This window comes from Burkholderia ambifaria AMMD (genome assembly GCF_000203915.1).
GTDB classification, from domain to species: Bacteria; Pseudomonadota; Gammaproteobacteria; order Burkholderiales; family Burkholderiaceae; genus Burkholderia; species Burkholderia ambifaria.
In genome coordinates, this window is record NC_008391.1 from 457491 (window position 1) to 1373270 (window position 915780).

Here is a 915780-nt window from a genome sequence, read left to right on the forward strand (position 1 = left end):
GCCAGCTCGGTCGCGACGGGCTACACGGTCGACGCGAACGGCAACGTGCAGTTCGCGTATGCGGGCCTCGTGCATGTCGCGGGGCTGACCGAGGCGCAGGCACGCGCGCTGCTGACGAAGCGGCTCGGCGAATACGTGCGCAAGCCGCAGATCGCGCTGCGCGTGCAGACCTACCGCAGCAAGCGCGTCTATCTGGACGGCGAAGTGCGCACGCCGGGTCTGCAGATCGTCAACGACATGCCGATGACGCTGCCCGAGGCGATCGACCGCGCAGGCGGTTTCACCCCGACGGCCGACCGCTCGCAGGTAGCGGTGACGCGCGGCGACCGGACCGTGAACGTGAGCCTGCCCGCGCTGATCGCCGCGGGCGTGAACCCGTCGAACATCCTGCTGCGCGACGGCGACCTCGTGCGCGTGCGCGCGGCGAGCGACGCGAAGGTATTCGTGCTCGGCGAGGTGTCGCGGCCGGCGACGCTGACGCTGACCGACGGCCGGATGAGCCTCGGCGAAGCACTTGGCGACACGGGCGGCGTGAGCCAGTACACGTCGGACGCGCGCCAGGTGTTCGTCGTGCGCCGCGGCCCGGACAACCGCCCGCGGGTGTACCACCTCGACGGCAGTTCGCCCGCGTCGTTCGCACTGGCCGACCAGTTTCCGCTCCAGCGCCGCGACGTCGTGTTCGTCGATGCGTCGTCGCTGGTGCGCTGGAGCCGCGTCGTCAACCTGCTGATTCCGTCGTCCGCGCAGGGTGCGCTGACGGCCAGAGCCATTTCGCCGTGACGCTCGTGGCGGATTTCGTGACCGCGACGCGCGTCGCGCCATACGGGACTGATGCTGAATGACTTCTTCGACCCTGCCTGACCCGCCCAGCGGGCCCGCCCTGCGGCCGTCCTATCCGGTGCGCCGCTATTGGGGCATGCTGTACGGCGGCCGGCGCCTGATCCTTTGCACGGCGCTCGCGGGCGCGCTCGTCGGCGCCGTGTACGCGCTGTGCGCGGCGCCCGTCTACCGGACCGACATCCTGTTCCAGGTCGAGCAAAGCCCGACCGACTCGAAACAGACGTCGCCGCCCGGCGATCCGTCGGCGGTGTTCGACCTGAAGACCGACGCGTCGACCGAGATCGAGGTACTGAAATCCCGCGCCGTGCTCGATCGTGCGATCGACAGCACCAATCTGGCCGTCGACGCGCGGCCGCATTATCTGCCGCTGATCGGCTGGCGGTTCGTGAACGCGGCCGACGGGTTGTCGTCGCCATTGCCGGGCGGCTACGTGTACGGTACCGAGCGCATCGACGTGCCGACCTTCGACGTGCCGAAGCGCCTGCTCGGCAAACGCTTCGCGCTGACGCTCGGCGACGACGGCGTCTATACGCTGCAGCGTACGGGCTGGTTCGGCCGGAAGGGGCCGGTATGGCAGGGCCGTATCGGGCAGCCGCTGCATGTCGACACACCGCAGGGGCCGCTCGACATCTTCGTGCGCGACGTGGCCGGCAAGCCAGGCGCACGCTTCGACCTGACGCGCTACAGCGACGAGGAAGCGACGGTCTGGCTGCAGAAGAACGCGCTGATCTCGGAGCGCGGCAAGCAGTCGAACATGATCGGCGTGACGCTCGACGGCATCGATCCCGTGCACGACAGCCGCGTGCTGAACGCGATCGGCGATGCGTATCTCGCGCAGAACACGCAGCGCAAGTCCGAGGCGGCCGACAAGCTGATCCGCTTCATGGATACCCAGCTGCCGCAGCTGAAGGCGCAACTGGAACAGGCGGAAAACCGCTTCAACGCATTCCGTGCATCGCATGGCACCGTCAACACGAGTGATGAGGCGCTTGCGTTGCGCCAGCAATCGGTCGACATCGAGACGCGCGTGCAGACGCTGCAGCAGCGGCGCGAGGAATTGCTGACGCGCTTCATGCCGAAGCATCCGGCGTTGGTGGCCGTCGATGCGCAGCTGGCCGACGCGCAGCATTCACTCGACACGACGCGCAAGCAGATCCAGCAGTTGCCGACCGTCGAGCAGGGCGTGCTGCAGTTGCAGCGCGATGTGGCTGTCGATACCGCGTTGTACACGAACCTGCTCAACACGCGCCAGCAGATGATCCTCGCGCGGGCCAGCAAGACCGGCACCGTGCGGATCGTCGATACGGCGAAGGTCGCCGAGGAGCCGATCGGCCCGCATCGCGGCGTCGCGGTGATCGCGCTGCTGATGCTGGGGCTGCTGGCGGGCGCGGCGATCGTGATCGTCCGGCAGCGTGTCGTCGGCACGATCGGCGACGCCGAGGAAATCGAATGGACGACGGGGCTGCCCGTGTTCGCGACCGTGCCGCACAGCGCGGTTGCGGTGCAAGCGGAGTCGCGCCCGAAGGCCGGACGGCGCGGCACGCGCGCGCCGATGCCGCCGATCGACGCGCAGGATGCGCACGACGCCGCGCTCGAAGGCCTGCGCAATTTCCGTGCGGCGCTGCAATTGTCGATGCCGGATGCGTCGAATCCCGTCGTGCTGATTTCCGGGCCGACGACAGGCGTCGGCAAGTCGTTCGTCGCCGCGAATATCGCGTCGCTCGTCGGCGCGGCGAAACGGCGGGTGCTGCTGATCGATGCCGACCTGCGCAAGGGTTCGCAGCACGAGCGGTTCCGCCACAGCCGCGCGCCGGGCCTGTCGGACGTCGTGGCAGGCACGCACGGGCTCGCCGAGACGATCCGGCGCGGGGTCGCGCCGGGCCTCGATTTCATCGCGATGGGCAGCATCGTGCCGGACCCGGGCGAATTGCTGCTGCAGCCCGCGCTCGCCGCACTGATCGAGCAGGTCGCGGCGCGCTACGACATGGTCGTGATTGACGGCCCGCCGTTGCTGCCGGTGGCCGACGCGCTGGTGCTCGGCCGTCTTGCGGGAACCGTGTTCCTCGTCGCGCGCAGCGGCGTGACGACGCTGACCGAACTCGAAGAAAGCGCGCGACGGCTCGAACACGCGCATATCGACGTATGCGGCGTAGTCCTGAACGATTACCAGGGCGCGCCGGGGCGGTACGACTACGGCTACAAGGATGCGAACACGCATCAGGCCGCGTCCGGATATACGGAAGGAATCGCGTCGCGGCAACGGGTGGAACGGGCGTCATGAGCCGGCGAGCGGGCGGGGCCGGGTGCGGGCCGCGACGGCGTGCTGCGACGACGCGCACGGCGGCGCGCGTGCGCGGCGCCGCCGCCGGTGATATGGGCGGTTACACGGGCTACTGGTGGGAAGATCCGGCACGCCTCGTGCTGATGTTCATCCTGCCGTTGTACGGGATGCTGTCGCTTAGTCTGCTGGGCGACCCGAAGGCGATCGCGCGTGTCTATTTCGACGGCTACTACGCATTCGTCGGCGCGCTGTTCCTGATGGTGGTGATGGCGGCCGCATGGCTCGCGACGGCCGAAGCGCGCACGCGACGCGGGCCACCACCGGCCGCGGTCGAGCTGTCGCCTCGTGTGCTCGATTTCGTGTTCGCTCTCGCGCTGTTCGGCTATGTGCTGTTGCTGAGCGGCATCCTCATGCATCCGGCGCTGCTGGTCGCGTTCGTGCGGGGCGACGCGAATGCGTACGACATGCTGGAACTGAAGGGGCGCATCACGGGCCTCAGCACCCTCACGCAGGCGACCGCACCGTTCGTCGTGCTGTATTTCTACGTGTTCCGGACACCCGTCAAGGGACTGAATCGCTACAAGATCTACTTCGCGGTGCTTGCCGTGCTGACGCTGATGCGCAGCTTCATCTTCGCCGAACGGCTTGCGCTGATCGAGATGGTGATGCCGCTCGCGCTGATGGTCGTGCGGTTCCGGCTCGGCGGCCGGTATTCGCGGCTGTTGACGCTTGGCCCGTATGCAGCGATCCCGTTGCTGTTCGGCCTGTTCATCGCGAACGAGTACAACCGGTCGTGGGAAGCCTATTACGTCAACATCTACGACAACCTGTTCGATTTCGCGCTCGAACGTCTCGGCCTGTACTACTCGACGTCGTTGAACAACGGCGCCGGAATACTGAGTGTGCTGGGCTGGGACCACGGCCACCCGATGTTTACGTTCGACTGGCTGCTGCGCTTCCCGCTCATCGGCGCGACGTTGCAGCCGTGGCTGGACTCCGGCGACAGCATCAACCTGTTCCTGAACGGCTACGCCGACCCGGAGTTCAACAACCCGTCGGGCATCTTCGTCCACTTCTACGAGTGGGGCTGGTTCGGCCTGCTCGATGCGCTCGTGCTCGGCTGGGCGGTCGGTCGCAGTTATGCGGGCTGGCGGAGCGGCAACGGGTTCTGGTGCTGCATCCATGCGGTGCTTTACGTGTCGGTCATGGAAGTCATGCGCACGCCGAACCTGTTCAGCGGACGCAATTTCGTGCCGGTCGTGCTGCTGATCGCGATCTTCCAGTGGTTCGCCAAGGCGCCGGCACGTGCTGCGCCTGCCGCGGGAGGCGGCGCCGATGGAGACGGAAACCGGCGCGGCGTTGCGCGTGGCAATCGGGCCGCGGACGTCGATCCGGTGTTGTCGCGATAAGGCGACGGTCGACCCATTACTCATCATGGCGACTCACAAGCAGAAGTTTGAAATTCTGGACGGGTTGCGCGGCATTGCGGCAATCAGCGTGATGCTCATGCATTTCCTTCAGGATCTGCCGATTCCGATACTGCAGAGCGCTTATCTTTCGGTGGACGTGTTCTTCATGCTGAGTGGCTTCATCCTCACGTACTCCTACGGGGAAAAATTGCGTCAGGCGTCGTGGCGGGGCGAGTATGTGAAGCGACGGGTGATCCGCCTTTATCCGATGATATGCATCGGATTGACGATCGGGGTCGTGAGCCTCGTCGTCATGCGCGTCAATGCGTCAGCGGCGTTTTCGTTCGGCAACCTGGCCGCAGCCACCGGCCAGAATTATTTTCTCGTTCCGTATCTGGGTCGTTTTTCGGTGTCGGGCTTTGTCGGTGCTACGAATCACGGCTTGCAAGCGGTCGACGATCCCGGTGTGTTTCCTCTGAATCCGCCGGCCTGGTCGCTGTTCTTCGAGTTGTTCGCGAGCGTTGTGTTGATCGCGGCCGTCAGGATGAAAGAGCAGAGCCTGCTGAGACTGGCCTATGCATGTCTCGGTGCGTTCGTCGCGTATGGATGGCTCGTGGGCCTCGACCACGACAAAGTGACTGTCATCCTGAATCAGGGCTGGGCGGCCGATAATTTCTTCGGCGGATTCTTCAGGGTCGGCTACGGGTTCCTGCTGGGCGTGGCAATCGCGAAGATGCACGACGCCGGTCTCCCGGCGAGGCCGCACTGGTTCGCGGCCGGGCTCGTCAGGAACGACTGGATGCTGTTTGCCGTGTTCCTGCTGGTCGTCCTGTTTCCGACGTCGATCAAGGGAATTTACGCGTTGGCCGTGCTGTCGTTCGTCGCCCCCGCGCTGGTTTATCGCGGCGCCATGCTCGCGCCGAGCGGCAACGCGGTGGCACGGATCAGCGCGTTCCTCGGCTGGATTTCGTACCCGCTTTATTGCGTGCATTACCCGATCGGAAGGCTCGTGTTCGCGTATGCGCCGCAGGGCGACATCCACGTCGTCAGAACCGCAATGCTTGCCGCGTGCCTGTCGATCGTGTCGGCCGCGTTCCTCGCGAAATTCGTCGAGGAACCGATCAGGTCGTATCTCGGCAAGCGCCTGTTCGGCAATCAACCGGCCGCGACCGGCAGCACCGTCAACGTCGCGTAATCGCGCCGATTCGGTCGCCTGCCGCTCGCGCTACAGCGTCTCGAAGATCGCCTTCATCATCTCGGCACTGCGGCTCCAGCGATATTGCTCCGCATGCGCGATGCCCTTGCGTTTGAGCTCGGCCCGGAGCTCGGGGGAATCGAGCAGGCTACGCAATTTCCGCGCGATGTCGTCCTGCGAATACGGATCGCAGTACAGCGCCGCATCGGCACAGACTTCCGGCAGTGCGGCCGATTTTCCGACCAGTGCCGGGCAGCCGTAGCGCATCGCCTCGAGCGGCGGAATGCCGAAGCCTTCGTAGATCGACGGATAGAGAAAGCAGGCCGCGTTCTGATACAGCGCCTTCAGTTGTTCGTCGCTGATGTAGCCGACGTACTTGATGTTCGGCTCCGGCGCACCAACCGGGTCGTGCTTGCCGAACACCGTGGTGTTCTGCATCCCGACGATCACGAGATCGACCGACGGATCGCCGATCTGCCGGAATGCGGCGATCAGCCGGCCGAAGTTCTTGGTGGGATTCATGCTGCTGACCGCGAGCACGAATCGATCCGGCGTCAGCGCATGTTTGTCGAGCACGCTCGTGTCCGGTTCCAGTGCGTCGAGATGATCCGCACCGAGCGGCACGACGCGGATCTTCTCCGCGGAAACGCCGCAGTGATGGGCGAGGCGATCGCGCGAGAAACGGGAGTTGGTCAGCACGCACACCGAGGTTCGCGCCAGGATCCAGAACATGATCCGGTACCACACGCGGAACGGCCGGGAGAAATGCGCGGGCGTGTCGAATACCGCCGCATCGTGCATGTAGATGATCTGGTTGCCGAGGAAGATCGATGCCGAATTGCCGAGATTGACGATGCGGCCGCGGCGCGCGAACAGCGGGAGGATCAGCTGCTCCCACACCACGCCCTTGTAAAAGCCGACCTCGACTGTCTTCGCGCCGCTCACCGCGACGCCGGGCCGTGGCGGCACCAGCACGGTCACCGGATCCTGCGGCTGAAACTTGATCAATGCGGCGATCAGCTCGCGCGCGACGCGTTGCACGCCGGTCGTCTTCTGCGTCGTGAATCGGCCGTTGTAGACGAGTTGCTTCGATTTGCTGGCGATCATGTCGATAAGGAGGTGTCGAAATCGGGATCAGGCTTCGACGTGATCCGGTGCAACCGGCTCGAAGTCGCGTGTGTCGGCACGCGGCTCGTCGGCGCCGAGTCCGTAGAGGGCGTTCCACTGGCGGAAGATCGCGTTGATCGAAAATCGCTGGATCGCGCGTTGCCGGGCCGCGGCGCCCATTTGTTCGCGTAGCTGCCGATCGTCGCGGAGCATGGCCACGTAGGCGGACATCTCGTCGGCGTTCGACGCGACGTAGCCGGTCACGCCGTGGATCACCACGTCGCGATTGCCGACGACGTCCGTCACCACGGCCGGTATGCCGGCAACCTGCGCTTCGATCAGCGCGACCGGCATGCCTTCCCAGCGGGAGGTCTGCACGTAGATGTCCAGTTCGGACGTGAGCGCCAGCGCCCGCGCGCGGGTCACCCAGCCACTGCAGACGACGGCACTGCGCTGGCTGGGATCCGCAATCTCGGCCGCGTTGCCGCCGATCCACAGAAACTCGACGTCGGCGCCGTGCAGCGTGTTGGCGAGCCGCACGAATGCTTCATGGTTCTTCTGGAACGACGCACGACCGCTCATTCCGATGACGACCTTGCGATCGTCGCGCGTTCGACGCGGCGGGATCTCCGCCACATGGACGCCGTTTTCCACCAGGACCGCCGATTTCGGCCTGACCTTTCTTCTGATCTCGCCGAGCTCGCTGCCCGAGCAGGCGACGACGGTGCCGCCGATGCGCGCCGCGATGCGTTCGAAGCTCAGATACGCGAACTGCTTCATGCGCGACACGTCGCAGCGCAGGAACGAGAGCCCGTGCGGCGAGTAGAGGACCGTCGCATTCGGCGCGGCGATCCGGGCGGCGACCCGCCCCAGCACGCCGGCCTTCGACGAATGCAGATGGATTGCGGTCGGCTGGCAGTCGCGCAGGTTGTGGATCAGCGCGCGCAAGCTCCGCAGGTCATGGGCGACGCTGACCTCGCGCACCATGTCGACATGGACGAGCTTCACGTCGGGCCGGAACAGAGTTGAAAAATCGGCCGGCGTTTCCGCTCGGACCGAGTGCAGTACCGTGACGTCGGCGCCGGTTGCCGCGGCATGGTTGGCGAGATGCGTCAGCATCGAAAGCACGCCGCCACCAAACGCTTCGGCAATATGAACGATCTTTTCTGTGGTCATCTTTGGGTCCAGCGATCCGATCGCGTCGGTCATCGCCCGTCGCAGTGGCGGGCAGCCGGTGAATCGTGCGGTCGCGTCGTCCGTTTCCTTGAACTATGCATTCCTAATTGATAAATGCTTGCGAGTCGTGGCCATTGAATCCCGCTGCCTGGATCGCGTGTGCGAAGCGGATAAAGCGGTCGGTCGAATTGCGCCAAACGCGATGCAGCGCGACGAATCGAAACCGCGTTCGACTACGGCGACTGGGGACGATGCAACGACGAAGTCCGGTCAGTGCGCGTGAATCCACTGGTCCGGATCATTGTGCAGCGCATGCGCGAACGACTGGGTGCGATGGCTTACCGAAGAAGCGATTCGGCGGCGGACGTTACGGCCCGACGACGCTATCGTGTGCCGACGCGCTGCCCGGACGACTTGCGCACGCGCGCAAGCGGATTGGAGATATAGCGAATCGCACGGTTGCTGAGCGTTGACGATGGCAGCAGGCACGCGAGCGACAGCCCGGCGACGGCCACCTTCTTTGCAGGACGCCAGAACGGATTGCGCAGCACGGTATGCCAGTAGCGTCCGGATTCGCACAGGAACCAGCGCCAGCGCCGCACGAGCGGCGCGTGATACAGCGTGCTGGCGAAGCGGGCCTTTTCGATCGCGAAGTCGAGCGGCGCGATCGGCAACGCTTCGTGCAACCGCGTGCCGGCGAGCGTGCGCAGCGTCGCCCATCGGCGTTCCGCCTTCAACGCGCCCGTCGCGGCGTCTTCCGAATTGGTGAGTGCAAGGGCAGGTGTGTCGGCGACCGGGCGTGAATCTGGCTGCTGATGCACGCGATAGCCACCGAGCGTTGCGTCGATCATGTGCACGGCGCCGAGCAATGCGATGCCGTAGATCGCATAGAAATCCGCGCCATGCAGGTTGTCGGGCGTGACAGGCACCGGAAAGATGCGCTTGAGCGCGTCGACCCGGTACGCGTTGCCGGACGCGGGCGGCGACGGATACAGCCAGCCCGCGCGCAACAGGCGGCCGCAATCGGTGTCGACGGACTGCTGCGGCACGCTCGCACCGGTCATCGCACCGTCACGCGCGATCACGTCGAGCCGGAAGTGGACCTTCACGAAGTCGCCGGACGCAAACGCGGCCAGCACGCGGGCCGCGGCGTCCGCATAGAGGAGGTCGTCCGCGTCGAGCAGGATCACGTAGCGCGTCGCGACATGCTCGAGTGCGCGGTTGTACGCGGCAACCTGACCGCGATTTTCCTGGAACACCGCCGTCACGCGCTCGCCATATGAGTGAATGATGTCGCGCGAATCGTCGGTGGAACCGTCGTCGACGACCAGCACGCGTACACCGTGCACCGTCTGCGCGAGCGCCGAATCGATCGCGTCGCGCAGGTATGCGCCGTGGTTGTAGTTGCAGATGGCGATGGTCAGGTCGGTCATGAACGGGTTCTGGACGAGCGAAGAGCGGACGGCCGGATGCCCGGTGCCTTGCGGCGACGCCGGAGCGCGGCCGCGTCGTATGGTGGCCATGATACGGATTGCAGATCGGCGCTCGGTTCGCGAGCCTACCGTTCGGCGATGCGCCGCGCAGGCGGCACGCATCGGTCTGTTGACGCACCGACACCCGGCCGGATCGAATGATTCAATCGAACGTATCGCGTCGTCCGCTGCGACGAGGGTGTCTTGGGCGGGCGCCTCGGCGGGCACCCGGCGATTCGCGTGTGCATGCCGACGCGCGCGATGTCATTCCAGAGGAAAGGATTCGATATGCGTAGACCGCAATGCTCGTTCCGCGCCTGCGCGTTGATCGCCGGCATGTGCATGGCAGGCGCATTGGCGTGGCCGGATGGTGCTGCGGCAGCATCTGGCGCGCTTCATGCGAATGTGCCGGATGCCTACGTGCGTCCCGCCGCGGACGCGGCCGATCAGGCCGACATGCTGCAACATGCGCTGGACGCGTTGCAGCCGGGCCAGCGCCTGGTATTCGCACCGGGGCGGTACGTGGTCGGCCGTTCGCTGGTCGTGCGGCAGCCGAATGTCGTGGTGTCGGGCTACGGCGCGACGCTGATCGCGACCATCGCGGACGACCAGACGGTCGAGATGCGTGGCGACGGTACGACGCTAGTAGGCTTCCGTCTTGCGGGCACCGGCACGACGCGCCTGACGACACCGGAATCGACGAAGATCGAAGTCACGGGACGCGGCGTGCAGGTGCTCGACAACGTGATCGACGGCGGCGCCGGCGCCGGCATCTTCGTGTTCGGCGGCGCGGAGGTCGCGATCGTCGGCAACGAGGTGCTGTCGACGCTGGCCGACGGCATTCACATGACGCACGGCTCGCACGACGTGCTCGTGCGCGGCAATGTCGTGCGCGGCACCGGGGACGACATGATCGCCGTGGTGAGTTACCAGGCGGAAGGCGTGCTGACGCGCAACGTGCTGATTACCGGCAATTCACTGGAAGGCAACCCGTGGGGCCGGGGCATCACGGTGGTGGGCGGCGCGAATGTCACCATCTCGAACAACATCGTGCGCAACGTGCAGGTGAGCGCGGGGATTCTCGTCGCGCAGGAAGACAGCAACCACACTTACGGCGCGTCGGACGTGCGCATCGAGAATAACGTGATCGCGGACATCCAGACGGCGACGGGCCGCACCGATCCGCGTCCGATCACGCAGCAGGCGGCGATCGAGGTCAGCACGTGGTCGGGGTCGGTGTCGCGTGTGACCGTGATCGGCAACCGCGTGTCGAATGCGCGCTTCGACGGCATTCGCCTGTGGGGAAACGTATCGGGCGTGCGGCTCGCGGACAACCAGCTGTCGGGAATCGGCGGCATGGCGGTGCGGGTCGGCCCCGGCAAGGATTGCGCGAGCGATGGGCCGTCGCGGCCGTCGGCGAACGCGGTGAAAGAGGCGACGTGTGCGACCGCGCGTCAGTCGACAGCGACGGGTGCCGACGCGCTCGGCGCGGATCCGTCGTCGCTGCCGCGCGTGCGCGAGACCGTGAGGCAGGCGCGCTGGTCGCAGCGAAGCATCGAATGACCGCGCGCCGACGCAAATCGAACGCGCCTATCGAACGGCGTCCCGTTCCGCCGCTTCCTCCTGCGGCTCGTCAGGCTCGCACGGTGAACGTGGCGCCGGCTGCGCGGAATCGACGACCGGCCGTCCATACCGATCGTCGAACCGCACGATATCGTCTTCGCCGAGATAGTCGCCCGACTGCACCTCGATGATCTCGAGCGGGATCCGGCCGGGATTCTCGAGCCGATGGACCTCGCCGACGGCAATGTAGGTCGATTCGTTTTCGCTGAGCAGGAACGTGTCGCTGCCGCGCGTGACCTTCGCGGTGCCGCGCACGACGATCCAGTGCTCGGCGCGGTGATAGTGCATTTGCAGCGACAGTTGCTTGCCGGGTTCGACGACGATCCGCTTCACCTGGAACCGCTCGCCGAGATCGATCGAATCGTAGTGTCCCCACGGCCGCTGCACCTTGCGGTGCTCGCTCGCCTGGGGGCGCTGCTCGGTCTTCAGGCGCGCGACGATGTTCTTCACGCGCTGCACGTCGTGCTTGTTCGCGACCAGCACCGCATCGGGCGTTTCGATCACGACGACGTCCTTCATCCCGACGCATGCGATCAGCCGGCCTTCCGAGCGCACGAAACTGTCCTGCGTGTCCTCGAACACGATCGGCCCGCGTGCGACGTTGCCCTGATCGTCCTTCGGCATGATTTCCCAGATCGCATCCCAGGTGCCGACGTCCGACCAGCCGGCCGAAAGCGGCACGACGATGCCTTCGATGCCGAGGTCGGGGCTCTCCGCGAGCCGCTCCATGACCGCGTAGTCGATCGAGTCGGCCGGGCACGCGTCGAAGGCCGCCGCGTCGATCCGGAAGAACGGATCCTCCGCGATGCCCGCACGCCACGCCGCATCGCAGGCCGCATGGATGTCGGGCGCGAGCGCGCGGATCGCCTTCAACCAGATCGATGCGCGCGTGACGAAAATGCCGCTGTTCCACCAGTAGTCGCCGGAATGCAGGTAGCGCTCGGCGAGCGCGGCGTTCGGCTTTTCGACGAAGCGCCCGATCGTGTAGCCGCCTTGTCCGCCGAGTCGGCCCGCGCGCGGTTCGCCGACCTGGATGTAGCCGTAGCCGGTTTCCGCGCGGCGCGGCAGCACGCCGAGCGTGACGATCGCGCCTTCCTGCGCGTAGCGGGCCGCGCGTCCGATCGCTTCATGGAATGCGCCGACGTCGCCGATCACGTGATCGGCCGGCATGACCGCTAGGACGGGATCGTCCGCGAGCACGCTGGCGTCGAGCGCCGCGAGTGTCAGCGCGGGTGCCGTGTTGCGCGCGGCCGGCTCGAGCAGGATGCGCGCGGGCGCGGCGCGGCCGAGCACCTGGGCGGCGCTCATGATGCGATGCTGTTCGCCGCACACCAGCAGCAGCGTGTCGCCGAGCGATGCGTTCGCGATGCCGTTCAGCCGGCGCGCGGTCGCCGACAGCGGCGATTCGTTCGACGTCAGCTCGATCAGTTGCTTCGGATACTGCTCGCGCGACAGCGGCCAGAGCCGCGTGCCCGAACCGCCCGCGAGAATGACGGGCAGGATGCGGGGCAGCTCGGGTTCGGGAACCGGGCGAAGGGTGGTCATCGATTGGCTCCGGTATCGGCGGGCAGCCGGTTGTGTGTGCGGCCGTCGGCGCGCGCGTCGTCGTTTCGCGGGCGCGGCGCCGGGGCGGCCCGCGACAGCAGCTTGCGCAGCGTGCCGGCGGCACGGTCGGCCGGCCGGACGAGACCGACGAACGGCGCGCCCTGTTCGAGATACGGGCCGTAGGCCTTGCGGAATCCGAAGCGTTTGTAGAAAGCCTGGCGCTGAGCGGGAACGTGCGTGCGTACCGCCACGTCGGGCCACGCGGCCTGCGCGGCCGTGAGCGCGCGCTGCATCAGCTGCTCGAGGGTGGCGTCGTCGCGACATGCCTCGCTTGTCAGCACCTTGTCGATTACGACGTCCGGATCGACTTCGTCGCCGGGCAGCACGCGCGCGTACGCGACGACTTCGATCATGTCGCCCGTGTGCATGCGCGCGAACACGTGCAGCGCGTGCGCATCCTTGCCGTCGATGTCGAGATGCGTGTGCGCGTCCTCGACCACCAGCACCGCGTTACGCGAGCGCAGGATTGCATAGAGATCGACGGCGCTCAGATGTTCGAATTCACAACAATGCCATTCCATGATGCGGTCCTCGTGTGAAGCCTTCAGCACGCCGTACGCACGAACGCGTTCACGCGGTACGGCGCGGCGATGCCCATGATGCGGATGCGGCGTGCGCCGGTCTGTTCGACAGCCTACTCACCCACCCGTTTGAAGCGGGCAGGAACGGGCCGCGCGGCGCGTCCGCGTGCCGCGAGCGGAGCAATGTGCGGTAGCACACACTGGCCGAGCGGAGGCTTTTCCATAATTAGCCTGTCGCGACGGGCCGCTGCTCAGCACGCAGTACGGGCCGTCGGCATCGAACACGATTGAAGAAACCGGGGGCCGTACTTGAACATCGCGATTGCTCACGACCGGCGGGTCGCACATCGCCGCCTCGGGCGCATACGATCGACTGTCGCATGCAGACCAACGTCTGTCGCTTCATCGATTTCCTCGCGCGGCGCAGGTCCGTCATTCGGACACCGCCGTTTCGGCGCACCGGCACGACGCGTGCATACTTGCTACTGCGCGTTGCCTGTCGCGTCGGCTCGGCGGGAGCGCCAGGGCGCGCGCCGTGCATGCCGAGCATGCTGCGTTGCGCAATGAAGCGGACGACACGGCAGGTTGCGCTGCCGCGATGCACCGTCGCTTCATTACGACGTTGTAACGACCACGCGCGGTTCGCCGGTATTCGATGTGACATTCCCGTGTCGCGCGACGCAGGCGATTACCGACGCCTGAAAAACACTGCGCGGTTCTTACACGCGATTTCATTCAGAATCGTAGGCAATGAGCAGTACCCATCTTGCAGAAAAGTGGTATTTGCCACTGATTGACGCGAATGGTCGTAGATAATCAAATCCGAGTCGCTAAATGCGGCGGGGCTGGCGGGGCGGCGGCGTAACCGGCTGAATCGATGTTTATCGTTTGGTAACAAGCCGTCTCGATACGGGGTGTAAATTCGGGAGTAAATGAAATGAGGCAGCCATTCCGAAAGCGGGCTGGCGGCCGTCCAGTTCAGCATCGAGCGCGACTGTCGTGTACGACGCGACGCAAATGCGGACGGGATTCCCGTTTGCCGACGTGCTCCGCCTGACAGCGCGTCGCATCAAAGCCGGAACGCCGTGGCTTCCACGGCCGCGCGTTCCCTTCGAGTTCGATGACAATGAGGCCGGATGAAATCCGGCTCGACCTCCGGGGGTTCTCGCCGTGTGCAGTTTCGATCTTCGCCAAGGCTGCGGAAACGCAGCACGGACCGGCGGCCATGCGCCGCCGCCCGCAGCGCACGCGAACGGTTCGCGGAGTGGAGAAAGTGATGGTTCGCTATGAATATGCCAATAACGCGCGATAAGAGCGCCGGCGCGGGGAGGACTTCCGGGCAGCGTCCTCTGATTTACTGGACGCAGTCGCCTTCCGTCATGCTTCGCAAGGAACTCGCGCGACGCGACTGGAAAGTGACGATCGTCGCGCACGCGAGCGAGCTGCGCGACACCTCGGGCGAAATCACCTGCGGCATCCTCGACCTGAGCGGCGGCCACGCCGACGCGATCGGCAGCATCGCGTCCACCTGCGCGTCGATGCGCGATGTCGTGTGGGTCGCACTGGTCGAGACCGGTCAGACCGCGTCGCCGAACGTGCGCGCGCTGTTGCGCGACTATTGCTTCGACTACATCACGTTGCCCGCGTCGCATCAGCGGATCGCCGACACGGTCGGCCATGCGTACGGAATGGAATGCCTGTTCGCGCGCGATCGCGAACGCCTCGAATCGCAGGAGAACGGCATCGTCGGCACCTGCAGCGCGATGCTGCGGCTGTTCGATACGGTGCGGCGTTTCGCGCGCACCGACGCACCGGTATTCGTGTTCGGCGAGACGGGAACCGGCAAGGAGCTGACGGCCGTCGCGATCCATCGTCATTCGGAGCGGCGCAACGGCCCGTTCGTCGCGGTCAACTGCGGCGCGATCCCGCCGCATCTATTGCAATCGGAACTGTTCGGCTACGAGCGCGGCGCGTTTACCGGCGCGAACGCGCGCAAGGCCGGCTACGTCGAAGCCGCGAACGGCGGCACGCTGCTGCTCGATGAAATCGGCGATCTGCCGCACGAGAGTCAGGCGAGCCTGCTGCGCTTCCTGCAGGAGCGCGCGATTCACCGCCTCGGCGGCAGCGATCCGGTGCCGGTCGACGTGCGGATCGTCTCGGCGACGCACGTCGACCTGCGCGAGGCGATGGAAGAAGGGCGGTTTCGCGCGGATCTGTTCCACCGCCTGTGCGTGATGCGCATCGACCAGCCGCCGCTGCGCGCGCGCGGCAAGGACATCGAACTGCTCGCGCATCACATGCTCGAACGCTTTCGCGGCGACGCGCGCCATCGCGTGCGCGGCTTCTCGACGGATGCGATCACGGCGCTCTACAAGCACGACTGGCCGGGCAATGTCCGCGAGCTGATCAACCGTGTGCGGCGCGCGGTCGTGATGACGGAAGGACGCCTGATTACCGCGCAGGATCTCGAGCTCGAATACTGTCTCGACGCGGCTTCGCCGTCCGTCGCCGACATCCGCAAGTCGATCGAGCGCGAAGCGATCGAAACCGCGCTGCTGCGCACGCGCGGCCGCGTCGCTGCTTCCGCGCGCGAGCTCGGCGTGTCGCGCGCGACGCTCTATCGCTGGATGGAAGCGTACGGCATCGAGCGGCCGCGCGGCACGGGGTCGTCTGACTGACGCGCGCGGCGCGGCCGCGCAAACCGTATCGGCGACCCCCGCCCCGGCTGCGTCAGCCGGCCGGCGCGGCGCGCACGGTTCGCGCGGCGTTGACCGCGCGGATATCGACGGTCGGCGGCGCGCCGGCTGCTGATCGGTCGCCCGTGTCGTCGAGCGGCACGAGCGCGACGCGTGCCGGCGTGCCGGGTGCGAGATCGAACCAGTCGTCGCGCGGCACGAAACCCGGCGCGTCGATCTGCACGTGACGGGCGACGTGGCGCGTGTCGATGTCGACATACCATGTATCGCCGATGCGCGACACGCATGCTTCGATGCCGGGCTCGCGGCGTGCGAACACCGCAGGATGCGTGCGGGACGGGAAGTAGAACGCCTGCGACAGCAGCGTGCCGTCGTCGGCGCGCAGCGTCGCGACGACGGTGTCGTGCTCGCACGGCCCGAAGCGATACGCGTAAGTCCAGTCGAAGAAGCGACCGAGCAATTCGGCCGAGCCGAGCCGCACCGTGTCGTGCGCGGCGATCCGGACCGGCCCACCGGCCCGCGCGACCGGTGTGCGGCCGTCGCGCAGCGCGACCAGCTCGACGGCCGCCGACAGCGGCGCCGGCCGCTCGTTGATCACGTGCACATCGAGGCCGTTCAACCCTTCGTCAACGAGCAGGACCTGCACCGGCTGAAGCACCTGGCGCAGCGCATACCACACCGATTTCGGCCGATGCGTCGCATCGATCAAGCCCCATCCGGCGCCCGGCATCACGTCCTGGAACTGCCAGACGAGGGCTCCCGCGCAGCGCGAGCCGGTGCGCCGCCATTCGGCGAAGGTGTCGCGCATCAGGTCCGCGATCGCCGCGCGCGACAGCTCGAAGTAGCGCGACGGATCCTCGCGTCGCAGGCGGTCGGGCGCCACGTCGTACAGCGTCTGCAGATAGTGATCGCGAATATCGTCGAAATCCCACGACGTGCCGGGGTCGCGCGGCACGGCCGCCTTCCAGCGCGGCTCATGAACGTCGGGCCAGCCGAGGCTCGCGAGCATTGCGTCGCACGGCACGTTCGCGAACGCGAGGCATTCGCTCGCGAAGCGCACGTCGGCGCGGCGCGAGTCGTCGAGCGGGCGCAGGTACGCGCCGACGCCGTAGTAGTGCGACACGCGCTCGCGCGGCTGGAACGGCAGTGCGCCGCCGTCCGGCGAGTCGGGGACATAAAGCACGTCGGGCCGCCGTGCCGCCGCATGGCCGGCGAGACGCTCGGCGGTCAGTTCGAGGAAGCGCTGCTTCGGCGCGAGCCCCGACATCGCGGCCTGCTGTGCGATCTCGCTGCCGCCGCACAGCACCGCGAGCGACGGCGACGCGCGGTGGCGCGTGAGGAATTGCTCGGCTTCGCGATCGACGGCGGCGGCGAATGCGCGATCGTCGAGCGCGTAGTCGAAGTTCGCGAACATGAAGTCCTGCCAGACCAGCAGCCCGAGCCGGTCGCACCACGCATGGAATGCGTCGGCCTCGTAGGTCATCGTGCCGCCGATGCGAATCATGTTGAAGCCGGCGTCGCGCGCGTGACCGAGCAAACGGCCATAGGTCGCGTCGTCCGCGTGCAGCGCGAGCGGGTCGGCGCTGCTCCAGCATGCGCCGCGCGCGAATACGCGCACGCCATTCACGCGCAGCCCGAACCCGTTGCCGTCGTCGCCCGCGTCCGGTTCGATCGTGCGGAAACCCGTCGCACCGAGCGACCGCCGTTCGGCGCCGATGTGCAGCGCGACGTCGTAGAGCACCGGTTCGCCATGCGTGTGCGGCCACCAGCGGCGCACGTTCGGCACCGCGACGCTCGCACGCAGCCGGTCGGCGCCGCAGCGTTCGAGCGTCGCGTGGTGCTCGCCGCACGACAGCCGGGCCGCGAACGCATCGGGCAGCGGAGCGGCGAACGCGAGTTCCGCATCGAGCCAGCCGGTGTCGCCGTCGAGGCGCGCATGCAGGTCGCACTGGACGAGAACCTGGCCGTCGGCCGGGTCGAGCACGTCGACGGGCCGCCACGGTCCGGTCGGCACGCAGCGCGGAAACCAGCCGGGCATGTGTCCGAGCAGCGACGTGCGCACGGTGCGCAGCGTCGCCGGTTCAGCCAGCCGCGTGCGCCAGCGTGCACGGCGCGATGCGCGCGCGTCGCGCAGGTGCGGCGCGAGGGCGCGGAAGCAGACGGTGAGTCGGTGTGTGCCGTCGAGCGACACGCGCACGTCGTGCGCGACGAACATGCTGTCCGAGCGCAGGATCGGCGTGTCGTCGAGCCATGCGTCGGCGAGCGTCGCGAGGCCGTGAAAGCGCAGCACGCGCGGCCCGTGTCCGCGCAGTTCGACGCGATACCAGTGATCGCGCTCGTCGAGCGATGCCACATCGTCATGCTGGCCGGCAAGCGCGAGCGCTTGCGCGACCGTGCCAGGGACGGCGGCGGCGATCCAGCCGTCGGCGGGGAGGTCGAGCGGCCCGCGCACGATGCCCGCGGCCGTTGCGAGCATCGACCACGCGGGCGCGGCGTGCGCGGCACGCGTGCGCGTCACCGCATCACCGGCACGGGCGCCGCGTCGACGCGAACGGGCAGCGCATGCCGCAGCGGCGGGGCGATCTGCCGCGCGCAGTCGATCAGATCGGTGTAAGCCGCTTCGATTGCGTCGAGCGTCGCGTCGCCGCGTTCTTCCTTGCCGCGCGCGCACGCTCGCGCGAGCCGGAATTCCAGCACCATCGCCTCCGATGCGATGCGGTCGCAGGCAGTGCGAATCTCCGCGAACGGCCCGACGCAGCCGCTTGCCTGCAGCCAGCGCGTGTAATGGCCGAACAGTTCGAAGTTCGCGCCGAGTTGCCGCACCGAATTGAACGAGTACGCGTGAAAGCGTTCGAGCGGCGAATCGGCGAGCGACTTCGTATCGATCTGCAACTGGCGCCGGAACGCCGTGATCGGATTGACCACCGGCAGGCGGCGCAAGTGCCGCTGCAGCGACGCGAGCGAGACTTCGCACAGCACGCGCTCGTCGAGCGGTGCGAAACGCCGCTTCGCGCATTCGACGTAAGGCGGCAGCGGCATCGGCGAGCTGCCGCCGACGAGGCCGTTGTAGTCGAAATCCTCGGCCACGTAATAGCCGCTGTTGTGGAAGTAGCCGATCTGGCGGTGCATGCGGTCGATCGCGTCGATGCCGATCGTCGTTTTCGTATGCTGCGCGCGGTAGCTGCTGCCGCGCGTGTCGGGGAGGAACCACGCGTCGACCTCGACGATCATCAGGTGGCCGCGCGCGACCTGCGTCTCGATGTGCTGGTCGAGCGGTTCGTAGATCGAATGCTCCTGCACGACGATCCCGTAGAGCCGCTCCAGTTCGTCGTGCGGAAACTTGAAGAACGTGAACTGATCGCCCTCGAAATCGAGCGCGATCGTAAACGGCAGCGCCGCGTACGGATTCAGGCCCCACCACCGGAGCACCTCGAGCCACATGTCGACGTAGCAGTTGGTCTGTTTCCAGACCATCTCCTGACTGTGCAGCGGGTGCGGCCGGTAGTGGCGTGCGCGATGGCGCACGTCCTCGAACGACGCGTCCTCGCCGTCGCGGGACACGAATTTCATCGTGTGCCCCACAGCACGTCGCGCACTTCCTGCGGCCATGCGTCGAGATCGAAGCCGTGATGACGGAACAGCGCGAGCGTCAGCCGCTCGAGACCGAAGCCGACGCAGCCCGTGTGCGCGACGTCGCCCGTCGCGGTGCGGATGTCCCACAGCAGCCCGAAGTGATCCATGTGGTAGTTGAAGCTCAGGCACGCGGTCTGGCGGTCGTCGTGTTCGATCGGGATCAGCAGCTCGAACTTCAGGTTCTGCTCGCGCTGGCTGTTCGCGACGATCTTGCCGCCGCGACCGAAGAACGGATCGTTCGCGAGGTCGATCGCGTTCGGCAGGCGCAGCGCCTCGATCATCCGCGTGCCGCGCTCCATCCACGTCTCGCGGAACGCGACGATCTGCTCGGGCGTGCCGATCCGTACGTATTCGCGCATCCGGAACAGCTGCATGCGGGTCGGGTCGAGCGACGGCTCGTGGCGGAAGCAGTACGAGAACACGTCGACGATGCGGCCGTCGGCGGGCAGCGCACCCGCGCGCGCGACGACCGGATACACCGGGTAGCACGCGGCCGGCGTCATCACGACGTAGGTCGGCTTCTGGCTTTCGGTCCAGTCCTCGCCGCGATCGAGGCACTGCAGCACGCGCTGGTGCCGCTGTTCGTCGCCGCAGAACGCATGCACGCTGCCCGCGAGTTGCGGGAAGCTCTTCATGTATTCGCTGCGCTCGAATTCGGTGCGGCTCATCGCCGGCGGGAAGCGCAGCACTTCGGCCTGCTGGTCGGCACCCAGGCGCGTGACGAACGCGTCGAGCGCTTCGACGACGCGCTCGAATCGCTCGCTGCGGCCGAACAGGCCCTGGATCCCGGTCGACACGAGCAGGCCCGCATCGATCAGCTCGTCGCGCAGCGGATTGACGCCTGCGCGATCGAGCGGCGCGTCGGACGCGCTGGCGGCGGAGGCGGCGGAGGGTACGGCGAGGCGATCGTTCACGAATGTTTCTCCAGCGTCGCGGGACGCAGTGCGAGCAGCAGGCTCGAGGTATTGGCGGCAATGCGGTCGTTGCTGATCATCAGCGGCGCCGCGTGCAGGTCGCGCAGGTGGCGGCCGATGCTGAACGGCGTGCCGTGCTTGTAGCCGGCCATTCCGCAGATCATCATGGCCTGCTGGACGACCTCGAGCGCCGTCGACGACACATAGGTCTTCAGCGTGTTGATCTCCGCGGCCCACGCCATGCCGGCCGACCACGAGCGCGTGGACGCGCTCGAATGGAGGCGCAGCACGTTGTCGACGCGCGCCTGCATCGCCTGCATCAGCGCCAGCGATTCGGCGATGCGACGCGACGCGGGCGACGGCGCGCCGTCGGTCTGGCGCGCCTGCGCGCGGAAGAACTGGTGCGCGCGGTGGAACGCGTCGCCGGCCACGCCGACCCAAACCGCCGCCCACAGGATGTGCGAAACCGGCACCATCGTCTGTTCGGCGATCTGCGCGAACGGCACGGGCAGGCATTGCACGGTCGCACCGCGGGCGTCGAGCACGAAGCCGTTGCTGCAGGTGCCGCGCATGCCGAGCGTGTCCCATTCGCCGCGGCGCGTGAGCGTATAGCCGTCGCGCAGCAGCGTGACGAGCACCTGCTCGGACGCCGGCGCGTCGGCATCGCGCCGCGCGGTCGCGAGGATGCCGTCCGCGTAGTCGCCATACGAGATCGTCGGCGCGGATTTGTGCAGCCGGAATTCGCCGCCGTGGGTTTCGAGCGCGCACTGGCTCGCGCGCAGGTTGCCGCCGACGCCGTCTTCCGACGTTGCCGACGCGAGCAGCCACTGATGGCGCACGAGCTGCTGCAGGAACAGCTTGTGCCAGCCCTGGTCGGCCGCGTGGTTGACGATGCACGCGACCTGGATCTGGTGCATCGCGAACACCATCGCCGACGATGCACAGGCCTGGCCGAGGATCGAGCATGCGGACGCGATGTCGGCCAGCGACGCGCCCATGCCGCCGAGCTGGGTCGGGACCATCGCGCTCAACAGGCGGCGCGCGCGCATGGCCTCGATCGCCTCGACGGGGCAGCGCGCGTCGCGATCGACGGTATCCGCGTGCTGCGCGGCGATGTGCGCGACCGCATGCGCGGCGTCGTCGAGCCGGCGCGCTTCGTCGTCGGCCGCGAGCTCGGGAAGCAGCGCGCTCATGCGGAATGCTCGGAGCGTTGCAGGGTCGCGATCGTGTCCGCGAGCGCGTCGATGCTGCGGAACAGGTTGCGGTTGAGCATCTCGTCGGGAATCTCGATGTTGAACTGCTTCTCGATCGCGAGCATCAGCTGGATCGTGTCGAGCGAGGAGAGGCCCGCTTCGTAGAGGTCGTCCCCGTCACCGATCGAATCGATCGCGGCTTCGAGGTGGGCGACGTGCTTGAGGATGGTTCTGATGTCTTTTTTCACGTGCTGCTCCGGCGTGCGTGGTGTCGTCCGCTCGGGCGGACGCGCGCAGCGCGCTGACATCCCCCCGGCAGCCCGGCACCAGTAGACCATTCGCACGCACGGCGTTCTGTTCGCCACCCTACAATCGGCTGACCCGGCGCGCCCGCGAACGCCGACCTGCCGTGCGCGTCACGCGCGCGCCGCGGCGCTCACGCCCGAGTCGGCCGACAGGATGCGCTTCATCTCGTCGCGCACGATCGCGCGGCAGCCGCACGACAGTTTCTCGAGGCCGGCCAGATCGGCGAGCACGATCGAGCTGCGGTACTGGCGGATCAGGCCGAGCCTCTGGATCTCGCCGGCGGCATCCGTGACCGTCTCGCGGCGCACGCCGAGCATCTGCGCAAGCATGCTATGGGTGACCTGGATCTCGATGCTGCGCGAGCGGTCGTACGCAAGCAGGAACCATCTGCATAACTGATGTTTGAGGACGTGATGGCGGCTGCAGAACGTGATCTGCGCGACCTGGGCCATCAGCAGCCGCACGCACACGAACACGAGATGGCGAATCACCGGCGACGCATCGAACGCGGCGGCGAAGATGCGCCGGTCGAGCCGGTAGACGAAGCCGTCGCGGCATGCGACGGCGCGGCACGGCATCCGGCCGCTGCCGCCGATCACGTCGTCGCACACGACGCTCTCGCTGCCGATCTGCGCAACTTCCAGCGTCATGCCGCCGGTCGACACGTACTGCAGTGAAATCGCCGTCGTGACGGGCAAGTAGACCGCGGTGAGCATTTCGCCGGGTTCGCACAGCACCTGGCCCGATTTCAGGTGCACGAGCTGAAGGTTGGCAATCAGCGTCGCGCGTTCGTCGCGGTCGACGGCGGCGAGAAACCGGTTCGCGTCGAAGCTGTGGGAAAGCTCGATCATGCCGCTCGCGGGGGCGACGGCGTCATTGGCCTGGTGAGTCACGGCGCATCCTCGTTGGGGCAATAGCGGATCGCGCGGCGCCACCCACGAGGGATTTAGCACGCGCGTGCGAATTTGTGTTCGTCGGAATTCGAATGCCGATAGTGGGAAAAGGCTAGCACGCCATTGAATTCGATAAATTACGCATTACGTCATTTCACAAAGTTTGACGTTTAGATGTATATGCAACTGTTATATGGATTTGAAGTTCATGTTTTCGTGAGTTAATCGCCTCGAAGTGGATCGACGGATAAGTGGCGAATTAAGTGCCGATCGTGAATCAATCGGACGACGATGCAAATCGTACAGCGGAAATTATTCGGAGTCTCTTGAACATTATTTGACAATCGATATTAGTCCATCATTTTGTTCAATTGAATCATCGGTTTAGTGGAGATATGTGCGCCAGCTTACAAAGCTGAGAATTAGTGGATCGATTCAAATTTGAGACAGTTTCAAACGGTCATTTGAGGTCCGCTCAACCGCTCCGGCGGCGCGCGAGACATCACGGAAACAATTGAAAACGGCCCGTAAGTATTTGAACGATAAGCATCGCGCGCCGCTGCGGGTGCCACCGCGCGGGGCGCGATCATTGTTCAGTCGAATCGCATGCTGTGTCCGCGACGGCGGAGGGTGTCCGGAAATGAGACGCTTTTTGCGGTTTTCCGGCGGCTATTCGGGCGCTCTCAATCACGTGTCATTTACATATTAAGGATGAAGCGGGTATTGGCACGTAAATCGCTTATTCGGGCAGGCGTGTCGAAACGGACTGCCGATTCGATCCGGCGGCGTGAAGCCGAAGGTCGATTCGGTCGCGGGTTGTGGCCGCAACCCGCGTCGTCGTCCGGGCGCGCATCGCGATAACGAGTTCCGCTGACGCAGCTGCATGCGGCGCGGACGATAAAAGGGATACAGCCATGCTTCATCTTTACTCGAGCTACTCGGCGAATGCCATTCTCGGCGCTCTCCCCGAGGACAGCATCCGTGCCATTGCACCGCATCTCGAGCTGGTCAGGATCAAGGCCGGCATGCTCGACCGGGTCGGTGAGCCGATGCGCCACCTGCATTTCCCGACCACCGCCATGATGTCCGTGCAGCACCTGATGGAGGACGGGGCGATGGTCGAAGTCGCGATGGTCGGCCGCGAAGGCACGGTCGGCCTCGCGACGCTGCTCGGCGGCACCGCAGTGTCGAACCGCATCGAAGTCCGCATCGGCGGGATGGCCTATCGCGTGCCGACCTGCATCATGCGCTCGGAATTCGAACGTTCGCCGGACACGTACCGCCTGCTGCTGAACTACTGTCAGGCGATCATGGCGCAGGTGTCGCGCAGCGCGCTGTGCAACCGGCACCACTCGGTCAGCGAGCAATTGAGCCGCTGGCTGCTGCTCGCGCACGACCGGATCGACGGCGACGAACTGGCCGTCACGCAGCAGACGATCGCGAACATGCTCGGCGTGCGTCGCGAAGGCGTGACGGAAGCGGCCGGCAATCTGCAGGAGGCCGGGCTGATCCGGCAGCGGCGCGGCCGTATCACCGTGCTCGATCGCGACGGTCTCGAGCGTCAGGCATGCGAGTGCTACGAGCTGATTCGTGCGGACTATCGCCGGCTGCTCGGCGCGCGAGCCGGCGCGCGTTCGATGCCGGTGCGGCAGCGTATGCAGGACATGCACGGCGGATTCCCCGCGCACGGTGCGTGACGATGCATGCGCTGGCGGGTGGAACGAATGCGATGCGGCGTGCCGCGGTCGCAGCGGCCGACGTCGCGCTCGTGCTGGCGGGAACCCTCGCCGCGCAGGCCGCGATGGGGCTCGCGTGGCGTGATCTGTCGGATGCGCAGCGCGGCGCGATTGCATTGCTGTGCGTGCTGACGGTCGCGCTGTTGCCGCGCACCGTGCGCCTGTCGCGCGGTGGGGCGTCGCCGCATGGCGGCGGGATCGTGCTGACGCGCACGGTGGTTACGGTCGTGTGCGCGGGCGCGCTGACGGTGGTCGGCACGATGTGGATCATGAATCGTGGCGGGACGGTCACGACGCGCTGGATCGCGCGGACGGTGTTGTCCGGCGACGCGGCGCTGCTGCTCGGCAGACTGGCGCTAGGCGCGCTGGCGATGCAGCGCGGTGACGCGCGCGCGCGGCAGCGGCGCGTCGCGATCGTCGGCGCGACCGCATACGGACGCGTGGCGATCGAGCGCATGCAGATGGAGCCGGCCGGACCGTTCGCGGCGGCCTGCGTGTTCGACGACGATGCGCCGGCCGCCTCGGCGGACGGGATTGGCGGTGTGCCGGTGATCGACGACTGGGTCGCGCTGCGGCGCATGATCCGCGCCGGCGAGATCGACGAAGTGTGGCTCACGCTGCCGATGTCGCACGAGTCGCGCATTCGGCGCATCGTGCGCGAACTGCGCGACGAGTTCGTCGAGCTGCGGTTGTTGCCGGACGTGCGGCAGATGGCGGTCGTCGAGCGTTCGGCGACCGATGTGCTCGGCATGCCGGCGATCAACCTCGCGACCACGCCGCGTTCCGCGCCGGAACTGTGGGCGAAGTTCGCGTTCGACCGGCTGTTCGCGGTCGCCGTGCTGATTCCGCTGCTGCCGCTGCTCGCGGTGCTGGCGATCGCGGTGAAGCTGTCGTCGCCGGGGCCCGTGTTGTTCCGGCAGCGCCGCAAGGGCGCCGACGGGCGGGAGTTCCATATCCTCAAGTTCAGGACGATGCGCGCGCATCGCGCGCAGCCGGGCGTCGTGCGGCAGGCCTCGCGCAACGACGCGCGCATCACGCCGGTCGGCGCGTTCCTGCGGCGCACGTCGCTCGACGAGCTGCCGCAGTTCTTCAACGTGCTGTCCGGCCAGATGTCGGTGGTCGGCCCACGTCCGCATGCGATCGAACACGACGACTTCTATCGGCAACTGATCGACTGCTACATGTATCGCTATCGCGTGCGGCCGGGGATCACGGGATGGGCGCAGGTGAACGGCTATCGCGGCGAGACGCGCAAGGTCGAGGCGATGGCGGCCCGCGTGAAGCTCGACCTGTTCTACATGCAGAACTGGAGCTTCTGGTTCGACATGAAGATCATCCTGATGACGGTCGTGCGCGGCTTCGTCGGACGCAATGCGTTCTGATGAAGAGGATTGCGAACTATTACGGGTGAGGGATGCCGCCTCAATGAGACGTGCACCGCAACCGCAACCGCGGACCCTAAACCGAAGCCGCGCTCAACTATCCGCCGGCGGTTGTCCACCCGTCGGCAAGGCAGCGGGCAAGACGGCAGGCGAAGCGGTCGGTTGAGCGTCGGGCGCGGCTTGCGCGCTCGACGGCTGGATGGCGTGCTGAATCGTCGGCACGACCATCGTCGGGAACAGGGCCGCAAGGGCCACCCAGATGACGACGCCGAATACCATGACGTTCTCCCGGAAAGCCGCGGATTCGCCGCGCATGTTTTCAATCTACGACGCAACTTTGTACAGGGGATTGATCGATCTCAACGGCCGCTGCGTCGGACGAATGCGCTCGCGCGGGTGTTCAGGTCCGTCCCCGGTTTTCGTGCGCGCGGTGCGGGCGCTGACGCCGGTCAACACATGCGTGTGCATTGGGTTTATGCTGCGTCGAATGCGTCCGGCCCATCGTGCGGCCGGGCGCGGATCCGGACACGACGGGCGACGCATGCCTGCCCGCCGTGCACCGGCGCGACAACCGCGCGCCGCATGCGTCATTGCGCGGGAACCCGGAAAAAGGAGAGACGGCGATGGCGCTCGACCGAGAACAACGGCAGACGCTGCAGCGGCGGCTGACCGACAGCGAGCAGACGTTGCGGGCGGATATCCGGACGACCGAGGACCAGCGCGCGTCGGAGTCCTATGCCGAACTCGCCGGCGCGGCGCCGGACGAGGGCGACGAGGCGAATGCCGATCTGTTCGTCGACATGGATCACGCATTGATCGGCATGAAGCTGGCCGAGTTGCGCGCGATCGGGCGCGCGCAGCAGCGCATGCGCGACGGCAGCTACGGCGAGTGCATCGACTGCGATGCGCCGGTCGGCTACGAGCGTTTGCTCGCGCGGCCGAGCGCCGAGCGCTGCACGCATTGCCAGTCGGTGTACGAGCGTCGCTACGCGACGACGCCACGCGCATCGCTCTGACGTCGGCGCTGCGGCCGCGCCGGCAGCGCGCCCCGCGCGACGCGACACGGGCAACCGGCGCAGGATGACCAACGGGCGCCCGCCGCCGTCGACATGCGGCGCCGGGCGGGCAAGCGCCGGCGCGCCAGCGCACGGCGCCATCCACGTGGAAGGGAGCCACGCCGATCATGCCGATCCACAATGCCGAGTGCGCGGCCGTATTCGCCGAAATCGCCGACATGCTCGAGATCCAGGGCGCGAATCCGTTCCGGGTGCGCGCCTATCGCAACGCGGCCCGTACGATTGCCGAGTACGGGCGCGACATTCCGGCGATGATCGCGAACGGTAGCGATCTCGGCCAGATTCCATCGATCGGCGCCGATCTCGCGGCGAAGCTGCGCGAGATCGCCGCGACCGGCACCTGCGAACTGCAGCAAACGCTGCGCCATGCGTTGCCGGGCGCGATCGTCGAACTGCTCGACGTGCCGGGGCTCGGCGCGAAACGCGTGAAGGCGCTGCATGATGCATTGCACGTCGACTCGCTCGAGCAGTTGCGCGCCGAAGCGAAGAGCGGGCACGTGCGCGCGCTGCCGGGCTTCGGCGCGAAGACCGAAGCCCATCTGCTCGACGCGATCGACGAGCGCCTGCAGCGCGAACCGCAGCGCTTCCTGCTGCCCGATGCCGCGCAATCGCTGCGGCCGATGCTGGAGCGGCTGCGCCAGGTGGCCGGCGTCGGCGAAGCGGTGCCGGCCGGCAGTTTTCGGCGCTGCCGCGAGACGGTTGGCGATCTCGACATCCTCGTGAGCGCACAAGATGCGGCCGCGGTGGCCGACGCGTTCGTCAGCTGCGGCGACGTCGCGCGCGTGCTCGCGAACGGCAAGACGCGTTCGAGCGTGATGCTCGGCAACGGGCTGCAGGTCGACCTGCGTGTCGTCGACGCCGACGCATTCGGCGCGGCGCTCGTCTATTTCACCGGATCGAAGGCGCACAACATCGCGCTGCGCCGGATCGCGCAGGCCGGCGGCCTGAAGATCAACGAATACGGCGTGTTCCGCGGCGACGAGCGGATCGCGGGCGCGACGGAGGCTTCCGTCTACGAGGCGATCGGCCTTCACTGGGTGCCGCCCGAATTGCGCGAGGGCCGTGGCGAGATCGACGCGTCGCGCGCCGGCACGCTGCCGGCGCTGGTCGAGCGCAAGCATCTTCATGGCGATCTGCACGCGCATACCGACGCGTCGGCCGGGCGCGACAGCCTGCGTGCGATGGCGGACGCGGCCCGCGCGCGCGGGCTCGCGTATCTGGCCGTCACCGATCGCATGCCGGACGCCGGCGGCGGCCGTACCGATTGCGACTGGCTCGTGCGGCAGATCGATGAGATCGACCGCCTCAACGCGTCGTTCGACGACTTCGTGCTGTTGAAGGGCGTCGAGGCCGGCATTCGCGAGGACGGCAGCCTCGATGTGCCCGACGACGTGCTCGGCCGGCTCGACCTCGTCGTCGGCGCGGTGCGCGACGGCTTCGACCTGCCGGGCGACAGGCAGACCGAGCGGATCCTGCGCGCGATCGATCATCCGTATTTCACGATCCTCGCGCATCCGACCGGCCGGCTGCTCGGCGAACGCGACGCCTGCGAACTCGACGTGCCGCGCGTGCTCGCCGCAGCCGCCGCGCGCCGCTGCTTCGTCGAACTCGACGGCGACCCGCGGCGGCTCGATCTGCCGGACCTGTGGTGCCGCGAGGCAGCGAAGGCCGGCGTCGCGGTAGTGATCGGCTCGGACGCCCGCTGTGCGGACGATTTCGACAATCTCGACTACGGTATCGGCCACGCGCGGCGCGGCTGGCTCACGCGGCACGACGTGCTCAACACGCGCACGCTCGCGCAACTGCGGCCGCTGCTGGCGCGCACGATGGGCGGTGCGGGCAGCGCGAGCGGCGCGTCGAAGCGCGACCGCCCGAAGGGCGCGTGACGGCGCGCCGGGCTCAGGCCAGCACGTCTTCCGCCGGGACGTAAGGCAGGCCGAGCGCGAGCGCGACGGCCTCGTACGTGACGTGGCCGTCGCACACATTCAGGCCCGCGCGCAGATGCGGGTCGTCGGTCATCGCGCGTTTCCAGCCTTTGTCGGCGAGCGCGAGCGCGTGGCCGAGCGTCGCGTTGTTCAGCGCGAACGTCGACGTGCGCGCGACCGCGCCCGGCATGTTCGCGACGCAATAGTGCACGACGCCGTCGACGACGAAGGTCGGCTGCGCGTGCGTCGTCGCGTGCGAGGTCTCGAAGCAGCCGCCCTGGTCGATCGCGACATCGACGACGACGGCGCCCGTGCGCATCGTCGCGATCATGTCGCGCGTGACGAGCCGCGGCGCCGACGCGCCCGGCACGAGCACCGCGCCGATCACGACGTCGGCTTCGCGCACGGCTTCGTCGATCGTATGGGCGTTCGAGCAGACGGTCGCGATCCGGTTCGCGAAGATCAGGTCGAGCTGGCGCAGCCGGCCCACGTTGGTGTCGAGCACGGTGACGCGTGCGCCGAGGCCGACCGCCATCTGCAGCGCACCGGTGCCCACCACGCCCGCGCCGAGCACCACGACGTGCGCGGCCGGCACGCCGGGCACGCCGGCCATCAGCACGCCGCGGCCGCCGCGCGGGCTTTCGAGGTGCGTCGCCGCGACCTGGATCGACATGCGTCCCGCGACTTCGCTCATCGGCGCGAGCAGCGGCAGCCCGCCGCCGGGGCCCGTCACGGTTTCATACGCGATGCAGACCGCGCCGGACTTCACGAGCGCGGCAGCCTGCTCGGGATCGGGCGCGAGATGCAGGTATGTATAAAGAATCTGCCCGCGCCGCAGCATTGCGCATTCGGCGGCCTGCGGTTCCTTGACCTTGATGATCATGTCGGCGCGCGCGAAGAGCTCGCGCGCGTCGTCGCACAGCGCCGCGCCGGCGGCCGTGTAGTCGTCGTCGAGCAGGCCGATCGCGGTGCCCGCGCCGCGCTGCACGAGCACGTGGTGGCCATGCCGCGTGAGTTCGCGCGCGCCGGCCGGCGTGAGGCCGACGCGGTATTCATGGTTTTTGATCTCTTTCGGCACACCGATCAGCATGAGTCGTCTCCTTGGGTATTCGTCGTTGTTGTCGTGCCTGAGCGCGCTGCGATCGTCCAATAGTCCGATCGTCCGACCGTGCGTGCCGGCGAACGGCCCGTGTACGACGTGCGCATGCACGGTCCGATGGCCGTATTGGAATAAAAGGGTAGTGGTGCCCGGGGGGAAGTCAAGAGGCGGCCAACCGCGACGGTGCGCGCACTGCAGTGCAACACGCGGCGTGGCGCATTGCGACCGGACGTCGCAATGCGCGCGGCACGGGGTTTGGGTATCGTCTTGTATGCCGCTGAGCGGGGCCGCGTGCCGGAGTCCATTCGGCTGGATCACGCGACACAACGACACGATGAAGCAAGGAGCCTGACCGACATGACGAGCGCGTATTTCAGCGTGCCGACGCTTTGCGCGATCGCACTGGTTCACGTCTACTGGGCGTTCGGCGGAAGTCTCGGCAAGCGTGCGGCCATTCCGGAACAGGACGGCGTGCCGCTGCTGCGGCCGAGCGCACCCGGCACGCTTGCCATCGCGGCGGCGTTGCTGGCCGGCGCAGGCGCGGTGGCGTCGCGCGCGGGCTGGCTGTGGCCGAACCTGTATCCCGGTGCGATCGCGTTCGCGGTCGTTGCGCTCGCATTGATCTTCGCGGTGCGCGCCATCGGCGATTTCCGCTACGTCGGCTTCTTCAAGCGGATCCGCGGGTCGCGTTTCGCGCGGATGGACAGCCTCTGTTACTCGCCGCTTTGCGCGGCGCTCGCGTTGTCGATCGCATCGATGCTGTGGCCGTGGTGAGTGCCGGGCCGATCAGGGCGGTCATCTTGCAGCGAGCGAAGCCGTAACGCACGTCGCGGCTTTCGACGAAAGCACCGACCGGGGCGCGCGGGTTATTCCTGAAAATGACCTGCACAGAGCGGGCGAAACCCGCGCCTGCGTCCGGTACCCCTCCGCATGCCACGACGTGATCGTGCTGCGGCTCTTGCATATCCCGACTCCCGCATTTTTCAATTATTGCGATTTCCGATGCAATGAATTGCATCTAACCCTTTGGCAATGGAACCGGTTCTATCTATAATTCGCGGCACTCGTTGCCGGGCCCGGAATGAGGGTCGTGCACGTTGCGCTTGCCGTCGGCCGGCGCGGCGTCTAAGTTGAACCAGGCCCATGGCGATGGCGGGTAAATGACGTGAGAAGCCCGTTATTTGTCCGATGATAAGACCCGCGAAGAGGTCGACCCGCGCGGCGCGCCCGAACCGGCGCGCCCGCGGCTGCATGACGGCGCCGCCCGCCAATGCGCGGCCGGCGCCCGCATCGACAGTGTTTGCAATACAGCAAAAACAGGATCGCCGGCCGCGTGCGGCATGGCTACCGGTCGGGCATGGCGCATGCGGAATGCGCGTCCCCGAACCACGCTCCCCAACGATCAACATCCGACCATGTCCACGCCACCCGACAAACCCAATTCGCGCCGCCGTTTCCTGCGCACGTCGGTCGCGCTCGTGCCGATCGCGTCGGTCGCCGGTTGCGACCTGCGCTCGTCCGCGACCACGGCCGGCAATGCGTCCGCCGCGTCGGCCGGCGCCGAACGCGCGCCGTACAAGCCGACTTTCTTCGATGCGAAGGAGTGGGCATTCGTCCAGGCCGCCGTCGATCGGCTGATCCCGGCCGACGCCGAGGGTCCCGGCGCGCTCGAAACCGGCGCGCCCGAATTCATCGACCGCCAGATGGAAACCCCGTACGCGCACGGCGCGACGTGGTACATGCAGGGGCCGTTCCAGCAGGGCGTGCCCGAACTCGGCTATCAGCTGAAGCTCGTGCCGCGCGACATCTACCGGCTCGGCATCGCGGCGGTCAACCGCTATTGCGAAAAGGCGCACGGCAAGACGTTCGCCGACCTCGACGCACCGACCCGCGACACCGTGCTCGGCGCACTGGAGAAGGGCGGCGCGCAGATCGACGACGTGCCGTCCACCGTGTTCTTCGGCCAGTTGCTGCAGAACACGCGCGAAGGCTACTTCTGCGATCCGGTGCATGGCGGCAATCACGACATGGCCGCGTGGAAGATGATCGGTTTTCCGGGCGCGCGCGCCGACTTCATGGATTTCGTCAACCAGAACGGTAAGCCGTATCCGTACGGCCCGGTTTCGATCAACGGGGAGCGCAGCTGATGGCCGCGGAAAAGAAGCCGCACGTTGATGCGGTGATTGTCGGCTTCGGCTGGACCGGCGCGATTCTCGCGAAGGAACTGACCGAAGCGGGCCTGAACGTCGTCGCGCTCGAGCGCGGCGAGTATCGCGACACCTATCCGGACGGCGCGTATCCGAACACGATCGACGAGCTGACCTACAACGTTCGCAAGAAGCTGTTCCTCGATCTGTCGAAGACGACCGTGTCGATCCGCCACGGCGTGCAGGACACCGCACTGCCGTACCGGCAGCTCGCCGCGTTCCTGCCGGGCGAGGGCGTCGGCGGCGCGGGGCTGCACTGGTCGGGCGTGCACTTCCGGATCACGCCGGAGGAGCTGCGCCTGCGCAGCCACTACGAAGAGCGCTACGGCAAGAAGTTCATCCCCGAAGGCATGACGATCCAGGACACGGGCGTCAGCTACGACGAGCTCGAGCCGTATTTCGACTTCGCGGAGAAGGTGTTCGGCACGTCGGGGCAGGCGTACAAGGTCGGCGGCAAGGTGGTCGGCGACGGCAACGTGTTCGAGGCGAACCGCAGCGACAACTTCCCGCTGCCCGCGCAGCTCAACACCTATTCGGCGCAGCGCTTCTCCGACGCGGCGAAATCGCTCGGGCTGCATCCGTACCGGCTGCCGTCGGCGAACACGTCGGGGCCGTACACGAACCCGTACGGCGTGCAGATGGGGCCGTGCAACTTCTGCGGCTACTGCAGCGGCTACGCGTGCTACATGTACTCGAAGGCGTCGCCGAACCTGAACATCCTGCCCGCGCTCAAGCAGGTGCCGAACTTCGAATTGCGCTCGAAGTGCCACGTGCTGCGCGTGGACCTGGACGACACGAAGAAGCGCGCGACGGGCGTCACCTACGTCGACCCGGCCGGCCGTGAAGTGCATCAGCCGGCCGATCTCGTGATCGTCGCCGCGTTCCAGTATCACAACGTGCACCTGCTGCTGCTGTCGGGCATCGGCAAGCCGTACGACCCGATCTCGGGCGAAGGCGTCGTTGGCCGCAATTTCGCGTACCAGAACCTGTCGACGATCAAGGCGTTCTTCGACAAGGACACCTACACGAACCCGTTCATCGGCGCGGGCGGCAACGGCGTCGCGGTGGACGACTTCAACGCGGACAACTTCGACCACGGCCCGCTCGGCTTCGTCGGCGGCTCGCCGCTGTGGGTGAACCAGGCCGGCGTGAAGCCGATCAGCGGCATCGCGACGCCGCCCGGCACGCCGCAGTGGGGCTCGGCGTGGAAGAAGGCGGTCAAGGACAACTACGCGCACACGATCTCGATGGACGCGCACGGCACGAACATGTCGTACCGCGACGTGTATCTCGACCTCGATCCGACCTATCGCGATTCGTACGGCCAGCCGCTGTTGCGGATGACCTTCGACTGGAAGGACAACGACATCAGGATGGCGCAGTACGTGACCGGGCAGATGAAGAAGATCGCGGAAGCGATGGGGCCGAAGGCGATCGGCGTGTCGACGCGCGAGTTCGGCAAGCATTTCGATTCGCGCGCGTACCAGACGACTCACCTGGTCGGCGGCGCGATCATGGGCACCGATCCGAAGACGAGCGTGCTGAACCGCTACCTGCAGTGCTGGGACGTGCACAACGTGTTCGTGATGGGCGCGTCGGCGCTGCCGCAGGGCATCGGCTACAACCCGACCGGGATCATCGCCGCGCTGGCCTACTGGTCGGCACGCGCGATCCGCGAGCAATACCTGAAAAATCCCGCCCCCCTGGTGACCGTATGAAGAGGACAGTGAACCATCCCAACCACCACCACGCCGCGCGCCGCATGTCCCCGCTGCGGCGCGCACTGGCGATCGGCACGGCGTGGGCGGCGCTCGGTCTCGCCGGCGGGTCGGCCTTCGCGCAACCGGCGGCGCCGGCGGCGGCTTCAGGCCCAGCAGCCGCACCGACCGCACAGTCGGCCGACGCGGCCCTCGTCAAGCGTGGCGAATACCTGGCCCGCGCGGGCGACTGTATCGCGTGCCACACGGCGAGCGGCGGCAAGCCGTTCGCGGGCGGCCTGAAGTTCGACACGCCGATCGGCGCGATCTATTCGACCAACATCACGCCGGATCCGAAGACGGGCCTCGGCGGCTGGACGCTCGAGGACTTCACCCGCGCGGTGCGCGAGGGCGTCCGCAAGAACGGCGACACGATGTATCCGGCGATGCCGTTCCCGTCCTACGCGCGTCTGAACGACGACGACGTGAAGGCGCTCTACGCGTACTTCATGCACGGCGTGGCGCCGGTCGAGCGCGAGAACCGCGCGGTCGACATCGTGTGGCCGCTGTCGATGCGCTGGCCGCTGACGTTCTGGCGCAAGCTGTTCGCGCCGACGCCGAAGCCGTTCGATGCGACGCCGTATACCAATCCTGTGATCGCGCGCGGCGCGTATCTGGTGGAGGGGCTCGGCCATTGCGGCGCGTGCCACACGCCGCGCGCGGTGACGATGCAGGAGCGCGCGCTGACCGATGCGGGCGGCCTCGACTTCCTGGCCGGCGGCGCGGCGATCGACGGCTGGGTGCCGACGAGCCTGCGCGGCGAGCCGCGCACCGGGCTCGGCGCGTGGACCGAAACCGAGATCGTGCAGTTCCTGAAGACCGGCCGCACGCTGCGCACGGCCGCGTTCGGCGGGATGACGGACGTGGTCGCCCACAGCATGCAGCACATGACCGACGACGACCTGACCGCGATCGCACGCTACCTGAAGACGCTGCCGCCGCGCGTGCAGGGCGAGCAGCCGCACGTGTACGACGCGGCCGCCGCGAAGGCGCTGCAGGGCGGCGACGCGAGCAAGCCGGGCGCGGCCGTCTATCGCGACAACTGCATGGCCTGCCACCGCAGCGACGGCCACGGCTACACGCGTGTGTTCCCGGCGCTCGCCGGCAACCCGGTCGTGCAGGGCGAGGATCCGACGTCGCTGATCCACGTCGTGTTGGAAGGCAGCGCGCTCGCGGGCACGCGCACCGCGCCGTCGACCTTCACGATGCCGCCGTTCGGCTGGCGCCTGTCGGACCAGGAAGTCGCGGACGTGTCGAACTTCGTGCGCACGAGCTGGGGCAATACGGGTGCGGCGATCACGGCCGCGCAGGTCGCGAAGGTGCGCAAGAGCGTGCCGTCGACGCGACCGGAGCCGCCGCCGGGCGCGCGGTTCCCGCAGGCATCCCGCTGACGCGGGGGGGCGGGGCGGCTGCCTCGCCCGATCGCGCCTCTCGTGGACTCGCGGCGCCGGCCGGCGCGCGTGACACGTTCCTTCCGACCGGGGTAGTACCCCCGCAGTGGCGCGCCGCCGCGTGAAAATTTCGCGGCGGCGCGCCATTCTTCCGCCTCATCCCTTATCCTTTGCCTCTTGAACCTTACTAAATCGTTACAAGAGCCTGGGAGGGGGGATGCCTCATGACGTCAGCCTGATTGCGTTGCTCGCGGCCGGTTTCGGTCTCGCGATGATCTTCGGTTACCTCGCGTCGCTGCTGAAAATGCCGCCGCTCGTCGGCTATCTGCTCGCCGGTATCGTGATCGGCCCCGGCACGCCCGGTTTCGTCGGCGACCTGTCGCTCGCGCAGCAGCTTGCCGAAGTCGGCGTGATGCTGCTGATGTTCGGCGTCGGCCTGCATTTCTCGCTCGGCGATCTGCTCGCGGTGCGCAAGATCGCGCTGCCAGGGGCCGTCGTCCAGATTACCGTCGCGACGCTGCTCGGCGGCGGGCTTGCGCTCACGTGGGGCTGGAGCCTCGGCGCGGCGCTCGTGTTCGGGCTCGCGCTGTCGGTCGCGAGCACGGTCGTGCTGTTGCGCGCACTCGAAGGGCGCGGGCTCGTCGAGACGGTCAACGGGCGCATCGCGGTGGGCTGGCTCGTCGTCGAGGATCTCGTGATGGTGCTCGTGCTCGTGCTGCTGCCGCCCGTCGCGGGGTTGCTCGGCGGCACGCCGCCCGGCGACGCGCACGCGGCCGGCGGCAGCGTGTGGGGCACGCTCGGCGTCACGATGCTGAAGGTCGCTGCGTTCATCGTGCTGATGCTGGTGGTCGGCAAGCGCGTGTTCCCGCGCATCCTGTGGCTCGTCGCGCGTACCGGTTCGCGCGAGCTGTTCACGCTGTGCATGATCGCGGCAGCGGTCGGCATCGCGTTCGGCGCGGCGAAGCTGTTCGACGTGTCGTTCGCGCTCGGCGCGTTTTTCGCCGGGATGATGATGCGCGAGTCGGAGTTCAGCCGGCGCGCGGCCGACGAGACGCTGCCGCTGCGCGACGCGTTCTCGGTGCTGTTCTTCATTTCGGTCGGGATGCTGTTCGACCCGACGGTGCTGCTCACCGAGCCGCTGCACGTGATCGAGGTCGCGGCGATCGTGCTGATCGGCAAGACGCTCGCGGCGGTCGCGCTCGTGATTGCGTTCCGTTATCCGCTGAACACCGCGCTGACGGTCGGCGCGGGCCTCGCGCAGATCGGCGAGTTCTCGTTCATCCTCGCGGGCCTCGGCCGGGCGCTCGGTTTGCTGTCGGCCGAGGGGCAGAGCCTGATTCTCGCGGTCGCGCTGATCTCGATCGCGATGAACACGCTGCTGTTCGCGATGATCGATCCGGCGCTCGCCTGGATTCGCAAGCATTCGGCGTTCGCGCGCAAGCTCGAGGCGCGCGACGATCCGCTCGCCGCGCTGCCGATGTCGACGCCGCAGACGCACCTGACCGGTCAGGTCGTGATCGTCGGCTACGGCAAGGTCGGCACGCGCATCGCGCATGCGCTGGACGAGCGCGGGATCGCCTATGTCGTCGTCGAGCAGAACCGCGAGCTCGTCGAGAAGCTGCGCGCGGACGGCGTCGCGGCCGTGTCGGGCGACGCGATCGAGCCGGTCGTGCTCGTGCAGGCGCATATCGCGCGTGCGGGGATGCTGGTCGTCACGCTGCCGGACGTGTTCGACGTGCGGCAGATCGTCGAGATCTCGCGCACGCTGAACCCGACGCTGGAGGTCGTGCTGTGCACGAACAGCGGCGACGAGGCCGACTTGCTGGCGAGCGAGGGCGTCGGCACCGTGTTCATGGGCGAGAGCGAACTCGCGCGCGGGATGACCGAGCATGTGCTCGGGCGGATGGTGAAGCCGGTGGCGGCTGCGCATTGACGGTTGCGCATGCGCGTATTCGACGGGCCTGTCGCACGCGCGGCCGCGTTCGCGCGGGTAGCGGGATTGCGCCGGCTGTCGGGACTGCGCCGGTTGTCGGGATTGCGCCGGCTGTCGCAATCGCGCCGGGTGTCGGGATTGCGCCGGGTGTCGGGATTGCGCCGGGTGTCGGGATTGCGCCGGGTGTCGGGATTGCGCCGGCTGTCGGGATTGCGCCGGCCGTCGGGATCGCGCCGGTCGGCGGGACGGCGACAGAGCGCGTGAGCGGCATTCGACGCGACGAATAGCCGACGCATTCGCCCGCCGCCGCGCCCGGTCTTACACGGCGGGTTTCAGCCCGCCGCCTTCGCCTGTACGGTCGCGCCGGATTGCGCGGCCGTCTTCACCGACGTCGCCGCCTTCTGCGCGGCCGCCGTCTTCGGCTGCGCCGCAGCCTTCGGTGCCGCGCCCGGCTTCTGCGGGGCCGCGCCCCTGGCCGGCGCGTTCGGCGTCGGCTCGACCGGTGCATCGGGCGGCACGCCGAGCAACTGCAGCGCGCCGCTCGTGACCGACGAGAACACCGGGCCGGCCACCGTGCCGCCGTAGTAGCCCTTGCCGCGCGGCTCGTCGATCATCACCGCGACGATCAGGCGCGGGTTGCTCATCGGCGCCATCCCCGCGAACAGTGCGCGGTACTTGCCCTTCGCATAGGTCGCGCCGACCTGCTTGCGCGCCGTGCCCGTCTTGCCGCCGATCCGGTAGCCGTCGACCCGTGCGCGGCGCCCCGTGCCGCCTTCGCCGACCGCCGACTCGAGCATCGCGCGGATCGCCGCCGCGGTTTGCGGCGACGTCACGCGGTGCCCGCGACGGGAATCCATCGTCAGCGGGTCGGTGCCGCTCTTCAGCAGCGACACCGGGTGCAGCGTGCCGTCGCCCGCATAGGCGGTGTAGGTCTGCGCGATCTGCAGCAGCGACATCGACAGCCCGTAGCCGTACGCCATCGTCGCCTGCTCGATCGGCCGCCAGCGCTTGTAGCCGCGCAGGCGGCCCGACGCGACGCCCGGGAACGTCAGCTCCGGCGCGCGGCCGATCCCGTATTCCTGATACTTGTTCCAGATCGTTTCAGCGGGCAGGTTCAGCGCCAGCTTGGCGAGCGCGACGTTGCTCGACTTCTGCAGCGCCTCCGACACGGTCAGCGAGCCGTGGTTCGACGTGTCGTGGATCACGGCCGGGCCGATCTTGTAGGTGCCCGGCGACGTGTTGATGATCGTGTTCGGCGTGACCTTGCGCTCGTCGATCGACAGCGCGACGACGAGCGGCTTGATCGTCGAGCCGGGCTCGAACGTGTCGATCACCGCGCGGTTGCGCAACTGCTGGCCGGTCAGCCGGAAGCGATCGTTCGGATCGAAGGTCGGGTAGTTCGAGAGCGCGAGGATTTCGCCGTTCTGCGCGTCGAGCACGACGACGCTGCCGGCCACCGCATTGTTCTCGAGCACCGCGGCCTTGAGCTGGCTGAACGCGAGCTGCTGGATGCGCCGGTCGATCGTCAGTTCGATCGTCGCGCCGTGCTGCGCGGGCACGAGCGGGCGCGTGTCGGACACGATGCGCCCGAGCCGGTCGCGGATCACCTCGCGCTGTCCGGACGTCCCCGACAGCCGCGCATTCGCCGCGAGTTCGACGCCTTCCTGGCCCTTGTCCTCGACGTTGGTGAAGCCGACCACGTGCGCGGCCGACTCGCCTTCCGGATAGAAGCGCTTCGAATCGGCGATCTGCGTGATGCCGTCGATCGCGAGCTTGTCGAGCCGGCCCGCGGTATCGGCGTCGACCTGCCGCTTCAGCAGCACGAACGTACGGTCGTTGCGCAGGCGGCGTTTTATTTCCGCGAGCGGCATGTCGAGCAGCTTCGCGAGCTGCGGATAGTCGATTTCGGCGACCTGTTTCGGGTTCGCCCAGATTTCATAGGTCGACAGGCTGACCGCGAGCATCGCGCCGTTGCGATCGACGATGCGGCCGCGCATCGCGTCGAGCTCGATCGTGCGCTGGTAGCGCTTCTGGCCTTGCCCGACATAGAAATCCTGGTTCGCGACCTGCACCCAGAACGCGCGTCCGATCAGCGCGGCGAATCCGAGGGACACCATGATCACGACCAGTTTCGAGCGCCACATCGGCAGGCGCGACGCGAGCATCGGATGCTTGGTCGCGGCGGCGTACGGATCGGCGGGGTGGGTCTTCTTTTTCACGCTCATGCAAGGGCCAGGTCGGGCCGCCGGACGGCGGCAAGTCAGTCTGAATAATGCGATTGTAATAAAGGAGTAAACATTGTGTGGGGAAAGTATGTTTCGGCCCCGTAAAAGAGGGCGCGGCGGGAGCGGGGGAGGGAGAAAAGCGGAGGAAGGCTGGGAGGGGGCGGCGCGGCGCCCCGGGGAAAATCCGCAGCACTCGTTTCGATTATCCGACCCCGATTAATTTCGAGACGACAAAATAAAAATCGCCTCGAAGCGAGGCGATTTTATTTATGAATATCGAAATGAATATCGCGGAAACCGGAATAAACCCGAAAACCGCTGAGGAATGCCGTCGGAAATACCTAGCGCGCGACGGAAGTAAATTCGTGGTTTTCCGAGTCCACCTTGGAGCGGTCGACCGCCTGCAGGCGCCACGCGCCCGCGGGGTGGTCGCCGGCGAGCACCGCCGGCCCCTGCTCGCGCTGCGTCGCACTGGAAGACAGGCCCTTCAACTGGCACACGGCCTTCCCGCCGTCCGCCGGGCAGAGGGCCATGGCACCCTCCACGTCCCGAACCTTGCCCCAGGTCGGAAGATCGATGCCCTGGTGTGCCTCGCGCGACCACAGCCCCTCGTCGGTATCGACCCACAGCACTGCGAACGCGTGTCGGGTTGCCGATTCGCTGCCATTAATGCGAATAGTGAGGCGCATTGGATCGTCTCCTGAAGAAAAAGACACATTTGACCGTTTGGGTTTGACCAGTCTAGATAGACTGTGGTGAAACGCAAGTGATAATCCTCAATAAATCCCGATTAATTTTATTGGCGTTTGCAGATGGAACGACGTCTGACGATTCGTCGGGATCCGACGTCGCGCGTACAGGGGGCGGCAGCGTGAACCGCGCGCCGTGACCGGCCGACGGCTTACCGCGGACATGCGATGACTTGGGGGAAGTCCCGGTCGAGGCCGCGCGCCGAAGAGAAGGCCGACGGGCGGCCCCGCCAACCGGTCGCGCCCGCGCCGCGACTGCCGGACCGACCGGACGTTTGAACGATCCGGCAGCCATCCGGCACGACACACTCCGACATTCGCGTACAAATCCACACACTTTCACGAAACTTTCGGGACAGACTTGCGGGCGATCGGGCCCCACACTGCGAGTGTCCCGATCCTGCGCCGTGGACGCCCGTCCGTGGTGAGCTGCCGAGACGCGATCGACCCGATCGCGGGCCGCAGCGTGATCGGGACCGCCGGGGCGAGCGTCGGCCCCGGCCCGGCCGAGCGCCGCAGGCGACCTCGCCATCCGGGGCAGCCGCGCTGTCCGGCCGACTCTTCGAAGGAGACTATCGTGCTGATCTGGAAAACCGCGTTGTCGCTCAACTGGCGCACGAGCCTCGTGTCGCCGGCCAGCGCACCGGTCGCGGCGGCCAACGTCGGACACCTGGTGCTCACCGGCGCCACCGGCTTCATCGGCAGCACCGTGCTGACGGCGCTCGTCAACGCAGGATTGCTCGAACGGATCGTGTGCGTCGTGCGCGCCGAGAATCGCGGCCATGCGGTCGCGCGTCTGCGCGAAGCGGCGCTGCGCGCGGGGCTCGCGCCGTACTGGGCGTCGCGTCTGGGCGACGCGAACGTGGTCGTCGGTGCGCTCGGCGACGTCTGGCAGGGCGCCGACGCACCGCGTCTTGCCGGCGCGACGCACGTGATCCACTGCGCGGGCCATGCGTCGCCGGCCGACGGCGCGCACCTGCAGGCGGACATCGCCGACTCGCTGGGCTTCGCCGCTCGCTTCGCACACACGCCGCGGCTGCAGCGCTTCGTGTATGTCGGCACCGCGTATGCGCATGCGGGCCGCGGCGGGATCGTGCATGAGGACGCGACGGGCCTGGCGGCGAGTGGCGCGGTGCAGGGCGGCGACGGGCTGCCCGGCGCGGTGCTTGCGGCGGACTACCTGCACGCGAAGGCGCAAACGGAACAGCGCCTGCGCGAACTCGGGCTGCCGCTGGTCGTCGTGCGTCCGTCGCACGTCGTCGGTCACACGGTGCTCGGCACGCGTCCCGCGCCGAATTCGTTCTGGATGTTCCGCGTCGCGCATGCGGCGCGCCGCTTCACCGCGCGGCCGATGACGCGCATCGACATCGTGTCGGTCGACGACGTCGCGCGTGCGACGATGCTGCTGGCCGTGAAACCGACGCTGATGCACGACGTGTACCACGTGTCGGCCGGCGACGACGCGCCGCAGGTCGCGCAGATCGTGCGCGCGATGGACGAAGCGGCGGGCATGACGGGCGCGCCGCGCTACGCCGCTTGCGCGCCGGCCGAACTGCCGCTCGTGGTGCGTGACGTGCTCGGGCGGTCCGATCCGGCGCTCGAGCGCGTGATCGGCCGGGCGTTGCAGCGTTGCGCGGAATTCGCGACGGTCGATCGCGTATTCGACAACCGCCGCGTGCGCGACGAAATCGATTTCGAGCCGCTGCCGTTCATCGATTACGTCGAGGAATGCATGCGCACGTCGCGCGGCGTCGCGGTGACCGAGCTGATGCGCGGCGCGTTGCACTGACCGCCCGCGCGACGCCGGGCCTGCCGGTTCAGGTTCGCCGCCGCTCGCGGCGGCCCGGTGACGGCAGGCGCTACGACGCGTTGCCGAGCTCGATCAGCCGATCGAGCGCACGGTAGACGTCGTCGAGGCCGTCCTGGCCGAAACGCGCTTCGAGCTGACGGTACTGCTCGTCGATGCGCGGACCGATTTCGGTCACCAGTTTCCTGCTTTGCGGCGTCAGGCTCACCAGCAGCCGGCGCTGATCCTCCTGCGCGCGCGTGCGCGTAATCAGGCCGTCGCGTTCCATCCGTTCCAGCACGCCCGTCAGACTCGGGCTCAGGATGCAGCAGCGGCGCGCGATCTGTCCCGCTTCGAGCGCATGCGCCGGCTCGCCGTCGAGCACGCGGATGATCCGCCATTGCTGTTCGGTCAGCGCGAATTCCTTGAGAATGGGGCGGAACAGGCCCATCAGCGTTTCGCGGGCCTCGAGCAGCAGCATGGCCAGGTTGCGATGGTCGAGCGTACGGTTCATCGGGGTGGGGAATGGACGGGGACGCATCAATCTTAACAGCCGATGGTGACGAATTTCGTGAATCAGGGTAATCGAGGTTGTCAGCGCACGATTGTTTACTTAAGATGTTAAGTATTGATGATGCGCCGCGACGCGCGGCAGGGGAATGACGCATGGAGCTGTCTTGCAGGACCGCCGCGGCGCCGCCGCTGCCGGTCGCCATCGGTACCGTCTACGGCGCGCTGCTCAACGAGCGCGCGGCATTCGACGCGCTCGGCGACGCCGTGCACGCGCCGCCCTACCGCCGCCCGCCCCAGGCGCCGATCCTATATATCAAGCCGGCCAACACGCACGCAGCGGACGGCGCGGCCGTCGTGGTGCCGGCCGGCGTCGATGCGCTGGAGATCGGCGCGTCGGTGGCCGTCGTGTTCTCGCGGCGCGCGACGCGCGTGCCGGCCGCGCAGGCGCTCGACTACGTGCACGGTTTCACGCTTGCGAGCGACGTGTCGGTGCCGCATCCCGATTACTACCGTCCCGCCGTGCGCTTCAAGTGCCGCGACGGCTTTTGCCCGCTGGGTCCCGTGATCGTGCCGGCGGCGGCGCTTGCCGACGTCGACGCGATTGGCCTGACCGTGCGGATCGACGGCGCCACCGCGGTGTCCGCTTCGACGGCCACGCTGATTCGCCCGGTGCGCGAACTGATCGCCGACGTGACGGCCTTCATGTCGTTCGACGCGGGCGACGTGCTGCTGCTCGGGGTCACGGGCGGCGCACCGCGCGCCCGCGCGGGTAGCACGATCGAGATTACGGCCGCCGGCATCGGCACGTTGCGGCATACGCTGATTGCGGAGGACGCACGATGAAGACGGCACGCGTGATCTACAACGGCGCACTGCATGCGGCCGAGCCGGCCGGCGGCGGCGCGATCCGCCTCGACACGGGGCGCGTGCTGGCCGAGCACGACGTGACGTGGCTGCCGCCCGTTGCGCCGCGCACGACGTTCGCGCTCGGTCTGAACTACGCGGACCACGCGAAGGAACTCGCGTTCAACGCGCCGAGCGAGCCGCTGATCTTCCTGAAAGGGCCGAACACGTTCATCGGCCACCGGTCGCGCACCGTGCGCCCGACCGATGCGACGCACATGCACTACGAGTGCGAGCTGGCCGTCGTGATTGGCCGTCCGGCGCGCAACGTGAGCCGTGCGCAGGCGATCGACCACGTCGCCGGCTACACGGTCGCGAACGACTATGCGATCCGCGACTATCTCGAGAATTACTACCGCCCGAACCTGCGCGTGAAGAACCGCGACACCTGCACGCCGCTCGGGCCATGGTTCGTCAGCCGCGACGAGATCGGCGATGCGGGCGACCTGATGCTGCGCACGACGGTCAACGGTCGGGAGACGCAGCGCGGCAGCACGCGCGACATGATTTTCGACGTGCCCGCGTTGATCGAGCACATCAGCGGCTTCATGACGCTCTCGCCGGGCGACCTGATCCTGACCGGCACGCCGGAAGGGCTCGCGGACACGCAGCCGGGCGACGAGGTCGTGACCGAAATCGAAGGGATCGGCCGGCTCGTGAACACGATCGTCGGCGAAGCAGACTACTATCGCGCCGGCTGAGCCCGTCGCCCAAGGAGAGCAGATGACCATCAAGCACTGGATCGACGGCCGCGAAGTCGAGAGCCGCGAGACCTTCACGACATTGAATCCTGCGACCGGCGACGTAATCACCGACGTCGCGTCGGCCGGCGAGGCCGAAGTCGATGCGGCCGTGCGCGCGGCGAAGGCAGCGTTCCCCAAGTGGGCGAACACGCCCGCGAAGGAGCGCGCGAAGCTGATGCGCAAGCTCGGCGAGCTGATCGAGAGGAACGTGCCGATGCTTGCCGCGCTCGAGACGCAGGACACCGGCCTGCCGATCGCGCAGACGAGCAAGCAGCTGATTCCGCGCGCGTCCGAGAACTTCAATTTCTTCGCAGAAGTGTGCGTGCAGATGAATGGCCGTACCTATCCGGTCGACGACCAGATGCTGAACTACACGCTGTACCAGCCGGTCGGTGTGTGCGCGCTGGTGTCGCCGTGGAACGTGCCGTTCATGACCGCGACGTGGAAGACGGCGCCGTGTCTCGCGCTCGGCAACACGGCCGTGCTGAAGATGTCGGAGCTGTCGCCGTTGACGGCCGACCAGCTCGGCCGGCTCGCGCTCGAAGCCGGCATTCCGCCGGGAGTACTGAACGTCGTGCAGGGCTACGGCGCGACCGCCGGCGATGCGCTGGTGCGCCATCCGGACGTGCGTGCGGTGTCATTCACGGGCGGCACGGTCACGGGCAAGCGGATCATGGAACGCGCGGGCCTGAAGAAGTATTCGATGGAGCTCGGCGGCAAGTCGCCGGTGCTGATCTTCGACGATGCCGATTTCGACCGCGCGCTCGATGCGTCGCTGTTCACGATCTTCTCGATCAACGGCGAGCGTTGTACCGCCGGCTCGCGGATCTTCGTACAGCGAACGATCTACGATCGTTTCGTACAGGAATTCGCGCGTCGCGCGAACAACCTGGTGGTCGGCGATCCGTCCGATCCGGGCACGCAGCTCGGCGCGATGATCACGCGCCAGCACTGGGAGAAGGTGACCGGCTACATCCGGATCGGCGAGCAGGAGGGCGCACGCGTAGTCGCGGGCGGCGCGGACAAGCCGGCCGGCCTCGCGAGCCATCTGCGCAACGGCAACTTCGTGCGGCCGACCGTGTTCGCGGACGTCGACAACCGGATGCGCATCGCGCAGGAAGAGATCTTCGGGCCGGTCGCGTGCGTGATCCCGTTCGACGACGAGGAAGAAGGGCTGCGGCTCGCGAACGATACCGCCTACGGGCTCGCGTCGTACATCTGGACCCAGGACGTCGGCAAGGTGCATCGTCTCGCGCGCGGCATCGAGGCCGGGATGGTGTTCGTGAACAGCCAGAACGTGCGCGACCTGCGCCAGCCGTTCGGCGGCGTGAAGGAGTCGGGCACCGGACGCGAGGGCGGCGAGTACAGCTTCGAGGTGTTCGCGGAAATCAAGAACGTGTGCATCTCGATGGGTTCGCATCACATTCCCCGCTGGGGCGTGTAACGGCGCGGGTCGTTGCGCCGCTAGAACGAACGATACGGAGACTCAACGATGGGCAAACTGTCCCTCGCCGCGAAGGTCACGCACGTGCCGTCGATGTACCTGTCGGAACTGCCCGGCAAACATCACGGCTGCCGCGATGCGGCGATCCGCGGTCATCGGCTGATCGGCGAGCGCTGCCGCGCGCTCGGCGTCGACACGATCGTCGTGTCGGACGTGCACTGGCTCGTCAACGCCGGTTACCACGTGAACTGCAATGCAAGGTTCGCCGGCACCTATACCAGCAACGAGCTGCCGCATTTCATCCGCGACATGCAGTACGCGTATCCGGGTAACCCGGCGCTCGGCCGGGTGATCGCCGAGACGGCCAGCGCACGCGGGATCGCGACGCGCGCGCACGAGATCGACAGCCTCGAACTCGAATACGGCACGCTCGTGCCGATGCGCTACATGAACGGCGACCAGCACTTCAAGGTCGTGTCGATCGCCGGCTGGTGCATGTGGCATCAGCTCGACGAGAGCCGCCGCTTCGGCGAGGCGCTGCTCGAAGCGATCGAGAAGAGCGATTCGAACGTCGCGTTCCTCGCGAGCGGCTCGCTGTCGCATCGCTTCAACGACAACGACAGCCCCGAGGAATCGATCCACCAGATCAGCCGCGAATTCTTCCGGCAGGTCGACCTGCGGGTGGTCGAGCTGTGGAAGCAGGGCGACTTCAAGACCTTCTGCGCGATGCTGCCCGAGTACAACGTGCATTGCCACGGCGAAGGCGGCATGCACGACACGGCGATGCTGCTCGGCCTGCTCGGCTGGGATCGCTACGACAAGCCCGTCGAGATCGTCACCGACTATTTCGCGAGCTCGGGCACCGGGCAGATCAACGCGATCTTCCCGCTCGCCTGAGCGCCGCATCACCTGACCGGAGCGTTGCCATGCCACACATCGTCGTCGAATACACCGCGAACATCCGCGACGACGCGCGCATCCCCACGCTGCTGCGCACGATCAACGCAACGCTGATCGCGCAGGGCGGCGTGTTCCCGACGGGCGGCATCCGCTCGCGCGCGATCGAGTTGCAGGATTACTGCGTCGCCGACGGCACCGCGGACGACGCGTTCGTCCACGTGACGCTGAAGATCGGCTCGGGCCGCAGCGACGAGACCAAGAAGGCCGCGTGCGACGCGCTGTTCGACGCGATCAAGGTGCATTTCGCGGAGCTGTACGCGAAGCGCTATCTGGCGCTGTCGATGGAGCTGACCGAGTTCAGCGAAAGCGGCTCGTACAAGCACAACAACATTCACGCCCGCTACAAGCGGGCCGACTGAACCCATTCCCGATCCGACCATGCTCGAACCCGCCCTCATCGACCAGCTCGCCCGGCGTCTGAACGACGCGGAGCGCGAGCGCACGCAGATCCGCCAGATCTCGCTCGACCATCCCGACATCACGATCGACGACGCGTATGCGATCCAGCGCGCGTGGGTGGCCATGAAGCTCGCGGAAGGCCGCACGCTCAAGGGGCACAAGATCGGCCTCACGTCGAAGGCGATGCAGAACACGTCGCAGATCGACGAGCCCGATTACGGCGCGCTGCTCGACGACATGTTCTTCGACGACGGCGGCACGATCCCGACCGCGCGCTTCATCGTGCCGCGCGTCGAGGTCGAACTCGCGTTCGTGCTCGGCAAGCGGCTCACTGGCCCGAACTGCACGATCTTCGACGTGTATGACGCGGTCGACTACGTGGTGCCGGCGCTCGAGATCATCGATGCACGCAGCCAGTCGATCGATCCCGATACGAAACGGCCGCGCAAGGTGTTCGACACGATCGCCGACAACGCGGCGAACGCGGGCGTCGTGATCGGCGGGCGGCCCGTGCGGCCGCAGGACGTCGACCTGCGCTGGGTCGCGGCGATCATGTCGCGCAACGGCGTGGTCGAGGAAACGGGCGTCGCGGCCGGCGTGCTGAATCATCCGGCCAATGGCGTCGCGTGGCTGTCGAACCGGCTGTCGCGATTCGACGTCGCGCTGGAACCGGGACAGATCGTGCTCGGCGGCTCGTTCACGCGACCGTGCGCGGCGCGCCAGGGCGACACGTTCAGCGTCGACTACGGCCCGCTCGGAACGATCCAGTGCTACTTCGAGTGAGGTGAGCGAGCGATGCAGATGCCGTCCAATGTCTTCAAGGCCGCGCTCGCGCGCGGCGACGCGCAGCTCGGGCTGTGGCTCGGCCTCGCGAATCCGTACAGCGCGGAAGTCGTCGCGGGCGCCGGTTTCGACTGGCTGCTGATCGACGGCGAACATGCGCCGAACACGGTGCCGACGATCCTCGCGCAGTTGCAGGCGATCGCGCCGTATCCGTCGCATCCGGTCGTGCGCGTGCCGTGGAACGATCCGGTGATCGTCAAGCAGGTGCTCGATCTCGGCGCGCAGACGCTGCTCGTGCCGATGGTGCAGAGCGCGGACGAAGCGCGCGCGGCGGTGGCCGCGACGCGTTATCCGCCGCACGGGATTCGCGGCGTGGGCAGTGCGCTCGCGCGCGCGTCGCGGTGGAATCGCGTCGGCGATTACCTGCACCGCGCGAACGACGAGATGGCTGTGCTCGTGCAGGTCGAGACGCGCGCGGGGCTCGATGCGATCGATGCGATCGCGCGGGTCGAAGGCGTGGACGGCGTGTTCATCGGGCCGGCCGATCTTGCGGCCGATCTCGGGCATCTCGGCAATCCGGGGCACCCGGACGTGCAGGCCGCGATCGACGGTGCGATCCGCACGATCAAGGCGGCCGGCAACGCGCCGGGCATTCTGAGCGCGGATGAGGCGGCGGCGCGGCGGTATCTGGAAGCGGGGGCGCTGTTCGTCGCGGTCGGTGTGGATACGACGCTGCTGGCCAGAAGTGCGCAGGCGCTGGCGGAGCGGTTCAAGGAGAAGGGTGAGGCCGTGAAGACGGGCGACGGGACGTATTGACGGAGCCGCGGCGAGCTGACCAACGCGATGCTCGACGCCGCGCGTTACTTGCAATGAGCGCGGCGCGCCACCTCGCACGAGAATGGCAGGTCGGCGGGTGACTGATACGTGCACGCGGTGTGCTTCATTCAAGCATGGCGTCCTTTAACCCGCTCGCCGTCCCGCTTCCATATATTTTCCCGGCGTCGTCCCCATCGCCCGCCGGAACATGTCGATGAACGCGCTCACGTTGTCGTAGCCGAGATCGAGCGCGATCGTCGTGACCGGCACGCCGTCGGCGATTTTCTCCAGCGCCCGCAGCAGCCTTGCCTGCTGACGCCATTGCGCGAACGTCAGCCCCGTCTCGGCGACGAAGCGCCGGCTCATCGTCCGCGCGCCGATGCCGGCCCAGTCGGCCCATTCCTCCAGCCGCCGGTTGTCCGCGAGATCCATGGCAAGTGCATCGGTGATCTTCATCAGCCGCGGGTCCTGCGGGCGAACCAGTCCCAGCGCTTCGGCCTTCGACGACACGATTTCATCGAGGATCACGTCGGCGATCCGCGCTTGCGCGGCATCCAGTTCCGAATCGCCCCAACTCGCCGCGCGCTGCACGGCCTCGCGCAACAGCGGCGTCGTGCGGATCGCGCGCGGCGTGTCGGGCAATGCCGCGCAGCGCGCTTCGGCAACGAACGCCGACCAGCCGGAAATGGGCCCGAACGAGTGCAGCGAATGCCGGTAGTGCGGCGGAATCCAGATTGCGTGGATCGCCGGCACGACCCACTCCTGATCGTCGAGGCCGATCGTCACCAGCCCGCTCTGCGCGCCGACCAACTGGCCGCGCGCATGGGTGTGCGACGGGGTCACGCGCGGGTCGCGCTGCGTCAGCACGGCGGCCACGACGAACGGGCCGTCGTCGGACGTGATGAGGTGGGCAGGCAGCAACGGATCGGACATGGCGGGATTTCCGTATCGAATGGCTTTTATACCGGAGATCGGCCCGTATTGCACGCCTACACTGCCTCCATCGACCACCACTGGAGGACTGCACGATGCGAGCCGAACACCTTCTCCCCGACCACGCCGACCGAATCGAGGCCGGCGGAACGACGATCCGCAAGGGCACCGTCGGCGCGTTTCTGGCGAACGCGCGGGTGCTGACCGATCCGCACGCGGCGCCCGCCGACCGCTCGCAAGCGGAAGCCGACACGATCGACGCGTTGCCCGCGCTGCGCGCGCTCGGCCTGTTCGACGTGCTGGAAGTGCGCGATCCCGCGCTGCGTGCGTGGCTCGCCGCGCAATGATGCCCGCTCGACCCGTCGATCGAGCACACCGTTTCAAGGAGACAGCATGAAAGCAGCAGTCGTGACGGGCGCGGGCGAAAGCCCGGTCTATATGGAGTTCGAAGTACCGCACGCGAGGCCGGGCCACCGTGCGGTCGACATGACGGCGTCCGCGTTGAGCCGGCTCGCGCAGGGGCGCGCGTCGGGCACGCATTATTCGTCGGGAAGCGGCTATCCGTTCGTCGTCGGCGTCGACGGCGTGGGCCGGCTCGACGACGGGCAGCGCGTCTATATTTTCGGCGCCCCCGCGCCGTTCGGCACGATGGCCGAGCGCACGATCGTGCCCGACGCCCAGTGCGTGCCGCTGCCGGACGGGCTCGACGACATCACGGCCGCGGCGATCGCGATTCCCGGGATGTCGTCGTGGGCGGCGCTGATCGAACGCGCGCGCTTCGTTACGGGCGAGACGGTGCTCGTCAACGGTGCGACCGGAACGTCGGGCCGGCTCGCGGTGCGGATCGCCAGGCATCTCGGCGCGGCGAAAGTGATTGCGACGGGCCGCAACGCGGTTGCGCTGGAGGCATTGCTGAGTGACGGCGCGGACGCCGTCGTGTCGCTGCAGCAGGACGATGCTGATCTGGCGCGTGCGCTCGAACCGCATTTCCGCGCGGGGGTGGACGTCGTGCTGGACTATCTGTGGGGCACCAGTGCGCACGCGTTGCTGATCACGGCGGCGCGGTCGGCGCCCGATGGCCGGCGGCTGCGCTTCGTACAGATCGGCTCGATCGGCGGTGCGGACGTGCTGTTGCCGGGGGCCGTGCTGCGGGCGAAGGCAATCGAACTGATGGGCAGCGGCCTCGGCAGCGTGTCGCCGGCGGGGTTGCTGGCGGCCGTGCGCGGCGTGTTCGCCGCGGCCGGGCCGGCACGGCTGACGATCGACACGCGGGCGGTGCCGCTGTCGGCGGTCGGCGAACACTGGAACGATACGAACAGTCTCGTGCGCACGGTGTTCACGATGCGCGACGGTGCGTGATCGGCATCGCCTCGCATCGCATAGCATCGCAGGGCGGACGCGGGCGATGATGCCTGCCTCCGCCCGCGCCGTCAGAACCGCTGCTGAATCCCCGCCGTCACACCCACCTGCGTGGTGCCATACCCGGCGAAATCGCGCGACACACCGACCTTCTGCCCATGCTGCGCGATCGCGAACGCGCCGGCCGCATACAGCACCGTGCGCTTCGACAGTGCATAGTTCGCCCGCACCGACACCAGCGTCGGATCCGCATCCGTGCCGCCCTTGATGTTCTGGTGATAGACGGCCGCGATCAGCGAGAACGTCGGCGTGAACTGGTACGACCCGCCGACCCAATACATGTCGCTCAACTGGTTCGCGGCGCTCGTGTGATACGTGCGCCGATAGTTGCGATAGCCGGCCATCGTCTTCAGGTTGCCGAAGTCGTAGCTCAGGCCCGCATGGATTCCCTGGATGTAGTTGACGGTATCGGCCGGCGTGACGCTGTCGGCTGCGCCGTTCTGCCGGTCGAACGTGACCACCGCCGCGAACGGGCCGGCCTCGTAGCCGAGCGCGAAGTCGTACTTCGAGCTGGTCTTCACGCTGCCCGGTACGTTGCCGAAGCCGTACAGCGCGCCGAACTTGAAGCCGCCGAATTCGCCGTCGTAGCGCACGGCGTTCGACGAACGCGTGAACAGGCCGTCCTTGCGGCCGCCGGTCGCCATCGACGAAGTCGCCCACGAGTAGTTCTGCGCGTAGCCCATCGGGTCGAACGGCAGCATGTAGTCGTAGGTGACCGTGAAGTTGCGGCCGAGCGAGACTTCGCCCCACTTGCCTTTCAGGCCGACCGTCGCGCGGCGCGCGAAGATCGAGTCGGGGCCGTCGTCGGACGCACCGTTGGCGAGATCGATCCCGCTTTCGAGGCGGAACACGGCCTTCAGCCCGCCGCCGAGATCCTCGGTGCCGCGCAAGCCCCAGCGCGACGTGTTCTTGTTGCCGGATTTCAGCTTGAACGAATTGCCGCCGTCGGGTGCCGCATGGTTCGTGTATTCGATGCCGGCATCCATGATCCCGTACATCGTGACCGACGACTGCGCGTGCGCGGCGCCTACTGCGAGGCCGGCGACGGCAGCCGAGCCGGTAACGATAGCAGTGCGAATCGAACGTTCTGCGCGTGACTTCATTGACGGTGTCTCCTTGTTTGTTGTGGGTTGGGTGAAACGGATTGGGGTGAAACGGATTCGCAGGGATACGCGGCGCGCGACACGCCACGGCGGACGCCGCGAAGCGTCCGCCGATCCTGAGTCGAAACGGGATGCGCGCTGGAATGCCGGCGCGGCGGCGCGCAGGCCGTCGCGCCCCGGGGTCAGCCCGCTTTCGCGAACGCCCAGCAGTCGTTGGCCGGGAATTCGATCCAGTGCGTGCCGGCCGCGCGCGGCACGTGGCCGAACGCACGCAGGCGCATCTCGCCGCAATGGAACAGGTATTCCCAGCGGTCGCCGAGATACATCGACGTGACGAGGTCGGCCTGCAGCCGGTTCGCGCCCGGGCCGTCGGCGACCTGTACGCGTTCGAGGCGAATCACGGCCTGCGCGTCCTGGCCCGGCGTGAACGTATCGCGGGCGAGCGCCTGCAGCTCCCAGCCGTCGCCGGCGAGCGTCACGCGTTCGCCGTCGACGGCCGCCACGCGTGCGTCGATGCGGTTGTTGCTGCCCATGAATTCGGCCGTGTACAGCGAGCGCGGCGCGCCGTACAGCTCGGCCGGCGTGCCTTCCTGCTCGATGCGGCCGTTGCGCAGCAGCAGGATGCGGTCGGACATCGCCATCGCTTCGGTCTGGTCGTGCGTCACGCAGAGCGCCGACAGCCCGAGCGACACGATCAGCTCGCGCAGCCATGCACGCGCCTCCTCGCGAAGCTTCGCATCGAGGTTCGACAGCGGCTCGTCGAGCAGGATCACCGGCGGGTTGTAGACGAGCGCACGCGCGATCGCGACACGCTGCTGCTGGCCCCCCGACAACTGGTGCGGAAAGCGTTCGGCGAGATGGCCGAGGCCGAGCTGGTCGAGCGCGGCCTGCACGCGGCGCTTCTGTTCGGCCGGCGCCACACGGCGCAGCTTGAGCCCGTAGCCGACGTTGTCGGCGACGGTGCGGTGCGGCCACAGCGCGTACGACTGGAACACGAGGCCGAGCGAACGCTGTTCGACGGGCAGATCGACGCGCCGCGCGCCGTCGAAGAACACGCGGTCGTCGAGCTGGATGCGCCCGTCGGACGGCTGTTCGAGGCCGGCCACCGCACGCAGCAGCGTGGTCTTGCCGCTGCCCGACGCGCCGAGCAGGCACACGACTTCGCCGGCGTTCAGTTCGAACGACACGCCCTTGAGGATCGGGTTGGCGCCGTAGCTGAGATGCAGGTCGTCGACGATGAGCTTATCCATGAAGTTTCACTCCGAAGCGCAGGGCCACGCCGAGACCGGCGCCGACCATCGCGATGTTGATGACAGAGAGCGCGGCGACCTGGTCGACGGCGCCGGTCGCCCACAGCGACACGAGCAGCGCGCCGATCACTTCGGTGCCGGGCGACAGCAGATAGACGGCGGTCGAGTATTCGCGCTCGAAGATCATGAAGATCAGGAGCCACGCGGCGAGCAGGCCGAAGCGCACGAGCGGCAGCGTCACGTCGAGCGATACGCGGCTGCGCGTCGCGCCGACGCTGCGGCCGGCTTCCTCGAGCTCCGGGCCGACCTGCAGCAGTGCGCTCTGGATCAGGCGCATCCCGTATGCGAGCCACACGACCGTGTACGCGATCCAGATGCTCCACATCGAGTTCTTCAGCTCGCGCAGGCCCGGGACGAACAGGAAGATCCACAGGAACGCGAGACCGGCGAGCAGGCCCGGCACCGCGCGCGGCAGCAGCACGAGGTAGTCGAGCAGTTTCGTCGCCCAGTCGTTGCGGCGATGGCCGGCGAACGCGACGAGCGAGTAGAAGCCGATCGCGAGCGCGCCGCCGATCACGCCGATGCCGAGCGTGTTGAGCATGGCGCGCACGAGATTGTCCTGTTCGAACAGCTCGATGAAGTTCGCCAGCGTCAGCACTTCGGCGAGCGCGACGCCTTCGCCCCAGTTGGTCACGAACGCGCGCAGCACGATGCCCGAGATCGGCACGATCACGGTCAGCATCAGCCACAGCGCGACGATCGCGAGCGCGACCCAGCGCCACACGCCGAGCGGCAGCACCGTCGAGCGGCCGGCCTTGCCCTTCACGGTGACGAAGCGGTTCGCCGTCTTCAGCAGGCGGCGCTGCAGCAGCACGAGCGGGAACGTGATCGCGACGATGCACACCGCGACCGCGGCCATCAGGTGATACGACGGCACGCCGAGCTTGTTGGTCAGCTTGTACAGGTAGGTCGCGAGCACGAGGTGGCCTTCCGGATCGCCGAGCACCAGCGGCAGCCCGAACACCTCGAAGCCGAGGAAGAACACGAGCACGCCGGCGAACAGCAGCGCGGGCATCGTCATCGGCAGGCTCACGTCGAGCGCGACGCGGAACGGGCGGGCACCCGACACGCGCGCCGCTTCCTCGACGTCCGAGCCGAGGTTGCGCAGCGCGGCCGACGAGTACAGGTACACGTGCGGCACGTGCGTGAGGCCGACGATCACCGTGATCGCGAAGATCGAATAGATGTTCCAGGGCACGTTATGCACCCCGAACAATTCCTTGAACCACACCGAGTAGAAACCGACCGGGCCGGCGGCGACCACGTAGCCGAACGCGAGCACCATCGGCGACACGAACACCGGCGTGAGCAGCAGCGGTTCGAGCCAGCGGCGGCCGGGCAGGTCGGTGCGGACCATCAGGAACGCGAGGATGCCGCCGAGCGGGATCGAGATGAACAGCATGCCGCCGGCGATGATGAACGAGTTCTTCACGGCCAACCAGAAGTCCGGGTCGGTGAAGATGAAGCGGAAGCCTTCGACGCCGAGCGTCTTGTTCGCGTCGAAGAACGGCGCGGACAGCAGGCTCTGGAACAGGATGAAGCCGAGCGGCAGCGCGACCGCGACGGTCAGCACCGCGACGACGATCCAGCGCAGCATGCCGGCGAGCGGCTGCAGGCCGCTGGCCCGCAGCGCGGGAATCGCATCGTCCTGGCCGGTGGAGGGCGGAACGGCCGGCGCCGGTCCGCGTGTGCTGGTTGAAAGCATGAGTTCACCCCTGCGGCCATCCGGATGGCCGCCTCTAGGAAGTCGGTAAGGGGAAGGGGCCGCCCGCGCGCGGTGCGGCGGGTGGCCCGAGGTCAGCGGATCAGCGGATCAGCGCTTGATCGCCTGCTGCCATTGCTTCAGGAACGCGAGCCGCTTCGACTGGTCGAGGTAGACGAGCAGGCCGGTGCCGATCTGGATCGGCTTCAGCGAATCGCCGAGTTCCTTCGTGAGGCTCGCGGCCGACGTTTCGCCGCTCACGTCGGTGCGGATCGCGTACAGGTCCACCTGGTTCGCGATCACCGTCTGCCCGCGCTTGGACAGCAGGTAGTCGACCCACAGCTTCGCGGCGTTCGGGTTCTTCGCCTTCTTCGAGATCGTCGCGAGGCGGCTCACGACCTGTGTGTAGTCCTTCGGAAACACGTAGCCGATCGACTTGTCCTTCTTCGCCTTCGAGTACGCATACGAGCCGATGATGTTGTAGCCGATCAGGTTCTCGCCCGACGAAATCCGCTCCATCATCGCGCCGGTGCTCGACTGCAGTTTCGGGCCGGTGGCGCCGATCGCCTTCACGAGTTCCCACGTGACCTTCTCGTTCACGTGCGCGTCCTGCGTCAGGTAGTTGAAGCCGACCCCCGACTTCTCGATGTCGTAGGTCGTGACCTTGCCCTTGAACTTGTCGGCTTGCGTGGTGAGCAGCTTGATCAGGTCGGCGCGCGTCTTCGGCACCTCGTTCTCGGGGATCAGGCGCTTGTTGTAGACGATCGCGAGCGGCTCGAACGTCGTGCCGTACGCCTGCTTCTGGTATTGCGCCCATTGCGGCACGTTCGGGCTTTCGGGCGAATCGTACGACGCCATCAGGCCGTCGTTGACGAGCTTGACCTGCAGGTCCATCGCGGAGCTCCACAGCACGTCGGCGCTGGTGCTGCTGGCCGCGTTCTCGCTGATGTAGCGGTTGTACAGCTCCGTGCTGTTCATGTCGTTGTACTCGACCTTCACGCCGTACAGGCTTTCGAAGTCCTTGATCAGCGGGCGCACGAGGCCCGTGTCGGTCGTCGAGTAGACGATCAGTTTTCCTTCCTTCTTCGCGGCGTCGATGACACCCTGGTAGTTACCCGGATATCCGGCCGGAACCTGTGCGACGGCAGCGCCGGCGGCGGTGCCCAGGACGATCGCCAGCGCGGCGGCGAGCTGTTTCGGTGCAAACGGCATGTCTTCCTCCAGTTGTGCGTGTGTATTGTTCGAGTGACGCGGATGTTAAGTGCGACGCACTTTCAGCCCGCTTTCATTTCGGTTCACAATAGCGTCCTTTGTGTTATGGATTTCCCGAGGTCGATGCGACGCCGCCGCGGCCTTCGTGGCTCGCGGCGCGGTTTGACGACGGAAGGAAGACGACCGCCGGCCCATTCGGCGACGGCGGCTAGGCCGATTGTGCCAGCAGTTTTCCGAGGATTCGGCCGCCGTGCCGGGCGTGCGCTGCCGTCAGCGCCGAATAGCCGACGACGACACCCGGTTCGCAGCGGGTGCTGCGGCAAAAGCCGCTGAGCGCCTGCAACGCGATGCCGGCCGTGCGGGCTCGCGCGACGTAGGATGCCTCGTCCATCGCGGGCGGCAGCCCGAGAACGAAATGAAAACCTGCGTGCTCGCCCGACACCGTGAACTGTCCGCTGGCGTGCGTGGCCAGTTGGTCGAGCACGATATCGCGGCGTTGGCGGTACGCGTGGCGGCACGCGCGCAGGTGCTTCGCAAAATCGCCGTGGCCGATGAAGCGGGCCAGCGCGAGCTGCGGTGCCACGCTGACGGAGCGCGCGGTTGCATGCCACACGACCGACAGTGCCGGTCGCAGTTCCGCCGGCACGACCATGAAGCCGATGCGCAGCCCTGAAAAGAGCGTCTTGTTGAACGAGCCGCAATAGATCACGCGCTCGCAGGCGTCGAGCGATTTCAGCGCGGGCAGCGGGGCGGCCTGGTAACTGAATTCGCCGTCGTAGTCGTCTTCGATGATCCACGCCCGGTTGCGCTGCGCCCAGTCGAGCAGTTCGAGCCGGCGCGACACCGACATCGTGACGCCGAGCGGCGCCTGGTGCGCGGGCGTTACGTAGGCCGCGCACGCATCGTCATGCAGGTCCAGCGTGGCCGTCTGGATTCCTTCTCGATCGACCGGCACGTCGATCACGGTTGCCGCGGCCATCGTGAAAATGTGCCATGCGGACGCATAGCCGGGATCTTCCATCAGCACGGTCGAGCCGGGGGTGAGCACGGTTCTCGCGACGAGGTCGATCGAATGCCGGATGCCGGTAGTGATGAAGATGTCGTCCGCCTCGCATGGAATGCCGCGGTATTCCCGCAGGTACGCGGCGATTTCGTCGCGCAGACCCTCGACGCCCTGCGACGGCGTCGAGCCGAGATCGTTGGGCGTCGCGGCGAGCAGGCTCGCGCCGAGTGCCTTCTTCCATTGCTGCATCGGCAGCAGGCCAGGGTCGGCCAGTCGCGCGACAAACGGAACGCCCGGGCGTACCGCGTGTTCCGGCGCCGCCGCACCCGTCGGTTCGGGCTCCGGCGCGGTGCCGGGACGGCGGGGCGCGCCGTCCCGGGGCTGCGCGCTCGCACGCAGATAGCTGTCGGGCACGATCGCGCAGACCCGGGATCCCGAGCCGCGCGTTCGTGCGATGTAGCCCTCGGAGGACAACCGGTCGTAGGCCGCTTCGACGGTTCCCCTCGCGACGCTCCAGCGTGCGGCAAGGGTCCGGCTGGACGGCAGCGGACTGTCGCCGGGAAGCAGGCGTTTCAGGATCGCGTCGCGAATCGCATCGGCAATGCACTCCTGTTTTGATTGCGGGGTGCCCGTCGACAGCCCGGCAGGGCACGGCAGATCGAGTGGAATCGCGGCTTTGCCTCGCGACATAGTGGTCCAGTGAATATTCGATTTAATGGTCCTTCAGCTTATATCACTTTCCCCTTAGATTTCTGTGGACCACACTCTTCGAATCCGAGGGAACGTTGTACATAACAAAGAACACTGAGAGATTGACCCTTGCCGTCATCGGCGGGGGTGTCGATTCCGTGCTGCTCAATCGTGCGGTCGAGACGCAGCCGTTCGAACCGATCGGCGACGGAGTCGCCGCATGAAGACGCGCTCACTGCCCCCGTGGGGCTGGCTGTTCCTGCTGATGCTCGTCGTATGCCTGCCGCGGGTCACGATCGATGCCTATCTGCCGTCGCTGCCCGCGATGGCGGACGCGCTGCACGGCACCGACGCCCAGTTGCAGCTCACCCTGACGCTGTACATGGTCGGTTACGCGCTTTCGATGCTGGTGTCGGGGCCATTGTCGGACCGGTACGGACGTCGTGCCGTCCTCGTCGGCGGCTTGTGTCTTTATCTGGTCGCAAGCGTGGCCTGTGCGCTGTCGACCAGTATCCCGGCGATCATCGCCGCACGAATTTTCCAGGCGCTGGGCGGCTGCAGCGGCACGGTGATCGGCCGGGTCATCGTGCGCGAGCGCTATCCGACCGCGATGCAGGCCACGATGCTCAGCCGCATCTCGGCGGGCATGGCGCTGTCGCCGGTGATTGCACCGCTCGCCGGAAGCGTTGTCGCCGAATGGCTCGGATGGCGCGGCGTGTTCGGATGGCTGGCGGCGGGCGGCCTCGTCGCGACGGCGATGGTGCTGCGCTACTTGCCGGAAACGCGCGAACCAGACACGCAGCCGACGCCGGCAACCGGCCTGCTGCGGACCTACGCGAGCCTGCTGCGCGAGCGCCGCTTCCTGCGCTACTCGCTGGCGATCAGCTTCGTCTACTGCACCTACTTTCCGTTCATCGCCGAATCATCGACCTTGTTCCAGCGGCAAATGGGCGTGTCCGGCCCGGTCTATGCGGCGATCTTCGGCCTGACCGTGCTCGGCTACCTGATCGGTTCGAGCGTGTTCCGGCGAACCAGCGGCCGATGGCATGCCGATTCCGTCATCACGGTGGCGGCCGGCATCAATCTGGTCGGCGCGGGCGCGCTGTGGGGCGCCGGTGCCGTTGCCTCCACGGCGGTGGCAGCCCTCGTCGTCCCGATGTTCTTCGTGATGGTCGCAGTCGGGATCGCGATTCCGGCGTGCCAGTTCGCCGTGATGCAGCCCTATACGAAGATCGCCGGCACGGCATCCGGGCTGTTCTTCTTCATTCAGATGGCGATCACGGCCGCATGCGGCGGCGTGCTCGCGTGGCTGTCGGACGGTACCGCCCACCCGATGATCGCCGTGACCGTCTGCTCGAGCATCGCGTTCATGGTGGTGGTCGTCGGCCTGCGCGACCGAAGTGCGACGGACGGTCGGCGCTTCGCGGCAGGGAACCGGCCGGCTGCGGAGCGATGAACACGGGGATGCGCTCGGGATAGTCGCGAGCGGCGCAACCGGTGTTTGCGCGAGGCGTCGGCGTGGAAAGGATCATGTAATGTAGCGGCGTGTCGCTGACCTTACGGAATTCCCATGCGTGTGCTGCTCGTCGAAGACAACCCGAACCTGGCCCAGTCGCTGAACGACGCGCTGACCGCCGCGCGCTTCGCGGTCGATCACATGGCCGACGGCGAGGCGGCGGATCACGTGCTGCGCACCCAAGACTACGCGCTGGTGATCCTCGATCTCGGGCTGCCGAAGCTCGACGGGCTCGAGGTGCTGCGGCGGCTGCGCGCGCGCCGCAACCCGGTGCCGGTGCTGATCCTCACCGCGCACGGCTCGGTCGAGGACCGCGTGAAGGGGCTCGATCTCGGGGCCGACGATTATCTGGCGAAACCGTTCGAGCTGACCGAGCTGGAGGCGCGCGCCCGCGCGCTGATCCGGCGCAGCCTTGGCCACGAGCATTCGCGGGTCGAATGCGGGCCGCTTTCGTATGACAGTATCGACCGCAGCTTCCACCTCGGCGGCGAACCGCTGTCGCTCACGCCGCGCGAGCGCTCGGTGCTGGAAGTGCTGATCCTGCGCAACGGCCGCGCGATCAACAAGGAGACGCTGTCGGAGAAGATCTTCGGGCTCGACGAGTCGGTCAACGCGGATGCGATCGAGATCTACGTGTACCGGCTGCGCAAGAAGCTGGAGAACACCGGCGTCGCGATCGTCACGCTGCGCGGGCTGGGTTATTTGCTCGAAGCGAAGGCCGTGGAATGACCCGCCCGAACCTGCGAACGCAGGTCGCGCTGTGGTTGCTGCTGCCGCTGCTCGGGCTGCTCGCGCTCGACTCGTGGCTCACGTACCAGCGCGCGATGAGCGCCGCGCACGTCGCGTTCGACCGCACGCTGTCGTCGTCGCTGAAGTTGATCCGCGAAGGCGTGCGCCTCCATGAAGGCGAGATCGAGGTCGACCTGCCGTATCTCGCGCTCGAGATGTTCGAGTCGGGCGACGGCGGCAAGATCTACTACCTGATCCGCGCGGACAACGGCCATACGATTACCGGCTATCCGGACCTGCCGCTGCCGCAGGGCGACGGCGCGCTGTTCGTCACGCGCTACTACGACGTCGTGTATCGCGGCGACCAGTTGCGCATGGCCGCGCTGCGCGTGCCGGTGCACGACGTGCCGACCGCGCAGACGCGCATCGTCTGGGTGATGGTCGGCGAGACGATCGAGGCGCGCCAGGCGCTCGCGCGCGAGATCCTGGTGGGCTCGCTGCTGCAAGAGGGGTTGCTCGTCGTGCTCGCGCTCGGGATCGTGTGGCTCGGCGTCGGGCGCGGGCTGCGGCCGCTGAACCGGCTGTCGGCGACGGTCGCCGCGCGCAGCGACGGCGATCCGACGCCGCTCGACACCGGCGGCATGCCGAGCGAGCTCGCGCCGCTCGTCGAGTCGATCAACCAGTACATCGGCCGCACGCAGCGGATGCAGGTCGCGCGGCGGCGCTTCTTCGCGGACGCGGCCCATCAGCTGAAGACGCCGCTCGCGGCCGTGCAGGCGGGCGTCGAGCTGGCGTTGCGACCGGCCGAGCAGCCGCGCGTGAACGTGCATCTGCGGCGCGTGAACGGCGCGGTGCGGCAGGCCGCGAAGATCGTCCAGCAACTGCTGTCGCTGTCGCGGCTCGATTCGGACAGCGGCCAGGCGGTCGCGCACCAGCCGGTCGCGCTGCACCGGCTCGCGCGCAGCGTGACGCTCGACTGGTCGCCCGTCGCGCGCTCGCGCGACATCGATCTCGGTTTCGAGCACGAGGCCGATGTCGACGTGCTCGGCCAACCGGACCTGCTCGGCGAAATGATCGGCAACCTGATCGACAACGCGATCCGCTACTCGGGCGACCGCGCGGTGATCACGGTGCGCGTGTCGCGCGACGGCGAGCATGCGCGGCTCGACGTGATCGACAACGGGCCGGGCATTCCGGCCAGCGAGCGTGACGCGGTGTTCGAACGCTTCCATCGCGGCAGCAAGACGCAGACGGTCGAGGGCACGGGGCTCGGGTTGTCGATCGTGCGGGAGATCGCGCGCGTGCATCAGGGCAGCGTGACGCTGGCCGATGCGCACGGCGGCGGGTTGGTGGTCACGGTGCGGTTGCCGGCGGCGAGCCATCGTTAGAGACGGTGTCAAGCCGAGTCGTGGCCGTTCCGTTCCAGCCGAGTGGCGGGCGGCGCGGCACTCACGGCTTCAGCAGCAGCTTGCCGATGGACTTGCGGCTTTCCATGTCGGCATGCGCGTGCGCCGCGTCCGCCAGCGGATATTCGCCGCCGATCCGCACCTTGAGCCGGCCTTCCGCGATCCAGTCGAACAGCCGCGCCGAGTGCGCGCGAAGCAGTTCGGGCGTGTCGATATGATCGAAGAAGGTCGCATAGCCGATCTTGACGCTCCTCGGCAGGCTCATGAGGTCGATCGGCTCCGGCCCGCCGAGCACCGGACCGTACCAGCAGAAGGTGCCCGAGCGGCGCAGCACGTCGAGCGATCCCTGAAAGGTCTTCGGCCCGGAGCCGTCGTAGACGACGTGCACGCCTTCGCCGTTGGTCAGGCGCAGTGCCTTCGCGGCGAACCGGCCGCCGGTATCGACGATCACATGATCCGCGCCCGCTTCCGTGGCCGCGGCGACCTTGTCTTCGGACGAGACGCGCCCGATTACCCGGCCGCCTCGCAGCTTGATGATCTGCGTCAACAGCAGGCCCAGGCCGCCGGCAGCCGCGTGGACGAAAGCGACGTCGCCCGGCTGCACGGGATAGAAGTCGGTCGCGAAATGGCTGGCGGTGAGACCCTGCATCATCACGGCGGCGGCCGTGCGATCGTCGATCGTGTCCGGAACCGGCACCAGCGACGTGGCGGGGATCGCGATCTGCTCCGCATAGCTGCCGGGCGCGTAGACCCACGCGACGCGCTGGCCGGGTTCGATGCCCTCGACGTCGTCGCCGACCGCCAGCACCCGGCCCGCGCCTTCGACGCCAAGAATCTTCGGGTTGGGCCACCCGGTCCAGGCCATGCCCTGTCGCACGCCGATGTCCATGAAGTTGACGCCCGCGAAGGCGATCTCGACCAGCGCCTCGCCCGTACGCGCCACCGGGGCGGTCCGCTCGACCTGCTCAAGCATGTCGCGGCCGCCGATGCCGTTCATCACAATGGCTTTCATGATTTACCTCATTATGGAATGATCGTTCATTAATTTGCCAAAAAAAATCTACCGCAGCGCCCGCAGCGTCATGTCGGCCAACGCGGTCAGGCTCGCGTGGTCGGCGCCGCCGCGACCGGCGACGCGGATGCCAGTGATGTTCGCGATCAGGAACTGGGCGGTCGCTTCGGGGACGAGGCCGGCGGCCACGTCGCCTTCGCGCTGCGCATCGCGTACCCGGGCCGCGATCGCGGCGATCAAGCTGTGGGCCAGCACCGCGTGGATCTCCGCGAGCTCGGGGCGGGACGCGCCGAATTCGTAGATCGAAATCGTGCCAAGACAGGGCTGGGCGGCCGTCTCGACCACGCGGCGAAGCAACGCGTCGATCCCTTCGATCGCGCGTGCGCCGCTGCGCAGCGCGTCGAAGTGCGCAGCGCATTCGCCCATCCCGTAACGGCGCACGGCCGCCAGATAAAGCTGCCATTTGTCGCCGAAGGCCGCGTAGAGACTCTGCCGCCCGATGCCCATCGCGCTGACGAGCATCTGGGCCGAGCTGCCCTCGAACCCATGCTCGCTGAAAACGGCGATCGCGCCGTCAAGCGCTGCGTCCGTGTCGAATTCCCTTGGTCTTGCCATGAGCGGACTATATCAAATCAGGAACGATCGTTCAATAATATTGTTGATGGGGAACCAAAGGCTTGATCTGCCGGAGCATGTGCCCGCATGTCCGGCAGTCGTCGTGGCGGGTCGATCAGTCGCCGAACGCGATTTCCGCTTCGACCGATTGCCCGACCTCGAGCCACGCGCCCGCGCCTTCGACGACGATCGCGTTGATGCCGAACGTCAGCGCATTGTCGTAGTTCGGGTTCGCGCGATAGGTCTGCATCGTGTCGGTCGGCTCGTGCGGCCATTCCGGGTTCGGCGCCCCGGTCACCTGGTCGATCGTCGGCACCGGGCAGCGCGTGCACAGCTTCACGAGCCGCAGCCGCACGGGCGTCTCGCCGTCGGCGTCGAGATGCTCGAGGAAATCCTCTTCATACGCGTCGAGATCCGACACGACGATGTTCGGGCGGAAGCGATTCATCGGGATCGCCGGCACGCCTTTCGCGACGAGCTTCGCGTTCAGGTCGTCGAGCGACGACTGGCCGATCACGAGCAGCGGATAGCCGTCCGCGAACTGCGTGTGCGTATCGACGTCGCCGGTCCATTTGCGGTTGCAGCCGCGGCGCGCATCCGCGCCGAAGCGCGCGAGCTTCAACGGCACGCCGAGGAATTCGGTGAGCCATGCAGCGGTTTCGGCGCCCGTGTCGATCGCGTCGACGGTGTCGCGCCAGACGGTCGCGGCCATCTTCGGGGTGGCGGGCGTCGCGTCGCCGTCGAGCGGCGTGCGGATCTCCGGCATGCCCGGCGCGTTCAGTACGAGCGCATCGCTGTCGAGCGCGGTGCGGATCAGCGCGAGGCGCGGGTGCGTGCGCTGCGTGATCATCATCCCGTCGGGGGTGGTGATCAGCCAGTGGCGATCGTAGGCGAGGCCCGTTTCGAGCAGTTGCGCCCGCGGCAGCGCGACGCCGGCGCAGGACTTGATCGGGTAGACGAAGAGTTCGGAGATGGCTGGCATGACGCTGGCTGACGAAGGCGGGATGATCGAACCGCGATTGTGCCAGATCGTGCGAAAACGGTTCGGCCGGTTGGATGCCGCCGCGCGGCCGGTTACGCGAGCGCAAAGCCGAGGTCGAACGTCGTGCGCACGTCCAGCGGCTGGCGCAGCAGCCCGGCTTTCAGATAGAAGTCGGCCGTGCGCTGCTGTGCGGCGATCACCGTCGCGTCGATCGGCTGCCAGCGCGTGTTGCGGCGCTCGAACTGCAGCTTCGCGGCCGCCGGCGGGATGCCGATGATGCGCGCGAGCGCCGCGGAATACGCGTCGACGTGCCGGTACGACCAGACCTGCGCGCGCACGACACGTTGCAGGAAGTCGCGCAACACGTCGCGCTTCGACGCGATCGCCGCGTCGGTTGCCGCGACGTAGCTGAGGCCCGACCACAGGCCGCGGCCGTCGACGAGCACGCGCGCGCGGCCGCTCGTTTCGGCGAGCGCCGTATACGGCTCCCAGGTCGCCCACGCATCAATCGATCCGGTTGCGAGCGCAAGCATCGTGTCGGCCGGCGGCAGGAAGCGGAACGATACGGCGTCCGGTGGCAAGCCGGCCGCGTCGAGTGCCTTCAGCGTGACGAAATGGCCGATCGAGCCGCGCGTGGTGCCGATGCGCTTGCCTTTCAGATCGGCGGCGGCTTTCAGCGTGGCGTCGGGCCGCACGAGCACGGCGGTGCCGTACGGGTCGGAGCGGTTCGCGGCGATCACCTTGATGCGGGCGCCCGACGCGAGCGCGAAGATCACCGGCGCGTCGCCGATCGGGCCGCAGTCCACGGCCCCCGCGTTCAGCGCTTCGGCCAGCGGCGCGGCGGCCGGGAATTCGGTCCACGCGATGTCGTACGCAAGGCCGTTCAGCTCGCCGGCCGCTTCGAGCAGCGCGCGCAGCCCGCCTTTCTGGTCGCCGGCCCGCAGCAGCGGCCGCGCGCCCGATTGCGCATGGAGCGCGGCCGGCGCGACGGTGAAGGTGGTGGCGAGAGCGCTTGCTTGCGCGAGGAAGTGACGTCGGGTCGGGTTCATCTTGAGTTCTGTCGAGCAGGGAAACGGTTCGGGGATTCAGTGCGGGAGCCCGGCTTGCACATCGCGCACGGGTTCGGCATCGACGCGCAACAGCAGCGCGGTCAGCGGATCGACGTTCGCGGCGGCAGCCGGCGCGCGTGCGGGGACATCCGAGCGGCACAGCAGGTCGGATGCCGACCAGCCGGTGCTGCCCGGCAATGCGCGCGCGCGCAGCCAGCCGCGCCGGTCGGCGAGCAGTTGCGTGCCGCTGAACGCATCGGGCGGCACGCCTGCGATCGTCGCGAACGCCTGCCACGCATCGGGCGTCGATGCGACACAGTTCGCGCGCATCCCGGTGGCCGGCGGTGCGGGCGTGTCGCCGGCGGTGACGAGCAGCGTCTGCCAGCGCGGGTCTTCCGGCGGCGGCGTGCCGGCCGGCGCGAGCGCCACGATGCGCACGCGCTGGCCTTCGCGCCAGCGCGCGAGCGGTTGCGGCGCGGCGCTGCCGCAGCGAACGTCGAGCGCCGGCAGCGGGACGGGCACGGGCCACGCACCTTCCGCCTGAGCGCCGCTGCCGGCCGACAGCGCTTTCAGGTAATCGAGCACGGCCCACGTGTCGGCCGGGCGGAGCGTCGCGGCAAAGCCCGGCATCGACGCCGCGCCGCGTGCGTCGTGCGTACCGTGCCGCACGCGCCAGTACAGTTCGCCGTCGAGCCGGCGCGCGAGCAGCGCGCCCGCGAAGGTCGGCGGCCAGTGCGCGAGCGTCGCCGCGAGCGGCCCTTCGCCGCGGCCGTTGGCGCCGTGGCAGGCCGCGCAATGCTGCGTGTACAAGTGCTCGCCGCGCATCACGTTCGCGACGGAAAACGGCGCGGGATTGCGCTGGAAACTGGTCGGCACCGCCGGCGCGAGCCACAGCGATGCCGGCGGCCACGGTGCGAACCAGGCAACGGCCAGCGCGGCGAATGCCGATGCCGCACGCCATTTGCGCGACGCGATCGCGACGCAGCCCAGCGCCGCGGCAAGCACGGTCGCCGCACCCGCGAACGCGAGCTGGCGCGTGAGCGCCGCGTCGATGCGCAGCGTTTCGAGCGCGATCCGGTGCGCCCAGGGCCACGCGGCCTGTCCGTCGGCATCGCCGCTCAGGCCGGCCGCATGCAGCACGCGCGCGAACGCGACCTGCGCGCGATACAGCAGTTGCAGGAACAGCAGCGCCCAGTCGGAAAACGGCGGTGCGCTCATCGACGCGGCCTTTGCCGCGCACCGGCAATCCTGCGAACGGCACCGCGCATCTACCAGCTCGCATCGAGACCGAGATGCCGCAGCGCCTCATGGCGCAGCGCGGCGAGACGCGGGTCGCCGCGATGGCGCGGATAGGGCAGGTCGACGCGCAGTTCCGCGACGATGCGTGCGGGACGCGGCCCGAACACGATCACGCGTTGCGCGAGAAACAGCGCTTCCTCGACATCGTGCGTGACGAGCAGCGCGGAGAATCCGTCGCGTTGCCACAGCGCGGTCAGCTCGGCCTGCATCGTCAAGCGCGTCAGCGAGTCGAGCTTGCCGAGCGGCTCGTCGAGGATCAGGAGGCGCGGATCGTTGACGAGCGCGCGGGCGAGCGCGACGCGCTGCGCCATCCCGCCCGACAGCTGATGCGGAAACACGTTGGAGAATTCCTGCAGCCCGACGCGCGCGAGCGCATCGTCGACGCGATGCTGCGCGGTGCGCGCCACGCCCCGCGCTTCGAGACCGAGCGCGACGTTCGCGCGCACCCGGCGCCACGGGTAGAGCGTCGGATCCTGGAACACGACGATGCGCGACGGATCGGGCCGTTCGATCGGCGCGCCGTCCTGCGCGATCGTGCCGTGCCGCGCGGCGTCGAGGCCCGCGACGAGCCGCAGCAGCGTCGATTTCCCGCAGCCGCTCGGGCCGAGCAGCGCAACGAATTCGCCGGCCGCGACCGACAGCGTGACGTCGTCGAGCACCGGCAGCGGGCCGCCGGGGCCGTCGAACGCATGGCTCACGCGGCGAATGTCGATGCGCGCGCCGCGCGGCGCGGTGACAACGGAGGGTTCGAGAACGGCGGCGCTTACCATTTGACGGTTCCTTTCTGCCACGCGAGCGCACGGTCGCGCACCGCGAACAGCAGCGCGATCAGCCCCGAAAACAGCAGCGCCATCACGATCAGCGCCGCATACATGTTCACGTACGATGCCCATCCCTGCGCCCAGCTCAGGTACCAGCCGAGCCCCGACTTGACGCCCATCATCTCGGCGACGACGAGCACCGTGAACGACGCGCTCAGCCCCATGAAGATGCCGACGAACACGTGCGGCAGCGCGGCCGGAATCGCGACGCGCAGCACCAGGAAGCGCGCGTTCGCGCCGAGCGTGCGCGCGACGTCGTAGTACTGCCGGTTCACGCTCGCGACGCCCGACCACGTCAGCACCGCGACCGGGAAGCCGGTCGACAGCGCGATCAGGAACGCGGCGGCCGAATAGCTCGTCGGAAAGAAGTAGAACGTGAGCGGCAGCAACGCGGTGGCCGGCACCGGGCCGAGCACGCGCAGCACCGGATGCACCCAGTAGCCGATGCGGCGCGACCAGCCGATCGACACGCCCACCGCGAACCCGACCGCGACGCCGTAGGCAAACCCGAGCGCGAGCAGCTTCAGCGTATTGCCGGCGCTGCCGGCGAGGCGCGGCCAGTCGTCGACGTAGACCTCGATCAGCGCCTGCGGCGGCGCGAAGAACGGCGTGGGCAGCCAGCCGGTCTTCGCGGTGACGATTTCCCACGCGGCGAGCACGAGCGGCAGCGCGACGAGCCACGGCCCGGCCGGGCGCACGCGGGCGAGCCGTGCGCGCGTGGCCGGCACGCGATGGCCGAGCGTCGCCGCGATCAGCAGCAACGCGGCGATCGTCCACGCGGCGGTGGCGAACGTGTCGGTGTACGCCCAGTCGGTGAAGCCGACGACGCGGTTCGGCCACAGGTGCGTGATCGCGCCGAGCACGGCCCATGCGACCGCCGCGACGACGCCGGCCGGCCAGATGCGCGCACGGCGGGCTTCGGCCGCGAGCGTCGCGTCGCAGGCCGTGCACGCGGCACGGGACGTAGCGGCAGCCGGGGCCGCGGCGGGGGCCGACGCGGTGCGGGCGGTGGACGTGTGTTCGATCGTCGACATCGCGTCACCCCAGCACGTTCGCATAGACCTGCTGCGCGAAGCGCTGCGGGTCGGTGCTCTTCTTCAACACGTTGATCCGGCGGAAATCGTCCGCATAGAACGCGATTTCCTGCTGCAGGTCGACGTTGGTCGGGTGGTGCGTGTAGGTCAGCGTCGCGTACAGCTTGCGCAGGTCGTCGGGGTTGATCTTCGGCGAATACTTCGCGAACGCCTTCGCGGCTTCGTTCGGGTTGTCGTGCGTGTACTCGGTGGCCTGGACGATCGAGCGCGCGAGCGCGGCGGCCGTCGGCCGGTCGTTGCGTACGAGATCGCCGCGCGCGCCGATCACGCAGCACACCTTGCGCGCGTATTCGCCGGACAGGTTCGTCGCGAGTTCCGCATACGCGCCGTTGCTGCGTTTCTCGAGCAGGTAGAGATTCGGATCGCCGTCGGCGATCGCCTGGATCTCGCCCTTGTCGACCGCGACGCCGAGCAGGTCGGCCGGATACTGCCGCCACGTGATGTCGCGCTCGGGGTCGATGCCGTTCTTCGCGAGCAGGATCGAGAAGAAGTGCTTGCCGGGCGCGGCGAGATCGCTGACGCCGACCGTCTTGCCCTTCAGCGCCTGCAGTGTCGTCACCCCGGCCGTCTTCGCGCCGAGCAGCCGCACGCAGCCGCCGTGCGAGCTGCCGATGATCTTCACGTCGAAGCCGGCTTCGAGCGGCTTCAGCCAGCGGTGGATCATCCCGACCGCCGCGTCGGCCTTGCCGGTCGCGATCGATTCGAGCAGCTGGTCGGTCGACCCGCTGTAGTTGATCAGCTCGACCTTCAGCCCGTTCTTCTCGAAGAAGCCGTGCTCCTGCGCGACGACGATCGGCGTCAGGCAGAACGCGTTCTGGTTCCACGCGAACGTGAGCTTCTTCAGCGGCGGCGCGGACCAGGCCTTGCGGCCCAGCGTGATCGCCGGTGCGGCGAGCGCGGCCGCGCCGGCCGCGCGCAGCAGCCGGCGGCGCTTGTCGTCATGGGCGCTGGCCGGCGCGGGTGCGGTGGTATCGGTCATGGTGTGGTTTTTGGGTTCCGGTCGTGCGGCAGGCGCTCAGTCGAGCAGGTCGGGTTCGTCGGCGACGACACGCGCGAACAGGCTGTCGAACGCATGCAATGCGCCGTCGGGGCCGCCGATCTGGCTATGCGTGTGCCGCGCGGTCGCGTGATCGATCGGTTGCGGCGTGCCGGCCGCTTCGGCCAGCAGCTGCGTGTGCGCGGCATTGTCGAGCGCGATGTACCACCACGCGGCGGCCTCGACCGTCGGGCCGGCCGTCAGGATTCCGTGGTTCTTCAGGATCACGCCCTTGTGCGTGCCGCCGTCGGGTTTCACGAGCGCGGCCGCGATCCGCGCGCCTTCGCTCGTGTCGACGACCATGCCCGTGAAGTCGTCGAACAGCGCGTGATCCTCGTAGAACACGCACGCGTCCTGCGTCAGCGGATCGAGCGCGCGGCCGAGCGTCGACCACGCCTTGCCGTAGGTCGAGTGCGTATGCGCGGCCGCGACGAGGTGCGGATGCGCGTCGTGAATCGCCGCATGGATCGCGAACGCGGCCTTGTTCAGCGGTCGGTTGCCGATCGCGGTTTCACCGCGCGCGTTGACGAGCAGCAGGTCCGACACCTTGATCTGCGAGAAATGCACGCCGAGCGGATTCACCCAGAAGTGGTCGGGCAGTTCCGGATCGCGCGCGGTGATGTGGCCGGCGAGGCCCGACGCGAAGCCGAAGCGCGCGAACAGGCGGAACGCGGCCGCGAGCCGCTCCTGCCGGTGGCGGCGCTCGGCGGCGACGTCGACGCGCGGCGCGGGCGGGTCGAACCAGAAATGCTGGCGCGGGGTGTCGGCGAGGACGAGGCCCGACGCGGTGCGCGCGGGCGACGAAGAAGACAGGACGGCGGACATGGCGGGCGGCTCCGTTTGCGTCAGGCTGCGCGGCGCGCCGCGTCGCGTGCCGCGACGGCGCTGCGTACGCGCGGAATCAGTTCGCGGCCGTAGTCGATCGCGTCGTCGAGCGGGTCGAAGCCGCGGATCAGGAACGTCGTCACACCGAGGTCGTAGTAGTCGAGCAGCGCGTCGGCGACCTGTTCGGGCGTGCCGACCAGCGCGGTCGAATTCGAGCGCGCGCCGGTGAGCTTCGCGATCTCGGTCCACAGCCGCTTGTCGACCCGCGAGCCGCGTTCGGCTGCGGCGAGCAGGCGCCGCGCGCCTTCGCTCTGTTGCGGGCCGCCGGTGCCGAGGCCGGCCGCTTCGCGCAGCCGGCGCGTCTCGTCGAGGATCCGGTGCGCGCGTGCCCACGCGTCGTCTTCGGTCGCCGCGAGGATCGGCCGGAACGACACGGAGAAGCGCACCTGGCGGCCGTGCTTCGCGGCTTCGGCGCGCACGCGGGTCGTCAGGTCGCGCACCTGGTCGAGCGATTCGCCCCACAGCGCATAGACGTCCGCGTGCTTGCCGGCGACTTCCAGCGCCGCCTCCGATGCGCCGCCGAAGTAGATCGGCACGTGCGGCTGCTGGAACGGCTTCACTTCCGAAAAGCCCTGCGTGAAGCGGTAGTGCGCGCCGTCGTGATCGAACGGCTGCGTTTCGGTCCAGATGCGTCGCAGGATGCCGAGGTATTCGTCGGTGCGCGCATAGCGCGCGTCGTGATCGAGGAAATCGCCGTCGCGCTGCTGTTCGCTGTCCGAGCCGCCGGAGATGAAGTGCACGGCGAGCCGGCCGCGGCTGAACTGGTCGAGCGTCGCGATCTGCCGCGCGGCGAGCGTCGGCGCGGTGAAGCCCGGACGATGCGCGAGCATGAAATGGATGCGCTCGGTCGCCGCGGCGGCGAACGCGATCGTCAGGGTCGCCGACGGGCCGGTCGAGTGATGAGGGACGAGGATCCGGTCGAAACCGGCCGTTTCGTGTGCACGCGCGAAGTCGCGCACGTAGTCGGGGTCGACGACGGGGCCGGGGGGCGGATGGATTTCCGACTGCTTCTGGCTCTGGATCATGCCGATGAATTCGACGCTCATCTGGGTCTCCGGTGCAAGGACGGCCCGGCGCGGCCAGCGACGGCCGGCCACGGCGGGGAATGGAGCGCAGATTACCGCCGGGATCATGCGGAATGGAAATAATCAATCCGGATTTGAATATCAGATTTGCATGGTTTGGGCGCGTGTGCGCTGCGCATACGCTGTGGGCTCGCGATTAAGTCGAAAGGGCGCCGGCCGCCTGTCGTGCGTGGCTTCGGTCGCCGCCCGATCGGCGCCGGTCGCCGCCGGCTTCGCGAGCCGACGCGCCGCGTGCCGATCGGTCTCCGCCGTCACCGCCTTTACGTTGCTTGGCTACCCGCTACCCAGTCACCGAGGGAATCCGTACCGATGTCCGCCAGCCTTGCCGCTTCCTCGCCGCCAGCGTCACCACAGTCGTCGCTGCGCCACCTGCCTGCCGACGATGCGCGCGTCGCCGCGCTGCTCGAGCGTCTTACGCCCGAACTCGCGGCCGACGCTGCCCGCAACGATGTCGACGGCCGCTTCCCGCACGAGAACTTCGCGCGGCTGCATCGCGCCGGGCTGATCGCGCAGGTCGTCCCGCGCGAGCATGGCGGTGCGGGCGCGACGCTCGCGCAGGCGAGCCGCATCGTGGCCGCGATCGCGCGCGCCGATCCCGCGACCGCGCTGGTGCTGACGATGACGTATCTGCAGCATCGCGCGCTCGGCCGCGCGGACCACCGCTGGCCGGCGCGCCTGCGGCGTGCGGTGTTCGACAGTGCGGTCGACGAAGGCGCGCTGATCAACGCGCTGCGTGTCGAGCCGGCGCTCGGGTCGCCGTCGCGCGGCGGCCTGCCCGAAACGGTTGCGCGTCGCGACGGCGACGGCTGGCGGCTGTCCGGCCACAAGCTGTACTGCACCGGTATTCCGGCGCTGCGCTGGCTGGCCGTATGGGCGCGCACCGACGAGCCCGAGCCGCGCGTCGGCGTGTTCCTCGTGCCGCGCGAGCGCCACGCTGGGGACGATGTACGCATCCGCGTGATCGAAAGCTGGAATCACCTGGGTCTGCGCGCATCGGGCAGCCATGAGGTCGTGTTCGACGACGTGCGGCTGCCCGCCGATCATGCGGTGGACGTGCGTGCGCCCGATGCGTGGGCCGTGTCGGCCGCGAGTCATGCGGACGTCGACGCGCAGGCCGACCAGCAGGCCTGGATGGTCGCGCTGCTCGGCAGTCTCTACGATGCGGTGGCGCGTGCGTCGCGCGACTGGCTGCTCGAGTTCGCGACGACGCGCGCGCCGAGCGGGCTCGGTGCGCCGCTCGCGACGCTGCCGCGCGTGCAGGAGGCCGTCGGCGAGATCGAAGGGTGGCTGCACACGAACCGCGTGCTGCTCGACGCGCACATCGCACGCACCGATGCCGGCGATGCACCGTCGGTGACGACGAGCGGCCTCGTCAAGCGAACCGTGACGGAACAGGCGATCCGCACCGTCGAACACGCGTTGAAGCTGTCGGGCAATCACGGGCTGAGCCGCGGCAATCCGCTCGAACGTCACTATCGCGACGTGCTGTGCAGCCGCGTGCATACGCCGCAGGACGACGCGATCGCGGTCGCCGCTGGACGGACGGCGCTCGAGGCGGCGGCGCGAAGCGCGACGCCGAATCCGGACGCGGGCGGGACGTCACGCAGCGCGCCGGCATCCGCTCGACACAATGCGTGAGCGCGGCGGCATGGCGGTCAGCGGAAACGAGACGACGCCGTGCTGGCGTCGTCGGTCCTGGTCAAGCGGCTTGGTCGTGCGCGGCGGCATCCGCGGGCAGCGCGAACGCCGTGCGTGCATGCGCGGCCAGGGCCGCGAGCGGCGCCGCGAAGCGCGCGGCGTCCTGCCGGTGCAGCAGCCACAGATCGATCTGCGGCTTGAAATCGGCGAGCGGCACGATGTCGAGCGCGTCGCGCAGCGGGCTGCCGTCGAGCAGCGGCAGCGGCAGCAACCCGATGCCGAAGCCGTTCGCGACGCTCTGCAACTGCAGGTCGCGGCCGTAAGTGTCGAGCGTGACCGGCATCGGCAGCCCCTGCGCGTCGAGCGCCCGGCGCAGGCCCGCGCGAAACCCGCAGCCGTCGGGATTGAGCACCCAGCCGCGCGCCTGGCAGTCGGCAAGCCGGTAGCCGCGGCGCGGCCAGTCGCCCTTGCGGCCGACCGCGACGAGCCGCGTGGCCAGCAGCCGTTCGCCCGCGACCTGCGGCGGCAACACCATCTCGCGTGCCAGAAACACCAGCGCCGCATCGAGCTCGCGGCGCGCGATGCGTTCGACGAGCGTGCCGCCCCAGGCGGTCGTGACCTGCGTGGTGAGCGCCGGCCATTGCGCGGCCAGCCGCGCGATCAGGCCCGGCAGCATCAGCTCGCCGAGCCCCTGCGTGAGGCCGACGCGGAATTCGCCGGCGGGCGGCCGCTGGCCGGCCGTCAGTTCGCGCAGTGCATCGACTTCGCGCAGGATCGCGCGACACTGCTCGAACACCTGCCGGCCGATGTCGGTCGGTCGCGGCGGCTTCGTGTTGCGGTCGAGCAGCGTCACGCCGAGCGCTTCCTCGAGGTTCTGGACGCGCCGCGTGATCGCGGGCTGCGTCATCCCGAGCTCGGTCGCGGCCTGGCTCAGCGTCTGGCAGCGGACGACCGCTGCAAAAGCGTCGATATCGCTAATTTTCATGTTTGTTCTGCATGGTCTTTCGGGTGCATCATGACGATCCATCATGTTCGGCATCATATTCGAGGAGCTGGCCGATGAGTACGCTTTCGTTGCGGCAGACGCCGCTGCATCCGTTCGTCGACGGGCTGGGCGCGCTGCTCGCGTCCGGCGCGAACGAGGCGCGCATTCTCGACGAGGGCGGCGCGTTGCTCGCCGCGCTCGTCGCGCACGACGACTGGCTGCCCGACGCGTTCGCGCAGCCCGATCCCGAGCGCTATCGTCAGTACCTGCTGCATCTCGATCCCGACGAGCGGTTTTCCGTCGTCAGCTTCGTGTGGGGCCCCGGTCAGACGACGCCGATCCACAACCACACGGTGTGGGGGCTGATCGGGATGCTGCGCGGCGGCGAGTTTTCGCAGCCGTACCGGTTCGACGCGACCGGCAAGCCGGTGCCGGCGGGCGACGCGATGCGGCTGCAGCCGGGCGAAGTCGAGGCCGTGTCGCCGCGCATCGGTGACGTCCATCGCGTGACCAACGCGTTCGCGGATCAGGTATCGATCAGCATCCACGTGTACGGCGCGAACATCGGCAAGGTCGAACGCGCGGTGTTCCTCGATGACGGGACCGTGAAGCCGTTCGTGTCCGGCTATTCGAACGCGTGACGTCGCATGCCGCCCGCGCCAGCGCCCGCCCGCGGGCGCCGAATTCAATCGTTTTCCGTGTGCTTTCTTCAACGACTTCAACAGAATCCGACCGAGACATCGTGACGCAAACCGCTGATTCCACTTCCCGTTTTCCCGTCGCGTCGTACCAGGACGTACGCGCGCGCCTGCTGGCCCGCGACGAGCTCGCGCTGATCGACGTGCGCGAGGAGGATCCTTACGCGCAGGGCCATCCGCTGTGGGCCGCCAACTTTCCGCTGTCGAAACTCGAACTCGACGCCTGGACGCGCATTCCGCGCCGCGACACGCCGATCGTCGTGTTCGGCGAAGCCGGCGGCGAGGATCTCGCGCCGCGTGCGGCCGCGACGCTCGCGCGGCTCGGCTATACCGACGTGCGCCTGCTCGACGGCGGCCTCGCGGGCTGGCTCGCCGCGGGCGGCGAGCTGTTCATCGACGTGAACGTGCCGAGCAAGTCGTTCGGCGAATGGGTCGAGGCCGAGCGGCATACGCCGTCGCTGTCCGCGCAGGAAGTGCAGGCGCTGATCGACGCGCAGGCCGACGTCGTGATCGTCGACGCGCGCCGCTTCGACGAATACCAGACGATGAACATCCCGACGTCGACGAGCGTGCCGGGTGCGGAACTCGTGCTGCGCGTGCGTGCGCTCGCGCCGAACCCGCAGACTCGGGTCGTGGTGAACTGCGCGGGTCGCACGCGGAGCATCATCGGCACGCAGTCGCTGATCAACGCCGGGCTGCCGAACCCGGTCGCCGCGCTGCGCAACGGCACGATCGGCTGGACGCTCGCCGGCCAGACGCTGGAGCGCGGCGCGTCGCGACGCTTTCCCGACGACGTCGATCCCGCGCAGCGCGACGAAGCCCGCCGCGCCGCACGCGCGGTGGCCGAGCGTGCAGGCGTGCCGCGCATCGCGCTCGCGGACGTCGCCGCGCTCGACGAACCGGGCCGCACGCTGTACCGCTTCGACGTGCGCACGCCGGAGGAATACGAGGCCGGCCACCTGCCGGGCTTTCTGAGCACGCCGGGCGGCCAGCTCGTGCAGGAGACCGACCATCACGCGGCCGTGCGCGGCGCGCGGATCGTGCTGGCCGACGACGACGGCGTGCGCGCGGACATGACCGCGTCGTGGCTCGCGCAGATGGGCTGGGACGTACGCGTGGTCGAGCCGGCCGGCACGGCGGCGTTCGTGGAGCGCGGCCAGCCTCCGCGCGACGTGCCGGCGACGCCGGAGGTCAGCGAAGTATCACCCGCGACGCTCGCGGGGTGGCTGAAGGAGGCGGCTGCGGGCGAGATCGCGATCGTCGACGTGACGACCAGCGCGAACTACGTGAAGCGCCATATTCCCGGCGCGTGGTTCGTCGTGCGCGCGCAGTTGCGTGACGCGCTCGCCGCGATCCCGCCGGCGAAGCGCTACGTGTTCACGTGCGGATCGAGCCTGCTCGCGCGGTTCGCGGCGCACGACGCGCGTGCGTTGCTGCCGGCTTCCGCGGCCATCTCGGTGCTGACGGGCGGCACGGCAGCGTGGATCGACGCGGGGCTGCCGCTCGAGCACGGCGAAACGCATCTCGCGTCGCCGCGTGTCGACCGTTACCGGCGCCCGTACGAAGGCACCGACAACGCGGCCGCCGCGATGCAGGCGTATCTCGACTGGGAATACGGGTTGGTCGATCAGTTGAAGCGGGACGGCACGCATCATTTTCGCGTGATCTGATCGCGGCGCGGCGCGGCAAGCGGCAACCGCCAACCGCCAACCGCCAACCGGCGCGCGGCCCCGCGTGCGCCGCGCCCGTTGCCGCGCGCTCTGCGCGCCCAGCGTTCAGCCGGTTCAGCGCTTGAACGTATCAACAGCCGTGCGTCCCACGGCCGGATCGTCGGTGAAGAAGCCGTCGATGCCCGCGCGCAGATAAGCCTGGATCTCGCGCACCGAGCCCGCGGTGTTGCGCGTGGCCGGCGTGCCGCCGTCCTTCAGCGACGCGGGCAGGAAGTTGTTCTCCGGGCGGAACGTGTACGGGTGCACGACGAGGCCGGCTTCGTGCGCGTAGCGCACGTACGGCGTCGGCTGCTGCAGCGTGCCGTCCGCGGCCACCGCGATGATCGACGTCTTGTACGGCCCGACGCCGTTCGCATAGGACGCGATCTCGCGCATTCCGTCGCGCGTCGACAGGTCGCCATAGGTGCGCTTGTCGTTCGCCTTCACGAAGTCGTACGGACGCTGGCCGGCTTCGTCCATCAACTGCACGAGCTTCCAGTTCGGCTGGCTCGACTTGATCCGGTTGCGGATCGTCTTCAGGTTCGCGACTTCGAACGACTGGATGTAGACGGTCGCCGTGCGCGCCGTATACGGATCCTTCAGCAGCGCATCGACGAGGCGGTCCTCGAGCGGCAGGCCGATCGACTGGAAGTAGGTCGGGTGCTTGGTTTCCGGATACAGGTGGATCGTGCGGCCGGTCTGGGCGGCCATCTGCTTCGCGAGTGCGACGATTTCGTCGAAGGTCGGGATCTCGAACTGATCGTTGTACGCGGTGTTCGCCGGACGGATCTGCGGAATGCGCTCGCGGGCGCGCAGCGTCTTCAGCTCCGCGAGCGTGAAGTCCTCGGTGAACCAGCCGGTCAGCTGCGTACCGTCGATCGTCTTGGTCGCCTTGCGGCTCGCGAACTGCGGCAGCGTCGACACGTTCGTCGTGCCCGAGATTTCGTTTTCGTGGCGCGCGACCAGGACGCCGTCGCGGGTCGCGACGAGGTCGGGCTCGATCACGTCCGCACCGTCCTCGATTGCCTTGCGGTACGACGCGAGCGTGTGCTCGGGCCGCAGCGCGCTCGCGCCGCGATGGCCGACCACCTGCACCTTCACGGAGATCGGTTGCGTGGGATCGGACGCCGAGATATCGTCGCCGCCGCAGGCGGCAAGCAGCAGGGCGGCGGCACAGGCGAACGGGATGCAGCGCAGGGCGGTCGGGCGCATGAAGAGCATGGCGGTGAACCTTGGGAACGGAAGTCGGTGAAAGGGCGCTCGATCCGGCGGCGCGGATTGAACGGGATCGAACGGGACGCGATCGTCGCACCGGATCATTACATATGTATTACTTTCGCCTTTCTGTTTTGTTGTGACGAAAAATGAGCGGGACGGTGGGACATGCGGTGGCGTGCGCGATGCGATCCGACCCGTGTTGGGGAGCCGCCGCGCCGGATGCACTAAACTTGCGGGACTTTTGCATCGCCGCGCCGGGCCGACGCCTGCCCGCGCACGACGATGCGGCGACTCGCGGCCGGCGCGGGCACCCCGGCACCGTATGCGTGCGGGGCCCGCGCCGGCCGATTTTTAGCGACCCATGACGACTCATACCGATCCCGCCTACCTGCTCGGCGACCTGCTGAAGAACGTTTCCCGCTCCTTTTACCTGACGCTGCGCGTGCTGCCCGACGGCATGCGCGAGCCGGTCGGCCTGGCCTATCTGCTCGCGCGCGCGGCCGACACGATCGCCGACACGGCGCTCGTCGCGCCCGAGCGTCGCGCGGCGCTGCTGACCGACCTGCGCGACGAGATCGAGCGGCTCGGCGACGGCGCGGCGCTGTCGCGCGCGCTCGAGGATGTCACGCGGATGCAGACGGATTCGCACGAACACATGCTGCTCGCGTCGATGAAGCCGATGCTTGCGTTGCTGCGCGCGCAGCCGGACGCGGACCGCGCATCGATCCGCAAGGTCGTCGCGACGCTGACGTCGGGGATGGAGTTCGACCTCCGCACGTTCCCCGACGAGCAGTCGGGGCAGGTCGCGTCGCTGCCGAGCCGTGACGAACTCGATCGCTACACGTATCTGGTCGCCGGCTGCGTCGGTGAATTCTGGACCGACATGACCGGCGCGCACACGCGGGCCGCGCGCGGCTGGGATTTCGCGGACATGCGCGAGAAGGGCATCCGTTTCGGCAAGGCGCTGCAGATGACCAACATCCTGCGCGACTGCGCGAAGGACCTGCGGATCGGCCGCTGCTACCTGCCGGACGACGTGCTGGCCGAGCATCGCATCGGCGTCGCCGACCTGATGTCGCCCGACGCGTCGGCGCGCGCGCGCGGCGTGCTGGTCGAGCTGTTGCGCGCGACGCTCGCGCAGTATCGCGACGCGTGCTTCTATACGCAGGCGATTCCGCGCCGCTTCGTGCGTCTGCGGCTCGCGTGCCTGTGGCCGATCATGATCGGCCTCGAAACGCTCGAACTGCTGGCCGGCCACGACGCGTGGCTCGATCCGGCGCGGCCGGCGAAGGTGCCGCGCAAGCGCGTCTACCGGATCATGGCGTCGTCGCTCGCGCTCGTCGGTTCGAACGCGGCGATCCGTGCGCGCATCAACGCGCTGGTCGACGCGGTGAACGCGCGGATCGCGGCCCCCGCGTCGCATTGAATGTCGCCGGCGCGAGGCGCCGGCATCCTCCGTCGGCCCGCGTTCGCCGGGCCGCTCCGTCCGATCTCTCCCGCACGGCCTGAAACGTTTTCAAATTTCGTTTCGCGAAACGTGGGTGTCATGAACGTAAGCGATCCTGCGCGGCGATGTGAATCGCGGTGTCGATCGCGGTTGCGCATTGGTCGGAACAAACGTGCCGAAGGCGTCTGACAACACCGCCCGGTCGCGATGCACCCGTAAAAATGTAAAGCTAGGGTTTTCACCGGGAAATGCCGGAAATCCCCGCCGCGTAAGCGTTTTCAGGTGTTATGTAACCGTTTGGTGAACCCGTGCGTTGCGTCGATCATACGATGACCGACTGCACGTATTGGGAAACAATTGGTAATCCGTCAGAATCGCACCGGCATGTACTCGCACATGTGCATAAAACCACACCAGAAAAGAAATCATTCTTTGAGGACGGAGAATCAATGAAAAAGCGCGTCGCTTTCGCCATGACGGCAGCGGGTCTCGCAGCCGCTACCGCAGCCCACGCCCAGAGCAGCGTCACCCTGTACGGTATCGTCGATAACGCAATCGCATACCAGAACAACTCGTCGGCAACCGGCGCGACCACGGGTGGTCACTCGAAGGTTCAGATGGCCACCGGCATTTGGGCGGGCAGCCGCTTCGGCCTGAAGGGCAGCGAAGACCTCGGCGGCGGCACGAAGGCGATCTTCCAGTTGGAAGCCGGCTTCAACGCGAACAACGGCTCGTCGCAATGGACGAACGGCATCTTCACGCGTCAGGCATGGGTCGGCCTGAGCAACCAGACGTACGGTACGCTGACGGCAGGCCGTCAGTACACCGCGTACTACACGCTGCTGTCGCCGTACAGCCCGACGACCTGGCTGACCGGCTACTACGGCGCGCACCCGGGTGATATCGATTCGCTGGATACCAGCTACCGCGCGAACAACTCGCTCGTCTACATGTCGCCGAAGTTCTACGGCTTCACGGTCGGCGGTTCGTACTCGTTCGGCGGCGTCGCAGGCAGCGTGAACCGCGGCTCGACGTGGAGCGCGGCGATCCAGTACCTGAACGGCCCGGCAGGCATCGCGGTCGGTTTCCAGCGTATCAACAACGCGACGCTCGGCGGCGGTGTGTGGGGCGCGAACTCGACCGCGCAGAACGGTCTGGACACGAGCGGCAACGGTGCGGAACAGGCCGTGTCGTCGATCAACAACGGCTACCGCACGGCACAGGCGCAACAGCGTCTCGCGGTGACGGCAGGCTATCAGTTCACGCCGGCATGGGACGTTTCGGTTTCGTACTCGAACGTGCAATACATCCCGGGTACGCTGTCGGGCTTCCGGAACACGGCAATCTTCAACACGGCAGGCGCCGTGCTGCACTGGAAGGCAGCGCCGCAGTGGGACTTCGCGGCAGGCTACTCGTACACGCGTGCGACCCAGTCGAACGGCATCTCGAGCGCGGCCAAGTACCATCAGGTCACGCTGTCGCAGTACTACAGCCTGTCGAAGCGCACGGGCCTGTACGCAGTTGAGGCTTATCAGCACGCGAGCGGCAACACGCTCACCCCGACGGGCGGCGTGATCCTCGCGACGACGTCGACGGGCGACGGCGTGGGCGCAGGTTCGAAGCAGAACCAGATCGCGGCCGGCGTCGGCCTGATCCACCGCTTCTAAATGTCGCGCGGCGCGCGAGCGCCGCTCACGGCATGCGGGTTGAAGAAACCGGCCTTCGGGCCGGTTTTTTTTCGTCGATACGCGCCGGGCGCATAGCGGATAGCGCGAGTACGGTTGTCGGTCAGGCCGCGTCCGGCGATGCATCGTCGAGCCATCGTGCCGGTCAGCGGTGCGAATCATCCGTCCAGTTTCCGGCCAGCGCCTGGAACAGCGCCGCCGTATCGGCAAGCCGGTCGGCTTGCGCGCGGGTCCGCTCGAGCGCGGTCTGCAATACCTGTCGCTGCGCGTCGAGCAGATCGATCAGGCTGATTCCGCCCGCCGCGTAGCGGTCGCCGGCAATCGCATGGCTGGCCGCCGCCTGTTGTGCGGCGTCGTCTCTCGCCTGCAATTCGGCCGCATCGTGTTCGACCGCGCGCATCGCGTCGGCCACCTGCTGAAGCGCCAGCAGCACGGTTTCCCGATAGCTCGCGAACGCGGCGTCGTATGCCGCTTCGGCCGCGCGTTTCCGCGCGCGCAATTCGCCGCCGTGGAAGAGCGGCTGCGTGAGGCCGAGCCCCACGTTCCACACATTGAGCCCGCTGACGATATCCGCGATGCGCGTGCGCTCCGATCCGATCCCCGCCGAAATCGAAAAACGCGGATACAGGTTCGCCGTGGCCACGCCGACGTTCGCGCTCGCCTGATGCAGCACGGCCTCCGCCGCGCGGATGTCGGGCCGTTCGCGCGCGAGCGTCGACGGCAGCGCGACCGGCAGCGTGCGCGGCAGCGCGAGTGCATCGAGCGCGAGGTCGGGCAACGCTTCGCCCGACGGCGGCGCGCCCAGCAGGATCGCGAGCCGGTGGCCGGCCTGCGCGTGGCGCGCGGCGAGCGGCGGCAGGGAGGCCTGCGTTTGCGCGAGCAGCGCGCGCTGGGCATGCACGTCGGCCCGCGACACGCCCCCCGCCGCGAAGCGCGCTTCGACGATGCGCAACTGCCGCGCCTGCGCGTCGACGAGCTGCCGCGTGAGCGCGACTTGCTGCGCGAGCGACGCGCGCAGAATCGCGGTCGCGACGACGTTGCCCGCGAGCGTCAGGCGCGCGGCGTCGAGCGTATACGCCTGATAGTCGACCTGGGCACGCAGCGCTTCGAGCGCGCGCCGGTTGCCGCCGAACACGTCGAGTGCGTACGACACGCTCACCGACGCGTCATACAGCGTGAACGGCCCGGGATTCGGCATGTTGGTGGGCAGCCCGAACGCGGCGACGTCGACCTTCTCGCGCGTGGCGGACAGGTTCGCGTCGACGCGCGGCAGTATCGTCGCGCCGGCTTCGGCCGCATGGTTCTGCCGCGCTTCGTCGAGCCGCGCGCGGGCCTCGGCGAGCGTCGGGCTGTTGCGCCATGCGGTGTCGACGAGGCGGTCGAGCGGTTCGGAGCCGAATTCCGTCCACCAGCGTTGCAGCGTGTGCGCGGACGACGCGAACGTCTGCGCGTCGCCGGCCGGACCGCCGGCGGCGGCCGTGGTTGCGGGCGCCGCATCGCGCGTGTACTGCTGGGTGACCGGCGGCTCCGGCGCGCGGAAATCCGGCCCGACCGCACATCCGGCGAGCAGTGCAACGGCGGCCAGCGCGCCGCCGCCGGCAGCGCGGGCAGCGTGGGCAACATGAAATGTGCGACGCGAAGCCGGTTTCATCGCGCGGCCCCTAATCGAGCGTGCGCCGGTAGAAGCGCAGCGCGACGCTCATCACGACGAGGGTGAACAGCGCGACGGGCCACACGGACGGCCACAGGTCGGCCCAGGCGTTGCCTTTCAGCAGGATGCCGCGCACGAGGCGGTTGAAGTAGGTGAGCGGCAGCAGGTTGCCGATGAACTGCGCCCACTTCGGCATCCCGGCGAACGGGAACATGAAGCCCGACAGCAGGATGTTCGGCAGGAAGTAGAACACCGCGAGCTGCATCGCCTGCAACTGGTTCTGCGCGAGCGACGACAGCGTGATGCCGACCGTCAGGTTCGCGGCGATGAAGAGCAGCGCGGCGAGGTAGATCGCGAACACGCCGCCGACGAACGGCACCTCGAACACGAACCGCGCGGCGACGAGAATGATCGACACCTGGATCAGCCCGATGAACACGTACGGGACGATCTTGCCCGTCATCACCTCGAGCGGCCGCACGGGTGTCGCGAGCAGGTTTTCCATCGTGCCGCGCTCGCGTTCGCGGGTGATCGCGAGGCCGGTCATCATCACCATCGTCATCGTCAGGATCACGCCCATCAGGCCCGGCACGACGTTGTACTGCGTGATGCCCTCGGGGTTGTACAGGCGGTGCAGCACGACGTCGAACGCGGCCGGGCGGCCGTTCAGGCGTGCGAGCGGGCCCGTCAGGTCCTTGTCCGCGACGGGCTGCACGAGACCCGTCAGCGCGCCGATCGCCGACGCGGTCGCGACGGGATCGGTCGCGTCCGCCTCGACGAGCAGCGACGGATGCTCGCCGCGCAGCAGCCGCTTCGAGAAATCGGCCGGCACGCTGAGCACGAACTGCACGTCGCCGCGCGCGAGCGCCTGCCGGCCGGCCGCTTCGTCGGGCAGCGTCGCGACGATGTCGAAGTACGCGGAGTTGCGCATCGCGGCGATGAAGCTGCGTGCGAAGGGGCTCGAATCGGCGACGATCACCGCGGTCGGCAGGTGCTTCGGATCGGTGTTGATCGCGAAGCCGAACAGCGCGAGCTGGATGATCGGCACGCCGACGATCATCGCGAACGTGACGCGATCGCGGCGCAGCTGCAGGAATTCCTTCAGCACGATGCTCCACCAGCGCGCGACCGAGAACGATTCGCGCAGGCCCGCCCACGCGTTCATGACGACGCTCCGCCGGGCGGCGCGGAGGCACGGCCCATCATGTAGATGAAGACATCTTCGAGCCCGGTGTCGATCGGCGCGATCTGTAGCGATGCGCGACCGTCCGTGCGCGCGCCGGCCTCGGCCGCCACCTGCGCGAGCGTCGCGTCGAGCCGCGCGCGATCGCGGCCGCTCACGTGCAGCGCGGAGCCGAACACGACGGTTTGATCGACGCCCGGCATCGTGCGCAGTTGCGCGGACAGTTCGGTCAGGTGCCCGCCCGTGATCGTGCGGGTCGACAGGTGCTGCGACGCGACGATCTCCGCCGACGTGCCCTGTGCGAGCAGTTCGCCGGCCGCGATATACGCGAGCTTGTGGCAGCGCTCGGCCTCGTCCATGTAGTGCGTGCTGACGAGCACCGAGATCCCTTGCGCGGCCAGCCGGTGCAGCTCTTCCCAGAAGTCGCGGCGCGCGGCCGGGTCGACGCCGGCGGTCGGTTCGTCGAGCAGCAGCAGCTCCGGCTCGTGCAGCATGCACGCGGCGAGCGCGAGGCGCTGCTTCCAGCCGCCGGACAGCGCGCCCGTGAGCTGATCCGCACGGCTCGCGAGACCGAGCCCGTCGAGCGCGCGCGCGACGGTTGCGTGGCGATCGGGCATCCCGTACACGCGCGCGACGAAATCGAGGTTCTCGCGGATCGACAGGTCTTCCCAGTACGAGAAGCGCTGCGTCATGTAGCCGACACGCCGCTTGATCTGCGCGCTGTCGCGCACGATGTCGTAGCCGAGGCAGGTGCCGCTGCCCGAGTCGGGCGTGAGCAGGCCGCACATCATCCGGATCGACGTGGTCTTGCCGCTGCCGTTCGGTCCGAGAAAGCCGAAGATTTCGCCGCGCGCGACGCGCAGCGATACGTCCTTCACGACGTGCTTGTCGCCGAACCGCTTGTTCAGGCGGTTGACGTCGATCGCGTACGGAGCGGCCGGCGCGTTCAACGCACCCTCACGGCGACGGGCTGGCCCGGATGCAGCTTCGGCGCGTCGGCGGGCGCCGGGCGCGCCTCGACCATGAACACGAGCTTGCTCCGGCTCTCGTTGCTGTAGATCACCGGCGGCGTGTACTCGGCCGCGCGCGACACGTAGGTGATGCGCGCGGACACGTCGGCCGCGCAGCCGTCGCAGTGGATCGCGATCGTGCGCCCCGGGGCGAGCGACGCGATGGCCGCCTCCGGCACGAAGAAGCGCACCTTCAGGTTCTGCGGCGGCAGCATCTGCACGACCGGATTGCCGGCCTGCACCCATTCGCCGACGCGGTACAGCGTGTCGTACACGCGCCCGTCGGCGGGCGCGGCGATGCGCTTCTGGTCGAGCTTCCATTGCGCTTCGGCCACGGCGGCCTGCGCGGCGTCGACCTGCGCGGCCTGGGCGGTGACCTGCTGCGCGCGGCCCGGCAAACGCGCGACATCGACCTGGTTCTGCAGCTCGCGCATCTGCGCGGCGGTGGTCTGCGCGGACGTGCGCGTGTCGTCGAGCTGCTGCTTCGACAGCCCGCCGGCCGCGTACTGGCGTTCGTCGCGCGCGAGTTGCGCGGCGGCCCGCGCCGCTTGTGCGGTCGCCTGCGCGAGCTGGGCACGCGTGACCGCGACTTCCGGCGGACGCTTGCCGGTCTGCAGGTCGGCAAGCTGCGCGCGCGCGGCCGCGAGCTGATGCTGCGCCTGCTGCAGCGCGGCCGTTTCGCTGACGGCTTCGAGCGCGAATACCGGCGTGCCGGCTGCGACGGCCTGACCGCGTTCGACCGACAGTTGGGTCAGCGTGCCCGCTTGCGACGACGACAGGTACACGAATTCGCCTTCGACATAGCCCTGGTAGGTCGTGCCGGTGTCTGCGGGCCGCCCGCAACCGCCGAGCAGCGCGGCGGCGGCCAGCGCGAGCGGCAGCGCGCGGGTCGTGTTCACGACGGCCTCCGTGGCGCGCGCGAGTGCGCATCCGGTGCGGTGACGGGCGGCTGCATGCCGGAGCCGAGCAGCGCGCGGACGTGGCGATGCAGCACGTCGCGATCGATCGGCGGCAGGCCGCGCGCGCTTTGCCACAGCTTCGCGGTCGCGAGCGGCAGCATGACGAGCGCGATGATCGAATGGAACAGGAAGGCGGGTTCGAGTGACGGGTTCAGCGTGCCGGCCTGCTGCGCGGCGCGGATGCGTTCGGCAAAACGCCCGACATGCTCGAGCGGAATGCGGCGGACCATCCGCTCGCGCAGCAGCCCGCCTTCGTGGACGATCTCGCGCAGCCAGATCGACGGCAGCCACGGCATGCGATGCGTGACGTCGAAGAACCGGTCGACGAGCTCGGCGACGAGCGCGAACGGATCGTTTTCGATCTGCGGCGCGGTCGGCCGCCACACGAACGCGATGACCTGCGCGAGCCGCTCCTCGACGATCGCGTCGAGCAGTTGCTCGCGATTCGTGAAGTAGTAGTGGACCATCGCCGACGTGACGCCGGCGGCCGCGGCGATCTGCGCGACCGTCGTCGCGGCGATGCCGTGCTCGGCGAACAGCTGGATCGCCACGTCGAGCATGTGATCGCGCAGGTCGAAGTCTTCCACCGACGGGCGGCGCCCGCGCGGCCTGGCGACGGTGGATTTCGCGTTCATGCAGACGACGCTAATTGATGAGTTAGTTAATTTCAAGGAAGGGTTTTCGCGCGCGTTGATCGAGATCAGGCAGGAGCCGAATGGCGGGGCGCATGAGCGGGGGGCGGCGCGACGCAGGGGCGTGCGCGGGTGGCGGCGTGTAGGGAGCGGCTAATGAGGAAGCGGCGGGGAACCCAGTCGTGAAGCAGGCGCGCGCCCGCCACCGCACGCGCCTGAAAGGTCGTCACTGATCCACCCGCGACTTCAGCGATGGGCGGCGGCCGGCAGCGCGATGTCCCGCGCGAGTGACGCGCACGGAACCGCGCGGCGGAGCAGGGAGCCGGAATGCGTGATCGTCGTCCCCTTACTCGGGCATCTTGCGGAACGCGATCGCGAAGCGGTTCCACGTGTTGATCGTCGCGATCAGCATCGACAGGTCGAACAGTTCCGTGTCGCTGAAGTGCGGCTTCACGGCTTCCCAGACGGAATCGGGCACGTGGTTGTCGGCCACCAGCGTCAGCGCTTCGGTCCATTCGAGCGCCGCGCGTTCGCGCTCGGTGAAGAACGGCGTTTCGCGCCAGGCGACCACCGTCGCCAGGCGTCGGTCGGTCTCGCCGCCCTTGCGCGCGTCGGTGGTGTGCATGTCGACGCAGAACGCGCAGCCGTTGATCTGCGACGCGCGCAGCCGGACGAGTTCGGCGAGCGGCTTCTCGATCGAACTCTTCGCGATGAATTCCTCGGCATTGCGCATCACCTTGATCGCGTTCGGGCTGGCGGTATAGAAGTTCAGGCGCGGTTGCATGGCAGGTCCTTTTTCGGTGGGTGCGCACGGCGGCGCGACAGGACCCACTTTAAGCGTGCCACTGGCCTGCTTGAATGGCCAATTCTGTAGAAATTCAGGTAACCAGTGAGGGCCCGCCGAAATCGCCCGAACGAAGCAGCACAGCCAGTTTCGCGAGCGCGGTATCGATGCGCAGCGCGTCGATTCCGCCATAGCCGAACAGCAACCCCGCGCGCGCGGCCGAGCCGACGTGGAACGGCGAGATCCCGTACAGGCCGATGTCGTGCTCGCGGGCCGCGCGGACCAGCGCGGCTTCGTCGAGCCCGGGTTTCAGGAGCGCGGCGAGGTGGATGCCCGCGGTCGGCACGATCGTGTCGAACCACGGCGCGAGGCCGCCGCGCAGGTGCGCGAGCAGCATCTTGCGGCGCGCGTCGTAGTGCTTCTGCACGCGCCGCAGGTGCCGCGCGAAATCGCCTTCGAGCATGAAGCGGGCGAGCGCTGCCTGCGTCAGCGTGCAGGTATGCCAGTCGACGATCTGCTTCGCCTTCGCGAGCGCGCCGCGCAGTGCGCGCGGCGGAATCGCGTAGCCGATCCGCAGTTCGGGGAAGATCGTCTTCGAGAACGTGCCGACGTACGCGACGAGGCCCGTGCGGTCGAGGCTCTTCAGCGACTCCACCGGCCGGCCTTCGAAGCGGAACTCGCCGTCGTAGTCGTCCTCGATGATCACCGCGCGGCGGCGCTGCGCCCATTCGAGCAGCGCGACACGACGGTCCAGCGTCATCGGCATCCCGAGCGGAAACTGGTGCGACGGCGTCACGTAGACGAGACGCGCGTCGTCGGGCAGTCGCTCGGTTACGAGGCCGTGCGCGTCGACCGGCACGCCGATCACCGTCGCGCCGAGTGAGGCGAACGCCGCGCGTGCGGGCGGATAGCCGGGATTCTCGACCGCGACGACGTCGCCCGGCCGCACAACCACGCGCGCGATCAGATCGAGCGCCTGTTGCGCGCCCTGCGTGACGAGCACGTCGTCCCAGCCGCAGGCCACCGCGCGGCTGAACCCGACGTAGCGCGCGATCGCGCCGCGCAATTGCGGGTCGCCCGCCGGGTCGTGGTACTGGCCGAGGCCGCGCGCCTGCTGGCGCAATGCGTGATGCAGGCAGCGGCGCCACGCGTCGAAGGGGAACAGCGTCTTGTCGGTCACGCCGCCGCGGAAGTCGAAGGCGGGCGACGCCTGCGGTGTCGGCATCGCCAGCGCGTCGGGCAGATCGTCCCACAGCGCACGGGCGTCGACCGCGTGGACGCGCGGCGTGTCCTCGACGAGCGAGGGTGTCGACGCGACCGGCGCATGCGGAACCCGCGCAAGGCCGCCGGCGACGAACGTGCCGTCGCCCGCGCGTGTGTTCAGGTAGCCCTCGGCGACGAGACGCTCGAACGCATCGAGCGTCGTCTTGCGCGACACGCCGAGCTGCTTCGCGAGATCGCGCGTCGACGGCAGCCGGGCGCCGCCCTCGAGCCGCCCGTCGACGATCGCGGTGCGTAGCTGCCGGAAGATTTGCCCGGTCAGGTCGTGACGGCCTTCGATGCGGATCGCGATGTCCATTGCAGTGGCTACCTGGAATGCAGGAATTTTGACGCCAATCAGCATACCGGAAGTGCATCATTGATTTCCGGCCGGCAACGACACGCGAACGGCTCGTGCGGCCGGGGAAGGCCATGCCCGTCGGCCCTGCATCCGCCGCCTCTGCGGGCACCTCGCCATTCAATTGGACCGCCGCCCGCCGCTGCCTTACGATCCACCACAATCCCCGACCGGAGTGCCCCCCATGCTGTCCGAAGACGAACTGGCGCTGCTCGATGCGATCCGCGCCACCGGCAGCCTGTCGCGCGCGGCCGCGCGGCTCGGCAAGGCGACGTCGACGGTGTCGCACACCGCGCGGCAGCTCGAAACGCGCTTCGACGCGCTGTTGTTCGACCGGCGCGGCTACCGGCTGCAGCTCACGCCGGCCGGCCAGCTGCTGACCGACGAGGCATCGCGCCTCGCGCTGGACGTCGCACGGCTCACGCAGCGCGTGCGGCAGGTCGCGAGCGGCTGGGAGGACCGGCTGACGATCGTCAGCGACGAGGTGCTGGAGTTCGATACGCTGCTGCCGGTCGTTCGCGCGTTCGATGCGCTCGATTCGGGCGTGTCGCTGCGTTTCACGCACGAAGTGCTCGGCGGCACCTGGGAAGCGCTGCGCGATGGCCGCGCGGACCTGGTCGTCGGCGCGACCAACGAGCCGCCGGCGATTCCGGGCTTCAAATGGTTCGAGCTCGGCGCGATGGAATGGGTGTTCGCGGTATCGCCGCGCCATCCGCTGGCGGCGGCGGGCGAGCGGCTCACCCGGGACGCGATCGGCGCGCATCGGGCGGTGGTCGTCGCGGATTCGTCGCGGCGGTCGGTCGGCCGTGTGTACGGGCTGCTCGGCGGCCAGCCGGTGCTCGCGGTGCCGTCGATGCGCGCGAAGATCCTCGCGCAGCGCGACGGGCTCGGCGTCGGCTGGGTGCCGCGCCGGCGCGTCGCGTCGCTGCTTGCGCGCGGCGAGCTCGTGGAGAAGGAAACGGCCGATCCGCGCGAACCGAACGTGCTGTATGTCGCATGGCGCAGCGACCGCGATGGCCGCGCGCTGCAATGGTGGCTCGAGCAACTGCGCGAACCGCGGCTCGCGCAGCGGCTGCTCGACGGAATCGACGTGTCGGGCTGAGCGCGCGAGGCGGGCACGCGACGGCGGCGCCTTCCGCGAACATGTTCGAAAATTTCGAACATGTTCGCCGCGCCCATCGCACGGCACGGCCGCGGGCCGAGCGCATCCTGTGTTGACGGTCAACTCACCGGTTCACAGGAGAACATCATGCAACGCTTCGAAGGAAAGACGGTTCTGGTCACGGGCGGCAACAGCGGCATCGGCCTGGCGGCCGCACGGGCATTCGCGGCCGAAGGCGCGCGCGTCGTCATCACCGGCCGCGACGAGCAGACGCTCGCCGCCGCACGCGAGACGCTCGGCGACGGCGCGCTCGCGATCCGCAACGAGGCCGGCAGCGTCGCGTCGGCGCGGGCGCTGGCCGACGCGCTCACGGCGTCCGGCGTGCGGCTCGACGCGGTGTTCATCAATGCGGGCGTCGCGAAACTCGCGCCGTTCGCGGATAGCGACGAGGCGATGTGGGACCTCGTGTTCAACACCAACGTGAAGGGCGCGTATTTCCAGATCCAGTCGCTCGTGCCGCTGCTGAACCGCGGCGCGTCGATCGTGATCAACGGGTCGATCAACGCGCACATCGGGATGCCGGGTTCGTCCGTGTATGCGGCGAGCAAGGCAGCCGTCAATTCGTTCGCGAAGACGCTGTCGACGGAATTGCTGCCGCACGGCGTGCGGGTGAACGTGGTGAGCCCCGGGCCGGTGCAGACGCCGCTGTACGGCAAGCTCGGCCTCGATGCGGCAGCGCTCGACGAGACGGCCGACAAGATCAGGGGCCTCGTCCCGATCGGCCGCTTCGGCACGCCGGACGAAATCGCGTCGACGGTGCTGCACCTGAGCGCGCCCGAGTCCGCCTTCATCGTCGGCGCGGAAATCATCGCGTCGGGCGGGATGGGCTTGCTCTGAGGGTGAAACCGGCAGGGCTGCAGCGCGTCGTCGGGCGGCGCAGCCCCGCCGTCAATGCGTATCGCTAGCGCGATGCGTGACCCGCATCGAGCTGCGTCACCGTCAGCCCCGAGAACGTGGCGCTGCCATGCTCGGCGAACACTGCGACGCGGTCCGCCTCGCGGGGCGGAAAGATCAGGTCCGTGAGCGCCACGCGACCGCCGTTCGCGAACACTTCGACCGAACCGCGATCGACGACGATTTCAAGCTGCAATCGCCCGTTCTCGAGCGGCAGATCGACGATGTGCTCGCGGCTGAAGTTTCCAGTGAAATCCGTCGCGCCGGAACGGGAGCGGTCGAGCGTCAGCGTGCGCTTCGCGGTGTCGTACACGATCCGGGTGCCGATCGCGCCGTCCGCCGATCCGCGGACGATCAACCCGGCGCGGGCCGCGCGCCGCGGCTCGATCGTCACCGTGATGCGCTGCACGACGCCGCGCGTGGCGGCCGACAACGCGCGCGTGGCGGATTCGACGCTCAGATCGCCTTCATGCACGGCGGGCCGCCCGTCGGCCCACGCATCGAACGCGGCGGCCGGCGTCACGAAGAGCGTGGGTTCGCCGCCGATCGTCTTCAGCGCGAACTCGCGCGGCAGCGTCATCGCGCCGCGCCAGGGTGCCGTGGGCGCTTTCGCCGCGTAGTCCCAGTTGCTCATCCACGCGATCGCGACCGGGCGTGCGCCCGGCGCACCCGAGAAGGTGCCGGCCGCATAGAAATCGGCGCCATGATCGACCCAGCGGAATTGCGCGGGGTCCGAGCCGGCCGGCGCGACGCGGTCGGGGACGAACGTGCGGCCGTCGAAATTGCCGACGAAATACATCGCACCCGAGCCGCCGGCGATCGACCACGGGTTGACGTTGACGATCATCACCCACTTGATGTGGCGCGGATCGTCGTCGACGGGCAGCGGCACGAGGTCGGGCATTTCCCACAGCGCGCCGGCATGCGGCACGTCCGGCAGCGTGAAGTCGCTCAGGAACGACCAGTGGATCAGGTCGTCGGAACGGTAAAGCTTGACGACGTGTGCATCGGCGACGACCGTCGTCATCACCCAGTAGCGCCCGGGCGCGTACCACGACACCTTCGGGTCGCGGAACTGCTTCGATTCCGGATCGAGCGTGAGTACCGGATTGCGCGCATAGGGCTGCCACGTCGCGCCGTGGTCGAGGCTGTATGCGAGCGACTGCGCCTGCGTGCCGGGCGCGTGACCGGAGCCGGCCTTGTAGACGCTCGTATAGAGCGCGACGAGCGGCGTCTCGCCCGGCGCGCCGAGGCCGGACGTATTGTGCGTGTCGGCGACGATCGAGCCGGAGAAGATTTCCTCCGTGGCATTCGCGTGCAGCGCGACCGGCTGCTCGCGCCAGTGGACGAGGTCGGTGCTGGTCGCGTGGCCCCACGACATGTTGCCCCAGTCGTGGCCGAGCGGGTTGTACTGGTAGAACAGGTGATAGCGGCCGTTCTCGTAGACGAGGCCGTTCGGATCGTTCATCCAGTTGCGTTGCGGCGTGTAATGGATGGCGGGTCGCCATTGCGGCGTCGCGCTCGCGGGCGGCGCGGCGCAGGTTGCGTGCATGCTGCCCGCACAGGCGAGCAGGCAGGCGAACCGGAAGGAAAAGCGGGAAAACGTCGATTTCATGCGGGGGCCCGTGCTCCGCTGTGCGAAGCGGGAAGGAAGGGCGCATGCCGCGTACGGCGGCGACATGCGCGATCTGCGAAACAAAAAAAGGGGCGGGCGCACACGCGGCACGCGCGATGCGCACCCGCCGAACTGGCGGCCAGGCGGCCGCGGCCGTTACGGCCGGGTGCCGGAGCCGCCGTCGTTGTGGCCGGCGCCCGTCGCGGGCAGGTTCGACGGAATTTCGCCGTACCCGCCGAGGCCGCCGCGGCCGTAGCTGCGGTCGACTGCCGTCGACGTGCCGTTGATGTTGACCTTCACGGTCGGCGCGAGCGTGCCGCCGCGACGCGGACCGATCGCATCGATGAACGACTCGACGAGCCCGCCCGGCATCACGTAGTGCGAATACGACTGGAACTCGCGCGGGTTCTGGTTCGGGTCCTGCGAGTACGGCGCACCGGCCGGCGCGGAGAAGTCGGTCGGGTTGCCGAGCACGAGCCCGCTGCCGCCGTTCAGCGGCAGGTAGTCGCTGCGGATGCCGTTGCCGACGAAGCCATAGACGCCGTCAGGTCCGTCGACGCCAGCGGCCATCGTCGTGCGGTGGCTGATCGTGAACAGGTAGTACTTGCCGTCCTTCAGGTAGATCTGCGGACGCTCGGTCTGGTCGTCGACGCAGTTCGCGGACAGGATCGGCGGCAGGAACTTCCATTCGGTGAGCTGCGGGTTCGTCGCGACCGCCAGGCCGACATTGGCCTTTTGATACACTGCGCCCGAGTTCATCACCGCGTTCAGGTCTTCCTTGTACGGATCGTTCGGCGCGTAGCCGAGGTCGGCCTCGGTGCAGGTCCGGGCGCCGCGCTGGCCGCCCGTATTGCCTTCGAACACCATGTAGGTCTTGCCCGGATGCGCGGGATCGGTGAACACGAACGGATCGCGGAACGAGAAGTAGGTGTTTTGCTGGCCCGTCTGGTAGTAGTTGCCGTCCGGCTGCAGCAGCGCCTTGTGATCGTCGAAGCCGGTGAACCACACGTGCTTGTCGTCGGCCTGGATATGGCCGTCCGCGCGCGTGATGATCGCCTGCGGCGGCGTGATGTCCGCGCCGCCGGGCGCCGAGCGGTTGAACGACGTCGCGGTGTAGTACAGGCTGACGTTGTCGCCGTGCGTGAGGCGCGCCGAGCCCGACCATTCGGCGTTGTTGGTCATCGGCGACGTGCCGAACACCTTGGCGCTCGCGCCGTCCGGGAACAGATGGCCGCCCCAGGTCCAGCCGCCGTTCGCCGGCCGCTGCGACGCGGGAATGCCGGCCCGGCGATAGAAGAAGCCGATGCGCGCATGGACGTGACGATCATCGAACGTGTAGCCGGCGTGCGGATCCGCGGTCAGCGAGAAGATCACTTCCCAGCCCTTGTAGCTGAGCTGGTTCGCGCGCAGGTCGGCCAGCGGCCAGGTGTCCCACACCCACACGTTGGAGTTGATCAGCGGGAAGTCCTGCGGAATGTCCGGCATCGACAGCGCTTGCGGCAGCGAATTCTTGTCGGCGCCGGCCGTATGCGACTGCGCGACGATCTGGCGGATGTCCGCACGGGTCCAGCGCATCGTGAAGTTGCCCTCGGGGTCGTAGGCCTGCTGCGTGTGCGGCGTCGGCGCGGGCGCCCCGGCGGTTTGCGCATGCGCGGCGGACGCGAAAGCGGCCAGTGCGGCGCCGGTGAACAGCAAACGTTTGGCCGCAGTCGCGCGGCAAAAAGGAAAATAAGTCATGTCGGCTTTGTTTCCGTTGACGGTGAAAGGGAACGGCTGAAGGTGGCATCGATGTCCAAACCGGTTCGGATGCTATTTCAAACCGGTTTGGACGTCAAAAGATAAATATTTGACGGTAATAACTACCAATCGGCAATAATTGCCGCGCAAGCGGGTTTTGCCGACTGGCATGCACAACGCGAGGAGCGACGTGAAGGTGAATCTGAAGGCGTTGTCGGACGCGCTCGGGCTGTCGCGCACGACGGTCAGTCGCGCGCTGAACGGCTATGACGACGTGAGCGAGGCGACCCGCGAGCGCGTGATGAAGGCCGCGCGGGAGCTCGGTTACGTCGCGGATCCGACCGCGCGCCGGCTGGCGACCGGGCGCTCCGACGCGATCGGCATCGTCTATCCGTTTGGCGCGGGCGATCTCGGCGATCCGCGTTTCGGCGAAGTCGTCGCGGGCATCACCGAGCGGCTGGCGGAGCGCAATCTCGACTTCATCATCGCGTCCGCGCGGCCGAACGCCGAGCTGGACACTTACCGACGGCTCGTGGACGGCAAACTCGTCGACGGGTTGATCGTCGCGCGCACGCTGGTCGACGATCCGCGCCTCGCGTATCTGAGGTCGAATGCGTTTCCGTACGTCGCGTATGGCCGCACGCAGGCCGTCGAGCCCTACGCGTGGTTCGATTTCGACAACGAAGCGGGCGCACGGGACGCGGTGCGACGCCTGATCGGCTTCGGCCATCGCCGCATCGCGATGATCAGTGCGCCGCTCTCGCTCAATTTCGCGATGCAGCGGCGTGCCGGCTATCTCGCGGCGCTGCGCGAGGCCGGCATCGAGCCTGATCCGGCGCTGCTCGTCGAGTGTGCGTTTACGCGCGACGGCGGGCAGCAGGGCGTGCAGACGTTGCTCGAGCGGGCCGAACCGCCGACGGCGCTGCTCGTCGACAACAATATCGCGGGCGGCGGTGCGTTCCGCGCGCTGGTCGACAGCGGCGTGCGCCTGGGGCGGGACATGTCGTTGATCGTCTATGACGGCGTGCCGCCGGATGTCGCCCATCCGTATCGGGTGACTGCGGTCTTGCAGCCGACCGGACAGGCGTCCGGACGTGCGCTGGCGGATCTGATGCTGGGATTGCTCGTGGACGGCGTGCGCGGCCAGCGGCTCGAGATGCCGGTGATCGAGGCTGGTGATACGGACGGGCCGCTGCGCGGCTAGTCGAAGCCGCGGCGACCGGGGCGCGATCGGCAACGAACGTTGCGCGGCGCGCTCCCGCCGCAAAAGCCATGTCACCGACAGGGCCGAACACGATGTTACTAGACGACCGGTCTAATCCGAGGCTATGATCCGGTCTCAAATGAATGCGACGCCATACCTGCCGCACTCAGCCGGACGCGAAAATGCCATATCGCACGGCGATGCTGGTCGTGCAGGAGATGCCGTCGTTTTTTTCGGGGCTCGTCTAGACGACTGGTCTAATAGCCTAGGGCAACATTTTCGGTAGATGGCCGGCACGTTGACGCGCGCCAGCTGACTAACCGGCAGGCGCGCCGTCGTCGCCGGCACGCGGCGTGCGTCACGCTGGCCGCGGCCCTGACGCGGCGCCGTTTCCCCATTTCGAAGGAGTGTCCGATCATGAAGATTCTGGTTGTCCTGACCTCGCACGACACGCTCGGCGACACCGGCAAGAAAACCGGCTTCTGGCTCGAGGAACTGGCCGCACCGTACTACGCGTTCAAGGATGCGGGCGTCGAGCTGACGCTCGCGTCGCCGAAGGGCGGCCAGCCGCCGCTCGACCCGAAAAGCAGCGATCCGACCGCGCAAACCGACGCGACGCGCCGTTTCGACGCGGATCCGGCGGCCAAGGCCGAGCTCGCCGCCACCCGCAAGCTGGCCGACGTGTCGGTCGACGATTACGACGCGGTGTTCTATCCGGGCGGGCATGGCCCGCTATGGGATCTCGCCGAGGATCTGCATTCGATCGGCCTGATCGAGCGCGCGCTGTCGGCCGGCAAGCCGGTCGCGGCCGTGTGCCATGCGCCGGGCGTGCTGCGCCACGTGAAGGACCCGAAAACCGGCGAGTCGGTCGTGCGCGGCAAGCGCGTGACGGGCTTTACCAACAGCGAGGAAGCGGCCGTCGAGCTGACGGAAGTGGTGCCGTTCCTCGTGGAGGACATGCTGACGACCAACGGCGCGCAGTTCGAGCGCAGCGCCGACTGGGCGCCGCATGTCGTCACCGACGGGCTGCTGATCACCGGGCAGAACCCCGCATCGTCGGAACCCGCTGCCGAGGCGCTGCTCGCGAAGCTCGGCCGCCAGTAAACCGGCCGGCGCCGGCATGACCGGCGCCACGCTGCTTCCGTCGTCGGGCGCGCCGCGCCCCGCGACGGACCCAATCGCACCGTCGTGCATACCGCACGGCGGGTCATCCAGTTGTTTCGCAGAACCAAGCAAAGGAGTGTCGATGTCTGCCCTGTTCGAACCGTTCAAACTCAAGGATGTCACGCTGCGCAACCGCATCGCGGTGCCGCCGATGTGCCAGTACGTCGCCGAAGACGGCGTCGTCAACGACTGGCATCACGTGCATCTGGCCAGCATCGCGCGCGGCGGCGCGGGCCTCGTGATCGCCGAGGCGACGGCCGTGTCGCCGGAAGGCCGCATCACGCCGGGATGCGCCGGACTGTGGACCGATGCGCAGGCCGAGGCGTTCGCGCCGTCGGTCGCGGCGATCAAGGCGGCCGGTGCGGTGCCGGGCATCCAGATCGCGCATGCGGGCCGCAAGGCGAGCGCGAACCGTCCGTGGGAAGGCGACGACCATATCGCCGAAGGCGATCCGCGCGGCTGGCAGACCATCGCACCGTCGGCCGTGCCGTTCGGCGCGCACCTGCCGAAGGTGCCGCGCGCGATGACGCATGACGACATCGCGCGTGTGCAGGCCGACTTCGTCGCGTCGGCGAAGCGCGCCCGCGACCTCGGCTTCGAATGGCTCGAACTGCACTTCGCGCACGGCTATCTCGGCCAGAGCTTCTTCTCGGTGCATGCGAACCAGCGTGACGACGAGTACGGCGGTTCCGCCGAAAACCGCGGCCGCTTCATCGTCGACACGCTGAAGGCCGTCCGCCAGGTCTGGCCGGAGCACCTGCCGCTGACCGCGCGTCTCGGCGTGATCGAATACGACGGCCGCGACGAAGAGACGCTCGCCGAATCGATCGCGCTCACGCAGCGGATGAAGCAGGAAGGGCTCGACATGCTGAGCGTGTCGGTCGGCTTCTCGACGCCCGACGCGCAGATTCCGTGGGGCCCGGCGTTCCTCGCACCGATCGCGGAACGCGTGCGCCGCGAGGCCGGCCTGCCGGTGTCGTCCGCATGGGGCATCGACACGCCGCAACTCGCCAATCGCGTCGTCGCCGAGCAGCAGCTCGACCTCGTGATGGTCGGCCGCGCGCATCTTGCCGATCCGCACTGGCCGTACTACGCGGCCAAGCAGCTCGGTGTCGAGCGTCCGTCGTGGACGCTGCCCGCGCCGTACGCGCACTGGCTCGAGCGCTACCGCGTCGCCGACAAGGTGGCCTGAGCACGCGTTGCGGCGTGGGGCGGCGCCGCGCTGGCGGCACGCATTTGACGATGCATGACATCGCGACCGCATGCCGTTGCGGTGCCGATGGATAGAATGGCGGTTCGTACAGGCTTCCGGCCTGCGCGAACCGCCATTTTTTTCATTTCGACAGAGGTGCCATGCGCGTACATGTGTCGCCGTCCCAGGATTCCGCCGCGCGGCCGCGCGCTCAGCAGATCGCCCGCGCCGTGCTGTATGCGGCGCTGCTGCTGCTCGCGCTGTGGGTGATCCGCGACTTCCTTCCCGCCATCGCGTGGGCATGCGTGATCGCGATCGCGTTGTGGCCGTTGCTGAAACGCCTCGAATCCGAACGCTGGTTTCGCAACCGGCCGACCTTGATCGCGACCGTGATCACCGTGGGCGTGTCGCTGCTGGTGATCCTGCCGGTCGCGCTCGCGCTCGGGCAGGCGATCGCGCAGGAGCACGACCTGCGCATGTGGCTGCAGTCGGTCCAGGACAACGGCATTCCGCTGCCCGATGTGATCGCCCGGCTGCCGTACGGGGCCGCGCAGGTTACCGAGTGGTGGCAGGCCAATCTCGGTCATCCGCTGCATGCGGGCGCCGCGATGCACGGCGCGAGCGGCGAGAAATTCATCGCGTTCGGGCGGCAGTTCGGCACCAAGCTCGCGCATGCGCTGTTCGAGTTCGGCTTCATGCTGGTCACGCTGTTTGTGATCCTGAGGGCCGGCCACAAGTTGTCGGGCGCGTTGCTGCACGGCGCGCGGCGCGCGTTCGGCCCCGGCGGCGGCGAGCTGATCGAACGGATGGTCGCGGCCGTGTACGGGACGGTGACGGGGCTCGTCGTCGTCGGGCTCGGCGAGGGCGCGATTCTTGGCGTCGCCTATGCGCTGGCGGGCGTGCCGCACGCGGCGCTGCTCGGTCTGGTCACGGCCGTCGCCGCGATGCTGCCGTTCTGCGCGCCGATCGTGTTCTGCGGCGCGGCGCTCTGGCTGTTCGTGCAGGGGGCGACCGTGTGGGCCGTCGTGGTGCTGGTGGTCGGCTTCGTGGTCGTGTTCGTCGCCGAGCATTTCGTGCGGCCGGTGCTGATCGGCAGCTCGACCCGCTTGCCGTTCCTGCTCGTGCTGTTCGGCATCCTCGGCGGCGCGGAGACGTTCGGGCTGATCGGGCTGTTCGTCGGCCCGGCGCTGATGACGGTGCTCACGATGCTGTGGGCCGAATGGGTCGCCTGACGATGACGGCCGTTGCATCGATTCGGACCAGCGGCGCAACGGCATCGACGCGCGTGCGAGGCGGCGCGGTGCCGCAACGGTTCGCAACGATCGGGCGCGGGCCGGACGGCGTCGGGCGGGGCGTCGGACACAGGTCTCTACATTTCTTTTCGATCCGGACCCAAAGGTCGAGTAGCATGGGGCTTTCGATCACGCCGGCATGGCGCAGCAGATTTCTCCCAGCATGCGATTGATTCCGATGTACCGTCCCGCCGCGACGCTGTCGCTGGCCGCCAGTTGCCTGATGCTGCACGGCTGCGCGTGGTTCGACTCGTGGCTGCCGTTCTCGTATTCGCGCACGCCGCTGGCGAGGGCAGCGTCGCGGCACGGCGCGATGCGCGCCGACGTCGTCCGCGCGGGCGGCAACCCGCGCAGCGTGTGGATGGTCCGCAACGGCAGCGGCGTCTGCTACAACTACTTCATCGAGCACGGCAACGATCACCGGCCTTACTTCGTCGTGTTCGACAAGGCCGGTGCCGTCACGCAATACGGCTTCGATACCTGCATGGACGCCGATCGCAAGGGCACGCTTCAGTCGGGCAAGACCGTTTCCCGATAGCGCGGCGGGGCGCTTGGCGTGCCCGCTGTGCACGTTCTCCGGGCTAGCGGGGCCATCAAGCAATCGTATCGACCACGCCGCCATCGACGCGCAACGCCGCGCCCGTCGTCGCCGATGCCTGCGGCGAGCATACGTACACGACGAGATTCGCGACTTCCTCCGTCGTCGCCGGCCGCTGAATGATCGAGCTCGCGCGCTGGCTGCGCACGAAATCCACCGCGACTTCGTCGATGCTGCGGCCCGTTTCGTCGGCCGTCGCTTTTAGCATCGCGCGCACGCCTTCCGACATCGTCGGCCCCGGCAGCACCGAATTGACGGTCACGCTGGTACCGGCCGCGATCTTCGCGAGGCCGCGCGCGATCGCCAACTGAGCGGTCTTCGTGAACCCATAGTGAATCATGTCGACCGGGATGTTCAGGCCCGATTCCGACGAAATGAACACGATGCGGCCCGCGTTGCGCTCGAGCATGCCCTTCAGATAATGCCGTGCGAGACGCACGCCGGACATCACGTTCATCTGGAAGTAGTGGGTCCATTCGTCGTCGTCGATGTCGAAGAAACCCTTCAGCCCGTAGATGCCCGCGTTGTTGACGAGGATGTCGGCCTCGGGCGTGTGCTGCGTAATGCGCGCGACGCCGGTGGCGTCGGACAGGTCGGCGGCGATGCCGTCGATGTCCGCGTCGGGCACCGCGGTGCGCAACAGCGCGAGCGCGGCGTCGACCGACTCGTCGCTGCGTCCGTTGATGACGACACGTGCGCCCGCGTGCGCGAGCCCTTCTGCGATCGCCAGCCCGATGCCGGCGGTGGAAGCGGTGACGACCGCGGTCTTGCCTGTCAGATCGATGTGCATGAGCGTACCGGTTGAAAGAGGGAACGGAACCCGCCGCGTCCGCCGCGGCGGTCGGAATTCAAAGCTTAGGCGATCCGGCCGCGATGCGTCGGCTCGCGGTTGCATCGCGCCGCGCAGTCTTGTACGGTGTGCGTTCGCCGTCCGAACCGGGAGCCTGTCGCGTGAGCCGTTCCGCCAACACTGTCGTCGTGCCGTCGCCGTTCTGGCGCGACGCCGCGCTGCCGTTCATCGAGGCGCGCACCGTCGACGACGGGCGCACGATCTGCTACGCGAAGCACACGCACGACACGTTTTCGCTCGGCGCGATCGTCGGCGGCACGAGCACCTATCTGAACGGAGCGACGAAGGAACACGTCGGGCGCGGCGTGCTCGTGATCATCGATCCGGAGCAGGTGCATGCGTGCAATCCGTACGGCCCCGACGCATGGGCGTACCGGATGGTCTACGTGGACGTGCCGTGGCTCGCGCGTCTGCAGCATTCGCTCGGGCGCGATCCGAACAGCGATTTTCACGGGTTTTCGCCGAAATTGACGGAACGGCGCGACCTGTTCGCGCAGTTCGGCCGCTTTTACCGCACGCTCGTGGCGCCCGGCGTCGATCCGCTCGGCAAGGAAAGCGCGGCGGTCGAATTCTTCACCGGGCTGCACGGCGCGCTCGATCGCGAACTGCCCGACGACGCGCGGCGCGGGGCCGACAATGCGAAGCTCGCGCGGGCGGCCGACTACATCGCCGCGCATTGCCGTCAGGCCGTCACGCTCGATGCGATCTGCGCGGCCGCCGACCTGTCACCGTCCTACCTGATCCGCGCGTTCAACGCCCGTTACGGCATGACGCCGCATGCGTTCCTGATCGATCGCCGCGTGCAGTACGGCCGTGCGGAACTGCGCCGCGGCCGGCCGATCGCCGACGTCGCGCTCGATGCCGGCTTCGCGGACCAGGCGCACTTCCAGCGCGCGTTCCGGCGCATCGCGGCCGCGACGCCCGGACAATATCGAAGCGCCGCGAGCTGAGGCGGGAAGGGCGGCCCGGCGCCAGCGACGGCGACGGCCTGCAACATCGGTCATCCGCACCCCATCCGCCGCAAAAATACGTCGAAGCGCCGGCGCTAGATATCGAGCAGATAAAGCGCGCTGCCCGCGAGCAGCAGTGCCATCGCGCGGTTGAACAGCCGCATCCGCCGCGCATTCGCGAGCCGATGCCGCAGCGACGCGCCCGCATACGCCCAGCACGCGATCGACGCAAAGCAGATCACCAGATACAGCGCCGCGAATTGCCAGACCTGTGCGCGGTCGCCGTCGGCCGCATACGCGCCCATCGCGGCCACGCACGCGAGCCATGCCTTCGGATTGAGCCACTGCATCGCCGCACCGGCCGCGGCCGACGGGCCGGCGACGTTCGGTGCGTCCGGGTCGGCCGGGTTGGCTGATAGCCGCCCGTCGTCGAGCGCAAGCCGCAGCGCAAGGTAAAGCAGGAACGCGATTCCCGCCCACTGCGTGGCGGTGGTCAGCATCGGCCAGCGCGCGAGCGCCGCGTGCAGCCCGAGGCCGATCAGCAGGAACAGCGCGACGAAGCCGAGCGTCGCGCCGGCCGCATAGCGCAGGCTTGCGCCGAGACCGTGGCGCGCTCCCGCGCTGAGCGCGACGATGTTGACGGGACCGGGTGTGATCGACGACGCCAGCGCGAACGCGGCCATCGAAACCAGCATGCTCATCCGTTGCCTCCATGCGAATGTCAAAGTCGCATCGAGACTAACGAAGCCGCACGGGTCCGTATTGAAGAAAACTGCCCTCGGCGGCGCAGCCGCCGTCAATGCAATGCGCGAGGGGCGGGCGCCGGCTGCAACGGGTGCGGGTTGCCGGCATCGGGCGCGGGCAGCGGGTCGCCGCTGCATGGTTGCGTCGACACCGAGAAGCCGAACGTATTGATGCCGTCCGAACACGCGACGAACACGCTGCCGCCGTGCATCTCCGCGACCGCCTTGACGATCGACAGCCCCAGCCCGTGGTTCTCCTTGCTATTCGCGCGCGCTTCCTCGAGCCGGTAGAAGCGCTCGAACACGTGCGCGCGCTGCGCGGGATCGATCGGCTCGCCGGGGTTCGCGACCGACACGTCGACGAGCGTGTCGCGGCGCGTGATCGTCACGTTCAGCGTCGCGCCGGGCGCCGAATGCTGGATCGCGTTGATCAGCAGGTTCGTCATCGCGCGGCGGAACAGCGAAGGGTCGACCGCCGCGCGCGCATCGCCGTGCAGTTCGGCGCGCAATTGCGCTTCATCGAGCGGAATTTCGAGGAAGTCGAGCATGCGCCGCACTTCGTCGGCGAGCGACACGTGCTTCAGGTCGGTCGCGCGTTCGCCGCGATCGCTGCGCGACAGGAACAGCATGTCGTTGATGATCACGCGCAACCGTTCGAACTCTTCGAGGTTCGACTGCAGCGTCTGGCGCATCCGGTCGACCGAACGGTCGCGACTCGTCAGCGCGACCTGGGTCTGGCCGATCAGGATGCTGATCGGCGTGCGCAGCTCGTGCGCAACGTCCGCGTTGAACGCCTCGAGCCGCGCATAGGTTTGCTGGATGCGCTCGAGCGCGCCGTTGAACGACGCGGCGAGATCGCGCAGCTCGGTCGGCAGCGCGTCGGTGTGCAGCCGCTGGCGGCGATTGGTGGCACTGATGGCCGCGGCGTCCTGCGACAGCCGTTCGAGCGGTGCGAGCCCGAAGCGCGCGACCGCGCGGCTCAGCAGCAGCGTGATGACGGTGGCCGTCGCGATCAGCGCGGCGAGCGTCCAAGCGAACCGGCGCAGCATCCGCTGCGTGCGCTCGCACGACGTCGCGACGATCAGCTTCAGGTCGGGCCGCTCGCCGCTGCCGGCGAGCGCGACGGTCTTCGTCATCACGTCGTAGCTGCTGTCGTTGAGCGCGTACTGCTGGAACGCACCGAACGGCTCGCCGACGGGCACGCCGTTGACCGGATGGCCAAAACGGAAATCGGCGTCGGGGCTCTCGATCTGGTAGCGCGTCGAGCCGTCGGGCGGTTCGAGATCGGCGAGCTTTTCCTGCATCAGGCGGCCGCGCGCGGCCGTGGTCGCGTGCGACACGATCATCTGCGCGACCTTCGCGCGCGTGTCGATCGTCGCGCGCAGTTCGGCGAACAGCTGGCGCTCCATCATCACGAACAGCCCGCAGCCGACCAGCGTGAACACGAGCAGCGACACGATGCCGAACATCGCCGACAGCCGCAGGGTGATCGAGCGTTTCATGCGTGCCGCTCCGCGTCGCCTTCCTCGCGCGCCTCAAGCACGTAGCCCATGCCGCGGATCGTGTGCAGCAGTTTCTCCGCGAACGGGCCGTCGAGTTTCGCGCGCAGGCGCTTGATCGCCGTCTCGACGACGTTCGCGTTGCTGTCGAAATTCACGTCCCACACGAGCTCGGCGATCGTCGTTTTCGACAGCACCTCACCGCTGCGCCGCGCGAGCACGCCGAGCAACTGGAATTCCTGCGCGGTGAGGTCGAGGCGCGTGCCGTCGCGGGTCGCGCGGCGACCGATCAGGTCGACGCGCAGGTCGCCGATCGAGATCAGCGTCGATTCCTGCACGCGCGCGCGGCGCGTGAGCGCGCGCAGCCGCTCGATCAGCTCGAGGAACGAGAAGGGCTTGGTCAGGTAGTCGTCGGCGCCGCCGCGCAGCCCGCGCACGCGGTCGTCGACGCGGTCGCGCGCGGTCAGCATGATCACGGGCGTCTGCTTCTGCGCGCGCAACGCGCGCAGCACGCCGAAGCCGTCGAGTTTCGGCAGCATCACGTCGAGCACGACCACGTCGTAGTCGAATTCGATGGCCTTCCACGCGCCGTCCTCGCCGTCGAGCGCGGTATCGACGACCCAGCCTTCCTCGGTCAGGCCGCTCTTCAGGTATTCGACGACTTTCGGTTCGTCTTCGACGATCAGCACTTTCATGGATTCGTTCGCCTATCGGAGGGTTAGGGGCCGACGCCCGCGGCGGGCGGCGGGCTGACTGTCGCGACATCGGTGGGCGTCGCGCCGTCGTCCCAGCCGCCGCCGAGCGCCTTCGCGAGAAACACGACGAGCGCCGCGCGCTGGCCCTGGATCTGCACGGCCTGGCGCTCGCTCGTCAGTAGCTGCTGCTGGGCCGTCAGCACGTCGATGAACGGCGTCAGGCCGCCCGTATAGCGGTCCTGCGCGAGCGACACGAGCTTGCGCGCGTCGTCGACGGCCGCCGACGCCTGCTGCGCGGCCTGCGCCAGCACCGACAGGCCGGTCACCGCATTCTGCACCTCCTGGAACGCGGTGAGCACGGTCTGCCGGTAACTGGCCTGCGCGGCCACGTAGCCGGCCTGCGCGAAATCGACGCCGGCTTTCAGCTTGCCGCCTTCGAACAGCGGCTGGCTGACCGACGCGCCGAGCGACCACAGCAGCGCCGGCACGGTAAACAGGCCGGAGAAGCGCGTCGCGTCCCAGCCGATGTCCGGCGACAGCGCGATGCGCGGGAAGTACGCGGCGCGCGCGACGCCGATCTGCGCGTTCGCGGCGGCCATTGCGCGCTCGGCCGACGCGACGTCGGGCCGCCGCTGCAGCAGGTCGCTCGGCATCCCGGTCGGCAGCGCGGGCGCGTTGATCGGCACCACGCGCGGCGGCAGCGAGAACGCCGGGGCCGGCGTGCCGACCAGCGTCGCGATCGCCGTCTCGACCTGTGCGCGCTGCTGGATCAGCAACTGCGCCTGCGTGCGCGTCGCATCTAGCTGCGAGCGTTGCTGGAACAGGTCGAGGCCGGACACCGCGCCGAGCTCGTGGCGCGCGCTCACGTAGTCGAGCGCCTTCTGCTGCAGGTCGATCGAGCGCTTGACGACGTCGATCTCGGTGTCGAGCTCGCGCAGTGCGAAGTAGCTCGATGCGAGATCGGCGCTCAGCACGAGGCGCGCGTTCGCGAAATCGTCGCGCGCCTGCTCGGAGCCGGCCTGCGCGGATTCGACGCTGCGCCGCACGCGGCCGAACAGGTCGAGTTCGTAGCTGACGCTCGCGCCGACCTGGATCTCGTTCTGCACGGTCGACATGCTTTTCGTCGCGTAATTGGTTTGCGGCCGATCGGCGGAGATCTTGAAGCGCTGGCCGCTCGCGTTCAGCCCGACGGCCGGATACTGCGCGGACGCGACCGACGCGAGCGTGGCCTTCGCCTGGTCGTAGCGCGCGGCGACCGCCTTCAGGCTCTGGTTGTTGCGCAGCGCGTCGGCTTCCAGCGCGTCGAGCTGCGCGTCGCCGAACGCGGTCCACCACGCCGGATCGAGCGGCGCACGGGCCGGCGCGGCCGGGTGCCAGTACGCATCGGCCGGGTCGAGCCGCCACGCGGCCGGCGTGTCGACGGCAGGGCGCCGGTAGTCGGGGCCGACCGTGCAACCGGCGAGCGCCGCGAGCGCGACAGCGGTCACGGCGGCCACGGCGGCCGTCGGGCGCAGGCCGGCGCGCATCGCGCTCACGACTTCGCTCCCGCGGCCGCGGAGGCCGGCTTCGCGACCGGCGGCGCCTGCACGACGACCGGGTCGCCGTTCGCGAGCGCGTCGCTCGGGTTCGCGACGAGGCGGTCGCTCGGCGTGAGCGGGCCGTCGACTTCGAGCGTCTGCCCGATCGTGCGCACGACCGTCACCGCCTTCAGGCGCACCTGGCCGTTCGTATCGACGGTCGCGACCGTCGGCCCCTCGGCACGGAACAGCAGCGTATTGGCCGGAATCTGCAGGCGGCCGACCGGCGTCATCGGCAGCGTCGCCTGCACGTACGCGCCGGGCAGCAGCCGGCCGTCCGGGTTCGGCAGCGTGATCTCGATCTGCAGCGAACGGGTCGCGACATCGATCGCCTGCGACGTGCGCGTGACCGTGCCGTCGAAGGTCTTGCCGGGCAGTTCGGCCTGCGCGACGCCCACGTGCTGGCCGACCTTCACCTGCTGCGCGTAGGCCTGCGGCACCTGCACGTACAGGCGCAGCCGGTCGGCCTGCACGACCGTGAACAGCGAGCGGCCCGCGTTGCCGGAATTGACGAGGTCGCCGACGTCGACGTTGCGCTGCGTGACGACCCCGTCGATCGGCGCGACGATGCGCTGGAAGCCCTTCAGTTCGGTGAGCCGGCGCATGTTCGCATCGGCCGCCGCGAGGTTCGCGGTGCCCTGGTTGAACGCGCCCTGGCGATCGTCGAGTTCCTGCTGCGACACCGCATCGCGCTGGCGCAGTTGCTGCGCGCGGTCGAACGACGTCTTCGCGAGCGCGAGCGCGGCCTGCGCCTGCTGGCGCTGCGCGGTGGCCTGCGCGAGCTCCTGGTTCAGCTCGGGCGTGTCGAGCTCTGCGAGCAGCTGGCCCTGCTTCACGTGCGCGCCGATGTCGGCCTGCCAGCGCAGCACGTAGCCGCTCGCACGCGCATAGATCGGCGCCTCGACGAAGCCGCGCAGCGTGCCGGGCAGCGTCAGCTTGCCGCCGGTCGCGGCATCGACCGGATGCACGATGCTCACGTACTGGCGCGTGTTCTGCTCGGCCACCGCGTCGAGCCGGCCGCGGTTCAACACGTTGACGATGATCGTGCGCGCGGCGCCCGCGGCCAGCAGCACGCCGATCACGATCAGCACGACCCGCGCGCGCCGCGACACCGACGTGCGCGTCGGCAGGTGCATGCCGTGTTCGTCCACCTGGATGCCGACCGAACTGTGATGTTTCTCTTCCATGAATTCAACCAATCCAACCGGGTAGAGGGTGGGCGAAAGTCAGTGTCCGGCCTGGCGCGCGCGCCGGCGGGCCAGCCGTGCATGCACGCCGCCGAACACGAGCGGCACGAACAGCAGCGTCGAAACGGTGGCGAACAGCAGCCCGCCGATCACCGCGCGGCCGAGCGGCGCGTTCTGCTCGGCGCCTTCGCCGAGCCCGAGCGCCATCGGCACCATCCCGATGATCATCGCGAGCGCCGTCATCAGCACCGGGCGGATCCGCGTCGCGCCGGCCTCCAGCGCGGCGGTGAGCGGCGGCGCACCGGCCGCGAGGCGCTGACGCGCGAACGACACGACCAGGATGCTGTTCGCGGTCGCGACGCCCACTGTCATGATCGCGCCCGTCAGCGCCGGCACGCTCAGGTGCGTGCCGGTGATGAACAGCATCCATGCGATGCCCGCAAGCGCGGCGGGCATCGCGCTGATGATGATCAGCGGGTCGAGCCACGACTGGAAATTCACGACGATCAGCAGGTAGACGAGCACGATCGCCATCGCGACGCCGGCGCCGAGGCCGAGATACGACGTGCGCATCGTTTCGACCTGGCCGCGCACCGACAGCTCGGTGCCGCGCGGCAGTGTCGCGTGCGCGTCGGACACGATCCGGTCGATCTCGCCCGCGACGGAGCCGAGATCGCGGCCCTCGACGCTCACGTACAGGTCGATCGCCGGGCGGATGTTGTAGTGCGTGACCACGGCCGGGCTCGCGACGGGATGGACGCGCACGAGGTTGCCGAGCAATTGCGGCGGCATGCCGGTGCGGCCGCTTGCGGAAACCGGCGTGCCGAGCAGGTCGTCGATCGACGAGATGTTGTACTGCGGGGTCTGGATCTGCAGCGGGTACTGGACGCCCGTGCGCGGATTGAGCCAGAACGACGGCGTCGTCTGGGAACTGCCGGACAGCGAGATCAGCATGTTCTGCGCGACGTTCTGCGCGGAGAGGCTGAGCTGCTGCATGCGCGTACGGTCCATGTCGGCCACCAGGGTCGGTTCGTCGTTGCGCTGCAGCACGTGCACGTCGACGGCGCCGGGGATGTGCCTGATCTTCTTCATCAGGCTGCTCGCGATTGTCATGTTACTCGCGAGATCGTTGCCGAGCACCTGCACGTCGATCGCGGCCGGCTGACCGAAGTTCAGGATCTGCGTGATGATGTCCGACGGCTGGAAGAAGAATTCGACGCCGGGGAAGCGCCGCGGCAGCAGCGTGCGCAGCGTCTGCACGTAGTGCGCGGTCGCGCGATGGCCGGGCTTCAGCGCGATCAGCAGTTCGCCGTCGAGCGAGCCGATCGTGCCGCTGTTGCTGTACGACAGATTGATGCCGCTCACCGGCAGCCCGAGATTGTCGACGATCGCACCCAGCTCGTCGGGCGGCACGGCTTCGCGGATCACGCGCTCGACCTGATCGGTGAGGCGTGCGGTTTCCTCGATCCGGTAGCCGGTGGGCGCGCGCAGATGCAGCCGGATGTTGCCGGAATCGGCGTTCGGGAAGAAGTCGCGGCCGAGCACGAACACGAGGCCGGTCGACAGCACGCAGAAACCGAGGAAGCACATCGCGTAGAAGCGGCGGCGCACCAGCAGCATGCTGAGCAGCACGATGTACCACGCGCGCAGCCGCTCGAACGCACCATTGAACGCGTGATGGATGCGCGCGAAGCGCGACGTCGAACGATCGGGGCCCGTGCCGGCCTGCTGCGGGCGGAACAGGAGCATCGCGAGCGTCGGCACGAGCGTGCGCGACAGCACGTAGGACGCGAGCATCGCGAACACCACCGCCTCGGCGAGCGGCACGAACAGGAAGCGCGCGACGCCCGTCAGGAAGAACATCGGCACGAACACGATGCAGATGCACAGCGTCGACACGAACGCCGGCACCGCGATCTCGCCCGCGCCTTCGAGAATCGCGTCGTGCACGCCCGTGCCGAGATGCAGATGCCGCTCGATGTTCTCGATCGTGACGGTCGCGTCGTCGACCAGGATCCCCACCGCGAGCGCGAGCCCGCCGAGCGTCATGATGTTGATGGTCTCGCCGAGCGCCGACAGCGCGATCAGCGACGTGAAGATCGACAGCGGGATCGAGATCGCGATGATCAGCGTGCTGCGCCAGTTGCCGAGGAACAGCAGGATCATCATCGCGGTCAGCACGGCGGCGATCAGCGCCTCGTGGATCACGCCCTGCACCGCGGCGTTGACGAACACCGACTGGTCGAACAGCGGCGTGATCGTGAGCCCTTCGGGCAGCGTCGGGATCACCTTCGGCAGCAGTGCCTTCAGATCCGACACGACCTTCAGCGTCGACGCGTCGCCGGTCTTCAGGATCGACATCAGCACGCCGCGCTGGCCGTTCTGGCGCACGACGTTGGTCTGCGGCGCGAAGCCGTCGCGCACCGATGCGACTTCGCGCAGGTAGGTCGTCGCGCCGTTGACGGTCTGGATCGGCAGGTCGTTGATGTCGGCGATCGTGTCGGCCGACGCGTTCGTGTCGATCCGGTATTCGCTCTGGCCCATCTTCGCGGTGCCGGTCGGCAGCACGAGGTTCTGCGTGTTGACCGCGTTGACGATGTCGGCCGGCGTGAGGCCCTTTGCGAGCAGCACCTGCGGATCGAGGTCGATCGCGACCACGCGCGTGCGGCCGCCATACGGGAACGGAATCTGTGCGCCGCGCACCGTGATCAGTTGCGGGCGCAGGAAGTTGAGCGCGATGTCGGCGAGCGATTGTTCGCTGAGGGTCTTGCTCGACAGCCCGAGCTGGATCACCGGGATGCTCGATGCGGAATACGTGATCACAAGCGGCGGCGTCGCGCCCTGCGGCATCTGGCGAACGATCGCCTGCGCGGACGAGACCGTCTGCGCGATGGCCGTCTGCACGTTCGCGCCCGGTTGCAGGAACACCTTCACGACCGCGATGCCCGGCAGCGACGTCGACTCGATGTGCTCGATGTTGTTGACGGTCGTCGTCAGGATCCGCTCATGCACGGCCGTGATGCGATTGGTCATCTCCGACGCGGAGAAGCCGTTGTAATTCCAGATCACGCTGATGACGGGGATGTTGACCGCCGGCAGCACGTCGACCGGCGTGCGCATCAGCGCAAGCGGGGTGGCCAGCACGATCATGACGGCCATCACGATGAACGTGTAGGGGCGCCTGAGCGCGAGATTGACGATCCACATGGAGGCGGCGGGACAGGCGGTGATCAAGCGTCGGTGGAGGGAACCCGAATGATAGGCGTCGGGGCTGAACGGGTTACTGACGCGAAACTGGCGAAGGTGTCAGGTTGCGGCGCGGCGCTGACGAGCCGATTCATCGGATGAAATGCACGCGGACGCAACTGCCCGCAAACGGCTGCTGAACCGGATGCGCATGCCGCAGCGGCGACGATTCGGTTCATCGGGCTCGCTCAGATCTGTTCCATCCCGACCCGCGCGAGCGCGGCCAGATCGACGACCTCGATCTGGTTGTACGCGAGCCGCAGCACGCCGCGCTTCTCGAGTTGCTGCAACGCCTGGTTGATCCGCTGCCGCGACACGCCGACGAGCATCCCCAGTTCCTCCTGCGAGATCGCGAGCGACGGGCCGGTGTCCGGGTACAGGTCGCGGTTGAACAGTTGCGCGAGCGCCTGCGCGACGCGCGCGTCGACGTCGAGCAGGCGGCTATTCTGGATCGATGCGATGAATTCGCCCATCCGGTTGTTGAGCTGATGGATCACGAAGCGCGTGAACGGCAGGCTCGTGTCGAGCAGCGCATGGAACGTGTCGACCGGCACGAACAGCACGGTCGAGCGCTGGACCGCGACGACTTCGTACTTGCGCAGCTCGCGCTTGATCACGCTGCCTTCGCCGAACCAGCCGCCCGACGGCACGCCGGAAAACGTGCAGCCGCGGCCCGACGCGTTGAAGATCGCGAGCTTCAGCAACCCGCGATGCACGCCGATCCAGTACTCGGACGGCGCGAGCCGCTGCGCGATCACGTCGCCGGCTTCGCGCTGCTCGGCGCGCGACTGCGCGAGCACGAGCGCCTGGTGTTCCGGCGCCAGTGCGCGGAACCACGCGCACTGGCCGAACAGCGCGGACAGCGCGGGCAACGGGCCGGGTTCGGGCAGCGTGTCGACCGGCGTGTCGGCCGGCAGATTGGCCGAGATAGCGATCGCGTCGGGCGGCGCAGCGAGAGGGTCGTGCATGGATGCGGGTTTGCGAGGATAGGGATAACGCGCAGCGCTCGACGCGCACTCTGTCGTTTCGATGACAGACGGCTCACAATAGCGCCCGTTAGGCTGTCGGCAATTGAACCACATCAAAACGAATCGGAGTGCATGCACTCCGGCTGGATACGAGATCGAATCGTGCGCCGCGGCGTCGATGCACGCGCCGATCGACGGAAAACGGGAGACAGGATCATGACGCAGATGTTCGAGGCCGGACTCGGCCGCCGCGACGCCAACTACGTGCCGCTCACGCCGATCGATTTTCTGGTCCGCGCGGCCGAAGTCTACGGCGAGCGCCTCGCGGTCGTGCACGGCGACGTGCGGCGCACGTGGGGCGAGACCCATAAGCGGGCCAAGCAGCTCGCCAGCGCGCTCGCGCAGGCCGGCGTCGCACGCGGCGACACGGTCGCGGCGGTGCTGCCGAACATCCCGGCGATGGTCGAGGCGCACTTCGGCGTGCCGATGGCCGGCGCCGTGCTCAACACGATCAACACGCGGCTCGACATCTCGTCGGTGCTGTTCATGCTGCGTCATGGCGAAGCGAAGGTGCTGATCGTCGACACCGAATACGCGGATCTCGCGCACCGGGCGGCGCGCGAAGTGCCGGGCCTGAAGATCGTCAGCGTCGCCGACGCGATGCCTGCCGACCCCGCGCGCTTCGCGGGCGCGACCGACTACGAAGCGTTCGTCGCGGGCGGCGACCCCGACTATGCGTGGACGCCGCCCGCCGACGAATGGGAGGCGATCGCGCTGAACTACACGTCCGGCACGACGGGCGACCCGAAGGGCGTCGTCTATCACCATCGCGGCGCGTATCTCGCGGCGATCAGCAACATCCTCGAATGGGACATGCCGAAGCACGCGGTGTATCTGTGGACGCTGCCGATGTTCCACTGCAACGGCTGGTGCTTTCCGTGGGCCGTCGCGGCGCGCGCGGGGGTGAACGTCTGCCTGCGCAAGTTCGACGCGAAGACGGTGTTCGACCTGATCCGCAGCGAACGCATCACGCATTACTGCGGTGCGCCGATCGTGCAGAGCGCAATCGCGAACGCGCCGGCCGAGTTCCGCGCGGGCATCGATCACACGGTGCACGCGATGGTCGCCGGCGCGGCGCCCGCGCCGGCCGTGATCGCGAAGATGAAGGAGATCGGCTTCGACCTGCTGCACGTGTACGGGCTGACCGAGGTCTACGGCCCGGCGACCGTGTGCGCGAAGCAGGCGCACTGGGACGCACTGCCCGACGACGAACGCGCGCGCCTGAACGCACGGCAGGGCGTGCGCTATCACCTGGAAGCGGGCGCGACGGTGCTCGACCCGGACACGATGACGCCGGTGCCGGCCGACGGCGAGACGCTCGGCGAGATCATGTTCCGCGGCAACATCTGCATGAAGGGCTACCTGAAGAATCCGAAGGCCACCGACGAGGCGTTCCACGGCGGCTGGTTCCATACGGGCGATCTCGGCGTGCTGACGCCGGACGGCTATATCCGCATCAAGGATCGCCGCAAGGACATCATCATTTCCGGCGGCGAGAACATTTCGAGCATCGAGGTCGAGGATGCGCTGTACCGGCATCCGGCCGTCGCGGTCGCGGCGGTGGTGGCGATGCCCGACCCGAAGTGGGGCGAGGTGCCGTGCGCGTTCGTCGAGCTGCGCGAAGGCGCGAGCGCGACCGAGGAGGAGATCGTCGCGCACTGCAAGCAACTGCTCGCGGGGTTCAAGGTGCCGAAGGCCGTACGCTTCGGCGAGCTCCCGAAGACGTCGACCGGCAAGATCCAGAAATTCCAGCTGCGCAACGAGGTGGGATCGGGCAAGGCGATCGACCTGGCGGGGGACAAGAAGTAGTCGGGGCACCCGCGGCGGCCGATCGTCCATCGCCCGTTGTCCGTCAAGCGTCGCGTTCGAGCCGGAACACGCTGACCGCGTCCGACAGTTGCGCGGCCTGGTCGCGCAGCGCGACGGCCGCGCGTTCGGCATCCGCAATCAGCGTCGCGTTCTGCTGGGTCGCCTCGCCGATCTGCGTGACGGCCAGGTTCACCTGCTCGATGCCGGTCGATTGCTCGCGCGACGCGGCGCTGATCTCGCCGATCAGCGTGCGGACCTGGTCGACCCGCGCGACGATGTCGCGCATCGTGCCGCGCGCGGCGTCCGCGATCCGGTAACCCTGTTCGACGGTCGTCGACGATTCGGTGCTCAGCGCATCGATCTCCTTGACCGCGGCCGCGCTGCGCTGCGCGAGCGCGCGCACCTCGGCCGCGACCACCGCGAAGCCCTTGCCGTGCTCGCCCGCGCGCGCGGCCTCGACGGCCGCGTTCAGCGCAAGGATGTTGGTCTGGAACGCGATGCCTTCGATCGCGCCGGTGATCTCGGCGATCCGGCGCGTCGCGCGGCCGATGTCGTCCATCGTCGCGACCACGCGCTGTACCGCGGCGTCGCCGTTTGTCGCGGCGGCCGATGCGTCCGCGACCAGCGCGTTGGCTTGCGCCGCATGCTCGGCGCTCTGCTGCACGGCGGCGGTGATCTGCTCCATGCTGGCGGCCGTCTGTTCGACGCTGCTCGCCTGCGTCGCGATCCGCGCGGCGATGTCGCCGCTGCCGGCCGCGATGCCGACCGTGCCGTGCGCGATGTCGGCCGAGCTGTTGCGCACCTGCGCGACGATTCGCGCGAGGCCGTCGCCGATTCCGTCGACCGCCTGCACGAGCCGGCCGATCTCGTCGTTGCCCGCGCTGCCGTGCGCGGCCGCGCCGTCGCGGATGCGCACGCTGAGGTCGCCCGCCGCATAGCGCTCGGAGGCCCGTGCGGCGGCTTCCAGCGGCCGGCTCACGACGCGGCGCACGACGATGACGAACAGCGTCGCGAACGCCGCGACGAGCACGGCGCCGATCATCAGGAAGCGGTTGCGGGTGGCGCGCATGGTGGCGAGCAACTCGTCGTCGAGCGCGATGCCGCCGACGAGCCATTGCCACTGCGGAATCGTCGTGAACGACACGAATTTCGCGGTGGGCCCGCTATCGTGCGCGGCCGGGTCGGTCGACGTGTACGCGAGCCGGCCCTCGCCGGCCGCGAGCATCTGGGCATAGGGGGCACGCTTGTCGTCGGCGGGTTGGCCGGCCGCATCGGGATGCACGACGAAGGTGCCGCGCGACGGGCCCTGCGACGCATCGAGCACGAAGTAGTAGCCGTTGTCGCCGATTTTCAGCGAGCGGATGCCGTCTTCGACGAGCTTGAGCTCGGTGCCGATGTCGAGACCGACGAACAGCGCGCCGATCACGCGGCCGGTTGCGTCGGTCACCGGCTTGTACTGCGTGATGTACGGCCGGCCGAACAGCTTCGCGAGGCCCGTGTAGCTGCGGCCGGCGACGAGCGGCGCATACGCGGGGCCGGCGCGGTCGAGCTTCGTGCCGACGGCGCGTGCGCCGTCCTGCTTCTTCAGCGATGTCGTGATGCGCACGAAATCGTCGCCGTCGCGCGCGAAGATCGTCGCGATCGCGCCGCTTTTCTTCAGGAACTGGTCGGGAATCGCGTAATCGAGGTCGAGCGGCTGGCCGCCCGCGAAGAGGGTCGGCGCGGGAACGCCGCCGATGTCGACCGTGCGCGCCGGGTCGAGCGAGAAATCGGCCGGCAGGAAGCTCGCGAACAGCGACATCGAGCGGTTGGCCTCGGCGGTCAGCGCCTTGTCGAACAGGTCGACCATTGCGCGGATCGACTGCTCCTTGTCGACGATCCGCAGGTGCGCTTCTTCAGCAAGCTGCTGGCCGGCGAAATGGGCGAGCGTCCACGCGAACACGGTAAACAGCAGGGCGACGAGCGCGCACGCCAGCGCGGCCAGACGCGCGCCGACGCTCACCCGGCCCAATTGGGTCAGTCTCATGAAGCATCCTGAGTGGGGAGTGAGAAAGGGCGGAACGCACGCGTCACCGCTAGTCGTTGCTTAATACGGCAACTTTCGCGGAATCTTTAGCGCGGGGTCGTCGATGGCGGCCCGGCGGGCGCGCAACGGAGCGGCGAATGTCAGTGCGTCACGAGCCATGCGACGGCCAGATAGCGGCCGACCTTCGCGATCGTCACGATCGCGAGGAAGCCCGGCAGCGGCTCGCGCAGCACGCCGGCGATCATCGTCAGCGGATCGCCGATCACCGGCGCCCAGCTCAGCAGCAATGACCAGCGGCCGTAGCGCGCGTACCAGCGTTCGGCGCGCGCGAGCGCGGCCGGCTTGATCGGAAACCAGCGGCGGTCGCGGAAGTGCTCGATGCCGCGGCCGAGCGCCCAGTTGATCACCGAGCCCGCGACGTTGCCGACGCTCGCGACGAGCAGCAGCGCCCACACCGGCTCGCGCCCGGCGAGCAGCAGGCCGGCGAGCACGGCTTCGGACTGGAGCGGCAACAGGGTCGCGGCGACCATCGACACGGCGAACAGGCCGCCGTAGGTGAGCAGTTCGGACATCGCGCGATTGTACCGGCCGTGGGTTGTGGGTCGGTCGGCCGGCACCCGTCATGCGGCGTCGGCGGTGCCGAACAGCAGGTGCGAGATCATCGACTTGTCGACCGGTTCGTCGTTGAGCGTGCTGGCGAGCAGTTCGCCCGCGAGCTGCTGCGGCGAGAACACCATGTCCGGCTTCAGCAGGCGCAGCCGCTCGAGGTTGCGCTGATGATTCACGAGCGCGACGGTGCGCACCGTCGGCGCGATCTCGCGGATCGCGAGGATGATGAACGCGTTCTCGGCATCGTCGGAGCGCAGCGCGAGCACCGCGCGGGCCGTCGCCGCGCCGGCGCTTTCCAGCACCGCGTGGTCGGTGGCGTCGCCAACGATCAGGTCGGTCGTGCCCGCATAGTTGTGCTCGACCCCGGCGGGCACGATGACGGTCACCGCGTAGCCGCGCTTGCGCAGGCCGTCGTGTACTGCATGCGCGACGGGCGTCGCGCCGACGATCAGGAAATGATGCTTGCGGATCACGTTCGAAATGCCTCCCTTGACGATTCGTTTCAGATTGCCCCCGATCACCGGCCCGACGACCGCGCTGATCGACGTCGCGAACACCGTGATGCCGAGCACGATCACCGACGCGGTAAACAGGCGCGCGGTGGGCGCGTGCGGCACGATGTCGCCGTAGCCGACCGTCGACATCGAGACGATCGAGAAGTAGACGGCGGTGGCGAGGTCGTGGACCGGCGGCGTGAATTCGTCGCCGAGATACAGCACGCCGAAGGTCGCGTAGATCAGCAGCGACACGATGCTGAGCAGCGCGAACAGGCTGCTCGCGGCGACGCTCGCGCGATCGAAGTGGCGCCAGTAGTAGATCAGCGCGACGGCGAGCACGGCCGTATACACGATGACGGCGTTGCTGCGATAGCCGCCGAGGAGGCTGATCGCGGCGGCCGCGACCAGCAGCAGGATCGACAGCACCCACGCGACGCGGGCGCGCAGCACGATGCCGATGGCCATCGTCGCGAGGCCGGCCGCGACGACGACCTGGGGCAGCACGACGAGGCCGGCGTTGTCGACGAGGTTCAGCGCATCGGTGAGCCACGCATGATGCGCGCCGAGCTGCGCATGCGCGACGACGGGGCGCAGCACCATCAGTGCATCGAGTGTGAGGAGGAGAGCGAGATACCAGTGCAGGCCGATCGGCGCGAACAGGCGCCGCAGGCGGGTAGTGACGTGCTTCATGCAATCGCCCGGGTGAGCCGGGCAGGTCCGACGAACAAGCCGCTACCCTAAAGCATTCGGCGATCGGCTGTCTTTTCGAGGGCGCGGGCGGCGGGTGACACGGCACCCGCGCGCGCCCGCTCAGTTCCAGCCGACCATGATCGCGCCCATTCCGACCAGCAGCCCGCCCGTCACGCGGTTCATCGCGCGCATCCGTGCCGGCCGCCGCAGTGCCCGGCTCAGCCGGTGCGAGAACAGCGCCATCGACGCGACCCCGCCGGCGAACAGCAGCGCGAAGGTCGTCGCGAGCAGCAGGAATTGCGCGTTCAGGCTCCAGTCGGCGTTCGGGACGATGAACTGCGGAAAGAACGACGGGAAGAACAGCAGCGTCTTCGGGTTCAGGCCGGAGGTGGCGACGCCGCGCCAGAACAGTGCACGGCCGGTGTCGGTGTCGGGGGCGGCGATGCCGGTTTCCGCCGAAGCGGCCGGTGCGGCGGATGCGGTTGCGGGCGCACGGCTGAGCCATTGCTTGCAGCCGAGCCACACGAGGTACGCGGCGCCGGCCCAGCGAAGCACGGTCAGCGCATGCTCGTCGAGATGGACCAGCGAATTCAGGCACAGCGCGGTGAGCGCGAGTTGCAGCAGCACGGCGAGCGTGCCGCCCCACACGCACGGCAGCGCACGGCGCCAGCCGGCGCGCAGCGCCTGGTTCATCGTGAGCAGGTTGACGGGGCCGGGGGCGTAGATGAGGACGGCGGATGCAGCGAGGAACGACAGATAAAGCCTGAACGACATGACGGGAAGGACGGGAACAGGGAGTCGGGCGCCGGCCCGGCCGCCGGATAGGCGCGCGGGCGGCGGGCAATCGCATGCCTGCGTGTCCGGCGCCGCAACTCGTGATTGCGGCCAGGCGTCCCGCTGCGAAGGGGTTGTCGCGGGGAGCGTGCCGGACAACAGGCATGGAGAAAATGTATCAAGCCGGCTGGTTAAAAGGCTTCCTGTTTTCCAGCAAAACTGAGCCGAAACCGGAATCCTGTTCAGATAGAATGCGGATTTCAAGTAGAAGATTCTCCTCGCCATGGCTACCCGCGAACGCACGCCGAAAACCCTCGACAACCAGGACCGCAAGATCCTCGGTGCACTGCAAAAAAATGCGCGTCTGTCGAACGCCGAACTGGCCGAACAGATCGGCATGTCGACCACCGCGTGCTGGAACCGCACGCGGCAGCTCGAACTCGACGGCTACATCGACGGCTATGTCGCGCTGGTCAACCAGCGCATGCTCGGCTATGCGGACATCGTGATCCTCGAAGTCACGCTCGATCGCCACGAAGACGACGCGCTCGCGCGTTTCGGCGCCGAACTCGCGGCGCTGCCCGAAGTGCTCGAGGCCTACCTGGTGTCGGGCGAATACGACTACTGGATCAAGGTCGCGGTGGACGGAACGGCCGGCTACGAGCGCTTCCTGCGCGAGAAGCTGTACCGGATTTCGAGCATTCGCCACAGCCGCTCGATGTTCGCGCTGCGGTGCATGAAGGACGTGCCGTCGATTCAGGTGTGACGACGGCGAAGACGGGGCCGCGCGTCATCGTGAGGATGAGGGCGCGATCGCGTTGAGGAAGGGCGGTAATCGGGCTGTCGCGGCCAATGCGCGCGGCCCGGAGCCGGATAGAGGCGGGAAATTCGAGCAGGGCGGGAAAACGGATGAATCTTCCGTGCCGACACACTCGATCCTGGCACCGCCACTGAAATTCCGCCTCACAGCGCTCACATTGCGTGAGCGCGTCACTCATATCGGGGCCGTTCGGCTCTTTCAACGATATCCGTCGGGACACCGATGCCGGACGCGGCGGCCTTGCGGCGCGCGTCCCGGCAAGCGGATCAACCGGACATTTCTGCCGCCGGCCGGCGGCCATCGGCTGCGTTCAGCGCGGCAGGCGTGCGTGCGCTTGGGCGATGATTTCGCAGTTCTCGAGGTGCAGTGCCCATGCTTCTGCAAGCAGTTCGCCAATACGTGCGAGCCAGCCAGCGGATTGGGTGGAACGATCGGAAATGTTAGACGTTTGCATGACGAAGCCCCGTATAGGTGGCGAGTTAGGGATAACCCTAATCATAGAGGAGCGTCACCGCTTTGTGAAATGCGATTTCGTTATATGAGAATTACTGACAATTTGTGTTGCTGCTCCGCAACATGAGCCGCGTCCGTCGTCGTCGTTACACAGTGGACAGACGTGACAAGGCCGCGGCGAGCCGGGCCTCGCAATGAGGAACAGGAAGGAACGTCAGGGCGACGATGACTCGCCGATCCACCCGAATCGCCACGACAGGCGGCGCGTCGCGGCGAGCAGCGTATGTGCGAGCGCGCTGTCCGGCCCGCGCGGGAAGCCGCGCGACGAGCCGATGATCGCGATCACGAGCCGGATGCTGCCGGTGTGATCGAACACGGGCGCGGCGATCGTGCCGATCCCCGGCACCGGCGCGTCGAACGCGAAATCGAGTTCGTCCGTGCGGATCGTCGCTAGTCGCGCGCGGAACGCGTCGTCGACCTCCATCGCGCGGCCCGCGAGGCGCACCGGCTCGTCGGCCAGGAGGCCGGCCAGCACGTCGTCGGGCATGCCGGCCGCGAAGATTCGCCCGATCGCGGTATTCACGAGCGACATCACCGTGCCGACCTGCAGGCTCACATGCTGCGGCCGCGCCGATTCCTCGAGGCGGATCACGGTCGGCCCGAGCGGCCCGAGAGTCGCCGCGGCGACGCTCATGTCGGTCGCGGCCGCCAGCGCGACGATCTCCGCTTCGGCATCGCGCGTCGGCGACACGCGCTGCATCGCGATCAGGCCGAGCGCCTGACCGAGCGGGCCGCCGCCGAAGCAGCCGGCATCGTCGCGGCTCAGCAGGCCGATCTTCTGCAGGCTCACCAGATGCGGAAACGCCTTCGCGGCCGGCATGCCGGCCGCCGCCGCGAGATCGCGCAGCGGCAGCGCGCGGCCCGCCGACACGAGCGCGAGCAGCAGGTCGCCCGTGCTGTCGAGCGCGTTGATGCCGCGCTGGGCTTTCGTGTCGTCGGCGAGCGCGGGCGGCAGGCGCTGCACGGACGGAGCCGCGGCCGGCGCGCCCGGCTGCGCGTCGCGTCCGGCGTCGAGTGACGCGGTGGCCTGCCGCGCCGCATCGCGCAACGCGGTCGCGATCGGGCCGTCCCAGCCGACATCGATCGACCCGGTCGAACCGATCACCGTCAGCGCGAGTTGCAGGCGGCCGTCCGCGTCCAGCACCGGCACGCACATCGCGCTGACGCCGGGGCTCGGCCGGTCCACGCCGCGCTCGATCCCGCGCGCGCGGATCGCATCGAGCTCGGCCTGCCACGCGCCGGCATCGGACGTGGGCTGCTCGCCTTCGGCACCCGCGAGCGTGTCGCCGGCGCCGGCCTGGCTGGCCGCCATCGCGTCCAGCAGTGCGGGGTCGCCGAACGCGCGGAACACGCGGCCGGTCGCCGTCGTATCGAGCGACATCACCGAGCCGACGTGCAGGTTCACATGCAACGGATAGCCGCCGTGTTCGATGCGCACGATCGTCGGCCCGAGCACGCCCGGCACCGACAACGCGACGCTCAGGCCGACTGCTTCCGCGAGCCGCGCCGCGTGCGGCAGCGCCGCGCGATAGGCCGGCTGGCGTTCGATCGACATCAGGCCGAGCCGCAGCGACAGCGGCCCCGGCTCGTAGTTGCCGGTGAGCGCGTCGCGTTTCACGAGCGCGAGCCGCGTCAGGCTGACGAGATAGGTATGCGCCTGCGCGGTCGATAACCCGGCCGCAGCTGCCAGCTCCGACAGCCCGAGCGGCTTGCGCCGGCGCGCGAGCGCGTCGAGCAGCCGGCCGCCGACCTCGACACTCTGGATCCCGCGCTGCGCCTTGGGCGGTGCGTCGTCTGCGCTGACTTCGTGGTTCTGCACGCGATGATTCTTCCGTTGACGAAACCCCGCATGGTATCCGACGCCATTTGACGCGCCAGCCCGCAGGTTTACCCGTATTGGACAATAGCAAGCGACTTTGTCATTGACAAATAATCGATGCAGGTCGATGATCCACTCACTCCCCTCAACACATGGCTCGAAGCCACGGAACGCAACATGGCCAAAGCATTCGCATCGCAAGCCGATCTGGAAGTGAAGAAGATCACCTGGACGCAGCTGTCCGAGAACGCGTACGCGTATACCGCCGAAGGCGACCCGAACTCGGGCGTGATCGTCGGTGACGACAGCGTGCTGATCGTCGATACGACCGCGACGCCCGCGATGGCGCAGGACCTGATCGCGAAGATCCGCAGCGTGACCGACAAGCCGATCAAGCACGTCGTGCTGTCGCATTACCACGCGGTGCGCGTGCTCGGTGCGTCCGCGTATTTCGCCGAAGGCGCGCAGCACGTGATCGCGAGCCGCGGCACCTATGAAATGATCGTCGAGCGCGGCGAGGCCGACATGAAGTCGGAGATCGAGCGCTTCCCGCGCCTGTTCGCGGGCGTCGAGACGGTGCCGGGCCTGACCTGGCCGACGCTCGTGTTCGAGCGCGAGATCACGCTGTTCCTCGGCAAGCTCGAAGTGAAGATCATGCACGTCGGCTCGGGCCACACGAAGGGCGACACGATCGTCTGGCTGCCGTCGCAGAAGGTGCTGTTCTCCGGCGATCTGGTCGAATACGACGCGGCCTGCTATTGCGGCGACGCGCAGCTCGAACAGTGGCCGACCACGCTCGAGGCGCTGCGCGCGCTCGGCGCGGAAAAGCTCGTGCCGGGCCGCGGCCCCGCGCTGCTGACTCCGGCCGATGTGAACAAGGGGCTCGACTATACGAAGGACTTCGTGACGACGCTGCTCGCGCAGGGCCGCAAGGCCGTCGAGCGCAAGCTCGACCTGAAGGCGTCGATGGCGCTCACGCGCGAAGCGATGGATCCGAAGTTCGGCAACGTGTTCATCTACGAGCACTGTCTGCCGTTCGACGTGTCGCGCGCGTTCGACGAGGCGAGCGGCATCACGCATCCGCGCATCTGGACCGCGCAGCGCGACAAGGAAATGTGGGACGCGCTGCAGGACTGAGCGGGTCACGGCGGCGGGGCGTCCGGGCGGACGTCCCGCCGTTTTTCTGACGGCCCCTGAACGGCGGCGGCATTGCGCCGCGGTTTCCGGAGCCGACTTCCGATCTCACAAGAAAGCAGGGCGCATGCACGCCCTCGGAGACTGTTGCGCGCTCGAATCGCGTGGCCCGTTTGGAGAGAGACATGCCTCAATCGCTTCCCGCCAAAGCGACGATCGCGCACGCGAGTGCCGCGGCGTCGGCTTCCGTATACGAATCCGCGCCGGCATCCGATGCCGGCGACGCGCTGCTGTTCCGCAAGATCGCGTGGCGGATCGTGCCGTTCCTGTTCCTCTGCTACGTCGTGTCGTTCCTCGACCGCATCAACATCGGCTTCGCGCAGCTGCAGATGAAGCATGATCTCGGCTTCAGCGATGCGATGTACGGCCTCGGCGCCGCGGTGTTCTATGTCGGCTACGTGTTCTGCGAGGTGCCGAGCAACCTGCTGCTCGCGCGCTTCGGCGCGCGCCGCACGTTCACGCGGATCATGCTGCTGTGGGGCATCGCGTCGACCGGGATGATGTTCGTGTCGCAGCCGTCGCATTTCTACGTGCTGCGCTTCCTGCTCGGCGTGTTCGAGGCCGGCTTCTTTCCCGGCATCGTGCTGTACCTGACCTACTGGTTCCCGGCGAACCGGCGCGCGGCGGCGATCTCGGTGTTCTTCGCGGGCGTCGCGGTCGCGGGCGTGCTTGGCGGCCTGGTGTCGGGCTGGATCATGCGCGACATGAGCGGCGTGCTCGGGCTGCACGGCTGGCAGTGGATGTTCGCGATCGAAGGCGCGCCGGCCATCGTGCTCGCGGGCTTCGCGTTCACGTACCTGGTCGACCGTCCGCAGGACGCCGCGTGGCTCACGTCCGACGAAAAGGCGCGCGTCGCCGCGCTGTGCGGCGACAGCCGTCCGCACGGCGCCGGTCATGGCGCGCACGAAAAACGCAGCCTGCTCGCCGCGCTCGCGAACCCGCGCGTCTACCTGTTCGCGTTCATCTACTTCTCGCTGACCTGCGCATCGCTGACGCTCAATTTCTGGATGCCGCTGATGATCCGCGACTTCGGCGTGACCGACGTTGTGGCCGTGAGCCTCTACACGGTCGTGCCGAACGCGGTCGGCGCAGTCGGCCTGATCCTGATCGCGCGCCGCTCGGACCGCACCGGCGAGCGCCGCAAGCACTTCGCGTGTTGCACGATCGGCGGCGGGCTGGCCCTCGCGGCGCTGACGCTGCACCTGCACAGCTTTGCTGCGATGCTCGCGTGCCTGTCGATCGCGGCGACGCTGATCTTCGCCGCGCTGCCGATCTTCTGGGCCGTGCCGACCCGCTATCTGTCGGGCAACGCGGCCGCGGCCGGGATCGCGCTGATCAGCAGCATCGGGATCACGAGCGGCATCGTCAGCCCGTGGGTGATCGGGCTGATCCGCACGCGCACGGGCAGCATGGATCTCGCCGTGTATCTGCTGGCCGCGCTGCTCGCGCTGAGCGGCGCCGCGCTGATGCTCGGCGTGAAGGGTGAAGGCGCGCCGCGCGCGTGAACCACGGGTCCGTCGCTGCCGGCGGGCGTCGTGGTCGTTGCACGGCCATGCGTGGCAAGCGGGGCGAAACGGGCTTGGCGAATCGGGCGCGTGCAATGTCACGCGCCGTTTGACGACGACCGGCGAGCCGGCCGTCATCGACGCGCTTCGATTCGACAGCGCCGCGCCCGCGCAGGGCGGGCGCGACGCCGATGTTGCCGACTAGCGCGCAGCCGCATAGCGCGGCGCCGGCGAATCCGTCGACAGGTGCGGCGCCATCGTGCGGCGCGCGGCCTCGTACGCATCCCATTCGTCAGCCGCATGCAGCGACGGAATCGTCACGAGTTCGCCGCGCTCGAAGCCGACCAGCGCCGCGTCGACGAGGTCGGACGCCGACATCACGATCTCCTTCGGCAGGTGTTCGAGCGGCAGGCCGCCGGTCTGCCAGAAGTCGGTGGCCGTGGCGCCGGGCAGCACGGCCTGCACCTGCACGCCGTGGTCCGCGAGTTCGTGATGCAGCGACTGGCTGAACGCGAGCACAAACGCCTTGCTGCCCCCATAGACACCATTGAGCGTTTCCGGCGACAGCGCGACGATCGACGAAATGTTGATCACGGCGCCACGGCCGCGTGCGACGAAGCCGGGCACGGCCGCATAGGTCAGGCGGGTGAGCGCGGTCACGTTCAGGTCGATCAGTCGCGTCATCGCGTCGACGTCGCTGTCGAGCAACGGCGCGTGGGTGCCGACGCCCGCGTTGTTCACGAGCAGCGTGATGCTCGCGTCCTGCTTCAGCTTCGCCTCGACGGCGGCGAGCTCGGCGCGATCGTTGAGGTCCGCGCCGACGATTTCCACGCTGCGCTGCGTGTCGTTCGTGATGCGCTCGGCGAGGGCGGTCAGCCGGTCGCGGTTGCGCGCGACCAGGATCAGGTCGTAGCCGCGGCGCGCGAGCCGGTCGGCGTAGATTGCGCCAATGCCCGACGATGCGCCGGTAATGACGGCGGTACCGCGATGTGCTTCAGTCATGATGTCGCTCCGTTGCGAAGAAAGGTGAGTGCGTGAAGGCATTCTGCTTTCGAATCACGGCGACGCAAATGACGTAGATGGGTATGATTTCGGACATCGGGATGGTCATGACGACCGTCACCCCGGCAGCGGAGACACGCATGCACCGAATCGGCTTTCTGATCAGCGACGGCTTCCAGATCATGGCGCTCGCCGCGCAGTCGGTGTTCGAGTACGCGAACATGGGCGCCGGCGAACCGTTCTACGTGCTGGACAACTATTCCGTCGACGGCGGCGACGTGCGCTCGTCGCTCGGCTTGCCGGTCGCGACGCGCGCGCTGAGCGGGCGGATCGACGTCGATACGTGGATCGTCGCGGGCGTCAACGATCCGGTCGCATCGCCGGCGCCGGCCGGCGTCGTCGCCTTCCTTCGCCACCCGAACGCGCGTGCGCGGCGAATCGCCGGCATCTGTACGGGCGCGTTCGTGCTCGCCGAGGCCGGGCTGCTCGCGCAGCGTCGCGCGACGACGCATTGGGCGTACGGCCGCGACATGCAGAAGCACTTTCCGGAGGTTCGCGTCGAGGAAGACCGGATCTATATCGTCGACGGGCCGATCTGGACGTCGGCCGGGATGACGGCCGGCCTCGACCTGGCCCTCGCGATGGTGGAAAAGGACCTCGGTGCGGACGCCGCGCGTTCGGTCGCGCACAAGCTCGTGATGCATCAGCGCCGCGCGGGCGGGCAGTCACAGCATTCGGAAATGCTCGATCTCGCGCCGAAATCCGACCGGATCCAGAATGCGTTGAACTATGCGCGCCAGCATCTCGGCCGCGCGCTGACCGTCGAGGAACTCGCCGACGCCGCGCACCTGAGTCCGCGCCAGTTCAGCCGCGTGTTCACGCTCGAAACCGGGCAGTCGCCGGCGAAGGCGATCGAGCGGCTGCGGCTCGAGGCCGCGCGGCTGATGATCGAGCAGAGCCGGCATTCGCTCGACGTCATCGCGAAGGAGAACGGTTTCCGCGACCGGCGGCACCTGCGCGATGCGTTCGTGCGCGGCTTCGGCGTGCCGCCGCAGGCGGTGCGGCGCGACGCGCGGGCGGACGAGCGCGAAACGGCCTGAGTGGCGCCGCTCAGCGCGTGACGAACGCCGTGGCGTCGTGCGGCGCCGCGCGTGCGTGCTTGCGCTGGCGCAGCAGCGCGACGCGGCAATTCTCGCGCGCGGTCTCGCGGCCGTCGTCGTCGAGCAGCACCAGGTCGCCGCGCATCACGTTGAGCGTGATCACGTCGTCGCCCGGTGCGCCGAGCGTTTCCGGCGTATGCACGGAGCCGGCCGGTTCGAGCACCGTGGATCCGGCCTGCGCGATCCAGTCGTACTCGCGGTAGCGCCACGCGCCCTGCAACGTATGGACGAACACCTCGCCGTCGTGACGATGGCGCGGCAGCGTGCCGCCGGCCGGCATCTTCAGCAGCGCGGTCAGCGTGTCTTCCGCCGCATTGATATGCAGATACTTGATCGCGAGCCCCGGCAGGTCGGCGCTCATCGGCAGCCACGGCAGCGCGTCGCCGGGCAGGCACGAAATCGGCGGCAGGTCGGTGGGGAGCGGGGCGGACGGCTGCGTCATGGCGGAAGGCGGAGCGGAAACGGGGAGTGCGCATTATCGCAGAGGCGGATCGGCCGGAGGGCTGACATGGATTGCCGGGGCGCCGGCGAGCGGACACGCATTCTTCCTGTATCGATATATACAGCTTAACTGTACAGTTTTTCTGTAGATATGCTATCGTGGATTCATGAACACCCCCTCTTCGTCCCCCGAAACGCCACCCCTGGCCGGTCTCGCCGGCGAACTCCGGATCTCGGTCAGCAAGCTGATGCGGCGGCTGCGCGAGCAAACTCATCCGAATGACCTCACCTCGTCGCAGAAGTCGGTGCTGTTGCGCCTCGACCGCGACGGCCCCGCGACCGTCTCCGCGCTCGCGCGGGCGGAAAGCGTTCGGCCGCAGTCGATGCGCGTGACGGTGGCGACGCTGGAAGCGAGGGGCGCCGTCAGCGGCGCGCCCGATCCGACCGACGGTCGGCAGACGCTGATCGCGCTCACGCCGGATTTCCGCAAGCGGCTGCAGGCCAACCGCGCGGCCAAGGACGATTGGCTGTTTCGCGCGCTGCATGCGCAACTGTCGGCGCACGAGCAGGCCGAACTCGCGTCGGCCGTGCAGCTGATGCAGCGGCTCGCCGAATTCCAGGACGCGGCGCGCCCGTGAACCCGATCGACCCGCCCGGCGGGAGGAACGCCCGAACATGAACATCCTGCATCTCGTGTCGTACTTTTTCGGCGGCGCCTTTCTGACGAATGCCGTTCCACATCTCGTCAGCGCGCTGCGCGGCGGCAACGCGCCGCAGCGGCCATGAGCGTGCCGGCCGCGGGCGTGTTCCGCTCGCTGCGCAGCTTCAACTATCGCGTGTGGGCGGCCGGCGCGCTGGTGTCCAACGTCGGCACGTGGATCCAGCGCACCGCGCAGGACTGGCTGGTGCTCACGCAGCTCACACACCATGACGCGTCGGCGGTTGGCATCGTGATGTCGCTGCAGTTCGGCCCGCAGCTTCTGTTGCTGCCGTGGACGGGCTATGCGGCCGACCGTTTCAACCAGCGCCGGCTGCTGATGGCGACCCAGGCGCTGATGGGCGGCCTCGCGCTCGCGCTGGGGCTGCTGACGGTCGCGGGCGTCGTGCAGCTGTGGCATGTGTATCTGTTCGCGTTCCTGTTCGGCTGCGCGTCCGCGTTCGATGCGCCGGTGCGGCAAACCTTCGTCGCGGAGCTGGTCGGCGACCGCGAGCTTGCGAACGCGGTCGCGCTCAATTCGACGTCGTTCAACGCGGCGCGGATGATCGGGCCGGCGGTGGCCGGCTTCATCATCGCGTCGGTCGGCACGGGCTGGGCGTTCCTGCTGAACGGCGTCAGCTTTGTCGCGGTGCTCGCGTCGCTGTCGCTGCTGCGCGCCGACGAGCTGCGCGAGAACACGCGCGCTGTCCATACGCGGGGAAGCCTCCTCGACGGTTTTCGGTACGTATGGCGGCGCCCGGACCTGAAGGCGACGCTCGCGATGCTGTTCCTGATCGGCACGTTCGGGCTGAATTTTCCGCTGTTCATCTCGACGATGGCGGCCGGTGTGTTTCACGTCGATGCGCGCGGCTTCGGCATCCTGTCGTCGATGATGGCGGTCGGCACGATCTCGGGCGCGTTGCTCGCGGCGCGCCGCGAACGGCCGCGGTTCCGGCACTTGTGGATCGGCGCGGCCGTATTCGGGATCGGCTGCACGCTCGGCGCGATCGCGCCGAGTTACTGGCTGTTCGCGGCGGCGCTCGTGCTGACCGGGATCGCCGCGATGACGTTCACCACGTCGACCAATGCACTGATGCAGCTATCGACCGAGCCGGCGATGCGCGGGCGCGTGATGGCGCTGCGCCTCGCGGTCGCGTTCGGCGGCACGCCGATCGGCGCGCCGGTGGCCGGTTGGGTCGCGAACCATCTCGGCCCCCGCTGGGCGCTCGGCGTCGGCGCGGCGTCCGGGTTCGCGGCCACGCTGGTCGCCGTGGTGTTCCTGATCCAGATGACGCGACAGTCGCTGCCTGAAGGCGGCGCCGGCGGCGGAGCCTGAGCCCAGTTACGCGTCACCGCCGTCGCCACCATCACCACCCAGCCGCACCGCCGCATGCGCGGCTTCGAGGCACGACTGAAACAGCAGCGCCGCGCGTGACGGCCGCGGCGAGCGTCGCAGCAGGCTCACGAATCGGCACCGGTAGTTGAAGCGGTGCGGCGCGATCGCCTGCATCAATCCCTTGTTTTCGAAGCTCTCCGCGTAATGGTCGGGCAGGAAGCCGAGGTACCGGCCCGACAGGATCAGCGTCGCGATCGATTCCTGGTCAGAGGCCGTCGCGCTGCGCGTGAGCTTCGCGCGATGGCTCAGTTCCATGTTCGGCGAATGGAAGCCCAGCCCCGCGAACGCGTGGTTGCGGATCGTCGTCCATGTGAGCTTGCCGTGCGGCGCGTCGAAAAGCGGATGCTGGCGGCCGCAGTACAGCAGCATCCGTTCGTCGAACAGCTCCGAATACACGAGGCTCCCCGAATTGCGGTGCGCCGGGATGATCCCGACCTGATAGCTGCCGTCGATGATCCCGCGCTCGACCTCGTTGATCGACGCGACATGCAGATTCAGCGCGACGTCGGGCGCGTCGTCCGCGAACTGGCGGATCGCGTCGCCGAGCCGCGCCTTCGGGTTGGTGGCCGTCTTGTCGAATACGGCGATGTGCAGTTCGCCGCCCATCTTGTCGTGAATGCCGTCGATCCGGCTGCGAAATGCCTCCATCGACGCGAGCAGCCGCAGGGTTTCCTCGTACACCGTCTGCCCCTCGGCCGTCAGCGTGAAGCCGGCGCGGCCGCGCCGGCACAGCACGAGGCCGAGGCGCGTTTCGAGATCCTTCACGTGCCGGCTGATCGTCGAGATGCCGATATTCAGTTCCAGTTCGGCCGCCGCCATCCCGCCGCATTGCACGACGCCCTTGAAAACCCGCAGCAGCCGCAGATCCATGTCGCTGAGCTGCCCGAGCAGCGCGCGGCTCTTCGGTTTCTTTGCCTGCATAGATGAGCAAGTGAACATTGATATTGCGATATTCAAAAGACTAATTGGCCTCCCGACAATGCGCAACATCATCCCAAGCACGAGGGGCGCGTCGCGCCGACCGACATGACCAATACGATCACCACCCGCCAGCAGGACGAGACCGACCTCCGCACCGACGCCGCGTGGCTCGACGCCCACTGGATGCCGTTCACGGCGAACCGCCAGTTCAAGTCGGACCCGCGCATGATCGTGGCGGGCAAGGACGCGTATTACACCGATGGCGAAGGCCGCAAGATCTTCGACGGCCTGTCGGGGCTGTGGTGCACGGGCCTAGGCCACGGCCGCGCGGAAATCACGGAAGCCGTGAGCCGCCAGGTCGCGCAGCTCGACTACGCGCCGGCGTTCCAGTTCGGCCATCCGAAGTCGTTCGAGCTCGCGAACAAGATCAAGGACCTGACGCCGGCCGGCCTCGACTACGTGTTCTTCACCGGCTCGGGCTCGGAAGCAGCCGACACGTCGCTGAAGATGGCCCGCGCGTACTGGCGTGCGAAGGGCAAGGGCACGAAGACGCGCCTGATCGGCCGCGAGAAGGGCTATCACGGCGTGAACTACGGCGGCATCTCGGTCGGCGGGATCGGGCCGAACCGCAAGCTGTTCGGTCAGGGGATCGACGCCGATTTCCTGCCGCACACGCAACTCGCCGAAAACAAGTTCTCGCGCGGGATGCCGGAGAACGGCGCCGACCTCGCCGACCGCCTGCTCGACCTGATCGCGCTGCACGACGCATCGAACATCGCGGCCGTGATCGTCGAGCCGTTCTCGGGTTCGGCGGGCGTGGTGGTGCCGCCGAAGGGCTATCTGAAGCGCCTGCGCGACATCTGTACCGCGCACGACATCCTGCTGATCTTCGACGAAGTCATCACGGGCTTCGGCCGTGCCGGCGCGATGACGGGCGCCGACGCGTTCGGCGTGACGCCGGACATCATGAACTTCGCGAAACAGGTGACGAACGGCGTGCAGCCGCTCGGCGGGGTGATCGCGACGAAGGAAATCTACGACACGTTCATGGCCGTGGGCGGCCCCGAGTACATGCTCGAGTTCCCGCACGGCTACACGTACTCGGCGCACCCGGTCGCCTGCGCGGCCGGCGTCGCGGCGCTCGACCTGCTGGTGAAAGAAGACGCGGTGGCCCGCGTGCGCGATCTCGCGCCGCATTTCGAGGCGGCCGTGCACGGGCTGAAGGGCCAGCGCCATATCACGGACATCCGCAACTACGGGCTGGCGGCCGGCCTGACGATCGCGGCGCTGCCGGGCGAGCCGGCACGGCGCCCGTACGAGATCGCGATGCGCTGCTGGGCGAAGGGCTTCTACGTGCGCTACGGCGGCGACACGATCCAGCTCGCGCCGCCGTTCATCTCGGAGAAGCGCGAGATCGACAACCTCGTTAACGCGCTGTCCGACGCGCTGAACGAAGTGGACTGAGCCGCGGCGCGCCCGTTGCGACAACCGAATTCACGAAAGAGCCAGACAATGAAACACGACAGCAATGTGACCTCCACCGTCGGCCACCTGATCGACGGCAAGCGCGTCGACGGCGGCAGCCGCGTGCAGCCGGTGTTCGACCCGGCGACCGGCGAATCGCACAAGAGCGTCGCGCTCGCCGACAAGCTGACCGTCGAAGCCGCGATCGCGTCCGCGCAGGCCGCGTTCCCGGCGTGGCGCAACACGCCGCCGCTGAAGCGCGCCCGCGTGATGAGCCGCTTCAAGACGCTGCTCGAGGAGCACGCGGACGAACTGTGCGCGCTGATCACCGCCGAACACGGCAAGGTGCTCGCCGACGCGATGGGCGAGCTGCAGCGCGGGATCGAGAACGTCGAATACGCGACCTACGTGCCCGAGCTGCTGAAGGGCGAACACAGCAAGAACGTCGGCCCCGCGATCGATTCGTGGAGCGAGTTCCAGGCGCTCGGCGTGGCCGCCGGCATCACGCCGTTCAACTTCCCGGTGATGGTGCCGCTGTGGATGTGGCCGATGGCCGTCGCGTGCGGCAACACGTTCGTGCTGAAGCCGTCCGAGCGCACGCCGTCGTCGACGCTGCGCATGGCCGAGCTCGCGCTCGAGGCCGGCCTGCCGCCGGGCGTGCTGAACGTCGTGAACGGCGACAAGGAGGCGGTCGACACGATCCTGACCGACGCGCGCGTGAAGGCGGTGAGCTTCGTCGGCTCGACGCCGATCGCCGAATACATCTATTCGACCGGCTGCGCGCACGGCAAGCGCGTGCAGGCGCTCGGCGGCGCGAAGAACTTCGCGGTGGTGATGCCCGACGCCGACATCGGCAACGCGGTGAACGCGCTGATGGGCGCCGCATACGGTTCGTGCGGCGAGCGCTGCATGGCGATTCCGCTGGTCGTCGCGATCGGCGATGAAACGGGCGACAAGGTGGTCCAAGGCCTGAAGGCCGAGATCGAGAAGATGAAGGTCGGCCCGGGCAACGGTGCCGGTGTCGACATGGGGCCGCTCGTCACGAAGCAGCATTTCGACAAGGTGACGGGCTTCGTCGAAGCCGGCGTGGAAGCGGGCGCGACGCTCGTCGTCGACGGCCGCGGCGTGAAGGTCGACGGCCACGACGGCGGCTACTACCTCGGCCCGTGCCTGTTCGATCACGTGAAGCCCGGTATGCCGATCTACCAGCACGAGATCTTCGGGCCGGTGCTCGGCGTGATCCGCCTGAAGTCGCTCGACGACGCGATGGCGCTGATCGATGCGCACGAATACGGGAACGGCACGTGCCTGTTCACGCGCGACGGGGAAGCTGCGCGCTACTTCAGTGACAACATCCAGATCGGCATGGTCGGCATCAACGTGCCGCTGCCGGTGCCGGTCGCCTACCACTCGTTCGGCGGCTGGAAGCGCTCGCTGTTCGGCGACCTGCACGCGTACGGCCCGGATGCGGTGCGGTTCTACACGAAGCGCAAGACGATCACGCAGCGCTGGCCGTCGGCCGGCGTGCGCGAAGGGACGGTGTTCAGCTTCCCGTCGAACCGCTGATGCCCGCTGACGCTCGTTCCGGCTGCACTTAGTGCCTGCCGCTCGGCGGGTGCTGCCATGCAGCCGGCACAAGCATGCCCAAGCCTGCCCCGATCCGCGATCGGAGCAGGCTTTTTTACGCGTGCCGCGGCCGTGCCGACACGCAACGCGTGGAACGAACGCTTATGGAGCGACCACGTGCCACACGTTCTTGAAATTGTCGCCGTTGCGATCGCCCTGTTTCATGTCCTTCGAGAAGAAGTACAGCGGCTTGCCCTTGTACGCCCATTGCGGGCTGCCGTCGTCACGCTTGACGATCGTGTAGGGGCCGGCCGGTACGTCGGTCGCGCTGGCCTTGTACGGCGGCCAGAGGGTCTCGCATGGGCCCGAGCAGGCACTGGTGCCGGCGTTGGGCTTGTCCTTGTCGAATGCGTAGACGGTCATTCCGTTGGCTGCGACGAGCGCGCCGTTTTCGACTTTGGTGATCGAGCCTTGAGCCGAAGCTGAAACGGACGCCATGGCGAGCACGGCGGAACTGACGAGCAGCACGGCTTTCATGGGTACCTCCTTATAGTCCGGTGGGCGGCGCGAATCGCGTGCACGGCCGGGCGTGCGCACGATCGCGGGGAATGGTGCCGGAACACGGCGCCGTGTCAGCCGGTGCGAGCGACGGGGAGTCGAATGGCGGCTGAACGGACGCCATTCATTCACCATAGGCGGTTTTTGGCAGGGCTGCGAGAAGAGCCGGGGGCGCATCGGCAGCGCGTAGGGCCCGCGCAACGGGGCGGCGGTTGCGCGCGGCGGGCGGATTCGGGCCCGTTCAACGGCGATTGCGGTTTCGTTGCGCGCGCCTGTGCCGGGCGGTCAGCGAAACACCGGCGCCGACGCGAGCGCCGTCAGCACGGCCGGCATCGCGAGCGCGGCGATGATCGTCTGGAACGCGGTGATGCCGGCCATCAGCGGCGCATCGCCGCCGAGCTGGCGCGCCATGATGTACGACGAGGACGACGTCGGCAGCGCCTGGAACAGCAGCGCGATCGTCAGCGCGGCATCGCCGAGCCCGAACAAGCGGCCGGCCGCGAGCGTGACGAGCGGCATCGCCAGGAACTTGAAGGCCGATGCGATGCACATCGGCTGCATCCATGCGCGTGCCGCATCGAATTTCAGCGCCGCACCCACGCACAGCAGGCCGAGCGGCATCGACGCGGCGCCGAGTGCGCGCACGGCCGGTTCGACGGCGGCCGGAAACCCGACGCCGGCGGCCTGCATCGCGATCCCGAGCGCGCAGCCGACGACGAGCGGATTCGACAGTATCTGGCGCACGAGCGCCCCTGAGCCGAGCCGCGTTTCGCCATAGCGCGCGAACACCAGCACGCACATCAGGTTCACGGTCGGGACGATCGCCGCGACGCACACGGCCGCGAGGGCGATCCCGTGCGCGCCGAACAGTCCGGCGGCGAGCGCCGTGCCGACATAGTTGTTGAAACGCACCGCACCCTGGAATACCGAGGTGAACCCGGCGCCGTCCACCTGCACGAACCGGCGGACCAGCAGAAGCAGCGCCGCGACGAGCACGGTCGAACCGACCAGCGCCGCCGCGAGCGGCAACACGGGCAACGATTGCAGCCGCGCATTCGCGAGGCCATGCGCGAACAGCGCGGGCAGCAGCACGTAGTAGCAAAGCCGCTCGGCATGCGGCCAGAACGCATCGCCGATGAAGCCCGTGCGCCGCAGGCCGTGGCCGAACGCGACCAGCAGCGCGACCGGCGCGAGCGCGAGCAGGATCGGGCCGATCATCGGCGCGCCTTCAGGTGGATGGGATGGGCCAGGCGGGACGGCCGGCAGGCGCAGCAGCGGAGCGAAGCGGGGATCCATCCGGCGGGCAACATGGCGGCGTGCAATCCGAAGAGTGACGATGCTGCCAAGTTAAACACGCGGAGGAAGCAGGAATAATGGTTAATTATCGGGTGTTCAATGAGAAATTCTCATCGATGACGCGGTGATTTCCGCGCCCAGCGCACGCGCGAAACGCTCGGCCGGGCGCGACCGATGTTCGAGCAGCACGACCGCGCGGCCCATCTGCGGCTGGCCGAACGGCAAGCGCGTGACGGGCGGCAGGCGCGCGAGCGTCGAGTCGGGCAGCGCGACGATCGCCGCGCCGAGCCCGCGCGCGACCATGCGTGCGATCGTTTCCGCGCTGTCGAGCACCATCTCCTCACGCACGCGCACGCCGATGCGGCGCAGCTCGGCGGCGATCATCCGGCCGGCCCACGCCTGCGCGTCGAAGCGGATGAACGGCAGCGCCTCGAGCAGCGTGCGCGCGTCGCGCTCCGCGTAGTGCGGCGGCGCGAGCAGCCAGAAGCGGTCTTCGTACAGCGTGGTCCACGTGAGTTCCGCCGGATGCGGGCGCACCGGGCGAGTCGTGATCGCGGCGTCGAGTTCGCCGGCCGCGACGCGGTTCGCCAGTTCGGCCGACATGCCGGCCGATACGTGCACGCGCAACGACGGATGCGCGTCGCGCAGCGCGAGCAGCGCATCGGGCAGCGGACCGGACAGCGCGGTCTGGATCGCGCCCACCCGCAGGCGGCCGACGAGCTTCTTCTCGTCGCTGAGCGCATCGGGAATTCGGTCGACCATCGCGAGCACCTGCTCGGCCTGCGCGACGAGAATGTTGCCGGCTTCGGTGAGTACCGGCTGGCGGCGCGAACGGTCGAACAACTGGACGTTGTATTCGCTTTCGAGCGCCTTGATCTGCAGGCTCACGGCGGACTGCGTGAGCCCGATCGCCTCGCCGGCGCGTGCGAAGGTCCGGTATCGGGCGATCGCGACCAGCGTTCTGAATGCGCGTAGTGACATGGACTCGGTGAGGTGGGCGGCCGGGGCCGGCACGCGGATTGCTCGATGATGCCGGCGGCGGCGCATGGACGGCACGCCGATCGCGGCACCAATGGCCGCGCAGGCGCGCGGACGCAGCCCGCACGCCGGCGGACATCATGCCCGTGCGTGCGCAAACGGGCAACCGCGGCATCGGCTGGCCGACGCGGAATGCGTGGTGCGGTGCGGCGCGGGCCGCCCGTACGTGTTTCATCGATGCATCGGGGCGACGCGGGCCGTCGCGTCGTCCCGGTTCTTCGCGGAGGGAACGATGCCTGACGACCCCGGTGATGTGGCACGCGCGAGCTATCGCGCGTATGTCGACAAGGACCGCGACGCGATCGAAGCGCTGATCGCGCCGGACTTCCATTTCACGAGCCCGCTCGACAACCGGCTCGACCGCGACGCGTATCTGGCGCGCTGCTGGCCGAACAGCGCGATGCTCGCCGGTTTCGACTTCGTCGATGTTGCCGTGCACGGTGAATACGTGTTCGTCGTGTACGAAGCCGAAACGAGCGCCGGCCGGCGCTTCCGGAACGCGGAGCGATTGCGCGTGCGCGGCGGGCGGATCGTCGAGGCCGAGGTGTATTTCGGCTGGTATGTGCCGCACCAGGCGCCCGATGGCGGGTTCATCGAATCGGGTCGTTGACGGCGCGCATCGACATGCTTACCCCGCCGCATGCTCTCCCAGCGCCTGAATGAACCGCGAGAACAGCTCCGGCTGGGACGAGATCCCGAGCTTCGCGTAGAGATGCCGCCGATGCACCTTCACCGTCTCCGGTGAAATCGCGAGCCGCTCCGCGATCGCCTTCGACGAATTGCCGCGCAGCACCATTCGCGCGATCGACATCTCGCGATCCGTCAGCACGCCCGCGCCGAAGCGCGCGAGCGCCTGCTCGACGCGCGCGCCGAGATCGTCGTCGGGCGTCGCGCGCGCGGCATCGCCCACCAGCCGCCAGTGCTGACGGATCGCCGCGAGCACCCACGGCATCGCGGCCGTCAGCTTGCCGAGCGGCTCGACGTCGAAGCGCGTGGCCGCGCCGAGCGACAACGACAGCAGCAGGTCGGGGTTCGGCCGCAGCAGGATCTGGATTTCGTCGTCACCGACCGCATCGCGGAAGTAGCTCAGGAAATACTCGCTCTGCCGGAACAGGTCGGGCGCGACTTCCTCGAGTCGGTAGCAGCCGTCGGCGAGCCCGTCGTGCGCGGCCTGCAGGAACGGATCGAGCAGATATAACCCGTTGAGGTAAAGCGGCACCGGCGACGCGCTGTCGGTGCCGCCCGTGTCGTATTCGTCGAGCACGAGCGGCACGCCGTCGCGGCCGATCGCCGTCGCAAGCGCGTTGTCGAACGGCGCCATTTCGTTGAGCAGCAGCACCAGGAACCGCCAGAAGCGCGGCTGGCCGAGATGATCGATTGCGCGGCCGAGCGCCTGGTGCATCGCGATTTCGGAGAAGAGTCGATCCATACCACCACCGGAGGGCGTAACACGAAGGGGGAATAGCGGTCCTGAATTTGGCTTCCTAGACTGCCACGCAATCAATCGGGCCCGAGTATGGGTGTTCAAAAAAACGGCGCAAAGGATCCGTCCGCACATGAAACGCGCAGGCGTCATGCATGGGCGGAAAGGCCGCAAGCACAGGAGAACGAAATGGCGATGATGTCGGAATCGACGGGCACGCTGCAAGCGACGCCTGCCACGGAAGACGCGCCGCGCGCGTTGTCGCAGACGCTCAGCGTGCGCGATGCGGTGATGATCACCGTGTCGGGCGTGACGCCAGCAAGCTCGATCTTCGTGATCGCGCCGTTCGCGATCCAGCAGGCCGGCAGCGGCGCGGTGCTGTCGTTCCTGCTCGGCGGCGTGCTCGCGCTCGCGTTCGCGCTCTGCTACGCGGAACTCAGCGCCGCGCACCGCAGCGCGGGCGGCGAGTACGTGATGGCCAAGCGCGTGTTCGGCACGCTGCCCGGCTACCTGACTTTCATCACGGTGCTGTCCGTCAGCGTGTTCATCCCGGCCGTGCTCGCGAGCGGCGCCGCGCCGTACCTGAACAACGCGCTCGGCACGCACTTCGGCAACCAGTCGGTCGCGCTGACGATCGTGCTGCTCAGCTATGTGCTCGGCATGTTGAACATCAAGACGAATGCGTGGATCACGGGCGCGTTTCTCGTCGTCGAGATCGGTGTGCTGATGCTGATCGCGGGGCTCGGCTTCGGCGCGCCGCATCGTGGCGCCGAGGTGCTGGTCGCGCCGGTCGTCGCGAGCGGCAATGCGCTGGTGCCCGCCACGTTCGCGGCGATCGTGCCTGCGATCGGCACGGCGATCTTCTGCTACAACGGCTTCGGCTCCGCCGCGTATCTGGCGGAAGACCTGCGCGGCGGCAACCGCAACGTCGCGAAGGCGGTGATCTATTCGCTGCTGGTGATCCTCGTCGTCGAACTGATCCCGCTCACCGCGATCGTGCTCGGCGCGCCGTCGCTGACGGAGCTGACGAAGAGCGCCGACCCGATCGGCTATGTCGTGCGTTCGCTGAGCAACCCGGTGGTATCGCGCGTGGTCAGCGGCGGGATCTTCCTGTCGGTGTTCAATGCGATCATCGCGATCGTGATCACGATGGGGCGCCTGCTGTACAGCAGCGGCCGGCATGCGCTCTGGTCGCGCACCTGCAACCGCGCGTTCTCGACGATCCATCCGCGCTTCGAATCGCCGTGGCTCGCGACGCTCGCACTGGCGGTGCCGTCGTCGGGGCTGGTGTTCGTGTCGAGCCTCGACGAGCTGACCGCGTTCACGGTCGACCTGCTGCTGCTGATCTATCTGGTCGTCGGGCTGGCCGCGCTGGCGAGCCGGTTCGTGCGCCGCGACGTCGAACATCACTACCGGATGCCGCTGTGGCCCGTGACGCCGCTCGTCGCGGTCGCGGGTGCCGCGTACACGCTCTACACGACGCTGGCGACGGCGACCAAGTCGACCGACCTCATCATCATCGGCGCGCTGCTGGTGGCCGCGCTCGTGATGTATGCGGTGTGGGCGCGCCACAGCGACGCGTTCCGCGCGCTCTGAACGCCGCATCTAAACATTCGCATACCGAAACACCGAACCAATGAAACACGGGAGGACATGCATCATGCGAACGAGGGATCTCGGCATCCGCATCGGACTCGGCACGCCGGGCCGCTTCAACGCGATCACGGACGTACCGGGCGTGCGGGTCGGACATTGCACGCTGAACGTCGAGAACGGCGACGCATCGATCCGCACCGGCGTGACCGTCATCGAGCCGCGCGCGGGCGCCGCGCACGATTCGCCGTGCTTCGCGGGTGTCCACGTGCTGAACGGCAACGGCGATGCGACCGGGCTCGAATGGATCCGCGAAGCCGGGCTGCTGACGACGCCGATCGCCTATACGAACACGCACAGCGTCGGCGCGGTGCGCGATGCGCTGGTCGCGAACGAACGCGAAGCGGCGGCCGGCCGCGTGTACTGGTGCATGCCGGTCGTGATGGAAACCTACGACGGGCTGCTCAACGACATCTGGGGGCAGCACGTGAATGCCGCGCACGTCCAGCGTGCGCTGGCCGCGGCGCAGTCCGGGCCTGTTGCCGAGGGCGGCGTCGGCGGCGGCACGGGGATGATCTGTCACGAGTTCAAGGGTGGCATCGGCACCGCGTCGCGGGTGGTCGTGGCCGACGCGGGCGGCTGGACCGTCGGCGCGCTCGTGCAGGCGAACTACGGCGTGCGCGAGATGCTGCGCGTGGCCGGCTATCCGGTCGGCGAAGTGCTGCGGCACGTGCATTCGCCGTTCCGCGCGCCCGATGCGCGAGGCGAAGCCGGGATGGGCTCGATCGTCGTCACGATCGCGACCGACGCGCCGCTGCTGCCGCACCAGTGCACGCGCCTCGCGCAGCGCGCGAGCGTCGGGCTGGCTCGCGTCGGCGGCGGCACGGAGGATTCGAGCGGCGACATCTTCCTCGCGTTTGCGACGGGCAACGACGGTCTGCCGGCCGCGAACTACGGCAGCAAGGGTGCGCCCACGACGGCCGTGACGATGGTGAACAACGACCATATCTCGGCGCTGTTCGCGGCCGCGGCGGAAGCGGTGGAGGAAGCGATCGTGAATGCGCTGGTCGCGGGGAACGACGTCGAATCGCGCGGCGCGCGGGTCGAAGGGCTGGGGCACGCGCGCTTGCTGGATGCGTTGCGCGAAGTGGGGTGGCGGCCGGGACGCGGCGCGTGAAACGCGATGCGCCGCTTCAATCGAAGCGGCGTGGCGGGCAGGGTCGTTGCGGTGATCGTTGCGGCGAGCGGCCGGCGCGTCGTGCGCGCGCGCATGCGATGCGTGTGAGGCATGCGATGCGTGCGCGGCAAGCCTGGCCGTGACGACGCGGCGTCATGCTCAGCTGCCGAAGTAGACGTTGCAGAAGCTGACGGGGCCCACGCATGCGTTCGGGTCTTCCTGCTTCGATTGCGCACGATCGACGCGACCGGCGGCCTGGACGGCTTCGGCGCGGTTCGCCGGTTGCTGCGCATGGTCGGCCGGCGCGGGCTGCGCGTGCGCGACAGCGGCGGTGAGCGACAGGGCAACGAGGGCGAGGTGCAGCGGCTTCATTTGAGTTTCTCCTGGGTCAGTGCCAGTCTCGCTGGCAGTGAGGAAACTATAGGCGCGCACTGCTTGAAGATTAATCGCCGCGGGTGCAGAGCTTATTTCCAATCGGAACAAGGATGACGTTGCGCGCACATCGATCGCACATCGATCGCGCATCTATCGCCGTCGTCGATCAATGACGGTGGCGGTTGAACGGCGCGTCCTTGTCCAGCAGCGCGCTGCGCATGAAGTGCAGGCAGCCGACGATGCGCTGCATGCGGTGGCGCTCAGCGGGCACCGCGTACCACGCATGCAGCGTGTGCTGCGCGGCGCGGATCGCCAGGTTCACGGATTTCAGCGTGCGCGCGTGGTGGACCGGCGTCGGATCGTCGAAGAAGCGCGGCAGTTCGTGCAGCACCGCATCGACCGACACGGTCCAGCGCGTCGTCTGCGGCGGTTTCGATTCGCAGAAACCGTGCAGCTCGTCGCGCAGGTCGATCACCGCGTGGCCGACTTCGAGCGTCGACAGCATCCAGCGCAGCGCGTCGCGATGCTGTCGCGTGCGTCTGACGAGCAGCGTGCGCAGCTGCGCCATCAGGTCGTGCGTGCTCGACTGGAAGCGCGCCGCAAGGCCCTCGCGCGAGCCTTCGCAGGCGAGCGTGACCTGGCGGCGCAGATCGTGCGCGATGCGCGACGTGAGCCACGGCATGTGGGTCGGAAACACCACCGCGAACACGATCGAGCACGCCAGCATCGCGATGACGACGGCGAAACCGTTGTTGACGAGCACCTCGGGGGTATACGCGATCGCGTTGTCGGGCCCCGCGAGCAGGCAGAAGAACACCGCGAAGCCGATTCCGTAACCGGACAGCCCCGGACGCATCGCGAGAAACGCGCCGAGGCCGAGCACCGGCGCGAGGGCCGCGCACAGCAGCGGAAAACCGTCGATGTTCGGATACACGTAGCACAGGAACACATAGCCGACCGCCGTCGCGAACGCCGCGCCGACGGCCATCTGCGCGACGAATTTCGACGCGCGCGGAGAGGTCGAGCTCAGCGCGCACGCGATCGCGGTGGCGATCACGGCGAGCGAGCCGCTCGGCCATTCGGACGCGATCCAGAACGCGCTCATCGCGCCGACGGCGACGAGCGTGCGCAGGAACGCGAAGCCGACGAAGAACGAATTGGTCTTCACCGCGTAGCGCGTGACCGAGCGTTCGAACGCATGATCGTCGCGGTCGAGCGACGCGTACGTGTCGGCATAGCCGACATACTCGCCGATGAAGCGATACGTCAGCTCGATCGCGGTATCGAAGTCGAGCAGGCCGCCGGCCGCGTGATCCTCGAGCGCGCGGCGCGACGCGCGGGCAGCCTTCGGCAACGCGCCGTGAAAGCGGCGCAGTTCCAGCAGCGCGCCGGTCGTCGACGCGATCCCGCGCTGCCGCTCGTCGCGCAACGCGGTGATGTGCCGCGCGAGCCCGTCGACATGCGGCGCGAGCGCGTCGAGCACGGCGTCCGAGCGGTTCGCGCGCAAGCGCTTGACGAGCTGATGCAGCGCATGCAGGCGCGTGCACGCGTTCATGAACTCGCTGTTCAGCCGCGCGAGCCGGCGGCTGCGCGCGCGAATGTGCGGATCCTCGAACGACGCGAACGCGCGATTGGCCTCGAAGCCGACGATCTCGTCGACGAAATCGGCGAAGCGCCGCTCGAAATCACCGCGCGCGAGCTCGCCCGACAGCGCGCCGGCCGCGAAGGCCGGGAACTTCACGTGGCGGGCGCTCAGCGAGCGCATCAGCGCCTTCGCGGAGCTGAGCGGCAGGATCAGCGCGCTGACGGCGCCGGAGCACGCGATGCCCAGCGCGACTTCCGCGGCGCGCGTGAGCGCGGACTGGAACAGCGTCTGCGGTGTCATCACCGCCGGCAGGCCGATCAGCGCGGCGGTATAGCCGGCGAGCACGAACCCGTACCAGCGGAAGTGGCGGTTGCGCACCGCGAGCGCGATGCAGGCGCCGATCCACAGCGTGATGCCGGCCATGTACAGCTCCGGCTGCTGCGCGAACAGCCCGCCGAGCGCGAGCGCGGCGACCAGGCCGGCCGCCGTGCCGAGCACGCGATAGAAGCTCTTCGCGAACACCATCCCCGACATTGGCTGCATCAGCACGAACACGGTCGTCATCGCGGTGCGCGGCTGCGACATCTCGAGCCGCATCGCGATGCCCATCGCGAGCAGCGCGGCGAACACGGTTTTGGCGAGGTGCAGCCAGATCAGCCCGTCGCTCACGGCCCAATCGCGCGCGGCGCCGCCGAGCGGATCGAGCCAGGCGCTCCATCGTGCGGGTTCGATGGAAGGTCGCTCGGCAGGTTGTGGCTTCATGAAAAGGAAAGGGCGCGTGCGGTGTCGCGGGCGCGTCCGGACGGGTCCGTTCGACTGATGAGGCGCCGATTGTAGGAGCGCGGCGCGCGGGCATTAACGCAGCTACGGGGAAACGATAGTTGCAGGCCGCGTAACAATCTGTCGCCTCCACTGGAGGAAAATGGCGGCTCCGCTACAGGTGGTTCACACGAATGGATACCCTACAAAACATGCGGGTGTTTACGCGCGTCGTCGAGACGGGCAGTTTCACCGCAGCCGCGCAATCGCTGAATTCGACGACGGGCGCGATGTCGCGCGCGGTGTCGGAGCTCGAGGCGCGCCTGCGCACCCGTCTGATGAATCGCTCGACGCGCCGTCTCGCGCTGACGTCGGCCGGCGAAAGCTATCTTCGGCGCTGCCGGCAGATCCTCGCCGACGTCGATCGCGCCGAGGAAGAGGCAAGCTGCGCGCACGAGCGGCCGGCCGGCGTGCTGCGCATGCACAGCTTCGCGAGCGTCGGCCATCACTATGTGATGCCCGCGCTGACGCGCTATCACACGCAGTATCCCGACGTGTCGATCGAGTTGTCGCTGTCGCAGCGCATGCCCGACCTGTTCGATGGCACGAGCGACATGGCGGTCGTAACCGCGTCGTCGCTGCCCGATTCGGAACTCGTGTCGCACCTGCTCGGCTCGACCTTCAGCATCCTGTGCGCGTCGCCCGAGTACGTGAAGCGCCACGGCGCGCCCGCACGCCCGCAGGATCTCGGCGCGCACGCATGCCTGACGCTCTGCACGCCGGCCTTCCCGACTCACGAATGGGTGCTCGAAGGCGCTGAGGGGGTCGAACAGATCCATGTCGCCGGGCCGGTGCAGACCAATACGGCCGAGTCGCTCGCGCTCGCGATCCGCGACGGCATCGGGATCGGCATGCTGCCGCTGTATTCGGCGATCGATGCGCTGCGCGACGGCACGCTCGTGCGCGTGCTGCCCGATCACATCCTGCAGAAGATGAACGTGTATGCGCTGTATCCGTCGCGCCGCTTCGTCGATGCGAAGGTGCGCACCTGGGTCGAGATGCTGCGGGCGCAGGTGCCAGGGATGATCGCGCGCGACGTCGAGATGCTGAACGCGATCGATCGCGAACCGCAGGCCGCGTGACGGCGGGCGAATACGGAAAGCAACAGAATGGCAGCGTGCCGGACGGCGCGCTGTTTGTCCGGCCGCGTCATCACGGGCCGGTTCGCGCGACAGCCGCCGCGCCCGCACGCCAAGCGTCATGCGGGCGTGGCGTTACCGTATGCATTCACAGCGCGGGCTTCGCTGCCACGCCCGATTCGGTTGCGCCCGCACCGGCCGGGCCATATCCGCTTTGCACGGCCTTGTGCTCGGCGAGCCGTTTTGCCGCGAGGCGCTCCTGCGCGGCCATGATGTCGTCCGGATAGTTGCCGACGTCGCCGAGCGCCGGGTTGTAGCCGACCGATTCGAGGTCATAGAGCTCCTGCAGCACCTGCGCGCGCGTGACGGGCGACCTGGCGGACTGCGCGAACGACAGGACCGGTGCGGCAAGCAGGACGGCAGCGGCGGCGGTAACGACGAGCGATTTCACGATGTTCTCCTGTAGACGGGGTGTGAGGCCGGTTCGGCGATCGGTGTGCGATCCGAACCATCGACGCCAGTCTATGCAGCGCACGCGGCCGCAAAAACCCCGATTCCAGGCAGGCTGCTTTCCAGATGGCACAACATTGGCGCACGTCGCCCGTGTCGACCCGACCCGTGCTCGGCGACACGGGCACGGCCGGCGGGCGACGCGTCATCTCGTGATGCGGACGGCGATCAGAAGCGCGTGCGCATGCCGATCGTGCCGACGATCTGGTTCGCGGTGCTCGATGCGCCGCCCGACGTGTTGATGAACGCCTGGTAGCCGCGGCCCGATGCGTGCTGGTACATCGCTTCCGCGTACAGATCGGTGCGGCGCGACAGCTTGTACACCGCCTGCAGGTCGACCTGGTGCCACTTCGGATCGGTGCCGTGCTTGCTGTCGGGGTTCGACACGCTGGCGTCCGTATACACGTAGGCCGCGCCGAGGCTGACGGCCGGCGTCACCGCATAGCGCACGTTCACGTCGTAGTTGTTGAACGCGACCTGGCCGGTCGAGCCGAACGAGCCCGAGTTGTCGTACTGCGAACGCGTATAGACGAAGCCGACCGTCGCCGGACCGAACCCGTAGCTGACACCGCCACCGTACGTGCGCATGCGGTCCGCGCCCACCGACCAGCCGCCCTGGCTCACGCTCTTCGCTTCGGCCACGTCGGTCGCGCCGGGGCTCGCGCTCGTCGAACCCTTCGTGCCGTTCATCTGCAGGTACGCGCCGGCCAGCTTCAGCGGGCCGTTCGTGTAGCTCGCCGCGACGCTGTACGCGCGATTGCCGGCGAAGTTCGTCGAGTTCGAGAAGCCGTACAGCGCGCCGACCTTGAAGCCCGCGATCGTGTCGCTCGTGTACTTGACCGCGTTGTTGATGCGCACCGAATGGTTCAGGTTGTCGTTGTCGAACGGATGCGCGAAGCCCGTATCGCCGAAGTCGCCGGCCGTCGCGGACAGCGGCGCGACGAAGTCGACCATCGTGTCGTACTGGCGGCCGAGCGTCAGCGTGCCGAAGCCGCTGCGGCTCAGGCCGACGTATGCATGGCGGCCGAACAGCTTGCCGTCCTGGCCAAGCGCGCCGTTGTTCGCGTTGAAGCCGTTCTCCAGCACGAACAGCGCCTTCAGGCCGCCACCGAGATCCTCGGTGCCGCGCAGCCCGAAACGGCTGCCGTTGATCGTGCCGGTGGTCATCCGCCACTGGGATCCGCCGTTCACGTTGTTGGTGTACGCGATGCCGGCGTCGATCAGGCCGTACAGCGTGACCGAGCTCTGCGCGTGCGCGAGCGGGGCGAAGAGTGCGGTGGCGGAGGCGGCGGCAATCAGGGTTTTGTTCATCAGAATTTGCTCCGAGAAACCCCGCCATTTCCCCCAAGGGGACTTCCTTCGGGGCGGATGGCGGGAAGGAAAGGAGTGCTGTTGACAGGCAGCTTCTTCCACGGGTTAGGATCACCGGCATGATCCTTGTCTACCGCTATCGCGTGAAGTCGCTCAACGGACTGCTCAACAAGCAGAGCCGTGCGGTGAACTACGTCTGGAACTTCTGCAACGACACGCAGAAGCACGCGCTTAAGTGGAACAAGAGGTGGCCGACGGGTTTCGACTTGAATGTGCTTACCATCGGCAGCAGTAGGGAACTCGGCATCCACTCCGGCACGATCAACGCGACGTGCGAGCAATATGCGAAGTCGCGCAGTCAGCACCGTCGGCCCTACCTGCGCTATCGCGGCAGGAAATCGCTGGGCTGGGTGCCGCTGAAGGGGCGTGACCTGAAGCGCGAAGGCGATGCGTTCCGTTTCGCCGGCAACACCTTCCGCGTGTTCAACAGCCGACCGCTTCCCGAAGGCAAGATCAAGGATGGGACCAACTTTGCACAGGACGCCCGCGGCAACTGGTTTCTCAACATCGTGATCGAGATGCCCGATGTGCAGGCCCGCCCGGTCCGTTCCGGTGTTGGCATCGATCTCGGCCTGAAAGACTTCGCCGCACTTTCGACGGGCGAGAAGCTGCCCAATGACCGATTCGGCCGACGCGCGGCGGAGAAACTGGCGAAAGCTCAACGGGCGCGCAAGCACAAGCGACATATCGCGAAGCTGCATGCCAAGGTCGCGAATGCCCGTGCCGATTTCCAGCACAAGCTCGCCCTCGATCTGGTGCGACGCTTTGACTACATGGTGGTCGGTAACGTGTCGGCCGCCAAACTCGCCAGAACCAGGATGGCGAAAAGCGTCTACGACGCATCCTGGTCGTCCTTCCGAAACAAGCTCCGTTACAAGGCGATGGCGCACGGGGCCACGTTCGAGGAAGTCGACGAAAGCGGTTCTACCCAGTCCTGTTCGGCGTGCGGATCGAAAGACAGCACGACGCGGCCGAAAGGTATCGCGGGACTGCGAATGAGAGAGTGGGCCTGCGATGGCTGTGGTGTCGTGCATGATCGAGATACCAACGCTGCGCTGAACATTCTCCGATGCGGACGTGCATCGCCAGGTGTGGGAATCACCTGCCTTTAGGCGGGTGAGGACGTCAAGTAAATGCTCCTGCGTGTGGGACGGTGATCAAAGTTCGGCGCAAGTGTAGGGGCGCGTCCGTTCGATTCCGGCGGCCGGCGCGCGAGCACACCCTTGCGAGCCGCGCAAGAGTGCGTCATACGGTGTTCACAAACCGATGCCGCCGCCGGATGCCGGACGTTTTCGCGGAAGGCGCGGTGCGTGATGTGCGATTGCCGCGCATGCTGTGTCGCGCATTGACAACATGCGCGTCGCCGGCGCGGGAGTTGCTCGCCGCTTCGCGCACGTGGAGAATGAGCCATCCCATGCCGGGACAAGGAGACATCGATGACTGCGCATCACCGTCCGTCCTTCAGTGCCGCGCTTTGCTACCGCGACCCGAAAGCCGCGCTCGCATGGCTCGAACGTGCATTCGGTTTCGAGCGCTCGCTCGTCGTCACCACACCGGAAGGCGACATCGCCCACGCCGAAATGAAATTCGGTGACGGTCTCGTGATGATCGGCGGCGCGTGGGCCGACTTCATCGCATCGCCGGAAGACACCGGCGACCGCAATACCCAGCACGTCCACGTGCATCTGCCCGACGACGCGGACATCGACGCGCACTGCGAACGCGCACGCGCGGCCGGCGCGGAGATCCTGCAGGCGCCGGCCGATGCGTTCTACGGCGATCGCATGTATCGCGCGCGTGACCCCGGCCGGCACGTGTGGACGTTCGGCAAGCACGTGCGCGACGTGACGAACGACGAGATGAGCGCGGCCACCGGCCTGAAGATCGACGATTTCCGCTGAATGCCGGACCCGCTGAACGAGCGGGATTTCCCCACCACGCGGCGCGCTGACGCCGCATGACGCCAGGACCCACATGAATCTCTTCAATGCACGCCTGCGCGGTCGCGACGGGCTCTTCACGATCGGTATCGACGGCGACAGGATCGCGCGGATCGACGCGCAAACCGCGCCGGTCGTGCCCGCCGGCGCCGACGATATCGACGCCGGCGGCCGTGTCGCGATCCCGCCGCTGGTCGAGCCGCATATCCATCTCGATGCGGTGCTCACGGCCGGCGAGCCGGCCTGGAACATGAGCGGCACGCTGTTCGAGGGGATCGAGCGCTGGTCCGAGCGCAAGGCGACGATCACGCACGAGGACACCAAGACGCGCGCGCATGCGGCCATCGGCATGCTGCGCGATCACGGCATCCAGCACGTGCGCACCCACGTCGACGTCACCGATCCGACGCTCGCCGCGCTGAAGGCGATGCTCGAAGTGAAGGACGAGGCGCGCGGGCTGATCGACCTGCAGATCGTCGCGTTTCCGCAGGAAGGCATCGAGTCGTTCGACGGCGGCCGCGCGCTGATGGAGCAGGCGATCGATCTCGGCGCGGACGTCGTCGGCGGGATTCCGCATTTCGAGAACACGCGCGAGCAGGGCGTCAGCTCGATCCGCTTCCTGATGGAGCTGGCCGAGCGCACCGGCTGCCTCGTCGACGTGCACTGCGACGAGACCGACGATCCGCATTCGCGCTTTCTGGAAGTGCTCGCGGAAGAAGCGCGCGTGCGCGGCATGGGCGCGCGCGTGACGGCGAGCCACACCACCGCGATGGGCTCGTACGACAACGCGTACTGCTCGAAGCTGTTCCGGCTGCTCAAGCGTGCCGGGCTGAACTTCGTGTCGTGCCCGACGGAGAGCATCCACCTGCAGGGGCGTTTCGACACGTTTCCGAAGCGGCGCGGCGTCACGCGCGTCGCGGAGCTAGATCGTGCGGGTCTGAACGTGTGCTTCGGGCAGGATTCGATCAAGGATCCGTGGTATCCGCTCGGCAACGGCAATATCCTGCGCGTGCTCGACGCCGGCCTCCATATTTGCCACATGATGGGCTACGAGGACCTGCAGCGCTGCCTCGACTTCGTGACCGATCACAGCGCGACGACGATGCATCTCGGCGACGGTTACGGGATTGCGGTCGGGCGGCCGGCGAACCTGGTCGTGCTCGACGCGGACAGCGACTACGAAGCGGTGCGCAGGCAGGCGAAGGCCACGCTGTCGATTCGCCTCGGGAAGGTGATCATGCGGCGGGAGCCGGAGCGCGTCACGTATCCGGAGTGACGGGTTCACGTGGGAGGCGCCGCGCGCCGCCGCGTGGCGCCTCCGCTCATTCATTCGTGAAATACATGAGTTGATCAGAAAAATACGTTTGTCTCATGAGCGGTCGAAGCCTACGATTCGGACCTGACGGCGGCGTGCATGGTGCGCGCCGCCTTGTCGATCCTCGTTCGCCGACCTCATGCGCCTCGACTTTCCATCCGCTCCCGCGTCTTCTTCGCCGTCCGCCAGCCCGTTCGCGCGGATGGCGGTCGTCACCGTCCTGACCGGCATCGGCGCGGGCTTCGGCGGGATGCTGCTCGCGCTGCTGCTGCACGCGATCCAGCATGTCGCCTACGGCTACAGCTTGTCGCACGTGGTCGGCACCCAGAGCTTCCTCACGGGCGTGACGCAGGCCGACCCGTTGCGCCGGCTCGCGGTGCTCGTCGTCTGCGGGCTCGTCGCGGGCGGCGGCTGGTGGGCGCTCTACCGGTACGGCCGGCCACTCGTCAGCATCCGCCGGGCGGTGCGTGCGGCCGATCCGCGGATGCCGGTCGTCAGCACGACGGTTCACGCGCTGCTGCAGATCGTCACCGTCGCGCTCGGTTCGCCGCTCGGTCGCGAAGTCGCGCCGCGCGAGATCGGCTCGCTGCTCGCCGGGCAGCTCGCGCACCGTGCGGGGCTCACGTCCGCCGACTGCCGGCTGATGGTCGCGTGCGGCGCGGGCGCCGGCCTCGCGGCCGTCTACAACGTGCCGCTCGGCGGCGCCGTGTTCGTGCTCGAAGTGCTGCTCGGCACGTTCGAATTGCGCGCGCTGGTGGCGGCAGTCGTCACGTCGGCGATCGCGGCGGCCGTCGCATGGATCGGCCTCGGCAACGAACATCAGTACACGGTGCCGGCGTTCGTGCTGAGCACGCCGCTGGTCGCGTGGTCGATCGTCTGCGGGCCGCTGTTCGGTTTCGCCGCATACGGCTTCGTGCGGCTCACGACCCGTGCGCGGGCGGATGCGCCGAAGGGCCGGCTGCTGCCCGTGCTCGCGCTGGTCAACTTCGCGGTGATCGGTGTGCTCGCGATGCGGTTTCCGCAACTGCTCGGCAATGGCAAGGGGCCGGCTTCGCTGGGTTTCGACGGCACGCTGACGATCGGCGTCGCCGCGACGCTGCTCGTACTGAAGGTGCTGATCGAGGCGGGCAGCCTGCGTGCGGGGGCGGAGGGCGGGCTGCTGACGCCGGGCCTCGCGAACGGTGCGCTGCTGGGCGTCGTGCTCGGCGGGCTGTGGGGCCTCGTATGGCCCGGCGCATCGATCGGCGGATGCGCGCTGATCGGCGCGACCGCGTTTCTTGCCGCGTCGATGCAGATGCCGATCACGGCCGTCGTGCTGCTGCTCGAATTCACGCGCGTGAATCACGATAGTCTCGTGCCGATGCTGCTTGCGGTGGCCGGGTCGCTCGTGGCGTATCGGTTCGCGCAGCAGCGGGCCGAGCGGCGCGCGAATGCGATCGCGACGGTCGGCACGCCGGAGACGGCGGCGGTCCGCTGACCCGCGCCGTCATCCTTTATCTGCACGGGCGGCTCCCCCGGGGCTGCCCGACGTCGTTTTCCTTCCCGTTTCCTCGCCTCTTCTCGCGCGTATCGCTGCCGGATCGCGATGGTGCGCACCCCAAAGCGCGTCTTTCGGTTCTGTGCAAAAATCCGCGCGTTTCCGCCACCGAACAACGAACCATACGCGCGCGGATGTCCGTATCAGGAAACGAGGAGCTCAAGTTGGTCCAACGCATTTCCCGCTTTTTCACGCAGGTGGTCCACCGCGTGCTGCCCGACCCGTTGATTTTCGCGATCCTGCTGACGATCGTCACGTTCGCGCTCGCCTTCGGTCTCACGCCGACCACGCCGGTGCAACTCACGACGATGTGGGGTTCAGGCTTCTGGAACCTGCTCGCGTTTTCGATGCAGATGGTGATGATCCTCGTCACCGGCCACGCGCTCGCGAGTTCGCCGCCGGTGCGCCGCCTGCTCGTTGCGCTCGCAAGCACCGCGCGCACGCCGGGGCAGGGCGTGATGCTCGTCGCGTTCGTCGGCGCGCTCGCCTGCGCGATCAACTGGGGCTTCGGCCTCGTGCTCGGCGCGATGCTTGCGCGCGAAGTCGCGCGCCGCGTCGCCGGCAGCGACTACCGGCTGCTCGTCGCATCCGCGTACATGGGTTTCCTGAGCTGGCACGGTGGGCTGTCGGGTTCGGTCCCGCTCGTCGCCGCGACGAAGGGCAATCCGATGGAAAAGACCATCGGGCTGATTCCCGTGTCGGACACGATCTTCACCGGCTACAACGCGTTCATCACGATCGGGCTGATCGTGATGCTGCCGTTTCTCGCGCGGATGATGATGCCGAAGCCGGGCGACGTCGTCAGCGTCGATCCGGCGCTGCTCGCGGAACCGCCGAGCGTCGAGCGCCAGCTCGGGCCCGACGCGACGTTCGCGGAACGGATGGAAGAGAGCCGCGCGCTGTCGGTCGTCGTTGCGGCGCTGTGCGCGGCGTTCCTCGTGCTGCGTTTCATGCAGAAGGGCTTCGCGCTCGACATCGACACCGTGAACCTCGCGTTCCTCGCGGCCGGCATCCTGCTGCACCGTACGCCGATGGCCTATGCGCGCGCGGTGGCCGGCGCGGCGCGCGGCGCATCGGGGATCATGATCCAGTTTCCCTTTTACGCGGGCATCCAGGCGCTGATGGATCACTCGGGGCTCGCGGGCGTGATCACGAAGTGGTTCGTCGATATCGCGAACGTGCACACGTTCCCGCTGCTCGCGTTCCTCAGTTCGGCCGTGATCAATTTCGCGGTGCCGTCGGGCGGCGGCCACTGGGTCGTGCAGGGCCCGTTTGTGATGCCGGCCGCGCAGGCGCTCGGTGCCGATCTCGGCAAGGCCGCGATGGCGATCGCCTACGGCGAGGCGTGGACCAACATGGCGCAGCCGTTCTGGGCGCTGCCCGCCCTCGCGATCGCCGGGCTCGGCGTGCGCGACATCATGGGGTACTGCGTGACGACGCTGTTGTTCTCGGGCGTGGTGTTCGTCGCAGGGATGTATCTGTTCTGACCGAACGCGGCGCGAGGCAGGCGGGGGCGGCCCGCAGCGTCGCGCCGGCTCGAATCGCGCGCGCTCAGCCTTGCGATCGCACAGCGGGCCGCTCGTGCCCGTGGCGCAGCGCGAGACTCGCGAACGCGGCGGCGACGAGCGCTGCGGTAAGCAGCGTCAGTCCGTTCTTCGCATTCCCGGTCGCCTGTTCGATCGCGCCGACGACGGTCGGGCCGACGAAGCCGCCGAGCAGCCCGCATGTGTTCACGAGACCGAGACCGCCGGCCAGCGCGCTGCCGGCGAGTCGCGACGCAGGAAACGTGAACACGATCGACTGCACGACGAAGAACATCGACGCGGCGATGCATACGCAAGCGAGGCCGGCCACCGGCGACGCGTTGGCGGCGCCCACCATTCCGGCCGCCATCACGATGAGGCCGCCGCACAGGATCCGGCGCGCATGATGCGACTCGCGCGCGAAGCGCGGCAGGGTGGCGGCGCCGAGTGCGGCGGCGAGCCAGGGCAACGCGGTCAGCAACCCGACCGCGAACGGCGAAAAGTGCCCCGATGCGCCGATGATGCCCGGCAGGAAGAAGATCACCGTATAGATCGTCAACTGGTGGCAGAAGTACACGAAGATCGCGAGCCAGATCTGCGGATCGCGCAGCGCGGCGCCGAAGCGGTGGCCGCCGTGGGCGGCGACCCCGGCATCCTGTTCGGCTGCGAGCGCGCGTTCGAGTGCACGGCCGGTTTCGGGGGCGAGCCACGGCGCGCGGCTCGGACGGTCCGGCAGGCGCGTCCACACGACGAAGGCGAGCAGGATCGCCGGAATCCCTTCGACGACGAACAGCCATTGCCAGCCGTGGAAGCCGAGCGTGCCGTCGAGTTCGATCAGCGCGCCGGCCAGCGGCCCGCCGACGATGTTCGCGATGCACACGCCGAGCAGGAAGTAGCCGGTTGCCCGCGCCCGCTGCTCGCGACCGAACCAGTACGTGAGGTACAGCATCACGCCCGGAAACAGTCCGGCTTCGGCGGCGCCGAGCAGCAGGCGCATCACGTAGAACGACGTCGGGCCGCTGACGAACGCCATCGCGACCGACAACGCGCCCCACGTGATCATGATCCGCGTGATCCAGAAGCGCGCGCCGACGCGATGCATGATCAGGTTGCTCGGGATCTCGAACAGCGCGTAGGTCAGGAAGAACAGGCCGGCGCCGAGCCCGTAGGCCGCGGATGAAATGCCGAGATCGACGCCCATCGAGTGCTTCGCGAACGCGATGTTGGTGCGGTCGAGGAAGCTGATCACGTAGGCGGCGATCAGCAGCGGCATGAGCTTGCGGAACAGCAGCCGGTTCAGCGACGCGCTTGCGTCGCCGGTCGCGGAAGGCAGGATCTGGGCGTGTTGAGTGGACATGCGGACGACTCCGGTAAAGGCGAACGGGCGCACACGGCAAGCACGGCGCGCCGCGTTCGGCAGAGGCCGCTGCGTCGCGCGCAGCGGAGGGGCAGACGACGGAGCCGCGCCGGCGGCGCTCGGGCGGGAGCGGGGCGATCAAGGGCGTCCTGGCGCCGGCCGGCTTGGGCCGGCGCCTTGTCTCTGCGCTTGCGGGTCCTGGTGTTGGGCGGGTATCGGGCGCGCCCCGGCGGTCAGAACCGGACCGCGTCGCCGCCCTTGAGATCGAGCATCGCGCGCGCCTCGGCCGGCGTCGCGATCTCCAGCGACAGTCCCTCGAGCACCTGCCGCATCTTCAGTACCTGCGCGGCGCTCGATTCGGCGAGCTGGCCGGGCGCGATCCACAGCGAATCCTCGAGCCCGACCCGCACGTTCGCGCCCTGTGCGGCGCCGATCGTCGCGAGCGGAATCTGGTTGCGGCCCGCGCCGAGAATCGACCACACGTAGTCCTGGCCGAACAGGCGGTCTGCCGTGCGGCGCATGTGCATCAGGTCTTCGGGGTGCGCGCCGATGCCGCCGAGCAGGCCGAACACGCTCTGCACGAAGAACGGCGGCTTCGCGAGCCCGCGGTCGACGAAGTGCGCCAGGTTGTACAGGTGCGAGATGTCGTAGCACTCGAACTCGAACCGCGTGCCGTTCGCGCCGCAGCGCGTGAGGATCGTCTCGATGTCGGCGAACGTGTTCTTGAACACCAGATCGCGGCTCTTCTCGAGATGTTCGCGTTCCCACGGATGCTTCAGTTCGCGAAAGCGCTCGAGCATCGGATAGAGTCCGAAGTTCATCGAACCCATGTTCAGCGACGCGATTTCGGGCTGGAAATGCAGCGCGGGCTGCAGCCGTTCGTCGACGGTCATGTGCGGGCTGCCGCCCGACGTGAGATTGATCACCGCGTCGGTCTGCGCCTTGATGCGCGGCAGAAATTCGGCGAACACGGCCGGGTCCTGCGTCGGCTTGCCGTCCGACGGGTTGCGCGCGTGCAGATGCAGGATCGCGGCGCCGGCCTGCGCGGCCGCGACGGCGGCCGTCTCGATCTGATGCGGCGTGACGGGCAGGTACGGCGACATCGACGGCGTGTGGATCGCGCCGGTCGGCGCGCAGGTGATGATGACTTTGCGAGCGTTTGCCACGAGAGGATTCCTTACGATGAGCGACGCAGGAGGCGTCAGAGCACTTCGACGTTGCCGCAGACGGAAATCGCCTGCCCGGTGATGCCGTGCCCGCCGGGCGAGCACAGGAACAGCGCGGTCGCGGCGATTTCGGCCGGATCCGTCATGCGCCGCAGCGAGATCTTCTCGAGATAGCGCTTCTCCATCTCGTCGTAGCCGATGCCGAGCTGCTGCGCGCGTGCTTCGATCACGCGGCGCATCCGCGGGCCGCGTACGATGCCCGGCTGGATCGCATTCACGCGTATGCCGAGCGGCCCGAGCTCGATCGCGAGGCTTTTCACGAGACCGACGACGGCCCACTTGGTCGCCGCATAGGGCGTGCGGAACGCGTAGCCGAGCCGCCCCGCGACCGACGACAGCGCGATGATCGCGCCGCCGTGCTTCGCGTCACGCAACAGCGGCACCGCGCGCCGCGCGAACTGGAATTGCGCGTTCAGGTTGATCGCGATCGTCTGCTCCCACTGCACGGGGTCGATTTCGTCGATGCCGCCCGTGGGGCCGGCGATGCCTGCGTTGTTGACGAGCACGTCGAGGCCGCCGAGCGTCGTCGCTATGTCCGCGAACACGCGTTCGACCGCGACCGGATCGGATACGTCGGCCAGCGTCGCAGTGATCGCGGCGCGCGACGGCCGGTCCGCCAGCGCCGCGATCGCGGCTTGCGACGCATCGCACACGTGGACGCGCGCGCCGCATTCGGCGAACGCGTCGGCGATCTCGAGACCGATGCCCGACGCGCCGCCCGTCACGAGCACGCGCAGGCCGTCATAGGGTTTCAGCAGGTCGGAAGCTGTCATGCCGGGTTGTCTCCATCGTTGAAGTTATTGGATGCGGCGCGCCTTCGGGGGCTGCTTGCCGCGGAAGGTGGCCGCTACGGCTTCGCATTCGCGCGCCGCGGCGTCTGCTCGGCGCGCAGCGTTTCGGCGAGATCGTGCGCGGCGCCGCCGATGTCGAGCGCGATGCCGGCACGTACGCCGGTGCCGTCGCGCCGTTCGAGCGCATCGACGATCGCGCGGTGCGCATCCATCGAGCGCCGCATGTGCGGGATATCGAGCGCGACCATGTTGAGGAACGGCCCGACGCGCATCCACAGGTTCTCGACGATCGCGAGCGTGCTTTCGCTCGCACCGTGCGCGTAGATCGCGCTGTGGAACGCGAAATTGCTCTGCAGGTAGGCGCGCGAACGGCCGGCCTCGACCTGCGCCTGCATCGTTTCGCAGGTCTTGCGTACGGCAGCGATCTGCGCGTCGGTCATCCGTGCGCACGCGCGTTCGGCGATGCATCCCTCGAGCGCGATCCGCACGTCGCGCAGTTCGTCGAGCATGTCGAGCGTCATCGGCGGCACGACGAGCGCGCGGTTCGGGCCGTCGACCAGCGCGCGTTCGGCGCGCAGCCGCGTGAGCGCGGCGCGCACGGGCATCGTCGACGAGCCGACCGCCTCGGCGACGCTGCGCAGGCTCAGCGCCTGACCGGGCGCGAAACGGCCGCTCATCAGCGCTTCGCGCAGTTGCTGGTAGACCTTGTCGGCCATCGTTTCCGATTCGATGACTTTCAGTGCGGGCGGGACGATACGGGGTGCCAAGGCCGGGGTTCTCCTGAGTTTGATCTGCGATCTGTGATCACACTTGCGATGGGCAAAGTGTTGTCGATGGGGGCCGGTGGCGTCAAGGAGTTCGAGGTAGGGGAAAACGCGGGGCGCGAAGCGGGGTGTGGCCGGTGCTAACAAGAATGTGGCGGGGTGTGACGGGGCATACGTCCATCGGGAGTTAATTCCGTGTTACTGGTGGTAATGACGCCATATTCACCTATAAACCACAATATCAGGGAATTAAAGTTCTTGAGCATGCTAACGCTTTAACTCTATAATATTGTGGGTTATATGCCCTATGGCGCCACAAGACACATTATGTTGGAATTAAGCTTTCGCAAGCCCGCTGAAATCGTCACACTCCTTTGCGAGCGGCTTCGCACGGAGCGTTTGGCGTTGCAACTCACCCAGGCCGACGTGGCGGCGCGTGCCGGCGTCGGCGCCAATACCGTGTCTAACCTGGAAGCCGGACGCAATGTGAGCCTCGAAACGGTCATTCGTGTCGCCATGGTTCTTGGACGAAGCAAGGAACTCGAAGCGCTGTTCCTGCCGAAGCTCGATAGCCTGGAAGACGTTCACCGGTATGAAAAGAGCGCCAAACGTCAGCGCGTCAAGAGGACGACGAACAATGATTGAGCGGGTCGATGTCTACTACGACGGCTGGGGGGAGCACTGGCTGTGGGGATCGCTGGTCTCGACGACGGCCATCACGGGGCGCCCGTTGATCGTATTCGAATATAGCGATGACGCACGCAAGAGGGGGCTCGAGCTGTCGTCTTATGCACTCCCTGTGCATGGGAGCAGGCTGCGCAAGGATTTTCCGGCCCATCAGCTAGGGCTGCCCGGGCCGGTCTATGATGCGCTGCCCGACGGATGGGGCATGTTGCTGATGGATCGGTTGTTCAAACGCCGCGGCCTCAACGCGGCACGCATCGGGCCGCTGGAGCGGCTGGCTTACATCGGCAGCCATGCGATGGGGGCCATGTCGTTCGAGCCCGTCGCGCCCGAGATCCAGGAGCCGCAGCCGAATATTCCCCTGGATCGGCTCGCGGCCGAGGTACAGGAAGTCCTCGATGGTGAAGGCGGAGCGTTCCTTCATCAGTTGCTGCAGGTGGGCGGTTCTCCGCAAGGCGCCAGGCCGAAGGCGCTGGTCTATCGCGATCCGCGCTCCGGCGTCTTTACCACGGCCCCCGCGGCGGATTTTGACGCGTGGCTGGTCAAGTTCCCGGCGCGGCAGGAGCATCCGGAGGTGTGCGCGATCGAGATGGTCTACGCCGAGTGCTTGCGCATGTGCGGCATCGAGACGCCGGACACGTTGCATTTCGATTTGCCGGGCGGGATGGCGGCATTTGCATCCAGGCGTTTCGATCGACGGGACGGTCTGCGCGTGCCCATGCAAAGCGTCGCTGCGTTTACCGGTGCCGATTACAAAACGCCGGGTGCGCTGGATTACGTGAATTTCCTGCGTGCGACCCACATGTGCACCAATGACGTCCGCGAAAAGGCGCGGGCGTTCGAGCGGGCTGTCTTCAACGTCGCCTTCAACAACCGGGACGATCATCCCAAGAACTTCGCGTACATCATGGCGCGATCCGGCGAGTGGAAGCTCGCGCCGGCCTATGACGTGACATTCTGCGAGGGACCGGGCGGTTATCACCAGATGGACGTCATGGGCGAGGCGCTGCAGATCGACCGAGCGGCCTTGCTCGGGCTGGCAAAGGAGGCGGAGATTTCCGCCGCGGCGGCCGGCGACATGATCGACCGAATGTGCTCGGTGGCCAGCCGATGGTCGGCCATTGCGACGCGCGACTATCAGGGGGGCATCACCGACGATACCCTGATGCACATTCAGCATCGGATCGACGAGAACGTTGCGCTGCTCAGCTAGTGCAACGGCGACTGCTCAGCGTGCCGGCTCGTCGGTCAGCGTGCCGAGAAACGCGACGATATCCTTGATGTCCTGCTCGGTCATCGCGGGCTTGTCGCCCGGCTTGCGATCGAACGGCGCATCGGTCACGTCGACGTTCGCGCGGTACTTCGGCGGAATATCGTCGTACTCGTCGACCTTGCCGTCCGCGCCGCGCGAATAGAACTTCTGCGGCGAGATGCTGCGCTCGTTGTAGAACGCCATGACCTGGTCGAGCGTATGGAACACGCCGTTGTGGAAGAACACCTGGCGCGTCGCCGCGTTGCGCAGCGTCGGCGTGAGGAACATCCCGCAGTACTGCGTCTGGTCCTTCAGGTCCTCGCGGAACGGCCCGCACACGCCGAGATCGTGAAACGCCGGGTTGCGGTTCTGCGCGAGCGCCTGGTTGCGCGGCGCGCCGAGCGCCTCGTACTGGTAGTCGGTAAACATCGGCGGCAGGCCGTCCTTGCCGGGCTTGGACAGATGGCAGCCCGCGCAATTCGCCTTGTCCGGATCGTTGAAGAGCCTCAGCCCGCGCAACTCGGCCTGCGTCAGGCGCGCGCGGCCCTCGAGCCAGCGATCGTACTTGCTGTTGTACGGATGGAACGACGGATCCTCGACCTGATACCGCGCGATCGCGAACATCGCCTCCGACACCAGAAGCTGCGGGCTGGAGAACACGCGCGCGCCGAACAACTGCTCGAGCTGCGCGCGATGCGACGACTGCGCGAGCTTGCGCGCGACGTCGTCGATGCTCGCATTCGCCATCTCGACCGGATTCAGCAGCGGTCCGAACGCCTGCTGCTGCAGCGTATCGGCGCGGCCATCCCAGAACATCCCGCCCTGCGGCACGAGCTGCGGCGCGGCCGACGTGCCGGCCACCTTCTGCGCCTTCACGACGCCGGCCGCGGCTGCCGCCTGCTGCGCGACGCTCGGCGCGGCGTCGTTTTCGCCCGCATCGGGGCCGATGCTGAAATTCGGCTGGCGGTACAGGTACATCAGCGACGGCGGCGGACGGTAACCCTGCTGCGTCATCGCGAGGCCGCCGGGCTGCACGTCGAGCCCGTTCGGCGGCCCGTATGCATGATCGGGGCTGTGGCACGACGCGCACGACTGCTTGCCGGACGCCGACAGCGACGGATCGGCGAACAGTGCACGCCCAAGTTGCGCGACCGCGGACAGCGGCTGCGCGGCCGGGCGCTGCAGCACGACCGGATGCGGATTCGCGCCCGTCCAGTCGGCGACGACGTCGCCGATCGCCGCCGGCGTGCGGGCCGGAAACGCGATCGCGAACGCGCCGTAGCCGAGCACGGCCGCGCCGAGCACGAACGCCGCGCGGCGCAGCACGCGGGCAGGGGAACGCGGCGCGGCGGCGCCGGATGCGTCGGGAGACGGGAACGCGGGACGAGCTGTCATGCTGTCGGTCGAAAGTCGGGCGCGGCGTAAAGGCGGCGCGTTGAATGGAAACGGCCGGCGCACGATGCGCCGGCCTGCTGCTTGCTGTTACCGGTCAGGCAGTACCGGTCAGATCGACGGCGCCGCGCTCAGCACGGTGCCTTGCGTCGGATCGAGATACAGCGGCGCCGTATTCGGCTTCGACGCGAAGTCGAACAGCCCGCGCAGGTCGCCCGCCGTCGCATCGAACGAACCGCCGCCGATGCGCTGGCCGCCGAGCCAGTTGTCCTCGATGAAGCGCACGACGGACGCCTGGTCGATCATCGTGTGGTCGACATAGTTCTGCTTCGCGTACGGCGAGATCACGACCAGCGGAATGCGCACACCCGGGCCGCAGCTGCCATTCACGGTGCCGCCGTTCACGCCGGTGGTGCCGCCCGTGCCGCATGCGCCGTTGCCGTTCACCTGGTCGACCGCATCGGACGACGCGTGGGTCGGCGCCGTGTACGCGTGGTCGTACCAGCCGTCGGAGTCGTCATAGGTGACGATCACGGCCGTGTTCTGCCAGTCCGGCTGCTGCTGCAGGAAGTTGACGACCTTCGTCACGAACGCCTGCTCGTCGAGCGGATCCGAGTAGCCCGCGTGCGCATCCTGCGCGGCTGGCGCCTTGAGGAAGCTGACCGACGGGAAATTGCCGGCCTTCACGGCCGCGAAGAAATCGTCGCTGTCGTACTGGTGGTTCGCCGGCTCGGCCGTCTTGCCGTCGGCCTGGACGCTCGAACCGATCGCCGCGATGCTGCTCGGACGCGTGTGCTGCGGGTTCGCGGTCGACGCGTAGTACTGAAACCAGTTGTGGTGCGGGATGTAGTCGGCCGTCGCCGCGTTCACGGCGGTGGCGACGGTGCTGCGGTTACAGCCGGTCGTGCCGTTGCCGTTGGTCGTCGACAGGTTGAAGCCGCCCATGAAGCCGCCCCACGTGATCTTCGCGGCGTTCAGCAGGTCGCCGATGTTCTTGCCGCTCATCATCGCCTGGTCGGTCGTGCTCGAGCACACGTCGAAGCCGGGGTCGACGTCGTTGATCATCGTGAAGCCGCCCTGGCCGTCGTTGATGTAGTACGAGGTGGCCGCGAGCGTCGACGGCTGCTTCGACGTCTTGACGATCTGCATCCCGTTGGTCTGGCCCGACACGACGTTCAGCGCGCCCGGCGTCGACGGGCCGTAGACCGTCGTATATGCGTTGTCGCTCATCGCGAAGCGCTGTGCGTAGTTCCACAGCGCGGTGACGGTGTTGCCGTCGAAGTAACCCATCACCTGGCCCTTCGTGCCGAACGCGCCGGCGCCGCCGGACGAGCCCTTGCCGGTGTATTTCGGGAACAGGTCGGCGAGGCCGTTGTCCTCGGCCTGCTGCTCGGCCGTGTACGCGTGGTTCTGGTCGGCCGTCGCGGCCTGCGTGCGGTCGAGGCGGAACGGGTTCGCGGCGTCGGTGCCGTTGGCCGTGTTCGTGAAGTTCGGGTTCGCGGTCAGCAGCGTGCCCGTCAGCCCGTTGATCGTCGGCGTGCCGGGCTTGGCGGTGAAGGCCGGTTCGCCGGACGGGTTCGACGCGTTCGGGTAAGTGCCGAAGTAGTGGTCGAACGACACGTTTTCGCCGTAGATCACGACGACGTGCTTGATCGGCGTGGCGGTCTGCAGTGCATCCTGCGACGACACCGCGGGCGTCGACGTCGGATCGTCGCTGCCGCCGCAGGCGAACAGCGCAAGCGCTGCGGCTGCACAGGCGGTGACGAGCAAGGCTTGACGGAACATCGGGAAACTCCAGGTGAGGTGGTCGATGGTGGAGAGCGGCCCCGTCGTCGTCTCGGTTCGGCGCGGGGCTCGTGATGGAGCACCGGCATTGAAACAGCCCGGTATGAAGATATGGGGGCGAATCGGTTTCGCGACGGTTGCGCCGCGGTATCGATTCCATTACGGCGAGACGCGGCGCGAAAGACAGTGGAAAGGCACGGGCCGATGCAACCGGCGCGACACATTCGGCGGCGGGTGCGGTCGTCGCCGTGGATGCCGCGCCGGGCGGGCCGCGGCACGTGCCGGGTGTGTCGGTCCACGCGGTCGTGCAGCGGCTTTTTTGACAATCCGGTGACACATTCATACGATGATCGGCCCCGGCAACGATTTCGCGTTGCCGGCCGTCAGCGAGTATTCAACGTGCCGATCCCCGTTCTGCTTGCCGTCCTGTGTGCCGCCTTCCTGCATGCGTCATGGAATGCGCTCGTGCGCAGCAGCGGCGACCGGCTGCGCTCGGCCACGGTGCTGCAGATCGCGATCGGGCTGTTCGCGCTGCTGTTCCTGCCGGGCGCCGCGCCGATCACGCCCGCGAGCTGGGCCTGCGTCGTCGCGTCGGCGGTGATCCATGTCGTCTATACGTTGCTGCTGGTGCGCGCGTACGAGCACGGCGACCTGAGCGTTGCTTATCCGGTTGCGCGCGGCACCGCGCCGCTGCTGGTCACGCTGGGCGCGGCGGTGTTCGCGGGCGAGCGCCTGAGCGTGGGCGCGCAATGCGGACTCGTGCTGATCTGCGCCGGCATTCTGGCGATCGGGCTCGAGCGCAGGCGGGGTGCGCCACACCGGATGACGCCCGTGTTGCTCACCGCGTTCGCGACCGGCGTATCGATCGCCGCGTACAGCGTGGTCGACGGGATCGGCGTGCGGGAAAGCGGCAGCACGGTCGGCTATACGGGGTGGATGTTCGTGCTGACGGGGCTACTGATGGCCGCGTATTACCGGCTGCGCGCGGGGCCGCTGCGGCTCACGCACGATATCGGCGAGACGGCGAAGGCCGCGGGCGGCGGCATGTTCGCGGCGCTCGCGTACGGGATCGTGATCTGGGCGATGGATCGCGCGCCGATGGGGCCGGTGTCGGCGCTGCGCGAAACGAGCGTGGTGTTCGCGGCGCTGATCGCGCGCGTGTATCTCGGCGAGCGGCTGACGCCGCGTCGGGCGGGCGGGTGTCTGGTGATTGCCTGCGGGGCGCTGCTGATCAGCGCGTTCGAGGCGGTGCGGTGAGCGCGACGGGCGAACTCGCGGCCCGCGGCAGCGCGTGGCCATCCACCATCAACTTTCCAACGGCATCGCACTCGTGCACTTGATTTCATCGAGACACACGCTCGAATGCACGCCGCTCACGCCGGGAATGCGCATCAGCGTTTCGAGCAGGAACGTGGACAACCCCTTCAAGTCATGCGCGACGACCTTCAGCACGTAATCGATATCGCCCGTCACCGAGAAACATTCCTGGATCTGCGCGAGATCCGACACGAGCTTCTGGAACTTCGACAGGTCACGGATATGCCCGCGCTCCATCGTCACGTGCACGAACGCGGTGACGCCGAACCCGAGCGTATCGGGGCACAGACGGGTTTCGTAGCGGCGGATCGCGCCGATTTCCTCGAGCCGGCGGTGGCGCCGCAGCGTCTGCGCGGGCGACAGGCCGACGGCCTTCGCCAGATCGAGGTTCGACGCGCGGCCGTTCTCCTGCAATACCGACAGCAAGTGGCGATCGATGCGATCGAGAACCGGTTCAGGCATTTTTGTTTCCTCGTCTGTCTCCGGGGTGCAATTTTATCTCATAATGTAGGGTTTGCATGAGCGGGTTACGCAACCCGATTTCGCCGTCGCGACGCTAAACTGACGCCGGATTTTCGTGCGCGGCCGCGGCGACGCGGGCGAGGACGACGGTCGGCGGCCGGGCTGGCGGGCCTGCCGACAGGAATCGGGCGTCACCGCGCGAAGATCGCAGTCCCCAACCCGGCGGCTCCACGAACGGCCGCCGGCACAGCAAAACAACGCCCGGCACACCGAGGCGTGCCGCACCGCTTCCGGCGGCGGCGGGCAACATGGAGAAGACATGGTTTCTGGAAACGAGAAGGACGGCCTGAAGCGGGGGCTGAAGAACCGCCACATCCAGCTGATCGCGCTCGGCGGCGCGCTCGGCACGGGGCTGTTCCTCGGCATCGCGCAGACGATCAAGATGGCCGGCCCGTCCGTGCTGCTCGGCTACGCGGTGGCCGGCATCGTCGCGTTCTTCATCATGCGCCAGCTCGGCGAGATGGTCGTCGACGAGCCGGTGGCCGGCTCGTTCAGCTACTTCGCCGATAAATACGTCGGCCACTTCACCGGCTTCCTGTCCGGCTGGAACTACTGGGTGCTGTACATCCTCGTGAGCATGGCCGAGCTGTCGGCCGTCGGGATCTACGTGCAGTACTGGTGGCCCGGCGTGCCGACCTGGGTGTCCGCGCTGGTGTTCTTCGTCGCGATCAACCTGCTGAACCTGGCGAGCGTGAAGTCGTACGGCGAGACGGAATTCTGGTTCTCGATCATCAAGGTTGCCGCGATCGTCGGGATGATCGGCTTCGGCGGCTGGCTGCTCGCGAGCGGTCACGCGGGCCCGGAGGCGAGCATCGCGAATCTTTGGCAGCACGGCGGCTTCTTCCCGAACGGCGTGTCGGGGCTCGTGATGTCGATGGCGGCGATCATGTTCTCGTTCGGCGGGCTGGAGCTGATCGGCATCACCGCGGCCGAGGCCGACGATCCGAAGCACAGCATTCCGCGCGCGACCAACCAGGTGATCTACCGGATCCTGATTTTCTACATCGGCGCGCTGGCGGTGCTGCTGTCGCTGTATCCGTGGGAAAAGGTCGTCACCGGCGGCAGCCCGTTCGTGCTGATCTTCCATGCACTGAGCAGCAACCTGGTCGCGAACGTGCTGAACGTGGTCGTGCTGACGGCCGCGCTGTCGGTCTACAACAGCGGCGTGTACAGCAACAGCCGGATGCTGTTCGGCCTCGCGAAGCAGGGCAATGCGCCGAAGGTGCTGTGCTCGGTGAACAAGCGCGGCATTCCGCTCGCCGCGCTCGGCGCGTCGGCGCTCGCGACCGGCGCGTGCGTGCTGGTCAACTACTTCATGCCGGGCAAGGCGTTCGAGGTGCTGATGGGCCTCGTCGTGTCGGCGCTGATCATCAACTGGGCGATGATCACGCTGATCCACCTGAAGTTCCGCCAGGCCAAGCGCATCGCCGGGGAGCAGACTTCGTTCCGCAGTCTGGCCTATCCTTTCACGAATTACCTGTGCCTGGTGTTCATGGCCGGCATTCTCGTCGTGATGTACCTGACGCCGGATCTCCGTCTGTCGGTGTACCTGATCCCCGTATGGCTCGCGGTGCTCGCGATCGGGTATCGCTTCCGTCAGAAGAATGCGGGCTACGCGATGCGCGACGGCGCGTCCGCACGCTGACACGGGCACCACGACCATCCTTCCAGACGAGACCGACATAGCCATGTTCGAACACATCGACGCGTACCCGGGCGATCCGATCCTGACGCTCAACGAGAACTTCCAGAAAGATCCGCGCGATCAGAAGGTCAACCTGAGCATCGGCATCTATTTCGATGCAGAAGGCCGGATTCCCGTGATGGGCGCCGTGCGCGAAGCCGAAACCGCGCTGCAGCGCGACCTCGGCCCGAAACCCTATCTGCCGATGGTCGGCCTCGCCGCGTATCGCGACGCCGTGCAGGCGCTCGTGTTCGGCGCCGATCACCCGGCGCGCGCGGCCGGCCGCATCGCGACCGTGCAGACGCTCGGCGGCTCGGGCGCGCTGAAGGTGGGCGCCGATTTCCTGAAGCGCTACTTCCCGGACGCGCAGGTATGGCTCAGCGATCCGAGCTGGGAGAACCACCGCTTCATCTTCGAGCGCGCCGGCTTCACGGTGAACACGTATCCGTACTACGACGAAGCGACGGGCGGCCTGAAGTTCGACGCGATGCTCGCGGCGATCGACGCGCTGCCGGCGCGCAGCATCGTGCTGCTGCACGCGTGCTGTCACAACCCGACCGGCGTCGATCTCGACGAAGGCCAGTGGGAGAAGCTGATCGACGTGATCGAGGCGCGCGGGCTGCTGCCGTTCGTCGACATGGCGTACCAGGGCTTCGGCGCGGGCCTCGACGCGGATGCGTTCGCGGTGCGCGAACTGGCCCGCCGCGGCGTGCCGGCGCTCGTCGCGAACTCGTTCTCGAAGAATTTCTCGCTGTACGGCGAGCGGGTCGGCGGCCTGAGCGTCGTCTGCGAGGATGCGGCCGCGGCCGAGCGCGTGCTGGGCCAACTGGCCGGCGCGGTGCGCTCGAACTACAGCAACCCGCAAACCTACGGCGCAAAGGTCGTGGCGACGGTGCTCAACACGCCGGCGCTGCGCAAGCAGTGGGAAGAAGAGCTTGCCGCGATGTGCCGCCGCATCGCGCGCATGCGCCAGTCGATCCACGACGGCCTGCGCGACCACGTCAGCGGTGAAGCGCTCACGCGCTACGTGAAGCAGCGCGGGATGTTCACGTACACGGGCCTGACCGAAGCCCAGGTCGACGCGCTGCGCGAAGTGCACGGCGTGTACATCCTGCGTTCGGGCCGCATGTGCGTCGCGGGCCTGAACGATTCGAACGTCGGCATCGTCGCGGAATCCATCGGCAAGGTGCTGAAGAGCGGCGTCTGACCGCACGCCTTCGGGCGCCCGATCGTTTCGCCGAACCGGCTGTCTCCTTCGTGGAGGCAGCCGGTTTTTTGTTGCGTGGCGGCGGCGCGGCGCTACGATGGAAGCTCGAACGCATGACGAAGGAGCGGCATGGCAATTCGAATCGTACGGCTCGGCACGCCGCGCGCGGCCGGCGAGGGCCTGAGGATCGGCACGGTGCGGCGACCGCCGCGCGGCGTACCCAAGGCGGAATTCGCATCGCGCAACTACTATGATGTATGGTTGCCGACGCTGTCGCCGAGCCCCGAGCTCGTCGCGCAGGCGCTGGCGGCCGAAACCGACGCCGAATGGCGCGCGTTCACGCGCCGCTTTCGCGCGGAGATGGCGCATGGCGACGCGCCGAAGGTGCTGGATCTGCTCGCCGCGCTGTCGGCGACGAGCGCGTTCTCGATCGGTTGCTACTGCGAGGACGAACGCCGCTGCCATCGCGGCGTGCTGCGCGAACTACTGGCCGAGCGCGGTGCGGCAATCGACGCGGACGCGGGCTGAACGCCGCTCCACGCCATGCGAAGGGCGCCGCATCGTGCGGCGCAGCGAAGCCGTTGACGTGGGTCAAGCGTGCGGCCGTGCAGGCGGCTATGCTCATGTCATGGGATCGTCACGACGATGACAGGCGGACAGATGCAGATTGCCTTTCCACCGGAACCGCCCGAATATTGCGGACGCGATCTGGTCGTCGCATTTTCGGCGCTGGTCGATGGTCGCTGCGTGCAGTGCGCGATCACGGCCGAAGCGCTGGAAGACCATTTCGGCGCGCCGTCGCTGCTCGAGCGGGATCTGCTCGCTGCGTTCGAAGCACATCGGTCGGCGATCGATGCGATGGCACGACGGATGCTCGAAGAAATCGGGGGACGGCCGGTGTTGCTGCATAGCGGTCATTTCCGGCTCGAGGACGACTGATCCCGCAGGAGGGCGCATGACACTGCAAGGTACGATTCATGAACGCGACTGGTCGGTCGAAATCGAGACGCGACCATGCGAATCCGGCGAGTTCCGCTGTCGTGTGTCCGTCGAGCATGGCACGGGGGCGGCGCGTTTTCATCACACGTTCGAACACAGTCACGCGTATCCGACCGAGCACGAGGCGGCGATCGAAGGGCTGCGGGCCGGGATGACGTGGATCGAAATGAAGGCGTCGCAGACATTCAGCGTATGAATTCTCTCGCGCCGATGGTTGCGCGCAGGTGGGGCTGCCACGGGCAGTGAGCGCCGCGTCGGTCATCGCGCCGCGTACGGGACAGGGATACACAGTGACAGGTACGCGGTCGACGGGCACCGATCTCGTCAGGAGGCGCCCCATGGGCGTGGGCATGCAGATCGTCTGCGTCGGATTCACGGGGTATGCCGCACTCGAAGCCGAGGCGGGGGCGCAACTGGTGCGGCTCGAGCGATTCCGCGCACGGCTCGCCGATTGCCGGCTGACGATCGAGTCGCGCACGACCGATGACGGCGACCGGACCTACGACGTGCGGCTCGAACTGCTGATGCACGATCGCGCCCCGGCATCGCTGCCGTCGAGCACCGGCCACGACGTGAACGACACGATGCGCCGCGCGTTCGCGCACGCCGAACAGGCGCTGTCCGCGTGGCACGCGGACGAATCCGAAGCCGTCGCGTTACGTCAGGTCAAGACGGGCGCCGCCGCGCAATGATGCCGGCCGCCCGCGCTCTATCCGTCAGACCTGGGCGAGCGCCTGCGCGTCGATGATCCGCACGCGCTTGCCGCGTGTTTCGACGAGCGACTCCCGATGGAACCGCGAGAACATCCGGCTCACCGTCTCGAGCTTCATGCCGAGATAGCAGCCGATTTCCTCGCGCGTCATCCGCAGGTTGAATTCCGATGCCGAATAACCGCGCGCCTCGAAGCGCGACGACAGGTTCAGCAGGAAATGCGCGACGCGCTGCTCGGCCGACATCGTGCCGAGCAGCAGCATCTGGCTCGATTCGCGGACGATCTCGCTGCTCAGCATCTGATAGAGAAAATGCTGCATCGATTTCATTTCGCGGCATGCGGCTTCGAGCGCGACGAACGGGATGATGCATACGACGCTGTCCTCGAGCGCGATCGCGTCGCAACAGTGCCGGCCGGTGCCGATGCCGTCCATGCCGAGCGTTTCGCCGGCGATCTGGAAGCCGTTCACGTGCTCGCGGCCGTCGCGATGCATCATCACCGTCTTGAACGAGCCCGCGCGCACCGCATAGATGCTCTGGAACGGGTCGTCGGTGCGGAACAGAGAGTCGCCCTGGCGAACGTGCCGGGTCGAGCAGATGATCGCGTCGAGGCGGCCGTATTCGTCCGCGGTCAGGTCGGGCGGCAGGCACATCGAGCGCATCGCGCACACTGAGCAGCGCGCGGCCGGATGTTTGGCGGTATCGGTGCGTGCGACCGCGTGAAGCGGCATCGGTGGCCGAGCCGCGGCGGGCGGGGCGGTGGCGAAGGCGGTGGCGGTAGACATGAATCACTCCGGCTCGATCAGGGTTGGTGCGCGCGAGCGTGCACCAGGGATTCGATGACGCGGCATGCAGCGTCGAATTCGGCGGTCTTGTCGAAGAAATAATCGGCTCCGGCCGCCGCGCATGCATCTCTGAATGCAAGCGCCGAGTGGTTCGTCAGCACGATCGTGACGACGGGCGGCGCGGCCTTCGACAGCATCCCGATCAGCTCGAGACCGCCGCCGTCCGCGAGCCGCAGGTCGACGATCACGACGTCCGCGCGGCTGCTGCGGATGTGCGTCCACGCGTCCTGGCCGTCTTCTGCTTCGCCGACGACCACGACGCCGCCGATCGCGCCGACGAGCAGCGCGATGCGTTGCCGCACGGCGACGGCGTGATCGACGAGGAACACCCTGAGCGCGACGGCGGGTGACAGGCTGGCATTCATGCCCGCAGTATCGTGTTGCGCCGCCGAAAATGAAATCGGCCGAATTGGAAGTTTGTGTAGGCCGGTTCGACGCGTTGTAGGGCGATTCCTACAAGCGTGGGCGAAAGCGGCGGCGACGCGCGGGGCGGGCCGCCGGGGGGCGTGGGCGATTGTCGGCCGCTGCCGTCGTTGCCGCCGCGGCGGTCGAATCAGCCGCCCCGGCGCGCGTCCAGCGCATCGCGTGCCGTGCGGCACGCGGCCAGATCCCATGCGGCACAGCCGACGGTCTTGAACAGCAGCGGTCCGCTCCGCTCGAAGGCGCCGCGCAGGACGTCGGCGAGCGACGCGACCCGTTGCCAGTCGACCTGCGCGACGATCAGGTCGCCGGCCTCGTGGCGCGCGCCGGCCGGGTCGTCGACGACGAGCCGGCTGTGGCGCACGGTGTCGGCGTCGATCTCGGCGGCGTCCGCGGTGAACGCGCCGACGCCGACCACGAGGCGGCCTTCGCGCGCCGCTTCGCGATAGACGGGCGTACGGCTCGTCGTCAGCGTGACCACGACATCGATCGCATCGGGAATCGCGTCGCCGTCGAGCGGCGCGAGCTGCGGCGCCTGCGCGCGGTGCGCGGCGCAGAACGCGGCCGCGCTGCCGGCGCGCGAGCCGCGCACGTGCAGGCGCGCGTCCGGAAAGATCGCCGCCAGCGCTTCCGCGTGATTGGCCGCCTGCTTGCCGGTGCCGATCAGCAGGATGTCGCGCGGCGCGGCGCCGTGCAGCGCCTGGATGCCGAGCGCGGTGATGGCCGCCGTGCGGCGCCCGGTGACGGTCGGGCCGTCGAGCACGAAGCGCATCTCGCCCGTCGTCGCGTCGTACGCGCTCACCTGGCCGAGGATCGTCGGCAGCCCGCGCGCGGCGTTGCCGGGGCACACGTTCACGAGCTTGTGGCTCGCGAGGTCGCGCGCGCTCGACGGCATCGACAGCATCACGCCGCCACCCTGAAGCGGCACGACGAGCCGTTCGGGGCTGACGATCTCGCCGGCCGCATACTCGGCGACGGTGTGCGTGAGCGTGGCGAGCAGCGCCGGGTAGTCGAGCAGCGCGGCCGTTTCGGCGGCATCGAAAGCGGGAATCCGGGAGAGGGCGGTCATCGTGTCGGTCGGTTGGATCGGTGAGCGTGGACGACGGGCGCAACGCGCGCTCGCCACGAAAGCTGCCGGAAATCGCGACGGCAGGCGGTCTGGATCAAATCTATACCAGTTGATGGCCGCCCGGCAATCCGTAAAATCGGGCAGATGACTGATTTTGGTTCTAATATCCGTCCAGATGGGCCGTCGCACGTGCCGGCCCGCTGCGCTGCGGTATCGTGCGCACCATTCCCGAACCACGCCCCCCGACCTGGCAGGAGCCCCAGATGATGTCCGCGCGTCCCGAATCCCTTGAAGCCGGTTTCCGGCCGCTGCAGATCTACGAGCAGGTCGCCGAGAAGATCCGCGACGAGATCCGCGCGGGGCGCTATCCGGCCGATTCGAGGCTGCCGTCCGAGCGCGAGCTCGCGGCGCTGTTCCAGGTCGGCCGGCCGGCGGTGCGCGAGGCGCTCGGCGCATTGCAGAACGAAGGGCTGGTGTTCACGAAGCGCAATTCGGGCACCTACGTCGTGCCGGCGCCGCTCGACGTGCTCGCGCAGCGCGGCGACACGCGAAGCGCGCCGGATGCCGACTTCAGCCCGACGTCGACGCTCGACGTGCGGCTCATCCTCGAGCCCGCGATCGCGCGCCTCGCGGCCGCGCACGGCCGAGCCGATCCGATCGCCGAAGGCTATCTCGCGCAGATGGAAACCATCACCGATGTCGACGATCCGCGGCAGCGCGCGCTGTGGAACGAGAGCGACCGGCTGTTCCACCGGCAGCTCGCGCTGATGACCGGCGACGCGCTGATCGTGAAGATCGCCGACGAAGTCGCGAAGACGATGGACCAGCCGCTATGGAAACGGCTGAAGGACGACGGCATCTACGACGCGGGCCGGATCCGGCTCTACGTGTCCGAGCACCGGCTGATCTACGAGGCGATCGTGTCCGGCGACGCCGATGCGGCCGCGTTCTATGTGGAGCAGCACATTCTCCGGGTGCGGCGCGACATCACGCCGAAGTAACGCACCCCGCGGCATTCTGGTCTGAAATATGACCAAAATCGTAAATAGTATTTTGAAATTGCTTGCATCGTGACCATGCGTGTCCTACATTGGTTTCACACAAAACCAATCAGGAGACACCATGCGATACCTCATTACCGCGCTCTCGGTGGCCGTGGCCGCCGGCGCGCTGACTTCCGCGCACGCGCAGGAAGTCGTGACGATCGGCCACTCGGCGCCGCTGACCGGCCCGCAGGCCGCAAACGGCAAGGACAACGAAAACGGCGCGCGCCTCGCGGTCGACGAGCTCAACAAGGCGGGTGTGAAAGTGGCCGGCAAGACGGTCACGTTCAAGCTGGTGTCCGACGACGACCAGGCCGACCCGAAGGCGGGCGTGCAGGTCGCGCAGAGCCTGGTCGACAAGGGCGTCGTCGCGGTGCTCGGCCCGTACAACTCGGGCGTCGCGATTCCCGCGTCGCGCGTGTACGCCAATGCCGGCGTGCCGATGCTGCCGGTCGCGTCGAACCCGGCGCTGACGCGCCAGGGCTTCAAGAACATCTTCCGGATCGGCGCGAGCGACGAACAGCTCGGCGGCACGATGGCGACCTTCGCCGCGAAGACGCTGAACGCGAAGACCGCAGTGGTCATCGACGATCGCACCGCGTACGGGCAGGGTGTCGCCGAGCAGTTCGCGAACGTCGCGAAGGCCAACGGGATCAAGATCGTCGACCAGGAGTACACGAGCTCGTCGGCGACCGATTTCCTCGGCATTCTCACCAAGATCAAGGCCAGCAATCCCGACGTGATCTTCTTCGGCGGCTATGCGGCGCAGGGCGCGCCGATGGCGAAGCAGATGAAGCAGCGCGGCCTGCGCGCGAAGCTGCTCGGCGGCGACGGCATCTGCTCGGCCGACATGGGCAAGGTCGCGGGCGAGGCCGCGTCGATCGTCTATTGCGCGCAGGGCGGCGTCGCGCTCGAGAAAACCTCGGCCGGCCGCGCATTCCTGAAGAAGTACCACGACACCTATCACACGGAGACGCAGGTCTACGGCGTCAACTACTACGACGGCATGAAGCTGCTCGCCGATGCGATGGTCAAGGCCGGCACGACCACCGACAAGGCGAAGCTGATCGCGCAACTGGCGAAATCGAACTACGCGGGTGTCGCGGGCACCTATTCGTTCGACGAACACGGCGACCTGAAGGGCGCGCCGACCACCGTCTACGTGATCCGCAACGGGCTGCCCGAACCGTACGCGAAGTAACCGCCACCGGACGGCGCCGCGGCGCCGTCCTTCGTCCTCCCGCTTTCGATCCTCATGAAAATTTCCCGATCCCTTTCGACCGTCGAAGTCCATACCGGCGGCGAAGCCTTTCGCATCGTCACGAGCGGGCTGCCGCGCCTGCCGGGCGACACGATCGTCCAGCGCCGCGCGTGGCTCAAGGAGAACGCCGACGAGATCCGCCGTGCGCTGATGTTCGAGCCGCGCGGCCACGCCGACATGTACGGCGGCTACCTGACCGAGCCGGTGTCGCCGACCGCGGATTTCGGCGTGATCTTCCTGCACAACGAGGGCTACAGCGACCATTGCGGGCACGGCGTGATCGCGCTGTCGACCGCCGCGGTCGAGCTCGGCTGGGTGCAGCGCACGGTGCCGGAGACGCGCGTCGGCATCGATGCGCCGTGCGGCTTCATCGAGGCGTTCGTGCAATGGGACGGCGAGCACGCGGGGCCCGTGCGCTTCGTCAACGTGCCGTCGTTCATCTGGCGGCGCGACGTGTCGGTCGACACGCCGTCGTTCGGCACCGTGACCGGCGACATCGCGTACGGCGGCGCGTTCTACTTCTACGTCGACGGTGCGCCGTTCGACCTGCCGGTGCGCGAAGCGGCGGTGGAGAAGCTGATCCGCTTCGGCGCCGAAGTGAAGGCCGCCGCGAACGCGAAGTATCCGGTCGTGCATCCGGAGATTCCGGAAATCAACCATATCTACGGCACGATCATCGCGAATGCGCCGCGCCATCCGGGTTCGACGCAGGCGAACTGCTGCGTGTTCGCGGATCGCGAGGTCGACCGCTCGCCGACCGGCTCCGGCACCGGCGGACGTGTCGCGCAGCTGTACCAGCGAGGCGTGCTCGCGGCCGGCGACACGCTCGTCAACGAGTCGATCGTCGGCACGGTGTTCAAGGGGCGCGTGCTGCGCGAGACGATGGTTGGCGACATCCCGGCCGTGATTCCGGAAGTGGAGGGCAGCGCGCACATCTGCGGTTTCGCGAACTGGATCGTCGACGAGCGCGATCCGCTGACCTACGGTTTCCTCGTGCGCTGAACGCCGGCGCACGGCATCGGGTTGTACCAGGCTTGGCGCGCGGTCCCATTGCAGGGCGCGCGCCTTTTTTGTTGTGAAACCGCGCCATCGGATGCCATTTGCACGGGCCCGGGTCGGCCGCGGGCCGGTGTGCCGCGCGAGTTTTGGTACGATGCTGCCTTTCCAGCCGATCCCCCACCCGCGTGAATCGCCGAAACGTGTCGTCAGTGCGTGATCTCTGTGCCAAATGGGTCGCGCGCGCCCAACCCGTCGCGGCCGCTGCCGCCGTGCCCGTCAAGCGTGTCCTGGCCACCGCCTGGCGCCGTCTCCGTCATCCGACGCGCCGCGGCGTGCTGCTCGCGGCCGCCGCCGTGCCGGTGCTGTTCCTGCTGTACGTACTGGCGCTGATTCCGTTCACGCCGGGCATCGGCGACATTCGCAAGGCACGCGTCGACCAGCCGGCGCAGGTGCTGTCCGCCGACGGCAAGCTGCTGGCGGAATTCAAGCCGTCGAACCGCGAATGGGTGCCGCTCAAGCAGATTTCGCCGCACATGGTCGATGCGCTGATCGCGACCGAGGATCACCGCTTCTACGAGCACCACGGCCTCGACTGGAAGCGCACGGCGTCGGCCGCGCTCCATACGTTCTCCGGCAACCGCCAAGGCGGCTCGACGATCACGCAGCAGCTCGCGCGCAACCTGTATCCGGACGAGATCGGCCGCGCGCCGACGCTCACGCGCAAGGTAAAGGAGGCGATCACCGCGCTGAAGATCGAGGCCATCTACAGCAAGCCGCAGATCCTCGAGACCTACCTGAACACGGTGCCGTTCCTGTACAACGCGTACGGTGTCGAGATGGCCGCGCGCACCTATTTCGACAAGTCGGCCGACCAGCTCGACGTGCTCGACAGCGCGACGCTCGTCGGGATGCTGAAGGGCAACAGCTACTACAACCCGGTGCTGAACCCCGAGCGCGCACTGCAGCGGCGCAATACGGTGCTCGGCCAGATGGTGAAGTACGGCAAGCTGTCGCCGGCGCAGTTCGCGCAGCTGCAGCGCCGGCCCCTGCGCGTCGATTTCGAGCGCCAGAAGGAGCCGCCGGGGCCCGCGCCGCATTTCGCGCAGCAGTTGCGCAAATGGTTGATCGGCTGGGCCGACCGCAACGACTACAACATCTATTCGGACGGGCTGATCGTGCGCACCACGATCGATGCGCGGCTGCAGCAGATGGCGACCCAGGCGCTGACGCAGCAGGCGAACCAACTGCAGGGGATCGCGAACAACGCGTGGAGCGGCCGCGACGGCTGCGGCACCGATAACGAGGTGTTCCGCACCTTCATGCGCGAGTCGCCCGAGTACAAGGCCGCGCAGGACGCCGGCAAGGACGATGCGGCCGCGATGAAGCAGCTCGCCGCCGACCGAGGTTTCATGCGCGCGCTGTGCAAGGCGAAGACCGACGTGCAGGCCGGCTTCGTCGCGATCGATCCGCGTGACGGGCAGATCCGCGCGTGGGTCGGCAGCCGCGACTTCACGAACGAGCCGTTCGATCACGTGTCGCAGGCACGGCGCCAGCCGGGTTCGACCTTCAAGCCGTTCGTCTATGGCGCCGCGTTCGCGAACGGGATGAAGCCGGAGGACACGTTCGTCGACCAGGCGATCGAGATTCCACTGAAGGGCGGCGAGATCTGGCGCCCGAACGACGATGCACCGCCCACCGGCAAGCCGATGACGCTGCGCGACGCGGTCGCGCTGTCGCGCAACCGGATCACCGCGCAGGTGATGGAGAAGGTCGGCCCGGCGGCCGTCGCGCGGCTCGCGCGCGACATGGGCGTGCGCGAGAGCCCGCTCGAGCGTGTGCCGTCGCTCGCGCTCGGCACGAGCCCCGTGACGCTGAAGGAGATGGTCGCGTCGTACGCGACGATCGCGAACGGCGGGCTGTACGTCGAGCCGCAAATGGTCACGCGCATCGAGACCCGCCAGGGCGACGTGCTCGCCGAATACGCGCCGACGCCGCCCGAGCGCGCGCTCGACGCGGAAACCGACAAGACGCTGCTCGACGTGATGCGCGACGTCGTGACGCGCGGCACCGGCGGCAGCATCCGTACGCGCTTCGGGATTCGCGGCGACGTGGCCGGCAAGACCGGCACCACGCAGGACAACGCGGACGGCTGGTTCATCCTGATGCAGCCGGGGCTGGTCGCCGGCGCGTGGGTCGGCTTCGACGACGGCCGCGTGACGCTGCGCAGCGACTACTGGGGGCAAGGCGCGCACAGCGCGCTGCCGATCGTCGGCGACTTCTTCCAGCGCGCGCAACGGGCGCGGATCGTCGACACGAAGCTGAAATTCGATACCGAGCCGTCGCCCGGCTGGTTCGCGTCGGCGCGCGAACGGGTGACGGACCTGTTCGACGGCTGGTTCGGCCCCGAATCGAAGCAGGAGCCGGCGCCCGTGAGGACCCAGCGTATCGAGCGTCAGCCCGACGAGGACACAGACGAGGCGTCGGCCGCGTCCGCCGCGTCGGCACCCGTGCCGGCATCCGGCGGCGTCGTCGAGGAATGGATCCCGGCGTCGGAGGTGGCGGCGTCGGCCGCCGCGTTGTCGGCGGGCGCGTCGCAATCGCAGCCCGTGCAGCCGCCGGCGGCGGGGGGAGGCAGCGCGGCGAGTTCCGGCAATACCGGTGGCGGCGGCCTCGGCTCCGCACCGGCCACGGCGCCTTCCACCGTGCCGGCACCTTCACCTTCACCGGCTCCGGCACCTTCACCGACGCCGGCACCTTCACCGACGCCGGCACCGGCGCCCGCTTCACCCGACGCGACCAGCGGTTCGGAGTAACGAGCCGTTCAGATTTCGCGCGATGCTGCCGTAATCACGTTGTCACGACAGCTCGCGCGGGCCGCTCCGCGCCATTCCGATGCCGCTCATCACCGATTACGTCGCGCTTGCGCGCGATGACGTCGCCGCCGGCGTCCCGCTCGGCTTCGATCTCTACGATGCGGGCGGCGCCGCGCTGCTGCCCGCCGGCGCCACGCTGCGCGATCCCGCGCAGCACGACTTCCTGTTCGATCACTTCCGGCCCGTTCGCAGGCGCGATGACGCCGGACCCGCTGCGTCCGACGGCGACACCGTGCCGGCGGCCGCGCACATGGGACTGTCGGCCGGCGCCGCAATCGGCATCCGCCGGCGGGTCGGTGCGGCCCGCGTGCTGCAACGCTGCCGGTTGATCGGAATCGGCGCATCGGGCGTGCTGTTCGTCGAACCGCGGCCGTCGGCGGTGTTCGATTTCGCCCGCGGCGACGACGTCGAGGCGGTCGCGATCGGCCGCTCGGCGGTGTCGCGCTTCGGTGCGACGGTCGAGACGGTGCAGACCGTAGGCGGCGCGCCGTTCATGGTGCTGTCGCCGCCGGGCTTCGTCGACCGGTTGCGCACGCGCGTCGAGCCGCGCGTGCCGGTACGGATCGCGGCCTGCTGCACCGGCGGGCCGGCGCAGGCCGACGGCATCGGGATCGTTCACGATCTGAGCCTGAACGGATTGTCGATCGCGGTCGACCGGCCGCTCGCCGCCGCCGGCGAGCCGTTGCGCGTGCAGTTGCCGTACATGGACGGCGATCGTATCGCGCTGCTGGCGCTCGACGCCACGGTGCGCGCGGTGCACGCGGAGCCCGCGACACCGGGCTGGACGCTTCATCACGCTGCGTTCAGCGAAATCGCCGCGGCCGACCGCATCCGCCTGAAGGCGTTGCTGTTCGACCTGTCGGTGGAAAGCACGGAGGCTGATCCCGTCCGCTGAGATGCGGTCGTCGTTGCACATCGTCGGGCGGCGTCGTTCATGGCCCGGGTGGATCGACGGGCCCAGACGGGGCATGCCACAGCGCGCCCCGGTTTATTGGGTGCGGATGTGACGTTAATCATCTGATGATTGGACCGAATGCGCGGAAATTGTACGGAATTCGGTCAACAGTGAATTCGCGATTTAAGTATTTACCCTGATAGCCGAGCCGCCTAGACTTTCACTCATGCGCAACGACTACCGAGTCCGAAGCGCCTGACAAAACAATCTGGAGGTAACGCATCATGAAATCGCTGATCAAGGCAGTTGCACTGGCCGCACTGGTGGCCGCACCGATCGTGTCGTTCGCCCAATCGAACCAGCAGCCGTTGACGCGCGCGCAAGTGCGTGCCGAGCTGGTCCAGCTCGAGAAGGCCGGCTACAACCCGAACGACTGGATGAACTATCCGGAAAACATTCAGGCCGCACAGGCAAAGATCGCGGCAGCCCAGAACACCGGTGCACAGGCTGACGCAACGGGCTACGGCTCGAACCCGGTCGCGACGTCGCAGTCGGGCCAGCGCGTGACGGTGCCGGCCGCGGCCGACCGTTCGTCGGTGTACTTCGGTCACTAAGCCATTCGCTGCGCGGCCTGCAGGCCGCCGGCGACGCCGTATCGAAAGGCCTGCACTCGTGTCGAGTGCAGGCTTTTTTGCGTCCGCCGCACGCGTGGCGCCGGCTGACAATCCGCCGCGCGTGCGCTAGCATCGCGGTCGGCCTCGCCACGCCACGGCAGCCGTGGCGGATGGCGTGGCGCCGGCTTGTCCGCGATGCCGCGCACCGAGGCGCGGCGGCAAGCCCGGCACGAGGTTCCACCAATCAACGAAAACAAACAGGAGCATCCATGCGTGTCTTGACCGGTCTGCTGTGCGCGCTCGCGCTGACGGCGAATCTTGCCCATGCGCAGGCGAATTGTGCGGAAACGACGGATCAGGCGGCGATGACGGCGTGTGCCGATCGCGCGTACAAGAAATCCGACGCGGAGCTGAATCGCACTTACCAGGCCGTCACCGCGCGCCTGCGCGATGCGAAGCCGCTCGCCGAGAAACTCGTGAATGCGCAGCGCACGTGGATTGCGTACCGCGATGCCGAATGCAACTTCTCCAGTGCGAACGCCGAAGGCGGCAGCGCGTATTCGATGGTCGTGTCGACCTGCCTCGACGATCTGACGAAGATTCGCAACGAGACGCTGAAGGGGTATCTGTCCTGCGAGGAAGGCGATCTCGCGTGCCCGGTGCCGGCGAAGTAAAAGCCGCGGCGTCCGGCCGGCCGCGGGGCCCGCACGGCCCGCGGCCGCCGCAAGCCCGTGATTAGCGTGAACAGGCGCTAGACGTCGTCCGTTTCGTCGAGCAGCTTGTGCCGCATCGCATAGCGGACCAGCGCCGCTTCGTGCGGCATCTGCATCTTTTCCAGGATCCGGGTCTTGTAGGTGCTGACCGTCTTCGCGCTCACGCATAGCGCCTGCGCGATCTCGGTCAGCGTCTGTCCGGCGGCGATCCGGCGGAACACGTCGAATTCGCGATCGGACAAGCGCTGATGCGGCAGCGTCTCGGCCGGCTCGTTCAGGCTCTGCGCGAACTGCTCGGCCATCGCGAGGCTCACGTAGACGCCGCCCGACGCAACCTTCGTCACCGCGCCCACCAGTTCGGCGCTCGCGCTTTCCTTCGTCAGATAGCCCGATGCACCGGCGCGGAACGCGCGTACCGCATATTGCTGTTCCGCGTGCATGGTCAGCACGAGCACGCGCAGCGCGGGCTTCTCGTCCTTGATCTGCTTGATCAGCTCGACGCCGTTGCGGCCCGGCATCGACAGGTCGAGCACCAGCACCTGCGCGGGCGTCGAACGAACCAGCGCGATCGTCGACGGGCCGTCGCACGCTTCGCCGGCCACCTCGAATCCGGTGGCGTTCTGGAGGATGTGCCGCAGACCGTCGCGCACGAGCGTATGGTCGTCGGCGATGAGCACCTTGATCATGTGAGGGTGGTTTCCTGTTGAACTGTGCCGAGCGGGAAGGCGACGGTGATCGAGAAGCCGCGCGCGAGCGCGGTGTCGATCGTCACGTTGCCGCCCAGCATGTGTGCGCGTTCGCGAATGCCGATCAGCCCGAACGATTTGTCCTCGTGAGCGCTGCCGCCCGGTGCCGCGCCGCGGCCGTTGTCCGCGACCCGCAGTACGCAGAAGCCTTCCTCGATGTCGAGCCGCAGCGCGACGCGTGTCGCGTCCGCGTGGCGCGCGACGTTCGTCAGCGCTTCCTGGACGATCCGGAACAGCGTGGTCGCCCCCGCGCTGGTGAACGTGAGCCCGCCCGTTTCGATGTGGCGTTCGACGTCGATGCCGTAGCGGTTCGTGAAGTCGTTCGCCAGCCACTCGATCGCGGGCACGAGGCCGAGATCGTCGAGCATCACCGGCCGCAGGTCGGCTGCGATGCGCCGCACCGACGCCACGGTTGCATCGATCAGACGGCGCATGCCCTGCAGGTGCGACAGCACGTCGTCATTGGGTTGCGCACGGCCCGGCGCGCGCAGTTGCTGCTCGATCACCGACAGATCCATCTTCAGCGCGGTCAGTTGCTGGCCGAGATCGTCGTGCAACTCGCGCGCGATGCGGGTCTTTTCCTCTTCGCGTACGTTCTGCAGGTTCGCCGACAGTTCGCGCAATTCCTCGCGCGACTGCTTCAGCGCATTCTCCGCGCGCTGCCGCTCGGTGATGTCGCGCAGCATCACCGTATAGAGCTTGCCCGACGCATCGCGGATCTGCGAGATCGACGCCTCGATCGGGAATTCCTCGCCGTTGCCGCGCAGCCCGAACAGCACGCGCTGGCGACCCATTTGCCGCTCGGACACACCGGTCACGCCGAACTGGTCGACGTGCTTCGCATGCGCGGCGCGAAACCGCTCGGGGATGAAGCGCGACAGCGGCGCGCCGATCGCCTCCATCGCCGACACGCCGAATACCTGTTCGGCCATCGGATTGAAGATCACGACCGTCTGCTTCTCGTCGATCGTGATGATCGCTTCCATCGACGAACGGATGATGCCCATCATCCGCGCCTCGTTGAGGATGCCGCGGCTGCTGGCGCCGGTATCGGCCGTCCCGGCGCGGCCGCGCAGCAGTGCATGGATCAGTGCTGCGAACGCGAACGATGCGATCAGCCCCGCGGCGAGCACCGTGCCCGCCGCGCGCTGCGCGCCGGTCGCGCTCGGGCGGCCGTCCGCGGAATAGGCGAGCGTCAGCACGGTGCCGCCGAAATTCAGCTGGTCGGTGCGGCGCATCAGGTCGGGCGACGTGGAGGCTTCGTCGGTCGTCGTCTCCGCGCTCGCGATCGGATGCGGATCGTCGCCGGCGCTCATCCGCAGGTCGAGCCCGCGTTCCGCGTCGAGCGCGCGCTCCACCACGCGATTCGGGCTGAGTTCCGCGAACAGCACGCCGCCGGCACCCGTGTCATGGGCACCGGCTGGCGTGACGGGCGTGCGCGATGATGGCGTCGCCGGCACGAACAGCATCAGGATGCGGGTATCGCGGGACGTATCGTCGTCGGCCGGGTGGATGCCGAGCGCGACATTGCCGGTGCGCAGCGCGCGTGCCAGCGGCGCCTGATCCGGTGCGCCGAAGCGCGCGCCGGCCGCGCTCGACAGCGGCGCGCTGAGCGTCGCGACCGCGAACGGGCCGGCCGGCAGCGGCGCGTCGCCGGCGAGCGCGCTGCGTGTCGCGGGCGACAGCGGCGCATAGCCGAGCTGCCGGACCGGCGAACGGCCGCTGTCGAGCTCGAGCGTGTCGGCATACCGGCGCCATTGCTCGGGTGTCATCTGCGGCGCGAGCAGGAACGCGCCGCGCGCGCTTTCGAGCACGGCGGCGCCGGTCTGCAACTCGTGGCGCAGCATCGCCGTCACGTGCGACGTGCGGCGTTCGAAGCGCGTATGCACGGTGCCTTGCCACTGCTCGCGTACCAGCAGCGCGACGCCGAGCGACAGCGCCGCACCGGCGAACAGCGCAGCGACGCCAGCCACGAGCGGCTGGCGTAACATGGTCGGGAGGCGCGTGGGCCCTCGGGCGTCACGCGACGGGGTGCCACTGGCGGTCATTCGATTGGCCATTCTGGTGTCGGGGCCGCCCGTGGCGCTCGGGCGGTGCGGCAAAACCGGCGAAAACTCGCACCGGCCGCGTGCGAACGTTTGATTTGAAGCTGAAATTGTGCGCGTTTTATTGGTTTTTTGTAATAGGGTCAGCTAAAAACGTGCTAGTCGGGCGTGCGGCGGGCGTTCCGGCGGCGATTGACGCGCATCAACGGACGCGTCGGCATGTGGGGCAGACTGTTCGGCAGACGAGCCGGCATCGGGCCGGCTCGCGGTGACGGGCGTGTCGTTGTGCGATGCGCGGCGCGTGCCCGGTCGGAGGGCGGACCATGTACAAGCGGATTTTCGTCGGGCTCGACGGCGGCCCAAGCGCGCGTCTCGCGCTGAACGAGGCGATCCGGATCGCGCTGGCATCCGGCGGCGAGGTGACGTGCGCGTATGTCGTCGAGCATCGGCCGCAGCTCGTCGACGTCGATGCGGGTTTTGCGGCGGAACGCGACCGCGACGCGGCGGCAACCGCCGCGGCGACGCCGGTGCTCGACGACGCACGAGCGGTGCTTGCGCAGCAGCATGTGCCGGGCACCGTGCGCGCGCTCGATGCGTATGGCGAGGACGTCGCCGCGGTGCTGATGCGCACGGCGGCCGAGGTCGGTGCCGATCTGATCGTGATGGGGACGAGCGGGCGGCACGGATTGCGCCGGCTGCTGCTCGGGAGTGTCGCGGAATCGCTGCTGCGCTCGGCCGACCGGCCGGTGCTGCTGGTGCGGCACGACGAGCCGGCCGCGGTGGCAACCGCGCGATGACTGTGATGGGGTGCTGAGGCGTTCAGGCGTTCAGGCGCTCAGGCGCGAGCAGCAGCGGGCGGCCGGGCGGATGGCGACGTGACGACGTGACCGCGTTATCGGTCACGCGTCCGGCACATCGATCAACGGGCCATGCAGGGGCGTGATCGCATCGCCCCGGTTGCATCGTGACGGGCACTTCTGGCAGCATCGACCGGGGTCCGCTTCATCGTCGCGCGGGTTTCGCGCGCGATCCCGTCGCCGCGTGCATGGCCGCGGCGATCGACGCAGCGGCACGCGACGGTGCGGAGATTGCATATGTGATCGGCTGCGCGGTGCGTCGCGTGGCCGGTTTCCTACCTTACCGACGTCATCCGCCATGCCGATTTCCGCCGCCGACCTGATTCACCAGTTCGATCTTCAGCCGCATCCCGAGGGCGGCTATTTCCGCGAAACCTACCGCGCGGCCGATACCGTCGTGCGTCCTGCCGACGGCGCGCCGCGCGCGGCGTCGACCGCGATCTACTACCTGTTGTGCGACGGCGCGTATTCGTCGTGGCACCGGATCCGTTCCGACGAGGTCTGGCATTTCTACGCGGGCGATCCGCTCGAAGTGTGGGTGCTCGACGAGCACGACGGCCTGACGATCCATCGGCTCGGCAACCCGCTCACGCATCCGGGCACCGTGTTCCAGGCCGTCGTGCCGGCCGGACGCTGGTTCGGCGCGCGCTGCGCGTCGCCGGAGCACGTCGCGCTCGTCGGCTGCACGGTCGCGCCGGGATTCGAGTTCGCGGAATTCGAGCTCGCGGATGCGACCGCACTGGCCGCCGCGTTTCCCGAGTACGCGGAATACGTCGCGGGGCTCGCGCAGCGCCCTGACGCGTGAGTGTGCGGGCTCCCCGCGACGACAGCCGTTCCGCGCGGCCCCGGCCAAACCCGTTTAGAATGCAACGTGGTGCAGGATCGGCCGCGGGCCTGCCGCGGCGGTCGCTGCCAGCCGTATCGACGGCCGCCTCCGTCGCACGGTCCGCATGTCTTCCAGGAGCGCCCCCGTGTGGCACTTTCCCATTACAATTCCCTCGTCGCTCGGCCCGTGGGCCGTGTTCGCGAGCGTACTCATCACGCAGCTCGGCGTGCCGGTGCCGGCCGTGCCGATGCTGATTCTCGGCGGTACGATGGCGGCGATGGGGCAGGCGTCCTGGACGAGCATGTTCGCGGCGGCGATCGGTGCGACGATGCTTGCCGATTCACTGTGGTTCTTCATGGGCCGCACGCGCGGGCGGCGCTTGCTGAACGGGCTCGTGCGCTTCTCGCTGTCGCTCGACACGACGCTGCGCTTCGCGCGTAATGTATTCGAAAGATACGGCGCGCCGCTCCTCGTCATCTCCAAATTCCTGCCTGGCCTCGGCCTCGTGTCGGCGCCGCTGCTCGGCACGACCGCGATCGGTGTCGGCGTGTTCCTGTTCTGGGATCTGGCCGGCGCGTCGTTGTGGGCCGCGGTCTGGCTTGTCGGCGGCGCGGCCGTGCATGACCAGATCGTCCAGTTCGTGCTGTGGGTGCGCGCGAGCGGCGGTACGATCCTCGACGCGTTTCTCGCGATCTTCATCACGTTCGTGCTGTACCGCTGGGTGCGCCGCGTGCAATTCCGCCGCTACCTCGCGCAGTTGCGCATCTCGCCGCCGCAGCTCGTCGAGATGATGACGTCGAACGAACCGCCGCTGATCTTCGATGCGCGGCCGCGCGCGATTCGCGAACGGGAGCCGTACCGGATCGCCGGTGCGGTGCCGATCGATCTCGATTCGCCGGACCTGCTCGATCCGGAGCTGCTGAAGCGGCCGATCGTCGTGTATTGCGTGTGCCCGAACGAGGCGACCGCGAAGCGTCTGATTGCGAAGATGCAGCGCAAGAAGATGCTCCACAACATCAGGGCGCTGAAGGGCGGGCTTGATGCGTGGGAGAAGCACGGTTACCCGGTCGAACCGATGCCGGCCGATGCCGATGCGTCGCGGTATTTCGTGCGGCCGGCTCATGCCGCGCCGCTCGAGGGCGAATATACGGTGCGGGCGACGTTGTCGAAGTGATGCGGTAAGGCTAGCCTCGACTTCATCGAACCCACGCCGAAGACGTTGAGCGCGGCGCCGCAAATTCGTCGCCTGATTACAACTTTGCTCGGCGGTCTTTACACTGCGGACGATAGTCGGTCCCGACAGTTGCCGGGGGCAATTGCTTGCCGCCGATGTGGCATTTTATGATGAGCCAATATCTCGAATATTGGCCGTCTCATATATAAGCGAACCGTACTGCGTACGGACCAAGCGAGCAGCCGCTACTTGGATACACTCGCTTTTAGCGCTTGAGATTCGCGTTGCGCCCGGAACAAATACGTCCATCAATAGGTGGGTCGCTCACTATCTCGAATTGGCATTCTAAAAACTGTATATAAATGTCAATTAAGTTTTCTCAAAAATCGCCTGCTGTATTCCAGAGCGAAAAATCCTTCGTCGTCAGCCGATCTGATAATTTTTGACACTATGGCTCGTTAAGCCTCAGGTACGATCGCGCACAAGGATCACGGGAGACCAGCCGTATATGCGCATCGATGTTCGGGCGCGCCGCGGAGCCACGTGTAAGCCTTCGAATCCCGCGCAGCCGCGGCCGTGGCTGCGCGCACGAAAACCGGTTCAGCCGGATGTCGATTCCAATCAAAAATTGAATTAGCGACGCGATTTGCGTCGAGCGAACAATGAATCAAAACCGCTATCGGGTTGTGTTTAATCGCGCACGTGGCGCGATGATGGTCATTCAGGAAAACGGTAGTTCGACGTGGACAGCCGGGAATTCGCAAGGCGCCAGTGCGCCGCTCAACTTGCCATGGTTGCACAGCGCTTGGCAACCGATCGCGATGGCAGCGGCATTGCTGTTCGGCGTGCCGTCATTCAGTTTCGCGCAAATCGTGCCGATTCCAGGCACGAGCACGCATGTGATTCAGACGCAGAGCGGCATTCCGCAAGTGAATATTGCCGCACCGTCTAGTGCCGGCGTGTCGGTCAACACGTACAACCAGTTCGATGTACAAAGACCCGGCGCCATCCTGAACAATTCACCGACGATCGTGAACACGCAGCAGGCGGGGATGATCAACGGCAACCCGAATTTCGGTGCAGGCCAGTCTGCGCGGATCATCGTCAATCAGGTCAACAGCAATGCACCGTCGCAACTTCGCGGTTATGTGGAAGTGGGCGGCAATCGCGCCGAGGTAATCCTGTCGAACAGCGCCGGTATTCAGGTCGACGGCGGCGGGTTCATCAATACGTCGAGAGCCGTCCTCACCACGGGCACGCCGTATTACGGCGCTGACGGATCGCTTGGTGGATTCAACGTATCGCGCGGCCTCATTTCCGTGAGCGGTGCTGGCCTCAATGCGTCGAATGTCGATCAAGTCGACTTGATATCGCGCGCCGTGCAGGCCAATGCAGCGATCTACGCCAAAAACCTGAACGTCGTCGCCGGTGCGAATCAAGTCAGCCACGACACGCTGGCGGCAACGCCGATTGCTGGCGACGGTGCAGCGCCCGCTATCGCGATCGACGTGAGCCAACTCGGCGGCATGTATGCGAACAGGGTCTTTCTCGTATCGAACGAATTCGGCGTCGGCGTCGCGAACGCCGGGACAATCGCTGCACAAGCTGGCGATCTGACGCTGCAATCGAACGGCCAGCTCGTACTGACGGGCAAGACAACGGCGAGCGGCAATCTTGCCGCTACCGCGAACAGTGTTCAAAACAGCGGCACGACGTATGCGCAACAGAGCGCAAACGTTTCAGCAGCCGGTGCGTTGTCCAACAGCGGCACGCTTGCCGCGCAACAGAATACGACGATCAATGCGGGCACCATCAATTCGACGGGCACGCTCGGCGCAGGCGTAAATAACGATGGTTCTGTCGGCCATAACGGCGACCTGAATCTGTCGAGCACCGGCCAACTGACGGCGACCGGGCAGAACGTCGCTGGTGGTAACGCATCGATTTCGGGTGCTGCCGTGAACCTTGCGGGTAGTCAAACGGCTGCGAGCGGCAATGTGTCGGTGAACGCGAACGCCGGTGACCTGAACCTTTCGAATGCGACAACGAGTGCGCAGGGAGCACTCAATGCGAATGTAGCAGGCGCGTTGATCAATGATCATGGCACGCTGTCGAGTCAAAGCAATGCGACGCTGACCGCAGGCAGTATTTCGAACCAAGGCGGCAAGGTATCGGCGCAAGGTACGCTGAACGTGCAGTCGAACGGCGCAATCGCGAACCAATCCGGCACGCTGGTTTCCGCAAGTTCGATGCAGGTGCACGGCGCGGCGATCTCGAACAACCAAGGCACGATTCAGAGCGCGGCCGGAATGACTATTTCCGGAAGCTCGTTGGACAACAGTGCCGGGCGCGTGACGTCGCTGAATTCGGATGGTCTGTCCATTACGACGACAGGGCAACTGACGAACGCAGCCGGTACGACCGCACTCGGCGCACAAGGCGGCATCATCGGTGGCAACGGCGGCGTGGCGATTCAATCGGGCAGCGTCGCGAACCACGGCACGGTCAGTGCGCAAACGAATCTGCAAGTCGGTACGCAATCGCTCGACAACGGCAGCGGTGTGTTGTCGGCCGCACAAAATGCGGTGATCGATGCGGGCGCGCAGTTGACGAACGGTTCGGGCAGCATCACGGCCGGCCAATCCGCGACTGTGAACGCCGCATCGCTGAGCAATGATGCGGGGTCGGTGCAGGCGGCACAGTTGTCGCTCGGGGCGACGAATTTGTCGAACCACGGCGGCACGATCACCCAAACCGGGACCGGCGCAATGAATGTCGCCGTCTCGAACACGCTCGATAATTCGGGCAATGGTGTTATTCAGACCAACAGCGCGGACTTGAACCTCGCGCCCGCGACCCTGATCAACGATCACGGAAAAATTACCCACGCTGGCAACGGGACGTTGTCGATCGCCACCGGTGCGATGTCGAATCAAGGCGGTACGATCGCGACCAATGGCGCATTGAATGTGAAGGCTGCCGCTGTTTCGAACAGCGCGGGGACACTGGCCGCTCAGCGTCAGGCAGCGCTCGACCTGCAATCGCTCGATAACCATGCGGGCGGTTACATCGGTGCTGACAGCATTACGCTCAAGGCACAAGGCGTAGTAGACAATCGCGCAGGCACGCTCGAAGCAAACAACGGCGTTTCGGTGACGGCAGACAGCCTGGCGAACGACGGGGGCTCGGTCAAAAATATCGGTACGAGTACGCTCTCCGTCACGACGAAAAATGCATTGAGGAATGCGGCAGGCGGCACCATCGGTGGCAACGGCGATGTTTCGTTGTCGGCGGGCAGCGTCGACAATTCCGGCGGTTCGATGCTGGCAGGGCAAGCGCTGTCGGTGCAGTCGAACAGTGCCATCACGAATACGGCCGGTCTTGTTCAAGCGAACGGAAATCTGGCACTACAGGCACAAGGCGCGATCAACAATAACGCAGGACAAATCGAAGCGAACGGTACGAATTCGACGCTCGCGCTGTCGGGGAGCAGCATCGACAATAGCGATGGTCGTGTGGCCAATATCGGTGTCGGTGCGACAACGATCGATGGCGGGGCGTCGATCACGAACACGAACGCGTCCGGCAAAGCGGGCGCAGGCACGATTGGCGGTAATGGCGATGTCACGTTGACCGCGCAAACCTTGACGAATGCTCAAGGTGGGCAGGCGCTTGCGGGTCACGACCTGACGCTGAACGTTGCGAACAGTGCAAATAATTCCAGCGGTGTGCTATCGGCCGCAAACAACCTCAAGTTGATCGCGGCAAACGCTGCGCTGTCGAATCAGGCCGGGTCGATTCGTGCAAATGGTGCACTGTCGTTGAACACCGCATCGATCGACAACACGTCCGGAAAGATCGGCAACGACGCAGGTACCGGTGGCAGTGTTTCAATCCAGACGGGTACGCTTGCTAACCAGAATGGCGCCATCGGTAGTGGTCAGGACCTGTCATTGAACGCAGCCACGCTGACCGGCGATGGTTCGATTGTCGCTGGTCGCAACGGTGCGGTGACGCTTGGCAGTGACTACACGCAGACCGCGACGAACAAACTGCATGCAAACGGCGACCTGAATTTCACGACATCGGGCAAGTTCACGAACCAAGGCGTGCTGGATGCCAACGGCGCGCTGACCGTGAACGCGACGAACGTTGAAAATCAAGCGGGCGCTGATCTGAATTCAGCAACGACGACGGTTAACGCGAACGGCGGTACGATCGATAACGCCGGGCGCATCGAAGGCGATACGGTGTTGACCAACAGCGCGACGCTGAACAATGCTGCGACGATCATCGGCCGCGAAGTCACCGCCAATGCGAGCACGATCACCAACACCGGTGCAGCCGCCGTGATTGCCGCAGCCGAACGGGTGAACTTGTATGCGTCCAACCGGTTGTCGAACACTGGTGGCGCGAACATCTTCAGCGTCGGCGACATCAATATTGCTGCCAACGGTCAGCGCGACGCGAACGGATTTCTGGCGAACCGTACAGAAAATGTCGTCAACGATCAGTCCACGATTGAAGCGCAGGGCAGTGTTGAACTCGCGGCCGGTACGTTCACGAACACGCGTCCGGCTCCGATAGTTTCCACTGAAACGACGAGCACGACGAGCAAGCACGAAATCAAGCGCCAGAAATACATCGTGTGCGCGACGATGAATGCTGATCCGAACGGCGGTTGTTCGCAGGCGATGTGGGTAGACGGTTACAAGACGCCGCTCACTTCAACCTATGGCGCGTCGCAGGTCGTATCGCAAACGTCCGGACCCGACGCGACCGACAAGGTGCTGGTCGTGAATGTGAACGGCAAGCAACAGACGATCTACTACAACACGTTGACGACCAACGCGGACGGTACGATTACGGTCAACTATTGGGATGCCTACGATCCGCACGTCAACTACGTTCCCGATACGGAATACACGACGCGCAGCGATGGTCACAACGGTTACCAGCGCGTCGAAATCTGGCGCGATACGACGACCACCGTCCAGCAGGACAAGATAACGAGCCAGGCGCAGCAGGCGCAACTCGTGGCCGGCAACAATATCGTGATGAAAAACGTCGGCACGATCAACAACGAATACAGTGCGATCACCGCGGGCGGCTCGATCAAGATCGGCGATTCGGATGTGTCTGGCAGTGCAGGTTCGGGTAGTTACGGCGGCACGGTCGTGAACAACGTCGGGCGCACGCTGTATCAGTACCAGACCGACAAGATTGTATCGACGTATGCATGGAACGAGGATACGACGCAGGATCGGGGAACGATCGTTCAGCCTTCGAAGGTGTATACGCCGGTCGCCATCGGCGGCGCGGGCGGCACTATTATCGCCAACGCGTCGGTGATCATCGACGCGAAGGACGTCAACAACCAGAACGTCGCTGCACAGAATTCCTCGACGGGCGCCACCGGCGGCACGCTCGGAAACAATTCAGCCAATGGTGGCGTATCCGGCGGCAAGTTGACGCCGGTCGGGGCCGCAGGCGGATCGTCAATACCAGTCGGTGCGCAGCAATCGGTGGCAAATGCGTCCGGCGCACTGCCGATTACGTTGCCGACAAGTGGTCTCTATTCGATTCACGACGCGCCTGGTCAGCCCTATCTGATCGTCACTGATCCACGCCTGACGAGCTATACGAAATTTATTTCGAGCGACTACATGCTCGGCCAACTCGACCTGAACCCGGCGAGTATCGAGAAGCGGCTGGGTGACGGGATGTACGAACAGCAAATGGTGCGTAACCAGATTACGCAGTTGACTGGCCGTACCTTCCTGCCGGGTTATGCAAGCGCGGAGGATGAGTATCGCGCCTTGATGACAAACGGCGTGAACTATGCAAAGGAATTCGGCCTGATGCCGGGTATGGCGCTGACGGCCGCGCAAATGGATGCGCTGACGAGCGATATTGTGTGGTTGGTCGATCAGACCGTGAAACTGCCGGACGGTAGTACGACGCACGTGCTGGCCCCGGTCGTTTATATGGCGCAAACGCATGCGAACGACCTGCAACCGACCGGTGCGTTGATTGCGGCGGATGACGTCGAAATTCACGCGACCGGCAGCACGACGAATAGCGGCGTGATCAAGGGCGGTACAAAGACGGTCATTACCGCCACCGATATTCTGAATCGTGGTGGTTCGATCTCGAGCAGTAGCGCCAACGGGACAACGGTCGTATCGGCAAGCAACGATGTCGTGAACGCGTCGGGCATGATTACCGGCAATCGGGTCGCAGTGTCGGCGGGCCGGGATATCGTCAACACGACGCTGGTCGATACGGTTGGCGCAACCGGTGCGTCGGGTGCGAGCAAGGTCAACACGAGTCTGATCGGTCAGCAAGGGACGATCGCGGCGACGGGGGACCTGTCAGTTCAGGCCGCGCGCGATTTGAGCATTCACGGCGCGAATTTGTCGGCAGGTGGCGACGCGCTGGTGACGGCAGGCCGGGATATCAACGTCGATACGGTCCAGTCCACGACGAACCAATCGATGTACCTGAACGATCAGCATCATTGGGAAGAGTCCACGACGAAGAACGTGACGAGCGGCATCACTGCAGGTGGAAGCTTGGGGATGCAGAGCGGTAACGATATGACGCTGAAGGGCGCGACCGTATCGGCTGGAAAAGATCTGTCAGCGCTTGCAGGCGGGAATTTGACGGCAACGACGGTCATGGATAGCGCGAAGCTCGACAACGTGGCGGCCGACAACAAGACGCGCAAGGAAGTTGATCACAACTATGACGAACACGCTGTCGGTACCCAATTCACGGCGGGAGGAAACGCAACGCTCGGCGCGGCAAGTGCCGACACGTCGAAGGGCAACATTACGCTGACAGGTTCGTCGCTTACCGCGGGTATGACGAACGGTATCGAGAACGGCACTGGGGCGGCAAGCATCGTGGCGACCGGCAATGTCACGGTCAACGAAGCGCGCGAGGAACACGACAAATACCAATCGGTTCAAGTCCAGCGCGGCAGCTTCGTCAGCAGCACGAAGACCGATTCGATGACGGACACGCATGCAAACGTCGGCGTTGGCAGTACCATTTCGGGCAATACCGTCAACATTCAGTCGGGCCATGATTTGACCGTTCAGGGCAGCACGATCGTCGGGACGAACGATGTGAGTCTTGCGGCGGCGAACAACGTCAATATCACCACGTCCAAAGATACGATCACGCAGGACAGCTACTATCACGAAACGCATTCGGGTATTGGCACCAGTGGCTTGAGCGTGAGTATTGGCACGCAAACGAAGAAAGATACGGACCATGCTTCGTCCGTCACGAACAACGCGAGCACGGTGGGTTCGCTCAATGGCGATCTGACTATCAAGGCGGGCGATACGTTGCACGTGACGGGTAGCGACTTGATCGCCGGGAAGAATTTGACCGGCGTCGCGTCAAATGTCGTGATCGATTCGGCAACCGATACCAGCAACAAGACCCATAGCGAGACAACCAGTAGCAGTGGTGTCACGCTCGGCTTGTCGGGCAGCATTGGCGATGCAATCAACGGCGCTTACCAACAAGCGCAGGCAGCAAAGAGTGGAAGCGGCGACAGTCGCGCGACGGCGCTGCATGCGATTGCAGCTGCAGGTAATGCCGCGATGGGTGTAGCCGGGCTGACGGGCGGGGCGCTTGCGGGCGGCGGTACACCGAGCATCGGCGTTCAAGTGAGCGTCGGATCGAGTCATAGCCGACTCGATACGTCGGAAAACCAGACTACGCAGCGCGGATCGAGTGTCAGCGCTGGGGGCGCCACGTCGCTGATTGCGACCGGCAACGGCACCCCCGGTAGCGGCAATATCACGGTGGCCGGTTCGAACGTTTCCGGCAATGATGTGCTGTTGGCCGCGAAGAATCAGATTGATCTGCAGAACACGACGAACACCGATTCGACGCGTAGCTCGAATTCGTCATCAAGCGCGAGCGTCGGCGTGTCGATTGGTACGAACGGTATCGGGGTGTCGGCAGCCATGTCGCGCGCGCATGGCGATGGCAACAGCGATGCAGCGATGCAGAACAATTCGCACGTGACAGGTGCGAACAGCGTCACGCTCGTGAGCGGCGGTGATACCAACATTGTTGGTTCGGACGTATCCGGTCGCGCGGTGACGGCCGACGTAGGCGGCAACCTGAACATCCGTAGCGTTCAGGATACGACCGTCAGCAGCGCGCATCAAAGTAGCGCAGGTGGCGGTATCAGCGTCAGTACGATGGGGGGTGGTAGTGCGAGCTTCAGTTCGTCGCACGGAAACGCGAACGGCAATTACGCGGGCGTGAACGAACAGGCCGGGATTCAGGCTGGCGAAGGTGGTTTCAATGTGAACGTCAAAGGTAATACCGACCTGACGGGCGCGGCGATTGCCAGCACGGCCGATCCATCGAAGAACACGCTGACGACTGGCACGCTGACCTATCGGGACATCGATAACCATTCGACCTACAACGCGGACAGCAGCGGCTTTAGCGCTGGCGCAGGCGTTGGCGTCACCGGGAAGTCGATCGGACCAGGATCGGTCAGCGGTGCAGGCGGCGTGACGCCGATGATTTCGCAGTCGGATAGTGGTAGTGAGAACGCGACCACACGAAGCGGTGTGAGCGCGGGCACGATCAACATCACGAATCCGACCGGCCAGACGCAGGACCTGGCTAACCTGAATCGCGACACGTCGAATCTCAACGGAACGGTATCGAAAACGCCGGATGTGCAGAATCTGCTGGATAAGCAGGCCGACACGATGAATGCAGCGCAAGCTGCCGGGCAAGTCGTCGCGCAAGGCATCGGCGCTTACGCGGATATGAAGCAGAAGGAAGCCCAACATGCTGCCGATGCGGCCAAGCTGGCGGGCGATACGACGGCGCAAGCTGCCTATCAAGCCGAAGCCGATTCGTGGGACGAAGGCGGAACTAACCGACTTTACCTGCACATAGCGGGCGGCGCGCTCATTGGCGGCTTGGGCGGCGGTGGAATCGGGAGTGCGGCGCAGGGGGCGGCTGGAGCAGGATTGGCAGCATTGCTGGCCGATCAGACGGCGCAGGCCGCAAAAGAGGTGGCCGGTGCGACGGATTCGACACTCGCAGGGAAGGTGTCGGGGAACTTGCTCATCGGTGCATTGGGCGGGTTGGTGGGTGGAGCAGCGGGCGCAGCTACTGCTTCAAATGTGAACCTGTACAACCAGTGGAACCATACGGATACGGACACGCTTGAAGAGGCCAGTGGGCAAGGCACGGTCCGTAAGAAAACGACGGCGCTTGATCTAGTATTGCAGGGTATTGCCAATGGACTGAACGCGGTTATTGGCGCTGGCGGTGGTAAGCCGCCGGCGGCGAGTCCGGGGGTGGTGTTGGTCGGCGAGGCAGGGGCGGGCGTACAGCAGGTTATACCAGGTGTCGCAGGATATGGGCTGGATACGGCCACACTGGCAAAAAGCGGGCACTCGCCGGCGGGGGCTAACGACTCCAATACTCCCATGTTGGGCGCTGACGGCGCGCAGTTCCCGAGCAAGACGATTTGGAAGGGAGATGGTAAGGAGCGCATTGACGTGGAGAATCCGAATCCGGGGCAGCGACCCGGCCAGATCCACTATCAAGATAATCAAGGGAACAAATATCTTTACGATCCAAATACGAACTCGTTCCCTGATGCGCCGAATTCAGTTAATAAATTGCTGAATAATCCGGACTTCAATTCTGCAATTCAGAAGGGACTCAGCAAGTACCTTGGGGGTAAGTAATGAAAATTAATCGAGCCATGAAGATTTCTTTGAGTGATGCGCGATTTGATATCCCGCTCAACTCGTCGCTAAAAAGTATCGCGGATAGCGGATTTGATCTGCGTGACGAGTGTTATTTCATTCATGCCCTATTGGGATCGACGAATGTGACGAGAGGGAGCTTTCCCGATTGCACCGGCTATGAATGCTTCATCAATTCTTTGCACGTGGACGACTACGACTCGGTGTCGCCACTGACACAGGCTGTTTTGCTTGTTAAGGAGGTGTTTGCGGTATGGAACGCGATACAACGAACCTCAAAGATCGTCGCCGTCATAAGCGCAGATGAATTCGGTGTTGTGACTAAATTCCACGTGCAACGTTCCGGAGAGCAATGGCTCAGCGACAACATCGATGGTTACGATGATCCGGTTATGTCAATTGATTCAAATGAGGACATTATTTCTGAAATCGCAGAAATTCGATGAACGGATACGTCGCCAGAATGTAATGCCGAAAAATGGGCCATTTAACCTACGTCTGGGCGCTGCCCGTCTGGCAATGAAAAAATTAAACGACTGGCGGCTTTGCCGATCACCGTGGCGGCTTGGGCGCGGTGGAATCGGGAGCGCAGCACAGGGCGCGGCTGGACGCTTGTCGCGCCGATTCGGTCAGTTACGAGCATCCACGGTCAATATACGGGGAACTCGCTGTACTAAGTCGACGACTTGACGATCGGCAGTCGCTACACAGTTCGGGGATTCGACGGTGAAACGATACTGGCGGCGGCACGTGGTCTCTACTGGCGCAACGAGCTGCAGATGCCGAATGGAGTTATCGTGCAGGCTGATTTGTCCAATGCTGATATGGCTTCTATTGCTGCGCGGATATGGGGTAAGCCAAATCGTCAAAACTTCAATGCCATTTCATTTCAAAATTCAGGCGGTCAAATATTCAAATTTAATCGCCTAATTGGAGGTAAATAAAAATGGCAAAATTTGCGTGTAAATGCGGCTATGTTATAAATCTCATTGCCTCTCCGAGGGGCGATGAATGGAGGTTGATTCCAGAGAAAACTTTGAAGGATATAGTCGATCTGTTAGATGGTGGGGAGGCGGTTGATGGCGAGCGTTTTTATGAAACTCTAAGAGGAAAGGAAATTACTGTATATCGCTGTCCATCATGCGGCAGGTTGCACCTAGAAGAGGCCGGGAGAAATAAATTTGTGACATATGTGAAGGAATGTGGTGAACTATAATTATTTTTGGGGTGGAGTAAATGATTTTCGGATTTTTTGGGATAATGGGCTGAAGTCGGAAGCTCAATGAAAAATGAAAATAATTAAACGGCTGGTAGCGGTGCCGCTCACTGCTTTTGTATCGCTTGCGGCGCAAGCGCAACAAGCGCCCACGCCTGCCGACCAAGCCGCAGCAGCGCGCGCGAATGCTGAACAGGATCGGCAGGCGCAGCAGCAACGTGACGCGCAGCAGCGTGATGCTACCGTGCGCGCCCCGTCCGTTCGTTCGGAAGTGCCGCAGGTCGAAATGTATCCCGTGATACCGAGCGAGCAGCCGTGTTTCCGCATCGACCGTTTTGCGCTCGACGTCCCGGATTCGCTGCCGGATTCCGCGAAGGTGAAAGGAGCCTCCGCCTTGCCGATGGATCGCTTTGCATTCGCACGCGAATGGCTCGCCCACTACGCCGGTCAGTGCGTCGGCAAGCAAGGCGTCGATACGATCGTCAAGGGGCTGTCTCGGGCGATCCTGGCGCGCGGTTACATCACAACGCGCGTCCTGCTACCAGAACAGGATTTGTCGACTGGCACGCTGAAAGTTGCACTGATTCCCGGCGTGATCCGACACGTGCGCTTCGCCGACGAAAAATTGCGAGGAACATGGAAAACCGCGTTCCCAACACGCGACGGCGAAGTGTTGAACCTGCGCGACCTTGAGCAAGGTCTAGAGCAGATGAAGCGCGTTACGAGTCAGGACGTGTCGATGCAGATCGTTCCGGCTGACGTGCCGGGTGAAAGTGATGTCGTGCTCGACGTGAAGCGCAGCAAGCCGTGGACCGCCGTCGCATCGATCGACAACTCGGGCACGCGCGCGACCGGCAAGCTACAGGGCAACCTGTCGATTGGCGTCGATAACCCGCTCGGGCTAAACGACATATTCAACATCGGCGTGAGCCAAGACCTCGAACTCGGCGACAAGCGCCTTGGTTCGCACGGTTGGAACGGTTTCTATTCGATTCCATGGGGATACTGGACCGCGACGTTATCGGCCTACACGAACACGTACTACCAGCAGATCGCGGGCGTTAATCAGACATTCGTGGCGAGCGGGAACTCCAAGACGATTGATTTCAAACTGGCACGCGTGCTTGCACGCAGTCAGAACGACGTGTTGGGCGGCTATTTCCGCTTGTCGCGCCGCTTCGGTCAGAGCTTCATTGAAGATACGGAAATCCCGCAACAGCGGCGCAACAACACGTTCGTAGAAATCGGCCTGACAGATCGCCATTACTTCGACGGGGCGCAGTTCGACGGCACGCTGGCTTATCGTCAGGGTGTCGGCGGCTTGGGTGCTCAGGACGACATTCTTGCTACCGGGGGCGGTCCGACTTACCGCTTCAAGATGGCGGTGCTCGATGCGAACCTGTCGGTGCCGTTTGCCATTGCGGCGCAGCCGTTCCGATACGTTACGAGCATTCACGGTCAATATACGGGGAACTCGCTGTACTACATCGACGACTTGACGATCGGCAGTCGCTACACAGTTCGGGGATTCGACGGTGAAACGATGCTGGCGGCGGCACGTGGCCTCTACTGGCGCAACGAGTTGCAGATGCCGATCGGCCAAACAGGGCAGATAGTGTACGCAGGCCTCGACTACGGCCGCGTATGGGGACCGCAACCGGTGGCGCTGGTCGGTACGCAGTTGGCCGGTGCAGTGATTGGCGTTAAGGGCAGCGTCGCGACGCGCTTTGGTGGCTACGGTTACGACTTGTTTGCAGGTACGCCGGTCTACAAGCCGTCCGGATTTCCGACGGCGCGCGTGACAGTTGGATTTCAGGTGACGGCGCAGTTTTGATCTATCGGCTGTCAAATTAAAAAGAGAATTGGATAATGAAATCCCTTGGATTAAGCATGCTTGTCATACCGCCGACTCATCATGTAACCACCGAACAACCGACCTATGATCCCACCACGTCGACCCGAATTCGTGTATTGCCGGGAAATGGCACGGGTGGTGCCGCATTCCGCCCGGGGGAGTCCTGTTACAGGATTGGTTTCAGATCGGATGACACAACAATTGTTGTCGGTGATGGATTTTTGTCCACAGTGAAGTATTCATCGCGCAGTGTCGTGATCGGGATGCCGCAAAGTCCACGGCCGACAAGGACGGTGGAGGGGCTTGTCCGTGACCATCAATGTGTCGAACATCTATCCAACAACTTTTCTTTTTCCAATCCATAAAGATATCGTAATCTTGACCGGGTTGCGGGTTAAATATACCCCACGGCGCGGCGCAACTCCAATGATAACTCCCAAAAATCAATATTGACTGACATCAACTAGGAGGTGACGTGTTAATCGGAAATCCTGATGTATTTGCTATTTGGTGTGATTCGGTTGAGTCTTGGTCTACGGATTGCTTTAAGAATGGTTGCTTTTCATATTTCATTGGTGGCAATCTTATATGGTCACTAAAATCGACACTCGGTGCTGATATAAATCTACTGTCCTCGGTAAATTGTTTAAGCAATGATGTTGAGGGCAAGGAGTTGTTTGACTTGCCAGCGTCGACATCAGACGCGAAGCTTGTTGAAAAGGCATTTCCAGGAATGGATTCGGATGCAGAATTTAGTGATTACACGCACTTGGTTTCTGTCGGTAGCCTGTTGGATGCTGGATTTCAGGTTTTCCTTGTCGAGCTGGGTGATCGGGCCAAGCTAATATGGGGCGATGAAGAGGATGCATCGGTTGTTCATGAATTTATTTTGACGCGCGGGGAATTTCAGCGTGTAGTGCGAGATGCAATTTGTCAGTTTTATGGATAAGGTGCGTCACCGAACCCAACGTTCGAGTTAACTAAAATTGCTGCGAATTGCAGGCACGCACGCCTCTCGATCAAGCCGGTGCCCTGTGTCATGATATTTTTGATAGAAAAATTCGGAAATCAGAGCGCATCCCCGGAGAATTGAAATGAATTCGAGCAGGCAAAAAAGGGAGAGAGCAATACGACATCAGCTGACACAGCGATCCGACGATCTACTCTTGGACGATAATCCAGATACATTGGGTATGGCACTGCGTGGCTTTTTTCCGGATTTGACGCGCGCATTTGTGATTCATTGGATACCGGATCAGGCTGAAGATATTTATTGGGTATTGGTCAGCCCGACGGGCATCGCGCAGATTGAGATTGTGAGAGGTCAGAAGGTGCGGTCTTATCCGCCGAAATTACGCATGATTGAACTCGCTGCATACCAGAGTAAGCGGCACTCTCGCGATGTTCGGGAGAGGCTGGCTATTGCTCTGGAGTTGATTAAATCCTAGTTGTGATTTCGATGGTTGCGGACTGCGCGTGATCGAGAGAATAAAAGACATGGAGACGCCAAGTCCGACACGCGCGTGACGCTCCTGATCGGCCCGGTGTGGATCGCACGGCTCGGCATCGCGTGCGCGGTGTTCCATTCGAACCGCGCGGGCGCATCCGCATGGGCCGCGCCGTAAGCCATACAGCCAAAGGCCGCCGCAAGACCCGTGCCAACCATCCGCGCAGCGCAGCCCACCCCTGGGTTTGATCCCGATCATGCAAGCCCCGGCCGGACGTCATATCCTGTCGGAATCGCTTGTCCGCGCTTCGCGTGGCCATCCCACGATCCCGCGCCACGCCGGCCTTCCGCCCGCCGCGTGCCGCTGCCGCGCGAAGCTCCGGTCGTCGTCCGCGACGACGCGTCCACAGAGGCCTTCGCCATGCAAACCACCCCGACCATCCCGCCGCTCGCGCGCATCGCGCTGGCCGTCGATCTGACGCCCGAGTCGCTGTCCGCCGCGCGCTATACGCGAACGCTGCTGCGCCCCGGCATGCAGGTGCGCATCGTCTGCGCGATCGACAATCCGCGCCTCGTGCTGCCCGACATCCCGCGCGTCGACGCGCTGCTGACATCGGCGCGCGAAGAAATGATGCACGAAGCGCAGGCGACACTCGAACGCACCGCCGCACTGTTCGCCGGCAGCGGCGTGGCCGTCGAGCAGGTGATCCTCGATACATCGGTCACGGGCGGTACGGTTGCGGATGCACTCGCGAACGAGACGTCGGGATGGCATGCCGACGTGCTCGTGGTCGGTGCGAATCCGCACCACGGGCTGCTGCGGCTCGTCGAAGGCGCGATGTCCGACACGCTGGCCGCGCGCGCACGCTGCGCGCTGCTGATCGTGCCGGCCGACTATGCGCGGCCGGCGGACGGCCCGCTGCAGCGCCTGATGTTCGCGGTCGACGGCAGCGAGCCGTCGCTGCACGCGGTGCGCGTCGGCCTTGGCTTCGCGGCGCCGACGACGCTGCTGTACGCAGCCTACGTTGTCGATCGCGCGGTGCGTCTGACGGATCTCGTGCCGGTGCGCGCGCTCGAGGACGCCTATCGCGCGGAAGGCGAGGATGCGCTGGCCCGGATCGGCCCGCTGTTCCATGCGGCGGGGAACCCGGCCAAGCGCGGCATCGTCGAAACCCGTCCGACCAGTGACGACGTCGCCCATGCACTGATGCGCGACGCGGTGCACTGGCATGCGGAACTGCTGGTGGTCGGCACGCACGGCCGGCGCGGCATCGCCGCCTGGCTGATCGGCAGCGTCGCGCGCCGGGTCGCGCATCTCGCGCAGGTGCCGGTGCTGCTCGTGCGCGGCGACGCGTGAAGAGCGCAGGGCGATGCAGGTGAAGCGGGATTTCGTTGACCTGCGTCAGAAACGCCGTGCGCCGCGCGTGAGACAGTGACACAACGTCCGGCGCGGCGGACCGGCTGTCGTCCGTACGTGACGTTGCGATTCGACGCGTCGAGTGCGAGCCGCGCGAACGCAGGCCGAACGCACGCATGTCCGAGATCGTTGTGATCAACAGATTTCCGGAGCGGTGCCACGCATCGCGTGGCGCGTGAGCCGATCAAGAACTCTCCGGCACGAGGGTAGGCAGCCGACGGCTGCCTTGGAACGACGGACGGGGTGTATCTCACCCCGTCCGCTTCCTGGCCCCGTGCAGACTACTTTCCTCGCAGGTATTGTCTTAATCGATGTCGCCGGATGAATCGGCGCGTGGTGGTACGCGATCGCGCGACGGCGGATCGGCGCGAATGACGGCAAAGCGAGGCGCGCAGCGCTCGCGGCCGGATGGATGTCGCAGCCGCCGCAGCCATCGCGCGGCCCCGTGCCGCGCCTGCTGCGTTCAGGCTCTCATACGTAGCGCATCGTTCGCTGGTCGTGCCCGCGTCTGGTCATGCGGCATACGCAGGCGCCGCGACGCACGCCATGCGGATGTCCTCGTCCGCCCGGTGTGCGATTGCACAACCGCGGCCAGCCGGGTCGCCCCTTGCGGCGCGGCTCCGCGACGGCAACGGCCGGTGTGTCGGCGTCGGCCCGCGCGCGCAGCGCAGCGGCGAACCGCTGCAGCGCGAGCACCGACCCCGCGACACTCTGGTATTTTTCGCGTCCGATCTGCCCGTCGAGCATCACGAGCAAGCCCGCTTCGCGCGCGATCGCGAGCAACGCGTCGAGATCGTCGGGCGGCTGGATACCGGCCGGCGCGGCGGGCGCGGACAGCGTGTGCCGCCGTACGTCCCGGGCCGGGAAATTGCGATGTCCCATGATTGGTCTCCTGCGCCGGACCCCGCATGCCGACTCAACGGCCGGCTGAGCGATGACCGGATATGAACGTATCGTTCATGACATCAGTATCCGTCACCGATACCGCGCTGCCAATCGGCGCGCGCTGAACTCGTTGTCAGACATTACGTGCGGCCTATCGGAATCCGCTGACAAACGGCACCGGCGTTCGACCGCCGCGGCGCGATGCGCGGCCCGCGGCACGCCACGTGCGCGCGGCGATGCGGTGCATAAAAACAGACGAATCGCAGCCGGCGCGCTTTGCTTGACGCAGGATTTCGACCGGTCTAAGTTGCTCACTGCATCGGCGTCGCGCGACGGTTCCATCGTCCGCGCGACCGGCGGTGCCGCGCCTCGGGGTGGCGTGGCAATCCTTCCAGTCGTTCGCGGGCCATGTGCACCGCGAATCCCGCGCGGGCCGATCCGGCAATCGATCGGCGCGGCGGCACGCAAGGTGCCGTTGATCGCGCGCAAACACGCTTCGGCGCATCGTACGCCGGGCGGCCGTTCAGTCCTTAATCTTCCGGTAGCGTCTTTTTTCCTTTCGTTCCTCGACCGTCAGGAGCCCGTCGATGTCACAACAGGACACCATGCTTGAAGCCTTGAAAGCCGTCGCCGAACAGCGCGAGATCGGCGACGACCAGTTGCGCACGATGCTCGACGACGAAGTGCGTGCGTTGTCGTCCGATGCCCGCGTGCACGACTACATCCACGTGTTCGCGATTCGTCACCTGCGCGAACGGATGCGCAGACAGGACGACCTCGAGCGCGACACCTCGTCCGGTACGCAGCACAAGGAGCCGGACACGCGTGCCGATCGCCGTTTGTGACGGACGCTCGCCGCGATCAACGTCACTGGTGCACTCGGGCCGCGGCCGGTCTTCGACCGGCGCACGCGCCATCTCGCAGCGCAAACCGCCGCCCCGCGCGCCTACAACGCGCTTACGCGCCGGCACGCCTTTCTTCACATGTTTCATTGAATTGCCGCAACGGCCTCAAGTAAGTGGCGCGGATGCCGTTTACCCGGTGAATCCGTCCACCGGGCGGTCCCGCTTCCTTACCGAGTCGTTGCCATGTTTTCGTCCATCCGGACCCGTATTCTTGCCGCGTGCGTCGCCATCGTCGTCTTCGCGCTCGTCGCCACCACGCTGATCAACTATTTCATCGCGCGCTCGTACAACGAAGACGCGATCGACCGCAACCTGACTTCCGTCGCGAGCGGCCATGTGGTCGGCATCGGCGACTGGGTCGCGACCAGGAGCCGGATGATCGCGTCGCTGCAGGACGCCGCGCTGTCGCCGGATCCGCTGCCGGCGTTCAAGCAGATGGCCGCTGCCGGCGGCTTCACGAACGTGTACGCGGGCTACGCGGACAAGGTGTTCCATTTCTCCGACCCGACCGGCATCCCGCCCGACTACGATCCGACCGGCCGCCCGTGGTACAAGCAGGCCGCGCAGGCCGGCAAGCCGGTCGTCACGCCGCCTTACGTCGACGCGGGTACCGGCAACCTGGTCGTCACGTTCGCGGTGCCGATCCTGCGCGACGGCGCGCTGAAGGGCGTCGTCGCGGCCGATGTCGCGATGGACAGCGTGATCGCGAACGTGAAGTCGATCCACCCGACGCCCGCGAGCTTCGGGATGCTGATCGACAGCAACGGCCACGTCGTCGCGCATCCCGACGCGAAGCTCACGCTGAAGCCGGTGGCGGATGTATCGCCCGACCTCGGCGGCATGAGCGCCGCGTCGCTGGCCGCGGCCACCGCGCCGGTCGAAGTGCACGTCGGCGGCGACGCGAAGCTCGCGCGCGCGCAGGCCGTGCCGGGCACCGACTGGTATGCGCTGGTGCTGCTCGACAAGTCGGAAGCGACGGCCGGGATGCGCTCGCTGCTGACCGCGTCGCTGGTCACGCTGGTCGTGATCGTCGGCGTCGCGTCGCTGATCATCGGCGCGATCACCACGACCGCATTCCGCCGCCTGTCGCAGGTGCGTCAGGCGATGGCGTCGATCGGCTCGGGCACGGGCGACCTGACGCAGCGCCTGCCGGCCGAAGGCCGCGACGAAGTGGCCGATATCGCGCGCTCGTTCAACAGTTTCGTCGACAAGTTGAACGACGTGATGCGGCAGATCCGCGACGCGAGCGAATCGGTGCGCACGGCCGCGAACGAAATCGCCGCGGGCAACCAGGACCTGTCGTCGCGCACCGAATCGGCGGCGGCGAGCCTCGAGGAAACAGCGGCGTCGATGGAAGAGATCACCGCGACGGTCGGTCAGTCGGCGGCGGCTGCCGGCCAGGCCGACGAACGCGCGGCCGCGGCGTCGCGGATCGCGTCGCACGGCGGCGTGGTCGTGTCGGACGTGGTGGCGACGATGGGGAAGATCGAGGAAGCGTCGGGCCGGATCGGCGACATCATCGGCGTGATCGACGGCATCGCGTTCCAGACCAACATCCTCGCGCTGAACGCGGCCGTCGAAGCGGCGCGCGCCGGCGAGCAGGGCCGCGGTTTCGCGGTCGTCGCGCAGGAAGTGCGCAGCCTCGCGCAACGCAGCGCGCAAGCCGCGCGCGAAGTGAAGGTGCTGGTCGAGTCGACGGTGGCGAGCGTGTCGGCCGGGTCGGGACAGGTGCGCCAGGCCGGCGATACGATGCGCGAGATCGTGTCGAACGTCGCCAACGTGACGACGATCATCTCCGAGATCACGCACGCAGCGAACGAGCAGACGCGCGGCATCCAGGAAGTGAATCGCGCGGTCACGCAGCTCGACGAGATGGTGCAGCAGAACGCGGCGCTCGTCGAACAGTCGACCGCGGCCGCGACCGCGCTGCAGACGCAGGCGAACGCGCTCGCGACGACGGTCGGGCAGTTCAAGGTCGCGTGACCCGCGCCGGGTGACGCAGGTCGAGCCGCCGCGCGGCGACGCTCAGGCGGGGCCGCCGTCGCGCATCAGCGCAAGCCGGTTGTAGAGCGTCTTCAGGCTGATGCCGAGCGCTTTCGCCGCTTGCGGCTTGTTGCCGTCGAAGTGGTCCAGCGTGGCCGCGATGAACCGTTGCTGCGCATAGTGGAGGGTCGCGCCGAGCGGCAGCGCCATTGCGTCGTCCGACGTTTGGTCGGGCAGCAGCGTTGGCTTTGGCAGCGCGACGTCGATGCCGTCGTCGGCGAGGATGTACGCGCGCTCGATCGTGTTGTGCAGCTCGCGCACGTTGCCGGGCCATGAATACGCGCGCAGCGCGGCGATCGCGGCATCGGTCAGCTGCTTGTGCGAGCGGTGCCGCTCGTTGAGGGCGTCGACGAACTCGTGTGCGATCGTTTCGACGTCGCCGTTGCGCTGGCGCAGCGGCGGCACATACAGTGCGAACGCGGCGAGCCGGTAGAACAGATCCTCGCGCAGCCGGCCGTCTCGCACGGCATCGGCCGGGTTGTGGCGGGTCGCCGACACGATGCGCACGTCGAGCGGAATCGACTCGGTGCCGCCGACCCGCACGATCGTGTTCGATTCGAGCGCCCGGAGCAGCTTCACCTGCAGCGCCGCGGGCATTTCCGCGATCTCGTCGAGGAGCAGCGTGCCGCCGCACGCGGCTTCGAAGAACCCCTCGCGCTGCGCGATCGCGCCGGTGAAACTCCCTTTCTCGTGGCCGAACAACTGCGCTTCGGCGATATCGGCCGGAATCGCGCCGCAGTTGACGGGCACGAACGGCCCGTCGCGGCGCGCGCTCAGGTCGTGCAGGCGCCGCGCGACGATATCCTTGCCGACCCCGCTTTCGCCGGCAATCATCACGCTCGCGCGGGTCGGCGCGATTTTCTCGATACGGTCGAGCAACGTGCGCATCACCGCGGAGCGGCCGGACAGCTGGCGTGCATCGGCGCGTTGCTTCGGACGGTTTGCGGTTTCAGCCATAGGCGTCAGCGAGCCGTTTTGAAAATCGGCATCGCCCGTTTTCCTCGTTGCAATATTTATCATCGACAGCGAACCGGACCAAAAGGTGCCCCGACATAGAAATTTCCAATGTCCGGCGCGATACCGGAAGAAATAGGCGATTGCAGCATCGCGATGCCGGTATGTGGACTCGCGCCCGCCATTGGTGCCTTTTTACACCTGCTGAATGAAAAAGCGAAAGGCACTTGCAAGCGCGCGTTCGGCATGACCAAAGGCCGCACAAGGCCGAGCGCCACGACAGGCGGCCCTCACGCGGATTACGCGGTGATGGCGCGCAACGTCGCAATCGGGCATGCGTGTTGCTGCGCCAAGTAGCTCGCCCGGCACGCGTGACGGATGCCGACCGCCGAGTCAGCATGCCGTCGAGCGACGGTTGCCGGTGCGATGCAGGGAAACGATGAGGACCTTTACCCGTGAGCTGTTTCGGCAGGGCATATGGGTCGTGCTGGCCGTCGGGGTGGCGGCCGTGCTGCAGGCGTGGGCGATTCACGTCATCGGCATGCACGAACCGTTCGCGCCGCTGCCTTTCTACGCCGGTGTCGCGGCTGCGGCCTGGCTGACGTCGTTTGCCGGCGGCGTGGCCGCGAGCGCCTTGAGCCTCGCCGTGATCGGCGCCTTGTGGTGGCGCAATGCGCCGCTGCCCGATCTCCTCTCGCAAGCCGGCGCTTTCGTCGCGATCAGCTTCGTCGAGTGCGTGCTCGTGATGGCCGTCAAGCCGCTGCTCGCCAACGACCGGCTGCGCGGCGCCGAGGATGCGGAAGAGGACGGCGCGCGCTCGCCGCGCCGCGAACCCGAACCTGGAACCCTGGCGCGCTCGGTCGACGACACAGTGCTGCGCCGCGTGGTCGATGCATCGCCCGACGCGATCGTCGGCGTCGATGTCGCACGGCGCATCACGAGCTGGAACCTGGCCGCGCGGCGCCTCTTCGGCATCGACGCGGCGGCGGCGATCGGGCACGACGTCACGATGCTGATCGCGCCGCGCTGGTTGCGATTACATCCGGTGCCCGCATCGTTCGCGGACGCGGGCGCGCCGGCCGGCCCGCTCGACATCCTGTGCCTGCGCCGCGACGGCAGCCGCTTTCGCGCGACCTTCACGGCGTCGCCGATCGTCGACGCGCAAGGCAATTGCACCGGCTTGTCGATGACGCTGCGCGAGGCGCGCGAACGCCGCCGCTGCGAGCAGCGCGATCTGCGCATGTTGCGCGGCGCGCGCGACGCGCGCGTGCAGGCCGACGAGTCGAACCGGATGAAGGACGAACTGCTGGCCACCGTGTCGCATGAACTGCGCACGCCGCTGAACGTGATCTACGGCTGGGTCGAGGTGCTGCGCAGCGGCGAGGGGCAGGGCTTCGCGCATCAGGCGATCGACGCGATCGATCGCAGCGCGCGCTCGCTGTCGCGGATGGTCGGCGACCTGCTCGACGCGTCATCGCTCGCGACGGGCCGGGTGCGGCTCGAACGCACGCCGGTCGACCTCGTGCGGATCGTGCAGGAGGCCGTGCGCGAAATCGGCGACACCGCGCAGGCGAACGGCCTCGAGCTGTCGACCGAGTGCGCGATGCCCAGCTGCGTGATCGCCGCGGACGCCGAGCGTCTGCGCCAGTTGCTGTCGAACCTGTTGTCGAATGCGATCAAGTTCACGCCGCCGGGCGGGCGCATCAAGGTGTCGTTGAACCCGGCCGGCGCGCGCGTGCGGCTGTCGGTCGCCGATACGGGTCAAGGTATTTCCGCGGAACGCCTGCCGCACCTGTTCGATACGTTCAGCCGGCCGGAAGGCGCGCCCGCGTTGCCGAAACGCGGTTTAGGGCTCGGCTTGTCGATCGTGCGCAACATCGCGCGGCTGCACGGCGGCGAGGTCGCGGCGGCGAGCGAAGGCGCCGGGCGCGGCACGACCGTGACCGTCATGCTGCCGGCGGATCTGGGTGCCGACGATACGACGACCGGCCATCCGGTACGGCCGAGCGGGGCGTCGACGGCGGTCGCGCTCGACGGCCGGCGCGTGCTGGTGGTCGACGACGACGCGACGTCGCGCGCCAGCCTCGCGGCCGCGCTGGAAACGCTGGGCGCCGAGGTGTCGACCGCGCAATCGGGACACGACGCGCTCGACGTGGTGGCGCAGCAGCACCCGAGCGTCGTGCTGTCCGATCTCGCGATGCCGGACGGCGACGGCTTCTGGCTGCTTGACCACATTCGCGACTTGCCGGACGGCGGCGGGCGCCTGCCCGTCGTCGCGGTGACCGCGCATGCGGGCACGGCGGACCGCAGCCGCGTGATGGCCGCCGGCTTCGACGCGTATCTGTGCAAGCCGGTCGACGTTCCGACGCTGGCCAGCGTGATCGTCGACGTATCGCCCGCCGACGCGACGGGTGGCACCGGGCGGCGCCACTGAGCGCATCGAGGGTGCATCGAGCGACGGCGCGTGGACCGATTTCTTCACATCCGCGCTTCGTCCCGCATGACGGATGGGCCGCAGCGTTCGGCGAGGCCGATCCGTCGACGAATCCGGAGGTCCGGATGAACGTGAACGACAGTAACCCGCACCGAGCCGTCGTGCTTGCCGTCACCGCGTGCATGCTGGTATCGGCGATGCTCGCGGCACTCGGCCCGCCGGCATTGACGCCGGTGCATGCGCAAGCGCCGCCGGCATCGTCCATTCATGTCGCGCCGGGCGTCGTTCGTCCGGGCGAGACCCCCGACGAAGCGGAGATGACGCGGCGGCCGAGCGGCATCGATGCCGAATTCGTCGACAAGGCCGGCATCATCGGCAAGACGGCGTCGCAGGCCAGCGAGCTTGCGCTCGATCGGTCGTCGAATCCGCACGTGAAGGCCTTCGCGCGGCGCATGATCGACGATCACGACCACATGGCCACGCAGCTGCGCCGCCTCGGCGCGCAAAAGGGCGTGCCCGTGCAGGCGCGCATGGTCGTCGATCCGGAGGTGACGGCGCTGCGAACCAAGAACGGCCACGCATTCGACAAGAGTTATGTCGCGCTGGTGGGGCCGAACGCGCACGAGGCGGCGATCAAGCTGTACGAAGCAGAAGCGCGCAACGGGCGCGACCCGCAGATTCGCGCGTTCGCGGCCGGCTCGCTGCCGACGCTGAAGGCGCACCTAAACGCCGCGCGCCAGCTCGAAAATTCAATCGCGGCCGCGCACTGATCGGCGCGGCCAACCGGTTGAGCGTCGCTCAGTGCCGCGTGCCGCTTTCCGGGCCGCCCGGCGACGCCTCGTAAGGCGGCGCGTCGAGCGGCGTTTCGCCTTCCTCGATCAGCCAGTACGGCGACGCACCGTAGTACGTGTGCAGCGCCTCGGCCCAGATCGAATCGGCCATCGTCGGCCAGTGGTCCTTGTCGAAGCCGGGGGCTTCGCGCACGCGCTCCGTCGACACGGCCAGCACGAAGCAGTGCCGCTCGGCATCGAGCGTCAGCACATTCCACGGCACCGCCAGCAGCTTGCCGCCGATCCCGAGAAAGCCGCCCGACGACACGACCGCGTAAGCGATCCGGCCGGAGCGGACATCGAGCATGATGTTCGTGACCTTGCCGATGTCGTCGCCGTCGATCGTCAGGACGTGATCGCCTTCCAGCGTGCCGGCGGCCATCACGTCCGGCCCCGGCCCCCCGGCCGAACGGCCGCTGTCGCCGACGATGCGCGCATGCGTGGGCGAAGGTCTGTCCGTTGTCATCGCTTTTCTCCTGGTCGAAGCGGCGCGGCGCAGTGGCTCGCAGCCGCGCAGGGAAGGGCCGGCCGCGTTAGCGGCGGCGCGGCAGGGATACGTCCTCGAGCGTGTTCGCCAGCTCGTCGCGGGCCGGGCCGCCCGCGCGCGTCGCGATGTCGCCCAGCGACACGATGCCGACGATCTGGTGCTTCGCATCGAGCACCGGCATCCGGTGCAATTGCAAGTCGGCCATCCGTTGCTGGACATCGCCGACGCCGTCGTCCTCGATACACCACTGCACGGGCCCGGAGGCGACGGCCTTCACGGGCGTGTCGGGCGAATGCCCGTGCGACAGTGCCCGCACCGCGAGGTCGCGGTCCGTCACGACCGCGACGAGTTCGTTGCCGTCGCAGACCGGCAGCACGCCGATGTCGAAGCGCTGCATCAATTGGGCTGCATGGCGAATCGTGTCGGTCGGCGCGACGCACACTACGTCGCGCGACATGATCTCGTTGACGCGATACATGAACGCCTCCTTCGTGAGCGAGACGAACCGGAAGCAGGACGCGTGCCGCGTTCAATCGGCACCCGTGCGGGCAGCGCGCCCGGGCCACGGAGAAATTTGCCAGCCAGCTTGTACATCTTCCACGACGATGGCCGCGGCCGGCGCGCAACCGATGATCAGTGGCCGACCCCCGTCATCACGACGATGGCGAGCACCACTGCGCTCTCGATCGCGGCCAGTGCCGCGACGCCCGCGGCGCCGCTGACTTCGTTCCATGCACGTTCGATGCGGTTCATCACTTCACTCCGGTTATGCCGGCTCCGGGCTACGCTGTGGCGCAGGGTGGGGCCGGGGTGCCGCCGTCAGCCGTGATCGCGGGGCGGTGGTGGGGCGTCGGGCGCGCGACGTTCGCGCGGGCCGGACGGCTTCGCGGGGTCGATACGGGTCGCGCCGCCGACGGCGGGCGGATCGCTGGCCGGGAAACTCTCCTCGAGCCCTTCGTCGATGCGCTTCTCCGTCTTGTCATTGGACGGCTTGCGCGACGCGGCGAGCGAGACTAGGCCGGCAGCCGGGGACACGGCATCGCGGCGGCCGGGGGCATGAGCGATCATGATCGAACCTCCTTACACGTAACGAAAAGCGCAAGCGCCGTACCCGTGCGAGGTGGGGCGGCATGACGCTCGCGGCTCATTGAGCCGGCCGGAGTGGTAGCCACATCGGCCGCTCGCTGCTGGTTGAACCACCGTCCACAGGGGGCGGCGAGCGCGGGGCGGCGGGATGCTGGTTGCACGATGCGCGGCGTGCGATCCGTTCACGCTGGCGGTGAAACTCGCCGCCGAGGGGCGCATCGTGTCGCTGGTGATTGCAGCTTACGCCGGATGACGCCGCGCGTGTCGGCGACGATGTGCGGGCACGCTGCTTGCGTACGGTCGCCGCGCCAATCGACACGCGCGAGCCGCCGCGCAGGAGTGACATGAACACGCCATCCATGCTGCACCGCCCCGAACCGACACCCGACGTCGATCCCGACCCGACGCGGCCCGAGCACGACGATCCGGTCGATCCGCCCGTGCCCTTCGGGCCGCCGCATGGCGATCCGCCGTCGCAGCCGCCACCGATGCGGATGCCGGACGGACGCAGCGTAACGCGGCCGGCCGCGCGATTACTGAAAGGAGGACCATCATGGACATTCACGTGCAATCGCCGGACAAGCGCGCGATCGCCCAGGTGCTGGGCCGCTATTTCGAGTCGCGCTCGTTGCGTTATCACATCGAGGAGTTGCCGGGCGGCGTGCTGCATATCGGCTTTCGCGCCAGCGGCCGCCCGGTCGCCGTCACCGTGTCGTTCGACGATTCCGCCTACGACACCTACACGCACTGGGACGCGAGCCAGAAGCAGCTCGCGCTCGGGCGGCTCGCCGATGGGTTCTCGCGCATGATGTCCAAGCGCAGCCCGGCCGCGCTCGCCGGCGACTACCACGTCGAGCGTTTCTGATTCCGCAACCATCCGCTTGCTCGTGCCGGAACCCGGCAAAGTGCCCGTGCTCAACGGGCGCTTTGCGGGTTCGCTGCGGCTCGCGTAGGATGTTCGTTAATTCAGCGCACGCTACGTTCGCGCTGTCAGTTGCCTGCCCTGGCAGCTGGACAAGCGCGACGCGCTTTCCTGCAGGTTCGTTTCGCGCAACCGACGGAGACCGCCTTGATGACCGTTGCTCGCCCGTTGTTGTCACCCGCCACCCGCCGGTTCGTGTCCGGCCTGTCGGCCTTCGCCGCGCTCGCGGCCGCCGGCGCCCGCGACGCGTCGGCCCAGACACCATCGCCGCTCGGCGAATGGCAATACTCGGCGGGGGTGCCGCTGCAGAAACTGTTCAATCCGACCGTTCCCACATGGCAGGTCAGCGTGGGCGCGGCGATGACGCTGCAGCCGCGCTACGCGGGTTCCGACCGCTACCGCGTGATGGGCGGCCCGAATTTCGACGTGCGCTATCGCGACCTGTTCTTCCTGTCGACGGGCGACGGGCTCGGCGCGAACGTGCTGCGCGGGCCCAACTGGCGCGTGAGCCTGTCGGTCGGCTATGACCTCGGGCGCCGCTCGGCCGACGATCTCGACCACCTGAACGGGCTCGACAACATCAACGCGGCGCCGGTGATGAAGCTCGCGGCCGATTACGTGATCTCGAAGGAATTCCCGCTCGTGCTGCGCGCCGATGTCCGGCGCAGCATCGGCGGCTCGAACGGCTGGGTCGGCGATTTCTCCGCGTACATGCCGATGCCGGGCAGCAACGAGCACTTCTTCTGGTTCGCCGGCCCGACCGTGTCGTTCGCCGATTCGCGCTACATGAACGGCTGGTTCGGCGTGAATCAGGGGGCGTCCGCGCGTTCGGGGCTGCGGACCTATTCGCCGGGTGCGGGGATGAAGTCGTTCGGCGCCGGCATGACGATGGTCTGGTTCGTCAACAAGCACTGGTTCGTGACGGTGGACGGCGCGATCGAGCAGCTCGTCGGCCGCGCAAGGCGCAGCCCGATCACGCAGCAGTCGACGAATGGCGTGTTCGACATGTCGGTGAATTACCAGTTCTGACCGGATGAGCGTCGGCCGGACGGCCGGGCGGCGCATCGACGAGCGGCATTTGTCGTCACATTTGATATGATTGGTACCTGTACAAACGTACAGTGATCGATCCCCGTGACGCCTGCATCGCCGACGCCTCCGGCGTTTTACTACCTGACCAATTTCGAACGCGCGCTGGCCTGGCTCGGCGAGCGTTACGACGACCTCCTCGACGCGCACGAACACGCGTTTCTCCGGCAGTTCGCGCAACTGCCGAAAGCGTCGCGCGCGTTGCTCGTGCGGATGCTGATGCGCAGCGGCTCCGATTTCCGGGCGAGCAAGCTCGTGTACGACGAAATCGGCAGCACGCTCGACGCAGCCGCGCCGCTCGTCGCACTCGGCTGGATCGATCCGGCGCCCGCGCTCACGCTCGACGAGCTGTTCGCGCTGTCGACCAAGGCCGACCTGCTGAAGGCGTTCCCGTCGCTCGCCGCGCATGCGGGCGAGCGCAAGCCCGACTGGCTCGAACGGCTGCGGCTCGTGCACGACGTCGCACAGCCGCTCCACGCGTGGTGCGCGCAGGCCGACGATTGCGTGCTGCGCGTGACGGTCGGCGCGCTGTGCGACCGGCTGCGGCTGATGTTCTTCGGCAATCTCCATCAGGACTGGAGCGAATTCGTGCTCGCCGATCTCGGCGTGTTCCAGTACGAAAGCGTGCCGTTCGCGCCGTCGTCGCGCGCGTTCCAGCAGCGCGCCGACGTCGATGCGTATCTCGCGCTGCAGGCCTGCCGCGAAGCCCTCGACGCATGGCCGGAAGACCTCCCCTTCGACGACCTGCTGCACGCGATCGACGCGATCGGCTGCGCGCAGCCGTGGCTCGCGACCCGCCGCTCGAAGCTGCTGTTCTCGCTCGGGCAAGCGTGCGAGCGCCGCGCCGACTGGGACGCCGCGCTCGACGCGTATGCGCGCAGCGCGTGGCCGGGCAGCCGGCATCGGCGCATTCGCGTGCTCGAGCGCTGCGGACGCGATGACGACGCACTCGCGCTGGCGCTCGACGCGCGCGGCGGTTTCGAAAGCGACGAGGAACGCCAGCGCGTCGAGCGGATGCTGCCGCGCCTGCAGCGGCGTCTCGGGCAGCGGGTCGAACGCGCGGGCCGCGCGCACGACGTGCCGCGCGAAACGCTCGTGCTCGCGCGTCCCGACGCGTTCGTCAGCGTCGAATTCGCGGTGCGCGACCATCTTGCGCAGCCCCACGCGCCGGTGCATTACGTCGAGAACACGCTGATCAATTCGCTGTTCGGGCTGCTGTGCTGGGAGCCCGTGTTCGCGGCCGTGCCCGGCGCGTTCTTTCACCCGTTCCAGCGCGGCCCGGCCGACCTGCACGCGCCCGATTTCGCGGTGCGCCGCACGGACGCGTTCGCCGGCTGTTTCGCGCAGCTCGACTCGGACGCGTACCGCGACACGATCCGCCGCCACCATGCGACGAAAGCGGGGCTGCAATCGCCGTTCGTGTTCTGGGGCGTGCTGACCGACGAGCTGCTCGACGACGCGCTGGCCTGCCTGCCGCCCGAGCACCTGCGGCTGTGGTTCACGCGCCTGCTCGCGGACATCCGCAGCAACCGTTCGGGGCTGCCCGACCTCGTGCGGTTCTGGCCCGGCGAGCGACGCTACGAGCTGATCGAGGTGAAGGGCCCCGGCGACCGCCTGCAGGACAACCAGACGCGCTGGCTCGCGTACTGCGTCGCGCACGGCATTCCGGTGCGTGTCGTCGATGTCGAATGGGCGGGCGCCGACGTCGCGCAGGCCGAGGCGGCGGGGCTGTCCGCATGAGCTATGTCGTCGCCGTGCGGGCCATGTGCGAGTTCACCGCGCGACGCGGCGATCTCGACCTGCGCTTCACGCCCGCGCCGACCGCACTCGAAGGCATCGCCGGTCATGGCGCGGTCACGTCGAAGCGCGGCGCGCGCTACGAAACCGAGATCGCGCTGAGCGGCACCTGGGGCACGCTGACCGTGCGCGGGCGCGCGGACGGTTACGATCCGGTCGCGAACCGGCTCGAGGAGATCAAGACCTACCGCGGCAGCCTCGATGCGATGCCGGCCAATCATCGCGCGCTTCACTGGGCGCAGGCGAAGGTCTATGCGCACCTGATGTGCGACGCACGCGGCCTTACGGAAATCAACGTCGCGCTCGTGTATTTCGACATCGTGTCCGAGCGCGAGACCGTGCTGACGGAAACGCTGAGCGCCGACGTGCTCGCCGCGTTCTTTGCGGAGCAGTGCGCGTGCTTCGTCGGCTGGGCCGAGCGCGAGACCGCGCATCGTGCGGCCCGCGATGCGGCGTTGCGTGCGCTGGCGTTTCCGCACGGGCAATTCCGCAGCGGTCAGCGCGAGCTGGCGGTGTCCGTCTATCGGGCCGCGCGCGACGAACACTGCCTGATGGCGCAGGCGCCGACCGGCATCGGCAAGACGCTCGGCACGGTCTTCCCGCTGCTGAAGGCGTGCGGCGAGGGCGAGCTCGATCACGTGTTCTTCCTGACCGCGAAGACGCCCGGCCGCGCGCTCGCGCTGGAGGCGGCGACGACGCTCGGCGCCGGCACGCCGGCGCTGCCGCTGCGCGTGCTGGAGCTCGTCGCCCGCGACAAGGCATGCGAGCATCCGGACCGCGCGTGTCACGGCGAATCATGCCCGCTCGCGCAAGGCTTTTACGACCGGCTGCCGGCCGCGCGCGACGCGGCGATCGGCGCCGGGCTGCTCGATCGCGCCACCGTGCGCGAAGCCGCGCTCGCGCACGACGTCTGTCCGTATTACCTGTCGCAGGAGCTGGCGCGCTGGTCGGACATGGTGATCGGCGACTACAACTACTACTACGACGGCAGCGCGATGCTGCACACGCTCGCGCAGCAGAACCAGTGGCGGGTCGGCGTGCTCGTCGACGAGGCGCACAACCTGCTCGATCGCGCCCGCAGGATGTACAGCGCATCGCTCGACCCGTTCGCGTTCGCAGCCGCGCGCGAGGCGGCGCCGGCGGCGCTGCGCAAGGCGTTCGACCGGCTCGCGCGCGCGTGGGGCACCGTCAATCGCGCACAGGCCGAGCGCTATGCGGCCTATCCGGAGATTCCGGGCCCGATCGTGTCGGCCGTGCAGAACCTCGTCGCGACGATCGGCGAACACCTGACCGATGCGCCGCGCGCGAACGACGACGCGCTGCTGCGGTTTCATTTCGAGGCGATCCAGTTCGGCGTGCTCGCCGACGCGTTCGACAGCGCGTCGATCTTCGACGCGACGCTGCACGGCGAGCCGCTGCCGCGCCAGTCGGGGCTCGACGGCGTCGCGCCGGCCGGGCGCCAGCGCCGCATCCAGTCGACGCTGTGCGTGCGCAACGTGATTCCGGCCGCCTTTCTCGCGCCGCGCTACGAAGCCGCGCGCGCGACCGTGCTGTTTTCCGGCACGCTGAGTCCGTTTCATTTCTATCGCGACACGCTCGGGCTGCCGGCCGACACGGGCTGGCTCGACGTCGACGGGCCGTTTCGCGCCGAGCAACTGACCGTGCGCGTCGCGAGCCATGTGTCGACCCGCTGGCGCGACCGCGACCGTTCGCTCGAACCGATCGCGGACCTGATCGCCGCGCAGTATGCGACGCGGCCCGGCAACTACCTCGGTTTTCTCAGCAGCTTCGACTATCTCGGCCGCGTCGTCGCGTTGATGCAGACGCGCCATCCGGACGTGCCCGTATGGGCCCAGGCGCCCGGCATGGCCGAAAGCGAGCGCGACGCGTTTCTGGCGCGCTTCGACGCGGGCGGGCGCGGTGTCGGCTTCGCGGTGCTGGGCGGTGCGTTCTCGGAAGGTGTGGATCTCGTCGGCGAGCGGCTGATCGGCGCGTTCATCGCGACGCTCGGGCTCCCGCAGGTCAACGACGTCAACGAACAGATGCGGCGCGCGATGGAGGCGCGTTTCGGTAACGGCTACGACTACATGTATCTGTACCCGGGTTTGCAGAAGGTGGTGCAGGCGGCCGGGCGCGTGATCCGCACCGAGCACGACGAGGGCGTCGTGCACCTGATCGACGATCGTTACCGGCGGCGGGAGGTGCGCGATCTGCTGCCGCGCTGGTGGCGGATCGGGTGATCGTCTCGGGCGACCGGCTCGGGGGCCGTAGCGCGTGCGCGCTTGCGCCGAATCCCTACAGCACGTTGAGCATTGCGAGCGCGGCTTCCTGCAGATGCGGCAGCACGCGCCGCACGGCCGCGTCCGTCGCTTCCGTGCCGATCGGCATGTTCGTGCTCAGCGCGGCGACGACTTCGCCATGACGGTTCTTCAACGGCACCGCGATGCCGCGCACGCCGACCTGCAATTGCTGCTCGATGACCGCGAAGCCCGCGTCGCGCGCGTGGTCGACCTGTTCGAGCAGTCGTGCCTTGTTGGTGATCGTGTGCGGCGTGAACGGGGCGAGTTCGGCGTCGGCGAGCCACGCGCGGACGGCCTCCCGATCCGGATGATGGGCGAGCAGCACGACGCCGGGCGACGTCAGCGGCGCCGGCACGCGTGCGCCGAGCACGAAGCCGGTCGTCATCACGCGCGACACGCCGTTGCGGGCGATGAACACGAGTTGCCAGCCATCGAGCACGCTCACGTACGCCGATTCGTTCAGCGACGCGCTCAGTTGCTGCAGATACGGCTGGACCGTGCGCGGCAGCCGCGCCGAATCGAAGTACGACCAGCCGACCCGCAGCACGCGCGGCGTGAGGCCGTACAGCTTGCCGTCGGTGTACACGTAGCCGAGCGATTCGAGCGTCAGCAGGTAACGCCGCGCGGCCGTGCGCGTGAGCCCGGTGCGGGCGGCGGCCTGGGTGGGCGTCATCCGCGCGTGCTGGCTGTCGAACGCTTCCAGGATCGCCAGGCCTTTTTCGAGGCCGGCGATCCAGTCGCGTCGGTCGAGGTCGGTTTTTTTCATCGTGGGCAGCGACGCGTGAGTGCGCGGTGATCGCGCGGGAGTGGGCGATTATCGCGCAAATCGAATCGGCTGCGGGCGCGCCGCCGGGCGCACGGGTTCGAGCTTGCATGATTGGACGCTCGGCCCGAGCGTGGGGAAATGAGCGTCGACAACAACCGATTCGCGCGCCATCTCGTGTGCTGCGCCGTATGGGTCGCGCGTGCATGCTTGCAAAGCCGCGCTAGAATCGCCAGCCCGACTGGAACAGAACAATGAAAATTCGCGAATCCGCTTTGGCCGTACTCGTCGCGGCCGTGCCGCTGCTTGCCGCGGCGAATCCCTCGACCGGCGCGACGCTCCCGAAGCCAACCGTCGACGTGCGTGCATGGCCGCGCATGACGTCGCCGAAATTCGGCTGCTATGTCGAAACGGCGTTCGGCTACCGTGACAGGCACTTCAATTGCACGCTGAAGAAGTACCGGAACACCGGCGACGCGTGCAGGAACACGAAGGCGTACTACGAAGGCCCTGCGTTCCCCGATCGGCTCGCGACCAGCGTGCATCCGCTCGCGACGAAGGTCGACCTGGACTGGGAGCATGGCGACCTGCAAATGGTCACCGTCACGCTGAAGGGGACGTGGAACGAAGCGGACGTGCGCAATGCGTTCGGGCTACCGCGTGCCGAGGGGCGCAAGCTGACCGAAGCAGAGTTGCGGACACAGCCGGACAACCTGATGGACACGAGCGTCCAGTATCCGTCGAGCCCGCTCGATGAAAGCCTGGCGAAGCGCCCGAGCAACCCCGCGCGCGGCACGACGGCCGTGATGCTCTACGGATTCGACCACATGGGCGCCGGCGACGGCGACTGCGGGGGAGGCGAGTAACGCAGGAGGGGCGGCCGGGGGTGCCTCCGACCGAATGCGGGGTGCGGTACGGCGCTCGCATGACGCGCGCCGTACCGTCAGGGTGTTACTCGCTACTCGTCCACTCGACGTTCGCGCCGACCGAACGCAGGTTTTCGACGAAGTGCGGGTGCGCGCGGCGGATCGGCAGCGCGTTCATGATTTCCGAGCGGCCTTCGATGCTCGCGGCCACCATCAGCAGCGCGATCGCGACGCGGATGATGTACGGGCTCTCGACGCGCGCCGGTGTCAGTTGCAGCCCGCCGAACGTGATCAGCCGGTGCGGATCCGACAGCAGCACGTGCGCGCCGAACTTCGACAGTTCGCCGGACCAGCCGAGCGCGCCGTCGTAGACCTTGTTCCAGAACATCGCGCTGCCTTCCGCGCGCACGCCGAGCGCGATGAAGATCGGCAGCAGGTCGACCGGCACGTACGGCCACGGCGCGGCTTCGACCTTGGTCAGGATGTTCTGCGTGAACGGCCGGCGCACGCGCAGCGGGCCGTCGCGTTCCGCGCGGGACCACCCGTCGCGGTGCGTGACGGTCACGCCGAACTTCGCGAACGTGCGGTCGATCAGCGGGAAATGCTCCGGCGACGAATTGCGCACGGTGATGTCGCCGCCCGTGATCGCGCCGAGCGCGAGGAACGTCGCGATTTCGTGGAAATCCTCGGCGAAGCGGAATTCGCCGCCGCCGAGCTTGCCGCCGCCCGTCACGCACAGACGCGACGTGCCGATGCCCTCGATCGAAACGCCGATCATCGCGAGGAACTGGCAGAACTCCTGCACGTGCGGCTCGGACGCCGCATTCATCAGCGTCGACGTGCCGCTCGCTGCGGTCGCGCACAGCGCGAAGTTTTCGGTGGTGGTGACCGACGCGTAGTCGAACCAGTGATGGTTGGCCGTCAGCGGGCCGTCGGCACGGACGATCAGCGAATCGGGCGTGCGCTCGATATGCGCGCCGAAGCGCTCGAACACCTCGACGTGCGGATCGATCTCGCGCACGCCGAGCGTGCAGCCTTTCACGTCGTTCTCGAGGCGCGCGACGCCGAAGCGCGCGAGCAGCGGCGGAATCAGCATGATCGACGAGCGCATCGCCTCGGGCAGGCGGTGAACGGCCGGGTCGAACGTCGTGTTGCGATGGTGGAGCTCGAGGATGCCCGTCGTGAAATCGACCGACACGTCGCTGCCGAGCGTGCGGAAGATGTCGAGGATCTTGCGCACGTCGGTGATGTCCGGCACGCCGACGAGGCGCAGCGGCTGATCGGTCAACAGGCTCGCGCACAGAATCGGCAGGACGGCGTTCTTGTTCGCGGATGGCTGGATGTCCCCGCGCAGCGGAGTGCCGCCGTGGACGATGAGATTCGACATGATATGGGGGCGTATCGGTGACTGACGTAGGCCCATATGATGCCATTGGTCGGCACGCGGCGTGGAATGTTCAGCGGCGAAAAGGGGCTTCTGCGTGCGGGATTGACCGTGTTTGACGTTGGGCGGGCGCGGATTGCGCCCGACTGCCGGCAGACGGAAGCCGGTGCGAAATGGCCGGCCGCGTAGCGGGCCGGCCATGCGGTCATTGCGTCACTGCGCCGCCCGCATCCGCGCGGCGACCACCAGCGAGATCAGGCAGCCCACCGCGAGATAAGCGGCGACGAAGTGCCACGAACCGCCGGCCATGCTGACCAGCGCCACTGCGATGAACGGCGTGAACCCGCCGCCGACCACACTCGCGAACTGATAGCCGACGCCCGCGCCGCTGTAGCGGTATTCCGCGCCGAACAGCTCGGTGAAGAGCGGCTGCTGGACGCTCACGACCATGTCGTGCGCGGCATTGGCCAACAGGATCGAGAACACGACGATCCACGCGATCGAACGCGACTCCAGCGCGACGAAGAACGGCACTGCCGACACGAGGCCGATCACCGCGCCGATCAGGTAGATGCGGCGCAGGCCGAAGCGGTCGGCGAGCCAGGCGAAGCACGGGATCGTCACGCAGCTCACCGCGCCGACCAGCAGGCCGATGTTCAGGAACAGGTCGCGCGACAGGCCCAGGTTCGACGTCGAATAGCTGAGCGCGAATGCCGTGACGATATACATCGTGAACAGCTCGGCGAGCCGCAGCGCGACGATCAGCAGGAACGCCTTCGGATGGCGCGTCAGCGCTTCGAGCACCGGCAGGCGCAGCTTGCGGTTGCCGTGCTCCACCTTCTCGACGAACTCCTGCGACTCGTCCATGCTCTTGCGGACCCACAGCCCGATCAGCACCAGCACGATGCTGAACACGAACGGCAGGCGCCAACCCCACGACTTGAACGCGGCCTCGCCGAGCGTATGGCTCAGGATCGACACGATTCCCGTCGCCAGCACGAGCCCGACGCCATAGCCGACCTGCACGCCGCTGCTGTAGAACGCCTTCTTCTGCTTCGGCGCGCTCTCGACGGCCATCAACGCCGCGCCGCCCCATTCGCCGCCCACCGCGAAGCCCTGGATCGCACGCATCAGCACCAGCAGCACGGGCGCCCACCAGCCGATCGTTGCGAAACCCGGCAGCAGGCCGATCGCGACGGTCGACAGCCCCATCAGCATCACGGTCAGCACGAGCATCCGCTTGCGGCCGAGGCGGTCGCCGAAATGGCCGAACACGACTCCGCCGAGCGGACGGAACAGGAAGCCGACGCCGAAGGTCGCGAACGCCGCGAGCGTGCCCATGGTCGGGCTGATCTTCGGGAAGAATTCCGAATTGAATACGAGCGCGGCGACGATCCCGTACAGCAGGAAGTCGTACCAGTCGACGACGGCGCCGACAAAGCTGCCGATCGCGGCCTTGCGGGCCTGGCTGCGCGCGCGGGCGCCGGCGGCGGCGTCGAGGGTATCGAAGGTGGGTGTCATGCGAAGTCTCCTGGCACGGCGCATCGTGGAATCGTGGCGGTGCCGCGTCCGATGCTGCACTAAGTCGATAGGGTGAGCGGAGAATAGGGTGCGCGCGCCGTCACGGCAATTAGCCGATCGGTCAAAGTGCGCGATTATCGTTCTATTCTGTGCGATTATCGAACGCTTTTCGGGTTTGCACTAAGCGAGGTACCGATATCCCGTTCGGCCAGGGTGTGCCGCCGTGAACGAACTGGTTAAAATCTGGACCATTAAAACCTCGCCCGGATCGGGCGGCTGTCCGGCCCTCGCATCGGCCGGGCGTGCCGCGCGCGCCGGGCGTCATCCCCATCGACTGCATGCCCCGGAGACTGGAATGCCCGGCACTTCCCACCCCCTGTCCAGCGATACGCCGCCCGTCGCGGATCCGGCCGCCAATCCGCTCGGGATGGCCGGGCTCGAATTCGTCGAGTTCGCGGCGCCGGTGCCGGACGCGCTCGCGCAACGCTTCGAGCAACTCGGGTTCAAGGCGATCGCGCGCCATGTGAGCAAGAACGTCACGCTGTACCGGCAAGGGCAGATGCAATTCCTGATCAACGCCGAGCCCGAATCGTTCGCGGCGCGCTATGCGGAGGAATACGGGATGGGCGTCTGCGCGATCGGGCTGCGCGTGGCGAGCGCGCGGCGCGCGTTCGAGCGGGCGATCGAACTGGGCGCGTGGGCGTTCGAGGGCGAGCGGATTGGAGTCGGCGAGCTGAAGATTCCCGCGATCCAGGGCATCGGCGATTCGCACCTCTATTTCGTCGACCGCTGGCGCGGGCGGGACGGCCAGCGCGGCGGCGTCGGCGACATCTCGATCTTCGACATCGATTTCCGGCCGATCGACATCGCGACCGCCCATACCGATCACGATTGCGTGGGCACGGGCCTGAAGCAAGTCGACCACTTCACGCAGACGGTCGGCGCGGGGCGCATGCGCGAATGGCTCGACTTCTACCATGACCTGCTGCACTTCCGCGAAATCCATGAAATCGATGCGCACTGGCATGTATCGGAAGAATCGCGCGTGATGGTGTCGCCGTGCGGCGCGGTGCGGATTCCCGTGTACGAGGAGGGCACGCGGCGCACCGAGCTGATGCACGCGTATCTGCCGGACCATCCCGGCGAAGGCGTCCAGCACGTTGCGCTGTCGACCGACGACATCCTGGCGAGCGTCGATGCGCTGCGCGCGAACGGCGTCGAATTCATCGAGCCGCCGGCGCGCTATTACGACGAAGTCGATGCGCGGCTGCCCGGGCACGGCGTGGATCTCGATGCGCTGCGCCGCCGCGCGGTGCTGGTCGACGGCGAAATCGGCAGCGATGGCGTGCCGCGGCTGTTCTTCCAGACCTTCGTCAAGCGCCGGCCCGGCGAGATATTCTTCGAGATCGTGCAGCGGAAAGGGCACCACGGATTCGGGGAAGGGAACCTCGCGGCGCTGGCCCGCGCCCGCGACGCGGGCTGAACGGCTGAACGGCTGAACGGCTGAACGGCTGAACGGCTGAACGGCCGAGTGGCGTGTCGATAGCCGCGATCGCGGGGTCAGCCGCGGCTCGACCTCAAACCCCCACCGCCGACACGTGGTTCGGCTCCGCGTCGTCCAGGTGGACGACCTGCCAACGTAGCGCAGCCGCGCGTACACCGCCTAGTCAGCCGCTCCGAGCTTGCGCGCCTGGCGGCGCATCCCGTCGAAGATCGCATCGGCCACGTCTGCCGGGAAGTCCGCGGGAATGCGCGACGCGACGTCGGCGATCGCCGGTTCGGTGCGGGCGGCCACGGCAGCCATCGCCGCGCGGACCTCGTCTTCGGTCAGACCGACACGCGCGCCTTGCGCGATCCAGTGGCGCGGCTGGATGTCGGCGATCACGTAATGGCGATTCTTCCCGCACACGGCCATTGCCAGCCGCGCGCGTCGCGGCGGCAGCTGGTTGCGTCGCGTGCCGATGATCGGATGCGCGGACAGCACGTCGTACAGCGGCGTGCTCCGATACGTATTGCCCGGCAGGTGCGCGATGCTGAAATTCTTCGCGTGGCCGTCGATGGCCGCGAGTACCCAGAACACGAGCTGCGTGACGAAGAAGTTGTTCCGGTCCTGCGCGGCCTCGGCGGAATTCGCGAGGATGCCCATGATCGTCGCGATGCCCGGGCCGCCGTCGGATTCGTATTTCGCGCCCGACGGCGTGCCGGTCGCCTGGCACATGTCCTCCTGCGGCAGCCGCAGGATCCACGTGCCGTCGCGCGACGGCCGGCGGTCGAAGCGCTCGACGATCAGCGCCTTCTGGTCGTCGAACCGGCCGATGTCGCACGCGGCCACCGGCAGCCCGTATGCGGCGACGATCTTCGAGCACAGCCATTCGTTCTCGACCGACGTGCGCATGTCGGCCTGCATGTTCCCGACGCGCCCCAGCGGCAGCTTGAAGATATGCGTGGTGGGCGTGCTGCCCGCCGGCAGCAGCCAGCGGTTGCGGTGGCGCAGCAGCGCGGTCTTTTCCTGCGCGCCGGCGATCGACAGACGCAATTCGCCGTCCGGTTCCGCGTGGCCGGGCAGCGGCGCGGCGGTCGCGTGGCGCAGCACGTCGGCGACGGCTGCGTCGTCGAGCGCGGTGCCGTCGATCGCCTGCAGGTCGACCGGCGTCTCGTCGGGCGGCAGCAACTGCAGCGCACCGACGCAATCGCGGCCGATCGACGCGAGCAGTTCGAACGGCGCGGTCGACCCGAGCCGGTAGCGCTGCGCGATGCGGCGGCGGATCGGCTGGCTGTCCGGCAGCAGATTGTCGAAGTAATCGGCGACGATCGCGCCCTGGTGCGGCTGGTTGCCGGGTGTGAACGGCAGCGACAGCGACAGCGGACGCCCCTGCGGATCGTCGATCCACGCCGGCAGGTAGACGAGGCGCTCGACGCCGCGCCGGACTTCCCAGTATCCGACCGGGATGCCGTTCATCCACAGGTCGAGGCGGTCGTGGCGGGGGCGGCGGGCCATCGTCACCAGTCCTCCCGCTTGGGGTTCCGGGGCTTACCGGGTGTCGCCGCGGCAGGCCGTTTCCGCGCGGCGGCGGAGGGAGCCTTCGCGGCGGCCGGCGGGCGGACTGGGGTATCGGATGAGGCGGCCGAGCCGGCCGAACCTGACTTGCGACCGCGCACGGCCGCAGCACGCCTGGACACAGGCCCGGGCGCGGCGACGTCCGGCGCCGCTGCGTCGTCCGGCGTGCCCGGATCCAGCGTCAGGCGCACCCCGAGCACGTTCAGCACCTTGAAAAACCGTTCGATGCTGACCGCGGACGGATTGGCTTCGAGCTGCGCGTACGACTGCTGCGTGACACCGAGGCGGGCGGCGAGCTGCGCCTGCGTGAACCCCGCCGACTTCCGGAAGCCGACGAGGATCGGGCGCAACTGGCTCAAGGTCTGGACAGGGAATGCCATGGGCTCTCCGCGATATGACAGGCGATCGCTTGTAATCGAAAAATACAGTCTATGGTATGTATCGTCAAAATACAAACCCGAGACTGTATTTCAGAAAAACAAACAATAGCCTGTCAGGCGGAAACTCACGGATCGATGCAACGCCGAGCGACGCGTAGGACGGATGCTCGGTCGCGCAGTCGACAACCGGATACAGCAGCAGCAGCAGCTGGTGCGCGATCGCGATGCCCGAGCCGCGCAACTGCAGCGCGGCGACCGCGGCCAGATTGCCGCCCGCGCTGTCGCCGGCCACGGCGATCGCGCCGGTGCGCGCACCGAGATCGCGTGCATTGACGGCCGCCCAGCGCACCGCGTCGCACGCGTTTCGTACGCCATCGATGGCGGGTTCCGAATGCTTCAGCTCATCGCCCGGGAAGAGACGACGAACCTCGTCACGACCCGCGCGTCGAACGGTTCGCCCACGCCGCCAATGCCGGCCATTGCGCGCCACCGCGCCGGATGAACCCGGCGCCCGTCCGAATCACGATCGCGCCGATCGCAAGCGCGGCGAGGTCGTCGAGACGGCCGAGGCCGACCCACGCCGCGCACATCGCCAGCGCCGCCAGCAACGCGGACAGCGCGTCGGTGCGCACATGCCAGCCGCTCGCCTCGAGCAGCGCAGAGCCGGTTTCGCGCGCCTTGCGCAGCATCCAGCGCGACAGCGCGGCCTTGCCGCTCAGCGTGAACACGACGAGCGCGAGCGTCAGCGCGCCGGGCTGCACGACCGGCGGCGCATCGAACCGGTTTGCCGCGTGCCAGATCATCTGCACACCTGTGGCGACGAGCAGCGCGCCGAGGCCTGCCAGCGCGAGCGGTTCGTAGGTCGGGCGCCGCTCGGGTGGCAGCCGCGCGTCGAGCCGGCATGCGACGAGGATCAGCGCGTCGGCCGCGAGATCGATCGCAGCATGCGCGACGTCCGCGAGCAGGCCAGACGAATGCGCGGACCACGCCGCGACCGCTTCGGCCGCGAGCAGCAGCAGGTTGATCGCGAGACTGGCGGCGAGGGCGCGGGAGGTGGCCGCATAAACGTGGGGCGTGGCGCGCGAGGTGCGCTGCATGGCGGATTCGTCTGTCGAAAGCGGGAGCAGCCTCGAACGCTACCGGTCGACGATGGCAGATACGTGACAGCAGCGGCCGAAGCTGCGCCAGCAATCACTGACAACGCCATTGGCGGGTTCCTGCACGGCGCGCCGCTTCGGAAGCGCATCGAAGCGTGCCGGCGCGCGCTACAGGCGTCGTTGCCGACCGTGGCATCCGGCCTCATCCGTAGCGCCGCACCGCCCGCCGGCCGTTGACCCACATCAACCGCCCATCACCGGGCCGTGCGCGCACGATGCGCGACGAGTAGCCTTGAAACACGAGGCGCGCGAACACGATCGCGCGGTGGGGAGGCGAGCATGCTCGCGATGATGTTTGACGGCACGACACCGCATTTGCGCGAAGCGCGCATGCCGGATCCGTCGCCTGCTGCCGGTCAGCTCCTGATCGACGTCCATGCGTGCGGCGTCTGCCGAACCGATCTGCACGTCGTCGACGGCGAACTCGCTCATCCGAAACTGCCGCTGATTCCGGGCCACGAAATCGTCGGAACGGTGCGCGTGCTCGGCGAAGGCGTCAGCGGTTTCTCCGTCGGCGACCGGGTGGGCGTACCGTGGCTCGGCTCGACCTGCGGGCATTGCGCGTATTGCGCATCGGGCCGGGAAAACCTGTGTGACAACCCGGGCTTCACCGGCTATACGATCGACGGCGGCTATGCCGAGTGCACCGTCGCCGACCATCGGTATTGCGTGCATCTGCCGCGGCGCTATGCCGACCTGGAAGCCGCTCCGCTACTGTGCGCCGGGCTGATCGGTTATCGAACCTTGCGCATGGCGGGCGATGCTCGCCGGATCGGAATCTACGGCTTCGGCGCCGCGGCCCATCTCGTCGCGCAGGTCGCGCATCGCGAAGGACGCAAGGTGTTTGCGTTGACGAAGCACGGCGACACCGTGGCGCAGCAGCTCGCGCGGTCGCTGGGCGCCGCATGGGCCGGCGGCAGCGACGAAGCGCCGCCCGAGCCGCTCGATGCGGCGCTGATCTTCGCGCCGGTCGGTGCGCTGGTGCCGGCCGCGCTGCGGGCGGTCGACAAAGGCGGGATCGTCGTCTGCGGCGGCATTCACATGAGCGACATCCCGGCCTTTCCGTACGCGTGGCTGTGGGGTGAGCGCCGCATCGCGTCGGTGGCCAACCTGACGCGTGCGGATGCAGTCGAATTCATGCGGATCGCGGACGCGATGCCGCTGCAGGTCGAGGCCGTTCGCTATGCGCTGACCGATGCCAACCGCGCACTCGACGACTTGCGCAGCGGGCGCGTGTCGGGCGCCGCAGTGCTGGGCATGCGCGGTTGATCGGCTCGACGGCGCCATGCGGCGCGATCAGATTTGCCGCAGGCCTTCCAGATCGACGATCCGGATCTGCTTGCCCTGCGTCGCGACGAGCCCCTTGTGCTGGAACTTCGACAGCATGCGGCTGACCGTTTCGAGTTTCATCCCGAGATATTCGCCGATCTCGTCACGCGTCATCCGCAAGACGAATTCCGCGGCCGAATAGCCGCGCGCCTTGAAGCGTGCGGACAGATTCAGCAGGAACGCGGCCACGCGCTGTTCGGCGGACATCGTGCCGAGCAGCAGCATCTGCGACGATTCGCGCACGATCTCGCCGCCCATCATCTGATACACGTGATGCTGCATCGGCCGCACTTCGCGGCACATCTGCTCGAGCTGGCCGAACGGAATGATGCAGACCGTGCTGTCCTCGAGCGCGATCGCGTCGCCGTTGTGGTGCCCGGTGTGCACGCCATCGAGCCCGAGCGACTCGCCGACGAGCTGGAAGCCGGTGATCTGTTCGTTGCCGTCGCGATGCATCACGATGGTCTTGAACGACCCGGTTCGCACCGCATAGATGCTGTTGAACGCATCGCCCGCGCGGAACAGCGTTTCGCCGCGCTTGACGTGACGCGTCGTGCAGATCATCGCGTCGACGCGCGCGAAATCGTCAGGCGAAAGATCGGATGGCATGCAGACGGTACGCAACGCGCACGTCGAACAGCGGGCTGCGGCGCGCTTGGGCTGATCGGCCGGCTGGACCGCGTGCAGCGGGATGAACGGGCGTGACGGCATGGTCGTCGAGACTTCGGCACTGCTCTGCATGGTCGGCTCCAGTTGGGGCAGCGGCGGCTCGCCGTTCGGGCGGAATCGCGCTGGCCGTTGTACCGGCGGCCTTGGTGTCTGCCGCCTTCCTCTCGGGAAAGCCTCATCGGACGCGCAGGAAGACCGATCACGCCGGTCTCGACGATGCTGCTGCCCTGGCTCCGTGAGGCACGTTTGCTTTTCGGAATGCAGTATGGATGTTGCGCGCCGTCAAGAAAATCAGCGGGAATTGAAGTTGCGGTAGGTGAAAGGGAAGTCTTGTAGGGAGATTCCTACAGGGGCGCGGCAACTTGTCGCGATCGGCGCTGGCATGCGCCGGACGCGGATGACGGGCGTTGACCGGTGTCAAGGCAACAGTGCCGGTCGAGATCAGACTGGCTCGATGAACCGATCGAACCCGCACGGCAGCAGGGAGGCAACATGTACCAAAGGATCCTCGTGGCACTCGACGGCAGCCACAGCGCGCGGCTCGCGCTCGACGAGGCGATTTCGCTCGCGCGCCATTCGGGCGGCCGGGTCATCGCCACGTGCGTGGTATCGGACGCGCTCCGGCCGGCCAGCGTCGACAACGGCGATGTCGATCAGCGCGACTCGAGCGGACTGGACGCGAAAAACGCCGCGACCGCGATCTCGGACGCGGAAGCCGCGTTTCGGCGGTCCGGCGTGCGCGGCATCGCGCGCACGATCGATGCGTGTGGAGCGGGCATTTCGGACGTGCTGGCGCGCGCCGCCGCCGAATGCGATGCGGACCTGATCGTGATGGGCACGCATGGCCGTCGCGGGCTGCGCCGGGCGTTGCTCGGCAGCGTCGTCGAAGCGCTGGTGCGCATCGCGGATCGGCCGGTGCTGGTCGTGCGGGAAGGGCCGGGCGCGGGCGCCGACCTGTCGTGACGGGCGTGGCAACAAGCGGGCGGCCGCAAGCGGCTGCCCGTTGTCACTCGCTCAGTGGGACAGCAGGACCGGCACCGTCATCGTCTCGAGGATCGTGCGCGTCGCGCCGCCCAGCACGCGTTCGTGCATGCGGGCATGGCTGTACAGGCCCATCACCAGCAGATCCGCATGCACGTCGGTCACCCGGTTCAGCAGCATCGCGCCCACGCTCACCGACCGCTCGCGCGGCGTGGTGGAGAACGACGCGCGAATGCCGTGCCGTTCGAGATACGCGGCGACATCGACGCCGGCCGGCGTCTCGTCCGGATCGGGATGCCCGCGGGTGACCGTCTCGACGTGGACGAAGCGCGCGCGGGTGAGCAGCGGCAGCGCGTCGGCCGTCGCGCGGGCGGCTTCGCGTCCGCCGTCCCAGCCGATCAGCACGTTCTCGCCGAGCGTTCTCACGTCGCCCGCGTACGGGACGACGATCGCCGGCCGGCCGCTGCCCATCACGACGTCCTCGACGAAATGGCGCGCCACGAAAGTCATGCGGTCGTCGGGATTTTCCTGGCCCAGCACCAGCAGATCGGCATGGCGTGCATGCAGGATCGCAGTACCGGTCACGTCGCCGGCCGGCGCCTGCCATTCGACGCTGCGTCCGGCGCGCTCGGCGACCATCAGGAATCGTTCTTCCGCATCCTTGCGCCGCTGCTCGCACAGGCGTTCGTAGACGGCCAGCTTGAGCGGCTCGTCCGGCCGCCGCAATGGCTCGAATAGATCCTGACAGACCGCGTAGAGGCCGATCAGGTGCGCATTCCAGCGTCCCGCGAGTTCGAGCGCGAGATTGACGCGCGCCTTGCAGCGGTCGCTGTCGTCGAGATGGACGAGCAGGGTCTTGTAACTCATGACGGCTCCTTTTCGGTTGATGCGGCGGCGGTCCCGGCGGATGCCCCGGCCGCGCAACGCGCCGGAATCATCAGCACCGGGCACGTGGCATGCCGCAGCACGCGTTCGGCCACGCTGCCCAGCACGACGCGGCGAAAGCCGCGCCGGCCGTGCGTGCCGAGCACGATCAGGTCGGCATCGATCTCGCCGGCGAAGCCGACGATCCGTTGCGCGACGTCTTCGCCCGCCGGCGCGACATTGGCGATCTGCGGCGTGCCGGCCACGCCGCGCGCCTTCATGCGTGTTGCCGCGTCCGCCGTGACGCGCAGCCCTTCGTCGCGGAATGCATCGATCAGGATCGATGGATCGTATCCGGCCGCGTCGTACGCCGGCACCAGGAAATCGACGATGTAGACGGGCGTCAGCCGTGCACGCGTCTGCGACGCGAGGTCCAGCGCGGCGTCGAGTGCGCGCGACGACGTATCGCTGCCGTCGAGCGCAACCAGAATGTTCGAGTACATGACGTTTCCCTTGAGCGGATGCCGATGGAATCATCATCGGCGCACGTGTGTCGACCGCGCTGATCTGGATCAACCGTCGCGGTTGCCGCGCAGTACGCGCACCGCGGCGCGCGCCGCGACCCATGCTTCGTTGGTCGGCTCGACAACCACCGTGACCGCGCTCGACGCAGACGACACCACATGGGCATGCGCGGCATTCGCGCGCGCGTCGAGCGCGATGCCGAGCCAGCCGAGCGACGTGCAGATCCGCTCGCGCAACACCGCCGAGTGTTCGCCGATGCCGGCGGTGAAGACCAGCATGTCGAGACCGCCGAGCAAGGCGGTCAGCGCACCCGCTTCGCGCACGATGCGATGGACATAAAGTGCCAGTGCATCGCGGGCCCGCGTGTCGCCGGCTGCTTCGCACGCCAGCAGCACACGCGGATCGCCCGACGCGCCCGACACGCCTTTGAGCCCCGACTCGTGATACAGCAGGTGCCCCAGGTCGTCGCCCGACAGCTTCCCGGCCTCGAGCAGGTGGAGGACGACACCCGGATCGAGCGTCCCGCAGCGGGTGCTCATCATCAAGCCGTCGAGCGCGGAAAAGCCCATGGTCGTCGCGACGCTGCGGCAGTCGCGCAGCGCGCACAGGCTCGCGCCGCTGCCGAGATGGGCGGCGATCACGCGACCGTGCGCGCGCGCGCCGAACGACTCGTCGAGCGCGACGGCCAGGTATTCGTACGACAGCCCATGGAAGCCGTAGCGACGCACGCCCTGGTCGAACCACGCATGCGGCAACGGCAGCAGTTGCTCGACACGGGGCAGCGTGCAATGAAACGCCGTGTCGAACACCGCGATTTGCGTAACGTCCGGAAACGCGTCGCGCAGCGCGTCGATCGCGTCGAGGCTGTGCGGCTGATGCAGGGGCGCGAGCGGCGTCAGCGTGCGCAGCGCGTCCAGTACTTCGTCGTCGACGACCACCGGATCCACGTACCGCGCGCCGCCGTGCACGACGCGATGCGCGATCGCGCCGAGCGTGACGTGCGGCAACTGCACGCGGATCCACGTCGCGATCCGCGCGAGCACGGCGCGGTACGGATCGCCCGCGACGAGCGGCAGCGAATCGTGCGGCTGCGCATCGAAGCGGATCGACGCGCCGTTGCCGGTTGTGACCGCTTCACCCTCGTGCAGCGGCCGCCGGGCGGGATCGCCGTGCGGCGGATACGCAAAGACCGCGAACTTCACGCTCGACGAACCGGCATTGACGACGAGCAGCGCGAGTGTACGCATCGGACGGCTCAGTGCGACATCAGCACCGGCAGCGTCATCGACGCCAGCACCGTGCGCGTGGCGCCGCCCATCACCAGCTCGCGCCAGCGCGCGTGGCCGTACGCACCCATCACGAGCAGGTCGGAACCCGTTTCATAAGCGCGCGACAACAACGTGTCGCCGACCGGCGAGCCGTCACCGGTATCGATATCGAGCACGTTCACGTCGCGTGCATGGCGCGCTAGCATCAGCGCGGCATCGGCGGCCGGAATGCGCGTGGCCGCGGCTTCCGAATCGCCGTCGACCACGGCGGCGACAGTCGTGCGCTTCGCATGTTCGAGAAAGGGCGTCGCGTCGTGCGCGGCGCGGGTCGCTTCCCGGCTGCCGTCCCACGCGACGAACACCCGTTCGCCAACCGACGGGAATTCACCGGTGTGCGGCCAGAACAGCACCGGACGGCCTGCCGACAACACGAGATTTTCCGCAAACTGGTCGTCGATATAGGTCTCGGGGTCGTTGGGGTCGCTCTGGCCGGCAATCACGAGATCGGCAAGGCGTGCGGCCCGCGGCACGGCCAGGTTCGCGCGTTCGTCGGCACGTACCCAGGCTGCCGGCACTTTCGCGCGCGCCGTTTCCGCATGGAACAGGCGTTCCAGCGCGGCGCGCCGTTCGTCGCGCTGTTCCCGATGCTCGCGGAAATAATCGGCGGACCCGGCCATCACGTAGAACGAATGCGGTTCCGGCGTGTAGACCGCGAACACGCCGGTCAGATGCGCACCGAAGCGCCGGGCGACGCGCAATGCGAACTCGAGGCGCGAATGCGCGCGGGTGCTCGTATCGAGGTGCACGACCATGCTCTTGTAGCTCATCGGAATCGCTCCATCGACGGGGGATCCGCCAGTGCAAACCAGTCTACGAAGCAGGGTTTTCGCGGGCTTGACTCAGATCAACGGCACTCGTGCGCCATGGCCGCACAGTGAAACGGTCGCAATGCCGATCCCGGGCACGCGGCATGCGGCGTGATGCCGACCCATTGACCGGATCGAAAGAGGGCAGCCGATGAGCACGTACGCTTTGACGACACCGACCGACGTTTGCCGCGCGGGCTGCGATCTCGCGCTGCGGATGGTCGAGCTGAACAGCGACTGGCAGCACGAATGGCATGCGCTGGCAGGGCGGCGCATCGAGCGGGATCGCTCGGCGGTGCACCAGCTGCAGCAGACGCTGGCGGACACGAACGAGTGGACGGCCTTCGGCGAGGCGACCCGGCAGGTGATGCGCGACTATGCGATCGCGAGCATCGCGATCTGGCAGGACGCCACCGAGCTGTGCATGCGCGCGCAGTACGAGAGCGCGGGCGTATGGCGTACCTGGTTGCGCGAATACGGTGCGGGTGCGCTGTCGCGTTTTCAGACCGACTGGCTGCCCGATCTGGGACGACTGGCGGTGGTGAACGAGGCCAGCATGCCGTGGGCGGACTGGATGACGTCATTGGAGCACGGGATCGAGGACGCGGCCGGTGCGAGTAACGGTGCGCCGGATGGCGCCCGGCGCCTGAACGGCATGGCCGGCGCACCGGAGAACGGCCATGTGCGCTGATCGTGTCGCGTTCGTCACCGGCGGCATGGGCGGCCTCGGCGCCGCGATCAGCCGTCGCCTGCACGAGGCCGGGATGACGGTGGCGGTGTCGCACACGGAAGGCAACGACCACGTCGCGACGTGGCTCACGCACGAACGCGAAGCGGGCCGCACGTTCCATGCGTTCGAGGTCGACATCGCCGACTACGATTCGTGCCAGCAGTGCGCGGCACGCGTGCTGGCCGAATTCGGGCACGTCGACGTGCTCGTCAACAACGCCGGCGTCACGCACGACGCCACCTTCGTGAAGATGACCAAGAGCATGTGGGATGCGGTGCTGCGTACCAATCTCGACGGCATCTTCAACATGACGAAGCCGTTCGTGCCGGGCATGATCGCAGCCGGTTTCGGGCGCATCGTGAACATCGGCTCGGTGAACGGTTCGCGCGGCGCATACGGGCAGGCGAACTACGCGGCCGCGAAGGCCGGCATCCATGGCTTCACGAAGGCGCTGGCGCTCGAGCTCGCGCGCCACGGCGTGACGGTCAACACGGTCGCGCCCGGTTATCTGGCGACCGCGATGCTCGAGTCGGTGCCGAAAGACGTGCTCGACACGAAGATCCTGCCGCAGATTCCGGTCGGCCGCCTCGGCGATCCCGACGAAATCGCGGCGCTCGTCGCCTTCCTGTGTTCCGACGCAGGGGCGTTCGCGACCGGCGCGGAATTCGACGTCAATGGCGGGATGCACATGCGTTGACGTCGTCCCACGCCACTTCCCGCCGTACGACCCGAAGGAAGTCCTTCGGGAAAAGGCGGGGTTTTTCGGAGCAGATTCTGATGAAAGCGTCCGTCACGCGCGCCCCGCGCGGGAACGAATCGATACGGCCATCGGGCGCGGTCGAACCCGAGTCGAGCGCGACCCAATGCCCGCAAGCCGGTACGACGCCCGCGGAACAATGGAACCGCGCGGCGCATGCGAGCGTGGCGGCGATGACGTTCGGGCTGTCGCCCGTGTCGCTGGCGCTCGCCACGCTCGACTGGGCCGCGCATCTCGCGGTGTCGCCGGGCAAATGCTTCGATCTCGCGATGCAGGCGTGCGCGGCTGCCGTTGCACCGGCGGCAGACCAGTGCGAGGCCGAGGCCGGCGAGGCGGACCCGACGGGCCTGGCCGTGCACGCGGGGCAGGCCGATCCGCGCTTCGCTGCGCCCGCGTGGGCCGGCTGGCCGTTTCACGTATACCGTGACAGCTTCCTGGCGATCCAGCGCTGGTGGCGCGACGCGACGCACGGCGTGCCGGGCGTCGAGCGGCACCATGAGGAACTGGTCGGATTCGCTGCGCGACAGTGGCTCGACGCGTGCTCGCCGGGCAATTTCCTGGCGACCAATCCGGTCGTGCTCGACGCGACGATGTCCAGCGGCGGGGCGAATCTCGCGGCAGGCGCGTTGAACTGGCTGGAGGATGCGAAGGAGTTGCTCGAGCGTGCCGCCGGCACGCATGCGCATGACGCGCGGACGTATCTGCCGGGGCGCGACGTGGCCATCACGCCGGGCCGCGTTGTCTGGCGCAACGCGTTGTGCGAACTGTTGCAGTACGAGCCGACCACGGCGCGTGTCGCGTCCGAGCCGATCCTGATCGTGCCGTCGTGGATCATGAAGTACTACATCCTCGATCTGCAGCCGCACAATTCGCTGATCCGTTTCCTGGTCGATGCGGGCTACACCGTGTTTGCCGTGTCGTGGCGCAACCCCGGCGCGGAGGCGCGCGACTTCGGGCTCGACGACTATCTGCGCGACGGATGCATGGCGGCGCTCGATGCGGCCCGGTCGGTCTGCGGCGGCGCCGTTCACGCGGTCGGCTATTGTCTCGGCGGCACGCTGCTGGCGATCGTTGCGGCGGCCCTTGCGCGCGACGGCCGGCAACACGAAGCACTGCGGTCCATCACGTTGCTGGCGGCGCAGACCGATTTCAGCGAACCCGGCGAACTCGGCCTGTTCATCGACGCGAGCGAATTGTCCGCGCTCGATGCGCTGATGTGGCGGCAGGGCTATCTGGACGGCGCGCAGATGTCCGCCGCGTTCCAGCTGCTGAATGCGCGCGACCTGATCTGGTCGCGGATGATGAGCGAATACCTGCTCGGCACGCGCACGAAGCCGAACGACCTGATGTCGTGGAATGCGGACACCACGCGCATGCCGTATCGCATGCACTCGGAATACCTGACGCGGCTCTTTCTCGACAACGATCTCGCGGTCGGCCGCTACTGCGTCGACGGGCGGCCGGTCGCGTTGTCGGATATCGACGTGCCGACGTTCGTGGTCGGCACCGAGCGCGATCACGTGTCGCCGTGGGGTTCGGTGTACAAGCTGCATCTGCTCACGCACCACGCGCTGACCTTCGTGCTGACGTCGGGCGGCCATAACGCGGGCATCGTGTCGGAACCCGGTCATCCGGGACGCCACTACCGCCGCGCGACCCGCAAGCCCGGCGCGCCGTACCGCAGCCGGCACGACTTCGTGCGGGAAACGGCGGCGGTCGATGGATCGTGGTGGACATGCTGGCGCGACTGGCTGCACGAGCGTTCGTCGGGCGACGTGCCGGCCCGCGCGCCGGCCGCCGGCCTCGGCGCGGCACCCGGCACCTACGTGCTCCAAACATGAACGGCAATCCGTATGTCGATGCACCCGACGGCGCGCGCCTGCCGGGCCTGTTGCCGCGTGCGGATGGCGCACTGCCGTTGTTGATCGCGCGTGCATGCAACGGGCCGGCGCTCGTCGTGGCCGTCGTGCATCCGTGCGACGCGACCAGTCTCGCGGCGCTTGCCGCGCTCGCCGCTTCGCCGTTGGGGGCATCGATCGAGCCGCTGATCGTCGCGCCGCGCGCAAAGGTGCTGCGCGTCGCGGACGACGCGGGTGTCGATCTGTCGAAATGGACGATCGAAGACGTGCCGCACAGTCATGCGGCAGCGGCCCGCGCGGTGGAGCTCGCTGTGGCCGGCCGCGCCGGCGCGCTGATGAAAGGCAGCCTGCATACGGACGAGCTGATGGGTGCGGTTGTCGCCGCCGGTTCGGGGCTGCGCACCGACAAGCGCATGTCGCACTGCTTCCTGATCGAAACGCCGGCGTATCCGAGGCCCTTCATCCTGACCGACGCGGCCGTGAACATCGCACCGGATCTCGCGCAGAAGGCGGCCATCACGCAGAACGCCGTCGACGTCGCGCATGCTCTGGGCCTTGCCTGCCCGCGGGTGGCCGTGCTGTGCGCGGTCGAGACCGTCAATCCGGCGATGCGTTCGACGCTCGACGCGGCGGCGCTGGCGAAGATGGCCGAGCGCGGGCAGATCGCGGGGGCGATCGTCGACGGCCCGCTCGCGTTCGACAACGCGATATCGCTGCGCGCCGCGCGCGACAAGGGGATCGATTCGCCGGTTGCCGGCCGCGCCGACATCCTGGTCGTGCCTGATATCGAAGCGGGCAACATGCTCGCGAAACAGCTCGAATACCTGGGCGGCGCCGCGAACGCGGGCATCGTCGTGGGCGCACGCGTCCCGATCGTGCTGACGAGCCGCGCCGACAGCGTAGCCGTCCGGGTCGCGTCCTGCGCGTTGGCGGCGCTGCTGGCGCAGGATCGGCATGCGCCGGTGCCGATGACCGAACAGGCCACCTTTTCGATGGAGTAACAGCGATGAAAGCACTCGTTTATCACGGCCCCGGGCGCAAGGCGCTCGAACAACGGCCCAAGCCTGAATTGCAGTCGCCGACCGACGCAATCGTGCGCGTGACGCGCACGACGATCTGCGGCACCGACCTGCGCATCCTGAAGGGCGACGTGCCGACGTGCGAACCGGGCCGCATTCTCGGCCATGAAGGCGTCGGCATCGTCGAGCAGGTCGGCGTCGCGGTCGACTCGCTGAAGCCGGGCGACCACGTGCTGATTTCATGCATCTCGTCGTGCGGCCGGTGCGAGTATTGCCGCCGCGGGCTGTATTCGCATTGCACGACTGGCGGCTGGATTCTCGGCCACCGGATCGACGGCACGCAGGCCGAGTACGTGCGCATCCCGCACGCGTCGACCAGCCTGTACCGGATTCCGCCAGGTGTGGACGAGGACGCACTCGTGATGCTGTCCGACATCCTGCCGACCGGATTCGAATGCGGCGTGCTGAACGGCAAGGTGCAGCCGGGTTGCTCGGTCGCGATCGTCGGCGCGGGGCCGATCGGGCTGGCGGCGTTGCTGACTGCGCAGTTCTACTCGCCCGCGCGGATCATCATGATCGACCCGGACAGCAACCGGCTCGAGATCGCACGGCAGTTCGGCGCGACCGACTGCTTCGATGGCCGCGGCGGCGACCCGGTGGCGGAGGTGATGAAGCTGACCGACGGCGTCGGCGTGGATTGCGCGATCGAAGCGGTCGGCATTCCGGCGACGTTCGAGATGTGCACGTCGCTCGTGGCGCCGGGCGGCGTGGTCGCGAACGTCGGCGTACATGGCGTCAAGGCGGACCTGCACCTCGAGCAGCTGTGGGATCGCAACATCTCGATCACGACGCGGCTCGTCGACACCGTCAGCACGCCGATGCTGCTGAAGACCGTGCGCGCCGGGCGGCTGGATCCAAAGCGCCTGATCACGCACCGGTTCTCGCTCGACGACGTCGAGCGGGCGTACGACACGTTCCAGCGCGCCGCGCAAACCAACGCGTTGAAGGTGATCATCGAAGTGAGCTGATTGGCGGGCGGGGCGTGACAGGCACCGGGCGGGCGGGTGCTTTCGCGCCAAGCGCGGCCGGCATCGCCGCTTGATACGACCGCGTCGCTATCGCGCCCTCGACGCCGGATTCAGCTGCGCGACGAATGCGACGATGCCTGAAACCAGCGTGACGATTGCGTACGGGACGATACGCTCGTCGACCAGCATCGCGTGGACGACACCCAGCAGCGATGCGAGTGCGATGAACACGCAGGCCGTCGCAAGCGCGCTTCGGTATTGCGGTCGGATCATGATGTTCTCCCGGGAAGGCGGCCGCCGGTGACACGGCTTGCCGCAAGCGAAGGTGCCGCCGCTTGCGCAGGACATGGCGTCATGATCGCGTGCCGCGCTTCTGCACGGTTGATCTGTATCAACGGACAAATCCTGATCGCGCCCCCGATGCTCCGTGCGCCGGTCGCCCCGCCGGCGGAAGTCTGCGCGCGGCGGAGCCGACCGCCCGGAAGCCCATTCCGAAGCCCGAGTTGAAAAGGGCGCCCCGGTGCGGCGACAACGCACCCGCGCCGCCGTCCGATTCGGGTAAAGTGCCGCTGAACTTGCCGGCTCGACGTCACTAGACGACCGGTCTAATCGTTGCTAAGATACGCCATCATGAATGCATCTTCAGGCGCGGAAGTCCGCCATCACATCCTGAATACCGCGAAGCCGATCATGCTCCAGAAGGGGTTCTCGGCGGTCGGTCTGAACGAGATTCTCGCCGCGGCGGGCATCCCGAAGGGCTCGTTCTACCATTACTTCGGCTCGAAGGAAGCATTCGGCGAGGCGCTGCTCGAGTCGTATTTCGAAGGCTATCTCGCGTATCTCGACAACCTGTTCAAGCATCAGGCCGGCACGGGCGCGCAGCGCCTGATGATGTACTGGAACAACTGGCTGCAGATGCAGTGCGCGGACGATCCGGAAGGCAAGTGCCTCGCGGTCAAGCTGGGTGCGGAGGTGTCCGACTTGTCGGAGCCGATGCGCGCGGTGCTGCGGCGCGGCACGAGCCAGATCATCGAGCGGCTCGCGGGCGGGATCGAGGCCGGGCTGGCCGACGGTTCGCTGCGCGGCGTCGACGATCCCGCGCATACGGCCGCGATCCTGTACGAGCTTTGGCTTGGCGCAACGCTGCTGGAGAAGATCCACCGCAACCGCCAGCCGCTCGAGCGCGCGATGCTCGAAACCCGACGGATGCTGAACCTGCCGCCCGTCGAGCCAGACGGAGCGCAGTCATAACCCGGGCGCGCACAGGCGCGCCTTGTTTTTCCGTGTGGACTAGACGACTGGTCTACTCATGCGGGAATCCGATTGCTTGACCCGCCAGGCCGCGGCTGCGCCGGCTGATTCGCCGGCACGGCCGCGGCCTCGCGCATCACGGTTGTCGAACGTTGATCCGATCGTGCCCGTGGCACGTCCATTCCTGTTGACGGAGGTTCCCATGCCGCAAACCAAGACAGCAAACCGCAGAATCGTCCTGAACGCGCGTCCGGTCGGCGCACCCACCCCGAACGACTTTCGCACCGAGACCGCCGACGTGCCGGTGCCCCGCGCCGGACAGGTGCTGTTGCGCACGGTCTGGCTGTCGCTCGATCCGTACATGCGCGGGCGCATGAGCGACGCGCCGTCGTATGCGCCGCCGGTCGAACTCGGCGACGTGATGGTCGGCGGCACGGTCAGCCGCGTCGTCGCATCGAACCTGCCCGCGTATCGCGAAGGCGACCTGGTCGTCGCGGGCGCGGGCTGGCAGGACTACGCGTTGTCCGACGGCAGCGATCTCATTGCGCTCGGCCGCGACTTCGCGCATCCGTCGTATGCACTCGGCGTGCTCGGCATGCCGGGGTTCACCGCGTACACCGGATTGCTGAAGATCGGCGAGCCGAAGGCCGGAGAAACCGTGGTCGTCGCCGCCGCGAGCGGGGCGGTCGGGTCGGTGGTCGGCCAGATCGCGAAGCTGAAGGGCTGCCGCGTGGTCGGCGTCGCGGGCGGCGCCGACAAGGTCGCGTACGTGAAGGACACGCTCGGCTTCGACGCGTGCATCGATCATCGCGATCCGCAGTTTGCGGCCAAGCTGAAGGACGCCTGTCCGAACGGCATCGACGTCTATTTCGAGAACGTCGGCGGCGCCGTGTTCGACGCGGTGTGGCCGCTGCTCAACGATCATGCGCGCGTGCCGGTGTGCGGCATCATCGCGCATTACAACGACGCGGCGTACGACGACACCGCGGTGTCGAGCGGCCGTGACCGCGTGCCGGCGCTGATGGGCACCATCCTGCGCAAGCGCATCCGGATGCAGGGCTTCATCATTCTCGATCATTATGCGACGGGCTATGCGCCATTCCTGAAGGAGATGAGCGAGTGGGTCGCGCAGGGCAAGGTGAAGACGCTCGAGGACGTGATCCCCGATCTCGCCGATGCGCCGAATGCGCTGATCGGCTTGCTCGCCGGCAAGAACTTCGGCAAGGTCGTCGTGCGCGTCGGCCCGGACGAACTGGCCTGAGGCGACGCGTCCGTCTGCACGCTGGCGTCACCGGATGCCGGCTTATGGCATGCTCGATCCCGTTTCCCAAGGAGTGAAAAACATGGCGCTTTATGTGATGGCATCGGTATTTCCGAAACCCGAACACGCGCAGGCCGTCGAAGCCGAACTGCGCAGCATGGTCGCGGCGACCCGTGCCGAACCCGGCAATCGCCGCTACGACCTGTTCCGCGAACAGGACGGCTCGCCGGCGCTGCATCTGTTCGAGATCTACGACGACCAGGCCGCGTTCGATGCTCACCTCGCAAGCCCGCACTTCACCGCGTTTCGCACCAAGTCGACCGAATGGTTCTCGGCGCCGCCCGTGATCAAGGTGCTGTCGGGCATCGACGCGGCCGAATAACCCGCGCGGAACCACCGCCGCGGCTCGCCCCCCGGGCCGCGCGGCAGCCGCCGTGCGTTGCGCGGCGGCGATGAACAATCCGGCGCGCCGGTCGCGCCGCTTCCCCAATACACCGGCCCCGGAGGCTGAATGGTCACCCTCAATATCAACGGCGAGAGCCGCACGGTCGACGCCCCCGACGACATGCCCCTGCTATGGGTGCTGCGCGACGTCGTCGGCCTGACCGGCACAAAATTCGGCTGCGGGATCGCGCAATGCGGTGCGTGCACCGTGCATCTCGACGGCGTCGCCGCGCGCTCGTGCGTGCTGCCGGTCGCGGCCGTCGCGGGCCGCAAGATCACGACGATCGAAGCCGTCGGCGCGACGCCGGCCGGCCAGAAGGTTCAGGACGCGTGGCGCGAGCTCGACGTCGTCCAGTGCGGCTACTGCCAGTCCGGGCAGGTGATGGCGGCCACGGCGCTGATCGCGTCGAACCCGAGCCCGAGCGATGCCGACATCGACGCGGCGATGGCCGGCAACATCTGCCGCTGCGGCACGTACAACCGGATTCGCGCGGCCGTGAAGCACGCCGCGAAGGGGAGCTGACATGTCGCGAGGACTGATCGAAGCAGGTCGGGCCGGCGCGGGCGTGTCGCGCCGTTCGTTTCTCAAGGCGGGCATGTCGCTCGGCGCGGCGGCGGGCGGCGGCCTGCTGCTCGGCTTCAGCCTGCCGGCGGCCGGCGATGACGCGCGGCGCTCGGTGATCGGCGGCGATGCGGACGAAAACGCGCGTGCCGGCGTATTCGCGCCGAACGCGTTCGTGCAGATCGACCGCGGCGGCAAGGTCACGCTGGTGATGCCGAAAGTGGAAATGGGCCAGGGCGTCTACACGGCGCTGCCGATGCTGATCGCCGAGGAACTCGAGGTGCCGCTGTCGAACGTCACGCTCGATCATGCGCCGCCGAACGAGAAGCTGTTCCTCGATCCGCTGCTCGGCGGCCAGCTGACGGGCGGCTCGACGTCGGTGCGCTACGCGTGGGAACCGCTGCGCCGCGCGGGCGCGACCGCGCGCACGCTGCTGGTTGCCGCGGCCGCCAAGCAATGGAACGTCGATCCGGCCACCTGCCGCGCGGAAAACGGCGAAGTGCAGCACCCGCCGAGCGGCCGGCGCGCGTCGTACGGCCAGCTCGCCGATGCCGCGTCGAAGCTGCCGGTGCCGAAGGACGTCGCGTTGAAGCAGCCGGCCGATTTCAAGCTGATCGGCAAGCCGGTGAAGCGGCTCGATTCGCCGGAGAAGGTCGACGGCACCGCGCAGTTTGGGCTCGACGTGCGCCTGCCCGGCATGCTGTACGCGGTGATCGTGAACAGCCCGGTGTTCGGCGGCACGGTTGCGAGCGTCGACGATACGGCCGCGCGGAAGATTCCCGGCGTGCGTCAAGTGGTGCGCGTCGACAACGCGGTCGCGGTGGTCGGCGATCACACGTGGGCCGCGAAGCGCGGCGCGTCGGCGCTCGTCGTCAAATGGAACGAAGGCGCGGACGCGAAGGTGTCGACGAAGGACATCGTCGCCGATCTCGCGCAGGCCGCCGCGAACGGCAAGGGTGCCGTCGCGCGCAAGGAAGGCGACGTCGGCCGTGCGTTCACGAACGCGAAGACGCGCGTCGATGCCGTCTATGAACAACCGTTCCTCGCGCACGCCACGATGGAACCGGTGAACTGCACGGTGCAGGTGCGCGCCGACGGCTGCGAGATCTGGGTCGGCACGCAGGTGCCGACGCGGGCGCGCGATACGGTGCAGCAACTCACGGGGCTCGCACCCGAGAAGATCGTCGTGCACAACCATTTGCTCGGCGGTGGCTTCGGCCGGCGGCTCGAGACGGACATGATCGGACAGGCCGTGAAGGTCGCCAAGCAGGTCAACGCGCCCGTGAAGGTCGTGTGGACGCGCGAGGAAGACATCCAGCACGACATGTACCGGCCGTACTACTACGACCGGATCTCGGCCGGCCTCGACGCGAACGGCAAGCCGGTCGCATGGCAGCACCGGATCGTCGGCTCGTCGATCATCGCCCGGTTCGCGCCGCCTGCGTTCAAGAACGGCGTCGATCCCGACGCGGTCGAAGTTTCGGCCGAATTGCCGTACGACCTGCCGAACCAGCTCGTCGACTACGTGCGGCAGGAGCCGCGCCACATCCCGACTGCGTTCTGGCGCGGCGTCGGCCCGACGCGCGGCACGTTCGTCGTCGAGAGCTTCATCGACGAGCTGGCCGCGCAAACCAAGACCGATCCGGTGCAATACCGCCGCGCGCTGCTCGACAAGACGCCGCGTGCGCGCAACGTGCTCGACGTCGCGACGAAGGCGGCCGGCTGGGGCACATCGCTGCCGAAGGGGCAAGGGCGCGGCGTATCCGTGATGCACGCGTTCGGCAGCTTCTTCTCGATCGTCATCGACGTCGCGGTGGACGAGGGCGAAGTGCAGGTCAAGCGCGTCGTGTGCGCGGTCGACTGCGGGATGGCTGTGAATCCGAGCACGATCGAGGCGCAGGTCCAGGGCGGCATCATCTTCGGGATCACGGGCGCGCTGCATGGCGAGATCACGATCGAGGACGGCCGCGTCGTGCAGAGCAACTTCACCGACTACCGGATGATGCGCATCAACGAGACGCCGCCGATCGAGGTTCATCTCGTGAAGAGCGCCGAGGCGCCGGGCGGCATCGGCGAACCGGGCACCGCTGCGACCGCGGCGGCCTTGTCGAACGCGATCTTCGCGGCGACCGGCAAGCGGCTGCGCAAGCTGCCGGTCGGCAGCCAGCTGAAGACGGCCTGAGGGGAGGGACAAATCATGCGAAACCTCATCCTGAACCGCTCGAATCGCGTCGCGCGTACGTTCGGCGCATCGTTGATCGCGCTGTCCGCGCTGATGGCCGGCACCGCGGCGCATGCCGCGCAAACGGCGCCGGCAGACAGCGCGCTGGTCGCACGCGGCGCGTATCTCGCGAAGGCGGGCGACTGCGTGGCGTGCCACACCGCGCCGCGCGGCGCGCCGTTCGCCGGCGGCCTGAAGATGGTCACGCCGATGGGCGCGATCTATACGACCAACATCACGCCCGACCCGGAAACCGGCATCGGCGGCTACACGGAAGCCGAGTTCGCGGGCGCGCTGCGCGCGGGTGTCGCGAAGGACGGCCATCACCTGTATCCGGCGATGCCTTATCCGTCGTATGCGAAGCTGCGCGACGACGACGTGAAGGCGCTGTACGCGTACTTCATGCACGGCGTCGAGCCGGTGAAGCAGGCGAACCGTGCGTCCGAGATTCCGTGGCCGCTCGGCATGCGCTGGCCGCTGGCACTGTGGAACGCGGTGTTTCTCGACACCAAGCCGTACGCGGACAAGCCGGCCAAGGACGCGGCGTGGAACCGCGGCGCGTATCTCGTGCAGGGGCTCGGGCATTGCGGGTCGTGCCATACGCCACGCGGCGTCGGCTTCCAGGAGAAGGCGCTGGACGAAGGCGGCGCGGCGTTCCTGTCGGGCGCGCCGATCGACAACTGGTTCGCGTCGAACCTGACCGGCGAGCACAATACGGGGCTCGGCCGCTGGAGCGATGCGGAGCTCGCGCAGTTCCTGAAGACCGGCGCGAACCGCCATGCGACCGCGTTCGGCTCGATGGTCAGCGTGATCAATCACAGCACGCAGGAACTGACCGACGACGATCTGACGGCGATTTCCCGTTACCTGAAGTCGCTGCCGGCGGCGGGCGGCACGGGCGCGCCGCCTTACCGTTATGATCCGAAGGCGACGCAGGTCTCGCTTGGCCGGCCGGCGAACGATCCGGGCGCAAAGGTGTATAACGCTTACTGCCTGCATTGCCATGGCGTGGACGGGCGCGGCTACGCGCCGCTGCTCGCGCCGCTCGCCGGCAACCCGAACGTGCTCGAGGCCGATGCATCGTCGCTGATCAACGTGACGCTGAACGGCAGCGAGTCGCTCGTGATCGGCGGCGTGCCGTCCGCGTATCCGATGCCGGCGTTCTCGAACCAGTTGAACGACCGCCAGATCGCCGACGTGCTGACGTTCATGCGCGCCGGCTGGAACAACGGCGCGCCGGCCGTGCAGCCGGCGGACGTCGCGAAACTCCGCAAGGCGACGGCGGCCACGCGCTGAGCGCGGCCGACCGTGGCGGATGACGACGGGCATGCGTGCCGCTTGCCCGTCGTCGAACATTGCCGGGTGCATCGCGCCCGGCAACGCAGCGCTTTCTGTCAACCGGCGCGCGGCCATTCGCGGCAGCGCGCGTTTTATCGACGCAAAGTAGGGGTGTGTGGATGGCTAACGTGACTTATACGGATACGCAACTGCTGATCGACGGCGAGTGGGTCGACGCCGCGAGCGGCAAGACGATCGACGTCGTGAACCCGGCGACGGGCAAGGCGATCGGCAAGGTGGCCCATGCGGGCATCGCCGATCTCGATCGCGCGCTGGCTGCGGCGCAGCGCGGTTTCGAGGCATGGCGCAAGGTGCCCGCGAACGAGCGCGCGGCGACGATGCGCAAGGCCGCGGCGCTGGTGCGCGAGCGCGCCGACGCGATCGCTCAGTTGATGACGCAGGAGCAGGGCAAGCCGCTGACGGAAGCGCGTGTCGAAGTGCTGTCGGCAGCCGACATCATCGAATGGTTCGCGGACGAAGGCCGCCGCGTGTACGGCCGGATCGTGCCGCCGCGCAATCTCGGCGCGCAGCAAATGGTCGTGAAGGAGCCCGTCGGCCCGGTCGCGGCGTTCACGCCGTGGAATTTCCCGGTCAACCAGGTCGTGCGCAAGCTGAGCGCCGCGCTCGCGACCGGCTGCTCGTTCCTCGTGAAGGCGCCGGAAGAAACGCCGGCGTCGCCGGCCGCGCTGCTGCGCGCGTTCGTCGACGCGGGCGTGCCGGCCGGCGTGATCGGCCTCGTGTACGGCGAACCGGCGGAAATCTCGTCGTATCTGATCGCGCACCCGGTGATCCGCAAGGTGACGTTCACGGGTTCGACGCCCGTCGGCAAGCAGCTCGCCGCGCTCGCCGGCCAGCACATGAAGCGCGCGACGATGGAATTGGGCGGCCACGCGCCGGTGATCGTCGCCGAGGATGCGGACGTCGCGCTGGCGGTGAAGGCCGCCGGTGGCGCGAAGTTCCGGAACGCGGGCCAGGTGTGCATTTCGCCGACGCGTTTTCTCGTGCACAACAGCATCCGCGACGAATTCACGCGCGCGCTGGTGCAGCACGCCGAGGGGCTGAAGATCGGCAACGGCCTCGAGGAAGGCACGACGCTCGGCGCGCTGGCGAACCCGCGTCGGCTGACCGCGATGGCGTCGGTCGTCGAGAACGCGCGCAAGGTCGGCGCGAGCATCGAGACCGGCGGCGAACGGATCGGCTCGGAAGGCAACTTCTTCGCGCCGACCGTGATCGCGAACGTGCCGCTCGAAGCGGACGTGTTCAACAACGAGCCGTTCGGTCCGGTCGCGGCGATCCGCGGCTTCGACAAGCTCGAGGACGCGATCGCGGAAGCGAACCGTCTGCCGTTCGGGCTGGCCGGCTATGCGTTCACGCGTTCGTTCGCGAACGTGCACCTGCTGTCGCAGCGCCTCGAAGTCGGGATGCTGTGGATCAACCAGCCCGCGACGCCGTGGCCGGAAATGCCGTTCGGCGGCGTGAAGGATTCGGGCTACGGGTCGGAAGGCGGGCCGGAAGCGCTGGAGCCGTATCTCGTCACGAAGTCGGTGACGGTGATGGCGGTCTGACGATCGTTGGAGTGCGTGCGGGTCGGTGGGTGTGCGGTGCGCATGCTGGGTTGGTGGAGGCCGGGCGATTTTGCCCGGCCTTTTTTTCTTCGTTCCGGGTTGTTGGATGAGGAGTCGGCACCGAACACGCTTTCGGAAAGGATTAGAAAGACGCGTTCTGTCGCCACTGCCGCACGATTTAGCGCTGGACGAATGCGCGGGCTTTCTCAGACAATGCATATTGTCTGATCAATTATGGGGTATTGCGGTTTTGCAGCCGGGCGGTCAGATATCAGTAAGGTGATGCGCAGTTTCCCGCCACCCACGGGCCGGTGCCAGAATCGACTTTTCTAAGCGAGCCATCATGTTTACGTTGCAAGCCCGAGAAAACCAAACCTTCTTTGCGCGCGTGCATCCGGACGGGAGCGTGCGTGTCGACGTCATGACTCAGGATCAGGCTAACGCCGATCCTAACTGCCACTTCAACTGGGAGGGCACAACACCGTTCGCGATAAAGACGGCGGATGGGCGATTCGTAGGGTATGGTGGAGCGCCGGGAAGTGGCATCCTCGGGAGTCTTGTAGACCCTGGAATTTATGCCTATAGCGATTGCGGCACCCGCTTCGGTATTACCGAGTTTGACCACTGCGATGCTTGGCTAGAGGTAACTTTCACATTCGAGTCTGCCAATCTGGCTTTTCCCGTTGAAGCGGGGCAGCAGCTCTATCTACGCCCGCTCAGCGACGGTGACGATGACACAGTTTTTTACGCGAACTTTGTGCCATCGTGACTCGTTAGTACGGTCCGGCTCCGCGATTCAATGCTGGATGAGAAATGCCCGCATGCGCGGGCTTTTCTGTTGATGGGGCTCACCTCAGATGTGCAGAATGCGCGCCGCGAGGAACCATAGCAGCCATTGCACGATTACGGCGCCGATAAGGTAAGCCGCAACGATATGCACCGGTCGGCGACGCGAGAACAAATAGAATCCCAGGGCGGCGACCCGGATCGGTGGGCCGAACAGGTAGGCGAACAACTCAATGGTCGAGCCTGCCGTGGCGGCGCATGCGTCGACGCCGCCGCCGCAGGCTCCGGCCAGTGGCGCACACCAATGCTTGATCACCGTGCATAGGCGAGTATCTACCGCGGACTACGCGATGAAACTGACGCGTCCAGCAATCATCGATGTGCGGACCGCTGGCGTCTCGGCGGCGTCGCCGTCACGGGGACAGGCCGTCAGTGAGCGCGAGAAAATCGGATAGCGCGCCGTGATGGGGGCGGCATTCAGAGCGATTGGGTCCGCTCTTATAATTTTACATAACGTGAATTATCAACATTTAATCTTGTAATGGCTAGATTGAAATGTCCGCTTTTGGCTACATAGAAATGTCCGCTTTCGTGCCGCGTAAGCTGAACGGCCGCCGGGTGTCCGGCGCCGGAGGCTGCGATGGCTGCAACGGAGCGGATCACGATGACGATGCGCGAGCTGGACCGATTCAAGGTCATTCAGGACGTGGCGGACGGCAAGCTCAAGCCATGGCGTGCGGCAGAACGGCTGGAATTGACGACGCGGCAAGTTCGCCGGCTGGTCGCCCGGCTGCGTGAGCATGGTCCGGCAGGTTTGGTGTCGGGACACCGATCGAAGCCCGGCAACCGTCGCCTGGACCCAGGAGCCGCCGACCGGGTGCTCTCGATCATCCGCCACCGCTACGCCGATTTCGGGCCGACGCTGGCCTGCGAGAAGCTATGGGAATGCCATGGCATTCGGCTGGCCAAGGAGACGGTCAGGAAGCTGATGACGGACGCCGGCTTGTGGATTCCGCGCCGGCAACGACCGCCGAAGGTCTACCAGCCGCGAGCGCGCCGGGCATGCCTGGGCGAACTGATCCAGATCGACGGCAGCGACCATCGATGGTTCGAGGAGCGTGCGCCGGCGTGTACGCTGCTGGTGTATGTGGACGACGCGACGAGCCGGTTGATGATGCTGCACTTCACGCAGACCGAATCGACCTTCAGCTACTTCGAAGCGACGCGAGCGTACATCGAGCGGCACGGCAAACCTGGGGCGTTCTATAGCGACAAGGCCAGCGTGTTTCGCAACGTGAAGCCGGGCAAGACCGGCAATCGCGTGACGCCGTTTGGCCGGGCGATGTACGAGCTGAACATCGACACGTTCTGCGCGAACAGCAGTTCGGCCAAGGGGCGCGTGGAGCGAGCGCACCTGACGTTGCAGGATCGATTGGTCAAGGAGATGCGATTGCGCGGGATCAACACGGTGGCCGACGCTAACGCTTACGCGCCCTCCTTCATGGCCGCCTACAACGCACGCTTCGCGAAGCCGCCGAAGAGCGACTTCGATGCGCATCGGCCGCTGCGGGCCGACGAGAATCTGGACTTGGTGCTGACGTGGCGCGAGCCGCGAAAGGTAACGAAGTCGCTCACGGTGCAGTACGACCGGGTGATGTATTTGCTGGATGACACGCCGGCCAACCGGAAGCTGATCGACCGCCAGATCGAGGTATGGGAGTACCCGGATGGGCGGATCGAAATCCGGGCTGATGGTCGTGTGTTGCCGTACCGGCAATACGATCGCCTGGCTGAAATCGATCAAGGTGCCGTCGTTGAGCACAAGCGTTTGAGCCATGTGTTGCAGGTCGCGCAAGCCCTTCAGGCGCAACGCGATAACAGTCGAATCGGTAAAGCTCCGTCTCGAACGCATCGAGGCGACTCAACCCGGACCGACCGAAACGAACCTCATACGGGCAAGAAGAAGCAACGCGAGATCACGCAGACCGACGTCGAGCATGTGATCGTGGATCTGGCGCAACGTAGGCAGACCGCAAAGCCCTCAGACAAACCTGGCCGCCGGTCTGCAAAAGCTGGAGAAACAAACGTGAGCGCCCTGCCCGTTCAAGCACCGACCTTCGACACTGCGTAACGGTCAAAACGAGGAAACAGAAGTAGCAAAACCAACCTTAAAACCGGACATTTTTAAATAGCTGGAAGGTGGACATCTGAATCCGGGTATGACAAATCTGTAAGAGCAAAGTTGTAATGTCGCATCTGGGCAAAGTTGAAATGTCGTAGTCCGAGGGTTTCGGCGCATGCTGGCGGCGGTTCGAACTGCCGGAGCGCATCGTGGGCCAACCTGGACTGATCACCATGAGCATGCGGGAGCTGGATCGTCTGAAGGTCGTGGAAGCCGTGATCGAGCAGCGTCTGATGCCTTGGCGGGCCGCGGAGCGGCTTGGGATCAGTCGACGGCAGATCGAACGGCTGGTCGCCCGGTATCGGGCTGCTGGCCCCGCCGGGTTGCTTTCGCAGCGCCGTGGCCACGCGAGCAACCATCAACTGCCCGAGGATTTGGCACATCGTGCCTTGAGCCTGATTCGTGAGCGCTACGCCGATTTTGGGCCGACGCTAGCCTGCGAAAAGCTCCGGGAGTGCCACGGAATTCAGCTGGCCAAGGAGACGGTCCGGAAACTGATGACAGACGCTGGTTTATGGATCCCCGCGCCGGCAACGTCCGCCGAAGACCAGCCTCGCTGTATCACGGTCGGAATTGCGCACCTCTATTCGTCGATGCCCGCCGTGGCAAGTACACCACGGCGGGCTGTGCGACTAACTACCTAAGCAGTTATCAGTAGACCGAGCCTTACCAAACATACCCGGCGCTACCCCCAACAGCCACCGTACCGCGGGTGTTTGTCGAGCCACCGCCTTTGAAAATCCAGCTACCGCCAGGCAGATAAGTCGACACACCGACAGCGAAACCCGTCTGACCAGCGTAATTGCCAACCGCCACGCCGACGACCGACTTACCGGGCGCAGGTGCTTGCGGGAGCATCGACAGCGCGACGGCCGAAGCCGAACCGGCGTTCGAATCCTTGCGATACTTTTGGAGGTCGTCCCGAACGCTGTTAACTGCGCTGTTGAACTGGCGTACGTTCACGGCATCGGTCGGAGCCGTACCGTCTGCAACGTTGGTAATCTGACGCTCGGCTCCCGGCGCGCCGACCGAAACCGTGTTGTCCCTGTCTGCAATTGAATTAGCACCCAGGGCAACCGAATTGTTCGCGGTCACTCGGGAGTTTGCGCCAATTGCAGTCCCGTTCGTGCCCGTGACGTTCGAACCGTCACCGATTGCGGTTCCGTTCGTGCCTGTCACCTTGGAACCCGAGCCAATGGCAGTTGCGCGATCAGCCGTAACAGTCGAGTTGGTTCCGATTGCCGTGCCATCTTGACCCGAAACGTTTGCGCCGTTGCCCACAGCGGTCCCGTTGGGGACAGACACGAGCGAATTGTTCCCTACCGCGGTGCCGGTTTGGTCTGCAACCGTGCCATTCGAACCGGAAGTGGAAATTGTGTCGACCTTCGCTGTGAGAGACGTAAGGTTATTCGAGAGAACGGAAACTTGACTTGCGACAGCGAAAAGCTGTGAGCCGTTGACCGCGTCCGTACTCGTTGCGCTGATTTCACCGGCGGCGACATTCACGATCTGGCGTTCGGCGCCTGCGCTGCCCACGCTCACCACGCCGACGGGTGTGCCCGCGAAGCCGCTGTAGTTGACGCCGTTCAGCGTCGCGCTGCTGACCGTGGTAAACGCGCGCGTCACTGCGCCGGAGCCCAATGCCACGGAATTTGCATCGGCCGCGGAAGCATTTTCGCCAATCGCGATCGCGTTCTGGGCAGTGGCCTGTGCGCGGGAAATTGAAACGCTGCCGATCCCGGATGCGACAGAATCCACACCGATTGCGGTCGCGTCAGACGCGTTCGCGCTCGCCTGAAAACCCACCGCCGTTCCGCCAGCGGCTGAACTATTAGTACCGACCGCCGTTGAGAACTCCGAAGTAGTATGTGCCAGCGCACCAATCGCAGTCGAGTCGCCATTCGCTGCGCTCGACCCGCCGCCGTACGCCACTGCCCTGGTGCCGTTGGCCACCGAATTAGAGCCGACCGCCGTCGCATTCCGGCCATTTGCCGTAACCGTATCGCCCAATGCCGTTGCCGCCCCGCCCTGCGCCGACACAAAGACGCCGACTGCAGTGTTCTGGCTCGAACCATCGGCACCGGCAACTGCGGGATACGTTCCCCCCGTGGTCGCCGGGGGTGCCGCCGCAGCACCGCCGATCGTCTCGTTGATACCACCGTTCTGGCCACCGACTGCCAGGTTATCTGCGTATGCCCGCCCCACAGGCAGCAGCATCAGCGCCGTTACCGCCGCCAGCGAAACCCGCAATTTGAGCGGGATGCCAGCCGCCGTCATATTCGCTTTCCCCGACTCGCCGTGTACGCCGCGCGTCTCGGCTGCCTTTGCTAGCACACCTAATCCTCGATTCGAGGCCACCCTGTATTGACTCTTGTTCATTGCGCTTTCCGTTCTGACTTCCCTAGTGGACAAAAGGGAGTTTCCTTTTGCTCTCTTCGTAGCCGCGCCTCAGACAAGCTCGCGCACCGCCCCTCGGATATGCAGCGTCCGCCGCATTTTTTACCGCTACGATCAAAGCCCCTTCCTTACCGGCACCCCGTGTGACGGGTGGAAATCCCGTGTAAGGTCTGCGGAATTATGGGAAACGCCTCTCGCCCCTATGTTTGCCAAATAGGTGAATTTGTTTGCCGCGGGGGAATTCTTTATTTATTGGTCAGTGACCTGGTCTGGTTAGAAATGTCCACTTCCGTGCCGCGTAAGCTGACGGGCCGCCGGGTGTCCCGCGCCGGAGGCTGCGATAGCTGCAAGGGAGCGGATCACGCATGACGATGCGCGAGCTGGACAGGTTCAAGGTCACTCAGGACGTGGCGGCCGGCAAGCTCAAGCCATCGCGTGCGGCGGAACGACTGGAATTGACCACGTGGCAGGTTCGCCGGATGGTCGCCCGGCTGCGTGAACATGGTCCGGCGAGTTGGGTGTCGGGACACCGAACGAAGTCCGGCAACCGTCGCCCGGCCCCACGACCCTCCGACCAGGCGCTCTCGATCATCCGCGATCGCTACGCCGATTTCGGACCGACGTCGGCCTGCGAGAAGCTGTGGGAATGCCACGGCTTCCGGTCCGCCAAGGAGCTGACTCGGACGAGCGGTCCGAGGCACGCTGACAAACGTAAGCGCCCTGCCGCTCCCGGCTTGTTCCTTCAACGCTGCACGACGGAACGAGCGATGAGACATGCGACATCTGTATTTAGCTGGCGCTACGAGATCTGAATCCGTGCATGACACGATAAAAAACAGCGTCCGCTCACGCCGGAAACCATTTAAATTATTTACAAATCTAAGTCAATAGACTTTGCTGCGAATCATCTTGGTTTGATTATATTCCCGCTGCGCAGCGAAAGCCAAATAATCTGAAACTCAAGCAGATAACAATCCGGATAATTGTTAGGAAATATGAAAATCAATGGAATGGAGTCCACCTTTTCGATTAAATTCATAATCGACATAATTGTTTGGAATTTCGCGTAGCCAGTTTTTATCTTCTCGTGCCGTGACGACCCATTGCTGAGCGCCGCCGGGCAGCATGACTGGGTGCGCACGTCGCAGCAATTCGCCCTCGGGCATCGCAACATTCTCAAATCACGCTGCGTCGATGCAACTTCATCGACACGTCTGGAGCGGCTAATCGAATCATTTCATATTCCTCACCAAATCATGACTTGATTAACGACTCCGACATGAAAAATTAATCTATCTGAAAATATCTTGTAATTATAAAAACGACCTCCTAGCATGCCTCTGCGGTTCGCGACATGTCTTATATCAACGTCTTCACTGGATTCATTCCTCGAACATTACCCATTCATAATCTGGGGGATTACATGAAGAAATTGTCTCGTCTGCTGCCCATCGCCGCGATTACCATCGCGAGTCTCAGCGCTTTTGCCCAGGCCGGTGACCCGTCGGCCACGGTCGACAAGGCGCTGCAACTGATCCAGCAGAATCCGTCCGCCTTCAGTCTGGCTACCGGCGGCACAGCACGCACGTTGAAGTTCGCGGGGCCGCAGGCAAGCGCGCCAACGGACGGAGATCAGTTCCAGGTACGCGACGTGATCGTCGATCCCGATGGCACCGAGCACGTGCGCTTCGATCGCTTCCATGCGGGCCTGCCCGTGATAGGCGGTGACGTCGTCGTCCATTCGAACCGAGGGCAGTTGAAGCAGGCGAGCCAGACGCAGCTCGCACCGATCAATCTCGCCGGCACGATCGGCAAGGTCGGAAACCGCTCCGTGGTACGCAACGCGCCCGACATAGGCGCGGCCAGGGCCAAGCACATCGCGGCCGCGCGTTTCGACTCGAACGTGCGTCGCGTCGATGACGCGGAGCTCGTCGTGTTCGCACGCGACGTCGCGCCGACACTGGCCTACGCGGTGCGCGTATACGGCAAGGCGACCGATGCGCACGGCGATGCCATGCTGTACTACATCGATGCGCGCACCGGCACCGTGCTGGACGCACAGGACCTGATCAAGACCGCCGCCGCGACCGGCACCGGCCGCTCGCTGTACTACGGCAACCTGTCGCTCACGACGGACCAGACCGGCACGAACGCCTACCGGATGCTCGATCCGAGCCGCGGCGGCGGCTCGGTCTACGATGGCCGCGGCCTGAGCTCGGACGACGTCGAGCAAGCCACCGACCTGCCGATCTTCACGAGCAGCACGAACGTGTGGGGCAACAACACGACGACCGACCGGCAGACGGTCGCCGCGGACATCGACTACGGGCTCGCGTTGACTTGGGACTACTACAGAACGACGCACAACCGCAACGGCATCTTCAACGACGGCCGCGGCGTAAGGAGCTACGCTCACGTCGTATTCAACACGGGCAGCGGCACGACCGGCGCGAACGCGGCATGGCTGTCATCGCGCGTGATGGTGTACGGCGACGGCGATCCAGGCACCCGCCTGCCGAAACCTGTCGTTTCGGTCGACGTCGCCGGGCACGAGATGAGTCACGGCGTGACCGAGGCCACTGCCAACCTGAACTATTCGGGCGACGCGGGCGGCCTGAACGAATCGACGTCCGACATTTTCGGCACGCTCGTGAAGTTCTACGCGAACAACCCGAACGACCCGGGCAATTACGTGATCGGTGCGCGCGTGACGAGCGGCGGCCTGCGCAAGATGTACAAGCAGGATCTCGACGGCCGGTCATTCAGCTGCTACCCGACCGGCGGCTTCTCGTGGTCGAATCCGCGCCACGATCCGCATTTCACGTCGGGTGTCGGCAACCGCTTCTTCTACCTGCTGTCGGAAGGCCCGGTGGTACCGTCGACCGATACCGGCCTGTCGAGGACGCAGCTGGTCTGCAACGGCGACACGACGTTCAGTGGCCTGGGCCGGGAGAAAGCCGGCAAGATCTGGTACCGGACACTGACCGTGTACCTGAACGCCAACTCGAGCTACCCGAACGCACGGCGTGCGTCGATCCAGGCAACGAACGACCTGTATGGCGCGAACTCGGTCGAAAGCGCAACGGTCGCGCGTGCCTGGAGTGCGGTCGGGGTGAATTGACCGCGCGCGTGTGGGCGCGTTGAACGCCCGGAGATCGTGGTGGTATGTCGCTTCGAGGTCACGCGTCGCCCGGGCGAATGACGGGCAGGTATCGATCGACTGCCTGCACTTGCAGGCGGTCGATCGGCCGACAATGCTTTCTTGCTGCGGGGACAATGCTCCCCGGGTCGAGTGTCGATCAGATACGCGCTCGACCAGCGCTGACAGTCAATTCAGCGATCGGTGGTAGGTCGCGATATATCGTGCCTGCCCAAGGATGTTTCCATGCATCTGATATGCAACGACCGCCGGACTCGATGTCGATTTCACGTCGACACTCGGGATGGACAGCGCAGACACCGTCACGACATATCGATGCGACTCACCTTTCGGCGGGCATGGCCCGCCGTACTTGGATTCGCCAAAATCCGTCAGCGTCTCGAGCGCACCCGCCGGCATTCGTCCCACATCTCCTGACGCACCCTTCTGAATCGACGTTTCCGAAGGCGGAATATTGACGACTGCCCAATGCGTCCATCCGAGCCCTCCAGTCGGGGCATCAGGATCGTACATGGTGACGACGATGCTTCTTGTTCCAGGCGGAACGTGCGCCCACGAGACTTGAGGCGAGACGTTATCGCCACGACATCCAAAGCCGTTGTAGACCTGCGCGTTCGCAAACTGACCATGGTCGAGGCCGTCAACCTTGACAGTAAGCGGATCGGCAAAAGCCACTGCTGGCACGACTGTGAAAAGTATCGTGGAGCAAATCCTCGATCGCAGAAAGAGACCAAATCGCATGGCGCGCTCCTAAGACAGGTTCAGTGTGACGTTTCGTACGACCGGATCGACATACTCGAGATACAGCGTATGTAACGATCATCGACGCGGATTCTAGGCTCGAGCTGCAAACATAAGTAGCACCACGGACGTTCTCACCATATTGCTCGGGCGACAACAATCCGCGGCGTACAGAAATGCGGATTCACGTCGAGACGAATACAACGACAACCAGATTCACCTCGATAGTGACGCGCTGAGTCGCGTCGCAAACTCCGCTTGGTCGGGCCGTTGGTGCATTTCGCGCACGAATGTATTGCCCCGTGACTCCATCGACCATGAAACGGTCGCACTCGATAATGGTCACCAGCAACGATCAACCGGGCGCGCAGACTTCCGCGCTCGACACGCGACCTTTTCGCGGCTGGATCACTGACTGCTAATGAAACCCGACATGTCGAAACCCCGTGAAAGTCAGCGCGTGACTAAACCATGTGGCGCCCGACGCGCTGTGTCCCGACCGGATTGTGGTGTTCTCCAAGGGCCGACTGCCCTTACTGCGCGAAGGCGAAAACAATTGCTGTTTGACCGCGAGATGGATTACGTCGACATACCACTCGCTCACAAAATCCGCGGAAAAGTACTGAGCGCGGTATCGGGCAGCATGACCGCGCCGCAAGTGTTCATCAACTGCCGGTACATCGGCGGAACCGAAGCACTCGAACCATACCTGCAGGGCCAAGTTGCCATACAAGGAAACCAACATGACTCAACTTTTCAAGCCGTTCGATCTCAACGAGATTCCGCTCGCGAATCGCATCGTCATGGCGCCAATGACTCGATCCCGCGCGGCAAACAATATTGCCGATGAACGCACGGCCCTCTATTACGCGCAACGCGCGACCGCCGGCCTCATCGTGACCGAAGGAAGTCCTATCTCCCGCGAGGGCCAGGGCTATCTCTTCAATCCGAGCATCTATTCAGACGAACAGGTAGCCGGGTGGAAGTTGACCACGGACTCGGTTCATGCCGTCGGCGGCAAGATTTTCGCGCAACTGTGGCACGTGGGTCGTGTATCGCACACCAGCCTCCAGCCTGATGGTGGTGCGCCACGCAGCGCCACGTCACGGCTTGCAAAAGACTCGATCGTGTTTGCTTACGACTCCAACGGGAAGCCGGGGTTCGTCCCGACGTCAACGCCGTCCGCATTGTCGACGATGGAGGTCGAGCGCGTGGTCGAGGACTTCGTTTCCGCTGCGTCCAACGCCATCGAGGCCGGATTCGACGGCGTGGAAATCCACGCGGCCAACGGATATCTGTTCGAGCAGTTTCTGAATCCGCTGGTCAACGATCGCACTGACCGCTATTCAGCGACGACGCGCGAAAATCAGTTGCGCTTCGCGCTGGAAGTCGTTGACGGCATTGCCGAACGTATCGGCACCGGCAAAATAGGCATCCGGATTTCACCGTATGGGCAGCTATTCGATATGCCGCACTACCCGGGCATTCTCGATACCTATGGCGCGCTTGCGTTCGAGCTCGGCATGCGGCGCATCGCATATATCCACGTGATGGATCAGTCGAACGTCTCGGTGGCACCCAAAGACGACACCGCGTCGGACGATCGCACGATCGAACTGCTGTCCCGCATCAAGCGCGAGGCCGGCAACACGCCGATCATCCTCGCAGGTGGGATGACGATCAACCGTGCGCAGGCACTTCTTGATGACGGTCTGATCGATCTCGCTGCCTTTGGACAGCCATTCATTGCAAATCCGGATCTCGTGCACCGACTCAAAACCGGATTGCCGCTCGCTACCGCCGATCGAGCAACGTATTACGGTGGCGGCCTGAAGGGCTATGTCGATTACCCGCCGTTCGGTGCGCAATTTGCAGCGGAACCGCTCGAAAACATCACGTGAACAACGCTGCTGTTCGAATTCCGTCCAAAACAACTTTGTGATGCACCCACTCTGACCCACTACATCATGAACACGCTTGCAGGAAAGGTTGCAGTCGTCACCGGCGCAAACAGCGGTATCGGATTTGCCATCGCCTCACGTTTCACCGAAGAGGGGGCCAGTGTCGTTATCGTCGGGCGCCGAGCCAGCGCCGTGGAGGAAGCGGTTGCACGACTCGGTGAGAATGCCACAGGTGTTACCGGCGACCTCTCCGACCTCACGACACACGAACGTGTTGCGTCACTCGTTGCCGAGCGCTTCGGCAAGGCCGATATCTACGTAGCGAATGCCGGTATGAACGTGATCACGCCATCTGATCAAGTCTCGGTTGAAGAATATGACAGACAGTTTGCAACCAATACCAGGGCAGCCTTTTTTGGTGTGCAGAAGATCGCACCACTACTGAACAACAACGGCTCAATTGTGCTGATCAGCTCGATCGCGAGCAGCAAGGTGCTGGACGGGCATGCCGTCTATGCCGGAAGCAAAGCGGCGCTCGAAGCTTTCGCCCGTAACTGGGCTCTGGAGTTCAAGGAACGTCGCATCCGCGTGAACGTCATCAGTCCGGGTCCGACGGACACCCCGATCCTCGGCAAGCTTGGCATTACGGCAACGGATCGCCCTGCTTTCGAAGCCGTCATGGCGGGCGCTATTCCGTTTGGCCGACTCGGGCGCGCAGAAGAAATTGCCAATGCCGCGCTGTTCCTTGCAGGAGACGAAGGCAGTTTCATTACCGGCGTCAACCTGCGAGTTGACGGGGGAATTTCACTCGTCTGATGCCAAGGCCGGTCTGGATGAATACCGCTGAAATTGACCAATCCCTTCGCCATTGTCTAGGATAACGAAGCGAGTGCAACACGATCCATCGAGTACATGCAAGCGCCGGCCCGGCAACGCCAACTGCGTGCCGGGCAGCAGCGCCGCATTCACAGCGCGCAGCCAGCCGCGCGAGGCCAGCCATTCGAGCGACCACCGCGCTGCCGGTGCCAAGCGAATACGCCACCAGCACGCTGCGCTTGCCGCGATAACGCTCGACGTGACCGCAAATGTTCTGCACTCGAATCGACGCGTCCCGCTCAGGCCGGCAGCACAAGCAGCGTGTTGCCGGCCTGCTGGTTCCAGTTGTCGAGCGCCTGCAGATAATCGCCCGCCGGATTCACCTTGAACGCGAGCTTCGCGGACGCCACCGTCACCACGCCCGCCTCCGACAGATTGAAGCCCCACTCCACGCCGCCCAGATAAGCGCTGTGCTGCACATCCACCGCGATCGTCACGAGCCGCACCTGCACCAGTTCGCCGACGCGCGCCGCCATGTGCCGGGGCGTATCGACGATCCATGCGCGCTGGTAGCCCTTGCCGCGTCGCGAGCCGGCGCCTGACAAGGTCTGGACGCCGCTCTGCTTGATCCAGTCGCGCAACTGCGGCGTGATGTTCGGCGTCAGATCGCGGATGGGCCGGGGCGCGCCCAGATCATTGGTGCCGTACCAAGGCGACACACTGTTGGAATCGAGCGACCAGCCGTTCGCCGCGCGCTCCCGTTCGCGATCGTTGATCCACTGTCCCTGCGGCCGGATCAGCTGGACCAGCCGCACGTTGTCGCTGTCCCGGTCCGCGCGGAACCAGAGCGCCGTATCGACGCCCACGGTGATGCGCCCGCCCACGGGTTCGTCCGGGCTCGAGTTGTAAGGGGCATACACGGCGAACTCGAATTCGCCGCCCGAGGTGGAAATTGTCGTCATCGATTTCTCCTGGATGAATTGAGCCTGCACTGAGTTGGACGTGAGCGCGGCGCGCGCGTGAATGGCGTTGTTGGATAAATTTGGTGGCACGCGGTGAGGTTTGCGCGCGACCGCCGATTGGGCGCGCCACGCTCAGCAATGCGGGTTCTGACTGAGTCGTCGGGTGCGCTTCGCAGTTGTCGCCCTTCCCTTGAATTCGTCGTGCTGCGACGAAACGGGCGAGGGCCGGCGACGTGTCAAGAAGGCAGCGGGGTATGGAGCGCCGCGACGGAAACGGCAGAATCCGCGCAGCTACGATCGGAGAGACGGAAGAAGAACGAGGGGAACGAAGGTGTCGGTAGCGCCAAATGCTCGACGAGGCAGAACGCCCCGCGCGGCAAGCGCGCTATCCGAGCAGAACGCTGACGGTATGCCGCGAGGCTGGCGCGGATGGGCACGCGGTGCGGGTCGTATCGCAAGCCGCGCGAGTTCGTGTGTATCTTCCGCTGCGCGATCTTCCTGTGCCTGACGCGGTCCCAAGAGCAGAACCGAATTGATCGCGCATGCGTTACGCGACGTCCTGACCGTGCCGCCGCTTTCCGACGATATCGGTGCAGACGAAGTGGCGATTCACGCGCCCACGCCCACGCCCACGCCCACGCCCTAACAACAACGACCCGGCGGAACGGCGAACCGTTCCGCCGGACGACTACTCACCGGCCATACGCGGCGCGATGCCCGTCACCGGTCGTATTCGAGCGATTCGGAGAAGAGCATGTCGCCCGTATCCGACCAGCTCAGGTTCACGAACGAGAAGTCGGTGCTCCCCGTCCAGCCGGCCACCGACGGAAACGCCACGCCCTGATCAGCCGGCACATCGAGCTTGATCGCGGCGCCCGGCTGCACCGGCAACGCGCGCGCGGAGCCGTTGACGAACATCGGCGACGGCTGCCCGGCCGCGGTGGCGCGAATCTGCACATTGCCCCGCTTGACGAACGGCACCCCCGCTTTCGACGTCCAGCTCAACGGGAACGTCGCGCCGCCCGCAAAGGTGCCGGCGCTGCCCGGCGTCAGCGCGTCGCGGGTCGACTGCGCGACGTCGTGCCATGCGTACTGACGCAACGCATCGGGCAACGGCGACGGCGTGCGCAGCCGGACCGTATAGTGCAACTTCGGCGCCGCGGTGTCGCCGTTCTGATAAACGTCGATCGTGTACGCGCTGAACGGCTTGATGTCGGCGAGCTCGGCGGCGCTCAGTTGCGGCTTCGCCCATGCGGTATTGTTGCGCGGCGCATCGCCCGGCCACGAAAGCAGGCCCGCGTTGGCCGGATCCTGTGCGACGCCTGCCAGGCGGTAGTTATTGCGGCACTGGGGCGACTTCAACAGCGCGGCAAGCTGAGCCGGGGTCTGCCCGCTCGCAATCTGTGCGCGGATGTTCAGCGTATCGCAGGTGCCGCTCGACGGCTGCAGGAACACGCCATGGCGCAACCCGGGGCCGTTGACGATCGCGAAGTCCACCCGGGCGCCCGCCGCATCGACGGTTCCTACCTGCAGGTTCAGCGAATCGATGAACGCGTTGGTGCCGGTCATCGGGTTGGCCGGATTCAGCCAGTCCCACTTCTGCGCGTTCGCGTTCACCTTGCTCAGCACCGCGCGCTGATTGCCGACCACGCGCCAGCCCGTATCGCCGCTCGCGAGACTGGCCGCCCGGACGGCGAGCTGCACATGCTGCTGCATACCGTCGCGAATACCGTCGGTGCGCGTCCACGCGATCTTCACCCACATCGTATCGCCGGCGACGACGCGGATCACTTCCGGCAGGCTGAAGCTTGCGTTGTTCATCGCATCGTCGGCGACGAGGCCCGGCGTGCCGCCGCCGGCCGGTGCGCCGAACTCCTGGTCGGCCGACATGCCGTTGTTCAGATAGGCCGTGGGCACGCCGGTGTTCAACGCGCCCGACGCGACATCATCGACGAAGATGAGCCCGCACGCCGGCACCTTGCCGCCCGTGCGCGCGGCGCCGGTCGAGCCGGTGAAGCACTGGTTGAGCGCGCTCTGCAATCCAGCCAGGTCGCTGGCGCTCGGCAGATTCGATACCGTCACGCCGCCGATCGTCGCGGCGGCCGGCAGGCTCGCCTTGTCGCTGGCCTGCGGCACGACGCCGGGAGCGAGTTCGAGCTGCACGGGCGTATCGCTGGACGCACCCGCGACCGAACTGATCTGCACGCCGCCGTTCGGCAATACGTTGATCTTCACCTGATCGAGCAGCCGGTCGAGCCCCGGTGCACCGGCGGTCAACGGCCCGGAAATCAGGTCGACACCGGTGTTGCCGGTCGCGGCCAGCAGGTCGGCCAGCACCGCCGAATAGGCCTGCACCGTGCCGGCAACGGCCTGAGCGGTGACCCGGCTTTGCAGCAGCCCGGTGTCGCCGAGCAACTTCGTCGGGTTGTCGCCGACGATGGTCGCGGCGATCGCGTTCGTGATCGGCGTGATGTTGATCGTCTGCGTGCCGCCGGTCGCGCTGAGCGCGATCAGGGTCGCTTGCGAATCGGCGACGTTGCCATACGCGGACAATGCAAAAGGCGCGGTCAAGCCGGTCACGGTGCAGTGAAACGCACCGGTCGCGGTATCGGCCGGACAGTCCACCGATTTGCCGGTCGCGTCGAACAGTTTCACGGTCGCGCCCTGCATTGCCGCGCCGACCGCCGCGACACCGCTGACCGTCTGCGCGGCAGGTTCGGGAGGCGACGAGGACGAACTGCCTCCGCCTCCGCAAGCTGACAGCACGAGCGCTGCAATACCGGACACGACAGGTTTGAGTTTCATTGCTTTTCCCCGAGAGTCTTCTGGTTGTCAGGTGCGCTACGCACCGCGCATGCACGCTGGTCGACGGGGATTCTCGCAAAGGCGTTTTTTGTGATCATCATTCAAGTGAATGAAAATCGCGAAACAATGCGACCCTGAATGCAATTCAGCTGTGTTAGCCTGAAAAAAATTCGGTATTCGAATGGATATCGTCATACAAAAACGCCATATACGAAGACCAAAATCGCGATTCGCCGGGGGCACGCATGTTACGGGACCAACTAATCGGGGACCTCTACGAGGCCGCGCTGCATCCAGATGGTTTTCTCGAGATATTCCATCAGGTATCCGAATCACTCGGCGCAAACGTTTTTCACATGTTCAGCTGGGATACCGCGCGCAACGCGCCGAAGCTCTCGATCTATTCGCCGCGCGCGGAGCTGGACGGCCTCGTCGCCCTCTACGACCAGTACTATGGCGCGCTCGACCCGCGCCGCGGTTTTGTCGAAAATGCGCCGCTCGGCGAATTCGTGTGCTGCCAGGATCACCTGAGCGAGCGCGACGTCGAACGCAGTGAGTTCTTTCAGGACTATCAGATTCCGTCGGGCATTCGCTATCTGATGGGCGTGCGTCTCGCGCGTCCAGGCAGCGACGACATTCTGCTCGGCTTGCTGCGAGCCAACGGCCGACCGCCCTATTCGTCCGACGAACGCGCGACGCTCTCGAGCATGGCGGGACATCTGCAACGCTCGATCAACCTGTGGCAGGACGCGCGCATACTGCATCGCGATGCGATGCTCGGCGCCGAACTGATGGAGGAACTGGGCTTGTCCGTCTTCGCGCTGGACCGGCATTCGCACGTGGTATTCGTCAACCGTGCGGCCGAAGCGATGCTGCGCGCGACCACCTGCCTGAAGCTCGAGCACGGATGCCTGAGCGCCGCGGGAGCGCCGCAGAACGATGCACTGAAGGCCGCGCTGGCCCGCGTCGCGAAGACGCGCAAGAGCGAAAGCCTTGCGCTGTCCAGCACGCTGAGCGATGCGCATGAAATCTTTCTCGGCATCGCGCCACTGTCGGGGCAGGCGCTACAGGCGACCTTCGGCGACGCGACGATGCTGATCACGGTCAGGCAACGCAGCGCGGCGCCGCTCGTCGTCGCGCACCAGTTGCGACAGGCATTCGGCTTGTCGAGCGCCGAAGCGGCCGTTGCGGAAGCACTGCTCTGCGGCAAGACGCCGGACGAATGCGCGGCGAGTACCGGCGTCGCGCTCACGACCATTCGCACGCAGTTGCGCGCGATCTACGAAAAGACCCATTCGCGCAACCAGGCCGAGGCCGTTGGACGCATGCTCTGGGTGCTCCCGCAGCGCAAGCGCGAAGGCTGACCCGCCTATGCCGCGGGTCGGCCTTCGCCGCGCCGGGCTCACCCGACAATGACCTGCTGCCCCGGCGCGATCTCGCCCGGATTGCCCGCCAGGTTCCGGTTGAGCTGCAGGATCTCGTTGAGCGCGACGTTGATCCGCTGACCGTCGGACATCCGCTGCTGTTCGTCGGCCGGCACATGGGCCGCGGCAAGCAGCGATCCTTCGTGACGTTCGGCGATCGTCCACAACGAATCGCCGGCCACCACGTTGACCGTCAACGGTGTCGGCGTCGGGCTCGGCGAGTTCGTCGGGGTCTGCGTCGGTTGCGATGGCGCACTCGACGGCTGCGCGCCGGCCGTTGAAGTCGCCGATGCCGATGGCGATGCAGATGCCGACGGCGACGGTGCCGCGGACGCACTCGGCTGCGCCGGCGCACTCGTCGCGCCCGGCGACGGCGCGAACGATGCACCCGGCGCCGGTGTCCCCGCATTCGAACCCGACGGTTGCGGCGACGAACCCGGCGGCTTGTGCTTGTCGTCCGGCGCGGTCGCCGACGTGTACAGGTTGATCCCCTGCATGATCCCGAAGATTGCCACCGGGGCCAGCGCGATGCCGGTCGGCAGACGCTCCATCCACGGCGTCGCATTCGGGAAATGCGAATGCAGCCGCCCGGCGCCGAGCAGCGCGCCGGACGTCGCGATCAGCGAGCCGGTCATCGGATCCCCGGTCAGCGCGGTATGGGCCCCGGTTGCGATACTGACCGCCGACGTCAGGTAGTCGCCGGTCGCGCTCGCGATCCGCGCGAGTTGACTGCGGTTCTCGGCGTTCACGCCGCGCACGCTGCCCTTGTAGACGATGCCGGTGTAGACGGCGCTGAACGCGCCGCCGATCGCCTGTCCGCCGGCGAGCAGGTCGCCGTGCCAGATCGCCCGGCTCGCATTCATCATGATCGAGCCACCGTAGCCGCCGAGCGCCAGCACGCGACCGATCCGCCCAATCGAATGCCGCGGGCTGCCGTGGTGCAGCAGCTTCAGCGACGTCCCGCCGACCACGCCCTGCATCTGCGCGAGCATGTCGGCGGCGATCGCCTTCGTATGCGCGACGGTGTCGTCGAACGACAGCATCCCGTCGTCGTTCAGCGCGCGAAGCTGGGCGGCCATCGCCTTGCCTTCGTGCGCGATCTGCTCGAGCTGCGTGCCGCGCGCGGTCACGTCGAAGCCGTTCGCCTTCAGTTGCGCCTGCAGCCCGCGCACGAGCCGGTCGACGACGCGGTCGAACACGCGCGGATCGCCATTCTTCAGGCTGGCCACCGCGCCGTGATGCAGCGCCTGGAACACCCGGCCGACCCGCAGGCCCGCGTACAGCGAATTCGTCGCGGTGCGCACGGACTCCCGCCCGGCCCAGACGAGCACGCCCGCGCCGGCGCCGCCGGTCAACGTGGCCGCGGTGATGTCGCCGGCGATCCGCCGTGCCGAAGGCGGCGGCGTGTTCTCGCCGATCGGTTCGTCGTGCACCCGCAGCGCATGCAGTTCCGCCTGCGCGCGTTTGTCATCGGGAATGTCGATCTTCCCGAGCTGGGCCGCTTGGCGGCGGCTCGCGCCGATCGGCTTGGTGCCGTCGTTGATCAGCACCGGATCGCGCACGACCGCGTCCCAATGTTCGCGCGGGTCGGCGGCGGACGGCCGCTTGCCGGTCGTCACGCGGTCGGGCACGTTGTCGCCGTACGCGTCCAGCCAGCGCGCGCCGAACGTGCGGGCGCCCTTGTCCGTCCTGGTGCGCGGCGCGTTGCCGTCGGCCTCCCACAGCTGCTTCGCATGCTCGATCGTCGCCTTGCGCGCCTGGTTCAGCCACACGGTCGTGTTGCCTTCATAGATCTTCTGGCGCAGCGCGGCCACTTCGGCGGGCGTCATCCCGTCCGCGATGCCGATCCGCTCGACCTCCGCGAACAGCAGCTGATGCTGGTTCGCGAGCGTTTGCCGGTCGACGCGCTCGAACACGCGCGTCAGCGCGTCGGCGCCATGCAGGCGATTGATGATGTCGGGCCGGTTGCGGTTTTCGACGATCAGCTTCGCGAGCGCGCCGGTGAGATCCTGGTTGCCGACGAAGTCGGCGCCGTGCGTGCCGTACGACAGCCCCATGTGCACCCATTCGAGCCCCTTGCGCTCGAGCACCGCGCGCAGCAGCTTCTCGTGGCCGCCGCCCGGCACCGATTCCGGCACCGCATCCCAGCCGTGGAACGTGACCATCACGTTCGGCGCCGTCGTATCCGGGTGCGCGTTCGACCAGCTTTCGAGCGCGCTCATGACCCGCACGTAGTCGTGATACGTATCGTTGGTGCCCGACTGGAACCGGTAGTCGGCGCCGGACACGAGCGCGCGCGACGGCGCGGTCTCGAGCCGGATCGCGAAGCCGGTGCGCGCGGCCTCGTCGAGCCAGCGATGCAGATGCGCGAGATCGTCGAGCGCGAGCGCCGTGCCGTCCGAGTCGCGCGCGGGATGGATCATCCCGTTCGCGCCGTCGAACACTGCGTTCTTCTGGTCGCCGAGCGCACGCACCGCGCGCAGGAAGTCGGGATCGTGCGCCTTGCCGAGCACCGCGGCGAGCGAATGCGGATCGACCACGAGCGTGGCGACCGGCATCACGCCGCCGTACCGCTCGACGAGCGCGCCCATCAACGCCGGATCGTCGCTCAGCGAGAACGAGCGCGCCATCGGCACCATGCGGTCCTGCAACGCGTCGTCCGAGCGCGTGAAGATCTGCCGGATCCGCTTGTCGGCGACGGTCGCCGCGCCCAGGTTGCGCGTGTGCGCGCGCAGCTTGCCCGGCACCGGCAGGAAGCGCGACGCCGACGTCGACACGTCGCGCGCGACATACAGCTTGTTGAGCAGCGTGCGCCACATGCCCACGTCGACCATCACGGCCTGCGGCTCGCCCTTCAGCACGAGGTTCACGTTGCCCGGCCGCTGCGCTTGCGTGTTGTACGCCTCGATCTGCTCGTGCGTCGCGAAATACTGCTCGGGCTTCGCCGCGCCGTTGCGCAGGCCGAACTGGACGACGGTGGCCGCCGACAGGCCCGGCTGATACGGTTCGATCGACAGCGGCGCGGGCGCGGCGCCGTTGCGCCGCAAGCGCCGCAGATCGCCGAGCACCTCGTTGTAGCCGTGCCGCGTGCGGGCCGCGAGCGCGCGGAACGGCGCCGAGTTCAGGCTGCGCGCTTCCGCATCCTTCCATTGATCGTGCAGCGCCTTCGCGCGCGCTTCGAGCGCGGCGACGCGGGTCGGCCGCGCGCTGTTCAGGAACTCGCGCGGCGACAGTTGCGTGAGCAGGAAATGCACGTCCGTTCCGAAGCGGTCGTTGCCGATCGGCATTTCGTCGAGCGGCACGCCCCGATGGTGCAGGTTGTTGACCTGCGGGACCTTGTCGAACCAGCGCATCTCGCCGTTGCGCTCGGCGATCACGCCGAGCGGGTCGCCGAGCGCCTCGGCCACCGCGCCGTCGGTCCTGAACACGTAGATCACGTGGCGGCCGCCGTCGAGCGCGCCGTTGCGGATCGCGCTCAGCAGGTGCGACACGCTGTTGCCGCTGAAGTCGACCGCGTTGAGCGCGGACTTGTCCGACGGCAGCAGGTGCGGATCGACCGGCGGCAGCGGCGCGGCATCTGCGGCGTTCGCGTCGTCACCCTCTTCCGCGCGCGAGAGCGGCCGGCGCACCGGCACGATCGATTGGAACAGGTCGCCGGCCGAGCGGAACGGCTTCTTCTCGACGGCGGGTGCCTCCTTCGCCGGCCGGAATCCGCCGATGCGCTCGACGGTTGCCGGCGTCACGTCGCTGACGACGAAGCGGATGCCGCGGCGCGGCGACGGGCCGACCGGAATGCCGCCCCGGCGGCGACGGCGGAACACCGTGCGCAAATTCTGCTCGGGAATCTCGGTTTCGCCGACCGACGCCTTCTCGAAGTACTTCCACTCGTGGTTCGTGTTGAGTTCCGCATGGCCGAGTACCTTGCCCGTCTCGTCTTCGACCACGTGAATCCAGCGTTGCTCGCCGGACACCGCGCGCACGGCCTGGCGCGGCCGCTTGAAGACGGGCGCGTCGTGCAGCTTCGACACGTCGGCGGCGAGCGTCGGCTCGATCGTGTGGCCCGACGTCGTCACCGGCCACGACGTCTTGCCGTCCGGCGTCTCGATCTTCGACGGGCCGCCGAACTGCACGAGTTCGTCGTGCGCGACCGGCGATACGTAGAAATCGTACTTGCCGCGTGCGCGTCTGCCGCCGCTGCCGGCGTGCTCCAGCGCCTTGTTCAGCGCGTGCGGTATGCGTTTGCCGTTCAGCATCCGCACCGGGCCGAGTGCGCCGTTCGCGTCGGTCTCGAGCACCGCGACGAATGTCGGTGCCGGATGTTCGTCACTCCCGGCGGGCGGCTCGGCATGCGACGTGATCAGCACATGCGCGTTGGGGCCGAGCTGACGAGCGAGCCCGTCCAGCGTCGGCACGTGCCGGCCATCGACGCGCGTGAGCGTGCGGCGGCCGAGCGTGTCGAGCCATGACGCGGCACGCGCCTGCGGCGTGTCCGCCACGGCGCTCGTTTCCGGTGTGGCAGGCACGCCCGACTGACCGGGGACGGCGGCAGGCGTCGAGCCGGACGGATCGCCCGCGGCGCTCGCGAGACGGCTGCCCGGCCCTGCCGGCCCGATCATCGGCCAGGTCGGGCTACCGTCGACCGCGCCGACCGCACGCGTTCCGCCGGCATGCACGGCCGTATAGCCTTCCGGCAAGCCCGAACGATCGACGCCGGCAAGTTGGTACGACACGTCGCCGGTCGCCGGATCGCGGGTTCGCACGACATACATGTCGACGCCGGCCGGCTTGTATAGCTCGCCGCCGTCGGGCGTGGTGATGCGCAGCGCGCTCGCCGGATCGTGGCCGAGCGCCGACAGCAGCACGACGTCGGTCGGTGCGGCCGCGTCGACGGCAGCCAGGTTTGCGGTGGCGCTCGCCGCGACGCGCTCCTGCGGCGTCAGGTCGCCCTGTGCGAACGCGGTGCCATCCGGCAACGCGTCGGTCGGCACGTATGCGTGATTGCGCGGCCCGGTTTGCGCGGCATCGAGTGCGTGCCCGAGTTCGTCGTGCGCGACCGTCCGCGCGCCTTCCGGCAACGCGAGCGGCGCATCGGCATCCGCGCGGCCCGGCGCGTGCGTGGCGGCCGCCGACGGTGCGTCGGGCACCTTCCCGCTGAACCGGAACCAGCCCACCTCGGGATCGAGCGCGCCGAAATCGGTACCGCTGCCGAGTTCGATACTGCCGTCGCGCGTCACGAATTCGACGCGCAGGTCGGTCAGCCCGGACGAGTCGAACGCCTGCATCACGTCGTCGATCACGCGGGTCGGTTCGGGGCCGTCGAGGAAATAGCTCGGCCAGTGCTGGCTCACGGTGCCGCCGGGTTGCGTGACGCGCGCGGCGTCGTCGATCACGCCCGGCCGGTCGGCCAGCGCGGTGCGGAACGGATGGTCGAGCGTGACCGATTCGAACGTGTCGTCCGGAATCGCGGTGAAGTCATAGTCGGGATCGGCAAACGTCGGATCGGCGACGCGCGGCACCGTGGGACGCGGCGGCGGATCGGCGATCGGGCGCGACGCGGTGCGGGTGGTCGTCGGCGTCGGTTCCGCGTGCGGCCCTGCGGGAAGCGCCGCGCGGCCCGCGCGCGCCGGGTCGCCGCGGAAGCTTTGCATCGGCAGACGATCCCTGTCGACCTGGCCGGTCAGTCGCGTTCCGCGCACGGTGGTCGAACCATTGGGTTCCACGAGCAGGATGTCCGGCGGCGCCCAGACGGTTATCGGCCGCCCGGTGATCTCGGACAGACGCTGGGCCAGCGCCGCTGCGAACGTCGTGCTCGCGGCCCGCACCTGGCCCGGCGCCACCCGCAGCGGATCGTGCTTGTTCGATCCGCCGAAGCACGAATACAGCGTGACGTCCTGCTCCGGCTCGAGATGCGGCGCGACGCGCTCGGCCACCTGGTCCGGCGTGAGCGGCCGGCCTTCCGGGCCCAGCATCGCGTCGGCCGACATCCCGTGTCCGAACACCACGTGATGACCGGGCGGCGACATCAGCCCGCGCGCGCCGATCGGATGCAGCGGATCGTCAGGCGGCATCAGCAGTGTGTCGGCCGGACGCAGGAATTCGGGATGCTGCGTCGCGTCGACGCCGGTCACGTCGTCGAATCCGGGCTGCAGCACCGACTTGCCATGGATCGTCGTCGTGACCACGCCACCATTGGCGATCTTGCGGTCCGTATAGACGCGGCTGGTCGGCGGATAGATTTTCTGTGTTTTCCCGGACAGGCCATCGTCGGCCTCGGCTTCGGCGAGCTGCTCGGTGCGCGCGGCCCATTCGTCCGCCGTGAAGATCTGCCTCGGCTCGATCTCCACGAGCGGGGTCGGCTCGTACACGGGCGGTTCGCCCGCGTCCGGCTCGGGCGCGAGCCGCGGATGCACGGGCTCGCCGGGCGTCACGCCCCGCCGGCCGGCATCGCCCGGCGCAGCACCGGCGCCGCGCCGCCCGCTGTCCGCGTCCGGATCGATCTGCGTGTCGATCGGATGTACCGGCTCGACCGGCGCATCGTCATGCGCGAGCGGGCGCGACGGCGGTCCGCCGCGCTGCGCGAACACCGTCGGCGGGTCGCTGGCGTCGGGCGCCTCGGGCACATGCAGATAGAGTCGCGTCGCGACGTCGGGATCGTGCGCCGGCACGCCGATATCGTCGTCGAGCGGATAGAGTTCCAGCGCACCGGTGCCGCGCACCGAGTTGGACGAGATCGACGCGATTACCGGCGCCTGCAGCTCATACGCGAGCTCCTGCGCAAACGAATAACCGCCGGAAGCGAGATAGCAGCCGGTCAGCAGCACGCCGTTGCCTTCCGTATAGGCCGGATCCTCCAGCAGCCTGCGCGCGAACTCCTTCGGCGCGATCGTCTTGCCATTCATGATGGCGATCGAGCTGTCCCAGCTGACGTCGCTCGGCTTCGTGCCGTGCGATTCGACGATATCGAAACCCGACACCTTCAGGAACTGCCGCGCGGTCGCGTGGCCGAGCAGGTTCACGACCCTCGAACCCGGCACGGGCCGCAGTTCCAGCGGATTGACGCGAACCGGCTGCGCGCGGCCCGGCGAGAACTTGCCGTTCACGTCGGGTTCGATCTGGAAGCGCGCGAGCCGGCGGTTCGGATTGGGCAGCGCGCGCCACCATCCGGCCGTATCGTCGTCGCCCAGCCGACCGAATACCGGCGCCTGGATCAGGTCCGCGAATTCCTGCAGCAACTCGGGATTGGCGCCGCTGCGCGGCCCATCCAGCGCGATCGGCGTGCCCGGCGTGTAGCCCTTCCACGCCAGATCCTCCAGCGCGTGCGTCATTTCGAGCGCGCTGGCGGAACGCCCGCTGCGCGGATTGATGATCGACCCGCGTTTCGTCAACATGCGCCACACGTACACGCCGAGCGGCACCCGCACGTCGCCCGCCGTCGCGCTGCCGCCCCACTGATTCGACGCCGGGCGCGGCGCGACGCCGCTCCAGTTGACCGGATGCGCGCCCTGGTCGATGACCGCCAGCGCCGGCGAGAACCGGTAGGTGCGCGGTCCGCTGCTGACCGAATGGTCCGGCACGCCGTCCCGATCGGGCGCACCGGGCTCGATCAGGATGCCGCTCGTATAACCGGAATCGGGGCTGCCGTCGGTGCGATAGCGCGGCGAACGCCATGCGACGAAGCCGCTTGCGCCGTACACGTCGACGCCCAGCACGTTCGCGAGCAATTGCGCGAGCGGACTCACGCGCGAGCCGGCGCCGCACGCATAGAGGATCACCGGCGATTTGCCGTCCCAGCCGCTCTGGCGCACCATTTCGGCCATGTCTTCCACGCTCATCGCCTTGCCGGTCGCGCTCGCGAACGCATCGGCCCACGCGTGCGCGTACACGGCGAAGTAACCGGGCGGCACCGGCATCAACGGCCGCTCGCCCGGCGGCAGCCGGTTCTCCGGCTGGCCCGCGTTGTTCGAATAGATCGCGAGGTCGGCCTCGCGGCGCGGATAGGCGGCCCACTGCGTTTCGCTCATGCCGAACGGCGCGTTGATCACGTCGACGCGCCTGCCGTCCTCGCTGCGAATCAGCGGCTTCTGCGGATCGAAGCCGCGCGGGTACACCACGCGCAGCGTCCGGTCGTACGCATCGTTCATCGACAGCATGAACGCATCGCCGGCGTCGGTCAGCCCGACATGGCCGACGACCGCTTCGGGCGGCACCGTGCCGTCCGCGGCGAGCGCGCGCTGATCGACCAGCGCGATCCGGTAGCGGCCACCCGCGACGCCGTCGGCGCCGACCATCAGCGCGTCGTGGTACGTCGTGTAGCGCGTCACGCCGATCGTGCCGTCCTCGTCCGGCGCGGCGGCCGCGCGCGCCGGCGCATCGTCGGCCGCTTTCGCGCGCCGTTCGTCCGCCTTCGCCGCGTTCATGTCGTCGAGCAGGTTGCCCTTTTCGGTCGCGGGCAGCCCGTCTTCCTCGGGGTTGCGCACGTTGCCTTCGGCATCCTCCAGCGCATACACGTAGTACTCGACGTCCTCGAGCCGATTGCCGCTCTGGAGGATTCGCCCGACCACTTCGCTCAGCATCGCGCGATCGGCCGCGATGCGCGCGGGAATCTCCCACGACGCGGGATGCGCGCCGTTGGCCGGCACGCCGGCCTTGGCCGTCGGCGACGCACCCTCGCCCGCCAGCGCGTCGGCGACGGCCGGCGTCGCCGCGCCGTCGATCGGTTCACCGTCGGGCGCGAGCCGCAACGTGATCGCGTCGTCGTCGGGCGTGCCCTGCGTGCGGCGCGCGCGCAGCCAGTCGGAGAAGCGCGCGCGCAACCCCTTGTCGGCCGGCGCGACCGTGCCGCCGTCGTCGGCCGGTTCGCCGAAACTGTGCGCCTGGTCCTCCGCGTGCTGCCACGGGTTGCCGACCTCGCCGACCGCGAGACGCTGGTTCGCCAGCCCGTTGGCGAACATCGCGTTCGCGACGTCGAACGCGACCGGCCGCGGCATCGTCGGCGGCGCGGGCGTTTTCGTGATCGCGCGGATCGGCCGCTCCATCAGCGTGTGCGAGCCGAGCCCCATCTGCGCGACGCCGATGCCGAGGTTCAGCAGTTGCTGCGCGCGATCGGATTCGGACAATGCGTCCCAGTTCTTCACCAGCGACGCACCCTGGTCGAGCATCTGGTAGCCGCCGACCACGCCGCCCGACACGTTGAGCACGCCGGACGTGCGGCCCGTCGTCTGCGCGAGCGACTGGAACGCGTCGGCTTCCTGCGCGAAGCGGCCGAGACCGGCCACGTCGGCCGTCACGCCCTCGCCGCGCGAAGCCAGCGTGATCATGTCCGACACCTGCCCCGTCGTACGCAGCAGCGACGAGGCCTCCGCGAGCGACTTCGCCGCCACGCCGAGACCGCCGCCCGCGATGCCCGCGCCGCTGCCGATCAGGCTGATCCAGTCGCCGCGCGCCTGTGCGTTGCCGAAGCTGGTCGACTGGCCGTGATCGCTCAGGTTCTTCAGGTCGGCGATCGCGGCCGGCACGCCGACGGCCATGCCCGCGCCGACCGCCGTCCACGCGGCGCCGAGCAGCAGGCCGCCGACCGGCGCGCCGATGCCGCTCGCGACCAGCACGGCGCCACCGGCCGCCGCGAGAATGCCGGTGCCCATCTCGACGTAGTGTTCGAGGTGCTGATACCACTCCGTCTTGTGCGCGTCGATCGATTCGTACTGCGAGTAACCGCCGGTCGCCCCATCGGTCGTCAGGCTCTTCGGCACGTAGAGCTTGCCGTCATCGGACAGCGCGTTGTTGTGCTGGTAGTCGTCGACGGTGTCGTACTTCCAGCCGCGATCGTCGATCAGCTTGTACTGATCCGGATGGCCCTCGACCTGCACCTTGAACAGTGCGCTCGGCGCGGTACCCGTTCCCTTCGACACGTAGTAGATCGGCACCAGCGACACCACGGCATGATCGCCGCCGACCTTGCGGATCTGGTCGACGACGGCCTGGATCATCTGCGTCGTCGCCGAGTTCTGCGCGTACAGCGAGCGGCCGTTGACGGCCGTACCGTTCGGGAGCTGGCCGTTGCTCACGATCAGTTGCTCGAGCTGCGCCATCGACGGCACGTCGTTCCGGTCGGTCGGCACGGCGCCGGGGTCGTCCGGCTGAAGCCCGAGCCCCGCGCCGACGAAGTTCGTCATCTGGTCGGAGCCGGTCGTGAACGTGTAGGACTTGTCGCCGAAGTTCTTCTGGAAGTCGTCGAAATACGCCTTCAGCTGCTTGTCAGGATCGGCCTGGAACAGCTTGTAGCTGGCGTTGGCGGTTTCCTTCTGCTGCTTGCTCTGGGCATTCTTGATGCCCTGGTCGTAACGCAGCTGGAAATCGTTAGCGAAGCCGGAGCGGAACCGGTCGTCGTTCTGCATCTTCGACAGCAGCGACTTCGACAACGCCGGATCGACACCCGACGACAGCGCCTGGCGCACGCCGTCGAACCCGTAGCCGGTGTCGCTGCCGCGCAGCGTGTAGATCAGCGTCTTCGCGTTGCCCTTGTCGTCGAGCAGCCAGTTCGCGACGTCGTCCTCGCGCTGCACGGGCACGCCGCTCTCGGTCGGCTGCTGATCGGCCAGCCCGACCGCCGTGCTGAGCCCCTTGTAGAACTCGATGCCGTCGCCGTAGGGCTGCGGCGTGCCCGTGTTCGACTGCGTCCACTTGTTGCCGAAATCCTTCTTGACCGTGTCGAGCACGACGCCCGCGAATTCGGGCGGCGCATTGGCGAGGATGTCCTGCATCCACTTGCCGGCCTTGTCGGCATTCATCCTGCCGTCGGCACGCGCCTGCATGCTCGCCTGATCCGTCGCCTGCGAATCGGGCTTCTGCATCAGCGGATCGATCTGCGAATGGATGAAGCTCGCGTTGAAATGCGGCTGGCCGGCCTGCGTCCACAGCGTCTGGCGCTCGTCCAGCGAGAACGACGCGTTCATGTTGGTCTTCAGCACCTGAAGCGCCGCGCCGGGATTGCTGTCCGGGCCCTGCATCAGTTGCGTGACCTGCTGCTGCGTGTACTGGAGCCGCACCTCGGGCGCCGCCGCGAGCAACGTCTGGACCTTCTGATAACCGGGATTGTTCTTCTGCGCCTGAGCCTGCGCCATCGCATACGCGAACACGCCGCCCGCCTGGTCGATCTTCGCGTTCAGCCCCTTCGCCTCCGCATCGCTCAGCCCGTCCGTGTTGACCTTGATACCCGTCATCTTCACGAACGCTTCCGCGAGCGGATTCTGCTGCGCGAGCGCCTTCTCCTGCGTCGACAGCTTGGGGTCGTTCGGATCGACGCTCACACCGGTGTCCTGCAGCAGCGCGAACGTGACCGGATCGGACTGCGCGAGCTGCTTCATCTGCGGCGACAGCGACGGATCGTCGGGATTGATCGTCGCGATCGTGCGCTTGAGCTGGCTCTGCTCGCCGAGCGCGTCGACGAGGCCGGTGTACCACATGCCGTCGTGATTCTGCTTCACCGACGCGACGACCTGCTTCTGCTCGTCGGTCGTCACGTAGGTCAGCGCGGTGTCGTCGCCGCCCGTCACGACCTTGTCGTACTGGTTCTGCGCCTGCGACAGCTCGCGCGTGATGTCGGCCTCGTCGGCGCGGCGCAGCCCGCCCGGCTCCTTCTGCCACGCCGCGTAATCGGCCTTCGCGTTGTCGAGTCGCAGTGTCGCGGCCGACGTGCTGTATTCGTGGCGCAACGAGGTGGTGAGTGCGGTGTACGCGTTGTTCGCATTCGTGTCGGCGGTGCTGGCGGTCTGGCGCAGTTGCGCGCCGATGTCGGGATCCGCGCGCCGGATGCCGCCCGGCAACGCGTTGTACCGCTGCACGTCGGCGTTCGCGTCCTGTTCCTTCTGCCACGCCATCGCGAACTGGAACGCCTTCACGTTGGTCGCCCGCTCGGGCGCCGATTCGGCCGACACCGCCTTCTGCGCGTCGTCGAGCACCGAGCCGAGCACGGGATCCTTCGGCGACGCATTGCGCAGATCCGAGGCCACGCCGGCGATCGCCTTGTTCGTGTCGCCGCCGCCGTCGGCCGCGACGCGCATCTGGTTCTCGACGGCCGCCTGCACCGCGCCCCATGCGGTTTCGGCCTTCTTCACCTGGTTGTCGAGATCGGCTTGCGACGCGCCCTGGTCGTGCAGGCGCTTGAGCGCCGCCATCTCGGCCTGGGCAAGCTGGAGCAGGCGCTGCGTCTCGGCCTGCGCGGCCGCGAGGGCCTGCTGTTCCGGCGTCTGGGCCGGCGGGGCGCCGCCGGTCCCGTTCTTCGGCGCCGGATCGTCGTCATTCTGCGGCTGCGGCACGCTGACCGGCCCGCCCCCGCCCACTGCCATCAACACCATGTCCGTTCTCCCGCGGCATGCGTGACGGGCCGGCACAGCGGCAGGCGAGCCACGCGCAATGGTCCATTGTGCCGAACGCGCGCGGGTGAAAAAGTCGTGCATTACGTAGTCGCCGGGCCGGTTGCGGCGGCGCGGGGAGACGCTTGCTACGAACGCGCTGGTGCCTGGCCGCTGCTTGGCCGATGATTGCCGTCAGCGGAAAAATTTGCCGGTTGTGTCGGCGTGCGTCATAAATACATACTGCGTTCCACCGGTAACCCATGATCCGCGCGATGCATTACCACCCCGACGACCTCCATCGCCTGCTGTCGAGCGTGCCGACGCTCCGGCTGAACCGGCCCGGGCCGGCGGCATTGTTCCTGCGTGCCGCCGTCGACAACGGCGCGGCGCTCGCACACGTGCTTCGCGACTATCCGCATGTGCGCTGCCAGCCGCTCGACTTCCACTATGTGTGCCAGCAAAGCCTGTCCGTGCTCGACGGCGCACTGTTGTCCGACCTGACCTGCGATGAGGAATACGGCTGGCGCGGCACGCAGTGGGCCGCGCTGCTGATCGCGCTGTCGGGCGACGCGGGCCTTCTGCCGTATCTGGACGCCAGCCGCGCGCACCGAGGCGTCGAATGGACGGCGCAACTCGCCGATGCCGCGTGCGGTGCCGACGCGCCCACCCTCGGATTTCCTTGCCGTGACGCGATCCTTTGCCTGCGCAACCAGCTTGCGTCGCTGCCGCGCATGGCCGTCCGGTTACGGCCTGCGCTCTCCGCGGACGCGCTCGAAGCGCGGGCGATCGCGGTTCGTGCCGCGTATCGGTGCGGCGGCGCCGACGCCGCGCTGCCGCTTGCTCGTCGCTAACACGCACACGCATTCGTGCCTGTGACCCGTGCGCTGGCCGCAACCCGGCCGCGCCGCGACGTCGCGATTCCATGCGAATTCGCGGAGGACCTTTCCTGTGCAGCGCCTTAATCGACGATCGCTCGATCTCCAATAATGGCCGCTCGATCCGTCGGCCCGCGCGCCGACGCGACCCACCGGCGATCGGGCCGGAGACCAACGATAAAAACTCCTATGTATTCCTACCAAATCGGCCGGCGTGCCAGCGCGCGTGCCGCCGCGCCGCATGCCGTCCGCCGCCACCACCGCACCGTCGCCCTCCCCGCGACCGCGATTGCCGCCTGCGTGGCCGGCTTGATTCCGTGCATCGCGCACGCGCAGAGCAGCGTCACGCTGTACGGCCTGATCGACACGTCGATCACCTATGCCACCAATCAGCGTACGCAAGACGCCGGTTCGCCGGGCAGCGGCAGCGTCGCGCTGACGAGCGGCGCATTGAACGCATCGCGCTGGGGGCTGCGCGGCCGCGAGGATCTCGGTGGCGGGACGGCGGCGGTCTTCGCGCTCGAAAACGGCTTCTCCGGCACGACCGGCAAGCTGTCGCAGAAAGGCGTCGACATGTTCGGTCGCCAGGCATGGGTCGGCGTGAGTTCGCGTACGGCCGGCACGCTCACGTTCGGCCGCCAGTACGACCCGATCCTCGATTTCGTGACGCCGCTCGGCGCGTCGGGCCCGGGCTGGGGCGGCAATCTCGCGGTGCACCCGTACGACAACGACGACTCGAACCGCAACCTGCGCATCAACCACGCGGTGAAGTACACGAGCGCGACGTATCGCGGGCTGACGTTCGGCGCGCTGTACGGGTTCTCGAACACGGCCGGCGCGTTCTCGAACAACGCAGTATGGAGCGCGGGGCTCGGCTATGCGAACGGGCCGCTGAAGCTCGGCGCCGGTTACCTGAAGATCAGCCGCGACCGCAACGCGCCGAACCCGGACGGTGCACTGAGCACGGTCGACGGCTCCGCGACGATCACGGGCGGCAACCAGCAGATCTGGGCCATGGCCGGCCGCTATGCGTTCGGCCTGCATTCGGTCGGCGCCGCGTGGTCGCACTCGGCCACCGACGGCGTGAGCGGCGTGCTCCAGGGCGGCGGCATCACGCCGCTGAAGGGCAAATCGCTGGTCTTCGACAATTTCACGGTCGACGGCCGCCTCTTCGTCACGCCGGCGTTCAGCCTGTCCGCCGCGTACACGTACACGATGGGCCGATTCGACACGCGCACCGGCCAGACGCGCCCGAAATGGAACCACGTGGTCACGCAGGCCGGCTATGCGTTCTCGCCCCGCACGGACGCGTATCTCGAAGCCGTCTATCAAAGCGTGAGCGGCGGCAACGGCAATCCCGCGTTCAACGCGACCGTCTGGACGATGACGCCGTCCGCCAACAGCAACCAGCTGGTGGTCGCGCTCGGGTTGCGGCACAAATTCTGACGATCGGGCCAAGCTCGATGCGCGCGCACCGAAATCGCGCATCGCGCTAGCGGACCCGTGGCACTCGCGCAAGCAAGAATGCGTCCTGCGTCGTTGTTGCGTGAAATAGACGAAGAAACTGGTCACGCTGTGACATTTTTCCTAATCTAGTTGCAGCGGCGCCGTGAAATCGGCGTTCCGGCCGAGACAATCTTTCATTTGACACATCGCCGGCTTACGAAAGCGCGTCGTATTGCGCACGGGAGCCAGCACTTTTCGTGCCGTCCCGGTCGGATTCGTGACGTTGCCGCTTGGCACGCACGACGCTTTCCTCGCAGTCAACCGCAGGAGACGCCCAATGAACAAAACGAACCGGTTTGCGGTCCTGGCAGCTTTCGCCCTGCTGGCGGGTTGTCACCACGCGGCGAAAACGCCCGAGAATGCCGGCATGGCGCCGACACCCTCGAGCGAAGCGGTCGCGACGGTGACGACCGACGATCTGAACAATCCGAACAGCCCGCTCGCCAAGCGCAGCGTCTATTTCGATTTCGACCAGTACTCGGTGAAGCCGGAATTCCAGTCTCTGCTGCAGTCGCACGCCGACTACCTGCGCAACCACCCGTCGCGCCGCGTGCTGATCCAGGGCAACACCGACGAACGCGGCACGTCCGAATACAACCTCGCGCTCGGTCAGCGCCGGTCGCAAGCCGTGATGAGCGCGCTCGAAACGCTGGGCGTTCAGGCGACGCAACTCGAAGCGGTCAGCCTCGGCAAGGAAAAGCCGGTCGCGCTCGGCCACGATGAAGATTCGTGGGCGCAGAACCGCCGCGCCGATCTCGTCTATCGTTGACCGGATGCCGCCGCGACGGCGGCATCGCGTCCACGCATCACCCGCAGCCTTTCATGCGGCGAGTCGCCGGGGCGCACCGCGCGCCCCGGCTGCGCGTTGCCGTCCGACCTCGGTTCGTCCGGTTCGTGCGCGCCATCGTCCCGGCCAACATAAGTCGATCGCACGGCCCCCGCTGGCGCACCGCTTCAACTCAAATGCGCGCGTTCGAGCCTTCGATGCAGCCAGTGCGACATCACGGCCGACGTCACGATCGAATCGAGTATCGCGATCCCGTTGATCCCGCCGATTTCGCCGTCGTTCAGCAGATAGGACTGCAGCAGCACGTAGCCGACCATCAGACCGGTGCCGACGATCGTGCCCAGCAGCACGAACCAGCGCCGCCGGATGCGCGTGCCGATCGCGCCCATGATGCCGCCCGCGAGCGTCGCCGGCAGGAAATAGCCCAGGAAGAACGACGCGCCCAGGATCAACAGCACCATGCCCGCGCAGAGTGTCAGCGTCTCCCACTTCGGGCCGTTGATCACGGACCATGCAACCAGCATCACGCTTGGCCACACGAGCGCCGCGACCAGCGGCGCGCCGAAGGTAAATGACAGACAGCCGAACACGACCGGATTGGACGGGCTCGATGATTTGCGCGGCGGATGCTCGCGAGTGGCGCTCATGGTTATTGTCGTGGGAATCGGAATGGCGGCGAGCCGGAGTGTACCAAGCCGCCGTGCCGGGCAGCCGATCCGGCACCGGCAGGCGACGCACGCCGATCCGCGCCGATCCGCAAAAAGCATGGAATAAACCGCGCGCCGGAAACGTTTCGTCTTCGCGCGGCGCCGGTTCATGCGAACCGCGCGGTCGCGCGGCGTGCGCAAGGAGCGTGAAATGAAATCGGCAAGACTGGCCGCGGCACTGCTCGCGGCGCTGATGCTGGTGCTGTCGGCGGGATGTACGTCGTCGGGCGGCGGCGTATCGCAAGGAGCCGGCATGAGCCGGTATGGCGACGCGGGCGGCAGCGGAGGCGGCGGAGCTGGTGGTGGCGGAGGTGGTGGCGGCTACTGAAGCGCCGCCGGACAGGTACGGGCGGAGCGTCGTGCGCGAGCGCAGCCGGAAACCGGCCGCCTCGTGCGCGGCGCCCCGCTGCGCCGCACGACTTACTGACGCATGACCTTCACGTCGGCCGGCGTGACGTTCGCGGGCTGCCCGCCCCACGTCGCGCGCAGGTAGTTCGCGAGCTGCGCGAGTTCGTCGTCGCTCAGCGTATGCGCGAAACCGGGCATCGGCTGCAGGTTTTCGAAGCCGGCGAACTTCTGCTCTTCGATGCCGTCGAGCATCGCGACCAGCAGGTTGCGCGAGTCGCCCTGGCGCAGCGTCGAATTGCCGCTCATCGGCACCGCCACGTGCGGCTTGCCTTCGCCGTTCAAGCCGTGACAACCCGCGCACACCGCGAGATACACCGAGCGGCCGGCCGCGAGCTGCGCGGCGTCGGCCGACACCGGCTTCATCGGCTGCGGCGCCGGCGGCGTATCGCCGAGCAGGTACACGGACAGCGCGCGCAGGTCGCCCTTCGTCAGGGTCTGCGTGCTCAGGTGCACGACCGGATACATTTCGCCGAACGCCGAGCCTTGCGGCGCGATGCCGACGCCGAAGAACGTCTGCAGGTCGGCGCCCGTCCAGCCGCGCGCGGCGAGGCCGGCCGGCGTGATGTCCGGCGCGGCCACCCGGCCGAGCGCGGCGCCCGTGAACGGCTTCGCGTCGTCGAGCTGACCGGTGAACGCGCGCGGCGTGTGGCATTCCGCGCAGTGGCCGAGCGCGCCCGCCAGATAGCGGCCACGCTGCCAGTCGGCGGACCGGCCGCTCGACGCGTCGGGCAGGCTGTCCTTCAGGAACACCATGTCCCAGAACACCATGCCGAAGCGCAGGTTGTACGGGAACTTGAGTGCGTGCGCGCGGTTTTCCTGCGCGACCGGCCTGACCGTCTTCAGGTACGCGTACATCGCGTCGCTGTCGGCACGCGTGAGCTGCCGGTATGACGTGTACGGCATCGACGGATACAGCCGCTTGCCCGGCGCCTTGCCGTCGTGCAGCGCGGCGTAGAAGTCGTCCGCGCTCCAGCTGCCGATCCCGTGATCCTTGTCGGGCGTGATGTTCGACCCGTAGAACGTGCCGAACGGCGATTCGAGCGGTGCGCCGCCAGCGAACGGCGCGCCGTCCTTCGCGGTGTGGCACGCCGCGCAGTCGGCGGCCTTGACGAGATAGCGGCCGCGCGCAACCTGGTCAGCGCCGGGCGCGCCGGAGGCCGCGGTCGAGACCGGCGCGTCATGGCCGCCGCAGGCGGCAAGCAGCAGCGCGCAGACGGCCGCGAGTGCGGGCAGGCGTGCGGCCCGCACGGCACGATGAGCGAATGTGCGTTTCATGCGGCGTCCTTCACGAGTCCCGGCGTCGTCAGGATCACATCCTTCACGGCTTCGTAGTAGCGCACGTAACCGGTGCAGCGGCAGAGGTGCGCGTTCAGCGCGTCGGTGATCGTGCGCTCGACGTCGGCCTTCGCGATCGGCTCGCGCTTCAGGCGCTCGATCAGCACCGTCGCCGCATTGACGAAGCCCGGCGTGCAGTAGCCGCACTGGAAGCTGAAATGCTCGAGGAACTTCTGCTGGATCGGCGACAGCTCGACCACCTCACCCGCGTCGTTGCGCTTCGCGTGGCCCTCGATCGTGCGGATCGAACGGCCGTGGAAAAAGTGCGCGCCGGTGATGCAGGTGCGCATCTCCTCGCTCGTGCCGTCCGGCTGGTCGACGATCACGACGCACGCGTGGCAGACGCCCTGCCCGCAGCCGAGCCGCGAACCGGTGAGGCCTGCGTACTCGTGCAGGAACTCGATCATCATCAGCCCTTCCGGCACCTGCATCGGGCCGACGGACTTGCCGTTGATGTTCACCGACAGCGGCTTCTGCTGGAACCGGACGAGCGGACGCTCGACGGCGGCCGGCGCGGCAGCGGGCGCAGCCGATGCGGATGCCGGGGCGGCCGAGGCCGCGTTCGGCGCGGATGCAGCGGTCGCAGCCGCGCTGGCGCTCGCGGCCGAAGCCGCGGTTTGGGCGGTCGTCATGCGAGCACCTCCTGAATCTTTTGCGGGGTCACCGGCAAATCGGTGAAACGATGGCCGATCGCGTGCGCGATGCCGTTCACGATCGCGCCGACGACGGGGATCATCACGACTTCGGCGACGCCCTTCGGCGGATCGGTCTCGGACAGCGGCGGCAGGATGTCGCCCGTCTGCGACCACACGGCGACGTCGGTCGCGCGCGGCAGCTGATAACGGTTGAAATTCCACGTGCCGTTGCCGGGGCCGTCCTCGTAAAGCGGCAGCGCCTCGTGCAGCGCATGGCCGATGCCCATCGCGAGGCCGCCCTGCAACTGGCCCGACACGAGCTGCGGCGAGATCTGGTTGCCGCACTCCATGATCGAGTGATGCGTGAGCAGCTCGACCTTGCCGGTCGCTTCATGCACGGCCAGCTCGACGAGCGTGCCGACCGCCGTGTAGTACGTGACCGCCGCGTTGTTGCGGCTCGTCGGCGGAATGAACACGCGCTTGCGGTCCAGCACGCGGTAGCCGTTCGCGGTCGGCGCCAGCGTGCCGCGCATCGTGGTCGCGCCGGCCGGCGCGGCGGTGCCCGGCAGCGGGCCGGCGTCGCCCGTTTTCGGCGCGCCGACGCGCAACGACAATCCGTCGACCGGCAGACGATCGACCACGCCGCCCACTTCGAACTCGGCGTCGGTCCATTGCCAGCGGTTGAACACGTGCACGACGGCGCCGGTCGGCAGGCCGAGCGCATGCGCCTGCTTCGCGAGCTGCTCGAACGTCAGCGGCTCGAGGCCGTCGGCGGTCAGCTTGCCGTCGACCCAGCGCGCGTCCTCGATGCGGATCGCGTACGGCGCGGCCTGGCCGCCGCCGAGGCCACGCGTCCAGATCGACATCGCGGCCGGCCACAGCCCGTAGCGGAATACCGCGCGCGCGGCTTCGCGCGTGCTGTGCGTGAAGTAGTACGCGGAGTTCGTCGCGCTCGACGGCGACGCGTAGCTCGGCGACCAGCGCGGATTCGCGCTCAGGCGATCCTGGTCGGCCTGCGACATCAGATACGGATCGCCGCTGGTCTCGACCGGCAGGTCCGGCCATTCGGTCAACGCGACGCGCACGTCGGTCGCCGGGCGGCCGAGCCACTTCGCGACCGCGACGGCCTGCGACGTCGACATCCCGGTGCCGATCTCGGCGGCCGTGTGATGCAGCGATACCTTGCCGTTCTCGTCGAATTCGACCTTCGCGAACGAGGCCTCGGCGCCCGTGCCGAAATCCTTCTGCACGCACGCGAAGCCGACGCCATAGCGCTTGCCGGGGTTCGCGGCCTCGAATTCGGCCTTGCGCGTCGCACGACGCGTCCACAGCGGATGCTGCTTCGCGCGTTCCAGCACTTCCTCCACGCGCAGCGCGCCGGCGGGAATCGCACCCTGCGTGTTCTTCATCCCCGAACGCAATGCGTTGCGCAGGCGGAAATCGATCGGGTCGAGGTTCAGTTGCGCGGCGATTTCGTCGACGGCCATCTCGGTCGCGGCCATGCTCTGCAGCGTGCCGTAGCCGCGGGCCGAGCCGGCGTCGATCGCGCGCGACGCGATCGCGACCGCCGCAAGGTCGCTCTTCGGGAAGTAGTAGATCGATTGCGCGGCCGTCGCGCCGACCATCGCGACCGACGGCGAGAAGTTCGAGCGCCCGCCGCCGTTCGCCTCGAAGTCGCCCTTGAACGACTGCAGGAGGCCCGTGTTGCGATCGACCGCGATCCGGTAATGCATCTTGAACGCGTGACGCTTCAGCGACGTCTGGAACTGCTCGTAGCGGTCGTTCGCGAACCGCACCGGTCGGCCGTCCGCGTACAGCGCGCAGACGAGGCCGTAGAACGGCACGTTGCAGTGATCCTTCGAGCCGTAGCCGACCGTGTAGCACGGATGCACGAACAACTTCTTCACCGGGATGCGGCATTTCGCGACCATCGCGGCCGCGTTCTCCGCCACTTCGAGCGGCGACTGGGTCGGCACGACGAGGTGCATCGACTGCGTCGCGGCGTCGTACCAGCAGTTCGCGTTGTCGGGTTCGAGCGCGGCGGTATCGACCGACTGCGTGTTGTACTCGCGCTCGAACACGAGCCAGTCGGCCGACGGACGATCGAGTTCGGCGGCGATCTGGCCGGCCAGGAACATCCCCTGCTCGTCGAGCTTGCCGTGTTCCTTGCCGTCCGGCCAGACCGGCAGATGCTTGCGCATCATGCTCGGGAAGATCGGCGCGTCCTTCAGGCTCGAGTAGACATCGTCGTCGTAGGCCGTCTTGCCGCCCACCCGCACGTAGCGGAACGTGCCCCACGGATCGCGCTCGAGCGGGCCCGTGACCGCACCGTAGCGGATCACGTCTTCGCGGAACTTGAGCGCGTTCTTCGCGAAGCGAAAGCGCGCGAAGTCGTGGTAGATGAGAATCGCGACCGCATGGCCGAGATACGCGGGCGTCTTGCCGGCGGGCAACAGCATGTCGTCGCCGTAGAACGTCGGGAACGCGACGCCGTCGCGCGCGAGATCGTCGGCCGTGACGACGCGGTCCGGCTTCAGTTCGTCGCCGAGCAGCGACAGGTCGAAGCCTTCGTAGACGCGGTCGGCCTGCGTGACGCGCAGGATCAGCGCGTGCGACTGCTGCTGCGGCCAATGCGGCATGTCGGCCGCGCGCACGTCGCGGGCGAACACTTTCGAGCCCGTGACCTTCGCGATGCCGTCGATGCGGAATTGGGGGATGCCGGTGACGCTATCCCATTTGACCGGGGTGAGGAGTTTTTCTTCGAAGAGCGCCGCGAACGCGCGGCTGCCAATGGGCGCGACGTAGACCGCGACGCCCGCCAGCACGCTGGCTTTCAGAAAACCCCGCCGTGACAGGCCGTGGTTGTGCATGTGGGGGAACCTCCTGATGCGGCTCGTACGGCGATCGGGTGTCGCGGCGTTCGGAGCGGCGCGCATTCTGGCATTGTTTTCGATATATCGCCTATAGTATTTCTCGCATGAATTACTTATTGAATTTCTTATAACGAGATTCGGGCGGGCTGCGGCGCGCGGTCGCGGCGGTCGCCGGACATCGTCCCGTCGGCAACGATCCTGCCCGCGCGCCGCCGAATTCGCAACGCGCCCGCAAGCGTGGTTTACGACTACCCGCCGACGCCCGCCGCACGGCACGCGCGGCCGGTGTTTCATGGTAATGTCGTGCGCATCCGGCTCGCCGGCCACCCCGTCACGTGCGGTGCGGGTCGCCCGGCGATGAGTCGCATCGTGTCGAGGTCAAAAGAGCCATGGCAGTCAAGGCGCGCCTCCTGAACGCCGTTCTCGCCACTCCCCCCAGCGGCAATCACCGCGTGACGGCCGCACTGCGTCCGTCGATGCTCGGCACGCTGTTCGAGGACGTTCGCCCGATGGCGCTGTCCGGCGTCGCCAGCGCGTTCGTCGCGGCGATCGCGCTGATCCGTCTGCAGCAACTCTGGTGTTTCGTGTGGCTCGTCGTCGACGTCGGCCTGCTCGCCGCGCGGCTCGCGATCGCACGCGCGTATGCGGTACGCCGTGCCGCCGGCGACGATCGCGCCGAATACTTCGCGCGGCACTATGCGCCCGTGTCGCTCGCCGCATGCTTGTTGCTCGGTCTCGGCGTGATGGGCTGCGTGGATGCGTCCGATGCCGAGCTCGGCACGCTGTCGGTGATGGTCGCCGGCGGCGTGTTCGGCGGGATCGCGTCGCGCAATTCGGCGCTGCCGCGGCTCGCGATGACGCAGGTCACGCTCGGCGTGCTGCCGATCGGCGTCGGCGCGCTGCTGGCCCGCCGGCCCGACGCGTGGCTGCTGGTGCCGCCGCTCGTGATCTATCTCGCGGCGATGCGCACGGTCGTGCAGCGCCATTACCGCGTGCTGGTCGCGTTGATCGCCGCGCGCCAGCGCAACGCCGAGCTCGTCGCGCGCTTCGATGCCGCACTCACCTACATGCCGCACGGCCTCTGCATGATCGACGGCGAGAGCCGCGTGATCGTCGCGAACCGGCGCACCGCGCAGCTGTTCGGCTCGCCGCGCGAGATCATGCTGGACACCCCGCTGCCCGACGTGATCGCGGCGCTCGGCGCGAACGCGGTGACCGATTCCGGCGATGCGGGCCTCGCCGCGCAATGCTCGGTATGGTTGAACCGCGACGAACCCGTGCCGCTCGACATCGCGCTCGCCGACGGTCGCCAGCTCGAACTGACGCGCCATCGCGTCCCGGACGGCAACGCGGTGGTCATCGTCGAGGACGTCACCACGCGCCGGCGCGCCGAGCAGCACATTCGGCACCTCGCGCGGCACGACGCGCTGACCGGCTTGCCCAACCGCCACGAACTGCACGCGGAGCTCAGGCGCAGGCTCGCGCACCGGCCGCGCATGCCGAGCCCCGCGCTCGCCGTCATGTATCTCGACCTCGACGGCTTCAAGGCGATCAACGACCGGTTCGGCCACCAGGCTGGCGACGAGGTGCTCACGCAAGTTGCCGAGCGGCTCGGCAAGACGCTGCCGCCCGGCGAGCTGGCGGCTCGCATCGGCGGCGACGAGTTCGTCGTCGCGATCGACGACACGACGATGCAGGCGTGCTCGATCCTCGCCGCGCGCATCATCCGGCAGATTTCGGCTCCGTACACGCTGTCGATCGGCGCGACCGTCAGCCTCGGGATCAGCATCGGCATCGCGCTCGACGACGGACACGGCTCGCCCGACGAACTGATCCGGCAGGCCGACAGCGCGCTATACGACGCGAAGTCGGGCGGCAAGGGGATCTACCGCTTCTATTCGGCGGGAAGCCGCCGCGTGGCGCCCGCGACCGCGAACTGAGCAAGCGCGCCGCGGGTCTCCGCATCTCCGTTCATTCCAGCGATTCATTTCCGAAACGGGTTGCATGGGCCGACCCATGTGCGCATGTGTTTCGCCACGCGCGGCCATGTCACGTGACGTGTTCCGTAACATCGGCCCGCCCCGCGCGCCCCGTTTGCCGCAGAAGCCCGCACGATCGCGGCGGTGCGCTGTGGGGCGCGGCATTTCGTCGCTGGCACTCTTATTGCTCCTTGACAGGGAAACACGACGTCGGGGAGCCCAACATGAATACCGTCGAAGTCATCAGCCGCGCGGAAACGATCGATCAACTGGATGTGATCGACGGCGCCGCGCTGATCCGGCGGCTCGTCTCCGAGCACCGGCCGCCCGCCGTCCGTGAGGCCGCGTGCGTCGACAGCCCGCCGCTGACGCTATACGGCGCATTTCGCCAGGGCATCACCGATCACGCGGCGCGGCGTGCGAATCCGTATCGCGCCGGCAGCCGTTTCTGGGCGCTGTGGGAAGAAGGCCGTATCGAAGCTGAAACGTCGGGTCGCTGACGCGATCCCGCGCGCCGGCCCTGTCGCGGCAAGGGCTGACGCGCAACCCCGCGTGCGCGGGCGGCCAACTGATACGCCGGCATGCGTATCAGCGCTGCAACATCGCGGGCGGCCGCTCCGGCGGCGCATGTCGCGCCTTCGCGCATGGGCCGGTTGACGGTGTGAGGCATCGCCTGCCCCGCGTCGCGCCGCGCAACGGCCGTTTCCCGATAAGATGGCAGACTCCCGTTCTTCGAACGATGTCGCCATGACCGCCTCCTCCTCTTCGTCACACCGAAATCCCATCCACTGCGAAATCGATCTCGATGCGCAAGGCAAGCATGCGGGCTACCTGCGCCTGCCGCATTCCGTGCATCGCTCCGCGTACGGCTGGCTACCGATCCCGATCGCGTCGATCCGCAACGGCGACGGCCCGGTCGCGCTCGTGATGGCCGGCAATCACGGCGACGAATACGAAGGCCAGATCATCGTGTCGCAGCTGATCCGCGAGATCGACCCGGAGATGGTCAGCGGGCAGCTGATCCTGCTGCCGATGGCGAACTTCCCCGCGGCCGACGCGGGCCAGCGCGTGTCGCCGCTCGACGAGGGCAACCTGAACCGCAGCTTCCCCGGCGACCCGACCGGCACGCCGACGCAGATGATCGCCCACTACATCGAGCATGCGCTGCTGTCGCGCGCGCAGTATCTGGTCGACCTGCATTCGGGCGGCAGCTCGTTGCTGTACCAGGGCGGCAACATGCTCGCGATCGACCCGCTCGACGACGACGAGGCAGAGAAGCTCAACGGGCTGCTCGTCGCGTTCGGGTTGCCGAACGCGCTGCTGCACGCGCCGAACCCGGTGCATTCGGCCTCGGCCGCGCGCCGGCAGGGCGCGATCTCGATCGTCACCGAACTCGGCGGCGCAGGCATGGCCGATCCGTCGCTGATTCGGCTCGGCCGCCACGGGCTGCTGCACTACCTCGGCCATATCGGCTTGCTGCACGGCGCGCTCGTGCCCGACGCGCCGCCGACCGTCACGCGCTTTCTGCGCGTCGACGGCGATCGCCACTTCGTCTATGCGTACGAACGCGGGCTGTATGAACCGCTCGTCGAACTCGGCGACCAGGTGAAGGCCGGACAGCCGGCCGCGTGGGTGCACTTCCCCGATACGCCGCTGCGCGAACCGGTGCTGTATCGCTTCAAGGGCGACGGCGAAGTGGTGTGCAAGCGCGTGCCGGCGCAGGTGCAGCGTGGCGATTGCCTGTTTCAGCTGGCGGAGGCGTCGACGCCTCCGCGTGTCATCGCGTGATCGCGACTGGCGCAACCGGCCCCCGCGAAGGATAGCTACAACGCGTCACGGCCGTCGTACGCCGGCGCCAGTGCATATGCGGACCGTCAGCCGGACGACCGTGGCAACTCATTTCCCTGCGCAGCACCGCATTGATGGCAATGCGGAAAGAAGAAGAAATTCCGGCCGCCGCATTCGCAGACATTGAAAAGCCGCAATCCGCAATGTACGCAGAACGTGGAATCGTCGCCGCCGAGATTCCATTGTTTGTCGCATGACGGGCAGCGCTTTTTTTCGAGTGACCGAACGGCTTTTTCGTATCCGATCGTGCGCGCGCGTGCTCCCTGATCCTGCTGCAATTCGAGCCGTTTGCGTTCGGCATAGCGCTGAAATGCCTTCATCATGTAAAGGCCGGCGAATACCGTGAGTGCAATGCCGACCAGAACCCGGACATAGCCGCCGAAATTCGGCAGGTACGGAACCAGTTCAACGAAAAACGCGCTCAGTGCAAACAGGCCAAAACCATACACGAACGGCCAGTAGCGCACCTTGCGGTAGCGGATGAACAGCCAGATCGCAACCAGCAGTATCGGTAACGTCAGCGCCAGCCGAAGCCCGAACACTTGCATCTCGTAGTGCCGTGTTGCCGCGTCGAAGCGCCGTTCGGCTACCGCGTTCGCTTCGGCGATTTGCGTGTCCACTTGAGTCTGCTGCGAGCTCAGTGCCCGTTGCTGGTCGCCGATCGCATCGATCTGATGCTGCCAGTTGACCACCACGGCCTGGAGCGTATCAAGCTTGTGCGTTCTGGCCAGAATGTCCGGGTTCCTCGCGCTGTCTCCTGTCACCGAGCGGGTTGCCACCCAGTTGCGGAAACTTTCCTTCTCGGCCGCGTACTCCTTCGCGGCGCGGCCGCGCGCCACTTCCATTGTGTCGGCCTTCTCGACAAGCGCGTCGTGCTGCGCCTGCAGACCGCGCCGCGCCGCGTCCAGCCGCGCCTTTGCCTGAGTATCGGCGAATTGCTCGATGACGGGCGGACCGCCGCTCGGCGCGAACGCCATGTCGCGGATCACCAGACCGCCGAGCATGTTGAGAAAGATCGCGAAGATGATCGCAATTGCCCATGACGCGAGTCGCAGGAGCCGCGCTGGACTGGTCAGGCCGTCGCCGGAATTCATCATTATTTTTTTGCCCTCTGTTGGAATGGCGTTCATTGTCGCCAATCTCGATACCGCCATCAATTGGCTCTTTCTCGTCGATTTCAGCCCGGCGCCGCTCCGATGCTGCATGCGGACGTTGAACGGCCCGCCAGTTCGCGCAACCGCTCTGCGTCGGCGATCTTCGCGATGTTGTCGAACGATTGGAATTGGCCGGGAACCGTCACCGTCAGATAGAATGATGCGCTTTGCCCGTACTCCTATGTGGTTCAAGAATCTTCAGCTTCACCGTCTTCCGGCACCTTGGGCCGTGACCCCCGATCAGATGGAAAAATGGCTGGCGCCCCACGCGTTCCAGCCGGGCAGCAGCGTCGAAATGCAGCGCGTCGGATGGGCTTCGCCGCGTGACGACGGCGCGCTCGTGTATTCGATCAACCGGCAGATGCTGCTGCTGTTTCGTGCCGAAAAGAAGCTGCTCCCGGCATCGGTCGTCAATCAAGTAACCAAAGCGCGTGCGCTTGAAGTCGAGGAGCAGCAGGGTTTCAAGGTCGGCCGGAAACAACTGCGCGAACTCAAGGAGCAGGTTACCGACGAACTGCTGCCGCGCGCGTTCAGCATTCGCCGCGATACCCGCGTGTGGATCGATACGGCGAACGGCTGGCTCGTCATCGATGCGGCTGCACAGGCACTTGCCGACGACGTTCGCAGCCTGCTCATCAAATCGATCGACCCGTTGCCGCTCACCGGTGTTCACGTGGCCCGTTCGCCGGTGGCAGCGATGACGGACTGGCTGCTGTCCGGCGAGGCGCCGGGCGGCTTCACCGTGGACCAGGACGCCGAGTTGCGCTCGAGCGACCAAGGTGGCGCCACGGTGCGCTACGTCGGCCACGCGCTGGAAGCGAACGACATGCGCCGGCACATCGAAACCGGCAAACAATGCACGCGCCTCGCGATGACGTGGAATGACCGGATCTCGTTCGTGCTGACACCGTCGCTGACGATCAAGCGTGTCACGCCGCTCGACGTGATCAAGGAGGCGGCGGATCCCACTGCGCAAAATGACGATGAACGCTTCGATTCGGATGTCACGCTGATGACGGGTGAATTGGGGCGGATGCTGACCGATCTTGTCGATATCCTGGGTGGCGATCGGCAGGACTCGATTCATCAGGCGGCAGCCTGACTCCGTCGTCGTCGCGGGCCCTCGCCCCGCGACGGCGGGGCGTCGCGCTGACGCCCGTTCGCCCCACCCCACTCCCGCTGCAAGCCTTCTGACCTCCGCCGCGAAATCCTTATCGAAATTGCTTCGTTCGTCTTTGCCGGCCGCGCCGCTAACGTGTTCCAAACGGCGGCGGCACGCCGGATGTTTCGCAGGATACCGAGCGGCCGCCGTCATCACGACAACCGCGTCGCGATAACGGAACAGACCGGACGGGCCGTGTGCCCCGCCCCCGCCAGGAATGTCCGCATCGCGCGCCCTTCGCGATGCCCATGGCCACGAACGACCGCATCATCGACACGACACCGCTCGATGTCCGCGCCCAGCCGCTGATCGACGCGCTGATCGACGAATACGCGACGCGCTACGACGCTTACCGCCCCGACAGCCGCGCGTCCGCCCGCGACGAACTCGCGCGCTACCCGGCCGAGCAGTTCGCGCCGCCCGAAGGCGCGTTCGTGCTGCTGCTGCGCGACGGCGAAACGATCGGCGGCGGCGCGTTCAAGCGCTACGACGCGCAGACGGCCGAACTCAAGCGCATCTGGACCCGCGCGGACCTGCGCCGCCAGGGGCTCGCACGCGTGATCGTCGACGCCCTCGAGCGGCGCGCCGCGCAGCAGGGTTATCGACGCGTGTACCTCACCACCGGCTTTCGCCAGCCCGAAGCGTGGGCGCTGTACGACCGCACCGGCTATACGCGCCTGTTCGATTCGTCGATCGATCCCGAAGCGTATTTCCACCTGCGCTTCGGCAAGGATCTCGTCGATCCGTCGCGCACGTCGACGCTCGCCGATCTGTGGGCGCCGCTCCCCGAACCGGTGCTGCCGCGCTGAACCGCCGCTTCATCCGACTCCGCTTCCCACGACACAACGACACGACAACGACAGGACGCATCCATGCAACGAGCCGTACCCTTCACGCCGCGCGTGCTGCGCACGCTGGCCGCCGCACTAGCCGCCGCGCTGATCGGCGTGACCGCGATCGCCGCGGCCGCCGCGACCTTCGACCTGAGTCCCGAGCAGCGCGGCCGCCCGCGCGGCACGGCCGATGCGGCTGTCGAACGCGCGGTGCCCGCGTCGTTCAAGTTCGCCGAAGCCGGCACGCTGACGATCGGCGTCGCGCCGAGCCTGCCGCCGATCAGCTCGTATGCGACCGACGCGCGCACGGTGATCGGCTTCGACGCGGACGTCGGCCAGCTCGTGTCCGACAGCCTCGGCCGCAAGCTAAAGATCGTCCCGCTCGCGTGGGCCGACTGGCCGCTCGCACTCGAATCGGGGAAGGTCGACGCGGTGATCTCGAACGTCACCGTCACCGAAGAGCGCAAGCAGAAGTTCGATTTCTCGACCTACCGCAAGGACCAGGTCGGCTTCTACGTGCGCAACGACAGCAAGATCCAGTCGATCCGCGAGCCGAAGGACGTCGCGGGGCTGCGCATCGTGACCGACGCCGGCACCAACCAGGAAAAGATCCTGCTCGCGTGGGACCGCGAGAACGTCGCGCACGGCCTGAAGCCCGTGCAGGTCCAGTACTACGACGACCAGGCCATGCGGATCGTTGCCGTGCAGTCGGGCCGCGCGGATGCCGTGTTCAGCGTGAACTCGGTGCTCGCGTACCAGAGCGCGCAGCAAGGCAAGACGCGGCTCGTCGGCGCGATCAGCGGCGGCTGGCCGCGCACGGCCGACATCGCGATTGCGACACGCCGCGGCAGCGGGCTCGCCGATCCGCTGACGGTCGCGCTGAACGGGTTGATCAAGAATGGCCGCTACCAGCAGATCCTGGAGCGCTGGAACCTCGCATCGGAAGCGATCGATCAGTCGCGCACCAATCCGCCGGGCTTGCCGAAGATCTGAGCGCCCCCTTCCACGCGTTGCGCAGGAACGCCGAACACCATGTCTTATTCGCTTTCATTGCTGGATAAAAGCCCGATCGCCGACGGCACGACCGCCGCCGACGCGCTGCGCTTCACGACGACCCTCGCGCAACGCGCGGAACAGCTCGGCTACGAGCGCTTCTGGGTGGCCGAGCATCACGGCGCGCCGGGCTTTGCGAGTTCCGCGCCCGAGATCGTGGTCGCGCACCTGCTCGCGCACACGTCGCGCATTCGCGTCGGCTCGGGCGGCGTGATGCTGCAGCACTACAGCCCGTTCAAGGTCGCCGAGTCGTTCAGGCTGCTCGCCGCGCTCGGGCCGGGCCGCGTCGATCTCGGCATCGGCAAGGCGCCCGGCGGGCTGCCGCTCACCACGCGCGCGCTGCAGTGGTTTCACGACAAGGCGAACAAGCCCGACTTCGCGGGCCAGCTCGCGGCGCTCGACGCGTTCCTCGGCTGGGGTGTCGCCGAAGATCATCCGCTCGCCGGTGCGGTCGCGCTGCCGGTGCCGCCACACGCGCCCGAGCGCATCCTGCTCGGCGGCTCGCCCGACAGCGGCGCGCTCGCCGCGCGCCACGGCTGGCGCTTCTGCTACGCGGGGCACTTCAACGGCGACGACGCGAACCTCGAGCGCTCGCTCACCGCGTATCGCGACGCGGGCGGCACGCGCGCGCTCGTCGCGCTGTACGCGGTCGCCGCGCCGACCCGCGACGAGGCCGAGCAGCTGATCGGGCCGCTGAAGATCTTCCGGCTGCAGTTCGCCGGCGGTCAGAGCTTCAACCTGGCGAGCGCGCAGGCCGCGGCGGAATTCGCGCGGCAAAGCGGCGCGTCCGACTACCGGATCGACGAGCTGCGCCCGACCGTGCTGGCCGATACGCCCGAGCGCGTGCATCGCGCGCTCGATGCGCTGAGCCGGCGGCTCGACGTCGACGCGTTCGTGATCGACTCGCCGGTGACCGATTACGCGGCGCGCCTCGCGTCAGCCGAATGGCTCGGCGGCGCGCAGTCGATCACGCCCGTGCAGGCGGCCCTTTCGGCCGAACGTTCCCTTTACCCCGACCAGAACGCGTGACGCCCCCATGACGACCCGACGATCGATTCCCTTCGGCCTGATGCTGCAAGGCGCAGGCAGCCACATGAACGCCTGGCGGCACCCGAGCAATCCGCCGGACGCGAGCATCAACCTCGACTTCGCGATCGGCATCGCGCGCAAGGCGGAAGCCGCCGGCATCGCGTTCGCGTTCGTCGCGGACGGCCTCTACATCAACGAGAAGTCGATCCCGCACTTCCTGAACCGCTTCGAGCCGCTGACCGTGCTGTCGGCGCTCGCGGTCGCGACGAAGAAGATCGGCCTCGCGGGCACGATCTCGACGTCGTACAGCGAGCCGTTCACGGTCGCGCGCCAGCTCGCGTCGCTCGACGTGATCAGCGGCGGGCGCGCGGGCTGGAACGTCGTGACGACGCCGCTCGAAGGCACCGCGAAGAATTTCGGCAAGGCGCATCCGGAGCACGCGTTGCGCTACGAGATCGCCGACGAATACCTCGACGTCGTGCAGGGGCTGTGGGACAGCTGGGACGACGACGCGTTCGTGCGCGATCGCGCGACCGGGCGCTTCTTCGATCGCGACAAGCTCCATACGCTCGACCATCACGGCCGCTTCTTCCAGGTCGCGGGCCCGCTGAACATCCAGCGCTCGCCTCAGGGGCAGCCGGTGATCTTCCAGGCCGGCTCGTCCGACACGGGCATCGGGCTCGCGGGCAAGTATGCGGATGCCGTGTTCACGCATTCGCCGTCGCTCGACGAAACGGCCGCGTTCACGCGACGCGTGAAGCAGAGCGCGGTCGAGCACGGGCGGCAGCCCGGCGACGTGAAGATCTTCCCCGGCGTCGGCCCGATCGTCGGCCGCACGGCCGCCGAAGCGGAAGACAAATATCAGGCGATCCGCGACCTGCTGACGATCGACGAGGCGCTCGCGTATCTCGGCCGCTATTTCGATCACCACGATTTCACGCAGTACGCGCTCGACGCGCCGTTCCCCGACCTCGGCGACCTCGGCCGCAACAGCTTTCGCTCGACCACCGACCGGATCAAGGCCGACGCGAAGCGCAAGCAGCTCACGCTGCGCGAGACGGCGCTCGCCGTCGCGACGCCGCGCCCGAACTTCATCGGCACGGCCGAGCATGTCGCCGACGAGCTGATCCGCTGGCACGACGCCGGCGCCGGCGACGGCTTCATCCTCGGCTTTCCAGTGCAGGCGCAGGGCGTGGACGACTTCGTCGACCTCGTGATTCCGGTGCTCGAGGCACGCGGCCGCTACAGCCGCGACCTGCCGGGCAGCACGCTGCGCGACCACCTCGGCCTGCCGCGCAAGGCGAGCCGCCATGCGGCGCCCGGCGCGGTGCAGAAACAGGACGACGCGGCCGAAGCGCACGCGTGACGCCGACGCGCCGTCACGCGCGGCGCGTCCGACCGACCCGATCGAGGACCTTCATCGACATGAGCGACACGACCCATCTCGGCGGCGCGCTGCCGCCGCTTCCTTCGTCCCGCGTCCGCGACGCCGGCACGCGCCTGCGCATCGTGCCGGCCCGCCACCGCTCGCGCACGGCCGGCACCGTGCTCGCGCTCGTGCTGATCGCGCTCGCGCTGCATTCGATCCTCGGCAACCCGCAATGGGGCTGGCCGGTATTCGCCGAATGGTTTCTGTCGCCGCCGGTGCTGTCCGGACTCGCGCGCACGCTGGTGCTGACGCTGCTCGGCGCGGTGTTCGGCTTCGCGCTCGGCGCGTTCGTCGCGCTGGCGCGGCTGTCGCGTTCGCGCCTGCTCGCCGCGAGCGCGTGGACCTTCGTGTGGCTGTTCCGGTCGATTCCGCTGATCGTGCTGCTGCTGATCCTCAACAACCTCGGCTACCTGTACGAACACGTGCGGCTCGGCGTGCCGTTCACCGACATCGTGTGGTTCGACACGCCGACCACCGACCTGATCAGCCCGTTCCTCGCGGCCGTGCTCGGCCTCACGCTGAACCACGCGGCGTTTTCCGCCGAGGTGATCCGCGGCGGCATTCTCGCGGTCGACCAAGGGCAGCTCGAAGCCGCCGCCGCGCTCGGCCTGCCGCGCGGTCGCCAGACTACGCGGATCGTGCTGCCGCAAGCGATGCGCGCGATCCTGCCGACCGCGTTCAACGATCTCATCTCGCTCGCGAAAGGCACGTCGATGGTGTACGTGCTCGCGATGCCCGAGCTGTTCTATACGGTGCAGGTGATCTATCGCCGCAATCTCGAAGTGATTCCGCTGCTGATGGTCGCGACCGTCTGGTATCTGATCATCCTGACCGTGCTGTCGGCGATCCAGGTTCAGGTCGAGCGCCACTACGCGCGGGGGGCGTTGCGCAACCCGCCGCCGTCGGCACTGACGTTCGTGCTGGCGCGCATCGGTGCGCTATGGCGGCGTGCCGCGGCACGCCACGCGACAACCACCGCAACGGCACGCGGCGACGCCGCGGCAGCGCCGCTGCCGAGCGTCGGCGGCGAAGTCGCCGTGCACAACGTATCGAAACAGTTCGGCATGCAGCGCGTGCTCGACAACGTGTCGTTCGTCGCGCCGCGCGGCAGCGTGACGGCGATCATCGGGCCGTCCGGGTCGGGCAAGTCGACGCTGCTGCGCACGATCAACCATCTGGAACGCGTCGACGACGGCTTCATCGACATCGACGGTGAGCTGATCGGCTATCGGCGCGACGGCGACGTGCTGCACGAGCTGAAGGAGCGCGACGTGCTGAAGCGGCGCACGGCGGTCGGCATGGTGTTCCAGAACTTCAACCTGTTTCCGCACTTGACCGTGCTCGAGAACCTGGTGGAGGCGCCCGTCGCCGTCGCGGGCATCACGCGCGAGGCCGCCGAGCGCACCGCGCGTACGCTGCTCGCGCGTGTCGGCCTCGCGGATAAAGCCGATGCCTACCCGCGCCAGCTATCCGGCGGCCAGCAGCAGCGCGTCGCGATCGCGCGGGCGCTCGCATTGCGCCCGAAGGTGCTGCTGTTCGACGAGCCGACGTCGGCGCTCGATCCCGAACTGGTCAACGAAGTGCTCGACGTGATCAAGGAACTCGCACGCTCGGGCACCACGCTCGTGATCGTCACGCACGAGATCGGCTTCGCGCGCGAAGTCGCGGACAACGTGCTGTTCATGGAGCGCGGCCGCGTCGTCGAATCGGGCCCGCCCGCCGTTGTGCTCGACGCGCCGGCCCATCCGCGCACGCGCGCGTTCCTGTCGCGGGTGCTGTGATGCACGCCGCTCCCCACCTCCGAGGCGACCGACGATGATCGACCGACGCCAGTTCATGACGGCCGCGCTTGCGGCCGCAACCGGCCTGCGCGGGCATGCCGCCGATGCGGCCAATGCAGCCACTGCGACGGCGGACCTCGATCCGCACCAGAGCGGCCGGATCCGTGCGTCGCGCGACGACGCGGCAATTCGCGCGGCCAGCCACTACCGCTGGGTGCGCGACGGTGCCTTCACGGTGGCGATCTCGCCGCATGCGCCGCCGGTGTCGACCTACGCGACCGACGCGCGCACCGTGGTGGGCGCCGATCCCGACTATGCGCAGCTCGTCGCGGATGCGCTGGGCCGCACGCTGCGGCTGGTGCCGATCGCGTGGGCCGACTGGCCGCTCGGGCTCACGTCCGGCAAGTACGATGCGGTGATCTCGAACGTCGGCGTGACCGAGCAACGCAAGGAGAAGTACGACTTCACGACCTACCGGCTCGGGCTGCACGGCTTCTACGTGCGCAACGCGAGCCCGATCGCGCGGATCGCCCAACCGAAGGACATCGCCGGTTTGCGCATCATCACGGGCGCGGGGACGAGCCAGGAGCGCATCCTGCTCGAATGGAGCCGGCGCAATGTCGCGCAAGGGTCAAAGGCGACCGAGCTGCTCTATTTCGACGACGATGCGGCGGCACGCGTCGCGCTGCTGTCGGGCCGCGCGGATGCCGAGCTGAACCCGAACGCGTCGCTCGCATACGAGGCCGCGCGCGACGGCAAGATCCGCCGGGTCGGCGTCGTCAACGCGGGCTGGCCGGCGAATGCCGATGTCGCGATCGCGACGCGTCGCGGCAGCGGGCTCGCGCCCGCCCTGACGCTCGCGACGAACACGCTGATCGACAACGGCCGCTACGGGCAGGCGCTCGCGCGCTGGGGGTTGCAGAGCGAGGCGCTCGCGCGTGCGCAGACGAATCCGCCGGGGTTGCCGTCGTTCTGATTCGACGGGCCGATGCACGGGTGCAGGAAATGAAATCGCCCCGGCGGTCCGCGATCGACATGCCGGGGCGAGACGAAGCATCGGCCGTCGTCGCCTATGCGGTCACCGCCACGTTCTCGCGGTCGAGTTCCGCGATATGCGCATGAATCGCCGGAATCAGATCGCGTCCATAGGCCAGCGCATCGTCGAGCGGATCGAAACCGCGTATCAGGAACGTCGACACGCCGAGCCGGTAATACGCGCCGAGCGCACGCGCGACCTGCTCGGGCGTGCCGACGAGCGCAGTCGAATTCCAGCGCGCGCCGGTCAGGTTCGCGACGCCCATCCACAACCGCTCGTCGAGCACGTCGCCCTGCGCGGCCGCGGCCATCAGCCGCTGCGAACCGGCATTCTGCGGCGCGTGGCCGTCGATCGGCTGGCCGTGCGCGAGCCGTGCCGCTCGCACGCGCGCGCGGATCGCCTCGGCCTTCTCCCACGCGGCGGCTTCAGTGCCTGCGACGATCGGCCGGAACGACACGCTGATGCGCGGCGCGCGTCCGAACGGCGCCGCGGCGCCCCGCACGCGCGCGATCTGCTCGCGCACCGCGGCGAGCGGTTCGCCCCACGTCATGTAGACATCCGCGTGCTGCCCGGCCACCGCCAGCGCGGCCGGTGACGAGCCGCCGAAATAGATCGGCACATGCGGCCGCTGCGCGCTTTTCACGACAGGTGACGCCCCGCGCAGCCGGTAGAACGCGCCGTCGTGATCGACCGGCGCATCGGCGAGCCAGATGCGTTTCAGCACGTCGAGATATTCGCCGGTGCGGCGGTAGCGCGCGTCGTGCGGCACGAAATCGCCGTCGCGCTGCAGGTCGGCATCGTCGCCGCCCGACACGACGTTCAGCGCGAGCCGGCCGCCGCTGAATACATCGAGCGTCGCGATCTGCCGCGCGGCGGCCGCGAACGACGCGACGATGAAGCCGTCCGCCGCGTTGCTGAAATGGCCGACCAGGATCTGGTCGAAACCGGCGGCTTCGTGCGCCGCGCAAAGCGCCGCACTTAGTCGTGCTGGACGGCGCCGCCGCCCGGTACGTCGACCTGCGAGTCGGGCGGCGCAGTGATCATGCCGATAATGTCATGAGGGCCCCACGGCGGGGGCTTCAGACCCGTCTAAATCGGCCTTAATGGTATATTCGCGCCTTCAGCCTGACCGGCCATTCCAAGCCTAGCGACATGACACAAATAAAGAGAGACGGGAAAATCGTATTTGCAAATCAGCTTCGGGGCCTAGCTGTCTTGTCCGTCATCGTCGCCCACTATCTCGGAGTCTACTGGTTCGGTCGCGACGTAGTCGCCCAAACCATTGGCGCGCCGATAGTCGAAGGGGGCGCGCCGCGCATCTTCCCATACGTTTTCTTTGCTCCGACATTCAACTACGGCCCGTTCGGAGTCGCGGTCTTTTTCCTGATCAGCGGTTTCGTCATCCCGTTCTCGCTAGAGAAGTTGGGCGGTGTGAAATTCATTACAGCTCGACTGTTCAGGATTTTCCCGACGTACTGGGCGGCCACCTTGGTCACGCTGGGCGCCATCTATCTGTCCACCAGATACTGGGGGAGCCCATTCTACGTCACGTCCGATCAGGCAACGTGGAACCTATTGTTGCTCCACCAGCAGCTCAACGTCGCCAGCATCGATATGGTCAATTGGACGCTGTGTATCGAGGTGCTCTTCTACGTCGCGGCCTTGCTGATGTGGCCATTCATCAAGCGTGCGTCAGCGCTCGCGTTGGTGAATTTTTCGCTTGTCGTCATGGCGCTGGTGACATGGTGGCCGGCATCATGGGACACGATTCAAGTCGGATCGACGCCGGTAGTATTGGCGTTTTTCAAGTACCAGCTCATGATGGTCTCCTTCTTGTTTATCGGGACCTTGTTCAATTTCCGGTTGAATCAGCGCATCTCGACCGCAACGCTGTTCGCATCCACCATTGCGATCTTCATCGCTTTTCTTGCAGCGTGGCCACATACGTCGCTGGCCGCTCAGTTCTGGGCGACACCGATCAACTACTTTTATGCTCTAGTTTTGTTTTCATGCTGTTTCGCGCTGCGCGACCGTTTCAGACCGCTGAAGATCGTCGACTTCTTTGCGAACATCAGCTATCCGCTTTATCTCGTACACGCGGTCAGCGGCTACGCGATCATCCGTCTTTTGATGGTTTACCACTTCAGGTACTACCAAGCCGCTGCGGTCGCTCTCATATGCGCTGTTGCGGTCGCCTACATCCTGCACCGAGTCATCGAAATGCCGACCGCGAACATTTGGAATCGGCGTAAACCGATGCCCGACCAGCAAACTCGCGTCGAAAGTGCATGAACACGAAGACGGCCCGGTAAACGCTGGTGCCGGCTCCGTGAGAGGCCTATCGCGCTACGGCGATGACGGCGGAACGGACTCATGGCCGGATATTGAGTCCGCCGACACTTCCCGGCGCTGAACTCGCGAACCATTCTAAGAATCACCCGGAGCGGAATATTCGGATGTCCTCGCTCACCGCGATTGCTTCGCAACCGTGAGCAGCGCGGAATCGCCGAGAAAGCCGACATCGATCGCGTTGCCGTTCAGGCTCTCGTCGACGGACGGCGCGTCATCCTCCCGAAAAATAGGTTCCGTGTCGACCCGTCCCGCATTCAGCCCGCCGGGAAGCCGTTCGAATGATTCCTCGACAGATATTTCGTGCGCGAAATAATTCTCGACCTATATTTCGCATACGAAATAACTGCCCGACACGAGGACGGCCATGACGCCAGAACCCATCGAGTTTTCCGCCGCCGACGGCTACCCGCTGCGCGGCACGCTGTGGTCGCCGGACGCGCCGCCGCGCGCGCTGGTGTTGATCCATCCGGCAACCGCCGTGCCGGAGCGGCTGTATGCGGGCTTCGCGCGCTTTCTGACCGAGCGCGGCTTCGCGGCGCTGACCTACAACTATCGCGGCATCGGCGCGTCGCGGCCCGCGCGGCTGAGCGCGCTGCAGGCCCGCATGCGCGATTGGGTCGAACTCGACGTCGGCGCCGCGATCGCGTGGGCGCGCGAGACATACGACGGGCTGCCGCTGTTGGCGGTCGGGCATAGCGTCGGCGGGCATGCGATCGGGTTGTCGGCCGGCACCGCGCATCTGCGCGCGGCCGTGCTCGTCGCCGCGCACGCGGGCAGCACGCGGCTGATTTCCGGCGCGGCGGAGCGGCTGAAGGTGCGGCTAATCCTGCGCGTGCTCGGCCCGCTCGCGTCCGCGCTGCTCGGCTACGTGCCCGGCAAACGGCTCGGGCTCGGCGAGGATCTCCCCGCCGGCGTGTTCCGCGAATGGAGCCGCTGGACCACGCTGCCGCGCTACTTCTTCGACGATCCGACGCTCGGTGCGGCCGAGCGCTTCTCGAAGCAACAGTTGCCGATTCTCGCGCTCGGCTTCGACGACGATCCGTGGGCGAACCCGCCCGCGATCGACCTGCTGGTAAGCTACCTGACCCGCGCGGCCATCGAACGCCGCCAGATTGATCCGCACGCCGCGGGCAGCGGGCCGGTCGGGCACATGGGCTTCTTCCGCAGCCGGCCCGGCGCCGTGCTGTGGCCCGCGGTCGCCGACTGGCTCGCGCAGGCGCTCGACGCGCCGCGCGAGGCGGGCCGCCCGTCCCTTTCCATTGCTGCCGGGAACCAAGCTTGAGCGAAGACCGACGACTATTTTTCCTGTTGAACATCGGCCAGCGGCGCGTGCAGCGCTGGGTCGACCGCAAGGCCGAAACCGATTCGCGCGCCAGCGCCGCGCAGGCCGGCGTGCTGTTCTGCCTCGCGAAGCAAGATGGTGCGCTGATCGGTGAAGTCGGCGCGGCGCTGCAACTGGCGCCGTCCGCGATGACGGGGCTCGCCGACCGGATGGCGAAGGCCGGCCTGCTCGCGCGTCACGCCGATTCGGACGACGGGCGCGCGACGCGCCTGTTCCTGACCGACGAAGGTCACGCGGCGCTCAAGCGTGCGCGTGTGGTGCTGCGCGAGTTGAACGGCAAGCTGTGCGACGGGTTTTCCGACGCGGAACTCGACGTCGTCGCGCGCTGGCTGCACGCATTGCAGGACCGTTTTCCGGCGGAGCGCTGAACCGCGCGCGCAACGCATCACGTCAGTCACGCTACATCACATCGCCTCGATACGTCACCCCCCGCACGCCGCGATCGAAAGCGATTGCGATTCGCATTTTCGCTTCGTTTTCCGCACCAATACGGCGGCAAATTTTGCGTTCCGGACGTGCCGCTTCGGCAACGCTTTCCGGCTACGCTCTGTTACAAAAAATTGCCTCCCGCGCCGCATGGGGATCGCCTACATTGCAATCCACTTTGCTGCATTCGCCGTATGCACCGACCTGCCTTCCCGTCGGGTCCGCATTGCAGGCTCTACCCGACAAGCAACGAAAACGAAGAGGAGTCTTAACCGACGTGCTGGCGGCATCCAGCACACGCGGATTGCGATGACCGAAACGGCTTCCTGAACGACCCGACCCGACGCGTTGCACGGCACCCTTTGTCGCTGCGCACCGATGCGCGTCGCGTCGTCGTGCCGTGCCCGGCCATCGCCGCCGCATGTCAACGAGGAGTAGTCCATGCGACGCACGATCGTGTCCCACTCGCTTGTCACCCGCCTGTCCGCCGTGATGGCGATGGCCGCCGCCGCGGCGGCGCACGCCGAACCCGTGGTCGTGTCCGGCCCGAGTCCATTCGCCGCCTGCACCATCGGCGGCCCCGGCACGAACTACGTGAACGCGGAGGTCGAACCGTGGCTTTCGGTCAATCCCGCGAACCCGACCAACATGATCGCCGTGTGGCAGCAGGACCGCTGGTCGAACGGCGGCGCCCACGGGCTCGTCGCCGGTTACACGTTCGACGGCGGCGCGACCTGGGCGCGCACACCGCAGCCGTTCAGCGCATGTGCGCCGGGCGGGCTCAAGTACGAGCGCGCGTCCGATCCGTGGGTGTCGTTCGGGCCGGACGGCACCGCATACTCGGTGTCGATCTCGTTCAACCAGTCGAACAACGGCAATGCGGTCGGGGCTTCGGTGTCGACCGACGGCGGACAGACATGGAGCAGCCCGGCCGTGCTGATCGCGAACGACGAGCCCACGACGCAGTTCTTCAACGACAAGGAATCGGTGACGGCGAACCCTGTGAAGGCCGGCACCGCCTATGCCGTGTGGGACCGCCTCGAGCTGCCGAACGGCAATCCGTACGCGAACCTGCACACGGCGGCCTACCGCGGGCCGACGCTGTTCTCGAAGACGGTCGACGGCGGCAAGACCTGGACCAAAGCGAGAGTCATCGTCCACGTGCCGGCGCGTCAGCAGACGATCGGCAACCAGATCGTCGTCGATCCGAAAACGGGCACGCTGTACAACTTCTTCGATCTGATCCAGCCGCCGTTCGGCAAGGCCGCCGGCAAGGTCGCGTTCATCAAGTCGACCGACGACGGCGCGACCTGGACGCAACCGCGGGTGATCGCCGGGCTGCAGACGGTCGGCGTGACCGATCCGAACACCGGCGAACCGGTGCGCACCGGCGACATCATTCCGGAACCCGCGATCGATCCCGCATCGGGGCAGCTCTACGTCGTGTGGCAGGACAGCCGCTTCAACGGCGGCAAGTACGACGAGATCGCGCTCTCGACGTCGAAGGACGGTGGCGCGACCTGGAGTGCGCCGCTGCAGGTGAACACGCCGACCGGGCGCCCCGCGTTCAATCCGTCGGTGCGCGTCGACAATGCGGGCTCGGTGATGGTGAACTATTACGACTTCCGCGATCTGCAGGCCGGCAACACGACCACGCTGCCGACCGGCTTCTGGCGCAAGATCTCGCATGACGACGGCGCCACGTTCGCCGACGAGCGGCGCGTCGGCGGTCCGTTCGACATGAAGCTCGCGCCGAACGCGGAGGGCTTCTTCATCGGCGATTACCAGGGGCTCGACGTGCTGCCGTCGTCGTCGTTCCATCCGCTGTTCGTGCAAACCAACAGCAATCTGACGAACCGCACCGACGTGTTCTTCGCGCCGTGATGCGCGCGTGAGCTGCGCTGCCGCGACGTCCCCCACGTCGCGGCAGCGTGCCCGAGCGCGCGTCAGTGCATGTCGGTCAGCACGACGCGACCGTCGATCCTGCCTTCGCGCAGCCGCGCGAATATGTCGTTGATGTTGCCGAGCCGGTCGCGATGGATATGCGCGCGCACCAGGCCATCCGCCGCGAAATCGAGCGATTCCTGCAAGTCGCGCCGTGTGCCGACGATCGAGCCGCGCACCGTGATGCCGTTCAGCACGGTCGAGAAGATCGGCAACGGGAAATCGCCGGGCGGCAAGCCGTTGAGTGCCACCGTGCCGCCGCGTCGCACCATCCCGAGCGCCTGCGCGAACGCGCTGCGCGACACGGCCGTGACCAGCACGCCGTGCGCACCACCGATCTCCTTCTGGATGACCTTCGCCGGATCGTCGACCGATGCATCGATCGTCAGCTCTGCGCCAAGCTGGCGCGCGAGTTCGAGCTTCGCGGGTGACACGTCGATCGCCGCGACGTGCAGGCCCATCGCGCGCGCGTATTGCACGGCTACGTGGCCGAGGCCGCCAATGCCCGAAATCGCGAGCCACTGGCCAGGGCGCGTGTCGGTGACGCGGATGCCCTTGTAGACCGTCACGCCCGCGCACAGGATCGGCGCGATCTCGTCGAACGCAACCTGCGCCGGCAGATGGCCGACGTAGTCGGGATCGGCCAGCACGTATTCGGCATAGCTGCCGTTGACCGAATAGCCGGTGTTCTGCTGCCCGTGGCAAAGGGTTTCCCAGCCGGTGTGGCAGTACTCGCAGTGGCCGCATGCCGTGTAGAGCCAGGGCACGCCGACGCGGTCGCCCTCGCGTACGTGCGTGACGCCCGCCCCGACCGCCGCGACGACGCCCACGCCTTCGTGTCCGGGAATGAACGGCAGCGTCGGCTTCACGGGCCAGTCGCCGTCGGCGGCATGCAGGTCCGTGTGGCACACGCCCGACGCCTTGATGTTGACGAGGATCTGGCCCGCGCCCGGCGTCGGAATCGGCACTTCCTCGATGCGCAACGGTTCGCCGAACGCGTGTACCACGGCCGCTTTCATTGTTTGGGTCACGAGTCGCTCCTGGGTGGTCGATGTTCCGGCCAGTATCCGGACTCGAAACCGGAGCGCCTTGATACGCATCAACGGGGCGGGAAACGCGCGCGACGGTGGCGCATTCGTCGCGGGACATCCGGCGCGGACGGCCGGTGTCGGTGCCGGTTCAACGCCCCTTCTTCCTACGCAGCCATTTCGGCCGTTGGTCGGAAACCCTGCGGCATACCGTCGTTTCGCTTGGAATTCGAGATGATATAACATATCATTTCGCGATCTCGTCCACCTGAAGCATCCGAACCCGCTCGCTCCCTCCGGGTGGCCGAGTTACGCCGAGTCATGTCCGGATGGGTCATAGCGGGGCCACTACGCGTCGCTGACGCAACAATATATCGTATCTATTCGTGACCCGCATGGCTCGCTTTCCGACACACCAAACCAACCGATCCCAACCGATTCACCGACCATGCGCGACCTCCCTCGTCTACCGCTTCGCCCGCTCTCTCCCGTTTCGCTGATGCTGTTCGCCGCCGTCGCACAAGCCCAGGCCGCCGATACGCCCGCCTCGCCAACCCCGACGCAGACCACGCCGCTCGCGCCGATCTTCGTGACCGCGAACCCGCTGGGCGACACCCAATTGATCGCACCGACCGCGCAACTGTCCGGCGACGCGCTGACGCGCCGCCAGGCCGATTCGCTCGGCGAGACGCTCAACGGCCTGCCTGGCGTGTCGACCACCACCTACGGCCCGATGGTCGGCCGTCCGATCATCCGTGGGATGGACGGCGACCGGATCCGGCTGCTGCAGAACGGCGTCGCCGCCTACGACGCATCGTCGCTGTCGTACGACCACGCGGTGCCGCAGGACCCGCTGTCGATCGAGCGCGTCGAGATCGTGCGCGGCCCGGCCGCGCTGCTGTACGGCGGCAACGCGGTCGGCGGCGTCGTCAACACGATCGACAACCGGGTTCCGCGCGAGGCGATCGAAGGCGTGACAGGTGCGCTGGATGCACGCTACGGCGGCGCGAACTCGGTGCGCGCCGGCGCCGCGCAGGTCGAAGGCGGCAACGGCCGCTTCGCGTTCCATGTCGACGCATTCGACCGCGAGGCCAGCAAGCTACGGATTCCCGGCTATGCGCGCAGCGGCGCGCAACGCGCGATCGACGGCCCCGACACGCCGCAGCCGTACGGCAACGTACCGAACAGCGACGGCCGCGTGCACGGCGGCGCCGCCGGCGCGTCGTACACGTGGGCCGACGGTTTCGCGGGCCTGTCGTACAGCGGCTATGAATCGAACTACGGCTCCGTCGCCGAGGACGACGTGCGCCTGCGCATGCGCCAGGAACGGCTCGCGTTCGCGTCCGAGGTGCGCAATCTGAGCGGCCCGTTCACGAAAGTGAAGTTCGACTTCGCGTACACCGACTACCGCCACAAGGAAGTCGACAACGGCGAGACGGCGACCACCTTCCGCAACCGCGGCTACGAAGCGCGCATCGAGGCGCGGCATCGCAAGATCGGTCCGTTCGAAGGCGCGATCGGCGTGCAGTTCGGCCGGAACACATTCTCGGCGCTCGGCGATGAACTGCTGGTGCCGTCGACGCGCACGAACAGCGTCGCGCTGTTCGGCCTCGAGGAATGGCAGGTCGACCCGGCGCTGAAGCTGAGTCTCGGCGGGCGCTTCGAGCACGTGAAGGTCGATCCCGATCCGGCCGGCGTCGAGAAATTCGCGGGCGCGCAGCCGCGCGACTTCAACGCCGGCAGCGTATCGGCCGGCGCCCTCTTCTCGCTGACGCCCGTGTGGTCGGTCGCGGCGAACGTCGCCTACACGGAGCGTGCGCCGACCTTCTACGAGCTGTACTCGAACGGCCCGCACGACGCGACCGGCCAGTTCCTGATCGGCAACCCGAACGCGTCGAAGGAAAAGGCCGTGTCGACCGACCTGTCGCTGCGCTATGCGAGCGGCCCTAACCGCGGCAGCGTCGGGGTGTTCTACAACCGCTTCTCGAACTACCTGACCGAGTACAACACGGGCCGCGTCGTCGACGACGACGGCGAACCGGTCGCACCCGGCGCCGATGGCTCGCTCAACGAAGCGATCTATCGCGGCGTGCGCGCCGAGTTCTACGGCGTCGAACTCGACGGCAAGTGGCGCGCGTTCTCGCGGCGCGGCCATACGGTCGATCTGGAACTGACCGCCGACTACACGCATGCACGCAACGTCGACACCGGCCAGCCGCTGCCGCGCATCGCGCCGCTGCGCGCGACGCTCGCGGCCGACTACGGTTACGGCCCGTTCGGCGCACGCGCGCAGGTCACGCATGCGTGGTCGCAGCACCGCGTGCCCGACAACGACTTTTCGACGGACGGCTACACGTCGCTCGGCGTGATGCTCACGTACAAGTTCCGTGTCGGCGCGACACACTGGCTCACGTACCTGCGCGGCGACAACCTGACGAACCAGGAAATCCGCTACGCGACCTCGGTCGTGCGCGGCTTTGCTCCGCAGGGCGGCCGCAGCGTGATGGCCGGGTTGCGCACGACGTTCTGAGCGCCGGACGGCCTGCGGCGCTGGCCGCGGGTTGTTCGAGCGGCTCGTCGCGCTGAATATCATCGGGCTCGCGCAGGCCAGCAAGAGCGAAGATGTGACGGCCGATATCGACAACTGCTGCCGTCCGTTGCTTGCGCAACTTGTTCACCAAGCCGATGCGCACGCAACCTGTACGCATGAGCGCGAAGTCGCGATCGCACGGGCATTCGCGGATCGTTACACGACCGGGCGCAACCTGCTGCAGGCCATTTGTCTGATCGCGGTCGCGGTTGGCGGCAGCCTTTGGCTGACGAGCAAGATCACGGAGCCGATCGTCGCATCGGTTCGGACGATCCAGAAGGGTTCCGCGCTTGCGTCACCGACATCAACATTGGTGAAATCGCGGCGGCATCGACCGAACACAGTCGCGGCATCGATCAGATGAATCTGACGATCCCGGCCTGCAATTCCCTCTTCTCTGCCCTCCGCTTCCCGTTGCGCACACGGCCTCCGCCGCGCTGCGCAATTTCCGGTCCTGCCCTCCGAATGCACGCCACGACGCGCATCGCGCCCGATGCGAGGCCGCGTTGATCTCGGTCATGCACTTTTAAATCAGCCGAATGACGAGTATCCTAAAAAAGCACTCCACGTTCGGACAGCGAATCGCGTGCCCCTGATTCCCGTCCGTTCGTACCGCGGCCCCATCGCGCCTCGCGTCGATGGCGGCGTCCGCTTCACGCCCTGGCCGCACGAACCTTCCCAAACTATTCGCAGGAGAGCTGGTGAGCCGACTCGTCGTCGTATCCAATCGCATCGCAGATCCCCGTAAAGCCGCGGCCGGCGGGCTGGCCGTGGCCGTGAAAGACAGCCTGCAGGAATCAGGCGGCGTCTGGTTCGGGTGGAGCGGCAGGCTGCGCGGTGAAGACGAACGTACCGCCCAGGGCGACGACGTGCAGATCCAGAACGTCGGCGGCATCCAGCTCGCGACGATCGATCTCGATCCGCAGGATTACGACGCGTACTATCTCGGCTACTCGAACAACGTGCTGTGGCCGGTGTTCCACTACCGCCTCGATCTCGCGCAGTTCGACCGGCGCTTCGCGGACGGCTACCGGCGCGTGAACCAGCTGTTCGCGCGCAAGCTGAGCACGCTGCTGCGCCCCGACGACACCATCTGGGTCCACGACTATCAGCTGATCCCGCTCGCCGCCGAGCTGCGCGCGATGGGCTGCAGGAATCCGATCGGCTTCTTCCTGCACATCCCGATGCCGCCGCCGCCGATCATGGCCGCGATTCCGGAGCACGAGTGGCTGATGCGCTCGCTGTTCGCGTACGACCTCGTCGGCTTCCAGACCGAATCGGATCTGCTGCACTTCGAGCACTACGTCGAGGCGGAAGCCGGTGCCGCACGTCTGCCGGACGGCCGCCTGCACGCGTTCGGCCGCACGCTGTCGGCCGGCGCGTTCCCGATCGGCATCAACGTCGACGAATTCGCGGCGCTCGCGGAGAATCGCGACGGAATCGACATGTTCGAGCGGATGCGCGACGAGTATTCGCGCCGCCAGCTGCTCGTCGGCGTCGACCGGCTCGACTACACGAAGGGGCTGCCGCAACGCGTGCATGCGTTCCGTCAGCTGCTCGAACAGTATCCGGAGAACCGCGATCGCGCGACGCTGATCCAGATCGCCGCGCCGAGCCGCGAGGATCTCGGCGCGTACGACGACCTGCGGCGCGAGATGGACAGTCTGTGCGGCGCGATCAACGGCGACTACGGCGAACTCGAATGGATGCCGATGCGCTACATCCACCGCACGGTCGCGCGCAAGCGCCTGCCGGGCCTCTATCGCGCGAGCCGCGTCGCACTCGTCACGCCGCTGCGCGACGGGATGAACCTGGTTGCGAAGGAATTTCTCGCCGCGCAGGACGAGGCCGATCCGGGCGTGCTCGTGCTGTCGCGTTTCGCGGGCGCGGCCGAGCAGTTGAAGCCCGCGCTGCTCGTGAATCCATACGACACGCAAGGCACCGCGCAGGCGATCCAGCGCGCGCTCACGATGCCGATCGAGGAACGCCGCCAGCGTCACGACGCGCTGATGGCGATCGTGCGCAAGACCGACGTGCACTGGTGGCGCACGCGCTTTCTCGACGCGCTCACCGAAGCCGCGGAAGTCGCCGCCGCGACCGCGTCCTGACGCACATTCTCACATCGGTCGAGCGCCGCACCGGTCACCGTCTGCACCGCCACTGAAATCGGAATGCGTTAGCAAGCCCGCCAACTGCGCGGGCGATCCGCGCTTCAGCGCTCCGGTTCGCGCGGCGGCCCGCATGCGACGAAATCGTGCTCGGCCGCCGACGCCTGCCCCGGCGCATTCACACCCGTGCACGGCCCGCAATCGATCATCGAAGGCTCGGACGCAGGCACCTCGCGCCCGTCGATCAGCGCCTGCAACGCGTCGCGTTCCAGCACCTCGCACGCGAGCAGCCGTCGCGCGATCCGCTCGAGCGCGTCGCGACGTGCGCCGAGCGTCGCCGCGACGCGCGCATGCGCATCCGTCAGCAGCGTATGCACCTCGTCGTCGATCACGCGCGCGGTGTGCTCGCTGCAGCGGCCCTCGCCCGCATGCCACGCGCCCGGTATGCCGCTGCGCGCCTCGCCGTCGTCGAAACTCATCAACCCGATCTTCTCGCTCATCCCGTACTGCATGACCATGTGGCGCGCCATCGCGGTCGCGCGTTCGAGATCGTTCTGCGCGCCCGTCGACACGTCGCCGAACACGAGTTCTTCCGCGACGCGGCCGCCGAGCAGCGCATCGATCCGATCGAGCAGCTCGCTGCGTCGCAGAACGTAGCGATCCTCGGTCGGCACCTGCTGCGTATAGCCGAGCGCGGCCACGCCGCGCGGAATGATGGACACCTTCTTCACCGGATCGCAATACGCGCGGCTTTCCGCGACGAGCGCATGGCCGGCCTCGTGATACGCGATCGTCAGCTTTTCCTGCGCGTTCATCACGCGGCTCTTGCGCTCGAGGCCCGTCATCGCGCGATCGATCGCTTCGTCGAAATCGTCCATCCCGATCGCCGGCTTGCCGAGGTCGGCCGCATGCAGCGCCGCCTCGTTGACGACGTTCGCGAGATCGGCGCCGACGAAACCCGGCGTGCGCGACGCGAGTTCGCCGAGGTCGACTTCGTCCGCGAGCTTCACGCGCTTCACATGCACGCCGAGAATCTGGCGGCGCCCGTTCACGTCGGGCCGGTCGATCGCGATGTGACGGTCGAAGCGGCCGGGGCGCAGCAGCGCCGGATCGAGAATCTCCGGCCGGTTGGTCGCGGCCATGATGATCACGCCCGTGCCGGCCTGGAAGCCGTCCATCTCGACGAGCAGCTGGTTGAGCGTCTGCTCGCGCTCGTCGTTGCCCGACATCGGCCCGACGCCGCGCACCTTGCCGAGCGCATCGAGCTCGTCGACGAACACGATGCACGGCGCCTTCTGCTGCGCCTGCTCGAACAGGTCGCGCACGCGCGCGGCGCCCACGCCGACGAACATCTCGACGAACGCCGAGCCGCTGATCGAGAAGAACGGCACGGCCGCCTCGCCGGCCACCGCGCGTGCGAGCAGCGTCTTGCCGGTGCCGGGCGCGCCGACGACGAGCACGCCCTTCGGGATCTTGCCGCCGAGCCGCTGGTAGCGGTCGGGGTTGCGCAGGAACGCGACGAGCTGCTGCAACTCGGCCTTCGCTTCGTCGATGCCCGCGATGTCGTCGAACGTGATGCCGGTTTCCTGCTGCACGTACACGCGTGCGCGGCTCTTGCCCATCCCGGTGAAGTCCTGCAACCCGCCGCGCCTGCGCAGCATCAGGTTCCAGATGAACACGAACGCCACGAGCGGCACCAGCCACGACGCGAGCGACGTGATCCAGCCGGTGTCGGACGCGCCGTGAAAGCGGACGCCGGCCGCGCTCAGCGCGTCGATCAGTTGCGGGTCGGTCACGCGGTTGGTGGCGAAGCGCGGCGGCGTGCCGCCCGCCTTCACGGCCGCGACTTCGGATGCCGGCAGCATCGCGCCGGCCTGCGGCATCTTCAGCGTGCCCACGATCGACGTCGAGCCGATCTCGAGATCGTCGACGAGGCGCGCGTCGACGAGCCGATGGAAATCGCTGTACGCGATCATCGTCGTCTCGGGCCGCAGCATCAGCAACTGCGCAGCGAACAGCACGAAGAAGCCCGCCGCGATCAGTAATCCTGCGTAGTCGAATTTCTTGTCCATCGCATCGAGCCGGCCGGTCGCGCCGTGCGGCGCGCGCTTAATGCGTACCCGCGCGCCCCGACGGCGCGCGGTATCCGCAGCTACGCGCGCTCACGGACCGCATCCGCGCCATCGTCGCCTCGTTTCGTCGCATGAAAGACACCGCGAACACGCCGCATGGCAGCGCTCGCACGGACATCGCGCCGAAGCGCACAGCCCGTGATTCCAGTCTAGTTCGCGCGCAGGCGTCTCGCATCGTCCGGCAAACGCCTTTCACCCACGCGGCGAGCCGCGTTATAGTCGCGTTCGTGACATTTGTATGACAGTTGACCTCGCCCCGCGCAGCACCCCGCCGGGTGCGACGCCGGCTGTTGCGTCCGTCCCGCGTCGCAGCCAGCCGTGCGACGCTGCCGCGCATCGAACGATAACCGCCCATTCGAGGAGCACACGACGTGAACGACACCCCCGATCGCCCCGACGACCTTCCCGTTGATCCCGACCGCCGCCGCATGCTCGGCGGCCTCGCCGCGCTCGGCGCGGGCGTCGCGCTTGGCGGCTGCGAGACCACGCCGGGCAGCGCGCCGCGCTCCGCCGCCGACCTGCGGATCGACGACGCGCTGCGCCGGCAGGTGCGCCACATCGTCGTGATCTATGCGGAGAACCGCAGCTTCGCGAACCTGTACGGCGACTTCCCCGGTGTGCGCCATCCGCTGAGCGAGGTGCGCCCCGAGGACGCGCGGCAGCTCGATCGCGACGGCAAGACGCCGCTGCCGGTGCTGCCGAAGATCTGGGGCGGGCTCGTGCCGCGCGCGCAGGAAGTGGACGGCAAGCGCTACGCGATCGCCGAGCGCGACATCGACAAGCTGCCGAACGCGCCGTTCCGGATCGCCGATACGCAAGGCAAGCCGCTGCCGAACGGCGTGATCACGCGCGACCTGTGGCACCGCTTCTACCAGAACCAGATGCAGATCGCGGGCGGCCGCAACGACCAGTTCGCCGCGTGGGCCGATTCGGGCGGCCTCGTGATGGGCCATTACCGCAATTCCGCCGACACGCTGCGGCTGTGGAACCTCGCGCGGCAATACACGCTGTGCGACAACTTCTTCATGGCGGCCTTCGGCGGCTCGTGGCTGAATCACATGTTCCTGATTTCCGCGCAGCCGCCGATCTATCCGGACGCGCACAAGCATCCGCACGCGGCCAAGCTGCTGTCGAAGGTCGACGGCGACGATCCGGCCGGCACGCGACTGGCGCTCGCCGCCGATTCGCCGGCGTCCGCGCTCGACGGCCCGCCGAAGTTCGCGGTCGACGGCCCGCTGACGCCCGACGGCTACGGCGTCAATACGATGGCGCCGCCGTACCAGCCGAGCTACGTGCCGCCGGCCGATCCGGGCAACGCCGCGTATGCGGACCCGGCCGACCATCGCGTGATCCCGCCGCAAGGCCATGCGACGATCGGCGACCGCCTGTCGGAAAAGAACGTCGACTGGGCGTGGTACAGCGGCGCGTGGCAGTACGCGCTCGAGCACCGCGACACGGGCATGGTTCCGGATTTCCAGTACCACCACCAGCCGTTCAACTACTTCGCGAACTACGCGCCGGGCACCGACGCGCGGCGCAAGCATCTGCGCGACGCCGGCGTCGGCGACGAGCCGTCGACCAACCGCTTCATCGCCGACATCGACGCGGGCCGCCTGCCGGCCGTCACGTTCTACAAGCCGCAGGGCAACCTGAACATGCACGCGGGCTATGCGGACGTCGAATCGGGCGATCACCACATCGCGAACGTGATCGAGCACATCCGGCGCGGCCCGCAATGGGCGAACACCGTGATCGTGATGACGCACGACGAGAACGGCGGCTGGTGGGATCACGTCGCGCCGCCGGCGGGCGATCGCTGGGGCCCCGGCTCGCGCATTCCCGCGCTCGTGATCTCGCCGTTCGCGAAGAAGGGCTACGTCGATCACACGATGTACGACACGAACTCGATCCTGCGCTTCATCAGCCGCGTGCACGGGCTCGCGCCGCTCGACGGCGTCGCCGCGCGCGACAAGGCGTTCGCGTCGCGCGGCGCCACGCCGCCGGGCGACCTGACGAACGCGCTCGATCTCGGCTGACGATTCACCGACATCGCTGAGACGACGACGCCCCGGTGCAACACGGTTGCCCGGGGCGTCGTCGTTTTACTCGCCACGCTATGCGGCGCTACGCAACACCTCGCTCGCCGAACGCGCGGCGTGACGACCGGCCTGCCGGCCGAAGAAGGTCGCGTCGGCCAGCGACAGTCACGCTCGACTTCCTCCCATGTCTCGCCGGCCGCCGCGATGCCGATCCGCGCGATCGCGGGCGGCGCCTGTATGAGCCCGATCCGGCCGATGTCGCGCTGCTGCGCTACTGGCGCGGCGACGTGCCGCGCGCGGTCGACGAAGTGATCGCGGCAGTGCGGCGCCTAAGCGCACGTTCAACGGTCACGCCAAGCTGAAAACGCGGCGCAAACGACGACGTCCCGCCGCCGGCGTCGTATGCCGGCGGCGGGACGTCCAGATGCCGCTACGTCGTGGTCGATGCGGCGCGTCAGCCGCCGAGGCGCTGTTCGATCTTCTTCATCGTGTCGGTCAGCTCGGTCGGCAGGCGCAGCTTCAGCGTGTCGAACAGCGCCGCGTGCAGCTTCAGCTCCTCGCGCCATTCGTCGGCGTTCATCGACGTCACCGCATCGAACTGCTCGCGCGTGAAGGCGAGCCCGTCCCAGTGCAGGTCGTCATAGGCCGGCGACACGCCGAACGCATGTTCGCCGCCGCCGCCGTTGCCTTCGAGGCGATCGAGCATCCACTTCAGCACGCGCATGTTCTCGCCGAAGCCCGGCCACACGAACTTGCCGTTCGCGTCCTTGCGGAACCAGTTCACGCAGTAGATCTTCGGCAGCTTCGCGCCCGCGCCTTCGAGCTGCTTGCCGATCTTCAGCCAGTGCGCGAAATAATCGCTGACGTTGTAGCCGCAGAACGGCAGCATCGCGAACGGGTCGCGGCGCACGATGCCTTGCTGGCCGACGGCCGCGGCGGTCGTCTCCGAGCCCATCGTCGCGGCCATGTACACGCCCTCGACCCAATCACGCGCTTCGGTCACGAGCGGCACGGTGGTCGAGCGACGGCCGCCGAAGATGAACGCGTCGATCGGCACGCCGGCCGGGTTTTCCCAGTCCGCGTCGATCGACGGGCATTGCGATGCGGGCGCCGTGAAGCGCGAATTCGGATGCGCGGCCTTGCGGCCCGTTTCCTTGCCGATTTCCGGCGTCCACGGGTTGCCTTGCCAGTCGGTCAGCTTCGTGGGCGGCGTGTCGGTCAGGCCTTCCCACCACACGTCGCCGTCCTCCGTCAGCGCGACATTCGTGAAGATCACGTTTTCCTTCAGCGTCGAGATCGCGTTCGGATTGGTCTTCACGCCGGTGCCCGGCGCGACGCCGAAGAAGCCGGCTTCCGGGTTGATCGCGTACAGGCGGCCGTCGCGGCCCGGCTTCAGCCACGCGATGTCGTCGCCGATCGTCGTGACCTTCCAGCCGTCGAAGCCCTGCGGCGGAATCAGCATCGCGAAGTTGGTCTTGCCGCACGCGGACGGGAAGGCCGCCGCGACGTGATACTTCTTGCCGGCCGGCGACGTCACGCCGAGGATCAGCATGTGTTCGGCGAGCCAGCCTTGGTCGCGGCCCATCGTCGACGCGATGCGCAGCGCGAAGCATTTCTTGCCGAGCAGCGCGTTGCCGCCATAGCCGGAACCGAAGCTCCAGATCTCGCGCGTCTCGGGGAAATGCACGATGTACTTGACGGGGTTGCACGGCCACCGCACATCCTTTTGACCCGCGTCCAGCGGATGGCCGACGCTGTGCACGCACGGCACGAAATCGCCGTCCTCGCCGAGTACGTCATAAACCTCGCGGCCCATGCGCGTCATGATCCGCATGTTCACGACCACGTACGGGCTGTCGGACAGTTCGACGCCGATATGCGCGATCGGCGAGCCGAGCGGGCCCATCGAAAACGGCACGACGTACAGCGTGCGGCCGCGCATCGAGCCGCGGAACAGACCGTTCAGCGTCTCGCGCATTTCTTCCGGCGCGATCCAGTTGTTGGTCGGGCCGACGTCGTCGGGCGACGGCGTGCAGATGAACGTGCGGTCCTCGACGCGCGCGACGTCGGACGGATCGGATTGCGCGAGATACGAGTTCGGCCGCTTCGCCGGGTTCAGGCGCGTGAGCGTGCCCTGGTCGACCATCGCCTGGCAGAGCGCATCGTATTCCTCCTGCGAGCCGTCGCACCACACGACGCGTTCCGGCTCCGTGAGCGCCGCGATACGCGACACCCACTCGATCAGTTTGCGATGCTTGACGAATGCTGGGGGAGCGATCAGCGCGCTGTGGCTCGCTTCGGCCATGCTGTTATGCGACATGGAAATGTCTCCAGATTATTGGAAGGGGATCGGGGATGCGGGGCGAGCCCGCCAGATGGGGGAATGCGGTCGGAGCGCAGGTTGAAGCGACGCGCAAGGCGGGACGCGCGAGCGGAGCGCGTGTCGATGCCGCGATGCGGGCGAGAGAATGTGATGTCTCGTATGAGCGTGCGAACGCGAGTTTCGCCATGCCAGCAACCTGCCGTACAACTCCATGCCGGCCAGCATACCATCGCCGTTATTGGGCGGGCGTTGCGTTGCAACAAGAAACAATTGTGACGACGCGTCGGCATGCCGCTTGCCGGCCGGTCCCTTTTATTGCGTCGACGCATTCGCTTTGGGGACGAAACGGCTCGAAACGTCCGTCCGGCAAGGGTTTCGCGAACGCGGAAAAATCGGCGCGACGCGTTCGTATGCGCTGCCCCCGAACGGGCAGCGGCCGAATTGGCGTTTTCGCTACTCAGGCAAACCCTGAATTAGGTTGCGCACACAAACATCCATCGCGAACGCGTTGTGTGCGCTACCGCTCAAAGCGGCGCGCCCGGCAATCCGGGGTAATACGCGCATGCCGCCATCCCACCGTCGACGGCCAGTTCGGTGCCGTTGCAGTACGACGCTTCGTCGCGCGCGAGGAACAGCGTCGCGCGCGCGATTTCGTCAGGCAAGCCGACGCGTTGCAGCGGCACGTGCGTGTAGTGGTTGTTGATCTCGTCGAGCGGTGCGCCGCTCGGGTTCGACATCGCCGTGTTCACGCCGCCCGGATGGTGCGCGCGCTCACGCATGCGGCGCCCGGCTACGACGTGATCGTCAAGGAATGCTTCCCGGCCGCGGCGATGACCGATCCGTACGCGTTCTTCGATGCGATCGGCGACGAGGCGAAGTTCCAGCGCAACGTCGCGCAGATGATGGACAGCTGCGGACGCTTCATCGATTTCGACAAGATCGACGTGGTGCCGACGAGCCAGTACGTCGTGAAAGCGGTACGCGGATAAAAAAACGCCAACCCGCGCTAAACGGGTTGGCGTCGTACCGCGGGTGCGACGATTACGAGAACTGGTTCATCGTGTTGTCCTTGCCCGCTGCCTTCAGCGCTGCTTCGCCGCTGAAGTATTCCTTGTGGTCGTCGCCGATATCCGAGCCGGACATGTTCTGGTGCTTGACGCACGCGATGCCCTGACGGATCTCCTTGCGCTGCACGCCGGCCACGTAACCGAGCATGCCCTGGTCACCGAAGTATTCCTTCGCGAGGTTGTCGGTCGACAGCGCGGCCGTGTGGTACGTCGGCAGCGTGATCAGGTGGTGGAAGATGCCTGCTTCACGCGACGCATCGGCCTGGAACGTGCGGATCTTCTCGTCGGCGAGCGTGGCCAGTTCGGTCTGGTCGTACTCGACGCTCATCAGCTGCGCGCGGTCGTATGCCGACACGTCCTTGCCCGCTGCCTGCATCGCGTCATACACCTGCTGACGGAAGTTCAGCGTCCAGTTGAACGACGGGCTGTTGTTGTACACCAGCTTCGCGTTCGGGATCACCTTGCGGATTTCGCTGACCATGCCGCCGATCTGCGCGATATGCGGCTTTTCGGTTTCGATCCACAGCAGGTCGGCGCCGTTCTGCAGCGACGTGATGCAATCCAGCACGCAACGCGCTTCACCCGTGCCCGAGCGGAACTGGAACAGGTTGCTCGGCAGGCGCTTCGGACGCAGCAGCTTGCCGTCGCGCTTGATCACGACGTCACCGTTGCCGAGCTGATCGGCCGACAGCTCTTCGCAGTCGAGGAAGGAGTTGTATTGGTCGCCCAGGTCGCCCGGCGTGTTGGTCACGGCGATCTGCTTGGTCAGGCCGGCGCCGAGCGAGTCGGTACGGGCGACGATGATGCCGTCGTCCACGCCCAGTTCCAGGAACGCGTAGCGGATCGCGCGGATCTTCGCGAGGAAGTCCTCGTGCGGCACCGTGACCTTGCCGTCCTGGTGGCCGCACTGCTTCTCGTCGGACACCTGGTTCTCGATCTGGATGCAGCACGCGCCCGCTTCGATGAACTGCTTGGCCAGCAGGTACGTTGCTTCGGCATTGCCGAAACCCGCGTCGATGTCGGCGATGATCGGCACGACGTGCGTCACGTGGTTGTCGATCTTTTCCTGGATCGCGGCCTTGGCAGCCGCATCCTTGGCCGCATCCAGCTCGCGGAACAGGCCGCCCAGCTCACGGGCGTCGGCCTGGCGCAGGAACGTGTACAGCTCGCGGATCAGCGCGCTGACCGAGGTCTTTTCGTGCATCGACTGGTCCGGCAGCGGGCCGAACTCCGAACGCAGCGCGGCGACCATCCAGCCCGACAGGTACAGGTAACGGCGTTCGGTGCTGTTGAAGTGCTTCTTGATGGAGATCATCTTCTGCTGGCCGATGAAGCCGTGCCAGCAACCCAGCGATTGCGTGTACTTGGTCGGGTCCGCATCGTACGCGGCCATGTCGGCGCGCATGATCTTCGCGGTGTAGCGGGCGATGTCCAGGCCCGTCTTGAACTTGTTCTGGGCACGCATGCGGGCAGCCGATTCCGGATTGATGGCATCCCACGCGCTGCCTTGCTTCTCCTTCAAACCAGCCACTGCCTTGATGTCGTCTTGATATTGGGACATGTCTATCTCCTGGGAACGAAGCGCATTTGAGTAAAGGGTTCAGCGTGCCCGCTCCGTGTGACGAAGCGAACTGCATGGACTTAATAGTAACGTCGCCCGGTTCCCTTTCGACCAACTCTTATATAAGACATAAGATATAAATTTCGCTTGTTTTTCAATGAGATAAGCGCGCGTTTTTGCGATGCAAAACAAGTTTTCAAGCGGCGGGACGGCCACGCGCCGGAAATTCGACCGGCGTTCCGCGATATGAAACGACCTTTCGGCTGTTGGTGCGACGACACACGGGGCGATCCATGCTCCGGGCTTTTGCCCTGCACATGACAAAACGTCTATACTTGGACAATCCATCGACGGCGCCGAACGCGCGCCTCCTGCCCGGAACGACATGAGCGACATGAGCGACTATCCCGTTTTCGACGCGCTGCGCGAGCTGCTGACGACCTCCGGCGCGCGGTTCCGCGTGATGGAGCACCCGGCCGAAGGCAAATCCGACGTGATCGCCGCGATTCGCGGCACGCGTCCCGAACAGGGCGCGAAGGCGATGCTCTGCACATTCAAGGACGGCGGCGACGCCACCGCGCTCGCGGTGATCCCCGGCCATCTGAAGATCGATTTCCGCAAGGTCGCCGACGCGCTCGGCCGCCGCAAGGCGACGCTCGCGCCGCCCGAACTCGCGGCCGCGGTCACGCGCTGCGTGATGGGCGCCGTGCCGCCGTTCGTGTTCGACGCGAACGTGACGCTCGTCGTCGACCCGGCTCTCATCGAACTCAACGACGAAATCGCGTTCAACGCGGGCCGCCTCGACCGCTCGGTCGTGCTCGACGCGTCCGACTACGTGCGGATCGCCCGCCCGCTGCTCGCCGACATCACGCGGCCGGAAGTCGCCAACGCGCCCGCACTGCAGGCCAACGCATGACCACGCCCCGCCCCCGACCGCAACTGGAGCAGGCATCGCTGATCGAGCAGGTGCTGCGCATCGCCGAAGGGCTCGGCGCGATGTTCGCGCCGTTCACCGAGGTCGTCGTGCACGACCTGCGCACGCCGGAACACGCGATCCTCGCGATCCACAACAACCTGTCGGGCCGCGCGGTCGGCGATCCGGCGACCGAACTCGGGCTCGCGCGCATCGAGGACGACGACTACCCGCAGGTGCTCGCGAACTACGCGAACCGCTTCGCCGACGGCCGCACCGCGAAAAGCACGTCGATCGGCATCAAGGATTCGAGCGGCCGCTACGTGGCCGCGCTGTGCCTGAACGCGGACGTCACGCTGTTCCGCGGCTTCCAGGGCATGCTGAACCAGTTCTGCAGCACCGAAGGCGAACCTGTCGCAGAAACGCTCGACCCGGCCGGCGCGGACGCGATCCGGCAGCGCATCGATGCGTTCGCGACGCGCCTGGCGACTACCCCACGCGAGCTGAAGACCGACCAGCGCCGCGAGCTGATGCACGCGCTGAAGGCCGACGGCTTCCTCGAGGTGCGCCGCGCGATGGAAATCGTGTCGCAGCACCTCGGCGTGTCGCGCGCCACCGTCTACAACGATGCGAAATGATGCGCGCCCTGCTGCCCCATTGAACGACCCTTCCGACGAGCGACCTTCATGAACACTCCGACCCTTCCCACCTACGACGACGTAGCAGCAGCCGCGGCACGGCTCGAAGGCCACGCGCACCGCACGCCCGTGATGACGTCGCGCACGATCGACGAAGCGCTCGGCGCACAGGTGTTCTTCAAGTGCGAGAACCTGCAGCGCATGGGCGCATTCAAGTTCCGCGGCGCGTTCAACGCGCTGTCGCGCTTCGACGCGACGCAGCGCCGCAACGGCGTCGTCGCGTTTTCGTCCGGCAACCATGCGCAGGCGATCGCGCTGTCGGCGCGCATCCTCGGCATTCCGGCGACGATCGTGATGCCGCAGGACGCGCCGGCCGCGAAGATGGCCGCGACGCGCGGCTACGGCGGCAACGTCGTGACCTACGACCGCTACACCGAGGACCGCGAACAGATCGGCCGCGAGCTTGCTGAGAAACACGGGCTCACGCTGGTCCCGCCGTACGACCATGCGGACGTGATCGCGGGCCAGGGCACGGCAGCCAAGGAATTGTTCGACGAGGTCGGGCCGCTCGACGCGGTGTTCACGCCGCTCGGCGGCGGCGGCCTGCTGTCAGGCACGGCGCTCGCGACGCGCGCGCTGTCGCCGCACGCGAAGCTGTACGGCGTCGAGCCGGAAGCCGGCAATGACGGCCAGCAGTCGTTCCGGTCAGGCTCGATCGTCCATATCGACACGCCGCGCACGATCGCCGACGGCGCGCAGACGCAGCACCTCGGCAACCTGACGTTTCCGATCCTGCGGCGCGACGTCGACGACATCCTGACCGCGACCGATGCGGAGCTGGTCGACTGCATGCGCTTCTTCGCGACCCGTATGAAGATTGTCGTCGAGCCGACCGGCTGCCTGTCGTTCGCGGCCGCACGCCGGATGAAGGATGAACTGAAGGGCAAGCGCGTCGGCATCGTGATCAGCGGCGGCAACGTCGATCTCGAGAACTTCTGCGCGCTCGTGTCCGCCTCGGCATGACCGTCGTGGCGCGCGGATGGCCTGGATGAATATCCTGTCATCCGCGTGCCGCCGCTTCTTCACGGCGCGTTAAGTTTCGCGCTCTAGACTGATTAGGTGTCCCGCATTCAGTCGTGAAGAAGGAGTCGTCATGAACACGCACGCGATCGTCGCCGCCGCCCTCGCGGCAGCCTCCCTTTCGGCGTTCGCTCAACCGGGCGTTACGTCATCCAGCCTTCCCGCCGCATTGCCGCAAGGCCCCGTCGCGCACGCCACCCACCGTTCGCCCGCCGCGCTGCCGCCCGCCGGCTTCGTGCTCGCGAAGATCGATCAGAACAATACGCCGCCCGATCGCGGTGGCGATCCCAGCGGCCGCACGCGCTCGGGCTCGCATATGTAAACGTGAGCCGGCCGCGTCGGACGGCCGGCCCCTATTACGACATCACAACGACATCACAACGACGGCAGCGATGGATCACGTGCGGCGAGGATATCCGCAGTGCGCCGCTGCAGCGCGCCGTTGATCGTCTCCGGTTGCGGAATCAGCCAGTAACGCCCGTCTCGAATGCCATCGAACACCCGCGCGCCGAACGCGTCGGGCGTAAGTCCGTGCGCGTTCAGCATCGCGCGCATCGTATCGACGAAAGCTTGCACTTCGGGCGGTCGTGCGCGGCGCCGAGCGGGTCGTTGAAGATGCCCGACTGCACCGGGCCCGGCGCGAGCAGCAACAGCGGATCGGCGCGCATCTCGGGTTCAGCGGCGAGGAAGCGTTCCGGCGGGCGTTCGTGCGATGGACGGGCATCGCGCCGAGCCGGTTCCGACGCGATTGCAGCGCGGCCGACGTTCCGTTTCATCAGACGTGAATGCGGTTCGAGTGCCGTCGAAAAAAGAAAGGACTTCGAAAGCATTCGACGAACACTGACGTTTTTTCGCATCCCGTCGGCCGCCAACGATTGACGCGCCGGAGCGCTCGCCATTACGCTTGCGCGCTGATGGTTCCCGGGAACGGGATCAAAAGGGAACGCAGGAGAGGCAGCGCCTCGAATCTGCGGCTGCCCCCGCAACTGTAAGCGGCGAATCCGCGCCACCACACGCCACTGGGAAACCGGGAAGGCCGGCGCGAATAACGACCCGCGAGCCAGGAGACCTGCCATCGACCCGAGGTCCAAGCAGCCGCACCGGGCGGGGTGTCCCGATGCGCCAGCACCGCCTTTGGCGGTCGCCCCGTTGCATGGACGGCCCGACCTCAGGACCCTTCAAATGTCCAACCTTTCCGCCTCCGCTTCCACGCCGGAAGCGTCGCGCCGCTGCGTCGCCGTCATGCGCGGCGTCTTCGCGCGCTCACGCCGTACCTGCAACACGATCACGCTCGCCGCCTCATGAATCTTCGCCACCTTCTCGCCACGTCCGCCGCCACCGCGCTGCTCTCCCCGATCGCCCACGCCGCCGGCGATACGACAATCACGCAGCCGCGCCCGTCCGCGGACGGCACCGACCTGCCGACGATCGCCGTGACCGACACGCGGCATCTGCCCGAATCGTTCGACCAGCGCTATGCAACAACGCAGGTGCTCACGCGCGCCGATCTCGACCGTCTGTCGCCGAGCGAGCCGAGCATCACGCAGGCCCTCGCGATGCTGCCGGGCGTGACCGTCTCGCAGACCGGCGGCCCCGGCTCGTCCGCGTCGGTCAGCATCCGCGGCTCGTCGGCCAGCCAGGTCGCGGTATTCATCGACGGGATCCGGATCGGCTCGCCGACCACCGGCATCGCGCCGTGGGCCGACCTGCCGACCGAAGCGTTCGAGCGCGTCGAAGTGATTTCGGGGCCGGCCGCCGCATCATTCGGCGCGAACGCGATGGGCGGCGTCGTGCAGCTGTTCACGCGCCGCGCCGCCGGCCAGCCCAACCAGACGAGCGTGTCGTTCGGCGGCGGCTCGAACAAGACCTTCGACACGCAGTTGCGCACGTCGGGCACCGTGCCGTCGACGGGGCCGCTGGCCGCGCTCGGCGGGCTCACCTACTCGCTTGGCCTGCACTCGTACAACACCGCCGGCATCGACGCGACGCGGCCCGTGTTGCCGTACCACGAGGACGGCCGCAATCCGTACCACGCGCAGGATCTCGATGCGCGCCTCGGTTACGCGCGCGATAACTGGTCGATCTCGACGTTCGCGCTGTATCACCGCTCCGACCTGTCCTATGACAACGCCGGCTATGCGAACCGCGAACTCGATCATCAGCTGACGACCGGCATCGCGTTCCATCTCGACATTACGCCCGACACGCAGTTCGACCAGTCGTTCGGTTATGCGAACGACCGCCAGTTCCTGTATGCGAGCGACCCGGCCATCCAGACCGACCGGATCGACTCGCAGCGCATCAGTTCGTCGACGTCGCTGACTCATCAGACGCACGGCTTCCACCTGTTCGGCCTGCCGCTGTCGGGCGAGACGAAGGTCGCATACGACTTCACGCGCGAGCAGGCGTTCCTGCCGATCGACGTGCCGGACGGCGTGCCCACGCGCAACGATTCCGCGTTCTCGCTGCATCAGTCGGCGACGCTCGGCAGCGTGACGATGTTCGTCGCGGGGCGTCACGAGATCATCGCGGGGAAAGCCGTGAACACCGGCAACGCCGCGCTGTCGTGGGCGATCACGCCGGTCTATACGGCGCGCGTGTCGTACGGCAACGCATTCCGCCTGCCGTCGTTCAACGACCTGTACTACCCCGGCTACGGCAATCCGAACCTGAATCCGGAGCGCAGCGATTCGGTCGAAGCCGCGCTCGACGCGAACACGGCGTACGGCACGTTCAGCGCCGCGATCTACGACACGCGCGTCAACAACCTGATCGCGTACAACCCGGCGACGTTCTCACCGATGAACATCGGCCGTGCGCATATCCGCGGCATCGACCTGTCGTACAAGGGCACGCTCGGCCGCACGACGCCGGTGAGCATCGCGGTGGGGATTCTCAATCCGCAGGACGAAACCAACGACAGCTGGCTCAGCCGCCGGCCGCGCCAGACGGTCAGCGTGAACATCGACCACACGTGGGACGAACTGCACCTGCATGCACTGAGCACCGGCGCGTCGTTGAACTACGGCGGCACGACGTTCGACGACCCGGCCAACGCCACGTATCTGCCGTCGTATCTGACCGTGAATCTGCGCGCGTCGTACAAGATCAATGCGCACCTGACGGTGTCGGCGACGCTGTCGAATCTGTTCGACCGTCAGTACGTGACCGCGTATGGGTACAACACGCTTGGCCGCACTGCGTTCGGTAAGGTTAGCTATACGTTCTGATCGGGGCGGTCGCGGGCGTCGGTGCGGACAGGTTCGAGCGTTCGATCGCACCGCGGTTCGCGTCAGGACCACACGATGCCATGTACGCCCGCAATCAACTGGATCGCGCCGAACACCGCGATCACGACGGCCGACACGCGCGACAGCCCGTGCATGAACGTCAGCGGCATCTTCGTGCGCAACGCGGCGGTCGCGCTGCTCAGGCACAGCCACCACGTCGCGGAACCGACGAACACGCCGGCGACCATCAGCGCGACCGTCGGCCCCATCGCGTCGTCATGCGTGCCGGTCAGCGGGCCGAGCGCCGCGAAAATCCCGACGAACGACAGGATCGTCATCGGATTCGACAGCGTCAGGCCGAACGTCGTCAGGAAATCGCGCAGCACCGTCGTGCGCGACAAGTCGCGCTGTGCCGCCGATGCGGCCGGTGCCTGCCGCGCGATGGTCCAGGCCAGCCACACGAGGAACGCGCCGCCGCCGATTTTCAGCGCGACGGTCAGCATCGGAAACGCGGTGACGATGCCGGCGACGCCCAGCGCGCCGAGCAGCCCGTAGATCGCATCGGCGCACGCGGCGCCGATGCCCGTGGCGAACCCCGCCTGAAAGCCTCGGCTCAGGCTGCGCTGGATACACAGCATCCCGATCGGGCCGACCGGCACCGCGATCGACAATCCCATCACGACGGACTTGATGAACAACATGGCCGGCTCCTCGCGATTCCCCGTGGCTTCAATCGCATCGTAGGGAAAGTCCGGCCGCCGCTGAAGGCGGTTTTTAAGGAAAAATAGCGGCTTCACCTTAAAAACTCCGCCGCAATGGATGAACTCGACTGGAAGGTACTCGCGCTGCTGCAGGCCAACGGCCGCATCAGCTATACGGAACTGGCGCGCCAGGTTCATCTGTCGGTGCCGGCGGTGACGGAACGCGTGAAGCGCCTCGAATCGGCCGGCGTGATCGACGGCTACACGGCGCGGGTCAATCCGACGGCGGCCGGCTACCCGGTGAGCGCGCTGATCGGCATCACGGTGCCGCAGCCGGCGAAGGCGAAATTTCTGAAGCTGCTCGAGACGATTCCCGAAGTGGTCGAGTGCCATCACGTGACGGGCGCGGATTCCTACGTGATGCGGTTGGTCGCGGTCAGCATGGCGCACCTCGAGCAACTGATCGAGCGCATCAACCTGTATGGCGAGACGCGCACGTCGATCGTGATGTCGACGCCGCTGCCGGCGCGCGGGCTCGCGCGTCCGGCGGGTGCGAGCAAAGGCAGTCGGGGGTGACACGATGCCCCGCGCCGCGCGATGCTGTGCCATGCGCACCTTGCACGAACCGGACAACCTGCCATGTCAGTGATCGGACTCAATCATTACAACCTGCGCGCGGATCGGGCGACGCTCGATACGCTGCGCGATTTCTACGTGAACGTCGTCGGCCTCGAACTGGGCTATCGCCCCCCGTTCCAGAGCGCGGGCTACTGGCTCTACGCGGCGGGACAGGCAATCCTCCACCTGTCGGAAGCGCGACCCGGCGAGGTGCGGCCATCGCATGTCGTCAATACATTCGACCATATGGCGTTTTCATGTGAAAACGCCGCCGACATGGAACGGCGCCTCACCGATGCGCAAGTCCGGTACTCGCGCAGATACGTGCCGCTCACGCGCCAGCTCCAGATCTTTTTCGCCGACCCGGCCGGCAATGGCGTCGAGTTGAATTTCGCGCAGCCCGACGACATTTCCGGTGGCGATGCGGGTTAGCGCGGCGATCGGCGTGGGCGACGGAATCGTGGCCCCAGCGATGCAGCCCTTGGCCGAGGCGCGACGCGCAGCGCTAACCCGCATCAAATGTCGACGATGCGGCCGACGCGAATGTCCCACGCCCCCGTGAACTCAATCCGTCCGATCCCCCGTCGAACGCGGCTTCATCCGCCCCGGCGAATAACCGTAGAACTGCCGGAACGCGTGCGCATACGCGCCTTCGCTGGAATAGCCGACGGCGACCGCGACGTCGAGCAGCCGAGCGCCGCAGCGATGCATCGCGAGCGCCTTCGTCATGCGCGCATGGGTGCGCCATTGCTGAAACGACAGCCCGGTCGACTTGACGAAGGCCCGCTGCAGCGTCTTTTCGCTGGCGCCGACCTGACGGGCCCAGTCGCCCAGCATGCGCGCGTCCGCCGGATCGATTTCCAGCGCGCGGCAGATGACCGAAATGCGCGGATCGTCGGGAATCGGCATGCCGGCCGCAACGCGCGGCGCACGACGGATTTCCGCGACGATGACCCGCGTTTTCCAGAAACGCACGTCCGACGACGCGTCGGTATCGTCCCAACGTTCCGCATCCAGGATCAATTCCTTCAGCAGCGGACTCACGTGCGACACCGAGAAGGTGGGCTCGGCATACAGGCCCGCACCGATATAGACGCTGTGGTAGCGATACGGCCGGCCCATCAGAATCGAATGCGGTAAGTCGGGCGGAATCCAGGCGGCCTGCCCCGGCCCGAGCCGGACCAGATGGTGCGGCGTTTCCAGCAACGCCGCGCCGCGCTCCGGATAGAGCAATTGACCGCAGCTGTGCACATGGCGCGGCGATTCGGCGGTCGTGCCTTCGCGCACGATCAACACCAGTTGCTCGCCATCCGCCAACGCGCGCAACCGCTCGGGCGAACCGGCCGTCACGGATTTCGTCTGTCGCATTCGAATCGAAAACTGACTGTTTTCATGCTGTGCGGGAAAAAACCCGGCAGTACATTGGCACCGGGCCGGCGCAGTGTGAGCACCGACGACGTTTCGCCGGCCCCTTCCGGCCTTGGGGCCGAGGATAGCACCGGCCGCACGATCGAATGAACCCGCCGCCATTGCTGCAGGGGCACGAACAATCAGCAGCCGTCCGAACCGCAGTCACGCACGGGTACAAACAACGAACATGGCGACACGATCCATCCAAACCGCTTCGCACTGGGGCGTCTACAACGTGCTTACGGACGCCGACGGCGCCATCACGGGCATGACGCCGTTTGCCGCCGACCGCCATCCCGCGACCTTCGTCGGCGGCCTGCCGGAGATCGTGCGCGGACGGCTGCGCATCGACCGGCCCTACGTGCGCGCCGGTTACCTGCGCTCGCGCAACCGCGACCGTCGCGGCGGCGACACCTTCGTGCCGGTGAGCTGGGACGATGCGCTGCGCCTCGTCGCCGACGAGCTTGCGCGGGTCAAGGCCGAGCACGGCAACGAAGCGATCTACGGCGGCTCGTACGGCTGGGCCAGCGCCGGGCGCCTGCATCACGGGCCGAGCGTGCTCAAGCGGCTGCTCGGCCTGCACGGCGGCTACGTCGACAAGCGCGGCAACCACAGCTTCGGCGCGGCCCTCGGCGTGATGCCGTACATCCTCGGGCGCTCGGATATCACGAACCTCGTGCCGTCCTGGCCGGACGTGATCGAATCGACCGGACTGGTGGTCATGTTCGGCGGGGCCGCGATGAAGAACACGCAGCTCGACGCCGGCGGCGCCGTGATTCACGACAGCGTCGACTGGTACGCCCGGGCCGGCGAGCAGGGCCCGCCGTTCATCGTGATCAGCCCGTCGCGCGCCGACGTGCCCGCCGGCCCCCGCGCGGAATGGATTCCGATCCGGCCGCATACCGATACCGCGCTGATGCTGGGCATCGCGCACACGCTCGTCGACGAAGGGCTGCACGATACCGGCTTCCTGTCGCGCTACTGCGAGGGATTCGAGCGGTTCGAAGCGTATCTGCTCGGCCGCGACGGCGGCACGCCGCGCAGCCCCGAATGGGCGGCGGAGATCACCGGCATTCCGCCCACGCGCATCCGCGAACTCGCGCGATCGATGGCGGCCAACCGGACCCTGATCAACCTCAGTTGGTCGATCCAGCGAGCCGATCACGGCGAGCAACCGGTATGGATGGTGGTGACGCTGGCCGCGATGCTGGGTCAGATCGGCCTGCCCGGCGGCGGCTTCAGCCTCGGCTTCGGCGCCGTCAACGGCATCCTGACGCCGCGCGTCGACGGGATGCCCAGGCCGACGCTGCCGCTCGGGAAGAATCCCGTGCGCACCTACGTGCCGGTCGGGCGCGTGGCCGACATGCTGCTGCATCCCGGCCAGCAGATCCGGTGTTTCGGCGAGACGATCACGTTTCCGGATATCCGGCTCGTCTATTCGATCGGCGGCAATCCGTTCCACCACAACGCGAACCTGAATCGCTTCCTGCGCGCGTGGCAGCAGCCCGAAACCGTGATCGTCCACGAACCCTGGTGGAATCCGGCAGCGCGGCACGCGGACATCGTATTGCCGGCGACGACCACGATGGAACGCAACGACATTCTCGCGCACGAGCATTCGCCGTACTGGCTCGCCATGCGGCAGGTGATCGAACCGGTTGGCCTCGCGCGGAACGACTTCGACATCCTGGCCGACGTGGCCGATGCGCTCGGCTTCCGGGCGGCGTATGACGAAGGACGCGACGAATCGGGCTGGCTGCGTCACATGTACGACGTCGCCAGAAACACCGCGCAGAAGAACGGCTTCACCCTTCCCGACTTTGCGACGTTCTGGGCCGACGGCCAATACCGGTTTCCGCAACCGGACGCGCGCACCGTGCTGCTGGACGCGTTTCGCCGCGATCCGGTCGCCCACGCGCTGGCGACCGCGTCCGGGAAAATCGAAATTCATTCGCGCGTGATCGAGCAGTTCGGCTACGACGATTGCCCGGCGCATCCGGCGTGGCTCGAACCGCAGGAATGGCTGGGCGCGGCCGACGCGGCGCGCCATCCGCTGCATCTGCTGTCAAACCAGCCGGCGACCCGGCTGCACAGTCAGCTCGACCCCGCTTCGGCCAGCCGGGCGAGCAAGGTCGCCGGGCGCGAGCCGCTCTACATGCATCCGCACGATGCGGCGTCCCGCGGCATTCGCGACGGGCACGTCGTGCGTGTGTTCAACGATCGTGGCGCGTTCCTCGCGGGTATCGTGCTCGCCGACTTCCTGGTGCCGGGCGTCGTGCAGATCGCGACCGGCGCGTGGTACGACCCGCTGCACGGCGGCATGCCGGGCACGCTCGAAAAACACGGCAATCCCAATGTCGTCACGCTGGACAAGGGAACGTCGGAGTTGACGCAGGGATCCGTCGCGCAAACGGCGCTGGTGGAAGTCGAGGTCTTTGCCGACCCGCCGCCCGTCACGGCATTCGAGCCGCCCGCGATCGCCGAAACCGGCGCCGGCTGATCGGATCGTGCAAGTGCGCGTGCATCAGGGCCGTTTCACGAGCGTCACGATCGTAAGCGTGCCGTTCACGCGTTCGACCCTTACCTTGACCTTGTCGCCCACGTGCAGCGAATCGATCATCGCCGGGTCGCCGGCCTTGAATGCCATCGTCATCGGCGCCATCCCGACGTTCTCCAGCGCGCCGTGCTTCAACGTCACCATGCCGTGCGCCGCATCGATCCGTTTCACTTCGGCGTCGGTCAGCGCCGCATCCGGCGCGGCCATCTTCATGTCGCCCATGCTCATGCCGGACATGCTGCCGGCCGCGCGCACCGGCGTGGCCACGACGGCCATCGCGCCAAAAACGGAGATGACGATGCATCGGATCTTCATCGAAATTCTCCCCGGTGCGGCAAATGACGAATGCGCGCCGCTACACCAGCAACGTCGCGACCGCCCACGCAATCAGCACGACGCCGAGCGCACGGCCGATGCGCTCGCCGCCGGGCAGCACCTTTTCAATCAGCACGAACAGCGACAACGCGACGATCCACACGACGTTCATCACGCCGCCGACGAACAGCAGCGCCATCAGCAGCCAGCAACAGCCCACGCAATACGCACCGTGGCGCACGCCGAGCAGGAAGCTGCCCGTGATGCCCGGCCGCCAGTACGTCGTCAGGAAGCGGACCGGTGACCGGCATTGCCGCAAGCAAGCCTGTTTCAGCGGCGAAAACTGGTAGATGCCGGCCAGCGCGAGAACGATCGCGGAGAGCACAGCGCTCTTCGACCACAGCATCATCCCGGAGATCAGGCCGGCAGGCTGCAGCAGCATCTGCAGCACGGCCGCGACGAGCGAGAACGCGAACCACGATGCCAGATAGCCGGCCAGCAGGAACGTCGACGTGAATGCCGATCCGGCGCCGGCCGGATCGTGATGCCGCAGCACGCGCCGGTACAGCAGCACGAGCGGTGCCGCGCCGGGCGTCATCATCGCGGTCATCATCACCCACCACATCAGGATCACGGTCGCCAGCGACGGGGCCATCGCGCCCATGTCGTCGGCCAGCCGATGCGGGAACAGTGCGACCGCCGTCATGTCCAGCGCCGACATGCCGGTGCCGGCCCCCGTCCACAGGTAGGCCCAGCACGCGCCGGCGAGCGCGGTCAAGCCGAGCAGCGTGACGACGCGCTCGCGCCCGAGAACATCGTCGACGGGGATCATGCCGTGACGCGATGCCGGATCAGCCCGTGATTGTTCAGATGCAGCCGTGCGAACTGCGCGTAGCTGCCCTTGAGATCCAGCTCGATGTTGCCATGCGACCGGCCGGTACCCGAACCGATCTCGGCCAGCTCGTATTCGAAGCCGTGCGGCAGGTCGATCCGTGCGCGATGTTCGGCGCCCGTCACCGGATTGCGGATCGGTTCGCCGACGATGTCGAACACGCCGTCGACGCTGATCCGGCCGCGCCGCGCATCGACATCGACGTCGAACTCGATCTTCGCGAAGATCGGATCGTACGCCTGCTCGAGCGTCGACGCGAACACGGAGAACATCGTCGCGAATGGATCGGTATCCTGACCGGTCATGATCTTCAGCACGGCCTCGCATTGCGCGGGGCTTGCGCGATTATCGACGATCGGCTGACAGCGGCCGTGGCCTTCGTGAATCGGTCCCGGCCACTGGAATACGACCGCGATCCGCACGCCGTCGAGCACCACGTCGCCGTAGTGACCGCTGTCGATTGAAATCGCACCCATTGCTTCGCAGTTGCCATGCGTCGGCAGCGAATTGAACTGGCAGGGGCAACCGTATGAGCAATTGCAGTTCATTAGTTCGGTTCCCTGAATCTCCCACGGCGTCATGGCTTCACCTCGCGCGGTCGGCGATACGTAACGTTTCGAATCTAGTGCACCCCACGGGGGAAAGCAAAGTAAGCGCGATGCGCGTCGATTGTCGCTAAGACAGCGTCCCCGCAGCGCGCAATGACACGTGCAATCGAGCGTGTTCGCACCATGTCGGACAAAAGCCAACGACCCTGTTGCATCGCAACGAATGCGGGCATTCCGCATCGGTCCTGGTCCATACTGTCTCGCAATCGACCACTCCCCGACCGTCGTCGCGCGGTTGGCTGTCATGCGCGTTCATAGTGCATTGCTCTTTCTCGTCGGCACCCTGCTTACCGCGGGCGGCTACGGCGCCACGTTCCTGCTGTCGATGCGTTTTCGCATGATCGGCGGCAGCGATCTCGATACCGGCGCGGCCCTGGCCGCCGCGACGGTCGGCACCTTCGCCGGCCTGTCGGTGGTCGGCTGGTTCTCGCGGCAGATCGGCGCCGCGCGAATCGCCGCGTTGTCGTCGCTGTGCATCGGTGCCGGCATCGTGGGCTTCGCACTCGTCGGGCGCGCGCCGTCCGCCGACTTGCTGGCCGGCTTCCTGGTCGGCTTCGGCTGGGGCGCGTTTCACCTGGCCGCACCAATGTCGCTCGCGGAGCGCACCAGCGGCGCCGCGCGAAACGTCTGGTTCTTCCGGTCGGCGACCTTCCAGATGACGGGGATCGGCGCATCCCCGGCATTTGCCGCGTATGCGATGCGGGTGCTCCACTGGTCGATCGACGACACGCTTTACGCGGTCGGCGCGCTGTGCGCACTCGCGTCGCTGATGCTGGAGGCGTTCGGCCGCCTGTGTCCGCGCCCGCCCGCCGCCGTGTCCGGCGGCCGCTGGGTCCGCGAGCTTCGCGCCATTTCGCGCACGCGCGCGGCCGTGCCGATCGCGATGATCGCGCTCGGTACCTGCGTGTTCTCGGGCCTGATGACGTTCCAGATGTCGTTCATGCAAGGCACGCAAGCGCGCCCGGGCACATTCTTCAGCCTTTACACGGTGACGGTCGTGACCGCGCGCTGGCTGCTCGGCAAATGGGTGCGAATGGCGCGTCCGGAAATCGCGACCAAAGGGTTGCTCGTGACGATGTTGCTCGGGGCGCTCGCGATGTTCGGCGCGTCCTCGCACGCGTCGTTCCAGTCGATCGCGGCGGTGCTGCTCGGCGCAGGCTACGGGCTCGTGTATCCGGTCATCCAGGCGCAGGCGCTCAACGATTGCCCGCCCACGCAACAGCACGGCGTGCTCACGTGGTTCGTCGCGTCGTATTTCATCGGCACGTTCGGCTTTCCGTCGGTCGGTGGCTGGGTGATGGTGCACGCGGGCAAGGGTGCGTTGCTGATGCTCATCGCGAGTTGTGGTCTCGCGGCGCTGTCGCTCGCGTTCCTGCACGACCGCCCGGCGCCGGCGCGCACGCGATGAGCGGCGTCGTGATGCCGGTGCGGCTAACTGGATTTCTTCGGTGCGCGTGCGACGGAAAACCACGCCATCGCCGCGCCCGCGACCCACGCGCAGGTCACCAGCAGGTCGAAGTCCATCATCGCCTCGAAATTCGCACTGTTCTCGAAGCTGCAATGCCGGCCGTGAAGGAATTCGATGCAACCGCTGACGACCCACTGGACGTGCATGAATACGTGATAGACGGCGAAGGCCGAAGCGATGACGGCGACGCGCAGGGGTATAGTCGTTTTCATTCGGCGCCGGAGGCGGTAGGCTGATCTGACGCCGATCTTAAGACAACGACGCCGCATCAGGCAATCGATCCCGCGCGAACGTCATGACCGGCATGCACGATAGCGAATCGCCATCCGCATAAACCCCGAGGAAACTCATGTCCGAACCTCACACGATCGCGCTGATCGTCGATCCTGAATACGGTGAGCGGATTCGTGCGGTTGTCGCGGGCGTTTGGCACGTGTGGGTCGTGACGTGACATGGCATGAACGATGCGGCCGTCGATGCGCGCCGCCTACGCGTCGTCGATCTGCCTGAGCGTCTTCAGGCAATCCACCGCAAGCTGCTGATAGACCCGCGTGCCGTTCGCCTTCGCCGCGATCTCCGCGTCGTTCAGTCGCCGCACCACGCGCCCCGGCACGCCCGCGAGCAGCACGCCGCGCGGCACGTCGTAGCCGGCCTTCACGAACGCGCACGCGGCGACGATCGTCGTCGCGCCGATCGTCGCTCCGTCCATCACGACCGCGTTCATCCCGCTCATCGTGTCCGGTTCGAGCGTCGCGCCGTGCACGATCGCACCGTGTCCGATGTGGCTGTTCATGCCGAGGCGGCACGTCTCGCCGATGCCGACGTGCAGCACGCAACCGTCCTGCACGTTGCTGCCTTCGTCGACTACGATCGCGCCGAAATCGCCGCGCAGGCTCGCATGCGGGCCGATGTAGCAGCGCGCGCCGATCGTCACGTCGCCAATCACGACCGCGCTCGGATGAACGTACGCGGACGGATCGACGCGCGGGCGCGTGCCGTTGAATTCGAACAGCGGCATCGCTCAGAGCACCGCGGCCGCTTCGGGCACGAGCGTGAACAGGTCGCCGACGAGGCCGTCATCGGCCACGCTGAAGATCGGCGCTTCGGGTTCCTTATTGATCGCGACGATCACCTTCGAATCCTTCATGCCTGCCAGATGCTGGATCGCACCCGAGATGCCGACTGCGATATACAGCTGCGGCGCGACGATCTTGCCGGTCTGGCCGACCTGGTAGTCGTTCGGCACGTAGCCGGCGTCGACTGCGGCGCGCGATGCGCCCAGCCCGGCGCGCAACATTCTGGTCGAACTGGGCCGGCAACGGCTCGTCGGCGGTGAGGAGGACATGATCGAGGATGCGGCGCTGACGATGGTGCGCGCGCGGGCGGTGGCGGCGTAACCTGCGTAGCTTGATGGCATCGGGCGGCGTCGTCGCGGTCCGCGGGCGGCTTGACGCGCAAGCCGGCGCGGTCGCATTTCGCGACGCGCATCGATGCGTTCTTGCGGGGACACGGCCGCTCGAGCGTTGCACACGCGGCGCGACCGGAAAAGAGGACCTTGGCCGCCGCGGCACTGCACGCCGCCGGCGACCGACGAACGGCGCTGATCTCGCCGTCCATCCGGTGTGTCCGACCGTACGGGATGGTCGGACAGGTTTCGATCGGCGCAGCGTTGCGCGCCCGACCGTTACTGCTTAGCGACGCGGTTGCCCGCTGCGCGGCGGACGCGTCGAGTTCGCGTCCTTGTGACGGAAGTTGATGCGCCCCTTCGTCAGGTCGTACATCGACAGTTCCAGCGTCACACGATCACCCGCGAGAATGCGGATGTGGTTCTTGCGCATGCGGCCCGACGCGTACGCGCCAACCACAACGCCGTTTTCCAGCGTGACACGGTATTTGCTGTCCGGCAGCACTTCGTCGACGATTCCGTCCAGTTCCAACAGTTCTTCTTTTGCCAAACCAATTCCTCCAGAGAAGGTGAATGACCGCGGCCACGGCGAGCTCACCGGCGCCGTGGCCCGCAACGGGACGGCCGCCGGCAGGATGTCGGGTTTCAATTCGTTCAGACGGGCGACGGGCCCATCTTGCAATCGGAGCCCGGCGCATTGCGGCGGTCGGGCGGTCAGTGGCGGCGGTGCGATCAGCACCGCGCAAAGTCGGGACCGTGCCATGTGCGGCATGGCGACGGCCTACGGGTTGCAGCATGGGCCGCTGGCGACGCGGCGAGCGCTTCGCGAGGGCGTTGAATCGCACGTCGTACGGACCTGCGATGTGAGGGAAGCACACGACCGATGCATCGTGTATACCGCGATGCATCGGTCGTGTGCGTCGGAACGCGCAGGACACCGGCTTGGGCCGGCATCCGCGCGAGCTCCGTCCGGCAGCGGCCGCCATTCGGCGGCCGGTGCCGACACGGCTTACTGCGGCGTGATGTTCGACGCTTGCAGGCCCTTCGGGCCACGCTTCACTTCGTAGCTGACTTTCTGACCTTCGGCCAGGGTCTTGAAGCCCGTGCCGCGAATTTCAGAGAAATGGGCGAACAGATCGTCGCCGCCGTTGTCCGGGGAGATGAAACCAAAGCCCTTGGTTTCGTTGAACCACTTGACGGTACCGGTATCCACAAATACTTCCTTAATACGATTGAGAACAGCGCCCGCAACGGGCACAGAAAGAATCAAAGAGGGAGAGACCAACGACTGCCGCACAATGTGCAGTGCGGCCAATGATGAGCAATCGAACTTCTTGAAGACTTCGGTCTCGGACACTACGCGGTGCCGGCCGATCCGTCAAGCTCTTTTCGATGCGGCGCAGGCGCACGATAGCGTGTCCGCCTTGCCTGGCGGGCCTCTGCGGCAATCGGGAGGGAGTAACGCGACCCTCCCCTTTTTTTGCCGCGCGACGCCGTTACCGCGGTTCGAACACGTGATGCAGCGCCGGCGGCGTCCCGCCGTCGCGGATCGTCATCTCGAACGCCTTGCGAGCGCCGCGTCGAACGCGGCGCCGTCGGGCAGTTCCCAGCCCGACGCGAAATAGCGGTCGGTCGTGCCCGGGACGATCACGTAGCGGAAATCGCGTTCGTCCATCTTCGGGTACAGCGCGCCGTCGGGCGCGTCGAGCACCTGCATGCCCAGCACGTCTCGCGCGTAGCTGCGCCACGCATCGACGCGGGTCGCCTCGACGACGACGTAGCCGAGCGCACGGACATCGATCATGTCGGCCTCCTCCAGGTTCAGAATCCGTTGTTCGTGAAAGGATTCTGGCCGGTCGCGGATGGCGTCACATCGTCTGCTGGGACGAGAGGCGGAGGGGAATTGGCGGGGAGCGGATGGAAAATCGGGTCCTCCGCGCAAGCCCGATGGGACGAGCCATGCGCGACGGAGAAGACGGGAAGCTGGGCGGATTGCCGCGATGCCCGCGACTTCGATCAATCGAACGGGTTCAGCAGCCGGACGCCGGTGCGAGCGAAATCGTCGACATTGCGGGTAACGACCGTCAGATCGTTGATCAGCGCGGTGGCCGCGATCAGGTGATCGAGGGCGTGGGCCGGATCGGGCACGCGCAAATGGCCCCACATCTGGGCGGTCTCGATATCGACGGGCAGGATGTTCGACGCATAGCCGGACAGGATCGTCGCCATCCATGCCTCGAGCGCCGACGCCTGCGGATGATCGCCGCGATGACGGATCAGGTCGACGCCGCGCCGCAGTTCGGCCACCGTCACGACCGACAGGTAAAGCGGGCTCGCGTCGGCCTCCGCCTGCCTGAAGAACGCGCGCACGCCGCGGTTGGTTCGCTTGCCCTTTCTGATCTCGCTGATGACGTTCGTATCAATCAAAAACACGCCTGACCTCGCCGGAATCCTGAACACGTTGGAAATCCGCGTCTTCGCCGACGTCCGGCATGCTCATCAGCACTTGCGCGAATGTCCGTCGTTTCGGCCGGCCGAGCGCCTCGGCCAGAATGGCCCGATGTTCGGCCTCGGCGCTCCTGCCGTTGGCCGCGGCCTGCTCGCGCAGGCTCTGAACGATACTGTCATCCACGTTACGCACCAGAAGATTTGCCATGGGTCCCTCCATCCAGATTGCTATCAATGATAGCGCCGTGACGGTGAATTGCAAGCATTGCTATCATCGTGACGACCAGATGGAAGACGGAAGTCGGCGCGGGCCGGCGGCAACGGGCAACAGAAAGCCCTGCGCCGCTGGCCCGACGCGTCGAACTGCTGTCGTGCACGGTAAGCCGAATCGAGGCGATGAAAAAGACGGCCGAATGGCCATGCACCGGCAGGCGGCCCAGGCAGATGCGCGTCGTCAGGTGCGCAACCGCGTCGAATCCGACGCGCGCTGTACGACCATCGCGAGCACCGCCATCAGGACCGCGGCCGCAACCGGCCACATCGTGCCGGCGATGACCGCGACGAACGCCTGGGCGGGCGCGATCCACGCGAGTGCCAGCACGACCGATTCGAGCCGGTTCGGCCGGACGTTCCGGCAGTCGAGCAACAGGAAGGTCAGCGGCAACACCAGCCACAGCAGGTCGTAATACATGTAGTACGGCTGCACCAGCAGCGTCGCCGCGGCCAGTGCCGCTGCGCGCAGTTCGAAGCGCGCCGCGCGCCGCGTCCAGACGTACACGACGGCCGCGGCGGCAGCCACCGCGACGCACATCTGCACGCCATACGCGAACTGGACCGACAGGCCCGCGGCCCGCGCGCCCCCGACCAGCGACGGCATGCCGCGCCACAGCGTCTCGCCGTGCTCGACCACACCGCGGTTGAAGACGGGCAGGAACGCAAGAAATGCGGTCCACGCCTGCAATCCGAACACAGCCACCGAGGTCGCGACGATCGCGGCACTGAACAAGCCCGCCGACACCAGCGCTTTCCAGTGCCGCCCGCAGATCAGCGCCAGCGGGAACAGCACGCCGTATTGCGGCTTCACGACCAGGATCGCGATGAAGGCGCCGGCGATGACCGGACGCGATCGCAACAGCAGCAATGCCGCTGCGGCCGCCGTGACGGTCAGGAACGCATTCTGCATCGAGAGCGCGGCGCCGATGAACCCCGGAAATGCGGCGACCACCATCCGCCACTGGCCGTCGAGGGGGCGCGTCAGCCGCGCGACGACGGCAGCGTAGCAGACGATCGCCAGTACGCCGAACAGCACGAGAGCGGGCACGAACGGCAGCAGGCCGAACGGGATGACGACGAGCAGGAAGGTCGGCGGATACGGCCAGGGCGCGAAATTATCGAACGGCCGGAGCGCGGCCTCGATCGGCTGGATCCATTGCGGCGAGAAGATCGCCGTCGGGCCATGCTCCAGCGCGACCCGCGCCGTCGCCCAGAATATCGCGAAGTCCGACCCGACCATCGGCGCGGACCGGTCGTGCAACCCGTAATAGCGGACCGCCCAGACGACGAGGAACAGCAATTGCAGCACGAGCGCCGCTGCGGCATACGTTGCGACACGCCGCGCATCGACCATGCGATCGTCCGACCCGCGTATCGTCTCCATCGCCCACCCCGCGTCTTTTTGTTCCAGTGAAGTACAGATGACGGCCGCCGCATCGAAACATCATGTTGCATCTCCATGCGGCACGCCGTCGTGACCGTTTGATACCATCGACGCACAAGACCGGCGATCGAACGCCGCACGAAGCGCGCAGAAGACCTTGCATCGACGCGGACCATCCGTGCCTGAAATCCCGATCCAAGCGATCCAAGACACGAGACGCCCTTCAGTGGACCTGATTACCCCTTCTCTGGATACCCTGTTTTCCCCGACTCCCGACAAGCTCTACTTCCCGGCCTGCCTTGCGGCCGTCGCGATCATCGCGTGGCTCGTCGCGAGGCACGTACCGTTCTACCGGTCGGCCGTCGACAAATCGCTGTCGATGCGCCATCCCAACCTGGACGGATTCCGCGGCATCCTGGCGACCTCCGTCGTGTTCCATCACTTCGCGTGCAACCAGGGCTTGCTGTCGACCGGCGTCTGGGGCGCCCCCTCCGACTTCCTGCGCAATCTCGGCACGATTCCCGTCGCGCTGTTCTTCATGGTCACCGGGTTCCTGTTCTGGGAACGCGCGTGCAGGGGGACGTTCGACGTGCGGAGCTTCTTCGTCGGGCGCGTGCGGCGCGTCGCCCCGCTCTACCTCTTTTACGCGATCGTCATCGTCGCCTGCACGCTGTACTGGTTTCCCGGCAATGTCGTCGACGCGCCGATCCGGTTGCTGGCCGATCTGCTCAAAGCCGTTTCGCTCGGCTGGTTCGGCGCATTCCCGGTCAACGGCGCGGAACACACCGGCTATCTGAGCGGCGTCTGGTGGACGCTCGCGTACGAATGGCGGTTCTACGTCGCCATTCCGTTTCTCGCGTGGTTCGTCGCGACGCGCGCGTGGCGCAAGCTGCTCGCGCTCGCGATCGTCACGTTCTGCGCCGCGCTGTTCGGGCCGCCCGGCGGGATGGCCCTGCTGTTCGCGTTCGGCGCGCTGGCGTTCGAGGCATCGCGACATCCCGCGATCCGCTCGCTGCTGGGCACGAAATCGGCGGCCACCGTCGCGCTGCTGATTCTCGCCGTCGCCCCGTATCCGGCCGAACGCTACTCGATCGAGGGCGCGCTGCCGCTGCTCCCAGTGTTCCTGTGCGTCGCGTGCGGAAACACGTTCTATGGCGTGCTCGAAACCCGACCGCTCGCGCTGCTCGGCACCGCCAGCTTCAGCATCTACATGCTCCACATGGCGATCGTGTACGCGATCGTCCGCGCGTTCAACAAGTTCGTTTTCCCGATCAATTCCGTTGACGACTCCGGCGTCTGGGCGCTGTCGCTCGCGTGCGCACTGGTCGCCGTCTTCTGTGCGCTGCTGACTTACCGCTACATCGAGCACCCGTTCATCGCGACGCGCAACGACGCGCGCCCGGCCCGCAGGACGGTTGAACCCGCACGCGAGCAAAGCACGGTCGCGCTATGACGCACGCGCGGCTCAGAATCGATACGAGATCCCGATCTGGAGGACCGGATACCACCGATACCGCGACATCTTCCGATTCAGTTCATCGAGGCCGCTGGAGACCAGAATCCGGCTCTTCTGCGGTCCGGCCGCGGCGGCCAGTGCACCGTTTGGGCCTCGACCCGCCGCGAGCAGCGCATGCCGCCACGCGCAGCGGGTCCCCCGGCACGACACCTTGCAAGCAAGCTTGCTGTTTGACGGATCGAGCATGCGGTGCCCGTTCGTGTCGCCGATACGACGCTGCGCGCGTCCGACACGTCGGGCCGCCATCCCGCGGCTCGAGCCGATCCCCGATGTTTCGATGTCGTTGCGTGCCGCTCCCGCGATTTATCGTGAATATCAGTTGCGGTTGTCACGAGCGGCACGGGGCTCACCGCAAGGCGTGTGCCATACCGCGCGAACCCGCGCGGGACAAGCGTCGCCCTTACCTGCCCGGCGTGACGCGTGGGGGAATCGACGGAAATGTTTCAGGAACGCATCTGTTTTCGATGCGTCATCGTCGTGCAGATGACCGGCGGTTTCGCGCAGCGGGCGCTGCAATGCACGTCGGACACGCACAGGTGAGTCGTCGGCATACCGAGAGCGGCGATGCGTGGCGCGTGGCACGGCCGCGGGCGCCCGGGAGGATGCGGTGCGATCGGCAGCTGTCGGCTAACTGTCGGCAGCTGTCAGGTAACGCTATGCGCTACACGCCCTGATCGGCCGCGCCGGGGGCGCGCAGGTCGCTGGTTTCCAGCAGCTCGAGCAGCGTGCCGGCCGGCTGGCTGAGCCGCTTCGCGGCGAGCGCGATGAATTCGACGTCGGGCAGCGCGGGCAGCCCGTCGCCGTTTACCGGCGTCGCCAGGCCGCGCGCCGACAGATACTGCGACGTCGCGGTGAGCCCGAGCCCGGCCCGCGCGGCCGCGATGCAGCCCGGCTGGCTGCTGCTCGAACACACGACTTCCCAGCCGATCCCCTTTTCCGCGAGCGCGTTCAGCACGACCGCGCGCGTGACGCTCGGCTCGGCCACCAGCACGAGCGGCAGCGGCCGCTCCAGATCGACCACGGTGCCCGGCCGCGCGACCCATTCGAGCCGCGCGCGCAACAGCGGCGTGCCGCGCCGCTCGCCGAGCCGCCGCTTGCCGATCATCAGGTCGAGCGCGCCCGCATCCATCAGTTCGTAGAGCCGGCTCGTCATGCCGGTCGTGATTTCCAGCGCGACGTCGGGGTGCGCGGCGCGAAACGCCGCGAGCACGTCCGGCAGCGCGACCAGCGCGAGATCGTCCGACGCGCCGAGCCGGACGCGGCCCTGCAACCGCGGCTTGCGAAACTGCGATTCCGCGCGGTTCAACGCCTGCAGGATCACGTTCGCATGCACGAGCAGCGCCTCGCCGTCGGCCGTCATCGCGATCGAATGGGTATCGCGCACGAACAGCCGCCGGCCGACGCTCTCTTCGAGACGACGGATGTGTTCACTGACGCTCGACTGGTTGAGCCCGAGCTGCCGCCCCGCTTCGGTGAAGCTGCGGCAGTTCGTGACGGTCGCGAACGTCTTGAGCCAGACGGGATTGAGCATCCCGCATTGTCATCGCCGATTACGATGACAGTCAATGCCATCAGGCAGCTTCCCGATAACCACCGGAATCGATACCATCCAGTGCTTGTAGACCGGCGGTACCACGTCGCCATGCCGGTCGCCGCACTTCCCACTTCGTCATGTCCCGCGAACCTTCACATTCCGCGCTGCTGTGGATCGTCGCCGCCGCGTTCTTCATGCAGTCCCTCGACACGACGATCGTCAACACCGCGCTGCCGTCGATCGCGCAGAGCCTGCATGCGTCGCCGCTCGCGATGCAGCCGGTCGTGGTCGTCTACACGCTGACGATGGCGATGCTCACGCCGGCGTCCGGCTGGCTCGCCGACCGGTTCGGCACGCGCCGCGTGTTCTCGCTCGCGATCCTGGTGTTCTCGCTTGCATCGATCGGCTGTGCCGCGTCGCACACGCTCGGCCAGCTCGTCGTCGCGCGTGCCGTGCAGGGCATCGGCGGCTCGATGCTGCTGCCGATCGGGCGGCTTGCGGTGTTGCGCCGCGTGCCGGGCGAACAGTACGTCGCGGCGATCGCGTTCGTGTCGATCGCCGGGCAGCTCGGCCCGATCGTCGGGCCAACGCTCGGCGGCTGGCTCACGCAGGCGATTTCCTGGCACTGGGTGTTCATCGTCAACGTGCCGGTCGGCGTGGTCGGCTTCATCGCGGTGCAACGCTTTCTGCCGCACGACCACGCGACCCGGCCGCCGCCGTTCGACTTCGTCGGGTGTGCATTGCTGTCGGTCGCGATGCTCGCGCTGTCGCTCGCGATCGATCCGCCGATGCCCGCGCACCGCGCCGGCTGGGCGATCGGGCTCGCCGTGCTCGGCGTGGCGAGTGCCCTTGCGTACCTGCCCCACGCGCGGCGCCGCGCGCAGCCGCTGTTCCGGCTCGGGTTGTTCCGCGAGCCGAACTTCGGCTCGGGGCTACTCGGCAACCTGCTGTGCCGGATCGGCACGAGCGCGGTGCCGTTCATGCTGCCGCTGCTGATGCAGGTGCAGCTCGGCTATACGCCGCTGCAGTCGGGGATGATGATGCTGCCGGCCGCGATCGCCGGCGTGATCGCGAAGCGCTGGATCGCGCCGCTCGCGAAACGCTTCGGCTATGCGACGTTTCTGGTCGTGAACACGGGGATCGTCGGCTGCGCGATCGCGGGGTTCGCGCTGGTGTCGGCGCGGCCCGCGCCGGCGCTGGAGATGGCGTTGCTGATCGTGTTCGGCGCCGCGAACTCGATGCAGTTCGCCGCGATGAACGCCGTGACGCTCAAGGGGCTGTCGCACGCCGACGCCGGCAGCGGCAACAGCCTGTTCACGATGATGCAGATGCTGGCGATGGGGCTCGGCGTGTCGATCGGCGGCGGGCTCGTGAACCTGTTCGCCGCGCGTTGGGGCTCGATGGCGAACGGCTTCATGTTGTCGTTCGTCTGCATGGGCTCGGTCACGCTGCTGTCGTCGGTCGTGTTCCGGCGGATCGATACTGCGGGGCCGCCGAGGCCGGTTGTGCCGCGGGCGTCTGCGTAATCGGCGCCGCGGGCGGGCGCAGCCGTCAGTTCACCTGACGCCGCTCGACGACACGCTTGAGCACCCAGCGGATCGACGAAGCGTCGGCCGGCGGTTGCGCCACGCGGTACTCGTCGACTTCCAGCACGTATTGATAACCGGGCTGGTACGCAAAGCCTTCGATACCCGCGTACCAGAGGCTCCACGGCTCGGCCGGGCTGCTTCGCACCTGCAGGCAATCCATCGGGGCGACGCCCGTGCAGCGGGCGGCCTGCGGCGCGACATACACGGTCCTGGTCACGGGACGGCCATCCGTCGGGCGTGCCGCGCGCGGGTCCGTCGCGGCCGCGTTGGTCTGGCATCCGGCGAGCAGCGTGCTGCCGGCAATCACGGCCGCGCCGAGCAGCGTTCTGGTGTTGCGAATCAGCTGGAGGTCCTCAGGAAGCGTTGGCGGGCCGATTAGACGAGCGCCGCGCCGGGAAAGTTCACAAACGGCTTACAGCCGGTGTGCCGGCCCGCCGTTCGCCCGCTTCAATACACGGCCACCCAGTGGCCCGGCACCCACGCCCAGTGGTTGCCGGCCCAGCGGTAATGGCCTTTCACCCAGCGATAGCCGGGCGCGGGCGGCGGCGGCGCCACCTCGACGACCGGCGCGGGCTGCGGCGGCCGCGCCGGTTCGACCACGCACGCGGACATCAGCGCGGCGCTCGCGCTCACCAGTACGGCAAGCGATACGGATCGGATCTTCATCAGAATTTGCTCCGAGAAACCCCGCCATTTCCCCCAAGGGGACTTCCTTCGGGGCGGATGGCAGGAAGGAAAGGAGTGCTGTTGACAGGCAGCTTCTTCCACGGGTTAGGATCACCGGCATGATTCTTGTCTACCGCTACCGCGTGAAGTCGCTCAACGGACTGCTCAACAAGCAGAGCCGTGCGGTGAACTACGTCTGGAACTTCTGCAATGACACGCAGAAGCACGCGCTCAAGTGGAGCAAGAAATGGCCGACGGGCTTCGATCTGAACGTGCTGACGACGGGGAGCAGCAAGGCGCTCGGCATCCACTCCGGCACGATCAACGCGACGTGCGAGCAATATGCGAAGTCGCGCAGTCAGCACCGTCGGCCCTACCTGCGCTATCGCGGCAGGAAATCGCTGGGCTGGGTGCCGCTGAAGGGCCGTGACCTGAAGCGCGAGGGTGACGCGTTCCGTTTCGCCGGCAACACGTTTCGCGTGTTCAACAGCCGGGCGCTTCCCGAAGGCAAGATCAAGGACGGGACCAACTTTGCGCAGGATGCACGCGGCAACTGGTTTCTCAACATCGTGATCGAGATGCCCGATGTGCAGGCCCGCCCGGTCCGTTCCGGTGTTGGCATCGATCTCGGCCTGAAAGACTTCGCCACACTTTCGACCGGCGAGAAGCTGCCCAATGACCAGTTCGGTCGACGCGCGACGGAAAAGCTTGCGAAAGCGCAACGGGCGCGCAAGCACAAGCGACATATCGCGAAGTTGCACGCCAAGGTCGCGAATGCCCGCGCCGATTTCCAGCACAAGCTCGCGCTCGATCTGGTGCGGCGTTTCGATTACATCGCGGTCGGCAACGTGTCGGCCGCGAAGCTCGCCAGAACCAGGATGGCGAAGAGCGTCTACGACGCATCCTGGTCGTCCTTCCGAAGCAAGCTCCGCTACAAGGCGATCGCGCACGGGGCCACGTTCGAGGAAGTCGACGAAAGCGGTTCTACCCAGTCCTGTTCGGCGTGCGGGTCGAAAGACAGCACGACGCGGCCGAAAGGTATCGCCGGACTGCGAATAAGAGAGTGGGCCTGCAGTGACTGTGGTGTCGTGCATGATCGAGATACCAACGCTGCCGTGAACATTCTCCGATGCGGACGTGCATCGCCAGGTGTGGGAATCACCTGCCTTTAGGCGGGTGAGGACGTCAAGTAATCGGTTGGCGGATGCGAACGCACGCATGGCGCGCGTCACACGGTTGCGCGAATGAGGCCCGTCATCGGCCGTGTCGTGCCGCTTTCCGCGAACAGCGTGGACGCGGTACGGCCGGGATCGAGCCGCAGGCTTTCGGCGGCCGCGCCCGCGATCAGCGCGTCGAGCGACGCGGTCGGTTTCAGGTCGCGCCCTTCGTACAGGTCGCCCGGCCGCAAGCCGGGCCAGTCGGCGATCACGCGGCCGCCCGCGACCGCCCCGCCCGCCAGCATCGCGACCGACGCCTGCCCGTGATCGGTGCCGCCCGTGCCGTTCGCGGCGGCCGTGCGCCCGAACTCGGTCGCGACGAGCACCGTGGTCTGCTGCCATACGGGCCCGAGTCCGTCGCGCAACGCGGCGAGCATCGTGTCGAGCGCCTTCAACTGGTTCGCGAGCCGCGCGTTCTGCGCGCTGTGCGTGTCCCAGCCGCCCGTCTCGATCATCGCGATCCGCGGGCCATCGTCGCGTGCAAGAAACGTCGCCGCGAGCTTGCCGACGCCTGCCGGGTCCTGACGCGCATGCGCATCGCCGGCGAGCCCGCGCGCGGCCATCGCCGACTGCCACAGCGGCCCGAGCTGCGCGTCGGCCTCGTAAAGCGCCGACACGCGCGCGAGCAGATCGTCCGGCGCGGCTGGCAAACCGGACGCCGCATACGACGCGGCCTGCACGCCGCCGCGCAAGGCGAGCGGCACCGTCGGCGCGAATGCGATCGCGCGCTCGCGCGTCGCCGGCAACATCGCGGCGAGGCGGTTCAGCCAGCCGTCCTTCACCTGGTATGGCGCGCGGCCGCCCGTCTCGAGCACGTTCTGGCCATCGAAATGCGAGCGGTCGCGATACGGCGATGCGATCGCGTGGACGAACAGCGCCTGTTTGTCGCGAACCATCTGTGCGGTCTGCACGAGCGACGGATGCAGCGCGAACGTGCCGTCGATGCGTATCGCCGTCGACGAATCGATCGCCAGCGGCCCGCGCAGCGACGCATACGCGGGCTCCGCATACGGGACGACGATGTTCAGCCCGTCGGCCGCGCCGCGCTGGATCACGAACACGAAGCGCCGGTCGGTTTCGACGTTCGCGAACACGATGCGCGGTGCGACGAGCATTGCGCCTGCGCCGGCCGCGGCAATGCTCAGGAAATGCCGACGGGTAATGGATCGAGCCATGTTCATCTCCGTTGGAAATCGGGCGACACGAGCAGCAGTGCGAGCGACGTGGTCGCGCTTTCGGCACGCGACAGCGCAGTCGCCGTCGGCTCGCTCAGCGAGCCGGCCAGCAGCGTGTTGCCGAGCGTGCGTGGATCGAGCCGGTCGCCCGTGCGTGCGGCGAGCCGCTGCGCGATTTCCACGCGTCGCACCAGCGCGTCGGGCGCGGCCCAGCTCGCGGCCAGATCGTCGTAGCCGGCCGGCGACCCGGGCCGCCACACCGGCTGGCCGAGTTGCGCGAGCAGCGGCGCGGCCTTCAGGTCGCTCGCGTCGCGCCAGCCGAGCCCGCGCAGCGACGACACGGCCCACTCCCACGGCGTCTTGAACTTGCGATTGACCGGCGACCATGCATCCGGCGCATCGACGAGCGCGCGATAGACCGTCGGCAAATCGCCACCGCTCGTCTCGAAGGCGCGGGCGAGCCGGTCGGTGAGCGCGGGCGGCGGATTGTCGGCGATGAAATGGCGCGCGAGCTGGAACGCGATATGCCGGCCCGTTGCCGGCGAACGTGCGAGGTCGCCAAGGATTGCGCGCGCCTGCGCTTCGCCAGGCTGGTCGTAGGTGCGGCCCATTACCGTGCGAGCGCCCGGTTCGTGCAGCTTCGGGCGAAACACGAACGCGCCGGGTGCCGCATCGCCGGGCTGCGGGCCGCGTCCGCCGGCGATGCTCCAGCCGGTCAGCGCACGCGCGAATTCCGTCACGTCCGCTTGCGTATAGCCGGTGCGTACGCCGAGCGTATGCAGCTCCATGATCTCGCGCGCGAGGTTCTCGTTGAGACCACGGCGCGTCGCCGGATCACGGGCTTCGGCGCGCATCGCGGCCGGACTGTCGGGGCCGACCGAGCGTGCCTGGTCGAGGAACAGCTGCATCGCGGGATGCTGTTCGACGGCGACGAGCATGTCCTCGAAGCGGCCGAGCACGTGCGGGCGGATCGCATCGCGCTCGAATGCGCCCGCGTACGCGGCGACCTGCCCCTTGTCGACCGACACCGCGAAATGGTTCGCCCAGAAATGCACGAGGCGCTCGACGAACGGCGCGGGTGTGGTGAGCGCGGTGTTCAGCCGCGCGGCGACCGCACTGCGATACGCGTCGTAGCCGTCGCGACGGATCGACTGCGCGGTCGCGCGCTTGGCTGCCGCGTCGTTGCTCGTCATCGCGTTGCGGGCGTTCGCGAAGCGCGTCGCGAGCGTGACCGCGTCCGGTTCAGCGGCCCATGCGGCCGGCCGCGCGTCGTAACGGTCGAATTGAGCGATCAGCGCCGCCTTCGGATCCGCAGGCGGCGCTTCGTCCGCCCGCGCGCCGAGACCGAAGCGGTTCAGCGCGATGGCGGCCGGTGAGATGTCGTTCGGATGGTCCATGACGGGGGTTCTCGCGATGCGTACCCGTGTTTAACGGGCGGCGGGGGGAAATCCGTCGGGGGATGTGAGAAATATTTTTTGGGGTGTCAGCGCGTGCGTCTTGCGATCGGCTTTCAAACGCCGGCGGGCAGTCGGGTCGTCGCGCGCTGAATTTTTGTCATGGATGGCGAAACGATTGCCCTGCCGTGCGCACGTTCGCGGCTATCACCCCAACTCGAACGACGTCACGCCGAACACGCGATCGATCGCAATCGCGGGCACTTCTTTCGTATACATCCGCGCGGTCTCGAATACGCTCGACATGCCGTGCCGTTCCGCCAGCGCAACAGCCGCAGGATTCGTTTCCGGCACGTCGAGCGTGATCACCTCGCCGGGCATCCGCGCCGCCAGCGCACGAAACAGCCCCGTGGCGATCCCGGCATCATCGGCAAAGAGCGGGCCGATCTTGCAGCCCGCCTTGCAGCGGCGTATGACACCGTAGCCGGCGACACGGCCACCATCGATCGTTGCGAGCGCAACGGCATCCGGTTGAGCAATCCAGACCGAGACGAAACGCTCGCGCGCTGCGGGGAAACACCGGCGATCGTAGGCAAGCAGCTGCTCGAACGGTACATCGGCCGCTGCCGCCACATGCGCGCACCCGATGCCGTCGACGCGCCCCTGATAGCGGATGTTGCGATACGCGAGCCGGAACCCGGACTTCGCGTAGCTCGCCTGCCGGGCAACGACACCGTCGAGACCGATGTTACGGTCTCCAAGGTAACGCACGCCGTGTTGCCAGATGCGCAAACCGAAGCCTTGGCCGCGAAACGCGGGTTTCACGATGTAGAGACCGATGAAGCCGAAGCGCTCGTCATAGGCGACAGCGGCGAGGCAAGCGACCGGCTCGCCACGCCAGACGCCGACGAAAAAACCGGCCGGGTCCGCTTCCCTGAAACAATGCGGGTCGTGCAAGCCGGGGTTCCACCCTTCTGCAGCCGCCCATTCGACCGACATGGCCACCTCGTCGGCCGACATGGTACGCACGATAAAGTCTTCACCTCGATTCATGGTTCGCCCCTGTCGCGGCCCTCGAGCTTGCCGCATCGCGTTGCGGTGGATATACCGGGGAGGCACCGGCCGGCCGACGGAACAGGCTGTGCAAACCCGGCCTGAACCGAGACGGGCCGGCGAAATCGATCGCCCCGGAATTCGCATGCCCTCGGACCGCTATTACCGATCGGGTCATCATAATCCCGCAGACGGGTATCTCGTGGAGCGCCGTCACGCAACGCCGCTCACTGCCCCTCCACCGCCCCCAGCTTCTTCTGCAACCTCGCCGGCAACCGCCAATTCCCACTCCGCCGCAATCCGTCGACGAACTTCGCACGCTCATCCGGCGTCAACGTCGCCGCGAAATCGACCACGCTCCGCTCGACCTGTCCGCGCAACGCACTGTCCGCCGCTCGAGTACGATCGAGCGCCGCATCGATCGCCGGACGATCGAGCTGCGGCGCGGCCAGCAAATCCAGCACCGTGATCCGCCCATCGCGCCCTTCCCGCGCGAAATCGCGACCGTCCTTGCGCGCCGCCTTCAACGCCGCGACGAATTCCTGCCGACGCGCATCGGACAATTCGTCCGCGGCGAACCGCAATGCCGTCCGTTGTCCGGGCATCCCGCCCGCATGCAGCTCGCGATGCGTCGAGAACCACTGATACACGCCGCCGCCAATCGCGCCGAGCATGAACACGTTCAGCACGACAGACCCGACGAGAATGAATTTCCAGCCGCGTTCGCTCATTCGTCGCCTCCGTCGATGCTCGGGCCGCCGAAGGTCGTCGTCAGGTAGCCCGGTTCGTGTTGCGCGATCGGTGCGCTACCGAGCATCAGCATCGACACGGCCACCGCACCCGCCAGTGCGCCGGCCAACCCGACGCCCGCGAACGCCGCGCCCGACCACCACACCTTTCCTCGTCGCCGCGCACGTTGCGGCGCGGGCGCCGACGCGACGATGCGTTCGACGAGCGCCGGCGCGGGCGGCGCGACCGTATCCTGTATGAGCCATGCATCGAGCTCGGCGGCATCGTCGAGCGCCGCGAGCGCATCGCGCGGATGCGCTTGCGCCCACGCTTCGGCCGCCGCGCGTTCGTCTTGCGGCCAGCGCCGCGCATCCGAGCCGTACGCGGCGACGATGGTACGGAATCGTTCGGGTGTCATCGCTTGTCCTCGCTAGGTGGGTCGCCGGCCAGTTGCGCGCGCAGGTTGCGCCTCGCGCGCGCGAGCAGGCTTTCCAGCGCATCGACGGTGATGCCCATCAGGTTGGCCGCTTCAATATTCGACATGTCCTGATAGTACTGGAGCACGAGCGCTTCCCGCTGCCGGGGCGGCAACGCAGCGAGCGCCTGGCGCACGCGCGCGTCGCGCGAGCGTAACTCCGCTTGCGCGGCCGGCTCGGGTTGCGTGTCAGGCACGTCGGGCAGCATGTCGACCGGCTCCTCGCGTCGTCCGCGCAAGCGGTCGTAGCACAAGTTCAGCACGACGCGATGCAGCCACGTGTCGAAGCGTGCTTCACCGGCCCGCCAGCGCGGCGCTTGATTCCAGATCCGCAGGAAGGTTTCCTGCGCAACGTCTTCGGCTTCGGCCCGGTCGCCGAGCATGCGCGTCGCGAGCGCGAGCAATCGCGGCAGCTTGCGTGCGACGAGCACGCGCACGGCCGACGCGTCGCGCGCGCCGACCCGCGCGACGAGTTCCGCGTCCGGATCGGCGTCGCTCAACGCAGGCCGCTCCGCAACGTGCCGTGCGAACGCCGCATGCTGCAAGCGGGTAGGCCCGCGGTCCGGCTGAAGCTCATCGTCGTGCTCTCCTTGCATGCGTCGCGCGGGCACCGGACGGCGCCAGGACGACGCGTCGGCAACGCGCCCGAGATCGGCCCGGGCAGTTTCGTCGACATCCGGCTCGAACGGCATATCGATCCTGTCGATCGCTCGCCGACCGGCGCGATCAATATACGACGACCGGCGCGGGCCGGTAATACACCGGACGCGCCGGCACCACGACACAGCCGGCCAGCACGATGGCCGCGGCTGCCAGGATCACGAGAGTTCGAAAAGGCATGGCTCGACGGATGAGGTTACGTGGAAGTCCCGCCACACGGGCGCAGCGCGCCGCGCGGCACGCTGCGCATCACGCCCAGTGACCGGGCACCCAGCGCCAGTTTGGCCCACCCGCGACCCAATGCCCGGGCACCCAGTGATAACCGGCGCGCACCCCTTGCCAGTGCCCGGGAATCCACACGTAACGGCCATGCCGCCAGTGCCAGTGGCCCTGATCCCACACGTAGCCCGCGCGCGGCGCCGGCATCACTTCGACGCGCGGCGGCGGCGGTGCGACCGGCGCGACGATGACGGCCTGGGCGAATACGGCGGACGTCGCCAGCGCGGCTACGCATGCCGCGGCAAACCGTAATGAAATGGAAAGTTTCATGCAAGACTCCGAAGCGTCGTGTATCGACCGTTCATGCCCGGAAGCGGCCGTTCATGCGTTAAACGACGCATTCGGCAAAATCCGTCGCGAAACCGACAAATAAATTTCCGCCGCGCCGGCAACGAACGAAACGAATGCCGCGCGCCCATCGCCGCATCGTGTCCGTACTGTGATTACCGCCTGTCACAACCCGGCAAAACTGCGCTTCGACAATGCATGTCACCGGGATCCCGCTCGTTTCCGGCCCACGCCCCCGACGCGCTCGCGCACGACCGGGCGGTTCCGCATTTCGCGTGTCATTCAACGAAAATACGATCATGTCGAACCAGGACAACTTCCCCGCCGAGTCGAACGAGTCGAACGAGCCGGCCGCTTCCGTATCGCGTCGCGGCTTCCTGAAACTGGCCGGCGTCTCCGGCCTCGCCACCGCCGCGGGCGGGCTCGCGGCCGCGCGTGCCGCCGCGTCGAATCCGGACGGCACACCCGAGCAGGTGCACCTGACGTGGGGCAACGACCCGGCGTCCGAAGTCGTGATCACGTGGGCGTCGCTCGCGCCGGCCGTCAATCCGCGCGCACGCATCCTCGCCGACGGTGAGCCGGCACGCACCGTGCATGGGGTTCAGCGCCTCTACACCGACGGCCTGAACGGCGAAACCGTGTTCACGTACCACGCCCGCGTGCACGGGCTGAAGCCGAACACGCGCTACCGCTATGAACTCACGGCCGACAACGACAGCAACGCCGCGCAGCCGTTTGCCGCAATCTTCACGACCGCGCCGCGCGGCCGCGCACGGTTTCGCTTCACGAGCTACGGCGACTTGGCGACGCCGAACGGCGCGTGGGTGCTGTCCTCGCCGCAAAGCCGCTTCGCGGTGCAGGCCGTCGAGCAGTTCCAGCCGCTGTTCCACCTGCTGAACGGCGACCTCTGCTACGCGAACCTGAACCCCGCGCATCAGCCGGAAGTGTGGCGCGACTTCGGCAACAACAACCAGACGTCGGCCGCGAATCGCCCGTGGATGCCGTGCCCCGGCAATCACGAGATCGAATTCCACAACGGCCCGCAGGGGCTCGACTCGTATCTCGCGCGCTATATGCTGCCCGAGAACGGCACGCGCTTTCCGGGCCGCTGGTACAGCTTCCGCGTGAGCTCGGTGCTGTTCATCTCGCTCGACGCCGACGATGTCGTGTACCAGGACGCGGCCGCCTTCGTCGGCGGGCCCGACCCGCTGGTGCCGGCCGCGAGCACCGGCCATGCGCCGATCGAACCGGGCACGTCGTTCTACGTGCGCGGCTACAGCAACGGCGAGCAGACGCGCTGGCTCGAACATACGCTGCGGCACGCGTCGCACGACGACGACATCGACTGGATCGTCGTGCAGATGCACCAGGACGCACTGAGTTCGTCGAAAACGGGCAACGGCTCGGACAAGGGCATCCGCGAGGCGTGGCTGCCGCTGTTCGACCGTTACGGCGTCGACCTCGTACTGTGCGGTCACGATCACGACTACGAGCGCAGCTACCCGGTGCGAGGCTGCAATCACCGCGCGGGCGTCGATGCATCGACCGGCGAAGTCGTCGAGACGCTGCAGCCGCGTCCGGTCGGATCGACGGACCCCGACCGCACGACGTTCGACACGAGCCACGGCACGATCCACCTGATCCTCGGCGGCGGCGGCACGAGTGCGCCGCTCGACGTGTACGGCGCGAACCCTGCGACCGGCTATGTGCAGGCCAAGGTCTTCACGAAGCCGAACCGGCCGGTGCCGGGCACGGCGGCGAACACGTTCGTGCGCAAGCCGGCCGATGCGCTGGAGGATGCGATCTGGTCCGCGCGCCGCGATACGGGCACGGGCTACGGGATCGCGGTGTTCGATCACGATCCGGGCAAGCCGGGCGGCCACACGACGATCACGATGCGCTACTACCACGCGCCGGGCGCGGATCAGCACCCGAGCGCGCAGTACGAGCTGTTCGAGACGATCGAGCTGAGCAAGAAGCGCGGCGAGCGCTGATGCGACTGCCGGCCGCCGCGCGTCATGGCGCGGCGGCCGGCGGAAAGTTCTGTCATGCGATGCAGCGCTATCCGCTTGTCCGGTCCCCATCCACCGCAAGCCGCCCCGCGATCTAGCTTCGCGACTCGAGCGCGATGCGCACGGCCAGCCCCGCCAGCACGGTCCCCATCAACCAGCGCTGCCCCCGCGCCCAGGCCGGCCGATCGGCAAGAAACCCCGCGATCGAGCCGGCCATGCTCGCGATCAGCGCGTTGACGCAGACGCTGACCGCGATCTGCACGCAGCCCAGTGCCAGCGATTGCACGAGCACGCTGCCGTGCCCCGGCGAAATGAACTGCGGCAGCAGCGACAGATACATCACCGCGATCTTCGGGTTCGCGAGGTTGGTGACGAAGCCCATCGTGAAGAGCCTCGCGTCGCTGTCGTGCGGCAATTGCCGGACCTGAAACGCCGAGCGGCCGCCCGGCTTGAGCGCCTGCCACGCGAGATACGCGAGGTACAGCGCGCCTGCAAAACGCAGCGCGTCATACGCGTACGGCACGGTCATCACCAGCGCGGTGATGCCGAATGCCGCGCAGAACATGTAGAACACGAACCCCAGCGCCACGCCGCCGAGCGACACCAGCCCCGCGCGGCGCCCCTGGCAGATCGAACGGGAAATCAGGTAGATCATGTTCGGGCCGGGCGTCAGGACCATGCCGAGCGACACGAGTCCGAAAGCAATCAGGGTGGGCAAGGCCGGCACGGTGGTCTCCTACGATGCAATGAAGTCAGGGCGGTGTGCAGCAATGTATTGCATGTCGATGGCTGTCGGCATGAATAAACTGCAAGCCGCCCATGAGCGCGCTTCATCGCGTCATTGCCCGTCGATGCGCTAGCTGCCCTTTTTCGTCCGTGCCTGAATCGCCTTCCCCGCCTTCGCGCGTTGCGCGTCGACCAGCTTCACGAATGCGTCGGCGACCGCATTGCCGGTCGCGTTCCACGACAGTCGCACGCTACGTTGCAGCCTGGGCGACAGCTCCAGCACCCGGCCGCCGAACCGTGTATAGGTGAGCGTGATGCGCGGGACGATCGACACGCCCATTCCCGCCTCGGCCATCGACAGGATGGTCCGCATCTCGACCACGTTGAACGCCGCGCGAAGCGACGCACCGTTGCGCGCGAAATAATCGGCGATGACCGGCCCGCACCCGGCCTTCGAGAAAATGAACGGCATCGCGGACAACAGTTTCGCCGACACGCGCTTGCGGCGGTCGAACATGCCGTCCGCCGCCACCGCGACGAAATCCTCGTCGAGCAGCGGCAGATTGTGCGCGAAAGTCTTCGTGCCGGCGACCACGCCGATGTCGGCGGTGCCGTCCTCGAGCCACCCTTCGACTTCCGCGTCGGTGCCTTCGAGCAGCACCGCCGTCACGCCCTCGTGCGCCGCTTTCAACGCCTCGAGCGCGGGGACGACGAACGCGAGCGATACGCTCGGCAGCGACGCGACGACCAGCCGCCCTTCGAGCTTGCCGCGCGCGAGGCCGAACTGCTGGCGCAATGTCTGCGCTTCCCGGACGACGTTCTGCACGTACGGCCACAGACGTTCGCCGGCGGCGGTCAGGACGACCGGCTGGCGGTCGCGCAACAGCAGCTTGACCTCGGTGATGTCCTCCAGCTCGGTCAACGCGTGGCTGATCGCCGACTGGCTGCGACTGAGCCGGTCGGCCGCGGCCGTGAGCGAGCCGAGTTCGACCACGGCCGCCAGGGCCTGCAATTGCGCGAGCGTCATCGCGCCTCCTTGTTTCGGGTCATGTATTTTTCACATGATAGAGCGACGCGTCATGAATGGTATTGAAGCGGGCCAACGAGCTCGACGGCGCGCGGTTCCGTGATCACGACCGATGCGCCGCGGCGCGCTCGGGCAAGAATCGGCCTCGGACCATATCGAACGCGGTCGCCCCGGCTCGCGCCGGCGCGGCAAAGCGCGCCCCTCGGCACCCGATCCGGTGCGCTCGGCCGCGTCGCGCCCGCGAGTCCAGTCCCCGCCCGCTACCGCCCTCTGCCGCGATCCGCAAGACGCGTTAGACTGTCCGGATGGAACAATGCCGTTATTGCCAGAGAATCCGCGATGAATGGGATTGCCACGGGGACGAATGCCGCCGGGCAATCGCGAAGGCACTGCGCCGGCAGCGCGCGGGCCTGCCGATGGTGCCCGATCGCATCCGCAACGAGCTGCCGTCCGGCGCGCCGACCCAGCAGGTGATCGCGGTCCTGTCGCGCCAGCGCCTGCGCGCGCGTCGCGGCAACGAGGAACGCCGCGAGCGCAAGGAAATCGACGACGACGGCGTCTGATTCGGCAACGCCTCGGTCCTCCCCTCTCCTGGCGCCATGCCGCCAGACGTTCGCGCCTGCCCGGCAGAACGCTTCCCCATCTTCTGCACCGACTCGTTTGCAATTCCTGCAACACGCAATAGGGACGGAACGAATTTTCCTAGTGATTATTGCCGCGCCCGCAAGGATCTTTCGCTATAACCCGCGTTTACCGTCCATCATCCGAAGCCTACGATGTAATCAATCGCTTAAGACATTGTGTCGACAGCGAAGTCAGTAGAGAACATCGGAGGTCATCATGAAATCGCTCGTTTCCGCAGTTGTTGCCGCTGTCGCCCTGTCCGCTTCGTTCGGCGCATTCGCTCAAAGCACCGTCACCCGCGCACAAGTGCGCAACGAACTCGTCCAGCTCGAAAAGGCCGGCTACAAGCCGAGCCAGTCGAGCCCGCACTACCCGAACGACCTCCTGGCAGCCGAAGCACGTGTTCGCGCCGCCGATGGCAGCGGCTACGGCGCGCAAGCGGCCCCGGTCGTCCAGGGCGGCGCACCGGTAGTCAAGCCGCAGAACGCGCGCGACTCGGTCTACTTCGGCCACTAAGCCCGCCGCTGCGCGCACCGGGCGCAGTCCGCGCAAGCTACAGCGAGCCCGTCCCGCGACGGGCTCGTCGCGTTTGTGCCGCCCCAACGGCCGGCCTGCCGTCAGCGGCTGCCACCCGCCGCCATGCGGCCGGCCGCATCTGCGTCAACGCCACCGACGCCGCCACCCAGCAGCTCCTGATAACGCACGCACGCGCACTGCGCGGACGCCTTCGCCGCATACATCGCCGCGTCGGCCTTCACCAGCAGTTCCTCGGCGGACGCGCCATCGGCCGGATATTCGCTGACGCCGATGCTCGCCCCCACGGCCAGCAGCCGGTCGCCGAACTCCAGTTCCTCGGCCATCACGATCTGGATACGCGACGCGATATCGCCGATCACCGCCGGCGCTCGCACGTCCGACAGCAGCACGATGAATTCGTCGCCGCCGAGCCGCGCGGCCATGTCGCCGCTGCGCAGCACCTGGTTCAGCCGTTTCGCGACCGCGACGAGCGTGCGATCGCCGGCCGCATGTCCATGCTGGTCGTTGATCTGCTTGAAGCGATCGAGATCGACGAACATCACCGCCAGCCCCTCGCTCGCGGCGGCCGCATGCCGGATCGCGGCATCGAGATGCTCCATGAACAACAGGCGGTTCGGCAGACCGGTCAGCGGATCGTGACCGGCGAGGTGCGTGAGCTCGAGCTGCTTCGCGCGCAGCATCGCGACCTGCGTGCGGATCTCGACGCGCATGCTGTCGAAACAGCGCGCCAGCACGCCGATCTCGTCGGCCCGTGCAACGGGCAGCCGTTCGGCGGCCGGATCGTCGAACACGTGCGTGGCCGCGCGCGCGAGCATCTGCAACGGCCGCGTGATCGCGCGCGCGAACAGGATCGCGAGAATCACCGCCGCCACGCTCAGCAACAGCACCATCCGGATGATCCGTTCGCCGAGAATCGCGGCCGGCGCCAGCACGTCGGTGAGCGGACGCGCCATGCCGAGCACGACGAAGCGGTTGCCCTCGCTGTTGCCGAACGGCGTGCGCACGAACGCGAACATCTGGCCCGGCGCATCGTCGGGCTGCGCGAGACCGTCGAGCGTCACGTTCGTGCGCATGCCGACGAACAGCAGCCGCGTGGCGGGAAAGCTGTCCTGCATCAGCACGCGCCGCCCGCGATCGAAACCGAACGTCTGCGACGGATCGGGATGCACGATGAAATCGCCCCACTCGTTCGCGAGATACACCACGTAGTCTTCCGGCAAATCGCGCTCGAGCCGGTCGAACACGCGCGACAGTTCGATGTCGACGACCAGCGCGCCGACGACCTGGCCGAACGTGTCGACCACCGGTGTGCCCACGCGCAGGATCGGCAGCCCTTCGGCCGCATGCGAACCGGTCTCGTGATTGATTTCGATCGGCGACAGGTAGATATGACCGGGCGCCGTCGCGAGCGTATCGATCACGTAGGAAAACTGCCCTTTCTCCTGGAATGCATTCTCCGGCAGCACGACGACGCCGCGCGCGTCGCGATCGACCCGGATCCGTTCGAGCCCGTAGTCGCCGCGCGCGATCAACCGGATCTGCAGATACTCGGGGTGATTCCTCATGAAGCTGCGATACACGTGCTCGAGCCGCGTGCGCGGCGCGCGATCGGCGCTGTCGCCGCCGGCGACGAGCACCGACGACGGCAATTGCGCGAGCACGAGCGCATCGTCGGCCACGTCGGACAGGGCGGTCGTGAAGCGCTGTCCGAGCAAGTGCGTCGACATCAGCAGGCTGTGCTGCGCTTCCTGCACGAGCATCGTCCGGTTCGCGCGGTAGGTGTAGTAGCCGGTCGTGCCGGACGCGATCACGCCGATGCACGCGAACAGCACCGACAGCTTCGACGTGAGTCCGAGCATGATCATTTTTCGAACCACTCCGGCCGGTCGCCCGACACGATGCGGCTCCACAGCGACTCGCGCCGCGCGATGTCCTCGACCGGCTGGAGCCACACGAGGTGCTGATGGCCGGTCTGGAGACCGGATGGCGGCGCGAGCGTATTCGCAAGCCCCTGGCGCTCGGTCAGCAGCGCGCCGATCGCGGGCTCGAGCATGTAATTGATCCACGCGAACGCGAGCTCGCGATGCTCCGCGCCACGCGTGACGCCCCAGCAGTCGAGCCACGCGAGCGCGCCTTCGTCCGGAATCACGTAGCCCACATCCGCACCGGCGCGACGCAGTTGCTCGACCTGCTGCGTGCCGTAGTTGCCGAACATCAGCGCCGCGCGATGCCGGATGAACAGCGCGGTCGCTTCTTCGGGAAGCGTGTAATACGTGAGCAGGTTGCGTCGCAGATCGATCAGCTTGTGCGCGACGGCGAGCGTTTGCGAGGGTGACAGGTGAAACGGATCGGCATAGCCGAGCGCGAGCGCGGTGAACGAAAAATTATGCTGCGCGCTGTTGAAGTCGAGCACCTTGCCGCGGTAGCGCGGGTTCCAGAGCGCGAGCATCGAGCGCGGCGGGGCCGGCACCTGCTTGCGATCGTAGATCAGCCCCATCGACGAATACGTGAACGGAATCGCGTAGGTCGAGCCGTTGCGCACGAGGCCGCCGATCGTCGCGAGCTGCTGGAAATTCGGCAGTTGCCGCCGGCGGTTCGGGATCTGCGACAGGTCGATCGGCGTCAGCAGGTCGTCGTGCGCGTAGCGCTGGATCTCGGCCGTGTTGGCCGCGAGCACGTCGTACGGCGGTGGCGATGCGCTGTGCATCCGCGTCCACAACGCTTCGTCGGAATCGACGAACGTCACTTCGACGCGTACATGAAAGTGCGTCTCAAATGCATTGACGACATCGCTGTCCGCATAGCCGGGCCACGCGAGCACACGCAGCACGTTGTCGCCGACGACTTCGGGAGAAGCGGCACACGCAGGCAGGGCCGGCAGGCCCAGTGAGAAGACGACAAGCAACCGGCACACGGCACGGCGCGCACGCCGAGGCGCGCCGATTCCCCTGACCAATCGGTCCCCGTCCGAATTCCCCGTATGCATTCGACTTTCCTTTTTTCGAGTCGATGCGCGATCGTGCAACAAGACCATAAAAAATATAGCCGCGCAATTGGAACAAGCCGCACGCATGCCGTATCCGCGCAGCCGAAACGGCATACGTGCGTGCGTTCGATCGCGTGTCGTCGCACGCAAACGATCCCGTATCGGCGAATGAAGAATGATCAGGAGAAAGTCGTTACACGATGTCGGGCGGTTGCAGTTGCAACGAGGGCGGCATACGGCATGTAGGCGCACGCATTCGGTGCAGTCGATGCGGGTGTCCTCGCGCGAGTATGTTGATCGCATCGCCCACGTCGTCGCGATCATCGGCACGCACGCACCCGACACAACCGAACGCAGCCTGACTTGACGAAGCACAGGAAGCGCGACCGCCAGCCGCCGTCGCGCTTTCCTTTTCGGGCCGCCCGTCGGACAATGAGCGCGCCCGCCGGCGCGGCGCCGCACCGGCTCCCGCGCATGGCGGCCACGTGCTCCCGTCCGCACCGATGAAACGCTACGAAACCCTCGCCCACACGATCGCCGACGAAATCCGCAACGGTAACCTCGCGGTCGGCACGCGCCTGCCGTCGCTGCGGCAGATCATCGCGCAACATGGCGTGAGCCAGTCGACGGTGTTTCGCGCGTACTACCTGCTCGAACAGTGGGGGTTGATCCGCGCGCGCGAGCGCTCCGGTTATTACGTCGCGCCGGGCGCGAGCCCCGCGGCGAACGCGCCCGCGAAACGCCGCGCGAGCCGCGCCGGCGCGACGCGCAAGGTCGACATCAGCGATCTCGTGTTCTCCGTGCTCGACGCCGCGACGCAGCCCGGCATCGTGCCGCTCGGCTCCGCATTCCCGTCGCCGCAACTGTTTCCGCTGCAGCGCCTCGCGAAGTCGCTCGCGCAGGCGACGCGGCTCGTCAGCCCGTGGAGCACGGTCGTCGACCTGCCGCCCGGCAACGAGGCGCTGCGCCAGCAGATCGCGCGACGCTATCTGGCGACCGGCATCGCGCAGCCCGTCGACGAGATCGTCGTCACGAACGGCGCGCTGGAAGCGCTGAACCTGTGCCTGATGGCTGTCACGCGGCCGGGCGATATCGTCGCGGTCGAGTCCCCCGGCTTCTATGCGGCGCTGCAGGCGATCGAGCGGCTCGACCTGCGTGCGGTCGAGATTCCCGTCGATCCTCGCACGGGCCTCGATCTCGACGCGCTCGAGAACGCGCTGGAGCGACACGACATCCGCGCGTGCTGGTTCATGACCAATTTCCAGAATCCGACCGGCGTCACGCTGTCGGCCGACAAGAAACGCGCGCTCGTGGAGATGCTGGCCGCGCGCGAGGTGCCGCTGATCGAGGACGACGTGTACGGCGAGCTGCATTTTGGCGCCGACTACCCGCTACCCGCGCGCGCCTACGACCGCAACGGCCTCGTGATGCATTGCAGTTCGTTCTCGAAGACGCTCGCGCCCGGCTACCGGATCGGCTGGGCCGCGGCCGGCCGTTTCGCGGAAAAGGTGCAGCGGCTCAAGCTGATGACCACGCTGTCGGCGAGCATTCCCGCGCAGGCCGGCATCGCGAACTACCTGGAGCATGGCGGCTACGATCGTCACCTGCGCAAGCTGCGCGGTGCGCTGCAGACGCAGCTCGCCCGCATGGACGACGCACTGCGGCGCTGGCTGCCGCCCGGCGTGGAATGGGTGCGGCCGGACGGCGGATATTTTCTGTGGCTGTCGTTTCCCGAGGCGATCGACGCGATGGAACTGCATCGCCAGGCGATCGCGCGCGGCATCAGCTTCGCACCCGGGCCGCTGTTCTCGGCCGCGCACGGCTTCGAGCGCTGCGTGCGCGTGAACTTCGGCCATCCGTGGAGCCGCGACATCGAACGCGCGATCCGCGTGCTCGGCGAGCTTGTCGCCGAACCGGCGGTACGCAAGGCCGGGTAAGCCCCACGCAAGCCGCACGCGCACCGCCGCCGTGCAGCCGTCGCGCAACCGGGTTACATTGCGATCCCCTTCGCTCCTTCACACGAGTCCCATCTGATGAGCGCATTGCCCTACCTCGATCCCGCCGCGCTGCTGAAGCTCGCGGCCGAAGCCACCGGCGTCACGCAGCCGTGCACCTGCACGAAGACGTCGCTGGCGGGCTGGACGAGCCTGCCGCTGTCGCTGCCGGACGCACAGCTCGCCGAAGTGGCGACGCTCGCGCCGCCCGACGACCCCGAGCCGACCTACGACGAATACCATCCGGCCGGCACGCGCTACGCGTCCGACGACGCGCCGATCGCGCCGCGCCACTTCCCGTACAACCGCTGCGACGTCAGCCGCTGCGTGACGTGCGGCCGGCTGTATCTGCGCTATCAGGAAGGCGGCGGCTACTTCATCGACCAGCGCATCCGCGCACTCGATCCGGCGTTGATCGTCGACGCACCCGCGCAAGCCTGAATCTCACCCGGGCATGCGCCGCGCATGCCCGGCCTTCGCCGGCGCGCCACGATCTGCTGCGCCCTTTTCGTCCCGATCTGCTGCTTGTCCCGCCGCCTAGCGTTCCCTACGCTGTCTCCGGTTGCCCGACACCCGTCGCAACGTCCCCTCCCGAGCGGCGCCCCTGCGTCGTCGCTCATCTCGCGTATCACGTCATGTACCGATATACCGATTTCGACCGGGCGCTCGTGCACAGCCGCGCCGCCCAGTTCCGCGACCAGCTCGAGCGCTGGCAGCACGGCACGCTGAGCGAGGACGCGTTCCGGCCGTTGCGCCTGCAGAACGGCTGGTACGTGCAGCGCCATGCGCCGATGCTGCGCGTCGCCGTGCCGTACGGCGAACTGTCGAGCGCGCAGCTTCGCGTGCTCGCGCGGATCGCACGCGACTACGACGTGCCCGACGACGCCACCTATCGCGCCGCCTGCGACGCGCAGGCGTTGCTCGGCACGCTGCGCCTGCCGACCGGCAATGCGCACTTCACGACCCGCACCAACGTGCAGTTCAACTGGATTCCGCTCGCGAAGGCGGCCGACGTGATGGACCTGCTCGCGACCGTCGACATGCACGGGATCCAGACGAGCGGCAATTGCATCCGCAACATTTCCTGCGACGAACGCGCGGGCGTCGCGCCGGACGAGATCGCCGATCCGCGTCCGTTCGCCGAGGCGATGCGCCAGTGGACGACGCTGCATCCGGAATTCGCGTTCCTGCCGCGCAAGTTCAAGATCGCGATCACCGGCGCGGCCGAGGATCGTGCGGCGACTGACTGGCACGACGTCGGGCTGAAGCTCGTGCGCAACGACGCCGGCGAACTCGGCTTTCGCGTGAGCGTCGGCGGCGGCATGGGCCGCACGCCGCTGATCGCGACGCTGCTGCGCGCGTTCCTGCCGTGGCAGCACGTGATGAACTACATCGAGGCGATCGTCCGCGTGTACAACCGCTACGGGCGGCGCGACAACAAGTACAAGGCGCGCATCAAGATCCTCGTGAAGAGCGAGGGGCAGCGCTATATCGACGACGTCGAGGAAGAGTTCCGCCAGATCGTCGAGCACGACGGCGGCCCGCACACGATCCCGCAGGCCGAGTTCGACCGCATCGCGGCATCGTTCGTCCCGCCACGGCTGACGTCGCGCACGCTCGACCTCGACGCCGCCGAAGCGCGCATGACCGCGCACGCCAATCGCCATCCGGCGTTCGCGCGCTGGCTCGCGCGCAATGTCGCCGCGCACCGCGACCGCGCGCTGCGCATCGTCACGCTGTCGTTCAAGCGCCGCCTGCAGGCGCCCGGCGACGCGTCACCCGAGCAGCTCGACGCGCTCGCGGAGCTCGCCGATCGCTTCTCGGCCGGCGAGGCGCGCGTCACGCACGCGCAGAACATGGTGCTGCCGTGGGTGCACGTCGACGATCTGTTCCTGCTGTGGGAACACGCACGTGCGATCGGCCTGGCCAGCGCGAACGTCGGACTCCTGACCGACATGATCGCGTGCCCGGGCGGCGATTTCTGCGCGCTCGCGAACGCGCGCTCGATCCCGATCGCCGACGCGATCGCCGAACGGTTCCGGGATCTCGACATGCTGCACGACGTCGGCGACATCGACCTGCACATCAGCGGCTGCATCAACTCGTGCGGCCACCATCACAGCGGACACATCGGCATCCTCGGCGTCGACAAGGACGGCGCGGAGTGGTACCAGGTGACGCTCGGCGGCTCGGATGGTTCGAGCGCGAGCGGCCCCGCCCGGCCGGGCAAGGTGATCGGACCGTCGTTCTCTGCGGACGAGATCGTCGATGTCGTGGATGCGCTCGTCAACGTGTATCTCGACGCGCGGCTCGACGCCGACGGGCGCTGCGAGCGCTTCATCGACACGGTGCGCCGCATCGGCGCCGAACCCTTCAAGGCCGCGGCGAACGACGCACGTCACCACGCGGAGCACGCATGAAACCGACCGACGAACCCGCCGGCACGAACCCGCGCATCCGGCTGCTGACGCCGGCCGAACACGCCGACGATGCAAACGCGGCCGGCACTGCTGCCCTGACGATCGGCAACGACGAGGAACTGCCGCCGCTCGCCGCACGGATCGCGCAGGCCACGCGCATCGATTTGCATTTCCCGTCCTTCACCGACGGCCGCGCGTACAGCCAGGCGTACCTGCTGCGCAAGCGCTTCGGCTTCGCCGGCGACCTGCGCGCGACGGGCGACGTGCTGATCGATCAACTGCTGCTGATGGAGCGCACCGGGTTTTCGAGCGCGGTGCTGGCTGCCGATGCCGATCTCGCGGCCGCGCAGCGTCAGCTCGACCGGTTTCCCGGCTTCTATCAGCGCGACGCGAGAACGGCGACACCGCGGCAGGACGCCGCGACGCTAGCGGAAACGGAAAAGGAAACGGAAAAATGAAAACGGGCGGCCCGCAGGCCGCCCGTCCGATGAACCGCAAGCGCCGCGCCCGCCGCGAAGCGGGCGCCGGCGTTCAGCGCGCCGCCACCGGCTTGCCGAACGCGCCGAGGATCTTCTTCTCGAGCGCGATGTAGTCGTGGCCGAAGTGGTGGTCGCCGCCCGTCTTGATCACGTCGGCGCCGGTATTCGCGAGCGCCGGGCACATCGTGTCCTGCTCTTCCGCGCCGTAGAAGCACTGCACGAGCGACGGCGGCACCTTCGCGATTTCCGGCGCGACCTTCATCGCCTTGTCGCTCGCCGGCATCCCGAGCCAGCCCGTCACGCGGATCTGGAAATCCGCCGCCGGCGCGAAACCGAGCAGCGACATCACCGCGACCTTGTCACGCAGGTCGGCCGGCAGCCGGTTGTACGCGAACGGCATCACGTCCGCGCCGAACGAGTAGCCGACCAGCGCCACGCGGTTCGCATGCCAGCGCGCCATGTACGTGCGCATCACGCGCGCGAGGTCGCGGCTCACCTGTGCGGGCGGCTTCTCGCTCCAGAAATAGCGCAGGCTGTCGATGCCGACCACCGACACGCCGTCGCGCTGCAGCGCCTCGGCGATCGTCTTGTCGAGATCGCGCCAGCCGCCGTCGCCCGAGATCACGATCGCGAGGCGGTCGCTGCCGCCCTTGGCCGGCAGCTCGACGAGCGGCAGGTCCGACACGTCGAGCTCGTCGTTGCTGCTGGTGTCGTGCAGGTGCGACGTGACGAGCGACACGAGCTTCGCGGTGTCGCCGGCCGCGGCCGTTTCGACGAAGCCCGGCATCGCGCGGCGCACGATCGTCGGATCGGGCGGGCACGGCTTGAAGCGCGCATCGAGCTTCGCCGCCGGCTGGACCGACACGACGCCAGCGATCGTATTCTCCGGCGCCATCGACAGGATCTGCTTCGCGATCGCGCCGCCCTGGCCCACGCCCGCGACGATCGGCGTGTAGTAACGCGCCGATTGCGCGAGGCGTTCGAGCTGGTGGCTGACTGCCTCGGCGTCGCCGTCGAGATGGTGACAGGTTTCCTGCTTCGCGGCGAGATTCGCCGCATAGCGCGCCGAATCCACGCCGACCGTCATCGCGCCCGCTTTCGCGAGCGCGTCGGCCGCCTGCTGGTCGGCGGCACCCCAGCCGCGCTCACGCGAGAACAGCACGACGAAGCCGCGCAGCGGACCGCTCGGCTTCGTCACGGTCACGGGGCCGTAGCGGCCGCCCGACACGGTTTCCGGTTTCGCCGCCGCCGGCTGCGCCGCGAGTGCGGCGCCGGCCAGCATCATTCCCGCACAGGCGACCGCCGCCTGCGCGATACCCTTCTTCAACATCATGAGCGCCGACCTCCAGCCAGCAGGGACAGGTCCGCGAGCGTGACGAACACGCCGACCGAGCCCGAGGCCGCGAGATAGCGCGGCTCCCAGTGCGGCTCGAACTTGCTCTTGAATGCACGCAAGCCACGGAAGTTGTAGAAGCGGCCGCCGAAGCGCCAGACCATCAGCCCGAACCGGTGCCACGGCGACGGCATCTTCGCCGCCCCCATCCCCGAGAACGGCGCGATACCCAGGCTCAGCTTGAGGAACCCCGCTTCCTTCAGATGCAGCGCGAGCTGCGTAAACAGATACTCCATCGCATACGGCGACGCTTCCGGCAGGTGACGCATCACGCCGACCGTCGCCTCGGTGTTGAGGTCGGTCGTCATGAACGTGACGAACGCGATCGGCTTGTCGGCCTGGCGCACCAGCATCACCGACTGCGTCGCGAGATAGCCGTCGTGGAACGCGGCCACCGAGAAGCTCTTCTCGCGCGCATCGCGGCTGTCGAGCCAGCCGTCCGAGATGTCGCGCAGCGCCGGCAGCGCGGCCGGCACGTCGCACGGCGCGATCACCTCGACACTCAGCGCGTCCTTGTCGCCGCGGCGCAGCGCGTAGCGCAGGTGCGAACGGTTCGAGCCCTTCAGGTCGAACCGGTCGAGCGCGATGTGCGCTTCCTCGCCGAGCTTCATCAGCGTGAGCCCCGCGTCGAGGTACAGCGGCAGCGCGTTCGCGCGCACCTGGTAGAACGCCGCGCGGCCGCTGTGCGCATGCGCCAGCGCAATGAACTTGCTGATCAGCGCCGGCCATTCCTCGCGCGGGCCGACCGGATCGTGCAGCGCGGCCCACGTGCGGCCGTTTTTCGCGTACATCAGGAACGCGCGGCGCGATTCGGAGAACAGGAACGACTTGTCGCCCATCAGCGCGAGGCCCGCATCGCTGCACTCCTGCGCGCGGATGATCTGCTCGGCGTCGAGCAGATCCTGCGCGACCGGCTTCACGAAACGGCCCGGCGCGGGGCGCAGCAGCTGCCACAGCGCGAACAGCGCGACGAACACGCCGGACGCGAGCGTGGCGCGCAGCGCGCGCGGCGCCCGTGCGTCGAACGAGAAATGCGACCACAGATCGCGCGTGTACGGCACATCGCGGAACGCGAAGCACAGCACCCACACCGCGAGGATCAGCACCATCGTCACCGACACGAACCAGCTCACCGTGAAGCGCTCGGCGAGCAGCGACGAATGCCGGCTGAAGCGGCGGCGGCTGACGAGCAGCAGCACCAGCAGCGTGCCGAGCACGCCGGCCTCGACGAACGCGAGGCCCTTCGCCAGCGACAGCGCGAGGCTCGCGAGCGTCAGCGCGAAGGTCATCCACCACGCGCCGTCCAGCCGGCGCAGCAGCCCGCGCGCGACGAACAGCAGCGCGACACCCAGCACGCTGCAGATCACCTGCGAGCCTTCGAGCACCCACAGCGGCACGATGTTGCGCAGGATCGCGATCCGATGCCAGAACGCGGGCGTCGCGCTCGAGATCACCAGCATCCCGCCGACCGCGAAGGTCACGAGGCTCAGGAACAGCGGCGCCAGTTGCGACACGCGCGCGGCCTGCCGCGACACGAGCCGGCGCCGCAGCGCGCGGCCCTCGAAGCCGGCCAGCAGGCCGGCCGACAGCACGAGCGGCACGCCGAAGTAGATCGCGCGATAGGCGATCAGCGCGGCGACCATTGCGTGCGCGGGCACTTCGCGGCCCAGCGTGAACACCATCGCGGCTTCGAACACGCCGATCCCGCCCGGCGTATGACCGATCATCCCGAGCAGCAGCGCGGCCGCGTAGACCGTGATGAAGGTCGGGAAGCCGACCGGCGCGACCGGCAGCAACACCCACAGCGTCAGGCCGGCGGCCACGACGTCGAGCACCGCGTAGACGACCTGCGCGACGAGGTCGCGCCGTGCCGGCACGTCGAACGCGAGCCATTTGAAGCGCGTGACGACCGGACGCGCGGTGTTGCCGCACAGCGCGACCACAACGGCCAGCACCACGAGCAGCGCGGCGCCGCTCCACGTGAGCACACCCGGTGCGACATGCAGCATCGCGGCGAGCGTCTGCGGCACGCAGACCATGCCGACCGCCGTCATCAGCACCAGCGCGAGTGCGAGCGTGCCGCTGGTGAATACCGTCATCCGGCCGATCTGCGCGGGCGTGACGCCCGACACGCCGTACACGCGCGCGCGCACGGCGCCGCCCGTGAGCGCGCCGAAGCCGGTCGCGTTGCCGAGCGCGGAGCCGGCGATCGAGCCGATCCACAGCGCGGCGCGCGGCACCTTCGCGGCGACGTAGCGTAGGCCCACCGCATCGCGGGCGACGAGCGCGAGATAGCTGAGGGCCGTCGCGGCGAGCGATGCGCCCCATTCGCCGACGGACATGTGGCGCAGCTGGCGGATCACCGACCGGTAGTCGACGGATTCGGACAGGTGCTGGAAAACCACGATCAGCAGCAGGCCGATGCCGAGCGCGAGCAGCGGCGACAGCACGCGCTCGTTGCGGATCAGCGTCGACACACGGGCGAGCGCCGCCGCGGCGCGGCCGGGCGGACCAGAGTGGCGGGAAGACATAGATTGTTCAGTGGCGGTGCATAGCTTGTCGCGGCGCGGGACGGCCGGGCGGCGACGAATCTTGGTTGTTGTGCGAGGGCGGCCGGCTTAGGTCCAAAGCACGGGCGCCTGAATCAGAACTGACGAGTATACGGAACTTATATTACAGAATCTTTCGGTCTCGCACCGGGCGGTTGGGCGCGGCAGGTGCATCAAATCATGCGCATGGTGCGCATCATACCGGGAACCGCCCGAGATTTTTCGTCGGTTGACTGACGAATCGCCCATTCGGGAAGAATTCTCCCGGCCGCCCCGCCCGAATGAGCAAAAACCGCGAGCCCGCGCGGGTTCAGCGAAAGGGGACGGATCTTGACGCGTCGTCATTTCGCCCGCTCATGCTCCGCCAGCCCGATCGCCTTGTAGTCGTAGGTCGGGTAGAACTCGGTGCGGTAAGCGCCCCACGCCGTGTCCTCGAGCACGCGATTGACCTCCCGCACGCGCGACGCGGGCAACCGCAACACGACGATCTGCCCGATCCCCATCGCCACGGTCCAGCTCACCACCTCGACGCCCGGCGGCGGAAACGCCTTGTAGAACCCCTGCTTTGCAAGTTGCGCGTTCAGCTCGGCGAGCGGGCGCGACTGGTCGTGCTTGAGAAAGACCGTCAGCAGCACCGCGTTGTCGGGCGTCGCGGCAGCCGTGCTCGTCGGCACGGTCGACGTCTGGCCGACAGCGGGCGCGCAGCCGAGTGCGGCGGCGGCCAGCGATGCGGTAATCACGAGGGTTCGAAGCGGGAAATTCCGGCGTGCCGTCATGACGCGACTCCTGGGCTGCGTGAGTGAAGCCGCCATCATGCGCCGTCCGGCGCATCGTTGCAGGGCCGGCCGTGGCGCCGGCACGATCCGACCGTGCCGCCGATACGCTCAGTACACGTCCCGCATGTAGCGCCGCGCCTTCGCGAGCCGCGCGACGTAATCGTTCGCGGCTTCGTCCGACATCCCGCCGTGCTCGGCGACGACCGCCTTCAGCGCGGTATCGACATCCTTCGCCATCCGCGCGGCGTCGCCGCACACGTAGAAGTGCGCGCCCTCCTCCAGCCACCTGTACAGCTCGGCGCCCTGCTCGCGCATCCGGTCCTGCACGTAGATCTTGTCGGCCTGGTCGCGCGAGAACGCGAGATCGAGCCGCGTCAGGAAGCCGCTGTCGCGCATCGCTTCGAGCTCGTCGCCGTAGTAGAAGTCGGTCTGCGCATGCTGCTCGCCGAAGAACAGCCAGTTGCGTCCGCGCGCGCCGCGCGCCTGCCGCTCGTGCAGGAAGCCGCGGAACGGCGCGACGCCCGTGCCGGGGCCGACCATCACGACCGGCACGTCGCCGTTCACCGGCGGCCGGAAATGCGCGGACTTCTGCACGAACACCGGCACGCGTCCGTCGTCCGCGCGATCGGCGAGGAACGTCGACGCGACGCCTTTGCGCGCGCGCCGGCCGTTGTGATAGCGCACGGCCGACACCGTCAGGTGGATCTCGCCCGGGTGCGCGCTCGGGCTCGACGCGATCGAATACAGCCGCGGCTGCAGCCGCTTCAGCATCGCGACCAGCTCCGCGCCCGACAGCTCGACCGGAAACTCGTGCAGCACGTCCGCCAGCTGTTGCCCCCACAACCATTGCTTCAGGTCGGCCTTGCGATCGTCGCCGAGCAGCGCCTTCAGCGCGCCGTTCGCGCTGCGCGATGCAATGAACGCGAGCGTATCGGGGTGCGGGCGCGTGATGTCGAAGTGGCGCGCCAGCGCCTCGCCCAGGCGCATGTCGCCGACGCCGTCGATCGACACCGGCGCGTCGGCCTTCAGCGCGGTGACCGACAGCAACTCGTCGACCAGCTCCGGGCAGTTGGTCGGCCACACGCCGAGCGCGTCGCCGGCTTCGTATTCGAGGTTCGCGCCTTCGGTCGACAGCGACACGTAGCGCGTGTCCTTCGCGGCGCCCGGCCGGTTGAGCCGCAGGTTCGCGACGAGCTTCGACGGCGCCGGACGCGCCTTGGTCGGCAGCAGCCCCGACGCGCTCAATCCGGCGGACGGCACCGCGTGCAGCGCCGCATCCGCATCCTTGATCCGGGCGACCACGCGTTCGAGCCACTGATCCGCCTCGCGCTGGAACTCGACGTCGCAATCGACGCGTGCGCACAAGCGCGCAGCACCGAGCTCCGCGAGCCGTGCATCGAGCCGGCGGCCGTGGCCGCAGAACTGGTCGTAGTTGCGATCGCCGAACGCGAGCACCGCGAAGTGCACGCCGTCGAGGCGCGCGGCGCCGTCGGCCTGCAGCGCATCCCAGAACTCGCTGCCGTTGTCGGGCGCATCGCCGTCGCCGAACGTGCTCGTCATCAGCAGCACGTATTGCGCGCCAGCCAGCGACGCGACCGGATAGTCGGACATGCACGCGGTGCGGATCTCGAAGCCCGCATTCATCAGCTGCGTCGCGTAGTCCTCGGTCAGCGATTCGATGTTGCCCGTCTGCGACGCCCACAGCAGCACGACCTTCGGACGCGTGCGCACGATCCGCACGCCGCCGGGCGCGGCGGCCTCGGCCGGCAGCGCGGGCGCCGCACCCTCCGCCGGGTGGGCGGGCAGCGAGCGGCTGAACAGCCCCGCGAGCATCCCGTCGAGCCAGAACCGCACCGGCGGCGCGAGCGGCGCGCCGGCCGGCAGCACCGGCACGCCGCCTTCGCGCCGCCCCGCGCTCGCCTTCAGCCCGCTGACGAGGCCGGCCACGTACAGGCGCTCCGCCTCGGTGAGCGGCGGCGGCGCGAGATCGGCCACGCCGAGCGCCGCCGCGAAAGTGTCGAGGTCTGCCATGTCGGATTCCTGTGAAGCCGTGATCTGCACCGATGCCGGCGCGGGCCGCGCATCGGCATCGGCCGCGCTGGCATCGGGCCGCGCCGTGTCGTCGTCGGCGGACGCGAACGCGTCCGTGTCGACGCGCGTCAGTGCGACCGCGCAGTATTTCAATTCGGGTTGCTGCGATTCCGGATCGATCGCGTCGTTCGTCACCGCGTTGATGCACAGGTCGTCGCCGTACACGTCGTTCCAGTGCATCGGCGCGAAGCAGTTGCCGCGCTGCACGCGCTCAGTCACGACGGCCGGCAGCACCGCGCGGCCGCGCGCCGAACGGATCTCGACGCTGTCCTTCGTCGCGATGCCGAGCGCGCCCGCGTCGTCCGGATGCAGCTCGACGAACGGACGCGGATTGAGCTTGTTCAGCATCGGCACCTTGCCCGTCTTCGTCATCGTGTGCCATTGATGCTGCAGCCGCCCGGTGTTCAGCACGATCGGGAACGTGTCGTCCGGCAGTTCGGCCGGCGCGACGTGTGGCCGCGCGAAGAAGCGCGCCTTGCCCGACGGCGTCGGGAACGCGATGCGCGGCGCATCGTGCCCGCCGTCGGCCGCGCGCGGCGTCTGGCTCACGCCGTCGTTCAGGTAGCGGATCGGGTGCCGCTCGCGCGCGGTGCCCGGCGCGACCGGCCATTGCACCGGGCCGTCGCGCAGCGCCGCATGGCTCGCGCCGCGCAGGTCGTAGCCGGTCGCCGGATTCGAAAAGCGCACGATCTCGTCGAACACGTCGGCCGCCGACGCATAGTCGAACGCATCGCCGAAGCCCATCGCGCGCGCGACCTCCGCGACGATGCGCCAGTCGGGCAGCGCGTCGCCGGGCGGCGCGATCGCGGCGCGCATCAGCGTCATGTTGCGCTCGGAGTTGACCATCACGCCGTCGCCCTCGGCCCACAGCGCGCCGGGCAGCAGGATGTCCGCGTAGCGGTTGGTCTCGGTGTCGAGGAACGCGTCCTGCGCGATCACCAGCTCAGCGGCCTGCAGCCCCGCGATCACGTTCTGCCGGTTCGGCACGGTCGCGACCGGATTCGTGCAGACGATCCAGCACGCCTTGATGTCGCCGGCCGCCATCCGCTCGAACAGGTCGACCGTGCCGTTGCCGGTTTCCTTGCGCAGCGTGCCGGCCGGCACGCGCCACAGGTTCTCGACGAAGCGCCGGTCGTCGTCGGACAGCACCGAGCGCTGGCCCGGCAGGCCGGCGCCCATGTAGCCCATCTCGCGCCCGCCCATCGCGTTCGGCTGGCCGGTCAGCGAAAATGGCCCGCTGCCCGGGCGGCAGATCGTGCCCGTCGCGAGATGCAGGTTGCAGATCGCGTTGGTGTTCCACACGCCGTGCGTGCTCTGGTTGAGCCCCATGGTCCAGCAGCTCATCCATTCCTGCGCGTCGCCGATCCATTGCGCGGCCGTGCGGATGTCGGCTTCGGCGAGCCCCGTGATTTCGGCGACGCGCTCAGGCGTGTAGTCGGCGAGGAACGCGGGCATCGCGTCCCAGCCTTCGGTGTACGCGTCGATGAACGCGGCATCGGTGCGGCCGTTCGCGTGCAGCAGGTGCAGCAGTCCGTTGGTCAGCGCGAGATCGGTGCCAGGCCGGATCTGCAGGAACAGGTCGGCCTTGTCGGCGGTGCCGGTGCGGCGCGGATCGACGACGATCAGCTTCGCGCCGGCCTTCACGCGATCCATCATCCGCAGGAACAGGATCGGGTGGCAGTCGGCCATGTTCGCGCCGATCACGAAGAACAGGTTCGCGCGATCGAAGTCCTGGTACGACCCGGGCGGGCCGTCCGCGCCGAGCGACTGCTTGTAGCCGGTGCTCGCGCTCGCCATGCAGAGGCGCGAGTTCGACTCGATGTTGTTGGTGCCGACGAAGCCCTTCGCGAGCTTGTTCACGAGGTATTGCGCCTCGATCGACATCTGCCCCGACACGTAGAACGACAGCGCATCGGGCCCGTGCGTGTCGAGCACCGCGCGCAGCCGCCGCGCGGTTTCGGCGATCGCGTCGCGGGCCGGCAGCGGCACGAGATCGTCCTCCCGCGCGCGCCGCACGAACGTGCGATCGAGCCGCCCGGAGCGGCGCAACGCGACGTGCGCGGACGAGCCCTTCGTGCACAGCCGCCCGAAGTTGGTCGGATGCTCGGAGTCGCCGGACACCTTGACGACCTCGCCATCCTCGACGTGCAGCACCATTCCGCAGCCGACACCGCAGTACGGGCACACGCTCTTGATGGGGGTGGCGCTCATGCGTGCTCCGGGGCTCTCAGGCGGCAATCCACACGAACCCGTCCTCGATCCGCGACGGATACGCGCTCACCGACTTCTCGGGCGCTTCCAGGCATTCGCCGGTACGCAGGTCGAAATGCTGTTTGTACAGCGGCGACGCGACGACCACGCGCTCGCCGAGGCTGCCGATCAGCCCGCGCGACATCACGGCCGCCTGCGACACCGGGTCGACGTTGTCGATCGCGAACACGCCGCCGGCTTCAGCATGCGCGACGTGAAACACCGCGACCTGCTCGCCGTTGACGAGCGCGCACACGCCGGTGTTCGGCACGATGTCGTCGAGCGGGCACACACGGGTCCAGGACAGGGGAAGACGATCGTTCATGATGGGCTCCTTGGAAAAGACGCGGGTGTCGGTCAGGGTCAAACGGTTGCCGATTCGGTTGCAGATTCAGTTGCGGACTCCGTGGCCGCTTCGGCGACAACGGGAATCCGGACGGGCCTGCCGCCCACGCGCTCGTCGGGCGTCGCGGGACGGATCTGGCCGCGCGTCTCCACGAATGCGATGGTCGCGTCGGGCGCGTCGCTGTTCACGAAGTGGCGGAAGCGTTTGCGCGTTTCCGGATCGGTGACGGCCTTCTTCCATTCGCATTCGTAGGTGTCGACCACGTGCTGCATGTCGGCCTCGAGTTCGGCCGCGATGCCGAGCTTGTCGTGCACGACGACGTCGGTCAGGTAGTCGAGCCCGCCTTCGAGGTTGTCGCGCCACACGCTGGTGCGCTGCAGCCGGTCGGCGGTGCGCACGTAGAACATCAGGAAGCGGTCGATGTAGCGGATCAGCGTGGCACGGTCGAGGTCGGACGCGATCAGTTCCGCGTGGCGCGGCTTCATCCCGCCGTTGCCGCACACGTACAGGTTCCAGCCCTTCTCGGTCGCGATGATCCCGATGTCCTTGCCCTGCGCTTCCGCGCACTCGCGCGTGCAGCCCGACACGCCGAACTTGATCTTGTGCGGCGCGCGCAAGCCCTTGTAGCGGTTCTCGATGTCGATCGCGAGGCCGACCGAATCGTCGACGCCGTAGCGGCACCACGTCGAGCCGACGCACGACTTCACGGTGCGCACCGACTTGCCGTACGCATGCCCCGATTCGAAGCCGGCGGCAATCAGCTCTTCCCAGATCGACGGCAACTGCTCGACGCGCGCGCCGAACAGGTCGACGCGCTGGCCGCCCGTGATCTTCGTGTAGAGGCCGTACTTGCGCGCGACCTGGCCGACCGCGATCAGCCCTTCCGGCGTCACCTCGCCGCCCGGCATGCGCGGCACGACCGAGTACGTGCCGTCGCGCTGGATGTTCGCGAGGTAGTAGTCGTTCGAGTCCTGCAGCCCCGCATGCTCCTTCTTCAGCACGAACTCGTTGAAGCACGACGCGAGGATGCCCGCGACGGCCGGCTTGCACACGTCGCAGCCCAGGCCGCGACCGTGCTTCGCGAGCAGTTCGCCGAAGGTCGTGATGCGCTCGACGCGGATCAGGTGGAACAGCTCCTGGCGCGAATGCGGGAAGTGCTCGCACAGATGGTTGTTGACCGCGAGGCCCTGCTTCTTCATCTCGGCCTTCATGATCTGCGTGACGAGCGGCACGCAGCCGCCGCACGACGTGCCCGCGCCCGTGCACGATTTCAGTGCGCCGAGGCTCGTCGCGCCGTCGGCCACCGCCGCGCAGATCTGCGACTTCGACACGTTGTTGCACGAGCAGATCTGCGCGCCGTCCGGCAGCGCATCCACGCCGATCGCCGGCTTGGCTGCGCCATCCGATGACGGCAGGATCAGGAATTCCGGCGACTCGGGCAACTCGATGCGGTTCAGCATCATCTGCAGCAGCGTGCCGTATTCGGCCGCGTCGCCGACCATCACCGCGCCATGCAGGAACTTGCCGCAATCCGACACCACCAGCTTCTTGTAGACCTGGCGACGCTCGTCCGCATACTGGTAGGTGCAGCTGCCGGCCGTCGTGCCGTGCGCGTCGCCGATGCTCGCGACGTCGACGCCCATCAGCTTGAGCTTCGTGCTCATGTCGGCGCCGGCGAATGCGGCCGCTTCGTCAGCGTCACCCGCGAGCTGCTTCGCGACCACGCGCGCCATGTCGTAGCCCGGCGCGACGAGGCCGTACACCATGCCGTTCCAGGCCGCGCATTCGCCGATCGCGTAGATGTCGGCGTCGCTCGTGCGGCACGCGTCGTCGATCGCGACGCCGCCGCGCGGGCCGATCTCCAGGCCGCACGCGCGTGCCAGTTCGTCGCGCGCGCGGATGCCGGCCGAGAACACGATCATGTCGGTGTCGAGATGCGAGCCGTCGGCGAACGCCATCCGATGGGTACCTTCTTCACCGTCGACGATCTCGAGCGTGTTCTTGCCCGTATGCACGGTCACGCCGAGCGCCTCGATCTTCGCGCGCAGCATCCGGCCGCCGCCGTCGTCGACCTGCACGGCCATCAGTCGCGGCGCGAATTCGACGACGTGCGTCTCGAGCCCCATGTCGCGCAGCGCCTTCGCGCATTCGAGGCCGAGCAGCCCGCCGCCGATCACCACGCCACGCTTCGCGTGCGCGCCGCACGCCTGCATCGCCTCGAGATCCTCGATCGTCCGGTACACGAAGCAGCCCGGGCGGTCGCGGCCCGGCACCGGCGGCACGAACGGACGCGAGCCCGTCGCGAGCACCAGCTTGTCGTACGCGAGCGTCTCGCCCGACGCGAGCGTGACCGTGTGCGCGGCGCGGTCGATCGACGCGACGCACGCGTTCAGGCGCAGGTCGAACTGCGGATGGCGTTCGAAGAAGCCGGGCTCGACGAGCGACAGGTCGTCCACCGACTTGCCCGCGAAGAATTCCGACAGGTGCACGCGGTCGTATGCCGGGCGCGGCTCCTCGCCGAGCACCGTGACCTGCAGCGCATCCGCCGCGCCGGCTTGCGCCGCGACGCATTCGAGGAGCTTGTGGCCGACCATTCCGTGGCCGATGACGATGAGTTTCATGATGGCGTTTCCTCGGTCGATCAGTTCGCGGCTTGAGCGGCGGCCAGCGCGCGATCGCGCAGCTCGGCCTCGCGTGCCTTGTGTTCTTCGCTGAAGCGCACGGCCATCGCGCACAACGCGGTCGCGGTGACGGCGAGCCCGAGCAGGCTCAGCGTGTGCTGCACGTCGCCGACGCCTTTGAGCAGGAACGACGCGGCCACCGCGCCGACGTTGCCGCCCGCGCCGATGATCCCCGCGACGCCGCCGAGCGCCTTGCGGTCGATGAACGGCACGAGCGCATAGGTCGCGCCGCAGGCCATGTGCGTGAAGAGGCCGAAGGTCAGCATCGCGACGAGCGCCATGCCGATGCCTTGCGCATGCGAGAACCAGATCAGCCCGAGCCCTTCGCCGACGATCAGCGCGCACAGCAGCGCCGCGCGCACGTCGAGGCTGCGGCGCGTGGCGATCTTGTCCGACAGCCAGCCGCCGAGCGCGCGGGCGAACAGCGCGAGCATCCCGAACAGGCCGACCGCGAAGCCGGCATCCTTCAGCGACAGGTGGAAGTGGTCGACGTAGTACAGCGCGGCGATGTTGTGGATGAACACCTCGACGCCGAAGCACGCGCCGTACGTGACGAACAGCATCCACACGCGATAGTTGCCGCACGCCGCGAAGAAGCTCGCCCAGCCGCCCTTCTTGCCGCTGTCGACCGTCACGCCCTGCTTGCGCAGCGCGACGAAGTCGCCTTGCGGGCAGTCCTGCGTGAAGCGCCAGTACGCCCAGGCCATCGCGAGCATCGCGACGCCCGGCACGATCAGCGCGATGCGCCACGACGCGCTGTCACCGAAGCCGAGGATCAGGCCGGCCGCGACGAGCAGCGGCATCATCGCCTGCGTCGCGCCCGCACCGGCGTTGCCCCAGCCGGCCGTCGTCGCGTTCGCGGTGCCGACCACGTTCGGCGCGAACATCACCGACGTGTGGTACTGCGTGATCACGAAGCCGGCGCCGATCGCGCCGATGCCCAGGCGGCAGATCAGGAACCACAGATAGTCGTGCGTAAACGACACCGCGAACACGGGAATCGCGCCGAGCACGAGCAGCCCGGCATACACGCGACGCGGGCCGAAGCGGTCGCACAGCGGGCCGACCAGCAGCCGCACGGCGATCGTCGCGGCCACCGCGGCGATGTTGATGTTCGCAACCTGTGCCGCGGTGAGGTGGAATTCGCGCGCGATCAGCGGCATCAGCGGCGCGCATGCGAACCATGCGAAGAAGCACACGAAGAACGCCATCCACGTCATGTGGAATGCGCGCATCGGCGCGGTGCGGAACGAGAAGAGATCGATACGGGTAGCTTTGTCGGTCATGTCATCCGCCAAACGAAAAACGGCGTCCTGCGCACCCGGTCTCGTCGAGAGACCCGATGCGTAGGACGCCGTTGCCCATGAAGAAGCCCGTTGCCGGGCGCGTTCAGTAATCGGTGCTGCGGACGAATCGCCGTTGATTCGCCCGGACCACCTAACGCAAGCGCCGTGCCATGTCGGCCCGAATCGCGCCGAAAGCCCCGCCGCACAACGCTCGCCGCCCGTCACTCCCCTCTTTGCGGCGCGCCGCGCGCGATTCGTTGGAATGCATCGAGGCACAGATGTGGTGCGCTGCAGCACTGTCGCCGTGCGACATCACGGTGCGCGCCGACGGTGCGTGATGCATGCCGATGCGTCAGTGCGTGGGCCCTGAGCCTTCGGCCACATGCGTGTGCAGCACCGATGCAGCCATCGGGCGGCGCATGCCGGCACGCGCGCCGTACCGTTCGCGCAGGCTGGCCCGGATATTGCTGAATCGAATGCACACACCGGCAATGGAGCCGGTGGGCGGCCCCCCGCGATGCGGGCGCGCCGTCGCAGGCAGGTACAGCAGACCGGACAACGACGTCCCTCCCGTGCACGGCACGGCCGGATGCCGTGGTCGCTTCGACCGCCCGCCGCCGCCGCGCGCACCGATACGCTCTCGACCGCCGCACGCACGCGGTACAGGAACACGACATGACGACTGGCAAAGTCACGCTGCTGGGCGCCGGCCCCGGCGATCCCGATCTCCTCACGCTGAAGGCCGTGAAGGCGCTGGCGGCCGCCGACGTGCTGCTGCTCGACGATCTCGTCGCGCCCGGCATCGTCGAACTCGCGCCGCACGCGCGCGTGATCCGCGTCGGCAAGCGCGGCGGCTGCCGCTCCACGCCGCAGGCGTTCATCGAGAAACTGATGCGCCGCTATGCGCTGCGCGGCGCGCACGTCGTGCGCGTCAAGGGCGGCGACGCGCTGCTGTTCGGCCGCGCCGGCGAAGAACTCGCGACGCTGCGCGCCGCCGCGATTCCGGTGGACATCATCAACGGCATCTCGTCGGGATTCGCGGCCGCCGCGAGCCTCGGCATCTCGCTCACGCACCGCGAGCACTGCCAGGGCGTCACGTTCGTCACCGCGCACCGCCAGGACCACGGTGAGCCGAATTGGACGGCACTCGCGGCCACCGGCACCACGCTCGCGATCTACATGGGGATGAGCCGCGTCGACAGCATCGCGGCCGGCCTGCTCGCCGCCTTGCCTGCGTCGACGCCGGCCGCCGCCGTGCAATGGGCCGGCACGCCGCACGAGCGCCGCTGGACCGGCACGCTCGGCGGCCTCGCACGCGGTGTGGCCGCAGCCGGGCTCGGCAGCCCGGCGGTGATCCTCGTCGGCGGCGCAATCGGCGAAGCGGCCGTGCAGCGCGTGCCGGACGCAAGCACCGCGATCGAAACGGCGTTCTCCCGTGCCGCGTAGCATGTTCGACGCCACGCGGCACCGGCCGCCCACCTATCATGAAAACAGCGGTGCCGATGGCGCCGGCCGCCGGACCGCCGCGTGCTGCGGCGGCCCGGTTTCCGCACGAGGCCGCCGCGCCCGATCCGCGCATCGCACCACGATTTCGCCGCAGCCGTTCGCCTCATGAGTACGCCTGTTCCTCCCCTCCGCCTGCGCGTGCTGCTCGTCACCGACACCGACAAGCCGATCGGCGAGCTCGGCGACGCGCTCGCGCGCCTCGGCTACGAAATGCTCAACGACGTCGCGACGCCCGCGCGCCTGCCGGCCGCCGTCGAGGAGCAGCGCCCCGACGTCGTGATCATCGATACCGATTCGCCGTCGCGCGACACGCTCGAGCAACTCGCCGTAATGCACGCCACGGCCCCGCGCCCCGTGCTGATGTTCAGCCACGATGCCGATCAGGACCTGATTCACGCGGCGGTCGGCGCGGGCGTCAGCGCGTATCTCGTCGAAGGGCTGTCGGCCGAGCGTCTCGCGCCGATCCTCGAAGTCGCGCTCGCGCGCTTCTCGCACGACGATGCGCTGCGCCGCCGGCTCGCCGACGTCGAGCGCGAACTCGCCGAGCGCAAGCTGATCGACCGCGCGAAGCGACTGCTGATGGACCAGCGCAAGCTGTCCGAACACGATGCGTATGCGTTCCTGCGCAAACGCGCGATGGATCAGGGGCTGCGCATCGTCGACGTCGCCCGGCAACTGTACGACGCGTCATCCCAATCTTGAATGCCATGACATCTTCGCCTCCCGCCGCGCCGGAACGCGCGCATCTTCGTCTCGGGTTCGTCGCGCTGAGCGACGCGGCCCCGCTGATCGTCGCGCAGCAGTTGAATCTCGGCGCACGCCATGGCCTGACGCTGGAACTGAGCCGCCAGCCGTCGTGGGCCACCGTGCGCGACAAGCTGCTGACCGGCGAGCTCGACGCCGCGCATGCGCTGTATGGGCTCGTGTGCGGGCTGCAGCTCGGCATCGGCGGCCCGCAGACCGACATGGCCGCGCTGATGGTGCTGAACCGCAACGGCCAGGCGATCACGTTCGCGCGCGGCCTCGCCGACGCGTATCGCGAAAGCGGCGACGTGCGCGCGGCGCTCGCGACGCTCGGCCGCAAGCCGCTGCTCGCGCAGACCTTTCCGACCGGCACGCATGCGATGTGGCTGAATCATTGGCTCGCGTCGCACGGCGTCGATCCGCTGCGCGACGTGCGCAGCGTCGTGATTCCGCCGCCCGAGATGGTCGCGGCGCTCGCGAGCGGCGAGCTCGACGGCTTCTGCGCGGGCGAGCCGTGGCACGCGGTGGCCGAGGCCTGCGGCGCGGGCCGGACCGTCGCCGTCACGAGCGAGATCTGGCCCGATCATCCGGAGAAGGTGCTCGCCGCGCGCCGCGAATTCGTCGCGCTGTATCCGGCCACGGCGCGCGCGCTGATCCGCACGCTCGTCGATGCGTGCGCGTGGCTGGACGATCCCGCGCACCGCCGCGAGGCGGCCGGCTGGCTTGCATCGCCCGACGCGCTCGGCGTGCCGGCCCGCCTGATCGCGCCGCGCCTGCTCGGCGACTACGGCGCGGGGCCGTTCGCGCAGCCGCCGCTGCCGATCCGCTTCCACGACGGCGGCGCCGTGAACCGGCCGGATCCGCGCGACGGCCAGTGGTTCCTGTCGCAATACCGGCGCTGGGGCATGCTCGACGGCGAGCACGACGACGCGGGGATCGCCGCAGCGATCGCGCAGACGGCGTTGTATGATGCTGCGGTCGCCGAAGGCGGTTCAGCGGGCGAGTGATCCTTCCGATTCGCAGGATGCCGGCGCCATGGGGCCGCAGGATCGACGCACCGCGCGATGCCGCGCCCTGCGGGCACGCCTGACGCGATGCGCCGGGCGGCACACGCACCGGCGCCGCCCGGACGCAGCGATATCCGCGCCGCCCCTTCCGTCCCCGTTCAGAATCAATGCCGAAACGAACGCGCACGCCGCTCGACGTGCTGCTCACTGAAATCCGCGCGTGCCGCGCCTGCGAAGCCGACCTGCCGCTCGGCCCGCGTCCGGTCGTGCGCGCCCATCGCGACGCGCGCATCCTGATCGTCGGGCAGGCGCCCGGCGCCCGCGTCCATGCGAGCGGGATCCCGTGGGACGATGCGAGCGGCAAGCGGCTGCGCGACTGGCTGGGCGTCGACGCCGACACCTTCTACGACGAGACGCGCTTCGCGATCGTGCCGATGGGCTTCTGCTATCCGGGCCGCGGCGCGAGCGGCGACAACCCGCCGCGCCCCGAATGCGCGCCACTGTGGATCGACCGGCTGCTCGCCGAACTGCCGTCGATCCGGCTGACGCTGCTGATCGGCCAGTACGCGCAGCGGCATTTCCTGCGCGACACGCGCAAGGCGACGCTGACCGACACCGTGCAGGCGTGGCGCGACTACGGCCCCGACGTGCTGCCGCTGCCGCATCCGTCGCCGCGCAACCAGGCGTGGTTCAAGCATCATCCGTGGTTCGACGCCGAGGTCGTGCCCGAGCTGCGCCGGCGCGTCGCGCCGCTGGTGGCGGGCTGACCGCAGCCGCTCGCATCGCGCTTCCCATCGACATGAATCACCACGACATCGACTTTTCATGCACCGGCTGCGGCCGCTGCTGCCACGACCTGCGCATTCCGTTGACCGTCGCCGAGGCCGTTGCGTGGCTGCGGCGCGGCGGCCACGTGGAGCTGCTGTGCGACGCCATGCCGTGGCCCGTCGAACCGGCCGCCGACGACGCGTTCGCCGCGTACAAGCGGGCACGTTCGTCGCCCGCGTTCAGCGGCACGTTGCCGATACGTGTCACCACCATCCTCACCGCATCGCATGCGGGGCCGTGCCCGAACCTGCGCGACGACCTGCGCTGCGGCATCTACGACGAACGACCGCTGGTGTGCCGGATCTATCCGGTCGAGGTCAATCCGTTCGTGCCGCTGATGCCGGACGGCAAGCAGTGCCCGCCCGACGCGTGGCAGCACGCGCCGCTCGCGCGCCACGGCATGATCGTCGACGTGCAAACGCGCGAGAACATCGCGCGCTCGCGGGAAGCAAGCGCGGCTGAGGCGCCGCTGCGCGCGCGACTGTGCGCGGCGCTCGGTATCGATGCGGCGGCCGTCGCGAACGAAGGCTTCGCGATTCATGCGCCGCCCGCCGATACGCTGCTGTCCGAACTGAACGCGCTTGCCGATCCGTACACGGCGGCGGCGGCGATGGCCGACGATCGCGCGGCTCCGGCATGGACGCTGCTGACAAATCGCACCGCGACTGCCGACACGCTCCGCTCGGTCGGCGCATCAAGCCGGCTCGCAAACGACGAGGCCGGCACGCGCTGCGGCTACCTCGGCTTCCATCCGGCAACGTAATTCGCCGTCACCGCGCGGAGCGCCCCGCCATCCGACCAGCCCGCGCGGATCGACCAGCAGATTCCGGCCGCGCGCGGTTCGCTGTACCATCGCGGCTCAACCGCGTCACGAACAGCAGAATCCTTCATGCCCTCCACCGCCCCGCCGCGCCTGTACGGGATGCCCGAACGCAGCGACCGGCTCGATTTCTACATCCGCGACCAGACGTCGCGCCAGGCGATCACCGAGCCGCACCGTCACGCGTATTTCCAGATCCAGTTCAACCTCGGCGGCGACACCGAGCAGCGGATCGGCGGCGTCACGCGGCCGTTTCCGCGCGGCGCGCTCGCGTTCGTGCTGCCGCACCGCGAGCACCTGATTCCGCATCCGGACGGCGCGCACTTCATCGTGATCAACTTCAGCCAGGCGTTCCTGCGCGCCGATCTCGACGTCGATCCGCTCGATCTCGAGGACGTTCCCGCACACCGCTTTCCCGAGCTGACGCCGTTCCGCTTCCAGGAGCATCTCGACTTCATCCTGACCGGCGACGCGTTCGACGAGGCGCGCCGCCTGGCGCTCTGCATGCTCGACGCCGACCGCGTGCGCACCTTCGGCTCGACCACGCTGCTGCGCGGCTACCTGCTGCAGCTGATCGGGCTCGTCTGCACGCAGTACGCGGGCGCGCTCGACAAGCTCGCGCAGCGCGGCGCCCAGCGCGCGGGCCGGCGCGACGCACTCGCGCGCGTGCTGCGCCACGTGCGCGCGAACCTGACCCGCGAGGACCTGACGCTCGCGGCCACCGCCGAGGCCGCGTTCCTGTCGCCGAACTACCTCGCGCACCTCGTGCGCAAGGAAACCGGCAGCACCTTCACCGATCTCGTGACCGAGCGCCGGATCGCGCTCGCGCAATCGCTGCTCGCGCATACGAGCCGCCGCATCGCGGACATCGCGCGCTCGGTCGGCTTCCGCGACGAAGGGTATTTCGCGCGGCGCTTCCGCGCGCGGGTCGGCGTGTCGCCGAAGGCGTACCGGGACGCCAACGCCGCGTTGCCGGACGCCGACGCCGCACCGGCGGCCGGCGACGCGTAGATTTGTCCGGTTAAAACGCAGTTGCGTCGCATCCGGGCGCGCATGCGTCGGGTATCGTTCCATGCATGCCGGCCCGCGGCGCACTGCGCGGGCGGCGGCATCCGTCTTTCCATCGAACGAGGCCATCCGATGTCCGCATATGTCATCGACGCTTCCGAGCGTCCTTCCGTCGAAGTCGATCAGTCGTCCGCGCGCTTTCCGGTGCGCCGCGTGTTCTGCGTCGGCCGCAACTACGCCGATCACGCGCGCGAAATGGGCGCCGATCCCGACCGCGAACCGCCGTTCTTCTTCATGAAGCCGGCGGACGCGATCGTCCCGGCCGGCGGCACCGTCCCGTATCCGCCGCTGACCAGCGACCTGCATCACGAAATCGAGCTGGTCGTCGCGATCGGCAAGGACGGCCGGTCGATCGACCCGGCCGATGCGCTGTCGCACGTGTGGGGCTACGGCGTCGGCGTCGACCTCACGCGCCGCGACCTGCAGGCCGAGGCAAAGAAACTGAGCCGGCCGTGGGACTGGGCGAAGGGCTTCGACGCGTCGGGCCCCGTGACCGCGCTGCGCTCGGCGAGCGTCACCGGCCATCCGGCGAGCGGGCGGATCTGGCTCGCGGTGAACGGCGAAACGCGCCAGCAAGGCGATCTCGCCGACATGATCTGGGCCGTGCCGGACGTGATCGCGTACGTGTCGCGCTCGGTCGAGCTGAAGGCCGGCGACCTCATCTTCACCGGCACGCCGGCCGGCGTCGGCGCGCTGCAGCCGGGCGATCGCGTGACGGGTGGCGTCGATGGCGTGGCGACGTTCGAGTTCGTGATGGGGGCGAAGCCGTAAGGGGATATCCAGGCCCATGCGACGCGACGTCCATCCGACGGCCGTCGCGTCGATCCCTGCCGATCCGCGCCGCGAAGCCATCGCGCCGGATCGGCATGCCGTTCATGCGTGCCGTCGATCACGCATCCTGTTCGCGTGCGTCGAAGATGCGGATGCACCCGGCCGCCGCCAACGCGATTGCCGCGGACAGCAACATCACGACCAAAGGCGCATAACCTGCGTTGCGCACGGTCAGCACCGCGCCCGTCAGCGACGACAGCGCGGCGCCGCCCGCGATCGTCATCGCCCCGACCAGCCCCGATGCGCTACCGGCCAGGTCCGGCCGCACCGACATCGCGCCGGCATGCGCACCGGGATTCGACAGCCCGTTGCCGACGCCGATCAGCACGCACGGCCCGAACCATGCGATCGCATGCGTCGCACCGCCAAACAACAGCGCGAGCGCGATCACCGGCCCCATGCATGCGACCACGCGTGCGCACAGGATCGTCGCGGCGAGCGGATAGCGGTGCGCGTGACGCGCGGCCAGAAAGCTGCCGCACACGAAGCCGGCCGTGATCGTCCCCATGTACAAACCGATTTCCGCCGGCGGGATGCCGAACTTCGCTTGCGCGGCGAGCGGCGCGCCGGCCAGGAACGCGTAGAACGCGCCGGTCGAAAAGGCCATGCAAAGCGCATACGCCCAGAAGCGGCGCGCACGCAGCAGCGCCGGATACGCGCGAAGCTGATGCGCAAGCGTGGTGGCGCGCTTCGTATGGGTTTCCGCGAGATCGAACCCGCACCAGCCGAGCAGCGCGATACCGGCCGCGCCGAGCAGCCAGAAACTCGATCGCCAGCCGACCGTCTGATCGAGCGCGCCGCCGAGCGTCGGGCCGATCATCGGCGCGAACGCGGCCGCCATCGCCGCATAGCCGATGCGGCTCGCCGCGCGTTCGCCGCCGGCGGTGTCACGCAGCGTCGCCATCGACACCGGATAGACCGACGTGATCGCCGCCTGCATCAGCCGGCACGCAAGGAACATGCGGATATCGGTCGCCATCGCGCAGCCCAGCGACCCGAGCGTGAAGACGCCGAGGCTCGCCAGCATGATCGGCCGTCGCCCGAACCGGTCCGACAACGGCCCCATCACGAACTCGAGCGACGCGGCAACCGCCGCGTATCCGCCGAGCGCCAGCGCGACGAGCCCGTAGTCGGCGTGCAGGTCGCGCGCGATCGCGGGCAACGACGGCAGCAACATGCTCAACGGCAGCACGGAAAACGCGCACAACAGGATCAGCGTCGCGTGTCGGGGCGACGCCGGTTCGGAAGCAATCGGCAGGTTCGGTTGCAAGCGGATACCCTCCTCGCACGCGCCGCGGGGGCCGTGCGCGATGCAAAAAAACCCCCGAGCAAGTCGGGGGCGCATGGGTGCCGGCGCGGTGCCGCTACCGGCCCCTGCGCCTGCGTACTACCACGTTGAAGTTTGCCGCTTTCATGCCGGATGGCTCCTGAACGCCCGAATCCCGGGCAGCGATGTCGGACGATGGTAGGCCCACGCCCGCGCTCCCGTCAACGCCCTACCGCGCCCGCACGGACACGAACTTGCGCGCGTTCTCGCGCTGGATCAGCACCGCGATCACGCCGCCGCTCGCTTCGAGCGCCGGCACGTCTTCCGGCGTTTCGAGCAGCGTGTCGTTGAGTTCCAGCACGACGTCGCCCGGCCGGATGCCCGCGCGCGCGGCCGGCCCGTGCACCGCATCCACCATCATCCCGACCGCGAGCCCGGTCGACCGCCGTTCGGCATCGCTCAGCGGATGCATCGTCAGCCCGAGCCGATCGCCGCCATCGGCCGGCCGTGCGGCGGCCATCGCCACGCCCGCCGCCCCGGCAGTGCCTACCGTGCCTGCGCTGCCCGTCGCGGGCGCGTTGTAGGGCGCGTTGTAAGCCGCGGTGTCGATCGCGTCACCAGTCGCCGCTCCCGTGACCGTCAGCCGCATCGGCGTGCGGTTGCGGATCAGCCGCAGCGGCACCTTCCCGCCAGGCGGCAACGCGGCGGCCAGGTCGTTCAGCTCGGCAGCCTGGCCGATCGGCTTGTCGCCGAACTGCACGATCACGTCGCCGGGCTTCACGCCGGCCGCGGCGGCCGGCGAGCCGGGATCGACGCCGTTGACGAGCGCGCCCACCGGACGCGGCAGACCGAACGCGGCGGCCAACCCGGCGCCGACATCCTGTACGTCGACGCCCAGCGCGTTGCCGGACGACACGGACGACATGCGCTGCGCCTGCGCGTTGGTCCGCATCTGCGCCTGCGCTTGCGCACGCACCTTCATGGCGAACGCGATCGGGATCGCGAACGTCGTGCTCGCGTAGCGGTCGGCGCCGGTATAGACCTGCACCGCGATGCCGATCACCTCGCCCGCGCGGTTGAACACCGGGCCGCCCGAGTTGTCGGGATTCACCGCGATGTCGGTCTGGAAGAACGGAAACGCGCTGCCGTCCGGCAGCGGATGCGCCGTCGCGCTGACGATGCCGGCCGTGACCGTATTGCCCGAGCCGTCGGGCGCGCCGATCGTCATCACCGGTTCGCCGGCGCGCACCCGCGCCGAATCGCCGATGCGCACGAACGGCAGCTTCGTCGCGTCGACGCGCAGCACCGCGACGTCGCTCTGCGGATCGACGGCCAGCACCGTCGCCTTCAGGTCACGACGATCGGCCAGTCGCACCGTCACGTCGGTCGCGTCGGCGACGATATGCGCAGACGTCAGGATCAGCCCGTCGGGGCTGACGATGAAGCCCGAGCCGCTGCCCGCGATCGCGCGCGGCGACGTATCGGGCAACGGCGCCTGCGGGCCCTGCCCGGGCATGAGCGGAGGCGGGGGCGCAGGCGGCTGCGCGCCGCGGCGGAAGAACCCGGTGAGCGGATCGTCGGGTTCGAGGATCGCGAAGGCGGGGCCACCGGGCTGCTGGTCGGGGCCGGTGGTCATGATGGTCACGACCGCCGGGCCGTAGCGGTCGACGATCGCCGGAAAGTCGACCGGCATCGAGTAAGCGCGTGTGGCGGGCCTGCTTTTCATGACAGGCGGTGGGGCGGGCGTCGCGACGGTCCCGGCACGGGTGGGCGGCGACGACGACAAAATGCCGGCGAATACGCCCCCGATCAACGCGGTGCGAAGCACGGCGCGAGCAAGCGTCTGGCGAACCACGGTGCACCTCCCCCGGCAGTCGCGGCGACGTCTCGCGCGAGACACGCGGACGCCCGGCAGGCGCCGGTACACGCATCCATTTATAGTCCACACGGCGTCGGCCATATACGATTCGGAAACCCGCATGCCAGCGGTCGAATGGCGGCAAAACCGCCCCGGCGTTCGTTCCGGACAAGTTTCGCGGTTCGTCAATCGGAATATTCACCACACATTGCGTGCGAGGCGCGCGGCCGCGATAGATCCCGCACCACCGTCCCGCGCTACCACGCTAGCGCCAGAAAATTGCGCACGACCGCGGACGGATCATCGCGTCGCGACGCGATCGCGAGCCTCGCGCGCAAACCATCGCCGGCGACCGGCCGATACACGACGCCCGCGACCTGCACCTGCGTGATCGCCTTCGGCACGATCGACACGCCGAGCCCGGCCGCGACGAGCGTCACCGCGGACGTGATCTGCGGCGCGGGCTGCGCCATGCGCGGTTGAAACCCGGCGGCATTGCACGCGGCGACGATGTCGTCGAACAGCGCGCTGCCGGCTTCGCGCGGCACCTGCACGAATGCTTCGTCGGTCAGCTCCGCCAGATCGATCCGGCGCCGCTGCGCGAGCCGATGCGCGACCGGCAACGCGACGAACATCGGTTCCTCGTCCCAGTCCGCCCCCACCAACGTGTCGGCGATACGCCGCTCGGGGCGCACGATCGCGACATCGAGCCGCCCGGCCTCCAGCGCCTCGAGCAGCACGCCGGAGGTCGCCTCCTGCAACGTCAGCTCGGCGTCCGGAAACGCTTCGCGAAAGCGGCGAATCAGGTCGGCCACTTTCGAATTGAACGCCGCCGTGCCGGTAAAACCCACGCGAAGCTGCCCGATTTCCCCGCGCGCGGCCCGCTTTGCCGCGCGTGCCGCGCGCTCGGCATCGTCGAGCACGCGCCGCGCCTCTTCCGCGAACACCTCGCCGGCGACGGTCAGTTCGGCGCCGCGCGCGGTCCGCTTGAACAGTTCCACGCCGAGTTCGCTTTCGAGCGCCTTGATTTGCTGGCTCAGCGGCGGCTGCCCCATGCCGAGCGTTTCCGCGGCCTTCGTGAAGTTCGACGTGGCGGCCACGGCCAGAAAGTATCGGAGATGCCGAAGTTCCATGTGCGAGGTGATCCCGGGGTGGATGGAAGCGCGACGTGCGCGTCCAGGTCAGTCGTAAAACGTATCGCTACGGTTTCTTTCATATATTGGACATATGTATGAGCGTGCGCAAGAATTCGGGGTATTCCCTGGACAATCAGGTGCAAACCATGTCTTCCCCTGCGATTCCGCCCGCCGCGACCCGCGTCCCGAACGCCACGCCCGATGCGCTGCCCGCCGGCGTGTCGCCGCGATCCGCGGCCTACAAGCGCATCGCGCTGGCGCTGTTCCTGGCCGGCTTTTCCACCTTCTCGCTGCTGTATTGCGTCCAGCCTTTGCTGCCCGCGTTCGCGCGCGAGTTCCATATCGGCGCGGCGTCGAGCTCGCTGTCCCTGTCACTGTCGACCGGGCTGCTGGCGGTCTCGATCCTGTGCGCGGGCGCGCTGTCCGAACGCGTCGGGCGGCGCGGGCTGATGTTCGCGTCGATGACGCTGGCCGCGCTGTTCAACGTGCTGGCGGCGATTTCGCCGAACTGGAACCTGCTGCTGATCTGGCGCGCGCTCGAAGGTTTCGCGCTCGGCGGCGTTCCGGCCGTGGCGATGGCCTATCTTGCCGAGGAAATCGCGCCCGACGGGCTCGGGCTGTCGATGGGGCTCTACGTCGGCGGCACCGCGTTCGGCGGCATGGTCGGGCGGATCGGGATGAGCGCGCTCGAAGAGTACTTCTCGTGGCGCACCGCGATGCTGACGATCGGCGTCGTCGACCTCGTCGCGGCGATCGCATTCGTGATGCTGCTGCCGCAGTCGCGGCGCTTCGTGAAGCGAACCGACCTGACGCTGCGCCATCACCTGCGGCTATGGAACGCGCAACTGCATCACGCGCGGCTTCCGTTCGTGTTCGCGATCGGCTTTCTCGTGATGGGCTCGTTCGTGACGGTGTACAACTACGCCGCGTTCCGGCTGACGGCCGCGCCGTTCAACCTGAGCGCGACCGCGTGCGGGCTGATCTTCGGCGCCTACCTGTTCGGGATGGTGTCGTCGTCGAGCGCGGGCGCCCTCGCCGATCGGCTCGGGCGCGCACCCGTCCTCGTCAGCGGCATTCTCGTGTTCGCGGCCGGTCTCGCGCTGACGCTGTCGCATTCGCTCGTCGCGATCATCGTCGGGATCGTGCTGATCACGATCGGCTTCTTCGTCGCCCATGCGGTCGCGAGCGGCTGGGTCGGGCACCTTGCCGGATCGGCGAAGGGGCACGCCGCGTCGCTGTATCTGCTGGCCTATTACCTCGGATCGAGCGTGCTGGGTTCGGCCGGCGGCACGGTGTGGCAGCACGGCGCATGGGGTGCGGTGGTCGCATATGTCGCGGTGTTACTCGCATTGAGCCTGGTGGCCGCGCGCCGGATCATTCGCGCGGAACGCGTGCGGTAAGCGGCGTCGCGTCACGCGCGGGCCGGCACACGGCCCGCGGACCGCTTGCGGCTCGACTCCGCGATCTGCTGTTCGGCAATCCACACCCTGTCGCGATCGCGACCGAGGCGATCGCCGACTACAAGGAACGCGTGTCGCTGCCCTGCTTCCAGTGGCATCACGCGGCCGTTGTGCCGGCCGACCACCCGCTATTCAATCCCCCGCGACCCGATGCGCGATCGCCGACAGCGTCCGCAGCATCGGCGCGAACGCATCGGCCGACGTATTGCCGAAGCCGAGCACGAGCCCGTTGGCCGCCGACGTCGCGTGGAGCGAAAAACCCGACAGCGGAAACGGCCCGATCCCATGCTCGCGCGCCGCCTCGACGATCGCGCGGTCGCGATAGCGCGCCGGCAGCCGCAGCGCCAGATGCAGCCCGCACGGCCCGCCTTCGACCTGATGCGGCGCGGTGAACGCGTCGTCCAGCGCGGCGAGCAGCGCGCGCCGCCGGTCGCGATACAGCCGGCGCATCCGCCCCAGATGCCGCCCGTACTCCCCCGACTCGATGAAATCGGCAAGCGCGAGCTGCACGTGGCGCGTCCCGCCGCGCAGCATCTCCGGCAGCGCCGGCCGCACCGCCGCCAGCAGCGCGTCGGGCAGCACGAGAAAACCGATCCGCAGCGCCGGAAACATCGTCTTGCTGAACGAGCCGAGATAGACGACCGGCGAATCGGCCGCGAGCCCCTGCAACGCGCCGATCGGCTCGCCGGTGTGACGAAACTCGCTGTCGTAGTCGTCCTCGATGATCCACGCGCGATGCCCGCGCGCGGCGTCGATCAGCGCGAGCCGGCGCGAGATCGACAGCACCGCGCCGGTCGGAAACTGGTTCGACGGCGTCGTATAGACGAGCCGCGGCGTCCGTTCGCGCCAGTCCGCGTCTTCCGCGCGCAGCCCCTCCGCGTCGACCGGCATCGGCACGACGTCGAGATCGGCCGCCTGCATCGCAGTGCGCGCGCCACGATAGCCGGGCTCCTCGACCCAGACCGTATCGCCGGGATTCGTCAGCAGCTGCGCGCACAGCGCGATCGCGCCCTGTGCGCCTTCGGTGATCACGATCTGCTCGGGATCGCAGCGCACGCCGCGCGTCACGGCCAGATGGCGCGCGATCGACTCGCGCAGCGCGCGCTCGCCGAGCGGGTCGCCGTACGCGAGCAGGTCGCGGCCGGCGCGGCGCAGCGCGCGGTCGATCGCGTGCCGCCACGCATCGATCGGAAAATGCGACAGCGCGGGCACGCCCGGCCGAAAAGCGTCCGACTCGCCGGTGCCGATCAGGCTCGGACGCATCCGGCCGAGCCGTTGCGCGACGACCGGCGGAGCGGCCCGCCGACGCGGCGGCGCCGGCCGCGACAGGCCCACCACGCGCGTGCCGCGACGATCGGATTGCAGGAAGCCTTCGGCGACGAGCTGCTCGTAGACGGCCGCCGTCGTATTGCGCGACACGCCGAGCGTCTCGGCCAGCGCGCGCGTGCCGGGCAGCCGCGTGCCGGCCGGCATCGCGCCGCCGAGAATCGCGTCGCGCACGCGTCGCAGCAATTGCCGCTGCAACGAAGGCGCACCGGCCGTGCGCGCGAGCGGCGCGTCGAGCGGCATTACCGGCGCGGTGCCGGAAGGAAGGGTTGTCGTCATCAGCGTATGGCGGCGTGGAGGTTTCGGTGCATGGCGCGGCGATCGGTGGCGCAATCCCGGCGCCGTCGCGGGCATCAACGTGGCGCACCCGTGGCAGCATCAATCAGCGTATGGCGGCGTGAAGGTCTCGGGGCATGGCGCGGCAATCGATGGCGCAATCACGGCGCCGTCGCGGGCACCAACGTGGCGCCATAAATCAGGGTATGGCGGCGGGGAAGTCTTAATGCACGGCGCGTCGATCGCGGCACAATCACGGCACCGTCGCGGACACCGACATGGCGCCGCTGCGGCACCCCCGTGGCACCATAAATTCATCGTCATCTGGCGCTTCTCATGGTACCTCGCCGGGACTACGATCGTCTGCATGCCGGCATGTCGCCGGCCGCCAACCGAAGCGAGATCGACCTTGTCCACGCTCACCAACGACTTCCAGCAGCCGATCGGCCGCCCCGTTCCCGACTGGTCCGCGCGCCCGCGCCCGGAGCGCATCGTGCTCGAGGGCCGCTACTGCCGCCTCGAACCGCTCGACGCCGACCGCCACGCCGCCGACCTGTACGCCGCATACGCGCAGGCGCCCGACGGCGCCGACTGGACCTATCTCGCGCACGGCCCGTACGCCGACGAGTCGAGCTACCGCGACTACGCGCGCGGCGCGGCGGCGAGCACCGATCCGCTGCACTACACGGTGATCGACCGCGCGACGAACCGCGCGGTCGGCACGCTCGCGCTGATGCGCATCGATCCGGCCAACGGCGTGATCGAGGTCGGTTCCGTCACGTTCTCGCCGCTGCTCAAGCGCACGCCGATTTCGACCGAAGCGCAGTACCTGCTGATGAAGTACGCGTTCGACACGCTCGGCTACCGGCGCTACGAATGGAAGTGCGACGACCTGAACGCGCCGTCGCGCAAGGCCGCCGCCCGGCTCGGCTTCCGTTACGAAGGCACGTTCCGGCAGGCGATCATCTACAAGGGACGCAGTCGCGACACCGCCTGGTTCTCGATCGTCGACGGCGAATGGCCGGCCGTGCGCGCCGCGTTCGAAGCCTGGCTCGCGCCGGAGAACTTCGACGCCGGCGGCGTGCAGCGCGAGTCGCTCGTCGCGATCCGCCACGCGCAGGCGCGTGCCCGCGACGCGGCCGGCCGTGCGAACGACGCGACGCGCGTCACGGTCCGGCCGCTCGTCGCCGCCGACGAAGCCGCGTGGCGCCCGCTGTGGCAGGGTTATCAGAAGTTCTATGACACCGCGCTGAGCGACGCCGTGTTCGCGACGACGTGGGCGCGCCTGATGGATCCCGCCGAACCGATGTTCGTGCTCGGCGCATTCGACGCGTCGGGTGCGTTGATCGGCATCGTGCACGCGATCTACCACCGCTCGTGCTGGACCGAAGGGCCGTACTGCTACCTGCAGGACCTGTTCACGGCGGCCGACGCGCGCGGGCAAGGCGCCGGCGGCGCGCTGATCGAGGCCGTGTACGAGCGGGCCCGCGAAGCCGGTGCGAGCCGCGTGTACTGGCTCACGCACGAAACCAATACGGCCGCCCGCGCCCTGTACGACAAGCTCGCGAACAACGCGGGGTTCATCCAGTACCGGAAGGATCTCAAGTAACGCGTGGATGCAACCGCCGCGTTCAGCCGAGGGCGTCGACCGGGTCCGCCGCCTCGCCGCGGGCCGGCGCAACGTGACGCACGATGCCGGCCGCGTCCGGCACCGACGCGGGGTGGATCATCTCGTCGCCATTGACGGGCACCGGCCGCCGCACCGGCCGGTACACCGGCTCGCCCGGCTCGATCGGCTGCCCCGAGATCGCGCAGCGGCCCGGCTGCGACGCGGCGTGCAAGCGCCAGCGCTGCTCGCCGTAATGACAGCGCCCGCTTTCGCTCCAGCGCACCAGCAAGCCGTTGTCGCCGGCCTCCAGGACCGTGACGAACAGTTGCGGCCGCAACGGTGAAACGCCGGCCGCGACAGGCTCCGGCACCGGTGCGCGATCGTCGCTCGCCGACGGCATGACGTCCCGCTCGTCGGCTACCAGCATGTGATACGACACGTATTCGCAGATCAGGCTTTCGATGAAGTTCGGCATGCTTGACGACATTCCGTTGAAATTGACACGGGCCGCGCACCGCGCGCGATCGGGCTGCCGCAGATGATACAAATTGAAGTTAACTTCAAGTAAAGCGGAATGTGCGCAACGATGCGTTTCGCTGATCGGCACAATGGGCTGGCATAACGGCATGCGACGGAGCCCGCCGCCGAGCCACCCGTCTCGCATTTCGTCTCAAACGGCTGAGACGAATGTCCCGGCGTCTCACGCGAACCCCGCCATCGCAATTGCAGCAAATTCCGCGAGCAATTCTCGCGACATCGCCGGATGCCAACGCAAGACATACCTGCTGCACCGCACACCCTCTCCCCGCCCCGCTCGCCACCCGAGCGCCGATTCAAGCTGGCCCCGTTCCTGCATATCGGTCGCTCGCGCAATCGCGCGACGGACGCACCGGCCGCTTGCCGCGCGTCCGACGACAACCTGACGGAGACAGCAACGTGAGCACACCGGCATCGAACACCGCACCCAGCATGAAGGCCGCCGTCTGGCACGGCCGCAACGACATCCGCGTGGAAGAAGTTCCCGTTCCGGCGCACCCGCCGGCCGGCTGGGTCCAGATCCGCGTGCACTGGTGCGGAATCTGCGGGTCCGACCTGCACGAATACGTCGCCGGGCCCGTATTCATCCCGGTCGACGCGCCGCACCCGCTGACGGGCCTGAAGGGCCAGTGCATCCTCGGCCACGAGTTCAGCGGCGAAATCGCGGCGCTCGGCGCGGGCGTGACGGGCTTCGCCCTCGGCGACCGCGTGACGGCCGACGCGTGCCAGCACTGCGGCACCTGCTGGTATTGCAAGCATGGGCTGTACAACATCTGCGAGAACCTGGCGTTCACCGGGCTGATGAACAACGGCGCGTTCGCCGAATACGTGAACGTGCCGGCCGAGCTGCTGTACAAGCTGCCCGAGAACTTCCCGACCGAGGCCGGCGCGCTGATCGAACCGCTCGCGGTCGGCCTGCACGCGGTGAAGAAGGCCGGCAACATCGTCGGCCAGACCGTCGTCGTGGTCGGCGCCGGCACGATCGGGCTGTGCACGATCATGTGCGCGAAGGCCGCGGGCGCCGGGCGCGTGATCGCGCTGGAAATGTCGGCCGCGCGCAAGCAGAAGGCGCTGGAGGTCGGCGCGACGGTCGTGATCGATCCGAAGGCGTCGGACGCGATCGCGGAAATCAAGGCGCTGACGGGCGGCTACGGCGCCGACGTGTCGTTCGAGTGCATCGGGCACACGGCCACCGCGCAGCTCGCGATCGACGTGATCCGCAAGGCCGGCAAGTCGGTGATGGTCGGCATCTTCGAGGAGCCGACGTCGTTCAACTTCTTCGACATCGTGTCGACCGAGAAGGAAGTGATCGGCTCGCTCGCGTACAACGGCGAATTCGCGGACGTGATCCGCTTCATCGCGGACGGCCGCATCGACGTGCAGCCGCTGATCACCGGGCGAATCACGCTCGGCGACATCGTCACGCACGGCTTCCAGGAGCTGGTCAACCACAAGGACCGGAACGTGAAGATCATCGTCCAGCCCGCGACGGCCTGACGAACGCGAGACCGGGCAACCGGGCAAGCGGGCAAGCGGGCAAGCGGGCAAGCGGGCGATGATCGCCGCGTGACGGCCGGACGCGGTGCCGGGCGGCCGCAAGCGGCCCCCTCGGTAGCATAGGCACGACTCGCCGTCCGCCCGGCCCGCACGCCCGCCCGCATCCGGTGCATGCACAACGGCGCCGGGTGCGGCGCGCGGGGTCCGACTTCGATATACTCGAACCGACCTCACCGCCCCGCGCGCCACCCGCGCGCCCGCTTCCGTGAAACGACGAGCCGGCCTGATCCTCGAACTCTTCGTCAACCTGGCGCTGCCCTGGGTCGCCTACCGGATCGCGCATCCGTATTTCGGCGAAACCGGCGCGCTGTACGCGTCCGCGATTCCGCCCATCGTCTGGTCCATCGTCGAATTCATCCGCTCGCGCCGCGTCGATGCGGTGGCCGCCGTCGTGCTGCTCGGCATCGCGCTGTCGATCGCCGGCATGGCGCTCGGCGGCAGCGCGCGCACGCTGCTGATGCGCGAATCGCTCGCGTCCGGCGCAATCGGCGTCGTGTTCCTGCTGTCGCTGTTCCGCGATCGCCCGCTGATCTTCTACCTCACCCGCGCGACGGTCGCCCGCGAGATGGCCGGCGGCGCCGCGCGTTTCGAGACGGTGTGGGCCGAGCAGCCGGGGCTGCGCCAGATGCTCCGGCTGATGACCTTCGTGTGGGGCGCATGCATGACGCTGGAGATGCTGCTGCGCCTGTGGATGGTCGTCGCGTGGCCCGTCGAGCGCGTGCTCGTCGTGTCGCCGATCATGGGTTACACGGTGTTCGGCACGCTCCTGCTGTGGACCTTCTGGTACCGGCGGCGGATGCGCGATCGCAACAGCGTCGACATCCCGACCCGCGACGGCGTCACCGAGATCGCCGGCCGCTGAGCGCCGGCCCCGCCCGGTGGCATGTCACTGTCGCTGGGGTATGATGCGCGGCGTCTCGTTCCACCATGCATCGCCCCATGTCCCTTTCGCTTCTCCCGTGTGCCACGATCTGCCTCGCGCTATTCGCTGCCGCCGCATTCGCGTGGCTGCGTCCGCTGCACGGCCCGAGCATCGCTGTCGCGGTGCTCGGCTATGCCGGCGCGCTGGCGGTCGGCAAGCTTTCTCCGATCGTGCTCGCGCCGCTCGCGCTGCTCGTGGCCGCCGCCTGGGGCGTCGCCCCAAGCCGCCCGCTCGCGGTGCGGATCGCCGCGCACGTCGTATTTGCCGCGCTCGCGATCGCGCTGAGCCTGCACCTGATTCCCGGCTTCCATAATCCGCGTGTGATCGAGCCGACACGCTTCACGCCGGACGCCGTTCCGTTCACGATGTACCTGAATTTCGACAAGCCGCTGGTCGGCCTGTGGCTGCTGTGGGTGCTGCCGTGGGTCATGCCCGACGTCCCGCCGGCGCGCGCGCTGCGCACCGGTGTCATAGCGTGCATCGCAACGGCCGCGGTCTGCCTCATCGGCGCGCTCGCGTTCGGGATGGTCGGCTGGGCGCCGAAATGGCCGGCGTCGGGCTGGATGTGGCTCGTCAACAACGTGCTGCTCGTGACGCTCACCGAGGAAGCGCTGTTCCGCGGCTACGTGCAAGGCGGGCTCACGCGCGTGCTCGGCCGCTTCGGCTGGGGGCCGTGGGCCGCGCTCGCGATCGGCGCGCTGCTGTTCGGCGCCGCGCACGCGGCCGCCGGCTGGCAGTGGATCGTGCTCGGCACGGTGGCCGGCATCGGTTACGGCCTGGCATGGCGGCGCGGCGGGCTGCTCGCGTCGGCGGTCGCGCATGCGGGGCTGAACGTGATCCACTTCGGGCTGTTCACATACCCGATGCTCGCCGCCGCGCGCTGAGCGTCGCGTACGGCGGCGCCCGCCGGTTTCACCCGGTGGAACTCAGTTGAAACCGGCCACCGCGTGCGGCACGTACGGGCCTTCGAGCGCCGCGATTTCGTCGTCCGTCAGCTTCAGTTCCAATGCACCGAGCGCATCGTCCAGATGATGCGGCTTCGAGATGCCGACGATCGGCGCGGTGATGCCGCGCTTGTGCGCGACCCACGCGAGCGCGACCTGCGCACGCGGCACGTTGCGCGCGGCGGCAATCGCCGCGACGGCCTCGACGATCGCGCGATCGGCATCGGCCGTCGCGTCATAGAGCCGCTGGCCGACATCGTCGCTCTGCTGCCGGCCGGACGACTCGTCCCAGTTGCGCGTCAGCCGGCCGCGCGCGAGCGGGCTCCACGGAATCACCGCGATGCCCTCGGCCTCGCACAGCGGCAGCATCTCCCGCTCCTCCTCCCGATACAGCAGGTTCACGTGGTTCTGCATGCTGACGAAGCGGGTCCAGCCGTTCTGCGTCGACGTATGCAGCGCCTTCGCGAACTGCCACGCGAACATCGACGACGCGCCGATGTAGCGCGCCTTGCCCGCCTTCACGACGTCGTGCAGCGCCTCCAGCGTCTCCTCGATCGGCGTGCTGTAATCCCAGCGGTGGATCTGGTACAGGTCGACGTAGTCGGTGCCGAGCCGCTGCAGGCTCTGGTCGATGTCGGTCATGATCGCCTTGCGCGACAGCCCCGCGCCGTTCGGCCCCGGCCGCATCCGGTAGAACACCTTGGTCGCGATCACGACGTCGTCGCGTTTCGCGAAGTCGCGCAGCGCGCGGCCGACGATCTCTTCCGACGTGCCGTCCGAATACATGTTCGCGGTATCGAAGAAATTGATGCCGGCCTCGATCGCGCGCTGGAGGATCGGGCGGCTTTCCGCTTCCGGCAGTGTCCACGGATGCGTGCCGCGCGACGGCTCGCCGAACGTCATGCAGCCCAGCACCAGCTTCGACACGTCCATCCCGGTCGACCCGAATTTCACGTATTCCATCGCTCGCCTCGTCATTGAAGGGGGGTTGCAGCCGGATGCGCGCCGCGCGTCGGTGCACCGCGCACGGACGCCGGGGCGTGCATCGGCCGGACGTCGCATGGTATCCCGCGGCGCGCAAACGCGTGTCGGCGCGTCTCGGCACGCTCGGGCGCCGCCGAGTTGGATCGGGTCGAACCGACGAAAGACGAACGCGACCCGCAGCCCGCACGCATCGCGCGGGGCCGGGCCGGGTCACACATCGGAGAAAGAACGGCTTACTTGATCTGGTCGGCGAGCGGCCGCAGGAACTCGGAGAACCCGGTCAGCATGATCTGCACGCCGATGCACAGCAGCAGGAACGCGGACACGCGCTTCGCGACCTTGGTGCCTTCGATGCCGAGATAGCGCGACAGCAGCGCGGCGCGGCTGTAGGTCAGCCAGATCACGACCGCGACGAGCGCGGACACCGCGATCGACACGATGCTCGACAGCATGAATTCCGACAGCTTGTGCGTGCGGTTCGCGTTCAACGCGATCGCGGTGGCGATCGAACCGGGGCCGACCGTCAGCGGCACGGTCAGCGGGAAGAACGCGCGGGTCATGATCGCGTTCGCGTCGATCGGCTTGACCGGCGTGTCGCCGCCGCCCGGGCCGTCCGGCTCGTTGAGCATCTGCCATCCCGCGACGGCGACCGCGAAGCCGCCGCCGATCCGCAGTGCTTCCATCGAGATCCCGAAGAAATGCAGCACCGGCGTGCCGGCGAAGAACGCGACCAGCAACACGATGAAGGCGTTGAACGCCACCTTCTTCGCGAGCAGGTTCCGTTCGTGCTCGGTCAGCGCCTCGGTGCGTTCGAGAAACAGGAATGCAATGCCGATCGGATTGATGATGCCGATCAGGCCGGTAAAGCCGAACAGGATCTCGGAGATAAGGCGGTCGACGATCATCGGGGCGAGGAAACGATCAGGGCTGGGGCCGGCGGCGCGCCGGAGGTCACGCATTGTAGAGCAAGCGCCCGCGCCCGAGATGCAATTCGCGACCCGCGCCCCGCGGGCCGCGCCACAGCCTCAATCGGCCTCAGTCGGTGCCCGGCTCCCACGCCGGCGGCCGCTTCGCGAAGAACGCGGCGAAGCCCTCCTTCGCTTCCGGCGTGGCCCGCACGCGCGAGATCGTCTGCGCGGTGAACGCCGAGCGTTCTTCCGACGGCGGGTACTCGCCGATCGCGTCGAAAAAGCGCTTGATCTCCATCAGCGCGTTGGGGCCGTTGCGGCTCAGCTCCGCGAGCGTCTTGTCGAGTGCTGCGTCGAGCGCGTCGAGCGGCACGGCCTGGTGGATCAGCCCGATCGCGACGGCTTCGCCGGCCGCGAGCTGCGTCGCGGTCAGCGCGAGCCGGCGCGCCTGGCGCTGGCCGACCGCTTCGACCAGATACGGGCCGATCACCGACGGCAGGATCCCGAACCGTGCCTCGCTGACCGAAAAACGCGCATGATCGCTCGCGATCACGATGTCGCAGGCCGCGCACAGGCCGACGCCGCCGCCGAACGCGTGGCCCTGCACGCGGGCGACCGTCGGCTTCGGGCACTGCCGGATCGCGCGCATCATCGCGGCGAACCGCTCGGCGTCGCGCAGGTTCGCGGCCGCGTCGTTCGCGCTCGCGCGCTGCATCCACTGCAGGTCGGCGCCCGCGCAGAACGCGCGGCCGTCCGAGCGCAGCACGATCGCGCGCACGTCGTCGCGCCGGCCGAGCGTCGTGAACGCGTCGGTCAGCTCGGCGATCATCGTTTCGTCGAACGCGTTGAGCACGTCGCCGCGCTGCAGCGCGACGGTCGCGATGCCGCGCGCATCGACGGCAACGGCCAGGGTCTTCAATCCATCCATCGAACAGGTTTCCTCGCGGTAAAACAGGGAATGGTCAAACTCAGGCGGCCTGCCGGCGGTCGATCACGCGCCGGGCCTTGCCGGTCGCGGTCGCGGGAATGCCGCCGGCGGCGAGCACCGTCACGCCGGCCGACACGCCGATCATCGTCTTGATCCGGTGTTGCAGCTCGCGCGCGATCGCCGCGCGCTCGCCGTCGGTCACGCACGCGACGGCCTCGGAGCGCAGCTCGACCGCGAGGTCGAGCCGGTCCATGTGGCCGTCGCGCGAGATCGTCACCTGGAACTGGCCCGACAGCTTCGGCTGCGCGACCACGATTTCCTCGATCTGGCTCGGGAACACGTTCACGCCGCGCACGATCAGCATGTCGTCGGAGCGGCCCGTGATCTTCGCGAGCCGGCGCATCGCGCGCGCGGTCGGCGGCAGCAGTGCGGTGAGGTCGCGCGTGCGGTAGCGGATCACCGGCATCGCTTCCTTCGTCAGCGACGTGAACACGAGCTCGCCCTCGCTGCCGTCCGGCAGCACTTCACCGGTCACGGGATCGATGATCTCCGGATAGAAGTGGTCTTCCCAGATCACCGGGCCGTCCTTCGTCTCGACGCATTCGCACGCGACGCCGGGGCCCATCACTTCCGACAGCCCGTAGATGTCGAGCGCGTCGATGCCCACGCGCGTCTCCACTTCGTCGCGCAGCGCCTGCGTCCACGGCTCCGCCCCGAAGATGCCGATCTTCAGCGACGACGCGGCCGGGTCCATCCCCTGCCGCACCATCTCGTCGATCAGGTTCAGCATGTACGACGGCGTGACCAGGATGATCTTCGGCTCGAAATCGCGGATCAGCTGCACCTGCTTCTCGGTCTGCCCGCCCGACATCGGCACGACCATGCAGCCGAGCCGCTCCGCGCCGTAGTGAATCCCGAGGCCGCCCGTGAAGAGCCCGTAGCCGAACGCGTTGTGCAGCGTGTCGCCCGGGCGGCCGCCGGCCGCGCGGATCGAGCGCGCGGTCACGTTCGCCCAGGTGTCGATGTCGCGCGCCGTGTAGCCGACCACCGTCGGCTTGCCCGTCGTGCCGCTCGACGCATGCACGCGCACGACCTGCTCGCGCGGCACCGCGAACAGCCCGAACGGATAGTTGTCGCGCAAGTCATTCTTGGTCGAGAACGGGAATTTCGCGAGATCGGCGAGCGTTTTGAGGTCGTCGGGGTGCACGCCCGCCGTGTCGAACGTCCGACGATAGTGCGGGACGTTGTCGTACGCGTGGCGCAGCGACCACTTGAGGCGCTCGAGCTGCAGCGCCTGCAGTTCGTCGCGGCTGGCGGTCTCGATCGGATCGAGGGCGGCGGCGGGATGCGTCGGGTGAGTCATCGGGGTGCTCCTCCAGTGGAGTGATGTCGTTATCGTGATCGGGGTGATGCGGCCGCCGGCTAGCGGAACGTGCGGCCGGCCGCGTGCAACGCGGCGAGGCGCGGCGACACGCGATAGCGGTCCTCGCCGTAGCTCGCCGCGAGGTTCGACAGCACGCGATGCACGCGGCCGATGCCGATCGCATCGGCCCACGCGAGCGGGCCGCACGGGTAGTTCACGCCCTTCTCCATCGCGAGATCGAGATCGGCGGGCGAGCACACGCCCTGGTTGATCGTGTCGGCCGCCTCGTTCGCGAGCATCGCGACGGTGCGCATCGCAACCATGCCCGGCACGTCGGCGACGCCGACGACGCGGAAACCGGCTCGCTGGAACAGGCCGACCGCATCGGCGTAGGCGGCGTCGCCGCACTGGAGCGCGCGCGTCAGCGCGACCAGCCCGGCCTGCGTGTAGTCGCGCGCGAGATCGACAAGCACGAGATCGGCCACGCCGGTTTGCGCGGCGCGCACCGTCGCGGTGCGGCCGTCGGTCAGCGCGATCGACGCACGCCCGGCCACGGCGAGCAGTTCGTCCGCATGCGCGCCGTCGCGCCGCGCACCCGCGATGCGTTCGGCCAAGCGTGCATGCAGCGCGGCGGCCGGGCCGTCCTGCGCGAACAGCACGACGGCGGCCGGCGCGTCGCGCGGCGCTTCGAGTTCCGGCGCGGGCGGCGTCGCACCGTCCGCATACGAATAGAAGCCGCGCCCCGACTTGCGCCCGAGGAAGCCCGCGTTCACGAGTTCCTGCTGGATCAGCGACGGCGTGTAGCGCGGATCGTTGAAGTACGCGCGGAACACCGACTCGGTCACCGCGAAGTTCACGTCGTGGCCGATCAGGTCCATCAGCTCGAACGGCCCCATGCGGAAGCCGCCGGCGTCGCGCATCACCGCGTCGATCGAGGCCGGCGTGCCGCCCTGCTCGTTCAGCACGCGCAGCGCCTCCGCGTAATATGGCCGGGCGACGCGGTTCACGATGAAGCCCGGTGTCGATTTCGCCATCACGGGCTGCTTGCCCCACGCGGCGGCGGTCGCATGGAGCGCCTGCGCGACTTCCGGCGCGGTCGCGAGCCCGCTGACCACCTCGACGAGCGCCATCAGCGGCGCCGGATTGAAGAAGTGCATGCCGGCCACGCGCTGGGGCGCGCGCAGCCCGGCCGCGATCGACGTGATCGAGATCGACGACGTGTTGGTCGCCAGCACGCAAGTCTCGTCGACATGGCGCTCGAGCGTCGCGAAGATCTCGCGCTTCACGTCGAGACGCTCGGCCGCCGCCTCGACGATCAGCGCGGCGCCAGCGAACTCGGCCAGCGCGCGCACCGCGCGAATCCGGTTGCCGGCCGCGTCGGCCTGCGCCGGCTCCATGCGCCCCTTCTCCGCGAGTCGCGCGAACTGCGCGCGGATGCCGGCGAGCGCCTTGTCGCACGCCGCCTCGTTCAGGTCGTACAGCAGCACGGTATGACCGGCGGCCGCCGCGACCTGCGCGATGCCCGCGCCCATCGCGCCCGCGCCGATCACGCCGACGACCGCCGACGGCGCCAGCGCGCCCGAATTCACCGAATATGCAGAAGAACCAGCCATCGCTTGCGATCCGTCAATGAAGTGGAAGTGCGAGCGATTATAAACCGACCGGTCGGTAGATTTATGTCAGGGCGAGCCCGAATTTGTCGTGCAAGAGAGCGTTACGCAAACTGCAAAAACAAAAAAATCGACCGATTGGGGCACTTTTTGCAAACCGAAAGGTCAATGAAAGCGTTCGAATATGAGATAGCGACCCCCGAACGCCTGATAAAATTCGACAAATCGCCGGATTTCAGGGGAAACCGCGTGTCACGCCGCCGCCCATTGCCCGCCGCCCTTTCGGGGCCGGCTCCGAACCGCAGCGCCGCCAGACGGCGCGCCCCGCCATCGGCACCGGTCGCATCGATCCGTTTCATCCCGCGACGGGCTTCGGCCCGCCCGCGCCCCTCGCCGCCTCAGCGCGGCGAACCGGAGGCAGCACCGTTGCGCGCTGCCGCCCATCAGCATCATCGTCCTCGTTCGGCGGATTATCCGGCCGGGCTTCGTCAATCCGTGACGGCGCGTCGCGCGCCGCCACTCGCATAGGGAAACCGTCCATGCCGATCTCGTCCAACCAGCTCCCGCGCTGGACCCTCTGGGCCCCGCTTGCCGCGTGGCTGGTACTCGCGCTGTCGCGCGTCGTGCCGGCCGAAGGCCTCGTCATCGCAGTGTTGGCCGCCGCGCTCGCCGGCGCCGTGTTCGCCGCCGTCCACCATGCCGAAGTCGTCGCGCACCGCGTCGGCGAGCCGTTCGGCACGCTCGTGCTCGCGGTCGCCGTAACCGTCATCGAAGTCGCGCTGATCGTGTCGGTGATGCTCGGCGCCGGTCCCGAGAAATCGGGCCTCGCGCGTGACACCGTGTTCGCCGCCGTGATGATCATCTGCAACGGCATCGTCGGCCTCTGCCTGCTGGTCGGTGCATGGAAGCACGGCGAGCAGGACTTCCAGGGGCGCGGGGCGAGCAAGGCGCTTGCGGTGCTCGCGTCGCTGTCGGTGCTGTCGCTCGTGATGCCGAACTACCTGAGCGCCGCGCCCGGTCCGTTCTTTTCGAAATCGCAGCTGGCGTTCGCCGGCGTGTCGTCGCTCGTACTGTACGGCGCATTCGTATTCGTGCAGACCGTGCGTCACCGCGACTACTTCCTCACCGCGCACGACAGTGCGAATGAATCGGTGCACGCGGCACCGCCGACCGGCCGCACCGCGGCGATCAGCCTCGTGCTGCTGTTCGCGAGCCTCGTCGCGGTCGTGCTGCTCGCTAAGCTGTTGTCGCCGGCCGTCGAACATGCGGTGATGAAGCTCGGCGCACCCGAAGCGGCCGTCGGCATCGTGATCGCCGCACTCGTGCTGCTACCGGAAGGGCTCGCGGCCGTCACCGCCGCGCGCGCGAACCGCCTGCAGACCAGCATGAATCTCGCGCTCGGTTCGGCGCTCGCGAGCATCGGGCTCACGATCCCGACCGTCGCGGCCGTGTTCATCTGGGTCGGCCAGCCGCTCACGCTCGGCATCGGCGCGATGGAAACCGTGCTGCTGGCGCTCACGCTGCTCGTCAGCACGCTGACGCTTAGCCAGGGGCGCACGACGGTGCTGCACGGCGTCGTGCACCTGTCGCTGTTCGCGGCGTATCTGTTCCTGTCGATCACTCACTGAACACCTCAATGCGCGCGGCCCGGCTAGCGGCCCCGAATCACCAGATGCTGGCTGACCAGGATTCGCTTCAGGTTCGCCAGCTCGTTGCGGCGTCAGACTAGTGCCTTGGGCTAAACGCCGCCACCATCCGCCCCTTCCGTCAGAAACCGCTCGACCATCGCGTTGAACACCGGCAGCGCCGGATTGTCGTTGTCCGCGCGCCAGGCGAGATACAGCTCGGCCGCCACGTCGACGCCCGCGAGCGGCCGGAACACCACGCCGTCCACATGCAGCTCGCGCGCCGACGCCGGCACCAGCGCGGCGCCGAGCCCCGCGCGCACCAGGCCGAGGATCGTATGCGTCTGCCCGACGTAATGCAGGTAGTTCGGCAAGCGGCCGGCGCCGGCGAACATCCCCGAGATCATGTCGTGGAAGTACTTCCCCTCGTTCGGCGAATACGCGATGAACGGCTGCCGGTCGAGTTCGTCCGGGCCGATCCGTTCGTACGCGGCGAGCGTAGAGCCCTGCGCGACCGCGACGAGCATCGGCTCACGCTGCACGAGCCGGTATTCGAGCGGATGGCGCGCGGCGCGCTGGCGCACGAAGCCCGCATCGAGCATGCGCGACGCAAGCGCGTCGATCTGCACGGTCGACACCATTTCGCGCAACTCGACATCGACGTCCGGCAGCGCGTGCGCCGCATGCGCGAGCAGCACCGGAATCATCCGGTACGCGCTGACCGCCGTGAAGCCGAGCGTGATGCGGCCGGCCCCGCCGTGCGCGACGCGCTGCGCGGCCTGCTCGGCCCGTGCGGAAAACTCGAGGATGTGGCGCGCATCGCGCAGAAAGCGCTCGCCGGCCGCGGTCAGCCTGACCTGCCGGCTGCTGCGCTCGAGCAGCGCGATGCCGAGCGCGTGCTCGAGCAACTGGATCTGCCGGCTGAGCGGCGGCTGCGTCATGAACAGCCGCTTGGCCGCGCGCCCGAAATGCAGTTCCTCGGCGACGGCGACGAAGCAGCGAAGCTGGTTCAGTTCAATCATTCAAATCTTGAATCAATCGATCGTCTTTTGATGTTAGACCGATATCGATACGATTCCCATACTCGGTTGCCCCGGATTGAACGCCGTCGGGATCGCGCCGATGACGATCGCGGTCTTCGGCAAGGGGCTCGCGGCGGTCGGCTGGGCCGCGCTCGCCGACACCGCGGAAGGCATGGTCGGCCTGAGCGGCGGCATGTTCAGCGGCCTCGGCAACATCGCGGGGATCGTCACGCCGCTCGTGATCGGCTACTTCGTCGCGCACACGGGTTCATTCGCGGCGGCGCTGTGGTTCGTCGCCGCGTACGGGCTGCTCGGCGTCGCCGCCTATGCGTGGCTCGCCGGCCGCTTCGAGCCGATTCGCATCACGCCCGGCCGCGTGACCTGCGGCTCCGCGCCGCCCGGCAAGCGAACCGACGTCCGCGGCGTCACGCGCGCTGACGCTTGCCCGGCGTGTGCTCGACCGTGAGACGGTCGAGTTCGCGCAGGTCGTTTTCCAGCGCGGGCGTAAGCGTCGTGCGCAGATGGTCGAGGAAGGTGCGGATCTTCGCGTCCAGATAGCGGCGCGTCGCATAGACGGCGTACACGCTGACCGTCTGCAGCCGATAGTCGGGCAGCACGCGGATCAGCCGCCCTTCGCGAAGGTCGTCGAGCACCGTGTACAGCGCGACGCACGCGATGCCGCGCCCCGCCCGCACCGCGACGCACAGTGCATCCGGCACGTTGACCTGGAACGGCGCCGGCTGCAGTTCGTAGACGGTCTCCTCGTCGTCGCCGCGCTCGAGCCGCCACTCGCTGGCCGGCGACGCGGGCGTATCGAGGCGCAGGCACACGTGGTTCGGCAGGTCGTCCGGCGTCGTCGGCGTGCCGTGCCGCGCGAGGTAGTCGCGCGATGCAACCAGCACGCTGCAACTCGTGCCGCAGGTCTGCGCGACGTAGCCGGAATCGGGCAACTGCGACGCGGTCACGATCGACACGTCGTAGCCCTCCTCGACGAGGTTCGGCATCCGCTGCGCGAGCGTCAGCTCGACCGACACGTCCGGGTTGTCTTCCTGATAGCGCACGATCGACGACACGACATGACTCTGCCCGAGCCCCGTCATCGCATGGATGCGCATCTTGCCGCTCGGCCGCAGCAGCGCGTTGCGCGCTTCGGCGTTCGCGTAGTCGATTTCGGCGAGGATCGATTTCGCCCGCTCGAAATAGCGCTCGCCGCTTTCGGTCAGGCCGAGATGGCGCGTCGTGCGATGCAGCAGGCGCGTCTGTACGTGGGCTTCGAGATTCGAAACCGCGCGCGACACCTGCGCGGTGGTCGCGTCGATTTCTTTCGCGACCGCGGTGAAACTGCCGGCTTCGACAACGCGCACGAACAGGCGCATGTTTTCGAGCATGTCCATTGAATTGGCTTGGGGAGGGTCGGTGGGGAAACGTCGGCGGCGCTCGCGTCAGAGGGGAATCGACGCGTGCGCGCCAACGCAGCGCAAGCGATCGCCATGCCGGGGAATGGGCGGGAGAGCGGGCATCGCGTGCGTGGCTGTGGCATATCGGGGAATTCGGTGGCCGGAATTGTACGCCGCCGCACGCAAAATTGCGCGATCGTGCAGCCGCCACGCTTTCATCCGATGAAAGGTTCTTGCAAGCCCGGCGCGTCATGCGCGGGCAACGCGTTGATGCGGCGCGACAATTTGTATCACAACGCGATATAATTCCGCTTTTCTTGCGCCGGATCATCCGCGCCGTCCTTTTTACCGCTTACCGTCCATGTCGTCAGGCTCCTCCCCGTCGCGCCGCACGTTCCGCCAATGGCTGCACAGCTTCATTCCCCATCCGATGACGCTCGGCTGGCGCGAACGCATGCGCTCGTGCGCGGGCGCGCTCGTCGGCATCGCGACGGTCGGCGTCACGATGCGGCTGCTGCCCGGCGTGCCGGGCCTCATGCCGCTGCTCGTCGCGCCGATGGGCGCGTCGGCCGTGCTGCTGTTCGCGGTGCCCGCGAGCCCGCTCGCGCAGCCGTGGTCCATCATCGGCGGCAATCTGGTGGCCGCGACCGTCGGCGTCGCGTGCGCGCAATGGATCGCCGATCCGATCACGGCCGCCGCGGTCGCGGTCGCCCTCGCGATCGGCGGCATGTTCGCGCTGCGCTGCGTGCACCCGCCGTCCGGCGCGGTCGCGCTGACGGCCGTGCTCGGCGGCCCGGCGATCCACGCGCTCGGCTTCGGCTTCGTGGTCGAGCCGATCGCGTTGCAATCGGGGATCCTGCTGTCGGCGGCGCTCGTGTATCACGCGCTGACGGGCCATCGCTATCCGCACGGCGGCGTGCGTCCCGACGCGAAACCGCAAGCCGGCAGCGCCGCGCCCGCACGCGGCGGCTTCACGCGCGCCGATCTCGACGCGGTGCTCAAGCGCCGCAGCGAATGGCTCGACGTCGATCCGGACGACCTCGAAATGCTGCTGCGCGAAACCGAGATGCAGGCGTATACGCGCACGTTCGGCCAGCTCACGTGCGCCGACCTGATGACGAAGAACGCGATCGAAGTCGCGCCGTCCACGTCGGTGGCGGCCGCGCTGACGCTGCTCGAGCGCCATCGCGTGAAGGCGCTGCCCGTCGTCGACGGCGACGCTCGCCTGATCGGCATCGTCACGCGCGCCGACCTCACGCGCCAGGCGCGCCGCCCGACGCCGCTGTGGCAGCGGCTGTCCGCGCGGTTGCCGCAGTCGTTCGGCGGCCAGCCGCCGAGCGTCGCCACCGTGATGACCCGCGACGTCGCGTCCGTGCCGCAGACCATGCCGCTTACCGCGCTGGTGCCGCTGTTTACGCACTCGGGCCACCACCACATCCCGGTCGTCGACGCGTCGCGCCGGCTCGTCGGGATCATTACGCAGACCGATCTCGTCACCGGCCTGTACCGGCAGACGCAGATGCTGGAAGCCGCGTAACCGGAACGAACGGCACCGACGCACGACGCAATGCTGCGCATTCTGCCAAAAATCGGCCATTTAATCACGTTATGACATATTCCACGCTACCGAAACTGCCTGTCCGACCGACTGCAATGACCGATAACCGACGCTCGCTGACCAAAAGCGATTTCCAGCAACTGTCCGAATTCCGCTATCAGATGCGCCGCTTCGAGCGCTTCTCCGAACGCGCCGCGCAAAGCGAAGGCGTGACGCCGCTGCAATACCTGTTGCTGCTGCACATCAAAGGCTACCCGCACCGTGAATGGGCAACCATCGGGGAAATCGCCGAACGCCTGCAGGCGCAGCATCACGGCGTCGTCGCGCTGGTGACGCGCTGCGAGGCGCTCGGGCTCGTGAAGCGCAAGACGAGCGAAGCGGACCGCCGGCAGGTCGAGGTGCACCTCGAAGAGGCCGGCGAAACGCTGCTCGCGCGCCTCGCGGCCATGCATCGCGCCGAGCTGAAATCGCTCAAGGGCGCGTTCCAGGTTCCGCAGATCGATTACTGACCCACGCTTAACCGACCTTTCCTCACGCCGATGAACGCACCACATAAACGCGATTTCTCGACCAACGAACGCCTGCCCAGGATCGCGTTGCTCGCCGCCGGGATCGGCTTGCTCAGCACGCTGGCGGCGTTCGTGCTGTTGAGCCTGATTCACCTGTTCACGAACCTGTTCTTCTTCCAGCAGTTTTCGTTCACCGAACGTTCGCCCGCGAACCATACGCTCGGCGCATGGGTGATCGTCGTGCCGGTGATCGGCGGATTGATCGTCGGGCTGATGGCGCGCTTCGGTTCGGAGAAGATCCGCGGCCACGGCATTCCCGAGGCGATCGAGGCGATCCTGTTCGGCAAGAGCCGCATGTCGCCGAAGGTCGCGATCCTCAAGCCGCTGTCGTCGGGCGTCGTGATCGGCAGCGGCGGCCCGTTCGGCGCCGAAGGCCCGATCATCATGACGGGCGGCGCGCTCGGCTCGCTGATCGCGCAATGCGTGCACGTGACCGCCGCCGAGCGCAAGACGCTGCTCGTCGCGGGCGCGGCCGCCGGCATGACCGCCGTGTTCGGCACGCCGGTCGCCGCCGTGCTGCTCGCGGTCGAGCTGCTGCTGTTCGAATGGCGTCCGCGCAGTTTCCTGCCGGTCGCGCTCGCCTGTGCGGTCGCCGGTTTCGCACGCGCGGTGTTCTTCGGCGTCGAGCCGCTGTTTCCGCTCACCACCGCATCGCCCACGCCCGTCGCGCTGCTGTCGTGCATCGTCGCGGGCTTGCTGTCGGGCATGCTCGCGTGCGGGCTGTCGGCGGCGCTGTACCGCGTCGAGGACACCTTCGCGAAGCTGCCGGTGCACTGGATGTGGTGGCCGGCGCTCGGCGCGATCGTGATCGGCATCGGCGGCTGGCTCGAGCCGCGCGCGCTCGGCGTCGGCTACGACGTGATCGGCGACCTGCTGCATCAGCACATCGCGCTGAAGATCGCGCTGGCACTGTTGATCGTGAAAGCCGTGATGTGGGTGATCGCGCTCGGCTCCGGCACGTCCGGCGGTGTGCTCGCCCCGCTGCTGATGCTCGGCGCGGGCCTCGGCACCGTGCTGTCGCCGGTGCTGCCCGGCGGCGATCCGGCGCTGTGGCCGCTCGTCTGCATGGCCGCGACGCTCGGCGCCACGCTCGGTGCACCGCTCACCGCGATCGTGTTCGCGTTCGGCCTCACGCACGACGCAAACGCGCTGCTGCCGCTGCTCGCGGCGACGCTCGTCGCGCACGGCTTCGCGACCATCGTGATGAAGCGCTCGATCATGACGGAAAAGATCGCGCGCCGCGGTTATCACATCTATCGCGAATACGGCGTCGATCCGCTCGAACGTCATGACGTGACTGAAGTGATGACGCCCGCCGACGCGCTCGTCGCGATCGACGGCGCCACGCCGCTCGACGCCGTCGAGTCGCAATACTTCGGCGCGAAGCAGACGCATCGTGCGTACCCGGTCGTGCAGAATGGCCGCCTGCTCGGCCTCGTCGATCGCGCGACGCTCGACGCGCACCGCGCGCAAGCCGGGCCTGACGCACCGCTCGCGAGCGCGTTCGCCGATCGCGCACCGGCCGTCGCGCAGGCACACGAGACGTGCCGCGTGGTCGCATCGCGACTCGCGATGCTCGGCCTCGAACGGCTGCCGGTCGTCGACGATCCGCAATCGCTGCGCGTCACCGGCATCGTGTCGCGCAGCGACCTGATCAAGCCCGCGCTCCAGCACTTCGACGACGAACAGAAACGCGAGCGCTTCCGCCCGGTCGTGCCGGTCAACCTGCGCGATATCGGCGCCCGCAAGGTCGGCTGATCTTTGCAGCGATGCGCGGCGCGCCGGCCGCGTCCCGCTCTGTTCGCTATCTCCCGCAGTCCGAAACGGCGCGTCCGACGTTTGAACTTCGTTGACAATTCACCGGACGAAAGTTTGTCATCATGGTGCTCATGCGACGGGGCCACCATTCAGCCATTCCACTTCGTCATCCAATAAAGAAGCGTCGCGGCGCGACATGCAGACACATGCAGCACGCCGCGGCCATCAATCCGCCACACCACAGGGCAGCGAGCCGACCTCACGAAGCATGACGTCGTTGCCGCGTCCCCGCCTCCGTGCGGGCCGCACGCGACGCATGCCGCGGCGCAGCAGAACACACAGCATCCGGATCGCCGTTTGGCAAGTGCGTTAACAACTTGTTGCGGAATCGCCGGAACCGCATGGGTCCGATGCAATCTCACAGAGACGCAGTTCTGCTGCGCATCCCACTCAATCAATCACGACTCGAGGGAGATAAAACGTGAACATGAAATACTTACCGCTCATCGCATTGACCGTGGCAATTTCTGCTCATGCTGCCGATCCGGCCATGCAGAATGTGGGACAAAGCCAGAAATCCGCTCCGGACGTCTCGGCATGCATCGCCAAGACCTGGGCTGACAAGTCGCAGCAACAGGTCGTCTCGCAGAACGTGCTCGCCAACGGTCTCGCGACCGATGTCTACGTACCGGGCCAGCAACCGCCGAACGGCGCGGCCGCAATGGTTCGCCCGTCGGGGCAGCCGGGTGCGAAGACCTGGGTCGGCGTGCGTGGCGACGCCGCTTCCGCCGGCGACATCAGCGCCTGCCTGTAAGCCCCGCACCGCGCGGCATTGCGCCGTCCGCATGCGACGAGCCCCGCTTCGGCGGGGCTTTTGTTTTGGCGCGTCGGCCGCGCGCATGTGCGGCGACCGAAGCCTGCACGCTTACAGGTAGCTGCAGACGTAGTCGAGCGTCTCGAGCACTTCGATGTCGAAGCGGCTCTTGCCCGGCACCGAGAACGATTCGCCGGCGCCATAGGTTTGCCACTCGCTGCTGCCGTCGAGCTTCACGCGACACTTGCCGGCCTGCACTTCCATCAATTCGGGCGCGTCCGTGCCGAAGTTGAGCGCGCACGGCAGGATCACGCCGAGCGTCTTGCGCGTGCCCTCCGGGAAGAGCACGGTATGCGACACGCACTTGCCGTCGAAGTAGACGTTCGCGCGCTTGACGACCGATACGTTGTCGAATTGGGTTGCACTGGTCATGTGATGCCTCTGATTGCTGGATGCCGGATGGCGTGTTGTCGGAAGCCGGCCGGGGCGGCAGGCCGGCCGCTATGATACCGGCTCGCGGCGAGCGAGCCGCAAGCGGGCCCGACCGGGGATGCCCGGCAGATAGTCAGGATCACTACTTGATGCGACGCACGCCCTCGCCTGCACTGCTCATCCGAGCCCTTTGCGTCGCGCGGAATCGCGCAGGCAGTCGAGCAGCATCGCCGCGGCCGGCGTGAGCGGGCTGTCGCGGCGCGTGACGACCTGCACGGACACACCAGGCAGCCGCTCGCGGATCGGCAGCACCGCGAGCTGGTCGCGCGCCCACTCGCCGTGCAGCAGTTGCTCGGGCATCGACGCGATCAGGTCGCAGCGCGTCATCAGGCTGTGCGCGAGCCCGAAGCTCGGGCATTCGACGACCCGCTGCGGCACCGGCAGCCCATACGCGACGAACGAGTTGAACAGCACCTGGGTCGAGCTTTCGGGAGAAGGATTCATCAGCCAGTCGGCGTCGACGAGATCGGCGAGCGACGTGGCCGACGCGAGCGGATGGCCCTTGCGCGCGACGATCAGCGATCGGCTCGCATAGAGCTCCGCGTGATCGAACTCGGCAGCGAGCAATTCGGGCACGACGACGGCCACCGCGAAATCGAGCGAGCCGTCGTGCAGCCGCGGCAGCGCGACGCCCGGAAACCCTTCGATGAGATTGACGCGCGCGACCGGAAAGCGCCGCCGGAACGCGCGAAACGCATCGGGCAGGATCGTCACCGCCGCCGCCGGCGTGATCGCCGCCGCGACGGAGCCGGTCATCGCGCCCTGCGCCTGCTCGATGTCGTCGCGCGCGCGCTGCATTTCGGCGACGATCAACCGCGCGCGCACCTGCAATTGCTGGCCGAACGCGGTGAGCTGCACGCCACGCGCGGTGCGCACCACGAGCGATACGCCAAGCGCGATCTCCAGCTCCTTGACCGCCTTCGTCAGCGCCGCCGGCGACACGTTCAGACGCCGCGCGGCCGCGCGGATGCTCCCTTCTTCCGCGACGGTGACGAACGCTTTCAGCTGATGGTATTTCATGGGGGCAATGCGTGATCCGTGGAAACCCTGTGCGCCGCGACGCTTGCCGGCTGAGGGTATTCCCGAGCGGCAACCAGTGGTGTGCACCAAAGCAATTTAGCAGCTTCTGGTACGCAAAAGAAATTTATATGCTTGCTCGTCATAGGCGCGTCAAACGCCCCACCGGCCCCACAGGAGACACCATGCTGCAAGCCGTGAACCCCGTCATCCCCGGCATCGCCGCGATCGCCCCCGATCTGATCGAAGTACGCCGCCGCATCCACGCACACCCCGAACTCGCGTTCGAGGAAACGCTGACGAGCGATCTCGTCGCCGAGCTGCTCACCGGCTGGGGCTACGAAGTGCATCGCGGCATCGGCAAGACCGGCGTCGTCGGCGTGCTGCGCGAAGGCCAAGGCACGCGCACCGTCGGGCTGCGCGCCGACATGGATGCGCTGCCGATCGCCGAAGCCACCGGCCTGCCGTACACGAGCCGCCATGCGAACAAGATGCACGCGTGCGGCCACGACGGCCACACCGCGATGCTGCTGTGCGCGGCGCGTCACCTCGCAGCCACGCGCCAGTTCTCCGGCACGCTGAACCTGATCTTCCAGCCGGCCGAGGAAAATTTCGGCGGCGCGAAATCGATGATGGACGACGGCCTGTTCGATCGCTTCCCGTGCGACGCGATCTTCGCGATCCACAACATGCCGGGCCGCGCCGCCGGCGACATGGCGTTCCGCACCGGCGCCGCGATGGCGTCGGCCGACCGCGTGACGATCACGCTGCGCGGCGTCGGCGGTCACGGCGCGATGCCGCATTTCGCGCGCGACCCGATGTCGGCCGCGGGCAGCATCATGGTCGCGCTGCAGACCATCGTCGCGCGCGAGGTCGACGCGCAGCATGCGGCCGTGATCACGGTCGGCAGCGTGCAGGCCGGCGAGACCTTCAACATCATTCCGGAAACCGTCGTGATGAAGCTGTCGGTGCGGGCGCTGGACGCCGACGTGCGCGCGCTGCTCGCACGCCGCATCGAAGCGCTCGTGAAGGGCCAGGCGGAAAGCTTCGGCGTCGCGGCGGAAGTGGATTACGACTACGGCTATCCGGTGCTCGTCAACAATCCGGAACCGACCGCGTTCGCCGCCGACATCGCGCGCCAGATGCTCGGCGCCGAGCGCGTCGAAACCGACGCCGCGCCGCTGATGGGCAGCGAGGACTTCGCGTTCATGCTCGAGGCGCGCCCCGGCTGCTATGCGTTCATCGGCAACGGGATCGGCAGCAAGGGCGGCTGCATGGTGCACAACCCCGGCTACGACTTCAACGACGACATCCTCGCGATTGGCGCGAGTTACTGGGTTCGCGTCGCCGAAGCCTGGCTCGCGGCCTGACGGCCCTTCATCACGCAGTCCCGCGCCTTAGCAGGGGAACCCCATGGAAACGTCCGCCCTTTCGTTCGCCGGCTCGCAGGTCGATGCCCGCGCCGCCGCGAAGAAGCGCCGCCTGATCGCGGCCGCCGCGGTCGGCAACGCGCTCGAGTTCTACGACTTCACGGTCTACAGCTTCTTCGCGATCCTGATCGGCAAGCTGTTCTTTCCCGTGCACTCGTCGTTCGGGCAGTTGATGCTCGCGGTCGCGAGCTTCGGCGTTGGCTTCGTCACGCGTCCGCTCGGCGGGCTCGTGATCGGCATGTACGCCGACCGCGCCGGCCGCAAGAAGGCGATGATCCTCACGCTGCTGCTGATGGCGCTGGGCACCGCGACGATCGCGGTCGCGCCGACCTTCGCGCAGATCGGCCTCGCCGCACCGCTGCTGCTCGTGCTCGCGCGGCTCCTGCAGGGGTTCGCGTCGGGCGGCGAAGTCGGCGCGTCGACGACGCTGCTGCTCGAACAGGCGCCGCAGCACCGCCGCGGCTTCTACGCGTCGTTTCAGTTCTCGAGCCAGGGGCTTGCCGCGCTCGCGGGGGCGCTGACCGGCGTCGCGCTCACGTCGACACTCAATGCCGCGCAGCTCGAAAGCTGGGGCTGGCGCGTGCCGTTCATCATCGGCACGCTGTTCGTGCCGCTCGGCTACTGGCTGCGCCGCACCGTCGAGGAAGTGCCGCCTGCCGCGCCCGCAGCCGCCGCCACGCACGACGAGCCGGTCGCGTCGCTGCCGCTCGCCGCCGTGCTGCGCCATCACGGCAAGGCCGTGTTCGCGGGCCTCGGCGTGACGATCGGCGGCACGTCGATCCACTACATCATCGTGTTCTACATGGCGATCTACGGCGTGCAGGTGCTGCACCTGCCGACCTGGCTGTCGATGACGGCCGGCTGCGTCGCCGGCGCGATCCTGATGCTCGTGACGCCGATCGGCGGCCACCTCTCGGATATCTATGGACGCAACCGGATCGCCTGGTGGACGCGCATCGTGCTGATGGCCGCGATCTATCCGGCGTTCATTGCGCTGAACCGCTGGCCGGGCGCCGCGTCGCTGCTCTCGATCATCGCTGCGCTGTCGATCGTGCACGCGATCAACATCGGCGCGACGGGTGCGATGCTCGGCGAATTGTTCCCGCGCGCGGTGCGGGCGACCGGCGGTGCGCTGGTGTATAGCGTGGGCGTCGCAATCTTCGGCGGCTTCGCGCAGTTCTTCGTCACGTGGCTGATCGCGGCGACCGGGAATGCGAATGCGCCTGCGTGGTATGCGATCGGGTGTGGCGCGTTCACGCTGCTTGCGATTCGGTGCATGGATGAGAAGGCGGGGAAGGCGCTTGATTGATCGGTGGTGCATCATTGACGTCGCGCCCTCGCGTCGGGCATGATCATTCAATGCATAACGCCACGATCACCCTTTCGACGACCACGCGCACGACCGCCTTCGGCGGGCCCGTGCGGCGAGTGCGCGCAAGATCGTAGCGTCACCGATTCCCACAGGCCCCGCCGGTTCCGGACGGGGTCTAGTCGTTTCTCCGTCTGCTGCGACGCCCCTCCAACGCTCGTTGGAGTTCGGGATAGTTCGACAGGTAGAAAAAATACTGCGGCGGATGGAAACCCGTCACGCGAAGTTCGGCAAGGGAGAAAGGGGGGAACTCCCGAAACTCCTCGATAGGAATGGCATAGCCTCCTTGCGTCGACATCAGGTATTCCTCCACGGCCGGACCATTACCCGGCAACATCTGCTCAGCCAGGCGGCCAATTTCCTGAGGAGTGCCGTAGATTGGCGGACCAAGTTTCATATAGGCCGACAGTTCCCTCTTGGATCCGCTTCGATAGATATAGGCGGTGCACGGACCGCTGCGCCAGCGCTTGCGAAATTCGAGCTTCTTCACACCGGACTTGACGAGTTCGTACGCACGGTCCTGCAGACTCAATACGATTTCCGTGGACGCGACAGGTTCTGCGGATGAAAGATCGATGCACATCTGGGTATTCATAACTGCTCCAATGGATAGTCGGCTCGGGTCCGTAATTCGGTGACTTCGACATAACGCCACGACCACCCTTTCGACGACCACGCGCACGACCGCCTTCGGCGGGTCCGTGCGGCGCGTGCGCGCAAAATCGTAGCGCCATCGATTCACACAGGCCCCGCCGATTCCGGACCGGGTCTTGTCGTTTCTCCATCTGCATCGGCCCTTCAGGAGCAACGCCATGTCCGAAGTCACCTCCCCGAAATATGGACTGCTCGTCATCGACCGCAGGCCGGGCTGTTCCATGACCCGATCGTCCGCGTGACGGCGAACGCATGCTTGCGAACATCAACCAGCTGATTCGTCATGCGAATGAAGCCGGTGCGACGGAAAATTCCAGTTAAGGCGTACGTTAGAGCGTCCAGACCAAAGAAGACGCGAGCGACGCTTCCTAGCCGCTACCCGCCGGATGTGACGCACGGTTGCCGACGCCGAGCAGACTTTCATATGTCTCCCAAAGCGGCTCCTCAATTGCCATTGGAGCAGCTCATGGATATCACTTCGCCACGCTGAACAGCCAGAAACCTACGCGGATGGTTGTTACCAAGCCCAAAAAATCGTCCACATGACGCTTAAGGCATGAAAAATTTACTTGTCAATCCTTCACAATATCGCCGCAAAAGACATGCAACGGAAGTTGGTAAGTTTCGTTCAAAAATTTCTCAGTGACCCCTAGCAGTGCCAGTTGATGCTCAGCAGCCTTTGTCCTCGAAAGCCCCGGTTGGACGATGAAAACTCGGAGGGTCACTGAACATGTACGGCTGATGTCCCTGATCAACGCCAGCCGATCACGGCTACCGACCTCTATACGGGATGGTCTGCCTTCATCGATGCGTGTAGCTTCGCGCTTTAGAAGGTGAACGAAGAGATCGGTCCGTCTGTCCTTGTTGTGCAACCACATAACGCTGCGCTGTGCCTGCCCGCACACGACGTACATATCGTCAATTCGCGTACCCGCCGTGCTCCCGCCTGAGTATTTGCAATGCACCAGGTCAACCGTAATCAGCTTCGGCGCCACGGGATCATCGAGAGTTATTCCCACAATATCCGCTGCTTCACCCGCTCCGTCATCATCGAACAGCACGTCATAAGCGTACCGCTCTTTTAGAACCTCGATAGTTCTGTATTGCACCGAGTCTTTCCTGCGCTCCTCACGTTGCGATTCTTTTTTTATATCAATGTCTGTCCAATCGAGTACTTCGAGCTTGTCCCGTGGAAACAGCGTTGAGCCGGTACGCAACTCCGTATGCATGTTTCCGTCTAGCCTCGAACCATCCGCAAACCAAATAGTCGGAGGAAACTCGGTGAGAAAATCACAAAGGTCGACTGTTTTCCCGCGTCGGATCTGGGCACGATCCGAGCCTTCATAGACAAAGGCGAAGTCAGCCGTGGCACCAGCTCCCAAGAACTTCAGGCGGACTTTGACCTCCCGGTTGTCGGTGAATATGCGGATGATCAGCGGCGCGGTTGCCGAGCACTCAACAAGCTCGATGCCGACGTGAGTCATGGAAACTTCTGATACATACTCAAAAGAGAATGCTGTGACGGATTCGTTGAAGTCAATGAGTTCAACCGGCCAGTCGACCCCAACGGCAACAGAAGATGGGCGCGCCATCACCATGCGCGGAATCAAAGTGCCTTTCAGAACCTCTTCTGGATCGATCTCCTCGTTCGCGATCTTCTCGCCGGCTTGCTTACACCACTCTGAAAATTGGCCTACGCGCAGGCGTAGATTCGACCACACACGTCCTCGCTTCCCTGCACCGATGGAAGTTTGTTCCCCCCGTGAAAATCCGACCGCTGCTAAAACAGCCTTCGTTGTGGTGCCCAGCGTTGCTTCAGATAGACGTGCTCCTACGTCGGGGCCCATGCGGCCGGTGTATCGAATCTGGCGGCCAATTTGTTCGTTGAGGCCGACATTCGTGAGCATTAGCCGATTGATTCCGGCCATCACCCTGAACACTTCGGGTGCTACTACCAAGGAGGCATCATCTCCGCACAGCGCTTTTGCAAAGTCTGAGTAGGTACCAGTGTTCGTCGATCCGTGGATATAAAGGAGAGCGCGAGGTTGATCCCATACAGCGATACAGAGTTCCCAGACAATGCTCTCAACCGACGCGATATCGGTCCACGGCACACCGTGGCGTCGCGGCGCTAAGACTACCAAGGTATGTTCGGACACGTTAAGAATTGGATAAATCCGCTCGTCCTTCGATCCCCCTCGAAATGCCTTTCGGAAGTTCTCAGGTTTCCACATCGCACATCGGGTGCGATATACGACCATGCTTGCTGATGGATGAATTTCATGCAATGGAATATCGTCGAGCCGTCCGACAAATCCAGCGAGGAATTCCTGCGCCTCAACTTCTTGACCGATCGCGCCTTCGCTCAGGCCTGGCAGGAGAAGATTCCAGTCAGGATCTTGGGAATAGAGTGTTCGCAGCTCTTCACGGAGATTCACATCTGCCGTGTTTGCGATGAATACAGGGTCGCCTAGATCTTTTCTCGCTCGCGTGAAGCGGCCAGCTAACTGCAAGGTGATCGCCAAGCTCTTCTTGAGGTCATGAAATGCAGCAATCTTCAGTTCGGGCATGTCAAAGCCTTCGCCTAGCATGTCCACACAGACTACAATCCGTGACCGGCCGCAGTCGAGTAAGCTCCGAGAGACATTCGCGTCCTTCTTGGACATGGTGCTGTGGAGCATGACTGGATTGTATTGTCCGATATTGCGGTAGATTTCAAGCACGTGAGCGGCGCGAGCTTTGGTAGCTACACGCGCCATGGCGACGTGAAGTCCCGTTACGTCTTTTCGCAATTCATCTACGACCGCTTTGGCGATTTCCATATCAGCTCGCGGCGTGCTGAATTCGAAGACATTTCTGAAACGAATAGAACGAAAGTATCCCTCACGTTGGGCCATTCTGAGGGGATACACATAGACGATCTTCCCGTCGAGTGGCTGGCCATCCTCCCGGAATGGAGTCGCTGTGAACTGTAAGATGGGCCTTTCACGCACTTTAAAAAAAGATTTGAACCGCTTCCACGTGGGTGCCTCTGCGTGATGCGCCTCGTCAATGAAGAGATGTGAACATTGCTCCGCCATGCGGTCCTGAACATCAGGGGAGCAAAGTCCGGCCAATGCGCTAGTGGTTACGACGACGTTACATTGGCTGAAGAATTCATCGACCTCGTCTGGAGTGGACGGGAGCTTCATCAATGTACCTACCACAGGCCTGACCGCCGATTGATCTAGGACTATACAATCTGGATCTTTAAGAATTCCAAGACTATAGAATTTTTCGGCAATTTGTCGCCGGAGCGCATCGGTTGGAACCAGAACAAGCAGACGTGGGCACCGCGCCGTGATCAAGGTTGCCAACATGGTTTCGGTCTTCCCAGTCCCTGTTGGCATAACCACCGTAGCAACGCTGGAAGTCGTCGACCAATGCGCATGTATCGCGTGGAGCGCTCCGATCTGCGGCTTACGCAGGCCAATCCTTCCGAAACCAGCTTCGTCTTCGCTAATATACTTAAACGCGTTTCGCCAACTATTAAGCGCTTCAGCAACAGGATTACCTGCCATCGATCCCTTTCGAGGTATCCACTTAGCATTTCGAAGGTCGATTTCCTCAGCCGCTTCCGGAACGTGTCCTACCAGCACCGCGCCGTCCGAGGGCATCTCCGCCTCCACGGGTACGCGCTGAAATAGGTAAATGATTTCACCTAAAGCGGTCTCAAACTTCCACCCTAGCGCAGACGGGAGCGCAAATCGCATCATCTGGGCTTCCAATGTTCTGGAAGCCTCCGTCAACTGCCTGACTGATCCTTTCGCAAATTTTATATCTATGCCGAGCAACGGCGGCAGCGTTAGCTTCATTCTCTTTCCCCCGGAGAATTTTCTATTGTGATTACCGAGTCGGTAAGTTGCGCAGCCGTCCGATACGCTGCAACACGTTTCCGCGCGAAAGCGTCGCGCTGAATCCTTATGTGCTCTCGATACAAATTGTCGACGATCTGGGCCGTATTGTCGAATGACCGTTACTGGCCGTTCTAAGTCACCCGCGGTAGCTGCGTGCAGCTCAGCACCTTCTCAGCGTCGCACACCGCTAAATAAACGGCGGAGTGCAGTTACCTGAATTTTCAGTCTTCAAAAAACGTCAACGAATGTGAATCTGCCAAGCGCGCTTTATTGATATATCGGTAGTGGTGCGATACCCCACAGCGGTCTTCTTGCCACTAGATCAGCTACGAAACGGCGAATGGGCAATTTGCCGTTTCCATACAGAATCAATTCCCCAAGTCCGCCCGCTCCCAGTAATCATGCGTCGACACCACTGCGCACGCACCTCACCACCCCACCAAGCCCCGTAAACGCAAAAAAGCACGAGCCTTTCACCGCCCGTGCCTTTCCCTACACACCCCTTCCCACTCAGAACGTATGCATCATCCCCACATACGCCCCCGTCTGCGACTCGCCCGTCATCGGACTCGTCCCCGACGTCGCATCGCGCGGCGACGCAATCAGCGAGAAGTTCGAATTCCCGCCATTCCGCACATAAGCAACCGTCCCATACAGGAACGTCCGCTTCGACAAGTTGTACGTTGTGCCGAGCACATACATAATCGCGTGGCCTGACGGATCGTGCGACGCATCGCCGCCGCCATCGCCCACCTTCACGTAATACCCGCCGCCCGTCACGGCCCACTGCGGCGTCGCCGTATAAGTCGCACCGAGCCAGTAATGATCGGCGCGATCGGCGACACCAGCCGGGCTGTCCGGCGCCTGGTAATGCGTATACGCGCCCTGGATCTTGAACTTCGACACCTTCACGTTCGCGCCGACGAAATACTCGCGCGACGCGGTGAAGATGTTGCTGAACTTGCCGTTGTTGTCGCGCAGCTCGTCGTAAATGCCGCGCACGTCGAGCACCGGCGAGTGGTACGAGATCATGATCCCGTCCGAGCGGCCGAAATCGTCGGCCGCGCCGTAGTTGAAGCCGCGCGACTGGTTGCCGAACGCATACTGCGCCTGCACGTCGAAGCCGCCGATCACCGGGCTGTGATATTCGATGTTGTTGCTGCTCTGCTGCCAGTTGCGGCCGCGCACGAGCGACGCCGACGAAAACGCCTGCTGCACGAACGGGTCGAATTCCCACACGCCGTCGCTGTCGATGAACAGGTTGCGGCCGGCCTGCAGCTGGCCCCACGTGTCGCTCTTCAGCCCGACATACGCGCGGCGTGACCACAGACGTCCACCGCCCGTCGTGCCGTTCATCACCTGGAACGCGGTTTCCAGGTTGAAGACGGTCGACATCCCGCCGCCGAGATCCTCGAAACCCTTCAGGCCGAACATGCTGGTGCCCCAGTCGCCGCCTTCCGCGCTCCAGCGCGTCGAACTGCCGTTCGGCGTCGCGATGTGGTTCAGGTATTCGACGCCGCCGTCGATACGGCCGTACAGCGTCACGCTGGTTTGTGCGGACGCGGCCGCCGGTGCGGCGGCCGCGATCAGCCATGCTAGATGTTTGAGTCGCAAAGTCATGCCCCCTCGCAGTCTGGACCGTCCGACACGCGCCCCATGCGCGCGCCGGCGATCCGTTCACCCGCGATCGATCGAAAAACGTCCGGGGCCCGCCGCGCACAGCGCAAGCAAGCCGCCGGAGATCGCGATGTTCTTGTAGAAATGAATCATGTTGTTCATCTGCTCGCCGCCCGTCATCGTCCAGTAGTGGTGGCCGATGAGCGCGGTGCCGATGGTATACAGCGCAAGCAGCAGCGCAAGCGGCCGCGTCTGGAAGCCGATGAGGAGCGCGATGCCGACGAACAGCTCCATCACGACGGCGATCGCCGCCGAGATGATCGGCGCGGGCGCGCCCTCGCTTCCCATGAACGCGATCGTACCGGAGAAGTCGACGATCTTCTTCCAGCCGAACATCACGAACAGGATCACGAGCAGGATTCGGGACAGCAGCAGCAGCACATCGCGCTGGGACGCGAGAAACGGTTGATTCGGTGTCATGGTGTGATCAACGAAAACGATGCGCGAACCGCGCGCACCGGATTGCCAACGAACCAGGACAGGCGGCCGCCAGTGCCGCCCGCCCCGCTCTGCAACAACCGGCATCGGGGCCCGCCCGATGTGCTGTGCTCCTCCTCTTTCAGTGTTGCGCTGCTTGGTACTACCTCCTACCGCTTCGTGCCCGGCCTCAACGCGCCTTCGCGACGTCCTGCTCGGTCACCTTCGCGGCCGGATTGCCGAACTGCCCGGTCAGGTAGTTCGCCAGCGCGGCGATCTGCGCATCGGACAGCTCGTGGCGGAACGCGGGCATCCCGACGTCCTCGCTGCCGGCCTTGCGCTGCACGCCGTTCAGGATCACCTGCACGAGGTTCGTTGGATTCGACGCGCCCACCGTCGAGTTGTGGAACAGCGACGGGTAATAGCCGTCCGGGGTGCCCTTGCCCTGCATCTGGTGACAGCTCGCGCAGTTGCCGAGATACAGCCGCGCCGGATCGATGCCCGACGACGCGAGCGGCACGCCACGCAACTTCAGGCCGTCTTCCGCCGGCTTGCCCCACGACGAACGCGACTGCTTCGCGTCGCCGCTGGCCACCGCCGGCACCGTGCGGATGTAGGTTGCGATCGCACCGATGTCGGCGTCGGTCATCTTCGAGAAGCTGTGCTCGACCGCCTCGGCCATCGGACCGGCCGCCTGCGCGACGCCCGGCACGCTGCCGGTACGCAGATACTGGACGAGCTGCTGCTGCGTCCAGCCGCCGATCCCCGCGTGCGGGTCCGACGTGATGTTGTAGCCGTCCCAACCCGCCAGCACCGAGCCCGACAGGAAGCTGCCGCCGGTCTCGTCGAGCGACTTCTCCTGCATCGCGATACCGCGCGGCGTGTGGCACGTGCTGCAGTGCGCGAGGCCCTGCACCAAGTACGCACCGCGGTTCCACTCGGCGCTCTGCGACGGCTTCGGCTGGTACGCGCCGTCTTTCAGGAACAGCCAGTTCCAGATCTTCAGCGGCCAGCGCATGCTCAGCAGCGGCGGAATCTCGTTCTTCGGCGGCGCCTGCTTGACCGGCTCGACGCCGTGCATGAAGTACGCGTACAACGCCTGCACGTCGTCGTCGTTGATCTTCGCGTACGACACGTACGGCATCGCCGGGTACAGGTTCGCGCCGTTCTTCGACACGCCGTGACGCACCGCGCGCTCGAAGTCGTCGAACGTCCAGTTGCCGATGCCCGTGTCGGGGTCCGGCGTGATGTTGCTCGTATAGATCTTGCCGAGCATCGGCACCGGCATCGGGAGGCCGCCGGCGAACGGCTTGCCGCCCTTCGCGGTGTGACAGGCCATGCAGTCGCCCGCGACCGCGAGATATTCGCCGCGCTTGATCTGCGCGGGATCGGCCGAATCGGCCGCGCGCACGAGCCCCGGCAACGCGAGGCTGCCGGCGAGGAGGAAGGTGAGAGTAGATTTCCGCACGGTCAGACTTCCTTCTTCAGCGTGTCCGACATCCGCAGCGCCAGCGCCGCGATCGTCAGCGTCACGTTCACCGTACCGACGGTCGGCATCGTCGAGCTGCTCGAGATGAACAGGTTCGGATGGTCGAACGTGCGGCAGTCCTTGTCGACGACCGAGTCACGTGCATCGGCGCCCATGATCGTCGAGCCCGTGATGTGGTTGTTCGGCGCGAACTCGTCGTTGAACACGACGTCCGTACCGCCCAGCACCTTCGCGGCCGTCGCGTAGACCTCGCGCGTATGCACGGCGCCGCGCTTCACGTAGTCGTCGATCGCATACGTGATTTCCGGGCGCGGAATGCCGATCGCGTCGGTGGCCGTCTTGCTCGGCACGATGCGGTTCTCGGGCTGCGGCAGGATTTCGTGGAAGCAGTCGAACTGCACGTAGCGCGCGGAACGATCGCGGATCTGCGCGTCGAGCTCGTCGGACTTCATCAGCTTGCCGGCCTTGAAGATCTTCTGCGTCTCCTGGTTGATGCGCGACATGTTCGACAGGTGGATCTTCTTCGCGGCTTCGGTCGCGCGGAACGGGCCGTCGCGGAATCCGATCAGCGACGTCATCTCCTGCGGGCCGCGGCCCGGCCACAGCTTGTCGCTCGCGTAGAACGACACGCCCGTGCCCGGGTGGTCCATCAGGTTGCGCCCGACCATGTCGGAGCTGTTCGCGACACCGTTCGGGAAATCGCGGTTCGCCGACATCAGCAGGATCTTCGGCGTCTCGATGCCGTTCGCGGCCACCACGAAGTACTTGCCTTCGACGCGATGGTCGGCGCCCGTCTTGTCCTTGTAGATCGCGGCGACGATGCGCTTGTCCGGACCGGTCTCGAGCTTGTAGACGACCGCGCTGTCGATCAGCTTCGCGCCCGCCTGCTCGGCCTTCTCGACGTGCACGATGCCGTTGTACATCGCGCCGATCGGGCAGATCGGCATGCAATTGTTGTTCCCGCAACAAGTCGGCCGGCCGTCGTACGGGCGGCTGTTGCGCGCGACCGGCTCGGTCACGACGTGGAACTTCGGGTCATAGCCGTTGAGCGCGCTCTTGATCGTCTGCTCGTTGAACGACAACGGCAGCGGCGGCATCGGGTACGCCTGCTTGCGCGGCGAGTACAGGTCTTCCTCGGGGCCGGGGCCCCACACGCCGAGCTCTTCCTCGGCGCGCTGATAGTAATGCTCGAGATCGTCGTACTGGATCGGCCAGTCGCGGCCGACGCCGTACACCGTCTTCATCTTGAAGTCGTTCGGGATGAAGCGCCACGCCGACGCGGCCCAGTGCCACGTCGTGCCGCCCACCGCACGGATGTACTGCGAGTTGAACTTGTGCTCGCCCTTCAGGACCAGGTAGTCGTTCGGCGGGCCGTATTCCGGATGCGGCGCCCACGGGCTCGACGGGTACGGCGCCATGAAGTCCGTCTTGTCGGGCTGGTTGCGGAAACGCTCGACGATTTCGCCGCGCGGCATGCGCGGGCCTGCTTCGAGCAGGATCACCGACTTGCCCGCCATCGCGAGCTGGTGCGCGACGATCGCGCCCGCGACACCGGACCCGACGACCACGACGTCGGCCTTTTGCGTATCGGTATCCGCCATCAGGCTTGCCTCTCGATCGGTTTTTCGGCCCAGAAGCCGGGTTTGTTGGGGCAATACGAAGGAATCACGAGCGTATCGGACACAACGCTGAACATTAATGCTTCTTCGTAAGTAATCACGACGTTGTCGACGATGCCGAGATACCACGCGCCGAGAATCGACAGCGCGGCGCTCTCCTGATCGGCATCCAGTGAACCGGACGCGAGCGCGCCGGCGAGTTGAGACAGACCGTCGGCCGTCTTGAACGAACCCTTCTGCAGCGCATGCAGGAAGCGTTCGCCGAGCACGCGGCTCAGCCCTTTCTTGCCTGTCAGTGCTTCGGAGAGCGTCATGAACGTATCGAGCGGCGCGGTGCCGGGATTATCGGCCAGGGCCCGCAACGCCAGCGAGCCGGTGAGGCCGGCCGCCGTCAGCGCCAGTGCGCCCTGCAGCCATTGACGCCGCGTGATGCCGGATACGGATGCGTCGCTTGCGCGACGCGAGTGGGGGGTGTTGTCGTTGTGCATGTTTCCTTCTCTCGAACACCGGATTCGGGAAAACCACGCTTGATATTTCTCAAACTTTCGCGCGGCCCTGAAATGTACGCGCACAATTCGAATCGGACAATGCTTTTATAGTCGATTAAATGTTCCGCAAGCCGAGACAATCGACATTTCGCGGCATCTTTGTGTCGTCGGCGCGACAATTCTGCATCGTGGCGAAGTGTGTCGCAAGCCGACGACACGCGCCGCCCCGTCCCGTCATCCGCTCGCATGCGCGTCGGTTAGAATCCCGTGCAATCAAACAGAAAGCTTCCCTCCGAGGGCATCGAGCGATGAAGCAGCACAATAAACACAACAACACGCATCAATCCAATCACACCACACGGCTGCTCTGGCGCATCGGCGCGATCGCGGCGCTCGGCGCCGCCGCGGCACTGCCGCTGCATGCGCTCGCGGCGCGCACGGTGAGCGTGTCGCCGCAAGGCACGGTCACCGAAGTCCGGCAAAGCGTCGTCAAGTTCGACGAGCCGATGGTCGCGTTCGGCTCGGCGTCCGCGCCGAACCCCGCGCGCATGACCTGCAACGATTCCACCGCCGCGCGCGGCCAGGGTCACTGGCTCGACGACAAAACGTGGGTCTACGATTTCGAGAACGACCTGCCGCCAGGCGTGCGTTGCTCGGTCGCGCTCAACGACACGCTGCGCTCGGTCGCCGGCAATGCCGTGAGCGGCCCGCGCCGCTTCACGTTTCAAACCGGCGGCCCGTTCCCGGTGACGGTGCGCCCCGGCTCGCGCGAGATCGAGGAGCGCCAGGTCTTCGTGCTGAAGCTGAACGGCCCGGCCGAGCCGCGTTCCGCGCTCGCGAACATCTGGTGCGAGGCGGCCGGCATCGGCAACCGCATCCCCGTCACGGCCGCCGACGACGCTACCCGCAACGCGCTGCTCGACCATTTCGGGCTGAAGAAGGACGCCGCGCGCGTGCTGACGCTGTCGTGCGCGCAGGCGCTGCCCGCGAGCGCAAAGATGCAGCTCGTCTACGGCAAGGGCGTCGCGAGCCCGAGCGGCATCGCGAACGACACCGAGCGCCGCTTCGACTTCACGGTGCGCGCCCCGTTCACCGCGAGCTTCTCGTGCGAACGCGAGAACGCGAAGGCGCCCTGCACGCCGCTGCGCCCGCTGACGCTGTCGTTCAACGCGCCGATCTCGCGCAAGAACGCCGAGGCGATCAAGCTGCGCGGTCCTGACGGTTCGCTTTCACCGACCTTCGGGGCCGACGACCACAGCGACGAAGTGACCACCGTCACGTTCAACCCGCCGCTGCCCGCGCAGGCGAACCTGACGATCGAGCTGCCGTCCGGCCTGCGCGACGTGACCGACCGCTCGCTCGCGAACGCCGACCTGTTCCCGCTCGCGACGCGCACCGCGCCGATGCCGCCGCTCGCGAAATTCTCGTCGGGCACCTTCGGGATCGTCGAGCGTTTCGCCGAACCCGATACGCCGGCGCTCGTGCCGGTCACGCTGCGCAACGTGGAGGCCGACCTGCATATCGCGGGCCTCAACACGCGCGGCGCGCAATTCTCGAACCTGAAGGTCGACGACGACACCACGATCCGCCAATGGATGCGCACCGTCGAGCGCTTCGACAACTGGGCGATGACGGCCGGCACGATCGACGAGCGCGTGCCGGGCCTGCTCCGGCGCACGGGCCAGCACCCCGTCTACGTACCGCTCGGGGCCGGTGAAAAGATGCCCGCGCCGCAGAATCGCCGCATCGACGTGCGCTCGCTGTCGCTGCTCACCGGCGAGCCGGGGGCGCAGGCGATGACACTGCCGAAGGCCGATCCGAAGGCGCTGCGTCCGTTCGAGGTCGTCGGCGTGCCGATCGACAAGCCCGGTTTCTACGTGCTCGAACTCGCGTCGCCCGCGCTCGGCCGCTCGCTGCTCGCGAAGCCGTCGAGCATGTACGTGCGCACCACCGTGCTCGTCACGAACCTCGGCGTGCATCTGAAACAGGGCCGCGAGAACAACCTCGTGTGGGTCACGACGCTCGACAAGGGCAAGCCGGTGCCGAACGCGCGGATCCGCGTGTCGGACTGCAACGGCGACGAGATCGCGACCGGCAAGACCGATGCGCAAGGCCTGCTGAAGATCGACGGTCAATTCGAGCCGAAGCACGAATGCAGCCAGTCGGAACGCTTCGACGACTACTTCGTGTCGGCGCGCGTGGACGATCCGAAGACGGGCCCCGACATGGCGTTCGTCAGCTCGAACTGGAACCGCGGGATCGAATCGTGGCGCTTCAACGTGCCGACCGACACCGGCAGCGAACCGACCGTGCGTGCGCATACCGTGTTCGACCGCACGCTCCTGCGTGCCGGCGAAACCGTTTCGATGAAGCACTTCCTGCGCACCGAGACGCTGCAGACCCTCGCGTTCCCGGCGCAATACCCGACGCGCGTGAAGATCCGCCATCTCGGCTCCGACCAGACCTACAAGCTGCCGCTCACGTGGTCGGCCGACCACAGCGCGGATACGCAATTCCCGCTGCCGCCCGCGGCCAAGCTCGGCGAATACAGCGTCACGCTCGAAGGCGGCCCGGACGATGCGCCGACCACCAGCTACTACAGCGGCAGCTTCCGCGTCGAAGCGTTCCGCCTGCCGGTGCTCAAGGGGTCGATCGGCGCGCGCGACGCGCAGAAGAGCCCGCTCGTCGCCGTGAAGGAAGCGCCGCTCGCGGTGCAGATCGACTACGTGTCGGGCGGCGGCGCATCGAACCTGCCGGTGCAGGTGTCGGCGCTGATGAAGTGGGCGTCGCCGCCGTTCGCGGATCGCTTCGAGGACTTCAGCTTCACGCCGTATCGTCCGGAGCGCAGCGACGGCAACGCCGACGACGATGCGCAGGACGGCGACAACGCGTCGGCCGCGAACAACGATCCCGACGCGACCAAGCTGATCGCGGACAAGCTGCCGCTGACGCTCGACCGAAACGGTGCGGGCTCGGTCACGCTGAAGGGCCTGCCCGACGTCGACGCGCCGAAGCGCATCGCGCTCGAGGCGACCTTCGCGGACCCGAACGGCGAAGTGCAGACGATCCGCGGCGACACGATCCTGTGGCCGGCCGCGGTGGTAGCCGGCATCAAGGCCGGCCGCTGGGTGTCGGTCGGCCAGCGCGTGCCGGTGCAGGCGCTCGCGGTCGACCTGCAGGGCAAGCCGCGTGCGTCGGTGTCGATCGAGATCAAGGGCGTCGCGCACGTCACGACGTCGTCGCGCAAGCGAATGGTCGGCGGCTTCTACGCGTACGACAACAAGAGCGACACGCGCGACCTCGGCGTGCTGTGCTCGGGCAAGACCGACGACAAGGGCCGCATGGCCTGCGACGCGACGCTCGAACAGGCCGGCAACGTCCAGTTGATCGCGGTCGCGAAGGACGGCGACGGCCGCACGTCGAACGCGTCGACGTCCGTGTGGGTCACGCGCGAGGACGAACTGTGGTTCGGCGGCGATAACACCGACCGGATCGACGTGATTCCGGAGAAGACGTCCTACGAGCCGGGCGAAACGGCCCGCTTCCAGGTGCGCATGCCGTTCCGCTACGCCACGGCGCTGGTCGCGGTCGAACGCGGCGGCGTGATGGAAACGCACATCGTCGAACTGACCGGCAAGAATCCGACCGTCGACCTGAAGGTCGGCGAATCGTGGGGGCCGAACGTCTACGTGTCGGTGCTCGCGCTGCGCGGCCGGATTCGCGAGGTGCCGTGGTACTCGTTCTTCACGTGGGGCTGGAAGGCGCCGGTCGAATGGGCGCGCGCGTTCTGGCGCGAAGGCCGTCACCATGAAGCGCCGACCGCGTTCGTCGACCTGTCGAAGCCCGCGTTCCGCTACGGCCTCGGCGAGATCAAGGTCGGCACCGGCGTGCATCGTCTCGGCGTGACCGTGACGACCGACGCGACGCGCTACACGGTGCGCGGCAAGGCGCAGGCGCACGTGAAGGTCACGCTGCCGAACGGCCAGCCCGCGCCTGCCGGCACGCAGATCGCGGTCGCGGCCGTCGACGAGGCGCTGCTCGAACTGATGCCGAACAACAGCTGGGACCTGCTCGACGCGATGCTGCAGCGACGCGCGTACGGCGTCGAGACGGCCACCGCGCAGATGGAAATCGTCGGCCGCCGCCACTTCGGCCGCAAGGCCGTGCCGGCCGGTGGCGGCGGCGGCAGCGCGCCGACGCGCGAGCTGTTCGACACGCTGCTGCTGTGGAATCCGCGCGTGACGCTCGACGCGAACGGCAGCGCAAACGTCGAGGTGCCGCTGAACGACGCGCTCACGCGCTTCCGGATCGTCGCCGTCGCGGCGGTCGGCCCGGACCGCTTCGGCACCGGCAGCACGTCGATCCGTAGCACGCAGGATCTGCAACTGATCTCCGGCCTGCCGCCGCTCGTGCGCGAAGGCGATGCGTTCCGCGCGCAGGTCACGCTGCGCAACACGACCGACCGCGCGATGCAGGTGGTCGTGACGCCGCGCGTGACGGGGCTCGACGTCGCGCCGCAAACCGTGTCGCTCGCGGCCAACGCGGCGACCGAGGTCGCGTGGACGATCACCGTGCCCGAGCAGGCGCTCGACGCGGCCGGCGCGCTGAACTGGCGGATCGAAGCGGCCGAGCAAGGCGGCAAGCGCGCGTCCGATGCGCTGGCCGTCGCGCAGAAGGTCGTGCCCGCCCTGCCGGTGACCGTGCAGCAGGCCACGCTCACGCAGGTCGACGGCACGCTGACGTTGCCCGTGGCGGCCCCGGCCGGCGCCGTCAACAACGCGCAGGGCGCGCCGCGCGGCGGCATCGCCGTGTCGCTGCAGTCGAAGCTCGCGGACGGCCTGCCCGGCGTGCGGCGCTGGTTCGAGCGCTATCCGTACCGCTGTCTCGAACAGCAGACGTCGCGTGCGATCGGCCTGCACGACGCCGCGCAATGGCAGGCGCTGGTGGCACGGATGCCCGTCTACCTCGACAGCGACGGGCTCGCGAGCTATTTCCCGCCGTCGTCCGACGATGCGCACTACGGCAGCCCGACGCTGTCGTCGTACCTGCTCGTGGTCGCCGACGAAGCCGGCCGCCTCGACCCGCGCTTCGCGCTGCCGGAAGACCTGCGCACGCAGCTCGAAGCCGGGCTCGCACGCTTCATCGACGGCCGCATCGAGCGCAACGCATGGGCGCCGCGCCAGGATCGCGACCTGCGCAAGCTGGCCGCGATCGAGGCGCTGTCGCGTTACGGTGCCGCGCAAGGCCGCATGCTCGGCTCGATCGAGATCGCGCCGAACCAATGGCCGACGTCGGCGCTGATCGACTATCACGCGATCCTCACGCGCGTGAAGGACATCCCGCAGCGCGACGAGAAACGTGCGCAGGTCGAGCAGATCCTGCGCGCGCGCCTCACGTACCAGGGCACGCAGCTCGTGTTCTCGACCGCGCGCGACGACGACCTGTGGTGGCTGATGACGAGCAACGAGACCAACGCCGCACGCCTCGCGCTGGAATTCGCGGGCGACCCGGCGTGGAAGGACGAGATGCCGCGCGTGACGGCCGGCCTGCTCGCGCTGCAACGTCAGGGCGCATGGCAGACGACGACGTCGAACGCACTCGGCCAACTGGCGGTCGAGCGCTTCTCGCGCACCTACGAGAGCGTGCCGGTGGCCGGCACGACGAAGGTCGCGCTCGGCGGCAACGAGCGTGCGATCGCGTGGTCGCAGGCAGGCTCGGCCGCGCCCGCCGAGTCGCCCGCGTCGGCCACGCCCGCGACCCGCGCCTCCACCGAACGCAGCGTGCTGATGCCGTGGCCGCGTGCGTCGCAGGCGCCGGCCACGCTGTCCGTCACCCAGGATGGCACGGGCCGCCCGTGGGCAACGGTCGAAAGCCTCGCGGCCGTGCCGCTGCGCACGCCGTTCGCGGCCGGCTACCGGATCACGAAGACCGTCACGCCCGTGTCGCCCGCCGTCAAGGGCGTGCTGACGCGCGGCGACGTCGTGCGCGTGCATCTCGACATCGACGCGCAGAGCGACATGACGTGGGTCGTCGTCAACGATCCGATTCCGTCCGGCGCGACGATTCTCGGCTCGGGCCTCGGCCGCGACTCCGAGGCCGCGACGCAGGGCGAGAAATCCCCGGACGGCGCATGGCCGGCGTTCATCGAACGCGACTTCGACGGCTACCGCGCGTATTACGACTATCTGCCGAAGGGCAAACTCTCGGTCGAGTACACGGTGCGGCTGAACAACGTCGGCACCTTCGGGCTGCCGCCGACGCGCGTCGAGGCGCTGTACGCGCCGTCCGTGTATGGCCTGTGGCCGAACCCGCCGATGACCGTGAAGCCGGCCGACGCGGGCAAGTCGTGAGTACGCGATGATCGATCTGGTTTTGCCGCGGCCGGCGCGTTTCGCCGGCCGCGTATTCGTCGCCGTCGTGCTGGCCGCGCCGCTCGTCGCGCACGCGCTGCCCGGCTACGACGACGTGCGGCGCGGCTGGCGCAGTTCCGACTGGGTGCTGCTCGCGCGCGACGGCACGCCGTTGCAGCGCACGCGCGTCGATCTCACCGAACGGCGCGGCGACTGGGTGTCGCTCGCCGACGTGTCGCCCGCGTTCCGCGAGGCGATCGTCGTGTCGGAAGACAAACGTTTCTACGAACACAGCGGCGTCGACTGGCGCGGCATCGCCGGTGCGGCGTGGGGCAACCTGTGGAACGAGCGCACGCGCGGCGCGTCGACCGTGACGATGCAGCTCGCCGGGCTGCTCAGCGATTCGCCGCGCCGCTCGGGCCAGCGCTCGCTGCCGCAGAAGGCCACCCAGGCGATGAACGCGCTGCTGCTCGAGCGCGGCTGGCGCAAGGACCAGATCCTCGAGGCCTATCTGAATCTCGTGCCGTTTCGCGGCGAGACGGTCGGGCTCGCCGCGCTGTCGCAGGTGCTGTTCGGCAAGGCGCCGTCCGGTCTCGACGCACGCGAAGCCGCGATCGCCGCGGCGCTGGTGCGCGCGCCGAACGCGTCGCCCGCGAAGGTCGCCGAGCGGGCCTGCCGGATCCTGCGCGACATGCATGCGGAACAGGGCTGCGCGTCGCTCGACGGCTACGTGCAGCTCGTGATCGCACGCCCGGCCAATGCCGTGCGGGACGACAGCGCCGCCCTCGCCCCGCACTTCGCGCGCCGCATCGCGGCCGAGGTCCGACCCGCGGCCGGCGCGCAGGTGCGCACGACGCTCGACGCGCCGCTGCAGCGCTTCGCGCGCGACACGCTGACGCGCGCACTGACCGAGCTCAACGCGCCCGCGCACCGGCGCAACGTGCAGGACGGCGCGGTCGTCGTGATCGACAACGCGACCGGCGAGATTCGCGCGTGGGTCGGTTCGTCGGGGGCGTTGTCGAGCGCACGCGACGTCGACGCGGTGCTCGCGCCGCGCCAGGCCGGCTCGACGCTCAAGCCGTTCCTCTACGCGCAGGCGATCGACGAGAAGCGGCTGACGGCCGCGTCGCTGCTCGACGACGCGCCGATCAACCTCGCGGCCGGCGGCGGCCTCTATATTCCGCAGAACTACGACAAGGATTTCAAGGGCTGGGTGAGCGTGCGCACCGCGCTCGGCGGCTCGCTGAACGTGCCGGCCGTGCGCACGCTCGTGCTCGTCACGCCGCACCGCTTCGCGCGCACGCTGACCGCGCTCGGCCTGCCGCTCGCGCAGGAAGGCGATTACTACGGCTTCAGCCTTGCGCTCGGCAGCGCGGACGTCACGCTGCTGTCGCTGACCAATGCGTATCGCGCGCTCGCGAACGGTGGCGTCGCGCGCCAGGTCGTCGACCTGCCGGCGCCGGCGCCTGCTTCCGGCGCGTCGACACCGGGCCATGCGGACAACGGCACGCGCGTGTTCAGCGAAGCGGCCAGCTTCGTCGTCACCGACATCCTCTCCGACAACAACGCACGGGTGCGCACGTTCGGCTTCGACAACCCGCTCGCGACGCGCTTCTTCTCGGCGGTCAAGACCGGCACGAGCAAGGACATGCGCGACAACTGGACCGTCGGCTTCACGTCGCGGTATACGGTCGGCGTGTGGGTCGGCAACGCGGACGGTTCACCGATGTGGGACGTGTCGGGGGTGACGGGCGCGTCGCCGGTGTGGTCGGCCGTCGTCAGCTACCTGCACCGCGACCTGCCGAGCCGTGCGCCGAAAGCGCCGGCCGGTGTCGAAACGCGCCGCATCGCGTTCGAGCGCGACGTCGAGCCGTCGCGCAACGAGTGGTTCGTCCCGGGCACGGCCCTCGACACGATCCGGCTCGCCGCACCCGTCACGCCGGGCAAGGACAGCGCGCGCGCGCCGCTGGCGATCGGCGCGCCGACCGACGGCACGATCTTCGCGATCGATCCGGACATTCCGCCGAAGAACCAGCGGATCTGGTTCGAGCGGTCGTCCGGGCATGCCGCGCGCTTCGCATGGCGGCTCGACGACAAGGTAATCGGGCACGCCGACCGCATCGCGTGGATGCCGTGGCCGGGCCGGCACCGGCTGGAACTCGTCGACGCGCGCGGCAACGTCGCGGATGCGATCGGCTTCGAGGTGCGCGGCGCGTTCGCGAAGCCGGCCGCGCGCAAGCCCTGAGCGGGTGCGCCGGCGCGTTGGCCTTCGGCGGGCGGGCGGGAGCTTGATTGCCGGTGCGCCCGGAAAATTCGCCCTCCTGCTTCAAACGGGCAAGCAACGCGCCGATTCGGCACCTAGAATGTGAGCAAGGCCGTATCCCCTGCGCTCACCGGTTGTCTTCTTCCCCCGATCGCCCGCGACCATGAACATTCGCCCGCCGCACTTCACCCGCCCCGCGCTGGGCGCACTTTGCGTCGCCGCGCTCGCGACACTGGCGGGCTGCAACGGCGAGGCCTGCTTCGGCGTCGATGCCTGCTTCAACGACAACAACACGCAGACCGTCGCGCTGTCCGGCACGGCCGCCACCGGCGGCGCGCTCGCGAGCGCATCGGTGACGGTGAGTTGCGCGCAGGGCTCGGCGACGACGCTGACCGACGGCGGCGGCAACTACCGCGTGACCGTCAACGCCGTGCTGCCGTGCGTGATCAGCGTCGCGTCGGGCGGCACGAGCCTGCACTCGCTCGCGTATGCGGGCGGCACCTTCAACACAACGCCCGAAACCGAGCTGATGCTCGTCTATCTCGCCGCGCAGCTCGGCACGAACACGGCCGGGCTGATCGGCAATTTCCAGGGAAGTCGGCGCTTTCAGCAGGCGATGGGCGATCCGGGCATCGTGCAGGCCGCGCAGTCGGCCGTCGTGACGAATCTCCAGCAGCGCTACTCGGTCACACTCGCGACGCCGGCGTTTCTGACCACGCCGTTCGTGGTCGGGCAACCGGGCGTCGACGCAGACCTTGGGATGCTGGCCAAGGCCGGCGCGATCGATTCGAACGGGATGCCGGATCCGGTTGCCGTTTCGCTGCTAACGCAGGCCGGCGCCGCGCATCCGCTATAAACGCAAGGCTCCTGCGCGGTACCGGTTGATGCGGCTTACGCCGCCTCCCCGCTCCCGCAAGCGACGCTCGCGGCCTGCTGCTGGCTCAGGTAGCGCAGCAGCTTCGTCACCATCCACACGACGATGAACGACAGCGCGACGAAGAACACCGCGAGCGGCGTCAGCACCTGCACCGACACGAAGCCAGCCAGCCCCATCATCGCGGACGACACGAGCAGCAGCGCGCACCCGAGAATCGCGCTCGTCAGCCCCGCGATATGCGGAAACAGCGAATTGCCCTTCGCCATCAGCGTCGGATACATCGCGCCCGCGCAGAGGCCCATCACGAGCACCGGCGTCGCGAGCGTCCACACGCGCAGGCCGACGGTCAGCGCCAGCGCGAGCATCACGACCGCCGCGACCGCCATCACGCGCGCGCCGATGCGCAGCCGCTGCTCGGCGCTCGGCAGCCCGCGCCCGTGAATCCGGTTCGACAGCCCGCCGAGGAAATACATCAGCCCGATCCCGAGCGCGAGATAACCGAAGAAGGTCGGTGGCTTGTGCAGCGTGGTCTGCACCATGAACGGCCCGACGATGTTGAACACCAGCAGGATGCTGTAGCACAGCCCCTGCGCGAGGAAGCAGCTCTGGAACACCGGGCTCGCGAGCACCTTGCCCGCGTTCGCGATCAGCGTACGCGGCTCGAGATGGACCGGTTTCGGCAAGGTTTCCCGGTAATGCCACCACAGCGCCCACATCACCAGCGAATACACCAGCAGGAACACGAGGCATGCGCGCCAGCCGAACCATTCCTGCAGGTGCGCGCCGATCACCGGCGCGATGATCGGCGCGAGCCCCCATGCGATCGACATGTACGTGAACGCATGCATCAGCGCCTGGCCCGAGAACGAGTCGGTGATGATCGCCTTCGCAAGCAGGTTCGTGGTCGCGATCCCGAAGCCCTGCAGGCAGCGCGCCAGTATGAACGTCTCCAGGTTCGGCGCGCCGAGCGACAGCAGGCAGCCGATCGTATAGATGACGAGCCCGAACGCGAGCACGCGCTTGCGTCCGTACGCGTCGGCCACCGGGCCGAAGATCAACTGGCCGAGCGCATAGGCGGCCATGTAGCCGGACACGCTCGACTGGATCGCCTGCGGCGTGGTCGCGAACGAGCGCGCCATGTCGGGCAGCGCGGGCACGTAGATGTCGATCGCGAGCTGGCCGGCGGACGAGAACAGGCAAATCAGAAACAACAGGAAGCGCGGCGAGTTCGATTCGCGCGCCGGAGTGAGCGAGGCGTTCATGACAACCGGGAAGGATTTCGACAGCGGGGACACGCGCCCGCTTGTTCGAATATCGAACAGCGGTGCGCGGCGAAGCGAAGCGCGTATTGTGCCTGTTGTGGCGCGCCGCGACGGCAATACCATGGCGCGGGCGAGGTTGAAATGCCGATTGCGGCATATCTCGAAACGCGCAAAACGGGCTGTTGACGGGCGTCAGCGAATCGCCCGAGCACCCCCCCCAGCCTCGCTCCGCGGTCCCGCCCCGGTTTTAAGCCAGATTTAAGCCGGCGCTCGCATAGTCCTTCGTGGCTCAGTCCGTGAGCCGCACGATTCGTGCATTGTTGATTCGATCAGTCTCGTTTGATGGAGATCCGAACATGCGATTCCGTTCGTATATGGCGGCGGGCACGCTGGCGTTGATGCCCGTGCTCGCCATGGCCGGGCAGGCCGACGCCGCTCCGGCAGCACAACCGATGTTCGTCAATGTCAATGGGCAGGCCGTGCCCGTGAAAACCGATACGCGCGTCGTCCAGACAGCCGTCGGCCCGATGCAGGTCCGCACGTGGAGCTGGCACAGCCCGCATGGCGGTGCGAGCTTCGAGATGCAGACGTCGTCGTCGGGCAGCATGCCGCCCGCGGCCGCGTTGCGGCAGATGCAGGTCGCGCAGTATCAGATGCAGGCGGCCCAGGCGCAGATGGTCGCCATGCAGCAGCAGATGATGGCGCTGCAGCACGTCGCGCTCGCCAACGCGCTCGCGATGCCGATGCCGCAACCAGTCGGGTTCGCGATGCCGATGTGGGCCATGCCGGAACCGGTCGTCGTGATCGTGCCGGCGCAACCGTCCACGCGGGCGCTCGCGCCGGCCCCGTCGGCACCGGCCCGCCCGGCCACGCGCGGGCCGGAAATCAAGGCCTGACGCCTGGTTCGGTCGCGCCAGCGACCGGGCCGAAAACCGAAACCGCCGGCATGTGCCGGCGGTTTTTTCATTTGCGGCGCCAGATGTTTGCCCGCGCCGCCGCGATCGCGCCGCCTCCCCCGACACTCGGTGCTTTCCACCGATTGACACACCTCCCCGCCTACACCCTATACTCCGCGAAGCGCCAATATATTGTTGAACAATCCAGCATGAACATTGACGCGTGAGCGGCCACCACAAAGGGCTACGGCCGGATCGCTGCACCTGACAACCTTCCCCGAGAGTACCGCGTCATGTCGAACTATCCCGCCGCCTACCAGGTCACCAAGGGTTCCATCCTGAATGTCGACAAAGCCTTTTATTCCACGATCGCCCGACGTCACGACGCGCGGGAACGGATCGCGTCGCACGTCGTGCCGATCCGCAGCGGCTTCGCGTGGACGGTGCCGGCCGGTCACGTGTTCCGGATCGTCACGCTCGAAGGCCCGCAAGTCGCCGACTTCAACATGTGGAACCTGCACAATCCGCGCGAACGCATGTGGGCATCGCGCACGCGCCAGTTGCAGGCCGCGCACGTGACGACGTTCGACCGGCTCTGGTCGACCTTGCCGTACCTCCGGCCGATGGCCACGATCACCGACGACACACTCGCCGGCTACGGCATCGACGGCGACGGCGGCCGCGTGCACGACCTGCTCGGCACGCGCTGCGACCCGTACGTGAACAAGCTGCTGACCGGCGAGGATTTTCATTTCCACTGTCATTCGAACCTCGTGCGCGCAGTCGCGCCGTACGGGCTGACCGAATTCGACGTGCACGACGTGCTCAACGTATTCCAGTGCACGGGCCTGAACGACGACGACAAGTACTTCATGAAGGCCTGCCCCGCGCAGCCGGGCGACTACCTCGAGTTCTTCGCGGAAATCGACGTGCTGTGCGCGATGTCGACGTGTCCGGGCGGCGATCTGTCCGTCCCGATGTGGGGGCCCGACGCACGCGACCCGATCGACGTGTGCCGGCCGCTCGGCGTCGAGGTGTACCGGCTCGACCCGAGCCTGCTCGAAGGCTGGGCGTCGCCGCCCGTCGCGCCGTACCGCGGCCTGCACGGGATGCAGCCGCCGCACGCGGATTGGCAGCACGACAAGACGGCGTAACGACGCCCATAGCCCGTAGAATGGCGAAACGCCGCCGGCCGGCCACGCCGGCGGCGCACGATCAGGAGAGGAGAGAACGAAACGAATGGCAAGCGAAAAAGCGCGAGGACAGTCGGTCGCCGACCGGATCAGCCATCAACTGCGCGAACACATCATCAGCGGCAAGCTGCCGCCCGGCACCGCGCTGATCGAGATGGACCTCGCGGCCGAATACGACACGTCGCGCAACTCGCTTCGCGAAGTCCTGCATCAGCTCGGCCGTGAAGGGCTCGTCACGTTCGTGCGGCACAAGGGCGTGGTCGTGCGCACGCTGAATCGCCAGGACGTGCGCGATCTCTACGTCGCGCGCCGCACGCTCGAACTGCATGCGTTGAACACGGCGGAACTCGCGCAGCCTGCACTGCTCGAGAAAATGCAGAGCGCCATTCGCGCGGCCGAACGCGAGCTCGCCAAGGAAAACTGGCAGGCCGTCGGCACGCACAGCCTGCGATTCCACCAGCACATCGTCGCGCTGCAGAAGTCGGCGCTGCTCGACGAGTTCTTCCGGACCATCTCGGCACAGCTGCGCCTCGTCTTCGCCGCCGATCCCGACGAAAAGCGCGTGCAAACGCCCGACTGGATCCAGCGCGAATACCAGATCTACGACCTGCTCACGCAGAACCGTCGCAGCGAAGCCGTTACCACCCTCGCGCGCTATCTCGACGATTCCGAGCGGATGCTCGTCGACGCGATCAAGCGCAGCCACCGCGAGGCGGCCTGAATCCGAACACCGTGCCGCCATTGCGCCACAAGATGCGGCGCGCAACGGCCAACGGCACGCGCCGTCAGGCTTGCTGTTCCGTCGGCAGCGCGTAACTGCCGTCTTCCCGATGTGTCTCGAGCCCCGTCAACGGCGGGTTGAACACGCATACGAGATGCAGGTCGCCGCGCGTCGCGCGCAGGATATGCGGATCGTTCAGGTTCAGCGCATAGATCGTCCCGGGCGTGATCCGGTGCACGTCGCCGGTGGCTGTATCGACGACTTCCCCTTCCCCGGCCACGCAGTAATTGGTCTCGAAGTGATTCTTGTAGTGCAGATGCAGTTCCGCGCCTTCATGAACACGCGTCTCGTGGACGGAGTAGCCGACGCCGTCCTGCTTCACGATCATGCGCTTGCTGTCCCAGCCCGGGCCGCGCGCGTGGCGTTCGGTATTGGCGATATCGGCCGATTTCACGACGATCATAAGCACCTCTGATTAGTAACGAGTGATGGCGAAAATGGCAAGGCGAGCCCTGCCGCGGGAAACCTGTCATGTGGAATCGGTCAGCGCGCGCTCGACCATGGCCGCGACATCGAGCAGCCGGGCGTCTTCGTGTCGACGCCCGGTGATCAGCAAGCCGACGGGTTGCCGGTTGCGCAGGTCGCCCGGCACGCTGATGCTCGGCAGGTCGAGCCGGTTCGCGAACTCGGTCAGCCGGAACGTACGCGCGTTCTGCTCGAGGTACGCGGCTTCGTCGGCCAGCTCGGCCACGCGCGGCGGCAGCATCGGCACCGTCGGCGTCAGCACCGCATCCGCGTCGCCGAGTTCGGCGTGGTAGGTGTCGGCCAGTGCAGCCAGACGCAGCAGCGCCGCCGCATAATCGTGCGCGCGCACCTGCTCGCCCGCGGCAATGCGCGCGCCGACCAGCGGATCGTAACGGTCGGCCGCCGTCGCCAGCCGCGCACGATGCAGCATGAACGCCTCGGCCGCGATGATGCCGCCCGCGCGGGCGACCGCGCCGGCCTCGGCCACGCAATCGAGCCGCTTGCGCCGGATGCGCGCGCCGTGCGCGGACAGTCGCGACAGCCACGCGTCGAATGCGCGTCCGACGACCGGATCCACGTCGTCGGTGGCGAATGGTTCGGGCACGACGAACTGCAGATCGCGGATCGTCGCCGGTCGTCGCCGCCGCGCATCGCGGCCATGCAACGCAACGTCGGCCTGCCGGCAAAGCCCGACCGTCGCAGCCAGCAGGCCCGGCACGTCGAAGCTCGTCGACAGGAGCTGCATGCCGTCGCTCGCATAGCGCCCACGCGACGGCTTGAAGCCGGTCACCCCGCAGAATGCGGCCGGAATGCGCGCCGACCCGCTCGTATCGGAACCCAGCGACAGGTCGGCCGCGCCGAGCGCCACCGACACCGCCGCGCCCGAACTCGATCCGCCGGCCACCCGCTCGCGCCGCGTATCGAGCGGTGTCGTCGGCGTACCGTATGCACGATTCACGCCGAGCGCGCCGTACGCGAACTCGGTCATCGCCGTCTGCGCGACCAGCACCGCGCCGGCCCGGCGCAGCATCGACACCATCGCGGCGTCGGTGCGTGCCGGCGGCTCATCGGCCAGCACACGCGAGCCCGCATGCGTGACCCAGCCTTCGCAATCGAAACAGGCCTTCACCGTCAGCACGGCGCCGGCCAGCGGCGCATCGACCGCACCGCCGCGCAGCACTGCATCCCATGCACGCGCGTCGGCAAGCGCCGCGGCGTCGCGCCGCGCGAGCCACGCGGTTCCGACGTCGCCGGGATACGCATCGGCACGTGCGAGACACGCACTCAGCCGCTCCGCACACGAGCGTGCGTTCGAGTCGCCCAGCCGAAAGCCCGTCGGGTCCATTCGTGCTCCGGTCCAATCGTTCGTCATGCGATGTGAACGTGTTTCAGAAAATCGTTCACGCGCGCGTCGCCGCTGCCGCGAATCCGCTCCGGCGGCACGTCGTACAGGATGCGCCCGCTCTCCATGAACACGATCCGGTCGGAGACCTTGAACGCGAAGTTCATTTCGTGCGTCACGATGATCATCGTCATCCCTTCCTTCGCCAGCGTCTCGACGACCTTCAGCACTTCGCCGACGAGTTCGGGATCGAGCGCCGACGTCGGCTCGTCGAACAGCATGATCGACGGCCGCGTCGCGAGTGCGCGCGCGATGGCCACACGCTGCTGCTGGCCGCCGGAAAGCTGGTGCGGATACTTGTTCGCATGTTCGAGCATCCCGACCTTCGAGAGCAGCGACAGCGCCTGCAGCCGGATCGCCGCCGCATCGGCCTGCCGGTGATAGCACGGCGCCATCATCACGTTTTGCAGCGCGGTGCGGTGCGGGAACAGGTTGAAGCTCTGGAACACCATGCCGATATCGAGGATGCACTCGTGCGACACGCGCGGCGGATGCGAGCCCGACGCGCGGATGAACGGCTCGCCGTACAGGTCGATCTCGCCCGCGTTCACCGGTGCGAGCCCGTTGATCGTGCGGATCAGCGACGTCTTGCCCGAGCCGGACGGGCCGATGATCGACACGACCTGCCCGGGCACGACATCGAGATGGATATCCTTCAACACTTCGTTGCGGCCGTAGCGCTGCTGCACGCCTTTCAGGCGAAGCGCGAATTCGGCGTTCGCCCGCTGCCTCGGCGCGACGGCCGGCGCCGACGGCGGCAGCGCGAGATCGATCTCGTCGGCCTGGACGGGCGTGCGCCGACTGACGTCGAGGTGCCGCTCGAGATAGCCGAGCAGCCGGCTGAACACGGTCACGATCAACACGTAGTAGAACGCGACGGCCAGCATCGTTTCGAACACGAGGAAGTTCTGCGTGTACAGCCGCTGTCCGACGAGCAGAATCTCGGCCAGCGAAATCACCGACACCAGCGACGTGAGCTTCACGATCGTGATGAACTCGTTCGCGAGCGCGGGCAGCGCGATGCGGATCGCCTGCGGCATCACGATCAACCGCTGGATGCCGGCGAAGCGGATGCCCAGCGCGCGGCCGGCCTCGAGCTGCCCGCGCGGCACCGACAGGATCCCGCCGCGATGGATTTCCGCGAAATACGCTGTCTCGCTCAGCACCATCGCGATCAGGCCGGCCGTGAACGGATCGGACAGCACCGCGCTGGTTGCGGGAAAGACCTGCGGCAGGTTGTAGATGAAGACCAGCAGCACGAGCAGCGGCAGGCTGCGGAAGAACCAGATGTAGACGGCCGCCGCCCGCTTCAGCAGCGGCCGGTGCGACTGTCTCGCGAGCGCCACCGGAAACCCGAGCAACACGCCGAGCAGCCATGCCACGACGCTGAGTTCGACGACCACGACGCAGGCGCGCCAGAAATCCTTGTCCCACAAGAGCTGAAACGCATAGTGCCAATCGAACTGCATCGATGACTCCTCAACCGCTGATGGAGATGCGGCCGCGCGGTGCGCGCGGTGGTCGGGTCGTGCTTGCTACATGCTGGCTACGGGCTACTTCGTAGTACTGAGCGCATTGGCGACGTCGGCGGCCGTCGGCTCCTGCAACCCGTATTTCTTCACGAGGCTGCCGTACTCGCCGCTGCGCTTCGCATCGTTCAATGCGCGCTCGAGCGCACCCTGCAGGCCGCTATCGCCCTTCGTCATGCCGAGGCCGATGACGATCGGATACAACAGCGTCGTCGAACTGATGTCGACACGCCCGTTCGTCTGTTTCGGAATCCCCTGCGCGACGGCCGCGTCCTCGATCTGGACATCGACCGCCTTCGACATCAGCGCCGACGTCGCTTCCGGCGACGTCGGAAACTCGAGGATCGCGATCTCGCCGCGCCCGGCCGCCTTGCACGTGTCCTGCGACACCGCACGCAGCTTCGGCGTCCACGACGCACCCTTGATCGAGCCGACCCGCTTGCCGCACAGGTCCTGCGGCGTCTTCGGCAGGAACGCGCTGCCCTTCGCGACGAGCAGCGATGCGCCCGTCTTCAGGTACGGCACGAAATCGACCTGCTTCACGCGATCGGGCGTCACGTACAGCGCGGACGCGACGACGTCGAAGCGGCGCGCCTTCATGCCGAGGATCAGGTCCGGAAACCGCGTGTCGAGGAACACCGGCTCCAGCTTCAGGTGACGCGCGAGCAGCCGCGCGAACTCGGCGTCGAAGCCGGCGGGCTTGCCGGCTTCGAGGTACGCGTAAGGCGGATACGTGAGGTCGGAGCCCACCAGCAAGGTGCCGGGCCGCACCGTCTGCAGCGGAGCCGCGGCCGCGAGCGAGCACACGAACGCAAGCGGCACGAGCGCGCCGCGGAGGAAACGTCGAAGCGGGAAACGAGCGGACATGGCGAAGCTCCTGGGTTATTCGGCTCCCGCGCTGAAACGTCGCAACGCCTCCCGCGGGCCGCCGTATGCGGCTTTCCGGGATTTTCCGCCGAAAATTGTTGAACAATTTCGGCCGATTCTGACCAGTTCAAATTGAAATCTGAATTCGGGTTTACGCGGCAGACGACATCACCGGACGGGAGTCGGCACGCACACGCGCACCACGCGTCGGCACGAGCATGCATTGCGGTAAGGAGGGAAAAACCGGTGGAGACGGGCCCCGGATCGAGGCCCTTTGAAATGCGGCACGACACGCGCGACGCGTGCGGCGAGGGATCAGAGGACGGGTTTCAGCATCCGGCGCGATGCGCACGGACCCCACTACGGCCGCAGGATGCGCGCCGCGACGCCGACCCGCAGGCCGGACAGATTCGATCGTGCAGGGCCGAGCACGCTACGTGTCGGCCCGCACGCTAACTCGACATCCTGCTCAGTACTGCGCCTGATCCGTCGGATTCCTGAACAGCTGCTTCATCTCCGCCGACAGCGGATAGTTGAGGCTCACGCCCTTCGGCGGAATCGGCTGCATGAACCACTGGTCGTAGAGCTTCTCGGCCGCGCCGGAAGTCTGCAGCTTCGCGATCACGCCGTCGACCACGTGCTTGAACGCAGGATCGTCCTTGCGCATCATGCAGGCGTAGTTTTCATGGACGAGCGGCGTGCCCGCCACCGTGTACGCGCCCGGGTTGCGGTCCTTCGCGATCTCGCCGTACAGCAGAGGCTCGTCCATCACGAACGCGACCGCGCGCCCCGTCGTGACGTTCATGAACGCTTCGGCGTGGTCCTTCGCGCTGATGATCGTCATGTTCATCCCCTTCTCCTCGTTGAGCTTGCGCAGCAGGCGCTCGTCCGACGTGCCGGCCGTCGTCGCGACCGTCTTGCCGGCCAGGTCCGCGAAGTCCTTCACGCCCGAATCCTTGCGCGTGCTGAAGCGGATCCCGTACAAGAAGATGCTGTTCGAGAACGCGGCCTGCTTCTGCCGCTCCAGCGTGTTGGTCGTCGACCCGCACTCGAAGTCGATCGTGCCGTTCTGCAGCAGCGGAATCCGGTTCTGCGACGTGATCGGGATTTCCTTCACCGTCAGGTTCGGCGCCTTCAGCTCCGCCTTGAGCGCGTCGATGATGCGCGCCGCGATGTCGCGCGAGTAGCCGATGTTCTTCTGCTGGTTGTCCGAATACGAGAACGGCACCGACGATTCGCGGATACCCAGCGACACGATGCCCGTGTCCTTGATCTTCTTCAGCGTGCCGGTGAGCGCCTGCGCGTGTGCGGTGCCTGCCAGTGCGCAGGTCAGCGCGACGGCCAGCCAACGGAAGCGGCGATCCATGCTTTTCTCCTGACGAAACGTTGATCGAATCGCGATCGTACGCCCGACAAAATTCGCGTCGCATCAGGGAAAGCGTAAGGAGCTTGCCTGCGCGGCAGCCCCATTTTCCGTGGCGCGCAAACGCGTGTGAATCCCGTCTCGCGCCCGGCAGGCGGCATTCGGTCGCGTCCTGCCTGCCGGCTTATGGCCATCCGACCCGCAATATTGCTGCAACGCAACATCGCAATCGTTTGCGGTTATCTCATTTTTTCTCCTACAACGACTCAAGAAGCGCCCGCAGTAGCCGTTACCCAATCCATGGCGCGTCGCAGCAACCTCGCGGCAGACGTCAGACAAAAACGACATTGTCCGGTGTTCCTCCGGACCAGGCACGACCGCCGGCACGACGGTTATCTACGAGGATCGCTTCACCATGAGAGCCACACGTTTCAATATCGCGCTGGCCCGCTCCGCTCACGCGCGCATGCTTGCCGGCATGCTCTCCGCCGCGGCCCTGCTTCCCCTCGCCGGCTGCGGCGGCGGTGGCGGCGACGGCAGCAAACCGTCTTCGTCCAATGAAGCGCCGGCCCCCGCGCCGTCGCCCGCTCCGACGCCGACTCCCGCACCTCCGACGACCCCGCCCGCCCCCAGCGGGGGCAACGCGTGCACGACGCAGCAGGCCGCCGCGCAGATGGCCGCCCAGACCACCGCACCGGCCGAGCCGCCGGTCGATCACCTGATCGTGAAGCTGAAGACGCTGACGGCGACGCGCGCGATGGCGGCCGTCGACACCGGCACGCGGCTCGACGCGGTGATCCAGCGCTCGGTCACGCGCTGGTCGGCGCCGACGGCGACGGGCGCCGCCCGTGCGTATGCCGCCGTGACGGCGTCGCAGGCATCGCTGAACGTGCAGGTCGAGCGGACGCTGTCGGATGGCGCGGCCGTGCTGTCGATCGGCCAGCGTATCGCGTCCGGCGACGCCGCGGCGCTCGCACAGGCATTCGCGGCCGACGGCGACGTCGACTACGCGGAACCGGATCACCCGATGCGAATCCGCGACACGCCGAGCGACCCCTCATACAGCCAGCAGTGGTATCTGTCCGATGCGAGCGTCGGCATCAACACGCCGCCCGCGTGGACGCGCACCAAGGGTTCGCCGACGGTCGTCACGGCCGTGCTCGACACCGGCTACCGGCCGCACCCCGACCTCATCGGCAACCTGCTGCCCGGCTACAACTTCATCTCGAACATCAACACGAGCAACAACGGCCAGACGCGCGGCACCGATGCGACCGATCCGGGCGACTGGGTCACGCAACAGGAACTCGACGATGTCAACGGCCCGTACTATCACTGCGCAAGCGAACCGAGCACCAGCAGCTGGCACGGCACACGCGTGATGGGCGTGATCGGCGCGAACGCCAACAACGGTATCGGCGTCGCCGGCGTGTCGTGGCTCGGCCGGATCCTGCCGGTGCGCGTGCTCGGCAAGTGCGGCGGCAAGACGAGCGACATCGCCGACGCGATGCGCTGGGCGGCCGGCATTCCGGTCGCAGGCGTGGCGACCAACCCGAATCCCGCGAAGGTCATCAACCTGAGCCTGGGCGGTGTCGGCGCGTGCAGCGCGACGTTCCAGCAGGCAATCGACGACGTGAACGCGAAGGGCGTGACCGTCGTCGTCGCCGCCGGCAACGACGGCCTGTCGACCGCGTTCGACCAGCCCGCGAACTGCCGCGGCGTGATCAGCGTCGGCGCGACGGACGCGACCGGCCGCCGCGCCTCGTTCAGCAACTTCGGTTCCGACGTCGCGCTGAGCGCACCGGGCGTCAGCATCCTGTCGACGGCCAACGGCGGCACGACGACGCCGGGCGCGGACACGTACGGCACCGCGAGCGGCACGAGTCTCGCGACGCCGCAGGTATCGGGCATCGTCGGGCTGATGTTGTCGATGAACGGCAACCTCACGCCCGCGCAGATCCAGCAGAAGCTGCAAGGCGGTGCGCGTGCGGCGATGCTGCCGGCCAGCACGTCGTGCACCGCGCTGCCGGCGGGCGCCGGCATCGCCGATGCAGGCGCCGCCGTCATGGCTGCCATCCAGTAAGCCGCACGCTGCGTCGACGCGACCGCGCGCATGCATTGCATGCGCGCGGTTTTTTCATGTGCGGAGCCGATCTCGTCGCGTTAAGTCGCGCTAACGTTCTGCAAGAATTGCCGGAAAATAAAGGGCGGAAAAAAGGTTGACGCTTCGCACGACGAGCCATTACCATCGCCCCGTCTGATTACATGGAGTGTTCTGTGAACACCGATGCGAGTTGTAGTTGGTCCTCGACCAACTTGACTGCTGCCTGAGGAAACCGCGCAGAGCCTCGTCTTCTGCCGCATCCCGGGAAGCAGGATGCGGCGTCCTTCCGGCCTGATTACCGGCCAGAATCCCCCGCCGAATTTTTTCGATATCGCCGAATGCCCGCGCCGCGTCACGTACGCTGCCGCGCGTGTGTTCGTGCTGCGTGCAGCCCGAGCTGCGCGCGTTTTCGTTCGCGTGCCATTGCGCCGCGCGCCTTCGTGCGTGCGCGGCTGCCGATCGCCCGTGCCCGCTACCCGCAACCGACAGGAGTGCAGATGAACCCGGACGACAGTAGTCGATTATCGCTCGCCGGTGCGCCGCTGCGCATCGATCCTCCGACCGCAACACTGCGCGCGCCGGCGAGCGTTCCCCCCTTCACCGATCCACACCCGATCGCGCCTGACGCGACGCGGCGGGGAGCGCTCGTGCGTCGATAACGTCACGGTCGCTCCCCGCCCGCCGCCTCGTGCGCAAGGAGCGACTCATGACACAACGCAAACCCACGCAAAAGAAACAGCGCGGCTTCATCAATGCCGGCCCCGGCCAGCAGAACGAGCCGCGCGTCATGCGCGCCGCGCAGGAAGCGGCCCGCCCGCTCGAAGAAACCTTCAAGTCGCTGCGCACCAGCACGCGCGGCCTGACCTACGACCAGGCCGCCGATCGTCTTCAGCACCACGGTCCGAACGAAATCGCGCACGACAAGCCACCGCACTGGACCCGCCAGCTGCTGCACGCGTTCCACAATCCGTTCGTCTATGTGCTGCTGGTGCTGGCCGCGATCAGCTTCTGCACCGATATCTACTTCGCGGCGCCCGGCGAGCGCGACTACGTCGGCATGACGATCCTGCTGACGATGGTCACGATCAGCGCGCTGCTGCGCTTCGTGCAGGAATTCCGTTCGCTGCGTGCGGCCGAAAAGCTCAAGGCGATGGTCCGCACGACGGCGACCGTGCAGCGCGCGGTCACCGACACGTCCGAGCCCGCGCGCCGCGAGGTGCCGATGCGCGAAGTGGTGGTCGGCGACATCGTGCACCTGTCGGCCGGCGACATGATTCCGGCCGACGTGCGCCTGCTCGCGTCGCGCGACCTGTTCATCAGCCAGGCCGTGCTGACCGGCGAAGCGCTGCCGGTCGAGAAGTACGACACGCTCGGCGCGGTCGCCGGCAAGTCGGCGCACATGGGCATGGCGGGCATGGCCGGCACGCCGGGCGCGGCGAACGACGCGTCGACGTCGCTGCTCGATCTCGAAAATGTGTGCTTCATGGGCACCAACGTGGTAAGCGGCACCGCGACGGCCGTCGTCGTCGCGACCGGCGAGGACACCTACTTCGGTTCGCTCGCGCGCAACGTCGTGAGCCACAAGCGCATCGAGACGAGCTTCGATCGCGGCGTCGCGAGCGTGAGCTGGCTGCTGATCAAGTTCATGTTCGTGATGGTGCCGATCGTGTTCATGATCAACGGCCTGACCAAGGGCGACTGGCTGAGCGCGCTCACGTTCGCGCTCGCGGTGGCCGTCGGCCTCACGCCCGAGATGCTGCCGATGATCGTCAGCGCGAACCTCGCGCGCGGCGCAATCGCGATGGCGCGCCGCAAGGTCGTCGTGAAGCGGCTGAACTCCGTGCAGAACTTCGGCGCGATGGACGTGCTGTGTACCGACAAGACAGGCACGCTCACGCAGGACAAGATCATCCTCGAACACCATCTCGACCTGTCCGGCCACAAGAACGAGGACATCCTGCGGCTCGGCTGGCTGAACAGCTTCCATCAGAGCGGCCAGAAGAACCTGATCGACATCGCCGTGGTCGCACGCGCCGACGAGATCGGCGAGCGCGTGAAGCCGCAAGGCTACAAGAAGATCGACGAGCTGCCGTTCGATTTCGTGCGCCGCCGCCTGTCGGTCGTCGTCGAGGACACGCACGGCACGCACCAGCTGATCTGCAAGGGCGCGGTCGAGGAAATGCTCGCGGTGTCGACCCATGTGCAGGACGAGGACGGCGTGCGACCGCTCGACTTCGTCGCGCGCAAGCGGCTGCTCGAACAGGCTAACGCGTACAACGAGGACGGCTTCCGCGTGCTGGTGCTCGCGACGCGCATGATTCCGCGCGGCGACGAACGCGAGCAGTACCGCACCGCCGACGAGCGTGACCTCGTCGTGCGCGGCTTCCTGACCTTCCTCGATCCGCCGAAAGAATCGGCAGCGCCGGCGCTCGCCGCGCTGCGCGAGAACGGTGTGTCGGTGAAGGTGCTGACGGGCGACAACCCGACCGTCACGATGAAGGTCTGCCGCCAGGTCGGCCTCCAGCCGGGCAAGCCGGTGCTCGGCGCCGAAATCGAGGCGCTCGACGACGCGACGCTCGCGCAGGTCGTCGAACGCACGACGGTGTTCGCAAAGCTCACGCCGCTGCAGAAGGCGCGCATCGTGAAGGCACTGCAGGCGAACGGCCACACGGTCGGCTTCCTCGGCGACGGCATCAACGACGCCCCCGCGCTGCGCGACGCCGACGTCGGCATTTCGGTCGACAGCGGCGCCGACATCGCGAAGGAAACCGCCGACATCATCCTGCTCGAAAAGAGCCTGATGGTGCTCGAGGAAGGCGTGATCAAGGGCCGCGAGACGTTCGGCAACATCCTGAAGTACCTGAACATGACGGCCAGCTCGAACTTCGGCAACGTGTTCTCGGTGCTCGTCGCCAGCGCGTTCCTGCCGTGGGAGCCGATGCTCGCGACCCAGCTGCTGGTGCTGAACCTGATCTACGACACGTCGCAGATGCTGCTGCCGTGGGACCGGATGGATCCGGAGTTCCTGAAGAAGCCGCGCAAGTGGGAAGCCGGCAATATCGGCCGCTTCATGCTGTGGGTTGGCCCGACGTCGTCGGTGTTCGACATCACGACGTACATCCTGATGTGGACCGTGTTCGGCGCGGGCGCGATGTATCACCTGCACGGCGGCACGGGCGGCCAGGTCGTGATGAATTCGGGCTGGTTCATCGAGAGCCTGGTGTCGCAGACGCTCGTCGTGCATCTGCTGCGCACGCAGAAGATCCCGTTCCTGCAGAGCACGGCCGCACTGCCGGTGCTGCTGTCGACGTTCACCGCGATCGCCATCGGCTGCTGGCTGCCGTTTTCGCCGTTCGCGGATTCGCTCGGCTTCATGCACCTGCCGGGTACCTACTGGCTGTGGCTCGCGGCGACGATGGTCGGCTACATCCTGCTCGCGCAGATCGTCAAGACGATCTATGTGCGTCGCTACAAGCAGTGGTTCTGATTTCCTCCGGACGACGGCGTGCCGGCCCGCGCGGGGCCGGCCGCCGGCGACGCACCAAGGATGACGTGATGAAAAGAATGCTCCCGCTCGCGGCCGCGAGCGCCCTGCTCGCGCCACTCGACGCCTTTGCCGCCCACCCGCTCGTCAGCGACGACCCGGGTACCCAGGGCAACGCGAACTGGCAGTTCGAGCTCAATGCCGAGGAAACCTCGAAACAGGACGAAAACGGCCGCCACCAGATGTGGAACGCGACGCTCACGCGCGGCTTCGGCGAACGCGTCGATCTCTACGTCAACGCGCCGTACACGCATCTGCAAACGCGTACCGACGAGAACGGCGCCGGGTTCGGCGATGTCGAGATCGGCATGAAGTGGCGGTTTGTCGAACGCGGGCCGCTGTCGCTCGCGCTGAAGCCGATGGCGACGATGCCCACAGGCAACGACCGGCGCGGGCTCGGCACCGGCCGCGTCGGAACCGGCGCGACGCTGCTCGCGCAAATCGACGTGTCGCGGCTCTCGTTTCTCGCGAACGCCGGAATGACGTACCAGCCGAATCGTCAGGGCGACCTGACTGCGATCTGGGCCTTCTCGGGCGCGGCGATCTACAAGGCGACCGACACGCTGCAGATCGTGGCGGACATCGGCACGTCGCGCAACGCGGAAAGCGGCGCCGGCGCGAATCCGGCGTTCGTGATCGCGGGTGCGATCTATTCGCCGAAGCCGTGGCTCGATCTCGACATCGGCTACCGGCACGGACTGAACGACCAGACCTACCGTCACTCCGTGATGGGCGGGTTGACGGTGCGGTGGTGATACCGCGGTGATGCGGCCGATGCCGCATGTCGAACCGTCATGCGACGGACCGCCTTCGGGCGGTCCGTTTTTTCATTCGACGTCGTTCGCGCCGAACAGCTGCGCGCACACGGCGCGCCCCTCTTCGGTCAATGCGGCACTGCCGGTGCCGTCGTCGCTCAGTGTCGTCGCGCTCAGGCCGGCGGCGTCGAGTTGCGTCAGCACGCGACGCAGCGTACTCATCGGCAATTGCGTGCGCTTCGCGATCTTCGGCAGCGACCAGGTCTTGCCGGACGGATCGGTCGCGGCTTCGTGCAGCGCCGCGAGCGTCGCGACGAGTGCGGGATCGAGCGGGGCGTCGTCGGATTCTGAAGTCATCGGTTCGGATTCGTGAGCCGGCGCCGGGCCGGAATGCAGGAAGGATGCCGTCGCGAGCACTATACGCCGCCGTCACGCGCGCTTGATCGCCGCGCGCATGAACGACACGAAACGCGTGGTCACCGGATCGTCGCGCTCGGACAGCCACGCAAGCCCGACGCGCCATTTCGCGTCCCTGCCGTCGAGCGGCAGGACGGTTGCATCGCGCAGCAGGTACTGCGCGCCCGACGGAATGAACGCGACGCCCACGCCGGCCGCGACCGACGTGAGCACCGATTGCACGTCCTCCGCCTGCTGCGTGACCTGCGGCACGAAGCGCCGCTCGACGCACCACCGGTCGATCTGCGCGGCGAGCCCCGGGCCGCGCGCGCGCTGCAGCGCGATGAAGCCGATCTCGTTGAGCACGTCGAGATCGGCCGGCACGCGCTTGAAGCCGAGATGCGGCGGCACCGCGAGCGCGAGCGCCTCGTCGATCACCTTGAACGACGACAGCCCTTCATCGGACGGCAAACGCAGAAAGCCGGCATCGAGCTTGCCGGCGCGCAGCCGGCGGGTTTGCTCGGACGACGACAGGTCGCTCAACGTGACCGCGATACCCGGATTGCGGCGACGAAATTCCGCGACGAGTTTCGGCACGAGCGTCAGCACGGACAGGCAGATGCCGAGCCGCAGATGCCCGCGTTGTCCGCTGGTCGCCTCCCGCGCACGCGCGAGGATTTCGTCGGCATCGCGCACGAGCGCCTGCGCATCGGGCAGGAAGCGTTCGCCGAACGGCGTCAGTTCCGCGCCGTGCCGGCCGCGCTCGAACAGCTTGCCGCCGAGGCTCGCCTCGAGCGCGCCGATCTGCTTGCTCAGCGCCGGCTGGCTCATGTGCAGTGCGTCGGCCGCGCGGCTGAAATGGCTGAGCTCGGTAACCGTCAGGAAGGTGCGCAGCAGTTTCAATTCCATTCTTTAAAGGAATCGTATCGATCGAAACATTCATTTTACTGATCGAACGGCGTGACGTTCAATACGGGCATGCCCTCTTCTGGAATTCACTTTATGTCCGTTGATCATGCGGCCGAATGCCCGACCGATATCTCGTGCGACACCGCGGTCGCCGACGAAAGCCGTGTCGAGCCCGATGCGCCGGCGCCCGAGCGTCGTGCCGCACGTGTCGATGGACGCAGCCGCCGCTTTCGCTTCGGCGATGCGCTGGACGACACGCCGCCGCGCGCCGTCACGGGTTCGATCGCGATCAGCTTCGCGGTCGTGTCGCGGCGGAACTGGCCGCGCTGAGCGCTGAGCCTGCTCGTCGCGCGCATTGCGCCGGACGCGTATCTTCGATCACCCGCAAAAAAACAGCAGGAATCCGCCCGCATTACGCATCATTGCGTGCACATCGATCGTCATCGCCGCACGATCGACCTTATAATTTCCCGCACCCGCTCACCTGCCCACGCATTTCGCGCCGCCGCAACGCGCGTGAAAAGGAGACTTTCGCTTGACCGGCCTCATCGCGCGCCTGCCTCGCGCCCGGACCTTCCTGATCCTCGCCCTCTCGTTCCTGACACTCGCGTTCGCAACGAACGCGTCCGCGCAGCGCGCGCAGCCGCATCGCACCGCGGCGCCGCATGCGCATGCAAAAGTCGTCAAGAAGGCCCCCGCCCACCGCAAGCACAAAGCCGTCAAGCACCGCCGCCCGCGCGTCAAGCATCACGCGGTCAAGCGTCACGCCGCACCCGCGCCGCAGCACCGGCGCGCGAAACGCACGAACGCGGTGCGTCCGCGTCCCGCCGCGAAGCCGCGCCTGCTCGCGAGCTGCGGCTACAGCTCGCGCGCGGTGCGCTCGCTGCACTCACGCGCGGCCTACGTGCTCGACGTCGACTCCGGCACGCCGCTGCTGGCCCGCAACGCACGCGCCGTGCGGCCGATCGCGTCGATCTCGAAGCTGATGACCGCCGTGGTCGCGCGCGACGCGGACCGGCCGCTGAACGGCGTGCTGCGCGTCACCTCACGCGACCGCGACACGATCAAGTTCACCGGTTCGCGGCTGCCGATCGGCGCCGAACTGTCGCGCCGCCAGATGTTCCATATCGCGCTGATGTCGTCGGAAAATCGGGCGGCCGCCGCGCTGAGCCGCGACTATCCGGGCGGCCGCGCCGCGTTCGTGAAGGCGATGAACCGCGAGGCGCGCCGGCTCGGGATGCGTCAAACGCACTTCCGCGAACCGACTGGGTTGTCGCCGCACAACGTGTCCACCGCCGAGGATCTCGCGCGGCTCGTCGGCGCGGCCGCGCAGGATCCGCTGATACGCTACTTCTCGACGGACACGTCGACCACCGTGCAGGCCGGCGACGGCGAACTGGTGTACGTGAACTCCGATCCGCTCGTGCGCAACGGCAGCCTGCCGATCCGCCTGCAGAAAACCGGCTTCATCAACGAATCGGGGCACGGCGTCGTGATGCGCATGCGCGTGAAAGGCCGCCGCGAAACGATCGTGCTGCTCGGCGCACCGACGCGCGCCGGCGTGTCGAGCGATGCGGTGAAGATCCATCGCTGGCTGAGCTGCTCGATCCAGTAAGCACGGCGCGCGCGGCCGGCGCGCTCATTCACGAAGGAGCGGCGCCATGCAGGACGAATACCGTTTCAACGCATTCGGGCGCCTGCTCAGCGTCGTGCGCTCGAACGGCCGCTGGGCCGTGTTCGATCTCGGCGCCGAAGGCAAGCGGCGGCCGGCCAATCTGCAGATTCCGTCCGCGCTCGCCGCGGATGAACTCTCGCAATATCTCGGCGACTTGTTGCATGAGGATGCTTCGCCGAAGTACCACGACGTCGTGCCAGTCCCTGTTCCGTCGCCGCGCCGGGCGTAGCGCCCGGCTGCGCTGCTCGCCCGCTCGTTCATCCGACCGGCCGCTGCCGCACCGACGCTCGCCGCTTCCCCTGCCCGATCGCGCCCACGCACCGCACTCCTCCCCGCTCAATTCGACAGCTAAACTTGCAAGTTTAGCTGTCGTATTCTATGCTCCGTCACATGACACCACCCCGCACACCCGGCGTTTCCGCCGACACCGTCGCCACCGACCTGACCCTCGCGGTCGGCCAGCTGATCCGCCGGCTGCGCTCCGAGATCGACTCCGAAGGGCTCGGCATGTCGCAGACGAGCGCGCTCGCGCGGCTCGAACGACAGGGCCCGATGACGACCGCCGACCTCGCCCGCGCCGAGGCGATGAAGCCGCAGTCGATGAAGGCGATTCTCGCGAGCCTCGAGGAAGACGGGCTGGTCGAACGCGAGCCGCACCCGACCGACGGCCGCCAGATCCTATTCCTGCTGACCGCGGCCGGCCGCGAAGCACGGCGCAAGCGCGACACCGCGAAGCACAAGTGGCTCGGCGCCGCGATCGACAAGCTCGACCCTGAAGAGATCCGCACACTCGCCGCCGCGATTCCGCTGATCCGGCGCATCGGCGAGCAATGACCGCCACCTGCGTGCCGCGCGGCATCCGCGCGCACGCGTTCCTTTGCCCAATTCACGGAGCATCAGCACCATGAGCACAACCCGTCTCGACACGAACACGGCGCTCGTCGTCATCGACCTGCAAAAAGGCATCGTCGCGCTGCCCACGTCCCACCCCGTCGCCCCGGTGATCGATCGCACGCGCGAACTGCTCGATGCATTCCGTGAGCGCGGGCTGCCGGTCGTACTCGTCAACGTCGCCGGCGGCGCGCCGGGCCGCACGCAGCAGCAGGCACGTCTGGATGCCCTTCCTGCCGACTGGACCGACCTCGTATCCGAACTGAACCGCCAGCCGGGCGACCACGTCGTGACGAAGAAGACCTGGGGCGCGTTCACCGCCACCGATCTCGACGCGCATCTGAAAGCAGCCGGCATCACGCAGATCGTGCTGACCGGCGTCGCGACCAGCATCGGCGTCGAATCGACGGCACGCCAGGCGCACGAGCTCGGCTACAACGTGACGCTGGCGGTCGACGCAATGACTGACCTCAACGCGGACGCGCACACGAACAGCGTCGAACGGGTGTTCCCGCGTCTCGGCGAGACGGGTTCGACGCAAGAGATCCTCGCGCTGCTCGACCGGCGCGGCGCATGAACGACACGCGCACTCGGCCGGCGCCGGGCCATGCGGCCGGCCGGCTCGATCCGGCGATCTGGAAAGTCAGCGCGGTCGCGACGCTCGGCGGGCTGCTGTCGCAGCTCGACGCGACGATCGTCAACGTATCGCTGTCGAGCCTCGCGACCGACCTGCACGCGAGCCTGTCGACGATCCAGTGGGTGACGAGCGGCTACCTGCTCGCGCTCACGCTGGTGTTGCCGCTGAACGGCTGGCTCGTCGACCGCATCGGTGCGAAGGCGCTGTACCTGTGGTGTTTCTCCGCGTTCACGCTGACGTCGGCGCTGTGCGGGCTCGCGTGGTCCGCACCGTCGCTGATCGCGTTCCGTGTGCTGCAAGGCGTCAGCGGCGGGCTGCTCGCGCCGATGGCGCAGATGATGATCGCGCGCGTGGCCGGCCAGCAGATGGCGCGCGTGATCGGTTATGCGGCAGTTCCCGTGCTGATCGCGCCGATCCTGGGGCCTGTCGTCGCCGGTGCGATCCTGCAGCACGCGTCGTGGCGCTGGCTCTTTCTCGTGAACCTGCCGGTCGGCGCGCTGGCGCTTGCGCTGGCCGTGTGGTTCCTGCCCGGCGATCGCGACGAAACGCAGCGACGCGAACTCGATTGGGTGGGCCTGGCGCTGCTGTCGCCGGCGCTCGTGCTGTTCCTGTATGGCGCGGAGCGGATCGACGCCGTGCCGGGTATCGCGGCAATCGCGGGTTCGGTGCTGCTGCTCGCGGCGTTCCTGCGCGTCGAGCGACGCAAAGGCGAGCGTGCGCTGATCGATGTCGCGCTGTTTCGCGCGCGCGTGTTCGGCGCGGCCGCCGCCACGCAGTTCCTGTCGAATGGCGCGATCTACGCGGGCCAGATGCTGATTCCGGTATTCCTGATCCAGGCGTGCGGCCGCTCGCCCGGCGAGATGGGCTGGCTGCTGGCTCCGCTCGGGCTCGGCATGCTCGTCACGTATCCGTTGATGGGTACGCTGACGAGCCGGTTCGGCGTGCGCCGGCTGGCCGCCGCCGGCGCGATGCTCGCGCTCGTCGCGACGCTGCCGATCGTGTATCTCGCGCTGACCGGCTACGATCCCTACGTGCTGGTGCCCGCGCTGTTCGTGCGCGGAATGGGCCAGAGCGCGATCGGCATCCCGTCGATGTCTGCCGCGTATGCGTCGGTCGAACGGCGCAACCTGCCGATGGCGACGACGTCGCTCAATATCGTTCAGCGCCTCGGCGGCCCGACGTTCACGACGCTCTGCACGCTGTTTCTCACATGGCGGCTGCAGGCCGAATCCGTGTCGACGGGCGGCACGCACGGAGCCGCCTACGCGTGGGCGTTCGGCCTGCTTTGCGCGCTGCATGCGGCGAGCTTCGTGACGACGCTGCGGCTGCCGCGATGGTCGAGCGGCGCGGGCGCACGGCCGACGGGGGTGCGCGAGTCGGTTCGCGCTGAATGACGGGGCGTGCCGTTACACGGCACCTAGCTGCTGCTGCGCCGGCGTCATGCCCCGCTGCTTCCAGCGTCTGATGCAGCGTCGGGAAGACATGACGCGCCGACGATCTCCGTGATCGGGTGGCGCGCCATGTCCGCATGCAGGTAACGGTTCACGCGCCCGAACAGCACGCCGATTCGGCGCTCGTGCGGCGCATCGACGAGCTCAGCGAAGCCAAATTGGAATTCTCGCTGCTATCCAGTCAACCGTGGTGGGTGGCATCGAAATCGATCGCATGCCGTCGTACTGATCCGACGCATCGAAGTAGAACAATTTTCCATCGTGAATCTCGATAGGCTCGTAGCCCGGCCGCCCGCCCCAGAACACGAAAAACAGCCGGGTTGCCCGCGTCGATCCGTGTGCATCGGCCACGACGATTTTGACTTGCTCATTTTGATCGGCAAAAAGGCCGTTGCCGTGGCCGCCGCTTCCGCAGATGCTCACGATGTAGGTTGTGCCGCCGACCTGCTTGATTCCGCCATTCAGTTTGGCGTTGTAGTCGTAGCGCTGACAATCGGTGTCGTCAGTCGTGATCCCGCGAACGCTGACGAGGTAGAAGAATCCCAAAAATCCGAGCATGACGATCGCCAGACTTACGCGCTTCGCTCGACTCAAATGGCCCGGACTTCTAGCAAGCCGGTAGATGAAGAGGACGACGACGATCGACGTGATCGCGAAGATCGTGGGCTTCGCATTCTTCAGCGAGAAAAGCGTGATCGCGTTCCTTATGTTGGCCGGCAAGAACATCAAGGCGATTGCGGCGATCAGGCATACAGCAACCACGGCCAACGTCACCTTGAGGATGGCAATGATTGCCTTCATCGCTCGGCCCTGCCAGATGCCCGCGAACACGTCGCGGATGGCCGACGCGCGGCGAATCGGCAGAACGCCCTTCAGCAGTCGCACGCGTGGCGGCCAGCTTTCGTTGGAATCTTGCATGCGTGAAATGCGTGGATGACCTGATCGACGTGGAAACGGGAGGCGCGAAGTCGTTCGCGCATCGTGCCCCGCGCGGGCATCGCGTGGCAAGTGCACAGTGTGTTGCGCGACGTGAATCCCAGCAAAAACCACACAACGGTGAGGATATCCGGGAGCCCCACGTCATGCATTCGCCGCACACACCCGGAACCCGATGGCACAATCACGGTCCTTTCATGTGCCCTTCATCGGGCGCGCGCCGCATCGCGGCGCAGATTCAACGCACGAGAAAGACCCTGCCTGCCCTTATGACCCTGAACGAATCCTGGTTTGCGCCGCTCGTCGGCCTCCTCATCCTGCTCGCCGCCGCCGGCGCGATCACCGCCGCCGTCCATTTCCTGCTGTTCCGCGTGGTCGCGCGCCTCGCGCGGCTATCGGCAACGCGCATCGACGACGCGCTCTTCGAATTCGGCGCATTCAAGTGGCTGAACCGCATCGTGCCGTTCGTCGTGATCAAGCTCGGGCTCGCGGCAGTGCCCGGGATTCCGGCCGCGGCCGCGCAGGCCGCCGACAAGGTGCTGTTCGCGCTGATCGTGTTGCTGCTGTCGATGACGATCAGCGCGACGCTGTCCGCGCTCGAACACACGCATCGCATGAGCCATCGCGACCAGCCGCGCCTGTCGCTCAAAGGCGCGATGCAGCTCGTCAAGCTCGTGATGTTCATCACGGCCGCGCTCGTCGTGATCGGCGACGCGACCGGCAAGCAGATCGGCCTGCTGCTGTCGGGCATCGGCGCGATGTCGGCGGTGCTGATGCTGATCTTCAAGGACACGCTGCTCGGCCTCGTCGCCGGCGTGCAGCTGTCGTCGAACGACATGCTGCGAATCGGCGACTGGATCACGATGCCGTCGGCCGGCGCGGACGGCACCGTCATCGACATCACGCTGAATACGGTGAAGGTCGCGAACTTCGATCACACGATCATCACGGTGCCGACGTGGAAGTTGATCACCGAGAGCTATCAGAACTGGCGCGGGATGACCGAAGCCGGCGGGCGCCGCATCAAGCGCGCGCTGTTCATCGACGCGACGAGCGTCCGCTTTCTCGACAACGACGAGATCGCACGGCTCGAACGCCTGACGCTGCTGAAGGACTACCTGGAAGACAAGGTCGACGCGATCGCGCAATGGAACGGCACGCTCGGCACGGCGGGCGAATGCCCGGCGAACCGCCGCCAGCTGACGAATCTCGGCACGTTCCGCGCGTACGTCGCGAACTACCTGAAGGGCCATCCGCGAATCCGCCGCGACATGACGTGCATGGCGCGCCAGCTGCCGCTGACGGCGGAAGGCATTCCGCTCGAACTGTACTGCTTCACCGACACGACGAGCTGGGTCGACTACGAGACGATCCAGGCCGACCTGTTCGATCACCTGATCGCGGTGCTGCCGGAATTCGGGCTGCGCGTGTACCAGCACCCGTCGGGCTTCGACATGCGCCGGATGGCCGGCGTGGCGCAAGGCGAACAGGCGCCGCACGCGCAGTAATGCTTGCCGCGGCGGCCCGCAACGCGCCGCCGCTCGCAAATCCGCAGCGCGGCGCGCCCTGCGCCGCTCACCGCCCCGCGCACTCGGACGCGAGCCGCCCGACCACCTTCAACGCGTCCTCGATCTGCCGCGACCACGGATAGCTGTAGTTGAGCCGGATGAAATGCCGGTAATCGGCGCTCGCCGAGAACATGTGGCCGGGCCCGATCGTGATGCCCTGCGCGAGCGCGAGCGCATACAGCTTCATCGCGTCGACCCGCGGCGGCAACTCGACCCACAGCACGTACCCGCCCTGCGGCTGCGACAGCCGCGTGCCCGCCGGGAAGAAACGCCGCACCATCGCGCTCATCAGGCTCGCCTGCTGCGCATACTGCTTGCGCATCCGCCGCAGGTGGAAATCGTAGCCGTCGTGCTTCAGGTATTCGGCGATCGCGAGCTGCTCGATCGCGGGCGTCGCGAGCGTGTTCAGGAATTTCAGCTTCTCGACCTGGTCGCGATAGCGGCCCGGCATCGCCCAGCCGATCCGGTAGCGCGGCGACAGGCTCTTCGTGAACGACGCGCAATGCAGCACGAGCCCGTCGCGGTCGTACGACTTCAGCGCGCTCGGCGTCGTGTCGCCGAAATGCAGCTCGTGGTAGACGTCGTTCTCGATCGCCGGCACGCCGTGCTTCGCGAGCAGCTCGACGAGCGCACGCTTGCGCGCATCGGGCATCTGGAAGCCGAGCGGATTCTGGAAATTCGGCATCACCATGCACGCGGCGATGCGCTCGCGCGCGAGGATTCGTTCGAGCGCGTCGAGATCGATGCCGTCGCCCGGATGCGTCGCCACCTCGAGCGCGCGCATGCCCATCCGCTCGATCGCGTGCAGCATCGCGTAGAACGTCGGCGACTCGACGGCGATCGTATCGCCCGGCCGCGCGACGGCCTGCAGGCACAGGTTGATCGCCTCGGTCGCGCCGATCGTCATCACGATCTCGCCGGGCTCGACCGCGATCCCGCGCTCCGCGTAGCGCCGCGCGATCTGGCGGATCAGTTCCTGGTTGCCGGGCGGCAGGTCGTCGATCACGCCCCAGCGCGTGCGCCGCCGCCCGATCGCCTGCGCGTAGCGCGCAAGACGCTGCACCGGGAACTGCGACGCGTCGGGATACGGCGAGCCGAGCGGCACCGCATCGTCACGCGCGATCGAGCGCAGCGTCGACAGCACGAGCCGGCTGACGTCCACCGCCGACGGCTCGGCCGCCGGCGCCGACGTGTGCAGCTCGGCCTCGACCGGCTCGGTGACCCGCGCCCGCACGAAATAACCGGACTGCGGCCGGCTCTCGATCAGGCCGCGGCTCTCCAGCACGAGATACGCGCGCAGCACGGTCGTCACGCTGAGCTGCTGCTGCCGGCTCGCCTGCCGCACCGACGGAATCCGCTCGCCCGGCCGGTATACGCCGCGCTCGATCTGCGCCTGCAGCTCGTCGGCCAGTTGTTCGTAACGCTTCACGCGCCTCCCTTTCAACTTCCCTTCAAAAACACAGTTGCGGCCCGCACTGCCTGAATGGCCGAAACTGTACTCTTTTTTGAAGATAAGAGGTGTACACACAGCAGCCCGGGCGCCGCGCGTACTCTCGCTGCATCAACCCTGAGCACCCGCATCATGAAAAAGAAATCCGCCGCCCCGCGCATCGAACCGTACCACCACCCGGCCGCCGGCTGGGGCGCGCTGAAAGCCGTCGCGATCAACCTGATCAAGGAAAAGGTCACCGGCGGCAACTACCGCACGCTGCTGCGCCAGAACCAGCCGGACGGCTTCGACTGCCCGGGCTGCGCGTGGCCCGACCGCCAGCATGCGTCGACGTTCGAATTCTGCGAAAACGGCGTGAAGGCCGTGGCCGCCGAAGCGACGAGCAAGCGCGTGACGCCCGAATTCTTCGCCGCGCACACGGTCACCGAGCTGCTCGAACAGACGGATTTCGAGCTCGAACAGCACGGCCGCCTGACCGACCCGATGGTGTACGACGCCCGCACCGACCGCTACGTGCCGATCGCGTGGGACGACGCGTTCGAGCTGATCGCGCGCCACCTGCGTGCGCTGCCTGACCCGAATCAGGCTGCGTTCTACACGTCGGGCCGCGCGAGCAACGAGGCAGCGTTCCTGTATCAGCTGCTGGTGCGGCGCTACGGCACGAACAACTTCCCCGACTGCTCGAACATGTGCCACGAGGCGACGAGCCGCGGGCTGCCCGATTCGGTCGGCGTCGGCAAGGGCACCGTCACGCTCGACGATTTCGAGCACGCGGACATGCTGCTGATCTTCGGCCAGAACCCGGCGACCAACCATCCGCGGATGATGGGCGAGCTGCGCGAATGCGCGAAGCGCGGCGCGACGATCGTGTCGATCAACCCGCTGAAGGAACGCGGGCTCGAGCGCTTCGCCGATCCGCAAAGCCCGCTCGAGATGCTGACGATGTCCGGCACCGCGATCGCGTCGACGTTCATCCAGCCGACGATCGGCGGCGATTTCGCGCTGATCAAGGGGATGGCGAAGCGTGTGCTCGAACTCGACGACGCCGCCCGCGCCGCCGGTGCGCCGCGCGTGCTCGACACCGCGTTCATCGACGAACACACGGCCGGCTTCGACGCGTTCGCCGACGATCTGCGCGACGAAAGCTGGCCGGCGCTGACGGCCGAAAGCGGTGTGTCGTACGAGCAGATCGACGCGCTCGCGCAGCGCTATGCACGCAGCGAGCGCGTGATCGCGACGTGGGGAATGGGCATCACGCAGCACAAGCATTCGGTCGCGACCGTGCAGATGCTGACGAACCTGATGCTGATGCGCGGCAACATCGGCCGCCCCGGCGCCGGCCTGTGTCCGGTCCGTGGCCACTCGAACGTGCAGGGCAACCGCACGGTCGGCATCGAGGAAAAGCCGTCGCAGGCGTTCCTCGACCGGCTCGGCCACGTGTTCGATTTCGAGCCGCCGCGCCATCACGGCTACGACGTCGTCGAGACGATCGAAGGCATGCTCGAAGGCCGCGTGAAGGTGCTGATCGGCCTCGGCGGCAACTTCGCGATGGCGACGCCCGACACGCCGCGCACGTGGGAAGGCCTGCGCCGCTGCGCGCTCTCCGTGCACATCACGACGAAGCTGAACCGCAGCCACCTGATCCACGGCCGCGATGCGCTGATCCTGCCCACGCTCGGCCGCACCGAGATCGACTTGCAGGACAACGTGCCGCAAGGCGTGACGGTGGAGGATTCGATGAGCATGGTCCACGTGTCGTACGGGATGAACAAGCCGGCTTCCGCGAACCTGATGTCGGAGCCGGCGATCGTCGCGCACATGGGCCATGCGCTGTTCGGCAGCGGCAAGATCGACTGGCTCGCGTACAAGGACGACTACGCGAAGATCCGCGATGCGATCGAGGCGACCCTCGACGACTTCTATGACTACAACGCACGCATCGCGCGGCCCGGCGGCTTCCACCTGCGCGTCGCGTCGCGCGATCGCGAATGGCTGACGCCGACGGGCAAGGCGAACTTCATCGCGCACGCACTGCCGACCGACACGCCGATCCAGCGCGCCCGCGCGCTGCACGGCGAGCGCCTGATGACGCTGATGACGACGCGTTCGCACGATCAGTACAACACGACCGTCTACGGGCTGGACGACCGCTATCGCGGCGTGTTCGGCCAGCGCCGCGTGGTGTTCGTCAACCGCGACGACCTGGCAATGCTCGGCCTGAAGGCCGGCGACTGGGTCGACATGGAAACCGTGTGGCACGACGGCATCGAGCGGCGCGCGAACGGCTTCCTGCTCGTCGAATACGACATCCCGCGCGGCTGCATCGGCGCGTACTACCCGGAAACGAACCCGCTGGTGCCGCTCGACAGCGTCGGCGACGTGTGCAACACGCCGACGTCGAAGTCGGTGCCGGTCCTGCTGCATCGCGCGGCCGCGCCGGCGTCGGCTGCCGCCTGACGGAGCGCCGCGATGATCGTTCGGCCGCGCGAGCACTGGCTGCGGATGCTGCTCGTCTGGAACGGATCGGTGCTGCCGACCATCCTGCCGCAACTCGTGCTGACGCTCGCGATCAGCCTCGTCGCGGTGTGGGGCGGCGGCCGCGTGCTCGGCGAGAAGGTGCCGCTGAACCCGACGCCGTTCACGCTGATCGGCCTCACGCTCGCGATCTTCGCGGGGTTTCGCAACAACGCGAGCTACGAGCGCTACCGCGAGGGGCGGCAGCTGTGGGGCGGCGTGCTGACCGCCACGCGCACGCTGGTGTCGCAAGCACTCTGCTACGGCGGGATCGACGCCGACGACGGCGCGCGGCAGGCGTTCGTGCGCAAGGTCATCGCGTTCGTCCATGCGCTGAAGCATCAGCTGCGCGGCACCGATCCGGCGGCGGACCTGCGTGCGCTGCTCGATGACGGGACCCATGCGCGCATCGTCGCCGCCCGGTATGCGCCGATCGCGATCGTTCATGAACTGCGCGAGGCATTCGCCGCGCGCGCCGACGCCGGGCATCTCGCCGATACACGGCTCTGGATGCTCGACGCACGCCTCGACGATCTCGTGTCGATGGTGAGCGGCTGCGAGCGCATCGCATCGACGCCGATCCCGTTCTCGTACGACGTACTGCTGCATCGGACCATCTACGCATACTGCGTGCTGCTGCCGTTCGGCCTGGTTGACTCGATCGGCGCGGCGACGCCGTTCGTCACCGTGTTCGTCGCCTATACGCTGATCGCGCTCGACGCGATCGCCCATGCGATCGCCGAGCCGTTCGGCGACGGGCCGAACCAGCTCGCGCTCGATGCGATGACGCGGATGATCGAGCGCACGCTGCTCGAACTGAACCGCGAGCCGCTGCCGGCGGAAGTGACGCCCGGCCCGGCGTATCGGCTCACCTGACGGGCCGGACACCTTCGACGCCCCCGTCGGCCGCTGCTCGTTCAGTCGCGGCGGCCGCGCAAGAAGTGGCCGTGCCCGGCCACCGCGTCCGCGATCCGCCTCAGCAACACGATGCCGCGCAGCAGCGCGCGTGCGTCGTCGCTGTCGACATCGGCCACGCGCCGCCGCAGCAATCGCGCGGCCATATCGCAACTGCGCTCGAGCCGGGAGAAATCCGCGAGCGCGGCGCGGCCGCGCACCACGGCCACCGCGCGACGCGCGGCCGGCTCCCGGGCTGCCAGTTCCGCGAGCGACAGCAAGCCGTCGCCGATGCCCCAGATCGCCAGCAGGTCGCGCATGTCGCGCTCGATCAGCGTTTGCGGCAGGCTGCCCGCGAACCCGAGCTCGCGCCCGAGCCGGTCGGCCGTACGACTGAGCCACGCGCTTGCCGACCAGCCGCGCGGGTTGCGCGCGATCGCCGCCAGGTCGCGGCGCACCGCGCGATGCAGGCGCCGCCGGCTCGTGCCCGGATCGCCGGGAAACACGAGCGCGAACACCAGCACGCCGAACGCGATGCCGAGCAGCGTCGACAACGCGCTGTTCAGGAACGCCGCATCGCCGATGCGCGCGGTGTTGTCGGGCGACGTGAAATTCCAGAAGAAGATCGCGAACGCGCTGCCGAGCGCGGCGGTGCGCGGATGGCGCATCGCGAGGCCCGTGCCGATCATGAACACGCCGATGATGTACGCGAGCGTCTCGAAGCCCGACACCGCCGGCAGCAGGATGAAGTTGCAGACGACCCCCGCCACCGCGGCGCACGCCGTGCCCTTGAGGAACCCGATGGCGGCCCGGGCCGAATTCGGCCGGGTGGAGAACAACGCGCCGACCACGGCCGTGATCGCAACGAAACCGGCGCCCGACGGCCATGCGGTGACGATCCAGATCGCCGACGCGGCCAGCACCGCGATGAACGCGCGGATGCCGTTGTGACACGCGAGCACCGCGTCGCGATGAAACGCATAGCGGACCCGCGACGGCGGCGGAACCGGCAGGTCGACGCGCGCCTTGTTGGCAAACGCGTCGTCGAATCCGGCGAGCAGTGTGCTCAGCCGGTCGAGCGTGAGCAGGCGCGAGTCATCCGAGCCGGTCGGCTCGACAGCCTCGATGTGCAACGCCTGATCCACCCGCGCACGCAGCACCGCCATCTCGGGCCCCGCCTCGCCTGATGCCGCGACGCCGTCGAGCACCCGCGCGGCCTCGGCGACCAGCGGATCCGGCGAGTCGCCGCTGCGCGCCGCATGCGCTTCGATCGCCTGCGCGGCCGCATGCGCGGACAGCACGCCGAGCGCCGCCGCGCGCAGATGGCCGATCGCGTTGCGCACCGGCGGCGCGCCGGCGGCCGCATACTCGGCCGCGGTGTCGAGATCGAGCGCCTCCGCGAACAGCCGGTGAACCGCCGCGGCGTTCGGCTCGCGACGCAGCGCGGCCGCGCCGACAGCCACCGCACGTCCGAGATAGCGCGCGAGCCGCGTGCGGACGTCGCGCAGCGGCGAACCCGGCGCGAACACCGTTTCGAACGCGGCGGCGCACAGGATGCCCACCATCACGTAAAGGAACCGCGCGGTCGCGATATCGAACGCGTGCAGCGGCGCGGACGCCGCATCCATCGCGACGATCGCGGCCGTATAGCCGGCGAGCACCGCCGCGTACGCACGGAAATTCCGCAGGAACGTCGCGACGCCCGCGCACAGGCCGATCCAGGCGGCGAGCGCGGTCAGGAACAGCTCGGGCGTCTGCGCGAACGCGCCGGTCAGCGCGAGCGCGACGGCCGCGCCGATCGCGGTGCCGAGGATCCGGTACTGGCTCTTCGACAGCCCCATTCCGCGTGTGCCCTGCGCGACGATCCACACGGTCGACGCGGCCCATTTCGGATCGTCGAGGTTCATCCGGAAGGCGATGTAGAGCGCGAGCAACGAGGCGGCCGTGTTGCGCAGCGCGAACCCGAGCGCGCCGGGCGGCAAGGTGGGCCATGCGTCGCGCAGCGTGGTGCGCACGACCGCGAACGGCGGCAGGCTGGGAAAAGCGAATTTCATGCGGCGAGCATACGATCGCGCCACGGCCGCCACTACCGGCCCCACGGGATGCGTTATTGCAGCGGGCGGGATAATTGGGATGACCAACATGAAGCCATTCCGCCGGCGACGGTAAGATGCGCGCAGGCCAAGCACTAAAAACAACCTGTATGGACTTCGAGAGCATCCGGATATTCTTGCGCGTGGTGGAACGCGGCAGCTTCACGGCCGCGTCCGTGCAACTCGACATGCCGCTCAGCCGCGTGAGCCGCAAGGTCAAGCAACTCGAGGACGATCTCGGCGTGCAACTGCTGTACCGGACCACGCGCCGCGTGTCCGTCACCGAAGGCGGGCGCGACTATTACGAGCGCTGCCTGCGCGCGGAGGAAATCCTGCTCGACGCGGACCGCCAGGCCCGCGCGCTGCGCACCGATCCCGAAGGCACGCTGCGCGTGCTGGTGCCCTACTCGATCGGACTGTTCGAACTGGAGCCGGCGCTCGCGGAGTTTCACCGGCGCTACCCGCGCGTGCAGCTCGTGCTGATCTACGACAATAGCCCGCTCGACCTCGTCGAGCACGGCTTCGACGTCGCGCTGCGCGCGGGCATGCTGACCGATTCCGGCTACGTCGCGCGCTCGCTCGGCTGGTCGCACGCGAAGCTCGCCGCGAGCCCCGCGTACCTCGAGCGCGTCGGGCGCCCGCGGACACCGCACGAACTCGCGCAGCACGACATCCTGTACGTGGGGCGCGACGCGCCCGGCCTGACGCTGCGGCTCACCAACGCGGCCGGCGACGTGGCCGACGTGCCGATCCGCCCCGTGCTGATCTCGAACGAATCGATCACCGTGCTGCGCCAGGCCGCGAGCGGCGGCGGCATCGCGCTGATCTCCACGCACTACATCGCGCGGCGGCTCGAGAAGAACGAACTCGAGATCGTGTTGCCCGACTGGCACCGCACCGACGACGTCGAACTGCACGCGCTCTATCCGCGCCGCGCGACGCTCGACAGCAAGGTGCGCATCTTCGTCGAGTTCCTGACGGAAGTCTTCACCGGTTGGCGGAACGCGCCGTAACCGGCATCGCACGACCGGAAATCGACGCGTACCGTCTGGATTATTGCGGGACACGAAAGGAATTAATGAGTAGGCAAGCGTTGATCGCCGCTCGTCGCATCGTTAGCCTGTTGCGATGCAAAACGACACTACACACACCGCACGCTATGGCAGCCATGGGCCGGCTGCGCGCCGACGCGTCACGCGCGTCGCGCCTTCCTGACCGGTACTAGCCCGCCTGCCGAAGTCCGTCACGGCTTCGCGCCTCCGATTCAACGCCTGAACCGCACGCTGCAACGCGTCGTCGCCGCCTGGCCGGCGGCGCGCGGGCAGCGTGTGTCCGTCCGCTTCGTGGTGCTCCCGCGCAGGCGTCGCGCGCGTACACGTGCGCGACTGGCAGCGTATGCCGCACGGACCACCCTTCATCACGCAGGAACGCCATGTCCTCTTCCTCACCGCCCGGCCCGCTGACGGGCGCCCGCCTCGCGATCGGCACGATCGCGGTTTCGCTCGCGATGTTCATGAACGTGCTCGACTCGTCGATCGCGAACGTCGCGATCCCGACGATCTCGGGCGAGCTCGGCGTGTCGGTCGACGAAGGCACGTGGGTGATCACGATCTTCGCGGCCGCCAACGCCGTGTCGATTCCATTGACGGGCTGGCTCACGCAGCGCTTCGGCCAGGTGCGCCTGTTCGTCACGTCGATCCTGCTGTTCGTGTTCGCGTCGTGGCTGTGCGGGATCGCGCCGAACCTGCCGACGCTGCTCGCCGCGCGCATCCTGCAGGGTGCAGTGGCCGGGCCGCTCGCGCCGCTGTCGCAGGCGCTGCTGCTCGGCGCATGGCCGCGGCAGAAATCGGCGACGGCGCTCGCGCTGTGGTCGATGACCGCGCTCGTCGGCCCGATCGCGGGGCCGTCGCTCGGCGGCTGGATCACCTACGACTACAACTGGTCGTGGATCTTCTACATCAATATTCCGGTCGGTTTCTTCGCGGCGGCGGTCACGTGGTTCGTGTTCCGCGATCGCGAATCGCCGGTGCGCCGCCTGCCGATCGACACGGTCGGTCTCCTGCTGCTCGTGCTGTGGGTTGCGTCGCTGCAGATCATGCTCGACAAGGGCAAGGATCTCGACTGGTTCAATTCGCCCGTCATCGTCGCGCTCGGCATCGTCGCGCTGGTCGGCTTCGCGTTCTTTCTCGTGTGGGAGCTGACCGAAGCCAATCCGATCGTCGACCTGCGGCTCTTCACGCAGCGCAATTTCGCGGGCGGCACGATCGCGATCTCGGTCGCGTACGGGATGTTCTTCGGCACGCTGGTGCTGCTGCCGCAGTGGATGCAGGGCTATCTCGGCTATCGCGCGATCGACTCCGGGCTCGCCACCGCGCCGCTCGGGATCTTCGCGATCCTGCTGACGCCGGTGATGGGACGCATCCTGCCGCGCACCGATCCGCGCTACCTCGCGACGTTCGCGTTCGTCGGTTTCGCGGTCGTGTTCATGATGCGCACGACGTTCTATTCCGACGTGTCGCACTGGGATCTCGTGCTGCCGACGCTGCTGCAGGGCATTCCGATGGCGATGTTCTTCGTGCCGCTCACCGCGATCATCCTGTCGGGGCTGCCGCCGGAGAAGATTCCCGCGGCCGCCGGCCTGTCGAATTTCGGCCGCACGTTCTGCGGCGCGGTCGGCACGTCGTTGATCAGCAATGCGTGGAACGACCGGACGATCCTGCATCACGTGCGGCTCACCGAACAGGCGAGCCCGGGCAACCCGATCTTCGCGCAGCAGCTCGACAGCGCGCGTTCGCTGCTGCACCTGAGCCCCGATTCGGCGCTCGCGTTCTTCAATACGTCGGTCGATTCGCAGGCGGCCGTGATGGGGCTGAACGACATCTTCTACGTGTCGGCGATCATCTTCATCGCGATCATTCCGCTGATCTGGATCACCCGGCCGTCGCGCTCGGGCGGCGACGACGCGGGCGCGGCGGCAGCGGGCGCGCATTGATCGCGTGCCGTTATCGTTGGCTCGATCGGTGGCTTGCTCACCGGCGTCATCGCTGTTCGAGGATGTAATAAAGACTTGCAATCGATACAGGCGGAAACGTCAACAGCCGGGGCCGGCACAGCGTTGATTCGATAAGCGCCAACGATTCGCGCGCAACGACAGGAGAAAGTCGCACGCCCGGGCCGCGCGCCTGCACCGTGACGACCGCAGGATCCGCCAGGAAGAGCGGGACAGGGCCGCTGAGGATCGCGGCCACATTACGCAGAGCAGAGCGAAAAGCACGTGCTGAACCGGCAGGAAAACGCGGTCAGCCACAAGATCGGCGAGTAACGCCGGCAAGCGTCGATTCGCCATCCTTTGAAACGCCCGCTGCCGCCGCGCGCGACAGCGGGCGCTTATGTATCGAATCGTTTCAGCATGCCGTATCCGTCAAGTGCCGCGGGTATACTCCGACGTCAGCCGCCGCCCGTATCTCAAAAAAGGCACGATCCCGGCGGTTTCGTCGCGAAGCTCCGCGTTTCGCGTATCCCGCGCCCCAGCCTCGACACGACACGACACACACGACGATTCCGATCATGAAACGATTCCTGCTGCTCCTTCCCGCCGCCCTGCTCGCCGCCTGCGGTTCCGCGCCCTCGTCCGACTCGGCCGCGTCCGGCTCGGCGCCGATGATCTACGTGTCGTCGGCGCGCCCCGCACACGCGATCGCCAACTGCCTCGACAGCCGCCTGTCCGGCACCGAGCAGTCGCAGCACAACGGCGTGACCGACATCACCGTCGGCTCGCGCTCGTACTTCGTCACGCTCACGCCGTCGGGCCGCGGCTCCGTCGTCAAGGTCGTGCGCGGCTCGGGCAGCGAGCCGGCCGAGGAAGCGATGCGCTTCGCGATCGCGCGCTGCGTGATCTGATTGCCGCCGGCGCCGGGCGCCCCGCCCGGCCCGCAAGCCATACCGCGGGCGCCGTCATGCGCGCCCGTCGAATATTTTCATCCGGGCCGCCGTCGATGAGAGAATCGCACCACGATTCTCTTTCCACGGAGCCCGCATGAAGCATCTGCTGTCCCGGCTGTTCGTCAGCGCCGCGCTCGTCGCGCTTGTTCCGGCGCTGCCGGCGCAGGCCGCGACGCCGCCCGGCATCTTCGTCGTCGCCACCCAGCTCGGCGAATTCACGACCCTCGACCCGAGCGAAATCTACGAGCTCGTGCCGTCCGAGTACGTCGCGAACACCTACGAACGGCTCGTGCGGGTCGACCTGAAGGACCCGACGCGCTTCGACGGGCAGATCGCACAATCGTGGACGGTCGGTGCCGACGGCGTCACCTACACGTTCAAGCTGCGCCCAGGCCTTACCTTCCATTCGGGCAACCCGGTCACCGCCGACGACGTCGCGTGGTCGCTGCAGCGCACCATCCAGCTCGACAAGGGCCCGGCCGGCGTGCTCGCCGATCTCGGTCTCACGAAGGCGAACGTGATGCAGAAGGTGCGCGCGATCGATCCGCAGACCTTCGTGCTCGAAACCGACCGCAAGTACGCGCCGAGCTTCGTGCTTAACGTGCTGAGCGCGTGCCCGGCGTCGGTGCTCGACAAGAAGCTGCTGATGTCGCACCAGCAGGGCAACGATTTCGGCAGCGGCTGGCTGAAGACCAACGACGCGGGCTCGGGCCCGTACCAGCTCGTCAAGTGGTCGCCGAACGAGAGCATCGTGCTGCAGCGTTTCGACAAGTACCGCGCGCCGTACGCGATGAAACGCGTCGTGCTGCGCCACGTGCCCGAGGCGTCCGCGCAGCGGCTGCTGCTCGAGAACGGCGACGTCGACGCGGCGCGCAACCTGAGCCCCGACAGCCTCGCCGCGCTGACCAAGGCCGGCAAGATCAAGGTCGCGTCGTGGCCCGTGTCCGCGCTGCTGTACCTGAGCCTGAACACGAAGAACGCGAATCTCGCGAAGCCGGACGTGCAGCAGGCGATGAAGTGGCTCGTCGATTACGACGGCATCCAGCGCAACATCGTCAGCACAACCTACAAGGTGCACGAGACTTTCCTGCCCGAAGGTTTCCTCGGCACGCTGAATTCGAACCCGTACAAGCTCGACGTCGCGAAGGCGAAAGCGCTGCTCGCGAAGGCCGGCTTGCCGAACGGCTTCGACGTGACGATGGACATGCCGAACGATTATCCGTACATCGAGATCGCGCAGGCGCTGCAGGCGAACTTCGCGCAGGCCGGCATTCGCGTGAAGCTGATCCCGGGCGATGCGAAGCAGGCGATCGGCAAGTACCGCGCGCGCCAGCACGACATCTTCATCGGCGAATGGTCGCCCGACTACATGGACCCGAACAGCAACGCGCGCGGGTTCGCATGGAATCCTGACAATTCCGATCAGTCGAAGACGAAGATGCTCGCATGGCGCAACAGCTGGGACATCCCGCAGCTGACGAAGGATACCGAGGCCGCGCTCGTCGAGCCGTCGTCCGCGAAGCGCGCGCAGCGCTACGAGGCGCTGCAGAAGTCCGTGCTCGCGAACTCGCCGTTCATCATCATGTTCGAGAAGGTCGTGCAGGTCGCCACGCGCCCCGGCACGACCGGGCCTGAGATCGGGCCGATCAACGATCTGGTGTCCTACCGGACGTTGAAAAAATAGCTTCACGGCGCTGCCCGCGCGGCCGCTCGGGGCCGCCGCGCGGGCGCGAGCGCCGTCGCCCCGCCTGCGCCGCGCGCGGCGTTCAGTTGAACGCCGCCCACACCAGATACGCGTTCAGCCCGACGATCACGACCGTGGCCGTGCCCGCGACGATCCGCAACGGCATCCGCATCGCATAGCGCCCCATCACATCGTTGCGCGCCGACAGGATCAGCAGCGCGATCATCGGCATCGGCAGCACGAAGCTCAGCACCACCTGGCTCGCGACCATCGCACGTGTGACGTCGCAGCCGCACGCGACCACCGCGAACGCGGGCGCGATCGTCACCGCGCGCCGCATCCAGACCGACAGGCGGCGCCGCATGAAGCCCTGCATCACGACCTGCCCGGCCATCGTGCCGACCACCGAGCTCGACACCCCCGACGTCAGCAGCGCGACGAGAAACAGCACGCCGGCCGCCGGCCCGAGCACGGGGATCAGCGTGTGATAAGCGTCGCCGATATCGGCCATGCCCGGCGCGCTGGCGTGGAACGCCGACGCCGCCATCATCACCATCGCGAGATTCACGAACCCGGCCAGGCCGAGCGCGACGACGACCTCGCGGTTCGAGAAGCGCATGAGCCGGCGCCGCTCCGTATCGTCGCGCGGCGCGATGCGATCCTGCGTGAGGCCCGAATGCAGATACAGCGTATGCGGCATGATCGTCGCGCCGATGATCCCGACCGCGATCGTCAGCGCCGCACGATCGGGAATCTGCGGGACGACCAGATGGAACGCGGCCGCGTGCCAGTCCTGCGGCGCGATCATCAGCTCGCCGAGATAGCAGGCGCCGATCACGCCGACCAACGCCGCGATCGCGGCTTCCAGCGGCCGGAAGCCGCGCTTCTCGAGCGCGAGGATCGCGCAGGTCGCGAGCGCCGTCGCGATCATCCCCGCGAACAGCGGCAGGTGGCACAGCAGCGCGAACGCGAGCGCGCCGCCGAGGAATTCGGCCAGATCGGTCGCCATCGCGGCGATCTCCGACGCGATCCACATGCCCCACACGATCGGCGCGGGAAAATGTTCGCGGCACAGCTCCGCGAGATTGCGACCGGTCACGATGCCGAGCTTCGCCGACATCGCCTGGAACAGCATCGCGATCGCGTTCGCGGCGAGCACGACCCACAGCAGCCGGTAGCCGTACGCGGCGCCGGCCTGGATGTTGGTCGCGAAGTTGCCGGGGTCCATATAGCCGATCGATGCGATCACGGCCGGGCCGACGAACGGCAACAGCGCGGCGATGCCGGTGCGACGCCCTTCCAGCGCCGCGCGTGCCGCGCCCTCTGCGGGAACGGCGCGATGGGCGCGATCGGTGGACAGATCGGGCAGCGCGAAGCCGCTGCTGGATTTGCTCGTGACGGGAATCATGGTCGGGTTCCGTTCGAATGAGAAAGGCTGGCCCTGGAGCGGGCCCGGCGGCCGGCCTGCCGCTTGCCGGCCGCTGCGGCGTTACAGCGGCATGACATCCGGACGATTGCGCGGAAACCGCGCAAGCACGTCAGGCGCGATATTCAGGTGTGCCTCGACGAGCTTCGGCGGCGTGTGCGCGAGCCAGTCGGACAGCGACACCTCCGCATAGCGGTCGGTCTTGAAGATTTCGAGGAACACGAGATCGGTGTTGCCGGTGTTCTGCACGTAGTGTCCGAGGCTCTTTTTCACGTAACCGACGTCGCCCGCGCGGAAGTCTGCCGTCTGCGCCTTCGGCCCCGTGTCGAACACGGTCATCCGCGCTTCGCCCTGCAGGTAGTACTGCCATTCGTCGGCATTCGGATGCCAGTGCAGCTCGCGCATGCCGCCCGGATGCACGGTGACGAGCGCCGCCGCAATCGTTTGCGATACGTTGAAGTTCGTGCTGTCGGCAATTCGCACCTCGCCGCCGCGCGTCTTCTTGAACGGCTTCATCGCGCCGAGCGAGAAGATGAACGGGTGCGGCGGCGCACCGGCCGAAGACGCGGACGCACGCTGGGCGTCCGCGAGCGGCCCCGGCTCGTCGCCCTGAAAGATCCACAGGTTGTCGAGCGGAATGTTCTTGAACGCGTCGGCCGGCACGCCGAAGTTGAGCGCGAGCACGTCCGGCGGCGTGTGCGCTACCCAGTCGGTCAGCAGCAGCGTGTTGAATTCGGACGCGCGGCCGTTGTCGAAGGCGAGCATGAATTCGGCGCCGTCGGTGCCGATTCCTTGCAGCGAGTGCGGCAGGCCGGGCGGGAAATACCAGAGATCGCCGGTTTTCACGTCCTGCACCGACGGGCGTCCCAGTTCGTCGAGCACGGTGATCCGGCAGCGGCCGTCGAGCATGATTGCCCATTCGGCCTGCTGGTGCCAGTGCATCTCGCGAATGCCGCCGCGCGTCAACCGCATGTTCACGCCGGAAATGGTTTCCGAAATCGCGAAATCGTCCTGCGTGACTTCGCGTGCCCATCCGCCGTTTTGAATGCGTTTATGCGCGTTATTGAATGACGCCCAGAATAACGGCATGCCGTTGATATCGGTGGCCGGCGGATCCTGGAAAGACGGGAATTGATTCGCCAATGCGGGATTCTTCGGCCCCGGGTCGGTCAATCCCTGCTTGTTGCGCGCGTTGATCGCCCCTTCCGGCGGGCTGTCCGGATTGCCGAACGAAGCCGCCTTGGCCGTTACCGCAATGCCCGCGGCGGCAATCGCGCCGGCCGTACTCGTCAACATCCTGCGTCGAGAAAGATTCGTCATGTTTCCCTCTTCATCATTTCAATTAATCGAATATTCACTACCAACGTTCACCGCTTTTTCGTTTTTCGAAAATCGGCATGCCGTGACGCAAGTTAAATACAAGTCGACTTAAAAATTAAATGAATTATTAAGCTGGATTAATGAGTTAATGTGATCAAGTTGGGGTTTTGTAATTGTTGCAGTGCAAGGACGTATGCTGCGATGTCGGGCGGGTGCAGAGGAGCCAGCCGGTTTGCTGTGCATACGACGGGCGCGGGCCGCGGCGCAGTCCGATTTCGGCGGAAGCGTCCTCGCTAGTACTGCCATTTATTCGCATCACTTATCAATTAAGCAGACGGGATACACGCAAACCGATGCGCACGCATTTCACTCGCTGCGGCATGCGTCGGCGTGCGGTTCAGTTGCGGGGCATGTCGATGAACCACCACCGTGCGGCGAATGTCGGGCCGCTAGAGAAGTTGCAAGCGCCCCCTCAACCGGCAAATGGCTAGGCCGGCGCGGCGCGCACCTCCGTGGACAGGCTATTCGCAGCGCCCATCGCATAGCTTTTTTTATCTGGCGCCGCTTTTTTTGGCTCTGTCAGATAGATGACATTCAGTCAGCAAACGACAAAGATCTAACAGCCGATGACTTGCGCCTTCGCCCGTACCGTCGAATCCCGCTTTGCCGAGCTGACGCCGACGGCGAAGCGCATCGCGAGCTACATGCTCGCGAACCTCGACCGGCTGGGGCTCGAGACGGCCGACCAGATCGCGCAGCAGACCGGCACCAGCGGTATCTCGGTCGGGCGCTTCCTGCGCAGCGTCGGCTACCGCAACCTCGACGACCTGAAACGCGAGCTGCGCGGCGGCGCCGACCGGCCGTGGATGATCACCGACCGCCTCGACGAATACCGCCGCACAAACGGCACCAACGGCACCGCCGGCACCCAAGCGGCCGCCATCCACAGCGACGACCGCGCGCTCGCGTCGTCGCTCGATCGCGAACTCGACGCGATCCGCCACGTGTACCGGCTCGCCGAGGAACCGGTGTTCGCGCAGGTCGCGGACCGGATCGCGCACGCCGACGCCGTGTTCATCCTCGGCATCCAGTCGACCCGCGGCATCAGCAATGCGTTCAGCAGCTATCTCGAGTACTTGCGCCCGCGCGTGTTCTATTCGGACGGTCAGTCGGGCTCGTACGTCGACTCGCTGAATTCCGAATTCGAGCGGCCGTATTGCATCGTCACCGACGTGCGCGCCTATTCGCGCAGCGCGCGCCGCTATTGCCAGGCGGCCGCCGAGCGCGGCCAGCCGTTCGCGCTGGTCACCGATCTCTATTGCCCGTGGGCGCGCGAATGGCCGGCCGACCTGCTGCAGGTAAAGACTGACGTCGGCCAGTTCTGGGATTCGCTCGCGCCGCTCACCTGCCTGTTCAACCTGCTGATCACTGCCGTGGTCGATCGCCTCGGTCCCGCGATCGACCGGCGCGTCGCGCGCAACCGCGAACTGCAGCACACGTTCGACCAATTCGAATCCTGAGCACCCGACTGCCGATGAACCCGCCCCGCCTCGTCGAAATCACGCCCGCCACGCATCGCGTCGAGATCGATCTCGTCTACGCGACCGAGCGCAACCTGACCGGGAAGCCGATCTATCGCCGCGCGCACTGCCTGCTACTCGAACCGGCCGAGGCCGCGCTGCGCCGCGCGGTCGACGTCGCCGCGCAGGCCGGCTTCACGCTGCGCATCTACGACGCATACCGGCCGCCGCAGGCGCAGCAGGTGCTGTGGGATTTCCTGCCCGATCCGAACTTCATCGCCGATCTCGGCCGCGGCTCGAATCACAGCCGCGGCACCGCGCTCGACCTGACGCTCGTCGGCGCGCACGGCGAGCCGCTCGACATGGGCACCGGCTTCGACGAGATGGTGGCCGCATCGGGCCATTTCCACGCGGGGTTGCCCGAGCCAGTGCAACGCAACCGGCTGCTGTTGCTCGGCGTGATGCATGCGGCCGGCTTCGCGCATATCGACAGCGAATGGTGGCACTACGAACTACCCGGATCGCATGCGTTGCCGCCGATCGACAACGCGGCGAGCGGCCCGTGGCGGTTGATGTGACGACGATGCACGTTCCCCTCATCGTTCACGCTCGACAACTTCGACAACCTCAACGATTTCAACGACAGACGGAGAAGCGCCCATGAAACTCCCGACCTCCCGGCTCGTCGCGGCACTGGCCGCCGCGTCCGTTCTCGCCACCGTTCCGCTTCGCGCCGCGCACGCGGAAACGCCGAAGGACATGTTCGTGATGGCCACGCTGCTCGACGAATTCACGACGCTCGATCCCGGCGAGATCTACGAGCTGGTGCCGGAGGAATACGTCGCGAATACCTACGACCGGCTCGTGCGCGTCGACCTGCGCGATCCGTCGAAATTCAACGGCGATGTCGCGCAGTCGTGGACGGTGAGCGCCGACGGGCTGACCTATACGTTCAAGCTGCGCTCGGGGCTCAAGTTCCATTCGGGCAACCCGCTGACGGCCGACGACGTCGCGTGGTCGATCCAGCGCGCGGTGCTGCTCGACAAGGGCCCGGCCGCCGTGCTGACGGGCATCGGCCTCACGAAGGCGAACGTCGCGGCGAACGTGAAGAAGCTCGACGACCAGACGGTGTCGATCACGACCGACCACAAATACGCGCCGACCTTCGTGCTGAACGTGCTCGGCTCGTGGCCCGCGTCGGTGGTCGACAAGAAGCTGCTGCTGTCGCACCAGCAGGGCAACGACTTCGGCAACGCCTGGCTGAAGACCAACGAGGCCGGCTCCGGCGCCTACAAGCTGGTCAAGTGGAGCGCCGGCGACAGCATCGTGCTGCAGCGCTTCGACGGCTACCGGCTGCCGCTCGCGATGAAGCGCATCGTGCTGCGCCATGTGCCTGAAGCGGCGAGCCAGCGCCTGCTGCTGGAAAACGGTGATGTGGACGCGGCACGCGACCTGAGCCCGGACGATCTCGCGGCGGTCGTGAAATCCGGCAAGGCGAAGGTCGCGGCATCGCCGCAGGCGACGCTGCTGTATCTCGGCCTGAACACGAAGAACCCGACGCTCGCGAAGCCCGACGTGCAGGAAGCGCTGAAGTGGCTGGTCGACTATTCCGGTATCCAGGCCAACGTCGTGAAGACGACCTACAAGGTGCATCAGACCTTCCTGCCCGAAGGCTTCCTCGGCACGCTGAAGGCGAACCCGTACAAGCTCGACGTCGCGAAGGCGAAGGCGCTGCTCGCGAAGGCCGGCGTGCCGAACGGCTTCTCGGTGACGATGGATGTGCGCAACGACTATCCGTACACGGAGATCGCGCAGGCCGTGCAGGCGAATTTCGCGCAGGCGGGCGTCAAGGTGCAGCTGATCCCCGGCGACAACAAGCAGACGCTCGCGAAATACCGCGCGCGCCAGCACGACATCTACATCGGCGAATGGTCGGCCGACTACATCGATCCGCACAGCAACGCGCAGGGTTTTGCATGGAACCCCGACAACTCCGACAAGTCGAGCTATAAAATGCTCGCCTGGCGCAACAGCTGGGACATTCCGCAATTCACGAAGGAGACCGACGCCGCCCTCGCCGAGCCGACCGCCGCGCAACGCGCGCAACGGTATCAGGCGATGCAGAAGGAGATGCTCGCGCGCTCGCCGTTCGTGATCATGTTCGAGAAAGTCGCGCAGGTCGCGACGCGGCCCGGCGTGAGCGGGCTCGAAGTCGGACCGATCAACGATCTCGTGTCGTACCGTAACCTGAAGAAGCCTTAAGATTCGCCGCATGTCGACTCCCGCCTCCTCCCTCGAAGCACTGCGCACGCTGCCCGCGCGGCGCCCGGCCGTTCGCTGGGCACTGCGCGTGCTGCGCTGGGCGCTCACGCTCGCCGTCACGTTCGCGGGCCTGCTCGCGCTAACGTTCGTGATCGGCCGCAAGGTGCCGATCGATCCCGTGCTCGCGATCCTCGGCGATCGCGCGTCGGCCGAGGCGTACGCGGCCGAGCGCATCGCGCTCGGTCTCGACAAGCCGCTCGTCACGCAATTCCTGATCTACGCGCGCGACGTGCTGCACGGCAATCTCGGCATGTCGCTGCTGACGTCGAACCCGGTGCTCGACGACATCAGGCGCGTCTTCCCCGCCACGCTCGAACTCGCGACGATCGCGACCCTGATCGGCATCGCGCTCGGCGTGCCGCTCGGCGTCGCGGCCGCGGTGAAGCACAACCGGCCGATCGACCACATCGCGCGCTTCGTCGGCCTGATCGGCAATTCGGTGCCGGTGTTCTGGCTCGGGCTGATGGGGCTGCTGCTGTTCTATGCGCGGCTGCACTGGGTCGGCGGCCCCGGCCGGCTCGATCCCGTGTACGACGGCATGGTCGACCCGCGCACCGGCAGCCTGCTGCTCGACTCGGCGCTCGCGGGCGAGTGGGACGTGTTCCGCAACGCGGTGTCGCACATCGCGCTGCCAGCCGCGATCCTCGGCTACTACTCGGTCGCGTACCTGAGCCGGATGACGCGCTCGTTCATGCTCGACCAGCTGAGCCAGGAATACATCGTCACCGCGCGCGCGAAGGGCCTGTCCGAGCGCCGCGTGATCTGGCGGCATGCGTTCGGCAACATCGCGGTGCCGCTGCTCACCGTGATCGCGCTCACGTACAGCAACCTGCTCGAAGGCTCGGTGCTGACCGAGATCGTGTTCGCGTGGCCGGGGCTCGGCTCGTACCTGACGGGCGCGCTGCTGAACGCCGACATGAACGCGGTGCTCGGCGCGACGCTCGTGATCGGCGTGATGTTCATCACCGTCAACCTGCTGACCGACGCGCTGTATCGCGTGTTCGATCCGCGTGCGCGCTGAGGGCCGCTTCGACATGACCGCTTCCCCCCTGCTTCTTTCCCCGTCCATGCCGAAGGTCGTCCGATCATGAATGCCGAGCGTCTCACGCTGCGCGCGTGGCTTCTCTCCGATGCGCCCGCGTCGCGCTCGCAGGCCGCGTTCGGCCTCGCGTACCGCCGCTGGCGCCGCTTCGCGGGCAATCCGCTCAACCTGTTCGGACTCGCGATCCTGGTCGTGCTGATCGTCGTTGCGATCGTCGGCCCGCTGATCATGCCGCACGATCCGCTGCGCCAGGTACTGTCCGACCGCCTGCTGCCGCCCGGCTCGGCATCGCACTGGCTCGGCACCGACCAGCTCGGCCGCGACATCCTCTCGCGGCTGATCGGCGGCTCGCGCCTCACGCTCGGCATCGCGCTGCTCGTCGTCGTGATCGTCGTGCCGATCGGCCTGATGATCGGCACGACGGCCGGCTATTGCGGCGGCTTCACCGACAGCGTGCTGATGCGCATCACCGACATCGCGCTCGCGTTCCCGAAGATCGTGCTCGCGCTCGCGTTCGCGGCCGCGCTCGGGCCGGGCGTGATCAACGCGGTCGTCGCGATCTCGATCACCGCGTGGCCCGCGTATGCGCGGCTCGCGCGCGCGGAAACGATCCGCATCGCGCAGGCCGACTACATCCATGCGGCGCGGCTGCAAGGCGCATCGGGTCCGCGGATCCTGCTGCGCTACATCGTGCCGCTGTGCATGTCGTCGGTGATCGTGCGCGCGACGCTCGACATGGCCGGCATCATCCTGACCGTCGCGGGCTTGGGCTTCCTCGGCCTCGGCGCGCAGCCGCCGAGCCCCGAATGGGGTTTCATGGTCGCGTCGGGCCGCAACGTGCTGCTCGACGCATGGTGGGTCGCGACGCTGCCCGGCGCGGCAATCCTGCTCGTCAGCCTCGCGTTCAACCTGCTCGGCGACGGGCTGCGCGACGTCTTCGATCCGCGTCATGGAGCGTGACATGCCACTGAATTCCACCGCCGCCGCCGCGCCGCTCTGCGAGATCGACGGCCTGAAGATCGGGTTTCGCGGGCACGACGGCGTCGTGTCCGACGCGGTACGCGACCTGTCGCTGACGCTCGCGCCGGGCGAACGGCTCGGCATCGTCGGCGAGTCGGGCTCCGGCAAATCGCTGACGGGCCGCGCGCTGCTCGGCCTGCTGCCCGACGCCGCACGCTGGTCGGCCCGCACGATGCGCTTCGCGGGCCACGACCTGCTCGCGATGTCGGCCGGCGAGCGCCGGCGCCTGTGCGGCAGCCAGATGGGGATGATCCTGCAGGATCCGAAGTATTCGCTGAACCCGGTGATGACCGTCGCGAAGCAGATGGGCGAGGCGTTCCGGCGGCACGAGCCGAAGTTGCGCGGCCGCGCGCTGCGCGAGCGGATCGTCGATGCGCTCGCGGCCGTGCAGATTCGCGATCCGGCGCGCGTGGCCGATGCGTATCCGCACGAGCTGTCGGGCGGCATGGGCCAGCGCGTGATGATCGCGATGATGGTGTCGACCGGCCCGCGCCTGCTGATCGCCGACGAACCGACCTCCGCGCTCGACGTCGCGGTGTCGATGCAGGTGCTCGCGGTGCTCGACGCGATGATCGCGCGGCACGGCACGGGCCTGATGTTCATCAGCCACGACCTGCCGCTCGTGATGTCGTTCTGCGATCGCGTCGCGGTGATGTATGCGGGCCGCGTCGTCGAAACCTGCGCCGCGCGCGACCTGCGCGATGCGACGCATCCGTACACGCGCGGGCTGCTGGCGGCGAATCCGCCGCTCGCGAACCCGCCCGACGAACTGCCGGTGCTGCGTCGCGATCCGGCGTGGCTGAACGCGGCTTCGTCCGCGCCATCTTCGAATCAATCCCGGGAGGCCGCACGATGATCGATGTCGACCACGCGTCGATCCGTTTTCCGACCCGCACGGGTCATGTCGACGCCGTGCGCGATGCAAGCTTCGCGGTACGCGACGGCGAGGTGTTCGGGCTCGTCGGTGAATCGGGCTCCGGCAAGTCGACGCTGCTACGCGCGCTGACCGGCCTCGTGCCGCTCGCGGGCGGCAGCCTGTCGATCCACGGCCGGCCGGTGGGCGGCACGCCCGAGCGCGCATTCCGCCGCCAGGTGCAGATGGTGTTCCAGGATCCGTACGGGTCGCTGCATCCGCGCTTCACGGTCGACCAGACGCTGCGCGAGCCGCTGTCGATCCACGGAATCGGGGACGCCGACGCGCGCATCGCTCGCGCGCTGTCGGAGGTCGGGCTCGGCCCGGCATTCCGCTTCCGGTATCCGCATCAGTTGTCGGGCGGCCAGCGCCAGCGCATCGCGATCGCGCGCGCACTGATCGTCGAGCCGCGCGTGCTGCTGCTCGACGAGCCGACCTCCGCACTCGACGTGTCGGTGCAGGCCGAAATCCTGAACCTGCTGCGCCGCCTGCATCGCGAACGCAACCTGACGATGATCCTCGTGAGCCACAACCTCGCGGTGATCGGCTTCCTGTGCCAGCGCGTCGCGGTGATGCAGCACGGCGAGATCGTCGAGCAGCTGCGGATCGAGGACGTGCGCGCCGGCCAGGTCGCACGCGATTACACGCGCACGCTGCTGCGCGCGACCGAAGGCTATCGCCGGCTGGATCCGGCGATCGACGCGCCGGCGGGCTGACGAGCAGCGCGCGGCTGCTCGAGCGGTCGATCGCTCGAACGCTCGAACGCTCGACGATAGTGCGACGCGGCGCGTGTCGCCGCGCGCGTCGCATCGCATGTCCCAGGCGCGATACGCCATGCCGGCTGCCGTCATGCACCGTCGGCCCGTCATTCCAATCCCCATCCGCTTCGGATAGCACCCGGAAGAAATCGGCCTTTCGACCGGTTTCCGGTATCGACATGCTCGCGCACGCGAGCCCTTCCTGCCGCCCCCTCCGCCTGCCGACTCCGGCACAAAATAAATTAGTACGAGTACTAGAAAAAATAGATATCAATTAGTACCCGTCAAATTACAAACGCCTTACATAAATCGCATAATTTGAGCCGAAACGCGTCGATCAGAGTTTTAAATTCAATTGACGCCTTCAAAAACCGAAGTTTATTTGGAGATTTAAATATGCGATTCATCAAGCGCAGCGCCATCCCGTTCCTGCTCATCGCCGCCGGCGCGGCCTTTTCGTCGGCCGCCCACGCGGCGGACGGCACCGTCACCTTCCGCGGCAACATCATCGCGTCGACGTGCAGCGTCGATGGCGGATCCGATCTCACCGTCCCGCTGCCGCCGGTCAGCACCACCGCGCTCGCCGATGTCGGCTCCGTCGCCGGTCGCAGTGCGTTCTCGCTGGCGCTGACCGGCTGCACGGTCGGCGACGACAACCCGGTGAAGGTCGGCGTCATGTTCGAGAACGGCACGAACGTCGATCAGTCGACCGGTCGACTGACGATCGACTCGGGCGCCAAGGCCGCCGAAGGCGTCCAGATCAACGTGCTGGATTCGCAGCAGAACCACATCCCGGTCGGCGCGCAAACCGGCGCGAACACCGAGATGGTCGCGATCGATGCCGACGGCAAGGCGAAGGTGAACTACTTCGCCGAGTACTACGCCGCAAGCGCCGTGAAGGCCGGCGACGTCACGTCGCGTGTCGAGTACTCGCTCATCTATCAGTAAGGGCCTCGCGTGGAGATCGCCGCTCCGGCGATCTCCGCCCGTCACGCCGCGCGACGCGGAACCCGCTGTTTCCGCCCGCTCCCTGCCCCCAAACGATCCGATTCTCACGCCCATGAAACTGTTGAAGCTCTTCCGTACGTTGACCCTCGCGGTCACAGCGTTCGCGTCGCAGGCCGACGCGAGCGTCGTGATCGCCGGCACACGCGTGATCTTCCCGTCCACGGAGCGCGAAGTCACGATCCAGCTCACGAACGACAGCAAGCGTCCGGCACTGGTGCAGGCATGGCTCGACGACGGCGACAGCCGCGCGTTGCCGGAGAACATCGACGTGCCGTTCACGCTCACGCCGTCGATGTTCCGGATGGAAGCCGGCAACGGGCAGACGCTGCGCCTCGTGCATACCGGCGAACCGCTGCCTGCCGATCGGGAATCGCTGTTCTGGCTGAACGTGCTCGAAGTGCCGCCGAAGGCCGCCGCGACCGAGAACCGCAACCGCATCCAGCTGGCGTTCCGCTCACGCATCAAGCTCATGTACCGCCCCGCCGGGTTGGCCGGCAACGCGGACGACGCCCCGATGCAAGTCGACTGGCGCGTGGTTCGCGGCGACGGCGGCTATGCACTCGAGGCCCGCAATCCGACACCGTACGTCGTCAATTTCGGCAACGTGCAACTGAAGTCCGGCGGCCGCAAGCACGACGCCGGCATGGGCTACGTGCTGCCCCGAAGCACGCAGCGGTTCCCGATCAAGGATCTCGCCGGCGCACCCGCCGCGGGATCAACCGTCGAGTTCGGCAGCATCAACGACTGGGGCCGGGCAACCGACATCGAACGTCCGGTCGGCGTCGAACCGTAACGCGACCGAGGCCGGCAGCGCCTGGCAACGGCGCGCGCCGAGCGTTCTCCCCGTTTCGTGCGCCGTCGCTTCGGCCGTTCCGACCGACCGCCACGAAAACCCCTGATTCGCCATTCGCCGCCGCGCGGTGCGGCACCGTCGCGCCTGCGCCGGCGAAACGCGCCCGCTCGCCCCGAACCTTTGTGGAGTATTGCGCATGACCCCGACCCGACTGCCTCGCCGCGGCGCGGCCGACATGCCGCACGTCAAGCCGATCCATCTACTGGTGGCGGCCTGCGTCGCCGCGTGGTCCGCCCATGGCCGCGCGACGACGCAGGCAGCCGCCGAAAGCACGCTCGCGCACGTCGAGTTCGACGGCGCGTTCCTGCAGAGCCGCCTGGGCAAGCATGTCGATGTGTCGCGCTTCGCGCAGCGCAACGTGACGGCGCCCGGCGTGTACACCACCGACATCCATGTCGGTCCCGACTGGATCGGCCGCTACGACGTGCGCTTCGTGGCCGCGCCGGATTCGGGCGACGCGCGGCCGTGCTTCGACCGCACGCAGCTCGAGCGCGTTGGCGTCGATTTCGGCAAGCTCGCTCCGGAGGTGCTCGCGCGACTGGACAGCGACGGCGCCTGCCTGCAACTCGAGCAGGTCGTGCCGGGCGCCAGCGCGGCATTCGACTTCGCGCGACAGACACTGCGGCTGTCGATCCCGCAGGCGTCGCTCGTACGCAAGGCGCGCGGCTACGTGAGCCCCGATCAATGGACCTCCGGCGAAACCGTCGGCCTGCTCGGCTACAACTTCAATCTTTATACGTCGAAGGCCAGCGGCCACACCACGCAGACGCAAGGCTATCTCGGCCTGAACGGCGGCGTGAACCTCGGCAACTGGCGCTTTCGCCACGAAGGCTCCTATTCATGGTCGTCGCGCGGTGAGAGCCGGTATCAGGACATCGCGACCTATCTCCAGCGCGACTTGCCGTCGCTGTCGTCGCAGCTCGTCGTCGGCGAAAGCTATACGTCGGGCGAACTGTTCGACTCGACGCAGTTCCGCGGCGTGCGCCTGTCGACCGATGACCGCATGCTGCCCGACTCGCTGCGCGGCTATGCGCCCGTGGTGCGCGGCATCGCGAACAGCAACGCGAAGGTGACGATCCGCCAGAACGACGTGACGATCTACGAGACGACGGTCGCACCCGGCAATTTCGAAATCGACGACCTCTATCCGACCGGGTACGGCGGCGACCTGCAGGTATCGGTTGCCGAAGCCGACGGCTCCGTGCACTCGTTCTCGGTACCCTACGCCGCCGTGCCGATGTCGCTGCGGCCGGGCATCGGCCGCTACAGCTTCGTCGCGGGCACGCTGCGCAATCCCCACGGATCGAGCCAGCCGCTGTTCACGCAGGCGACCTACCAGCGCGGCCTGACCAACCTGCTGACGGCCTACGGCGGCGTCACGCTCGCGGGCGGTTACGCGTCGGCGATGCTGGGCGGCGCGTTCAACACGTCGTTCGGCGCGTTCGGCGCGGACGTCACGCATGCGCTGACCTCGATCCCGGGCGCGAAGCGCTACAGCGGTTCGAGCGTGCGCGTCAGCTATGCGAAGTCGGTCGATGCGACCGGCACCGATATCGCACTCGCCGCGTATCGCTATTCGACGGACGGCTATTTCGGCCTCAACGACGCGATGCAGGCACGCGATGCCGCGCGCGACGGCCGCTCGGCGCAGTCGGTCTGGCGCCAGCGCAATCGCGCGTCGCTGGCGCTCACCCAGCGGCTGGGCACGACCGGCGGCCGCATCAATACGACGGCATCGGCCGTCAACTACTGGAACCGCCCCGGCTCGGACGTCAATTACTCGGTCGGCTACACGAACCAGTTTCGCAATATTTCCTACAGCCTGACGGCCACGCGGCAGCGCAATGCCGGCGGCGACATGGGCACGCTCTATTACGCCAGCGTCACGATCCCGTTGGGCCGCGAGCGCCCGATGACCGTGTCGGGCAACGTGTCGCGCGACACGCTCGGCCGCACCCGGTTGCAATCGACGCTGTCCGGATCGCTCGGCGAGGACCACGCGCTGTCGTACAGCGTCAGCGCGAACCACGCGTCCGGCCCGAACTCGGGCACGGACGGCAGCGCCAACGTCACGTACCGCACGCGCGTCGCGGAAGTCAATGCCAGCGCCGGCGCGAGCACGGACTTCCAGCAGGGCTCGCTCGCTGTGCGCGGCGCGCTGGTCGCACACCGCGGCGGCATCACGTTCTCGCAGCCGGTATCCGAGACGTTCGCGATCGTCGAAGCGCCCGGCGCGGCCGGCGCGCGCGTCACGAACGCGGCGGGCGTCAAGGTCGACGGCAACGGCTACGCGGTCGTGCCGTATCTCACGCCATACAGCCTCAATACGGTCGCACTCGATCCGAAGGGCATCCCGATGGATGTCGAGCTGAAGGAAACCAGCCGGCAGATCGCGCCGCGCGCCGGCGCGGTGCCGCTCATCCGGTTTGCGACCGACACCGGCCGCGCGGCGCTCGTTCAGGCGCGCCAGGCCGACGGCACGCCGTTGCCGTTCGGCGCCGCGGTGCACGACGAGACCGGCAAGGAAGTCGGCGTCGTCGGCCAGGCGAGCAGGATCTTCGCGCGCGGGCTCACCGACAGCGGTTCGCTGACGGTCCAATGGGGCGCCGACGACCGTCGCTCGATCTGTCGAATCGCATACGAGCTGCCTGTCGCGGAACATCGCCGGCCATCGTCGGGCATTCGGATCGTCAAGAGCATCTGCGAGCCCGACACCACGGCCGCCGGCATTCAATAAGGAATCCCCATGTTCAATTTCCGTCCATCGTTCGTATCGATCCGAGTGACGAGCCCGGCACGCATCGCGCACACGCGCGACGCATGCAGCGGCATGGCCCGACGCTGCGCCCGCATGAGCGCGGTTGCCGCGGCGGTTCTGCTCGCCTGCGTCGCATTCGCGGCCGACGCGAGCGCCGCCTCCCTCTATGCGTTCGGGCAGGCCACCGTTTCGAGCCCCGGCAACGCCACGCCGGGCACGATCGTCGCACGTCATTACTTCACGCCGCATGACGTTTGCGGCGCGAGCACCTGCCAGATCACGAGCATCACGATGTACGCCAAAGGCGGCGTGTGGGTGTCCGACGGCCCCGATCTGGAAACCAACGTGTCCGGACTGTCGACGCGCATGATCGTCGACGGTAACGTCGCCGTCTCGTCGACGCGGACGACGCTGCGCAACACGCTCGAAATCATGCTGTTTCGCGACAGCCGGCTGCCGCAGGACGGGTCGCTCAATTCCGGCATGCTCAGCGCCTATTACACGATCAATTACAAGTCCGGCATCCTCGGCGCGTCGTCGCCGGTCTTCCTCGCCGCGAAGGTCAGTTTCATCAACGGAACGTGCTCGATTCCCGACCAGACCGTCACGCTGCCGTCCGTGCAGCACAACGTCTTCAACGGCATCGGTTCGACCGCCGGCGCGACGGATTTTCAGGTGCAGTTGAACAACTGCCCGGCCGGTTACAACCGCATCGGCTATCAAATAGCTCCGCTGGACGACGTGGTCGCCGGCACGCCGGGCGGGATGCAGTTGCGCCCGGATGCCACGGCCAGCGGCATCGGCATCCAGGTCGCCGACGCCACGACCGGCCAGCCGCTGACGCTGAGGAAGTCGCACACGGTGACGGGCTACAACCCGGCCACCGGCGGATCGCCGACGATCCGGCTGCGTGCGTCCTACCTGCAGACAGGCGCGAAGGTCGGCAGTGGTTCGGTTCACGCGGCCGCGCAGGTTCTGCTCGACTACCAATGAACGACGCGCCGCCGCGGCCCTGACATCCGCGCGACGCGGGCGGCGTGCGATACTCGGCACGCCCGCACCGGTTCGACTCCCCGGGGAACCCCGGTGCGCCAGGCGAGTCCATCTCCTTTCGTCAACAACTCAACAGCATTAGGGAGGCGTTCATGCTGCAATTCATCGAAACCCTGGTAGTCGGACTCATCGTCGGCCTCCTCGCCCGCGCGCTCAAGCCCGGCGACGACAAGATGGGCATCCTGATGACCGTCGTGCTCGGCGTCGTCGGCTCGCTCGCCGCAGGCTACATCGGCCGCGCCGCCGGCTGGTATGCGCCGGGCCAGGGCGCAGGCTGGATCGCGTCGATCATCGGCGCGATCGTGCTGCTCGTGGTCGTCGGCGCGGTGCGCAAGCGCGCCGGCTGATCGCCACATTTCGCTGCGATGCGATACGGCCGCTCGTCATGAGCGGCCGTTTTCTTTTGGCATCGCCAATCACCGGATCGTTGAGTCCTCAACGATCGAGCGGCGGCCTCCCCCTCCATCGACGCTCTTCCCGCCAGCCTACGTCCCCCGGCAATACCCTGCCTTGCGCCCCCACAAATTTGAGATAAATTGATTGGAGGAATACGGCGTCGTTTGCCTATGTCCGTTATTTCCGATTTTTCATTCAAGAGGTCCGATGGATTTGCCGTTTACGCATACAGCATCGCAGCGTTGACGGACTGCCATTCGAGCGGCCCGGCTGCGACGCGCTTGCCCTCTGGAGCCCGTCATGAAGCATCGCCCGTTTGCCGCCTCGGTTGCCCTGGCTGTCTCGCTTCTGGCCTCGTCCTCATCATTTGCCGCCGGCACGGGCGGCATCATCCACTTCACCGGCATGATCATCGAACCGCCGTGCTCGTTCGAACTCGACACGGCCGACGCCGTGCATGCGCACGTGCGCCCCGAATGTCCGCGCCCGGCCGCGGGCCAAATCGCGTTCGTCGACGCGGCCAGCCTGCGCACGATCAAGACCACGAACTTTACGCAAGCCTCGCGCGCAATCGTTTTACCTGACCGTCCGCGCAACGCGCCTGCGCGAATGATCGCGGTCGTGACCTACCAGTGAGACGTGCCGCCGGAGCGTCGTATCAGTCGCGATTGCAGGCGATCCAGTCGCTGAACGCGCGGATCTTCTGCTGGCTGGCGAGGTTCTCCGGATAGACGAAAAAGTAGCGGGCGCCGGTCTCGAGCACGATGTCGAACGGCCGTTCGAGCCGGCGCGCACTGACGTCGTCGTCGACGAGCGTCACGTCGCCGATCGCGACGCCGAAGCCCTGCGTCGCCGCGTTGGTCGCGAGGTCGAGCGTATCGAAGGTCGGCCCGCGCTCCGCATCGACCGCGCGCTCGCCGGCGTAATCGAGCCACGCGCGCCAGTCGCGATGGTCGCGCGTCGGATGCAGCAGCGTATGGCGCGCGAGATCGCCGACCACATCGAGCGGTGCGGCCTGCCGCAACTCGGGTGCGCACACCGGCGTCAACCGCTCGTCGAACAGCGGCAGCGCGCACACGCCGGCGCCCGGCGACGTGCCGTAGACGACCGCCGCATCGAACGGCTCGGTCGAGAAATCGACGACGTGCTGCCACGCGGTCGTGATCTGCACATGGAGATCGGGATGCTCGCCCTGGAAGCGCATGATCCGCGGCAGCATCCAGCGCATCACGCAGGTCGGCACCTTCAGCGCGAGATCGGTGCGCTGCCGCGTGAGCTTCATCGAGATGTCCTCGATCCGCGAGAAGCTCTCGTCGACCACCGGCAGCAATTGCTCGCCCTCCGCCGTCAGCGTGAGGCCCTTCGCGTGCCGCTTGAACAATGGAAAACCGTAATGCGCCTCGAGCGTCTGGATCTGCCGGCTGACCGCGCCTTGCGTGAGACACAGCTGCTCGGCCGCGCGCGTGAAGCTGCGGTGGCGGGCCACGGTCGAGAAGATCTGCAGCGCGTGCAGGGGTGGGAGTCGGCGCATGACGAGGCAGGTAGACGAAACATCCGCGCCGAAGCACGGCGCGGCAAGGCCGCGCGCCGGCACCGGCGCGCGCTGATCGACACGATAAGCCAAACGCCCGCTTTACGCGAGGTGCGCCGGACGCTCAGGCCGTTGCGGTGAGCGCGCCCGTCGCGATGCGCACCGCCGACGCGACGACATCCGCGCGGGCCGCCGCGTCGGCACGCGGCTGCGTGAACGACACGGCCAGCACGATCGGCGCGCGCGACGGCGGCCATAGCACCGCGACGTCGGTCGTCGTGCCGTAGCCGCCGGTGCCGGCCTTGTCCGCGACACGCCAGCCGGGCGGCACGCCGGCCGCGATCCCGGTCGCGCCGCGCGTGCCGCCGGTCATCCATTCGGTGAGCTGCGCACGCTGCGGCTCGCGCAGCGTATCGCCGAGCAGCAGTTGCTGCACCGTGTCGACCATCGCGACCGGCGTCGACGTATCGCGCTCGTCGCCGGGCGCGGCCAGATTCAGTTCGGGTTCCCAGCGGTCGAGCCGGAACACGGTGTCGCCGCTCTCATGCGCGAACGACGTGACGGCCTGCGGGCCGCCGAGCACGCGCATCAGCAGGTTGCCGGCGCCCTTGTCGCCCGACTGCAGCATCGCCGCGCACAGCTGCGCGATCGTCATCCCCGTGTCGACATGACTTTCCGTCACCGGCGAGCCGGCCACGACTTCATAGCGGCGATACAGGATGCGGCGCGGCAGCAGCGATGCGTCGAGCGAACCGCGCGCGAGGATCGCGGCGGCCGCAACGACCGCATAGGTGCCGCACACCGGGAAGCGCTCGCGCGCGTGATGCGCGATGCGCGTGCCGTTCGACGTATCGAGTACGGCGATACCGAGCCGGCCGTTCGATGCCTTTTCGAGCGCGGCGAGTTCGGCCTGGGCGGCATGGGCGTGCACCTGGTCGGCGACGGGCGCCGACGAGCACGCGGCGACGAAAGGCGCGGCGACGGCGGCGAGCAACAGCGAGCGGCGTGTCGGAGAATATTCCATGGATGAGTGGTGTTCTGTCGGAAACGGTGGCACGGAGCAACGCACGCATCGTCGATACGCACGCGTTCATGCCGACGGCCGGCTCGCGACGGCATGTGCCGCGCATCCCCAAAGACGCCCGTCGGCCCCGCGGACGCGGGACTCGCATAAGCCCCTAGCGTAACAGCGAGCGCGGCCACGTTCCAGCGGCGCGACCCGCTTCAGCCTTGCGAAGAAGGCAGGTACGGCATCGGATTGACGGGCTTGCCGTCACGCCGCACCTCGAACAGCAGCGCGACACGCGAGTTGTCGAGGTCGCCCATCTCCGCGATCGCGTCGCCCTGGTGCACGATGTCGCCGGTCTTCACGAGCAGCTTGCGGTTGTGCGCATAGGCGGTCAGGAAATCCGCGTTGTGCTGGACGATGATCAGGCTGCCGTAATCGTTCAGGCCGGTGCCCGCATACATCACGCGGCCGTCGGCCGCCGCGCGCACCGGGTCGCCCGGGCGGCCGGCGATCTGGATGCCGCGGTTCTGCCCCGGCCGGAACGCGTCGACGATCTTGCCCTGCGCGGGCCACGTGAGCGCCACCGCGCCCGCATGCCGCTTGGTTTCCTTCACGACCTGCCGGTCGCTCGCCGTCGACGCGCTCGCCTGGCCCGCGCCCGTCGAACCGTTCGCGGCGACCTGCGCGCCGACGTTCGCCGCCGGCCCCTGCAACGGCTGCGGCCGGACGATGCGCAGCACCTGCCCCATACGCAGCTTGCCGCGACCGTCGAGCTTGTTCCAGGTGCGCAGGTCGGCGACGCTGCAATCGTTCGCGGACGCGATGCTCGACAGCGAGTCGCCGCGTTTCACCACGTACTTCTGTGCGACGAGAATTGGCGCAGGCGGCGGCGTCGTGGGCGTGGACGCCCGCGCGGCGGCAGGCTGGCTCGACGGCGCGCCCGCCAGCGTGTCGCTCGGCGGGACGGGCGGCGCGCTGGCACAACCGGCCATCACGAGCACCGCGGCCAGGCCGGACAGCCACGCCGACTTGCGGCAAATCTCGTGCAGTTTCATGGACGATCGACTCCGGTTTGACAATCTTTCAAGCATCTCAAAAACGGAACGGCCCACGTGTAACCGGATGCAAACAATGATGACAAACGATCACGCGCCGGGCGTCGGCAGACGCTTGTTACCGGTAATACGGTCGAATTCGGAAAAACTTGACGGCTTTGGGCGTACGATGCGGCAAAAATTTCGCATCACGCCATTATTTCGAACGGCTTTCAATGCGCGCCTGGCCCCGGCGGACAGATGAGCCGGCCCGCGCCGCCCGTCCCCTCAGCGCAGCCAGTCGACCAGCTCCGCGCACGCCCACGCGACACCGATGCACAGGAACAGCACGTGCAACGCGATCTTGAACGACACGCCCCACGACGAATCGATCCGCATGACAGTCTCCTCCGGGGATATGCGGCCATCATCCGGCTTCGATCCCGCCCCGAAAATGCGGAAGCGGCGAATGGGGCCTCAAGCCCAGCCTGAGACCGGCGCGGCGGTTCCTGCTAACGTATCGGCCATTCCAATCGTTACGCGCCCCCTGCTCCCGCCATGCGCTTCGACCTGACCGACCTGCGGCTCTTCCTGAACATCTGCGAGGCCGGCACGATCACGGGCGGCGCCGAGCGCACCCACATCACGCTGCAGGCCGCGAGCGAGCGGATCCGCGGGATGGAGGACGAACTCGGCGTGCCGCTGCTGCATCGGGCCAAGTCGGGCACGCAGGTGACCGACGCCGGCCGCACGCTCGAGCACCACGCGCGCACGGTGCTGCAGCAGATCGACCACATGCGCGGCGAACTGCAGCAATACGGCCAGGGGCTGCGCGGGCATATCCGACTGCTGTGCAACACGGCGTCGCTGAGCGAATACCTGCCGGACGCGCTCGCCGCGTATCTGCCGCATCACCCGAAACTGTCGATCAGCGTCGAGGAGCGCTCGAGCCAGGAGATCGTCCATGCGATCCGCAACAAGACGGCCGAGGTCGGCATCGTCGCCGATTCGGTCGGGCTCGGCGGGCTCGAACAGAAGCCGTTCCGCGAGGACTGGCTGATCGCGGTCGTGCCGGCCGGGCATCCGCTCGCCGCGCGCGACAAGGTCGCGTTCGACGAGATCGCCGACGCGGATTTCATCGGACTGACCGACGGCAGCGCGCTGCAGGTCCATCTCGCGGACCAGGCGCGTGCGCTCGGCAAGCGGATTCGCTACCGTGTCCAGTTGAAGAGTTTCGATGCGATCTGCCGCGTGATCGAAAGCGGCGTGGGCATCGGCATCGTGTCGCGCCATGCGGCCGAGCGCGCGATGCAGACGATGGACGTGCGGCTCGTCGAGCTGTCCGACGCGTGGAGCCACCGCAAGCTGACGCTCTGCGCGCGATCGTTCGATGCGCTGCCGAAATATACGCAGGCGTTCGTGTCGTATCTGTCGGGCGAGACACCGCCGCGCTGAACGACACGCACCATCACCATCCGGAACCACCGCGCGAAACACGAGGAGGAAACCGCAGCCATGACCGCAACTGACCTCGCGATGCGCTACCGCGCATACATCGACTGCCTGAACCGGCAGGACTGGGCGGCACTCGGCCAGTACGTCGCCGACAACGTGATCCACAACGACCGGCCGCTCGGCCTGGCCGGTTACCGCGCGATGCTGGAGCAGGATTTCCGCGACATTCCGGATCTCCATTTCGAAATCCGGCTGCTCGTGTGCGAACCGCCGCGCGTCGCGTGCCGGCTTCGCTTCGCCTGTGCGCCGCAAGGGACCTTCATGGGGCTCGCCGTGGACGGCACGCGCGTCACGTTCGCCGAGAACGTGTTCTACGAATTTCACGACGGCAGGATCCGGCAGGTCTGGTCCGTGATCGACAAGGCCGCGATCGAAGCGCAGCTGTGACGATGCGGGCCGGGCCCATCCGGGCCGGGCCGATCCTGGCCGGCCCCTCCGGGCGGGCCGATGCTCACCGCAATCCGGTCACGGCCATGTAAGCACCGAGCGCGATCATCCCGACGAAGAAGCAGCGCTTGAACGCCTGCTCGCTCATCACGCGCCGTGCGTATTGCCCGCCGACCATCCCCGCGAGCGCCGGCACGAGCGCCAGCGCCGATACGCCGAGATCGATGGTCTGCAGCCCGCCCGTCACGCGCAACTGCAGGCCGAGCGCGATCGTCGACGCGGTAAACGACAGCCCGAGCGCCTGGATCAGGTCGTCCTTCGACAGGCGCAGCGCCTGCAGGTACGGCACGGCCGGCACGACGAACACGCCGGTCGCGGCCGTCACGACGCCCGTGAGATAGCCGATGACGGCCGACAACCACTTCTCGTGACGCCCGGGCGCGGGCAGCCGCGCGGCGGCAAGCCCCCAGCAGCCGTATGCGACCAGTACGATGCCGAGCGCCGCGTGCGTCCACGTGCTGCCGGCCGCGAGCGCAGGCAGCCCGCCCGTCAGCGTGCCGATCGTCAGCCCGGCGAGCAGCGGCCACAGACGTCGCAGCAACGGCCCGAACGACGGACCGAGCCACAACTGCCACACATTGGTGATGAACGACGGCACGAGCAGCAGGCTCGCGGCGGCCGATGGCGGCATCGCGAGCGTCAGCAGCCCCATCGCGATCGTCGGCAGCCCGAGGCCGATCATGCCCTTGACCGCGCCGGCCAGCAGAAAGACCAGCACGATGATCGTCAGCGTATGAATTTGCATGGAAGGCGTTCCGTCCGGTCGAATACGGCGCCGATGGTGAACCACCGTCGCGCCGCCCGCCATCTGGTTTTGCCTGAGGCTGGCTCGGGCCCGTCCATCCGGGCTCGTCCACCCGGCACCCCGCCGCGCGCGCCGCCCGGGCGCTCACGCGCCGTGGGCCGGCCCCCGTCCCTGCTCGCTGTCGAGGTGCGCCATCTGCGAGGCCGGATAACGCTCGCCGGCAGCCGCCCCGGCGGGAACCGCCGCTTCGATGCGAGCGAGATCATCGACCGTTAGTTGCAACTCAGTGGCGCGCACTGCGTCCTGAAGCTGGGTGCGCTTGCGCGCGCCGACCAGCGGCACGATGTCGTCGCCGCGCGACAGCACCCATGCGATGGCGACCTGCGCCGGATTGCTGCCCTTCTCGTTCGCGATCGCGCGCAGTGCGTCGACCAGCGCGAGATTGTGCGCGAGGTTCTCGCCCTGGAAACGCGGGCTGGCCGCGCGGAAATCGCGCTCGCCCTGCCGTGCCGCGCTCCAGCCGCCGCCGAGCAGCCCGCGCGACAGCACGCCGTACGCCGTCACGCCGATCCCGAGTTCGCGGCACACGGGCAGGATGTCCGCCTCGATTCCGCGCGACAGCAGCGAGTATTCGATCTGCAGGTCGGCGATCGGCGCGACGGCCGCCGCGCGGCGGATCGTGTCGGCGCCGAGCTCCGACAGGCCGATATGGCGCACATAGCCGGCCTTCACGAGATCGGCGATCGCGCCGACCGTCTCCTCGATCGGCACCGCCGGATCGACGCGCGCCGGCCGGTAGATGTCGATATGGTCGGTGCCGAGCCGCTTCAGCGAATACGCGACGAAGTTCCGGATCGCCTCCGGCCGCGCGTCGTAGCCGACGAACGCGCCGGCCGGATCGCGCAGCGCGCCGAACTTCACGCTGATCAGCACCTGGTCGCGCGTACGGCCGCGCAGCGCGTCGCGAATCAGCATCTCGTTGTCGCCCATCCCGTAGAAGTCGCCGGTATCGAGCAACGTGATCCCGTGGTCGAGCGCCGCGTGCAGCGTCGCGATGCTTTCGTCGCGATCGGCCGGCCCGTAGAAATCCGACATCCCCATGCAGCCGAGTGCGATCGCCGAAACCCGCGGGCCCGTGCGGCCCAGTTGACGCTTGTCCATGTCCGTTTCCTTGTGGTGGTGAGTGAATGAACCGGATTCTCGGCGCATTGCGGCGCGTGATAAACGCGAAACCCGCAACCAAATCATTCGACGCTGATTAACAATGGAGGCTATTTCCCCTCCGTACCCATCCCGCATGGACCATCTGCATGCAATGCGCATCTTTGCGCGCGTCGCCCACCTCGGCAGCTTCACGAAAGCGGCCGAGCAGCTGCAATTGCCGCGCCCGACGGTCAGCAATGCCGTCCAGTATCTGGAGAAGCACCTGCGCGTGCGGCTGCTGCAACGGACCACCCGGCGCGTCGCGCTGACCGCCGAGGGCGCCACGTACTACGAGCGCTGTACGCGGCTGCTGGCCGATCTCGACGATGCCGAGACGCTGTTCGACGACGCCGGTGCGGCGCCGCGCGGCGCGATCCGCGTCGACCTGCCCGAGCGCTTCGCGCTGAACAAGGTGATTCCGGCGCTGCAGGATTTCCACGCACGCTATCCCGACCTGCGCGTGGTGCTCAGCACGACCGACCGCTTCGTCGACCTCGTCGCCGACGGCATCGACTGCGCGGTGCGGGTCGGCGTGCTGTCGGACACGTCGCTAGTCGCACGGCGCATCGGCGAGCTCTCGCAGATCAACTGCGCGTCGCCCGCGTATCTCGCTCGGCACGGCACGCCGCGCTCGCCGGACGATCTGCCCGACCACGTCGCGGTCGGCTATTTCTCGAGCCGCACGGGCCGCGAGCTGGACTGGGAATATGCGGACATGGATACGGGTGCGCTGCAGACCGTGAAGATGCGCAGCGTCGTCGCGGTGAACAGCTCGCAGGCGTATCTCGCGTGCTGTCTCGCGGGGCTGGGGCTGATCCAGGCGCCGCGGGAGGGGCTCGCACCGCTGCTCGAGGACGGCTCGCTGGTCGAGGTGCTGCCGGAATGGCATGCCGAGCCGCTGCCGGTGTCGGTCGTGTTCCCCAACAGCCGGCATCTGGCGCCGCGGGTGCGGATCTTCGTCGACTGGCTCGCGGACACGCTCGGCGACCTGCACCGGGACGAATGACGGCAGCCGGCGCCGGGGCGATCAGCCGCCGGCCCGGTGTCGCGCGCTCAGAACTTGTGGCGGATCGCGGCGCGCACCGCGAACTGGTTCGACGACGATGACGGGCCATCCGTCCCGACCACGTAGCCGCCGTCGGCCGCGGTGCCCGTCTTGTCGCCGGCGACTTTCTGCCACGCGCCCTGCAGATAGACGTCGGTGCGCTTGGACAGGCTGTAGTCGGCCATCAGTCCGACGGTGTGGTATTTCGGCTTGAACGAGCCGGTCGCGGCGTCGAACTTGCCGTCCGTGTACACGTACTGCGCGCCGAGATAGAAATCGGACGTGAGCTGGTACTTGCCGTTGATCTCGAAGTTCTGGAACTTGGTCGCGGTCAGCCCGAGGCCCGAGAACGTCGACGCCGGCAGGTAGACGGTCGACACCGGGTTCTTCACGTCGGTCTTCGTATAGACGAAGCCGACCGTCGCCGGGCCGAACGTATAGTTGATGCCGCCACCGAAGATGCGCAGGCGGTCGGCGACGAAATTTGCGTCGTCGGCCGCGATCGCGCCCGCGTTGCCGACGCCCGGGCTGTTCGCCTGCAGGTACGCGGCCGCGACCTGCAATCCGGCGAGCGAATACTGCGCGCCGAGGCTGTACTGGCGGTTGGTCGAGAAGCCCGTGCTGTTGCTGAAGCTGTAGGTGCCGCCGAACGACAGCCCGTTCCAGTCGGGGCTCGCGTACTTGACCGTGTTGTTGACGCGGAACGAGTTGTCCGTGTTGTCGTTGTCGAACGGGTGCGAGAACAGCGTGCCGCCCCAGTTGCCGTTCGCGGTCAGCGGCGCGAGATAGTCGACGACGGAATCGTACTGGCGACCGAAGGTCAGCGTGCCGAAACGCGACGCGCTCAGCCCGACGAACGCCTGGCGGCCGAACATCCGGCCGCCCTGGTTGAACCGGCCGTTGTTCACGTCGAAGCCGTTTTCCAGCGTGAAGATAGCCTTCAGGCCGCCGCCCAGTTCCTCGCTGCCCTTCAGGCCCCAGCGGCTGCCCTGCGCATAGCCGCTCGCGAGCTGGTAATCCGTTTTTCCGACCCCATGCACATTCACGTTGTTCGTGTAGTTGAAGCCTTCGTCGATCAGGCCGTACAGCGTCACGCTGTCCTGCGCGAAGGCCGGCGCGGCGAACGCTGCCAGCGCGGCGGCAAAAATGACGTGGTTCTTCATGACGGATTCTCCGGAGCCGTTGCCGGGCAGGCGTTGGCCCGGCGCTTGTTTCGTCTGTTTTATAGAGGTGGCCCGCAGGGCGGACTGCGCGGTGTGCGGCCGCGAGGACAAAATGGTGTCACGTCGGAAACCACCCGTCCATCGGGGCGTGGGCGCGGCGCACAAAGCGTTGCGCTCGTCCAACTGCCCCGTTCCGCACGCTCCCCGATCGGGCTTGCCGGCAGCGGCAGATCGGCCCGCCATCCGCGTAAACCCGGACGGCGTCGCATCGATGGCACAATGCGCATCCATTCGTCATTTCTTCACGAAGTCATGCTTCACCCCGATTCATGCGCGGCCGGTGCCGGGCGCGCTCGCGGCGCGCGCCGGCAGGCGGCCCGATGACCGCCGCAGCCCGGGCCGGCCGCTACGCCGAGCTCGATTTCTTCCGCGGCCTCGTGCTGCTCGTGATCGTCGTCGACCACATCGGCGGCAGCATCCTGTCGCGCGTGACGCTGCATGCATACGCGCTGTGCGATGCGGCCGAGGTGTTCGTGTTCCTCGGCGGCTTCGCCACCGCCATCGCGTACAACTCGCTCGCCGAGCGGCACGACGAGGCCGCCGCGCGCCAGCGTTTCATCCGCCGCGCGTTCGAGATCTACCGTGCCTTTCTCGTGACGGCCGGCCTGATGCTGCTGATCACCGCCGTGCTCAACGCGTTCTCGATCGACGGTCCGAACATGCCGACCAACGATCTCGACGGCCTCCTTCACAAGCCGCTCGCCGCGCTGCGCGACATCCTGCTGTTCCGCCGCCAGCCGTATCTCGCGTCGGTGCTGCCGATGTATGCGTTCTTCGCGCTGCTCGTCCCGCTCGCCCTGCCGCTCGCGCGCACGCAGCCGTGGCTGATGCTCGCGTTCAGCGGGTCACTCTGGTACGCGGCGCCGCACGTCGCGCGCTTCCTGCCGACCGTCGAAGGGGCGCCGTGGGACTTCAACCCGTTCGCCTGGCAGTTCCTGTTCGTGCTCGGCGTGATCGCGCGCTGCCAGCCCGTGTACCAGACGCTCGCGCCGAAGCCGCAGGGCTGGCTGCTGACGGCCGCGTCGCTCGCGATCGTCGCGGCCGGCGCGTACTACCGGCTGCGCATCGAGCCGTTCCCGACCGATCCGTCGATCAAGCAGAACCTCGGCGCGCTGCGGCTCGTGAACTTCCTCGCGATCGCGTGGCTCGCGGCCAAGCTCGTGCACCTCGGGTGGATGAAGAAGGTCGCGCATGCGATGCCGTGGATCGGCACGATCGGCCGCCAGGGGCTGCTGTGCTTCGTCGCCGGCACCTGCATCTCGCTCGCGGTCGACTCGCTGCTCTACCAGGCGACCGAAGGCTATCTGAACGTGCCGCTCGGCCTGGCCGCCGACGTCGTCGCGACGGGGCTGCTGTATCTCGTCGCAAAACTCTACGGGCCGCTGGTGTCGCGGCTGCCGTTCCCGTTCCGTTCGCGGCAATGACGCGCCCGGCCGTCATGCGCCGCTGCTACGATAGCGGGCGCCTTTCCTGAAACGTTTCGCCATGCGCCGACTCGCCCTTCCGTTCGCCGTCGCCCTGCTCGCCGGCTGCCTCGCCACCGCCCACGCCACGCCGGGCGGGCCCGCCGTTTCGCCGGGGTCGTCCGCGCCCGCGGGCGCGATCGTCCCGCCCGCAACCATCGGGCCGGCTGCCCAGGAGCCGCCGCTCAACCCCGGCAGCAGCGTCGTGCTGCGCGCGTTCCGCTCGGCGTCGCTCAAGCGCGACTGGTCGTACACGGTCTATTTGCCGCCCGGCTACAACCCGGAAGGCGCGCGCTATCCGGTCATGTATCTGCTGCACGGCAATGCCGGCAACGCGAACGACTGGATCACGCAGGGCCGGCTGCAGGCCACGGCCGATACGCTGATCGAGCGCCACGAGATCCCGCCCGTCGTGATCGTGATGCCGCAAGGCGGCACCGACTGGTACGTCGATCGCAAGGAGAAGATGCAGAGCGCGTTCCTGAACGAGCTGTTGCCGGAAGTCGAAGCGCACTTCGCGGTGTCGAACCAGCGTGCGGGCCGCGCGATCGGCGGCGTATCGATGGGCGGCTTCGGCGCGCTGCGTTTCTCGCTGCTCGAGCCGGGCCTGTTCTGCGGCGCGATGCTACTGAGCCCCGCGATCTACGCGAACGAGCCGCCGCTCAATTCCGCCGCGCGCTATGTCGGTGTGTTCGGCGACCGGCAGTTCGATCCGCGCGTGTGGCACGAGCTCAACTATCCGGCGCTGATGCGCGGCTATTTCGCGCGCAACTGGCGCGTGCCGATGTTCATCGCGGCCGGCGACGACGATCTGACGATCCAGGCCGAGTCGAGCGTGCTGTACACGCACCTGCGCCGCGCGCAGAACGCGGCCGAGCTGCGCATCGTCGACGGCGGGCATACGTGGGAGGTGTGGCGCGGGTTGCTCGGGCAGGGGTTGAAGTATGCGTTGGAGTGCGTGAAGTAACGGAGGCGGATACTTCCACCGCACCGGATCGTGCAGCGTATGCGTGCGCGCATCCGGCCGCGCGGTGTCGCGACATCGAACGGGTCAAGCGCGATGCGGAACGGGTGGCCGACCACGCTTGAGCGCGACACGAGCTGTGTCGGCCCGCACGGGAAGCCGGCATTCCCGACGAACGCCCGCACGACTGCCACCCCGATCGATCACCCAACACGAGCGCCGATCGCACCGCATCTTTCAGCTCAAAGCCACGTCCCACCCTGCCGCTCATCCGGTTCATCGGCGAGCGCGTCGAAATCGTGAATCCAGTCCAGGTGATGCAGCACGCTGTCGCGCTCGCCGAGGCGCGCATTGCGCGCCTGCGCGGCCGGCCCGTCGGGCAGATGCAGCACGTCGGCCGCGGAGATCGACGCGTACTGCACCTTGCGCGTGCGGCCGCGCCGCAGCCGCTCGTACGCTCCCTGCGCCTCGCGCCAGTTGCCGGGCCCGGCCTTCGCCAGTTGCGCGGCCAGCACCATCGCATCCTCGATCGACTGATTCGCGCCCTGCCCGTGATGCGGCACGAGCGCATGCGCGGCATCACCGATCAGCGTCACGCGCCCGCGGCTCCAGCGGCCGAGCGGCGGCCGGTGGAACAGCCCCCAGCGCTGGCTGATCGGCACCGCCGTGATCATCTGCACCACCGCCGGATGCCAGTCCCCGAACAGGCGCAGCTGCTCGCCCTCCTGCGCCGGCATGACCCAGTCGCGTGACGGCCACGGCGACGGATGACGCTCGACCAGCAGGAAGTTCTGGTCACCGTTGTCGCCGATCGGATAGTGCAGCAGATGCCCGTGCGGCCCGACCCAGAACTGAATGGTCTCGGGATCGGGCAGCAGGTTCATCCGCTCGGCCGGCACCACGCCGCGAAAGCCCGAGCAACCCGAATACAGCACGTCGTCGTAGCCGAGCATCCAGCGCCGCGTGAGCGAACGCGCGCCGTCCGCGCCGATCACGAGATCGGCGTCGACGCGCTCGCCGTTCTCGAAGGTCAGCGTGACGCGCTCCGGATCCTGCGCGAGTTCGACCAGCCGATGGCCGAGATGAATCTGCTCGACCCCGACCGCCTTCGACAGGATCGCCTGCAAGTCCGCGCGGTGCACGCCCCAGTACGAGCCGCCGAACTGTCGGCGATAGTCGGGCTCGCCGCGATGATGGCCGATCACCGCGCCGCTGCGCCCGTCGCGATAGACGAGGCCCGGAATCTCCGCGCACACCGCATCGAAAGCCGGACGCAATCCCATCCGTTCGTAGAAGCGCGTCGCGTTGGCCGACAGCGCGACGGCCGCCCCCACCTCGCGCAGCACGTCGGTCTGCTCGTACAGCTGCGCGTCGATGCCCTGCTCGCGCAACGCGAGCGCCAGTGTCAGGCCGCCGATGCCGGCACCGACGATCGCGATCCTCAGATTCGTCTGCATGATGAAGGTGTCTCCAATATTCAAATGATGAGTGGTCGAGGCCGCGGCGCGCGTGACCTGCCCGGCGCGCCGGTCGAATGCAGGCGCCGTGTCGATATTTTCAGCAGCGCACCCTTATCCCACAATAAAATGCCGGGAATCTGCTTCATCACTGAATGCAATGATCGGAGGCAACGCCGAACCATGGAACTGAGCGAGATCGACCTCAACCTGCTGTTGCTGTTCCAGCGGTTGATGCAGGAGCGGCGTGTGTCGACCGTCGCCGAGCAGATGAACATGAGCCAGCCGGGCGTCAGCAACGCACTCGCGAAGCTGCGCCGCCGGCTCGGCGATCCGCTGTTCGTGCGCGCGCCAGGCGGCGTGGTCCCGACGCCCTTCGCGTTGCGCCTGGCCGAACCGGTTGCGCAGGCGCTGTCGACGCTGCATGCCGCGCTCAATCCGGAGACCGGTTTCGATCCGCTGCGCGCATCGCGCACGATGACGATCGGCATGACCGATATCGGCGAAGTCGTGTTCCTGCCCGCGTTGCTCGAACATCTGGCGCGCACGGCGCCGGGCATCGCGCTCAACACGGTGCGCAACACGAGCGTCAACCTCAGCGACGAGATGGCCGACGGCCGCGTCGACCTCGCGATCGGGCTGCTGCCGCAACTGCAGGGCGGGTTCTATCAGCGCCGGCTGTTCGATCAGCGGTACGTGTGCCTGTTCCGGCGCGGGCATCCGCTCGAAGACGCGCCGCTGACGGTCGACGCATGGCGGGATGCCGAGCATCTGGTCGTGGTGTCGGCCGGCACCGGTCACGGGCAGGTGGACGACTGGCTGAAGCGGCGCCGCGTGAAGCGCCGCGTGCGGCTGACGGTGCCGCATTTCATGAGCGTCGGCTATATCCTGCAGCGCACCGACCTGATCGCGACCGTGCCGGAACATCTTGCGCTGCAACTGGCCGCACCGTTTTCGCTCGGCTGGCGGGCGTTGCCGGTCACGCTGCCGGGCGCGCCGATTCACATGCTGTGGCATGCGCGCGTGAATCAGGACGAAGGCAACCGGTGGCTACGGGAGGTCGTGGTCAGCCTGTTCGCGGACACCGGGACACGCGCGCGAAAGGCCGCGCCGGCCCGCAGAAAATAGCGGCGCGAGCGGCGCAACCCGCGGTGCGCGGTACGATGGCGCTTCACCCGGCGCACGATGTCGCCTCTCTTCCTCACCCCAACCCGCAGGGAATCAAGCCATGTCTGCCTCGAAGAAGTTCGCCGCCGTCACGGGCGCGGGATCCGGCATCGGTCGTGCCGCCGCCATCGCACTCGCGAACGCCGGATTTACCGTCGCGCTGATCGGACGCAACGAAGCGTCGTTGCTTGAAACGAAAGAGAAGATCGCCGCCGGCCATGGCGACGCATATGCGCTGCTGGCCGACGTCACCGACGAAGCGTCGGTCGAACATGCGTTCTCGCGGATTTCGCGCGAGTTCGGCCGGCTGGATGTCCTCTTCAACAACGCCGGCCGCAACGCGCCGGCCGTTCCGCTCGACGAATACGAACTCGACGTGTGGAACGACGTCGTCGCGACGAACCTGACGGGCGTCTTCCTGTGCGCGCGGGCAGCGTGGCGCCTGATGAAGGCGCAAACGCCGCAGGGTGGCCGGATCATCAACAACGGCTCGATCTCCGCCTATACGCCGCGCCCGAACACGATCGCCTACACGGCCACCAAGCATGCGGTGGCCGGCATCACCAAGTCGCTCGCGCTCGACGGCCGTGCGTACAACATCGCGTGCAGTCAGATCGACATCGGCAACGCGGCGACGTCGCTCACCGACCGGATGACGGACGGCGTGCTGCAGGCCGACGGACGCATGGCGCCCGAGGCGCGCATGGACGTCACGCATGTCGCGAACGCGGTCGTTCAGATGGCAAGCCTTCCGCTGGATACGAACATCCTGAACATGACGATCATGGCGACCACGATGCCGTTCGTGGGGCGCGGATAAGTCGGGGCGCGGCGAGCTGCTTCGGCGCGCCTGCCTGCGCTACAGGTCCGCTTGCCGCGCTGGGGCGAAACGTAAATCGTCCTTGACAAGTTGCGAGGCGCAACTAATATTGCTTGCGACTCGCAACTTTTTTGCGGACTGATCATGGACCTCATCGATATTCCAGCGAAGCCTCGCGACGCGACGATCCTCGAGCTGCGCGATTTTTCCCGCAAGCTGGTTCGCGAACTGGGTTTCATGCGCGCGACATTGGCCGATAGCGATCTGGCGCCATCCGCGGTTCATGCCGTTCTTGAAATCGGAATGGCGCCCGGCATCAGCGCGAAGGATCTGGGCAGCATTCTGCGGCTGGACAAATCGAATACGAGCAGGCAGCTTTCCCGGCTCGAAACGGCCGGCTTCGTCACGCGCCGCATCTCACCCGACGATGCGCGTGCGACCGAGTTGTACCTGACTGCCGACGGGCAAAAGCTTCGCAAGAAGATCGACCAGTTTGCGACGCGCCAGGTGTCGAATGCGTTACGCCGGATGGTGCCGGCGGACCAGCAAACTCTCGTCCGCGCCCTCGCGCTGTATAGCGATGCGCTCGCGCAAGACAACGGTGCCGAGGCACCACCCGCACCGAACCCGGACGCCGGGCACATTGTCGACGGCTACCAACCCGGCTGTATCGGCGACATAGCAAGCCTTCACGCGCGGTTCTATTCGGAACACTGGGGATTCGGCGCCTTCTTCGAGAAAAAAGTGGCGACCGAACTCGCGGAATTTGCCGGCACGCTACCAGCAGAAGGCAAGGCTCTGTGGCTCCATGCCGAAAACGGCCGCGCGCTCGCCTCTGTCGCAATCGACGGGAACAAGGCCACGGGAATCGCACACTTGCGATGGTTCATCGTCGACGACGCATTGCGCGGCGCCGGTATCGGGCGTCAACTGATGACGCGCGCGATGCAGTTCGTCGACGAGCAGCGGTTCGACGAGACCTATCTATGGACGTTCAAGGGCCTGGATTCGGCACGTCACTTGTACGAATCGTTCGGCTTTACGCTGACCAGCGAATCGGAGGGTGCGCAATGGGGAACCCACGTCATCGAGCAGCGCTTCAGCCGGTGCCGGCCAGGTCGATAAGCGGATAAACCAATCAGCGGATAAGCCGCCGCACGATTCATCGATCGTGATAGATCGCGAGCCAGACCGACGGTTCTTCCGGATGCGTCCACGCGACGCGATGCCGGCAATGCGGTTCGATCAGCACATGGTCGCCGGGGCGCATGTCGTGCAGCGTCGCGTCCGCTTCGAATTCGAGCACGGCCGCCCCTGACAGCAGCACGACCCATTCGGCACGGGGATCGTCATACCAGAACCCGTCGGGACTCGCGTGCCCCATCGACACGATGCGCTCGACGTTCAGGCGCGGCCCCGCGACGAGTATGTCGATCCGTTCGTCGTCGCCGCGCGCCGCTTCGGTGCTGAACAGGTTGCCGGTTTGAAGTTGCATGGTTGGACCCTCGCGTCGCCCGTCGTTCGACGGCGGTTGACGTCCACTGTAGCGCGGCGGCCGGCATTGCGGCGAACTCGTTTGCACGCGCCGGCAAGACGGATACTCGGGCAGCCGCCTCGTCATCGATATCGCGCGCCGTCGGTTCATCACGCGCGATCGGATGAGGGGCGTCCGTCAGCGGAAGCAATGCTGCAATGCTGCAACGCTGCAATGCTGCAACGCGTCACGCCGGCGGCTGAAACGCGGCGACCTTGTTGCGGCCCGTTGCCTTCGCGTAGTACAGCGCCTCGTCGGCGGCCTTGATCACGCTGCCGGCCTCCACGTCGTCATCTGGCGTCCAGCTCGCGAGGCCGATACTGGCGGTCACGTGCCCGTGTTCGCTGCCCGCGTGCTCGAGCGCCAGTTCGTCGATTGCCGCGCGAATTCGCTCGGCGATCTGGGCGGCGCCCGTCTCGGGCGTATCGGGGAGCAGCACGACGAATTCCTCCCCACCGTAGCGCGCCGCGGTATCGGCGGGCCGGCGGATGTTCTCGCCGATGCAGCGCGCAACCGCGGCCAGTGCGTCGTCTCCGGCCTGGTGGCCGTAGGTGTCGTTATAGGCCTTGAAGCGATCGACATCGACGAACAACAACGAGAAAACCGAGCGCGAGCGCCGTGCGCGACGCCATTCGCGATCCAGCACTTCGCCGAAGGTGCGGCGATTGTTCAGCCCGGTGAGACCGTCGGTGCGGGCGAGCAACACGAGTTCCGACTCGGCGCGCATCCGCCGCCGCAGTTGCGTGCCGAGCATGACTGACACCGCGATGAAGGCGGCGCCGAACGTCGCCACCAACGCGCCGATCGTCGCGGCCCGGTGCCGCCACGCCGCATAAATGTCCTCTTCCGCTTCGGCGACCATGATCATCAGCGGCAGCTTCGGCAGATGCCTGAAGTAGTAGAGCCGGCGCACCCCGTCGAGCGACGAGGTTTCCGAGAACACGCCCTCCCGCGCGGTCTGAAACCGCTTGAAGGTCGCGGCGTGGCTGATATCGCGGCCGATCGTGTGGGCGTCGTACGGCTGACGCATCACCATGACGCCGTCGCTGCCGATCAGCGAGATCGAGCCGTGCTGCCCCAGCGACAGGCCGGCAAACAGATTATGGAAATACTCGAGGTTGACCGCGATGAGCACGACGCCGCCGAACGAGCCGTCCGGGTTCGAGATTCGCCGCGTGAGCCCGATGCTGGGCGCCCCGCCACGCAGGCGCGACGTGAACGGGTCGCTGATAAAGAGTCCCGCATTCGGATTGTCACGATGGACGGTGAAGTATTTACGGTCGGCGAAATTGCCGCGGCGCGGCACGTCATTGGCCGAATCCAGCACGATGTTGCCGCCGGCATCGAGTACCAGCATCGAGCCGAGAAATTCCGCCGTCATCGCATTGTCGAACAGCACGGAGCGCCGCAGGCTCGCGGGCGCATTCATCACGTCGGAACGTCGGAGGCCGTTGATGACCGCCTGCAGCGAAAGGTCATAGAGTTCGAAGTTGCGTTCGATGTCGCGCTCGGCGATGAGGCCGAGATTGCGGGACGTTTCGCTCGCCCGCTCCCGCGCGTCGTTGCGGCTCTGGAACAGCTGCAGCACGCACAGACCCATCAGCGCGCAGGCGATCACGATACCGACCACGACGATGGTATAGGGAGCCGCCGACCTGGATTGCATGTGTCTCCTCGATGATCAAGCGTGTGCGCGGGCGCGGGCGCACCACATGATTACTTCATACTAAAAAAGGCGCGGCGGCATGGCAAGCGGGGGATGCACCGAGGGCGGCGCGGCGTCGGGCGTCGGGGCATCGATAGCGGGTCGTTTCGCACCCGAGCGTCACGCATCCGGATCCGGAATCCGGGCCGACTGAATCACGACCAGCGTATCACCCGTCTCGATCCGGCACGGCGGATCCTCGTAGAACGACTGAATCTTCCCGCAGCGATCGAGCCCGACGACGATCGCGCCCGGCACGACGTTCGTCATGCAGCCGATCTCGTGCGGCAACGCCTCGCGCTCCACCAGCGTCGCCCGCCCGCGCGTCGACAGCATGTCGTTCACGAACGGCACGATGTAGCGGCTATGCACTGCATCCGCGAGCAGCAGCGCGCCGATCTTCGTCGACGACACGATCACGTCCGCGCCCGCCTGCCGCAACTGCCGCTGATACAGGTTCTCCTGGATCCGCACGACGATCTTCGTCTCGGGCGCGATGCTGCGCACCGACAGCGTCAGCAGGATCGCGGTCGGATCGTCGGTCACCGAGATGATCACGGCCTTCGCCACCCGCACCTGCGCCTGCTGGAGCAGGTCTTCATGCGCGGGATCGCCGAGCAGCCCCGTCACGCCGAGCGCCGTCGCGGCCTCGAGCGCCTGCTGCTGCGCATCGATCACGATGATCGTCGACGGATCGACGCCGCTCTCGAGCAGCTCGCGCACGGCGATCGACCCCGACAGGCCGTAGCCGCATACGACGATGTGATCGGACAGCTGCTTCTGCAGGCGTTTCATGCGGAATTCCTCGATGACGCGCTGGATCACGAACTGATACGCCGTGCCCAGGAAGATGAACCAGATGCCGATACGGATCGGCACGATGAAGAACGCATCGATCAGACGCGCGCGCGCCGTGACCGGCACGATGTCGCCATAGCCGACCGTCGCGACCGTGACCATCGTGAAGTACACGAGATCGGCGACGTTCATCGGCGTGCTCTTGGTCGAATCGCGCAGGCCGTCGCGATCGAGATACAGCACGAGAAACGCGAGCATGCACAGCGCCACGACCGCGCCGAGACGGAACAGCAGCGTGTGGTGCGGCGAAGTCGCGGGGCGCGTGAACAGCGTGCGGGCACGCGGCGCCCGCCACGGATCACGGGTACGACGCAGGCGTGAGCGCAACGGGCGACGTTTGGCGGAAGGCGTTGCCAACGGGGGATTCTCCTGAAGGATGCGGGCTCGATTCTACGACGGGAACATGCGGGCGCGTCCGTAAGCGGCCGTCCGCTACCGGCCCTCCGCTCCCAGCCCTCCGCTACAGCATGCTGCGCGGCCGGACCATCGTTCCGTCGACGAAACGCCGGGCACGGAACGCCGACAGATCGAGCGACGGCTCGCCCGTATCGGCCCATTCGGCCAGCAGCCGCCCGACGATCGGCCCCATCGCGAAGCCGTGCCCGCAGAAGCCGGTGGCGATCGCGAGCCCGGACGGCGTGCCGGGCGCGTCGATCACCGGAATCCCGTCGGGCAGCACGTCGATCAGGCCGCCCCATGCCTCGACGATCTGCGCGTCCTTCAGCGCGGGAAAGATCGCCTTGAGCTTCGCGAGCGCGCGCGGCGCATGCGCGCGATTCGGCTGCGGCTGCGGATCGCGCGGCTCGATCGGCCCGGCCGCGCCGCCGATGCGCGCGCAGACATCGCGCCACGCCGCCGCATTCAGATGCAGTCGGAATTTCTCGCGCTGCGACCAGAACTGCGGCCAGAACAGACTCAATCCGCGCAGATGGCCGAGCGTCAGGTCGACGTCGACCTGCATGTCGTCGGCAAGATTGATCGTGCCGTTCCTGCGTTGCCGAATGCCGAGGCCATGCCCCCAGATCGTCGATGCCGACACGTCGGGCAACACGTTGGTACGCATGCAGGTGCCGCGCACGGCCTGCTGCGGCAGCCGGATGCCGACGCCGTCGAGCAGCCGGAAACTGGTCGCGCCGGCCGCGCAGATCACGCGCCGCGTACGGATCGTGCCGCGCTCGGTCACGACGCCGACCACCGCGCCGCCGGCCGTCTCGATCGCCGTCACGCCGCAGCCTTCGAAGAAACGCGCGCCGGCTGCGGTGGCGCGCGCCGCGAACGCAGCGGCCACGCGGCGCGGCTCGGCCTGCCCGTCGGTCGCGGTATACAGCCCGCCGAGCGTGCGCGCTTGCGTCGACAGGCCGCGCACGCGCTCGTCGATTTCCGCGCGCGTGAGCGTGCGCGTGTCGAGCCCGTGCTCGCGCGCGACGGCGAGCCACGCCTGGAACGACGCCCAGTCGTCTTCGTGGTCCGCCATATAGAGGCAACCGCCCTGCCGCCATTCGAGGTCGAAGCCGAGCGCCTGCTCGAGCCCTTCCCAGATCCGCATGCCGGCCATCATCAGCGGCACCTCGGCCGACTCGCGGCCCTGCTGCCGCACGAAGCCCCACGCGCGAGTCGATTGCTGGCCGGCGATGCGCGACTTGTCGAGCACGACGGCCTTCAGGCCGCGCAGGCCGAGGTAGTACGCGGCCGCGCAGCCCATGATGCCGGCGCCGGCGATCACGATGTCGGCTTCGGCCGGAAACGCCGTGTCGGCGTGCGTCAATGCATCGTGCAGCGGATAAGTTGTCGTCATTGTTCTCTGTTGGCGTCGATCCATCCGGCGCATCCATCGACGTATGCGATGGTCGGCACTGGATCATGCTGTCGGGTTCCGGGTGTGGCTTGGGCGAATACGCGGGAAGGCCGGCGAGCGGTTCAGCCCGCCGGCCGCGGCCCGGCCGCCGGCCATTGTCGCCGATCGGCCGTCCCCATTTTTTCGCCTTGACGGCGCTATGTTACCGCGCGATAAACTGTATATCCATACAGTGTCGCTGCAACAGAAATGATCCTCCCCCCATTCGATCCCCCGAAGCTGAACGATCTCACCGGGTGGTGGACGAAGTGCACCTATGCAGACGTGCAGCGCCTGATACTCGAAGTGCAGCACCTTCGCCTGACGCTGTGGGAACTGAAGGCTCATGTCGCGGACGCCTCGCGCCGGATCCGCGTGCTCGACCCCGGCATGCTCGCGCATGGCTCCGCGCTACGGCGGCTGAATTACCTGCTCGAAAAGGAAATCGCGCGCGCGAATCCGATCGGTCGCTCGCGTGACGTGTATGCGCCGTTTTCAGACGAGTGGCGCGCGCGCGAGGCACTGCGCTGTGCGTTGCGCGCCGAGCCCGAGCCCGCGGAAGCGGGCACGCTCCCGCGCACGATTCCGGAATTTCAGCGCGTCACCTGGGCCGAGCTTCGCGATCGCTGGCGTCACCTGAGCGACAAGCAATCGAGCCGTCAGAACATCGAGCAACGCATGGTGCTCGAGATCGCGCGTCAGCGATCCGTGATTCTCGCGCGGGCAAGGAAACTGGTCGATGCCGCGATCGCCGAAGCGGCTGCAGAGGGAAAGCAGTTGTTCGCGCTCGATCAACTCCAGCGGCTACTTTCCGTGGAGCGGGAGGACGGCGAGCCGTTCATGTATATGCCGGCGTAAGTCGGTCGCATTCGGCCTGCAATGGATCAATGATCGCGATGGAGCGCAATGCGCATCTCATTAGTACTTCACAACATAAAAGATCCGCTGCTCGCCATGTAATCAAGGCCCTTACGTCATTGCCGTCACGAGACGCCGGCCGCAACGTGTCGACGATCGCCGACTACGAATCCAAGCGCGCGGTCACCGTGTATCGGCTCGCGGACGAAATGCTGAAGGCGCGATAAGCGAGGCTACGTGCGCACGATCGCGCTCGCGCGCAGCCCGTTGCAAATCGCAACCCGAGATCGATACGGAAGGTCGGAATGCGCGGGTCGCGTCGGGGCAGCCCCCGCACCACCGGCATCGGTGTGATCAGTGTGAATAGCGCATTCGTGCGCGTGCTGCGCGGTCGAACGGCTGGAGCCGAGCAAGCTGCTCGAGCGACATCGCGACGACTTCCAGCACATGCCGGGCGATTTCGTCGTCCGCCATACCGGCTTTGATGTACTGTTCGATGCTCATCGTGCGGGGCGGATGGCTGCCCGCGTCGCCATCGACGATGTCGATCCTGGCGGTACGACGCTCCAGCGACAACATGACCCGCACAGTTTTACCGTGAACGACGGTCTGCATGCACAACGTGCTCATTCGCAGTCTCCCATTGCGTTGCCGTCAATCGATCGTCAAACGATACCTCACATTGTGGGGAATGAATCTCCAAACTTCCCCGAATATTGACAACCGTCAGAGATGAATCGAAGACGGTCACGCGCCGCCATCCGCGAACGGCGCGCGCCGTCCACGCCGCGCAATCGGTGGCGTTCGTCGTGGTTTCGCTGTGAATGGGGCCGGCCGCGCGGGGGCCGCGGGACTCAACGCGCAGGCACGCGCCGGTCAGGCCAACGTCCGTCTTGCACGGGCGAACGTCGCGCTACGCGTAGCGGCTCAGCCATTCTTCGGAGAATTTTTTCGCATAGGCGACGGCTTCGGCTTCGGTATCGAATTCGCCCAGCTTGCGGAAGGCCGCCTCGCGGCTGAAACCCAGCTTCGTGACCTCGACCTGGGCGGCGTACTTGCCGTCCTCCGTCACGCGCGGTTCGCAGTTCATCTCGTACCCGCGCATCACAAATTTCTTCTGCATCGCATCAACGCTTTTTTGAGACGGCGAAATCGTAGCATGGCGCCCCGCCGCGTTCATGCACGCACGCTCCCGAAAAGGTATCCGCAGGGAATTCATTAGACTAAACCATCAAACAATCCGCGTATAAGATGCGGTTCCGCCCGACCGCGTGACGCGCAAAGTGATGTAAATATTTGTCGACGGGAAGCGACCTGAGGGCGCGCTCCGGACCGCGAAACGCCCTGCGCTGGTGCATCCCGCGGGCCGCGTCGTAAGATTAGGCGCCGCCCTGCGAGGAATCGTGTCCCGGCACCGCGCGATCCGCGCCCGACGGTTGCGAACGGGCCATTGGCGCGCGATGGAAGCCGCCGGGCCGCCGTAACGTCGTGACACACCTTTCACACAAACGCACCTTTCGCGACATGGAATGGCCGTCGTTTTGCGGTAAAGTTATCTTTTCCGCGCGTGGCCGGTCGGCTCGCCACTGGACGTCGTCAAGACTGTCCGCCGAGACTGCCGCAAGGCGTCGTTCTGAAGTCAAGATCCGTTCCCGTAGCATGACCACTGAAGCAATCACCACGGATTCCCTCGCGGTTGCCGAGCGCGTGCGCGAGCTAATGACCCGCAACGGCATCGGCAAGCGCCAGCAGACCACCGAGCTGTGCCGCATCCTCGACCTGAGCTTTTCGCAAGGTCACCGCAAGTTGCGCGGCAGCAGCCCCTGGACGCTCGCGCAAATCAAGAAAGTCGCCGAAGCCTACGGCGAGCCCGCCGCACAACTGTTCGGCGCGCAAACGCTCGACCCCGGCATGGTCGGCGCCTATTCGCAGGAGGCGGTGCTGTACGCCGGCGTCGCCGAAATTCCGTGCACCGCATGGATCGGTGCGCCGCTCGAAGCGGGCGCGCGCCCCGAGTTCGTCGCCTATGAACAGAACGGCCGCTGGCGCGTGCTGCGCCATACGGGCGTGCTGTACCAGAACGCCTACGACGTGCACAAGATCGAGATCTATCCGCGCCGCGCGGAGAGCGACAAGCTCGTCGTCGCGGTGATCGATCCCGACCGCGTCAGCGCGACCGAGCTGTGCCGCTATCTCGAACGGCAGGGTTTCGCGACGGCCGCGTTCGACGGCCTCGCGCCGTTCGTCGATGCGCTGCAGGGCCAGGCGTTCGACGCGGTCGTCACCGAGTGGCTGTTCGACGGCAGCACGGCCGCCACCGCGATCAAGGCGGTGCGCACGTCCGACAATCCGGGCGCGCCGATCTTCGTGCTGACGGGCGACCTGCTCACCGGCCGCGCGAGCGAAGCGGACATCAGCGAAGTGATCCGCGCGTTCGACGTCGTCTGCTACGAAAAACCCGCGCGCATGGCGATCCTCAGCGCCGATCTCGCAAAACGGCTCGCACGCGGGTAACGCCCGCCCACTGCGCCGCCCGCCTTCGCATGGCCGGCGCCCGTGCGGCGCAGCGGTCGCGAACAGGTTCCTCAGTACAATAGCCGGACCCTGTTCACGACCGGCATCCGCCGCCCCTCCATGGCCCGCCTCATTCCCGACGACTGGAAAAGCCTCGCCGCCACCGGCGCGGCCGAACGCGAGCGCGAGACGCTTGCCGCCCTCGAACACGCGCTGCCGGACACCTACACCGTTTATCACGGCGTGCACTGGACGCGTGCCGATCAAGGCTTTTCGGTGTTCGGCGAAGCGGCGTTCGTCGTCGTGAGTCCGGCCGGCCGCGTGCTGCTGATCGAGCAGAAGGCCGGCTTCCTGCGCGAAACGCCGAAGGGGCTCGTGAAGGTCTACCTGCAGAAGGAGCGCAACGTCCCGATCCTGCTCGCGCGCACGCAGGAGACGCTGCACCGGCGGCTGACCGCCGCGCTCGGCGCGGGCGTCTACGGCGTCGAGGCGCTGCTGTACTGCCCCGACTACTCGATCCGGGAGACGGCGATTGCCGGTGTCGCGGCCGATCGCATCGTCGACGCGTCGCGCAAGACGCAGCTCGCGCAGGTGATCCTGCAGATCCTGCCCGAGCACGACGAAACGTTGCCGAATGCGGCCAAGCTGCATCATTTCCTCGCGGACGAGCTGGCGCTTATGCCCGACACGAGTGCGCTCGTCGGGCAGGCCGGCACGCTCGTCACGCGGCTGTCGGGCGGCCTCGCCGAATGGGCGCGGCAGCTCGAGTTCACGCCGTTCCGCTTGCGCGTGACGGGCACCGCGGGTTCGGGCAAGACGCAGCTCGCGGTGCAGGCGATGCGCGACGCGGTCGCGGCCGGCAAGCGCGTGCTCTACGTCTGTTTCAACCGGCCGCTCGCCGACTACATCGCACGCATCGCGCCGCCCGGCGCGAAGATCGCGAACTACCATCAGCTGTGCGACTGGGTGGCGCGCGACGGCGGCTATACGCCCGACTTCGACGTGCCGGGTGCATTCGAGCGTCTCGAGGCACGCTTTGCGGAAGCACCGATTCCGGAACGCTGGCGCTTCGACGTGCTGATCGTCGACGAAGGACAGGATTTTCACGCGCCGTGGGCGACGGCGCTCGAGCGCCTGCTCGCGCCGGACGGGGCCTGGTGGTGGCTGGAAGATCCGCTGCAGAACCTTTATTTGCGCGAGCCCGTCGCGCTGCCCGGCTGGGTCACGCTGAAGGCGCTGACCAACTACCGCAGCCCGCGCGACCTGCTCGAATTCGTGCGCGACATCGTCGGCCGCGTCGAGCCGCTCGCGCTGGAACTGCGCTCGGGCAGCCCGTTCGACGGTTCCGATCCGTCGGTGTCGTCATACGGGGAAGACGGCGCATCGGGCGACGCGCTCGCCGAAGCCTGCATCGACGCGACCAAGCGCGCGATCACGCACGCGCTGTCGCTCGGCTTCCGCAAGCAGGACATCGCGGTGTTGTCGTATCGCGGCCGCGAAAGCTCGGTGCTCGCGCCGCTCGACCAGCTCGGCCCGCACCGCGTCAAGCGCTTCACCGGCAAGTACGATCTGTTCGGCAACCCTGAATATCGCGAAGGCGACGTATTGCTCGATTCGATCTATCGCTTCAAGGGGCAATCCGCACCGTGCGTGATCCTCACCGAAATCGACTTCGACACGCTCGATGCGCGTGCGGCCCGCAAGCTGTTCGTCGGTGCGACGCGCGCGACGATGAAGCTGCTGCTCGTCGCGTCGGCGCGCTCGGGCGCGCAGCTCACGGGCGGTTGACGCCGCGGCAGGGGCGCCGGAATGACGACGATCTCGGGCGCCGTGCCTGTTGCAACAGTTGGGAACATTTCGTTCTGCCCGGGCCCCTTGTGCGCTCGCGTTTCGTCCTGTTCCGGCCATACCCGATGATTTATCCGCTTGCGGCCTGTCACTACGATGTCAGGTCATTCGTTGCAAGCGGAATATTCGATGGCCGACGTAAAAAAAGCGCCGTACTACAAGCCGCAAAAGGGATGGTGGGGACCAGAACTGAAGGAGTACAAGGGGCGCCAGGGATGCGTTCCTCTCGAGACTCAAAAGAGCGTGTCGATCGACAGACATGCCCCCGGGGAAAAGCCACCACCACCCGCTCGTCTCGATGCGAGTTCTCCAGCCTCGCTGACATCAAAGCAGCCGGCTGCGCGTCAATCACAGCCGAAGGCTGATCATGCAACGCCTAAAGCGCCGCCGAAACAAGCGGAATCGGAAGTTTGCGAAAATCCGCCGCCTTTCGACCTTCAGGACGTGCCAATTGCGATGGACAATTTGGGTTGGAAGGTTTCAGCCAGGCTTGCGCGGATATGGTTTGCAGGGCCTGCGCATACATACAATGACGCGCCGACCTCAACCCAACCATCGAACGAAGTTGACGTCACCCTTGACTGGGTACTGAAATTCGGAAGCGTCAAGAAAAAATATAAAAGGCTTATCGATAGAGATATTTATAGCGAGCGATCCATCCGCGCAGCCACAGATATCATCGAGCCCTTCGTCAAAAAACTTTTTCTCGAACGACATTCAACGCTCAACATCAATACGTCGAGACTTACCGGCGATTTGCGAAAACTCCACAACGATTGGCAATTCCAGCTATTACCAATAAGAAATTGGGATACCCTCCATAATCTTACTCCCACGGATCTCACGGGGGCACTGGCCAACTTCAACATCTACGTCGCCATAGGCAACGTAGAAATCTCCTCAAGAGAGAAATATTTCAAATATGAAAAATCCGGAAATTCGTATTGCCTCAACGCGACCGGAAAAATCACGCACATTTATCTTTACGTGAAAGATAGTTACTCATTCAACGGAAAGCAATATTTGGGGCACTGGAATAAACGCGGGGTCATTATCGCCCCGGGAGCGTTACTCACGGAATCAAGCTCACCAAAGCGGGATTCCGATATCGATATTTTGGCAAAGAGCATCAACAAGCCGGTAGATACGCGCAGAAGTCTGTTTGGAAAATTCAAAGAATCGGACGTCTACTTTCCGGTCTACAACGCAGACTACAATCGTTGGAGAGAAAGACACCGCCGCGGCATGGACTTCATGATATATTCCAAACCAGTCTATTTGAAGTTAAATAAACCCATTAACTTTGAGCTTGGCGAGATATGCAGACTAGAGCCATCAAATACATTGGCTTAGCCATTATTATTTTCATCAGCGCGGGTTTTATCGCCCATCTCAGTCGACCGATCTATGGCCGATGCGATTTCTATGATAGGCCAGACACATTGGACGGCGGCACGAAAAATATGAATGGCGTTCAATATCGATTCAAGATGTGCGGTACCGGCGGGAACGATCAAGACGCGACCAATGACCAAATAGCATTGGAAGTTTTCAGTGATAAAGGAGAACTTCTTGCAAGACGATATTTCGCGGTCAACTGGTATCACGGCGCACTGTTTCATCGACCGTTGAATTACGAGGGCAATCGGGTCCGTTATATCGACTTGACCGATGAATCGAGCCCTGAAAAAAAATACCTGTCGATTCCGCCAACCAAATGGGACTGGCTTCGTGCCCGGCTGCCGCTGTTTTGAGCCCGACGAAATAAGACCTCTCGATCATGGCGACATTCTTCTCAATACACGCCATGGACCGAGCCTGTGAAGTATGTCGTTGGCGGCGCAAGGCGCAGCCGCGTTGCTGCCCCTTGCGCCACCCACCCCACCCTCGCTCAAGCCACCCGAAACGCCCCCACCGCCCGCCGCAATCCATCAGCCTGCTCCTCGAGCGACGCAGCCGCTGCCGCCGCCTGCTCGACCAGCGCCGCGTTCTGCTGCGACACCTGATCCATCTGCGACACCGCGCGGTTCACCTGCTCGATCCCGTCACGCTGCTCGTTCGACGCGGCCGCGATCTCGGTCATGATGCCCGTCACGCGGCCGATCGCCTGCTGGATGTCCTGCATCGTCGCGCCAGCCACGCCGACCAGCCGCGAACCCGTCGCGACACGCTCAACCGACTCGCCGATCAGCGTGCGGATTTCCTTCGCGGCCGAGGCCGAGCGCTGCGCGAGCGTGCGCACTTCCCCCGCGACCACCGCGAAGCCACGGCCCTGCTCGCCCGCGCGCGCGGCTTCGACCGCCGCATTCAGCGCGAGGATGTTGGTCTGGAACGCGATGCCCTCGATCGTGCCGATGATGTCGGCCACCTTCTGCGAACTCTGGTCGATCTCGTTCATCGTGCCGATCACTTCGCCGACGACGGTCGCGCCGCGCGTCGCGATCTCGCTCGCGGTGTCCGCGCAGGCCTGCGCCTCGACCGCGTGATCGGCGTTCTGCTTCACGGTCGCCGTCAGCTGTTCCATGCTCGCGGCCGTCTCCTGCAGCGCGGAAGCCTGCTCCTCGGTGCGCTGCGACAGGTCGGTGTTGCCGGCCGCGATCTGGTGCGTCGCGGTCGAGATCGCTTCGGAACCCTGGCTGACCTGGCGCACCGTATCGGCGAGGCTGCGCTGCATGCCCGTCACGCCCTTGACCAGTTCTGCCATCTCGTCGCGCGACGACCAGCGCACTTCCGACGTCAGGTCGCCTTCCGACAGGCGGCGGAAATGCGACAGCAGCCGGTTCACCGGTTGCGTGATCGCGAAATGCAGGCCGACCGCGCAGCCGAAACACGCGGCGAGACCGAACGCAATGCCGGCGAGCGCGCCCGCGCGCATCCAGCCGTAATAGGTCTGGGCGGTGTCGTAGACCTCCTTGCCGCGTGCGGCCTGGTACGCATCGAGCGCATCGGTCGCCTGCGTGAGCGCGACCGACAGCGGCGGCGCGACCGTCATCAGCAGCCGGTCGGCATCGTCGCGACGTCCGTCGCGGATCGCGTCCATCAGCGGCTTCAGCGCCTGCCCGATAAGCGCCTGGCGCGCGGCGTCGAGGCGGGTCGCGAGCGGCCCTTCGTCGCCGTCGTGCGGCATGCCCGCGTAGGTGCGCCACGCGGCGTCGGCCTTCGCGAGGTAGCTGTCGGCCTTCTTGACGAGATCCGGCACGTCCGGCGCCTCCGGATGCAGCAGCGCGCGGTCGAGCGTGGTCCGCACGATCGTCAGGTTCAGGCTCGCGGCGGACAGCGCGGTCTTCGCGGCCAGTTGGCGCGTATAGGCCTCGTCGAGCGCACGGTTCGAGCTCTGCATGCCGGTGAGGCCGATCAGGCCCGACACGACGAGCAGCACGGCGACCAGGCCGAGCGTGGAAAAAATCCGCGTACGGATCGAGAAACGGGAAAACAGGGCGTTCAGGTTCATGACGGGACGTGAGCGATGAAAGGTGCCGCGCCAATCGGCGCGCGGCACTCTGGATTACGGTTTGCCTGCGAAAAACTTGAGTCCGGCCCTCTTTCGGGCTGATCGCGATCAAATTTCCGCCCCGCAATCTTCTGTTACCGGTGCAACAAATCGAGCCCGGGCAGAAATTGACCAGTCAATCAATTGCCTCTATATTCCGGTCAATTCCCTGCCATGGCAGATATCTCGATGAGAACCGATACCCTTCTTGCTCCGCCGGCCGCCGAAGCGGCCCGCCGCGACACGCCGACCGGGCTGGTGATCGCCGCGCTGCTGCTCGTCATGCTGCTGTCCGCGCTCGACCAGACGATCGTGTCGACCGCGCTGCCGACGATCGTCGGCGAGCTCGGCGGCCTCGACCAGCTGTCGTGGGTCGTGACCGCTTACCTGCTGTCGTCGACGGTCGTGCTGCCGCTGTACGGCAAGCTCGGCGACCTGTACGGCCGCAAGATCGTGCTGCAGGCCGCGATCGTGCTGTTTCTCGCCGGCTCCGCGCTGTGCGGCATCGCGCAGGACATGACGCAGCTGATCGTGCTGCGCGCGCTGCAAGGGCTCGGCGGCGGCGGGCTGATGGTCGTGACGATGGCCGCGATCGGCGACCTGGTGCCGCCCGATCGCCGTGCGCGCTACCAGGGGATGTTCGGCGGCGTGTATGGCCTCGCGACGATCGTCGGGCCGCTGCTCGGCGGCTTCCTGGTCGAACACCTGTCGTGGCGCTGGATCTTCACGATCAACCTGCCGCTCGGCGCGCTCGCGCTCGCGGTGATCGGCATCGTGTTCCGGCCGCACACCGCGCACGTGAAGCACCGCATCGACTACATGGGCGCCGCGTTCCTCGCGACGGCCCTCACCTGCGTGATCCTGTTCACCAGCGAAGGCGGTTCGCTGCTGCCGTGGTCGTCGCCGCAGCTGTGGATGACGCTCGTGCTCGGGCTGGTCGCGCTCGGCGGCTTCGTCTACGAGGAGCGGCTCGCGGCCGAGCCGATCATGCCGCTCGAACTGTTCCGCCAGCGCACCTTCGTGCTGATGAGCCTGATCGGCTTCGTCGTCGGCATCGCGCTGTTCGGTTCGGTCACGTTCATTCCGCTCTATCTGCAAGTCGTGAAGGGCTCGACGCCGTCGCAGGCCGGGATGCAGCTGCTGCCGATGATGGGCGGGATGCTCGCGATGTCGATCGCGAGCGGCCGGCTGATCTCGCGGTTCGGCACGTATCGCCCGTTTCCGATCGCGGGGACGCTGATCGGCGGCATCGCGATGGCGCTGCTGTCGACGCTGTCGCTCGACACGCCGCTGCACACCATGTACGCATACATGGCGCTACTCGGGATCGGGCTCGGCATGGTAATGCCGGTGCTGACGCTCGCCGTGCAGAACACGGTCGAATTCCGGCACATGGGTGTCGCGACGTCGGGTGCGACGCTGTTCCGCTCGATCGGCGGCTCGCTCGGCGTCGCCGCGTTCGGCGCGCTGTTCTCGCACGGGCTGCAGTCGCGCCTCGCGCAGGCGCTGCCGGCCGGCACGGAGCTGCCGCCCGCGCTCGGGCCGGCGGCCGTGCACCAGTTGCCGGAGGCGGTGCGCGCTGCGTACCTGCACGCGTTCGCCGGGTCGCTGCATGTGGTGTATCTGTCGGCGGCGGGCGTGATCGCGATCGCCTTCGTGCTCGCATGGTTCGTCCAGAGTGCGCCGCTGCGCACGCATCACTGATCGGCGGGCGGCGACGCGGCACCTCTGCCTGCCCGCCGATCGACATCGCGAGGCGACCCTCGTCACGACTTTCGGTCGCCGCGCGCTCGGCCGTCACGGCAACAGCACCACCCCGCCCGTCGTCTGACGCGACTCCAGCAAACGATGCGCGTCGGCCGCCCGTTCGAGCGGCAGCCGCGCGCCGATCTCCACGTGCATCCCGTCCGCGAGCCGGTCGAGCGTCGCGCGCGCCGCTTCCCGATACCCCGCGACGTCACGCGCAATGAAGCCGAGCACGCTCGGCCGCGCCAGCGCGATCGAGCGGGCCGGGCCCAGTTCGTCGAGATCGATCGTCTGCCGCGCGCCGATCGCGGCAACCTGCCCGATGCTCGCGACCATCCCGAACGGCCGGACCGCGCCGAGCGTACGCGTCAGCACGTCGCCGCCGATCCCGTCGATCGCATAGTCGACGCCCGCGCCGCCGCCGAACGCGCGCGCCGCCGCGACGAAATCCTCCTCGCGATAGTCGACCACCGCTTCCGCCCCATGCGCACGCACCAGTGCGGCCTTCGCGGCGGAGCCGACCGTCCCGATCACCCGCGCGCCGAGCGCGCGCGCCCACTGCGTCGCCAGCAGCCCGACACCGCCGGCCGCCGCGTGCACGAGCACGGTGTCGCCGGCGCCGACCTGCCGGACGCGATGCAGCAGCATGTAGACGGTAATCCCTTTCAGCAGCCCGGCCGCGGCCGCGTCGTCGCTCACGCCGTCGGGCACGGGCACCACGCGCTCGGCGGGCAGCGTGCGCAGGCTCGCGTAGCTGCCGGTCGGCAGCCCCGCATACGCGACGCGCTGGCCGGGAACGAGCGCCGTCACGCCGGGGCCGACCGCGTCGACCATGCCGGCTGCCTCGACGCCGAGCGCGTCCGGCAGCGCCGGCAACGGATGCGCGCCGGTCCTGAAATAGATGTCGACGAAATTCACGCCGATGGCGGTCTGGCGAATCCGCACCTCGCCGGCGCCGGGCGGCGCGACGGGCGCATCGACGCGGCGCAGCACGCCGGCGTCGCCGTAGCGGTCGATCCCGATCCGGGTGGCGGTGACAACTTGGGTCATGACGTTCCTCGCAATCGAATGAAGTGACACGATCATCCCATCGTGCATAATCGAGCGGAATTCCCGTTACACGCCCATCTACTGTGCAAAATTCGACCGATCCGACGCCGGCATCCTCACTGCCGATGAGCTGGGACGACCTCCGCTATTTCCTCGCGGTGATGCGCGGCGGCAGCCTGTCGGCCGCCGCGCGGGCGCTGCAGGTCCAGCATTCGACGGTCGCCCGGCGCATCGACGCGCTGGAATCCGCGCTCGGCATCCGGCTGTTCGACCGGCTGCCGCGCGGCTGGCCGCCGACCGACGAAGGGCTGCATCTCGCCGAGCATGCAGCCCGCGTCGAGGCCGACGTGCATGCGTTCGCGCGCGCCGCGCAGGGCGCGGCGGCGCTCGATGGCGTCGTGCGCGTGTCGGCGTCGCCGGTATTTGCGAGCCACTTCCTCGCGCCGCGGCTCGCCCGCGCGCAACGCGCGTGGCCCGCGCTGCGGATCGATCTGATGGGCGAGATGCATGCGGCCAACCTGTACGCACGCGAAGCCGACCTCGCGGTGCGACTGTCGCGACCGAGCGAGCCGGGACTGGCCGCGCGCCGGCTCGGCACGATGCGCTTCGCGCTGTGCGCGTCGCCCGAGCGGGCCGCCGAGCCGCCCGACACGTGGGCATTCCTCGGCTACGACGACGCACTCGCGCAGATGCCGCAACAGCAGTGGCTCGAACGCTTCGCGGCCGGCCGCCGCTTCGCGTTCGTCGCCAACGATCTGGCCGCGCTGCATCGTGCGTGCGTGGCCGGCGCGGGGATCGCGTTGCTGCCGCGCTTTCTCGTCGACGCACCGGTAATGGACGCGGGCGCCGACGCGGGCGGGCCGGCCTCGGCCGATCCGTCGCTGCCCGCCACCGCGGCGCTCGTCGAACTCACGGCGGCGCCGCGTTGCGATGTCGAGCGCGAGATCTGGCTCGTCGTCCACCCGGACGTACGGCGCTCGCCGCGCGTGCAGCGCGTCGCGGACGCGATCGCCGACGCGGTGCGCGCTGCGGACGGCCACCTCTAAACCGGTACGCCGAGCGCGCGACGCCGCCGATGCCTTTACCGCCCCGCCCAGCGGCCGGCATAGTAGCGGTTTCGTCCCCCCGCTCCGCCACCATGTCCGCTGCTGCCGCCTGCGTCGTCCGCGACGCGACCGAGTCCGATCTCGCCGCCATTCACGCGATCTACGCGCACCACGTGCGCCACAGCGTCGCGTCGTTCGAGGAGACGCCGCCCGACGTCGACGAACTGCGCGCGCGCCGCGACGCGGTGCTGCGTCACGGGCTGCCCTATCTCGTCGCGGAATGCGATGGCCGCATCGCCGGCTACGCGTATGCGACGCCGTATCGCACGCGCAGCGCATACCGTCACACGATCGAGGACTCGATCTACATCGACGACGCCCAGCGCGGCCGCGGCATCGGCCGCGCGCTGCTCGCGGCGCTGATCGCGCGGTGCGAGACCGGCCCGTGGCGACAGATGATCGCGGTGATCGCCGACGGCGGCACCGGCGGCTCGACATCGCTGCACCGCGCATTCGGTTTCGAGGCGGCGGGCGTGCTGAAGGCGGTCGGTTTCAAGCACGGTCGCTGGATCGATACCGCGCTGATGCAGCGCGCGCTCGGCGACGGCGCACGCACGCTCCCCGCCTCGCCCGAGCCTGTCGCGTCGCGCTAGAATGGCCGCATGTCAAAACAGACTCCCCCCATGCCGGACGAGGCCGCCGCGAATTCCCGCAACGAGTACACGGTCGACGAACTCGCGCGCGTGTCCGACACGACCGTGCGCAACGTGCGTGCGTACCAGGATCGCGGGCTGCTCGCGCCGCCCGAGAAGCGCGGGCGCGTCGGCATCTACGACGACACGCACGTCGCCCGCCTGAAGCTGATCAACCATCTGCTCGCACGCGGCTACACGCTGTCGAACATCCAGGATCTGATCAAGGCGATCGACGAAGGTCACGACCTGCGCTCGATCCTCGGCCTGGAAAACGCGATCGGCGGCCGCTGGTCGCACGAACTGCCGAAAACCTATTCGCTCGCCGCCCTCGCGCAGATGTTCGGCCCGCAGACGGCGTCGCAACTATCGCGCGTGACCGAGCTCGGGCTGCTCGAACGGCACGGCCTGTCGTTCGTCGCGAAAAGCCCCGCGCTGCTCGAGGCAGCGGCCGCGATGGCGAAGGAAGGCATCCCGCCGCGCGAACTGCTCGACGTGATCAGCCTCGCGCGGCCGCACTTCGACGCGATCGCGCGGCTGCTCGTCGATCTCGTCGTGAAGCGGCTCGACCGCTACGACGAAGGCACGCTGCCGCCGGTGACCGACGTGCCCGCGCTCGTCGATGCAATCTGGCGCCTGCGCCCGCTCGCGGCCGTGTTCGTCGAAGGCGAGACGAACCGCGCGCTCGAGAACGCGGCAAGCGCCTATCTCGGTGGGCGCGTCGCGACGATTCTCGACAAGAAGCTCAGCGACGAGGCGGCGCGGCAATCCGGCGCGACCGATACGTCCGATCCGCAACGCGACGGCGACAAAGCATAGGGCCGTCGCCGTCATATTCATATCGGCAATGCTTCGTTTGCGGGCGCGATCGCCCATGCGACGATTCTTCCAACCGGGCGGCACCGGCCGCTCGCCAGAAGACGTTTCGCATGGAGTTCGTTCGATGATTCGTTTCACCCGCTGGATCACCCGCACCGCCGCCGTCGCGCTCGTGGCGCTCGCCGCCACGTCGACCTTTGCGCAGGGCGGCGCCGACAAGGTCGTGCGCATCGGCTACCAGAAGGCCGGCCTGCTGTCGATCATCAAGGCACAAGGCTCGCTCGAAGCACGGCTCAAGCCGCTCGGCTATGGCGTGCAGTGGTTCGAATTCCCCGCCGGCCCGCAGCTGCTCGAGGCGTTGAACGCGAACAGCATCGACTTCGGCTATACGGGCGCGCCGCCGCCCGTGTTCGCGCAGGCGGCCGGCGTGCGGTTCGTCTATGTCGGCGCGGAGCCGCCGGCCCCGCACAACGAAGCCGTGTTCGTGAAGGCCGATTCGCCGATCCGTTCGGTCGCCGAGCTGCGCGGCAAGAAGGTCGCGCTGCAGAAAGGCTCGAGCGCGAACTACCTGCTGCTCGAAGCGCTGAAGAAGGCCGGCGTGCGCTACGACGAAATCCACCCCGTGTATCTCGCGCCGGCCGACGCGCGCGCGGCGTTCGAGAGCGGCAACGTCGACGCGTGGGTCGTATGGGATCCGTACTATGCGGCCGCGCAGAATGCGCTGAAGGTACGCACGCTGTCCGACTATACGGGGCTCGCGGCAACGAACAACTTCTACGAAGCGACGCGCGACTTCGCGCAGCAGCATCCGGACCTGGTCGGCGCGATCCTGAAACAGGCGCGCGAAACGGGCCAGTGGGTCAACGGGCATCCGGCCGACACGGCCGCGCTGCTCGCGCCGAAGGTCGGCCTGCCGCAACCGCTCGTCGAGACGTGGATCAAGCGCGTGCCGTTCGGCGCGGTGCCGCTCGACGACCGGATCGTCGCGGCGCAGCAGCGGGTTGCCGATGCGTTCCATACGGCGAAGTTGATTCCGCAAAAGCTGAGTGTTGCGGAGAATGCGTGGATCGACACGAACGTCGCGAGTGCGCTCGCGGCGAAGTAAAGTCAACGCACTCGAACGAGGCCGACGGACGCCTGCCCGTCGGCTTTTTTTCTTCTCGAATTGGCGGAAAACGCAGCCGCTCCCTTCTCGACTAATCCAGATAGGGCGCCAAGACGCCTTCGATCCAGTCCATGAACGCCCGCACGCGCGGCGACAGATTGCGCCGATGGGCCACCACGAGCGACGCGGCGAGCGGCTCGGGACGCAGGTCGGGCAGAACCTCGACCAGCGCGCCGCTTTCAATGTGATGCGCGAGCGCCGAATATCCCGCCTGGATCAACCCGATGCCGGCGAGCCCGGCTGCGTGATAGGTCTGCACGCTGTTGACCTGCATCGCGCTGGGCAACGGCAGCGACGCATAGCCGTCGCCGTTCGGATATTCCCATCCGGGATGCCGGGCGCCGAGCGTCAGCGTGTAGTGGACCATCCGGTGCCCCTGGGTGCGCAGATCGTCGAGCGTGTGCGGTATGCCGTACCGTGCCAGATAGCCCGGGCTCGCCGCATTCGTCATCCGCAGCTTGCCCAGCGGGCGGGCAATCAGCGTGTCGTCGGTGATCGGACCCAGCCGGATCACGCAATCGAACCCTTCCTGGACGAGATCGACGCGCCGATCGGTGCTCGACAGTTCCAGTTCGAGCTCGGGATGCGCGGCCATCAGTTGCGGTAACGCGGGAACCACGACGCTGCGTGCCAGCTCGGTCGGCATGTCGACGCGCAACCTTCCGCGCAGCCGTGTGCCGTTACCCGAGAACATCGATTGCAATTCCTGCACCTCGGCCAGCAGGTCGCGGGCGCGGGAATAGAACGCGCGGCCGTCTTCGGTGAGCTGCACGCTCCTCGTGGTTCGATGCAGGAGCGCAACCCCCACGTCGCGCTCGAGCTTGCGGATCACCATCGACACACGTCCTTTCTGGATGCCCAGGCTTTCGGCCGCCCGCGTGAAGCTCGTCATTTCGGCGACACGGGCAAAGATCAGGAGCGCGTCGAGGTTTTGCATTGTTCACCCTGGAAGTAACAGCACGTTCAATCGGTCATCATTTATAACCCGGTTGCGACTCAGTAGAGTGCTTTCCCATGTCGTCGCCCGACGACAACCTGAACGAAAGGGAACAATCATGACGCAACACACTTCTTCGGTTAAAGCGGTCGTCGTCTACCACTCCGGCTACGGGCATACCGCACGTATGGCAGCGGCGGTCGCCGAGGGTGCCGGTGCCGAACTGGTCGCCATCGACGCCGACGGAAATATTGCAGCGCACGCGTGGGACATGCTCGCCGGCGCCGATGCGATCCTGTTCGGCTCGCCGACCTACATGGGCGGCCCGAGCTGGCAGTTCAAGAAGTTCGCCGACGCATCGTCGAAGGTCTGGTTCGACGCCGGGTGGCGCGACAAGATCTTTGGCGGCTTCACCAACAGCGCAAGCATCAACGGCGACAAGCTCAATACGCTCGAATACTTCGTCCTGCTCGCCGGCCAGCACGGCGGGATCTGGGCGAGCATGGACATCAAGCCGGCGAACGTGAAGGCCTCGCTGCGTGACGACCTGAATCGCATGGGCTCCTATCTCGCGCCGATGGCGCAGACGCCAGCCGACGCGTCGCCCGACGAGATGTCGCCGGGCGATCTCGAGACGGCACGCCGGTATGGCGAACGCGTCGCAACGATCGCCGGACAGTTCCGGGCAGGACGCGCTCGAATCGGCTGAAATTCGGGTGGGAGGCGCGCGCCGCCCTGCATTTCTCGCGGCTGGACCGAGGTATGATGACGCCTGCGCACCACGCCGGATCGGCCGCGCCGCCCCGCAGGGTCACATCGTTTCATCTGACAAACGGATGGCTCAATGAAACAGTTACAACATAACGATTGACGGCGGCACGGGCGGCGCGTAGTGTGTCGCCAGAAGTTCAAGAAGTTCGATTGCTGTTCATCAATTGTCGCTACCCAGCGATATTCGTGGTCCTCTCCCTCCTTGACGCTTCAAACGCTCTCTCGTAGAGCAAATCTTTTCTATTTTTTTCATCAAGGATTCTTCATGGATACCGGTATCGTCAAGTGGTTCAACGACAGCAAAGGCTTTGGCTTCATCACCCCGGACAACGGCGGCGACGACCTGTTCGCGCATTTCTCGGAAATTCGCGCTGACGGCTTCAAGACGCTGGCTGAAAACCAGAAGGTGAGCTTCGAAACGAAGCAAGGCCCGAAGGGTCTGCAAGCGGCCAACATCAAGCCGCTGTAAAGTTTGAAGGACCCGGCCTCCGGTAACGGACGCCGGGTTGCAGCGACATCCTCGCGGAGCTTCGACTCCCAAAGTTGGCGCGACTGCTCTTAGCTGCATCTGATTGTTCAGCAGCTTGCCGAGCGCCACACGCCTCGTTGCACTTCATCCCCCTCTGGCTGCAAGGCCCCTTTTCTGCTTTTCGACTGCTTCGGATTCAGCTCGCAATGGCTTTGAATCGGCGCACCTGTGCACATTTCGCACGGCACGCGCGCACTCGAACATCATTAAAATTAAAACGCAAATGCAAAACCAACGAATTCAACAGTACAACGGCTATGCCGTTCAACCCTCGGCACATCGTTTGCCCGACGGTAGTTTTTCCTCCAACCTGCTGCTCGAACGCGCCGAAGGCCGTTACCAGTTCTATTCGCTCGATTATTTCGTGAGCGAAGAACAGGCACTGCAGCACTCGAGCCGCTGGGCACGCAACTGGATCGACACGCGCGGCTGAAGCCAGCGCCCGGCCATCGTTCCAGCGACGCGCCGGCGCCCTGCGCCGGCCCGCTTTACTTCAACGCACCCGCCACCTTCTTCTGCCGCCACAGACACAGCAGATCGCACGCGACATGCGCGGCCGCGATCGCGGTGATGTCGGCGTGATCGTAGGCCGGTGCCACCTCGACGACATCCGCCCCGATCAGGTTCACCGCACCGAGCCCGCGCACGATCGCGAGCGCCTGCGCTGACGACAACCCGCCCGCGACCGGCGTGCCCGTACCGGGCGCGAACGCCGGATCGAGGCAATCGATGTCGAACGTCAGGTACGCGGGCCGCGCCCCAACGATATCGACGATCCGCTCGACCGCCGCACGCGCGCCGTGGTCGTGCACCCACGCGGCATCGAGCCGCTCGATCCCGAGAAAGTCGTCGTTCCACGTACGGATCCCAACCTGCACCGACGTCGCGGGATCGATCAGCCCTTCCTTCACGGCCTTGTAGAACATCGTGCCGTGATTGAGGCTGTCCGGTTCGTCGTCGGCCCACGTATCGCAGTGCGCGTCGAAATGAATCAGCGACAGCGGCTTGCCGTAGCGCTCCACGTGCGCGATCAGTAGCGGATACGTGATGTAGTGGTCGCCGCCGAGCGTCAGCATCTTCGCGCCCGAGCGCAGGATCGTCCGCGCATGCTCGACGATCGCCGGCTTGATCGACAGCGGATTGTGCGCGTCGAACCAGCAGTCGCCATAGTCGACGGCCGCGAGAGCGTCGAACGGATCGAAGCCCCACGGATACGGATTGAGCTCCGCGAGTTGCACGCTCGCCGCGCGGATCGCGGCCGGCCCGAGCCTTGCGCCCGAGCGATAGGTCGTCGCGAGATCGAGCGGCACGCCGGAGATCGCGACGTCGACACCGTCGAGCGCACGCGAATAGTTGCGGCGCATGAACGACAGCACACCCGCATAAGTATTTTCGATCGAGGCGCCGTACGGCGTCGTGCGACGGATCGCACCGTCGCCGTGGAGAAGTTCGGTCATGGTCGGATCGGTAGTCATGGCGGCCGGGCCGCCCGTTTCGCCTGGCATGGGCGCGCGGGTTGGACACGGCATGGATTCATCGGGCACGCACCGGCTTGCGCCTCGTCGCGCAACCGGACGGGACAACGACATCGACAACGGCAATACCGCGGCGATCATAGCAAGCCGAATGGAACGCGTTGCCCCGGTTCAGCCGGGGCAACGCGCGGAAAAATCCGGCGGCGGCATCGCCGCCCGTCGCCTCCTTTCGCCTCCGTTTCCTAGAAGGATTCGCCGGTTCTTGCGCGCCCGTTATTTCGGATAATGGCCGGCAGCCGCGCCCGCGACGGCGCGCCATCCGCCACAAGAACCACAAGCCGGAGACACTCGCCTTGATCGCCACGCTTCCCGCCGCCTATCGCCGGCTCTGGCCGCTCGCCATTGCCGCCGCGTTGTTGTACGGGCTGTCGCTCGCCGCCGCGCCCTATCCGGGCCAGGCCGCCGCGAAAGCCGCGATGGGCCTCCTGCTGCTCGCGGCCGGCAGCACCTGCGGCGCGCTGCGCGAACGCGCGTGGCTGTGCGCGGCGCTCGCGACCGCCGTGCTCGGCGACGTGCTGCTTGCACTGCCCGACTGGCCGCTGTCGTTCGTGTTCGGCCTCGGCGCGTTCCTGCTCACGCACGTGTGTTATTGCGCGCTCTTCTTCCGGTGGCGCGCGCGGCCGCATGGCTGGCGCATCGGCGCGCTCGTCGCGCTGTGGATCGCCGCGCCGGCGTTCTACGTCGCGTTCTTCCCGCACCTCGGCGAGCTGCTGGCGCCGGTCGCCGTCTACATGCTCGTGCTGTGCGTGATGGCGAGCTTCGCGCTCGCCGCGCGCACGCGCAGCGCGCTGGTCGCCGTCGGCAGCCTGATCTTCGTCGGCTCCGATACGCTGATCGGCGTCGGCCGGTTCCTCGGCGGCTTTCCCGGGATCGATTACCTGATCTGGGGCCTCTACGCGCTCGCGCAGGTCCTGATCGTGGCCGGGGTTTTCCATGAGACGGCCGCCCGCTCGATCCGTCCCTGATACCGTTTCAAACAGACCGCCGCGCATCGGCGGTTTCGTTCATCGCTTGGCTCGCCCCGCTGACGGCCCTTTCCGCGCCTCCCGCAATGCGGCAAGCACGCCGTTCCAAACCCCGCTCAGCCTTTTCCCGTCTGGTTTCCCGCCGTTAGAGCGTCGCTTCTAGCCGCTTGCGGTTTCCGGGCTCACCCACTATCGTTACATCAACCAATGTAACATTAAAAAATGAGCCAAATCGGAGACACCCGGATGAATGCTCGCACGTTGCCTTTCGGCCCGCCCGGCCACGATGGCCCGGACGAAACCATCGACATCGCCATCATCGGCACCGGCTTCGCCGGCCTGGGAATGGCGATCCGCCTGCGGCAAACAGGTGTGACCGACTTCGTCGTCCTCGAGAAGGCCGCCTCGGTCGGCGGCACGTGGCGCGACAATCATTACCCCGGGTGTGCATGCGACGTGCAATCGCACGTCTATTCGTTCTCGTTCGCGCCGAACCCGCGCTGGACGCGCATGTTCGCGCCGCAGCCGGAGATTCGCGCATATCTGGAAGACTGCGTGCAGCGCTTCGGCGTCGGCCCGCACCTGCGCATGAACCACGAACTGCGGCGCGCCGAGTACGACGAAACCGCGCAGCGCTGGCGCCTCACGTTCGCGAACGGCAAGCGGCTGTCGGCGCGCGTGCTGGTATCGGGCATGGGCGGGCTGTCGCGCGCCGCGCTGCCGGCGATCCCCGGCGTCGAAACGTTCCAGGGCCGCGCCTTCCATTCGCAGCAGTGGGATCACGACTACCCGCTCGACGGCAAGCGCGTCGCGGTGATCGGCACCGGCGCGAGCGCGATCCAGTTCGTGCCGCAGATCGCACCGCGCGTGAAGGCACTCGCGCTGTTCCAGCGCACGCCGCCGTGGATCATGCCGAAGCCCGACCGCAACCTGACCGGCTTCGAGAAATGGCTGTTCCGCACGCTGCCGTTCACGCAGAAGGCCGTGCGCAGCGGCATCTACTGGATGCTCGAATCGCGCGTGCTCGGCTTTGCGATCCATCCGTCGCTGATGAAGAACGTGCAGAAGCTCGCGCTGCGTCACATCCGCAAGCAGATCCCCGATCCGGAGTTGCGCAAGGCCGTCACGCCGAACTACACGCTCGGCTGCAAGCGCGTGCTGATCTCGAACGACTACTACCCGGCACTGTCGCGCAAGAACGTCGACGTGATCACGACCGGCATCGACCACATCGAAGCGGACGCGGTCGTGACGACCGACGGCAAGCGTCATGAAGTCGACTGCCTGATCTACGGCACCGGCTTCCAGGTCGCGGATCCGTTTCCGCGCGGCGCCATCGTCGGCCGCGGCGGCCTCGACATCGTCGACGCGTGGCGCGACGGTGCGCACGCGTACCTCGGCACGACGCTGCCCGGCTACCCGAACTTCTTCATGATCGTCGGCCCGAACACGGGCCTCGGCCACAACTCGATGGTGTACATGATCGAGTCGCAGATCGAATACATCCTCGGCGCGCTGCAGGCGATGCAACGCGAACGCGCGGATGCGATCGAGGTGCGCCCGCTCGTCGAGGCGCAGTTCAACAGCGACCTGCAGGGCAAGCTCAAGAAGGCGATCTGGTCGACAGGCGGCTGCAAGAGCTGGTACCTCGACCCGCGCACCGGCAAGAACACGACGCTGTGGCCGGGCTTCACATGGCGCTTCCGCCAGGCGACCGCACGCTTCTCGATCGCCGATTACCACGCGTATGGCGCGCCGCGGCACGACACGACCGCGCGGCCCGTCGCCGCGTCCGCCGCTTCCGCTTCAACTTCCCGTTCCGCCGAAGCGGCCTGAGCCAGACAAGGAGCCACCGACATGAGAGATTTCGCCAACAAGGTCGCCGCGATCACGGGCGCCGGCTCGGGCATGGGCCGCGCGCTCGCGGTCCAGCTCGCGCGGGCCGGCTGCCACGTGTCGCTCGCCGACAAGAACGGCGTCGGCCTCGCCGAGACCGAGCGGATCGTCCGCGCGATCGCGCCGAACGTGCGCGTGTCGACGCGCATGCTGGATGTCGGCGATCGCGACGCGATGTTCGCGTGGGCCGACGACACCGCGAAAGAGCACGGCAAGGTCAACCTGATCTTCAACAATGCGGGCGTCGCGCTGTCGAGCACGATCGAAGGGATGGAATACAGCGATCTCGAGTGGATCGTGAACATCAACTTCTGGGGCGTCGTGCACGGCACGAAGGCGTTCCTGCCGCACCTGAAGGCATCGGGCGACGGTCACGTGATCAACACGTCGAGCATCTTCGGGATCTTCGCGCAGCCGGGCATGAGCGGCTACAACGCGACCAAGTTCGCGGTGCGCGGCTTCACCGAATCGCTGCGCCAGGAACTCGACATGATGAAGTGCGGCGTGTCGGCGACCTGCGTGCATCCGGGCGGCGTCCGCACGAACATCGCGCAGTCGAGCTGCGTCGCGAAGAACATGATCGGCTTCCTCATTCAGAGCGAGCAGCAAGGCAAGGACAACTTCGAGAAATTCTTCATCACGAGCGCCGACGATGCCGCGCGCACGATCCTCGCCGGCGTGCGCAAGAACAAGCGCCGCGTGCTGATCGGCCGCGATGCGAAGGGCGCCGACTGGATGGCGCGCATCATGCCGGCCGCCTACCAGGCGATCGTGGTGCTCGTGTCGCGCCGCGAGGCCGCGAAGGCCCGCCGCGAGGCCGCCCGCTACGGCGCGCCGGCGGCCGCTCCGCTTCACGCCCCCTACAACAACGCAGGCAATCAGGCAGGAGAACAATCATGACGAACCCGAACATGATGCCGGTGCGGCGCGACATCCGTTTCGCGCTGCCGCCCGAACGCGCGAAGGACTGGCACGTCCAGGGCGTGCCGGTCACGCATTTCATGAACGCGCTGTCGCTGCTGTTTCCGGCTGGCGAGCGCTTCTTCATGGATTCTGTGCGCCACTACCGCGACCGCATCGAGGATCCGGAGCTGAAGAAGCAGGTGCTCGGCTTCATTGGCCAGGAAGCGATGCACACGCGCGAGCACATCGAGTACAACGACCTTCTGCAATCGGCCGGCCTGCCCGCGCACAAGCTCGACAAGCGGCTGTGGACGATCCTCGGCTTCTTCAGGAAGACGATGCCGCATTCGATGCAGCTCGCGGCGACCATCGCGCTCGAGCACTACACGGCGATCCTCGCGAACCAGCTGCTGTCGGGCCACGAGCACCGGATCGACGGGTCGATCGAAGGCTATCGGCAGATGTGGATGTGGCACGCGATGGAGGAAACCGAGCACAAGGCGGTGTCGTACGACGTATGGAACGCCGTGATGAAGCCGGGCCTCGGCAGCTATCTGCTGCGCACCGGCACGATGCTGCTGACGACCGTGATGTTCTGGACGATCGTGTTCGACTTCCACGTGCGGCTGATGCTGGCGCACCGTCGCAAGCACGGCAGGTTCGGCGGCATGTGGCGCCTCGTGAAGTATCTGTACAGCCCGAAGAACGGCGTGTTGCCGAGCATCGCCGGCGAATGGCTCGACTACTTCCGCCCGGGCTTCCATCCGTGGGACCACGACAACCATCAGTATCTGGAGGGCCTCGACACGCTGCTCGCGAACATCGACGCGACCAATGCGCGCTACGCGGCACAGGCCGCCCCGCGCCGCGTGCCGCTGCATCCGGTCGCGCAGGCATGACGTCATGGCGCACGCGCACGAGATGCTGACCGTCCGCTCCGGCGACGTGAAACTCGCCGTGTATGTCAGCGGCCCGCGGCGCGCGCCGCCGCTGATCCTCGTGCACGGCTATCCCGATTCGGCGGCCGTGTGGGCGCCGGTGCGCGCGCGGCTCGCGAAGCGCTACCGCGTGATCGCCTACGACGTGCGCGGCGCCGGGGCGTCCGATGCGCCGCGCCGCCGCGCGGATTACGCGCTCGCGCGGCTCGCGGAGGACCTGAAGGCCGTCGCCGACGCGACCTGCGGCAACCGGCCGTTTCATTTGGTCGGTCACGACTGGGGGTCGATCCAGTGCTGGGAGGCCGTGACCGATCCCGCGTTCCGCGGCCGGATCGCGTCGTACACGTCGATCTCCGGGCCGTGCCTCGACCACGTGTTCCGCGCGAAGATGCGGCTCAAGCAGAGCCTGAAGTCGTGGTACATCGCGTTCTTCCATCTGCCGGTCGTGCCGTCGCTGGTGTGGCGGCTCGGCGGCGCCGCACTGTGGCCGCGCTGGTTGCAGTTGACCGAGCGCGTGCGGCCCGAGCGCGATCCCGCGCAGTTGAAGAACGCGCTGAACGGCTTGCAGCTTTACCGCGCGAATTTCCTCGCCCGGGCGAGACGGCCGCGCGAGCGGTATGCGCAGGCGCCGGTCCAGATCCTCGTGCCGGTGCGCGACCGCTACGTCACGCCCGAGATGTCGGTCGATCTCGACCGCTGGCTCGGTGAGCACGTGCGCGAGGAAATCGACGGCGCGCACTGGATCGTGGTGCGCGATCCGGAGCTGATCGCCGCGCGGATCGACCGGTTTGCCGCGGCGCATGAAAGACCGGCCGCGGCGACCCTGGCGGCGGCCCCCGCGACGGCGAGCGCCCCGGCTCAGCGCAACGCCGGCAGGCGCTTGAACAGCGTTTCGTAGTCGATCACCAGCCCGTCGGCATCGATGTCCATCTCCGCCGTGAAATTCCGGAAGATCCCTTCGTAGCGGTAGCGCCGGCCGGGCTCGATGCAGGCGTAGGCCTGCTTGACCGGCGCGACGGTCAAATCCGGCGTCGAGATGTACGCGACGTCGATCGGCCGCCGCTCGCCGCGCGCGAGACGGAGGCGGCCGATCGGCAGCGAATTCGTGAATGGCGTCGCCGCGATGTCGATGTCGACGCAGCCATCCAGTTCCGGCAGCGCGCTGCCCGAACCGTCGCGCCAGTGGCCGGCGCCGTCCCCATGCAGTTCGAGCGTGCCGCCGCCCATCACCCTGAGCACCGCATATCTGACCCGCCACTGCGGATCGCACTCGATCCGGTACGCAAGCCCGTACGCGCGGCCGTACCGCTGGCCGACCACGGCGCTTTCGACGACGATGCCGGTTTCAGCACGATCGAACGTCAGGTGTTCGATTCCGTCGCCCTCGAGCGACGCCCAGCGGATTTCTCGCATCGTTCCTCCGAAAACGCTAACGAGAGCGCAAATTTACTACCAGAGCCCGCAAATGTCGCGAAAACGTTAACGCCCCGCCCCAATTCGGGGCACCTGCCTCAAATCCCGAGTATCCAGAATTCCCTATTCCGGTGCACGGGAGAGTGTCCTATGCTCGCGGCTCGTCCTGCTCCACCGCCGCCATGCCTACCGCCCGCCCTGCCTCGCCGTCGATCGACCTGCGCATCCTGCTGCGCAGCATCGGACAGATCGTGCTGCAGGCGAACGCGTTCACCGGCGCGATGCTGGTCGCCGCACTCGCGCTGACCGACCTGCGGCTCGCGTGCGCGGCGCTGGTCGGCGCGGCCGCCGCGAACGTGACCGCAGTGCTGACCGGCGCGGAACGCCGCACCGTCGAACAGGGTCTGCACGGCTTCAACGGCGCGCTCGCCGCGCTGGTGGCCGTCGTCTTTGCGCCCGCCCCGCTGGCGCTCGTGCTTACACCGCTCGCCGCGATCGGCGCCGCGCTCGTGCAGCGCGCAATGCGCACCCCGCTCGCGAAATGGCACCAATGCCCATATTCGAGTCCGTGCCTTGCCGCCACCGCGCTATGGTTGCCGTTTGTCGCGATGCAGCATGCGAGCGGTGTCGCGACAGATCCGGCGCCGACGCTTTCCTCGGTCGCCGCCGCGCTGCTGTCGGGCGTCGCGCAAACCGCTTTCGCACAACGCCCGTGGGCCGGTATGCTGATCGTTGCCGGCATCGCGGTCGCATCGCGCCGCGCGGCCGCGTTCGCACTCGGCGGCGCGATCGTGTCGACCGTGCTGCTGGTCGCACTCAGCGCAGGCGATACCGCATTTACCGACGGCCTGCTCGGCTTCAACGGCGCGCTCGCCGCGCTTGCGCTGATGTCGCGCGGCACGCGCGCGGCGCTCGCGGCGGCCGCACTGGCCGCGCTGATCCAGTGGCTCGCGATGCGCGCGGACGTCCCGGCGCTCACGGCGCCGTTCGCTCTGGCGTCGTGGATCACGGTAGCCGTCGTGCGCCGCTTTACCCTCGGAGAACCCGATGTCGTCATTCGCACACCGTCCTGACGCCGTGAAGCCCGGCGGCCCGGTCTCGGACGCCGAGCGCCGGCTGCGCGTCGATCTCGCCGCCGCGTATCGCCTCGTCGCGCTGAACGGCTGGGACGACCTGATCTACACGCACCTCTCCGCGACGGTGCCGGGCGAGCCCGGTCATTTCCTGATCAATCCGTTCGGTCTCACGTTCGACGAAGTCCGTGCATCGAATCTCGTGAAGATCGACCTGGCCGGCAACCGGATCGGCGACAGCGAGCATGCGGTCAACGTGACGGGCTTCGCACTGCATGCGGCCGTCCATGCCGCGCGGCCGGACGCCGTGTGCGTGATGCATCTGCACAATACGGCCGGCATCGCCGTGTCGATCCAGCGCGACGGGCTGCTGCCCGCATCGCAGCACGCGCTGCGGTTTCACGGCGACCTCGCGTATCACGACTACGAGGCGCTCGCCTTCTCTCCGGCCGAAGGCGCGCGGCTGACCGCCAGTCTCGGCGCGAAATCCGCGATGCTGCTGCGCAACCACGGCACGCTGACGGTCGGCCGGACCGTCGCCGAAGCGTATGTGCTGATGGATACGCTGATCAAGGCGTGCGACATCCAGGTGCGCGCGCAGGCAGGCGGCGGGCCGCTCGTGCTGCCCGAGCCGGCCGTCGTCGCCCGCACCGCCGAGCAATTGCGCGATGGCGGCGCGATCGAGGGCGAACTGGAATGGCCGGCGCTGCTGCGCCGCCTCGACCGCATCGATCCGTCGTATCGCGACTGACGCCGCCGGCGTCCCGACGAACACGAACCGATTCCCCCCAACCCATCGGAGCATCCAATCATGCCGACTTTCAATATCCAGTTGTTCGAAGGCCGCACGGTCGAGCAGAAACGCGCATTCGTCGAAGCGATCACGCGTGCCACGTGCGAGACGCTCGGCTGCGACCCGGGCTCGGTCGACATCATCCTCGCCGACGTGAAGAAGGAGAACTGGGCGACGGCCGGGAAGCTGTGGAGCGACGAGCTCTGATACCGGCCCGTTCGGCGTCGCCGGAACCTCCCGCGCGATACGCGCTCGAACCGCGGTGACACCCGACCGAACGCGCCGCACGACGCGGCGCTCGAAGGAGACCGCATGATCGACGACAAACGTATCGCCACCGCACTGAACGACATGATCCTGTCGATGGGCGGGCAACTGGATCAATCGCTGCGGCAGGTCCAGGAGACCTGTCCACCTCATGAATTCATCGCCTATCGCGAATTCGTGTCGCAAGTATTGACCACGATGCTGCTCGACTTCATGAACCCGCTCTACGCGCGGCACCCCGACCTGAAGCCGCCGGACCTCGCCTGACCCTCCCGCGCAGCGCCGCCCACGCGCGCTGCGTGCGCCCCTTCCTTCCCTGCGCCCCGTTGTGCGCCCGCACATCGCTCCGTCACGCAATCGGCGCATAATGCCGAACACACAACGCAGCAGCCAATGGCCAGCCGATCAGGAGACCGCCATGGAAGCGAAGAACGAGGAAGTCGTCGCACACCTGCTCTCGGATGTCGTCGAATTCGCGCGCGGGCGCCTGCCCGAAGCCACGTTCCGGATCGTCGAACCGTTCCTGCGTCATTACTACGACTTCGTCGACGCCGACGATCTGCAGGATCGCAGCATCGCCGACCTGTACGGCGCCGCGATGGCGCACTGGCAGACCGCCCAGAAATTCGTGCCCGGCAGCGAGCGGCTGCGCGTGTACAACCCGATCGTCGAGCAGCACGGCTGGCACTCGGACCACACGGTGATCGAGATCGTCAACGACGACATGCCGTTCCTCGTCGACTCGGTGACGATGGCGGTGAACCGCCTCGGGCTCGCGCTGCACTCCGCGCTGCACCCGGTGTTCCGCATCTGGCGCGGCGGCAACGGCGGGATCGAGCGCGTCGACGCCGGCGGCGCGACGGCCCCCGACGGCCAGTCGCAGCTCGCGTCGTTCATCCATTTCGAAGTCGACCGCTGCGGCGACGCCGCGCTGCTCGACACGCTGCGCGACGACATCGCGCGCGTGCTCGGCGACGTGCGCGCGTCGGTCGAGGACTGGCCGAAGATCGTCGACATCGCGCGCGCGACGATCAAGGACATGAAAGCCCGCGAATCCACTGCGGAAGACATCGAGGCGCGCGCGTTCCTCGAATGGATGGCGGCCGACCACTTCACGTTCCTCGGCCAGCGCGACTACTCGCTGGTATCGGACGGGTCGGGCTTCGGGCTGCGCGGCGTCGAGGGCTCCGGCTTCGGCCTGCTGCGCGAATCGCTGCGGCCGTCGGGCGCGCCGGACGTGACGCCGCTGCCGCCGGCGGCCGCCGAGATCATCACCGGCCCCTGGCCGATCTTCCTGACCAAGGCGAACTCGCGCGCGACCGTGCACCGGCCCGGCTACCTCGACTACGTCGGCGTGAAACTGGTCGGCGCCGACGGCAAGGTGACCGGCGAGCGCCGCTTCATCGGGCTCTACACGTCGACCGCGTACATGGTGTCGAGCGCCGAGATCCCGATCGTGCGGCGCAAGTGCGCGAACATCGTGCGGCGCGCGGGCTTCCTGCCGAAGGGGCATCTCGGCAAGTCGCTGGTGACGGTGCTCGAAACCTATCCGCGCGACGAACTGTTCCAGGCCGACGAAGACCAGCTCTACGACATCGCGCTCGGCATCCTGCGCCTGCAGGAGCACCAGCGCACGCGCCTGTTTGTGCGGCGCGACCGCTTCGACCGCTTCGTGTCGTGCCTCGCGTTCGTGCCGCGCGACAAGTACAACACCGACCTGCGCCGCCGCATCGCGAAGCTGCTCGTCGACGCATACAACGGCGTGAACGTCGAATTCACGCCGCTGCTGTCGGAATCGGCGATCGCGCGGATTCATTTCGTCGTCCATGCGGAACCGGGCACGATGCCCGACGTCGACACGCGCGAGCTCGAAGCGCGGCTCGTGCAGGTCGCGCGCCGCTGGCAGGACGATCTCGCGGACGCGCTGCTCGACGCGTTCGGCGAAGAGCAAGGCAACCGGCTGCTGCAGCGCTATGCGGAATCGTTTCCGGCCGGCTATCGCGACGACTATCCGGCGCGCACGGCCGTGCGCGACATCGAGCTGATCGAGCGCGTGAAGGAGTCGGGCCAGCTCGCGATGAACCTGTACCGCCCGATCGAGGCCGGCCCGCGCGCGTTCCGCTTCAAGGTGTATCGCGCGGGCGACCCGATCGCGCTGTCGCGCAGCCTGCCGATGCTGGAGCATTTGGGCGTGCGCGTCGACGAGGAGCGGCCGTACCGGATCCAGACGCAGGATGCCGCGCCCGCATGGGTACACGACTTCGGCCTTGAACTCGCCGACGATACCGAATTCGACATCGAGCGCGTGAAGGGCCTGTTCGAGGATGCGTTCGACCGGATCTGGAGCGGCCGGATCGAGAACGACGACTTCAACCGCCTGGTGTTGCGCGCCCACCTGAGCGCCCGTGAGGTCACGATCCTGCGGGCGTATGCGAAATATCTGCGGCAGGTCGGCTCGACGTTCAGCGACGCATATATCGAGCGCGCGCTGACCGGCAACCCGGTGATCGCACGGCAGCTCGTCGAGCTGTTCCTGCTGCGCTTCGACCCGGCCATCGGCGGCACGCGCGACGTGCAGGCCGAACACCTGCTGAAGGCCATCGAGACGGCGCTCGACCAGGTGCCGAACCTCGATGAAGACCGGATCCTGCGCCAGTTCCTCGGCGTGATCAACGCGACCGAGCGCACCAACTATTTCCTGCTCGACGCGAACGGCGAAGCGAAGCCGTACCTGTCGTTCAAGTTCAATCCGGCGAAGGTGCCCGGCCTGCCCGAGCCGAAGCCGATGTTCGAGATCTGGGTGTATTCGCCGCGCGTCGAGGGCGTGCACCTGCGCGGCGGGCGCGTCGCGCGCGGCGGGCTGCGCTGGTCCGACCGCCGCGAGGATTTCCGCACCGAGGTGCTCGGGCTGATGAAGGCGCAGATGGTGAAGAACGTCGTGATCGTGCCGGTCGGCTCGAAAGGCGGCTTCGTCGTGAAGAACCCGCCGCCGCCGAGCGATCGCGAAGCGTGGATGCGCGAAGGCATCGCGTGCTATCAAACGTTCCTGCGCGGCCTGCTCGACCTGACCGACAATCTCGCCGGCAACACGATCGTGCCGCCGCCCGACGTGGTGCGGCACGATCCCGACGATCCGTATCTCGTCGTCGCGGCCGACAAGGGCACGGCCACCTTCTCCGATTACGCGAACGCGATCTCGCACGAATACGGCTTCTGGCTCGACGATGCGTTCGCGTCCGGCGGCTCGGTCGGCTACGACCACAAGAAGATGGCGATCACCGCGCGCGGCGCATGGGAATCGGTGAAGCGGCACTTCCGCGAGATGGGCGTCGATACGCAGACGACCGATTTCACCGTGGTCGGCGTCGGCGACATGTCGGGCGACGTGTTCGGCAACGGGATGCTGCTGTCGCCGCATATCCGGCTCGTCGCCGCTTTCGATCACCGGCACGTGTTCCTCGATCCGAACCCCGACCCGGCGACGAGCTTCGCGGAGCGCGAGCGGATGTTCGCGCTCGAACGCTCGAGCTGGGCCGACTACGACACCTCCGTGATCTCGCAGGGCGGCGGCGTGTACGCGCGCACCGCGAAGACGATCCCGCTGTCGCCGGCCGTGCAGGCCGCGCTCGGCATCGACGCGCAGGCGCTGCCGCCGACCGAGCTGATCCGCGCGATCCTGCAGGCGCCGGTCGACCTGCTGTACAACGGCGGCATCGGCACCTACGTGAAGGCCGCGCACGAAAGCCACCAGCAGGTCGGCGATCGGGCGAACGACGCGGTGCGCGTGAACGGCGCGGACCTGCGCTGCAAGGTCGTCGGCGAAGGCGGCAACCTCGGCTGCACGCAGTTCGGCCGCATCGAGTTCGCGCAGCGCGGCGGGCGCATCAACACCGACGCGATCGACAACTCGGCGGGCGTCGATTGTTCGGATCACGAAGTCAACATCAAGATCCTGCTCGGCCTCGTCGTCAGCGACGGCGAGATGACCGAGAAGCAGCGCAACGCCCTGCTCGCGGAAATGACCGACGAAGTCGGGCTGCTGGTGCTGCGCGACAACTACTACCAGACGCAGGCGCTGTCGATCGCGGGCCGCTACAGCGTCGAGCTGCTCGACGCCGAGGCGCGCCTGATGCGCTGGCTCGAACGCGCGGGCCGCCTGAACCGCGTGATCGAGTTCCTGCCGACCGACGATGAGATCGCCGAACGGCAAACCGCGAAACAGGGCCTGACGTCGCCGGAGCGCGCGGTGCTGCTCGCGTACAGCAAGATGTGGCTGTACGACGCGCTGCTCGACTCCGACGTCCCGGAGGATCCGCTCGTCGCCGCGATGCTCGTCGACTATTTCCCGACGCCGCTGCAACAGCGCTTCAACGAACCGATGCAGCGCCACCCGCTGCGTCGCGAGATTCTCGCGACGCACCTGACCAATGCGCTCGTCAACCGCGTCGGCTGTGCGTTCGTGCACCGGCTGATGGAGGAAACCGACGCGAAGCCGGGCGACATCGTGCGCGCGTGCATCATGGCGCGCGACGTGTTCGATCTCGATGCGGTGTGGCGCGACATCGATGCGCTCGACAACCGCGTCGCCGACGACGTGCAGGCGCGCATGTTCGTCGACGTCGCACGGCTGCTGGAGCGCGCGGCGCTGTGGTTCCTGCGGCAGCTGCAATCGGGCGCGGTCGCCAACGGCGGCGTCGCCGGCTTGATCGCGCGCTGCCGCGACGCGGTGCAGCGCCTCGCGCCGCAATTGCCGTCGCTGCTGCCGACGAGCGATCTCGAAGCGTTGTCCGAGCGGCAGCGCGTACTGGTGGACGCCGGCGTCGACAGCGCGCTCGCCGGGCGCGTCGCGAACGGCGACATCTCCGCCGCGCTGCTCGACATCGCCGAAGTGGCCGCGACTTGCGATCGCAGCCTCGAGCTGGTCGCGGGCGTGTACTTCTCGCTCGGCACGCTGCTGAACTACCGGTGGATCGGCGAACGCGCGGCCACGCTGCCGGCGCCGACGCACTGGGACATGCTGGCGCGCGCGGCCGCGCTCGCGGAAATCGCGCGGCTCAAGCGCACGCTTGCCACCAGCGCGCTGGCGGAATCGGCCGACTCGACGGCGCCGGAGACGATCGTCCACGCGTGGCGCGAACGCCGCGAAGCCGCGCTGGAGCGCTACGAGCATCTGCTCGCCGACTTGCGCGCGTCGGGTGGCGCGAGCCTCGCGGTGCTGCTCGTGATCGTGCGCGAGATGGCCGTGCTGGAACGCGCGTGACGGCTGAGCGCGGCGTTACACCGTCGCGACCAGCAGCTCTTCCGCGTTGTTCGGCGGACGCAGGCCGTCGGGTCGATCGGCGAAGTAGCGGCGCGTGAGCTCCGCGGCCGACACATGCTCGGCGCGCGCGAAGCCGGCCTGCGTCGCGAGCGCGCGGATCTCCGCCGGCATGAAAAAGCTGATGAACGGCGTGCCGCTCGCGGCCGCACCCTTCGCCGCCATTTCGAGCCCGGGGCGCACGTCCGGATCCGCATGCTCGAGCGGCAGCAGGAAGGTCATCGCGAACGTCGAACCCGGCGCGAGCGACGCGACTTCGCGTAGCGCCGCCGCGTTCGCGTCGCGCGTCAGGTACATGCTGACGCCGGTGGACACCACGACCGCCGGTTTGCCCGCATCGAAGCCCGCGCCAATCAGCGCGTCGCGCCACGACTGCTTCGCCTCGAAATCGACCGGCACGAACCGCAGCCAGTCCGGCACGCCGAAACCGAGCTCGGTCAGGCGGCGCCGCTTCCACGCCTGCGGCGCGGGCGGATCGACTTCGAAGACGGTCAGGCGCGACGCCATCTCCGGCCGGCGCTGCACGAAGCTGTCGAGTCCCGCGCCGAGAATCACGTACTGGCTCACACCCTGCGCGGCCTGCGCGACGACGAGATCCTCGATGAAGCGCGCCCGCGCGACGATCGATGCGCGAAACGGCCGCGTGAACTGGGGATCCATGTCGCCGCGCTGCTGCCAGCCGGGCGCCGGTGCAAGCAGGCGCAGGCCGACGTCATCGGCGAGCACGTGCGGCGGCGCATCGAGCTCGACGTGCAGCGCGCGCCACAGCGCGACGCGGGCGGCGGTGCTGTCGGGGGCGTCCTGATGGTCCTGCGGCTGGGCCTGATGGAGGTCGGTCATCGCCGCGGCCTCATGCAGCCGATATGCCCGGCGCCTGCAGGCGCCACACGCGACCGTCGGGATCTCGCACGGTCATGTCCCGCGTGCCCCAGTGCGTATCCTCGAACGGCGTGACCACGTCGACGATCGGCTGCGGCCTGACCGACTGTTCGTCCGGCACCGTCAGCACGACCTGCATGTCCGGCTTCTCGCTCGTCGGCACTTCGGCGATGAACAGATACGGGCCGTCGCCGCGCCTCAACTGGCCCGACGCGTGATCGGTTTCGAATTCCAGCGTGAAGCCCAGCGCCTGGAAGAACTTCGCCGACTTGCCCCAGTTGTGCGTCGTCAGGTACACGGCTTCGATTCGCCCGGATGACATGTCACTCCTCCTTGTTGGACGGCCCGACTCCCGGTGGCGGAGCGGCCAGATACGCGCGCAATGCGTCGGCCACCAGCGCGGACAACGACTGCTCCGTTTCGATGGCGCGATGCTTGACCTGCCGGATCAGGCTCAGCGGCAGGTACACGTTGAACTGCTTCACTTCTTCGTCGCTCATGAGTACTAGTATGCTAGCAAAATAGCAAAAGTCAAACACGGAACGGAATCGGCGGCGTGGCGTGTGGCGGACGCCGACGCCGGCCATGCCGCCGCTCGCCACGCGCTCACGTCATGTTGGCCCGCGCCGCCACCCGCGCGAACAGCGCGTCGAGATCGAAGCCGGTCGTATCGATGCCGATGGTGTCGCGCAGGCATGCGCCCCACGCCGCCGCGTCGTCGAACGTGACGGTGCGCCCCGCGCCCGCCGCGTCGCGCAGCGTCAGCACGGTGTTGAACAGCGCCGCGCGGCCGTCCGGCAGCACGCGGCATGCGATCAGGTCGTTCACGAAGATCGATTCGGGATACGTCGACGTGAACCAGTTCGCGGCCTCGTAATCGATCCACTCGGCCCGCTTCAGCGAGAAGCGATAGGTCGTCTGCCAGCCGTCGGGAATCTCGAACTGCATGTCGAACTCGCCGTCGACCGGCGCGCCGACCACACGAAACGCGCCGTGCGGCGTCAGTTGCCGCTCGTCGGGCACGAAGCGCAGCGGCGCGGTGAGTGTCGCGCTGCCGAAGCCGATGTCCGCGAGCCACGTCGCGCCGTCGAGATCGATGCGCAGCAGCATGTGCGTCTGCGCGGTGACGACGTCGGGCGGCCGCATCCAGCGCACGCGCGCGATCAACGGCGTCACGCGGAAACCGATGTGGGTGAGCGCGGTATAGAACAGCTTGTTGAGTTCGAAGCAGTAGCCGCCGCGGCGGTGCGCGACCACCTTGTCGACGATCGCCGGCACGTCGAGCGCGACACGCGCGCCGGTCAGCGGATTGAGGTTTTCGAACGGGATCGCCTGCGGGTGCAGCAGATGCAGCCGGCGCAGCACGTCGAGCGTCGGCTCGGCCGGGCCGTCGTAGCCGATGCGGGCGAAATAGCGCGGGAGGTCGAACGAGTCAGTCATGAACCGGCACCGGGAACGGGGAACACGCACGATAGCATCGAGCGCAATCCCCATGTTGCGCGGGGCCTTCCCGGCGTTGCGTGCGCGGCGCGGCTACCAGCACCGTGGCGCGCGGCGCCGGCAACGTTACGGCAGCAGCTTCAGCGCGGACGACGCGACCGCCGGCACCGAGATGCCCTGGCTCGTCGCGAACTGCACGGCCTGGCTGAGCGTCGACGCGAGCGACTGCAACTGGCTCGGCGCGCTTTGCGCGATATACGACGCTGCCTGCATGTTCTGCGGATTCAGGCCCGCCTGCAGCAGCGATGCGGCGCTGGTCGAACCGAGACTGCCGAGCCCCGACTGCAGCTGCGAGTACTGCGTGAGGCCCTGGCCGAGCGATGCGAGGCCGTTGCTGAACGCCTGTTTGTCCACCGGGCCGTGCGTCGCACCGCCGCTCGCGAACGCCTGGCCAAGCGCCTGCGACACCGACTGCTGCGCGCCGCCCATTTGCGACAGCGCGGCCGGCGTCAATGCGTTGCCGCCGCCGAGCAGCCCGGCGGCCTGCTGCGCCTGCCCGGCCGCGCCGGTGAGCCCCATCGCCGACGCCAGCGACGACTGGCCGGCCAGCACCTGCTGGTTCGCGCCGACATACGCCTGCAGCAACTGCGCGACGCCGCCCTGCGACGGTGCGGCCTGCTGCTGCCCGCCGCCGAGCAGCGACGATCCGATCGATTGCAGGTCGAGTTGTGCATGCGCGCTGCCGTTGACGCCCAGCAGGATGCCGAATGCGATGCCCGCCGATGCGAGGTGCTTGCCCGTCGCGCGAATCTGCTTCATCTGTTTCCCTCGTGCCCGAATTATTGATGCGGATATTGTCGAAGCGCGTCGCGCGCCGCCGCAACGACTGAAACACATCGAAACGAAATCGCGCGCCGCGGCCGCTTGCAATTCCGCCGCCGTCCGGGCTCGCCGCGCGCATTCGTCCGCATTTGCCGCGCGATCTCGGCGGCGCATCGGGATTCGTTCCTTGCCTGCATCAATATTGCTGGTCGCGGGCGCCCGGGATCGAGGCCGCCGCGTGCGTCAGGCAGCCATCCAGGCCGGCAGCCGCCGGCCGACCCAGTCGGCCGCCTGCTCGTAGCCGCGCGCGAGCTGCAGCACCGCGAGATCCGCGCGCGGCCGGCCGATCAGCTGCATCCCCATCGGCAGCCCCGCGTCGTTGAAGCCGACCGGCACGCTGATCACCGGGCAGCCGGCCAGCGTCCACGGCACGACCGTTTCCATCCAGCGGTGGTAGGTATCCATCGCGCGGCCCGCGATTTCCTTCGGCCAGCGCTGTTCGACGTCGAACGGGAACACCTGCGCGGTCGGCGCCGCGATGAAGTCGTAGCGATCGAAGAAGCTCAGCACGGCCTGATGCCACGCGGTGCGCTCGATGCTCGCGTCGAACACGTCGGCAGCCTGCATCGCGAGCAGCCCTTCGACCTCGTAGATCGCCTCGGGCTTGAGCAGCGCACGCCGTGCCGGGTCGCGATAGTGCGCGAGCAGCCCGCCGCCGGACAGCAGATGCCGATGCGTGAGCCAGAGGCGCCAGATCCGCTCGGGCGCGAACGCCGGCAGCGCCGCATCGACGTCGCAGCCGATCTCGCGCAGCGTCGCGAGCCCCTTTTCGCACTGCGCGAGCACGCCCGGCTCGGTCGCGAGATAACCGTTCCAGTCGCCGACCCATGCGATGCGCTCGCCGCGCAGGTCCTTGTCGAGCGCCTTCGTGAACACCGCGGGATCTTCCGCGAGCGACAGCGGATCGTTCGGGTCGTAGCCGGCCTGGATCGACAGCAGGTGCGCGACGTCGCCGACCGTGCGGCCCATCGGCCCTTCGATGCCGAGCTGCTGCATGAACACGTCGACGGCCGGCCAGCGCGGCACGCGGCCCTGCGACGGACGCAAGCCGTAGATGTTGCAGAACGCGGCCGGATTGCGCAGCGAGCCGCCGAAGTCGCTGCCGTCCGCGACCGGCAGCATGCGCGCGGCGAGCGCCGCCGCCGTGCCGCCGCTGCTGCCGCCCGCGCTCTTCGTCAGGTCGTACGGATTGCGCGTCGCGCCGTGGACTTCGTTGAACGTGTGCGAGCCGAGACCGAACTCCGGCGTGTTGGTCTTGCCGATGAAGATCGCGCCCGCCGCGCGCATCCGCCCGACGCCGACCGAGTCGGCCTGCGGCACGTTATCGCGGAAGATCGGCGAGCCGTAGGTCGTCCGCAACCCTTTCGTCATCGCGATATCCTTCGGCGCCTGCGGCATCCCGTGCAGCCAGCCGTGATATTCGCCGCGGGCGAGCGCCGCATCCTTTTCCGCGGCTTCGGCGAGCAGCGTCGCGCGATCGCGCAGCGAGACCAGCGCGTTCACCGCGCCGTTCACGCGCTCGATGTGATCGAGATACGCACGCATCGTCTCGACGCAGGAGACCGCCTTGCTGCGGATCGCCGATGCGAGCTCGCCGGCCGACAGGCGCACGATCGGGTCGACGGTGATGGAAGCGGGGGCGAGAAACTGCGGGGCGCCGTGCGGCATGCGAGGTCTCCTGGAACTGGAAGGGAATGGCGAGCCGCGTGGTGGGCCGCACTCCGTCCCGAGCGGCCGGCAACGGGCCTGGAATGGGCTGGAGGGGCCGCGCCGCGACCGATGCCCTACTCTACGCGACGCCCGCTGGCCGACCTTCGATATTTTCCCGCGCGATTCATTGAGGATCCGACTAAATCGGCGTGCCGCATGGCGGCAGGACGGGGTTTGCCGACCGGCCGATGAAAACGTTTATGCGCATAAACTTAAATTTCTTATATTTCTAATAGGCGCAACACAACGCGACGGCTGGCGTTGACGGCATTTTTACGTGGCCGCCCGATTTCTTTAGATCGAGCGATCCGGCGGCGCGCTACGCTGGAAACATCTCGACTTCGGAGCATCGTCCATGCTCAAGCTGCTGGTTCCTGTCGGTCATTCGCCCCGTTCGCTTCAGGCGGTCCGCCATGCGACCTTCCTGTATCACGAACGCTGCGCATCGGAGATCGTGCTGATCAACGTACAGCCGCCGCTCGAAGCGACGCGGCTCGAGGCGTTTCACCCGCTGTCGCGGCTGCGCTCGATCGAGGACAAGTTCGCGTGCGAGGATCTGGCGATGGCCGAGCGGGTGCTGCGGGAAGCCGGAGTCCGGTACAGCGTCGTGAAGAAGGTCGGGCCGGTGGCCGACACGATCGCGGCCGTCGCGGCCGAGATGGGCTGCGACGAAATCGTCGTCGTCGCGCCGCGGCTCGATCCGGTTCATACGATGCTGTCGATGTTCCGCCGCAGCGTGATGAGCCGGCTCGTGCGGATTTCGAATGTGCCGGTGACGGCGGTGCGATAAGCGGCTGATCGCCGCGGCGTCGCCGTCGTGTTGGGCGGCACCGCGTCGTCGGGCTCGATGCTCGCACCGGCGGGACGAGGCCGCCATGGACCCGCTCAGGCGGGTCGTTTCATTCGCGTCGATTCAAGGACGCGCATAGCACGGCGCAAAAGCCGTCGTGCGCCATGTACCGATACTGCGACGCACACGCGTGCGTTGTCGCGCAGCATCGACCGGCTTACTTGATCGCCTTGCGCCAGAACACGAGATAGGCCGCCGCGGAAGACGCGCCCAGCAGAATGACCCACAACGGCGCCATGCTGATCAGGACCGAAGAGACGTTAAGCATTTGGATTCCTCACTATTTCGATAGCGATGTTCAACACGTACCTGCTGCATTCGGAACCGCCGCGCCCATCGCTTTGCCGCGCATCGCGTTCCGTCAGAACATGCATTCATGCTATCGCTGCGACCGGTCGCGCGACCGTCTCGCCCTGCCCGCATCCTGACATTCGTCAAACTTGGATCGATTGCACGCCGATCCAGCCGCGTGCTACTCCTTTCCCCGCCACGATGGGCAAAAAGGGACGTCATTACGTCGGCCCACGGGCATTTCAGCAGACGATTACCCGGGGAAGCCCCAATGCTTCGCCCAACGTGTCCGCGTTACGCTTGAGCGACGAGGAGACGAATCATGAGACGAGTGGTACACATCGCTTTTTTCGCGCTGCTGGCCTACCTGATCGGCGATCGGGCGCTGCTGCATGCGCAAGGCCGCGACGCCAGTCCGACCGCGTGCTCGCAAGGCGCCGAGCAGGTGAAATACGACGCGCTCAGCCGCGGCTTCGGCAACGCGGCAGCCAGCAGCCAGAGCGAGGCATTCATGTCCGGCTGCCTCGTGACCGGACGTGGCAATCAGGATGCCGCGATGGCCGCGCGTTGAGGTCGAACGGGCGCTGCCGTGTCGGCTGCGCCCGCGTCGCGTGGCCGGGAGTGGTCGCGCCGGGCGCTTTCCGTCCTTTGTGCTCCGCGCGACCGCGCCCCCCCGACCTGCCGATAGCCGGCAATACGCCGTCAATCCCGCGCTCGACGAATCGATGAACGGCCTGCGCACCGCTTCACGCAAGCAAGTCCATGCCAGAGCGGCCACAGCACTTAGTGCTCCGCGGGACCGGCCCTGACCTGCCGTAAGGTCGCAATACGCCGTCAACCCCGCGCGCGACGAATCGATGAGCGGCCTGCGCGCCATTCCACGCAAGTCCATGCCATTGCGGCTGCGGCACTTAGTGCTCCGCGGGACCGGCCCTGATCTGCCGTTAGCCCGCAATACACCGTCAATCCCGCGCGCGACGAATCGATGAGCGACCTGCGCGCCATTCCACGCAAGTCCATGCCATTGCGGCCGCGGCAAAAACCTCCGGGCAACGCGCGTCGACGGCCGATTTGGCGCGGCTGATTCACCCGCGCGCCGTCCGCCCAGCCTCCCCTATACACGCCTCCCGCGCGCCTCCCCGCGCACCGCCCGCAGCGGCTTTCCGCTGGGCGCGACTCCGCAAGCGAAGCCCATCGCCCCGCCAATCCCGCCCGGGCACGCCGCTTGCGACTCCGTTGGCCTTCCTAACGGGCCGCCAACATGAACGACAACGAGTCCATCGATTCCGCACAACAACCGCGCTCTCGCGCGACCACGTGGCTCCGTCGCCTCGGGCCGGGGCTCGTCACCGGCGCCGCCGACGACGATCCTTCCGGCATCGGTACCTATTCGCAAGCGGGTGCGCAGTTCGGCTTCGAACTGCTGTGGTCGCTGCTGCTGACCTATCCGCTGATGACTGCCATCCAGCTGATCAGCGCGCGCATCGGCCGCGTGACCGGCAAGGGCCTCGCGTCGAACATGCGCACGCACTATCCGCCGTGGCTGCTCTATTCGACCGTCGCGCTGCTGACCATTGCGAACGTGATCAACATCGCGGCCGACCTGTCGGCGATGGGCGCGGCGGTCAAGTTGCTGCTGCACGGCCCGCAAGAGCTCTATGTCGTCTGCCTGGGCGGCGTGTCGGTCGTGCTGCAGATCTTCGTGCCGTACGACCGCTACGCCCGCCTGCTCAAATGGACCGCGCTGACCCTGCTCGCCTATGTCGCGGTCGCGCTGATCGTGCCCGTCCCGTGGCACGAGGTCGGCCGTGCGATCGTGCTGCCGCAGATCCAGTTGAACGCCGCGTACCTGACGACGGTCATCGCCGTGCTCGGCACCACGATCAGCCCTTATCTGTTTTTCTGGCAGGCGTCGCAGGAAGTCGAGGAATTGCGCGCGGCGCCGAACCAGCGACCGCTGCGAATCATGCCTCACCAGGCGCCCGCGCAGTTGCGCCGGATCAGCGTCGATACCTGGGTCGGCATGGGCGTGTCGAACATCATCGCGTTCTTCATCACGCTGACGGCCGCGGCGACGCTCCACATGCATCACATCGACGTGAAGACGTCGGCCGATGCCGCACGGGCACTCGAGCCCGTCGCCGGGCACTTCGCATACGTGCTGTTCGCGCTCGGGATCATCGGCACCGGCCTGCTGGCGCTGCCGGTTCTCGCGGGATCCGCCGCGTATGCGGCCGCGGGCACCTTCCGCTGGCGCAACAGCCTCGCGTTGCGGCTGGGTGTCGCGCCCGAGTTCTACGGCGTGATCGCATTGGCGACCATCGGCGGCGTCGCGATCACGTTCATGCATTTCGACCCGATCCGGGCGCTTTACTGGAGTGCGGTCATCAACGGCGTGACGGCGGTGCCGATCATGTTCGTGATGATGCTGATGGCTGGCAGCAGACGGATCATGGGCGAATTCGCCGTCAGGGGCGTGCTGGCATGGGGCGGCTGGCTCGCGACGTCCGCGATGGTGATCGCGGCGATGGGCGTGCTCGTGCCGGATTGAGCGGCCCCGCCGCGCCGCCCTGTCGGCGCTTCGCCTCGCCGGAATCAACCGGCATCGCGCGGTGCACACGCACCGGGAACGCATGCCGCGGATGGAAGGAGGACGCATCGTGGCCAAGAAAACCACCGGATCGGCCAAGCTGCCGGCCTGCGACCAGCGCGCGCCCATTCTCGCCAATTTGCGCAGCCGCAAGATGGCGCGCTCGATCCACACCTATACGCGCGGCAGCGCCGAGCACTTTTACGCATGGCTGGCGGACCATCGATCCGGCACCGTGCCCGACGGTCCCGCGATATGGATCGGCGGCGATTGCCATCTCGGCAATCTGGGGCCCGTCGCGTCGAAGACGGGTGAAGTCGCCGTGCAGATTCGCGATCTCGACCAGAGCGTGATCGGCAATCCGGTCCACGATGTGCTGCGTCTGGGGTTCTCGCTCGCCACCGCGGCGCGCAGCTCCGATCTGCCCGGCATCATCACGTGGCGGATGATCGAGGCGCTCGCCGACGGATACGAGCAGGCGTTCGACAGCCGGCGCCGCGACGAACTCAGCCACATGCAACGCCCTCACGAGGTGCAGATCGCGATGAAGGCGGCGCTGCATCGCTCGTGGCGCAAACTCGACCGGCAGACGATCATGAACACCGCGCCGCACATCCCGTTGGGCAAACGCTTCTGGCCGCTGTCGGAACGGGAGCGCAGCGCCATCCTCACGCTGTTCGAAACCGCGCCGGTTTCGACGATCGGCGCAGCGCTCAGCCGCACGGCACATTGCGACGCCGGCATGAAGGTCCTCGACGCCGCGTTCTGGGTGAAGGGCTGCAGCTCGCTGGGCCGACGCCGTTACGCGGTGATGCTCGATATCGACGACGCCTGTTCCGACGGACATCCGCCCTACCTGATCGACATCAAGGAAGCCAGGGCCGCCAAGGCGCCCAAATACCCCGGCGTGCGCATGCCGGGCGATGCCGCACAACGCGTGCTCGAAGGCGCGCGGCACGTGTCGCCGATGCTGGGCAGCCGGATGTGCGCGGCGCGCCTCGACGGGCGCGCCGTCGTGATGCGCGAATTGATGCCGCAGGATCTGAAACTGGAAGCGGAACGGCTGTCGGAGGCCGACGCGGTGAAAGTCGCCCGCTACCTCGCGCTGGTCATCGGCCGCGCGCATGCCGCGCAGATGGACGACGCAACGCAGCGCGCGTGGCGCGCCGAGTTGCGTCGCCAGCGTCCGAAGACCCTCGACGCGCCTTCATGGCTGTGGAAAAGCATCATCGAACTGATGGCCGCGCATGAGCAAGCGTATCTCGAACATTGCCGGCGCCATGTGCTCGGCAAGGCGGTCCGCTGAATCGGCGCAGCGGTCATGCGCTGCGAAGGTTTTGCGCGATCAGCCGATGTCCGGGCGAATCACCAGCTCGTTGAAACCGGTGCCCGCGTCGGGTTCACGCGAGAAACGATGCGCGGGCAACAGCACGAGCAGTATCTCGGCGGTCGTACGCACCACGCAGCCGCTTGCGACGTGCCCGCCCGATACGCGGCCTTGCGCGTCGGAAACCGACATGTGCAGGTGCGCGCCGTCCGGCGAGACCGAACCGGCCAGCGTCAGGATTTCGAGGTCGCCGCGCAGTTCGGTCGGTGAGTCGACGCCGGCATAGCGCAACTGCGCGACGTTCAGGCTGCCGATGCCCTGGATCACGAATGCCGCGTGTGCGCGAAGCCCGCGCGACGCGTGCTCGATGGCGGCGCGCAGATCGTCGCCGGGGGAAAGACGCAGAGGATGGGCTTGCATGGTCGATCACCTGCTGATGGGCCTGGATGTCGACAAAGCGTACGTTCGACCAGGCAATCCGGCAACCCTGCGCCTGCCGGATGGAACCTCGTCGCAGCAACATCCGGCGCTCACGTTACACGGTGAACCGTTCGCTCGCGAACTGCGCGTCCGGCACGCCGGCGGCGATCGCGACTTCCCGCGCAGCTTCGACGAGCGGCGGCGGCCCACAGACGTAGACGTCCGGCAGCACCGGCGCGTGCGCCAGCGCCGCGCGCAACGCGTCGACCGGCGTACCGCGCAGCCCGGTCCATTCCACGCCGGGCCGCCATACGCACACATCGACCCGCAACTGCGGCAACTCGGCCCGCAAGCGTTCCAGTTCGTCGAGCATGAACAGTTCGCTTTCCTCATTGACGCCGAAGAACAGCCGCGCGTCGCCCATCTCCTGATACTCGGCCATGCGCCGCAGCATCGACAGAATCGGCGCGAGGCCCGTGCCGCCCGCGACGAACCAGCGCGGCCGCAGGCTGTCGGCGAACAGGCCGAACCCGCCCATCGGCACACGCACGGTCAGCCGATCGCCGGGCCGCGCGCGTTCGCGCAGATAGGTCGAGAACCAGCCGCCCGCCCGCAGCCGGATCAGGAACTCCAGCCGGCCATCCCAGTTACTCGTGTTCGCGAGCGAATAGGGCCGGCGCAGGCCGCTGCCCGGCACTTCCAGCTCCGCGAACTGGCCGGCTTCGAACTCCGCCGCCACGCCGAACGCGTCGTCGGGCTCGATCTGCAGTTCGACGCGCATCGTGTCGCGCGCGATCGCGTCGAGCGCGGCGATCCGCGCCGTGCGCACGGGCACCGGCTGCAGCAGCACCTTGGCGCGGTCGTACGGCGCCGCAACCCGCAGATCGCCGAGCGGCGTCGTCCGGCACAGCAATACCGCGCCAGGCTGGTCGGCCGGCAACGCGTCGGCGCTGTGCGCCTGCATCTCGTACGGGCCGTCGACGACGGTCGCCTGGCATGCGCCGCAGCTCCCGCGCCGGCATTGCGACGGCAGCGTGATGTCGGCTTGCGCCGCCGCCGCGAGCAGATCCTGGCCGGGCTCGCAGTCGAAGCCGAACGGCGCGCCGTCACGCGTCGTGATCTCGATCCGGTAGCTCATCGAACGATCCTGCTCATGCCGCCCGGCGCGCGAGCGCCGCGGCGAGGTCCGCGCCGGCGTCGCCGATCGGCTGGATTCCGAACTGATCGACCAGCACCGCGAGCACGCCCGGCGTGACGAACGCGGGCAGCGTCGGCCCGAGCCGGATGTTGCGGATGCCGAGCGCGAGCAGCGTCAGCAGCACGGCCGCTGCCTTCTGTTCGAACCACGAGATGACGAGCGACAGCGGCAGGTCGTTCACGCCGCATTCGAACGCATCGGCGAGCGCGGTCGCGATCCGGATCGCCGAATAGCTGTCATTGCACTGCCCGATGTCGAGCAGGCGCGGGATGCCGCCGATATCGCCGAACGCGTGCCGGTTGAACCGGTACTTGTTGCAGCCGAGCGTCATCACGACCGTATCGTCGGGCGCCTGTTCCGCGAACTCGGTGTAGTAATTACGCCCCGGCGCCGCGCCGTCGCAGCCGCCGATCAGGAAGAAGTGGCGGATCTGCCCGGCCTTCACCGCGTCGATCACCTTGTCGGCGACGCCCAGCACCGCATGCCGGCCGAACCCGACGGTGATGGTCTGCTCCGGCGCCGTGGCCTGGAAGCCCGGCAGCGCCTGGGCGGCACGGATCAGCGTCGGGAAATCGTGATGTTCGAGATGGCGCACGCCCGGCCAGCCGACCGGCCCCGTCGTGAAGATGCGCTGCCGGTATTGCGGCAGCGGCTCGATGATGCAGTTGGACGTCATCAGGATCGGCCCGGGGAAACGCGCGAAGTCGCTCTGCTGGTCCTGCCATGCGCCGCCGTAGTTGCCGGCCAGATGCGGGAAAGCCTTCAGCGACGGATACGCGTGAGCCGGCAGCATTTCGCCATGCGTGTAGACCTGGATGCCGGTGCCCGCCGTCTGTTCGAGCAGCGCGTGCAGATCGCCCAGATCGTGGCCCGACACGAGGATCGCCTTGCCCGCCACCGGCGACACGCGCACGGCGCTCGGCTGTTGCACGCCGAAGCGGCCGGTGTTCGCGTTGTCGAGCAGTTCCATCACCGTCAGGTTCAGCCGGCCGAGATCGAGCGCATGCGCGAGCAGTGCGTCGACGTCGGCGGGATTGCCCGCGAGGAATGCGAGCGCCGCGTCGACGCCTTCGTAGATGTCGTCGCGCTCGTAGCCGAGCACCTGCGCATGATGCGCATACGCGCACACGCCCTTCAGGCCGTACAGCACCAGCGCGCGCAGCCCGACGATATCCGCGCCCACCGTGTCGAGGCCCGCGTCGATGCCGACGCTCGCCGCCTGCTTCAGCAAGCCCGCCAGATCGTCCGCCGGCTGCCACTCGGCCGGCCCGTGCAGCACCGGCACCGCCGTGCCGGCGGCGCGTGCGTGCGCTTCGCAGGCGGCCTTCACGCGATCGCGCGTCTGCGCGGCTTCACGCAGCAGCGCGACGAAGCGCGCCGCATGGAAGTTCACGTTGGTCAGCGTGGTGAACATCGCGTACAGCACGAAGCGCTCGGCTTCGCGATCGGGCACGCCCATCGTGCGCGCGATCGCGCCGTACTGCGCAATGCCCTTCACCGCATGAACCAGCAGGTCCTGCAGGTCGGCCGTCGTCGAATCCTTGCCGCAATTGCCTTTCGCCGATGCACAGCCGGGCCGCGCGCCGGTCCGGTCGGTCTGTTCGCATTGATAGCAAAACACGGTGTTCTCCTTTGTCGATCATGGGGGCGCGGGTCGGTGCGAAGGGCGCCCGGACGCGTGTTCCGGGCCGCCGGGCCGCTCGCCCGCTTCAAGATGCTTCTCTGATGCATCTTTTTCATGATGTTTCGGCACGCGCTTCGCGACCGTGATGCAGATCAACAAACGGGATGCCGGCCGGTGAGGCAACTTGTCGCTAGGATTGCCCGCCGGCTTCAGGCGACGGTGCGGACGGTGCGCTTGCGTCGTCGGCATCCGCGCATGCGATGCCCCAGTCGCCGTATCGATACCAGTCGTCGCCGAGCAGTTCGCTCGGGTGCTGGGTCCGGCTGGAGCCGTTGCCGCAACGCATCGACTGCGTCGGGCAATAGTTGTCGCATCCCCAGCAGATCCGCTCCGGATGCACGGGATGCAGCGGAAATTTCTTGGCCATGATGCGTCGTCTTCCCGGTATCGGTTCGTTCGCTACCGTTCGACTCTAGTGCACGGGAAAGCGACGCCGATGCGGCATTCGTTCGCACCGCCGCCGGTGTCACTCCGAAAACGAAAAAGCCCGGACATACATCGTCCGGGCCTTCCGTATCAGCGATTGCCGCCGTATCAGCCAGCCGCGCTTATGCCTCCAGCGCCTCCAGCACCTTGCCCTTCGTCTCGATCCCGACGAAGTGGACGGTCAGCGCCGCGATCAGCGGCACGACGCCGATCAGGTAGAACGCCGGCGCGAGATTGCCGCCGATGATCGCGTGCGGCACGATCATCGGCGCGGCAAACGACGCGATCTTCAGCCATGCGCTGCCGAGCCCGCAGCCGGACGCGCGGATGCTCGTCGGATACTGCTCCGGCGTATAGACGTACGCGGTGATGAAGCCCGATGCCATCAGCCCCAGCGACAGCGAGCAGAAGATCGCGACGACATACACCGACGACGCGTGATACACGCCCGCCAGCGCCAGCGACAGCGCGCACAGCACGAACGACCAGACGATCACCGGCTTGCGGCCGAGCTTGTCGACGAGCAGCGCCGACGCGAGCGAACCGAGCACGCCCATCACCGAGCCGATCACCGCGAGATTCAGCGCGAGCTGCAGCGGCGCATGATAGAAGTTCTTGTAGATCGTCGGCAGCCACGTCGACAACCCGTACTGGATGAACCCGCAGGTCGCCCACAGCGTCGCCACCGCGAGCGTGCGCTTGCGATACGCGGCGCTGAACAGGTCGCTCATCCGGCGCTTCGGGTGCTGGCGCACCATCTCGTCGAACGCGGCCGCCTGCGTCGCCGGCGGCAGCTCGCCGCGCACCGATGCCTCGAACACGCCCACCGCACGCCCGGCTTCCGCGAGCCGCCCGCGCGACGCGAGCCAGCGCGGCGATTCGGGCACGAGGCGCGTGAGCACCAGCGCGAGGATCAGCGGCAGCCCCCCGACGAAGTACATGATTTCCCAGCCGAACCGCGGCACGAGCCACGCGCCGAGCGCCATCGACACCAGCAAGCCGATCGGGAACACGATCTCGTACAGCAGCACGAAGCGGCCGCGGCCGTGCGCACGCGTGATCTCGTTGATGTAGGTCGCGGCAACCGGCAGCTCGCCGCCCAGCCCGAGCCCCTGCAGGATCCGCAGCAGCACGAAGATCTCGAACGTCGGCGCGAAGCCGCACGCGATGCTGGTGATGCCGATCACGGCGGAACTCCACGCGATCGCCTTCACGCGGCCATGCTTCTCCGCGAGCGCGGGAAACAGGAACGCGCCGATCAGCTGGCCGATCGCGCCGGACGCGATCAGCATGCCGATCTGCGTCGGCGACAGCCCCCACTTGTGAATCAGCAGCGGCAGCGTCGCCGCGATCGTGATCACGTCGAAGCCGTCGAAGAACGTCGCGGTGCCGATCAGCACGCGCGCTCGGATCTGCATCGCGTTGGCCGGAAGCCGCTCGAGCCGCGCGATGATCGCGCCGGGCGTGGAGGCGGCAGCTTCCATCGTGGCCCTGCCGGCCACGACGTTGTCGAAAGTGCTCATGCGGGGAGTCTCCTGGATCGTTCGCCGGTCAGGCAAGCGCTTTGGTCGTGTCCGCCAGGGCTTCCGTATCCACTGCCCGGCCCTGGTTCATCCACTTGCGTGCGAGCTTCAGCTCGCGTGCGTTGTTGATGGCGATGACACCTCTCACATGCCCATCGCCCAAGAAAAACAGCGTCGCGCGACGCGCGGCGAGATCGCCGCGCACGACGAGCTGCGCATCGGCCGGCAGATCACCGAGGATCTGCAGGTTCACGTCGTACTGATCGGACCAGAACCACGGAATTTCCGCATACGGCGCACGCACGCCGAGCACGGCCTTCGCGGCCGCGATCGCCTGGTTCTGCGCGTTCGCCCACGATTCGAGCCGCACGCGCCGCTTCAGCCAGCCGTTGTGATGGTTCGCAACGTCGCCGCACGCGAAGATCGCCGGGTCGCTGGTCGCGCCGAATTCGTCGACGACGATGCCGTCGTCGAGCGCGAGCCCCGCGTCGCTCGCGAGCGACGCGTTCAGCGCGAGGCCGATGCCGGCCACCGCGAAATCGGCGTCGATCGTCGTGCCGTCGGCCAGCGTCGCGCGTACCTTCGATGCGTCGTCCGGCTGCGCGTCGAGCGACGCGAGCGCCGCGCCGAGGCGCACGTCGACACCGTTCGAACGATGCAGGTCGAGCAGGAAGTCCGACACAATCTGCGGCACCGAGCGCCCGCACAGACGCGGCGCGCCTTCGACGACGACGGCCTCGACACCGAGCTTGCGCGCGGTTGCCGCGACCTCGAGGCCGATCCAGCCGCCGCCGATCACGAGCACGCGCCGGCTCGCGCGCAGCTTCTCGCCGAGCGCGGCCGCTTCGTCAAGCGTGCGCAGGTAGTGCAGGTTCGACGTGTTGACGAGCGCATCGGGCAAGCGGCGCGACGTGCCGCCGGTCGCGATCACGAGGCGGTCGTATTCGATCTCGCGGCCGCTTTCGGTTTTCACCACGCGGCGCGCACGGTCGATCGACGCCGCGCGTTCCGGCTGCCATGCCTCGACGTTCAGCGTGTCGAATTCGTCCGGACGCACGACGCGCACGGCCTCAATGTCGGCGTCGCCGGCCAGCACGGCCTTCGACAGCGGCGGACGCTCGTACGGCAGGTGCGGCTCGTCGGCGATCATCACGAGGCGGCCCGCGAACCCTTCCGCGCGCAGCGTCTTCAGCACCCAGCCGGCGGCCTGGCCGCCGCCGATCACGACGACCGTGCCGGGCGCGGGCTGCTCCTGTGTGTTCGCTTCGGTCATGATTTGCGCTCCGTCATGAACTTGCCTTCCGGCGCCTTCGCGTTCTTCTGCCGGCGCGTGTTGCCGTCGAGGCCGCCGTCGACGGCCCATTCGGCGAACACGGTCGGGCCCGGTTCGAATTCGCGCGGCTGCCATTGCGGTGTCAGCACGTCTTCATCCGCGTAGTACTCGATCAGCGCGCCGGCCGGATTCTGGAAGTACCAGAAGTACGCGGACGACACCGGGTGACGCCCCGGGCCGAGCTGCGTTTCCCAGCCGCAGCGGTCGATGTGCATGCCGCCGCCGAACACTTCGTGGATGTCGCGCACGGTGAACGCGACGTGGTTCAGGCCGCGCTTGCCATTCGGCAGCGCGAGCAGGAACAGGTCGTGGTGACCGCCGTGCGGCGCGCAGCGCATGAACGCGCCGCGGCCCGGATAGCGGTCCGACGTCTCGAAGCCGAGCAGCTCGTGATAGAACGTTTCCTGCGCGTCGAGGCAGTTCGTGAAGAACACGACGTGCCCGACCTCGACCGGCTCGGCGCGCGCATAGATCGGGCTCGGCTGGTCGACGCGCGCCGTCTGGCCCCACACGTTCGACGGCGAGCCGGTGATGTCGAGCGCGCGCTTGCGCGTCACCTCGATGCGGATCGCCATCCCGTTCGGATCGATGCAGCCCACCGCATCGTCCTGTGCGTAATAGCCGGGCTGGCCGGCCAGCTTCGTGCGCAGCGCGTCGAGTTCCTGCCGCGTCGCGACGCCCCACGTGACTTCACGCAGCGTCGGCCCCGCTTCGAACGCGGGCGGCAGCGACGGATCGTCGGCCTTCACGACCAGCACGGTGCAGCCGTTCATCGTCTCGAAACGTGCGCGCGTGTCGTCGTGCGCGACTTCCTTCAGCCCCCAGTCGGCGAAAAAGCGCCGGCACGTCGCGAGGTCGTCGACACCGTACGTAATCTGCTCGATACCCAAGATGCTCATTGCGTCATTCCCCTTCGCTCAGTTCGCCCACGGCAGCGGCGCGTCGTTCAAGCCCCAGTAGAGGCTCTTCTGCTGCATGTACTCGCGGATCCCGAGACGTCCCTTCTCGCGGCCCATCCCGCTCTCCTTCCATCCCGAGAACGGCGTGGAGATCGAGAACAGCTTGTACGTGTTGATCCACACGGTGCCCGTCTCGAGCGCGCGCGCGATGCGCCACGCGCGCTTGTAGTCGCGCGTCCAGATGCCGGCGGCGAGGCCGAACACGCTGTCGTTCGCCTGCGCGATCAGCGATGCTTCGTCGTCGAACGGCATCGCGACGAGCACCGGCCCGAAAATTTCTTCCTGGCAGATGCGTGCGCTGTTCGGCAAGCCTTCGAGAATCGTCGGCTGATAGAAGAAGCCGCGCTCGCGCCCGTCGCCGGACGGCCGCTCGCCGCCGCACAGCAGGCGCCCGCCTTCTTCCAGCCCGAGCGCGACGTAGCGCTCCACCGATTCGCGATGCTTCGCGCTGATCAGCGGGCCCATCTGCGTGTCGGGCCGCGTCGGGTCGCCCACGCGCAGCTTGCGTGCGCCGGCCACCAGCCGCTGCATGAATTCGTCGTACACCGCGCGCTGCACGAACAGCCGCGAACCCGCGATGCAGGCCTCGCCCGACGAGCTGAAGATGCCGTACAGCACGCCGTTGACCGCGTGATCGAGATCCGCGTCGTCGCACACGATCGTCGGCGACTTGCCGCCGAGTTCCAGCGACACGGGCATCAGCTTTTCCGCCGCGATGCGCGCGATGCCGCGGCCCACTTCGGTGCCGCCGGTAAATGACACCTTCTTCACGAGCGGATGACGCACCAGCACGTCGCCGATCACCGAGCCCTTGCCCGGCAGCACGCTCAGCACGCCCTTCGGCACGCCGGCTTCCTCGCAGATGCGGGCCAGCGCGAGCGACACGAGCGGCGTGACCTCGGCCGGCTTGAGCACCACCGCGTTGCCGCCGGCGAGCGCCGGGGCCAGCTTCTGCGCGTCGGACGCGATCGGCGAGTTCCACGGCGTGATCGCCGCGATCACGCCGATCGGCTCGTGCACGCTCATCGTCAGATAGTCGCCGCGTGACGGCGTCAGTTCCTCGTCGAGCGTCTCGAGGCATGCCGCGAAATAGCGGAACGTGTTGGCCGCGCTCGCGACCAGCACGCGCGTCTCGCCGATCGGCTTGCCGTTGTCGCGGCGCTGCAGGTTCGCGAGCGCCTCGTGACGCTGCATGATCAGCTCGGCGATCCGGTACAGCACCAGCGCGCGTTGATGCGGCTTGAGTCCCGCCCAGTCGGCGCGACGCCAGGCGGCGTCGGCGGCCACGACGGCGTCGGCCGCATCGTCCGCGTTCGCCGTCGATACTTCCAGGTTCAGCGACTGGTCGGCCGGATAGATGCTCGTGTAAGGCGCGCCGCGGCCGCGCCGCCACTCGCCGCCGATCAGGATGTCGCCGTTGGGTACGAGGCTCGTATCGAATGGAGTCATGTCACAAGTCCCACAAATCTGTCTCTGCGCAGCCGCCCGCGCCGTGGCGCAGGCGGCCGTTCAATGGCCCGAATGACCGGAATGGCCGCGTCGTCCGCTCAGATCACGCAGCGGGCCGCGCGGTTGCGCAGCGCGCGGATTGCGCAATACGCGGTCAACGCGGACGTCTTCGGGTTGTCGGGCAACGGCCTGCCGCTCATTTCGAGCGACATCTCGCCGAATGCGCCGCGTGCGGTGATGCGGTGCACGTTGCGCGTGACGGCCGGGTCGGCGATCAGGCGCACGCGCGTCGCGTCGAGGCCGAGGCCGGCGAGCGCGACGGTTGCCGCGACGTTCGCGTTCTTCGGATACAGCCGCGCGGCGTCGCGTGCGGTGCCTTCGAAGATCACCTTCTCCTCGGTCATCGCACGCAGGTCGCACAATTCCTCGGCGGGTGTGCCGAGCCAGCCGAGCGGCGGCTTGCGGCCGACGTACAGCACCTCGTCGAGGCCGCCCTGCTTCGCCGACGCCAGCGCGTCAATCCCGCCGATCGCACCGGACAACAAGGTGAGCGTCGCGTCGCCTTCGTCGGCGGCCTGTGACAGCACGTCGAGCAGCGCGAGATCGGACAACGCGCCGATCGACGCGACCGCGCAGTCGGTGCCGGCCTTCAGCAGCGGCACGACGTGATCGACGAGCGCGCTGTGACCCGCGCATTCGAGCGCGAACTCGGGGCGGCGGGCCAGCGCGTCGACCGACGACACGACCTCCACCGCACCGCCGAGCTCACGCTGCACCGCGTCGCGCTGGTGCGCCGGCACGATCACGTGCGCGACGCGCAACGATGCATCGTGCTCGACCGCGTGATACACGGCCGCACCGATCGCGCCGAAGCCGATCATCGCGACGTCGACGGGCGCATGCCCGTGTGCGTGTCCGTTACGCATATTGCCGCTCCGACGGCTCTTCCGTCTTCACCGGCGGGCCCGCGAAGTTCGATGCGAACGCGCCGACCGACAGCATGTCGACCTCGACCATCACCGGCCCTTCCTTCGCGATCCCTTCGCGCACGATCGCTTCGGCCTGGTCGAGCGACGTGATCCGGTAGTGCGTGAGGCCGAAGCTCGCGCAGAACTGCGCGAAATCGGGCTGGTGCAGCTGCACGAAGCAGCGGCGGCCGCCGTACTGCGCATCCTGGATGTTGCGGATCACGCCGTAGCACTGGTCGTTCATCAGCACGATCATCACGTTCGCGTTTTCCTGCACGGCCGTCACGAGCTCGCCGACGTTGACCATCAGGCCGCCGTCGCCGACCAGGCAGACCGTCTTCGCGGCCGAGCCGGCCAGCGCCGCGCCGATGCCCATCTGGATGCCCTGGCCGATGCCGCCGCCCAGCGCATGCACGCCCGCGCGCGGCTCGAAGATCTTCAGCAGGCGGTTGCCCCACGTGCTGTTCGAGATCGTCACGTCGCGCACCCAGTTGTAGTCGCGGCCGACCGCCGCTTGCAGCGTATCGACGAGCTTCTTGTAGGGCCCAAGGCCTTCCGCGACGCTGGCGACGGCCTGCTCGCGCGCCGCCGCGAGATCGAGCGCGAACTGCGGATCGACGGACAGGCGACCCTCGAGGCGATCGGCCAATTCGGCCAGCACGCGCTTCGAATCGCCGTGCACGAACAGCTCGTTGCGATAGCCGCGGTTGTCGGCGAGCGCATCGGCGTCGACGCGGAACAGCGGCTGCGGCAGCGCGAGCTTGTATTTCAGCGTCTCGTTGCCGCGCAGGCGCGAGCCGACCACGACGAGCGCGTCGCAGGTCTTGTAGAACGCCTCGACGCACGCATGCACGTTGAACGCGCCGAGCGTCGCCGGGTGATCTTCCGGCAGCACGCCGCGGCCCTGCACGCTCGTCACGACGCCGAAGCCGAGCTTCACCAGACGTTCGACTTCCGCCCGCGCATGGCGCGCACCGCCGCCGAGCCACAGCAGCGGACGGCGCTTGGCCGCCAGCGCGTCGGCGAGCTTCGCGACGCGTGCGTCGTCGTGCTCGCGCACCGCGACGTGCGCCGGCGCGAGGTCTTCCGGCCATTCGATTTCGGCGGCCTGGATGTCGATCGGAATCTCGACCGACACGGGGCCCGTCGGCGCGGTCTGCGCGATACGCACCGCTTCGCGGATCGTCGGCAGCACGGTTTCGACGGTGCGCACGCGGAACGCGGCCTTCGAGATCGCGTCGAGCATCGTGAGCTGGTCCGGCGCTTCGTGGATGTAGGCCAGATCCTGGTCGAGGTACGGCGTCTCGATCTGCCCCGTGATGTGCAGCAGCGCGGTGCCTGCCGTCAGCGCCTCGACCATCGCGCCCGCCGCGTTGCCCGCCGCGGTGCCGGTGCTCGTGAACGCGACGCCGAGGCCGCCCGACACGCGGGCCAGGCCGTCGGCCATGTTCACCGCGCCCGCTTCACCGCGCGCGCCGACATACCGGATGTTGCCGCGCGAGTTGATCGCGTCGAGGATCGGCATGTTGTGGATCGAGATGACACCGAATGCGGTTTTGACGTCGCACTGCTCGAGAAAGGCGGCAATCAGCTCGCCAACCGTGGTTTTTTTAGACATGGCGTGCAAAGCCTCCAGAAACGTCGATATGGCTGCCCGTCGTGTAGGACGACAGATGCGTTGCGAGATAAAAAAGTGCCCAGGCTGCCTCGTCGGGCTTGCCGAAGCGATTCAGCGGAATGTTCTTCTTGCGGGCAAGCGCGCCCGTCCAGTCTTCCCAGCTTTCGCCGGCCTGCGCCTGCGCTTCGTAGCGGCGGCGCCACTGACCCGACTCGACGATGCCGATCAGGATCGAGTTCACGCGGATGCGCTGCGGCGCCAGTTCGGTTGCGAGCGACTTCACGAAGCTCAGCACGCCCGCGCGCGCCGACGACGTCGCGACCATGTGCGGCTCCGGCTGCAGCGCGAGCAGCGAGTTCACGCAGGTGATCGTCGGCGCCTGCGCGTCGCGCAGCAGCGGCAAAAACGCGCGCGTCGGGCGGATGATGCTGAAGTACTTCAGTTCGAGCTCTTCGCGCCATGCGTCGTCGGTCGTGTCGGCGAAGGTCGACACGCGGCCCTGGCCCGCGTTGTTGACCAGCATGTCGGCGCGGCCGAAGCGCTCGGACACGGCCTGCGCGAACGCGGCCACGTCGGCTTCGTCGAGCACGTTGCAACGCACGGCGAGCAATTGCGCGCCCGCGTATTTCTCGCCGAGCATCGCTTCGGCGCGCGCGAGGCGTTCGCCGTCGCGGCCGCAAATCGCGACCGACGCGCCGGCCTGCAGGAACCGTTCGGCAGTCGCGAGGCCGATGCCGGACGAGCCGCCCGTCACCACCGCCACCTGCCCGGTCAGATCGATCTCAATCATCGGAGTCCTAAAGCTTTGAGAAACGTGTGCTCGTCATCCGAGCGGTAATTGAGCCGCCGCGACAGTTCCGCCGCCGCGCGCTGCACCTTGTCGAACAGGCCGTCGGCGATCAGCGCCTCGTCGATCTCCGGCCGCGGCACCGTCACCGTGATGCACGCGACGATCTTCTGCGTGTCGTTGCGCACCGGCGCCGTGACCACCGAGATGCCGCGCTCGAACGACGAATTGCTGACGCCGTAGCCGCGCAGCGCATCCTCGCGGATCATTTCGTACAGCGCATCGACCGTTTCCGGCGTCGCGCTCGTCATCCGGCTCAGCGTGCCTTCCGGATACAGCGCACGCAGCTCCTTCAGCGACAGGTCGCCCATCAGCACGTGGCCGTGCGTCGTCGCATGCGCGGGCAGCCGCGTGCCGACGTTCACGCGAATCGCGCTGAACACCGGCGACTGGCACTGCGCCTTCGCGACGAACACCACGTCGCGGCCGTCGCGAATCACGATGTGCGTCGTGAAGCCGGTCGCGTCGCGCAGGCTCTCGATCACCGGCAGGCCGAGATCGGTCAACTCCAGCGAGCTCAGGTATTCGAAGCCGAGCCGCAGCACGGCGATGCCCAGCTTGTAGTTGCGATCCTTGTCCGCCCGCTCGAGAAAGCCGAGCGATTCGAGCGTCTGCAGCAGACGGAACACCGTCGTGCGCGGAATGCCGAGGCGCTTGGACAGCTCCGGCGCACCGAGCACCGGCTCGCGCGGCGAGAATTCGGCGAGGATCCGCAGCCCGCGTTCGAGGCCCGGCACCACGTAGCCGGCGTCGGCCTTGGTGCTGTCGGATTCTGGTTGTTGCAGCGGTTCGCTCATGCCATGCCTCGCTGCGTGTCGCACTGACGACAGAACGTGTCGATAAGCGACGAATAGACGGCCGGCGCTTCCACGTAGCCGGCATGACCGGCCTGCGGAATCACCTGCAATTCGACCTGCGCGGCCGCGGCGATCCGCTCGCACGCGGCGGGCGGCGTGATCGCGTCGTTCGCGCCGACGGCCACGGCCGTGCGGCCGCGGAAGCCGGCGAGATCGGTCGCGAGATCGGCGTTCGCGAGCAGATGCGTGGCCTGCGCATAGCCGGCCGGCACGATGCGCGCCATGTTCCAGCGCACCCACGCACGCGCATCCTCGCTCGCGAAACCCGACAGCATGTTGCCACTGCGCTGCTCGGCGAGCCCGGCCGGACCGAGTTCGTCGAGCATCGCGAGGCGCGCGTCGCGGCGCGTGTCGCGCGTTTCGGCGGGCGCACGGCCGTAGCCGCCCGCGGGCGAGATCAGCAGCAGGCCGGCGATCCGCGCGGGCATCAGGCGGCACAGGCCGCCCGCGATGATCGCGCCGAGCGAATGCCCGACCAGCACGCAGCGTTCGATGCCGAGTGCCTCGAGCCACGCATTCAGCGACGCCGCGTAATCGGCGGCGGTCGGCGACGCGTCGTGCACGGGGGTCGACACGCCGTAGCCGGGCGCATCCCACGCAAGCACGCGTCGCGACGCGCCGAGCGTGTCGAGCTGGCACACCCACGATGCGGCGCCCGAGCCGATCCCGTGCAGCAGCACGACGGGCAGCGCGTGGCCCGCATGCTGCGCGCCGGCCTCGCCTGCGCCAGCCTCACGGTAGCCGATCGTGCCCGCCGCGCCGGCCGCGCAGCGCTGTTCGGGAAACTGCCCGAGCAGCGCGGCGAATGCCGCGGTGCGGTCGCGTTCACGTTTGTCGATGACACTCATTGCTTGGCTCCGCCCCGTCTCAGCGCTTGATCTTCGCGAGCGGCGAATCCGGCGGATAGGTCGGCGTGATCGGCTTCGCAGAACCGAGCATCACGCACATCAGCGCGTCTTCCTCGCCGATGTTGATTTCCGTGCGATACACGCCCGGCGGCACCGAGATCAGGTCGCGCTCGCCGAGGATCGCTTCCCAGGTCTCGCCGTCGCGCTCGCAGATCACCTTCATCTTGCCGCGCAGCACGAAGAAGATTTCCTCGACGTCGGTGTGGATGTGGCTCGGGCCGATGTTGCCGGCCGGGATGACCATCGTCGAAAACGTGAAGTTACCGGCCGGCACCGTGTTGACGTCCTTCGCGACGCCCGTGCCGCCCGTGCCGACGTAGCGCATCTGCGCACGGCGGTACTTCGGGTCGTAGTCGGCCTGGAACTTCAGCGCGTCCCAGTCGTAGCGCCGCGTCGCGTAGCGCGCGACGCGCCCTTCCATCCAGTCGCCGAAGCTTGCGTCATCCGGCTGGTCCCACGACTTGCGTTCGAGATCTGCATCCGCCATCGTCCTCTCCTTCATTCAGAGTGAAAACTTCAATTCAAATCAATTCATCACGAAGCCGCCGTTCACCGGCAGCAGCTGACCCGTCACGAAGCGCGCGCCGTCCGACAGCAGGAACAGCACGGGGCCCGTCACGTCGTCGGGCACCTGCGCGCGCGTGAGCGCGCGGCCCTGCATGTAGAACGCATGCCGTTCGGCCGGCACGTAGGCGGTCGCCTCGACTTCGGTGAGCCCCGGCGCGATCGCATTCACCGTCACGCCGTGCGCGCCGAACTCGCGTGCCAGCGCATGCGTCATCGCGATCACGGCGCCCTTGCTGGCGACGTACGCGAGCAGCTTCGGCGCGCCCCACAGCGCGGTGTCCGACGCGAGGTTCACGATCGCGCCGCGGCCCGAGTGCGCGAGGTGCGGCAGCGCTGCATTGCTGACGAGCCACACGCCGCGTACGTTCACGTTCATCACGGCATCCCAGGTCGGCACGTCGAGTTCCGTCGACAGCCTGCCGCCCGAGTTCGTGATCGCCGCGTTGTTGATCAGCGCGTCGATGCCGCCGAGCGCCGCCGCACTCTGCGCGACGAATGCGTCGACGCTCGCCGGATCGGCCAGGTCGAGCGCGAAGAAATGCGCGGTGTGGCCGGCTTGCGTGAGTTCCGCAGCCAGCGCGCGGCCCTCTTCGGCGAGCACGTCGCCGAACGCGACCTGCGCGCCCGCCGCAACCAGCGCCTTCACGAACGCCGCGCCGAGACCGCGGGCGCCGCCCGTGACGAGTACGCGACGCCCCGGCAGCGACACGACCGGAGCGAACTCAGCCATTCGCGGGCTCCGCCGCGGCGTGCGCCGCACGGTGCGCGTCGAGCGCGGACAGGTGTTCCTGCGCGCGCTGGCGCAGCATCCGGCGCACGCGCGTGATGCCGACGTCGTGCTGGTACAGGTATTCGTGATCGCGTGCATGCGGCGCGAGGCTTTCGAGGACGTAGCGGTCCTGCTCGAGCACGTCCCAGTGCAGGCCCTCGAGGCGGTTGCGGTACATGAAGCGCCACACGTCGCGCTGCCAGCCGCTGACCTTGCGGGTGCGCCAGAAGTAGACCTGGCAGTTGTCGCCGTCGACCGGCGTCGCGAAACCGATGATCCCGAAGTTGCCGCCCGGGCCGAACTTCTGCTTGTACGGAATCGCGAGACGCATCCACAGGCAGCCGGTTTCGCCGAGCTCGACCCAGTCGAAGTTCACGTCGCGCTGGCCGACCTTCTCGAACATCAGGCCCGTTTCCGTCTTGCGCACGCGCATGTCGGCCTGCTTGTCGCCTTCGGCCATCGAGTGCGACGTCGCGTGCAGGTACGCGCCGTGCATCGGGTCCATCACGTTGTCGATCGCGTACTGGTAATTGCACTTCCAGTTCGACACGCACAGGAAGTGGCCGTACTCGGCGTCGACCAGTTCTTCCGGCAGGTTCAGCGGCGCCGGCTCGCCGTGCGCTTCGTCGCCGAACCACAGGAAGATCGCGCCGGCCTTCTCCTCGACCGGATACGACTTCACGCACTTCATCCCTTCGAGCGGACAGTTCGACACCGCCGGCACGCGGTTCACCGTGCCGCCGCCGTCGATTTCGACGCCGTGATACCAGCAGGCGATGTTGCCGCCGAGGTTCCAGCCGAGCGACAGGCGCGCGCCGCGGTGCGGGCAGCGATCCTCCAGCGCGTGGACCTTCCCCTCGTGATCGCGCCACAGCACGATCTGCTCGGACAGGCGCGTGAGGCCGACAGGCGCATTCGACACCTGCCAGCTCGGGGCGACGGGATACCAGTAGTTCTTGATGCCGCGGTCGAGGTAGGCGCGGACCGGGTCGTGTTGGACTTCGTGTTGTGCGGGGGACGTCATCAGTGTGCTCCGGATGCGGTTGTCGTCGGGTCGGCGGTCACGCGGCTCGCGCGCTCATTCCGCCAGCGCGGCCATTTCGGCGCGGAAGCGCTCGGGTGTCCATGCCGTGCCGTCCGGCGCACGGAAGCCGATGCGGTTCAGGCCCGCGACGACATCGTCCAGCTCGGTCGCACCGCTCTCGAACACGCGTTCGAGCGCATCGCCGAGATCGTTCTCGTACTGGGTCGGCGCGGCCTTGCGGTTCTGCCAGACCTGGTTCTCGACCTGGCCGGGAATCTCGATCTGCCCCTTGCCGGCGACGTTGTTCGGCTGCGGCGCCACCCACGGCTTCAGGAAGGGATTGAAGTTGACGGTCGCTTCTTTCATGTCATTCCACCTTGATCTGGATTTCCTCGCCGGCCAGGCGCACCGCGTACTGCTTCAGCGCGCGCCCGCCCGGGCCCTTCAGGCATTCGCCCGTCTTGATGTCGAACACGGCCTCGTGCAGCGGGCATTCGACCGTGCCCTCGTCGACGAAGCCCTGCGTCAGCAGCGCGTACGCATGCGGGCACACGTTCTCGAGCGCATACACCTCGTCGCCGACGCGGTAGATCCCGATTTCGACGCCGTCGGTCCGCTTGAACTCGATCGGCGCGTCTTCCGACAGCGCGCCGGCGTGTCCGGCGCAAATCCATTGTTCAGACATCTCAAACCCTTCCTTCTGATCGACTCTCGGTTCGCTCCGGAATTGTTCCATATCCGGAACAGCAGTTTATGGATGGTGATTATAGAAGCGACTTTCCACGAGCAAAACAAAAAGCTGCATGTCCTAGGGAAAACACTGACCGTTGAGTCGACGCTCTCCGCCGCAACGCCCGTCCAATGTAATTTTTTGTTTGCCGGCGGGCATTTAAGTCTGTTTTTCTGGATTCTTGAACCCGTGTTGCGGATCGCCGTCATCGCCATCCGGCCCGATAAATTTATTTTTGATACGGCGCACGACGCCTCTATACTCCATTCCATCAGAGGCACGTTGTTCCTTATATGGAACACAAAAGAATGCCCGCCCCGGTGGCGGAACGCGCGACGGCCGGCCGTCCCCGCGCCCGCCACCACGGCATGTTTTTCCGTCAGGTTTGGAGAGTCAGGAGATCAAATGGTCAAGCAAGCGGTAGCAGCAGCAGTGATCGGAATGAGCGCCGTGTCCGGCGCGTGGGCGCAGAGCAGCGTGGTGCTGTACGGCAGCATGGATGCCGGCGTCGCGTACGTGAACAACGTCGGCGGCCATGCGAAGTGGGCAATGATCCAGGGCAACACGCAGCCCGACCGGTGGGGCCTGAAAGGCAAGGAAGACCTCGGCGGCGGCCTGTCGGCGATCTTCCAGCTGGAAAACGGCTTCTATACGAACAACGGCCAGTTCGCGACCGCGAACACGATCTGGAACCGCGCGGCGTTCGTCGGGCTCAGCTCGGAGCGCTACGGCACGCTGACGCTCGGCCGCCAGACGCCGCTGACGTTCGACTATCTCGATCCGCTCAGCACCGCGTATCTCGCGATGAGCTGGTATGCGTTCCACCCCGGCAACATCGACGGGCTCGCCGCGACCGGCAACGTGCCGTACAACAACGCGGTCAAGTACCGTTCGCCGAGCTTCGGCGGCTTCTCGGCCGCGGCGACGATGGCGCTCGGCAACACGACGAACTTCTCGACCGGCAAGTCGGTCGGCGTCGCGCTGAACTATGCGAACGGGCCGTTCAAGGCGTCGGCCGTCTACTCGAACGAGCACGACCGCGCGATCCTGATCAGCCAGACGGGGATCACGTCGTTCCAGGGGCAAAATACCGCGAACGGCTATCTGGCGAACAAGGTCGAGAACATCGGCGCGGGCGCGTCGTACCAGATCGGCGACTTCCTCGTGCACGGCCTCTACACGCGCGTGAAGATGCAGTCGAACGGGTTTTCCGACACGTTCCAGAGCTACGACGCGGGCGTGAACTATCGCAGCAGCGCGTTCAACACGATCGCGGGCGGCGCGGCGACCACGACGCTGGCCGGCCGCCGCTGGACTCAGGTCGAGCTCGGCGACATCTATTCGCTGTCCAAGCGCACGCAGCTCTATGCGAACGTGCTGTTCGAGCACGGCTCGGGCGGCGCGAAGGCCTCGTTCTTCACGGCCGGCACGTCGAGCACCGCGAACCAGGTGATCGTGCTGACCGGCATCCACCATTCGTTCTGAGCGGCGACGGGCGCACGCGCCCGATGGCCAAAACGAAAAGAGCAGCCCTTGGGCTGCTCTTTTTTGCTGGTAAAGCCGCGCGACGCGGCCTGCTCGACGGGTCAGAACATCGCGACCCGATGGCGCGCGTGCGCGAACGTCGGGTCGCTTTCGAGCGGCCGGTAGTTCAGGCGCTGCGACAGGTCGACCGCCGCGCCGCATACCGCTTCGACGAGCCGCTCCTTCTCGCCGGCCTCGCCGATTTCCGAGCGCGGCACCGTCGCCGTGATGGCCGAGACGATCGCGCCCGAATGGTCGCGCACGGGCGCGGTCACCGCCGAGATGCCGCTCTCGAACGCGGCTTCGCTCACCGCATAACCGAGCCGCGCGTAATGACGCACGCGCTCATACAGCTCGTCGACGGTGCCCGGCGTGCGCTCGGTGAACTGCTCGAGCCGCTTTTCCGGATACAGCTGACGCAGCGCGTCGCGCGTGAGGTCGCCCATCAGCACGTGGCCGTGCACGGTCGCGTGCGCGGGCAGCCGCGTGCCGACGTGCACCTTCACCGAACCGAACATCGACGTGTTGCTCTGTGCCTTCGCGACGAACACGACATCGCGCTGGTCGCGGATCAGCAGGTGCGTCGACAGGCCCGTCGCGTCGCGCAGCCGTTCGAGCACGGGCGCGCCGAGGTCGGTCAGTTCCAGCGAATTCAGGTATTCGAAGCCGAGCCGCATCACGCCGACACCGAGCCGGAAATAGCGGTCGCCGTTCACGCGCTCGAGAAAGCCGAGCGCTTCGAGCGTCTGCAGCAGACGGAAGGTGGTCGTGCGCGGGATACCGATGCGTTTCGACAACTCGGGCGCGCCGAGCACCGGCTCGCGCGCGGAGAATTCGGCGAGGATCCGCAGTCCGCGTTCGAGGCCCGGAACCAGATATGACGACGCGCCGCCGGACGATTCGTCGTCGCCCGCGGCCGGCTTCGACGCGTCGTGGTCGGCGTCGTCGCTCGCTGTCGCGCGCGGCGCGCTTGCCGGCTTCGCCGGCGATTTCGGTGCACCGCTCATCGTTGGATTGACCCTGTGCACATGGACGGAATGGAAGCGTTCACGAATGACCCGCAATGCTTGATTATGGATTTTCGACCGAGTCGGATCAACACGATCCGGCGCAGGCGGGCGATGGCCCGGCGCGCACGATCGGACAGCCGACTGTCATATAGGCTGATGCGATCGAAAGGATAACAGTGATAGACAGGACTGCCCATCGGAACGTCGCCGGGTGCGGCGGGCGAACGCGAGCGCACCGCACGCGATGTCGCATACGGATCGATTCGGGCAAGTCGGAAAGGAGGGAAAAGGAACAAGAAGACGCGTGAAAACGGACGACCACGCCGATCCGCGAACGGGATCGGCGCGACGGCGTCAGGCCGTCACGGTGTCGGCATACTCGGCGCGCGCGCGCTGACCGGCGGCATAGGCGTCGGCTTCGCCGCGAAAGCCGTCCGTGCTGAATGCGACGACTTTCACGCCAACGCCGGACGCCCGCTTTACCGTCAGCGCCCATTGCCATCCGCCGTCTTGTTCAAAGACGTGCAGCGAGGATTCGAGGGATGAGTCCAGTACGGTCACGGGTTATGCTCCTGCCTTACGCGTCCCATTGGCTACGCGTCGGGCATGTCGAAAAAATGCGCCGGTTCGCGGCGCGTTTCAGCTATTCGACAGTCTAGTCAAGGAATGTTGCGACGCACCATCAGGGCTTACACTCGCCTATCGGAACCAAGCGGTCGATCGAATCCGCCTGAAACCCTTATGGCACGGGCCTCTCCGGGATATTTTCGCCACCCGATACCCCACTCGTGCGGCAACGTGCCGCATGGACGCCTGAGGGATCGTATCGGTCGAAAAACGGGTCACCATCGAACGCCACCGCGCGGCCGCGCGCCCGCATAACCGGCGACTAACGAGTCGCCGCCGCCGACACCACCCGCCGGAACGTCAGATTGATGCGCTCGCCCTGCACGGCCGGCGCCTTCGGCACGCGATGCTGCCATTCGGCCTGCGTGCGGCCGCGCATCACGAGCAGGCTGCCGTGCGTCAGCCGGTATGCATGCACGACGCCGGTCGCGCGATGACGAAGATCGAACACGCGCATCGCACCGAGGCTGACCGACGCGATCACCGGAGCGTCGCCCAGCTCCGGCTCGTTGTCCGCATGCCAGCCGAGGCTGTCCTGTCCGTTGCGGTAACGATTGAGCAGCACGCTGTTGAAAGTCTCGCCGCACGTGAGCTCGACTGCACGCTTCAGATCGAGCACGGCCGCCGTCCACGGCGCGGGCACGTTGCGGATTCCCGAATACACGTAGACGGCGTCCGGTTCGCCCTGCCACGCGGTGAGCCGCGGCAGCGGAATGCGGCCGCGCGGCGTGCGGATCGTGTCCTGTTGCCATGCGACTTCATCGATCAGCGCGGCCAGCACGCGATCGGCGTCGGACGGTGCGAGCCAGTCCGGGTACCAGTCCACGTCGGGCGCGGGCGCATCGGCGAAAAGATCGGGCGTCGACATGTCGGACTCAGGCGGAAAGTGGACGGTGCGGATGGACCATGTCTGCATGGTAGACAACGGCGACACGCGCCGCCATGCGCTGTCATTCCGTCGCGTGCCGCGGACGCCCACGCGAACGGCGAACGGCGAACGGCGAACGGCGAACGGCGAACGGCGAAGCATTTGCAGCGTGTCACACCATCATCGCGGCGCGCGTCGATTTCGACGCTATCGCGCGCCCATCACCCAGTCGCGCGCGTCAACCGGATCAGCGTGATTTCGGACGGCACGCCGAAGCGGTTCGGCGGCCCCCAGTAGCCGGTGCCGCGGCTCGTATAGAGCCACATCGCGCCGAACCGGTTGAGCCCGCCAATCACAGGCTGCTGCAGACGCACGAACGGCGGCCACGGCAGGAACTGGCCGCCGTGCGTATGGCCGGACAGCTGCACGGTGAAGCCGGCGCGGCTCGCCGCTTCCGCGCTGCGCGGCTGGTGCGCGAGCAGGATCTTCGTCGCGACGTCGCGTGGCGCGCCCGCCAGCGCCTGCTCGGGGTCGCTGCGATGCGCGGGATCGAACCCGCCCGCCGTGAAATCGGTAACGCCCGCGAGCACCGCGCGCGCACCGTCGTGCTCGATCAGCACGTGCTCGTTGAGCAGCACCGTCAAGCCGATTCGCCGGAATTCGTCGATCCACGCGTGCGCGCCGGCGTAGTATTCGTGGTTGCCCGTCACGAGGAAGCTGCCGTGCCGCGACTGCATGCGGCCGAGCGGCGCCGTGTGTTCGCGCAGCCGCTTGACCGAGCCGTCGACCACGTCGCCCGTGACGACGACGAGATCCGCCTCGAGCGCATTGACCGCCCGCACGATCCGCTCGATATACGGCCGCTTGATCGTCGGCCCGACGTGAATGTCCGACAGTTGCACGATCGTCAGCCCGTCGAGCGCGGCCGGCAGCCCGTCGACCGGAATCGACACGCGCTTGACCGCCGCCGTGCGGCGCGCGCCGACGAATCCGATCGCAGTGACCAGCACCGCGGCCACCAGCACGCCGAGCGCCGTGTCGGCGCTCGCGCCGCTCCACGCGCCGTCATGCCCGAGATGCCGCCACGCGACGACGCCGAGCAGCACCAGCTCGCGCAGGAACGTCAGCACCAGCAGCGACGAGAAGAAGCCCATCGCGAGCGCGCCGGCCCAGCCGACGAGCGTCGCGGCCCAGCCTTCGTCGAAGCGGCGCGAGAACATGCCGACCGGGATCAGCACGACGAAGCTCGCGAGGACCAGCGCCGCGATCGTGCGCGCGAGCGGCGACGCGAATGCGCCGGGAATGATCCGCAGCCCGACATACAAATGGAACAGCACGCCGATTGCGATGAACCGGACAAAGAAACTTCGCATGGAACACTCATCCTCGTTGCGCTACCACCGTCGCGCGGCGCGTCGGCCGGAATCGTGACGTCAAGTCTCGTCATGCCCCGCGCCACGCACCGCGTCCTTCGCACGATGGTACACAGATACCGGCCGGCTCGACCGGACACCGATTCGCAACCGCTCGCGCAGCAATCCGGCAATCGCCGCTTCGATTCCCACCCATCGGCGAACAAACGTCGGCAGCGGGCTTCCGTCTGACGATGCTTTACAGTCCGTCGGCACCCATACGAAAGCATGCGCTGGCAGAATCGCGGACCGCGCCACGACCGTACCCGAACGCCCGCCAGGCGCCCCGGCGCACGCCGCATCGCTGGCGGTCCGCATCGCGCTGATTTATGATCGGCTCCGTATCGCGGAATCGTCGTCGCGGCAACGAACCGCATTGCGCCGTGCCCGGCATCAACCCCAACGTCGAGCTCGTCCACACCATGAGAAAAACAACGCCGCGCGTACCCCTGCGCGCCGCCGCCGTCCTGGTGCCAGCCCTGCCGCTCGCGGGCTGCACGTCGCGCGGCGCACCGTCGTACGTCCTGTTCGGCGCGTATTTCCCGCTCTGGCTCGTCAGCGCGATCGTCGGCATCGTCGGCGCGATCGTCGCGCACCGCGTGTTCGTCGCGACCGGCTGGGCCGCCACGGTGCCCTACCAGCTCGCCGTCTGCACCGCGATCGGGCTCGTGGTCGCCGTGATCGTATGGCTCACCGGCACGGGGCCGTTTGCATGAAGGCCGCCGGCATCACCCGCCCGTCCACGAAAGGCCGCGTGATCGCGCTGGCGATCGTCGCGCTCGGCATCGCCGCGCTCGCGTACGCGTACCACCGCACATCGGCCTACCCGTCCACCGACGACGCGTCGATCGACGCGGACCTCGTCCACGTCGCGTCGCCCGTCGGCGGCCGCATCGTGCGGCTCGCCGTGCACGAGAACCAGCGTGTCGCGAAAGGCGACCTGCTGTATGAAATCGATCCGGTGCCGTACCGGCTGACGGTCGCGCAGGCGCAGGCCGATGTCGAGCTCGCGCGCGCATCGCTCGACACGCGCCGCCGGTCGCTGATCGGCGAGCATTCGAACGCGGCGGTCGCCGTCGAGCAGGTCAAGCGCGCGACGCAGAATTACGATCTCGCGACGCGCGACGTGAACCGCCTCGCGCCGCTCGCCGCACAGGGCTACGTGAGCGCGCAGCAGTTCGACCAGGCGAAGGTGCGGCAGCGCGATGCGGCCGTGTCGCTCGCGCAGGCCAAGGAACAGCAGCGATCGTCCGCGCAGACGATCGGCGACGATGCCGACGCGATCGCGACGCTCCATGCGCGCGAAGCCGCACTCGCCCGCGCGCAGCACGCGCTCGACGATACGGTCGTGCGCGCGCCGCACGACGGGCTCGTGACGGGGCTGACCGTGCTCGCCGGCGAAACCCTCGCGCCGAACCAGTCGATCTTCACGCTGATCGACGCAAGCGAATGGTTCGCGGTCGGCAATTTCCGCGAGACGTCGCTGAATCGTATCGCGGTCGGCGATTGCGCGACCGTCTATTCGATGATCGACCGCAGCCGCGCGCTGACGGGCAAGGTCATCGGCATCGGCGCCGGCATCGCGGACAGCGATCGCATCAACCTGCCGCGCGCGCTGCCGATCGTGCAGCGGTCGGTGAACTGGGTGCATGTCGCGCAGCGCTTCCCCGTGCGCGTGAAGCTCGACGAACCCGACGGCAAGCTCGTGCGTGTCGGCGCGAGCGCGATCGTCGAGGTCCGGCATGGCTCAGCCTGCCGCTGACGTCCGCGCGCCGGGCCCGCGCGAAGTCCTGCGACTGCTCGCGCCGTTTCCGGGGCGCACGTCGATCGCCGTGCGGGTCGCACTGATCTGCGCGCTGACCGTGCTCGTGACGAGCGCGTACGGTACGCCCGAAGCCGCGCTGTCCGCCTACGTCGTGTTCTTCATGATCCGCGCCGACCGCGTGACGAGCATCGTGCTCGCGGCGGCGCTCCTGCTGATCGTCACGATCGTGATCGGGCTCGTGCTCGGCATCGCGATCTTCAGCATCGACTATTCGATCCTGCGGGTCGCGTGCATGGCCGTGCTGTCGGTCGGGCTGCTGTACCTGACGTCGGCCAGCAAGCTGCGCCCCGTGGGCGCGATCCTCGCGATGATCGTCGGCTTCGGGCTCGACCAGCTCGGCCTCGCACCGTTCGGCGAAGCCGCGACCCGCGCGCTGCTCTATATCTGGCTGACGATCGCGATTCCGGTCGGCGTCGCGATCGTCGTCAACCTGCTGATCGCGCCGTCGCCGCGCCGGCTCGCGCTCGCGCAGATCGCCAAGCGCCTGCGGCTCGCCGCGCGGCGGCTGCGCGGCGAAGACGACGACGACGACGCGCGCGCAGCATTCGACGCCAGCCTGCGCGAAGGCGACAAGCAGTTGCTGACATGGCTCAAGCTGTCGAAACTCGAAGGCTCGTCGAGCGCCGCCGACGTTGCGGCACTGCGCCAGGCGATTGCGTCGAGCACGGCGCTGATGGTCGGCGTCGCGCTGGCCGATCGCGAACCCGACGCACGGCTGCCCGACGCGTTCGCCGCACCGATCGCGGCCACGCTCGACGAGATGGCGGCCATTCTCGAGCGCGGCGGCTATCCGGTCGACGTGACGCTCGCACTGCCGCCGGTCGATCCACTGCCGCCGCTCGCGCGCGTCGCCGCGACCGATCTCCATGCGGCGATCACGCGCTTCGCGGAACCGGGCGCGACGGCCGATCCGACTGCAGCCGCGCCGACACCGCGCGGCGGCTTCTTCCTGCCGGATGCGCGCAGCAATCCCGATCACATCCGCTATGCGCTGAAGACGACCGCCGCGGCCATCTTCTGCTATCTGCTGTATTCGCAGCTCGACTGGTCGGGCATCCATACGTGCGTCGTCACCTGCTACATCGTGTCGCTCGGCTCGACCGCCGAGACGGTCGAGAAGCTCACGCTGCGGATCGTCGGCTGCATCGTCGGTGCGCTGCTCGGCACCGCGGCGCTCGTGTTCGTCGTTCCGGCGCTCTCGTCGGTCGGTGAGTTGATGGCGCTGGTGTTCGCCGGCGCGTGGCTGTCCGCGTGGGTCGCGTTCGGCTCGCCGCGCATCGGGTACGCGGGCTTCCAGATCGCATTCGCGTTTTTCCTGTGCGTGATCCAGGGCGCCGGCCCCGGCTTCGACCTGACGATCGCGCGCGATCGCACGATCGGCATCCTGCTCGGCAACGTCGTCGTGTATCTCGTATTCACGCGCATCTGGCCCGTCAGCATCGGCAAGCAGATCGACGTCGCGCTCGCCGCGCTGCTCGAGCAGTGGCGCCGCGTCGTGCAGATCGCGCAGCCGGCCGAACGCCGCACGCTCGCCGCCGAAGCCTTCGCGCGCCACGGCGCGATCGCGCAGGAGCTCGGCCTCGTCCACTACGAACCGTCGTGGGTACGCCCCGCCGCCACGTGGCTCGCCACCCGGCGCCGCGCACTCGCGGAACTCGGCGCGCTCGAAGGCCCGCTGTTCCTGCTCGCCGAGCGCGCGCCGGGCGACGCGGCGATCGGCGCACGGCTCGCGCGCGTGGTCGCGCTGCGTGACGGCGACCCGGCTGCCGACACCGCTGCGCCGGCGCCGCCGTCGACAGCAAGCGCGGCGACCATGCCGGCCCCGCCCCCGGCCGCCACGCCCGCCGACCCTGCACGCGACGCGCTGCTGAACCTGATCGACACGCGGCTCGCGCACATCGCCGACGCCGCGCGTCAAGCCACCCCGAAGGAGCCTGCCCCTCATGCGCGTCCCTGAACCGCCGGCCGCGTCGATCGCCGCCGCCGCGCTCGCGACTGCCGTCGCGCTGGCCGGTTGCGCAACGTCGTCGATCGATCTGGCGCCGGACGCACCCGATCGCCCGTGGCAGCCGCAAACGTCGGCCGCGGGCGACATCGTGCCGGCCCCGCCGCTCGCGTCCGCGCAACGCGCACCGCACGACTACACGCTGCCGGCCTCGCCCGCGCTCGCATCGGTGTCGCCGCCCGCCGCGCTCGATACCGCGCATCCGTATACGCTGCCCGAGCTGATCGATCTCGCCGAATCGACGAACCCGCTGACCCGCATCGCGTGGAACGACGCGCGCAACGCGGCGCTCGCGGTCGGCATCGCGAAGGCCGCGTACCTGCCGAATTTGTCCGCGACCGCGATGGGCGCGTACCAGACGAGCCACGGCTCGACATCCACGATCCTCGGCGACGCGTCGAGCAACACGACCGCGCACGGCACGATCTCGGCGCTGTCGCTGCAATGGCTGCTGTTCGATTTCGGCGGCCGTACGGCGCGCGTCGAGGCGGCCGAGCAGGCGTCGGTCGCGTCGAACGTCGCGTTCACGGCCGTGCATCAGCAGGTGATCCACGACGTGACGGTCGCGTACTACCGCTACGAAGCCGCCCGCTCGCGCGCGGCCAGCGCGCAGCAAGGCCTGACGAACGCCGATGCGATCCTCGCGGCGTCCCGCGCACGGCTCAAGCAAGGCGTCGGCACCGTCGTCGAACTCGCGCAGTCGACGCAGAACCGCGCACAGGCGAATCTCGCGCTGGTGCAGGCGAACGGCGCGCAAAGCGACAGCTATCTCACACTGGTTTCCGCGCTCGGCATCTCGCCGCTGTCGAAGCCGTCGATCGCCGCGCTGCCGAAGCGGCCGCTGCCGCCCGCGCTCGCTTCGTCGGTCGACGCGATCGTGTCGGATGCGATCGCGCGCCGTCCCGACCTGCAGGGCGCGTATGCGCTGGAGCAGGCCAACCGCGCGAAGATCAAGGCCGCGGAAGCCGCGTTCATGCCGAAGGTCTTCCTGTCCGCGTCGACGTCCTATGCCAGCGGCGGCACGGCCATCACCGCGCTGCCCGCGATCGGCGACCAGGCGCCGACCGTCAACCTGAACGGCAGCCGCTACGGCGGCGGCGTGTTCCTCGGCGTGACGATCCCGCTGTACGACGGCGGCCTGCGCTCGGCGGTGCTGATGCAGGCGCGCAACGATGCGCAGAGCGCGTCCGCGCGCCTCACGCGGACCAAGGAGGAAGCCGTCCGCCAGGTCGTCGCCGCGCAGAATGCGGTGCAGACGAGCCTCGCATCGCACGATGCGGCAAAGGCGCTCGTCGACGCCGCGCAGACGAGCTACGACGCGGCGCTGACCGCGTACCGGAACGGCGTGGGCTCGGTCACCGATGCGACGATCGCGCAAAGCCAGCTGCTCGCGGCCCGCAACGCGGAGGTCGACAGCTACGCCGGCGCGCTGTCGGCCGCCGCCGCGCTCGCGCTCGCGACGGGGACGATCGGGTCGTCGCAGGCACCGTCGCAGTAACCGTCGCGGTAGCGTGCAGTCACCGTCGCAGTGAGGCGCCGGCCGTGCGCGGCCGGCCGCCCAGCCGGTTGACGGGTGCGCGGGCGGCCGACTAGAATGCCGCCCATTCTTTCTTCAGGAACCATCGTGGACAGTTGCAGCACTCCGTTGCGTGCGCCGCTTGCCGCCTGAACGCCTGTCCGACGCAGTTCTCCTGCCGCGGCTCGCGTTCCGCGAGCCCGCACGCCTCCCGTTTCACACTGAATGACGCATTCGCGCGGTACAGTGCCGCGCGATGACGGCCATCGTGCCGCGTTCGGCATCGCGCCGACGCGACGCGGGCCGGCATGCGCTCATTGCACGGCAGGACACTCATGACTCTCGATTTCGCACTCCGTCTTTTCGTCGCGTTCGCCTGCGGCGTCGCGATCGGCCTCGAACGCCAGATGCGGCAACGCACGGCGGGCCTGCGCACGATCACGCTCGTCGCGAGCGGCGCGTGCCTGTTCGTCACGCTCGGCGTGCTGACCGGCAACGGCGTGGCCGGCGTCACGCAGATCGCTGCCTACGTCGTGTCGGGCGTCGGCTTTCTCGGCGGCGGCGTGATCATGCGCGACAAGGGTTCGATCCAGGGCATCAACACGGCCGCGACGCTGTGGTGCTCGGCCGCCGTCGGCGTGCTGGCCGGCTCCGGCCACTTCGTGCCGGCGCTGGCCGGCACGGGCGTCGTGCTGCTCACCAACACGGTGCTGCGCGGCGTCAGCCAGGCGATCAACGCGACCCCCGTGTCGAATGCCGATCTCGTGCGCGAATACCAGATCACCGTGATCTGCCTCACCGCGGACGAAGTGCACATCCGCACGCTGCTGTCGAATTCGATGTATGCGAAACCGCTGTCGTTCCAGAGCCTGACCAGCGAGGACGTGCCCGAGCAGCCGGACCGGCTGAAGGTGACCGCGACGCTGAAGCTGCATCCGAAGGATCAGCAGAAGCTCGAGCAGATCGCGAGCCGGATGAGCATGGAGAAGAGCATTTCCAGCGTGAGCTGGACCGCGAAGGAAGCGGAACCGCTGATGGAGTGAGCGGCAGCAGCCGTTCATGCGATCCGGCGGCAGGACTGCCCTGCCGCCGGTGCCGCGTCAGGGCGTGTCGATGAGTCCCGCCCCGATCGCCTTGACGACCGCCTGGACCTTGTTCGTCGCGCCGAGCTTCTCGAGGATGTTGTTCACGTGGAAATTGACCGTGCGCTCCGAGATGCTGAGGATCTGGCCGATCTCGCACGCGGTCTTGCCTTCGGCCGTCCAGCGCAGCACCTCGCGCTCGCGTGCGGTCAGCGTGACGCTCGACTCCGGCGACAGCTTCGGCAGCATGAAGCGGCTCATCAGCGAATGCGACAGGTTCGCGAGCCAGTTTGTCTGCAGCGTCAGCATGTTGATCTCGGCTGGCGTGAGCCGGTCCGCATGACGGGCGATGCTCAGCAGCCCGAACGCGCCGCGCGCCGCCCAGCTCGACTGCGCAACGCCCACCGACAGCCCGTAGTCGCGCGCGTCCTGCCACAACGGGCACGGGTCGATCCGGTCGACGTCCGGCCACACGATCATGTTGGTGCTCATCGCGCCGTCGCGAACCGTCGAATCGATCTCGATGTAGTTCTGCGCCTGGTAGCGCGCCATCCAGCCGTCCGGATAGGTATTGAAGATCGCGACGGCCGGCTTCGATACGGGCAGCGGCACGCGAATGCCGTAACAGCAATATTCGAAGCCGAGGCGTTTAGAATAGGCAGCGATCCGCTGGAAGAGCTGCTGCTCGTCTTCCGCGGCACTGAATTGTTGGTAGGCATCCTGCCAGCGTAATTCCATTATTTCTCCGACAACGTCACGCTGTCATACCTGTCAGGTGCCAGCGCCGGTTCGGGGCTGATACATTCCGCGCATGACTTCACCTTTGTTGCACCCGGTCCGCGGCCCGTCTCCGGACGGCTACGTACGGCTGTCCGAAAACGCACTGGCCGCGCTCGCGCTCGACCATGTCGCCAGCGACCTCGATGCATCGCTGCTCGCGGAACTGCGCGACAGCGCCATCGACGCGCGCCTGGCCGGCTATACCGAATGGCACCGCCCGGCCAGTGCCGGCGTCGCATACCTGACGGTCGGCTGGGACTGGTATCTCGAACGTGCAACCGGCACGTTCGTGATCGCGGGCGGCGACGTCCGCAGCAACATCATGGCCGTGGACGCCAACGGCGCCGACCTCGGCATGTTCCGCACCGCCGCCGCGCTCGCCGCACGGCTGGCAGGCATTGACTGGCCCGCCGCCGTCGCATCGGCGCTGCTCGGCCGCAATGACACCTATCATGCCGGTCCCACGCTCCAGTGACAATCTGCCACGCTTTCCTCTGACATTTCCTCAAGACTGGCGCTCTTTATAAGCAAAAGCCGCCCGTATTTCAATCCCGCCGATCAAGAAACCGTTACCACCGGTCAAATCGCGCCGGCGCACGTCTACCTGTAAGAGTTACCAGTTACCGCCTCCTCGGGACGCGCGCTGTAATGCGTGCATACAAAGATCAATCCGAGGACACCATGCGAACCTTCGTTCACGAGGAAGGGCGGTTGCCGCACGAACTTGCAGCGGATTTAGGGCGCTATCGGCGCCGTGTATTCGTCGAACAGCTCGGTTGGGCGCTTCCGTCGGCGAACGAGAGTTTCGAGCGCGATCAGTTCGATCGCGACGATACCGTCTACGTGTTCGCGAGAAACGCCGGCGGCGACGTGTGCGGATGTGCGCGCCTGTTGCCGACCACCCGCCCGTATCTGCTGAAGTCGCTGTTCGCCGACCTGGTCGCCGAAGACGTCCCGCTGCCGCAATCGGCTGCCGTCTGGGAGCTGTCGCGGTTCGCGGCGACCGGCGACGAAGGCGGTCCGGGCAATGCCGAGTGGGCCGTCCGCCCGATGCTCGCCGCGGTCGTCGAATGCGCGGCGCAGTTGGGCGCGCGGCAGCTGATCGGCGTGACGTTCGCGAGCATGGAGCGGCTGTTCCGCCGGATCGGCGTGCACGCGCACCGGGCAGGGCCGCCGAAGCAGGTGGACGGTCGTCTGGTTGTCGCGTGCTGGATCGACATCGATCCGCAAACGTTTGCTGCACTTGGAATCGAGCCGGGACGGGCCGCCCGGCAAGCCATCGCCGCCTGAGCCGGAACGCGCGTAGTCCGGCCGCGGCATCGTAACGAAGGAGAACCACCTTGGACCAGTCTCAGGTCTTTCGCGCGATGATGCCCGGCTTGACGGGTGCCGGCGGCGCCCGCATCGCAGTCGCCTACCCGTCGTTTCCGCGGCCGCTGCCGCTCGTGCGGCTCGATCGCCGCGGCCTCGTGTTCCGGGCGGCCGGCGCTGCGCCACTCGTCTGCGGGCTGCCGCGCGCGGCAACGCTGCTGGTCGCCGACGAGCCGCTTTGCTCGCTGCGCCTCGTGATTCGCGACATCGCCGCTGTCGGCGACGGTCGGCACGACCTCACGATGCAGCCGTCGGGTGCCGCCGGCGACGAACTGCTGTGGCACGCGCTACGCGAGCGCGAACCGTACCGCCAGATCGGGCAGCCGCTCGCGCCCGTCGACGCGGCGATCGCACCGATCGGCGAGCCGCAGGCTGCGGGCGACACCGCGCAGCGTCCGTCGCGCAGCGCGGCGTTCCGTCTGCGCAGCCACAGCGATGCGCTGTTCTTCGCCGACTGGCTCGAATATCACTTCGACGAGCTGCGCGCGCTGTCGCAGCGGCACGGGCCGCAACTGCAGCTCAACCAGTTGCAGCGGCAGGTCGCCGACGACGAAGTAGGCGTGCGCTTCCTCTACGACATCGACGGACACGCGACGCGGCATGCGCTGACCGACTGCGCGCGCGAGGCCTGCGCGTGGATCGAGATGGAAATGCGCGACAAGTACGCGATGCCGGTTGCGCAGGAGCGGTTTGGCGCATTCGCCGCGCACGCGCGGGCTGGCAACATGTGAGAGTGACGGGGGCCCGCGGATACGCGTCGATCGGTGGGTTGAACGGCAAATGTGCCGGGCAGGACATGGCGGAATGCCGTATCGCGGGAAGAGCCGCGATACGCAGTGCTCTGCTCTTGCCGGGAAAACAGTTCGCGCTGCGTTGCACAATTACAACTAGGGCTTGCCATCCCTCGGGTTTTCCCTTAAAGTTGCATCTGTCTCCTCCATGTCTCCAAACATGGATTCAGCCCGCTCCTAGGAGCGGGCTTTTTCTTGCCTGCGTGGTTTAGCGGGGACATATCAAAATTCCGTGCTTGCGGCACATTCACCGTGGGCCCTGCGGCTTATTATCGGCGAACCGTTACGCACCGCCGACGTCGTCATGCACGCCCATCTGCGCATCGCCCGCCCTGTCGCCGATCTCGCCCGAACCGAGCGCATGTACCGCGACGCGTTCGAATTGTCGGTACGCGCTTCGCCGATCACGACGGCTTCTCCGGCGCCATGCTCGGACGCGAAGGGCTCGACTACCGCTTCGAGTTCACGCACTGCCCGGCGCATCCGGTCGCACCCTCGCCCACGCCCGAAGACCTGATCGTCTTCTATCTGCCCGACCACGGTGCCGGGGAAGCCGCATGCGCACGCGCAGCCGCGCACGGCTTCATGCGCGTGGCGTCGTTCAATCCGTATTGGGATGCCTGCGGACAGACATTCGAGGACCCCGATGGCTACCGGATCGTCCTGCAGAACGCGGAATGGCGTTGACGGGCAGGCACGCCCGAACCGTTACGCGCTGAGATCGGCGGCGGGGCGAACAGTCATCGCGTGCGCGACAAACAACATGGGCCGTCGCAACGGATGCCCTTGCGGCAACGCAGGATGTGCGTCGGATTGTGCTTCGAAGCGTGCGATGGTTGCCCGTGCATCGGCCGGCAACCGACATCGGCCACGCGCGAGCCATGCGGTCACGGCGGGATCTGCACGCATCGCCCCAGCGCGCCTGCATCGTCCGGGCGCCGGCGACGCAACGTCAAACGTTCGGTTTCGATCTGCGATGGCGCGGTCAACCGAGATCGGGATGTAGAGGGAGCACGGGATGCGTCAGGCCGCGCCCGCGATTGCGATAGCGCAGTAACGAGCCCGAACGCAAAGCGAAGGAGTGACGCAATCGCGATCGTCGCGTGAACCGGCAACAAGCGTCGACGGCCGCCAGCACCGACGACGAGAATTGAATGCAGCGGGACGCATCGCCCCGCCCTGCGCTCGCCCAATGCGCGCGGCGCCCGTTCGGGCACCCGCGCGTCGAACGCGCTTACTCGTTCTCTTCGAAGTAATGCCCGAACTTCGCCTGCTTGGTCCGGATATAACGCTCGTTTTCCTCGCGCATCGGCACCGCGAGCGCCACGCGTTCGCAGACGGGAATGCCGTGCTTCACGAGCGTGTCGAACTTCTTCGGGTTGTTGCTCATCAGGCGCACCGACGTCACGCCGAGGATCCGCAGGATCGCGGCGGCCGAATCATATTCGCGGGCGTCGTCGGGCAGGCCGAGGTCGAGATTGGCCTCGACGGTATCGCGCCCCTGCTCCTGCAGCGCATATGCGCGGATCTTGTTGCTCAGGCCGATGCCCCGCCCTTCGTGGCCGCGCAGATACAGCAGCACGCCGCGGTCTTCCGCCGCGATGTAGCGCAGCGCGAGATCGAGCTGCTCGCCGCAATCGCAGCGGTAGGAGCCGAACACGTCGCCAGTCAGGCACTCGGAATGCAGCCGCGCCAGCACGGACTGCTCGCCGGTAACGTCACCCATCACGAGCGCGAGATGTTCGGCATCGCTGCCCGATACGCGGAAAGCGTACGACGTGAACGTACCGTAGCGCGTGGGCAGCGACGCGGTGGCGACGAGCGTCACGCACTCGTCGGCCTGGCCATTGCCCGGCGTGGGCGATTGGGGACGCGAAGACATCATGAATTGAGTCGAAACGATCAGGAATGTAGGAGTTGTGTGGATAGTGCGTGACCGGAGTTTACCGCTAATCTGGAAACGTCACGCGACTGCCTCGGTCGGCCCGGCTATACTGGGCCCATCGGGTGCCGCGCATCACGCCCTGCCTTCCCTGCATCGTCCCGCACACGGAGAAAGCAAATGAGCACGACTGTCGCGCAAATTCTCAAGGCCAAGCCGGATTCCGGCCGCACGATCTACACCGTCACGAAAACCGATTTCGTCTACGACGCCATCAAGCTGATGGCCGAAAAGGGAATCGGCGCACTGCTGGTCGTTGAAGGTGACGACATCGCCGGCATCGTTACCGAGCGCGACTACGCGCGCAAGGTCGTGCTGCAGGACCGTTCGTCGAAAGCCACCCGCGTCGAGGAAATCATGACGGCCAAGGTGCGCTACGTCGAACCGTCGCAATCCACCGACGAGTGCATGGCGCTGATGACCGAACACCGGATGCGCCACCTGCCCGTTCTGGACGGCGGCAAGCTGATCGGCCTGATCTCGATCGGCGACCTGGTGAAGAGCGTGATTGCCGACCAGCAATTCACGATCAGCCAGCTGGAACACTATATCCACGGCACCCCGTCGGTCACGTCCGTCTGATCCACTCCAGCGAAAAAGGCCCAAACGCGCGAGCGTCTGGGCGGGAAAGCCGCCGGAGTGCGGCGACGGAGGTTCTGTTCTGCTGACGCGGACGCGCGCTAGCGGCGCGCATCCCGTCGGTCATATGCTGTGCTCGGGCAGACCCGGGATATTCAGTTGCCGAAGTAGACGGAGTTCACGGGATTCGGGGCTTCACGCGTGACGCGGCGGCCCGACTGACCTGCGCTCATCGCCACCGCACCGTAGCCGCTCGTATCGGCTTGGGCGAGCATCGGCTGGCTCGGCTGAATCCGTTGTTCCGCGGCCTGGATGTCCTGCGGATATTGCGAATCGCTCGCGACCGGCTTGTAGCCGTTCTGTTCGAGTTGCACGAGATCGGCCCGGACCTGCTCACGGGTCAACCCCTGCTCGGACTGTGCGAACGATGCGATCGGGGCGGCAAGGACGGATGCAGCGATCGCTGCGTAGATGATCGACTTCATGATGGACCTCCGAAATATGTTCTCTTTTGGCGTCGCTCCCGGCAGGACTGTCTGAAGCGATGGAAACAAGTGTAGTGCTCGCGATACCAAGGGGAAACCCTTGGTTTGAACATACAGCGTTGCGTTTTTGGAAAAAATCCATCGATGTCGCGTCACTGCATCGCCATCACTTAAAGCATTTCCACAACAATGCCTGACGGAAGGCCGACAGCCTAATCGCCGATCCGGAAGGTTGTGTTGTAGAATCGTAAGGCTTTATTCATCCGTCGGTACCCTATCCACCATGCACGCGCCCACGCCTCTTTCGGTTTTGCCGTCCGGCCCCGCCGGCGTGTGCATGCGCGCCGGTCAGCCGGCGCCCACCTGCGTTCGACGCACGGCCCAGGCACCGCTCGCCCCTGCCCGGCGCCTGATCTGACGGCACGGTCTCCTCCCGGAGCCAGGTCAGACAGGCTCCGGGCGATCCTCATAGGCATGCCACGCCTGCCCCCGCCGATCATTTGGAGAACTGCCATGAAACAACGCCTTTACCAGCTGAGCGAAGTCGACGTCGCTCGCCTCGAGAAACACGCTGAACACAACCCGCGCTTCCAGGCGATGCTCGACACGCTGCTCGAGCGCGCCGACATCGTCCAGCCCGACGCCATCAAGGCGAACGTCGTCACAATGAACTCGCAGATCACGCTGCTCGACGAAGCGTCCCAGGAACAGGCCACCTGGACGATTGTTTATCCGGATGCCGCCAATCTCGAGCTCGGGCGCCTGAACGTGTTTTCGCCGGTCGGCATGGCGCTGCTGGGTACGCAACGCGGTCAACTGGTGAAGGTGCTGCAGCCGAGCGGCGCCGAAAAGCTGATGAAGGTTGCAGCGATCGTGTTCCAGCCGGAAGCCAACGGCGAATACACGCGCTGACGCCGCTGCGGGCCGGCAGCGTACCTCGGCCATCTCAAACAAAAAGCGAGGCCCTGAGCCTCGTTTTTTTGCGTCCGGACGAGACGCACCGTCGTCGCGACCTTTATCGCCGTATTCGACAGGCGAAAAAAAGGCGCCCGAAGGCGCCTTTTCGATACTGTGAAGCGGGTTACCCCGCTTGTCACGCTTAGAAGCGGTGACGCAGACCAACCGTTGCTGCGGTTTGGTTGATCGACGAGCTCGGCAGGTTGTTGCTGAAGCTGTCGCCGTTGTAGATCGATGCGCCAATGCCGTTCTTCGCTGCACGCTGGTACACAGCTTGTGCGTAGACGTCCGTGCGCTTCGACAGCGAGTAGTCAGCTTGCAGGCCGAACTGGTTCCAGTGCGTGCTGCCGTTGTTGATCTTCGCGTTCGTGTACGTGTAAGCAGCACCCAGGCCGAGAGCCGGCGTCAGGTTGTACTTTGCGTTGACTTCGTAGTTGTCGGTGCGCAGCGTGCCCAGACCAACTGCGTTGTTGTCGAGACGTGCTTGCGTCCATGCAGCGCCGACTTGTGCCGGGCCGAATGCGTAACCAGCAGCAGCACCGTACGTGCGGACGCGGCCTTGGCTAGCAACGCCACCGATTGCCGACGACGTCGCGCCGTTTGCGTTCGTACCGTCACCCAGGTTCGCTTGCGAGTATGCACCCGCCAGCTTCAGGCCTTGGAACTGGTATGCAACGCCTGCGCTGTACGCACGGTTGTTACCGAAGTTCGTGTTGTTCGAGAACGAGTACGTGCCGCCGAATTGCAGGCCAGCGTAGTTCGCGCTCGTGAACTTGATGGTGTTGTTCGCTGCGACGTCACCGGTCGTGCTCAGACGGTCGAGGTTCAGCGGGTGCGCGAAGTACGTGCCGCCCCACGAGCCCGTTGCCGTCAGCGGCGCCAGGTAGTCTTGCGTTGCGTCATACTGCTTACCCAGCGTGACCGTGCCGTACTGGCTCGACAGACCGACAAATGCTTGACGGTTGAACATGCCGCCGTTGTTGCCCAGCTTGCCGTTACCGATGCCGAAGCCGCTTTCCAACGTGAAGATTGCCTTCAGGCCGCCACCCAGGTCTTCCGAGCCACGCAGGCCGAAACGGCTCTGGTCAATGCCCGAACCCATCGCCCAACGCGACTTGCCAGCTTGGCCGAGTGCCGGCTGGACGTTGCTCGTGTAGGTGATGCCTGCGTCCAGCACGCCGTACAGCGTGACGCTGCTTTGCGCGTGAGCGACGGTAGCGAACGATGCTGCAGCTGCTGCAACGATCAGAGTCTTGTTCATTCGTGGAGCTCCCTTCTAAAAAGAGGCAGGTCTCGCGACCTTGTTCATAAACGGTCTGCAACCGCCCGGGAGCGCCATCGGTCCTGCTGGCGGCGCCCGGATAGTTGCCCGTTTGGGAACCGTGAGTTTAGGGGTGTACCCTAGGGGCGCGATCTGCAAATAAAGAAATAAGCTTTTCCAGAACTAGAAATAATGAAAGTGGGGACGAGTTATAAGTATTTGTTTTGACGTCTTTTTTTGACTTCTTGACGACGGTTTTTTGGCCCCTTCTATCCCACCATTCCTTCGTGTCAGCGTCTTGACGGTTGCATAGAAACAACAAGCGGAATCCGCAAATCGCCTGAAATCGGTAACTTTTACGTAAATAAATCTCAAATACCGGGCCGCGCCGCCTAAAAACCAAGCGTCCAAACGGTAAACACCCCTCCGCGCGGCCATTGCTGGTGCCTGCGCCGTCGGCACCGGGCTGCAACGGGAGGTCCGCCCGCTCCATCGGGCGACCGACGGGCCCTCGTGACATGCAGTAACAGCCTTAACGGCCTGCGTAACCCGGCCACGAGACCGGGAGGCTAATGTACGGCAGACCCGATTACATATAAGAGGACCCGCGATGAATCGACGCTCGCTGTTGCGCGCCATCGGACTGACCGCCGCCGTCGCAGCCACCGGCGGCTGGCTGCGTACCGCCTCGGCCCAGCCCGCACCGCCGGGATACCGGCCGCCCGGACCGAACCACGGCCCTGGCAGGCCGCCTTATCCCGATCGTCCGCGCTTCGCGCCGCCGACACCGCGGCACGATCGCCGTCCGCCACCGCCCCGGCCGCACGGCTATGTCTGGACCGACGGCTACTGGCGCTGGCAGCGCGGCCACTATATATGGGTGTCCGGCCGCTGGGTCGCGCGGCGCCCGGGGCGTCGGTGGGTGCCCGGCTACTGGCGGCGCCAGGGGCCGGTGTGGATCTACGTCGACGGCACGTGGCGGTAGGAGGTTGCCCGCGCCGACCTTTCGGTCGGGGCAGCGCCGTACGGCGGACGGCCCGGCGGCGGTCGACGATAGAAAGACGGCGCGCCTCCGTGCGAGGCAGCTAATCGGCGCCCGAATCGGCCCCGGACCGCAGCCAATCTCAGCTGCCCCGCTCACGGCGGATCGCTCGCCTCAAGCCGCGATCGTCCCGTGCTGTTCCTCGCATCCGACGAATCCGCGTACTGCACGGGCTCGGAATTCATCGTCGACGGCGGGATGCTCGCGGGCAGCACGTTTCACTGATCCGCACCGCAGCCGACATGCGACGCGGTGCTCAGTGCCCATTCGGCTGGATCACCGGGGCGCCGACACCGCGCGCCACTTGCTTGCCACGGCGCACGACGAAGCCGCCGCGCGGGCCGTACACGGCTTCCGCTTCCGAATACACCATCAGGATCACGAAATACACCAGCCCGACGAACGCCGGCAGCAGTACGCCGGCCGCGCCCAAAGGCGACGTCCTGCGTAGGGATAAGGGAAGCATGATGCCTCGCGACGGGTTAAACTGCCGCGCGGCATAAAAGTTGAAGTTAACTTCAAGTCAAGCTTTCCCGGAGGGCGCATGGGCATCGACGAAACTCCGCAATGGCCGCTGATGTCGATCCGCGAAGTGGCCGCGCGCAGCGGCGTGCCGGCGTCGACGCTGCGCTTCTACGAGACGCGCGGGCTGATCAAGTCGCACCGCAACGGCTCGAGCCATCGCCACTATTCGCGTGCGGTGCTGCGGCTGATCGCATTCATCGTGTTCGCGCAGAAGATCGGCTATTCACTCGACGAGATCGCCGAGCAGCTCGTGAGCCTGCCGGAAGACACCGCGCCGACCAACAAGGACTGGCAGCGGCTGTCACGCGGCTGGAAGCAGCGCGTCGCGAACCGGATCGAGGAACTGCAGCGGCTCTACATCAACCTCGACGAATGCATCGGCTGCGGCTGCCTGTCGCTGAAGCGCTGCAAGTTGACCAATCCCGAGGATCGCGCGGGGCGCAACGGCCCCGGCGCGCGGCGCTGGCTCGGCGATACGCCGCCCGATCTCGACTGACGCACGCGGCCGGCGCGATGCGCGGCGCCGCGCCGCCTTTGCGCGTCACCCGACGCGCCAGCCGCCGTTCACCGCGATCGTCGCGCCGGTGACGAACGACGCGCGCGGCCCGGCGAGCCACGCGACCGCGTCCGCGATGTCTTCCGGATGGCCGGCGCGGCCGACCGGCGTCTGCTCGCGGATCGTCGTCGCGATAGCCGGTGCGACGCCGGCATCGCCGAACAAGCGCGTATCGGCGATATAGCCGGGCGCGACCGTATTGACCGTGACGCCGCGCGGCCCGAGCTCGCGCGCCAGCGCTGCGGTGAACCCTTCGACCCCCGCCTTCGCCGCCGCATACGCGAGGCCGCCCGGTAGCAGGCTGCCGGCGCGCGCCGCGATCGACCCGATGTTCACGATCCGCGCCGCGCGCTCGGCCAGGTGCGGCAGCACGGCCAGCGTCGTGATGAACGTGCTTTTGAGATTCGCGGCGAGGACGGCATCCCATACGGTTTCGGCGTCGCCCGCTTCGGTGTCCGCGCCCACCCGCCCCGTCTGCCCCGCGTTGTTGACCAGCGCGTCGATGCGCGGCCACCGCGCGACGATCGCCGCGACCGCCGACGCCGCGTCGCGCCGCACGCTCAAGTCGGCCGCCTGCCCGATCGCCGCGTTGCCGAGTCGGGCGACGGCCGCTTCCAGCCGCCCCGCGTCGCGCCCGACGATCGCGACGCGATACCCGTCCTCCACCAGCCGGCGCGCGATCGCGAAGCCGATTCCGCTCGACCCGCCCGTGACGATCGCGGTACGTTGCCGTTCGCTGCCTGTCATGACCTGCCCTCCTTGCCTCGGTGTTGACGATTGATGACATTGGCAGTCTGGACAATGCACGGCGATAGGTAAAATACGAATTAGATGACCGTCTGATACGCGAAAGGTATCGTAATGATCGATTTGCGCCAGTTCCGGCAATTCATTGCCGTCGCCGAAACGCTCAGCTTCCGGCGCGCCGCCGAGCGCCTGCACATGGCGCAGCCGCCGCTCAGCGCGGCCATCCGCAAGCTCGAGGAAGAGCTGGGCGTCGCACTGTTCGAACGCGACAACCGCGGCGCGACGCTCACGCCGGCCGGCGATGCCTTCCTGCTCGAAGCGCGCCGCGCGCTCGAGCAGGCCGAGCGCGCGGTGGCCGTGGCGCGACGCGCCGGCGCCGGCCTGGGCGGCACGCTGCGGCTGCGGTTCGTCGACAGCACGGTCAACGCACTGCTGCCGCTGATCCTCCGCGCGTTCCAGGAACGGCATCCGGACGTCGATTTCCAGCTGGAAGAAGGCACGACCGCCGAGCAGGTGCTCGCGCTGCGGCAGGACCGCACGGATGTCGGCCTCGTCGTGCTGCCGGTGGCCGATGCCGGCGACGTGTACGTCGAGCCGCTGCTGCGCGACCGGATGGTCGCCGCACTGCCCGACGGCCACCGGCTCGCGCGCCGCCGCCGCATCACGCTGGCCGAGCTGGCGGGCGAACCGTGGGTGCTGTTTGCCGCGCATCACGGGCCCGGCATGCATGCGCGGATCGTGACGGCGTGCGCGCAGGCCGGCTTCGCGCCGCGGGTGGTCCAGCAGCCGCGTCAGATGCAGACGACCGCCGGACTCGTCGCGGGCGGCATCGGTGTCGCGCTGATGCCGCGCCTGTTCGTGCCGATGCAGCCGCAAGGCATTACGTTCTGCGAACTGACGGGCGCGGGCAGCCCGCTCGCGTACGAACTGGCGATCGCGTACCGGACGCCGTCGCCGCTCGTCGACGCGCTGCGCGACACCGCGCGGCACGCGGTTGGCACGCTGGGGCTGGTGGCTGCGACGTGATCGCGCGCGTCGCGCGCACGGCGCTCAGTCGAGCAGGAAGTTGAGCGCGACGTCGAGCACGGCCTGCCGGAACGCATCCTGCCGCGTGGGCAACGACGTGAACTCGAGAATCAGGTGGCTATACGACACCGTCGTGCCGACCGCGCTCGCGATCATGAAGAACAGCACATCCGGATCGACCGGGCGGATCGCGCCGGCGTCGACAGCTTCCGCCATCAGCGGAAACATCGCGTCGTGATACGGCCGCACGAGCCGCTCCCGCAGCCGATCGAGCCGCGCGCCCTCCTCGGTCGCTGCCGTCGAGAAGAACATGCCGATGTCCGGCTCGTCGAATTCGTGATCGACGCACAGCTCGATCGCGCGCCGCATGCGCTCGCGATGCGGCAATGACGACGTGCGCAGCGCACGCAACGCATCGAACATCGGCTGGGCCAGCTCGGCGATCTGCTCGACGACCGCCAGCCACAGCGTTTCCTTCGTGCCGAAATGATGGGCGATCAGCGCCGCGTCGATGCCCAGCTCGCGCGCGACCTCACGCACGCTCGTCGCATCGTAGCCGCGCTTCGCGAACGTGCGGCGCGCGGCTCGCAATATCACGTCCGGACCGACGGACGCGTCCGCCAGTGGCCGCCCGCGCGTACGCCGCTTCGATGGCGCGCACTCAGTGACTTCAGCCACGTTTTCCTGCTCCTGTTGATTGATTCGAATGCCCGTGTTCGTGCCCCGATTTCGCGTCGCCGGAGCCGGCCCGCCGCCCCGCTCCGTTGACACGCGAAGCCGGGAAGCGCTAGGATCATACCTTATTCATCACATGATGATTTATCCATGACAACCCTTACTCGCCCTGCCCGCATCGTCATCGTCGGCGGCGGAATCGCCGGCTTGCAGCTCGCGACCCGCCTCGGTGAACGCCTCGGCCGTAGCGGGCGCGCGCAGGTCACCGTCGTCGACCGCAGCCCGACCCACGTGTGGAAGCCAATGCTGCACACGATCGCGGCCGGCACACGCGACGTGCAGCAACAGCAGGTGATCTTCCTCGCCCACGCGCGCGACCACGGCTACACGTACCAGCCCGGCGAACTGAAGGGGCTCGATCGCGCGCGCCGCCGCGTGCAGCTCGCCGAGATCCGCTCGCCGGAAGGCGAACTCCTGGTCGACGCGCGCGAGCTCGAATACGACGTGCTGATCCTCGCGCTCGGCAGTCAGGCCAACGATTTCGGCGTGCCGGGCGTGCGCGAGCACTGCTACTTCATCGACAGCCAGCAGCAGGCCGAGACCTTCAACGAAGCGCTGCGGATGCGCGTGTTCCGCAGCATCGCGCGCGACGAGCCGTTTCGCGTCGCGATCGTCGGTGCCGGTGCGACGGGCGTGGAGCTGGCAGCGGAGCTGAGCCGGCTGCTGGAAATCGCGCAGGCGTATGGCGATGAGACCGTGCGCGAGCGGCTGCAGCTGACGCTGCTCGAAAGCGGCCCGCGCATCCTCGCCGCGTTTCCGCCGAGGATTTCCGCGTCCGCGCAGCGCCGGCTCGAACAGATCGGCATTCACGTGCTGACGTCGACGCGCGTCACGTCGGCCGATGCGAACGGCTTCCACTATGGAGACGGTTCGTTTGCCGAAGCGGATTTGATGGTGTGGGCGGCCGGCGTGAAGGCGTCCGATTTCATGCAGGCGCTGGGCGGGCTCGATACGAACCGTGCGAACCAGATCATGGTCGGGCCCACGTTGCAGGCCACGGCCGACGAACACGTGTTCGCGATCGGCGATTGCGCGAGCCTGCAACCCGATGGCCATGAGCGGCCGCTGCCGCCGACCGCGCAGGTCGCGACCCAGCAGGCCGAGCATCTCGCGAAACACCTGCCCGCATGGCTCGACGGCAAGCCGTTGCCGCCGTTCGCGTTCCACGATTTCGGCGCGCTCGTGTCGATCAGCGACTACGACGCATTCGGCACGCTCGGGCAATTCGGGTTCTTCCGCGGCGGCTTCATCCAGGGGCGTTTCGCCCAGTTCAGCCATCTGATGCTGTACCGGCGGCACCAGCAGGCGCTGCACGGATTCTCCAAGGCGACGCTGCTGTGGATCGCCGAACGGATCAACGGCTGCGTGCAGCCGCGCATCCGCCTGTCTTGACACATTGCGTAACGTTTCGAGGAAAGCAGACATGAGCAACAGTGCAGCCGCCTGGCTCAGGACCGTCGCCGCGATCGGCAGCTTCGACATGCCGTCCGTCTCATGGGCCGCGCCGCGCCGGCGCAGCGTCACGCGCGACCGCTTGCCGTCGTGGGATGCGACGAGCCAGCCGACCATCAGCGTGCTCGAGCGGCCCACCGCCGACACCGTGATGATTTCGTGGCGCGACGCGTGCACCGGCCACTACGGTTACCAGAAGTGGCGGCTGTTCACGACGCGCAAGCGCGGCGTCTGCGCGCTGTCGGGGCGGCCGATCGCGCCCGGCGACAGCGTCTATGCGCCGCAACTGCTCGGCTCGGCGCCGGGCAACGCCGCCGCGATGGTGCTGGCGGCGTCCCTCGACGAGGCGTACGCCGCTTAAGCGGACGTCGCCCGACCGGCGCCATAGGCCGGATCGCCGTTCTGCCGTTCCAGTTCCGCGTCGAGATGCGCGGCATGCGCCTTCGCTTCGGACTCCGACATCAACTCGCCTTCCCACTTCGCGACCACCGCGCTGGCGATCGAATTGCCCACCGCATTGGTGGCCGAGCGCCCCATGTCGAGGAACGTGTCGACGCCGAGAATCAGCAGCAGCCCCGCTTCCGGAATGTCGAACTGGTGCAACGTCGCCGCGATCACGACGAGCGATGCGCGCGGCACGCCAGCCATCCCCTTCGATGTCAGCATCAGCACCAGCAGCATCGTGATCTGCGTGCCGAGCGACAGATGGATGTTGTACGCCTGCGCGATGAACAGAGACGCGAACGTGCAGTACATCATCGAACCGTCGAGGTTGAACGAATAGCCCATCGGCATCACGAAGCTCGAGATCTTGCGCCGCACGCCGAATCGGTCGAGCGCGTCGAGGATCTTCGGGTACGCGGCTTCGGAGCTGGCAGTCGCGAACGACAGCATGAACGCTTCCTTGATCAGCGCCAGCAGCTTGAACACACGACGGCCGAGGAACAGCAGGCCGGCGGCCACGAGCGTGCTCCACAGCAGGAACAGGCTCACGTAGAAGTCGCCCATGAACACCGCGAACTTCAGCAGGATCGACAGCCCGTTGATCGCGACGGTCGACGCCATCGCGGCCAGCACCGCGAGCGGCGCGAGCTTCATCACGTAGCCGGTGATCTTCAGCATCACGTGCGCCAGTTGGTCGATCGCGGCGACGAGAATCTTGCCGCGCTCGCCGAGCGCCGACAGCGCGACGCCGAAGAACATCGAGAACACGACGATCTGCAGGATCTCGTTGTTCGCCATCGCCTCGGCGATCGACTTCGGCACCATGTGACTGACGAAATCCTTCAGCGTGAACTTGGACGTCGCAAGATGCGCGGATGCGCCAACATCCGGCAGCGGCAGGCCGAGGTTTTCTCCGGGGCGCAGCAGGTTCGCCATCAGCAGCCCGAGCAGCAGCGAAATCAGCGATGCGGTGACGAACCAGCCGAACGCCTTCACGAACACACGCCCCACCGACGATGCGTCGCCCATGTGCGCGATGCCGACGACCAGCGTCGAAAACACCAGCGGGCCGATCACCATCTTGATCAGCCGCAGGAACACGTCGGACACGAGCGAGATGTAGCCGGCGATTTCCGTCGCGGACTGCTTGTCCGGAAACTGCGTATAGATCATGTAGCCGATGAAGATGCCGGCCGCCATTGCGAGCAGGATCCAGACTGCCGCGGACATTCGTTTGTTCATAACGGTACTCGACGCACGGTGCAGGAATGGAAGAAAACGCCGCACCGGTGCCGTGCCACGGTGCGCGTTGCGGGCCGGTCATGCGCCCTGTCGCTGCTCCGGCGCTCGCGCGATGGCGAACGCCGGTTGCAACCGTTCAACGTGATGCGATCAAACCGGATCGGTGAGTACCCGATCAGTAGCCGATCGCCGATCCGGCCGGGCGGCGCGGATCGTTGACGCCATAGATGTAACCGACGCGTACATTGCCGGATACCGACGAGTCGTTGCCGGAACTCTGGTGGCTCGTCGCTTCGGTGCCGGGCAGGCCGACCATGATCAGCTCGGCGGCGCCCCACGGCGTCTGCTCGACCATCTTGTAGCCCATCTTGTGCAGGATCGCGAGCGTGTCGGGCGACAGGCCGCGGGTCTCGTAATAGACCTCGTCCGGCAGCCATTGATGATGGACGCGCGGCGCGCCGACCGCATCCTGCGGCGTCATCCCGTAGTCGATCACGTTCAGCACGGTCTGCAGCGTGATCGTGATGATGCGCGAGCCGCCCGGCGAACCGACCACCATGAACACCTTGCCGTCCTTCTTCACGATCGTCGGCGCCATCGACGACAGCGGACGCTTGCCCGGTGCGATCGAGTTGCGCGTGCCCTGCACGAGGCCGAACAGGTTCTGCGCGCCGACCTTCACGGTGAAGTCGTCCATCTCGTCGTTCAGGAAGAAGCCCGTGCCCGGCGCGATCACTACGGCGCCGAAGCGGCCGTTGACGGTGTACGTCGTCGACACCGCGTTGCCGTCGTGGTCGACGATCGAATAGTGGGTCGTCTCCGGCTTCTCGTGCACGCCGACGCCCGGCTGCACGTCGACCGACGCCGTCGCCGTCTCGCCGCTGATCTGCTTGCGGATCTCGGCCGCATACGCCTTGCTCGTCAGCTTCGCGACGGGATTGTCGATGAAGTTCGGATCGCCCAGCAGCGTGTTGCGATCCTCGTAGGCATGGCGCATCGCCTCGGTCATGTAGTGGACCACCGACGCCGACTGGTAACCCATTTTGCGCAGGTCATAGCCTTCGAGGACGTTCAGCGTCTCGCACATCGTCACGCCGCCCGAGCTCGGCGGCGGCGCCGACACGAACTCGTAGCCGCGATACGTACAGGTCAGCGGCGCGACGTCCTGCGCGCGATACGATGCGAAATCGGCTGCCGTGATCAGGCCGCCGCCGCGCTTCGCGGCCGCTTCGACGATCTTCGGGATCTCGCCGTGATAGAACGCCTCGGGGCCCTGCTCCGCGATACGCTCGAGCGTGCGCGCCAGGTCCTTCTGCACCAGACGGTCGCCCGGCTGCAGCGGCGTGCCGTCCGAGCGCAGGAAGATGCGCGCGGCCTCCGGATCCTTCTTGAAGCGCTCGATCGTCGTGTCGAGGATGTCCGTGTCGCCGCGCGTCAGCACGAAGCCGTCGCGCGCGAGCCGGATCGCCGGCTCCATCACCTGCTTGCGCGTCAGCTTGCCGTACTTGCGCTGCGCGAGGTCGAGACCGGCGACCGTGCCCGGCACGCCGACCGCGCGATAGCCGTACAGGCTGTCGTCCGGAATGACGTTGCCCTTCGCATCGAGATACATGTTCGCCGATGCCGCGGCCGGCGCCGTTTCGCGGAAGTTGATGAACCGGTCGCGGCCGTCGGCCAGATGCACGGTCATGAAGCCGCCGCCGCCGATGTTGCCGCAGCACGGATTGGTCACCGCCTGCGCGTAGCCGACCGCCACGGCGGCGTCCACCGCGTTGCCGCCTTTCTTCAGGATGTCGACGCCGATCTGCGACGCGTAATGCTGCGACGACACGACCATGCCGTTCTTCGCTTCCACCGCGGGTTCCGAAGCGGCGAGCACGCACGCGCTCATGGCCGACAACAGGGTGAGTACTACGAGCCGCCTCATGACGGGATCCTCCAGACGAATAAACCGGGCCATGCCGTGATGCGATCCGACATGTAATGAACAGTACATTCCAGCGAGGCCGCGATCATATCACCGGGGTTTTTATTCAAAAACCTAGGGTTATCACTGAACTATTCCGCGATATCTGATGGATTCGCCGTCGCTTTGAATGTTTGTTTTATTACACATGTGAATGATCAGAGCGGAGGCGATGCGGCCCTCTAATCTGGAGTCGCACACGGCCCGCGGGCCGTCGATCGGCTAACATGCGTGAAGTCGCCGGCAGACACAGGTCTGCCGTTTGTCATTCAGATACGAGCAAGCCGGAGTGCCCGATGGGGACAAGCATCAGGGCGTTGCTGCTATCCCAGATGGATAGCTTCACGCCGTCGGAACAGAAGGTCGCGCATGCGTTGCTGGATCGCTATCCGAGCCTCGGTCTCGGGCCGATCGCGAGCTTCGCGAAGCAAGCCGAAGTCAGCGACCCGACCGTGTTTCGCTTCGTCGTGCGGATCGGCTTTCCGAACTACTCGTCGTTCCAGCAGGCGTTGCACGACGAGATCGACACCGCGATGAATTCGCCGCTCGCGCGAATGGATGCGTTCCACTCGGAATCGGGGATGCGCGACAGTCATTCGGCGATCTTCCAGCGGCTCTCGCAAGCGCTCGCCACGACGATCGACGAGCTCGACGCGGCGGCGTTCGACGAAGCGGTGACGCTGCTGGCCGATCCGGATCTCCGCGTGTTCTGCGGCGGCGGGCGTTACACCGCGCCGCTCGCGTCGCTGTTTTCCTTCACGCTCGCGTATGCGCGTCCGCATGTGCAGTACGTCGAGCCGAACGTGAATCTCGCGTCGGTCACGCTGACGGACATGGGGCCTGCCGACGTGCTGGTCATTTTCGATTTTCGCCGCTACCAGAAGGACAGCATCCGGTTCGCGCAGGCTGCGCACCAGCTCGGCGTCAGGGTGCTGCTGATCACCGACGAATGGCGCTCGCCGATCAGCGCGTTCGCCGAGATCGTGTTGCGGATCCAGGGGCGCCCGTTCGCGATGCTGCAGACGAACGTGCCCGCGCTCGCGCTCGCCGAAGCGCTGGTGATCGGCGTGACGAACCGGCTTCCCGAGCTGGCGCGGCAGCGGATGGAGAAAATCGAGCGGCTGAGCACGGGTGGGGTCGAGCGGGATGCGAATCAGTGGGATTTGCCGGAGTGACGGTGATCGTCATTCGGGCATGAGCTTTCAACTATTGATGTCGTGGAGCACCCGTACGCATCCACTCGCAGTCTTCACGACTCCACATCCTCAAGACTAAACACCTCCGTCTTGTCGTTATACGAAAATACTTCTCCGTAACGCCCCCAGTCGATCACCGCGTCGAGCGTTTCCTCGGCCGCGCCGTCCGACAGGAAATCCTCCAGCTCCTGCTCGAAGCGCACGCGCGGCGCACGATGGCCCGGACGTTCGTTCAGCACCTTCTTGATCCGCGCGGCGAGCGGTACGTGCTTGAGCAGGTGATCGGCGAACATCAGCTTGCGCTCCTGCGTGCCGAACTCCGCGAACACGCGTGCAGGCGGCGTCAGGAACACGTCCCCTTCCCGCACATCCGCAAAACCGAGGTACTGCAGCACTTCGGCGATCGGGAACAGCTCGTCCACTTCCAGATGCAACGTGCGCGCGATTTCCGGCATGTCCGCGCGGCCGTGGTACGGCGCCATCGCGAGCGTCTCGATCAGGCCGGCCATCAGGTTGGTCGACACCTGCGGCAGCCAGCTGCCAAGCTCCAGCCCCTTTTTCGTCGCCTCGCCGGTCTGGCGCGCGGTCATCTTCGCGTAGATGTCGTCGACCAGCTTGCGGAAGGCCGGGTCGAGCCGGTTGCGCGGATGCTTGAACGGCACCTTGATCTCGGCGATCACGCGGCCCGGATTCGACGACAGCACGAGGATCCGGTCGCACATGAACACCGCTTCCTCGATGTTGTGCGTGACGATCAGCACCGACTTGATCGGCATCCGGCCTTGCGTCCATAGGTCCAGCAGGTCGGTACGCAGCGTTTCGGCCGTGAGCACGTCGAGCGCGGAAAACGGCTCGTCCATCAGCAGGATCGTCGGATCGACGACGAGCGCGCGCGCGAAACCGACGCGCTGGCGCATGCCGCCCGACAGCTCGCGCGGATACGCGTTCTCGAAGCCGTCGAGACCGATCAGGTCGATCGCGGCGAGTGCGCGCTCGCGCCGCTCGCGTGCGCCGACGCCAAGCGCTTCCAGCCCGGCTTCCACGTTCTGCAGCACGGTCAGCCACGGGAACAGCGCGAAGGTCTGGAACACCATCGCGACACCTTCGGCCGGGCCGCGCAGCGGCTTGCCGAGATAGGTCACTTCACCGCCGGTCGGCTCGATCAGCCCGGCGATGATCCGCAGCAGCGTCGACTTGCCCGAGCCCGAACGGCCGAGCAGCCCGACGATCTCGCCTTCGCGCAGCGACAGGTTCGCGTCGTCGAGCACCAACAGTTCGCCCTGCGTCTTGTTGAAGCCGCGGCAGACGTGATCGACACGCAGGATTTCCTCGCCGAGGCGCGGCGGCTGCAGCGGCTGCGACGTCTTGACGGGGGCGTTGATAACGGTCGAATTTTGCATCGCGCTTACTCTCAATCGAGACGGAGCCGGGATTCCGCATAGGCGTACATCGGACGCCACAGCAGACGGTTGAACAAGGTAACGAACAGGGACATCACGGCGATGCCGAGGATGATCTTCGGGAAGTCGCCGGCGGCGGTGGTCTGCGCGATGTACGAGCCGAGGCCGTGCGCGACGACCTTCGTGTCGCCCCACTGCACGAACTCGGACACGATGCTCGCGTTCCACGCGCCGCCCGACGCGGTAATCGCGCCGGTCACGTAGTACGGGAAGATGCCGGGCAGGATCGCCTGGCGCCACCACTGCCAGCCGCGGATGCGGAAATTCTTCGTCGCTTCCTTGTAGTCGTTCGGATAGGACATCGCGCCGGCGATCACGTTGAAAAGGATGTACCACTGTGTGCCGAGCACGATCAGCGGCGACAGCCAGATGTCCGCGTTGAGGTGGAAGTGGACGATCACGATCACGAACACCGGAAACAGCAGGTTGGCCGGGAACGCGGCGAGGAACTGCGCGAGCGGCTGGATCTTCTCGGCGAGCGCGGGGCGCAGCCCGATCAGCACGCCGAGCGGCACCCAGACCACCGACGCGATCGCGATCAGCACCAGCACGCGCAACAGCGTGATGAGACCGAGCACGAGTACGTGACCGACCTCGTCCATCGTCACGCCGGTTGCGACGAAGCTGACGACGCGCCATGCGACATACACGGTGATCAGGATCACGAACGTTCCCCACACGATATCGCCGATGCGCGACGAACCGCGCACCGACGCAGCGCGCGAGCGAGCGCCCGCGAGCGACGGCGCGCGCAACGGAATCCGCGCGGTCTGCGACAGCAGCCAGCCGGCAGGCACCAGCAATTGATGGATCAGGTGCGTACGACGCATCATGTCGAGCAGCCACGATTGCGGCGCATCGCCCGACGCGGTGTTCTCCATCCGGAACTTGTCAGCCCACGCAACGAGCGGGCGGAACAGGAACTGGTCGTACGCGAGAATCACGACCGACATCGCGACGATCACCCAGCCCACCGCGCCGAGGTTCTTGTCCGAGATCGCCTGCGCGAGATATGCGCCGATTCCCGGCAGCGTGATCGTCTGGTTGCCGACGGTGATGGCCTCCGATGCGACGACGAAGAACCAGCCGCCCGACATCGACATCATCATGTTCCAGATCAGCCCCGGCATCGAGAACGGCACCTCGAGCTTCCAGAAGCGCTGCCACGACGTCAGGTGAAAGCCGCGCGACACTTCGCTCAGGTCGCGCGGCACCGTGCGCAGCGACTGGTAGAAGCTGAACGTCATGTTCCACGCCTGGCTCGTGAAGATCGCGAAGATCGCCGCGAGCTCGGCGCCGAGCACGCGGCCCGGGAACAGCGCGAGAAAGAACGTGACCGTAAACGAGATGTAGCCGAGCACCGGCACCGACTGCAGGATGTCGAGGATCGGGATCAACACCATGCCGATACGGCGGCTCTTCGCGGCGAGCGTGCCGTAGACCAGCGTGAACACGAGCGAGGCCACCATCGCGGCGAGCATGCGCAGCGTGGTGCGCAACGCGTATTCGGGAAGGTTCGACGGATCGAGCGAGATCTTCTGGCTCTGCAGGGTCGCGATCGGCGCCAGCGTCTGATGGAAACCGACGATCGCCATCGCGAGGATGCCGATGATCAACGGAAATGCGACCGCATCCCAGCGATTGGGGAGCACGCGCCACGCGGATGCGTTGGCGGTGCGATTCGGGTCGAAGAAACGGATATCCATCGGTAGCGTCTTGGTCGAATTGAAAATCGATGGGGGGCGGCCGATCGCCGCGTCAGCGGGTGCGGCCCGGAACACATTCCCGGGCGTCGGGCGGACGATTGCCGGCAACCTGACAAGGCAGCGCCAGGCCGATGATGTGCGTGCGATGACTGGCCGCACCGCTGGCTTCCGTTGCCGCGAGATTCAGCATGAGGGGCTCCGGAGAAGGTGATTCGGTGTCGCAGGCTATCGGGCGCGGATGACGCAACTGTGACGTGTCACTTACAGGACATTGACACGTCATGCGCCGGCGCTTCGTCATCGCACCGCAAGCCGCGAACAGCGGGGCCCAACTTCGTAATACGAGGGAATAAATCCGTCGTCTCGCCGGTATGGCATGCGAATACGCCGGCTTATTCCAGGACGATCCGGCCGTCCGGTTACGTCATACGATTGCGAGGCTCCCATGTCTTCATCGACCCCTACCCGCCCGTCGCGCCGCAAGGCCCTGCAATGCATGGCGTTCGGCGGACTCGGCACGCTGTTTACGCTGTCGGGCGGCATCCTGACGCCGTTCGATCTCGCGCTCGCGCAAAGCGGCGGCGCCGTCCCCGCGAATGCGGGCCGGCCGCTGTTCGTGCAGATCAGCGATACGCACATCGGTTTCAACAAGGACGCGAATCCCGACGTCGCGGCCACGCTGCGGCAGACCATCGATCTGGTCAACGGGATGTCCAACGCGCCCGCGCTCACGATCCATACCGGCGACATCACGCACTTGTCCAAACCGGAGGAATTCGACCACGCGTCGCAACTGCTGTCCGCGCTGCGCGTGCCGGAGCTGCACACGGTGCCCGGCGAACACGACGTGACCGACGGTTCGGGCGCCGAATACTTCAGCCGGTTCGGCAAGGCGTCGGACAACCGCGGCTACTACAGCTTCGATCACGCGGGCGTGCACTTCGTCGCGCTCGTCAACGTGATGCACTTCAAGCCGAACGGGCTCGGCAGCTTCGGCGACGAACAGCTCGCATGGCTCGCGCAGGACCTGAAGGGCCAGTCGTCGAGCACGCCGATCGTCGTGTTCTCGCACATGCCGATGTGGACCATCTACGAGCCCTGGGGCTGGGGCACCGGCGATGCGCCGCAGACGATGGCGCTGCTGCGCCGCTTCGGCTCGGTCACCGTGCTGAACGGGCACATCCACCAGATCGTGTCGAAGGTCGAGGGCAACGTGACGTTCCATACCGCGCGCTCCACCGCGTTTCCGCAGCCGACCGCCGGCAACGGCCCGGGCCCGGTGCCGCTCACGGTGCCGCGCGACCGGCTGCCCGCGATGCTCGGCGTGACGACCGTCGATTTCGCCGGCCATCCCACGACAGCGTCGTTGCGCGACACGACGCTCGCCTGATCCGGATACGCAAGGAGACCGACATGACCTTCTTCAAGCCTTCGATGCTGCCGGCCGCGCTGATCCTGTGCGCGGCCGCCGCCGGCACGCCGCTCGCCGCGTTCGCGCAAACCCCGGCCGGCCCGCTCGTGACGATCCGCAATTTCATGTTTTCGCCGATGTCGACCACGATCAAGGCCGGCACGACGATCACGTGGAAGAACCTCGACGCGGAACCGCACACCATCGTCAACGACGCGGGCACCTTCCGTTCGAAAGCGCTCGACCAGGACGAGACCTACTCGTTCCGCTTCGACAAGCCGGGTGTCTACAAGGTGTTCTGCGGGATTCATCCGTACATGAAGGAGACCATCACCGTGGAATGACACGGCACGCGCCACGATCCGGCATGACGGACGGTGCGCGTCGATCGCCTACACTGGTTCCATTCGGCCGGAACCCGCCGGCCCTCACCGACTGCGAGGAAAGCGATGACGGCAAGTCAACCCGCACATCCGAAACTGCCGGGCCAGGTCGTGCTCGTGCTTCAGGGCGGCGGCGCGCTGGGCGCATACCAGCTCGGCGTATTCGAGGCGCTGGACGCGTCGGGAATCCAGCCCGACTGGGTGATCGGCACGTCGATCGGCGCGATCAACGCGGCGCTGATCGCCGGCAACGCGCCCGGACACCGCGCGCAGCGGATGGCCGAATTCTGGCGCCATGTGACCGAGCGGCCCGCCGTGAACGTGCCGGGCTTCCCGACCACCTGGGACAAGATCGGCGCCGAGCTCGCGGTCATCGGCGCCGGCATCCCGGGATTCTTCCGGCCGAATCCCGCCGCATGGCTCGGGCCGCTCGCGCGCGTCGGCGTCGAGCACGCGTCCTACTATCTGGTCGAGCCGCTGCGCGACACGCTCGCGTCGCTGGTCGATCTCGACCTGCTGAACGCGCGCCGGCCACGGCTGACCGTCGGCGCGGTCAACGCGTGCACCGGCACGATGCGCTATTTCGATTCACGCGACCGGCCGCTCGACCTCGACCACGTGATGAGCTCGGGTGCGCTGCCGCCCGCGTTCCCGGCCGTGCGGGTCGACGGCGCGCCCTACTGGGACGGCGGCATCTATTCGAATACGCCGGTCGAAGTCGTGCTGGACGACGCGCCGCGCCGCAGCTCGATCATCTTCTCGGTGCAGATGTGGAATCCGGTCGGGCCGGAGCCGCAAAGCATCTGGCAGGTGTCGGAGCGCCAGAAGGACATCCAGTATGCGAGCCGCACGGACAGCAACATCGCGCGGCAACAGCAGATTCACGGGTTGCGCCACGTGATCAAGGAACTGGTCATGCGGCTGCCGGAGGCCGAACGCAAGTCGCCCGACGTGCAGGCGCTCGCCGCATGGGGCTGCCAGACCACGATGCACGTGATCAAGCTCGCGGCGCCGCGCCTCGACGGCGACGATCAGTGGAAGGACATCGATTTCACGCCGGACGGCATCGCGGCGCGCCGCCAGGCCGGGTTCGACGCGACGATGCAGGCGATCGCCGCGCGCCCGTGGGAGCTGCCGCTGGACCCGACGCAAGGGCTCAGCGTCTGGAGTCCGGAAGAGAACAGGATCGGCGAACGGCACAACTGATGCCGCGGGCGGCCATCTGCCCGCGCATCGTCCTGCCCTGGATCCGGCTTACAGCGCGCGCACGATGCCACCGTCGACCCGAATGTTCTGCCCGGTGATGTAGCCGGCGCCGTCCGACAGCAGGAACCTCACGGTCTGCGCGATCTCCTGCGTCTTGCCGAAACGGCCGACCGGAATGCGGGCAACGATCTCGGGCGTCTCCGGCCAGCTGTCGATGAAGCCCGGCAGCACCGAATTGATGCGAATGTTGTCCTTCGCATACCGGTCGGCGTACAGGCGCGTGACCGAACTCAGCGCCGCGCGCAGCGCGGACGACACCGGCATCGCCTGCTCGGGCGCGTCGGCCGCGAAGCTCGAAATATTGACCACCGCGCCGCCGCCCTGCTTCAGGAAGACGGGCGTCACGCGGCGCAGCACGCGAACGACGTTGAGCACGATCAGGTCGAGCCCTTCGTGCCACTTGTCGTCCTCGATGGCGAGCAAGTCGCCCTTCGGCGGATGTCCGGTGTTGTTGACGACCGCGTCGATACGGCCGTACTTCGCGAGCGTCTCGTTCACGAAACGCTCGATGTCGGCGTCGTCGGTAACGGAGCCTGCAACGCCGAAACCACCCAGCTCCTGCGCCAGCTCGACCGCGCTGCCGGACGGCGACATCAGCGCGACGCGATAGCCGTCGTTCGCGAGGTCGCGCGCGATTGCGGCGCCCATGCCCTTGCCCGCCGCCGTCACCAAAGCCACTTTCTCTACAGTCATGCCGCTCTCCCGGATAGGTCGGCTTGCGCCGCGATAGTCGTTCCAAAGCGCCCACTCTAGGGCCCTATAATCGGCTTGTCGAACGATGATTTCTCCATACACCCTGTAGAATTTCTACTGCATGACCACTCTGTTGCGTACCCGCCGGTTCCCGCCGCTCAATGCGCTTCGCGCGTTCGAGGCCGCCGCGCGCCACCTCAATTTCCGGCTGGCCGCCGACGAACTCGGCGTGACGCAGGGCGCGGTCGCGCAGCAGGTCAGGCATCTGGAGGACGTCGTGGCGGTTCAGCTGTTTCGGCGCTTGCCCAGGGGGCTTGCGCTGACACGCGAAGGGCTCGAGTATTTTTCGTCGGTCCAGCGCGCGCTGCAGATCATCTCAGACGCCACGGACGCCCTGGGCGAGCGCCCGACCGTGCTGGCGGTCAGCACGACGCCGTCGTTCGCGTCGAAGTGGCTGATTCCGCGCCTGGCGGACTTCGGCCGGCTGCACCCCGACATCGAGGTTCGCGTCATCGCCGACGAAAGGCTTGCGTCGTTTCGGGCCGACGGCGTCGACATCGCGATTCGACTGAGCAAGCCGCCATTCCCGGCCGGCCTCGCCGCCGAGTTGCTGGCTCCGCTCGACATCTTCGCCGTCGCCAGCCCGAAGCTGCTCGACAGCGGCCCGCCGATCCGCACGCCTGCCGACTTGTCGACGCATGCGCTGTTGCACGACGCGCACGATCTGTGGCCCGAGTTCATCGAGAAGCTCGGTGGAAAGGGTCGGGCCGATCCGACGAAAGGGCCGAGATTCAGCCAGTCGCTGCTCGCGATCGACGCCGCGGTCGCCGGTCAAGGCATCGCGCTGACCAGCGAGCCGCTCGTCGAGCGCGACATCGCGGAAGGCAGGCTGCGCCGCGTGTTCGATTTTTCGTTTCCGATGTCGCTCGGGTTTTACGTCGTCTTCCCGCAGGCCAATGCGCATTCGGAAGCGTTGCAGGCCATGCGCCGCTGGCTGTTTGCGCAGTATGGGAAAGCGTGATCGCCCGGCACCCGCAGCGATTGACGAACGACAAGGAAGCATCGCATGCGATAGTGCCGATCCGGCGCCTTCCGGCCGCGAGCCTGCATCAGCCGCTATTCAGCAACGCCGCAAACTTGTCGGCCAGTGTCGGACGCGAACGATGCGGCCAGATCGCGCTGAGTTCGAAGAGCGGCAGCGCGTCGCTTTCGCGCACTTCGCACACGCGCACGCCCGCAAATTGGATCGCCTTGACGGATCGCGGCAACAGTGACGCGCCGCAACCGGCGGCCACGCATGCGAGCACCGTCAGCGATCGATTGGCATCCTGAACGACATTGGCTTCACAACCGAACTTGCGAAACGCACTGAGGATGCCGGCTCGCACCACCGGCAGCTGTCCGTGCGGAAACCATACCAAGCCCATACTCGCCAGTTCCGCGAGGCCGAGCTTGCCATCCTCGCCCAGCGGATGCGACGCCGGCACGACCGCGTGCAAGCGTTCGCGGACGATCAGCTTTTCGCGCATCCGGCCGCGGACCGCAACAGGCGTATGCAGCAACCCAATATCTATTTCGCCGGATTCCAGCGCGCTGGCCTGCTCCGCGTTGCTCATTTCCCGCAACGCCAGCTCGACATCGGGAATCGCGTCACGCAATGCGGCGATCGCGCGGGGCATGACCTCGAACAGCGCCGCTGACGCGAAACCGATGGTCAGCCGGCCGCCACGCTGCGCACCGATATCGCGAGCCCGCTTTTCCGCCGCCTCGATCCTCGACACACTCAGGCGAATGTCCTCCGCGATCGCTTCGCCCGCGGGCGTCAGCGCCGCGCCGCGACGCGTGCGCGCAAGCAGCTTCGTGCCGAGATCCTTCTCCAGCCGCGTCATGGCCTGGCTGAGCGCCGGCTGCGCTATCCCGAGCTGCGCCGCCGCGCCGGTGACGCTTCCCGCATCGACGATCGCGAGAAAGTATTTGAGCGTGCGAATCGATTCCATGATCGCCTTCCATATCACGATGCTATGAATGAACAACGTTTTCATAGTATGCACGCGTACCTCACGTTCATAGAATGGCGTCAAATCGATCAACAGCGGCCGCCCGTCCGACTTCGCAGCGGCCCGCACCAGGAGACGACCATGCGCTGGTATGAGGACATCACCCCCAACGAGCGGCGAACCCTGTGGAGCTGCTTCGGCGGATGGGCGCTCGACGCCGTCGATACACAGGTCTTTTCCCTCGTGATCCCGGCGCTTCTCGCCACGTGGGGCATCAGCAAAGGTCAGGCAGGATTGATCGGCGGTGCGACGCTCGTGGCCGGTGCACTCGGCGGGTTGCTCGCCGGCATCCTGTCCGATCGCGTCGGCCGGGTGCGCGCACTTCAGATCACGGTGATCTGGTTCTCGCTCTTCACGTTTCTGAGTGCGTTTGCCCAAACCTTCGAGCAGCTGCTTGTGCTGAAGGCGCTGCAAGGCATCGGCTTCGGCGGCGAATGGACGGCGGGCGCCGTCCTGCTCAGCGAAACGATGAACCCGCGGCATCGCGGCAAGGCCATGGGCATCGTGCAGAGCGCGTGGGGATTCGGCTGGGGCGCCGCGGTGCTGCTCTATATGGCCGTCTTCTCGCTCGTTTCGCCGCAATGGGCCTGGCGCGTTCTGTTCGCGATCGGTCTCGTCCCGGCCCTGCTCGTTCTCTACCTGCGCCGCAACGTGGCCGAGCCGCCGCGCGAGCCGCAAACTGAAACCGACGATTCCGCGCGCCGCGGCGTATTCAGCATTGCCGCCGGCATTTTCGATCCTGCGGTGCTACGCACCACGATCGTCGGCGGCCTGATCGGACTGGGCGCGCACGGCGGCTACCATGCGATCACGACGTGGCTGCCGACGTATCTGAAGACCGAGCGCCATCTGTCAATCCTGGGCACCGGCGGTTATCTCGCGGTCGTGATCGTCGCATTCATCATCGGATGTTTCGTGAGCGCCTGGTTGCAGGACCGCATCGGGCGACGCTGGAACGTGATCCTGTTTGCCGTCTGCTGTGCGGTGATGGTCAACGTCTACACGTTGCTGCCGATCAGCGACACCACGATGCTGCTCCTGAGCTTTCCGCTCGGCTTCTTTTCAGCCGGCATTCCCGCGACACTCGGCGCGCTCTTCAACGAGTTGTATCCGCAAGGCGTGCGCGGCACCGGTGTCGGCTTCTGCTACAACTTCGGCCGCATCGCATCGGCGGCATTTCCGGTGCTGATCGGTCACATGAGCGGATCAATGTCGCTCGGTGCGGCGCTGGGCATCGACGCGGGCGCCGCGTACGGCCTCGTCGTTGTCGCCGCGCTGATGTTGCCCGACACCCGCCGCCGGCTCGTCGCGTCGCCGCACGAGAACGGCGCGCAGGCCATCTCGCGCCACTGAGCACGCGGCACGCGTACGTCGATGCATCGCTCCAACGTCAATTTGATTTCACGCACCTGACACGATGGACCGCTTCCCGCCCGCACTCCCGGCCGCCCCCTTCGACTGCCTGTCCCCCGCGTCCCTGGCTTGGCTCGACGAAACCGCGACAGGCATCACCGGCGTCGACGCGCACGCCCACATCTTCGTGCAAGGCCTGCCGCTCGCGGCACACCGCCGTCACGCGCCCGACTACGATGCAACGCTCGATCAATATGTCGCGCAGCTCGCGGCGCACGGTCTCTCCCAAGGCGTGCTGGTGCAGCCGAGCTTTCTCGGCACCGACAATGGGTTCCTGCGCGCGGTATGCGAGCGCTATCCGCGACGCTTTCGCGGTGTTGCCGTTGTCGCGCCAGAGGTCACGGATGCCGAGCTTGAAGCTCTGGACGCCGCACATATCGTCGGTGCGCGGCTGAATTTGATAGGGGTTGCACTGCCGGATTTCCGCGATGGCCGATGGTCCGCGCTCCTCGCACGCTTGAACGCACTACGTTGGCATGTCGAAGTTCAAGCGAATGCGGATGCTCTGCCGGTCGTGCTCGATGCGCTGCTTCGACACGATTGCACGGTCGTCGTCGATCACTTCGGGCGGCCCGATGCGCAGCTGCGCGCCGCGGATGCCGGCTTTCGCCATTTGCAATCGACGGCCACCTCCGGCAACGTTTGGGTCAAGCTCTCCGCCGCCTATCGCAGCGCCGAAAATTCGAACGGCATCGAGCACGGACGGGCGCTTGCCACCGCTCTGCTCGATTCGTTCGGCCCCGAGCGCATGGTCTGGGGTAGCGACTGGCCTCACACGCAGCATCGTCATCTGATCGACTATGACGGGGCTCTGAGCGCATTGGAATACTGGATTCCCGACCGTGCCGCGAGAGACAGAGTGATGACGACCTCCGCGGCGGAGCTTTTCGGGTTTTAGCGTGCACGAATACGCACCCCGCAGTACAAGGATGCCGCTCGACGGGCCGTGCCCGGAGATCGATAAACAACCCCACACTCGTCAGTGTCTTCGCGCATATCGTCTTTTTCCGATATATGATTCGCCCATCGACGATACCTGTTTGCGCCGGTTTTCCGACCGAACGCCGAAACACCACGCCCTTTCCATGCCGACCGAACTCGACATCGACGCGATCCTGAAAGCGCTTTCGAACCCGCTGCGCCGGGAAATCCTCGTCTGGCTGAAAACGCCGGGCGTGCATTTTCCCGAGCAGACGCTGCCGTACGACCACGGCGTCTGCGCCGGGCAGATCGACGCGCGCTGCGGGCTGTCGCAGTCGACCGTCTCCGCGCACCTCGCGACGCTGCAGCGCGCGGGGCTCGTGACATCGACGCGGATCGGCCAGTGGGCGTTCTTCCGGCGCAACGAGGCCGTCATCGACGCATTTCTCGACGCTCTGCGCCGCGAACTCTGATCCAGGCCATGCGGGCCACCCGCCGCGCACGACGCGGCGGCCATCCCGCCTTTCGTGAAGAGGTTATTTGCCATGCCCACTCTGTTCGACCCCGTTACCCTCGGCGATCTAACGCTGCCGAACCGCATCGTGATGGCACCGCTCACCCGCTCCCGCGCGGGCGCGACGCGCGTGCCCAACGACCTGATGGCCCGCTATTACGCCGAGCGTGCATCGGCCGGCCTGATCATCAGCGAAGCGACCTCGGTCACGCCGCAGGGCGTCGGCTATGCGGATACCCCCGGCATCTGGTCCGACGAGCAGGTCGAAGGCTGGAAGCGCGTGACCCAGGCCGTCCACGCGGCCGGCGGCCGCATGGTGCTGCAGCTGTGGCACGTCGGCCGGATCTCCGATCCGGTGTTCCTGGACGGCGACCTGCCGGTCGCGCCGAGCGCGATCGCCGCCGGCGGCCACGTCAGCCTCGTGCGCCCGCAGCGTCCGTACGTGACGCCGCGCGCGCTCGAACTCGATGAAATCCCGGGCATCGTCGCCGCATATCGCAAGGGCGCGGAGAACGCGAAGAAGGCCGGTTTCGACGGCGTCGAGATCCACGGCGCGAATGGCTACCTGCTCGACCAGTTCCTGCAGGACAGCACCAATCACCGCACCGACGCGTACGGCGGCCCGATCGAGAATCGCGCGCGCCTGCTGCTCGAAGTGGTCGACGCGGCGATCGACGTGTGGGGCGCGGGCCGTGTCGGCGTGCACCTCGCACCGCGCGGCGATGCGCACACGATGGGCGACTCCGACCCGGCCGCGACGTTCGGCTATGTCGCGCGCGAACTCGGCCGCCGCAAGATCGCGTTCATCTTCACGCGCGAGTCGTATTCGGGCGACCACCTGAGCCCGCGCCTGAAGGAAGCGTTCGGCGGCCCGCTGATCGCGAACGAGCAATTCACGCTCGAATCCGCTCAGGATGCGCTTGCGAGCGGCAACGCCGATGCGATCGCGTGGGGCAAGCTGTTCATCGCGAACCCGGACCTGCCGCGCCGCCTCGAAATCGGCGCACCGCTGAACAAGCCGGTGCCGGAGACGTTCTACGCCGAAGGCGAAACGGGTTACACCGACTACCCGGCGCTCAGCGACGCGGCCTGACGGCCGACGACACGTTCATGCGCGCACGTCAGCGCGCATGAACACGCGCTGCGTCTCGTCGAGGCCGCGTGCAACGTGATGTGCGCGAATCGCCTGGAGTGTGTGGTCGAGCGATGCGTCGTCGACGATGTGGAAACCGAGGCGCGCGTAGTACGGCGCATTCCACGGTGCATCGCGGAACGTCGACAGCACGACCTCGGCAATGCCGTCTTGCGCGGCGCGCGTCATGATCCGCTCGATCAGGCGCGCGCCGATCCGCTGCCCCGCATGCGACGGCGCGACATCCAGTTCCTCCAGATACAGCCGCCGCGCATCGAGCAGCCGGTAGAACGCGAAGCCCACGCACGTTCCCTCATCGTCCGTCGCGACATACGCGCGACCGTCGTCGATGCGCACGAGCACGTCGGCCGCGTCGGTCGGTTCGCCTTCGGCGATATCGACCATGCCGATGGCGCGAAAGCGTTGGGCGGCGGCCACTTCCACGGCGGCCATGGCGGCCGCGTCTTCCCGCGTGGCGGGACGAATCCGGATCGATGCTGTCATCACGACGAGATAGGCGGGGGAAACGGCCGTCACTATAATCGAAACTTCATACCTTTCGAACGTCCCTGCCCACGAGGTTCGTCATGACGCTGTCCGCGCTTGCCGTGTTCGCCATCGCCCTGCTCGTCACCGCCGGCACACCCGGCCCGAGCGTCGCCGCGCTCGTCGCGCGCGTGCTGACGAACGGCGTGCGCGACGTGCTGCCGTTCCTCGCCGCGATGTGGATCGGCGAGGCGCTGTGGCTCACGCTGGCCGTCGCCGGGCTGTCCGCGTTCGCGCGCACGTTCGCGACGGGCCTGCTCGTGCTGAAGCTGCTCGGCGTCGCGTATCTGCTGTTCCTCGCGTGGAAGATGTGGACCGCGCCGACCGACACGCACGCCGACGACCTGCCGCGCGGCCAGTCGCCGTGGCGCATGTTCGTCGCGGGCACGCTGGTCACGCTCGGCAACCCGAAGATCATGCTGTTCTATCTCGCGCTGCTGCCGACGATCGTCGACCTGACGCATGTCGGGGTCGTCGCGTGGGCCGAGCTCGTCGGCACGATGCTCGCGATCCTGATCCTCGCCGACTGCTTCTGGTCACTGCTGGCTTCACGTGCGCGCGCATTTCTCACTTCGGCACGCGCGAAGCGGATCGCGAACCGGACGAGCGCGACCGCGATGGCCGGTGCGGCGGTGGCGATCGCGACGCGTTGAGCGGCGCATTCGCACGACATTTCGCCGTCGCGGAACGGGCCGGGCGGGCGGCGAGCCGCCACGCCCGCCGCCGCCGCCGCCGCACACCACAGCACGTTACGGCGTTCCGGCGCTGCAGCAATAGGCCAGCAGGAACGTCGCGGTGCCCGCGTCGCCCTGCACGATCGCGCGCATGTCACCGTTCAGCTTCGCCATTGCTGCGGTCACGTAATCCGGCGCGGGCAGCTTGGCCGTATTGAAGTCGTGCACCGCAACCGCGACCGGCCTGTTGTCCTTCGTCTTCGGCGAGGCCAGCGCCCGGTCTTCCGCGGCGAATCGCTGATCTCGCGTGGCGACCGCGCCGACCTGCCCCGCGCAATAGCCGTGCGTTCCCGACATGATGTGAATCGTGTGCCCATCGCCGCTCAGCCCGGCCGCGATGGTATTGAGTGCCGCTGCGACGTCCCTGACGGTGCAGGGGTCGTGAAAGCCCCAGATCTGCACCGCATTCGGGGTGTCCTTCGTGATGTTGACGAGCGTTGCCATGACCTCTCTCCTTGCAGTCTGCGTGGCGGAAGGTTCGCGTAGCCGCCGGCGCGGCTTTCCACGAAGCCATTCCCGAGCCGGCGCGAGCCTGGCACGCGGTGCCCGTCGCGCCCCGCCGAGTTGAAAAACATGCGGATATCCGCCGACGGGCTCGATCGAACCGCGCACGCCCACGGACGGTTCAACCTTATCCGTCGGCATCGGTTCGCAACATGGACCGCGCGTCACACATTCGGCAACGGGCCGATCTTCACGGGAGCCGGTCGGTACTAGCAGCCCATCGACCTGCACCGCTCGCCCGACGCGGGCGCGTGATCGTTGCACGCCACCAGCGCCCGCACCAACGCCCAATCATCGTCGTCGCAGAAATCGAGCAGCACCGCGCCACACGGGCCACGCAGCTCGCGCAACCGCTCCGCGAGCCGCGCGTGAATCCCCTGCACCCTGCCATCGCCGCGCGCGACCACCGAAGGATTCGCGCCCATCCCCGTACCGCTGCAGAAATTGATCGCCCAGCGGCCGCTCTCCGGCGACGGCATGCCGGTCAGCAGCGCGTCGATCACGCGCCACTTGTAGTGGATCGACCCGGCGACGGGCACACGGTATTCATCCTGGATCACGAACGCCGAATCGGGATGATCGATCGTGAACGTCGCGTTGTCAGGCCACCCGGTCAGGTCGATGCCGAGCGGTCGGCGGCTGCGAAACCGCCGCAACAACACCACCGCGCCGCGCACGTCGCCGAGCGCCGGCAGCGCGCCGCCCGCATGCCAGCGCAGCCGCGGATGCCGCGCGCAATGCGCATCGAACGTTGCCTCGAAACCGCGCGTGCATGCGTGCGCGGGCCACTCGTCCTTCACCGACATCACGATGCATTCGCGCGGATGCGCATCGAGAAAGCGCGTGCAATCCGCGAGCACGTCGTCGAACGACATGCCGAGCGCGATCCCGCCGTGATGAATGTCGAACGTATCGCAGCGATGCCGGCACCGGATGTCGAGCAGGCGCACGCCGTGCGCGAGCTGCGCGGCGAGCGGCGCGCGCTGGGTGCGCACGAGCGGATCGTCGACGGTATACGCACAGCTGTCATGGCTGCCCGGTAGGGTCAGCGTAGGCAGCGGCCGCGCGTCGTCGAGCGCCGACATCCAGTCGGCCAGCGGCGTGGGTGCTTCGAGTCGCGAAGGGATCATGAATCGATGACTGACAAGGAAAGAAAAACGTGGGTGACGGCATCGGATGTCGCCGTGCGGGCCGGCGTGTCGCGCTCCGCGGTGTCGCGCGCGTTCTCGCCGACGGCAAGCATCGCGCCCGAAACGCGCGAACGCGTGATGGTGGCCGCGCGCGCGCTCGGCTACCAGGTCAACCTGATCGCGCGCGACATGATCACGCAGCGCAGCAGCATGATCGGCGTCGTGACGGCCGGGTTCGAGAATCCGTTCCGTGCGCGGCTGCTGTCGGACCTGATGGCGGCGCTCGGCCAGCGCGCGTTCACACCGCTCGTGACCAACGCGGACGACCCGCATCAGGTCCGGCAATCGCTCGAACGTTTGCTCAGCTACCGGATCGCGGGCCTCGTGATGACGTCCGCGTCGCCGCCGCTGTCGGTCGCGCGGCAGTATCTCGACCACCGGATTCCCGTCGTGATGATCAATCGCGACGCGAACCTGCCGGGCGCGGATGTCGTCGTCAGCGACAACGCGGCGGGGGCCGCCCACGCCGCGCAACAGCTCGTGCGGGCCGGCGCGCGCCGGCTCGCGTTCGTCGGCCCGCGTACCGCGAGCTACAGCGCGCGCTCGCGCGCGGATGCGTTCGCGCAGGGGCTGCAACGCGGTGACGCATTCGATGCGACGCTCGTCCGCGTGATCGATACGCGCTCCGACACGCATGCGTGCGGCATCGACGCCGCGCGGCAACTGTTCGCATCCGGCGAGCGCCCGGACGGCGTGTTCTGCTCGTCCGACCTGCTCGCGCTCGGCGTGATCGACGCCGCACGCGACGCATTCGGCCTGCGCGTGCCCGACGACCTGCGCGTGATCGGCTTCGACGACATCCCCGCCGCCGCATACGACGCCTATCGGCTCACGACATTGCGCCAGGATACGCAAGGCCTCGCGCACGCGGCCGTCGACCTGCTCGCCGACCGGATCCAGACGTTCGACGGTGTGTCGCGCACGTGTGTCGTCCCGGTTACGCACGTGGCCCGGCATAGCTGCGCGTAACGCGTCGGGTCATTTCAGCCCGCCGGCGAAGCCGCGCAGCAGATAGCGCTGCACGTAGCCGGCCACGGCGAGCGTCGGCAGCGACGCCAGCAGCCCCGCGCTCATCAGGTCGCCCCAGTCGATGCCGTTCTCCGTCACGTAACCGGCAATCGCGAGCGGCAGCGTGAAGCGGCTCGGCGTCGACACGAACAGCAGCGCGATCAGGAATTCGTTCCACGCGGCGATGAACACGAAGATCGCGGTCGCGATCAGCCCCGGCGCGCACAGCGGCAGCACGATCTGCACGAGCCGCCGCGCGAGCCCCGCACCGTCGATGCACGCGGCTTCTTCGTATTCGACCGGCACGTCGCGCACGAACGCGAGCAGCATCCAGATCGCCATCGGCAGCGCATAGATCTGGTAAGCGAGCATCAGCCCGAGCGTCGAGTCGAGCAGATGCAGCCGCTTCGCGAGCGCGAACAGCGGCACGGCGATCGTGATCGGCGGCATCAGCTTCAGTGCCAGCACGAGCATCAGGAACAGCAGGTCGAGCCGCGCCGGAAACCGCAGCCGCACGAGTGCATACGCGGCCGGAAACGCGAGCGTCAGCGCGAGCAGCGTCGTGCCGAACCCGACCAGCAGCGAATTGGCGAGCGGCGCGCCGATGCCGTTCGACCACACCGACACGAAATGCTCGAGCGTCGGCGCGGCCGGCCAGATCCGCAGCGGATGATCGAGGCGCTCGAGCGTCGGCATGAACGCCGCGCCGGCCATCCACAGGCACGGCAGCAGCAACAGCGCGAGCGCGACGACGCGCAGCCCCCATGGCACCGCGCGACCGAATGCGGCGCCCGCTCGCGCGTGCGCGATGCCTGCGGGGCGCGCCGTCATGCGCGCCGCTTGCGAACCGTCTGCCATACGTACCCCGAAACCAGCAGCGCGGACGCCGCGAGCATCAGCACCGACGCGGCACTCGCCGGCCCGACGTTGAAGAAGCGAAAGCCCGTGTCGTAAATGTAGGTCGACAGCGTCTGCGTCGCGTTGCCGGGGCCGCCGCCCGTCAGCGCATAGACCTTGTCGAACAGCTTGAACGTCTCGATCGAGCGCAGCAGCAGCGCGAGGCCGATCTGCGGCGCCGCGAGCGGCAGCGTGATGTCGCGCAGGCACTGCCAATCGCTCGCGCCGTCGGTGCGCGCGGCTTCGTACAGTTCCTGCGGGATCGATTGCAGCCCGGCCAGCACGATCAGGAACGCCATCGGCGTCCACTGCCACACGTCGACGAGCGCGAGCGACCACAACGCAAGATGCGGATCGGACAGCCAGCGCACGCCTTCGATGCCGAACGCGGCGAGCAGCGCGTTCAGGAAGCCGTCGAAGTTGAGCCAGTTGCGCCAGATCGCCGAGCACACGAGCGTGGACAGCATCATCGGCAGGATCGCGAGCGGCAGCGCGATGCGCCGCCCCGGAAACGCGCGCACGAACAGCAGCGCGAGGCCGAAGCCGAGCGTGACTTCGGCGAGCGACGCCACGATCGTGAAGCGCAGCGTGTTGCCGAAGCCGGCTGTGAACGCATCGTCGCCGAGAACCGCGCGATAGTTCGCGAGCCCGGTGAACGTGCGCCGGCCGGCCGCGTAGTCGACCCGGCAGAACGAATCGACCAGCACCTGCGCGACCGGGTACAGCGCGAGCGCGGCCAGCACCAGCAGCGCGGGGCCGAGCAGCGCGACGAACGGCAGGCTGCGGCCGAGGGCTTTCATGCGCGGATTCCGGGCGATGCGTGACGGCGGGCCGTCACTTGCCGGCCGCGGCCGTCGCCTGAGCGATCTTCTGCTGCGCCTGACGCAGCGCGGCGTCGGGTGCGGCCTGCCCGGTCAGCGCGAGCTGCAGCTGGTCGCCGAGGATGCTCTCGACCTGCTGCCAGTCCTTCACGCGCGGCCGTGCACGGCCGGCCTCGAGCGCCTTCAGCTGATCGGGATACCAGCGGTACTGGCGCACCAGCGCAGGATCGGCGAACACGCTGCGGCGCGTCGGCGGAATGCCGATTCCGGCGAGGCGCGTCTGCGTGTCGCGCGAGCTCAGGTAGCTCAGGAAATCCTGCGCGAGCTTCGCGTGCGGCGCATCCTTCGGAATGCCCATCTGCCAGATGCCGAGCATCGGTGCGGGGCCTGCCGTCTGCCCGGGCGGCGGCTGCAGCGCGATCTGCCCGACCACGCGCGACTGCTTCGGATCGTCGAGCGCCGGAATCCACGCCGGCCACACTTCGATCGACTGCGCGGCGGTGCCGCGCTGCAGCGCGTCGCGCACTTCGGCGGCGCCGTACACGTCGACGTCCTTCGGCGCGGACGCCTTCAGCGCGAGGAAGGTCTTCAGCGCGGCCTGCGACTCGCGCGAATCGATCGTCACGTTGCCGGCACGGTCGAACACGTCGCCGCCGTAGGCCCACAGGATCGGCAGGAAACCCGTCACGACCGGGTTGCCCTTCGTGCCGCGGAACACGACGCCGGACACGCTCTTGTCCGCACCGCCCACGGTCTGCGCGATCTTCAGCACGTCGTCCCAGTTGCGCGGCGGCTGCAGCTTGTACTTCGCGAGCAGATCCTTCCGGTAAGCGAACATCTCGACGTTGCCGACGATCGGCAGCGCGTACAGCGCGCCCGCCGCGTTGCGGCCGAGCGCGACCGCGGACGGCACCAGATCGGCATCGGCGAGCGACGCCGGCAGCGGCTTCAGCCAGCCGTTGCCGATGAATTCGGGCGCCCACGTGTCGTCCATCATCACGAGGTCGTACGTGCCGGTACCTTCGCGCATCGACAGCTTCAGCTTCTGGTACAGGTTCGCGTTCGGCAGCTTGAGCAGCTCGATGTCGGTGCCCGGATGCAGTTTGGTGAAGCCGGCGACGGCCTCGGCCAGCCCCTTGCCGTAGATGTCGTCGCGGCCCGCGATGACGAGATCCGCCGCGAAGGCGTGCGAGGCGGCAAAGGACAGCGCAACGGCGACGGACAGCGCGCGCAGGCGGCTCAACAGGGTCATGAGGTCTCTCTCGATCGGCGTGGTGGCGAGTCGGCCTCGCGTTGCACACGTGTGCAACGCGGGCGACGCTTCGGGCGGCCTGAAGCGAACGCCATTGTTCACGTCGATCGTTAAGAATTTGTGGCACGCGGCGGGATCGGCCGCCGGGGCCGGCGCGCGCGCCGTCAGAAGTTCACACGAATCCCGGCCATCACCGCGAGCTGGCGGCTCGAATTGCTGTTCGCGAGCACCGGGATCTGCGCGTAGTTCGCCGCGTTGCCGTTCGCGTCGGTGCCGAGCCCCGCGCCGCTCGCGATCTGGCCGATCGCGACCGCGTACAGCGCGGTGCGCTTCGACAGGCTGTAGTTCGTGCCGACGTTGATCTGATGGAAGCGCGTCGTGCCGCGTCCGTCGGTGTGCGCGGCGTTGAAGATATACGCGACGCCGCCCTGCAGCGCCGGCGTGAACATGTACGTGACGTTCAGCTCGCCGATGTCGAACGTGAACGCCTGCGTGCGCGGCTGCGCGTCGGTCGAGAAATAGCGGCTGTCGCCCAGGCGCGTGTGCGTGTAGGTCAGCGCGAGCGTCGCCGCGCCGAGTGTCACCGAGCCGCCCGCGCCGAACGCGCGCATCGAGCCGGCGTCCTGCAGCAGGCAGTACATCGCGCCCGGGTTGCTGCACGCGAAGTCGCCGATATAGCCGCTCGCGCCGCCGAGCGCCGCGTCGAGCGGCTGGTGCAGGTCGAGATAGCCGACCGAGAACGCGATCGGCGCGCGGGTATAGGTCGCCGCGACCGCATAGCCGCGCTTCGCGGAAAAGTCGCCGGCCTGCCCGCCGAAGCTGAACGTGCCGCCGACCGTCAGGCCGTGGAAGTCCGCGCTGGTGAACTTCACCGCGTTGTTGAAGTTGAACGCGGCATTCAGGTTGTCGACGTCGCCGAGATGCGAGCCGTACGGCGTCGCCCAGTTGTTGCTCGAGACATACGCGCCGAGCATGTCGGTGTACGAGTCGTATTGCCGGCCGAGGCCGAGCGTGCCGATCCCGTCCTGGCGCAGCCCGACCCATGCCTGCCGGCTAAACGCGGTGCCGCCCTGCAGCGCCTGCCCGTTCGCGGACAGGAACTGCTGCTCGAGCGAAAACACCGCATCGAGCCCGCCGCCGAGCGGTTCGGCGCCCTGGAAGCCGAAGCGGGACGGCACCAGGTTGCCGCCGCCCATCTGCCACGCATGGCCGCCGCCCGTGCTGCCGTCGGCGCGCGTGAACTGCTGGTTCGTCGAATAGATGATGCCGGTGTCCACGGTGCCGTACAGCGTCACGCTGCCGGAGGTCTGCGCGTGCGCATGCATGCAACCCAGCGTGGCCGCGGCTGCGGCCAGTCGTCGTCCGATCTTCATGTCCCGCCCCTCTGTTGTCATCGATTCGCAGTGCAGATCGATGGAGTTGTCGATATGGGTGACAGGACTCTATCCAGCGAAAATTCGGGACCTCTATCCCAAATCAGCAAACGGTGAAGCGATCGGGTATCCCACGAGGGCGCGCGGCGTCACCGTCGCGGCACTAAAACGTCATTCGGGACGCAAGGTCTGCGACGGCAGCTCGCCGAACAGGTCGCGATACTCGCGCGCGAAATAACCCAGATGCGTGAAGCCCCAGCTCGCGGCGGCCTCGCCCACGCCGAGCTGGTGCGCGCCAGTGGTGCGCAGCAGGCGCCGCACCGCGTTCAGCCGGATCGTGCGCAGATAGCCGACGGGCGTGACGTCGGCGACGCGCTGGAAGCTCGTCTGCAGCGTACGGCGGCTGCAGCGCAGCGCGCGGCACAGTTCGAGCACGGTGACGGGTTCCTCGGGCCGGTCGCGCAGATGCTTCTCGCAACGGCTGACGATATCGCTGTAGGTGGCGTGCGTGATGTCGCGGCGCTCGACGCCGATGCCCTGATCGAGCGCATCGAGGAACATGCCGAGCATCGCGTCGCGGAACATCTTGCGGGTGGCCGCGTATTCGAGGCAGCCGGGATTGCGCTGCGCGTCGTCGATCAGCGACGACAGCCGCGCGCCGAGCGCGACGCCCTGCTCGTCCGACAGCCGCGTGACGTGCCGCAGCTTGCGCGCGCCGGCCGCGCCGAATTCGGCTTCGCACAGCTCGTCGATCATGTCCGATGCGGCGCTGATCCCGACCAGCCCCATCCCTTCCGGCGTATGGAATTCGAAATCCTCGCCGGCGCGCAGCGCGAGCAGCGCATAGCCGTCGACCGGCTGGCCCTGGAACGTGCCGGCGAGCGGCACCGACAACGGCACCGCGAGCGACGTGCGCCGGGCCGGCGCGAGGCCGGTTTGCGCGACACGCCGGTTGGTCGTCTCGCGGAAGAAATGAAAGTCGTCGTACAGCACCTGCGTGACGGTGCCCCTGAACCGGCCCGGCGTCATCTGGCGATAGACCTGATGCCAACCGGCGATCGCGAGCCCGTGGTCATGCACGTCTTCGTGTGAGCGTGACTGGAACAGCATCGGCGTCTCCGGTAAAACCCTGAATCCACGTTGCGGCCGCGCGGCTCGCAACGGCACAGCTTACCCCCGCAAAATTCCGCGCAGTGCGGCTTCGAATGCAAGACAGGCCGCCGACAGCGCGGCGGCCTGCTCGCCGGTGAGGCGGACATAGCGGCGAAACGACGGCATCCGGTTCACGACCTCGCTGCCGCCGAACGGCACGACGGCAAGCGTCCAGCGTCCGTCGCGCGCGGCAATCGTGCAGTCGGTCAGGTGCAGCGGGCGCAGCGCGTCGGCGAGCGACGGCTGCGCGACGAGTGCGGCCACCGCGCGCGCGAGTCCGGGGTCGCATCCCCGCTGGGGTTCGGCCGCGACGCCGGTGCGCCGCAGCCAGCCGGTCTGCAGCACGCGTGCGCGGCCTTCCCCGGCCGGACCGTGCGCGGCGACCGTCACCCGCACGCTGACCGTATGCATCAGGAACTGACGCTCGACGCGCTCGTCGACGCGCACGCGCACGCCGTTCGGCAGCCGGGCCATGGTGTCGGCCGCGGCGCCGTTCGCGTCGCGCACCGCACCGAGGTCGGCCAGCACGCGCGCGGCGATCGCGCCGGGCCGATGGCCGGCCGGCGGTGTGTCGGGCGCCGTGCGCCACCGGGCGAACGCGAGCTTCACGACGCGACGTGCTCGCGGCGCAGCACTTCCTCGACCGGCACCGGCTTGAACGGATGCCGGCGCTGCACGACGACCGTCCAGAACAGCGCATACAGCGCGGTGAGCCCGAGCATCGCGCCGAACGGCACGTAGATGTCGCGCGCGTTCATGCCGGGCGGCGTGATGTACCAGATCGCGAGCACGATGCCGACGCTCGACACGATCTGCGGCAGCGGGAACAGCGGCGAACGGTACGGGCGCGGCAGGTCGGGACGGCGGATGCGCAGCATCACGACCGACGCGGTGACGAGCAGGTACGCGGTGCCCCATGCGCAGGTCGCGGCGAGCACGAGGTGAAGGATGCTGTCGAGGTTGCCGTGGATCAGCCATGCGTGGGCGATCGGCACGATCGCCGCCGCGACGATGCCGACCACCGGCGTCTTGAAGCGCGGATGCAGATATGCGAAGCAGCGCGGCAGCGCGCCGTCGATCGCCATCCCGTACAGGATGCGCGGCAGCCCGGCCATCAGCGTGTTGATCGTCGCGGCGCCCGCGCACAGGAACGCGATGCCGAACCACACGCGGCCGAACGGCCCAAGCACCTGCAGCGCGAACGCGGGGATCGCGCCCGGCGTGTCGAGCAGGTGCGTCAGGCCGTCGGGGCTGACCGGCACGTTCGCGACCTGGCGGCGGATCGCCGCGCCGTACAGGAACATACAGATCGCGACGCCGACGAGGCCGAGCGCCATCGCACGCGGAATCGTGCGGCCCGGCGCCTTCATTTCCGGCGCGAGCGGCGTGACGAACTCGCAGCCGACGAACATGAACATCGCCATCCCGACCAGCGACAGCACGGCCGGCACCGACGTGCCGACGTCCGAGCCGCCGAACCAGCCGTCGAGATGCACGGCGGGCGCCGCGACGAGGCCGAGGATCCCGAAGATCATCAGCGACAGCCACATGCCGGCCGTCAGCACGATCTCGAGCTTGCTGAACACCTTGATGCCGATGATGTTGGTGATCGCGAACGTGACCACCAGGCCGACGCCGACGAGCCATGAACTGTTGTGCTTCTCGAGCGCGGCGTTCAGCGACTCGAAGTTCACGAGCGCCATGATGCCGCTCAGGATCGTCTCCGCCGTGCCGGCGAACACGTGGACGAGGAAATACGCGGAAATCGTGCCGGTGATCGCCCAGAAGCGGCCGAGCCCGCACGACAGGTAATCGTAAACCGAGCCGGCCGTCGGCAGCATCGCGGCGGCCTCCGAGAACGTCGTCGCCTGCGCCTGCATCATCACGAACGCGATGATCATCGCGACCGCGAACGCCCAGCCGCCCATCCCGAAGCCCGACGTCGCGGTGAGGATCACCGGGCTCGCCATGATGAGGCCGACGGCGCTCGCCAGCGCGGTCGGAAAACCGACCGCGCCCGCCGTCAGCACCGTGCCGCCGCCCGCTTCAGCCGGCGCACCGGCGGGCGTATCGCCCGCGGCGCCCGTCACTCCAGACCATCCCGACATCGTCGTCTCCTTCCTGTTTCGGCCGGCGCCGCCGCTGCGGCGCCCGTTCCGTGCTTCGCGGCCGGCCCGGGGCAGCGCGTCAGCGCTTCGACCCCGGGCCACTGTCGATCAAACTCGATCCGATGTCGAAAAAATACGCAGGCAAAATTGTTCGGTCATAGCGCAAATCGGCAAAACGGCGGTGGGGAGCGGGTTATCCCGCCCTCCACCGCCGGTTCGTCGTCACGCGCTCACGCGGTCACGACATCACGCCCTTACGGGGCCCTTACGTCCTCACGCGAACGGCACGCCCTCGAAGCCCGCCGCGAGCGCGTCGACGATCCGGTCGAGCGGCTCGCGCTGGATCACGAGCGGGGGCGACAGGATGATCTTCGTGCCGACCGGACGCACCAGCACGCCGTGCTCCCGCGCCACTTCCGCGACCGCGTTCGCATAGCCGGACAGCGGGTCGATCGGCTCGCGGGTCTGCTTGTTCGCGACGAGATCGAGCGCGAGCATCAGCCCTTTGCCGCGCACCTCGCCGACCGCCGCGAAGCGTTCCGGAAACGACCGCAGCGCTTCGAGCAGATACGCGCCCTGCTTCGCCGCGTTCGCCGGCAGGTCTTCCTTCACGACGATGTCGAGGCTCGCGATCGCGGCCGCGCACGCAACCGGGTGCCCCGCGTACGTGTAGCCGTGCATGATCGCGCCGCCGAAGTCCGCGTTCGCGGCGAATGCGTCCTCGATCCGCGCGTTCACGGCCGTCGCGCCGAGCGGCACGTAACCGGACGAGATCCCCTTCGCGAGACACATGATGTCAGGGCGCACGCCCCAGCCGCGGCTGCCGAACATGCTGCCGCTGCGGCCGAAGCCCGTCACGACTTCGTCGGCGATCAGCAGCACGCCGTAGCGGTCGCACACCTCGCGCACGAGTGGCCAGTAGTTGGCCGGCGGCACGATCACGCCGCCCGCGCCCTGCACCGGTTCGGCGATGAACGCGGCAACCGTGTCGGGGCTCTGGAACTGGATCTCGCGCTCCAGCATTTCCGCGCAGATCCGGCCGAGTTCCTCCGGATCCTGCGTGAACGGGTTGCGGTACAGCCACGGCGTCTCGACGTGGAAGCAGCCGGGCAGGTTCGGCTCGTAGTTGCGGCGAAACACCGTATTGCCGTTCACCGACGCACCGCCGAAGTGCGTGCCGTGATAGCCCTGCTTCAACGAGATGAACTTCGTGCGGTCGGCCTGACCGCGCACCTTCCAGTACTGGCGCGCGATCTTCAGCGCGGTCTCGATCGAGTCGGAGCCGCCCGAGCTGTACAGCACGCGGCGCATCCCTTCCGGTTCGAGCATGTCGATCAGCTTCTTCGACAGCTCTTCCGCGCGCGGATGCGAGATGCCGTCGAACAGCTGGAAGTATTCGAGTTCGTCGAGCTGACGCACGATCGCGTCCTTCACTTCCTGGCGGTTGTGCCCGACGTTCACGTTCCACAGGCCCGCGACGCCGTCGACAAGCTTGCGCCCCTCTTCGTCGAACACGTAGCAGCCGTCGCCGCGCACGATGCGGATCGGCTTGCGCTGTTTCATTTCGTTCGGGTGCAGCATCGGGTGCCAGAACTTCGCTTCGTTGTAGCTCATTGCAATCTCCACTTTCGGATCGGTTGAACCTCGATCGTTCCGGTTCGAGGTTGTAGGAGTTGGCGCCGCGCGTCAGTGCGCGATGCAGACGGATTTGGTTTCGGTGAAGCCTTCGATCGCGTATTGGCCGAACTCGCGGCCGATGCCCGACTGCTTGTAGCCGCCGAACGGCATCGACGGATCGAGCGGGATGTGACAGTTCACCCACACGGTGCCGGCCTCGATCTGCGGTACGAGGTTCATTACGCGCTTCAGGTCGTTGCTCCAGATGCTCGCGGCGAGGCCGTACGGCGACGCGTTCGCGAGCCGCACCGCATCGGCCGCATCGTCGAACGGCACGACGACGATCACCGGGCCGAACACCTCGTCGCGCACGATCGCGCTGTCCGGATGCGGATCGGCGATCACGGCCGGCTTCACGTAGTAGCCGGGCAGATCGTCGGCCGGCGTGCCACCCGCGAGGAACGTGAGGCCCGCGCGGCGCGCGCCTTCGATGTGCTGGACGACCTTGTCGCGATGGTGCGCGGAGACGAGCGGGTTGATTTGCGCGGTCGTGTCGAGGCCCGCACCGAGCTTCATCGACTGCGCGACGCCCGCGAGGCCGTCCGCGAGCTGCGCGAACTTGCTGCGGTGCACGTAGAGGCGCGACGCGGCCGCGCACACCTGCCCCTGGTTGAAGAACGCGCCGGCAGCGACGCCGTCGAGCGCCTGCGCGACGTCGACGTCGTCGAGCATCACGATCGGATTCTTGCCGCCGAGTTCGAGCGAGAAGCGCGTCATGTTCTGCACGGCCGCCGCGCCGACCAGCTTGCCGGTCGCGGTCGAGCCGGTGAACGAGATCTTCGCGATCGACGGGTGGCTCGACAGCGCTGCGCCGCACGTGCGGCCGCCGGTGACGACGTTGAACGCGCCGGGCGGCACGCCCGCCTCGCGGGCGAGTTCGGCGAGGCGCAGCGCGGTGAGCGGCGTTTCCGGCGACGGCTTCAGCACGATCGTGCAGCCGGCCGCGAGCGCCGGAATCAGCTTCCACACCGCGATCATCAGCGGGAAATTCCACGGCACGATCGCGGCGACCACGCCGACGGGCTCCTTGCGCGTATAGGCCGTATAGCGTGCGCCGGGCGGGAACGGGATCGACACGTCGAGCGTCTGGCCGGTGATCTTGGTCGCCCAGCCGGCCATGTAGCGCACGTATTCGACGCTCGCGCCGACCTCGATCGCGCGCGACACGTGGATCGATTTGCCCTGGTTCAGCGTTTCGAGCTGCGCGAGCGTCTCGGCGTCGCGCTCGATCAGGTCGGCGAGCTTCAGCAGGATGCGCTCGCGGTCCGCCGGGCGCAGGCCGCTCCATACGCGGGTGTCGAACGCGTGTTTCGCGCTTGCGACCGCGCGATCGACGTCGTGCGCGTCGGCATCCGCGACCGTCGCGAGCCGCTCGCCGGTGGCCGGGTCGTACACGTCGAACCGCGCGGCCGAGTGCGCGGGCTGCATCGCGCCGTCGATGAAAAGGCCGAAGTCGCGTGCGACGAAGGTGCGCACGGTGTCGCTGACGGCGACGAAGTTCGTGGTGCTCATGGGCGTCTTCTCGATGTCTATCGTGGCTGGGCCGCGTGCGCGCGGGCATGCGGGCGTCGAACCACTGTATCGACGGGGGATCGCGCCCGGTGAGCGCAAATTGGCAGCGCGTGGGGGCAAGCGGCGGGTTCGAACCCCGCGGAAGGTCTGACGGCGCGAGGCAGAAAGCCGGTCCGTAATTGGTGCAGGCTGCTGCCTGTTTTGGCGCCGGACCAAAGTCCGGCCATTGAATCGTCAGTTTCTGAAACCGGCGCCATCGACGCAAGGAAGTCGTACGCCTGGTAGCCCCAGCCAATAAACGCCGAGCGCAAGCGGGATCAGGAAGTACAGCGAGTCGTAGGTCCCGCTTCTTGCGGTTCTGATTCGGTGCGGTTCGACAAGTCAAGCTTGCGATAGATGCGCGGCAGGTTCGTCTTGCCGATCAGCCACTGACGTCCATGCAGTTCCCCGGCCTGACCATTTCGTTTTCCTTGGCATTGCCCGATGTGAACAGGCAGAAGTTCGTGCCGATCTCGCTTCCAAATTCCATCAGGAAATCGGGCCGGCCGTCGCGATCGAGGTCGCCCGCCCATATCAGCGTCGCGCGGAACGGCGGCGTGCTGCCGCCGAAGTCATGCAGGGCCGATCGCTTGCCATCGCCTTCGACAATCACCACACCGGATGTGGTGTAACGCAACGCGTACCGGCGGTCGTGAAACGCGAAACGCAGCGGTTCGACGCCGGGCTCGACCGTCCTCCCGCCGTTCGAGAACGTCAGATTCGCCGCGTCGACCCCGCCCTGCCTGAGCATTTTGCAATGCAACAGCGCAACGGCTTTTTTCACGTCGGGCGTGATTTCGACGACTGTGCCGTCCGGTTGCGCCGGTTCGAACCGAATGCGTGCCGGCGCGAGCGTCCAGTGGTTGCCGTCCGGCGCCAAGCCGAGCCACCCGTCGCCGAGATCGGCACCGGCCTCGCCGATGTCGTCGGCCAGCATCCGGGTCGGTTGCAGCACGAGACAGGCGTCACTGCCACCGTCCTGCGCGAAGGCCGTGGAGGAACCCAACAAGACAAGCAGCACGGCCAGCAGCGGTTTGATGTTCATGAATCGGCGATCGCGAAAGGTTCGAGGCCCGGATCGCAATTATGTGCCGGATTACAGAAACAACGCCCCGACCAGTTCCGTGCGGTTCGACACGCCGAGCTTCCGGTACATGCGCATCAAATGCGTCTTGATGGTCGGCTGCCCGAGCGCGAGATCGCGTGCGATCTCCTTGTTCGAGCGGCCGTCGCGCACAAGGCGTGCGATCTGTTCCTCGCGGTAGGTCAGCCGCTCCTCGCAGTCGATCCGGTGGATCCCGCGCCGCGCACGCAGCAGTGGGGCCAGCGCCGCTTCGGCGACCGGCTGCAGCCGCGCCAGCGCGTCGACCTCGCCCGGCGCGAACCGGCCCGCCGTGCTGTTGCCTTCCGCGTCGCCTTTTTCGAAGCGCAGCAGCGAAAACGCGCCGACCGTGCGGCCCGCGTCGTCGCGCAGCCAGATTTCGACGACATCGGCGACATCGTGCCGCCGCAGGAAACGCGTCCAGTACGCGGACGCGGCACGTCTTTCGTCAGGCAATTGGGAAGCAAGCGTCACGACCGCGCGAACGCCCGCCGCGCAGCGCGACGGATGCAGCGGATCGAGCATCCGGTAGCGCGCGAGGTACGTGCGATGCATCGACTCCGGCATCCCGAACAGCTGGAAATCGGCCGGCTCGCCGCTCAGGTCGAGCCGGTAGAACACGATCGCGGACGGGCTCGCGAATGCATCGAACGCAGCGACGCACGCATGCAGCGCGCGCTGCCAATCGGCGGCTTCGTGGTCGGCGGAAACGGATGGGGTCGGCATGATGGGAGCGGCCGGCGGCCGAACGCGTCGAAGTTCGGGCCAGCCTACCGGCGCCGAAAAGCGCCGGTGAGCACAAATCGGCAAATCGTCCCGGTTCGGCTGGTTCAGCCGATTCGACCGGGACGATGCGCTCGCGCGACGGGGCGCGCGCCGACTTTCAATGCGCGTTCGAGGCGAACGTGTCGCAGGCGCTCACTTCACCGGCTTCCATCCCGCGCCGCAGCCAGTACATCCGCTGTTCGCTGGTGCCGTGCGTGAAGCTTTCCGGCACGACGTAGCCCTGGCCTTGCTGCTGCAGCCGATCGTCGCCGATTGCGGCCGCCGCCTTCAGCCCCTCCTCGAAATCGCCGGGTTCCATCAGCCGCTGGTTCGCGCGCTCCGCGTTGTTCGCCCATACGCCGGCGAAGCAGTCGGCCTGCAGTTCCATCCGCACCGACAGCGCGTTCGAGCGCGCCTGGCTCGACCGGCGGCGCGCGGCATCGACCTTGTCGGAAATGCCGAGCAGGTTCTGCACGTGGTGGCCGACTTCGTGCGCGATCACGTAGGCCTGCGCGAAATCGCCGCCCGCGCCGAACCGCTTGCGCAATTCGTCATAGAAACCGAGATCGATATACACCTTGTGGTCGGCCGGACAGTAGAACGGCCCCATCGCGGTCTGGCCGGTGCCGCATGCGGTCGGCGTCGAGTTCGTGAACATCACGAGCTTCGGCGCCTCGTACTGCGCATGCAACTGGGTGTTGAACACGCCCGTCCACGTGCGCTCGATATTGCCGAGCACCTTGCGCGTGAACACCGCGCCGGGATCGTTCGCCGGCGCGCCCTGGTGCTGCGTGGGCGCGGGTTGCGCCTGCTGCTGGCGGCCCTGCAGCGCCGACGCGCCTTCGAGCACGACGCGCGGGTCGATCCCGAAGAAATACGATGCGGCCAGCGCCACCACGATCGTGCCGATGCCGATCGTCGCGCGCCCGCCGAACCCGCCGCCACCGCGTCGATCCTCGACGTTCGCGCTTTCTGTTTCGTCGTCCAGCCTCATTGCCGGCTCCTCCCTGCTCTTGTCGATGGTCCGGCCGCGCGATGCGCAACCGGGCGATCCGCCGCCGCGCCACACGCGCGATCGGCGGACGCGATGGATCCGTATTCGTATCTGGCGCACGCTCGCGCCGATATCGCCGCCTGCCCTTCCGCTTGTACGACGGAATCGGCCGGCGCGCCGCGCCGGTGCGCGGGCTCGCCCGCGCTACGCCCGTACTATTTTGCCGGGCTTTTGCGACTTATCGCAAAAATACGGAGGATAGAGCGATTCGGCGCCGATGATCGTCAGCCTTTGCAAAATGGCCGGAATCCTGCCGGCGGCCCCGGTGCCGCGCATAACCGTCGGCCGTCCGGCCGATAGATGTTCATCCTTTCGGCGGATACCGGCGTGCGTCGACGCCACTTAAAGTGACCGGAAACGACACCCTTCCGGAGAACGACATGACGCACCCGCAACCCCGAACGATCGCGATCACCGGTGCAGGCACCGGCATCGGCGCCGCGTGCGCGCGCCGCTTCGCCGCCCGCGGCGAGCGCGTCGTATTGATCGGGCGGCGCCGGGCACCGCTCGACGCACTCGCCGCCGAGACCGGTGGCATCGCCCTCGCCGGCGACGCCGCGAGCACGGCCGACTGGACCCGCTTCCTACCGGAGATCGCCGGACGGTTCGGCCCCGTCGACGCGCTCGTCGCGTGCGCGGGCGGCCACGGCCTCGGCCGCGCGGAGGAAACCGACGACGCGCAATGGCGCGACGCGATGCACGCGAATCTCGACACCGCATTCGTCAGCGCACGCGCGTGCCTGCCCGACCTGATCGCGCAGCGCGGCAGCATCGTGCTGGTCGCGTCGATCGCCGCGCTCGCGGCCGGGCCGGGCGTGTGCGGCTATACGGTCGGCAAGCATGCGCTGCTCGGGCTCGCGCGGTCGCTCGCACGCGACTACGGGCCGCACGGCGTGCGTGCGAACGCGGTGTGTCCGGGCTGGGTCCGCACGCCGATGGCCGATGCGGAAATGGCGCCGCTGATGTCCGCGCATGGCGACACGCTCGACGGCGCGTATGCGCGCGTGAGCGCCGACGTGCCGCTGCGGCGCGCGGCCGATCCGGACGAAATCGCGGCGGTGTGCGCATTCCTCGCATCGCCCGACGCGTCGTTCGTGACGGGCGCGACGCTCGTCGCCGACGGCGGCGCGATGGTCGTCGATGTGCCGACGCTCGCGTTCGACAAGCTTTGACTTCGGGGGCGAAGCGTCCGCACGATGCGTTCCCGAATGCGAGCGCGCGACGTGCCCGTGCCGCACACGTCGTCTGGCACGGCCTCGCCCGCCCCCGGCGCTACGCACGCGCTGCACACGCCCCGCTCGTTTCCCACCCCGGAAATCCGCTAACATCGACCGATCCCGCCGCCTTCGTGGGCACCCCCTCACCGTTCGGACTTCGATGAACATCCGGTTTCTTGAAACCTTCGTCTGGCTCGCGAAGCTGGAGAACTTCCGGCTCACGGCCGAGAAACTGCACACGACGCAGGCGGCCGTGTCGAGCCGCATCGCGTCGCTCGAAGAGGCGTTCGACGTGCGGCTGTTCGACCGCAACACGCGCTCGGCCACGCTCACGCCCGCGGGCCGGCGCATGCTCGCGTACGCGGAGCGGATCGTGCGGCTCGACGGCGAGATGCGGCGCGACATCGACGCGGCGAGCGACGCGGGCCTGATCCGGATCGGCGTGATCGAGTCGATCGTGCACAGCTGGTTTCCGGCGCTGATGGCGCAATTGCGCGAGCGTTATCCGCGCCTCGACGTCGAGATCACGAGCGACACGACGCTGCACCTGATCCGCCTGCTCAGCACCGACGGCGTCGACCTGATCCTGCAGACCGACCCGGTGCCCGGCCCCGACTTCACGAACCTGCCGCTGTGCGAATTCCCGGTGCGCTGGGCGGCGAGCCCGCGTCTCGGGCTCGGCGGCGAACGGCTCGACGTCGCGCGGCTTGCCGCGTACCCGATCATCAGCTTCTCGCGCCACTCGGGGCCGCACGCGACGATCGAGCGGTTGTTCGCCGCCGTCGAGCGGCCGGCCAGCATCAACTGCATCACGTCGGTCGCCGCGATGATCCGGCTCGTCGCCGACGGTTTCGGCGTGGCCGCGCTGCCGCCCGCGATCATCGGGCGCGAACTGCAGGAAGGCGCGCTCGAACTGCTCGACGTGGAACCCGAATTCCCCGCGCTGCCGCTCGTCGCGTCGTATCGCACGCAGGGGCTGCCGGTCGCCGCGCGCATCGCGGAACTGGCGAGCGAAGTCGCGCGCGCGATGCCGGCCGCCGCGAGCCATGCGAAGCCGGTCGCATCGGCAAAGGTCGAGGCCGAGGCTGACTCGGTCGGCAAAGCCACCGCTGCCCGCCCGGCGACAAAAACCGGCACCGCGGCGCCAAAACGCACGCCGAAATCCGCGCCGCCCGCGGCTGCGGCGAAACGCCGTCCGCGCCGCTCATAAGAAAACCTGTTCACCGCGAATTTGTTTTCTTGTTGGACGGGCGCGGCCCGTCTTCGGGACACTGCGGTTCCTGACACACCCCGTCACAAGGAACCCGCAATGACCCGCCTTTCCCTTCCGCACGGCCAGCTCTGCGTCTGGACGGATATCGACCCCGCGCACGAAGCCGATTTCAACGCGTGGTACGACCGCGAGCACATGCAGGAGCGTGTCGCGATTCCCGGCTTCACGCATGCGCGGCGGTTTCGCGCGACCGACGGCGGCCCGCGCAAATATCTCGCGCTATACGTGACGGACACGCTCGACGTGTTCCGCGGCGACGCCTACCGGCGCGCGTTCACGCAGCAGACCGCATGGTCGCTCGCGAACTTCGAACGCATGACGGGCACGCAGCGGCGGGTCGGCGACCTGACGATCGAGGCCGGCGATGGCGAAGGCGTGCATCTCGCGCTGTTCGTGCTGCCGCCCGAACGCATCGACGTGCCGCACCTGCGCGAGCGCTTCGACGCGGCGCTGCGCGAACCCGGCATCCATGCGGCACGGCTGTTCCGCACCGCGCCGGACCTGTCCGCGCCGATCGGCGCCGATGCGGCCGCGCGTCCGGCCGCCGACGCGCTCGTGCTGATCGAAGGCAGCGACGCCGCGGCCACGCGCATGGTCGCCGCCGCCATCGCCGGTCACGACGACGTGCGCACCTTCGACCTGATGTGGCGCGCCGCCGCGCCGCTGTCGGTCGCATGCGCCGAAACGCAGCCGGCCGCCGCCCTGCCGGCCTGAACGCCGGCTTCGCCACCGGCCGCGGCGTCCGTCTCCGCACGCGGCCGGCACATCGGCCCGCACGCGTCACCCCGTCATCCTTCACGACATGCCCGACACCATGAGCACTCTCGCCCAGCCCGCCGCCCACGCGCCCCGCCGTGTCCGCAACAGCCGACTCGCGTCCGCGAGCATGATCGGCACGTCGCTCGAGTGGTACGACTTCACGATCTACAACACGCTCGCCGCGCTCGTCTTCAATCATCTGTTCTTTCCGTCGGTCGATCCGCTGGCCGGCACGATCCTCGCGTTCTCGACCTATGCGGTGGGCTACGTGTCGCGCCCGCTCGGCGGCTTCGTGTTCGGCAACCTCGGCGACCGCATCGGCCGCCGCGCGGTGCTGATGCTCACGCTTGTGCTGATGGGGATCACGACCGCGCTGATGGGCGCGCTGCCGACCTATGCGCAGGCGGGCATCCTGAGCCCGATCCTGCTCGTCGCGCTGCGCTTCGTGCAGGGCGTCGCGCTCGGCGGCGAATGGGCCGGCGCGGTGCTGCTGTCGGTCGAGCACGGCGACCAGAAGCGGCGCGGGCTGTCCGCGTCGTGGACGCAAATGGGCCCGTCGTTCGGCACGCTGCTCGGCACCGGCTGCATCGCGCTCGTGACGCTGTCGACCACGTCGGGAGACTTCCTGTCGTGGGGCTGGCGCGTGCCGTTCGCGGCCAGCGCGCTGCTCGTCGTGTTCGGCTTCTGGCTGCGTCGCGGCGTCGACGAAACGCCGCAGTTCGAGCAGCTCGCCGAGTCGCACGCGACCGCCGAAGTGCCCGTCGCCGAAGTGCTGAAATGCCACTGGCGACGCCTGCTGATCGCCGGCGGCTCGCGCATCGGCTCCGACGTGCTGTATGCGCTGATCGTCGTGTTCACGCTGACGTACGTGACGACCGTGCTGCACCTGTCGCGCCCCGTCGCGCTGACGGCGGTGATGGTCGGCACGGCCTGCAACGCGCTTGCGGTGCCGTTCTTCGGCGCGCTGTCGGACCGCTTCGGGCGCCGTCCGGTGTACCTCGCCGGCGCGATCGCCGGCATCGTGTGGGCGTTCGTGTTCTTCACGATGCTCGACACCGCGCGGCCGGGCGCGATCGTCGCGGCCGTCGCGATCGGCCTCGTGATCCACGCGGTGATGTACGGCCCGCAAGGCGCGTTCGTCACCGAGCAGTTCCCGACGCGCGTCCGTTATGCGGGCTCGTCACTGGCGTACACGCTCGCCGGCATCGTCGGCGGCGGCTTCGCGCCGCTCGTGATCGCGACGCTGTTCCGCCAGACGGGCACGACCACGGCCGTGTCGCTGTACGTGACCGCGGCGCTCGTCGTGACGTCGATCGCGCTGCTCGCCGCGCGCGAGACCGCGCACCGTCCGCTCGCGGACTGAGCGCTCCTGGCGACCACCTCATTCATTCGCACTTCAAACGGATACCCGCATGCAAGCCCTGTCGTTCAACGTGATGTCCCTGCAACGCGCACCGGCACAGGTCGAGGTCGAGATCGAACGCGTCGTGATCGCCGGCTGGGCAGGCCGCGATCCGGAAGCGATCCGCGCGCACATCGACGAACTCGCGGCGCTCGGCGTCGCGCCGCCGTCGACCACGCCGTGTTTCTATCGCGTAGCGTCGGCGCTGCTCACGCAGGCGCCGTCGATCGGCGTGCTCGGCGCGCGTTCGGGCGGCGAAATCGAGTGCGTGCTGATCGACAGCCCGGCCGGCACGCTGGTGACGGTCGGTTCCGATCATACGGATCGGGAAGTCGAGGCTTACGGCGTCGCGGTGTCGAAACAGGTGTGCGCGAAGCCGCTCGGCCGCGATGCGTGGCGTCATGCGGACATCGCCGATCACTGGGACGCGATCGAGATGCGGTCGTGGCTGATCGGGCCCGGCGGCGAACGCGTCGCGTATCAGCATGGCACGCTCAGCGCGCTGCTCGCGCCGGAGGTGCTGTGGCAGCGCTTCGACGACCGGCGCACGATGCCCGCACGCTCCGCGATGTTCGGCGGTACCGTCGCCGTGCACGGCGCGATCGCGGCGATGGGCGACGGTGATGCGTTCGAGATGGAACTGCACGATCCGGTGCTCGGACGCAGCCTGCGGCACCGGTATGCAGTCGAGGCGTTGCCGGTCGTGGCGTGACGAAGCGTGGCGGGTACGCAGGCAATGAAGGGCATCAACCGCATGCGAGCCTGCCACTCGCCATCGCCGCCCGCCGTCATCGCAAGCACCCGAGCCCCGTCAGCGCCGCCTCCACCGCCGTATCGAGCGGCGTCACCGGCTCGCGGCCGAGTACCGCCGTCACCCGCGCGTTGTCCATCCGGAGCGGCTCGCGCCACAGATAGCGCATCTCGATCATCTCGCGCATCGTCGTGACGAACGGCGCGGCCGCCCACACGAGCCACCACGGGAAACGCCGCACCGTCGGCCGCATCCCGTGCCGCTGCGCGACGCGACGCACGGCCTGCGCCATCTGCGTGCCGTCCGCGTCCCAGTGACCGCCGAGATGAAAGCGTGCGAACGGCTCCAGCGTGTCGCGCCGCTCGATCAGCTCGACCATCGTGCGCGCGACGTCCGGCACGTACGCCCATTGATGGCCGACGCCCGGCCGGCCCGGCACGCTGATGGCCGCAACCGGGCGCCCTGCCTTGATGAGCCCCTGCCCGAACCAGTTGTTGCCCGCGTGCGCGCCGAAGAAATCGCCGGCCCGCACGATGATCGTGCGCACGCCCTGCGCGGTCGCCGCCTGCAACCGCTGCTCCAGCTCGACGCGGATCGCGCCCTTGCGCGTCGTCGGATGCTGCGGGGCCTCTTCGCGCAATACCGGAAACGCGTCGGGACCGTAGTTGTAGAGAGTCCCCGGCAGCACGACGGTCGCCTGCGCCACCGTCGCCGCCGCGATCGTGTTGTCGATCATCGGCAGCACCAGCCCGCTCCAGTTCCGGTAGCCGGGCGGGTTCACCGCATGCACGATCACGCTGCAGCCGCGCGCCGCGCGGACCACCGTGTCGCGGTCGAGCGCGTCGCCGCGTATCCATGCAATCCCGTCGCGCTCCACCGCCCCCGCGTCGAGCCCGCGCTTGAGCGCGCGCACCTGCCAGCCGGCATCGCGCAGCTGACGCGCGACCTCGCCGCCGATGCCTCCGCTCGCGCCGAGCACGAGTGCCTGTCGTTGCGTCCCGCCTGCGTTCGCCGTCATTGCCGTTCTCCGTGTATGAACCGTTGACAGCACGCATTCTGGCGCCCGGCCGCCTAATAAGGAATTGCCGAACCCGATGGATCCGCTATACATTTATGTATGACCATCGATCTGAACTGGGAACGCTACCGCACCTTCCTGGCCGTGCTGACGGAAGGCTCGCTGTCGGGCGCGGCGCGCGCGCTCGGCATCACCCAGCCGACGGCCGGCCGCCACGTCGCGGCGCTGGAGGTCGCATTCGGCCAGACGCTGTTCACGCGCTCGCCGTCGGGGCTGCTACCGACCGAGGCGGCCCTCGCGCTGCGCGGCCATGCCGAGGCGCTGCGCAGCGCGGCGGCCGCGTTCGAGCGGGCGGCCGCGAGCCACGGCGCGGGTGTGCGCGGCACCGTGCGAATCTCGGCCAGCGACGTGATCGCGGTCGAGGTGCTGCCGCCGATGCTCGCGCAGTTGCGGCGCGACCATCCGGGGCTCGTGATCGAACTGGTGCCGACCGACCGCATCCAGGACGTACTGAACCGCGAGGCCGACATCGCGGTGCGGATGGCGCCGCCCGCGCAGGACGCGCTCGTCGCGCGGCGCGTCGGCGAGATCGACATCGGGCTGTTTGCGCGCGACGACTACCTGGCGCGCAACGGCACACCGTCGACCACCGGCGAACTCGCCCATCACGCGCTGATCGGGTTCGATACGGTCACGCCGTTCATCCGCTCGGCCGGGCGCGGGATGCCGTTGTGGAAGCGCGATGCATTCGCGCTGCGCACCGACAGCAATCTCGCGCAACTCGCGATGATTCGCGCGGGCTACGGGATCGGCTTCTGCCAGAACGGGCTCGCGAAACGCGATGCGCGGCTCGTGCGCGTGCTGCCGGACGGGCCCACGATGAAACTGGAAACCTGGGTGGTCATGCACGAGGATCTGCGCACGAGCCCGCGTTGCCACGCCGTGTTCGATGCACTGGCGAACGGGCTGCGCGCGTATGCCGACGGGACGGCCGACTAGGCCACTCAAACCCGCCGCGCACGCCCCGCTTCACGCTTCACATCAGCAACTGCCGCGACAGCACCTCGCGCGCCTGCGTGACCGTCTCGCGCTCGCCCGGCATCGGCGGCGTCAGCGAGAACACCGCGTCGGGCAGCGCCGGCAGCCGGTATTTCGCGCCGAGCCGCACGAGGCCCTCGCCGATCGCCGACGCGCACAGGCAGCCGACGCCGAGCCCCGCCGCGAGCATCGACTGCAGCCCCGCGACACCTGACGCGCTGTGCACGAGCACGTACGGCGCGTGCTGCTCGTCGAGCGAGCGCACCGCGATCTGATGCATCATGCAGTCGTCCGGCAGCAGCACGAGCGGCAGCGGCTCGGGCAGCTGCTCGGCGAGCGCGGGCGACGTGACCCACGACAGCGGCTCGCGCCGCAGCACCCGGCGCGTATCGGCCGACGCAGGCCGGAACGGGCCGCTCGACAGGTTCATCACGACGCCGAGATCGATCTGCCCGCGCGCATGGGCGGCCTCGATCTCCGCACTCTTCATCGCGCTCACATGCAGGCTCAGTTGCGGGTAGCACTCGCGCAGCCGCGCGAGCAGGCCCGCGACTTCATGCGTGCGGTAGTAGTCGGTGATCGCGACGCGCAGCTCGCCCTTGATCGCTTGCCCGCGCAGCTCGTCGAACGCGGCCTCGTTCAGCGCGACGATGCGCCGTGCATGCTGCAGCAGGCGCGCGCCGGCTGGCGTCGGCTCGACGCCGCGCTTGCTGCGCACGAACAGCGGCACGCCGGCGCGCGATTCAAGCTTGCGCACCTGCTCGCTGACCGTCGACTGCGACAGGTGCAGCCGCGGCGCGGCGGCCGTCAGGCTGCCGGCGTCCGCCACCGCCGCGAATGTGCGTAACTGGTCCAAGTCGAAACCGCGCATCGCCCTCTCAATCCATCGAATAACCCGATGGATGCTACCACCAATTCCCGCTTTTCCGAATCATCGAGGGTGGCCAGAATATCGGTTCACTGGGCACCTGGGCTCCCTTTTCCACGGGATTCAGGATGCAGCCCTCATTCTTTCGGACTTGCGTTCATGAGCGACAACACCCTTGCCCCTTGCACCCCGGCCGGCGCGGCCGCCGCGGCACCGCCGCGCAGCCATCATGGCTGGGCGCTCGTGGTCCTGCTGGTCGGCGCCATTCTGCCGCCGCTCGACTACTTCATCGTGAATCTCGCACTGCCGGCCATCCGCGACGGCATCGGTGCGCGCCCGGCCGAGCTGCAGCTCGTCGTGTCGGCCTACGCGTGTGCGAACGCGGTCGTGCAGATCACCGGCGGGCGGCTCGGCGACCTGTACGGTCGCAAGCGGATGTTCATGGTCGGGATGGCCGGCTTCGTCGTCGCATCGGCGTTGTGCGGGCTCGCCGGCAGCGGCGCGGTCCTGGTCGGCGGCCGCGTGCTGCAGGGCCTGTTCGCCGCGATCCTCGCGCCGCAGGTGCTCGCGACGATCCGCAGCGTGTTCAGCCCGCAGGAACAGGTGCGCGTGATGGGCTTCTACGGTTTCGTGTTCGGCCTCGCGGCCGTGATCGGCCAGCTCGGCGGCGGTGCGCTGATCAGCCTGCATCCGTTCGGGCTCGGCTGGCGCGCGATCTTCCTGGTCAATGTGCCGATCGGCATCCTCGCGCTGCTCGGCAGCTGGCGCTTCATCCCGGAGAGCCGGCCGCCGCGCGGCCAGCGCATCGACGTGCCCGGCACGGTGCTGCTGTCGCTGTTCCTGCTGATGCTCGTCTATCCGCTCACGCACGGGCGCGAGGCGGGCTGGCCGCTGTGGATGGTCGCGTGCATCGTTGGCGCGCTGCCGATGCTCGGCGCGCTGCTGGCGGTCGAAGCGCGCCGGCTCGCCGGCGGCCGCGATGCGCTGCTCGACGTGCGCCTGCTGCGCAATCCGGTCGTCGCGCTCGGGCTCACGCTCGCGTTCCTGTTCTACATGCTGAGCGCGTTCTTCCTGAGCTACGGGATCTATCTGCAGGGCTGCCTGAACTGGTCGCCGCTCGCGTCGGGGCTCGCGATCCTGCCGCTCGGCATCGGCTTCCTCGCCAGCCCGTTGCTGATGCCGCGGCTCGTCGCCCGGTTCGGCGGCTATCGCGTGCTCACGCTCGGCTTCGCGCTGCTCACGGCCGGCGTCGCAACCGCCGCCGCGCTCGCCGGCGAACATGCGCCCGGCGCGGGCTTCTATGCGGGCATCGCGGCGATCGGCGTCGGGCAAGGGCTCGTGCTGCCGTCGGTCGTGCGGATCGTGCTCGCGGAAGTCGACGCGGCGCGCGCCGGGGTCGCGTCCGGCATGGTCACCGCGATGCTGCAGATCGGCGCGGCCGTCGGTGCGGCAACGCTCGGCGGATTGTTCTTCGCGCGGCTCGGCGCGCAGCCGGGGGCGCTCGACTACGTGCAAGGATTCAGGACGGCGATGTGGGCGCTGACGGTCGTGCTGCTCGTATGCGTCGCGCTGTCGGCCGCGTTGGGGCCGATGCATCGGCGGGCGCATGCCGGCGCGTGACGGCGGCGGGCGCGTCGCCCATCGCCGGCGACGACACGGAAACGATGCAGACGCGACCGCTCGCCGGCATCGGGCTCACGGGTGATGCTTGCGCGACGCGTGGCGCGCTTCCCATTCGGCCAGTTCGACGCGATAGCGCGCCAGCGCTTCGTCGTACAGGTCGAAAACGCACGGCGAGCAGCCGCTGTTGCAGCAGTCTTCCAGTTCAGGTTGTTCGGGCGGGGTGGGACGCGGATCGTCGTCCGGCGTATCCGCGGTGGCAGGCTTGGTCACGTCGTCATTCGGTCACATGATGCTGAACGAACAGTATACGGTGATGGACTGCGACATGCAGGCACCCCGCCCCGCACGGGACCCTGCGTTCGCGCGTCGACGACCGACCAACAGGAGCCGCGTCATGGCCGAAGCAGTGAATCCGCCGGAACTCTGGGCGCCGTTCGGCGCGTTCTCGATGGCCGTGGTCCAGGGCGACGGCCGGATCGTCCATCTGAAGGGACAGGTCGCACTCGATAAGGACGGACACGTCGTCGGTGCCGCCGACATGTGCGCGCAGGTCCGGCAAACGCTCGGCAACATTCGCGACGTGCTCGCCGCGATGGGCGGGCAGATGCAGGATGTGATCTCGCTGGTTCACTACGCGACCGACATCGACGCGTTCATGCAGGCCGGCGACATCCGCGAGACGTTCTTCGCCGAACCCTATCCGGTGACGACAACCGTCCAGGTCGAACGTCTGTACCGCCCCGACCTGCTGATCGAAATCGCGGCGATCGCGGAAATTCCGCGCGCGCGATTCCGCATGCGTTGACGTCGTGCGGGGGCGCGACAGCCTGCCACCCGCTACTCCACGCGCCCACTCACCGGAATCGAGGCGCCGGTAATCGCCTGCGCATCGGCCGACAGCAGGAACCCGATCGTCGCCGCGAGCTGTTCGGGCCGGACCCAGCGCGAGAAGTCCGCGTCCGGCATGTCCGCACGGTTCGGCGGCGTGTCGATGATGCTCGGCAGCAGCGCGTTCACGGTCACGCCGCGATCGAGCAACTCCGCCGCCAGTGCCTCGGTGAGCCGCGCGACGCCTGCCTTCGCCGCCGCATAGGCGCCCATGCCCGCGCCTGCCTTGAACGCCGCGCCGGCCCCGATGTTGACGATACGGCCGGCCGGACTCGCCGCCAGATACGGCAGCGCGGCCTTCGACGCGTTCAGCGCCGTCTTCACGTTCAGTTCGTACATGCGGTCCCACGTGGCTGCATCGCCGTCGGCGATCGTCTGCCATGTGAACGCACCGGCGATGTTCAGCAGCGCGTCGACCCTGCCGAATTCGCGATTCACGGTGTCGAGCGCGCGCGCGGCCGCCTGCGGATCGACGAGGTCGATGCCGCCGATGCGCAGCGCATCGGCCGGCACGCCGGGCAACGCCTGCGCGTCCGGCGCCGCGCCGCGGCCGATCAGCGCGACGCGGGCGCCGCGTTGGCCGAGCCATGCGGCCGTGGCGACGCCGAGATGGCCGAATCCGCCGGTGATCGCGACTGCCTTGCCTGTCAGGTCGTGTTCCATTGATTTGCTCTCCTTGGGTCCATGGATGATTGATGATGCGTAGTTAGGGGGGCAATGCCGGCCGCGACGCGGACGCGCCCGGCCGGCGTTTCGACAGCGTAGCGCCGTTCACGCTTGCGTGGGCACGACGACGCATGCGTGGATACGGGCCACGTCGGCGAGCCGACACGCCGGCACTGCATGCATGCGCCGCACTCGGGCGGCATAATGCCCGATCACGGTCCGCCGCGCGATGAATCATGATCGCGCCGGTCCCTTGAGCGGCCTGTGCCGTTTCCGTATCGAAACCCCGAACCTCAACCCGTCTATCCCATGCAAGTAATCGTCGTTGGCACCGGCAAGCTGGCAACCGAACTGCTCGGCTCGCACCGGCTCGATCCGTCGACCTGTCACGTGATGGCCTGGTCCGAGCATGCGCGCACCGAGCTGCAACGTAGCGATGACGCCCGACATAGCGACGCCCGTTCGATCGTCGTGCACGCCGGGTCTGGCCGCGAATTGCCGGACGCGATCGCATTCTGCCAGGCAACCGGTTCGCCGCTCGTCGAGCTGTCCACCGGCTCCGACCTCGAAACCGGATCGCACGACTTCCCCATCGTGCTCTGTCCGAATACGAACATCCTGATGCTCAAGTTCATGAGCATGCTGGAAACGAGCGGCCATCTGTTTCGCGACTGCCGCATCAGCGTGACGGAGTCGCACCAGGCCAGCAAGACATCCGTGCCCGGCACCGCGGTCGGCATCGGCCATTCGCTCGGTATTCCAGCGCAGGACATCCGCTCTGTACGCGACCCGAACGAGCAGCGCGACGCATTGCAGATTCCCGACGATCAGCTCGGCCGCCATGCGTTCCACCGGATCCGCATCGAGGACGACGCGTGCAGCCTGCAGTTCGAATCCCGCGTGTACGGCGCGGCCCCTTACGCGGACGGCGTGTCGCGGATCGTCGAGGCCGTCCGGCAGCACGCGCTCGAACCTCGCCGGTATTCGATTGTCGAGTTCATTCACAACGGCTGGCTATAGACGCTGCACGCGCGACGACGTGCAGGCCGACCGTCGACGCGCCTGCCGGCCCGCGCGACGGCCGCAATCGCGCCATCGTCGACGCTCGTGTTATGCATCGCCCAGCACGACCCCGCTCTCGGGCAACGTCGCGCCGCCATCGACGACGATCGTCTGCCCGGTGATGTACGCCGCGTCGGCCGACGCGAGAAACAGCATCGCGTTCGCGATGTCCTCCGGCTCGCCCATCCGCGCGAGCGGAATGTCGCGCGCGATCTGCTCGGCGACCGACGCATCGCCGAGATTGCCGGCCGCCGGCGTGCGGATCATTCCCGGCTCGACGCCATTGACCGTCACGTTGCGGCGCGCGAGTTCGAGCGCCGCCGCGCGGATGAAGCCGTTCACGCCGGCCTTCGACGCCGCGTAGTGCGCGAGCCCCGGATAGACGACGCGCGGCCCGGTGACCGACGACGTGACGAGCAGCCGCCCCGCCCCCGCGCGCTCGAATGCCGGCAGCGCGGCCTGCGCGAGCCAGAACAGCGCCGACAGGTTGACCGACAGCGTCCGCGCGAGCGTCGGCTCGTCGATCTGCGCAAACGGCATGAGCGGAAAATAAGCGGCGTTGTGAACGACGACGTCGAGCCGGCCGCCATCGCATTCGACCGCCGCGACGAGTGCGCCGAGTTCGTCGCGACTCGCGGCGTCGACGCGATACGCGCGCGCCTTGCCGCCCGCGCCGACGAGCGCGTCCGCCTGCGCGGCAGCCGCATCGGCGTTGAGATCGGCGAGCGCGACGAACGCACCGGATTGCGTGAAACGACGCGCGATCGCGGCGCCGATCCCCTGCGCGGCGCCCGTGACCAGCACGACGCGGCCGCTGAAATCAGCACGCAGGCGGCCGCTGCCCGGCACGGCGTTCATCGCTGCGCCCCGCCGCCGAGCGGATGCACGGTTTCGTTCAGTACCTGCGCATGCGCGCCGACGGGGAAGTTCGACAGCGTGCCGAAATCGCCGCCCTGATAGCCGAAGATCTTGCCGTCGGTCTTGCGTTGCGCGAGGTCGATCAGCACGACGCCGAGCGTCGGCACCACCTTCTCGCGCCATACGAACAGATACAGCTCATCGGCGATCCTGAAGTAATGGCAGCGTTCCACGTCGGCGAGCCCGCCTTCGACGCCCTGCAGGCATTGCCATGCGTAGAAGTTCTCGTTCAGGTAGATGTGCTCGTAGCATTCGGTCGGACTGTAGCGATACATCGTCCGCTTGCCGATCAGTTCGCGCGTGGGGCCGTGCAGCGGGCCCGGCTGCGCGTGGCCGCCGAGCGTGCCGTGCCGGAACGCCGCGTCGACGCCCGTCAGCGGCAGCCCGCGCGCGACGCGCGTGAACGCGTCGATATGCGTGTCGGCCTCGGTCGGCAGCGTGCCGATCACCGACGTCCATACGCCGTTGCCGACGTCGATCACGAGGCTGACCGACGTCGCGCGTGCTGCCGGATCGATGTAGTCGACGAAGTACAGCGCGTCGCGCAACCGCGTCACGCGGCACGGTGCGCGACCGCCCGTGTCGGTCGCCGCGTCGCGCCATTGCAGCGCGCCCGCCTCGAACGTATAGACGCGCCATGCACCGGCTGCGTCGCCGAGGGCCAGCGAGCGCCCGGCGAGTGCGTTCACGGGCGCGAGGACATGCGCGTCGGGCGCGAAACCGTCCGCGAGCGCGCCAACCTGAATGAATACCGGATCCTGTCGTTCCACCTGCCGTCTCCCGCGCAGCTTCAGGCCCGGCGGGCCATCTACGCTGCTGATGTGCACATGGTGCGGGCTGCGCGCGCCGCGCGGTATCGGCCAAAAGGATGAAGGGCGCGTGGCGCCGGAACGCGCTAGAGTGCACGTGACCCGCGCCGCTGCCGGCGCAAGGAGCGCACATGCATCGCATCACCCATTACCGACGGACCGACGAAGGAATCGAGGCGATCAGCCTCGAGTCCGATCGCGCGTTTCCGCGGCACGCGCATGATGAATTCGGGGTCGGCGTGATCGTCAGCGGCGCGCATCGGTCGTGGAGCGGCCGCGGGCAGGTCGACGCGCTGGCCGGCGACGCGATCATGGTCAATCCGGGCGAGATGCACGACGGGACGCCGATCGATGCGGGCACGGGCCGGCGCTGGCGGATGCTGTACCTCGCGCCCGCGCTGGTCGCGAGCGTCGCGACGGAAGAAGGCCTCGAGGGCGTCGAGTTCACGCATCCGGCCGTGCGCGACGCACGGCTCGCCGCCGCCTTCGGCCGGTTGCATGCGCGGATCGTCGCAGGGGAAACACTGCCGCTCGCCCGCGACGAGGCCCTCGTGACGCTGGTCGCCGCGCTGCTCGCACGGCATTCGAACCGCGCGCTGCCGGCCGCCGGCGTCGCGCCGGCGATCCGCATGGCCCGCGAGCGACTCGATGCGGCACCCGCCGCACCCGTTTCGCTTGCCGAGTTGGCCAGCCTGAGCGGCGTGAGCCGCTTCCAGCTGCTGCGCGGGTTCGCGCGCAAGCTCGGCATCACGCCGCACGCGTATCTGCTGCAATCGCGCACGCGACTGGCTCGTGCACTGCTTGCAAGCGGCCGGCCGATCGCGGATGCCGCGGCCGAAGCCGGATTCGCCGACCAGAGCCATCTGACGCGCGCATTCGCGCGCCAGTTCGGCATCACGCCGGGGCGATTCATCCAGGCCGGCTGACGTGGTTGGTTGTCCCGAGGGAACGGTTACGGGGCGATGCTGGCTGCGGCGCGGCGCCGCACGACGCGCCACGACGCGCCACGACACGCCACGACACGCCACGACACGCCACGGCACGGCACGGCACGACGCGACGCGACGCGACACGCCACGCCACGGCACGATGCGATGCGATGCGATGCGATGCGGCACGGACCGCTCCCATTTCGCGGCATTCCCCAGCGGCAGCGTTCGATGTCTGCGTGACCGCCCACCGCGAAACCGTAGACGCAGCGCCGCGCCACGCGCCCTCCCCCCTCGCCGGCCTCCCTGCAATTTCGTTCAAGACGCCCGCGCCACCGCACGGCACGATGCGGCGCATGAAGACACGACTGATCGGCTATCTCTATCTCGCCGCCGCGATGGCGGGCGTCGGCAGCACCGTCATCGCGAGCCGTCTCGCGGCCGGCGGCCTGCCGCCGTTCGCGGCCACCGCGCTGCGCTTCCTGATCGCAACGCCGCTGCTGTGCGCGCTGATGCGGGCGCAGCGAATGCGATGGCCGCGTATCTGCGCGCGCGACGCCGTCCTGCTGGTGGTCCAGGCCGCGGCGGGCGGGGTCGGCTATACCGTGCTGCTGATCAGCGGCACGAAACTGTCGTCGCCGATCGATGCCGGCGTGATGCTCGGCACGCTGCCGGCGATGTCGACGCTGATCGCCGCGCTCGTGCTGCGCGAGCGGCAGACGCCGCGCGACTGGGGCGCGGCCGCGCTCGCCACCGCCGGCGTGCTGTTCGTCACGTTCGCGCCCGGCCAGGCCATGCCGTCGCTGCGGACGCTCGCCGGCGACGCGCTGGTGCTCGCCGCGGTCGCATGCGAAGCCGTGTTCATCCTGCTCAACCGGCGGCTGTCGACGCCGTTGCCGCCGCTCGCGCTGTCGACGGCGATGTCGGGCCTCGGCTTCATGCTAGCGCTGGTGCCGGCCGCGTTCGAATGGCACGCGCTGGCGGCCGGCTGGACCACCAGCGCGATATCGGCGATCGCCTACTACGCGCTGGTCCCGACCGTGCTCGGCTATCTCTGCTGGTATGCGGGCTCGGCCCGCACGAGCGGCACCGAAGCCGCGCTGTTCACGGCGGTCGCGCCGGTCTCGGCCGTGCTGTTCGCCGTCGCGCTGTTCGGCGAGACGCTCGGCGGCACGCGGCTGCTCGGCATCGCGCTCGTCGTCACGGGGATGCTGGTCGGTGCGACGCGGCGACGTGAACCGCCACCACGCGAAACGGACACACGGCCGACGTTGCCGCCGAGGCCGGCGGCATCCACGTCGACCGCCAGCGATTGATCCGCGCGAGCGACGACTGTAGGAATGTGTCCGCGCGCGGCAAAACCGTTGCGCACCGTCACGCAAGATGCAATATTCGCGGGGCCGGGCCATTTGACAACCCTCGAACAATAATTCGCATCGCCATGAACAAGAAGGAAGCTAGAACGAGAATCGCGGCGCTGCTGTCAGCGGGCGCAAGGAAGGCCGACGTGCTGGCCGAGCTGGCCGGACAGGGCCTCAAGGATCAAGTACTCGCGCGCCTGATCGCGTCGCGGCCCGACCCCGAGCTGTGCAAAAAGAACAAGGTGCACACCTGGATCCTGATCGGGCTCGGCATCGCGCAGTTGCTGATCAGCCTCGCACTCGGCTATTTCATCGCGGCCGCCGCCAGCGATTCCGGCAGCACCGGCATGCTCGGCAACGGCCTTGCGGTGCTGTTCCTCGCGCTGACCGTGCCGCTGTCGCTGCTGTTCATCTGGGGCTTCGCGACCCATCGTGTCGGCGCGTATCACGCGTTCATCGCTCTTTCGCTGCTGCAACTGCCGAAGACCATCGCCGATCTCGCACACGATCCGTCGTCGGCGCTGCCGAGCCTCGGGGTGACGGTCATCCTGATGGGCTACGTCTGGTTCGTCCGCAACCGGATGTTCCCCGACTTCGGCTGGTTCACGCCCCGCAAGATCGACGGCCGCTACGCCTTCGTGGAAAGCGCCTGACGTCGCGTCCGCCGGCATTGCAAACCATGAAAAAAGGCGCCGGGCCGCCCCGCAATCGCGGGACGGCCCGGCGCCTTCTGCATTCCGGAACCCGGTGGCTTACTTCGCCTTTTCAGCCGAGTCGCTGATCGCCTGGCCACCCTTCGAAATGTCCTGCCCAACGCCCGCAACGGTGTTGCAACCGGCGAGCGCGGCAGTCACCACCAGCAGCACTGCAGCAATCGTACGCGTCATTCTCATTCTCCTTCGAATCAACAAGCCCGACCGGGCGAATCGTATGCGGCGTGGCGCCCTGCGGCGCGCAGGACACGGGGCCTGACCTGATTATACGGAGACGGCCGCCGCACGCCAGTAGTGGCTCTAGCCGCTGTCATGCGGGCCACACAGCGGTAGCGCGCAGATTTTCCTTGACTTCGCCGGCTCGCAAACTAATATACGCACCGCGTACATTTTCCATCAGGTGCTGCCGATGACCGTTCCCCAGCAAGCCTTCCTGCGCGACGCGATGCGCCGCCTCAACATGACCCGCGAGGCGTTCGCGAATCGCATCGGCGTAAGCCGTCGCGCGCTCGATACGTGGCTATTGCCCGACGACTCGCAGGAATCGCGCGGAATGCCCGAGATCGTCGAGCGCTTCGTATCGGAAATCGTCGAACGCTCGGCCCCGGACGGTGGCGAATATACGCAAAGCGTAGACAAACAAGGGCTCTCGAAGCAATTCCTGTTCGAAGGCAAGCCGCAGCTGATCTCGGTAGACCAGTTCTCGCGGGATTCGGTCGAGGCGCTGTTCCGCGTGGCCGACGTGATGCAGCCGATCGCGCGCCGCCACAAGATTTCGCGCGTGCTCGAAGGCGCCGTGCTCGGCAACCTGTTCTTCGAAGCCAGCACGCGCACCCGCGTGTCGTTCGGCGCGGCCTTCTGCCGGCTCGGCGGCTCGGTATGCGACACGACCGGCTTCACGTTCTCGTCGATGGCCAAGGGCGAATCGATCTACGACACGAGCCGCGTGATGGCCGGCTATGTCGATGCACTCGTGATCCGTCACCCGGAGAAAGGCTCGGTTGCCGAATTCGCCCGCGCGACCAACCTGCCGGTGATCAACGGCGGCGACGGCCCGGGCGAACACCCGAGCCAGGCGCTGCTGGATCTCTATACGATCCAGCGCGAATTCTCGCGACTCGGCAAGATCGTCGACGGCGCGCACATCGCGCTCGTCGGCGATCTGAAATACGGCCGCACCGTGCACTCGCTCGTCAAGCTGCTCGCGCTGTACCGCGGGCTGAAGTTCACGCTCGTATCGCCGCCGACGCTCGAAATGCCCGCGTACATCATCGAGCAGATCGCGACGAACGGCCACGCGATCGAGCAGACCAACGACCTCGCGGCCGGGCTGCGCGGCGCGGATGTCGTCTATGCGACGCGGATCCAGAAGGAGCGCTTCACCGACGAGTCGTTCGAAGGCTACACGCCGGATTTCCAGATCAACCAGGCACTCGTCGATTCCGTGTGCAAGCCCGACACGCTGATCATGCATCCGCTGCCGCGCGACAGCCGGCCCGGCGCGAACGACCTGTCGGTCGACCTGAACCGCGATCCGCGTCTCGCGATTTTCCGGCAGACCGACAACGGCATTCCGGTGCGGATGGCGATCTTCGCGGTGCTGCTCGGCGTCGAGAATCTCGTCCAGCACTCGATGCGCGACGCGACATGGCGCCCGCCGGCATACCTCGGGCCGGAGGATGCGGTGTTTCACGGGATCGATTGAACCGCATCCGGTGCCGCGCGGCCGCCCTTGATTGCTTCAGTTCAAGGGCCGCGCGCCTACATGACGCACGACGCGCCGCCTTGCACGGCGCGTTTTCATTTTCGGCGCGGGTGATGCGCGAGCGGCCGGCACGATGTTACCGGGCCCACGGGTCGATCACGCGCAAGCCCGCCGCTTCGAATGGCGCGACGTCGCGCGTCGCCACGATCAAGCCGTTCGCCGCGGCCGTGGCAGCGATAAATCCGTCAGCAGACGCCATCGCGTTGCCCGTAGCACGAGCCTTCGCACGAAGGCTCGCATAGGCTTTACTCGCCGCGTCGTCGAACGGCAGGATCCGGCCGCGAAACAGCGGCACGACGCGCTGCTCGATGCTTTGGTGCAGCCAGTCCCGCCTTCTCCCTTCCGGCAACGCGGCCACGCCGAAGCGCATTTCCGCGAGACTGATCGCGGCAAGAAACAGCGTCTCGACATTCTGCGCATCGAGCCATTCGATCACGGCCGCACTCGGCTCGCGCCGCAGCGGCTCGGAAATGACGTTGGTATCGACGAGGATCATTCGAAGCTCATCGGAGCGGTTGGGGAGCTCTCGCGCGGATTCTCGAAATCGACACCGCCCGCCTCCCGCCCGATTTCGGCCAGCAGCGACCCCAGCTTCGCCCGGCCGGTGGGCCGAACAGCCTCCTCGAGGATGGCGCGCACCTCCGCTTCGGTACTCCGACCATGTTGCGCCGCACGGATGCGAAGCGCGCGATGCACCTCGTCGGGCAAATTTCGAACGGTAATCACCGGCATGATGCACCTCGCCACAATTGCTTTCAATGCAGTCATATTATCACCTTGCTGTCATGATGGACGAATGAAAATGCAACCACTGTAGCCCGCCCCAGACCCCGTTCACATTCGGCCATTCGGCCATCTCCCCGCCCAGCGGGCCTCGCCGGCCTCCGTGACATTCGTCAACGTTCTTCCTACAAATGCGAACAAGAACGCTTCTCATTCACCTGAAAATTACATAGAATGCCCGGCTGAAAACAAATCGTAATAATTCCGGGCGGCATGCACGTTTGCGTAACGCGCCGTTCCCGGGCCACACCGCGAGGTCGAAGCGCACCATGAAGTCCCGTCCTGACGAGCTGAAGCTCGGCAAATTCACCACCCTGTGCAGCGTGCTCGCCGCAAGCCCCGCGTTCGCCGACGGCACGCCGTCGCCCGCCCCGGTCAGCACCGAAGGCCATCTCGCGCCGATCGAAATCCAGGGCAAGACCGAGCACAGCTACAAGGCCGACTTTTCCGCCTCCGCGAAATTCACCGCGCCGCTCGTCGACACGCCGAAGTCGGTGACCGTGATCCCGCAGGAACTGATCCAGAACAGCGGTGCGGCAACGCTGACCGAAGCGCTGCGCACCGTGCCCGGCATCACGTTCGGCGCGGGCGAAGGCGGCAACCCGCTCGGCGATCGTCCGTTCATCCGCGGCTACGACTCGCAGGGCAGCATGTTCGTCGACGGGATGCGCGACACGGGCGCGACCACCCGCGAGATCTTCAACACCGAGCGCGTCGAGATCACCAAGGGTTCCGACGGCGCGTACGGCGGCCGCGGCGGCGCGGGCGGCAGCATCAACCTGATCACCAAGGCCCCGCACCTCGGCACGACGGCCGCCGCGAGCGCGGGCTTCGGCACCGACCGCTATCGCCGCTTCACGGCCGACGGCAACTGGCAATTCGCCGATCACGCCGCGTTCCGCCTGAACCTGATGAGCCACAACAACGACGTCGCCGGCCGCGACGTCGTCAACAACGAGCGCTGGGGCGTCGCGCCGTCGATCGCGTTCGGTCTCGGCACGCCGACGCGCGTGACCGCGAGCTACTACCACCTGTCGACCGACGACATGCCCGACGGCGGCATTCCGTACTTCTACACGACGTCGAACAAGCCCGCGAACGTCGACACGATTTATCCGGCGCCCGTCGATCGCCACAACTTCTATGGCCTGATCGACCGCGACTTCCGCAAGACCACGTCCGACATCAGCACGATCCGGATCGAGCACGACATCACGCCGGGGCTGACGGTGCGCAACACCACGCGCTATACGGAATCGACGCAGGACTACATCTGGACGCAGCCCGACGACAGCCAGGGCAACGTGGTGAACGGCAAGGTCTGGCGCCGCAACAACAACCGCGACAGCTCGATCAACAGCCTCGCGAACCTGACCGAATTGTTCGGCGAATTCCGTACCGGCCCGTTCAAGCACAGTTTCACGACCGGCATCGAACTGTCGCGCGAATGGGGCAAGCGCGACTCCTACAAGGTGGCGACCGACACCGGCAAGATCTGCCAGAAGGGCATCGGCGCCGCGTCGGGCTACAACTGCACGAGCCTGTGGTCGCCGAACCCGAGCGATCCGTGGGCCGGCTCGGTCACGCGCAACAACGATTACGCGCATGCGCGCACCACGACGAAGTCGATCTACGGCTTCGACACGATCGAGATCACGCCACGCTGGCAGGTGAACGCCGGCGTGCGCGTCGACGACTACTCGACCCGCTTCACCGACACCAAGGCCAACGGCGGCAAGACCTACACGCGCGACGACACGCTCTTCAACTGGCAGGCCGGCCTCGTGTTCAAGCCCGCGCAAAACGGCAGCATCTATGCGTCGTATGCGACGTCGTCGACGCCGGCCGGCATGCTGCTCGGCGAAGGCAGCGAAACGCAGTCGCTCACGCCCGGCCGCGGCGGCGTCGGGCCGAACGCCGACCAGATGGCGCCCGAAAAGAACCGCAGCATCGAGCTCGGCACGAAGTGGAACGTGCTGAACGACCAGCTCGCGCTCACCGCCGCGCTGTTCCAGATCGATACGACGAATGCACGCGTGACGCTGCCGAACAACCAGTACGCGATGGTCGGCAACAAGCGCGTGCAGGGTCTCGAGCTTGGCGTCGCCGGCCAGATCACGAAGCAATGGCAGGTATTCGGCGGCTACACGTACATGAAGAGCGAGCTGCGCGACAACGGCAAGGACGCCGCGAACGACGGCCACCGCTTCCCGAACACGCCGAAGCACAGCCTGACGATGTGGTCGAACTACGACGTGACGCCGAAATTCACCGTCGGCGGCGGCGCGTTCTACATGTCGGAAGTGTTCGGCGATCCGGCGAACCTGCGCGCGGTGCCGTCGTACTGGCGCTTCGACGCGATGGCGCAGTACCGGATCAACAAGAAGCTCGACCTGCAGTTGAACGTGAACAACCTGTTCAACCGCACGTACTTCGATCAGGCGTATCCGGCGCACTACGCGTCGATCGCGCCGGGCCGCTCGGCGTTCATCACGCTGAATGCGCGTTACTGATCGATGGAAGCCGTCTCGCTGAAGGCGCTCGCGTCGGTGTCGCCGCGCGCGTTCGCCGACATCCTGGCCGGGCCGCCCGAGCGCGCCGCCGCGTGGGTCGCGGCGGCGGCCGAGCACGGGATCGTCGACGCGCAGGCCGTCTACGGACAGTATCTGCTCGACGGACACGGCGTCGCGCGCGATCCGGCCGCCGCGTTCGGCTGGTTCGGGCATGCGGCGCGGGCCGGCCATCCGATGGCGATGAACATGCTCGGACGCTGCTACGAGTTCGGCTGGGGCACGGCCGCGTGCGCGCCGGTGGCCGTGTACTGGTACCGGCTCGCCGCTCAGGCGGGCCTCGACTGGGGCATGTACAACTACGCGACGGCGCTCGCGCTCGGCAACGGCATCGACGAGAACCGCGCCGATGCGCTCGACTGGTTTCGCCGCGCGGCCGCGCTCGGCCATGCGAAGTCGATCAACCTGATCGGCGGTTTCTACGAGGACGGCTGGGTCGTTCCCGCCGATGTCGACACCGCGTTCGATCACTATCGCCGCGCCGCCGAGGCCGGCGACTTCCGCGGCCAGTTCAACTATGCGCGGCTGCTCGCCGAGCGCGGGCGCATCGACGAAGCGCTTGCATGGCTCGCGCGCGTGCCGGCCACCGCTACGCCGGCCTTCGTCGCGAAGATGCGTGCATATCTTGCGTCGTCGCCGCTCGCTGCATTGCGCGCAGCGGCGCTGCGGCTGCCGTCTCACGGCATGGAATTCGAATCATGATGCTTCATATCCCCGGCGTGCTGACCAACGCGCAGGTCGCGCAATGCCGCGAGCTGCTCGATGCTGCCCACTGGGTCGACGGCAATGCGACGTCCGGCGCGCAGTCGGCGCTGGCCAAACGCAACCGGCAGTTGCCGGAAGGATCACCCGTCGCGCGGGCGGTCGGCGATGCGATCCAGGATGCGCTGGCGCGTCATGCGCTGTTCTTTTCCGCAGCGTTGCCATTGAAGGTGTTTCCGCCGCTGTTCAATCGCTATGCAGGCGGCGAGACGTTCGGCACGCATGTGGACAACGCGATCCGGCTGCTGCGCGGCACGGATTTCCGCGTGCGCAGCGATCTGTCGGCGACGCTGTTTCTCGAGGAGCCCGATGCGTACGACGGTGGCGAGCTGTGCGTGGAAGATACGTACGGCGTGCATCGCGCGAAGCTGCCGGCCGGCGATCTCGTGCTGTATCCGGCGTCGAGCCTGCACCACGTGACGCCCGTTACCCGTGGCGAACGCGTTGCGTCGTTCTTCTGGATCCAGAGCATGGTGCGCGACGACGGCGACCGCACGCTGCTGTTTCAGCTCGATACGCAGATTCAGGCATTGTCCGCGGAAAAAGGCGCGAAGGATCCGATGGTCATTTCATTGACGGGGATTTATCACAACCTGTTGAGGAAGTGGGCGGATGCGTAGGGTGATGCGTTCGCGCTGTCAATCGCGCCCGGCCCGTCGCTTGCATCAGGTCCCCACGCCGATCTAAAATGACCATCGTTAAATGACCATGCTCATATCATGATGCCGCACGCTCCCGTATCGAAATCCGAATTCAAGGCACGCGCACTCGAATACTTCCGGCTCGTCGAGGCGTCGGGCGAGAGCCTCATCGTCACCGACCACGGCAAGCCGACGCTCGAAATCCGGCCGTACCACGCGCGCGAAGCCCAGCCATTGGACATATTGCGCGGCTCGGTCATGCGCTACGACAATCCTCTCGATCCGATTGCGGAAGATGATTGGGAGGCGTCGCGGTGATCGTGCTGGATACGCATGCATTGGTGTGGTGGGTGGCGGGCGATCCGTCGCTCAGCAAGAAGGCCCGCGGCGCAATCGATCGCGCGCGCGGCGAAGGCGCGCTCGCCGCGTCCGCGATCTCCGCATGGGAAATCGCGATGCTGGTGCGCAACGAACGCCTCGCGCTGACGATGGACGTCGATGCGTGGCTCGCGACGGTCGCGCAAATCGACGGCATGCGCTTCGTGCCCGTCGATGCCGACATCGCCGCGAAGTCCACCGCCCTGCCCGGCACGTTCCATAAGGATCCGGCCGATCGCATGATCGTCGCCACCGCCCGGCGGCTCGGCGCGCCGCTCGTCACCCGCGACGAAAAGATTCGTGCGTATGCGCACGTGAAGACGCTTTGGTGACCGTCATCTATCCATCGGCCACATCACGACACCGACGGAGCCGAACTCCGGTCGACAGGCGATTCGTCTGACCGAACCGAGCGCGACGGCCGCGCGAAACCGTCAACTACCGATCAACGCGCTGCCCCGTACCGGTTTCACGCATTACCCGTGCGAATGGTGGCATTGGCAGCCTTGCGACCGCCATTGGATCGTGATGCAAAGCGAATCGCTCGCCATATCCAGCCCTGCCGAGAAAACCCTGCTCGACGAAACCGCCCGCGGACATTCTTTCCGGCGGCAATGCGCACGTTGTCGGTAACATCGGCACTTGCCGATCCCCGCCCGCTCCCGCACAATCGGCCCACCTGCCTTCCTCCCCCCGCGCCGATGTCCTATGCGTCACTCGCCACCGGCGTCCTGCTCGCCGGCGGTCTCGGTCAACGCTTCGACCCAAGCGGTCTGCACAGCAAGCTGCTCGCGCTGCTTCCCGACGGCACGCCGGTTGCGGTCGCGGCCGCCCGTCGTCTCGCCGCTGCCACGGCCGACGTGATCGCCGTCGTGCGCCCCGGCGCCGAAAAACTCGCGATTCTGCTGAACGAAGCCGGCTGCCAGGTCGTCTACGCGCCGGACGCGATGCGCGGCATGGGCGCGAGCCTCGCGGTCGGTGTCCGCACGACGCCCGAAGCGACGGGCTGGCTGGTCGCGCTCGCCGATATGCCGTGGATCGCGGCGTCCACCTACGAAATGCTCACGCGCGCGCTCGACGCCGACGACGCGTCGATCGTCGCCCCCATGCATCGCGGCATGCGCGGCCATCCGGTCGGTTTCGCCGCGCACCATTACGATGCACTCGCCGCGCTCGACGGCGATACGGGCGCCCGCGCGCTGTTCGCCAGCGCGCCGGTGAACCTGCTCGACGTCGACGATCCCGGCATCCTGCGCGACGTCGATACGCCGGCGGATCTGCCCTGACACAGGCGCGCGCCGGCCGCGCAGCGCATTGCCCATACGTGCCACCGCGAGATCCGGGCGCGATACCTGCAGACACTCGACTATCGCCGGGAATCCGGATGCCGCCGCGAGAATCCCGCTGCAAACGCTCGCCCGATTGCCTATAACGAAGACGAGGCGCGCCCGCCGCGCCACCGTCGTCACGCATTGCACGAGCGCTCCATGGACCACACGACCCCGATGCCCGAGCCCCCGGCCGATCCGAACCGCGATCCGGAAGACGACCCGCTGTCGCCACCGCCGCCGGGACATCCGCACGACAACCCGCAGCAGCCCGACGGGCCGCCGAGCAAGGATCCTGTTTAACCGGCATCGACCCAGGCAGCACATCCGGCCGCATCATCCGGCCTGCGTCGGCATGTGCGACGACATCGCGACGACGAACGGCAACCCCTCTGTCGCCCATCGTCACCCGATCGCCCGCTACCGCGCCGTATACCCGCCATCGATCGCCAGCGACACCCCGCTGATCATCGACGCCGCGTCGCTCAGCAGGAACAGGATCGGCTCGACCACCTCGTCCGGCTCCGCGAAGCGCCCGAGCGGAATCGCCGCGAGCATCGGCGCGCGCGTTTCCGGGTCGCTCCACGCGAATTGCGCCATCGGCGTGAGCGTGACGGTCGGGTTCACGCTGTTCACACGAATCCCGTGCGCGCCAAGTTCGATGCACAGCACGCGCGTAATCGCGTCGAGCGCCGCCTTCGACGCGCAATAGCTCAGATGCTCCGGCAAGCCGACGAGCGCCGCCTGGCTCGATACGTTGACGATGCTGCCACGCGCACGCACGGCGCCCCGCCCGTCGCGCGCGATCATCTTCCGCGCGACGGCCCGTGCGACGAGCGCAGCGCCACGCGCATTGACGGCCATCACGCGATCGAAGTGCTCGGCGCTGACCTCGAGCGCCGGCTCGAGCGACGCGATGCCCGCGCAATTGACGAGCGCATCGAACGCGTCGTACGCGGCAAGCGCCGCATCGATCGCCTGTTCATCGGCGCCGATATCGACGCGCAAGATATCGCAGGCGATTTCGCCGGCCAGCACGTCAAGCGCGGCCGCATCGCGCCCCGCCGCGACGACCCGTGCGCCCGCATGCGCCAGCGCAACCGCGCATGCGCGCCCGATCCCGCTCGACGCGCCGGTGACGAGCACCCGTGAACCGCTGAAATCGAATCGCGTCTTCATGATGACGTGCGCAGTGCGTGCATGATCGGTTTGAGTGCCGGATACAGCGCCGTATAGAGTGCGAAACGCGCCGCATACGCATGCGCGCGCGCCGCATCGGGCCGCGCGCGTTCGACGAGCGTGACCCAGCCGCCCTGCGCGTCGTCGTGCGACACGAGCCCCGCACCGACGCCCGCGAGCAGCGCCGCACCCATCGCGGCTTCGACGTCCTGCTCGATCGTCCACACCGGAAAACCCGTCACGTCCGCGATGATCTGCATCCACAGCGCCGAATGCGCGGCGCCGCCGACGACGATCAACCGATCGTCCAGCGCCACCGTGCCGCGCCGCCCGGCCTCGATGTTGTGCCGCAGTGCGAACGCGACGCCTTCGAGCACGGCGCGATACAGGTGCGCACGCGTATGCGCGAGACTCAGCCCGACGAACGCGCCGCTCGCCTGCGCATCCCACACGGGGCTGCGTTCGCCCATCAGGTACGGCAAGAACAGCACGCCGTCCGCGCCGGGCGGCACGCTCTCGGCCGCCTGCTCGAGCAGCACGTGCGGATCGCCGTGCGGCAGCAACCTCGCCGCATCGATCTCCGCATGACAGAACTGGTCGCGAAACCACGCGACCGACGCGCCGGCCGTGATCGCGCCACCGAACACGTACAGGTCGCGCTGCCCGTTGAACACGTGCGGCATGCTGACGAGCCCGTGCCGCGCATCGACGTGCTGGTTCACGTAGCCCCAACACATGCTCGTACCGATCATCGCGACATGCTGCCCGCCGCGCGTCGCGCCGGCCGCGAAGGTCGCGACGGCCGCGTCGACACCGCCCGCGACGACCGGCGTGCCGGCCGCCAAGCCGAGCTGCTCCGTCCATTGCGACAGCAGCCCACCGACGATATCGGTCGACTGGACGAGCCGCTCGGGCATCATCGTCGCCGGGATGCCGAGCATGTCGAGCGCGTCGTCGGACCACTCGCGGCGCGCGACGTCATACACGCCGCCGATGTTGCCGGCCGAACTGTGATCGACCGCGACCTCGCCGGTCAGCAGGTAGATCACATACGCATTCGGCGGCAGGAAATAGCGCACGTTCGCCCACACGTCCGGGCGCTGTTCGCGCAGCCACAGCATCTTGGTGAACCCGTAGTAGCTGTCGACGCCGTTGCCAGTGATCGCGCGCAGCCGCTCGACGTTCACGTTGGCGTTCACCCAGTCGACTTCCGCGGTCGCGCGCCGGTCCATCCAGATCAGGCACGGATGGAGCGGCCGCATGTCGCTGTCGACCGGAATGCCCGAGCCGCCGTACAGGCTGCTCACGCACACCGCGCGGATCGCATCGGCCGGCACGCCGTGCGCACGCGCGTCGCTCACGCAGCCCGCGATGCAGTCGAGCACCGCGTCGAACCACACCTGCGGCCACTGCTCGGCCCATAGCGGGCGCGGCGTATCGGGCTGGTAGCCGGCCGAGCGCCGCGCGACGATCGTGCCGCGCCGGTCGACGAGCAGCGCCTTGGTGCTCTGCGTGCCGATGTCGACGCCTATGACGTATTCCATGATGTCTCCGGTGAGGCGCACGCGCCGGCCTTCAACGAGCCGGCTTCAGCAGCACCTTGATCGATTCGGGCGATTTCGCGATGCGGATCGCGTCGTCCCAGTCCTCCAGCGCGAAGCCATGCGTGACGATGCCCTTCGACGTGACGAGCCCGCGCGCAAGCAGGTCGATCGCGACCGGATAACAGTACGGCCCCAGGTGCGCGCCGCGCACGTCGAGCTCCTTGCGATCGCCGATGATCGACCAGTCGACGGTCGTATCCTCGCCGAACACGCTGAACTCGACGAAGCGGCCGAGCTTGCGGATCAGCTCCAGCCCCTGGTTCACGCCGACCGGTGCACCGGTCGTCTCGATGTACACGTCGCAGCCGTAGCCGTCGGTCAGCGCGCGGACGATCTCGCGCGCATCGTCGCGCGTCGGGTTGATCGTTACGTCAGCGCCATATTGCCGCGCAAGGTCGAGCCGTTCGTCGAGCAGGTCGATCACGACGAGCTTCTTCGGCGTCTTCAGGTGCGCGACCTGCGTCATCATCAGCCCGAGCGGGCCTGCGCCGGCGATCACGACGACATCGTCGAGCTGGAGGTCGCCACGGTTCACGGTATGGATCGCGCACGACAGCGGCTCGATGATCGCCGCATCCTCGAGCGACACGCCGAGCGGAATCTTGTGGACGATCGCGGTCGGCGGAATGCGCATGTACTCGGCCATCCCGCCGTCGGCGACTTCGCGCTGGAAACCGAAGATGTTGTGCACTTCGCACATCCAGTACTGGCCCGACTTGCAGTAGCGGCACTTGCCGCACGGCACGATCTGCTCGGCGATCACGCGGTCGCCCGGCGCGACGCCGAAATGCTCCGCCGCGCCGTCGCCGAGCGCTTCCACGTAGCCGAAGAATTCATGGCCGGGAATCACGGGCGCCTTCACCCACGGATTCGGGCCGCCCCAGAACATCTTCGCGCCGGTATAGCACTTGCAGTCGCTCGCGCAGATCCCGCACGCGGCGATGCGGATCACGAGTTCGTTTGCGCCCGCATGCGGCTTCGCGACCTGTTCGACGCGGTAATCCTCGGGGCCGTGGCAAACCACCGCGGTCATGCGCGGCTGGGCTTCGGGTGTCGTCATGAGTTGTCTCTTCCGTTAGTGATGATTCGGATTTCTGATGAATAGCCGGTTACCGCGATCGTTCGCGGCTGATATAGATCGCAAGCAGGATGATTCCGCCCTTGATCACGTTCTGCACATACGGGTTCACGCCGATCATGTTCAGTCCGTTGTTGAGCACGCCGAGCAGCAGCGCACCGACGAGCGTGCCGAGAATCGCGCCGCGCCCGCCCGAGATCGACGTGCCGCCCATCACGACGGCCGCGATCGCATCGAGCTCGAAGCCGACGCCTGCGTTCGGCTGTCCGCTCATCAGGCGCCCGGTCAGCACGATCGCGGCGAGCGCGGACGTGAGCCCGGCCAGCGTATAGACGATCAGCTTCACGCGCGCGACGCGCACGCCGGTCAAGCGCGTCGCCTGCTCGTTGCCGCCGATCGCATACACATAGCGGCCGAACGGCATCCGATCGAGCAGCAGCCACGCGATCGCATAGACGATCAGCATGATCAGCACGGGCGCCTGGATGCCGAGCACCTTGCCGCTGCCGAAGAACGCGACCCAGTCGGGCAGCCCGTCGATCGGATAGCCGCCCGTATAGATGAGCGCGAGGCCGCGCGCGATGCCCATCGTCGCGAGCGTGACGATGATCGGCGGCATCCCCGCGAACGCGACAAACACGCCGTTCAGGAAGCCGAACCCGAAGCCCACCGCGATACCGATCGCGAGCGCGGCGACGGCGTTGACGCCGGCCACCATCAGCCCGGCCGCGAGCGTGCCGGACAACGCCATCACCGAGCCGACCGACAGGTCGATCCCGCCCGTCAAGATCACGCAGGTCATGCCGACCGCGATGATCGCGTTGATCGACACCTGGCGCAGCACGTTTTCCAGGTTCGCCGCCGACAGGAAGCTCGAGCTCGCGATCATCATCGCGATGCATACGACGATCAGCCCGACGAGCGGATAAAACAGCGTCGAGCGCCGCAACTGCGTCCACATCGCGCGCGGCGGCGGCGCCTCGCCGTTTCCGGCAGCGGCCGCAAGCGTCGTGGAAGGCGTGGAAGAAGATTCAGGCAGGTTCATGGGTCGCTCCTCGCGTGCCGGCCGTGGCATGGGTCATGACCGTGTCGGGATCGATCTCGTCGCCTTCGAGCGTCGCCTCGATGCGGCCCTGCCGGAACACGGCGACGCGATCGCACATGCCGACGATCTCCGGCAGTTCGGACGAGATCATGATGATGGCGTAGCCGCGCGCGGTCAGTTCGCGCATCAGCCCGTAGATTTCCGCTTTGGCGCCGACGTCGATACCGCGCGTCGGCTCGTCGAAGATCAGCACGCTCGCATGATGGTTCAGCCAGCGCGCGATCACCACTTTCTGCTGGTTGCCGCCGGACAGCGTGGCCACCTCGGTATGGATCGACGGCGCCTTCACGCCGACGCGCCGCATCACGTCGTGCGTGGTGCGCGCCTCGCCGCGGCGGTCGATCAGCCAGCGCATCGACCGGTACTTGCCGAGGTTGTTCAGCGAGATGTTGTCGCGGATCGAAAACGACGTGACGAGCCCTTCCGTCTTGCGGCTTTCCGGCAGGAGGCCGATGCCCGCACGCAGCGCGTCGGCCGGATCGGCAAGCTTCGCCGGCGTGCCGCGCACGCGCACCGTCTTGCGATGCGCGCGCGTCGCCCCGATCACCGCGAGCGCGGTCTCGGTGCGGCCCGAGCCGACTAAGCCGGCGAAACCGAGGATCTCGCCCGCATGCAGCGCGAAGCGATTCACCGGGCCGTCGCGTTCGATCTGCAGCGCGTCGACTTCGAGCACGGCCGGCGCATCGGCCGCCCGCACCGGCTTCGGCGGAAAGCTGCTCTCGAGCCGGCGGCCGACCATCATCCGGACCAGCTGCTCGACGTCCGTGCTCGAGACGTCGGTCGTCGCGACATACTGGCCATCGCGCAACACGGTGATGCGATCGCACACGGCGAAGATTTCGTCGAGATGATGGGAGATGAAGATCATCGCGACACCTTGCCGCTTCAGCTCGCGCATGATCGCGAACAGGTGCTCGGCCTCGGCCGGCGTGAGCGTGGCGGTCGGCTCGTCGAGGATCAGGATGCGTGCATCGAGCGACAGCGCCTTGCCGATCTCGACGAATTGCTGCTGTGCGACCGACAGCGTGCGCAACGGCGCATCGAGATCGATCGACACGCCGAGCCGCGCGAAGATGCCGGCCGCCGCGCGGCGCATCCGCGCGCGGTCGCGCACGCCCCAGCGCGTACGCAGCTCACGGCCGAGGAACAGGTTGTCGACGGCATCGAGGTGCGGAATCAGGCTGAATTCCTGGAACACGATGCCGACACCGGCCGCGACCGCGTCGTGATAACTCGTGAAATGCCGCGCGGTGCCGTCGATCTCGATCGTGCCCGCATCCGGCTGATGGATCCCGCAGAGAATCTTCATCAGCGTCGACTTGCCGGCGCCGTTCTCGCCGAGCAGCGCGTGAATCTCGCCGCGCACGATCTCGAGGTGAATGTCCGACAGCGCCTTCACGCCCGGAAAGCTTTTCGTGATGTGGCTGAGCCTGAGTATCGTGTCCATCGGCTTCTCCGTGCGAACGGCAGCGGCCAGGCCGCCGCCGTTCGCGTCGTATCGCACGTCGCTCACCAGCTGAACCCCTTCGCGTTGCCGCGATCGACGACCTTCACGTCGACCGGAATCGCCTTCGGCACCGTCGCGCCCCACTTGCGCGCGATCGCGATGCCGAGCGCGATGCGCACCTGGTCGGCCGGAAACTGCGCGGTCGTCTCGATGAACTTCGAGTTCGGCTTCTGGATCGCGGCAATCGCCTCGGGCGCGCCGTCGACGCTCGTCAGCTTGATGTCCTTGCCGGAACCTTCAATCGCGGCGAGCGCGCCCATCGAGCCGCCGTCGTTCACGCTGAAGATGCCCTTCAGGTTCGGATGCGCGGAGATCATGTTTTCGGTCACCGACAGCGCGGTCGCGCGCTCCTGCTTGCCGTTCTGCGTGTCGACCAGCTTCACGTTCGGGAATTTCGCGAGCCCGGCCTTGCAGCCGCGCACGCGTTCGAGAATCGGCACGACCGGAATGCCGTCGAGGATCGCCACCTCGCCGCTGCCGCCGATCGCCTTCGCGAGGTATTCGCAGGACATCACGCCGGCGTCGTAGTTCTTCGAGCCGACGAACGAATCGACCGGGCCGTTCGCGTTCGCATCGACGGCCACGACCACCGCGCCGGCCTTCTTCGCCTGCGTGATCGCGGACTGGATGCCGGTCGAGTCGGTCGGGTTCACGAGCAGGATGTCGATCTTCTTCTGCAGCATGTCCTCGACGTCGCTCACCTGCTTGCTGACGTCGTGATGCGCGTCGGTGACGACGACCTGCGCGCCGATCGAGGCGGCCGCATCGTTCAGCGCCTTCTGCATCGTCACGAAATACGGGTTGTTCAGCTCCTGGAACGTCATGCCGATGCGCAGCGGCGCGGCGTGCGCGACGGCCGGCAGCACGGCCGCGACGGCAAGCGTGGCGAGGGCCGCGAAGCGGGCGCCGCGGCGCGGGGAAGAAGCGGGCGAGGCGGTGGGCGATGCGTGCGTCATGACGGTGTCTCCGGTTGTGTGTGCAGCTTTTTCGTGGGTGAGCGAGCCCCTCGCGACGCGAACGGCGCGATTGGCTGGGTAAAACGACGAGAAAAGGTCGGGCGAGCGCCCGGCGATCATCCGGGCTGCGGTACGAACCCGGGCGCGGCGGGCGTGACCACGCGCGGCGGCATCGGGTTGCCGGTGGGCGCCGCGTGCAGCGCGAGTTCGCGGCTGCGCGCGTTCAGGCGCTGGAGCGCGCGAAACTCGGACGGCGCCATCCCCTTCACCGCGCGGAACTGGCGGTTGAAGTTGGACACGTTGTTGAAGCCGGCCTGGAAGCAGATGTCGGTGATGTTCGCGTCATCGGCGAGCAGCATCTGGCACGCGGATTCGATGCGCAGGCGGTTCACGTACTGGACGAACGGCATGCCCGTATGACGGTGGAACGCACGCGAGAACGCGCTGACGCTCTGCCCGGTCAGTTGCGCGAGCTCCGATTCGCGCAGCTCCGACGCGAGGTTCTTGCCGATGTACGACAGCGCGTGGCTGAGCCGCGTGGGCGTCACGTGCGCCTGGTCGTAGGCGGGGCTCGCGAGCAGCGTGCGTTGCGCCGCGCCGCACAGCCGCTCGAGGATCGTCATGAACAGCGCGATGCGGCGCATGCCGCGCGCGCCCAGCAGTTCGTCGAACAGCGGCGCGATCGCCGCGCTCGTGTCGTCATCGAAGCCGACGCCGCGCCGCGCATCGTCGAGCAGCGCCCGCGCGTCGCGGCATTCGGGAAACGCGTCCATGCAGCGGCGCACGAACGACGGATCGAACTGGATCACCAGATTGCGGCGCTCGACGGTTTCGCCTTCCGCCATGTCGCTGACCCAGTTGTGCGGCAGGTTCGGGCCGAGCAGCACGAGATGGCCCGGGCCGAACGAGCCGATATGGTCGCCGACGAAATACTTGCCGCGCGTCGCGACGATCAGGTGCAGTTCGAATTCGGGATGAAAATGCCAGCGGATCGTGCGATACGGATAGCCATGCGACCAGACCTTGAACGACTCGTCGCGTCGCACTTCGACCACTTCCAGATCGGGGTGCATCATCCTGGCGTCTCCATTCCCATGTATCGCTGGCCGGGCCGTTCTGCATCGCGACCGGTCGCATGGAAAGCAATGTAGGTCGATCGCGCGCGCGGCTCCACCAACTTTACGCCTGATTTTCGATACTTTTTTGCGGTTTGCGGATGGAAACGACGCTGGACGGCAAAATTGTGCAGCGCGGAATGCGCGCCGGCCGGCGGCGGCGACGAACCGCCGCCGCGCGGATCCGGCAACGCGGCTCGCCCCCGAACGGCTACCGCGACGACGCAGCCGCGCTTTCCCGCGCGACGCGCACCTCGTACGTCTTCAGGTGGTTGTAGGCGATGCGCAGCAGCGACAACGCATCCGCCGCCTGCGGGTCGCGGCGCGCGAGCAGGTCGCCGATCACGTGGTCGGCTTCGACCCGCGCGCGGTTCTCGACATCGCGCAGCATCGACGCGGTCAGCGGCGATGGCGTCAGCACCATCCGCTGCATCCGCTCGATCGCGGCCGGATCGGGCCGGTAACCGTTGTGCGCGGCGATCGCGCTGCATTCGTCGAGCATCGTCTCGAGCAGACGGCGGCCGTCCGGCGCGGCCAGAATGTCGCCGACCGAGCCGCGAAACAGCGACGTGCTCGCCGCGAGCGTCGCGAGGAACACCCACTTGTCCCACATCCGTGCGGCGATGTCGTCGCTGAGCGTCGCATCGAAGCCCGCGCCGCCGAGCACGTCGGCCAGCGCGCGCACCCGCGCCGATTCGCCGCCGGCGAGTTCGCCGAACGACAGCCCGTGCGTATCGTTCAGGTGCACGATCCGCTGCTCGCGATCGAGCGTCGCCGCGATCACGCACAGGCCGCCCAGCACCTGCGCGGCGCCGAACCGGTCGCGCAGCACGTCGAGATGGCGCATTCCGTTGAGCATCGGCAGGATCAGCGTCGACGGCCCGACGAACGGCGCGAACGACGCGATCGCATCGTCGAGGCTGTAGGCCTTGCAGCTCAGCAGCACCAGGTCGAACGGCGCGGCTGTATCGCCGGCGCGCACCGTCTGCACGTTCGCAAGCGTCAGGTCGCCGCGCGGGCTGCGGATCACGAGCCCGTCGCGTGCGAGCGCGGCCGCGCGAGCGTCGCGCACCAGGAACGTCACGTCGCGCCCCGCCGCCGCGAGCCGGCCGCCGAAGTATCCGCCGACCGCGCCGGCTCCCACCACCAGAATTCGCATCCGTTGCCTCCTTTCAGGTTCGTTCGACGCCGCCGCTCCGCCCGACTATCCGGGCACGACACATCACCGTCATCGCCCGACAGTATAGCGACGGCGAATATGTATATGCATAGATGACCGCACCGCGTTCGCTGGTATCGATGCTGCCGTTTCTAAGGGATTTCCCGCCTACGGTCATGCGCGTGGCGTGCCGTCAAAGACTTATCCCGTCACGCCGTTACGGCGCGCTTGTTCGACCGACCGACCTCACTTACCCATGCGCACCCTTTCCCTGAATCAGAAACTCGCCTCGATGATCGTCATTCTGTGGCTCGGCCTGCTCGTGATCGCCGGCATCGGCGCGTGGCAAACGCGCGCATCGATGATCACGGACCGCCGCGACCAGTTGGCGTCGCTGGTCGCGCAGGCCACGAGCGTGACCGACCACTACTACAAGCTGTCGCAACAGAATGCGTTGCCGGAAGCCGACGCGAAGCAGAAGGCGCTCGAGGCGATCGCCGCGATGCGCCACGGCACCGACGGCTATATCTCGGTCAACGACTCGAAGCCGGTGATCGTGATGCATCCGATCAAGGCCGAACTCAACGGCAAGGACGTGTCGAATTTCGCGGATCCGAACGGCAAGCACCTGTTCGTCGAGATCGTGAAGGCCGGCAACGCGGAAGGCGGCAAGGGCTTCGTCGAGTATTTGTGGCCGAAGCCGGGCGCCGACAAGCCGCAGGACAAGACCAGCGCGGTGCAGCGCTTCGCGCCGTGGGACTGGTATCTCGTGACCGGCATGTACATGGACGACGTGCGTTCGGCGGTGCTCGCGAGCGTCGGCCGCTGGCTCGCGATGACGGCCGTGCTCGGCGCGATCGCGACCGCCGTGATGGTGATGGTGCTGAAAAGCGTGCGCGCGAACCTCGGCGGCGAGCTCGAGGTCGCGCTCGACGCCGCGCAGCGTATCGCACAGGGCGACCTGACCGCGCGCGTGAACGTCAAACATGACGACCGCGGCAGCCTGATGCATGCCCTGCATACGATGCAGGGCGGGTTGATCGACATGGTGTCGCGCGTGCGGATGGGCACGGAGAACATCAACGTCGGCGCGGGCGAGATCGCGTCGGGCAACACCGACCTGTCGCAGCGCACCGAGGAGCAGGCAGCCGCGCTCGTGCAGACCGCGTCGAGCATGGACCAGATGACCGCGAACGTGAAGCAGAACGCGGACAGCGCCGCGCAGGCCGCGACGCTTGCCGATCAGGCCGCGCAAGTCGCGTCGCGCGGCAGCGAGGTGGTCGACAATGTCGTGCGCACGATGAACGAAATCACCGACCGCTCGCACAAGATCGGCGACATCATCGGCGTGATCGACGGGATCGCGTTCCAGACCAACATCCTCGCGCTGAACGCGGCCGTCGAGGCGGCGCGCGCCGGCGAACAGGGCCGCGGCTTCGCGGTGGTCGCCGCCGAGGTGCGCTCGCTCGCGCAACGCTCGGCGACGGCCGCGAAGGAGATCAAGTCGCTGATCGTGTCGTCGAACGAAACCGTCGAGCATGGCGCGACGCTCGTCACGCACGCGGGCGAGACGATGGCCGAGATCGTGCAGTCGGTGCGGCGCGTGAACGAAATCCTCGACGAGATCAGCCATGCGTCGCGCGAGCAGAGCGCGGGGATCGAGCAGGTCAACCGCGCGGTGGGCGAGATGGACCAGGTCACGCAGCAGAACGCGGCGCTCGTCGAGCAGGCCGCGGCCGCCGCGCATTCGCTGCGCGACCAGGCCGAAGCGCTGCGCGACGCGGTCACGCGATTCGCATTGCCGGCCTGAGGGGGTGGAAGCGGGCGGAATCAGGGCGGGTTCGGCGGGTTCGGTGGGTTCGGCGGTTCCGTCGATTCCGTCGATTCCGTCGATTCGGTCGATTCGGTCGATTCGGTCGATTCGGTCGATTCGGTCGATTCGGTCGATTCGGTCGATTCCAGCGGTTCCGGCGGTTCCGGCGATTTCGGGCGATTCCGCGGGTTCCGGCGATTCCCAGCGATTCCCCCTGATGGCCCGGCGCCCCCCGCGGTGCCGGCCCTGCCCGGCCCGCACCGCTTTCGCGCTTACCCCGCGCCGACCGGCTGACTCGCGCCCCCGCCGCCGCCGAACCCCAGCCCGGCCGCCCGCTGGACCAGCTCGATGTCGTTGGTCACGCCGAGTTTCTTCATCGCGCTGATCTTCTGCGCGCTGACCGTCTGCTTCCCCTTGTTCAACCGCTGCGCGATCGTCTTGATCGGCACGCCGGCCAGATAGAGGCGAATCACCTCGATTTCGCGCGTCGACAGCTTCACCGGTGGCTGGTCGTGTTCGGCGAGCGCCTCGAGCGCGCGCCGCACGAGCGGCGACAGGTAGCGCCCGCCGCTGTAGCTCGAATGGATCGCGGTGACGATATGGCCGACATCGTCGAACTTGCTGACGAGGCTCGCGCCGCCTTGCGCGAGGATCGAGCGGAAAATCACCGGATTCTCGTTCCCGACCAGCGCGACGATGCCGACGTTCGGGCGCGAGCGGCGCAGCCAGTCGAACAGCGCGAGGCCGTCCATCCGCGCGTCCTGGCCGATCGCATAGTCGACCAGCACGATGTCGCAGTCGATGCGGCCGAGCGCGTCGACCAATTCGTCCGGGGTCCGTGAGACGCCGACGAGATCGATCGCGCACGCGTCGCCGGCAATGTGCTCCATGCCCGCGAGCGTAAGCGGCCAGTCGTACGCGAAAACAGTGCGAATACTGAATTTCCCCATGCGCAATTCCAGAAGGTTCGCCGGGCCCCGCTACGCGGAATGCGGGCGCGGCCGAATCGGCGTTGAATGACGTGCGAGATATTTTTATCTCGAACGTCATTCTAGGAAGCGGCGCGCGCCCGGGATATCGGACGCTGTATAGATTGGCCTGCGGGAACGTAATACGAGTTTGATATTTGCGTCGGTCCGGCCATTCGGCGGCAGGCTGAATCGGCCGAATGGCCGACATTGCGGGCGGCGCGGGCCGCACGAACGGCCCGCAGGGTAAAATTGCGGCCTTTGCATGCCACTCCGGGCGACCGGCCGCGGGCAGCGCGCCGCTCCTGGCCGCGCGCCCCGGCCGTTCGCCGCGCTTCCTCCATGACCGAATCCGATCTGCAATCCGACGACACCGCCATCCACCAGGACGGCCTCTGGCACGACAACGGCTGGACCGCCCGCATCATCAAGAACGAGGACGACGACGGCTGGGCCGTCGAGATGATCAAGGACGGCGAAGCCGAGCCCGCGCTGGTCGGCCCGTGGACGATGGGCCGCGACAAGAAGAACCCGAAGCCGATGGACGCGAACGCGTTCCGCACGCTGGTGAAGACCGCGACCGAGGTGCTGATGCGTCACGAGCAGCAGCGCCGCGCGATGCTGCACAAGGAAGTGACGGTCCAGGGCGACGACGGGCAGGATGTGTCGGTGACGCTCGACATCGTGCCGGACGAGTTCGAGCCGTATGCGCAACTGAAGGCGTTCGACCCGTACGGCGAGCTGCTGGCCGACGCGAAGGTGTCCGCCGGGTTCAAGCTCAACAAGGCCAGCGCCGCGCGCTGGGTCGAATCGGGCTTCGAACGGCCGGCTTGATGCGCATGGGTGGGCGCTGATGGGCTGACGGGCTGATGGGCTGATGGGCTGATGGGCTGAGGGACTGCGGGGCTGACGGACTGAGGGGCTGACGGGCTGCGGGCTGACGGGCTGCGGGCTGCGGGCTGCGGGCTGCGGGCTCCGGGCTGGCGGGTTGCGGGTTGCGGGTTGCGGGCTGCGGGTTGCGGGCTGCGGGCTGGCGGGCTGCGGGCTGGCGGGCTGCGGGCTGGTGGGCTGCCGGCTGCCGGCGCGCGACCCGACGGGCTTAGCGAGCCGACGTGCTAGCGCGCCGATGAGGTAGCGGGCCGATAAGCTGGAGAGCCGACGGCCGAGCGACGCCGCGCCGCCCCGGGCCGAGCACAACCCGCATCAACCATGCAGACTATGCAGCCCATGCGCGATCATCAGGCGGTACAGCGTCGCGCGCGAAATCCCGAGTTCCGCCGCGACGTCGGCATGCTGGTGCCGATGCCGCAACAGCGTTTCCTCGATCGTGCGGCGCTCGGCCTGCCGGCGCGCCTCGGCGAGCGTCGGCGGCCGATGCGACGTGTACTGGCTCAGCTCGAGATCGACGGCCGAGATCAGCGGGCCATTCGTCATCACGACCGCGAAGCGGATCCGGTTGATCAGTTCGCGCACATTGCCCGGCCACGCATAATTGTGGATCGCCTCGATCGCGCATGGCGTGAAGCCTCGAATCCGGTGCGCGCCATCGTCGCGATAACGCCGCAGCACGTGATCGGCGAGCAGCATGATGTCGCGGCCGCGCGCGCGCAGCGGCGGCTCGTCGATGCGCAGCACGCACAGGCGGTAATACAGGTCCGCACGGAACCGCCCCGCCTGCACCGCGGCCTCGAGATCGACATGGGTCGCGGACACGATCCGCACGTCCACCGGAATCGACACGCGCCCGCCCAGCCGCTCGATCTTGCCCTCCTGCAGGAATCGCAGCAGGCTCGTCTGGCTCTCGAACGGCATGTCGCCGATTTCGTCGAGAAACAGCGTGCCGCCGTGCGCGGCCTCGATGCGGCCGATCTTGCGCTGGTGCGCGCCGGTGAACGCGCCGCGTTCATGGCCGAACAGCTCGGCCTGCAGCAGCGTCGACGGGATGGCCGCGCAATTCACGGCGACGAACGGCGCATCGGCGCGCGACGAATGCTGGTGGATCGCCGCCGCGGTCAACTCCTTGCCGGTCCCGGATTCGCCGGCGATGAACACGGCGGCGTCGGTGTTCGCTACCTTGCGGATCGTCGCGAACAGCCGGCGCATCGCGCCGCATGCGCCAATCATCGCCCCGCCCGGCGGCGCGGCATCGACGGCCGGTTTTTCGCTGTCCACCAGTTTCAGCATCCCGTACGCATGGCCGACGAGATAGCCGATCGTCCTGCAGGCCATCGCATTGCACACGTAGTCGAAGCAGCACTGGCGGATCAGGCGCGCGACGGTGGCGTCGCGCAGCCGCTCGTCGTCGGCGAGCGCGACCCAGCCGATACGCGGATCGCGCAGCAGCGCCTCGAACGACGCGACGTCGGGCGACGCGAAGCCGTCGAAATCGACGATGCCCGCGTGCAGGCGGTTCGCCTTCACGAGATTGATTGCGTCCGCAACGGATTTCGCCCGCCATACGTTCCAGCCGCGCGATGCGAGACAGTCGACGAGCCACGCATCGGGATGCTGCGACAGGTAGACGAGCGGGCGCGTGAGCGCGGCAGGGGGACGCCGGCCCGGGACGAACGGCGGCATGCATGCGGCCCGTTCGCCGTCGTGCGGGCCGGACAGTCTGATCGGGCAGTAATGGTTCACGGCACTCGCCTTCCCGGATCAATCGTTTTCGACATTCACTCCCGTGGCATGCCGGCATACGGCAGCCGCTTCAACGACCGAAAATGCGCGAATAGACGGCGTTCGAGCTAGTCCAGCCAGCGCCGGTATGTGTCCGGCGCAATCGATACGGCCCTGCACGACCGAAGCGGGATCGGCGTCAAGCTGACCGGTACGAACAGCAGGGCCCATCCGGATGAAGGGGCGCACCGCGGTCCACAGGTCGTCGTGCGGAACGACAGGCGTTCCAGCACGCGCAACACGCGGATGCCGGGAAAACGGCGGCGACGAACCCGCGATGCAGGCACTGCATCGCGAGTCGTACGACACGCTGCGCGGCTACGCCAAGGGTGCGCAAGGAATGCGCGGATCACGTCATGGCTTCTGGTCTTCATCATCGTGTCCCCGAGTGCTTATTGACGAGTTGGCCACGCGCCATCCTTGCTGCATCGGATCGACCGCTCGCCGGTGCATCCAATATCGCAAGCGGCATGCCATGCGTGATTCCATCGACGGTTGCGCGTCGCATACCGTCCGCGAGGCTTGACCTATCGTCGGGAATCGCCTGTTTTGTTTCAGGAATGTATCGCGACAACCGTCGGGGGCTTGCGCCTCGGCTCCGGCAAACCGTCTGCATATCGAAACAGCGACGGCGCGTTATACGTGCGACGAACATTTCCGAAGTGATATCGGTCGCGCATCCCGTCGCCGAAAACCTATCCGTGCCACGGGAGATCTACGCGGAAGGTCCGTCATTGCGCGATCTTTTTTGCGCGACTCGAGCGGTCGGCCTGCATCTGGCCCGTTTCCGGCCGGCGATTGCCGCATCTGTCCGTCCGCCCGCCCGGGGGATACACGCGTGAAACCGAAGTTCGTGCGCGACCCGCGGGGACTCGGGCTCGCCGCAACCGCAATGACCGGCGCGGCCGGCTACGTGCCGAGCAACTCCGTCTTGCGCAGATGCACGACGTCGCGCATCGGTGGTGCGCCGAACAGCCGGCTGTATTCGCGGCTGAACTGCGACGCGCTTTCGTAGCCGACGGCCGCGGCCACCGAACCGACGTCGCCGCCCTGCCGCAGCAACAGCCGCCGCGCCTCGTGCAGCCGCAGCTGCTTCTGGTACTGCAGCGGGCTCAGCGTGGTCACGTGCTTGAAATGATGGTGCAGCGACGACACGCTCATATTGACCGCCTGCGCGAGCGTGTCGACGCGCATCGGCTCCGCGTAGTGATCGCGAATCCATTCGATCGCGCGCGCGATCCGGTGCGTCTGGCTGCCCGCGACGGCCATGTGCCGCAGCCGCGTGCCCTGCCCGCTCGTCATCAGCCGGTACAGCAGCTCCTTCTCGATCAGCGGCGCGACCACCGGAATATCGGCCGGCGTATCGAGCAGCCGCAACAGCCGCAGCGCGGCATCGAGCAGCGGCGGCGTCAGCTCGGCGAGCGCGATGCCCTCGCCTTCGGGGCCCGCTTCGGGCTCCGGCAGCCGCATCTCGGCCGCGAGTTCGACGATGCGCTGCAGATCGAGCGTCAGCGACATGCACAGATACGGCGCGTCCGGCGATGCCCGCGTGACGCGCGAGAGAATCGGCAAGTCGATCGACGTAATCAGGCAGTTCTGCGTGTCGTATTCGTAAGTCTGGCCGGCCACGATCACGCGCTTCGCGCCCTGCGCGGCAATCACGAGCGCGGCACGCGACACGCCGCAGCCGAGATCGACCGGATGCGCATGCCGGTGCAGCATCAGCGCCGGCACGGCGGTCGAGTGGGAGCCGTCCGCCGGCGCGAAACGGCCGATCAGCGACGCCAGTTCGCGCCGTCCGGATTCGCGCGACGCCGCGATATCGGTCATGTCCATGACGGATTCCTCGCTTCATTTCCCTGGATCGCGGGAGCATAGCGAATCGCTTGCCGCCGTGCCGGGGATTTGCAGGATTGTTCAATAAATTTGCAGGATTGGGTAGACGTAAAAACCGACCGTTCGCGCACACTGCCACCTGATCCGGTTTATGCCGGGTTTTCCCCACGGAGACAAAAAAATGCCCACCACGTTTGTCCTGAACGGCAAGAGTGTCACGCTCGATGCCGATCCGTCGATGCCCGTCCTCTGGGCGATCCGCGAGCACGCGGGGCTGACCGGCACGAAGTTCGGCTGCGGCATGGCGCAATGCGGCGCCTGCACGGTTCATCTGGAAGGCCAGGCCGTGCGCTCGTGCGTGCTGCCGCTCGCCGGCGTCGCAGGCAAGCACGTCACGACGATCGAAGGCGCGCAGAGCAAGCCCGCGCAGGCCGTGCAGGCCGCCTGGGTGAAGCTGCAGGTACCGCAGTGCGGCTATTGCCAGTCCGGCCAGATCATGTCGGCCACCGCGCTGCTCGAACAGAATCCGAAGCCGACCGACGCGGACATCGACGCCGCGATGAACGGCAACCTCTGCCGCTGTGCGACCTATGCCCGCATCCGGGCCGCGATCCACGACGCCGCCGCGACGCTGGGAGCCTGACCATGACGATCGAACTCGACAACCCCGATTCGGTGCGCCCGTCGCGCCGCACCTTTCTGAAGGCCGCAGGCGCCGCGGCCGCCGTCAGCCTGACGATCGGCTTCGAATGGGCCGGCCTCGGCCGCCGCGCGCTCGCCGCGACGGCGCCCGCCGCCGACTTCGCGCCGAACGCATTCCTGCGCATCACGCCCGACGGCAAGGTCACCGTGATCGCCAAGCACGTCGAAATGGGCCAGGGCGCGTACACGGGCATCGCGACGATCGTCGCCGAGGAGCTCGACGCCGACTGGTCGAGCGTGCGCGTCGAAAGCGCGCCGGCCGACGCGAAGCGCTATGCGAACCTCGCGTTCGGCACGATGCAGGGCACGGGCGGCAGCTCGGCCATGTCGAACTCGTGGCAGCAGTTGCGCGAAGCGGGCGGCAAGGCGCGCGCGATGCTCGTGTCGGCCGCCGCGGCCCGCTGGAAGGTGCCGGCCGGCGAGCTGACCACCGCCAACGGCGTCGTCACGCATGCGAAGAGCGGCAAGACGGCCGCGTACGGCACGCTGGTCGCCGACGCGTCGAAACTGCCGGTGCCCGACAAGGTCACGCTGAAGCAGCCGGCCGACTTCAAGCTGATCGGCCATCGCATTCCGCGCGTCGACGGGTCGGCCAAATCGAACGGCACCGCGCAATTCACGCTCGACACCACCTTCCCCGGCATGCGCGTCGCGCTGCTGCAGCGCCCGCCGCGCTTCGGCGCGACGGTCAAGTCGTTCGACGCGACGGCCGCGAAGGCCGTGCCGGGCGTGGTATCGGTCGTGCAGGTGCCGGGCGGCGTCGCGGTCGTCGCGACCGGCTTCTGGGCCGCGAAACAGGGCCGCGACGCGCTGAAGGTCGATTGGGACGAAGCGAACGCCGAGAAGCGCGGCTCGGACGAGATCATGCGCGAATACCGGCAGCTCGCCGCGAAGCCCGGCGCGTCGGCGCGCAAGGACGGCGATGCCGACGCGGCGATCGCCGGCGCCGCGCGCAAGATCAGCGCGACCTACGAGTTTCCGTATCTCGCGCATGCGCCGATGGAGCCGCTCGATGCGGTCGTCAAGCTGACGGCGAACAGCTGCGAGATCTGGGCCGGCGACCAGTTCCAGACGGTCGACCAGGGCAATGCCGCCAAGGTCGCGGGCCTGAAGCCCGAGCAGGTGCGGATCCACACGCTGTATGCGGGCGGCAGCTTCGGCCGGCGCGCGAATGCGTGGTCGGACTATGTGGTCGAGGCCGTGTCGATCGCGAAGGCGCTCGGCGCGGACGGCAAGCCGGTCAAGCTGCAGTGGACGCGCGAGGACGACATCCAGGGCGGCTTCTATCGCCCGATGTACTTCCACAAGCTCGATGCAGGGCTGACGAAGGACGGCAAGCTGGTCGGCTGGCGCCACCGGATCGTCGGCCAGTCGATCCTCGCCGGCACGCCGTTCGAGGCGTTCATGGTGAAGAACGGGATCGACGCGACGTCGGTCGAGGGCGCGGCGAACCTGCCGTACGCGGTGCCGAACGTGTCGGTCGAGCTCACCACCACCAAGGTCGGCCTGCCAGTGCTGTGGTGGCGCGTGGTCGGCAGCTCGCACACCGCGTATGCGGTCGAGGCGTTCGTCGACGAAGCCGCGCACGCGGCGGGCAAGGATCCGTACCTGTTCCGCCGCGACCTGCTCGCGAAGGAGCCGCGGATGCGCGCCGTGCTCGAGCTGGCCGCGCAGAAGGCCGGCTGGGATCCGGCAAAACCGCTGCCGAAGGGCCGCGGGCGCGGGATCGCGGTGGCCGAGGCGTTCAAGAGCTATGTCGCGCAGGTGGCCGAGGTGTCGGTGGACGCCGACGGCAAGGTGAAGGTCGAGCGCGTGGTGTGCGCGGTCGACTGCGGGATCGCGATCAACCCGGATATCGTCGCCGCGCAGATGGAAGGCGGCATCGGCTTCGGGCTCGGCGCGGCGCTGCACAGCGCGATCACGCTGAAGGACGGCCACGTCGAGCAGCGCAACTTCGACGGCTACCACGTGCTGCGGATGGCGGAGATGCCGAAGGTCGAGGTGCATATCGTGCCGTCGGCGGAGGCGCCGACCGGCGTCGGCGAGCCGGGTGTCGCGCCGATCGGGCCGGCGGTCGCCAACGCGATCTTCGCGGCGACCGGCAAGCGGCATTACGTGCTGCCGTTCGACTCGGGCGATAGCGCGAAGGCTTGACGGGCGGGTGAAACGCCGGCCGTGCGACGGGAACGTCGCGCGGCCGGTTTTTTTATGCCGCGCTGCCGCCCGCAGCCCGCCGCCCGCGACGCGATCGCCCCGGATCGCTCATTGCTGTTCGACCTCCGGCCAAAGCTTCGGGAACAGAAATCGAAGTGCCGCAAGCGGCAACCCGAAGGAAAGGTCGCCACGGTGCGAAGGAGAAGTCAGCAGCCCGAAATCGATCAGCGATCGAACGATGCGGCGCGCCAGCACGTCACTTACTCCAAGCATCTGCGAGAATTCCGCACGCGTCACGGCTCGGCGCAGTGCGACGAACTCCATGGCCAGCGCCGCGGCCTCCGGCTTGATGACCGATTTTTCCGAACGGATGGTCCAGGGATTGAATTCCAGGTAGCGCAGCAGATCGAGCATACGCGCCGTCACACCTTCGAATTCGGTCATACGGACCATGAATCCGACCTGATCCTCGCAGCAGTCCAGAAAGAACCGCGCGAACTTGACGAGGGCTTCCTGAGACAGGTTGCCTCGCCCGTCCAGATCGTTGCGCCGCGTCTGATCGGCTTCGCTTAGCCTCGCGTAATACTGCTCATGCTCGCGCGCCAATCCGCGAAGCGGCGACCACAGCCCATGGGTGAGATCAGCGGCGCGTAATGCAAGATGCGAATGCAGACGTGCTACCCGGCCGTTACCATCCATAAACGGGTGCACCCACGCCAGACGATGATGCGAGCACGCGATCCCGATCACCTGATATTCCTTCGCGCGAATGCGGGCATAACGTGCCGCCCAGGCCTGCAGCAACGGTTCGATCATCTCCGGCTCCGGCGCCAGATGGCGTCCGACCGTCACATCCGACCGCCGAAGCTCGCCCGGAACAATGATTTGCCCGTCCTCGGTGAGTCGTTCATCTTCAGGCAAACAGGAAAAGAACCGCTCGTGAATCACCGGGATCCGCGCGGATTCGAACAGCCCGGCGACCGGAAGCGCAGCCCATTCTTCCTCGAGCGCCGCTTCCGTGGCGATATGTGCGACCGCGAAGCGCTGCTTCTTGCGCTCCACACTGTCGGACGAATAATCCCGATGAAGCGCGGCCTCGATATTGGCCGGAGTCGTATGCTGGCCTTCGATCTTGTTCGTGTAGTACGAATTCATCGCGCGCAACTGCGGAGCGAGTGCGCGGGCCAATGGCGTATCCCTCACGGTAAGCAAGCGCTGCGACGAATCAACGAGCTGCCCGGCTTGATCAAGCAGCGGATCGAGGACACGGTCCTCGGGAAACAGCGGTTCGAAGGTGGCAACGGTCGTCATGCTTCGCCGTAGGGTTCCATGTAGGGTTGAATGTAGGGTTTGATGTCGCCAATTATAGCGACTTATATGCATGATTTATATGAGATTTCTCGATCATTGAGTTGGGTTGAATGTAGGGTTCCGTGTCGTGTTTATTTTGCCCCCCACTTGGGCAGCGCCACACTGCACTGCGGCGACCTCGTCATCGGCTCGTCCCCCACGTTACGCCACCCGTAACGCCCGTAACGTTCCCGCGCGATGCTACGTAACAATCCTTCAATATTGGCCGGGCCCTTCTCGACCGCGCCGCGCGCCGCGCGTTAAAAATTCTTTTAGATTCAATACTGGCGGGCCGCCCGCCCCGCTTCCACCGTCCGTCGCTGCCCCACACGCCCTCCCTGGCCCGGAAGTTGCGGTACATGACCCGCAAACACTCCTTTACGGACATGCGAGGGCCACCATGGATTGCAAATACCTGTACATCGACAACATAAAAATCAACTTCGTGCGCCGCACGATCGAAATCGACAACAAAATCGTCGACGTCACCCCGCGCGAATTCGATGTCGTCGAATTCCTGCTCGACAATATGAACAAGATCGTGCCGCGGCAGGCGATCCAGGAGGCGGTCTGGGGCCGCGAGCTCGGCGTGTCGTCGCGCACGCTCGACACCCATATCTCGCGCATCCGTTCGAAGCTGCAGCTCGATCACGACAAGAACCTGCGGATCATCCCGATCTATGCGGTCGGCTATCGGCTGGTGCTGTTCGGCGCGGCCATGACGCACGTCGAGCGCCACGACGCGGCGCCGATCCTGCGCGCCGCGCCGCAGTCGGCGCTGGCCGCCGACTACGCGTAACACGTAGCGGCTTACCCGCGCGCCGCCATCGCGCGGCGCGCCGGCAAGGTTTCCCTTCCTCGCGCGCCGCACGTGCAGCATGCAGCGCCTCGCGGCCCGGCACGCGCGCCTCCTCGCCGTAAAACGAAACAACACGACCGCCGCCTCCGGGGCGGCGGCCGCATTTGCGCGGGCGACGCCACCGGCCACTCGGCCACTCGGCCGCGCCACCGCGCAACAGCCTTCGTAGCTCACCGCCGCCCCCACGCCCACCGCACACCTACGACTACGGATTCCGGCACGGCACGCGCCCGGCGCCGTCCCTACAATCGACGCAGCAGCCGCGCGCCCCGGCGCCGCCGGCCACAACAACCTGTCGAACCAACGCCGAATCCGCCCTGATCCCGCCGTGCCTGCGCTGTCCCTGACGAATGCCGACGCCGGCGACGCCGCGAACCGGGCTCCGCCCGCCGCCGCCACCCCGGCCGCCGCCGCGGTCGCGCTCGACGCGTCGCCCTATCTGCCGCGCCTGTCCGCCGCCGCCGCGCGCGGGCTGTCGCACGCATACGGCGCGACGGCCGCGGCTCCGGTCACGCTCGGCGAACACGCGTACGAGGTGCGCTGGCGCGTCGATGCCGAACCGGTCGCCGACGCCCATGCGTACCGCTTCGTCATCGGCCCGGCCGCCGGCACGCTGTGGATCGATCCGCTCGCCGAAAACGAGTGGCTCGGCGACGCGGCCGACCCGGCCGTGCCGGCCGTGATCCGCGCGGCGCTGCTCGCCGATCTCGCCGCGCCGCTCGCCGCCGCGCTGCAGGCCGCGACGCGGCAGCGCGTGGAATTGCTGCCGCCGCCCGCGAGCGTGCCCGCGTGGCGCACCGCGCCGGCCGCGCTGCGCTTCGAGCTGCGTCGCGCCGACGGCGCGTGGCGCTGCCATGGCGCGCTGCTGTTCGATGCGCCGGACGCGCTCGCGGTGTTCTTCGCGACGCCGGTGGCCACGCGAGCCGATACGCGCGCCGCGTATGCGGGCCTGCCGGTGCCGCTGGTATTCGAGATCGGCCGGACCGAGCTGACGATGGCCGAGCTGGCCGACGTCGTCGGCGGCGACATCATCGCGATCGAGCACTGGCGCGCGCACGAGCAGAACCTGCTGTGCGTTGCACGGGTGCCGGCCGCGCCGGCGTGGGAAATCACCGGACGGCCGTCGGGCAACCGGCTGACCGTCGAACGAATCAGGGAGATGCCTTTGGAACCGACCCGCACCGATACCCCGTCCGCGACCACGCACGACGCGTCGGCCGACGATGCGCCGCGCTCGCTCGACAGCCTCGCGGTCGACCTGCGTTTCGAGTTGCCGCCCACGTCGATCCCGCTCGGCGAGCTCGGCACGCTGCAGCCCGGCGCGGTGATCGAACTGCAGCAAGGGATCAACCAGAGCGTGATCCATCTCGTCGCGAACGGGATGCTGATCGGCACCGGCCAGCTGATCGCGGTCGGCCAGAAGCTCGGCGTGCGCGTCGTCACGCTGACGCAGCCCGCGCCGCGCGAGCGCTGAACGATGGGCAACCTGCCGAATCCGGTCGCGCTGATCGCGGTGATCGCCGCGCTCGGCATCGCGCCGTTCGCGGCGCTGATGGTGACGAGCTATACGAAGCTCGTGGTCGTGCTCGGCCTGCTGCGCTCCGCGCTCGGCATCCAGCAGGTGCCGCCGAACCTCGTACTGAACGGCATCGCGCTGATCCTGTCGCTGTTCATCATGGCGCCGGTCGGGATGTCGATCCGCGACGCGCTGCAGTCGCGCCACTTCGATGCATCGGGGCAACTGTCGACTTCCGATATCGGCGTACTCGCCGATGCCGCGCTGCCGCCGATCAAGGATTTCCTGGTGTCGCATACGCGGCAGCGCGACCGCGAATTCTTCGTGCGCACCGCGACGTCGGTCTGGCCGAAGAATCGCGCGGACGGCATCAAGGACGACGACCTGCTCGTGCTGGTGCCGAGCTTCACGCTCGCCGAGCTGACCAAGGCGTTCCAGATCGGCTTCGTGATCTATATCGTGTTCATCGTCGTCGACCTGCTGGTCGCGAACATCCTGCTCGCGCTCGGGATGCAGATGATCTCGCCGACGACGATCTCGGTGCCGTTCAAGCTGCTGCTGTTCGTCGCGCTCGACGGCTGGTCGCTGCTCGTGCACGGGCTCGTGCTGTCGTACCGCGTGGCGGGGGCGGGATGAACGCGCGCGGCCCGCGCTCCGCCGTTGCGAGCCTGTGTGCGCTGGTCACGACGCTCGCACTAGCGCTCGCATGGGCGGGCCTGCTGCCGCGCAGCGCGCACGCGGCCGGCAACGCCGCGGGCTTCGCGCAGCTCGCGCGCGCCTGCGCGCCGAATATCGACCCCGACACGCTCGCCGCGCTGGTGCACACCGAATCCGGTTTCAATCCGTATGCGATCGGCGTGGTCGGCGGCCATCTGGCGCGCCAGCCCGCGTCGCTCGACGAAGCGCGCGCGACCGTGAGCGAGCTGGCCGCGCGCGGCTTCAGCTACAGCGTCGGCCTCGCGCAGGTGAACGAGCGCAATTTCGCGAAATACGGCCTCGACGATACGACGATGTTCGAGCCGTGCCGCAACCTGCGGGCGGGCGGCGCAATCCTGACCGAATGCTTCGCGCGTTCGTCGAACACCGGCCGCCCCGCGCAGGCCGCGCTGCGCGCGGCGCTGTCGTGCTACTACAGCGGCAACTTCACGACCGGTTTCTCGAGCGGCTATGTGAGCCGGGTCGTCGCAAGTGCGCAGCGCAACGCACGCGAAGGCGGCGTCGAGCCGATTCCGGTGGTGCGCGACGTGCCGCCGCCGGCGCGGCAGCGACGCATGGATGCAGCCGCCACCACGCCGCCCGAACATGCGCGCCGGCTCGCGTCGCCCGCGGCATCGGCCGACGCGCCGTCGTGCCACGCGCGCCCGGTCGTGATGATGTGTCGTGGGTTGTCGGCAAGCCAGGCGAAGCGGCTGTGCGTGCGGTGTCTCGATCAGTGAGCGGCGACACAACACAGGCGTGACCCCGGCGTGACGCGCAGGACATGACGCGGCACGCCGCGTCATCGCGCATCACGCGGCGCGCTGGGCCTCCAGCCACGCCTGAAACATCAGCACCGTCCACAGCTGGTGCTGCCAGTTCATCCGGCCCGACTGATGCTGCCGCCACAGCCGCTCGACCGCCTGCGCATCGAAGAAGCCCTCGTCGCGCAGCCGCGACGGCTGCAGCAGCGCGTCGGCCCAGTCGCGCAATGCGCCGCGCAGCCAGTGATCGACGGGCGCGCAGAAGCCCTGCTTCGGCCGGTCGATCAGCGACGACGGCACGTACTGGTCCAGCAGCCGGCGCAGCAGCGCCTTCGACTGCCCTTCCGGCAAACGCACCGACGCGGGCACGCGCCACGCGAATTCGACGACGTGATGATCGAGGAACGGCATGCGCGTCTCGAGGCTTACGGCCATCGCCGCGCGGTCGACCTTCGCGAGAATGTCGGTCGGCAGGTACGTAAGCGTGTCGATCGCCATCGCCTGCTCGGCGAAGCTCAGGTGCGCAGGCCAGGCGGACACGGTATCGAGCGGCGTCGGCGGCTCCTTCCCGGCGAGCGCGATGCGCTCCGGATGATGCACCGACGACATCAGCAGCCGGTACAACCCGATCCGGCTCTCGGCCGTCATCACATGGCCGAGCTTGTGCAGCCGGTCGCCGATGCGGGACGCCGATTCGCGCGCTTCCACGCCGCTCCACGCGCCCTGCGCGACCGCCGCGAGCTGGTCCGCATGATCGGGGCGCAGCGCGTGCAGCGCGGCGGCGATCCGCGCGCGCACGGCCGCCGGCACGCGATGCAGCTTGCGCCACAGGCGCGGCGTCAGGAAATAGCGCGTATAGCCGCCGAACAGCTCGTCGCCGCCGTCACCGGACAGGCTCACCTTCACGTGCCGGCGCGTCAGCTCCGACACGAGGAAGGTCGGGATCTGCGACGCATCGGCGAACGGCTCGTCGTAGATTGTCGGCAGTTTCGGCACGACGCCGAGCGCATGGTCGGCCGTCACGTAGAGTTCGGTATGCCGCGTGCCGAGATGGCGCGCGACCGCCTTCGCATAGCCGGCCTCGTCGTAGCCGGCCTCGTGAAAGCCGATCGTGAACGTGTCGACGGGGTTCGTCGACTGCGCCTGCATCAGCGCGACGATCGCCGACGAATCGATGCCGCCGGACAGGAACGCGCCGAGCGGCACGTCGGCTTCCATCTGCCGCGCGACGGCCTGCCGCAGGATCGCGTCGAGCTGCCCGACGGCCTCGTCGGCGTTGCCCTCGAACGGCCGCTCGCGGCCCGCCTCGATCGCCTGCTCGAGCGTCCAGTACGCGCGCACGGGCGGCGTGTCGCGCGCGTGCTCGAACTGGATGAAGGTGCCCGGCGGCAGCTTGCTGATGCCGCGATAGATCGTATGCGGCGCGGGTACGCTCGACTGGCGCAGGTACAGGCACAGCGCGTCGCGATCGATCGTGCCGTCGAAGCCCGGATAGCCGCGCAGCGCCTTCAGCTCCGACGCGAACACCAGCGCGTCGCCGATCCGGCCGTAGTAGAGCGGCTTCTCGCCGATGCGGTCGCGCGCGAGCGTCAGCACCCGCGACGCGCGATTCCACAGCGCGAACGCGAACATGCCGGTCGCGCGCCGCAGCGTCGCCTCGACGCCCCACGCGACGATCGCCGCGATCAGCACCTCGCTGTCGGAGTGGCCGCGCCACGCCGGTGCACGACCCGCGCGCTCGAGCTCCGCGCGCAACTCGCGATGGTTGTAGATTTCGCCGTTGAAGACCATGACGTAGCGGCCGCACGCGGATGCCATCGGCTGCCGGCCATGGACCGACAGATCGACGATCGCCAGCCGCCGGTGGCCGAGCGCGATACCGGCTTCCGGGTCGACCCAGAGGCCCTGCCCGTCCGGCCCGCGATGCGCGAGGCTCGTCGTCATTCGCGCGAGTGTGCCGCGCGCTGTCTCCTCATCGAAGGCGACGCTATTCAAAAAGCCGTCGATTCCGCACATTTGATTTGTCTACCCCTGTTGACCTGTCCCGTCAGCGGCGGCGCGACTTCGCGGCCCGCCGTCCCACTGACGGTCGAGCCATATTACGAAGAAATAAATCAGCAATAATTCATGGGTGAATGTCAGACGAAGCAGGAAAAAAAACGGCGTCAAGTGCGGCGCGCGTGGCTTGTTAGCTGAGAAGTAGGACCACATCGCAGCGAAAACGCGCAGGCCGGCGTTCCGGCCCCGATACACGATCCGCGTCAGACAGCGCCCGTCGCCCACTTCAGCAACTGCGCGACCTCGCGGAAATGCTGCTGCTGGATCGTGCCCTTTTCAGGCGTGCTGTCGTATAGCGCATGCGCGAGGCCGGCGTTCGCGAGCGTCGGGCGCAACGCGTCGCGCGCGAGCCGCACGATCCGTTCGGCCGCCTCGCCCTCGCCGCGCGCAAGCACCCACGGCAGCGTGCCGATCCCGCCGTAGTAGAGCGCGACCGCGACGCTCGACGAATAGACGACCACCGACGCGAAGCCGATCCGGTCCTGCAGCGACGAGAACTGCGCTTCGCGCGCGAGCTGCCTGCGCTTCGCCTCGATATGCGGGTCGCCTTCGTCTTCCTTGTGCTCGCGGCGCACTTCCTCGATCGACATTTTCATTTTCTGATTGAATTCGTGCCGCTGGTGCACGATGTCGATCAGCGCCATCACGATATAGATCAGCGCGGCCCAACCGAACAGCAGCATCAGCAGCTTCACGATCAGCGCGAGAATCGACATCGGCCGCGTGAAGCCCGACTGCACCGACGGGTCGAGCGACTCGACGATCAGCCAGCCGAGCGTCGCGGCCAGCAGCACGGTCTTCAGCAGCATCTTCGCGAGGTTCACGAGGTTGCGCATCGACCACATGTTCTTCAGCCCCTCGGCCGGATTGAGCCGCGACAGCTGCGGCACGAGCCGGCTCCATGCCATCACGCCGCCCACCTGCACGAAGCCCGCGAGCAGGCCGGCCAGCAATCCGGCCGCGACGATCTGCGCGGACAGCATGGCCCAGTCGCGCGCGGCGCCGTCGATCAGCGCCGCGAGCCGCGCGGACGGGTCCGCCGCGCCGGCCGCGTCGAACACGAGCCGGAACAGCGCCTGCAGCCGCGCGAACAGCGTGCCGAGCCCCACGGCGAGCGCGACGCACACGCCGACGAAGAATGCCGACGAGATCGTCTCCGCGCTCTTCGGCACATCGCCTTTCTGGCGCGCGTCGCGCAGGCGTTTCGCGGTCGGCTTCTGGTCTTTTTCGGCCATGATCGCTCCGGCTCCGGCGGCCCGTCACGCGCCGCCGTGCGCGGCGAACAGCGCACGCAGCAGCGCCATCAACCCGCTGTCGGGGCTCAGCAGCGCATGCAGCGACGCGTACACCACCGGCAGGAACAGCACCATCATCAGCACCGCGAGCGCGCTCTTCACCGGCTGCGCGAACACGAAGATGTTCAGCTGCGGCACCGCGCGGCCGACGAGGCCGATGCCGAGCTCGACGAGCACCAGCACGATGATCACCGGCGCGGCGAGCTTCACCATCCATTCGAAGATCGTGTCGGTCTGCCGCACGACGAAGGTCTCGAGCATCGACGAGAAGTCCGGGCCGAGCGAGCCGATCGGCCACCACGCATACGACTGCGCGAACAGCTGCACGAGCACCTGCAGGCCGCCCGCTGTCACGAACAGCGCGATCGCGACGAAATTGAGGAATCCCGACGTTGGGCCGCCTTCGTGGCCACCCATCGGATCGAAGAACGCGGCGCTGCCGCTGCCGGTCTGGAAATCGATCAGGTAGCCGACGCCCTGGATCGCGAACAGCACCGCGCTGAACGCGCCCGCGAGCAGCATGCCGACCACCGCCTCCTTCGCGACGAGCAGGCACCACATCAGGAACGGCAGCGCGGCGACCTGCGCCGGGTCGATCACCGGCGCGACGAACGCGGCAATCACGACCGCGATCCCGTTGCGCACGAGGCCCGTGATGATCTGCTCGTTGAACACCGGCACGACGAACATGATCGGCAGCAGCCGCGGCATCACGTAGAGCAGCGGGCGCAGCGTGCCGGCGATGTCGTTGAAGTTCGCCGCGTGGTCTAGCATCGGCGCTCCGCGGCCGTGGGGGCGGTGTCGTCGATGGAGGCGGCCGAATCGACCGAATCGACCGAATCGACCGCGTCGGCTGCGTCTGCATCCGCATCCGCCGGTCGCGACCTCATCTGCGCATCGAACGCGGCGGCCATGTCCGGCTGCCCCGCCGCGTGGCTCTCCGCGTCGCCCGCCCACACGCCGGCCGTCGCGAAACGCCGCACCGCGTGCGCATCCGCGACTTCGTCGGCGTCGCGCTCGACCCGCGCCGCGCGCGCCTGCAGCGCCTTCTCGCCGGCCTTGTCGAGCTTGTCCTCGGCGGCCTTCGCCTTGCGCGCGGCGCGCTGCAGGTCGGCGAGCGTCGCCTCGTGATCGCGATGCACGTGGGTGGCCTCGCTGACCGACGCGTTCGCGACGCCGATATGACGGTCGAACGTGCGCGTATCGGCCGCCGCGTTCTGCAGCGCGCGCGCCTCGCGCGCGTCGTCCGCAAGCCGGGTCTGGATCGCGGCCTTCGCGGCGACCTGCTGCGCGAGCTGCGCCTGCGCGGCGTCGAGCGCGCGACGGCTCTGCGCGGCGATGCCCTGCTGGCGCGCGGCCGCGACACGCGCGATCTGGCTGCGCATCTCGCGCACGCGCTTCAGGCGTGCGAGTGTCGCGAGCACGAGGCGGTCGTCGGCTTCAGACATGGTCGTTCGCGAGTTTCGTCAGCTTCGCGAGCAGCGCGTCGAAGCGCACGTCCTCGTGCGAGCCCTGCGCGCAGAACGCACCGATCGCATCGCGCGCGCGCAGCGCGAGATCGCCGAGCCGGTCGCTGCCCTCGCGATACTCGCCGATCTGCACGAGCAGCTCGATTTCCTGATACTTCGCGATCAGCTCGCGCACGCGCGCGGCCGACTGCTGATGTGCGCGGCTCGCGACGAGCGGCATCACGCGCGACAGGCTCGCGAGCACGTCGATCGCCGGATAGCGGTTCGCGAGCGCGATCTTGCGCGACAGCACGATATGGCCGTCGAGGATCGAGCGCACTTCCTCGGCAATCGGATCGGATTCCTCATCGCCTTCGACGAGCACCGTATACAGCGCGGTGATCGATCCCGTCGCGCCCTGCCCCGCGCGTTCGAGCAGGCGCGGCAGTACGGCAAATGTCGACGGCGGAAAGCTGCGCCGTGTCGGCGGCTCACCGCTCGCGAGTCCGACCTCGCGCTGCGCGCGGGCAAAGCGCGTGAGCGAGTCGACCAGGAGCAGCACGCGCTTGCCCGCATCGCGGAAATGCTCGGCGATCGCGGTCGCGACCAGCGCGGATTTCACGCGTTCCATCGCCGGACGATCGGACGTCGACACGACGACGATCGAGCGCGCGCGCACCTCGGGCGACAGGCTGTGCTCGATGAACTCGCGCACTTCGCGGCCGCGTTCGCCGACCAGCGCGATCACGTTCACGTCGGCCTGCGCGCCGCGCGCGATCATCCCGAGCAGCGTGCTCTTGCCGACACCCGACGGCGCGAAGATGCCGACGCGCTGGCCGATGCCGAGCGTCATCAGGCCGTCGATTACGCGCACGCCGGTCGGAAACGGCGTGTCGATCATCTTGCGCGCGAGCGGATTGGGCGGGTCCTGCTGCGTCGAGACCCACGCGGCGCCCGTCACCGGCCCGCGATCGTCGAGCGGCCGGCCGAGCCCGTCGAGCACGCGGCCGAACAGCGCTTCGCCGACCGGGAATACATGCTCGCGCCCCGACGGCACGACGGTCGTCTCCGGCGACAGGCCGGCCACGTCGCCGAGCGGCGTGAGCAAGGTGGTCTGCCGCGAGAAGCCGACCACTTCGGCGAGCAGCGTCGGCTGGTTCGGCGTGCGCAGCTCGCAGATCTCCCCGAGCCGCGCGCGGATCCCGGTCGCGTTGAGGATCTGTCCGACCGCATGATTGACGCGGCCCTGCACCGACACCGGCGAGAAGAACGCGAGCCCCGCATCGAGGTCGCCGACGAGGCGGCCGCGATCGAACGGCGCGGCATCGTCGTCGCTGCCGTCACCGAATGACTGCGGATCGTCGAGCGGCCCGTTCATCGCGTCGTGCCCTTCAGCGCGTCGCGGCGGATCGCCTGGCGCAGCGCGTCGATCTGCAGGTCGAGGCTCGCGTCGATGCGTCCGGACGGCGTCTCGACCGTGCAAGCGTGACGTTCGAGCTGCGCATCCTCGACGATGCGGATCCGTTGCCGGTTCGACTGGCCGGCGAACGCGCGCTCGAGCGCGTCGCGCATCTCGTCCTGCCGGCCGGGCGCGACCCGCACGATCAGGAACGCCTCGTCGCGCACGAGCGGCGCGATCCGCGCGAGCGCGGCCTCGTACAGCTTCTGCGTGGCCATCTCGCCGACGATCGCGCGCACGGCCTTCACGACGATGTCGGCCATCGAATCCTTCATCGACTCCATCGTGCGCGCGGCGGCCAGCGCCTGCGTATAGGTCTGCGCCGCATGCTCGCGCTGCGCGCGGCGCATCCCTTCGTCGTAGCCGGCCGCCTGGCGCTTGTCGAATTCGCGCTGCGCGTCGGCGACGATGCGCGCGGCCTCGTCGCGCGCGGTCGCGATTACCGCGGACGCATCGAGCAGCGCCGCGTATTCGCGCTCCTTGAGCACCTTGCGCTCCGACAGCAGCTGCAGGTTGTCGCTCGTGATCAGAAAAGCCAGTCCCATGACGCAAGCCTCTCGGGAATCAGAAACAGGAACAGCAATTCGCCGAACTGGTCGCGCTGCGTGCGGTTGAGCCAGTACGGCGCCTCGTCATCGATCGCGCGGTTGAATTTCAGGCGCACGCGCCGCGCGACCGCGTCGCCGGCCACGCCGATGAAATCCGCGAGCAATCGGCCGCCGCGTGCACGGATCACGACCGGCAGCGCGGCCGGATCGGCACGCCACGGTTCGAGCGTTTCCGCGAGCGCGCCGAATTCCGGCGCGCGCTCGAGCGCGAGCTCCAGCGCATCGCCGCCGAGCTTCGCCGCGACCTCCGCGCGGATGCGCCGCACGGTCAGCGCATCGCGCAGCCAGCCGCGATGCAGCAGCAGGCCCGCATACGACGCGAGCTGCTCGAGCGCCGCACCGGGCAGCAGCGCGAGCCGCGCACACGGATTGGCGACGTCGAAGTCGTGGTGCGCGGCCACGCCGTTCGCGTCGAGCAGGTGGCGGGCCAGCAGCTTGCGGCCGGCCGGGCCGAACGCGTCGGGCGAGCGATAGCGCGCGGGCCACTCGGCCGGCACGCGCGTCACGTGCAGATAGCGGTCGGGCCGTAGGTTGAATTCGCAGACGAGCGCGTGAAACGCCGTGCGCCGCCCGGCAGGCGGCGGCGCGATCGGGTGCAGCCACGGCAGCGACGCGGCGTCGGGCGTGGCGCCCGGCGGCAACGCATGAGGCTCGCTCATGCGCCGTCGCGCGCGCCGTCCGGCGTGCGCAGGCTGCCGCCGCCCGACTGCGCGGCTCCGCCGCCGGCCCCGTTCGCGCCGCGCGGCGTGCCGACCAGCCCGGCCAGCCGCGCGCCGAACATTCCGCGCCGCGCGGCCGACAGCGCGATCACCGCGCAGGTCAGCAGGATCAGCGCGAACACCAGCCAGCCCAGCGGCGAGCGCAGCCGCAGGATGTCCGACACCGCGCTGCCGATGCCGTCCACGCGCGTCGTGCGCGCGGCGGCCGGCTGCAGGAACAGCGATACGTTGTCGTACTGCAGCCCCTCGATGCTGTGCGCGACGAGATCCTTGACCATCGGCGCCATCGCGCGCAGGTCCACGCCGGGCCGGTAGCGGATGTACACGGCCGCCGACGACGGCTTGATCTTGTCCGCGAGCGGATCGTTCTCCGGAATCACGACCTGCACGCGCGCGACCACCACGCCCTCGATGTCCTGCAGCGTGCGCGACAGGTCCTGCGACACGCCGTACAGATAGCGCACGCGCTCCTCGGCCGGCGTCGAGACGAGCCCCTGCTTCTGGAACAGCTCGCCGAGGCTCGCATAGCTCGGCTTCGGCAACCCGTTCGCCTGCAGCACGGTCAGCGCCGACTGCATGTCGCCGTCCGCGACGCTCACGAGCCACGCGTTGCGATCCGACGTGTCACGCGCGTCGTTGTCCTTCGACGCGCTGATGCCCGCGTCGCCGAGCACGGCGACCATCTGGTTCGCGTCGCGCTCCGACAGGCCGGAGTAAAGCTCCTTCTGGCAGCCGGCCAGCAGCGCGAGCAGCCCCGCGAGCAGCGCACGCGCCGCCCGGCTGCGCCACGCATGCATGCGCGGCGTCGAATCGATCGTCGTCATCGTTTGTCCACTCAGGGCGCGCGGCCCGTTTGGCACATGCACCTCAGGGTCGTCCCATGCCTCGCGCCCGGCCCGTCCGGCGGCCGGCGCAAGCCCGTCACGAGCAGGAACGGATCCCGGTCACTCCTGCGTCTTCAGCACCGTGTGCGTGAAGCCGTTCGCCGCCTGCGCGACCGACAGGCTCAACTGGTATTCGGAAATCGTGGTGGTCGCCGTCCACTGGAAATCCATCGCCTGCACCATCGTCATCAACGGATCGCTGCGGTTGTCCGCCATCGACGTCAGCATCTCGGTGCGATGCTTGTCGATGTTCGCGTACCGCGTGTCGAGATCGTTGCCGTACGTGCGCAACCGCTCGACGAGCGACGAATGGTTCGCCTGCGCGGGCGTCGCGGGCGTCATCTGCACCGCCGGCGCCGCATCGGCCGCCACACGCGACATCGCGACACCCGATGCCGACGGCGACGCCGCGGCCGCACCCGGCTGCATCAACCCATCGAACTGGCGCACCTGCGCCGGATCGGACGCCGTGCCCGCCTGCTGCACGGCGCCCGCGAGCGCGGCCGCGCCCGGCGGCGCCGCGCCTACGCCTGTTATCGACATGATCGTGTCCTCCTTGACCGGCAGAGCCGGCAATAAGCCGGCCGGCACGCACCCACGCCCCACCGGGCGCCCGTCACGGGCGGCCCCGGCATGTGGCGTCGCGCGGCACGGCCGGCGACCGGCGTCATGCGCGGCCGGCGGAACTCAGGTGTTGCGCAACCTGGGCGTTCGCCGTCCCTTCCTGCGCGGTTACTGCGTTGCTGGTTTCGAACGTCGCGGTCGACTGCTGAACCTGGAAGTTGATCTTCGTCAGTTCGAGCTGCGTCTTGGTCAGGTCGTCCGCCTGTTGCTGGACTTGCTGCGTGTTGGTTGCACCACCCGTATTACCCGCTGCCGAGGCACCCATGATTCGCTCCTTTACGTGAAGAACATCACCTGCTTTCCGGCGCGGCCCCATGCCCCGCCGGCACCGTGACGCGCCGCTCGTGCGCGGCGTGTCGCGTCCTGCGCGCACCGCGCGAAACGCGATGCGCCTGTCATGTCCCGTCGCGGCGCTAGTGCGCCGCTCCTTTCAATGCGCCGGCGGCCGCGACGGACGCGCCTGCCGGTGCCGCCGGTGCCGCCGGCAACAGCGTCGGCCCCGGCACCGGCTGCGCGACCCCGGCCGCCGCACCGCTCGCGAGCGGCGGCACGGGCGGCGCCGGCGCCTGCCCGGGCGCGCTCGCGGACGAACCGCCGAGCGGCATCGTGATGCGCTGCCCGTTGCGCTCGAACACCACTTCGTCCGGCCCGATCGACACGACCGTCGGCCCTTCCTTCAGCCGCGCGCCTTCGAAGTAGCGGCTGCCGTCGACGGTCTCGATATAACGCTGATCGCCGTCGCCCGCGAACACGGTCGTGATCTCCGGAATCCCGGCGACACCGCCGAGCGTCGTCGCGGTGCGCGGCGCAGCCGCATCGGCGTCACGCACATGGTCGACCACCTCCAGCGCCGGGCGCGCGTCCTTCATGTAGTTGCGGATGCGCGGCTCGATCTGCGCGCGCTCGGCCGCCCCCGTCAATTCGATCCGGCCGCGGCCGAGATAGGTGACCGTCAGCGCCGTGTCGCTGAAATATGTCTGCGCGGTCGCGACGAGATCGCTCACGACGTAGATGTTGCCGAGCGCCGCGTTGTCGACGCCCGCGACGATCTGCGCGACGCGTTCGCGCGCGGCAGCATCGCTCACGTAGCCCGACACGATCACGCCGTCGTCGCGCGGCGCGACGGCGAGTTCCGGATACGCATGCAGCTGCTGCTGCAGCCGGTGCGTGCGCGCGAGCACCGATTCGTGCTGCCACGGCAGGCGGCCCGACCACGCGACGAAGCCATAGCCGAGCGCGCCGAGCAGCACGCCGATCCACAACGCGACGAGCGCGATCACGAGCCGCCGGCTGCCGAGACGCCGCAGCCCGCCGGTGAGCCAGCCGAGCCATGCGGCCTCGCGCGCGGCGTCCGGCGCGTCGGCCTCGTCGGGCACCGCGACGCTCGCCTGCGCATGACGCGCGATGCCGAGCTTGATGGAACCGACCGTCACGACGTCCTGCGGCGTCATCGAGCGGCGGCCCGCGCCGAGCGGCTCGTCGTTGAACAGCACCGGTGCGCCGCCGTCGCCGCCGTGGTTCTGCACGGTCACCGCGAGCGCGCCGACCTGCAGGCATACCTGTTTCGCGCCGATCTCGCGATCGGGCAGGATCACTTCGCAATCGGCCGCGGTGCCGACCCAGTTCGCGCCGCGCGCGAGCGACATCGTGCGGCCGTACATCGGCCCGCTGAGAAAGCACAGGTTCCACGGCGACGCGAGTGCGGCCGCCCCGGCCGCCGCGCCGCCGGGCACTGTGCCGTCGCCGTGCGGCTCAATGATGGTCGTCGACATGGGTGGACGCTCCTGCGGTCGTCGCCACGGGCTGCGACGCCGAATCCGACGACGGCGGCGGCGGCAAGGCGGGCGGGCCGAACTTCGTGCCGGGCAGCGGCGCGGGCGTCAGCGGCACCGCGATGTCGTTGTCCGGCGGGCGATACATCGACGCGCCGTTCGGATCGGCCGGCGCGCCCGCGCCCGGGTTCACGGGCGAGCCATCCGGCGCGTACATCGCCGCGGTCGTCACCACGCGCGGCGTCAGCAGATAGAACCGCTCCATGTGATTGCCCGACTTGTCGGTGTACTTGAACAGGTTGCCGATCAGCGGAATGTCCGACAGCCACGGCACACCGCTCTTGTTCAGCCGCACCTCGTCGTCGTTGAAGCCCGCGATCAGCAGGCTCTTGCCTTCGTCGATCATCGTCTTGGTGACGATGTTGCGCTGCTGGATCACCGGCACGTTCGACACTGCCTGCCCCGGCACGATGTTGCCGTCCTGGATGTCGATCGACATCATCACGCTCTGCGGATTGCCCGACACGGCCGCCGCATTGCGGATCGCCTCGTCGACGATCATCGGCGTCACCTTGATGCTGGTGCCGGTCGTCACGCTGTACAGCGACGAATCCTGGTAGCCCTGCACCTGCACGTAGAACTGCGTGAGGTTCTCGAGAATCGCCTCGGTATTGTCGAGCGCGAGCACCTTCGGCTTCGAGCGCAGCTGTGCCTGCCCTTTCTGCGCGAGCGCGTTCACGCGCGTGAGCAGGTAGTTGCGCAGCGAGCCGCCGATCGAAGCGGTGAGCGCGATACCGGTCGGCAGAAAGGCGCCGGTCTGCCCGGTTTCGGAGGTGCCGATGCCGAACGTCAGCGGCGGGTTGCCGGCGCCGTTGTACTGCGTGTTGCCGTTCAGCGGGTTCTGGCCATTGCCGATCTGCACGTCGCCATGCGTCGTGTGCAGGCGCCAGTCGATCCCGAGGCTGTCGAGCGAATCCTCGTTGATGTCGATGATCGTCACGTTGATCTCGACGATGCGCGGCCGCTCGTCGAGCTGGTTGATCAGCGACTGGTAGCGATACATGTTCTCTGGCAGGTCGCGCACGATCACCGCGTTGATCGCCGGATCGGCGACGATCTGCGGCAGCGTGTCGCCGCCGCCGGCGTTCGAGAACGGCGAGAAGCCGCCGGCCGCGCTGTCGGCGCCGCCATAGCTGCCCTGCCGCGAGCCGCCGGAAATGTCCGGGAAGTCGAGCCGCGGCACCGCGATCGTCAGCCCCGAGCCGAGCTTCACCTGGCGCGCGGCCTGCCCGAGCGGCGTGCTCGACGGCGGCTCGTTCGTGCCGCCGCCCTTGCCGAACAGCCGGCGCAGGATCGTCGCGACGCCGGGCACCGTCACTTCCTTGCCCGAGCGGTTGATCGTGAAATCGGACGCCCAGCCGTACCTGAGCCGGAACGCACGGATGTCCGCATGCGCGCCGTTCGCCGACGGATCGCCGACCGAGCCGACCGCCTGGCGCACGAGTTCGACATAGCGGCGCGGGCCGGCCACATACACGCTGTTCGCGCGGTCGTTGATCACGAGCGTGTAGCGCTTGTCGGGAATCTGCATCGCCTGCAGCGAGCGGCCGATCTCGCCGGCCGCGTTCGGCGGGATCGGAATCATCTGCGTCTGCGACTGGTCGGCCGGATCGACATACAGGAACGAGCCGTCGTAGTACCACGTGAGCCCGTAGGTCGAGCAGATCGTATCGAGCGTCTGCTGCGGCGTGCCCGAGAAGCGGCCGCTGATCACACCGTCCACCTTCGGATCGACCACGGCCGTCACGCCCTGCGACGACGCGAGCTCGCGAATGAAGTCGCCGATCTTCTTGCCGTTCGCGACGATCGTGAACGGCTTGTTGCGCCAGCGCAGGTCGGCCGCGCGCGCCGGCTGCGCGATCGTCACGCACAGCGACGCCGTGAGCAGCGCGGTCGCGCACATGGCGAGCGCAACCCGTTGCAGGCGGCGCGGTTGAAACCGGATCTGGGCGACGCGTTGACGCATCAAAGCACTCCTGAGGAAGAAACGAACATGCGTTCAAGCGCCTGCTGCGCGAAGCGCAACACCTCGCTGCCGAGCCAGCCCGACAGCAGCACGAGCGCGACCATCACGGCGATCAGCCGCACCGCGATGCCGATGTTGGCGTCCTGCACCTGCGTGACCGCCTGCAGGATCGCGACGACGAGGCCGGTCACGGTCGCGATCAGCACGATCGGCAACGACAGCAGCAGCACCAGCATCAGCGCCTGCCGCGTCAGGTCGAGGATCGTCGAGCTCGTCATTGCACGCCTCCGGGCGCGCGCACGCCGGCGCCCGCGCCGAGCGTGCCGTCGTCGGGCGGGTTCTTCACCCAGCCGACCGTATGGAGCTGCACGTCTTCCTCGACCTCCTGGTACGACAGCACCGCGAGCTCGGGCAGCACCGGCTGCAAGATCGTCTTCACGTAGCGGCGCGCGCCGAGCGCGACCATCACCGCGAGCCGCGGCGCACCTTGCGGATTGCCGTGGCCGCCGGCGCCGGCCGCCTGCGCGGCCTGCACGATCGCGCGCACCTGCTCGCCGATGTCCTGCTTGATCGCGCTCGACAGCGCGAGGAAATTGCCCTGCTTGGTCCGCATCACCGCGCTCTCGATCCGCTCCTGCAGGTTCTGCTCGAACAGCACGACACGCAGCTGGCGCGCCGCGCCCGCATGGCGATCGGTGATCATCCGGCGCAGGTCGACGCGCACCAGCTCGACCAGCGCGATCACGTCGTCCGGTTCGTTCGGCGCCCATGTGATCAGGCTCTCGAAGATCACGCGCAGGTTGCGGATCGGCACCTGTTCGGCGAGCAGCCGGCGCAGCACCTCGGTCACGCGCTGCAGCGGCACGAGCCGCGTCAGTTCGCCGACCAGTTCGGGATGCTCGCGGCGCACCAGGTGCACGAGCGCCTGCGTCTCCTGGATGCCGAGCAGCTCGTCCGCGTGCTGGCGCACGACCTGCTCGACGTGCGCGGCGAGCGCGCCTTCGCTCGTCAGCCACTTGCCGTCCGGCGCCGCGCCGTCGGGCTTGATCCACAGCGCGGTCGCGAACGGGCCGAAGGCCTCGGCCGGCTGGCGCTCCGCGCGTTCCGGCAGCGGCGCGACGCCGTCCCACAGCAGCCAGCCCGGCTTCAGCGCGCCATGCGCGGCGAGCACGTCCTGCAAATAGATCCGGTAGGTGCCGGCCGGCGCGCCCTCGTCGTCGTTCAGCGTGATGCGCGGAAACACCGTGCCGATATCCGCGTCGACGCGCGCCTTCGCGCTCGACAGCGCGGTCTGCAGCTGCGCGAGATTCAGCGTCGTGCGCAGGTCGTCCGACAGCGACACCGCGATCAGCGACGTGACGCCCGCCGCATGCGACACCTTCGCGGGCTGGCCGTCGTCGGTCGCGCCGATGCGTCCGGCAATATGAATCAGGTTGAAGCTCGGCGCGGTCGTCTTGCGCTTGAGCTGCGTGACGGCGAACGCGCCGAGGCCGAGCGCGATCAATGCGAACGACCATTTCGGGAAACCGGGTACGACGAGAAAGCCGGCGAGCACGAGCGCCGCGATCAGCAGCGCACGCGGATGCGCGCCGAGCTGCTCGCCCAGTTGCTCGCCGAGCTGGCGCTGCCGCGTGTCGCGCGTCGCGACGCGCGTCGTCACGATGCCGGCCGCGATCGACACCAGCAGCGACGGAATCTGCGACGCCATCCCGTCGCCGACCGTCAGGATCGCGTAACGCTGCAGCGCCTCGCCGATATCCATGCCGTGCATCAGCGTGCCGACCGCGATCCCCGCGACGATGTTGATGAACGCGATCACGAGGCCGGCGATCGCGTCGCCCTTCACGAACTTCATCGCGCCGTCCATCGCGCCATGCATCTGCGATTCCTGCTCGAGCCTCTCGCGGCGCTCGCGCGCTTCGTCGGCGCTGATGATGCCCGCGCGCAGGTCCGCATCGATGCTCATCTGCTTGCCCGGCATCGCGTCGAGCGAGAAGCGCGCGCCGACTTCGGCGACCCGTTCGGAGCCCTTTGCAATCACGATGAACTGCACGACGGCGATCACGAGGAACACCACGCCGCCCACCACGACGTTATTGCCGACCACGAGCCGCCCGAACGCGTCGATCACATGGCCCGCGTTCGCGTGCAGCAGGATCAGCTTGCACGACGCGATGTTCAGCGCGAGCCGGAACAGCGTGGTGAACAGCAGCAGCGCGGGAAACGACGAAAAACTGACCGCCGACGGCACGTAGGTCGATACCGTCAGCAGCACGACGCTCGCCGCAAGGTTCAGCGAGATCATCCCGTCGAGCGCGGCCTGCGGCAGCGGCAGGATGAACAGCGCGACCACCGACACGATGAAGCCGGCGAGAAACAGGTCGGCGCGCGGCGACGCCCCGAGGCGCCGCCCGGACACGCTGCGGCCGGCGGAAAAGATCCGCTGCCAGTCGCGAGGGAGCGCCTTCGGTTCTGCCATCGTGCCGTCGTCCTGTCGTTGTTGCCGGCGGGCGCGGGCCGTCATGCCCCGCGTCGCTCGGACCGTTGAATGGGACGAGTGTAGCGACGGGAAACCGCGTGAAAAGGGATGCGCCTCGTAGCGTCGCGGCGGTTTTCCGGCGACGATCGGATCGGACTACGAAACCCGGTGGCGCGTGCGCGCGCCCGTCGCCGGAACCGCTTCCATCGCGCGGCGGGCGCCGCGCGCACGGAAGGGGTCAGGACTCCAGACGGCGCGCGGCGAGGTACGCGAGCTGCGCGCGGTTCTGGACGTTGAAGAGTTTTTCGAGCGAACGGATATGGTGACCGACCTTGTGCAGCGACGTGCGCAACGCGCTGGCGATCTCCTGGTCGGACAGCCCGTGCACGAGGCGCTCGAGCACCTGCTGCTGCTCGTCGCCGAGCGCGAAGCCGCGCATGCGCGCGATGCGCGCCTCGAGAAACGGCAGCGCGATGCGATGCACGGCAAGACTCACCGACAGTGCGCCGCCGATCACGCGATCGTCGATCCATTCGGTACCGTGGGCTTCCGACGTCACGTTCACCGCGACGCGCAAGTCGAGCCGCGGCGCCGACAGGCTGAAGATCACGCCGCTGTTCATTGCGTGCGCACGCAAATGGCCGGCCAGCGCGAGCACCTTGCGATCTCCGCTGCCCTGCGCGGCCGACTCGATCTCGTCGAGCCGCCACGCGACCGGAAAGCCGCTCTGCCGCACCTCGGCGAAACGCGGGTCGCTCTCGTAGAGCATGCCGTCTATATACGGCTGCATGAACGTCGCGGGCGCGAGGTCGCGCAGCAGATGCGCGCACAGGATGCGTCGCCCGATCATCTCGTAGGCGCCGTAGCCGAGCGTGCTGAAACCGATTTGCCGCAATCGCGCATGGCATTGGGCGAAGTCGACGAGACTCAGGTCGGATTTACCGGGCGCGATTTGAATGCCGGTAAAAACGTCGCGCTCGAATGCATGAATTTCTTTCGAATAAGCGGCAGCGGCCGCGATATCGGCTTGCGAAAACCACTCGACGCGTGGCGCGTCGTCAGCATATGTCATGAGCAGCCCACCCCTTCCCAATATGTGAACGTGCCCCGTCACCACCTGGTCTTTTCTTTATGATTTTCTGGTTGTCTCTATACGGGTGCGGATATGAACCTTTCGTCCGCATTAGTATTACGGCATATTACGCGCACACAGGCATTTTTGTACAATGCCACCGCGTTTCGTCTGGATGACGATCGGCGCATATCAAAAGATGCTCGATCGCACCGTCGCGAGCGCCGTGCACGACACGGCCGCCGCCACGCGATGCGCGTCGATTCCGAGGGATGGCTCATGTCCGATATTGCATTGCAAGAAGAAGCGGTCGCCCCAACCGCGCCCCGTTCGCCCCGCCGGACGGCGGCCTGCGCCGACGCATCGAGAGAGCGGCCGGTGCAGGTCGTCTGGTGCGATGACTTGAAGCGCGGCGACATCACGCAGCCGCATGCGCCGAAGCTCGGCGTCGCCGATACGCTCGCGAACGCGCAGAGCACGGCGGAACGCAACCGGATCGTCGCCAGCCTGCTGCACCTGACGGGCTTCTCGACGTTCGCGTACTTCGCGCTCGAATTCTCGCGCGAGCGCGTCGAAAGTCTCTATCTGCACGAGGCGTTCACGCCGAACACCTACCGCGGCGACTACGTGCGGCACAACCATCACGACATCGATCCGCGTACGCTCGACGCGCGCGTGTGCAACATGCCGATCGTGTGGGACTTGCAGCAGCTGCGCCGCGAACATCGCGAGCGCGACGACGGCCCGTGCGTGACGCCGGCCGCGCTCGACGGTTTCCTGCAGACGATGCAGGACGACGGGATGTGCAGCGGCATCATGTATTCGATGGCCGTGCCCGGCACGCGGCTGCATGCGTTCATGAGCTTCACCGCGCCGCGCCGCACGCGCGAGTGGATCACGCCGGCGACGATCGAGCAGGCGCTGTCGATCGGGCTGTCGGTGCACAAGTTCGCGTCGCCGCAACTGATCGCGACATCGCGCGAGCGCGCCGTGAACGGGCTCACGCCGTTCGAGCAGGAACTGCTGCTGGGCATCGCGGAAGGCGCATCCGACAAGGAGATCGGCCGGCGCCTCGACACCAGCGCGCACAACGTCGACTATCACCTGCGCAAGCTGCGTAAGCGCTTCGGCGTCGCGAACCGGATCCAGCTCACATACCTCACGTCGAAGCTCGAGCTGATCTGACGCGCTGCGCGCCCATGCGAACATGCCGGCCTCGCGGGCCGGCATGTGCGGGGCGCATCGCGAGGATGACGCGCGCCGTTACTTCATCAGCGTCATCTGCACGACCTTGACGATCACGAGACCGACCGCGACCACCAGATAGCCGCGCAGCACGGCCATCCAGACACGCGTCGCGACCGTCATCTTCTGCGGCTCGAGTGAGTCGAGCGGCGGCATGCGCCACGTGTCGCGCGCCGCACGATCGATGCCCGGCTCGACGACGCGCTTGTTGCGGCGGATCAGCACCGTCGCGAGATAACCGGCGATCGCAAGCACCGTGCCGCCGACCAGCACGTCGACGATCGCTTCGCCGCTGATGTCCGGATACATCACCGACGCGGTCAGGATGATCGACAGCAGCACGAGCACCCAGATCACCGCGCCCGTAAACACGTTGAGCCTCGTCGAGTTGACCCACGGGCCGAGCACCTGGCGATCGTTGCAGAGCACGAGCAGGAACACCGTCGCGCTCGGCAGCAGCACGCCCGCGAGCGTCTGCACCGCTTCGGTCAACAGGCCGAGCGGGCTCCCCGGAATCAGCACGAGCGCGGCAGCGGCCGCGACGATCCCGAAGTAGACGAGATAGAAGCCCTTCGCGTCCGACACGCCGCGATGCAGCGAATGGCGGATCTTGAACACGTCGCCGATCGCGTACGCGGTCGACAGCGACACCGCCGCCGCGCCGATGATGCACGCATCGAGCAGCGCGACCGCGAACAGCGTCGCGCCCGTGCGGCCCGCATACTTCTCGAGGCCCGCGATCACGCCGCCCGCGTCGGTGAAGTTGCCGGCTTCCGGATGACCGCCGAACAGCGCGGCGCTGAAGCCGATCATCGCGACCGCGCCGATCAGCACGAACGCGATGCCGATCCACAGGTCGACCTTCTCGTACTTCATGAAGCGCGGCGTGATGCGCTTGTCGATCACGTAGCTCTGCTGAAAGAACAACTGCCACGGCGCGACCGTCGTGCCGACGATGCCGATCACGAGCAGCATCACGTCGGACAGCTTCGCGTGCGCGGGCCAGGTCGGCACGAAGAAGTCGCGCGACATCTGCGACACCGGCGGGTGGATCGACACGAGCACCGGCACGAGCAGCAGGCTCAGCACGCACAGCACGATCGCGAACCGCTCGAAGCGCCGGAAGTCGCCGGTACTCACCGCGGCCATCGTCAGCGCGGCCGCCACGCACACGCCCGCAACCTTCGGGAGCCCGAAGAAAGCCAGCACGAACGTGATGCCGATGAACTCGGTGACGATCGTCAGCGCATTGAGAAGGAACAGGTCGATCACGCTGAACGCGCCCCAGAACCGGCCGAAGCGCTCGAAGATCAGGCGCGCATGGCCGACGCGCGTGACCGCGCCGAGGCGCAGCACCATTTCCTGGTTCACGTACAGCACGGGCACCAGCAGCAGCAGCGTCCACAGCAGCGTCGTGCCGTAGTTCTGGCCGGCCTGCGTGTAGGTGCCGAATGCGCCCGCGTCGTTGTCGCCAACCATCACGATCAGGCCGGGGCCGATGATCGCGAGCAGCGTGCGCAGCCGCGCCCACCACGTGCGCCGCGCGGCGGTGTCGTGATGCGCGATCGTGCCGAGGGCACCGCGGATGTCGCCCAGGTGGGCTTCATCGAGCACGGCGCTGCGCTCGACGGCGATCGGTGGAGAGACGTTGGATGGCGTGGACATGATGAATTCCGTACGGCTGGTTTTTTATCCGGCCAAGCGTGTGGCCTTGGCATACGCGCGCGGAACGGCCCGCGTGCGCATGCCGAGACGCGCTCGGTGCGTCAGTGGAACAACGACTTGAGGTGGTTCAACAACCGGGAGAACACCCGCGGACGGGCGTCGAAGGTCAGCATCGCGTCGTAGTGCGAACGGGATTGCATGACTTGCGGGAGATTCGACAGCAGAAGGCCGAAGTTCATGGTCTGGCTCCTGGCGGCGACGGCATGCGTGCCGGCCGCGTGGTGGGCGCGGGGCCAGTCCGGAGCCTGAACGACGTGTCAGGCTAGTCGGCCGGCATGTCCCTGCGACCCGGGTTCAAAAGGGTCTGTTGACGCAACGGGCATAAGGGACAACTGTCACTGTCGTTCATGGCGGCTCCTGTACGGTGTTCCGGAAAACACGGTTGACCGCCGTCCGGCGCGCTGACCGCCGTTCGGCTGCATGCGAAACGCATGCGCGAACGCGGCCGCGCACCAGGCGGCGGCGAATCCGGATCGCGCATGCGCAAAGGCATCACGCTAACCGGCGCGAATCAGGGTGCACGTAGGGGGTTACTGCGGAATACTGCTGCGCGCACCGTTTGCCTGGGGACAAACGGCGGCTTCGATGAGGCGCGGACGTCGGTCGCTCAGGCGGAAATTTCGTTCGAAGATCGACTACTGCAGGCGTCCAAGGCGGCGGCCCCAAGAGTGAAGATGCCGGATTCTATGGACCGGCCGAAACGGAAGTCAACCCTCTGCAACACCGTTCCGGGAACATTTTTCCCCGGACTGGGACGCTGAAAGATTTGCGCCCGGAATGACGCGCCGCAACCTTTCAACACGTGGGCCGCCGCGTGCCGCCGATGCATGCGAGCAACAGTGTCCGCAAGCGGCCGGCGGCCGGCTGTAGCTCCCGCCGGCCAGGCCGCACCCGCCGCTGCGACACTGTGGCGATGTGCGCAAAGCCGACGTTTTTTGCTTGCACCGCAGCAAAACGCGCGACTACAATCCGCTCCGGATCATCAAGGGAGTCCCTCCGTGGACACATGCTCTAGTTGTAGTTCGATGCCGGCTCAGGCCGGCCAAGCCATCGCGAGATAGAAGCCGGACGCATGTCCTTCGCCGCTAGCTCGCTTCGTCGGGTTAGCGCGCTTCCTCCCGGACCGGCCTCACCGGTTCGTCAGTCGCACGCTCCGTTACGTTCCAACCGCCGATCGCAGGCCGCGTCGTGCCTACGCTCGATCACGTCGTCCGGTATGCTCCGGACCGGACGGAGGTACGCCATGTTCTTTCAATCGCTCGCCGCAAAACTCAAGCGGCGCCTGCACGTTACGTGCGATCGCCTGTCGGTTTCACCGCTCGCCGAAGCGCTCGCCGAAGCGCTCGGCAACTGGCGCGGCAGCGCGCTCGCGCATAGGCCGGCGGCGCCGCGCCCGCTCGACTGCATGCTGGCCGGCGCGATGGCGGCCGCCGTCGCGCTCGTCGTGCTGCTCTGCACGGCCGCGTCGCGTCTCGGCTTCGCCCAGGCATGGCGTATCGGCGGCTGGCTGCCGTAAGCGGCAGCGCGGCGCTGCGCGGCCGTGTGCCCATGCGCCGCCCGCACGCATGCGATCGCCTCGCGCCGCCCTCTGTCCAGCCCGACCCAGCACTCGAATAACGGAACACAAATGAAGAATCGTTTCGAACCCGCGCGCACGCGCCGACTCGATGCGCTCACGGCGCTTCTCCTGTCCCTCGCCGCAGCGCCCGCATTCGCACAATCGGCGTCGCCCGCCGCTGCCGAATCGACGGCCGGGGCCAGCGACACCGCCGCCGTCCAGCCCGCCGATGCCGCCGCGCCCGCCCCCACCGGCTTCTGGGACCGTTCGAACCTGTTCGGCAACATGGGCGGCCTGCGCGACGTGCTCGGCGACCACGGCGTCACGCTGAGCCTGCAGGAAACCAGCGAATACCTGTACAACGCCGCGGGCGGCACGAATCGCGGCGGTGCGTACCAGGGCGTCGCCCAATTCGGCTTCAACGTCGATACGGAGAAGGCGATCGGGCTGCCGGGCGGCACGTTCAACGTGTCGGGGCTGCAGATCCACGGCACCAACCTCACGCAGCGCTACCTGCAGACGCTGCAGACCGCCACCGGTATCGAGGCGAATTCGACCACGCGGCTGTGGGAGCTCTGGTACCAGCAGGCGTTTCTCGACGGCAAGGCCGACGTGAAGGTCGGCCAGCAGAGCGTCGACCAGGAGTTCATGGTGAGCCAGTACGCGGCGACGTTCATGAACGCGACGTTCGGCTGGCCCGTTCTGCCGGCGACCGACCTGCCGGCCGGCGGCCCCGCGTATCCGCTGTCGTCGCTCGGCGTGCGGCTGCGCGTGAAACCGGCCGACGCGTGGACCGCGATGGTCGGCGTGTTCGACGGCAACCCGGCCGGCCGCAGCGACGGCGACGCCCAATCGCTGAACGCGCACGGCACCAACTTCAACCTGCGCAGCGGTGCGTTCGTGATCGGCGAACTCCAGTACGCGCTGAACGCGCCGCCCGCCGATCCGAAGGCGCCGCCACCGGCCGGCCTGCCGGGCACGTACAAGCTCGGCTTCTGGTATCAGTCGCAGCACGCGAACGATCCGCGCTTCGGCACCGACGGGCTGTCGCTCGCGAATCCCGACAGCAACGGGATCGCCGCCACGCATCGCGGCAACTACGGCTTCTATGCGGTCGCGGATCAGATGGTGTGGCGGCCGTCGGCCGACAGCCCGCGCTCGGTCGGCGTGTTCGCGCGCGTGATGGGCTCGCCGGGCGATCGCAACGTCGTCGATTTCGCGGCGAATGCCGGCATCACGCTGAAGGCACCGTTCGCCGGACGCGACAACGATACGGCCGGCATCGCGGTCGGCTACGCGAAGATCGGCTCGCACGCGCGTGCGCTTGACGGCGACACCGGCACCTACACGACGCCTGGCTATCCGGTGCGCCGCGCGGAAACGGTGATCGAGGCGACCTACCAGTACCAGGTCACGCCGTGGTGGCAATTGCAAGCCGACCTGCAGCACTTCTTCCGGCCGGGCGGCGGCATCCCGAACCCGAACGCGGCCGGCGCGCGCATCGGCGACGAAACGGTGGTCGGCGTGCGCACGACGATCACGTTCTGACGCACCGCGCATGCGACACGGGCCGGACTGCCGCTTGCGCGGCGCGCCGGCCCGTTGTGCATTCAACTGCTGGCGCGCGACGCGCGCGCCCCGTCACTCGCCATACAGCCCGAGCAGTTTCAGCGTGACGCCGTTGGTCCAGCCGAAGCCGTCCTGCAGCGGATATTCGCCGCCCCCGCCACCGCCCGCGCCCGTCCCCTCGACCACGTACTTCTCGACGAGCTTGCCTTCGGTCGCATACACATGCTTCACGTCGGTCAGGAAGCGCGTGCCGATGTCCTTCGCGAGCGCCGGGTCGCCGTAACGGCGCAGCCCGTCGATCGCGATCCACTGGAGCGGCGCCCAGCCGTTCGGCGCATCCCACTGCTGGCCGGTGTTCACGGTCGTCGTCGCGAGGCCGCCCGGCTGCAGCAGCGTCTTGCGCACCTCGCGCGCGGTCGCCTTCGCGCGCTCGGGCCACGCGACGCTCGTGAACAGCGGATACAGCGCGGCGGCCGTCACGCCGTCGCGCGGCTTGCGCAACTGCCAGTCGTAGTCGCCGTAATAGCCGCGACGATTCCACAGATAGTGGTTGATCGCGGCCGCGCGGCGGCCCGCCCGTGCGGAAAAGTCCGCGACGCACGCGATGTCGTGCGTGACCGCGCAGCCCTTCACGATCGTCGTCTCGAGATGGAACATCAGGCTGTTCAGGTCGACCGGCACGATCGACGTCGTGCGGATCGTCGCGAGCGTCTTGCCGTCGCCGAACCAGCGCGAGCTGTAATCCCAGCCGCTTTCGGCGCCTGCGCGCAGGTCGCGGTACACCTCGTTCGCGGGGCGATTGGGCACAGCCTTCGCGGTCGTCACGTCCTCGAGATACGACTCGTCGCGCGGCGTGTCGCTCGCGTCCCAGTAGCGGTTCAGCACCGCGCCGTCCGGCATCGCGACCACGTGGCGCGCGGCCTGCCCGCGCGGCGTCGTGGTTTCGCCATGCATCCAGTACGCATACTCCTTGCGCAGCGCCGGCAGGTATTTCTGGTAGACCTTGTCGCCTTCGGCCTGTGCGGCGAGCGTGACCATGTACGCGAAGAACGGCGGCTGAGAGCGGCTCGCGTAGTACGTGCGGTTGCCGTTCGGGATGTGGCCGATCGTGTCGATCAGATGCGCGAAGTTGTCGAGCATGTCGTCGACGAGATCCTCGCGCCCCGACACCTGCAGCCCGAGCATCGTGAAATAGGTATCCCAGTAGTAGCCTTCGCGGAAGCGGCCGCCCGGCACCACGTACGGCTTCGGCATCGGGATCAGCGAGCTGTACGGCGGCACCGTCGTGCTGGTGCGCGTGAGTTGCGGCCACAGCCAGTCGATGTGCTGGCGCAGCGTCTGGTTCGCGGGCGGCGTGACGCCGCCTGCCGGCGGCGGCGTGAAGTGCTGGTCGACGAACGCCTTCAGCGAGAAGCCCGGCTGCGACTTCTGTTGCTGATACAACTGCATGATGGTCGCGGGATCGGTATCGGGCGTCGCATCGACGAAGGTCTTCTGGTCGGGATAGAGCTGCGCGGTCTGCACCGCGACGAACAGGTCGCCGTAGAGCTGGCTCGGCGGCGGCAGCAGCGTGCCGCCGGACGCCGGATTCGCGAGCGCGGCCGAGGCCGGCACAGCTGCCTGCGTGGCCGCGTGGTTCGCGCTGTCGGCTTGCGCCGCGCATCCGGCGACGGCCAGGTACGCGACGGCCAGGACGGCGGCCCAGCGCATGCGCGGCGCGCGCGCGAATGAATGCGAGTGCGAGTGCGAGTGCGAGTGCGAGTGCGAGTGCGAGTGCGAGTGTGAAGCAGGATGCGATGCGATCGATGCGGCACGACGTGACATCATGACGTGTCCCCTCCTTTCGATGGTGAGTGGATCGGCAGGGGTCTCGTTCGCGCGTGCGTTCGTCTCGATGGCCGTCGATCGAAGCGCGTCGTTGTATGTCGCAGATGAGTTCCGACTGTCGCACGAAACGCGCATCGCACGCAAGTTTCGCGGGCGGGCCCGCACACGCGCGTCATCGGTGATGTCATGCGCCGCAGTCGTCTCTTTTGCCGCACACCGTAACAGGAACGACTGTTGCAACATGCGAAACAGGCGTTGCCTCACGTGACGCAACGACCACATTGTGGGCATAATGGCGTCTTTACCGCGCGCCCTGCTCATGTCGCCCGTCTTTCTAGCACCGCTCATCGTTGCCTGTGCGTTGTTCATGGAAAGCGTCGACGCGAACATCATCGTCACCGCACTCCCCGCGATGGCGAGGGACTTCGGACACAATCCCGTCACACTGAACATCGCGATCACGGCCTACGTGGTCGGCCTCGGCGTCTTCATCCCGATCTGCGGATGGCTCGCCGACCGCTTCAGCGCGCGCTCCGTATTCCGCACCGCGATCGGCATCTTCGTCGTCGGCTCGCTGATGTGCGCGGCCTCCAACTCCCTCGGCGTGCTCACGTTCGCGCGCTTCGTGCAGGGCGTCGGCGGCGCGATGATGGTGCCGGTCGGCCGGATCATCATCTTCCGCGCGGTGCCGCGCTCCGATCTCGTGCGCGCGATGAACTACCTCGCGATTCCCGCGCTGTTCGGGCCCACGCTCGGGCCGCTCGTCGGCGGCTTCATCACGACCTACCTGCACTGGCGGATGATCTTCTTCATCAACGTGCCGATCGGCATCTACGGGATCTACGTCGCCAGCAAGCACATCGCGAACACGCACGAGCCCGACCCGGGCCCGCTCGACTGGTTCGGCTTCCTGCTGTCGGCGAGCGGCGCCGCGCTGCTGCTGATGGGCCTCACGCTGATCGACGGCTCGCTCACGTCGCGCGGCAACGCGCTCATGATGTGCGCGGCCGGCGCGGTGATGCTCGCGCTCTACGTGCCGTACGCGCGCCGCAAGGAACGGCCCGTGCTCGACCTCAGTTTCCTGAAGATTCCGACCTACCACGCGAGCGTGGTCGGCGGGTCGCTGTTCCGCATCGGCCTCGGCGCGGTGCCGTTCCTGCTGCCGCTCGCGCTGCAGGAAGGCCTCGGCATGAGCGCGTTCCACTCCGGGCTGATCACGTGCGCATCCGCGCTCGGCGGCGCGGTGAGCCGCTCGACGGCCACCCATACGCTGCGCCGCTTCGGCTTTCGCACGGTGCTGATCTACAACGCCGCGTTCGCGGGGCTCGCGATCGCCGCATACGGCGTGTTCCATCCGGGCATGCCCACCTGGGCAATCTGGATGATCGTGCTGGTCGGCGGCATCTTCCCCGCGCTGCAGTTCACGAGCCTGAATTCGATGATCTACGCGGATATCTCGCAGGCCGACGCGGGCCGCGCGACGAGCCTCGGCAGCGTCGTGCAGCAGATGTCGCTCGGGCTCGGCGTGACGGTCGCCGGCCTCGTGCTGCACGTATCGCACTGGCTGCAGGGCCATCAGACGATGGTGTGGTCGGATTTCTGGCCCGCGTTCGTCGTGGTCGGGCTGTGTTCGTTCGCGTCGATTCCGATCACGCGGCGGCTGCCGCCGGGCGCCGGCGACGAAGTCGCGCGCGGCAAGCGGCAATGAACGGGCAACGCGGGCGGGAACGGGCAGGCGGCTAAAGAAACCGGAAAACCAAAAAAATCAGCGGACATCCACACGGGGCCGGTGCGTGGCCGTATGGATGTCCGCTCAGGGCTCCGGGTCTCTCGTTGGGGATTGAGAATCCCGGATCTGCTTCCTGCGTGCCATGGACATATGTGCGTCGGAAGCGGAATCGTTGCGCGCATCATTCGTCGCGCCATGTCCCACTATAGGGAAAGTCGCGCCGCGCATCTGTCAAGCATTGTCAGACGCCGCGCGCGTGCGGGCCGCACGTGTGCGCCGCTTTCGCGCTAAAGTGGTGCCCGACCGTCACCCTCAGCCGCCGCTCCGATGCTTACGCTTTCGCCTGCCGCCGCCCGCGCGCTGCATCTCGCCGCGCAGGGCCTGCTGACTCCGCCCCGCCGCAAGGCCACCAAGGCCGACGTGCTCGACACGATCCGCCGGATGGCGCAGCTACAGATCGATACCATTCACGTCGTCGCGCGCAGCCCGTATCTCGTGCTGTTCAGCCGTCTCGGCAACTTCGCCCCGCAATGGCTCGACGAACATCTCGCCGAGGCGCGCCTGTTCGAATACTGGTCGCACGAAGCGTGCTTCCTGCCGATCGAGCAGTTCGGGCTGATGCGCTACAAGATGCTCGATCCGTCGGGGATGGGCTGGAAATACGCGGCCGAATGGCACGAACAGAACCGCGCCGACATCGAACGGCTGCTCGCGCGGATTCGCGACGAAGGCCCGGTGCGGTCGGCGGATTTCATCCGCGAGGACGGCGTGAAGGGCAACGGATGGTGGGATCGCAAGCCGGAGAAGAAACACCTGGACGTGCTGTTCACGACCGGCGAGCTGATGGTGTCTGAACGCCGCAATTTCCAGCGCATCTACGACGTGCGCGAGCGCGTGCTGCCCGGCTGGGACGATGGGCGCGACCTGCCGCCGCGCGACGCGGTGCTGCCCGCGCTGCTCGACTATACGTGCCGCGCGCTCGGCGTCGTGCGCGCGGACTGGGTGGCCGATTACTACCGGCTGCCGCGCCGGTCGTACCGCGCGGAGCTCGAGCACCTCGCCGGCGCGGGCGAGTTGATTCCGGTGGAGATCGCCGGCTGGAAGGAGCCGGCCTACGTGCATCGCTCGCTCGAAGCGCTGCTGCCGGCCGCCGCGGCCGACACGCTGCGCTCGACGGTCACGACGCTGCTGTCGCCGTTCGATCCGGTGGTGTGGGACCGCCGGCGTGCGTCGACGCTGTTCGGGTTCGACTACACGATCGAGTGCTATACGCCGGCGCACAAGCGGCGTTACGGCTATTTCTGCCTGCCGGTGCTGCATCGCGGCCGGCTGATCGGACGCGTCGACGCGAAAGCGCATCGGGTGCTCGGCACGTTCGAGTTGAAGGCCGTGCATGTCGAGCCGGGCGTGCGGTTCGGCACGGGAATGGCGGCCGACGTCGCGAAGGCCGTGAAGCGGCTGGCGGCGTGGCATGGCACGCCGGACGTGACGGTCGCGCACGCGCCGCCCGAATTGATGAAGGCGCTGGCCGGCGCTTGAGGCTGGCAGATTCACGCCGAGCGCCGGGCGGCAATGATGCGCGTGGCGCGTGCCGCTTGCGCGTGTGCGGCGACGCGCTCGGTGTCAGCCGCCTGCTACCGCTCAGTCGCGCAGCTTGCGAAAACGCGGGGTGCCGTCCGGCAGGTTCTCGTTGAACATCGTTTCCGGGCGTACCCACAGGCCGCGCGCATGCGGCCAAAGATGCTCGTACACAACCACCGATTCCTCGGTTTCGGAATGACGGGCGACGCCGATGTAGCGATACAGCCCGCCCTTGTAGTGACGATGCGTGGCGAGCTGTTCGGCTTCCTGTTCGGTCATGATCTGCTTTCCTTCGGCAAAAACGAAAGCGCGTATTGTATGCGCTCGCCGCGCGTCAGCGCTTCGCGTAGATGTCGGGGCGACGGATCTCCATCAGCCGCTCGGGATTCGCGGGGGGGCCGAATCCGACCGGCCGGTACAGCTCATGCGCATCGGTCGTCGCGAGCATGATGCGGCGCAGGCTTTGCACCATCGGCTGCGCGAACACGTGATCGATCAGCGCGCGGCCGTAGCCGTTGCCGCGCTCGGCCGGCAACACGAATACGTCGCAGAGGTACGCAAACGTCGCGTGATCGGTCACGAGCCGCGCAAACCCGACGAGCCGGTCGCCGACATACGCGCCGAAGCACAGCGAGCCGTCGATCGCACGCTCGACGACGTCGCGCGGAATGCCCTGCGACCAGTACGCGTCGCGATGCAGGAAATCGAAGATCGCGTCGATGTCGAGTTCGCGCTTGTCGGTGGAAAATCTCAGCGTGGCGGATGGGGCTGCGGGCACGTCGGCTCTCCGGTCGGGTCGGGCGGAGCAGCAACGATAGCGCGGCGCGGGGTGGGCGACAAGCGAGGCTTGCACAACCCGTCGTGCAGGCAACGAAGCTGAATTCAGTGATATCGTCGGCAGCTCGATGAACCTGCCGCATCACTTCATGCCCTATCGACTCATCGCGTTCGACTTTGACGGCACCCTCGCCGATTCGCTCGACTGCTTTCTCGCGGCGCTCACAGAGGCGTCGCGCATGCACGGCTTTCGCGACGCGACGCCCGAGTTGCGCCCCGCGCTGCGCGGTATGTCGGCGCGCGAGATCATCCGCGCGCTCGAGGTGCCGATGTGGAAAGTGCCGAGCGTGACGATCGACATGCGCCGGCTGATGCGGCCGCGCATCACGCATGTGAAGCTGTTCCCCGGCGTCGACGCGACCTTCGATGCACTCGCCGCGCGCGGCATCCGCATCGCGATCGCGACGTCGAACACCGAGGACATCGTGCGCGACCGGCTCGGCCCGCACGCGAGCCGATGCGTCGATACGTTCGCCTGCGGCATTCCGCTGTTCGGCAAGGCGCGCCGGCTGCGTGCGCTCGTGCGCGAAGCCGGCATGCAGCCCGACGACGTGCTGTATGTCGGCGATGAAATCCGCGATGCCGAAGCGGCGCGCCGTGCGCGCATTGCATTCCAGGGCGTCGCATGGGGTTACACGGCCCCCGACGCGTTGCAGGCGCATTGCGCAACGCCATTGCTGCCGCATCTCGACGCACTGCTCGATCGCGTTTGACGGTGTGGTGCGAATGGCGCGCTCTGATTCGACGCATCGCGACGCACCCACCCGATACCCTCCCCGCAAGACGATGAAACACCGATCGATGAAACGCCGATGACACGTGCGCACATCGCATCCATCGCATGCGTGTCGCGCACGCAAAAATTGCCGCCACGATGCACGCGATAGGTACGCCCTACCTGTCCGCGCGCACACGCCTCGATTGGTCTTACCAACCGTTACACAAACCACAGCGCGGTTGCACCTGCTACGGGAGCGCTCTCCTAGAATCAGTCGGGCCGGGAAACACTTCGAACGCCGCCGCGGCAGAGCGGCGAACGAGTCCGGCCCGGGCGCGCCCGGTCTCTCGCACAGCCGCGGATCACGCGATCCGCCCATTAATCAGAGCCCCGATCGAGGAGGTCCCATGAATCGCTTTCCCCAAATCTCGCGCCTTGCATTGTCTGCCGCTGGCCTGCTTCTCGTCGCCGTGACGGCGACCGCGCAAACCGCTCAACCGGCGCCGGCCGCACCGACCGCCGCCACGCAAACGCGCATCCACGAAGCCGACCAGACCTTCATCACGGACGGCACGAAAACCGTGTCGACGCAGCGCGACGCCGCACGCATCGCCGATTCGCGCACGTCGGACAGCCAGGTGAAGGCGTTTGCGCAACGCGTGTCGACCGAGGATGCGAAGATCATCCAGTCGATGCGCGCGGCCAGCCCGCGCGGCATCGACGTGCCGGCCAACGACCCCGACACGACCGTGCTGGACAGCATCAAGACGCTGCGCGGCGCGGAATTCGACAAGGCGTACATCGAGCAGGTCGCGCTCGCCGGCCAGCAGAAAACGATCTCGGCATTCCAGGCCGAAATCGCATCGGGCCGCGACACGAAGCTGAAGGAAGTCGCACGCCAGTCGCTGCCGATCCTGCAGGCCCACTACGCGGAAGCGCAGAAGCTCGCGCAACGTCATCACCTCGCATCGGCGCAGTAACGCCAGTCACGCCAGTCAGGCGATAACCCGCCGCGCAACCTGCGCGGCCCCCCGCTTCCCTCTCGTCGCGTCGCCGTTCCCCTCTCCGGCGGCGCGACGCCTGCGGCACGCTTCGCGTTACGTCGCGAGCTTCGCCCGCAACCGTTCGCTCACCTCAGGCCATTCGTCGTCGATGATGCTGAAGCGCACCGAATTGCGCTTGCGGCCGTCGGGCATGATCCGTTCGTGACGCACGATCCCTTCCTGCTTCGCGCCGAGCCGCAGAATCGCCGCGCGTGACTTCTCGTTCAGTTCGTCGGTCGTGAACTGCACGCGCACGCATTTCAGCGTGTCGAACGCGTACGCGAGCAACAACCATTTCGCTTCGGTATTCGCGCGCGTGCGCTGCGCCGATTCGCTCAGCCACGTATGGCCGATCTCGAGCTTGCGATTGTTGCGATCGATCTTCCAGAAACGCGTGCTGCCGATCGCGCGGCCCGACGCACGCTCGACGATCACGAACGGCATCACCGTGCCGGCCGCGCGGCCTTGCAGCGCGGTGTCGATATAGGCATCGACCGTGTCTTCGCCCGGCACGACCGTGACCTTCAGATTCCATAGCTCACCGTCCGCCGCGGCGCCGAGCAGCGCCTGCCGGTCGGATGCATGGAGCGGCCGCAATACGACGCGCTCGCCGGTAAGCGTCGGTTGTTCGAGAGAAGACGAAGCGTCGGTCATGACGGGTTCCGTTGCCGTGAAGGTGACGAGGAGGAGGACGCCGTGCGCGGCGAAACGTACATCGAAACGCACATCGAACGCACATCGAAACGCCCATCATACGGCCGGCGTCAGCCGGGCAGCGCGGCGAGCCGTTCGCGAATCGCCTTCGCTTCGCCGCTCAGCGCATCGGCGAAGGCGTCGACGAGCAGGCTCTTCGGCCGGTGCTCGGGCACGATCACGCTGACGCGATACGGAAACGAGCGCGTGAGCGGCCGCACGTGCAGGTCGCGCCCGACGAAATCGAGCGCGGTCAGCGGATTGACGATCGCGGCGCCGAGCCCCTGCCGCACGAACGCGCACACCGACACGGCCGATGGCGTCTCGACCACCGAGCGCGGCGCGACGCCGAGCTGCGCGAACGCCTCGTCGATCAGGATCCGGTACGGGTCGTTCAGCGACAGGCTCACGAACGGACGATCGGCGAGATCCGCGAGATCGATCGCGCGCCGCGCGAGCAGCGGATGGCCGTCGGGCAGCACGCACACCTCGTCGACTTCGAGCAGCGGCGTGAGCACGGTGCCGGCCGGCGCGACGTCGTGTTCGGTCAACCCGAGATCGTAGCGCTGCGCGGTCAGCCACTCTTCGAGCACCGGCGACTCCTGCGTTGCGACCGACACGCTGACGCCCGCATGCGCGTCATGAAAGCGCCGGCACGCGCCGGGCAGGATCGCATGCGAAAACGCCGGCAGCGCGATCACCGACAGCTGCCCGTCGCGAAACTCGCGCAGCCGCGCGGCCGTCGCCGCGACACGCTCGAGCCCCACATACGCGAGCCGCACGTCGTCGAACAGCGTGAGCGCGGCCATCGTCGGCCGCAGCCGGCCATGCGAGCGCTCGAACAGCGCGAAGCCGATCACCTGCTCCATCCGCGCGAGCTCGCGGCTGATCGTGGGCTGCGACGTATAGAGCATCTCGGCCGCACGCGTCGTGCTGCCGGTGACCATCAGCGCGCGGAAAACCTCGATGTGCCGGTGTGTAAGCATGGCCTTCTATATCAGAAATGAATCGAACCTCGATAATCAGGCATTTTACTGGATAGACGAACAGGCGCATCATTCAGGCTGTCAGTTCATTCGCTCCGGTTCCTCCGCCATGTCCCTCGATTCCCGCCAGCTCGCGACGCTCGCGCAGCAATACGGCACCCCGCTGTGGGTGTACGACGCCGACGTCATCCGCGACCGCATCGCCCAACTGCGTCAGTTCGACGTGATCCGCTACGCGCAGAAGGCGAACTCGAACCTGCATATCCTGAAGCTGATGCGCGACGAACGCGTGTGCGTCGACGCCGTGTCGCTCGGCGAGATCGAGCGCAGCCTTGCTGCTGGGTTCAGTCCGGCAGGCGATCCGGAAGGCGTCGTGTTCACGGCCGACCTGATCGACCGCCCGACGCTCGCCGCCGTGCTGAAGCACGGCGTGACCGTGAACGCCGGCTCGCTCGACATGCTGGCACGCGTCGGCGAGCACGCGCCCGGCCATCGCGTGTGGCTGCGCGTGAATCCCGGCTTCGGCCACGGTCACAGCAACAAGACCAATACCGGCGGCCCGCAGAGCAAGCACGGGATCTGGATCGACGACGTGCCGCGCGCGATCGAAATCGTGCGCCAGTACGGGCTGAAGCTGGTCGGCATCCACATGCATATCGGCTCGGGCGTCGACTATGGCCACTTGTCGCAAGTGTGCGACGCGATGGTCGACCTCGTCACGTCGCTCGGCCACGACATCGAAGCGATCTCCGCGGGCGGCGGGCTGTCGATTCCGTATCGCGACGGCGAGCCGCGCGTGGACGTCAGCCACTACTTCAGCCAGTGGGATGCCGCGCGCAAGCGGATCGAACGGCATCTCGGCCATGCGGTGCGCATCGAGATCGAGCCGGGCCGCTTCCTCGTCGCCGAGGCCGGCACGCTCGTCACCGAAGTGCAGGCCGTGAACCACCGGCCGAAGCACGACTTCGTGCTGATCGATGCGGGCTTCAACGATCTGATGCGTCCGTCGATGTACGGCAGCTACCACGCGGTGTCCGTGCATGCGCCGGACGGCGCGCTGCCCGCCGGCCGACCGCTCGTCGACATCGCGATCGCGGGGCCGCTGTGCGAATCCGGCGACGTGTTCACGCAGGACGCAGGCGGCGTGGTCACGCACCGCAAGCTCGCGCAACCGCAGATCGGCGATCTGCTGTTCCTGCACGATGCGGGCGCGTACGGCGCATCGATGTCCTCGAACTACAACAGCCGGCCGCTCGCGCCGGAAGTGCTGATCGATCGCGGCACGCCGCGACTGATCCGCCGCCGGCAGACGATCGGCGAACTGCTCGCGCTCGAAACGTTCGAGTAACACGCACGCGCCTTCGCGCCGCGTTCGATCGACCGGACGCCAACGGCCACGCTTGCCGCTACCGGCATGCGTGGCCGTTTTGCTTTTCGGCGGTGGGTGCTCGGGGCAACCGCTCGAACATGGCGTAGCACCGAATGCTGCACATCGCGTGCAACCGCAGCAGATCGCGTGCACCGTGTTCGATGCACGGAGAAAAACATTCCACGCCGCGTGGAAAGTCCGTGCATTTTTGGAAGCACTTTCCTTTTTGACAAATCTAAGATTGCCCTCAGTCGTTCAGCATTTGCGTCACCGGATACGCATCGACGATGCAGCCGGTCTACCCCACTCGCAAGCCGCACGGGCACTCTTGACGTCCTCACCCGCCTAAAGGCAGGTGATTCCCACACCTGGCGATGCACGTCCGCATCGGAGAATGTTCAGCGCAGCGTTGATATCTCGATCATGCACGACACCACAGCCATCGCAGGCCCACTCTCTCATTCGCAGTCCCGCGATACCTTTCGGCCGCGTCGTGCTGTCTTTCGACCCGCACGCCGAACAGGACTGGGTAGAACCGCTTTCGTCGACTTCCTCAAACGTGGCTCCGTGCGCGATCGCTTTGTAGCGGAGCTTGTTTCGGAAGGACGACCAGGATGCGTCGTAGACGCTTTTCGCCATCCTGGTTCTGGCAAGTTTGGCGGCAGATACGTTGCCGACCGCGATGTAATCGAAACGCCGCACCAGATCGAGCGCGAGCTTGTGCTGGAAATCGGCACGGGCATTCGCCACTTTGGCGTGCAACTTCGCGATATGCCGCTTGTGCTTTCGCGCCCGTTGCGCTTTCGCCAGTTTCTCCGCCGCGCGTCGGCCGAATCGGTCATTGGGCAGCTTCTCGCCCGTCGAAAGTGTGGCGAAGTCTTTCAGGCCGAGATCGATGCCAACACCGGAACGGACCGGGCGGGCCTGAACATCGGGCATCTCGATCACGATATTCAAGAACCAGTTGCCGCGTGCATCCTGCGCAAAGTTGGTCCCATCCTTGATCTTGCCTTCAGGAAGTGGGCGGCTGTTGAACACGCGAAACGTGTTACCGGCAAAACGAAACGCATCGCCTTCGCGCTTCAGGTCACGCCCCTTCAGCGGCACCCAGCCCAGCGATTTCCTGCCGCGATAGCGCAGGTAGGGCCGACGGTGCTGACTGCGCGACTTCGCATATTGCTCGCACGTCGCGTTGATCGTGCCGGAGTGGATGCCGAGCGCCTTGCTGCTCCCCGTCGTCAGCACGTTCAGATCGAATCCCGTCGGCCATTTCTTGCTCCACTTGAGCGCGTGCTTCTGCGTGTCATTGCAGAAGTTCCAGACGTAGTTCACCGCACGGCTCTGCTTGTTGAGCAGTCCGTTGAGCGACTTCACGCGATAGCGGTAGACAAGGATCATGCCGGTGATCCTAACCCGTGGACGAAGCTGCCTGTCAACAGCACGCCTTTCCTTCCCGTCATCGATGGCGGGGTTTCTCGGAGCAAATTCTGATGAACACGATGCTTGAACTCTTCGCCGCGCACCGTTACGCCACCGTGCGCGAACGCATGCCGTAACGCATCGCGGCAAACGGCTCGCGGCCTCTCGCGCCGTCTTTCGCCGCACCTTTCCCGCGCCGCATTCCACTGCGGCCTGCTTCCCGCCCACGGCGACACCGCCCGTCGCCGCGGATACGTACGCCCAAAAATTTCGACAACGACGTTTCGACAACACCCGGAGACAACCATGAAGCCCTTCACCCCGACGCTCAAGCAAGGCCTCGCCGCCGCCCTCCTCTGCGTGGTGGCCACCGCGTCGCACGCGGCGGATCTGCTCGACACCGTCAAGCAGGCCGGCGTGCTGAAGATCGCACTCGAAGGCACCTACCCGCCGTTCGACTACCGCAATGCCGAAGGACAACTCGAAGGATTCGACGTCGACGTCGCGAAGGCGGTCGCCGCGCGGCTCGGCGTGAAGCCGCAGTTCGTCACGACGGAATGGAGCGGGATTCTCGCCGGGCTGCAGGCCGGCAAGTTCGACGTGATCGTCAACCAGGTCGCGATCACGCCGTCGCGCCAGCAGGCGCTCGATTTCAGCATGCCGTACGTGTATTCGTCCGCGCAGCTGCTGCAACGCCAGAACGACACGCGTGCGTTCAAGTCGCTCGACGAGCTGAAGGGCAAGAAGGTGGGCGTGACGATGGGCAGCAACTACGTCGATCTCGTGAAGACGGTGCCCGCGATCGATCTGCAGGTCTATCCGGGCACGCCGGAAAACCTGCGCGACCTCGCGGCGGGACGTATCGACGCGGCAGTCAACGACCGCCTGATGCTGAGCTACCTGATCAAGAACTCACACCTGCCGCTGCGCCCCGGCTCCGTGCTCGCCGGCGGCGAGGACCGGATGGGCATCCCGTTCCGCAAGGGCAATCCGAAGTTCGCGAAGGCGATCGACGACGCGGTCGCGTCGCTGCAGCAGGACGGCACGCTGAAGAAGATCTCGATGCAGTGGTTCGGCACGGACACGACGCGGCCGGTCGCGCAATAACGCAGCCGTCACGCGCCCGCGCGCCCGAACGCGCGGGCCGCGGCGGCACACGACACACAATCAGGAGACACGCGATGGAAGCACTCGATCTGGTCATTCATACCCTGCCCGTGATGGTGAAGGGCGCGCTGCTCACGCTGAAGTTCGCGGTGGCGTCGATGGCGCTCGGCCTCGTCGTCGGGCTCGTGGTCGCGATCATGCGCATCGGCAGCAACCGGCTCGCGTCCGGTCTCGCGCAGGGTTACGTCAGCCTGATGCGCGGCACGCCGCTGCTCGTGCAGATGTTCGTCGTCTACTACGGGCTGCCCGATCTCGGCATCACGCTCGATCCGACGACGGCCGGCATTTTCACGCTGACGCTCAACGCCGGCGCGTACCTGTCGGAAAGCATGCGCGGCGCGATCCTCGGCATCGGCCGCGGGCAATGGGCGGCCGCGCACAGCCTCGGCCTCACGCACGTGCAGACGCTGCGTTACATCGTCTGCCCGCAAGCGCTGCGCCTCGCGGTGCCGAGCCTCGGCAACACGCTGATCAGCCTGATCAAGGACACGTCGCTCGTGTCGGTGATCACCGTCACCGAGCTGTTGCGCTCGACGCAGGAAGTCATCGCCGCAACCTTCCAGCCGCTGCCGCTGTACCTCGCGGCCGCCGCGCTCTACTGGGTGCTGAGCACGCTGCTCACGCGGCTGCAGGGCCGCGTCGAAACGCGTCTGTCGCTGCCGTCCACGCATTGAGCCCGCGCATGTCATTCAACCCGAACCTCAACCACGGACAACCCATGATCACGCTCGACAACGTTTCCAAGTGGTATGGCAAGCATCAGGTCCTTTCGGCATGCAGCGCGGCGGTATCGAAAGGCGAAGTGGTCGTCGTCTGCGGTCCGTCGGGCTCCGGCAAGTCGACGCTGATCAAGACGATCAACGGACTCGAGCCGTTCCAGAAAGGCAGCATCGTCGTCGACGGGATGCGGCTCGGCGATCCCGCCGCGAAACTCGCGCAACTGCGCGCGCGGGTCGGCATGGTGTTCCAGCATTTCGAGCTGTTCCCGCACCTGTCGATCACCGACAACCTGACGCTCGCGCAGGTCAAGGTGCTCGGCCGCCGCAAGGACGAAGCGCTCGACAACGCGATGAAGCTGCTCGATCGCGTCGGCCTGAAGGCGCATGCGAACAAGTATCCGGGGCAACTGTCCGGCGGGCAGCAGCAACGCGTCGCGATAGCGCGAGCGCTGTCGATGAACCCGGTCGCGATGCTGTTCGACGAGCCGACTTCCGCGCTCGACCCCGAGATGATCAACGAAGTCCTCGACGTGATGGTCGAGCTCGCGCGCGACGGCATGACGATGGTGTGCGTCACGCACGAGATGGGCTTCGCGAGAAAGGTCGCGCATCGCGTGATCTTCATGGACCAGGGCGCGGTGGTCGAGGATGCGGCGAGCGATGCGTTCTTCGCCGCGCCGCGCTCCGAACGCGCACGCGACTTCCTCGACAAGATCCTGCACTGACCGCGCGACGCCCTCGCTCCGATTCGACTGAACTTCAAAGGACGCCATCTTGAATCCCCTGCATTCGCCCGACACCCTGCTCGCTCACGAAGGCCGCTCGCACGGCCAGCCCGGTTCGCCGGTGAACCCGCCCGTGTACCGCCAGTCGACGCTGCTCTTTCACGGCACCGGCGCGCTCGACGCCGTGCGCGGCACGCCGCTCGCGTACGGACGCCACGGCAGCCCGACCACGCGGGCGCTCGAAAAGGCGCTGGCACGCCTCGAAGGCGCACATGCCGCGCTGCTGACGCCGAGCGGGCTCAGCGCGATCACGACCGCGCTGCTCGCGGTGCTGAATCCCGGCGATCATCTGCTGATGGCCGATTCCGTGTACGACCCGACCCGCTCGTTCTGCGACGAGACGCTCGCGCGCCTCGGCATCGAGACGACTTACTACGATCCGTCGATCGGCGCCGGCATCGCGGCGCTGATGCGGCCGAACACGCGCGCGGTATTTACCGAATCGCCGGGCTCGCTGACGTTCGAGGTGCAGGACATCCCTGCGATCTGCCGCGTCGCGCACCAGCACGGCGCAGTCGTGCTGCTCGACAACACGTGGGGCACGCCACTGAATTTCCGCTCGTTCTCGCACGGCGTCGACGTGTCGATCCACGCGGCGACCAAATACATCGCCGGACACTCCGACGTACTGATGGGCGTGATCCTGACGACCGAAGCGCTCGCGCAGCAGGTGACGCGCTGCTACCGGCAGCTCGGGATGACCGTCAGCGGCGACGATGCGTATCTCGCGCTGCGCGGGCTGCGCACGCTGTCGGTGCGCCTCGAACGCCACCAGCGCAATGCGCAGGTGCTGACCGACTGGCTCGCGCGGCAGCCGGAAGTCGCGCAGATCCTGTATCCCGCGCGGCCGGGCGACGCCGGCCACGCACTGTGGCAGCGCGATTTCACGGGTGCGTGCGGATTGTTCGGCCTGGTGCTGCATCCGCAGCCCGACGAGGCGGTGCGCGCGCTGCTCGACGGCATGACGTGCTTCGGCATGGGCTACAGCTGGGGCGGCTTCGAAAGCCTGATCATCCCGTCGAATCCGTCGCGCCAGCGCACCGCCACGCAATGGAACGCGGCCGGCCCGCTGCTGCGCATTCACGCGGGGCTCGAGCATCCGGACGACATGATCGCCGACCTCGATGCCGGCTTCGCGAGAATGCGCGCCGCCGCGGCCGCGCTCGCGGAATCCTGAAATCTGACGACGCCACCTGCGTCACCGCGCACTATCTTTTTTCTTCCACGTTCAATCACCACCGATAGCGAGATCATCATGAAAGACACGCTGTTCATTCTCCGTCCCGGCTTTTTCAAGGACTCCGAAGGTCCGTTCTACTGCGGCGACTCGGTCGCCGTCGAAGGTCTGCTGAGCTTCTATCCGCAGCTGCGCGAGGCCGTCGCGGTCGAGTACGTCGACGCGCCGCGGCCGCGCCAGCCGATCGTCGCGCTGATCGGCGAGGACAATCAGTCGGCGCCGGTGCTCGTGCTCGGCGACGGGCGCACGCCGAAGGACGACGCGGTCGCGATTCGCGAACACGACGGCCGCCGCTTCATCGATTCGCCGGCCGACATCCGGCGCTATCTGTCCTCGCAATACGGCGTCGCGCACGTCGCGTAAGCACGCCGCGGCTGATTCACCGCCGGCAGGCGATCGGTACCTTGATCGCACTCGACACATTCGAGCAACACGCGTTCGGCGGCAGCAACGCCAACGGCCAGGCTTGCCGCTGCCGGCAAGCCTGGCCGTTGTGTTTTTCGGCGCGGCGCAGGCGTGCTGCTCGACGACACATGAAGCACGCCGTCGAAGTTGCCAAGCCTTCATGCGCAGTCGCACGACGCATGCGCGTCGCGTGACGCCGCCGCACATCCTGCGCCGCCTGCGTCGGCCGCATCCGGCGCCTGCTTCCCGGGTGTTCGGTCACACCGATGGCCATGACTTCCGCCGCATTGTTCACCCGCCGCGCGCCGCGCACAGTGGCCACACGGCTGCGCGTCCGCTTCGATCCGCGCGCCGTCTCGACGGCCGAGCGACGCCGGGTTATCGACAGGAGTGGACATCGTGCAACTTCGACTCACCACCGGCAGTGACTACCAGGACGATCTCGCGGCGCTCCGCGACACGATCCGTCGGAACGGCACGCGCGCGACGCGGCATGCCGTCGACCTCGTGATCGATGACGACGCCGGCGCGCCGCGCGTGTCGCTGCTGCTGAACCTCGCATGGCAAGCCGCGAAGAACAGCAAAGTCGTCGTGTTCGCGGTCGACCGCACGCGAACGCGCTGGCAGCGCGTCGCCGAAGCGCCGTGCGTGCGTTACCTGTCGAGCTCGGATCGCGAACGCGTCGCAATCCACGCGTTCGACGTGGACGTGCCGGGCGCGGACGGTACACCGTGACATGGGCGCCTCGCGCTTCGGCCGCTGGCGCGCGCGGCAGGCGATGCCGGCGGCGCCACGCGCACCGGACGATCTCGCCGCGCAGCTGTGCGACGAATGCGAGGCGATGGCGCGCTATGCGCTCCATCACGGGCTGCCGATCGAGCCCGAACTCGTCGCGCGGCTCGCGGCGCTGATCGCGGCCGCCTGTTCGGCCGGCGCATCGGCCGCCACGCCGCTGGCGCCCGCGCAGCAGCACGCGCTCGCCGCGATCCACCGCAAGCTCGCGACGCTCGTCGCGCCCGCGACGCCGCAAGCGGTCGCGCTGCTCGACATGCACCGGCGCCAGGCGCACCCGTTCGCGTGGCTCGGCCCGGTGCCGCTGATCCGGCTGCTGACTGGCTCGGCGCTCGGCTTCCTGCTCGCGGTCGTGCTGACGAGCCTGTCGCCGCAGGTGTCGGGCGAGAACATCGAGCGCGGCTTCCTGCAATCCAACGGCACGCAGCTGCTGTGGAACACGACTTTCCTGCTGTGCTGCGCAGGCCTCGGCGCCTCGTTCGCGACGCTGTTCCAGGCGCACCACTATGTCGCCGCGTCAACCTACGATCCGAAGTACGACGCATCGTACGGTGCACGGCTGATTCTCGGCGTGATCGCCGGCCTGATCCTCGTCGAGATGCTGCCGGCGCAGCTGTTCGCGCAGGGCAGCATGCACAGCTTCGGGCGGCCGGCGCTCGCGATGCTCGGCGGCTTCTCGGCGACGGCCGTGCACCGCGTGCTGCAGCGGCTCGTCGAAACGCTCGAGACGCTCGTGCAGGGCGATCGCTCGGCCGAGGTCGGCGCGACGCTCGCCGCGAATCGCGCGCGCGCGGCCGGCGAACGCGCGCAATGGCAGGGCGAACTGGCGGCGAGGCTGCTCGACCTGCAGCAATCGCTCGACGGTGCGGCGTCCGCCGACGTCGTCCGGGCGCGCCTCGCCGAGTTCACGCGCGCGATGCTCGCGGCCCATCCCGTCCCCTCGGCCGCGGACGATCCGCTCCCGCCCGACGCGCCCCGCCAATAGCGCGACGCCGAACTCGCGCGCCGGCCCGGCCGGTGCGCCCGTCACACGCATCAGCCGGGCGGATGGCAGGCCGGCGCAAACGGGAAGCCGGCTGAATCGGACGACACGTGGCGCGCGAGCCACAATGCGGCCTCGGTCCGGTTGCTCACGCCGATCTGGCGAAACAGCGCATACAGGTGGTTCTTGATCGTGCCCTCCGCGACGTTCAGCACGCGGCAGATCTGCTTGTTCGACTTGCCTTCGGCCAACAGGCGCAGCACGTCGCGCTGGCGCGGCGTGAGGCGCTCGAACGCGCGATCGTCGCCGGCCGGCACGCCGCCCGGGCGTGCCTGCGTCGCGCCGCCGTCGTTCGGCGGCACGTAGATCGCACCGGCTGCCACCCGGCCGAGCGCATCCGCGAACTCGTCGGCGCTCGCGTGCCGGTCGATGATGCCGGCGGCCCCCGCCAGCAGCGCATCGGCAATCGTGCGGCGGCACACGGCCGTCGCCACGCACAGCCACGGCGCGCCGGCGAACGTCTCGTGCAGCACGTTCGGCCAGCTCGGCCGCGCGGCGTGCTCGTCGCATTCGATCGTGATTGCCTCCACCGTCTCGGGCAGCAACGCATCGCGCAGGCGCAAGACGTCCTCGGGACAGCGAGCCGACCACACATGCCAGTTGACATCGCGTTTACACAGTACGTCCGCCACACCCGCGACGAATAACGGCGGGCTATCGATCATTAGAACGTTCATTGCGCGGTTTCCTCGAAATCGGGCTGCTCGGTTTGTTTTTTTTACTTCCCTACCCGGCGTTTTTTTACCGCTGTTTCACCCACCGCGCACTAGGCTCGTCGCTCCGTGACGAATGGCCTAATTCGTCCGCGCCGGGCCCCCGCCACGCGCGCCGATGCCCGTCGCGGGCCGGCCCGGGCCGCCGGCCGTGACGGACGTCATATTGGGTAACCGTTTTAAATTTCCTAACGTGAATAACGACAGCGAATTTCCGTTGTCTTCGACACGAAGAGGAGTTTATTCATGGACGCGAATTTCATCGGCTCGGTCATTAACGCTTTACCCATGGACCAAATGATCGCCGGCCCTTTAAAGGCGATGATCAGCGCGCAGACGCAGGCCGCGAAGAGCTACGCGGATTTCCTGATGCAGGTCTGCATCCAGGGCGGCAAGGCCGTGGCCGTCCAGTTCGACTACGACGAGACGCTGGTGGACGAAAGCGGCGTGTCGAAAGGCGTCGTGCAAAAGACCATGCGCATCCCGCTGCTCGCGGCGATCGTCCACCCGATCATCGCGATCGAGGAGGGCACGATCGACTTCGAGATGGAAATCACGCAGTCGGAGAAGTCGTCGTCGTCGACCGAGGCTGGCGGCGAATTCCAGGCGAAGCTCGGCTGGGGGCCGATCAGCGTCAGCGTGTCGGGGCGCGTGTCGCACAAGGCGGAGCAGACGCGCAGCACCGACACGCGCGCGAAATACTCGATCCATACGCAGGTGAAGCGCCAGTCGCCGCCCGAAGCGCTGATGCGCGTGATCGACTTCCTGACCGAAGCCGCGACCAAGCCGGTGGTCACCGAAGGCAACGCGAAGGACGTGAAGCCGCTGCCGGCGACGCCGACCGACGGCAAGCTGGTCGGCGACGCGTCCGGATCGCGCGGCAGCGCGGCCGCGCCGGCCGCTGCCGGTGCGGATGCCCGGCAGCCGGCGCACGCGTAAGCGCGTGGACCGGCCATGTTCAGGCTCTTCAGACGGTCGCGCCGCGCGGGCGGCGGCATGCACGGCGACGGGAATCCGCGTCCGGGCGGCGGCAATGCCCGGCAGGAATCCGACGGGCCGGTCCCGCCGCCGACCGCGCCGGCAGCGGGCCATGCCGGCGCGGATGCTGGCCCGAGCGCGGGTGCCGCTGCACCGGCGGCGATAGGCGCCGATCCCGCGCGCCACGTGCCGCCCGATGGCGCCGGCTGGCCGGCCGGCGCCGCCGCGGGCACGCATGACGCAGCGGCCACCACGCCCGACGCGTCCGCTGGCAGCCTGCCGCCTGCCCCACCTGCCCCGCCAGCGCCACCCGCCGCTCCGCCCGGCATGCCGGCCGACGACGCGCGCCCGCCGCCGCGCGGCATCGCGCTCGACGAGATCGCGCGCGGGATGCAGCACGCCGCCGCCGCCGCGAACCAGTTGCTCGCGCACCAGTACACGGCCGTGCTCGACCAGTTCTTCGACCTGCGCGACGACGGCCTGCTCGCGCCGCGCGAGGTCACGGTCGCGCTCGACGCGGAGCACACGATGCCGGTGCCGCTCGTCGCGCTCGCCACGCCGCGCGGGCTCGCGCTCGACCGGATGATCGTGCACCTGACCGTGCGCGGCGACTTCACCGAAGCGCTGCCGGCCGGCGGCGTCGCGGGCGACGACGACCAGCGCAGCCGCTTCTACGTGACGTTCGCGCCGCGTTCGGCGAAAAAGGACGCGCAGGGCAACGCGCGGCAGCGCGACACCGAGCATATCGACATCGAAATGCAGTTCGTGGCGCTGGCGCCGCCCGAAGCGATCATGCGCGTGATCGACGAATACACGCATCGCCTGGTGCCGCGCGCACGGCCGGGCAGCAAGGAGAACGACGATGGCGAACCAGCCTGAACGTACCGGTGCGCAGGGCATCGCGCTGATCAAGCAGTTCGAGGGGCTGCGCCTCGCTCGCTATCTCGACGCGGTCGGCAAGCCGACGATCGGCTACGGGCACCTGATCCTGCCGAACGAGCGCTTCACGCGCCCGCTCACGCCCGCCGAAGCGGAGGCGCTGCTGCGCCGCGACCTGCGCGGCGCCGAGCTGAACCTGCGCAAGCTGCTGCATGTGCCGGTCACGCAGCAGCAGTTCGACGCGCTGATGTCGTTCGTCTTCAATCTCGGCGCGGGGCGGCTGCGCTCGTCGACGCTGCTGCGCTACCTGAACGCCGGCGCGCGCACGCGTGCGGCCGACCAGTTCCTCGTCTGGAACAAGGCCGGCGGCAAGCCGCTCGCGGGGCTCACGAAGCGCCGCCAGGCCGAGCGCGCGCTGTTTCTGTCATGAGCGCCGTGACGCCGCACCGGCCGAACGGCACGGGTCGCCGCGCATGCCGTTCGCGCCATTTCGCAGGTCGTCGCGGGCCCGTAAGCTGAAACCGTCGCTGAAGTCCGGTCTTGCCGCACCCGATCCGTTACAACGATTCGTCATCCGCCATTCGCCACGACAACAGGAGCCTCGAATGAACATCACTCGCTCGCCCGGCCGCACGATGCCGCCCCGCTTCGCCGTTTCGCTTGCCATGCGCCGCGCGCTGCGCACTGCCTGCGTCGCGTTCGCCGCCGCGGCTGCCGTGGCTTCGGGCGCGCCGCAAGCCGTCGCCGCTTCCGCCGATACGTTGCCCGCCTATGCGGCCGACCTGCAGCGCACGTCGGTGTCGGGATTGTCGTCCGGCGGCTTCATGGCCGCGCAGTTCGACGTCGCGTTCTCGAGCCGGGTGATCGGCGCGGGCATCGTCGCGGGAGGCCCGTTCTATTGCGCGGGCGTGAACCCGCTGATCCCGCCGGCGGTGGCCGCGACCACGCTCTGCATGCAGCCGATCGGCCCCGCGCCGTCCGCGACCGATGCGTGGCGCGCCGCGCGCACCTTCGCGCAGCGTGGCGAGATCGACGATCCGGCCGCGCTGCGCGGCCAGCGCATCTACGTGTTCAGCGGCGCGAAGGATACGGTGGTGTCGACACGCGTCGTCGACCAGACCGCGCGCTTCTACACGCTCGCGCAGGTGCCGGCCGCGAACCTCCAGTACCGCGCATCGCCGGATGCCGGGCATGCGTTCATCACGAACCGTCCCGAGGACAACGCGTGCAGCGCGAACGCGAGCCCGTATATCGACAACTGCGGCTTCGAACAGGCGCACGACATCGTGCGCTGGATCTACGGCACGCCCGACAAGCCGCTCAATCCGCCGGCCGCGCAGGCAGGCGGCAAGCTGCTGGCGTTCGACCAGCGCGCGTTCGATCCGCGGCGCGCGGCGTCGCTCGGCGATACCGGCTATGCGTACGTGCCGGCCGATTGCGAGCGCGTGACGTGTGCTGTGCACGTGGTATTCCACGGCTGCGTGCAGAACGTCGCGGCGGTCGGCGAGAGGATGATTCGCGGCGTCGGCTACAACGAGATCGCCGATACGAACCGGCTGATCGTGCTCTATCCGCAGGTCGAGAAATCGGCCGTCAATCCGCTCGGCTGCTGGGATTTCTGGGGCTATACGAGCGCCAATCCGCTCAACCCGGGCTTCTACCGCCGCGACGCGCCGCAAATGGCCGCCGTGATGCGGATGGTGCAGCGCCTCGGCGCCGCGCGCCAGTAATCCGCGTATCGGCCGCCATCGCACCGACATTGCTCCTTCATCACGAGGAATCGCCATGTTCTCCACGTTCATCGCCCAATGGGAACGCGCGCACGCCGACGCGCTCCAGCTGTTCGGCAAGCTCGCCGCGCAGACGACCAGCACCGGCGGCACGCCCGGCGCCCCCGCGTGGCGCGCGTTCGCGCACACCGCGCTGCTCGCCGGCCACCGCTATTCGGATACCTGCCAGGCCGCGACCGACGCGTTGTGGCGCGGTCAGCTCGAACGGTTCGGGCTCGGCAGTTCGGCCGCCGCGGTCAAGGAGTTGGCGGCGCTGAACGCGGATCTCGCCACGCGCTTCACGCAGAGCCACCTGCAGCATGCGGGCGCGATGGCGGATGCGGCCGCGCAATACCTCGACGATCTCGGCCGCACGCGCGGGCCGGCCGATGCCGCGATGGCGCTCGGCCGCTTCGCCGGCGACCTGCAGGCGCAGGCGCGTGCGCATGCGCTGCACGTCGCGTCGCTCGCGAACGGCGTCCCGCCCGCGCTTGCACAGTGGGCCGACCGCACGCTGCGTGACGAACGCGGCACGCCCGATCAGGAGCAAGCGCTATGAACATCAAGCTGCGCTTCATCAATCGCTCGAACGACCTCGGCAACAGCGAAGTCGTGCTGTTCCAGCGCGACGTGATTCCCGATCTCGACGCATTCGCGATCGCGTGGAAGGTGATTCGCTACTGCGGGCGCGACTGCTTTCATCCGTTCGACTACTCGACCGACATCGACGTCGCGCTCGGCGACGAGCACGGCAACTTCTCGCCGCGCGTCACGGCGCCCGCCGGCGTGCGCTTCGTCGTGGACCCGCAGCCGACCGGACGCGGCCGGCTCGTGCCCGACCCGGCCGATGCAGCGGGCGGCGACATCGAGGTCGTCAACCGGATGCGGCGCGGCGCGGTGAACGTCAACGCGTTCAGCGCGGGCCGGCTGATCGCGGTGAAGGAAGCGGTCGCGCCCGGGCAGAAGGCCGTGTTCCGCTTCACGCCCACGTTGTGGATCGGCGTGGCGTCGCAGGTGCAGGAAAGCCGCGCGCTGCACGCGGCGGTGATGTCGAGCGCGAACACGCAGCTGCCGCTCGCGGGCGTGGCCGCGGCAGACATCGTGATGACGGGCGGCGGCACCGGCGCCGACGCGCAGCCGTTCGCGTTCGCGCTCGAGCACATCGTGCGCGCGTAGCGCCGCCCGATACCGTTTGGACCGGCTTGACGGCACGGCCTCGCGGCCGGGCCGGCGGGAAAGGTGTGCGGCAGACCGACTGCCGTTTTTTTCAAACTCAAGGAGCAACGACGTGGATATCCAACTGAACCTGATCAACCGCTCGAACGACGCGAACAACTCGAGCGTCGTGATCTTCCAGAAGAACGTGGCGACCGATTTCGACGAACTCGCGATCGCGTGGAAGGTGATCCGCAATTGCGGCCAGGGCGACAACCATCCGTTCAAGTTCCCGATGACGATGAGCGTCAGCGCGAGCGACAGCTGGGGCAACTACATGCCGCAGCAGATCGCGAACAACGGCCAGGTGTTCCAGGTCGTGCGCTCCAGCTCGGGCGACGTGCTGCAGCTCGGCGGCGATCCGGGCGCGAGCGCCGAGGTGCAGGTGCGCAACGACCTGCCGGCCGGCGCGATCAACGCGACGATCTACAAGGACGGCAGCGCGCTCGCGCGCAAGACGTCCGTCGCGCCGGGCCAGAAGGCCGTGTTCCAGTTCAAGCCGACGATCTGGATCGGCGTCGCGTCGCAGATCGAACAGGGCGCGCTGATGAATTCCGCCGTGATCTCCGACATCAACACGGAACTGTCGCTGCTCGGCATCGCGAGCGCCGACATCGTGATGACCGGCGGCGGCCCGGGCCCGCGCTCGCTGCCGTTCACGTTCCGGCTGGAAAACGTGGTGATGGCGTAACGGTTCGTGCGCCGGCAACGCATGGCCGGCGCCCTATCAATCAGTTATCCGAATCGAATCAAGGTGACTCATGGACATCAATCTCAACTTCGTCAACCTGTCGAACGACGTCAACAACAGCCAGATCGTGATCTTCCAGAAGAACGTGTCGACGGACTTCGACGAGCTCGCGATCGCGTGGAAGGTCATCACCAACTGCGGACGCGGCGACAACCATCCGTTCGTGTTCCCGTTGCTGACGACCGTCTCCGCGAGCGATGCCGACGGGAACTACATGCCGCAAAAGCGCGCGGACAACGGACAGCTCTTCAACGTGTCGCGCTCGACGTCGGGCAACGTGCTCGCGCTGGCCGGCCCGGCGCCGACGTCGCGCGAGATCCAGCTGCGCAACGACCTGAGCCAGGGGGCGATCACCGCGTCGGTCTTCAAGGACAACCGGCTGCTCGCGCACAAGACCGGCATCGTGCCGGGCCAGAAGGCCGTGTTCGAGTTCAAGCCGACGCTGTGGATCGGCACCGCGTCGCAGATCGAACAGGGCGCGGTGATGAATTCGGCCGTGCTGTCCGACATCAACACCGAACTGTCGCTGCTCGGGATCAAGCGTGCCGACATCGTGATGACGGGCGGCGGCGGCGGCACCACCGCGACCGCGTACCAGTTCCGGCTCGCGAACGTCGTGATGGGGTAAGCCGCGCACGCGCGACGGCGAACGGGCAGCACCCGTCACGTCGTCGCGCGCATGCGCGTCAGCCCGCGCGCTGCACGGGCGCCATCTTCGAGAAATATTTCGCACCCGCCACACACGCGACCACCACGACCGTCACGACGAGCATCGACGGCGGCACCGTCTCATGCAGCAGTCCGGCCGCGAGCAGGAAGCCGAAGAACGGCTGCAGCAGCTGCAACTGGCCGACGCCCGCGATTCCGCCGAGCGCGAGGCCGCGATACCAGAACACGAAGCCGATCAGCATGCTGAACAACGACACGTACGCGAGCCCCCACAGCGCGGCGGCGTCGACGCCGTCGAACGTCGCGGGCCACGTGAACCCCGTGAGCGGCAGCATCACCGGCAGCGACAGCACCAGCGCCCACGAGATCACCTGCCAGCCGCCGAGCTGGCGCGACAGCCGCGCGCCTTCCGCGTAGCCGAGCCCGCACGCGACGATCGCGGCCAGCATCAGCGCATCGCCCACCACCGACGCGCTGCCGCCGTTGCGCAGCGCGAACGCGGCCACCGCGCCGCTGCCGACCAGCGAGAAGATCCAGAACGGCAGCCGCGGCCGTTCGCCGCCGCGCCAGACGCCGAACAGCGCGGTCGCGAGCGGCAGCAGCCCGACGAACACGATCGCATGCGCGGACGTCACATGCTTGAGCGCGAGCGCGGTCAGCAACGGAAACCCGACCACGACCCCGAGCGCGACGATGACGAGCGACACGGTCTCGGCGCGCGTCGGCCGCTTCTGCTTCAGCGCGACGAGCAGCATCAGGCCGAGCACGCCGGCGATCGTCGCGCGCGCGAACGTGAGGAACAGCGGGTCGAGCCCCTGCACCGCGATGCGCGTCGCCGGCAGCGAGCCACTGAAGATGATCACGCCCAGCAGGCCGCTGAGCCATCCGTCGGTCGTCTTTTGCACGGGAAATCCTGGTCGAAAAATGGGTGGATGACCGATGATCCGCCGTGGGCGAAAAGCGCGTAAGCTACAGCCCAATACAATTCGGACAAACTGTACTGGACAACCCACCGTACAGTTCCTTCCCGCCATGAGCCGTTCCGTGCAAAGCCCTGCTCCGCCCGCGCCGTCGCGCACGCGCGTGGAAACCGTGATGGACACGCTGCGCGCGCGGATCGCGAGCCGCGCGCTGATGCCCGGCGCGCGCGTGCCGTCGATCCGGATGATGGCCGATGGGCTGCACGTGTCGAAATCGACCGTCGTCGATGCATACGAGCGGCTCGCGAGCGAAGGCGTGCTGGTCGCGCGGCGCGGCTCCGGCTTCTACGTGTCGGGCCATGCGCCGCCGCTCGCGCTCGCCGAGCTCGGCCCGCGCCTCGACCGCGAACTCGATCCGCTGTGGCTGTCGCGCCAGTCGCTCGAGGCGGCGCCGAATTCCGTGAAGCCCGGCTGCGGCTGGCTGCCGTCGTCGTGGCTACCGGACGAGAGCCTGCGCCGCGCGCTGCGCGCGGTATCGCGCGACGAACCCGACGCGCTGACCGACTACGCGACGCCGCTCGGGCTGCCCGCGTTGCGCCAGCAGCTCGCGTGGCGGCTCGCGCAGCACGGCGTCCAGGCGGAGCCCGCGCAGATCATGCTGACCGACGGCGGCACGCATGCGCTCGATCTCGTGTGCCGGCTGCTGCTGGAGCCGGGCGACACCGTCGTGCTCGACGATCCGTGCTACTTCAACTTCCAGGCGCTGCTGCGCGCGCATCGCGCGCGGATCGTCAGCGTGCCGTACACGCCGAACGGCCCCGATCTCGCGCGCTTCGAACAGGTGCTCGCCGAGCACCGGCCGCGCCTGTACATCACCAACTCGGCGCTGCACAACCCGACCGGCGCGACGCTCGCGCCGCCGGTCGCGCACCGGCTGCTGACGCTGGCGGCCGAGCACGGCCTGCTGATCGTCGAGGACGACATCTTCGCGGATTTCGAAAGCACGCCCGCGCCGCGCCTCGCCGCGTTCGACGGGCTGTCGCGCGTCGTGTCGATCGGCAGCTTCTCGAAAACGCTGTCGGCCGCGATCCGCTGCGGCTATGTCGCCGCACGCCCCGAGTGGATCGACGCGCTCGTCGACCTGAAGCTCGCGACGTCGTTCGGCAACGCGCAGATCGGCGCGAACGTCGTGCATCGGCTGCTGGTCGACGGCACGTATCGGCGCCATCTCGACAGCCTGCGTGCGCAACTGGCCGATGCGATGGGCGAAACGATCCGGCGGCTCGCGCGCGCCGGGCTCGGGATCTGGACGGAGCCGCGCGGCGGCCTGTTCGTGTGGGCGGAGCTGCCGGACGGGCTCGATGCGGCGCGCGTCGCGCGTCATGCGCTCGATCATGATGTCGTGCTCGCGCCAGGCGATGTGTTCAGCGCGTCGCACAGCGCGACGTCGTTCATGCGCTTCAACGTGTCGCGCTGCAAGGGGCCGGCCGTATTCGATGCGCTGGCGCGGGCGATGGACGCGGCGCGGGTGGCCGAACGCCACGGCCGCACGCTGGCCGACCAACGATGAACACCGAACTCGGCGGGGCGAATGGCCGCCCCGCCGCCGCTCTCATCGCTCCGCGGCGTGCGCCCTCGCCCGCACCTCGGCGAACGTCGTATCGACCAGCATCCGCCCCGTGTCGAACACCGTTTCGAGCGCGTCGTCCCACTCGCCTTCGAGCGCACGATCGTCCCACGCGACCGGCAGCGCGACCGTCCGGTACTCGCCCGTGCGCCGATTGCGCAGCAACGTGAGCCGCCCCTTCTTCGAGCGCTTGCCCTGATCGGTGACCGGATCCTTGCGGACGTCGTGCCAGACGCCGTCGCGCCGGATCGCCGAGCACTTCATCGCGAAGCGCTGCGTATCGCGATTCACCTGCTGCAGCAGCGCGCCGCCCATCCCGAACACGACGTTGCCGGCCGCATAGCCCGCGTCGTCGAGCGCGGCGAGGATCGCGCCGATCGACAGCTCGTCGACGCCGTCGCCCTGAATCACGCGCACGCGGTTCAACACGCGCCGCCCCTTGCCGTTTACAGTCGAACCGAACGATGCGTCGAGCGCGCGCACGGTCTGCAGCACGATCGTCACCGGGTCGCCCGAATCGGGACGCACGACGAGCGTCGCGCCCGAATCGATCACCGCCTGGCGCAGCGGACCGCCCCACATTTCAAGGGCGGCGAACAGATCGTAGGAGTCCGACACGACCGACACGATCGCGCCGGGCAGACCGAAGCGGCTGATCATGTTCCGATACGCATCGGCCTCGTGCTCACGCCCCCACGACGTGATCGTGCTGTGCTCGGCCGCCGGCACCGAGTACGCGGCCATCGGCTCGCGATAGAAGCGGTTCGCGGCCAGCACGCCGAGCACCGTATCGGAACCCATGAAGCTCACGAGGTGCGCGGCGCCGCCGATCGCGGCCGATTCCGCGCTCGATACGCCGCGCGCGCCGAAGTCGTGCAGCTTGAACGGCAACTGCGCGAGATCGTCGTCGGTCTTCTCGAGAAAGTGGCGGATGGTCTGCCGCAAGTGCCAGCTGCGCGTCGCGACCGTCACCGGGTACCACACGCGCAGCAGCATCGTCTCGAGATACGACGCGAGCCAGAACACCTTCGGATCGTCGCATTCGACGGTCATCAGCACGTTGTGCACCGGAACGATCGAACCCTCGGGCACCGCGCGAATCTTCACGGGCAGGTAGCCGTCGTAGTGCTCGACGACATGACGCCAGCCGTCCTCGTTGAACGGCTCGCCGTGCACCGCGAAGAAGTCGCGCGCGTCGTCGATCATCGCGTGCGTGACGGGCCGGCACAGATATTCCTTCAGCAGCATCTGCAGGCCGAAGAACAGCGTGCGGTCGTAGCGGCCGCCGCGCGATTCGACGTACGAGAACATCGCCTGCGCGTCGGGCGGATATTGCAGGAAGTGGGAAGCCTTGTACGAATCCGTATTGAGAATCGGATTGGCGAGAACCGCGGCAAAGCCGCAGGGATCGTTTTGCATGGCTAGAGCTCCTCTAGGCCGTTGAAGTGCCGCCGCGTCTGTCGCAGCGGACCGGTATCCGGGGAATCAGCGGATCACAGCTTCCCCAGGAAGTGATACGCGATCTCGAAGTGATCCTCGAACATCACGTTGCGCATCTGCGCGAATTCGTTGAGCGGCACCCAGCGCGCCTTGTCGGCGTCGTCGCTGCCCTTCACGCGCGGCAGCTCGCCGGTCGGGAAGTTGAACAGGCACGCGTGCGTGATCGTGCGGCCGCGCAGCGAGCGCGTGGGATGATCGAACACCTGGCGATCCTTGATCGAGCCGCGCAGTACGGGCTCCGGCAGCTTCAGGCCGGTTTCCTCGCGCAGTTCGCGGATGCACGCCGCGTCGAGCCGTTCGTCCTGCTCCACGAAGCCGCCCGGCAGCGCCCACAGGCCGCGGCCCGGTTCGCTGCGCCGGCGCACGAGCAGGATATGGCCCGAGTGCACGACCACCGCGTCGACCGTCACGAACGTGACCGGATACGGTGCGGCCGCCCATGCCTTGCGATACGCGGCGATGAACTCGGCCTCGGCCTTCAGCTGCGCGAATTCCGGCTGCGTGCGGAAACGCTCGAGCCAGCCGAACACGGGTTCCGGCACCGCCCATTGCACGAAGCTGTTGCTGCGTTCGGCGAAATACTGGTCGCGGATTTCGGTGGCGGAAATGTCTTCGGTCGCGTCGACGTCGACGAGCTCCCATTGCGGGAACATCCGCAGGTAATACGACGTGGCGTCCTTCTCGTGGCCGATCAGCCCGACCTTGCGCTGCGCGATGCTGCCGAGTGCGTCGGCCACGGCATCCTGCACCCAGCGCACCCAGTCGCCGTCGTTGTACGTCGAATCCTGCACGGGCGCGATCGTCACGCGCTCGCGTTCGGACGCATCGAGCAGCGAGGCCAGCATCTGGCGGCGCTCGTCGAACGAGAACGGATCCTTGATGGTGCGGGGCTTGTCGGTCGAGCCGATCAGCACGCACACGCGCTCGGCCCGGCTCAATGCCGACTTCAGCACGTTCAGGTGACCACGATGCGGAGGCTGGAAACGACCAATGAAAACGAGCGCGTCGAAGCGCCGGTTCTGTTGCGTACTCATGAGGCTCCCTCAAGAGATTGAAACGCTTCGGGTCTTTCCCGAAGGCATGGAATCGATCGTAGGGGAATTCCCGGAGAAGGTCAATCGAGCACGCACTCGACTTGACGAAGTCTGACGAAACGCGCGGTTTTGGCGCGTTACACTCGATTTCATCCTAATCTGCGCCGGCGCACCCGCCATCCATCATGAGAATTTCAGTGAGTCGGATCGTTGGCGTCGATCGCAGGCGCCTCTTCACGTGGTCGCAGGACTACGCGCGGCGGCTCGTGTGGGACAGCTTTCTCGCCGACGCCTATCTGCCCGACGGGATGACGGCCGACGTCGGCGTCGACGCGTTCTGCCGCAGCCAGTCGGGCGCGACGATGGTGTCGCGCTATATCTCGTACCGTCCGCCGCAGGTCGCGGCCGTCGAAATGATCGACGGGCCGAAGGTGCTCGAACGCTTCAGCGGCAGCTGGAACTTCACCGAGCGCACCCCGGACACGACCGAAGTGAAGTTCACGTACCACTTCCGCGCACAGCCGGCATGGCTGCGCTGGCTGCTCGAACCGCTGATCGGCGCGTTCTATCTCGTGCACACGCGCCGGCGTCTCGACTCGTTCAAGCGCTGGGCCGAGGCCGAAGCGCTGCCGCGCTGAGCGCCGCTCACGCGACGCCGCGTGCGACCTGCTGCCGGACCTGCGCGTGCGTGCCGAGCGCGGCGGCAATCGCGTCGACCGCATCGGCCGCGCGCGCCGCACCGCACATGAATGCGTCGACGGCTGCGAAGCCATGCTCGGGCCACGTATGAATCGTGATGTGCGACTCCGCGAGCAGCACGACACCCGTCACGCCGTGCTCGCCGCCGAAATGATGGAAATGCGCGCCGATCACGCGCGCGCCGGCGCGCTGCGCGGCGTCCGCGAGAATCGCTTCGAGCCGCACGGCATCGCGCAACAGCGCCGCGTCGATGCCGGCGAGATCGGCCAGCACGTGCGAACCGAGCGTCGCGCGCGGCGGGGCGATACACTCGCGCGCCGTCATTTGTGCGACCCGTACGACGAGTAGCCGCTGCGCGCCGACGAACTGCCCCACCCGCTGCCGACCGAACTCACGCCGCCCAGCGACGTGCAGCTGAACAACGTGACGACGATCAGCCCGTAGAGTCCATAGAGGATGTGACGCATCAGGTGTTGCCCCCATCCGATGCGAAGCCTTTCCACAGCCATTCAGGCAGCCACAGCACGAGCAGGCCGACCAGCACGAAGACGGAGCGGCCGCTGAACGAGAACAGCGAGCCGATGTTGAAGATCACGAGCAACGCGCTGAACACGAACGGCAGCGGCGCGAAGCTGTGCGGGTACTTTTCATCGAAGAGGCCCGTCGACTTCCCGGCCGAACCCGTTGCGGGCACAACGGCCGTCGTCTTGAGCGCCGGCGTGGCGAAGCGTTCGGCCAGCGCGCTGGCCGACAGCGGGCGCGCGCGCGACCACACGATCTCGGCGGCGCTGCGCTCGCGCGTGAGCTTGTCCTTCTGCCAGCCGTAGTCGGCGATCGACGTGCGGTCGCCGACCTGTACGCGCCAATTGAACGCGCCGACCACGTACACGACTTCCGAGTCGTACGTGTCGCGCAGTCGATAGGTCTTGCCGTCGTCGGTCACGTCGGACTCGCCGCCGATCGTCGGCCAGTGATCGAGCACCTGCACGCGCTCCCAGCGCCCTTCGCTCTGCACGAGCCACAGGAAGCCGCGCTTCGGGTTCAGCAGCAAGTACTCGTCCCACGTCTCGTCGTCGCCCGGCACGCGGCAACGCATCATGCCGATCACCGTGTACTTCACGCCGTCGAACGTGCCGGTCGCACCGAGCTCCAGTGCGCCCTTCACCGCATCGAGCCTGCGCTGCGCGGCGAAGACGGTCTGCTGCTCGGCCGTGCATTGCACGCCCGCGTGGCAGCTGCCGCACACGACGTAGTCGGCGAGGTTCGGCGCATACGACAGCGGCGCGCCGCAGCTCGGGCACGCGAACGGCACCATCGCCGCGCCGCGTTTCTCGCGCGTATCGGTTTCGATATCGCGCAGCCCGGTGAACGCGAGCGCGTCGAACTCCAGTGCCTCGCCCGTATAGACGGCGGGGCGCCCGCCGTTCGCATCGGCGTCGGAATAGTCGTAGGTCGCGAACGCGTTGCCGGTGCGCAGGTCGACGACGCGCGCCTCCCAGCCCGCATCGACGCGGAACGGCAACTCGCCGTCGCCGCCCGTACAGCGTGCGGTGCGCACGTCGGACACGAGATACGCGCGGCCGCCGTGATCGATCCGCATGCCGGGTTCGAGCGTGCCGAACGCCGGCCACGCGCCGCCGGACGCATCGTCGGGCTCGCGCACCGTGATCGCGTACTGGCCCGACGCATCCGACAGCCAGCCGAACGCGCCGTCGTCGAACACGACGTACCACTCGCTCCACGTGCCGGCGTCGTAGGTCATCTGGATGCGGCCGAGCACGGTGAACGCGCGCTTGCCGTAGCGTCCGGCCGTGCCGATCTGGATCGGCGACGCGTCGTCGAGCACCGTGGCGAGCTCGCCGATGCGTTCGACGTCAGCGCCGCGCTTGAGCAGCGTGCTGCGACAGAACGCGCAGACGGCCATTACCGCCGCCGCCGAGCGAAACTCGACCGGCGCGCCGCACTGGGGGCACGAAGTACTGAACATGCGTGACGCTTACCGGGTGAGCTTCGCGAGGATTTCCGCCTTCGCGCGCGAATAGTCTTCTTCGGTCACGAGACCCTTGTCGAGCAGGGCCTTCAATTGCTCGAGACGCTGCACGTAGTCGGTCCCTTCGGTCGATGCCGCCGGTGCGGTCGGGGCGGCCGGCTGCGCAGCCGCAACCGGTGCCGCGACGGGCGCGGGCGGCGCCGCTTGCGCCGCGTGCGCGGCGCCCGCGATCTGGCCGGCCATCGCCTGGCCGATCACCGCGCCGGCCGCGAGCCCCGCGCCGACTCCCGCGATGCCGCCCGGGTTCTGCGCGGCCAGCGGGATCGCCTGCGCGGTCTGGTATTGCGTCGCGCGGCCGAGATCGCCGGCCATCCCCGCGCCAATCCGCAGGTCGAGCGCCTTCTGCAGCTCGGCCGGCAGCGACACGCTTTCGACCGCGAATGCATCGAGCGCGAGGCCGTAGCGCGTGAACACCGGCACCAGCGCCTCGGCGACGCGTTGCGACAGCAGCGTCTGGTTCGCGGCCATGTCGACGAACGGCACGTCGGCCGAGCCGAACGTCGTGCTCATCGCGGTGACGACCAGGTTGCGCAGCTGCTGTTCGAGATCGTCGACCGTGTACTGCGCGCGCGTGCCGCTCACCTCGCGGTGGAACGCGGCCGCATCGACGATCCGGTACGAGTAGATGCCGAACGCGCGCAGCTGCACGAAGCCGAATTCGCGATCGCGGATCGTCACCGGCTGCGCGGTGCCCCAGCGCCGGCCGAGCTGCAGCCGCGTGCTGAAGAAGTAGACGTCCGACTTGAAAGGAGACTGAAAGAACTTGTCCCAGTTCTTCAGGTACGTGAGCACCGGCAGCGTGCGCGTTTCCAGCTTGTACAGCCCGGGCTGGAACACGTCGGCGACCTTGCCTTCGTTGACGAAGATCGCGACCTGCGTTTCGCGCACGGTCAGCTGGCCGCCGTACTGGATCTCCTGGTCTTCCATCGGATAGCGCCAGGCCAGCACGCCGTCGGTGTCTTCCGTCCATTGCAGGACGTCGATGAACTGCTTGCGGATAAACGAACCCAGACTCATGTCGGTCTCCTCGAACGCGTGGCGCGTCAGGTCAGGCAGGCGGCATTGATGATGCCGACGACGAGCGACGCGGTGCCCATCAGGCCGCCCATCGCGACGTTGCGATCCTCGATCGCATGGTTCATACCGGAAATCAGGCGGGTCAGCACCGCGTAGGTGACGAGCTGCACGGCCATCGCGCCGATGGCCCACAGCACGACTTCGCCGAGTGTCGAATTGTGCGCGATGCTGGAGGCGAGCGTCAGGCAGAAACCGATCAGCGCGCCGCCGAACGACAGCGTCGCGGCCGGGTTGCCGTCGCGGATCAGTGCCAGTTCGTCGAACGGGGTGACCTTCAGGTACACTGCCGCGAACACAAAAAGCAGCACGAACGCCGACAGTAAATGGACCGCATAAAGATAGGCACTATTCATTCTTTTCCTCGGATTTTGTGCTCGCTTCGCCGCCCCCTCTCCGGTCGGCCCATGGAGCGCCGCCCCGCGCCCGGCCGCCCCACGGATAGCCGCGCCAGTATATCCACATTGACGAACACTGCACAACGGACGCGCCATGCTGCATAAGCGCGCGCTCGTCCTGTCGATCCTCGTGCTCGCGTCGTGCGGGCTCGGCTACGAACTGATCAGCAGCGCGCTGGCGAGCTACCTGCTCGGCGATTCGATCCTGCAGTTCTCGTCGGTGATCGGCTGCTACCTGTTCGCGATGGGGATCGGCTCGTGGCTCGCGAAGTTCGTCGAGGACGACGACGTGCTCGACCGCTTCGTCGACATCGAGCTGCTCGTGGGCCTGCTCGGCGGCGTGTCGGCCGCGCTGCTGTTCGCGGTGTTCGGCTGGCTGGCCGCGCCGTTTCGCGCGGCGCTCTACGCGCTCGTGCTCGCGCTCGGCCTGCTGATCGGGATGGAGATCCCGCTCGTGATGCGTGCGTTCCAGCAGCGCCGCCAGGCGTTCCGCCATACCGTCAGCGAGGTGCTGACCTTCGACTATCTCGGCTCGCTCGCCGTGTCGCTGATCTTCCCGCTCGTGCTCGCGCCGCGTCTCGGCCTGTTGCGCACGAGCTTCCTGTTCGGGCTGCTCAACGCGTTCGTCGCGCTGTGGACGACGCACCTGTTCCGCGACGAGATCCGCAACGTGCGCGGCAAGCTGATGCGCGCGTCGCTCGTGATCGGGCTGCTCGTCGCCGGCTTCGCGCTGTCGGAGCGCATCACGCACTGGGCCGAACACGGCGTGTACGGCGACGAGACGGTCTATTCGGAAACCACACCCTATCAGCGCATCGTGCTCACGCAGTGGCACGACGACATGCGGCTGTACCTGAACGGCAACCTGCAGTTCTCGTCGCGCGACGAGCATCGCTATCACGAGGCGCTGATCCATCCGACGATCGAAGCGCTGCCGTGGGCGAAGCGCGTGCTCGTGCTCGGCGGCGGTGACGGCCTCGCGGTGCGCGAACTGCTCAAGCACCGCAACCTCGAACAGATCACGCTCGTCGATCTCGATCCGGCGATGACGAAGCTGTTCTCCACCTCCGTGCCGCTCGTGAAGCTGAACCAGGGTTCGCTGAAGGACCCGCGCGTGCAGGTGATCAACGCCGACGCGGTGCGCTGGCTCGAATCGAGCGCCGACGTGTACGACGCGATCGTCGTCGACTTCCCCGACCCGACCAACTTCGGGCTCGGCCGGCTGTATTCGGTGCCGGTGTTCCGGCTGCTCGCGCGCCACCTGTCGGAGAACGGCTATACGGTGATCCAGTCGACGTCGCCGTATTTCGCGCCGCACGCGTACTGGACGATCGTCGCGACGCTGCACGAAGCCGGACTCAACACGTGGCCGTACCACTGCTACGTGCCGTCGTTCGGCGACTGGGGTTTCGTGATCGCCGGCAAGCGCCGCGACTTCACCGTGCCGACGCACTATTCGGTGCCGACGCGCTGGCTCGACGCGCAGACGGCCGTCGAGATGTTCCACTTCCCGGCCGACATGCCGGCGCGGCCGATGTCGCCGAACGAACTCAACGACCAGCCGCTCGTGCGCCGCTTCGACGACGACTGGAAGCACGTGCTGCGCTGATGGATCGCCGCACTTTCCTCGTCGCGTCCGCCGCCGCGTCGCTCGCCGCATGCGGTCGCACCGGCTGGATCGAGACGACGCCGCGCATCGCCTACCCCGGCATGCGCGAAGGCCACGCGCTGCGCGACCACGCGGCGCTGCCGCCGCCGTCCGGCACGATCGAGACCGACGTCGCGATTCTCGGCGCCGGCGCGGCCGGCCTGTCGTGCGCGTGGCAGCTCGCGCGCGCCGGTCACACGCGCTTCGTCGTGCTCGCGGGCCCCGAATTCGGCGGCAATGCGGCCGGCGGCCGCTTCGGCGAGCTCGGCTATCCGAAAGGCGCGCACTACCTGCCGCTGCCTTCGCTCGAATCTACGCATCTGCGCGACATGCTCGCCGATCTCGGCGTGATCGAGTCGGCGCCGTTCTCCGCGCAACCCGTGTACGACGAACGCGTGCTCGTGCACGCGCCCGACGAACGGCTGTTCATCCGCGGCGAGTGGCAGGACGGCATCGTGCCGGCGACCGGCCTCGACGCCGACGCGCTCGCACAGCAAACGCGCTTTTTCGCGTACACGGACGGCCTGCGCACCGCGCGTGGCGCGGATGGCCGCAAGGTGTTCTGCATCCCGATCGCGGAATCGTCACGCGACGCGCGCTGGCGTGCGCTCGACCGGCGCTCGTTCAAGCAGTGGCTGCTCGACGAGGGTTACACCGCGAGCGCGCTGCACTGGTACCTGAACTACTGCTGCCGCGACGACTACGGCGCGGGCTACGAGCATGTGTCGGCGTGGGCCGGGCTCCACTATTTCTCGGCACGCGGCGGCCATGCGCGCAATGCGAGCGACGGCGCGGTGCTGACCTGGCCCGACGGGCTGCATACGATGGTGACGAAGCTGAGCGATTCGATCACCGCGCGCACCGGTTCGAATGCGTGGTCGCGGGACGGCTTCGCCGTTCGCGCGACCGAACGCGCGGGCGGCGTCGACGTGCTGTGTGCTCGCGTCGCCGACGACGGTACGCTGTCGACCTTCACGCTGAAGGCGCGACGCGTCGTCAGCGCGATGCCGCTGTTCGTCGCGGCGCGCGTGTTTTCGCAGCTTCACGCGTACGGCTTCGATCCCGCGCGCGACCTGCCGCCGCGCGCGCCGTGGCTCGTGTCCAACTTCCTGCTCGACGGGATGCCGGCCGAGGAGGCCGGCGTGCCGCTCGCGTGGGACAACGTCGTCTACGACGGCGCGGGGCTCGGCTATGTCGTGTCGACGCACCAGCTGATCCGGATGTCGCCGCCGACGCGCTCGGTGTTCTCCGCTTACCAGGCGCTGAGCACGCGCACGCCGGACGACACGCGCCGCTGGCTCGCGCAGGCGCAGCCCGACGCGTTGCGCGAGCAGGCGGCGATCGACCTGCAGGCCGTGTACGGACGCGAGCTGTGGAAGCATGCGAGCGCGCTCGAGATCACCGTGCGCGGTCATGCAATGGCGACACCCGACGTCGGCTTCCTGAGCCGGCCGGGGCTGCTCGCGCTGCGCGAGGCCGACGGCCCCGTCGTGTTCGCGCATGCGGATCTGTCCGGGCTGTCGCTGTTCGAGGAAGCGTCGTACTGGGGCGTACTCGCGGCCCGGCGCGTGCTCGCCTGAGCGCCGGCTGCCGGCGCACGCGGCGGCGCGCATTCCGTCATTGCGGCGCCGCCCGCAACCGCTATAATCGCGCGACATTCCGACTGCATTGAGCAGGCCGACGGTGCCGGGCCATTCGCCGCGCCGCATCCCCTCCTCGACAACAACAATGACACACCGAACCGTTCGACGCCTTCGCCCGTTCGCTCGCGCCGCCGCGCGCCTGCTCGCGTGCGCCCCGCTGCTGGCCGCGCCGCCGGCGCTGCATGCGGCCGATGCCGCCAGCCCGGACGCGCAGCCCGCGTCCGGCCGCTACATCGTCGTCGACACCGGCCATACGCCGGCCCGCCCGGGTGCAACCGGCGCGAGCGGCCGCGTCGAATACCGGTACAACCTCGATCTGTCCACCGCCGTCGCCGAGAAGCTCGCCACGCACGGCGACCGCGTGCTGCGTACGTCGGCCGACGGCCGCGAGATCACGCTCGACCAGCGTTCGACGCAGGCGCCCGACGCGAACCTGTTCGTGTCGATCCATCACGATTCGATGCAGCAGCAGTTCATCGACGCGGGGCGGCAACGCGAATTCCGCGGTTTCGCCGTGTTCGTGTCGGAACGCAATCCGCACTATGCGGAAAGCCTGCGTTGCGCGAAGTCGATCGCCGAGCGGCTGATCGCGGCCGGCGAACGGCCGTCGCTGTATCACGCGCAGCCGATCAAGGGCGAGAACCGCCCGCTGATCGATCCGCAACTCGGCATCCATCGCTTCGACGATCTCGTCGTGCTGCGCACCGCACCGATTCCGGCCGTGCTGGTCGAGGCCGGCGTGATCGTCAATCCCGACGAGGAAAAGCGTCTCGCGCAGCGCGAGACGATCCAGCGTCTCGCCACCGCGATCGCGGGCGGGATCGATGCGTGTACGGCGGCAAGGTAGAGGCTGGCGCCGGTCGATTTCAACGGTTTTCACCCAGAGGAGCCCCACCATGAAGAAAAAGAATCTGCTTGCATCCTTTGCGCTGCTCGGGCTTGCCGTTCCGTTTGCCGCGCAGGCGGCCGGGTGCGGGAAACCGCGCAGCGCGTTTGATCAGGTGTACTGCAGCAGCAACGAGTTCTCGCAGCTCGACCGCGAACTGAACGATCAGTACGGCCGCGTGCGCAAGCACCTGAGCGGCGACCAGCAGGCGAAGCTCAAGACGAGCCAGCTCGCGTGGATGAAGCAGCGCGACGACCGCTGCAGCGAAACGCGCGACGACGGCTACCTCGTGAACCTCCAGTGCGCGATCGACGCGACGCAATCGCGCCTGTCGTTCCTGCGCGAACGCGAGCGCGAATGCTCGAGCACCGGGTGCGTGACGGCGAAGCTCGGGGAGTAAGCGCTGCGCGGGTGTCGTGCCGTGAATCGCTTCGCGGCGCGGCACCCGCTTTCGCGCCATATTCGTTGCGGAGTACGCATGGCATCGAATACGACGATCGACATCCGCGCCGCCACGTCCGCCGACGCGCCGATCATCGCCGACATCCACGTCGCATCGTGGCAAGCGACGTACCCGGGCATCATGCCTGCGTCATTCCTCGCGGCGCTGTCCATCGAACAGCGCACCGCCGCGTGGCGCAATGCGCTCGATGCGGGGCGGCCGCGTGTCGCACTCGCCTTCACGCAAGACACGCCATCGGGCTGGATCGCCTATGGCCCGACACGCGACGCCGACAAGGACGCGACCTGGGGCGAGATCGAAGCGATCTACCTGCATCCGTCGCATTGCGGACAGGGAATCGGCGCCGCGCTGATCGCTCACGCATGCCGATCGCTGCATGACGCCGGCCACGAATGGGTGTCGCTGTGGGTGCTGGTCGAAAATCGTCGCGCGAAGGCGTTCTACGAACGCGAGGGCTTCGTCGCCGAGCGCGACGTCAAGACGTTCGAGATCGACGGCATGCCGATCGAAGAGGTCCGCTATTGGCGTGCGCTACCGTAGCCGGGCCATTCATCCCGTGCCGCCCTCCCCGTAACGCCCCGCAGACTTTCGGTCCATTTCCCCCCGCGTTCGACGCCGATATCGTGCTCGTGTCCACTCCCATCGCGGACACATCCAGACCGATCGATATCGAACCGGAGGCACATCATGCAATACGCATATCGTGGTGAAGACAGTCGGTACGCCCGACCGCACTGCTGATCATGACGCCGGTCGCGACGCCGGCCATCGACGTGAAAGACGGCGATCGCTGGATCCCGCTGTCCGAGTATTGAGCGCATTCGATCGCGACGACGCATGCCATGCCGATCGCGCGTGACCCCGCTGCGGGGTCACGCGTCATGCGCTCACAGAAACCACCGATATTCCCGCGCACCGATCTCGTTGCGAAAATCCAGTTCCTCCTGCCGCTTGTTCTCGCAATACACCATCACGAACTCGCTGCCGAGCCCGTCGCGCACGGCCGCATGATCCTGCATCGCCGCGACGGCCGACAGCATCTCCTTCGGAAAATCGATCCCGCTGCCGCGATCGTCGTTGAGCGGCGCGATCGGCTCGAGCCGCGCATCGAGCCCGTGCTCCATCCCGGCCAGGATCGCCGCGAGCACGAGGTACGGATTCGCGTCCGCGCTCGCGAGCCGATGCTCGATGCGCAGATTGCGCGCATCCGAATCCGGAATCCTGATGCACGCGTCGCGATCCTCGAAGCCCCAGCTTGCACGGCTCGCCGCGTTCACCATCGATCCGTAGCGGCGAAACGCATTGTGATTCGGCGCGAACACCGGCATGCAGTGCGGCAGCAGCGCGAGGCAGCCCGCCACCGCGTGCAGCAGCGGCCGCTGCCCGTCCGCGGCGAGCAGGTTGCGACCCGCATCGTCGTACAGGCTCACGTGCACATGCATCCCGCTGCCCGGCGCATGCAGGTACGGCTTGCCCATGAAGCTCGCGCGATAGCCGTGCTGCAACGCGACGCCGCGCGTGCTGCGGCAGAACAGCGCCGACCAGTCGGCCGCGCGCAACGCGTCGTCGGTATGGCCGAAGTTGATCTCGAACTGGCCGGGCCCGAGCTCGGCCGTGATCACCGTCGCGTCGACACCTTGCTCGCGCGCCGCCTCGACCATCTCGTGCAGCACGTCGGAAAACCGCGACAGCCGTTCGATATGCATGTTCGGCTGATCGTCGCGGTCGTCGCTCAGGCGGTCGCGCGGATACTGCGGCATCCCGTCCGCGAGCTGCGCGGCAAACAGATAGAACTCGAGTTCGAACGCGACGACCGGCCGGACCCCGCGCGCCGCGAACCGCCGCAGCACGCGCGCGAGCACCTCGCGCGGCTCGAACTCGATCGGCGCATCGGTACCGTCGGAACTGATCAGCATCTGCGCGAGCGGCTGCCGCTCCCAGCGCACCGGCTTCAGCGTGCCGGGGATCAGACGGCGCGGCGCGTCGGGGTCGCCGTCGTTGAAGCAGTAATCGCCGATCTTGTAGAGGCCGCCCTGTGTGCCGAGCAGCACGCAGTTCTGCGGCAGCTTCAGCAGCGCACCGGACGCGACCTTCTCCAGCGCATCGATCGGATAGCGCTTGCCGTAGAAGTGGCCCGGCAGGTCGAGACAGATCAGGTCGACATAACGGATCTCGGGATGCGCCTGCCGGAATGCGCGGACTTCATCGACCAGCACGGGAACGACGTCAGCCATGTCTCATCCTTTCCATGTCTTGTATGGCGGTGCCGCATCGCGGCGAACCGGACCCATCGGCATGCGGCACTCACATGCCCGATGTCGATCAGTACTGCAAACCGCTGGCACGGCGTGACGGCCCGTCAGGCCGACGCGCCAATGACTCAGGTGAACACCCAGATCACGCGCGTGAGCGTGTCGCCCAGGTTCGCGTAACGAAACCGCTGGTGCGCGGGCAACTGGAACGCGTCGTTCGGGCCCAGCGTGACGGGCGTGTCGTCACCGTCGATCCAGATCGTCAGCTCGCCTTCGAGCACGAAGCCGCCCTGCTCGTCGCTGTCGTCGACGGAGCGCTCGCCGCTGTTCGCGCCGGGTGCGAGATGGCTCTCGAGGATCGAGAAGCGCGAACGCATGTTCGGCGACACGAGGATGTCCGTGATGCCGGCCGCGTAATACACGGTGCGCCGCTCGTCGGGCCGCGTGACCCACGGCACGCTGCGCGGCTTGCTCAGGCTATAGAAGTACGTGGTCGGCACGCCGAGCGCCTCGCCGATCGCGGTGAGATCGGCCACCGTCGGGCGCGACAGCCCGCGCTCGACCTGCGACAGAAAGCCGACCGAGCGGCCGATCCGTTCCGCGAGATCGTTGAGCGTGACCTTGCGATGCTTGCGCAGGTCGCGGATCAGGATCGCCAGACTTTCTATCTCTTCCTGTTCGTTCATGTTGGATTCCGTGCGTCAGACGGTGTCAGACGGTATCGCGCAGACGGTACCAAACCTTGCCGAGCGCTTCCAGCGGCGCGGCGAGGCGGTCGCCGCCGGGGAAGCGCGGGTTGCGGATGCGCTGGTACTGCGCGAGCAGGCGATCGTCGCCGAGCACCGCATCGGCGACCGCGCGGGCACCGGCGAGTGTCGGCAGCACGCCGTGTCCCGAGAAGCCCTGCAGCCAGAAGCGCTGGCCGCAGCGGCCGATGTCCGGCGTGCGTCGCATGCTGATGTCGATGTGGCCGCCCCACGCGTAGTCGAGCGGCACGCCGCTCAGTTGCGGAAACACGCGTTCGAGGTGCGGGCGTGTCGCCGCCGCGATGTCGGCAGGTATGCCGCCGAGATACGTGCAGCCGCCGCCGAACAGCAGGCGGTGGTCGGGGCTCAGGCGGAAGTAATCGGGCACGAACTGGTTGTCGATCACGCAACTGTTCCGCGGCAGCAGCGAGCGTGCGACGTCCGGCGCGAGCGGCGCGGTCGCGACCTGATAGGTGCCGACCGGCAGCAGCCGGCGCGACAGTTCCGGATCGAGCCGGTCGACGTACGCGTTGCATGCGAGCACCAGCACGTCCGCGCGCACTTCGCCGTGCGCGGTGCGGGCGACGTGGCCGCCGGCCGTCTCGCGACAATCGAGCACGCGGCTTTGCTCGAAGATGCGGCCGCCGGCCCGTTCGATCGTCTGCGCGAGACCGAGCGCGAGCTTCAGCGGATTCAGATGGCCGGCCTCGGGATCGTAGAGCGCGGCGAGATAGCGCGCGCTGCCGATCCACTCGCGCATCTCGTCCTGCCCGATCACGCGCAGCCGGTCATAGCCCCAGCGCTGCGCCGCTTCGTCTCGCGCCTGCGCGAGCATCTCGACGCGTCGCGGGCGCACCGCGGCCCACAGGCTGCCGGGCCGGTAGTCGATATCGAAGCCGTGACGCGCGGGCAGTTCGCGCACTTCGGCAGCGGCCCAGCGCATGCTGTCCCACAGCAGGCGCGCGCCGTCGCGGCCGAGCGAATCCTCGAGCGGCTGCATGTCGCACGACCAGCCGAGCAACGCCTGACCGCCGTTGCGGCCCGATGCGGCCCACGCGACGCGGCTCGCTTCGAGCACGACCACGCGCTTGCCCGCGAGCGCCAGGCGCAACGCCGTGTGCAGCCCGCTGAAGCCCGCGCCGACGACCAGCACGTCGGCGTCGATGCGTTCGTCCAGTTCGGGACGCAGCGGGATCGGCGCCGGGTAGGTGCCGGCGTAGTAGCTTGCGACGTGACGGTCGGACTGCACGAACATGCGGGCTTCCGTGAAATTTTCGCCGGTTAATTTCATGAAAAATTAGCACGGCAATTTCACGGAGGCAAGGGGGATTGGGCGGGGGGCGAACTGGCAATACAGCCCGACGAACTAAAGTTCCTATAGTTACTACAGACTTTCCGGCGTCAGTGTTAATTGTGTAAAGCCTTGCGCACGACGGATCCCCCACTCCAATCAAGCTTCTATCTCGCCCCCAATTGAGCCATCAAGCAATGGAAGAAACCGATGTCATCCACGTTACCTTCCCTTCCCCATTGCGCCGGTTGATTCACCGCTTGTGAACGATTGAATCAAGCACGAAGCTGGTCGTCATATTTTGCACACCGTCCATCGCACTGATCGTCGCCCAGATATCGCTGATGCGCTCGTGCGTGGGCGCCTCTATCTGCACCAGCAAATCGACCTCGCCGCTGAGCACCGCGCAATCGCGCACCTCGGCGATCCGCTCCAGTGCGGCAAGCACGTCCGCGCCCCGCATCCGGTCCTTGCGGTAAACGAGCATGACGGCGCGCACCGGCACGACATCGTCGGGCAATGCGAGTCGCACCGTATAGCCTGCAATGATGTTCAGCGCTTCGAGCCGGTCGATCCGGTTTCGAACCGCCTGCCTGGACAGACCGATCCTGTCGGCCAGCACCGCGAGCGGAACCCGCGCATCCGCGGACAACGCGTCGATGATCTTCTGGTCCAGGCTGTCGATCTTCATTCCCCAAACCCGGGGTGCAGGGCGCCGCGTGCATCGACCGCGTCGCGCAATGCCGCGATGTGGCCGGGACCGATTCCGCAGCACCCACCGACGATCTGCGCGCCCAGCGCAAGCCACTGCTCCGCCCATCTTGCATAGCCGGGTGGATCGATGTCGCCACGCAAACCGTGGAGTTCCTCGTTAGCGCGCGCATCGGCGCGCTGAGGCGGAAACGCGTTCGCATAGGCGCCGACCGCGAGCGGCGTTCCCATTTGCGCGAGCGTGCGCTGCACCATCTCGATCGCCGCACCCATCGACTCCGGCTGGCTGCAGTTGAACAGCAGCGCAGTTGCGCCCGCGGACACGGCAGCGTCGATCGCTTCGTTGAGCGGCTGCCCCGATCGCAGTACCGGTGTGGCGCCTGGCTCGACGTCGTCGCGCAGCGTGAACGAGACCCACAGCGGTTTCGGATTGTCACCGAGCGCTCGCCTGACCGCGCCGATTTCGTCGGTCAGGCTCTGCGTCTCGGCCAGCCACAAGTCGACGTAGGAATCGAGCCCATCGACGAGTGTCGCCAAGATGGCATCGGCGCGCGCCGCATCGAACAGGTCGGGTCGGTAGGAGCCGCCCGTCGGCGGAAGCGATCCGGCGACGCGCACGGGCCGCCCCGCACGGTCCGCCGCTTGCCGCGCGAGTTGCCCGGCAAGGGACGCGAGCGCGACGCCGTCACGACGGAACCGCTCCTCGCCGATATGGAACGGTACGACCGCATAGCTGTTCGCGGTGATCACATCGGCGCCCGCCGCAACGAACGCGTCGTGTGCGAGACCGACGTAATGCGGCGCTTCCATCAGCGCGAGCGCCGACCACTCCGGCTGCCTGAACGGCGCTCCGATCCGCGCCAGTTCGCGCCCCATGCCGCCGTCGAGTACTGTGATGTCATGCATAGTCCGTGCTCCATGGTTGCAATCCGTGCATCAAGTGCCCGAATCGATTCAAAGGTCGGCGCAACGCACACGGCATCCATCGATACGTAAGCGCCGATCCGAGTCAGATCTGCTCCAGCGCCTGCGCGATATCGCATTTCAGATCGTCGATGTGCTCGATGCCGACCGAATAGCGGATGAAATTGAGCGGAATGTCGGCTGCTCGCATTTGCTCCGCCGACATCGTGCCTGCCCACATGGACGCCGTGTGGATCGCGAGCGAATCGACGCCGCCGAGATTGCCTGCATTCATCGGCAAGCGCAGCGCCTCGACAAAGCGTTGCGCTTCGCCGTAGCCTCCGCGCACGCCGAACGCCACCACGCCGCCGAAACCGCGCATCTGCCGGCATGCGAGCCCATGCTGGGGATGGCTGCGCAGGCCCGGATAGAACACGCGCTCGATCTTCGCGTGAGCTTCGAGGAATTCGGCGAGCGCCTGAGCGTTCGCATTGATCCGCTCGACGCGCATCGGCAGCGTGCGCAGCCCTCGCAGCAGCAGCCACGCGTCCATCGGCGACAGCACCGAGCCAAGCGTGATGTGCGTATGCCAGATCTGCTCGGCGAGTACGCGGCTCGTGCAGATCACGCCGCCCGTCAGGTCATGATGGCCGCCGAGATACTTGGTCGCGCTATGCACGACGATGTCGACACCGAGCCGGTGCGGCTGCTGGTTGACCGGCGACGCGAACGTGTTGTCCGCGAGCGTCAGGATGCCGCGGGCTCTTGCGATTTCAGTCACCGCCCCGATGTCGGTCACGAGCAGCAGCGGATTGACCGGCGACTCGAGTACGATCAGCCGTGTGTTCGGCCGGATCGCGCGATCGAACGCGGCCACGTCGGTCTGATCGACGAACGTCACCTCGACGCCGAACCGGCGCAGCATGTCGTCGAGCATCTTCGTGGTGCTCATGTAATGACGGGTCTGGCCGACGACGTGATCGCCGGCCTTCACGACACTGAGGATCGCGGTTGCGATCGCGCCCATTCCGGATGCCGTAACGAGCGCGGTCTCGGTGCCCTCGAGCTCCGCCATGATCGCCTTCACGCGCTCGTGAACCGGATTGCCGTAGCGGGTGTAGTTGCGCGGATGCTGCGCCACGCTCGACATCTCCGCGAATTCCTCGCTGCCGGCTGCCTTGAATACCGCCGAATAGTGGATCGCCGGCGCGACCGACTTCTCGTCGGTCACGTCGCGGTCCGCAGCGAGCGCCAGCGTTTCAAGCTTGTATCCCATGTCGTCCTCGGATCGTTCGTTGTGTCGCGTTCATGCGGCGCCCGTCAAGCACGCACGCTGCCCAGATGGCGATTCAGCAAACCTTCGACGCGCTTGAGCACGGTCGAAAGCACAGCCGTGATACCGACGTACACGATGCCGGCCAGCATCAGCGCGTCGGTCGTATAGGTTTCGATCGAGATGCGTCGCGCGACACCGGTCAGGTCGAGCACGGTGATCGTGCTGGCAAGCGCGGTCGACTTCAGTTGCAGCACGATCTCATTGCCGAGCGTCGGTGCGACGATGCCGATCGCGCGCGGCACGATCACGAACCAGGTGAGCATGAAGCGGCTCATCCCGAACGCGAGCGCGGCCTCCTTCTCGCCGGCGGGAACGCCGGCGATCCCGCCGCGGATGTCTTCAGCCATGTACGCCGCGAGATTGAGCGTCAGCGCGCACAACGCACACGAGAACGATCCGCCGACCAGCAGCCACAGAGGCGACGCGCGCACGATCGAGAACTGCGCGAGCCCGTAATACAGCACGAAAATCTGCACCAGCAGCGGCGTGCCGCGAAACACCGACATGAACAGGCGGGTCGGTGTCGACAGCCACCGGCATGCCGACGTGCGCGCGACAGCCAGCGGCACCGCGAGCGCGAACGCGAGCGTGCATGACAGCACCAGCAGTTCGAGCGTGATCCATATGCCGCGCGCGACGTCCGGGCCGGACTGCACGATGAGGGAAAGAAAGTCGTTCATCACGTAGCCCCCGTCAGATGCGTTTTGCGTAACCGCGGCCCGCGATGCGCTCGAGCCATGCGAACACGGGGTTGGATACAACGAGAAATCCGAAATAGACGATGCCGACCGTCACGTAGAAGACGAATGGCTGCTTGGTGAACTGCGCGGCGATATTGGCCTTGCGCAGCATGTCCTCGAGCCCGACGATCGACACCAGCGACGTGTCCTTCAGCAAGTTCTGCCACATGTTGTTCAGGCTCGGCAGGCAGATGCGCCACGCCTGCGGCAGGCGCACGTGCCACAGTGTCTGCAGGCGTGTCATCCCGTACGCGCGCGCGGCCTCGATCTGTCCGGCCGGCACCGCGATGAACGCGCCGCGGAACATCTCCGAGGAGTAGGCGCCGAACACCACGGCGAGCGCGATCACGCCGGCGGAGAACGGGCTGATGACAAAGGCGCCATCGAATTGCGCGTTGAGCAGATGCGACAGCCCGAAGTAGCAGATCAACAGGATCAGGAACTCGGGAATGCCGCGCAGGAAATTGGTCAACGCATAGGTCGCATGTCTGAGCCACCCCAGGCTCGACAGTTTTGCCGATGCACCGGCGATGCCGAGCAGCATGCCGACGCACAGCGCGGCGACTGCAAGCTCCAGCGTGACGAGCGCGCCAGCCGCGATCTGCGCGCCGTAGTTCACCAAGATGTCCATCGTAATATCGCTCCTTGTGAGCCCGATTCGCGCAGGCCGCCGTCCGGCGCCCGCGCGGTACCGATGCGCAGTTATTGCGGCGCGATGCTGAACGGGAAATAGCGCTTGTTGGCTGCGGCGAACGTGCCATCCGCCTGCACCTGCGCGATGCCTTTGTCGAACAGCGCCTTCAGCGGCGCGTCGCCCTTGCGTACCGCGATCGCCGTACCGTCGCCGAAGATCTCCGCATCGGCGATCGGCTTGCCGACGAAGTCGAAGCCTTCCTTCCTGCCGGCCTTCGTCAGCCAGTCGTACGCGACCGTGTTGTCGGCAAACACCGCATCGACGCGTCCGGCCTCGAGATCGAGCCAGGCTTCGTCGAGCGTCTGATAGACCTTCACGTTGATCCCCGACTTGCTCGCCGGCAGGCGGCGGCGCAGATAGGATTCGTGCGTCGACGCCGTCTGAACGCCGATCGTCTTGCCGCGCAGCGTGGCGGCGTTGTCCGTGACGCCCGAGCCCTGCTTCGCGACGAACTGCACGGGCGCCGTCGTGAAGATGCGCGTGAAGTCCACCGACTGCTCACGCTCCGGCGTCTTCGACATTTGCGCGAGCACCGCATCGATCTGCTTCGCCTTGAGTGCCGGAATCAGCGCGTCGAAATCCATCGTCACCCACTGGCACTTGACCTTCATCGTGTCGCACATCTTCTTGCCGATATCGATCTCCATGCCCTGCAGCTTGCCTGATGCATCCTTGTATTCGAACGGCGCGTAATCGGCGAGCGTGCCGACCCGCACGACCTGCTCGGCATGCGCGACCGATCCGAGCAATGCCGCGCCCACGCACAGCGACTGAAGCAGCTTCTTCATGATGTCCTCTCCGGTTGGCATTGAATCCGCATCAAATGATGCTGGACAGAAACTTCTGGAAACGCGGTGATTTCTGGCTCGCGAACACCTCATCGGGACTGCCGTCTTCCTCGATTCGTCCCTGGTGGACGAACACGACGCGGTTCGCGACTTCGCGCGCAAACCCCATCTCGTGTGTGACGACGAGCATCGTGCGTCCCTCGTCGGCCAGCGAGCGCATCACTTTCAATACTTCGCCGACGAGCTCCGGATCGAGTGCCGACGTCGGCTCGTCGAACAGCATCACGTCGGGGTCGGTCGCGAGCGCTCGTGCAATCGCAACGCGCTGCTGCTGGCCGCCCGACAGCTGGTTCGGATAGTGTTCGCACTTGCCGGCGAGCCCGACGCGTTCGAGCATCGCAATCGCCTTGTCGCGGGCGTCGCGCTTCGGCACGCCGAGCACGCGCACCGGCACGAACATCACGTTCTGCAGCACGGTCATGTGTGCCCAGAGATTGAACTGCTGGAACACCATCGCGAGCTTGCGGCGCACGCGCATCACCTGCCGCGCGTCGGCCGCGACGAGCGCGCCGTCGCGGCCCGCCTGTTTCAGCGCGAGCGTTTCGCCATTCACGCAGATCCGGCCACGGTCGGGCATTTCCAGCAAGTTGATGCACCTGAGGAACGTACTTTTGCCCGACCCGCTGCTGCCGAGGATCGACACAACCTCGTGATTCCTCGCGGTCAACGAGATGCCCTTCAGCACCTCGACACCGCCAAACGACTTGTGAATATCCTCGACCACCAGCGCGTCAGCCGCCGGTTTGCATGCAGGAATTGCTGCTGGCATCCTCGACTCCTTCTTCGATACGTTGCTCACACCGCTCCGGTTCGCGCCGCGCCGGCCCGCGAGGGGCCCGCGCTTGCGCATCAGCTCGACAGCCACCGGTTGCGCCTGAAGCAGACCACCTTCGGCTGCGTCATTTCCGTCATCGCGAACCGAACGCCTTCGCGGCCCAGCGACCCATGCTTGAATCCGCCGAACGGCATGCCGTCGAAGCGGTAATCGGACGAATCGTTGATCATCACGCCGCCCGCCTGCAGGCGCTCGGCCGCGCCGAGCGCCACCTCCAGGCTGCCGGTGAACACGCCTGCATGCAGGCAGCTCTCCGACGCGTTGGCCGCGTCGAACGCCTGCTGCAGGTCGGCGAATTTCTCGATCGTCACGACCGGCGCGAATACCTCGTCGGTCCATACGCGCGCGTCGTGCGGCACGTCCGCGAGCACCGTCGGTTCGTACAGTGCCCCGCGCCGCCGATGGCCGGTCAGCACTGTCGCGCCACACGACACGGCTTCGTCGACCCAGCGTTCGATACGGATCGCCTGTTCCTCGCCGATCATCGGCCCCATGTCGGTCGCGTCGTCCAGCGGATCGCCGACGACCATCCTGCCGGTCAGTTCGACGAAATACCGGACGAACGGCTCGTACGCGGCTTCGGCGACGAAGATTCGCTGCGTGCCGATGCAGTTCTGTCCTGCGGCCCAGAATGCGCCCGACACGCACGATTCGGCGGCATCCTTCAGGTCGCAGTCGGCCATGACGATCACGGGCGCATTTCCGCCCAGGTCCATCGCGATCTTCTTGAGGCCGGCATCGCGTGTGATGGCTTCGCCGGTCTGCGGGCCGCCCGTGAAGGTCACCATCCGGATCCGCCGGTCGCGCACCAGAGCGGATGCGATCTCCGCGCCGCCGTGCACAACCTGCAGCGCGTCGCGCGGCGCACCGGCTTCCCACAGCACCTCGACGAGCGCCTGTGCGGACAGCGGCGCGAGCAACGAGGGCTTCAGGATGACCGCGTTGCCGGTCGCAATCGCAGGTCCAAGCTTGTGTGCAACGAGGTTCAGCGGGTCGTTGAACGGTGTGATCGCGAGAATTACGCCCAGCGGTTCCAGCGTGTAATAGCCGCTGCGATCCTCGGAGCCGGGATACCCGTCGAACGGGATCGTCTCGCCGGTGAGTCGTTTCGCTTCCTCGCCCGACAGGCGCAGCGTGTTCACGCAGCGCGCGACTTCCTTGCGGGCCTGCCGCAGCGGCTTGCCCGCTTCGAGCGCGATCGTGCGTGCAAATGTCTCCGCTTGTGCCTCCACGCTCGCGGCCGCGCGAAACAGGATGTCGGCGCGCTGGCTACGTGGCATGGCTGCGGCTGCACGCGCGCCATCGAGCGCGCGCTCGACGAGGGCCGGCGCCGCGTCGGCACGCGACAGACGGACCTGGCCGACGATCGAGCCGTCATAGGGCGACCGAACCTCGGCTACGCCGGCTCCCGTGCAGTCGGTCATCACCGCATCGCGCGCGCTCATGCGGCCACCTCGTGCGAGGCTGCACCAATCCTGTCGGCGAGTTCGATCAGATCGGAGAGGATCGCAAACGCCGTTTCCTCGCGCCCCGCACCGGGCCCGCTGATCGTCACCCCGCCGAGCACGTCGGTGTCGAACGTGATCGCGTTCGTCACGCCGCTCGCGGCAAGCAACGGATGCCCGGCAGGCAGCTTGCGCGGTTCGACGCTCGCGGTGACGGTGCCGTCCGGATGGCGGACGGCAGAACCGATCAGCCGCCAGGACATGCGCTCCGCCGCCGCTGCGCGCACGTCGTGCTCGGTCAGTTCGACGATGCCGCGGCACGTCACATCGCCCCGCTTGAGGCCGGCATTCCACAGCGCGTTCGCCAGAATGACGACTTTCAGCTGTACGTCCGAACCGTTGACGTCGGCCGCCGGGTTCGCCTCCGCATAGCCGCGCTGCTGCGCATCCCGGATCGCCGCATCGAAGCTCGCGCCGGCCTCGACCTCACCGAGCACGTAATTCGACGTGCCGTTCAGGATGCCGGCGAAGCCGTTGATGTCGCAGCCGCGCAGCGAGGTCGCGAGTTGCCGCAGCACCGGCGTGCCGCTCATCACCGTGCCCTCGTACATCACGCAAGCACCCGATTGCGCGGCGATCCGCGCCAGCGCCGGCTGCGCGAGCGCGATCGGCCCCTTGTTGGTCGTGATCACGTGCTTGCCGCATTCGAGCGCGGTACGGCAATGCGACAGCGCAGGCTCACCGGTGTTCGGATCAGTGAAGGTCGCCTCGATGACGACATCCACGTGTTCCGACGCGATGGCCTTCAGCACCGCACCGAGGCCGACGTCCGGCGACACCAGCGTGCCGGGATCGCGACGTAGCGCTTCCGCGTCGACGCCCCGCCGCGCGGTTTCGTCGAGGACGTCCAGCGCAATGCCGCGAGGATTCGTCGCGATCCCGAGCCGCAGGTCGGCGACCACCGTCACCGATACGTCGAGTCCCGCCGCACCCAGCATCGCACGCTTCTTTTTGAGCAGTTCCACCAGTCCCTGATTGACTCCGCCGAAACCGACCAGTGCCAGTTTGAGTTCCATCTTGATCATCTCCTGTTCATTGACTACATGGCACAGGTTAGTCATGCGAATCGATTTTCAAATTAGTCGTTTCGCCCGATTCAGGTAGTCACCCGTTGCGGTTTGTCATGCGGGACGGGCGGATCGCCAGTTCCCGCGCGAGACAAGTACGTCAGGTGGTCGGCGGTTCGTCGTCGCCGTCCTTGTCGACCGGCACGAACAGTCCGACCTTGACCGCGCTCAGCACGACGTTCGTGTTGATCCGGCGGATCATCGGGTTGCTCTGCATGATCCGCGCGGACAGCCGGTCGTACGCCTCGACGTCGTGTGCGGTGATGATCGCGATCAGGTCGACGGAGCCGGTCACGTAGTAGATCTGCTGGATTTCGTCATGCGCCTTCGACCATTCGCGGAACCTGGCGACCGTCTCGTAGTTTTCGCGTTCGATCTCGATTGCCGCAATGAACGTCATCGGCCTGCCGACCGCCGCGCGATCGACCACCGCGATTTCCGCCGAAATGATCTTTTCGGTGCGCATGCGCTTCAGCCGCTTTTGCACGGCCGACGTGGACAGACCGATCCGTTCGGCAATGGCATCCGCAGTCGCGGTGCAGTCGCGCTGGACGATATTCAGGATCTTGCGGTCGAAGGAGTCGAGTGCGTCGGTCATGGCGTGGTCTGCCGGAGAACGGGTGCTTGCGTCAAAGATAGAAAGGCCGGGCCGATCTGAGCCCGACCAGATGCCGGACACGGTCGAACGCGGTGACGAGCGTTTCGCGCCACTGCGCGACCGGCCCGCAGATACACACGGGTGCGAAATGGATCGTATCCACACCCGCAGGAATACGGAACGGACGCTCGATGCCATCGTCCGATTCGGTCACGAGTGCGGTCCCGTCGACTTCGGTCAGGCTCATCAGCAGATGGGCGCGGGCAGTCGCGCCAAGCATGTCGCGCAGGGGCGACTCGTGCGCGGACAATTGCTCGAGCAGCGGCAGTTCGTACGCGCCGGGCCACCAGGTGTCGTGCTCGTCGAGCCAGGGGCCGACGCCCGGCATTCCGACCATCTCGAGGGTCCGGTCCGCGCCGAGATGCGCATAGGCACGACACCGGCCGCCCCCGTCGGACGAAGAGCGCGCCAGCCAGCCGCCGGCGCTCGGGACCGGGTCCGTCAACACGACGTTCGCAGGCTTCAGTCGGCCGAGCATTTCAGCCGCGCTTGCAGCGGATCGGTGCCCTGCGTGGGACCTCTGTGCGTGATCCGGGACGATCCTGTCCGGGACGATCCTGTCCGGGACGATCCTGCACACCCACTTGGGACCATCCTGCAAGGCGGCGGGGACGTCGCCGGCCCGGACTTGAGCGGTTCGCCTGCGGGCGTGTTCAACGATGGCGATTGGCATGTCCGGCATACAACTCTCTCGTGCTTGCGGGGCGCGTCGTAGGGATCCTGGCGCGCTTCGTGGATCGACTGACGATGTTGGCGGTTGAAGAAATAATATCGCGCGGATGCGACCAAAAAAATCTCAACAGCCAGGCATTTCGACGTAAATCGTCGAAAAAATCAGACGCCTGGATGTTTTGCATCCATCCAGGTTCCCGGCAGGTCCGGTGACGGGTGCGGGCGGGAAGACGACAGCATCGCGGTTACAGGCCAACACGCTCCGCGGATGCTCGATGTCTCGAGGCGAATCTGCTATCGGCCACGGGGGTTCACACCACGACGCCACCCCGACGAGCACGGTGATCGCTTGAACATCGAATCGCCGACGGAGCCCGCGATCATGAAGGAGACGGGCGCGCCCAGGGGGCCGATGACTCGAACCCACCGCAGGCGATCCATCGAACACGCGTATCGGCAATGAATTGACGCGTTATTCCGTTGATCTACGTCGATGCGCCGAGCTAGACGCCTTCCTGCAGTTGCAAACCCACGATGCCCACGACGACGAGAGCCATGCAGACCAGCCGCCCGAGGACGGCGGGCTCATGAAACCAGACGATGCCGACCAACGCCGTTCCCGCTGCACCAATTCCTGCCCAGACAGCGTAAGCGTCTCCCAGCGGGAGGACTGTCAATGTGAGACTCATTAGCCACACGCTCAGTACGGCTGCCACGATCGATATCCCGCCGGGCAGTACTTTTGTGTAGCTGTCGGAGAGCTTCATCGTCACGGAGAAGACGACTTCCAATACACCGGAAGCCACAACGATCGACCAGGCAACAAGCGGACTGGAGGCGACAAACATGGGTCTCACCTTCAGGTTGGATGTGGTCGACAGAGGGTATCAAAGTATTTCCACCTATTCTTCATGTCGACAATACTCCGCCGCGAATTGTCTCCGCCAACCGGCCTTCCCGCTTTCGATCTGCACGAATCATCTCGCTAGCGCGCTCCGCGATCATCAGCGTCGGCGAATTAGTGTTGCCGGATGTGATCGTCGGCATGACCGACGCATCGACAACCCGCAAGCCGCTCACGCCACGCACGCGAAGCCTGGAATCGACGACCGAGCCCGGATCGTCCGCCCTACCCATCCGGCAGGTTCCAACCGGATGAAAGATGGTTGTTCCGACGTTGCCGGCCGCATACTGCAACTCCTCCTCAGTCTGGAATTGAATGCCGGGCAATATTTCCTGCGGGTGAAACCGCTCGAGCGCGGGTGCCGCAACAATGCGCCGCGTCAGCCGCAGCGCGTTGGCCGCGACGTGGCGGTCTTCCTCCGTGGACAGATAGTTGGGCGCAATACTCGGCGCGATCAGCGGATCATTGGACGTGATGTGCACGCTACCGCGCGACGACGGTCGCAATTGACAAACGGACGCTGTAAATGCGTCGAACGGATGCAGCGGTTCGCCGAACCGTTCGAGCGACAGCGGCTGCACGTGGTACTGAACGTCGGGGCGCGTCAGCGTCTTATCGTTCGGGTCCGACTTCGCAAACACGCCGAGCTGCGACGGCGCCATCGCCATCGGCCCGCTTCTGAACAGCCCATATTCGAGGCCGATCATCAGTTTGCCCCACCAGTAAGCACTGAGTGTGTTCAGGGTCCGCACACCTTCTACCTTGAAGGCCATGCGCAATTGCAGATGATCCTGCAGATTCTCGCCGACACCGCACAGATCTTGCACCACCTCGATTCCGAGCTTCGCCAGACGCTCGGCACTCCCGATTCCCGACAATTCGAGCAATTGCGGAGAATTGACGGCGCCGGCACACAGGATCACTTCACGCTTTGCCTTGGCAATGCGCGGTTCGTCGCCGAGACGAAACTCGATTCCGGCGCAGCGCTTGTTGTCGAACAGGAGTCGACGGGTCTGCGCGTTCGTCAGAATCGTCAGGTTCCCCCGCTTCGATACTGGCCGAAGATAACCTTTCGACGCATTCCAGCGAATGCCGTGCTTCTGATTGACGTCGAAATATCCGACGCCGGTGTTGTCGCCTCGATTGAAATCGTCCGTTGCGGGTATGCCGGTCTGTTCGGCGGCTTGCGCGAACGTTTCGAGAATGTCCCATTTCAGCCGCTGCTTTTCTACGCGCCACGGGCCGCCGGCACCATGAACATCACTTGCACCGCCGTGATAGTCCTCGCTCTTCTTGAACGTTTCGAGCACCGAGTCCCATTGCCAGGACGAATCGCCCGTCACTCGCGCCCATTCGTCGTAATCCTCACGCTGACCTCGCATATAGATCATGCCGTTGATCGACGAGCATCCACCCAGAACCCGGCCTCTCGGATAGGACAGCGCCCTGCCGTTCAGTCCCGCCTCGTCACGGGTTTTGTAACGCCAGTCGGTCCGTGGGTTTCCGATGCAATAGAGGTACCCCACCGGAATGTGAATCCAGTGGTAGTTATCCTTCCCACCCGCCTCGATCAGCAGCACGGATACGTCGTCGTCCTCGCTCAAGCGATTCGCGACCGCGCAGCCAGCCGTACCCGCTCCGACCACGATATAGTCGAACTCGCCAACCGACCGCGTCGCCCGGGCTTCGTTGATCTCTCCTGCCGACATCTTGCCTCCTGGATTGTGTGCATAACGTCTGCGCGTCGTTCCGGACATTTGCCTCTACCAAGGCAGATCCGATCATCGCCAGTGCAGACGACGTCAGGTCGACGCCTGCCTCGCGACGGATCGGGAACGCAGCCATTCCATGGTGATCAGCAGCAGACTTGAGAAGACGATGAAAATGGACGCGAGCGCAGCGACCGTGGGCGTAATGTTTTCGCGAATCCCGATGAACATCTGAAGCGGAAGCGTTCCCTGCGTCGGACCGGCGATGAACATCGTGATCACGACGTCGTCCAGCGATGTAGCGAACGCAAACAGCGCACCGGAAATCACCCCTGGCGCAATGATCGGCAACGTAACGGCAAAGAATGTTCGCACCGGCGATGCCCCCAGGCTCAGGCTCGCTCGCACATAGTTCTGGTTGAAGCCGGCAAGCGTCGCATTGACCGTGATCACGACGAACGGCGCGGCGATCACCGTATGCCCGAATATCAGGCCGGTATACGTTCCAGCCAGTCCCCATCGTGCAAACAGCAGGTACATCCCGACACCGGTGACGATGACCGGGACGATCATCGGCGAGATCAGGATCGCGACCAGCAAACCCTTGCCCCTGAACGACGCCTTGTTCAATCCCAATGCCGCCAGCGTTCCCAGGACGGTCGCAACGATCGTCGCGATCGGCGTCACGATGAAACTGTTTGCGCCGGCGCGCGCCCAGTCCGTGGACGTGAACAGATTGTGATACCACCTGAACGAGAATCCGTGTATCGGATAGACGAGAAATGAGTTCTCGTTGAACGAAAGCGGAATGATCGCCAGGATCGGCAAAATCAAGAACAGTAGCACCACGACGTTTGCCGATCGCAGTGCGTAATGCCATACGATTTCCGGCGTCGACATGTAGGGTGCGAAACGCGGCACGTGAGTTTTCATGATGCTAGGCCACCTTGATTTCCGAACCGACGATCCTTCGATAGAGCGCGAAGAGCACCAGCGTCACCAGGAGAAGGACCGCACCGAGCGCGCAGGCCATCCCCCAGTTCAGGGCCACGTTGGTGAAATAAGCGATGTAGTAACTGACCATCTGGTCGCCGGCGCCACCGAGCAGCGCCGGGGTGATGTAGTAGCCCAGCGAGGTAATGAATACCAGCAACCCGCCCGCGCAGACACCGGGAAGCGTCTGCGGCACATAGACTTTCCAGAATGCCCCGAAAGGATGACTGCCGAGGGAAATTGCCGCTTTCGTGTAACTCGAAGGAATCGACTTCATCACGCTGTAGAGTGGCAGGATCATGAACGGCAGCAAGATGTGCGTCATCGCGATCAACACCCCCGTCCGGTTGAACAGGAGCGACAGGGGCGTCGAAATCACCTGCAGCGCCATTAACGCCTTGTTGACGAGGCCCGCCCCCTGGAGAATGACGATCCACGCCGAGATCCGCACGAGAATCGACGTCCAGAACGGCAGAAGTACCAGGATCATGACGAGATTCGCCTTTCGAGCCGGCAGAATCGAGATCCAGTAGGCAAGCGGATAACCCAGCACCAGCGCCGCAAGCGTCACAAGCCCGCTGATCACGAAGGTCCGCATGAACACCGCGCGGTATGCGGACGCGCCGTTCTCGACCGACACGATGCGGCCGTCCGCGCCCTCACGATAGTCGATCGTGGCAAGGAGATACTGGCTCGTGTAACGGGACGATACGCTTGCGATCGCCTGCCAGTAGCTCGTATCGGCCCAGCGCGGGTCCACTTCGATCAGCCGCTTTTGCATATCCTGCGCGGAAATCGCCACATCGTTGTCGGTGAAAGGAAGCGCACTGGTCGTCTTGTAAAACAACGACCGGAATCCATCCTTCAGCCCGTTCAGCCGACCGGCCGCGGTACCGGTATCGTTGTCGCCACCGTTGCTCTCCACGTCGAGCACCAGCGCACGGTAAGCCTCGGCAGGAACGGAGGACTTGCCATCCCAGTGGCGCAATGCGGAGGTCGTCTTCGGCAATGCATCGACCACCTCGGGACTTTGGATCGATCGAGAAATCATCGATGCGACCGGCATCACGAACACAAGCAGGATGAACAGAACGAGGGGCGCCACCAGTCCTAACGCCACGATCTCCTTTCGAAACTGAACGGCTCGCAGCGACCGCTTGAGCTGGCGTGTATGCCAGCTCTGTTGCCGAGAAGTTATGGTGCTCATGCTTCTTCCCCCGGTCGTTACTTCGCGGCCCAAGCCGTAAAGCGCTGCTCCAGTGCGTCGCCGTGGTCCGTCCAGAACTCGACACTGTTGGGAATGGCGGTTTTGCCATTCTTCGCTGAATTGGGAAGCGCTGCCTGTGTTGCCGCATCGAGCATTTTCAGCGCTGCCTTGTTGGTCGGACCATACGGAATCTTCTGCGCGAACGCGACTTGTGCCTGGGGCTTGAGCACATACGAGATGTATTTTTCGGCCGCTTCCTTGTTCTTCGATCCCTTCGGAATGACGAAGAAATCGAGTTCGTAAATACTCTGATCCCACGCTATACCGAGATTCTTGTTTCCTTCACGCACTGCCGCGTCGATGCGACCGTTATATGCGGTCGACATCGCGACGTCACCCGCAATCAGGAATTGTGGCGGCTGCGCGCCAGCCTCCCACCACTGGATGTAGGGTTTGAGCTCGTCCATCTTCTTGAACGCGCGTTCGACACCCGCGGACGTGCCGAGCACCGTGTAGACGTCCTTCGGCGCCACCCCGTCAGCCATCAGCGCGAACTCCAGGTTATAACGTGCCTCCTTCTTCAACCCCCGCTTTCCCGGAAATTTCTTGACGTCCCAGAAATCCTTCCAGCCTTGCGGCGCACCCTTGGTCAGCGCGGGGTTGTACGCGAGCACGGTCGACCACACGAACGTGCCGGCCGCGCAAGGTGTGGCAGCTCCGGCCATCAGGTCGCTCTTGTTGGCGATCCTGGGCCAATCGAGTTTCTCGAAGAGACCATCCTGGCATCCGCGACCGACGTCCGCCGCTTCCACCTCCAAGACATCCCAGGTGACATTTCTGGCTTCGACCATGGCTTTGACCTTGGCCATGTCACCCGTGTACTGGATGGCATGCGTCGCTATGCCGCTTTCCTTCGCGAACGGGTCCACCCACGCCGCCTTTTGGGCATTCCCCGCCGCGCCACCATAGTTGACGGTCGTGAGACCATCGGCGAAAGCTGCCATCGACAGGGACGCGAGCAACGCGGCGCAAATCGTCTTCGAATTCGATTTCATTGTCTCCTCCTACTGAGTGATAAAAACTGGAAAGTCAGCTCAAGATCTTCAGGTGGTCCTCACGGAACGACAGCGCAATCCTGTTTCCCTGACGAACATGCGACCGCCAATCGTGTTCGAGGGGAACCTTGACGAAACACTCGGCTTGCCCCGGGCCACGGCAACGCAGTCGGACGTGGTCGCCGAAATAAATTGCGTCGAGCGTTTCGGTGTCGATGACATTGCCCTCGTGGGTCGTAAACTTCGATTCGACGGAGAGCCGTTCCGGTCGAATAACCGCCGTCGCCTGGTTGCCGACGTCAACGGAAGCCACATTCAGTGCGTTCACCGTCGTTCCATCTGCGAGCCGAAGCTGGCAACGGTCACCGTTCCTTGCTACGACCGTGCCGCTCATCCGATTGTTATCGCCGATGAAATTCGCGACGAAGAGATTCGTCGGTGATTCGTACAAGCGATCCACGGTATCGAGCTGCTGAATCACGCCCTGGTCGAACACGGCAACACGATCGGACATCGTGAGTGCTTCGCTCTGGTCGTGCGTGACGTAGACGAAAGTCAGCCCGAGCTCCTCGTGAAGCGCCTTCAGTTCGAGCTGCATGTGTTCGCGCAATTGTTTGTCGAGCGCACCGAGCGGTTCGTCCATCAGCACGAGCCCAGGGTTGAATACGAGTGCTCGTGCCAGCGCAACGCGCTGCTGCTGACCGCCGGACAGCTGGCTGGGCATCCGTTTGCTCAGCTTCTCCATGCCGACCATGTCGAGCGCTCGCTTGACCTTTGCGTCTCGTTCAGCGGGCGGCATTTTCCGAACCTTGAGCGGGTATTCCAGATTTTGCGCGACAGTTAGATGCGGAAAGAGCGCGTAGTTCTGGAACACCATCCCGATATTGCGTTTATGCGGCGGGATCCGATTCAGCAATTGACCATCGAGCCAGATCTCGCCATCGGTTGGATACTCGAATCCTGCGAGCATCATCAGACAGGTCGTCTTTCCTGAGCCGGATGGGCCGAGTAAAGTCAGGAATTCGCCCTTTTGGATTTCAAGATTGAGATCCTTGACGACCAGCGTCTCGCCGTCGTAGGTTTTTTTGACGTGACGAAAGCTCACGAGAGCCTGGGTCGGATCGTGCATGGCTGTCTCCAATGTAAGAATATTCACATCCCGCCGTAGCCTTGCGCACGTCGGCTGTGTGTCGCGTTGATTCATCCGGCGAAGCGCCGGCACGACTGTCTCGTCGCCGCGGCGTTCGTTTGGCACCGCGCTTCATGTGGAAATGCTCGACTGGTCGCGCGACTCGACAAGACACGCAACTAGCTGGGCAAATACTCTTCGGACCAGCTATCGCCGACCGCATGTCGGGCAATCAGTATCTCGATCTCGGCATCGCTGTATCCGAACTCGCGCAGGACGGCGTAGGTCGATGCGCCGAATTTTTCGGCCGGTGCCAAGGCGCGAATCCGGGCATGGCGCGGACGAATCGCGAAAGGATCGAGCTGCGTGACGCATCGACCGCTAGGATGGTTCGCATAGACGCTGAACGAATAGCTGCCGTTGTCGATACCTGGGCGATCGTCGCAGGGCCGACTATTGTGCCGGCGGAGGTTGACGATGTTGTCAGGCACCGCCGCCGCGATATTGGCGGCCTGCAACCGGGTCTGCCAAGACGCGGCGGACGCGGTGCCAAGCGCAGACGCGAGGAATGCAGCCGGGTCCTTGGCTGCCGCAATTCCGGCCAGACCTTCTACTCGATCCAGTTCGTCCAGCTCATTCTCGCTGGTGTGCACATAGATCCAGTCGTCCGCGGCCCGGAAGAATCGGGACATCGCGCCATAGCCGATCGCCTCGCGGCCGGACGGCTCGTCGAATGGCGGGCGATTCGCATAGTCATACGAGAACGGGATCTGCACCAGATTGCCAAGCGCCGACAAGGAAGTTCTCGCGCGGCCGACCTCGCCTGTTTTCGCCTTGCGGTAAAGCGCGGCAGCCACACCCAGTGCAGCCGCGAATCCACACATGACGTCGATCGTTCCGACATGCGCATGCTCCTCCGGCGTCTCCATGCCGCCACCGAATCGCACCATGATTCCGGTGCACGCCTGGATCAGATCGTCGTAGCCAAGGTAGTCGGTCCGCGGCCCGCGTCGAGGACCGCCGAAGCAGTCGAGCTGGCAGAAGATCACGCCGGGATTGATGGAACGGAGGGTCGCCTCGTCCAGCCCCAGCGGTTCAAGCTGACGATCCGGGGCATTCATGACGATCACATCGACAGACCGCGCGAGTCGAGCGAACACCTCGCGTCCATCCGGATGGTTCAGATCGACGAGCACGCTCCGCTTCCCTCGCGCCGACGACATCCCGAAGACCACCGTATTCCACGGATCATAATTCGGCACGACGGGGTCGAGTTTGATGACATCGGCACCAAACCGGCCGAGAAACGACGCCGAGTGGGGCCCGGCGATCACGTTCGTCAGGTCGAGCACACGCACCCCGTCGAGCCACCCCTGTGTGGGCGTTCCCGACGGAGCAGGCAGCTCAGTACGCTCCTGCTCATCCAGAATGGCTAACGCATCCCGGAAGGTCACCGGATGGCGGGACGCCGGCGAGAGCATGGATTCGGCACAGTCTTCAAGCCATGCGACCGGCCCAGGCTGCTTCATCACACCATATTCGAGATCGTCGACATTCACGACCAGGCCGGCAGTATTCGCGTGGTCGTCATGCAGCCACTCCCGCGTGGTCCGGTGTGCCGCTCCAGGGAAACCTCCTTCGCCGAAAATCTTTTCCCACTCGGCTGCTGTTTTCGTACGAAAAACTTCCTTCATACGCGCGGAAATCCGCTTCGCCCACTGCTCGGGTAACGGATAGACCCCTAGCGACGCGTTCCCTTCCCATTCGGAAATCGGCAGGTACGGATCGTCGATCCGCGGCAAGCCGGCTTCCAGCATTTCCTCGTACAGCCCCATCGCCTGCAGGCAGCGGCGTGCATGCGAGCGATGTGACGGGCACACTGCATAAAACTTGCGGCCGTCAGCACACTCATAGGTCCGGTAGAACGGATCCAGATATTCCTGCAGCGCTTCGTACGACAGATCCATCGGTAGATTGTTGGAGCGCCGCCGCTCGATTTCCTTTTCGCGCAGGGTCTTGTATCGCTCGGGGTAGTTCTCGATATGGATCGAGTTGTAGGAGAGCCCCTCCATCACAGCCGATGCCAGAGGGACCTCGATTTCATCTCCCACGCCTGTGCGCTGCCGCGCCTGCAACGCAAGCGCGACAGCCGAGACGGCCAGCATGGTGCCGTAGGCGGACGCGAGCGGCAAAGGCGAGAAACTCGGATTGATGCCCATCAGCACGCGGTTCTGCCCCATGTCCGTAAATACGCCCGAAGCGGACGCGATGATCGGCTCGAACGCGCGCCATTCGCGACGTAACTGGTCGTTGCTGGCAAAGCCTGGCATCGAGAGCGTGATCAGTTGCGGGCGTGCTTCACGCAACTTCGCGAAATCAAGACCCAGCCGCGCCATCACGCCCGGCCGAAAGTTCTCGATGACAACGTCCGCGCGCCGAATCAGATCTTTGGCTTCTTCCAGGCCTTTGTCGGTCTTCAGGTCGAGCCGCAGGCAATGCTTGCCGCGGTTGAGCACCGCATTGGCCGGGCTATCCCAAAGCGGCCCGGCTGGAGGATCGACGTGAATGACGGTCGCACCCAGATCCGCGAGGATCATCGCGACCGCTGGCCCCGCAATGTACTGGCCGAAATCGATGACTTTCACACCGCTGAACGGCAATTGATTGCTCTTTCCCATAATCCGCCGAGTCGCCTCCAGACTGGCCGCATTGCGCGACCGTCGATCATCGTGTTGTGGACAATCCCCCGTCACCGCCGGCCGGCCGCGTCGAGTCGCGGTTGGATGACGGTCAAACGGGATGGAAGCAACTTTCGGCGAGAAGCCGTGGTGGGTAAAGCAATAAAAAAAACGAGGATGGGTACGTTTTTTTTATGACTCGAGCAAATGATGGGCCGGTCAGAGATCGCATCCCGGCAAGCCGACTCGCATACGCAAACCACATGCGAGATCAGAATTTCGCGTGGGCCCCCTGAACCTGTGCGCTGAGCCATTCGACGAACGCAGCCGCATGAGGATTGACGATACTGTGCGGGGAATAGACGAGGTAGAACGCCTCACTGGTTGGAAGGCGTGGTTTCAGTGGCGCAATCAACTGGCCGGAAATCAACATGTGCTCGACGAGGGACGACCTTGCAAGCGCAACGCCCTGACCGAGTTCAGCCGCCTTCAGGGCCGAAATCAGCGTGTCGAATTGCATCCCCTTCGACGAATCGACCTTCGATGCACCCGCCTTTTTGAGCCAGTATCCCCAGCCTTCCTCGTAGCCGAGCACATGGAGCAGCTCGTAATGCGCTAGGTCCTTCGGCACCGAAAGAGGCGCTTTGGGAGACAGCAACCCGGGAGCACAGACCGGCAGCAGCGTGTCCCAGGTCAGTCGCTCAGCACGCAGCCCCGTCCATTTTCCGTGCCCGTAGCGGATCTCCAGATCGGCTTCGACATCAGTGACGCTGCTATCGCCTCCCCAGATATTGCTCGTAATGCGTAGATTGACGTTCGGATACCGCTTGCGAAAGTCCGGTATACGCCATGCGAGCCAATGCGTGAAAAACACCAGACTCACTCGCACTGTCAGCACCTTCAGATGCCCTTGCCCAAAAATCTCGTCGGTGGCGGCAGCAAGCCGCTCTATCGCTTCATGCACGACTGGCAGGTAGGCGAGTCCGGCCTCGGTCAACTCGATGCCGCGCGGCAGGCGCTTGAATAACGCCGTACCGAGCTGGGATTCAAGTCCTTTCACCTGCTGGCTGATTGCGGCCTGAGTCAGATTCAACTCGGTCGCCGCGTGCGTGAAACTCAGGTGCCGGGCTGACGATTCGAATGCACGTAGCCAATTGAGCGGTGGAAGTCGTTTCATCGTGCGAATCGTTGCAATAGATCGGGTGGGCAAACGAGAATACCGGCATTCTATTGCACCGATGCGATCAGAATCGGGCGCGGGGCGCCGCGGCGGATGTCGAGAGACAACGACAAGTTACTCGCCAACGCGACATCATATGAGGGGTCGGCAATCCATATCGACCGCACTCCGGTTGATCCTCGACTATCTCTCATAGACAAGACCAAAGCCAATCGGATAAAGAGGATGTGCCGTGTCGTGCGGCACATCTGGGCGCTGACGCGCCACCTCGGCCATTGACGAGGGCAGTTCGAAAGGCAATTTGCCTGCGGGGCTAAGCTTTCCCGTGAGAACGTCGAACAACGCAGCGTCACTGACTCCAAAGTTACCGATCAGAGCGGTCGCTTTAGAGCGTACGTTGGTAAGAATCGCTGGGCGATCGAGGTAGACCGTCACGATTGTCGGCACACGTCGGCTTACCGCTTCAATGGCGGCATAGTCGGGATTGCTTTCGCCAAACGCGAGATCGCCTTCGTTGTAGCGTGCGCCGAAGAAATAGTTGGCATGCGGGCGCTCGAATGGCGTCGTCACGCGCAAGATCGCCAGATCGGCGTCTTCCAGCTTGTCCACCGGTTTAAAGCCGGCTCGGCGAGCGGCGTCAGCGTCCACGTGATACAGGAACACTCGCTGTGCAGACGGGCGCAAGGGCAAGAAATTTCCCTTGTTCTCGAGCAGTACGAGCGAACGAGCCTGAGTCTCCTTTGCTTTTTCCGCAAAGGCGGCATTGCCCACCACTCTCGAAGCCCGCTCCGGATCGACGTAGGGATTCTCGAAAAGCCCAAGCTTGAATTTCAGCTCGAGAATTCGAGTCACCGAGGCATCCAGACGAGTTTCGGACAGTCGTCCTGACTTCACAAGCTCAACGATCGGCGTCGGGTCGTCGATTCCGCCGAACTGATTGACACCCGCATTCAGCGCCTTCAAAAAGCGCTCGGCTTTCGGCAGATTCTCAACGCCCCACGGCATCGCGATGTCGGCTGGCGTGGCCTTTTTGCCTGGAGCGGCTCCATGCAGGCAAACCTCGTCGCAGTCGTCGACGATTCCCCAATCGGTCAGGATGATGCCACCGAATCCAAAACGACCGCGGAGCAGCTCAGTCAGCATCTGTCGGCCAAAACCGGCACCGACTTGTTCCAGCGGACCCTCTACTCCGCGGACATTCAGATCTTTTGGAGGCATGCTGTACGTTGGCATCACCGCCGCGACTCCCGCGTCAAACGCGCCTTTGAATGGCGTCAAGTGGCTTTCGAGCGTTTCAGTCGACAGATCGGTGAAGCGACCATAGTGGTTGTGCCCGTCGTAGCCGTTCACGGATGCGCCATAGCCAACCCAATGCTTGACGACTGTCGCAACGCTCGTATCGTCTATGCCGTGAGCACCCTGGAAGCCGAGAATGTACGCATTGACCAGCCGCCGGGCCGTTGCTGGATCCTCGCCGAAGGTGCCCTTGATACGTCCCCACCGCGGCTCGGTCGCGAGGTCCGCCTGGGGAGACAGCGCCATGCGAATTCCGATAGCGCCGTACTCCTGCCGAGCGATATCCGCAAACTGTCGCACCAGGCCAGCATCGCCGATCGCGGCAAAGCCTGGGGGATCGGGCCACTGAGAGAAGCGACCCGCTGCGACGCTTGCCCCAGCCTGGTAGTCGAATCCATTGCGCGGGTCCGAACTGATCGTAAGCGGAATACCAAGGCGCGAATGTTCGGCGATCGCCTGTGCCTCGTTGTACTCCCTCGCGAGATCAGCGGGATTCCCGCTCAGGCGCGTGATGAAAGAACTGACATGTGAGCGTTCAATCAGGTTTCCGAGTCGATCGAAATCCCAACGATCCCCGGCACCCGGAACCGGAGCGTGACCCAATGACGGAGCGGTACCATGCATCATGGTCCCGGCCTTTTCCTCAAGTGTCATCCGCGCGGTCAGATCGCGTGCGCGCGTCTCGGCACTCAGTCTCCAGTCTTCGTACGGATGCAAAACTCCATCATGTGCGAGATCTTTGAAGACCAGGCCGTCCACATGAATCAGTGAATCGGAGCGAGCGCCTATGAAAGGCTGCCTCGTTGAACCGCTTGGAGGCGTCGTGCAAGCGGCGGCTGCGATTGCGCACGCGCACACGACGAACGTTGCGGGAAAACGAATGTCAGGAATATGCACGTTCGAGTCCTTAAGAGCCAACGCGATCTGCGCACAGGTGATATAGATCACCTGTGTACGTAGATCGAGTTCAGTTAGAAGCGGAAGACGGCACGTGCAGTGATAACGTCACCACGATCGCTCGGGCTGCCGGACGTCGCGGTCGTTGCCTTGTCGCTGTGCGCAACAAAATGGTCATATGTCATCTGCAACTGCATGCCTTTCCACAGCGTGTATGCCGCACCCAGTTCGTACACGCGCAACGTCCGTGCACCGGGGAGTGTCATTTGTCCCGGATCCTGTCCGTAGCGATATGCGCCGCCTACGACCCACCGACCAAAGCGGTACTGAGCTTCGAGCGAATAGTTGTAGGTATTCGCGTTATAGATCGGGGAGCTTGCCGTGCCATGCTTTTGCTGGGCGCTCTTGCCCAGATAGAGCACGGACGGTCCGATTGCAAAGCCGCCGTACTCGACGCGGAATGCGGCCTGATAGGCCCTGAGATCGTAGAACGTGCCGCCCACGGTCGTCGCCGTTGGAACGGACTTGCCAGTCATATAAACGAAGTTACCCAACAGTCTCACGTCACCGAATTTCTGATCGTAGTCGAAACCGACTTCAATCAGATTGCGGAAAACTGCGTCATAACCAGCCCCGGTGAGCGCGGTAGACGTCGTGTAATTGAGCCGATTGGTACTAATGTCGTACGCGTCGTTCCGGGGCGTCCAATCGAAGCCGAAGCGGAACCCGGCGAAGCGGGGCGACATGTACATCACCTTGCTCGCATTGTTGTCAACCGCAAGCGCCGGCCAAACGACGCTCGTACCCATCAGTGCCCCCATTACACCGCCGCCGATGTCCGCACCCTGGTACCGGCCATTGATCGCATCTACGCCTTGTGCTCCTCCTGTCGTGCCGCCGTTGGGCACCATGAAGCCGAGCGCAGTGTCGAAGCGGCCGGTAGGCAAGTAATCAAGCGCGAACGGAAAGTAGCTCTCGTCGCCATAGCCATTGCGAACGCCAGCGCTGAAATCACCATAGGGTCCTCGCGCGTATAGAAACGTGCGGTCTGGTGCGTTGACGCTCTGATCGCCCTTCGCGACAACGTAACGAACGAGACCGCCATAACTGAATCCGCCGTTAGCCTGCACTTCAGGGTTGACGATAAATCTGAAGCGCTCCCGTACCGCACTCGAGTTGAGATGAGAGTCGTTAGCCTGGCTTACGTATCCCCCCTCGACAACCACATCACCGCGCAACCGCGTGACTACGCGGCCGAGTGTCAAATCCGGGATCATGCCTGAATAGAGTGCCGGAGGCGCGATCGTGTCGAGTGCGCCCGACGGTGTCACGCTAGCGACCTCCGCTCCTGGAGCCGTATCGGCTTTGCGGCGCGCGATGGCTTCGGCCTTGCGCGACGAGTTCCCGGATTCAGGGAAGTCAGTACTCGTCGACGCCATCGAATCGGTCAATGCGGAACGCGATGCGGGCATTTGCTGGTTAACCTGCATGCGTAGATCGCGCATTTCCGCCTGTAATTGCTCGATTTGCGCATTTTGCTTCCGGACAAGTTCCATCAATTCCTCGTTGCCACCAGCCCACGCGGGTCCAGTCGCAATACTCAGCGCTATCGCGCCCACCGGAATCAGATTGTCGGTTCCTATCCTCGAACGACGACTTCTTTTCTGCTCACTCATGATCTCCGCCCATGTCGTTATTTAATGAAATATGAATTCAATTACAATCAGTATTGCTAACTATAAAATTCGCAAAGGTATGCTTCTATCTTTGAAGTCTCCAAACGGCTATCCTCCCTTCCTATAGAAGCTTTACGTCAGAGAAAAACCGTCGACCGGCAGCGGTTACCTCACCTTCCAAACCGAGACAGTAGACACAAGCTCCCTGGCTCTCTGATTGAGCCCGTCGGCCATCCGAACCGACACTTCAACCAAGGCCGCGTTGCTCTGGGTGACATGGTCGATCTGCTCAATCGCCGCGCCAATCTCCTCGACGGTGACTCGCTGGTCCGCGGCAGACGCACTCATCTCTGCACTTTGACCGGAGGCTCGGCGCGCGGCCGCAACGATACGCCCTAGTACCAAGAGGAGGCTGAAGAGCCAGACGCCCGTAACCAAGGTCAGCGCTGCGGGAATACGAAGTTTGCTCAGTACCAACGTCTTCTCTCCGTTGCCATTGCCTCATCCTGAAGTCAGTGCGAAGCCCTTCCCGGATCAGGGAGCGAACCCGCGTCACCCTCGTCGCGCGTGGGCGGTGCATTGGGCGCTGATGTACCGGCCGAAATTGCGGCAATTTCGCGCTGGCCGAGCGAGATCACGGCGGCGGCCAGCGCCAGCGCGATCGCGAAGAGCCCGAACGTATAGCCTGACGACGACGTGACCGAAGCAACCGCGCCGACGATGATCGGCCCCATGATCCCGCCGACGCGATTCAGGCCGACGGCCACGCCCATCCCGGTGCCGCGCACCTCCGTCCGGTAGCTCATGGCCTGGTAGTTGTTCAGCACGCCTTGCGCGCCGAAGACGAAGAAGCCGGCGGCGATGATGAACGGCGGCAGCCACAGATGTCCGATGGCGAGACCGATGGCGCCCATCGACACCGCCGCGAACACATAGCCGACGACCATCGCCCGGATGCGGCTGCGCAGCCGGTCCGCGAGCCAGCCCATGCCGATCCCGCCGAACACGGATGCCACCATGACCGTGGCCCCGTAGGCGAACGCCGACGACACGCCTTCACCATGTGCGACCACCAACGTCGGCAGCCAGCCCGTCAGGCCGTGGATGCAAAAGAGGCTCAGAAAGCCGGTGATCCAGTGAACCAGCGTGTTGCGGCGATAGATCGGCGCCAGCAGCTCAGCGACAGACCCGATCTTCGCCGGCTTGTGCATCGGTGCGAATGCAGCGTCGCGGTACACGTCCGCCCGCTCGGGACGCAGCGTCGCCAGCAGCTTGCGCACCGGCTCATGACGTTTGCGCAGCATCAGGTACTGGATCGACTCGGGCAGCCAGAAGCCTGCCACGATCGCGACAACGAACGACAGCGCGCCGATGAAGTAGAGCGACTGCCAGCCGAAGCTCGGCGTGAGCCAAAGCCCCGCGATGCCCGCAAAGATGCCGCCGGCGGAGAACCCGAGCTGAAACACCCAGGTTGCGAACAGGTTCGCCTGCTTCGCCGGCGCCCATTCGTTGATGCAGGTGAGCGCGAGCGGCGTGACCATGCCGAGCGCGACACCCATGACAAGCCGCAGCAGCGCGAACATCGTCGGCGTGTGAACCACGGTGGCGAGCAAGGCGCTTGCGCCGGTGAGCATCCAGAGCGCCAGCAGCATCGTGCGGCGGCGGCCAAAGCGGTCCGAGAGCAGCCCCTGCACGACCGATCCGATCGAAAGCCCGACGATGCCGCTCGACAGCATGATGCCGATCATGTTGGGCGACGGCTGCCAGCTCTTGCGCACGAGCGGGATCACATAAGCGGCGTTGAACAGGTCGTAGCCGTCGAAAAACATGATGATGGTGATGAGCGCCGCGAACCGGAGATGAAACGCGCCGATGCGGGCGTGCGCGATTTCCTCGCGTGCGTTGATGGTGATTGCCACTGATGTCTCCTCGTCTTCTCGAACGGGTGCCGGACGTGGTCCCGGCCGATACTGCTTTTTCCGGTATGACGGTCCGGCGCCGCGCACGGCACCGGTTCCGCGATCGTTTTGCCGGCGTGCTAGCGCAGCGCTATTGCGAGCGTCGAGAGCTGCCGCTCGAGTTCGGCTGCGTCGGCGGCCACGCCCCACACGTAGTGGTCGGGGCGTACGATCGCCGCCTTGCAGCTGTGCGTAACGAACCAACGGGCCAGCACGCCCTCGCATTCGGTGACGGCGAGCACGCCAGCCGAGGCCTCGCCGCCTGCCGGGCCCACCTGTATGACCGTCGCCGGAATTTCCCGCGCTGCCGCCAGCGCCGACGCGCCGAGCACGCCCGCCTCCGACGCGACGATGCGCCAGCCCCCGCCCACCACGACATCGAGCAGTTGCGCAGCACCGCCTTGCGCATCGACAAGCGGCTGCGGAAACAGCGTCCCGCCGACCGGATTGCCGTCTTTGGCGAGCAGCCCCGCCTGCAGCGGCGGCACGATTTCCTGGCGCGTGACCGTCTTCACAACGCCGCCCGCCTCGCGCAGCAAGCGCGCATCACGCTCGCGCGCCGCCTCGACATCACGTTCGCAGATCACGCGGCCGATGTCCTTGATGCGCGTCGTGAGGCAGCGCACGTGAGCCTTGCGCTCGACCTCGTAGCTATCGAGCAGCGCATCGGACGACCCGCCGCGCAGCACGCGCTCGAGCTTCCATGTCAGGTTGACGACGTCGCGCACGCCCTGACACATCCCCTGGCCGATGAACGGCGGCTGCTGATGCGCCGCATCGCCCGCAATGAACACCCGCCCGCGCCGCCACTGCGCCGCGACGAGCGCATGAAAGCGATAGCTCGCCGCGCGCCAGAGCTCGCCGTCGTCGGGCGTGAGCCAGCGCGACAGCAGCTCCCACACCTTCTCTTCCCGCTGCATTTCGCGCGGATCTTCATTGGGCGACAACATGATTTCCCAGCGGCGATGCGAGCCAGGACCGACGATGTACGTGCAGGGACGCGCAGGTTCGCAATACTGGATCGCCACCTTCGGCAGCTTCGCGAGGCCTCGCTCGTTGACGCGCATGTCGACGACGACCCAGGGCTCGTCGAAGATCAGATCGTCGAGCGCGATGCCGAGACGCGTGCGCACGAAGCTCGACGCGCCGTCGCACGCGATCAGATAGCGGCCGGTCACCGTCCTCGTCTCGCCGATATCCGAGCGAAGCTGTGCCCGCACACGCTCACCGTCGTCCTCGAAATCGACGAGCTCGGTGCCGAGCGCGACCTCGATGCAATCGTAGGTCGCCGCCTGCTCGCGCAGCGCCGCTTCGACGGGCGGCTGCGTGAAGACCATCGTCGGCGTGTAGCCGAGCGGATAAGGCTGCGGAACAGTATCGATGCGCTTGATCAAGTCGCCGTCGACGCCGTAGTACTCCGACGGCGGGAACGCCGCAATATGGGACGCGATGCGCTCTGCCAGACCAAGATCCTGGAAGATCCGCATGATCTCGTGATCGAGCGCGATTGCGCGCGGCTTGTCGTACACCGTGCGCGCCTTGTCGAAGCACAGCGTGCGGATGCCAAGCTTGCCGAGCAGGTTGGCCGCCACCGCGCCCGCAGGGCCGAAGCCGGAAATGAGAACGTCGAAATCGTCGGTCATCGCTTTCACTGCGCCGCAGCCTCGTCCTGCACGACGTTCGACAGCACGCCGATGCCTTCGATATCCACTTCCACGCGATCGCCGGCCTTCATCCACACCGGCGGCGTGCGCGCGAAGCCGACGCCCGCGGGCGTGCCCATCACCACCACGTCGCCGGGCTCGAGCGTGAGGCACTCGGTCAAGAGCTCGATCGTCTCGGCGACGCTCCAGATCATGTCGGCCGTATTCGCGCGCTGCATCGCCTCGCCGTTCAGGCGCAATTCGAGCTTCAGGCCCGCCGCGCCCGGCGGCAATTCGTCGGACGTCACGAGCCAGGGGCCGAATGCGCCGGTGCCGTCGAAGTTCTTGCCGATTGTCCATTGCGCCGTGCGCTTCTGATAGTCGCGCACCGAGACGTCGTTGAAGCAGGCGTAGCCGAACACGTGGTCGAGCGCGTTTTCGCGCTTCACGTGGCGGCCTGTCTTGCCGATCACGACGACCAATTCGGCTTCATAGTCGAGCTTTTCGGACACGAACGGACGAATCACGGGATCGCCATGCGCGATCAGCGAGGTCGCGCCGCGGAAGAAGATCAGCGGATAGACGGGCTTCAGGTTGCCGCCTTCCTTGGCGTGGTCGTAGAAATTGTGGCCCAGACAGACGATCTTGCCGGGCTTCGGCACCACCGGCGCCAACTCCACTTCGGACAAGGGAATGCGATTGCCCACGTCAGCACGGGTGGCCGCGTTGCGCGCCGCCGCGACGACGTCCACGCCCGCCTCGAGCGCCGCGCGCAAGTCGGCCGGGACGGCCGGGTCCGCGCGGTTCAGGTCGATGACGTCGCTGCCGTCGAGTACGCCAAGCCGCGTGTCGCCGTTCTGTTTAAACGTGATCAGTTTCAATTGAGACTCCCTGGATCGGATGAGTAGTGACGGCCTGCCTCGCCGTGAAAGAAAATCCTCTTTTGCGCTTCCTTGAGCCGAGGAGACGGCGCACGGCCCACGCCCCACTGGTCGATGCGGCCAGGCGGCCACGTCCAGTCGGCGGGGCCGCCGGTGCGATAGGTGTCGTCGACCTGCTGGACTTCCGCCGTGTACTCGATCACGAAATCGAACGGCCCGAGGAAATACGCGAAGACGTTGTTGCCGGGACCGTGCCGGCCCACGCCCCATTCGATCGGATAGCCGGCGTCGTTCATCCGGCCGCCGCCGCGCATGACCGAATCGAGATCGGGCATCAGGAACGCGATGTGGTTGAGCGTGTTCTCGGTGGCGTCTGCGAGCGCGATGCTGTGGTGGTCGCTGCTGCAGCGCATGAACGCCATGATCCTGGTCCGGTCGGACAGCTTGAAGCCGAGCGCGTCCTCGAAGAAGCGCTGTGCCACGGCGACGTCGGCGCTGTTGAGCACCACGTGCGTGATCTTGACCGGACGGTCCTCGACCTCGGCGGTATCGACGTGGCGCTCGTCCCCCGCGATGAAGCGCAGGATGCGCCCCTGCGGATCGCGAGCGACGAGCTGCGTGCCGCCGCCCGGCTCGCCGGTCGCGTCGGGGCTGCTGACGATCGCGCCGCCGTGCTCGGGAATCACTTGCGCCAGCGCATGCAGCGCATCGATCGAGGCAACGCTGAAGTCGACCGAGCGCACGTCGGGCTGCTCGCTTCGATGCAACGCCAGAATATGGTGAGCCGCGCCGGTGCCGCGCAGATAGACGGCATCGGCGGTGCGCGCGACCACCGCGAGGCGCCACGTTTCCGTATAGAACTGCTCGGCCAGCGCGAGATCGGGAACGCCGATCGCGATGCCGCGCAAGGCGGTGACAAGCGGTTGCTTCATGCAAAACTCCTTGAACGCATGCCGAGGAACGTTTCGGCATTCTGATGAATAAGGCGTACTTGCGCGGAGGGTTCCAGGCCGGCGCTCAAAATCCGGCCGACCGGGTCCTTGTCACGGAACGCAAACGGATAGTCGGTGCCGAGCATGATCTGCGTCTCGCCGAAACGCGACACGAGGTGCGCGAGCGTGGCGTGATCGAAGACGAGCGCGTCGTAATAGAGACGCCGCGCCTGCGCAGAAGGCGATTCCACGATCGCCTCGCCGAGCGGCGCGAACACCGAATGCGCCTGCTCGAGACGCGGCAGCAGCGACGCAAGCGTGCCGCCGCCGTGGCTGAACGCGATGCGCAGGCGCGGCCGGCGCACGATCAGGTTCGTGCAGATGACAGAGGCCGCCGCAAGACCCACGTCGGTCGGATAGCCAAGCGCCTGCAACAAGGGCTTCGGCCCTACGAGCCGCTCCGTGCCCGCAGGCTTCAGTGCATGGACGAAGATCGCGGCCCCGAGCGCTTCCGCCGCCTCGAAGAACGGATCGAAGCGCGGATCGCCGATCGGTACGCCGTTGACGTTGCTGCCCACCTCGACGCCGGCGAACTCCGGCACGGCCATCAGCCTGGATAGCTCGGCGATCGCGGCATCGATGTCCTGCAGCGGCACGGCGCCCAGACCGATCATGCAACCACCGCTTTGGGCGACCATCCCGCCGATTTCATCGTTGATATAGCGCAGCAGAACGGCGGCATCGGCCACCGGCATCCAATACGAAAGCAGCTCGGGCATCGGCGAAAGCGCCTGAATGCCGACCTGCTGCGCCGTCATGTCGTCGATGCGCTTGCCGATGTCCCAACATTGGTCGGACACCGTGCGATAAACGGCACCATCGATCATCACGTGGCGGTGGCACGCGTGAGCCGGTGCCATCAACGGCCACGACGAGGGCGCGTGCGCCCCCGCATAGCGCGGGAAGTCCGCCGGCACGACGTGGGTGTGCACGTCGATGCCGTGCCCCGCGCAGCAGGAATGGGCGGCATGCCCGCGCGTTGCCTCATCCATGCTGAAGTCCCGCCGCCGTCACGCCGGCGATGCAGATCATCTCGTCCTCGTCGCCCGTTCCGCCGGAAGCGCCGACCGCGCCGAGCACGTCGCCCGCCTCGTTGCGGATCACGACGGCACCCGTCTGCGGAATGAATTTGCCGGCATTCATGGCCGACAGCGCGTTGAAGAAAGTCGGGTTGTCCTTCGCCCGCGCCAGCAGCGCGCGACTCGAGACGCCCATGCTGGCCGACGCCCACGCCTTGCCCTGCGCGATGTCGACGCGGGACATCGACGCCCCGTCTTCGCGCTGCGCCGCCTTGAGGTGTCCCGCCTCGTCGAGGACCACCACGGCCATCGGCTTGAAGCCGTGCTCGCGCGCCGCCTCGAGCGCGACGCCCACGATCTGGCTGGCTTGCGCCAGGGTCAAACGGTCCATGGTTTGCCGCTCCCTGCGAACTCTGATGGAGCGGATTATATATATTTTTCCCTTGTTTGATCGTTTTTATACACAAACAAGGGAAATCACCTATATTTCACCAACTCTTACGGCGTACGCCACTATCGGATATACTTTCCCGGACAATCCCAACACTAGAGGTCACCGTGTCCCGACCGAGCGAGCAGCCGTTTCCCGTCACCGTCCCCGCGGCCAACGGCATGGCTTCCAATATCACCCTGGCGACCAGTCTCTACGATCGGCTGCGCACGGACTTGCTGGCCGGCAAGCTGGAACCCGGCCGTAAATTGCAAATCGAATTTCTCTGCGAGCAGTACCAGGCGGGCCAGACGCCGGTTCGCGAGGCGCTCAACCGGCTCACCTCCGACGGCCTGGTGGAAAGGCGCGACCAGCGCGGCTTCGCGGTGACGGACATCAGCGCCGACGACCTGCGCGAGATCACCCGAACGCGAATCCTTCTCGAAGAAGTCGCGCTGCGTGAAGCATTTGCCGCCAACCAGCCCGAGTGGGAAGAAGAACTGGTGCTCGCCTATCACCGGCTGTCCAAAGTGCCGCGCTCGCTCAACGAGACCGAGTATCTGGAGAACCCAGAGTGGGAGCGGCTCCACCGCGCGTTCCACCGGGCGCTCATCAGCGGCTGCCGGTCGCGCTGGCTCATGGGCTTTTGCGAGCAACTCGCCGACCAGCTCTACCGCTACCGGCAACTGTCGGTGCGGCGCATCTATCCGAACCGACACGAAAAGGAAGAGCACAAGGCCATGCTGGACGCGGTCGTCGCCCGAGATTCCCTGCGGGCAATCGAGTTGCTCAAGACGCACTACCAGCAAACGGCCGAAATCATTTTGACCGATACCACGCTGTTCCCACGGAACGAATGACCACATGGGCCGACGCACCCGCAGCCTGATGCAGATCGCGCTGCTGACCGTGGCGGGCCATACCAACGAACTCAAGCTGCATGTTTAGGGAGTTCTAAACAACGGCGTCAACGTTGAAGGGATCAAGGCAGCCTTGCTGCACGCGACGGCCTATTCAGGCATTCCCCACGGCCTGGGTGCCTTCAAGGCGGCGCATGAAGTGCTGGTGAGCGAGGGCGCGCTGGACTGACAGGGGGGGCGTCATGTTCGCGCTCCTCCCGCGCGCAGCCCGACAAGCAGAACAAGCGGCGAGCCGGCTAGCCGGTCAGCTAATTCCTGGCGGTTCAACCACTCTGTCATCGAAAGGATTTTCATGTCCTCTGATCTCAAAGCACAAGTCGTCGCGCTACTCAAGTCCATTGAGACCGGTGAATCAGCACCGGCGGCCGTGATCAACCCCGCCAAGTACATCCAGCACAATCTTGCCGTCGGTGACGGGCTTGCAGGTTTCGGCGCCGTGCTACAGGCCCTGCCAAAGGGCTCGGCGAAGGTGAACACGATACGGGTGTTCAGAGACGGCGATTTCGTTTTCACGCACACCGACTACAACTTCTTTGGCCCGAAGATCGGCTTCGACATTTTCCGGTTCGAGAATGGCCAGATCGTCGAGCACTGGGACAACCTGCAGCAAACGCCGAACACGCCCAACCCGAGCGGACGCACGATGATCGACGGGCCGACGGTGCCGGAGGACCTTGTCAAGACGGAGGTCAACAAGAATCTGGTTGCAGCATTCGTCGACGACATTCTGGTGAACGGCCGCATGGAGCGCCTTGCGGATTACTTCGACGGCGACAACTACCACCAGCACAACCCGCAGATCGCTGACGGTCTATCCGGTCTTGGTGACGCGCTGCATGTCATGGCAATGAAAGGCATCACGATGAAGTACCAAAAGGTCCACAAGGTTCTCGGCGAAGGTAACTTCGTGCTTGTCGCCAGTGAGGGGGAGTTCGCAGGCAAACCGAGCGCGTTCTACGACCTCTTCCGTGTGGCGAACGGCAAGATCGCCGAACACTGGGACACTATTGAAGCCATTCCGCCTCAGGCCGATTGGAAGAATACAAACGGAAAATTCTGAGGAGGCGGAGCAATAAATGAAAATTTTGAAACTCCTATTGAGCTGCGCTCTCGTAACGACGTTCGCAATCCAGCCGGTTGCGGCCGACGAAGTTGCGAACGGCGTTATCGAGATTGTCACGTTCAAGCTAAAGCCCGGCATCTCCATCCGCGCGTTCGAATCAGTCGACAAAGCTGTGGAGCGTGAACACGTCTCGAAACAGCCGGGTTTTATTTCCCGCGAGAGTGCGCATGGCGCTGACAACGAATGGTTGGTGGTCGTCCATTGGCGATCCGTGAAGGACGCCGATGCCTCGATGGCGACTTTTCAACGCGCTGGTGCGGCCGGCCAGTTCATGTCGATGATCGATGCTTCCACGATGAGCATGAAGCGATACCAGAAGTAATCCCTCAGGCAGCGGCCCGCGGGCCGCTGCCTTGGATGCGACCGTCCGTTCCTTCTTCATTGGCATATCCATGGCTTTTACACCTCATGATATGTATATGGACGCCTCCCGTTTGCGAAGGATTTCGAGCAACCTGACCTGACAGGAACGGCTTGCGCTGTATATCCAGCCGTATCGCAGCGGATACGTGAATTCGGCGATACCGTGCAAGACCGACGCCTGGATCGGCACCGGGGCCACCGTCACAAGATCAGGACCAGGCCGCCCTCAGCGCCCCTTGCTCGCCGCCGCCACCCACCGATCGAACGTCGCCTTGTTCGCAGCGATCCACTGATCCGCCAGCGTCGTGACGATCGCCGACGAACCATGCGCCTGGCTGATCGCCAGCTCCCAGTTCGACCAGGTCGACGAGGGAAAGTGGATCTGCTCGACCAGCGCGCGCACCGGCGCATTCGCGGCGATGAAGTCCTTGTTGGCCACCGCGCTGTAGTTCCACGAGGCCATCGCCATCCGGCACGGGTTCGCCCCGCCCGCGCAGCCCGGCACGTCCTTCACCAGCGCCGAGCCGGCGTTCGGCACGTTCGGCGGCAGCGCGTCGGCCGGCGTGGGCAGCCAGACCACGTCCTTGCCCGGCACCAGCTCGCTGGTGGTCCACGAGGGGCTCCAGGCATAGAAGAAGGCCGGCTCGCCGCCCTTGATGCGCGACACTACATCGGCCATCAGCGCCTCGTACTTGCCGGTGACCGGCTTGACGGTCTGCCGGAGCCCGAACTTGTCGAGCTGATAATTCACCACGTCGCCGCAACTCCAGCCGGGATCGCAGCTGATCAGCTGCGCCTTGCCGTCATTGCCGAACAGCGCGGCGATCTTCGGGTCCTTCATCTGCTCGAGGCTGGTGATGTTGTGCGCGAGCGCCGTCTTCCGGTCGATCAGGTAGCCGTTGATACCGCCCCCGTCGATCTGCCCGCGGCCGACCTGCACCGCGCGGTCCTGCACCGCGCGAAAGTTCGGGTCGCTCTGCGGGAAGTTGACGTCGGTTTCCAGGTCGACGTCCCCCTGCGCGACGGCCTGGAAGAACAACACCGTGCCCATGGTCTTCAGCTTGACGTCGTAGCCCATCGCCTTGAGCGCCTTGGTCGTGATCTGCACCGATACGTAGTTGGCGCCGAGGCCGTCGGTCTGCGCATAGTTGATGGTCTTGCCTGCGCCCGGCAGGTCGGCGGCCGACGCAGCGCCTCCGGTAACGAGCGTCGCGACGCACGCCAGTGCGGCCAGTGCCGGTTTCAGTTTATTCATGATCGATCTCCATGCCTGTTTGGATAGGGTGTGATGCATGCCGGCACGCCACGCGCGCCGGTTTGTTGTTGTATTCCACCTGCCTCGAACCGCTCGGCTCGCTACGTCGCGAGCCGCTTCAGCGGGCCAGCAGGCTCGCGTCGGATGCCCACGACGGCAATCCGTCCACCTTGGTCTTGACCACCTTCGTCACCACGTAGGTGAAGTAACGCTCGATGCCGAGCTGCGCGCCGAGCAAGCTGTCGATGAACTGCTGGTAATGCTCGATGTCGCGCGACAGCACCTGCATGACGTAGTCGACGCCGCCGCCGGTGGCCAGACACTCGACGATCTCCGGCGCCGCCGCGACCCGCTCCTCGAAGCGACGCATGTCCTGCGCGGTATGCCGAGCCAGCGTCACCTCAACCACCACGCGGCTGCCGGTGAACGCGCCGGCCCAATCCACTTCCGCGCGATAGCCGCGGATCAGGCCCTGGGCCTCGAGCCGCTTGACGCGCTCCCAGGCCGGCGAGATCGACAGGTTCACCTCCTGCGCGAGCCGCGATTTGGTGATGCGCCCTTCGGTCGAGAGGATGCGCAGGATCGCGATGTCATAACGATCGAGCTTGATCCGCCCAGCCCCGGCGCCTGCCTGTTCACCCTTCATGGTCCCCCCCTATCCTCGATTGGATGAACTACCTTAGGGGAGGTCAAAAAACCATACCTCCTCTGAAACGAGGAAAGCAGACCGCGGTGCTCCGTCGTTTGCTAGCAGCCCGGCGCGGCGCGCTTCCCCGTTCCTGCGCGTCATACGGGTTTATCTGGCGCCGGCCGCGATGCGATCCGCAACCTGGTCGACTGCCTGCCTCACCTGCGCGACGATCTGCGCCCGATCGAGTATCGGCACCTGGCCGATCACCGAACGGTCGGCGGGATTGCGCACGTCCAGCGTCGCGCCGCTGTCGCTCGACAGCCAGCGGCCGTCGACATGACATTGCGAGCGGATCGGGACCGGATGTCCGGTAAGCATGGCATCGACTCCAGAAGGAACGGTATGGCCATTACTATGTCCCCGCGGCCGCCTCGAAACTTTTGGTTCAGTGGCAGCGGGCTTACGGTTTTTTCTGCTTGTCGGGCGGCGCACGGAAAGAACGCAAAACCAGGTCCGCCCGGCACCGTCAGCCCAGCACGCCCTCACTCACCAGCACTTCATGCGCCGCCTTGAAGGCACCCAGGCCGTGGGGAATGCCGGAATAGGCCGTCGCGTGCAGCAGGGCCGCCTTGATCTCCTCGACGCTGACGCCGTTGTTCAAGGCGCCCTTTACATGCAGCTTGAGTTCGTTGGTATGGCCCGCCACAGTCAGCAACGCGATCTGCATCAGGCTGCGGGTGCGGCGGTCCAGGGTGTCGTCGCCCCAGGCCCATCCCCAAGCCCAGGCCGTAGTCGCGCGCTGAAACGCCATCATGAAATCGTCGGCCTTCGCCAGCGAGGCATCGACATAGTCGGCGCCCAGCACCTCGCTGCGAATCGGCAAGCCCTTGTGGAACAGCGCGTCGTCTTCGTTCATCTCCACTCTCCTTTCATTGGACGAAAAAAAGCGCGCGGCTCGCCGCGCGCCTGGTCGATACCACCCTTCACTTCGCCTGGCTGGCCACCGTGATCCATTGATCGAGCTGGGCCTTGTTGCCGGCCATCCAGTCGCCGGCCAACTGCGTGATCAGCGCCTGGGTGCCGCCGTTCTTGCTGATCGCGTATTCCCAGGATGACCAGGTGGTCGAGGGGAACTTGATCTGCTCGATCAGCGAGCGGATCGCCGGATTGGCCGCGATGAAGCCGCGGTTGCCGACGGCGCCCCAGTTCCAGGAGGCCATCGCCATACGGCAAGGGTCCGCGTCGCCAGCGCAACCCTTCACGCCCCTCACCAGCGGCGAGCCGCTATTGGTCATGTTGGGCGGCAAGGCGGCCTCCGGCGTCGGCAGCCAGACCACGTCCTTGCCCGGCACCAGGCTGCTGACAGTCCAGGAGGGGCTCCAGGCGTAGAAGAAGGCCGGCTTGCCCTGCTTGATGCGCGCCACCGTATCGACCATCAGCGCCTCGTACTTGCCACGCACTGCGCGCACCGTGTCCTGCAGGCCGAACTTCTTGAGCTGGTAATCGACCACGTCGCCGCAACTCCAGCCCGGATCGCAGCTGATCAGCTGCGCCTTGCCGTCCGAGCCGAACAGGGCAGCCAGCTTCGGATCCTTGAGCTGGGCGAGATTGGTGATCTTGTAGGCGTCGGCGGTCTTCTTGTCGATCAGGTAGCCGTTGATGCCGCCGCCCACGATCATGCCACTGCCGACGATCTGCGCATCCTTCTCCACCGCGCGAAACGCCAGCTCCCGCTGCGGGAAGTTCACGTCGGTTGCGAGGTCCTCGTCGCCCTGCGCCACCGCCTGGAAGAACAAGGTGGTGTTCATGGTCGTCAGCTTGACCTCGTAGCCGAGCCGCTTCATCGCCGCCATCACGATCTGCGTGGCGACGTAGTTGCCACCGAAACTGTCTCCCTGCGAATACCGGATCGTCTTGCCCTTGCCCGGCATGTTCTGCCCGAACGCCGGCACGCCTGCCATCATCACCGCCGCGAGCGCTGCCGCGCCGCATGCTGCCGCCAACCTTTTCATCGAGCTACTCCTGCGTGTGGATACGATCGTCCACGGACGATGCTTGCTGGAAATCGATCCGGCGCCATGTCGGCGACGGGGAACACGGCGCGGCCACCCGGTGCAGCCGCGCGCTTGCGCTGCATGACTTCAGAGCGCCTGCTTGGGATCGCTGTGCTCGGGCAAGGCCGGCGCCGCAGGCCCGCCGCGGCCGCCGCGCACCAGCCGCACCACCACCGAACGCAGCGAGCCGCCCGCGCCGGGCTGCGAACGCGCGAGCTTCTGGGTCACGCGGTCGAGCATCATCGCCAGCATCACGATCGCCACGCCGCCGATCGCGGCCTGCCCCACGTCGAGCCGGCCCAGGCCCTGCAGCACCACCAGGCCGAGCCCCTCGGCGCCGATCATCGAGATCACCACCGACATCACCATCGCGGTCAGCACGGTCTGGTTCAAGCCGCCGAGGATGGTCGACACGGCCAGCGGCAGTTGCACTTCCCAGAGCAGCTGGCGACGGTCCGCGCCGAACGCGAGTCCGGCCTCGACTAGTTCGTGGTCGACCATGCGGATGCCGAGATTGGTGAAGCGAATAAGCGGCGGCATCGCGGCCGTCACCACCGCCACCTCGCCCGACACGGTGCCCACGCCGAACAGCATCACCACCGGCACCAGGTACACGAAGGTGGGCGTGGTCTGCATGATGTCGAGGATCGGCTGCACCACGCGCCAGACCCGCTCGCTGCGCGCGCAGGCGATGCCGATCGGGATCCCGATCACGGCGCAGAAGGCGATCGCGGTAACGATCAGCGCGAGCGTGGTCATCGCGTCCGACCAGACGCCGAGCACCGCGATGGCCAGCAGCCCGAGCAAGGTGAAGGCGCCGATCGCGCGGCCCGCGAAGCGCCAGGCCAGCAGCGCGCAAACCAGGCAGAACAGCGGGAACGGCACCGCGTGCAGGGCGTCGATATTGGCCTCGAGCAGCTTCTGGATCGGCCACTTGATGACCAGGAACAGCGGGCGCAGGTGCAGCGCGATCCACTGCACGGCGGCCTGGATCCACTGGGCGATCGGGAATACCGCCAGATCGTCGGCTTTAAACATGATGAGCTCCGTTGACGCTGCCCGCGCCGATGCGTGCGAGGATCTGCCCCGCTTCCAGCCGGCCGACCAGCCGACCCGATTCGTCGAGTACGCCGAGCGCGCGCGCCGTGCCGAAATGGCCGGCCACGTCGATCAGGCGCGCATGGCCCGGCACGCAGGCGAACGCGCCATCCAGCGGCGGCAGCGCGGCGCCATCGCGCAAGGCCTGCAACTGCGTGTCGCCCACCACACCGAGCATGCCCAGCACGCGCGCCTCACCGTCCACCACGAAGGCCGGCCCCGACCCCGCGCAGCCGAGCACGGTCCAGCCCTCGCGGCGCACCAGCGGCGCCAGCGGCGTCATCGAGGCCTCGGCGTTGAACAGGCGCGATCGATCGACCTCGCGCGTGAAGGCGGCCACGTAGTCGCTGCCGGGCGCGGTCACGATCGACTGCGGCGTGCCCTCGCGCACCAGCTTGCCTTCCGACATGATGGCGATGCGCGTGCCCAGCTTCAGCGCTTCCTGGAAGTCGTGTGTGATGAACAGGATGGTCTTGTTGAGGCTGCGCTGCAGGCGCAGCAGCTCGTCCTGCATCTCGGTGCGGATCAGCGGGTCGAGCGCGCTGAAGGCCTCGTCCATGATCAGGATGTCGGCGTCGGTGGCCAGCGCGCGCGCCAGGCCCACCCGCTGGCGCATCCCGCCGCTCAGCTCGTGCGGCATCTTGCCGGCCCAGCGCGCCAGGCCCACCACCTCGAGCACCTGCTCGGCGCGCTTGCGGCGCGTCGCGCCGTCCACGCCGCGCAGCTTCAGGCCGAACTCGACGTTCTCGATCACCCGCCGGTTCGGCAGCAGCGCGAAATGCTGGAACACCATCGAGATGCGGTTGCGGCGTACCTCGCGCAGCTCGCGCTCTCCCAGCGCGCAGAGATCCACGTCGTCGAGCAGAATGCGCCCGGCGCTGGGCTCGTTGAGCCGGTTCACGCAGCGCGCCAGGGTCGACTTGCCCGAGCCGGACAGGCCCATGATCATGTACATCGCGCCGGCCGGCACGCTCAGCGACACGTCGTCGAGGCCCACCACCTGGCCGGTGTCGCGCAGCACATCGGCCTTGCTGGCGCCGTGGCGAAGCATGCCGAGCGCGCGCTCGGGGCGATCGGAGAACACCTTGTACAGATGCTCGATTTTCAGGCGTTCAGTCATCAAGGTCACTCCTTCGGTGGAGCGGGCCGGGCGCTCGGCTCGGCCCGCTCGGTCGGCAGTTGTTGCAGCGGCGAAAACGCGGTGGGCACCAGGATCCGGTTCTCGGCCTGCTCGATCAGCTCGGACAGGCGCGGGATGAAGGCCTGCCAGCGCGGGTCGGCGGCGAGCCGCTGGCGGCGCAGGCGGCGGTCCTCGAGATCGGCATAAGCCCACCAGTGCACCACCTGGGACAGGCAGCCGATCTCGGTGGTGAAGTAACCGATCAGGTTGCCCAGCGCCGGCTGCTGCAGCGGCAGCGCCTCCTCGGCGACCAGCTTCAGGAAGCGCGCCATCGCGCCGTTGCGGATCCGGTAGATGCGCTCCTCGACGATCATCGGGCCGCCTCCCCGCTGTCAATCAGGAACTCCCGCATCAGGGCGGCGACCTGCTCCGGCGCCTCGTTGAGCAGAGAGTGGCGCAGCTTCGGCAGGATCACCAGCCGCGAATCCGGAATTCGTTCATGCATGTAGCGTGCCATCCGCGGGTTCGAGCCGGCGTCGTGCTCGCCGGTCGCAATCAGCGTCGGCATCGCGATCTGGTCGATCAGGCCGCCGAAATCGGTCTGCGCCAGCACGCGGTAGGCGGCCGCGTAGCAGTCCGGATCATTCTGCGCGTTGCGCCGGCGCAGCTCGGCCACCAGCGCCGGATGCCGCGCCTGGAAATCCTCGGTCAGCCAGCGCGACAGCGAGGCGTCGTAATGCGCGCCGCGCTCGCCCGCCTGCAGGGCGGCCAGCCGCTCGGCCACGCCCGCGCGCTCCTCGGCGGTGCGCCCGGCCACGGTGGCCAGCAGCACCAGCCGGCGCAGCCGCGCCGGACGCGTCAGCGCGAGCCGCTGCGCGATCAGGCCGCCCAGCGAGAAGCCGGCCAGGTCGAAGCGGCTGAAGCCAGCGTGATCTGCCAGCGCCAGCACGTCGCCGACGAAATCGTCGATCTCGTAGCGCCCCTTCACGCGCTCGGAGCGGCCATGCCCGCGCAGGTCGAAGCTGAGCACGCGAAAGCCGCGGCCCAGCGCGTTGATGGCGCCCTGCCAGGCCTCGAGATAGGAGCCTACGCCGTGAATGCAGACCAGTTCGCGCGGCCCCTCGCCCTGCAGGCGATAGGCCAGGCGCACGCCATCGACGGTCAGACTGCCCTCGATCGCGTCGGGCAGCGCCTCGGGAAGTGCGTCGCACATGGCTCAGGCCCCCGCCGCCGCGGCCTGGCGCTCGCGCTCGCGTGCGGCGAAGTGCGGCATGATCTCGTTGACGAACAGGCGCAGCGTCTTCATCTGCAGCTCGAAGGGCAGGTTGAAGGACAGGCCCAGGCAATACTGGTCGACGCCCTCGTCCTCGTAGATCTGCAACTTGCGGATCACCTCGTCGGGCGTGCCGAACATCAGGTTGTCGCGCACCGCCGCGGGATCGTAGTTGGCGCGATTGGCCACGGTCTCGAAAGGCACCGCCTCCGGGAAGCCGTTGCGCACGGTGCCAATGTTCTGCATCAGGTTCTCGAAGTAGCGGCCGTAGTCGACGCTGTGGCGCACGGCGGTCCGCCAGTCCTCCTCGCGGTCGTAGACGCAAGTGCGCCGCTGCATCATGAAGCGCGGGCGCGGATGCTCGGGATGGTCGGCCACCGCCTTGCGGAATTTCGCGCCGAGCACGGCCACCTCGGACGGCGGCGCCGACAGCGGCGTGGACAGGATGTTGGCGCCGATGCCGACCGCCCAGTCGAAGCTGCCGGGGTCACGCGTGGCCACCCAGATCGGCGGATGCGGCTGCTGCAGCGGCTTGGGCACCGAGGTGGCGAGCGGGAAGCGCCAGTAATGGCCCTCATGCTCGTAGTCGCCCTCCCACAGCCGCTTGACGGCCGGCACCAGCTCCTTCATGTAGGCCACGCCTTCCTGCTGGGGAATGCCGCCGGCCATCCGGTCGAACTCGTACTGGTAGGCGCCGCGCGCGATGCCGAACTCGAGCCGGCCATTGCTCAGGTGATCGCACATGGCGGCCTCGCCGGCCAGCCGGATCGGCGACCAGTAAGGCGCCACCAGGGTGGCGGTGCCCAGCCGGATGCGCTCGGTGTGCTGGGCCAGCCAGGTCAGCACCGTGAACGGGTTCGGCGAGATGGTGCATTCGATGGTGTGGTGCTCTGCAGTCCAGAGCGTCTCGAAGCCGCCTTCGTCGGCCACGCGCGCCAGCGCCAGCAGCCGGTCGCGCGCCTCGGTCATCGACGCCTCGGGGGAGAACCGCTCCATGCTCAGTGATACGGCGAATTTCATAGATGCCTCGTGTCGGATGGAAACGCGTGTTTCAACGCAGACGAATGACGAACGGATCCTGCATCGCGCCCGAGTAGTCGAGCACCACGTTCTTGAGCCGTGAGAACTCGCGCATCACCTCGAAGCCACCGCGCCGGCCGTAGCCGCTGTGCTTGAGGCCGCCGTTCGAGGACATGTAGGCGGCCGAGCGGTAGGTGTTGATCCAGACCGTGCCGGCGTCGATGTCGCGCGCGAAGCGCATCGCGCGGTCGATGTCGCGGGTCCAGATGCCGGAAGCCAGGCCGTATTCGGTGTCGTTGGCCAGCGCCATCAGCTCGGCTTCGTCCTGGAACGGCACCACGCCCACCACCGGCCCGAAGATCTCCTCCTGCATGAAGCGCATCGAGTTGGTGGCCTGGGTCATCACGGTCGGCTCGAAGTACCAGCCCTCGGCCAGGGCGCCCGAGCTCGGGCGGCGGCCGCCGGCCGCGATCCGCGCGCCCTCTTCCACGCCCGAGGCCACGTAGCGCTGCACCTTGTCCAGCTGGGTGGCCAGCGCGAGCGGCCCGATATCGGTGTCATCGTGCATCGGGTGGCCGACCCGCACGCGCCGGGTGCGCTCGACCAGGGCCTCGACAAAGCGCTCGTAGATCGAAGCCTCGACGAAGCAGCGCGAGCCGGCCACGCAGGTCTGGCCCGCCGCGGCGAAGATGCCCGACACCACGCCGTTGACGGCGCGCTCGATCTCCACGTCGCCGAACACCACGTGCGGGGACTTGCCGCCCAGCTCCATCTGGCAGGGCACCAGGTTCTGCGCGGCATTGCCGGCGATCTTGCGGCCCGTCACGGTGCTGCCGGTAAACACGTACTTGGCCACGCCGGGATGGCGCGTGAGCGCCTCGCCGGTGGTGGCGCCGTCGCCGGTCACCACGTTGAAAACGCCAGGCGGGATGCCGGCCTCGATTGCCAGCTCGGCCAGCGCCAGCGAGGAGGCGGTGGCGTGCTCGGACGGCTTGACCACTACGGTATTGCCGATCGCCAGGCACGGCGCCAGCGTGCCGGTCAGCATCATCAGCGGCGAATTCCACGGGATGATCATGCCCACCACGCCGATCGGCTCGCGCAGGTTGAAGTTCAGCATGTCGAGCTTGTTGACGGGGATCGTGTCGCCCTGCAACTTGTCCGCCATGCCGGCGAAATACAGATAGGAGTCCGGAATGGCGCGCATCTGCGCGCGCATCTCCTTGAGCAGCTTGCCGTTGTCGCGGCATTCGAGCAGCGCCAGCGCGTCGGCGTGCTCGAGCACCAGCTCGCCGAGACGGCGCACCAGCTTGCCGCGCTCGGTCTGGGTCATGCGGCGCCAGGCCGGGTTCTTCAGCGCGGCCTGGGCGGAGCGCACTGCCGCGTCGACGTCGGCCGCGTTCGACTGCGCGAACTCGTACCAAGGCGTCGAGGTGGTGGGATCGTAGCTCGGGGCATAGCTGCCGCTGGCCGGCTCGACGAAACGGCCGTCGATGAAATTGCCGATGCGCGCATGCTGCAGGGTTTCGACTGTGGTCTTCATGAAATGTCCTTGGTCATCCAGCCTGGGTTCAGGAGTGCACGTGATGGCGCCACGGCTGCGCCGCGCCGACGGTCGCGACACGCCCGCCGTCGTGCGAGCCCATGTAGATCGAATAACTGCCGCCGCCGGCCGTCTCACGCACGAAACGGCGCAGCATCGCGCGCATCTCGACCGAGGCGATTTCGTCGTACGGAAGCGCGTCGAGAGCGAAGAAACGAAACTCCGGCGGCAGCGCCAGCGCGCCGCGCGGCTCGGCCAGGCGGGCCCGGTAGATGAGGTAGCCGGAATCGTGGCCGTCGGTGTCGTAGACGGAGTAGAGGAAGGTGTCGTCGGACATCAGCGCCAGCGAGCCGCCGCCCGCCACCGGCAGGCGCCCGTCCACCAGCCGGCGCGGCGCGGTGGGGAGCACCCAGCCGCCCTTGCCGTCGTCCACCAGCAGCACCTCGCCCTGCGCCTCGATCAGGTAGCCGACGATCATGTCGGTGGACGACAGCCAGCCCGGCGGCAGGGGGTCCTTGACCTGCGCGTAGCGGCCGCGGCAGAAGCCGAGCGGCGCCGAGGGGCTGGTGCCGAAGGCCTGCACGCGGCCGATCAGGATCAGGTGGTCGCCGGCCTCGACGCGCTCGTGCATCGAGCAGTCGAACCAGGTCAGGCAGTCGGTCAGCACCGGCGCGCCGGTGTGCACCACGTCGTGGCTGATCGAGGCGAACTTGTCGACCGCCTTCGAGGCGAACAGGTTGGAGACGTCCACTTGGCTGTCACTCAACAGGTTCACCGCGAACTTGTCGGCGGCGACGAAGGCCGGGTAGCTCGACGCGCCCGCGCCGACGCAGACCAGCAGCAGCGGCGGATCGAGCGAGACCGAGGCAAAGGAGTTAGCCGTCATGCCGCGCGGGCGGCCATCGGCGTCGATGGTGGTGAGCACCGTCACGCCGGTGACGAAGGTGCCGAAGGCGCGGCGCAGCGCCTTTGGGTCGATGGTGGTTCGGTTATCGGGTACTGCGGCTTGCATGGCCATTCACCTCGTACATCGTTGTCTTGAGGTGAATGTAGGTGGCTGAAATCGGGCTGGCTTCCTGCGGATCGAAGGAGAACTGGCGGAACCTCACCTGCTGTTCGTCGGACCGGGAAAACCACTAGGGTCTGTTTACATATGGAACGCGCATGCGTTGCCACGAGAACGGCCGCTCGCGAGGCGCGCGACGCCGCGAATACTGACGTATTCGCAAGGAGCGCAACGCGGCGAGCGGCCGTTCTCGTGGCAACCCCAAATTAAAAAATTCATGTCACGGGAATGCCCGAAATCGCCCGTATGGCGGCGTCGCTCGTCGCTTGTTTGGCACGGCCAAACGGCGCTCCTCACTTCTTGCCCTCCGAGCGATTTCGGGCATTCGCATGTGCGTTCCATATGTAAACAGACCCTAGGGCGTGCTTCGCGCGCGAGCCCGCCAGCAGGCGCTTGCGCGGCCGTCCCGCCTAATGCGCGCGCTCCGCCGCGGCCACCGGCGCGCTGCCCTCCAGCAGGTTGTGCAGTTGCAGCGCGAGCTCGACGGCGAAGCGCCGCTCGGGCGTCTCCACGTCGATGCCGAACAGGTCGGAGATGCGCGACAGCCGGTAGCGCAGTGTGGTCACGTGCAGGCCCATCGCATCGGCGCAGGCCTGGCTGCGGCAGCCGTGTCGGATGTAGACCGCCAGCGTGTCGAGATAGGAAGCGCGATGGCTGGCGTCGTATTCGACGATCGGACCGATGGTGCCGGTGATGAAAGCCCGCACGTCGGGCGAATCGGCCGCGCCCATCAGCATCGGCAAGGGCCCCAGGTCGGGCACGCTCAGCGCGCCGGTCTTGCCGAACGAGCGCGCCACGCGGATCATCCGCCAGCAGCGGTCCCATTCGTTGGCCAGCTCGGTCAGGCCCGCCACGCAGTCGCTGACCACGAGGGTCGGCTCGCCGCCGAACAGGGGGGTGAGCGCCCCGCACAGCTGGCGCGCGAAGGCATTGACGCTGGCCAGCGGCCGCTGGTCGTCCTCGGGCAACAGACAGACCAGGCCGCCGCCGACCGTCACCGGATGCGAGATGAGCTTGTGCTGCGCCGCGATCAGACCAACGGTGCGATGGCACTCGGCCGATCGGTCAAGCGCCGGACCTTCGCGGTGCGGATAGTCGACCACGAGCAGGCGCATCGGCGTGCCGAGCGCGATGCCGAGCCGGCGCGAGCGCTCGACGATGTCCTGCTCGTCGCGCCATCGCCGCTCGACGATCTCGAAGAACAGCTCGGTCAGGGTGCGCGTCTCGGCGCGAAAGCGGATCACGCTGCGCATCAGCTGCACGCTCATCGCGAACTTCGCGCTCTCGATCGCGAGCGCCTGCAGGTCACCCTCGGCGCGCTCACCGAAGCTCAGCAGCGCGCCCACCGTGTCGCCGTCCACCGCCAGCGGCTCGACGTCGGCGGTGAGCGGCACCCCGCCCGGCAGCACGAAGCCCACCCGCCGCGAGGCGTGGCGCGCAATCGCCTCGCGCACGGTCTCGCGCATCTGGCGGCCGGTTTCTCCGTCGAGCAGGGCGCGCCAGGCGGCGGCGTCGAGCCCTTCGACGGGCGGGCGCGAGGCCAGCAGTTCGCCACCATAGAAGTCGATCACCAGCACCGGCGAGTCGAGCAGGTCGGCCAGCATGCCGGTCAGCGTATCCATCGAGCCGCCCACCAGCACCTCCTGCAGCATCGCGCCCTGCACCGACAGCACGCGCCGCAACTGCTCGGCGGCGGCCTGCTGCGCGCGCTGGCGATGGGCGCGCTCGATCGCGATCGCGCCGAGGTGCACCAGCAACTCCATGAAGGCCAGGTGCTCAGGCGCCACGTCCACCACCTTGCGCGCCGACACCACCAGCACCATCGGCCGCCCCTCGGCATCGCAACTCGCCATCGGCAGCACCAGCACGGTGCGATAGCCGCGCTCGGGCGCCTCGCGCCGGTAGCCGAGGAATTCGGTGGTCTCCAGCGCGTCGCGGATATAGACCGGCTCGTTGCGCTGCAGCGCGACCAGTGCTGGGCTGGTGGCCAGCTCCCACCGGTCGGCCAGCGTCCGCTTGAGTAGGGTCGGGTCGCGCCGCGCGATCACCAGCGCGTAGCCGTGCGCGATATCCACGCTCATGATCGCGCCGAGATCCCAGGAGCCGTGATGGCAGGCCAGGTCGATCAGGCTGTGCAGCAGCGTGTCGACGTCGGCATCCGCATTGATTCGGCTGGCGACGTCGCGCAAGGACGACATGAGCGACAACGTATCCGGCATCGAGAGCCTCCTGTTGGGCGTAGCTGACTATACGACTTATCGCAGTGTCAAAAAAGTCGCGCTTCCCCCGGAACGGAGGAAGACGCTCGAATTGACGCTACTTAGCATGCCTCGCATCGATCACGTCATCCGATGGGAGTGCTGATGAATACCGATTTGCAAGTGCGCAAGATCTCGACCTTCGTCGAGGAACTGGTTGTCGAGGGCGGGCGCGCGGCGCCGCGCCCGATTACGACGGTGGTGGTGGCGGCGGTGCTGAGGAACCCCTGGGCCGGGCAGGGTTTCTGCGAGGACCTGCAACCGGAGATCCGGCGCCTCGCGCCACCGCTGGGCGCCGAGCTGACGCGGCGCCTGGTGGCGCTGATGCCGGCCGCGCGCGTGGAAGCCTACGGCAAGGCCGCCGTGGTGGGCGTAAACGGCGAGATCGAGCATGCCTCGGCGCTGATCCATACGCTGCGCTTCGGCAACCTGTTCCGCGAGGCGGTCGACGGCACCGCCTTCCTGAGCTTCACCAATACGCGGCTCGGGCCGGGCTCGATGGTCTCGCTGCCGATGATCCACAAGTCGGCCACGGGGCAGCGCTCACACTTCCTGACGGCGACATTTCAGATCGCCGACGCGCCGGGTCCCGACGAGGTGCTGGTGGCGATCGGCGCGGCCGACGGCGGCCGCGCCCATCCGCGCATTGGCGACCGCTTCATCGACATGGCCGAGATGGAGGCCCGCAAACCGGCCGAGGCACAGACCTAGGGCGACTGAGGCGCTGGCGCGCGTCTCCTCCATTTCGCAGTAAATCACGACGTGCCGCATGGCACGCCCGCTCCACCGTTTCCGCCGCCACGGCACCCGCCATGAACGACATCATCATGCTGGCCACCCGGCTGCCCGCCGGGCAGGAGGCCGAGTATCGCGCCGCGCTCGCCGCGGCGATGCCGGCCGAAACCATCGTGCCCCTGCGCGAGGCCGATGGCGACGCGCGCGCCGTCGCGAGGGTCGCGGTCGTGGCGCGTCCCGATCCCGCCGAACTCGCCGCCCTGCCCCGGCTCGCCTGGATCCAGAGTCTGTGGGCCGGCGTCGAGCAGTTGGTCGAGAGCCTGCCGGCTACCGCGCCGCCCGTGGTCCGGCTGGTGGACCCGGAAATGTCGCGCACCATGGCCGAGGCGGTGCTGGCCTGGACCTACTACCTGCAGCGCGAGATGCCCGCCTACCGCCTTCAGCAGCAGGCGCGCGAATGGCGGCAGCGGCCCTATCGCAAACCGCAGGACATACAGGTGGGTATCGTCGGCCTCGGCACGCTCGGGGCGGCCGCCGCCGCGCGCCTGCTCGAGGCGGGCTTCCGCGTCGCCGGCTGGAGCCGCTCGCCGAAGACCATGGCCAGCGTGGACACCCATCACGGCGCCGAGGGCCTGGCTCGCCTGCTCGGCGCGAGCGAGATCGTGGTTTGCCTGGTGCCGCTGACCGACGAGACACGCGGCTTGTTCGACCGGCACACGCTGTCGGCCATGCGGCCCGGCGCGGCGCTGATCAATTTCTCGCGCGGCCCGGTGGTGGTCACCCAGGACCTGCTGCAGGCCCTCGATGCCGGCCGGCTGTCACATGCGGTGCTCGACGTGTTCGAAGTCGAGCCGCTGCCCGAGGTTTCGCCGCTCTGGGCCCATCCAGCCGTGACGGTGCTGCCGCACATCTCGGCGCCGACCGACCTGCACACGGCGGCGGCCGTGGTCGCGGCCAATGTCGCCGCCTATCGCGCCAGCGGCCGCATCCCGGCCGGCGTCGATCTCTCGCGTGGTTACTGAACCGGCGCGAACCGTTTCGTTCCATCCGGCCCGAGCCGCGCCATCGGTCGTTCTCGTCCGCTGGCGTGTATCCGCACGCCGGCGCGGTGCCAGCAAGGTTTCGATTCATGCAACACGACCATGGGGAAATCATGAGCAAGGCAGCAGGCTTGAAAACACGCATTGCGGTTGCGGTGGCGACGGCGCTGACGATACTCGCCGGCAGCAGCACGGCGGCGCAGGCACAGAGCAGCGTCACGCTGTACGGAATCATCGATGAGGGGCTCAACTACACCAGCAACGCGAAGGGACACGGCACCTTCCAGATGAAGAGCGGCGACACCTTCGGCAGCCGCTGGGGCATCGCCGGCTCCGAGGACCTGGGCGGCGGCACGCGCGCGCTGTTCCGCCTCGAGAACGGCTTCGACGTGAACAGCGGCGCCTTCAGGCAGGGCGGCCGCGAGTTCGGCAGGCAGGCCTGGGTTGGCCTGCAGTCGGACCGGCTCGGCACGCTCTCGTTCGGCCGCCAGTACGACCCGACCATCGACCTCTGGAGCGGGCTGACCGGCGCGGGGGGCGTGAGCGGCGACGTCGCCTCGCATCCGTTCGACAACGACAACGCCGACTTCGATTTCCGCGTCAACAACTCGGTCAAGTACACCAGCCCGAACTTCAATGGCCTGAAGGCCGAGGCGATGTACGGCTTCAGCAACGACACCGGCTTCGCCAACAACCGGCTCTACAGCGCCGCGCTGCAATATAAGCTGGCGGGCCTGACCGCCGCGCTCGGCTACCTGAAGATCGACGCGGGCGGCTCGGCCAACGGCGCGGTGTCCACTGACGCGGTGTTCACCGGCTCGTCCGAGCAGAACATCGTGGCGGGGCTGTCCTACGCGTTCGCGGCCACCAAGCTGGGCCTGGCCTACTCGCACGTCGACGTCTACGACCCGACCGCCAACGCCTATATCGCCTCGACGGCCACCAGGCCGCCGGGCGGGCGCTGGCAGTCCTGGAAGTTCGACAACTTCGAGGTCAATGCGAAGTACGCCTTCACGCCGTCGCTCTGGCTGTTCGGCGCCTACACCTTCACCGAGGCGCGCCTGCACGCGAGCACCGGCGATTTCGAGCCGAAGTGGCACCAGCTCTCGCTGATGCTCGACTACGACCTCAGCAAGCGCACCTCGCTCTACATGCAGGCGGCCTACCAGCACGTGGTCAGCGCGCATACCGGCACGGCCTTCGATTTCGCCACCACACCCGCCTCGGCCGGCGCCTCGTCGGGCGAGAACCAGACCCTGGTGCGGCTCGGCATGATCCATCGCTTCTAGGCGAGCGCAGGTGGCTTTCCGCGGCCGGCTCGCTCGACTGGCCGGCCGCGCCCCGATCCCAGGCGGATCTCTTTTCGAGGTAGCAGATCGGGTAGCAGCGGTGCATTACTGCGCCGCTTTCTGGCGATGGTCCTACAGGTCGATCAGCAGCGGTGTCTTGGCTCTTGAGCAACAGGGAGTGAATTGGTCGTTCGCGGCGTGCTCTTCGTCAGTCATGTAGACGTCGCGATGATCTGGCACACCTTCCAGGACCTTCGTCATGCACGTTCCGCATACGCCCTGTTCGCATGACGTCTGAATATCAATACCGTGCGCAGCTAAGGCTTGTGCTGCGGTTTGGCTAGATCGAACCTCGACGATTTTCCCGCTTCGCGCAAGGCGCAGTTGAAATGGCAAATCACCCTCGCCGCTCGTCGGTGCATTTCCGAAATATTCGCGATGGACGTTTTCGGAACCCCAACCGGCTGACGTCGCTTCCTTGATGACCGCATCGATGAATCCACCGGGGCCACACACATAGAGATGCACATCACGATCCGGCGAACGCAAAACTTCTGAGAATTTCACCCTCTCTCGGCTCGGCGCCGTGTCGTAATAGAGGCGAGCATGCGGGGCGAAGTCGTCGTGCGCAACCCGTTCGCGGAAAGCGGCGCGCTCGTGATCGCGCACGCAATAGTGAAGGTCGAAGTCCTGTCTTTCCTCACGGAGGTGTTCAGCCATCGCGAGGATAGGCGTAATTCCGATGCCTCCGGCAATCAGGACAGAACGACGCGCCCCGGCGGTCAGCGGAAAGTGATTTTTTGGCTCGCTGATTTCAATTAGCTGCCCCTCAGCGAGGTTGTGCATCGCTCGCGAGCCGCCTCGTGAGTTCGGCTCAAGAAGAACTCCGATCTGATAATGCGAACGGTCGCTTGGCGCGTTGCACAACGAATACTGCCGGACCAAGTCGTTACCGAGAAAAACATCGATATGAGCGCCCGCCGAGAAGAGAGGGAGTTGCTCGCCGCCGGGAGCTACCAACTTGAAGGCGGCAATTCCGTTAGCCACCAGCTTCTTCGATTTGACAAGTACTTTCATTTTGAGTCCATGAAGCATCTGGTGAGAGCGTCAAGCGTTCAAAAGGGAACGGTTCCTTTACTTATTGAATCGTTGTTCAGATTTCGAGACGATGGTTTGCATGGTGGCTTCCTCGTCGGCCAGAAGCTTGTCAAGGATGCGTCGCGCACGGACGGCTGCTGCATCGCCGGCGAGCAAGACTGGTTTTAGAGACCAGAAATCCGCCTCTCCAATCATGTGTTGCTGTGCTTCGAGCATCGGGAGGTCCTCATTCTGGAAAGGATGGACGAGCCCCGAGACAAAGTCCTCTGCACGTTGCATCCCGTCGTCACCCATGGAGAGCGGATTGGACACGGCAAACCAGTAATGCGTCGTCGATGCCGTCTCAGGAGAGAAGATGTGGGCGATCTTGTTGGAGACACCTTCGGAACGAGGCTTGCCTGTCGCGACTGAGCCGGCGTCAAGGAGCATGTGCGCTGGTGCGTCCCACCGAACGTCAATCCATCGGTCGACCGGTGTGCCAACGGGAATTCGGCGTTGGCGATAGAGGAATTCGGGCATGATGTCCCCGACCGTTTGTCGCATCGAATAAACCGTGTTGCCCTCCTGAACGACGCTCGTGATTGCGTCCGCAACCGATGAACTACCCAGCGTTCCCGGATGTAGATACTGAATGTGACTCAAATCCAAAATGTTGTCCGTCTCGAGAACGTAGTTCGCTTTTACGTGAAGGTACCGCTTGGCGACATGGCTGAGCTGGGGATCGAGGCACGAGAAGTCCGGTATCTTGGATGAGTCTGCTATCGATGCTTCGCCCATCCAGATCCAGATAAGAGAGTATTTTTCAACGACCGGATACGTTTTTAGCTGAGCCGCCTTCGGGACAACGCCCCCACCGTGGGGGTTCCGCGTGCACTGGCCACTGCCATCAAATTCGAGGCCGTGGTATGGGCATTGAACACCGTTCGGAAGTTTCTTTCCGAGGTGTAGTGGCGCGAAGCGATGGGGACAACGGTTCGAGACGGCCTGTACTTCGCCTCGATCATTTCGGAAAAGAAGTACAGACTCGTTCAGCAATGTGCGTTGGAAAAGCTCGTCGGCCTTGACTTCGCTATCCCACGCGGCCACATACCACGCGTTTCTCAAAAATGGGCGCTTCATGTTCTGTCCAGGTCGCATTTAATACAAGTACTACGAAAGAAAAAGCTTCGGAATTCCCTATTGGTGCAATCCGGTAGCCAGCATTTCGGAGATCGCTGTTCGCGTGGTGTCCGAATACAGCGTTCTGTTCTGATACAGCGCTCGTTGCGACACTTTTCCGGGCGCATGGGGCCCTCTTAGGTTCGTCGACTCGAGGCTACGTTTACGCCAAGGTTAGGAGAGACGGTCGATCTAGGGAAATGGTATTTTTCGTGGAAATCAATCGACGCGGTCGATTGATGCTGCATTGTTCGACTTCCCGGTGACCTCACATACGGCACTGTCGCTAGCCTGCTCGGGGAACTCGAGAGCCCATCGGCGGCTCCAGCGCCTGAAGGCACGAACGGCCGACTCCGGTTCGCCTTTGCATTGGTTTCAGGCGCGTGCCCTCAATGAGTTTGGCCCGGATGCATCGCCTTGGCGTTGCGGAGCCGTCGCGCCCAGGACGCTGGGGCTGATGTCTTGATCGATTGGTTGAGAAACAGGCCGAGGAGATTTGAGGGCAAAGCCGTCGTGCATGGCGGTGCAGCACGCGCAGGTCGGACGACTGCTCGCGCCACTGTCTGAACGGTGGCAGCGTGCCGGCGAATGCGTGACGCGTATGCTCGACGGATCGCAAAGCTCGGCCCCACGGGCACCGCTAGCGCACGAGTTTGAGCTGGAAGCGAGGCGCTCATCGGCCCGCGCAGCGCCAAATCCTGATGGTGTGAGGCTCGTGGGAACCAGCTGCGCAGGAACAACTCCGCTAAAGCCGCTGTTCCGACTGATGGGCGCACTGTCGTTTCAGTATGTCGGCGAAGGCCTTCGAGGTCGCGCTCTGTGGTCCATCTTGTTTTTGCAGGAGCACGGGCGTGCGAATGGGCTTGGGGTCGACGATTCGGACAACGGCAAAATCGCTTACGGCCTTGGACAGAAACTCGGAGCCAATAGTGGGAATGCGAAGTGAGCGGGACAGTTCGAACATTGGCACGATGGAGTTGATTTCCGCGACGGGCGTAGGTTGAGCATGCACGGCACGAAAGCACGCATTCAGAATGTGCCGTGCCCCCACTTCAGCAGACGGAAGAATGAGCGGCTGACGATGGAGCTCGACCATGCGGATACGTCGTCGCTTTGCGAGAGGATGATTCAACGGAGCAAAGATGACGAGTTCCTCGTTGAAGAGCGGTTCGAACCAAAGTCCACCCGTGTCGGATGGTGTATAGCAGATGCCGACGTCTAGCTGGCCGTTTCGCACGCGTTCTTCGATCGACTTGCCTGGCAACTCGGCGATTGTCACGTGAACGGTCGGGTTTTGCGTGAGGAATTCCGAAACGCAGCCGGGCAACAAGCGAACGTTGAAGGTTGAAGTCGTCCCGATACGCAATTCGCCTGAAAGCTCGGAGATGCAATTTCTTAGTGAGACGATGCCGCTGTCAAGTTCGCCCAAGGTGCGAGCAACAGTTCCCAGAAATTGCTTACCGTCCCGATTGAGCGTGACGCGCTTGCCAACCCGGTCGAACAATTCGACTTTGAGTTCATCTTCGAGCTGCTTAATGGTGTGAGACAGGGTGGATTGACTGACATGTAACTGCTTCGCCGCTTGCGTGAAGTTAGCGCACTCAGCCAGTACGTTGAAGGAGCGCAGGTGTCGCAATTCCATGGTTATCCTTGGGGAAGCTTGCGTCGATCTATCGTGGCGAACGTGGTACACCCGCGGTCCGCTGTCAGCGCCGCGCGGGCGTGGCGTCGTAGCCGGCCGCATTGCGTGCCGGGAATCGTCCATAAGATCAGGGCCTTACGGTCGGGCCCGAAGTCTATGACGCGAATTGACAAATTTAATCCGGACGTATGCGAATTGACGACATTATTTTGGCGGGACCGTCAATAAAGTCGTCAACTTGCGGGCCGCAAGCCTTGATCTACGACGATTCTGGAGTGAGAGATTTATTTTGGTCTACGGCGGCTGGCACGACGGCCGGACTCGGCGTGCGCTACAGGCGCCGATCGACGTCCATCCGGTGATATGCAGAATGCGGATCACGTCCAGAGTATCGGCCGATTGCCGAGAGAACACCACCGGCGACCAGGTGACGCGTCTGGCTGGCGCCTCCACGAGTCGGTCGCCAAACCACTCGCGGCGCGCCGGCCGCTCACGCTGCAGGGCTATTGTCCGGCGATTCGGGATCCGGTAAGAACGTCACCTGGCTGAGCGGCACGACGAAATTCGGCAACCAGTCGGTTTCGATCATGTCGTGGCGCCCAGTCGGCCCCGCGCGCGGCAAGGCTCGTCGGCGTGACTGTGATCGCGTCGTAGATCAGCCCCGACGCATCCGCCGACGTGAAGGTCGCGCGCCCCCCCGGCGCGCATTTCAGCGCCTCGCCCGCAGGCCGGCGCCGTCGAGGTGCTACGCTGCGCGAGCCAGAGCAACGATGCCGGCGTTGTGTCCCATATGAACCCGTGCGTTCACACGCATTTGCTCGACGTGGCGGAACAGATTCTCGGCAGAGGGTTGTACATGCATGCAAGTGAAATCGACGCGCTTGCGCGCGCGGTGCAACGTGCCCCGAAACACCCCGCCGATATGCGCTTACGGGGCCTCGGTTGTCGACGAACCGGAGGCAGGCGTCGACCGGCCGGTTTTTGCCCGAACCGAGTCACACGATCTGACGCCGTCCGGCGCCGGCAATGGCGCCGGCAATGGCGCCGTCATCGCCGTGATGGAACAACGACTGGTGTTCGAAACGCTCCGTTGTCTCGAGCCCCGCATGCCGGAGATTCTCTGGCTCGGCCTGCGCCAGCATCAGCGGCGATGGCGGGTTCTGGTGTTTGAAGTCAAACGAAACGAACGGAATAAACGCATCGGCCGCTCCGTTTACTAACGTCCCAATCGTGTTCGGAGCCCAGTCATGAAACAGGTCCATACAACGCTCGGCGCTGCGATGATCGCATTCGTGCTGACCAGCGTCGTCGCATGCGGCAATTCATCCCACGTCAGTCAGTACAAGGTCGATGTACTGGTTTCCGACGGTGCCCTGCCCGCTGCTCACGTGGATACAAACCTGAAGAATCCGTGGGGCATTGCATTCAATCCCAGGGGTTTTGTGTGGGTCGCGGATAACGGGACGCAGCACGCAACGCTCTATGACGGCAATGGCGTACCGCAATCGCTCGTCGTGACGATCCCCGCCGGCTCGCAAGGCGACGCCTCCCCCACGGGCATCGTATTCAATGGCACGTCGGACTTCGTGGTGAGCCAGGGCACAAAATCGGGGCCGGCATCCTTCATTTTCGTCGGCGAGGGCGGAACGATCACCGCCTGGTCGCCAGCCGTCAATCCGACCTCGGCCGTCACCGTGTTCGACAGCGGCGGCAGCGCCGTCTACAAAGGGCTCGCCATGGCCAGCAACAACGGCGCGAATTTCCTGTACGCAACGGACTTCCACAACAACAGGATCGATGTTTTCGACAGGACCTTCACAAAGGTGACGACGACCGGTGCATTTCAAGATCCCGCTTTGCCGGCCGGGTTTGCGCCGTTTGGAATTCAGGCGATCAACTCGAAACTTTACGTTGCTTATGCAAAGCAGGATGCGGCAGCACACGACGACGTCGCTGGTGCAGGATTGGGTTTGATCGACGTGTTCAGCCCATCGGGACAATTCATTCAACGCTTCGCCTCCGGCGAACCGTTGAATGCGCCGTGGGGCATGGCGCCTGCACCCGCGAATTTCGGCCGCTTCAGCAACACCGTTCTGATCGGCAACTTCGGTGACGGCATGATCCACGCGTTCGATGCGACGTCAGGCATGCTGCGCGGGACCCTGCAGCAACCCGACGGCAAGGCGATCGTCGAGCCGGGGCTGTGGGGCATCGCATTCGGCAACGGCCTCAACAATCAACCTGTCAATACGCTGTTTTTTGCTGCCGGCCCCAATGACGAAGCCGACGGTGTCTATGGCCGCATCGACGTCGGCCCGTGAGCGTTCTCGCCGGGATTGCTTGCGGCAATCGCTCGACGCCGGATAGGCGCGTTGTTTCGATGCAAAGGAGGCCCCATGGACGCCGCCCACAGAATCGCCGTCGTCGCCAGTGTGACTGCCCTCGGCATGACATCGCATCCCGGCTGGGCGGAGCAAACCGTCAACGCGACGTTGCGTTCGAATTCGATCCAGCTCGACACACACAACATGAAAGCGGGTCGCGTCACGTTCGATGTCAAAAATGCCGTCGACAACAACATGGAGCACGAACTCGTCTTGCTCAGGACCAATCTCTCGGATGATGCACTTCCTGTCCGCAGAGGGCAGGTGCTGGAGCACAGGTTGAGAAAGATCGGCGAAGTCGAAGACATCGCCCCGGGAACGAGCAAGCGCGCGTCATTCAAGCTCACGCCCGGCCACTACGTGCTGATCTGCAACAAGCCGGGACATTATGTTGCGGGCATGCACACGGCGCTTGTCGTGACGCCGTAAGTCACTGCAGCGGCCCCGAAAGACAGCCCGGAAGCGCCGCCGTGCGATCGGAACAGGAGACTTCGCCGCGCGGCGCGGCCAGGCATGTGCGCCGCTGACCTCGGCTCCTGTTCAGTTCGTCCGTCGCGCAGCGCCGCTCGGCGTCACGCCGACGGATGCCCTTGTGCTGCTGCCCCCACCCCTTTTCAACGTGTCGTTTGAGCCGCCGGTCTATTGGCACGCTCGGCCGCGGTACTCATCGCTTCCTTCGCGCCCATACCGGAACTTCTCAAGGAGTCGTAGATGGAATTGAGCAGCACCGGCGAAGCTTGATACGCTGGCTTTTCCAGCATTCCCAAAGAGCGCAACTTGAGTTCGTCGGCCTGCGGCCGCGTCGCTTTTCTCCTATCCGGTCCCGACGGATAATGAACGCCTGCATGCGTTGCCGTCGCCGTCGGGCTGCCCGCGCCACGCCGGCAAGCGACGCAGTATCGACGCAAGGAGGCTTCCGCATGACGCATCCATTCAAACTGGGCGACCACGTCCGCTGGAATTCCGAAGCCGGTTACGTGACGGGCACGATCATTGCGATCCACACGCAGGATTTCGACTACAAAGGGCATCGCCATCGCGCGTCGCCCGACGATCCGCAATACGAGATCAAGAGCGACCGAACCGACCACATCGCCGCGCATCGCGGCCGCGTGCTCGAACGCATAGCAGGCAAGGACGACGCATGACGCTCCCGTTCTACACGATCGGCCATTCGAACCGCACGCTCGACGAGTTCGTCGAGATGCTCGACGCGGTCGATATCGCGCTGCTTGCCGATATCCGCAAGATGACGCGCTCGCGCACGAATCCGCAGTTCAACGAAGCGACGCTGCCCGACGCGCTGGCCGCCGTCGATATCGCGTACGAGCACATCGCGGAGCTCGGCGGCCTGCGTGGCAAGTCGCGCGACGTGCCCGACGAGGTCAACGACTTCTGGACCAATCGCAGTTTCCATCGCTACGCCGACTACGCGCTGTCGCCCGAGTTTCGAGCCGGCCTCGACCGGCTGATCGAACAAGGGCACCGGCAACGCTGCGCGATCATGTGTTCGGAAGCCGTGTGGTGGCGGTGTCACCGGCGCATCGTGTCCGACTATCTGATCGCGCGCGGCGAAACGGTGCTGCACATCATGGGCCGCAATCGCGTCGAGCCCGCGCGTCTCACGGCCGGCGCGGTGATCCGGGACGACGGCACGATCGTCTATCCGGACGTCGACAGCGATGCGGCTGACGACGGCACCGCCGGGGAACCGAACGAGTAACGCGGCGCGAGTCGTGCTCGTGCGCATGGCCGCGATGGCCTGACGCGCGGCACAACGGCAACGCTTCCCATCGGCCGGCCGCCCCCCTGCGCACCCGCCACACCGCGCGCTCGCCACGGTTTGCGCCGCCGCGATCCTGCATTACCATCGGGCGATCATCGCGCGCGCCTGCTTCCGGACCGCGCACCCCGCCACCTCCGCGCTCCATCACCGATGCTCGCTCTCATCATCATCGCCGGCCTGTGGGCCGGCCTGCAGAATGCCCTCGCGGGCGGCGGCTCGTTCGTCACGCTGCCCGCGCTGATCCTATCGGGCATGTCGCCGCTCGCGGCGAACATCACGTCGACGGTCGCGCTGTTCCCCGGTCAGGTCACGACGGGCTGGGCGAGCCGAAACATGGTGCGCGGCGCGGGCAAGCTGCCGTTTCGCGCGCTGTTCGCGATCAGCGTGGTCGGCGGTGCACTCGGCGGGCTGCTGCTCCTGAAAACTCCGTCATCGATCTTCTCGCACCTCGTGCCGTGGCTCGTGCTGTTCGCGACGGTCGTGTTCGCGTGGGGCAGCTTCTTCCGCAAGCCGGGCGTGGACACGCAGCATCTCGGCCCCGTCACGGCCGCGATCGCGCAGTTCCTGATCGCGATCTACGGCGGCTACTTCGGCGGCGGCATCGGCTTCCTGATGATGGCCGCACTGACGATGGCCGGCCTGTCGCCGCGTCACGCGATGTCGACCAAGAACGCGCTCGCGGGCGTGATGAACGCGTCGGCGGTCGTGCTGTTCCTGACGTCACCGCACCTGCACTGGCAGGCGGCGATCGCGCTCGGCGGCGGCGCGATCGTCGGCGGCCTGCTCGGCGCGTGGGCGCTGCACCGCGTGAACGAGCGCGTGCTGCGGATTGCGATCGTGTGCATCGGCATCGCGCTGACCATCGGGCTGTTCGTCAAGCCGATCTGACGCACGCTCGGGCGGGCATCCGTACGTTGAGGGAAGGCGGGTAGCGGGTAATGCGCGCGCCGCGATGTCGCAGGCGCCCAGGGCGGCTCATGCGCCCCGCTCGTCAATCGTTGCAGGCGGCCACGTTCAACCGAACGGCCGCACGCCGATCAGCGGCCCGTGCAGGAGCAGCGCGAACACGGCCCATACGACGAGCCCGGCCGCAATCGTCACGCCATCGCCCGACAGCCTGCCGGCCGGATAGCGGACGCCGTCGCGGCGGTCGCGCGCGCGCCACACGACGAAATCGACCAGCGACCACACGAAAAATGCGCCGAACAGCACGACCGCATGCAGCGTGCCGTTCGCGAGCAGGTGCGCGACCGCCCACACCATCACGCCGGCCACCATCGGATGGCCGACGAGCGTCTTGATGCGGTTGCGCGGCACGTAGGCCGCCGCGATCAGCACGAATGCGATCGCGGTCAGCATGCCGGTGAGGTGGCGCACGCCGACGGGTGACACCCACAGCAGCGTCCCGTTCTGGCGGGCGATCCCGTAACCCCAGACGATCAGCACGAAGCCGACGATCGACGCGATCGCATAGGGGCCCTTCCAACGTTTCTCGCCGATCCGCTCGATGGTGACGGAGCGCCAGCCATCCGCGACGATCCGGATCGAATGCACACCGAGGAAGATCGCTAAACCGAGAATCAGGACGAGCATCGGCTATCTCCGTCTGGAACGATGAGTGGGGAACATTCGCGCGGCTTTCGATGCGCCGTTCGCGAGGCCGGCGGCGACACCGGCTCGGGTTGCGCCGGGCACGGACGCAACCGCGCCGATCATAAACGCCGGGGCCGCCGTTGTGAAGTCGGCGAACCATGCGGTCCGTCAAGCCCGGCGCTTGCGGGCACCCGCCGTGGCTCGAAAGAAAGGACAAAGAAGGAAAAAGCGCCGTCTTACGGCCGACGCTGCGTGCGCTTGCGCGCCGCCTCCGGCTTCGGCTTTGCCTCCGATTTCGGCGCCGGTTTCGCTTTCGGCCGTGCGTTGCGCTTCTGCGCCCCCGCCAGCAGCGCCGCGCGATATGCGCCGCGACACCAGTCGAACAGCGCGCCCGCGTCCTCGAGCACGTCGGCCGGCGTTTCGTAATAGCCTTCGAGCGCGACGGTGCGCGTGGGCCGCTCGTACGAGAACGGCCCCATCCCCGCCGCGACGAACGCAGGACGGTTCACGTCGTCGACGCGCAGGAACAGCGACCCGCGCGACATGAAGCCGAACATCACGCCGTCGAGCCGCATCGCCGCGCCGCTGAAGAACCGCACGACCTCTACCTTGCCGAGCGGCGCGAGCTGGTAGGCGATCTCCTCGCCGTGCGCCTTCTCCGCCTGCCAGCTCATGCGGCCTCCGTGCAGCGCTGCGTCCACCCGTCGAGTTCGGCATCGTCGAAGCCGACGGCCGCCGCGCTCTCGCGGATCTGCCGCCACGTCGCACGATCGACCGGAATGCCGTCCGCGCCGCGCGCCGCGCGGCTCGCCTCCTCCGGCTCGCCGGGCATCCGCACCGGCGCATCGCCCGCCTGCGGCGACGCCTTCGCCCACGCGACGAACGCATCGGCTTCACGCTCCGCGTCGGCCGCATCGAACGCGTTCGGATCGATCAACACCGACAGCATCCCGTTGACGATCGCGCTCGTCTTCTGCAGCGTGTCGCCGTAGGTCGTATGCCCGCCGACCAGCGCGCCGCCGAAGATCTCGCACATCGCGGCCAGCGCATAGCCCTTGTGCAGCCCGAACGGCAGCAACGCGCCGAACGGCTGCTCGTGCATCACGGCCGGATCGTCGGTCGGCTGGCCGCGATGATCGATCAGCGACCCGGCCGGCACGCGCTTGCCCTGGTTGTACGCCACCCGCGTCTTGCCGTACGCGATCGCGCTCGTCGCGAAATCGAGCAGCAGCGGCGGCCGGCCCGCGCGCGGATACGCGGCGCAGAACGGATTCGTGCCGAAGCGCGGATCGGTGCCGTTGAGCGGCGCGACGAGCAGGTCGCCCGGCACGTTGACGAAATGGAACGACACGAGGCCCGAGCGCGCGCACTGCTCGGCCCAGTGCCCGATGCGGCCGAGGTGATGGACGTCGCGCAGCCCGATCGCGCAGATGCCCATGCGCCGGGCCCGCTCGATCCCTTCGACCATCGCCTCGAACGCGATCACCTGGCCGAAGCCGCGCCCGCCGTCGATCGTCAGCACCGCGCCGCCGTCGCGGACGATCGACGCGTGCCCGTTGAGTTGCAGCTGCCCTTCCCGCCACGATGCGACGTAGTTCGGGATCATCCCGACCCCGTGCGAATCGTGCCCGGCCAGATTCGCGCCGACCAGGTGATCGGCGACGAGCCGCGCCTCGCGCTCGCTGCTGCCGGCCCGCTCCCACAGTGCCGCGACGAATGCGTGCAGCGGTTCGGCGCGCATGCGCAGCGGGTCGGTAGCGGGTGTCGGCAGCGCGGTCATCGGCAAGGCTCCGTCAGGTCAGGCGGGATCCGGTCGGGTCGGGTCGAATGGGGACAGGCAGCGCGAACGCTCAGCGCGCGGTCGCGATCACGTCCGCGACCGCCGCGGTCAGCTTCTTCGCGTACGGCACGTGCAGGAATTCGTTCGGCCCGTGCGCGTTCGACTTCGGGCCGAGCACGCCGCACACCATGAACTGCGCGGACGGGAACCCTTCCTGCAGCACGTTCATCAGCGGGATCGTGCCGCCGAGGCCCATGTACGCGCAGTCCGCGCCGAAGTGGCGGCGCGACGCGGCGTCGAGCGACGACGCGAGCCACGGTGCGAGATCCGGCGCGCTCCAGCCGGTCGCGGCGCCCGCGTCGGGCTTGAACGTGACCTTCGCGTTGTACGGCGGATCGAGTTCGAGCAGTTCCTTCAGCTGCTGCACGGCCTGCGCGGCGTCGACGAGCGGCGGCAGGCGCAGCGACAGCTTGAACGCGGTGCGCGGACGCAGCACGTTGCCCGCGTCGGAAAGCGCCGGCAGCCCGGCCGCGCCAGTCACCGACAGCGACGGACGCCACGTCGAATTCAGCAGCGCCTCGCGCGGATCGGTCGTGGTCGGCAGCACCGGTTTGCCGTCCATCCCGCACGCCCACGGCAGCCCCTTCCACACGGTGTCGCCGAGAATCGCGGCGGCCGCGTCGGCTTCGCGCACGCGGCTGTCGGGAATCTCGCAATGGAACACGCCCGGCAGCAGGTTGCCGTTCTTCGCATCTTCGAGGCGCTCGAACAGCTGACGCATCACGCGGAAGCTCGACGGCGCGATGCCGCCGAAGACGCCCGAGTGAACGCCTTCCTCGAGCACCTCGACCTGCAGGTCGCCGGACACCAGCCCGCGCAGCGACGTCGTGAGCCACATCTGGTCGTAGTTGCCGGCGCCCGAATCCAGGCACACGACGAGCGACACCTGGCCGAGCCGGTCGCGCAGCGCGTCGACGTACGGCAGCAGGTCGTAGCTGCCCGACTCCTCGCAGGTTTCGATCAGGCCGACGCAGCGCGGCCGTTCGACGCCCTGCTCGTCAAGCGCGCCGAGCGCCGCGAGGCTCGCGTAGATCGCGTAGCCGTCGTCCGCGCCGCCGCGGCCGTACAGCTTGCCGTTCTCGAACTTCGGCGTCCACGGGCCGAGGTCCGCGCGCCAGCCGTCGAATTCGGGCTGCTTGTCGAGGTGGCCGTACAGCAGGATCGTGTCGGTGCTGCCCGCGCGCGTCGCGGGGGTTTCGAAGAAGATCACCGGCGTGCGGCCGGGCAGGCGCACGATCTCGAGCTTCAGGCCTTTCACCGGCTGGCGTTCGGCCCACTGCGCGGCATCGGTGACGACGCGTTCGAGATACCCGCGCTGCGCCCAGTCGGGGTCGAATGCGGGGCTCTTCGCGGGGATCGCGATGTAGTCGGTCAGTGCGTGGAGGATTTCATCGTTCCACTTGCGCTCGACGAAGGTAACGAGCTTGTCATGGTCGAGGACGGGGGTAGTGTCGACGGAGGTCATGATGGGTGCCTGGATCGGGCTGATGAAAAAACGGATGATACGCCGATGGGCCTTCGGCCGGGGCGTTTCGGCGGCGCTTTCCGCCGCCGGCTTCGGGCTCGCCTTCGGCCCCCTTCCGGCATCCGTTTCCGCGTCCGTTTCCGCGCCCGTTCAGTCGCCCGGCGGGAACGTGTCGCGCAGCCCCGCCGCGCACGCCAGCGCGTCGGCCCACAGGCGTCGCGTCAGCACCCCGGCGTCCTCTTCGCGCGCGAGCGCCGCGGCCTCGCCCGACCACAGCAGCGAGAAATCGTCGCGGCCCTGCCGTTCGAATGCGCCGCGCAGCGGATCGACCGCGGCCGTCGCGAGCGGGAACGCGGGCGCGAGCGCGCTCATCGGCCCCTGCTCGCGCATGAAGCGCGTCAGCAGGCCGCGCGCCGGCCGACCCGTGTACAGGTTGGTCATGCGGGTGCCGTCGTCGCGCGCCGCCCGCACCGCCGCGCGGTGCTGCGCGGAGCGGCCGGCCTGCGGCGTGAGCAGGTAGCCGGTGCCGATCTGCACCGCACGGGCGCCGAGCGCGAAAGCGGCCGCGATGCCGCGGCCGTCGGCGATCGCGCCCGCCGCGATCACGGGCGCGCGCACCGCGTCGACGATCTGCGGCAACAGCGCGAACAGCCCCGGCTGCGCGTGAATGTCGTCGGTCAGGAACATCCCGCGATGGCCGCCGGCCTCCGCGCCCTGCGCGACGATCGCATCGACGTCGCGCGCATCGAGCCAGCGCGCCTCCTCGACGGTCGTCGCGGACGACACGATCCGCGCGCCGGTACGACGCACGCGCGCCAGCAACGCATCGTCCGGCAATCCGAAATGAAAGCTCACGACGGCCGGCCGCATCTCCTCGACCACCGCGCACATCGCGTCGTCGAACGGTGCGCGGCCGGCGCCGCCCTTCACGCCGACCGGATCGAGCCCGGCTTCCGCGTAGTAGCCGGCCAGTGCCGCGCGCCAGCGCGCGTCGACCTCGGCGTCCGGCGCGGGCGGCGTATGGCAGAAGAAGTTCACGTTGAACGGGGCCTGCGTGCGTGCGCGGATCGCCGCGATCTCGTCCCGCAGTTGCTGCGGGCCGAGCGCCGCGCATGCGAGCGAGCCGAGCCCGCCCGCTTCGCAGACTGCGATTGCAAGCGCGCTCAGCGAACCGACCATCGGGGCCTGAATCAGCGGCAAACGGGAAGGCAGCATCGGCATCATCCTTCGAAAGGAAAAATCGTCATGCGCACCGGCGGCGCGCTTGCATGGCTCATATATTCAACGCACCAGATAATAGCCGACAAAATCGCGCCCGAAAGATCGAACATTTACGTCGAGAAATGTTCAATCCAAATCGGCAAAAAAACCGGATTGCCCATCGCTGCCGACCCGCCCGAACTCAGCTTTCCCCGCCCACTACCGCCGAATCCTGCGAAATCTGCCGTATCGCGCCCCGCCCCGGGCCCCAACGCCACCCAACGTATTTCAATGACATCGATCAACATTTAACTCATTAAATGTCAGCGTTTACCATTAAAAAATCGACTAGCGATATACCATGACGTCGTTTAATAAAACGGCGATCCATTCCGGAATCGTCGACCGGCGCCGGGCCGCGCCACCTCAACAGCATCACGTCCATTCAAGGAGCCCCGCATGTCCGATGCCAGCTCGTCCTCCTCCCGCTCCGCCGCCACACCGGCCGCGATTTCCGCGCCGAAAATCGGCGTCGTCCCCGCCACGCTGATGGTCGCGGGCAACATGATGGGCTCCGGCGTCTTCATGCTGCCCGCGAACCTCGCCGCCACCGGCGGCATCGCGATCTTCGGCTGGCTGATCACCGTGGTCGGCGCCGTGTCGCTCGCGCTGGTGTTCGCGAAGCTCGCGGCGATCGACCCGGCCGCCGGCGGCCCGTATGCGTATGCACGCAAATCGTTCGGCCCGTACATCGGCTACCAGACCAACCTCATCTACTGGCTCGCGAACGTGCTCGGCAACGTCGGCCTCGCGGTCGCCGGCCTCGGTTATCTGACGCACTTCTTCCCCGTGCTGCGCGACCCGCTCGTGTTTGCGCTCGCGCAGATCTTCGTGATCTGGCTGTTCACCTACGCGAACATCCTCGGGCCGAACATCGTCGGCCGCGTGCAGTCGGTCACGACGATCTTCGCGCTCGTGCCGATCCTCGGGATGGCCGTGTTCGGCTGGTTCTGGTTCAGCAAGGACGTGTATTTCGCCGGCTGGAACGTGTCGGGCGCGAGCAGCTTCAGCGCGATCGGCGCGACGCTGAACTTCACGCTGTGGGCATTCATCGGCGTCGAAAGCGCGTCGGTGTCGGCCGGCGTCGTCGAGAACCCGTCGCGCAATGTGCCGATCGCCACCGTCGGCGGCGTCGTGCTCGCGGCCGTGTGCTACGTGCTCAGCTCGACCGTGATCATGGGGATGATCCCGAACAAGGCGCTGCTCGCGTCGAGCGCGCCGTTCGCGGATGCCGCGCGACTCGCGCTCGGCGACACCGCCGCGAACGCGGTCGCGATCTGCGCGGCGCTCGGCTGCCTCGGCTCGCTCGCGGGCTGGACACTGCTGGTCGGTCAGACCGCGAAGGCCGCGGCCGACGACGGCCTGTTCGCCGGCGTGTTCGCGCGCGTCAACTCGAAGAACGTGCCGTCGGCCGGCCTCGCGATCGTTGCGGCGATCATGTCCGTGCAGGTGCTCGCGACGATGTCGCCGAGCGCGAGCGAGCAGTTCGGCAAGATCGCGTCGATCGCCGTGATCATGACGCTGTTGCCGTACATCTACTCGTGCATCGCGATCAAGGTGCTCGGCTACGGCAAGATGCCGTCGCACCAGTTCACCTTCTACACGATCGTCGGCCTGATCGGCGCGGTCTACGCGCTGTGGGCAATGGTCGGCTCCGACGGCCAGCAGACGCGCTGGTCGCTGATCTTCGTGATCGCGACGATCGTCTTCTACGAGCTGTCGATCAACCGCCAGCGCGAAATCGAGGAAACCCATGTCCATCCGGGCGGCCGTTCGCCGCGCTGGGTGCGCTACCTCGCGCTCGGCGTGACCATCGTCGCACTCGTCGCCACCTTCTGGATTTCGGTGGGCCGACACGAGGCCGACATTCTTCACGCCCGCTCGCCGGCCGCGGGTGTCCAGGCAACCCAGCAAACGGGGGAATAACCATGACCGCTACCTTGACCCAACCGGCGTTTCGCCGCCTCGGCATGAAGGCGCTGCTCGTGCAGCACGACATCGACGAACGCACGGCCACCGGCCGCGCAGCCACCGCCCTCGCCGAAGAATTGCGCGCCCGGCTCGTCGACGTCGTGATCGCGACGTCCGCCGAAGACGCGCGCGCGGTGGTCGACGCCGATCCCGCGATCCAGTGCCTGCTGCTCAACTGGGAGCTCGGCAACGATCCCGAGCATGCGCCCGCGCGGGCCGTGCTCGACGCGATGCGCGCACGCAATGCGACGGTGCCGGTGTTCCTGCTCGCGAGCCGCGCGAGCGCGGCCGCGATTCCCGTCGACGCGATGCGCAAGGCCGACGACTTCATCTGGATGCTGGAGGACACCACCGCGTTCATCGGCGGGCGGATCGTCGCCGCGATCGAACGCTATCGCGAGACCGTGCTGCCGCCGATGTTCCGCGCACTCGCGCAGTTCTCGCGCGTGTACGAATACTCGTGGCACACGCCGGGCCACACAGGCGGCACCGCATTCCTGAAATCGCCGGTCGGCCGCGCGTACTTCGAATTCTTCGGCGAAGCGCTGTTCCGCTCGGACCTGTCGATCTCGGTCGGCGAACTCGGCTCGCTGCTCGACCACTCGGGCCCCATCGGCGAAAGCGAACGCTACGCCGCGCGCGTGTTCGGCGCGCACCGCACGTATCACGTGACGAACGGCTCGTCGATGTCGAACCGCGTGATCCTGATGGGGAGCGTCACGCGCAATCAGGTCGCGCTGTGCGACCGCAACTGCCACAAGTCGGCCGAGCATGCGATGACGATGTCCGGCGCGATTCCGACCTACCTGATCCCGTCGCGCAACCATTACGGGATCATCGGGCCGATCATGCCGGAACGGCTCACGGCCGCCGCCGTGCGGCTCGCGGTCGACGCGAATCCGCTCGTGCGCGGCCGCGACGGCATCGATCCGACGCCCGTGCATGCGCTGATCACGAACTCGACCTACGACGGCCTCTGCTACAACGTCACGCGCGTCGAGGAACTGCTCGGCCAGAGCGTCGACCGGCTGCATTTCGACGAAGCCTGGTACGGCTATGCGCGCTTCAACCCGATCTACCGCGACCGTCACGCGATGCACGGCGATCCGTCGCAGCACGACGCGAGCAAGCCGACCGTGTTCGCGACGCAATCGACGCACAAGCTGCTCGCCGCGCTGTCGCAGGCATCGTTCATCCATGTCCGCAACGGCCGCAACCCGATCGAGCATGCACGCTTCAACGAGGCGTACATGATGCACGCGTCGACGTCGCCGAACTACGCGATCATCGCGTCGAACGACGTGAGTGCCGCGATGATGGACGGCCCCGGCGGCGAGGCGCTGACGACCGACGCGATCCGCGAGGCCGTGTCGTTTCGCCGGATGCTCGCGCGACTGCACGCGGAATGCGAGGAGAACGACGACTGGTTCTTCAACGGCTGGCAGCCGGACACCGTGGTCGACCGCAAGACGGGCCGCCGCGTGCGCTTCCATGAAGCGGACGAAACGCTGCTCGCCACCGATCCGTCGTGCTGGGTGCTGCATCCGGGCGACACGTGGCACGGCTTCGGCGAGATCGAGGACGACTACTGCATGCTCGACCCGATCAAGGTATCGATCGTCACGCCGGGCGTCGCGCCGCACGGCGGCCTGATGCCGGTCGGCATTCCGGCATCGGTCGTCACCGCGTATCTGGACCGGCACGGGATCGTCGTCGAGAAGACGACCGACTTCACGATCCTGTTCCTATTCTCGCTCGGCGTGACGAAGGGCAAGTGGGGCACGCTCGTCAACACGCTGCTCGACTTCAAGCGCGACTACGACGCGAACGCGCCGCTCGAACAGGCGCTGCCGGACCTCGTGGCGCGTTATCCGGACCGCTACGGCAAGCTCGGCCTGCGCGAGCTGTGCGACCTGATGTTCAGCGCAATGAGCGACCTGAAGACGACCGAGATGATGTCGCGCGGCTTCTCGACGCTGCCGCAGCCCGACTTCAGCCCGGCCGAGGCGTTCGAGCATCTCGTGCACAACGACATCGAGATGCTGGAGCTGTCGGAGATGGCGGGCCGCACCGTCGCGACGGGCGTCGTGCCCTATCCGCCCGGCATTCCGCTGCTGATGCCCGGCGAGAACGCGGGGCCGGCCGACGGGCCGCTGCTCGGCTACCTGAAGGCGCTCGAGCAATTCGACCTGCGCTTCCCCGGCTTCACGCACGATACGCACGGCGTCGAAGTCGAGGACGGCGTGTACCGGATCGCCTGCATCCGGCAAGTCGATCGCAAGACCAACACGCGCTGAGGAGCGTGTGCGTCGCGACGCCGCGCCGGCAACCCGCGGCCGGCATCGCGACGCAGGGTGAGCCGCCGGTTATGCCGGCAGCCGCCCGACCCATGCGGCAAGCTGCGCTTCGCCGTCTTCATCGAGCTTGCCCTTCAGTTCGCCGTACCACGGCGCGATCGCGTCGGCCGGCTGCGTGACCTTCAGGATCTCGAAACTGTTCTCGAGGAATGAAGAAAAGAACGGAATGCCGCGCAGGTGGAGGAAGGTCGAGTCGGTGATGTGCACGTGGCCGTACACGTCGCGCACCCAGGCGAGATGCGGCAGCGCCTCGCGCAGGTGGCCGCTTTGCATCAGCGCGGAGATGAAGTTCACGCGCGCGGCGACATCCGACTGCTCGTGCGTGTCGTGATTGACCTCGGCGGCCTTCTGTAGCCACGCTTCGCCGCGCTCCACTTCGTCGCACATCACGGATGTCGTCGCGAGCTGCACCGCGTTGTGCGCGCTCGGCTCGTGGTCGAACAGCGCAAGCCAGTACGGAAATGCTTCCGGGTAACGCTTCATCGCCGAGTACGACAGCGCGCACAGGCGCGCCGCATCGGCGAGCCGCTCCGCATGCGGCGCGGCGGCCGCGATCGCGGCTTCGTGCCGGCCGGCCTGGAATGCCTTCAGCGCGGGCGCGAGTTCCGGTGCGATGTCGGGGGCGTCCTGCCCGGCCGCGTCGTGAGCGTCCGGGGCGTCTGACGCTTGCGCCAAAGGCGCGGGCGATGCCGCTTCGTCACGCGGTTTCTTTCCGAACAGCTTTCCCAGCAGGCCCATGGTGTTGTCCTTGTCGTTGTGAGCGGTCGATGGCGGCTTCCTGCAGCGGCGCGCAATGCGCGGCATGCGTGGATCGCCGCACGGCGACCGCCATCTTACGCGCGCCCGGAGTCGGCAAGAAGCGCCCGACGGTCGGGCACCGCTGTGAGCAAGCCGCACACCATCAAACTGCGCGGCCGCGAAGCCGGCCTGCGGCACGTTCATCAGCGGGATCGTGTCATCCTCTCCGCACGACAATATTGAGAATTCTTTGAGATATTGAGACGCGCATTCGGTCGCGCCTTATCGTGCTGCGGCGGCTGGGCCCAGCCGCTCACACCCGGGTCGACTTCTTGCGAATCTGTTCGACGCATGTCAACCGGCCACGACAAACAACATCATTCGACGCATACCCAACCGTGAAAATTGAAAGCCATTTCAGAAAGATGGCGCCGCTCATGATGGCCCTCGTATTAGCGGGGTGCGGCAACGATACGTCCGTTTCGTCCGCTCAGCCGACGCAGCAACAAACCGCGCTCGCGAACTTGAACGAAGCGACCTCCGGCAAACTGGACGCGCTACTGGCACTCCGCGCCGCGCATCCGGACAGCGGCACCGAACAGCTCATCGAGACGCTGTCGCGCGAATTTCTCGGCACCCCTTATCGGGACGGCATGCTCAAGGGGGCCGCGACTACGCCGGAACAACTCGTGATCGACTTCAGCGGACTCGATTGCTTCACTTATCTCGACTACGTCGAAACAGCGAGAAAGGCCGTGACAAAAGCCGACTACGCCGATCGTCTCGTCCGGACGCGCTACGTGAACGGCGACATCGACTTCCAGCACCGCCGTCATTTCTTCACGGACTGGGCCAACCGGCCGGTGCTGCTGGCCGATGACGTGACAACCGCGCTCAGCGCCCGCGCCGTCACGGTCACGAAGCAACTCAACAGGAAAGCCGACGGCGACACGTACGTGCCTGGACTGCCGGTGGTCCGGCGGGACGTCGCGCATATCCCGAGCGAATTCGTCGACGACTATGTCGTCAGCCGGCTCCGGACCGGCGATTACATCGGCATCTACGCGAAGGCGGACGGCCTCGACGTCACGCACGTCGGCTTCTTCGTCGCGACAAGCGACGGGCCGATGCTGCGCAACGCGTCGTCGAAGAAAGCCAACATGAAGGTCGTCGATTCGCCGTTTCTCGAGTATGTGAAGAACACGCCGGGCATCGTGGTGCTGAGGCCGCGCGCCTGAGCGACACGGCGCCCCGCGCTCAAGCCCCCGGCGCGCGATCGCCGCGATCCATCCCGCGCCGGTACGCGGCGGGGCTCGTCGCGGCGACGCGCCGGAAATGCCGGCGCAGCGACTCCTCGGAACCGAAGCCCGAGCGCGCGGCAATCTGCGCGAGCGACAGCGCGGGATGCGTTTCGAGCATGTCCTTCGCGAGGTTCACGCGCTCGCGGATCAGCCACATGAGCGGCGACATGCCCGTCGCATCCGCGAACTGGCGCTGCAGCGTGCGCGTGCTCATCGCGGCCTGCGCGGCCAGCGACGCGAGCGTGTGCGGTTCGGCCGCATGCGCGCGCATCCAGTCGATCAGCTTCGCGAGCCGGTCGCTGCCGCCCGGCGCGACCGGGCGCGGCACGAACTGCGCCTGGCCGCCATCGCGATGCGGCGGCAGCACGAGGCGCTGCGCGACGCGGTTCGCGATCGCACCGCCATGATCGCGGCGCACGAGATGCAGCAGCATGTCGAGCCCGGCGGCCGAGCCGGCCGACGTGACGATCTGCCCTTCGTCGACGTACAGCGCGTCGGGATTCACGCGCAGCGCCGGATAGCGCGCCTGCAGGCGCTCGGCGTAACGCCAGTGCGTCGTCACGGTCAGCCCGTCGAGCACGCCTGCCGCCGCGAGCACGAACACGCCCGAGCAGATCGAACAGAGCCGCGCGCCGCGGCGATGCGCGGCACGCAGCTTCTTCAGCAACGGTTCCGGCGGCCGTTCGGCCGGATCGCGCCAGCCGGGAATCACGATGGTGTCCGCGCGATCGAGTGTCGCAAGCCGGTACGGCGCGGCGACCGTGATGCCGCCCGCCGCGCGCACCGGCCCCGGCTCGCTCGCGCACACCGCGAAGCGATACCAGTCGACGCCGAGTTCCGGGCGCTCGAGCGCGAACAGTTCGACCACGCAGCCGAATTCGAAGGTGCAGAGGCGATCGTAGGCGAGCGCGACGACGAGATGATTTTGCATGGCGCGATGTTACCGGAACTTGTCGATCGCGCCACTGCCGGAAAAGCCGGCGAACCGCGATACTGCCCTTCATTCCGGCGCATTCCGCGCCGTCCTGATGGAGCGCCTTTGATGTCATACGTAACCGACGTACCCGCCGCCGACAGCGCCGCCGCCCTCGCGCACTTCGAAGCGTCGTTGGGCTTCGAGACCGATTGCTGGGACGTGCACGACGCGCTCGCGTCCGGCGCGCCCGATTTCGTGCTGCTCGACGTGCGCAGTCCGGAACTCTTTTCCGCCGGCCACGTGCCGGGCGCACGCAACCTGCCGCACCGCAAGATCGTCGCCGGCAAGCTCGCCGAGCATCCGGCCGACACGCTGTTCGTCGTCTACTGCGCGGGCCCGCACTGCAACGGGGCCGCACGTGCGGCGATCCGGCTCGCGCGCCTCGGCCGCCCCGTGAAGCTGATGATCGGCGGCATCACCGGCTGGCTCGACGAAGGTTTCGCGCTGAGCAACGATGCGGAACCGAAGGAGCTCGCCGCGCGCTGATCGTCACTAAAAACGCAACAATCAATTGCCAGCACACAACCGGAAAAAGCGCGACAATCAGCCTCATTGCAGTTCGGATGGAGCAGCAACATGCAACACGCAGTCCTGATTCAGGTGGCCGGTTCGGTCGCAGCGATCGCGCTCTATTTTCTCCCGGCCGTCATCGCCGACCGGCGCGGCCGGCATGACAAGCTGATGATCGCGATGTTCAACGCCCTGTTCGCATGGACAGGCATCGGTTGGCTGATGACGCTGTACTGGGCCTGCCAGCCGAACCCGCAAACCGACGTCGCGCAAACCATCCTCGCGAAGCGCCGCGGTGTCAGCATGCGGACCTTCTCGACCGGTCTGGTCGAACGCGTGCAGCGCCGCGTCGCCGCCCAGGAGCAATGGGCCGAGAAGCAAGGTTGCCGTTAAGTCCCGCCGTTCCGCTTATCTCGCCGGGCCGAATTTCGGCATCCTGACGTTGGTCGAGGCCCGGTAGTCCCACACCAGCCTGTCGCGCGGCGCCTCCCCGCCCGCGCGCAACCACGCCCCGAATGCCCCCGCCGTGACCGCCCGCGCGATTTGCTCGCCCGGGCAGCCATGCGGCCCCGTGCCGAATCCGAAGTTCGGCCCCGGCGCGCGACCCGGCAGCAGCCGATGCGGCTCGCGATGCACGGCCGGATCGCGGTTCGCGGCGGCCAGCACGGCGAGGATCGCTGCACCGGCATCGACGGTCACTCCCTCGATCGTCGTGCGCGACGCGACGAAGCGGCGCGTGTTCTGCACCGGCGAATCGAATCGGCCAACCTCGGCGACGAATGCTTCGAGCGCCGCGGTGTCCGGCATCGCGCGTTCGCCCTCGGCCGCATCATCCTTCGTACCGTCCCACGCAACCAGTACATTGCCGAGCCATGCGGCCGTCGCCTCGCACGTCTGCGACAGCAGCCCGACGAGATTCGCGACGAGCGCATCGCTCGCGTGCCAGCCCGCGGCAGCGGCCGCCTGCTGAATCGCCGCGACCCAGGAGCCGTCCTGCGCACGGGTGCGCGCGACGCGCTCCGTCATCCGGTCGAGCAGTTGCCGCGCGGCGTCGCTTGCGCGGGCCAGCGCCGCGGCGTCGGACAGCGGCGACAGCGCGGCGACAAAGTCGACCACCAGCGCGGCGATGTCGTCGAGCTGCATCTCGTCGAAACCGAGCAGATCGGCGACCGCGCAAACGGGCACCGACAGACACCACGCGTTCAATGCATCCGCGTCATGCGGCGCGCGCAGCCGGCTGCCGGCCAGCTGGGCGGCACGCTCGCGCAACGCGCCTGCGTCGATCGGCGCGCACGCGGCGCGCAGCGCCTGCTTCGGCACGTCGTGCCGCAGGGCGCCGTCGTTCATGCGCACCAGCTCGCCGAACAGCGCGCCTGCCGTCGTGCCGCGCAACGCGGGCGGCACCGGCGCATCGAGCGGCCTGACGCGGCACGCCGGATGGCCGAGCACGGCTGTCACGCTCGCCGCCCGGCTCGCGACCCACAGGCCGAGCGTGGCGTCGAACGCGAGCGGCGGGCCGTCGACGAGCGTCGCGTAATAGGGATAGGGATCGCGGTGCGTCACCGCGGCAATCGGATCGGTCGGGTTCATGCGTGAAGTATCGGCGCGCGGGGCCGCCGCATGTTTCCGGATGACGTGAAATGTCGAGGTTGCCGAGGGGCTGGGAGCGCGGCCGCCGCTGCACGGCGACAGGCGGGCGACGCCGCGCCGTAGCGGATGCGGCGGGATGCGGCGGAATACGGCTGGCTACGGCGTCAGGCCGCCGACCGGTAGCGGTACGCCTGCATCCGCAGACGGACGCGCCCGGCCGAAATCGCGCGCGGCTCGGCCACCACCGTGTCGTGGTGGAACATTTCCTGCCGGAAGTGGCCGGTCTCGTCGAACCACTGGCAGATCAGCCACTCGGCATCGTCGAACACGACCGGCCCGGCATAGGTGACGGTCATGCGTGGGCCGCCGGTTTTCAGCGTCACGACATCGCCAACGCGAAAGCCGCGGTGATTTTCTCGGATTGTCATCGCTCTCTCGATTTTTTATATATTCATTTTCCAGCGGCCTGCCGACCGCTGCCTCGGATATGCCGCAGATTACCAACGCTAAAAATAACCGGCAACTCCCTAAACCAAAAAAATTATCGGTCGGAAAATCGCAACAATACCGGGCATCGGTACATCTGACAGGCATCTGGCACCCATAACCGGCGCGGCTTGCACGCCGTCGGTCCACCAGTCGAATGCGGAGAATAAACGATGTATTTCTCGACGTCATCGCGACTTTAAATCAGTCGCGATTTCGGTTGATTACAGTCAATCGATTTTCGGCTGGAAACGTTCCCAGGTTTTATCGGCGTTCATAGTGGAAATTGAACATGTGCATTATCTGGCGCCGAAAACCACCGATCGAGATCGCGGCCCGACACCGCCGCCCGCGCGAACGTAAATGTGCCGTCGCGCGCCATTTCCGTCGCGGCGCGCAGGAACGCGCCGAGCGCAGCCCGCGCCAGTGCGCCGCCGACGCTGACACGCTTCACGCCGAGCGCCGCGAGCGCATCGAGGCTCAGCAACTCGCCCTGCAACCCCATCACCACATTGACCGGCGCGCCGACCGCGCGCGTGACCGCCGCGATGTCGTCGGCGTCGTTCAGGCCCGGCGCGTACAGCACGTCGGCCCCCGCGTCGCGGTACGCGACCAGCCGCGCGATCGTATCGGCGAGGTCGCGCCGGCCGTGCAGGTAGTTCTCACAGCGCGCGGTCAGCGTGAACGGAAACGGCAGCGCGCGCGCCGCGTCGACCGCCGCCGCGATGCGCTCGACCGCCGCGTCGTGCGAATAGATCGGCGCGTCGGGGCGGCCGGTCGCATCCTCGATCGAGCCGCCCACCGCGCCGGCACCGGCCGCGAGGCGGATCGTCTCCGCGACCGTCTCGGGCGCGTCGCCGAAGCCGTTCTCGAGATCGGCGCTGACCGGCAGGCCGCCCGCCGCGACGATCTCGGCGATGTGGCCGAGCATTTCGTCACGGCCGATCGCGTTGTCGGGTCGCCCTCTCGAATAGGCAAAACCGGCGCTCGTGGTGGCGAGCGCGTCGAAGCCGGCCATCGCGAGCAGCCGGGCGGAACCGGCATCCCATGGGTTCGGGATGATGAAGGCGCCGGCGCGCGCATGCAGCGCGCGGAAGGCTTCGGCGTGGTGGAACTGCACGTTGGAATCGGACATCGCTGTCTCCTTGGAACGGGAGATGCCAGCATAGGCGCGCGCGGGACAGCGACGGTTCGGGCCGCAGTGAAATGTCGATGTGGATGTCAGAAGCTCACGTGTGCGGTGCACCGCCGGTCACGCCACGCCGCCGCTCAGGAACCGCGTTTCTTCGTCAGGAAAATGCACGACTGCGCGGCCGGACAATCCGGCAGTCCGGCAGTCCGGCAGTCCGGCAGTCCGGCAGTCCGGCAGTCCGGCAGTCCGGCAGTTCGGCAGTTCGGCAGTTCGGCAGTTCGGCAGTTCGGCAGTTCGGCAGTCCGGCTATTCGCCGAAGCGGACATAACCGCGCGTCTCGTAGAACGGCCGCGCCCGAACGTCGAATGTATCGAGCCGCACGCCGTGACAACCACACGCCCGGCTACACGACATACGCGCCCTTCGCATGCAGTTCCGCTTCAGTGCGCTCGAGCGCCGCGACCGCATCGCTGCCTTCGAGCGCGAGCAACTGCGCGACCAGCGCTTCGGTCATCGCGTGCGCGGCGACCAGCGACGGAAAGAACGACGGGCTGTCGTGCGTGAAGATCAGCTGCGCGTCGGCATGCAGCGCGATCGGCGACACCGCGCTGTCGGTGATCGCGACGATCTTGCTGCCCTGCGCCTTCGCCGCCTGCGCCACGCGCGTCGCTTCCGCCGAATACGGCGCGAAACTGACGATCACGGTCACGCTCTGCTTCGCGATCGTGCGCAACTCCATCTCGAGCGAGCCGGCGACGCCGTTGAGCAGCGACACGGTCGGCCGGAACAGCCGATAGCCGTACACGAAACCGAACGCGACCGGATAGCACGACCGGAAGCCGGCGACGTGCACGTGCGACGCCTTGCGGATCAGCTTCGCCGCGTCGGCGAGCGCGTGTTCGTTCTGCGCGGCGGTGGCGGCGAGATTGTGTTGCTGGGCGGCCAGCAGGTCATGCGCGAGCGACGCCTTCGCGTCGGGCCGCACGAGCGAACGCGCACGCTGCGTGAGCGGCTCGGGACGCGTGCGCACGCGCGCGACGCACAGGTCGCGCAGCTCGTTCCAGCCGGGGAAACCGAATTGCTGCGCGAGCCGCACGAGCGACGCGGGTTGAACCTGCGCGCGCTGCGCGACCTTGCGCATCGACGAGGTGGCGACCTCGTCGGGATGATCGAGCAAAAATGCAGCGCCCGCCTGGAATTGCGGGCTCAGTTCGGAAAATTGCGCCCGGATACGGGACGCGAGTTCATCGAAATTGGCAGCCATCTGGGTGAGAACGGGAACCGGATGCCCATGGTATCACCGGCCCCGCGCGCACCGGTCAGCGCAGCACTTCGACGTGGTCGGCATCGACCTTTACACGGCCCGACCATTTGCGCTCGAACTCGCCGGTCACCTTCACTTCGTTCTTGTCGCTGACGGGCTGGCCGGCGGCCCACAGCTTGTGATCGATCTCGACGCGGATCGTGCCCGTCGCGTCGGCGAACTCGTAATCCTCGCCGCCGACGTGCTTGACGATGCGCCCCTGCAACTGCACGTGCTGATCGTCCTTGCCGTTCGCGAGGAGTTCCTTCACGGTGGTCGTCGTCAGCGCGGACGGCCCCGTGTATTGCGCATAGGCGGCAGCCGGCAGCACCGCGAGCGCGACCGCCAGGATACTGGTCAGGTGTTTCATGATTGCGATCCTCTTGCTTGATGGGACGCCGCGCCCCGTTGAACGCGACGGGCCAAGATTACGGACCGTAAGATTAAGCGAGCCTGAAGGCCGTGCCGACGCGACACGGCGCCGCATAAGACACGTACTAAAGCGCGGCCGCCACCGCCGTTTAAGCTCGGCCTAAGACACCTGCGCTTATGATGGACACCCCGGGCGCCCGTGCCCGCCAACAGACACGAATCCATGCGCGTACTGCTCGTCGAGGACGATCCGCTGATCGGCAGCGGTCTCGAACAGGGCCTCAAACAGGAAGGCTTCGCGGTCGACTGGGTCAAGGACGGCGACGCCGCGTCGCTCGCGCTGCGCTCGACCGCGTATGGCCTCCTGCTGCTCGACCTCGGACTGCCGAACCGCGACGGCCTGTCGGTGCTCGCGTCGCTGCGCCGCCGCGACGAAACCCTGCCCGCGATCATCATCACCGCGCGCGACGGCGTGCCGGACCGCATCGCCGGCCTCGACAGCGGCGCCGACGACTACCTCGTCAAGCCGTTCGTGCTCGAGGAGCTGCTCGCCCGCATCCGCGCGGTCAACCGCCGCCATGCGGGGCGCGCGCAAACGACGCTCGCGATCGGCCCGCTGCGGCTCGATCCGGTCAAGCACCTGGTCTGGCTCAACGACGACGAAGTCACGCTGTCGCCGAAGGAATTCGTGCTGCTGCACGAGCTGATGCGCGACCCCGGCGCGGTAATCTCGCGCGAACAGTTCGAGGAACGGCTATACAGCTGGGGCGAGGAAATCGAGAGCAACGCAGTGCAGGTGCACATCCACAACCTGCGCAAGAAACTCGGCCACGACATGATCCGCACCGTGCGCGGCGTCGGCTACCGGATCGGTGACGGCGCATGACGCGCGTGCGACTCGCGATCGAGCGCTGGCGCAGCGCGTCGCTGCGGCGGCGCCTGTTGATGTGGCTGCTGCCCGCCGCCTGCGTGATCGGGCTGGTCGCAAGCGCGGGCACCTACTGGGGCGCGCTGCGCGAGCTCGACGATCTCCTCGACGACCAGATGCGCAGCATGTCGAAGCAGATCGTCGTCGGCCCGAACGGCGAGCTGTCGTTTCGCGACCACGGCGACGGCAAGCACGACTTCGAGGCCAGCGATCCCGACGCCGTGCTGCTGCAGGTCTGGCGCAACGGCACTCTGGTCTACTCGACCGATCGCGAATCCGCGCTGCCGCCGCCCGCGCAGACGGGCGTCGGCAGCGTCGACGTCGGCGGCCAGCCGTGGCGCACCTATGTGACCCAACGCGGCGGCACGACGATCCGGCTCGCGCAGGCGCGCCATGCGCGCTGGGAAGCGATCGCGGGCATCGCGGTGCATTTGCTGTGGCCGGTGTTCTCGATGCTGCCGGTGCTCGCGATCGGGCTGTGGTTCGGCATCGGCGCGGGGCTGCGGCCGCTGCGCACGATCGCATCGGGCCTGAAGCGCAGGAATGCGAACAATCTCGAACCGGTCGACGTCGCGTCGATGCCGAACGAGGTGCGGCCGCTCGCCGAAGCGATCAACGACCTGCTCGCGCGGCTCGACCGCTCGTTCACGCTGCAGCGCCACTTCATCGCCGATGCCGCGCACGAGCTGCGCACGCCGATCATGGGGCTGTCGATCCAGTCGCAATTGCTGCGGCGCGCGGCGACCTCCGACGAACGTGAACAGATCCTCGCGCAGATCCATGCGGGCACGACACGCCTCGGCCACCTCGCCGAGCAGTTGCTGACGCTCGCGCGCCTCGAACCCGATGCGCAGGCGAGTGCGTCGGCGTCCACGCCCGTCGATCTCGCCGCGCTGTGCCGCTCGGTGGTCGCCGACCGCACGCGCGTCGCCGATGCGCATCGGATCGACCTCGGCGCGATCGTGTCGTCGCCGGTGATGGCCGCCGGCAATATCGATACGTTGCGCGTACTGCTGAACAACCTCGTCGACAACGCGATCCGCTACGCGGGCGACGGCGCACGCGTCGACGTATCCGCGCGCGTCGACGGCGCCACCCCCGTGCTCGAAGTCGCCGACGACGGCCCCGGCATCCCGGAAGCCGAGCGCACGGAAGTCTGGGAGCGCTTCTATCGCGGCGAAGGCGCGCAGGCCGTCACGGCGTCGGGCAGCGGACTCGGGCTGTCGATCGTCAAGCGGATCGCCGAACAGCATCGCGCGACGGTCGCGCTCGGCACGACGCCAGGCGGGCGCGGGCTGACCGTGACGGTGCGCTTTCCCGTGCCGATCTGACGCACGGCCCGATCCGCAGCTTGTCCACAGATTGTGTTGGCAAGCTTGTGGACAACCTGCCGCTAACGGCAGCAAACCATTGATCCGAAAGAACTTGACGGTCGTGCGCAGCGAATGCGCCAGCCGGGGCGAATCTGCAGCCAATTTGACAACCAGTTGTCCATTACGTAAAGTAGTTGTCAATTCATCGCGCCATCACGCATCCCGACCATGACGAAACCCGCCAAGTTGACCGCCGTCGCGCTGTCCGTGTTCCGGCTGAACGGCCTGCTGATCGAATGGGGCAATACCTTTGCCGCGCCGCACGGCCTGACCAGCGCGCGCTGGCAAGTGCTGGGCGCCATCTCGATGGCGCCGGACGCCCCGAACATCCCGCAGATCGCCGACGCGATGGGCATCACGCGGCAGGCCGTCCTGAAGCAGGTCAACGTGCTGACCGAAGAAGGACTCGTGCAACCGCTGCCGAACCCGACGCACAAGCGCTCGCCGTTGTATGCGCTGACGCCGCGCGGTGCCGCGGCCTATCAGGCGGTGGTCGAGCACTGGCAACACCATGTCCGCGGCCTCGCCGGCCAGTTCAGTTCGACCGATCTCGATGCGGCGATTCGCGTTCTGTCGACGATGTCCGCCGCTCATGCGCCCGATGGGCATGCGTGATCGCATCGTTGGCTCATTCCCCTCAGGAGGGCGTGCCCATGTCACATTTCAAACCGATGGATCCGAACTTTCCGATCCAGCAACAGCTCGGCATCGACGCCGAACCCGTCGTCCTCGTCAACGTCTTCACGCTGGATCCGGCCGATGAAGCCGACTTCCTGGCCGTGTGGAAGGACGACGCCGCGTTCATGAAACGACAGCCGGGATTCATTTCGACGCAGCTGCATCGCGCGCTCGGCGACAGCCCGACCTACTTCAACCAGGCGATCTGGGAGTCGACCGCCGCGTTCCGCGCGGCCTTCACGCATCCCGAGTTCGTCGCGAAGCTGTCGGCCTATCCGTCGTCCGCCGTCGCGAGCCCGCATTTGTTTCAGAAGGTCGCCGTGGCGGGTATTTGTACTGCGTGAGCCGGCGCGCCGCGCACGGGTGGCACGCTGTGCTGTACTGCTCGATCGCGATCGCGAAGTTCTCCACAGAAAATGTTGGCAAGCTTGTGGATATCCTGCGCACCACAACGCTAAGCCCTTGATCCGACGGACTTTGGCACGCGTGATGCAGACGCGGCGCGCAACCGGCCGTCAGATGCGCCGGTTCGCCGCACATCGCATCACGATGCCACGTCGGCGACCGGCGATGCACGACACACGATGCGTGTCGTTCGCGACTTACCCACAGATTTTGTTGGCAAGCATGTGGATAGCCTGCGCATAGCGCGATCAAGCGCTTGATCCGAAACGCTTTGTCCGCGTCGCTTCGAATGCGGCACACGGCGGGCGAAAGGCGACCGTCGACCGGCAAAACCCCGCTCGCGTGTCGTCACGTGATGCGAAGCGCCGCCTGTCGCGCACGCCACGCCACTTACCCACAGATTTTGTTGGCAAGCGTGTGGATAGCCTGCGCATACCATGCTCAAGCGCTTGATCCGAAAGGCTTTGTCCGCGCCGCTTCGAACCGTGCAGGCAGGCCTCGCGCAACGCCTGTCGCATGCGATCGCAGCGGTCGCCGCGCGATGAACGCGACCGATGGCGCGCTTGTCCACAATTTTTGTTGGCAAGCATGTGGATATCCTGAGCATGCGTGACCTAAGTCGTTGATCGCGCAACGTTTCGACATGCCGACCACGACTGCGGCACGGCGCGCCGCCGTCGCGTCATTCATTCATCGATCGGTCGATCACGCACGCCGCGCCGCCCGCTCAGGCGAGCGTCGCGACCGCGATGCGTGCGGCCGCCGCGATCACGTCGTCCTTCGGCTTCGCATCGGCACGCGTCTGCGTGTAGTACACGGCGAGCACGATCGGCGCGCGCGACGGCAGCCAGATCACGCCCGCATCGTTCGTCGTCCCGTAGTCGCCGGTGCCGGTCTTGTCGCCCACCTGCGACCCGGCCGGCACGCCCGCGCGAATCCGCTTGTCGCCGACCTTGTTGCCGCGCAGCCATGCAACGAACTGCGCACGCTGCGCGGGCGGCAGCGCGTCGCCGAGCGTGAGCACGCGCATGCTCGCGGCCATCGCGGCCGGCGTCGTCGTGTCGCGCGGGTCGCCCGGCAACGCCGTGTTCAGTTCGGTCTCCCAGCGATCGAGCCGGAACGCGTCGTCGCCGATCGAGCGCGCATACGCGGTCACCGCCGACGGTCCGCCGATCAGCTTCATCGCGAGGTTCGCGGCCGAGTTGTCGCTGTACTGGATCGCCGCCTCGCACAACTCGGCGACGGTCATCCCCGTGCCGACATGCTTGCCCGACACCGGCGAGTAGTTCACGAGATCGGACGGCCCGTAGGTCACGCGCTGCTGCAGCAACCCCGGACGCTCGACGCTGTGCGCGAGCACCGCCGCGCCCAGCATCGCCTTGAACGTGCTGCAGAACGGGAAGCGCTCGTCCGCGCGATGCTGCGCGCGCCGGCCGCTCGCAGAGTCGATCGCGCACACGCCGAGATGGCCGCCGGCCGCGTGCTCGAGCGCGGCGAACGACGTCGCGGACGAAACGTCCTCCCCCGCGGCCGGCGACGATGCGCACGCGGTGACGGTCAGGACGAGCGGCGCCGTCGCGGCGGCCAGCAACAGGGTTCGACGTTGCGATGAGTAGGTCATGTCAGGTCTCTCGTGGTGGAATGGATGCGAAACGGCCGGCCGGCGAGACAGCACTATCGTGACTTTACGGTTGCCTGACAAGCAACGATAATTGAGCGCTGCCACAAGAAATTCTTATGACTAAGCTCCGCCCTCACCTCCCACTGAATGCGTTGCGCGCGTTCGAATCGTCGGCGCGCCACCTGAACTTCACGCGCGCCGGCCTCGAGCTGAGCGTGACGCAGGCGGCCGTGAGCCAGCAGGTGCGCTCGCTGGAGGAGCGGCTCGGCTGCGCGCTATTCACGCGGCTGCCGCGCGGTCTCGGCCTCACCGACGAAGGGCGCGCGCTGCTGCCGGTGCTCAGCGACGCCTTCAGCCGGATCGAAACCGTGCTCAAGCAGTTCGACGGCGGGCGCTTCCACGAGGTGCTCACGCTCGGCGCGGTCGGCACCTTTGCCATAGGCTGGCTAATGCCACGGTTGAAGCGCTTCGGCGACACGCACCCGTTCGTCGAGCTGCGGCTGCGGACCAACAACAACGTCGTCGACCTCGCGGCCGAGGGCCTCGATTTCGCGATCCGCTTCGGTGAAGGCAACTGGCCGGCGACGCGCAACGAGCGGCTGCTCGACGCGCCGCTCACCGCGCTGTGCGCGCCGGAGATCGCGCGCCGCCTCGCGGCGCCGGCCGATCTCGCGAACGAAACGCTGCTGCGCTCGTACCGCACCGACGAATGGCTCGGCTGGTTCGACGCCGCGCAGCTCGAACCGTGGTCGGTCAACGGGCCGGTGTTCGATTCGTCACGGCTGATGGTCGAGGCGGCGATGCAAGGCGCGGGCATCGCGCTCGCGCCGGCCTGCATGTTCGCGCGCGAACTGCAGCTGGGCCTGCTCGCGCGGCCGCTCGACATCGACGTGCGCGCGGGCGGCTACTGGCTCACGTCGCTGAAGTCGAAGCCGCTCACGCCGGCGATGACGCTGTTTCGGGACTGGATCGTCGCGGAAGCGGCCGGCGCGGCACCGGTCGAATGACGGGCCCGGCTTGTCCACAGATTTTGTTGGCAAGGATGTGGATATCCTGGGTACCCGGGGCCTAACTCGTTGATCGTGCACGATTTACGGCGTCGATACACACATCGGGCAGCCCGTGCGCACGGGGTTCGACGCACCGGCCGCCGCACGCGGGATCCTCAACCATCAGGAAGCAATCAGGTGAGACTTATCCACAGATTTTGTTGGCAAGCCTGTGGATATTCCCCCGATGTGACACGTAACACCCTGATACAAAAGGGGATTCAGTAGATCGGGCCCGGCGGGTCAACGACGCGGCATCGTTTGCGATCTCGCAGCATTTGCTGCGCGTCCGGATCGGGGCCGGCCGGGTTCTCCACAGATTGTGTTGGCAAGCTTGTGGATATCCTGCGCACCAGATGGCTAACTCATTGAGCGCACGGGGTTTTGTGCGCGCCGCGCAGGATTGGGCAGCACCGGCGCGGGCCGGGCGGCCGGCGCCGGGGCTGCCGGTTCGTCAGTGCCGGTCGAGCCCGCTGCGCAATTCGCTCGCCTTGTCGCGCAGCGCCTCGTAGCCCGAGCGCGCATGTTCGGGCAGGTCGGGATCGCCGATCAGCGCGCCGAGCGTTTCGATCAGGCTGAACAGGATGCCCTTCGCCGCCCCCGCCGCGATGCTCTGCGACTCGATCGACTTGTGCAGGTGGTCGACCGCCGCTTCCAGATTCTCGAGCTTCTGCTCGCCGTCGTCGGGCCGATTGTCGGTCGTCATCGTCATTGCCTCCGCCATCGTTCAAGGGTCATGTCACGATTCTATGCCGCTGCGCGCGAACGTGGCGCGACATCGCGCAACCTTCGCGCACGCCTGCGCTACAGCAGCGCGACCACCTTCACGCGACCCGGCCGCGCCGCCGCCGCGACCACCTGGCCGTCGACGCGGCGGAACGTCAGCGAGACGGTTTCGTCGCCGACGCGCAGGTCGTCGATGCGCAGCCAGTCGACGCCTTCGGGCAGCGTCGGGCGCTCGACCCGCACCTCGTGGCGCGCCGCGTCGACGCTCACGCCCAGACACGCCTGCAGCATCATGAACGGCGCACCGGCCGCCCACGCCTGCGGCAGGCACGCGACCGGATAGGCCGTCGGCGGTTCGCCGCGCCGGCGCGGGAACCCGCAGAACAGCTCCGGCAGCCGCATCTCGAAGCTGACGGCCGCCTCGAACAACGCGCGCAGCAGGTTCACCGCGGCCGTCTTGTCGCCGTAGCGCGCGAGCCCGCGCGCGATCAGCGCATTGTCGTGCGGCCACACCGAACCGTTGTGATAGGCCATCGGGTTGAAGCGCGGCTGGCCGGCCGCGAGCGTGCGGATGCCCCAGCCCGTCTGGAACAGCGTCGAGCCGAGCACGCTCGCGACCGCCGCGCCGCGCTGCGCGTCGGGCAGCCCGAACGCGAGCAGCTGGCCCGCGTTCGACGCGAGCACGCGGCACAGATCGCCGTGACCGTCGAGCGCGATCCCGTAGAACTGGGCGTCCGGCATCCAGAACAGCGCGTCGACCTGGTCGCGCAGCGCCTTCGCGCGCAGCGCATAGCGCGTCGCATCGGCCGCGTGCCCGCGCCGGCGCGAGCACATCGACATCGCGTCGAGTGCCGCGCACGCATACGCCTGCACTTCGACGAGCGCGATCGGGCCGTCCGGGAAGCGGCCGTCCGCGTGGAACACCGAGTCGTGACTGTCCTTCCAGCCCTGGTTCGCGAGGCCGCGCTCCGACGTGCGCTGGTAGTCGAGCAGCCCGTACGGATTGCGGTCGCACTTGTCTATCACCCATTGCGCGGCACGCTCGAGCGCGGGCCACAGCTCGTCGATCAGCGCATCGTCGCCGGTATGCTCGACGTACGCGCCCGCGAGCACGATGAACAGCGGGGTCGTGTCGACGCCGCCGTAATACAGCGCGAACGGCACCTCGCCCGTCGCGGCCATCTCGCTGCGGCGGAACTCGTGCATGATCTTGCCGGGCTCGGCGTCGCGGAACGCGGAAGTCTCGCGCGCCTGATGCGCGGCGAGAAAGCGCAGCACGCCGCGCGCGAGCGACGGTTGCAGCCACAGCATCTGCAGCGACGTGATCACCGCGTCGCGGCCGAACGGGGTCGAGAACCACGGAATGCCCGCATACGGATACGGGCCGGTGTCGAGCTGCGTCGTGAGCAGCCCGAGATCCGCGAGCGACCGGTCGAGCCACGCGTCGAACAGCGGATTACCGGTGTGCACGCGCGCCATCGACTCGCGTCGCGACCGCATCTCGCGATGCACGCCGACGAGCGCGGTGCGCAGCGCGACGCGCCCGCATCCCGGGTCCGCGCCGTGATGCGCCGAATCGAGCGTCGCATCGACGGTCAGGTAGATCGACACGCATGCCTGGGCGGCGATCGTCAGCGTGTAGTCGGCACGATCGACCGACAGCGCGTCGGGCGCCGGCGAGAAATGCACGGTCACGTTGCGCTCGACTTTGTCGAGGCCGTCGTAGCGCAACCGCACCGCGCCGGCGTCGACGCGCGGCGCGCCCACCGTGCCGCGCTTCGGGCGCAGCGTGCCGCGCACTTCGAACATGTCCTTGAAATCCGCCGCGAACGACAGCGACAGCGGCACTTCGGCCTCGCTCGCGCCGTAGTTCGTCAGCGTCAGCGCTTCGTACAGCACGTCGCCCGCGAGCACGCGCGTGCGTTCGATGTGGATCACGCCCTCGGGCGTCTCCTTGCCGCCGAGCGGCGGCAGCGGCCGGTTCGTCAGGTGCGCGGTAAACGACGCGTTGTCCGCGCTCGTCGCGCCCGACAGCAGCGACGGCGCGCGGCCGCCGAACGTCAGGCGCCAGGTCGACAGCACGCGCATGTCGTCGACGTACAGGCCGTCGTCGCGCCCGCTGATGTCGCCGAGCGCGTCGCCGACCACGAACGCGTCGCCGGATTTGAGCACGTACTGGTTGTTGCGCGCGAGCGCCTGCGGATCGGCTTCGGGCGCGATGAATGCGGGGCCGGACGCTTGGGTCGGAGGAAGCGGCGCGACTTGCGGCGCCTGCGTCGTGGTGGCTTCGGCGTGATTCGGCATCGATGCTCCTGTGTCGAGGCGCAACGCGCGGCGCGCGTCGCGTGTTTCGCACAGGATAGGCCAGAACGGGGAAAGCGCGCAGCGACGAAAAAGACGCGGCGCCATGCGACGTTACCGTCGCCGCATGGCGTCGCGCACAGGCATGTCACGCGCCGGTCAGAACTTCCACAGGATGTTGCCGAGCACCGCGTTGTCGCGCACGCCGCTGCCGTACTGGCCGCTGAACGTGAGGCCGAGCGTCAGGCGCTTCGTGATGTTCGCGTCGATGCCGGCCTCGAGTACCGCGCTGTCGCGAGCAATCGGCACGCCCGATACCTGGAACGACGTGCCGCCGTTCGCGAACGTGAACGCCGACGACGGCCGCACGTTGCCGAACGCATGCCGCCAGCCGACCGTGCCGCGCGCGGTGAACGTGCCGCTCGCGATCGAGCCGAGCTGCGACGCGGCGCGCAGGCCGAGCGTCGAGAACCCGATGTGGGTCGTCTGGCCGCCTGCCTGCAGCGCCGCCGCACCGCCGCTTTCGGTATAGCCGTCGGTATGCAGGTTCACGTAGGCCAGACCCGCGAACGGTTCGAGCGCGACCGGCCCGAGCGGCAGCGCGTAGCCGACTTCGCCGAACACCTGCGCCGAATGCGCGTTGTAGCCGGCCGAATTGTGGTCCGAGAAGCCCGCGAAGCCCGGATAGCGGTCGGTGTTGATCCGGTACCACGTGTACGACGCGCCGCCGCGCACGCCGAGCGCGCCGTACTGCGCACCGCCGTACAGCGACAGGTAGTAGCTGTTGACCGCCGCCGACGAACTCTGGTCGTTGTCGAGCGAGCTGTGCGTAACGCCCGCGGCCAGACCGGCCCGCCACTTGTCGTTGAGCGCCATGTCGGCACCGGCGATGAAACCGGTCATGCTGCGGTTGATCGTCGACGCGTTGCCGTCGCCCGCGAGCCGGCTGCGGCCGCCGAACGCCTGCCCCCAGACCACCGGCTGGTAAGGCGTGCCGCCGTAGCAGCCGTCGCGCGAGCCGATCCGGCGCTCGGGCGCGAGCGTCGGGTCGGTCACGCCGGCCGTGTTGTCGCCGCACAGCGCGGCCCCGCCCGACGACAGCGCCGCGAGCGGCCCCGATCCGGGCGCGAGACCCTGGCGCACGCGATCGGTCACGGCATCGCGCACATAGCGGCTGTCGAGCAGCAGCATGCTCTTCAGGCTCGCCTGCAGCTCGCCGTCGAGCACCGAGTAGGCCTGGCGCGCGGTGGCCGCATCGGTCGTCAACACCTTGTCGTACAGCGTGTTGCCCGCGCCGAGCGCACCGATCGCGGTGGCGACCGAGCGCTGGTTCGGCGTCGTCGCGACGTCGGGCAGCGCCGTGCCGTTCGTGACGAGCCGCAGGTACACGTGGTTCGGATCGTAGCTGAGCGTCGGCATCAGGAACGCGTAGTTCGAATTCACCTGGCTGAACGCGCCCTGCACGCCCGACGATGCGCTGAGGATCGTGTACGTCGTGCTCGGCTGGAAGCTGGCCTGGTTCGCGAGCACCTGCACGGTGCCGCCGTTCAGCGTCGCCGTGCCGCCCGCGGCAATGCTGCCGCTTTGCTGCGGCGTGACCGCGACCTGCAGCGTCGAGCCCGGCTGGAACGTGACGTTGCCGGCGACGTTCAGCGCCGCGCCCGGTTGCGACACGGCCGCGATCCCGCCGCTCTGGACCACGACGCCGCCAACCGTGCCGGTGCCCGTCAGCGTCGCGCCGTTCTGCACGGTCACGGCCGACTGGGCGAGCGAACCGGCGACGTCGAGCGTGCCCGCGGCGACGGTCGTCGGGCCGCTCAGCGTATTGGTGCCCGTCAGCGTCAGGGCTCCGCTGCCGGCCTGGGTCAGCGAACCGGTGCCGGACAGCACGTTCGCGAGCGTCACGCTGCCGGACTGGTTGACGATCAGTGCGCCGTTGTCGACGACATTGCCGACCACGCTGCCCGACGTGCCGCCGTTGCCGAGCTGCAGCGTGCCGCCCGACGCGATCGTCGTGCCGCCCGTGTACGTGTTGCTGCCGGTCAGCGTCTGGACGCCGGTGCCGGCGACCGTCACGCCGCCCGTGCCGCCGATGACGCCGTCGAACGTGCCGTTGGTGCTGCCGTTCAACGCCAGCGCGTTCGCGCCGAGGTTCACGGTGCTGCCGGCCGCCCCGGACAACGTGCCGATCGTCTGCGTGCCCGCTGCGCCGCTCACGTCGAACGTCGCGCCGGTGCCGGCGAGGTTCACCGCGCCCGTCGACGCGAGGCTGCCGCCCGTGCCGAGCGCGAGCGTGCTGCCGCCGTTGATCGTCGTGCCGCCGGTGTATGTGTTCGCGCCCGTGAGTGTCTGCGTGCCGGTGCCCGCGACGGTCACGGCGCCGGTGCCGCCGATCGTCCCGCCGAACGTGCTGGCGCCGCTGCCGTTCAGCGTCAGCGCGTTCGCGCCGAGGTTCACGGTCGTGCCCGCCACGCCCGACAGCGCGCCGATCGTTTCGGCACCCGCCGCACCGCTCACGTCGAACGTCGCGCCCGACCCGGCGAGATTCACCGAGCCGCTCGATGCGAGACTGCCGCCCGAACCCAGCGCAAGCGTGCTGCCGCCGTTGATCGTCGTGCCGCCCGTGTACGTGTTCGCGCCTGTGAGCGTCTGCGTGCCGGTGCCCGCGAGCGTCAGGCCGCCGGTGCCGCCGATCGCGCCGCCGAACGTGCCGTTGCCGCTGCCGTTCAACGTCAGCGCGTTCGCGCCGAGGTTCACGTTCGTGCCGCCCGTGCCGGTCAGCGTGCCGAGCGTCTGCGTGCCCGACGCGCCGCTCAGGTCGAATGTCGCGCCCGTGCCGGCGAGGTTCACCGTGCTGCCCGATGCGAGGCTGCCGCCCGAACCGAGCGCAAGCGTGCTGCCGCCGTTGATCGTCGTGCCGCCGGTGTACGTGTTCGCGCCCGTGAGCGTCTGCGTGCCGGTGCCCGCGACCGTCACGGCACCGGTGCCGCCGATCGTCCCGCCGAACGTACTGGCAACGCTGCCGTTCAGCGTCAACGCATTCGCCCCGAGGTTCACGTTCGTGCCGGCCGCGCCCGACAGCGCGCCGATCGTTTCGGCGCCCGCCGCACCGCTCACGTCGAACGTCGCGCCCGTGCCGGCCAGGTTCACCGTGCCGGTCGATGCGAGGCTGCCGCCCGAAACGAGCGCAAGCGTGCTGCCGCCGTTGATCGTCGTGCCGCCGGTATAGGTGTTCGCGCCCGTCAGCGTCTGCGTGCCGGCACCGGCCAGCGTCAGGCTGCCGGTGCCGCCGATCGCGCCGCCGAACGTGTTGTTGCCGCTGCCGCTCAGCGTCAGCGCATTCGCGCCGAGGTTCACGGTCGAGCCGGTCGCGCCGATCAGCGCGCCGATCGTCTCCGCGCCCGACGCACCGCCAAGGTCGAACGTCGCGCCCGCGCCGGCCAGATTCACCGTGCCCGTCGACGCGAGACTGCCGCCCGCGCCGAGCGCGAGCGTGCTGCCGCCGTTGATCGTCGTGCCGCCCGTGTAGGTGTTCGCGCCGGACAGCGTCTGCGTGCCGGTGCCCGCCAGCGTCAGGCCGCCGGTGCCGCCGATGACGCCGCCGAAGGTGCCGCTCGCCGTGCCGCCCAGCGTCAGCGCATTCGCGCCCAGGCTCACATTGGTGCCGGCCACGCCCGACAGCGCACCGAGCGTCTGCCCGCCCGACGCGCCGCTGAGGTCGAGCGTCGCGCCTGCACCCGCGAGATTCATCGTGCCGGTCGCAGCGAAGCTGCCGCCCGCGCCGACCGCCAGCGTGCCGGCGTTGATCGTGGTGCCGCCGGTATAGGTATTCGTCCCCGTCAGCGTGGTCGTCGCCGCGCCGTCCTTCACGAGCGCGCCTGCGCCGGAGATCGCGCCGCTCAGCCCGAGTGCGTTGGTGCCGCCGAGCGTCAGCGTCGCGCCCGTGCCGAGATCGATCGCGTTGGCGACCGCCAGGCTCGCGTTCGTATCGAGCGTCGCCGCGCCGCCGACATTCAATGCGCCGGAGCCCAGCGCCGCGTTGTTGCCGAGCACGAGGCCGCCGCTGTTCAGGTTCGTGCCGCCCGAATAGGTGCTCGCGCCGTTCAGCGTCTGCGTGCCGGTGCCGTCCAGCGTCAGGCTGCCCGTGCCGCCGATCGTGCCGCCGAACGTGCCGCTCGCGGTCCCGCCCAGCGTCAGCGCGTTGCCGCCCAGATCGATGTTCGTCCCCGCGACGCCGGACAGCGCGCCGAGCGACTGCCCACCCGACGCACCGCTCAAATCGAGCGTCGCGCCCGCACCCGCGAGATTCATCGTGCCGGTCGATGCGAAGCTGCCGCCCGCGCCGACCGCCAGCGTGCCGGCATTGATCGTCGTGCCGCCCGTGTAGGTGTTCGTGCCCGTCAGCGTGGTCGTCGCCGCGCCGTCCTTCACGAGCGCGCCTGCACCGGAAATCCCACCGCCCAGCCCGAGCGCGTTGGTGCCGCCGAGCGTCAGCGTCGCGCCCGTGCCGATATCGATCGCGTTGGCGACCGACAGGCTCGCGTTCGTATCGAGCGTCGCCGCGCCGCCGACATTCAACGCGCCACTGCCGAGCGCCGCGTTGTTGCCGAGCACGAGGCTGCCGCTGTTCAGGTTCGTGCCGCCTGTATAGGTATTCGCGCCGTTCAGCGTCTGCGTGCCGGTGCCGTTCAGCGTCAGGCTGCCCGTGCCGCCGATCGTGCCGCCGAACGTGCCGCTCGCGCTCCCGCCCAGCGTCAGCGCGTTTGCGCCCAGGTTCACGCTCGTGCCGGCCGCGCCCGACAGCGCGCCGATCGACTGTGCGCCGCCCGCGGCGATGTCGAATGCCGCGCCCGCATTGGCCAGGTTCACCGTACCCGTGGACGACAGGCTGCCGCCCGCGCCGATCGCCAGTGTGCCGGCGTTGATCGTCGTGCCGCCCGTGTAGGTGTTCGTGCCCGTCAGCGTCGTGGTCGCCGCGCCGTCCTTCACGAGCGCGCCCGCGCCTGTGATCGCGCCGCTCAGCCCGAGTGCGTTGCTGCCGCCGAGCGTCAGCGTCGCGGTGGTGCCGATATCGATCGCGTTGGCGACCGACAGGCTCGTGGTCGTATCGAGCGTCGCCGCGCCGCCGACGCTCAGCGCGCCGGAGCCCAGCGCCGCGTCGTTGCCGAGCACGAGGCCGCCGGCGTTCAGCGTCGTGCCGCCCGTGTAACTATTCGCGCCTGTCAGCGTCAGCGCCGCCGCACCGTTCTTCACCAGCCCGCCCGCGCCGGCGATCGTGCCGCTCAGCCCGAGATCGGTGCTGCCGCCGACCGTGAGCGTCGTGCCGGTGGCGAGGTTGACGCCGTTCGTCAGCGACACGTTGGTGGTCGCATCGAGCGTCGACGAGCCGTTGACGTTGATCGCGCCGAAGCCCAGCGCCGTATTGCTGCCGACGACGACGTTGCCGCCGTTCAGGTTCGTGTCGCCCGTGTAGACGTTCGCGCCGGTCAGCGCCTGCGTGCCGGTACCCGACAGCGTCAAGCCGCCCGTGCCGCCGATCGTGCCGGCGTAGGTGGTATTCGCGCTGCCGTCGAGCGTCAGCGAATTGCCGCCGAGGTTCACGTTCGTGCCGGCCGCCCCGGCGAGCGAACCGATCGTCTGCGCGCCCGTCGCGCCGGCCAGGTCGAACGTCGCACCCGCGCCGGTGAGGTTGACCGTGCCCGTGGACGCGAGGCTGCCGCCCGCGCCGAGCGCCAGCGTGCCGCTGTTGATCGTCGTGTCGCCGGTGTACGTGTTCGCACCGGTCAGCGTCGTCGTCGCCGTGCCGTTCTTCACGAGGCCGCCGGCGCCGCTGATCGTGCCGGCCAGGCCGAGATCGTTGCTGCCGCCCAGCGCCAGCGTCGCGCCCGTCGCGAGATTGACCGCGTTGCCGAGCGTCACGTTCGTGCTCGTGTCGAGCGACGCCGACGCGTTGACGTTCAACGCACCGGCGCCGAGCGCGTCGTTGTTGCCGACCACAAGGCCGCCGGCGTTCAGGTTCGTGCCGCCCGTGTAGCTGTTCGCGCCCGACAGCGTCAGGATGCCGCCGTCGTTCTTCGTCAGCGCGCCCGCGCCCGACACCGTGCCCGACAGCGAGAGGCCTGTGGCGCCCTGCACCGTCAGCCCGCCCGCGCCGAGAGTCACGTTGTTGCTGACGTCGAGCCCGGCGGCACCGGCCTGCAGCGCACCGCCGGTGGCCGTGATCGTGCCCGTGCCGAGCGACGCGTTGTCGCCGATGATCGCGACGCCGCCCGCCAGCGTCGCGTCCTGCGCGGTCGACGCGCCGTTGATCGTCCAGTTGCCGCTCGTGACGTCGAGATGATTGAAGTTGATGTAGTTGTTGACCGCGATCGTGCCGTTGGCCGACCCGCCTTGCTGCAGCACCAGCGTGTTGTTGCCGCCGGCGCCGCCGTCGACGGTGCCGGTCGCCGCGACGCCGAGCGTGACCGGGCCGACCGTGATGTTGAACGCGCCGCCCGTGCCGCCCGCCGTGTTGACCGACGAGCCCGTCACGGCATTGAACGTGTTGGTGCTGTTCGCGCCCATCGACACGCTGCCGTTGATCGTGCCCGAGTTGGTAAAGGTATTGCCGAGCCCGGGCGTGCCGTTCGATCCGAGCGACACGCGACCGGTGATCGTCCCGCTGTTGGTCATGTTGACCGTGCCGCCACCGTATGCGGCGACCACGGGCGCATCCGCGCCGATGAGCGTCGCGCCGGCCAGCGCGCTCGTGCCCATCGTGCCGGTGTTGGTGATCGTCGACGTGCCGCCCGTGCCGTTCTGCACCGACAGCGCCATGCCCGTCACGCCGCTGATCGCGACACCGGTCGAGCCGTTCATCGTGCCGTTGTTGGTCACGGTCGTCGTGCTCGCCGCCGCATTGCCGACCACCGCGCCGCTCGACAGCACGCCCAGGCCCGAGCCGAGCACGGACGGATCGATCGTGCCGTTGTTGGTCAGCGTGTTGTTGCTGCCGGTCAGCGACATCGCGGTGCCGCCCACGCCCAGCAGCACGCCGACGCTCGCGCCGGGGTTCACCGTGACGTTCAGGTTGTTCGCGCTGTTCGAATAGCTCGGCGCCAGCGGATTCGCGACACCCGAACAGGTCACCGTCGTGCCTGCCGTCGAGCAGGTCGCATAGGCGGAAACGATGCCCGCACCCGACAAGGCGAGGAAAACGCCAGTCGGCAACAGGAATCTCGGAAACGACTCGCCGCTCTTTTTCGAATGCGCAATATTCATGCTTCCCCTCGGCATCAGCTTGACCGCTGAATCGGACCGGCCACGGCGGAAGATCCGGGACGAAAGCGTCCCCGCCGGCAGTCGCGGAACGACGTCGGTTTATTCGTGGATGAACTGCTGGTTAATCGATTCTCGTTTGCGAATGCAAAACTAGCCGAATGACATGACCCGTGCCCCCTGTTTTTATGCAGCGACTTTCTGGTTGATTTGATTACCGCCCCGCTTTTGTCAGACAAGGCTATATCAAACAAAAAGGGTTTTCCAGTCGATGTTTTACTATTTGATCAAGATCAATCGAATATGTACTTTTTACTGGCGCTGGCGAGCCGAGAATAGACCTACTGAAGCGTTCCGGTAATTCCGCGCAAGGCGTGGCAAGGCGTTCCGCGCCGCGCACTCAGTGGAAACACTGATACGCGTACCGGAAATTTGGAATGGAATTTGCGCACGGGATATATCCGCACTCACGCCGACAGGCCGGAAAAATCGCCGAGCACGTTGATCCGCCGAACCAAAAGCGAATTTTCAACATCCTGCAAATCGCTTTCGAATCCGGCGTCGCTTGAATTCCGCGACTCGTTCGCCATTAATCATCCGGCGACGGCGGTACCGATTCCATCAATGGGAAGGCGCACCGGATTCGGCGTGAATCGGCGGTGTGATTAGCGTGAAAATCGGAAACGAAAAAGGCGACCGTGCTGAAAATCGAAACGCGGCACACGCGCGGCAGACCTCGCGCGGTGCCGTGTTACGAAAACAGGCTCATCAGATAAAGCATCGGCCGGAACGACACGGGGCGTGCGTCGGGATTGAGCCATAGACGCAGCACATAGATCGCATACGCCGGCACTTCCCGCCAGCTCGAATAGATATCGCGCAACTGGAAGTGATGCGGATACGCGGCGGAGATGTTCGCGCCGGCGATGCCGACCCGCTCGAACGCGAGGCGCGCCCGCGCGAGGTGGTAGTACTGACTGATGATCAGCACGCGCGAAAGCCGGTGCGCTTGCAGGTACGCCCGCGTGTGCTGCGCGGTTGCGAGCGTGTTGTCGCCCTGGTCGTCGACGGCGATCCGCTCGGCCGGCACGCCGCGCGCGACCAGATAGTCACGCATCGCGGTCGCCTCGTTCAGCCCGGGGCCGTCGATCGCGCCGCTGACGAGGAACGCCGGGCATTGCCCTTCGCGATAGCAGCGCACGCCGACGTCGAGCCGCGCGGCCAGCACGGGTTTCGGCGCGCCGCGGTCATCCAGCGCATTGCCGAAGATCACCGCGACATCGGCCGGCTCGCTCGGCATCCGCATCCCCGCGCCGACGAGCACGACCGCCGCGACGATCCACAGGCACGCGAACGCTGCCAGCACACGGCCGATCCGGGCCATGCAGCCCCGCTTGAATCGCTGCTTCAATGGTGTCGAACTCCTGGAGAAGTACGCCGCCGGCTTGTCCGGCACGCGGCCCGGCATACTGCCACGCCGCGCTCGCGCATGTCCAGATCACGCGGCCGGCATGACGTGTCGAACGTGTCCGGAGAAACCGGACGAAGTGCGGCATGCTGGCGCTTCGGGGTTCGAAAGACTTTCAGGAAACGTCACCGAGCATGCCCGGCCGGCGTCAATCCACCGGGCACATCGCAAGCCGCCCCATCGCCTCGCCCGCGCCACGCACCGCGCAGGTGGCAGGATCATCGGCGATCCGGGCGACCAGGCCGGTCTCGTCGCGCAGCAGGCGCTCGAGATCCGCGAGCAGCGCGCCGCCGCCCGTCAGCACCACGCCGCGATGCGCGATGTCGGTCACGAGTTCGGCCGGCGCGTTTTCCAGCACCGACTTCACCGCGCCGATCACCTGCTTGAGCGGCGCGGCCAGCGCGTCCGCCACGTCGTGGTTGGACAGCTCGATCGAGCGCGGCAGGCCGTCCTCGATGCCGCGCCCGATCGCGCGGGTCGACGCGCGCGGCACGGCGCGGGTGGCCGAGCCGATCGTGTTCTTCACGCGCTCGGCCGTCTGCTCGCCGAGCAGCACGCCGTACACGTTGCGCACGTAGTTGATGATCGCCGCGTCGAACTGGTTGCCGCCGACGCGGATCGACTCGCGGTAGACGATGCCGCCGAGCGCGATCACCGCGACTTCGGTCGTCCCCGCGCCGATGTCGATGACCATCGAGCCGACCGGCTCGGTCACCGGCAACCCCGCGCCGAGCCCGGCCGCGAGCGCTTCCTCGATCAGTTCGACCTCCGACACACCGGCCGCGAACGCGGCCTCGCGGATCGCGCGGCGCTCGACCGCCGTCGCATCCGACGGCACGCACAGCGTGACCTCGACACGGCGGCTGAAGCGCGAACGCGTGCGCGACATGTCGATGAAGCGGCGGATCATCTGGACGGCGGCGTGCGCATCGGCGATCACGCCGTGCCGCATCGGCCGCACGGCCTCCAGATGCCCTGGCTCGCGGCCGAGCAGCGCCTTCGCGAGCTCGCCGACGGCCTCGAGGGTCGGCCGCGCGTCGGACGCCCCGCCCTTGCGGAAGCAGACGACCGACGGCTGGTTCAGCACCACGCCACGCTCATGCGTATAAATCCGCGTACTCGCCGTTCCAGGGTCGATCGCAACGGGTTGCGCAAACAACTTTCCGAACAGCGGTGTCGACATATCAAGCCTTTATTGAACATACCAGCCGCATCCGTGCGGCGCGCCTTTACCGCCCCATCCCGGACTTAGCGGCAAATCGTTCCGATACTTTAGACACTTCCGATGATTATTTCGCGACGAAATTGCCGAAAACGCGTTTCGGCAGGCCCGCGCCTACGCAACGGCGGCTCGCGTTGCGCTTGTGAAACACGGTAATCTCTCGGTCTTGCCTGCTCCCGGCAGGCGTCTCACGCCCGATCACGCCAGGTATTCCACCATGACAGCGACCGCTACTCTCCGCTGGCTCGGGGTGCGCCAGATCGGCGCAACGCTCGTTGCGCTCTGGTGCAGCACCGTTGCCGCGCAGGCCTTGCCGGCCGCCGACACCGCCACCCGCACCGCGCCGGTGGCCACTGCCGCCGCACCGGCCGCCCCCGCCGCGCCGACCTGCAACGCCGACGGCGGCCCGGCGGGCCGGCCGCCGGTCGGCCTCGTGCTGTCCGGCGGCGGCGCGCGCGGCTACGCGCACCTCGGCGTGCTGAAGGTGCTCGAGGAGAACCGCATCCCGATCGACTGCATCGCCGGCACCAGCATGGGCGCCGTGGTCGGCGGCCTGTATGCGAGCGGCATGGCCGCCGACGAGATGCAACAGCGGCTGTCCGAGGTGAACCTGGCCGACATCGCCTTCGACGTGACCGACCGCGCGGACCTGCCGCAAACCAGCCGCGAGGACGAGCGCCTGTACATCAACAGCCTGACGCTCGGCTTCGGCAAGAAAGGCGTGAAGGCGCCGGTCGGCCTCGTCCAGGGCAACCGGCTGCAGGCGCTGCTCGCGAACTGGACGGCCGCCGTGCCGACCAACCAGCCGTTCGACCAGCTCCCGATCCCGTATCGCGCGGTCGCGACCGACCTGCAGACGGGCCAGATGGTCGTGCTCGACCACGGGTCGCTGCCGCTCGCGATCCGCGCGAGCATGGCGATGCCCGGCCTGTTCGCGCCGGCCGAGATCAACGGCCGCGCGCTCGTCGACGGCGGGCTCGTCAGCAACCTGCCGGTCGACACCGCGCGGCGCATGGGCGCGAAGGTCGTGATCGCCGTCGACATCGGCTCGCCGCTGCGCCCGCTCGACGCGCTCGCGTCGCCGGCCGACGTGATGCAGCAGATGGTCGGCATCCTGATCCGCCAGAACGTGACGTCGCAGCGCCAGCAGCTCGCCGCACAGGACGTGCTGCTCACGCCCGACCTCGGCGCGCTCGCGTTCACCGATTTCCAGAACGCGAAGCAGGCGATCGCCGCCGGCGCGGCCGCCGCGACCGCGGCGCTGCCGCGGCTCAAGCGCTTCGCGCTCACGCCGGAACAGTACGCGGCCTACCGGTCCGCCCATGCGCAGCCGCTGCCGCCGCCGATCCGCATCACGCGCATCGAGATCAAGACGAGCGGCGGCATCCCCAAGCGGGTCGTCAGCGACGCGCTGCACGTCAAACCGGGCGACACCTACGATCCGGCGACCGTCAGCCAGGACCTGCTCGGGCTGACGACCGGCGGCAATTTCGAGAGCGTGACGCAGCAGATCGTGAGCCACGGCGACGAGAACGTGCTCGTGGTCGATGCGCGCGAGAAATACTGGGGGCCGAATTTCCTGCTGTTCGGCGTCGGGATGTCGAGCAGTTCGACCGACGAAGGCGGCTTCCGCCTGCACGTCGGCTACCGGCGGCCGTGGCTCACCGAATCGGGGCTCGAATTCCGCGCGGATACGACGATCGGCAGCGACCTGCTGTCGGGGCGCGTCGAATTGCGCCAGCCATTGCCGGCCGCGTACGGTTTCTATATTTCGCCCTATGCGGAATATCAGCGTCGCTACGTGAACCTGTACGACGACAGCGGCGAGGTCAAACTGAACCAGTATCTGATGCAGACGGCACGCACCGGGATCGACTTCGGGCTGCCGATCGGCCGGCTCGGCGACCTCCGGATGGGCATCGGCTACGCGACCGGGCACGGCTCGCCGAACTACAACCTGCCGTTCTCGCAGGATGACGGCAGCTCGAGCCTGATCTGGCCGAGCTTCACGTCGCAGGCGCTGACCGCGCGCGCGCGGCTCGTCATCGATCAGCTCGACGATCCGATGTTCCCGCGCCGCGGCTACTACAGCGAATTCCGCGTCGAACGCTCGCTGTGGTCGCACAACAGCCAGTCCGCGGCGAACCTCGCCGATACGTCGAACACGCCTTACACCGAGATCTACGGCAAGGCGATGATCGCGCAGCAGTTCGGCCGGCACAGTGTCAGCGCCACGATCGAGGGCGGCAAGAGCATCGGCGGGACCAACCTGATCAACGCGTTCAACTTCACGCTCGGCGGCTTCCAGCATCTGGCCGCGTATGCGGCCGACCAGTTGACCGGCAACGAACTCGCGTACGCGAACGTGACTTACATGAACCAGCTGGCGACGTTCAACGCGTCGCCGATCAAGGCGCTGTCGGTGGGCGCCAGCGCGGAAGTCGGCAACGTGTGGTCGAGCGGCGTGCAGGTGGGCGGCGGCGCGCTCAAGCAGAGCTATACGTTCTTCACGAGCCTGTCGACCGCGTTCGGTCCGCTGTACATGGGTGTCGCGCTCGCGCCGGGCGGGCGGCGCAACATCTATCTGCAGCTCGGCCGCACGTATTGACCGGGGCGTGCGGCGGTCGCCGCCGACGCCCCCGCGGCGGCGCGGCGACCCCGTTGCCCGGCCGCCGCGGCCGGGCCGTCAGATCGGCCAGCTGATCTCGAAGCGCGCGCCGCCGAGTTCGACCGGATCGACGACCGCGATCCGGCCGTTGTGCGCGTGCAGCACCTGCCGCGTGATCGCGAGGCCGAGCCCGTAGCCGCCGGTGCGGCGGTCGAGGCGGACGAACGCGTCGAAGATCCGCTCGCGTTCGTCTTCCGGCACGCCGGGGCCGTCGTCCTCGACGAAGATCGCGATGTTGCCGTGCTCGATCGAGATGCCGACCACGATCTGCGCGTTCGCATACTTGCTCGCATTGCGCAGCAGGTTGCGCATTGCATACGACATCAGCCGCCGGTCCATCTTCACGCGCAGGTCCGACGCGATCGCGATGCGCGACTCGATCGCGCGCTCCGGATACAGCAGCTGCGCATCGCTGACCTGGTGCTCGAACCACGCGACCGGCGCGGTCAGCTCGATATTCGACTGCAGCGAGCTGTATTCGAGCCGCGCATACGTGAGGCTCATGTCGATCAGTTCCTCGAGCTCGGTCACGTCCTGCGCGATGCTCTCCAGCGCACCGTGATATTCGGCGGCGGAGCCCGGTTCGCGCAGCATCTCGAGCGCGAAGCGCACGCGCGCGAGCGGCGTGCGCAGCTCGTGCGAGATCCCGTTCGTCAGATCGCGCTGCGCGGCGATCAGCCGTTCCATGCGCATCGCGAGCGCATTGAGCGTGCGCGCGAGCGGGCCGATGATCACGCTGTGCGACTCCCGCGCGCGCGTGTTGAAGCGCCCGCCGGTGAAGTCGATCGCACGCTCGCGCACCATCACCAGATCCGACCAGACCGGCCGCATCCACCGGTACGCGGCAAGCGCGGGCGCGGCGAATATGAACGCGAGCACGATCCAGATGTCGCCCGGCAGCGCGTCGAACGCGTGCCACACGACTTCCGGCGACAACACGACGCCCAGCGCAAGCGCCGGCACGAGCGCGGTCAGCAGCACGAGGCCCAGCAGATGCAGGTAGGTGCGCACGTACAGGCGCGACCAGCTCGGAATGCGGTCGGCGCGCGTGTCGGTCCACGCGCGGCGGAAGTGCAGCCAGCGCCATTTGACATAGCGCAGCGTCGAGAGCGGCGGTGCGTTGGGGTGCGAAGGCGTGCGTCGGATCATCGCGGCTTCCGGCTATCGTGCGAGGTGGGGATACTGCGGCCGGCGGCGTCGCGTGGGGGCGGCGTCATTCCCACGCATGCTTGCTGAACTGGTAACCCTTGCTGCGGATCGTCTTGATCCGCTGCGGGTTGCCCGCATCGTCAAGCAGCTTGCGGCGCAGCTTCGAGATGCGCCCGTCGATCGTGCGGTCGAGGCCGTCGAACTCGACACCGCGCAGCTGCAGCATCAGGTCGTCGCGGCTGACGACCTCTCCCGCATGGCACACCAGCACCCACAGCAGGTCGAACTCCGCCGACGTGAGGTCGGGCGAGCCGCCGCCGGGCAGCACGACCGAGCGGTCGGTGCGGTCGATCGAGAACTGGCCGAACGTGTAGCGCTCCGGCTGCGCCGCGGGGCCCTGGGCCGCGCGCGCGGGGGCGCGGCGCAACTGCGCCTTGATCCGCGCGAGCAGGATGCGCGGCTCGACCGGCTTGTGCACGTAGTCGTCGGCGCCGAATTCGAGGCCGAGCAGTTCGTCGAACGGCTCGTCGCGCGCCGTCACCATGATGATCACGCCGTCGTACTCCTTGCGCGCTTCGCGGCAGATCTCGAAGCCGTCCTTGCCCGGCAGGTTCACGTCGAGAATGACGAGATCCGGGCGCATGGACAGGATCGCCGGCACGGCGGCGTCACCATGCAGCACAGTGTCGACTTCGTAGTCGTTCTTGCGCAGGTAGCCGGCGATCAGCGTGGACAGGCGGGTGTCGTCTTCGACGAGCAGGATGCGAAAAGACATGGGCAACGGTCGGATCATACGGGGGACCGCCGCGGCGACAGGCTTGCGCGCTGCCGGCCAGCGGCCGAAACGTACCGCATGATACTGCGCCCGCCGCTTGCCCGTTTGGAGATCTGACAAATAAGGGCGCGATGGCCGCCGTGCTTGACGAACCGGCGCCGAAACGGTTCCATACGGGCTCCCTGGAAACCGGGCCCACGCCTGCCCTGCCTCACGTGATGAACTACCAGCCGATCCTCCAACGCATCCATACCGAACTCGCCCCCTGGATCGGGCAAGGGCGCGTCGCCGACTACATTCCCGAGCTCGCGAAGGTGCCGGCCGACAAGTTCGGGATGGCCGTCGTGACGCTCGACGGAAACGTTTACACCATCGGCAACGCGCACGAACGCTTCTCGATCCAGAGCATCTCGAAGCTGTTCGCGTGCACGCTTGCGTTCCAGCTGCTCGGCGACGCGCTGTGGGAACGGGTCGGCCGCGAGCCGTCCGGCACCGCGTTCAATTCGCTCGTCCAGCTCGAGAGCGAGCGTGGCAAGCCGCGCAATCCGTTCATCAATGCGGGCGCGCTGGTCGTCACCGACGTGCTGTGCCGCCGCTTCGTGCGCGCCGAGACGGCGCTCGTTGAATTCGTCCGACGGCTGATCGGCAACAACGATGTCGATTACGATTCGCGCGTCGCGCTGTCGGAGTTACAACACGCAGAACGCAACCGTGCGATGGCGCATTTCATGTCGAGCTTCGGGAATATGCAGATGCCGCCGGAAACGGTGGTCGACGCGTACTGCCGCCAGTGCGCGATCACGATGAACTGCGTGGAGCTCGCGCAAGCCGCGCTGTTTCTCGCGAACGGCGGCGTCGCGCCCGTCACCGGCGAGCGGATCCTCGATGCCAGTTCGGCGAAGCGGCTGTCGGCGCTGATGCTGACCTGCGGCACCTACGATGCGGCAGGGGACTTCGTGTATCGCGTGGGGCTGCCCGCGAAAAGCGGCGTGGGCGGCGGGATCGTCGCGGTGCTGCCGGGCGAAATGGCCGTGTGCGTGTGGGCGCCGGGGCTCGACGCGAACGGGAACTCGTTGGCGGGAACGCTGGCGCTGGAGTGGTTGACGACGTATTCGGGGCGGTCGATTTTTTGAGGTGGCGGAGTTAGGCGCAATTCGGAACAGCGTCGTCGCGGCTGCATAATGGCGCCCCCTCGCGGCCACTGACCCACGCGCCCGGGCATGGTCGCAAGCCTGACCTCTTCCAATTTGCGCCCCGCCCCTGCGTCGAAGATCAGCGGCCCATCTAAAAGGTAATCGTTTTGAAGTTGTCGTTTGAAGTTCTGGAGGCGCTCGATGCGATAGACCGCGCGGGCACGTTCGCGGAGGCAGCCGTGCTGATTCATCGCGTACCGTCTGCACTGTCCTACCTGGTGCAAAAGGCAGAGAGCGATCTCGGCGTGATCCTGTTCGATCGCAGCGGGCGGCGTGCGCAGTTGACCGAGGCGGGACGACTGCTCGTAGAGGATGGTCGTCGTCTGCTCCAGGCGGGGCGGGAGCTGGAGAGCAAGGTCCGGGGCGTCCACGCGGGTTGGGAGGCCGAACTCAGACTGTGCCTCGACGAGATTCTGCCGCTCCCGTCGTTGTGGCCGCACGTGCGCGCCTTCTATGACATGGAGCTGACCACACGGCTACGTCTATCGACCGAAGTGCTCGGTGGCGTATGGGACGCGCTCGTGACGGGGCGCGCGGATATCGCGATCGGTGCCGCAGGGGAGCCGCCACACGCGCCGAACATCGCGGCAAGGCCGATCGGCCTGTTGCGCCATGTTTTCGTCGTAGCGCCGCATCACCCGCTCGCCGCTGTCGAACAACCGCTCGACAGCGATACCATTTCAAGTCATCGCGGCGTCATCATCAGCGACACGTCGCGCGCCCTCGAGCCCCGATCGGTGGCGATTCATGACGGACAACCGGTCATCATCGTGCCGACGCTGGCCGCCAAACTCGACCTCCTTTGCGAAGGCATGGCCGTCGGCATGCTGCCCGCGCCCGTCGTCGAGGAGGCGATCCGTCAGGGAAAGCTCGTCGAACGGCGCGTAATCGGCGTGCGGGACCATACAACCTGCTACCTCGGCTGGCGTGAGGACAAGACCGGACGCGCATTGAAATGGTGGATCAACCGACTGGATCAGATCGATCTGATATCCACGCTGTTCAGCACGCGCGGCGTCGCGGCCTGACGCACACGTCCGTACCCGGGACGCCACGCGACGCACCCGTTTCTTGCCGGCCCCCTAGAATGGTCGACGACATCCACGTAGCGGTCGATTTCCGAACCTACCGAAGTGACTTTTGGGAGAGCATCAGTCATGCAACCGGAACACGCTTCAGATCGCGCAGCCACCGACCACGCAGGCACGGACACCCACACGCACGCACCGATTCCGCCGATCGTGCCGGCGCAAACCGCGGTGGTCGTCATGCATTACCAGACCGACATCCTCGGGCTCTTTCCGTCGGTCGCGCCCACCCTGCTCGCCAACACGCGCAAGCTGTGCGATGCGGCGCGGGCCGGCGGCGTCCACGTTTGCTTCGCCAATCTCCGTTTCAGCCCCGGCTATCTGGAAGTCAGTCCGCGCAACAAGAACGGCCAGGGTATCAAGCAGCTCGGCCTGTTCGTCGACGATGGCCCGTGCCCGGAGCTTGGCCGGCTGGACAGCGAGCCGCTGATCGCCGCGCATCGTGCGAGCGTGTTCTTCGGCACCGACCTGCAGGCGCAACTCGTCGCGCAGGGTATCGATACGCTGATCCTCGTCGGGATTGCGTCGACCGGCGTCGTGCTGTCGTCGGTTGCGCACGCAAGCGATGCGGATTTCCGGTTGTATACGGTGAAGGACTGCTGCTACGACCCGGATCAGGTCGTGCACGAGCATCTGTTCGCGACGGCGTTCGAGACGCGCACCACGGTGCTGTCGCTCGACGATGCGTTGCACTTGCTCGCGTAGACGCGCAACGCCCAAGCCGCGCCGGCCGGAACGCTCCTGGCCGGCGCATCCTGCGTGACTTCGTGCGTTTACTTCGCGATATACACGCCCGACGTCGGGCACGTGCCCTGCGTATTGCCGTCCGTCACGAGCGATGCCGCGCTCGGAAACTGCGAAGTCGCGGTCGTCTTGACCGCGATCCACGCTTCCGTGAAATAGCTGACGCCGTTGGTCTTCGTGCACTTCAGCGACACCGCGCTGCGCGTGTTGCTGCCGAACGCGCCCTCGAACGCGGACAGCAACTGATTGCGCGTCACCACCTTGCCCGCGTTCGCCTGCAGGAACGTGTTGAACGACGTGTTGCCGAGCCGGCTGATCATGCCGGTCGCCTCGTTCCAGTAAGTGTCCGGCGTGGCCGAATTCGAGCAGGTGCCGTGCTTGAACCATTCGTGCTTGTCGAGGCACGACGCCACGCCCGGCATGTAGGTCGACAGCGTGTTGCGGGTCGCGGTGCTCACCGGATACGCATCCATGCTGCACCACTGGTGCGCATTGTCGAGATCGATGTCGCTCTGCGGCACGCCGCAGTAGAACGGCTGGTTGCCGTCATACCGGTTCGGCCACAGGCCATGCAGCGACAGGCTCGTCGCCGCATACGTGCCGGCGAGGTTCGTACACTCCGGCGTATCGTGCGACGCGCAGAAGCCGGGCTCCCACGAAGCCGCGAGCAACAGGTAGTCGTAACTGGTCTGCGCGGTTGCGTGCAGCGAGGCGGATGCGACGGCGAGTGCGGCCGCGGCGCGGGCGAGCGTCTTGAGCATGGCGTTTCCTCGGAAAAGGCTTGCGGTCGCGGGATGCGCCGCAAGATTGTCGAATGTCTGCCCGCGATTGTTGCCGACGCAACATGGCATCAATATGAAGGTGGACCAAGGAATTCGTGACGCGGCGCAACGCCGATGAATGCCGGCCTGCTGATCGAAGCCTCGGTGCGGCGCCCCGCGATCATTTCGCCGACGCGGCTTCCGATCCACCCGGTGACAACGCCGCGCTGTCCTGCTCACGCCACGCCCGGCGCGACGCGATGATCGCCGTCACGGCCGAGCGCGCGACCTTCCACCACGCGAACGGCCGCGGATCGGCGAGCATGCTGAGCGCGCGTGCATAGTCGAGCGTGAGCCCGGGCGTCCAGGCCATCGTCACCGCGCGCTTGCGGATCTGCGCGGCGACCCACAGCTCGGGCGTGAGCAACAGCCGGACGAACGCGCCCCACCCTGCCCGCTCGCCCTTGAGCCGCCACACCGCGCCGTCGAGTGCCGCCTCGAGCGCGTTCGACACGGTGCTCGAGCAGTTGCGGTGCGTGAGGTTGTACGTCACGGTCTGCCGGTACGACGACCAGAAGGCGTCCAGCTTCGCCGGATCATAGTTGCGGATCCGCACGCGCACGGTCGACGGACACCACGCCTTCGATTCGGTCGCATAGTCGGGCTGAAACAATCCGGGCACGTCGTTCTCGCGTGTCGCGCGCAGCAGCCGCGTGAATTCGTCCGGAGAACGATCGATCTCGACGGCCGGATACAGGCTGATGTAGATGCCCTCGGGCGACTCCAGCGCCGCATGGCCGGTCGAGATCACGCCGTTGACGTCCACCGCCGCGATGTAGCGGTCGATCACCGGGTAGCGCTGCGCTTCGGCCTTCGACGTGCCGGTGGGCGTCCACACGTGCACGGTGAGCGCGCGCTCGTGGTCGGCCGGCGGGCCGTCCCATTCGGATTGCGTGAAGCGCGGGACGTCGGGCGCCGTGTCGATGTCGGGCACGATCGCGGGCGCCGGCGACGTCACGAACGCGGGGTTGCGCGTGAGCCGCCGCACGCGCGCGGCGAGGCTCAGCATGTGCATTCCGCCGAACATCAGCAGCAGGCCGAGGCAGTACGGCACGGTGCCCGCATAGTGAGTCGGGTACGGCTGATAGAAGAAGATCGCGAGCAGGATTTCGACGACGCCCCATGCGAATGCGACGTTCCAGCGCCGGTAACGCACCATCCATGCGGACGTGCATTGCAGCAGCCCGTCGACGAGGAACAGCGTGCCGAAGATCATCGACAGCAGGAAGTGGCCGTGATGATGGCCCGCGAACACGAGCCCGGCGGCCACCACGACCGCGATGCCCTTCACGTAGCGCAGGATGCGCTGCCCGCCGACGCCGCTGCCGGCCACCGCGAGCGTCGCGAGCCCCTCGATCAGGAACAGCCACGCGAACAGTTCGATCGGAAAATGCAGCGCGCCGTCGAGCGCGTCGATGAAGATGCCGACGCCCGCGACGACCCACAGCCAGCCCAGCACGGTCAGCCCGCGCCAGCGCGTTCGCAGATATTCGATGCCCAGCAGCAGCAAGACCAGTCGTACCATTGCGCCCTCGTATCATTTTTTCGGGATACGCGATGGCCACGCGTCTCCTGTCGTGCCGACCGCGCGTCGTGCGATGCGCGAGCCGGAAGGCGGGGAATGCTGGCCGGCGCGTCATGCGTCGACATGACCGATGGCGGCCGGCGCGCGCCGCTCTGGCCGAATAATAAGATATGACGAAGCTGGTTGAAAGCCTGCCGAAAACGTTTCCGGCTGCTTCGGGCGCCACGGCATGCTGCAAGACACGGCACGATCGGCAGCATTGCCGCAGCAGATTTCCCGTTCGACAACGCGCGCCGGATACGCGAGAATCGCCGCTCCGAGGGCGAAAGCCACCTTAAACCGCAAAGACGGAACTACAAGAAATGCGCATTTCGATCACGCGCCGGCGCCTGCTGGCCGCCGGCATGGCTGCGGCCAGCCTCCCGCTGTCCGGCTGCTTCACGCCGAAGCTGTACAAGGAGAGCGCGTACCACGAACAAGTGTCGGCGTTCATGATCACCGAAGACGGCAAGAAACTCGTCGTCCTCGGCCAGGATTACCATTACATCTTCGATCTGCCTGCCTCCCTACGGCCCGTGCTGCAGTCCGGCTACCGGAAGTCGCTGCACACCCAGTTCACCGACTTTCGTGGGAACGGCAGCGGCGTGACCGGCCACTACCGGATTCTGTTGCCGAAGAACGCATCGGCGGACGATCAACAGGCCGCGACCGCCGACGGCTTCACCGCTGCGCAGGCCGGGCTCGTGCTCGAAGGCGACATCGGCGGCAAGCGCTATTCGACCGAAGGTTTCGCCGACAAGGCCAAGGACAAGGACAACGCCGCACAAGCGTTCAACCGGCCGTACAACGTGTACGTCAGGGAATCCCCGTCCGTGGTCGGCATGGGCTTGCGGATCCTCGCGACGCCGGTCACGATCGCCGCCGACGGCGTGCTCGTGCTGGGCGGCATCGTGCTCTTGCCGATCGCGGTCATCGCGATCGAGGCGAACGGCGGCCTGCGGATCATGTAACGGCCACGGCGACGGTGACGCTCGCCTGCCATGCACGCGCTCGCACCACGAACGCAAACCGGAGCATCGACATGACGACCTCGCCGCTTCACACCCCGCCGCTCGGCCCGCAACTCAAGCGCTGGCGCACGCTGCGCCGCGTGAAGCAGAGCCATGCAGCCGAGCTGTTCGGCGTCGCGCAATCGACAATCTCGCGCTGGGAAGCCGGCATCCAGCAGATGTCGCCCGACGAGCGCGCAACGGCCGAGCGGCTGCTTGCCGCGCGTCTCGATTCGGCCGGCGACCACGCGCTCGCGCGGCTGATCGCGAGCAGCACGGCCCGCATGCATCTCGTGTGCGACCTCACGCATCGCTTGCTCGCCTGCGCGCCGTCGCGCGCGGCAGAGTTCTCGCGGCCGCTGCCGGCCTTGCTCGGTACCTCGCTGTGGCGCTATGCGTCGCCGGAAATCGTGCGCATGGAAGCCGCGCTCGACCCGCTCGGCTGGCACGATCGCGCGGGGCCGCCGAGCGTCGAATTCGCGACCGGCATCAATGCGTCGCGCGTCGTGCCGATCCGCGGCAGCACCTGCCGGTGGACGCGCATGACGCTGTCGGACGGCTCCGCCGCGCGGCTCGTCGAAACGCTGTAGCACGTGCGCCAGTCGCCGGGCCCCGGCGCGCCACGCATATTTCATGCGTGGACGCGGCGCATCCGCACGGCGTACGCTTGACGGCTCCACTCAAGTATTGCGCCGACGATGAACCTCGACACGATCCACGCGCGGCTCGATTTCCTGCGCGAAGCCGAACGCCTGAAAGACGTGCTGCGCAGCGGCCACACGTCGACGGGCCGCCGCGAAAGCACGGCGGAGCACAGCTGGCGACTGTGCCTGATGGCGCTCGTGTTCGCCGATGCGCTGCCCGACGTCGACACGACGAAGCTGCTGAAACTGTGCGTCGTCCACGATCTCGGCGAAGCGCTGCACGGCGACATCCCCGCGATCGAGCAGGCCGCGCATCCGGACAAGAGCACGCATGAACGCGACGACCTGCTGACGCTCACGGCCGGGCTCGATCGCGCGCTGCGCGACGAGATCGTCGCGCTGTGGGACGAATACGAGGCGGCCGAATCACCGGAAGCGCGCGCCGCGAAGGCGCTCGACAAGCTCGAGACGATTCTGCAGCACAACCAGGGCAGCAATCCGCCCGACTTCGACTACGCGTTCAATCTCGGCTACGGGCGGCGCTACACCGACGCGACGCCGCTGTTCGGCGCGATCCGCGCGATCGTCGACGCGGACACACAACGCAGGATCGACGCACGCGGCGACGGCGCGTAAGCTCGCGGAACCGGCGGCGCGGGCGGCTCGTGTTTTCGATCGAGCATCCGATCTACACTGCGCCGCGCACAGCGCGACCTCATTCACACACCGCCCCCCTCCGCCCCACCGGCGCGAACGCCACCGCGCTCGCGGTCGCGAGCACGGCCACGCCGGCCGCGCCATACACCATCACCCAGCCGAACCCGTGCACGAGCGCCGCGTGCAGCGCCGTGCCGGTCGGGTCGGCCTGCGCGAGCGCCGGCGCGATCGCCTGCAACCCGTCGGTGCGGCCCGACGCGATCTGCTGCGCCAGCGTGCGCAACGCCCCCGCATCGATTGCCCCCGCGACGCCCGCCTTCAGGCTCGCGACGATCCCCGCGACCAGCACGAAGCCCATCGCCGCGATATTCAGCGCGAGCGAGATCATCCGCGCGCTCATGTCGATGCCGGACGCCATCCCGGCCCGCGAACCCGGCACCGCGCCCGTCGTCGTGTTCGTGACCGGCGTGTTGGTGAGCCCGAGCCCGATGCCGGCGATCACGCAGCCGGGCAGCATCGTGAGCCAGCTCGCAGGGTCGACGCCGCTGCCGATCCGCATCAGCACGAAACCGGCCGCGATCGTGAACAGGCCGCCCGGAATGACGACGCCGGGCCCGTAGCGCAGCGCGAGCCGCTCGCCGAACGGCGGCGCGACCAGCGTCGGCAGCGTGTACGCGAGCAGCGCGAGGCCGGCCGTCACGCTGTCGTACCCAAGCGCGACCTGGAACCAGATCGGCAGGTAGATCATGAATGGCCAGAAACTGAAGTTCATCCCCATCGAGCCGAAGATCGCGCCGGTGAACGCGCGAATCCGGAACACGGAGAAGTCGAACATCGGCCGCGCGCTCAAGCGCTCCGCGACGACGAAGCCCGCCAGCGCAAGCACGGTCGCGCCGAGCACGCCGAGGCCGGCCGCGCTCGTGAGCCCCAGCTCCGCGCTTTGGGTGATATAGAACGCGAGGCCGAGCACGGCGAGCGACAGCGTGACGATACCCGCGACGTCGAGCGTGCCCGCATGCGGATCGCGCGACTCCCGCACCGCGCCGCCGATCAGCACGAGCGCGACGGCGGCGAGTGGCGCGTGGACGAGAAACACCCACGGCCAGCTCGCCAGCGCGACGATCGCGCCGCCGACAATCGGCCCGAAGCCCAGACCGATCCCGAACACGATTCCCCAGATCCCGAACGCGCGCCCGCGCTCGCGCCCTTCGCGGAACTGATGCGACAGCACCGCGATCTGGCAGATCAGCATCGCGCCGCCGCTCGCGCCCTGCAGCAGCCGGCCCGCGACGAGCACCGGCACGTTCGGCGCGAGCCCGCACAGCAACGACGTCGCGCCGAACAGCACGGTGCCGATCACGTACACGCGCTTGCGGCCGAAGCGGTCGGCGAGCGTGCCGGCCGCCATCAGCACGGTCGTGCACGCGATCGTGTACGCGTTCATGATCCACTGCATGCCGTTGAAGTCGCCGTGCAGCACGTGTTCGAGCGTCGGCAGGATCACCGGCACGCTCGAGATCTCGAGGCCGAACATCAACGACGTGAGACAGACGGCCGCGAGCGCGACCGCATTCCTGCGGGTGTCGGATAGCGTCATGCGTATTGCGCGGCGACCCGCAACAGGCCGCACGCCTCCAGGTGAGAAGGATTCGCCGCGTGCGGCCGGCAACGCACGCTGGACGGGAATCGGTACTATAGTGAGAATTTCCCTCCCCATTGACGCGTCCTTTTCTCCAGACTGGGGAATCACAGGCCACAATCAGCGTAACCCGCCATGACCGACAGACTCGACGGCGTCACGACCTTCGTCCAGGTAGTGGAATCCGGCAGCTTCGCGCTTGCCGCGGAGCGGCTCGACATGACGCGCTCGGCGGTCGGCAAGGCAATCGCGCGGCTCGAGAAGCGGCTCGGCGCGCGACTGCTGCAACGCACGACGCGCAGCCAGAGCCTGACCGACGATGGCCAGGCGTATTACGACCGCTGCGTGCGCGCGCTGTCGGAACTCGAAGCGGCGGAAGCCGATCTCGATTGCGGCCGCAACGAAGCGCGCGGCAAGCTGCGGCTGAGCGTGCCGCTCGCGTTCGGGCATCACTGCGTGATGCCGATCGTGCTCGATCTCGCACGCACCTATCCGCACCTGCGGATCGACGTGTCGATCACCGACCGTTTCGTCGATCTGGTCGAGGAAGGAATCGATCTAGCGATACGGATCGGCACGCTGGCGGATAGCACGAGCCTCGCGGTGCGGCGGCTCGGCACGCAGTACGGCAGCCTTGGCGCAGCGCCGTCGTATCTCGCGCGCTACGGGATGCCGCAATCGCTCGACGACCTGCGGAATCACCGGACGATCGCGTATTCGCGCTCGGGCGTCGCGCAGCCGTGGGATCTGCGCGCGCCGGACGGCTCGACCGTGCGCGTCGACATGCAGCATCAGCTCAGCTTCGACGACGTACAGGCGATCGCGGCGGCCGGTGCGGCAGGGTTCGGCATCGCGTGGCTGCCGAGCTGGCTGCTCGATCATTACGTGAAGCGCGGCGAGATGGTCGTCGTGCTCGACCGCTGCTTCGTGTGCGAAGGCGACATCCACGCGATCTGGCCGAAAACGCGCTACCTGCCGCGCAAGACGCGCTGCGTGATCGACGCGCTCGTGCAGGCGGTGCCGCCGATGATCGAGCGCTGAGCGCAGAAGAAAAGAACGGAAATGCGCTGAAACCGACGCGCCGCGCGGGCGCGTCGGGTCGTCACGCCGCGCCGAGATCGGCGAGCGGATGCGCGAACAGCTTCCACGGCGAGGTCAGGAAATGCCGCACGCGCTCGGCGCGCAGCTCGACGAGCGACGCCGGCGCCCAACGCGGCTTGCGATCCTTGTCGATGAGATGCGCGCGCACGCCTTCGCAGAAGTCGCCTTCCTCGATCGCGCGCGCGACGATGCCGAGCTCCATCCGGAACGACTCGGCCAGCGTCATCTGGCGCCCGCGCAGCAGCGCTTCGCGCGTCACGCACAGCATCGTCGGCGAATGGCCGGCGAGCGCATCGAGCGTCGCCTGCAGCCATTGACGATGCTCGCGTGACAGCTCGTCGCGCGCGAGATCCTGCTTCAGCGTCGCGACGATCCGCTCGACGGTCGAGCGCTTGTCGAAGTGCCGGACGATCCACGCCATCTGTGTGTCGAGCACGGCATGCGGCACGACATTGCACGGCGGCTCGAACACCTTGCGCAGCGCCGGCAGCACATCGCCGTCCCACTTGACGCTCTCGATGCGCGTCTCGAACGTATCGAGCCACGACGACGGCACGCACAGGTCCGCGAGCTTCGCGCTCAGCGCGTCGGCGCCCGACAGCATCGCGCCCGTCAGCCCCACGTACAGTTCGAGTTCGACCGGCATGCGCGACAGGAAATGCGTCGCGCCGACGTCGGGCACGAGGCCGATGCGCGTCTCCGGCATCGCGATCTTGCTGCGCTCGGTCGCGACACGCAGCGCCGCGCCTTGCGCGAGCCCCATCCCGCCGCCCATCGTCACGCCGTCCATCAGCGCGACCACCGGTTTCGGAAACGTATGGATCGCATGGTCGAGCCGGTATTCGTCGACGAAGAACGGCAGCCAGGTCTCGCGCTGCGCGACCATCCGGTACAGCGCACGCACGTCGCCACCCGCGCAGAAGCCCTTCTCGCCCGCCCCGCGCAGCACGACCGCGACGATCTGGTCGTCGGTGCGGCAACGCTCGAGCAGCGCGGCCAGCTCGCCGATCATCGGATAGGACAACGCATTGAGCGCGGCCGGCCGGTTCAGCGTGATCAGCGCCACGCGGTTCACCACGCGGAACAGCACCTCCGGCGCGGATTGCGCGACGCGTTCGTGAGTCGTGACCGGCGTGCTCATGGTTGCGCCTCCCCATCGGTGTGCCATTGCGGCGCGCGCTTGCCGAGAAACGCGGCCACGCCTTCGCGCGGATCGTTCGTGTCGAACAGGTCGACGAAGCGCTCGCGCTCCACCGCGAGCGCCGCGCTGCGCGGCACGCCGCGGCGTGCGAGGCCGATCAGCTCCTTGCTGTATGCCACCGCGTGCGGGCTCTGCCGCGCGACGTTGCGCGCGAGCGCCAGCGCCGCATCGCGTGCCGCGCCGCTCTCCACCACGTCCTCGACGAGGCCGATCCTGAGCGCCGTCGCCGCGTCGACGCGCGTGCCGGCCAGGATGATCTTCTTCGCCCAGCCTTCGCCGACGAGCCAGGGCAGCGTCTGCGTGCCGAGCCCGCATGGCAGCAAGCCGACCGATGGTTCGGGCAGCGCCATCTGCGCGTGCGTCTCGGCGATCCGCAGGTCGCACGCGAGCGCGCATTCGAGGCCGCCGCCCATCGCATAGCCGTTGATCGCCGCGATCGTCACGACCCGCGCGTCATGCAGCGCCTCGAACGCCGCACCGAAACGCGCGGCCATCGCGCGCGCGACCGCGCGGTCGCCGTCGGCGAACGTGTTCAGATCGGCGCCCGCGCTGAAGAACTTCGGGCCGTCGCCGGTGATCACCAGCGCGCGCACGCGCGGGTTCGCGTTCAGCTCGGCGACGGTGTCCTGCAGCTGCCGCAGCCCGTCGGCGGTAAAGGCGTTCGCGGGCGGACGCTTGAGCGTCGCGCACGCGATCGCGCCGTCGTCGACGTAGTCCAGTTCGATCATGAGGCGTCCTTCTTGGTGGCCGGTTGGTACAGGCGGATCACCGCCGAGAAATCGAGTTGCCCGTCGCCGCGGCTGCTCATCGCCTGGTACAGCTGCTGCGCGAGCGCGCCGAGATAGACGGGCTGGCGCGCCTGCTTCGCGGCGTCGTTCGCGAGGCCGAGATCCTTCAGCATCAGGTCGGTGCCGAAGCCGCCGCTGTAGCCGCGCGACGACGGCGCGGTGGCGATCACGCCCGGATACGGGTTGTAGGTGTCCGAGCTCCAGCAGCGGCCCGTCGACGTGTTGACGATACCGGCCAGCACCTTCGGGTCGATGCCGAGCGCGACGCCGAGCGACATCGCCTCCGATACGGCCGCCATCGAGATGCCGAGCACGAGGTTGTTGCAGACCTTCGCGACCTGCCCCATCCCGATCGCGCCGCAATGGACGATGTTCTTGCCCATGCCGGCGAGCACGGGCTTCACGCGCTCGAAATCGGCGTCGCTGCCGCCGACCATGAAGGTCAGCGTGCCGGCCGCCGCGCCGCCGGTGCCGCCCGACACCGGCGCATCGACGAACGCGCCGCCGTGCTCGCGCACGAGCGCGCCGAACGCCTGCGCGCTCGCCGGGTCGATCGTGCTCGAATCGATCACGGTCGCGCCGGCGTCGAGGCCGGCCAGCACGCCGTTTTCACCGGCGAGCACCGAACGCACGTGCGGCGCGGCCGGCAGCATCGTGATCACGAACGTCGCGCCCGACGCCGCATCGCGCGGCGACGCGGCCGCCTGCGCGCCGGCGTCCTGCAGCGCGCGCAATGCATCGGCGCTCAGGTCGAACGCATGCACTTCATGGCCAGCCTTGAGCAGGTTCAGCGCCATCGGCGCACCCATGTGGCCCAGTCCGATAAAACCGATCTTCATGTTCGTCTCCTGCCCGGCTCAGTGCAGCCGGATCGTCGTGTTCACCGGGCCGGCCGTCGTGTCGTCGTCGAACCAGCGCGCGGTGACCGTCTTCGTCTGCGTGTAGAACTGCACGACCTGCTTGCCGTACGGGCCGAGATCGCCGAGCTTCGAGCCGCGCGAGCCGGTGAAGCTGAAGAACGGCACCGGCACCGGAATCGGAATGTTGATGCCGACCTGGCCGACGTCGATCTCGCTCTGGAACTTGCGCGCGGCCGCGCCGCTCTGCGTGAAGATGCCCACGCCGTTGCCCATCGGGTTCGCGTTGACGAGCGCGATCGCTTCGTCGAGCGTGTCGACTTCCATCACGACCAGCACCGGCCCGAAGATTTCATGGGTGTAGACCGTCATCTCGGGCTTCACGCCCGAGAAGATCGTCGGCCCGATGAAGTTGCCTTCCTCGAAGCCGGCGACCTTCACGTCGCGACCGTCGAGCTCGAGCTTCGCGCCTTCCTTGATGCCCGCGTCGATCAACGACAGGATGCGCGCCTTCGCGCCGCGCGACACGACCGGGCCGACATCCGTGCCCGCTTGCGAGCCCGCGTTGACCTTCAGCGTCTGCGCCTTCGCGACGATGTCCGGCAGCCAGTCGCGCGCGCGGCCGACCAGCACCGCGACGGAGGTCGCCATGCAGCGCTGGCCGGCCGCGCCGAAACCCGCGCCGACCAGCGCGTTGATCGCCTGCTCGCGGTTCGCGTCGGGCAGCAGGATCGCGTGATTCTTCGCGCCCATCATCGCCTGCACGCGCTTGCCATGCTGGCTGCCGAGGTTGTACACGTGCGTGCCGACGGCCGTCGAGCCGACGAACGAGATCGCCTTCACGAGCGGATGCGTGCAGATCGCATCAACCACTTCCTTGCCGCCGTGCACGACGTTCAGCACGCCCTTCGGCACGCCGGCCTCGATCGCGAGCTCGACGAGCTCCATCGTCGACATCGGGTCCTGCTCGGACGGCTTCAGCACGAACGTGTTGCCGCACACGATCGCCATCGGGAACATCCACAGCGGGATCATCGCGGGGAAGTTGAACGGCGTGATGCCCGCGCATACGCCGAGCGGCTGGCGCAGCGTGTAGGTGTCGACGCCGCCCGCGACGTTTTCGGCGAACTCACCGAGTTGCAGCGTGCCGATCGAGCATGCGTGCTCGACCACCTCGAGGCCGCGGAAGATGTCGCCTTCGGCGTCGGGCAGCGTCTTGCCCTGCTCGGCCGTCAGCGTCTTCGCGATGCGCTGCAGGTTCGCGCGCACGAGATCCTGGAACTTCAGCATGATGCGCATGCGCGCGGCGATCGGCGTGTTCTTCCACGTCGCATACGCCTCCTGCGCGGCCTGCACGGCCGCGTCGACTTCCGCGACGGTCGCGAACGGCACGCGCGCGAGCACCTGCTGGGTCGCCGGGTTGACGATGTCGCGCCACTCGCTCGTGGTGGACTCGAGGAAAGCGCCGTCGATCAGCAGCTTGACCGTCGGCACGTCTTGCCCCGTGCGGGGCGTCGGATTCGCGTTCATCGATGCAATCTCCTTGCTGTGGACCACGCAGCGCCGATGCCGCGCGGCCGGTTCAATCCAGTTGCGGGCGGCCACCGCGGGATGCGGCGCGCGCGGCCCGCGGCCGGTCATTTCAATTCGGCGGCGAAATCCTCTTCCCAGTATTCGCCGGGCATGCGCGTCGTCGCATCGTCGCCGCGCTCGATCTCGCGGCGGCGCAGCTCGACGCGGCGGATCTTCCCCGAGATGGTCTTCGGCAGCTCGGCGAATTGCAGGCGGCGGATGCGCTTGTACGGCGCGAGCTTCTCGCGCGAGAAGCGGAAGATTTCCAGCGCGAGCGCCGGGCTTTCCTCGTAGCCCTGGCGCAGCGTGATGTAGGTCTTCGGCACCGACAGCCGCACCGGGTCCGGGCTCGGCACGACGGCCGCCTCCGCGATCGCCGGATGCTCGATCAGCACGCTTTCCAGCTCGAACGGGCTCAGCCGGTAGTCGGACGACTTGAACACGTCGTCCGCGCGGCCGATGTACACGTAGTAGCCATCGTCGCCGCGCATCGCGATGTCCGACGTGCGGTAATGGCCATCGCGCATCGCATGGGCCGTCGCGTCGGGATTGTTCGCGTAGCCGTTCATCAGCCCGACCGGGCGCGACGCGCCGGCGCCGATCGGCAGCGCGACCTCACCTTCGCTGACGGGCGCGCCGTCCGGGTCGAGCAGCGCGATCCGGTAGCCCGGCAGCGGCCGCCCCATCGAGCCGGCGACGACCGGCTGGCCCGGCGTGTTGCCGATCAGGCAGGTCGTCTCGGTCTGGCCGTAGCCGTCGCGAATCGTGATGCCCCACGCCTTCTTCACGCGCTCGATGATCTCGGGATTGAGCGGCTCGCCCGCGCCGACGATCTCGCGCAGCTTCACGTCGAACGACGCGAGCGGCTGCTGCACGAGCATCCGCCACACGGTCGGCGGCGCGCACAGCGTGGTCACCCGGTATTTGACGAGCGCATCGAGCACGACCTTCGGCTCGAAGCGCGCGTAGTTGAACGCGAACACACACGCCTGCGCATTCCACGGCGCGAAGAAGCAGCTCCACGCGTGCTTCGCCCAGCCCGGCGAGCTGATGTTCCAGTGGATGTCGCCGGGCTGCAGGCCGACCCAGTACATCGTCGACAGGTGCCCGACCGGATAGGTGCGGTGCGTATGCTCGACGAGCTTCGGCTTCGACGTCGTGCCCGACGTGAAGTACAGCAGCATCGTTTCGTTCGACTGCGTGACGGCGTCGGGGGTGAACACGTCGCTCGCCGCGTAGCCGTCGTTCATCGCAAGCCAGCCGTCGCGCGGCGCGCCGGCGACGATCTTGCGCCTCAGGCCGAGATCGGCCTGTTCGAACTTCGCGGTTTCGTTCTCGTCGACGATTGCGTAGGTCGCGCCGCCGATCTGCACGCGGTCGCGCACGTCGTCGGCCGACAGCTGCGTGGTCGCGGGCAGCACGATCGCGCCGAGCTTCATCGCGGCGAGCATCGCGTCCCACAGCTCGACACGGTTCGGCAACATCAGCAGGATCCGGTCGCCGCGCACGACGCCGATGCCGCGCAGCCAGTTCGCGATCCGCGACGAGCGCTCGGACATCTGCGCGAACGAATACGGGTCGCCCGTCCCGGTTGCCGCGTCGACGATCCACAGCGCGGGCTGGTCGTTGCCGCGCGCCATCGGGTCGAAGTAGTCGAGCGCCCAGTTGAACGCATCGAGCACCGGCCATTCGAAATCGCGGTAGGCGGTTTCGTAGTCGGTGCGATGGCGCAGCAGAAAGTCGCGTGCGTCCAGGAATGCCTGTACTGTCATCGTGTCGTCTCCAGTCTCCATGCCCAGCGGTCGACCGGCGCAGGCGCTGCAGCGCCCGTCCGGTTCCCTGTTGCGCCGCGCACGGTCACGTCGTTGCGTGCCGCGTTTGCCGCGCTGCCCTCGTGCCCTGCCTGTTTGCCTGCTTGTCGGTTCGCGTGGTGTTCGACGGAGCGCGCGCCGCGACTCAAAGCTGTCGCGCGATCACCATCCGCTGCACTTCGCTGGTGCCTTCGTAGATCTGCGTGATGCGCGCGTCGCGATAATGACGCTCGACTTCGTAATCGGCGAGGTAGCCGTAGCCGCCGTGGATCTGGATCGCGTCGGAACACACGCGCTCGGCCATCTCGGACGCGAACAGCTTCGCCTGCGACGCCTCCGACAGGCATGGCAGCCCGGCCGTACGCAGCTTCGCCGCGTGATGCACGAGCAGGCGCGCCGCGTTGATCTGGGTGGCCATGTCGGCGAGCTTCTGCTGAATCGCCTGGTGCTCGGCGATGGGCTTGCCGAACTGCACGCGCTCGCCCGCATAGCGGCGCGCCTTGTCGAACGCGGCACGCGCGATGCCGAGCGCCTGCGCGGCGATGCCGATCCGGCCGCCTTCGAGGTTCGACAGCGCGATCTTCAGCCCTTCACCGCGATTGCCGAGCAGGTTTTCTTCCGGAATCGCGCAGTTCTCGAACGTGATCGCGCACGTGTCGGACGCGCGGATGCCCATCTTCTTCTCGGGTTTGCCGACGATGAAGCCCGGCGTGTCGGTCGGCACCAGGAACGCGGAAATGCCGCGCTTGCCGGCTTCCGGGTCGGTCATGGCAAAAACGATCGCGACGCCGGCGCGCTGGCCGTTGGTCACGAACTGCTTCGCGCCGTTCAGCACCCACTTGCCGTCGCGCAGTTCCGCCCGCGTGCGCAGGTTGTGCGCCTCGGAGCCGGCCTGCGGTTCGGTCAGGCAGAACGCGCCGATGATGCGGCCCGCCGCCATCTCGGCCAGCCAGCGATCCTTCTGCGCGGGCGTGCCGAAGCCGAGGATCGGCCCGCAGCCGACCGAGTTGTGCACGCTCATCATCGTCGCGCACCCGGCGTCGCCGGCGGCGATCTCCTCCATCGCGAGCGCATAGGCGACGTAATCCGTATACGCGCCGCCCAGTTCCTGCGGCACGATCATCCCGAGCAGGCCGAGTTCGCCGAGCTGCGCGACGACGGCGTCGGGCAGGTGCGCGTCGTGGTCCCACTGCGCGGCGTTCGGGGCCAGCACCTCCGTGGCAAAAGCGCGCGCGGCGTCGCGGATCATCCGCTGGTCTTCGGTGTAAAGCTCGTCCATGGCGCTGCTGTCTCCCGCGGCCGCGTGCGGCGACCGACCTTCCGTTTCGATGCAACAAGTGTAGGCAAGCACGCGCGACTGTTCGATGCTCGCGCCGCTCATTTACACTGAGCGTTTTTGCCATACCGGCGGCGTCGATGAAGCAGGAAGACAAGGGCACCATCGCGATCAGCCTGGTCGCTTACAGCGTCGCGCTCGCCACCCGGCGCGGCGTCGCGGCCGAGCCGCTGCTCGCGCAGGCCGGCATCGCGCCCGCGCTGCTCGACCAGCCGCGCGCGCGGGTGTCCGCGCAGCAATACGGCGCGTTGTGGAACGCGATCGCGCGCGCGCTCGACGACGAGTTTTTCGGGCAGGACCGCCACCCGATGCGCAGCGGCAGCTTCATCGCGATGAGCCAGGCCGCGCTGTCCGCGCAGGACGGACTGCACGCGATGGCGCGCGCGGTGAACTTCCTGCACTGCGTGCTCGACGATCTCCACGCGGAGCTCGACGCCAATCCGCAGCGCGTGCGGCTGCGCTTCGTGCACCGCAACAGCGCCGCGGCGCCCGCGATGTTCACGTACGCGACCTATTTCATCATCGTGTACGGGCTCACCTGCTGGCTGATCGGGCGGCGCATCCCGGTGCTGCACGCGAGCTTCCGCTGCGACACGCCGCCGGCCGACCACGAATACCCGTCGATGCTGTGCGACGACATGCGGTTCAACCAGCCCGATTCGTATGTCGATTTCGATCCCGAATTCGCGACGCTGCCGGTCGTGCAGAACGCGAAGACGCTGAAGACGTTCCTGCGCAACGCGCCGGCCAGCTTCATCGTCAAGTACCGCAATCCGAACGCGCTCGCGCAGCGCGTGCGCACGGTGCTGCGCGGGATGCCGCCTGCCGCGTGGCCCGGCGCGGGCGGGATGGCCGCGCGGCTGCACGTGGCCGAGGCGACGCTGCGCCGCAAGCTGCATCAGGAAGGCCACGCGTACCAGTCGATCAAGGACACGCTGCGGCGCGACCTCGCGTTCGAGGCGCTGGCCGACCCGTCGCGGACCATCGCCGACGTCGCGGCCGCCACCGGTTTCGCGGAACCGAGCGCGTTCTACCGCGCGTTTCGCAAATGGAGCGGGCGCAGCCCGGCCGAGTACCGGGAAGAAGCGCTCGCGCGCGGCAACGGCGCCGGCTGAGTGCGCGGCCGGCGGCCCCGCCTTCGCGCTTTGCCCCGAAACCGCCTAATCTTCAAATATCGGGCCAACGCCCTTTTCCGCGAGCCGGACGGCGTGCGGCCGCGCGCCGCCCGGACGCCCCGATGCCCATTCATCGTCATGGGCCGCCGTCATCGGCTTCGCCCGACGGCCGCCCCCGTCACCCGCTGGTCGCGCGGGTCGCGCGCGCCGCGCTGTTCGCGGCGCTGCTCGTCGTATGCGCGGCGGTTGCCGCCCCGCCCCCCGCCGGCTCGTCCGCCGCACCTGCCGCCGCGGCCCCGGTCATCGTGATTCCGGTCAACGGCGCGATCGGGCCGGCCAGCGCCGACTTCATCGTCCGCTCGCTCGAGCGCGCGGCGCACGACCACGCGCCGCTCGCGATCCTGCAGCTCGATACGCCCGGCGGGCTCGACACGTCGATGCGGCAGATCATCAAGGCGATCCTCGGCTCGCCGGTGCCGGTCGCCGCGTTCGTCGCGCCCGGCGGAGCACGGGCCGCGAGCGCGGGCACCTATATCGTTTACGCGAGCCACGTCGCCGCGATGGCGCCCGGCACCAATCTCGGCGCGGCCTCGCCGGTGCAGTTCGGGATCGGCGGCGGCGCGCCGGGTACACCCGGTACGCCGGGCACGCCCCGGCCGTCGCCGGCCGGGACATCGGGCGCTGGCGGCGCCTCCGGCGCCTCGTCCACGCCCGTCGCGCTGCCGAACGACACGCAGTCGACCGAGATCCGCAAGGCGACCCAAGACGCCGCCGCGTACATCCGCGGCCTCGCGCAGCTGCGCGGACGCAATGCCGAATGGGCCGAGCGCGCGGTGCGCGAAGCCGTGAGCCTGTCGGCGAACGAGGCGCGCGCGCAGCATGTCGTCGACCTGATCGCGCAGGATCCGGCCGACCTCGCGCGCCAGCTCGACGGCCGCACCGTGACGACCAGCGCCGGCACGCTGCACCTCGCGACCGCGCATGCGCCGCTCGTCGTGCTCGCGCCCGACTGGCGCAGCCGCTTCCTGTCGATCATCGCCGATCCGAACGTCGCGCTGATCCTGCTCACGATCGGCATCTACGGGCTGTTCTTCGAATTCGCGAACCCCGGCTTCGTGCTGCCGGGCCTCGCCGGCACCATCTGCCTGCTGATCGGGCTGTTCGCGATGCAATTGCTGCCGGTCAGCTATGCGGGCCTGGGGCTCGTGCTGCTCGGTCTCGGCTGCCTCGTCGCCGAGGCGTTCCTGCCGACTTTCGGCGTGCTCGGTTTCGGCGGGATCGTGGCGTTTACGATCGGCGCGCTGATGCTGATCGACACCGACGTGCCCGGCTACGGGATTCCGTGGCCCGTGATCGCGAGCCTGGCGCTCGGCGGCGCGCTGTTCGTCGCCGTCGTATCGAGCGTCGCGCTGCGCGCGCGGCGGCGCCCGGTCGTGACGGGCGCCGAGGCGATGCTCGGCAGCATCGGCGAAGTGCTCGACGACGGCCTGCACCCGGATCAACCGATGGCCGCCAGCGGCGTCGCGCCGTCGGCCGCCGGCTGGGCGCGCGTGCACGGCGAGCGCTGGCGGGTCGCGAGCAGCGTGCCGCTCGCCGCCGGCTGCCGCGTGCGCGTGACCGGCCGCCAGGGGCTGACGCTGACCGTCACGCCGCTCTACGACGTGCCCGGGCAGGCACAACCCCAAGGAGAACCTTCATGATCGGTTACACGTTCGGCTTCAGCAGCGTCCTGATCGTCTTCGTCGTGGTGCTCGTCGCGTCGTCGATCCGCATCTTCCGCGAGTACGAGCGTGGCGTCGTGTTCATGCTCGGCCGGTTCTGGAAAGTGAAGGGGCCGGGGCTCGTGCTGATCATCCCGATCGTCCAGCAGGTCGTGCGGATCGACCTGCGCACCGTCGTGTTCGACGTGCCGCCGCAGGACGTGATCACGCGCGACAACGTGTCGGTGAAGGTCAATGCGGTCGTGTATTTCCGCGTGGTCGATCCGGAGAAGGCCGTGATCCAGGTCGCGCACTTCTTCGACGCGACCAGCCAGCTCTCGCAGACGACGCTGCGTTCGGTGCTCGGCAAGCACGAGCTAGACGCACTGCTCGCCGAGCGCGAGCAGCTGAACGCCGACATCCAGAAGACGCTCGACGCGCAGACCGATGCGTGGGGGATCAAGGTATCGACGGTCGAGATCAAGCACGTCGACCTGAACGAGACGATGGTGCGCGCGATCGCGCGGCAGGCCGAGGCCGAGCGCGAGCGGCGCGCGAAGGTGATTCACGCGGAAGGCGAACTGCAGGCGTCGGAGAAGCTGCTGCAGGCCGCGCAGCGGCTCGCGCTGCAGCCGCAGGCGATGCAGCTGCGCTACCTGCAGACACTGACCACGATCGCGGCCGACAAGAATTCGACGATCGTGTTTCCGCTGCCGATCGATCTGCTCGGGTCGCTGCTGGAGCGGCTGGGGGTGAAGCGGGAGCCTTGAGATGCGCGTGTGCCGGCTCGCACGAGGCCGCGGCCGATGCGGATGGACGCGGGGCCGCGGCGGCCCGGCCCGCGTCAGGCCAGCAGCTTGCGCTCGGTCTTGCCGTACTTGATCGACTTCTCGTCCGGGATCATCAGGCCCGTGTGCTCGTCGCGGCCCTGCAGCAGGAAGCGCGCGTCCGGGTGGCCGATCTGTTCGGCCGCGAGTTTGCTGTCCGCCCCGATCTCGCCCTTCTTCATCCGGTTGACGATCACGCCGGCTGCGGTGTCCTTGAAATCGCGCAGCATCCACGCGTCGCCGTCGCTGTCGCCGAACACCAGCAGCGGACCGTAACCCTTCTTCGACGCGAGAACGTTGCGGATGCCCACCGTCTTGCCGGGCCCCCAGTTGAAATGCCAGCCGGCCGGATAGGTGCTCGTGTACCTGCCGTCCTGCATGTCGAGACGCAGGCCGATCACGTTCTCGGGCGCCACGCCGTAGCCATAGTTCGGATTGCCGGCGAACACGCGCACGACGTCGTCGAGCGACGCGGTGCTCACGTACACGTCGATGCCGTTCGCACGCAGCGTATGCATCACCGCGCGGATTTCCTCGTGAATGCGGATGCCGTGGAAATGGGTATCGGCCACCACGTCGGCCTTGCCCGGCAGCGCCTTCGGGCTTTCGTAGCGAACCTTGCGCAGCGCGTCGCCGATACCGTAGTTGTTCGACGCTTCCGCCATCGCCTGCAGCTCGGCGGTCGTCATGTTCTTGTAGAAGTAGATGATCCACTTGTAGCCGACTTCGAGCGGATGCGTGTCGCAGATCGCGTCGTACATGAAGTACAGCTTCGCGCGAAAATCCTTGAACTGGTCGGTCTCGCGAATCTCGTCGAGGCTCTTGTCGCCGCCGAAGCCCTTGTAGTTCGCATGGAGCCAGCGGTAGTCGGACTCGACGTCGGCGGCGAGGTCCTCCATCGTCACCGGCTTGCCATCGATGGTCGTGTAGTCCTTCATGAACGCGCCCTTCGGCACGTCCTTCCACATCACGCCGACGAACTCGTCCGGCGTCAGCTTGTACTGCAGATGGTTGATCTGGTACATCAGCAACGCCTCTTCGCAGTCGTTCATGATGCACGTGTTGTCCCAGTCGAACACCGCATACGGGCGGCGCTTTCCATCGTAGCGCGCGCTCGCGACGCCGTGCTGGTCGAGCACCGCCTGCAGGCGCGCGGCATTGAACGGCGACCAGCGGCCCGGGTCCAGCGTGTCCGGCGCGATTGCGCTCTTCGCGCCGGCGATGCCGGCCTTGAGCATGAGCGGCGTCGCGGCGGTCGCCGCGGCAAGGGTGTTCATGAACCGGCGGCGTTGCATGGTCTCTCTCTCCGTTGAAATGCCGAATCGGCTTCGGTCGCTGCCCCGCGCGACGCGCGGCACACCGGCCCGGCGAAGCCGCAAAGGCTTCGAATAGGGGCGGATGATGTGACGAAATTATTTCGGCAATTTGACAGCGTCGCGCCGCGACACGACGGAGAGTTGATCCGGCGCGACATGCCGGGCCCGCGCCGGAACCTCGCGTGGTGCTCCCGGCCGGCTCCCCGCTCGGGACGCGTGCGCAGCAGCGGGCCAGCCGGCCCGACCGCCGGAACCTAGAACTTCTCCTCCATTTCGGCTCTTCATTAGGAAAAGCCCTCATCTCGGGGGGCTGGCACACGCCGTCGAACCGGCTATGATCGTTACATCAATCAATGGCACATTAAATGCTGACTGAATAATTCGCCCAAGTTCACCGGCGGATGCGTTCCGGATCAGCGCCCAGCCTTGCACAGGACTCGCGTCGCGCCGACACGCAAACGCGGGCCGACACATGGAGACGCATCATGACCGCTGACCACCCGCTGCCGGAAGTCCACCTCGACGAGCTGCCGCAATTCCGCGCGGTCCAGCAGCTTGCCTACCGCTGCGTCGAGACCGTCGGCGCGATGCTCTATCCCGGCATCACCGAGAAGGAAGCCGCACGCCTGCTGACCGAATGGCTGCAGGACCACGGCGTGCACGACTGGCTGCACAAGCCGTTCGCGTGGTTCGGCGAGCGCACCGCGTTCGAGGGCTTCTCCGGCCTCAAGCACATGGGCGGCTTCAACCTCGCGTTCTTCCCGAGCCACCGCCAGCTCGAGACCGACATGCCGGTGATCCTCGATGTCGCGCCCGTGCTCGACGGGGTCGTCGCGGACGTCGGCTACGCGCACTGCCTCGGCCGCAACCCGATCCTCGACCAGCTGCAGGACGACCTGATGGACCATCGCGACATGATCGTGCGGCTCGTGAAGGCGCGCCGTCCGATGGCCGAGGTCGCGCAGGCGGTCGACGCGCTGTGCCGCCGCCAGGGCGTCGAGCCGCGCCACAAGGCCTATCCGTTCAAGGTGCTCGCGCATCGCGTCGCGAAGATCCACAAGCCGTCGACACCGCGCTTCGTCGCGCGCTTCGGGCTGAACGCGACGCGCAACCTGCTGCTCGACCAGGGCCGCGCGGCAAAGCAGCAGGGCTGGTCGCCGCTGTGGTCGATCGACCGCCGCTCCGAACATGCGCCCGTGCCGGGCCTATGGGCCGTCGAGCCGCATCTCGGCTTCGCCGGCGTCGGCGCGAAATTCGAGGAGCTGCTGGTGATCACCGACGACGACGCGTACTGGCTCGACGACGACCTGCCGCACGTGCGCCGCAGGCAGCGCCGCCAGGCCGAACGCACGCAGGCGGTCGCGGCCGTGCCGGCCGCTGCATGACGCGTCCGAGTCGCGCCTTCCTCCCGAATTCCCTAAGCCCCGAATCCCTGAACGACGGACTCACGATGCAGCCTCTTTCCGACGAAGCGCCGCTGGCCCTGTTCGAATTACTTCACAGCGAGACGGCCGTCGCCTCCGGCGACCTGACGCTCGCGGTCAGGACCTGGGGCGACCCGGCCCGCTCGCCGGTCGTGCTCGTGCACGGCTACCCCGACGACAGCAGCGTCTGGCAGCACGTCGCGCCGCTGCTCGCGCGCAAGCACTACGTGATCGCCTACGATGTGCGCGGCGCGGGCCTGTCCGGCGTGCCGAAGCGCACGGCCGACTACCACCTCGCGAAGCTGACCGACGACTTCATCGCGGTGATCGACACGCTCTGCCCCGGCCGCGCGGTGCACCTGATCGCGCACGACTGGGGCGCGATCCAGGGCTGGGAATTCGTCACGGATCCGCGGCTCGCCGGCCGCATCGCGTCATACACGTCGTGCTCGGGGCCGTGCCTCGACCACGTCGGCTTCTGGCTGCGCGAACGCGTGCTGCGGCCGACGCCCGCGTCGTTGGCCAAGCTGGGCGGCCAGCTCGTGCGCTCGTGGTACGTGGTCTTATTCCACCTGCCGTTCATCCCCGAGCTGAGCTGGCGGCTGTGGCTCGGCCGCGCATGGCCGCGCCTGCTGCGCCGGATCGAGAAGACGCCGGCTGCCCCGCGCGCGACGCAGGCCGACGACGGCGCGCACGGCGTGCGCCTCTATCGCGCGAACTTCATCCGCTGCCTGTTCGCGCCGCGCGAGCGCTACGCGCACGCTCCCGTGCAGACGATCGTGCCGCTCGGCGACAAGTACGTGAGCCCAGCGCTGTCGGAGAACCTGTCGCGCTGGGTGCCGCAGTACTACCGCCGCGAAGTCGCGGCCGGCCACTGGCTGCCGCTCGCCGATCCCGCGCGCTTCGCGGGCCTCGCCGAGCAGCTGATCGACGCGGTCGAATCGGGCGACGAGCCGCCCGCGCTCGCGAACGCCCGCCGGCGCGCCACCAGCGGCCGCTTCAGCGGCAAGGTCGTGGTCGTCACCGGCGCGGGGAGCGGCATCGGCCGCTGTGCGGCGCTCGCGTTCGCCCGCGAAGGCGCGACCGTCGTCGCGTGCGATATCGAGCTCGCGAGCGCCGAGCGCACCGCGCTGCTGCTCGGGCTGATCGGCGCGCAGACACACGCGAAATGCGTGGACGTCGGATCCGCCGACGAGATGGAAGCGCTCGCGACGTGGGTCGGCAGCGAACTCGGCGGCGCGGACGTCGTGATCAACAACGCGGGCATCGGCATGGCCGGCGGCATTCTGGACACGACCGCCCACCACTGGGAGCGCATCCTGCACGTGAACCTGTGGGGCGTGATCCACGGCTCGCGACTGTTCGCCCAGCAGATGGCGGCGCGCGGCACCGGCGGCCACATCGTCAACACCGCGTCGGCCGCCGCGTTCGGGCCGTCGCGCGACCTGCCCGCATACGCGACGACGAAAGCCGCCGTGCTGATGCTCAGCGAATGCATGCGTGCGGAACTCGCGGAGAAAGGCATCGGCGTGACGGCCGTGTGCCCGGGCTTCGCGGAAACCGGAATCATGGCGTCGACGCAATACGCGGGCGCCAACGCTCAGGACGAGGCGCGGCTGCGCAAACGCGCGACGAAGCTGTACCAGATGCGCGGCCTGAAGCCCGAGACCGTCGCGCAGGCGATGGTCGATGGCGTGCTGCGCAACCGGCCGGTCGTGGCAGTAGGCGCCGAGGCGCATGCGCTGCGCATCGTGGGCCGCTTCATGCCGTGGCTCGGCCGGATGCTCGCCCGCATCGGCATGGCATCGCATTGACGGCGCAGGCCACCGCAGAGGAACGGAGACACAGATGACCGCTACCGCCGACTATCACAAGATCAAGGCCCGGCACGTGAAGTTCGACTTCAGCGACACGCCGATCACGTGGGTGCCGAACGACCCGTGCAGCACGCACATCATCAACACGCTGAACCTGCTGTTCCCGGAAGGCGAGCTGTGGTTCTGCCGCGTATACAACAAGGCGCTGCCGCACATCACCGATGCACGCCTGCGCGACGAAGCCGAAGGCTTCCTGCGTCAGGAAGCCGTGCATTCGCGCTCGCACGGCGGCGTGCTCAAGCATTACTACGACCGGCACGGGATCGACACGAAGCCGTTCACGCGGAAGCTGAACTGGCTGTTCACGCGCGTGCTCGGCGAAGCGCCGCTCGGACTGAAGATCGGCCACACGCGCTTCTGGCTGCGGCAACAACTCGCGGTGATCGCGTCGCTCGAACATTTCTTCGGCTATCTCGGCAACTGGGTACTCAATGCGCACGGGCTCGACGAAGGCGGCGCCGACCCGACGATGGTCGACCTGCTGCGCTGGCACGGCGCGGAGGAAGTCGAGCACCGCACCGTCGCGTTCGACATCTACAACCACGTGGGCGGCAACTACCCGGAGCGGTGCCTGCACATGGCGTTCGTGATCGTGCTGCTGCTCTACTTCATCACGAGCGGCGCAAGATTCATGTACCGGCGCGACCCGGCCGCCGGCCGCTATCCGGGTTTCGTGCTGTCGTGGTGGAAGGGTTCGCGGCGCGGCCACCTGCCGTCGTTCTGGAAAGTGATCGGCGCGGCGCTGCGCTATTTCAAGCCGGGCTATACGCCGCACCATGAAGGTTCGACCGAGCAGGCGCTCGCGTATCTGGCCCGCTCGCCCGCCGCGCAGGCGGCCGCGCACGGCGGCAACTGGGGCACGACGAAGGGCGCGTGAACGGATGCCCGCGCGAGGTCGGCGGCGGCTTTGTCACGGCCTCGGCGGGCGGCGCCCGCCGAAGTGCGTACAATCGCGGCTTCATTTCCCGGAGGTGCCGCGATGGCCATGAAGAAAACCGATCTAGAAAAGAACAAGGCGCTCAAGCTGACGCAAGCGATGAAGCAGTCGAACGCCGCGCGCTTCGGCAAGGGCGCCGAGGAAGCGCCGAAGCTCGATCGCCGCGCGCAGCGCAAGCTCGACCAGGAACAGGGCCTCGTGCCGTTCGCGTGCAAGCTCAACGCCGATCTCGTCGAACAGCTGAAGGCACGCGCCGCCACGCACCCGGAAGGGATGACGGGCCTGCTGTCCGAACTGCTCGTGAACGGCCTCGCCCAGCGCGACGCGTGATCGCCAAGTATCTCGAAAATAGTCGTTGACAACGCAGGACGACATCGACAAACTCGTTCGCATGCCTACGTTCAAGCACATCGCCATCGCGAATCATTGCTCGATGAACATTCGAAAGAATGGATCACGGGAGGCGCTTGTGCGTTAGCATCCGAGCAGTACCGCATGTCACACAAGGCCTCACCGGAAACGGATGAGGCCTTTTTGTTCTGGTGCGCGTCATCCGTCCGGCTCAACGAATGGAGCAGACGATGGACCAGGCAAGCCCGTTGTTCGACCGTCCCGACCGTCCCGATACGCGCCGCAGTGGCGCGATCACGTTACCGACCGTCGTGATCCGTTTCGCGGTCGCGCCGCGCACGACCCTGACCTGGCGCGCGCCGAGCGATGCGGAAATCCGTGCGCACGGCGCGCCGCTGTGGATCACGCGGCCGCCGAGCGTCGACGATTACTGGGTGCAGCCCGGCGACGTGCTGCGCATCGCGCGCGGCGATCGCATCTGGCTCGGCACCGATGACGACCGGGCGGCCGAAGCGTCGATCACGACGGCGTACGTGCGGCGCGGCGAACGGCTCAGACGCACGCTCGCGCAAGTGCAACGTTTGCTCGTCGGACGATGGCGAAGAAGGGATTGACGATGCGTGCTGACGCGCGCAACGAGGCACCGGAGTGCGCGAAATTACCGCATCCGGAAACGGACGCACCGGCGGCGCACCGCGTCGCCGGTGCGCATCGAATCACGCGGCACGCCCATGCATGCCGCGCGCGATCGCGCGCCGTGCGCAACAACCGTCACCTGCATTGCATGCATCAGGTTCAGGTGCTGGCGGCGAGACGCGGGCCCGTGCCACGGGGAGCGGAATCAAGATCGGGGCGTTGCGCGGCATGCGAGGTCACCCACGGGTCGATGCCTTGTTTTTGCACCTCCTCGAGAAATGACACGCGTGCACGCCAGTAATCCGCCTGTAATTTCGCATCGATGACGCGCTGTTCGGCTGTGAACAGTTCCATGCGCGCCGTCACGAGCATCGACGCAGCGGTTTTTTCCGGCGTGGGGGCGTGCCGCATCGCCCAACGGCTGATCCAGTTCAACATGCTGACCTCCGTGAATACGGACGAACCCGCATCGGGCAATCGCAATCGGTCGCGCCTGCCCGAATGCGCGGCGACCGTCACCACACTTCACCGCCTGGCCTGCACGGACTGCGACTCCCCCGCGTCGGCAATAACCGGCCGGCGTGTGTGCGCGGTGTATCTATCCTAGAAAGACTTGCCGGTTTACGCGATGACCTCTTGCAATCTTTTACACAGAAACCACAGTCGCGCCGGCATCGAGAAATGACAGTTGCGGACGGGACGGCTTCGGAGCAGGATAGCCCGATATCTGCACCCGCCCGGACCGACGAACGGCCGCCGCACGCCGCTGCGCACCCGCGCCGGCCACGCGCTCGCGTTCGCTCATGCGTTGCGCCGGCCCCGCGTTCGTCCAGCATGCGGGCGCTCCATGGCAGTCGCATGTCATCGTGCGGCGTCCGCGCGTGCTTCATGCCGTTGCGCCCGCATCGGCCGACGCGACCCGCCCGCCATCGAATCGTTTCCATCCGTTCTACCTGCCCACTCCGTCCAAACCGGTAAAATGCGCGCCTTCCTCGCGCGGCCGGCCTGTCCGACCGTTCGTGCGAACGCAGCCGATCGTGCCCCGCAACTATATCGTCCGAGCTATCCGCGCTATTACAATCCGCCGATAGCGCGGCAATAGTGGCTGGTTACAGTACGCCGGCCGCGCGCTGCCGTTACAACAATTCGGCACAAACAACAAGCAACACGACAATCCGATCGGAGAAACGCCTTCATGGAATCCATCAAGCGGTATTTCGGCTTCGCTGAAGCCGGCACCGACTTCCGCACCGAAATACTCGCGGGCGTCACCACGTTCCTGACGATGGCTTACATCATCTTCGTCAACCCGGCGATCCTCGGCGACGCCGGCATGCCGAAGGAATCCGTGTTCGTCGCGACCTGCCTCGTCGCGGCGCTGGCGTCGCTCATCATGGGGCTGTACGCGAACTACCCGATCGCCTGCGCGCCGGGCATGGGCCTGAACGCGTATTTCGCGTACACGGTCGTCAAGGGGATGGGTTTCACGTGGCAGGCCGCGCTCGGCGCGGTGTTCATCTCCGGCTGCCTGTTCCTGCTCGTCACGCTGTTCCGCGTGCGCGAAGCGATCGTCAACGGCATTCCGAAATCGCTGCGCATCTCGATCACCGCCGGCATCGGGCTGTTCCTCGGCATCATCTCGCTGAAGACCTCCGGCGTGATCGTCGGCAGCCCGGCCACGCTCGTCACGCTCGGCGACCTGCACAAGCACGACACGATCCTCGCGATCATCGGCTTCTTCACGATCGTCACGCTCGACCATCTGCGCGTGCGCGGCGCGATCCTGATCGGCATCATCGGCGTGACGATCCTGTCGTTCTTCTTCGGCGGCAACCAGTTCCACGGCGTGTTCTCCGCGCCGCCGTCGATCGACGCGACGCTGTTCAAGCTCGACATCGGCGCCGCCCTGTCGACCGGCATCATCAACGTGATCCTTGTGTTCTTCCTCGTCGAGCTGTTCGACGCGACCGGCACGCTGATGGGCGTCGCGAACCGCGCGGGCCTGCTCGTCGAAGGCAAGATGAACCGCCTGAACAAGGCGCTGCTCGCCGACAGCACCGCGATCGTCGCGGGCTCGGTGCTCGGCACGTCGTCGACCACCGCGTATATCGAAAGCGCGTCGGGCGTGCAGGCCGGCGGCCGCACGGGTGTGACGGCGATCACCGTCGCGGTGCTGTTCCTCGCGTGCCTGTTCATCGCGCCGCTCGCCGGCGTCGTGCCGGCCTACGCGACCGCGCCCGCGCTGCTGTACGTGTCGTGCCTGATGCTGCGCGAGATGGTCGACGTGCCGTGGGACGATGCGACCGAAGCCGTGCCGGCCGCGCTGACCGCGCTGCTGATGCCGTTCACGTACTCGATCGCGAACGGCGTCGCGTTCGGCTTCATCTCGTATGGCGGCCTGAAGCTGCTGACGGGCCAGGCCCGCACGGTCAAGCCGGTCGTGTGGATCATCGCGGCCGTGTTCCTGTTCCGCTTCTTCTATCTCGGCAGCGAGTGACGCACGCGCATCGGTGCGATGCGCGATGAAACCACGCCACCTTCGGGTGGCGTTTTTGTTGGGGTACGCGCATCACGCGTCCGCCTGCCGCAGTACCCAGTGCGCGAAGGTCTGCAGCGGACCGTCGCCCAGCTCCAGCGCGTCGGGCAACACGAGACAGAAGCGCTTGACCACGCCCCGACCGTCGGGCCAGGGCGCCGCGAGCAATCCTTGCGCGATCTCGGCGTCGACATAGAGCCGCGGCACCAGCGCGACGCCGAGCCCGGCCAGCGCCGCCGCGATCAGCATCGAGTACAGATCGTAGCGCGCACCGGCGGCCGGATTGTTCACCGGCAACCCCGTCTCCTGCACGTACGCCGACCATGCATCCGGCGTCTGGCGCTTGTGCAGGCGCGGCAGCGTGCCCAGCAACGCGTCCGGATGCCCGCCCGCGAGCAGCGACGGATGGCAGACCGGCACCAGCACCTCCTCGCACAACCGGTACGTATGCATGCCGGCCCATGCCGGATGCTCGAAATGAATCGCCGCATCGAATCCGCTGCCGGCCAGTACGAACGGCTCGGCGCGATCGGCGAAATGCACGGTGATGTTCGGATGCCGCGTCTGGAAATCCTTGAGCCGTGGAATCAGCCAGCGCGTCGCAAACGTCGGCGTCACGGCGATATCCACGCTGCCGCCGTCGCCGGGCTGCCCCATCAAGTACTGACTGTCGCGCTCGAGCCGATCCAGCACTTCGCGAACCTGCGCCGCGTAGCGCGCGCCGTTCGGCGCGACCCGAACGCGGTTGCCGACCCGCTCGAACAGCGACACGCCCAGGAACATCTCCAGCCGGCCGATCTGCCGGCTGATCGCGCCTTCGGTCAGCGCCAACTCGTCGGCCGCACGCGCGAAGCTCCCATGCCGCGCCGCGGCCTCGAATGCCATCAATGCCGAATTGCTTGGAATCCTGCGTCGCGTCACGATTGCTCCCGGTTCGACCCGCGTCGGTCATAGCTTGATCAAATGTCATTGAACGGTGATGAATCATCGTTTTTCGCCCATTCATTGACTAATTATCATGACAAAAACTCAACCAGTCGAGCGGCGACCCATCCCGAAGGCCGCTTTGCTACCCGTGGAGGTGTGATGATCTATGCCGTTGAATGCAGCATCGCCGAGCCGGCAGTCGAAGCCGAGTGGAACGACTTTTACAGCCGCGTCAAACTGCCGGCGCTGATTTCCGTACCCGGCTTTCGCACGTCGCAACGCTTTCGTGCGCTCGGTGGCGACGGCCCGGTCTACCTTGCGCTGCATACGATCGACGGCGCCGACGTGCTGACCTCGGCCGATTACCGCGACAAAGGCGGCGGCAATTTCGCGCGCTGGCAGCCGCACATCGTCGAGTGGCGCCGCAACGTGTACGACAGCGCCGCATCGGCGCCGGCCGTCTCCGGCAATCGATGGCTGGCCGTTTGCGACAACGCTGCGCCGTTCGCACAAGCGGGAATCGCTGCCACGGCCCTGCGTGCAGTCGCGCTGGACTGCCTGCCGGCCGCTCGCTGGCTGGCCGTGCTGGATCAGGATCAGGCGCGGCTCGCGTCCGGCACCGCGATCCGGCTTTATGCACCGATGGGCGATCGGCTCGTCAGCGCGCCGGCGTCGGCAACGGCACACTGACGGGAGTCCTGCCATGCCCAGCGTCACGATTTTCATCCCCGAGGCGAACATGCCGGCGAACGCGGCGCTCGACGGACTGTCGTCGGCCTGCGAGACACTCTGCACCGACGTGCTGAGCGCCGCGCCCGGCACGATTCACGTCGCCTTTGTGCCGATCCGGCACGGCCGCGGACATCCGGTCAGCGCGGAGATTCGCTTTCGCATCGCATCGTTTCGCACCACTGAATTGATGGATCGGTTCATGGCCGAACTGGATCGCGAAATTCTCCGCCACACCGGATGCGTCGCACGCATCCGCTGCTTCGGCTACGACACCGCCCACCTTCACGCGCGACATTGACCCATGAGCACACTCATTCCCCGCCTGTCATTTCCGCGTCGTCAGGTCGGCGATTTCTCGGTGACCGCGATCAGCGACGGCACGCTGACGGCCGGCCTCGACCTGCTGTCGAACATCGACGTGGACGATGCGACCGGCATCATGCATCGCGCCGGCATCCTCGCGCCGTCGGACGTCAACATCAACTGCTACGTGATACGCGGAAACGGCCGCACCGTGCTCGTCGACACCGGTGCCGGCGGCATCCGCAACTGGGGCGGCCGGTTGCGTCCGTCACTGGCGCACGCCGGTATCGATGCACGCGACATCGACACGATCCTGCTCACGCACGCGCATCCCGACCACATCGGCGGTCTGCTCGACGCGGACGGACAGCCGGCCTTTGCACAAGCGGCGGTGCTCATTCATGAACGGGAATGCGCGTTCTGGCTGGACGACGACGCGTACGAGCGGGCAAGTGAACGCGCACGCGTCAATTTCCAGATCGCACGACGGACCTTCGACGCTTACCGCGCGCAACTCCGGACGATCGACGCAGGCGACGTACTGCCCGGCATCGTCGCGGTGCCGCTACCGGGGCACACGCCCGGCCACACCGGCTATCGCGTTGAATCGCGCGGCGAGCGCCTGCTGATCTGGGGCGATCTCGTGCATTTCGCGCCGATCCAGGTCGCCCGCCCCGACGTGTCGATCGCGTTCGACCAGGATCCGTCGCAGGCATCCGCGACGCGCGCGGCCACGCTCGCCGAAGTTGCTTCGGACAACGTGTTGATCGCGGGCATGCACCTCACCGACTCGGGCTTCGCACGCATCGCGCGCGCGAATGGTGCAACCGACGGCGCGTGTGCGCTCATCGGGGCGGATTGACGGAAACGGCACGCAGGCACGCCATCGCGCCGCACGATGTTGGCATCGTGCCATCCGGCCTAAGCGGGGCTGCAGACCAGCATGCGCCGATACGACACGGGCGCCGGTGTTCGGCGCCCGCTCCGTCGCTGCCCGATCGTCCGGTTCAGCGCCAGTTCGCCTCGTAGAAGCGCACGTAGCCGCTGCGCAGCGTCAGGCATTGCGCGCGCGTTTCGGACAGCAGCCGCCGCGCGGCCGCCTCGATACGCTCGCGATGCTGATCGTACGCACCGACCATGTCCTCGAAGCGCGGCGACGCCGCACCGAAATGGTCCTCCAGCGCCTCGGCGGTGATCTGACATTGGACGCGCTCGCCATTGACCAACGCCGTGAATCCAAGCATCAGGTCGCGCCCCGAATATTCGGGCTTCTCATTCGTGAAATGAATTTGCATGGGAGCCGCCTATCGGCCGGTAGAAAGCAAATGACCGCGTCCGTCGTCCGCTACCGGCCGGACGAAAAATGTACGCGGGCTCGCCGGCGGAGGCACCATCCACGGAGGGTATGGCGCGGACAATGCATGCCGGTTGCATTCCACTTTAGACGGTTTCGCGCAGGAGGCAACATTTACGACACGCGTCGTTTCGACGCGCATTTCCTCTGACCAGCGCGACATCCGACACCGTTTTCCGAACAGCGTCAGTGAGGGTCGGTCGGCCAGATATTCAGCGAGATCGCGGCGGTCGTGGCGCCTACCGCAATGGCGGCGGCCCCGTATTGCACCGCGTCGGCCAAGTCGAACAGCAGACCGTGGATCGCCACGGCAATGCCGCCCAGCATGATGAAGGTGGCGATGGCCGCCAGCACGACTCTCAGTTCCGTTCGAACCATGGTGCGTCTCCCGAACGGATGCATGTCACGTCGCATGCGTGTTGCGATGCGGAACACGGCGCGTGCGTGCTCCGCTTTCATCATTGCAGGCGGGTGCTTAAAAGCAAGGGGTTTTTATACTCAGTCGCACAACGCGCGCCGCGCTTGTATGATGAGGCGATATCGATGGCGGCGGCCCCGGTGACGGATGGTGCGGTGCAAGGCGGCGAGGTGGTCGATTGCGATGCAGGGGCCCAGACAAGCGCTGAAGTGCCGAGGTGGGTCGACCGCGAAGCATAGGGCCCAAGTGCGCGCTGAAGTGCCAAGCTGGGACGACCGCGAAGCATGGGACCAGAGCAAGTGCTGAGGCGCCAACTTGGGCCGACCGCGAAGCATGGGATCAGAGCAAGCGTTAAAGCGCCAACTCTGGCCGACAGGAGACAAGACATGCCTCAACCTTTCGTGCTGCCCGCCACCGCGGGCCGCAACGACCTGCTCGCGCAGGCGCATGCCCGTTCGACCGCGGTCGGCCTGCGCGCCAACGAGCGCCCCGATTTCTCGCCGCTGTCGCGCGTCGCGCTGCGCGAACTGCTCGACACGAACCACGCGCTGTTCGCGCACGCGCGCCCGGTGATGGAGAACCTCCACGCGCAGATCGCCGACACGCAAAGCCTCGTGCTGCTCACCGATGCCGACGGCGTGATCCTGCACAGCATCGGCGACGCGGACTTCATCGAGAAAGCCAACCGCGTCGCGCTGTGCACCGGCGTGTCGTGGGCCGAAGGCGCACGCGGCACCAACGCGATCGGCACCGCGCTCGCGTCGGGCCAGGCGCTCGCCGTGCATGGGTCCGAACACTTCCTGCGCGCGAACCATATCCTCACCTGCTCGTGCGCGCCGATCATCGACCCGTTCGGCCGCACGCTCGGCACGCTCGACGTGAGCGGCGACCCGCGCGGCTTCAGCCCCCATACGCTCGCGCTCGTTCGGATGTCCGCGCAACTGATCGAGAACCACCTGTTCGCGAACCAGTGCGCGGAAGCGCTGCGGCTGCGCTTCCATGCACACGAGGATTGCGTGGACTCGCTGTTCGCCGGGCTCGTCGCGTTCGGCCCCGACGGCGGGCTGATCGCCGCGAATCGCAGCGCGCAATTTCAGCTCGGCGCCACGTTCGATGCGTTGCAGCATCACGGCTGCGACGCACTGTTCGGCATGCACTTCGGCGAACTCGCGCAGCAGGCGGCCCGCGCCGCCGGCGCACCGTTCCGCCTGACGCTGTCGACCGGCGTGCGCGTGCTCGCGCGCTGCGAATTCGCGGAAGCGCACAAGACGGCCATCGCCGTCTCGCCGCCCGCCTCCGCCGTGCGCCTGCGCGCGCCGGACCCCGACGCCATCACGTTCGCGACGCTCGACACCGGCGATGCGCGGATGGCCGCCGTGCTCGAACGCGTCGCGAAGATCCGCGGACGCGACCTGCCGCTGCTGATCCTCGGCCAGACCGGCACCGGCAAGGAATGGCTCGCGCGTGCGCTGCATCAGGCGTCGCCGCGCGCGGACGGACCGTTCGTCGCGGTCAACTGTGCGGCGCTGCCGGATTCGCTGATCGAGGCCGAACTGTTCGGCTACGAGGACGGCGCATTCACCGGCGCGCGCAAGCGCGGCAGCCCCGGCAAGATCGCGCAGGCCGACGGCGGCACGCTGTTTCTCGACGAAATCGGCGACATGCCGCTCGCGCAGCAGGTCAGGCTGATGCGCGTGCTGCAGGAGCGCGCGGTGATGCCGCTCGGAGGCGCACGCGCGGTGCCGGTCGACGTGCGCGTGGTCTGCGCGACCCACCGCGACCTGCGCGCGATGATCGCGGAAGGCACGTTCCGCGAAGACCTGTTCTACCGTATCAACGGACTCGCGGTCACGCTGCCGGCGCTCGCCGCCCGCACCGACCTGCCGGCGCTGGTCGAGCGAATTCTCGCGCGGCTTGCGCGCAGCGAACCGATGCCGGGCCGCGTCGCGGCCGACGTACTCGACGCGTTCATGCGGCACCGCTGGCCCGGCAACCTGAGGCAAATGACCAACGTGCTGCGTACGGCCGGCATGCTCGCCGAGGACGAACCCGAAATCACGCTCGCGCACTTGCCGGACGATTTCTGGCTCGACTGCGACAACTCGCCCACAGCGAAAGCACCGGCCGATACGCGCGCAGCGACGACGCTGCAGAGCCACCAGGCCGCGGTGATCGACGCGGTGCTCGCGCGGCATGGCGGCAACGTATCGGCCGCCGCGCGTGAGCTCGGGCTCGCGCGCAACACCGTGTACCGCTACCTGCGGCGACACTGACGTCGGGGCCGGCTGCAGGCGGCTTCGGGTATGCTTGGCGCTTGCCTTGCCTTGCCTTGCCTTGCCTTGCCTTGCCTTGCCTTGCCTTGCCTTGCCTTGACTTGCCTTACCTTGCCGCCGCCGCGCCGCCCGCTTCGACCCATGACCGATCCCGACCACCCGCCGCTCGTGCGCATTGAGCCGCTCGGCGCGACGTTCGACGCTCCCGATTCGCTGACGCTGCTCGAGGCGGCCGCGTTCGCGCACGTCAGGCTGCCGCGTTCGTGCCGCAACGGCACGTGTCGAAGCTGCCTGTGCAGGATCGTCAGCGGAAGCGTACGCTACACGATCGAATGGCCGGGGCTCTCCCGCGAGGAAAAGGCCGACGGCTATACGCTGCCGTGCGTGGCCGTCGCGACCTCCGATGTCGTGCTCGACGTGCCCGATGCGGAGATGATCGACTGAATGCGGCGCGCGGCCGCGTGCCGTCCTGCAACGATGATGCCTGCCTGGAGAACGTGATGACCCAGCCAACCGATCGCATCGAGAAACAAACCCTGCTTGCCGCGCCGCTGGCGCGCGTGTGGGAAGCCGTCAGCAATGCCGGGGAATTCGGCACCTGGTTCGGCGTGACGTTCGACGGGCCGTTCGTGGCCGGCCAGTCGATGTTCGGCCGCATCACGCCCACGCTCGTCGACGACGACGTCGCCAAGGCACAGGAGCCGTACGCGGGCACGGTATTCGAAATCGTCGTCGATCGCATCGAGCCGAAGCAACTGTTCTCCTTTCGCTGGCATCCGTTCGCGATCGATCCGAACTTCGACTATGCGTCCGAGCCGATGACGCTCGTCACATTCACGCTCGCGGAAGCCAACGGCGGCACGCTGCTGACGGTCACCGAAACGGGTTTCGATCAACTGATCGAAGCGCGCCGCGCGAAGGCGCGCGAGATGAATGACCACGGCTGGGCCGCCCAGATGATGCTGATCACGAAATACCTGGCGAAGCACGCCTAGCACGGATAGCGTGCCACCACGCCGCATGCCCCGGCCGACATGCGCATCGACGTGCGTGGCATAATCCGCTCCATCGTCGCCCTTACGCCGCCGCGCATCGCATGCTGAGTCGTCGACTCCGGAAGATCGTCAGTCTGATCGGGATGCTCGCCATCCTGATGACCGCGCTCGCGCCGACGATCTCGCAGGCGCTGACCACACACGACCGCGTCGACGCGCTGCTTGCCGGTTATTGCACGGCCGGGCCGGCTGGCGGCGACCACGCCGGCGATGCGTCGTCGAAGCGACTGCAGGCCCATCTGCAGGCTTGCGGCTACTGCAACCTGCTGGCCCATACGCCCGCCTTGCCCGCGCCGGAACTCACGTTCGCGGCCCACGTTCACCTCCTCCAGCACCGCGCAGCCACCCGCTTCGAAAGCCTGCGCCGCGCGCTGCCGCTCACGGCCGCGCAACCGCGCGCCCCACCGTTCGCGTCCTGATTCGTCGTCACCGCGCGTGATGCCGTAGCGCATCGCGCCGTCCGCACGCGCGCTGCGCGTGCATGCCGTGTCACGTTTCGAAGGACGCTCATGTTCGACCCTGTTGCTCGCGGTGTCGTGCCGTGCATGCGCTCGCCCGCTTCCGGCGATCACGCATGCGCGAACGCGCGGCCGCACGTCGAATGCATCGTTCTCCTTGTCATTTCCAATCGGACCATCCCTTCATGAAAACCACTGCATTCCTGCGCGGCGCACTCGTCGCACTCGGCTTCGTCATCGCACAGGCCGCTCATGCGCACGCGCACCCGAAAACCATGGAACCGGCCGCCGACGCCACGTTGTCGAGCGCGCCGCACGAGGTCGCGATCGACTTCAGCGAAACGCTCGAGCCCGCATTCAGTTCGATCGCGGTCACCGACAGCCACGGTCAGTCGGTCGCCGACGGGAAATCCGCGGTCGATGCCGGCAACCGGAAGCGAATGCATGTTGCGCTGACCAACTTGGCAGCCGGCACGTATACGGTCGCATGGATCGCGGTGGCGAGCGACGGCCATCGCACGCAGGGCCGCTATACGTTCACGCTGAAGTAACGCATACGCAACCCGCGCGGCACGCTTCCCTACCCGATCAGGAACACACTCGATGAAACGCTCGATTCCGACCAGCCTGCTGTTTGCACTGCTCTCGCTCCAGGCGCCCGTCACGTTCGCCGCGTCGCCCGTACAGGCCGATGCGTGCTGGATCCGCACGATGCCGGCGACGGTGCCGTCGTCCGGCTACTTCACGCTGAAGAACGATGGCGACAAGCCCGCCACCCTCACGAGCATCGATACGCCCGCATTCGGGATGGCGATGATCCACGAAACGCAGACGGCCGGCAGTACCGCGAAGATGGTTCACGTCGACGCGGTCGACGTGCCCGCGCACGGCACGGTGACATTCAAGCCGAAGAGCTATCACGTGATGCTGGAGGAACCACGCCAGCCGGTCGCGCCCGGCGCGAAGGTGCCGTTCCGGCTGCATTTCGCCGACGGCTCGACGGTGTCCGTGACCTGCGACGCGAAGGCGCCTTCCTACGCGGGCCAGTAACGCCATATACGCAACGGTCGAGGAGAAACGCACATGAGCAAAGAACGCTTGCCGCTGGCTGACTTGATCGTCCGCTATCGGACGCCGCTGAATATCGCCGTGTTGATCGTCTGCGGGTTATGGGCGGCGTGGATCGCATGGATCACGCGGCCGGCGGCGATCGATACGCCGTCGTCGATCGCTGCGTACTGCGTGCGCGGCGGGAGCTGACGTGCCGGCACCGTCGTCGTTCACAGCGTCTATTCGTTCGGCGTGCGCCGGCTTCATCGCGGCTTCGGCGTCGGCCCGTAACCGCATGAGGCCGAGCGCGCCAGCGGATTGCTGTTCGTCGGGCTCGGGATCAAACTGCTGACCGCGCGGCAAGCGTGACGATTCGCACGGCGACGGCCTGCGCCGAAACAAAAGGCAACCCCGTCAGGCCGTCGACGCAGCCAACACGGCCGACACGTCGCCGAACGAGGGCCGCGCGTCGATATCCTCGTTCAGACACGCGGCCGCCAGCGCGTCGAGTGCGTGCGAACCTTCCCATGCACGCGGCTCGCAGCGCGCCAGCAGCTCGCCGAGCAGATACCCGAACGCCCTGACTTCCAGCCGTTCGAGCCGCGCCGCGCGCACGCGATCGTTCACGTCGTAGACCGACGCCGCGCCGAAATCCCCGAGCAGCGCGCCGCCCTTGCCGTCGTGCAGGATGTTGTGCGCGTACAGGTCGCCGTGCATGATGCCGCGCGCGTGCAGATGCGCGGCGACCGACGCGATGCCGAGCGCGATCCGCGCTGCCGCGGCCGGCTCGAATCGTGCGTCGGCCGCATACACGTCGCGCGTACAGGACGCGAAGCTCGGCGGCCCGGCGAGGTTCGTCAGCGCCGGATCGACCAGTTCCATCACGAGCCCGTGCGTGCCGTCCGGATGACCGCGTACCTTGCCGATCACCGGAATCATGTTCGGGTGGCGCCCGGCGTGCAGGCAGGCGGCCATTTCGCAGTCGGGCAGCCCGTCGCTCGTCACCGCGCCCTTGAACAGCTTCACCGCGACCGCTCGCGGCGCGTGGCCGTCCGGGCGCCACTGCGCGCGGTAGATGACGCCCGATGCGCCTTCGCCGAGCTTGTGGTCGCAGGCGAGCGACGTCCAGTCGATGTCCGCGACGCCCGGCTCCGCCGACGCGGCGGCCTCCGGCGCGGCACCGAACGGGTTACCCGCGGACGCGAGCCATGCGAGGCGAGGCAGACGCAGCAGCCAGTCCGGCAGCGCGTCGAGCCGGTTGGCCGACAGCCGGATCAGTTCGAGCGAACGGCACGCGGCCATTTCGGCGGGCAATGCACGTAGCCGGTTGCCCGCGAGCATCAGCTTCTGCAAGCGCGAACAATCGCCGATATCGGCCGGCAGTGCGTCGATTTCGTTGTCGGTCAGGATCAGCCAGCGCAGCGCGCGCGGCAGCGAACCGCGCGGCACCGTGCGGATCCGGTTCGCCTTGAAGCCGATCATGTCGAGCTGCGCACACGTGCCGAGGACTTCGGGGAATTCGGTGAAGTCGTTGCCGGACGCGAACAGGATGCGCAGGCGATGCAGCCGCGACAGGTCGTCCGGCAGCGCGGACAGCGCATTGCCGGACAGGTCGAGCACTTCGAGCGTGTCCGCCAGATCGAAGATCTCGCGCGGAAATTCGGTCAGCCCGCACGCGAGCTTGAGTTGCCGGGCGCCCGCCAGCTGGCCGGTCTGCAGTTGTTCGAGGGTGTGGGTCACGGGAGAAAACGGGTGGCGGTAGTTGCGAGGATTATCGGCGTCGATCGGACGAATTCTACCGGGATCGATCGCGCGCCCGGACACGACTTTGTCATGCCCCCTTCACAAACGCGGAATGTGACGCTAGAATTGCGCCCCTGCAGTGCCGACGTGGTGAAATTGGTAGACACGCTATCTTGAGGGGGTAGTGGCGAAAGCTGTGCGAGTTCGAGTCTCGCCGTCGGCACCAAACACGGTTTCTCCGTGTTTCGGGCATGTGCAAAAAACCGCGACAGCGCAACGCTTCGCGGTTTTTTTGTTTCGAGGACGTTGCACAGGCCGTTATCCGACCCACGATCTGATATTCGCGCGCATCGCGCCGACCGAGATCCCGTAGCGCTCGTGCAGCGTCGGCAACGCGCCCGCGGCGAGATACGCATCCGGCAGCGCGATCTGGCGGAACGGTACGGCAACGCCGGCGCCAAGCAATGCAGTCGCCACCGCTTCGCCGAGTCCGCCGATCACCGTATGGTTCTCCGCGACGATCACCATGCGTCCCTTGCGCGATGCCTCGCGAACGATGGTCGCCGTATCGAGCGGCTTGATCGTCGGCACGTGCAGCACGGCCACATCGACGCGATCTGCTTCAAGCGCCTTCGCGACCTCGAGCGCGCGCATCGTCATGATCCCGGACGAGATCAGCAGTACGTCGTTGCCGTCGCGCAGCAGCTTGGCCTTGCCGAGTTCGAAACGGTAATCGTATTCGTCGAGCACGACCGGCACGTTTCCACGCAGCAGGCGCGCATAGACCGGCCCCTTGTGCGCGGCAATCGCCGGAACCATCTGCTCGATGTCGAGCGCGTCGCACGGATCGATCACCGTCATGTTCGGCATCGCACGCATCAGCGCAAGGTCCTCTGCCGCCTGATGGCTCGGCCCGTAGCCGGTCGTGAGTCCCGGCAACGCACACACCAGCTTCACATCGAGATTGTCCTCGGCGATCGCCTGGTGAATGAAGTCGTATGCCCGGCGTGTCGCGAACACCGCATAGGTCGTGACGAACGGCTGCACACCTTCGTGCGCGAACCCGGCGGCGGCGCCCATCAGCAATTGCTCCGCCATGCCCATCTGGTAGTAACGCTCCGGAAATTCCTTCGCGAAAATGTGCAGGTCGGTGTACTTGCCAAGATCGGCCGTCATGCCGATCACGTTGCCGTTCGCGCGTGCAAGACTCGCCAGCGCATGGCCGAACGGGGCCGAGCGCGTCGCCTGCCCCTCGGCCGCGATCGACGCGATCATCGCGGAAGTCTTCAGGCGCGGCTTGTTGTCGACGGTACTCATGCGTGTCTCCCTGCTTCGAGTGCGTCGAGCGCGAGCTTCCACTCGTGTGCGTCGACGCGAATGAAATGGCTCTTCTCGCGTGCTTCGAGGAACGGCACGCCGCACCCCATCTTCGTGTCGCAGACGATGATGCGCGGCTGCGGCTCGGCATGCCGGCGCGCGTTGTCGAACGCGCGCTTCACGGCATCGATGTCGTTGCCGTCCACGCGTTGCGTGTACCAGCCGAACGCCTCGAGCTTGTCGACCAGCGGCTCGAACGCCATGACTTGCGTCGACGGGCCATCGGCCTGCTGGTTGTTCACGTCGACGATCGCGATCAGGTTGTCGAGCTTCCAGTGCGCGGCCGACATGAGCCCCTCCCAGATCGCGCCTTCGTCGAGTTCGCCGTCCGAAAACAGCGTATAGACGAACGCATCCGAGCCATTGCGCTTGAGACCGAGACAACGGCCGACCGCAATCGTCAGGCCCTGCCCGAGCGAACCGCCGGACATCTCCATCCCGGGCGTGTAGCTCGCCATTCCGGACATCGGCAAGCGACTGTCGTCGCTGCCGTAAGTTTCGAGTTCGTCTGCTGGCAGGATGCAGGCTTCGAACAGCGCTGCGTACAGCGCGATCGCATAGTGGCCGTTCGACAGCAGGAAGCGGTCGCGCCCTTCCCACTCGGGATCGTCGGGGCGATAACGCATCGCGCCGAAATACGCGACGGCCAGCACGTCGGCGATGTCGAGCGCCTGGCCGACATAGCCCTGCCCCTGGACTTCGCCCATCAGCACGGCGTTTCTTCGGATGCGGTATGCGCGCTCGGCGAGCGTGACCGCTTCATGGACGGTTTCGGTATCCATCGATAACTCCAGTTGGGGATCACAAGGAATCGGGCGATCAGCGGTTGACGGATCGGGGCACCAGGAACACCAGCAGTGCGCCGACCGTGATCGCGGCGGAGATGAAGAGCAGCCCCGCGGTGGACTTGCCGGTCAGGTCGTTCAGCCAGCCGACGATCGCCGGGGAAAAGAAGCCCGCCAGGTTCGCGAAGCAGTTGACCGCGGCGATCCCGGCGGCTGCCGACATCCCGCCCAGCAGCGCCGTCGGCAGCGACCAGAACTGCGACGACGACGCGAGGATGCCGGCGGACGCAATGCTCAGGCACACGATCGACGCACCGACGCTGCCGAGCAGCGGCAACGTCGCGAAGCCCGCCGCGGCGATCAGCATCGGCACCGCCAGATGGAGGCGGCGCTCACGGCGGCGATCCGCACTCATGCCGATCAGCGGCAGCGCGACGATCGCACACGCATACGGAACCGCGGTGAACAGGCCGACCCACAGCGGATCGGCGACACCTGCCTTGCGAATGATCGTGGGCAGCCAGAACGTGAGCCCGTACTGCCCGAGCACGACGCAGAAATAGATCGCGGCCATCAGCCACAGGCGGCGGTCGGCGACGAATGCACGAATCGACAGGTGGGCGGTCGTGTGCTCGGCATCGGCCGATACGTTGCGCGTCAGCAAGGCCTTTTCGGCGTCGGTCAGCCATTTCGCGCCGGCGATGCCGTCGTCGAGATACAGCAGGATCGCGAAGCCGAGGACCAACGAAGGCAGCGCCTCGAGCAGGAACAGCCACTTCCAGCCCGCCATCGACATCGCGCCGTGCAGCGAGTGCATGATCGCGCCCGACAGCGGGCCGCCGATGATCCCGGCGAGCGGAATCGCCATGAAGAACATCGACAGCGCCTTCGCGCGACGCGCCGACGGAAACCAGTACGTGAGGTACAGGATCACGCCCGGCGCAAAACCCGCCTCGGCGACGCCGAGCAAAAACCGCAGCGCATAGAATGCGCCGGGCGACTTGACGAACACGAAGCTGGCCGAAATCACGGCCCACGTCAGCATGATGCGCGCGAGCCAGCGGCGCGCGCCGACGCGGTGCAGGATCAGGTTGCTCGGGACTTCGAACAAAAAGTAGCCGAGAAAGAAGATGCCTGCGCCCATCCCGTATACCGTCTCGCTGAAGCGCAGGTCGTTGAGCATCTGCAGTTTCGCGAATCCGACGTTGACGCGGTCGAGATACGCGCCCAGGTAGCACAACATCAGGAACGGGATCAGCCGCCGCGCGACCTTCGCATAAGTGGCCGCCTCGAACGTCCGTGCATCGTCCCGTTGCAGCATGTCGCCCTGAACCGGCGATGCGGGGTACTTTGCTCTCATCTTCGTCTCCTGCCATGGCCCCGGGTTGTCCCGGGTGCATGATGGTCGGCGCCGCGCGCTTCGCGGCGCCGTTCTCAGTGAATCAGCATCCCGCCATTGACGTCGAGCGTGATGCCCGTCAGGTAGCTCGACAGGTCGCTCAGCAGGAACAGGCACGCATTGGCGACATCGGCGGCATCGCCGAGGCGGCCGAGCGGAATGCCCTTGATGATCTCCTCGCGCATTTCCGGCGTCAGCTTGTCCCCGGTGATGTCGGTCTGGATCAGACCCGGCGTGATCGAATTGATGCGGATATGGTCGGCGCCGAATTCACGTGCCATCGCCTTCGCGAGACCGAGCACGCCGGCCTTGGCGGCGCTGTAGTGCGGCCCGCCGAAGATGCCGCCGCCGCGCTGCGCGGACACCGACGACATGCAGACGATGCTGCCGCCTCGCTGCTCCTTCATCGCGGGCAGCACCGCTTGCGACATGTACAGCGTGCCGCGCAGGTTCACGTCGACGATCGCATCGAAGTCGCGCCCGGAGATGTCCAGCGTGCGCACGGGCTGCGTGATGCCGGCGTTGTTCACGAGGCCGTCGATACGCCCATAGCGCTCCAGCGTCGCGCGGGCCGCGGCCACGCATGCATCGCGATCGGTCACGTCGCAAGCCAGCCCGAGATGGCCCGTCCCGAGATCGGCGGCAGCCGCCTCGGCGTCTTCGCGACGAAGGTCGAGAATCGCAATGCGCGCGCCGTGGGCGGCGAGCGCGCGGGCGGTGGCCTTGCCGATGCCGCGCGGCGACGCCGCGCCGGTCACGATGATGGTCTTGTTGTCGAGCAACATCGTTCGTCTCCTGTGTTGATGTGTGTCCAGAGTGTCGGCTCGCCCGACACCCGCATCAACGCGGAAACGCTCAGCCATAGTTGAGAAAATTTCAGATGACGCCGCGCGGCCCGTCGCGGCGTGCTGCAACGCAATATTGCGTGCAGAAGGGAGGCGCTCCGCTCAGCTCGCCCGCCCGTGGCCCGCGACCTCCCGCTCGATCCAGGCGAGGAAGCGCTTCACGCGCGGTAGTTCCGCGTTCTGCCGCGGGTAAACGAGATGATGCGCGCCGACTTCGACCGCATGGGTTGCGTCGAACACCGGCACCAGCAGCCCCTCGCGAATCTTCACCGACGCAAGCATCAGGCTTTCGAGCGCGATGCCGAGGCCCAGTGCCGCGGTTTCGAGCGACATGTACGAGCGGTCGAAGGAAAAATCGAAGGTCTTCTGAGCGGCGAGCGATACGCCGGCCCGGCCGAACCACTGCTTCCACTGCACCAGCGGCGTTTCGGAATAGATCAACCGATGCGCGAGCAGGTCTTCCGGCGCCTTCACCGGATGCCGCTCGAGGTATTGCGGCGATGCAAGCGGCGCAATGAACTCGCCGCGCACCGTTCGGACCTCGAGGTTGTCCCAGTTGCCGTAGCCGTGCCGGACGTCGATATCGTAAAAGCCGTTCGAGAACGATACGTTTTCATAAGAGCACGCCAGATTCAGCTCGATATCGCCGTTCGCCTCCTGAAACGACGACAGCCGCGGCAGCAGCCACATCAACCCGAAGCTCGGACTCGAATGCACGCGCAGGATGTCCACTTCCGTGCGGCTGGACGCACGCTCGGTTGCGCGGCTCAAGTCGGCGAGCGAACCGGTGACGTCCGTCAGGTAGCGTTCGCCGGTCGGCGTGAGGACGAGGCCGCGCCCCGAGCGCTGGAACAACGGCTGACCGATCTGCGATTCGAGGTTGCTGAGCTGGTGGCTCACGGCGGACGCGGTCAGGCCGAGCTCTTCCGCCGCGCGATTGACGCTTTTGGTCCGGGCGACACTTTCGAACGCGATGATGGCCTTGAGCGGCGGGATGCGCATGTTGGAATCCGTTGAAGAGAGCTGTTCGCCCGACGGGCCGGTGTCGGCGTCGCGGCATCGGGCGGGTAAAGGCGATTCGGTCGGTCGCGCGTCAATTCTAGAACGCCGGTCGCGAAGTGGCCGTTCCTCGCGTGCTTCCTCGCTGGCGAAAAGTGCCGACCACGGACAGGCGGCTTTCACGTGCGTTCGATCGCGGATACCCTTTCATCTTCGCATTCGCATCGCCACTCATCCGGTAGAGGCTCCCCCATGAAACCCCGAATCAGCGTGCTGACCCTCGGCGTCGACGATCTCGACGCCGCCGTGACGTTCTATCGCGACGGGCTGGGTTTGCCGACGCAAGGCATCATCGGCACCGAGTTCGAACACGGCGCAGTCGCCTTTTTCGACTTCCAGAACGGACTGAAGCTCGCGCTGTTCGAGCGCGGCAACATCGCGCATGACGCCAGGCTGCCGGTGACGGCGCGCAGCGCGACCGAATTCACGATCGGGCACAACGTCGCGAGCGAGCGCGAAGTCGATGACGTGATGCGGCAAGCGCTTGCCGCCGGTGCCCGGTTGGTGAAGCCGGCCGGAAAGACCTTCTGGGGCGGTTATGCAGGGTACTTCCAGGATCCGGACGGGCATCTGTGGGAAATCGTCTTCAATCCGGCGTTGATGCCGGGCGATTGACAGCCGCCGCCGCATTGTCCCGAGCGAATACTGCCCGTCACAGCACCGGCAACACCGCCCGGATATGCTCCGCAAACGCTGCCGCCAGATGCGACGGCCGCTTCCGGTCGAAGCGCAGCGTAATGCCCACCGCCGGCAGCGGCGGCAGCCCGCGATCGCCAGCGAGAATCGCCAGATCGGCCGGCACCGCCGTCTGCGTCATCACTGCAAACGCCTGCCCCGAACGCACGAGCGCGGTCAACCCCGCGAGGCTGCTGCTCGCATACGCGACGCGATAATCGCGGCCCGCGCGATGCAACGCGTCGCGGGCCGCGATGTGATCGAGCGTATCGGGATCGGAAAGCGCGAGCGGCAACGGCTCGAACTGCGCGGCATCGAGGCCCGGATAACCGATCCAGACCAGTTGCTCGCGACGGATGATGTCGCCCGTCGCGCCATCATCCGGCACGGAAATCATCGCCAGATCCACTGCGCGCTTCTCCAACTGCTCGACGAGCCGCGGCGTCGGCCCGCACACGACTTCGACGATCGCCTGCGGATGCTGGCTCGAAAACTGCCGCAACAGCGACGGCAGCCACACTTGGGCGTAATCGTCCGGACACCCGAACCGGATCGTCCCCGACAGCCCCGTGCCACACAGATCAGCCATCGCCTCGTCATGCTGCCGGAGGATCCGCTGCGCATGCACGAGCAGCCGCTCGCCGGGGTGCGTCAGCAGCACGCCGCGGCCGGTGCGCTGGAACAGCGGCTGGTCGACGCTTTCCTCGAGCCGGCGCATCTGCTGGCTGAGCGCCGACTGCGTGCGGCCGACCCGCGCCGCCGCGCGGCTCAGCGAGCGCACCTCGGCGATGACGACGAACGAGCGCAGCAGGTCGATTTCGAGCGAGCGTCCCAAGGTATTAGCTCCCTTTCTACCTTGCATAAGAACTATTCGTTTCCATAAAACCAGACCCACGCCTAGACTGCAAGCGATCCTTGGCCCTGGTCCGGAGAAGCCCGATGTCCCTGAACGACGACGCAACCTTCTGGCACAACGCCAGGCAGCACCTGATCCGCTACGGCGGCACGTTCGAGCCGATGATCATCGAGCGCGCGCAAGGCAGCTTCGTCTACGACGCCGACGGCCGCGCGATCCTCGATTTCACGTCGGGCCAGATGAGCGCGGTGCTCGGCCACAGTCATCCGGAGATTGTCTCCGTGATCAGCGAATACGCGGGCAAGCTCGATCACCTGTTCAGCGGGATGCTGTCGCGCCCGGTCGTCGACCTCGCGACGCGCCTCGCCGACATCACGCCGCCCGGGCTCGATCGCGCGCTGCTGCTGAGCACCGGCGCGGAATCCAACGAAGCGGCGATCCGGATGGCGAAGCTCGTCACCGGCAAGTACGAGATCGTCGGCTTCGCGCAGTCGTGGCACGGGATGACGGGCGCGGCGGCGTCCGCCACGTACAGCGCTGGCCGCAGGGGTGTCGGCCCGGCCGCCGTCGGCTCGTTCGCGATCCCCGCGCCGTTCACGTACCGGCCGCGCTTCGAGCGCGGCGGCACGTACGACTATCTCGCCGAACTCGACTACGCATTCGACCTGATCGATCGCCAGTCGAGCGGCAACCTCGCCGCGTTCATCGCGGAGCCGATCCTCAGCTCCGGCGGCATCATCGAATTGCCGGAAGGCTACATGGCGGCGCTCAAGCGCAAGTGCGAGGCGCGCGGGATGCTGCTGATCCTCGACGAAGCGCAAACCGGCGTCGGGCGCACCGGCACGATGTTCGCGTGCCAGCGCGACGGCGTGACGCCCGACATCCTCACGCTGTCGAAGACGCTCGGCGCGGGGCTGCCGCTCGCGGCCGTCGTCACGTCCGCGCAAATCGAGGAGCGCGCGCACGAACTGGGCTACCTGTTCTATACGACGCACGTGTCGGATCCATTGCCGGCCGCGGTCGGCCTGCGCGTGCTCGACGTGGTGCAGCGCGACGGCCTCGTCCAGCGCGCGAACGTGATGGGCGACCGGCTGCGGCGCGGGCTGCTCGACCTGATGGAGCGCTTCGACTGCATCGGCGACGTGCGCGGACGCGGGCTGCTGCTCGGCGTCGAGATCGTCAAGGATCGCCGGACGAAGGAGCCCGCGGACGGGCTCGGCGCGAAGATCACGCGCGAATGCATGAAGCTCGGGCTCAGCATGAACATCGTGCAGTTGCCCGGCATGGGCGGCGTGTTCCGGATCGCGCCGCCGCTGACCGTCAGCGACGAAGAGATCGATCTCGGCCTGTCGCTGCTGGAACAAGCGATCGCACGCGCGCTGTAACGCGCCTTCCCTACCTCGCACGCGCCGCCGCGCCGGTTCGAACGGCCGGCGCGACGGCTCGTGGTGTGCGGTCGATCAATGCGCTTCGGCCGCCCACGCTTCGGCATCGGCGCCGGCCGGGATGCGCATCGGGCACGACGGATCGGTCGCCGCCCGCCACACGGCTTCGGCGACGTCCCGCGCATGGGTAATCGGCGCGGATTCGTCGACCATGCGCCTGAAGGCCGCCGCCGCAAACTCCGCATAAGCTTCGTGCTCGAAGCCGTGCATGTGCACGCGCGCGTTATCGGCGAAACGCGTGTCCGGCGCACGGCCCGGCAGCACGAGACGCGCGCGCACGCCGAACGGTTCGAGTTCGAGTGCCATCGATTCGGTGTACGCATTAACTGCCGCCTTGCTGGCGCGATAGGCGGCGACCAGCGGCAGCACCTTCAGCGTGACGCTCGACGTAACGTTCACGACGACGCCGGCCCCGCGCCGGCGCAACTGCGGCAGCACGGCTTCCGTCACCGCGATCGTGCCGATCGTGTTGGTCTCGAACAGCGCGCGCACGGTGTCGAGCGGCATCAGTTCGGCCGGCGCGGCCGCGCCGAAACCCGCATTGTTGACGAGTACGTCGATCGGGCCGGCGGCGTCGATCGCCGCGCGGATGCTGTCGGGGTTCGTGACATCGAGCGCCAGCACGCGCAGGTGCTCCGACGGCGGCAGGACGTCCTCGCGCGGCGTGCGCATCGTCGCGACGACCTGCCAGTCGCGGGCCAGGAAATGACGGGCGATCTCGAGGCCGAAGCCGGAGGAACAGCCGGTGATCAATACGGTCTTCATGCGAACTCACTCCTGTGACGTGTTGGGCATGTGTTCGTACGATAGATGGCCGCATCCGTATTCGCTACAATCGAAAATCCGATTTTCTTTTGCGAGAGTCCGGCGATGATCGATCCGCTAGCCGAGGTCGTGACGCTGCTGCAGCCGAGCACGCGGTATTCCAAACTCGTTCACGGCGCGAGCCCCTGGCGCATCAGCCGGACGGTCGCCGGCGAGCCGTTCTATTGCGTGGTCCTGGAAGGTGGATGCCGGGTCGCGATCGACGGGCATCCGCCGATCGAGCTGCTACCCGGCGATTTCGTGCTGATTCCGGCGGCCTACGGCGTCGCGATATCCAGTCTCGAACTGCCGCCGCCGGGCGTCGAAACGGCCGCGCCGGTCGTGCTCGACAATGGCGAATACCGAATCGGCGACGCGAGCCGCCCAGTCGACGCGCGCATGATGGCCGGCCACTGCAGCTTCAGTTCGCCCGACGCTGCGCTGCTGGTATCGCTGCTGCCGCAATACGTGCACGTGCGCGGCGAACCGCGCCTCACCACGCTCGTGCAACTGGTGCGGGACGAATCGCGGGCGCAGCGGCCGGCGCGCGAACTCGTGCTGTCGCGCCTCGTGGAAGTGCTGCTGATCGAGGCATTGCGGTTTTCCGCAGACACGGGCACATCACCCGGCCTCGTGCGCGGTCTCGCCGACAGCCGTCTCGCCGCCGCGATCCGCGGAATGCACGAACGCCCCGCGCACCCGTGGACGGTCGTCGAGCTCGCGAAGGAAGCGGCGCTGTCGCGTTCGACCTTCTTCGAACGCTTCAGCCGCGCGGTCGGCGTCGCGCCGATGGAATACCTGCTCACCTGGCGCATGGCGCTCGCGAAAAACCTGCTGCGCCGCGACGAAGGGCGCATCGCGGAGATCGCCGGGCGCGTCGGCTACAGTTCCGCGAGCACCTTCAGCGTCGCGTTCACGCGGCACGTGGGCCGGCCGCCCGCGCAATATGCGCGCGACGAACGCGCGGCGGCGAGCGATGCATGACCGGCACCCGCCACCGCCATCCCGTGACCTGCGTACACTACCGGTCACGCAACGACGACGCGCGAGGCAGGCGATGACGACAGCGGCAAAGAATCCCGACACGCGCGACCACTGGCTCGTCGCGCGACGCGATGCGGAAACCGGCATCGAAAGCCTGCACGCGCATTTCAACGGCCATGCGTACGATGCGCACGATCACGACGACATGCTGGTCGGCTTCACCGAACAGGGCGTGCAGCGTTTCCAGTGCCACCGTTCGCTGCATACGAGCGTGCCGGGCCGCGCGATCCTGATCGAACCCGGCGCGATGCACGACGGCCATGCGCCCGAAGCGGGCGGCTTCACCTACGGGATGCTGTACCTGCCGCAAGCCTGGGTCGAACGCGCGGCGCGCCGGCTGGACCTGCCGGGCCTCGGCAGCGTCGAAGCCGCGTTCGGCCATACGCTCGTCGACGATCGCGGCCTCGTCGATGCGATCCGGCATGCGTTTGTCGCGATCCACGGCAATGAAGGCCGGCTCGCGCGCGACCAGACGCTCGACCGCCTGCTGACGCGGCTCGGCGGCGAACTGCGGGGCGCCCCGCTCGCGCTGGAAAGCAGCGTCGTGCCGCCGGCGATCGCGCGTGTGCGCGATCTGCTGCATGCACACATGGATGGCAATCTCGGCCTCGACGAGCTGGCCGGCGCCGCGGGGATCGACCGGTTCCGCTTGACGCGGCTGTTCCAGCGCGCGTATGGCACCTCGCCGCACGCGTACCTGGTGCGCTTGCGGCTGCGCGCCGCGCGCCGGCTGCTGGCGGCCGGCCGCACGCCCGCCCAGGCGGCCGCGGACGTCGGCTTCGCCGACCAGAGCCACCTGGGCCGCTGGTTCCGCCGCGCGTACCGGATTACGCCGGCCGCGTACCGGCAACTGTGCACAAACGTTCCAGACTGAGCGCGCGCGACATCCGATCATCGAGGCTCCAACCAGGAGCAAGCATGTTCGATACGAAAGTAGCGCTGATCGTGCGCGACGATCTCGCCGCGTGGCAAAAACTCAACGTGGTCGCGTTTCTCGCGACGGGCGTCGCGGCCGGAGCACCCGACGCGCTCGGCGAGCCTTACGAAGACGCGGCGGGCCGCCGCTACGGACGCATGCTGGGCCAGCCGATGCTGGTGTTCGCGTCCGACTTGAACGGGCTACAGGCCGCACACCGGCAGGCGCTGTCGCGCGAGCTGACGATCGTGCCGTACGTGCATGCGATGTTTTCGACCGGGCACGATGCAGCCAACCGCGAAGTGTTTCGCGCCGGGGATGCGGAGAATCTGGATTTGGTCGGGCTGGCGCTGCACGGACCGAAGAAGGCCGTGGACAAGGCCGTGAAGGGGTTGGCGTTGCACGCGTGAAGCCGGGCCACCCCGCACGCCCGATCAACGATGCGCGAGCACGTTCACGAGCTTGCCGAACGGATCGCGCACGTAGAAACGCCGCACACCCCACGGCTCGTCGGCCGGGCCGTATTCGACGCACGAGTCGGGCAGTCTCGTGAAGCTACACCGGAATCGCCCGCGCAACCAGCGCGTCAGCGGCCCGCCGTCTCCATGTCCGCGCATCGTGGCCGCGCGGGTCGCGCGCCGTGTTTGCCGGCCAGCCATACGCCGATCGCGACGACGACGATGCCGACGTAGGTCGTCACCGCGATCCTGTCACCGAACATCCACGCGGCCCACATCAGCGTCACCGGCGGTTCGAGATAGACGAGGGTTGCCACGCGCGTCGCGGGCATCCGCTTGAGCAGCGCCCACAACGACAGGTAAGCGATGAAGGTCGCGAACACCGTCAGCCACACGATCGACACCCACACGTTTGGCTGCGTCGGCACATGCAGGTCGCCGGTGACGCTCCCGCACGCCGCGAACAGCACGAGACTCACGCAACCCTGCACGAACAGCGGCAGGAACAGCCCGTCCTCGTTGCTGCGCGCGGCCGTCAGCGCACGCCGCCGCTGGTAGATCGTCGCGATCGACAACCCGAGCGCCGATACCATCGGCAGCAGGTACATGACGATCCCGACCGACGCGGCCGGCAGCGCATATTGCCCGCCGATCACGATACCCACGCCGACGAACCCGACGACGAGCCCGGCCCACTGGCGCGCCCCGCTGCGCTCGCTGCCTCCGAACGACGTCATCGCCGCCGTGATCAGCGGCTGCGACGCCGCGACGATTGCCGCGATGCCCGGCGGCAGACCATGCTGAATCGCGACGTACACGCAGGCCAGATACAGAAACTGCGACAGGAAGCCGATCACCGCGTGATAGCGGATTTTTTCGAGCGTCAGGCGCCCGAGCTGCCGATTGAGGACGATCGCCAGACACAGCGTAACGAGCAGGAATCGCCAGAACAGCAGGTTGAACGCGCCGGCCGTCTCCGCGCCGAGCTTGGCGCCGATGAACCCGGAACTCCACGACAGGACGAAAACGAGCTGAAGCAGGAATAGCTGCATGGGGCGACGGTTCTCAGGAAGTGGCCGGGATCACGCGCGGGTCCGCCAGATCCTCGCGCCGGATCGGTTCGAGCCCGAGGCGCCGGTACTGCAATTCCGCATCGTCCTTGAGGGCGCGCCGCAGCGCGAGCCAGTTGACGACGGTGCGCGCAATGCCGTCGTCCGACGCGAGATGCCAGAACCCGTTGTCGTCCTCGCGCGTGGTCGGGCAATGAAACGACAGCACCAGCGACATGCGGCGCCCGGCCTCGACCGGCTCGACGCCATGGAACAGCTTGCTGCCGTAGATCAGCAGCGCGTCGCCCGCGTGGTCGAGATCCGCGGTCTTCACATGCCGGCGCTCCCGATCGTGGCGGTCGAACGTCTCCGCAGTCGATTCGTAGAACAGAAAGTTACCGCCTGCGTACTCCGCGCGATCCGACAGCACGATGTTCAGCACGAAACTGGTGCCGTCGGTGTGCCACATGCCGAGTTGCTCCTTGCCGTCGCGCTGGTTCGTTGGATAGTAGTAGTTGAATTGCGCGCGCGCGTTGGCCATCGGATACGGAATCAACGGCGCACCGGCGAGGCGCGACACCCGCAACAGGAACGCACGGTCGTGCATCATGTCGTCGATGAAGCGCGAGCGGTTCGTCACGGCGCGCACGCGCTTCGAGATGATCCAGTTGCTGCTCGACGCGCTGCGTTCCAGCGCGCGGCCGATCTCGCGCAACGCGGCGACCGCGTCGTCGGTGAACAATCCGCGCAGATGACACACCGCGTTCAGCGCATCCGAGCGCGTGCCGCGCATCGGCACGTCTCGATAGCCGAGATCGTCGAGATTGCGGCGATATCGCACCTCGTAGCCATCCCGCAGGCACGCGCTGGTCCAGTGCATCGGTTCCGTCGATGCATCGAGCGCGCCGTCGACATTCGCGCTGGCGGACAGCGACGTCTGCAGCGCGAGCCTCACCCGGCCGAAGCCGCGCGCAAACACCGGCAATGCATTTCCCTTGTTCATCGCGTGCCTCGCTGTCGACGCCTCACCCTTCAGCCCTTGAACTGCGCAATCTGGTACACGACGCTGCCGTCTCCGCTGCGCAACTCGTCGATCACGCGGCAATTGCCGTGGTTCAGGCGAACGTGGCGAAACTGCTCCGGCGTGTATTTCAGGCAGACGTTGGTGATCAGATGCCCGTCGGCCCCCGCTTTCGACACCGGCTGCAGCGTGACCGCCACATGGAACTGGTCGCCGAGCAGATTGAGCCGCACGATCGACACATGATGCTTGCCAAGCGGCTCGAAGCCCTGCTGCCGGCTGACGATTTCGGAAAACCGCACCATGTTCTCGTTCTGGTAGAAGTTGTAGATGGCTTCCTCGCGGCCCTCCACCAGCAGTTGCATCTCCGACACGACATAGGTCGACCTGCCGCCGAGCGTGCGAATCAGCCGGCCGATCGTCACCGGCAACTCGTTGCCTTCCTGGAATCCGAGCATCGTGATGAACGTCATGTCCTGGCCCAGGTCGATATGGTCCCACTGCACGTTCCGATAGTCGGCGGCGATGTAGTTGAAACAACCGGGCGTTTTCAGAAACGGCATGATCGCGTGCCGCATCGCGTCTTCGGACGACTCGTTGACGTCGACGGCCGTGTAGCGCAGATTGTTCGGGCCGCCGCCGCTGACGGCCTTCATCAGTTCCGTCGTCTTGACCGGCTCGGGTCCGAGCTCGATGTAATGGACATGGCGGCCGCGCGACAGCGTCGCGAGCCGCTCGCTCAACACTCCGATTGCTTCGCGCAACGAACCGTTGCCGTTGTGGTCCGCGCACAGCGCGGGACTCCGCACGCCCAGCTCGTTCAGGTTGCGCATCAGCGAAAAGACTTCGCGCCCCGCTTCCCGCCGCCGCGCGTCGTCAGCGCGATGCAGCGTCGAATATTTTTCGTGATTCTCCACCGTCCATACCGACTCCGCCTTCAGCTTCCTGTCCCGCACCAATGCATCTACGACAAAATCATTGATCGACATGAATCGTTCCCCGGATGCGTGCAACGCCCGACCGGCTGCCTGCCGTTGTCTGCCTGTTGACCCGAGGATAGGGATGCCCAATAATTCCGTCAATCGACATTACCTGAATCACTGATTCGGAAAAACGGAATCATGCCACGCACCCTGGACGTCGATCTGCTGCGTACCTTCCACGCCGTCGCGAAGCTTGGCCGCTTCAAGGACGCGGCCGTTCATGTGAATCGCAGCCCGTCGTCGGTCACCGCGCAGATTCAGAAGCTGGAAGAGATGGTCGCGCAGCGCCTGTTTACGCGAAACAATCAGGCGGTCGAACTCACGCAGTTCGGCCACAAGCTGCTCAGCGACACCACCGAGTTTCTGCTGAGCCACGACCGGCTCGTCGAATCGCTGTCGCCGCAGATGCTGACCGGCAAGCTGCGGCTCGGCATCCCCGATTCCTACGCCGCGCATTTCATGGCGGAATTCCTGCCGCGCTTCGCCGCCGATCGGCCGCTGCTGGAATTGACGGTCGAAGCGCGTTCCAGCGAAGAGTTGCAGTTGCTGTTCTCGCGCGGCCAGCTCGACATCACGATCGCCGTGGTGCCGAAAGCGCTGCCGCACGCCGAACTGCTCAGCAAGACCCACCCGGTGTGGGTCGCCGCGCGCACCTTCAAGTTCAATCCCGACGCGCCGCTGCCGATCGCCGTGCAGCTGCAGGGCTGCCCGTACCGCGACACCGCGCTGAGTGCGCTGAAGAAGGCGAAGATCGCGCACCGGATGCTGCTCGAAAGCGCCAGTTCGCCGGCGGTCGAAGCGTGTATCGCGAACGGCCTGGCGGTCGGCCTGATCGAGCACGATCGCATATCGGGCAACCTGACGAGCCACGTCGCCGGGGTCGTGCTGCCCGATCTGCCGCCGCACCTGATCACCGTCCTGACGGACGACAGCAATCGCGCCGCGCTGCATCTGCGCGACGTACTGAAAAGCACGTTCAGGATCGGATAGGAAAGACAAGGCCGGGGACCGGCCTTGCATGCGAAAGCAATACGGCAGGCAACAACGCCGCCGGCCCATTGCAGGCCGGCGGCATTCCTCATCACCCGCCGAGATACGCCTGCTTGATCCGGTCGTTCGCGAGCAGGTTCGCGCCCGTGTCGGCCAGCACCACGCGCCCGGTTTCGAGCACGTAGCCGCGATCGGCCACACCCAGCGCCTTGTTCGCGTTCTGCTCGACCAGAAACACCGTGACACCTTCGTCGCGGATCGTCCGGATGATGTCGAAGATCTGCGCGATCACGAGCGGCGCGAGGCCGAGCGTCGGCTCGTCGAGCAGCAGCAAGCGCGGCTTGCTCATCAGCGCGCGGCCGATCGCCAGCATCTGCTGCTCGCCGCCCGACATCGTGCCGGCCCGCTGCGTCGCGCGCTCCTTCAGGCGCGGAAACAGCTTGAACACGTGCTCGATGCCGTCGTCGATCTCGTGACGGCTCGCGAAGAAGCCGCCCATCTTCAGGTTCTCGAGCACCGTCAGGCTCGGGAACACGCGCCGCCCCTCCGGCGAGATCGCCATCCCCTGCCGCATGATCTGGTGCGTCGACATCGCGGTGATGTCGTTGCCCTCGAACAGCACGCGGCCCGACGATGCGCGCGGCGTGCCGCACACGGTCATCATCAGCGTCGTCTTGCCGGCGCCGTTGCTGCCGATCAGCGTGACGATCTCGCCCTTCTTCACCTCGATCGACACGCCCGCGAGCGCCTCGACCGCGCCGTAGTGCGTATGGACCTGTTCCAGCTTCAGCATCACTCTTCCCCCAGATACGCCTTGATCACGCGCGGGTCGTTGCGGACCGCTTCCGGCGTGCCGATCACGATCGGCCGGCCGTGCTCCATCACGAGGATGCGGTCCGACACGCCCATCACGAGGCTCATGTCGTGTTCGATCAGCAGCACCGACACGCCGAACTCGTGGCGCAGCTTGTCGATCAGGTGCTGTAGCTCGATCTTTTCCTGCGGGTTGAGGCCTGCCGCCGGCTCGTCGAGCATCAAGAGACGCGGCTCGGTGATCATGCAGCGCGCGATCTCGAGACGCCGCTGGTGCCCGTACGACAGCGTGCCGGCCGGCCGGTTGGCGACCGACCCCAGCCCCATCCGGTCGAGCCATACGGCCGCGCGTTCGAGCGCGTCCTTCTCGGCGCGACGATAGGCGGGCGTCGAGAACAGGCCCGGCAGCAGCCCGGCCTTGACCTTGCGATGCTGCGCGACGAGCAAGTTCTCGACGACCGTCAGCGACTTGAACAGGCGGATGTTCTGGAACGTGCGCACCAGGCCCTTCAACGCGATCTTGTGGCTCGGCAGCCCGCCGATCGCGTGGCCGTCGAGCACGACGTCGCCGCCGGTCGGCTTGTAGAAGCCGCCGACGCAGTTGAACACCGTGGTCTTGCCCGCACCGTTCGGCCCGATGATCGCGAACACCTCGTTGCGGCGCACGTCGAAATCGATGCCGTCCACCGCGAGCAACCCGCCGAAGCGCATCTGCAGCCCGGCGACCTTCAACAGTTCTGCATTCGCGCTCATTGCGGCAGCTCCACGTGGGGACGGCTCGCGGGCAGCAGGCCCTGCGGACGCCACATCATCATCAACACCATCACCAGACCGAAGATCAGCATCCGGTACTCTGCGAAGCCGCGCGCGACTTCCGGCAGCACGGTCAGCAGGATCGCCGCGAGAATCACGCCGAGCTGCGAGCCCATCCCGCCGAGCACCACGATCGCGAGGATCAGCGCCGATTCGATGAAGGTGAACGATTCAGGATTCACGAGGCCCTGACGCGCGGCGAAGAACGCGCCGCCGATGCCCGCGAACGCCGCGCCGAGCGTGAACGCCGACAGCTTGATGCGCGTCGGGTTCAGACCCAGCGAACGGCACGCGATCTCGTCGTCGCGCAGCGCTTCCCATGCGCGGCCCATCGGCATGCGGATCAGGCGGCTCGTCACGAACAGCGTGAAGCCGACCAGCACCAGCGCGATCAGGTACAGGAAGATCACCATGTGCTCGCCGCTGTATTCCAGCCCGATCAGCTCGTGGAAAGTCTTCGCGCCTTCGACGCTCGCCGAGCGCGCCATCTCGAAGCCGAACACCGTCGGCTTCGGAATGCTCGAGATGCCGTCCGGGCCGCCCGTGAGGCTCGTCAGGTTGTTCGCGAGCAGGCGGATGATTTCGCCGAAGCCGAGCGTGACGATCGCGAGATAGTCGCCGCGCAGGCGCAGCACCGGGAAGCCGAGCAGGAAGCCGAACGTCGCCGCGGCGACTGCCGCGATCGGCAGACACTCCCAGAACGACAGCCCGAAATACTGGTTCAGCATCGCGTACGTATAGCCGCCGACCGCGTAGAACCCGACATAGCCGAGGTCCAGCAGACCCGCGAAACCGACCACGATGTTCAGCCCGAGACCGAGGATCACGTAGATCAGCGCGAGCGTCGCGACGTCCACCGCGCCGCGCGAGCCGAAGAACGGCCACACGAGCCCGACCGCGAGCAGCACCCAGATGACCACGCGCTGCTGCTGCGCGCCCATTGCGGGCAGCGCCGGCAGCTTCACCGCCGATTTCGCGCGCACGAGCCACGGCTTGAACAGCTGGAACAGGAACACGGCCGCGACCGCGATCCACACCGGACGCCAGTGCGGCGTCAGCACGACCTGATAGCCGTCGAGCTTCAACTGCAGCCCGAGCACCGGAATCGTGAGGATCGCCGTCAGGAACGCGGCGGCCACGGCATTCTTCAGCGCCTGGCTGACCGACGCGTCGGCGGCCGGACGGCGAACGGAAATGACTTGACTCATCTGCGTCTCCCTTAGACCTTTTCGATGTCCGACTTGCCGAGCAGGCCGGTCGGGCGGAAGAGCAGGATCAGCACGAGCAGGCCGAACGCAACCACGTCCTTGTACTCGGCCGGCATGTAGCCTGCTGCGAAGGTTTCAGCGAGGCCGAGCAGCACGCCGCCGAGCATCGCGCCCGGGATGCTGCCGATCCCGCCGAGCACCGCGGCGGTGAACGCCTTGATGCCCGCGACGAAGCCGATGTACGGATTCAGCTTGCCGATCGTCAGCCCGATCAGCACGCCGCCGACGGCCGCCAGCATCGCGCCGAGCACGAACGTGAACGAGATCACGCGGTTCGTGTCGATGCCGAGCAGGTTCGCCATCTTCATGTCCTCGGCGCACGCGCGGCACGCGCGGCCCATCCGCGAATGCGAGATGAACAGCGTGAGCGCGATCATCAGCACGAGCGTCACGCAGACGATCAACAGACGCGCATACGGAATCGTCACGTCGAAGTCGCCGCCGAGATGGATCTCGAACGCGCCGGAGATCAGCACCGGCACGGACACGTCGCGCGCCCCCTGGCCGATCTGCACGTAGTTCTGCAGGAAGATCGACATGCCGATCGCGGAGATCAGCGGCACGAGGCGCGGGCCGCCGCGCAGTGGCCGATACGCGACGCGCTCGACCGCGAAGCCGTACAGGCCCGTGACGATCACCGACACGATCAGTGCGGCGCCGAGCACGAGCGGCAACGGATAGCCGGCGGAGATGCCGATCGCGGTGAGGGTCACGAGGCCCACGTACGCGCCGATCATGTAGATCTCGCCGTGGGCGAAGTTGATCATGCCGATGATGCCGTAGACCATCGAATAGCCGATGGCGATCAGCGCATAGATCGCACCCAGCGTCAGGCCGTTGACCAGTTGCTGGGCGAATTGAGGAAAGAAGTCAGTCATGTGCGGGAAGCTCCCGTTGGCGCTGGGTCGCATGCCGTCGCCGGATCACGGCGTTCGGCCGCGCGCAACGCACGGTGTCGTCTCGGGCCGCCCCTTGGCCGCGCAACGGCCAAATGCGCATGCGCCCTGCCCGGGTGACGGGCAGAGCGGTGCGCGGGGCGGGTACTCCGTATTACCGGGCGGCGGTCTTCGTCGCGTCCTTGTGCCACGTGTAGACGACGAACTTGAACGACTTCAGGTCGCCCTGCGCGTCATACGCGACCTTGCCGATCGGCGTGTCGAACGTCGTCTTGTGCATGTACGCGGCGACCTTCGTCGGGTCCGTCGTCTTCGCTCCCGCGATCGAGTCGGCGATGATCTTCACCGCTGCGTACGACGGCATCTGGAACGGGCCGTTCGCGTCGCGCTTCTTGTCCGCGAACGCCTTCACGAGGCCTGCGTTGGCCGGGTCGGCCGAGAAGTCGGCCGGCAGCGTGACCAGCATGCCTTCCGACGCCGGGCCGGCGATCGCCGTCACGTCCTTGTTGCCCACGCCTTCGGGGCCCATGAACGTTGCCTTCACGCCCTGCTCGCGCGCCTGACGCATCAGCAGGCCCATCTCCGGGTGGTAGCCGCCGAAGTAGACGAAGTCGACGCCTTGCGACTTCAGCTTCGTGATGATCGCCGAGTAGTCCGAATCGCCGGCGTTGACGCCTTCGAACAGGACGACCGGAATCTTCGCGGCTTCGAGGTCCTTCTTCACCGACGATGCGATGCCCTGGCCGTACGACTGCTTGTCGTGCAGGATCGCGACCTTCTTCGGCTTCACGTTGTTGATGATGTAGTGCGCAGCGGCCGGGCCTTGCTGGTCGTCACGGCCGATCGTGCGGAAGATGAAGTGGCGCTTCTTGCCTTCCGTCAGCTGCGGCGCGGTGGCCGACGGCGTGACCATCACGATGCCTTCGTTTTCGTAGATGTCGGATGCGGGGATCGTCGAACCCGAGCACACGTGGCCGATCACGTACTTGATCTTCTGGCTGACGATCTTGTTGGCGACGGCGACGGCCTGCTTCGGTTCGCAGGCGTCGTCCATCATCACCACTTCAAACTTGTTGCCGCCCGCACCGCCTGCCGCGTTGATCTGTTCGATCGCGGTCAGCGCGCCGGCCTTCACCATGTCGCCGTATTGGGCGACCGAACCGCTCATCGGACCAGCGATGGCGATCTTCACGGTTTCCGCGTGCGCGGCGGCGGCGCCGGCGGCGAACAGCACGGCGGCGGCGGAAATGGACGTAAGACGGGACAGCGTCATCAGGAGCTCCTCGATGTTGTTAGTCATACGGGCAAAGGCGGCATGACTTGCGCAATCGAACAGCACCCGGGGCGAGGACATGGGACACGCCCGAGACACATGAAGACGGACCTGCGGATGAATGATGCGTAGCGGGGCCCGGCTCTTGCAGTCCCCGATGGGGACGTCTGGTTCGGAAAGACATCGTGATGCGTCTTGCATTGCGCAAGCGTTTCGCCTGCCCCGCTTGCCAAATTGCTCGTTCGGAGGGATGGTCCGACAGCCATTGGCAAGGCAGCCGAAATTATATGGGCGTTTTTAAATCGTCTGTCAAAAATGCCGGTGTTATGAGGGAAAACACGGAGAAACTTGCCGGGTGGTGGGTGGCGATGGGGGCGCAACTTGGCGGCGGTGGGAGCGTTTGCGGTGGGTGCAATTGGGTTGCGATTTTGGGTGGGGTGGCGGGTGGGAGGCTTGCTGGTGGGCTTCGTTGTGAGGTTCGGGGCGCCGCGTACGATTTTTTGGCTTTACAGGGTCGTAGCGTTTTAAATCAATCGACTGATGATTGGGTTGGCGTGCGCCGATGCGGGGCGTTGGGCCGGAGCGGTCAATCCTTCTGTTTGCCGACGAATTCGTCTCACGCGAAAGCTAATTGTTAATTTTGTGAAATAATGCGAACTCGCCTCTGCAATCCAGCCAGCCTTCCTGCGTGTCGCGTCCGCCGCGCCCCGTAGTCGCTTCTGGGCCGCTTCGACACCCTTCCGTCGCCCAGCCGCCAGCCAGTGATCTGCCGTTTTTTTTTCTCATCGCATATCACCTGGTTCGGATCGCCAATGAATCATCACCTCCGTTTTTCTTCCGCTGCCGCGCTTGCTTGTGCGCTTTCTGTTTCTATTGCCGACGCTTCAGGTCGCGATTCGCTGGTCGATCGGTCGGGCGGCGCCAATGTGTTTCGTTCGGAACGTCGAGTTGTGGGCCGGGATGATGGGCGTGTGGCGCGGACGACGCGGCAAGTCGAGTATGCGGCGCCAGTGAAACGTGGTCCGTTCGATACGCCGGATACGCGGCCGTTGCGGGTTTCGGGCGATACGCTTGCGCCGCAGTCTTCGGATGAACACGGATCTGGCGATTCGGCATGGCCTTCGAATCGCGTCGCGCTCGGTGCGGGTGGGAGCGATAGCTTCGGGCGCGCGTTGCCCAGGCACGAACAGCGTGAACTGAACTGGAATGAATATCTGCGGGCCAGTGGGTCACATGCTCCTGGCGGCGGCAAACCGTATGCGCCGACGCGACCTTTCGATGCCGCGCGCGGTCCGCACGGTGCGCCAAATCCGTACGATCCGTCAGTGCCGCAACCGGAGACGCGGACGTTCTATGACAACGGCGCGGGTTCGCATTGCACAGCTACGAGTGGGGCTGGGACGGCGCGGTCTTCTTGCAATATCGCTTGGTGATAGGTTTGGTGGCCCGTGGCCGCCGCTGCCGCAGTGCCAACGCAGCTGCCCAAGCTGACGCCGCAGAGCATTCACTCGGTCAGTTGAAGGCGCCTGCGCTTTCAGAAGAAGACGCGGGCCAATCCGTTGCTGATTTTAACGATTCCACGATGGGTGATGTTCGCTATTACAAGAAGACCATTCCAAAAACGCTTATGACATATTGGTCAAGAATGGTGACCGTGGTAACACATTCTGACAAAGTTCAACAAACGCCGACAAGGCAAAGAAGGGCTCGCGTGCTTAACGCGAAAAATAATTGGGGGAGGCCTCCGCACTGTGGAACCTTCACCGGAGACGGTTTGTGGAAGGTTCGGTGTAACGCGCAACTGCACAACGGGGCATTCCGAGATCGGCTAGTACCGTTTCCCAAGCAGCACGTGGTACGTCCCGTCAGCTTGCTACAGCGGGCCGGACTTAGTCAGCGTTGGTGGCAAGTATCGTTACACGGTACACTATGCCAAAATAGGGTCAAATTTGCGTTAGGCCGCGACTTCCATCCCAGGAGAATCTCTTGACGAGTCCAGACGAAAAAAAACTTATCGCGCTTCGGCAAAAAATTACCGAAAGCCTTCGTATTCAGCGCGATAGTTCCGAAGCCGTTCCATATATCGATGCCAGCAACATCGTAGGTGACGTCTGTGCAAGGCAAAATCACGCCATTTTTGCGCGGCGCGGTTGCGGAAAAACTCTCCTTCTTCATCATTCGAGCCGATCCGTTGATGACTCCGTCCGCGCGGTCTATTTGAATTGCGAAGATTTCAAAAGACATTCATTTCCAAATGTCCTAATTGAAATTCTCGACGCACTGTTCGGCGAGCTCGAAAGACATCTCACTGGATGGTTTGGTAGAAAAAAGCGATCACGGGACCTAGTAAAGCAAATTCGCGGAGAACTCTCCAAGCTAAGAGTTTCCGAAGACTCCAGCGAAGAATCTGTTCGGAGCACAAGTAGCGCGGAGCAACACACGTCTGATGAATTGTCACTTGGGATTTCGAGCACACCAATTACTGCAAAAATCGGTGAAATCTCCGCTCATAAGTCAAAAACGGAGATCGAGAGAAACTATAAAGTCCGCAACGATAAGCTGCGTGAACTAGATATGTTGCTTCCACGCCTTAAAGAACAAGTTCGAGAGTTCTTCCACGTCTCCAGCTCAGTAAAATCTGTATTTCTCCAAATCGATGACCTTTATCATCTTAAGAAAATTGACCAGCCGTTCGTGATGGATTACATCCATCGTCTTTGCAAGGACGTACCGCTCTATTTCAAGGTTGCTACTCTGCGCCATGCATCTTCCCTATACGTTGATCGCGACGGCCAACCCATCGGCGCCCAAGAACGCCATGATTATCAACCTATCAATATCGACTACACATTCACGGACTTTGCGCGAACTCGCGATCAGAACCGCAGAATTTTTCATGAATTTGGAAGATCGGTAGGGCTAAAATCCAATCAAATCGACCAGCTTTTCAAAGGGGAAGGGTTTGATCGGCTCGTGATGGCCGGCGGTGGTGTTCCGAGAGATACTTTGTCATTGTTTCTGGAGGTTTTAAATACTGTTCGTGAAAATGGTGGCGACCGAATCGGCAAAGATGATGTCAGAGTCATGAGCCGGTCCAATTTTGAACGCCGCATCGAGGAATTAAAGCAGGACTCCGAAGGTGGCGAACAAGACGTGCTAATGCGCGGCATCTACGCACTCAGAACGTTCTGTCTAACAAAGAAATCTAATGCCTTCGTAATTTCCGAACAATCTTTACAACAAAGAGACGATTTTCGACAACTCATAAATCGCCTACTTGATTATCGAATAATCCACAATGCTGGCGCCGCAATAACTCATAAATCTCAGGCCGGAACATACCAAGCGTTCGCCATTGATATAGGCTGCTACGCCCATCTTCGTAAGCTTGATGGCCGATTCAATGAGCTTGACCTTTCCGATCGAGACGCAAAGGAAAAATTGCGCTCGGCACCGGTTTTCGGTCCATCTGATTTTGAATCGCTCCTTCAGGCAACCCCTCAAAACGTTGAGGCAGCGTTGCTAGGAGATGTCGATAGCTGAAGTATGTTGCAAGGGGGTTTGGCAAGCGCACTTATTCTTTCACTCTGAGTCACGCCCCCGTCGACTCTTGATATGCACCATTGGCGCGCCTTTCCAAACCGCGCTCGAAACCTGACGGGTGGGCTCGCTTGATGCCCCCGCCCATCGGAGTTGAACAGTCCGGAAGCGTCACGCATTAAAATGTCAGCGATCAATTTCCGGACGTACTCCGGCGTTCCCGTGCGTGACCAATCGGAACTAGCTGGACTTCCGTGTTACTGCCAGCCACACACGATCGGCTACCACCGCCAATAGCTGACACACATCGCGGGACGTTGATATCCCGTTAAACACCCCTCACCGCGGCGAAACCACAATCGCCGCCCGCCGATTCTGCGCCCGCCCGGTTGGCGTCCGGTTGTCCCCCACCGGATCGCTCTTCCCCTTCCCTATGACCGCAACCCGCTTCCCGTCCAGCCCCACATCCACCAGTTCGATCGCCACCACCTCCGCCCGCCGCCGCGACAGCTCCCGATCGTAAGCCACCGTCCCCTCATCATCGGAGTACCCATAAACCCGCACCCCATTGATGCCGGCCGACCTCAACGTCCTCCCGATCCGCTCGACGATCCGCCTCACATCCGGCTTCAGGTTATACCGGTCGAAATCGAACAAAATCGGCCCGCTCGAGCCGAACTCGAACCCTTGCCCCGTCTCCTGAAACCCGGCCGACTTCAGCGCCGTGACCTGCGTCTGCGTGAGCCCCCGATGCAGCGGCGGCGGCGTCTTGCACCCGCCCAGCAACAGACACAGCAGCACCGCGCTTCCGACGCACCGCCTCCCAATGCTCACCGGCAACGAGCTTTTCATCATCGTCCCCTTCGTATGCGCCCGCGCCGCGTGCGCTTCTTATCCCGCCGCCGCGGCCTCGTCCGCAGCGCGAAACGATAGACATCAAACCCGCCCGGCAACGCCTTCCGCCCACTGCCACGTCCCCGGCCGCGTGCGCTTGGCGCGGTACATCGCGGCATCCGCCGCCCGCAGCAAGCCGTTCGCGTCCGACGCGTGATCGGGATACAGCGCCACGCCGGCACTCATCATGGTGGCCACCATGCGTCCGTCGGGCAGTTCGATCGACGGCACCATGCCGGACAAAATCTCGTCGGCGATTCGGCACACGCTTTCCACTTCGCGCACAGTGCCCAGCATCACTGCAAATTCGTCGCCGCCCAGGCGCGCGACCAGATCGGTCTCGCGCACCTGCGTGCGCAGCCGCGCCGCGACGCCGACCAGCACCGCGTCGCCGGCATCGTGGCCCAGGCAGTCGTTGATCTCCTTGAAGCGGTCGCAGTCGAGATACAGGATGGCGACCCGCTGCCCGGTCACCACGGCATCGCAAAGCGCCACCGACAGACGCGACTCGAACTGCGCACGGTTGGGCAGCCCGGTGAGCGCATCGTGCGTCGCCTTGTGTTCGAGCGATGCGTTTTCGTCGCGCAGCGTGTTCTGCCAGTCTTCCAATTCGTCGAGCAGCGCGTTGAAGTCGTCGCCGAGCTGGTTGAGTTCGGCGATCGTCGCGGGCTCGACGCGCCGCCCGAACGCACGCTCGCGCCGCACCGCATGCGCGACGCCGGCGAGCGCGCGCAGCGGCGCAACGATGTTGCGCAGCAGACGCTTCGAGCTGACAT

803 protein-coding genes, 1 tRNA gene, 13 pseudogenes and 1 riboswitch (2 of these 818 running past the window's edge) are annotated in these 915780 nt (G+C 67.1%); of the genes and pseudogenes, 398 read left to right on the forward strand and 419 right to left on the reverse strand.

Annotation, left to right across the window (positions count from 1 at the left end; genetic code table 11):
- The 4 genes in view from BAMB_RS18225 to BAMB_RS18240 are tightly spaced (at most 58 nt apart) and all read left to right on the forward strand, a layout consistent with a single transcriptional unit that may run on beyond the window.
- Nucleotides 1–780, forward strand: partial view of a polysaccharide biosynthesis/export family protein gene (locus BAMB_RS18225; protein WP_011658641.1) — the 3' portion only. Its footprint begins 447 nt before the window's first position; the window shows 780 of its 1227 coding nt (coding positions 448–1227); its start codon lies off the left edge, out of view; the stop codon is at nt 778–780.
- 58 nt (nt 781–838) lie between these two features.
- Complete coding sequence (locus tag BAMB_RS18230) at nt 839–3121, forward strand: polysaccharide biosynthesis tyrosine autokinase (RefSeq protein ID WP_011658642.1); 2283 nt, start codon at nt 839–841, stop codon at nt 3119–3121.
- Nucleotides 3118–4530, forward strand: coding sequence for an oligosaccharide repeat unit polymerase (locus BAMB_RS18235; protein WP_011658643.1), 1413 nt, complete (start codon nt 3118–3120; stop codon nt 4528–4530). Before BAMB_RS18230 ends, BAMB_RS18235 begins: the two co-directional genes overlap by 4 nt.
- Complete coding sequence (locus BAMB_RS18240) at nt 4457–5725, forward strand: acyltransferase family protein (RefSeq protein ID WP_227739377.1); 1269 nt, start codon at nt 4457–4459, stop codon at nt 5723–5725. The genes BAMB_RS18235 and BAMB_RS18240 overlap by 74 nt, the downstream gene beginning before the upstream one ends.
- A gap of 30 nt (nt 5726–5755) precedes the next feature.
- Here the strand turns inward: BAMB_RS18240 and BAMB_RS18245 are convergent, their stop codons facing one another.
- The 3 genes from BAMB_RS18245 to BAMB_RS18255 form a co-directional block, all read right to left on the reverse strand.
- Nucleotides 5756–6832, reverse strand: a complete 1077-nt coding sequence (locus BAMB_RS18245) for a glycosyltransferase family 4 protein (protein WP_011658645.1) — start codon at nt 6830–6832, stop codon at nt 5756–5758.
- Nucleotides 6833–6859: 27 nt separating this feature from the next.
- Nucleotides 6860–8008: a glycosyltransferase gene (locus tag BAMB_RS18250; RefSeq protein ID WP_041491640.1), complete on the reverse strand. Its 1149-nt coding sequence runs from the start codon at nt 8006–8008 to the stop codon at nt 6860–6862.
- A 383-nt stretch (nt 8009–8391) separates the two neighbouring features.
- Nucleotides 8392–9441: a glycosyltransferase family 2 protein gene (locus tag BAMB_RS18255; protein ID WP_041491445.1), complete on the reverse strand. Its 1050-nt coding sequence runs from the start codon at nt 9439–9441 to the stop codon at nt 8392–8394.
- A gap of 327 nt (nt 9442–9768) precedes the next feature.
- Here BAMB_RS18255 and BAMB_RS18260 point away from each other — a divergent pair, with 327 nt between their 5' ends.
- Nucleotides 9769–11043 carry a right-handed parallel beta-helix repeat-containing protein gene (locus BAMB_RS18260; protein ID WP_011658648.1) on the forward strand — a complete coding sequence of 425 codons (1275 nt, stop codon included), beginning with the start codon at nt 9769–9771 and terminating at the stop codon, nt 11041–11043.
- A 27-nt stretch (nt 11044–11070) separates the two neighbouring features.
- Here the strand turns inward: BAMB_RS18260 and BAMB_RS18265 are convergent, their stop codons facing one another.
- Both BAMB_RS18265 and BAMB_RS18270 read right to left on the reverse strand, forming a co-directional pair.
- A complete protein-coding gene (locus BAMB_RS18265) occupies nt 11071–12648 on the reverse strand; it encodes a mannose-1-phosphate guanylyltransferase/mannose-6-phosphate isomerase (protein WP_011658649.1) in 1578 nt (525 codons plus the stop codon).
- On the reverse strand, nt 12645–13229 hold the full coding sequence (locus BAMB_RS18270; protein ID WP_011658650.1) for a GNAT family protein: 585 nt from the start codon (nt 13227–13229) through the stop codon (nt 12645–12647). The genes BAMB_RS18265 and BAMB_RS18270 overlap by 4 nt, the downstream gene beginning before the upstream one ends.
- A gap of 1286 nt (nt 13230–14515) precedes the next feature.
- On the opposite strand from BAMB_RS18270, the gene BAMB_RS18275 reads away from it, so the two are divergent.
- Nucleotides 14516–15907 carry a sigma-54 dependent transcriptional regulator gene (locus BAMB_RS18275; RefSeq protein ID WP_011658652.1) on the forward strand — a complete coding sequence of 464 codons (1392 nt, stop codon included), beginning with the start codon at nt 14516–14518 and terminating at the stop codon, nt 15905–15907.
- A gap of 52 nt (nt 15908–15959) precedes the next feature.
- On the opposite strand, the gene BAMB_RS18280 is transcribed toward BAMB_RS18275, so the two are convergent.
- From BAMB_RS18280 to BAMB_RS18305, 6 genes are all read right to left on the reverse strand, one after another.
- A complete protein-coding gene (locus BAMB_RS18280) occupies nt 15960–18401 on the reverse strand; it encodes a glycoside hydrolase family 2 protein (RefSeq protein WP_045554974.1) in 2442 nt (813 codons plus the stop codon).
- A 38-nt stretch (nt 18402–18439) separates the two neighbouring features.
- Entirely contained in the window at nt 18440–19495 is a 1056-nt protein-coding gene (locus BAMB_RS18285; protein ID WP_011658654.1) for a DUF1839 family protein, read from the reverse strand.
- The gene (locus BAMB_RS18290) at nt 19492–20472 is read right to left on the reverse strand and encodes an amino acid--[acyl-carrier-protein] ligase (protein ID WP_011658655.1); all 981 of its coding nucleotides are present in this window, start codon (nt 20470–20472) and stop codon (nt 19492–19494) included. The genes BAMB_RS18285 and BAMB_RS18290 overlap by 4 nt, the downstream gene beginning before the upstream one ends.
- The gene (locus BAMB_RS18295; protein WP_011658656.1) at nt 20469–21665 is read right to left on the reverse strand and encodes an acyl-CoA dehydrogenase family protein; all 1197 of its coding nucleotides are present in this window, start codon (nt 21663–21665) and stop codon (nt 20469–20471) included. Before BAMB_RS18295 ends, BAMB_RS18290 begins: the two co-directional genes overlap by 4 nt.
- Nucleotides 21662–21913: an acyl carrier protein gene (locus BAMB_RS18300; RefSeq protein ID WP_006753529.1), complete on the reverse strand. Its 252-nt coding sequence runs from the start codon at nt 21911–21913 to the stop codon at nt 21662–21664. Before BAMB_RS18300 ends, BAMB_RS18295 begins: the two co-directional genes overlap by 4 nt.
- A gap of 168 nt (nt 21914–22081) precedes the next feature.
- Nucleotides 22082–22864 (reverse strand): Crp/Fnr family transcriptional regulator, encoded by a 783-nt coding sequence (locus BAMB_RS18305; RefSeq protein WP_011658657.1) that lies wholly within the window; start codon nt 22862–22864, stop codon nt 22082–22084.
- A gap of 914 nt (nt 22865–23778) precedes the next feature.
- Here BAMB_RS18305 and BAMB_RS18310 point away from each other — a divergent pair.
- Nucleotides 23779–24561 carry a Crp/Fnr family transcriptional regulator gene (locus BAMB_RS18310; protein WP_011658658.1) on the forward strand — a complete coding sequence of 261 codons (783 nt, stop codon included), beginning with the start codon at nt 23779–23781 and terminating at the stop codon, nt 24559–24561.
- A 32-nt stretch (nt 24562–24593) separates the two neighbouring features.
- Nucleotides 24594–25982, forward strand: coding sequence for an undecaprenyl-phosphate glucose phosphotransferase (locus BAMB_RS18315; protein WP_011658659.1), 1389 nt, complete (start codon nt 24594–24596; stop codon nt 25980–25982).
- A gap of 93 nt (nt 25983–26075) precedes the next feature.
- Here the strand turns inward: BAMB_RS18315 and BAMB_RS18320 are convergent, their stop codons facing one another.
- Nucleotides 26076–26261 (reverse strand): hypothetical protein, encoded by a 186-nt coding sequence (locus BAMB_RS18320; protein WP_041491641.1) that lies wholly within the window; start codon nt 26259–26261, stop codon nt 26076–26078.
- 344 nt (nt 26262–26605) lie between these two features.
- Between BAMB_RS18320 and BAMB_RS18325 the strand changes: the two genes are divergently transcribed.
- Complete coding sequence (locus tag BAMB_RS18325) at nt 26606–26998, forward strand: TraR/DksA family transcriptional regulator (protein ID WP_006753534.1); 393 nt, start codon at nt 26606–26608, stop codon at nt 26996–26998.
- Between the two features lie 167 nt (nt 26999–27165).
- A complete protein-coding gene (gene polX, locus BAMB_RS18330) occupies nt 27166–28944 on the forward strand; it encodes a DNA polymerase/3'-5' exonuclease PolX (RefSeq protein ID WP_011658660.1) in 1779 nt (592 codons plus the stop codon).
- 13 nt (nt 28945–28957) lie between these two features.
- Here polX and ald read toward each other — a convergent pair whose 3' ends face one another.
- Entirely contained in the window at nt 28958–30073 is a 1116-nt protein-coding gene (gene ald, locus BAMB_RS18335) for an alanine dehydrogenase (RefSeq protein WP_011658661.1), read from the reverse strand.
- 366 nt (nt 30074–30439) lie between these two features.
- Between ald and BAMB_RS18340 the strand changes: the two genes are divergently transcribed.
- From BAMB_RS18340 to BAMB_RS18360, 5 genes are all read left to right on the forward strand, one after another.
- On the forward strand, nt 30440–30856 hold the full coding sequence (locus BAMB_RS18340; protein ID WP_011658662.1) for a DUF3995 domain-containing protein: 417 nt from the start codon (nt 30440–30442) through the stop codon (nt 30854–30856).
- Between the two features lie 641 nt (nt 30857–31497).
- Nucleotides 31498–32229 (forward strand): gluconate 2-dehydrogenase subunit 3 family protein, encoded by a 732-nt coding sequence (locus tag BAMB_RS18345; protein ID WP_041491446.1) that lies wholly within the window; start codon nt 31498–31500, stop codon nt 32227–32229.
- Complete coding sequence (locus BAMB_RS18350) at nt 32229–34007, forward strand: GMC family oxidoreductase (RefSeq protein WP_011658664.1); 1779 nt, start codon at nt 32229–32231, stop codon at nt 34005–34007. The genes BAMB_RS18345 and BAMB_RS18350 overlap by 1 nt, the downstream gene beginning before the upstream one ends.
- Nucleotides 34004–35437 carry a cytochrome c gene (locus tag BAMB_RS18355; RefSeq protein WP_011658665.1) on the forward strand — a complete coding sequence of 478 codons (1434 nt, stop codon included), beginning with the start codon at nt 34004–34006 and terminating at the stop codon, nt 35435–35437. The genes BAMB_RS18350 and BAMB_RS18355 overlap by 4 nt, the downstream gene beginning before the upstream one ends.
- A 217-nt stretch (nt 35438–35654) precedes the next feature.
- Complete coding sequence (locus tag BAMB_RS18360; RefSeq protein WP_011658666.1) at nt 35655–37370, forward strand: cation:proton antiporter domain-containing protein; 1716 nt, start codon at nt 35655–35657, stop codon at nt 37368–37370.
- Nucleotides 37371–37702: 332 nt separating this feature from the next.
- Here BAMB_RS18360 and BAMB_RS18365 read toward each other — a convergent pair whose 3' ends face one another.
- Both BAMB_RS18365 and BAMB_RS18370 read right to left on the reverse strand, forming a co-directional pair.
- Entirely contained in the window at nt 37703–39595 is a 1893-nt protein-coding gene (locus BAMB_RS18365) for a peptidoglycan D,D-transpeptidase FtsI family protein (RefSeq protein ID WP_011658667.1), read from the reverse strand.
- A gap of 341 nt (nt 39596–39936) precedes the next feature.
- Complete coding sequence (locus tag BAMB_RS18370; RefSeq protein ID WP_011658668.1) at nt 39937–40284, reverse strand: DUF3564 family protein; 348 nt, start codon at nt 40282–40284, stop codon at nt 39937–39939.
- Nucleotides 40285–40921: 637 nt separating this feature from the next.
- On the opposite strand from BAMB_RS18370, the gene BAMB_RS18375 reads away from it, so the two are divergent.
- Entirely contained in the window at nt 40922–42133 is a 1212-nt protein-coding gene (locus tag BAMB_RS18375) for an SDR family oxidoreductase (protein WP_011658669.1), read from the forward strand.
- Nucleotides 42134–42203: 70 nt separating this feature from the next.
- Here BAMB_RS18375 and hpaR read toward each other — a convergent pair whose 3' ends face one another.
- Nucleotides 42204–42644 carry a homoprotocatechuate degradation operon regulator HpaR gene (gene hpaR / locus BAMB_RS18380; protein ID WP_006754041.1) on the reverse strand — a complete coding sequence of 147 codons (441 nt, stop codon included), beginning with the start codon at nt 42642–42644 and terminating at the stop codon, nt 42204–42206.
- Nucleotides 42645–42796: 152 nt separating this feature from the next.
- Between hpaR and BAMB_RS18385 the strand changes: the two genes are divergently transcribed.
- Genes BAMB_RS18385 through hpaI form a run of 7 tightly spaced genes read left to right on the forward strand, consistent with a single transcriptional unit; the run spans nt 42797 to nt 48691 of the window.
- Nucleotides 42797–43486 carry a fumarylacetoacetate hydrolase family protein gene (locus BAMB_RS18385; RefSeq protein ID WP_011658671.1) on the forward strand — a complete coding sequence of 230 codons (690 nt, stop codon included), beginning with the start codon at nt 42797–42799 and terminating at the stop codon, nt 43484–43486.
- On the forward strand, nt 43483–44247 hold the full coding sequence (locus BAMB_RS18390) for a fumarylacetoacetate hydrolase family protein (RefSeq protein ID WP_011658672.1): 765 nt from the start codon (nt 43483–43485) through the stop codon (nt 44245–44247). The genes BAMB_RS18385 and BAMB_RS18390 overlap by 4 nt, the downstream gene beginning before the upstream one ends.
- A gap of 22 nt (nt 44248–44269) precedes the next feature.
- Nucleotides 44270–45733: a 5-carboxymethyl-2-hydroxymuconate semialdehyde dehydrogenase gene (gene hpaE, locus BAMB_RS18395; RefSeq protein WP_011658673.1), complete on the forward strand. Its 1464-nt coding sequence runs from the start codon at nt 44270–44272 to the stop codon at nt 45731–45733.
- Nucleotides 45734–45781: 48 nt separating this feature from the next.
- The gene (gene hpaD, locus BAMB_RS18400) at nt 45782–46630 is read left to right on the forward strand and encodes a 3,4-dihydroxyphenylacetate 2,3-dioxygenase (RefSeq protein WP_011658674.1); all 849 of its coding nucleotides are present in this window, start codon (nt 45782–45784) and stop codon (nt 46628–46630) included.
- A 29-nt stretch (nt 46631–46659) separates the two neighbouring features.
- Nucleotides 46660–47052, forward strand: a complete 393-nt coding sequence (locus BAMB_RS18405) for a 5-carboxymethyl-2-hydroxymuconate Delta-isomerase (protein WP_011658675.1) — start codon at nt 46660–46662, stop codon at nt 47050–47052.
- Nucleotides 47053–47071: 19 nt separating this feature from the next.
- A complete protein-coding gene (gene hpaH / locus BAMB_RS18410) occupies nt 47072–47875 on the forward strand; it encodes a 2-oxo-hept-4-ene-1,7-dioate hydratase (protein ID WP_011658676.1) in 804 nt (267 codons plus the stop codon).
- 12 nt (nt 47876–47887) lie between these two features.
- The gene (gene hpaI / locus BAMB_RS18415; protein ID WP_011658677.1) at nt 47888–48691 is read left to right on the forward strand and encodes a 4-hydroxy-2-oxoheptanedioate aldolase; all 804 of its coding nucleotides are present in this window, start codon (nt 47888–47890) and stop codon (nt 48689–48691) included.
- A 144-nt stretch (nt 48692–48835) separates the two neighbouring features.
- Here hpaI and BAMB_RS18420 read toward each other — a convergent pair whose 3' ends face one another.
- Nucleotides 48836–49624, reverse strand: a complete 789-nt coding sequence (locus tag BAMB_RS18420) for an AraC family transcriptional regulator (protein ID WP_011658678.1) — start codon at nt 49622–49624, stop codon at nt 48836–48838.
- Between the two features lie 95 nt (nt 49625–49719).
- On the opposite strand from BAMB_RS18420, the gene BAMB_RS18425 reads away from it, so the two are divergent.
- A complete protein-coding gene (locus BAMB_RS18425) occupies nt 49720–49971 on the forward strand; it encodes a hypothetical protein (RefSeq protein ID WP_011658679.1) in 252 nt (83 codons plus the stop codon).
- A gap of 46 nt (nt 49972–50017) precedes the next feature.
- Nucleotides 50018–50983: a quinone oxidoreductase family protein gene (locus BAMB_RS18430; protein WP_011658680.1), complete on the forward strand. Its 966-nt coding sequence runs from the start codon at nt 50018–50020 to the stop codon at nt 50981–50983.
- Between the two features lie 71 nt (nt 50984–51054).
- Here BAMB_RS18430 and BAMB_RS18435 read toward each other — a convergent pair whose 3' ends face one another.
- The 5 genes from BAMB_RS18435 to pdxR (BAMB_RS18455) all read right to left on the reverse strand — a co-directional run bounded on the left by BAMB_RS18435 (nt 51055) and on the right by pdxR (BAMB_RS18455) (nt 58063).
- Nucleotides 51055–52146 (reverse strand): porin, encoded by a 1092-nt coding sequence (locus tag BAMB_RS18435; RefSeq protein WP_011658681.1) that lies wholly within the window; start codon nt 52144–52146, stop codon nt 51055–51057.
- A 182-nt stretch (nt 52147–52328) separates the two neighbouring features.
- On the reverse strand, nt 52329–53396 hold the full coding sequence (locus BAMB_RS18440) for an ABC transporter ATP-binding protein (RefSeq protein WP_011658682.1): 1068 nt from the start codon (nt 53394–53396) through the stop codon (nt 52329–52331).
- Nucleotides 53389–55161: an ABC transporter permease gene (locus BAMB_RS18445; protein ID WP_011658683.1), complete on the reverse strand. Its 1773-nt coding sequence runs from the start codon at nt 55159–55161 to the stop codon at nt 53389–53391. The genes BAMB_RS18440 and BAMB_RS18445 overlap by 8 nt, the downstream gene beginning before the upstream one ends.
- A gap of 108 nt (nt 55162–55269) precedes the next feature.
- The gene (locus tag BAMB_RS18450) at nt 55270–56370 is read right to left on the reverse strand and encodes an ABC transporter substrate-binding protein (protein WP_011658684.1); all 1101 of its coding nucleotides are present in this window, start codon (nt 56368–56370) and stop codon (nt 55270–55272) included.
- 208 nt (nt 56371–56578) lie between these two features.
- Nucleotides 56579–58063, reverse strand: a complete 1485-nt coding sequence (pdxR, locus tag BAMB_RS18455; protein ID WP_011658685.1) for a MocR-like pyridoxine biosynthesis transcription factor PdxR — start codon at nt 58061–58063, stop codon at nt 56579–56581.
- Nucleotides 58064–58283: 220 nt separating this feature from the next.
- Here pdxR (BAMB_RS18455) and BAMB_RS18460 point away from each other — a divergent pair, with 220 nt between their 5' ends.
- The 3 genes from BAMB_RS18460 to BAMB_RS18470 all read left to right on the forward strand — a co-directional run bounded on the left by BAMB_RS18460 (nt 58284) and on the right by BAMB_RS18470 (nt 61696).
- Complete coding sequence (locus BAMB_RS18460; RefSeq protein ID WP_011658686.1) at nt 58284–59519, forward strand: multidrug effflux MFS transporter; 1236 nt, start codon at nt 58284–58286, stop codon at nt 59517–59519.
- 114 nt (nt 59520–59633) lie between these two features.
- Nucleotides 59634–60308 (forward strand): response regulator, encoded by a 675-nt coding sequence (locus tag BAMB_RS18465; RefSeq protein WP_011658687.1) that lies wholly within the window; start codon nt 59634–59636, stop codon nt 60306–60308.
- On the forward strand, nt 60305–61696 hold the full coding sequence (locus tag BAMB_RS18470) for a sensor histidine kinase (RefSeq protein WP_011658688.1): 1392 nt from the start codon (nt 60305–60307) through the stop codon (nt 61694–61696). The genes BAMB_RS18465 and BAMB_RS18470 overlap by 4 nt, the downstream gene beginning before the upstream one ends.
- A gap of 61 nt (nt 61697–61757) precedes the next feature.
- Here the strand turns inward: BAMB_RS18470 and BAMB_RS18475 are convergent, their stop codons facing one another.
- The 10 genes from BAMB_RS18475 to BAMB_RS18520 all read right to left on the reverse strand — a co-directional run bounded on the left by BAMB_RS18475 (nt 61758) and on the right by BAMB_RS18520 (nt 71553).
- Nucleotides 61758–62711 (reverse strand): quinone oxidoreductase family protein, encoded by a 954-nt coding sequence (locus tag BAMB_RS18475; protein WP_227739384.1) that lies wholly within the window; start codon nt 62709–62711, stop codon nt 61758–61760.
- A gap of 63 nt (nt 62712–62774) precedes the next feature.
- Nucleotides 62775–63341 (reverse strand): TetR/AcrR family transcriptional regulator, encoded by a 567-nt coding sequence (locus tag BAMB_RS18480; protein ID WP_011658690.1) that lies wholly within the window; start codon nt 63339–63341, stop codon nt 62775–62777.
- Between the two features lie 115 nt (nt 63342–63456).
- Nucleotides 63457–64323, reverse strand: a complete 867-nt coding sequence (locus tag BAMB_RS18485) for an MOSC domain-containing protein (RefSeq protein WP_011658691.1) — start codon at nt 64321–64323, stop codon at nt 63457–63459.
- Nucleotides 64324–64415: 92 nt separating this feature from the next.
- On the reverse strand, nt 64416–65372 hold the full coding sequence (locus tag BAMB_RS18490; protein ID WP_011658692.1) for an ABC transporter substrate-binding protein: 957 nt from the start codon (nt 65370–65372) through the stop codon (nt 64416–64418).
- A 36-nt stretch (nt 65373–65408) separates the two neighbouring features.
- The gene (locus BAMB_RS18495) at nt 65409–66590 is read right to left on the reverse strand and encodes a c-type cytochrome (protein ID WP_011658693.1); all 1182 of its coding nucleotides are present in this window, start codon (nt 66588–66590) and stop codon (nt 65409–65411) included.
- 50 nt (nt 66591–66640) lie between these two features.
- Nucleotides 66641–67441 carry an ABC transporter ATP-binding protein gene (locus BAMB_RS18500; protein WP_011658694.1) on the reverse strand — a complete coding sequence of 267 codons (801 nt, stop codon included), beginning with the start codon at nt 67439–67441 and terminating at the stop codon, nt 66641–66643.
- Nucleotides 67435–68526: an ABC transporter permease gene (locus BAMB_RS18505; protein ID WP_011658695.1), complete on the reverse strand. Its 1092-nt coding sequence runs from the start codon at nt 68524–68526 to the stop codon at nt 67435–67437. Before BAMB_RS18505 ends, BAMB_RS18500 begins: the two co-directional genes overlap by 7 nt.
- 4 nt (nt 68527–68530) lie before the next feature.
- The gene (locus tag BAMB_RS18510; protein ID WP_011658696.1) at nt 68531–69565 is read right to left on the reverse strand and encodes an ABC transporter substrate-binding protein; all 1035 of its coding nucleotides are present in this window, start codon (nt 69563–69565) and stop codon (nt 68531–68533) included.
- 36 nt (nt 69566–69601) lie between these two features.
- Nucleotides 69602–70447 carry a class II aldolase/adducin family protein gene (locus BAMB_RS18515; protein WP_006755520.1) on the reverse strand — a complete coding sequence of 282 codons (846 nt, stop codon included), beginning with the start codon at nt 70445–70447 and terminating at the stop codon, nt 69602–69604.
- A gap of 20 nt (nt 70448–70467) precedes the next feature.
- Nucleotides 70468–71553: an LLM class flavin-dependent oxidoreductase gene (locus tag BAMB_RS18520; RefSeq protein ID WP_041491447.1), complete on the reverse strand. Its 1086-nt coding sequence runs from the start codon at nt 71551–71553 to the stop codon at nt 70468–70470.
- Between the two features lie 348 nt (nt 71554–71901).
- Here BAMB_RS18520 and BAMB_RS18525 point away from each other — a divergent pair, with 348 nt between their 5' ends.
- On the forward strand, nt 71902–73230 hold the full coding sequence (locus BAMB_RS18525) for an acyl-CoA dehydrogenase family protein (protein WP_011658698.1): 1329 nt from the start codon (nt 71902–71904) through the stop codon (nt 73228–73230).
- Between the two features lie 61 nt (nt 73231–73291).
- Here BAMB_RS18525 and BAMB_RS18530 read toward each other — a convergent pair whose 3' ends face one another.
- On the reverse strand, nt 73292–74215 hold the full coding sequence (locus BAMB_RS18530; protein WP_041491448.1) for a LysR family transcriptional regulator: 924 nt from the start codon (nt 74213–74215) through the stop codon (nt 73292–73294).
- Nucleotides 74216–74289: 74 nt separating this feature from the next.
- On the opposite strand from BAMB_RS18530, the gene BAMB_RS18535 reads away from it, so the two are divergent.
- Nucleotides 74290–74856: a cysteine dioxygenase family protein gene (locus BAMB_RS18535; protein ID WP_011658700.1), complete on the forward strand. Its 567-nt coding sequence runs from the start codon at nt 74290–74292 to the stop codon at nt 74854–74856.
- Between the two features lie 101 nt (nt 74857–74957).
- Complete coding sequence (locus BAMB_RS18540) at nt 74958–76583, forward strand: rhodanese-related sulfurtransferase (RefSeq protein WP_041491449.1); 1626 nt, start codon at nt 74958–74960, stop codon at nt 76581–76583.
- A 114-nt stretch (nt 76584–76697) separates the two neighbouring features.
- Here the strand turns inward: BAMB_RS18540 and BAMB_RS18545 are convergent, their stop codons facing one another.
- On the reverse strand, nt 76698–77843 hold the full coding sequence (locus BAMB_RS18545; protein ID WP_011658702.1) for a glycerophosphodiester phosphodiesterase: 1146 nt from the start codon (nt 77841–77843) through the stop codon (nt 76698–76700).
- 358 nt (nt 77844–78201) lie between these two features.
- Between BAMB_RS18545 and BAMB_RS18550 the strand changes: the two genes are divergently transcribed.
- Nucleotides 78202–79266, forward strand: coding sequence for a phytoene/squalene synthase family protein (locus BAMB_RS18550; RefSeq protein ID WP_011658703.1), 1065 nt, complete (start codon nt 78202–78204; stop codon nt 79264–79266).
- Between the two features lie 470 nt (nt 79267–79736).
- Nucleotides 79737–80954 (forward strand): porin, encoded by a 1218-nt coding sequence (locus BAMB_RS18555; RefSeq protein ID WP_011658704.1) that lies wholly within the window; start codon nt 79737–79739, stop codon nt 80952–80954.
- A gap of 163 nt (nt 80955–81117) precedes the next feature.
- Here BAMB_RS18555 and BAMB_RS18560 read toward each other — a convergent pair whose 3' ends face one another.
- The 7 genes from BAMB_RS18560 to pdxR (BAMB_RS18590) all read right to left on the reverse strand — a co-directional run bounded on the left by BAMB_RS18560 (nt 81118) and on the right by pdxR (BAMB_RS18590) (nt 88770).
- Nucleotides 81118–82623 (reverse strand): efflux transporter outer membrane subunit, encoded by a 1506-nt coding sequence (locus tag BAMB_RS18560; RefSeq protein ID WP_011658705.1) that lies wholly within the window; start codon nt 82621–82623, stop codon nt 81118–81120.
- 10 nt (nt 82624–82633) lie between these two features.
- On the reverse strand, nt 82634–83788 hold the full coding sequence (locus tag BAMB_RS18565) for an ABC transporter permease (protein WP_011658706.1): 1155 nt from the start codon (nt 83786–83788) through the stop codon (nt 82634–82636).
- Nucleotides 83785–84756 (reverse strand): ABC transporter ATP-binding protein, encoded by a 972-nt coding sequence (locus tag BAMB_RS18570; RefSeq protein WP_011658707.1) that lies wholly within the window; start codon nt 84754–84756, stop codon nt 83785–83787. Before BAMB_RS18570 ends, BAMB_RS18565 begins: the two co-directional genes overlap by 4 nt.
- The gene (locus tag BAMB_RS18575) at nt 84753–85715 is read right to left on the reverse strand and encodes an HlyD family secretion protein (RefSeq protein ID WP_011658708.1); all 963 of its coding nucleotides are present in this window, start codon (nt 85713–85715) and stop codon (nt 84753–84755) included. The genes BAMB_RS18570 and BAMB_RS18575 overlap by 4 nt, the downstream gene beginning before the upstream one ends.
- Complete coding sequence (locus BAMB_RS18580; RefSeq protein ID WP_041491450.1) at nt 85712–86410, reverse strand: TetR/AcrR family transcriptional regulator; 699 nt, start codon at nt 86408–86410, stop codon at nt 85712–85714. The genes BAMB_RS18575 and BAMB_RS18580 overlap by 4 nt, the downstream gene beginning before the upstream one ends.
- 343 nt (nt 86411–86753) lie before the next feature.
- The gene (locus BAMB_RS18585; protein ID WP_011658710.1) at nt 86754–87191 is read right to left on the reverse strand and encodes a carboxymuconolactone decarboxylase family protein; all 438 of its coding nucleotides are present in this window, start codon (nt 87189–87191) and stop codon (nt 86754–86756) included.
- Between the two features lie 94 nt (nt 87192–87285).
- Nucleotides 87286–88770, reverse strand: a complete 1485-nt coding sequence (gene pdxR, locus BAMB_RS18590; RefSeq protein WP_011658711.1) for a MocR-like pyridoxine biosynthesis transcription factor PdxR — start codon at nt 88768–88770, stop codon at nt 87286–87288.
- 223 nt (nt 88771–88993) lie between these two features.
- Here pdxR (BAMB_RS18590) and BAMB_RS18595 point away from each other — a divergent pair, with 223 nt between their 5' ends.
- Nucleotides 88994–89911 carry a LysR family transcriptional regulator gene (locus tag BAMB_RS18595; protein ID WP_011658712.1) on the forward strand — a complete coding sequence of 306 codons (918 nt, stop codon included), beginning with the start codon at nt 88994–88996 and terminating at the stop codon, nt 89909–89911.
- A 147-nt stretch (nt 89912–90058) separates the two neighbouring features.
- A complete protein-coding gene (locus tag BAMB_RS18600) occupies nt 90059–90808 on the forward strand; it encodes an SDR family oxidoreductase (RefSeq protein ID WP_041491642.1) in 750 nt (249 codons plus the stop codon).
- 64 nt (nt 90809–90872) lie between these two features.
- On the opposite strand, the gene BAMB_RS18605 is transcribed toward BAMB_RS18600, so the two are convergent.
- Both BAMB_RS18605 and BAMB_RS18610 read right to left on the reverse strand, forming a co-directional pair.
- Complete coding sequence (locus BAMB_RS18605; protein WP_041491451.1) at nt 90873–92480, reverse strand: glycoside hydrolase family 32 protein; 1608 nt, start codon at nt 92478–92480, stop codon at nt 90873–90875.
- A 156-nt stretch (nt 92481–92636) separates the two neighbouring features.
- Nucleotides 92637–94217, reverse strand: coding sequence for a glycoside hydrolase family 68 protein (locus BAMB_RS18610; RefSeq protein ID WP_011658715.1), 1581 nt, complete (start codon nt 94215–94217; stop codon nt 92637–92639).
- Between the two features lie 169 nt (nt 94218–94386).
- Between BAMB_RS18610 and BAMB_RS18615 the strand changes: the two genes are divergently transcribed.
- The 5 genes from BAMB_RS18615 to BAMB_RS18635 all read left to right on the forward strand — a co-directional run bounded on the left by BAMB_RS18615 (nt 94387) and on the right by BAMB_RS18635 (nt 99607).
- Nucleotides 94387–95421, forward strand: coding sequence for a substrate-binding domain-containing protein (locus BAMB_RS18615; RefSeq protein WP_011658716.1), 1035 nt, complete (start codon nt 94387–94389; stop codon nt 95419–95421).
- A 417-nt stretch (nt 95422–95838) separates the two neighbouring features.
- Nucleotides 95839–96525, forward strand: coding sequence for a type 1 glutamine amidotransferase domain-containing protein (locus BAMB_RS18620; protein ID WP_011658717.1), 687 nt, complete (start codon nt 95839–95841; stop codon nt 96523–96525).
- A gap of 142 nt (nt 96526–96667) precedes the next feature.
- Nucleotides 96668–97777, forward strand: a complete 1110-nt coding sequence (locus BAMB_RS18625; protein ID WP_006754894.1) for an NADH:flavin oxidoreductase/NADH oxidase — start codon at nt 96668–96670, stop codon at nt 97775–97777.
- 161 nt (nt 97778–97938) lie between these two features.
- Nucleotides 97939–99009 carry an AI-2E family transporter gene (locus BAMB_RS18630; RefSeq protein WP_011658718.1) on the forward strand — a complete coding sequence of 357 codons (1071 nt, stop codon included), beginning with the start codon at nt 97939–97941 and terminating at the stop codon, nt 99007–99009.
- A 223-nt stretch (nt 99010–99232) separates the two neighbouring features.
- Nucleotides 99233–99607 carry a hypothetical protein gene (locus tag BAMB_RS18635; RefSeq protein ID WP_045554959.1) on the forward strand — a complete coding sequence of 125 codons (375 nt, stop codon included), beginning with the start codon at nt 99233–99235 and terminating at the stop codon, nt 99605–99607.
- 55 nt (nt 99608–99662) lie between these two features.
- On the opposite strand, the gene BAMB_RS18640 is transcribed toward BAMB_RS18635, so the two are convergent.
- Nucleotides 99663–100457: an SDR family NAD(P)-dependent oxidoreductase gene (locus BAMB_RS18640; RefSeq protein WP_011658720.1), complete on the reverse strand. Its 795-nt coding sequence runs from the start codon at nt 100455–100457 to the stop codon at nt 99663–99665.
- A gap of 161 nt (nt 100458–100618) precedes the next feature.
- Here BAMB_RS18640 and BAMB_RS18645 point away from each other — a divergent pair, with 161 nt between their 5' ends.
- Nucleotides 100619–101467, forward strand: a complete 849-nt coding sequence (locus BAMB_RS18645) for an AraC family transcriptional regulator (RefSeq protein WP_011658721.1) — start codon at nt 100619–100621, stop codon at nt 101465–101467.
- A gap of 95 nt (nt 101468–101562) precedes the next feature.
- Here BAMB_RS18645 and BAMB_RS18650 read toward each other — a convergent pair whose 3' ends face one another.
- From BAMB_RS18650 to BAMB_RS18680, 7 genes are all read right to left on the reverse strand, one after another.
- Nucleotides 101563–102168: a LysE family translocator gene (locus BAMB_RS18650; RefSeq protein WP_011658722.1), complete on the reverse strand. Its 606-nt coding sequence runs from the start codon at nt 102166–102168 to the stop codon at nt 101563–101565.
- A gap of 95 nt (nt 102169–102263) precedes the next feature.
- The gene (locus BAMB_RS18655) at nt 102264–103712 is read right to left on the reverse strand and encodes a heavy metal sensor histidine kinase (RefSeq protein ID WP_011658723.1); all 1449 of its coding nucleotides are present in this window, start codon (nt 103710–103712) and stop codon (nt 102264–102266) included.
- The gene (locus tag BAMB_RS18660) at nt 103709–104404 is read right to left on the reverse strand and encodes a heavy metal response regulator transcription factor (protein ID WP_006755759.1); all 696 of its coding nucleotides are present in this window, start codon (nt 104402–104404) and stop codon (nt 103709–103711) included. The genes BAMB_RS18655 and BAMB_RS18660 overlap by 4 nt, the downstream gene beginning before the upstream one ends.
- 23 nt (nt 104405–104427) lie before the next feature.
- On the reverse strand, nt 104428–105930 hold the full coding sequence (locus BAMB_RS18665; protein ID WP_011658724.1) for an efflux transporter outer membrane subunit: 1503 nt from the start codon (nt 105928–105930) through the stop codon (nt 104428–104430).
- A gap of 5 nt (nt 105931–105935) precedes the next feature.
- Complete coding sequence (locus tag BAMB_RS18670; protein ID WP_011658725.1) at nt 105936–107168, reverse strand: efflux RND transporter periplasmic adaptor subunit; 1233 nt, start codon at nt 107166–107168, stop codon at nt 105936–105938.
- Between the two features lie 39 nt (nt 107169–107207).
- Nucleotides 107208–110375, reverse strand: coding sequence for an efflux RND transporter permease subunit (locus BAMB_RS18675; RefSeq protein ID WP_011658726.1), 3168 nt, complete (start codon nt 110373–110375; stop codon nt 107208–107210).
- 227 nt (nt 110376–110602) lie between these two features.
- The gene (locus BAMB_RS18680; protein WP_011658727.1) at nt 110603–111382 is read right to left on the reverse strand and encodes a Crp/Fnr family transcriptional regulator; all 780 of its coding nucleotides are present in this window, start codon (nt 111380–111382) and stop codon (nt 110603–110605) included.
- A 216-nt stretch (nt 111383–111598) separates the two neighbouring features.
- Between BAMB_RS18680 and BAMB_RS18685 the strand changes: the two genes are divergently transcribed.
- Nucleotides 111599–113251 (forward strand): acyl-CoA synthetase, encoded by a 1653-nt coding sequence (locus tag BAMB_RS18685; protein WP_011658728.1) that lies wholly within the window; start codon nt 111599–111601, stop codon nt 113249–113251.
- A gap of 43 nt (nt 113252–113294) precedes the next feature.
- Here BAMB_RS18685 and BAMB_RS18690 read toward each other — a convergent pair whose 3' ends face one another.
- The 4 genes from BAMB_RS18690 to BAMB_RS18705 all read right to left on the reverse strand — a co-directional run bounded on the left by BAMB_RS18690 (nt 113295) and on the right by BAMB_RS18705 (nt 117847).
- Nucleotides 113295–115277 (reverse strand): methyl-accepting chemotaxis protein, encoded by a 1983-nt coding sequence (locus BAMB_RS18690; RefSeq protein WP_011658729.1) that lies wholly within the window; start codon nt 115275–115277, stop codon nt 113295–113297.
- Nucleotides 115278–115417: 140 nt separating this feature from the next.
- Nucleotides 115418–115849 (reverse strand): YqaA family protein, encoded by a 432-nt coding sequence (locus tag BAMB_RS18695; RefSeq protein ID WP_006755377.1) that lies wholly within the window; start codon nt 115847–115849, stop codon nt 115418–115420.
- Between the two features lie 48 nt (nt 115850–115897).
- Nucleotides 115898–117073, reverse strand: coding sequence for a voltage-gated potassium channel protein (kch, locus tag BAMB_RS18700; RefSeq protein ID WP_011658730.1), 1176 nt, complete (start codon nt 117071–117073; stop codon nt 115898–115900).
- Between the two features lie 120 nt (nt 117074–117193).
- Nucleotides 117194–117847, reverse strand: a complete 654-nt coding sequence (locus tag BAMB_RS18705; protein WP_011658731.1) for a LysE family translocator — start codon at nt 117845–117847, stop codon at nt 117194–117196.
- Between the two features lie 283 nt (nt 117848–118130).
- On the opposite strand from BAMB_RS18705, the gene BAMB_RS18710 reads away from it, so the two are divergent.
- Nucleotides 118131–118613 (forward strand): Lrp/AsnC family transcriptional regulator, encoded by a 483-nt coding sequence (locus tag BAMB_RS18710; protein WP_006755380.1) that lies wholly within the window; start codon nt 118131–118133, stop codon nt 118611–118613.
- Between the two features lie 721 nt (nt 118614–119334).
- Here the strand turns inward: BAMB_RS18710 and BAMB_RS18715 are convergent.
- Nucleotides 119335–120999 (reverse strand): IclR family transcriptional regulator, encoded by a 1665-nt coding sequence (locus tag BAMB_RS18715; protein WP_011658733.1) that lies wholly within the window; start codon nt 120997–120999, stop codon nt 119335–119337.
- A gap of 177 nt (nt 121000–121176) precedes the next feature.
- Between BAMB_RS18715 and BAMB_RS18720 the strand changes: the two genes are divergently transcribed.
- Nucleotides 121177–122136: an MBL fold metallo-hydrolase gene (locus BAMB_RS18720; RefSeq protein ID WP_041491643.1), complete on the forward strand. Its 960-nt coding sequence runs from the start codon at nt 121177–121179 to the stop codon at nt 122134–122136.
- Nucleotides 122137–122318: 182 nt separating this feature from the next.
- On the forward strand, nt 122319–123698 hold the full coding sequence (locus BAMB_RS18725; protein ID WP_011658735.1) for an MFS transporter: 1380 nt from the start codon (nt 122319–122321) through the stop codon (nt 123696–123698).
- Nucleotides 123699–123899: 201 nt separating this feature from the next.
- Here BAMB_RS18725 and BAMB_RS18730 read toward each other — a convergent pair whose 3' ends face one another.
- Entirely contained in the window at nt 123900–124700 is an 801-nt protein-coding gene (locus BAMB_RS18730; RefSeq protein ID WP_011658736.1) for an SDR family NAD(P)-dependent oxidoreductase, read from the reverse strand.
- A 140-nt stretch (nt 124701–124840) separates the two neighbouring features.
- Here BAMB_RS18730 and BAMB_RS18735 point away from each other — a divergent pair, with 140 nt between their 5' ends.
- Nucleotides 124841–125800 carry a GlxA family transcriptional regulator gene (locus BAMB_RS18735; RefSeq protein WP_041491644.1) on the forward strand — a complete coding sequence of 320 codons (960 nt, stop codon included), beginning with the start codon at nt 124841–124843 and terminating at the stop codon, nt 125798–125800.
- A gap of 10 nt (nt 125801–125810) precedes the next feature.
- On the opposite strand, the gene BAMB_RS18740 is transcribed toward BAMB_RS18735, so the two are convergent.
- On the reverse strand, nt 125811–126302 hold the full coding sequence (locus tag BAMB_RS18740; RefSeq protein WP_011658738.1) for a 2,4'-dihydroxyacetophenone dioxygenase family protein: 492 nt from the start codon (nt 126300–126302) through the stop codon (nt 125811–125813).
- 166 nt (nt 126303–126468) lie between these two features.
- On the opposite strand from BAMB_RS18740, the gene BAMB_RS18745 reads away from it, so the two are divergent.
- Nucleotides 126469–126939, forward strand: coding sequence for a MarR family winged helix-turn-helix transcriptional regulator (locus tag BAMB_RS18745; RefSeq protein WP_011658739.1), 471 nt, complete (start codon nt 126469–126471; stop codon nt 126937–126939).
- Between the two features lie 144 nt (nt 126940–127083).
- Nucleotides 127084–128334: an MFS transporter gene (locus BAMB_RS18750; RefSeq protein ID WP_011658740.1), complete on the forward strand. Its 1251-nt coding sequence runs from the start codon at nt 127084–127086 to the stop codon at nt 128332–128334.
- A gap of 6 nt (nt 128335–128340) precedes the next feature.
- Here the strand turns inward: BAMB_RS18750 and BAMB_RS18755 are convergent, their stop codons facing one another.
- Nucleotides 128341–129315 carry a LysR family transcriptional regulator gene (locus BAMB_RS18755; protein WP_041491452.1) on the reverse strand — a complete coding sequence of 325 codons (975 nt, stop codon included), beginning with the start codon at nt 129313–129315 and terminating at the stop codon, nt 128341–128343.
- Between the two features lie 105 nt (nt 129316–129420).
- Between BAMB_RS18755 and aptA the strand changes: the two genes are divergently transcribed.
- The gene (gene aptA, locus BAMB_RS18760; protein WP_011658742.1) at nt 129421–130779 is read left to right on the forward strand and encodes an omega-aminotransferase AptA; all 1359 of its coding nucleotides are present in this window, start codon (nt 129421–129423) and stop codon (nt 130777–130779) included.
- A 48-nt stretch (nt 130780–130827) separates the two neighbouring features.
- On the forward strand, nt 130828–132345 hold the full coding sequence (locus BAMB_RS18765) for a CoA-acylating methylmalonate-semialdehyde dehydrogenase (RefSeq protein ID WP_011658743.1): 1518 nt from the start codon (nt 130828–130830) through the stop codon (nt 132343–132345).
- A gap of 162 nt (nt 132346–132507) precedes the next feature.
- Here the strand turns inward: BAMB_RS18765 and BAMB_RS18770 are convergent, their stop codons facing one another.
- From BAMB_RS18770 to BAMB_RS18780, 3 genes are all read right to left on the reverse strand, one after another.
- On the reverse strand, nt 132508–132882 hold the full coding sequence (locus BAMB_RS18770; protein ID WP_011658744.1) for a COG4315 family predicted lipoprotein: 375 nt from the start codon (nt 132880–132882) through the stop codon (nt 132508–132510).
- A 306-nt stretch (nt 132883–133188) separates the two neighbouring features.
- Complete coding sequence (locus BAMB_RS18775; RefSeq protein WP_041491453.1) at nt 133189–134121, reverse strand: AEC family transporter; 933 nt, start codon at nt 134119–134121, stop codon at nt 133189–133191.
- A gap of 174 nt (nt 134122–134295) precedes the next feature.
- A complete protein-coding gene (locus BAMB_RS18780) occupies nt 134296–135180 on the reverse strand; it encodes a LysR family transcriptional regulator (RefSeq protein WP_041491454.1) in 885 nt (294 codons plus the stop codon).
- A gap of 289 nt (nt 135181–135469) precedes the next feature.
- Here BAMB_RS18780 and BAMB_RS18785 point away from each other — a divergent pair, with 289 nt between their 5' ends.
- Nucleotides 135470–135847 carry a nuclear transport factor 2 family protein gene (locus BAMB_RS18785; protein WP_006754380.1) on the forward strand — a complete coding sequence of 126 codons (378 nt, stop codon included), beginning with the start codon at nt 135470–135472 and terminating at the stop codon, nt 135845–135847.
- A gap of 18 nt (nt 135848–135865) precedes the next feature.
- On the opposite strand, the gene BAMB_RS18790 is transcribed toward BAMB_RS18785, so the two are convergent.
- Nucleotides 135866–136666, reverse strand: coding sequence for a helix-turn-helix transcriptional regulator (locus tag BAMB_RS18790; protein ID WP_011658747.1), 801 nt, complete (start codon nt 136664–136666; stop codon nt 135866–135868).
- 183 nt (nt 136667–136849) lie between these two features.
- On the opposite strand from BAMB_RS18790, the gene BAMB_RS18795 reads away from it, so the two are divergent.
- Both BAMB_RS18795 and BAMB_RS18800 read left to right on the forward strand, forming a co-directional pair.
- The gene (locus tag BAMB_RS18795) at nt 136850–138256 is read left to right on the forward strand and encodes an APC family permease (protein ID WP_011658748.1); all 1407 of its coding nucleotides are present in this window, start codon (nt 136850–136852) and stop codon (nt 138254–138256) included.
- A 64-nt stretch (nt 138257–138320) separates the two neighbouring features.
- Nucleotides 138321–139430 carry a DmpA family aminopeptidase gene (locus BAMB_RS18800; protein WP_011658749.1) on the forward strand — a complete coding sequence of 370 codons (1110 nt, stop codon included), beginning with the start codon at nt 138321–138323 and terminating at the stop codon, nt 139428–139430.
- A gap of 159 nt (nt 139431–139589) precedes the next feature.
- Here BAMB_RS18800 and BAMB_RS18805 read toward each other — a convergent pair whose 3' ends face one another.
- Nucleotides 139590–139802: a hypothetical protein gene (locus tag BAMB_RS18805; RefSeq protein WP_011658750.1), complete on the reverse strand. Its 213-nt coding sequence runs from the start codon at nt 139800–139802 to the stop codon at nt 139590–139592.
- A 169-nt stretch (nt 139803–139971) separates the two neighbouring features.
- Entirely contained in the window at nt 139972–142152 is a 2181-nt protein-coding gene (locus tag BAMB_RS18810) for an FUSC family protein (RefSeq protein ID WP_011658751.1), read from the reverse strand.
- A gap of 191 nt (nt 142153–142343) precedes the next feature.
- On the opposite strand from BAMB_RS18810, the gene BAMB_RS18815 reads away from it, so the two are divergent.
- Entirely contained in the window at nt 142344–143291 is a 948-nt protein-coding gene (locus tag BAMB_RS18815; RefSeq protein ID WP_011658752.1) for a LysR family transcriptional regulator, read from the forward strand.
- 145 nt (nt 143292–143436) lie between these two features.
- On the opposite strand, the gene BAMB_RS18820 is transcribed toward BAMB_RS18815, so the two are convergent.
- Nucleotides 143437–143739 (reverse strand): DUF4148 domain-containing protein, encoded by a 303-nt coding sequence (locus BAMB_RS18820; protein ID WP_041491455.1) that lies wholly within the window; start codon nt 143737–143739, stop codon nt 143437–143439.
- 227 nt (nt 143740–143966) lie between these two features.
- Nucleotides 143967–145109 carry a porin gene (locus BAMB_RS18825; RefSeq protein WP_011658754.1) on the reverse strand — a complete coding sequence of 381 codons (1143 nt, stop codon included), beginning with the start codon at nt 145107–145109 and terminating at the stop codon, nt 143967–143969.
- 119 nt (nt 145110–145228) lie between these two features.
- On the opposite strand from BAMB_RS18825, the gene BAMB_RS18830 reads away from it, so the two are divergent.
- The 5 genes from BAMB_RS18830 (at nt 145229) to BAMB_RS18850 (ending at nt 151448) form a co-directional block, all read left to right on the forward strand.
- Nucleotides 145229–146281, forward strand: coding sequence for an RNA-guided endonuclease InsQ/TnpB family protein (locus BAMB_RS18830; protein WP_011658755.1), 1053 nt, complete (start codon nt 145229–145231; stop codon nt 146279–146281).
- Between the two features lie 324 nt (nt 146282–146605).
- Nucleotides 146606–147070 carry a VOC family protein gene (locus tag BAMB_RS18835; protein WP_011658756.1) on the forward strand — a complete coding sequence of 155 codons (465 nt, stop codon included), beginning with the start codon at nt 146606–146608 and terminating at the stop codon, nt 147068–147070.
- A gap of 73 nt (nt 147071–147143) precedes the next feature.
- Nucleotides 147144–148385 (forward strand): cytosine deaminase, encoded by a 1242-nt coding sequence (codA, locus tag BAMB_RS18840; protein ID WP_011658757.1) that lies wholly within the window; start codon nt 147144–147146, stop codon nt 148383–148385.
- Between the two features lie 178 nt (nt 148386–148563).
- Nucleotides 148564–149901: a chloride channel protein gene (locus BAMB_RS18845; RefSeq protein WP_011658758.1), complete on the forward strand. Its 1338-nt coding sequence runs from the start codon at nt 148564–148566 to the stop codon at nt 149899–149901.
- A gap of 224 nt (nt 149902–150125) precedes the next feature.
- Nucleotides 150126–151448, forward strand: coding sequence for a TIGR00366 family protein (locus BAMB_RS18850; protein WP_041491456.1), 1323 nt, complete (start codon nt 150126–150128; stop codon nt 151446–151448).
- 64 nt (nt 151449–151512) lie between these two features.
- Here BAMB_RS18850 and BAMB_RS18855 read toward each other — a convergent pair whose 3' ends face one another.
- The 4 genes from BAMB_RS18855 to BAMB_RS18870 all read right to left on the reverse strand — a co-directional run bounded on the left by BAMB_RS18855 (nt 151513) and on the right by BAMB_RS18870 (nt 155625).
- A complete protein-coding gene (locus BAMB_RS18855; protein WP_011658760.1) occupies nt 151513–152841 on the reverse strand; it encodes an MFS transporter in 1329 nt (442 codons plus the stop codon).
- 233 nt (nt 152842–153074) lie between these two features.
- Nucleotides 153075–154007 carry a 3,5-dioxohexanoate:acetyl-CoA acetone transferase gene (gene kce / locus BAMB_RS18860; protein WP_011658761.1) on the reverse strand — a complete coding sequence of 311 codons (933 nt, stop codon included), beginning with the start codon at nt 154005–154007 and terminating at the stop codon, nt 153075–153077.
- A gap of 35 nt (nt 154008–154042) precedes the next feature.
- Nucleotides 154043–154840: an SDR family oxidoreductase gene (locus BAMB_RS18865; protein WP_011658762.1), complete on the reverse strand. Its 798-nt coding sequence runs from the start codon at nt 154838–154840 to the stop codon at nt 154043–154045.
- 74 nt (nt 154841–154914) lie between these two features.
- A complete protein-coding gene (locus BAMB_RS18870; RefSeq protein ID WP_011658763.1) occupies nt 154915–155625 on the reverse strand; it encodes a GntR family transcriptional regulator in 711 nt (236 codons plus the stop codon).
- 324 nt (nt 155626–155949) lie between these two features.
- On the opposite strand from BAMB_RS18870, the gene BAMB_RS34030 reads away from it, so the two are divergent.
- Nucleotides 155950–156267 carry a helix-turn-helix transcriptional regulator gene (locus tag BAMB_RS34030; protein WP_082089645.1) on the forward strand — a complete coding sequence of 106 codons (318 nt, stop codon included), beginning with the start codon at nt 155950–155952 and terminating at the stop codon, nt 156265–156267.
- Nucleotides 156260–157519 (forward strand): type II toxin-antitoxin system HipA family toxin, encoded by a 1260-nt coding sequence (locus tag BAMB_RS18880; protein WP_011658765.1) that lies wholly within the window; start codon nt 156260–156262, stop codon nt 157517–157519. Before BAMB_RS34030 ends, BAMB_RS18880 begins: the two co-directional genes overlap by 8 nt.
- 15 nt (nt 157520–157534) lie before the next feature.
- Here the strand turns inward: BAMB_RS18880 and BAMB_RS18885 are convergent, their stop codons facing one another.
- Nucleotides 157535–158953 carry a cytochrome-c peroxidase gene (locus tag BAMB_RS18885; protein ID WP_011658766.1) on the reverse strand — a complete coding sequence of 473 codons (1419 nt, stop codon included), beginning with the start codon at nt 158951–158953 and terminating at the stop codon, nt 157535–157537.
- A 108-nt stretch (nt 158954–159061) separates the two neighbouring features.
- Nucleotides 159062–160735, reverse strand: a complete 1674-nt coding sequence (locus BAMB_RS18890; protein ID WP_011658767.1) for a phospholipase C — start codon at nt 160733–160735, stop codon at nt 159062–159064.
- A 399-nt stretch (nt 160736–161134) separates the two neighbouring features.
- Here BAMB_RS18890 and BAMB_RS18895 point away from each other — a divergent pair, with 399 nt between their 5' ends.
- Nucleotides 161135–161992 (forward strand): EamA family transporter, encoded by an 858-nt coding sequence (locus BAMB_RS18895; protein ID WP_011658768.1) that lies wholly within the window; start codon nt 161135–161137, stop codon nt 161990–161992.
- 48 nt (nt 161993–162040) lie between these two features.
- Here the strand turns inward: BAMB_RS18895 and BAMB_RS18900 are convergent, their stop codons facing one another.
- Complete coding sequence (locus BAMB_RS18900; RefSeq protein WP_006759289.1) at nt 162041–162514, reverse strand: Lrp/AsnC family transcriptional regulator; 474 nt, start codon at nt 162512–162514, stop codon at nt 162041–162043.
- A gap of 319 nt (nt 162515–162833) precedes the next feature.
- Between BAMB_RS18900 and BAMB_RS18905 the strand changes: the two genes are divergently transcribed.
- The 6 genes from BAMB_RS18905 to BAMB_RS18930 all read left to right on the forward strand — a co-directional run bounded on the left by BAMB_RS18905 (nt 162834) and on the right by BAMB_RS18930 (nt 167156).
- Nucleotides 162834–164219 carry an amino acid permease gene (locus BAMB_RS18905; protein ID WP_011658769.1) on the forward strand — a complete coding sequence of 462 codons (1386 nt, stop codon included), beginning with the start codon at nt 162834–162836 and terminating at the stop codon, nt 164217–164219.
- A 43-nt stretch (nt 164220–164262) separates the two neighbouring features.
- Nucleotides 164263–165465, forward strand: a complete 1203-nt coding sequence (locus BAMB_RS18910) for an amino acid aminotransferase (RefSeq protein WP_011658770.1) — start codon at nt 164263–164265, stop codon at nt 165463–165465.
- Between the two features lie 129 nt (nt 165466–165594).
- A complete protein-coding gene (locus BAMB_RS18915; RefSeq protein WP_011658771.1) occupies nt 165595–165993 on the forward strand; it encodes a DUF488 domain-containing protein in 399 nt (132 codons plus the stop codon).
- Nucleotides 165994–166110: 117 nt separating this feature from the next.
- Nucleotides 166111–166404 (forward strand): DUF1488 family protein, encoded by a 294-nt coding sequence (locus tag BAMB_RS18920; protein WP_011658772.1) that lies wholly within the window; start codon nt 166111–166113, stop codon nt 166402–166404.
- 16 nt (nt 166405–166420) lie between these two features.
- Complete coding sequence (locus tag BAMB_RS18925; RefSeq protein ID WP_006752669.1) at nt 166421–166660, forward strand: hypothetical protein; 240 nt, start codon at nt 166421–166423, stop codon at nt 166658–166660.
- Nucleotides 166661–166802: 142 nt separating this feature from the next.
- A complete protein-coding gene (locus BAMB_RS18930; RefSeq protein WP_011658773.1) occupies nt 166803–167156 on the forward strand; it encodes a hypothetical protein in 354 nt (117 codons plus the stop codon).
- A 24-nt stretch (nt 167157–167180) separates the two neighbouring features.
- On the opposite strand, the gene BAMB_RS18935 is transcribed toward BAMB_RS18930, so the two are convergent.
- The 3 genes from BAMB_RS18935 to lhpI form a co-directional block, all read right to left on the reverse strand.
- On the reverse strand, nt 167181–167960 hold the full coding sequence (locus BAMB_RS18935; RefSeq protein ID WP_011658774.1) for a helix-turn-helix domain-containing protein: 780 nt from the start codon (nt 167958–167960) through the stop codon (nt 167181–167183).
- A 17-nt stretch (nt 167961–167977) separates the two neighbouring features.
- Nucleotides 167978–168385 carry a response regulator gene (locus tag BAMB_RS18940; RefSeq protein ID WP_011658775.1) on the reverse strand — a complete coding sequence of 136 codons (408 nt, stop codon included), beginning with the start codon at nt 168383–168385 and terminating at the stop codon, nt 167978–167980.
- A 188-nt stretch (nt 168386–168573) separates the two neighbouring features.
- Nucleotides 168574–169509 (reverse strand): bifunctional Delta(1)-pyrroline-2-carboxylate/Delta(1)-piperideine-2-carboxylate reductase, encoded by a 936-nt coding sequence (lhpI, locus tag BAMB_RS18945; RefSeq protein WP_011658776.1) that lies wholly within the window; start codon nt 169507–169509, stop codon nt 168574–168576.
- Nucleotides 169510–169772: 263 nt separating this feature from the next.
- Here lhpI and BAMB_RS18950 point away from each other — a divergent pair, with 263 nt between their 5' ends.
- The 7 genes from BAMB_RS18950 to BAMB_RS18980 all read left to right on the forward strand — a co-directional run bounded on the left by BAMB_RS18950 (nt 169773) and on the right by BAMB_RS18980 (nt 177868).
- Nucleotides 169773–170510 (forward strand): FadR/GntR family transcriptional regulator, encoded by a 738-nt coding sequence (locus BAMB_RS18950; RefSeq protein ID WP_006755371.1) that lies wholly within the window; start codon nt 169773–169775, stop codon nt 170508–170510.
- 121 nt (nt 170511–170631) lie between these two features.
- Nucleotides 170632–171753, forward strand: a complete 1122-nt coding sequence (locus BAMB_RS18955; RefSeq protein ID WP_006755370.1) for a branched-chain amino acid ABC transporter substrate-binding protein — start codon at nt 170632–170634, stop codon at nt 171751–171753.
- Between the two features lie 54 nt (nt 171754–171807).
- On the forward strand, nt 171808–172815 hold the full coding sequence (lhpH, locus tag BAMB_RS18960) for a trans-3-hydroxy-L-proline dehydratase (RefSeq protein WP_011658778.1): 1008 nt from the start codon (nt 171808–171810) through the stop codon (nt 172813–172815).
- A 206-nt stretch (nt 172816–173021) separates the two neighbouring features.
- Complete coding sequence (locus tag BAMB_RS18965) at nt 173022–175625, forward strand: penicillin-binding protein 1A (protein ID WP_041491458.1); 2604 nt, start codon at nt 173022–173024, stop codon at nt 175623–175625.
- Nucleotides 175626–175704: 79 nt separating this feature from the next.
- Complete coding sequence (locus tag BAMB_RS18970) at nt 175705–176580, forward strand: PilZ domain-containing protein (protein ID WP_011658780.1); 876 nt, start codon at nt 175705–175707, stop codon at nt 176578–176580.
- A gap of 284 nt (nt 176581–176864) precedes the next feature.
- Nucleotides 176865–177194, forward strand: a complete 330-nt coding sequence (locus BAMB_RS18975) for a DUF4148 domain-containing protein (RefSeq protein ID WP_011658781.1) — start codon at nt 176865–176867, stop codon at nt 177192–177194.
- 269 nt (nt 177195–177463) lie between these two features.
- The gene (locus BAMB_RS18980; RefSeq protein ID WP_011658782.1) at nt 177464–177868 is read left to right on the forward strand and encodes a lysozyme inhibitor LprI family protein; all 405 of its coding nucleotides are present in this window, start codon (nt 177464–177466) and stop codon (nt 177866–177868) included.
- A gap of 77 nt (nt 177869–177945) precedes the next feature.
- Here BAMB_RS18980 and BAMB_RS18985 read toward each other — a convergent pair whose 3' ends face one another.
- Nucleotides 177946–178593, reverse strand: coding sequence for a response regulator (locus tag BAMB_RS18985; RefSeq protein ID WP_006755659.1), 648 nt, complete (start codon nt 178591–178593; stop codon nt 177946–177948).
- A complete protein-coding gene (locus tag BAMB_RS18990) occupies nt 178590–180701 on the reverse strand; it encodes a PAS domain-containing sensor histidine kinase (protein ID WP_041491459.1) in 2112 nt (703 codons plus the stop codon). The genes BAMB_RS18985 and BAMB_RS18990 overlap by 4 nt, the downstream gene beginning before the upstream one ends.
- 320 nt (nt 180702–181021) lie before the next feature.
- On the opposite strand from BAMB_RS18990, the gene BAMB_RS18995 reads away from it, so the two are divergent.
- The 10 genes and pseudogenes from BAMB_RS18995 (at nt 181022) to BAMB_RS19025 (ending at nt 199200) form a co-directional block, all read left to right on the forward strand.
- Nucleotides 181022–181495: a universal stress protein gene (locus BAMB_RS18995; RefSeq protein WP_011658784.1), complete on the forward strand. Its 474-nt coding sequence runs from the start codon at nt 181022–181024 to the stop codon at nt 181493–181495.
- Nucleotides 181496–181853: 358 nt separating this feature from the next.
- On the forward strand, nt 181854–182360 hold the full coding sequence (locus BAMB_RS19000) for a cupin domain-containing protein (RefSeq protein ID WP_011658785.1): 507 nt from the start codon (nt 181854–181856) through the stop codon (nt 182358–182360).
- Nucleotides 182361–182526: 166 nt separating this feature from the next.
- Nucleotides 182527–183555 carry a DedA family protein/thiosulfate sulfurtransferase GlpE gene (locus BAMB_RS19005; protein WP_041491460.1) on the forward strand — a complete coding sequence of 343 codons (1029 nt, stop codon included), beginning with the start codon at nt 182527–182529 and terminating at the stop codon, nt 183553–183555.
- A gap of 662 nt (nt 183556–184217) precedes the next feature.
- Nucleotides 184218–193304: a hemagglutinin repeat-containing protein gene (locus BAMB_RS19010; protein ID WP_011658787.1), complete on the forward strand. Its 9087-nt coding sequence runs from the start codon at nt 184218–184220 to the stop codon at nt 193302–193304.
- A 17-nt stretch (nt 193305–193321) separates the two neighbouring features.
- A complete protein-coding gene (locus BAMB_RS34040) occupies nt 193322–193771 on the forward strand; it encodes a hypothetical protein (RefSeq protein ID WP_227739300.1) in 450 nt (149 codons plus the stop codon).
- A 174-nt stretch (nt 193772–193945) separates the two neighbouring features.
- Nucleotides 193946–194179, forward strand: a pseudogene (locus tag BAMB_RS36115) (ShlB/FhaC/HecB family hemolysin secretion/activation protein); the annotation flags it as partial.
- A gap of 435 nt (nt 194180–194614) precedes the next feature.
- Nucleotides 194615–196375 carry a ShlB/FhaC/HecB family hemolysin secretion/activation protein gene (locus BAMB_RS19015; RefSeq protein WP_011658790.1) on the forward strand — a complete coding sequence of 587 codons (1761 nt, stop codon included), beginning with the start codon at nt 194615–194617 and terminating at the stop codon, nt 196373–196375.
- A gap of 496 nt (nt 196376–196871) precedes the next feature.
- On the forward strand, nt 196872–197345 hold the full coding sequence (locus BAMB_RS34055) for an immunity 42 family protein (protein WP_011658792.1): 474 nt from the start codon (nt 196872–196874) through the stop codon (nt 197343–197345).
- 217 nt (nt 197346–197562) lie between these two features.
- Nucleotides 197563–197844 (forward strand): hypothetical protein, encoded by a 282-nt coding sequence (locus BAMB_RS19020; RefSeq protein ID WP_127456172.1) that lies wholly within the window; start codon nt 197563–197565, stop codon nt 197842–197844.
- Between the two features lie 420 nt (nt 197845–198264).
- A complete protein-coding gene (locus BAMB_RS19025) occupies nt 198265–199200 on the forward strand; it encodes a universal stress protein (RefSeq protein WP_011658794.1) in 936 nt (311 codons plus the stop codon).
- 531 nt (nt 199201–199731) lie between these two features.
- On the opposite strand, the gene BAMB_RS19030 is transcribed toward BAMB_RS19025, so the two are convergent.
- Nucleotides 199732–200142 carry a hypothetical protein gene (locus BAMB_RS19030; protein ID WP_011658795.1) on the reverse strand — a complete coding sequence of 137 codons (411 nt, stop codon included), beginning with the start codon at nt 200140–200142 and terminating at the stop codon, nt 199732–199734.
- 590 nt (nt 200143–200732) lie between these two features.
- Between BAMB_RS19030 and BAMB_RS19035 the strand changes: the two genes are divergently transcribed.
- Both BAMB_RS19035 and BAMB_RS19040 read left to right on the forward strand, forming a co-directional pair.
- A complete protein-coding gene (locus BAMB_RS19035) occupies nt 200733–200990 on the forward strand; it encodes a DUF3562 domain-containing protein (protein WP_011658797.1) in 258 nt (85 codons plus the stop codon).
- 243 nt (nt 200991–201233) lie between these two features.
- Complete coding sequence (locus BAMB_RS19040) at nt 201234–203033, forward strand: methyl-accepting chemotaxis protein (protein WP_011658798.1); 1800 nt, start codon at nt 201234–201236, stop codon at nt 203031–203033.
- Nucleotides 203034–203075: 42 nt separating this feature from the next.
- On the opposite strand, the gene BAMB_RS19045 is transcribed toward BAMB_RS19040, so the two are convergent.
- Nucleotides 203076–204113: a sigma-54 interaction domain-containing protein gene (locus BAMB_RS19045; protein WP_011658799.1), complete on the reverse strand. Its 1038-nt coding sequence runs from the start codon at nt 204111–204113 to the stop codon at nt 203076–203078.
- A 373-nt stretch (nt 204114–204486) separates the two neighbouring features.
- Between BAMB_RS19045 and BAMB_RS19050 the strand changes: the two genes are divergently transcribed.
- Both BAMB_RS19050 and BAMB_RS19055 read left to right on the forward strand, forming a co-directional pair.
- Entirely contained in the window at nt 204487–206481 is a 1995-nt protein-coding gene (locus tag BAMB_RS19050) for a hybrid sensor histidine kinase/response regulator (protein ID WP_011658801.1), read from the forward strand.
- Between the two features lie 125 nt (nt 206482–206606).
- Entirely contained in the window at nt 206607–207251 is a 645-nt protein-coding gene (locus tag BAMB_RS19055) for a DUF4142 domain-containing protein (protein ID WP_011658802.1), read from the forward strand.
- Nucleotides 207252–207279: 28 nt separating this feature from the next.
- Here BAMB_RS19055 and BAMB_RS19060 read toward each other — a convergent pair whose 3' ends face one another.
- From BAMB_RS19060 to BAMB_RS19070, 3 genes are all read right to left on the reverse strand, one after another.
- Nucleotides 207280–207777 (reverse strand): PRC-barrel domain-containing protein, encoded by a 498-nt coding sequence (locus tag BAMB_RS19060; RefSeq protein WP_011658803.1) that lies wholly within the window; start codon nt 207775–207777, stop codon nt 207280–207282.
- A 67-nt stretch (nt 207778–207844) separates the two neighbouring features.
- Nucleotides 207845–208276, reverse strand: coding sequence for a CBS domain-containing protein (locus BAMB_RS19065; RefSeq protein ID WP_011658804.1), 432 nt, complete (start codon nt 208274–208276; stop codon nt 207845–207847).
- Between the two features lie 341 nt (nt 208277–208617).
- Nucleotides 208618–208866, reverse strand: coding sequence for a hypothetical protein (locus BAMB_RS19070; protein WP_011658805.1), 249 nt, complete (start codon nt 208864–208866; stop codon nt 208618–208620).
- A gap of 571 nt (nt 208867–209437) precedes the next feature.
- Between BAMB_RS19070 and BAMB_RS19075 the strand changes: the two genes are divergently transcribed.
- The 4 genes from BAMB_RS19075 to BAMB_RS19090 all read left to right on the forward strand — a co-directional run bounded on the left by BAMB_RS19075 (nt 209438) and on the right by BAMB_RS19090 (nt 214932).
- A complete protein-coding gene (locus BAMB_RS19075; RefSeq protein ID WP_006750981.1) occupies nt 209438–209749 on the forward strand; it encodes an ATP-binding protein in 312 nt (103 codons plus the stop codon).
- A gap of 207 nt (nt 209750–209956) precedes the next feature.
- Nucleotides 209957–210835 carry a MipA/OmpV family protein gene (locus BAMB_RS19080; protein WP_011658806.1) on the forward strand — a complete coding sequence of 293 codons (879 nt, stop codon included), beginning with the start codon at nt 209957–209959 and terminating at the stop codon, nt 210833–210835.
- 105 nt (nt 210836–210940) lie between these two features.
- Entirely contained in the window at nt 210941–212635 is a 1695-nt protein-coding gene (locus BAMB_RS19085) for a VRR-NUC domain-containing protein (protein WP_011658807.1), read from the forward strand.
- Nucleotides 212632–214932, forward strand: coding sequence for an ATP-dependent DNA helicase (locus BAMB_RS19090; protein ID WP_011658808.1), 2301 nt, complete (start codon nt 212632–212634; stop codon nt 214930–214932). Before BAMB_RS19085 ends, BAMB_RS19090 begins: the two co-directional genes overlap by 4 nt.
- A gap of 55 nt (nt 214933–214987) precedes the next feature.
- Here the strand turns inward: BAMB_RS19090 and BAMB_RS19095 are convergent, their stop codons facing one another.
- On the reverse strand, nt 214988–215758 hold the full coding sequence (locus BAMB_RS19095; protein ID WP_011658809.1) for an IclR family transcriptional regulator domain-containing protein: 771 nt from the start codon (nt 215756–215758) through the stop codon (nt 214988–214990).
- Between the two features lie 251 nt (nt 215759–216009).
- Between BAMB_RS19095 and BAMB_RS19100 the strand changes: the two genes are divergently transcribed.
- Entirely contained in the window at nt 216010–216621 is a 612-nt protein-coding gene (locus BAMB_RS19100) for a hypothetical protein (RefSeq protein WP_011658810.1), read from the forward strand.
- A gap of 85 nt (nt 216622–216706) precedes the next feature.
- On the opposite strand, the gene BAMB_RS19105 is transcribed toward BAMB_RS19100, so the two are convergent.
- Both BAMB_RS19105 and shiA read right to left on the reverse strand, forming a co-directional pair.
- Complete coding sequence (locus BAMB_RS19105; RefSeq protein ID WP_041491461.1) at nt 216707–218008, reverse strand: UDP-N-acetylglucosamine 1-carboxyvinyltransferase; 1302 nt, start codon at nt 218006–218008, stop codon at nt 216707–216709.
- 210 nt (nt 218009–218218) lie between these two features.
- Entirely contained in the window at nt 218219–219526 is a 1308-nt protein-coding gene (gene shiA, locus BAMB_RS19110) for a shikimate transporter (RefSeq protein ID WP_011658812.1), read from the reverse strand.
- Nucleotides 219527–219881: 355 nt separating this feature from the next.
- Here shiA and BAMB_RS19115 point away from each other — a divergent pair, with 355 nt between their 5' ends.
- Nucleotides 219882–221009, forward strand: a complete 1128-nt coding sequence (locus BAMB_RS19115; protein WP_011658813.1) for a 4-hydroxyphenylpyruvate dioxygenase family protein — start codon at nt 219882–219884, stop codon at nt 221007–221009.
- Nucleotides 221010–221189: 180 nt separating this feature from the next.
- On the opposite strand, the gene BAMB_RS19120 is transcribed toward BAMB_RS19115, so the two are convergent.
- The 4 genes and pseudogenes from BAMB_RS19120 to BAMB_RS19135 form a co-directional block, all read right to left on the reverse strand.
- Complete coding sequence (locus tag BAMB_RS19120) at nt 221190–222524, reverse strand: type II toxin-antitoxin system HipA family toxin (RefSeq protein ID WP_011658814.1); 1335 nt, start codon at nt 222522–222524, stop codon at nt 221190–221192.
- 2 nt (nt 222525–222526) lie between these two features.
- A complete protein-coding gene (locus BAMB_RS19125; protein WP_011658815.1) occupies nt 222527–222964 on the reverse strand; it encodes a helix-turn-helix domain-containing protein in 438 nt (145 codons plus the stop codon).
- 142 nt (nt 222965–223106) lie between these two features.
- Nucleotides 223107–223328: pseudogene (locus BAMB_RS19130) on the reverse strand (alpha/beta hydrolase fold domain-containing protein); the annotation flags it as partial.
- Between the two features lie 67 nt (nt 223329–223395).
- Nucleotides 223396–224061: a cation diffusion facilitator family transporter gene (locus tag BAMB_RS19135; RefSeq protein ID WP_011658817.1), complete on the reverse strand. Its 666-nt coding sequence runs from the start codon at nt 224059–224061 to the stop codon at nt 223396–223398.
- Between the two features lie 339 nt (nt 224062–224400).
- Between BAMB_RS19135 and BAMB_RS19140 the strand changes: the two genes are divergently transcribed.
- The gene (locus tag BAMB_RS19140) at nt 224401–225390 is read left to right on the forward strand and encodes a zinc-dependent alcohol dehydrogenase family protein (RefSeq protein ID WP_011658818.1); all 990 of its coding nucleotides are present in this window, start codon (nt 224401–224403) and stop codon (nt 225388–225390) included.
- 27 nt (nt 225391–225417) lie between these two features.
- Here the strand turns inward: BAMB_RS19140 and fnr are convergent, their stop codons facing one another.
- Entirely contained in the window at nt 225418–226191 is a 774-nt protein-coding gene (gene fnr / locus BAMB_RS19145; RefSeq protein WP_011658819.1) for a fumarate/nitrate reduction transcriptional regulator Fnr, read from the reverse strand.
- Between the two features lie 420 nt (nt 226192–226611).
- Here fnr and BAMB_RS19150 point away from each other — a divergent pair, with 420 nt between their 5' ends.
- Nucleotides 226612–227082 (forward strand): universal stress protein, encoded by a 471-nt coding sequence (locus tag BAMB_RS19150; RefSeq protein ID WP_011658820.1) that lies wholly within the window; start codon nt 226612–226614, stop codon nt 227080–227082.
- A 51-nt stretch (nt 227083–227133) separates the two neighbouring features.
- Here the strand turns inward: BAMB_RS19150 and BAMB_RS19155 are convergent, their stop codons facing one another.
- From BAMB_RS19155 to BAMB_RS19170, 4 genes are all read right to left on the reverse strand, one after another.
- The gene (locus BAMB_RS19155) at nt 227134–227967 is read right to left on the reverse strand and encodes a universal stress protein (RefSeq protein ID WP_011658821.1); all 834 of its coding nucleotides are present in this window, start codon (nt 227965–227967) and stop codon (nt 227134–227136) included.
- Nucleotides 227964–228467, reverse strand: coding sequence for a universal stress protein (locus BAMB_RS19160; RefSeq protein ID WP_011658822.1), 504 nt, complete (start codon nt 228465–228467; stop codon nt 227964–227966). Before BAMB_RS19160 ends, BAMB_RS19155 begins: the two co-directional genes overlap by 4 nt.
- Before the next feature lie 69 nt (nt 228468–228536).
- On the reverse strand, nt 228537–229736 hold the full coding sequence (locus BAMB_RS19165) for an acetate/propionate family kinase (RefSeq protein ID WP_011658823.1): 1200 nt from the start codon (nt 229734–229736) through the stop codon (nt 228537–228539).
- Nucleotides 229737–229744: 8 nt separating this feature from the next.
- Nucleotides 229745–230584 (reverse strand): universal stress protein, encoded by an 840-nt coding sequence (locus BAMB_RS19170; protein WP_011658824.1) that lies wholly within the window; start codon nt 230582–230584, stop codon nt 229745–229747.
- A 190-nt stretch (nt 230585–230774) separates the two neighbouring features.
- On the opposite strand from BAMB_RS19170, the gene BAMB_RS19175 reads away from it, so the two are divergent.
- From BAMB_RS19175 to BAMB_RS19195, 5 genes are all read left to right on the forward strand, one after another.
- Nucleotides 230775–231314 carry a hypothetical protein gene (locus BAMB_RS19175; protein WP_011658825.1) on the forward strand — a complete coding sequence of 180 codons (540 nt, stop codon included), beginning with the start codon at nt 230775–230777 and terminating at the stop codon, nt 231312–231314.
- Nucleotides 231304–232050 (forward strand): beta-ketoacyl-ACP reductase, encoded by a 747-nt coding sequence (locus tag BAMB_RS19180; protein WP_011658826.1) that lies wholly within the window; start codon nt 231304–231306, stop codon nt 232048–232050. Before BAMB_RS19175 ends, BAMB_RS19180 begins: the two co-directional genes overlap by 11 nt.
- Before the next feature lie 80 nt (nt 232051–232130).
- Nucleotides 232131–233951 (forward strand): PHA/PHB synthase family protein, encoded by a 1821-nt coding sequence (locus BAMB_RS19185; protein WP_011658827.1) that lies wholly within the window; start codon nt 232131–232133, stop codon nt 233949–233951.
- Entirely contained in the window at nt 233948–234970 is a 1023-nt protein-coding gene (locus BAMB_RS19190; protein ID WP_011658828.1) for a bifunctional enoyl-CoA hydratase/phosphate acetyltransferase, read from the forward strand. The genes BAMB_RS19185 and BAMB_RS19190 overlap by 4 nt, the downstream gene beginning before the upstream one ends.
- 5 nt (nt 234971–234975) lie before the next feature.
- Nucleotides 234976–236016 (forward strand): zinc-dependent alcohol dehydrogenase family protein, encoded by a 1041-nt coding sequence (locus tag BAMB_RS19195; RefSeq protein ID WP_011658829.1) that lies wholly within the window; start codon nt 234976–234978, stop codon nt 236014–236016.
- Between the two features lie 87 nt (nt 236017–236103).
- Here BAMB_RS19195 and BAMB_RS19200 read toward each other — a convergent pair whose 3' ends face one another.
- A complete protein-coding gene (locus tag BAMB_RS19200; RefSeq protein WP_006752850.1) occupies nt 236104–236289 on the reverse strand; it encodes a DUF2964 family protein in 186 nt (61 codons plus the stop codon).
- Nucleotides 236290–236646: 357 nt separating this feature from the next.
- On the opposite strand from BAMB_RS19200, the gene BAMB_RS19205 reads away from it, so the two are divergent.
- The 8 genes from BAMB_RS19205 to BAMB_RS19240 all read left to right on the forward strand — a co-directional run bounded on the left by BAMB_RS19205 (nt 236647) and on the right by BAMB_RS19240 (nt 245427).
- Nucleotides 236647–237267 carry a TetR/AcrR family transcriptional regulator gene (locus BAMB_RS19205; protein ID WP_011658830.1) on the forward strand — a complete coding sequence of 207 codons (621 nt, stop codon included), beginning with the start codon at nt 236647–236649 and terminating at the stop codon, nt 237265–237267.
- A 202-nt stretch (nt 237268–237469) separates the two neighbouring features.
- Nucleotides 237470–238528, forward strand: a complete 1059-nt coding sequence (locus tag BAMB_RS19210) for an NADP-dependent oxidoreductase (RefSeq protein WP_011658831.1) — start codon at nt 237470–237472, stop codon at nt 238526–238528.
- 82 nt (nt 238529–238610) lie between these two features.
- Nucleotides 238611–238910, forward strand: a complete 300-nt coding sequence (locus tag BAMB_RS19215; RefSeq protein ID WP_011658832.1) for a putative quinol monooxygenase — start codon at nt 238611–238613, stop codon at nt 238908–238910.
- Nucleotides 238911–239039: 129 nt separating this feature from the next.
- Nucleotides 239040–239495, forward strand: coding sequence for a (2Fe-2S)-binding protein (locus BAMB_RS19220; RefSeq protein ID WP_011658833.1), 456 nt, complete (start codon nt 239040–239042; stop codon nt 239493–239495).
- Between the two features lies 1 nt (nt 239496).
- Nucleotides 239497–241716: a xanthine dehydrogenase family protein molybdopterin-binding subunit gene (locus BAMB_RS19225; protein WP_011658834.1), complete on the forward strand. Its 2220-nt coding sequence runs from the start codon at nt 239497–239499 to the stop codon at nt 241714–241716.
- Nucleotides 241717–241731: 15 nt separating this feature from the next.
- Nucleotides 241732–243051, forward strand: coding sequence for a c-type cytochrome (locus BAMB_RS19230; RefSeq protein ID WP_011658835.1), 1320 nt, complete (start codon nt 241732–241734; stop codon nt 243049–243051).
- Nucleotides 243052–243212: 161 nt separating this feature from the next.
- The gene (locus tag BAMB_RS19235) at nt 243213–244658 is read left to right on the forward strand and encodes an NAD-dependent succinate-semialdehyde dehydrogenase (protein ID WP_011658836.1); all 1446 of its coding nucleotides are present in this window, start codon (nt 243213–243215) and stop codon (nt 244656–244658) included.
- A 343-nt stretch (nt 244659–245001) separates the two neighbouring features.
- Nucleotides 245002–245427 carry a hypothetical protein gene (locus BAMB_RS19240; protein ID WP_041491462.1) on the forward strand — a complete coding sequence of 142 codons (426 nt, stop codon included), beginning with the start codon at nt 245002–245004 and terminating at the stop codon, nt 245425–245427.
- A gap of 84 nt (nt 245428–245511) precedes the next feature.
- On the opposite strand, the gene BAMB_RS19245 is transcribed toward BAMB_RS19240, so the two are convergent.
- Nucleotides 245512–245760, reverse strand: coding sequence for a hypothetical protein (locus tag BAMB_RS19245; RefSeq protein WP_011658837.1), 249 nt, complete (start codon nt 245758–245760; stop codon nt 245512–245514).
- A gap of 324 nt (nt 245761–246084) precedes the next feature.
- Between BAMB_RS19245 and BAMB_RS19250 the strand changes: the two genes are divergently transcribed.
- Together BAMB_RS19250 and BAMB_RS19255 are read left to right on the forward strand one after the other, a co-directional pair.
- A complete protein-coding gene (locus BAMB_RS19250; protein ID WP_011658838.1) occupies nt 246085–247575 on the forward strand; it encodes an ISNCY family transposase in 1491 nt (496 codons plus the stop codon).
- A gap of 224 nt (nt 247576–247799) precedes the next feature.
- Nucleotides 247800–248172, forward strand: a pseudogene (locus BAMB_RS19255) (helix-turn-helix domain-containing protein); the annotation flags it as partial.
- 120 nt (nt 248173–248292) lie between these two features.
- On the opposite strand, the gene BAMB_RS34065 reads toward BAMB_RS19255, so the two are convergent.
- A complete protein-coding gene (locus tag BAMB_RS34065) occupies nt 248293–250005 on the reverse strand; it encodes a YadA family autotransporter adhesin (RefSeq protein WP_082089648.1) in 1713 nt (570 codons plus the stop codon).
- Between the two features lie 383 nt (nt 250006–250388).
- On the opposite strand from BAMB_RS34065, the gene BAMB_RS35020 reads away from it, so the two are divergent.
- Entirely contained in the window at nt 250389–250835 is a 447-nt protein-coding gene (locus BAMB_RS35020; protein WP_011658841.1) for a hypothetical protein, read from the forward strand.
- 174 nt (nt 250836–251009) lie between these two features.
- Here BAMB_RS35020 and BAMB_RS35400 read toward each other — a convergent pair whose 3' ends face one another.
- On the reverse strand, nt 251010–251189 hold the full coding sequence (locus BAMB_RS35400; protein WP_127456174.1) for a hypothetical protein: 180 nt from the start codon (nt 251187–251189) through the stop codon (nt 251010–251012).
- Nucleotides 251190–251446: 257 nt separating this feature from the next.
- Here BAMB_RS35400 and BAMB_RS19265 point away from each other — a divergent pair, with 257 nt between their 5' ends.
- Nucleotides 251447–253144 (forward strand): M4 family metallopeptidase, encoded by a 1698-nt coding sequence (locus tag BAMB_RS19265; protein WP_011658842.1) that lies wholly within the window; start codon nt 251447–251449, stop codon nt 253142–253144.
- Nucleotides 253145–253351: 207 nt separating this feature from the next.
- On the opposite strand, the gene BAMB_RS34070 is transcribed toward BAMB_RS19265, so the two are convergent.
- A complete protein-coding gene (locus BAMB_RS34070) occupies nt 253352–253924 on the reverse strand; it encodes a YbhB/YbcL family Raf kinase inhibitor-like protein (RefSeq protein WP_011658843.1) in 573 nt (190 codons plus the stop codon).
- 743 nt (nt 253925–254667) lie between these two features.
- Here BAMB_RS34070 and BAMB_RS19270 point away from each other — a divergent pair.
- Together BAMB_RS19270 and BAMB_RS19275 are read left to right on the forward strand one after the other, a co-directional pair.
- Nucleotides 254668–255825, forward strand: a complete 1158-nt coding sequence (locus BAMB_RS19270; RefSeq protein ID WP_045554960.1) for an alkene reductase — start codon at nt 254668–254670, stop codon at nt 255823–255825.
- Nucleotides 255826–255891: 66 nt separating this feature from the next.
- Complete coding sequence (locus BAMB_RS19275) at nt 255892–256641, forward strand: SDR family NAD(P)-dependent oxidoreductase (protein WP_011658847.1); 750 nt, start codon at nt 255892–255894, stop codon at nt 256639–256641.
- A 299-nt stretch (nt 256642–256940) separates the two neighbouring features.
- On the opposite strand, the gene BAMB_RS19280 is transcribed toward BAMB_RS19275, so the two are convergent.
- Nucleotides 256941–257693: a hypothetical protein gene (locus BAMB_RS19280; protein ID WP_227739303.1), complete on the reverse strand. Its 753-nt coding sequence runs from the start codon at nt 257691–257693 to the stop codon at nt 256941–256943.
- Between the two features lie 630 nt (nt 257694–258323).
- Nucleotides 258324–260408, reverse strand: a complete 2085-nt coding sequence (locus tag BAMB_RS19285) for a hypothetical protein (RefSeq protein ID WP_011658850.1) — start codon at nt 260406–260408, stop codon at nt 258324–258326.
- A gap of 245 nt (nt 260409–260653) precedes the next feature.
- Between BAMB_RS19285 and BAMB_RS19290 the strand changes: the two genes are divergently transcribed.
- The gene (locus tag BAMB_RS19290; protein ID WP_011658851.1) at nt 260654–261772 is read left to right on the forward strand and encodes a helix-turn-helix transcriptional regulator; all 1119 of its coding nucleotides are present in this window, start codon (nt 260654–260656) and stop codon (nt 261770–261772) included.
- Nucleotides 261773–261810: 38 nt separating this feature from the next.
- Here the strand turns inward: BAMB_RS19290 and BAMB_RS19295 are convergent, their stop codons facing one another.
- A complete protein-coding gene (locus BAMB_RS19295; RefSeq protein ID WP_041491464.1) occupies nt 261811–274185 on the reverse strand; it encodes an LWXIA domain-containing protein in 12375 nt (4124 codons plus the stop codon).
- A gap of 272 nt (nt 274186–274457) precedes the next feature.
- Here BAMB_RS19295 and BAMB_RS19300 point away from each other — a divergent pair, with 272 nt between their 5' ends.
- From BAMB_RS19300 to pal, 3 genes are all read left to right on the forward strand, one after another.
- Nucleotides 274458–275036, forward strand: a complete 579-nt coding sequence (locus BAMB_RS19300) for a hypothetical protein (RefSeq protein WP_041491647.1) — start codon at nt 274458–274460, stop codon at nt 275034–275036.
- Nucleotides 275037–275249: 213 nt separating this feature from the next.
- Entirely contained in the window at nt 275250–276506 is a 1257-nt protein-coding gene (locus BAMB_RS19305) for a porin (RefSeq protein WP_011658854.1), read from the forward strand.
- Between the two features lie 337 nt (nt 276507–276843).
- Complete coding sequence (pal, locus tag BAMB_RS19310; RefSeq protein ID WP_011658855.1) at nt 276844–277335, forward strand: peptidoglycan-associated lipoprotein Pal; 492 nt, start codon at nt 276844–276846, stop codon at nt 277333–277335.
- A gap of 185 nt (nt 277336–277520) precedes the next feature.
- On the opposite strand, the gene BAMB_RS19315 is transcribed toward pal, so the two are convergent.
- On the reverse strand, nt 277521–278000 hold the full coding sequence (locus BAMB_RS19315; protein WP_011658856.1) for a hypothetical protein: 480 nt from the start codon (nt 277998–278000) through the stop codon (nt 277521–277523).
- Nucleotides 278001–278211: 211 nt separating this feature from the next.
- Here BAMB_RS19315 and BAMB_RS34075 point away from each other — a divergent pair, with 211 nt between their 5' ends.
- Entirely contained in the window at nt 278212–278388 is a 177-nt protein-coding gene (locus BAMB_RS34075; RefSeq protein WP_166488185.1) for a hypothetical protein, read from the forward strand.
- Nucleotides 278389–278480: 92 nt separating this feature from the next.
- Here the strand turns inward: BAMB_RS34075 and BAMB_RS19320 are convergent, their stop codons facing one another.
- Genes BAMB_RS19320 through BAMB_RS19330 form a run of 3 tightly spaced genes read right to left on the reverse strand, consistent with a single transcriptional unit; the run spans nt 278481 to nt 283308 of the window.
- On the reverse strand, nt 278481–279743 hold the full coding sequence (locus tag BAMB_RS19320) for a cytochrome c (RefSeq protein ID WP_011658857.1): 1263 nt from the start codon (nt 279741–279743) through the stop codon (nt 278481–278483).
- Entirely contained in the window at nt 279740–280435 is a 696-nt protein-coding gene (locus BAMB_RS19325; protein ID WP_011658858.1) for a (2Fe-2S)-binding protein, read from the reverse strand. The genes BAMB_RS19320 and BAMB_RS19325 overlap by 4 nt, the downstream gene beginning before the upstream one ends.
- Nucleotides 280432–283308, reverse strand: coding sequence for a xanthine dehydrogenase family protein molybdopterin-binding subunit (locus tag BAMB_RS19330; protein WP_011658859.1), 2877 nt, complete (start codon nt 283306–283308; stop codon nt 280432–280434). The genes BAMB_RS19325 and BAMB_RS19330 overlap by 4 nt, the downstream gene beginning before the upstream one ends.
- A 392-nt stretch (nt 283309–283700) precedes the next feature.
- Between BAMB_RS19330 and BAMB_RS19335 the strand changes: the two genes are divergently transcribed.
- The 3 genes from BAMB_RS19335 to BAMB_RS19345 all read left to right on the forward strand — a co-directional run bounded on the left by BAMB_RS19335 (nt 283701) and on the right by BAMB_RS19345 (nt 287078).
- Nucleotides 283701–285251 carry a sensor domain-containing diguanylate cyclase gene (locus BAMB_RS19335; RefSeq protein ID WP_011658860.1) on the forward strand — a complete coding sequence of 517 codons (1551 nt, stop codon included), beginning with the start codon at nt 283701–283703 and terminating at the stop codon, nt 285249–285251.
- Nucleotides 285252–285514: 263 nt separating this feature from the next.
- On the forward strand, nt 285515–285790 hold the full coding sequence (locus BAMB_RS19340; RefSeq protein ID WP_011658861.1) for a hypothetical protein: 276 nt from the start codon (nt 285515–285517) through the stop codon (nt 285788–285790).
- Nucleotides 285791–286037: 247 nt separating this feature from the next.
- Nucleotides 286038–287078, forward strand: coding sequence for a succinylglutamate desuccinylase/aspartoacylase domain-containing protein (locus tag BAMB_RS19345; RefSeq protein WP_041491465.1), 1041 nt, complete (start codon nt 286038–286040; stop codon nt 287076–287078).
- An 86-nt stretch (nt 287079–287164) separates the two neighbouring features.
- On the opposite strand, the gene BAMB_RS19350 is transcribed toward BAMB_RS19345, so the two are convergent.
- Complete coding sequence (locus tag BAMB_RS19350; RefSeq protein WP_041491648.1) at nt 287165–288232, reverse strand: double zinc ribbon family protein; 1068 nt, start codon at nt 288230–288232, stop codon at nt 287165–287167.
- A 241-nt stretch (nt 288233–288473) separates the two neighbouring features.
- On the opposite strand from BAMB_RS19350, the gene BAMB_RS19355 reads away from it, so the two are divergent.
- The 7 genes from BAMB_RS19355 (at nt 288474) to BAMB_RS19390 (ending at nt 296555) form a co-directional block, all read left to right on the forward strand.
- Nucleotides 288474–289394, forward strand: a complete 921-nt coding sequence (locus BAMB_RS19355; RefSeq protein ID WP_011658864.1) for a recombination-associated protein RdgC — start codon at nt 288474–288476, stop codon at nt 289392–289394.
- A gap of 308 nt (nt 289395–289702) precedes the next feature.
- Entirely contained in the window at nt 289703–290263 is a 561-nt protein-coding gene (locus BAMB_RS19360; RefSeq protein WP_041491466.1) for a GNAT family N-acetyltransferase, read from the forward strand.
- 63 nt (nt 290264–290326) lie between these two features.
- A complete protein-coding gene (locus BAMB_RS19365) occupies nt 290327–291280 on the forward strand; it encodes an ABC transporter substrate-binding protein (protein ID WP_011658866.1) in 954 nt (317 codons plus the stop codon).
- Between the two features lie 39 nt (nt 291281–291319).
- Nucleotides 291320–292369 (forward strand): LLM class flavin-dependent oxidoreductase, encoded by a 1050-nt coding sequence (locus tag BAMB_RS19370; RefSeq protein ID WP_011658867.1) that lies wholly within the window; start codon nt 291320–291322, stop codon nt 292367–292369.
- A gap of 7 nt (nt 292370–292376) precedes the next feature.
- The gene (locus tag BAMB_RS19375; RefSeq protein WP_011658868.1) at nt 292377–293735 is read left to right on the forward strand and encodes an LLM class flavin-dependent oxidoreductase; all 1359 of its coding nucleotides are present in this window, start codon (nt 292377–292379) and stop codon (nt 293733–293735) included.
- 59 nt (nt 293736–293794) lie between these two features.
- Nucleotides 293795–295579 (forward strand): amino acid ABC transporter permease/ATP-binding protein, encoded by a 1785-nt coding sequence (locus tag BAMB_RS36120; RefSeq protein WP_011658869.1) that lies wholly within the window; start codon nt 293795–293797, stop codon nt 295577–295579.
- A 34-nt stretch (nt 295580–295613) separates the two neighbouring features.
- On the forward strand, nt 295614–296555 hold the full coding sequence (locus BAMB_RS19390; protein ID WP_011658870.1) for an ABC transporter substrate-binding protein: 942 nt from the start codon (nt 295614–295616) through the stop codon (nt 296553–296555).
- A gap of 94 nt (nt 296556–296649) precedes the next feature.
- Here BAMB_RS19390 and BAMB_RS19395 read toward each other — a convergent pair.
- Nucleotides 296650–297659: pseudogene (locus BAMB_RS19395) on the reverse strand (LLM class flavin-dependent oxidoreductase).
- A 108-nt stretch (nt 297660–297767) separates the two neighbouring features.
- Between BAMB_RS19395 and BAMB_RS19400 the strand changes: the two are divergent.
- The 4 genes from BAMB_RS19400 to BAMB_RS19415 all read left to right on the forward strand — a co-directional run bounded on the left by BAMB_RS19400 (nt 297768) and on the right by BAMB_RS19415 (nt 302619).
- Nucleotides 297768–298907 (forward strand): acyltransferase family protein, encoded by a 1140-nt coding sequence (locus BAMB_RS19400; protein ID WP_011658872.1) that lies wholly within the window; start codon nt 297768–297770, stop codon nt 298905–298907.
- Nucleotides 298908–299331: 424 nt separating this feature from the next.
- Nucleotides 299332–300249 carry an alpha/beta hydrolase family protein gene (locus BAMB_RS19405; RefSeq protein WP_011658873.1) on the forward strand — a complete coding sequence of 306 codons (918 nt, stop codon included), beginning with the start codon at nt 299332–299334 and terminating at the stop codon, nt 300247–300249.
- Nucleotides 300246–300677, forward strand: a complete 432-nt coding sequence (locus tag BAMB_RS19410) for a MarR family winged helix-turn-helix transcriptional regulator (RefSeq protein ID WP_011658874.1) — start codon at nt 300246–300248, stop codon at nt 300675–300677. The genes BAMB_RS19405 and BAMB_RS19410 overlap by 4 nt, the downstream gene beginning before the upstream one ends.
- Before the next feature lie 499 nt (nt 300678–301176).
- Nucleotides 301177–302619, forward strand: coding sequence for a sialidase family protein (locus tag BAMB_RS19415; RefSeq protein WP_011658875.1), 1443 nt, complete (start codon nt 301177–301179; stop codon nt 302617–302619).
- Between the two features lie 62 nt (nt 302620–302681).
- On the opposite strand, the gene adhP is transcribed toward BAMB_RS19415, so the two are convergent.
- Entirely contained in the window at nt 302682–303710 is a 1029-nt protein-coding gene (adhP, locus tag BAMB_RS19420) for an alcohol dehydrogenase AdhP (RefSeq protein ID WP_041491467.1), read from the reverse strand.
- Between the two features lie 445 nt (nt 303711–304155).
- Here adhP and BAMB_RS19425 point away from each other — a divergent pair, with 445 nt between their 5' ends.
- The 3 genes from BAMB_RS19425 to otsA all read left to right on the forward strand — a co-directional run bounded on the left by BAMB_RS19425 (nt 304156) and on the right by otsA (nt 308405).
- Nucleotides 304156–306237 carry a TonB-dependent receptor gene (locus BAMB_RS19425; RefSeq protein WP_011658877.1) on the forward strand — a complete coding sequence of 694 codons (2082 nt, stop codon included), beginning with the start codon at nt 304156–304158 and terminating at the stop codon, nt 306235–306237.
- Between the two features lie 31 nt (nt 306238–306268).
- Entirely contained in the window at nt 306269–306661 is a 393-nt protein-coding gene (locus tag BAMB_RS19430; RefSeq protein WP_011658878.1) for a hypothetical protein, read from the forward strand.
- A 337-nt stretch (nt 306662–306998) separates the two neighbouring features.
- On the forward strand, nt 306999–308405 hold the full coding sequence (otsA, locus tag BAMB_RS19435; RefSeq protein WP_006753584.1) for an alpha,alpha-trehalose-phosphate synthase (UDP-forming): 1407 nt from the start codon (nt 306999–307001) through the stop codon (nt 308403–308405).
- Between the two features lie 104 nt (nt 308406–308509).
- On the opposite strand, the gene ftsH is transcribed toward otsA, so the two are convergent.
- Nucleotides 308510–310477 (reverse strand): ATP-dependent zinc metalloprotease FtsH, encoded by a 1968-nt coding sequence (ftsH, locus tag BAMB_RS19440; protein WP_011658880.1) that lies wholly within the window; start codon nt 310475–310477, stop codon nt 308510–308512.
- Nucleotides 310478–310908: 431 nt separating this feature from the next.
- Here ftsH and BAMB_RS19445 point away from each other — a divergent pair, with 431 nt between their 5' ends.
- A complete protein-coding gene (locus BAMB_RS19445) occupies nt 310909–312573 on the forward strand; it encodes an acid phosphatase (protein WP_011658881.1) in 1665 nt (554 codons plus the stop codon).
- Nucleotides 312574–313030: 457 nt separating this feature from the next.
- Here the strand turns inward: BAMB_RS19445 and BAMB_RS19450 are convergent, their stop codons facing one another.
- Both BAMB_RS19450 and BAMB_RS19455 read right to left on the reverse strand, forming a co-directional pair.
- Entirely contained in the window at nt 313031–314896 is a 1866-nt protein-coding gene (locus BAMB_RS19450) for a phosphoenolpyruvate carboxykinase (GTP) (RefSeq protein ID WP_011658883.1), read from the reverse strand.
- Nucleotides 314897–315423: 527 nt separating this feature from the next.
- Nucleotides 315424–315636, reverse strand: coding sequence for an SDR family oxidoreductase (locus tag BAMB_RS19455; protein WP_232625471.1), 213 nt, complete (start codon nt 315634–315636; stop codon nt 315424–315426).
- Between the two features lie 21 nt (nt 315637–315657).
- Here BAMB_RS19455 and BAMB_RS19460 point away from each other — a divergent pair.
- A pseudogene (locus BAMB_RS19460) lies at nt 315658–315888 on the forward strand (EthD domain-containing protein); the annotation flags it as partial.
- A 52-nt stretch (nt 315889–315940) separates the two neighbouring features.
- On the opposite strand, the gene BAMB_RS19465 reads toward BAMB_RS19460, so the two are convergent.
- Nucleotides 315941–317527, reverse strand: coding sequence for an isocitrate lyase (locus BAMB_RS19465; protein WP_011658885.1), 1587 nt, complete (start codon nt 317525–317527; stop codon nt 315941–315943).
- A gap of 394 nt (nt 317528–317921) precedes the next feature.
- Between BAMB_RS19465 and BAMB_RS19470 the strand changes: the two genes are divergently transcribed.
- From BAMB_RS19470 to BAMB_RS19485, 4 genes are all read left to right on the forward strand, one after another.
- Nucleotides 317922–318443 carry a YbaK/prolyl-tRNA synthetase associated domain-containing protein gene (locus BAMB_RS19470; protein ID WP_041491651.1) on the forward strand — a complete coding sequence of 174 codons (522 nt, stop codon included), beginning with the start codon at nt 317922–317924 and terminating at the stop codon, nt 318441–318443.
- Nucleotides 318440–319078, forward strand: coding sequence for a helix-turn-helix transcriptional regulator (locus tag BAMB_RS19475; protein ID WP_011658887.1), 639 nt, complete (start codon nt 318440–318442; stop codon nt 319076–319078). The genes BAMB_RS19470 and BAMB_RS19475 overlap by 4 nt, the downstream gene beginning before the upstream one ends.
- Before the next feature lie 48 nt (nt 319079–319126).
- On the forward strand, nt 319127–320101 hold the full coding sequence (locus BAMB_RS19480) for a threo-3-hydroxy-L-aspartate ammonia-lyase (protein WP_011658888.1): 975 nt from the start codon (nt 319127–319129) through the stop codon (nt 320099–320101).
- A 130-nt stretch (nt 320102–320231) separates the two neighbouring features.
- The gene (locus BAMB_RS19485; RefSeq protein ID WP_011658889.1) at nt 320232–320480 is read left to right on the forward strand and encodes a hypothetical protein; all 249 of its coding nucleotides are present in this window, start codon (nt 320232–320234) and stop codon (nt 320478–320480) included.
- Nucleotides 320481–320533: 53 nt separating this feature from the next.
- Here BAMB_RS19485 and BAMB_RS19490 read toward each other — a convergent pair whose 3' ends face one another.
- Entirely contained in the window at nt 320534–320704 is a 171-nt protein-coding gene (locus BAMB_RS19490) for a hypothetical protein (RefSeq protein ID WP_011658890.1), read from the reverse strand.
- A 107-nt stretch (nt 320705–320811) separates the two neighbouring features.
- On the opposite strand from BAMB_RS19490, the pseudogene BAMB_RS35930 reads away from it, so the two are divergent.
- A pseudogene (locus tag BAMB_RS35930) lies at nt 320812–320943 on the forward strand (helix-turn-helix domain-containing protein); the annotation flags it as partial.
- A 113-nt stretch (nt 320944–321056) separates the two neighbouring features.
- A riboswitch (cobalamin riboswitch) is annotated at nt 321057–321249 on the forward strand.
- A gap of 87 nt (nt 321250–321336) precedes the next feature.
- Here BAMB_RS35930 and BAMB_RS35410 read toward each other — a convergent pair.
- Nucleotides 321337–321474, reverse strand: coding sequence for a hypothetical protein (locus tag BAMB_RS35410; protein ID WP_158380539.1), 138 nt, complete (start codon nt 321472–321474; stop codon nt 321337–321339).
- Between BAMB_RS35410 and BAMB_RS19500 the strand changes: the two genes are divergently transcribed.
- Nucleotides 321460–323388 (forward strand): TonB-dependent receptor domain-containing protein, encoded by a 1929-nt coding sequence (locus BAMB_RS19500; RefSeq protein WP_011658892.1) that lies wholly within the window; start codon nt 321460–321462, stop codon nt 323386–323388. The two genes, BAMB_RS35410 and BAMB_RS19500, sit on opposite strands and share 15 nt — an antisense overlap.
- A gap of 62 nt (nt 323389–323450) precedes the next feature.
- Here BAMB_RS19500 and BAMB_RS19505 read toward each other — a convergent pair whose 3' ends face one another.
- Nucleotides 323451–324089 (reverse strand): LysE family translocator, encoded by a 639-nt coding sequence (locus BAMB_RS19505; protein ID WP_011658893.1) that lies wholly within the window; start codon nt 324087–324089, stop codon nt 323451–323453.
- 114 nt (nt 324090–324203) lie between these two features.
- Here BAMB_RS19505 and BAMB_RS19510 point away from each other — a divergent pair, with 114 nt between their 5' ends.
- A complete protein-coding gene (locus BAMB_RS19510) occupies nt 324204–324665 on the forward strand; it encodes an Lrp/AsnC family transcriptional regulator (RefSeq protein ID WP_011658894.1) in 462 nt (153 codons plus the stop codon).
- A 63-nt stretch (nt 324666–324728) separates the two neighbouring features.
- Nucleotides 324729–325139 carry a VOC family protein gene (locus BAMB_RS19515; RefSeq protein WP_041491472.1) on the forward strand — a complete coding sequence of 137 codons (411 nt, stop codon included), beginning with the start codon at nt 324729–324731 and terminating at the stop codon, nt 325137–325139.
- A 132-nt stretch (nt 325140–325271) separates the two neighbouring features.
- On the opposite strand, the gene BAMB_RS19520 is transcribed toward BAMB_RS19515, so the two are convergent.
- On the reverse strand, nt 325272–326237 hold the full coding sequence (locus BAMB_RS19520; protein ID WP_227739305.1) for a helix-turn-helix domain-containing protein: 966 nt from the start codon (nt 326235–326237) through the stop codon (nt 325272–325274).
- Between the two features lie 67 nt (nt 326238–326304).
- Between BAMB_RS19520 and BAMB_RS19525 the strand changes: the two genes are divergently transcribed.
- A complete protein-coding gene (locus BAMB_RS19525; protein ID WP_011658897.1) occupies nt 326305–328617 on the forward strand; it encodes a molybdopterin-dependent oxidoreductase in 2313 nt (770 codons plus the stop codon).
- A 24-nt stretch (nt 328618–328641) separates the two neighbouring features.
- Here the strand turns inward: BAMB_RS19525 and BAMB_RS19530 are convergent, their stop codons facing one another.
- The 3 genes from BAMB_RS19530 to BAMB_RS19540 are packed head-to-tail and all read right to left on the reverse strand — an operon-like array spanning nt 328642 to nt 330462.
- A complete protein-coding gene (locus BAMB_RS19530; protein ID WP_011658898.1) occupies nt 328642–328989 on the reverse strand; it encodes a copper-binding protein in 348 nt (115 codons plus the stop codon).
- 40 nt (nt 328990–329029) lie between these two features.
- Complete coding sequence (locus BAMB_RS19535) at nt 329030–329821, reverse strand: DUF2182 domain-containing protein (RefSeq protein ID WP_011658899.1); 792 nt, start codon at nt 329819–329821, stop codon at nt 329030–329032.
- Nucleotides 329818–330462: a DUF1326 domain-containing protein gene (locus BAMB_RS19540; RefSeq protein WP_011658900.1), complete on the reverse strand. Its 645-nt coding sequence runs from the start codon at nt 330460–330462 to the stop codon at nt 329818–329820. The genes BAMB_RS19535 and BAMB_RS19540 overlap by 4 nt, the downstream gene beginning before the upstream one ends.
- A gap of 271 nt (nt 330463–330733) precedes the next feature.
- On the opposite strand from BAMB_RS19540, the gene BAMB_RS19545 reads away from it, so the two are divergent.
- Nucleotides 330734–331897: an MFS transporter gene (locus tag BAMB_RS19545; protein ID WP_041491473.1), complete on the forward strand. Its 1164-nt coding sequence runs from the start codon at nt 330734–330736 to the stop codon at nt 331895–331897.
- A 23-nt stretch (nt 331898–331920) separates the two neighbouring features.
- On the opposite strand, the gene BAMB_RS19550 is transcribed toward BAMB_RS19545, so the two are convergent.
- The 3 genes from BAMB_RS19550 to BAMB_RS19560 form a co-directional block, all read right to left on the reverse strand.
- The gene (locus BAMB_RS19550; protein WP_012366135.1) at nt 331921–332169 is read right to left on the reverse strand and encodes a hypothetical protein; all 249 of its coding nucleotides are present in this window, start codon (nt 332167–332169) and stop codon (nt 331921–331923) included.
- A 275-nt stretch (nt 332170–332444) separates the two neighbouring features.
- Nucleotides 332445–332975 carry an acyltransferase gene (locus tag BAMB_RS19555; protein WP_011658903.1) on the reverse strand — a complete coding sequence of 177 codons (531 nt, stop codon included), beginning with the start codon at nt 332973–332975 and terminating at the stop codon, nt 332445–332447.
- 3 nt (nt 332976–332978) lie between these two features.
- A complete protein-coding gene (locus BAMB_RS19560) occupies nt 332979–333305 on the reverse strand; it encodes an electron transfer flavoprotein subunit alpha/FixB family protein (RefSeq protein WP_227739387.1) in 327 nt (108 codons plus the stop codon).
- On the opposite strand from BAMB_RS19560, the gene BAMB_RS34105 reads away from it, so the two are divergent.
- On the forward strand, nt 333265–333354 hold the full coding sequence (locus tag BAMB_RS34105) for a hypothetical protein (protein WP_227739388.1): 90 nt from the start codon (nt 333265–333267) through the stop codon (nt 333352–333354). The two genes, BAMB_RS19560 and BAMB_RS34105, sit on opposite strands and share 41 nt — an antisense overlap.
- 294 nt (nt 333355–333648) lie before the next feature.
- Here the strand turns inward: BAMB_RS34105 and infA are convergent, their stop codons facing one another.
- From infA to BAMB_RS19590, 6 genes and pseudogenes are all read right to left on the reverse strand, one after another.
- Nucleotides 333649–333912 carry a translation initiation factor IF-1 gene (infA, locus tag BAMB_RS19565; protein WP_006751842.1) on the reverse strand — a complete coding sequence of 88 codons (264 nt, stop codon included), beginning with the start codon at nt 333910–333912 and terminating at the stop codon, nt 333649–333651.
- Between the two features lie 459 nt (nt 333913–334371).
- Complete coding sequence (locus BAMB_RS19570; RefSeq protein WP_006751843.1) at nt 334372–334575, reverse strand: cold-shock protein; 204 nt, start codon at nt 334573–334575, stop codon at nt 334372–334374.
- Nucleotides 334576–334917: 342 nt separating this feature from the next.
- A pseudogene (locus BAMB_RS19575) lies at nt 334918–335166 on the reverse strand (VOC family protein); the annotation flags it as partial.
- Between the two features lie 212 nt (nt 335167–335378).
- A complete protein-coding gene (locus BAMB_RS19580) occupies nt 335379–335795 on the reverse strand; it encodes a type II toxin-antitoxin system VapC family toxin (protein WP_006753827.1) in 417 nt (138 codons plus the stop codon).
- Entirely contained in the window at nt 335782–336018 is a 237-nt protein-coding gene (locus tag BAMB_RS19585; protein ID WP_006753828.1) for a FitA-like ribbon-helix-helix domain-containing protein, read from the reverse strand. The genes BAMB_RS19580 and BAMB_RS19585 overlap by 14 nt, the downstream gene beginning before the upstream one ends.
- A gap of 246 nt (nt 336019–336264) precedes the next feature.
- Nucleotides 336265–337467: a glycosyltransferase family 87 protein gene (locus tag BAMB_RS19590; protein WP_041491474.1), complete on the reverse strand. Its 1203-nt coding sequence runs from the start codon at nt 337465–337467 to the stop codon at nt 336265–336267.
- Between the two features lie 226 nt (nt 337468–337693).
- Between BAMB_RS19590 and BAMB_RS19595 the strand changes: the two genes are divergently transcribed.
- Nucleotides 337694–338920 carry an acyltransferase family protein gene (locus tag BAMB_RS19595; RefSeq protein ID WP_041491475.1) on the forward strand — a complete coding sequence of 409 codons (1227 nt, stop codon included), beginning with the start codon at nt 337694–337696 and terminating at the stop codon, nt 338918–338920.
- A 724-nt stretch (nt 338921–339644) separates the two neighbouring features.
- On the opposite strand, the gene BAMB_RS19605 is transcribed toward BAMB_RS19595, so the two are convergent.
- Entirely contained in the window at nt 339645–340514 is an 870-nt protein-coding gene (locus BAMB_RS19605; RefSeq protein WP_011658910.1) for a LysR family transcriptional regulator, read from the reverse strand.
- A 140-nt stretch (nt 340515–340654) separates the two neighbouring features.
- On the opposite strand from BAMB_RS19605, the gene BAMB_RS19610 reads away from it, so the two are divergent.
- Nucleotides 340655–342043 carry a DHA2 family efflux MFS transporter permease subunit gene (locus tag BAMB_RS19610; RefSeq protein ID WP_011658911.1) on the forward strand — a complete coding sequence of 463 codons (1389 nt, stop codon included), beginning with the start codon at nt 340655–340657 and terminating at the stop codon, nt 342041–342043.
- A gap of 25 nt (nt 342044–342068) precedes the next feature.
- Here the strand turns inward: BAMB_RS19610 and BAMB_RS19615 are convergent, their stop codons facing one another.
- Both BAMB_RS19615 and BAMB_RS19620 read right to left on the reverse strand, forming a co-directional pair.
- Nucleotides 342069–342449, reverse strand: a complete 381-nt coding sequence (locus tag BAMB_RS19615; RefSeq protein WP_041491477.1) for a DUF4377 domain-containing protein — start codon at nt 342447–342449, stop codon at nt 342069–342071.
- Nucleotides 342450–342553: 104 nt separating this feature from the next.
- Nucleotides 342554–342772 carry a YXWGXW repeat-containing protein gene (locus tag BAMB_RS19620; RefSeq protein ID WP_011658913.1) on the reverse strand — a complete coding sequence of 73 codons (219 nt, stop codon included), beginning with the start codon at nt 342770–342772 and terminating at the stop codon, nt 342554–342556.
- 119 nt (nt 342773–342891) lie between these two features.
- Here BAMB_RS19620 and BAMB_RS19625 point away from each other — a divergent pair, with 119 nt between their 5' ends.
- Complete coding sequence (locus BAMB_RS19625) at nt 342892–343944, forward strand: RNA-guided endonuclease InsQ/TnpB family protein (RefSeq protein ID WP_011658914.1); 1053 nt, start codon at nt 342892–342894, stop codon at nt 343942–343944.
- A 56-nt stretch (nt 343945–344000) separates the two neighbouring features.
- Here BAMB_RS19625 and BAMB_RS19630 read toward each other — a convergent pair whose 3' ends face one another.
- The 7 genes from BAMB_RS19630 to BAMB_RS36285 all read right to left on the reverse strand — a co-directional run bounded on the left by BAMB_RS19630 (nt 344001) and on the right by BAMB_RS36285 (nt 350024).
- Nucleotides 344001–345164 carry a DUF1501 domain-containing protein gene (locus BAMB_RS19630; RefSeq protein WP_011658915.1) on the reverse strand — a complete coding sequence of 388 codons (1164 nt, stop codon included), beginning with the start codon at nt 345162–345164 and terminating at the stop codon, nt 344001–344003.
- Nucleotides 345165–345166: 2 nt separating this feature from the next.
- On the reverse strand, nt 345167–346561 hold the full coding sequence (locus tag BAMB_RS19635; RefSeq protein ID WP_011658916.1) for a DUF1800 domain-containing protein: 1395 nt from the start codon (nt 346559–346561) through the stop codon (nt 345167–345169).
- A gap of 204 nt (nt 346562–346765) precedes the next feature.
- Nucleotides 346766–347611 carry a GNAT family N-acetyltransferase gene (locus BAMB_RS19640; protein ID WP_011658917.1) on the reverse strand — a complete coding sequence of 282 codons (846 nt, stop codon included), beginning with the start codon at nt 347609–347611 and terminating at the stop codon, nt 346766–346768.
- 227 nt (nt 347612–347838) lie between these two features.
- Nucleotides 347839–348342, reverse strand: coding sequence for a periplasmic heavy metal sensor (locus BAMB_RS19645; RefSeq protein ID WP_011658918.1), 504 nt, complete (start codon nt 348340–348342; stop codon nt 347839–347841).
- Nucleotides 348339–348758, reverse strand: coding sequence for a hypothetical protein (locus BAMB_RS19650; protein ID WP_011658919.1), 420 nt, complete (start codon nt 348756–348758; stop codon nt 348339–348341). Before BAMB_RS19650 ends, BAMB_RS19645 begins: the two co-directional genes overlap by 4 nt.
- Nucleotides 348755–349507: an RNA polymerase sigma factor gene (locus BAMB_RS19655; protein ID WP_011658920.1), complete on the reverse strand. Its 753-nt coding sequence runs from the start codon at nt 349505–349507 to the stop codon at nt 348755–348757. Before BAMB_RS19655 ends, BAMB_RS19650 begins: the two co-directional genes overlap by 4 nt.
- Nucleotides 349508–349724: 217 nt before the next feature.
- Nucleotides 349725–350024: a YXWGXW repeat-containing protein gene (locus tag BAMB_RS36285; RefSeq protein ID WP_011658921.1), complete on the reverse strand. Its 300-nt coding sequence runs from the start codon at nt 350022–350024 to the stop codon at nt 349725–349727.
- Nucleotides 350025–350341: 317 nt separating this feature from the next.
- Here BAMB_RS36285 and BAMB_RS19670 point away from each other — a divergent pair, with 317 nt between their 5' ends.
- A complete protein-coding gene (locus BAMB_RS19670; RefSeq protein ID WP_041491654.1) occupies nt 350342–352036 on the forward strand; it encodes a purple acid phosphatase family protein in 1695 nt (564 codons plus the stop codon).
- A 112-nt stretch (nt 352037–352148) separates the two neighbouring features.
- On the opposite strand, the gene BAMB_RS19675 is transcribed toward BAMB_RS19670, so the two are convergent.
- Nucleotides 352149–352781 (reverse strand): LysE family translocator, encoded by a 633-nt coding sequence (locus BAMB_RS19675; protein ID WP_011658923.1) that lies wholly within the window; start codon nt 352779–352781, stop codon nt 352149–352151.
- A 129-nt stretch (nt 352782–352910) separates the two neighbouring features.
- On the reverse strand, nt 352911–353807 hold the full coding sequence (locus tag BAMB_RS19680; RefSeq protein WP_011658924.1) for a LysR family transcriptional regulator: 897 nt from the start codon (nt 353805–353807) through the stop codon (nt 352911–352913).
- Between the two features lie 305 nt (nt 353808–354112).
- On the opposite strand from BAMB_RS19680, the gene BAMB_RS19685 reads away from it, so the two are divergent.
- Together BAMB_RS19685 and BAMB_RS19690 are read left to right on the forward strand one after the other, a co-directional pair.
- On the forward strand, nt 354113–354370 hold the full coding sequence (locus tag BAMB_RS19685; protein WP_006478949.1) for a hypothetical protein: 258 nt from the start codon (nt 354113–354115) through the stop codon (nt 354368–354370).
- A gap of 277 nt (nt 354371–354647) precedes the next feature.
- On the forward strand, nt 354648–354947 hold the full coding sequence (locus BAMB_RS19690) for a DUF4148 domain-containing protein (protein ID WP_011658925.1): 300 nt from the start codon (nt 354648–354650) through the stop codon (nt 354945–354947).
- A 101-nt stretch (nt 354948–355048) separates the two neighbouring features.
- Here the strand turns inward: BAMB_RS19690 and BAMB_RS19695 are convergent, their stop codons facing one another.
- Both BAMB_RS19695 and BAMB_RS19700 read right to left on the reverse strand, forming a co-directional pair.
- Nucleotides 355049–356833, reverse strand: coding sequence for a sensor domain-containing diguanylate cyclase (locus BAMB_RS19695; protein ID WP_011658926.1), 1785 nt, complete (start codon nt 356831–356833; stop codon nt 355049–355051).
- Nucleotides 356830–357954: an extracellular solute-binding protein gene (locus tag BAMB_RS19700; protein WP_011658927.1), complete on the reverse strand. Its 1125-nt coding sequence runs from the start codon at nt 357952–357954 to the stop codon at nt 356830–356832. Before BAMB_RS19700 ends, BAMB_RS19695 begins: the two co-directional genes overlap by 4 nt.
- Nucleotides 357955–358457: 503 nt before the next feature.
- Here BAMB_RS19700 and BAMB_RS19705 point away from each other — a divergent pair.
- The 4 genes from BAMB_RS19705 to BAMB_RS19720 all read left to right on the forward strand — a co-directional run bounded on the left by BAMB_RS19705 (nt 358458) and on the right by BAMB_RS19720 (nt 362826).
- Entirely contained in the window at nt 358458–359891 is a 1434-nt protein-coding gene (locus tag BAMB_RS19705; RefSeq protein ID WP_011658928.1) for an aminotransferase-like domain-containing protein, read from the forward strand.
- Nucleotides 359892–359987: 96 nt separating this feature from the next.
- Complete coding sequence (locus tag BAMB_RS19710; protein WP_011658929.1) at nt 359988–360389, forward strand: hypothetical protein; 402 nt, start codon at nt 359988–359990, stop codon at nt 360387–360389.
- A gap of 194 nt (nt 360390–360583) precedes the next feature.
- On the forward strand, nt 360584–362368 hold the full coding sequence (locus BAMB_RS19715) for a nitrite/sulfite reductase (protein ID WP_011658930.1): 1785 nt from the start codon (nt 360584–360586) through the stop codon (nt 362366–362368).
- Nucleotides 362365–362826, forward strand: coding sequence for a DUF934 domain-containing protein (locus BAMB_RS19720; protein WP_011658931.1), 462 nt, complete (start codon nt 362365–362367; stop codon nt 362824–362826). Before BAMB_RS19715 ends, BAMB_RS19720 begins: the two co-directional genes overlap by 4 nt.
- Before the next feature lie 73 nt (nt 362827–362899).
- On the opposite strand, the gene BAMB_RS19725 is transcribed toward BAMB_RS19720, so the two are convergent.
- The 8 genes from BAMB_RS19725 to BAMB_RS35415 form a co-directional block, all read right to left on the reverse strand.
- Nucleotides 362900–364180, reverse strand: coding sequence for a virulence factor family protein (locus BAMB_RS19725; protein WP_011658932.1), 1281 nt, complete (start codon nt 364178–364180; stop codon nt 362900–362902).
- On the reverse strand, nt 364177–366771 hold the full coding sequence (mprF, locus tag BAMB_RS19730) for a bifunctional lysylphosphatidylglycerol flippase/synthetase MprF (RefSeq protein WP_011658933.1): 2595 nt from the start codon (nt 366769–366771) through the stop codon (nt 364177–364179). Before mprF ends, BAMB_RS19725 begins: the two co-directional genes overlap by 4 nt.
- Before the next feature lie 359 nt (nt 366772–367130).
- Nucleotides 367131–367565, reverse strand: coding sequence for a hypothetical protein (locus tag BAMB_RS19735; RefSeq protein ID WP_011658934.1), 435 nt, complete (start codon nt 367563–367565; stop codon nt 367131–367133).
- A 108-nt stretch (nt 367566–367673) separates the two neighbouring features.
- On the reverse strand, nt 367674–371867 hold the full coding sequence (locus BAMB_RS19740) for a bifunctional nitrate reductase/sulfite reductase flavoprotein subunit alpha (protein WP_011658935.1): 4194 nt from the start codon (nt 371865–371867) through the stop codon (nt 367674–367676).
- A gap of 16 nt (nt 371868–371883) precedes the next feature.
- A complete protein-coding gene (gene nirD / locus BAMB_RS19745; RefSeq protein ID WP_011658936.1) occupies nt 371884–372231 on the reverse strand; it encodes a nitrite reductase small subunit NirD in 348 nt (115 codons plus the stop codon).
- Between the two features lie 38 nt (nt 372232–372269).
- Entirely contained in the window at nt 372270–374873 is a 2604-nt protein-coding gene (gene nirB / locus BAMB_RS19750) for a nitrite reductase large subunit NirB (protein WP_011658937.1), read from the reverse strand.
- A gap of 20 nt (nt 374874–374893) precedes the next feature.
- Nucleotides 374894–376219 (reverse strand): MFS transporter, encoded by a 1326-nt coding sequence (locus BAMB_RS19755; protein ID WP_011658938.1) that lies wholly within the window; start codon nt 376217–376219, stop codon nt 374894–374896.
- A gap of 352 nt (nt 376220–376571) precedes the next feature.
- A complete protein-coding gene (locus tag BAMB_RS35415) occupies nt 376572–376778 on the reverse strand; it encodes a hypothetical protein (protein ID WP_126225495.1) in 207 nt (68 codons plus the stop codon).
- Nucleotides 376779–376894: 116 nt separating this feature from the next.
- Between BAMB_RS35415 and cobA the strand changes: the two genes are divergently transcribed.
- The 7 genes from cobA (at nt 376895) to BAMB_RS19790 (ending at nt 382963) form a co-directional block, all read left to right on the forward strand.
- A complete protein-coding gene (gene cobA / locus BAMB_RS19760) occupies nt 376895–377665 on the forward strand; it encodes a uroporphyrinogen-III C-methyltransferase (protein WP_041491655.1) in 771 nt (256 codons plus the stop codon).
- A 165-nt stretch (nt 377666–377830) separates the two neighbouring features.
- A complete protein-coding gene (locus tag BAMB_RS19765; protein ID WP_011658941.1) occupies nt 377831–378427 on the forward strand; it encodes an ANTAR domain-containing response regulator in 597 nt (198 codons plus the stop codon).
- Nucleotides 378428–378432: 5 nt separating this feature from the next.
- Nucleotides 378433–379476: a CmpA/NrtA family ABC transporter substrate-binding protein gene (locus BAMB_RS19770; RefSeq protein WP_011658942.1), complete on the forward strand. Its 1044-nt coding sequence runs from the start codon at nt 378433–378435 to the stop codon at nt 379474–379476.
- Between the two features lie 167 nt (nt 379477–379643).
- Nucleotides 379644–380243: a uracil-DNA glycosylase family protein gene (locus tag BAMB_RS19775; RefSeq protein WP_011658943.1), complete on the forward strand. Its 600-nt coding sequence runs from the start codon at nt 379644–379646 to the stop codon at nt 380241–380243.
- A 32-nt stretch (nt 380244–380275) separates the two neighbouring features.
- Nucleotides 380276–381067: a YkgJ family cysteine cluster protein gene (locus BAMB_RS19780; protein WP_011658944.1), complete on the forward strand. Its 792-nt coding sequence runs from the start codon at nt 380276–380278 to the stop codon at nt 381065–381067.
- Nucleotides 381068–381193: 126 nt separating this feature from the next.
- Nucleotides 381194–382135, forward strand: a complete 942-nt coding sequence (locus tag BAMB_RS19785; RefSeq protein WP_011658945.1) for a helix-turn-helix transcriptional regulator — start codon at nt 381194–381196, stop codon at nt 382133–382135.
- A 129-nt stretch (nt 382136–382264) separates the two neighbouring features.
- A complete protein-coding gene (locus BAMB_RS19790) occupies nt 382265–382963 on the forward strand; it encodes a fumarylacetoacetate hydrolase family protein (RefSeq protein WP_011658946.1) in 699 nt (232 codons plus the stop codon).
- 118 nt (nt 382964–383081) lie between these two features.
- Here the strand turns inward: BAMB_RS19790 and BAMB_RS19795 are convergent, their stop codons facing one another.
- From BAMB_RS19795 to BAMB_RS19805, 3 genes are all read right to left on the reverse strand, one after another.
- The gene (locus BAMB_RS19795) at nt 383082–384293 is read right to left on the reverse strand and encodes an MFS transporter (RefSeq protein ID WP_041491478.1); all 1212 of its coding nucleotides are present in this window, start codon (nt 384291–384293) and stop codon (nt 383082–383084) included.
- A gap of 226 nt (nt 384294–384519) precedes the next feature.
- Nucleotides 384520–386145 carry a trypsin-like peptidase domain-containing protein gene (locus BAMB_RS19800; RefSeq protein ID WP_011658948.1) on the reverse strand — a complete coding sequence of 542 codons (1626 nt, stop codon included), beginning with the start codon at nt 386143–386145 and terminating at the stop codon, nt 384520–384522.
- A gap of 260 nt (nt 386146–386405) precedes the next feature.
- The gene (locus BAMB_RS19805) at nt 386406–387281 is read right to left on the reverse strand and encodes a LysR family transcriptional regulator (RefSeq protein ID WP_011658949.1); all 876 of its coding nucleotides are present in this window, start codon (nt 387279–387281) and stop codon (nt 386406–386408) included.
- A gap of 149 nt (nt 387282–387430) precedes the next feature.
- On the opposite strand from BAMB_RS19805, the gene BAMB_RS19810 reads away from it, so the two are divergent.
- Nucleotides 387431–388684 carry an MFS transporter gene (locus BAMB_RS19810; RefSeq protein ID WP_011658950.1) on the forward strand — a complete coding sequence of 418 codons (1254 nt, stop codon included), beginning with the start codon at nt 387431–387433 and terminating at the stop codon, nt 388682–388684.
- An 89-nt stretch (nt 388685–388773) separates the two neighbouring features.
- Nucleotides 388774–388881, forward strand: a pseudogene (locus BAMB_RS35025) (transcriptional regulator); the annotation flags it as partial.
- Here the strand turns inward: BAMB_RS35025 and pdxR (BAMB_RS19815) are convergent.
- Nucleotides 388877–390349: a MocR-like pyridoxine biosynthesis transcription factor PdxR gene (pdxR, locus tag BAMB_RS19815; RefSeq protein ID WP_041491479.1), complete on the reverse strand. Its 1473-nt coding sequence runs from the start codon at nt 390347–390349 to the stop codon at nt 388877–388879. The pseudogene BAMB_RS35025 and the gene pdxR (BAMB_RS19815) overlap by 5 nt on opposite strands.
- Before the next feature lie 406 nt (nt 390350–390755).
- Between pdxR (BAMB_RS19815) and BAMB_RS19820 the strand changes: the two genes are divergently transcribed.
- Nucleotides 390756–391955: a GNAT family N-acetyltransferase gene (locus BAMB_RS19820; protein ID WP_041491480.1), complete on the forward strand. Its 1200-nt coding sequence runs from the start codon at nt 390756–390758 to the stop codon at nt 391953–391955.
- A gap of 22 nt (nt 391956–391977) precedes the next feature.
- Here BAMB_RS19820 and BAMB_RS19825 read toward each other — a convergent pair whose 3' ends face one another.
- Complete coding sequence (locus BAMB_RS19825) at nt 391978–392430, reverse strand: DUF3331 domain-containing protein (protein WP_011658953.1); 453 nt, start codon at nt 392428–392430, stop codon at nt 391978–391980.
- A gap of 494 nt (nt 392431–392924) precedes the next feature.
- On the opposite strand from BAMB_RS19825, the gene BAMB_RS19830 reads away from it, so the two are divergent.
- From BAMB_RS19830 to BAMB_RS19840, 3 genes are all read left to right on the forward strand, one after another.
- The gene (locus BAMB_RS19830) at nt 392925–393989 is read left to right on the forward strand and encodes a 2,3-butanediol dehydrogenase (protein ID WP_011658954.1); all 1065 of its coding nucleotides are present in this window, start codon (nt 392925–392927) and stop codon (nt 393987–393989) included.
- Nucleotides 393990–394254: 265 nt separating this feature from the next.
- On the forward strand, nt 394255–394911 hold the full coding sequence (locus BAMB_RS19835) for a VC0807 family protein (protein ID WP_011658955.1): 657 nt from the start codon (nt 394255–394257) through the stop codon (nt 394909–394911).
- 77 nt (nt 394912–394988) lie between these two features.
- On the forward strand, nt 394989–395855 hold the full coding sequence (locus BAMB_RS19840; protein WP_041491481.1) for a CPBP family intramembrane glutamic endopeptidase: 867 nt from the start codon (nt 394989–394991) through the stop codon (nt 395853–395855).
- Between the two features lie 42 nt (nt 395856–395897).
- Here BAMB_RS19840 and BAMB_RS19845 read toward each other — a convergent pair whose 3' ends face one another.
- From BAMB_RS19845 to BAMB_RS19865, 5 genes are all read right to left on the reverse strand, one after another.
- Nucleotides 395898–396878, reverse strand: a complete 981-nt coding sequence (locus BAMB_RS19845; RefSeq protein ID WP_011658957.1) for an aldo/keto reductase — start codon at nt 396876–396878, stop codon at nt 395898–395900.
- Between the two features lie 254 nt (nt 396879–397132).
- Complete coding sequence (locus BAMB_RS19850) at nt 397133–397804, reverse strand: MarC family protein (protein ID WP_041491482.1); 672 nt, start codon at nt 397802–397804, stop codon at nt 397133–397135.
- 130 nt (nt 397805–397934) lie between these two features.
- Nucleotides 397935–398735, reverse strand: a complete 801-nt coding sequence (locus BAMB_RS19855; RefSeq protein ID WP_011658959.1) for an enoyl-CoA hydratase-related protein — start codon at nt 398733–398735, stop codon at nt 397935–397937.
- Nucleotides 398736–398775: 40 nt separating this feature from the next.
- A complete protein-coding gene (paaK, locus tag BAMB_RS19860; RefSeq protein ID WP_011658960.1) occupies nt 398776–400098 on the reverse strand; it encodes a phenylacetate--CoA ligase PaaK in 1323 nt (440 codons plus the stop codon).
- Between the two features lie 59 nt (nt 400099–400157).
- Nucleotides 400158–401711: a 3-hydroxyacyl-CoA dehydrogenase gene (locus tag BAMB_RS19865; RefSeq protein WP_011658961.1), complete on the reverse strand. Its 1554-nt coding sequence runs from the start codon at nt 401709–401711 to the stop codon at nt 400158–400160.
- Between the two features lie 536 nt (nt 401712–402247).
- Between BAMB_RS19865 and BAMB_RS19870 the strand changes: the two genes are divergently transcribed.
- Nucleotides 402248–403336: a calcium:cation antiporter gene (locus BAMB_RS19870; RefSeq protein WP_011658962.1), complete on the forward strand. Its 1089-nt coding sequence runs from the start codon at nt 402248–402250 to the stop codon at nt 403334–403336.
- 110 nt (nt 403337–403446) lie between these two features.
- On the opposite strand, the gene BAMB_RS19875 is transcribed toward BAMB_RS19870, so the two are convergent.
- Nucleotides 403447–404355 (reverse strand): LysR family transcriptional regulator, encoded by a 909-nt coding sequence (locus BAMB_RS19875; RefSeq protein ID WP_011658963.1) that lies wholly within the window; start codon nt 404353–404355, stop codon nt 403447–403449.
- Nucleotides 404356–404434: 79 nt separating this feature from the next.
- On the opposite strand from BAMB_RS19875, the pseudogene BAMB_RS19880 reads away from it, so the two are divergent.
- Nucleotides 404435–404725: pseudogene (locus BAMB_RS19880) on the forward strand (MFS transporter); the annotation flags it as partial.
- Between the two features lie 55 nt (nt 404726–404780).
- On the opposite strand, the gene BAMB_RS19885 reads toward BAMB_RS19880, so the two are convergent.
- The gene (locus BAMB_RS19885) at nt 404781–405749 is read right to left on the reverse strand and encodes a LysR family transcriptional regulator (RefSeq protein ID WP_011658965.1); all 969 of its coding nucleotides are present in this window, start codon (nt 405747–405749) and stop codon (nt 404781–404783) included.
- Nucleotides 405750–406113: 364 nt separating this feature from the next.
- On the opposite strand from BAMB_RS19885, the gene BAMB_RS19890 reads away from it, so the two are divergent.
- The 4 genes from BAMB_RS19890 (at nt 406114) to BAMB_RS19905 (ending at nt 410451) form a co-directional block, all read left to right on the forward strand.
- Nucleotides 406114–407289, forward strand: a complete 1176-nt coding sequence (locus tag BAMB_RS19890; protein ID WP_011658966.1) for an HPP family protein — start codon at nt 406114–406116, stop codon at nt 407287–407289.
- Between the two features lie 116 nt (nt 407290–407405).
- Complete coding sequence (locus tag BAMB_RS19895) at nt 407406–407819, forward strand: MarR family winged helix-turn-helix transcriptional regulator (RefSeq protein WP_006754165.1); 414 nt, start codon at nt 407406–407408, stop codon at nt 407817–407819.
- Between the two features lie 30 nt (nt 407820–407849).
- A complete protein-coding gene (locus BAMB_RS19900) occupies nt 407850–409637 on the forward strand; it encodes a chloride channel protein (RefSeq protein WP_011658968.1) in 1788 nt (595 codons plus the stop codon).
- A 487-nt stretch (nt 409638–410124) separates the two neighbouring features.
- Complete coding sequence (locus tag BAMB_RS19905) at nt 410125–410451, forward strand: hypothetical protein (protein ID WP_011658969.1); 327 nt, start codon at nt 410125–410127, stop codon at nt 410449–410451.
- Nucleotides 410452–410562: 111 nt separating this feature from the next.
- On the opposite strand, the gene ppnP is transcribed toward BAMB_RS19905, so the two are convergent.
- Both ppnP and BAMB_RS19915 read right to left on the reverse strand, forming a co-directional pair.
- Nucleotides 410563–410883, reverse strand: a complete 321-nt coding sequence (gene ppnP, locus BAMB_RS19910; RefSeq protein WP_011658970.1) for a pyrimidine/purine nucleoside phosphorylase — start codon at nt 410881–410883, stop codon at nt 410563–410565.
- 177 nt (nt 410884–411060) lie between these two features.
- Nucleotides 411061–411963 (reverse strand): LysR substrate-binding domain-containing protein, encoded by a 903-nt coding sequence (locus tag BAMB_RS19915; protein WP_011658971.1) that lies wholly within the window; start codon nt 411961–411963, stop codon nt 411061–411063.
- A 182-nt stretch (nt 411964–412145) separates the two neighbouring features.
- Between BAMB_RS19915 and BAMB_RS19920 the strand changes: the two genes are divergently transcribed.
- Together BAMB_RS19920 and BAMB_RS19925 are read left to right on the forward strand one after the other, a co-directional pair.
- Nucleotides 412146–413330 carry a M20 aminoacylase family protein gene (locus BAMB_RS19920; RefSeq protein ID WP_011658972.1) on the forward strand — a complete coding sequence of 395 codons (1185 nt, stop codon included), beginning with the start codon at nt 412146–412148 and terminating at the stop codon, nt 413328–413330.
- A 43-nt stretch (nt 413331–413373) separates the two neighbouring features.
- Complete coding sequence (locus BAMB_RS19925; RefSeq protein ID WP_011658973.1) at nt 413374–414699, forward strand: MFS transporter; 1326 nt, start codon at nt 413374–413376, stop codon at nt 414697–414699.
- Between the two features lie 178 nt (nt 414700–414877).
- Here the strand turns inward: BAMB_RS19925 and BAMB_RS19930 are convergent, their stop codons facing one another.
- The 7 genes from BAMB_RS19930 to BAMB_RS19960 form a co-directional block, all read right to left on the reverse strand.
- Nucleotides 414878–415354: a hypothetical protein gene (locus BAMB_RS19930; RefSeq protein ID WP_041491484.1), complete on the reverse strand. Its 477-nt coding sequence runs from the start codon at nt 415352–415354 to the stop codon at nt 414878–414880.
- 631 nt (nt 415355–415985) lie between these two features.
- Nucleotides 415986–419267: a DEAD/DEAH box helicase gene (locus BAMB_RS19935; protein ID WP_011658975.1), complete on the reverse strand. Its 3282-nt coding sequence runs from the start codon at nt 419265–419267 to the stop codon at nt 415986–415988.
- 552 nt (nt 419268–419819) lie between these two features.
- A complete protein-coding gene (locus BAMB_RS19940; RefSeq protein WP_011658976.1) occupies nt 419820–420929 on the reverse strand; it encodes a porin in 1110 nt (369 codons plus the stop codon).
- A gap of 57 nt (nt 420930–420986) precedes the next feature.
- Complete coding sequence (locus BAMB_RS19945; protein ID WP_012366203.1) at nt 420987–421406, reverse strand: DoxX family protein; 420 nt, start codon at nt 421404–421406, stop codon at nt 420987–420989.
- 187 nt (nt 421407–421593) lie between these two features.
- Nucleotides 421594–422871: a cytochrome c gene (locus BAMB_RS19950; RefSeq protein WP_011658978.1), complete on the reverse strand. Its 1278-nt coding sequence runs from the start codon at nt 422869–422871 to the stop codon at nt 421594–421596.
- 2 nt (nt 422872–422873) lie between these two features.
- Nucleotides 422874–424493, reverse strand: coding sequence for a GMC family oxidoreductase (locus tag BAMB_RS19955; protein ID WP_011658979.1), 1620 nt, complete (start codon nt 424491–424493; stop codon nt 422874–422876).
- The gene (locus BAMB_RS19960; protein ID WP_011658980.1) at nt 424493–424999 is read right to left on the reverse strand and encodes a sugar dehydrogenase complex small subunit; all 507 of its coding nucleotides are present in this window, start codon (nt 424997–424999) and stop codon (nt 424493–424495) included. Before BAMB_RS19960 ends, BAMB_RS19955 begins: the two co-directional genes overlap by 1 nt.
- A gap of 308 nt (nt 425000–425307) precedes the next feature.
- Between BAMB_RS19960 and BAMB_RS19965 the strand changes: the two genes are divergently transcribed.
- From BAMB_RS19965 to BAMB_RS19975, 3 genes are all read left to right on the forward strand, one after another.
- On the forward strand, nt 425308–431349 hold the full coding sequence (locus BAMB_RS19965) for an alpha-2-macroglobulin family protein (RefSeq protein ID WP_011658981.1): 6042 nt from the start codon (nt 425308–425310) through the stop codon (nt 431347–431349).
- Nucleotides 431350–431356: 7 nt separating this feature from the next.
- A complete protein-coding gene (pbpC, locus tag BAMB_RS19970; RefSeq protein ID WP_011658982.1) occupies nt 431357–433594 on the forward strand; it encodes a penicillin-binding protein 1C in 2238 nt (745 codons plus the stop codon).
- Nucleotides 433595–433775: 181 nt separating this feature from the next.
- Entirely contained in the window at nt 433776–434468 is a 693-nt protein-coding gene (locus BAMB_RS19975; protein ID WP_011658983.1) for a hypothetical protein, read from the forward strand.
- A gap of 35 nt (nt 434469–434503) precedes the next feature.
- Here the strand turns inward: BAMB_RS19975 and BAMB_RS19980 are convergent, their stop codons facing one another.
- On the reverse strand, nt 434504–435751 hold the full coding sequence (locus BAMB_RS19980) for a multidrug effflux MFS transporter (protein WP_011658984.1): 1248 nt from the start codon (nt 435749–435751) through the stop codon (nt 434504–434506).
- Nucleotides 435752–436107: 356 nt separating this feature from the next.
- Between BAMB_RS19980 and BAMB_RS19985 the strand changes: the two genes are divergently transcribed.
- The 3 genes from BAMB_RS19985 (at nt 436108) to BAMB_RS19995 (ending at nt 438561) form a co-directional block, all read left to right on the forward strand.
- The gene (locus tag BAMB_RS19985; RefSeq protein ID WP_011658985.1) at nt 436108–436647 is read left to right on the forward strand and encodes a hypothetical protein; all 540 of its coding nucleotides are present in this window, start codon (nt 436108–436110) and stop codon (nt 436645–436647) included.
- Between the two features lie 293 nt (nt 436648–436940).
- Entirely contained in the window at nt 436941–437801 is an 861-nt protein-coding gene (locus tag BAMB_RS19990; protein WP_011658986.1) for an urea carboxylase-associated family protein, read from the forward strand.
- 85 nt (nt 437802–437886) lie between these two features.
- Entirely contained in the window at nt 437887–438561 is a 675-nt protein-coding gene (locus tag BAMB_RS19995; protein ID WP_011658987.1) for a GntR family transcriptional regulator, read from the forward strand.
- A 64-nt stretch (nt 438562–438625) separates the two neighbouring features.
- Here BAMB_RS19995 and BAMB_RS20000 read toward each other — a convergent pair whose 3' ends face one another.
- From BAMB_RS20000 to BAMB_RS20015, 4 genes are all read right to left on the reverse strand, one after another.
- Nucleotides 438626–439024, reverse strand: coding sequence for an ectoine synthase (locus BAMB_RS20000; RefSeq protein WP_006756328.1), 399 nt, complete (start codon nt 439022–439024; stop codon nt 438626–438628).
- Between the two features lie 66 nt (nt 439025–439090).
- Nucleotides 439091–440431 (reverse strand): amidase family protein, encoded by a 1341-nt coding sequence (locus BAMB_RS20005; RefSeq protein ID WP_011658988.1) that lies wholly within the window; start codon nt 440429–440431, stop codon nt 439091–439093.
- Nucleotides 440432–440454: 23 nt separating this feature from the next.
- Nucleotides 440455–441957, reverse strand: a complete 1503-nt coding sequence (locus BAMB_RS20010; protein ID WP_011658989.1) for an amino acid ABC transporter permease/ATP-binding protein — start codon at nt 441955–441957, stop codon at nt 440455–440457.
- Nucleotides 441958–442041: 84 nt separating this feature from the next.
- Nucleotides 442042–442884, reverse strand: a complete 843-nt coding sequence (locus BAMB_RS20015) for an ABC transporter substrate-binding protein (protein WP_011658990.1) — start codon at nt 442882–442884, stop codon at nt 442042–442044.
- Here BAMB_RS20015 and BAMB_RS35420 point away from each other — a divergent pair.
- Nucleotides 442883–443020 carry a hypothetical protein gene (locus BAMB_RS35420; protein ID WP_158380540.1) on the forward strand — a complete coding sequence of 46 codons (138 nt, stop codon included), beginning with the start codon at nt 442883–442885 and terminating at the stop codon, nt 443018–443020. The genes BAMB_RS20015 and BAMB_RS35420 overlap by 2 nt on opposite strands.
- Nucleotides 443021–443353: 333 nt before the next feature.
- On the opposite strand, the gene BAMB_RS20020 is transcribed toward BAMB_RS35420, so the two are convergent.
- Nucleotides 443354–444250, reverse strand: coding sequence for a glutamate/aspartate ABC transporter substrate-binding protein (locus BAMB_RS20020; RefSeq protein WP_011658991.1), 897 nt, complete (start codon nt 444248–444250; stop codon nt 443354–443356).
- A 412-nt stretch (nt 444251–444662) separates the two neighbouring features.
- Between BAMB_RS20020 and BAMB_RS20025 the strand changes: the two genes are divergently transcribed.
- From BAMB_RS20025 to BAMB_RS20035, 4 genes are all read left to right on the forward strand, one after another.
- Complete coding sequence (locus BAMB_RS20025) at nt 444663–446330, forward strand: S8 family peptidase (RefSeq protein ID WP_011658992.1); 1668 nt, start codon at nt 444663–444665, stop codon at nt 446328–446330.
- 518 nt (nt 446331–446848) lie between these two features.
- A complete protein-coding gene (locus BAMB_RS35945; protein WP_175705935.1) occupies nt 446849–447010 on the forward strand; it encodes a hypothetical protein in 162 nt (53 codons plus the stop codon).
- Between the two features lie 47 nt (nt 447011–447057).
- Nucleotides 447058–449838, forward strand: a complete 2781-nt coding sequence (gene mgtA / locus BAMB_RS20030; RefSeq protein ID WP_011658993.1) for a magnesium-translocating P-type ATPase — start codon at nt 447058–447060, stop codon at nt 449836–449838.
- A gap of 68 nt (nt 449839–449906) precedes the next feature.
- Complete coding sequence (locus BAMB_RS20035; RefSeq protein ID WP_011658994.1) at nt 449907–450650, forward strand: transporter; 744 nt, start codon at nt 449907–449909, stop codon at nt 450648–450650.
- Between the two features lie 72 nt (nt 450651–450722).
- Here BAMB_RS20035 and BAMB_RS20040 read toward each other — a convergent pair whose 3' ends face one another.
- Nucleotides 450723–451007: a hypothetical protein gene (locus BAMB_RS20040; protein WP_011658995.1), complete on the reverse strand. Its 285-nt coding sequence runs from the start codon at nt 451005–451007 to the stop codon at nt 450723–450725.
- A 72-nt stretch (nt 451008–451079) separates the two neighbouring features.
- The gene (locus tag BAMB_RS20045; RefSeq protein ID WP_011658996.1) at nt 451080–451955 is read right to left on the reverse strand and encodes a LysR family transcriptional regulator; all 876 of its coding nucleotides are present in this window, start codon (nt 451953–451955) and stop codon (nt 451080–451082) included.
- A gap of 93 nt (nt 451956–452048) precedes the next feature.
- On the opposite strand from BAMB_RS20045, the gene BAMB_RS20050 reads away from it, so the two are divergent.
- The 6 genes from BAMB_RS20050 to BAMB_RS20075 all read left to right on the forward strand — a co-directional run bounded on the left by BAMB_RS20050 (nt 452049) and on the right by BAMB_RS20075 (nt 456552).
- On the forward strand, nt 452049–452285 hold the full coding sequence (locus BAMB_RS20050) for a hypothetical protein (protein WP_082089654.1): 237 nt from the start codon (nt 452049–452051) through the stop codon (nt 452283–452285).
- Between the two features lie 205 nt (nt 452286–452490).
- Nucleotides 452491–453570, forward strand: a complete 1080-nt coding sequence (locus tag BAMB_RS20055) for a serine hydrolase (RefSeq protein WP_011658998.1) — start codon at nt 452491–452493, stop codon at nt 453568–453570.
- A 46-nt stretch (nt 453571–453616) separates the two neighbouring features.
- On the forward strand, nt 453617–453859 hold the full coding sequence (locus BAMB_RS20060) for a DUF7661 family protein (RefSeq protein ID WP_011658999.1): 243 nt from the start codon (nt 453617–453619) through the stop codon (nt 453857–453859).
- A gap of 149 nt (nt 453860–454008) precedes the next feature.
- On the forward strand, nt 454009–454464 hold the full coding sequence (locus BAMB_RS20065; protein WP_011659000.1) for a MarR family winged helix-turn-helix transcriptional regulator: 456 nt from the start codon (nt 454009–454011) through the stop codon (nt 454462–454464).
- A 70-nt stretch (nt 454465–454534) separates the two neighbouring features.
- Nucleotides 454535–455098 (forward strand): isochorismatase family protein, encoded by a 564-nt coding sequence (locus BAMB_RS20070; protein ID WP_011659001.1) that lies wholly within the window; start codon nt 454535–454537, stop codon nt 455096–455098.
- Nucleotides 455095–456552, forward strand: coding sequence for a DHA2 family efflux MFS transporter permease subunit (locus BAMB_RS20075; RefSeq protein WP_011659002.1), 1458 nt, complete (start codon nt 455095–455097; stop codon nt 456550–456552). The genes BAMB_RS20070 and BAMB_RS20075 overlap by 4 nt, the downstream gene beginning before the upstream one ends.
- 201 nt (nt 456553–456753) lie before the next feature.
- Here BAMB_RS20075 and BAMB_RS34930 read toward each other — a convergent pair whose 3' ends face one another.
- A complete protein-coding gene (locus BAMB_RS34930) occupies nt 456754–457410 on the reverse strand; it encodes a UbiA prenyltransferase family protein (RefSeq protein WP_041491660.1) in 657 nt (218 codons plus the stop codon).
- A 15-nt stretch (nt 457411–457425) separates the two neighbouring features.
- Nucleotides 457426–457623: pseudogene (locus tag BAMB_RS36290) on the reverse strand (hypothetical protein); the annotation flags it as partial.
- A 191-nt stretch (nt 457624–457814) separates the two neighbouring features.
- Between BAMB_RS36290 and BAMB_RS20085 the strand changes: the two are divergent.
- Nucleotides 457815–459053 carry a mechanosensitive ion channel family protein gene (locus BAMB_RS20085; RefSeq protein ID WP_041491485.1) on the forward strand — a complete coding sequence of 413 codons (1239 nt, stop codon included), beginning with the start codon at nt 457815–457817 and terminating at the stop codon, nt 459051–459053.
- Nucleotides 459054–459120: 67 nt separating this feature from the next.
- Here BAMB_RS20085 and BAMB_RS20090 read toward each other — a convergent pair whose 3' ends face one another.
- On the reverse strand, nt 459121–460542 hold the full coding sequence (locus BAMB_RS20090; RefSeq protein ID WP_011659004.1) for an aminotransferase-like domain-containing protein: 1422 nt from the start codon (nt 460540–460542) through the stop codon (nt 459121–459123).
- Nucleotides 460543–460695: 153 nt separating this feature from the next.
- Between BAMB_RS20090 and BAMB_RS20095 the strand changes: the two genes are divergently transcribed.
- Nucleotides 460696–463020 (forward strand): FdhF/YdeP family oxidoreductase, encoded by a 2325-nt coding sequence (locus tag BAMB_RS20095; RefSeq protein WP_011659005.1) that lies wholly within the window; start codon nt 460696–460698, stop codon nt 463018–463020.
- 12 nt (nt 463021–463032) lie between these two features.
- Nucleotides 463033–463953, forward strand: a complete 921-nt coding sequence (locus BAMB_RS20100) for a bestrophin family protein (protein WP_011659006.1) — start codon at nt 463033–463035, stop codon at nt 463951–463953.
- Nucleotides 463954–463994: 41 nt separating this feature from the next.
- On the opposite strand, the gene BAMB_RS20105 is transcribed toward BAMB_RS20100, so the two are convergent.
- Entirely contained in the window at nt 463995–466025 is a 2031-nt protein-coding gene (locus BAMB_RS20105; RefSeq protein WP_011659007.1) for an FUSC family protein, read from the reverse strand.
- Nucleotides 466026–466174: 149 nt separating this feature from the next.
- On the opposite strand from BAMB_RS20105, the gene BAMB_RS20110 reads away from it, so the two are divergent.
- The 4 genes from BAMB_RS20110 (at nt 466175) to BAMB_RS20125 (ending at nt 471690) form a co-directional block, all read left to right on the forward strand.
- Nucleotides 466175–467077: a LysR family transcriptional regulator gene (locus tag BAMB_RS20110; RefSeq protein ID WP_041491486.1), complete on the forward strand. Its 903-nt coding sequence runs from the start codon at nt 466175–466177 to the stop codon at nt 467075–467077.
- 419 nt (nt 467078–467496) lie between these two features.
- Complete coding sequence (locus BAMB_RS20115; RefSeq protein ID WP_011659009.1) at nt 467497–469056, forward strand: DHA2 family efflux MFS transporter permease subunit; 1560 nt, start codon at nt 467497–467499, stop codon at nt 469054–469056.
- Nucleotides 469057–469631: 575 nt separating this feature from the next.
- A complete protein-coding gene (locus BAMB_RS20120; RefSeq protein ID WP_011659010.1) occupies nt 469632–469964 on the forward strand; it encodes a sugar ABC transporter ATPase in 333 nt (110 codons plus the stop codon).
- 136 nt (nt 469965–470100) lie between these two features.
- Nucleotides 470101–471690, forward strand: coding sequence for an ABC transporter substrate-binding protein (locus BAMB_RS20125; RefSeq protein WP_011659011.1), 1590 nt, complete (start codon nt 470101–470103; stop codon nt 471688–471690).
- Nucleotides 471691–471772: 82 nt separating this feature from the next.
- Here the strand turns inward: BAMB_RS20125 and BAMB_RS20130 are convergent, their stop codons facing one another.
- Entirely contained in the window at nt 471773–473098 is a 1326-nt protein-coding gene (locus tag BAMB_RS20130) for an Nramp family divalent metal transporter (RefSeq protein ID WP_011659012.1), read from the reverse strand.
- 81 nt (nt 473099–473179) lie between these two features.
- Nucleotides 473180–474436, reverse strand: coding sequence for an oxalate decarboxylase family bicupin (locus tag BAMB_RS20135; protein WP_011659013.1), 1257 nt, complete (start codon nt 474434–474436; stop codon nt 473180–473182).
- Nucleotides 474437–475062: 626 nt separating this feature from the next.
- Here BAMB_RS20135 and sapR point away from each other — a divergent pair.
- The 13 genes from sapR (at nt 475063) to BAMB_RS20200 (ending at nt 488715) form a co-directional block, all read left to right on the forward strand.
- Nucleotides 475063–475956, forward strand: coding sequence for a sap1 transcriptional regulator SapR (sapR, locus tag BAMB_RS20140; RefSeq protein WP_011659014.1), 894 nt, complete (start codon nt 475063–475065; stop codon nt 475954–475956).
- A 14-nt stretch (nt 475957–475970) separates the two neighbouring features.
- Nucleotides 475971–476534 (forward strand): D-alanyl-D-alanine dipeptidase, encoded by a 564-nt coding sequence (gene ddpX / locus BAMB_RS20145; protein WP_011659015.1) that lies wholly within the window; start codon nt 475971–475973, stop codon nt 476532–476534.
- Nucleotides 476535–476616: 82 nt separating this feature from the next.
- The gene (locus tag BAMB_RS20150; RefSeq protein WP_011659016.1) at nt 476617–478218 is read left to right on the forward strand and encodes an ABC transporter substrate-binding protein; all 1602 of its coding nucleotides are present in this window, start codon (nt 476617–476619) and stop codon (nt 478216–478218) included.
- A gap of 10 nt (nt 478219–478228) precedes the next feature.
- On the forward strand, nt 478229–479299 hold the full coding sequence (locus tag BAMB_RS20155) for an ABC transporter permease (protein WP_011659017.1): 1071 nt from the start codon (nt 478229–478231) through the stop codon (nt 479297–479299).
- 66 nt (nt 479300–479365) lie between these two features.
- Entirely contained in the window at nt 479366–480280 is a 915-nt protein-coding gene (gene nikC, locus BAMB_RS20160) for a nickel transporter permease (protein WP_011659018.1), read from the forward strand.
- A 1-nt stretch (nt 480281) separates the two neighbouring features.
- Entirely contained in the window at nt 480282–481196 is a 915-nt protein-coding gene (locus BAMB_RS20165) for an ABC transporter ATP-binding protein (protein WP_011659019.1), read from the forward strand.
- Nucleotides 481193–481969: an ABC transporter ATP-binding protein gene (locus tag BAMB_RS20170; protein ID WP_011659020.1), complete on the forward strand. Its 777-nt coding sequence runs from the start codon at nt 481193–481195 to the stop codon at nt 481967–481969. The genes BAMB_RS20165 and BAMB_RS20170 overlap by 4 nt, the downstream gene beginning before the upstream one ends.
- A 438-nt stretch (nt 481970–482407) precedes the next feature.
- Complete coding sequence (locus BAMB_RS20175) at nt 482408–482959, forward strand: fimbrial protein (RefSeq protein ID WP_011659021.1); 552 nt, start codon at nt 482408–482410, stop codon at nt 482957–482959.
- Nucleotides 482960–483071: 112 nt separating this feature from the next.
- Nucleotides 483072–483812, forward strand: a complete 741-nt coding sequence (locus tag BAMB_RS20180; RefSeq protein ID WP_011659022.1) for a fimbrial biogenesis chaperone — start codon at nt 483072–483074, stop codon at nt 483810–483812.
- A gap of 196 nt (nt 483813–484008) precedes the next feature.
- Nucleotides 484009–486609: a fimbria/pilus outer membrane usher protein gene (locus BAMB_RS20185; protein ID WP_011659023.1), complete on the forward strand. Its 2601-nt coding sequence runs from the start codon at nt 484009–484011 to the stop codon at nt 486607–486609.
- A 9-nt stretch (nt 486610–486618) separates the two neighbouring features.
- The gene (locus tag BAMB_RS20190; RefSeq protein WP_011659024.1) at nt 486619–487623 is read left to right on the forward strand and encodes a fimbrial protein; all 1005 of its coding nucleotides are present in this window, start codon (nt 486619–486621) and stop codon (nt 487621–487623) included.
- Nucleotides 487624–487775: 152 nt separating this feature from the next.
- Entirely contained in the window at nt 487776–488030 is a 255-nt protein-coding gene (locus tag BAMB_RS20195) for a GlsB/YeaQ/YmgE family stress response membrane protein (RefSeq protein WP_011659025.1), read from the forward strand.
- 349 nt (nt 488031–488379) lie between these two features.
- A complete protein-coding gene (locus BAMB_RS20200; protein ID WP_011659026.1) occupies nt 488380–488715 on the forward strand; it encodes a hypothetical protein in 336 nt (111 codons plus the stop codon).
- 22 nt (nt 488716–488737) lie between these two features.
- Here the strand turns inward: BAMB_RS20200 and BAMB_RS20205 are convergent, their stop codons facing one another.
- The 3 genes from BAMB_RS20205 to BAMB_RS20215 form a co-directional block, all read right to left on the reverse strand.
- Nucleotides 488738–489610 (reverse strand): LysR substrate-binding domain-containing protein, encoded by an 873-nt coding sequence (locus tag BAMB_RS20205; protein WP_011659027.1) that lies wholly within the window; start codon nt 489608–489610, stop codon nt 488738–488740.
- Between the two features lie 124 nt (nt 489611–489734).
- Nucleotides 489735–490634, reverse strand: a complete 900-nt coding sequence (gene bla / locus BAMB_RS20210) for a class A beta-lactamase (RefSeq protein WP_011659028.1) — start codon at nt 490632–490634, stop codon at nt 489735–489737.
- A 200-nt stretch (nt 490635–490834) separates the two neighbouring features.
- Nucleotides 490835–491674, reverse strand: a complete 840-nt coding sequence (locus tag BAMB_RS20215) for a peptidoglycan DD-metalloendopeptidase family protein (RefSeq protein WP_011659029.1) — start codon at nt 491672–491674, stop codon at nt 490835–490837.
- A 537-nt stretch (nt 491675–492211) separates the two neighbouring features.
- On the opposite strand from BAMB_RS20215, the gene BAMB_RS20220 reads away from it, so the two are divergent.
- Nucleotides 492212–493108, forward strand: coding sequence for a LysR substrate-binding domain-containing protein (locus tag BAMB_RS20220; RefSeq protein ID WP_011659030.1), 897 nt, complete (start codon nt 492212–492214; stop codon nt 493106–493108).
- Between the two features lie 60 nt (nt 493109–493168).
- Complete coding sequence (locus tag BAMB_RS20225; RefSeq protein WP_011659031.1) at nt 493169–493555, forward strand: ester cyclase; 387 nt, start codon at nt 493169–493171, stop codon at nt 493553–493555.
- A 64-nt stretch (nt 493556–493619) separates the two neighbouring features.
- Here BAMB_RS20225 and BAMB_RS20230 read toward each other — a convergent pair whose 3' ends face one another.
- A complete protein-coding gene (locus tag BAMB_RS20230; RefSeq protein WP_041491487.1) occupies nt 493620–494360 on the reverse strand; it encodes a sulfite exporter TauE/SafE family protein in 741 nt (246 codons plus the stop codon).
- Nucleotides 494361–494504: 144 nt separating this feature from the next.
- The gene (locus tag BAMB_RS20235; RefSeq protein ID WP_011659033.1) at nt 494505–495521 is read right to left on the reverse strand and encodes an aldo/keto reductase; all 1017 of its coding nucleotides are present in this window, start codon (nt 495519–495521) and stop codon (nt 494505–494507) included.
- Between the two features lie 136 nt (nt 495522–495657).
- On the opposite strand from BAMB_RS20235, the gene BAMB_RS20240 reads away from it, so the two are divergent.
- A complete protein-coding gene (locus tag BAMB_RS20240; RefSeq protein ID WP_011659034.1) occupies nt 495658–496569 on the forward strand; it encodes a LysR family transcriptional regulator in 912 nt (303 codons plus the stop codon).
- A 47-nt stretch (nt 496570–496616) separates the two neighbouring features.
- On the opposite strand, the gene BAMB_RS20245 is transcribed toward BAMB_RS20240, so the two are convergent.
- Entirely contained in the window at nt 496617–497771 is a 1155-nt protein-coding gene (locus BAMB_RS20245) for a porin (protein ID WP_011659035.1), read from the reverse strand.
- Nucleotides 497772–498151: 380 nt separating this feature from the next.
- Here BAMB_RS20245 and BAMB_RS20250 point away from each other — a divergent pair, with 380 nt between their 5' ends.
- Nucleotides 498152–499255, forward strand: coding sequence for an OpgC domain-containing protein (locus BAMB_RS20250; protein ID WP_041491663.1), 1104 nt, complete (start codon nt 498152–498154; stop codon nt 499253–499255).
- Nucleotides 499256–499316: 61 nt separating this feature from the next.
- The gene (locus BAMB_RS20255; protein ID WP_011659037.1) at nt 499317–500261 is read left to right on the forward strand and encodes an alpha/beta hydrolase; all 945 of its coding nucleotides are present in this window, start codon (nt 499317–499319) and stop codon (nt 500259–500261) included.
- 239 nt (nt 500262–500500) lie between these two features.
- On the opposite strand, the gene BAMB_RS20260 is transcribed toward BAMB_RS20255, so the two are convergent.
- Entirely contained in the window at nt 500501–501715 is a 1215-nt protein-coding gene (locus BAMB_RS20260) for an FAD-dependent monooxygenase (protein ID WP_011659038.1), read from the reverse strand.
- Between the two features lie 183 nt (nt 501716–501898).
- On the opposite strand from BAMB_RS20260, the gene BAMB_RS20265 reads away from it, so the two are divergent.
- From BAMB_RS20265 to BAMB_RS20275, 3 genes are all read left to right on the forward strand, one after another.
- A complete protein-coding gene (locus BAMB_RS20265) occupies nt 501899–502843 on the forward strand; it encodes a LysR family transcriptional regulator (RefSeq protein ID WP_011659039.1) in 945 nt (314 codons plus the stop codon).
- Nucleotides 502844–502943: 100 nt separating this feature from the next.
- Nucleotides 502944–503702: an SDR family oxidoreductase gene (locus BAMB_RS20270; protein WP_011659040.1), complete on the forward strand. Its 759-nt coding sequence runs from the start codon at nt 502944–502946 to the stop codon at nt 503700–503702.
- 144 nt (nt 503703–503846) lie between these two features.
- Nucleotides 503847–504827, forward strand: coding sequence for a bifunctional helix-turn-helix transcriptional regulator/GNAT family N-acetyltransferase (locus BAMB_RS20275; RefSeq protein WP_011659041.1), 981 nt, complete (start codon nt 503847–503849; stop codon nt 504825–504827).
- Nucleotides 504828–504864: 37 nt separating this feature from the next.
- Here the strand turns inward: BAMB_RS20275 and BAMB_RS20280 are convergent, their stop codons facing one another.
- The 4 genes from BAMB_RS20280 to BAMB_RS20295 all read right to left on the reverse strand — a co-directional run bounded on the left by BAMB_RS20280 (nt 504865) and on the right by BAMB_RS20295 (nt 509594).
- Nucleotides 504865–505197: a cupin domain-containing protein gene (locus BAMB_RS20280; protein ID WP_006753233.1), complete on the reverse strand. Its 333-nt coding sequence runs from the start codon at nt 505195–505197 to the stop codon at nt 504865–504867.
- A 226-nt stretch (nt 505198–505423) separates the two neighbouring features.
- Nucleotides 505424–506902 carry a sensor domain-containing diguanylate cyclase gene (locus tag BAMB_RS20285; RefSeq protein WP_011659042.1) on the reverse strand — a complete coding sequence of 493 codons (1479 nt, stop codon included), beginning with the start codon at nt 506900–506902 and terminating at the stop codon, nt 505424–505426.
- Nucleotides 506903–507061: 159 nt separating this feature from the next.
- Complete coding sequence (locus tag BAMB_RS20290) at nt 507062–508156, reverse strand: potassium channel family protein (protein ID WP_011659043.1); 1095 nt, start codon at nt 508154–508156, stop codon at nt 507062–507064.
- Nucleotides 508157–508259: 103 nt separating this feature from the next.
- Complete coding sequence (locus BAMB_RS20295) at nt 508260–509594, reverse strand: NAD(P)/FAD-dependent oxidoreductase (protein WP_041491488.1); 1335 nt, start codon at nt 509592–509594, stop codon at nt 508260–508262.
- A 249-nt stretch (nt 509595–509843) separates the two neighbouring features.
- Between BAMB_RS20295 and BAMB_RS20300 the strand changes: the two genes are divergently transcribed.
- On the forward strand, nt 509844–510491 hold the full coding sequence (locus BAMB_RS20300; protein ID WP_011659045.1) for a hypothetical protein: 648 nt from the start codon (nt 509844–509846) through the stop codon (nt 510489–510491).
- A gap of 354 nt (nt 510492–510845) precedes the next feature.
- On the opposite strand, the gene BAMB_RS20310 is transcribed toward BAMB_RS20300, so the two are convergent.
- Together BAMB_RS20310 and BAMB_RS20315 are read right to left on the reverse strand one after the other, a co-directional pair.
- A complete protein-coding gene (locus tag BAMB_RS20310; protein WP_011659046.1) occupies nt 510846–511121 on the reverse strand; it encodes a hypothetical protein in 276 nt (91 codons plus the stop codon).
- Between the two features lie 283 nt (nt 511122–511404).
- Entirely contained in the window at nt 511405–511614 is a 210-nt protein-coding gene (locus BAMB_RS20315; protein ID WP_006759801.1) for a hypothetical protein, read from the reverse strand.
- A 536-nt stretch (nt 511615–512150) separates the two neighbouring features.
- Here BAMB_RS20315 and BAMB_RS20320 point away from each other — a divergent pair.
- The 4 genes from BAMB_RS20320 to BAMB_RS35955 all read left to right on the forward strand — a co-directional run bounded on the left by BAMB_RS20320 (nt 512151) and on the right by BAMB_RS35955 (nt 516607).
- Complete coding sequence (locus BAMB_RS20320; RefSeq protein WP_011659048.1) at nt 512151–513005, forward strand: helix-turn-helix domain-containing protein; 855 nt, start codon at nt 512151–512153, stop codon at nt 513003–513005.
- 120 nt (nt 513006–513125) lie between these two features.
- The gene (locus BAMB_RS20325) at nt 513126–514793 is read left to right on the forward strand and encodes an ATP-binding domain-containing protein (protein ID WP_011659049.1); all 1668 of its coding nucleotides are present in this window, start codon (nt 513126–513128) and stop codon (nt 514791–514793) included.
- A 189-nt stretch (nt 514794–514982) separates the two neighbouring features.
- Nucleotides 514983–516206, forward strand: a complete 1224-nt coding sequence (locus BAMB_RS34145) for a DUF6402 family protein (protein WP_011659050.1) — start codon at nt 514983–514985, stop codon at nt 516204–516206.
- Nucleotides 516173–516607, forward strand: a complete 435-nt coding sequence (locus BAMB_RS35955; RefSeq protein WP_082089655.1) for a hypothetical protein — start codon at nt 516173–516175, stop codon at nt 516605–516607. Before BAMB_RS34145 ends, BAMB_RS35955 begins: the two co-directional genes overlap by 34 nt.
- 137 nt (nt 516608–516744) lie before the next feature.
- Here the strand turns inward: BAMB_RS35955 and BAMB_RS20330 are convergent, their stop codons facing one another.
- On the reverse strand, nt 516745–518304 hold the full coding sequence (locus tag BAMB_RS20330; protein WP_011659052.1) for a methyl-accepting chemotaxis protein: 1560 nt from the start codon (nt 518302–518304) through the stop codon (nt 516745–516747).
- A gap of 228 nt (nt 518305–518532) precedes the next feature.
- On the opposite strand from BAMB_RS20330, the gene BAMB_RS20335 reads away from it, so the two are divergent.
- Nucleotides 518533–520047 carry an MDR family MFS transporter gene (locus BAMB_RS20335; RefSeq protein ID WP_041491664.1) on the forward strand — a complete coding sequence of 505 codons (1515 nt, stop codon included), beginning with the start codon at nt 518533–518535 and terminating at the stop codon, nt 520045–520047.
- A gap of 93 nt (nt 520048–520140) precedes the next feature.
- Here the strand turns inward: BAMB_RS20335 and BAMB_RS20340 are convergent, their stop codons facing one another.
- Entirely contained in the window at nt 520141–521139 is a 999-nt protein-coding gene (locus tag BAMB_RS20340) for a quinone oxidoreductase family protein (RefSeq protein WP_011659054.1), read from the reverse strand.
- Between the two features lie 125 nt (nt 521140–521264).
- Here BAMB_RS20340 and BAMB_RS20345 point away from each other — a divergent pair, with 125 nt between their 5' ends.
- The 4 genes from BAMB_RS20345 (at nt 521265) to BAMB_RS20360 (ending at nt 524801) form a co-directional block, all read left to right on the forward strand.
- Complete coding sequence (locus BAMB_RS20345) at nt 521265–522185, forward strand: LysR family transcriptional regulator (RefSeq protein ID WP_011659055.1); 921 nt, start codon at nt 521265–521267, stop codon at nt 522183–522185.
- Between the two features lie 92 nt (nt 522186–522277).
- On the forward strand, nt 522278–522838 hold the full coding sequence (locus BAMB_RS20350) for a GNAT family N-acetyltransferase (RefSeq protein ID WP_041491490.1): 561 nt from the start codon (nt 522278–522280) through the stop codon (nt 522836–522838).
- Nucleotides 522839–522847: 9 nt separating this feature from the next.
- Nucleotides 522848–523696: a MerR family transcriptional regulator gene (locus BAMB_RS20355; protein WP_011659057.1), complete on the forward strand. Its 849-nt coding sequence runs from the start codon at nt 522848–522850 to the stop codon at nt 523694–523696.
- 124 nt (nt 523697–523820) lie between these two features.
- On the forward strand, nt 523821–524801 hold the full coding sequence (locus tag BAMB_RS20360; RefSeq protein ID WP_011659058.1) for a sulfonate ABC transporter substrate-binding protein: 981 nt from the start codon (nt 523821–523823) through the stop codon (nt 524799–524801).
- Nucleotides 524802–524892: 91 nt separating this feature from the next.
- Here BAMB_RS20360 and BAMB_RS20365 read toward each other — a convergent pair whose 3' ends face one another.
- Complete coding sequence (locus tag BAMB_RS20365) at nt 524893–525798, reverse strand: LysR family transcriptional regulator (protein ID WP_011659059.1); 906 nt, start codon at nt 525796–525798, stop codon at nt 524893–524895.
- A gap of 118 nt (nt 525799–525916) precedes the next feature.
- On the opposite strand from BAMB_RS20365, the gene BAMB_RS20370 reads away from it, so the two are divergent.
- From BAMB_RS20370 to BAMB_RS20380, 3 genes are all read left to right on the forward strand, one after another.
- A complete protein-coding gene (locus BAMB_RS20370) occupies nt 525917–526507 on the forward strand; it encodes a flavodoxin family protein (RefSeq protein WP_011659060.1) in 591 nt (196 codons plus the stop codon).
- A gap of 327 nt (nt 526508–526834) precedes the next feature.
- Nucleotides 526835–527038 carry a cold-shock protein gene (locus BAMB_RS20375; protein WP_006485974.1) on the forward strand — a complete coding sequence of 68 codons (204 nt, stop codon included), beginning with the start codon at nt 526835–526837 and terminating at the stop codon, nt 527036–527038.
- A gap of 283 nt (nt 527039–527321) precedes the next feature.
- Nucleotides 527322–527531: a hypothetical protein gene (locus BAMB_RS20380; protein ID WP_006753082.1), complete on the forward strand. Its 210-nt coding sequence runs from the start codon at nt 527322–527324 to the stop codon at nt 527529–527531.
- 55 nt (nt 527532–527586) lie between these two features.
- On the opposite strand, the gene speB is transcribed toward BAMB_RS20380, so the two are convergent.
- On the reverse strand, nt 527587–528555 hold the full coding sequence (gene speB / locus BAMB_RS20385) for an agmatinase (RefSeq protein WP_011659061.1): 969 nt from the start codon (nt 528553–528555) through the stop codon (nt 527587–527589).
- Between the two features lie 371 nt (nt 528556–528926).
- Here speB and BAMB_RS20390 point away from each other — a divergent pair, with 371 nt between their 5' ends.
- The 5 genes from BAMB_RS20390 to BAMB_RS20410 all read left to right on the forward strand — a co-directional run bounded on the left by BAMB_RS20390 (nt 528927) and on the right by BAMB_RS20410 (nt 534233).
- The gene (locus BAMB_RS20390; protein WP_011659062.1) at nt 528927–529598 is read left to right on the forward strand and encodes a lysoplasmalogenase; all 672 of its coding nucleotides are present in this window, start codon (nt 528927–528929) and stop codon (nt 529596–529598) included.
- 246 nt (nt 529599–529844) lie between these two features.
- Nucleotides 529845–531434, forward strand: a complete 1590-nt coding sequence (locus BAMB_RS20395) for a flavin-containing monooxygenase (protein ID WP_011659063.1) — start codon at nt 529845–529847, stop codon at nt 531432–531434.
- Nucleotides 531435–531455: 21 nt separating this feature from the next.
- Complete coding sequence (locus BAMB_RS20400) at nt 531456–532394, forward strand: SDR family NAD(P)-dependent oxidoreductase (protein WP_011659064.1); 939 nt, start codon at nt 531456–531458, stop codon at nt 532392–532394.
- Nucleotides 532391–533296: a metal-dependent hydrolase gene (locus BAMB_RS20405; protein ID WP_011659065.1), complete on the forward strand. Its 906-nt coding sequence runs from the start codon at nt 532391–532393 to the stop codon at nt 533294–533296. The genes BAMB_RS20400 and BAMB_RS20405 overlap by 4 nt, the downstream gene beginning before the upstream one ends.
- Before the next feature lie 4 nt (nt 533297–533300).
- A complete protein-coding gene (locus tag BAMB_RS20410) occupies nt 533301–534233 on the forward strand; it encodes an alpha/beta fold hydrolase (protein ID WP_011659066.1) in 933 nt (310 codons plus the stop codon).
- Here the strand turns inward: BAMB_RS20410 and BAMB_RS20415 are convergent.
- Entirely contained in the window at nt 534194–534748 is a 555-nt protein-coding gene (locus tag BAMB_RS20415; RefSeq protein WP_011659067.1) for a putative glycolipid-binding domain-containing protein, read from the reverse strand. The genes BAMB_RS20410 and BAMB_RS20415 overlap by 40 nt on opposite strands.
- 182 nt (nt 534749–534930) lie before the next feature.
- Here BAMB_RS20415 and BAMB_RS20420 point away from each other — a divergent pair, with 182 nt between their 5' ends.
- The 5 genes from BAMB_RS20420 to BAMB_RS20440 all read left to right on the forward strand — a co-directional run bounded on the left by BAMB_RS20420 (nt 534931) and on the right by BAMB_RS20440 (nt 542141).
- On the forward strand, nt 534931–535821 hold the full coding sequence (locus tag BAMB_RS20420) for an urea transporter (RefSeq protein WP_011659068.1): 891 nt from the start codon (nt 534931–534933) through the stop codon (nt 535819–535821).
- Complete coding sequence (locus tag BAMB_RS20425) at nt 535796–536572, forward strand: class II aldolase/adducin family protein (protein ID WP_011659069.1); 777 nt, start codon at nt 535796–535798, stop codon at nt 536570–536572. Before BAMB_RS20420 ends, BAMB_RS20425 begins: the two co-directional genes overlap by 26 nt.
- Nucleotides 536573–536632: 60 nt before the next feature.
- Entirely contained in the window at nt 536633–536821 is a 189-nt protein-coding gene (locus BAMB_RS20430) for a 4-oxalocrotonate tautomerase (protein WP_011659070.1), read from the forward strand.
- Between the two features lie 105 nt (nt 536822–536926).
- On the forward strand, nt 536927–537148 hold the full coding sequence (locus BAMB_RS20435) for a hypothetical protein (protein WP_011659071.1): 222 nt from the start codon (nt 536927–536929) through the stop codon (nt 537146–537148).
- A gap of 151 nt (nt 537149–537299) precedes the next feature.
- Entirely contained in the window at nt 537300–542141 is a 4842-nt protein-coding gene (locus BAMB_RS20440) for an NAD-glutamate dehydrogenase (RefSeq protein WP_011659072.1), read from the forward strand.
- Nucleotides 542142–542156: 15 nt separating this feature from the next.
- Here BAMB_RS20440 and BAMB_RS20445 read toward each other — a convergent pair whose 3' ends face one another.
- The 6 genes from BAMB_RS20445 to BAMB_RS20470 all read right to left on the reverse strand — a co-directional run bounded on the left by BAMB_RS20445 (nt 542157) and on the right by BAMB_RS20470 (nt 547067).
- A complete protein-coding gene (locus tag BAMB_RS20445; protein WP_011659073.1) occupies nt 542157–543038 on the reverse strand; it encodes a class I SAM-dependent methyltransferase in 882 nt (293 codons plus the stop codon).
- Between the two features lie 10 nt (nt 543039–543048).
- Entirely contained in the window at nt 543049–543399 is a 351-nt protein-coding gene (locus BAMB_RS20450; protein WP_011659074.1) for a VOC family protein, read from the reverse strand.
- Between the two features lies 1 nt (nt 543400).
- The gene (locus tag BAMB_RS20455) at nt 543401–543577 is read right to left on the reverse strand and encodes a ribbon-helix-helix domain-containing protein (RefSeq protein WP_041491491.1); all 177 of its coding nucleotides are present in this window, start codon (nt 543575–543577) and stop codon (nt 543401–543403) included.
- 106 nt (nt 543578–543683) lie between these two features.
- A complete protein-coding gene (locus BAMB_RS20460; RefSeq protein ID WP_011659076.1) occupies nt 543684–544517 on the reverse strand; it encodes an arylamine N-acetyltransferase family protein in 834 nt (277 codons plus the stop codon).
- 126 nt (nt 544518–544643) lie between these two features.
- On the reverse strand, nt 544644–545336 hold the full coding sequence (locus BAMB_RS20465; RefSeq protein ID WP_011659077.1) for a hypothetical protein: 693 nt from the start codon (nt 545334–545336) through the stop codon (nt 544644–544646).
- 246 nt (nt 545337–545582) lie between these two features.
- The gene (locus BAMB_RS20470) at nt 545583–547067 is read right to left on the reverse strand and encodes an amidase (protein ID WP_011659078.1); all 1485 of its coding nucleotides are present in this window, start codon (nt 547065–547067) and stop codon (nt 545583–545585) included.
- Nucleotides 547068–547464: 397 nt separating this feature from the next.
- Here BAMB_RS20470 and BAMB_RS20475 point away from each other — a divergent pair, with 397 nt between their 5' ends.
- The 4 genes from BAMB_RS20475 (at nt 547465) to BAMB_RS20490 (ending at nt 552146) form a co-directional block, all read left to right on the forward strand.
- Nucleotides 547465–547899, forward strand: coding sequence for a universal stress protein (locus BAMB_RS20475; RefSeq protein ID WP_011659079.1), 435 nt, complete (start codon nt 547465–547467; stop codon nt 547897–547899).
- 673 nt (nt 547900–548572) lie between these two features.
- Nucleotides 548573–548821 (forward strand): hypothetical protein, encoded by a 249-nt coding sequence (locus BAMB_RS20480; RefSeq protein ID WP_011659080.1) that lies wholly within the window; start codon nt 548573–548575, stop codon nt 548819–548821.
- 690 nt (nt 548822–549511) lie between these two features.
- Complete coding sequence (locus BAMB_RS20485) at nt 549512–550801, forward strand: NRAMP family divalent metal transporter (RefSeq protein WP_011659081.1); 1290 nt, start codon at nt 549512–549514, stop codon at nt 550799–550801.
- A gap of 82 nt (nt 550802–550883) precedes the next feature.
- Nucleotides 550884–552146 (forward strand): DUF2252 family protein, encoded by a 1263-nt coding sequence (locus BAMB_RS20490; RefSeq protein WP_011659082.1) that lies wholly within the window; start codon nt 550884–550886, stop codon nt 552144–552146.
- Nucleotides 552147–552185: 39 nt separating this feature from the next.
- Here BAMB_RS20490 and BAMB_RS20495 read toward each other — a convergent pair whose 3' ends face one another.
- From BAMB_RS20495 to BAMB_RS20580, 18 genes are all read right to left on the reverse strand, one after another.
- Nucleotides 552186–552587 (reverse strand): PPC domain-containing DNA-binding protein, encoded by a 402-nt coding sequence (locus tag BAMB_RS20495; protein WP_011659083.1) that lies wholly within the window; start codon nt 552585–552587, stop codon nt 552186–552188.
- 115 nt (nt 552588–552702) lie between these two features.
- The gene (locus BAMB_RS20500; protein WP_011659084.1) at nt 552703–553725 is read right to left on the reverse strand and encodes a 2Fe-2S iron-sulfur cluster-binding protein; all 1023 of its coding nucleotides are present in this window, start codon (nt 553723–553725) and stop codon (nt 552703–552705) included.
- A 13-nt stretch (nt 553726–553738) separates the two neighbouring features.
- On the reverse strand, nt 553739–555406 hold the full coding sequence (hcp, locus tag BAMB_RS20505) for a hydroxylamine reductase (protein WP_011659085.1): 1668 nt from the start codon (nt 555404–555406) through the stop codon (nt 553739–553741).
- Nucleotides 555407–555599: 193 nt separating this feature from the next.
- Nucleotides 555600–555836: a DUF3079 domain-containing protein gene (locus BAMB_RS20510; protein WP_011659086.1), complete on the reverse strand. Its 237-nt coding sequence runs from the start codon at nt 555834–555836 to the stop codon at nt 555600–555602.
- 181 nt (nt 555837–556017) lie between these two features.
- Nucleotides 556018–557418, reverse strand: coding sequence for an MFS transporter (locus BAMB_RS20515; protein WP_011659087.1), 1401 nt, complete (start codon nt 557416–557418; stop codon nt 556018–556020).
- 28 nt (nt 557419–557446) lie between these two features.
- Nucleotides 557447–558691, reverse strand: a complete 1245-nt coding sequence (locus BAMB_RS20520; protein WP_011659088.1) for an NAD(P)/FAD-dependent oxidoreductase — start codon at nt 558689–558691, stop codon at nt 557447–557449.
- Nucleotides 558688–559650: a VOC family protein gene (locus BAMB_RS20525; protein ID WP_011659089.1), complete on the reverse strand. Its 963-nt coding sequence runs from the start codon at nt 559648–559650 to the stop codon at nt 558688–558690. Before BAMB_RS20525 ends, BAMB_RS20520 begins: the two co-directional genes overlap by 4 nt.
- An 18-nt stretch (nt 559651–559668) precedes the next feature.
- The gene (locus tag BAMB_RS20530; protein WP_011659090.1) at nt 559669–561159 is read right to left on the reverse strand and encodes an aldehyde dehydrogenase; all 1491 of its coding nucleotides are present in this window, start codon (nt 561157–561159) and stop codon (nt 559669–559671) included.
- 98 nt (nt 561160–561257) lie between these two features.
- The gene (locus BAMB_RS20535; RefSeq protein WP_011659091.1) at nt 561258–562085 is read right to left on the reverse strand and encodes an aspartate dehydrogenase; all 828 of its coding nucleotides are present in this window, start codon (nt 562083–562085) and stop codon (nt 561258–561260) included.
- Nucleotides 562078–563745 (reverse strand): thiamine pyrophosphate-binding protein, encoded by a 1668-nt coding sequence (locus BAMB_RS20540; protein WP_011659092.1) that lies wholly within the window; start codon nt 563743–563745, stop codon nt 562078–562080. The genes BAMB_RS20535 and BAMB_RS20540 overlap by 8 nt, the downstream gene beginning before the upstream one ends.
- On the reverse strand, nt 563738–564535 hold the full coding sequence (locus tag BAMB_RS20545; RefSeq protein ID WP_011659093.1) for an SDR family oxidoreductase: 798 nt from the start codon (nt 564533–564535) through the stop codon (nt 563738–563740). The genes BAMB_RS20540 and BAMB_RS20545 overlap by 8 nt, the downstream gene beginning before the upstream one ends.
- Entirely contained in the window at nt 564532–565389 is an 858-nt protein-coding gene (locus tag BAMB_RS20550) for an IclR family transcriptional regulator (protein WP_011659094.1), read from the reverse strand. Before BAMB_RS20550 ends, BAMB_RS20545 begins: the two co-directional genes overlap by 4 nt.
- Nucleotides 565386–566297 carry an alpha/beta fold hydrolase gene (locus tag BAMB_RS20555; protein WP_011659095.1) on the reverse strand — a complete coding sequence of 304 codons (912 nt, stop codon included), beginning with the start codon at nt 566295–566297 and terminating at the stop codon, nt 565386–565388. Before BAMB_RS20555 ends, BAMB_RS20550 begins: the two co-directional genes overlap by 4 nt.
- Nucleotides 566298–566316: 19 nt before the next feature.
- Nucleotides 566317–566844 carry a cupin domain-containing protein gene (locus BAMB_RS20560; protein WP_006751280.1) on the reverse strand — a complete coding sequence of 176 codons (528 nt, stop codon included), beginning with the start codon at nt 566842–566844 and terminating at the stop codon, nt 566317–566319.
- A 39-nt stretch (nt 566845–566883) separates the two neighbouring features.
- Nucleotides 566884–567654 (reverse strand): SDR family oxidoreductase, encoded by a 771-nt coding sequence (locus BAMB_RS20565; RefSeq protein WP_011659096.1) that lies wholly within the window; start codon nt 567652–567654, stop codon nt 566884–566886.
- On the reverse strand, nt 567647–568717 hold the full coding sequence (locus BAMB_RS20570; protein WP_011659097.1) for an aromatic ring-hydroxylating dioxygenase subunit alpha: 1071 nt from the start codon (nt 568715–568717) through the stop codon (nt 567647–567649). The genes BAMB_RS20565 and BAMB_RS20570 overlap by 8 nt, the downstream gene beginning before the upstream one ends.
- A gap of 54 nt (nt 568718–568771) precedes the next feature.
- Nucleotides 568772–569083 (reverse strand): recombinase-like helix-turn-helix domain-containing protein, encoded by a 312-nt coding sequence (locus BAMB_RS20575; RefSeq protein ID WP_011659098.1) that lies wholly within the window; start codon nt 569081–569083, stop codon nt 568772–568774.
- Between the two features lies 1 nt (nt 569084).
- Nucleotides 569085–569402 carry a non-heme iron oxygenase ferredoxin subunit gene (locus BAMB_RS20580; RefSeq protein WP_006751284.1) on the reverse strand — a complete coding sequence of 106 codons (318 nt, stop codon included), beginning with the start codon at nt 569400–569402 and terminating at the stop codon, nt 569085–569087.
- A 450-nt stretch (nt 569403–569852) separates the two neighbouring features.
- On the opposite strand from BAMB_RS20580, the gene BAMB_RS20585 reads away from it, so the two are divergent.
- Nucleotides 569853–570932: a porin gene (locus BAMB_RS20585; RefSeq protein WP_011659099.1), complete on the forward strand. Its 1080-nt coding sequence runs from the start codon at nt 569853–569855 to the stop codon at nt 570930–570932.
- A gap of 101 nt (nt 570933–571033) precedes the next feature.
- On the opposite strand, the gene BAMB_RS20590 is transcribed toward BAMB_RS20585, so the two are convergent.
- The 4 genes from BAMB_RS20590 to BAMB_RS20605 form a co-directional block, all read right to left on the reverse strand.
- Nucleotides 571034–571978: an IclR family transcriptional regulator gene (locus BAMB_RS20590; RefSeq protein ID WP_011659100.1), complete on the reverse strand. Its 945-nt coding sequence runs from the start codon at nt 571976–571978 to the stop codon at nt 571034–571036.
- 357 nt (nt 571979–572335) lie between these two features.
- Nucleotides 572336–572542, reverse strand: a complete 207-nt coding sequence (locus BAMB_RS20595) for a hypothetical protein (protein ID WP_011659101.1) — start codon at nt 572540–572542, stop codon at nt 572336–572338.
- Between the two features lie 328 nt (nt 572543–572870).
- Nucleotides 572871–573476 carry an alpha-ketoglutarate-dependent dioxygenase AlkB family protein gene (locus tag BAMB_RS20600; RefSeq protein WP_011659102.1) on the reverse strand — a complete coding sequence of 202 codons (606 nt, stop codon included), beginning with the start codon at nt 573474–573476 and terminating at the stop codon, nt 572871–572873.
- 221 nt (nt 573477–573697) lie between these two features.
- Nucleotides 573698–574849 (reverse strand): metallophosphoesterase, encoded by a 1152-nt coding sequence (locus tag BAMB_RS20605; protein ID WP_011659103.1) that lies wholly within the window; start codon nt 574847–574849, stop codon nt 573698–573700.
- Between the two features lie 461 nt (nt 574850–575310).
- Here BAMB_RS20605 and BAMB_RS20610 point away from each other — a divergent pair, with 461 nt between their 5' ends.
- The 5 genes from BAMB_RS20610 to BAMB_RS20630 all read left to right on the forward strand — a co-directional run bounded on the left by BAMB_RS20610 (nt 575311) and on the right by BAMB_RS20630 (nt 581277).
- Nucleotides 575311–575604, forward strand: coding sequence for a hypothetical protein (locus BAMB_RS20610; RefSeq protein ID WP_041491666.1), 294 nt, complete (start codon nt 575311–575313; stop codon nt 575602–575604).
- Complete coding sequence (gene mdtN, locus BAMB_RS20615) at nt 575601–576650, forward strand: multidrug transporter subunit MdtN (protein ID WP_011659105.1); 1050 nt, start codon at nt 575601–575603, stop codon at nt 576648–576650. The genes BAMB_RS20610 and mdtN overlap by 4 nt, the downstream gene beginning before the upstream one ends.
- Entirely contained in the window at nt 576631–578670 is a 2040-nt protein-coding gene (locus BAMB_RS20620) for an FUSC family protein (RefSeq protein WP_011659106.1), read from the forward strand. Before mdtN ends, BAMB_RS20620 begins: the two co-directional genes overlap by 20 nt.
- On the forward strand, nt 578657–580216 hold the full coding sequence (locus tag BAMB_RS20625; protein WP_011659107.1) for a TolC family protein: 1560 nt from the start codon (nt 578657–578659) through the stop codon (nt 580214–580216). The genes BAMB_RS20620 and BAMB_RS20625 overlap by 14 nt, the downstream gene beginning before the upstream one ends.
- Nucleotides 580217–580569: 353 nt before the next feature.
- Nucleotides 580570–581277 (forward strand): MgtC/SapB family protein, encoded by a 708-nt coding sequence (locus BAMB_RS20630; protein WP_011659108.1) that lies wholly within the window; start codon nt 580570–580572, stop codon nt 581275–581277.
- A 57-nt stretch (nt 581278–581334) separates the two neighbouring features.
- On the opposite strand, the gene BAMB_RS20635 is transcribed toward BAMB_RS20630, so the two are convergent.
- Nucleotides 581335–582054 (reverse strand): autoinducer binding domain-containing protein, encoded by a 720-nt coding sequence (locus tag BAMB_RS20635; protein ID WP_011659109.1) that lies wholly within the window; start codon nt 582052–582054, stop codon nt 581335–581337.
- 73 nt (nt 582055–582127) lie between these two features.
- Between BAMB_RS20635 and BAMB_RS20640 the strand changes: the two genes are divergently transcribed.
- From BAMB_RS20640 to BAMB_RS20655, 4 genes are all read left to right on the forward strand, one after another.
- Nucleotides 582128–582571, forward strand: coding sequence for a DUF4902 domain-containing protein (locus BAMB_RS20640; protein ID WP_011659110.1), 444 nt, complete (start codon nt 582128–582130; stop codon nt 582569–582571).
- Between the two features lie 206 nt (nt 582572–582777).
- Entirely contained in the window at nt 582778–583386 is a 609-nt protein-coding gene (locus tag BAMB_RS20645) for an acyl-homoserine-lactone synthase (protein ID WP_041491492.1), read from the forward strand.
- A 50-nt stretch (nt 583387–583436) separates the two neighbouring features.
- Entirely contained in the window at nt 583437–584198 is a 762-nt protein-coding gene (locus tag BAMB_RS20650; protein ID WP_175783431.1) for a hypothetical protein, read from the forward strand.
- Between the two features lie 486 nt (nt 584199–584684).
- The gene (locus BAMB_RS20655) at nt 584685–584945 is read left to right on the forward strand and encodes a VOC family protein (protein ID WP_227739309.1); all 261 of its coding nucleotides are present in this window, start codon (nt 584685–584687) and stop codon (nt 584943–584945) included.
- Between the two features lie 547 nt (nt 584946–585492).
- On the opposite strand, the gene ribA is transcribed toward BAMB_RS20655, so the two are convergent.
- Nucleotides 585493–586143: a GTP cyclohydrolase II gene (ribA, locus tag BAMB_RS20660; protein WP_011659115.1), complete on the reverse strand. Its 651-nt coding sequence runs from the start codon at nt 586141–586143 to the stop codon at nt 585493–585495.
- Nucleotides 586144–586320: 177 nt separating this feature from the next.
- Between ribA and BAMB_RS20665 the strand changes: the two genes are divergently transcribed.
- Nucleotides 586321–586782 carry a CBS domain-containing protein gene (locus BAMB_RS20665; RefSeq protein WP_011659116.1) on the forward strand — a complete coding sequence of 154 codons (462 nt, stop codon included), beginning with the start codon at nt 586321–586323 and terminating at the stop codon, nt 586780–586782.
- 152 nt (nt 586783–586934) lie between these two features.
- On the opposite strand, the gene BAMB_RS20670 is transcribed toward BAMB_RS20665, so the two are convergent.
- The gene (locus BAMB_RS20670) at nt 586935–587264 is read right to left on the reverse strand and encodes a DUF4148 domain-containing protein (RefSeq protein ID WP_006752578.1); all 330 of its coding nucleotides are present in this window, start codon (nt 587262–587264) and stop codon (nt 586935–586937) included.
- Between the two features lie 513 nt (nt 587265–587777).
- Between BAMB_RS20670 and BAMB_RS20675 the strand changes: the two genes are divergently transcribed.
- Nucleotides 587778–588176, forward strand: coding sequence for a GreA/GreB family elongation factor (locus tag BAMB_RS20675; protein WP_006752579.1), 399 nt, complete (start codon nt 587778–587780; stop codon nt 588174–588176).
- Nucleotides 588177–588363: 187 nt separating this feature from the next.
- Here the strand turns inward: BAMB_RS20675 and BAMB_RS20680 are convergent, their stop codons facing one another.
- Entirely contained in the window at nt 588364–589482 is a 1119-nt protein-coding gene (locus tag BAMB_RS20680) for a porin (RefSeq protein WP_011659117.1), read from the reverse strand.
- 610 nt (nt 589483–590092) lie between these two features.
- Between BAMB_RS20680 and BAMB_RS20685 the strand changes: the two genes are divergently transcribed.
- On the forward strand, nt 590093–590467 hold the full coding sequence (locus BAMB_RS20685) for a YXWGXW repeat-containing protein (protein WP_011659118.1): 375 nt from the start codon (nt 590093–590095) through the stop codon (nt 590465–590467).
- A 313-nt stretch (nt 590468–590780) separates the two neighbouring features.
- Here BAMB_RS20685 and BAMB_RS35430 read toward each other — a convergent pair whose 3' ends face one another.
- Nucleotides 590781–590990 carry a hypothetical protein gene (locus BAMB_RS35430; RefSeq protein ID WP_011659120.1) on the reverse strand — a complete coding sequence of 70 codons (210 nt, stop codon included), beginning with the start codon at nt 590988–590990 and terminating at the stop codon, nt 590781–590783.
- Between the two features lie 78 nt (nt 590991–591068).
- On the opposite strand from BAMB_RS35430, the gene soxR reads away from it, so the two are divergent.
- Nucleotides 591069–591545 (forward strand): redox-sensitive transcriptional activator SoxR, encoded by a 477-nt coding sequence (gene soxR, locus BAMB_RS20690; RefSeq protein WP_011659121.1) that lies wholly within the window; start codon nt 591069–591071, stop codon nt 591543–591545.
- Nucleotides 591546–591590: 45 nt separating this feature from the next.
- Here soxR and BAMB_RS20695 read toward each other — a convergent pair whose 3' ends face one another.
- A complete protein-coding gene (locus BAMB_RS20695) occupies nt 591591–592352 on the reverse strand; it encodes an SDR family NAD(P)-dependent oxidoreductase (protein ID WP_011659122.1) in 762 nt (253 codons plus the stop codon).
- 114 nt (nt 592353–592466) lie between these two features.
- Between BAMB_RS20695 and BAMB_RS20700 the strand changes: the two genes are divergently transcribed.
- Nucleotides 592467–593378: a LysR family transcriptional regulator gene (locus BAMB_RS20700; protein ID WP_011659123.1), complete on the forward strand. Its 912-nt coding sequence runs from the start codon at nt 592467–592469 to the stop codon at nt 593376–593378.
- A gap of 24 nt (nt 593379–593402) precedes the next feature.
- Here BAMB_RS20700 and BAMB_RS20705 read toward each other — a convergent pair whose 3' ends face one another.
- Entirely contained in the window at nt 593403–594056 is a 654-nt protein-coding gene (locus BAMB_RS20705; protein WP_011659124.1) for a TetR/AcrR family transcriptional regulator, read from the reverse strand.
- Nucleotides 594057–594203: 147 nt separating this feature from the next.
- Between BAMB_RS20705 and BAMB_RS20710 the strand changes: the two genes are divergently transcribed.
- Nucleotides 594204–595505 (forward strand): NAD(P)/FAD-dependent oxidoreductase, encoded by a 1302-nt coding sequence (locus BAMB_RS20710; RefSeq protein ID WP_011659125.1) that lies wholly within the window; start codon nt 594204–594206, stop codon nt 595503–595505.
- A gap of 31 nt (nt 595506–595536) precedes the next feature.
- On the forward strand, nt 595537–595926 hold the full coding sequence (locus BAMB_RS20715; protein WP_011659126.1) for a DUF3331 domain-containing protein: 390 nt from the start codon (nt 595537–595539) through the stop codon (nt 595924–595926).
- Here BAMB_RS20715 and BAMB_RS20720 read toward each other — a convergent pair.
- Nucleotides 595923–597251, reverse strand: coding sequence for a dicarboxylate/amino acid:cation symporter (locus BAMB_RS20720; RefSeq protein WP_011659127.1), 1329 nt, complete (start codon nt 597249–597251; stop codon nt 595923–595925). The two genes, BAMB_RS20715 and BAMB_RS20720, sit on opposite strands and share 4 nt — an antisense overlap.
- A gap of 175 nt (nt 597252–597426) precedes the next feature.
- Entirely contained in the window at nt 597427–599178 is a 1752-nt protein-coding gene (gene ggt / locus BAMB_RS20725; RefSeq protein WP_011659128.1) for a gamma-glutamyltransferase, read from the reverse strand.
- A gap of 335 nt (nt 599179–599513) precedes the next feature.
- On the opposite strand from ggt, the gene BAMB_RS20730 reads away from it, so the two are divergent.
- Complete coding sequence (locus BAMB_RS20730) at nt 599514–600392, forward strand: MurR/RpiR family transcriptional regulator (protein WP_011659129.1); 879 nt, start codon at nt 599514–599516, stop codon at nt 600390–600392.
- Nucleotides 600393–600466: 74 nt separating this feature from the next.
- On the opposite strand, the gene BAMB_RS20735 is transcribed toward BAMB_RS20730, so the two are convergent.
- From BAMB_RS20735 to BAMB_RS35435, 3 genes are read right to left on the reverse strand one after another with little or no spacing between them, the layout of a single operon-like run.
- Nucleotides 600467–601813, reverse strand: coding sequence for an ABC transporter ATP-binding protein (locus BAMB_RS20735; protein ID WP_041491493.1), 1347 nt, complete (start codon nt 601811–601813; stop codon nt 600467–600469).
- A gap of 11 nt (nt 601814–601824) precedes the next feature.
- Complete coding sequence (locus tag BAMB_RS20740) at nt 601825–603579, reverse strand: ABC transporter permease (protein ID WP_011659131.1); 1755 nt, start codon at nt 603577–603579, stop codon at nt 601825–601827.
- 52 nt (nt 603580–603631) lie between these two features.
- On the reverse strand, nt 603632–603769 hold the full coding sequence (locus BAMB_RS35435) for a hypothetical protein (RefSeq protein WP_166488186.1): 138 nt from the start codon (nt 603767–603769) through the stop codon (nt 603632–603634).
- Nucleotides 603770–604024: 255 nt separating this feature from the next.
- Here BAMB_RS35435 and BAMB_RS20745 point away from each other — a divergent pair, with 255 nt between their 5' ends.
- The 3 genes from BAMB_RS20745 to BAMB_RS20755 all read left to right on the forward strand — a co-directional run bounded on the left by BAMB_RS20745 (nt 604025) and on the right by BAMB_RS20755 (nt 606579).
- Nucleotides 604025–604969, forward strand: coding sequence for a metallophosphoesterase family protein (locus tag BAMB_RS20745; RefSeq protein ID WP_011659132.1), 945 nt, complete (start codon nt 604025–604027; stop codon nt 604967–604969).
- A gap of 23 nt (nt 604970–604992) precedes the next feature.
- Entirely contained in the window at nt 604993–605334 is a 342-nt protein-coding gene (locus BAMB_RS20750; protein WP_011659133.1) for a cupredoxin domain-containing protein, read from the forward strand.
- 105 nt (nt 605335–605439) lie between these two features.
- On the forward strand, nt 605440–606579 hold the full coding sequence (locus BAMB_RS20755; RefSeq protein ID WP_011659134.1) for a patatin-like phospholipase family protein: 1140 nt from the start codon (nt 605440–605442) through the stop codon (nt 606577–606579).
- Between the two features lie 48 nt (nt 606580–606627).
- Here BAMB_RS20755 and BAMB_RS20760 read toward each other — a convergent pair whose 3' ends face one another.
- On the reverse strand, nt 606628–607332 hold the full coding sequence (locus BAMB_RS20760) for an SDR family oxidoreductase (RefSeq protein WP_011659135.1): 705 nt from the start codon (nt 607330–607332) through the stop codon (nt 606628–606630).
- 121 nt (nt 607333–607453) lie between these two features.
- Here BAMB_RS20760 and gcvA (BAMB_RS20765) point away from each other — a divergent pair, with 121 nt between their 5' ends.
- Complete coding sequence (gene gcvA / locus BAMB_RS20765) at nt 607454–608353, forward strand: transcriptional regulator GcvA (protein WP_011659136.1); 900 nt, start codon at nt 607454–607456, stop codon at nt 608351–608353.
- Nucleotides 608354–608441: 88 nt separating this feature from the next.
- On the opposite strand, the gene BAMB_RS20770 is transcribed toward gcvA (BAMB_RS20765), so the two are convergent.
- Nucleotides 608442–609329, reverse strand: a complete 888-nt coding sequence (locus BAMB_RS20770; protein WP_041491667.1) for a LysR family transcriptional regulator — start codon at nt 609327–609329, stop codon at nt 608442–608444.
- A gap of 141 nt (nt 609330–609470) precedes the next feature.
- Between BAMB_RS20770 and BAMB_RS20775 the strand changes: the two genes are divergently transcribed.
- The 4 genes from BAMB_RS20775 to BAMB_RS20790 all read left to right on the forward strand — a co-directional run bounded on the left by BAMB_RS20775 (nt 609471) and on the right by BAMB_RS20790 (nt 613330).
- Nucleotides 609471–610742 carry an MFS transporter gene (locus BAMB_RS20775; protein WP_011659138.1) on the forward strand — a complete coding sequence of 424 codons (1272 nt, stop codon included), beginning with the start codon at nt 609471–609473 and terminating at the stop codon, nt 610740–610742.
- A gap of 64 nt (nt 610743–610806) precedes the next feature.
- On the forward strand, nt 610807–611700 hold the full coding sequence (locus BAMB_RS20780; RefSeq protein ID WP_011659139.1) for an amidohydrolase family protein: 894 nt from the start codon (nt 610807–610809) through the stop codon (nt 611698–611700).
- A 187-nt stretch (nt 611701–611887) separates the two neighbouring features.
- The gene (locus tag BAMB_RS20785) at nt 611888–612196 is read left to right on the forward strand and encodes an ArsR/SmtB family transcription factor (RefSeq protein ID WP_011659140.1); all 309 of its coding nucleotides are present in this window, start codon (nt 611888–611890) and stop codon (nt 612194–612196) included.
- Nucleotides 612197–612268: 72 nt separating this feature from the next.
- On the forward strand, nt 612269–613330 hold the full coding sequence (locus tag BAMB_RS20790) for an alkene reductase (RefSeq protein ID WP_011659141.1): 1062 nt from the start codon (nt 612269–612271) through the stop codon (nt 613328–613330).
- A gap of 15 nt (nt 613331–613345) precedes the next feature.
- Here the strand turns inward: BAMB_RS20790 and BAMB_RS20795 are convergent, their stop codons facing one another.
- Entirely contained in the window at nt 613346–613873 is a 528-nt protein-coding gene (locus BAMB_RS20795; protein ID WP_041491494.1) for a GNAT family N-acetyltransferase, read from the reverse strand.
- An 83-nt stretch (nt 613874–613956) separates the two neighbouring features.
- Between BAMB_RS20795 and BAMB_RS20800 the strand changes: the two genes are divergently transcribed.
- Entirely contained in the window at nt 613957–614568 is a 612-nt protein-coding gene (locus BAMB_RS20800; protein WP_011659143.1) for a LysE family translocator, read from the forward strand.
- 96 nt (nt 614569–614664) lie between these two features.
- Here the strand turns inward: BAMB_RS20800 and BAMB_RS20805 are convergent, their stop codons facing one another.
- Both BAMB_RS20805 and BAMB_RS20810 read right to left on the reverse strand, forming a co-directional pair.
- On the reverse strand, nt 614665–615093 hold the full coding sequence (locus BAMB_RS20805; protein WP_011659144.1) for a hypothetical protein: 429 nt from the start codon (nt 615091–615093) through the stop codon (nt 614665–614667).
- Nucleotides 615094–615362: 269 nt separating this feature from the next.
- A complete protein-coding gene (locus BAMB_RS20810; RefSeq protein WP_011659145.1) occupies nt 615363–616283 on the reverse strand; it encodes a phosphatidylinositol-specific phospholipase C in 921 nt (306 codons plus the stop codon).
- 6 nt (nt 616284–616289) lie between these two features.
- Between BAMB_RS20810 and BAMB_RS20815 the strand changes: the two genes are divergently transcribed.
- Complete coding sequence (locus BAMB_RS20815; protein WP_011659146.1) at nt 616290–617312, forward strand: LacI family DNA-binding transcriptional regulator; 1023 nt, start codon at nt 616290–616292, stop codon at nt 617310–617312.
- Between the two features lie 9 nt (nt 617313–617321).
- Here the strand turns inward: BAMB_RS20815 and BAMB_RS20820 are convergent, their stop codons facing one another.
- The 12 genes from BAMB_RS20820 to ypfJ form a co-directional block, all read right to left on the reverse strand.
- Nucleotides 617322–618182, reverse strand: a complete 861-nt coding sequence (locus BAMB_RS20820; protein WP_011659147.1) for a carbohydrate ABC transporter permease — start codon at nt 618180–618182, stop codon at nt 617322–617324.
- Nucleotides 618179–619048: a carbohydrate ABC transporter permease gene (locus BAMB_RS20825; protein ID WP_011659148.1), complete on the reverse strand. Its 870-nt coding sequence runs from the start codon at nt 619046–619048 to the stop codon at nt 618179–618181. Before BAMB_RS20825 ends, BAMB_RS20820 begins: the two co-directional genes overlap by 4 nt.
- A 34-nt stretch (nt 619049–619082) precedes the next feature.
- Nucleotides 619083–620321 (reverse strand): ABC transporter substrate-binding protein, encoded by a 1239-nt coding sequence (locus BAMB_RS20830; RefSeq protein ID WP_041491495.1) that lies wholly within the window; start codon nt 620319–620321, stop codon nt 619083–619085.
- Nucleotides 620322–620485: 164 nt separating this feature from the next.
- Complete coding sequence (locus BAMB_RS20835) at nt 620486–621694, reverse strand: porin (RefSeq protein WP_041491496.1); 1209 nt, start codon at nt 621692–621694, stop codon at nt 620486–620488.
- 171 nt (nt 621695–621865) lie between these two features.
- Nucleotides 621866–622804: a helix-turn-helix domain-containing protein gene (locus BAMB_RS20840; RefSeq protein ID WP_011659151.1), complete on the reverse strand. Its 939-nt coding sequence runs from the start codon at nt 622802–622804 to the stop codon at nt 621866–621868.
- 60 nt (nt 622805–622864) lie between these two features.
- On the reverse strand, nt 622865–623455 hold the full coding sequence (locus tag BAMB_RS20845) for a DUF3156 family protein (RefSeq protein ID WP_011659152.1): 591 nt from the start codon (nt 623453–623455) through the stop codon (nt 622865–622867).
- A complete protein-coding gene (locus BAMB_RS20850; RefSeq protein WP_011659153.1) occupies nt 623452–624954 on the reverse strand; it encodes an APC family permease in 1503 nt (500 codons plus the stop codon). The genes BAMB_RS20845 and BAMB_RS20850 overlap by 4 nt, the downstream gene beginning before the upstream one ends.
- 273 nt (nt 624955–625227) lie before the next feature.
- Nucleotides 625228–626568: an aspartate aminotransferase family protein gene (locus BAMB_RS20855; RefSeq protein WP_011659154.1), complete on the reverse strand. Its 1341-nt coding sequence runs from the start codon at nt 626566–626568 to the stop codon at nt 625228–625230.
- A 72-nt stretch (nt 626569–626640) separates the two neighbouring features.
- Complete coding sequence (locus tag BAMB_RS20860) at nt 626641–628143, reverse strand: aldehyde dehydrogenase family protein (protein ID WP_011659155.1); 1503 nt, start codon at nt 628141–628143, stop codon at nt 626641–626643.
- Between the two features lie 421 nt (nt 628144–628564).
- Complete coding sequence (locus tag BAMB_RS20865; RefSeq protein WP_011659156.1) at nt 628565–629227, reverse strand: hypothetical protein; 663 nt, start codon at nt 629225–629227, stop codon at nt 628565–628567.
- 51 nt (nt 629228–629278) lie between these two features.
- The gene (locus BAMB_RS20870) at nt 629279–630010 is read right to left on the reverse strand and encodes a helix-turn-helix transcriptional regulator (protein ID WP_011659157.1); all 732 of its coding nucleotides are present in this window, start codon (nt 630008–630010) and stop codon (nt 629279–629281) included.
- Nucleotides 630011–630167: 157 nt separating this feature from the next.
- Nucleotides 630168–631043 (reverse strand): KPN_02809 family neutral zinc metallopeptidase, encoded by an 876-nt coding sequence (gene ypfJ, locus BAMB_RS20875; protein WP_011659158.1) that lies wholly within the window; start codon nt 631041–631043, stop codon nt 630168–630170.
- A gap of 440 nt (nt 631044–631483) precedes the next feature.
- Here ypfJ and BAMB_RS20880 point away from each other — a divergent pair, with 440 nt between their 5' ends.
- From BAMB_RS20880 to BAMB_RS20900, 5 genes are all read left to right on the forward strand, one after another.
- Nucleotides 631484–632275, forward strand: a complete 792-nt coding sequence (locus BAMB_RS20880; RefSeq protein ID WP_011659160.1) for an SDR family NAD(P)-dependent oxidoreductase — start codon at nt 631484–631486, stop codon at nt 632273–632275.
- 205 nt (nt 632276–632480) lie between these two features.
- Nucleotides 632481–633530, forward strand: a complete 1050-nt coding sequence (locus tag BAMB_RS20885) for a LysR family transcriptional regulator (RefSeq protein WP_011659161.1) — start codon at nt 632481–632483, stop codon at nt 633528–633530.
- Between the two features lie 99 nt (nt 633531–633629).
- Nucleotides 633630–634307, forward strand: coding sequence for a DUF4286 family protein (locus BAMB_RS20890; RefSeq protein ID WP_011659162.1), 678 nt, complete (start codon nt 633630–633632; stop codon nt 634305–634307).
- 88 nt (nt 634308–634395) lie between these two features.
- Complete coding sequence (locus tag BAMB_RS20895) at nt 634396–635715, forward strand: MFS transporter (protein WP_011659163.1); 1320 nt, start codon at nt 634396–634398, stop codon at nt 635713–635715.
- Nucleotides 635716–635764: 49 nt separating this feature from the next.
- Nucleotides 635765–636466: a DUF2848 domain-containing protein gene (locus tag BAMB_RS20900; protein ID WP_011659164.1), complete on the forward strand. Its 702-nt coding sequence runs from the start codon at nt 635765–635767 to the stop codon at nt 636464–636466.
- A 76-nt stretch (nt 636467–636542) separates the two neighbouring features.
- Here the strand turns inward: BAMB_RS20900 and BAMB_RS20905 are convergent, their stop codons facing one another.
- Nucleotides 636543–637523, reverse strand: a complete 981-nt coding sequence (locus BAMB_RS20905) for an NAD-dependent epimerase/dehydratase family protein (RefSeq protein WP_011659165.1) — start codon at nt 637521–637523, stop codon at nt 636543–636545.
- 99 nt (nt 637524–637622) lie between these two features.
- Between BAMB_RS20905 and BAMB_RS20910 the strand changes: the two genes are divergently transcribed.
- Nucleotides 637623–638522 (forward strand): LysR family transcriptional regulator, encoded by a 900-nt coding sequence (locus BAMB_RS20910; RefSeq protein ID WP_011659166.1) that lies wholly within the window; start codon nt 637623–637625, stop codon nt 638520–638522.
- A gap of 37 nt (nt 638523–638559) precedes the next feature.
- On the opposite strand, the gene BAMB_RS20915 is transcribed toward BAMB_RS20910, so the two are convergent.
- Entirely contained in the window at nt 638560–639432 is an 873-nt protein-coding gene (locus tag BAMB_RS20915; RefSeq protein WP_011659167.1) for a LysR family transcriptional regulator, read from the reverse strand.
- 156 nt (nt 639433–639588) lie between these two features.
- On the opposite strand from BAMB_RS20915, the gene BAMB_RS20920 reads away from it, so the two are divergent.
- Nucleotides 639589–641049 carry an MFS transporter gene (locus BAMB_RS20920; protein WP_011659168.1) on the forward strand — a complete coding sequence of 487 codons (1461 nt, stop codon included), beginning with the start codon at nt 639589–639591 and terminating at the stop codon, nt 641047–641049.
- Between the two features lie 75 nt (nt 641050–641124).
- On the opposite strand, the gene BAMB_RS20925 is transcribed toward BAMB_RS20920, so the two are convergent.
- Nucleotides 641125–641322, reverse strand: a complete 198-nt coding sequence (locus BAMB_RS20925; RefSeq protein ID WP_041491497.1) for an oxidoreductase-like domain-containing protein — start codon at nt 641320–641322, stop codon at nt 641125–641127.
- A gap of 124 nt (nt 641323–641446) precedes the next feature.
- Here BAMB_RS20925 and BAMB_RS20930 point away from each other — a divergent pair, with 124 nt between their 5' ends.
- Nucleotides 641447–641857, forward strand: coding sequence for a RidA family protein (locus BAMB_RS20930; RefSeq protein ID WP_011659169.1), 411 nt, complete (start codon nt 641447–641449; stop codon nt 641855–641857).
- Between the two features lie 32 nt (nt 641858–641889).
- Here BAMB_RS20930 and BAMB_RS20935 read toward each other — a convergent pair whose 3' ends face one another.
- Nucleotides 641890–642603 carry an SDR family NAD(P)-dependent oxidoreductase gene (locus BAMB_RS20935; RefSeq protein WP_011659170.1) on the reverse strand — a complete coding sequence of 238 codons (714 nt, stop codon included), beginning with the start codon at nt 642601–642603 and terminating at the stop codon, nt 641890–641892.
- Nucleotides 642604–642915: 312 nt separating this feature from the next.
- Here BAMB_RS20935 and BAMB_RS20940 point away from each other — a divergent pair, with 312 nt between their 5' ends.
- Complete coding sequence (locus tag BAMB_RS20940; RefSeq protein ID WP_011659171.1) at nt 642916–643626, forward strand: dihydrodipicolinate reductase C-terminal domain-containing protein; 711 nt, start codon at nt 642916–642918, stop codon at nt 643624–643626.
- Nucleotides 643627–643716: 90 nt separating this feature from the next.
- On the opposite strand, the gene BAMB_RS20945 is transcribed toward BAMB_RS20940, so the two are convergent.
- Both BAMB_RS20945 and BAMB_RS20950 read right to left on the reverse strand, forming a co-directional pair.
- Nucleotides 643717–644526 (reverse strand): SDR family oxidoreductase, encoded by an 810-nt coding sequence (locus BAMB_RS20945; protein ID WP_011659172.1) that lies wholly within the window; start codon nt 644524–644526, stop codon nt 643717–643719.
- On the reverse strand, nt 644523–645356 hold the full coding sequence (locus BAMB_RS20950) for a molybdenum cofactor biosynthesis F family protein (RefSeq protein ID WP_011659173.1): 834 nt from the start codon (nt 645354–645356) through the stop codon (nt 644523–644525). Before BAMB_RS20950 ends, BAMB_RS20945 begins: the two co-directional genes overlap by 4 nt.
- Before the next feature lie 170 nt (nt 645357–645526).
- On the opposite strand from BAMB_RS20950, the gene BAMB_RS20955 reads away from it, so the two are divergent.
- The 3 genes from BAMB_RS20955 to BAMB_RS20965 all read left to right on the forward strand — a co-directional run bounded on the left by BAMB_RS20955 (nt 645527) and on the right by BAMB_RS20965 (nt 648338).
- Nucleotides 645527–646321 carry an AraC family transcriptional regulator gene (locus tag BAMB_RS20955; protein ID WP_011659174.1) on the forward strand — a complete coding sequence of 265 codons (795 nt, stop codon included), beginning with the start codon at nt 645527–645529 and terminating at the stop codon, nt 646319–646321.
- Nucleotides 646322–646680: 359 nt separating this feature from the next.
- Nucleotides 646681–647640: a DMT family transporter gene (locus BAMB_RS20960; protein WP_011659175.1), complete on the forward strand. Its 960-nt coding sequence runs from the start codon at nt 646681–646683 to the stop codon at nt 647638–647640.
- Nucleotides 647641–647765: 125 nt separating this feature from the next.
- Nucleotides 647766–648338, forward strand: coding sequence for a hypothetical protein (locus BAMB_RS20965; RefSeq protein ID WP_011659176.1), 573 nt, complete (start codon nt 647766–647768; stop codon nt 648336–648338).
- 99 nt (nt 648339–648437) lie between these two features.
- Here the strand turns inward: BAMB_RS20965 and BAMB_RS20970 are convergent, their stop codons facing one another.
- Entirely contained in the window at nt 648438–648572 is a 135-nt protein-coding gene (locus tag BAMB_RS20970) for an entericidin A/B family lipoprotein (RefSeq protein ID WP_011659177.1), read from the reverse strand.
- A gap of 235 nt (nt 648573–648807) precedes the next feature.
- Here BAMB_RS20970 and BAMB_RS20975 point away from each other — a divergent pair, with 235 nt between their 5' ends.
- Complete coding sequence (locus BAMB_RS20975) at nt 648808–650103, forward strand: aspartate carbamoyltransferase (RefSeq protein WP_011659178.1); 1296 nt, start codon at nt 648808–648810, stop codon at nt 650101–650103.
- A gap of 136 nt (nt 650104–650239) precedes the next feature.
- Here BAMB_RS20975 and BAMB_RS20980 read toward each other — a convergent pair whose 3' ends face one another.
- Both BAMB_RS20980 and BAMB_RS20985 read right to left on the reverse strand, forming a co-directional pair.
- The gene (locus BAMB_RS20980) at nt 650240–650659 is read right to left on the reverse strand and encodes a type II toxin-antitoxin system VapC family toxin (protein ID WP_011659179.1); all 420 of its coding nucleotides are present in this window, start codon (nt 650657–650659) and stop codon (nt 650240–650242) included.
- Nucleotides 650656–650895 carry a FitA-like ribbon-helix-helix domain-containing protein gene (locus tag BAMB_RS20985; RefSeq protein WP_041491669.1) on the reverse strand — a complete coding sequence of 80 codons (240 nt, stop codon included), beginning with the start codon at nt 650893–650895 and terminating at the stop codon, nt 650656–650658. Before BAMB_RS20985 ends, BAMB_RS20980 begins: the two co-directional genes overlap by 4 nt.
- 320 nt (nt 650896–651215) lie before the next feature.
- Here BAMB_RS20985 and BAMB_RS20990 point away from each other — a divergent pair, with 320 nt between their 5' ends.
- The 7 genes from BAMB_RS20990 to BAMB_RS35445 all read left to right on the forward strand — a co-directional run bounded on the left by BAMB_RS20990 (nt 651216) and on the right by BAMB_RS35445 (nt 656928).
- Nucleotides 651216–653459, forward strand: coding sequence for a TonB-dependent receptor (locus tag BAMB_RS20990; RefSeq protein WP_011659181.1), 2244 nt, complete (start codon nt 651216–651218; stop codon nt 653457–653459).
- A 3-nt stretch (nt 653460–653462) separates the two neighbouring features.
- The gene (locus BAMB_RS20995; protein WP_011659182.1) at nt 653463–654218 is read left to right on the forward strand and encodes a tetratricopeptide repeat protein; all 756 of its coding nucleotides are present in this window, start codon (nt 653463–653465) and stop codon (nt 654216–654218) included.
- On the forward strand, nt 654215–654898 hold the full coding sequence (locus BAMB_RS21000) for a Fe2+-dependent dioxygenase (RefSeq protein WP_011659183.1): 684 nt from the start codon (nt 654215–654217) through the stop codon (nt 654896–654898). Before BAMB_RS20995 ends, BAMB_RS21000 begins: the two co-directional genes overlap by 4 nt.
- Nucleotides 654899–654997: 99 nt before the next feature.
- Nucleotides 654998–655237 carry a type II toxin-antitoxin system Phd/YefM family antitoxin gene (locus BAMB_RS21005; RefSeq protein ID WP_011659184.1) on the forward strand — a complete coding sequence of 80 codons (240 nt, stop codon included), beginning with the start codon at nt 654998–655000 and terminating at the stop codon, nt 655235–655237.
- Nucleotides 655234–655629, forward strand: coding sequence for a type II toxin-antitoxin system VapC family toxin (locus BAMB_RS21010; protein ID WP_011659185.1), 396 nt, complete (start codon nt 655234–655236; stop codon nt 655627–655629). Before BAMB_RS21005 ends, BAMB_RS21010 begins: the two co-directional genes overlap by 4 nt.
- 369 nt (nt 655630–655998) lie before the next feature.
- Nucleotides 655999–656583, forward strand: a complete 585-nt coding sequence (locus tag BAMB_RS21015; RefSeq protein WP_011659186.1) for a nucleotidyltransferase family protein — start codon at nt 655999–656001, stop codon at nt 656581–656583.
- 201 nt (nt 656584–656784) lie between these two features.
- Nucleotides 656785–656928 (forward strand): hypothetical protein, encoded by a 144-nt coding sequence (locus tag BAMB_RS35445; RefSeq protein WP_006752960.1) that lies wholly within the window; start codon nt 656785–656787, stop codon nt 656926–656928.
- Between the two features lie 117 nt (nt 656929–657045).
- On the opposite strand, the gene BAMB_RS21020 is transcribed toward BAMB_RS35445, so the two are convergent.
- The 8 genes from BAMB_RS21020 to panE form a co-directional block, all read right to left on the reverse strand.
- Nucleotides 657046–657804, reverse strand: coding sequence for an SDR family oxidoreductase (locus tag BAMB_RS21020; RefSeq protein ID WP_011659187.1), 759 nt, complete (start codon nt 657802–657804; stop codon nt 657046–657048).
- Nucleotides 657801–659348, reverse strand: a complete 1548-nt coding sequence (locus BAMB_RS21025; RefSeq protein ID WP_011659188.1) for an FGGY-family carbohydrate kinase — start codon at nt 659346–659348, stop codon at nt 657801–657803. Before BAMB_RS21025 ends, BAMB_RS21020 begins: the two co-directional genes overlap by 4 nt.
- A gap of 31 nt (nt 659349–659379) precedes the next feature.
- Nucleotides 659380–660468 carry an erythritol/L-threitol dehydrogenase gene (locus BAMB_RS21030; RefSeq protein WP_011659189.1) on the reverse strand — a complete coding sequence of 363 codons (1089 nt, stop codon included), beginning with the start codon at nt 660466–660468 and terminating at the stop codon, nt 659380–659382.
- Nucleotides 660469–660517: 49 nt separating this feature from the next.
- Entirely contained in the window at nt 660518–661531 is a 1014-nt protein-coding gene (locus tag BAMB_RS21035) for an ABC transporter permease (RefSeq protein WP_011659190.1), read from the reverse strand.
- Complete coding sequence (locus tag BAMB_RS21040; RefSeq protein ID WP_408580307.1) at nt 661518–663095, reverse strand: sugar ABC transporter ATP-binding protein; 1578 nt, start codon at nt 663093–663095, stop codon at nt 661518–661520. The genes BAMB_RS21035 and BAMB_RS21040 overlap by 14 nt, the downstream gene beginning before the upstream one ends.
- A gap of 5 nt (nt 663096–663100) precedes the next feature.
- Nucleotides 663101–664054 carry a substrate-binding domain-containing protein gene (locus tag BAMB_RS21045; protein ID WP_011659192.1) on the reverse strand — a complete coding sequence of 318 codons (954 nt, stop codon included), beginning with the start codon at nt 664052–664054 and terminating at the stop codon, nt 663101–663103.
- 116 nt (nt 664055–664170) lie between these two features.
- The gene (locus BAMB_RS21050) at nt 664171–665130 is read right to left on the reverse strand and encodes an AraC family transcriptional regulator (protein ID WP_011659193.1); all 960 of its coding nucleotides are present in this window, start codon (nt 665128–665130) and stop codon (nt 664171–664173) included.
- Nucleotides 665131–665380: 250 nt separating this feature from the next.
- Nucleotides 665381–666328, reverse strand: a complete 948-nt coding sequence (gene panE, locus BAMB_RS21055; RefSeq protein WP_011659194.1) for a 2-dehydropantoate 2-reductase — start codon at nt 666326–666328, stop codon at nt 665381–665383.
- 256 nt (nt 666329–666584) lie between these two features.
- Here panE and BAMB_RS21060 point away from each other — a divergent pair, with 256 nt between their 5' ends.
- Nucleotides 666585–668138, forward strand: a complete 1554-nt coding sequence (locus tag BAMB_RS21060; protein ID WP_011659195.1) for a methyl-accepting chemotaxis protein — start codon at nt 666585–666587, stop codon at nt 668136–668138.
- A gap of 275 nt (nt 668139–668413) precedes the next feature.
- Here BAMB_RS21060 and BAMB_RS21065 read toward each other — a convergent pair whose 3' ends face one another.
- Nucleotides 668414–669091 (reverse strand): LuxR C-terminal-related transcriptional regulator, encoded by a 678-nt coding sequence (locus BAMB_RS21065; RefSeq protein ID WP_011659196.1) that lies wholly within the window; start codon nt 669089–669091, stop codon nt 668414–668416.
- A 360-nt stretch (nt 669092–669451) separates the two neighbouring features.
- On the opposite strand from BAMB_RS21065, the gene BAMB_RS21070 reads away from it, so the two are divergent.
- A complete protein-coding gene (locus BAMB_RS21070; RefSeq protein WP_011659197.1) occupies nt 669452–669943 on the forward strand; it encodes a hypothetical protein in 492 nt (163 codons plus the stop codon).
- Nucleotides 669944–670312: 369 nt separating this feature from the next.
- Here the strand turns inward: BAMB_RS21070 and BAMB_RS21075 are convergent, their stop codons facing one another.
- Both BAMB_RS21075 and BAMB_RS21080 read right to left on the reverse strand, forming a co-directional pair.
- On the reverse strand, nt 670313–671686 hold the full coding sequence (locus BAMB_RS21075) for a sigma-54 dependent transcriptional regulator (protein WP_045554981.1): 1374 nt from the start codon (nt 671684–671686) through the stop codon (nt 670313–670315).
- A gap of 1008 nt (nt 671687–672694) precedes the next feature.
- Nucleotides 672695–673621, reverse strand: a complete 927-nt coding sequence (locus BAMB_RS21080; protein ID WP_011659200.1) for an AraC family transcriptional regulator — start codon at nt 673619–673621, stop codon at nt 672695–672697.
- Nucleotides 673622–673802: 181 nt separating this feature from the next.
- Between BAMB_RS21080 and BAMB_RS21085 the strand changes: the two genes are divergently transcribed.
- The gene (locus BAMB_RS21085; RefSeq protein ID WP_006754332.1) at nt 673803–674264 is read left to right on the forward strand and encodes a (2Fe-2S)-binding protein; all 462 of its coding nucleotides are present in this window, start codon (nt 673803–673805) and stop codon (nt 674262–674264) included.
- Nucleotides 674265–674266: 2 nt separating this feature from the next.
- Nucleotides 674267–676477 (forward strand): xanthine dehydrogenase family protein molybdopterin-binding subunit, encoded by a 2211-nt coding sequence (locus BAMB_RS21090; RefSeq protein ID WP_011659201.1) that lies wholly within the window; start codon nt 674267–674269, stop codon nt 676475–676477.
- Between the two features lie 108 nt (nt 676478–676585).
- Here the strand turns inward: BAMB_RS21090 and BAMB_RS21095 are convergent, their stop codons facing one another.
- A complete protein-coding gene (locus tag BAMB_RS21095; protein WP_041491498.1) occupies nt 676586–677788 on the reverse strand; it encodes a Fic family protein in 1203 nt (400 codons plus the stop codon).
- A gap of 439 nt (nt 677789–678227) precedes the next feature.
- Here BAMB_RS21095 and BAMB_RS21100 point away from each other — a divergent pair, with 439 nt between their 5' ends.
- The 4 genes from BAMB_RS21100 (at nt 678228) to BAMB_RS21115 (ending at nt 681638) form a co-directional block, all read left to right on the forward strand.
- Nucleotides 678228–678626 carry a winged helix-turn-helix domain-containing protein gene (locus BAMB_RS21100; RefSeq protein ID WP_006754334.1) on the forward strand — a complete coding sequence of 133 codons (399 nt, stop codon included), beginning with the start codon at nt 678228–678230 and terminating at the stop codon, nt 678624–678626.
- Between the two features lie 388 nt (nt 678627–679014).
- Complete coding sequence (gene sctQ / locus BAMB_RS21105; protein ID WP_011659203.1) at nt 679015–680160, forward strand: type III secretion system cytoplasmic ring protein SctQ; 1146 nt, start codon at nt 679015–679017, stop codon at nt 680158–680160.
- Nucleotides 680161–680163: 3 nt separating this feature from the next.
- The gene (gene sctR / locus BAMB_RS21110) at nt 680164–680838 is read left to right on the forward strand and encodes a type III secretion system export apparatus subunit SctR (protein ID WP_006755970.1); all 675 of its coding nucleotides are present in this window, start codon (nt 680164–680166) and stop codon (nt 680836–680838) included.
- The gene (locus BAMB_RS21115) at nt 680835–681638 is read left to right on the forward strand and encodes a lytic transglycosylase domain-containing protein (RefSeq protein WP_011659204.1); all 804 of its coding nucleotides are present in this window, start codon (nt 680835–680837) and stop codon (nt 681636–681638) included. Before sctR ends, BAMB_RS21115 begins: the two co-directional genes overlap by 4 nt.
- Nucleotides 681639–681710: 72 nt before the next feature.
- On the opposite strand, the gene asnB is transcribed toward BAMB_RS21115, so the two are convergent.
- The 15 genes from asnB to BAMB_RS21190 form a co-directional block, all read right to left on the reverse strand.
- Complete coding sequence (asnB, locus tag BAMB_RS21120) at nt 681711–683678, reverse strand: asparagine synthase (glutamine-hydrolyzing) (RefSeq protein WP_011659205.1); 1968 nt, start codon at nt 683676–683678, stop codon at nt 681711–681713.
- Nucleotides 683679–683923: 245 nt separating this feature from the next.
- On the reverse strand, nt 683924–684955 hold the full coding sequence (locus tag BAMB_RS21125; RefSeq protein WP_011659207.1) for an EscU/YscU/HrcU family type III secretion system export apparatus switch protein: 1032 nt from the start codon (nt 684953–684955) through the stop codon (nt 683924–683926).
- 24 nt (nt 684956–684979) lie between these two features.
- Nucleotides 684980–685789, reverse strand: coding sequence for a type III secretion system export apparatus subunit SctT (sctT, locus tag BAMB_RS21130; protein WP_006754499.1), 810 nt, complete (start codon nt 685787–685789; stop codon nt 684980–684982).
- Nucleotides 685783–686463 (reverse strand): hypothetical protein, encoded by a 681-nt coding sequence (locus BAMB_RS21135; RefSeq protein ID WP_011659208.1) that lies wholly within the window; start codon nt 686461–686463, stop codon nt 685783–685785. Before BAMB_RS21135 ends, sctT begins: the two co-directional genes overlap by 7 nt.
- On the reverse strand, nt 686456–687841 hold the full coding sequence (gene sctN / locus BAMB_RS21140; protein ID WP_006754497.1) for a type III secretion system ATPase SctN: 1386 nt from the start codon (nt 687839–687841) through the stop codon (nt 686456–686458). The genes BAMB_RS21135 and sctN overlap by 8 nt, the downstream gene beginning before the upstream one ends.
- Nucleotides 687838–688467, reverse strand: a complete 630-nt coding sequence (sctL, locus tag BAMB_RS21145) for a type III secretion system stator protein SctL (protein WP_011659209.1) — start codon at nt 688465–688467, stop codon at nt 687838–687840. The genes sctN and sctL overlap by 4 nt, the downstream gene beginning before the upstream one ends.
- Nucleotides 688449–689189, reverse strand: coding sequence for a SctK family type III secretion system sorting platform protein (locus tag BAMB_RS21150; protein ID WP_011659210.1), 741 nt, complete (start codon nt 689187–689189; stop codon nt 688449–688451). Before BAMB_RS21150 ends, sctL begins: the two co-directional genes overlap by 19 nt.
- Complete coding sequence (gene sctJ, locus BAMB_RS21155; protein ID WP_041491499.1) at nt 689186–690073, reverse strand: type III secretion system inner membrane ring lipoprotein SctJ; 888 nt, start codon at nt 690071–690073, stop codon at nt 689186–689188. Before sctJ ends, BAMB_RS21150 begins: the two co-directional genes overlap by 4 nt.
- A gap of 120 nt (nt 690074–690193) precedes the next feature.
- Complete coding sequence (locus tag BAMB_RS21160; RefSeq protein WP_041491500.1) at nt 690194–690676, reverse strand: hypothetical protein; 483 nt, start codon at nt 690674–690676, stop codon at nt 690194–690196.
- Between the two features lie 124 nt (nt 690677–690800).
- Nucleotides 690801–691022 carry a hypothetical protein gene (locus BAMB_RS21165; protein WP_041491501.1) on the reverse strand — a complete coding sequence of 74 codons (222 nt, stop codon included), beginning with the start codon at nt 691020–691022 and terminating at the stop codon, nt 690801–690803.
- A 148-nt stretch (nt 691023–691170) separates the two neighbouring features.
- Entirely contained in the window at nt 691171–692529 is a 1359-nt protein-coding gene (gene sctD, locus BAMB_RS21170; protein ID WP_011659213.1) for a type III secretion system inner membrane ring subunit SctD, read from the reverse strand.
- A complete protein-coding gene (sctC, locus tag BAMB_RS21175; RefSeq protein ID WP_011659214.1) occupies nt 692510–694555 on the reverse strand; it encodes a type III secretion system outer membrane ring subunit SctC in 2046 nt (681 codons plus the stop codon). Before sctC ends, sctD begins: the two co-directional genes overlap by 20 nt.
- The gene (gene sctS, locus BAMB_RS21180; protein WP_011659215.1) at nt 694555–694833 is read right to left on the reverse strand and encodes a type III secretion system export apparatus subunit SctS; all 279 of its coding nucleotides are present in this window, start codon (nt 694831–694833) and stop codon (nt 694555–694557) included. The genes sctC and sctS overlap by 1 nt, the downstream gene beginning before the upstream one ends.
- Entirely contained in the window at nt 694830–697034 is a 2205-nt protein-coding gene (gene sctV, locus BAMB_RS21185) for a type III secretion system export apparatus subunit SctV (RefSeq protein ID WP_041491671.1), read from the reverse strand. Before sctV ends, sctS begins: the two co-directional genes overlap by 4 nt.
- 238 nt (nt 697035–697272) lie before the next feature.
- Complete coding sequence (locus tag BAMB_RS21190; protein WP_011659217.1) at nt 697273–698106, reverse strand: helix-turn-helix transcriptional regulator; 834 nt, start codon at nt 698104–698106, stop codon at nt 697273–697275.
- A 279-nt stretch (nt 698107–698385) separates the two neighbouring features.
- Between BAMB_RS21190 and BAMB_RS21195 the strand changes: the two genes are divergently transcribed.
- Complete coding sequence (locus BAMB_RS21195; protein ID WP_011659218.1) at nt 698386–699291, forward strand: helix-turn-helix transcriptional regulator; 906 nt, start codon at nt 698386–698388, stop codon at nt 699289–699291.
- 78 nt (nt 699292–699369) lie between these two features.
- Here BAMB_RS21195 and BAMB_RS21200 read toward each other — a convergent pair whose 3' ends face one another.
- Nucleotides 699370–701016, reverse strand: a complete 1647-nt coding sequence (locus BAMB_RS21200) for an NRAMP family divalent metal transporter (RefSeq protein ID WP_011659219.1) — start codon at nt 701014–701016, stop codon at nt 699370–699372.
- A 101-nt stretch (nt 701017–701117) separates the two neighbouring features.
- A complete protein-coding gene (locus BAMB_RS35450) occupies nt 701118–701255 on the reverse strand; it encodes a hypothetical protein (protein WP_166488187.1) in 138 nt (45 codons plus the stop codon).
- A 1064-nt stretch (nt 701256–702319) separates the two neighbouring features.
- Between BAMB_RS35450 and BAMB_RS21205 the strand changes: the two genes are divergently transcribed.
- Together BAMB_RS21205 and BAMB_RS21210 are read left to right on the forward strand one after the other, a co-directional pair.
- A complete protein-coding gene (locus BAMB_RS21205; RefSeq protein ID WP_011659221.1) occupies nt 702320–702592 on the forward strand; it encodes a hypothetical protein in 273 nt (90 codons plus the stop codon).
- A gap of 111 nt (nt 702593–702703) precedes the next feature.
- Nucleotides 702704–704182, forward strand: coding sequence for a carbohydrate porin (locus BAMB_RS21210; protein WP_011659222.1), 1479 nt, complete (start codon nt 702704–702706; stop codon nt 704180–704182).
- A 93-nt stretch (nt 704183–704275) separates the two neighbouring features.
- Here BAMB_RS21210 and treA read toward each other — a convergent pair whose 3' ends face one another.
- Nucleotides 704276–706030, reverse strand: coding sequence for an alpha,alpha-trehalase TreA (treA, locus tag BAMB_RS21215; RefSeq protein WP_011659223.1), 1755 nt, complete (start codon nt 706028–706030; stop codon nt 704276–704278).
- A gap of 319 nt (nt 706031–706349) precedes the next feature.
- Here treA and BAMB_RS21220 point away from each other — a divergent pair, with 319 nt between their 5' ends.
- Both BAMB_RS21220 and BAMB_RS21225 read left to right on the forward strand, forming a co-directional pair.
- On the forward strand, nt 706350–707738 hold the full coding sequence (locus BAMB_RS21220; RefSeq protein WP_045554961.1) for an MFS transporter: 1389 nt from the start codon (nt 706350–706352) through the stop codon (nt 707736–707738).
- A gap of 348 nt (nt 707739–708086) precedes the next feature.
- On the forward strand, nt 708087–709298 hold the full coding sequence (locus BAMB_RS21225; protein ID WP_011659225.1) for a winged helix-turn-helix domain-containing protein: 1212 nt from the start codon (nt 708087–708089) through the stop codon (nt 709296–709298).
- Nucleotides 709299–709400: 102 nt separating this feature from the next.
- On the opposite strand, the gene BAMB_RS21230 is transcribed toward BAMB_RS21225, so the two are convergent.
- Both BAMB_RS21230 and BAMB_RS21235 read right to left on the reverse strand, forming a co-directional pair.
- Nucleotides 709401–709619, reverse strand: coding sequence for a DUF1653 domain-containing protein (locus tag BAMB_RS21230; protein ID WP_011659226.1), 219 nt, complete (start codon nt 709617–709619; stop codon nt 709401–709403).
- A 55-nt stretch (nt 709620–709674) separates the two neighbouring features.
- Nucleotides 709675–710118, reverse strand: coding sequence for a GNAT family N-acetyltransferase (locus tag BAMB_RS21235; RefSeq protein WP_011659227.1), 444 nt, complete (start codon nt 710116–710118; stop codon nt 709675–709677).
- A gap of 148 nt (nt 710119–710266) precedes the next feature.
- Here BAMB_RS21235 and BAMB_RS21240 point away from each other — a divergent pair, with 148 nt between their 5' ends.
- Both BAMB_RS21240 and BAMB_RS21245 read left to right on the forward strand, forming a co-directional pair.
- Nucleotides 710267–710890, forward strand: a complete 624-nt coding sequence (locus tag BAMB_RS21240; RefSeq protein WP_041491672.1) for an HAD hydrolase-like protein — start codon at nt 710267–710269, stop codon at nt 710888–710890.
- A 412-nt stretch (nt 710891–711302) separates the two neighbouring features.
- Complete coding sequence (locus tag BAMB_RS21245) at nt 711303–711875, forward strand: DUF4142 domain-containing protein (RefSeq protein WP_011659229.1); 573 nt, start codon at nt 711303–711305, stop codon at nt 711873–711875.
- Between the two features lie 117 nt (nt 711876–711992).
- Here the strand turns inward: BAMB_RS21245 and BAMB_RS21250 are convergent, their stop codons facing one another.
- Nucleotides 711993–712592: a GNAT family N-acetyltransferase gene (locus BAMB_RS21250; protein WP_011659230.1), complete on the reverse strand. Its 600-nt coding sequence runs from the start codon at nt 712590–712592 to the stop codon at nt 711993–711995.
- A gap of 110 nt (nt 712593–712702) precedes the next feature.
- The gene (locus tag BAMB_RS21255) at nt 712703–713617 is read right to left on the reverse strand and encodes a LysR family transcriptional regulator (RefSeq protein ID WP_011659231.1); all 915 of its coding nucleotides are present in this window, start codon (nt 713615–713617) and stop codon (nt 712703–712705) included.
- A 109-nt stretch (nt 713618–713726) separates the two neighbouring features.
- On the opposite strand from BAMB_RS21255, the gene lysA reads away from it, so the two are divergent.
- Complete coding sequence (gene lysA / locus BAMB_RS21260) at nt 713727–714965, forward strand: diaminopimelate decarboxylase (protein ID WP_011659232.1); 1239 nt, start codon at nt 713727–713729, stop codon at nt 714963–714965.
- Between the two features lie 366 nt (nt 714966–715331).
- On the opposite strand, the gene BAMB_RS21265 is transcribed toward lysA, so the two are convergent.
- Nucleotides 715332–716384 (reverse strand): RNA-guided endonuclease InsQ/TnpB family protein, encoded by a 1053-nt coding sequence (locus BAMB_RS21265; protein WP_011659233.1) that lies wholly within the window; start codon nt 716382–716384, stop codon nt 715332–715334.
- 327 nt (nt 716385–716711) lie between these two features.
- Between BAMB_RS21265 and BAMB_RS21270 the strand changes: the two genes are divergently transcribed.
- From BAMB_RS21270 to BAMB_RS21300, 7 genes are all read left to right on the forward strand, one after another.
- Nucleotides 716712–717512: a transporter substrate-binding domain-containing protein gene (locus tag BAMB_RS21270; protein ID WP_011659234.1), complete on the forward strand. Its 801-nt coding sequence runs from the start codon at nt 716712–716714 to the stop codon at nt 717510–717512.
- 74 nt (nt 717513–717586) lie between these two features.
- Nucleotides 717587–718246: an amino acid ABC transporter permease gene (locus BAMB_RS21275; RefSeq protein WP_011659235.1), complete on the forward strand. Its 660-nt coding sequence runs from the start codon at nt 717587–717589 to the stop codon at nt 718244–718246.
- 44 nt (nt 718247–718290) lie between these two features.
- Nucleotides 718291–719016 carry an amino acid ABC transporter ATP-binding protein gene (locus BAMB_RS21280; RefSeq protein WP_041491502.1) on the forward strand — a complete coding sequence of 242 codons (726 nt, stop codon included), beginning with the start codon at nt 718291–718293 and terminating at the stop codon, nt 719014–719016.
- A 49-nt stretch (nt 719017–719065) separates the two neighbouring features.
- Nucleotides 719066–720253, forward strand: a complete 1188-nt coding sequence (gene metC, locus BAMB_RS21285) for a cystathionine beta-lyase (protein WP_011659237.1) — start codon at nt 719066–719068, stop codon at nt 720251–720253.
- Between the two features lie 78 nt (nt 720254–720331).
- Entirely contained in the window at nt 720332–720676 is a 345-nt protein-coding gene (locus BAMB_RS21290; protein ID WP_011659238.1) for a DUF3088 domain-containing protein, read from the forward strand.
- Between the two features lie 441 nt (nt 720677–721117).
- Nucleotides 721118–721453 (forward strand): hypothetical protein, encoded by a 336-nt coding sequence (locus tag BAMB_RS21295; RefSeq protein ID WP_082089690.1) that lies wholly within the window; start codon nt 721118–721120, stop codon nt 721451–721453.
- Nucleotide 721454: 1 nt separating this feature from the next.
- On the forward strand, nt 721455–722495 hold the full coding sequence (locus BAMB_RS21300; protein ID WP_011659240.1) for a hypothetical protein: 1041 nt from the start codon (nt 721455–721457) through the stop codon (nt 722493–722495).
- Nucleotides 722496–722545: 50 nt separating this feature from the next.
- Here the strand turns inward: BAMB_RS21300 and BAMB_RS21305 are convergent, their stop codons facing one another.
- Nucleotides 722546–723229, reverse strand: a complete 684-nt coding sequence (locus BAMB_RS21305; RefSeq protein ID WP_011659241.1) for a helix-turn-helix transcriptional regulator — start codon at nt 723227–723229, stop codon at nt 722546–722548.
- 282 nt (nt 723230–723511) lie between these two features.
- Between BAMB_RS21305 and BAMB_RS21310 the strand changes: the two genes are divergently transcribed.
- From BAMB_RS21310 to BAMB_RS21345, 8 genes are all read left to right on the forward strand, one after another.
- The gene (locus tag BAMB_RS21310; protein WP_011659242.1) at nt 723512–724204 is read left to right on the forward strand and encodes a DUF2589 domain-containing protein; all 693 of its coding nucleotides are present in this window, start codon (nt 723512–723514) and stop codon (nt 724202–724204) included.
- Nucleotides 724205–724219: 15 nt separating this feature from the next.
- On the forward strand, nt 724220–725122 hold the full coding sequence (locus BAMB_RS35965; protein WP_227739314.1) for a DUF2589 domain-containing protein: 903 nt from the start codon (nt 724220–724222) through the stop codon (nt 725120–725122).
- The gene (locus BAMB_RS21320) at nt 725106–725552 is read left to right on the forward strand and encodes a lysozyme (RefSeq protein WP_011659244.1); all 447 of its coding nucleotides are present in this window, start codon (nt 725106–725108) and stop codon (nt 725550–725552) included. Before BAMB_RS35965 ends, BAMB_RS21320 begins: the two co-directional genes overlap by 17 nt.
- Before the next feature lie 175 nt (nt 725553–725727).
- Entirely contained in the window at nt 725728–726852 is a 1125-nt protein-coding gene (locus BAMB_RS21325) for an extracellular catalytic domain type 2 short-chain-length polyhydroxyalkanoate depolymerase (protein ID WP_041491503.1), read from the forward strand.
- Nucleotides 726853–726907: 55 nt separating this feature from the next.
- Nucleotides 726908–727450, forward strand: coding sequence for a hypothetical protein (locus BAMB_RS21330; protein ID WP_011659246.1), 543 nt, complete (start codon nt 726908–726910; stop codon nt 727448–727450).
- Entirely contained in the window at nt 727447–728067 is a 621-nt protein-coding gene (locus BAMB_RS21335; protein WP_011659247.1) for a hypothetical protein, read from the forward strand. Before BAMB_RS21330 ends, BAMB_RS21335 begins: the two co-directional genes overlap by 4 nt.
- A 112-nt stretch (nt 728068–728179) precedes the next feature.
- Complete coding sequence (locus tag BAMB_RS21340; RefSeq protein ID WP_011659248.1) at nt 728180–728797, forward strand: hypothetical protein; 618 nt, start codon at nt 728180–728182, stop codon at nt 728795–728797.
- A gap of 70 nt (nt 728798–728867) precedes the next feature.
- Nucleotides 728868–729485: a hypothetical protein gene (locus tag BAMB_RS21345; protein ID WP_011659249.1), complete on the forward strand. Its 618-nt coding sequence runs from the start codon at nt 728868–728870 to the stop codon at nt 729483–729485.
- A 58-nt stretch (nt 729486–729543) separates the two neighbouring features.
- Here the strand turns inward: BAMB_RS21345 and BAMB_RS21350 are convergent, their stop codons facing one another.
- Nucleotides 729544–730431: a DMT family transporter gene (locus tag BAMB_RS21350; protein ID WP_011659250.1), complete on the reverse strand. Its 888-nt coding sequence runs from the start codon at nt 730429–730431 to the stop codon at nt 729544–729546.
- A gap of 127 nt (nt 730432–730558) precedes the next feature.
- Here BAMB_RS21350 and BAMB_RS21355 point away from each other — a divergent pair, with 127 nt between their 5' ends.
- Nucleotides 730559–732016 (forward strand): aminotransferase-like domain-containing protein, encoded by a 1458-nt coding sequence (locus BAMB_RS21355; protein ID WP_011659251.1) that lies wholly within the window; start codon nt 730559–730561, stop codon nt 732014–732016.
- A 42-nt stretch (nt 732017–732058) separates the two neighbouring features.
- Here BAMB_RS21355 and BAMB_RS21360 read toward each other — a convergent pair whose 3' ends face one another.
- Both BAMB_RS21360 and BAMB_RS21365 read right to left on the reverse strand, forming a co-directional pair.
- Nucleotides 732059–733492, reverse strand: a complete 1434-nt coding sequence (locus tag BAMB_RS21360; protein ID WP_011659252.1) for a nicotinate phosphoribosyltransferase — start codon at nt 733490–733492, stop codon at nt 732059–732061.
- A 74-nt stretch (nt 733493–733566) separates the two neighbouring features.
- Nucleotides 733567–734607, reverse strand: a complete 1041-nt coding sequence (locus BAMB_RS21365) for a bifunctional nicotinamide-nucleotide adenylyltransferase/Nudix hydroxylase (RefSeq protein WP_011659253.1) — start codon at nt 734605–734607, stop codon at nt 733567–733569.
- A gap of 185 nt (nt 734608–734792) precedes the next feature.
- Between BAMB_RS21365 and BAMB_RS21370 the strand changes: the two genes are divergently transcribed.
- Nucleotides 734793–735245 carry a type II toxin-antitoxin system RatA family toxin gene (locus BAMB_RS21370; protein ID WP_011659254.1) on the forward strand — a complete coding sequence of 151 codons (453 nt, stop codon included), beginning with the start codon at nt 734793–734795 and terminating at the stop codon, nt 735243–735245.
- Nucleotides 735246–735252: 7 nt separating this feature from the next.
- Here BAMB_RS21370 and speD read toward each other — a convergent pair whose 3' ends face one another.
- From speD to BAMB_RS21390, 5 genes are read right to left on the reverse strand one after another with little or no spacing between them, the layout of a single operon-like run.
- The gene (speD, locus tag BAMB_RS21375) at nt 735253–735630 is read right to left on the reverse strand and encodes an adenosylmethionine decarboxylase (protein WP_011659255.1); all 378 of its coding nucleotides are present in this window, start codon (nt 735628–735630) and stop codon (nt 735253–735255) included.
- The gene (locus tag BAMB_RS35455) at nt 735627–735773 is read right to left on the reverse strand and encodes a hypothetical protein (RefSeq protein ID WP_164714756.1); all 147 of its coding nucleotides are present in this window, start codon (nt 735771–735773) and stop codon (nt 735627–735629) included. The genes speD and BAMB_RS35455 overlap by 4 nt, the downstream gene beginning before the upstream one ends.
- Nucleotides 735773–737293: a DUF4178 domain-containing protein gene (locus BAMB_RS21380; RefSeq protein ID WP_011659256.1), complete on the reverse strand. Its 1521-nt coding sequence runs from the start codon at nt 737291–737293 to the stop codon at nt 735773–735775. The genes BAMB_RS35455 and BAMB_RS21380 overlap by 1 nt, the downstream gene beginning before the upstream one ends.
- A 9-nt stretch (nt 737294–737302) precedes the next feature.
- Nucleotides 737303–738373 carry an SPFH domain-containing protein gene (locus BAMB_RS21385; RefSeq protein WP_011659257.1) on the reverse strand — a complete coding sequence of 357 codons (1071 nt, stop codon included), beginning with the start codon at nt 738371–738373 and terminating at the stop codon, nt 737303–737305.
- A gap of 26 nt (nt 738374–738399) precedes the next feature.
- On the reverse strand, nt 738400–738786 hold the full coding sequence (locus BAMB_RS21390) for a DUF350 domain-containing protein (RefSeq protein WP_011659258.1): 387 nt from the start codon (nt 738784–738786) through the stop codon (nt 738400–738402).
- Nucleotides 738787–738922: 136 nt separating this feature from the next.
- Between BAMB_RS21390 and BAMB_RS21395 the strand changes: the two genes are divergently transcribed.
- The 5 genes from BAMB_RS21395 (at nt 738923) to BAMB_RS21415 (ending at nt 744008) form a co-directional block, all read left to right on the forward strand.
- Nucleotides 738923–740437 carry a polyamine aminopropyltransferase gene (locus BAMB_RS21395; protein ID WP_011659259.1) on the forward strand — a complete coding sequence of 505 codons (1515 nt, stop codon included), beginning with the start codon at nt 738923–738925 and terminating at the stop codon, nt 740435–740437.
- Complete coding sequence (locus BAMB_RS21400) at nt 740437–742056, forward strand: FAD-dependent oxidoreductase (protein ID WP_011659260.1); 1620 nt, start codon at nt 740437–740439, stop codon at nt 742054–742056. The genes BAMB_RS21395 and BAMB_RS21400 overlap by 1 nt, the downstream gene beginning before the upstream one ends.
- A gap of 148 nt (nt 742057–742204) precedes the next feature.
- Nucleotides 742205–742966, forward strand: a complete 762-nt coding sequence (locus BAMB_RS21405) for an N-acetylmuramoyl-L-alanine amidase family protein (protein WP_011659261.1) — start codon at nt 742205–742207, stop codon at nt 742964–742966.
- Nucleotides 742967–743015: 49 nt separating this feature from the next.
- The gene (locus tag BAMB_RS21410; protein WP_011659262.1) at nt 743016–743405 is read left to right on the forward strand and encodes a lysozyme inhibitor LprI family protein; all 390 of its coding nucleotides are present in this window, start codon (nt 743016–743018) and stop codon (nt 743403–743405) included.
- A 78-nt stretch (nt 743406–743483) separates the two neighbouring features.
- On the forward strand, nt 743484–744008 hold the full coding sequence (locus BAMB_RS21415) for a GNAT family N-acetyltransferase (RefSeq protein ID WP_011659263.1): 525 nt from the start codon (nt 743484–743486) through the stop codon (nt 744006–744008).
- A 347-nt stretch (nt 744009–744355) separates the two neighbouring features.
- On the opposite strand, the gene BAMB_RS21420 is transcribed toward BAMB_RS21415, so the two are convergent.
- The 31 genes from BAMB_RS21420 to BAMB_RS21570 all read right to left on the reverse strand — a co-directional run bounded on the left by BAMB_RS21420 (nt 744356) and on the right by BAMB_RS21570 (nt 779334).
- The gene (locus BAMB_RS21420) at nt 744356–745702 is read right to left on the reverse strand and encodes a glutamine synthetase family protein (protein ID WP_011659264.1); all 1347 of its coding nucleotides are present in this window, start codon (nt 745700–745702) and stop codon (nt 744356–744358) included.
- A 146-nt stretch (nt 745703–745848) separates the two neighbouring features.
- Nucleotides 745849–746406 (reverse strand): helix-turn-helix domain-containing protein, encoded by a 558-nt coding sequence (locus BAMB_RS21425; RefSeq protein ID WP_011659265.1) that lies wholly within the window; start codon nt 746404–746406, stop codon nt 745849–745851.
- Between the two features lie 25 nt (nt 746407–746431).
- The gene (locus BAMB_RS21430; RefSeq protein ID WP_041491673.1) at nt 746432–747721 is read right to left on the reverse strand and encodes an NAD(P)/FAD-dependent oxidoreductase; all 1290 of its coding nucleotides are present in this window, start codon (nt 747719–747721) and stop codon (nt 746432–746434) included.
- A 289-nt stretch (nt 747722–748010) separates the two neighbouring features.
- A complete protein-coding gene (locus tag BAMB_RS21435; RefSeq protein ID WP_011659267.1) occupies nt 748011–748448 on the reverse strand; it encodes an Lrp/AsnC family transcriptional regulator in 438 nt (145 codons plus the stop codon).
- Entirely contained in the window at nt 748445–749374 is a 930-nt protein-coding gene (locus BAMB_RS21440) for a homocysteine S-methyltransferase family protein (RefSeq protein WP_011659268.1), read from the reverse strand. Before BAMB_RS21440 ends, BAMB_RS21435 begins: the two co-directional genes overlap by 4 nt.
- A gap of 103 nt (nt 749375–749477) precedes the next feature.
- Complete coding sequence (locus BAMB_RS21445) at nt 749478–750647, reverse strand: trans-sulfuration enzyme family protein (RefSeq protein ID WP_011659269.1); 1170 nt, start codon at nt 750645–750647, stop codon at nt 749478–749480.
- A gap of 44 nt (nt 750648–750691) precedes the next feature.
- Complete coding sequence (locus tag BAMB_RS21450) at nt 750692–751387, reverse strand: ABC transporter permease (protein ID WP_011659270.1); 696 nt, start codon at nt 751385–751387, stop codon at nt 750692–750694.
- Between the two features lie 13 nt (nt 751388–751400).
- Nucleotides 751401–752078, reverse strand: coding sequence for an ABC transporter permease (locus BAMB_RS21455; RefSeq protein WP_011659271.1), 678 nt, complete (start codon nt 752076–752078; stop codon nt 751401–751403).
- A gap of 71 nt (nt 752079–752149) precedes the next feature.
- Nucleotides 752150–752929, reverse strand: a complete 780-nt coding sequence (locus BAMB_RS21460; protein ID WP_011659272.1) for a transporter substrate-binding domain-containing protein — start codon at nt 752927–752929, stop codon at nt 752150–752152.
- A gap of 31 nt (nt 752930–752960) precedes the next feature.
- Entirely contained in the window at nt 752961–753758 is a 798-nt protein-coding gene (locus BAMB_RS21465; RefSeq protein ID WP_011659273.1) for an ABC transporter ATP-binding protein, read from the reverse strand.
- Nucleotides 753759–753838: 80 nt separating this feature from the next.
- On the reverse strand, nt 753839–755269 hold the full coding sequence (locus BAMB_RS21470) for an aldehyde dehydrogenase family protein (protein ID WP_011659274.1): 1431 nt from the start codon (nt 755267–755269) through the stop codon (nt 753839–753841).
- Nucleotides 755266–756345 carry a homoserine dehydrogenase gene (locus BAMB_RS21475; RefSeq protein ID WP_041491675.1) on the reverse strand — a complete coding sequence of 360 codons (1080 nt, stop codon included), beginning with the start codon at nt 756343–756345 and terminating at the stop codon, nt 755266–755268. Before BAMB_RS21475 ends, BAMB_RS21470 begins: the two co-directional genes overlap by 4 nt.
- Before the next feature lie 151 nt (nt 756346–756496).
- Nucleotides 756497–756994, reverse strand: a complete 498-nt coding sequence (locus BAMB_RS21480; RefSeq protein ID WP_011659276.1) for an Lrp/AsnC family transcriptional regulator — start codon at nt 756992–756994, stop codon at nt 756497–756499.
- Nucleotides 756995–757025: 31 nt separating this feature from the next.
- Nucleotides 757026–757736: a hypothetical protein gene (locus tag BAMB_RS21485; protein WP_011659277.1), complete on the reverse strand. Its 711-nt coding sequence runs from the start codon at nt 757734–757736 to the stop codon at nt 757026–757028.
- 493 nt (nt 757737–758229) lie between these two features.
- Nucleotides 758230–758574 (reverse strand): DMT family transporter, encoded by a 345-nt coding sequence (locus BAMB_RS21490; protein ID WP_011659278.1) that lies wholly within the window; start codon nt 758572–758574, stop codon nt 758230–758232.
- Nucleotides 758575–758635: 61 nt separating this feature from the next.
- Complete coding sequence (locus BAMB_RS21495; protein WP_011659279.1) at nt 758636–760339, reverse strand: GMC family oxidoreductase; 1704 nt, start codon at nt 760337–760339, stop codon at nt 758636–758638.
- A 93-nt stretch (nt 760340–760432) separates the two neighbouring features.
- Nucleotides 760433–761272, reverse strand: coding sequence for an ABC transporter permease (locus BAMB_RS21500; protein ID WP_011659280.1), 840 nt, complete (start codon nt 761270–761272; stop codon nt 760433–760435).
- A 4-nt stretch (nt 761273–761276) separates the two neighbouring features.
- Nucleotides 761277–762539 carry an ABC transporter permease gene (locus BAMB_RS21505; RefSeq protein ID WP_011659281.1) on the reverse strand — a complete coding sequence of 421 codons (1263 nt, stop codon included), beginning with the start codon at nt 762537–762539 and terminating at the stop codon, nt 761277–761279.
- A 17-nt stretch (nt 762540–762556) separates the two neighbouring features.
- On the reverse strand, nt 762557–763594 hold the full coding sequence (locus tag BAMB_RS21510) for a polyamine ABC transporter substrate-binding protein (RefSeq protein ID WP_011659282.1): 1038 nt from the start codon (nt 763592–763594) through the stop codon (nt 762557–762559).
- Between the two features lie 34 nt (nt 763595–763628).
- A complete protein-coding gene (locus BAMB_RS21515) occupies nt 763629–764723 on the reverse strand; it encodes an ABC transporter ATP-binding protein (protein ID WP_011659283.1) in 1095 nt (364 codons plus the stop codon).
- A gap of 179 nt (nt 764724–764902) precedes the next feature.
- Nucleotides 764903–767401, reverse strand: a complete 2499-nt coding sequence (locus BAMB_RS21520; protein WP_011659284.1) for a CoA transferase — start codon at nt 767399–767401, stop codon at nt 764903–764905.
- Between the two features lie 271 nt (nt 767402–767672).
- Entirely contained in the window at nt 767673–768578 is a 906-nt protein-coding gene (gcvA, locus tag BAMB_RS21525) for a transcriptional regulator GcvA (RefSeq protein ID WP_011659285.1), read from the reverse strand.
- A 186-nt stretch (nt 768579–768764) separates the two neighbouring features.
- Nucleotides 768765–770825, reverse strand: a complete 2061-nt coding sequence (locus tag BAMB_RS21530) for a glycoside hydrolase family 3 protein (protein ID WP_198488770.1) — start codon at nt 770823–770825, stop codon at nt 768765–768767.
- Nucleotides 770826–770848: 23 nt separating this feature from the next.
- Nucleotides 770849–772450 carry a porin gene (locus BAMB_RS21535; protein WP_082089659.1) on the reverse strand — a complete coding sequence of 534 codons (1602 nt, stop codon included), beginning with the start codon at nt 772448–772450 and terminating at the stop codon, nt 770849–770851.
- A 165-nt stretch (nt 772451–772615) separates the two neighbouring features.
- Nucleotides 772616–772927: a methyl-accepting chemotaxis domain-containing protein gene (locus BAMB_RS21540; protein ID WP_011659288.1), complete on the reverse strand. Its 312-nt coding sequence runs from the start codon at nt 772925–772927 to the stop codon at nt 772616–772618.
- A gap of 35 nt (nt 772928–772962) precedes the next feature.
- Nucleotides 772963–774558 carry an MFS transporter gene (locus BAMB_RS21545; protein ID WP_227739316.1) on the reverse strand — a complete coding sequence of 532 codons (1596 nt, stop codon included), beginning with the start codon at nt 774556–774558 and terminating at the stop codon, nt 772963–772965.
- Entirely contained in the window at nt 774489–776051 is a 1563-nt protein-coding gene (gene mhpA / locus BAMB_RS21550; RefSeq protein WP_011659290.1) for a bifunctional 3-(3-hydroxy-phenyl)propionate/3-hydroxycinnamic acid hydroxylase MhpA, read from the reverse strand. Before mhpA ends, BAMB_RS21545 begins: the two co-directional genes overlap by 70 nt.
- Nucleotides 776052–776056: 5 nt before the next feature.
- Nucleotides 776057–776932 carry a fumarylacetoacetate hydrolase family protein gene (locus tag BAMB_RS21555; RefSeq protein ID WP_011659291.1) on the reverse strand — a complete coding sequence of 292 codons (876 nt, stop codon included), beginning with the start codon at nt 776930–776932 and terminating at the stop codon, nt 776057–776059.
- The gene (locus BAMB_RS21560; RefSeq protein ID WP_011659292.1) at nt 776929–777864 is read right to left on the reverse strand and encodes a VOC family protein; all 936 of its coding nucleotides are present in this window, start codon (nt 777862–777864) and stop codon (nt 776929–776931) included. Before BAMB_RS21560 ends, BAMB_RS21555 begins: the two co-directional genes overlap by 4 nt.
- Nucleotides 777861–778916, reverse strand: coding sequence for an amidohydrolase family protein (locus tag BAMB_RS21565; RefSeq protein WP_011659293.1), 1056 nt, complete (start codon nt 778914–778916; stop codon nt 777861–777863). The genes BAMB_RS21560 and BAMB_RS21565 overlap by 4 nt, the downstream gene beginning before the upstream one ends.
- Complete coding sequence (locus BAMB_RS21570; RefSeq protein WP_011659294.1) at nt 778909–779334, reverse strand: GlcG/HbpS family heme-binding protein; 426 nt, start codon at nt 779332–779334, stop codon at nt 778909–778911. Before BAMB_RS21570 ends, BAMB_RS21565 begins: the two co-directional genes overlap by 8 nt.
- A gap of 167 nt (nt 779335–779501) precedes the next feature.
- Here BAMB_RS21570 and BAMB_RS21575 point away from each other — a divergent pair, with 167 nt between their 5' ends.
- The 4 genes and pseudogenes from BAMB_RS21575 (at nt 779502) to BAMB_RS21590 (ending at nt 781738) form a co-directional block, all read left to right on the forward strand.
- Nucleotides 779502–780233 (forward strand): GntR family transcriptional regulator, encoded by a 732-nt coding sequence (locus BAMB_RS21575; protein ID WP_011659295.1) that lies wholly within the window; start codon nt 779502–779504, stop codon nt 780231–780233.
- A gap of 7 nt (nt 780234–780240) precedes the next feature.
- Nucleotides 780241–780462 (forward strand): annotated as a pseudogene (locus BAMB_RS36200) (carboxymuconolactone decarboxylase family protein); the annotation flags it as partial.
- A 123-nt stretch (nt 780463–780585) separates the two neighbouring features.
- A complete protein-coding gene (locus BAMB_RS21585) occupies nt 780586–781353 on the forward strand; it encodes a nuclear transport factor 2 family protein (protein WP_011659296.1) in 768 nt (255 codons plus the stop codon).
- Nucleotides 781354–781369: 16 nt separating this feature from the next.
- Nucleotides 781370–781738: an antibiotic biosynthesis monooxygenase family protein gene (locus BAMB_RS21590; RefSeq protein ID WP_011659297.1), complete on the forward strand. Its 369-nt coding sequence runs from the start codon at nt 781370–781372 to the stop codon at nt 781736–781738.
- Between the two features lie 267 nt (nt 781739–782005).
- Here the strand turns inward: BAMB_RS21590 and proX (BAMB_RS21595) are convergent, their stop codons facing one another.
- The 13 genes from proX (BAMB_RS21595) to BAMB_RS21655 form a co-directional block, all read right to left on the reverse strand.
- Entirely contained in the window at nt 782006–783034 is a 1029-nt protein-coding gene (gene proX, locus BAMB_RS21595) for a glycine betaine/L-proline ABC transporter substrate-binding protein ProX (protein ID WP_011659298.1), read from the reverse strand.
- Between the two features lie 118 nt (nt 783035–783152).
- Nucleotides 783153–783680 carry an Lrp/AsnC family transcriptional regulator gene (locus tag BAMB_RS21600; protein WP_011659299.1) on the reverse strand — a complete coding sequence of 176 codons (528 nt, stop codon included), beginning with the start codon at nt 783678–783680 and terminating at the stop codon, nt 783153–783155.
- Nucleotides 783681–783830: 150 nt separating this feature from the next.
- Nucleotides 783831–784043: a succinate-semialdehyde dehydrogenase (NAD(P)+) gene (locus tag BAMB_RS21605; RefSeq protein ID WP_011659300.1), complete on the reverse strand. Its 213-nt coding sequence runs from the start codon at nt 784041–784043 to the stop codon at nt 783831–783833.
- A gap of 148 nt (nt 784044–784191) precedes the next feature.
- The gene (locus BAMB_RS21610; RefSeq protein ID WP_011659301.1) at nt 784192–784581 is read right to left on the reverse strand and encodes a carboxymuconolactone decarboxylase family protein; all 390 of its coding nucleotides are present in this window, start codon (nt 784579–784581) and stop codon (nt 784192–784194) included.
- 67 nt (nt 784582–784648) lie between these two features.
- Nucleotides 784649–785677: a glycine betaine/L-proline ABC transporter substrate-binding protein ProX gene (gene proX / locus BAMB_RS21615; RefSeq protein ID WP_011659302.1), complete on the reverse strand. Its 1029-nt coding sequence runs from the start codon at nt 785675–785677 to the stop codon at nt 784649–784651.
- A 129-nt stretch (nt 785678–785806) separates the two neighbouring features.
- Nucleotides 785807–786757, reverse strand: coding sequence for an ABC transporter permease (locus BAMB_RS21620; RefSeq protein ID WP_011659303.1), 951 nt, complete (start codon nt 786755–786757; stop codon nt 785807–785809).
- Nucleotides 786750–787937 carry a quaternary amine ABC transporter ATP-binding protein gene (locus BAMB_RS21625; RefSeq protein WP_011659304.1) on the reverse strand — a complete coding sequence of 396 codons (1188 nt, stop codon included), beginning with the start codon at nt 787935–787937 and terminating at the stop codon, nt 786750–786752. The genes BAMB_RS21620 and BAMB_RS21625 overlap by 8 nt, the downstream gene beginning before the upstream one ends.
- A 5-nt stretch (nt 787938–787942) precedes the next feature.
- Nucleotides 787943–788311 (reverse strand): NIPSNAP family protein, encoded by a 369-nt coding sequence (locus BAMB_RS21630; RefSeq protein ID WP_011659305.1) that lies wholly within the window; start codon nt 788309–788311, stop codon nt 787943–787945.
- Complete coding sequence (locus tag BAMB_RS21635; protein ID WP_011659306.1) at nt 788308–789150, reverse strand: alpha/beta fold hydrolase; 843 nt, start codon at nt 789148–789150, stop codon at nt 788308–788310. The genes BAMB_RS21630 and BAMB_RS21635 overlap by 4 nt, the downstream gene beginning before the upstream one ends.
- A gap of 3 nt (nt 789151–789153) precedes the next feature.
- Nucleotides 789154–790230, reverse strand: a complete 1077-nt coding sequence (locus BAMB_RS21640; RefSeq protein WP_011659307.1) for an LLM class flavin-dependent oxidoreductase — start codon at nt 790228–790230, stop codon at nt 789154–789156.
- 31 nt (nt 790231–790261) lie between these two features.
- Nucleotides 790262–791773: an aldehyde dehydrogenase gene (locus BAMB_RS21645; protein ID WP_011659308.1), complete on the reverse strand. Its 1512-nt coding sequence runs from the start codon at nt 791771–791773 to the stop codon at nt 790262–790264.
- 28 nt (nt 791774–791801) lie between these two features.
- Nucleotides 791802–792785, reverse strand: coding sequence for a flavin reductase (locus tag BAMB_RS21650; protein WP_011659309.1), 984 nt, complete (start codon nt 792783–792785; stop codon nt 791802–791804).
- 464 nt (nt 792786–793249) lie between these two features.
- Nucleotides 793250–795058, reverse strand: coding sequence for a helix-turn-helix domain-containing protein (locus BAMB_RS21655; protein WP_011659310.1), 1809 nt, complete (start codon nt 795056–795058; stop codon nt 793250–793252).
- A 144-nt stretch (nt 795059–795202) separates the two neighbouring features.
- On the opposite strand from BAMB_RS21655, the gene BAMB_RS21660 reads away from it, so the two are divergent.
- From BAMB_RS21660 to BAMB_RS21670, 3 genes are all read left to right on the forward strand, one after another.
- Entirely contained in the window at nt 795203–795808 is a 606-nt protein-coding gene (locus BAMB_RS21660; RefSeq protein ID WP_011659311.1) for an amino acid synthesis family protein, read from the forward strand.
- 101 nt (nt 795809–795909) lie between these two features.
- Entirely contained in the window at nt 795910–796854 is a 945-nt protein-coding gene (locus tag BAMB_RS21665) for a 2-hydroxyacid dehydrogenase (protein ID WP_011659312.1), read from the forward strand.
- A 131-nt stretch (nt 796855–796985) separates the two neighbouring features.
- Nucleotides 796986–798161 (forward strand): porin, encoded by a 1176-nt coding sequence (locus tag BAMB_RS21670; RefSeq protein WP_011659313.1) that lies wholly within the window; start codon nt 796986–796988, stop codon nt 798159–798161.
- Nucleotides 798162–798293: 132 nt separating this feature from the next.
- On the opposite strand, the gene BAMB_RS21675 is transcribed toward BAMB_RS21670, so the two are convergent.
- The 5 genes and pseudogenes from BAMB_RS21675 to BAMB_RS21690 all read right to left on the reverse strand — a co-directional run bounded on the left by BAMB_RS21675 (nt 798294) and on the right by BAMB_RS21690 (nt 803321).
- Nucleotides 798294–799238 (reverse strand): PDR/VanB family oxidoreductase, encoded by a 945-nt coding sequence (locus tag BAMB_RS21675; RefSeq protein ID WP_041491680.1) that lies wholly within the window; start codon nt 799236–799238, stop codon nt 798294–798296.
- A 57-nt stretch (nt 799239–799295) separates the two neighbouring features.
- Nucleotides 799296–800378, reverse strand: coding sequence for an aromatic ring-hydroxylating oxygenase subunit alpha (locus BAMB_RS21680; RefSeq protein ID WP_127456188.1), 1083 nt, complete (start codon nt 800376–800378; stop codon nt 799296–799298).
- Between the two features lie 784 nt (nt 800379–801162).
- Nucleotides 801163–802059 (reverse strand): LysR substrate-binding domain-containing protein, encoded by an 897-nt coding sequence (locus tag BAMB_RS21685; protein WP_011659316.1) that lies wholly within the window; start codon nt 802057–802059, stop codon nt 801163–801165.
- A 596-nt stretch (nt 802060–802655) separates the two neighbouring features.
- A pseudogene (locus tag BAMB_RS35040) lies at nt 802656–802784 on the reverse strand (ABC transporter substrate-binding protein); the annotation flags it as partial.
- Between the two features lie 270 nt (nt 802785–803054).
- Nucleotides 803055–803321, reverse strand: a complete 267-nt coding sequence (locus BAMB_RS21690) for a hypothetical protein (RefSeq protein ID WP_041491507.1) — start codon at nt 803319–803321, stop codon at nt 803055–803057.
- Between BAMB_RS21690 and BAMB_RS21695 the strand changes: the two genes are divergently transcribed.
- From BAMB_RS21695 to BAMB_RS21715, 5 genes are all read left to right on the forward strand, one after another.
- Nucleotides 803307–804380: a TIGR03118 family protein gene (locus BAMB_RS21695; RefSeq protein WP_011659319.1), complete on the forward strand. Its 1074-nt coding sequence runs from the start codon at nt 803307–803309 to the stop codon at nt 804378–804380. The genes BAMB_RS21690 and BAMB_RS21695 overlap by 15 nt on opposite strands.
- 75 nt (nt 804381–804455) lie before the next feature.
- The gene (locus BAMB_RS21700; RefSeq protein ID WP_011659320.1) at nt 804456–804872 is read left to right on the forward strand and encodes a plastocyanin/azurin family copper-binding protein; all 417 of its coding nucleotides are present in this window, start codon (nt 804456–804458) and stop codon (nt 804870–804872) included.
- A gap of 491 nt (nt 804873–805363) precedes the next feature.
- Entirely contained in the window at nt 805364–805591 is a 228-nt protein-coding gene (locus BAMB_RS21705; protein WP_011659321.1) for a hypervirulence associated TUDOR domain-containing protein, read from the forward strand.
- Nucleotides 805588–806166 carry a DUF488 domain-containing protein gene (locus BAMB_RS21710; protein WP_011659322.1) on the forward strand — a complete coding sequence of 193 codons (579 nt, stop codon included), beginning with the start codon at nt 805588–805590 and terminating at the stop codon, nt 806164–806166. The genes BAMB_RS21705 and BAMB_RS21710 overlap by 4 nt, the downstream gene beginning before the upstream one ends.
- Before the next feature lie 213 nt (nt 806167–806379).
- Nucleotides 806380–807117 (forward strand): sulfite exporter TauE/SafE family protein, encoded by a 738-nt coding sequence (locus BAMB_RS21715; RefSeq protein ID WP_011659323.1) that lies wholly within the window; start codon nt 806380–806382, stop codon nt 807115–807117.
- A gap of 126 nt (nt 807118–807243) precedes the next feature.
- Here the strand turns inward: BAMB_RS21715 and BAMB_RS21720 are convergent, their stop codons facing one another.
- The 5 genes from BAMB_RS21720 to BAMB_RS21740 all read right to left on the reverse strand — a co-directional run bounded on the left by BAMB_RS21720 (nt 807244) and on the right by BAMB_RS21740 (nt 812348).
- Complete coding sequence (locus tag BAMB_RS21720; protein WP_011659324.1) at nt 807244–807822, reverse strand: NnrU family protein; 579 nt, start codon at nt 807820–807822, stop codon at nt 807244–807246.
- Nucleotides 807823–808058: 236 nt separating this feature from the next.
- Nucleotides 808059–808496 carry a TfoX/Sxy family protein gene (locus BAMB_RS21725; protein WP_011659325.1) on the reverse strand — a complete coding sequence of 146 codons (438 nt, stop codon included), beginning with the start codon at nt 808494–808496 and terminating at the stop codon, nt 808059–808061.
- On the reverse strand, nt 808493–809602 hold the full coding sequence (locus BAMB_RS21730; RefSeq protein WP_011659326.1) for a malate/lactate/ureidoglycolate dehydrogenase: 1110 nt from the start codon (nt 809600–809602) through the stop codon (nt 808493–808495). Before BAMB_RS21730 ends, BAMB_RS21725 begins: the two co-directional genes overlap by 4 nt.
- 70 nt (nt 809603–809672) lie before the next feature.
- Nucleotides 809673–811127, reverse strand: a complete 1455-nt coding sequence (locus BAMB_RS21735) for a M20 family metallopeptidase (RefSeq protein WP_011659327.1) — start codon at nt 811125–811127, stop codon at nt 809673–809675.
- Nucleotides 811128–811277: 150 nt separating this feature from the next.
- Nucleotides 811278–812348 (reverse strand): NAD(P)H-dependent flavin oxidoreductase, encoded by a 1071-nt coding sequence (locus BAMB_RS21740; RefSeq protein ID WP_041491681.1) that lies wholly within the window; start codon nt 812346–812348, stop codon nt 811278–811280.
- A 438-nt stretch (nt 812349–812786) separates the two neighbouring features.
- Between BAMB_RS21740 and adiC the strand changes: the two genes are divergently transcribed.
- Both adiC and BAMB_RS21750 read left to right on the forward strand, forming a co-directional pair.
- Nucleotides 812787–814313, forward strand: coding sequence for an arginine/agmatine antiporter (adiC, locus tag BAMB_RS21745; protein WP_011659329.1), 1527 nt, complete (start codon nt 812787–812789; stop codon nt 814311–814313).
- A gap of 2 nt (nt 814314–814315) precedes the next feature.
- Nucleotides 814316–816655 (forward strand): Orn/Lys/Arg family decarboxylase, encoded by a 2340-nt coding sequence (locus BAMB_RS21750; RefSeq protein ID WP_011659330.1) that lies wholly within the window; start codon nt 814316–814318, stop codon nt 816653–816655.
- A gap of 69 nt (nt 816656–816724) precedes the next feature.
- Here the strand turns inward: BAMB_RS21750 and BAMB_RS21755 are convergent, their stop codons facing one another.
- The gene (locus BAMB_RS21755) at nt 816725–817453 is read right to left on the reverse strand and encodes a hypothetical protein (protein WP_041491508.1); all 729 of its coding nucleotides are present in this window, start codon (nt 817451–817453) and stop codon (nt 816725–816727) included.
- Between the two features lie 287 nt (nt 817454–817740).
- Between BAMB_RS21755 and BAMB_RS21760 the strand changes: the two genes are divergently transcribed.
- Complete coding sequence (locus BAMB_RS21760; RefSeq protein WP_227739317.1) at nt 817741–818691, forward strand: DUF1460 domain-containing protein; 951 nt, start codon at nt 817741–817743, stop codon at nt 818689–818691.
- A gap of 19 nt (nt 818692–818710) precedes the next feature.
- Here the strand turns inward: BAMB_RS21760 and ftrA are convergent, their stop codons facing one another.
- A complete protein-coding gene (gene ftrA / locus BAMB_RS21765; protein ID WP_011659333.1) occupies nt 818711–819685 on the reverse strand; it encodes a transcriptional regulator FtrA in 975 nt (324 codons plus the stop codon).
- 111 nt (nt 819686–819796) lie between these two features.
- Here ftrA and BAMB_RS21770 point away from each other — a divergent pair, with 111 nt between their 5' ends.
- Complete coding sequence (locus BAMB_RS21770) at nt 819797–820216, forward strand: rhodanese-like domain-containing protein (RefSeq protein ID WP_011659334.1); 420 nt, start codon at nt 819797–819799, stop codon at nt 820214–820216.
- Nucleotides 820217–820306: 90 nt separating this feature from the next.
- Nucleotides 820307–820633: a superinfection immunity protein gene (locus BAMB_RS21775; RefSeq protein ID WP_011659335.1), complete on the forward strand. Its 327-nt coding sequence runs from the start codon at nt 820307–820309 to the stop codon at nt 820631–820633.
- Nucleotides 820634–820648: 15 nt separating this feature from the next.
- Here BAMB_RS21775 and BAMB_RS21780 read toward each other — a convergent pair whose 3' ends face one another.
- From BAMB_RS21780 to BAMB_RS21800, 5 genes are all read right to left on the reverse strand, one after another.
- The gene (locus BAMB_RS21780; protein WP_011659336.1) at nt 820649–821830 is read right to left on the reverse strand and encodes a cytochrome P450; all 1182 of its coding nucleotides are present in this window, start codon (nt 821828–821830) and stop codon (nt 820649–820651) included.
- Nucleotides 821831–821994: 164 nt separating this feature from the next.
- Nucleotides 821995–822258, reverse strand: a complete 264-nt coding sequence (locus BAMB_RS21785) for a YodC family protein (RefSeq protein WP_011659337.1) — start codon at nt 822256–822258, stop codon at nt 821995–821997.
- 332 nt (nt 822259–822590) lie between these two features.
- Nucleotides 822591–823451, reverse strand: a complete 861-nt coding sequence (locus BAMB_RS21790) for an isocitrate lyase/PEP mutase family protein (protein WP_011659338.1) — start codon at nt 823449–823451, stop codon at nt 822591–822593.
- Nucleotides 823452–823851: 400 nt separating this feature from the next.
- Entirely contained in the window at nt 823852–824712 is an 861-nt protein-coding gene (locus BAMB_RS21795; RefSeq protein WP_006753956.1) for a MurR/RpiR family transcriptional regulator, read from the reverse strand.
- 55 nt (nt 824713–824767) lie between these two features.
- Nucleotides 824768–825121, reverse strand: coding sequence for a YgiW/YdeI family stress tolerance OB fold protein (locus tag BAMB_RS21800; protein ID WP_011659339.1), 354 nt, complete (start codon nt 825119–825121; stop codon nt 824768–824770).
- A 225-nt stretch (nt 825122–825346) separates the two neighbouring features.
- On the opposite strand from BAMB_RS21800, the gene BAMB_RS21805 reads away from it, so the two are divergent.
- From BAMB_RS21805 to BAMB_RS21820, 4 genes are all read left to right on the forward strand, one after another.
- Entirely contained in the window at nt 825347–826009 is a 663-nt protein-coding gene (locus BAMB_RS21805; RefSeq protein ID WP_006753954.1) for a response regulator, read from the forward strand.
- Entirely contained in the window at nt 826006–827382 is a 1377-nt protein-coding gene (locus tag BAMB_RS21810; protein WP_011659340.1) for an ATP-binding protein, read from the forward strand. Before BAMB_RS21805 ends, BAMB_RS21810 begins: the two co-directional genes overlap by 4 nt.
- A 210-nt stretch (nt 827383–827592) precedes the next feature.
- A complete protein-coding gene (locus tag BAMB_RS21815; protein ID WP_011659341.1) occupies nt 827593–828039 on the forward strand; it encodes a MarR family winged helix-turn-helix transcriptional regulator in 447 nt (148 codons plus the stop codon).
- A gap of 38 nt (nt 828040–828077) precedes the next feature.
- Complete coding sequence (locus BAMB_RS21820; RefSeq protein ID WP_006753951.1) at nt 828078–828446, forward strand: antibiotic biosynthesis monooxygenase family protein; 369 nt, start codon at nt 828078–828080, stop codon at nt 828444–828446.
- A gap of 788 nt (nt 828447–829234) precedes the next feature.
- Here BAMB_RS21820 and BAMB_RS21825 read toward each other — a convergent pair.
- Nucleotides 829235–830128, reverse strand: a complete 894-nt coding sequence (locus tag BAMB_RS21825; protein WP_011659342.1) for a PEN-F family class A beta-lactamase — start codon at nt 830126–830128, stop codon at nt 829235–829237.
- 116 nt (nt 830129–830244) lie between these two features.
- On the opposite strand from BAMB_RS21825, the gene penR reads away from it, so the two are divergent.
- Nucleotides 830245–831135: a beta-lactamase transcriptional regulator PenR gene (penR, locus tag BAMB_RS21830; RefSeq protein ID WP_006758175.1), complete on the forward strand. Its 891-nt coding sequence runs from the start codon at nt 830245–830247 to the stop codon at nt 831133–831135.
- Nucleotides 831136–831631: 496 nt separating this feature from the next.
- On the opposite strand, the gene BAMB_RS21835 is transcribed toward penR, so the two are convergent.
- The 6 genes from BAMB_RS21835 to mreB form a co-directional block, all read right to left on the reverse strand.
- The gene (locus BAMB_RS21835; RefSeq protein WP_011659343.1) at nt 831632–831883 is read right to left on the reverse strand and encodes a hypothetical protein; all 252 of its coding nucleotides are present in this window, start codon (nt 831881–831883) and stop codon (nt 831632–831634) included.
- A 98-nt stretch (nt 831884–831981) separates the two neighbouring features.
- Complete coding sequence (locus BAMB_RS21840; RefSeq protein ID WP_011659344.1) at nt 831982–834207, reverse strand: amylo-alpha-1,6-glucosidase; 2226 nt, start codon at nt 834205–834207, stop codon at nt 831982–831984.
- A 156-nt stretch (nt 834208–834363) separates the two neighbouring features.
- The gene (locus BAMB_RS21845) at nt 834364–841464 is read right to left on the reverse strand and encodes an autotransporter-associated beta strand repeat-containing protein (protein ID WP_041491510.1); all 7101 of its coding nucleotides are present in this window, start codon (nt 841462–841464) and stop codon (nt 834364–834366) included.
- A 464-nt stretch (nt 841465–841928) separates the two neighbouring features.
- Nucleotides 841929–842051, reverse strand: a complete 123-nt coding sequence (locus BAMB_RS36125; protein WP_265332557.1) for a hypothetical protein — start codon at nt 842049–842051, stop codon at nt 841929–841931.
- A 161-nt stretch (nt 842052–842212) separates the two neighbouring features.
- Nucleotides 842213–842872, reverse strand: coding sequence for a YdcF family protein (locus tag BAMB_RS21850; RefSeq protein ID WP_041491511.1), 660 nt, complete (start codon nt 842870–842872; stop codon nt 842213–842215).
- Nucleotides 842873–843077: 205 nt separating this feature from the next.
- Nucleotides 843078–844112: a rod shape-determining protein gene (gene mreB / locus BAMB_RS21855; RefSeq protein WP_011659347.1), complete on the reverse strand. Its 1035-nt coding sequence runs from the start codon at nt 844110–844112 to the stop codon at nt 843078–843080.
- 256 nt (nt 844113–844368) lie between these two features.
- Here mreB and BAMB_RS21860 point away from each other — a divergent pair, with 256 nt between their 5' ends.
- Nucleotides 844369–846759, forward strand: a complete 2391-nt coding sequence (locus BAMB_RS21860; RefSeq protein ID WP_011659348.1) for a patatin-like phospholipase family protein — start codon at nt 844369–844371, stop codon at nt 846757–846759.
- A gap of 78 nt (nt 846760–846837) precedes the next feature.
- Here the strand turns inward: BAMB_RS21860 and BAMB_RS21865 are convergent, their stop codons facing one another.
- Both BAMB_RS21865 and BAMB_RS21870 read right to left on the reverse strand, forming a co-directional pair.
- A complete protein-coding gene (locus BAMB_RS21865; RefSeq protein ID WP_011659349.1) occupies nt 846838–847968 on the reverse strand; it encodes an ATP-binding protein in 1131 nt (376 codons plus the stop codon).
- 64 nt (nt 847969–848032) lie between these two features.
- Nucleotides 848033–848743 carry a response regulator gene (locus tag BAMB_RS21870; RefSeq protein ID WP_041491512.1) on the reverse strand — a complete coding sequence of 237 codons (711 nt, stop codon included), beginning with the start codon at nt 848741–848743 and terminating at the stop codon, nt 848033–848035.
- 218 nt (nt 848744–848961) lie between these two features.
- Between BAMB_RS21870 and BAMB_RS21875 the strand changes: the two genes are divergently transcribed.
- The 3 genes from BAMB_RS21875 (at nt 848962) to BAMB_RS21885 (ending at nt 851729) form a co-directional block, all read left to right on the forward strand.
- On the forward strand, nt 848962–849876 hold the full coding sequence (locus tag BAMB_RS21875) for a glutaminase (RefSeq protein WP_041491683.1): 915 nt from the start codon (nt 848962–848964) through the stop codon (nt 849874–849876).
- A gap of 167 nt (nt 849877–850043) precedes the next feature.
- Nucleotides 850044–850964 carry a LysR family transcriptional regulator gene (locus tag BAMB_RS21880; protein WP_011659352.1) on the forward strand — a complete coding sequence of 307 codons (921 nt, stop codon included), beginning with the start codon at nt 850044–850046 and terminating at the stop codon, nt 850962–850964.
- A gap of 129 nt (nt 850965–851093) precedes the next feature.
- Entirely contained in the window at nt 851094–851729 is a 636-nt protein-coding gene (locus BAMB_RS21885; protein WP_011659353.1) for a cysteine hydrolase family protein, read from the forward strand.
- Nucleotides 851730–851797: 68 nt separating this feature from the next.
- Here the strand turns inward: BAMB_RS21885 and BAMB_RS21890 are convergent, their stop codons facing one another.
- Complete coding sequence (locus tag BAMB_RS21890; protein ID WP_011659354.1) at nt 851798–852529, reverse strand: ribonuclease T2; 732 nt, start codon at nt 852527–852529, stop codon at nt 851798–851800.
- 181 nt (nt 852530–852710) lie between these two features.
- Nucleotides 852711–854114 carry an HdeD family acid-resistance protein gene (locus BAMB_RS21895; RefSeq protein WP_011659355.1) on the reverse strand — a complete coding sequence of 468 codons (1404 nt, stop codon included), beginning with the start codon at nt 854112–854114 and terminating at the stop codon, nt 852711–852713.
- 362 nt (nt 854115–854476) lie between these two features.
- On the opposite strand from BAMB_RS21895, the gene BAMB_RS21900 reads away from it, so the two are divergent.
- The 3 genes from BAMB_RS21900 (at nt 854477) to BAMB_RS21910 (ending at nt 856443) form a co-directional block, all read left to right on the forward strand.
- Nucleotides 854477–855124 carry a hypothetical protein gene (locus BAMB_RS21900; RefSeq protein WP_011659356.1) on the forward strand — a complete coding sequence of 216 codons (648 nt, stop codon included), beginning with the start codon at nt 854477–854479 and terminating at the stop codon, nt 855122–855124.
- Between the two features lie 71 nt (nt 855125–855195).
- Nucleotides 855196–855753 carry a helix-turn-helix domain-containing protein gene (locus BAMB_RS21905; RefSeq protein ID WP_011659357.1) on the forward strand — a complete coding sequence of 186 codons (558 nt, stop codon included), beginning with the start codon at nt 855196–855198 and terminating at the stop codon, nt 855751–855753.
- A 108-nt stretch (nt 855754–855861) separates the two neighbouring features.
- Nucleotides 855862–856443: an HD domain-containing protein gene (locus tag BAMB_RS21910; RefSeq protein ID WP_011659358.1), complete on the forward strand. Its 582-nt coding sequence runs from the start codon at nt 855862–855864 to the stop codon at nt 856441–856443.
- A gap of 79 nt (nt 856444–856522) precedes the next feature.
- Here BAMB_RS21910 and BAMB_RS21915 read toward each other — a convergent pair whose 3' ends face one another.
- Nucleotides 856523–858061 (reverse strand): MFS transporter, encoded by a 1539-nt coding sequence (locus BAMB_RS21915; RefSeq protein WP_011659359.1) that lies wholly within the window; start codon nt 858059–858061, stop codon nt 856523–856525.
- Nucleotides 858062–858238: 177 nt separating this feature from the next.
- Here BAMB_RS21915 and BAMB_RS21920 point away from each other — a divergent pair, with 177 nt between their 5' ends.
- Nucleotides 858239–859144 (forward strand): LysR family transcriptional regulator, encoded by a 906-nt coding sequence (locus BAMB_RS21920; RefSeq protein WP_011659360.1) that lies wholly within the window; start codon nt 858239–858241, stop codon nt 859142–859144.
- 61 nt (nt 859145–859205) lie between these two features.
- On the opposite strand, the gene BAMB_RS21925 is transcribed toward BAMB_RS21920, so the two are convergent.
- The 6 genes from BAMB_RS21925 to BAMB_RS21950 all read right to left on the reverse strand — a co-directional run bounded on the left by BAMB_RS21925 (nt 859206) and on the right by BAMB_RS21950 (nt 866712).
- Nucleotides 859206–860345 carry an enoyl-CoA hydratase/isomerase family protein gene (locus tag BAMB_RS21925; protein ID WP_011659361.1) on the reverse strand — a complete coding sequence of 380 codons (1140 nt, stop codon included), beginning with the start codon at nt 860343–860345 and terminating at the stop codon, nt 859206–859208.
- Complete coding sequence (locus BAMB_RS21930) at nt 860342–861133, reverse strand: enoyl-CoA hydratase (RefSeq protein ID WP_011659362.1); 792 nt, start codon at nt 861131–861133, stop codon at nt 860342–860344. The genes BAMB_RS21925 and BAMB_RS21930 overlap by 4 nt, the downstream gene beginning before the upstream one ends.
- Complete coding sequence (mmsB, locus tag BAMB_RS21935) at nt 861130–862032, reverse strand: 3-hydroxyisobutyrate dehydrogenase (protein ID WP_011659363.1); 903 nt, start codon at nt 862030–862032, stop codon at nt 861130–861132. The genes BAMB_RS21930 and mmsB overlap by 4 nt, the downstream gene beginning before the upstream one ends.
- A gap of 18 nt (nt 862033–862050) precedes the next feature.
- The gene (locus BAMB_RS21940; protein ID WP_011659364.1) at nt 862051–863580 is read right to left on the reverse strand and encodes a CoA-acylating methylmalonate-semialdehyde dehydrogenase; all 1530 of its coding nucleotides are present in this window, start codon (nt 863578–863580) and stop codon (nt 862051–862053) included.
- Nucleotides 863581–863687: 107 nt separating this feature from the next.
- Nucleotides 863688–865394 carry an AMP-binding protein gene (locus BAMB_RS21945; RefSeq protein WP_011659365.1) on the reverse strand — a complete coding sequence of 569 codons (1707 nt, stop codon included), beginning with the start codon at nt 865392–865394 and terminating at the stop codon, nt 863688–863690.
- Nucleotides 865395–865578: 184 nt separating this feature from the next.
- A complete protein-coding gene (locus BAMB_RS21950; protein WP_011659366.1) occupies nt 865579–866712 on the reverse strand; it encodes an acyl-CoA dehydrogenase family protein in 1134 nt (377 codons plus the stop codon).
- A 137-nt stretch (nt 866713–866849) separates the two neighbouring features.
- Here BAMB_RS21950 and BAMB_RS21955 point away from each other — a divergent pair, with 137 nt between their 5' ends.
- From BAMB_RS21955 to BAMB_RS21965, 3 genes are all read left to right on the forward strand, one after another.
- Nucleotides 866850–867884 (forward strand): AraC family transcriptional regulator, encoded by a 1035-nt coding sequence (locus BAMB_RS21955; protein WP_011659367.1) that lies wholly within the window; start codon nt 866850–866852, stop codon nt 867882–867884.
- 122 nt (nt 867885–868006) lie between these two features.
- On the forward strand, nt 868007–869584 hold the full coding sequence (locus BAMB_RS21960; RefSeq protein WP_011659368.1) for an NfeD family protein: 1578 nt from the start codon (nt 868007–868009) through the stop codon (nt 869582–869584).
- A complete protein-coding gene (locus BAMB_RS21965) occupies nt 869581–870354 on the forward strand; it encodes a slipin family protein (RefSeq protein WP_011659369.1) in 774 nt (257 codons plus the stop codon). The genes BAMB_RS21960 and BAMB_RS21965 overlap by 4 nt, the downstream gene beginning before the upstream one ends.
- Nucleotides 870355–870428: 74 nt before the next feature.
- Here BAMB_RS21965 and BAMB_RS21970 read toward each other — a convergent pair whose 3' ends face one another.
- Complete coding sequence (locus BAMB_RS21970) at nt 870429–871706, reverse strand: HAD family hydrolase (protein WP_011659370.1); 1278 nt, start codon at nt 871704–871706, stop codon at nt 870429–870431.
- A 506-nt stretch (nt 871707–872212) separates the two neighbouring features.
- Here BAMB_RS21970 and BAMB_RS21975 point away from each other — a divergent pair.
- The 5 genes from BAMB_RS21975 (at nt 872213) to BAMB_RS21995 (ending at nt 876930) form a co-directional block, all read left to right on the forward strand.
- On the forward strand, nt 872213–873112 hold the full coding sequence (locus BAMB_RS21975; protein ID WP_041491513.1) for a M24 family metallopeptidase: 900 nt from the start codon (nt 872213–872215) through the stop codon (nt 873110–873112).
- A gap of 65 nt (nt 873113–873177) precedes the next feature.
- Nucleotides 873178–874965, forward strand: coding sequence for an SDR family oxidoreductase (locus BAMB_RS21980; RefSeq protein WP_041491514.1), 1788 nt, complete (start codon nt 873178–873180; stop codon nt 874963–874965).
- 34 nt (nt 874966–874999) lie between these two features.
- A complete protein-coding gene (locus tag BAMB_RS21985) occupies nt 875000–875905 on the forward strand; it encodes a metal-dependent hydrolase (protein WP_011659373.1) in 906 nt (301 codons plus the stop codon).
- Between the two features lie 102 nt (nt 875906–876007).
- Nucleotides 876008–876295: a hypothetical protein gene (locus BAMB_RS21990; protein WP_006749455.1), complete on the forward strand. Its 288-nt coding sequence runs from the start codon at nt 876008–876010 to the stop codon at nt 876293–876295.
- Between the two features lie 251 nt (nt 876296–876546).
- On the forward strand, nt 876547–876930 hold the full coding sequence (locus tag BAMB_RS21995; RefSeq protein WP_011659374.1) for a DUF2917 domain-containing protein: 384 nt from the start codon (nt 876547–876549) through the stop codon (nt 876928–876930).
- Nucleotides 876931–877111: 181 nt separating this feature from the next.
- On the opposite strand, the gene BAMB_RS22000 is transcribed toward BAMB_RS21995, so the two are convergent.
- The gene (locus BAMB_RS22000; RefSeq protein WP_011659375.1) at nt 877112–877390 is read right to left on the reverse strand and encodes a hypothetical protein; all 279 of its coding nucleotides are present in this window, start codon (nt 877388–877390) and stop codon (nt 877112–877114) included.
- A 757-nt stretch (nt 877391–878147) separates the two neighbouring features.
- Between BAMB_RS22000 and BAMB_RS22005 the strand changes: the two genes are divergently transcribed.
- Nucleotides 878148–879449: an NCS2 family permease gene (locus BAMB_RS22005; RefSeq protein WP_011659376.1), complete on the forward strand. Its 1302-nt coding sequence runs from the start codon at nt 878148–878150 to the stop codon at nt 879447–879449.
- A gap of 72 nt (nt 879450–879521) precedes the next feature.
- Here BAMB_RS22005 and BAMB_RS22010 read toward each other — a convergent pair whose 3' ends face one another.
- Nucleotides 879522–880373, reverse strand: a complete 852-nt coding sequence (locus BAMB_RS22010; protein WP_041491515.1) for a LysR substrate-binding domain-containing protein — start codon at nt 880371–880373, stop codon at nt 879522–879524.
- Between the two features lie 201 nt (nt 880374–880574).
- On the opposite strand from BAMB_RS22010, the gene BAMB_RS22015 reads away from it, so the two are divergent.
- Genes BAMB_RS22015 through BAMB_RS22025 form a run of 3 tightly spaced genes read left to right on the forward strand, consistent with a single transcriptional unit; the run spans nt 880575 to nt 882312 of the window.
- Nucleotides 880575–881105, forward strand: coding sequence for a hypothetical protein (locus BAMB_RS22015; RefSeq protein ID WP_011659378.1), 531 nt, complete (start codon nt 880575–880577; stop codon nt 881103–881105).
- Between the two features lie 13 nt (nt 881106–881118).
- Nucleotides 881119–881445, forward strand: a complete 327-nt coding sequence (locus BAMB_RS22020) for a hypothetical protein (protein ID WP_011659379.1) — start codon at nt 881119–881121, stop codon at nt 881443–881445.
- A 3-nt stretch (nt 881446–881448) separates the two neighbouring features.
- Nucleotides 881449–882312 carry an MBL fold metallo-hydrolase gene (locus BAMB_RS22025; RefSeq protein ID WP_011659380.1) on the forward strand — a complete coding sequence of 288 codons (864 nt, stop codon included), beginning with the start codon at nt 881449–881451 and terminating at the stop codon, nt 882310–882312.
- A 145-nt stretch (nt 882313–882457) separates the two neighbouring features.
- On the opposite strand, the gene BAMB_RS22030 is transcribed toward BAMB_RS22025, so the two are convergent.
- Both BAMB_RS22030 and BAMB_RS22035 read right to left on the reverse strand, forming a co-directional pair.
- On the reverse strand, nt 882458–882745 hold the full coding sequence (locus BAMB_RS22030; RefSeq protein ID WP_011659381.1) for a DUF1488 family protein: 288 nt from the start codon (nt 882743–882745) through the stop codon (nt 882458–882460).
- Between the two features lie 245 nt (nt 882746–882990).
- Nucleotides 882991–883182, reverse strand: a complete 192-nt coding sequence (locus BAMB_RS22035) for a DUF2964 family protein (RefSeq protein ID WP_041491684.1) — start codon at nt 883180–883182, stop codon at nt 882991–882993.
- Between the two features lie 426 nt (nt 883183–883608).
- Between BAMB_RS22035 and BAMB_RS22040 the strand changes: the two genes are divergently transcribed.
- The 7 genes from BAMB_RS22040 to BAMB_RS35460 all read left to right on the forward strand — a co-directional run bounded on the left by BAMB_RS22040 (nt 883609) and on the right by BAMB_RS35460 (nt 888268).
- Nucleotides 883609–885495: a sigma-54-dependent Fis family transcriptional regulator gene (locus BAMB_RS22040; protein ID WP_011659383.1), complete on the forward strand. Its 1887-nt coding sequence runs from the start codon at nt 883609–883611 to the stop codon at nt 885493–885495.
- 141 nt (nt 885496–885636) lie between these two features.
- On the forward strand, nt 885637–885939 hold the full coding sequence (locus BAMB_RS22045) for a 2Fe-2S iron-sulfur cluster-binding protein (RefSeq protein ID WP_011659384.1): 303 nt from the start codon (nt 885637–885639) through the stop codon (nt 885937–885939).
- Between the two features lie 56 nt (nt 885940–885995).
- Nucleotides 885996–886490: an SRPBCC family protein gene (locus BAMB_RS22050; protein WP_011659385.1), complete on the forward strand. Its 495-nt coding sequence runs from the start codon at nt 885996–885998 to the stop codon at nt 886488–886490.
- Nucleotides 886491–886591: 101 nt separating this feature from the next.
- The gene (locus tag BAMB_RS22055) at nt 886592–886969 is read left to right on the forward strand and encodes a DUF2946 domain-containing protein (protein ID WP_011659386.1); all 378 of its coding nucleotides are present in this window, start codon (nt 886592–886594) and stop codon (nt 886967–886969) included.
- Between the two features lie 224 nt (nt 886970–887193).
- Complete coding sequence (gene copC, locus BAMB_RS22060) at nt 887194–887559, forward strand: copper homeostasis periplasmic binding protein CopC (protein WP_011659387.1); 366 nt, start codon at nt 887194–887196, stop codon at nt 887557–887559.
- A 52-nt stretch (nt 887560–887611) separates the two neighbouring features.
- Nucleotides 887612–888058: a copper chaperone PCu(A)C gene (locus BAMB_RS22065; protein WP_011659388.1), complete on the forward strand. Its 447-nt coding sequence runs from the start codon at nt 887612–887614 to the stop codon at nt 888056–888058.
- 33 nt (nt 888059–888091) lie between these two features.
- Nucleotides 888092–888268, forward strand: a complete 177-nt coding sequence (locus tag BAMB_RS35460; protein ID WP_166488188.1) for a hypothetical protein — start codon at nt 888092–888094, stop codon at nt 888266–888268.
- Nucleotides 888269–888472: 204 nt separating this feature from the next.
- On the opposite strand, the gene BAMB_RS22070 is transcribed toward BAMB_RS35460, so the two are convergent.
- Nucleotides 888473–889798, reverse strand: a complete 1326-nt coding sequence (locus tag BAMB_RS22070) for a leucine-rich repeat-containing protein kinase family protein (protein WP_041491516.1) — start codon at nt 889796–889798, stop codon at nt 888473–888475.
- A 144-nt stretch (nt 889799–889942) separates the two neighbouring features.
- Between BAMB_RS22070 and BAMB_RS22075 the strand changes: the two genes are divergently transcribed.
- A tRNA-Leu gene (locus tag BAMB_RS22075) sits at nt 889943–890027 on the forward strand.
- A 92-nt stretch (nt 890028–890119) separates the two neighbouring features.
- Here the strand turns inward: BAMB_RS22075 and BAMB_RS22080 are convergent.
- From BAMB_RS22080 to BAMB_RS22100, 5 genes are all read right to left on the reverse strand, one after another.
- The gene (locus tag BAMB_RS22080; RefSeq protein ID WP_011659391.1) at nt 890120–891118 is read right to left on the reverse strand and encodes a transketolase family protein; all 999 of its coding nucleotides are present in this window, start codon (nt 891116–891118) and stop codon (nt 890120–890122) included.
- Entirely contained in the window at nt 891115–891960 is an 846-nt protein-coding gene (locus BAMB_RS22085; protein ID WP_011659392.1) for a transketolase, read from the reverse strand. The genes BAMB_RS22080 and BAMB_RS22085 overlap by 4 nt, the downstream gene beginning before the upstream one ends.
- A 37-nt stretch (nt 891961–891997) precedes the next feature.
- A complete protein-coding gene (locus BAMB_RS22090) occupies nt 891998–893323 on the reverse strand; it encodes an MFS transporter (RefSeq protein ID WP_011659393.1) in 1326 nt (441 codons plus the stop codon).
- Nucleotides 893324–893397: 74 nt separating this feature from the next.
- Nucleotides 893398–894147 carry an SDR family NAD(P)-dependent oxidoreductase gene (locus BAMB_RS22095; RefSeq protein ID WP_011659394.1) on the reverse strand — a complete coding sequence of 250 codons (750 nt, stop codon included), beginning with the start codon at nt 894145–894147 and terminating at the stop codon, nt 893398–893400.
- A 162-nt stretch (nt 894148–894309) separates the two neighbouring features.
- The gene (locus tag BAMB_RS22100; protein WP_011659395.1) at nt 894310–895209 is read right to left on the reverse strand and encodes a LysR substrate-binding domain-containing protein; all 900 of its coding nucleotides are present in this window, start codon (nt 895207–895209) and stop codon (nt 894310–894312) included.
- A 249-nt stretch (nt 895210–895458) separates the two neighbouring features.
- Here BAMB_RS22100 and BAMB_RS22105 point away from each other — a divergent pair, with 249 nt between their 5' ends.
- Nucleotides 895459–895881, forward strand: coding sequence for a VOC family protein (locus BAMB_RS22105; protein ID WP_011659396.1), 423 nt, complete (start codon nt 895459–895461; stop codon nt 895879–895881).
- A gap of 37 nt (nt 895882–895918) precedes the next feature.
- Here BAMB_RS22105 and BAMB_RS22110 read toward each other — a convergent pair whose 3' ends face one another.
- The gene (locus tag BAMB_RS22110; RefSeq protein WP_011659397.1) at nt 895919–896803 is read right to left on the reverse strand and encodes a LysR family transcriptional regulator; all 885 of its coding nucleotides are present in this window, start codon (nt 896801–896803) and stop codon (nt 895919–895921) included.
- 77 nt (nt 896804–896880) lie between these two features.
- On the opposite strand from BAMB_RS22110, the gene BAMB_RS22115 reads away from it, so the two are divergent.
- Nucleotides 896881–898182 (forward strand): aspartate aminotransferase family protein, encoded by a 1302-nt coding sequence (locus BAMB_RS22115; protein WP_011659398.1) that lies wholly within the window; start codon nt 896881–896883, stop codon nt 898180–898182.
- 75 nt (nt 898183–898257) lie between these two features.
- On the opposite strand, the gene BAMB_RS22120 is transcribed toward BAMB_RS22115, so the two are convergent.
- A complete protein-coding gene (locus BAMB_RS22120) occupies nt 898258–899007 on the reverse strand; it encodes an SDR family oxidoreductase (RefSeq protein ID WP_011659399.1) in 750 nt (249 codons plus the stop codon).
- Between the two features lie 45 nt (nt 899008–899052).
- Between BAMB_RS22120 and BAMB_RS22125 the strand changes: the two genes are divergently transcribed.
- The 3 genes from BAMB_RS22125 (at nt 899053) to BAMB_RS22135 (ending at nt 901416) form a co-directional block, all read left to right on the forward strand.
- Nucleotides 899053–900030: an AraC family transcriptional regulator gene (locus BAMB_RS22125; RefSeq protein WP_011659400.1), complete on the forward strand. Its 978-nt coding sequence runs from the start codon at nt 899053–899055 to the stop codon at nt 900028–900030.
- A 73-nt stretch (nt 900031–900103) separates the two neighbouring features.
- Nucleotides 900104–900964, forward strand: coding sequence for an AraC family transcriptional regulator (locus tag BAMB_RS22130; RefSeq protein ID WP_011659401.1), 861 nt, complete (start codon nt 900104–900106; stop codon nt 900962–900964).
- Nucleotides 900965–901008: 44 nt separating this feature from the next.
- Complete coding sequence (locus BAMB_RS22135) at nt 901009–901416, forward strand: DUF2000 domain-containing protein (RefSeq protein WP_011659402.1); 408 nt, start codon at nt 901009–901011, stop codon at nt 901414–901416.
- Nucleotides 901417–901440: 24 nt separating this feature from the next.
- Here BAMB_RS22135 and BAMB_RS34220 read toward each other — a convergent pair.
- The 4 genes and pseudogenes from BAMB_RS34220 to BAMB_RS22150 form a co-directional block, all read right to left on the reverse strand.
- Nucleotides 901441–901536: pseudogene (locus BAMB_RS34220) on the reverse strand (glyoxalase); the annotation flags it as partial.
- A gap of 56 nt (nt 901537–901592) precedes the next feature.
- The gene (locus BAMB_RS22140; protein ID WP_011659403.1) at nt 901593–902516 is read right to left on the reverse strand and encodes a DMT family transporter; all 924 of its coding nucleotides are present in this window, start codon (nt 902514–902516) and stop codon (nt 901593–901595) included.
- A 13-nt stretch (nt 902517–902529) separates the two neighbouring features.
- Nucleotides 902530–903516, reverse strand: a complete 987-nt coding sequence (locus tag BAMB_RS22145; protein WP_011659404.1) for a 2OG-Fe(II) oxygenase family protein — start codon at nt 903514–903516, stop codon at nt 902530–902532.
- Between the two features lie 29 nt (nt 903517–903545).
- Nucleotides 903546–904523, reverse strand: a complete 978-nt coding sequence (locus tag BAMB_RS22150; RefSeq protein WP_011659405.1) for a hypothetical protein — start codon at nt 904521–904523, stop codon at nt 903546–903548.
- 132 nt (nt 904524–904655) lie between these two features.
- On the opposite strand from BAMB_RS22150, the gene BAMB_RS22155 reads away from it, so the two are divergent.
- Nucleotides 904656–905507 carry a LysR substrate-binding domain-containing protein gene (locus tag BAMB_RS22155; protein ID WP_011659406.1) on the forward strand — a complete coding sequence of 284 codons (852 nt, stop codon included), beginning with the start codon at nt 904656–904658 and terminating at the stop codon, nt 905505–905507.
- 91 nt (nt 905508–905598) lie between these two features.
- Here BAMB_RS22155 and BAMB_RS22160 read toward each other — a convergent pair whose 3' ends face one another.
- From BAMB_RS22160 to BAMB_RS22180, 5 genes are all read right to left on the reverse strand, one after another.
- Nucleotides 905599–906300: an ABC transporter ATP-binding protein gene (locus tag BAMB_RS22160; RefSeq protein WP_011659407.1), complete on the reverse strand. Its 702-nt coding sequence runs from the start codon at nt 906298–906300 to the stop codon at nt 905599–905601.
- On the reverse strand, nt 906300–907073 hold the full coding sequence (gene livG, locus BAMB_RS22165) for a high-affinity branched-chain amino acid ABC transporter ATP-binding protein LivG (RefSeq protein ID WP_011659408.1): 774 nt from the start codon (nt 907071–907073) through the stop codon (nt 906300–906302). Before livG ends, BAMB_RS22160 begins: the two co-directional genes overlap by 1 nt.
- Nucleotides 907070–908341, reverse strand: coding sequence for a high-affinity branched-chain amino acid ABC transporter permease LivM (locus BAMB_RS22170; protein ID WP_011659409.1), 1272 nt, complete (start codon nt 908339–908341; stop codon nt 907070–907072). The genes livG and BAMB_RS22170 overlap by 4 nt, the downstream gene beginning before the upstream one ends.
- A gap of 11 nt (nt 908342–908352) precedes the next feature.
- Nucleotides 908353–909279: a high-affinity branched-chain amino acid ABC transporter permease LivH gene (gene livH, locus BAMB_RS22175; protein WP_006749488.1), complete on the reverse strand. Its 927-nt coding sequence runs from the start codon at nt 909277–909279 to the stop codon at nt 908353–908355.
- A 172-nt stretch (nt 909280–909451) separates the two neighbouring features.
- Nucleotides 909452–910570, reverse strand: a complete 1119-nt coding sequence (locus BAMB_RS22180; RefSeq protein WP_011659410.1) for a branched-chain amino acid ABC transporter substrate-binding protein — start codon at nt 910568–910570, stop codon at nt 909452–909454.
- A gap of 812 nt (nt 910571–911382) precedes the next feature.
- On the opposite strand from BAMB_RS22180, the gene BAMB_RS34225 reads away from it, so the two are divergent.
- Both BAMB_RS34225 and BAMB_RS34230 read left to right on the forward strand, forming a co-directional pair.
- The gene (locus tag BAMB_RS34225) at nt 911383–912003 is read left to right on the forward strand and encodes a hypothetical protein (RefSeq protein ID WP_082089661.1); all 621 of its coding nucleotides are present in this window, start codon (nt 911383–911385) and stop codon (nt 912001–912003) included.
- A 553-nt stretch (nt 912004–912556) separates the two neighbouring features.
- Complete coding sequence (locus BAMB_RS34230) at nt 912557–914113, forward strand: hypothetical protein (protein ID WP_011659412.1); 1557 nt, start codon at nt 912557–912559, stop codon at nt 914111–914113.
- A 336-nt stretch (nt 914114–914449) separates the two neighbouring features.
- On the opposite strand, the gene yfiB is transcribed toward BAMB_RS34230, so the two are convergent.
- Both yfiB and dgcN read right to left on the reverse strand, forming a co-directional pair.
- Complete coding sequence (gene yfiB / locus BAMB_RS22185) at nt 914450–914962, reverse strand: outer membrane lipoprotein YfiB (RefSeq protein ID WP_011659413.1); 513 nt, start codon at nt 914960–914962, stop codon at nt 914450–914452.
- A gap of 84 nt (nt 914963–915046) precedes the next feature.
- On the reverse strand, nt 915047–915780 hold the 3' portion of the coding sequence (gene dgcN / locus BAMB_RS22190; protein ID WP_011659414.1) for a diguanylate cyclase DgcN/YfiN. The gene runs 535 nt beyond the window's last position; the window shows 734 of its 1269 coding nt (coding positions 536–1269); the start codon falls outside the window, past its right edge — the gene reads right to left on this strand; the stop codon is at nt 915047–915049.

What these genes read in the sequence shown, in the direction of transcription:
- BAMB_RS18230 (WP_011658642.1), top strand. Translation starts at nt 839, where the DNA reads ATGACTTCTTCGACCCTGCCTGACCCGCCCAGCGGGCCCGCCCTGCGG.
- BAMB_RS18235 (WP_011658643.1), top strand. Translation starts at nt 3,118, where the DNA reads ATGAGCCGGCGAGCGGGCGGGGCCGGGTGCGGGCCGCGACGGCGTGCT.
- BAMB_RS18240 (WP_227739377.1), top strand. Translation starts at nt 4,457, where the DNA reads ATGGAGACGGAAACCGGCGCGGCGTTGCGCGTGGCAATCGGGCCGCGG.
- BAMB_RS18245 (WP_011658645.1), bottom strand. Translation starts at nt 6,832, where the DNA reads ATGATCGCCAGCAAATCGAAGCAACTCGTCTACAACGGCCGATTCACG.
- BAMB_RS18250 (WP_041491640.1), bottom strand. Translation starts at nt 8,008, where the DNA reads ATGACCACAGAAAAGATCGTTCATATTGCCGAAGCGTTTGGTGGCGGC.
- BAMB_RS18255 (WP_041491445.1), bottom strand. Translation starts at nt 9,441, where the DNA reads ATGACCGACCTGACCATCGCCATCTGCAACTACAACCACGGCGCATAC.
- BAMB_RS18260 (WP_011658648.1), top strand. Translation starts at nt 9,769, where the DNA reads ATGCGTAGACCGCAATGCTCGTTCCGCGCCTGCGCGTTGATCGCCGGC.
- BAMB_RS18265 (WP_011658649.1), bottom strand. Translation starts at nt 12,648, where the DNA reads ATGACCACCCTTCGCCCGGTTCCCGAACCCGAGCTGCCCCGCATCCTG.
- BAMB_RS18270 (WP_011658650.1), bottom strand. Translation starts at nt 13,229, where the DNA reads ATGGAATGGCATTGTTGTGAATTCGAACATCTGAGCGCCGTCGATCTC.
- BAMB_RS18275 (WP_011658652.1), top strand. Translation starts at nt 14,516, where the DNA reads ATGAATATGCCAATAACGCGCGATAAGAGCGCCGGCGCGGGGAGGACT.
- BAMB_RS18280 (WP_045554974.1), bottom strand. Translation starts at nt 18,401, where the DNA reads ATGCTCGCAACGGCCGCGGGCATCGTGCGCGGGCCGCTCGACCTCCCC.
- BAMB_RS18285 (WP_011658654.1), bottom strand. Translation starts at nt 19,495, where the DNA reads ATGAAATTCGTGTCCCGCGACGGCGAGGACGCGTCGTTCGAGGACGTG.
- BAMB_RS18295 (WP_011658656.1), bottom strand. Translation starts at nt 21,665, where the DNA reads ATGAGCGCGCTGCTTCCCGAGCTCGCGGCCGACGACGAAGCGCGCCGG.
- BAMB_RS18310 (WP_011658658.1), top strand. Translation starts at nt 23,779, where the DNA reads ATGCTTCATCTTTACTCGAGCTACTCGGCGAATGCCATTCTCGGCGCT.
- BAMB_RS18315 (WP_011658659.1), top strand. Translation starts at nt 24,594, where the DNA reads ATGCGGCGTGCCGCGGTCGCAGCGGCCGACGTCGCGCTCGTGCTGGCG.
- BAMB_RS18320 (WP_041491641.1), bottom strand. Translation starts at nt 26,261, where the DNA reads ATGGTATTCGGCGTCGTCATCTGGGTGGCCCTTGCGGCCCTGTTCCCG.
- BAMB_RS18325 (WP_006753534.1), top strand. Translation starts at nt 26,606, where the DNA reads ATGGCGCTCGACCGAGAACAACGGCAGACGCTGCAGCGGCGGCTGACC.
- polX (WP_011658660.1), top strand. Translation starts at nt 27,166, where the DNA reads ATGCCGATCCACAATGCCGAGTGCGCGGCCGTATTCGCCGAAATCGCC.
- ald (WP_011658661.1), bottom strand. Translation starts at nt 30,073, where the DNA reads ATGCTGATCGGTGTGCCGAAAGAGATCAAAAACCATGAATACCGCGTC.
- BAMB_RS18340 (WP_011658662.1), top strand. Translation starts at nt 30,440, where the DNA reads ATGACGAGCGCGTATTTCAGCGTGCCGACGCTTTGCGCGATCGCACTG.
- BAMB_RS18345 (WP_041491446.1), top strand. Translation starts at nt 31,498, where the DNA reads ATGTCCACGCCACCCGACAAACCCAATTCGCGCCGCCGTTTCCTGCGC.
- BAMB_RS18350 (WP_011658664.1), top strand. Translation starts at nt 32,229, where the DNA reads ATGGCCGCGGAAAAGAAGCCGCACGTTGATGCGGTGATTGTCGGCTTC.
- BAMB_RS18355 (WP_011658665.1), top strand. Translation starts at nt 34,004, where the DNA reads ATGAAGAGGACAGTGAACCATCCCAACCACCACCACGCCGCGCGCCGC.
- BAMB_RS18360 (WP_011658666.1), top strand. Translation starts at nt 35,655, where the DNA reads ATGCCTCATGACGTCAGCCTGATTGCGTTGCTCGCGGCCGGTTTCGGT.
- BAMB_RS18365 (WP_011658667.1), bottom strand. Translation starts at nt 39,595, where the DNA reads ATGAGCGTGAAAAAGAAGACCCACCCCGCCGATCCGTACGCCGCCGCG.
- BAMB_RS18370 (WP_011658668.1), bottom strand. Translation starts at nt 40,284, where the DNA reads ATGCGCCTCACTATTCGCATTAATGGCAGCGAATCGGCAACCCGACAC.
- hpaR (WP_006754041.1), bottom strand. Translation starts at nt 42,644, where the DNA reads ATGAACCGTACGCTCGACCATCGCAACCTGGCCATGCTGCTGCTCGAG.
- BAMB_RS18385 (WP_011658671.1), top strand. Translation starts at nt 42,797, where the DNA reads ATGGAGCTGTCTTGCAGGACCGCCGCGGCGCCGCCGCTGCCGGTCGCC.
- BAMB_RS18390 (WP_011658672.1), top strand. Translation starts at nt 43,483, where the DNA reads ATGAAGACGGCACGCGTGATCTACAACGGCGCACTGCATGCGGCCGAG.
- hpaE (WP_011658673.1), top strand. Translation starts at nt 44,270, where the DNA reads ATGACCATCAAGCACTGGATCGACGGCCGCGAAGTCGAGAGCCGCGAG.
- hpaD (WP_011658674.1), top strand. Translation starts at nt 45,782, where the DNA reads ATGGGCAAACTGTCCCTCGCCGCGAAGGTCACGCACGTGCCGTCGATG.
- BAMB_RS18405 (WP_011658675.1), top strand. Translation starts at nt 46,660, where the DNA reads ATGCCACACATCGTCGTCGAATACACCGCGAACATCCGCGACGACGCG.
- hpaH (WP_011658676.1), top strand. Translation starts at nt 47,072, where the DNA reads ATGCTCGAACCCGCCCTCATCGACCAGCTCGCCCGGCGTCTGAACGAC.
- hpaI (WP_011658677.1), top strand. Translation starts at nt 47,888, where the DNA reads ATGCAGATGCCGTCCAATGTCTTCAAGGCCGCGCTCGCGCGCGGCGAC.
- BAMB_RS18420 (WP_011658678.1), bottom strand. Translation starts at nt 49,624, where the DNA reads ATGTCCGATCCGTTGCTGCCTGCCCACCTCATCACGTCCGACGACGGC.
- BAMB_RS18425 (WP_011658679.1), top strand. Translation starts at nt 49,720, where the DNA reads ATGCGAGCCGAACACCTTCTCCCCGACCACGCCGACCGAATCGAGGCC.
- BAMB_RS18430 (WP_011658680.1), top strand. Translation starts at nt 50,018, where the DNA reads ATGAAAGCAGCAGTCGTGACGGGCGCGGGCGAAAGCCCGGTCTATATG.
- BAMB_RS18435 (WP_011658681.1), bottom strand. Translation starts at nt 52,146, where the DNA reads ATGAAGTCACGCGCAGAACGTTCGATTCGCACTGCTATCGTTACCGGC.
- BAMB_RS18440 (WP_011658682.1), bottom strand. Translation starts at nt 53,396, where the DNA reads ATGGATAAGCTCATCGTCGACGACCTGCATCTCAGCTACGGCGCCAAC.
- BAMB_RS18445 (WP_011658683.1), bottom strand. Translation starts at nt 55,161, where the DNA reads ATGCTTTCAACCAGCACACGCGGACCGGCGCCGGCCGTTCCGCCCTCC.
- BAMB_RS18450 (WP_011658684.1), bottom strand. Translation starts at nt 56,370, where the DNA reads ATGCCGTTTGCACCGAAACAGCTCGCCGCCGCGCTGGCGATCGTCCTG.
- pdxR (WP_011658685.1), bottom strand. Translation starts at nt 58,063, where the DNA reads ATGTCGCGAGGCAAAGCCGCGATTCCACTCGATCTGCCGTGCCCTGCC.
- BAMB_RS18460 (WP_011658686.1), top strand. Translation starts at nt 58,284, where the DNA reads ATGAAGACGCGCTCACTGCCCCCGTGGGGCTGGCTGTTCCTGCTGATG.
- BAMB_RS18465 (WP_011658687.1), top strand. Translation starts at nt 59,634, where the DNA reads ATGCGTGTGCTGCTCGTCGAAGACAACCCGAACCTGGCCCAGTCGCTG.
- BAMB_RS18470 (WP_011658688.1), top strand. Translation starts at nt 60,305, where the DNA reads ATGACCCGCCCGAACCTGCGAACGCAGGTCGCGCTGTGGTTGCTGCTG.
- BAMB_RS18475 (WP_227739384.1), bottom strand. Translation starts at nt 62,711, where the DNA reads ATGAACGGCATCGGCGGCCGCGACATGCTTGAGCAGGTCGAGCGGACC.
- BAMB_RS18480 (WP_011658690.1), bottom strand. Translation starts at nt 63,341, where the DNA reads ATGGCAAGACCAAGGGAATTCGACACGGACGCAGCGCTTGACGGCGCG.
- BAMB_RS18485 (WP_011658691.1), bottom strand. Translation starts at nt 64,323, where the DNA reads ATGCCAGCCATCTCCGAACTCTTCGTCTACCCGATCAAGTCCTGCGCC.
- BAMB_RS18490 (WP_011658692.1), bottom strand. Translation starts at nt 65,372, where the DNA reads ATGAACCCGACCCGACGTCACTTCCTCGCGCAAGCAAGCGCTCTCGCC.
- BAMB_RS18495 (WP_011658693.1), bottom strand. Translation starts at nt 66,590, where the DNA reads ATGAGCGCACCGCCGTTTTCCGACTGGGCGCTGCTGTTCCTGCAACTG.
- BAMB_RS18500 (WP_011658694.1), bottom strand. Translation starts at nt 67,441, where the DNA reads ATGGTAAGCGCCGCCGTTCTCGAACCCTCCGTTGTCACCGCGCCGCGC.
- BAMB_RS18505 (WP_011658695.1), bottom strand. Translation starts at nt 68,526, where the DNA reads ATGTCGACGATCGAACACACGTCCACCGCCCGCACCGCGTCGGCCCCC.
- BAMB_RS18510 (WP_011658696.1), bottom strand. Translation starts at nt 69,565, where the DNA reads ATGACCGATACCACCGCACCCGCGCCGGCCAGCGCCCATGACGACAAG.
- BAMB_RS18515 (WP_006755520.1), bottom strand. Translation starts at nt 70,447, where the DNA reads ATGTCCGCCGTCCTGTCTTCTTCGTCGCCCGCGCGCACCGCGTCGGGC.
- BAMB_RS18520 (WP_041491447.1), bottom strand. Translation starts at nt 71,553, where the DNA reads ATGAGCGTCGAATTCATCGGCATGATCCAGAGCCAGAAGCAGTCGGAA.
- BAMB_RS18525 (WP_011658698.1), top strand. Translation starts at nt 71,902, where the DNA reads ATGTCCGCCAGCCTTGCCGCTTCCTCGCCGCCAGCGTCACCACAGTCG.
- BAMB_RS18530 (WP_041491448.1), bottom strand. Translation starts at nt 74,215, where the DNA reads ATGAAAATTAGCGATATCGACGCTTTTGCAGCGGTCGTCCGCTGCCAG.
- BAMB_RS18535 (WP_011658700.1), top strand. Translation starts at nt 74,290, where the DNA reads ATGAGTACGCTTTCGTTGCGGCAGACGCCGCTGCATCCGTTCGTCGAC.
- BAMB_RS18545 (WP_011658702.1), bottom strand. Translation starts at nt 77,843, where the DNA reads ATGCTCTTCATGCGCCCGACCGCCCTGCGCTGCATCCCGTTCGCCTGT.
- BAMB_RS18550 (WP_011658703.1), top strand. Translation starts at nt 78,202, where the DNA reads ATGACGACTCATACCGATCCCGCCTACCTGCTCGGCGACCTGCTGAAG.
- BAMB_RS18555 (WP_011658704.1), top strand. Translation starts at nt 79,737, where the DNA reads ATGAAAAAGCGCGTCGCTTTCGCCATGACGGCAGCGGGTCTCGCAGCC.
- BAMB_RS18560 (WP_011658705.1), bottom strand. Translation starts at nt 82,623, where the DNA reads ATGAAACCGGCTTCGCGTCGCACATTTCATGTTGCCCACGCTGCCCGC.
- BAMB_RS18565 (WP_011658706.1), bottom strand. Translation starts at nt 83,788, where the DNA reads ATGAACGCGTGGGCGGGCCTGCGCGAATCGTTCTCGGTCGCGCGCTGG.
- BAMB_RS18580 (WP_041491450.1), bottom strand. Translation starts at nt 86,410, where the DNA reads ATGAACGCGAAATCCACCGTCGCCAGGCCGCGCGGGCGCCGCCCGTCG.
- BAMB_RS18585 (WP_011658710.1), bottom strand. Translation starts at nt 87,191, where the DNA reads ATGCAACCGCGCCTGAACTTCTATACCGCCAGCCCGAACGCGATCAAG.
- pdxR (WP_011658711.1), bottom strand. Translation starts at nt 88,770, where the DNA reads ATGGACATCGCGATCCGCATCGAAGGCCGTCACGACCTGACCGGGCAA.
- BAMB_RS18595 (WP_011658712.1), top strand. Translation starts at nt 88,994, where the DNA reads ATGCTGTCCGAAGACGAACTGGCGCTGCTCGATGCGATCCGCGCCACC.
- BAMB_RS18600 (WP_041491642.1), top strand. Translation starts at nt 90,059, where the DNA reads ATGCAACGCTTCGAAGGAAAGACGGTTCTGGTCACGGGCGGCAACAGC.
- BAMB_RS18605 (WP_041491451.1), bottom strand. Translation starts at nt 92,480, where the DNA reads ATGAAATCGACGTTTTCCCGCTTTTCCTTCCGGTTCGCCTGCCTGCTC.
- BAMB_RS18610 (WP_011658715.1), bottom strand. Translation starts at nt 94,217, where the DNA reads ATGACTTATTTTCCTTTTTGCCGCGCGACTGCGGCCAAACGTTTGCTG.
- BAMB_RS18615 (WP_011658716.1), top strand. Translation starts at nt 94,387, where the DNA reads ATGCACAACGCGAGGAGCGACGTGAAGGTGAATCTGAAGGCGTTGTCG.
- BAMB_RS18620 (WP_011658717.1), top strand. Translation starts at nt 95,839, where the DNA reads ATGAAGATTCTGGTTGTCCTGACCTCGCACGACACGCTCGGCGACACC.
- BAMB_RS18625 (WP_006754894.1), top strand. Translation starts at nt 96,668, where the DNA reads ATGTCTGCCCTGTTCGAACCGTTCAAACTCAAGGATGTCACGCTGCGC.
- BAMB_RS18630 (WP_011658718.1), top strand. Translation starts at nt 97,939, where the DNA reads ATGCGCGTACATGTGTCGCCGTCCCAGGATTCCGCCGCGCGGCCGCGC.
- BAMB_RS18635 (WP_045554959.1), top strand. Translation starts at nt 99,233, where the DNA reads ATGCGATTGATTCCGATGTACCGTCCCGCCGCGACGCTGTCGCTGGCC.
- BAMB_RS18640 (WP_011658720.1), bottom strand. Translation starts at nt 100,457, where the DNA reads ATGCACATCGATCTGACAGGCAAGACCGCGGTCGTCACCGCTTCCACC.
- BAMB_RS18650 (WP_011658722.1), bottom strand. Translation starts at nt 102,168, where the DNA reads ATGAGCATGCTGGTTTCGATGGCCGCGTTCGCGCTGGCGTCGTCGATC.
- BAMB_RS18655 (WP_011658723.1), bottom strand. Translation starts at nt 103,712, where the DNA reads ATGAAACGCTCGATCACCCTGCGGCTGTCGGCGATGTTCGGCATCGTG.
- BAMB_RS18660 (WP_006755759.1), bottom strand. Translation starts at nt 104,404, where the DNA reads ATGAAAGTGCTGATCGTCGAAGACGAACCGAAAGTCGTCGAATACCTG.
- BAMB_RS18665 (WP_011658724.1), bottom strand. Translation starts at nt 105,930, where the DNA reads ATGCGCGCCGGCCTGCGCCCGACGGCCGCCGTGGCCGCCGTGACCGCT.
- BAMB_RS18670 (WP_011658725.1), bottom strand. Translation starts at nt 107,168, where the DNA reads ATGGAAGAGAAACATCACAGTTCGGTCGGCATCCAGGTGGACGAACAC.
- BAMB_RS18675 (WP_011658726.1), bottom strand. Translation starts at nt 110,375, where the DNA reads ATGTGGATCGTCAATCTCGCGCTCAGGCGCCCCTACACGTTCATCGTG.
- BAMB_RS18680 (WP_011658727.1), bottom strand. Translation starts at nt 111,382, where the DNA reads ATGCACGACCCTCTCGCTGCGCCGCCCGACGCGATCGCTATCTCGGCC.
- BAMB_RS18685 (WP_011658728.1), top strand. Translation starts at nt 111,599, where the DNA reads ATGACGCAGATGTTCGAGGCCGGACTCGGCCGCCGCGACGCCAACTAC.
- BAMB_RS18690 (WP_011658729.1), bottom strand. Translation starts at nt 115,277, where the DNA reads ATGAGACTGACCCAATTGGGCCGGGTGAGCGTCGGCGCGCGTCTGGCC.
- BAMB_RS18695 (WP_006755377.1), bottom strand. Translation starts at nt 115,849, where the DNA reads ATGTCCGAACTGCTCACCTACGGCGGCCTGTTCGCCGTGTCGATGGTC.
- kch (WP_011658730.1), bottom strand. Translation starts at nt 117,073, where the DNA reads ATGAAGCACGTCACTACCCGCCTGCGGCGCCTGTTCGCGCCGATCGGC.
- BAMB_RS18705 (WP_011658731.1), bottom strand. Translation starts at nt 117,847, where the DNA reads ATGTCGTTCAGGCTTTATCTGTCGTTCCTCGCTGCATCCGCCGTCCTC.
- BAMB_RS18710 (WP_006755380.1), top strand. Translation starts at nt 118,131, where the DNA reads ATGGCTACCCGCGAACGCACGCCGAAAACCCTCGACAACCAGGACCGC.
- BAMB_RS18720 (WP_041491643.1), top strand. Translation starts at nt 121,177, where the DNA reads ATGGCCAAAGCATTCGCATCGCAAGCCGATCTGGAAGTGAAGAAGATC.
- BAMB_RS18725 (WP_011658735.1), top strand. Translation starts at nt 122,319, where the DNA reads ATGCCTCAATCGCTTCCCGCCAAAGCGACGATCGCGCACGCGAGTGCC.
- BAMB_RS18730 (WP_011658736.1), bottom strand. Translation starts at nt 124,700, where the DNA reads ATGACTGAAGCACATCGCGGTACCGCCGTCATTACCGGCGCATCGTCG.
- BAMB_RS18735 (WP_041491644.1), top strand. Translation starts at nt 124,841, where the DNA reads ATGCACCGAATCGGCTTTCTGATCAGCGACGGCTTCCAGATCATGGCG.
- BAMB_RS18740 (WP_011658738.1), bottom strand. Translation starts at nt 126,302, where the DNA reads ATGACGCAGCCGTCCGCCCCGCTCCCCACCGACCTGCCGCCGATTTCG.
- BAMB_RS18745 (WP_011658739.1), top strand. Translation starts at nt 126,469, where the DNA reads ATGAACACCCCCTCTTCGTCCCCCGAAACGCCACCCCTGGCCGGTCTC.
- BAMB_RS18750 (WP_011658740.1), top strand. Translation starts at nt 127,084, where the DNA reads ATGAGCGTGCCGGCCGCGGGCGTGTTCCGCTCGCTGCGCAGCTTCAAC.
- BAMB_RS18755 (WP_041491452.1), bottom strand. Translation starts at nt 129,315, where the DNA reads ATGCAGGCAAAGAAACCGAAGAGCCGCGCGCTGCTCGGGCAGCTCAGC.
- aptA (WP_011658742.1), top strand. Translation starts at nt 129,421, where the DNA reads ATGACCAATACGATCACCACCCGCCAGCAGGACGAGACCGACCTCCGC.
- BAMB_RS18765 (WP_011658743.1), top strand. Translation starts at nt 130,828, where the DNA reads ATGAAACACGACAGCAATGTGACCTCCACCGTCGGCCACCTGATCGAC.
- BAMB_RS18770 (WP_011658744.1), bottom strand. Translation starts at nt 132,882, where the DNA reads ATGAAAGCCGTGCTGCTCGTCAGTTCCGCCGTGCTCGCCATGGCGTCC.
- BAMB_RS18775 (WP_041491453.1), bottom strand. Translation starts at nt 134,121, where the DNA reads ATGATCGGCCCGATCCTGCTCGCGCTCGCGCCGGTCGCGCTGCTGGTC.
- BAMB_RS18780 (WP_041491454.1), bottom strand. Translation starts at nt 135,180, where the DNA reads ATGTCACTACGCGCATTCAGAACGCTGGTCGCGATCGCCCGATACCGG.
- BAMB_RS18785 (WP_006754380.1), top strand. Translation starts at nt 135,470, where the DNA reads ATGCCTGACGACCCCGGTGATGTGGCACGCGCGAGCTATCGCGCGTAT.
- BAMB_RS18790 (WP_011658747.1), bottom strand. Translation starts at nt 136,666, where the DNA reads ATGGATCGACTCTTCTCCGAAATCGCGATGCACCAGGCGCTCGGCCGC.
- BAMB_RS18795 (WP_011658748.1), top strand. Translation starts at nt 136,850, where the DNA reads ATGGCGATGATGTCGGAATCGACGGGCACGCTGCAAGCGACGCCTGCC.
- BAMB_RS18800 (WP_011658749.1), top strand. Translation starts at nt 138,321, where the DNA reads ATGCGAACGAGGGATCTCGGCATCCGCATCGGACTCGGCACGCCGGGC.
- BAMB_RS18805 (WP_011658750.1), bottom strand. Translation starts at nt 139,802, where the DNA reads ATGAAGCCGCTGCACCTCGCCCTCGTTGCCCTGTCGCTCACCGCCGCT.
- BAMB_RS18810 (WP_011658751.1), bottom strand. Translation starts at nt 142,152, where the DNA reads ATGAAGCCACAACCTGCCGAGCGACCTTCCATCGAACCCGCACGATGG.
- BAMB_RS18815 (WP_011658752.1), top strand. Translation starts at nt 142,344, where the DNA reads ATGGATACCCTACAAAACATGCGGGTGTTTACGCGCGTCGTCGAGACG.
- BAMB_RS18825 (WP_011658754.1), bottom strand. Translation starts at nt 145,109, where the DNA reads ATGAACAAAACCCTGATTGCCGCCGCCTCCGCCACCGCACTCTTCGCC.
- BAMB_RS18830 (WP_011658755.1), top strand. Translation starts at nt 145,229, where the DNA reads ATGATCCTTGTCTACCGCTATCGCGTGAAGTCGCTCAACGGACTGCTC.
- BAMB_RS18835 (WP_011658756.1), top strand. Translation starts at nt 146,606, where the DNA reads ATGACTGCGCATCACCGTCCGTCCTTCAGTGCCGCGCTTTGCTACCGC.
- codA (WP_011658757.1), top strand. Translation starts at nt 147,144, where the DNA reads ATGAATCTCTTCAATGCACGCCTGCGCGGTCGCGACGGGCTCTTCACG.
- BAMB_RS18845 (WP_011658758.1), top strand. Translation starts at nt 148,564, where the DNA reads ATGCGCCTCGACTTTCCATCCGCTCCCGCGTCTTCTTCGCCGTCCGCC.
- BAMB_RS18855 (WP_011658760.1), bottom strand. Translation starts at nt 152,841, where the DNA reads ATGTCCACTCAACACGCCCAGATCCTGCCTTCCGCGACCGGCGACGCA.
- BAMB_RS18865 (WP_011658762.1), bottom strand. Translation starts at nt 154,840, where the DNA reads ATGACAGCTTCCGACCTGCTGAAACCCTATGACGGCCTGCGCGTGCTC.
- BAMB_RS34030 (WP_082089645.1), top strand. Translation starts at nt 155,950, where the DNA reads ATGTTGGAATTAAGCTTTCGCAAGCCCGCTGAAATCGTCACACTCCTT.
- BAMB_RS18880 (WP_011658765.1), top strand. Translation starts at nt 156,260, where the DNA reads ATGATTGAGCGGGTCGATGTCTACTACGACGGCTGGGGGGAGCACTGG.
- BAMB_RS18885 (WP_011658766.1), bottom strand. Translation starts at nt 158,953, where the DNA reads ATGACAGCTCGTCCCGCGTTCCCGTCTCCCGACGCATCCGGCGCCGCC.
- BAMB_RS18890 (WP_011658767.1), bottom strand. Translation starts at nt 160,735, where the DNA reads ATGTTCCGTCAAGCCTTGCTCGTCACCGCCTGTGCAGCCGCAGCGCTT.
- BAMB_RS18900 (WP_006759289.1), bottom strand. Translation starts at nt 162,514, where the DNA reads ATGCCTGAACCGGTTCTCGATCGCATCGATCGCCACTTGCTGTCGGTA.
- BAMB_RS18905 (WP_011658769.1), top strand. Translation starts at nt 162,834, where the DNA reads ATGGTTTCTGGAAACGAGAAGGACGGCCTGAAGCGGGGGCTGAAGAAC.
- BAMB_RS18910 (WP_011658770.1), top strand. Translation starts at nt 164,263, where the DNA reads ATGTTCGAACACATCGACGCGTACCCGGGCGATCCGATCCTGACGCTC.
- BAMB_RS18915 (WP_011658771.1), top strand. Translation starts at nt 165,595, where the DNA reads ATGGCAATTCGAATCGTACGGCTCGGCACGCCGCGCGCGGCCGGCGAG.
- BAMB_RS18920 (WP_011658772.1), top strand. Translation starts at nt 166,111, where the DNA reads ATGACAGGCGGACAGATGCAGATTGCCTTTCCACCGGAACCGCCCGAA.
- BAMB_RS18925 (WP_006752669.1), top strand. Translation starts at nt 166,421, where the DNA reads ATGACACTGCAAGGTACGATTCATGAACGCGACTGGTCGGTCGAAATC.
- BAMB_RS18930 (WP_011658773.1), top strand. Translation starts at nt 166,803, where the DNA reads ATGGGCGTGGGCATGCAGATCGTCTGCGTCGGATTCACGGGGTATGCC.
- BAMB_RS18935 (WP_011658774.1), bottom strand. Translation starts at nt 167,960, where the DNA reads ATGTCTACCGCCACCGCCTTCGCCACCGCCCCGCCCGCCGCGGCTCGG.
- BAMB_RS18940 (WP_011658775.1), bottom strand. Translation starts at nt 168,385, where the DNA reads ATGAATGCCAGCCTGTCACCCGCCGTCGCGCTCAGGGTGTTCCTCGTC.
- lhpI (WP_011658776.1), bottom strand. Translation starts at nt 169,509, where the DNA reads ATGACCGCCCTCTCCCGGATTCCCGCTTTCGATGCCGCCGAAACGGCC.
- BAMB_RS18950 (WP_006755371.1), top strand. Translation starts at nt 169,773, where the DNA reads ATGATGTCCGCGCGTCCCGAATCCCTTGAAGCCGGTTTCCGGCCGCTG.
- BAMB_RS18955 (WP_006755370.1), top strand. Translation starts at nt 170,632, where the DNA reads ATGCGATACCTCATTACCGCGCTCTCGGTGGCCGTGGCCGCCGGCGCG.
- lhpH (WP_011658778.1), top strand. Translation starts at nt 171,808, where the DNA reads ATGAAAATTTCCCGATCCCTTTCGACCGTCGAAGTCCATACCGGCGGC.
- BAMB_RS18970 (WP_011658780.1), top strand. Translation starts at nt 175,705, where the DNA reads ATGCCGCTCATCACCGATTACGTCGCGCTTGCGCGCGATGACGTCGCC.
- BAMB_RS18975 (WP_011658781.1), top strand. Translation starts at nt 176,865, where the DNA reads ATGAAATCGCTGATCAAGGCAGTTGCACTGGCCGCACTGGTGGCCGCA.
- BAMB_RS18980 (WP_011658782.1), top strand. Translation starts at nt 177,464, where the DNA reads ATGCGTGTCTTGACCGGTCTGCTGTGCGCGCTCGCGCTGACGGCGAAT.
- BAMB_RS18985 (WP_006755659.1), bottom strand. Translation starts at nt 178,593, where the DNA reads ATGATCAAGGTGCTCATCGCCGACGACCATACGCTCGTGCGCGACGGT.
- BAMB_RS18990 (WP_041491459.1), bottom strand. Translation starts at nt 180,701, where the DNA reads ATGACCGCCAGTGGCACCCCGTCGCGTGACGCCCGAGGGCCCACGCGC.
- BAMB_RS18995 (WP_011658784.1), top strand. Translation starts at nt 181,022, where the DNA reads ATGTACAAGCGGATTTTCGTCGGGCTCGACGGCGGCCCAAGCGCGCGT.
- BAMB_RS19000 (WP_011658785.1), top strand. Translation starts at nt 181,854, where the DNA reads ATGCCGATTTCCGCCGCCGACCTGATTCACCAGTTCGATCTTCAGCCG.
- BAMB_RS19010 (WP_011658787.1), top strand. Translation starts at nt 184,218, where the DNA reads ATGAATCAAAACCGCTATCGGGTTGTGTTTAATCGCGCACGTGGCGCG.
- BAMB_RS34040 (WP_227739300.1), top strand. Translation starts at nt 193,322, where the DNA reads ATGAAGATTTCTTTGAGTGATGCGCGATTTGATATCCCGCTCAACTCG.
- BAMB_RS19015 (WP_011658790.1), top strand. Translation starts at nt 194,615, where the DNA reads ATGAAAATAATTAAACGGCTGGTAGCGGTGCCGCTCACTGCTTTTGTA.
- BAMB_RS19025 (WP_011658794.1), top strand. Translation starts at nt 198,265, where the DNA reads ATGCAAACCACCCCGACCATCCCGCCGCTCGCGCGCATCGCGCTGGCC.
- BAMB_RS19030 (WP_011658795.1), bottom strand. Translation starts at nt 200,142, where the DNA reads ATGGGACATCGCAATTTCCCGGCCCGGGACGTACGGCGGCACACGCTG.
- BAMB_RS19035 (WP_011658797.1), top strand. Translation starts at nt 200,733, where the DNA reads ATGTCACAACAGGACACCATGCTTGAAGCCTTGAAAGCCGTCGCCGAA.
- BAMB_RS19040 (WP_011658798.1), top strand. Translation starts at nt 201,234, where the DNA reads ATGTTTTCGTCCATCCGGACCCGTATTCTTGCCGCGTGCGTCGCCATC.
- BAMB_RS19045 (WP_011658799.1), bottom strand. Translation starts at nt 204,113, where the DNA reads ATGATAAATATTGCAACGAGGAAAACGGGCGATGCCGATTTTCAAAAC.
- BAMB_RS19050 (WP_011658801.1), top strand. Translation starts at nt 204,487, where the DNA reads ATGAGGACCTTTACCCGTGAGCTGTTTCGGCAGGGCATATGGGTCGTG.
- BAMB_RS19055 (WP_011658802.1), top strand. Translation starts at nt 206,607, where the DNA reads ATGAACGTGAACGACAGTAACCCGCACCGAGCCGTCGTGCTTGCCGTC.
- BAMB_RS19060 (WP_011658803.1), bottom strand. Translation starts at nt 207,777, where the DNA reads ATGACAACGGACAGACCTTCGCCCACGCATGCGCGCATCGTCGGCGAC.
- BAMB_RS19065 (WP_011658804.1), bottom strand. Translation starts at nt 208,276, where the DNA reads ATGTATCGCGTCAACGAGATCATGTCGCGCGACGTAGTGTGCGTCGCG.
- BAMB_RS19070 (WP_011658805.1), bottom strand. Translation starts at nt 208,866, where the DNA reads ATGATCGCTCATGCCCCCGGCCGCCGCGATGCCGTGTCCCCGGCTGCC.
- BAMB_RS19075 (WP_006750981.1), top strand. Translation starts at nt 209,438, where the DNA reads ATGGACATTCACGTGCAATCGCCGGACAAGCGCGCGATCGCCCAGGTG.
- BAMB_RS19080 (WP_011658806.1), top strand. Translation starts at nt 209,957, where the DNA reads ATGACCGTTGCTCGCCCGTTGTTGTCACCCGCCACCCGCCGGTTCGTG.
- BAMB_RS19090 (WP_011658808.1), top strand. Translation starts at nt 212,632, where the DNA reads ATGAGCTATGTCGTCGCCGTGCGGGCCATGTGCGAGTTCACCGCGCGA.
- BAMB_RS19095 (WP_011658809.1), bottom strand. Translation starts at nt 215,758, where the DNA reads ATGAAAAAAACCGACCTCGACCGACGCGACTGGATCGCCGGCCTCGAA.
- BAMB_RS19100 (WP_011658810.1), top strand. Translation starts at nt 216,010, where the DNA reads ATGAAAATTCGCGAATCCGCTTTGGCCGTACTCGTCGCGGCCGTGCCG.
- BAMB_RS19105 (WP_041491461.1), bottom strand. Translation starts at nt 218,008, where the DNA reads ATGTCGAATCTCATCGTCCACGGCGGCACTCCGCTGCGCGGGGACATC.
- shiA (WP_011658812.1), bottom strand. Translation starts at nt 219,526, where the DNA reads ATGACACCCACCTTCGATACCCTCGACGCCGCCGCCGGCGCCCGCGCG.
- BAMB_RS19115 (WP_011658813.1), top strand. Translation starts at nt 219,882, where the DNA reads ATGCCCGGCACTTCCCACCCCCTGTCCAGCGATACGCCGCCCGTCGCG.
- BAMB_RS19120 (WP_011658814.1), bottom strand. Translation starts at nt 222,524, where the DNA reads ATGGCCCGCCGCCCCCGCCACGACCGCCTCGACCTGTGGATGAACGGC.
- BAMB_RS19125 (WP_011658815.1), bottom strand. Translation starts at nt 222,964, where the DNA reads ATGGCATTCCCTGTCCAGACCTTGAGCCAGTTGCGCCCGATCCTCGTC.
- BAMB_RS19135 (WP_011658817.1), bottom strand. Translation starts at nt 224,061, where the DNA reads ATGCAGCGCACCTCGCGCGCCACGCCCCACGTTTATGCGGCCACCTCC.
- BAMB_RS19140 (WP_011658818.1), top strand. Translation starts at nt 224,401, where the DNA reads ATGCTCGCGATGATGTTTGACGGCACGACACCGCATTTGCGCGAAGCG.
- fnr (WP_011658819.1), bottom strand. Translation starts at nt 226,191, where the DNA reads ATGCAGAGCAGTGCCGAAGTCTCGACGACCATGCCGTCACGCCCGTTC.
- BAMB_RS19150 (WP_011658820.1), top strand. Translation starts at nt 226,612, where the DNA reads ATGTACCAAAGGATCCTCGTGGCACTCGACGGCAGCCACAGCGCGCGG.
- BAMB_RS19155 (WP_011658821.1), bottom strand. Translation starts at nt 227,967, where the DNA reads ATGAGTTACAAGACCCTGCTCGTCCATCTCGACGACAGCGACCGCTGC.
- BAMB_RS19160 (WP_011658822.1), bottom strand. Translation starts at nt 228,467, where the DNA reads ATGTACTCGAACATTCTGGTTGCGCTCGACGGCAGCGATACGTCGTCG.
- BAMB_RS19165 (WP_011658823.1), bottom strand. Translation starts at nt 229,736, where the DNA reads ATGCGTACACTCGCGCTGCTCGTCGTCAATGCCGGTTCGTCGAGCGTG.
- BAMB_RS19170 (WP_011658824.1), bottom strand. Translation starts at nt 230,584, where the DNA reads ATGAGCTACAAGAGCATGGTCGTGCACCTCGATACGAGCACCCGCGCG.
- BAMB_RS19175 (WP_011658825.1), top strand. Translation starts at nt 230,775, where the DNA reads ATGAGCACGTACGCTTTGACGACACCGACCGACGTTTGCCGCGCGGGC.
- BAMB_RS19180 (WP_011658826.1), top strand. Translation starts at nt 231,304, where the DNA reads ATGTGCGCTGATCGTGTCGCGTTCGTCACCGGCGGCATGGGCGGCCTC.
- BAMB_RS19185 (WP_011658827.1), top strand. Translation starts at nt 232,131, where the DNA reads ATGAAAGCGTCCGTCACGCGCGCCCCGCGCGGGAACGAATCGATACGG.
- BAMB_RS19190 (WP_011658828.1), top strand. Translation starts at nt 233,948, where the DNA reads ATGAACGGCAATCCGTATGTCGATGCACCCGACGGCGCGCGCCTGCCG.
- BAMB_RS19195 (WP_011658829.1), top strand. Translation starts at nt 234,976, where the DNA reads ATGAAAGCACTCGTTTATCACGGCCCCGGGCGCAAGGCGCTCGAACAA.
- BAMB_RS19200 (WP_006752850.1), bottom strand. Translation starts at nt 236,289, where the DNA reads ATGATCCGACCGCAATACCGAAGCGCGCTTGCGACGGCCTGCGTGTTC.
- BAMB_RS19205 (WP_011658830.1), top strand. Translation starts at nt 236,647, where the DNA reads ATGAATGCATCTTCAGGCGCGGAAGTCCGCCATCACATCCTGAATACC.
- BAMB_RS19210 (WP_011658831.1), top strand. Translation starts at nt 237,470, where the DNA reads ATGCCGCAAACCAAGACAGCAAACCGCAGAATCGTCCTGAACGCGCGT.
- BAMB_RS19215 (WP_011658832.1), top strand. Translation starts at nt 238,611, where the DNA reads ATGGCGCTTTATGTGATGGCATCGGTATTTCCGAAACCCGAACACGCG.
- BAMB_RS19220 (WP_011658833.1), top strand. Translation starts at nt 239,040, where the DNA reads ATGGTCACCCTCAATATCAACGGCGAGAGCCGCACGGTCGACGCCCCC.
- BAMB_RS19225 (WP_011658834.1), top strand. Translation starts at nt 239,497, where the DNA reads ATGTCGCGAGGACTGATCGAAGCAGGTCGGGCCGGCGCGGGCGTGTCG.
- BAMB_RS19230 (WP_011658835.1), top strand. Translation starts at nt 241,732, where the DNA reads ATGCGAAACCTCATCCTGAACCGCTCGAATCGCGTCGCGCGTACGTTC.
- BAMB_RS19235 (WP_011658836.1), top strand. Translation starts at nt 243,213, where the DNA reads ATGGCTAACGTGACTTATACGGATACGCAACTGCTGATCGACGGCGAG.
- BAMB_RS19240 (WP_041491462.1), top strand. Translation starts at nt 245,002, where the DNA reads ATGTTTACGTTGCAAGCCCGAGAAAACCAAACCTTCTTTGCGCGCGTG.
- BAMB_RS19250 (WP_011658838.1), top strand. Translation starts at nt 246,085, where the DNA reads ATGGCTGCAACGGAGCGGATCACGATGACGATGCGCGAGCTGGACCGA.
- BAMB_RS34065 (WP_082089648.1), bottom strand. Translation starts at nt 250,005, where the DNA reads ATGAACAAGAGTCAATACAGGGTGGCCTCGAATCGAGGATTAGGTGTG.
- BAMB_RS35020 (WP_011658841.1), top strand. Translation starts at nt 250,389, where the DNA reads ATGACGATGCGCGAGCTGGACAGGTTCAAGGTCACTCAGGACGTGGCG.
- BAMB_RS35400 (WP_127456174.1), bottom strand. Translation starts at nt 251,189, where the DNA reads ATGCCCGAGGGCGAATTGCTGCGACGTGCGCACCCAGTCATGCTGCCC.
- BAMB_RS19265 (WP_011658842.1), top strand. Translation starts at nt 251,447, where the DNA reads ATGAAGAAATTGTCTCGTCTGCTGCCCATCGCCGCGATTACCATCGCG.
- BAMB_RS34070 (WP_011658843.1), bottom strand. Translation starts at nt 253,924, where the DNA reads ATGCGATTTGGTCTCTTTCTGCGATCGAGGATTTGCTCCACGATACTT.
- BAMB_RS19270 (WP_045554960.1), top strand. Translation starts at nt 254,668, where the DNA reads ATGACTCAACTTTTCAAGCCGTTCGATCTCAACGAGATTCCGCTCGCG.
- BAMB_RS19275 (WP_011658847.1), top strand. Translation starts at nt 255,892, where the DNA reads ATGAACACGCTTGCAGGAAAGGTTGCAGTCGTCACCGGCGCAAACAGC.
- BAMB_RS19285 (WP_011658850.1), bottom strand. Translation starts at nt 260,408, where the DNA reads ATGAAACTCAAACCTGTCGTGTCCGGTATTGCAGCGCTCGTGCTGTCA.
- BAMB_RS19290 (WP_011658851.1), top strand. Translation starts at nt 260,654, where the DNA reads ATGTTACGGGACCAACTAATCGGGGACCTCTACGAGGCCGCGCTGCAT.
- BAMB_RS19295 (WP_041491464.1), bottom strand. Translation starts at nt 274,185, where the DNA reads ATGGTGTTGATGGCAGTGGGCGGGGGCGGGCCGGTCAGCGTGCCGCAG.
- BAMB_RS19300 (WP_041491647.1), top strand. Translation starts at nt 274,458, where the DNA reads ATGCATTACCACCCCGACGACCTCCATCGCCTGCTGTCGAGCGTGCCG.
- BAMB_RS19305 (WP_011658854.1), top strand. Translation starts at nt 275,250, where the DNA reads ATGTATTCCTACCAAATCGGCCGGCGTGCCAGCGCGCGTGCCGCCGCG.
- pal (WP_011658855.1), top strand. Translation starts at nt 276,844, where the DNA reads ATGAACAAAACGAACCGGTTTGCGGTCCTGGCAGCTTTCGCCCTGCTG.
- BAMB_RS19315 (WP_011658856.1), bottom strand. Translation starts at nt 278,000, where the DNA reads ATGAGCGCCACTCGCGAGCATCCGCCGCGCAAATCATCGAGCCCGTCC.
- BAMB_RS34075 (WP_166488185.1), top strand. Translation starts at nt 278,212, where the DNA reads ATGAAATCGGCAAGACTGGCCGCGGCACTGCTCGCGGCGCTGATGCTG.
- BAMB_RS19320 (WP_011658857.1), bottom strand. Translation starts at nt 279,743, where the DNA reads ATGAAACGCACATTCGCTCATCGTGCCGTGCGGGCCGCACGCCTGCCC.
- BAMB_RS19325 (WP_011658858.1), bottom strand. Translation starts at nt 280,435, where the DNA reads ATGACGACCGCCCAAACCGCGGCTTCGGCCGCGAGCGCCAGCGCGGCT.
- BAMB_RS19330 (WP_011658859.1), bottom strand. Translation starts at nt 283,308, where the DNA reads ATGCACAACCACGGCCTGTCACGGCGGGGTTTTCTGAAAGCCAGCGTG.
- BAMB_RS19335 (WP_011658860.1), top strand. Translation starts at nt 283,701, where the DNA reads ATGGCAGTCAAGGCGCGCCTCCTGAACGCCGTTCTCGCCACTCCCCCC.
- BAMB_RS19340 (WP_011658861.1), top strand. Translation starts at nt 285,515, where the DNA reads ATGAATACCGTCGAAGTCATCAGCCGCGCGGAAACGATCGATCAACTG.
- BAMB_RS19345 (WP_041491465.1), top strand. Translation starts at nt 286,038, where the DNA reads ATGACCGCCTCCTCCTCTTCGTCACACCGAAATCCCATCCACTGCGAA.
- BAMB_RS19350 (WP_041491648.1), bottom strand. Translation starts at nt 288,232, where the DNA reads ATGAATTCCGGCGACGGCCTGACCAGTCCAGCGCGGCTCCTGCGACTC.
- BAMB_RS19355 (WP_011658864.1), top strand. Translation starts at nt 288,474, where the DNA reads ATGTGGTTCAAGAATCTTCAGCTTCACCGTCTTCCGGCACCTTGGGCC.
- BAMB_RS19360 (WP_041491466.1), top strand. Translation starts at nt 289,703, where the DNA reads ATGGCCACGAACGACCGCATCATCGACACGACACCGCTCGATGTCCGC.
- BAMB_RS19365 (WP_011658866.1), top strand. Translation starts at nt 290,327, where the DNA reads ATGCAACGAGCCGTACCCTTCACGCCGCGCGTGCTGCGCACGCTGGCC.
- BAMB_RS19370 (WP_011658867.1), top strand. Translation starts at nt 291,320, where the DNA reads ATGTCTTATTCGCTTTCATTGCTGGATAAAAGCCCGATCGCCGACGGC.
- BAMB_RS19375 (WP_011658868.1), top strand. Translation starts at nt 292,377, where the DNA reads ATGACGACCCGACGATCGATTCCCTTCGGCCTGATGCTGCAAGGCGCA.
- BAMB_RS36120 (WP_011658869.1), top strand. Translation starts at nt 293,795, where the DNA reads ATGAGCGACACGACCCATCTCGGCGGCGCGCTGCCGCCGCTTCCTTCG.
- BAMB_RS19390 (WP_011658870.1), top strand. Translation starts at nt 295,614, where the DNA reads ATGATCGACCGACGCCAGTTCATGACGGCCGCGCTTGCGGCCGCAACC.
- BAMB_RS19400 (WP_011658872.1), top strand. Translation starts at nt 297,768, where the DNA reads ATGACACAAATAAAGAGAGACGGGAAAATCGTATTTGCAAATCAGCTT.
- BAMB_RS19405 (WP_011658873.1), top strand. Translation starts at nt 299,332, where the DNA reads ATGACGCCAGAACCCATCGAGTTTTCCGCCGCCGACGGCTACCCGCTG.
- BAMB_RS19415 (WP_011658875.1), top strand. Translation starts at nt 301,177, where the DNA reads ATGCGACGCACGATCGTGTCCCACTCGCTTGTCACCCGCCTGTCCGCC.
- BAMB_RS19425 (WP_011658877.1), top strand. Translation starts at nt 304,156, where the DNA reads ATGCGCGACCTCCCTCGTCTACCGCTTCGCCCGCTCTCTCCCGTTTCG.
- ftsH (WP_011658880.1), bottom strand. Translation starts at nt 310,477, where the DNA reads ATGGACAAGAAATTCGACTACGCAGGATTACTGATCGCGGCGGGCTTC.
- BAMB_RS19450 (WP_011658883.1), bottom strand. Translation starts at nt 314,896, where the DNA reads ATGTCGCATAACAGCATGGCCGAAGCGAGCCACAGCGCGCTGATCGCT.
- BAMB_RS19455 (WP_232625471.1), bottom strand. Translation starts at nt 315,636, where the DNA reads ATGTCGAACCCGAGCGGCGCACCGCTCGACGAGATCAACAACCACTAC.
- BAMB_RS19465 (WP_011658885.1), bottom strand. Translation starts at nt 317,527, where the DNA reads ATGTCCCAATATCAAGACGACATCAAGGCAGTGGCTGGTTTGAAGGAG.
- BAMB_RS19470 (WP_041491651.1), top strand. Translation starts at nt 317,922, where the DNA reads ATGAGCGACTATCCCGTTTTCGACGCGCTGCGCGAGCTGCTGACGACC.
- BAMB_RS19475 (WP_011658887.1), top strand. Translation starts at nt 318,440, where the DNA reads ATGACCACGCCCCGCCCCCGACCGCAACTGGAGCAGGCATCGCTGATC.
- BAMB_RS19480 (WP_011658888.1), top strand. Translation starts at nt 319,127, where the DNA reads ATGAACACTCCGACCCTTCCCACCTACGACGACGTAGCAGCAGCCGCG.
- BAMB_RS19485 (WP_011658889.1), top strand. Translation starts at nt 320,232, where the DNA reads ATGAACACGCACGCGATCGTCGCCGCCGCCCTCGCGGCAGCCTCCCTT.
- BAMB_RS19490 (WP_011658890.1), bottom strand. Translation starts at nt 320,704, where the DNA reads ATGCTGAACGCGCACGGACTTACGCCCGACGCGTTCGGCGCGCGGGTG.
- BAMB_RS19500 (WP_011658892.1), top strand. Translation starts at nt 321,460, where the DNA reads ATGAATCTTCGCCACCTTCTCGCCACGTCCGCCGCCACCGCGCTGCTC.
- BAMB_RS19505 (WP_011658893.1), bottom strand. Translation starts at nt 324,089, where the DNA reads ATGTTGTTCATCAAGTCCGTCGTGATGGGATTGTCGATCGCGGTGCCG.
- BAMB_RS19510 (WP_011658894.1), top strand. Translation starts at nt 324,204, where the DNA reads ATGGATGAACTCGACTGGAAGGTACTCGCGCTGCTGCAGGCCAACGGC.
- BAMB_RS19515 (WP_041491472.1), top strand. Translation starts at nt 324,729, where the DNA reads ATGTCAGTGATCGGACTCAATCATTACAACCTGCGCGCGGATCGGGCG.
- BAMB_RS19520 (WP_227739305.1), bottom strand. Translation starts at nt 326,237, where the DNA reads ATGGCGGCGGGTTCATTCGATCGTGCGGCCGGTGCTATCCTCGGCCCC.
- BAMB_RS19525 (WP_011658897.1), top strand. Translation starts at nt 326,305, where the DNA reads ATGGCGACACGATCCATCCAAACCGCTTCGCACTGGGGCGTCTACAAC.
- BAMB_RS19530 (WP_011658898.1), bottom strand. Translation starts at nt 328,989, where the DNA reads ATGAAGATCCGATGCATCGTCATCTCCGTTTTTGGCGCGATGGCCGTC.
- BAMB_RS19535 (WP_011658899.1), bottom strand. Translation starts at nt 329,821, where the DNA reads ATGATCCCCGTCGACGATGTTCTCGGGCGCGAGCGCGTCGTCACGCTG.
- BAMB_RS19540 (WP_011658900.1), bottom strand. Translation starts at nt 330,462, where the DNA reads ATGACGCCGTGGGAGATTCAGGGAACCGAACTAATGAACTGCAATTGC.
- BAMB_RS19545 (WP_041491473.1), top strand. Translation starts at nt 330,734, where the DNA reads ATGCGCGTTCATAGTGCATTGCTCTTTCTCGTCGGCACCCTGCTTACC.
- BAMB_RS19550 (WP_012366135.1), bottom strand. Translation starts at nt 332,169, where the DNA reads ATGAAAACGACTATACCCCTGCGCGTCGCCGTCATCGCTTCGGCCTTC.
- BAMB_RS19555 (WP_011658903.1), bottom strand. Translation starts at nt 332,975, where the DNA reads ATGCCGCTGTTCGAATTCAACGGCACGCGCCCGCGCGTCGATCCGTCC.
- BAMB_RS19585 (WP_006753828.1), bottom strand. Translation starts at nt 336,018, where the DNA reads ATGGCAAATCTTCTGGTGCGTAACGTGGATGACAGTATCGTTCAGAGC.
- BAMB_RS19590 (WP_041491474.1), bottom strand. Translation starts at nt 337,467, where the DNA reads ATGGAGACGATACGCGGGTCGGACGATCGCATGGTCGATGCGCGGCGT.
- BAMB_RS19605 (WP_011658910.1), bottom strand. Translation starts at nt 340,514, where the DNA reads ATGCTCAATCCCGTCTGGCTCAAGACGTTCGCGACCGTCACGAACTGC.
- BAMB_RS19610 (WP_011658911.1), top strand. Translation starts at nt 340,655, where the DNA reads ATGTCCCGCGAACCTTCACATTCCGCGCTGCTGTGGATCGTCGCCGCC.
- BAMB_RS19620 (WP_011658913.1), bottom strand. Translation starts at nt 342,772, where the DNA reads ATGAAGATCCGATCCGTATCGCTTGCCGTACTGGTGAGCGCGAGCGCC.
- BAMB_RS19625 (WP_011658914.1), top strand. Translation starts at nt 342,892, where the DNA reads ATGATTCTTGTCTACCGCTACCGCGTGAAGTCGCTCAACGGACTGCTC.
- BAMB_RS19630 (WP_011658915.1), bottom strand. Translation starts at nt 345,164, where the DNA reads ATGGCTCGATCCATTACCCGTCGGCATTTCCTGAGCATTGCCGCGGCC.
- BAMB_RS19635 (WP_011658916.1), bottom strand. Translation starts at nt 346,561, where the DNA reads ATGGACCATCCGAACGACATCTCACCGGCCGCCATCGCGCTGAACCGC.
- BAMB_RS19640 (WP_011658917.1), bottom strand. Translation starts at nt 347,611, where the DNA reads ATGAATCGAGGTGAAGACTTTATCGTGCGTACCATGTCGGCCGACGAG.
- BAMB_RS19645 (WP_011658918.1), bottom strand. Translation starts at nt 348,342, where the DNA reads ATGAGCGAACGCGGCTGGAAATTCATTCTCGTCGGGTCTGTCGTGCTG.
- BAMB_RS19650 (WP_011658919.1), bottom strand. Translation starts at nt 348,758, where the DNA reads ATGACACCCGAACGATTCCGTACCATCGTCGCCGCGTACGGCTCGGAT.
- BAMB_RS19655 (WP_011658920.1), bottom strand. Translation starts at nt 349,507, where the DNA reads ATGCCGTTCGAGCCGGATGTCGACGAAACTGCCCGGGCCGATCTCGGG.
- BAMB_RS36285 (WP_011658921.1), bottom strand. Translation starts at nt 350,024, where the DNA reads ATGAAACTTTCCATTTCATTACGGTTTGCCGCGGCATGCGTAGCCGCG.
- BAMB_RS19670 (WP_041491654.1), top strand. Translation starts at nt 350,342, where the DNA reads ATGTCGAACCAGGACAACTTCCCCGCCGAGTCGAACGAGTCGAACGAG.
- BAMB_RS19680 (WP_011658924.1), bottom strand. Translation starts at nt 353,807, where the DNA reads ATGACGCTCGCGCAATTGCAGGCCCTGGCGGCCGTGGTCGAACTCGGC.
- BAMB_RS19685 (WP_006478949.1), top strand. Translation starts at nt 354,113, where the DNA reads ATGGAACAATGCCGTTATTGCCAGAGAATCCGCGATGAATGGGATTGC.
- BAMB_RS19690 (WP_011658925.1), top strand. Translation starts at nt 354,648, where the DNA reads ATGAAATCGCTCGTTTCCGCAGTTGTTGCCGCTGTCGCCCTGTCCGCT.
- BAMB_RS19695 (WP_011658926.1), bottom strand. Translation starts at nt 356,833, where the DNA reads ATGATCATGCTCGGACTCACGTCGAAGCTGTCGGTGCTGTTCGCGTGC.
- BAMB_RS19700 (WP_011658927.1), bottom strand. Translation starts at nt 357,954, where the DNA reads ATGCATACGGGGAATTCGGACGGGGACCGATTGGTCAGGGGAATCGGC.
- BAMB_RS19705 (WP_011658928.1), top strand. Translation starts at nt 358,458, where the DNA reads ATGAAACGCTACGAAACCCTCGCCCACACGATCGCCGACGAAATCCGC.
- BAMB_RS19710 (WP_011658929.1), top strand. Translation starts at nt 359,988, where the DNA reads ATGAGCGCATTGCCCTACCTCGATCCCGCCGCGCTGCTGAAGCTCGCG.
- BAMB_RS19715 (WP_011658930.1), top strand. Translation starts at nt 360,584, where the DNA reads ATGTACCGATATACCGATTTCGACCGGGCGCTCGTGCACAGCCGCGCC.
- BAMB_RS19720 (WP_011658931.1), top strand. Translation starts at nt 362,365, where the DNA reads ATGAAACCGACCGACGAACCCGCCGGCACGAACCCGCGCATCCGGCTG.
- BAMB_RS19725 (WP_011658932.1), bottom strand. Translation starts at nt 364,180, where the DNA reads ATGATGTTGAAGAAGGGTATCGCGCAGGCGGCGGTCGCCTGTGCGGGA.
- mprF (WP_011658933.1), bottom strand. Translation starts at nt 366,771, where the DNA reads ATGTCTTCCCGCCACTCTGGTCCGCCCGGCCGCGCCGCGGCGGCGCTC.
- BAMB_RS19735 (WP_011658934.1), bottom strand. Translation starts at nt 367,565, where the DNA reads ATGACGGCACGCCGGAATTTCCCGCTTCGAACCCTCGTGATTACCGCA.
- BAMB_RS19740 (WP_011658935.1), bottom strand. Translation starts at nt 371,867, where the DNA reads ATGAGCGCCACCCCCATCAAGAGCGTGTGCCCGTACTGCGGTGTCGGC.
- nirD (WP_011658936.1), bottom strand. Translation starts at nt 372,231, where the DNA reads ATGAACGATCGTCTTCCCCTGTCCTGGACCCGTGTGTGCCCGCTCGAC.
- nirB (WP_011658937.1), bottom strand. Translation starts at nt 374,873, where the DNA reads ATGAAACTCATCGTCATCGGCCACGGAATGGTCGGCCACAAGCTCCTC.
- BAMB_RS19755 (WP_011658938.1), bottom strand. Translation starts at nt 376,219, where the DNA reads ATGACCGACAAAGCTACCCGTATCGATCTCTTCTCGTTCCGCACCGCG.
- cobA (WP_041491655.1), top strand. Translation starts at nt 376,895, where the DNA reads ATGACGACTGGCAAAGTCACGCTGCTGGGCGCCGGCCCCGGCGATCCC.
- BAMB_RS19765 (WP_011658941.1), top strand. Translation starts at nt 377,831, where the DNA reads ATGAGTACGCCTGTTCCTCCCCTCCGCCTGCGCGTGCTGCTCGTCACC.
- BAMB_RS19770 (WP_011658942.1), top strand. Translation starts at nt 378,433, where the DNA reads ATGACATCTTCGCCTCCCGCCGCGCCGGAACGCGCGCATCTTCGTCTC.
- BAMB_RS19775 (WP_011658943.1), top strand. Translation starts at nt 379,644, where the DNA reads ATGCCGAAACGAACGCGCACGCCGCTCGACGTGCTGCTCACTGAAATC.
- BAMB_RS19780 (WP_011658944.1), top strand. Translation starts at nt 380,276, where the DNA reads ATGAATCACCACGACATCGACTTTTCATGCACCGGCTGCGGCCGCTGC.
- BAMB_RS19785 (WP_011658945.1), top strand. Translation starts at nt 381,194, where the DNA reads ATGCCCTCCACCGCCCCGCCGCGCCTGTACGGGATGCCCGAACGCAGC.
- BAMB_RS19790 (WP_011658946.1), top strand. Translation starts at nt 382,265, where the DNA reads ATGTCCGCATATGTCATCGACGCTTCCGAGCGTCCTTCCGTCGAAGTC.
- BAMB_RS19805 (WP_011658949.1), bottom strand. Translation starts at nt 387,281, where the DNA reads ATGGAACTTCGGCATCTCCGATACTTTCTGGCCGTGGCCGCCACGTCG.
- BAMB_RS19810 (WP_011658950.1), top strand. Translation starts at nt 387,431, where the DNA reads ATGTCTTCCCCTGCGATTCCGCCCGCCGCGACCCGCGTCCCGAACGCC.
- pdxR (WP_041491479.1), bottom strand. Translation starts at nt 390,349, where the DNA reads ATGACGACAACCCTTCCTTCCGGCACCGCGCCGGTAATGCCGCTCGAC.
- BAMB_RS19825 (WP_011658953.1), bottom strand. Translation starts at nt 392,430, where the DNA reads ATGCCGAACTTCATCGAAAGCCTGATCTGCGAATACGTGTCGTATCAC.
- BAMB_RS19830 (WP_011658954.1), top strand. Translation starts at nt 392,925, where the DNA reads ATGAAGGCCGCCGTCTGGCACGGCCGCAACGACATCCGCGTGGAAGAA.
- BAMB_RS19840 (WP_041491481.1), top strand. Translation starts at nt 394,989, where the DNA reads ATGTCCCTTTCGCTTCTCCCGTGTGCCACGATCTGCCTCGCGCTATTC.
- BAMB_RS19845 (WP_011658957.1), bottom strand. Translation starts at nt 396,878, where the DNA reads ATGGAATACGTGAAATTCGGGTCGACCGGGATGGACGTGTCGAAGCTG.
- BAMB_RS19850 (WP_041491482.1), bottom strand. Translation starts at nt 397,804, where the DNA reads ATGATCGTCGACCGCCTTATCTCCGAGATCCTGTTCGGCTTTACCGGC.
- BAMB_RS19855 (WP_011658959.1), bottom strand. Translation starts at nt 398,735, where the DNA reads ATGGATGGATTGAAGACCCTGGCCGTTGCCGTCGATGCGCGCGGCATC.
- paaK (WP_011658960.1), bottom strand. Translation starts at nt 400,098, where the DNA reads ATGACTCACCCGACGCATCCCGCCGCCGCCCTCGATCCGATCGAGACC.
- BAMB_RS19865 (WP_011658961.1), bottom strand. Translation starts at nt 401,711, where the DNA reads ATGGCTGGTTCTTCTGCATATTCGGTGAATTCGGGCGCGCTGGCGCCG.
- BAMB_RS19870 (WP_011658962.1), top strand. Translation starts at nt 402,248, where the DNA reads ATGCCGATCTCGTCCAACCAGCTCCCGCGCTGGACCCTCTGGGCCCCG.
- BAMB_RS19875 (WP_011658963.1), bottom strand. Translation starts at nt 404,355, where the DNA reads ATGATTGAACTGAACCAGCTTCGCTGCTTCGTCGCCGTCGCCGAGGAA.
- BAMB_RS19885 (WP_011658965.1), bottom strand. Translation starts at nt 405,749, where the DNA reads ATGGACATGCTCGAAAACATGCGCCTGTTCGTGCGCGTTGTCGAAGCC.
- BAMB_RS19890 (WP_011658966.1), top strand. Translation starts at nt 406,114, where the DNA reads ATGTCGTCAGGCTCCTCCCCGTCGCGCCGCACGTTCCGCCAATGGCTG.
- BAMB_RS19895 (WP_006754165.1), top strand. Translation starts at nt 407,406, where the DNA reads ATGACCGATAACCGACGCTCGCTGACCAAAAGCGATTTCCAGCAACTG.
- BAMB_RS19900 (WP_011658968.1), top strand. Translation starts at nt 407,850, where the DNA reads ATGAACGCACCACATAAACGCGATTTCTCGACCAACGAACGCCTGCCC.
- BAMB_RS19905 (WP_011658969.1), top strand. Translation starts at nt 410,125, where the DNA reads ATGAAATACTTACCGCTCATCGCATTGACCGTGGCAATTTCTGCTCAT.
- ppnP (WP_011658970.1), bottom strand. Translation starts at nt 410,883, where the DNA reads ATGACCAGTGCAACCCAATTCGACAACGTATCGGTCGTCAAGCGCGCG.
- BAMB_RS19915 (WP_011658971.1), bottom strand. Translation starts at nt 411,963, where the DNA reads ATGAAATACCATCAGCTGAAAGCGTTCGTCACCGTCGCGGAAGAAGGG.
- BAMB_RS19920 (WP_011658972.1), top strand. Translation starts at nt 412,146, where the DNA reads ATGCTGCAAGCCGTGAACCCCGTCATCCCCGGCATCGCCGCGATCGCC.
- BAMB_RS19925 (WP_011658973.1), top strand. Translation starts at nt 413,374, where the DNA reads ATGGAAACGTCCGCCCTTTCGTTCGCCGGCTCGCAGGTCGATGCCCGC.
- BAMB_RS19930 (WP_041491484.1), bottom strand. Translation starts at nt 415,354, where the DNA reads ATGAATACCCAGATGTGCATCGATCTTTCATCCGCAGAACCTGTCGCG.
- BAMB_RS19935 (WP_011658975.1), bottom strand. Translation starts at nt 419,267, where the DNA reads ATGAAGCTAACGCTGCCGCCGTTGCTCGGCATAGATATAAAATTTGCG.
- BAMB_RS19940 (WP_011658976.1), bottom strand. Translation starts at nt 420,929, where the DNA reads ATGACTTTGCGACTCAAACATCTAGCATGGCTGATCGCGGCCGCCGCA.
- BAMB_RS19945 (WP_012366203.1), bottom strand. Translation starts at nt 421,406, where the DNA reads ATGACACCGAATCAACCGTTTCTCGCGTCCCAGCGCGATGTGCTGCTG.
- BAMB_RS19955 (WP_011658979.1), bottom strand. Translation starts at nt 424,493, where the DNA reads ATGGCGGATACCGATACGCAAAAGGCCGACGTCGTGGTCGTCGGGTCC.
- BAMB_RS19960 (WP_011658980.1), bottom strand. Translation starts at nt 424,999, where the DNA reads ATGCACAACGACAACACCCCCCACTCGCGTCGCGCAAGCGACGCATCC.
- BAMB_RS19965 (WP_011658981.1), top strand. Translation starts at nt 425,308, where the DNA reads ATGAAGCAGCACAATAAACACAACAACACGCATCAATCCAATCACACC.
- pbpC (WP_011658982.1), top strand. Translation starts at nt 431,357, where the DNA reads ATGATCGATCTGGTTTTGCCGCGGCCGGCGCGTTTCGCCGGCCGCGTA.
- BAMB_RS19975 (WP_011658983.1), top strand. Translation starts at nt 433,776, where the DNA reads ATGAACATTCGCCCGCCGCACTTCACCCGCCCCGCGCTGGGCGCACTT.
- BAMB_RS19980 (WP_011658984.1), bottom strand. Translation starts at nt 435,751, where the DNA reads ATGAACGCCTCGCTCACTCCGGCGCGCGAATCGAACTCGCCGCGCTTC.
- BAMB_RS19985 (WP_011658985.1), top strand. Translation starts at nt 436,108, where the DNA reads ATGCGATTCCGTTCGTATATGGCGGCGGGCACGCTGGCGTTGATGCCC.
- BAMB_RS19990 (WP_011658986.1), top strand. Translation starts at nt 436,941, where the DNA reads ATGTCGAACTATCCCGCCGCCTACCAGGTCACCAAGGGTTCCATCCTG.
- BAMB_RS19995 (WP_011658987.1), top strand. Translation starts at nt 437,887, where the DNA reads ATGGCAAGCGAAAAAGCGCGAGGACAGTCGGTCGCCGACCGGATCAGC.
- BAMB_RS20000 (WP_006756328.1), bottom strand. Translation starts at nt 439,024, where the DNA reads ATGATCGTCGTGAAATCGGCCGATATCGCCAATACCGAACGCCACGCG.
- BAMB_RS20005 (WP_011658988.1), bottom strand. Translation starts at nt 440,431, where the DNA reads ATGGACCCGACGGGCTTTCGGCTGGGCGACTCGAACGCACGCTCGTGT.
- BAMB_RS20010 (WP_011658989.1), bottom strand. Translation starts at nt 441,957, where the DNA reads ATGCAGTTCGATTGGCACTATGCGTTTCAGCTCTTGTGGGACAAGGAT.
- BAMB_RS35420 (WP_158380540.1), top strand. Translation starts at nt 442,883, where the DNA reads ATGGCGAAGCTCCTGGGTTATTCGGCTCCCGCGCTGAAACGTCGCAAC.
- BAMB_RS20015 (WP_011658990.1), bottom strand. Translation starts at nt 442,884, where the DNA reads ATGTCCGCTCGTTTCCCGCTTCGACGTTTCCTCCGCGGCGCGCTCGTG.
- BAMB_RS20020 (WP_011658991.1), bottom strand. Translation starts at nt 444,250, where the DNA reads ATGGATCGCCGCTTCCGTTGGCTGGCCGTCGCGCTGACCTGCGCACTG.
- BAMB_RS20025 (WP_011658992.1), top strand. Translation starts at nt 444,663, where the DNA reads ATGAGAGCCACACGTTTCAATATCGCGCTGGCCCGCTCCGCTCACGCG.
- BAMB_RS35945 (WP_175705935.1), top strand. Translation starts at nt 446,849, where the DNA reads ATGAACCCGGACGACAGTAGTCGATTATCGCTCGCCGGTGCGCCGCTG.
- mgtA (WP_011658993.1), top strand. Translation starts at nt 447,058, where the DNA reads ATGACACAACGCAAACCCACGCAAAAGAAACAGCGCGGCTTCATCAAT.
- BAMB_RS20035 (WP_011658994.1), top strand. Translation starts at nt 449,907, where the DNA reads ATGAAAAGAATGCTCCCGCTCGCGGCCGCGAGCGCCCTGCTCGCGCCA.
- BAMB_RS20040 (WP_011658995.1), bottom strand. Translation starts at nt 451,007, where the DNA reads ATGACTTCAGAATCCGACGACGCCCCGCTCGATCCCGCACTCGTCGCG.
- BAMB_RS20045 (WP_011658996.1), bottom strand. Translation starts at nt 451,955, where the DNA reads ATGGAATTGAAACTGCTGCGCACCTTCCTGACGGTTACCGAGCTCAGC.
- BAMB_RS20050 (WP_082089654.1), top strand. Translation starts at nt 452,049, where the DNA reads ATGTCCGTTGATCATGCGGCCGAATGCCCGACCGATATCTCGTGCGAC.
- BAMB_RS20060 (WP_011658999.1), top strand. Translation starts at nt 453,617, where the DNA reads ATGCAGGACGAATACCGTTTCAACGCATTCGGGCGCCTGCTCAGCGTC.
- BAMB_RS20065 (WP_011659000.1), top strand. Translation starts at nt 454,009, where the DNA reads ATGCTCCGTCACATGACACCACCCCGCACACCCGGCGTTTCCGCCGAC.
- BAMB_RS20070 (WP_011659001.1), top strand. Translation starts at nt 454,535, where the DNA reads ATGAGCACAACCCGTCTCGACACGAACACGGCGCTCGTCGTCATCGAC.
- BAMB_RS20075 (WP_011659002.1), top strand. Translation starts at nt 455,095, where the DNA reads ATGAACGACACGCGCACTCGGCCGGCGCCGGGCCATGCGGCCGGCCGG.
- BAMB_RS34930 (WP_041491660.1), bottom strand. Translation starts at nt 457,410, where the DNA reads ATGAAGGCAATCATTGCCATCCTCAAGGTGACGTTGGCCGTGGTTGCT.
- BAMB_RS20085 (WP_041491485.1), top strand. Translation starts at nt 457,815, where the DNA reads ATGACCCTGAACGAATCCTGGTTTGCGCCGCTCGTCGGCCTCCTCATC.
- BAMB_RS20095 (WP_011659005.1), top strand. Translation starts at nt 460,696, where the DNA reads ATGAAAAAGAAATCCGCCGCCCCGCGCATCGAACCGTACCACCACCCG.
- BAMB_RS20100 (WP_011659006.1), top strand. Translation starts at nt 463,033, where the DNA reads ATGATCGTTCGGCCGCGCGAGCACTGGCTGCGGATGCTGCTCGTCTGG.
- BAMB_RS20105 (WP_011659007.1), bottom strand. Translation starts at nt 466,025, where the DNA reads ATGAAATTCGCTTTTCCCAGCCTGCCGCCGTTCGCGGTCGTGCGCACC.
- BAMB_RS20110 (WP_041491486.1), top strand. Translation starts at nt 466,175, where the DNA reads ATGGACTTCGAGAGCATCCGGATATTCTTGCGCGTGGTGGAACGCGGC.
- BAMB_RS20115 (WP_011659009.1), top strand. Translation starts at nt 467,497, where the DNA reads ATGTCCTCTTCCTCACCGCCCGGCCCGCTGACGGGCGCCCGCCTCGCG.
- BAMB_RS20120 (WP_011659010.1), top strand. Translation starts at nt 469,632, where the DNA reads ATGAAACGATTCCTGCTGCTCCTTCCCGCCGCCCTGCTCGCCGCCTGC.
- BAMB_RS20125 (WP_011659011.1), top strand. Translation starts at nt 470,101, where the DNA reads ATGAAGCATCTGCTGTCCCGGCTGTTCGTCAGCGCCGCGCTCGTCGCG.
- BAMB_RS20130 (WP_011659012.1), bottom strand. Translation starts at nt 473,098, where the DNA reads ATGATTCCCGTCACGAGCAAATCCAGCAGCGGCTTCGCGCTGCCCGAT.
- BAMB_RS20135 (WP_011659013.1), bottom strand. Translation starts at nt 474,436, where the DNA reads ATGACGAATCTTTCTCGACGCAGGATGTTGACGAGTACGGCCGGCGCG.
- sapR (WP_011659014.1), top strand. Translation starts at nt 475,063, where the DNA reads ATGACTTGCGCCTTCGCCCGTACCGTCGAATCCCGCTTTGCCGAGCTG.
- ddpX (WP_011659015.1), top strand. Translation starts at nt 475,971, where the DNA reads ATGAACCCGCCCCGCCTCGTCGAAATCACGCCCGCCACGCATCGCGTC.
- BAMB_RS20150 (WP_011659016.1), top strand. Translation starts at nt 476,617, where the DNA reads ATGAAACTCCCGACCTCCCGGCTCGTCGCGGCACTGGCCGCCGCGTCC.
- BAMB_RS20155 (WP_011659017.1), top strand. Translation starts at nt 478,229, where the DNA reads ATGTCGACTCCCGCCTCCTCCCTCGAAGCACTGCGCACGCTGCCCGCG.
- nikC (WP_011659018.1), top strand. Translation starts at nt 479,366, where the DNA reads ATGAATGCCGAGCGTCTCACGCTGCGCGCGTGGCTTCTCTCCGATGCG.
- BAMB_RS20165 (WP_011659019.1), top strand. Translation starts at nt 480,282, where the DNA reads ATGCCACTGAATTCCACCGCCGCCGCCGCGCCGCTCTGCGAGATCGAC.
- BAMB_RS20170 (WP_011659020.1), top strand. Translation starts at nt 481,193, where the DNA reads ATGATCGATGTCGACCACGCGTCGATCCGTTTTCCGACCCGCACGGGT.
- BAMB_RS20175 (WP_011659021.1), top strand. Translation starts at nt 482,408, where the DNA reads ATGCGATTCATCAAGCGCAGCGCCATCCCGTTCCTGCTCATCGCCGCC.
- BAMB_RS20180 (WP_011659022.1), top strand. Translation starts at nt 483,072, where the DNA reads ATGAAACTGTTGAAGCTCTTCCGTACGTTGACCCTCGCGGTCACAGCG.
- BAMB_RS20185 (WP_011659023.1), top strand. Translation starts at nt 484,009, where the DNA reads ATGACCCCGACCCGACTGCCTCGCCGCGGCGCGGCCGACATGCCGCAC.
- BAMB_RS20190 (WP_011659024.1), top strand. Translation starts at nt 486,619, where the DNA reads ATGTTCAATTTCCGTCCATCGTTCGTATCGATCCGAGTGACGAGCCCG.
- BAMB_RS20195 (WP_011659025.1), top strand. Translation starts at nt 487,776, where the DNA reads ATGCTGCAATTCATCGAAACCCTGGTAGTCGGACTCATCGTCGGCCTC.
- BAMB_RS20200 (WP_011659026.1), top strand. Translation starts at nt 488,380, where the DNA reads ATGAAGCATCGCCCGTTTGCCGCCTCGGTTGCCCTGGCTGTCTCGCTT.
- BAMB_RS20205 (WP_011659027.1), bottom strand. Translation starts at nt 489,610, where the DNA reads ATGCGCCGACTCCCACCCCTGCACGCGCTGCAGATCTTCTCGACCGTG.
- bla (WP_011659028.1), bottom strand. Translation starts at nt 490,634, where the DNA reads ATGGAATATTCTCCGACACGCCGCTCGCTGTTGCTCGCCGCCGTCGCC.
- BAMB_RS20215 (WP_011659029.1), bottom strand. Translation starts at nt 491,674, where the DNA reads ATGAAACTGCACGAGATTTGCCGCAAGTCGGCGTGGCTGTCCGGCCTG.
- BAMB_RS20220 (WP_011659030.1), top strand. Translation starts at nt 492,212, where the DNA reads ATGCGCTTCGACCTGACCGACCTGCGGCTCTTCCTGAACATCTGCGAG.
- BAMB_RS20225 (WP_011659031.1), top strand. Translation starts at nt 493,169, where the DNA reads ATGACCGCAACTGACCTCGCGATGCGCTACCGCGCATACATCGACTGC.
- BAMB_RS20230 (WP_041491487.1), bottom strand. Translation starts at nt 494,360, where the DNA reads ATGCAAATTCATACGCTGACGATCATCGTGCTGGTCTTTCTGCTGGCC.
- BAMB_RS20235 (WP_011659033.1), bottom strand. Translation starts at nt 495,521, where the DNA reads ATGGACAAGCGTCAACTGGGCCGCACGGGCCCGCGGGTTTCGGCGATC.
- BAMB_RS20240 (WP_011659034.1), top strand. Translation starts at nt 495,658, where the DNA reads ATGGACCATCTGCATGCAATGCGCATCTTTGCGCGCGTCGCCCACCTC.
- BAMB_RS20245 (WP_011659035.1), bottom strand. Translation starts at nt 497,771, where the DNA reads ATGAAGAACCACGTCATTTTTGCCGCCGCGCTGGCAGCGTTCGCCGCG.
- BAMB_RS20250 (WP_041491663.1), top strand. Translation starts at nt 498,152, where the DNA reads ATGACCGCCGCAGCCCGGGCCGGCCGCTACGCCGAGCTCGATTTCTTC.
- BAMB_RS20255 (WP_011659037.1), top strand. Translation starts at nt 499,317, where the DNA reads ATGCGCCGACTCGCCCTTCCGTTCGCCGTCGCCCTGCTCGCCGGCTGC.
- BAMB_RS20260 (WP_011659038.1), bottom strand. Translation starts at nt 501,715, where the DNA reads ATGCAGACGAATCTGAGGATCGCGATCGTCGGTGCCGGCATCGGCGGC.
- BAMB_RS20265 (WP_011659039.1), top strand. Translation starts at nt 501,899, where the DNA reads ATGGAACTGAGCGAGATCGACCTCAACCTGCTGTTGCTGTTCCAGCGG.
- BAMB_RS20270 (WP_011659040.1), top strand. Translation starts at nt 502,944, where the DNA reads ATGTCTGCCTCGAAGAAGTTCGCCGCCGTCACGGGCGCGGGATCCGGC.
- BAMB_RS20275 (WP_011659041.1), top strand. Translation starts at nt 503,847, where the DNA reads ATGGACCTCATCGATATTCCAGCGAAGCCTCGCGACGCGACGATCCTC.
- BAMB_RS20280 (WP_006753233.1), bottom strand. Translation starts at nt 505,197, where the DNA reads ATGCAACTTCAAACCGGCAACCTGTTCAGCACCGAAGCGGCGCGCGGC.
- BAMB_RS20285 (WP_011659042.1), bottom strand. Translation starts at nt 506,902, where the DNA reads ATGCAATCCAGGTCGGCGGCTCCCTATACCATCGTCGTGGTCGGTATC.
- BAMB_RS20295 (WP_041491488.1), bottom strand. Translation starts at nt 509,594, where the DNA reads ATGACGACAACTTATCCGCTGCACGATGCATTGACGCACGCCGACACG.
- BAMB_RS20300 (WP_011659045.1), top strand. Translation starts at nt 509,844, where the DNA reads ATGATCCTCCCCCCATTCGATCCCCCGAAGCTGAACGATCTCACCGGG.
- BAMB_RS20310 (WP_011659046.1), bottom strand. Translation starts at nt 511,121, where the DNA reads ATGAGCACGTTGTGCATGCAGACCGTCGTTCACGGTAAAACTGTGCGG.
- BAMB_RS20315 (WP_006759801.1), bottom strand. Translation starts at nt 511,614, where the DNA reads ATGCAGAAGAAATTTGTGATGCGCGGGTACGAGATGAACTGCGAACCG.
- BAMB_RS20320 (WP_011659048.1), top strand. Translation starts at nt 512,151, where the DNA reads ATGACCACTGAAGCAATCACCACGGATTCCCTCGCGGTTGCCGAGCGC.
- BAMB_RS20325 (WP_011659049.1), top strand. Translation starts at nt 513,126, where the DNA reads ATGGCCCGCCTCATTCCCGACGACTGGAAAAGCCTCGCCGCCACCGGC.
- BAMB_RS34145 (WP_011659050.1), top strand. Translation starts at nt 514,983, where the DNA reads ATGGCCGACGTAAAAAAAGCGCCGTACTACAAGCCGCAAAAGGGATGG.
- BAMB_RS35955 (WP_082089655.1), top strand. Translation starts at nt 516,173, where the DNA reads ATGCAGACTAGAGCCATCAAATACATTGGCTTAGCCATTATTATTTTC.
- BAMB_RS20330 (WP_011659052.1), bottom strand. Translation starts at nt 518,304, where the DNA reads ATGAACCTGAACGCCCTGTTTTCCCGTTTCTCGATCCGTACGCGGATT.
- BAMB_RS20335 (WP_041491664.1), top strand. Translation starts at nt 518,533, where the DNA reads ATGAGAACCGATACCCTTCTTGCTCCGCCGGCCGCCGAAGCGGCCCGC.
- BAMB_RS20340 (WP_011659054.1), bottom strand. Translation starts at nt 521,139, where the DNA reads ATGACCCAAGTTGTCACCGCCACCCGGATCGGGATCGACCGCTACGGC.
- BAMB_RS20345 (WP_011659055.1), top strand. Translation starts at nt 521,265, where the DNA reads ATGAGCTGGGACGACCTCCGCTATTTCCTCGCGGTGATGCGCGGCGGC.
- BAMB_RS20350 (WP_041491490.1), top strand. Translation starts at nt 522,278, where the DNA reads ATGTCCGCTGCTGCCGCCTGCGTCGTCCGCGACGCGACCGAGTCCGAT.
- BAMB_RS20355 (WP_011659057.1), top strand. Translation starts at nt 522,848, where the DNA reads ATGTCAAAACAGACTCCCCCCATGCCGGACGAGGCCGCCGCGAATTCC.
- BAMB_RS20360 (WP_011659058.1), top strand. Translation starts at nt 523,821, where the DNA reads ATGATTCGTTTCACCCGCTGGATCACCCGCACCGCCGCCGTCGCGCTC.
- BAMB_RS20365 (WP_011659059.1), bottom strand. Translation starts at nt 525,798, where the DNA reads ATGCAAAACCTCGACGCGCTCCTGATCTTTGCCCGTGTCGCCGAAATG.
- BAMB_RS20370 (WP_011659060.1), top strand. Translation starts at nt 525,917, where the DNA reads ATGACGCAACACACTTCTTCGGTTAAAGCGGTCGTCGTCTACCACTCC.
- BAMB_RS20375 (WP_006485974.1), top strand. Translation starts at nt 526,835, where the DNA reads ATGGATACCGGTATCGTCAAGTGGTTCAACGACAGCAAAGGCTTTGGC.
- BAMB_RS20380 (WP_006753082.1), top strand. Translation starts at nt 527,322, where the DNA reads ATGCAAAACCAACGAATTCAACAGTACAACGGCTATGCCGTTCAACCC.
- speB (WP_011659061.1), bottom strand. Translation starts at nt 528,555, where the DNA reads ATGACCGAACTTCTCCACGGCGACGGTGCGATCCGTCGCACGACGCCG.
- BAMB_RS20395 (WP_011659063.1), top strand. Translation starts at nt 529,845, where the DNA reads ATGAATGCTCGCACGTTGCCTTTCGGCCCGCCCGGCCACGATGGCCCG.
- BAMB_RS20400 (WP_011659064.1), top strand. Translation starts at nt 531,456, where the DNA reads ATGAGAGATTTCGCCAACAAGGTCGCCGCGATCACGGGCGCCGGCTCG.
- BAMB_RS20405 (WP_011659065.1), top strand. Translation starts at nt 532,391, where the DNA reads ATGACGAACCCGAACATGATGCCGGTGCGGCGCGACATCCGTTTCGCG.
- BAMB_RS20410 (WP_011659066.1), top strand. Translation starts at nt 533,301, where the DNA reads ATGGCGCACGCGCACGAGATGCTGACCGTCCGCTCCGGCGACGTGAAA.
- BAMB_RS20415 (WP_011659067.1), bottom strand. Translation starts at nt 534,748, where the DNA reads ATGCGAGAAATCCGCTGGGCGTCGCTCGAGGGCGACGGAATCGAACAC.
- BAMB_RS20420 (WP_011659068.1), top strand. Translation starts at nt 534,931, where the DNA reads ATGCCTACCGCCCGCCCTGCCTCGCCGTCGATCGACCTGCGCATCCTG.
- BAMB_RS20425 (WP_011659069.1), top strand. Translation starts at nt 535,796, where the DNA reads ATGTCGTCATTCGCACACCGTCCTGACGCCGTGAAGCCCGGCGGCCCG.
- BAMB_RS20430 (WP_011659070.1), top strand. Translation starts at nt 536,633, where the DNA reads ATGCCGACTTTCAATATCCAGTTGTTCGAAGGCCGCACGGTCGAGCAG.
- BAMB_RS20435 (WP_011659071.1), top strand. Translation starts at nt 536,927, where the DNA reads ATGATCGACGACAAACGTATCGCCACCGCACTGAACGACATGATCCTG.
- BAMB_RS20440 (WP_011659072.1), top strand. Translation starts at nt 537,300, where the DNA reads ATGGAAGCGAAGAACGAGGAAGTCGTCGCACACCTGCTCTCGGATGTC.
- BAMB_RS20445 (WP_011659073.1), bottom strand. Translation starts at nt 543,038, where the DNA reads ATGACCGACCTCCATCAGGCCCAGCCGCAGGACCATCAGGACGCCCCC.
- BAMB_RS20450 (WP_011659074.1), bottom strand. Translation starts at nt 543,399, where the DNA reads ATGTCATCCGGGCGAATCGAAGCCGTGTACCTGACGACGCACAACTGG.
- BAMB_RS20455 (WP_041491491.1), bottom strand. Translation starts at nt 543,577, where the DNA reads ATGAGCGACGAAGAAGTGAAGCAGTTCAACGTGTACCTGCCGCTGAGC.
- BAMB_RS20460 (WP_011659076.1), bottom strand. Translation starts at nt 544,517, where the DNA reads ATGACTGACTCGTTCGACCTCCCGCGCTATTTCGCCCGCATCGGCTAC.
- BAMB_RS20465 (WP_011659077.1), bottom strand. Translation starts at nt 545,336, where the DNA reads ATGAAGCAGATTCGCGCGACGGGCAAGCACCTCGCATCGGCGGGCATC.
- BAMB_RS20470 (WP_011659078.1), bottom strand. Translation starts at nt 547,067, where the DNA reads ATGCCGCACGGCGCCCCGCAGTTTCTCGCCCCCGCTTCCATCACCGTC.
- BAMB_RS20475 (WP_011659079.1), top strand. Translation starts at nt 547,465, where the DNA reads ATGCTCAAGCTGCTGGTTCCTGTCGGTCATTCGCCCCGTTCGCTTCAG.
- BAMB_RS20480 (WP_011659080.1), top strand. Translation starts at nt 548,573, where the DNA reads ATGAGACGAGTGGTACACATCGCTTTTTTCGCGCTGCTGGCCTACCTG.
- BAMB_RS20485 (WP_011659081.1), top strand. Translation starts at nt 549,512, where the DNA reads ATGAACGACAACGAGTCCATCGATTCCGCACAACAACCGCGCTCTCGC.
- BAMB_RS20490 (WP_011659082.1), top strand. Translation starts at nt 550,884, where the DNA reads ATGCCGCGGATGGAAGGAGGACGCATCGTGGCCAAGAAAACCACCGGA.
- BAMB_RS20495 (WP_011659083.1), bottom strand. Translation starts at nt 552,587, where the DNA reads ATGCAAGCCCATCCTCTGCGTCTTTCCCCCGGCGACGATCTGCGCGCC.
- BAMB_RS20500 (WP_011659084.1), bottom strand. Translation starts at nt 553,725, where the DNA reads ATGAGCTACCGGATCGAGATCACGACGCGTGACGGCGCGCCGTTCGGC.
- BAMB_RS20510 (WP_011659086.1), bottom strand. Translation starts at nt 555,836, where the DNA reads ATGGCCAAGAAATTTCCGCTGCATCCCGTGCATCCGGAGCGGATCTGC.
- BAMB_RS20515 (WP_011659087.1), bottom strand. Translation starts at nt 557,418, where the DNA reads ATGAGCACTTTCGACAACGTCGTGGCCGGCAGGGCCACGATGGAAGCT.
- BAMB_RS20520 (WP_011659088.1), bottom strand. Translation starts at nt 558,691, where the DNA reads ATGACCGAAGCGAACACACAGGAGCAGCCCGCGCCCGGCACGGTCGTC.
- BAMB_RS20525 (WP_011659089.1), bottom strand. Translation starts at nt 559,650, where the DNA reads ATGAGCATCTTGGGTATCGAGCAGATTACGTACGGTGTCGACGACCTC.
- BAMB_RS20530 (WP_011659090.1), bottom strand. Translation starts at nt 561,159, where the DNA reads ATGACTCCATTCGATACGAGCCTCGTACCCAACGGCGACATCCTGATC.
- BAMB_RS20535 (WP_011659091.1), bottom strand. Translation starts at nt 562,085, where the DNA reads ATGCGTAACGGACACGCACACGGGCATGCGCCCGTCGACGTCGCGATG.
- BAMB_RS20540 (WP_011659092.1), bottom strand. Translation starts at nt 563,745, where the DNA reads ATGTCTAAAAAAACCACGGTTGGCGAGCTGATTGCCGCCTTTCTCGAG.
- BAMB_RS20545 (WP_011659093.1), bottom strand. Translation starts at nt 564,535, where the DNA reads ATGATTGAGATCGATCTGACCGGGCAGGTGGCGGTGGTGACGGGCGGC.
- BAMB_RS20550 (WP_011659094.1), bottom strand. Translation starts at nt 565,389, where the DNA reads ATGAGCGAACCGCTGCAACAACCAGAATCCGACAGCACCAAGGCCGAC.
- BAMB_RS20555 (WP_011659095.1), bottom strand. Translation starts at nt 566,297, where the DNA reads ATGAGTGTCATCGACAAACGTGAACGCGACCGCACCGCGGCATTCGCC.
- BAMB_RS20560 (WP_006751280.1), bottom strand. Translation starts at nt 566,844, where the DNA reads ATGGCGGATGCAGATCTCGAACGCAAGTCGTGGGACCAGCCGGATGAC.
- BAMB_RS20565 (WP_011659096.1), bottom strand. Translation starts at nt 567,654, where the DNA reads ATGGCTGAGTTCGCTCCGGTCGTGTCGCTGCCGGGGCGTCGCGTACTC.
- BAMB_RS20570 (WP_011659097.1), bottom strand. Translation starts at nt 568,717, where the DNA reads ATGACGTCCCCCGCACAACACGAAGTCCAACACGACCCGGTCCGCGCC.
- BAMB_RS20575 (WP_011659098.1), bottom strand. Translation starts at nt 569,083, where the DNA reads ATGAAAGAAGCGACCGTCAACTTCAATCCCTTCCTGAAGCCGTGGGTG.
- BAMB_RS20580 (WP_006751284.1), bottom strand. Translation starts at nt 569,402, where the DNA reads ATGTCTGAACAATGGATTTGCGCCGGACACGCCGGCGCGCTGTCGGAA.
- BAMB_RS20585 (WP_011659099.1), top strand. Translation starts at nt 569,853, where the DNA reads ATGGTCAAGCAAGCGGTAGCAGCAGCAGTGATCGGAATGAGCGCCGTG.
- BAMB_RS20590 (WP_011659100.1), bottom strand. Translation starts at nt 571,978, where the DNA reads ATGAGCGGTGCACCGAAATCGCCGGCGAAGCCGGCAAGCGCGCCGCGC.
- BAMB_RS20600 (WP_011659102.1), bottom strand. Translation starts at nt 573,476, where the DNA reads ATGTCGACGCCCGATCTTTTCGCCGATGCGCCCGCGCCCGACGTGGAC.
- BAMB_RS20605 (WP_011659103.1), bottom strand. Translation starts at nt 574,849, where the DNA reads ATGCGAAGTTTCTTTGTCCGGTTCATCGCAATCGGCGTGCTGTTCCAT.
- BAMB_RS20610 (WP_041491666.1), top strand. Translation starts at nt 575,311, where the DNA reads ATGAGAAAAACAACGCCGCGCGTACCCCTGCGCGCCGCCGCCGTCCTG.
- mdtN (WP_011659105.1), top strand. Translation starts at nt 575,601, where the DNA reads ATGAAGGCCGCCGGCATCACCCGCCCGTCCACGAAAGGCCGCGTGATC.
- BAMB_RS20620 (WP_011659106.1), top strand. Translation starts at nt 576,631, where the DNA reads ATGGCTCAGCCTGCCGCTGACGTCCGCGCGCCGGGCCCGCGCGAAGTC.
- BAMB_RS20625 (WP_011659107.1), top strand. Translation starts at nt 578,657, where the DNA reads ATGCGCGTCCCTGAACCGCCGGCCGCGTCGATCGCCGCCGCCGCGCTC.
- BAMB_RS20630 (WP_011659108.1), top strand. Translation starts at nt 580,570, where the DNA reads ATGACTCTCGATTTCGCACTCCGTCTTTTCGTCGCGTTCGCCTGCGGC.
- BAMB_RS20635 (WP_011659109.1), bottom strand. Translation starts at nt 582,054, where the DNA reads ATGGAATTACGCTGGCAGGATGCCTACCAACAATTCAGTGCCGCGGAA.
- BAMB_RS20640 (WP_011659110.1), top strand. Translation starts at nt 582,128, where the DNA reads ATGACTTCACCTTTGTTGCACCCGGTCCGCGGCCCGTCTCCGGACGGC.
- BAMB_RS20645 (WP_041491492.1), top strand. Translation starts at nt 582,778, where the DNA reads ATGCGAACCTTCGTTCACGAGGAAGGGCGGTTGCCGCACGAACTTGCA.
- BAMB_RS20655 (WP_227739309.1), top strand. Translation starts at nt 584,685, where the DNA reads ATGCTCGGACGCGAAGGGCTCGACTACCGCTTCGAGTTCACGCACTGC.
- ribA (WP_011659115.1), bottom strand. Translation starts at nt 586,143, where the DNA reads ATGATGTCTTCGCGTCCCCAATCGCCCACGCCGGGCAATGGCCAGGCC.
- BAMB_RS20665 (WP_011659116.1), top strand. Translation starts at nt 586,321, where the DNA reads ATGAGCACGACTGTCGCGCAAATTCTCAAGGCCAAGCCGGATTCCGGC.
- BAMB_RS20670 (WP_006752578.1), bottom strand. Translation starts at nt 587,264, where the DNA reads ATGAAGTCGATCATCTACGCAGCGATCGCTGCATCCGTCCTTGCCGCC.
- BAMB_RS20675 (WP_006752579.1), top strand. Translation starts at nt 587,778, where the DNA reads ATGAAACAACGCCTTTACCAGCTGAGCGAAGTCGACGTCGCTCGCCTC.
- BAMB_RS20680 (WP_011659117.1), bottom strand. Translation starts at nt 589,482, where the DNA reads ATGAACAAGACTCTGATCGTTGCAGCAGCTGCAGCATCGTTCGCTACC.
- BAMB_RS20685 (WP_011659118.1), top strand. Translation starts at nt 590,093, where the DNA reads ATGAATCGACGCTCGCTGTTGCGCGCCATCGGACTGACCGCCGCCGTC.
- BAMB_RS35430 (WP_011659120.1), bottom strand. Translation starts at nt 590,990, where the DNA reads ATGCTTCCCTTATCCCTACGCAGGACGTCGCCTTTGGGCGCGGCCGGC.
- soxR (WP_011659121.1), top strand. Translation starts at nt 591,069, where the DNA reads ATGGGCATCGACGAAACTCCGCAATGGCCGCTGATGTCGATCCGCGAA.
- BAMB_RS20695 (WP_011659122.1), bottom strand. Translation starts at nt 592,352, where the DNA reads ATGACAGGCAGCGAACGGCAACGTACCGCGATCGTCACGGGCGGGTCG.
- BAMB_RS20700 (WP_011659123.1), top strand. Translation starts at nt 592,467, where the DNA reads ATGATCGATTTGCGCCAGTTCCGGCAATTCATTGCCGTCGCCGAAACG.
- BAMB_RS20710 (WP_011659125.1), top strand. Translation starts at nt 594,204, where the DNA reads ATGACAACCCTTACTCGCCCTGCCCGCATCGTCATCGTCGGCGGCGGA.
- BAMB_RS20715 (WP_011659126.1), top strand. Translation starts at nt 595,537, where the DNA reads ATGAGCAACAGTGCAGCCGCCTGGCTCAGGACCGTCGCCGCGATCGGC.
- BAMB_RS20720 (WP_011659127.1), bottom strand. Translation starts at nt 597,251, where the DNA reads ATGAACAAACGAATGTCCGCGGCAGTCTGGATCCTGCTCGCAATGGCG.
- ggt (WP_011659128.1), bottom strand. Translation starts at nt 599,178, where the DNA reads ATGAGGCGGCTCGTAGTACTCACCCTGTTGTCGGCCATGAGCGCGTGC.
- BAMB_RS20730 (WP_011659129.1), top strand. Translation starts at nt 599,514, where the DNA reads ATGGGGACAAGCATCAGGGCGTTGCTGCTATCCCAGATGGATAGCTTC.
- BAMB_RS20735 (WP_041491493.1), bottom strand. Translation starts at nt 601,813, where the DNA reads ATGCAAAATTCGACCGTTATCAACGCCCCCGTCAAGACGTCGCAGCCG.
- BAMB_RS20740 (WP_011659131.1), bottom strand. Translation starts at nt 603,579, where the DNA reads ATGGATATCCGTTTCTTCGACCCGAATCGCACCGCCAACGCATCCGCG.
- BAMB_RS35435 (WP_166488186.1), bottom strand. Translation starts at nt 603,769, where the DNA reads ATGCTGAATCTCGCGGCAACGGAAGCCAGCGGTGCGGCCAGTCATCGC.
- BAMB_RS20745 (WP_011659132.1), top strand. Translation starts at nt 604,025, where the DNA reads ATGTCTTCATCGACCCCTACCCGCCCGTCGCGCCGCAAGGCCCTGCAA.
- BAMB_RS20750 (WP_011659133.1), top strand. Translation starts at nt 604,993, where the DNA reads ATGACCTTCTTCAAGCCTTCGATGCTGCCGGCCGCGCTGATCCTGTGC.
- BAMB_RS20755 (WP_011659134.1), top strand. Translation starts at nt 605,440, where the DNA reads ATGACGGCAAGTCAACCCGCACATCCGAAACTGCCGGGCCAGGTCGTG.
- BAMB_RS20760 (WP_011659135.1), bottom strand. Translation starts at nt 607,332, where the DNA reads ATGACTGTAGAGAAAGTGGCTTTGGTGACGGCGGCGGGCAAGGGCATG.
- gcvA (WP_011659136.1), top strand. Translation starts at nt 607,454, where the DNA reads ATGACCACTCTGTTGCGTACCCGCCGGTTCCCGCCGCTCAATGCGCTT.
- BAMB_RS20770 (WP_041491667.1), bottom strand. Translation starts at nt 609,329, where the DNA reads ATGGAATCGATTCGCACGCTCAAATACTTTCTCGCGATCGTCGATGCG.
- BAMB_RS20775 (WP_011659138.1), top strand. Translation starts at nt 609,471, where the DNA reads ATGCGCTGGTATGAGGACATCACCCCCAACGAGCGGCGAACCCTGTGG.
- BAMB_RS20780 (WP_011659139.1), top strand. Translation starts at nt 610,807, where the DNA reads ATGGACCGCTTCCCGCCCGCACTCCCGGCCGCCCCCTTCGACTGCCTG.
- BAMB_RS20785 (WP_011659140.1), top strand. Translation starts at nt 611,888, where the DNA reads ATGCCGACCGAACTCGACATCGACGCGATCCTGAAAGCGCTTTCGAAC.
- BAMB_RS20790 (WP_011659141.1), top strand. Translation starts at nt 612,269, where the DNA reads ATGCCCACTCTGTTCGACCCCGTTACCCTCGGCGATCTAACGCTGCCG.
- BAMB_RS20795 (WP_041491494.1), bottom strand. Translation starts at nt 613,873, where the DNA reads ATGACAGCATCGATCCGGATTCGTCCCGCCACGCGGGAAGACGCGGCC.
- BAMB_RS20800 (WP_011659143.1), top strand. Translation starts at nt 613,957, where the DNA reads ATGACGCTGTCCGCGCTTGCCGTGTTCGCCATCGCCCTGCTCGTCACC.
- BAMB_RS20805 (WP_011659144.1), bottom strand. Translation starts at nt 615,093, where the DNA reads ATGGCAACGCTCGTCAACATCACGAAGGACACCCCGAATGCGGTGCAG.
- BAMB_RS20810 (WP_011659145.1), bottom strand. Translation starts at nt 616,283, where the DNA reads ATGATCCCTTCGCGACTCGAAGCACCCACGCCGCTGGCCGACTGGATG.
- BAMB_RS20815 (WP_011659146.1), top strand. Translation starts at nt 616,290, where the DNA reads ATGACTGACAAGGAAAGAAAAACGTGGGTGACGGCATCGGATGTCGCC.
- BAMB_RS20820 (WP_011659147.1), bottom strand. Translation starts at nt 618,182, where the DNA reads ATGACGGCGCGCCCCGCAGGCATCGCGCACGCGCGAGCGGGCGCCGCA.
- BAMB_RS20825 (WP_011659148.1), bottom strand. Translation starts at nt 619,048, where the DNA reads ATGAAAGCCCTCGGCCGCAGCCTGCCGTTCGTCGCGCTGCTCGGCCCC.
- BAMB_RS20830 (WP_041491495.1), bottom strand. Translation starts at nt 620,321, where the DNA reads ATGACCCTGTTGAGCCGCCTGCGCGCGCTGTCCGTCGCCGTTGCGCTG.
- BAMB_RS20835 (WP_041491496.1), bottom strand. Translation starts at nt 621,694, where the DNA reads ATGAAGATCGGACGACGACTGGCCGCAGCCGCGGCCACGCTGGGTTGC.
- BAMB_RS20840 (WP_011659151.1), bottom strand. Translation starts at nt 622,804, where the DNA reads ATGCTGTTCCAGTCACGCTCACACGAAGACGTGCATGACCACGGGCTC.
- BAMB_RS20850 (WP_011659153.1), bottom strand. Translation starts at nt 624,954, where the DNA reads ATGTCGGGATGGTCTGGAGTGACGGGCGCCGCGGGCGATACGCCCGCC.
- BAMB_RS20855 (WP_011659154.1), bottom strand. Translation starts at nt 626,568, where the DNA reads ATGAGCTACAACGAAGCGAAGTTCTGGCACCCGATGCTGCACCCGAAC.
- BAMB_RS20860 (WP_011659155.1), bottom strand. Translation starts at nt 628,143, where the DNA reads ATGAGCACCACGAACTTCGTCGCCGTCAGCGACACCGTGCGCACCTTC.
- BAMB_RS20865 (WP_011659156.1), bottom strand. Translation starts at nt 629,227, where the DNA reads ATGAACATCAAACCGCTGCTGGCCGTGCTGCTTGTCTTGTTGGGTTCC.
- BAMB_RS20870 (WP_011659157.1), bottom strand. Translation starts at nt 630,010, where the DNA reads ATGCCGACCCCATCCGTTTCCGCCGACCACGAAGCCGCCGATTGGCAG.
- ypfJ (WP_011659158.1), bottom strand. Translation starts at nt 631,043, where the DNA reads ATGAGGCTGGACGACGAAACAGAAAGCGCGAACGTCGAGGATCGACGC.
- BAMB_RS20880 (WP_011659160.1), top strand. Translation starts at nt 631,484, where the DNA reads ATGACGCACCCGCAACCCCGAACGATCGCGATCACCGGTGCAGGCACC.
- BAMB_RS20885 (WP_011659161.1), top strand. Translation starts at nt 632,481, where the DNA reads ATGAACATCCGGTTTCTTGAAACCTTCGTCTGGCTCGCGAAGCTGGAG.
- BAMB_RS20890 (WP_011659162.1), top strand. Translation starts at nt 633,630, where the DNA reads ATGACCCGCCTTTCCCTTCCGCACGGCCAGCTCTGCGTCTGGACGGAT.
- BAMB_RS20895 (WP_011659163.1), top strand. Translation starts at nt 634,396, where the DNA reads ATGCCCGACACCATGAGCACTCTCGCCCAGCCCGCCGCCCACGCGCCC.
- BAMB_RS20900 (WP_011659164.1), top strand. Translation starts at nt 635,765, where the DNA reads ATGCAAGCCCTGTCGTTCAACGTGATGTCCCTGCAACGCGCACCGGCA.
- BAMB_RS20905 (WP_011659165.1), bottom strand. Translation starts at nt 637,523, where the DNA reads ATGACGGCGAACGCAGGCGGGACGCAACGACAGGCACTCGTGCTCGGC.
- BAMB_RS20910 (WP_011659166.1), top strand. Translation starts at nt 637,623, where the DNA reads ATGACCATCGATCTGAACTGGGAACGCTACCGCACCTTCCTGGCCGTG.
- BAMB_RS20915 (WP_011659167.1), bottom strand. Translation starts at nt 639,432, where the DNA reads ATGCGCGGTTTCGACTTGGACCAGTTACGCACATTCGCGGCGGTGGCG.
- BAMB_RS20920 (WP_011659168.1), top strand. Translation starts at nt 639,589, where the DNA reads ATGAGCGACAACACCCTTGCCCCTTGCACCCCGGCCGGCGCGGCCGCC.
- BAMB_RS20930 (WP_011659169.1), top strand. Translation starts at nt 641,447, where the DNA reads ATGGCCGAAGCAGTGAATCCGCCGGAACTCTGGGCGCCGTTCGGCGCG.
- BAMB_RS20935 (WP_011659170.1), bottom strand. Translation starts at nt 642,603, where the DNA reads ATGGAACACGACCTGACAGGCAAGGCAGTCGCGATCACCGGCGGATTC.
- BAMB_RS20940 (WP_011659171.1), top strand. Translation starts at nt 642,916, where the DNA reads ATGCAAGTAATCGTCGTTGGCACCGGCAAGCTGGCAACCGAACTGCTC.
- BAMB_RS20945 (WP_011659172.1), bottom strand. Translation starts at nt 644,526, where the DNA reads ATGAACGCCGTGCCGGGCAGCGGCCGCCTGCGTGCTGATTTCAGCGGC.
- BAMB_RS20955 (WP_011659174.1), top strand. Translation starts at nt 645,527, where the DNA reads ATGCATCGCATCACCCATTACCGACGGACCGACGAAGGAATCGAGGCG.
- BAMB_RS20960 (WP_011659175.1), top strand. Translation starts at nt 646,681, where the DNA reads ATGAAGACACGACTGATCGGCTATCTCTATCTCGCCGCCGCGATGGCG.
- BAMB_RS20965 (WP_011659176.1), top strand. Translation starts at nt 647,766, where the DNA reads ATGAACAAGAAGGAAGCTAGAACGAGAATCGCGGCGCTGCTGTCAGCG.
- BAMB_RS20970 (WP_011659177.1), bottom strand. Translation starts at nt 648,572, where the DNA reads ATGACGCGTACGATTGCTGCAGTGCTGCTGGTGGTGACTGCCGCGCTC.
- BAMB_RS20975 (WP_011659178.1), top strand. Translation starts at nt 648,808, where the DNA reads ATGACCGTTCCCCAGCAAGCCTTCCTGCGCGACGCGATGCGCCGCCTC.
- BAMB_RS20980 (WP_011659179.1), bottom strand. Translation starts at nt 650,659, where the DNA reads ATGATCCTCGTCGATACCAACGTCATTTCCGAGCCGCTGCGGCGCGAG.
- BAMB_RS20985 (WP_041491669.1), bottom strand. Translation starts at nt 650,895, where the DNA reads ATGCCGGTGATTACCGTTCGAAATTTGCCCGACGAGGTGCATCGCGCG.
- BAMB_RS20990 (WP_011659181.1), top strand. Translation starts at nt 651,216, where the DNA reads ATGAAGTCCCGTCCTGACGAGCTGAAGCTCGGCAAATTCACCACCCTG.
- BAMB_RS20995 (WP_011659182.1), top strand. Translation starts at nt 653,463, where the DNA reads ATGGAAGCCGTCTCGCTGAAGGCGCTCGCGTCGGTGTCGCCGCGCGCG.
- BAMB_RS21000 (WP_011659183.1), top strand. Translation starts at nt 654,215, where the DNA reads ATGATGCTTCATATCCCCGGCGTGCTGACCAACGCGCAGGTCGCGCAA.
- BAMB_RS21005 (WP_011659184.1), top strand. Translation starts at nt 654,998, where the DNA reads ATGATGCCGCACGCTCCCGTATCGAAATCCGAATTCAAGGCACGCGCA.
- BAMB_RS21015 (WP_011659186.1), top strand. Translation starts at nt 655,999, where the DNA reads ATGTCCTATGCGTCACTCGCCACCGGCGTCCTGCTCGCCGGCGGTCTC.
- BAMB_RS35445 (WP_006752960.1), top strand. Translation starts at nt 656,785, where the DNA reads ATGGACCACACGACCCCGATGCCCGAGCCCCCGGCCGATCCGAACCGC.
- BAMB_RS21020 (WP_011659187.1), bottom strand. Translation starts at nt 657,804, where the DNA reads ATGAAGACGCGATTCGATTTCAGCGGTTCACGGGTGCTCGTCACCGGC.
- BAMB_RS21025 (WP_011659188.1), bottom strand. Translation starts at nt 659,348, where the DNA reads ATGGAATACGTCATAGGCGTCGACATCGGCACGCAGAGCACCAAGGCG.
- BAMB_RS21030 (WP_011659189.1), bottom strand. Translation starts at nt 660,468, where the DNA reads ATGACGACACCCGAAGCCCAGCCGCGCATGACCGCGGTGGTTTGCCAC.
- BAMB_RS21035 (WP_011659190.1), bottom strand. Translation starts at nt 661,531, where the DNA reads ATGAACCTGCCTGAATCTTCTTCCACGCCTTCCACGACGCTTGCGGCC.
- BAMB_RS21045 (WP_011659192.1), bottom strand. Translation starts at nt 664,054, where the DNA reads ATGACGCACGCATCGCCCACCGCCTCGCCCGCTTCTTCCCCGCGCCGC.
- BAMB_RS21050 (WP_011659193.1), bottom strand. Translation starts at nt 665,130, where the DNA reads ATGATGCACCCCGATCTGGAAGTGGTCGAAGTGCGACGCGACGAGTCG.
- panE (WP_011659194.1), bottom strand. Translation starts at nt 666,328, where the DNA reads ATGCGAATTCTGGTGGTGGGAGCCGGCGCGGTCGGCGGATACTTCGGC.
- BAMB_RS21060 (WP_011659195.1), top strand. Translation starts at nt 666,585, where the DNA reads ATGCGCACCCTTTCCCTGAATCAGAAACTCGCCTCGATGATCGTCATT.
- BAMB_RS21065 (WP_011659196.1), bottom strand. Translation starts at nt 669,091, where the DNA reads ATGGGGAAATTCAGTATTCGCACTGTTTTCGCGTACGACTGGCCGCTT.
- BAMB_RS21070 (WP_011659197.1), top strand. Translation starts at nt 669,452, where the DNA reads ATGACCGAATCCGATCTGCAATCCGACGACACCGCCATCCACCAGGAC.
- BAMB_RS21075 (WP_045554981.1), bottom strand. Translation starts at nt 671,686, where the DNA reads ATGCCGCCGTTCGTCCCGGGCCGGCGTCCCCCTGCCGCGCTCACGCGC.
- BAMB_RS21080 (WP_011659200.1), bottom strand. Translation starts at nt 673,621, where the DNA reads ATGGACATGACCGATATCGCGGCGTCGCGCGAATCCGGACGGCGCGAA.
- BAMB_RS21085 (WP_006754332.1), top strand. Translation starts at nt 673,803, where the DNA reads ATGCCCACCACGTTTGTCCTGAACGGCAAGAGTGTCACGCTCGATGCC.
- BAMB_RS21090 (WP_011659201.1), top strand. Translation starts at nt 674,267, where the DNA reads ATGACGATCGAACTCGACAACCCCGATTCGGTGCGCCCGTCGCGCCGC.
- BAMB_RS21095 (WP_041491498.1), bottom strand. Translation starts at nt 677,788, where the DNA reads ATGACGACCGTTGCCACCTTCGAACCGCTGTTTCCCGAGGACCGTGTC.
- BAMB_RS21100 (WP_006754334.1), top strand. Translation starts at nt 678,228, where the DNA reads ATGGATTGCAAATACCTGTACATCGACAACATAAAAATCAACTTCGTG.
- sctR (WP_006755970.1), top strand. Translation starts at nt 680,164, where the DNA reads ATGGGCAACCTGCCGAATCCGGTCGCGCTGATCGCGGTGATCGCCGCG.
- BAMB_RS21115 (WP_011659204.1), top strand. Translation starts at nt 680,835, where the DNA reads ATGAACGCGCGCGGCCCGCGCTCCGCCGTTGCGAGCCTGTGTGCGCTG.
- asnB (WP_011659205.1), bottom strand. Translation starts at nt 683,678, where the DNA reads ATGTGCGGAATCGACGGCTTTTTGAATAGCGTCGCCTTCGATGAGGAG.
- BAMB_RS21125 (WP_011659207.1), bottom strand. Translation starts at nt 684,955, where the DNA reads ATGGCCGAAAAAGACCAGAAGCCGACCGCGAAACGCCTGCGCGACGCG.
- sctT (WP_006754499.1), bottom strand. Translation starts at nt 685,789, where the DNA reads ATGCTAGACCACGCGGCGAACTTCAACGACATCGCCGGCACGCTGCGC.
- BAMB_RS21135 (WP_011659208.1), bottom strand. Translation starts at nt 686,463, where the DNA reads ATGTCTGAAGCCGACGACCGCCTCGTGCTCGCGACACTCGCACGCCTG.
- sctN (WP_006754497.1), bottom strand. Translation starts at nt 687,841, where the DNA reads ATGAACGGGCCGCTCGACGATCCGCAGTCATTCGGTGACGGCAGCGAC.
- sctL (WP_011659209.1), bottom strand. Translation starts at nt 688,467, where the DNA reads ATGGGACTGGCTTTTCTGATCACGAGCGACAACCTGCAGCTGCTGTCG.
- BAMB_RS21150 (WP_011659210.1), bottom strand. Translation starts at nt 689,189, where the DNA reads ATGAGCGAGCCTCATGCGTTGCCGCCGGGCGCCACGCCCGACGCCGCG.
- sctJ (WP_041491499.1), bottom strand. Translation starts at nt 690,073, where the DNA reads ATGACGACGATCGATTCGACGCCGCGCATGCATGCGTGGCGCAGCCGG.
- BAMB_RS21160 (WP_041491500.1), bottom strand. Translation starts at nt 690,676, where the DNA reads ATGTCGATAACAGGCGTAGGCGCGGCGCCGCCGGGCGCGGCCGCGCTC.
- BAMB_RS21165 (WP_041491501.1), bottom strand. Translation starts at nt 691,022, where the DNA reads ATGGGTGCCTCGGCAGCGGGTAATACGGGTGGTGCAACCAACACGCAG.
- sctD (WP_011659213.1), bottom strand. Translation starts at nt 692,529, where the DNA reads ATGTCGACGACCATCATTGAGCCGCACGGCGACGGCACAGTGCCCGGC.
- sctC (WP_011659214.1), bottom strand. Translation starts at nt 694,555, where the DNA reads ATGCGTCAACGCGTCGCCCAGATCCGGTTTCAACCGCGCCGCCTGCAA.
- sctS (WP_011659215.1), bottom strand. Translation starts at nt 694,833, where the DNA reads ATGACGAGCTCGACGATCCTCGACCTGACGCGGCAGGCGCTGATGCTG.
- sctV (WP_041491671.1), bottom strand. Translation starts at nt 697,034, where the DNA reads ATGGCAGAACCGAAGGCGCTCCCTCGCGACTGGCAGCGGATCTTTTCC.
- BAMB_RS21190 (WP_011659217.1), bottom strand. Translation starts at nt 698,106, where the DNA reads ATGACATATGCTGACGACGCGCCACGCGTCGAGTGGTTTTCGCAAGCC.
- BAMB_RS21195 (WP_011659218.1), top strand. Translation starts at nt 698,386, where the DNA reads ATGTCCGATATTGCATTGCAAGAAGAAGCGGTCGCCCCAACCGCGCCC.
- BAMB_RS21200 (WP_011659219.1), bottom strand. Translation starts at nt 701,016, where the DNA reads ATGTCCACGCCATCCAACGTCTCTCCACCGATCGCCGTCGAGCGCAGC.
- BAMB_RS35450 (WP_166488187.1), bottom strand. Translation starts at nt 701,255, where the DNA reads ATGAACTTCGGCCTTCTGCTGTCGAATCTCCCGCAAGTCATGCAATCC.
- BAMB_RS21205 (WP_011659221.1), top strand. Translation starts at nt 702,320, where the DNA reads ATGTTCTTTCAATCGCTCGCCGCAAAACTCAAGCGGCGCCTGCACGTT.
- BAMB_RS21210 (WP_011659222.1), top strand. Translation starts at nt 702,704, where the DNA reads ATGAAGAATCGTTTCGAACCCGCGCGCACGCGCCGACTCGATGCGCTC.
- treA (WP_011659223.1), bottom strand. Translation starts at nt 706,030, where the DNA reads ATGATGTCACGTCGTGCCGCATCGATCGCATCGCATCCTGCTTCACAC.
- BAMB_RS21220 (WP_045554961.1), top strand. Translation starts at nt 706,350, where the DNA reads ATGTCGCCCGTCTTTCTAGCACCGCTCATCGTTGCCTGTGCGTTGTTC.
- BAMB_RS21225 (WP_011659225.1), top strand. Translation starts at nt 708,087, where the DNA reads ATGCTTACGCTTTCGCCTGCCGCCGCCCGCGCGCTGCATCTCGCCGCG.
- BAMB_RS21230 (WP_011659226.1), bottom strand. Translation starts at nt 709,619, where the DNA reads ATGACCGAACAGGAAGCCGAACAGCTCGCCACGCATCGTCACTACAAG.
- BAMB_RS21240 (WP_041491672.1), top strand. Translation starts at nt 710,267, where the DNA reads ATGCCCTATCGACTCATCGCGTTCGACTTTGACGGCACCCTCGCCGAT.
- BAMB_RS21245 (WP_011659229.1), top strand. Translation starts at nt 711,303, where the DNA reads ATGAATCGCTTTCCCCAAATCTCGCGCCTTGCATTGTCTGCCGCTGGC.
- BAMB_RS21250 (WP_011659230.1), bottom strand. Translation starts at nt 712,592, where the DNA reads ATGACCGACGCTTCGTCTTCTCTCGAACAACCGACGCTTACCGGCGAG.
- BAMB_RS21255 (WP_011659231.1), bottom strand. Translation starts at nt 713,617, where the DNA reads ATGCTTACACACCGGCACATCGAGGTTTTCCGCGCGCTGATGGTCACC.
- lysA (WP_011659232.1), top strand. Translation starts at nt 713,727, where the DNA reads ATGTCCCTCGATTCCCGCCAGCTCGCGACGCTCGCGCAGCAATACGGC.
- BAMB_RS21265 (WP_011659233.1), bottom strand. Translation starts at nt 716,384, where the DNA reads ATGATCCTTGTCTACCGCTATCGCGTGAAGTCGCTCAACGGACTGCTC.
- BAMB_RS21270 (WP_011659234.1), top strand. Translation starts at nt 716,712, where the DNA reads ATGAAGCCCTTCACCCCGACGCTCAAGCAAGGCCTCGCCGCCGCCCTC.
- BAMB_RS21275 (WP_011659235.1), top strand. Translation starts at nt 717,587, where the DNA reads ATGGAAGCACTCGATCTGGTCATTCATACCCTGCCCGTGATGGTGAAG.
- BAMB_RS21280 (WP_041491502.1), top strand. Translation starts at nt 718,291, where the DNA reads ATGATCACGCTCGACAACGTTTCCAAGTGGTATGGCAAGCATCAGGTC.
- BAMB_RS21290 (WP_011659238.1), top strand. Translation starts at nt 720,332, where the DNA reads ATGAAAGACACGCTGTTCATTCTCCGTCCCGGCTTTTTCAAGGACTCC.
- BAMB_RS21300 (WP_011659240.1), top strand. Translation starts at nt 721,455, where the DNA reads ATGGGCGCCTCGCGCTTCGGCCGCTGGCGCGCGCGGCAGGCGATGCCG.
- BAMB_RS21305 (WP_011659241.1), bottom strand. Translation starts at nt 723,229, where the DNA reads ATGAACGTTCTAATGATCGATAGCCCGCCGTTATTCGTCGCGGGTGTG.
- BAMB_RS21310 (WP_011659242.1), top strand. Translation starts at nt 723,512, where the DNA reads ATGGACGCGAATTTCATCGGCTCGGTCATTAACGCTTTACCCATGGAC.
- BAMB_RS35965 (WP_227739314.1), top strand. Translation starts at nt 724,220, where the DNA reads ATGTTCAGGCTCTTCAGACGGTCGCGCCGCGCGGGCGGCGGCATGCAC.
- BAMB_RS21320 (WP_011659244.1), top strand. Translation starts at nt 725,106, where the DNA reads ATGGCGAACCAGCCTGAACGTACCGGTGCGCAGGGCATCGCGCTGATC.
- BAMB_RS21325 (WP_041491503.1), top strand. Translation starts at nt 725,728, where the DNA reads ATGAACATCACTCGCTCGCCCGGCCGCACGATGCCGCCCCGCTTCGCC.
- BAMB_RS21330 (WP_011659246.1), top strand. Translation starts at nt 726,908, where the DNA reads ATGTTCTCCACGTTCATCGCCCAATGGGAACGCGCGCACGCCGACGCG.
- BAMB_RS21335 (WP_011659247.1), top strand. Translation starts at nt 727,447, where the DNA reads ATGAACATCAAGCTGCGCTTCATCAATCGCTCGAACGACCTCGGCAAC.
- BAMB_RS21345 (WP_011659249.1), top strand. Translation starts at nt 728,868, where the DNA reads ATGGACATCAATCTCAACTTCGTCAACCTGTCGAACGACGTCAACAAC.
- BAMB_RS21355 (WP_011659251.1), top strand. Translation starts at nt 730,559, where the DNA reads ATGAGCCGTTCCGTGCAAAGCCCTGCTCCGCCCGCGCCGTCGCGCACG.
- BAMB_RS21360 (WP_011659252.1), bottom strand. Translation starts at nt 733,492, where the DNA reads ATGCAAAACGATCCCTGCGGCTTTGCCGCGGTTCTCGCCAATCCGATT.
- BAMB_RS21365 (WP_011659253.1), bottom strand. Translation starts at nt 734,607, where the DNA reads ATGAGTACGCAACAGAACCGGCGCTTCGACGCGCTCGTTTTCATTGGT.
- BAMB_RS21370 (WP_011659254.1), top strand. Translation starts at nt 734,793, where the DNA reads ATGAGAATTTCAGTGAGTCGGATCGTTGGCGTCGATCGCAGGCGCCTC.
- speD (WP_011659255.1), bottom strand. Translation starts at nt 735,630, where the DNA reads ATGACGGCGCGCGAGTGTATCGCCCCGCCGCGCGCGACGCTCGGTTCG.
- BAMB_RS35455 (WP_164714756.1), bottom strand. Translation starts at nt 735,773, where the DNA reads ATGCGTCACATCCTCTATGGACTCTACGGGCTGATCGTCGTCACGTTG.
- BAMB_RS21380 (WP_011659256.1), bottom strand. Translation starts at nt 737,293, where the DNA reads ATGTTCAGTACTTCGTGCCCCCAGTGCGGCGCGCCGGTCGAGTTTCGC.
- BAMB_RS21385 (WP_011659257.1), bottom strand. Translation starts at nt 738,373, where the DNA reads ATGAGTCTGGGTTCGTTTATCCGCAAGCAGTTCATCGACGTCCTGCAA.
- BAMB_RS21390 (WP_011659258.1), bottom strand. Translation starts at nt 738,786, where the DNA reads ATGAATAGTGCCTATCTTTATGCGGTCCATTTACTGTCGGCGTTCGTG.
- BAMB_RS21395 (WP_011659259.1), top strand. Translation starts at nt 738,923, where the DNA reads ATGCTGCATAAGCGCGCGCTCGTCCTGTCGATCCTCGTGCTCGCGTCG.
- BAMB_RS21400 (WP_011659260.1), top strand. Translation starts at nt 740,437, where the DNA reads ATGGATCGCCGCACTTTCCTCGTCGCGTCCGCCGCCGCGTCGCTCGCC.
- BAMB_RS21405 (WP_011659261.1), top strand. Translation starts at nt 742,205, where the DNA reads ATGACACACCGAACCGTTCGACGCCTTCGCCCGTTCGCTCGCGCCGCC.
- BAMB_RS21410 (WP_011659262.1), top strand. Translation starts at nt 743,016, where the DNA reads ATGAAGAAAAAGAATCTGCTTGCATCCTTTGCGCTGCTCGGGCTTGCC.
- BAMB_RS21415 (WP_011659263.1), top strand. Translation starts at nt 743,484, where the DNA reads ATGGCATCGAATACGACGATCGACATCCGCGCCGCCACGTCCGCCGAC.
- BAMB_RS21420 (WP_011659264.1), bottom strand. Translation starts at nt 745,702, where the DNA reads ATGGCTGACGTCGTTCCCGTGCTGGTCGATGAAGTCCGCGCATTCCGG.
- BAMB_RS21425 (WP_011659265.1), bottom strand. Translation starts at nt 746,406, where the DNA reads ATGAACGAACAGGAAGAGATAGAAAGTCTGGCGATCCTGATCCGCGAC.
- BAMB_RS21430 (WP_041491673.1), bottom strand. Translation starts at nt 747,721, where the DNA reads ATGTTCGTGCAGTCCGACCGTCACGTCGCAAGCTACTACGCCGGCACC.
- BAMB_RS21435 (WP_011659267.1), bottom strand. Translation starts at nt 748,448, where the DNA reads ATGAAGATCGACAGCCTGGACCAGAAGATCATCGACGCGTTGTCCGCG.
- BAMB_RS21440 (WP_011659268.1), bottom strand. Translation starts at nt 749,374, where the DNA reads ATGCATGACATCACAGTACTCGACGGCGGCATGGGGCGCGAACTGGCG.
- BAMB_RS21445 (WP_011659269.1), bottom strand. Translation starts at nt 750,647, where the DNA reads ATGGGATACAAGCTTGAAACGCTGGCGCTCGCTGCGGACCGCGACGTG.
- BAMB_RS21450 (WP_011659270.1), bottom strand. Translation starts at nt 751,387, where the DNA reads ATGAACGACTTTCTTTCCCTCATCGTGCAGTCCGGCCCGGACGTCGCG.
- BAMB_RS21455 (WP_011659271.1), bottom strand. Translation starts at nt 752,078, where the DNA reads ATGGACATCTTGGTGAACTACGGCGCGCAGATCGCGGCTGGCGCGCTC.
- BAMB_RS21460 (WP_011659272.1), bottom strand. Translation starts at nt 752,929, where the DNA reads ATGAAGAAGCTGCTTCAGTCGCTGTGCGTGGGCGCGGCATTGCTCGGA.
- BAMB_RS21465 (WP_011659273.1), bottom strand. Translation starts at nt 753,758, where the DNA reads ATGCCAGCAGCAATTCCTGCATGCAAACCGGCGGCTGACGCGCTGGTG.
- BAMB_RS21470 (WP_011659274.1), bottom strand. Translation starts at nt 755,269, where the DNA reads ATGAGCGCGCGCGATGCGGTGATGACCGACTGCACGGGAGCCGGCGTA.
- BAMB_RS21475 (WP_041491675.1), bottom strand. Translation starts at nt 756,345, where the DNA reads ATGGAACTCAAACTGGCACTGGTCGGTTTCGGCGGAGTCAATCAGGGA.
- BAMB_RS21480 (WP_011659276.1), bottom strand. Translation starts at nt 756,994, where the DNA reads ATGACCGACGCACTCGACTCCTTCGACCGCAAGATCCTGAATATCGTC.
- BAMB_RS21485 (WP_011659277.1), bottom strand. Translation starts at nt 757,736, where the DNA reads ATGCCGGACATGCCAATCGCCATCGTTGAACACGCCCGCAGGCGAACC.
- BAMB_RS21490 (WP_011659278.1), bottom strand. Translation starts at nt 758,574, where the DNA reads ATGTTTGTCGCCTCCAGTCCGCTTGTTGCCTGGTCGATCGTTGTGGCT.
- BAMB_RS21495 (WP_011659279.1), bottom strand. Translation starts at nt 760,339, where the DNA reads ATGTCGGCAGGAGAGATCAACGAAGCCCGGGCGACGCGGTCGGTTGGC.
- BAMB_RS21500 (WP_011659280.1), bottom strand. Translation starts at nt 761,272, where the DNA reads ATGAAAACTCACGTGCCGCGTTTCGCACCCTACATGTCGACGCCGGAA.
- BAMB_RS21505 (WP_011659281.1), bottom strand. Translation starts at nt 762,539, where the DNA reads ATGAGCACCATAACTTCTCGGCAACAGAGCTGGCATACACGCCAGCTC.
- BAMB_RS21510 (WP_011659282.1), bottom strand. Translation starts at nt 763,594, where the DNA reads ATGAAATCGAATTCGAAGACGATTTGCGCCGCGTTGCTCGCGTCCCTG.
- BAMB_RS21515 (WP_011659283.1), bottom strand. Translation starts at nt 764,723, where the DNA reads ATGCACGATCCGACCCAGGCTCTCGTGAGCTTTCGTCACGTCAAAAAA.
- BAMB_RS21520 (WP_011659284.1), bottom strand. Translation starts at nt 767,401, where the DNA reads ATGGGAAAGAGCAATCAATTGCCGTTCAGCGGTGTGAAAGTCATCGAT.
- gcvA (WP_011659285.1), bottom strand. Translation starts at nt 768,578, where the DNA reads ATGAAACGACTTCCACCGCTCAATTGGCTACGTGCATTCGAATCGTCA.
- BAMB_RS21535 (WP_082089659.1), bottom strand. Translation starts at nt 772,450, where the DNA reads ATGAGTGAGCAGAAAAGAAGTCGTCGTTCGAGGATAGGAACCGACAAT.
- mhpA (WP_011659290.1), bottom strand. Translation starts at nt 776,051, where the DNA reads ATGACCGACGATTTCGACGTTCTCATTTCCGGCTTCGGCCCTGCGGGC.
- BAMB_RS21560 (WP_011659292.1), bottom strand. Translation starts at nt 777,864, where the DNA reads ATGAAGCAACCGCTTGTCACCGCCTTGCGCGGCATCGCGATCGGCGTT.
- BAMB_RS21565 (WP_011659293.1), bottom strand. Translation starts at nt 778,916, where the DNA reads ATGGATGAGGCAACGCGCGGGCATGCCGCCCATTCCTGCTGCGCGGGG.
- BAMB_RS21570 (WP_011659294.1), bottom strand. Translation starts at nt 779,334, where the DNA reads ATGGACCGTTTGACCCTGGCGCAAGCCAGCCAGATCGTGGGCGTCGCG.
- BAMB_RS21585 (WP_011659296.1), top strand. Translation starts at nt 780,586, where the DNA reads ATGTCCTCTGATCTCAAAGCACAAGTCGTCGCGCTACTCAAGTCCATT.
- BAMB_RS21590 (WP_011659297.1), top strand. Translation starts at nt 781,370, where the DNA reads ATGAAAATTTTGAAACTCCTATTGAGCTGCGCTCTCGTAACGACGTTC.
- proX (WP_011659298.1), bottom strand. Translation starts at nt 783,034, where the DNA reads ATGAATAAACTGAAACCGGCACTGGCCGCACTGGCGTGCGTCGCGACG.
- BAMB_RS21600 (WP_011659299.1), bottom strand. Translation starts at nt 783,680, where the DNA reads ATGAAGGGTGAACAGGCAGGCGCCGGGGCTGGGCGGATCAAGCTCGAT.
- BAMB_RS21605 (WP_011659300.1), bottom strand. Translation starts at nt 784,043, where the DNA reads ATGCTTACCGGACATCCGGTCCCGATCCGCTCGCAATGTCATGTCGAC.
- BAMB_RS21610 (WP_011659301.1), bottom strand. Translation starts at nt 784,581, where the DNA reads ATGAACGAAGACGACGCGCTGTTCCACAAGGGCTTGCCGATTCGCAGC.
- proX (WP_011659302.1), bottom strand. Translation starts at nt 785,677, where the DNA reads ATGAAAAGGTTGGCGGCAGCATGCGGCGCGGCAGCGCTCGCGGCGGTG.
- BAMB_RS21620 (WP_011659303.1), bottom strand. Translation starts at nt 786,757, where the DNA reads ATGTTTAAAGCCGACGATCTGGCGGTATTCCCGATCGCCCAGTGGATC.
- BAMB_RS21625 (WP_011659304.1), bottom strand. Translation starts at nt 787,937, where the DNA reads ATGACTGAACGCCTGAAAATCGAGCATCTGTACAAGGTGTTCTCCGAT.
- BAMB_RS21630 (WP_011659305.1), bottom strand. Translation starts at nt 788,311, where the DNA reads ATGATCGTCGAGGAGCGCATCTACCGGATCCGCAACGGCGCGATGGCG.
- BAMB_RS21635 (WP_011659306.1), bottom strand. Translation starts at nt 789,150, where the DNA reads ATGTGCGACGCACTTCCCGAGGCGCTGCCCGACGCGATCGAGGGCAGT.
- BAMB_RS21640 (WP_011659307.1), bottom strand. Translation starts at nt 790,230, where the DNA reads ATGAAATTCGCCGTATCACTGAGCATGGAGCGGTTCTCCCCCGAGGCG.
- BAMB_RS21645 (WP_011659308.1), bottom strand. Translation starts at nt 791,773, where the DNA reads ATGAAGACCACAGTCGAAACCCTGCAGCATGCGCGCATCGGCAATTTC.
- BAMB_RS21650 (WP_011659309.1), bottom strand. Translation starts at nt 792,785, where the DNA reads ATGCAAGCCGCAGTACCCGATAACCGAACCACCATCGACCCAAAGGCG.
- BAMB_RS21655 (WP_011659310.1), bottom strand. Translation starts at nt 795,058, where the DNA reads ATGCCGGATACGTTGTCGCTCATGTCGTCCTTGCGCGACGTCGCCAGC.
- BAMB_RS21660 (WP_011659311.1), top strand. Translation starts at nt 795,203, where the DNA reads ATGAATACCGATTTGCAAGTGCGCAAGATCTCGACCTTCGTCGAGGAA.
- BAMB_RS21665 (WP_011659312.1), top strand. Translation starts at nt 795,910, where the DNA reads ATGAACGACATCATCATGCTGGCCACCCGGCTGCCCGCCGGGCAGGAG.
- BAMB_RS21670 (WP_011659313.1), top strand. Translation starts at nt 796,986, where the DNA reads ATGAGCAAGGCAGCAGGCTTGAAAACACGCATTGCGGTTGCGGTGGCG.
- BAMB_RS21675 (WP_041491680.1), bottom strand. Translation starts at nt 799,238, where the DNA reads ATGAAAGTACTTGTCAAATCGAAGAAGCTGGTGGCTAACGGAATTGCC.
- BAMB_RS21680 (WP_127456188.1), bottom strand. Translation starts at nt 800,378, where the DNA reads ATGAAGCGCCCATTTTTGAGAAACGCGTGGTATGTGGCCGCGTGGGAT.
- BAMB_RS21685 (WP_011659316.1), bottom strand. Translation starts at nt 802,059, where the DNA reads ATGGAATTGCGACACCTGCGCTCCTTCAACGTACTGGCTGAGTGCGCT.
- BAMB_RS21695 (WP_011659319.1), top strand. Translation starts at nt 803,307, where the DNA reads ATGAAACAGGTCCATACAACGCTCGGCGCTGCGATGATCGCATTCGTG.
- BAMB_RS21690 (WP_041491507.1), bottom strand. Translation starts at nt 803,321, where the DNA reads ATGGACCTGTTTCATGACTGGGCTCCGAACACGATTGGGACGTTAGTA.
- BAMB_RS21700 (WP_011659320.1), top strand. Translation starts at nt 804,456, where the DNA reads ATGGACGCCGCCCACAGAATCGCCGTCGTCGCCAGTGTGACTGCCCTC.
- BAMB_RS21705 (WP_011659321.1), top strand. Translation starts at nt 805,364, where the DNA reads ATGACGCATCCATTCAAACTGGGCGACCACGTCCGCTGGAATTCCGAA.
- BAMB_RS21710 (WP_011659322.1), top strand. Translation starts at nt 805,588, where the DNA reads ATGACGCTCCCGTTCTACACGATCGGCCATTCGAACCGCACGCTCGAC.
- BAMB_RS21715 (WP_011659323.1), top strand. Translation starts at nt 806,380, where the DNA reads ATGCTCGCTCTCATCATCATCGCCGGCCTGTGGGCCGGCCTGCAGAAT.
- BAMB_RS21720 (WP_011659324.1), bottom strand. Translation starts at nt 807,822, where the DNA reads ATGCTCGTCCTGATTCTCGGTTTAGCGATCTTCCTCGGTGTGCATTCG.
- BAMB_RS21725 (WP_011659325.1), bottom strand. Translation starts at nt 808,496, where the DNA reads ATGAGCTGGCAGGCGGAGAAGGCGCACGGCGAGGAGATCGCCTACCAG.
- BAMB_RS21730 (WP_011659326.1), bottom strand. Translation starts at nt 809,602, where the DNA reads ATGACCGCGCTGCCGACACCCGCTACCGACCCGCTGCGCATGCGCGCC.
- BAMB_RS21735 (WP_011659327.1), bottom strand. Translation starts at nt 811,127, where the DNA reads ATGACCTCCGTCGACACTACCCCCGTCCTCGACCATGACAAGCTCGTT.
- BAMB_RS21740 (WP_041491681.1), bottom strand. Translation starts at nt 812,348, where the DNA reads ATGCCGATGCTGCCTTCCCGTTTGCCGCTGATTCAGGCCCCGATGGTC.
- adiC (WP_011659329.1), top strand. Translation starts at nt 812,787, where the DNA reads ATGTCCGATGCCAGCTCGTCCTCCTCCCGCTCCGCCGCCACACCGGCC.
- BAMB_RS21750 (WP_011659330.1), top strand. Translation starts at nt 814,316, where the DNA reads ATGACCGCTACCTTGACCCAACCGGCGTTTCGCCGCCTCGGCATGAAG.
- BAMB_RS21755 (WP_041491508.1), bottom strand. Translation starts at nt 817,453, where the DNA reads ATGGGCCTGCTGGGAAAGCTGTTCGGAAAGAAACCGCGTGACGAAGCG.
- ftrA (WP_011659333.1), bottom strand. Translation starts at nt 819,685, where the DNA reads ATGCAAAATCATCTCGTCGTCGCGCTCGCCTACGATCGCCTCTGCACC.
- BAMB_RS21770 (WP_011659334.1), top strand. Translation starts at nt 819,797, where the DNA reads ATGTCATACGTAACCGACGTACCCGCCGCCGACAGCGCCGCCGCCCTC.
- BAMB_RS21775 (WP_011659335.1), top strand. Translation starts at nt 820,307, where the DNA reads ATGCAACACGCAGTCCTGATTCAGGTGGCCGGTTCGGTCGCAGCGATC.
- BAMB_RS21780 (WP_011659336.1), bottom strand. Translation starts at nt 821,830, where the DNA reads ATGAACCCGACCGATCCGATTGCCGCGGTGACGCACCGCGATCCCTAT.
- BAMB_RS21785 (WP_011659337.1), bottom strand. Translation starts at nt 822,258, where the DNA reads ATGACAATCCGAGAAAATCACCGCGGCTTTCGCGTTGGCGATGTCGTG.
- BAMB_RS21790 (WP_011659338.1), bottom strand. Translation starts at nt 823,451, where the DNA reads ATGTCCGATTCCAACGTGCAGTTCCACCACGCCGAAGCCTTCCGCGCG.
- BAMB_RS21795 (WP_006753956.1), bottom strand. Translation starts at nt 824,712, where the DNA reads ATGGCTGCCAATTTCGATGAACTCGCGTCCCGTATCCGGGCGCAATTT.
- BAMB_RS21800 (WP_011659339.1), bottom strand. Translation starts at nt 825,121, where the DNA reads ATGAAACACCTGACCAGTATCCTGGCGGTCGCGCTCGCGGTGCTGCCG.
- BAMB_RS21805 (WP_006753954.1), top strand. Translation starts at nt 825,347, where the DNA reads ATGCGCGTACTGCTCGTCGAGGACGATCCGCTGATCGGCAGCGGTCTC.
- BAMB_RS21810 (WP_011659340.1), top strand. Translation starts at nt 826,006, where the DNA reads ATGACGCGCGTGCGACTCGCGATCGAGCGCTGGCGCAGCGCGTCGCTG.
- BAMB_RS21815 (WP_011659341.1), top strand. Translation starts at nt 827,593, where the DNA reads ATGACGAAACCCGCCAAGTTGACCGCCGTCGCGCTGTCCGTGTTCCGG.
- BAMB_RS21820 (WP_006753951.1), top strand. Translation starts at nt 828,078, where the DNA reads ATGTCACATTTCAAACCGATGGATCCGAACTTTCCGATCCAGCAACAG.
- BAMB_RS21825 (WP_011659342.1), bottom strand. Translation starts at nt 830,128, where the DNA reads ATGACCTACTCATCGCAACGTCGAACCCTGTTGCTGGCCGCCGCGACG.
- penR (WP_006758175.1), top strand. Translation starts at nt 830,245, where the DNA reads ATGACTAAGCTCCGCCCTCACCTCCCACTGAATGCGTTGCGCGCGTTC.
- BAMB_RS21835 (WP_011659343.1), bottom strand. Translation starts at nt 831,883, where the DNA reads ATGACGACCGACAATCGGCCCGACGACGGCGAGCAGAAGCTCGAGAAT.
- BAMB_RS21840 (WP_011659344.1), bottom strand. Translation starts at nt 834,207, where the DNA reads ATGCCGAATCACGCCGAAGCCACCACGACGCAGGCGCCGCAAGTCGCG.
- BAMB_RS21845 (WP_041491510.1), bottom strand. Translation starts at nt 841,464, where the DNA reads ATGAATATTGCGCATTCGAAAAAGAGCGGCGAGTCGTTTCCGAGATTC.
- BAMB_RS36125 (WP_265332557.1), bottom strand. Translation starts at nt 842,051, where the DNA reads ATGGCGAACGAGTCGCGGAATTCAAGCGACGCCGGATTCGAAAGCGAT.
- mreB (WP_011659347.1), bottom strand. Translation starts at nt 844,112, where the DNA reads ATGTCGACACCGCTGTTCGGAAAGTTGTTTGCGCAACCCGTTGCGATC.
- BAMB_RS21860 (WP_011659348.1), top strand. Translation starts at nt 844,369, where the DNA reads ATGACAGCGACCGCTACTCTCCGCTGGCTCGGGGTGCGCCAGATCGGC.
- BAMB_RS21865 (WP_011659349.1), bottom strand. Translation starts at nt 847,968, where the DNA reads ATGATCCGACGCACGCCTTCGCACCCCAACGCACCGCCGCTCTCGACG.
- BAMB_RS21870 (WP_041491512.1), bottom strand. Translation starts at nt 848,743, where the DNA reads ATGTCTTTTCGCATCCTGCTCGTCGAAGACGACACCCGCCTGTCCACG.
- BAMB_RS21875 (WP_041491683.1), top strand. Translation starts at nt 848,962, where the DNA reads ATGAACTACCAGCCGATCCTCCAACGCATCCATACCGAACTCGCCCCC.
- BAMB_RS21885 (WP_011659353.1), top strand. Translation starts at nt 851,094, where the DNA reads ATGCAACCGGAACACGCTTCAGATCGCGCAGCCACCGACCACGCAGGC.
- BAMB_RS21890 (WP_011659354.1), bottom strand. Translation starts at nt 852,529, where the DNA reads ATGCTCAAGACGCTCGCCCGCGCCGCGGCCGCACTCGCCGTCGCATCC.
- BAMB_RS21895 (WP_011659355.1), bottom strand. Translation starts at nt 854,114, where the DNA reads ATGGTACGACTGGTCTTGCTGCTGCTGGGCATCGAATATCTGCGAACG.
- BAMB_RS21900 (WP_011659356.1), top strand. Translation starts at nt 854,477, where the DNA reads ATGCGCATTTCGATCACGCGCCGGCGCCTGCTGGCCGCCGGCATGGCT.
- BAMB_RS21905 (WP_011659357.1), top strand. Translation starts at nt 855,196, where the DNA reads ATGACGACCTCGCCGCTTCACACCCCGCCGCTCGGCCCGCAACTCAAG.
- BAMB_RS21910 (WP_011659358.1), top strand. Translation starts at nt 855,862, where the DNA reads ATGAACCTCGACACGATCCACGCGCGGCTCGATTTCCTGCGCGAAGCC.
- BAMB_RS21915 (WP_011659359.1), bottom strand. Translation starts at nt 858,061, where the DNA reads ATGACGCTATCCGACACCCGCAGGAATGCGGTCGCGCTCGCGGCCGTC.
- BAMB_RS21920 (WP_011659360.1), top strand. Translation starts at nt 858,239, where the DNA reads ATGACCGACAGACTCGACGGCGTCACGACCTTCGTCCAGGTAGTGGAA.
- BAMB_RS21925 (WP_011659361.1), bottom strand. Translation starts at nt 860,345, where the DNA reads ATGAGCACGCCGGTCACGACTCACGAACGCGTCGCGCAATCCGCGCCG.
- BAMB_RS21930 (WP_011659362.1), bottom strand. Translation starts at nt 861,133, where the DNA reads ATGATCGAACTGGACTACGTCGACGACGGCGCGATCGCGTGCGCGACG.
- mmsB (WP_011659363.1), bottom strand. Translation starts at nt 862,032, where the DNA reads ATGAAGATCGGTTTTATCGGACTGGGCCACATGGGTGCGCCGATGGCG.
- BAMB_RS21940 (WP_011659364.1), bottom strand. Translation starts at nt 863,580, where the DNA reads ATGAACGCGAATCCGACGCCCCGCACGGGGCAAGACGTGCCGACGGTC.
- BAMB_RS21945 (WP_011659365.1), bottom strand. Translation starts at nt 865,394, where the DNA reads ATGACAGTACAGGCATTCCTGGACGCACGCGACTTTCTGCTGCGCCAT.
- BAMB_RS21950 (WP_011659366.1), bottom strand. Translation starts at nt 866,712, where the DNA reads ATGGACGAGCTTTACACCGAAGACCAGCGGATGATCCGCGACGCCGCG.
- BAMB_RS21955 (WP_011659367.1), top strand. Translation starts at nt 866,850, where the DNA reads ATGAAGCAGGAAGACAAGGGCACCATCGCGATCAGCCTGGTCGCTTAC.
- BAMB_RS21960 (WP_011659368.1), top strand. Translation starts at nt 868,007, where the DNA reads ATGCCCATTCATCGTCATGGGCCGCCGTCATCGGCTTCGCCCGACGGC.
- BAMB_RS21965 (WP_011659369.1), top strand. Translation starts at nt 869,581, where the DNA reads ATGATCGGTTACACGTTCGGCTTCAGCAGCGTCCTGATCGTCTTCGTC.
- BAMB_RS21970 (WP_011659370.1), bottom strand. Translation starts at nt 871,706, where the DNA reads ATGCAACGCCGCCGGTTCATGAACACCCTTGCCGCGGCGACCGCCGCG.
- BAMB_RS21975 (WP_041491513.1), top strand. Translation starts at nt 872,213, where the DNA reads ATGACCGCTGACCACCCGCTGCCGGAAGTCCACCTCGACGAGCTGCCG.
- BAMB_RS21980 (WP_041491514.1), top strand. Translation starts at nt 873,178, where the DNA reads ATGCAGCCTCTTTCCGACGAAGCGCCGCTGGCCCTGTTCGAATTACTT.
- BAMB_RS21985 (WP_011659373.1), top strand. Translation starts at nt 875,000, where the DNA reads ATGACCGCTACCGCCGACTATCACAAGATCAAGGCCCGGCACGTGAAG.
- BAMB_RS21990 (WP_006749455.1), top strand. Translation starts at nt 876,008, where the DNA reads ATGGCCATGAAGAAAACCGATCTAGAAAAGAACAAGGCGCTCAAGCTG.
- BAMB_RS21995 (WP_011659374.1), top strand. Translation starts at nt 876,547, where the DNA reads ATGGACCAGGCAAGCCCGTTGTTCGACCGTCCCGACCGTCCCGATACG.
- BAMB_RS22000 (WP_011659375.1), bottom strand. Translation starts at nt 877,390, where the DNA reads ATGTTGAACTGGATCAGCCGTTGGGCGATGCGGCACGCCCCCACGCCG.
- BAMB_RS22005 (WP_011659376.1), top strand. Translation starts at nt 878,148, where the DNA reads ATGGAATCCATCAAGCGGTATTTCGGCTTCGCTGAAGCCGGCACCGAC.
- BAMB_RS22010 (WP_041491515.1), bottom strand. Translation starts at nt 880,373, where the DNA reads ATGGCATTCGAGGCCGCGGCGCGGCATGGGAGCTTCGCGCGTGCGGCC.
- BAMB_RS22015 (WP_011659378.1), top strand. Translation starts at nt 880,575, where the DNA reads ATGATCTATGCCGTTGAATGCAGCATCGCCGAGCCGGCAGTCGAAGCC.
- BAMB_RS22020 (WP_011659379.1), top strand. Translation starts at nt 881,119, where the DNA reads ATGCCCAGCGTCACGATTTTCATCCCCGAGGCGAACATGCCGGCGAAC.
- BAMB_RS22025 (WP_011659380.1), top strand. Translation starts at nt 881,449, where the DNA reads ATGAGCACACTCATTCCCCGCCTGTCATTTCCGCGTCGTCAGGTCGGC.
- BAMB_RS22030 (WP_011659381.1), bottom strand. Translation starts at nt 882,745, where the DNA reads ATGCAAATTCATTTCACGAATGAGAAGCCCGAATATTCGGGGCGCGAC.
- BAMB_RS22035 (WP_041491684.1), bottom strand. Translation starts at nt 883,182, where the DNA reads ATGGTTCGAACGGAACTGAGAGTCGTGCTGGCGGCCATCGCCACCTTC.
- BAMB_RS22040 (WP_011659383.1), top strand. Translation starts at nt 883,609, where the DNA reads ATGCCTCAACCTTTCGTGCTGCCCGCCACCGCGGGCCGCAACGACCTG.
- BAMB_RS22045 (WP_011659384.1), top strand. Translation starts at nt 885,637, where the DNA reads ATGACCGATCCCGACCACCCGCCGCTCGTGCGCATTGAGCCGCTCGGC.
- BAMB_RS22050 (WP_011659385.1), top strand. Translation starts at nt 885,996, where the DNA reads ATGACCCAGCCAACCGATCGCATCGAGAAACAAACCCTGCTTGCCGCG.
- BAMB_RS22055 (WP_011659386.1), top strand. Translation starts at nt 886,592, where the DNA reads ATGCTGAGTCGTCGACTCCGGAAGATCGTCAGTCTGATCGGGATGCTC.
- copC (WP_011659387.1), top strand. Translation starts at nt 887,194, where the DNA reads ATGAAAACCACTGCATTCCTGCGCGGCGCACTCGTCGCACTCGGCTTC.
- BAMB_RS22065 (WP_011659388.1), top strand. Translation starts at nt 887,612, where the DNA reads ATGAAACGCTCGATTCCGACCAGCCTGCTGTTTGCACTGCTCTCGCTC.
- BAMB_RS35460 (WP_166488188.1), top strand. Translation starts at nt 888,092, where the DNA reads ATGAGCAAAGAACGCTTGCCGCTGGCTGACTTGATCGTCCGCTATCGG.
- BAMB_RS22080 (WP_011659391.1), bottom strand. Translation starts at nt 891,118, where the DNA reads ATGAGTACCGTCGACAACAAGCCGCGCCTGAAGACTTCCGCGATGATC.
- BAMB_RS22085 (WP_011659392.1), bottom strand. Translation starts at nt 891,960, where the DNA reads ATGGATACCGAAACCGTCCATGAAGCGGTCACGCTCGCCGAGCGCGCA.
- BAMB_RS22090 (WP_011659393.1), bottom strand. Translation starts at nt 893,323, where the DNA reads ATGAGAGCAAAGTACCCCGCATCGCCGGTTCAGGGCGACATGCTGCAA.
- BAMB_RS22095 (WP_011659394.1), bottom strand. Translation starts at nt 894,147, where the DNA reads ATGTTGCTCGACAACAAGACCATCATCGTGACCGGCGCGGCGTCGCCG.
- BAMB_RS22100 (WP_011659395.1), bottom strand. Translation starts at nt 895,209, where the DNA reads ATGCGCATCCCGCCGCTCAAGGCCATCATCGCGTTCGAAAGTGTCGCC.
- BAMB_RS22105 (WP_011659396.1), top strand. Translation starts at nt 895,459, where the DNA reads ATGAAACCCCGAATCAGCGTGCTGACCCTCGGCGTCGACGATCTCGAC.
- BAMB_RS22110 (WP_011659397.1), bottom strand. Translation starts at nt 896,803, where the DNA reads ATGCAAGGTAGAAAGGGAGCTAATACCTTGGGACGCTCGCTCGAAATC.
- BAMB_RS22115 (WP_011659398.1), top strand. Translation starts at nt 896,881, where the DNA reads ATGTCCCTGAACGACGACGCAACCTTCTGGCACAACGCCAGGCAGCAC.
- BAMB_RS22120 (WP_011659399.1), bottom strand. Translation starts at nt 899,007, where the DNA reads ATGAAGACCGTATTGATCACCGGCTGTTCCTCCGGCTTCGGCCTCGAG.
- BAMB_RS22125 (WP_011659400.1), top strand. Translation starts at nt 899,053, where the DNA reads ATGGCCGCATCCGTATTCGCTACAATCGAAAATCCGATTTTCTTTTGC.
- BAMB_RS22130 (WP_011659401.1), top strand. Translation starts at nt 900,104, where the DNA reads ATGACGACAGCGGCAAAGAATCCCGACACGCGCGACCACTGGCTCGTC.
- BAMB_RS22135 (WP_011659402.1), top strand. Translation starts at nt 901,009, where the DNA reads ATGTTCGATACGAAAGTAGCGCTGATCGTGCGCGACGATCTCGCCGCG.
- BAMB_RS22140 (WP_011659403.1), bottom strand. Translation starts at nt 902,516, where the DNA reads ATGCAGCTATTCCTGCTTCAGCTCGTTTTCGTCCTGTCGTGGAGTTCC.
- BAMB_RS22145 (WP_011659404.1), bottom strand. Translation starts at nt 903,516, where the DNA reads ATGAACAAGGGAAATGCATTGCCGGTGTTTGCGCGCGGCTTCGGCCGG.
- BAMB_RS22150 (WP_011659405.1), bottom strand. Translation starts at nt 904,523, where the DNA reads ATGTCGATCAATGATTTTGTCGTAGATGCATTGGTGCGGGACAGGAAG.
- BAMB_RS22155 (WP_011659406.1), top strand. Translation starts at nt 904,656, where the DNA reads ATGCCACGCACCCTGGACGTCGATCTGCTGCGTACCTTCCACGCCGTC.
- BAMB_RS22160 (WP_011659407.1), bottom strand. Translation starts at nt 906,300, where the DNA reads ATGCTGAAGCTGGAACAGGTCCATACGCACTACGGCGCGGTCGAGGCG.
- livG (WP_011659408.1), bottom strand. Translation starts at nt 907,073, where the DNA reads ATGAGCGCGAATGCAGAACTGTTGAAGGTCGCCGGGCTGCAGATGCGC.
- BAMB_RS22170 (WP_011659409.1), bottom strand. Translation starts at nt 908,341, where the DNA reads ATGAGTCAAGTCATTTCCGTTCGCCGTCCGGCCGCCGACGCGTCGGTC.
- livH (WP_006749488.1), bottom strand. Translation starts at nt 909,279, where the DNA reads ATGACTGACTTCTTTCCTCAATTCGCCCAGCAACTGGTCAACGGCCTG.
- BAMB_RS22180 (WP_011659410.1), bottom strand. Translation starts at nt 910,570, where the DNA reads ATGACGCTGTCCCGTCTTACGTCCATTTCCGCCGCCGCCGTGCTGTTC.
- BAMB_RS34225 (WP_082089661.1), top strand. Translation starts at nt 911,383, where the DNA reads ATGAATCATCACCTCCGTTTTTCTTCCGCTGCCGCGCTTGCTTGTGCG.
- yfiB (WP_011659413.1), bottom strand. Translation starts at nt 914,962, where the DNA reads ATGAAAAGCTCGTTGCCGGTGAGCATTGGGAGGCGGTGCGTCGGAAGC.